Annotated in this window: 833 protein-coding genes, 14 tRNA genes, 5 pseudogenes and 2 riboswitches (2 of these 854 only partly in view); of the genes and pseudogenes, 438 read left to right on the top strand and 414 right to left on the bottom strand. The window is 66.7% G+C overall.

Going from position 1 to position 898,578, the window contains the following annotated elements; translation table 11 throughout:
- The 3 genes from OCUBac02_RS17220 to OCUBac02_RS17210 form a co-directional block, all read right to left on the bottom strand.
- Window positions 1-2,186: the 5' portion of a PAS domain-containing sensor histidine kinase gene (locus OCUBac02_RS17220; protein WP_173047335.1), read on the bottom strand. 109 nt of this gene lie to the left of the window's left edge; only the first 2,186 of its 2,295 coding nucleotides appear in the window; the start codon lies at window positions 2,184-2,186; its stop codon lies beyond the left edge, outside the window.
- Between the two features lie 454 nt (window positions 2,187-2,640).
- Window positions 2,641-5,286 (bottom strand): aminopeptidase N, encoded by a 2,646-nt coding sequence (gene pepN / locus OCUBac02_RS17215; protein WP_173047333.1) that lies wholly within the window; start codon window positions 5,284-5,286, stop codon window positions 2,641-2,643.
- 189 nt (window positions 5,287-5,475) lie between these two features.
- The gene (locus OCUBac02_RS17210; RefSeq protein ID WP_082009973.1) at window positions 5,476-6,921 is read right to left on the bottom strand and encodes a cation diffusion facilitator family transporter; all 1,446 of its coding nucleotides are present in this window, start codon (window positions 6,919-6,921) and stop codon (window positions 5,476-5,478) included.
- Window positions 6,922-7,025: 104 nt separating this feature from the next.
- On the opposite strand from OCUBac02_RS17210, the gene OCUBac02_RS17205 reads away from it, so the two are divergent.
- The 8 genes from OCUBac02_RS17205 (at window position 7,026) to OCUBac02_RS17170 (ending at window position 12,642) form a co-directional block, all read left to right on the top strand.
- Entirely contained in the window at window positions 7,026-7,475 is a 450-nt protein-coding gene (locus OCUBac02_RS17205; protein ID WP_173047331.1) for a VOC family protein, read from the top strand.
- Between the two features lie 61 nt (window positions 7,476-7,536).
- On the top strand, window positions 7,537-7,782 hold the full coding sequence (locus tag OCUBac02_RS17200; protein WP_173047329.1) for a type II toxin-antitoxin system VapB family antitoxin: 246 nt from the start codon (window positions 7,537-7,539) through the stop codon (window positions 7,780-7,782).
- Window positions 7,783-8,127 carry a PIN domain-containing protein gene (locus OCUBac02_RS27575; RefSeq protein ID WP_173047327.1) on the top strand — a complete coding sequence of 115 codons (345 nt, stop codon included), beginning with the start codon at window positions 7,783-7,785 and terminating at the stop codon, window positions 8,125-8,127.
- A 54-nt stretch (window positions 8,128-8,181) separates the two neighbouring features.
- Window positions 8,182-9,096 carry a PfkB family carbohydrate kinase gene (locus OCUBac02_RS17190; protein WP_173047325.1) on the top strand — a complete coding sequence of 305 codons (915 nt, stop codon included), beginning with the start codon at window positions 8,182-8,184 and terminating at the stop codon, window positions 9,094-9,096.
- Window positions 9,097-9,187: 91 nt separating this feature from the next.
- Window positions 9,188-9,526: a hypothetical protein gene (locus OCUBac02_RS17185; RefSeq protein ID WP_047572597.1), complete on the top strand. Its 339-nt coding sequence runs from the start codon at window positions 9,188-9,190 to the stop codon at window positions 9,524-9,526.
- Window positions 9,527-9,705: 179 nt separating this feature from the next.
- Window positions 9,706-10,584: a DUF1003 domain-containing protein gene (locus OCUBac02_RS17180; RefSeq protein ID WP_173047323.1), complete on the top strand. Its 879-nt coding sequence runs from the start codon at window positions 9,706-9,708 to the stop codon at window positions 10,582-10,584.
- Between the two features lie 233 nt (window positions 10,585-10,817).
- A complete protein-coding gene (locus OCUBac02_RS17175) occupies window positions 10,818-11,855 on the top strand; it encodes an ABC transporter substrate-binding protein (protein ID WP_173047321.1) in 1,038 nt (345 codons plus the stop codon).
- A gap of 103 nt (window positions 11,856-11,958) precedes the next feature.
- Window positions 11,959-12,642 (top strand): urease accessory protein UreE, encoded by a 684-nt coding sequence (locus tag OCUBac02_RS17170; RefSeq protein WP_173047319.1) that lies wholly within the window; start codon window positions 11,959-11,961, stop codon window positions 12,640-12,642.
- A 209-nt stretch (window positions 12,643-12,851) separates the two neighbouring features.
- Here the strand turns inward: OCUBac02_RS17170 and uxuA are convergent, their stop codons facing one another.
- Together uxuA and OCUBac02_RS17160 are read right to left on the bottom strand one after the other, a co-directional pair.
- Window positions 12,852-14,048 (bottom strand): mannonate dehydratase, encoded by a 1,197-nt coding sequence (uxuA, locus tag OCUBac02_RS17165; RefSeq protein WP_173047317.1) that lies wholly within the window; start codon window positions 14,046-14,048, stop codon window positions 12,852-12,854.
- A gap of 44 nt (window positions 14,049-14,092) precedes the next feature.
- Window positions 14,093-14,788, bottom strand: coding sequence for a GntR family transcriptional regulator (locus OCUBac02_RS17160; RefSeq protein WP_173047315.1), 696 nt, complete (start codon window positions 14,786-14,788; stop codon window positions 14,093-14,095).
- 159 nt (window positions 14,789-14,947) lie between these two features.
- On the opposite strand from OCUBac02_RS17160, the gene OCUBac02_RS17155 reads away from it, so the two are divergent.
- The 4 genes from OCUBac02_RS17155 (at window position 14,948) to OCUBac02_RS17140 (ending at window position 19,019) form a co-directional block, all read left to right on the top strand.
- Complete coding sequence (locus OCUBac02_RS17155) at window positions 14,948-16,138, top strand: extracellular solute-binding protein (protein WP_173047313.1); 1,191 nt, start codon at window positions 14,948-14,950, stop codon at window positions 16,136-16,138.
- Window positions 16,139-16,229: 91 nt separating this feature from the next.
- Window positions 16,230-17,297, top strand: coding sequence for an ABC transporter ATP-binding protein (locus OCUBac02_RS17150; protein ID WP_173049650.1), 1,068 nt, complete (start codon window positions 16,230-16,232; stop codon window positions 17,295-17,297).
- Window positions 17,294-18,184, top strand: a complete 891-nt coding sequence (locus tag OCUBac02_RS17145; RefSeq protein ID WP_244638968.1) for an ABC transporter permease — start codon at window positions 17,294-17,296, stop codon at window positions 18,182-18,184. The genes OCUBac02_RS17150 and OCUBac02_RS17145 overlap by 4 nt, the downstream gene beginning before the upstream one ends.
- Before the next feature lie 4 nt (window positions 18,185-18,188).
- Window positions 18,189-19,019, top strand: coding sequence for an ABC transporter permease (locus OCUBac02_RS17140; RefSeq protein WP_047580561.1), 831 nt, complete (start codon window positions 18,189-18,191; stop codon window positions 19,017-19,019).
- Window positions 19,020-19,061: 42 nt separating this feature from the next.
- Here OCUBac02_RS17140 and OCUBac02_RS17135 read toward each other — a convergent pair whose 3' ends face one another.
- Window positions 19,062-20,849 carry an ABC transporter ATP-binding protein/permease gene (locus OCUBac02_RS17135; RefSeq protein WP_173047311.1) on the bottom strand — a complete coding sequence of 596 codons (1,788 nt, stop codon included), beginning with the start codon at window positions 20,847-20,849 and terminating at the stop codon, window positions 19,062-19,064.
- Between the two features lie 309 nt (window positions 20,850-21,158).
- Here OCUBac02_RS17135 and dusA point away from each other — a divergent pair, with 309 nt between their 5' ends.
- The 9 genes from dusA (at window position 21,159) to OCUBac02_RS17090 (ending at window position 28,480) form a co-directional block, all read left to right on the top strand.
- A complete protein-coding gene (gene dusA, locus OCUBac02_RS17130) occupies window positions 21,159-22,184 on the top strand; it encodes a tRNA dihydrouridine(20/20a) synthase DusA (RefSeq protein WP_280528825.1) in 1,026 nt (341 codons plus the stop codon).
- 218 nt (window positions 22,185-22,402) lie between these two features.
- Entirely contained in the window at window positions 22,403-23,266 is an 864-nt protein-coding gene (motA, locus tag OCUBac02_RS17125; RefSeq protein WP_047576868.1) for a flagellar motor stator protein MotA, read from the top strand.
- 21 nt (window positions 23,267-23,287) lie between these two features.
- Entirely contained in the window at window positions 23,288-24,163 is an 876-nt protein-coding gene (locus tag OCUBac02_RS17120) for a flagellar motor protein MotB (protein ID WP_047576866.1), read from the top strand.
- 288 nt (window positions 24,164-24,451) lie between these two features.
- The gene (locus OCUBac02_RS17115) at window positions 24,452-24,796 is read left to right on the top strand and encodes an ArsR/SmtB family transcription factor (RefSeq protein ID WP_047576864.1); all 345 of its coding nucleotides are present in this window, start codon (window positions 24,452-24,454) and stop codon (window positions 24,794-24,796) included.
- A gap of 16 nt (window positions 24,797-24,812) precedes the next feature.
- Window positions 24,813-25,247: an SRPBCC family protein gene (locus tag OCUBac02_RS17110; RefSeq protein WP_173047310.1), complete on the top strand. Its 435-nt coding sequence runs from the start codon at window positions 24,813-24,815 to the stop codon at window positions 25,245-25,247.
- Between the two features lie 83 nt (window positions 25,248-25,330).
- Complete coding sequence (locus OCUBac02_RS17105; protein ID WP_052232147.1) at window positions 25,331-26,083, top strand: DUF899 domain-containing protein; 753 nt, start codon at window positions 25,331-25,333, stop codon at window positions 26,081-26,083.
- An 83-nt stretch (window positions 26,084-26,166) separates the two neighbouring features.
- Window positions 26,167-26,889, top strand: a complete 723-nt coding sequence (locus OCUBac02_RS17100) for a DUF1428 domain-containing protein (protein ID WP_173047308.1) — start codon at window positions 26,167-26,169, stop codon at window positions 26,887-26,889.
- A gap of 266 nt (window positions 26,890-27,155) precedes the next feature.
- Window positions 27,156-27,995, top strand: coding sequence for a sulfite exporter TauE/SafE family protein (locus tag OCUBac02_RS17095; protein ID WP_173047306.1), 840 nt, complete (start codon window positions 27,156-27,158; stop codon window positions 27,993-27,995).
- Window positions 27,996-28,006: 11 nt separating this feature from the next.
- On the top strand, window positions 28,007-28,480 hold the full coding sequence (locus OCUBac02_RS17090; RefSeq protein ID WP_173047304.1) for a GNAT family N-acetyltransferase: 474 nt from the start codon (window positions 28,007-28,009) through the stop codon (window positions 28,478-28,480).
- A 98-nt stretch (window positions 28,481-28,578) separates the two neighbouring features.
- Here OCUBac02_RS17090 and OCUBac02_RS17085 read toward each other — a convergent pair whose 3' ends face one another.
- Both OCUBac02_RS17085 and OCUBac02_RS17080 read right to left on the bottom strand, forming a co-directional pair.
- Window positions 28,579-28,782 carry a DUF1289 domain-containing protein gene (locus OCUBac02_RS17085; protein ID WP_173047302.1) on the bottom strand — a complete coding sequence of 68 codons (204 nt, stop codon included), beginning with the start codon at window positions 28,780-28,782 and terminating at the stop codon, window positions 28,579-28,581.
- Window positions 28,782-29,624 carry an adenosylcobinamide-GDP ribazoletransferase gene (locus OCUBac02_RS17080; RefSeq protein WP_173047300.1) on the bottom strand — a complete coding sequence of 281 codons (843 nt, stop codon included), beginning with the start codon at window positions 29,622-29,624 and terminating at the stop codon, window positions 28,782-28,784. Before OCUBac02_RS17080 ends, OCUBac02_RS17085 begins: the two co-directional genes overlap by 1 nt.
- Window positions 29,625-29,739: 115 nt before the next feature.
- Between OCUBac02_RS17080 and cobT the strand changes: the two genes are divergently transcribed.
- Window positions 29,740-30,759 carry a nicotinate-nucleotide--dimethylbenzimidazole phosphoribosyltransferase gene (gene cobT, locus OCUBac02_RS17075; protein WP_244638967.1) on the top strand — a complete coding sequence of 340 codons (1,020 nt, stop codon included), beginning with the start codon at window positions 29,740-29,742 and terminating at the stop codon, window positions 30,757-30,759.
- Between the two features lie 110 nt (window positions 30,760-30,869).
- Here the strand turns inward: cobT and OCUBac02_RS17070 are convergent, their stop codons facing one another.
- Window positions 30,870-31,988, bottom strand: coding sequence for a D-alanine--D-alanine ligase family protein (locus OCUBac02_RS17070; protein WP_173047298.1), 1,119 nt, complete (start codon window positions 31,986-31,988; stop codon window positions 30,870-30,872).
- Between the two features lie 87 nt (window positions 31,989-32,075).
- Entirely contained in the window at window positions 32,076-33,599 is a 1,524-nt protein-coding gene (locus tag OCUBac02_RS17065; protein ID WP_173049642.1) for a sensor histidine kinase, read from the bottom strand.
- Between the two features lie 87 nt (window positions 33,600-33,686).
- Here OCUBac02_RS17065 and OCUBac02_RS17060 point away from each other — a divergent pair, with 87 nt between their 5' ends.
- The 5 genes from OCUBac02_RS17060 (at window position 33,687) to OCUBac02_RS17040 (ending at window position 36,670) form a co-directional block, all read left to right on the top strand.
- Window positions 33,687-34,238 carry a thermonuclease family protein gene (locus tag OCUBac02_RS17060; RefSeq protein ID WP_173047296.1) on the top strand — a complete coding sequence of 184 codons (552 nt, stop codon included), beginning with the start codon at window positions 33,687-33,689 and terminating at the stop codon, window positions 34,236-34,238.
- Between the two features lie 263 nt (window positions 34,239-34,501).
- Complete coding sequence (locus OCUBac02_RS17055) at window positions 34,502-35,113, top strand: glutathione S-transferase family protein (RefSeq protein WP_047574970.1); 612 nt, start codon at window positions 34,502-34,504, stop codon at window positions 35,111-35,113.
- Complete coding sequence (locus OCUBac02_RS17050) at window positions 35,113-35,580, top strand: hypothetical protein (RefSeq protein WP_173047294.1); 468 nt, start codon at window positions 35,113-35,115, stop codon at window positions 35,578-35,580. Before OCUBac02_RS17055 ends, OCUBac02_RS17050 begins: the two co-directional genes overlap by 1 nt.
- Complete coding sequence (locus OCUBac02_RS17045; protein WP_173047292.1) at window positions 35,580-36,047, top strand: hypothetical protein; 468 nt, start codon at window positions 35,580-35,582, stop codon at window positions 36,045-36,047. Before OCUBac02_RS17050 ends, OCUBac02_RS17045 begins: the two co-directional genes overlap by 1 nt.
- Window positions 36,044-36,670, top strand: coding sequence for a uracil-DNA glycosylase family protein (locus tag OCUBac02_RS17040; protein WP_173047290.1), 627 nt, complete (start codon window positions 36,044-36,046; stop codon window positions 36,668-36,670). Before OCUBac02_RS17045 ends, OCUBac02_RS17040 begins: the two co-directional genes overlap by 4 nt.
- 8 nt (window positions 36,671-36,678) lie before the next feature.
- Here the strand turns inward: OCUBac02_RS17040 and OCUBac02_RS17035 are convergent, their stop codons facing one another.
- The 3 genes from OCUBac02_RS17035 to OCUBac02_RS17025 form a co-directional block, all read right to left on the bottom strand.
- On the bottom strand, window positions 36,679-37,065 hold the full coding sequence (locus OCUBac02_RS17035) for a porin family protein (protein WP_173047288.1): 387 nt from the start codon (window positions 37,063-37,065) through the stop codon (window positions 36,679-36,681).
- Window positions 37,066-37,204: 139 nt separating this feature from the next.
- A complete protein-coding gene (locus OCUBac02_RS17030; RefSeq protein ID WP_047574959.1) occupies window positions 37,205-38,299 on the bottom strand; it encodes a TRAP transporter substrate-binding protein in 1,095 nt (364 codons plus the stop codon).
- Between the two features lie 252 nt (window positions 38,300-38,551).
- Window positions 38,552-39,637 (bottom strand): TRAP transporter substrate-binding protein, encoded by a 1,086-nt coding sequence (locus tag OCUBac02_RS17025; RefSeq protein WP_047574955.1) that lies wholly within the window; start codon window positions 39,635-39,637, stop codon window positions 38,552-38,554.
- Window positions 39,638-39,825: 188 nt separating this feature from the next.
- On the opposite strand from OCUBac02_RS17025, the gene OCUBac02_RS17020 reads away from it, so the two are divergent.
- The 3 genes from OCUBac02_RS17020 to OCUBac02_RS17010 are packed head-to-tail and all read left to right on the top strand — an operon-like array spanning window position 39,826 to window position 42,190.
- Window positions 39,826-40,347 (top strand): GNAT family N-acetyltransferase, encoded by a 522-nt coding sequence (locus tag OCUBac02_RS17020; protein ID WP_173047286.1) that lies wholly within the window; start codon window positions 39,826-39,828, stop codon window positions 40,345-40,347.
- Between the two features lie 14 nt (window positions 40,348-40,361).
- Window positions 40,362-41,414 (top strand): agmatinase, encoded by a 1,053-nt coding sequence (speB, locus tag OCUBac02_RS17015; protein ID WP_173047284.1) that lies wholly within the window; start codon window positions 40,362-40,364, stop codon window positions 41,412-41,414.
- Entirely contained in the window at window positions 41,411-42,190 is a 780-nt protein-coding gene (locus tag OCUBac02_RS17010; RefSeq protein WP_173047282.1) for a hypothetical protein, read from the top strand. The genes speB (OCUBac02_RS17015) and OCUBac02_RS17010 overlap by 4 nt, the downstream gene beginning before the upstream one ends.
- 18 nt (window positions 42,191-42,208) lie before the next feature.
- Here the strand turns inward: OCUBac02_RS17010 and OCUBac02_RS17005 are convergent, their stop codons facing one another.
- Window positions 42,209-42,883, bottom strand: coding sequence for a spermidine synthase family protein (locus OCUBac02_RS17005; RefSeq protein WP_173047279.1), 675 nt, complete (start codon window positions 42,881-42,883; stop codon window positions 42,209-42,211).
- Between the two features lie 339 nt (window positions 42,884-43,222).
- On the opposite strand from OCUBac02_RS17005, the gene OCUBac02_RS17000 reads away from it, so the two are divergent.
- The 5 genes from OCUBac02_RS17000 (at window position 43,223) to OCUBac02_RS16980 (ending at window position 47,875) form a co-directional block, all read left to right on the top strand.
- Window positions 43,223-44,452 carry an MFS transporter gene (locus tag OCUBac02_RS17000; protein ID WP_173047277.1) on the top strand — a complete coding sequence of 410 codons (1,230 nt, stop codon included), beginning with the start codon at window positions 43,223-43,225 and terminating at the stop codon, window positions 44,450-44,452.
- Window positions 44,453-44,624: 172 nt separating this feature from the next.
- Complete coding sequence (locus OCUBac02_RS16995; protein WP_173047275.1) at window positions 44,625-45,398, top strand: transporter substrate-binding domain-containing protein; 774 nt, start codon at window positions 44,625-44,627, stop codon at window positions 45,396-45,398.
- A gap of 75 nt (window positions 45,399-45,473) precedes the next feature.
- Window positions 45,474-46,184 (top strand): ABC transporter permease, encoded by a 711-nt coding sequence (locus tag OCUBac02_RS16990; RefSeq protein ID WP_047576820.1) that lies wholly within the window; start codon window positions 45,474-45,476, stop codon window positions 46,182-46,184.
- Window positions 46,181-46,897, top strand: a complete 717-nt coding sequence (locus OCUBac02_RS16985) for an ABC transporter permease (protein WP_047576819.1) — start codon at window positions 46,181-46,183, stop codon at window positions 46,895-46,897. The genes OCUBac02_RS16990 and OCUBac02_RS16985 overlap by 4 nt, the downstream gene beginning before the upstream one ends.
- 111 nt (window positions 46,898-47,008) lie before the next feature.
- A complete protein-coding gene (locus OCUBac02_RS16980; protein WP_173047273.1) occupies window positions 47,009-47,875 on the top strand; it encodes an NAD(P)-dependent oxidoreductase in 867 nt (288 codons plus the stop codon).
- Between the two features lie 209 nt (window positions 47,876-48,084).
- Here the strand turns inward: OCUBac02_RS16980 and OCUBac02_RS16975 are convergent, their stop codons facing one another.
- From OCUBac02_RS16975 to solA, 3 genes are read right to left on the bottom strand one after another with little or no spacing between them, the layout of a single operon-like run.
- The gene (locus tag OCUBac02_RS16975) at window positions 48,085-49,272 is read right to left on the bottom strand and encodes a multidrug effflux MFS transporter (protein ID WP_173047271.1); all 1,188 of its coding nucleotides are present in this window, start codon (window positions 49,270-49,272) and stop codon (window positions 48,085-48,087) included.
- Window positions 49,269-50,171, bottom strand: a complete 903-nt coding sequence (locus tag OCUBac02_RS16970; protein WP_173047269.1) for a DMT family transporter — start codon at window positions 50,169-50,171, stop codon at window positions 49,269-49,271. Before OCUBac02_RS16970 ends, OCUBac02_RS16975 begins: the two co-directional genes overlap by 4 nt.
- 25 nt (window positions 50,172-50,196) lie before the next feature.
- On the bottom strand, window positions 50,197-51,336 hold the full coding sequence (gene solA, locus OCUBac02_RS16965; RefSeq protein WP_173047266.1) for an N-methyl-L-tryptophan oxidase: 1,140 nt from the start codon (window positions 51,334-51,336) through the stop codon (window positions 50,197-50,199).
- A gap of 206 nt (window positions 51,337-51,542) precedes the next feature.
- Between solA and OCUBac02_RS16960 the strand changes: the two genes are divergently transcribed.
- The gene (locus tag OCUBac02_RS16960; protein WP_173047264.1) at window positions 51,543-53,267 is read left to right on the top strand and encodes a methyl-accepting chemotaxis protein; all 1,725 of its coding nucleotides are present in this window, start codon (window positions 51,543-51,545) and stop codon (window positions 53,265-53,267) included.
- 176 nt (window positions 53,268-53,443) lie between these two features.
- Here the strand turns inward: OCUBac02_RS16960 and OCUBac02_RS16955 are convergent, their stop codons facing one another.
- From OCUBac02_RS16955 to moaA, 4 genes are all read right to left on the bottom strand, one after another.
- Window positions 53,444-54,208: a hypothetical protein gene (locus tag OCUBac02_RS16955; protein WP_173047261.1), complete on the bottom strand. Its 765-nt coding sequence runs from the start codon at window positions 54,206-54,208 to the stop codon at window positions 53,444-53,446.
- 214 nt (window positions 54,209-54,422) lie between these two features.
- Entirely contained in the window at window positions 54,423-55,892 is a 1,470-nt protein-coding gene (locus tag OCUBac02_RS16950; protein WP_173047259.1) for a hypothetical protein, read from the bottom strand.
- Complete coding sequence (locus OCUBac02_RS16945) at window positions 55,882-56,481, bottom strand: hypothetical protein (RefSeq protein ID WP_173047257.1); 600 nt, start codon at window positions 56,479-56,481, stop codon at window positions 55,882-55,884. The genes OCUBac02_RS16950 and OCUBac02_RS16945 overlap by 11 nt, the downstream gene beginning before the upstream one ends.
- 76 nt (window positions 56,482-56,557) lie before the next feature.
- The gene (gene moaA / locus OCUBac02_RS16940; RefSeq protein WP_173049640.1) at window positions 56,558-57,571 is read right to left on the bottom strand and encodes a GTP 3',8-cyclase MoaA; all 1,014 of its coding nucleotides are present in this window, start codon (window positions 57,569-57,571) and stop codon (window positions 56,558-56,560) included.
- 257 nt (window positions 57,572-57,828) lie between these two features.
- Here moaA and OCUBac02_RS16935 point away from each other — a divergent pair, with 257 nt between their 5' ends.
- Window positions 57,829-58,191, top strand: a complete 363-nt coding sequence (locus OCUBac02_RS16935) for a gamma-butyrobetaine hydroxylase family protein (RefSeq protein ID WP_173047255.1) — start codon at window positions 57,829-57,831, stop codon at window positions 58,189-58,191.
- 60 nt (window positions 58,192-58,251) lie between these two features.
- On the opposite strand, the gene OCUBac02_RS16930 is transcribed toward OCUBac02_RS16935, so the two are convergent.
- Together OCUBac02_RS16930 and OCUBac02_RS16925 are read right to left on the bottom strand one after the other, a co-directional pair.
- The gene (locus tag OCUBac02_RS16930; RefSeq protein ID WP_047580522.1) at window positions 58,252-58,830 is read right to left on the bottom strand and encodes a L,D-transpeptidase; all 579 of its coding nucleotides are present in this window, start codon (window positions 58,828-58,830) and stop codon (window positions 58,252-58,254) included.
- A 177-nt stretch (window positions 58,831-59,007) separates the two neighbouring features.
- A complete protein-coding gene (locus OCUBac02_RS16925) occupies window positions 59,008-59,922 on the bottom strand; it encodes a lytic transglycosylase domain-containing protein (protein WP_280528864.1) in 915 nt (304 codons plus the stop codon).
- A gap of 96 nt (window positions 59,923-60,018) precedes the next feature.
- On the opposite strand from OCUBac02_RS16925, the gene OCUBac02_RS16920 reads away from it, so the two are divergent.
- A complete protein-coding gene (locus OCUBac02_RS16920; RefSeq protein WP_173047250.1) occupies window positions 60,019-60,813 on the top strand; it encodes a hypothetical protein in 795 nt (264 codons plus the stop codon).
- A 127-nt stretch (window positions 60,814-60,940) separates the two neighbouring features.
- A complete protein-coding gene (locus OCUBac02_RS16915) occupies window positions 60,941-61,999 on the top strand; it encodes a hypothetical protein (protein ID WP_173047248.1) in 1,059 nt (352 codons plus the stop codon).
- 169 nt (window positions 62,000-62,168) lie between these two features.
- Here the strand turns inward: OCUBac02_RS16915 and OCUBac02_RS16910 are convergent.
- Together OCUBac02_RS16910 and OCUBac02_RS16905 are read right to left on the bottom strand one after the other, a co-directional pair.
- A tRNA-Val gene (locus OCUBac02_RS16910) sits at window positions 62,169-62,243 on the bottom strand.
- A gap of 28 nt (window positions 62,244-62,271) precedes the next feature.
- Window positions 62,272-62,970 (bottom strand): HAD family hydrolase, encoded by a 699-nt coding sequence (locus tag OCUBac02_RS16905; RefSeq protein ID WP_173047246.1) that lies wholly within the window; start codon window positions 62,968-62,970, stop codon window positions 62,272-62,274.
- A 210-nt stretch (window positions 62,971-63,180) separates the two neighbouring features.
- Between OCUBac02_RS16905 and OCUBac02_RS16900 the strand changes: the two genes are divergently transcribed.
- The 4 genes from OCUBac02_RS16900 to OCUBac02_RS16885 all read left to right on the top strand — a co-directional run bounded on the left by OCUBac02_RS16900 (window position 63,181) and on the right by OCUBac02_RS16885 (window position 66,350).
- Window positions 63,181-63,513: a hypothetical protein gene (locus OCUBac02_RS16900; protein WP_173049638.1), complete on the top strand. Its 333-nt coding sequence runs from the start codon at window positions 63,181-63,183 to the stop codon at window positions 63,511-63,513.
- A gap of 109 nt (window positions 63,514-63,622) precedes the next feature.
- Window positions 63,623-64,324, top strand: coding sequence for a ribose-5-phosphate isomerase RpiA (rpiA, locus tag OCUBac02_RS16895; protein WP_173047244.1), 702 nt, complete (start codon window positions 63,623-63,625; stop codon window positions 64,322-64,324).
- 96 nt (window positions 64,325-64,420) lie between these two features.
- Window positions 64,421-64,918 (top strand): DUF2059 domain-containing protein, encoded by a 498-nt coding sequence (locus OCUBac02_RS16890; RefSeq protein WP_173047242.1) that lies wholly within the window; start codon window positions 64,421-64,423, stop codon window positions 64,916-64,918.
- Between the two features lie 388 nt (window positions 64,919-65,306).
- Complete coding sequence (locus OCUBac02_RS16885) at window positions 65,307-66,350, top strand: SDR family oxidoreductase (RefSeq protein ID WP_173047240.1); 1,044 nt, start codon at window positions 65,307-65,309, stop codon at window positions 66,348-66,350.
- Here the strand turns inward: OCUBac02_RS16885 and OCUBac02_RS16880 are convergent.
- The 3 genes from OCUBac02_RS16880 to OCUBac02_RS16870 form a co-directional block, all read right to left on the bottom strand.
- A complete protein-coding gene (locus OCUBac02_RS16880) occupies window positions 66,331-67,830 on the bottom strand; it encodes a tripartite tricarboxylate transporter permease (protein WP_173047238.1) in 1,500 nt (499 codons plus the stop codon). The two genes, OCUBac02_RS16885 and OCUBac02_RS16880, sit on opposite strands and share 20 nt — an antisense overlap.
- 13 nt (window positions 67,831-67,843) lie before the next feature.
- Window positions 67,844-68,323: a tripartite tricarboxylate transporter TctB family protein gene (locus OCUBac02_RS16875; protein WP_173047236.1), complete on the bottom strand. Its 480-nt coding sequence runs from the start codon at window positions 68,321-68,323 to the stop codon at window positions 67,844-67,846.
- Between the two features lie 97 nt (window positions 68,324-68,420).
- Entirely contained in the window at window positions 68,421-69,386 is a 966-nt protein-coding gene (locus OCUBac02_RS16870; protein ID WP_052232622.1) for a Bug family tripartite tricarboxylate transporter substrate binding protein, read from the bottom strand.
- 297 nt (window positions 69,387-69,683) lie between these two features.
- On the opposite strand from OCUBac02_RS16870, the gene OCUBac02_RS16865 reads away from it, so the two are divergent.
- The 3 genes from OCUBac02_RS16865 (at window position 69,684) to OCUBac02_RS16855 (ending at window position 73,953) form a co-directional block, all read left to right on the top strand.
- Window positions 69,684-70,868 carry an O-antigen ligase family protein gene (locus tag OCUBac02_RS16865; RefSeq protein WP_173047234.1) on the top strand — a complete coding sequence of 395 codons (1,185 nt, stop codon included), beginning with the start codon at window positions 69,684-69,686 and terminating at the stop codon, window positions 70,866-70,868.
- A 9-nt stretch (window positions 70,869-70,877) separates the two neighbouring features.
- Window positions 70,878-72,248 (top strand): glutathione-disulfide reductase, encoded by a 1,371-nt coding sequence (gene gor, locus OCUBac02_RS16860; RefSeq protein WP_173047232.1) that lies wholly within the window; start codon window positions 70,878-70,880, stop codon window positions 72,246-72,248.
- A gap of 319 nt (window positions 72,249-72,567) precedes the next feature.
- Window positions 72,568-73,953, top strand: a complete 1,386-nt coding sequence (locus OCUBac02_RS16855) for a class II 3-deoxy-7-phosphoheptulonate synthase (protein WP_173047230.1) — start codon at window positions 72,568-72,570, stop codon at window positions 73,951-73,953.
- A gap of 74 nt (window positions 73,954-74,027) precedes the next feature.
- On the opposite strand, the gene OCUBac02_RS16850 is transcribed toward OCUBac02_RS16855, so the two are convergent.
- Window positions 74,028-74,861 carry an outer membrane protein gene (locus OCUBac02_RS16850; RefSeq protein WP_173047228.1) on the bottom strand — a complete coding sequence of 278 codons (834 nt, stop codon included), beginning with the start codon at window positions 74,859-74,861 and terminating at the stop codon, window positions 74,028-74,030.
- Between the two features lie 152 nt (window positions 74,862-75,013).
- Between OCUBac02_RS16850 and gltX (OCUBac02_RS16845) the strand changes: the two genes are divergently transcribed.
- Entirely contained in the window at window positions 75,014-76,354 is a 1,341-nt protein-coding gene (gene gltX / locus OCUBac02_RS16845) for a glutamate--tRNA ligase (RefSeq protein ID WP_173047226.1), read from the top strand.
- 147 nt (window positions 76,355-76,501) lie between these two features.
- Here gltX (OCUBac02_RS16845) and OCUBac02_RS16840 read toward each other — a convergent pair whose 3' ends face one another.
- A complete protein-coding gene (locus OCUBac02_RS16840; protein WP_173047224.1) occupies window positions 76,502-77,662 on the bottom strand; it encodes a DUF2865 domain-containing protein in 1,161 nt (386 codons plus the stop codon).
- 267 nt (window positions 77,663-77,929) lie between these two features.
- Between OCUBac02_RS16840 and OCUBac02_RS16835 the strand changes: the two genes are divergently transcribed.
- Complete coding sequence (locus OCUBac02_RS16835) at window positions 77,930-78,880, top strand: phosphoribosylaminoimidazolesuccinocarboxamide synthase (RefSeq protein WP_173047222.1); 951 nt, start codon at window positions 77,930-77,932, stop codon at window positions 78,878-78,880.
- Window positions 78,881-79,086: 206 nt separating this feature from the next.
- Here OCUBac02_RS16835 and OCUBac02_RS16830 read toward each other — a convergent pair whose 3' ends face one another.
- Together OCUBac02_RS16830 and OCUBac02_RS16825 are read right to left on the bottom strand one after the other, a co-directional pair.
- The gene (locus OCUBac02_RS16830) at window positions 79,087-79,584 is read right to left on the bottom strand and encodes a MarR family winged helix-turn-helix transcriptional regulator (protein WP_173047220.1); all 498 of its coding nucleotides are present in this window, start codon (window positions 79,582-79,584) and stop codon (window positions 79,087-79,089) included.
- Window positions 79,585-79,603: 19 nt separating this feature from the next.
- Window positions 79,604-80,689: a TRAP transporter substrate-binding protein gene (locus OCUBac02_RS16825; RefSeq protein WP_047581134.1), complete on the bottom strand. Its 1,086-nt coding sequence runs from the start codon at window positions 80,687-80,689 to the stop codon at window positions 79,604-79,606.
- 71 nt (window positions 80,690-80,760) lie between these two features.
- Here OCUBac02_RS16825 and OCUBac02_RS16820 point away from each other — a divergent pair, with 71 nt between their 5' ends.
- From OCUBac02_RS16820 to OCUBac02_RS16810, 3 genes are all read left to right on the top strand, one after another.
- On the top strand, window positions 80,761-81,771 hold the full coding sequence (locus OCUBac02_RS16820) for a fumarylacetoacetate hydrolase family protein (RefSeq protein WP_173047218.1): 1,011 nt from the start codon (window positions 80,761-80,763) through the stop codon (window positions 81,769-81,771).
- 93 nt (window positions 81,772-81,864) lie between these two features.
- Window positions 81,865-82,398, top strand: coding sequence for a hypothetical protein (locus OCUBac02_RS16815; protein ID WP_173047216.1), 534 nt, complete (start codon window positions 81,865-81,867; stop codon window positions 82,396-82,398).
- An 86-nt stretch (window positions 82,399-82,484) separates the two neighbouring features.
- Window positions 82,485-83,000, top strand: a complete 516-nt coding sequence (locus tag OCUBac02_RS16810) for a CreA family protein (RefSeq protein WP_244638965.1) — start codon at window positions 82,485-82,487, stop codon at window positions 82,998-83,000.
- 179 nt (window positions 83,001-83,179) lie between these two features.
- On the opposite strand, the gene OCUBac02_RS16805 is transcribed toward OCUBac02_RS16810, so the two are convergent.
- Window positions 83,180-83,509, bottom strand: coding sequence for a hypothetical protein (locus tag OCUBac02_RS16805; RefSeq protein WP_173047214.1), 330 nt, complete (start codon window positions 83,507-83,509; stop codon window positions 83,180-83,182).
- A gap of 332 nt (window positions 83,510-83,841) precedes the next feature.
- On the opposite strand from OCUBac02_RS16805, the gene cysS reads away from it, so the two are divergent.
- The 3 genes from cysS (at window position 83,842) to cimA (ending at window position 87,645) form a co-directional block, all read left to right on the top strand.
- A complete protein-coding gene (gene cysS, locus OCUBac02_RS16800; RefSeq protein ID WP_173047211.1) occupies window positions 83,842-85,395 on the top strand; it encodes a cysteine--tRNA ligase in 1,554 nt (517 codons plus the stop codon).
- Complete coding sequence (locus OCUBac02_RS27570) at window positions 85,392-85,943, top strand: endonuclease domain-containing protein (RefSeq protein WP_173047209.1); 552 nt, start codon at window positions 85,392-85,394, stop codon at window positions 85,941-85,943. Before cysS ends, OCUBac02_RS27570 begins: the two co-directional genes overlap by 4 nt.
- Before the next feature lie 103 nt (window positions 85,944-86,046).
- The gene (gene cimA / locus OCUBac02_RS16790; RefSeq protein ID WP_173047207.1) at window positions 86,047-87,645 is read left to right on the top strand and encodes a citramalate synthase; all 1,599 of its coding nucleotides are present in this window, start codon (window positions 86,047-86,049) and stop codon (window positions 87,643-87,645) included.
- A gap of 156 nt (window positions 87,646-87,801) precedes the next feature.
- Here cimA and OCUBac02_RS16785 read toward each other — a convergent pair whose 3' ends face one another.
- Window positions 87,802-88,140: a hypothetical protein gene (locus tag OCUBac02_RS16785; protein WP_047580287.1), complete on the bottom strand. Its 339-nt coding sequence runs from the start codon at window positions 88,138-88,140 to the stop codon at window positions 87,802-87,804.
- A 176-nt stretch (window positions 88,141-88,316) separates the two neighbouring features.
- Between OCUBac02_RS16785 and OCUBac02_RS16780 the strand changes: the two genes are divergently transcribed.
- The 4 genes from OCUBac02_RS16780 (at window position 88,317) to OCUBac02_RS16765 (ending at window position 92,880) form a co-directional block, all read left to right on the top strand.
- On the top strand, window positions 88,317-90,227 hold the full coding sequence (locus OCUBac02_RS16780; protein WP_173047205.1) for an ABCB family ABC transporter ATP-binding protein/permease: 1,911 nt from the start codon (window positions 88,317-88,319) through the stop codon (window positions 90,225-90,227).
- Window positions 90,228-90,439: 212 nt separating this feature from the next.
- Window positions 90,440-90,931 carry a hypothetical protein gene (locus OCUBac02_RS16775; protein ID WP_173047203.1) on the top strand — a complete coding sequence of 164 codons (492 nt, stop codon included), beginning with the start codon at window positions 90,440-90,442 and terminating at the stop codon, window positions 90,929-90,931.
- A 112-nt stretch (window positions 90,932-91,043) separates the two neighbouring features.
- Complete coding sequence (locus OCUBac02_RS16770) at window positions 91,044-91,793, top strand: phosphatidylserine decarboxylase (RefSeq protein WP_280528823.1); 750 nt, start codon at window positions 91,044-91,046, stop codon at window positions 91,791-91,793.
- A gap of 244 nt (window positions 91,794-92,037) precedes the next feature.
- Window positions 92,038-92,880: a CDP-alcohol phosphatidyltransferase family protein gene (locus OCUBac02_RS16765; protein WP_173047199.1), complete on the top strand. Its 843-nt coding sequence runs from the start codon at window positions 92,038-92,040 to the stop codon at window positions 92,878-92,880.
- A gap of 15 nt (window positions 92,881-92,895) precedes the next feature.
- On the opposite strand, the gene OCUBac02_RS16760 is transcribed toward OCUBac02_RS16765, so the two are convergent.
- Entirely contained in the window at window positions 92,896-93,279 is a 384-nt protein-coding gene (locus OCUBac02_RS16760) for a hypothetical protein (RefSeq protein WP_173047198.1), read from the bottom strand.
- Window positions 93,280-93,576: 297 nt separating this feature from the next.
- On the opposite strand from OCUBac02_RS16760, the gene OCUBac02_RS16755 reads away from it, so the two are divergent.
- From OCUBac02_RS16755 to OCUBac02_RS16740, 4 genes are all read left to right on the top strand, one after another.
- Window positions 93,577-94,185, top strand: coding sequence for a Maf-like protein (locus OCUBac02_RS16755; protein WP_173047196.1), 609 nt, complete (start codon window positions 93,577-93,579; stop codon window positions 94,183-94,185).
- Between the two features lie 96 nt (window positions 94,186-94,281).
- Complete coding sequence (locus OCUBac02_RS16750; RefSeq protein ID WP_173047194.1) at window positions 94,282-95,103, top strand: SDR family NAD(P)-dependent oxidoreductase; 822 nt, start codon at window positions 94,282-94,284, stop codon at window positions 95,101-95,103.
- Complete coding sequence (yacG, locus tag OCUBac02_RS16745) at window positions 95,096-95,302, top strand: DNA gyrase inhibitor YacG (RefSeq protein WP_047573153.1); 207 nt, start codon at window positions 95,096-95,098, stop codon at window positions 95,300-95,302. Before OCUBac02_RS16750 ends, yacG begins: the two co-directional genes overlap by 8 nt.
- A 74-nt stretch (window positions 95,303-95,376) precedes the next feature.
- A complete protein-coding gene (locus tag OCUBac02_RS16740; RefSeq protein WP_173047191.1) occupies window positions 95,377-96,657 on the top strand; it encodes an NAD(P)/FAD-dependent oxidoreductase in 1,281 nt (426 codons plus the stop codon).
- 191 nt (window positions 96,658-96,848) lie between these two features.
- Here OCUBac02_RS16740 and OCUBac02_RS16735 read toward each other — a convergent pair.
- Window positions 96,849-96,924 (bottom strand) — tRNA-Phe (locus OCUBac02_RS16735).
- A 166-nt stretch (window positions 96,925-97,090) separates the two neighbouring features.
- Window positions 97,091-97,417 (bottom strand): hypothetical protein, encoded by a 327-nt coding sequence (locus OCUBac02_RS16730; protein WP_047576664.1) that lies wholly within the window; start codon window positions 97,415-97,417, stop codon window positions 97,091-97,093.
- A gap of 371 nt (window positions 97,418-97,788) precedes the next feature.
- On the opposite strand from OCUBac02_RS16730, the gene selD reads away from it, so the two are divergent.
- Window positions 97,789-98,865 carry a selenide, water dikinase SelD gene (gene selD, locus OCUBac02_RS16725; RefSeq protein WP_173047189.1) on the top strand — a complete coding sequence of 359 codons (1,077 nt, stop codon included), beginning with the start codon at window positions 97,789-97,791 and terminating at the stop codon, window positions 98,863-98,865.
- A gap of 3 nt (window positions 98,866-98,868) precedes the next feature.
- On the opposite strand, the gene OCUBac02_RS16720 is transcribed toward selD, so the two are convergent.
- The 11 genes and pseudogenes from OCUBac02_RS16720 to OCUBac02_RS16670 all read right to left on the bottom strand — a co-directional run bounded on the left by OCUBac02_RS16720 (window position 98,869) and on the right by OCUBac02_RS16670 (window position 111,372).
- Window positions 98,869-99,249: a hypothetical protein gene (locus OCUBac02_RS16720; RefSeq protein ID WP_173047187.1), complete on the bottom strand. Its 381-nt coding sequence runs from the start codon at window positions 99,247-99,249 to the stop codon at window positions 98,869-98,871.
- Complete coding sequence (locus tag OCUBac02_RS16715; protein ID WP_173047185.1) at window positions 99,236-99,700, bottom strand: hypothetical protein; 465 nt, start codon at window positions 99,698-99,700, stop codon at window positions 99,236-99,238. The genes OCUBac02_RS16720 and OCUBac02_RS16715 overlap by 14 nt, the downstream gene beginning before the upstream one ends.
- A gap of 15 nt (window positions 99,701-99,715) precedes the next feature.
- Window positions 99,716-99,811, bottom strand: a tRNA-Sec gene (locus tag OCUBac02_RS16710).
- A gap of 105 nt (window positions 99,812-99,916) precedes the next feature.
- Window positions 99,917-101,731: pseudogene (gene selB, locus OCUBac02_RS16705) on the bottom strand (selenocysteine-specific translation elongation factor); the annotation flags it as partial.
- Window positions 101,728-102,477 carry a tetratricopeptide repeat protein gene (locus tag OCUBac02_RS16700; protein WP_173047183.1) on the bottom strand — a complete coding sequence of 250 codons (750 nt, stop codon included), beginning with the start codon at window positions 102,475-102,477 and terminating at the stop codon, window positions 101,728-101,730. The gene OCUBac02_RS16700 and the pseudogene selB, both read right to left, overlap by 4 nt.
- The gene (gene selA, locus OCUBac02_RS16695) at window positions 102,464-103,870 is read right to left on the bottom strand and encodes an L-seryl-tRNA(Sec) selenium transferase (protein WP_173047181.1); all 1,407 of its coding nucleotides are present in this window, start codon (window positions 103,868-103,870) and stop codon (window positions 102,464-102,466) included. Before selA ends, OCUBac02_RS16700 begins: the two co-directional genes overlap by 14 nt.
- A gap of 244 nt (window positions 103,871-104,114) precedes the next feature.
- On the bottom strand, window positions 104,115-105,035 hold the full coding sequence (gene fdhE, locus OCUBac02_RS16690; protein ID WP_173047179.1) for a formate dehydrogenase accessory protein FdhE: 921 nt from the start codon (window positions 105,033-105,035) through the stop codon (window positions 104,115-104,117).
- Window positions 105,036-105,105: 70 nt separating this feature from the next.
- Complete coding sequence (locus OCUBac02_RS16685) at window positions 105,106-105,801, bottom strand: formate dehydrogenase subunit gamma (protein WP_052231867.1); 696 nt, start codon at window positions 105,799-105,801, stop codon at window positions 105,106-105,108.
- The gene (fdxH, locus tag OCUBac02_RS16680; RefSeq protein WP_173047177.1) at window positions 105,785-106,705 is read right to left on the bottom strand and encodes a formate dehydrogenase subunit beta; all 921 of its coding nucleotides are present in this window, start codon (window positions 106,703-106,705) and stop codon (window positions 105,785-105,787) included. Before fdxH ends, OCUBac02_RS16685 begins: the two co-directional genes overlap by 17 nt.
- A gap of 10 nt (window positions 106,706-106,715) precedes the next feature.
- Window positions 106,716-109,799, bottom strand: coding sequence for a formate dehydrogenase-N subunit alpha (gene fdnG / locus OCUBac02_RS16675; protein WP_173047175.1), 3,084 nt, complete (start codon window positions 109,797-109,799; stop codon window positions 106,716-106,718).
- A gap of 241 nt (window positions 109,800-110,040) precedes the next feature.
- On the bottom strand, window positions 110,041-111,372 hold the full coding sequence (locus OCUBac02_RS16670) for a dicarboxylate/amino acid:cation symporter (RefSeq protein ID WP_173047173.1): 1,332 nt from the start codon (window positions 111,370-111,372) through the stop codon (window positions 110,041-110,043).
- Window positions 111,373-111,579: 207 nt separating this feature from the next.
- On the opposite strand from OCUBac02_RS16670, the gene OCUBac02_RS16665 reads away from it, so the two are divergent.
- Window positions 111,580-113,400, top strand: a complete 1,821-nt coding sequence (locus OCUBac02_RS16665; protein ID WP_173047171.1) for a sensor histidine kinase — start codon at window positions 111,580-111,582, stop codon at window positions 113,398-113,400.
- Window positions 113,397-114,761, top strand: a complete 1,365-nt coding sequence (locus OCUBac02_RS16660) for a sigma-54-dependent transcriptional regulator (protein ID WP_173047169.1) — start codon at window positions 113,397-113,399, stop codon at window positions 114,759-114,761. The genes OCUBac02_RS16665 and OCUBac02_RS16660 overlap by 4 nt, the downstream gene beginning before the upstream one ends.
- Before the next feature lie 7 nt (window positions 114,762-114,768).
- Here the strand turns inward: OCUBac02_RS16660 and OCUBac02_RS16655 are convergent, their stop codons facing one another.
- Window positions 114,769-115,965 carry a mandelate racemase/muconate lactonizing enzyme family protein gene (locus OCUBac02_RS16655; protein WP_244638964.1) on the bottom strand — a complete coding sequence of 399 codons (1,197 nt, stop codon included), beginning with the start codon at window positions 115,963-115,965 and terminating at the stop codon, window positions 114,769-114,771.
- A complete protein-coding gene (locus OCUBac02_RS16650) occupies window positions 115,962-116,720 on the bottom strand; it encodes a GntR family transcriptional regulator (protein WP_244638963.1) in 759 nt (252 codons plus the stop codon). The genes OCUBac02_RS16655 and OCUBac02_RS16650 overlap by 4 nt, the downstream gene beginning before the upstream one ends.
- A 79-nt stretch (window positions 116,721-116,799) precedes the next feature.
- Between OCUBac02_RS16650 and OCUBac02_RS16645 the strand changes: the two genes are divergently transcribed.
- The 9 genes from OCUBac02_RS16645 (at window position 116,800) to OCUBac02_RS16605 (ending at window position 127,430) form a co-directional block, all read left to right on the top strand.
- Window positions 116,800-117,831 carry a succinylglutamate desuccinylase/aspartoacylase family protein gene (locus OCUBac02_RS16645; RefSeq protein ID WP_047572690.1) on the top strand — a complete coding sequence of 344 codons (1,032 nt, stop codon included), beginning with the start codon at window positions 116,800-116,802 and terminating at the stop codon, window positions 117,829-117,831.
- A gap of 57 nt (window positions 117,832-117,888) precedes the next feature.
- A complete protein-coding gene (locus tag OCUBac02_RS16640) occupies window positions 117,889-119,427 on the top strand; it encodes an ABC transporter substrate-binding protein (RefSeq protein WP_173047167.1) in 1,539 nt (512 codons plus the stop codon).
- Between the two features lie 186 nt (window positions 119,428-119,613).
- Window positions 119,614-120,558 carry an ABC transporter permease gene (locus tag OCUBac02_RS16635; protein ID WP_047572697.1) on the top strand — a complete coding sequence of 315 codons (945 nt, stop codon included), beginning with the start codon at window positions 119,614-119,616 and terminating at the stop codon, window positions 120,556-120,558.
- Complete coding sequence (locus tag OCUBac02_RS16630) at window positions 120,558-121,406, top strand: ABC transporter permease (protein WP_047572699.1); 849 nt, start codon at window positions 120,558-120,560, stop codon at window positions 121,404-121,406. Before OCUBac02_RS16635 ends, OCUBac02_RS16630 begins: the two co-directional genes overlap by 1 nt.
- Before the next feature lie 18 nt (window positions 121,407-121,424).
- Complete coding sequence (locus OCUBac02_RS16625) at window positions 121,425-122,912, top strand: M81 family metallopeptidase (protein ID WP_173047165.1); 1,488 nt, start codon at window positions 121,425-121,427, stop codon at window positions 122,910-122,912.
- Between the two features lie 11 nt (window positions 122,913-122,923).
- Complete coding sequence (locus OCUBac02_RS16620; protein WP_244638962.1) at window positions 122,924-124,102, top strand: mandelate racemase/muconate lactonizing enzyme family protein; 1,179 nt, start codon at window positions 122,924-122,926, stop codon at window positions 124,100-124,102.
- A 35-nt stretch (window positions 124,103-124,137) separates the two neighbouring features.
- Window positions 124,138-124,349: riboswitch (cobalamin riboswitch) on the top strand.
- A gap of 212 nt (window positions 124,350-124,561) precedes the next feature.
- Entirely contained in the window at window positions 124,562-125,599 is a 1,038-nt protein-coding gene (locus OCUBac02_RS16615; protein WP_173049632.1) for an ABC transporter substrate-binding protein, read from the top strand.
- Window positions 125,596-126,639 (top strand): FecCD family ABC transporter permease, encoded by a 1,044-nt coding sequence (locus OCUBac02_RS16610; protein WP_047572708.1) that lies wholly within the window; start codon window positions 125,596-125,598, stop codon window positions 126,637-126,639. Before OCUBac02_RS16615 ends, OCUBac02_RS16610 begins: the two co-directional genes overlap by 4 nt.
- Window positions 126,636-127,430 (top strand): ABC transporter ATP-binding protein, encoded by a 795-nt coding sequence (locus tag OCUBac02_RS16605; RefSeq protein WP_173047163.1) that lies wholly within the window; start codon window positions 126,636-126,638, stop codon window positions 127,428-127,430. Before OCUBac02_RS16610 ends, OCUBac02_RS16605 begins: the two co-directional genes overlap by 4 nt.
- 179 nt (window positions 127,431-127,609) lie before the next feature.
- On the opposite strand, the gene OCUBac02_RS16600 is transcribed toward OCUBac02_RS16605, so the two are convergent.
- From OCUBac02_RS16600 to OCUBac02_RS16590, 3 genes are read right to left on the bottom strand one after another with little or no spacing between them, the layout of a single operon-like run.
- A complete protein-coding gene (locus OCUBac02_RS16600) occupies window positions 127,610-128,239 on the bottom strand; it encodes a hypothetical protein (RefSeq protein WP_052231868.1) in 630 nt (209 codons plus the stop codon).
- On the bottom strand, window positions 128,239-130,419 hold the full coding sequence (locus tag OCUBac02_RS16595; protein ID WP_173047161.1) for a xanthine dehydrogenase family protein molybdopterin-binding subunit: 2,181 nt from the start codon (window positions 130,417-130,419) through the stop codon (window positions 128,239-128,241). Before OCUBac02_RS16595 ends, OCUBac02_RS16600 begins: the two co-directional genes overlap by 1 nt.
- Window positions 130,420-130,422: 3 nt before the next feature.
- Window positions 130,423-130,881, bottom strand: coding sequence for a (2Fe-2S)-binding protein (locus tag OCUBac02_RS16590; protein ID WP_173047159.1), 459 nt, complete (start codon window positions 130,879-130,881; stop codon window positions 130,423-130,425).
- Window positions 130,882-131,082: 201 nt separating this feature from the next.
- Here OCUBac02_RS16590 and OCUBac02_RS16585 point away from each other — a divergent pair, with 201 nt between their 5' ends.
- Window positions 131,083-131,706 carry a TetR/AcrR family transcriptional regulator gene (locus OCUBac02_RS16585; protein ID WP_173047157.1) on the top strand — a complete coding sequence of 208 codons (624 nt, stop codon included), beginning with the start codon at window positions 131,083-131,085 and terminating at the stop codon, window positions 131,704-131,706.
- Between the two features lie 31 nt (window positions 131,707-131,737).
- Here OCUBac02_RS16585 and OCUBac02_RS16580 read toward each other — a convergent pair whose 3' ends face one another.
- The 4 genes from OCUBac02_RS16580 to OCUBac02_RS16565 form a co-directional block, all read right to left on the bottom strand.
- Window positions 131,738-132,910: an NAD(P)/FAD-dependent oxidoreductase gene (locus OCUBac02_RS16580; protein ID WP_173047155.1), complete on the bottom strand. Its 1,173-nt coding sequence runs from the start codon at window positions 132,908-132,910 to the stop codon at window positions 131,738-131,740.
- On the bottom strand, window positions 132,907-134,271 hold the full coding sequence (locus OCUBac02_RS16575) for an FAD/NAD(P)-dependent oxidoreductase (protein ID WP_197933275.1): 1,365 nt from the start codon (window positions 134,269-134,271) through the stop codon (window positions 132,907-132,909). The genes OCUBac02_RS16580 and OCUBac02_RS16575 overlap by 4 nt, the downstream gene beginning before the upstream one ends.
- Window positions 134,264-134,578 (bottom strand): (2Fe-2S)-binding protein, encoded by a 315-nt coding sequence (locus OCUBac02_RS16570; RefSeq protein WP_173047151.1) that lies wholly within the window; start codon window positions 134,576-134,578, stop codon window positions 134,264-134,266. The genes OCUBac02_RS16575 and OCUBac02_RS16570 overlap by 8 nt, the downstream gene beginning before the upstream one ends.
- Before the next feature lie 88 nt (window positions 134,579-134,666).
- Window positions 134,667-135,491, bottom strand: coding sequence for an IclR family transcriptional regulator (locus tag OCUBac02_RS16565; protein ID WP_244638960.1), 825 nt, complete (start codon window positions 135,489-135,491; stop codon window positions 134,667-134,669).
- A gap of 121 nt (window positions 135,492-135,612) precedes the next feature.
- On the opposite strand from OCUBac02_RS16565, the gene OCUBac02_RS16560 reads away from it, so the two are divergent.
- Genes OCUBac02_RS16560 through OCUBac02_RS16535 form a run of 6 tightly spaced genes read left to right on the top strand, consistent with a single transcriptional unit; the run spans window position 135,613 to window position 143,003 of the window.
- Window positions 135,613-136,386: an enoyl-CoA hydratase/isomerase family protein gene (locus OCUBac02_RS16560; protein WP_173047149.1), complete on the top strand. Its 774-nt coding sequence runs from the start codon at window positions 135,613-135,615 to the stop codon at window positions 136,384-136,386.
- A gap of 59 nt (window positions 136,387-136,445) precedes the next feature.
- Window positions 136,446-137,513: an ABC transporter substrate-binding protein gene (locus OCUBac02_RS16555; RefSeq protein ID WP_173047147.1), complete on the top strand. Its 1,068-nt coding sequence runs from the start codon at window positions 136,446-136,448 to the stop codon at window positions 137,511-137,513.
- Window positions 137,514-137,536: 23 nt separating this feature from the next.
- Window positions 137,537-138,613, top strand: a complete 1,077-nt coding sequence (locus OCUBac02_RS16550) for an ABC transporter ATP-binding protein (protein WP_173047145.1) — start codon at window positions 137,537-137,539, stop codon at window positions 138,611-138,613.
- On the top strand, window positions 138,610-140,370 hold the full coding sequence (locus tag OCUBac02_RS16545; RefSeq protein WP_173047143.1) for an ABC transporter permease subunit: 1,761 nt from the start codon (window positions 138,610-138,612) through the stop codon (window positions 140,368-140,370). Before OCUBac02_RS16550 ends, OCUBac02_RS16545 begins: the two co-directional genes overlap by 4 nt.
- A gap of 22 nt (window positions 140,371-140,392) precedes the next feature.
- Window positions 140,393-141,922, top strand: coding sequence for a class I adenylate-forming enzyme family protein (locus OCUBac02_RS16540; RefSeq protein WP_173047141.1), 1,530 nt, complete (start codon window positions 140,393-140,395; stop codon window positions 141,920-141,922).
- 1 nt (window position 141,923) lies between these two features.
- Window positions 141,924-143,003: a hypothetical protein gene (locus tag OCUBac02_RS16535; protein WP_173047139.1), complete on the top strand. Its 1,080-nt coding sequence runs from the start codon at window positions 141,924-141,926 to the stop codon at window positions 143,001-143,003.
- Between the two features lie 65 nt (window positions 143,004-143,068).
- Here the strand turns inward: OCUBac02_RS16535 and leuA are convergent, their stop codons facing one another.
- Window positions 143,069-144,751, bottom strand: a complete 1,683-nt coding sequence (leuA, locus tag OCUBac02_RS16530; protein ID WP_465247728.1) for a 2-isopropylmalate synthase — start codon at window positions 144,749-144,751, stop codon at window positions 143,069-143,071.
- A 356-nt stretch (window positions 144,752-145,107) separates the two neighbouring features.
- Window positions 145,108-145,513 (bottom strand): annotated as a pseudogene (locus OCUBac02_RS16525) (transposase); the annotation flags it as partial.
- On the opposite strand from OCUBac02_RS16525, the gene OCUBac02_RS16520 reads away from it, so the two are divergent.
- Window positions 145,491-145,973, top strand: coding sequence for a hypothetical protein (locus OCUBac02_RS16520; protein WP_173047135.1), 483 nt, complete (start codon window positions 145,491-145,493; stop codon window positions 145,971-145,973). The pseudogene OCUBac02_RS16525 and the gene OCUBac02_RS16520 overlap by 23 nt on opposite strands.
- A 33-nt stretch (window positions 145,974-146,006) precedes the next feature.
- Window positions 146,007-146,552, top strand: a complete 546-nt coding sequence (locus OCUBac02_RS16515; RefSeq protein ID WP_173047133.1) for a hypothetical protein — start codon at window positions 146,007-146,009, stop codon at window positions 146,550-146,552.
- Between the two features lie 54 nt (window positions 146,553-146,606).
- Here the strand turns inward: OCUBac02_RS16515 and OCUBac02_RS16510 are convergent, their stop codons facing one another.
- From OCUBac02_RS16510 to OCUBac02_RS16500, 3 genes are read right to left on the bottom strand one after another with little or no spacing between them, the layout of a single operon-like run.
- Window positions 146,607-148,022 (bottom strand): AtzE family amidohydrolase, encoded by a 1,416-nt coding sequence (locus tag OCUBac02_RS16510; RefSeq protein WP_280528822.1) that lies wholly within the window; start codon window positions 148,020-148,022, stop codon window positions 146,607-146,609.
- Window positions 148,019-148,243 carry a DUF4089 domain-containing protein gene (locus tag OCUBac02_RS16505; RefSeq protein WP_173047131.1) on the bottom strand — a complete coding sequence of 75 codons (225 nt, stop codon included), beginning with the start codon at window positions 148,241-148,243 and terminating at the stop codon, window positions 148,019-148,021. The genes OCUBac02_RS16510 and OCUBac02_RS16505 overlap by 4 nt, the downstream gene beginning before the upstream one ends.
- Window positions 148,240-148,941 carry a cysteine hydrolase family protein gene (locus tag OCUBac02_RS16500; protein WP_173049626.1) on the bottom strand — a complete coding sequence of 234 codons (702 nt, stop codon included), beginning with the start codon at window positions 148,939-148,941 and terminating at the stop codon, window positions 148,240-148,242. Before OCUBac02_RS16500 ends, OCUBac02_RS16505 begins: the two co-directional genes overlap by 4 nt.
- A 279-nt stretch (window positions 148,942-149,220) precedes the next feature.
- On the opposite strand from OCUBac02_RS16500, the gene atzF reads away from it, so the two are divergent.
- Window positions 149,221-151,038, top strand: coding sequence for an allophanate hydrolase (gene atzF, locus OCUBac02_RS16495; RefSeq protein WP_173047129.1), 1,818 nt, complete (start codon window positions 149,221-149,223; stop codon window positions 151,036-151,038).
- On the opposite strand, the gene OCUBac02_RS16490 is transcribed toward atzF, so the two are convergent.
- From OCUBac02_RS16490 to OCUBac02_RS16455, 8 genes and pseudogenes are all read right to left on the bottom strand, one after another.
- Window positions 151,020-151,709 (bottom strand): GntR family transcriptional regulator, encoded by a 690-nt coding sequence (locus OCUBac02_RS16490; RefSeq protein ID WP_173047127.1) that lies wholly within the window; start codon window positions 151,707-151,709, stop codon window positions 151,020-151,022. The two genes, atzF and OCUBac02_RS16490, sit on opposite strands and share 19 nt — an antisense overlap.
- Window positions 151,710-151,796: 87 nt before the next feature.
- Complete coding sequence (gene hpxZ / locus OCUBac02_RS16485) at window positions 151,797-152,177, bottom strand: oxalurate catabolism protein HpxZ (protein ID WP_047581259.1); 381 nt, start codon at window positions 152,175-152,177, stop codon at window positions 151,797-151,799.
- Window positions 152,178-152,209: 32 nt separating this feature from the next.
- Complete coding sequence (locus tag OCUBac02_RS16480) at window positions 152,210-153,919, bottom strand: dipeptide ABC transporter ATP-binding protein (protein ID WP_173047125.1); 1,710 nt, start codon at window positions 153,917-153,919, stop codon at window positions 152,210-152,212.
- Between the two features lie 2 nt (window positions 153,920-153,921).
- A complete protein-coding gene (locus OCUBac02_RS16475; protein ID WP_173049624.1) occupies window positions 153,922-154,830 on the bottom strand; it encodes an ABC transporter permease in 909 nt (302 codons plus the stop codon).
- Window positions 154,831-154,841: 11 nt separating this feature from the next.
- Entirely contained in the window at window positions 154,842-155,855 is a 1,014-nt protein-coding gene (locus tag OCUBac02_RS16470) for an ABC transporter permease (protein WP_173047123.1), read from the bottom strand.
- 118 nt (window positions 155,856-155,973) lie between these two features.
- A complete protein-coding gene (locus tag OCUBac02_RS16465) occupies window positions 155,974-157,560 on the bottom strand; it encodes an ABC transporter substrate-binding protein (RefSeq protein WP_173047121.1) in 1,587 nt (528 codons plus the stop codon).
- A 240-nt stretch (window positions 157,561-157,800) separates the two neighbouring features.
- On the bottom strand, window positions 157,801-158,502 hold the full coding sequence (locus OCUBac02_RS16460; RefSeq protein ID WP_173047119.1) for a hypothetical protein: 702 nt from the start codon (window positions 158,500-158,502) through the stop codon (window positions 157,801-157,803).
- A 286-nt stretch (window positions 158,503-158,788) separates the two neighbouring features.
- Window positions 158,789-159,400, bottom strand: a pseudogene (locus OCUBac02_RS16455) (substrate binding domain-containing protein); the annotation flags it as partial.
- 243 nt (window positions 159,401-159,643) lie between these two features.
- Between OCUBac02_RS16455 and OCUBac02_RS16450 the strand changes: the two are divergent.
- Window positions 159,644-160,381 (top strand): SDR family oxidoreductase, encoded by a 738-nt coding sequence (locus OCUBac02_RS16450; protein ID WP_047581261.1) that lies wholly within the window; start codon window positions 159,644-159,646, stop codon window positions 160,379-160,381.
- Here OCUBac02_RS16450 and OCUBac02_RS16445 read toward each other — a convergent pair.
- The 3 genes from OCUBac02_RS16445 to OCUBac02_RS16435 all read right to left on the bottom strand — a co-directional run bounded on the left by OCUBac02_RS16445 (window position 160,332) and on the right by OCUBac02_RS16435 (window position 162,674).
- Window positions 160,332-161,138: a LysR family transcriptional regulator gene (locus OCUBac02_RS16445; RefSeq protein WP_173047115.1), complete on the bottom strand. Its 807-nt coding sequence runs from the start codon at window positions 161,136-161,138 to the stop codon at window positions 160,332-160,334. The two genes, OCUBac02_RS16450 and OCUBac02_RS16445, sit on opposite strands and share 50 nt — an antisense overlap.
- A 36-nt stretch (window positions 161,139-161,174) precedes the next feature.
- A protein-coding gene (locus OCUBac02_RS16440; protein ID WP_173047113.1) for an IS3 family transposase occupies window positions 161,175-162,322 on the bottom strand; the annotation gives its coding sequence in 2 pieces (ribosomal slippage) (window positions 161,175-162,073 and window positions 162,073-162,322; 1,149 coding nt in all).
- A gap of 261 nt (window positions 162,323-162,583) precedes the next feature.
- Window positions 162,584-162,674 (bottom strand) — tRNA-Ser (locus tag OCUBac02_RS16435).
- 218 nt (window positions 162,675-162,892) lie between these two features.
- Window positions 162,893-162,994, top strand: a riboswitch (TPP riboswitch).
- 74 nt (window positions 162,995-163,068) lie between these two features.
- Here OCUBac02_RS16435 and thiO point away from each other — a divergent pair.
- The 4 genes from thiO to OCUBac02_RS16415 are packed head-to-tail and all read left to right on the top strand — an operon-like array spanning window position 163,069 to window position 165,640.
- The gene (gene thiO, locus OCUBac02_RS16430) at window positions 163,069-164,064 is read left to right on the top strand and encodes a glycine oxidase ThiO (RefSeq protein WP_173049622.1); all 996 of its coding nucleotides are present in this window, start codon (window positions 163,069-163,071) and stop codon (window positions 164,062-164,064) included.
- Complete coding sequence (gene thiS / locus OCUBac02_RS16425) at window positions 164,048-164,245, top strand: sulfur carrier protein ThiS (protein ID WP_173047111.1); 198 nt, start codon at window positions 164,048-164,050, stop codon at window positions 164,243-164,245. The genes thiO and thiS overlap by 17 nt, the downstream gene beginning before the upstream one ends.
- A gap of 1 nt (window position 164,246) precedes the next feature.
- On the top strand, window positions 164,247-165,017 hold the full coding sequence (locus tag OCUBac02_RS16420; RefSeq protein ID WP_173047109.1) for a thiazole synthase: 771 nt from the start codon (window positions 164,247-164,249) through the stop codon (window positions 165,015-165,017).
- A gap of 14 nt (window positions 165,018-165,031) precedes the next feature.
- On the top strand, window positions 165,032-165,640 hold the full coding sequence (locus tag OCUBac02_RS16415; RefSeq protein WP_173047107.1) for a thiamine phosphate synthase: 609 nt from the start codon (window positions 165,032-165,034) through the stop codon (window positions 165,638-165,640).
- A 114-nt stretch (window positions 165,641-165,754) separates the two neighbouring features.
- Here OCUBac02_RS16415 and OCUBac02_RS16410 read toward each other — a convergent pair whose 3' ends face one another.
- The 3 genes from OCUBac02_RS16410 to OCUBac02_RS16400 all read right to left on the bottom strand — a co-directional run bounded on the left by OCUBac02_RS16410 (window position 165,755) and on the right by OCUBac02_RS16400 (window position 168,945).
- Window positions 165,755-166,069, bottom strand: coding sequence for an Rdx family protein (locus OCUBac02_RS16410; protein ID WP_173047105.1), 315 nt, complete (start codon window positions 166,067-166,069; stop codon window positions 165,755-165,757).
- 133 nt (window positions 166,070-166,202) lie between these two features.
- Window positions 166,203-167,696: a carboxypeptidase M32 gene (locus OCUBac02_RS16405; protein ID WP_173047103.1), complete on the bottom strand. Its 1,494-nt coding sequence runs from the start codon at window positions 167,694-167,696 to the stop codon at window positions 166,203-166,205.
- 157 nt (window positions 167,697-167,853) lie between these two features.
- Window positions 167,854-168,945, bottom strand: coding sequence for an NADH:flavin oxidoreductase/NADH oxidase (locus OCUBac02_RS16400; protein ID WP_173047100.1), 1,092 nt, complete (start codon window positions 168,943-168,945; stop codon window positions 167,854-167,856).
- A 171-nt stretch (window positions 168,946-169,116) separates the two neighbouring features.
- Here OCUBac02_RS16400 and OCUBac02_RS16395 point away from each other — a divergent pair, with 171 nt between their 5' ends.
- From OCUBac02_RS16395 to OCUBac02_RS16380, 4 genes are all read left to right on the top strand, one after another.
- Complete coding sequence (locus tag OCUBac02_RS16395) at window positions 169,117-169,908, top strand: enoyl-CoA hydratase/isomerase family protein (RefSeq protein WP_173047098.1); 792 nt, start codon at window positions 169,117-169,119, stop codon at window positions 169,906-169,908.
- 109 nt (window positions 169,909-170,017) lie between these two features.
- The gene (locus tag OCUBac02_RS16390; protein ID WP_173047096.1) at window positions 170,018-170,488 is read left to right on the top strand and encodes a MarR family winged helix-turn-helix transcriptional regulator; all 471 of its coding nucleotides are present in this window, start codon (window positions 170,018-170,020) and stop codon (window positions 170,486-170,488) included.
- A 15-nt stretch (window positions 170,489-170,503) separates the two neighbouring features.
- Window positions 170,504-171,697 (top strand): efflux RND transporter periplasmic adaptor subunit, encoded by a 1,194-nt coding sequence (locus tag OCUBac02_RS16385; RefSeq protein WP_173047094.1) that lies wholly within the window; start codon window positions 170,504-170,506, stop codon window positions 171,695-171,697.
- A complete protein-coding gene (locus tag OCUBac02_RS16380; protein ID WP_173047092.1) occupies window positions 171,694-174,828 on the top strand; it encodes an efflux RND transporter permease subunit in 3,135 nt (1,044 codons plus the stop codon). The genes OCUBac02_RS16385 and OCUBac02_RS16380 overlap by 4 nt, the downstream gene beginning before the upstream one ends.
- Window positions 174,829-174,974: 146 nt before the next feature.
- Here OCUBac02_RS16380 and OCUBac02_RS16375 read toward each other — a convergent pair whose 3' ends face one another.
- Window positions 174,975-176,213: an aspartate kinase gene (locus tag OCUBac02_RS16375; protein WP_173047090.1), complete on the bottom strand. Its 1,239-nt coding sequence runs from the start codon at window positions 176,211-176,213 to the stop codon at window positions 174,975-174,977.
- A 134-nt stretch (window positions 176,214-176,347) separates the two neighbouring features.
- Between OCUBac02_RS16375 and ubiG the strand changes: the two genes are divergently transcribed.
- Window positions 176,348-177,109 carry a bifunctional 2-polyprenyl-6-hydroxyphenol methylase/3-demethylubiquinol 3-O-methyltransferase UbiG gene (gene ubiG / locus OCUBac02_RS16370; protein ID WP_173047088.1) on the top strand — a complete coding sequence of 254 codons (762 nt, stop codon included), beginning with the start codon at window positions 176,348-176,350 and terminating at the stop codon, window positions 177,107-177,109.
- Window positions 177,110-177,112: 3 nt separating this feature from the next.
- Here ubiG and OCUBac02_RS16365 read toward each other — a convergent pair whose 3' ends face one another.
- Complete coding sequence (locus OCUBac02_RS16365; RefSeq protein ID WP_173047086.1) at window positions 177,113-177,532, bottom strand: MarR family winged helix-turn-helix transcriptional regulator; 420 nt, start codon at window positions 177,530-177,532, stop codon at window positions 177,113-177,115.
- A 104-nt stretch (window positions 177,533-177,636) separates the two neighbouring features.
- On the opposite strand from OCUBac02_RS16365, the gene OCUBac02_RS16360 reads away from it, so the two are divergent.
- Complete coding sequence (locus OCUBac02_RS16360) at window positions 177,637-178,569, top strand: PLP-dependent cysteine synthase family protein (protein WP_173047084.1); 933 nt, start codon at window positions 177,637-177,639, stop codon at window positions 178,567-178,569.
- A 3-nt stretch (window positions 178,570-178,572) separates the two neighbouring features.
- Here the strand turns inward: OCUBac02_RS16360 and OCUBac02_RS16355 are convergent, their stop codons facing one another.
- A complete protein-coding gene (locus OCUBac02_RS16355; protein ID WP_047582414.1) occupies window positions 178,573-178,875 on the bottom strand; it encodes a hypothetical protein in 303 nt (100 codons plus the stop codon).
- A gap of 201 nt (window positions 178,876-179,076) precedes the next feature.
- Between OCUBac02_RS16355 and ccrA the strand changes: the two genes are divergently transcribed.
- The gene (ccrA, locus tag OCUBac02_RS16350) at window positions 179,077-180,348 is read left to right on the top strand and encodes a crotonyl-CoA carboxylase/reductase (RefSeq protein ID WP_047582416.1); all 1,272 of its coding nucleotides are present in this window, start codon (window positions 179,077-179,079) and stop codon (window positions 180,346-180,348) included.
- A 186-nt stretch (window positions 180,349-180,534) separates the two neighbouring features.
- Here ccrA and OCUBac02_RS16345 read toward each other — a convergent pair whose 3' ends face one another.
- The gene (locus OCUBac02_RS16345) at window positions 180,535-182,082 is read right to left on the bottom strand and encodes a methyl-accepting chemotaxis protein (protein WP_173047082.1); all 1,548 of its coding nucleotides are present in this window, start codon (window positions 182,080-182,082) and stop codon (window positions 180,535-180,537) included.
- 197 nt (window positions 182,083-182,279) lie between these two features.
- Between OCUBac02_RS16345 and OCUBac02_RS16340 the strand changes: the two genes are divergently transcribed.
- The 3 genes from OCUBac02_RS16340 (at window position 182,280) to OCUBac02_RS16330 (ending at window position 185,791) form a co-directional block, all read left to right on the top strand.
- Window positions 182,280-182,939 carry a glutathione S-transferase family protein gene (locus OCUBac02_RS16340; RefSeq protein WP_173047080.1) on the top strand — a complete coding sequence of 220 codons (660 nt, stop codon included), beginning with the start codon at window positions 182,280-182,282 and terminating at the stop codon, window positions 182,937-182,939.
- A gap of 201 nt (window positions 182,940-183,140) precedes the next feature.
- Complete coding sequence (locus tag OCUBac02_RS16335) at window positions 183,141-184,022, top strand: DMT family transporter (protein WP_173047078.1); 882 nt, start codon at window positions 183,141-183,143, stop codon at window positions 184,020-184,022.
- Window positions 184,023-184,102: 80 nt separating this feature from the next.
- Window positions 184,103-185,791, top strand: coding sequence for an acyl-CoA dehydrogenase family protein (locus OCUBac02_RS16330; protein ID WP_173047076.1), 1,689 nt, complete (start codon window positions 184,103-184,105; stop codon window positions 185,789-185,791).
- An 8-nt stretch (window positions 185,792-185,799) separates the two neighbouring features.
- Here OCUBac02_RS16330 and OCUBac02_RS16325 read toward each other — a convergent pair whose 3' ends face one another.
- A complete protein-coding gene (locus tag OCUBac02_RS16325) occupies window positions 185,800-186,366 on the bottom strand; it encodes a cytochrome b (protein WP_280528821.1) in 567 nt (188 codons plus the stop codon).
- A 219-nt stretch (window positions 186,367-186,585) separates the two neighbouring features.
- Here OCUBac02_RS16325 and OCUBac02_RS16320 point away from each other — a divergent pair, with 219 nt between their 5' ends.
- Entirely contained in the window at window positions 186,586-187,323 is a 738-nt protein-coding gene (locus tag OCUBac02_RS16320; RefSeq protein ID WP_173047073.1) for an SIMPL domain-containing protein, read from the top strand.
- Window positions 187,324-187,333: 10 nt separating this feature from the next.
- Here OCUBac02_RS16320 and OCUBac02_RS16315 read toward each other — a convergent pair whose 3' ends face one another.
- Genes OCUBac02_RS16315 through OCUBac02_RS16305 form a run of 3 tightly spaced genes read right to left on the bottom strand, consistent with a single transcriptional unit; the run spans window position 187,334 to window position 191,266 of the window.
- On the bottom strand, window positions 187,334-188,239 hold the full coding sequence (locus OCUBac02_RS16315; protein WP_173047071.1) for a hypothetical protein: 906 nt from the start codon (window positions 188,237-188,239) through the stop codon (window positions 187,334-187,336).
- Window positions 188,236-189,276 carry an aspartate carbamoyltransferase gene (locus OCUBac02_RS16310; RefSeq protein ID WP_173047069.1) on the bottom strand — a complete coding sequence of 347 codons (1,041 nt, stop codon included), beginning with the start codon at window positions 189,274-189,276 and terminating at the stop codon, window positions 188,236-188,238. The genes OCUBac02_RS16315 and OCUBac02_RS16310 overlap by 4 nt, the downstream gene beginning before the upstream one ends.
- A gap of 49 nt (window positions 189,277-189,325) precedes the next feature.
- Window positions 189,326-191,266, bottom strand: coding sequence for a putative bifunctional diguanylate cyclase/phosphodiesterase (locus tag OCUBac02_RS16305; RefSeq protein WP_173047067.1), 1,941 nt, complete (start codon window positions 191,264-191,266; stop codon window positions 189,326-189,328).
- Window positions 191,267-191,538: 272 nt separating this feature from the next.
- On the opposite strand from OCUBac02_RS16305, the gene OCUBac02_RS16300 reads away from it, so the two are divergent.
- The gene (locus OCUBac02_RS16300) at window positions 191,539-192,165 is read left to right on the top strand and encodes a glutathione S-transferase family protein (protein WP_173047065.1); all 627 of its coding nucleotides are present in this window, start codon (window positions 191,539-191,541) and stop codon (window positions 192,163-192,165) included.
- A 79-nt stretch (window positions 192,166-192,244) separates the two neighbouring features.
- Here OCUBac02_RS16300 and OCUBac02_RS16295 read toward each other — a convergent pair whose 3' ends face one another.
- From OCUBac02_RS16295 to OCUBac02_RS16285, 3 genes are all read right to left on the bottom strand, one after another.
- Window positions 192,245-193,114, bottom strand: a complete 870-nt coding sequence (locus OCUBac02_RS16295; protein ID WP_173047063.1) for an HTD2 family dehydratase — start codon at window positions 193,112-193,114, stop codon at window positions 192,245-192,247.
- Window positions 193,111-194,256, bottom strand: coding sequence for a CaiB/BaiF CoA transferase family protein (locus tag OCUBac02_RS16290; protein WP_173047061.1), 1,146 nt, complete (start codon window positions 194,254-194,256; stop codon window positions 193,111-193,113). Before OCUBac02_RS16290 ends, OCUBac02_RS16295 begins: the two co-directional genes overlap by 4 nt.
- Before the next feature lie 211 nt (window positions 194,257-194,467).
- Window positions 194,468-195,592 carry a zinc-dependent alcohol dehydrogenase family protein gene (locus OCUBac02_RS16285; protein WP_047578921.1) on the bottom strand — a complete coding sequence of 375 codons (1,125 nt, stop codon included), beginning with the start codon at window positions 195,590-195,592 and terminating at the stop codon, window positions 194,468-194,470.
- 261 nt (window positions 195,593-195,853) lie between these two features.
- Between OCUBac02_RS16285 and OCUBac02_RS16280 the strand changes: the two genes are divergently transcribed.
- On the top strand, window positions 195,854-197,119 hold the full coding sequence (locus OCUBac02_RS16280) for an alkyl sulfatase dimerization domain-containing protein (protein ID WP_173047059.1): 1,266 nt from the start codon (window positions 195,854-195,856) through the stop codon (window positions 197,117-197,119).
- Between the two features lie 203 nt (window positions 197,120-197,322).
- On the opposite strand, the gene OCUBac02_RS16275 is transcribed toward OCUBac02_RS16280, so the two are convergent.
- Window positions 197,323-197,844, bottom strand: a complete 522-nt coding sequence (locus OCUBac02_RS16275) for a DUF4142 domain-containing protein (RefSeq protein WP_173047057.1) — start codon at window positions 197,842-197,844, stop codon at window positions 197,323-197,325.
- Between the two features lie 139 nt (window positions 197,845-197,983).
- Between OCUBac02_RS16275 and OCUBac02_RS16270 the strand changes: the two genes are divergently transcribed.
- The 6 genes from OCUBac02_RS16270 to OCUBac02_RS16245 all read left to right on the top strand — a co-directional run bounded on the left by OCUBac02_RS16270 (window position 197,984) and on the right by OCUBac02_RS16245 (window position 210,318).
- Window positions 197,984-198,739, top strand: a complete 756-nt coding sequence (locus OCUBac02_RS16270; protein WP_173047055.1) for a hypothetical protein — start codon at window positions 197,984-197,986, stop codon at window positions 198,737-198,739.
- A 105-nt stretch (window positions 198,740-198,844) separates the two neighbouring features.
- Entirely contained in the window at window positions 198,845-200,857 is a 2,013-nt protein-coding gene (locus tag OCUBac02_RS16265) for an autotransporter assembly complex protein TamA (protein WP_173047053.1), read from the top strand.
- Window positions 200,857-205,173, top strand: a complete 4,317-nt coding sequence (locus OCUBac02_RS16260) for a translocation/assembly module TamB domain-containing protein (RefSeq protein ID WP_173047051.1) — start codon at window positions 200,857-200,859, stop codon at window positions 205,171-205,173. Before OCUBac02_RS16265 ends, OCUBac02_RS16260 begins: the two co-directional genes overlap by 1 nt.
- A gap of 407 nt (window positions 205,174-205,580) precedes the next feature.
- A complete protein-coding gene (locus tag OCUBac02_RS16255; protein WP_173047049.1) occupies window positions 205,581-206,888 on the top strand; it encodes a porin in 1,308 nt (435 codons plus the stop codon).
- A 265-nt stretch (window positions 206,889-207,153) separates the two neighbouring features.
- Window positions 207,154-209,553 carry an OmpA family protein gene (locus OCUBac02_RS27525; protein ID WP_173047047.1) on the top strand — a complete coding sequence of 800 codons (2,400 nt, stop codon included), beginning with the start codon at window positions 207,154-207,156 and terminating at the stop codon, window positions 209,551-209,553.
- A 9-nt stretch (window positions 209,554-209,562) separates the two neighbouring features.
- Window positions 209,563-210,318 (top strand): hypothetical protein, encoded by a 756-nt coding sequence (locus tag OCUBac02_RS16245; protein ID WP_173047045.1) that lies wholly within the window; start codon window positions 209,563-209,565, stop codon window positions 210,316-210,318.
- Between the two features lie 6 nt (window positions 210,319-210,324).
- Here the strand turns inward: OCUBac02_RS16245 and OCUBac02_RS16240 are convergent, their stop codons facing one another.
- A complete protein-coding gene (locus OCUBac02_RS16240) occupies window positions 210,325-211,218 on the bottom strand; it encodes an alpha/beta fold hydrolase (protein WP_173047043.1) in 894 nt (297 codons plus the stop codon).
- Between the two features lie 158 nt (window positions 211,219-211,376).
- Window positions 211,377-213,452, bottom strand: a complete 2,076-nt coding sequence (locus OCUBac02_RS16235; protein ID WP_173047041.1) for a lytic transglycosylase domain-containing protein — start codon at window positions 213,450-213,452, stop codon at window positions 211,377-211,379.
- A 217-nt stretch (window positions 213,453-213,669) separates the two neighbouring features.
- Between OCUBac02_RS16235 and dapA the strand changes: the two genes are divergently transcribed.
- Both dapA and smpB read left to right on the top strand, forming a co-directional pair.
- Window positions 213,670-214,563: a 4-hydroxy-tetrahydrodipicolinate synthase gene (gene dapA, locus OCUBac02_RS16230; protein WP_173047039.1), complete on the top strand. Its 894-nt coding sequence runs from the start codon at window positions 213,670-213,672 to the stop codon at window positions 214,561-214,563.
- A 163-nt stretch (window positions 214,564-214,726) separates the two neighbouring features.
- Entirely contained in the window at window positions 214,727-215,200 is a 474-nt protein-coding gene (gene smpB, locus OCUBac02_RS16225; RefSeq protein WP_047580144.1) for an SsrA-binding protein SmpB, read from the top strand.
- A gap of 120 nt (window positions 215,201-215,320) precedes the next feature.
- On the opposite strand, the gene OCUBac02_RS16220 is transcribed toward smpB, so the two are convergent.
- From OCUBac02_RS16220 to lepB, 6 genes are all read right to left on the bottom strand, one after another.
- A complete protein-coding gene (locus OCUBac02_RS16220; protein WP_173047037.1) occupies window positions 215,321-215,662 on the bottom strand; it encodes an endonuclease domain-containing protein in 342 nt (113 codons plus the stop codon).
- Between the two features lie 89 nt (window positions 215,663-215,751).
- Window positions 215,752-216,384, bottom strand: a complete 633-nt coding sequence (locus OCUBac02_RS16215) for a LabA-like NYN domain-containing protein (RefSeq protein WP_047580143.1) — start codon at window positions 216,382-216,384, stop codon at window positions 215,752-215,754.
- 139 nt (window positions 216,385-216,523) lie between these two features.
- Window positions 216,524-217,069 carry a sugar O-acetyltransferase gene (locus OCUBac02_RS16210; protein ID WP_173047035.1) on the bottom strand — a complete coding sequence of 182 codons (546 nt, stop codon included), beginning with the start codon at window positions 217,067-217,069 and terminating at the stop codon, window positions 216,524-216,526.
- Between the two features lie 171 nt (window positions 217,070-217,240).
- Entirely contained in the window at window positions 217,241-218,158 is a 918-nt protein-coding gene (era, locus tag OCUBac02_RS16205; protein ID WP_173047033.1) for a GTPase Era, read from the bottom strand.
- Window positions 218,151-218,882 carry a ribonuclease III gene (gene rnc, locus OCUBac02_RS16200; protein ID WP_244638959.1) on the bottom strand — a complete coding sequence of 244 codons (732 nt, stop codon included), beginning with the start codon at window positions 218,880-218,882 and terminating at the stop codon, window positions 218,151-218,153. The genes era and rnc overlap by 8 nt, the downstream gene beginning before the upstream one ends.
- Window positions 218,879-219,646, bottom strand: a complete 768-nt coding sequence (gene lepB / locus OCUBac02_RS16195) for a signal peptidase I (protein ID WP_052232407.1) — start codon at window positions 219,644-219,646, stop codon at window positions 218,879-218,881. The genes rnc and lepB overlap by 4 nt, the downstream gene beginning before the upstream one ends.
- Before the next feature lie 230 nt (window positions 219,647-219,876).
- Between lepB and aqpZ the strand changes: the two genes are divergently transcribed.
- Entirely contained in the window at window positions 219,877-220,590 is a 714-nt protein-coding gene (aqpZ, locus tag OCUBac02_RS16190; protein WP_173047029.1) for an aquaporin Z, read from the top strand.
- A gap of 212 nt (window positions 220,591-220,802) precedes the next feature.
- Here aqpZ and acpS read toward each other — a convergent pair whose 3' ends face one another.
- Complete coding sequence (acpS, locus tag OCUBac02_RS16185) at window positions 220,803-221,204, bottom strand: holo-ACP synthase (protein WP_173047027.1); 402 nt, start codon at window positions 221,202-221,204, stop codon at window positions 220,803-220,805.
- Between the two features lie 726 nt (window positions 221,205-221,930).
- The gene (locus tag OCUBac02_RS16180) at window positions 221,931-222,680 is read right to left on the bottom strand and encodes a pyridoxine 5'-phosphate synthase (RefSeq protein WP_173047025.1); all 750 of its coding nucleotides are present in this window, start codon (window positions 222,678-222,680) and stop codon (window positions 221,931-221,933) included.
- A gap of 213 nt (window positions 222,681-222,893) precedes the next feature.
- On the opposite strand from OCUBac02_RS16180, the gene OCUBac02_RS16175 reads away from it, so the two are divergent.
- The 3 genes from OCUBac02_RS16175 to OCUBac02_RS16165 all read left to right on the top strand — a co-directional run bounded on the left by OCUBac02_RS16175 (window position 222,894) and on the right by OCUBac02_RS16165 (window position 227,490).
- Window positions 222,894-224,603, top strand: coding sequence for an ATP-binding protein (locus OCUBac02_RS16175; protein ID WP_173047023.1), 1,710 nt, complete (start codon window positions 222,894-222,896; stop codon window positions 224,601-224,603).
- Between the two features lie 102 nt (window positions 224,604-224,705).
- The gene (gene rpoZ, locus OCUBac02_RS16170; RefSeq protein ID WP_047580699.1) at window positions 224,706-225,095 is read left to right on the top strand and encodes a DNA-directed RNA polymerase subunit omega; all 390 of its coding nucleotides are present in this window, start codon (window positions 224,706-224,708) and stop codon (window positions 225,093-225,095) included.
- 184 nt (window positions 225,096-225,279) lie between these two features.
- A complete protein-coding gene (locus tag OCUBac02_RS16165) occupies window positions 225,280-227,490 on the top strand; it encodes a RelA/SpoT family protein (RefSeq protein ID WP_173047021.1) in 2,211 nt (736 codons plus the stop codon).
- A 205-nt stretch (window positions 227,491-227,695) separates the two neighbouring features.
- Here OCUBac02_RS16165 and OCUBac02_RS16160 read toward each other — a convergent pair whose 3' ends face one another.
- Complete coding sequence (locus OCUBac02_RS16160; RefSeq protein ID WP_173047019.1) at window positions 227,696-228,535, bottom strand: LysR family transcriptional regulator; 840 nt, start codon at window positions 228,533-228,535, stop codon at window positions 227,696-227,698.
- Between the two features lie 112 nt (window positions 228,536-228,647).
- Between OCUBac02_RS16160 and OCUBac02_RS16155 the strand changes: the two genes are divergently transcribed.
- The 3 genes from OCUBac02_RS16155 (at window position 228,648) to parC (ending at window position 232,402) form a co-directional block, all read left to right on the top strand.
- On the top strand, window positions 228,648-229,031 hold the full coding sequence (locus tag OCUBac02_RS16155) for a tautomerase family protein (protein WP_047582381.1): 384 nt from the start codon (window positions 228,648-228,650) through the stop codon (window positions 229,029-229,031).
- Between the two features lie 240 nt (window positions 229,032-229,271).
- Window positions 229,272-230,033, top strand: a complete 762-nt coding sequence (gene recO, locus OCUBac02_RS16150; protein ID WP_173047017.1) for a DNA repair protein RecO — start codon at window positions 229,272-229,274, stop codon at window positions 230,031-230,033.
- A 122-nt stretch (window positions 230,034-230,155) separates the two neighbouring features.
- Complete coding sequence (gene parC / locus OCUBac02_RS16145; protein ID WP_173047015.1) at window positions 230,156-232,402, top strand: DNA topoisomerase IV subunit A; 2,247 nt, start codon at window positions 230,156-230,158, stop codon at window positions 232,400-232,402.
- A gap of 106 nt (window positions 232,403-232,508) precedes the next feature.
- On the opposite strand, the gene OCUBac02_RS16140 is transcribed toward parC, so the two are convergent.
- From OCUBac02_RS16140 to hemB, 12 genes are all read right to left on the bottom strand, one after another.
- Window positions 232,509-233,108 carry an outer membrane protein gene (locus tag OCUBac02_RS16140; protein ID WP_173047013.1) on the bottom strand — a complete coding sequence of 200 codons (600 nt, stop codon included), beginning with the start codon at window positions 233,106-233,108 and terminating at the stop codon, window positions 232,509-232,511.
- Between the two features lie 281 nt (window positions 233,109-233,389).
- On the bottom strand, window positions 233,390-234,412 hold the full coding sequence (locus OCUBac02_RS16135; RefSeq protein ID WP_173047011.1) for a DUF2336 domain-containing protein: 1,023 nt from the start codon (window positions 234,410-234,412) through the stop codon (window positions 233,390-233,392).
- A gap of 156 nt (window positions 234,413-234,568) precedes the next feature.
- The gene (locus OCUBac02_RS16130; protein ID WP_173047009.1) at window positions 234,569-235,930 is read right to left on the bottom strand and encodes a PepSY-associated TM helix domain-containing protein; all 1,362 of its coding nucleotides are present in this window, start codon (window positions 235,928-235,930) and stop codon (window positions 234,569-234,571) included.
- A 37-nt stretch (window positions 235,931-235,967) separates the two neighbouring features.
- Complete coding sequence (locus OCUBac02_RS16125; RefSeq protein ID WP_173047007.1) at window positions 235,968-236,357, bottom strand: hypothetical protein; 390 nt, start codon at window positions 236,355-236,357, stop codon at window positions 235,968-235,970.
- A 61-nt stretch (window positions 236,358-236,418) separates the two neighbouring features.
- Window positions 236,419-237,615: a UxaA family hydrolase gene (locus tag OCUBac02_RS16120; protein WP_244638958.1), complete on the bottom strand. Its 1,197-nt coding sequence runs from the start codon at window positions 237,613-237,615 to the stop codon at window positions 236,419-236,421.
- Window positions 237,612-237,926 carry a UxaA family hydrolase gene (locus tag OCUBac02_RS16115; protein WP_173047005.1) on the bottom strand — a complete coding sequence of 105 codons (315 nt, stop codon included), beginning with the start codon at window positions 237,924-237,926 and terminating at the stop codon, window positions 237,612-237,614. The genes OCUBac02_RS16120 and OCUBac02_RS16115 overlap by 4 nt, the downstream gene beginning before the upstream one ends.
- Before the next feature lie 152 nt (window positions 237,927-238,078).
- A complete protein-coding gene (locus OCUBac02_RS16110; protein ID WP_047581914.1) occupies window positions 238,079-238,726 on the bottom strand; it encodes an RraA family protein in 648 nt (215 codons plus the stop codon).
- Window positions 238,727-238,838: 112 nt separating this feature from the next.
- Complete coding sequence (locus OCUBac02_RS16105) at window positions 238,839-239,603, bottom strand: arginyltransferase (RefSeq protein WP_173047003.1); 765 nt, start codon at window positions 239,601-239,603, stop codon at window positions 238,839-238,841.
- A 115-nt stretch (window positions 239,604-239,718) separates the two neighbouring features.
- Window positions 239,719-240,192, bottom strand: a complete 474-nt coding sequence (locus OCUBac02_RS16100) for an RDD family protein (RefSeq protein WP_173047001.1) — start codon at window positions 240,190-240,192, stop codon at window positions 239,719-239,721.
- 109 nt (window positions 240,193-240,301) lie between these two features.
- Window positions 240,302-241,546, bottom strand: a complete 1,245-nt coding sequence (locus OCUBac02_RS16095; RefSeq protein ID WP_173046999.1) for a threonine ammonia-lyase — start codon at window positions 241,544-241,546, stop codon at window positions 240,302-240,304.
- 43 nt (window positions 241,547-241,589) lie between these two features.
- Window positions 241,590-242,969 (bottom strand): branched-chain amino acid ABC transporter permease, encoded by a 1,380-nt coding sequence (locus OCUBac02_RS16090; protein WP_173046997.1) that lies wholly within the window; start codon window positions 242,967-242,969, stop codon window positions 241,590-241,592.
- Between the two features lie 128 nt (window positions 242,970-243,097).
- A complete protein-coding gene (hemB, locus tag OCUBac02_RS16085; protein WP_173046995.1) occupies window positions 243,098-244,147 on the bottom strand; it encodes a porphobilinogen synthase in 1,050 nt (349 codons plus the stop codon).
- 212 nt (window positions 244,148-244,359) lie between these two features.
- Between hemB and OCUBac02_RS16080 the strand changes: the two genes are divergently transcribed.
- From OCUBac02_RS16080 to OCUBac02_RS16065, 4 genes are all read left to right on the top strand, one after another.
- The gene (locus OCUBac02_RS16080; RefSeq protein WP_173046993.1) at window positions 244,360-245,415 is read left to right on the top strand and encodes an enoyl-CoA hydratase/isomerase family protein; all 1,056 of its coding nucleotides are present in this window, start codon (window positions 244,360-244,362) and stop codon (window positions 245,413-245,415) included.
- A gap of 2 nt (window positions 245,416-245,417) precedes the next feature.
- The gene (locus OCUBac02_RS16075; protein ID WP_052232612.1) at window positions 245,418-245,858 is read left to right on the top strand and encodes a DUF6163 family protein; all 441 of its coding nucleotides are present in this window, start codon (window positions 245,418-245,420) and stop codon (window positions 245,856-245,858) included.
- A gap of 412 nt (window positions 245,859-246,270) precedes the next feature.
- Complete coding sequence (gene ldtR / locus OCUBac02_RS16070; RefSeq protein WP_047582442.1) at window positions 246,271-246,783, top strand: transcriptional regulator LdtR; 513 nt, start codon at window positions 246,271-246,273, stop codon at window positions 246,781-246,783.
- Between the two features lie 292 nt (window positions 246,784-247,075).
- On the top strand, window positions 247,076-248,320 hold the full coding sequence (locus tag OCUBac02_RS16065) for a L,D-transpeptidase family protein (RefSeq protein ID WP_173046991.1): 1,245 nt from the start codon (window positions 247,076-247,078) through the stop codon (window positions 248,318-248,320).
- Between the two features lie 78 nt (window positions 248,321-248,398).
- Here the strand turns inward: OCUBac02_RS16065 and OCUBac02_RS16060 are convergent, their stop codons facing one another.
- The 3 genes from OCUBac02_RS16060 to OCUBac02_RS16050 form a co-directional block, all read right to left on the bottom strand.
- The gene (locus OCUBac02_RS16060) at window positions 248,399-248,782 is read right to left on the bottom strand and encodes a hypothetical protein (protein ID WP_173046989.1); all 384 of its coding nucleotides are present in this window, start codon (window positions 248,780-248,782) and stop codon (window positions 248,399-248,401) included.
- Between the two features lie 432 nt (window positions 248,783-249,214).
- On the bottom strand, window positions 249,215-249,568 hold the full coding sequence (locus OCUBac02_RS16055; RefSeq protein WP_173046987.1) for a hypothetical protein: 354 nt from the start codon (window positions 249,566-249,568) through the stop codon (window positions 249,215-249,217).
- A 173-nt stretch (window positions 249,569-249,741) separates the two neighbouring features.
- On the bottom strand, window positions 249,742-250,857 hold the full coding sequence (locus OCUBac02_RS16050; protein ID WP_244638957.1) for an MFS transporter: 1,116 nt from the start codon (window positions 250,855-250,857) through the stop codon (window positions 249,742-249,744).
- A gap of 4 nt (window positions 250,858-250,861) precedes the next feature.
- Here OCUBac02_RS16050 and OCUBac02_RS16045 point away from each other — a divergent pair, with 4 nt between their 5' ends.
- The 13 genes from OCUBac02_RS16045 to OCUBac02_RS15985 all read left to right on the top strand — a co-directional run bounded on the left by OCUBac02_RS16045 (window position 250,862) and on the right by OCUBac02_RS15985 (window position 263,515).
- Complete coding sequence (locus tag OCUBac02_RS16045) at window positions 250,862-251,494, top strand: helix-turn-helix domain-containing protein (protein ID WP_465247727.1); 633 nt, start codon at window positions 250,862-250,864, stop codon at window positions 251,492-251,494.
- A 121-nt stretch (window positions 251,495-251,615) separates the two neighbouring features.
- The gene (gene glyA, locus OCUBac02_RS16040; RefSeq protein WP_173046984.1) at window positions 251,616-252,914 is read left to right on the top strand and encodes a serine hydroxymethyltransferase; all 1,299 of its coding nucleotides are present in this window, start codon (window positions 251,616-251,618) and stop codon (window positions 252,912-252,914) included.
- A gap of 41 nt (window positions 252,915-252,955) precedes the next feature.
- Entirely contained in the window at window positions 252,956-253,450 is a 495-nt protein-coding gene (gene nrdR / locus OCUBac02_RS16035; protein WP_047580659.1) for a transcriptional regulator NrdR, read from the top strand.
- Window positions 253,443-254,612: a bifunctional diaminohydroxyphosphoribosylaminopyrimidine deaminase/5-amino-6-(5-phosphoribosylamino)uracil reductase RibD gene (ribD, locus tag OCUBac02_RS16030; protein ID WP_173046983.1), complete on the top strand. Its 1,170-nt coding sequence runs from the start codon at window positions 253,443-253,445 to the stop codon at window positions 254,610-254,612. The genes nrdR and ribD overlap by 8 nt, the downstream gene beginning before the upstream one ends.
- Window positions 254,612-255,259: a riboflavin synthase gene (locus tag OCUBac02_RS16025; protein WP_173046982.1), complete on the top strand. Its 648-nt coding sequence runs from the start codon at window positions 254,612-254,614 to the stop codon at window positions 255,257-255,259. Before ribD ends, OCUBac02_RS16025 begins: the two co-directional genes overlap by 1 nt.
- A 34-nt stretch (window positions 255,260-255,293) precedes the next feature.
- Window positions 255,294-255,803, top strand: coding sequence for a 6,7-dimethyl-8-ribityllumazine synthase (gene ribH, locus OCUBac02_RS16020; protein ID WP_173046981.1), 510 nt, complete (start codon window positions 255,294-255,296; stop codon window positions 255,801-255,803).
- Window positions 255,800-256,264 (top strand): transcription antitermination factor NusB, encoded by a 465-nt coding sequence (nusB, locus tag OCUBac02_RS16015; RefSeq protein ID WP_173046980.1) that lies wholly within the window; start codon window positions 255,800-255,802, stop codon window positions 256,262-256,264. The genes ribH and nusB overlap by 4 nt, the downstream gene beginning before the upstream one ends.
- A gap of 152 nt (window positions 256,265-256,416) precedes the next feature.
- Window positions 256,417-257,412, top strand: a complete 996-nt coding sequence (gene thiL, locus OCUBac02_RS16010) for a thiamine-phosphate kinase (RefSeq protein ID WP_173046978.1) — start codon at window positions 256,417-256,419, stop codon at window positions 257,410-257,412.
- A gap of 36 nt (window positions 257,413-257,448) precedes the next feature.
- Window positions 257,449-258,651 carry an MFS transporter gene (locus OCUBac02_RS16005; protein WP_173046976.1) on the top strand — a complete coding sequence of 401 codons (1,203 nt, stop codon included), beginning with the start codon at window positions 257,449-257,451 and terminating at the stop codon, window positions 258,649-258,651.
- A gap of 32 nt (window positions 258,652-258,683) precedes the next feature.
- Window positions 258,684-259,484: a (S)-ureidoglycine aminohydrolase gene (gene allE, locus OCUBac02_RS16000; protein WP_173046974.1), complete on the top strand. Its 801-nt coding sequence runs from the start codon at window positions 258,684-258,686 to the stop codon at window positions 259,482-259,484.
- 212 nt (window positions 259,485-259,696) lie between these two features.
- Entirely contained in the window at window positions 259,697-261,853 is a 2,157-nt protein-coding gene (locus tag OCUBac02_RS15995; protein WP_047573022.1) for a sodium-translocating pyrophosphatase, read from the top strand.
- Window positions 261,854-262,037: 184 nt separating this feature from the next.
- Window positions 262,038-262,403: a hypothetical protein gene (locus OCUBac02_RS15990; RefSeq protein WP_173046972.1), complete on the top strand. Its 366-nt coding sequence runs from the start codon at window positions 262,038-262,040 to the stop codon at window positions 262,401-262,403.
- A gap of 185 nt (window positions 262,404-262,588) precedes the next feature.
- Window positions 262,589-263,515, top strand: a complete 927-nt coding sequence (locus tag OCUBac02_RS15985; RefSeq protein ID WP_173046970.1) for a DMT family transporter — start codon at window positions 262,589-262,591, stop codon at window positions 263,513-263,515.
- A 79-nt stretch (window positions 263,516-263,594) separates the two neighbouring features.
- On the opposite strand, the gene OCUBac02_RS15980 is transcribed toward OCUBac02_RS15985, so the two are convergent.
- Window positions 263,595-264,089, bottom strand: a complete 495-nt coding sequence (locus OCUBac02_RS15980; RefSeq protein ID WP_082009496.1) for an outer membrane protein assembly factor BamE — start codon at window positions 264,087-264,089, stop codon at window positions 263,595-263,597.
- A gap of 136 nt (window positions 264,090-264,225) precedes the next feature.
- On the opposite strand from OCUBac02_RS15980, the gene OCUBac02_RS15975 reads away from it, so the two are divergent.
- From OCUBac02_RS15975 to sugE, 7 genes are all read left to right on the top strand, one after another.
- On the top strand, window positions 264,226-264,771 hold the full coding sequence (locus tag OCUBac02_RS15975) for a ubiquinol-cytochrome C chaperone family protein (protein WP_244638956.1): 546 nt from the start codon (window positions 264,226-264,228) through the stop codon (window positions 264,769-264,771).
- The gene (locus tag OCUBac02_RS15970) at window positions 264,761-265,318 is read left to right on the top strand and encodes a YceD family protein (RefSeq protein ID WP_173046966.1); all 558 of its coding nucleotides are present in this window, start codon (window positions 264,761-264,763) and stop codon (window positions 265,316-265,318) included. Before OCUBac02_RS15975 ends, OCUBac02_RS15970 begins: the two co-directional genes overlap by 11 nt.
- A gap of 114 nt (window positions 265,319-265,432) precedes the next feature.
- Window positions 265,433-266,491 (top strand): phosphate acyltransferase PlsX, encoded by a 1,059-nt coding sequence (plsX, locus tag OCUBac02_RS15965; protein ID WP_047573009.1) that lies wholly within the window; start codon window positions 265,433-265,435, stop codon window positions 266,489-266,491.
- A gap of 12 nt (window positions 266,492-266,503) precedes the next feature.
- On the top strand, window positions 266,504-267,481 hold the full coding sequence (locus OCUBac02_RS15960; RefSeq protein WP_280528820.1) for a beta-ketoacyl-ACP synthase III: 978 nt from the start codon (window positions 266,504-266,506) through the stop codon (window positions 267,479-267,481).
- Between the two features lie 189 nt (window positions 267,482-267,670).
- On the top strand, window positions 267,671-267,985 hold the full coding sequence (locus OCUBac02_RS15955; protein WP_047573001.1) for an integration host factor subunit alpha: 315 nt from the start codon (window positions 267,671-267,673) through the stop codon (window positions 267,983-267,985).
- Complete coding sequence (locus tag OCUBac02_RS15950) at window positions 267,982-268,509, top strand: MerR family transcriptional regulator (RefSeq protein WP_047572998.1); 528 nt, start codon at window positions 267,982-267,984, stop codon at window positions 268,507-268,509. Before OCUBac02_RS15955 ends, OCUBac02_RS15950 begins: the two co-directional genes overlap by 4 nt.
- Window positions 268,510-268,661: 152 nt before the next feature.
- Window positions 268,662-268,979 carry a quaternary ammonium compound efflux SMR transporter SugE gene (sugE, locus tag OCUBac02_RS15945; protein ID WP_047572995.1) on the top strand — a complete coding sequence of 106 codons (318 nt, stop codon included), beginning with the start codon at window positions 268,662-268,664 and terminating at the stop codon, window positions 268,977-268,979.
- A gap of 9 nt (window positions 268,980-268,988) precedes the next feature.
- Here the strand turns inward: sugE and OCUBac02_RS15940 are convergent, their stop codons facing one another.
- The 4 genes from OCUBac02_RS15940 to OCUBac02_RS15925 form a co-directional block, all read right to left on the bottom strand.
- On the bottom strand, window positions 268,989-269,159 hold the full coding sequence (locus tag OCUBac02_RS15940) for a hypothetical protein (RefSeq protein WP_156134367.1): 171 nt from the start codon (window positions 269,157-269,159) through the stop codon (window positions 268,989-268,991).
- Window positions 269,160-269,362: 203 nt separating this feature from the next.
- On the bottom strand, window positions 269,363-270,400 hold the full coding sequence (locus tag OCUBac02_RS15935) for a peptidoglycan-binding domain-containing protein (protein WP_047572986.1): 1,038 nt from the start codon (window positions 270,398-270,400) through the stop codon (window positions 269,363-269,365).
- Between the two features lie 157 nt (window positions 270,401-270,557).
- A complete protein-coding gene (locus OCUBac02_RS15930) occupies window positions 270,558-271,520 on the bottom strand; it encodes a LysR family transcriptional regulator (RefSeq protein WP_173046964.1) in 963 nt (320 codons plus the stop codon).
- 148 nt (window positions 271,521-271,668) lie between these two features.
- A complete protein-coding gene (locus tag OCUBac02_RS15925) occupies window positions 271,669-271,914 on the bottom strand; it encodes a hypothetical protein (RefSeq protein ID WP_173046962.1) in 246 nt (81 codons plus the stop codon).
- A gap of 60 nt (window positions 271,915-271,974) precedes the next feature.
- On the opposite strand from OCUBac02_RS15925, the gene OCUBac02_RS15920 reads away from it, so the two are divergent.
- The 6 genes from OCUBac02_RS15920 (at window position 271,975) to OCUBac02_RS15895 (ending at window position 274,463) form a co-directional block, all read left to right on the top strand.
- Window positions 271,975-272,229, top strand: coding sequence for a hypothetical protein (locus OCUBac02_RS15920; protein WP_173046960.1), 255 nt, complete (start codon window positions 271,975-271,977; stop codon window positions 272,227-272,229).
- On the top strand, window positions 272,226-272,606 hold the full coding sequence (locus tag OCUBac02_RS15915; protein ID WP_173046958.1) for a hypothetical protein: 381 nt from the start codon (window positions 272,226-272,228) through the stop codon (window positions 272,604-272,606). The genes OCUBac02_RS15920 and OCUBac02_RS15915 overlap by 4 nt, the downstream gene beginning before the upstream one ends.
- A 109-nt stretch (window positions 272,607-272,715) precedes the next feature.
- The gene (locus OCUBac02_RS15910; RefSeq protein ID WP_173046956.1) at window positions 272,716-273,207 is read left to right on the top strand and encodes a Panacea domain-containing protein; all 492 of its coding nucleotides are present in this window, start codon (window positions 272,716-272,718) and stop codon (window positions 273,205-273,207) included.
- On the top strand, window positions 273,173-273,586 hold the full coding sequence (locus OCUBac02_RS15905) for a hypothetical protein (protein WP_173046954.1): 414 nt from the start codon (window positions 273,173-273,175) through the stop codon (window positions 273,584-273,586). The genes OCUBac02_RS15910 and OCUBac02_RS15905 overlap by 35 nt, the downstream gene beginning before the upstream one ends.
- A 48-nt stretch (window positions 273,587-273,634) precedes the next feature.
- Window positions 273,635-273,829 (top strand): hypothetical protein, encoded by a 195-nt coding sequence (locus tag OCUBac02_RS15900; RefSeq protein ID WP_173046952.1) that lies wholly within the window; start codon window positions 273,635-273,637, stop codon window positions 273,827-273,829.
- Window positions 273,830-273,953: 124 nt separating this feature from the next.
- Window positions 273,954-274,463, top strand: a complete 510-nt coding sequence (locus OCUBac02_RS15895) for a hypothetical protein (protein ID WP_173046950.1) — start codon at window positions 273,954-273,956, stop codon at window positions 274,461-274,463.
- Here OCUBac02_RS15895 and OCUBac02_RS15890 read toward each other — a convergent pair.
- The 4 genes from OCUBac02_RS15890 to OCUBac02_RS15875 all read right to left on the bottom strand — a co-directional run bounded on the left by OCUBac02_RS15890 (window position 274,460) and on the right by OCUBac02_RS15875 (window position 277,872).
- The gene (locus OCUBac02_RS15890; protein ID WP_173046948.1) at window positions 274,460-274,681 is read right to left on the bottom strand and encodes a hypothetical protein; all 222 of its coding nucleotides are present in this window, start codon (window positions 274,679-274,681) and stop codon (window positions 274,460-274,462) included. The two genes, OCUBac02_RS15895 and OCUBac02_RS15890, sit on opposite strands and share 4 nt — an antisense overlap.
- 143 nt (window positions 274,682-274,824) lie before the next feature.
- Window positions 274,825-275,187: a hypothetical protein gene (locus tag OCUBac02_RS15885; RefSeq protein ID WP_173046946.1), complete on the bottom strand. Its 363-nt coding sequence runs from the start codon at window positions 275,185-275,187 to the stop codon at window positions 274,825-274,827.
- Window positions 275,188-275,440: 253 nt separating this feature from the next.
- A complete protein-coding gene (locus tag OCUBac02_RS15880; RefSeq protein WP_173046944.1) occupies window positions 275,441-276,097 on the bottom strand; it encodes a hypothetical protein in 657 nt (218 codons plus the stop codon).
- Window positions 276,098-276,126: 29 nt separating this feature from the next.
- On the bottom strand, window positions 276,127-277,872 hold the full coding sequence (locus tag OCUBac02_RS15875) for a hypothetical protein (protein ID WP_173046942.1): 1,746 nt from the start codon (window positions 277,870-277,872) through the stop codon (window positions 276,127-276,129).
- Here OCUBac02_RS15875 and OCUBac02_RS15870 point away from each other — a divergent pair.
- Entirely contained in the window at window positions 277,819-278,799 is a 981-nt protein-coding gene (locus tag OCUBac02_RS15870; RefSeq protein ID WP_173046940.1) for a hypothetical protein, read from the top strand. The two genes, OCUBac02_RS15875 and OCUBac02_RS15870, sit on opposite strands and share 54 nt — an antisense overlap.
- Here the strand turns inward: OCUBac02_RS15870 and OCUBac02_RS15865 are convergent.
- The 14 genes from OCUBac02_RS15865 to OCUBac02_RS15800 all read right to left on the bottom strand — a co-directional run bounded on the left by OCUBac02_RS15865 (window position 278,765) and on the right by OCUBac02_RS15800 (window position 289,309).
- Complete coding sequence (locus OCUBac02_RS15865) at window positions 278,765-278,980, bottom strand: hypothetical protein (protein ID WP_173046938.1); 216 nt, start codon at window positions 278,978-278,980, stop codon at window positions 278,765-278,767. The two genes, OCUBac02_RS15870 and OCUBac02_RS15865, sit on opposite strands and share 35 nt — an antisense overlap.
- Before the next feature lie 2 nt (window positions 278,981-278,982).
- Window positions 278,983-279,180 carry a hypothetical protein gene (locus tag OCUBac02_RS15860; protein WP_173046936.1) on the bottom strand — a complete coding sequence of 66 codons (198 nt, stop codon included), beginning with the start codon at window positions 279,178-279,180 and terminating at the stop codon, window positions 278,983-278,985.
- Window positions 279,181-279,183: 3 nt separating this feature from the next.
- Complete coding sequence (locus tag OCUBac02_RS15855; RefSeq protein ID WP_173046934.1) at window positions 279,184-279,684, bottom strand: hypothetical protein; 501 nt, start codon at window positions 279,682-279,684, stop codon at window positions 279,184-279,186.
- Window positions 279,681-280,169, bottom strand: coding sequence for an HK97 family phage prohead protease (locus OCUBac02_RS15850; protein ID WP_173046932.1), 489 nt, complete (start codon window positions 280,167-280,169; stop codon window positions 279,681-279,683). Before OCUBac02_RS15850 ends, OCUBac02_RS15855 begins: the two co-directional genes overlap by 4 nt.
- Before the next feature lies 1 nt (window position 280,170).
- Complete coding sequence (locus OCUBac02_RS15845) at window positions 280,171-280,392, bottom strand: hypothetical protein (protein ID WP_173046930.1); 222 nt, start codon at window positions 280,390-280,392, stop codon at window positions 280,171-280,173.
- A gap of 153 nt (window positions 280,393-280,545) precedes the next feature.
- Window positions 280,546-280,941, bottom strand: a complete 396-nt coding sequence (locus tag OCUBac02_RS15840; RefSeq protein WP_173046928.1) for a hypothetical protein — start codon at window positions 280,939-280,941, stop codon at window positions 280,546-280,548.
- Entirely contained in the window at window positions 280,941-281,285 is a 345-nt protein-coding gene (locus OCUBac02_RS15835) for a hypothetical protein (RefSeq protein WP_173046926.1), read from the bottom strand. The genes OCUBac02_RS15840 and OCUBac02_RS15835 overlap by 1 nt, the downstream gene beginning before the upstream one ends.
- Complete coding sequence (locus OCUBac02_RS15830; protein WP_173046924.1) at window positions 281,266-282,060, bottom strand: hypothetical protein; 795 nt, start codon at window positions 282,058-282,060, stop codon at window positions 281,266-281,268. The genes OCUBac02_RS15835 and OCUBac02_RS15830 overlap by 20 nt, the downstream gene beginning before the upstream one ends.
- Window positions 282,061-282,064: 4 nt before the next feature.
- Window positions 282,065-282,451 carry a hypothetical protein gene (locus OCUBac02_RS15825; protein WP_173046922.1) on the bottom strand — a complete coding sequence of 129 codons (387 nt, stop codon included), beginning with the start codon at window positions 282,449-282,451 and terminating at the stop codon, window positions 282,065-282,067.
- 999 nt (window positions 282,452-283,450) lie between these two features.
- Entirely contained in the window at window positions 283,451-286,009 is a 2,559-nt protein-coding gene (locus OCUBac02_RS15820) for a VapE domain-containing protein (protein ID WP_173046920.1), read from the bottom strand.
- Between the two features lie 334 nt (window positions 286,010-286,343).
- A complete protein-coding gene (locus OCUBac02_RS15815; protein ID WP_173046918.1) occupies window positions 286,344-286,802 on the bottom strand; it encodes a ProQ/FinO family protein in 459 nt (152 codons plus the stop codon).
- Window positions 286,799-287,185 (bottom strand): helix-turn-helix domain-containing protein, encoded by a 387-nt coding sequence (locus tag OCUBac02_RS15810; protein WP_173046916.1) that lies wholly within the window; start codon window positions 287,183-287,185, stop codon window positions 286,799-286,801. Before OCUBac02_RS15810 ends, OCUBac02_RS15815 begins: the two co-directional genes overlap by 4 nt.
- A gap of 186 nt (window positions 287,186-287,371) precedes the next feature.
- Window positions 287,372-288,631, bottom strand: a complete 1,260-nt coding sequence (locus OCUBac02_RS15805; protein WP_173046914.1) for a tyrosine-type recombinase/integrase — start codon at window positions 288,629-288,631, stop codon at window positions 287,372-287,374.
- A gap of 252 nt (window positions 288,632-288,883) precedes the next feature.
- A complete protein-coding gene (locus tag OCUBac02_RS15800) occupies window positions 288,884-289,309 on the bottom strand; it encodes a DoxX family protein (protein WP_047572982.1) in 426 nt (141 codons plus the stop codon).
- A 201-nt stretch (window positions 289,310-289,510) separates the two neighbouring features.
- On the opposite strand from OCUBac02_RS15800, the gene OCUBac02_RS15795 reads away from it, so the two are divergent.
- Window positions 289,511-290,443, top strand: a complete 933-nt coding sequence (locus tag OCUBac02_RS15795) for a ring-cleaving dioxygenase (protein ID WP_173046912.1) — start codon at window positions 289,511-289,513, stop codon at window positions 290,441-290,443.
- A 107-nt stretch (window positions 290,444-290,550) separates the two neighbouring features.
- A complete protein-coding gene (locus OCUBac02_RS15790; protein ID WP_173046910.1) occupies window positions 290,551-291,174 on the top strand; it encodes an alpha/beta hydrolase in 624 nt (207 codons plus the stop codon).
- Window positions 291,175-291,497: 323 nt separating this feature from the next.
- On the opposite strand, the gene OCUBac02_RS15785 is transcribed toward OCUBac02_RS15790, so the two are convergent.
- The 3 genes from OCUBac02_RS15785 to OCUBac02_RS15780 form a co-directional block, all read right to left on the bottom strand.
- The gene (locus OCUBac02_RS15785) at window positions 291,498-291,746 is read right to left on the bottom strand and encodes a hypothetical protein (protein ID WP_173046908.1); all 249 of its coding nucleotides are present in this window, start codon (window positions 291,744-291,746) and stop codon (window positions 291,498-291,500) included.
- A 380-nt stretch (window positions 291,747-292,126) separates the two neighbouring features.
- A complete protein-coding gene (locus OCUBac02_RS27520) occupies window positions 292,127-292,252 on the bottom strand; it encodes a hypothetical protein (protein WP_280528819.1) in 126 nt (41 codons plus the stop codon).
- A 253-nt stretch (window positions 292,253-292,505) separates the two neighbouring features.
- Window positions 292,506-292,583, bottom strand: a tRNA-Pro gene (locus tag OCUBac02_RS15780).
- A 202-nt stretch (window positions 292,584-292,785) separates the two neighbouring features.
- On the opposite strand from OCUBac02_RS15780, the gene OCUBac02_RS15775 reads away from it, so the two are divergent.
- Window positions 292,786-293,604 (top strand): class I SAM-dependent methyltransferase, encoded by an 819-nt coding sequence (locus tag OCUBac02_RS15775; protein WP_173046906.1) that lies wholly within the window; start codon window positions 292,786-292,788, stop codon window positions 293,602-293,604.
- On the opposite strand, the gene OCUBac02_RS15770 is transcribed toward OCUBac02_RS15775, so the two are convergent.
- Entirely contained in the window at window positions 293,574-294,842 is a 1,269-nt protein-coding gene (locus OCUBac02_RS15770; protein ID WP_173046904.1) for an O-antigen ligase family protein, read from the bottom strand. The two genes, OCUBac02_RS15775 and OCUBac02_RS15770, sit on opposite strands and share 31 nt — an antisense overlap.
- Window positions 294,839-296,392, bottom strand: coding sequence for an undecaprenyl-phosphate glucose phosphotransferase (locus tag OCUBac02_RS15765; protein ID WP_173046902.1), 1,554 nt, complete (start codon window positions 296,390-296,392; stop codon window positions 294,839-294,841). The genes OCUBac02_RS15770 and OCUBac02_RS15765 overlap by 4 nt, the downstream gene beginning before the upstream one ends.
- 522 nt (window positions 296,393-296,914) lie before the next feature.
- Between OCUBac02_RS15765 and OCUBac02_RS15760 the strand changes: the two genes are divergently transcribed.
- Entirely contained in the window at window positions 296,915-297,268 is a 354-nt protein-coding gene (locus tag OCUBac02_RS15760) for a DMT family transporter (protein ID WP_173046900.1), read from the top strand.
- Window positions 297,265-297,600, top strand: a complete 336-nt coding sequence (locus tag OCUBac02_RS15755; protein ID WP_197933273.1) for an SMR family transporter — start codon at window positions 297,265-297,267, stop codon at window positions 297,598-297,600. Before OCUBac02_RS15760 ends, OCUBac02_RS15755 begins: the two co-directional genes overlap by 4 nt.
- Window positions 297,601-297,610: 10 nt before the next feature.
- Here OCUBac02_RS15755 and OCUBac02_RS15750 read toward each other — a convergent pair whose 3' ends face one another.
- Window positions 297,611-298,777 carry a glycosyltransferase gene (locus tag OCUBac02_RS15750; protein WP_173046898.1) on the bottom strand — a complete coding sequence of 389 codons (1,167 nt, stop codon included), beginning with the start codon at window positions 298,775-298,777 and terminating at the stop codon, window positions 297,611-297,613.
- A 16-nt stretch (window positions 298,778-298,793) separates the two neighbouring features.
- A complete protein-coding gene (locus OCUBac02_RS15745; RefSeq protein ID WP_047579942.1) occupies window positions 298,794-299,354 on the bottom strand; it encodes a polysaccharide biosynthesis/export family protein in 561 nt (186 codons plus the stop codon).
- Between the two features lie 662 nt (window positions 299,355-300,016).
- Here OCUBac02_RS15745 and OCUBac02_RS15740 point away from each other — a divergent pair.
- Window positions 300,017-302,179, top strand: a complete 2,163-nt coding sequence (locus OCUBac02_RS15740; RefSeq protein ID WP_173046896.1) for a GumC family protein — start codon at window positions 300,017-300,019, stop codon at window positions 302,177-302,179.
- 316 nt (window positions 302,180-302,495) lie between these two features.
- Here OCUBac02_RS15740 and OCUBac02_RS15735 read toward each other — a convergent pair whose 3' ends face one another.
- A complete protein-coding gene (locus OCUBac02_RS15735) occupies window positions 302,496-303,722 on the bottom strand; it encodes a GNAT family N-acetyltransferase (protein ID WP_173046894.1) in 1,227 nt (408 codons plus the stop codon).
- Between the two features lie 136 nt (window positions 303,723-303,858).
- Between OCUBac02_RS15735 and OCUBac02_RS15730 the strand changes: the two genes are divergently transcribed.
- Window positions 303,859-304,920 carry a polysaccharide deacetylase family protein gene (locus OCUBac02_RS15730; RefSeq protein ID WP_465247726.1) on the top strand — a complete coding sequence of 354 codons (1,062 nt, stop codon included), beginning with the start codon at window positions 303,859-303,861 and terminating at the stop codon, window positions 304,918-304,920.
- 248 nt (window positions 304,921-305,168) lie between these two features.
- Here OCUBac02_RS15730 and OCUBac02_RS15725 read toward each other — a convergent pair whose 3' ends face one another.
- Window positions 305,169-305,378 carry a DUF2842 domain-containing protein gene (locus OCUBac02_RS15725; protein ID WP_173046890.1) on the bottom strand — a complete coding sequence of 70 codons (210 nt, stop codon included), beginning with the start codon at window positions 305,376-305,378 and terminating at the stop codon, window positions 305,169-305,171.
- Between the two features lie 98 nt (window positions 305,379-305,476).
- Between OCUBac02_RS15725 and OCUBac02_RS15720 the strand changes: the two genes are divergently transcribed.
- Window positions 305,477-306,580 (top strand): COX15/CtaA family protein, encoded by a 1,104-nt coding sequence (locus OCUBac02_RS15720; RefSeq protein ID WP_173046888.1) that lies wholly within the window; start codon window positions 305,477-305,479, stop codon window positions 306,578-306,580.
- Window positions 306,581-306,840: 260 nt separating this feature from the next.
- Here the strand turns inward: OCUBac02_RS15720 and OCUBac02_RS15715 are convergent, their stop codons facing one another.
- The 3 genes from OCUBac02_RS15715 to OCUBac02_RS15705 all read right to left on the bottom strand — a co-directional run bounded on the left by OCUBac02_RS15715 (window position 306,841) and on the right by OCUBac02_RS15705 (window position 309,872).
- Entirely contained in the window at window positions 306,841-308,118 is a 1,278-nt protein-coding gene (locus tag OCUBac02_RS15715; protein ID WP_173046886.1) for an O-acetylhomoserine aminocarboxypropyltransferase, read from the bottom strand.
- A gap of 233 nt (window positions 308,119-308,351) precedes the next feature.
- Window positions 308,352-308,882, bottom strand: a complete 531-nt coding sequence (locus OCUBac02_RS15710; RefSeq protein WP_173046884.1) for a CoA-binding protein — start codon at window positions 308,880-308,882, stop codon at window positions 308,352-308,354.
- Between the two features lie 174 nt (window positions 308,883-309,056).
- The gene (locus OCUBac02_RS15705; protein ID WP_173046882.1) at window positions 309,057-309,872 is read right to left on the bottom strand and encodes an enoyl-CoA hydratase; all 816 of its coding nucleotides are present in this window, start codon (window positions 309,870-309,872) and stop codon (window positions 309,057-309,059) included.
- A 102-nt stretch (window positions 309,873-309,974) separates the two neighbouring features.
- Between OCUBac02_RS15705 and OCUBac02_RS15700 the strand changes: the two genes are divergently transcribed.
- From OCUBac02_RS15700 to OCUBac02_RS15660, 9 genes are all read left to right on the top strand, one after another.
- Window positions 309,975-310,391, top strand: coding sequence for a PaaI family thioesterase (locus OCUBac02_RS15700; protein ID WP_173046880.1), 417 nt, complete (start codon window positions 309,975-309,977; stop codon window positions 310,389-310,391).
- A 282-nt stretch (window positions 310,392-310,673) separates the two neighbouring features.
- Window positions 310,674-311,138 carry a 50S ribosomal protein L13 gene (rplM, locus tag OCUBac02_RS15695; protein WP_047574119.1) on the top strand — a complete coding sequence of 155 codons (465 nt, stop codon included), beginning with the start codon at window positions 310,674-310,676 and terminating at the stop codon, window positions 311,136-311,138.
- A 2-nt stretch (window positions 311,139-311,140) separates the two neighbouring features.
- A complete protein-coding gene (gene rpsI, locus OCUBac02_RS15690; RefSeq protein ID WP_047574120.1) occupies window positions 311,141-311,620 on the top strand; it encodes a 30S ribosomal protein S9 in 480 nt (159 codons plus the stop codon).
- A gap of 221 nt (window positions 311,621-311,841) precedes the next feature.
- On the top strand, window positions 311,842-312,594 hold the full coding sequence (locus tag OCUBac02_RS15685) for an SDR family oxidoreductase (RefSeq protein ID WP_173046878.1): 753 nt from the start codon (window positions 311,842-311,844) through the stop codon (window positions 312,592-312,594).
- A 194-nt stretch (window positions 312,595-312,788) separates the two neighbouring features.
- Entirely contained in the window at window positions 312,789-313,067 is a 279-nt protein-coding gene (locus OCUBac02_RS15680; protein WP_173046876.1) for a hypothetical protein, read from the top strand.
- A 15-nt stretch (window positions 313,068-313,082) separates the two neighbouring features.
- Window positions 313,083-314,039 (top strand): agmatinase, encoded by a 957-nt coding sequence (gene speB, locus OCUBac02_RS15675; protein ID WP_173046874.1) that lies wholly within the window; start codon window positions 313,083-313,085, stop codon window positions 314,037-314,039.
- Between the two features lie 99 nt (window positions 314,040-314,138).
- Entirely contained in the window at window positions 314,139-314,597 is a 459-nt protein-coding gene (locus OCUBac02_RS15670) for a YybH family protein (protein WP_173046872.1), read from the top strand.
- 186 nt (window positions 314,598-314,783) lie between these two features.
- Window positions 314,784-315,719 carry an N-acetyl-gamma-glutamyl-phosphate reductase gene (gene argC / locus OCUBac02_RS15665; protein WP_244638955.1) on the top strand — a complete coding sequence of 312 codons (936 nt, stop codon included), beginning with the start codon at window positions 314,784-314,786 and terminating at the stop codon, window positions 315,717-315,719.
- A 105-nt stretch (window positions 315,720-315,824) separates the two neighbouring features.
- Window positions 315,825-316,925, top strand: a complete 1,101-nt coding sequence (locus OCUBac02_RS15660; RefSeq protein WP_173046868.1) for a helix-turn-helix transcriptional regulator — start codon at window positions 315,825-315,827, stop codon at window positions 316,923-316,925.
- A gap of 377 nt (window positions 316,926-317,302) precedes the next feature.
- Here OCUBac02_RS15660 and OCUBac02_RS15655 read toward each other — a convergent pair whose 3' ends face one another.
- Together OCUBac02_RS15655 and OCUBac02_RS15650 are read right to left on the bottom strand one after the other, a co-directional pair.
- Window positions 317,303-318,151 carry a fumarylacetoacetate hydrolase family protein gene (locus OCUBac02_RS15655; protein WP_047581752.1) on the bottom strand — a complete coding sequence of 283 codons (849 nt, stop codon included), beginning with the start codon at window positions 318,149-318,151 and terminating at the stop codon, window positions 317,303-317,305.
- Entirely contained in the window at window positions 318,148-318,525 is a 378-nt protein-coding gene (locus OCUBac02_RS15650) for a hypothetical protein (RefSeq protein WP_173046866.1), read from the bottom strand. The genes OCUBac02_RS15655 and OCUBac02_RS15650 overlap by 4 nt, the downstream gene beginning before the upstream one ends.
- Window positions 318,526-318,581: 56 nt before the next feature.
- Here OCUBac02_RS15650 and OCUBac02_RS15645 point away from each other — a divergent pair, with 56 nt between their 5' ends.
- Window positions 318,582-319,928 carry an OmpP1/FadL family transporter gene (locus OCUBac02_RS15645; RefSeq protein ID WP_173046864.1) on the top strand — a complete coding sequence of 449 codons (1,347 nt, stop codon included), beginning with the start codon at window positions 318,582-318,584 and terminating at the stop codon, window positions 319,926-319,928.
- Between the two features lie 464 nt (window positions 319,929-320,392).
- On the opposite strand, the gene kce is transcribed toward OCUBac02_RS15645, so the two are convergent.
- The 5 genes from kce to OCUBac02_RS15620 all read right to left on the bottom strand — a co-directional run bounded on the left by kce (window position 320,393) and on the right by OCUBac02_RS15620 (window position 327,172).
- Window positions 320,393-321,325, bottom strand: coding sequence for a 3,5-dioxohexanoate:acetyl-CoA acetone transferase (gene kce, locus OCUBac02_RS15640; RefSeq protein ID WP_173046862.1), 933 nt, complete (start codon window positions 321,323-321,325; stop codon window positions 320,393-320,395).
- A 37-nt stretch (window positions 321,326-321,362) separates the two neighbouring features.
- Complete coding sequence (locus OCUBac02_RS15635) at window positions 321,363-322,304, bottom strand: 3-hydroxyacyl-CoA dehydrogenase (RefSeq protein ID WP_173046860.1); 942 nt, start codon at window positions 322,302-322,304, stop codon at window positions 321,363-321,365.
- Between the two features lie 42 nt (window positions 322,305-322,346).
- Entirely contained in the window at window positions 322,347-324,872 is a 2,526-nt protein-coding gene (locus tag OCUBac02_RS15630; RefSeq protein WP_173046858.1) for a branched-chain amino acid ABC transporter ATP-binding protein/permease, read from the bottom strand.
- 7 nt (window positions 324,873-324,879) lie between these two features.
- Window positions 324,880-325,755, bottom strand: coding sequence for a branched-chain amino acid ABC transporter permease (locus OCUBac02_RS15625; protein ID WP_047581759.1), 876 nt, complete (start codon window positions 325,753-325,755; stop codon window positions 324,880-324,882).
- 163 nt (window positions 325,756-325,918) lie between these two features.
- Window positions 325,919-327,172 carry an ABC transporter substrate-binding protein gene (locus tag OCUBac02_RS15620; protein ID WP_173046856.1) on the bottom strand — a complete coding sequence of 418 codons (1,254 nt, stop codon included), beginning with the start codon at window positions 327,170-327,172 and terminating at the stop codon, window positions 325,919-325,921.
- Between the two features lie 101 nt (window positions 327,173-327,273).
- Here OCUBac02_RS15620 and OCUBac02_RS15615 point away from each other — a divergent pair, with 101 nt between their 5' ends.
- Together OCUBac02_RS15615 and OCUBac02_RS15610 are read left to right on the top strand one after the other, a co-directional pair.
- Window positions 327,274-328,038, top strand: a complete 765-nt coding sequence (locus tag OCUBac02_RS15615) for a GntR family transcriptional regulator (protein ID WP_173046854.1) — start codon at window positions 327,274-327,276, stop codon at window positions 328,036-328,038.
- A 32-nt stretch (window positions 328,039-328,070) separates the two neighbouring features.
- Complete coding sequence (locus tag OCUBac02_RS15610; RefSeq protein WP_047580540.1) at window positions 328,071-328,847, top strand: SDR family oxidoreductase; 777 nt, start codon at window positions 328,071-328,073, stop codon at window positions 328,845-328,847.
- 75 nt (window positions 328,848-328,922) lie between these two features.
- Here OCUBac02_RS15610 and OCUBac02_RS15605 read toward each other — a convergent pair whose 3' ends face one another.
- From OCUBac02_RS15605 to rfbF, 5 genes are read right to left on the bottom strand one after another with little or no spacing between them, the layout of a single operon-like run.
- Window positions 328,923-331,238, bottom strand: a complete 2,316-nt coding sequence (locus OCUBac02_RS15605; RefSeq protein WP_173046852.1) for a glycosyltransferase family 2 protein — start codon at window positions 331,236-331,238, stop codon at window positions 328,923-328,925.
- A 27-nt stretch (window positions 331,239-331,265) separates the two neighbouring features.
- Window positions 331,266-331,796 (bottom strand): dTDP-4-dehydrorhamnose 3,5-epimerase, encoded by a 531-nt coding sequence (gene rfbC / locus OCUBac02_RS15600; protein ID WP_173046850.1) that lies wholly within the window; start codon window positions 331,794-331,796, stop codon window positions 331,266-331,268.
- Window positions 331,793-333,025 (bottom strand): class I SAM-dependent methyltransferase, encoded by a 1,233-nt coding sequence (locus OCUBac02_RS15595; RefSeq protein ID WP_173046848.1) that lies wholly within the window; start codon window positions 333,023-333,025, stop codon window positions 331,793-331,795. The genes rfbC and OCUBac02_RS15595 overlap by 4 nt, the downstream gene beginning before the upstream one ends.
- The gene (gene rfbG, locus OCUBac02_RS15590) at window positions 333,022-334,110 is read right to left on the bottom strand and encodes a CDP-glucose 4,6-dehydratase (RefSeq protein ID WP_173046846.1); all 1,089 of its coding nucleotides are present in this window, start codon (window positions 334,108-334,110) and stop codon (window positions 333,022-333,024) included. The genes OCUBac02_RS15595 and rfbG overlap by 4 nt, the downstream gene beginning before the upstream one ends.
- Entirely contained in the window at window positions 334,095-334,871 is a 777-nt protein-coding gene (gene rfbF, locus OCUBac02_RS15585; protein ID WP_173046844.1) for a glucose-1-phosphate cytidylyltransferase, read from the bottom strand. The genes rfbG and rfbF overlap by 16 nt, the downstream gene beginning before the upstream one ends.
- Window positions 334,872-335,034: 163 nt before the next feature.
- Between rfbF and OCUBac02_RS15580 the strand changes: the two genes are divergently transcribed.
- From OCUBac02_RS15580 to rfbD, 4 genes are read left to right on the top strand one after another with little or no spacing between them, the layout of a single operon-like run.
- Window positions 335,035-335,868 (top strand): ABC transporter permease, encoded by an 834-nt coding sequence (locus tag OCUBac02_RS15580; protein ID WP_156134506.1) that lies wholly within the window; start codon window positions 335,035-335,037, stop codon window positions 335,866-335,868.
- 7 nt (window positions 335,869-335,875) lie between these two features.
- Window positions 335,876-336,640, top strand: coding sequence for an ABC transporter ATP-binding protein (locus OCUBac02_RS15575; RefSeq protein WP_082009581.1), 765 nt, complete (start codon window positions 335,876-335,878; stop codon window positions 336,638-336,640).
- The gene (locus OCUBac02_RS15570; protein ID WP_244638954.1) at window positions 336,637-337,638 is read left to right on the top strand and encodes a glycosyltransferase family protein; all 1,002 of its coding nucleotides are present in this window, start codon (window positions 336,637-336,639) and stop codon (window positions 337,636-337,638) included. Before OCUBac02_RS15575 ends, OCUBac02_RS15570 begins: the two co-directional genes overlap by 4 nt.
- Window positions 337,635-338,534, top strand: a complete 900-nt coding sequence (gene rfbD / locus OCUBac02_RS15565; protein WP_173046842.1) for a dTDP-4-dehydrorhamnose reductase — start codon at window positions 337,635-337,637, stop codon at window positions 338,532-338,534. The genes OCUBac02_RS15570 and rfbD overlap by 4 nt, the downstream gene beginning before the upstream one ends.
- Before the next feature lie 14 nt (window positions 338,535-338,548).
- Here rfbD and OCUBac02_RS15560 read toward each other — a convergent pair whose 3' ends face one another.
- Window positions 338,549-339,685 (bottom strand): hypothetical protein, encoded by a 1,137-nt coding sequence (locus OCUBac02_RS15560; protein ID WP_173046840.1) that lies wholly within the window; start codon window positions 339,683-339,685, stop codon window positions 338,549-338,551.
- The gene (locus OCUBac02_RS15555) at window positions 339,682-340,524 is read right to left on the bottom strand and encodes a DUF6502 family protein (protein WP_173046838.1); all 843 of its coding nucleotides are present in this window, start codon (window positions 340,522-340,524) and stop codon (window positions 339,682-339,684) included. The genes OCUBac02_RS15560 and OCUBac02_RS15555 overlap by 4 nt, the downstream gene beginning before the upstream one ends.
- Before the next feature lie 273 nt (window positions 340,525-340,797).
- Between OCUBac02_RS15555 and OCUBac02_RS15550 the strand changes: the two genes are divergently transcribed.
- From OCUBac02_RS15550 to OCUBac02_RS15510, 9 genes are all read left to right on the top strand, one after another.
- The gene (locus tag OCUBac02_RS15550; protein WP_173046836.1) at window positions 340,798-341,046 is read left to right on the top strand and encodes a hypothetical protein; all 249 of its coding nucleotides are present in this window, start codon (window positions 340,798-340,800) and stop codon (window positions 341,044-341,046) included.
- 219 nt (window positions 341,047-341,265) lie between these two features.
- Window positions 341,266-342,450, top strand: a complete 1,185-nt coding sequence (locus tag OCUBac02_RS15545; protein ID WP_173046834.1) for a mandelate racemase/muconate lactonizing enzyme family protein — start codon at window positions 341,266-341,268, stop codon at window positions 342,448-342,450.
- On the top strand, window positions 342,437-343,171 hold the full coding sequence (locus tag OCUBac02_RS15540) for a GntR family transcriptional regulator (protein ID WP_173046832.1): 735 nt from the start codon (window positions 342,437-342,439) through the stop codon (window positions 343,169-343,171). The genes OCUBac02_RS15545 and OCUBac02_RS15540 overlap by 14 nt, the downstream gene beginning before the upstream one ends.
- Window positions 343,172-343,217: 46 nt before the next feature.
- Complete coding sequence (locus OCUBac02_RS15535; protein WP_173046830.1) at window positions 343,218-344,501, top strand: ABC transporter substrate-binding protein; 1,284 nt, start codon at window positions 343,218-343,220, stop codon at window positions 344,499-344,501.
- Between the two features lie 65 nt (window positions 344,502-344,566).
- Window positions 344,567-345,424 (top strand): carbohydrate ABC transporter permease, encoded by an 858-nt coding sequence (locus OCUBac02_RS15530; protein WP_047581011.1) that lies wholly within the window; start codon window positions 344,567-344,569, stop codon window positions 345,422-345,424.
- Window positions 345,424-346,314: a carbohydrate ABC transporter permease gene (locus OCUBac02_RS15525; RefSeq protein ID WP_173046828.1), complete on the top strand. Its 891-nt coding sequence runs from the start codon at window positions 345,424-345,426 to the stop codon at window positions 346,312-346,314. Before OCUBac02_RS15530 ends, OCUBac02_RS15525 begins: the two co-directional genes overlap by 1 nt.
- 5 nt (window positions 346,315-346,319) lie before the next feature.
- Complete coding sequence (locus OCUBac02_RS15520; protein ID WP_173046826.1) at window positions 346,320-347,081, top strand: SDR family NAD(P)-dependent oxidoreductase; 762 nt, start codon at window positions 346,320-346,322, stop codon at window positions 347,079-347,081.
- A gap of 1 nt (window position 347,082) precedes the next feature.
- Entirely contained in the window at window positions 347,083-347,529 is a 447-nt protein-coding gene (locus OCUBac02_RS15515; RefSeq protein ID WP_173046824.1) for a GlcG/HbpS family heme-binding protein, read from the top strand.
- Window positions 347,526-349,232, top strand: coding sequence for a GMC family oxidoreductase (locus OCUBac02_RS15510; protein ID WP_173046822.1), 1,707 nt, complete (start codon window positions 347,526-347,528; stop codon window positions 349,230-349,232). Before OCUBac02_RS15515 ends, OCUBac02_RS15510 begins: the two co-directional genes overlap by 4 nt.
- 123 nt (window positions 349,233-349,355) lie before the next feature.
- Here OCUBac02_RS15510 and cydX read toward each other — a convergent pair whose 3' ends face one another.
- From cydX to OCUBac02_RS15495, 3 genes are read right to left on the bottom strand one after another with little or no spacing between them, the layout of a single operon-like run.
- On the bottom strand, window positions 349,356-349,484 hold the full coding sequence (cydX, locus tag OCUBac02_RS15505; protein WP_047577817.1) for a cytochrome bd-I oxidase subunit CydX: 129 nt from the start codon (window positions 349,482-349,484) through the stop codon (window positions 349,356-349,358).
- A 24-nt stretch (window positions 349,485-349,508) separates the two neighbouring features.
- On the bottom strand, window positions 349,509-350,663 hold the full coding sequence (gene cydB, locus OCUBac02_RS15500; protein ID WP_173046820.1) for a cytochrome d ubiquinol oxidase subunit II: 1,155 nt from the start codon (window positions 350,661-350,663) through the stop codon (window positions 349,509-349,511).
- A 25-nt stretch (window positions 350,664-350,688) separates the two neighbouring features.
- Window positions 350,689-352,263, bottom strand: coding sequence for a cytochrome ubiquinol oxidase subunit I (locus OCUBac02_RS15495; protein ID WP_173046818.1), 1,575 nt, complete (start codon window positions 352,261-352,263; stop codon window positions 350,689-350,691).
- 99 nt (window positions 352,264-352,362) lie between these two features.
- On the opposite strand from OCUBac02_RS15495, the gene OCUBac02_RS15490 reads away from it, so the two are divergent.
- The gene (locus tag OCUBac02_RS15490; protein WP_173046816.1) at window positions 352,363-353,958 is read left to right on the top strand and encodes an ATP-binding cassette domain-containing protein; all 1,596 of its coding nucleotides are present in this window, start codon (window positions 352,363-352,365) and stop codon (window positions 353,956-353,958) included.
- A gap of 173 nt (window positions 353,959-354,131) precedes the next feature.
- Window positions 354,132-355,556, top strand: a complete 1,425-nt coding sequence (locus OCUBac02_RS15485) for an ATP-binding cassette domain-containing protein (RefSeq protein ID WP_173046814.1) — start codon at window positions 354,132-354,134, stop codon at window positions 355,554-355,556.
- 19 nt (window positions 355,557-355,575) lie between these two features.
- Here the strand turns inward: OCUBac02_RS15485 and OCUBac02_RS15480 are convergent, their stop codons facing one another.
- A complete protein-coding gene (locus OCUBac02_RS15480; RefSeq protein ID WP_173046812.1) occupies window positions 355,576-356,100 on the bottom strand; it encodes a thioredoxin fold domain-containing protein in 525 nt (174 codons plus the stop codon).
- Window positions 356,101-356,190: 90 nt separating this feature from the next.
- On the opposite strand from OCUBac02_RS15480, the gene OCUBac02_RS15475 reads away from it, so the two are divergent.
- From OCUBac02_RS15475 to OCUBac02_RS15465, 3 genes are read left to right on the top strand one after another with little or no spacing between them, the layout of a single operon-like run.
- Window positions 356,191-356,559, top strand: a complete 369-nt coding sequence (locus tag OCUBac02_RS15475) for a thioredoxin family protein (protein WP_173046811.1) — start codon at window positions 356,191-356,193, stop codon at window positions 356,557-356,559.
- A gap of 12 nt (window positions 356,560-356,571) precedes the next feature.
- Window positions 356,572-356,952, top strand: coding sequence for an ArsR/SmtB family transcription factor (locus tag OCUBac02_RS15470; protein ID WP_047582487.1), 381 nt, complete (start codon window positions 356,572-356,574; stop codon window positions 356,950-356,952).
- Between the two features lie 31 nt (window positions 356,953-356,983).
- A complete protein-coding gene (locus tag OCUBac02_RS15465) occupies window positions 356,984-358,057 on the top strand; it encodes a YeeE/YedE family protein (protein WP_173046810.1) in 1,074 nt (357 codons plus the stop codon).
- Here the strand turns inward: OCUBac02_RS15465 and OCUBac02_RS27635 are convergent.
- Window positions 357,956-358,366 carry an ArsR/SmtB family transcription factor gene (locus OCUBac02_RS27635; RefSeq protein ID WP_465247785.1) on the bottom strand — a complete coding sequence of 137 codons (411 nt, stop codon included), beginning with the start codon at window positions 358,364-358,366 and terminating at the stop codon, window positions 357,956-357,958. The genes OCUBac02_RS15465 and OCUBac02_RS27635 overlap by 102 nt on opposite strands.
- A 68-nt stretch (window positions 358,367-358,434) precedes the next feature.
- On the opposite strand from OCUBac02_RS27635, the gene OCUBac02_RS15455 reads away from it, so the two are divergent.
- The 4 genes from OCUBac02_RS15455 to OCUBac02_RS15440 are packed head-to-tail and all read left to right on the top strand — an operon-like array spanning window position 358,435 to window position 360,459.
- Window positions 358,435-358,662, top strand: a complete 228-nt coding sequence (locus OCUBac02_RS15455; protein ID WP_173046808.1) for a YgaP family membrane protein — start codon at window positions 358,435-358,437, stop codon at window positions 358,660-358,662.
- On the top strand, window positions 358,659-359,087 hold the full coding sequence (locus OCUBac02_RS15450; RefSeq protein WP_047574698.1) for a YeeE/YedE family protein: 429 nt from the start codon (window positions 358,659-358,661) through the stop codon (window positions 359,085-359,087). Before OCUBac02_RS15455 ends, OCUBac02_RS15450 begins: the two co-directional genes overlap by 4 nt.
- A gap of 7 nt (window positions 359,088-359,094) precedes the next feature.
- Window positions 359,095-359,553 carry a YeeE/YedE family protein gene (locus OCUBac02_RS15445; protein WP_047574694.1) on the top strand — a complete coding sequence of 153 codons (459 nt, stop codon included), beginning with the start codon at window positions 359,095-359,097 and terminating at the stop codon, window positions 359,551-359,553.
- Between the two features lie 12 nt (window positions 359,554-359,565).
- The gene (locus tag OCUBac02_RS15440) at window positions 359,566-360,459 is read left to right on the top strand and encodes an MBL fold metallo-hydrolase (RefSeq protein ID WP_047574692.1); all 894 of its coding nucleotides are present in this window, start codon (window positions 359,566-359,568) and stop codon (window positions 360,457-360,459) included.
- Window positions 360,460-360,566: 107 nt separating this feature from the next.
- Here OCUBac02_RS15440 and OCUBac02_RS15435 read toward each other — a convergent pair whose 3' ends face one another.
- The 3 genes from OCUBac02_RS15435 to soxA are packed head-to-tail and all read right to left on the bottom strand — an operon-like array spanning window position 360,567 to window position 362,912.
- Window positions 360,567-361,454, bottom strand: a complete 888-nt coding sequence (locus tag OCUBac02_RS15435) for an MBL fold metallo-hydrolase (protein WP_173046807.1) — start codon at window positions 361,452-361,454, stop codon at window positions 360,567-360,569.
- An 8-nt stretch (window positions 361,455-361,462) separates the two neighbouring features.
- On the bottom strand, window positions 361,463-362,071 hold the full coding sequence (gene soxX, locus OCUBac02_RS15430) for a sulfur oxidation c-type cytochrome SoxX (RefSeq protein WP_173046806.1): 609 nt from the start codon (window positions 362,069-362,071) through the stop codon (window positions 361,463-361,465).
- A gap of 10 nt (window positions 362,072-362,081) precedes the next feature.
- Complete coding sequence (gene soxA / locus OCUBac02_RS15425; protein WP_082009563.1) at window positions 362,082-362,912, bottom strand: sulfur oxidation c-type cytochrome SoxA; 831 nt, start codon at window positions 362,910-362,912, stop codon at window positions 362,082-362,084.
- A 167-nt stretch (window positions 362,913-363,079) separates the two neighbouring features.
- Between soxA and soxY the strand changes: the two genes are divergently transcribed.
- From soxY to OCUBac02_RS15330, 19 genes and pseudogenes are all read left to right on the top strand, one after another.
- The gene (gene soxY / locus OCUBac02_RS15420; protein WP_047574684.1) at window positions 363,080-363,544 is read left to right on the top strand and encodes a thiosulfate oxidation carrier protein SoxY; all 465 of its coding nucleotides are present in this window, start codon (window positions 363,080-363,082) and stop codon (window positions 363,542-363,544) included.
- A gap of 42 nt (window positions 363,545-363,586) precedes the next feature.
- Window positions 363,587-363,916, top strand: coding sequence for a thiosulfate oxidation carrier complex protein SoxZ (soxZ, locus tag OCUBac02_RS15415; RefSeq protein WP_173046805.1), 330 nt, complete (start codon window positions 363,587-363,589; stop codon window positions 363,914-363,916).
- 97 nt (window positions 363,917-364,013) lie between these two features.
- Window positions 364,014-365,711: a thiosulfohydrolase SoxB gene (gene soxB / locus OCUBac02_RS15410; protein ID WP_173046804.1), complete on the top strand. Its 1,698-nt coding sequence runs from the start codon at window positions 364,014-364,016 to the stop codon at window positions 365,709-365,711.
- Window positions 365,712-365,757: 46 nt separating this feature from the next.
- Entirely contained in the window at window positions 365,758-367,032 is a 1,275-nt protein-coding gene (gene soxC / locus OCUBac02_RS15405) for a sulfite dehydrogenase (protein WP_173046803.1), read from the top strand.
- A complete protein-coding gene (locus OCUBac02_RS15400; RefSeq protein ID WP_173046802.1) occupies window positions 367,016-367,753 on the top strand; it encodes a c-type cytochrome in 738 nt (245 codons plus the stop codon). Before soxC ends, OCUBac02_RS15400 begins: the two co-directional genes overlap by 17 nt.
- Window positions 367,753-368,082 (top strand): c-type cytochrome, encoded by a 330-nt coding sequence (locus OCUBac02_RS15395; protein WP_244638953.1) that lies wholly within the window; start codon window positions 367,753-367,755, stop codon window positions 368,080-368,082. Before OCUBac02_RS15400 ends, OCUBac02_RS15395 begins: the two co-directional genes overlap by 1 nt.
- 36 nt (window positions 368,083-368,118) lie before the next feature.
- A complete protein-coding gene (locus OCUBac02_RS15390) occupies window positions 368,119-368,649 on the top strand; it encodes a DsrE family protein (protein ID WP_047574669.1) in 531 nt (176 codons plus the stop codon).
- A 5-nt stretch (window positions 368,650-368,654) separates the two neighbouring features.
- Window positions 368,655-369,926, top strand: a complete 1,272-nt coding sequence (locus tag OCUBac02_RS15385; protein ID WP_173046801.1) for an NAD(P)/FAD-dependent oxidoreductase — start codon at window positions 368,655-368,657, stop codon at window positions 369,924-369,926.
- A 146-nt stretch (window positions 369,927-370,072) separates the two neighbouring features.
- Window positions 370,073-370,459 carry a c-type cytochrome gene (locus OCUBac02_RS15380; protein WP_047580383.1) on the top strand — a complete coding sequence of 129 codons (387 nt, stop codon included), beginning with the start codon at window positions 370,073-370,075 and terminating at the stop codon, window positions 370,457-370,459.
- A gap of 282 nt (window positions 370,460-370,741) precedes the next feature.
- Entirely contained in the window at window positions 370,742-371,098 is a 357-nt protein-coding gene (locus tag OCUBac02_RS15375; protein WP_173046800.1) for an ArsR/SmtB family transcription factor, read from the top strand.
- Window positions 371,091-371,618, top strand: a complete 528-nt coding sequence (locus OCUBac02_RS15370) for an arsenate reductase ArsC (RefSeq protein WP_173046799.1) — start codon at window positions 371,091-371,093, stop codon at window positions 371,616-371,618. Before OCUBac02_RS15375 ends, OCUBac02_RS15370 begins: the two co-directional genes overlap by 8 nt.
- Entirely contained in the window at window positions 371,618-372,043 is a 426-nt protein-coding gene (arsC, locus tag OCUBac02_RS15365) for an arsenate reductase (glutaredoxin) (RefSeq protein ID WP_173046798.1), read from the top strand. Before OCUBac02_RS15370 ends, arsC begins: the two co-directional genes overlap by 1 nt.
- Before the next feature lie 7 nt (window positions 372,044-372,050).
- Window positions 372,051-373,103 (top strand): ACR3 family arsenite efflux transporter, encoded by a 1,053-nt coding sequence (gene arsB, locus OCUBac02_RS15360; protein ID WP_173046797.1) that lies wholly within the window; start codon window positions 372,051-372,053, stop codon window positions 373,101-373,103.
- Window positions 373,104-373,162: 59 nt separating this feature from the next.
- Window positions 373,163-373,480, top strand: coding sequence for an ArsR/SmtB family transcription factor (locus OCUBac02_RS15355; RefSeq protein ID WP_173043012.1), 318 nt, complete (start codon window positions 373,163-373,165; stop codon window positions 373,478-373,480).
- A 57-nt stretch (window positions 373,481-373,537) separates the two neighbouring features.
- The gene (locus tag OCUBac02_RS15350) at window positions 373,538-374,974 is read left to right on the top strand and encodes an FAD-dependent oxidoreductase (protein WP_173046796.1); all 1,437 of its coding nucleotides are present in this window, start codon (window positions 373,538-373,540) and stop codon (window positions 374,972-374,974) included.
- A 259-nt stretch (window positions 374,975-375,233) separates the two neighbouring features.
- Window positions 375,234-375,748 (top strand): annotated as a pseudogene (locus OCUBac02_RS15345) (transposase); the annotation flags it as partial.
- A gap of 107 nt (window positions 375,749-375,855) precedes the next feature.
- Window positions 375,856-377,382 (top strand): IS21 family transposase, encoded by a 1,527-nt coding sequence (gene istA, locus OCUBac02_RS15340; RefSeq protein WP_173043570.1) that lies wholly within the window; start codon window positions 375,856-375,858, stop codon window positions 377,380-377,382.
- Window positions 377,364-378,092: an IS21-like element helper ATPase IstB gene (gene istB, locus OCUBac02_RS15335; RefSeq protein ID WP_173043572.1), complete on the top strand. Its 729-nt coding sequence runs from the start codon at window positions 377,364-377,366 to the stop codon at window positions 378,090-378,092. Before istA ends, istB begins: the two co-directional genes overlap by 19 nt.
- A 199-nt stretch (window positions 378,093-378,291) precedes the next feature.
- The gene (locus tag OCUBac02_RS15330; RefSeq protein WP_173046795.1) at window positions 378,292-379,725 is read left to right on the top strand and encodes a hypothetical protein; all 1,434 of its coding nucleotides are present in this window, start codon (window positions 378,292-378,294) and stop codon (window positions 379,723-379,725) included.
- Between the two features lie 226 nt (window positions 379,726-379,951).
- Here the strand turns inward: OCUBac02_RS15330 and OCUBac02_RS15325 are convergent, their stop codons facing one another.
- The 7 genes from OCUBac02_RS15325 to OCUBac02_RS15295 form a co-directional block, all read right to left on the bottom strand.
- Window positions 379,952-380,833, bottom strand: coding sequence for a nucleotidyl transferase AbiEii/AbiGii toxin family protein (locus tag OCUBac02_RS15325; RefSeq protein WP_173046794.1), 882 nt, complete (start codon window positions 380,831-380,833; stop codon window positions 379,952-379,954).
- Complete coding sequence (locus OCUBac02_RS15320; protein ID WP_173046793.1) at window positions 380,799-381,758, bottom strand: hypothetical protein; 960 nt, start codon at window positions 381,756-381,758, stop codon at window positions 380,799-380,801. The genes OCUBac02_RS15325 and OCUBac02_RS15320 overlap by 35 nt, the downstream gene beginning before the upstream one ends.
- 504 nt (window positions 381,759-382,262) lie before the next feature.
- Window positions 382,263-383,717 carry an argonaute/piwi family protein gene (locus OCUBac02_RS15315; RefSeq protein ID WP_173046791.1) on the bottom strand — a complete coding sequence of 485 codons (1,455 nt, stop codon included), beginning with the start codon at window positions 383,715-383,717 and terminating at the stop codon, window positions 382,263-382,265.
- On the bottom strand, window positions 383,714-384,379 hold the full coding sequence (locus tag OCUBac02_RS15310) for a hypothetical protein (protein ID WP_173046789.1): 666 nt from the start codon (window positions 384,377-384,379) through the stop codon (window positions 383,714-383,716). The genes OCUBac02_RS15315 and OCUBac02_RS15310 overlap by 4 nt, the downstream gene beginning before the upstream one ends.
- On the bottom strand, window positions 384,331-385,050 hold the full coding sequence (locus tag OCUBac02_RS15305) for a DUF4365 domain-containing protein (protein WP_173046787.1): 720 nt from the start codon (window positions 385,048-385,050) through the stop codon (window positions 384,331-384,333). The genes OCUBac02_RS15310 and OCUBac02_RS15305 overlap by 49 nt, the downstream gene beginning before the upstream one ends.
- Window positions 385,051-385,071: 21 nt before the next feature.
- A complete protein-coding gene (locus tag OCUBac02_RS15300) occupies window positions 385,072-385,245 on the bottom strand; it encodes a hypothetical protein (RefSeq protein ID WP_173046785.1) in 174 nt (57 codons plus the stop codon).
- A 548-nt stretch (window positions 385,246-385,793) separates the two neighbouring features.
- Window positions 385,794-389,516, bottom strand: a complete 3,723-nt coding sequence (locus OCUBac02_RS15295) for a vitamin B12-dependent ribonucleotide reductase (protein WP_173046783.1) — start codon at window positions 389,514-389,516, stop codon at window positions 385,794-385,796.
- Window positions 389,517-390,517: 1,001 nt separating this feature from the next.
- Here OCUBac02_RS15295 and OCUBac02_RS15290 point away from each other — a divergent pair.
- The 3 genes from OCUBac02_RS15290 (at window position 390,518) to OCUBac02_RS15280 (ending at window position 392,919) form a co-directional block, all read left to right on the top strand.
- Complete coding sequence (locus OCUBac02_RS15290; protein WP_173046781.1) at window positions 390,518-390,928, top strand: NADH:ubiquinone oxidoreductase subunit NDUFA12; 411 nt, start codon at window positions 390,518-390,520, stop codon at window positions 390,926-390,928.
- Window positions 390,929-390,949: 21 nt separating this feature from the next.
- Window positions 390,950-392,182: a glycosyltransferase gene (locus OCUBac02_RS15285; protein WP_173046779.1), complete on the top strand. Its 1,233-nt coding sequence runs from the start codon at window positions 390,950-390,952 to the stop codon at window positions 392,180-392,182.
- 98 nt (window positions 392,183-392,280) lie between these two features.
- Entirely contained in the window at window positions 392,281-392,919 is a 639-nt protein-coding gene (locus OCUBac02_RS15280; protein WP_173046777.1) for a DUF2155 domain-containing protein, read from the top strand.
- 24 nt (window positions 392,920-392,943) lie between these two features.
- Here the strand turns inward: OCUBac02_RS15280 and aat are convergent, their stop codons facing one another.
- Together aat and gyrA are read right to left on the bottom strand one after the other, a co-directional pair.
- Window positions 392,944-393,564 (bottom strand): leucyl/phenylalanyl-tRNA--protein transferase, encoded by a 621-nt coding sequence (aat, locus tag OCUBac02_RS15275; RefSeq protein WP_244639216.1) that lies wholly within the window; start codon window positions 393,562-393,564, stop codon window positions 392,944-392,946.
- 288 nt (window positions 393,565-393,852) lie between these two features.
- Window positions 393,853-396,657 (bottom strand): DNA gyrase subunit A, encoded by a 2,805-nt coding sequence (gene gyrA, locus OCUBac02_RS15270; RefSeq protein WP_173046773.1) that lies wholly within the window; start codon window positions 396,655-396,657, stop codon window positions 393,853-393,855.
- 211 nt (window positions 396,658-396,868) lie between these two features.
- Between gyrA and OCUBac02_RS15265 the strand changes: the two genes are divergently transcribed.
- The 4 genes from OCUBac02_RS15265 to OCUBac02_RS15250 all read left to right on the top strand — a co-directional run bounded on the left by OCUBac02_RS15265 (window position 396,869) and on the right by OCUBac02_RS15250 (window position 399,031).
- Window positions 396,869-397,501, top strand: a complete 633-nt coding sequence (locus OCUBac02_RS15265; RefSeq protein WP_173046771.1) for a MarC family protein — start codon at window positions 396,869-396,871, stop codon at window positions 397,499-397,501.
- A 197-nt stretch (window positions 397,502-397,698) separates the two neighbouring features.
- Entirely contained in the window at window positions 397,699-398,013 is a 315-nt protein-coding gene (locus OCUBac02_RS15260) for an ArsR/SmtB family transcription factor (protein ID WP_173046769.1), read from the top strand.
- Complete coding sequence (locus tag OCUBac02_RS15255; RefSeq protein WP_173046767.1) at window positions 398,010-398,369, top strand: SRPBCC family protein; 360 nt, start codon at window positions 398,010-398,012, stop codon at window positions 398,367-398,369. Before OCUBac02_RS15260 ends, OCUBac02_RS15255 begins: the two co-directional genes overlap by 4 nt.
- A gap of 50 nt (window positions 398,370-398,419) precedes the next feature.
- Window positions 398,420-399,031, top strand: a complete 612-nt coding sequence (locus tag OCUBac02_RS15250; RefSeq protein WP_173046765.1) for an ATP-dependent Clp protease proteolytic subunit — start codon at window positions 398,420-398,422, stop codon at window positions 399,029-399,031.
- A 127-nt stretch (window positions 399,032-399,158) separates the two neighbouring features.
- Here the strand turns inward: OCUBac02_RS15250 and OCUBac02_RS15245 are convergent, their stop codons facing one another.
- The 8 genes from OCUBac02_RS15245 to OCUBac02_RS15210 all read right to left on the bottom strand — a co-directional run bounded on the left by OCUBac02_RS15245 (window position 399,159) and on the right by OCUBac02_RS15210 (window position 409,114).
- Window positions 399,159-400,337 (bottom strand): E22 family MetX-like putative esterase, encoded by a 1,179-nt coding sequence (locus tag OCUBac02_RS15245; protein WP_173046763.1) that lies wholly within the window; start codon window positions 400,335-400,337, stop codon window positions 399,159-399,161.
- 78 nt (window positions 400,338-400,415) lie between these two features.
- Entirely contained in the window at window positions 400,416-402,170 is a 1,755-nt protein-coding gene (locus OCUBac02_RS15240; protein WP_173046761.1) for an AsmA family protein, read from the bottom strand.
- Window positions 402,171-402,266: 96 nt separating this feature from the next.
- On the bottom strand, window positions 402,267-403,952 hold the full coding sequence (locus tag OCUBac02_RS15235; protein WP_244638952.1) for an ABC transporter permease: 1,686 nt from the start codon (window positions 403,950-403,952) through the stop codon (window positions 402,267-402,269).
- Window positions 403,949-404,959, bottom strand: coding sequence for an extracellular solute-binding protein (locus OCUBac02_RS15230; protein WP_173046759.1), 1,011 nt, complete (start codon window positions 404,957-404,959; stop codon window positions 403,949-403,951). Before OCUBac02_RS15230 ends, OCUBac02_RS15235 begins: the two co-directional genes overlap by 4 nt.
- 441 nt (window positions 404,960-405,400) lie before the next feature.
- Window positions 405,401-406,504 carry a DUF2865 domain-containing protein gene (locus OCUBac02_RS15225; protein WP_047575020.1) on the bottom strand — a complete coding sequence of 368 codons (1,104 nt, stop codon included), beginning with the start codon at window positions 406,502-406,504 and terminating at the stop codon, window positions 405,401-405,403.
- A 143-nt stretch (window positions 406,505-406,647) separates the two neighbouring features.
- Entirely contained in the window at window positions 406,648-407,058 is a 411-nt protein-coding gene (locus tag OCUBac02_RS15220) for an MAPEG family protein (RefSeq protein ID WP_173046757.1), read from the bottom strand.
- A 70-nt stretch (window positions 407,059-407,128) separates the two neighbouring features.
- Complete coding sequence (gene guaB / locus OCUBac02_RS15215; protein WP_173046755.1) at window positions 407,129-408,622, bottom strand: IMP dehydrogenase; 1,494 nt, start codon at window positions 408,620-408,622, stop codon at window positions 407,129-407,131.
- 183 nt (window positions 408,623-408,805) lie between these two features.
- Complete coding sequence (locus OCUBac02_RS15210; protein ID WP_173046753.1) at window positions 408,806-409,114, bottom strand: hypothetical protein; 309 nt, start codon at window positions 409,112-409,114, stop codon at window positions 408,806-408,808.
- A 291-nt stretch (window positions 409,115-409,405) separates the two neighbouring features.
- Here OCUBac02_RS15210 and OCUBac02_RS15205 point away from each other — a divergent pair, with 291 nt between their 5' ends.
- A complete protein-coding gene (locus OCUBac02_RS15205; RefSeq protein ID WP_173046751.1) occupies window positions 409,406-410,845 on the top strand; it encodes a DHA2 family efflux MFS transporter permease subunit in 1,440 nt (479 codons plus the stop codon).
- Window positions 410,846-410,881: 36 nt separating this feature from the next.
- Window positions 410,882-411,502, top strand: a complete 621-nt coding sequence (locus tag OCUBac02_RS15200; protein ID WP_173046749.1) for a hypothetical protein — start codon at window positions 410,882-410,884, stop codon at window positions 411,500-411,502.
- A gap of 7 nt (window positions 411,503-411,509) precedes the next feature.
- Here OCUBac02_RS15200 and OCUBac02_RS15195 read toward each other — a convergent pair whose 3' ends face one another.
- The 3 genes from OCUBac02_RS15195 to OCUBac02_RS15185 are packed head-to-tail and all read right to left on the bottom strand — an operon-like array spanning window position 411,510 to window position 413,653.
- Window positions 411,510-411,764 carry a hypothetical protein gene (locus tag OCUBac02_RS15195; protein WP_173046747.1) on the bottom strand — a complete coding sequence of 85 codons (255 nt, stop codon included), beginning with the start codon at window positions 411,762-411,764 and terminating at the stop codon, window positions 411,510-411,512.
- Between the two features lie 17 nt (window positions 411,765-411,781).
- Window positions 411,782-412,522 carry an RlmE family RNA methyltransferase gene (locus OCUBac02_RS15190; protein WP_052232528.1) on the bottom strand — a complete coding sequence of 247 codons (741 nt, stop codon included), beginning with the start codon at window positions 412,520-412,522 and terminating at the stop codon, window positions 411,782-411,784.
- Window positions 412,523-412,534: 12 nt separating this feature from the next.
- Window positions 412,535-413,653, bottom strand: coding sequence for a Ppx/GppA phosphatase family protein (locus OCUBac02_RS15185; protein ID WP_465247725.1), 1,119 nt, complete (start codon window positions 413,651-413,653; stop codon window positions 412,535-412,537).
- A 218-nt stretch (window positions 413,654-413,871) separates the two neighbouring features.
- Between OCUBac02_RS15185 and glpK the strand changes: the two genes are divergently transcribed.
- The 4 genes from glpK to OCUBac02_RS15165 all read left to right on the top strand — a co-directional run bounded on the left by glpK (window position 413,872) and on the right by OCUBac02_RS15165 (window position 419,672).
- Window positions 413,872-415,374: a glycerol kinase GlpK gene (gene glpK / locus OCUBac02_RS15180; RefSeq protein WP_173046743.1), complete on the top strand. Its 1,503-nt coding sequence runs from the start codon at window positions 413,872-413,874 to the stop codon at window positions 415,372-415,374.
- A gap of 416 nt (window positions 415,375-415,790) precedes the next feature.
- Window positions 415,791-417,359, top strand: coding sequence for a DUF4153 domain-containing protein (locus tag OCUBac02_RS15175; protein ID WP_173046741.1), 1,569 nt, complete (start codon window positions 415,791-415,793; stop codon window positions 417,357-417,359).
- Between the two features lie 10 nt (window positions 417,360-417,369).
- Window positions 417,370-418,074: a response regulator transcription factor gene (locus tag OCUBac02_RS15170; RefSeq protein ID WP_173046740.1), complete on the top strand. Its 705-nt coding sequence runs from the start codon at window positions 417,370-417,372 to the stop codon at window positions 418,072-418,074.
- Entirely contained in the window at window positions 418,071-419,672 is a 1,602-nt protein-coding gene (locus OCUBac02_RS15165; RefSeq protein WP_348521633.1) for a sensor histidine kinase, read from the top strand. Before OCUBac02_RS15170 ends, OCUBac02_RS15165 begins: the two co-directional genes overlap by 4 nt.
- 67 nt (window positions 419,673-419,739) lie before the next feature.
- On the opposite strand, the gene OCUBac02_RS15160 is transcribed toward OCUBac02_RS15165, so the two are convergent.
- The 4 genes from OCUBac02_RS15160 to OCUBac02_RS15145 form a co-directional block, all read right to left on the bottom strand.
- Window positions 419,740-420,024, bottom strand: a complete 285-nt coding sequence (locus tag OCUBac02_RS15160) for a hypothetical protein (protein WP_173046736.1) — start codon at window positions 420,022-420,024, stop codon at window positions 419,740-419,742.
- Window positions 420,025-420,041: 17 nt separating this feature from the next.
- A complete protein-coding gene (locus OCUBac02_RS15155; protein WP_047580314.1) occupies window positions 420,042-420,308 on the bottom strand; it encodes a hypothetical protein in 267 nt (88 codons plus the stop codon).
- 60 nt (window positions 420,309-420,368) lie between these two features.
- On the bottom strand, window positions 420,369-423,500 hold the full coding sequence (locus tag OCUBac02_RS15150; protein ID WP_173046734.1) for an efflux RND transporter permease subunit: 3,132 nt from the start codon (window positions 423,498-423,500) through the stop codon (window positions 420,369-420,371).
- 266 nt (window positions 423,501-423,766) lie between these two features.
- Window positions 423,767-424,993, bottom strand: coding sequence for an efflux RND transporter periplasmic adaptor subunit (locus OCUBac02_RS15145; protein ID WP_173046732.1), 1,227 nt, complete (start codon window positions 424,991-424,993; stop codon window positions 423,767-423,769).
- A gap of 186 nt (window positions 424,994-425,179) precedes the next feature.
- Here OCUBac02_RS15145 and OCUBac02_RS15140 point away from each other — a divergent pair, with 186 nt between their 5' ends.
- From OCUBac02_RS15140 to OCUBac02_RS15120, 5 genes are all read left to right on the top strand, one after another.
- Window positions 425,180-425,746 carry a TetR/AcrR family transcriptional regulator gene (locus OCUBac02_RS15140; protein WP_244638951.1) on the top strand — a complete coding sequence of 189 codons (567 nt, stop codon included), beginning with the start codon at window positions 425,180-425,182 and terminating at the stop codon, window positions 425,744-425,746.
- A gap of 162 nt (window positions 425,747-425,908) precedes the next feature.
- Window positions 425,909-427,483: a Re/Si-specific NAD(P)(+) transhydrogenase subunit alpha gene (locus OCUBac02_RS15135; protein WP_173046728.1), complete on the top strand. Its 1,575-nt coding sequence runs from the start codon at window positions 425,909-425,911 to the stop codon at window positions 427,481-427,483.
- 13 nt (window positions 427,484-427,496) lie between these two features.
- Window positions 427,497-428,930 carry an NAD(P)(+) transhydrogenase (Re/Si-specific) subunit beta gene (locus OCUBac02_RS15130; protein WP_173046726.1) on the top strand — a complete coding sequence of 478 codons (1,434 nt, stop codon included), beginning with the start codon at window positions 427,497-427,499 and terminating at the stop codon, window positions 428,928-428,930.
- A 215-nt stretch (window positions 428,931-429,145) separates the two neighbouring features.
- Window positions 429,146-429,832, top strand: a complete 687-nt coding sequence (locus OCUBac02_RS15125; protein ID WP_173046724.1) for a DUF2161 domain-containing phosphodiesterase — start codon at window positions 429,146-429,148, stop codon at window positions 429,830-429,832.
- An 87-nt stretch (window positions 429,833-429,919) separates the two neighbouring features.
- Window positions 429,920-430,234 carry an I78 family peptidase inhibitor gene (locus tag OCUBac02_RS15120; protein ID WP_173046722.1) on the top strand — a complete coding sequence of 105 codons (315 nt, stop codon included), beginning with the start codon at window positions 429,920-429,922 and terminating at the stop codon, window positions 430,232-430,234.
- A 264-nt stretch (window positions 430,235-430,498) separates the two neighbouring features.
- Here OCUBac02_RS15120 and rpmG read toward each other — a convergent pair whose 3' ends face one another.
- The 5 genes from rpmG to OCUBac02_RS15095 all read right to left on the bottom strand — a co-directional run bounded on the left by rpmG (window position 430,499) and on the right by OCUBac02_RS15095 (window position 435,338).
- Window positions 430,499-430,666, bottom strand: coding sequence for a 50S ribosomal protein L33 (rpmG, locus tag OCUBac02_RS15115; RefSeq protein WP_038367996.1), 168 nt, complete (start codon window positions 430,664-430,666; stop codon window positions 430,499-430,501).
- 306 nt (window positions 430,667-430,972) lie between these two features.
- Window positions 430,973-431,707 carry an NUDIX hydrolase gene (locus OCUBac02_RS15110; RefSeq protein ID WP_173046720.1) on the bottom strand — a complete coding sequence of 245 codons (735 nt, stop codon included), beginning with the start codon at window positions 431,705-431,707 and terminating at the stop codon, window positions 430,973-430,975.
- Complete coding sequence (locus OCUBac02_RS15105; RefSeq protein ID WP_173046718.1) at window positions 431,707-432,150, bottom strand: DUF983 domain-containing protein; 444 nt, start codon at window positions 432,148-432,150, stop codon at window positions 431,707-431,709. Before OCUBac02_RS15105 ends, OCUBac02_RS15110 begins: the two co-directional genes overlap by 1 nt.
- The gene (gene rnr, locus OCUBac02_RS15100) at window positions 432,150-434,504 is read right to left on the bottom strand and encodes a ribonuclease R (protein ID WP_173046716.1); all 2,355 of its coding nucleotides are present in this window, start codon (window positions 434,502-434,504) and stop codon (window positions 432,150-432,152) included. Before rnr ends, OCUBac02_RS15105 begins: the two co-directional genes overlap by 1 nt.
- Window positions 434,505-434,927: 423 nt before the next feature.
- A complete protein-coding gene (locus tag OCUBac02_RS15095) occupies window positions 434,928-435,338 on the bottom strand; it encodes a DUF2000 family protein (protein WP_047577695.1) in 411 nt (136 codons plus the stop codon).
- Here OCUBac02_RS15095 and OCUBac02_RS15090 point away from each other — a divergent pair.
- The 3 genes from OCUBac02_RS15090 to OCUBac02_RS15080 all read left to right on the top strand — a co-directional run bounded on the left by OCUBac02_RS15090 (window position 435,337) and on the right by OCUBac02_RS15080 (window position 437,801).
- Window positions 435,337-436,206 (top strand): AraC family transcriptional regulator, encoded by an 870-nt coding sequence (locus OCUBac02_RS15090; RefSeq protein ID WP_173046714.1) that lies wholly within the window; start codon window positions 435,337-435,339, stop codon window positions 436,204-436,206. The two genes, OCUBac02_RS15095 and OCUBac02_RS15090, sit on opposite strands and share 2 nt — an antisense overlap.
- Window positions 436,207-436,285: 79 nt before the next feature.
- The gene (gene gnd / locus OCUBac02_RS15085) at window positions 436,286-437,272 is read left to right on the top strand and encodes a phosphogluconate dehydrogenase (NAD(+)-dependent, decarboxylating) (protein ID WP_173046712.1); all 987 of its coding nucleotides are present in this window, start codon (window positions 436,286-436,288) and stop codon (window positions 437,270-437,272) included.
- A 7-nt stretch (window positions 437,273-437,279) separates the two neighbouring features.
- On the top strand, window positions 437,280-437,801 hold the full coding sequence (locus OCUBac02_RS15080; protein ID WP_173046710.1) for a gluconokinase: 522 nt from the start codon (window positions 437,280-437,282) through the stop codon (window positions 437,799-437,801).
- Between the two features lie 242 nt (window positions 437,802-438,043).
- Here OCUBac02_RS15080 and OCUBac02_RS15075 read toward each other — a convergent pair whose 3' ends face one another.
- Window positions 438,044-439,480, bottom strand: coding sequence for a multicopper oxidase family protein (locus OCUBac02_RS15075; RefSeq protein ID WP_173046708.1), 1,437 nt, complete (start codon window positions 439,478-439,480; stop codon window positions 438,044-438,046).
- Window positions 439,481-439,670: 190 nt separating this feature from the next.
- Between OCUBac02_RS15075 and OCUBac02_RS15070 the strand changes: the two genes are divergently transcribed.
- The 6 genes from OCUBac02_RS15070 (at window position 439,671) to OCUBac02_RS15045 (ending at window position 447,131) form a co-directional block, all read left to right on the top strand.
- A tRNA-Leu gene (locus tag OCUBac02_RS15070) sits at window positions 439,671-439,755 on the top strand.
- Between the two features lie 137 nt (window positions 439,756-439,892).
- On the top strand, window positions 439,893-441,323 hold the full coding sequence (tig, locus tag OCUBac02_RS15065; RefSeq protein WP_047573503.1) for a trigger factor: 1,431 nt from the start codon (window positions 439,893-439,895) through the stop codon (window positions 441,321-441,323).
- A 427-nt stretch (window positions 441,324-441,750) separates the two neighbouring features.
- A complete protein-coding gene (locus OCUBac02_RS15060) occupies window positions 441,751-442,374 on the top strand; it encodes an ATP-dependent Clp protease proteolytic subunit (protein ID WP_047580894.1) in 624 nt (207 codons plus the stop codon).
- A 273-nt stretch (window positions 442,375-442,647) separates the two neighbouring features.
- Entirely contained in the window at window positions 442,648-443,919 is a 1,272-nt protein-coding gene (gene clpX / locus OCUBac02_RS15055) for an ATP-dependent Clp protease ATP-binding subunit ClpX (protein WP_047580895.1), read from the top strand.
- Between the two features lie 446 nt (window positions 443,920-444,365).
- Window positions 444,366-446,792: an endopeptidase La gene (lon, locus tag OCUBac02_RS15050; RefSeq protein ID WP_047580896.1), complete on the top strand. Its 2,427-nt coding sequence runs from the start codon at window positions 444,366-444,368 to the stop codon at window positions 446,790-446,792.
- A 126-nt stretch (window positions 446,793-446,918) separates the two neighbouring features.
- A complete protein-coding gene (locus OCUBac02_RS15045) occupies window positions 446,919-447,131 on the top strand; it encodes a DUF6525 family protein (protein ID WP_173046706.1) in 213 nt (70 codons plus the stop codon).
- 22 nt (window positions 447,132-447,153) lie between these two features.
- Here the strand turns inward: OCUBac02_RS15045 and OCUBac02_RS15040 are convergent.
- Window positions 447,154-447,229: transfer RNA gene (locus OCUBac02_RS15040), tRNA-Val, on the bottom strand.
- A gap of 116 nt (window positions 447,230-447,345) precedes the next feature.
- Between OCUBac02_RS15040 and OCUBac02_RS15035 the strand changes: the two genes are divergently transcribed.
- A complete protein-coding gene (locus OCUBac02_RS15035; protein ID WP_173046704.1) occupies window positions 447,346-447,816 on the top strand; it encodes a hypothetical protein in 471 nt (156 codons plus the stop codon).
- Between the two features lie 115 nt (window positions 447,817-447,931).
- Window positions 447,932-448,008: transfer RNA gene (locus OCUBac02_RS15030), tRNA-Asp, on the top strand.
- Window positions 448,009-448,547: 539 nt separating this feature from the next.
- Here OCUBac02_RS15030 and OCUBac02_RS15025 read toward each other — a convergent pair.
- Together OCUBac02_RS15025 and OCUBac02_RS15020 are read right to left on the bottom strand one after the other, a co-directional pair.
- Window positions 448,548-449,708: a glycerophosphodiester phosphodiesterase gene (locus OCUBac02_RS15025; protein ID WP_173046702.1), complete on the bottom strand. Its 1,161-nt coding sequence runs from the start codon at window positions 449,706-449,708 to the stop codon at window positions 448,548-448,550.
- Window positions 449,709-449,909: 201 nt separating this feature from the next.
- A complete protein-coding gene (locus tag OCUBac02_RS15020; protein WP_173046700.1) occupies window positions 449,910-450,047 on the bottom strand; it encodes a lipoprotein in 138 nt (45 codons plus the stop codon).
- 183 nt (window positions 450,048-450,230) lie between these two features.
- Here OCUBac02_RS15020 and OCUBac02_RS15015 point away from each other — a divergent pair, with 183 nt between their 5' ends.
- Together OCUBac02_RS15015 and guaA are read left to right on the top strand one after the other, a co-directional pair.
- Window positions 450,231-451,538 (top strand): RsmB/NOP family class I SAM-dependent RNA methyltransferase, encoded by a 1,308-nt coding sequence (locus OCUBac02_RS15015; protein ID WP_173046699.1) that lies wholly within the window; start codon window positions 450,231-450,233, stop codon window positions 451,536-451,538.
- A 322-nt stretch (window positions 451,539-451,860) separates the two neighbouring features.
- On the top strand, window positions 451,861-453,429 hold the full coding sequence (guaA, locus tag OCUBac02_RS15010; RefSeq protein ID WP_173046697.1) for a glutamine-hydrolyzing GMP synthase: 1,569 nt from the start codon (window positions 451,861-451,863) through the stop codon (window positions 453,427-453,429).
- Between the two features lie 304 nt (window positions 453,430-453,733).
- On the opposite strand, the gene OCUBac02_RS15005 is transcribed toward guaA, so the two are convergent.
- Window positions 453,734-453,807, bottom strand: a tRNA-Gln gene (locus OCUBac02_RS15005).
- A 43-nt stretch (window positions 453,808-453,850) separates the two neighbouring features.
- Window positions 453,851-454,129: a hypothetical protein gene (locus OCUBac02_RS15000; RefSeq protein WP_156134927.1), complete on the bottom strand. Its 279-nt coding sequence runs from the start codon at window positions 454,127-454,129 to the stop codon at window positions 453,851-453,853.
- A 46-nt stretch (window positions 454,130-454,175) separates the two neighbouring features.
- Here OCUBac02_RS15000 and OCUBac02_RS14995 point away from each other — a divergent pair, with 46 nt between their 5' ends.
- A complete protein-coding gene (locus OCUBac02_RS14995) occupies window positions 454,176-455,288 on the top strand; it encodes a M20 family metallopeptidase (protein ID WP_173046695.1) in 1,113 nt (370 codons plus the stop codon).
- 229 nt (window positions 455,289-455,517) lie between these two features.
- Here OCUBac02_RS14995 and accC read toward each other — a convergent pair whose 3' ends face one another.
- The 4 genes from accC to OCUBac02_RS14975 all read right to left on the bottom strand — a co-directional run bounded on the left by accC (window position 455,518) and on the right by OCUBac02_RS14975 (window position 458,850).
- Window positions 455,518-456,879: an acetyl-CoA carboxylase biotin carboxylase subunit gene (gene accC / locus OCUBac02_RS14990; RefSeq protein ID WP_173046693.1), complete on the bottom strand. Its 1,362-nt coding sequence runs from the start codon at window positions 456,877-456,879 to the stop codon at window positions 455,518-455,520.
- A 41-nt stretch (window positions 456,880-456,920) separates the two neighbouring features.
- Window positions 456,921-457,385, bottom strand: a complete 465-nt coding sequence (gene accB, locus OCUBac02_RS14985) for an acetyl-CoA carboxylase biotin carboxyl carrier protein (RefSeq protein WP_173046691.1) — start codon at window positions 457,383-457,385, stop codon at window positions 456,921-456,923.
- A gap of 73 nt (window positions 457,386-457,458) precedes the next feature.
- Entirely contained in the window at window positions 457,459-457,914 is a 456-nt protein-coding gene (aroQ, locus tag OCUBac02_RS14980) for a type II 3-dehydroquinate dehydratase (RefSeq protein WP_173046689.1), read from the bottom strand.
- 129 nt (window positions 457,915-458,043) lie between these two features.
- Entirely contained in the window at window positions 458,044-458,850 is an 807-nt protein-coding gene (locus OCUBac02_RS14975; RefSeq protein ID WP_173046687.1) for a DsbA family protein, read from the bottom strand.
- Window positions 458,851-459,036: 186 nt separating this feature from the next.
- Between OCUBac02_RS14975 and OCUBac02_RS14970 the strand changes: the two genes are divergently transcribed.
- Both OCUBac02_RS14970 and OCUBac02_RS14965 read left to right on the top strand, forming a co-directional pair.
- Complete coding sequence (locus OCUBac02_RS14970; RefSeq protein ID WP_173046685.1) at window positions 459,037-460,227, top strand: pyridoxal phosphate-dependent aminotransferase; 1,191 nt, start codon at window positions 459,037-459,039, stop codon at window positions 460,225-460,227.
- Window positions 460,228-460,316: 89 nt separating this feature from the next.
- Window positions 460,317-462,599, top strand: coding sequence for a mechanosensitive ion channel family protein (locus tag OCUBac02_RS14965; RefSeq protein WP_052232541.1), 2,283 nt, complete (start codon window positions 460,317-460,319; stop codon window positions 462,597-462,599).
- Between the two features lie 49 nt (window positions 462,600-462,648).
- Here the strand turns inward: OCUBac02_RS14965 and OCUBac02_RS14960 are convergent, their stop codons facing one another.
- A complete protein-coding gene (locus OCUBac02_RS14960; RefSeq protein WP_173046683.1) occupies window positions 462,649-463,047 on the bottom strand; it encodes a hypothetical protein in 399 nt (132 codons plus the stop codon).
- Window positions 463,048-463,205: 158 nt separating this feature from the next.
- Window positions 463,206-465,968, bottom strand: coding sequence for a ribonuclease E/G (locus tag OCUBac02_RS14955; protein ID WP_173046681.1), 2,763 nt, complete (start codon window positions 465,966-465,968; stop codon window positions 463,206-463,208).
- 708 nt (window positions 465,969-466,676) lie between these two features.
- Here OCUBac02_RS14955 and OCUBac02_RS14950 point away from each other — a divergent pair.
- The 3 genes from OCUBac02_RS14950 to prfB all read left to right on the top strand — a co-directional run bounded on the left by OCUBac02_RS14950 (window position 466,677) and on the right by prfB (window position 471,963).
- Window positions 466,677-467,897, top strand: coding sequence for an N-acetylmuramoyl-L-alanine amidase (locus tag OCUBac02_RS14950; RefSeq protein ID WP_244638950.1), 1,221 nt, complete (start codon window positions 466,677-466,679; stop codon window positions 467,895-467,897).
- A gap of 313 nt (window positions 467,898-468,210) precedes the next feature.
- Complete coding sequence (locus OCUBac02_RS14945) at window positions 468,211-470,655, top strand: penicillin-binding protein 1A (protein ID WP_047580202.1); 2,445 nt, start codon at window positions 468,211-468,213, stop codon at window positions 470,653-470,655.
- Window positions 470,656-470,834: 179 nt separating this feature from the next.
- Window positions 470,835-471,963 (top strand): peptide chain release factor 2 gene (gene prfB / locus OCUBac02_RS14940; RefSeq protein ID WP_173046679.1). Its coding sequence is split into 2 segments (ribosomal slippage): window positions 470,835-470,903 and window positions 470,905-471,963, totalling 1,128 coding nucleotides; the frame shifts between segments, so codons are not numbered across the junction.
- A 268-nt stretch (window positions 471,964-472,231) separates the two neighbouring features.
- Here prfB and OCUBac02_RS14935 read toward each other — a convergent pair.
- Together OCUBac02_RS14935 and OCUBac02_RS14930 are read right to left on the bottom strand one after the other, a co-directional pair.
- The gene (locus OCUBac02_RS14935; RefSeq protein ID WP_173046676.1) at window positions 472,232-473,542 is read right to left on the bottom strand and encodes a M23 family metallopeptidase; all 1,311 of its coding nucleotides are present in this window, start codon (window positions 473,540-473,542) and stop codon (window positions 472,232-472,234) included.
- 105 nt (window positions 473,543-473,647) lie between these two features.
- Complete coding sequence (locus tag OCUBac02_RS14930) at window positions 473,648-474,112, bottom strand: peroxiredoxin (protein WP_173046674.1); 465 nt, start codon at window positions 474,110-474,112, stop codon at window positions 473,648-473,650.
- 226 nt (window positions 474,113-474,338) lie between these two features.
- Between OCUBac02_RS14930 and OCUBac02_RS14925 the strand changes: the two genes are divergently transcribed.
- The gene (locus OCUBac02_RS14925) at window positions 474,339-477,770 is read left to right on the top strand and encodes a YhdP family protein (protein WP_173046671.1); all 3,432 of its coding nucleotides are present in this window, start codon (window positions 474,339-474,341) and stop codon (window positions 477,768-477,770) included.
- A gap of 151 nt (window positions 477,771-477,921) precedes the next feature.
- On the opposite strand, the gene tyrS is transcribed toward OCUBac02_RS14925, so the two are convergent.
- Window positions 477,922-479,175, bottom strand: a complete 1,254-nt coding sequence (gene tyrS, locus OCUBac02_RS14920) for a tyrosine--tRNA ligase (RefSeq protein WP_173046669.1) — start codon at window positions 479,173-479,175, stop codon at window positions 477,922-477,924.
- 147 nt (window positions 479,176-479,322) lie between these two features.
- A complete protein-coding gene (locus OCUBac02_RS14915) occupies window positions 479,323-479,994 on the bottom strand; it encodes an alpha/beta hydrolase (protein WP_047577045.1) in 672 nt (223 codons plus the stop codon).
- A 291-nt stretch (window positions 479,995-480,285) separates the two neighbouring features.
- On the opposite strand from OCUBac02_RS14915, the gene OCUBac02_RS14910 reads away from it, so the two are divergent.
- The 8 genes from OCUBac02_RS14910 (at window position 480,286) to OCUBac02_RS14875 (ending at window position 488,114) form a co-directional block, all read left to right on the top strand.
- Window positions 480,286-481,491 carry a cysteine desulfurase family protein gene (locus OCUBac02_RS14910; protein WP_173049608.1) on the top strand — a complete coding sequence of 402 codons (1,206 nt, stop codon included), beginning with the start codon at window positions 480,286-480,288 and terminating at the stop codon, window positions 481,489-481,491.
- A 60-nt stretch (window positions 481,492-481,551) separates the two neighbouring features.
- The gene (sufB, locus tag OCUBac02_RS14905; RefSeq protein WP_173046667.1) at window positions 481,552-483,024 is read left to right on the top strand and encodes a Fe-S cluster assembly protein SufB; all 1,473 of its coding nucleotides are present in this window, start codon (window positions 481,552-481,554) and stop codon (window positions 483,022-483,024) included.
- A 148-nt stretch (window positions 483,025-483,172) separates the two neighbouring features.
- Entirely contained in the window at window positions 483,173-483,925 is a 753-nt protein-coding gene (gene sufC, locus OCUBac02_RS14900) for a Fe-S cluster assembly ATPase SufC (RefSeq protein ID WP_061967769.1), read from the top strand.
- Window positions 483,925-485,274, top strand: coding sequence for a Fe-S cluster assembly protein SufD (gene sufD, locus OCUBac02_RS14895; protein ID WP_173046665.1), 1,350 nt, complete (start codon window positions 483,925-483,927; stop codon window positions 485,272-485,274). Before sufC ends, sufD begins: the two co-directional genes overlap by 1 nt.
- Window positions 485,274-485,483, top strand: coding sequence for a tautomerase family protein (locus OCUBac02_RS14890; RefSeq protein ID WP_173046663.1), 210 nt, complete (start codon window positions 485,274-485,276; stop codon window positions 485,481-485,483). The genes sufD and OCUBac02_RS14890 overlap by 1 nt, the downstream gene beginning before the upstream one ends.
- A gap of 3 nt (window positions 485,484-485,486) precedes the next feature.
- Window positions 485,487-486,725 carry a cysteine desulfurase gene (locus tag OCUBac02_RS14885; protein ID WP_173046661.1) on the top strand — a complete coding sequence of 413 codons (1,239 nt, stop codon included), beginning with the start codon at window positions 485,487-485,489 and terminating at the stop codon, window positions 486,723-486,725.
- 15 nt (window positions 486,726-486,740) lie between these two features.
- On the top strand, window positions 486,741-487,124 hold the full coding sequence (locus OCUBac02_RS14880; RefSeq protein ID WP_173046659.1) for an SUF system Fe-S cluster assembly protein: 384 nt from the start codon (window positions 486,741-486,743) through the stop codon (window positions 487,122-487,124).
- Between the two features lie 102 nt (window positions 487,125-487,226).
- Window positions 487,227-488,114, top strand: a complete 888-nt coding sequence (locus tag OCUBac02_RS14875; protein ID WP_173046657.1) for a PhzF family phenazine biosynthesis protein — start codon at window positions 487,227-487,229, stop codon at window positions 488,112-488,114.
- Window positions 488,115-488,326: 212 nt separating this feature from the next.
- Here the strand turns inward: OCUBac02_RS14875 and OCUBac02_RS14870 are convergent, their stop codons facing one another.
- Window positions 488,327-488,686 (bottom strand): MmcQ/YjbR family DNA-binding protein, encoded by a 360-nt coding sequence (locus OCUBac02_RS14870; RefSeq protein ID WP_173046655.1) that lies wholly within the window; start codon window positions 488,684-488,686, stop codon window positions 488,327-488,329.
- A gap of 19 nt (window positions 488,687-488,705) precedes the next feature.
- Window positions 488,706-489,773: a malate/lactate/ureidoglycolate dehydrogenase gene (locus OCUBac02_RS14865; RefSeq protein WP_173046653.1), complete on the bottom strand. Its 1,068-nt coding sequence runs from the start codon at window positions 489,771-489,773 to the stop codon at window positions 488,706-488,708.
- A gap of 230 nt (window positions 489,774-490,003) precedes the next feature.
- Between OCUBac02_RS14865 and OCUBac02_RS14860 the strand changes: the two genes are divergently transcribed.
- Window positions 490,004-490,393, top strand: coding sequence for a HesB/IscA family protein (locus tag OCUBac02_RS14860; RefSeq protein ID WP_173046651.1), 390 nt, complete (start codon window positions 490,004-490,006; stop codon window positions 490,391-490,393).
- Between the two features lie 3 nt (window positions 490,394-490,396).
- The gene (locus OCUBac02_RS14855) at window positions 490,397-490,759 is read left to right on the top strand and encodes a TfoX/Sxy family protein (RefSeq protein WP_173046649.1); all 363 of its coding nucleotides are present in this window, start codon (window positions 490,397-490,399) and stop codon (window positions 490,757-490,759) included.
- On the opposite strand, the gene OCUBac02_RS14850 is transcribed toward OCUBac02_RS14855, so the two are convergent.
- Window positions 490,719-491,777, bottom strand: coding sequence for a GGDEF domain-containing protein (locus tag OCUBac02_RS14850; RefSeq protein WP_173046647.1), 1,059 nt, complete (start codon window positions 491,775-491,777; stop codon window positions 490,719-490,721). The genes OCUBac02_RS14855 and OCUBac02_RS14850 overlap by 41 nt on opposite strands.
- Window positions 491,778-491,962: 185 nt before the next feature.
- Complete coding sequence (locus tag OCUBac02_RS14845; protein WP_173046645.1) at window positions 491,963-493,438, bottom strand: DEAD/DEAH box helicase; 1,476 nt, start codon at window positions 493,436-493,438, stop codon at window positions 491,963-491,965.
- Window positions 493,439-493,600: 162 nt separating this feature from the next.
- Between OCUBac02_RS14845 and OCUBac02_RS14840 the strand changes: the two genes are divergently transcribed.
- Window positions 493,601-494,296: an alpha/beta fold hydrolase gene (locus OCUBac02_RS14840; protein ID WP_173046643.1), complete on the top strand. Its 696-nt coding sequence runs from the start codon at window positions 493,601-493,603 to the stop codon at window positions 494,294-494,296.
- A 151-nt stretch (window positions 494,297-494,447) separates the two neighbouring features.
- Here OCUBac02_RS14840 and OCUBac02_RS14835 read toward each other — a convergent pair whose 3' ends face one another.
- The 3 genes from OCUBac02_RS14835 to parE all read right to left on the bottom strand — a co-directional run bounded on the left by OCUBac02_RS14835 (window position 494,448) and on the right by parE (window position 497,992).
- Window positions 494,448-494,708 carry a hypothetical protein gene (locus OCUBac02_RS14835; protein WP_047581398.1) on the bottom strand — a complete coding sequence of 87 codons (261 nt, stop codon included), beginning with the start codon at window positions 494,706-494,708 and terminating at the stop codon, window positions 494,448-494,450.
- A 101-nt stretch (window positions 494,709-494,809) separates the two neighbouring features.
- Complete coding sequence (locus OCUBac02_RS14830) at window positions 494,810-495,751, bottom strand: LysR family transcriptional regulator (protein ID WP_082009954.1); 942 nt, start codon at window positions 495,749-495,751, stop codon at window positions 494,810-494,812.
- Window positions 495,752-495,907: 156 nt separating this feature from the next.
- Window positions 495,908-497,992, bottom strand: coding sequence for a DNA topoisomerase IV subunit B (gene parE / locus OCUBac02_RS14825; RefSeq protein ID WP_173049606.1), 2,085 nt, complete (start codon window positions 497,990-497,992; stop codon window positions 495,908-495,910).
- A 300-nt stretch (window positions 497,993-498,292) separates the two neighbouring features.
- Between parE and OCUBac02_RS14820 the strand changes: the two genes are divergently transcribed.
- The 4 genes from OCUBac02_RS14820 to OCUBac02_RS14805 all read left to right on the top strand — a co-directional run bounded on the left by OCUBac02_RS14820 (window position 498,293) and on the right by OCUBac02_RS14805 (window position 502,200).
- The gene (locus OCUBac02_RS14820) at window positions 498,293-498,490 is read left to right on the top strand and encodes a hypothetical protein (protein ID WP_173046641.1); all 198 of its coding nucleotides are present in this window, start codon (window positions 498,293-498,295) and stop codon (window positions 498,488-498,490) included.
- A gap of 175 nt (window positions 498,491-498,665) precedes the next feature.
- A complete protein-coding gene (locus OCUBac02_RS14815) occupies window positions 498,666-500,057 on the top strand; it encodes a hypothetical protein (protein ID WP_173046639.1) in 1,392 nt (463 codons plus the stop codon).
- Window positions 500,054-500,929 carry a glycosyltransferase family 2 protein gene (locus tag OCUBac02_RS14810; protein ID WP_173046637.1) on the top strand — a complete coding sequence of 292 codons (876 nt, stop codon included), beginning with the start codon at window positions 500,054-500,056 and terminating at the stop codon, window positions 500,927-500,929. Before OCUBac02_RS14815 ends, OCUBac02_RS14810 begins: the two co-directional genes overlap by 4 nt.
- 53 nt (window positions 500,930-500,982) lie before the next feature.
- Window positions 500,983-502,200, top strand: coding sequence for a glycosyltransferase family 4 protein (locus OCUBac02_RS14805; protein ID WP_173046635.1), 1,218 nt, complete (start codon window positions 500,983-500,985; stop codon window positions 502,198-502,200).
- 118 nt (window positions 502,201-502,318) lie between these two features.
- Here the strand turns inward: OCUBac02_RS14805 and glnA are convergent, their stop codons facing one another.
- Together glnA and OCUBac02_RS14795 are read right to left on the bottom strand one after the other, a co-directional pair.
- Window positions 502,319-503,728, bottom strand: a complete 1,410-nt coding sequence (gene glnA / locus OCUBac02_RS14800) for a type I glutamate--ammonia ligase (protein ID WP_047578146.1) — start codon at window positions 503,726-503,728, stop codon at window positions 502,319-502,321.
- Window positions 503,729-503,827: 99 nt separating this feature from the next.
- The gene (locus OCUBac02_RS14795) at window positions 503,828-504,166 is read right to left on the bottom strand and encodes a P-II family nitrogen regulator (RefSeq protein ID WP_047578144.1); all 339 of its coding nucleotides are present in this window, start codon (window positions 504,164-504,166) and stop codon (window positions 503,828-503,830) included.
- A gap of 278 nt (window positions 504,167-504,444) precedes the next feature.
- Between OCUBac02_RS14795 and OCUBac02_RS14790 the strand changes: the two genes are divergently transcribed.
- Window positions 504,445-505,974 (top strand): NAD(P)H-hydrate dehydratase, encoded by a 1,530-nt coding sequence (locus tag OCUBac02_RS14790; protein ID WP_244638949.1) that lies wholly within the window; start codon window positions 504,445-504,447, stop codon window positions 505,972-505,974.
- 80 nt (window positions 505,975-506,054) lie between these two features.
- Here the strand turns inward: OCUBac02_RS14790 and OCUBac02_RS14785 are convergent, their stop codons facing one another.
- Complete coding sequence (locus tag OCUBac02_RS14785) at window positions 506,055-506,618, bottom strand: PRC-barrel domain-containing protein (RefSeq protein WP_173046633.1); 564 nt, start codon at window positions 506,616-506,618, stop codon at window positions 506,055-506,057.
- Window positions 506,619-506,886: 268 nt separating this feature from the next.
- On the opposite strand from OCUBac02_RS14785, the gene OCUBac02_RS14780 reads away from it, so the two are divergent.
- A complete protein-coding gene (locus tag OCUBac02_RS14780) occupies window positions 506,887-507,090 on the top strand; it encodes a hypothetical protein (protein ID WP_173046631.1) in 204 nt (67 codons plus the stop codon).
- A 21-nt stretch (window positions 507,091-507,111) separates the two neighbouring features.
- Here the strand turns inward: OCUBac02_RS14780 and OCUBac02_RS14775 are convergent, their stop codons facing one another.
- A complete protein-coding gene (locus OCUBac02_RS14775; protein ID WP_156134812.1) occupies window positions 507,112-507,279 on the bottom strand; it encodes a hypothetical protein in 168 nt (55 codons plus the stop codon).
- 234 nt (window positions 507,280-507,513) lie between these two features.
- Here OCUBac02_RS14775 and OCUBac02_RS14770 point away from each other — a divergent pair, with 234 nt between their 5' ends.
- Entirely contained in the window at window positions 507,514-507,789 is a 276-nt protein-coding gene (locus OCUBac02_RS14770) for a hypothetical protein (protein WP_173046629.1), read from the top strand.
- 199 nt (window positions 507,790-507,988) lie between these two features.
- Here the strand turns inward: OCUBac02_RS14770 and phaC are convergent, their stop codons facing one another.
- Window positions 507,989-509,809, bottom strand: coding sequence for a class I poly(R)-hydroxyalkanoic acid synthase (phaC, locus tag OCUBac02_RS14765; protein WP_173046627.1), 1,821 nt, complete (start codon window positions 509,807-509,809; stop codon window positions 507,989-507,991).
- Between the two features lie 116 nt (window positions 509,810-509,925).
- Between phaC and OCUBac02_RS14760 the strand changes: the two genes are divergently transcribed.
- The 3 genes from OCUBac02_RS14760 to OCUBac02_RS14750 all read left to right on the top strand — a co-directional run bounded on the left by OCUBac02_RS14760 (window position 509,926) and on the right by OCUBac02_RS14750 (window position 512,304).
- Window positions 509,926-510,285, top strand: coding sequence for a hypothetical protein (locus tag OCUBac02_RS14760; protein ID WP_047579415.1), 360 nt, complete (start codon window positions 509,926-509,928; stop codon window positions 510,283-510,285).
- 183 nt (window positions 510,286-510,468) lie between these two features.
- A complete protein-coding gene (locus OCUBac02_RS14755; protein WP_047579413.1) occupies window positions 510,469-511,689 on the top strand; it encodes an LL-diaminopimelate aminotransferase in 1,221 nt (406 codons plus the stop codon).
- A gap of 183 nt (window positions 511,690-511,872) precedes the next feature.
- Window positions 511,873-512,304: a hypothetical protein gene (locus tag OCUBac02_RS14750; protein WP_173046625.1), complete on the top strand. Its 432-nt coding sequence runs from the start codon at window positions 511,873-511,875 to the stop codon at window positions 512,302-512,304.
- Between the two features lie 28 nt (window positions 512,305-512,332).
- Here OCUBac02_RS14750 and OCUBac02_RS14745 read toward each other — a convergent pair whose 3' ends face one another.
- Window positions 512,333-512,869, bottom strand: coding sequence for a peroxiredoxin-like family protein (locus OCUBac02_RS14745; RefSeq protein ID WP_173046623.1), 537 nt, complete (start codon window positions 512,867-512,869; stop codon window positions 512,333-512,335).
- A 66-nt stretch (window positions 512,870-512,935) separates the two neighbouring features.
- Between OCUBac02_RS14745 and OCUBac02_RS14740 the strand changes: the two genes are divergently transcribed.
- The 6 genes from OCUBac02_RS14740 to OCUBac02_RS14715 all read left to right on the top strand — a co-directional run bounded on the left by OCUBac02_RS14740 (window position 512,936) and on the right by OCUBac02_RS14715 (window position 520,027).
- The gene (locus OCUBac02_RS14740; protein WP_173046621.1) at window positions 512,936-513,742 is read left to right on the top strand and encodes a helix-turn-helix transcriptional regulator; all 807 of its coding nucleotides are present in this window, start codon (window positions 512,936-512,938) and stop codon (window positions 513,740-513,742) included.
- Window positions 513,739-515,091, top strand: coding sequence for a homoserine dehydrogenase (locus OCUBac02_RS14735; protein WP_173046619.1), 1,353 nt, complete (start codon window positions 513,739-513,741; stop codon window positions 515,089-515,091). Before OCUBac02_RS14740 ends, OCUBac02_RS14735 begins: the two co-directional genes overlap by 4 nt.
- A 41-nt stretch (window positions 515,092-515,132) precedes the next feature.
- Window positions 515,133-516,131 (top strand): class II fructose-bisphosphatase, encoded by a 999-nt coding sequence (glpX, locus tag OCUBac02_RS14730; protein WP_047578866.1) that lies wholly within the window; start codon window positions 515,133-515,135, stop codon window positions 516,129-516,131.
- Between the two features lie 184 nt (window positions 516,132-516,315).
- The gene (gene recJ / locus OCUBac02_RS14725; protein ID WP_173046617.1) at window positions 516,316-518,142 is read left to right on the top strand and encodes a single-stranded-DNA-specific exonuclease RecJ; all 1,827 of its coding nucleotides are present in this window, start codon (window positions 516,316-516,318) and stop codon (window positions 518,140-518,142) included.
- A 102-nt stretch (window positions 518,143-518,244) separates the two neighbouring features.
- Window positions 518,245-518,319: transfer RNA gene (locus OCUBac02_RS14720), tRNA-Glu, on the top strand.
- A gap of 85 nt (window positions 518,320-518,404) precedes the next feature.
- Entirely contained in the window at window positions 518,405-520,027 is a 1,623-nt protein-coding gene (locus OCUBac02_RS14715; protein WP_173046615.1) for a site-specific integrase, read from the top strand.
- A 46-nt stretch (window positions 520,028-520,073) separates the two neighbouring features.
- Here OCUBac02_RS14715 and OCUBac02_RS14710 read toward each other — a convergent pair whose 3' ends face one another.
- Entirely contained in the window at window positions 520,074-520,700 is a 627-nt protein-coding gene (locus OCUBac02_RS14710; protein ID WP_173046613.1) for a DUF6680 family protein, read from the bottom strand.
- A gap of 305 nt (window positions 520,701-521,005) precedes the next feature.
- Here OCUBac02_RS14710 and OCUBac02_RS14705 point away from each other — a divergent pair, with 305 nt between their 5' ends.
- The 8 genes from OCUBac02_RS14705 to OCUBac02_RS14670 all read left to right on the top strand — a co-directional run bounded on the left by OCUBac02_RS14705 (window position 521,006) and on the right by OCUBac02_RS14670 (window position 530,145).
- Entirely contained in the window at window positions 521,006-521,647 is a 642-nt protein-coding gene (locus tag OCUBac02_RS14705; protein WP_348521632.1) for a recombinase family protein, read from the top strand.
- 335 nt (window positions 521,648-521,982) lie between these two features.
- Window positions 521,983-522,213 carry a hypothetical protein gene (locus tag OCUBac02_RS14700; RefSeq protein ID WP_173046611.1) on the top strand — a complete coding sequence of 77 codons (231 nt, stop codon included), beginning with the start codon at window positions 521,983-521,985 and terminating at the stop codon, window positions 522,211-522,213.
- A 133-nt stretch (window positions 522,214-522,346) separates the two neighbouring features.
- Window positions 522,347-522,661, top strand: coding sequence for a MarR family winged helix-turn-helix transcriptional regulator (locus OCUBac02_RS14695; protein WP_173046609.1), 315 nt, complete (start codon window positions 522,347-522,349; stop codon window positions 522,659-522,661).
- Between the two features lie 728 nt (window positions 522,662-523,389).
- Entirely contained in the window at window positions 523,390-524,313 is a 924-nt protein-coding gene (locus OCUBac02_RS14690) for a hypothetical protein (protein ID WP_173046607.1), read from the top strand.
- A 412-nt stretch (window positions 524,314-524,725) separates the two neighbouring features.
- Window positions 524,726-525,496, top strand: coding sequence for a virion core protein, T7 gp14 family (locus tag OCUBac02_RS14685; protein WP_173046605.1), 771 nt, complete (start codon window positions 524,726-524,728; stop codon window positions 525,494-525,496).
- Window positions 525,497-525,816: 320 nt separating this feature from the next.
- Window positions 525,817-529,422 carry a hypothetical protein gene (locus OCUBac02_RS14680; protein ID WP_173046603.1) on the top strand — a complete coding sequence of 1,202 codons (3,606 nt, stop codon included), beginning with the start codon at window positions 525,817-525,819 and terminating at the stop codon, window positions 529,420-529,422.
- Window positions 529,423-529,531: 109 nt separating this feature from the next.
- On the top strand, window positions 529,532-529,906 hold the full coding sequence (locus tag OCUBac02_RS14675) for a hypothetical protein (protein WP_173046602.1): 375 nt from the start codon (window positions 529,532-529,534) through the stop codon (window positions 529,904-529,906).
- Window positions 529,903-530,145 carry a hypothetical protein gene (locus OCUBac02_RS14670; RefSeq protein WP_173046601.1) on the top strand — a complete coding sequence of 81 codons (243 nt, stop codon included), beginning with the start codon at window positions 529,903-529,905 and terminating at the stop codon, window positions 530,143-530,145. The genes OCUBac02_RS14675 and OCUBac02_RS14670 overlap by 4 nt, the downstream gene beginning before the upstream one ends.
- Before the next feature lie 27 nt (window positions 530,146-530,172).
- On the opposite strand, the gene OCUBac02_RS27630 is transcribed toward OCUBac02_RS14670, so the two are convergent.
- Both OCUBac02_RS27630 and OCUBac02_RS14660 read right to left on the bottom strand, forming a co-directional pair.
- Window positions 530,173-530,634 (bottom strand): toll/interleukin-1 receptor domain-containing protein, encoded by a 462-nt coding sequence (locus tag OCUBac02_RS27630; protein WP_465247724.1) that lies wholly within the window; start codon window positions 530,632-530,634, stop codon window positions 530,173-530,175.
- A 528-nt stretch (window positions 530,635-531,162) separates the two neighbouring features.
- Window positions 531,163-531,594 (bottom strand): hypothetical protein, encoded by a 432-nt coding sequence (locus tag OCUBac02_RS14660; protein WP_173046600.1) that lies wholly within the window; start codon window positions 531,592-531,594, stop codon window positions 531,163-531,165.
- Between the two features lie 396 nt (window positions 531,595-531,990).
- Between OCUBac02_RS14660 and OCUBac02_RS14655 the strand changes: the two genes are divergently transcribed.
- From OCUBac02_RS14655 to OCUBac02_RS14615, 9 genes are all read left to right on the top strand, one after another.
- The gene (locus OCUBac02_RS14655; protein ID WP_173046599.1) at window positions 531,991-533,571 is read left to right on the top strand and encodes a sensor histidine kinase; all 1,581 of its coding nucleotides are present in this window, start codon (window positions 531,991-531,993) and stop codon (window positions 533,569-533,571) included.
- Window positions 533,568-534,215, top strand: a complete 648-nt coding sequence (locus tag OCUBac02_RS14650; RefSeq protein ID WP_173046598.1) for a response regulator transcription factor — start codon at window positions 533,568-533,570, stop codon at window positions 534,213-534,215. Before OCUBac02_RS14655 ends, OCUBac02_RS14650 begins: the two co-directional genes overlap by 4 nt.
- A gap of 62 nt (window positions 534,216-534,277) precedes the next feature.
- A complete protein-coding gene (locus OCUBac02_RS14645) occupies window positions 534,278-534,712 on the top strand; it encodes a response regulator transcription factor (RefSeq protein ID WP_173046597.1) in 435 nt (144 codons plus the stop codon).
- Between the two features lie 130 nt (window positions 534,713-534,842).
- Complete coding sequence (locus OCUBac02_RS14640) at window positions 534,843-535,496, top strand: hydrolase (protein WP_173046596.1); 654 nt, start codon at window positions 534,843-534,845, stop codon at window positions 535,494-535,496.
- A gap of 2 nt (window positions 535,497-535,498) precedes the next feature.
- Window positions 535,499-536,335 carry an alpha/beta fold hydrolase gene (locus OCUBac02_RS14635; protein WP_173046594.1) on the top strand — a complete coding sequence of 279 codons (837 nt, stop codon included), beginning with the start codon at window positions 535,499-535,501 and terminating at the stop codon, window positions 536,333-536,335.
- Between the two features lie 61 nt (window positions 536,336-536,396).
- Complete coding sequence (locus OCUBac02_RS14630; RefSeq protein WP_173046592.1) at window positions 536,397-536,666, top strand: XapX domain-containing protein; 270 nt, start codon at window positions 536,397-536,399, stop codon at window positions 536,664-536,666.
- A complete protein-coding gene (locus tag OCUBac02_RS14625; protein WP_465247723.1) occupies window positions 536,666-538,663 on the top strand; it encodes an amidohydrolase in 1,998 nt (665 codons plus the stop codon). Before OCUBac02_RS14630 ends, OCUBac02_RS14625 begins: the two co-directional genes overlap by 1 nt.
- 2 nt (window positions 538,664-538,665) lie before the next feature.
- Window positions 538,666-539,085: a DoxX family protein gene (locus OCUBac02_RS14620; RefSeq protein WP_173046590.1), complete on the top strand. Its 420-nt coding sequence runs from the start codon at window positions 538,666-538,668 to the stop codon at window positions 539,083-539,085.
- Window positions 539,085-540,716, top strand: a complete 1,632-nt coding sequence (locus OCUBac02_RS14615; protein ID WP_173046589.1) for an MFS transporter — start codon at window positions 539,085-539,087, stop codon at window positions 540,714-540,716. Before OCUBac02_RS14620 ends, OCUBac02_RS14615 begins: the two co-directional genes overlap by 1 nt.
- Window positions 540,717-540,806: 90 nt before the next feature.
- Here the strand turns inward: OCUBac02_RS14615 and OCUBac02_RS14610 are convergent, their stop codons facing one another.
- Window positions 540,807-541,994 carry an amidohydrolase gene (locus tag OCUBac02_RS14610; RefSeq protein WP_173046587.1) on the bottom strand — a complete coding sequence of 396 codons (1,188 nt, stop codon included), beginning with the start codon at window positions 541,992-541,994 and terminating at the stop codon, window positions 540,807-540,809.
- Between the two features lie 302 nt (window positions 541,995-542,296).
- On the opposite strand from OCUBac02_RS14610, the gene OCUBac02_RS14605 reads away from it, so the two are divergent.
- The 4 genes from OCUBac02_RS14605 (at window position 542,297) to OCUBac02_RS14590 (ending at window position 548,490) form a co-directional block, all read left to right on the top strand.
- Complete coding sequence (locus OCUBac02_RS14605; protein WP_173046585.1) at window positions 542,297-543,481, top strand: MalY/PatB family protein; 1,185 nt, start codon at window positions 542,297-542,299, stop codon at window positions 543,479-543,481.
- Window positions 543,482-543,584: 103 nt separating this feature from the next.
- Window positions 543,585-544,598, top strand: coding sequence for an amino acid ABC transporter substrate-binding protein (locus OCUBac02_RS14600; protein ID WP_173046583.1), 1,014 nt, complete (start codon window positions 543,585-543,587; stop codon window positions 544,596-544,598).
- A gap of 174 nt (window positions 544,599-544,772) precedes the next feature.
- The gene (locus OCUBac02_RS14595) at window positions 544,773-547,121 is read left to right on the top strand and encodes a molybdopterin-dependent oxidoreductase (RefSeq protein ID WP_173046581.1); all 2,349 of its coding nucleotides are present in this window, start codon (window positions 544,773-544,775) and stop codon (window positions 547,119-547,121) included.
- A gap of 91 nt (window positions 547,122-547,212) precedes the next feature.
- On the top strand, window positions 547,213-548,490 hold the full coding sequence (locus tag OCUBac02_RS14590) for an NAD(P)/FAD-dependent oxidoreductase (protein WP_173046579.1): 1,278 nt from the start codon (window positions 547,213-547,215) through the stop codon (window positions 548,488-548,490).
- 52 nt (window positions 548,491-548,542) lie between these two features.
- On the opposite strand, the gene OCUBac02_RS14585 is transcribed toward OCUBac02_RS14590, so the two are convergent.
- The 6 genes and pseudogenes from OCUBac02_RS14585 to OCUBac02_RS14560 all read right to left on the bottom strand — a co-directional run bounded on the left by OCUBac02_RS14585 (window position 548,543) and on the right by OCUBac02_RS14560 (window position 557,262).
- Window positions 548,543-550,291, bottom strand: a complete 1,749-nt coding sequence (locus OCUBac02_RS14585) for an ABC transporter ATP-binding protein/permease (protein WP_173046577.1) — start codon at window positions 550,289-550,291, stop codon at window positions 548,543-548,545.
- Window positions 550,288-551,181 (bottom strand): ChaN family lipoprotein, encoded by an 894-nt coding sequence (locus tag OCUBac02_RS14580; RefSeq protein WP_173046575.1) that lies wholly within the window; start codon window positions 551,179-551,181, stop codon window positions 550,288-550,290. The genes OCUBac02_RS14585 and OCUBac02_RS14580 overlap by 4 nt, the downstream gene beginning before the upstream one ends.
- Window positions 551,165-551,917, bottom strand: a complete 753-nt coding sequence (locus tag OCUBac02_RS14575) for a ChuX/HutX family heme-like substrate-binding protein (RefSeq protein WP_173046573.1) — start codon at window positions 551,915-551,917, stop codon at window positions 551,165-551,167. Before OCUBac02_RS14575 ends, OCUBac02_RS14580 begins: the two co-directional genes overlap by 17 nt.
- 89 nt (window positions 551,918-552,006) lie before the next feature.
- Window positions 552,007-554,208 carry a TonB-dependent hemoglobin/transferrin/lactoferrin family receptor gene (locus tag OCUBac02_RS14570; protein WP_173046571.1) on the bottom strand — a complete coding sequence of 734 codons (2,202 nt, stop codon included), beginning with the start codon at window positions 554,206-554,208 and terminating at the stop codon, window positions 552,007-552,009.
- A 719-nt stretch (window positions 554,209-554,927) separates the two neighbouring features.
- Window positions 554,928-555,728 (bottom strand): annotated as a pseudogene (locus OCUBac02_RS14565) (endonuclease/exonuclease/phosphatase family protein); the annotation flags it as partial.
- An 88-nt stretch (window positions 555,729-555,816) separates the two neighbouring features.
- Complete coding sequence (locus OCUBac02_RS14560) at window positions 555,817-557,262, bottom strand: phospholipase D-like domain-containing protein (protein WP_173046569.1); 1,446 nt, start codon at window positions 557,260-557,262, stop codon at window positions 555,817-555,819.
- 233 nt (window positions 557,263-557,495) lie between these two features.
- On the opposite strand from OCUBac02_RS14560, the gene OCUBac02_RS14555 reads away from it, so the two are divergent.
- The 6 genes from OCUBac02_RS14555 (at window position 557,496) to OCUBac02_RS14530 (ending at window position 567,277) form a co-directional block, all read left to right on the top strand.
- The gene (locus tag OCUBac02_RS14555; protein ID WP_197933272.1) at window positions 557,496-558,356 is read left to right on the top strand and encodes an ImuA family protein; all 861 of its coding nucleotides are present in this window, start codon (window positions 557,496-557,498) and stop codon (window positions 558,354-558,356) included.
- A complete protein-coding gene (locus tag OCUBac02_RS14550) occupies window positions 558,262-559,806 on the top strand; it encodes a Y-family DNA polymerase (protein WP_173046567.1) in 1,545 nt (514 codons plus the stop codon). Before OCUBac02_RS14555 ends, OCUBac02_RS14550 begins: the two co-directional genes overlap by 95 nt.
- Before the next feature lie 172 nt (window positions 559,807-559,978).
- Window positions 559,979-563,611: an error-prone DNA polymerase gene (locus tag OCUBac02_RS14545; protein ID WP_173046565.1), complete on the top strand. Its 3,633-nt coding sequence runs from the start codon at window positions 559,979-559,981 to the stop codon at window positions 563,609-563,611.
- Window positions 563,612-563,934: 323 nt separating this feature from the next.
- Window positions 563,935-564,744, top strand: a complete 810-nt coding sequence (locus tag OCUBac02_RS14540) for a phosphoadenylyl-sulfate reductase (RefSeq protein WP_173046563.1) — start codon at window positions 563,935-563,937, stop codon at window positions 564,742-564,744.
- Entirely contained in the window at window positions 564,741-565,643 is a 903-nt protein-coding gene (gene cysD, locus OCUBac02_RS14535; protein ID WP_197933271.1) for a sulfate adenylyltransferase subunit CysD, read from the top strand. Before OCUBac02_RS14540 ends, cysD begins: the two co-directional genes overlap by 4 nt.
- Window positions 565,643-567,277 (top strand): sulfate adenylyltransferase subunit 1, encoded by a 1,635-nt coding sequence (locus OCUBac02_RS14530; RefSeq protein WP_173046559.1) that lies wholly within the window; start codon window positions 565,643-565,645, stop codon window positions 567,275-567,277. The genes cysD and OCUBac02_RS14530 overlap by 1 nt, the downstream gene beginning before the upstream one ends.
- A gap of 186 nt (window positions 567,278-567,463) precedes the next feature.
- Here OCUBac02_RS14530 and OCUBac02_RS14525 read toward each other — a convergent pair whose 3' ends face one another.
- The 6 genes from OCUBac02_RS14525 to OCUBac02_RS14500 form a co-directional block, all read right to left on the bottom strand.
- Complete coding sequence (locus tag OCUBac02_RS14525; protein ID WP_173046557.1) at window positions 567,464-567,871, bottom strand: RidA family protein; 408 nt, start codon at window positions 567,869-567,871, stop codon at window positions 567,464-567,466.
- Window positions 567,872-567,918: 47 nt separating this feature from the next.
- Window positions 567,919-569,559: a benzoate-CoA ligase family protein gene (locus tag OCUBac02_RS14520; RefSeq protein ID WP_173046555.1), complete on the bottom strand. Its 1,641-nt coding sequence runs from the start codon at window positions 569,557-569,559 to the stop codon at window positions 567,919-567,921.
- A gap of 61 nt (window positions 569,560-569,620) precedes the next feature.
- Window positions 569,621-570,880, bottom strand: coding sequence for an acyl-CoA dehydrogenase family protein (locus OCUBac02_RS14515; RefSeq protein WP_173046553.1), 1,260 nt, complete (start codon window positions 570,878-570,880; stop codon window positions 569,621-569,623).
- A 1-nt stretch (window position 570,881) separates the two neighbouring features.
- Window positions 570,882-571,718 carry an enoyl-CoA hydratase family protein gene (locus OCUBac02_RS14510; RefSeq protein ID WP_173046551.1) on the bottom strand — a complete coding sequence of 279 codons (837 nt, stop codon included), beginning with the start codon at window positions 571,716-571,718 and terminating at the stop codon, window positions 570,882-570,884.
- Window positions 571,718-572,254 carry a MarR family winged helix-turn-helix transcriptional regulator gene (locus tag OCUBac02_RS14505; protein WP_244638948.1) on the bottom strand — a complete coding sequence of 179 codons (537 nt, stop codon included), beginning with the start codon at window positions 572,252-572,254 and terminating at the stop codon, window positions 571,718-571,720. Before OCUBac02_RS14505 ends, OCUBac02_RS14510 begins: the two co-directional genes overlap by 1 nt.
- 1 nt (window position 572,255) lies before the next feature.
- Window positions 572,256-573,011, bottom strand: coding sequence for an SDR family NAD(P)-dependent oxidoreductase (locus OCUBac02_RS14500; protein WP_173046549.1), 756 nt, complete (start codon window positions 573,009-573,011; stop codon window positions 572,256-572,258).
- A gap of 240 nt (window positions 573,012-573,251) precedes the next feature.
- On the opposite strand from OCUBac02_RS14500, the gene OCUBac02_RS14495 reads away from it, so the two are divergent.
- The gene (locus OCUBac02_RS14495; protein WP_173046547.1) at window positions 573,252-575,576 is read left to right on the top strand and encodes a bifunctional salicylyl-CoA 5-hydroxylase/oxidoreductase; all 2,325 of its coding nucleotides are present in this window, start codon (window positions 573,252-573,254) and stop codon (window positions 575,574-575,576) included.
- Window positions 575,577-575,788: 212 nt separating this feature from the next.
- On the opposite strand, the gene OCUBac02_RS14490 is transcribed toward OCUBac02_RS14495, so the two are convergent.
- The gene (locus tag OCUBac02_RS14490; RefSeq protein ID WP_173046545.1) at window positions 575,789-577,051 is read right to left on the bottom strand and encodes an MFS transporter; all 1,263 of its coding nucleotides are present in this window, start codon (window positions 577,049-577,051) and stop codon (window positions 575,789-575,791) included.
- Window positions 577,052-577,512: 461 nt separating this feature from the next.
- On the opposite strand from OCUBac02_RS14490, the gene OCUBac02_RS14485 reads away from it, so the two are divergent.
- Entirely contained in the window at window positions 577,513-578,601 is a 1,089-nt protein-coding gene (locus tag OCUBac02_RS14485) for a DUF2778 domain-containing protein (RefSeq protein WP_244638947.1), read from the top strand.
- 229 nt (window positions 578,602-578,830) lie between these two features.
- Here the strand turns inward: OCUBac02_RS14485 and OCUBac02_RS14480 are convergent, their stop codons facing one another.
- The 3 genes from OCUBac02_RS14480 to OCUBac02_RS14470 form a co-directional block, all read right to left on the bottom strand.
- Window positions 578,831-579,079 carry a hypothetical protein gene (locus tag OCUBac02_RS14480; protein WP_047580520.1) on the bottom strand — a complete coding sequence of 83 codons (249 nt, stop codon included), beginning with the start codon at window positions 579,077-579,079 and terminating at the stop codon, window positions 578,831-578,833.
- Between the two features lie 28 nt (window positions 579,080-579,107).
- Window positions 579,108-581,774: a type I DNA topoisomerase gene (gene topA / locus OCUBac02_RS14475; RefSeq protein WP_173046543.1), complete on the bottom strand. Its 2,667-nt coding sequence runs from the start codon at window positions 581,772-581,774 to the stop codon at window positions 579,108-579,110.
- 471 nt (window positions 581,775-582,245) lie between these two features.
- Entirely contained in the window at window positions 582,246-583,370 is a 1,125-nt protein-coding gene (locus OCUBac02_RS14470; RefSeq protein WP_244638946.1) for a serine hydrolase domain-containing protein, read from the bottom strand.
- A gap of 139 nt (window positions 583,371-583,509) precedes the next feature.
- Between OCUBac02_RS14470 and OCUBac02_RS14465 the strand changes: the two genes are divergently transcribed.
- The 4 genes from OCUBac02_RS14465 to dprA all read left to right on the top strand — a co-directional run bounded on the left by OCUBac02_RS14465 (window position 583,510) and on the right by dprA (window position 587,779).
- On the top strand, window positions 583,510-584,454 hold the full coding sequence (locus OCUBac02_RS14465) for an aspartate carbamoyltransferase catalytic subunit (RefSeq protein WP_173046541.1): 945 nt from the start codon (window positions 583,510-583,512) through the stop codon (window positions 584,452-584,454).
- A 17-nt stretch (window positions 584,455-584,471) separates the two neighbouring features.
- Complete coding sequence (gene pyrC, locus OCUBac02_RS14460) at window positions 584,472-585,788, top strand: dihydroorotase (RefSeq protein WP_465247722.1); 1,317 nt, start codon at window positions 584,472-584,474, stop codon at window positions 585,786-585,788.
- Window positions 585,789-585,927: 139 nt separating this feature from the next.
- Window positions 585,928-586,551 (top strand): glycerol-3-phosphate 1-O-acyltransferase PlsY, encoded by a 624-nt coding sequence (plsY, locus tag OCUBac02_RS14455; RefSeq protein ID WP_173046539.1) that lies wholly within the window; start codon window positions 585,928-585,930, stop codon window positions 586,549-586,551.
- A gap of 16 nt (window positions 586,552-586,567) precedes the next feature.
- Entirely contained in the window at window positions 586,568-587,779 is a 1,212-nt protein-coding gene (gene dprA / locus OCUBac02_RS14450) for a DNA-processing protein DprA (protein WP_173049589.1), read from the top strand.
- A 15-nt stretch (window positions 587,780-587,794) separates the two neighbouring features.
- Here dprA and OCUBac02_RS14445 read toward each other — a convergent pair whose 3' ends face one another.
- Both OCUBac02_RS14445 and OCUBac02_RS14440 read right to left on the bottom strand, forming a co-directional pair.
- On the bottom strand, window positions 587,795-588,034 hold the full coding sequence (locus OCUBac02_RS14445) for a hypothetical protein (protein ID WP_047579865.1): 240 nt from the start codon (window positions 588,032-588,034) through the stop codon (window positions 587,795-587,797).
- Between the two features lie 112 nt (window positions 588,035-588,146).
- Entirely contained in the window at window positions 588,147-589,061 is a 915-nt protein-coding gene (locus OCUBac02_RS14440; RefSeq protein ID WP_173046537.1) for an AEC family transporter, read from the bottom strand.
- Between the two features lie 233 nt (window positions 589,062-589,294).
- On the opposite strand from OCUBac02_RS14440, the gene OCUBac02_RS14435 reads away from it, so the two are divergent.
- Complete coding sequence (locus OCUBac02_RS14435) at window positions 589,295-589,672, top strand: hypothetical protein (RefSeq protein WP_173046535.1); 378 nt, start codon at window positions 589,295-589,297, stop codon at window positions 589,670-589,672.
- Window positions 589,673-589,797: 125 nt separating this feature from the next.
- Window positions 589,798-590,178 carry a hypothetical protein gene (locus OCUBac02_RS27235; protein ID WP_047579861.1) on the top strand — a complete coding sequence of 127 codons (381 nt, stop codon included), beginning with the start codon at window positions 589,798-589,800 and terminating at the stop codon, window positions 590,176-590,178.
- 215 nt (window positions 590,179-590,393) lie between these two features.
- Here OCUBac02_RS27235 and ruvX read toward each other — a convergent pair whose 3' ends face one another.
- Window positions 590,394-590,897 carry a Holliday junction resolvase RuvX gene (gene ruvX / locus OCUBac02_RS14425; protein ID WP_173046533.1) on the bottom strand — a complete coding sequence of 168 codons (504 nt, stop codon included), beginning with the start codon at window positions 590,895-590,897 and terminating at the stop codon, window positions 590,394-590,396.
- Between the two features lie 173 nt (window positions 590,898-591,070).
- On the opposite strand from ruvX, the gene OCUBac02_RS14420 reads away from it, so the two are divergent.
- On the top strand, window positions 591,071-591,652 hold the full coding sequence (locus OCUBac02_RS14420; protein WP_244638945.1) for a GNAT family N-acetyltransferase: 582 nt from the start codon (window positions 591,071-591,073) through the stop codon (window positions 591,650-591,652).
- The gene (locus OCUBac02_RS14415; RefSeq protein ID WP_173046529.1) at window positions 591,649-592,581 is read left to right on the top strand and encodes a hydroxyacid dehydrogenase; all 933 of its coding nucleotides are present in this window, start codon (window positions 591,649-591,651) and stop codon (window positions 592,579-592,581) included. The genes OCUBac02_RS14420 and OCUBac02_RS14415 overlap by 4 nt, the downstream gene beginning before the upstream one ends.
- Window positions 592,582-592,630: 49 nt before the next feature.
- On the opposite strand, the gene OCUBac02_RS14410 is transcribed toward OCUBac02_RS14415, so the two are convergent.
- Window positions 592,631-592,879: a DUF6719 family protein gene (locus OCUBac02_RS14410; RefSeq protein ID WP_197933270.1), complete on the bottom strand. Its 249-nt coding sequence runs from the start codon at window positions 592,877-592,879 to the stop codon at window positions 592,631-592,633.
- A gap of 129 nt (window positions 592,880-593,008) precedes the next feature.
- Window positions 593,009-594,724 (bottom strand): adenine deaminase, encoded by a 1,716-nt coding sequence (gene ade, locus OCUBac02_RS14405; RefSeq protein ID WP_173046527.1) that lies wholly within the window; start codon window positions 594,722-594,724, stop codon window positions 593,009-593,011.
- A gap of 122 nt (window positions 594,725-594,846) precedes the next feature.
- Between ade and OCUBac02_RS14400 the strand changes: the two genes are divergently transcribed.
- From OCUBac02_RS14400 to OCUBac02_RS14385, 4 genes are all read left to right on the top strand, one after another.
- Entirely contained in the window at window positions 594,847-595,545 is a 699-nt protein-coding gene (locus OCUBac02_RS14400) for a metal-dependent hydrolase (protein WP_173046525.1), read from the top strand.
- A gap of 289 nt (window positions 595,546-595,834) precedes the next feature.
- Window positions 595,835-596,122 carry an Asp-tRNA(Asn)/Glu-tRNA(Gln) amidotransferase subunit GatC gene (gene gatC, locus OCUBac02_RS14395; RefSeq protein ID WP_047579849.1) on the top strand — a complete coding sequence of 96 codons (288 nt, stop codon included), beginning with the start codon at window positions 595,835-595,837 and terminating at the stop codon, window positions 596,120-596,122.
- 84 nt (window positions 596,123-596,206) lie between these two features.
- Window positions 596,207-597,721, top strand: a complete 1,515-nt coding sequence (gatA, locus tag OCUBac02_RS14390) for an Asp-tRNA(Asn)/Glu-tRNA(Gln) amidotransferase subunit GatA (protein ID WP_173046523.1) — start codon at window positions 596,207-596,209, stop codon at window positions 597,719-597,721.
- A gap of 69 nt (window positions 597,722-597,790) precedes the next feature.
- Window positions 597,791-598,003, top strand: coding sequence for a hypothetical protein (locus tag OCUBac02_RS14385; protein WP_047579846.1), 213 nt, complete (start codon window positions 597,791-597,793; stop codon window positions 598,001-598,003).
- Between the two features lie 101 nt (window positions 598,004-598,104).
- Here OCUBac02_RS14385 and OCUBac02_RS14380 read toward each other — a convergent pair whose 3' ends face one another.
- Window positions 598,105-601,293, bottom strand: a complete 3,189-nt coding sequence (locus OCUBac02_RS14380) for an efflux RND transporter permease subunit (RefSeq protein WP_173046521.1) — start codon at window positions 601,291-601,293, stop codon at window positions 598,105-598,107.
- Between the two features lie 120 nt (window positions 601,294-601,413).
- The gene (locus tag OCUBac02_RS14375) at window positions 601,414-602,571 is read right to left on the bottom strand and encodes an efflux RND transporter periplasmic adaptor subunit (RefSeq protein WP_173046519.1); all 1,158 of its coding nucleotides are present in this window, start codon (window positions 602,569-602,571) and stop codon (window positions 601,414-601,416) included.
- Window positions 602,572-602,980: 409 nt separating this feature from the next.
- Between OCUBac02_RS14375 and gatB the strand changes: the two genes are divergently transcribed.
- The 3 genes from gatB (at window position 602,981) to OCUBac02_RS14360 (ending at window position 605,627) form a co-directional block, all read left to right on the top strand.
- Complete coding sequence (gene gatB / locus OCUBac02_RS14370) at window positions 602,981-604,462, top strand: Asp-tRNA(Asn)/Glu-tRNA(Gln) amidotransferase subunit GatB (protein ID WP_173046517.1); 1,482 nt, start codon at window positions 602,981-602,983, stop codon at window positions 604,460-604,462.
- 140 nt (window positions 604,463-604,602) lie between these two features.
- Window positions 604,603-605,109: a GNAT family N-acetyltransferase gene (locus tag OCUBac02_RS14365; protein WP_173046515.1), complete on the top strand. Its 507-nt coding sequence runs from the start codon at window positions 604,603-604,605 to the stop codon at window positions 605,107-605,109.
- A gap of 29 nt (window positions 605,110-605,138) precedes the next feature.
- Window positions 605,139-605,627 (top strand): GNAT family N-acetyltransferase, encoded by a 489-nt coding sequence (locus OCUBac02_RS14360; protein WP_173046513.1) that lies wholly within the window; start codon window positions 605,139-605,141, stop codon window positions 605,625-605,627.
- Between the two features lie 164 nt (window positions 605,628-605,791).
- Here OCUBac02_RS14360 and OCUBac02_RS14355 read toward each other — a convergent pair whose 3' ends face one another.
- Complete coding sequence (locus tag OCUBac02_RS14355; RefSeq protein WP_173046511.1) at window positions 605,792-606,550, bottom strand: helix-turn-helix transcriptional regulator; 759 nt, start codon at window positions 606,548-606,550, stop codon at window positions 605,792-605,794.
- Between the two features lie 250 nt (window positions 606,551-606,800).
- Entirely contained in the window at window positions 606,801-607,163 is a 363-nt protein-coding gene (locus OCUBac02_RS14350) for a hypothetical protein (protein WP_047579752.1), read from the bottom strand.
- A gap of 1,363 nt (window positions 607,164-608,526) precedes the next feature.
- Between OCUBac02_RS14350 and OCUBac02_RS14340 the strand changes: the two genes are divergently transcribed.
- The gene (locus OCUBac02_RS14340) at window positions 608,527-609,369 is read left to right on the top strand and encodes a MipA/OmpV family protein (protein WP_173046509.1); all 843 of its coding nucleotides are present in this window, start codon (window positions 608,527-608,529) and stop codon (window positions 609,367-609,369) included.
- A gap of 110 nt (window positions 609,370-609,479) precedes the next feature.
- Here the strand turns inward: OCUBac02_RS14340 and ndk are convergent, their stop codons facing one another.
- Window positions 609,480-609,902 carry a nucleoside-diphosphate kinase gene (gene ndk, locus OCUBac02_RS14335; RefSeq protein WP_047579744.1) on the bottom strand — a complete coding sequence of 141 codons (423 nt, stop codon included), beginning with the start codon at window positions 609,900-609,902 and terminating at the stop codon, window positions 609,480-609,482.
- A gap of 164 nt (window positions 609,903-610,066) precedes the next feature.
- Between ndk and OCUBac02_RS27515 the strand changes: the two genes are divergently transcribed.
- Window positions 610,067-610,201 carry a hypothetical protein gene (locus tag OCUBac02_RS27515; RefSeq protein WP_280528818.1) on the top strand — a complete coding sequence of 45 codons (135 nt, stop codon included), beginning with the start codon at window positions 610,067-610,069 and terminating at the stop codon, window positions 610,199-610,201.
- Between the two features lie 43 nt (window positions 610,202-610,244).
- Here the strand turns inward: OCUBac02_RS27515 and OCUBac02_RS14330 are convergent, their stop codons facing one another.
- Window positions 610,245-610,514, bottom strand: coding sequence for a hypothetical protein (locus tag OCUBac02_RS14330; RefSeq protein WP_047579746.1), 270 nt, complete (start codon window positions 610,512-610,514; stop codon window positions 610,245-610,247).
- A gap of 353 nt (window positions 610,515-610,867) precedes the next feature.
- Here OCUBac02_RS14330 and OCUBac02_RS14325 point away from each other — a divergent pair, with 353 nt between their 5' ends.
- On the top strand, window positions 610,868-611,254 hold the full coding sequence (locus tag OCUBac02_RS14325; protein WP_047579748.1) for a DUF2147 domain-containing protein: 387 nt from the start codon (window positions 610,868-610,870) through the stop codon (window positions 611,252-611,254).
- Window positions 611,255-611,380: 126 nt separating this feature from the next.
- Here the strand turns inward: OCUBac02_RS14325 and OCUBac02_RS14320 are convergent, their stop codons facing one another.
- The 3 genes from OCUBac02_RS14320 to purM all read right to left on the bottom strand — a co-directional run bounded on the left by OCUBac02_RS14320 (window position 611,381) and on the right by purM (window position 613,962).
- A complete protein-coding gene (locus OCUBac02_RS14320; RefSeq protein WP_173046507.1) occupies window positions 611,381-612,088 on the bottom strand; it encodes a glutathione S-transferase N-terminal domain-containing protein in 708 nt (235 codons plus the stop codon).
- A 174-nt stretch (window positions 612,089-612,262) separates the two neighbouring features.
- A complete protein-coding gene (gene purN / locus OCUBac02_RS14315) occupies window positions 612,263-612,892 on the bottom strand; it encodes a phosphoribosylglycinamide formyltransferase (RefSeq protein WP_173046505.1) in 630 nt (209 codons plus the stop codon).
- A complete protein-coding gene (gene purM / locus OCUBac02_RS14310) occupies window positions 612,889-613,962 on the bottom strand; it encodes a phosphoribosylformylglycinamidine cyclo-ligase (protein WP_173046503.1) in 1,074 nt (357 codons plus the stop codon). Before purM ends, purN begins: the two co-directional genes overlap by 4 nt.
- Window positions 613,963-614,243: 281 nt before the next feature.
- Between purM and OCUBac02_RS14305 the strand changes: the two genes are divergently transcribed.
- The 5 genes from OCUBac02_RS14305 to ppx all read left to right on the top strand — a co-directional run bounded on the left by OCUBac02_RS14305 (window position 614,244) and on the right by ppx (window position 620,510).
- Window positions 614,244-614,774 (top strand): CDP-alcohol phosphatidyltransferase family protein, encoded by a 531-nt coding sequence (locus tag OCUBac02_RS14305; protein ID WP_173046501.1) that lies wholly within the window; start codon window positions 614,244-614,246, stop codon window positions 614,772-614,774.
- Window positions 614,775-614,867: 93 nt separating this feature from the next.
- A complete protein-coding gene (locus OCUBac02_RS14300) occupies window positions 614,868-615,977 on the top strand; it encodes an AI-2E family transporter (protein WP_173046499.1) in 1,110 nt (369 codons plus the stop codon).
- Window positions 615,978-615,984: 7 nt separating this feature from the next.
- Window positions 615,985-616,683, top strand: coding sequence for a P-loop NTPase family protein (locus OCUBac02_RS14295; protein ID WP_047578220.1), 699 nt, complete (start codon window positions 615,985-615,987; stop codon window positions 616,681-616,683).
- A 121-nt stretch (window positions 616,684-616,804) separates the two neighbouring features.
- The gene (locus OCUBac02_RS14290) at window positions 616,805-619,000 is read left to right on the top strand and encodes an RNA degradosome polyphosphate kinase (protein ID WP_244638944.1); all 2,196 of its coding nucleotides are present in this window, start codon (window positions 616,805-616,807) and stop codon (window positions 618,998-619,000) included.
- Window positions 618,936-620,510 (top strand): exopolyphosphatase, encoded by a 1,575-nt coding sequence (gene ppx / locus OCUBac02_RS14285; RefSeq protein ID WP_280528817.1) that lies wholly within the window; start codon window positions 618,936-618,938, stop codon window positions 620,508-620,510. Before OCUBac02_RS14290 ends, ppx begins: the two co-directional genes overlap by 65 nt.
- A gap of 188 nt (window positions 620,511-620,698) precedes the next feature.
- Here the strand turns inward: ppx and metC are convergent, their stop codons facing one another.
- Window positions 620,699-621,889 (bottom strand): cystathionine beta-lyase, encoded by a 1,191-nt coding sequence (metC, locus tag OCUBac02_RS14280; protein ID WP_173046496.1) that lies wholly within the window; start codon window positions 621,887-621,889, stop codon window positions 620,699-620,701.
- Window positions 621,890-622,155: 266 nt separating this feature from the next.
- Between metC and OCUBac02_RS14275 the strand changes: the two genes are divergently transcribed.
- The 6 genes from OCUBac02_RS14275 (at window position 622,156) to OCUBac02_RS14250 (ending at window position 628,623) form a co-directional block, all read left to right on the top strand.
- The gene (locus OCUBac02_RS14275) at window positions 622,156-623,178 is read left to right on the top strand and encodes an amino acid ABC transporter substrate-binding protein (RefSeq protein WP_047575123.1); all 1,023 of its coding nucleotides are present in this window, start codon (window positions 622,156-622,158) and stop codon (window positions 623,176-623,178) included.
- A 160-nt stretch (window positions 623,179-623,338) separates the two neighbouring features.
- Window positions 623,339-624,364: an amino acid ABC transporter substrate-binding protein gene (locus OCUBac02_RS14270; protein WP_244638943.1), complete on the top strand. Its 1,026-nt coding sequence runs from the start codon at window positions 623,339-623,341 to the stop codon at window positions 624,362-624,364.
- A 368-nt stretch (window positions 624,365-624,732) separates the two neighbouring features.
- Window positions 624,733-625,929: an amino acid ABC transporter permease gene (locus tag OCUBac02_RS14265; protein WP_244638942.1), complete on the top strand. Its 1,197-nt coding sequence runs from the start codon at window positions 624,733-624,735 to the stop codon at window positions 625,927-625,929.
- A 10-nt stretch (window positions 625,930-625,939) separates the two neighbouring features.
- Window positions 625,940-627,319: an amino acid ABC transporter permease gene (locus OCUBac02_RS14260; RefSeq protein ID WP_047575121.1), complete on the top strand. Its 1,380-nt coding sequence runs from the start codon at window positions 625,940-625,942 to the stop codon at window positions 627,317-627,319.
- Between the two features lie 35 nt (window positions 627,320-627,354).
- The gene (locus OCUBac02_RS14255) at window positions 627,355-628,134 is read left to right on the top strand and encodes an amino acid ABC transporter ATP-binding protein (RefSeq protein ID WP_280528816.1); all 780 of its coding nucleotides are present in this window, start codon (window positions 627,355-627,357) and stop codon (window positions 628,132-628,134) included.
- A gap of 207 nt (window positions 628,135-628,341) precedes the next feature.
- Window positions 628,342-628,623, top strand: coding sequence for a hypothetical protein (locus tag OCUBac02_RS14250; protein ID WP_047575996.1), 282 nt, complete (start codon window positions 628,342-628,344; stop codon window positions 628,621-628,623).
- A 194-nt stretch (window positions 628,624-628,817) separates the two neighbouring features.
- On the opposite strand, the gene OCUBac02_RS14245 is transcribed toward OCUBac02_RS14250, so the two are convergent.
- Window positions 628,818-629,609: a class I SAM-dependent methyltransferase gene (locus OCUBac02_RS14245; protein WP_173046490.1), complete on the bottom strand. Its 792-nt coding sequence runs from the start codon at window positions 629,607-629,609 to the stop codon at window positions 628,818-628,820.
- 191 nt (window positions 629,610-629,800) lie between these two features.
- Here OCUBac02_RS14245 and OCUBac02_RS14240 point away from each other — a divergent pair, with 191 nt between their 5' ends.
- The 10 genes from OCUBac02_RS14240 (at window position 629,801) to OCUBac02_RS14195 (ending at window position 639,132) form a co-directional block, all read left to right on the top strand.
- A complete protein-coding gene (locus tag OCUBac02_RS14240; protein ID WP_173046488.1) occupies window positions 629,801-630,319 on the top strand; it encodes a GAF domain-containing protein in 519 nt (172 codons plus the stop codon).
- A 7-nt stretch (window positions 630,320-630,326) separates the two neighbouring features.
- On the top strand, window positions 630,327-630,677 hold the full coding sequence (locus OCUBac02_RS14235; RefSeq protein ID WP_173046486.1) for a winged helix-turn-helix domain-containing protein: 351 nt from the start codon (window positions 630,327-630,329) through the stop codon (window positions 630,675-630,677).
- A 311-nt stretch (window positions 630,678-630,988) separates the two neighbouring features.
- On the top strand, window positions 630,989-632,044 hold the full coding sequence (exbB, locus tag OCUBac02_RS14230) for a tonB-system energizer ExbB (protein WP_244638941.1): 1,056 nt from the start codon (window positions 630,989-630,991) through the stop codon (window positions 632,042-632,044).
- Window positions 632,045-632,047: 3 nt separating this feature from the next.
- Window positions 632,048-632,497 carry a TonB system transport protein ExbD gene (gene exbD / locus OCUBac02_RS14225; protein ID WP_173046484.1) on the top strand — a complete coding sequence of 150 codons (450 nt, stop codon included), beginning with the start codon at window positions 632,048-632,050 and terminating at the stop codon, window positions 632,495-632,497.
- A complete protein-coding gene (locus OCUBac02_RS14220; RefSeq protein WP_173046482.1) occupies window positions 632,494-633,354 on the top strand; it encodes an energy transducer TonB family protein in 861 nt (286 codons plus the stop codon). The genes exbD and OCUBac02_RS14220 overlap by 4 nt, the downstream gene beginning before the upstream one ends.
- A gap of 280 nt (window positions 633,355-633,634) precedes the next feature.
- Window positions 633,635-633,883, top strand: a complete 249-nt coding sequence (locus OCUBac02_RS14215; RefSeq protein ID WP_173046480.1) for a hypothetical protein — start codon at window positions 633,635-633,637, stop codon at window positions 633,881-633,883.
- Between the two features lie 392 nt (window positions 633,884-634,275).
- On the top strand, window positions 634,276-635,481 hold the full coding sequence (locus OCUBac02_RS14210) for an ABC transporter substrate-binding protein (protein ID WP_173046478.1): 1,206 nt from the start codon (window positions 634,276-634,278) through the stop codon (window positions 635,479-635,481).
- Window positions 635,482-635,792: 311 nt separating this feature from the next.
- Window positions 635,793-637,661: an ABC transporter permease gene (locus OCUBac02_RS14205; RefSeq protein WP_173046476.1), complete on the top strand. Its 1,869-nt coding sequence runs from the start codon at window positions 635,793-635,795 to the stop codon at window positions 637,659-637,661.
- On the top strand, window positions 637,658-638,422 hold the full coding sequence (locus OCUBac02_RS14200; protein ID WP_173046474.1) for an ABC transporter ATP-binding protein: 765 nt from the start codon (window positions 637,658-637,660) through the stop codon (window positions 638,420-638,422). Before OCUBac02_RS14205 ends, OCUBac02_RS14200 begins: the two co-directional genes overlap by 4 nt.
- Entirely contained in the window at window positions 638,422-639,132 is a 711-nt protein-coding gene (locus tag OCUBac02_RS14195) for an ABC transporter ATP-binding protein (RefSeq protein WP_197933269.1), read from the top strand. Before OCUBac02_RS14200 ends, OCUBac02_RS14195 begins: the two co-directional genes overlap by 1 nt.
- Here the strand turns inward: OCUBac02_RS14195 and OCUBac02_RS14190 are convergent.
- The 10 genes from OCUBac02_RS14190 to OCUBac02_RS14145 form a co-directional block, all read right to left on the bottom strand.
- Entirely contained in the window at window positions 639,089-639,646 is a 558-nt protein-coding gene (locus tag OCUBac02_RS14190) for a MarR family winged helix-turn-helix transcriptional regulator (RefSeq protein ID WP_173046470.1), read from the bottom strand. The two genes, OCUBac02_RS14195 and OCUBac02_RS14190, sit on opposite strands and share 44 nt — an antisense overlap.
- Before the next feature lie 208 nt (window positions 639,647-639,854).
- Window positions 639,855-641,273: a M20 family metallopeptidase gene (locus OCUBac02_RS14185; protein WP_173046468.1), complete on the bottom strand. Its 1,419-nt coding sequence runs from the start codon at window positions 641,271-641,273 to the stop codon at window positions 639,855-639,857.
- Between the two features lie 166 nt (window positions 641,274-641,439).
- The gene (gene cueR, locus OCUBac02_RS14180) at window positions 641,440-641,850 is read right to left on the bottom strand and encodes a Cu(I)-responsive transcriptional regulator (RefSeq protein ID WP_047576968.1); all 411 of its coding nucleotides are present in this window, start codon (window positions 641,848-641,850) and stop codon (window positions 641,440-641,442) included.
- Between the two features lie 167 nt (window positions 641,851-642,017).
- Entirely contained in the window at window positions 642,018-644,522 is a 2,505-nt protein-coding gene (locus OCUBac02_RS14175; RefSeq protein ID WP_173046466.1) for a heavy metal translocating P-type ATPase, read from the bottom strand.
- Window positions 644,523-644,776: 254 nt separating this feature from the next.
- Window positions 644,777-645,871 carry a molybdenum ABC transporter ATP-binding protein gene (gene modC / locus OCUBac02_RS14170; RefSeq protein ID WP_173046464.1) on the bottom strand — a complete coding sequence of 365 codons (1,095 nt, stop codon included), beginning with the start codon at window positions 645,869-645,871 and terminating at the stop codon, window positions 644,777-644,779.
- Window positions 645,868-646,563, bottom strand: a complete 696-nt coding sequence (gene modB, locus OCUBac02_RS14165) for a molybdate ABC transporter permease subunit (protein WP_173049578.1) — start codon at window positions 646,561-646,563, stop codon at window positions 645,868-645,870. Before modB ends, modC begins: the two co-directional genes overlap by 4 nt.
- Window positions 646,563-647,366: a molybdate ABC transporter substrate-binding protein gene (gene modA / locus OCUBac02_RS14160; protein ID WP_173046462.1), complete on the bottom strand. Its 804-nt coding sequence runs from the start codon at window positions 647,364-647,366 to the stop codon at window positions 646,563-646,565. Before modA ends, modB begins: the two co-directional genes overlap by 1 nt.
- A gap of 98 nt (window positions 647,367-647,464) precedes the next feature.
- The gene (locus tag OCUBac02_RS14155) at window positions 647,465-647,992 is read right to left on the bottom strand and encodes a cupin domain-containing protein (protein ID WP_173046460.1); all 528 of its coding nucleotides are present in this window, start codon (window positions 647,990-647,992) and stop codon (window positions 647,465-647,467) included.
- A gap of 13 nt (window positions 647,993-648,005) precedes the next feature.
- Window positions 648,006-648,863, bottom strand: a complete 858-nt coding sequence (sseA, locus tag OCUBac02_RS14150; protein WP_173046458.1) for a 3-mercaptopyruvate sulfurtransferase — start codon at window positions 648,861-648,863, stop codon at window positions 648,006-648,008.
- 33 nt (window positions 648,864-648,896) lie between these two features.
- Window positions 648,897-649,613, bottom strand: a complete 717-nt coding sequence (locus tag OCUBac02_RS14145; RefSeq protein WP_173046456.1) for an alanyl-tRNA editing protein — start codon at window positions 649,611-649,613, stop codon at window positions 648,897-648,899.
- Between the two features lie 165 nt (window positions 649,614-649,778).
- On the opposite strand from OCUBac02_RS14145, the gene OCUBac02_RS14140 reads away from it, so the two are divergent.
- Window positions 649,779-650,561 (top strand): SDR family NAD(P)-dependent oxidoreductase, encoded by a 783-nt coding sequence (locus tag OCUBac02_RS14140; protein ID WP_173046454.1) that lies wholly within the window; start codon window positions 649,779-649,781, stop codon window positions 650,559-650,561.
- A 5-nt stretch (window positions 650,562-650,566) separates the two neighbouring features.
- Here the strand turns inward: OCUBac02_RS14140 and OCUBac02_RS14135 are convergent, their stop codons facing one another.
- Window positions 650,567-652,021, bottom strand: coding sequence for a cryptochrome/photolyase family protein (locus OCUBac02_RS14135; RefSeq protein WP_173046452.1), 1,455 nt, complete (start codon window positions 652,019-652,021; stop codon window positions 650,567-650,569).
- 388 nt (window positions 652,022-652,409) lie between these two features.
- Here OCUBac02_RS14135 and OCUBac02_RS14130 point away from each other — a divergent pair, with 388 nt between their 5' ends.
- Window positions 652,410-652,712 (top strand): hypothetical protein, encoded by a 303-nt coding sequence (locus OCUBac02_RS14130; RefSeq protein ID WP_047577099.1) that lies wholly within the window; start codon window positions 652,410-652,412, stop codon window positions 652,710-652,712.
- A gap of 80 nt (window positions 652,713-652,792) precedes the next feature.
- Complete coding sequence (locus OCUBac02_RS14125) at window positions 652,793-652,936, top strand: hypothetical protein (RefSeq protein WP_156134655.1); 144 nt, start codon at window positions 652,793-652,795, stop codon at window positions 652,934-652,936.
- Window positions 652,937-653,210: 274 nt separating this feature from the next.
- Here the strand turns inward: OCUBac02_RS14125 and OCUBac02_RS14120 are convergent.
- Window positions 653,211-653,284 (bottom strand) — tRNA-Cys (locus OCUBac02_RS14120).
- A gap of 169 nt (window positions 653,285-653,453) precedes the next feature.
- Between OCUBac02_RS14120 and OCUBac02_RS14115 the strand changes: the two genes are divergently transcribed.
- The 4 genes from OCUBac02_RS14115 (at window position 653,454) to OCUBac02_RS14100 (ending at window position 656,789) form a co-directional block, all read left to right on the top strand.
- A tRNA-Asn gene (locus OCUBac02_RS14115) sits at window positions 653,454-653,528 on the top strand.
- Window positions 653,529-653,721: 193 nt separating this feature from the next.
- On the top strand, window positions 653,722-654,363 hold the full coding sequence (locus OCUBac02_RS14110; protein ID WP_173046450.1) for a protein-L-isoaspartate O-methyltransferase family protein: 642 nt from the start codon (window positions 653,722-653,724) through the stop codon (window positions 654,361-654,363).
- A gap of 158 nt (window positions 654,364-654,521) precedes the next feature.
- Complete coding sequence (locus OCUBac02_RS14105; RefSeq protein ID WP_244638940.1) at window positions 654,522-655,937, top strand: TolC family outer membrane protein; 1,416 nt, start codon at window positions 654,522-654,524, stop codon at window positions 655,935-655,937.
- A gap of 237 nt (window positions 655,938-656,174) precedes the next feature.
- A complete protein-coding gene (locus tag OCUBac02_RS14100; protein ID WP_244638939.1) occupies window positions 656,175-656,789 on the top strand; it encodes a PopZ family protein in 615 nt (204 codons plus the stop codon).
- A gap of 152 nt (window positions 656,790-656,941) precedes the next feature.
- On the opposite strand, the gene OCUBac02_RS14095 is transcribed toward OCUBac02_RS14100, so the two are convergent.
- Window positions 656,942-657,166 (bottom strand): hypothetical protein, encoded by a 225-nt coding sequence (locus tag OCUBac02_RS14095; protein ID WP_173046446.1) that lies wholly within the window; start codon window positions 657,164-657,166, stop codon window positions 656,942-656,944.
- Between the two features lie 25 nt (window positions 657,167-657,191).
- Window positions 657,192-657,677 carry a pyridoxamine 5'-phosphate oxidase family protein gene (locus OCUBac02_RS14090; protein ID WP_173046444.1) on the bottom strand — a complete coding sequence of 162 codons (486 nt, stop codon included), beginning with the start codon at window positions 657,675-657,677 and terminating at the stop codon, window positions 657,192-657,194.
- A gap of 184 nt (window positions 657,678-657,861) precedes the next feature.
- Here OCUBac02_RS14090 and dps point away from each other — a divergent pair, with 184 nt between their 5' ends.
- The 5 genes from dps to OCUBac02_RS14065 all read left to right on the top strand — a co-directional run bounded on the left by dps (window position 657,862) and on the right by OCUBac02_RS14065 (window position 665,273).
- Window positions 657,862-658,401 carry a DNA starvation/stationary phase protection protein Dps gene (gene dps, locus OCUBac02_RS14085; protein WP_173046442.1) on the top strand — a complete coding sequence of 180 codons (540 nt, stop codon included), beginning with the start codon at window positions 657,862-657,864 and terminating at the stop codon, window positions 658,399-658,401.
- A gap of 139 nt (window positions 658,402-658,540) precedes the next feature.
- Window positions 658,541-661,360, top strand: coding sequence for a valine--tRNA ligase (locus OCUBac02_RS14080; RefSeq protein ID WP_173046440.1), 2,820 nt, complete (start codon window positions 658,541-658,543; stop codon window positions 661,358-661,360).
- Between the two features lie 299 nt (window positions 661,361-661,659).
- Window positions 661,660-662,241, top strand: coding sequence for a YqaA family protein (locus tag OCUBac02_RS14075; RefSeq protein ID WP_047573478.1), 582 nt, complete (start codon window positions 661,660-661,662; stop codon window positions 662,239-662,241).
- A 367-nt stretch (window positions 662,242-662,608) separates the two neighbouring features.
- A complete protein-coding gene (ilvD, locus tag OCUBac02_RS14070) occupies window positions 662,609-664,339 on the top strand; it encodes a dihydroxy-acid dehydratase (protein WP_047573476.1) in 1,731 nt (576 codons plus the stop codon).
- Window positions 664,340-664,400: 61 nt separating this feature from the next.
- Complete coding sequence (locus OCUBac02_RS14065; RefSeq protein ID WP_173046438.1) at window positions 664,401-665,273, top strand: tetratricopeptide repeat protein; 873 nt, start codon at window positions 664,401-664,403, stop codon at window positions 665,271-665,273.
- Window positions 665,274-665,373: 100 nt separating this feature from the next.
- Here the strand turns inward: OCUBac02_RS14065 and xth are convergent, their stop codons facing one another.
- Complete coding sequence (gene xth / locus OCUBac02_RS14060; RefSeq protein ID WP_173046436.1) at window positions 665,374-666,153, bottom strand: exodeoxyribonuclease III; 780 nt, start codon at window positions 666,151-666,153, stop codon at window positions 665,374-665,376.
- 135 nt (window positions 666,154-666,288) lie between these two features.
- The gene (locus OCUBac02_RS14055; RefSeq protein WP_173046434.1) at window positions 666,289-666,747 is read right to left on the bottom strand and encodes a BA14K family protein; all 459 of its coding nucleotides are present in this window, start codon (window positions 666,745-666,747) and stop codon (window positions 666,289-666,291) included.
- Between the two features lie 232 nt (window positions 666,748-666,979).
- On the opposite strand from OCUBac02_RS14055, the gene OCUBac02_RS14050 reads away from it, so the two are divergent.
- A complete protein-coding gene (locus tag OCUBac02_RS14050; RefSeq protein ID WP_173046432.1) occupies window positions 666,980-667,555 on the top strand; it encodes a TIGR00645 family protein in 576 nt (191 codons plus the stop codon).
- Between the two features lie 245 nt (window positions 667,556-667,800).
- On the opposite strand, the gene trpE is transcribed toward OCUBac02_RS14050, so the two are convergent.
- Entirely contained in the window at window positions 667,801-669,315 is a 1,515-nt protein-coding gene (gene trpE / locus OCUBac02_RS14045) for an anthranilate synthase component I (protein WP_173046430.1), read from the bottom strand.
- Window positions 669,316-669,317: 2 nt separating this feature from the next.
- Window positions 669,318-671,231 carry a peptidylprolyl isomerase gene (locus tag OCUBac02_RS14040; protein WP_173046428.1) on the bottom strand — a complete coding sequence of 638 codons (1,914 nt, stop codon included), beginning with the start codon at window positions 671,229-671,231 and terminating at the stop codon, window positions 669,318-669,320.
- Between the two features lie 190 nt (window positions 671,232-671,421).
- On the opposite strand from OCUBac02_RS14040, the gene tpiA reads away from it, so the two are divergent.
- The 3 genes from tpiA to OCUBac02_RS14025 all read left to right on the top strand — a co-directional run bounded on the left by tpiA (window position 671,422) and on the right by OCUBac02_RS14025 (window position 674,526).
- Window positions 671,422-672,186, top strand: coding sequence for a triose-phosphate isomerase (gene tpiA, locus OCUBac02_RS14035; RefSeq protein WP_173046426.1), 765 nt, complete (start codon window positions 671,422-671,424; stop codon window positions 672,184-672,186).
- Window positions 672,187-672,329: 143 nt separating this feature from the next.
- Window positions 672,330-672,743 (top strand): preprotein translocase subunit SecG, encoded by a 414-nt coding sequence (gene secG, locus OCUBac02_RS14030; RefSeq protein WP_173046424.1) that lies wholly within the window; start codon window positions 672,330-672,332, stop codon window positions 672,741-672,743.
- A 154-nt stretch (window positions 672,744-672,897) separates the two neighbouring features.
- Window positions 672,898-674,526: a CTP synthase gene (locus tag OCUBac02_RS14025; RefSeq protein ID WP_173046422.1), complete on the top strand. Its 1,629-nt coding sequence runs from the start codon at window positions 672,898-672,900 to the stop codon at window positions 674,524-674,526.
- Between the two features lies 1 nt (window position 674,527).
- Here OCUBac02_RS14025 and OCUBac02_RS14020 read toward each other — a convergent pair whose 3' ends face one another.
- Window positions 674,528-674,914, bottom strand: a complete 387-nt coding sequence (locus OCUBac02_RS14020) for a GFA family protein (protein WP_173046420.1) — start codon at window positions 674,912-674,914, stop codon at window positions 674,528-674,530.
- 105 nt (window positions 674,915-675,019) lie between these two features.
- On the opposite strand from OCUBac02_RS14020, the gene OCUBac02_RS14015 reads away from it, so the two are divergent.
- The 4 genes from OCUBac02_RS14015 to OCUBac02_RS14000 all read left to right on the top strand — a co-directional run bounded on the left by OCUBac02_RS14015 (window position 675,020) and on the right by OCUBac02_RS14000 (window position 678,157).
- Complete coding sequence (locus tag OCUBac02_RS14015; protein WP_047577215.1) at window positions 675,020-675,421, top strand: DUF350 domain-containing protein; 402 nt, start codon at window positions 675,020-675,022, stop codon at window positions 675,419-675,421.
- Between the two features lie 7 nt (window positions 675,422-675,428).
- Complete coding sequence (locus OCUBac02_RS14010) at window positions 675,429-676,031, top strand: DUF1190 domain-containing protein (RefSeq protein ID WP_173046418.1); 603 nt, start codon at window positions 675,429-675,431, stop codon at window positions 676,029-676,031.
- A gap of 1 nt (window position 676,032) precedes the next feature.
- The gene (locus tag OCUBac02_RS14005; protein ID WP_173046416.1) at window positions 676,033-677,202 is read left to right on the top strand and encodes a glutathionylspermidine synthase family protein; all 1,170 of its coding nucleotides are present in this window, start codon (window positions 676,033-676,035) and stop codon (window positions 677,200-677,202) included.
- Between the two features lie 73 nt (window positions 677,203-677,275).
- Window positions 677,276-678,157, top strand: coding sequence for a VOC family protein (locus OCUBac02_RS14000; RefSeq protein WP_173046414.1), 882 nt, complete (start codon window positions 677,276-677,278; stop codon window positions 678,155-678,157).
- 201 nt (window positions 678,158-678,358) lie between these two features.
- Here the strand turns inward: OCUBac02_RS14000 and mdoH are convergent, their stop codons facing one another.
- From mdoH to OCUBac02_RS13985, 3 genes are read right to left on the bottom strand one after another with little or no spacing between them, the layout of a single operon-like run.
- On the bottom strand, window positions 678,359-680,542 hold the full coding sequence (mdoH, locus tag OCUBac02_RS13995) for a glucans biosynthesis glucosyltransferase MdoH (RefSeq protein ID WP_465247721.1): 2,184 nt from the start codon (window positions 680,540-680,542) through the stop codon (window positions 678,359-678,361).
- Window positions 680,530-682,089, bottom strand: a complete 1,560-nt coding sequence (locus OCUBac02_RS13990; protein WP_173046412.1) for an OpgD/OpgG family glucan biosynthesis protein — start codon at window positions 682,087-682,089, stop codon at window positions 680,530-680,532. The genes mdoH and OCUBac02_RS13990 overlap by 13 nt, the downstream gene beginning before the upstream one ends.
- 42 nt (window positions 682,090-682,131) lie before the next feature.
- Window positions 682,132-682,314, bottom strand: a complete 183-nt coding sequence (locus OCUBac02_RS13985; RefSeq protein WP_173046410.1) for a hypothetical protein — start codon at window positions 682,312-682,314, stop codon at window positions 682,132-682,134.
- 72 nt (window positions 682,315-682,386) lie between these two features.
- On the opposite strand from OCUBac02_RS13985, the gene glmU reads away from it, so the two are divergent.
- Window positions 682,387-683,754 carry a bifunctional UDP-N-acetylglucosamine diphosphorylase/glucosamine-1-phosphate N-acetyltransferase GlmU gene (gene glmU, locus OCUBac02_RS13980; protein ID WP_173049573.1) on the top strand — a complete coding sequence of 456 codons (1,368 nt, stop codon included), beginning with the start codon at window positions 682,387-682,389 and terminating at the stop codon, window positions 683,752-683,754.
- 120 nt (window positions 683,755-683,874) lie between these two features.
- A complete protein-coding gene (glmS, locus tag OCUBac02_RS13975; protein WP_173046408.1) occupies window positions 683,875-685,701 on the top strand; it encodes a glutamine--fructose-6-phosphate transaminase (isomerizing) in 1,827 nt (608 codons plus the stop codon).
- Between the two features lie 116 nt (window positions 685,702-685,817).
- On the opposite strand, the gene OCUBac02_RS13970 is transcribed toward glmS, so the two are convergent.
- The gene (locus OCUBac02_RS13970; protein WP_173046406.1) at window positions 685,818-686,204 is read right to left on the bottom strand and encodes a YbaN family protein; all 387 of its coding nucleotides are present in this window, start codon (window positions 686,202-686,204) and stop codon (window positions 685,818-685,820) included.
- A gap of 128 nt (window positions 686,205-686,332) precedes the next feature.
- Here OCUBac02_RS13970 and OCUBac02_RS13965 point away from each other — a divergent pair, with 128 nt between their 5' ends.
- The gene (locus tag OCUBac02_RS13965; protein ID WP_173046404.1) at window positions 686,333-687,043 is read left to right on the top strand and encodes a DUF502 domain-containing protein; all 711 of its coding nucleotides are present in this window, start codon (window positions 686,333-686,335) and stop codon (window positions 687,041-687,043) included.
- Here OCUBac02_RS13965 and recG read toward each other — a convergent pair.
- Entirely contained in the window at window positions 687,040-689,139 is a 2,100-nt protein-coding gene (gene recG / locus OCUBac02_RS13960) for an ATP-dependent DNA helicase RecG (protein ID WP_173046402.1), read from the bottom strand. The two genes, OCUBac02_RS13965 and recG, sit on opposite strands and share 4 nt — an antisense overlap.
- Before the next feature lie 171 nt (window positions 689,140-689,310).
- Between recG and OCUBac02_RS13955 the strand changes: the two genes are divergently transcribed.
- Window positions 689,311-689,607: an FAD assembly factor SdhE gene (locus OCUBac02_RS13955; protein WP_173046400.1), complete on the top strand. Its 297-nt coding sequence runs from the start codon at window positions 689,311-689,313 to the stop codon at window positions 689,605-689,607.
- Window positions 689,608-689,728: 121 nt separating this feature from the next.
- Window positions 689,729-693,277 (top strand): transcription-repair coupling factor, encoded by a 3,549-nt coding sequence (gene mfd, locus OCUBac02_RS13950; RefSeq protein ID WP_173046398.1) that lies wholly within the window; start codon window positions 689,729-689,731, stop codon window positions 693,275-693,277.
- A 136-nt stretch (window positions 693,278-693,413) separates the two neighbouring features.
- Here the strand turns inward: mfd and pcaG are convergent, their stop codons facing one another.
- The 9 genes from pcaG to OCUBac02_RS13905 all read right to left on the bottom strand — a co-directional run bounded on the left by pcaG (window position 693,414) and on the right by OCUBac02_RS13905 (window position 701,754).
- Window positions 693,414-694,115, bottom strand: coding sequence for a protocatechuate 3,4-dioxygenase subunit alpha (pcaG, locus tag OCUBac02_RS13945; protein WP_173046396.1), 702 nt, complete (start codon window positions 694,113-694,115; stop codon window positions 693,414-693,416).
- Complete coding sequence (gene pcaH, locus OCUBac02_RS13940; protein WP_173046394.1) at window positions 694,099-694,818, bottom strand: protocatechuate 3,4-dioxygenase subunit beta; 720 nt, start codon at window positions 694,816-694,818, stop codon at window positions 694,099-694,101. Before pcaH ends, pcaG begins: the two co-directional genes overlap by 17 nt.
- Before the next feature lie 16 nt (window positions 694,819-694,834).
- Window positions 694,835-696,742 (bottom strand): bifunctional sugar phosphate isomerase/epimerase/4-hydroxyphenylpyruvate dioxygenase family protein, encoded by a 1,908-nt coding sequence (locus OCUBac02_RS13935; protein WP_173046392.1) that lies wholly within the window; start codon window positions 696,740-696,742, stop codon window positions 694,835-694,837.
- 13 nt (window positions 696,743-696,755) lie between these two features.
- Window positions 696,756-697,586 (bottom strand): shikimate dehydrogenase family protein, encoded by an 831-nt coding sequence (locus tag OCUBac02_RS13930; RefSeq protein WP_173046390.1) that lies wholly within the window; start codon window positions 697,584-697,586, stop codon window positions 696,756-696,758.
- Complete coding sequence (locus OCUBac02_RS13925) at window positions 697,583-698,647, bottom strand: Gfo/Idh/MocA family protein (protein ID WP_173046388.1); 1,065 nt, start codon at window positions 698,645-698,647, stop codon at window positions 697,583-697,585. Before OCUBac02_RS13925 ends, OCUBac02_RS13930 begins: the two co-directional genes overlap by 4 nt.
- Before the next feature lie 11 nt (window positions 698,648-698,658).
- The gene (locus OCUBac02_RS13920; protein WP_465247784.1) at window positions 698,659-699,378 is read right to left on the bottom strand and encodes an amino acid ABC transporter ATP-binding protein; all 720 of its coding nucleotides are present in this window, start codon (window positions 699,376-699,378) and stop codon (window positions 698,659-698,661) included.
- A 174-nt stretch (window positions 699,379-699,552) separates the two neighbouring features.
- Window positions 699,553-700,386 (bottom strand): transporter substrate-binding domain-containing protein, encoded by an 834-nt coding sequence (locus tag OCUBac02_RS13915; RefSeq protein ID WP_173046384.1) that lies wholly within the window; start codon window positions 700,384-700,386, stop codon window positions 699,553-699,555.
- Between the two features lie 50 nt (window positions 700,387-700,436).
- Window positions 700,437-701,078 (bottom strand): amino acid ABC transporter permease, encoded by a 642-nt coding sequence (locus OCUBac02_RS13910; RefSeq protein ID WP_173046382.1) that lies wholly within the window; start codon window positions 701,076-701,078, stop codon window positions 700,437-700,439.
- 7 nt (window positions 701,079-701,085) lie between these two features.
- Window positions 701,086-701,754, bottom strand: a complete 669-nt coding sequence (locus tag OCUBac02_RS13905) for an amino acid ABC transporter permease (RefSeq protein ID WP_173046380.1) — start codon at window positions 701,752-701,754, stop codon at window positions 701,086-701,088.
- Window positions 701,755-702,080: 326 nt separating this feature from the next.
- Between OCUBac02_RS13905 and OCUBac02_RS13900 the strand changes: the two genes are divergently transcribed.
- Complete coding sequence (locus tag OCUBac02_RS13900) at window positions 702,081-702,746, top strand: TetR/AcrR family transcriptional regulator (protein ID WP_173046378.1); 666 nt, start codon at window positions 702,081-702,083, stop codon at window positions 702,744-702,746.
- A 35-nt stretch (window positions 702,747-702,781) separates the two neighbouring features.
- Here OCUBac02_RS13900 and OCUBac02_RS13895 read toward each other — a convergent pair whose 3' ends face one another.
- Entirely contained in the window at window positions 702,782-703,276 is a 495-nt protein-coding gene (locus tag OCUBac02_RS13895) for a type II 3-dehydroquinate dehydratase (RefSeq protein ID WP_173046376.1), read from the bottom strand.
- 184 nt (window positions 703,277-703,460) lie between these two features.
- Between OCUBac02_RS13895 and OCUBac02_RS13890 the strand changes: the two genes are divergently transcribed.
- Window positions 703,461-704,153: a GntR family transcriptional regulator gene (locus OCUBac02_RS13890; protein WP_173046374.1), complete on the top strand. Its 693-nt coding sequence runs from the start codon at window positions 703,461-703,463 to the stop codon at window positions 704,151-704,153.
- Between the two features lie 136 nt (window positions 704,154-704,289).
- On the top strand, window positions 704,290-705,072 hold the full coding sequence (locus OCUBac02_RS13885) for a helix-turn-helix transcriptional regulator (protein WP_173046372.1): 783 nt from the start codon (window positions 704,290-704,292) through the stop codon (window positions 705,070-705,072).
- 6 nt (window positions 705,073-705,078) lie between these two features.
- On the opposite strand, the gene maiA is transcribed toward OCUBac02_RS13885, so the two are convergent.
- The 14 genes from maiA to OCUBac02_RS13815 all read right to left on the bottom strand — a co-directional run bounded on the left by maiA (window position 705,079) and on the right by OCUBac02_RS13815 (window position 717,980).
- A complete protein-coding gene (maiA, locus tag OCUBac02_RS13880; protein ID WP_173046370.1) occupies window positions 705,079-705,711 on the bottom strand; it encodes a maleylacetoacetate isomerase in 633 nt (210 codons plus the stop codon).
- 14 nt (window positions 705,712-705,725) lie between these two features.
- Window positions 705,726-706,496, bottom strand: a complete 771-nt coding sequence (locus tag OCUBac02_RS13875; RefSeq protein WP_173046368.1) for an SDR family NAD(P)-dependent oxidoreductase — start codon at window positions 706,494-706,496, stop codon at window positions 705,726-705,728.
- A gap of 13 nt (window positions 706,497-706,509) precedes the next feature.
- Window positions 706,510-707,340, bottom strand: coding sequence for an SDR family NAD(P)-dependent oxidoreductase (locus OCUBac02_RS13870; RefSeq protein WP_173046366.1), 831 nt, complete (start codon window positions 707,338-707,340; stop codon window positions 706,510-706,512).
- Between the two features lie 24 nt (window positions 707,341-707,364).
- Window positions 707,365-707,985 carry a glutathione S-transferase family protein gene (locus OCUBac02_RS13865; RefSeq protein ID WP_173046365.1) on the bottom strand — a complete coding sequence of 207 codons (621 nt, stop codon included), beginning with the start codon at window positions 707,983-707,985 and terminating at the stop codon, window positions 707,365-707,367.
- Window positions 707,986-707,998: 13 nt separating this feature from the next.
- Window positions 707,999-709,696 (bottom strand): FAD-dependent oxidoreductase, encoded by a 1,698-nt coding sequence (locus OCUBac02_RS13860; RefSeq protein ID WP_173046364.1) that lies wholly within the window; start codon window positions 709,694-709,696, stop codon window positions 707,999-708,001.
- A gap of 10 nt (window positions 709,697-709,706) precedes the next feature.
- Window positions 709,707-710,450, bottom strand: a complete 744-nt coding sequence (locus OCUBac02_RS13855; RefSeq protein ID WP_173046363.1) for an SDR family NAD(P)-dependent oxidoreductase — start codon at window positions 710,448-710,450, stop codon at window positions 709,707-709,709.
- Window positions 710,451-710,481: 31 nt separating this feature from the next.
- Complete coding sequence (locus OCUBac02_RS13850) at window positions 710,482-711,195, bottom strand: ABC transporter ATP-binding protein (protein WP_173046362.1); 714 nt, start codon at window positions 711,193-711,195, stop codon at window positions 710,482-710,484.
- On the bottom strand, window positions 711,188-711,973 hold the full coding sequence (locus tag OCUBac02_RS13845; RefSeq protein WP_173046361.1) for an ABC transporter ATP-binding protein: 786 nt from the start codon (window positions 711,971-711,973) through the stop codon (window positions 711,188-711,190). The genes OCUBac02_RS13850 and OCUBac02_RS13845 overlap by 8 nt, the downstream gene beginning before the upstream one ends.
- A complete protein-coding gene (locus OCUBac02_RS13840) occupies window positions 711,963-712,946 on the bottom strand; it encodes a branched-chain amino acid ABC transporter permease (RefSeq protein WP_173046360.1) in 984 nt (327 codons plus the stop codon). The genes OCUBac02_RS13845 and OCUBac02_RS13840 overlap by 11 nt, the downstream gene beginning before the upstream one ends.
- 6 nt (window positions 712,947-712,952) lie before the next feature.
- Window positions 712,953-713,906 carry a branched-chain amino acid ABC transporter permease gene (locus OCUBac02_RS13835; protein ID WP_197933268.1) on the bottom strand — a complete coding sequence of 318 codons (954 nt, stop codon included), beginning with the start codon at window positions 713,904-713,906 and terminating at the stop codon, window positions 712,953-712,955.
- Window positions 713,907-713,923: 17 nt separating this feature from the next.
- Complete coding sequence (locus OCUBac02_RS13830; RefSeq protein ID WP_173046359.1) at window positions 713,924-715,132, bottom strand: ABC transporter substrate-binding protein; 1,209 nt, start codon at window positions 715,130-715,132, stop codon at window positions 713,924-713,926.
- Window positions 715,133-715,259: 127 nt separating this feature from the next.
- Complete coding sequence (locus OCUBac02_RS13825) at window positions 715,260-715,997, bottom strand: GntR family transcriptional regulator (RefSeq protein WP_173046358.1); 738 nt, start codon at window positions 715,995-715,997, stop codon at window positions 715,260-715,262.
- Window positions 715,998-716,083: 86 nt separating this feature from the next.
- Window positions 716,084-717,448, bottom strand: a complete 1,365-nt coding sequence (gene fahA, locus OCUBac02_RS13820; protein WP_173046355.1) for a fumarylacetoacetase — start codon at window positions 717,446-717,448, stop codon at window positions 716,084-716,086.
- Window positions 717,449-717,545: 97 nt separating this feature from the next.
- Entirely contained in the window at window positions 717,546-717,980 is a 435-nt protein-coding gene (locus OCUBac02_RS13815) for a MarR family winged helix-turn-helix transcriptional regulator (RefSeq protein ID WP_047576843.1), read from the bottom strand.
- A 106-nt stretch (window positions 717,981-718,086) separates the two neighbouring features.
- Between OCUBac02_RS13815 and hmgA the strand changes: the two genes are divergently transcribed.
- Entirely contained in the window at window positions 718,087-719,439 is a 1,353-nt protein-coding gene (gene hmgA, locus OCUBac02_RS13810; RefSeq protein WP_173046353.1) for a homogentisate 1,2-dioxygenase, read from the top strand.
- Window positions 719,440-719,703: 264 nt separating this feature from the next.
- Here the strand turns inward: hmgA and OCUBac02_RS13805 are convergent, their stop codons facing one another.
- From OCUBac02_RS13805 to OCUBac02_RS13770, 8 genes are all read right to left on the bottom strand, one after another.
- Window positions 719,704-720,507, bottom strand: coding sequence for an MBL fold metallo-hydrolase (locus OCUBac02_RS13805; RefSeq protein WP_173046351.1), 804 nt, complete (start codon window positions 720,505-720,507; stop codon window positions 719,704-719,706).
- A gap of 9 nt (window positions 720,508-720,516) precedes the next feature.
- Window positions 720,517-721,317 (bottom strand): TatD family hydrolase, encoded by an 801-nt coding sequence (locus OCUBac02_RS13800; RefSeq protein WP_173046349.1) that lies wholly within the window; start codon window positions 721,315-721,317, stop codon window positions 720,517-720,519.
- A 205-nt stretch (window positions 721,318-721,522) separates the two neighbouring features.
- Window positions 721,523-723,082, bottom strand: coding sequence for a methionine--tRNA ligase (metG, locus tag OCUBac02_RS13795; RefSeq protein ID WP_173046347.1), 1,560 nt, complete (start codon window positions 723,080-723,082; stop codon window positions 721,523-721,525).
- 21 nt (window positions 723,083-723,103) lie between these two features.
- On the bottom strand, window positions 723,104-724,174 hold the full coding sequence (locus OCUBac02_RS13790; RefSeq protein ID WP_173046345.1) for a DNA polymerase III subunit delta': 1,071 nt from the start codon (window positions 724,172-724,174) through the stop codon (window positions 723,104-723,106).
- A 99-nt stretch (window positions 724,175-724,273) separates the two neighbouring features.
- A complete protein-coding gene (tmk, locus tag OCUBac02_RS13785) occupies window positions 724,274-724,927 on the bottom strand; it encodes a dTMP kinase (RefSeq protein WP_173046343.1) in 654 nt (217 codons plus the stop codon).
- 9 nt (window positions 724,928-724,936) lie between these two features.
- Window positions 724,937-726,160 carry a D-alanyl-D-alanine carboxypeptidase family protein gene (locus OCUBac02_RS13780; RefSeq protein WP_173046341.1) on the bottom strand — a complete coding sequence of 408 codons (1,224 nt, stop codon included), beginning with the start codon at window positions 726,158-726,160 and terminating at the stop codon, window positions 724,937-724,939.
- Window positions 726,161-726,205: 45 nt separating this feature from the next.
- The gene (locus OCUBac02_RS27510) at window positions 726,206-727,348 is read right to left on the bottom strand and encodes a septal ring lytic transglycosylase RlpA family protein (RefSeq protein ID WP_280528815.1); all 1,143 of its coding nucleotides are present in this window, start codon (window positions 727,346-727,348) and stop codon (window positions 726,206-726,208) included.
- Between the two features lie 299 nt (window positions 727,349-727,647).
- A tRNA-Ser gene (locus tag OCUBac02_RS13770) sits at window positions 727,648-727,737 on the bottom strand.
- A 235-nt stretch (window positions 727,738-727,972) separates the two neighbouring features.
- Between OCUBac02_RS13770 and OCUBac02_RS13765 the strand changes: the two genes are divergently transcribed.
- Together OCUBac02_RS13765 and OCUBac02_RS13760 are read left to right on the top strand one after the other, a co-directional pair.
- On the top strand, window positions 727,973-729,760 hold the full coding sequence (locus OCUBac02_RS13765; RefSeq protein ID WP_173046339.1) for a peptide ABC transporter substrate-binding protein: 1,788 nt from the start codon (window positions 727,973-727,975) through the stop codon (window positions 729,758-729,760).
- Between the two features lie 220 nt (window positions 729,761-729,980).
- On the top strand, window positions 729,981-730,955 hold the full coding sequence (locus OCUBac02_RS13760; protein WP_173046337.1) for a Bug family tripartite tricarboxylate transporter substrate binding protein: 975 nt from the start codon (window positions 729,981-729,983) through the stop codon (window positions 730,953-730,955).
- 19 nt (window positions 730,956-730,974) lie between these two features.
- Here the strand turns inward: OCUBac02_RS13760 and OCUBac02_RS13755 are convergent, their stop codons facing one another.
- Together OCUBac02_RS13755 and arfB are read right to left on the bottom strand one after the other, a co-directional pair.
- Window positions 730,975-731,535 (bottom strand): regulatory protein RecX, encoded by a 561-nt coding sequence (locus tag OCUBac02_RS13755; protein ID WP_173046335.1) that lies wholly within the window; start codon window positions 731,533-731,535, stop codon window positions 730,975-730,977.
- Between the two features lies 1 nt (window position 731,536).
- Window positions 731,537-731,956: an alternative ribosome rescue aminoacyl-tRNA hydrolase ArfB gene (arfB, locus tag OCUBac02_RS13750; RefSeq protein ID WP_173046333.1), complete on the bottom strand. Its 420-nt coding sequence runs from the start codon at window positions 731,954-731,956 to the stop codon at window positions 731,537-731,539.
- Between the two features lie 95 nt (window positions 731,957-732,051).
- Here arfB and mazG point away from each other — a divergent pair, with 95 nt between their 5' ends.
- Complete coding sequence (gene mazG, locus OCUBac02_RS13745) at window positions 732,052-732,888, top strand: nucleoside triphosphate pyrophosphohydrolase (protein WP_173046331.1); 837 nt, start codon at window positions 732,052-732,054, stop codon at window positions 732,886-732,888.
- A gap of 123 nt (window positions 732,889-733,011) precedes the next feature.
- On the opposite strand, the gene hflX is transcribed toward mazG, so the two are convergent.
- The 7 genes from hflX to dusB all read right to left on the bottom strand — a co-directional run bounded on the left by hflX (window position 733,012) and on the right by dusB (window position 742,292).
- Entirely contained in the window at window positions 733,012-734,340 is a 1,329-nt protein-coding gene (hflX, locus tag OCUBac02_RS13740) for a GTPase HflX (protein ID WP_173049567.1), read from the bottom strand.
- 73 nt (window positions 734,341-734,413) lie between these two features.
- Window positions 734,414-734,662: an RNA chaperone Hfq gene (gene hfq, locus OCUBac02_RS13735; RefSeq protein WP_038365847.1), complete on the bottom strand. Its 249-nt coding sequence runs from the start codon at window positions 734,660-734,662 to the stop codon at window positions 734,414-734,416.
- 282 nt (window positions 734,663-734,944) lie between these two features.
- The gene (gene ntrX / locus OCUBac02_RS13730; RefSeq protein ID WP_047578173.1) at window positions 734,945-736,312 is read right to left on the bottom strand and encodes a nitrogen assimilation response regulator NtrX; all 1,368 of its coding nucleotides are present in this window, start codon (window positions 736,310-736,312) and stop codon (window positions 734,945-734,947) included.
- Window positions 736,309-738,573: a sensor histidine kinase NtrY-like gene (locus OCUBac02_RS13725; protein ID WP_173046330.1), complete on the bottom strand. Its 2,265-nt coding sequence runs from the start codon at window positions 738,571-738,573 to the stop codon at window positions 736,309-736,311. Before OCUBac02_RS13725 ends, ntrX begins: the two co-directional genes overlap by 4 nt.
- A 148-nt stretch (window positions 738,574-738,721) precedes the next feature.
- The gene (gene ntrC, locus OCUBac02_RS13720; protein WP_173046328.1) at window positions 738,722-740,173 is read right to left on the bottom strand and encodes a nitrogen regulation protein NR(I); all 1,452 of its coding nucleotides are present in this window, start codon (window positions 740,171-740,173) and stop codon (window positions 738,722-738,724) included.
- Window positions 740,174-740,189: 16 nt separating this feature from the next.
- Window positions 740,190-741,323 carry an ATP-binding protein gene (locus OCUBac02_RS13715; protein ID WP_173049565.1) on the bottom strand — a complete coding sequence of 378 codons (1,134 nt, stop codon included), beginning with the start codon at window positions 741,321-741,323 and terminating at the stop codon, window positions 740,190-740,192.
- A 27-nt stretch (window positions 741,324-741,350) separates the two neighbouring features.
- Window positions 741,351-742,292 carry a tRNA dihydrouridine synthase DusB gene (gene dusB / locus OCUBac02_RS13710; protein WP_173046326.1) on the bottom strand — a complete coding sequence of 314 codons (942 nt, stop codon included), beginning with the start codon at window positions 742,290-742,292 and terminating at the stop codon, window positions 741,351-741,353.
- A gap of 195 nt (window positions 742,293-742,487) precedes the next feature.
- Between dusB and OCUBac02_RS13705 the strand changes: the two genes are divergently transcribed.
- Window positions 742,488-743,723: a bifunctional 2-C-methyl-D-erythritol 4-phosphate cytidylyltransferase/2-C-methyl-D-erythritol 2,4-cyclodiphosphate synthase gene (locus OCUBac02_RS13705; RefSeq protein ID WP_173046324.1), complete on the top strand. Its 1,236-nt coding sequence runs from the start codon at window positions 742,488-742,490 to the stop codon at window positions 743,721-743,723.
- Window positions 743,724-743,725: 2 nt separating this feature from the next.
- Entirely contained in the window at window positions 743,726-744,223 is a 498-nt protein-coding gene (locus OCUBac02_RS13700) for a CinA family protein (RefSeq protein ID WP_173046322.1), read from the top strand.
- A 7-nt stretch (window positions 744,224-744,230) separates the two neighbouring features.
- Here the strand turns inward: OCUBac02_RS13700 and OCUBac02_RS13695 are convergent, their stop codons facing one another.
- The 11 genes from OCUBac02_RS13695 to OCUBac02_RS13645 all read right to left on the bottom strand — a co-directional run bounded on the left by OCUBac02_RS13695 (window position 744,231) and on the right by OCUBac02_RS13645 (window position 755,645).
- Window positions 744,231-746,339 carry a fused MFS/spermidine synthase gene (locus OCUBac02_RS13695; protein WP_173046320.1) on the bottom strand — a complete coding sequence of 703 codons (2,109 nt, stop codon included), beginning with the start codon at window positions 746,337-746,339 and terminating at the stop codon, window positions 744,231-744,233.
- Window positions 746,340-746,380: 41 nt separating this feature from the next.
- On the bottom strand, window positions 746,381-746,857 hold the full coding sequence (locus OCUBac02_RS13690) for a type II toxin-antitoxin system RatA family toxin (protein ID WP_047575836.1): 477 nt from the start codon (window positions 746,855-746,857) through the stop codon (window positions 746,381-746,383).
- A 15-nt stretch (window positions 746,858-746,872) separates the two neighbouring features.
- Window positions 746,873-747,886, bottom strand: a complete 1,014-nt coding sequence (lipA, locus tag OCUBac02_RS13685; RefSeq protein ID WP_047575839.1) for a lipoyl synthase — start codon at window positions 747,884-747,886, stop codon at window positions 746,873-746,875.
- A gap of 100 nt (window positions 747,887-747,986) precedes the next feature.
- Window positions 747,987-748,265, bottom strand: a complete 279-nt coding sequence (locus OCUBac02_RS13680; RefSeq protein WP_047575843.1) for a GlsB/YeaQ/YmgE family stress response membrane protein — start codon at window positions 748,263-748,265, stop codon at window positions 747,987-747,989.
- A 227-nt stretch (window positions 748,266-748,492) separates the two neighbouring features.
- A complete protein-coding gene (locus tag OCUBac02_RS13675; RefSeq protein WP_173046318.1) occupies window positions 748,493-748,831 on the bottom strand; it encodes a GlsB/YeaQ/YmgE family stress response membrane protein in 339 nt (112 codons plus the stop codon).
- A 191-nt stretch (window positions 748,832-749,022) separates the two neighbouring features.
- Window positions 749,023-750,462: a dihydrolipoyl dehydrogenase gene (gene lpdA / locus OCUBac02_RS13670; RefSeq protein ID WP_465247720.1), complete on the bottom strand. Its 1,440-nt coding sequence runs from the start codon at window positions 750,460-750,462 to the stop codon at window positions 749,023-749,025.
- A 3-nt stretch (window positions 750,463-750,465) separates the two neighbouring features.
- Complete coding sequence (locus OCUBac02_RS13665) at window positions 750,466-751,131, bottom strand: hypothetical protein (protein WP_173046316.1); 666 nt, start codon at window positions 751,129-751,131, stop codon at window positions 750,466-750,468.
- Between the two features lie 14 nt (window positions 751,132-751,145).
- Entirely contained in the window at window positions 751,146-752,477 is a 1,332-nt protein-coding gene (locus OCUBac02_RS13660; protein WP_173046314.1) for a pyruvate dehydrogenase complex dihydrolipoamide acetyltransferase, read from the bottom strand.
- A 14-nt stretch (window positions 752,478-752,491) separates the two neighbouring features.
- Entirely contained in the window at window positions 752,492-753,901 is a 1,410-nt protein-coding gene (locus tag OCUBac02_RS13655) for a pyruvate dehydrogenase complex E1 component subunit beta (protein WP_173046312.1), read from the bottom strand.
- A 58-nt stretch (window positions 753,902-753,959) separates the two neighbouring features.
- The gene (pdhA, locus tag OCUBac02_RS13650) at window positions 753,960-755,057 is read right to left on the bottom strand and encodes a pyruvate dehydrogenase (acetyl-transferring) E1 component subunit alpha (protein ID WP_173046310.1); all 1,098 of its coding nucleotides are present in this window, start codon (window positions 755,055-755,057) and stop codon (window positions 753,960-753,962) included.
- 276 nt (window positions 755,058-755,333) lie between these two features.
- Window positions 755,334-755,645, bottom strand: coding sequence for an FtsB family cell division protein (locus OCUBac02_RS13645; protein ID WP_047580280.1), 312 nt, complete (start codon window positions 755,643-755,645; stop codon window positions 755,334-755,336).
- 139 nt (window positions 755,646-755,784) lie between these two features.
- On the opposite strand from OCUBac02_RS13645, the gene OCUBac02_RS13640 reads away from it, so the two are divergent.
- A tRNA-Lys gene (locus tag OCUBac02_RS13640) sits at window positions 755,785-755,859 on the top strand.
- A gap of 232 nt (window positions 755,860-756,091) precedes the next feature.
- Here the strand turns inward: OCUBac02_RS13640 and OCUBac02_RS13635 are convergent.
- Window positions 756,092-756,658: a biotin transporter BioY gene (locus OCUBac02_RS13635; RefSeq protein WP_173046308.1), complete on the bottom strand. Its 567-nt coding sequence runs from the start codon at window positions 756,656-756,658 to the stop codon at window positions 756,092-756,094.
- Window positions 756,659-756,946: 288 nt separating this feature from the next.
- Window positions 756,947-757,615: a GntR family transcriptional regulator gene (locus OCUBac02_RS13630; RefSeq protein ID WP_173049561.1), complete on the bottom strand. Its 669-nt coding sequence runs from the start codon at window positions 757,613-757,615 to the stop codon at window positions 756,947-756,949.
- Window positions 757,616-758,048: 433 nt separating this feature from the next.
- Here OCUBac02_RS13630 and uvrA point away from each other — a divergent pair, with 433 nt between their 5' ends.
- Window positions 758,049-760,967, top strand: coding sequence for an excinuclease ABC subunit UvrA (gene uvrA / locus OCUBac02_RS13625; RefSeq protein WP_244639210.1), 2,919 nt, complete (start codon window positions 758,049-758,051; stop codon window positions 760,965-760,967).
- A 68-nt stretch (window positions 760,968-761,035) separates the two neighbouring features.
- Here the strand turns inward: uvrA and OCUBac02_RS13620 are convergent, their stop codons facing one another.
- Window positions 761,036-761,797, bottom strand: coding sequence for a DUF5131 family protein (locus OCUBac02_RS13620; protein WP_173046301.1), 762 nt, complete (start codon window positions 761,795-761,797; stop codon window positions 761,036-761,038).
- Between the two features lie 9 nt (window positions 761,798-761,806).
- Entirely contained in the window at window positions 761,807-762,904 is a 1,098-nt protein-coding gene (locus OCUBac02_RS13615) for a three-Cys-motif partner protein TcmP (RefSeq protein WP_173046299.1), read from the bottom strand.
- Window positions 762,905-763,545: 641 nt separating this feature from the next.
- On the opposite strand from OCUBac02_RS13615, the gene OCUBac02_RS13610 reads away from it, so the two are divergent.
- Window positions 763,546-763,872 (top strand): hypothetical protein, encoded by a 327-nt coding sequence (locus OCUBac02_RS13610; RefSeq protein WP_173046297.1) that lies wholly within the window; start codon window positions 763,546-763,548, stop codon window positions 763,870-763,872.
- Window positions 763,873-764,085: 213 nt separating this feature from the next.
- Here OCUBac02_RS13610 and OCUBac02_RS13605 read toward each other — a convergent pair whose 3' ends face one another.
- Window positions 764,086-765,126, bottom strand: a complete 1,041-nt coding sequence (locus OCUBac02_RS13605; RefSeq protein ID WP_173046295.1) for a zinc-dependent alcohol dehydrogenase family protein — start codon at window positions 765,124-765,126, stop codon at window positions 764,086-764,088.
- Between the two features lie 91 nt (window positions 765,127-765,217).
- Window positions 765,218-766,435: a sensor domain-containing diguanylate cyclase gene (locus tag OCUBac02_RS13600; RefSeq protein ID WP_173046293.1), complete on the bottom strand. Its 1,218-nt coding sequence runs from the start codon at window positions 766,433-766,435 to the stop codon at window positions 765,218-765,220.
- Window positions 766,436-766,622: 187 nt separating this feature from the next.
- Between OCUBac02_RS13600 and OCUBac02_RS13595 the strand changes: the two genes are divergently transcribed.
- From OCUBac02_RS13595 to rimO, 16 genes are all read left to right on the top strand, one after another.
- Window positions 766,623-767,960, top strand: a complete 1,338-nt coding sequence (locus OCUBac02_RS13595; RefSeq protein ID WP_173046291.1) for an O-antigen ligase family protein — start codon at window positions 766,623-766,625, stop codon at window positions 767,958-767,960.
- Window positions 767,961-768,040: 80 nt separating this feature from the next.
- Window positions 768,041-769,015: a Gfo/Idh/MocA family protein gene (locus OCUBac02_RS13590; RefSeq protein WP_173046289.1), complete on the top strand. Its 975-nt coding sequence runs from the start codon at window positions 768,041-768,043 to the stop codon at window positions 769,013-769,015.
- Between the two features lie 355 nt (window positions 769,016-769,370).
- Window positions 769,371-769,685: a 2Fe-2S iron-sulfur cluster-binding protein gene (locus tag OCUBac02_RS13585; RefSeq protein WP_244638937.1), complete on the top strand. Its 315-nt coding sequence runs from the start codon at window positions 769,371-769,373 to the stop codon at window positions 769,683-769,685.
- On the top strand, window positions 769,685-770,041 hold the full coding sequence (locus OCUBac02_RS13580; protein WP_173046287.1) for a DUF2849 domain-containing protein: 357 nt from the start codon (window positions 769,685-769,687) through the stop codon (window positions 770,039-770,041). Before OCUBac02_RS13585 ends, OCUBac02_RS13580 begins: the two co-directional genes overlap by 1 nt.
- 2 nt (window positions 770,042-770,043) lie before the next feature.
- Entirely contained in the window at window positions 770,044-771,714 is a 1,671-nt protein-coding gene (locus OCUBac02_RS13575) for a nitrite/sulfite reductase (protein WP_173046285.1), read from the top strand.
- Window positions 771,701-772,225, top strand: a complete 525-nt coding sequence (locus OCUBac02_RS13570) for a DUF934 domain-containing protein (protein ID WP_244638935.1) — start codon at window positions 771,701-771,703, stop codon at window positions 772,223-772,225. The genes OCUBac02_RS13575 and OCUBac02_RS13570 overlap by 14 nt, the downstream gene beginning before the upstream one ends.
- A 3-nt stretch (window positions 772,226-772,228) precedes the next feature.
- A complete protein-coding gene (locus OCUBac02_RS13565; protein WP_173046281.1) occupies window positions 772,229-772,480 on the top strand; it encodes a hypothetical protein in 252 nt (83 codons plus the stop codon).
- Window positions 772,477-773,934, top strand: coding sequence for a siroheme synthase CysG (cysG, locus tag OCUBac02_RS13560; RefSeq protein ID WP_173046279.1), 1,458 nt, complete (start codon window positions 772,477-772,479; stop codon window positions 773,932-773,934). The genes OCUBac02_RS13565 and cysG overlap by 4 nt, the downstream gene beginning before the upstream one ends.
- A 191-nt stretch (window positions 773,935-774,125) precedes the next feature.
- Window positions 774,126-775,166 carry a sulfate ABC transporter substrate-binding protein gene (locus OCUBac02_RS13555; RefSeq protein WP_244638933.1) on the top strand — a complete coding sequence of 347 codons (1,041 nt, stop codon included), beginning with the start codon at window positions 774,126-774,128 and terminating at the stop codon, window positions 775,164-775,166.
- A 9-nt stretch (window positions 775,167-775,175) separates the two neighbouring features.
- Window positions 775,176-776,072, top strand: a complete 897-nt coding sequence (gene cysT / locus OCUBac02_RS13550; RefSeq protein WP_173046278.1) for a sulfate ABC transporter permease subunit CysT — start codon at window positions 775,176-775,178, stop codon at window positions 776,070-776,072.
- Window positions 776,065-776,955: a sulfate ABC transporter permease subunit CysW gene (gene cysW / locus OCUBac02_RS13545; RefSeq protein ID WP_173046277.1), complete on the top strand. Its 891-nt coding sequence runs from the start codon at window positions 776,065-776,067 to the stop codon at window positions 776,953-776,955. Before cysT ends, cysW begins: the two co-directional genes overlap by 8 nt.
- A 16-nt stretch (window positions 776,956-776,971) precedes the next feature.
- Window positions 776,972-778,018, top strand: coding sequence for a sulfate/molybdate ABC transporter ATP-binding protein (locus OCUBac02_RS13540; protein ID WP_173046276.1), 1,047 nt, complete (start codon window positions 776,972-776,974; stop codon window positions 778,016-778,018).
- Between the two features lie 268 nt (window positions 778,019-778,286).
- Window positions 778,287-778,724, top strand: coding sequence for an OsmC family protein (locus tag OCUBac02_RS13535; protein ID WP_047580604.1), 438 nt, complete (start codon window positions 778,287-778,289; stop codon window positions 778,722-778,724).
- Window positions 778,721-779,587 carry a sulfurtransferase gene (locus OCUBac02_RS13530; protein WP_173046275.1) on the top strand — a complete coding sequence of 289 codons (867 nt, stop codon included), beginning with the start codon at window positions 778,721-778,723 and terminating at the stop codon, window positions 779,585-779,587. Before OCUBac02_RS13535 ends, OCUBac02_RS13530 begins: the two co-directional genes overlap by 4 nt.
- Window positions 779,588-779,659: 72 nt before the next feature.
- Window positions 779,660-779,785 carry a hypothetical protein gene (locus tag OCUBac02_RS27505; protein WP_280528814.1) on the top strand — a complete coding sequence of 42 codons (126 nt, stop codon included), beginning with the start codon at window positions 779,660-779,662 and terminating at the stop codon, window positions 779,783-779,785.
- A gap of 11 nt (window positions 779,786-779,796) precedes the next feature.
- Window positions 779,797-781,116, top strand: a complete 1,320-nt coding sequence (gene rimO / locus OCUBac02_RS13525) for a 30S ribosomal protein S12 methylthiotransferase RimO (RefSeq protein ID WP_173046274.1) — start codon at window positions 779,797-779,799, stop codon at window positions 781,114-781,116.
- A 12-nt stretch (window positions 781,117-781,128) separates the two neighbouring features.
- On the opposite strand, the gene OCUBac02_RS13520 is transcribed toward rimO, so the two are convergent.
- Both OCUBac02_RS13520 and OCUBac02_RS13515 read right to left on the bottom strand, forming a co-directional pair.
- Window positions 781,129-781,458: a hypothetical protein gene (locus OCUBac02_RS13520; RefSeq protein WP_173046273.1), complete on the bottom strand. Its 330-nt coding sequence runs from the start codon at window positions 781,456-781,458 to the stop codon at window positions 781,129-781,131.
- A gap of 150 nt (window positions 781,459-781,608) precedes the next feature.
- The gene (locus OCUBac02_RS13515; RefSeq protein WP_173046271.1) at window positions 781,609-782,583 is read right to left on the bottom strand and encodes a quinone oxidoreductase family protein; all 975 of its coding nucleotides are present in this window, start codon (window positions 782,581-782,583) and stop codon (window positions 781,609-781,611) included.
- A 138-nt stretch (window positions 782,584-782,721) separates the two neighbouring features.
- Here OCUBac02_RS13515 and OCUBac02_RS13510 point away from each other — a divergent pair, with 138 nt between their 5' ends.
- On the top strand, window positions 782,722-783,891 hold the full coding sequence (locus OCUBac02_RS13510; protein WP_173046269.1) for a UbiH/UbiF family hydroxylase: 1,170 nt from the start codon (window positions 782,722-782,724) through the stop codon (window positions 783,889-783,891).
- Between the two features lie 137 nt (window positions 783,892-784,028).
- Here the strand turns inward: OCUBac02_RS13510 and OCUBac02_RS13505 are convergent, their stop codons facing one another.
- Window positions 784,029-785,192, bottom strand: coding sequence for a CaiB/BaiF CoA transferase family protein (locus OCUBac02_RS13505; protein ID WP_173046267.1), 1,164 nt, complete (start codon window positions 785,190-785,192; stop codon window positions 784,029-784,031).
- Between the two features lie 106 nt (window positions 785,193-785,298).
- Window positions 785,299-786,270 carry an AEC family transporter gene (locus OCUBac02_RS13500; protein WP_173046265.1) on the bottom strand — a complete coding sequence of 324 codons (972 nt, stop codon included), beginning with the start codon at window positions 786,268-786,270 and terminating at the stop codon, window positions 785,299-785,301.
- Window positions 786,271-786,543: 273 nt separating this feature from the next.
- On the opposite strand from OCUBac02_RS13500, the gene OCUBac02_RS13495 reads away from it, so the two are divergent.
- Window positions 786,544-787,593: an HpcH/HpaI aldolase/citrate lyase family protein gene (locus OCUBac02_RS13495; RefSeq protein ID WP_173046263.1), complete on the top strand. Its 1,050-nt coding sequence runs from the start codon at window positions 786,544-786,546 to the stop codon at window positions 787,591-787,593.
- Between the two features lie 112 nt (window positions 787,594-787,705).
- Window positions 787,706-788,035, top strand: a complete 330-nt coding sequence (gene hspQ, locus OCUBac02_RS13490) for a heat shock protein HspQ (RefSeq protein ID WP_173046261.1) — start codon at window positions 787,706-787,708, stop codon at window positions 788,033-788,035.
- 354 nt (window positions 788,036-788,389) lie between these two features.
- Here the strand turns inward: hspQ and OCUBac02_RS13485 are convergent, their stop codons facing one another.
- Window positions 788,390-789,160 (bottom strand): invasion associated locus B family protein, encoded by a 771-nt coding sequence (locus OCUBac02_RS13485; protein WP_173046259.1) that lies wholly within the window; start codon window positions 789,158-789,160, stop codon window positions 788,390-788,392.
- A gap of 269 nt (window positions 789,161-789,429) precedes the next feature.
- On the opposite strand from OCUBac02_RS13485, the gene OCUBac02_RS13480 reads away from it, so the two are divergent.
- From OCUBac02_RS13480 to lexA, 11 genes are all read left to right on the top strand, one after another.
- Window positions 789,430-791,253 carry an extracellular solute-binding protein gene (locus OCUBac02_RS13480; protein ID WP_244638931.1) on the top strand — a complete coding sequence of 608 codons (1,824 nt, stop codon included), beginning with the start codon at window positions 789,430-789,432 and terminating at the stop codon, window positions 791,251-791,253.
- A 9-nt stretch (window positions 791,254-791,262) separates the two neighbouring features.
- Window positions 791,263-792,300, top strand: a complete 1,038-nt coding sequence (locus OCUBac02_RS13475; RefSeq protein WP_173046255.1) for an AMP-binding protein — start codon at window positions 791,263-791,265, stop codon at window positions 792,298-792,300.
- 74 nt (window positions 792,301-792,374) lie between these two features.
- Window positions 792,375-792,656, top strand: coding sequence for a YARHG domain-containing protein (locus tag OCUBac02_RS13470; protein ID WP_173046253.1), 282 nt, complete (start codon window positions 792,375-792,377; stop codon window positions 792,654-792,656).
- 112 nt (window positions 792,657-792,768) lie between these two features.
- Window positions 792,769-794,280 (top strand): helicase HerA domain-containing protein, encoded by a 1,512-nt coding sequence (locus OCUBac02_RS13465; protein ID WP_173046251.1) that lies wholly within the window; start codon window positions 792,769-792,771, stop codon window positions 794,278-794,280.
- A 110-nt stretch (window positions 794,281-794,390) separates the two neighbouring features.
- The gene (locus OCUBac02_RS13460; protein ID WP_173046249.1) at window positions 794,391-795,425 is read left to right on the top strand and encodes an aldo/keto reductase; all 1,035 of its coding nucleotides are present in this window, start codon (window positions 794,391-794,393) and stop codon (window positions 795,423-795,425) included.
- Window positions 795,426-795,502: 77 nt separating this feature from the next.
- Entirely contained in the window at window positions 795,503-796,120 is a 618-nt protein-coding gene (locus OCUBac02_RS13455) for an anthranilate synthase component II (protein ID WP_173046247.1), read from the top strand.
- A 15-nt stretch (window positions 796,121-796,135) separates the two neighbouring features.
- Window positions 796,136-797,149, top strand: coding sequence for an anthranilate phosphoribosyltransferase (gene trpD / locus OCUBac02_RS13450; RefSeq protein WP_173046246.1), 1,014 nt, complete (start codon window positions 796,136-796,138; stop codon window positions 797,147-797,149).
- 7 nt (window positions 797,150-797,156) lie between these two features.
- Window positions 797,157-797,963, top strand: a complete 807-nt coding sequence (gene trpC, locus OCUBac02_RS13445; RefSeq protein ID WP_173046245.1) for an indole-3-glycerol phosphate synthase TrpC — start codon at window positions 797,157-797,159, stop codon at window positions 797,961-797,963.
- The gene (gene moaC, locus OCUBac02_RS13440; protein ID WP_047580580.1) at window positions 797,960-798,442 is read left to right on the top strand and encodes a cyclic pyranopterin monophosphate synthase MoaC; all 483 of its coding nucleotides are present in this window, start codon (window positions 797,960-797,962) and stop codon (window positions 798,440-798,442) included. Before trpC ends, moaC begins: the two co-directional genes overlap by 4 nt.
- Before the next feature lie 57 nt (window positions 798,443-798,499).
- Window positions 798,500-799,711, top strand: coding sequence for a molybdopterin molybdotransferase MoeA (locus tag OCUBac02_RS13435; protein ID WP_173046244.1), 1,212 nt, complete (start codon window positions 798,500-798,502; stop codon window positions 799,709-799,711).
- 80 nt (window positions 799,712-799,791) lie between these two features.
- Complete coding sequence (lexA, locus tag OCUBac02_RS13430) at window positions 799,792-800,505, top strand: transcriptional repressor LexA (protein ID WP_173046243.1); 714 nt, start codon at window positions 799,792-799,794, stop codon at window positions 800,503-800,505.
- Here lexA and OCUBac02_RS13425 read toward each other — a convergent pair.
- On the bottom strand, window positions 800,499-802,778 hold the full coding sequence (locus tag OCUBac02_RS13425) for a ComEC/Rec2 family competence protein (RefSeq protein WP_173046242.1): 2,280 nt from the start codon (window positions 802,776-802,778) through the stop codon (window positions 800,499-800,501). The genes lexA and OCUBac02_RS13425 overlap by 7 nt on opposite strands.
- Window positions 802,779-802,930: 152 nt before the next feature.
- Between OCUBac02_RS13425 and gltX (OCUBac02_RS13420) the strand changes: the two genes are divergently transcribed.
- A complete protein-coding gene (gene gltX / locus OCUBac02_RS13420) occupies window positions 802,931-804,352 on the top strand; it encodes a glutamate--tRNA ligase (protein ID WP_173046241.1) in 1,422 nt (473 codons plus the stop codon).
- Between the two features lie 618 nt (window positions 804,353-804,970).
- Window positions 804,971-806,260 (top strand): citrate synthase, encoded by a 1,290-nt coding sequence (gltA, locus tag OCUBac02_RS13415; RefSeq protein ID WP_173046240.1) that lies wholly within the window; start codon window positions 804,971-804,973, stop codon window positions 806,258-806,260.
- A gap of 427 nt (window positions 806,261-806,687) precedes the next feature.
- Here gltA and lpxB read toward each other — a convergent pair whose 3' ends face one another.
- The 11 genes from lpxB to frr all read right to left on the bottom strand — a co-directional run bounded on the left by lpxB (window position 806,688) and on the right by frr (window position 818,699).
- Window positions 806,688-807,860 (bottom strand): lipid-A-disaccharide synthase, encoded by a 1,173-nt coding sequence (gene lpxB, locus OCUBac02_RS13410; RefSeq protein WP_173046239.1) that lies wholly within the window; start codon window positions 807,858-807,860, stop codon window positions 806,688-806,690.
- Window positions 807,860-808,708 carry an LpxI family protein gene (locus tag OCUBac02_RS13405; protein WP_173046237.1) on the bottom strand — a complete coding sequence of 283 codons (849 nt, stop codon included), beginning with the start codon at window positions 808,706-808,708 and terminating at the stop codon, window positions 807,860-807,862. Before OCUBac02_RS13405 ends, lpxB begins: the two co-directional genes overlap by 1 nt.
- A 17-nt stretch (window positions 808,709-808,725) precedes the next feature.
- Window positions 808,726-809,535 (bottom strand): acyl-ACP--UDP-N-acetylglucosamine O-acyltransferase, encoded by an 810-nt coding sequence (gene lpxA / locus OCUBac02_RS13400; protein ID WP_173046235.1) that lies wholly within the window; start codon window positions 809,533-809,535, stop codon window positions 808,726-808,728.
- 35 nt (window positions 809,536-809,570) lie between these two features.
- A complete protein-coding gene (fabZ, locus tag OCUBac02_RS13395; protein ID WP_173046233.1) occupies window positions 809,571-810,029 on the bottom strand; it encodes a 3-hydroxyacyl-ACP dehydratase FabZ in 459 nt (152 codons plus the stop codon).
- Window positions 810,030-810,224: 195 nt separating this feature from the next.
- Complete coding sequence (lpxD, locus tag OCUBac02_RS13390) at window positions 810,225-811,286, bottom strand: UDP-3-O-(3-hydroxymyristoyl)glucosamine N-acyltransferase (protein WP_173046231.1); 1,062 nt, start codon at window positions 811,284-811,286, stop codon at window positions 810,225-810,227.
- Between the two features lie 129 nt (window positions 811,287-811,415).
- On the bottom strand, window positions 811,416-813,911 hold the full coding sequence (bamA, locus tag OCUBac02_RS13385) for an outer membrane protein assembly factor BamA (protein WP_173046229.1): 2,496 nt from the start codon (window positions 813,909-813,911) through the stop codon (window positions 811,416-811,418).
- Between the two features lie 216 nt (window positions 813,912-814,127).
- Entirely contained in the window at window positions 814,128-815,276 is a 1,149-nt protein-coding gene (gene rseP / locus OCUBac02_RS13380; protein ID WP_173046227.1) for an RIP metalloprotease RseP, read from the bottom strand.
- Window positions 815,277-815,306: 30 nt separating this feature from the next.
- Window positions 815,307-816,488, bottom strand: coding sequence for a 1-deoxy-D-xylulose-5-phosphate reductoisomerase (gene dxr, locus OCUBac02_RS13375; protein WP_173046225.1), 1,182 nt, complete (start codon window positions 816,486-816,488; stop codon window positions 815,307-815,309).
- Between the two features lie 5 nt (window positions 816,489-816,493).
- Window positions 816,494-817,321 carry a phosphatidate cytidylyltransferase gene (locus tag OCUBac02_RS13370; protein WP_173046223.1) on the bottom strand — a complete coding sequence of 276 codons (828 nt, stop codon included), beginning with the start codon at window positions 817,319-817,321 and terminating at the stop codon, window positions 816,494-816,496.
- Entirely contained in the window at window positions 817,318-818,076 is a 759-nt protein-coding gene (locus OCUBac02_RS13365; protein ID WP_173046221.1) for an isoprenyl transferase, read from the bottom strand. The genes OCUBac02_RS13370 and OCUBac02_RS13365 overlap by 4 nt, the downstream gene beginning before the upstream one ends.
- A 59-nt stretch (window positions 818,077-818,135) precedes the next feature.
- Window positions 818,136-818,699 (bottom strand): ribosome recycling factor, encoded by a 564-nt coding sequence (gene frr / locus OCUBac02_RS13360; RefSeq protein ID WP_047575806.1) that lies wholly within the window; start codon window positions 818,697-818,699, stop codon window positions 818,136-818,138.
- Window positions 818,700-818,947: 248 nt separating this feature from the next.
- Between frr and OCUBac02_RS13355 the strand changes: the two genes are divergently transcribed.
- The gene (locus tag OCUBac02_RS13355; protein WP_173046219.1) at window positions 818,948-819,361 is read left to right on the top strand and encodes a VOC family protein; all 414 of its coding nucleotides are present in this window, start codon (window positions 818,948-818,950) and stop codon (window positions 819,359-819,361) included.
- A 348-nt stretch (window positions 819,362-819,709) separates the two neighbouring features.
- Here OCUBac02_RS13355 and pyrH read toward each other — a convergent pair whose 3' ends face one another.
- From pyrH to OCUBac02_RS13340, 3 genes are all read right to left on the bottom strand, one after another.
- A complete protein-coding gene (pyrH, locus tag OCUBac02_RS13350) occupies window positions 819,710-820,417 on the bottom strand; it encodes a UMP kinase (protein ID WP_047575803.1) in 708 nt (235 codons plus the stop codon).
- Window positions 820,418-820,590: 173 nt separating this feature from the next.
- Entirely contained in the window at window positions 820,591-821,514 is a 924-nt protein-coding gene (tsf, locus tag OCUBac02_RS13345; protein WP_173046217.1) for a translation elongation factor Ts, read from the bottom strand.
- Window positions 821,515-821,758: 244 nt separating this feature from the next.
- Window positions 821,759-822,751: a 30S ribosomal protein S2 gene (locus OCUBac02_RS13340; RefSeq protein WP_047575798.1), complete on the bottom strand. Its 993-nt coding sequence runs from the start codon at window positions 822,749-822,751 to the stop codon at window positions 821,759-821,761.
- Between the two features lie 416 nt (window positions 822,752-823,167).
- Here OCUBac02_RS13340 and OCUBac02_RS13335 point away from each other — a divergent pair, with 416 nt between their 5' ends.
- Window positions 823,168-824,322, top strand: a complete 1,155-nt coding sequence (locus tag OCUBac02_RS13335; protein ID WP_173046215.1) for a GGDEF domain-containing protein — start codon at window positions 823,168-823,170, stop codon at window positions 824,320-824,322.
- A 13-nt stretch (window positions 824,323-824,335) separates the two neighbouring features.
- On the opposite strand, the gene pncA is transcribed toward OCUBac02_RS13335, so the two are convergent.
- The 7 genes from pncA to OCUBac02_RS13300 all read right to left on the bottom strand — a co-directional run bounded on the left by pncA (window position 824,336) and on the right by OCUBac02_RS13300 (window position 833,981).
- The gene (gene pncA, locus OCUBac02_RS13330; protein WP_173046213.1) at window positions 824,336-824,962 is read right to left on the bottom strand and encodes a bifunctional nicotinamidase/pyrazinamidase; all 627 of its coding nucleotides are present in this window, start codon (window positions 824,960-824,962) and stop codon (window positions 824,336-824,338) included.
- 260 nt (window positions 824,963-825,222) lie between these two features.
- Window positions 825,223-828,696 (bottom strand): DNA polymerase III subunit alpha, encoded by a 3,474-nt coding sequence (dnaE, locus tag OCUBac02_RS13325; protein WP_173046211.1) that lies wholly within the window; start codon window positions 828,694-828,696, stop codon window positions 825,223-825,225.
- A 689-nt stretch (window positions 828,697-829,385) separates the two neighbouring features.
- The gene (locus tag OCUBac02_RS13320) at window positions 829,386-830,072 is read right to left on the bottom strand and encodes an ABC transporter ATP-binding protein (RefSeq protein WP_047576148.1); all 687 of its coding nucleotides are present in this window, start codon (window positions 830,070-830,072) and stop codon (window positions 829,386-829,388) included.
- On the bottom strand, window positions 830,072-831,364 hold the full coding sequence (locus OCUBac02_RS13315; protein ID WP_047576149.1) for a lipoprotein-releasing ABC transporter permease subunit: 1,293 nt from the start codon (window positions 831,362-831,364) through the stop codon (window positions 830,072-830,074). The genes OCUBac02_RS13320 and OCUBac02_RS13315 overlap by 1 nt, the downstream gene beginning before the upstream one ends.
- Window positions 831,365-831,521: 157 nt before the next feature.
- A complete protein-coding gene (gene proS, locus OCUBac02_RS13310; RefSeq protein WP_173046209.1) occupies window positions 831,522-832,853 on the bottom strand; it encodes a proline--tRNA ligase in 1,332 nt (443 codons plus the stop codon).
- 268 nt (window positions 832,854-833,121) lie between these two features.
- Entirely contained in the window at window positions 833,122-833,622 is a 501-nt protein-coding gene (gene coaD, locus OCUBac02_RS13305; RefSeq protein WP_173046207.1) for a pantetheine-phosphate adenylyltransferase, read from the bottom strand.
- Between the two features lie 59 nt (window positions 833,623-833,681).
- A complete protein-coding gene (locus OCUBac02_RS13300; RefSeq protein WP_173046205.1) occupies window positions 833,682-833,981 on the bottom strand; it encodes a hypothetical protein in 300 nt (99 codons plus the stop codon).
- On the opposite strand from OCUBac02_RS13300, the gene OCUBac02_RS13295 reads away from it, so the two are divergent.
- On the top strand, window positions 833,962-835,833 hold the full coding sequence (locus OCUBac02_RS13295; protein WP_173046203.1) for an ABC-F family ATP-binding cassette domain-containing protein: 1,872 nt from the start codon (window positions 833,962-833,964) through the stop codon (window positions 835,831-835,833). The genes OCUBac02_RS13300 and OCUBac02_RS13295 overlap by 20 nt on opposite strands.
- 45 nt (window positions 835,834-835,878) lie before the next feature.
- On the opposite strand, the gene OCUBac02_RS13290 is transcribed toward OCUBac02_RS13295, so the two are convergent.
- Window positions 835,879-836,133 (bottom strand): hypothetical protein, encoded by a 255-nt coding sequence (locus OCUBac02_RS13290; RefSeq protein ID WP_173046201.1) that lies wholly within the window; start codon window positions 836,131-836,133, stop codon window positions 835,879-835,881.
- Between the two features lie 64 nt (window positions 836,134-836,197).
- Window positions 836,198-836,536 carry a YciI family protein gene (locus OCUBac02_RS13285; RefSeq protein WP_173046199.1) on the bottom strand — a complete coding sequence of 113 codons (339 nt, stop codon included), beginning with the start codon at window positions 836,534-836,536 and terminating at the stop codon, window positions 836,198-836,200.
- Between the two features lie 202 nt (window positions 836,537-836,738).
- Between OCUBac02_RS13285 and OCUBac02_RS13280 the strand changes: the two genes are divergently transcribed.
- Entirely contained in the window at window positions 836,739-837,824 is a 1,086-nt protein-coding gene (locus OCUBac02_RS13280) for an MlaD family protein (protein WP_244639209.1), read from the top strand.
- Window positions 837,825-837,893: 69 nt separating this feature from the next.
- On the opposite strand, the gene OCUBac02_RS13275 is transcribed toward OCUBac02_RS13280, so the two are convergent.
- The 3 genes from OCUBac02_RS13275 to OCUBac02_RS13265 are packed head-to-tail and all read right to left on the bottom strand — an operon-like array spanning window position 837,894 to window position 840,301.
- A complete protein-coding gene (locus OCUBac02_RS13275) occupies window positions 837,894-838,304 on the bottom strand; it encodes a hypothetical protein (RefSeq protein ID WP_156134418.1) in 411 nt (136 codons plus the stop codon).
- Window positions 838,301-838,753 carry a DNA polymerase III subunit chi gene (locus OCUBac02_RS13270; RefSeq protein WP_173046195.1) on the bottom strand — a complete coding sequence of 151 codons (453 nt, stop codon included), beginning with the start codon at window positions 838,751-838,753 and terminating at the stop codon, window positions 838,301-838,303. The genes OCUBac02_RS13275 and OCUBac02_RS13270 overlap by 4 nt, the downstream gene beginning before the upstream one ends.
- 48 nt (window positions 838,754-838,801) lie before the next feature.
- Entirely contained in the window at window positions 838,802-840,301 is a 1,500-nt protein-coding gene (locus tag OCUBac02_RS13265; RefSeq protein ID WP_173046193.1) for a leucyl aminopeptidase, read from the bottom strand.
- A 155-nt stretch (window positions 840,302-840,456) separates the two neighbouring features.
- On the opposite strand from OCUBac02_RS13265, the gene lptF reads away from it, so the two are divergent.
- From lptF to rsmA, 5 genes are all read left to right on the top strand, one after another.
- Complete coding sequence (gene lptF / locus OCUBac02_RS13260; RefSeq protein ID WP_244638929.1) at window positions 840,457-841,650, top strand: LPS export ABC transporter permease LptF; 1,194 nt, start codon at window positions 840,457-840,459, stop codon at window positions 841,648-841,650.
- Window positions 841,650-842,741, top strand: a complete 1,092-nt coding sequence (lptG, locus tag OCUBac02_RS13255; protein WP_047573777.1) for an LPS export ABC transporter permease LptG — start codon at window positions 841,650-841,652, stop codon at window positions 842,739-842,741. Before lptF ends, lptG begins: the two co-directional genes overlap by 1 nt.
- 49 nt (window positions 842,742-842,790) lie before the next feature.
- On the top strand, window positions 842,791-845,346 hold the full coding sequence (locus OCUBac02_RS13250; RefSeq protein ID WP_244638926.1) for an LPS-assembly protein LptD: 2,556 nt from the start codon (window positions 842,791-842,793) through the stop codon (window positions 845,344-845,346).
- A gap of 66 nt (window positions 845,347-845,412) precedes the next feature.
- Entirely contained in the window at window positions 845,413-846,435 is a 1,023-nt protein-coding gene (gene pdxA / locus OCUBac02_RS13245; RefSeq protein WP_244638924.1) for a 4-hydroxythreonine-4-phosphate dehydrogenase PdxA, read from the top strand.
- Window positions 846,432-847,280: a 16S rRNA (adenine(1518)-N(6)/adenine(1519)-N(6))-dimethyltransferase RsmA gene (gene rsmA / locus OCUBac02_RS13240; RefSeq protein ID WP_173046189.1), complete on the top strand. Its 849-nt coding sequence runs from the start codon at window positions 846,432-846,434 to the stop codon at window positions 847,278-847,280. The genes pdxA and rsmA overlap by 4 nt, the downstream gene beginning before the upstream one ends.
- On the opposite strand, the gene gmk is transcribed toward rsmA, so the two are convergent.
- From gmk to fabD, 7 genes are all read right to left on the bottom strand, one after another.
- Window positions 847,271-847,930 (bottom strand): guanylate kinase, encoded by a 660-nt coding sequence (gene gmk, locus OCUBac02_RS13235; RefSeq protein ID WP_047573786.1) that lies wholly within the window; start codon window positions 847,928-847,930, stop codon window positions 847,271-847,273. The two genes, rsmA and gmk, sit on opposite strands and share 10 nt — an antisense overlap.
- A gap of 5 nt (window positions 847,931-847,935) precedes the next feature.
- The gene (locus OCUBac02_RS13230; protein ID WP_173046187.1) at window positions 847,936-848,817 is read right to left on the bottom strand and encodes a YicC/YloC family endoribonuclease; all 882 of its coding nucleotides are present in this window, start codon (window positions 848,815-848,817) and stop codon (window positions 847,936-847,938) included.
- Between the two features lie 185 nt (window positions 848,818-849,002).
- Window positions 849,003-850,355, bottom strand: coding sequence for an endolytic transglycosylase MltG (mltG, locus tag OCUBac02_RS13225; RefSeq protein WP_244638922.1), 1,353 nt, complete (start codon window positions 850,353-850,355; stop codon window positions 849,003-849,005).
- Window positions 850,356-850,563: 208 nt separating this feature from the next.
- Window positions 850,564-851,835, bottom strand: coding sequence for a beta-ketoacyl-ACP synthase II (gene fabF, locus OCUBac02_RS13220; protein ID WP_173049555.1), 1,272 nt, complete (start codon window positions 851,833-851,835; stop codon window positions 850,564-850,566).
- A gap of 54 nt (window positions 851,836-851,889) precedes the next feature.
- Complete coding sequence (locus tag OCUBac02_RS13215; protein ID WP_047578895.1) at window positions 851,890-852,126, bottom strand: acyl carrier protein; 237 nt, start codon at window positions 852,124-852,126, stop codon at window positions 851,890-851,892.
- A gap of 264 nt (window positions 852,127-852,390) precedes the next feature.
- Entirely contained in the window at window positions 852,391-853,128 is a 738-nt protein-coding gene (gene fabG, locus OCUBac02_RS13210; protein WP_173046184.1) for a 3-oxoacyl-[acyl-carrier-protein] reductase, read from the bottom strand.
- 54 nt (window positions 853,129-853,182) lie between these two features.
- Window positions 853,183-854,127 (bottom strand): ACP S-malonyltransferase, encoded by a 945-nt coding sequence (gene fabD / locus OCUBac02_RS13205; RefSeq protein ID WP_173046182.1) that lies wholly within the window; start codon window positions 854,125-854,127, stop codon window positions 853,183-853,185.
- A 596-nt stretch (window positions 854,128-854,723) separates the two neighbouring features.
- On the opposite strand from fabD, the gene rpsF reads away from it, so the two are divergent.
- From rpsF to OCUBac02_RS13155, 10 genes are all read left to right on the top strand, one after another.
- Window positions 854,724-855,155: a 30S ribosomal protein S6 gene (gene rpsF / locus OCUBac02_RS13200; protein WP_047578888.1), complete on the top strand. Its 432-nt coding sequence runs from the start codon at window positions 854,724-854,726 to the stop codon at window positions 855,153-855,155.
- 2 nt (window positions 855,156-855,157) lie between these two features.
- Window positions 855,158-855,403: a 30S ribosomal protein S18 gene (gene rpsR, locus OCUBac02_RS13195; RefSeq protein WP_038367644.1), complete on the top strand. Its 246-nt coding sequence runs from the start codon at window positions 855,158-855,160 to the stop codon at window positions 855,401-855,403.
- 179 nt (window positions 855,404-855,582) lie between these two features.
- The gene (locus OCUBac02_RS13190; protein WP_173046180.1) at window positions 855,583-856,530 is read left to right on the top strand and encodes a DUF2232 domain-containing protein; all 948 of its coding nucleotides are present in this window, start codon (window positions 855,583-855,585) and stop codon (window positions 856,528-856,530) included.
- A gap of 35 nt (window positions 856,531-856,565) precedes the next feature.
- A complete protein-coding gene (gene rplI, locus OCUBac02_RS13185; RefSeq protein ID WP_047578883.1) occupies window positions 856,566-857,129 on the top strand; it encodes a 50S ribosomal protein L9 in 564 nt (187 codons plus the stop codon).
- A gap of 218 nt (window positions 857,130-857,347) precedes the next feature.
- Entirely contained in the window at window positions 857,348-858,835 is a 1,488-nt protein-coding gene (locus OCUBac02_RS13180; protein ID WP_047578879.1) for a replicative DNA helicase, read from the top strand.
- A complete protein-coding gene (alr, locus tag OCUBac02_RS13175; protein WP_244638920.1) occupies window positions 858,832-859,959 on the top strand; it encodes an alanine racemase in 1,128 nt (375 codons plus the stop codon). Before OCUBac02_RS13180 ends, alr begins: the two co-directional genes overlap by 4 nt.
- Entirely contained in the window at window positions 859,959-861,359 is a 1,401-nt protein-coding gene (gene radA, locus OCUBac02_RS13170) for a DNA repair protein RadA (protein ID WP_173046177.1), read from the top strand. Before alr ends, radA begins: the two co-directional genes overlap by 1 nt.
- Window positions 861,360-861,465: 106 nt before the next feature.
- Complete coding sequence (locus OCUBac02_RS13165) at window positions 861,466-862,083, top strand: CvpA family protein (protein WP_173046175.1); 618 nt, start codon at window positions 861,466-861,468, stop codon at window positions 862,081-862,083.
- A 46-nt stretch (window positions 862,084-862,129) separates the two neighbouring features.
- Window positions 862,130-863,602, top strand: a complete 1,473-nt coding sequence (gene purF, locus OCUBac02_RS13160) for an amidophosphoribosyltransferase (protein WP_173046173.1) — start codon at window positions 862,130-862,132, stop codon at window positions 863,600-863,602.
- Between the two features lie 161 nt (window positions 863,603-863,763).
- Entirely contained in the window at window positions 863,764-864,504 is a 741-nt protein-coding gene (locus OCUBac02_RS13155) for an SDR family NAD(P)-dependent oxidoreductase (protein WP_173046171.1), read from the top strand.
- Between the two features lie 5 nt (window positions 864,505-864,509).
- Here OCUBac02_RS13155 and OCUBac02_RS13150 read toward each other — a convergent pair whose 3' ends face one another.
- The 28 genes from OCUBac02_RS13150 to OCUBac02_RS13015 all read right to left on the bottom strand — a co-directional run bounded on the left by OCUBac02_RS13150 (window position 864,510) and on the right by OCUBac02_RS13015 (window position 891,649).
- Complete coding sequence (locus OCUBac02_RS13150; protein WP_173046170.1) at window positions 864,510-865,607, bottom strand: NAD(P)/FAD-dependent oxidoreductase; 1,098 nt, start codon at window positions 865,605-865,607, stop codon at window positions 864,510-864,512.
- Window positions 865,607-867,004 (bottom strand): ribosome biogenesis GTPase Der, encoded by a 1,398-nt coding sequence (gene der / locus OCUBac02_RS13145; RefSeq protein ID WP_173046168.1) that lies wholly within the window; start codon window positions 867,002-867,004, stop codon window positions 865,607-865,609. The genes OCUBac02_RS13150 and der overlap by 1 nt, the downstream gene beginning before the upstream one ends.
- Window positions 867,005-867,138: 134 nt before the next feature.
- Complete coding sequence (locus OCUBac02_RS13140; RefSeq protein ID WP_173046166.1) at window positions 867,139-867,801, bottom strand: tetratricopeptide repeat protein; 663 nt, start codon at window positions 867,799-867,801, stop codon at window positions 867,139-867,141.
- Window positions 867,802-867,934: 133 nt separating this feature from the next.
- Window positions 867,935-869,026: a tRNA preQ1(34) S-adenosylmethionine ribosyltransferase-isomerase QueA gene (gene queA, locus OCUBac02_RS13135; protein ID WP_173046164.1), complete on the bottom strand. Its 1,092-nt coding sequence runs from the start codon at window positions 869,024-869,026 to the stop codon at window positions 867,935-867,937.
- Between the two features lie 177 nt (window positions 869,027-869,203).
- Window positions 869,204-869,674, bottom strand: a complete 471-nt coding sequence (locus OCUBac02_RS13130; RefSeq protein WP_173046163.1) for a peptidylprolyl isomerase — start codon at window positions 869,672-869,674, stop codon at window positions 869,204-869,206.
- Complete coding sequence (locus OCUBac02_RS13125) at window positions 869,674-870,318, bottom strand: hypothetical protein (protein ID WP_173046162.1); 645 nt, start codon at window positions 870,316-870,318, stop codon at window positions 869,674-869,676. The genes OCUBac02_RS13130 and OCUBac02_RS13125 overlap by 1 nt, the downstream gene beginning before the upstream one ends.
- A 43-nt stretch (window positions 870,319-870,361) precedes the next feature.
- The gene (locus OCUBac02_RS13120; RefSeq protein ID WP_047575246.1) at window positions 870,362-870,910 is read right to left on the bottom strand and encodes a peptidylprolyl isomerase; all 549 of its coding nucleotides are present in this window, start codon (window positions 870,908-870,910) and stop codon (window positions 870,362-870,364) included.
- A 606-nt stretch (window positions 870,911-871,516) separates the two neighbouring features.
- Window positions 871,517-871,747, bottom strand: coding sequence for a DUF1467 family protein (locus OCUBac02_RS13115; protein ID WP_173046161.1), 231 nt, complete (start codon window positions 871,745-871,747; stop codon window positions 871,517-871,519).
- The gene (locus OCUBac02_RS13110; RefSeq protein ID WP_173046160.1) at window positions 871,744-872,151 is read right to left on the bottom strand and encodes a RidA family protein; all 408 of its coding nucleotides are present in this window, start codon (window positions 872,149-872,151) and stop codon (window positions 871,744-871,746) included. Before OCUBac02_RS13110 ends, OCUBac02_RS13115 begins: the two co-directional genes overlap by 4 nt.
- 5 nt (window positions 872,152-872,156) lie before the next feature.
- Complete coding sequence (mce, locus tag OCUBac02_RS13105) at window positions 872,157-872,561, bottom strand: methylmalonyl-CoA epimerase (protein ID WP_047575196.1); 405 nt, start codon at window positions 872,559-872,561, stop codon at window positions 872,157-872,159.
- Between the two features lie 105 nt (window positions 872,562-872,666).
- Window positions 872,667-874,337: a ribonuclease J gene (locus tag OCUBac02_RS13100; protein ID WP_173046159.1), complete on the bottom strand. Its 1,671-nt coding sequence runs from the start codon at window positions 874,335-874,337 to the stop codon at window positions 872,667-872,669.
- A gap of 224 nt (window positions 874,338-874,561) precedes the next feature.
- On the bottom strand, window positions 874,562-875,347 hold the full coding sequence (locus OCUBac02_RS13095; protein ID WP_173046158.1) for a biotin--[acetyl-CoA-carboxylase] ligase: 786 nt from the start codon (window positions 875,345-875,347) through the stop codon (window positions 874,562-874,564).
- 117 nt (window positions 875,348-875,464) lie between these two features.
- Window positions 875,465-876,892: an NADH-quinone oxidoreductase subunit NuoN gene (gene nuoN / locus OCUBac02_RS13090; RefSeq protein WP_173046156.1), complete on the bottom strand. Its 1,428-nt coding sequence runs from the start codon at window positions 876,890-876,892 to the stop codon at window positions 875,465-875,467.
- A gap of 9 nt (window positions 876,893-876,901) precedes the next feature.
- On the bottom strand, window positions 876,902-878,413 hold the full coding sequence (locus OCUBac02_RS13085; protein ID WP_173046154.1) for an NADH-quinone oxidoreductase subunit M: 1,512 nt from the start codon (window positions 878,411-878,413) through the stop codon (window positions 876,902-876,904).
- A 4-nt stretch (window positions 878,414-878,417) separates the two neighbouring features.
- The gene (nuoL, locus tag OCUBac02_RS13080) at window positions 878,418-880,478 is read right to left on the bottom strand and encodes an NADH-quinone oxidoreductase subunit L (RefSeq protein ID WP_173046152.1); all 2,061 of its coding nucleotides are present in this window, start codon (window positions 880,476-880,478) and stop codon (window positions 878,418-878,420) included.
- Between the two features lie 29 nt (window positions 880,479-880,507).
- On the bottom strand, window positions 880,508-880,816 hold the full coding sequence (gene nuoK, locus OCUBac02_RS13075; protein WP_047575211.1) for an NADH-quinone oxidoreductase subunit NuoK: 309 nt from the start codon (window positions 880,814-880,816) through the stop codon (window positions 880,508-880,510).
- Window positions 880,816-881,439, bottom strand: a complete 624-nt coding sequence (locus OCUBac02_RS13070; RefSeq protein WP_173046150.1) for an NADH-quinone oxidoreductase subunit J — start codon at window positions 881,437-881,439, stop codon at window positions 880,816-880,818. Before OCUBac02_RS13070 ends, nuoK begins: the two co-directional genes overlap by 1 nt.
- Window positions 881,440-881,719: 280 nt before the next feature.
- On the bottom strand, window positions 881,720-882,208 hold the full coding sequence (gene nuoI, locus OCUBac02_RS13065; protein WP_038367698.1) for an NADH-quinone oxidoreductase subunit NuoI: 489 nt from the start codon (window positions 882,206-882,208) through the stop codon (window positions 881,720-881,722).
- 20 nt (window positions 882,209-882,228) lie between these two features.
- Window positions 882,229-882,465 carry a hypothetical protein gene (locus OCUBac02_RS13060; RefSeq protein ID WP_173046148.1) on the bottom strand — a complete coding sequence of 79 codons (237 nt, stop codon included), beginning with the start codon at window positions 882,463-882,465 and terminating at the stop codon, window positions 882,229-882,231.
- A complete protein-coding gene (gene nuoH, locus OCUBac02_RS13055) occupies window positions 882,462-883,514 on the bottom strand; it encodes an NADH-quinone oxidoreductase subunit NuoH (protein ID WP_173046146.1) in 1,053 nt (350 codons plus the stop codon). The genes OCUBac02_RS13060 and nuoH overlap by 4 nt, the downstream gene beginning before the upstream one ends.
- Before the next feature lie 6 nt (window positions 883,515-883,520).
- Window positions 883,521-885,584 carry an NADH-quinone oxidoreductase subunit NuoG gene (nuoG, locus tag OCUBac02_RS13050; protein ID WP_173046144.1) on the bottom strand — a complete coding sequence of 688 codons (2,064 nt, stop codon included), beginning with the start codon at window positions 885,582-885,584 and terminating at the stop codon, window positions 883,521-883,523.
- A 4-nt stretch (window positions 885,585-885,588) separates the two neighbouring features.
- Entirely contained in the window at window positions 885,589-886,893 is a 1,305-nt protein-coding gene (nuoF, locus tag OCUBac02_RS13045; RefSeq protein ID WP_173046142.1) for an NADH-quinone oxidoreductase subunit NuoF, read from the bottom strand.
- Between the two features lie 11 nt (window positions 886,894-886,904).
- The gene (gene nuoE, locus OCUBac02_RS13040; protein ID WP_173046140.1) at window positions 886,905-888,122 is read right to left on the bottom strand and encodes an NADH-quinone oxidoreductase subunit NuoE; all 1,218 of its coding nucleotides are present in this window, start codon (window positions 888,120-888,122) and stop codon (window positions 886,905-886,907) included.
- Window positions 888,123-888,239: 117 nt separating this feature from the next.
- Complete coding sequence (locus OCUBac02_RS13035) at window positions 888,240-889,430, bottom strand: NADH-quinone oxidoreductase subunit D (protein WP_173046139.1); 1,191 nt, start codon at window positions 889,428-889,430, stop codon at window positions 888,240-888,242.
- A 2-nt stretch (window positions 889,431-889,432) separates the two neighbouring features.
- Entirely contained in the window at window positions 889,433-889,870 is a 438-nt protein-coding gene (locus tag OCUBac02_RS13030; RefSeq protein ID WP_047578399.1) for a GFA family protein, read from the bottom strand.
- On the bottom strand, window positions 889,870-890,475 hold the full coding sequence (locus OCUBac02_RS13025; RefSeq protein WP_173046137.1) for an NADH-quinone oxidoreductase subunit C: 606 nt from the start codon (window positions 890,473-890,475) through the stop codon (window positions 889,870-889,872). Before OCUBac02_RS13025 ends, OCUBac02_RS13030 begins: the two co-directional genes overlap by 1 nt.
- A gap of 143 nt (window positions 890,476-890,618) precedes the next feature.
- Complete coding sequence (locus OCUBac02_RS13020; RefSeq protein WP_173046135.1) at window positions 890,619-891,203, bottom strand: NuoB/complex I 20 kDa subunit family protein; 585 nt, start codon at window positions 891,201-891,203, stop codon at window positions 890,619-890,621.
- A gap of 65 nt (window positions 891,204-891,268) precedes the next feature.
- A complete protein-coding gene (locus OCUBac02_RS13015) occupies window positions 891,269-891,649 on the bottom strand; it encodes an NADH-quinone oxidoreductase subunit A (protein WP_374678812.1) in 381 nt (126 codons plus the stop codon).
- Between the two features lie 341 nt (window positions 891,650-891,990).
- On the opposite strand from OCUBac02_RS13015, the gene OCUBac02_RS13010 reads away from it, so the two are divergent.
- The 8 genes from OCUBac02_RS13010 to OCUBac02_RS12975 form a co-directional block, all read left to right on the top strand.
- On the top strand, window positions 891,991-892,683 hold the full coding sequence (locus tag OCUBac02_RS13010) for a YcbK family protein (protein ID WP_173046133.1): 693 nt from the start codon (window positions 891,991-891,993) through the stop codon (window positions 892,681-892,683).
- Between the two features lie 234 nt (window positions 892,684-892,917).
- On the top strand, window positions 892,918-893,574 hold the full coding sequence (locus OCUBac02_RS13005) for a TetR/AcrR family transcriptional regulator (RefSeq protein WP_052232127.1): 657 nt from the start codon (window positions 892,918-892,920) through the stop codon (window positions 893,572-893,574).
- Window positions 893,575-893,584: 10 nt separating this feature from the next.
- On the top strand, window positions 893,585-894,349 hold the full coding sequence (locus tag OCUBac02_RS13000) for an ABC transporter ATP-binding protein (protein ID WP_173046131.1): 765 nt from the start codon (window positions 893,585-893,587) through the stop codon (window positions 894,347-894,349).
- Entirely contained in the window at window positions 894,346-895,068 is a 723-nt protein-coding gene (locus OCUBac02_RS12995) for an ABC transporter ATP-binding protein (RefSeq protein ID WP_244638919.1), read from the top strand. Before OCUBac02_RS13000 ends, OCUBac02_RS12995 begins: the two co-directional genes overlap by 4 nt.
- Before the next feature lie 47 nt (window positions 895,069-895,115).
- Window positions 895,116-896,321, top strand: a complete 1,206-nt coding sequence (locus tag OCUBac02_RS12990; RefSeq protein WP_047576674.1) for an ABC transporter substrate-binding protein — start codon at window positions 895,116-895,118, stop codon at window positions 896,319-896,321.
- A complete protein-coding gene (locus OCUBac02_RS12985) occupies window positions 896,318-897,181 on the top strand; it encodes a branched-chain amino acid ABC transporter permease (RefSeq protein WP_244638917.1) in 864 nt (287 codons plus the stop codon). Before OCUBac02_RS12990 ends, OCUBac02_RS12985 begins: the two co-directional genes overlap by 4 nt.
- Window positions 897,181-898,092 (top strand): branched-chain amino acid ABC transporter permease, encoded by a 912-nt coding sequence (locus tag OCUBac02_RS12980; protein WP_173046129.1) that lies wholly within the window; start codon window positions 897,181-897,183, stop codon window positions 898,090-898,092. The genes OCUBac02_RS12985 and OCUBac02_RS12980 overlap by 1 nt, the downstream gene beginning before the upstream one ends.
- Window positions 898,093-898,107: 15 nt before the next feature.
- Window positions 898,108-898,578 carry the 5' portion of a GAF domain-containing protein gene (locus OCUBac02_RS12975; protein WP_047576679.1) on the top strand. 18 nt of this gene lie beyond the right edge of the window, so the window shows 471 of its 489 coding nt (coding positions 1-471); the start codon lies at window positions 898,108-898,110; its stop codon lies off the right edge, out of view.

Genomic DNA, 898,578 nt, shown 5'->3' with positions numbered 1-898,578 from the left:
AGCTCGGCGAGCGAGCGGGCGATGGCGAGGCCGAGACCCGAGCCCTTGTAGCTGCGCACCAGATCGCCCTCGACCTGCTCGAACGGCCGGCCGACGCGGTCGAGCTTCTCCCGGGGGATGCCGATGCCGGTATCCTCGATGAAGATGTTGAGCGCGCCGGGGACATGGCGGGTGCGGACCGCGATCCGTCCGCCTTCCGGCGTGAACTTGGCGGCGTTGTCGAGGAGATTGCCGAGGATCTGGTAGAGCGCGTGCGGATCGGCTTCGAGATGGGTGTCGATCGGGCCTTCGATGGCGAGGATGAGCTGCTTGCGTTCCACCTCGGGCTGCACCTTCCGCAGGGCCTGGTCGAGCACCGGTCCGAGCGCGATCTCGGTCTTCTCAAGCCGCATCCGGCCGGATTCGATGCGCGACATGTCGAGGATGTCGTCGATGATCCCGAGCAGGTAGCCGCCGCTTGTGCGGATGTCGCGGACATAGTCGGTGTATTTCTCGCCGAGCGGGCCGAACAGCTCGCCTTCCATGATCTCGGAGAAGCCGATGATCGCGTTGAGCGGGGTGCGCAGCTCATGGCTCATATTGGCGAGGAATTCGGACTTGGCGCGATTGGCGCCTTCGGCGACGGCCTTCTGTTCCAGGTAGCGCTCGGCAAGCTCGGCGAGCTGCTGGGCCTGCGCCTCGAGCTTCTGGCGCGAGGCCTTGAGATCGGTGACATGCATCAGGAGCTGGTGTTCGGACTGGGTCAGCCGCTCTTCCTGCTGCTTGAGCTTGGTGATGTCGGTGCCGACCGAGACCGAGCCGCCATCCTTGGTGCGGCGGCCGTTGATCTGCAGCCAGCGGCCGTCCGACAGGCGGGCCTCATAGGAGGCGCCGGCGGCGCCGCGCTGCACACGCATCGGCTCGCGGTCGATCTGCGGCTGGGCAGAGAGCTCCATGATCTCGTCATAGGAGGCGCCGGATTGCAGGGCCTCGGCCGGAAGCTGGTGGAGCTGCTGGTACTTGGCATTGCAGAGCACGAGGCGATTGTCGGCATCCCAGAGCACGAAGGCTTCCGAGATCGCCTCGACGGCGTCCCGTAGGCGGGCATCGGCGGTGGCGGTGCGCTCGGCCATGCGGCGCTGCTCGGAGATGTCGACGACGATGCCGACGAGGTGGCGCGAGCGGGTACGGCGGTCGATCACCAGCTCGGCGCGGGCCTTGAGCCAAATCCATTCGCCCGAGGCGGAGCGGACGCGGAACTCGCGGTCGAGATGGTCGGCCTCGCCGCGGCTGATCGCATCGGCCAGCGCGTAGAGGTCGACATCTTCCTGGTTGATGAAGCTCGAGACCTCGCCGAAGGACATGTACTCGCCGCTGCGGTCATAGCCGAGCAGGGCATACATCGAATCCGACCAGTAGATCCGGCCGCGTGCCAGGTCCCAGTCCCAGAGGCCGCAATGGCCGCGGTTGAGCGCCGTGTCGATGCGCTCGCGGACGCAGTCGCAATCCTGGTCGGCGGCGCTCGCCCGCTTCGACTGGAACATGAAGGCGAGCGTGGTGACGCCGAGCACGAGCCCGGCGGCGCCGAACAGCAGGATCAGGCCGGAGCGGCGCAACTGCCAGGTCGAGAGGGCGCGGGAGACCGGCTGCAGCACCGCGACCTGCCCGAGCGGGGCGGCGAGATTGCGCACGCTGGCGAAGACGTCGGCGCCGTTGGGAAGGGTGATGCGCATCACGCCGACACGGTCGCCGAACACGGTGAGCGGCTGGGTCGGGCCGAGGAAGTCGACGAGCGTGCGCTGCGTCTGGCCGATCACCGGCTCGCTGGCGATGACGCGGCCATCGGCGCCGCTCACATGGACGAAGCGGCCATGGGCGGCGAGGTGGCGCGCGGTCAGGGCGGCCAGCACCGCGGCCGGTTCCTTGCCCGCCAGCGTGGCGTTGTCGAGCTCGCGGGCGACCAGCGCCGAGACCAGGTCCATGTCCCCGGCAGCGTCGACGAGGGCATCGTCGCGCATGGCCGCGGTCTGGATCAGCGCGCCGGCGCCGAGAATGATGAGGAAAAGTCCGACGAACGCCGGGATCGCGGTGCGGAAGGTGGGTTCGAAGCTTTCGAAGCGATGATACAACGGGTGCGTCAGCGAGCGCGCTACGCCCAGAATCGTATCGGCGCGCACAGGTGCGCAGCCCGCGTTGGCACGCGACATGCCCGGTCCCCCTTCGGAACTTTACCGTCAGTAAGATCGGGAGACGTGCCGCATCCCCGCGAATCACTGTCAGTTGAATCCGGGCGCCCCGGTTTGTCTAGCCCTGAGTTGAGTCAGGAGTGTCGAATTCTCCTTTAGGTTGTGGTGCTTGTGGCGATGAATCCTGCGCGGGTAATGAAGCGTTAATCTTTTGGACAGGTCGGCGTTAACCATCTTGGAACATCCGCCGCGCCGTCATTTCGGGCGCCGCGAAGCGGCGGGCCCGCAACTCGTGAACACGGTATTCCCGTCATGGTCGGGCTTGTCCCGACCATCCACGTCTTCCTTCGTGAAGCACGGTGTTCAAGACGTGGATGCTCGCCACAAGGGCGAGCATGACGGGGCGGAGCGATGCCGTGTTCATGGGTTCCTGGCTCTCCGCTGACGCGAAGCCCCGGAATGACGGAGCGCGGCTTCAGGCGAGCGCTCTTTCGGCGATGTCGGCGACGTCCCGCGACAGGTTCGGCAGCCGCGCGACGGTGCTCAGAGCCTCCTGTGCGAGGCGCTTGCGGCCGGGCTCCAGCATGCGCCAGCTCTTGAACGAGCCAAGCAGGCGAGAGGCGACCTGCGGGTTGGTCTTGTCGAGCGCGACGACGATATCGGCGACGAAGTCATAGCCCGCGCCGTCCGCCCGGTTGAACTGGGTCAGGTTCGCCGCGAAGCCGCCGATCAACGCCCGCACCCGGTTGGGATTGCCGAGCGAGAAGGCGGGGTGCTGCATCAGCGTCTTGACCCGCTCCAGCGTACCGGGCTCGGCGATCAGCGCCTGCGCCATCAGCCATTTGTCGAGCACCAGCGGTTCGCCCGCATAGGTCTCGGCAAAGCGGGCGATCAGCGCCTCGCGGCGCTCGCCCGGGATCAGCGTCATTGCCGCGAGCGCAGCAAGGCGATCGGTCAGATTGTCGCCGGCAGTGAACTGCTCCTCGCAGAGATCGGCAGCTTCAACCGGGGCGGCAAGCGCCGCGAGCCCGAGCAATTCGTTGCGTAGTGCCCGCCGCCCCGCCGAGGCCGCATCGGGACGATAGGCGCCGCTTGCCGCGAGTGACCCGCGCAGCCCCGGCAATTCGCCGAGCAGAGCCTTGCCGATTGCGGCCGACAGTTTGCGATGGGCGGCGAAGATCGCATCGGGGTCGACATCCCGACCGATCTCGCGGGCGATATCGGCCGGCGCGGGCAGGCGCAGCACTTGAGCGGCGAAGGCGGGATCGGACAGCGCGTCGCTCTTGAGGAAAACCTGCAAGGCTTCGCCGAGCTTGCCGGCGGTCGCTGCCAGCACCTCAGCATCGGCACCGCGCTTGCCGGCTGCCACGAGCACGCGCGTCGCGACGCTCTGGAGCGACTGCCAGCGATTGAAGGAATCGCTGTCGGCCGAGAACAGCCGCAGCAGGTCGGCATCCGACAGATCGAGATCGAGTCGCGCCGGCGCCGAGAAGCCGCGCATCAGCGAGGGGATCGGCGCTTCCGCGACATCCTCGAAGGTCATCGATAGCGAGGGCTGGTCCAGCACGACGAGCCCGTCGCCGGCATAGGCGTTCGAGGCCGTCTTCAGCGGCAGGTCGCCCTTCGCGCCGACGAGGCCGAGCTTGACCGGCAGCACGACCGGGAGCTTCTCGCTCTGGCCGGGCGTCGGCGGCGTGCTCTGGGCAAGGTCGAGCGTGTAGCACCTCGCCGCGGCATCGTAACGGCCCGACGCCACGATGGTCGGCGTGCCCGCCTGCTCGTACCACCTGGCGAAATGGTCGAGGTTCTGGCCGGAGGTCTCGGCGAAGCAGGCGAGGAATTCCTCGATCGTCGCGGCGGTGCCGTCGCAGCGCGCGAAATAGAGGTCCATGCCCTGCCGGAAGGCATCCTCGCCGATCAGCACCTTGAGCATGCGGATGACCTCCGCGCCCTTCTCATAGACCGTCGGCGTGTAGAAGTTGTTGATTTCCTTGTAGGCGCGCGGCCGGACCGGATGGGCGAGGGGGCCGGCATCCTCCGAGAATTGCGTCGAGCGCAAGGTGCGGACATCGGCAATGCGCTTCACCGCGCGCGAGCGCTCGTCGGAGGAGAATTCCTGGTCGCGGAAGACGGTCAGGCCCTCCTTCAGGCAGAGCTGGAACCAGTCGCGACAGGTGATGCGGTTGCCGGTCCAGTTGTGGAAATACTCATGCGCGATGATCGCCTCGATCGAGGCGTAGTCGCCGTCGGTCGCGGTCTGCGGATCAGCCAGCACATATTTGTCGTTGAAGATGTTGAGGCCCTTGTTCTCCATCGCCCCCATGTTGAAGTCGGACACGGCGACGACGTTGAACACGTCGAGATCATAGTTGCGGCCGAAGACCTGCTCGTCCCAGCGCATGCAGCGCACCAGCGAATCCAGTGCCCAGCCGGCGCGGTCTGCCTTGCCCGGCTCGACATAGACGGCGAGCTCGACCCTGCGGCCGTCGGCGGTGACGTAATCCTGCCGGACATGGTCGAGCGCCCCGCCGACCAGCGCGAAGAGATAGGCGGGTTTGGGGTGCGGATCGTGCCAGACGGCGAAATGCCGATCGCCGCCCGGCAGCTCGGCGGCCGCGACGAGATTGCCGTTGGAGAGCAGCACCGGGGCTTCCGCCTTCGCTGCTTCGAGCCTGACCGTATAGACGCTCATCACGTCCGGCCGGTCGAGGAAATAGGTGATGCGGCGGAAGCCGTCCGCCTCGCACTGCGTGCAATAGACCTTCGACGAGCGGTAGAGCCCCATCAGCTTGGTATTGGCGGAGGGGTCGATCTCCGTCTCGATCGTCAGCGTGAAATCATGCCGCGGCGGGTTCGGGATCGTCAGCGCCTGCGGCGTCACCGTATAGGCGGAAGCGTCGAGCGGCTGGCCGTCGATGGCCAGGGACTTCAAGACGAGTTCGTCACCGTCGAGCTTCAGCGGTGCGCCGGGCTGTCCTTCCGGATTGGGCCTGAGCGCCAGCAGGGCGCGCACCCGCGTCTTCTGCGGATGCAGGCCGATATCGAGATCGACGGTGTCGATCAACCAGTCGCTGGGGCGGTAATCCTCGAGGCGGATCAGCGGGGCGTCGTCGGTACGCATGGAATCCCTGATGGCGAAGGTCAGGGTGCGGTTCTAGAGCATGCCGGCGCGGGAGGGAAACGAGGCCGTCGTGCCAAACTCAGGCCGTCATGCTCGGGCTTGACCCGAGCATCTCAGGACGAGGGGGCAGGGAGCCTCCTTGGGAAAGAGATTCTCGGGTCTGCGCTGCGCTTCCCCCGAGAATGACGGCTAGGGTGTCGCCGGCACTGCCGGCTCCGCATGGCTCACCAGCCGGCAGACCTGCGGGCGGGCAAGGCGCACCGCGCGCTCGATCGCATCGACCGCGTGATGCACGGCAGCGACGTCCAGCGCCGGGTCGACGCGGCAATGGTAGTTCACCACCAGCCCCTTGGCCGTCTGGCGCACGCGCACGCTGTGGATGTCGTGGATCGGGCCGGCCACCTTGGCGGCCTCGCCCGCCAGCGCCTTGCCGATATCCTCGACCGTTTCCCAGGCTGCGTTGTGGCCTGCGGGCTGGCCGGTTTCCATCGGCTCGATATGGGTCTCGACCTCGGTCTCGCCGCCGAATTCGGCCCGGATCGCGCTTTCCAGCCGGGTTGCGATCTCATGGGCCTCGCCGAGCGGCAGGCTCTGGTCGACCTCCATGTCCATGCTCACCGACAGCTTCTCGCCGATCGAGTGGACGGTGACGTGATGCACCGGAATCTTGAGCTTGAGCGCGATCAGCAGCACGCGCTCCAGCGCCGTCTCGTCGTCGACCTGCACGGGGTCGGCCGTGATCGTGATCTCCGCGCCGGGCTCGGCCTGCAACAATGCCTCGCCGAGCTGCGCCTTGATCGCCACGACGCGGTCGAGCGGCAGCGTCCGTGAGACGCTGATGCCGATCTCGCCATGGACGCGCCCACCCGCGGGGCGCACGCGCAGCCAGTTGATGCCGACGACTCCCGGCACGCCGCGCGCAACCTCGCGCAGGGTCTCGCCGACGCCTTCCGGAGCCGCATCCAGCAAAGTGTCGAGCACGCGCCGGGCGAGGCGATAGGCCGAGAAGGCGGTATAGGCCGCGATCGCGAAGGCGGCCGCGGTATCGGCCCGCTCGAAACCGTACCAGACGCCGATCAGGCCGATCAGCACCAGGCCCGAGCCGACGAAATCCGCCGAGAAATGCGTCGCCTCGCCGGCCAGAGCCTCGCTGCCGGTTTCCTTGGCGACCTTCGTCAGCGAGCGCCAGCGGATCGCGTCGACGATCATCGAGAGCACGAGCACGCCGATGACGATCGGCGTCACCTCGACATGGGCGATGACATTGGTCCAGAGCCGGTTGCCGGCCTCCCACAGGATCGCGCCGGCGAGCGTGAACAGGATCGCGGTCTCGACGAGGGCTGCGAGCGCCTCGACCTTGCCGTGGCCGTAATGATGCTCGTCGTCCGCCGGCTTGTCGGAAGCGCGGACCGCGAACCAGGTGAACAGCGTCGAACCGACATCGACCAGCCCCTGAAGAGCGTCGGTCAGCAGCGCGAGCGAGCCGGAGAGGATGGCGCCGACGATCTTGGCCGCCGTCAGAAGGATCGTCGCCATCACCGAGAGAATGGCGGCGCGCTGCTTGATCTGGGCGATCTGGGCGGGCGTGGCGCGCACGGCCGGTGCCGTCGCCGGCCCGTCTTGCGTTGTCGTCATGGCGCGTCCTGTTCAGATGGCTTGGCGAGTTGGTCCGGAGTACCGATGCTCTTGCCTGATTTAGGAAACGGATCAACCCTGCCGCCCCTCAACGAGGAAAGACGATGCGATATCTCCACACCATGGTGCGCGTGACCGATCTGGATCAGGCGCTGGATTTCTACGTCAACAAGTTCGGCCTGGTCGAAACCCGCCGCATCGAGAACGAGAAGGGCCGTTTCACGATGGTCTTCCTCGCAGCCTCCGACGATCTGGCGGCGGCGAAGGCCGGTGCCTCGCGCGGCAGCCCGACTTTGGAACTGACCTATAACTGGGACCCGGAGACCTATACCGGCGGCCGCAATTTCGGCCATCTCGCCTATGAGGTCGACGACATCTACGCGACCTGCGACAAGCTGATGAAGGCTGGCGTCACCATCAACCGCCCGCCGCGCGACGGCAACATGGCCTTCATCCGCTCGCCCGACAACATCTCGATCGAACTGCTCCAGAAGGGCGAGCCGAAGCCCCCGGCAGAGCCGTGGGCGAGCATGCAGAACACCGGGAGCTGGTGATCGCCGCGTTTGTCCAGTGATAGCCTCCATGATATCATCTGGTGATATCATGGAGGTTGCGATGGGTATTCTCGTTCGGGACCCGAAGGTCGATCGCATGGTCCGCGAACTCGCGGAGCGCGACGGCATCAGCCTGCAGGCGGCGATCGGCATGGCCGTCGAGCGCGAGTTGAAGCGCCGTGAGGAGCGGCGCCGGCAGGTCGATGAGGCCTTCAGGCGCGTCCGCGAGCGCTTTGCCGATCATCCGGTGGTGGACGACGGGATGACGCATAAGGAATTCTTCGATCGCGAGTCAGGTGAGCTTTGAATGTTTCTCGATGCCTCGGTCTTGGTCGCTGTGCTGGCTGGTGAGACAGAAGCTGAAGCGATCCACTCAGCCATCGTCGAAAGCGAGAGGCTGGCGACATCGCCGCTGGCCGTGTTTGAAGCGTCGTCCCGCATCGCAAGGCTGCGTAAGATCCGCTTCGACGAAGCCCATGACGCGGCGATGGATTTTCTGACGTCGATTCAAGCCGAAATGCGGCCTGTCGATACGGAGACCGGTCGTTTGGCCAGCCTTTGCGCTACGCGATATCCTATCTCTCCGGCCACCCGGCACGCCTCAACATGGGCGACTGCTTCTCCTATGCCTCCGCCCGCGGCGCTGGTCTGAAGCTCGCCTACAAAGGCAATGATTTCATCCATACGGATATCGAAGGGCAGCGCTTTGGCTCGTGAACCTGTCCGTGCCGGCGTCTTCTGCCTGGGCATCGCGACGCTGGACTATGTCTACAGCGTCGAGACCATGCCGACGCGCGGCGAGAAGTACCGCTCGCGCGGGCTCGCCGTCGTCGGCGGCGGCTGCGCCGGCAACGCCTCGGTCGCGATCGCCCGCCTTGGCGGAGCCTGCTGGCTGGCGACGCGGCTCGCCGATGACCTGACCGGCGACCAGATCGTCGCCGATCTCGAATCGGAAGGCGTCGATGCCGGCTTCGCCCGCCGCGTTGCCGGCCTGCGCTCACCGGTCTCGGCGATTCTCGTCGATGCAGAAGGCGAGCGCATGGTGATCTCCTATTCCGATCCGGCCATGCCGGAGGATGTCGCCTGGCTACCTGCCGAGCTTCCGGCGAGCGCAGGTGCCGTGCTCGCCGATACGCGCTGGGGGGAGGGGGCGCTCGCCGCCCTCAAGCTCGCGCGATCAGCCGGTGTACCCGGCGTGCTCGATGGCGACCGCAAGCCACCACATCCCGATCTGGTGGGCACGGCGAGCCATGTCGCCTTCAGCCAGCAGGCCCTGCGCGAGATTTCCGGCGAGGAGGATCCGCGCGCCGGCCTTGCCAAGGTATCGGCCGGGGTCCCGAGCTGGCTGGCGGTCACGCTCGGCAAGGGTGGTGTGCTCTTCGTCGAGGAAGACGAGGTCCGGCATAGCCCGGCTTTCATCGTCGACACCGTCGACACGCTGGGCGCCGGCGATGTCTGGCACGGGGCCTTCGCGCTGGCCTTGGCCGAAGGGCAGGCCGAGCCGGCGGCGATCCGTTTCGCCTCGGCGGCGGCGGCGATCAAATGCACCCGCTTCGGGGGGCGCAGCGGCGCGCCGAAGCGCGACGAAGTCGAGCGCTTCCTGGCGCAGGCCGGCGCCTAGCCGATTCAGCTTTCCTCTCCAACGTCGCGCAGCCGTCACGCGCATCGGGCATCTGACCCGGCGCGCGCTGCCGCGCTCAGGAGAGAGCACCATGCTGGCGATCCAGGGTCTGAAATGCATCTATGACACCACGGGCAAGGGTTGGTCGATCGAGCTGGTCCTCAGGGCCGATGGCGAGGAGGCCGTGCGCCGCTTCGATGTCGACGGAGCCGAGGATGCCGAACTGCTGATCGAGGCCTTCGAGGATTCCTCGGCCAGCGCCTTCGATCCGGAAACCGGCGAGATCGTCTTCGGTTACGAATATCTCGACCTCGACGACGAGGATGAGGAAGACGACGAAGACGAGGTCGAGGACGAAGACACCGAGGAATCCGAAGAGGAGGGCGCGGATTCCGACGAGGCCGGCAAGGACGAGAAGCCGAGGGGCTGAAGCCGCGTCGGAACCGGCCGCCTGCGGCCCCACGACGACCATGAGCCCGGAGAGGCAGCCGCCTCGCCGGGCGCTCTCGTTTCGGGGCGCGCCATAGGTCGGGCTTGTTCGGATGCTGGTATCCGCGCAGGAAGCAGGTGCAATCTGCGCAAGGCTTGAGACGCGACGACGGGCAGGGAATGACACAGCAACAGGATGACGATCAGGTCGCGGAGGCGCCATCGGGCGCCCTTGCGACCGCGGTCGACCCGGCGAGCCTCGCCGGTCCGGCCAGCAAGAAGCGCGGAATCTGCGCCATCAGCGGGCAGGAACTGGCGCGCAAGAATCTCATCGAGATCGGCACGCTGCGTCCCGCGCTCGCCGACCATATCCGCGCCGACTTCCCCGATCTGCCCGATCACGCACTGATCAGCATCAAGGAACTCGCGCGTTACCGCACGCGCTATGTCGAGGAGATCCTGCGCGAGGAGCACGGCGAATATTCCGACCTCGACCGCGAGGTCGCCGAGAGCATCGCCCGGCAGGAGACCATCGCCGAGAATACCGAGGATGATTTCGAGGAGCACCGCACGCTCGGCGAGCGCTTCTCCGACAATCTCGCGAGCTTCGGCGGCTCCTGGGCGTTCCTGATCAGCTTCGGCTTCGTGCTGGTGGTCTGGATGGGGATCAACGGCCTGATGGGCGAGGTCAAGGCCTTCGACCCCTATCCCTTCATCCTGCTGAACCTCGTGCTGTCCTGCATCGCGGCGGTGCAGGCGCCGATCATCATGATGAGCCAGAAGCGGCAGGAATCGAAGGACCGCCTGCGTTCGCTCAACGACTATCAGGTCAATCTCAAGGCCGAGCTCGAAATCCGCCACCTGCACGAGAAGATGGATCATCTCGTCACCCGGCAATGGCAGCGTCTCGCCGAAATCCAGCAGGTGCAGCTCGAAATGCTGCAGGAGGCGCAACTGCCGAAGGCGCGGGCGAAGCGCCGCAGGAAGCCGGCCGCCAAGAAGAAGCGCGCCAAGCCGGCCGAAGCGGGGGCTGCTGACAAGCCGGAAGGCGAGAATTAGCCCGCTCGACTGGTCTATTGGAACCGCGCGGTCATCCCGGGCTTGACCCGGGATCCATGCCGGAGCGCTGCCGGTCAAGGTTCAGGCATGGATCCCGGATCTCCGCTCCGCTGCGTCCGGGATGACCTGCTCTTTACGAACGTCGTGTGTTTCAGCGGCAGTCCCCCTCGCTTGACTCCCCGCGCTCCCGCCGGTCATTTCGTCGGCAAACGAATCCGATCGGGAGGATCATCATGGTTGCTTCGCGTTTTGCGCCTGTCGGCGCGCTCTTTGCCGGTCTGGCGCTCGCGGCGGCCGTGCAGCCGGCCTTCGCCCAGGGGCAGGTCACGGTCTATTGCTCGATCCTCGAGGAGCAGTGCCGCGAGGGCGCGGCGATGTTCGAGAAGGCGACCGGCATCAAGGTCTCGATGGTCCGCAAGAGCACCGGCGAGGTCTATGCCCAGGTCAAGGCCGAGGCGAGCAATCCGCGCGGCGACGTCTGGTGGGGCGGGCCGGGCGAACCACATCTCCAGGCGGCCGGCGAAGGTCTGCTCGACGAGTACAAGTCGCCGAAGCTGCCGGAACTGCACGACTGGGCGCAGCGCCATGCCGAGCAGTCGAAGTTTCGCACCAACGGCATCTATCTCGGTGCGCTCGGCGTCGGCTACAACACCGAAGTCCTGAAGAAGAAGGGTATCGCCGCGCCGAAATGCTGGGCCGACCTGCTCGATCCCAAGCTGCGCGACGAGGTCCAGATCGCCGATCCCAGCTCGTCCGGCACGGCCTATGTCTTCCTGGCGACGACGGTGCAGCGCCTCGGCGAGGAGAAGGGCTTCGAATACCTCAAGAGCCTACACAAGAACGTCAGCCAATACACCAAGTCCGGCATCGCCCCGGTCAAGGCGGCCGCGCTCGGCGAGACCGCGGTCGGCATCGCCTTCATCCACGACATGCTCACGCAGAAGCTGCAGGGCGCGCCGATCGAGACCGTCGCTCCCTGCGAAGGCACCGGCTACGAAACCGGCTCGGTCTCGATCATCAAGGGCGGCAAGAACCCGGAAGCCGCGCGCAAGTTCGTCGATTTCACGCTCTCGCCCGATGCCCAGAACATCAACGCGAAGCTGAAGATCAATTCGATCCCGTCGAACAAGAATTCGCTGCTCTCGCCGGATGCGCCGAAATTCGCCGAGATGAAGCTGATCGACTACGACACCCCGCGCTGGGGCTCGCCGGCCGAGCGCTCGCGCCTGCTCAAGAAGTTCGACACCGAGGTCAAGGCGCTGCCGCGCTGAGGCCCCTGTGACATCCAGGCTTGGTAGCACGGCCGCCGGTTTGTGCTACTAAGCTGCGATCCGGGCGCGTGACGCCTGAGCCCCAAGCCATGGGATCGCATCGATGCTTCGCGCCACCTCCGTTCTCCGCAAGGCCGCCGTCAAGGCCGAGCGCGTCGTCGATACGCTGCCGCTTGGCCACCGCGACCGCGCGATCAACGGCGTCAGCGTCCGCGCGACGGGTGGGCTGGAACTCGCGATCGCGCTCGACAGGGCGACGGTGCTGAACGACGGCGACGCGCTGAAGCTGGAAGACGGCACGCTGGTTCGGATCAAGGCCGCGCCGGAAAGCCTGCTGGAAATCCGCGCCGAGAACCCTCTGCGGCTCGTACGCCTCGCCTGGCATCTCGGCGGCCATCACGTCCCGGCCGAAATGACGCCCGATGCCCTCTATGTCCCCAACGATGCGGCGCTCGGCGAACTGGTACGCGGGCAGGGCTGTTCGATGTCGGTGGTCGAGCGACCGTTCCAGCCGGAGGCGGAGGTCCATCACCACGCCCATGGCGACGATTGCGGCTGCGGGCACGACCATCACCAGCATGGCCATGATCACAGCCACGGACATGATCACGCGCACCATGGCCATGATCACGCGCATGGCCACAAGCACGAGCATGACCACAAGCATGCCCATGGCGAGGGCTGCGGCTGCGGCCATGATCACGACGATCACGGCCATGGTCACCACGATCATGGTCACGGCCATGGCGCCGCGCATGGCCACAAGGGCCACTCCCACGATCACTGAGGTGCTTTCCAGACGGCGCGGATACCGCAGGGAACCCTCTCCCGTAGGGAGAGGGCAGGGTGAGGGGTAGGCCGCTCACCGCATTTGCTGTGAGGTGGTCGCTGTGGCGGTGAAGCTGGCGCTTTGCTGGTCCAGCGGCCGACACCTCACCCCTACCCCTCTCCTTACAGGAGAGGGGATCCCGCGCCTTTCATGTCAACGGCGAACTTTCACGCCGCGTAGCCCTTCACCTGCGCCAGCGCGGTCATCACGCCGCGGAGCTCCGCGAGGCCTCGCAGGCGCCCGACGGCGGGGTAGCCCGGGAAGCTGCCCTTGCCGACATCGTCGAGCAGTTCGTGGCCGTGGTCCGGCCGCATCGGGATCTGCCAGTGCTTATGACCGGCAGCCTTGCGGCGCTGCTCCTCGGCCATCAGCGCATCGACCAGCGCGACCATGTCGGTGTCGCCGCCGAGATGCTCGGCCTCCATGAAGGAGCCGTCCGGATCCTTCGCGACATTGCGCAGATGCGCGAACCAGATCTTGTCGGCGAAGCGGCGCGCAATCTGCGGCACATCGTTCCTCGGATTGGCGCCGAGCGAGCCCGAGCAGAGCGTCAGCCCGTTCGCGGGCGATGAGACCGCGCCGAGGATGTAGGCGATGTCGTCCTCGGTCGAGCAGATGCGGGGCAGGCCGAAGAGCGAGCGCGGCGGGTCGTCCGGATGGATGCATAGGCGGATGCCAACCTCCTCGGCGGTCGGAATGATCGCCTCCAGGAAGCGCTTCAGGTTGGCGCGCAGCTTGTCATGGGTCATGCCGGCATAGCGATCGAGGATGCGGGCGAGGCCGGGCAGGTCGTAGCGGTCGAAGGCGCCGGGCAGGCCGGCCATGACGCTTGAAAGCAGGCGGTCGCGATCGGCCTGCGAGGATGCCTCGAACCAGGCCCTGGCCTTGTCCATCACCTCGGGGGAATGCCCCTCGTCGGCGCCCTTGCGCTTGAGCATGAAGTGGTCGAGCGCGACATACTCATGCAGGTTGAAGCGCAAAGCCGTGCCGCCACCAGGTAGCTTGTGGGCGAGCTCGGTGCGGGTCCAGTCCAGCACCGGCATGAAATTGTAGCAGATCACCTCGAGCCCGCAGGCGGCGAGGTTGCGCATCGATTGGCGGTAGTTCTCGAAGACGGTTTCGAGATCGCCTTCGCCGATCTTCACGCTCTCATGGATCGGCAGGCTCTCGACCACCCTCCATTCGAGGCCGAGGCTTTTGTCGGCGCGGACGATGGCCTGGCGCTTCTCGATCTCCTCGACGCTCCAGACCACGCCATAGGGGATCTGGTGCAGCGCGTTGACGATGCCGGTCGCGCCGGCCTGCCGGGCCTGCGCCAGAGTCACGACATCGTCCGGCCCGAACCAGCGCCAGCATTGTTCCATGTCTTGTTGTCCTTGTGAGAAATGCGGCTGTGCTGGAAACGGTGTCAGGAGGCTTCGTGCGCGAGGCGGGAATCGTCGAAGGCGTCCGCATGGTCCTTCGCGATCGTGTCGATCGTCGCGAAGACGGTGCGCAGATGCGCGCGCATCGCGGCTTCCGCGCCTTTCGCGTCATGCTTCATGATGCAGGCGGCGATGATGCGGTGCTCGTTCAGGATGACCTCGGACCAGGACGGCGTCTCCAGCGAAAGGCAGCGCACCCTGTCCATCTGGGCCTTCACGCCCTCGATCATGCTCCAGACGGCGCGGTGCCCGGCGATACGCGAGATCTCGGCATGGAACACCTCGTCGAGGCGGAAGATCTCGGAGCGCTCGCCGCGCCGGACCGCCTCGGCCTGCTCTTCGACCTGGGCCGCGAGCCGGCGGCAATCGGCATCGCCGATGCGCTGGGCGGCCAGCACGACAGTGCGGCATTCCAGCGTCTCGCGGATGAACTGGCTGTCACGCACGGCGGCGAGGTCGATCGGCGCGACGAAGGTGCCGACCTGCGGCACGGCGACGAGGAAGCCTTCGTCGACCAGCCGCTTGAACGCCTCGCGCACGGGCGTGCGGCTGACGCCGAAGCGCAAGGCCATGCGCGCCTCGGACATCGCTTCACGCGGCTTCAGCACGCCGCTGATCACGTCGCTGCGCAGAACGCTGTAGATCTGGTCCGTGCTGTGACGGGTTGCAGGGTGGGCCATTGCCAAGCTCTCGACGACTAGTATACTAGGATACTGATCAACCGGGGGCTGCGTCAACTTCGCAGGTTCCGGGGCGAGGGACGGGGCCGGATCGGGTCGGTCGGGCTGGCGCAACACAATAAGGCTCGTAAGCGGGCCCCCGCATCTGGAGGAGAAATCATGGCTCACGACAGCATCAATCGGCGTCATTTCATCGGTGGCGTTGCCGGCCTCGGCGTCGCTGCGCATGCGCCCGGCGTCTTCGCGCAGCAGCTCAAGCTGCCGGCCTCGCCGCTGACGATCAGCATCATCGATGTCGGCGGGGCGCTCGCCCTCGTCCAGACGCCGCTGGAGAACTATCCGAAGGCCAATCCCAAGGCCGTCTCGCGCATGGTCTTCACCAAGGCCCCGGCGCCCGAACTGCCGGCGAAGATCAAGGCCCAGCAGAATGCCGGCCGCCTCGACATCGACATGGTAATCGGCGGCCTCGACGTACTTTCGGCCGGCATCGACCAGAAGCTCTGGGTCGATCTGCTGCCACGCCTGCAGGCCGAACTGCCGAAGCCGGAGGACATCTACCTCAAGCCGGCGCTCGCCATGCACAATCTCGGGCAAGGTCAGGCCATGGCGATGGTCTATTACCCCTCCGGCCCGCTGCTCGAATACATGCCGGACCGCGTCAAGCAGGTGCCGACCACGGCCGAGGAGCTGCTGGCCTGGACCAAGCAGAACAAGAACCGCTTCTTCTACGGCCGCCCGGCCAATTCCGGCCCCGGCCGCACCTGGATCATGGGCCTGCCCTATCTCCTCGGCGACAAGGATCCGAAAGACCCGGAAAAGGGCTGGGACAAGACCTGGGCCTATCTCAAGGAGCTCGGCGAAAACATCGAGTACTATCCGGGCGGCACCGGCCAGACGATGAAGGAGCTCGGTGACGGCTCGCGCGACATCATCGTCTCGACCACCGGCTGGGACATCAACCCGCGCGTGCTCGGCATCGTGCCGAAGGAGGCCAAGATCCAGCCGCTGAAGGGTTTCCACTGGGTCACCGACGCCCAGTACATGATGATCCCGAAGGGCGTCTCCGACGAGAAGCTCAACGTGCTGCTCGACCTGATCCGCCACATGCTGACGCCCGCGCAGCAGGCCTATACCTATGACGAGGGCTATTTCTATCCGGGCCCGGCCGTGAAGGACGTGCCGCTTTCGATGGCCCCGGCCTCCAGCCAGAAGGCGATCGCCGAGTTCGGCCGGCCCGAATACGAGAAGCTGATCGCCGACAACCCGATGGAAACCCCGCTCAACCCCGACAAGATGGTGATCGCCTTCCGCATCTGGGACGAGCAGGTCGGCGGCGCCAAGAAGAAGTAATTGTGATCGCGGCGGCGGGCTCCGGTTTGATCCGGGGCCCGCCGCCTGCTGTTCCGATCCCGTTTCTCAGATCCATCCGGAAGCCATGACCATCAACGCAGCCTCGTTCCGCGAGCTTCGGCTCGACCGTCTGAGCCGTGACTTCGGCACCCATAACGCGCTCAAGGACGTCTCGCTGACGATCGGCAAGGGCGAGTTCATCGCGCTGCTCGGCCCGTCCGGCTGCGGCAAGTCGACGACGCTGAACCTGATCGCGGGCCTGCTCCCGGCAACCGGAGGCGGCATCTGGCTCGACGACAAGCGCATCGATCCGCTGCGCCCGGAAGAGCGCGGATTCGGCATGGTCTTCCAGAGCTACGCGCTCTTCCCGCATATGAGCGTGAACAGGAATATCGGCTTCGGCCTGAAGATGCGCGGCGTGCCCAAGGCCGAGATCGACAGGCGCGTCGCGGAAGCCGCCGCGCTGGTGCGTCTGCAGGGCCAGACCGAGAAGCTGCCGGGCCAGCTCTCCGGCGGCCAGCAGCAGCGCGTCGCCATCGCGCGCGCCATCGTCGTCGAGCCGCCCCTGGTGCTGATGGACGAGCCGCTCTCGAATCTCGACGCCAAGCTTCGCCTGGAGATGCGCGCCGAGATCCGCCGCATCCATAACACGCTCGGCGCCACCACGATCTACGTCACCCACGACCAGGAGGAGGCGCTTTCGCTCGCCGACCGCATCGTCGTGCTGCGTGACGGCCAGGTCCGTCAGGTCGGCACGCCGGAAGACCTGTTCATGCGGCCGGACCATCTCGACGTCGCCGAGTTCATGGGCTTCCGCAACAAGGTGAAGGGCAAGGTCGCTTCCGTCGGAGACGGCAAGGCGGCGGTCACTGTGGCCGATGCGCAGCTCTCCGGTCGTGCGCGCGAGGCGGTCTCCGCCGGTGCCGACGGCTATCTGGCGATCCGCCCGGAGGATCTGCATCCGGTCGCCGCTGGTCAGCCCGGCCTCGAGGCGCAGGTCGTCTCGACCGAGTTCCGCGGGCGCGAATTCGTCGGCTTCGCCCGCATGGCGGATGGCACGGACCTGTCCTTCCTCGCCCATGACAAGCTGTCCCCGGGCGAAGCGGTGACGCTCGCCGCCGATCCGGACCGCGTCCTCGTCTATGGAGGGGCGGCGTGAGCACCGACACCTTCTCCATTCCGCTGAAGCAGCGCCTGGCGGCGCGCGGGCTCGACGGGCTGACATTGCTCGTCCTGCCTGCGGTGCTGTTTCTGCTGGCGCTGTTCATCTACCCGTTCCTCTACGGGCTCTTCCTGTCCTTCGAGCCGAAGCAGGGCGGCATCTTCGCCAATTACCAGCGCTTCTTCTCCGATCGCTTCCTCTACGGGACGATCGCGACGACGCTCTGGCTCGCGCTTCCCGTGACCATCGCGACGCTGCTGCTGGCGATCCCGATCGCCTTCCGCGTCCGCCTGATGCGCAACCAGCGCCTGCTGACCACGATCCTGGTGATCCCGATCACGCTCGGCACGGTGCTCGTCGCCGAGGGCCTGCTGAACTATCTCGGGCCGCAGGGCTGGTTCAACCGCGTGCTGATGACCTTTGGCATCATCTCCTCGCCGGTGAAGCTGCTGCACAATTACTGGGGCGTGATGCTCTCGCTGGTCATAACCGGCTTCCCCTTCACCTTCCTTTTGACGCTGTCCTACCTATCCGGCATCGATCCGGCGCTGGAGCAGGCGGGCGCGACGCTGGGGGCGGGTCCCTGGGACCGGTTCAAGCACATCCTCTTCCCGCTGCTGCTGCCGGGTCTGGCGATCACCTTCTGCCTGAGCTTCGTTCAGGCCTTCTCGGTCTTCCCTTCGGCCGTGCTGCTCGGCGCGCCCTCGGGGCCGACCCGGGTGATCTCGATCGCGGCCTATCAGGCGGCCTTCGAGGAATACGACTACTCCATGGCATCGGCCGTCGCGATGATCATGGGCGTGGTTCAGCTCACCATCGTCGTCGTGGTTCTGGCCGCGCGCGGGCTTCTGTATCGCGGCCCTGCCGGCGGCGGAAAGGGCTGATCTCATGGTCAAGGATACTCGTCTCTCGACGAAGCTCTGGGCGGCCGCCAACTGGACGCTGATCGGCTTCTTCATCGTCAACCTCTTCGCGATGATCGCGACGGTGGTGACCTCGTCCTTCTCGACGCGCTGGCTCGGCACCTGGCTGCCGGCCGGCTGGACGACGCGCTGGTATTCGGCGGCCTGGGCGGAGTTCCAGCTCTATGATGTGCTGCTCGTCACCTTCCAGATCGTCTTCCTGGTGGTGGCGCTCTCCGGCCTGATCGGCGTGCCGGCGGCCTATGCGCTGGCCCGGCGCGACTTTCCCGGCAAGAAGCTCGTCATGCTGCTCTTCCTGCTGCCGCTCCTGGTGCCGCCGATCACCTTCGGTATCCCGCTGGCGACGGTGCTCTACCAGACCGGCTTCGCCGGCCAGATGTCGGGCGTCGTGCTCGCCAATCTCGTGCCGACCGTGCCTTTCGTCATCCTCGTGATGATCCCGTTCATCGAGCAGATCGACACCAAGATCGAGGCGGCGGCGCGCGTCTTCGGCGCCAACACCTTCAAGCTCTTCGTGCATGTGCTGCTGCCGCTGCTCATGCCCGGCATCCTCGCCGCCCTGCTCTTGGTGCTGGTCAGGACGCTCGCCATGTTCGAACTGACCTTCCTCACGGCCGGCCCGACCAGCCAGACGCTCGTCGTCGCGCTCTACTATGCGGTCTTCGCCGCCGGCGTGCGCGCGGTGCAGTCGATCGATGCCATGGCGGTGATCTACATGGTCACCACGCTGATCTGGCTCGTGATCGCGCTGCGCTTCGTCAATCCGACGCAGATCGTCGCCCGCGCCAAGCGGTGACGAGAACGGGCGGCGTTCCTCGCGGGGCGCCGCCCGTCGAGTTCACAGGGCGTCCGGCCGCTCGTCCTCATTGGCGGCGCTGCGGCTCCTGAACAGCCGCCACAGCGACTTGCGCAGGCGCCGCGATGTCAGATGCGCGCCGGCCGGCCGACGCTCCAGCGTGATCTTCTGGTCGTGATAGTCTTCGAGACCCGGTCGATGGCCGACGCTGATCAGCGTCGCTTCCGCCAGATCCTCGTCGAACAGGCTGAGCAGCGAGGCCTGGCTTTCCTCGTCGAGCGCCGAGGTCGCCTCGTCCATCACGATGATGTCCGGCTTCTGAAGCAGCAGGCGGGCGAAGGCGACGCGCTGGCGCTCGCCGCCCGAGAGGACGCGGTCCCAGTCCTCGTCCTCCACATCGAGCTTCCTGGCCAGATAGCCCAGGCCGCATCGCAGCAAGGCGCCCGCGATCGCATCGTCGGGAACGGAGCGATCCGCATCCGGATAGAGCAGGATCGTGCGCAAGGTCCCGCGCGGCAGGTAAGGCTTCTGCGGCACGAAGGCGATGGTCTGGCCGGACGGCACGCGGATCGTGCCCGAACCCCAGGGCCAGATGCCGGCGAGCGCCCGGATCAGCGTGCTCTTGCCCGAGCCGCTTTCGCCCGCGATCAGTACCTTCGCCCCTCGTGGAATGGAGACGGTGGCGTCGGCCAGCACGACGCGGCCATTGCTGTGCGCGACCGACAGGTTCTCCAGGTGGATCGCGCCGTCCTCGCTCGTGGCGAGCGCGATCTGCTCGTCCTGCTCCATGATCGTGCCGATATCCAGCGCCTCCAGCTCCTCCACCAACTCGTCGACGCGGGTGACCGAGGCGAACCACTCCGCCAGCCGCACGAAATTGTCGACGAACCAGATCAGCGCGGCCTGCACGGCGCTGAAGGCTGCAACGACCTGCACGACCGCGCCCAGCGAGACGCCGCCGGAGAGATATTTAGGCGCGATCAGCAGGAGCGGCACGATCGGGAACAGCGCACCATTGGTGTTGAGCACCAATGCGATGACTCCCTGCTGGCGCACGATCCTGAGCCAGGCTGCGACCACGCGCCCGTAATTCTCCCCCTGGGAGCTGCGTTCGTCGGCATCGCCCTTGATCAGCGCAATGCTCTCGGCATTCTCGCGCAGCCGCGTCATCTCGGCCCGGAACTGCGCCTCCATCTCGTTCTTGTGGGCGACGCGCGCCACCAGCGGCCGCCCGGCGAGATAGGCGCCGAGCGAGGCGATCACGGCATAGATCACGGCCGCGACCGCCATGTAGCTGGGGATGACGATCGTCGTGCCGCCCAGCGTGAACTCCGCCGAGCCGGCGACCTGCCAGAGGATGGCGGCGAAGGTCGCCGCCGTGACGAAGGCGGTGATCAGCCCGATCGCGAGCTCGACCAGCGGCTCGACGGCCAGCCGGACATCCTCGGCGATGCGATATTCCGGCGCGGTCAGTCTCTTGGTCAGGAAGCCCAGCCGGTAATAGCGCTGGTCGGCGATCCACCAGCCCCCGAGGCGGCGCGTCAGGTTCTCGCGCCAGCGCACCTGCAGCAGCATGCGGCTGACGACGAGGCCGGAGACCGACAGGGCCGAAGCCGCCAGCAGGAAGGGCAGCCAGCCGGTCGTCGCCCAGACGGCGCCGACATCGCGCTTTTCGAGCGCGTCGAAGAACCAGCGGTTCCAGCGGTTGATGCCGACGGCGGCGGAGGTCTGCGCGGCAATGAAGACGAGGACGGTGAGTGTCAGGCCCCAGGCCTGCCAGCGCGTCCTGCCGCGCCAGTAACGCAGCGCGATTCGGAAAAACTGGCGCATGCGTGATCGGCGCGAAACCTGCGGAGCCTCTGCCATGTGCTACTCCGCCTTTCAGGCGCCGTCGCGCTCGGGAAAGGCTCGCGACAGGCAGCCTCCATTTCCTCAAACCGCAGCCCGGCGCCTCGGTTCCATCGGCTTTCGGAGTAGGTCCGGACAAGACGCAAGCCGGTTTTTTCGCCATGCCCCTCGCGCGTCCGGGCGATTTGCGCCATATACGCCGCAGTTTCGCCGTTCAGGCGTCGTTTGACGCCGGGAGTAGCCGATCTGGCGACAACGCATCACCGCTGACAGGCATTCGCAGGCCGAGAGTTGAACGCAGAGATCCCGACAACCGAAGCTGGTCGCGCGCCGAGCTTCTGGCGCTTCTCCGTGGCGCCGATGATGGACTGGACGGACCGGCATTGCCGGGTGATCCACCGCCTGATGTCGCGCCATGCGCTGCTCTATACCGAGATGGTCACGGCGCAGGCGGTGATCCGCGGCGATCGCGAGCGGCTGATCGGTTTCGACACTGTCGAACATCCCGTCGCGCTCCAACTCGGCGGAAACGACCCGAAGCTGCTGGCGGAAGCCGCGAAGATCGGCGCCGATTTCGGTTATGACGAGATCAACCTGAACTGTGGCTGCCCTTCGGACCGCGTGCAGGGCGGGGCCTTCGGCGCCTGCCTGATGCGCGAGCCGGCGCTGGTCGGCGATTGCGTCGCGGCGATGAAGGCGGCGGTCAAGGTCCCCGTCACGGTGAAATGCCGCATCGGCGTCGACGACCAGGACCCGGAAATCGCGCTCGATGCGCTGACCGCTTCGGTGCGTGCCGCCGGCGTCGATGCTCTCATCGTCCATGCCCGCAAGGCCTGGCTGCAGGGGCTTTCGCCCAAGGAGAACCGCGAGATCCCGCCGCTCGACTACGAGCGCGCCTATCGCCTGAAGGCGGCCGATCCCGACCTGCCGGTCGCGATCAACGGCGGAATCAAGACGCCTTCGGAATGGCTGCCCCATCTGGAGAGGCTCGACGGCGTGATGGTCGGTCGCGAGGCCTATCAGAACCCCGAGATCCTGCTTCAGGTCGATCCGCTGCTCTTCGGTGAGGCGGCGCCGGTGGCCGATGCCTTCGCCATGCTGGAGGCGCTGGAGCCGCATCTCGCCGCACATCTCGCGCGGGGCGGGCGCCTGCATGCCTTCACCCGTCACCTTGTCGGCCTCTTCCCGGGCCGCCCGGGCGCGCGCCTGTTCCGCCGCCATCTGGCCGAGCGCTGCGTCGGCGCCGACGCGACGCTGGACGACCTGCGCGCGGCCATCGCCCATGTCTCGCGCCACGAGGCGGCAGCCGCGGCCTGAGGCCGACCGTCCGCGAACGAACAGCTCGGAGCTTTGGGCGGGGCGGATCGTCATCTTCCTGAACATCGCAGACGGCGAGAGCCGTCGGCTCGCGCGCCTTGGGTGAAGGCGCCGACGCCAGGGGCCATAAACTCGCCCTTAACCTCGATCGTTCATTTCGTCGGACCAGTAATGGCTTCGCGCGGGCTGTCCCTGCTGCGTTGCGAGGGTGACAAACCATGCGGCTGGTCGTCGGCACAATCATCGTCTTCGTCTGCGTCTTCGGCAGCTACGCGGCGATGGGCGGCCACCTCGAAGTTCTTTGGCAGCCGTTCGAGTTCGTCATCATCCTCGGCGCGGCGATTGGTGCCTTCATCATCGGCAACCCCGGGCCGGTGCTCAAGGCCGTGCCCGGCATGCTCGGCACGATCGTCAAGGGCCCCAAGTACAAGCAGGAATGCTATGTCGAGCTGCTGGGAATGCAGTATTCGCTGTACAAGCTCGTGAAGCAGAAAGGCATGCTCGCGGTCGAGCAGCACATCGAGAATCCGAGCGAGTCGACACTCTTCAACGCCTTCCCGACTTTTGCGGCGAACCATCACGCGGTCGAGTTCGTCTGCGACTACATGCGCATGTTGACGCTGGGCGCCAACAACGTCCACGAGATCGACGCTCTGATGGACGAGGAACTGGAGACGCACCATCAGGAGCAGGAGCGTGTCGTCGCGGCCATGCAGTCGCTTGCCGACGGAACCCCGGCACTCGGCATCGTCGCCGCCGTGCTCGGCGTGATCAAGACGATGGGGGCGATCAAGGAGCCGCCGGAAGTTCTGGGACATCTGATCGGCGGCGCGCTCGTCGGCACCTTTTTCGGCGTTTTCGTCGCCTATGGCTTCTTCGCGCCGATGGCAGCCTCGCTGAAGAGCACCTTCGAGGCGGAAGCCAAATATTTCCTGTCGCTCAAGGCAGGGCTCCTTGCCCATATCGCCGGTCAGCCGCCGGTGATGTCGGTGGAATTCGCGCGCAAGGCCCTGATGAGCGATGTCCGCCCGACCTTCGCCGAAGTGGAAGCGGCGACCGCCGCTCTGCCCGCCAACATCTGACCCGATCTCCAGCAGGACGCAATGGCCAAATCGACCCAGCCGATCATCATCAAGAAGGTCAAGAAGGCCGGTCATGCGCATCACGGCGGGGCCTGGAAGATCGCCTATGCGGATTTCGTGACCGCGATGATGGCGTTCTTCCTGCTGATGTGGCTGATCAGCATGACGACGCAGGAGCAGAAGGACGGCCTGGCCGAATACTTCGCGCCGACCTCCGCTCTGAGTTCCGGCACGAGCGGCTCCGGCGGCATCCTGATGGGGACGGCGCTGGACAAGTCGGGCAACAAGACGTCGGCGCCCCGCGACTCGGCGAGAGACACGACCGGGCAGGAGGACAAGACGCGGCCGACCAATTCGGGAGGCGCCAGCGATCGCGAGGCGAACCGCCGGGCCGCCAGCGCGCAGGCCAACTACAGCGCCATCGCGAGCCTCCGGCAGGCGCTCCAGAACATGCCCGAGATCGCCGATCTGTCGCGCAATATAGTGATCGAGCAGACCAAGGATGGCGTGAACGTTTCCCTCGTCGACGATAACGGCCGCTCGATGTTCCCCGAGGGCTCCGTCCAGCCCTACGAGCGTACCCGCCTCCTGCTGGAGGCGATCGCGCCCACCTTGCGCCGGCTCCCCAATCAGCTGACGATCAGCGGGCACACCGCCGCCGCCCGCCCGGGCTCGGTTCAGGCCGTCGATTCCTGGGGCCTCACAGCCGGGCGCGCGCTCGCGGTACGCGAGATCCTCTCGGGTGCCGGGCTCCCCAACGACCGCTTCACCTCCGTCGTGGGACGCTCCGACACCGAGCCGCTGTTCCTCGACAATCCCTATATTCCGCCGAACCGACGGGTGACGGTCACACTGCTCAACGCGGAACCGCCGCTGCCTCCGGGCGCCTTTCCCTGAGAGGGCGCCTCTGGCCACCTCCGTGCTCCCTTGAAATCGGGATCCGATGCCGCGTAGGGCAGGGGGCTACCCATGCCAGGCCGGTCATGGCCTCGGAGATCGCGATGCGTTGCGCGACATCAGGGACAACCGCCGCGAGCAGCCATCGACGCGACCGTCCGCACCTTGCCTACCGATACCGATGGGTAACCGGCGCCGACCGATAAGACGCGGTCTCTGGCACGCCCAGACGCGCATCCTCATGGACCGGCTTGACGGGCGAAGCAGTTCGCGTTTACACTTAACTCAATGGTTAAGTTTCAGGATGCGCAGCTCGACCGGACCTTTTCCGCCCTGGCGGACCCGACGCGGAGGGCCTTGCTGGCGCGCCTGGAGCGGGAGGACGGGCTCTCGGTCAGCGAGTTGGCGAAGCCCTTCCCGGTCTCGCTCCCGGCCATCATGAAGCATCTCGACGTCCTCACGGATGCCGGTTTGCTGACGCGGACCAAGGCGGGGCGCACCGTGTCCTGCCATCTGAATGCGGAGCCGATGGAGGAGGCGATGGGCTGGCTGGCGCGCTATCAGCGCTTCTGGATCGAGCGGCTCGACGCGCTGGAGGCGCTGCTCGAAACGCGGCGCAAGGGCGAAAGCTGAAGGGTGGAGAGGGCACATGCATCAGCCGGTGACACCGAGCCTCACCATGAAGCGCCGCCTCAAGGCGTCGCCGGCCGAGGTTTACCAGGCCTGGACGGATCCGGACCTGCTCGTGCGCTGGTTCGGCCCGGAGAATGTCGTGGCGCAGGAGGCGCAGATCGATCCGCGCGTCGACGGCGCCTATCGCGTCGTCATGATCGAGGACACCGGCGAGCGCCATGAGGTGCTCGGCCGCTATCTGGAGGTGGTCGAGAACGAACGTCTCGTCTTCAGCTGGTCCTGGATCACGACGCCGGAGCGTGTCTCGCGCGTCACCGTGACGCTCAAGTCCGATGGCGACGGCACGATCCTGACGCTTCTGCACGAGAAGCTCGCCGATGATGCCGCCGTCCGCGGCCACACCCATGGCTGGACGGGCACCATGGCCAAGCTCGAGGCCTATTTCGCCTGAACGGCGGCGTGCCGCGGCCTGATCCGCGCCGCGCCGAAGAAGCCGCCGGCCCCGCGTCGGCGGAGTTTGGAGGAGAGGAGACGATGGAACACAGGATCGTATCCCGTGAGGAGTGGCTTGCCGCGCGTAAAGCTCACCTCGCCAACGAGAAGGAGCTGACCCGCCGGCGCGACGCGCTCTCGGCCGAGCGCCGCGCATTGCCCTGGGTCCGAATCGAAAAGACCTACACCTTCGAGGGTTGGGATGGTGCGCTGTCGCTGAGTGATCTCTTCGCCGGCAACAGCCAGTTGATCATCTATCACTTCATGTTCGGGCCCGGCGCCCGCGAGGGTTGCCCGAGCTGCTCCTTCCTGGCCGATCATTTCGACGGTGCCAACCGGCACCTCAGGCATCACGATGTCAGCCTCGTCGTGGTCTCGCGCGCGCCTTACGCCGAGTTCCAGAATTTCCGGCATCGCATGGGCTGGGATTTCCCCTGGGTCTCATCGGCCAACAGCGACTTCAACTACGACTTCCACGTCTCGCCGAGCCCGGAGGAGCAGGCGGCCGGCCGCTACGAGTACAATTACGCGCTGCATGACGGGCAGGGCGGCGAGATGCCGGGCTTCAGCGTCTTCTATCGGAACGACGCGGGCGAGATCTTCCACACCTACTCGACCTATGCCCGCGGCGGCGACCTGCTGATCGGCGCCCATAACTTCCTCGACATGACCCCGAAGGGGCGCAACGAAGTGGGGATCATGGACTGGGTCCGCCATCACGACCGCTATCCCGTCAAGCCGCTCGGCGCGGCAAGCTTCCAGCCCGAGCTCGCGGTGAGCTCCCGCTGCGATTGAACGGACCCGTTTCGGATCCTGAGGGTTGATATCAACATTTATCGGACGGCTGCGGATGGCGGCCGTGAGCAGGGAGATAGGTAATGGCTTATGTGGATGGTTTCGTCGTCGCGGTGCCCGCTGCGAACAAGGACGCGTACCGCAAGCAGGCGGCCGATGCGGCGCCGCTGTTCAAGGAATTCGGCGTTCGGCGCCATGTCGAAGCCTGGGGCGACGACGTCCCCGACGGCAAGGTCACGGATTTCAAGGGCGCGGTGAAGGCGACGCCGGACGAGGTCGTGGTCTTCTCCTGGTTCGAATACCCGGACCGGGCGACGCGTGACGCCGCCAACGAGAAGATCATGAGCGATCCGCGCATGAAGGCGATGGGCGAGGCGATGCCGTTCGACGGCAAGCGCATGATCTATGGCGGGTTCGCCCCGATTCTCGATGAAGGCGAGGGCGGCGCGATGGGCTATCTCGACGGCGTCCTCGTCGCCGTGCCGGACGAGCGCAAGGCGGACTACCGTGATTTCTCGGCCAACCACGCTGCGTTATTCAAGGAATTCGGCGCCCGTCGCGTCGTCGACGCCTGGGGCGACGACGTGCCCGACGGCAAGGTCACCGACTTCAAGGGCGCGGTGAAGGCGCAGGCCGGCGAGACGGTCGTGTTCAGTTGGGTCGAATGGCCGTCGAAGGAGGCCCGCGCCGCCGCCTGGGGCAAGATGATGGAGGACCCGCGCATGCAGGCGCTCGAAATGCCTTTCGACGGCAAACGCGTCGTCTATGGCGGCTTCGCGCCGATCCTCGACACCGGGCGCGGTTGAGGCAGCCTAGGCCCCAGCGAGAGCGGTTTGTTTCTCCTCGGAACCAAGCGGTCATCCCGGGCTTGACCCGGGATCCATGCCGGAACGCTTCCGATCGAGGTTCAGAAATGGATCCCGGATCTTCGCTTCGCTGCGTCCGGGATGACCCGCGTTTCCTCGACAGCGCGGTAGCCTCAGGCCCCAATTCACCAACCGGCCGGTCAGGGCATCTTGCCCCCGCCGGCCAAATGGCCGAGAGATCGGGTGGCTTCACCGGATCTCTCGTCATGTTTGCTGGCATTCCCATCGGCGATCTCGCCTTCCTCGCCGTCTCGCTCGTGCTGGCCGGCGCTGTCACCGGCCTCCTGGCCGGCGTCTTCGGCGTCGGTGGCGGCGCGGTCATCGTGCCGGTGCTCTACGAGATCTTCCGCGTCATCGGCGTGGCGGAGGAGGTGCGCATGCCGCTCAGCGTCGGCACCTCGCTGGCGATCATCATCCCGACCTCAATCCGCTCCTTCAATGCCCATCGGGCCAAGGGGCTCGTCGATCTGTCGATCCTCAAGGTCTGGGCGGTGCCGGTCATCGTCGGCGTTCTCGCCGGCAGCTGGATCGCCCGCTTCGCACCGGCCGATCTCTTCAAGATCGTCTTCGTCGCGGTCGCGACGATCTCGGCCTTGCGCCTGCTCTTCGCGGCGGATCGCTGGAAATTCGGTGAAGACATGCCCGGCAAGCCGCTGATGGTCGCCTATGGCGGCATCATCGGCGTGCTCTCGGCCTTGATGGGCATCGGCGGCGGCCAGCTCTCTAGCCTGTTCATGACCTTCTATGGCCGGCCGATCCATCAGGCGGTCGCGACTTCCTCGGGGCTGGGCGTTCTGATCTCGATTCCCGGCGCTCTCGGCTTCATCTATGCGGGCTGGCCGCAGATGGCCCTGGGCACGCTGCCGCCGCTCTCGCTCGGCTATGTCTCGCTGATCGGCATGATCCTGTTCATCCCGACCTCGATCTGGACGGCGCCGATCGGCGCGCGATTGGCACACCAGCTCTCCAAGCGGCGCCTCGAGATTGCCTTCGGCTTGTTCCTCCTCGTCGTAGCCGGCCGCTTCATCTGGTCGCTGATTCACTGAGGCAATCGGCCATGAGCGGGACCACGATCCGGCTGCTCCAGCCCGCGGACCATCAGGCGCTGGCCGCGCTGATGGTCGAGATGCAGGGCCATTACAGCGTGCCTTGCCCGCCGATAGCGGAGATCCTCGCCGGGTTGGCGGCCTTGCCGGCCGGCATCGACATCCTCGTTGCCGTGAAGGGCGAGGCGGTGCTCGGCTTCGCCTCGGCCTGCAATCTCTATCCGGGGCCGGGGCTGAGGAGCGGCTTCTTCCTCAAGGAGATCTATGTGGGCGATGCGGCGCGCGGCGCCGGCCTCGGCCGCAGGCTGATGGCAGCGCTTGCCGAACTCGCGCTGGAGCGCGGCCACCGCCGCATCGACTGGACGGCCGATGCCGACGACGCGGCGCTGCTGCGCTTCTATGACGGCCTCGGCGCGGCCGCCTATCCGAAGAAGGTGTTCTATCGCCTGACCGGAGATGCGCTGGTTGATCTGGCGAAGTCCTAGCCGTTCTGGCGAAAACTCTGGCCGTCATTCTCGGGCGAAGCGTAGCTTCGACCCGAGAAAATCATGACAAGACAGCGCTGGTTTCCGAGATGCTCGGGTCAAGCCCGAGCATGACGCGGCGGTTGATCGAGGGGCTTCTCCTTAAGCCTCTCCGGCAGCACCGCCATGATCGCCAGCCGCTCGGCCTCGCTCAACCGGCCCCATTGCGCGATCTCGGCGAGCGTCCGGCCGCAGCCCTCGCAGAGCTTGCTGACGGGGTCGATGACGCAGACCTTGATGCAGGGTGTCGAGGCGCCATTCATCACCCGGCCCAGCCCAATGCCAGCGCGAGCCCGAGATAGATCGCGATCTCGGCGAGCTGCTGGGCGGCGCCGAGGATGTCGCCGGTCTGCCCGCCGATCAGGCGCCGCGCCATCCGCGACAGAACCGCCGCCGCACCATGCGCCAGCGCGAAGCCGACCAGCAAGCCGGCGATCGGCAGTTCCGCCGCCAGCCCGACGCCGGTCGCGAGGAAGAGGCTCAAGCCCAGCGCGATCCGCGCCGTCAGCACTGTCGGTTGGCCGACCGCCGCCGCAGCCCCGCTGCTGCGCGCCGCCGGCTGGGTCGCCAGCATGAACAGCCCCTCGGCACGCGACCAGGGCGCCGCGACGAGGAGCGCCGCCGCCGCCGCCCAGGCGCCGGAGCGATCGAGGATCATCGCGATCAGGCTCGCCCGCAGCATCAGCGAGAGCCCGAGCGCCAGTGCGCCATAGGAGCCGATGCGGCTGTCCTTCATGATCTCCAGCCGGCGCTCGGCCGTATGCCCGCCGAACAGCCCGTCGGCGGTGTCGGCCAGCCCGTCCTCGTGAAAGGCACCGGTGGTCATGGCGAGCGCCGTCAGCGCCAGCGCCGCGACGACCAAGCCGCTGAGGCCCGCCAGTCCGGCTCCGAGCGCGACGAGCGCGGCCGGTGCGGCGATGACCAGGGCCGCGAAGGGCAGGGCGCGCGGCACCTCCCGGAAATCCGGAATGCCATGCCCGTCGCTCTCTCCCGGCAAGAGAGGCACCGGCAGACGCGACCAGAAGCGCAGGCAGATCGCGGTCGCGATTCCCCAGCCCGGCCAATCCGGCGGGGGCGCCTCGCTCGTGGTTTCGGCCTCGGTCATGCTTGCCGCGTCGTCTCGCTCGATTGTCTTCCCGCTCCCGACCCTATAGCAGCAGCGTCGATCCTGCCGCCATGCCGATGCGCTGCTGCGGCGCCCTCGCGTGATGGATTTGACCATGGCCGCCTCCGGATTGCCCTTCGACGATATCCGCGACCTCATCGCCGCGATGCCCGGCCCCGACATGGAAGCCGCGAATGCGGTCCGCGCCCGCGACGCCAACCTGACCAAGCCGGCCGGCAGCCTCGGCCGCCTGGAGGACATCGCCGAATGGCTCGCCGCCTGGCAGGGCAAAGCTCCTCCCGAGGTGCGCCGTCCGCTGGTCTGCGTCTTCGCCGGCAATCACGGCGTGGTGGCACAGGGCGTCTCGGCCTATCCGCAGGCCGTGACGCGCCAGATGCTTGAGAATTTCGCCGCCGGCGGCGCCGCGATCAACCAGATCTGCGCGGCCTATGATCTCGGCTTCAAGGTCTTCGACCTCGCGCTCGACCTGCCGACCGGCGATTTCACGCAAGGGGACGCGCTGGACGAACGCGCCTGCGTCGCCACGATGGCCTTCGGCATGGAAGCGCTCGTCGGCGGCACCGACCTGCTCTGCCTCGGCGAGATGGGCATCGGCAACACCACCTCGGCAGCGGCGATCTACGCGGCGCTCTATGGTGGCGACGCCGCGCATTGGTGCGGCCGCGGCACCGGTGTCGACGACGAGGGCCTGAAGCGCAAGGTCGCGGCGGTGGAAACCGGACTTGCCCTGCACCGCGCCCATCTCAAGGACCCGCTCGAAGTGCTGCGCCGCCTCGGCGGGCGCGAGGTCGCGGCGATCTGCGGGGCCATCATCGCCGCCCGTTCGCAGCGCATCCCGGTCATCCTCGACGGCTATGTCGTGACGGCCGCCGCTGCGATCCTGCACGCGATCGATCCCTCGACCATCGACCACTGCATCGCCGGCCATCTCTCGGCCGAGGGCGCCCATGCCGATGTGCTCGCCCGTCTCGGCAAGGTGCCCCTGCTGGCGCTCGATATGCGGTTGGGCGAGGGCTCGGGCGCGGCGCTCGCCGCCGGCCTCGTCAAGGCGGCGGCGGCGGTGCATTCCGGCATGGCGACCTTCGAGCAGGCGCAGGTCGCGCGGAAGGATTGATTCCAGCCGTCATGCTCGGGCTTGACCCGAGCATCTCGGAAACCAGCGCCTTCTCATCATGAGATTCTCGGGTCAGCGCTTCGCCCCGCCCGAGAATGACGGCCCTGAGCCTACCCCGCGTAATCCGTCTTCAGGCCCGCCCGCTCGGCATGGCGTTCCTGCGCCAGCTCGATCAGGCGGGTGATGAGGGCGGGGTAGGGCAGGCCGGAGGCCTCCATCATCTTCGGATACATGCTGATCGCGGTGAAGCCGGGCAGCGTGTTGATCTCGTTGAAGTAGAAGGCGCCGCTCCGGCGGTCGAGGAAGAAGTCGACGCGCGCGAGCCCGCTGCATTCCAGCGCGAGGAAGGCGTCGATCGCGAGCTGCCGCACCCGCGCCATCTGCTCGGCACCGAGCCTGGCCGGCAGGTCGACGCTGGCGCCGTCCTGGTCGATATACTTGGCTTCGTAGGAGTAGAACTCGTGCTGCGGGCCGGCATTGAGTTCGCTCGCGACGCTCGCCATCGGCGGGTCGCCGTCGAGCACCGCGATCTCGATCTCGCGCGCGTCGATGCCCTGCTCGACCAGAACCTTGGTATCGTACTGGAAGGCGTCGTCGAGCGCCGCGCCGAGATCCTCCCAACACTTGACCTTATGCACGCCCACGCTGGAGCCCATGTTGCAGGGCTTGACGAAGACGGGAAGCGTGAGCTTGTCCTGAGCCGCTTTGGCTGATCCCGCAGGATCGCGCCGCCAGTCGCGGCGCGACAGGGCGAGATAAGGCGCGACCGGCAGGCCGGCGAGCGCCGCCAGCCGCTTGGCGATGTCCTTGTGCATGCCGACCGCCGAGGCCAGCACGCCCGAGCCGACATAGGCCGCTCCGGCGAGCTCCAGCAGGCCCTGCACCGCGCCATCCTCGCAGAGCGGGCCGTGGATCACCGGGAACACGACGTCGACCGGCGCGATCGCTGGCGCTGCATTATCGGCCGGCAGGATCGCGGTGTGTCCGCCCTGCGGTTCCAGCCGGATCATCGGCGAATCCGTCGGGATCGGCAGGCTGTCGCCATTCGTGGCCTCGATCCGGCGCAGGTCGTGGCATTGCCAGCGGCCCTGCTTGTCGATGCTGATCGGCACCGGCTCGAAGCGCTCGCGATCGATATAACGCAGGACGGAGGCCGCCGATTTCAGCGACACCTCATGCTCGCCCGACTTTCCGCCATAGAGCACGGCGACGCGCGTTTTCCGGTTCATGATCCGAGAGTCCGAGCTGGAGGAAATGCCTGAACGAGGCGGTGAGGAGATGTCGCCGAGCGATGGGGCGAGATTCGGGCGAGAGGATCAGGCGGCCCGTGGTTTCGCCTTCGGCTCGGGCAGGGCGGCAAGCGTGTCCATCACGCGCTCGGCCGGCAGCGTGATCGTGACCTCGGTGCCGGCCCGCGGCCTGGATTTCAGATGGAACCCGCCGCCATGCAGGTCGATCAGCCCCTTGACGATCGGCAGGCCGAGGCCCGAGCCCTGTTCGGCCGTCTTGATCGCGAGCGACCCGCGTCCGAAGCTCTGCATCACGATCGGGATCTCGTTCTCGGGAATGCCCGGGCCGGTATCGGTGACGGAGACATATTGCCCGCCCGTCGCGGTCCAGCCGACCTTGATGGTGATCTCGCCGCCCTGGGGCGTGAACTTGATCGCGTTCGAGAGCACGTTGAGCACGGCCTGCCGGATGGCGCGCTCGTCGGCCCAGACCCGCGGCAATTGGGGCTCGGCGAGAGCGCGGATGCTCTGGCCCTTCGCCTTGGCACGCAGCGCCAGCATGTGCTGGCAATCCTCGACGATGCTTGGCAGCGAGAGCGCTTCCTCGTTCAGTTCGTACTTGCCGGCCTCGATCCGCGACAGGTCGAGGATCTCGTTGATCAGGTTGAGCAAATGCTGGCCCGAGCCGTGGATATCGGCCGAATATTCCTTGTAGGCGGCATTGGCATGCGCACCGAAGATCTCGTTCTTCATCACCTCGGAGAAGCCGAGGATGGCGTTGAGCGGCGTGCGCAATTCATGGCTCATCGTCGCCAGGAAGCGTGACTTGGCGAGATTGGCCTCTTCGGCCTTGCGCCGGGCCTCGTCCGAATTGGCGTTGGCGGTTTCGAGCTCCGCGATCAGCGCGTCCTTCTCGGCCCTGAACACGATCGAGGAGACCGAGCTGGCGTAGAGCCGGTTGGCCAGGAAGATGAAGAAGAGCTGGGCCGAGGCCGCCATCAGCGCCATCGTGACGCTGTCCATGTCGCGTCGGTCCCAGAAGAAGACCATGATCCCGACGATGATCGGGGTGAGCCCCGCATAGACCGCCATCGGGATCGTCGCCGACAGCATGACGGCGAGCGCGCTGACGATCAGAAGCGCCGTGGTGACGAAGACCTTCGCGCCGGGGGCGTCGACCTGCACGAACAGCAGCAGCAGGAGCGACCAGGCGAGACCATGCATCCCCTCGGCGAGGGCGAAGAGCCGGCGCCAGAATTTCAGGCGGACCTCGTCCGGCGCCTTGGCGATGAAGCGTCGCGCCATCAGCACGATGATCATCGTCGTCAGCAGGACGGTACCGCTCCAGACGGCGACGAGCGGAGTCGGCAGCCAGAGGCAGGAGGCGGCTGCGATGCTGAGAACGAGAACCAGCGTGCCGGCAGAGCCAGCGATGCGGTACTGCGCGAAGACACGCAGCAATTCGTTGTCGAAGGCGCGTTCCAGCCCCGTCGAGGAGGTCAGCCGCTCGCGCGCCGACTTGACCTCGCGCGTGACCAGCTTCCGGCGCGCCACGGCCGAGGGGTCGGGTCCGCGCCCGCGCTGCACCTGTTCGGCCGTCACTTCCGCCATGATCGAGAGCGTGTATCCTCGTTCGGTCCCCGCGCCATGCAGGGTCCGGCTCGCCATCATGGACACCAAATCGTTAAGCTCTTCCTGATGGCTCCCTTCGGATTCGGTCGCTCCCGCTATGGACCCTTCGGCTGGCGCCGCGTCGGCCGGCCGGTCGACTTCGTCGTGGCGCTCGGACTGCTCGGCTTCCTCGGGCTGGCCGGCGCCATCCTGCAATACCGTCTCGGCCCGGCCCGGGAACTCGCCGGGGCCGCCCAGGCGATCGATGGCGACTCAGTCCGGCTGCTTGGCGAAGAGCTGCGGCTGGAGGGGATCGACGCGCCCGAATATCGCCAGAGCTGCACGGCGCGCGACGGCCGATCCGTCGCTTGCGGGCGCGAGGCGCGGCGTGCCCTTCAGGCGCTGCTGGCGCGCGGCGTGACGCATTGCGAGATCGGCAAGGCCGATCGTTACGGCCGTGGCCTTGCCCGCTGCCGCCAGGGCGATACCGATATCAACGCGATGATGGTGCGCGAGGGCCACGCGGTCTCATACGGGGCCTATCGGGCCGAGGAGCAAGAGGCGCGCGCCGCCGGCCGCGGCATCTGGGCGACGCAGTTCGAGCGCCCGGAAACCTGGCGCCGCAGCCATCCGCGCTGAGACCTCGTCGGAAATGGCCTTCGAGACCTCATCCTGAGGAGCCATTCCGTAGGAATGGCGTCTCGAAGGATGCTTCAGGAGGCTTCTGAACCCTCTGGAGCATCCTTCGAGACGCCGCTGCCGCGGCTCCTCAGGATGAGGGCCGAGTTTCGGCCGCGCCTCCGGAACCCGCTTCGCCATGCTGGCGTCACGAAGCCCCTGCAATCCGGTTGACCTTCCGGCGCGGGCCGTGATCCGGTACGGCGGCAGACGGAGAACATCTGATGAAGCTCTACGACGGCGGGCGGGCGCCGAATCCACGGCGGGTCCGCATCTTCTTTGCGGAGAAGGGCGTAGCCCTGCCGGAGCTCGTGCCGGTGGACATCGCCAAGAAAGAACATCGCAGCGAGGCCTTTACCCGGATCAATCCCGCCCAGCGCCTGCCCGTCCTCGAACTCGACGACGGCACGGCGCTGGCCGAAACCATCGCGATCTGCCGCTATATCGAGGCGCTGCATCCGCAGCCGCCGCTCTTCGGACGGGACCCGAAGGAGCAGGCGACCATCGAGATGTGGAATCGCCGTGTCGAACTCGGGCTCTTTGCCAGCGTCTCCGCCGTCTTCCGCCACAGCCATCCATCGATGGCGGAGCTGGAGGAGCAGGTGCCGGAATGGGCCGAGGCCAATCGCGAGCAGATGGACGACCATCTCTGGCTGCTCGAATTGCAGCTCGCCGCCAATCCCTTCGTCTGCGGCGACGTTCTGACCGTCGCCGACATCACCGCCGGCATCGCCATCGACTTCATGAAGCCGTCGCGCATCCCGCTACCGGAGGATTTCGTGCATATCCGCCGCTGGCATGGCGAATTGTCCGGCCGCCCGAGCTGGAAGGTCTGATGCGCCGGTTCCTTCTGGCCTTGCTCGCCTTATCGACGCTGCCGACACTGGCGCCGGCTGCCGAAAGGCTGAGCGGTGAGGCGATCGAGCGCGCCTTCCGGGGCAACACGGTCTCCGGCCGCTACACCAATGGCGGCTTCTTCACCGAGTATCACGATCCCAACGGCCAAGCGCTCGGCCACAACGGCTGGCAGGCCAATACCGATGCCTGCTGGATCACCAAGCCGGATCGCATCTGCTATTACTACGGCCCGCAGACTGATCGGACCGTGCATTGCTTCTCCGTCGAGATGAGCGGCGATCTCTATGTCCTGCGCAACAGCGGCAACGGCATGGTCAATGCGCTGGCCAAGGTCGAGCTCGGCAATCCCCGCAACCACACCGACAACGGTACGCCCTGGTATTGCGACGGCCTGATCTCGCGGGCGCCCGAACTCCCGATGAGCCGAAAGCTGGCGCGGCGCTGATGGCCCGGTTCGCAGGTGTCGCGGCCTTCGTCCTGGGCTTGCTTGCTGTGAGCCAGGCGGCGGCCGTCGAGCGTCTCACCGGCGAGCAGATCAGAAAGCTCTTCGAGGGCAATACCGTCTCGGGTCGCTATTCCGGCAGCAACCTGCCGTTCAGCGAGTATCATCATCCTGATGGCCGGGCGAGCGGGCATAATCGCCATCTGACCAACACCGATGCCTGCTGGATCACGACTCCGGATGCCGTCTGCTATTATTACGGGCCGCAGGAGAAGCGCCGGACCTATTGCTTCACCATCGAGACCAGCGGCGATCTGATCGTCATCCGCAGTCGCCCGAGCGGCCGGATCAACGGCCTCGCCCGTATCGAGAAAGGCGATCCTTACGGCTATGCCGCGAAGAAATCCGATTGGGTCTGCGACGGTCTGATCTCGCGGGCGCCGGGGCGATCCAGATTGGCACGTCGATGAACGCCGGCGAGACGCTCGACGAGGTGCTGGCCGAATTGCGGGCCTGCCGCATCTGCCGCGACGTGCCGTTCTACCTGCCGCCCTTGCCGCATCAGCCCCGCCCGGTGATCCAGGCCGCCGCGACGGCCCGGCTCTGCATTGCCGGCCAGGCGCCGGGCACGCGTGTCCATGCCAGCGGCCGGCCCTTCACCGATCCCTCCGGCGTGCGCCTCAGGAACTGGCTCGGCATGGACGAGACGGTCTTCTACGACGCGACCAAGGTCGCGGTCGTGCCGATGGGGCATTGCTTCCCCGGTCTCGACGCCAAGGGTGGCGACAAGCCGCCCCGGCGAGAATGCGCGCCGATCTGGCGAGCCAGGGTCTTCGCGGCGCTACCCCGGATCGAGCTCGTGCTGGCGATCGGGCGCTATGCCCAGAGCTGGCATGTCGGGGCGAAGGAGGCGGCCAACCTCTCCGCGACCGTCGCGAACTGGCGCGAGATCCTCGCCCGGCCGGTCTTTCCGCGCGTTCTGCCGCTGCCGCACCCGTCCTGGCGCAACAACGCCTGGCTCAAGCGCAATCCGTGGTTCGAGGAGGAACTCCTGCCCGTCTTGCGGCGAGAGGTGGCGCGGCTGCTGCGCTGAGGCTGGCTTCAGTAGCGGAACGGACCTGAATCCAGCCCGCGATTGAGCTGCCCGCGCACGCTGACAACCGAGCGGACCGGGCCGAGCGCGGTCTGGCCGCGGCTTTCGAGATAGACCATCCCGTCGGCACGGCTGCCATAGCCGTTGCGCGAGCTTTTGCCGAACTCGGCGCGGACGGCGCCTCCGGCCCGCACGCAGAACGCCGATCCCTCCACCCGGACGAAGCCCGCTCCGTATTCGGGGCAGGGGCGCGCGGCGGTACCGGGCTTGGCGGCGGGTTTCGCCGAGGCTTCATAAGGTGCGGATTTCCGTGGCACCGGCTCGCCGATCGACTGGGCCGAAGCCGCCGTCGCAAGGCCGGATACGAGCAGGGCGAGCGTGATGATGCGGAGCATGGGGAACATCCGTGGCGACGGTTCCCCGTTACTGAGCCAGCAAGGCGCAGTTGTGGCAAGCCCGGCGCCTCCGCCACGCCATGGAAAAACCCCGGCTTTCGCCGGGGTGAGTATCGCTCGCGCTACGGGCTCCGTTGGATCAGAGCTGATTCGAAACGCGCGAGCGGATCAGGAAGTTGTCGAAGGTGTATTCGGCGATCTGGAACCAGAGATATTCGTCGCCGCGGAAGGCTGCCATCGAATCGTAGATCTTCTTGAAGTCCGGATTCTTGGCGGAGGTCTCGGCATAGACCTCCTTCGAGGCCTTCAGGCAGGCTTCCAGGATCTCCTGCGAGAACGGCCTGAGCTGGGCGCCGCCGGCGACGAGGCGCTTCAGCGCGGCCGGGTTGCGGGCGTCGTATTTGGCCTGCATGTCGATATTGGCATGGGCGGCCGCCGTCGCGAGCAGGGATTTGTAGGTCTTCGGCAGTTCTTCCCACTTCTTCGTGTTGATGAAGAAATGCAGCGAGGCGCCACCCTCCCACCAGCCGGGATAGTAGTAATAAGGCGCGACCTTGTTGAAACCGAGCTTCTCGTCATCGGCCGGGCCGACCCATTCCGCCGCGTCGATCGTGCCCTTTTCGAGCGCCGGGTAGATGTCGCCGCCGCCGATCTGCTGCGGCACGACGCCGAGCTTGCTCAGCACCTGTCCGGCGAAGCCGCCGATGCGCATCTTGACGCCCTGCAGGTCGGCGACCGTCTTGATCTCCTTGCGGAACCAGCCACCCATCTGGCAGCCGGTATTGCCGCCGGGGAGCGCATAGATGTTCGATTTCTGGTAGAATTCGTTCAGAAGCTCGTTGCCGCCGCCATGGTAGAACCAGGCGTTCTGCATGCGCGCATTCAGACCGAAGGGCACGGCGGTGCCGAAGGCAAAGGTCGGGTCCTTGCCGACATAGTAGTAGGAGGCGGTGTGGCACATCTCGACCGTGCCGTTGGTGACCGCATCCGCCGCCTGCAGCGCCGGGACGATTTCGCCGGCCGCGAAGACCTGAATCTGGAACTTTCCGTCCGTCGCTTCGGAGACCGCCTTCGCCAGTACTTCGGACGCGCCGTAGATCGTATCGAGCGATTTCGGGAAGGAGGATGTCACGCGCCATTTCACTTCGGGCATCGCTTGCGCGATAGCCGGGCTCGCGATCGTTCCCGCCGCAGCCCCGGCTCCGGCAACTTTCAAAAAGTGACGACGCTTCATCAAATCCGCCCTCCCTCAAAGGCCATGCGCGCCGGTATTCCGGTCGTCGCGAAGGCCAGAGAGGAAAACAGTCTGCTCGCAGGCGCAAGAGCTAATTGCATGGCAATCATGCAAATTCGTCATGAGTCGTGCCCGAACCCCTTCATTCTGCGATTGATGCGGTCCTTCGCAGGAGAGGTCGGGAGCATGTGATCAAAAAAAGGCCCGGCTTCCGCCGGGCCTTCTGTCGTCGAGCGAATGTCGCGGGAGCGCTCAGCGGGCGCGGGTACGAACCTGGAAGACGTCGAAGCTGAGTTCGGCGACCTGCCACCAGAGATATTCCTCCGAACGGAAGGCTGCCATGGCCTCGATCGCCTTCTTGAAATCGGGGTTTTTCGCCGAGATTTCGGAATAGAGTTCGTTCGAAGCCTTGAGGCACGCTTCCAGAATTTCCTGCGAGAACGGGCGCAGCTGCGTCCCCGCCGCGACGAGGCGCTTCAGGGCCTGTGGATTCTGCACGTCGTATTTCGCCGCCATGATGGTGTTGGCATAGGTGCATGCGGCGGTCAGAGCGGCCTGATAGGCCTTCGGCAGGGCGTTCCACTTCTCCAGGTTGACGAAGGCATGGACGCAGGGGCCGCCTTCCCAGAAGCCGGGATAGTAGTAGTAGGGGGCAACCTTCGAGAAGCCGAGCTTCTCGTCGTCATAGGGGCCGACCCACTCGGCGCCGTCGATCGTGCCCTTCTCCAGCGCCGGATAGATGTCGCCGCCGCCGATCTGCTGCGGCACCACGCCGAGCTTCTGCAGAACGGAGCCGGCGATGCCGCCGATGCGCATCTTGAGGCCCTGCAAGTCGGCGACGGTCTTCAGTTCCTTGCGGAACCAGCCGCCCATCTGCGCGCCGGTATTGCCGCAGGGAAGCCCGTAGAGGTTGAACTTCTTGTAGAACTCGTTGAAAAGCTCGTTGCCGCCGCCTTGGAACAGCCAGGCATTCTGGCCGCGGGCGTTGAGGCCGAAGGGCACCGAGGCCGCCACGGCGAAGGTCGGGTCCTTGCCGACATAATAGTACGAGACGGTGTGGCACATCTCGACGGTGCCGTTGGTCACGGCGTCCGCCGCCTGCAGGGCCGGAACGATTTCGCCGGCCGCGAAGACCTGGATCTGGAACTTGCCGTCGGTCAGCTCGGAGACCATCTTGGCCATGACCTCGGCGCCGCCATAGATCGTGTCGAGCGACTTCGGGAAGCTCGACGCCAGGCGCCACTTCACTTCCGGATTCGACTGGGCGACGGCCGGCATGGCGACGGCGGTCGCAGCGGCACCGGCCGCGGCGGTCTGGATAAACTGACGACGCTTCATCTGGAAACTCTCCTCGGATGTCTGGCGGGTGCGGGCGTTTCGAAACGGCTTCTGCCGCCCGGCGTTCGGAAACGGGTTGTAGCGAATGGATTTTCCGAGCGCGAGGGATTTCATCGCCGGTTCCTGCGACTTTCGGCTAGGTTCGGCCGCCGGCTTGGCCTGCATCTGCAGTGGTGGTTAAAGCAGGCATGATCGAGACCGCGAATCTCAGCCTGCGCCGCCCGGAGATCGGCGATCTCGACGCGATTCATGCGATGCGCAGCGACCTGGAGGTCGTCCGTTTCCTGGGCGGCCGTGCCCTCAGTCGCGAGGAGGCCTGGCATCGGCTGACGCGCCTCGTCGGGCAATGGGCCCTGCGCGGCTACGGCATGTTCGCGGTTGTCGAGAAAAGCAGCGGTGCCCTGGTCGGCGAGGTCGGTCTGTTCGACGGCTGCCGGGGCCTGTCTCCGGATTTCGACGATGCGCCCGAGGCCGGCTGGATCCTGGCGGGCGCGGCGCATGGCAAGGGCTATGCGGGGGAGGCGGCGGCCGCGGCCCATCGCTGGTTCGCCGCGACCCATGGCGAGCGCCGCAGCGTCTGCATCATCGCCCCCGGGAATCTTGCCTCCTTCCGCGTCGCGCAGAAGCTCGGCTACAAGAGCTTCGGACAGGTCGAGTATCAGAATGGGCCAGTGGTGATGCTCGAGCGCATCCCTGGCCGAAGCGTTTGAGCCGGGAGGCCGGGATGGATCAGGACAGGCTGGCGAAGCTGCGGCAGCGATACGCGGGCGCCGGCGGCGGTGACATTCACGATCCGCATTTCGCGAAGGTGGCCGCGGCCCAGTTCACCGGCGACAAGCGCAAATGGCCCTTCGCCGATGTCGCGACCTTCGTCGGCGCGCCCTATCGCCCCGATGCCCTGACTGCGCCGGGGCTCGGCGGCCTCGATGTCGCGATCATCGGCGTGCCCATGGATCTCGGCGTCACCAACCGCGCCGGCGCGCGCCTCGGGCCCCGTGCCGTCCGCGCGGTCGAGCGCATGGGGCCGATGGACCATGTGTTGGGCACCGCGCCCTTCACCCTGCTCAAGGCCGCCGATATCGGCGACGTGCCCTTCCGCTCGCGCTATTCGCTGGAGAGCTGCCACGAGGACATCGAGGCCACCTTCCGGACGATCGTCGAGGCCGGCGTCTCGCCGCTCGCCGTGGGGGGCGACCACTCGATCACCTATTCGATCCTGAAGGCGGTCGGCGCGAAGCGTCCGGTCGGCATGGTCCATATCGACGCCCATTGCGACACCTCCGGCCCCTATGAGGGCTCGAAATTCCATCATGGCGGGCCGTTCCGGCAGGCGGTTCTCGACGGCGTGCTCGATCCCGAGCGCGTGATCCAGATCGGCATCCGCGGCGGCGCCGAATATCTCTGGGAGTTCTCCTACGAGTCCGGCATGACCGTGATCCATGCCGACGAGGTCGACGATCTCGGCTTGGAGGCGGTGATCGCCAGGGCGCTGGCCGTGATCGGCGACGGGCCGACCTATGTCTCCTTCGATGTCGATTCGCTCGATCCGGGCTTCGCGCCCGGCACGGGAACGCCGGAAGTCGGGGGCTTGAGCCCGCGCGAGGCGCTCGCGATCCTGCGGGCGCTGAAGGGACGCGACATCGTCGCTGCGGATGTCGTAGAAGTCGCCCCGCAATATGATGCGACCAGCAATACGGCGCAGTGCGCGGCGCAGGTGCTTTTCACCGAGCTGTGCCTGCTGGCCGAAGCGCGAGCCGCGGGAAAAGGAAGATCATGATTCGGATTCGATCGATCGCGCGGGTCGCCGCGCTGGGCGGGCTCTGCCTGCTGGCGACCGTCGCCCGCGCCGAGGTTCCGGCGAACGGCAAGGCCTATATGGATGCGGCCTACGCCTCCGTCGAATCGCTGTTCAAGATTTATGACGGCAAGCCCAGCCTGCCGCGGCTGTCGGACCCGGTCGACGGCAAGGTCCTGGCCGATATCTGGAACGCCCCGGCGATTCTCGGCAAGCCGCCCTATGGTGCCGACGATCTCCCCACATTGCTCGATTTCGTGAAGAAACAGACCAGCATCCTGCAGGCCTATGCCCTGTTCTCGCCGCAGCCGGGCCGGAAGGCGCCGGACCAGGCGGCGAATGCCGTCGAGTTCCAGGATGAGCTGACCCGGACGCGCGTCTTCCTGCTCCAGGCGGCGGGCGGCGTTCTGTCGGCGATCAATGATTTCGCCGTCAGGCTGAAGGATCAGGACAAGACCGATGAGCGCGCGAGGGGCCTGCGCGAGATGCGGCTCGGTCTGCAGGAGATCGTCGTCGGCTCCGCGCTGGCGCTGCGCAGCCCGGAACTGCGCGATGCGAATCGCCAGCTGATCGCCAAGGCCTTCGCCGATAATGCCGCCGGTATCGCCTCCTCCCTCGCGCCGCCCGACCGCAATGCGCTCGTGTCCGCGCTCCAGGCCGTCCGCCCGTCCCTGAAGCCGGAGGCTCAGAAGGCGATCTCGGATTTCGCGGCGACCGTGACGGCAGCTCCCTGCGAGGTTTTCTGCCTCGTCAACTGAGGGGAATCGCGTCTGCCGTCAGGGGCGCCTCGCCAGCCAGATGACGTGGCGCGCCCCGCCGCCGGGTCGGCGTGCGCGCGCCGTCACCTCCTCGGTGGCGAAGCCGGCCTGGCGCAGTCGCCGCGTGAAGCCGTGGTCCGGCCCCGAGGACCAGACCGCGAGAATGCCGCCGGGCCGCAGGGCGGTCTTGGCGGCTTGCAGGCCAGCCGCTCCGTAGAGCCGGTCGTTGCCGGCGACGGTCAGCCCTTCCGGGCCGTTGTCGACATCGAGCAGGATGGCGTCGTAGCGGGCCCGGCCGACGGCGATCGCGGCGGCGACGTCGGCGACGTTGACCTGCACGCGGGCATCGTTGAGGCAGCCGGCGAAGACCGCCGCCATCGGCCCCCGCGCCCAGGCGACGACGGCGGGAATGAGTTCGGCCACCTCGACCCGCGCATCGTCAGGCAGACGGGCGAGCGCGGCCCGCAGCGTGAAGCCCATGCCCAGGCCGCCGATCAGGATGCTCGGCTGCCGGCGCTGCCCCAGCCTGTCGCAGACCAGCGTCGCCAGAGCCTCCTCGGAGCCGCTGAGACGGCTGTTCATCAATTCGTTGCTGCCGAGCATGATCGAGAACTCGCCGCCGCGCTGCTTCAGCCGGAGGTCGCCGCTGCCGTCCGGCAAGGCTGCGGTGTCGAGGGTGGACCAGGGTATCACGTCGCTCTCGCCTGTCTGGATGGAGCCTTGCAGGCCGCCCTTGAGTCTTGGTGAGCCCTCATCCTGAGGAGGCCGCGCAAGCGGCCGTCTCGAAGGATGCTCCAGGAGATTCAGTTGCTCTCTGGAACATCCTTCGAGACGCAGCCTCCGGCTGCTCCTCAGGATGAGGGCTCGTATCGATCGTGCACGTATAGCGTATTCGTTCGCGCGATCGGGGTGGCAAAGCGACATGCGTTGATTGCATGAAATATCCTCATGTACGCGGTTGATGGTTCGACGGTGCATGGATATTGCATGGTGCGGCGCAGCAAAGCCGCTGCCATCCCGTGAAAGCTTGTCATGACGCTCGCCGCGAACGACCGCAGCCTGGACGCGCCGTTGCCGGCTCATGCGCCGATCTCGACCGGGTTGGTGCTGTTCGCGCTCGCCATGGGCGGCTTCGCGATTGGCACGACCGAGTTCGCGACGATGAGCCTGCTGCCCTATTTCTCCGCCGGCCTCAACATCGACGAGCCGACGGCGGGGCATGTCATCAGCATCTATGCGCTCGGCGTCGTCATCGGCGCGCCGCTGATCGCCGTTCTGGCGGCACGCATCTCGCGCCGTACGCTGCTGATCGGCCTGATGGGCGTCTTCGCGCTCGGCAACGGCTTGAGCGCGCTCGCCCCGAACTATCACTGGATGCTGGCCTTCCGCTTCCTGAGCGGCCTGCCGCATGGCGCTTATTTCGGCGTCGCGGCGCTGGTCGCGGCCTCGCTCTCGGCCCCGAATCGTCGGGCGCAATCGGTCGCGCGCGTCATGCTCGGCCTGACGGTCGCGACGATTCTCGGCGTGCCTGCCGCGAGCTGGATGGGCCAGGTACTGGGCTGGCGCGCGGGCTTCGCCATCGTCGCCGGCCTCGCGCTTCTGACGGTCGTCCTCATCGCCCTGTTCGCGCCGCGCGACAGCGTGCAGTCGGGGGCGAGCCCGCTACGGGAACTCGGCGCCCTGAAGCGCCGGCAGGTCTGGCTGACGCTGGCGACCGGAGCGATCGGCTTCGGCGGCCTGTTCGCGGTCTATACCTATGTCGCATCGACGCTGATGGCGGTGACCCAGGTCTCGCCCGCGCTCGTTCCGGTCGTGCTCGCGATCTTCGGCCTGGGATTGACCGTCGGCACGCTCGTCGCCGGCTGGGCCGCCGATCGGGCTCTGGTCCCCGCAACCGCGGGCATGCTGCTCTGGAGCGCGTTCTGGCTGGCGGCCTTTCCCTTCGCCGCCGGGAATATCTGGGCGGTTTCGCTGGTCATCTTCATGATCGGTAGCGGTGGCGGCCTCGGCGCCATGCTGCAGACGCGGCTGATGGATGTCGCCGAAGACGCGCAGACGCTGGCGGCAGCGCTCAACCACAGCGCCTTCAACACGGCCAATGCGCTCGGCCCCTGGCTCGGCGGCATGGCGATCGCCGCAGGCCTCGGCTGGACCTCGACCGGATGGGTCGGGGCGGCGCTGGCGCTGGGCGGGCTCGCGATCTGGATCGTCGCGATTCTCGACGCCCGCCGCTCACCCGGCCGGCGCGCTCCAGGTCTCTGATCTCTCCCTCTTTTCCGGGCTGCGCGGCGGCGCCGGCCGCTGTTTTGGGCGTGCAAGCTGCGAAAAGCTACAGCGCTCCCTCTTGCGAGCGGGACGAAACTGCGCCCAATCTGTCGCCACAGAACCGGACCGGGACAACAGCAAGACCGGCCGGCTGAACTGCGGAGGTCCCATGAAGAGTTTCGTTCGTTTCATCGCGGCGGCGGCGTTGACGGTTGCCGGCGCGACGGGGGCGCTCGCCCAGGCCAAGGAGTGGAAGGAGATCCGGATCGGCACGGAAGGCGCCTATCCGCCCTACAACAACCTGAACGCTAAGAAGGAGCTCGAGGGCTTCGAGATCGACTACGGCAACCTTCTCTGCGAGAAGATGAAGGTGAAATGCACCTGGGTCGTTCAGGATTGGGACGGCATCATCCCCGCGCTGCAGGCGAACAAGTACGACGTCATCTTTGCCGGCATGAATGCCACGGATGAACGCAAGAAGCAGGTCGACTTCACCGCGGTCTACAGCAAGACCCCGATCTGGATGATCGGCCCGAAGAGCACGAAATCGGACGACATCTCGCCGGCCGCCCTCAAGGGCAAGTCGATCGGCGCGCAGGGCTCGACGATCCATGCGAACTATGTCGAGAAGTTCTACAAGGACGCGACGGCGCGCCTCTATCCGACCCAGGAGGAAGCCAATCTCGACCTGCTCAACGGCCGGCTCGACTACATCGTCGCCGATGCGCTGGCGCTCGCCGATTTCCTCAAGGGCAAGGGCAAGGATTGCTGCCGGAAGATCGCCGAGGTGAAGCGCGACGACGCCATCCACGGCGCCGGCGTCGCCGGCGCGGTCCGCAAGTCGGACACGGCGCTGCGGGACATGATCAGCAAGGCTATCGCCGAGACCATGGCCGACGGCTCGCACAAGAAGCTCGAAGACAAGTGGTTCAAGTACGAGTGATCTGACGCCTGCTGACGATCTCCCGCCGGTCTCCTCGGACCGGCGGGGTTTCACATCCTCGCGCGCGGCCCTCCCATGTTCGAAAAATTCGCTCTGCTCGGCTTCGGGGCCGGCGGCTGGGGCTGGGCCCTGCTGCAAGGCGCCGCCAACACCATTTCCGTCGCGCTCGCGACCTTGCCCTTCGGCCTCGTGCTCGGCCTCGTGATCGCGCTGTGGAAGCGCTCGGACTATGTGGTCCTGCGGGCGCTGGCGACGATCTACACCACAGTCTTCCGGGGCGTGCCCGAGCTGCTCACGCTCTACATCATCTATTTCGGCATCCAGGTGCTGGTGCAGAAGGTCTGGACCGGCTTCTCGATCCCGCCTTTCGTCGCCGGCATGGTCGCGCTCGGCCTCGTGCTCGCCGCCTTCTCCAGCGAGGTCTGGGTCGGCGCGCTGAACTCGATCCAGAAGGGCCAGCGCGAGGCGGCCGCTGCGCTCGGTCTGTCGAAGGGGCAGGCCTTCCGCCTCGTCGTCCTCCCGCAATTGATCCGCGTGGCGCTGCCCGGCCTCGGCAACAACTGGATGGTGCTGCTGAAGGAAACGTCGCTGATCTCGGTGATCACGCTGCAGGACATCATGTTCATCGCGACGCGCGCCAATGTCGTGACCAAGGAACCGTTCCTGTTCTTCGGCACGGCGATGCTGCTCTATTTCTTTTTCTCGCTGGTCTCCGCCTGGGGCATCGAGAAGCTCGAGCAGCGCACCAATCGCGGCCAGGCCGCCTTCGGCGGAGCGACGCGATGAACTGGTGCGAATATCCCGGTTATCTCGTCGGCAGCGAGGTCCTGCAGAACTACGGCTGCCGCATGGCGGGCGGCCTCTGGGTCACCTTCGAACTCGTCGCGATCTCGGTCGCCATCGGCTTTTTCCTGGCGCTCGGCCTTGCCGTGGCCCGGCTCTACGGCCCGCGCTGGGCCCGCATGGCGGTGAGCGGCTACACCACCTTCCTGCGCGGCACGCCGCTGCTCTGCCAGCTCTTCCTCGTCTATTACGGACTCGGCCAGTTCCGCGAGTTCTGGCAGGGCATCGGCCTGTGGTGGTTCTTCCGCGAGCCGTTCTACTGCGCGGTCTTCACCTTCACGATCAACACCGCCGCCTATCAGGCGGAAATCCTGCGCGGTGCCATCCAGTCGGTTCCGCGCGGGCAGTTCGAGGGCGCGCTTTCGCTCGGATTGCATCGCTGGGCGACGCTGCGCCTCGTCGTGCTGCCGCAGGCGATGATCCTGGCGCTGCGCCCCCTCGGCAACGAATTGATCGTGATGATCAAGTCGAGCGCGATCGTCTCGCTGGTGACGCTGTTCGACCTGATGGGCGCGACACGGCTCGCCTTCGCCCGCTCCTTCGATCTTTCGATCTATCTCTATGCGGCGCTGATCTACCTGGTGCTGGTCGAGATCATCCGCCGCGTCTGGGACAGGCTGGAGATCAGGCTGAGCCGGCATATGGCGCTGCGTTGAGGCGAAAGAGCAGGGGCGCGCATGCCGGCTTGGCCATAGCAGCGCTTCCCTCACCGGGAGCTGCGCGCTAAGCCGCTTGTGAAGCTACAGAAAGGCAAGCGGGAGTTCGGCATGGCCAAAGTCGCATTCATCGGTCTCGGCGTGATGGGGTTCCCCATGGCCGGCCATCTCAAGGCCAAGGGCCATGAGGTCACCGTCTACAACCGCAACCCGACGAAGGCTCAGGAATGGGTCTCCCGCCATGGCGGCGTCTCGGCGCCGACGCCGGCCGATGCCGCCAGAGGTCAGGAGATCGTCTTCTGCTGCGTCGGCAATGACGATGACCTGCGCTCGGTGACGATCGGAGAGAACGGCGCCTTCGCCGGCATGGAGAAGGGCGCGGTCTTCGTCGACCACACCACCGCCTCGGCCAATGTCGCGCGCGAACTCGATGAAGCGGCCAGGCAGGGCGGCTTCGGCTTCGTCGACGCGCCTGTCTCCGGCGGGCAGGCCGGCGCCGAGAACGGCGTGCTGACCGTGATGTGCGGCGGCGAGCCCGAGACCTATGCCCGCGTCGAGTCGGTGATCGCGAGCTTCGCGCGCATGTGCAAGCTGATGGGCCCGGCCGGCTCTGGCCAGCTCACCAAGATGGTCAACCAGATCTGCATCGCCGGCCTCGTCCAGGGCCTGTCGGAGGGCGTCCATTTCGCCAAGCGCGCCGGGCTCGATGTCGAGGCCATGCTGGAGGTCATCTCCAAGGGCGCCGCCGGCTCCTGGCAGATGGAGAACCGCGGCAAGACGATGAACCAGAACAAGTTCGATTTCGGCTTCGCCGTCGATTGGATGCGCAAGGATCTCGGCATCGTCCTCGACGAGGCCCGCCGCAACGGCGCGCAGCTCCCGGTTACGGCGCTGGTCGATCAGTTCTATGCCGAGGTCCAGAAGATGGGCGGCAACCGCTGGGATACGTCGAGCCTGATCGCCCGCCTCGAAGGCTGAGGGCGTTATTTCCCTCTGTCATTCCGGGACATGGCGAAGCCATGGGCCCGGAATCCAGAAGCGCTGTACCCGGTCGTGAAGCGAATGGACCGGTGCGCCCTTTTGAGATGCGGTATCGGTTCTGGGTTCCGGGCTCGAGCCTTCGGATCGCCCCGGAATGAGGGCGGTGCCAGGTGAGCGACTCGAGCAAAAGCGTTCGCCGATGGAAATCAGCCGGCGGGCTCGGGCCGCCTCCGCACGAACCAGACGGCGGCAAGCCCCGTCGCCGTCAGCAGCCAGACCAGCAGGTTCATCGATTGCGGCCAGAGCGTCACGAGCCAGCTGATCAGGACGGTGAGCGCGGCGCTGAAGCCGAGCTGGGTCGCGCCCAATAGACCGGCAGCCGAGCCCGCGAGCTCAGGCCGGGCCGAGAGCGCCTCGGCCGTCGCCCCTGGGATCGTCATGCCGTTGCCGACTGCGTTCACTGCCAGGGGCAGGAACAGCGCGAGCGGCGACCACCAGGGCGAGAACGACAGGGCGAGCGCCACTGCGGTTCCGAAAAATGAGATCGCCAGGCCGCGCCGCACCATCGTCTGCGTGCCGGCGCGCACCGCCAGCCGCGACATGGTGAAGTTGCCGAGCATGTAGCCCAGCGCGTTCAGGATGAAATAGGTGCCGTAGACGTCGGAGCCGCGCCCCATCGTCTCGACGACGATATAGGGCGTCGCCGCGATGAAGACGAAGAAGGCCGACGAGGCCGATGAACCCACCACGACGTTCAGCATGAAGTCGCGGTTGCGCACGAGCTCCGGAAAGACGCGGAAGACGCCGAGCAGCGAACTCTGCTGGCCGAGATTGGGCGCGGTCTCAGGCAGGCGCGCCAGCGTGAAGACGAGCACGGCCGCGCCGAACAGCGTCATGAACCAGAAGATCGCGCGCCAGCCGAAGGCGGTCTCGATCTGGCCGCCGAGCCAGGGCGCGAGCATCGGCGCCACCACCATCACCATGGTGACCGTGGCGATCTGGCTGGCGGCATGGTCGCGATCGGCGGTGTCGCGGATGATCGCCCGCGACAGCGCGAAGACGGCGCCACCGCCGGCGCCTTCCAGCACGCGCGCCAGCAGCAGGACATGCGTCGTGGGCGCCAGCGCGCCCAGCACCGAGCCCAGCGCGAACAAGGCAGCGCCGGCATTGACGCAGGGGCGGCGCCCGAACCGGTCCGAAAGCGGCCCGATCACGAGCTGAGTCAGCGCGACGGCGACCAGGAACAGCGTCAGCGTGAGCTGGATCGTGGCGTAGTTCGAGTCGAAATGCCGGGCGAGTGCGGGCGTCGCCGGCGCGAGCAGGTTGAGCGCGATCGGCTGCAAGGCCGAGATCGCGACGAGGATCGCGAGCGTGGGCTTGACCGCAGCCGTCATGCCGGCCGCTTCCGCGTGAGCTTCAGGTTGGAATCGGGCCGCACGCGCTGCCGGTGCATGGTGTAGAGCCCGCTGCCGACGATCAATGCGACGCCGATGAAGGCGTAGAGATCGGGCACGTCGCCCCAGACGAGATAGCCCAGCACGGTCGCGAAGACGACGATGGCGTAGCGATATTGCGAGATCACGCCGACATCGGTGCGCCGGAAGGCGCTGATGATGAAGAAGGTTCCGGCCGTGACCAGGAAGGCCGCGAGCCCGACATAGGCCGTCTCCACGCGCCAGATCGATAGCCATTTCTCCGTGACGCCGTAGGCCAGGGCGACGAGCCCGACGAGAACGGTCGTGGTCAGCGACACCACGGTCGAGGGCACATCGTCGCCGATGGTGCGAGTCGTCAGGTCCCGGCCAGCGACGAGAATGGCGCTGATCACGGCGACGATGGCGGCGGCGTTGAAGGATTCGGCGCCGGGCCGCACCACGAACAACACGCCGACGAAGCCGACGGCCAGCGCCACCACCCGCCGCCAGCCGACGCGCTCCATGCCGAGCAAAACCGCCAGCGCGACGATGAGCAGAGGCGAGGCCATGTTGATCGCGGTGAGATTGGCGAGCGGCATCAGGCCGAGCGACCAGCCGAAGGTCAGCGCGGCGAAGGCTTCGATGAAGCCGCGCTGCAACACGCGGGGACGGAACGCCAGGCGCAGCCGGTCGCCTTCGCGGGCGAGGAAGACGAGGGCGAACCCGATCACCACCGCGAAGCAGGCTCTCAGCGCGATCGCCTGCCCGGCCGGGTAAGCCTCGCGCGCGAGCTTCATGAACACATCGTTGACGACGAAGAGCGACATCGCCGCGAGCATGAAGACGATGCCGCGGCGGTTTTCGGCTGCACTGGCCAAGGGATGGTATCCAGTTCGGGAGGCTTCAGGCCGGCAGGCGTGACAGGGAGAACGGCTTCAGGTCGAACGGGGATTGTCCGACGGTCGACAGGTCGGCGAGGATTTCGCCGATCGCGCTCGCGAACTTGAAGCCATGGCCCGAGCAGGCCGAGGCGAAGACGGCCTGCGGCACGCCCGGCACCGTGTCGATGATGAAGCCTTCGTCCGGGGAGACGGTGTAGACGCAGCCCTTCACCGTCAGCGGCTCGCCGGCGGCGTCGGGGATGTAGCGCGCCAGGCATTCGCGGATGCGCGCGACCTGGTTTTCGCTCGGCGTGCGGTCGGGCTCGCGCGGGTCCATCGGCTCGCGCCCGAAATGCGGGCCGCCGAGCTTGAAGCCGGGGTGCTCGTAGAGCGGGAAGCCGTAGAAATTGCCTTCCTCGACGCTGAGGATGAAGACCGGGAAGGCGCCTTCGCGGAACAGTTCCGGCCGGCGCGTCGTGAACCAGCCGATCGCCTGCTTCACCGTGTTGACCTGCTTTTTCAGTGCCGGCACAGCGTCGGCGATCCAGCCGCCCGACGTGATGACGAGGCGCCCGGCCGAGTAGGTGCCGCGCTCTGTGCGCACGATCACGCCGCCCTGCGCCGTCGGTGTCCAGTCGAGAAGGGGCTCGTTGGTGCGGATCTCGGCGCCGCGCGACTGGGCGAGACCGACATGGGCGTAGATCGCCTTCTCCGAGGCGACGAAGCCGCCATCCGGCTGCCACAGGCCGATATGCCCTTCCGGAAGCTGGAAGGCCGGGAAACGCCGCGTCACCTCCGCGCCTTCCAGCACTTCATGCGTCAAACCATGGTCGAGGCAGGATTGCAGCGAGGATTCGACCGGCCCGCCGCCCTTCGGCGCCAGATCGAGCGAGCCCGTGACATGGAGCAGCTTCATCCCGGCCTGCTCGCCGGTCTGCGCCCAGAGCTCGTGCGCCCGCTTGACGATCGGGACGTAATGCGAGCCCTCGAAATAGGCGAGGCGGATGATCCGGGTCAGCCCGTGGGACGAGCCCATCGCATGGCCGAGATCGAAACGCTCCAGCCCGAGCACCTTGAGCCCGCGCTGCGCCAGATGCCAGCAGGCGGCGGACCCCATGGCGCCGACACCGGCGACGATGACGTCATAGCTGTGCTGGCTCATGGCTGCCTGTCCCGATGGCGCGTGAGTCCCAGCCATACAGGGGCGGGCGACGAGGGTCCAATGCGTCTCCGGCAAGGGCGCCGTGCGGCGGCGTGGAAGCTTTTGTTAACGGCGCGGGACCATAACCGGACGGAAGGCTTGACCTATGGTGAGACTGGGCTGGGATGCGAGGCAGGATACGACGCTGGCTGGGCACCGGACACGCGGTGGAAGATGTCCCCGCAGCGCCGCTGCCGGTGGCGGAGGCCGTCTCCCGGCAGGTCGCGGCCCAGCCCTTTGACGCATCCGCCCACGATGCCGTCGACGATATCGAGCGCGATATCCTGCTCGCGATGCAGCGCCTGACCCGAGAGCTGGGCGAGGTCGAGCAGCGCTCGGCTGAATCCGAGAGCGGTTCGCGCACCATCCTCGAGAATGCCGGCAGCATGCGCATGGCCGTCGGCGCGGCCAGCGAGAACGCTTCCGCGCTCGCCGCCGCGACCCATCAGGTCTCGCAGGCGGCCGAGCAGGTCGACGGGGCCATGGTCGATGTCCGCGACAAGCTCGACGCTGCGGTCTCGCGCGCCGGCCAGGCGGCGCTGATGCTGGATGGGCTTGCGGTTGCGACCGGCGAGATCCGCGGCATCGTCGATTCGATCGCCGAGATCGCGCGCCAGACCAATCTCCTCGCGCTCAACGCGGCGATCGAGGCCGCCCGCGCCGGCGAGGCCGGGCGCGGTTTCGGCGTGGTCGCGCATGAGGTCAAATCGCTTGCGGTCGAGGTCAGCGATGCTGTCGGCCATATCCGCGAACGCGTCGACCGCCTGACCCGTGCTGCCCAGGGCTCGACCGGCATCGTCGAGGACACCTTGCAGATCGTGCGCGAGGTCAATCCGATCATGGCGACGATCGGGCGCGCTTCGCAGGAACAGGCGAGTTCGACGGCCGAACTCTCGCGCAGTGCCAGGGAAGCGGCCCTGTTCGTCGAGGGCGTCGCCCGCCGCGCCGAGGAGATCGACCGCATCGCCCATGAGACGGTGACGGACAGCGAGCGCGCCCGCCGCGCCACTCAGAAGGGCAGCCGCCTCGTCGGCAACATGCTCAGGCGTTTCAAGCCCGTGCTGCGCCATTCCGCTTTTGCCGACCGGCGCCGCTTCGACCGTTTTCCGACGGCGCGCGGTGCGCATCTCGTCATCGGCAGCGTCGATGTGTCCAGCCGGCTCGTCGATCTCGGCCGTGGCGGCGCTCTACTCGCCGGCTCGCCGCAGGCGCGGCTGCCGAGCACCGGCACGGGCATGGTCACGATCGAGGGCATACCGCCGCTGCCTTGCCGCATGACCGGTGTCAGCGAGCAAGGCCTGCACCTTGCCTTCGCGGGAGATGCCGCCGCCGGCTGTGGCGAACTGGCGGGCATGATCGAGGAGATCGAGCGGTCCTGGCGCCCGCTGATCGAGCGCGCCCAGGATTTCGCCCGCGAGATCGCGGCGGCGATGGAAGGCGCCATCGATCGCGGCCTGCTGTCCGAGGACGATCTGTTCGATCTCCGCTACGCGCCTGTTCCCGAGAGCGAGCCGCGGCAATATCTCAGCCCCAGCCTCCCGGTGCTCGAAACCGTCTTGCCGCCGCTGCTCGCCGGAGCGCTCGGCTCCGACGAGCGTCTGGTCTTCGCGCTGCCGAGCGATCGCAACGGCTACCTGCCGGTCCATCACGCTGCCTGGTCGCAGCCTCCGCGTCCGGGCGATCCGGCCTGGAACGTCGCCCATGCCCGCAACCGGCGGATCGTCGACAGCCGCGCCGGCCTGAGCGCCGGACGCTCGATCCGGCCCTTTCTCGTCCAGCTCAGCCGGCACGAGAGCGAGGATGGCCGCAGCGAGTTGCTGAGCGAGGTCAACGCCCCGCTGCGCGTCCGCGGGCGTCATTGGGGTGGGGTGCGGATGGGCTATCGGCTCTGACGGGCTGATCCGGAACCGCCTGTCATCCCGCACGCGCTGCGGCACGAAGTGCTGCTGCGCAGATGCGGGACCGTCCTCCGGAAAGGGCGCTTTCTCGTTGCGCGGTCCCGTGTCTGCGGCGCACCGCTGCGCGCTGCACCACGCACGGGATGACAGCGTCCTTTACTGCCGTCTCTCTACAACCGATCCCAGTTCACGCTGATGGCAAGCTTCTGGAACGCCTGCTTCCACAGCGTTGCCGCCTGTTCGAGCCTGGCCGCGTCATAGACGCCCTGGACCTGATGCACGTTCAGTTCCCAACCTGACGCGCCTGAATCCTGCCAGACCTTGCCGAGCAGGCGCCGCAGGCGCTCGGGATCGCGCGCACCCGCCGCATTGCCGAACATCGTGAACTGGGTCGAGTTCTGCAGCATATCGGAGACGAGCAGGATCTTGCGGTCACCGGTCGGGACGCGGTTCTCGCGGCGCGAGGCGACATCACCGATCGCCTCGACGATCGGCGACTGGTTGCCCTTGCCGGGCTGGGTCAGAACGGTCAGCGCCTCGTCGAGCGGCCGGCCGAATTTCTCGACCCATTTGACGTATTCGCGCCGCGGGTTGCCGATCAGTTCGCTCGCGGTCTTGCCGGGATTGCAGAGCGAGACCAGCGACGGGAAGCCGGGCTCGAACACGTCGTTGAACACGTAGATCGACAGCATCCGATCGGTCGGCAACGCGTCGCCGACCTGCTTCACGAGGGCCTTCAGCCGCTTCGCCTGCACCTCGCTCCACGGATCGCTCTTGTCGACGAGGATCAGCGTATGCCCGGCAGGCCCTGTTTTGGGGCACAGGGTCTCCTGGTCGCGCGGTGGGCCGCGCAGCAGGGAGGGCGCCGCGAAGAAGCCGACAAGGCCAAGCCCGGCGAGCACGGAGGCGACGATCGCCCAATTCTCGGTCTTCATGCCAGTGAACCTAGCCTGCCTTGCGTGGGCGAGGAACCGTGCCCGTCATTGCGGGGCGGCCCGCAGGGCCGAGCCGGGAACCCAGAACCGATGGACGTTGGCGAAAAGCGCAGCCGCATCGGGCTGCTTCTCGACAGAGCACATCGGTTCTGGATTCCGGGCCCATTGCTGCGCAATGCCCCGGAATGACGCTGCGGTTTCATCGCAGGCGAGCCTATCGCTTCATTGCGGCGAAATCCTCCGCCGCCTGCTTCTGGGCCGCTTCGTCCTGCTCGAAGGCCTCGCGCCCGGCCTGCGCCGCCCTGAGCTTCACCTGCTCGATCTCGCCGGCGAGGTCGATGCCGCGCAGCAGCACCAGCCGGTCCTTGAGCTTGGCCTCGATCAGCGCCGGCATGCTGGTCAATTGCTGCTCGAAATCGTCGATCTGGCGCCGCGCCGCGACATATTCCGGCAGTTCCGCCGGCTGGTCGATCTCGGCGAGGTTGAGCGATTGCGTGAAATAGGCCGGGGCGAGGTCGGTTCGCACCCGGAGATTGGCTTCGCGATACTGCATCATCGCGGCGTCCTTGGCGGCGCGCAATTGCCCCAGCCGTGAGAGATAGAGGTCGCGCGCCTTCTCGGCCGCGGCCTTCACCCCTTGCAGCTTGCCGAGCTCGTCGCGGCAATCCTCGCGAAAACCGTCGACCTGGGTGCGGATCGCCTCCAGCTCCGGCAGCAGTTCGGCATCGAGCCGGCGCCTTTCCTCCTCGACCGCGCTCCAGCGCTGGCGCCAGCGCTTATAGGCGGTGGCATGGCCGGGATAGGTGCCGAAGGCGGTATAGCCCTTGCTCGCCGAGACGAAGGCGACGAGGCAGCCGATGATGACCAGCGCGACCGACTTGATGTCGTAGATCGCGAACGGATTCTCCATCATGCGCGGCATGACCTGGAAGGAGCGCGCATCCGGGTTGGCGATCAGCATCTCGCGGTAATGCCCGACCGCGAGATTGAACAGCACGATCAGCCCGATCATCCCGGCATAGGCCGGCAAGGCCCAGAACAGGTGCGAGCTCTTCACATGCTGGCAATAGCGCGCCGGTCCGACACCCATGAAGAAGCCGAGCGCGACGTTGAGCGCCGAGATGATGACGGCGGTCGCGGCACCGCCGACCAGGCCGAAATCGCTGGCCTCGGCGAAGAAATTGCCGTTGAGCAGGCTCTCGATCACCAGCGGCACGACCAGGAAGAACAGGATGAACTGCCACTTGTCGAGCTTGGGATCGGCCCGACGCTTGTTCTCGTAGTTGAAGAAGGCGTATTCGCGCTTGGCCCGGAGCGCATCGTAGACGCGCTGCTCCAATTCGCCGCCATGCTTGCTCAGCATCGCGCGCATCGTCGCCTCGACGCCGCGCACGCGGCCCTCGAAGCGCTGCTGCGTGAACAATTCCCGCCGGCTGACGATCTCGGCCTGGATCGCGTTGAGGCTCGCCGACGCCTCCTGCCGCAGCGTGGCGAAATGCTCGCGCGCCCGGGCGATCAGGGTCTGCTCGGTCTGCGACAGCATCGTCGCATGGGCCGGCGGCTGGTTTTCGACGGCGTCGCTGGCGCCGTGATGCCCGGCCTTCACCGACTCGGCCAGATGATGGGCCGTCGGAGCGGGCGTCATGCGCACGACCCGCGAGGTTGCGCCGTCGTCATTCGCCATGGGCGGCTCGCATCAGGAAATGACGGGCCTCGACGATATCGGCCCAGAAGTCGCGGAAGCCGGGATAGGCCGGGCGCAGATAGGCACGCTTGAACCACAGCGTCAGCAGGACAAGCCCGCAAAGGCCGAGTGTCGGCAGCAGCGCGTCGGCCAGAGCCGCTGCTCCCCCGGCCGACAGGTGCAGGACCATCAGCGCCAGCCCGAGCATGCTGGCGATCGCCAGCAAAGCCAGGATGCAGTGACGGCCGGTATCGTAGGCGAGTTGCAGGGCCGCGGTCATGATGGTGATGGCGAAGGCCGCGCAGAGTTCGAGCACCGCAAGGCCCGCGACCACGGCAGCGATGCCGGCCATGATTCCGGTGGGAGAGGCCGGCGAGAGCACCAGGAAGACGCCGCGCGCCGAAGACCAGGCCAGGAACAGGCAGAACAGCAGCGTCGCACAAAGCAGCATGGCGATCAGGGGCAGGGCGGCGCGCAGCTTCGCGGCCATAATGGCGAGCCGCGCCGCATGGGTCTGCCTGATGGCATCATCGATCGCGCTCGCGGCCGCCTTGATCCGGCGGGCCATCGCCTTGAACTGTGACCGCATGCAACTCCACCCGTCGGCCCGGACGGTGACCGCATTCGGCCGAAGGGTCAAGCGAGCGGGATGCGTGCCGGCCGGCTCAGCCGCCGGTCACGCTCATGTGCCGGCCGACGGCGGGGCCGTTATGGCGGCGGTCGATGATGAAATCGTGCCCCTTCGGCTTGCGGGCGATCGCCTCGTCCATGGCGCGGAAGAGCAGGGCATCGTCCTGCGAGGCCCGGACCGGCGCGCGCAGGTCGGCGGCGTCCTCCTGGCCGAGGCACATATAGAGCGTCCCGGTGCAGGTCAGGCGCACGCGGTTGCAGCTCTCGCAGAAATTATGGGTCAGCGGCGTGATGAAGCCGACAAGCCCGCCGGTTTCCTTGACGCGGACGTAGCGGGCCGGCCCGCCGGTGCGGTAGGGGTCGTCGACCAGCGTGTACTTGTCCATCAGGCGCCCGCGCACCACCGAGAGCGGCAGGTACTGGTCGACGCGGCCGACCTCGATCTCGCCCATCGGCATGACCTCGATCAGGGTCAGGTCCATGCCGAGCCCGTGCGACCAGAGCATCAGGTGCTCGATCTCGTCGTCGTTGACGCCCTTCAGCGCCACCGCGTTGATCTTGACCCGCATCCCGGCCTTGCGCGCCGCCTCCAAGCCGGCGAGCACGACCTTCAGGTCGCCCCGGCGAGTGATCTCGCGGAACTTGTCGGGGTCGAGCGTGTCGATCGAGACATTGATGCGGCGCACGCCATAGCCGGCGAGCTCGTCGGCATAGCGATGCAAAAGCGAGCCGTTGGTCGTCAGCGTCAATTCGTCGAGCGCGCCGGAGGTGAGATGGCGCGAAAGCGAACGGAACAGGCTCATGATGTCGCGGCGCACCAGCGGCTCGCCGCCGGTCAGGCGCAATTTGCGCGTGCCGCGCGCGACGAAGGCGCTGGCGATCCGATCGAGCTCCTCCAGCGTCAGCAATTCCTTGCGCGGCAGGAATTGCATGTCCTCGGACATGCAATAGACGCAGCGGAAATCGCAGCGATCCGTCACCGAGATGCGCAGATAGGAAATCTTGCGGCCGAACGGATCGACCAGAGGCGGCCGCGTCAGCGGCTTCATGTCGTCGAGCAGCACGTCTGCCTCACGTTCCCGCATTGTGGAGCGACCGCTCCGCGCAGGATGCGGGCGCGCCTTCACATTGCTATAGCATGACATTGGCACTGCTTTGGCGAAGGTCAAGCGCTGGCATCGGGCCGAAAAGTGGAACCCGCTTTTCGGATCAATCCGATGCGATAACAAATCCGCGGATCATCGCGCGTCCGGTCGGGCGCGCCATGATCCGTCCGGCTGCCGCCTGCGAAGGACGAATACCGCCCATGTCATCCTGGCCGACCGAACTGCGCCTCTCCAGGGACCGCCGGACCCTGCATGTCACCTTCGATGACGGCGCGAGCTTCGCGCTGTCGGCCGAGTTGCTACGCGTCGAAAGCCCCTCGGCCGAGGTCCAGGGCCATCATCCCAGCCAGAAGACGATCGTGCCGGGCAAGGCCGAGGTCGAAATCCTTAGGGTCGAGCCGGTCGGGCACTACGCCGTCAGGCTCGGCTTCGACGACATGCACGAGACCGGCATCTACGCTTGGGACTACCTGCGCGAGCTCGGCGAGCAGGGCGAGGAGAAGATGAGCGCCTATGTCGCGGCGCTGGCCGAGAGGGGCCTGTCGCGCGAGCGGAGGCGCTGAGGATCAAACGAAAAAGGCCGGCGTCGCCGCCGGCCTCTTCATCGAAATGGTCTTGCAGGCTCAGCGGGCGACCACGACGCGGGTGCCGACCTTGGCGCGCTCGTAGAGGTCGATCACGTCCTCGTTGAGCATGCGGATGCAGCCCGAGGAGACAGCCTGGCCGATCGTCTCAGGCTCGTTCGAGCCGTGGATGCGGTAGAGGGTCGAGCCGAGATAGAGCGCGCGGGCGCCCATCGGATTGTCCGGGCCGCCCGGCATGAAGCGCGGCAGGTCGGGGCGGCGCTTCAGCATCTGGGCCGGCGGGGTCCAGGTCGGCCATTCCTGCTTGCGTGAGATGGTCTGGGTGCCCGCCCAGTCGAAGCCGGGGCGGCCGACGCCGACGCCGTAGCGCATCGCCTTGCCGTCGGGCATCACGAAATAGAGGCGACGCTCGGTTGAGTCGATCACGATCGTGCCGGGCCGCTGCTTCGTCGGATAGTCGACGATCTCGCGTGGGATGGCGGTGGCCTGGGCCTTGGCCGGGTCCACGTACTGGACGAGCGGCTGGCGGGTCAGCGGGTCGATTTCGGCGTGGGCGGCGGTGCCCAGAGCGAGCAGGCCGAGGCCGGCGAGCAAGGCCGGACGAAGGAAACGGATCATCTTGAGGACCTCGGGAGATCGGTGGCGCTGGGCACGAAGAAGACACAGAAAAGTCAACGTCTCCTCAATCTCCTGTCAGAGCGAAAAGTTCCTCGCAATCGCCCGCCCATCACAACGGCGGGAGCAGTCGAGCTTTGCCGCCTCGCGTTGCGCGCATGCAACAGCGAGGGGTCGCCGTCAGCTCCGCAGCACGACGCAGGCGCCGCGATCGGCCTGGATGCGCCGGCAGAGCGCGATGGCCTCGGCGCGTGTCGCGGCCGGCAGGCGCACCCGGTAGAAGGCGCGCGTGCCGCGGCTGCGCAGGCGCGTCCCGATCACCATCGGCGGCAGCGACCCGATGATCGCGCGATGGCGGGCGCCGGCCCGCTGGAACGTGGTGAGCGCCCGCGCCTTGGAGAAATTACCGGCAAGCTGCACGCCCCAGGGCGCGAAAGGCGCTTCGGCGATCGCGGGCAGGGCAGGGCGCGACTGCCGGATCGCGACCAGCGTCGGTGCGCAGCTCGCCTGTGCATCCTTATCGGGTGTCGCCGGCGGCATCGGCGGCGAGCGTCCGTCGCCGTTGGCGCGGTCGGTCGCCTCCTCCGCCCAATCCTCGGCGGTCCGGCCGGTGATGGCGAAGACGTAGTTCTCGGTTTCGCTCGGCAGGAAGCGCGTCTGCCCGGCCTTGCGCGCGGCAAGCCAGCCTGCGACGCGGTTGGGCCCGCCATTATAGGCCGCAGCGGCGAGCCCCCAGTTGCCGAAGCGGTCATGCAGTTCCGCCAGGAAATGCGCTGCCTTGGGCACGGCCTGTTCGGGGTCGAAGGGATCGATGAGTCCACGTTCGCGCGCCGTGCCGGGCATGAACTGGGCGACTCCTTGCGCCCCGGCCGGGCTGGTGACGTTCGCGCGGAAGCTCGATTCCTGGAAGATCAATCGGGTCAGGAACGCGGCGGGCATGGATTGCTCCCGCGCCGTGTCGTCGATCAGGCGGCATAGAGCGTCCTGGATGCCGGACGACGCCTGGTCAGTCTGCGCCGGCGCGCGGCTCGACAATGCGACTATCGTCAGGAGGACAAGCACGCGAAGAAGGCGCAGACGCCAGCGCTCATGCAGATGGATGACGCTGCGAGGGCCGAATACGCGCAATCTCGCAGGTCGAGCGGATGGGCATTGTGGACGGCCGGGTCCGCTCTGACCCGGGAGCGCGCCATGGCGGCTGGCATTGCAGTGCATCTGTTCAATATTTCGGATGCTTCGCACCGTTACGACTACAATCTGCGAACGCCCTCGCCTGATGGACTGCCGACCAAGTTGATCGGTGCCGTCAATGGCAACACGGCGGACCAGATCATCGCCGCGGTCGTAAAGGTTGCGGAGGGGCAGAAGATCAAGGCGATGCGTATCCTCGCGCACGGCAATGCCGGGCAGCTCGCTTTTCCCCAGATGGATGACGAATATACGATCTCCAGCAAGTTCAAGGCTTTGCGAAGCTATTTCGGGCCGATGGCCCGGATCGAGATTCATGGCTGCGGAGTCGCCAGCGAGACCGATATCATGCGGCCGGGCGTGGATTACCGACAGGCCAGGCGCACCAGTGACTTCAAGCCGGGGACGTTTACAGGCAAGAACGGGGGAGCAGGCCTGTCTTACCTGCGACGGTTCGCCTCGATTTTGAACGCGCGTGTCACCGGTGCGGTCGATGTCCAGCATTTCGACGAGCAATGGAGTTATGAAGGCCGCACCGTTACAGTCGAGCCGAATGGCAAGTTCGTGCTCGAGTCGGAGGCAATGCGGGATTGGGATATCGCAGCGACCGAGCGTTCGGCCGCTGCGTTCTGGGATCGTATTCAGTCGGACTTCATCCGCTACAAGGCCTATGTGCAGGCCAGGGCGAATATGCGCGATCTGGTGAAGCGCTTTCCGCATACCCAGACGGCGCTCATCGTCGAGCCTCTGATCGCGCCGGGGCGCCTCGAAAACCAGATCGTGACCACGTTCGAGTAGCTTCGCCTCGGCGGCGCGACCACGCCGTCCGTTGTCCTTGCCGTCGCTTTCATGGCAAGAGGGCGCGCCCTGGGCTCTTTGCGCAGGTCGATCGCGGGTCGCCCGCGCGGCGCCTTGGAAGGTCGAGATGGCGAAGGCCTGGATTGAGTGGTCGCGGTGGTTCCTGGTGGCGGCATTGGCCGTCGCCGGTCTGCTCTTCGCCTTCGTCGCGGTGCTCGATCCCTTCGGCATGCGCGTCCATGCCGGCCAGGCGCCGCGGCCGATCATGGATATCAACCAGCGCTTCATGTATCCGCAGCTCGTCCGATCCGGGCGCTTTAACGCGGCGGTGATCGGCACCTCGACGATGCGCCTGCTCGATCCGCAAGTGCTGTCGCATGGCCTCGACGCACGCTTCGTCAATCTCGCGATGAACGCGGCGACTCCCTGGGAGCAGACGCAGATGGCGCAGCTCTTCCGCGAGCATGTCCGCGCGCCTCGCCGCCTGATCTGGGGCCTCGACACGACCTGGTGCGAGGCCGATGCGACCGATGAGGGCAAGCGCCTCACGCCGCGCCCTGTCCCCGCCTGGCTCTCCCGCGAGGTGGGCTGGGGCGACTGGCCGAAGCTCCTCAACCTGACCAATCTGGAGATCGCCGGCCGGCTCATGGCCTATCGGCTCGGCTGGTCGCGCGAGCGCATCCGCGGCGACGGCTACGAGGTCTTCACGCCGCCGGAGGCGAGCTACGATCTCGCAAGGGCGCGCTGGCACATCTATTCAAGCAATGGCGGTGTGGTCGCCGAACTCGCGCCCCTGTCGCCGCCGGCCACCGTGACGCCGGCCGAGAGCGCCGCCTGGCGCTATCCGGCCCTGTCATGGCTGGAGGATAGCATCGCCGCCTTCCCGAAGACGACGCAGGTCATGCTTGTCATGCCGCCCGCCCATCTCGCCGCCTATCCGCGTGAGGGTACGGCCGGCTGGCAGCGCTACGCCCGCTGCAAGGCGGAGGTCGCCGCTCTGGCCCGCCGCCAAGGCGCGGTCGTCGTCGATTACGCGCATGCCTCGCCGATCACGTCGCAGGACGCCAATTACTGGGATCCGCTGCATTTCCGGCTCGCGATCGCCGCCCGCTTCGGCGAGGAGCTCGCCCGGATCGGCAAGGGCGCCGCGCCGTTCCCCGACGGAGCGGCGACGGTGTCGCGCTGAGGCGCAGACACGGGACCGCCATCGGGAAAGTGCGCCTTCCCGTCGCAGGGTCCCGTGTCTGTGCAGCGGCTACTCACGCGCCGCAGCGCGCACGGGATGACGCCGGAAACACGCGTCCGCGCGGCGTTTGCCGCCGTGCTGCGTCACTGACCAGATGATGTCGGGAAAATGGTGGGCGATGCAGGGTTCGAACCTGCGACCCCTCCCGTGTGAAGGGAGTGCTCTACCACTGAGCTAATCGCCCGGACCGGGCTTCTCCTAGTCGGCGCGCCTCATGCCGTCAAGGATGTCCGGGGAGGAGATTTGAGCAGGCGGCTGACGGCGCCGTGCAGCTCGTCGAAATGCTGGATCACCAGATCCGGCTCCAGTGTCTCGATCGGCACGTCGGTATAGCCGAAGGGGACGCAGATCGTCGGGATGCCGGCGGCGCGGGCCGTGGCGATGTCGGTGCGGGAATCGCCGATCATCACGGCCCGCGCCGGATCGGCCTTCGCCGCGGCGATCGTCAGGGTGAGATGGCGCGGGTCGGGCTTGAAGTAGGGGAAGCTGTCGCGCCCCGCGACGGCCGCGAAACGGCCGGCGATGCCGAAATGGGCCAGCATCAGCTTCGTGTGCAGGATCGGCTTGTTGGTGCAGACGGCGAGCGCGAAGCCTTCGCCCGCCAGCGCATCGAGCGCACCGAGGACGCCGTCGAAGAGATGGCTGCTGCCCGCCGTATCCTGCGCATAGATCTCCATGAATTCCAGGAAGAGCCGCTCCAGCGTCTCTGGATCGAGCGGGCGGCCGGAGACCTTGAAGCCGCGCTCGATCAGGACGCGCACGCCGGCACCGACGAGCTCGCGCGCCCGCTCCAGCGGCAGCGCTGACAGGCCTTCGCGCACCAGGATCAGGTTGAGCACCCGCATGATGTCCGGCGCTGTCTCGGCCAGGGTTCCGTCGAGATCGAAGACGACGATCGGGGGCAGACTCATGGTCGGAACCTTCGATATGATTCGGTCGGGCAGGATTCGGTTAAAGGTCGTTGCGGCCGGGCTGGCAAGTCCCGTGCGTCGGCCTCCCCAAAATTGCCGCGCGGGATGGTATCCTGCGCACGATTCGTCGCACGGCCGGCGGCAGGGAAGATCATCATGTCGAATTTCATCGGAAGACGGGCGGGAATCGCAGGGCTTGTGTTCGGCGCAATGCTGTCGATGGCAGGCGCGACGCCGGCCTCGGCCGGTCCCTTCGAATTCGCGCCGGCGCCGCAGACCGATCTCAACCGCGTCTATCGGATCGACAAGGCGACCGGCGAGGTCGGAGCCTGCCAGTTCCAGCTCAAGGAGGGCGGCGTCGGCTTGACCGTCTGCTTCCCGTCCGGTGAGGGCGCGGGCCCCCAGGCGCCGAGCGATTACGGCCTGATGCCGTCGCGCCACGAGAAGGAAGGTGGCATCTTCCGCGTCAACATCCGCACCGGCGAGATGAGCATCTGCTACGTCTTCGACGACAAGACGGTGTGCACGCCCCAGACGAAATGACGTTCGGCGCCTTCGGAGCGCTGGACTCGCCGGCCTCGAGGGGGCAGGAGAGCGCCGTCGTCCGGCCCGGGCGGCAGGCGTTTTACACAAGCTGAGCCGGACGAACCTCATGAATGCCGACGACCTGAAGAAGCAGGCTGCCGCCCGCGCGCTCGAACTCGTCCGGCCGGGCATGCGGCTCGGCCTCGGCACCGGCTCGACCGCGAAGCATTTCGTCGACCTGCTCGGTGCCAGGGTCGCCCAGGGCTTCGACGTGCTCTGTGTCTCGACCTCGGAGGCGACGCAGGCCCAGGCCGTCTCGCTGGGCATTCCGATGTCGACGCTCGACGAAACTCCGGAGCTCGACCTGACGGTCGACGGTGCCGACGAGGTCGATCTGCAACTGCGCCTGATCAAGGGCGGCGGCGCGGCGTTGCTGCGCGAGAAGATCGTCGCGGCCGCTTCCGCCCGCATGATCGTGATCGCCGATGACGGCAAGCTGGTGCAGACGCTCGGCCGCTTCCCGCTGCCGATCGAGGTCGTGCCCTTCGGGCTCGAGGCGACGCGCCGGGCCGTGGCCGCGGCCATCGCCGCCTCCGGCGCGGAAGGTGAACTGACGCTGCGCCGGAAGCCGGACGGCACGACGCTGGTCACCGATGGCGGGCATTACATTCTCGACGCGCATCTCGGCGCGGTCGAGCGCCCGGAACTGCTGGCGCAGGCCCTGAACATCGTGCCCGGGGTCGTCGAGCATGGGCTGTTCATCGGGCTGGCCACAGGCGCCATCCTGGCCGGCGCCGATGGCCTCAAGCTCCTCGGCAGGATCGAGTGATTCCATTCCGCCGCGATCCACGCTAAGGAACGCGCCACAATGACCGATCCGCCATGGCTCCTGGCCAGCGGTTCGCTGACAAAGGGGTTTCAACGCATGATCCGTCGTTCTCTCGCCCGGGCCGCCCTTGGTCTGGCGCTCGTCTGCGCAGCTCCTGCCTTCGCCCAGGCGCCGGCTCTGACGCCGAGCCATCTCCAGTTGGCGCGCGAGGTCGCGGACCTGACCGGCATCACGCTGACATTCACGGGCATCTTCAACGAATTCGAGAAGAACGTTCAGGAACTCCTCGCCACCCGTCCGGAGATGAAGAAGGACGCCGATACCGTCATCGCCGCGCTGAAGCCGGAAGCCGACAAGCGCATCGAGGAGATGACCAAGACGGCGGCCGAGGTTTTCGCCCGGAGGATGAACGAGGCGGATCTCAAGGAGGTCGCAGGCTTCTTCAAGTCCCCGGTGGGGCAGCGCTACAATGCTCTGCGGCGCGAGGCGATGGACGATCTGTTCAGCGTCCTCCAGCCCTGGACCCTGCAGACGAGCCAGTATCTGTTCGACCGTTTCTCGCAGGAGATGCGCAAGCGCGGCCACTCGCTGTGATGCGGCGCGCATAGCAGCGCTTCGGGGTGTTCTGGAGAGGCCGGCGAGCGATCGCCGGCCTTTTCGTTCCGGAATGACCTGCCATCCCGTTAGAGCATCGGCCCGAAACATGGAACGCGGCTTTCGGGAAAAGCCGATGTCGATCCCGGTCGGCGTCGCCTAGAGGCTATCTCATTTTGCTGGAACGCGGGTCATCCCGGACGCAGCGAAGCGGAGATCCGGGATCCATTCCGGAACGCTTCCGGTGGAGGTTCGGGCATGGATCCCGGGTCAAGCCCGGGATGACCCCGTGGTTCCAGCAAAACCTTAACCTGGCCGGGGGCGCTGGCCTCGGGCCGCGGCTCGCTTTATGGCGGTCGGTCGAAGCGCGAAGTCCGGAGCCGGCAACATGACCCGTGATCTCGTCCTCGTGACAGGAGGCTCCGGCTTCCTTGCGGGCCATTGCATCCTCTCGCTGCTCGCGGCGGGCTACGACGTCCGCGCGACGCTGCGCGATCCCGGCCGGGAAGCGCCGCTCAGGCAAGCCTTGCGCGTGGCCGGCATCGATGCCGGTGACCGCCTGCAGATCGCCGTTGCCGACCTGATGCTGGACGAGGGCTGGACCGAGGCGGTCTCGGACTGCGCCTACCTCCTGCATGTCGCCTCGCCGGTCGCTGCGGCCGAGCCGAAGGACGAGGACGAGCTGATCCGCCCGGCACGGGAGGGCACGCTGCGTGTCCTGCGGGCTGCGCACGGGGCGGGGGTGAGGCGCGTCGTCCTGACCTCGTCCTTCGCCGCGATCGGCTATGGCCGGACGGTGAAGCGCCCCTATGACGAGCGCGACTGGTCGAATGCCTCAGCGCCCGGCCTTGCCGCCTATCCGAAATCCAAGACGCTGGCAGAGCGGGCAGCCTGGGATTTCGTCGATGGCGAAGGGCAGGGGCTGGAGCTCGCGGTCGTCAATCCCGTCGGCATCTTCGGCCCGCTGCTCGGGCCGGACCTGTCGCCTTCGATCCTGCTGGTCAAGACCATGCTGGACGGGCGGCTCTGGGCGGTGCCGCGCCTGATGTTTGGCGTCGTCGACGTGCGCGATGTCGCAGACCTGCACCTACGCGCCATGACCGATCCGGCGGCGGCCGGCGAGCGCTTCCTGGCGACCGCCGGGGACTTCATGACGATGCAGGCGATCGCCCAGGCGCTGAAGGACGGACTCGGCGAGAACGCGGCACGGGTCTCGACCCGCGTTCTGCCCGATTGGCTGGTGCGCTTCGCCGCGCGCTTCAGCGCGACCGCGCGTCAGGCCGCTACGGCCGAACTCGGCCGCAGCAAGAACGCGACGAGCGCAAAGGCGCAGGCCATGCTGGGCTGGCAGCCGCGCCTGGCGGACGAGGCTCTCGTCGCCACCGGCGAGAGCCTCGTCCGGCTCGGCCTCCTCAGTCCTCGGAAGCCTTGAACTTGTTCAGCCCGCTCATCACGAAAGGGGCGACCAGAGCGATGAAGGCGATGCCGAGCAGGGTCGCCGAGATCGGGTTCTCCAGCAGGATCATCGGATCGCCAAGGCTGATCTGCAGCGCGCGGCGCAGTTGCTGCTCCGCCATGGGCCCGAGAATGAGGCCGACGACCATCGGTGCGACCGGATAGTCGTAGCGGCGCATCAGGTAGCCGACGAAGCCGAACAGGAAGAGCATGCCGAGCTCGACCGCCGAGGTGTTGACCGCGAGCGTCCCCATCGTCGCGAAGACGAGGATGCCGGCATAGAGCCAGGGTTGCGGGATCGCCAGCAGCCTGACCCAGAGCCCGATCAGCGGCAGGTTCAGGATGACCAGCATGGCGTTGGCGATGAACAGCGAGGCGATCAGGCCCCAGACCAGATCCGGCTTCTCGGCGAAGAGCAGCGGGCCGGGGTTGAGCCCGTATTGCTGGAAGCCGGCGAGCATGATCGCCGCCGTCGCCGAGGTCGGCAGGCCGAGCGTCAGCAGCGGCACCAGCGTGCCGGCGGCCGAGGCGTTGTTGGCCGCCTCCGGCCCGGCGACGCCCTCGATCGCGCCCTTGCCGAATTCCTCGGGATATTTGCAGAGCTTGCGCTCGGTCGAATAGCTCAGGAAGGTCGGCACCTCGGCGCCGCCGGCCGGCAGGGCGCCGATCGGGAAACCGAAGGCGGTGCCGCGCAGCCAGGGCGCCCAGGAGCGCTTCCAGTCCTGCTTGGTCATCCAGAGCGAGCCCTTGATCGGGATGATCTCCTCGGGATCGCGGGCGCGCTTGGAGGCGACGTAGAAGGCCTCGCCCACAGCGAACAGTCCGACCGCGAGCGTGGTGACCTCGACGCCGTTGAGCAGCTCCGGCACGCCGAAGGTCAGCCGCGCCTGTCCCGTCAGCTTGTCGATGCCGATGAGGCCGAGCGCGATGCCGAGGAACAGGCTGGTCAGGCCACGCAAGGGCGAGTCGCCGAAAGTCGCGGAGACCGTGACGAAGGCGACGATCATCAGCGCGAAATAATCCCAGGGGCCGAACTTCACCGCGAGCTCGACAAGCAGGGGAGCCAGGAAGGCGAGGCCGATGGTCGCGATCAGGCCGGCGACGAAAGAGCCGATCGCCGAGGTCGCGAGCGCGGGACCGCCGCGCCCGGCCTTGGCCATCTTCGAGCCTTCGAGCGCGGTGGCGAGCGAGGCGCTTTCGCCGGGGGCGTTGAGCAGGATCGCGGTGGTCGAACCGCCATACATGCCGCCGTAGTAGATGCCGGCGAACATGATCAGCGACCCGGCCGGGTCGAGCTTGAACGTCACCGGCAGCAGGAGCGCGACGGTCAGCGCCGGGCCGATGCCCGGCAGCACGCCGACGGCGGTGCCGAGGAACACGCCGATCAGGCAGAACAGGAGCTTCGAGGGTTCGATGGCGACGCTGAAGCCGTGGAGCAGGGAGAGCAGGGTATCCATGGTCGGGCTCTCCTCAGAGGAACAGGCGCTCGAGCGGGCCCGACGGCAGGATCAGCGTCAGAACCTTGGCGAAGACGAGATAGATGACGAGGCCGAGCACGAAGCCGATCGCGGCGTCGACGAGCAGGGCCTGGCGGCCCATGCCGCGGGCGGTGCAGGCAAAGATCACGGTGATTGCGATGATGAAGCCGCCGCCGAGCCCGATGCAGGCGATCAGGAAGGCGAGGCCGCCGGCGATCCACAGCAGCGCCTGGCCGTCGGCCTCTTCCGGCTGCGGCAAGCCCTCGCGGAAGGCGACCACGAAATGCGAAAGGCCCAGGATGACGAGACCGGTCGCCACGACATAGGGCATGGCGGTGGGGCCGACGCCGTAGGTCGATGTGATCGTCTGCTGCGAGGCATCGTAGCCGACGAGGGCGGCGACGATCAGCAGCAGGACGCCGACGAGCAGGGCCGGCTTGTTGGCACCTTGCGTGCGCGTTTCGTTGGTCATGGCGTTCCCGCGGTCGTATCCGGCGCGTCTCGGCGCTTCTGGCGGTTGGAAAAGGGGCCGGTTTCCCGGCCCCTGCAGCGTTGGCGTTCCGTCTGGCTTACTTCACCAGGCCGACATCGGTCATGACCTTGCCGACGCGCTGGATTTCGGCCTTCAGGAAGGTGTCGAAAGCGGCGCCGGCGAGGAAAGCGTCGTCCCAGCCGCGGGCCTTGAGGATTTCCTGCCATTCCTTCGACTTGACCATTTTCTCGACCGTGTCGATCAGGGCCTTGGTCTGCTCGGCCGAAAGATCCGGCGGCGCCACGACCGAGCGCCAGTTCAGGAGCTCGAGATCGATGCCCTGCTCCTTCAGCGTCGGCGCGTCCGGCGCGTTCTCGAGGCGCTTGGGCGACGAGACCGCGAGCACGCGCAGCTTGCCGGCCTTGATCTGGCCTTCGAACTCGCCATAGCCGGAGACGCCGGCGGTGACGCGCCCGCCGAGCATGGCCGCGAGCGCCTCGCCGCCACCCGAAAACGGGATATAGTTGATCTTCTTGGGGTCGGCGCCGACGGCCTGCGCGAACAGCGCGGCAAGGATATGGTCGGTGCCGCCGGCCGAGCCACCGGCCCAGGTGACCTTGGCCGGATCGGCCTTCAGGCGCTCGGCTAGGTCCTTGGCGGTCTTGAGCGGCGATTCAGCCGGCACCACGATGACCTCGGCCTCGGCGGTCAGGCGAGCGATCGGCGTGACCTGGGTCAGGTTGACCGGTGACTTGTTGAGCAGGATCGCGCCGACCATGACGAAGCCGTTGACCATGAGCTGGTCGCCGGCACCCTTGGCGCCGATGAGCTGGGCGAGGCCGATCGTGCCGCCCGCGCCGGTCACGTTGTTGACCTGCACGCTCTTGACGATTCCCGCCGAGGTCAGCGCCTGCTGCATCGAGCGGGCCGTGCCGTCCCAGCCGCCGCCGGGCGACGCGGGGGCCATGATCTTCAGCTCGTTGACTTGGGCGAAGGCGGCCGTGGAAAGGGCAGCCAGCGCAACCGCCGTCAGGGCCGTACGCTTCAGGATGGATGTCAGCATGAATTCCTCCGCTTGCGGGCTTTGGCCCACGGGTTTCTTGGGCGGTCCGCCTGTGGCACCTTGCCGCGCCGGTCGTCAATTGCGCCTGATTGCATAATCGGAAGTCAAGAATTTTCGACGACAGGCCGCTTTCGCCGCATCTTCTATATCTTTGGTTCTACGACTCGCGCGAATGTTCCGCCCCGACACTGGCCGCGCCCGGCATGATCGCGTAAGCGCAGGGGCATGAGCCCCCCGACCCTGTCCGGCATCTCTCCTTTTGCTCCGATTCTGCCGCGGCGTCTCGCGTGTCTCGGCATGGGCCTGTTGATCGCGCTGCCACTGGGCATGTGGCTCGCCAACCGCTCGGCCCCGCTTTTCCTCGGGTTGGCAGCTCTCTGTTTCATCGCTTCGGCGGTCGCAGCGGAGGGCTGGATGCCACTGCTGCGGCGCATGCGGCAGGGATTGCGCGCCCCGGCGGGGCTGGCACTCGGCGGCTTCCTGCTCTGGGCGCTGATCTCCATCGCCTGGAGCCACCGCATCGGTGCCAGCATCGCGATGTGGGGCGAGCTGGCCTTGCCGATGGCCGGCGGCTTCGCCATCGCGACGAGCGGCCGCTTCCGGCCTGGACGCCCGGAAAGCCGCGCGCTGGCGGTCGCGCTCGTGGTCGCGGCGATCCTGATGATGGCCGAGCTGGCGACGGGGCTTTCCTTGCGCATCGCGCTCGATATCGGCAAGCAGGTCACCTACATCTTCAACCGCCCGGCGCTGGTCTGCCTCGTATTGCTGCCGGCGGCGGTCGCGGGCCTGTCGCTCCGGCGCAGGGACGGCGCGCTGGATTGGCTGCTGGCCGCGGTCTGCGTCGTCGTCGTGGCGATGATCTCCTTCGATTCCGATAGCGGCGCGGCCGGTCTTGGCTTCCTCATTCTTGCGCTGACCGGGCTGGCGGCCCGGCTGCTGCCGCGCATCACGCTCGTTCTGGTTGCGCTCGGCTTCGTCGCGACGATGGCGCTGGCGCCGGTCATCGGGCGCCTCGGCGACGAGGCCTTGCCGCAGGCCCTGCACGAGCGCCTCGCCAATTCGCACTCGCGCGACCGGGTCGATATCTGGCTGAGCTTCGGCGAGGCGATCCGCGCGCGCCCTCTGCTGGGCTCAGGTTTCGGCACGTCGCCCACACTGGATCGTCATCCCGTGGCGCTTGAAGTTTCGCCGCCGCGCCGCCAATTGCTCGCGGTCGGCCATCCGCACAGCGCGCCGGTCCAGGCCTGGGTCGAGACGGGCGCCGTCGGAGCGGCGCTGCTGACCTTCGCCGGGCTGGCGCTGCTCTGGCGCCTGAGGCACCTGCCGGCGCGCGATCTCGCGCCGCGCCTGGCGCTCGCCGCCGGCGCCTTCGGGGTCGCGACGGTGGCGCACGGGGCCTGGCAGGGATGGTGGATCGCCGCGCTGGCGCTGGCGTCCGTCTGGTTGTTCTGCGGCTTGCCGTCCACGGATACGGACGGCTGAGGGGGTATCATGGCTGATTTCGACGTCGATCTCTTCGTCATCGGGGCCGGTTCGGGCGGCACGCGCGCGGCGCGCATCGCCGCCGGCCACGGCGCCCGCGTCATGATCGCCGAGGAGGACCGCATCGGCGGCACCTGCGTGATCCGTGGCTGCGTGCCGAAGAAGCTCTTCGTCTATGCCAGTCGCTTCGCCGAGGATTTCGAGGACGCGGCCGGCTTCGGCTGGACCTTGCCGCAGGCGCCGGTCTTCGACTGGCCGACATTGCGCGATGCGGTGGCCAACGAGGTCACCCGCCTCTCCGGTCTCTATCGCAAGGGGCTCGAGGGCGCCAAGGTCCAGATCCGCGAAGAGCGCGCCGTCGTCGAAGGCCCGCATCAGATCCGGCTGGCGAAGAGCGGGGAGGTGATCCGCGCCCGCCATATCCTCGTCGCGACCGGCGGCTGGCCGTCCTTCGATCCGCCGATCCCCGGCGGCGAGCTCGGCATCTCCTCCAACGAAATCTTCCACCTGCAGGCGCTGCCGAAGCGCCTGCTCGTGGTCGGCGGCGGCTATATCGCGCTCGAATTCGCCAGCCTCTTCGCCCGGCTCGGCGTCGCGGTGACGGTGCTGCACCGGGGCGACAACATCCTGCGCGGCTTCGACGAGGATATCCGCAGCCGCCTGCGCGACGCGCTCGTCCATGCCGGCATCACCCTGCGGCTCGGCTGCACGATCGACCGGATCGAGGAGCTGGCCGACGGCACCCGCCGCGCCCATTGCGCCCATGGCGCGCCGATCGATGCCGATGTCGTGCTCGTCGCCACCGGCCGCCGGCCGAACACGAAGGGGCTCGGCCTCGACAAGGCCGGCGTCGCGATGGGCCCGCTCGGCGAGATCAAGGTCGATGCCGCATCAGCGAGCAGCGTGCCGTCGATCCATGCGGTGGGCGACGTCACCAACCGGGTCAACCTGACGCCGGTTGCGATCCGCGAGGGCCATGCCTTCGCCGACTCGACCTTCGGCGATCGCGCCTGGACGGTCGACCACGCCACGATCGCCTCGGCCGTCTTCACGACGCCGGAGGTCGGCACCGTCGGTCTGACGGAGGCTCAGGCGGTGGCCGCCGGCCGTAAGGTCAAGGTTTTCGAATCCGGCTTCCGCCCGATGAAGGCGACGATCTCCGGCCGGCAGGAGCGCATCTACATGAAGCTCGTCGTCGACGCGCAGTCGGACAAGGTGCTCGGCGTCCATATCCTCGGGCATGATGCCGGCGAGATCGTGCAGGCGGTTGGCATCGCCGTGACGATGGGCGCGACCAAGGCCGATTTCGATCGCACCGTCGCGCTGCATCCGAGCGCCGCGGAGGAGCTGGTGACGATGCGCACGCCGCGGACAGCCTAAAGCGAAACACCTTTGTCATTCCGGGGCGCGCCGCAGGCGCGAACCCGGAATGACGAAGGCTATTCCATCCGCCCCGTTGAATCGGCCTGTGAAGCGCTTGAATCAGGACGGGAGGCCGTTGCTCCAGCATGGCAACGGCGCTCGCTATCCCGTTGCGCGGAATCATCTTTCCCGATGCATGCGCCGAACGGTCGGGCATGCCCGCTACCGGGGCTTCCCTCCGAAGGTGGCCATTCCCACCTCATGGGTGTATAGCCGCCCCTTCGCGCTACCATGAGGTTAACGATGCGCGATCTCACAGTCAGGAGCACGTAGTCCCATGTCCGAGCGGTGGACGCCAGAGAGCTGGAGGGCCAAGCCCGTCCAGCAGATTCCGGAATATCCGGACCAGGCAGCCTTGAAGGCGGTCGAGCAGCAGCTCGCCGGCTTTCCGCCGCTCGTTTTTGCAGGCGAGGCGCGCAAGCTCAAACGGGCGTTGAGCAAGGTCGCCGCCGGTGAGGCCTTCCTGCTGCAGGGAGGCGATTGCGCCGAGAGCTTCGCCGAGCATTCGGCCGACAATATCCGCGACTTCTTCCGGCTATTCCTGCAGATGGCGGTTGTCCTGACCTTCGCCGGCGGCTCGCCGGTGGTGAAGGTCGGCCGTATCGCCGGCCAGTTCGCCAAGCCGCGCTCGGCTCCGACCGAGACCATCGGCGGCGTCGAACTGCCGAGCTACAAGGGCGACATCGTCAACGACAACGAGTTCACCGCCGAGGCACGCATTCCCGATCCGCGCCGCCAGCTCGAGGGCTATCGCCAGTCGGCGGCGACGCTGAACCTGATCCGCGCCTTCGCGACCGGCGGCTACGCCAATCTCGACAACGCGCATCGCTGGATGCTCGGCTTCGTCAAGGATAGCCCGCAGTCGCATCGCTACCAGGAGGTGGCTGAGCGCATCACCGAGGCGCTGGAATTCATGCGCGCGATCGGCATCGACCCGGAGACCCATCCGGAGATGCGCACGACCGACTTCTATACCAGCCACGAGGCGCTGCTGCTCGGCTACGAGCAGGCGATGACGCGTACGGATTCGACGACCGGCGAATGGTACGACACCTCTGGGCACATGCTCTGGATCGGTGATCGCACCCGCCAGATCGACCATGCCCATGTCGAATTCTTCCGCGGCATCAAGAACCCGATCGGCCTGAAATGCGGCCCCTCGACCACGGTCGACGGCCTGCTCAAGCTGATCGACGTGCTCGATCCGCAGAACCAAGCGGGCCGCCTGACTCTGATCGCGCGTTTCGGCGCCGACAAGGTCTTCGACCATCTGCCGGCGCTGGTGCGGGCGACGAAGCGGGAAGGCCGCAATGTCGTCTGGTCCTGCGACCCGATGCACGGCAACACGGTCAAGGCCGCCAGCGGCTACAAGACCCGGCCCTTCGATCTGATCCTGGGCGAGGTGAAGAACTTCTTCGCCGTCCATCAAGCCGAGGGCACGCATGCCGGCGGCCTGCATCTGGAGATGACCGGCAAGAACGTCACCGAATGCACCGGCGGCGCGCGCGGCATGACCGATGCGGACCTCAACGACCGCTATCACACCTTCTGCGATCCCCGCCTCAATGCGGAGCAGGCGCTGGAACTCGCCTTCATCGTCGCCGAGCTGGTCAAGCGCCAGCGTGCCGGCCGGGCGCGGCCCGAGGTCGAGGCGGCCGAGTAAGGCACCTTACCAAGTCGATGAACAGGAAAGGCCGGGGCTTTCGCCCCGGCCTTTTTCATGCAGCCCTCGGTCGTTCAGAACTTCAGGGCGGCGCCAACGCGAGCCTGATTGAGGCTTGTGGTGACGCCTTCGACGTCGTGGAAGCGGGTATAGAGGTACTCCGCACGGACAAGGATGTTGTCTGTCAGCGCGGCCTCGATGCCGCCGCCGATCACGCCGCCGAAGCCCCAGACATCCTTCTTGGGACCGCCGACCATGCGCGGCCAGCCGACATAGCTGCCGAGCGCGACGCCGTTGACATCGGTGGGACCCCAGTCGCTGTAGACCGAAACATTAGTGTCGAAGCGTCCAACCGCCGCGCCGATCGTGAAATAGGGCATCAACCGGCCATAGGCGTAGCCGAAGCGGGCACGCAACGAAGCGTAGTCGTTGATCCGCGCGCTCTGGTTCAGGCCCACGGTAAGAAATTCATTGCCGACGCGCCGCGATTCGAGGCGGGAAGCGGCGGCTTCCTGATCGATGCGCGAGTAGTCCGCTTCGAGGCCCATGACGACGTCGCCGAAAGCCCAGTTATAACCGACATAACCGCCGAAGATGCTGCCGCTGTCGCGGCGCGGCATGGTGCGCGTCAGGTCGTAGACGTTGATCGAGCTCGCGATTGTCGTGTTCAGCATCGCGTAGTCGATCAGCCTGTCGACGCTCTGATCGCGCTCGAAGCGGGATTGCGCCTGCCCGGCGAAGCCGCCGACATAGAAGCCTTCCCAGGTGAACTGGCTTGGCGCTGGGGGTGCGTCCTCGATCTGCGAGCCGCGCAGAACGGGATAGTCCGCCGCCAGCGTCGGTGCTGCGAGAAGGCTGGTCGCGAGGGCCGTCGACCCAAGCATGAGCGCGATGGAACGGATGCGCATCCTGATCTCCCCGAGCAGCGGTCCGGATCCACCCGTTTTGCCGTGCTCTGAGGACAATTCATGCCTTGGTAACCCTAATGCGGGGTTAACGATGCGGTATTCCACCGAACCGCCGGATTGTCGCCTGCCGGCAAACGCGCCATAAGCCGGCCATGACCTCACCCTTGGTTCGCTTCGCGCCGTCGCCCACCGGCTACCTGCATATCGGCAACGCCCGGCCGGCGCTGTTCAACTGGCTCTTCGCCCGCCGGCACGGCGGCCGCTTCCTGTTGCGCTACGACGATACCGACATCGCCCGCTCGAAAGTGGAATATGCCGATGCCATCGCCGAGGACCTGGGCTGGCTTGGCATCGAGCCCGATCAGGTGATCAAGCAATCCGAACGGTTGGCGATCTATGACGCCGCCGCCGACAGGCTGCGTGGGGCAGGGCGGCTCTATGCCTGCTACGAGACGGCCGACGAGCTCGACCGCCGCCGCAAGCGCCAGCTCGCCCGCGGGCTGCCGCCGATCTATGACCGCGCCGCGCTGAAGCTCACCGATGAGCAGAAGGCGGCCTTTGCGGCGGAGGGGCGCAAGCCTCATTGGCGCTTCCTGCTGGAGCCGCGCGAGGTCGCCTGGGACGATCTGGTGCGCGGCCCCTCCCATGTCGATTGCGCCTCGCTATCGGACCCGGTCCTGGTTCGCGAGGATGGCAGCTATCTCTACACGCTGCCTTCCGTCGTCGACGATATCGAGACCGGCGTGACCCATGTCATCCGTGGCGAGGACCACGTTACCAACACCGCGGTCCAGGCCCAGATCTTCGAGGCGCTCGGTGCGAGCCTGCCAACCTTCGGCCACCACAACCTGCTGACCACCGCGAGCGGCGAGGGGTTGTCCAAGCGCCTCGGCCATCTCTCCTTGCGCGGCCTGCGCGAGACGGGCGTCGAGGCACTGGCCGTGGCGACGCTGGCGACGCTGGTCGGCACGTCGGACGCCGTGCGCCCGGTCGCGAGCCTCGACGAGCTCGCAGGCCTTGTCGAGCTCGACCATGTCTCGCGTGCCCCGGCCAAGTTCGACGAGCACGAGCTGGAGACGCTGAGCGCCCGCACGCTGCATCAATTGCCGCTGGCGGCGGTCGAGCACCGTCTTAACGCGCTCGGCATCGCCGCCGAAGAGGCGTTCTGGCAGGCCGTGCGCGGCAATCTCGCGAAGCTCGACGAGGCCGCCCAGTGGTGGCGCGTCGTACACGGGCCGATCGAGCCGGTAATCGCCGATCGGGATTTTGCCGTGAAGGCGGCCGGGTTGCTGCCGGCGGCGCCCTTCGACGCTACGACCTGGAAGAACTGGACGCAGGCCGTCTCGGCCGCAACCGGCGCCAGGGGCAAGGCGCTGTTCATGCCGCTGCGCCAGGCCCTGACCGGGCTCGACCACGGGCCGGAACTGGCTGCGCTGCTGCCGCTGATCGGGCGGGAAAAGACGCTGAAGCGGTTGGCTGGCGGGAGCGCCTGAACTCACCGGCCCCGCTGGGGTTCAGCTCCCGTCATGCTCGCCCTTGTGGCGAGCATCCACGTCTCCGACACCGCTCCACATCGACGCTGACGTAGCTGGCCCCGGCAAGTCCGCTCATGGCGAATAGTGGGTGAAAGCTGGTCCCGCTCAGGGACGAGCGACCTGCGGGCTCAGGTTGGGCGCGAGATTGGGCGCGACGATCCGCACGGTTCGGCGCTCGCCGGTGGCGCTGCGCGATTCGCTCTTCAGCCCGTCCTTCTTGTCGAGCACCTTCTCGCCGACCGTGTCCGGGCCGACGCCGGCGGATTCGGTGCCGGCTGTCGGCGAATCCTCCGAGGGCATCGGCTTTTCGTCTGCCACGGCCGGAACAGGCGCCGCCGCGGGCTGGGCTGCGGGAGCGCCCTTGCGCTTGGGATCGGCCTTCGGCCGCGACAATTCGGCCGCGCGCTGCTCGCTGAGGATGACGTCGCCCTTGCGCTTGTCGAGCAGATATTCGGCATCCCTGAGGGCGGCCGACCAGCTCTGCCCCTGGCCGCGGCAGGTGCAGGCGGCGTCGAAGCTGCGGGTGTATTTGCCGGCATTGGCCAGCGAGGAATAGGGCTGGCCGGTCGCGCGCGAGGCGGCGTTCTGGATGTCGCCGCCGGCGCTCATGCCATAGGCCAGGGTCTCGGTGCCCGGGCACAGCGCCTGGCACATCTCGTCGCCATTGCCGGTATTGTTCGAGAGCGGGAAGAAATAGCCGTCGCAGGTGCGCACGCAGACTGTCTGCGGGCCGCCGAGACGCGGCTTGGCCGGTTCGGTCGGCTGCTCGGGATCGAGCTCCGGCAGGGTCGAATCGATCTCGCCGGGGCCGGGATCGCGTCCGAAGATCGTGTCGAAGAAGCCGCGCGGCTGCGCCCGGCAGTTGTTGTTGATCGCGGCGGCGAGCTGGGCGCGGCGCTGCTCGATGCCGCCGCCCTCCGCCTGGCTCTGCAGCGCGCCGTACTGGTTCTTCAACTGGCCGAGCTGCTGGCGGATGAAATTGCATTGCGGCGGCGGCGAATCGAAGAAGCTGAAGCCGCGATCGCAGCCCATGGCGCGATACTGGTTGCTCAGTTGCGCGAGCTGTGCCCCGACCCGGCGAGCAGCCTGCGCCGCGCGCGGATCGCCGCCGCCGCGGCCCTGCAGGCTTTCAAGCTCGGCGCGCCAGGCATTGCAGGACGCCGACTGCGCGAGCGCGGTTCCGCCGAGGGCCGCCAGCATCAGAAGGGCCATGCCGAAGCGTCTGGACAGTCGCAGCATCATCGCAGGTCGGGTCACGTCATCCATGGTCGAGCCGGCGGACCGGCCCTGTTCGGGAACTGTGGTCTAGAACACCCGCCAAACACGACGGAACTAAGGAGCGGAGCCTCGCCAGATAGGTCGCGGGGACGCTCCATCGCGAGGGCCTCGCATGCCATATTCGGACAGGCGCAGCAATCCGGGGACGCATGCGCGGCGCCGGTGGTGGAAAACTTCGGTTCTGGTTAGAAGACCTGCGGCAGCGGTCCGCCCGCGCCGGCCTTCCGTGCAGCGCCAATGAGGCAAGCCCCGCCCATGTCCGACTATCTGCCTCTTCACGAAGCCGTCATCCCGGAACTGCCGAACTACTATCGCGGTAAGGTCCGCGAGAACTACGACCTGCCCGACAACCGGCGCATCCTGATCTCGACCGACCGGCTCTCGGCTTTCGACCGGGCGATCGCCTCGATTCCGCTGAAAGGCCAGGTGCTGACGCAGACCGCGCGCTACTGGTTCGAGCAGACCGCCGATATCTGTCCCAACCATGTCCTCGACTATCCCGATCCGAACGTCGTCGTCGGCAGGCGGCTGGAGATACTGCCCGTCGAGATGGTGGTGCGCGGTTATCTCGCCGGCACGACCGGCACCTCGATCCTGACGATGTACAAGCAGGGCCGGCGCGAGATGTACGGCTTAACGCTGCCGGACGGCCTGCGCGACAACGAGGCGCTGCCGCAGGCGATCATCACCCCGACCAGCAAGGCCTTCGACGGCGGCCATGACGAGCCGCTCTCCGCCAAGCAGATCGTCGCGGAGGGGTTGCTGACGCAGAAGCAATGGGACGAGGTCTCGGCCTATGCGCTGGCGCTTTTCGCCCGCGGCCAGAAGCTCGCCCGCGAGCGCGGCCTGATCCTCGCCGATACCAAGTACGAGTTCGGCACCGATGCCGAGGGCAATATCGTGCTGGCCGACGAGATTCATACGCCGGATTCGAGCCGCTACTGGTTCGCCGAAAGCTATCCCGAGCGCTTCGCCGCCGGCGATAAGCCCGAATCTTTCGACAAGGATTTCGTGCGCAACTGGGTCGTGGCGCGCTGCGATCCCTATACGCAGGACCTGCCGCCGATCCCGCAGGAGCTGATCGACCAGACCTCTTCGGTCTATGTCCGGGCCTATGAGGCGATCACCGGCACCGCTTTCGCCTACCCTCCGAAGGGCGAGGACCCGGCTGAGCGCATCCGGCGCAATCTGGCGCGGTATGTCTAAGGGTATTCCAGCGGCGACGCCGAGCTACGCCGTCATTCCGGGGCATCGCGTCAGCGATGAGCCCGGAATCCAGAACCGATGCCTTTGATCATGAAAGGCGCGGCAATGATCAGGTTCATGGCGAGCGGCATCGGTTCTGGATTCCGGGCTCGGCCCTGCGGGCCGCCCCGGAAAGACGGAGCGGTTCCAGTTCGGGATTTCTGGCTTTAAGCCCCGTCCTCCTCGCGATAATTCCCCGCCAGGTGCCGGCCGCGCTCGGTCAGGGTCGAGAGCACGCGCTCGAACACCTTGAGCTCGTCGGGCGCGATGCCCTCGATCCAGCGCGCCTCGAAGCCGAGCGCCAGCGGCACGATCTGATCGTAGATGCGCTTGCCCGCCGGCGTCAGCGCGACGAAGGATTCGCGCCGGTCCTGCCGGTTCTCGGCGCGCGAGACGAGGCCGCGCTTCTCAAGCTCGCCGACCGCGCGCGAGACCTTGGTCTTGTGCATCTGGGCGAGCTCGCCGATGTCGCGCGAGGTCAGCTTGCCGAACTCGCCGAGCTGCGCCACCACCCGCCATTCCGGGATGCCGATGCCGAAATGCTCGCCATAGATGCGGCCGAGCGCGCGGCCGCCGAGCGTGCCGACGACATTCAGGCGGTAGGGCAGGAAGCGCTCCAGATGGAGCGCCTGGTCTTCCGCATCGGCGGCTGGCTTCTTCGTCATGTCGGTGCCCTGGCGCGTCTCAGCGCGCCTTCAGCCGGTTCATGAACGAGTCGTAGGACAGTTCCGCGATCTGCCACCAGAGCAGGTTCTCGCCGCGGAAGGCGACCATCGAATCATAGCCTTTCTTGAAGTCAGGGCTCTTGGCGCTGGTCTCGGCATAGTACTCCTCGGCCGCCTTCAGCGCCGCTTCCATCACCGGCAGCGGGAAGGCCTTGAGCTGAGCGCCCTGTGCCACCAGGCGGCGCAGGCCGCCCGGATTCACGAAGTCGTACTTGGCCAGCATCCAGTTGTTGGCCGCCTCGCAGGCGTTCTGGACGATCGCCTGATAGTGCTTCGGCAGCTTGTTCCAGGCGTCCTTGCCGATGATCAGGTGCAGCATGGCGCCGCCCTCCCACCAGCCGGGGTAGTAGTAGTACTTGGCGACGCGGATGAAGCCGAGCTTCTCGTCGTCATAGGGGCCGACGAACTCGGCCGCGTCGATCGCGCCGCGCTCCAGCGCCGGATAGACGTCGCCGGGCGCGATCTGGGTCGGCACCACGCCGAGCTTGGCCAGCACCGCCCCGCCCATGCCGCCGATGCGGAACTTCAGGCCCTTGAGGTCGTCGATGCTCTTCAGTTCGTTGCGGAAGAAGCCGCCCATCTGGCAGCCGGAATTGCCGCAGGGGATGGAATAGGCGTTGAAGCGGTCGAGCACGCCGTTCACGATCTGCTCGCCGCCGCCGAAATACCACCAGCTATGCTGCTGGCGGGCATTGAGCCCGAAGGGGATGCCGGTGCCCAGACCGAGCGTCGGGTCCTTGCCGATGTAGAAATAGGTCGGCGAATGCGCGCATTCGACCGTGCCGGAGGAGACCGCATCGAGCGCCTGCAGGCCGGGCACGATCTCGCCGGGGGCGAAGACCTGGATTTCGAACTTGCCGTCCGTCGCTTCGGAGACGAGCTTCGAGAACTGCTGGGCCGTGCCGAAGATCGTGTCGAGCGACTTCGGGAAGCTCGACGTCAGGCGCCATTTCACCTCGGGCTGCGACTGCGCGATCGCCGGCATCGCGACGGTCGTCGCGGCGGCGGCCAGTGCCCCCGATTTCAAAAAGCTGCGACGTTCCATATGGTTTCCTCCCGAGGGCTCGTTATGCCCTTTATGCCCTTATTGGCGCGTCCGGGAAGGAATGAAAAGACATGAAGCTCGCCTCGCTCGCGCATGGCCGTGACGGCCGTCTCGTCGTCGTCTCGCGGGACCTGACCCGCGCCACCGACGCCTTTCCGGTGGTGCCGACGCTGCAGGCCGCACTCGACGACTGGGAGCGGAATGCGCCGCGCCTCGCCGATCTCGCCGAGGGACTGGAGCACGGCTCGGTCCCGTCCTTCCGCTTTCACGAGCATGACTGCGCCGCGCCCCTGCCGCGCGCTTATCAATGGCTCGACGGCTCGGCCTATGTGAACCATGTCGATCTCGTCCGGAAGGCGCGCGGCGCCACCATGCCGGAGAGCTTCTGGACCGATCCGCTGATGTACCAGGGCGGCAGCGACGCCTCGCTCGGCCCGCGCCAGGCCGTGCAGGCCCGCAGCGAGGAGGACGGCATCGATTTCGAGGCCGAGATCGCGGTCGTCACCGGCGACGTGCCGATGGGCGCGAGCCGCGAGGAGGCGCTGGGAGCGATCCGCCTCGTCATGCTCGTCAACGACGTGAGCCTGCGGAATCGGATTCCCGACGAATTGGCGAAAGGCTTTGGTTTCGTTCAGTCGAAGCCCGCCTCGGCCTACTCGCCGGTCGCGGCGACGCCGGACGAACTGGGCAACGCCTGGCGCGACGGCCGCTTGCATCTGCCGCTGCTGGCGCAGGTCAACGGCACGCTCTTCGGCAAGCCCGATGCAGGCACCGACATGACCTTCGACTTCGGCACGCTGATCGCCCATGCCGCCGCGACGCGTTGCCTCTCGGCCGGCACCATCGTCGGCGCCGGCACGGTCTCGAATCGCGATGCCGATGGCGGCCCTGGCCGACCGGTGGCGGAAGGCGGGCAGGGTTATGCCTGCATCGCCGAACAGCGCATGGTCGAGACGATCCGGCAGGGCGGGCCGAAGACGCCGTTCCTGCGGTTCGGCGACACCGTCCGCATCGAGATGAAGGACGCCGCCGGGCATTCGATCTTCGGCGCGATCGAGCAGGAAATTCTGCCGCTGGGTTGATCGACATCCCGGCAGCCCCGTCTTGGCGGCAGCCGGGCGGCCGGATAACCTCATGCCAACAGCGCCGATGCGAGACGCGAGAGCCGAGACGCCATGACCGAGACCGTGCCGTTCTATTCCGCTGCCATTCCGCTGGCCTTCTTCATCTGGGGGCCGGTTCTGGTGGTGGTGCTGTTCTGGGCGGTCGGCCTCTGGTCGAACCGGCAGGGCGTGCCGCGCATGCTGGAGGGCGACTGGGACGGCTACTCTATCGCCGATGTCGAGAAGCTGTTCACGCTCTACGGTGAGGACAAGCGCGCCCGCTACCGCAACCGCGTGCTGCCGGCCGATGTCGCCTGCGCCTTCACCTACGCGATCGTCGGCGCGCTGATCGTCGCCGGCCTTGCCATGCGCGGCCAGCCCTGGTGGGTCGCGGCGCTCTGCGGCGGCGGCTGGCTGCTCGGAGGGCTCTGCGATGTCGCCGAGAATTTCGCGCTGGCGCGGCTGCTCGATCGCTACCCGCAGGTCGATGGCGGCAATGTCGCCTTCGCCAGCACCATGACCCGGCTGAAACTCGTTCTTTTCGCGCTCGGCGTCATCGGCGCGCTCGCCGCGGCCTATCTCGTCTTCAAGCCGCTGGCGGGTTGAATGCTGCGTTTCGAGCTCTGGTGCACCGCCGTGCGGCTTCCCATATCCTGACCGGCGCCTAGCTGGAACGCGCCTGGAGAATGGGAATGCTGCTTCGTCGTTGGGTCCTGGCCGCGCTGGCCCTCACCCTGTCGGGAATGATGCTGTCGCCGGCCTCGGCGCAGGAAGACCTGATCTTCAGGAAGTCGACCGTCTGGAAGATGCTCACGCCGAACGACAAGCTCGCCGTCTACGGCGTCGACGATCCGATCGTCGAGGGTGTCGCCTGCCACTACACCGTTCCGGAGAAGGGCGGCGTTTCCGGCATGTTCGGGCTGGCCGAGGAGGTCTCCGAGGTCTCGCTCGCCTGCCGCCAGATCGGCCCGATCAAGTTCAAGGAAAAGGCCGACCAGGGCGATGTCGTCTTCCGCGAGCGTCGTTCGCTGATCTGGAAGAAGATGCAGATCGTGCGCGGCTGCGACGCCAAGCGCAACGTGCTGGTCTATCTCGTCTATACCGACAAGCTGATCGACGGCTCGCCGCAGAACTCGACCTCGACCGTGCCGATCATGCCCTGGGGCGCGTCTGGCGAGCCGCCGAAATGCGCGGAATGGATTCGCTGAGGCCGGGCGCTCGCCACGAAACGGGGCTTGGAACATACCAGCCCTCATCCTGAGGAGCAGCCGAAGACTGCGTCTCGAAGGATGTTCCAGTTATCTCTGGAGCCTCCTGAAGCATCCTTCGAGACGCGCTCCTGCGGAGCGCTCCTCAGGATGAGGGCTCGGTAGATTATGAGCTTGTCTTACTCGCCGCAGGTGATGCTGAGCGGCTGTTCGGCCGCCTGGGCCGGGCTCTGCTTCGTCACCGAGCCGGTGAAGTCCTCGCGGGCGGCGACGCCGAAGGCGACCGCCTTGCCGAAGCCCTGCGACTCGCACCAGGCATTGGCGACGATCTTGCCGCATTCGGCCTTGGACGAGATGCAGTCGGCGACGCCGTAGCCGTCGCTGGCCGGGATCAGGAAGGTGCGCGGCTCGTTTGCGGCTGCGGCTGTGTGGCTGGGGGGAATGATCGACAGCGAGACGCCGCCGGCAACGATCCCGAGCAATCCGACGAAGGCCACGGCGCGGCGCATGAATATGGGTTCCTGATGGGTTGCAGGCGCAGAACCCGCGAATCGGAAGGATGGTTCCGGTCGGTTAAATTTGAATGAACCGCGGCAATCTCGAGGCGATGCTGCATTGCAGCAACCGGACGCCCTCTTGACGGAAAGCCCGCGGAAAGGCAATCAGGTCCGGCCATGACGCGAGCCGCCATCAACAGCCCCCGCATTATTTGCCGCTAGCTTTCGCTGGCCGGCTGCTCACGTCCTCGTCCTGAAAAACGAACCGACAAAAGCGCCCCCGGCCAGCGGCCAGGTCGCCCTTTCGTATTCTGTCGTCTGTTTCGTTCCAGGATTTAGCCCCGATGTCGCCGACCCTGAGGCTCTACAACACGCTGACGCGGACGAAGCAGGACTTCGCGCCGATCGATCCGTCGAATGTCCGCATGTATGTCTGCGGCCCGACGGTCTACGACTACGCCCATATCGGCAATGCCCGCCCGGTTATCGTCTTCGACGTGCTCTACCGGCTGCTGCGCCATATCTACGGCGCCGATCACGTCACCTATGCCCGCAACCTCACCGACGTGGACGACAAGATCAACGCCCGCGCGGCGCGTGACTATCCCGGCCTGAAGCTGAACGAGGCGATCGCCAGGGTCACCGAGGCGACGACGGCGCAGTTTCACGCCGATATCGACGCCCTCGGCACCTTGCGCCCGACGACGGAGCCGCGCGCCACCGAGCATATCGAGGAGATGAAGGCGATCATCGAGCGCCTGATCGCGCGCGGCGTCGCCTATGTCGCCGAGGAGCATGTGCTCTTTCACGTCCCGGCCGTCGCGCATCTGGTGAAGGCGCCGAAATACGGCACGCTCGCCCGCCGCTCGCTCGACGAGATGCTCGCCGGCGCCCGCGTCGACGTCGCGCCCTACAAGCGCGACGCGATGGATTTCGTGCTGTGGAAGCCGAGCCGTGACGGCATCGATCCCGGCTGGCCGTCACCGGCCGGCATCGCCACGCCCGGCCGCCCGGGCTGGCATATCGAATGCTCGGCCATGTCGATGGCGAAGCTGCTGACACCGTTCGGCGGCGGTCTCGCCTGCGACGATCCCGAGAAGAACGTCTTCGACATCCATGGCGGCGGCATCGACCTCGTCTTCCCGCATCACGAGAACGAGATCACCCAGTCCTGCTGCGCCTTTGGCGGAGCGGAAGGGCAGCCGCTCATGGCCAATATCTGGATGCATAACGGCTTCCTGCAGGTCGAAGGCGAGAAGATGTCGAAGAGCCTCGGCAACTTCGTCACCATCAACGAACTGCTGGAAACGGATGTCTTCGGCGGCCGTAAATGGCCGGGCGAGGTGTTGCGCCTTGCGATGCTCAAGACGCACTACCGTCAGCCGATCGACTGGACGGTGAAGGCGCTGGAGGAGGCGGAGAAGACCTTGGCCCGCCTCCAACGTCGAGTTGCCGATATTGCGCCGGAAGACGCCATTGTGGACGAGCCGTTCCTGGAGATGCTTGGCGACGACCTTGCGACCCCGGCGTGTCTGACAAGGATGTTCACGCTATCTAATTTCGGCCAATGGGCCGATCGTGAAGCGCCGCCCGAAGAACAGGTAGGCGCGTTTGGGTTCGGGCCTGGCTATTCCGGCTTCGTCGAGCAGAAGGAGCATGACGATGCGGGGCGTCGTCTGTTGTTCTGTCTCGGCATCTTAGGTCTTTTGCCCACGCGCATCGAACTGACGCCAGAGCAGGAAACGCTCATTCGCGCCCGCCTCGAAGCCCGCCGCGCCAGGAACTTCGCCGAGTCCGATCGTCTCCGCGACGAGCTTGCCGCGATGGGCATCGCGCTCAAGGATGGCAAGGATCCCGCCACCGGCGAGCCGACCACGGCCTGGGAGGTGAAGCGATGAACCGCGACCGAGCCCCCTCTCCCCTTGCGGGAGAGGGTTGGGGTGAGGGGTCGCGCGACGCTGCCGGTTTTGGCTCTCCCGAACTGCAAACCGGGGAGGGCGGTGCGACCCCTCATCCGTCTGCTTCGCAGCCACCTTCTCCCGCAAGGGGAGAAGGGAAGACGCGGCTGCCTGCGCAGGAGGTGTTGAAGGAGCGCGCCCGCGCGATGCGGCATGAACCTACGGAAGCCGAGCGTACGCTATGGCTTCTACTGCGTGATCGCCGCTTCAGTGGCTTCAAATTCCGACGGCAGGTCCAGATCGGCCGATACATTGCCGATTTCGTCTGTCCGGCGAAGCGCTTGATCGTGGAGGTTGATGGCGGCCAGCATGCCGAGAGCACCTATGATGCCGAGCACGACGCTTGGTTGACAGCTCAGGGCTTCCGGGTGCGCCGTTTCTGGAATGCTGACATCTTGACGCGCCCGGATGAGGTGCGTGACACGCTTTGGCATGATCTCGAAGGTGCGACGATTGACGATGAAGCTGTTCATGAGGTGAAACGATGAGCCCGAAGATCCGCCCGGCGGGCTCGCTCTCCTTCGCCATCAAGCTGGTCATGCTGGCGATGGTCATGCCGCGCGTCGTCCGCTTCAAATTGAGGCGGGAGCGATGAGCGCGGCACGCGTCCATCTCTTCGACACGACGCTGCGCGACGGCGCCCAGACCACGGGCGTCGATTTCTCGCTCGACGACAAGCGCGCGGTAGCAAGCCTGCTCGATCGTCTCGGCGTCGATTATGTCGAGGGCGGTTATCCCGGCGCCAACCCGCTGGATACCGCCTTCTTCGAGCAGAAGGCGACGAAGCAGGCGAAATTCGCCGCCTTCGGCATGACCAAGCGGGCAGGGCGCTCGGCCGCCAACGACCCCGGCATCGCCGCGCTGCTGGAGGCGAAGGCCGACACCATCGTCTTCGTCGCCAAGGCCTGGGACTATCACGTCCATGTCGCGCTCGAGATCTCGCTGGAAGAGAACCTCGCCGGCATCCGCGAGAGCGTCGAAACCGCGAAGGCCGCCGGCCGCGAGGTGATGCTCGATTGCGAGCATTTCTTCGACGGGTACAAGGCCAATCCCGACTACGCGCTCGCCTGCGCCCGCACGGCCTACGAGGCCGGCGCGCGCTGGGTCGTGCTCTGCGACACAAATGGCGGCACGTTGCCCGACGAGATCGGTGCGATCGTGCGCGAGGTCGCCAGGACCGTGCCCGGCGACAACCTCGGCATCCACGCCCATGACGATTGCGGCTGCGCCGTCGCCAATTCGCTGGCCGCGATCGAGGCCGGCGCGCGCCAGATCCAGGGCACGCTGAACGGGCTCGGCGAACGCTGCGGCAATGCCAATCTCGTCACGCTGATCGGTGCGCTGAAGCTCAAGGAGCGCTATCGCGGCCGTTTCGAGCTCGGCGTCAGCGAGGACCAGCTTGGCGAATTGACCCATGTCTCGCGCGCGCTCGACGAGATGCTGAACCGCGCCCCGAACCGGCATGCGCCCTTCGTCGGCGCCTCGGCCTTCGCCACCAAGGCCGGCATCCATGCCTCGGCCGTGCTGAAGGACCCGCGCACCTACGAGCATGTCGCGCCGGAAGCGTCCGGCAACACCCGAAAAGTCCTGATCTCCGACCAGGGCGGCAAGTCGAACCTCGTCGCCGAGCTGGAGCGCATCGGCGTCACCCTCGGCCGCGACGATCCGCGCCTCAACCGCGTGCTCGCGGAGATCAAGGACAAGGAGGCGCAGGGCTATGCCTTCGAGGGGGCCGACGCCTCGTTCTTCCTGCTGGTCAAGCGCATCCTGGGCGAGGTCCCGGATTATTTCGCAGTCGAGCGCTTCGCCGTGAATGTCGAGCGCCGCTACAATGCGCTGGGCGAGCTCGTCACCTTCTCCGAGGCGATCGTGAAGGTGAAGGTCGGCGACGACCTGCTGATCTCGGCGGCGGAAGGCGATGCCGGCCCTGTCAACGCGCTCGATATCGCCCTGCGCAAGGATCTCGGCCGCTATCAGTCGCTGATCGGCGGTCTGCGGCTGGTGGATTACAAGGTCCGCATTTTCCAGGGCGGCACCGATGCGGTGACGCGCGTGCTGATCGAGTCCGGCGACGAGACCGGCGAGCGCTGGACCACGGTCGGCGTCAGCGCCAACATCATCGACGCCTCGTTCCAGGCGCTGGTCGACTCGATCACCTACAAGCTGGTGAAGGCCGGCGCGACGGCTTGAGGACCTTCCCACCGAAAACGCTGGTCATCCCGGGCGGAGCGAAGCGCAGACCCGGGATCCATGCCTGAACCTTTGCCGGAAGCGCTCCGGAATGGATCCCGGATCGGCGCGGCTTCGCCGCTTGTCCGGGATGACGGCGGAGGAGATATTAGGTCCTCACTCCGTCAGCCGGATCACGCGATCCTTGCACAGGTCCATGTCGGCGTCGCTCTCGGCCTCGTCCTCGAATCGTGCCTGCACGGTGTAGGCGCAGCCCTGCGGCTTGTTGAGCCTGAGCGAGACGCTCTTGCCCGGCGCCAGCGGCTTGGCGAGCTTCGCGACGAGGCGCGGCTGATCGCCCGGCGTCGCGATCGCGAAATTGCTCAGCGGCACCGCGCGCTGGTTGGTGATCGTGATCTGCGGATGCGGCCGGGAGCCCTGCGCCATGGCCGGCGGGGCGAGGAGGAGTGCGACGGCAATGCCGACACCGGAAACCGCAAGCTGTTGAGCCTTCATGATATTTCCTTCCCCATGTCGAGCGTCGGACGCTCTGGCGGAGATGAGATACCCGGGATGGGGCGGTGGGAAGGCAGCTTTCGGGCAGCCCGAGCCATGTTCTCCACGCAACGACATTCCCCTGCAACCGCGCGCGATTGCGTCTATATGAACGCGCCAACTGGAATCGTTTGAAAATGTCCGCGCCGTCTGCGCCGCCCCCGGCGTCGAGCTTTCATCGCTCTGCCGTCATCCAGCCCGGAGCCGGCTTCTTCGCCACCTTCCGTGCGCTCTGGCCCTATCTCTGGCCGGCCGAGCGAGCGGACCTGCGTGGCCGCGTCGTCGCCGCCTTCTCCCTGATGCTGTGCGGACGGCTCGTGCTGATGGGTGTGCCCTTCACCTTCAAATGGGTGACAGATGCGCTGGCGGGCTCCTATTCGAATCTCGAGAAATGGCTGCCCTGGCTGGTCGGCGCGCCGCTGGCGCTGACGATGCTCTACGGGCTCGCCCGCGTCGGTGCGGCCGCCTTCGTGCAGTTGCGAGACGCGATCTTCGCCCCGGTCTTCATGCATGCGGTGCGCACGCTGGCGCTGCAGACCTTCGGCCATCTTCACCATCTCTCGCTGCGCTTCCATCTGGAGCGCAAGACCGGCGGGCTCACCCGTGTTCTGGAGCGCGGCCGCAACGGCATCGAGGAGATGGTCCGCCTCGGCCTCAACCAGCTCGTGCCGGTGATCATCGAGGTCACGCTGATCATCGCGGTGCTGCTCTATCTGTTCGACTGGCGCTATGTCGTCGTGCTGGTGACCATGGTCACGGCCTACATGACCTACACCATCAAGGCGACGGAGTGGCGCATCGCCATCCGCACCGCGATGAACGAGTCCGACACCGACGCCAATGCCAAGGCGATCGATTCGCTGCTGAATTACGAGACAGTGAAATATTTCGGCGCCGAGGCCCGCGAGACCGCGCGCTACGACCGTTCGATGGCGCTTTACGAGCGCAACTCGATCAAGTCCTACACCTCGCTCGCCTGGCTCAATTTCGGCCAGGCCGCGATCTTCGCGGTGGGGCTGACGCTGTCGATGGTGATGGCGGTGCGTGGCTTCCAGGCCGGCACCAACACGGTCGGCGACCTCATCCTGATCAACGCGATGCTGATCCAGCTCTACCTGCCGCTGAACTTCATGGGCACCGTCTATCGCGAGATCAAGCAGGCGACGCTCGATATCGCCCAGATGTTCTCGCTGATCGGTCGCGACCCCGAGATTCAGGACAAGCCCGGCGCGCAGCCCCTGGTCGTCCCGGCCGGAGAGGTCGTCTTCGAGGACGTACATTTCGCCTATGTGCCGGAGCGGCCGATCCTGCGCGGCGTCTCTTTCAAGGTGCTGCCCGGCCAGACGGTGGCGATCGTGGGTCCGTCCGGCGCCGGCAAGTCGACGATCTCGCGCCTGCTCTTCCGCTTCTACGAGCCGCAAGGAGGCCGCATCCTCATCGACGGGCAGCCGATCGCCGATGTCCAGCAGGTTTCGCTGCGCGCCGCCATCGGCATGGTCCCGCAGGATACCGTGCTGTTCAACGACACCATCGAGTACAACATCCTTTACGGCCGCCCCGAGGCGACCATGGCCGAGGTCGAGGAGGCCGCGCGCCTTGCCCAGATCGACCGCTTCATCCGCCTGCTTCCGGAAGGTTACGCGACCTCGGTTGGCGAGCGCGGCCTGAAGCTCTCCGGCGGCGAGAAGCAGCGCGTTGCCATCGCCCGCACCATCCTGAAGGGCCCACCGGTGCTCGTCCTCGATGAGGCGACCTCGGCGCTCGATTCCTTCACGGAGAAGGAGATCCAGGATGCGCTCGACCGGGTGAGCGAAGGCCGCACCACGCTGGTCATCGCCCACCGGCTATCGACCGTGGTCAATGCCGACGAGATCATCGTGCTCGACAAAGGCCGGATCGTCGAGCGCGGTCACCATCGCGATCTCCTCGCGGCGGGCGGCGTCTATGCCGCGATGTGGAACCGCCAGCGCGAGGTCGACGAGGCCAAGGCGACGCTCCAGCGCGCGACCGAGGCCGAGGGCGAGAGCGTCAGGGTGACGCTGTCGTAAAGAAGGGCTGTCGAAGGCCGTCATGCTCGCCCTTGTGGCGAGCATCCACGCCTTGAACACCGCCTTCGCCGAAGGAAGACGTGGATGGCCGGGACAAGCCCGACCATGACGGTAAGGGCATCTGGCCCCTGCCTCGGCGCAGCTTAAAACTCCTCGCAACTGCGGTCCGTTTCCTGCATGCTGCTCCGGCAGGGTGAAGCTGGGGGGCTGCCATGTTCGATCCGACCACATTCGTAGGTTTCCACACCTGGCTGAGCCTGATCGCGATCGTGGCCGGTTTTCCGGTGGCGGCCGGGCTGCTCCACGGACACACCCGGCCGGGCTGGACCGGCGTGTTCCTCTCCACCGCCTTCGCGACCAGCGCGACCGGCTTCGGCTTCCCGTTCAACAGCGTGCTGCCGTCCCATATCGTCGGCGCGATCCATATCGTGCTGGTCGCGATCGCAGGCTATGCGCTCTATGGGCGCCGGCTGGAGGGGGGCTGGCGCCGCATCTATGCGATCATGGCGGTGCTCTCCTTTTACCTGCTGATCTTCGTGCTGGTCGCGCAGCTCTTCGGCAAGGTCCCGGCCCTGCATGCGCTGGCGCCGACCCAGTCCGAGCCGCCCTTCGGCATCGCCCAGGGCATCGTCCTCGTCGTCTTCGCTCTGCTGACCTGGAAGGCGGCGGTCCGCTTCGTCCAGGTGCCGCCCCGGGCAGCATGACGCGCCCATCCGCGACATCGCGCGCCGCTGACCGGCGCGCGGCAGGGCTTTCCCTTCGCGCCGGAACCCCCTAAATCAGCGCAACGCTCGCCGCCGGCTTTCGGAGGCGACCATGCCATTCCCGTGCGCCCGGCGCCGGCAGTCCAACGGAATCCGCCTCATGTCCCTCGTCGATTCAGTCCGCAAGGTGATCGTGCCCATCCACAAGGAGGGCTATGTCTTCATCGCGATCGGCCTTGTGGCGACGATCATCCTCGCCAATCTCTGGTCGCCCTTCGGCTGGATCGGCGCGATCATCACGATCTGGATCTGCTACTTCTTCCGCGATCCCGTCCGCGTCACGCCGCAACGCGAGGGGCTGGTGATTTCGCCGGCCGACGGCCGCATCAGCCAGATCGCGCAGTCGCTGCCGCCGCCGGAACTCGAGCTCCCGGCCGAGCCGATGACCCGCATCTCGATCTTCATGAACGTCTTCGACTGCCATGTGAACCGCGCGCCCGTGCCCGGCCGCATCGCCAAGATCGCCTATACGCCCGGCCTCTTCCTCAATGCCGAGCTCGACAAGGCGAGCGACGACAACGAGCGCAACGCGCTGGCGATCGAGACCGGTTCCGGCATCGTCGGCGTCGTCCAGATCGCCGGCCTGATCGCGCGCCGCATCGTGCCCTTCGTCAAGGAAGGCGATGTGCTCGGCACCGGCGAGCGTTTCGGCCTGATCCGCTTCGGCTCGCGCGTCGACGTCTACCTGCCGTCCCATGTCGTGCCGCTGGTCGGCGAGGGCCAGACTGCGATCGCCGGCGAGACCGTGCTCGCCGATCTGACCGGCAACGAGCCGGTCGCGCGCAGCTTCCGCGACATCTGACGAGCGCTGTCGAAAGGCCGCTGCTGAAGCACATGTCATCCCGTGCGCGCTGCGGCATGCAATGCCGCTGCGCAGACACGGGACCGTCACCAGGAGAGGGCAGCTCTCTCGGCGGCATTCAGGATGGGCGACCATTTCGTCGCGCGGTCCCGCATCTGCGCAGCGGCACTTCGCGCCGCAGCGCGTGCGGGATGACACTTGCTGAGCCTAGCCTGCGTCCCCAAAACCGCGTATTCCGGCTCACATGAGCGACCTGTTTCCTCCCTTCGAGCCCGAGCGCGCCGAATCCAAGCGTGCCCGCTTCAAGCCGATTCCCTTCCGTCTGCTGGCGCCGAACGTCATCACGCTGCTGGCGCTCTGCCTCGGCCTCACCGCGATGCGCCTCGTCGTCGAGGGCAAGCTGGAGACGGCGACGATCTGCATCCTGATCGCGGCGGCGCTCGACGGCGTCGACGGCCGCCTGGCGCGCCTGCTCAAGGGCACCTCGCGCTTCGGCGCCGAGCTCGATTCACTGTCGGATTTCGTCAATTTCGGCGTCGCCACCGGCTACGTCCTGTGGATCTTCGTCCTGCACGACCTGAAATCGGTCGGCTGGATCATCGTGCTGACGCTGGCCTGCGCCATGGCGCTCCGGCTCGCGCGCTTCAACGTGATGATCGACGATCCCGACCGCCCGGACTGGCAGAAGGACTTCTTCGTCGGCATGCCGGCGCCCGCGGGCGCAATCACCGCCATGCTGCCGCTCTATCTCCACATCATCGGCGTGCCCGTGCAGCAATATGGCGCGCTGCCCGTCGGCATCTACATCCTGTTCATCGCCTTCCTGACGATCTCGCGCATCCCCTGCTATGCCGGCAAGACGCTCGGCACGCGCATCCCGCGCACGCAGGTGCTGCCGATCTTCGTCGCGGTGGTGATCGTCGCGGGTCTGCTCTTCGCCTACACCTTCGAGGTGCTGACGGTCGTGGTGCTCGCCTATCTCGCGCTGATTCCGGTCAGCGTCGCGCGCTACCGCAAGCTGGAGCGTGTTCATGCGCTGGCGGCGCCGGTTCCCGCGACGGAGCCTGCTCCTGAAAGCCAGATCTGATCATAGTCTTGAAGATTAGCGGCGATAGCCGCCGAGGCGCGCCGCATTGGCGCGGGTGCGCCGGGCGAAGGGCTCCAGCGTGCGGTCGGCAGCCTTGACGGCCGCCGTCGCCACATCGAACTGGCCGGGCGGGTTGAGGGCGAGCCCCCACCAGAAAGCCGTCGTCGCCTGCGTCGCGGCGACGCTGCTTTCGACCACGGCTGAGACTTTTTCCATGACCGCCTTGGCAGCCTCACGCTGGCCCCTGCTGTCGCCGAAGGCGCCTTTCATCAAGAGCGGCATCCGCATGGCAATGGTCAGCCCGGCCTCCGCATGCATGGACATCAGGCGGGCCGCGAGAACCTGCGCCTCCGCGCCGGTCGCAAGGGCGGAGCCCGTCGATTTGCGCGGTCGGGCCATGAGGGAAACTCCAGTGGATCGGCGGTCACCAGAGCGCCGCGCCGAGGGGGAGGCAAGTCTGCAATCTGCGGCGCGGCTTGGCAATGCCTGGTATACCAGAGCCCCGCACGGATTTCAGGCAGCTCGAGCGGGTGCTCAAATGGGTGGCATCTTCTCTCTTCCACGTCTCCAGATGGATTTATCGGCCTGCGGAAATGCTCTAAAGGCTGATCCGGAGCCGATCTTTCCGGCGCCCTGATCCTGTCGAGCAGCCTGTTGAGCCTTTTCTCCACTCCCAAACATCCCGGCTGGCGGCCGATGCTCGTTCTCGCATCGGCCTCGCCGCGCCGCCTCGCCTTGCTGGAGCAAGCGGGCCTGAAGCCGGACGCGCTCCTGCCGGCCGATCTCGACGAGACCCCGCTCAAGGGCGAGCGCCCGCGCGATCTCGCCCGCCGCCTGGCGCGCGAGAAGGCGCAGGCCGCGCGCGAGGGCGCCAGGGCCCGCGCCGATCTCGAAGGCTGCTACATTCTCGCCGCTGATACGGTCGTCGCGGTCGGTCGGCGCATCCTGCCCAAGGCCGAGATCGTCGACGAGGCGGCCGCCTGTCTGCGCCTGCTCTCCGGCCGTGCGCACCGCGTCTATACCGGCGTCGCGCTGGTGACGCCCTCCGGCGCGGTCCGCGACCGCATCGTCGAGACGCGCCTGCGCTTCAAGCGCCTCTCCACCGAGGATATCGAGACCTATCTCGCCTCGGGCGAATGGCGCGGCAAGGCCGGCGGCTACGCGGTGCAGGGCATCGCCGGCTCCTTCGTCGTCAAGCTCGTCGGTTCCTATACCGGCGTGGTCGGCCTGCCGCTCTACGAGACCGTCAACCTCCTGGGCGGCGAGGGCTTCCCGATCCGCTTCGGCTGGATGAACGCAGCCTGACACGGCGCCGATGCGGGTTGCCTGATCGCGGTCCACGGCCGATCTTGCGGCCGGGAAACGCGTTGCGCAGGAACGCGCCGACGAGGGGAAGCTGACATGACGGGACGTCTGAGCGGCAAGGTCGCGATCGTGGCCGGGGCGGGGTCGATCGGGCCGGGCTGGGGCAATGGCAAGGCGACGGCGACGATCTTCGCTCGGGAAGGCGCGAAGGTCGTCTGCGCCGACATCAACCGCGACGCGGCCGAGGAGACGGCCGGCATCATCCGCAACGAGGGCGGCGAGGCCTTCGCCATGCAGGCGGATGTGACCAAGGCGGAGGAGGTCGCCGAGCTCGTCGCCCATGCGCTCGGCCGTTATGGCCGCATCGACATCCTCGACAACAATGTCGGCATCGCCGAGGTCGGCAGCGTCGTCGATCTTGCGGAGGAGGTCTGGGAGCGCGTCTTCCGGGTCAACCTCACCGGCCCTTTCCTCGTGATGAAGCATGTCATCCCGGTGATGCAGCGCCAGTTCGAGGAGACGGGCGAGGGCGGCTCGATCATCAACATCTCGTCGATCGCCTCGATCCGCCATACCGGCGTGCCCTATGCCAGCTATTCCGCGACCAAGGCGGCACTGAACCAGCTCACCCGCACGACGGCCGTGCAGTATGCCCCGCAGAAGATCCGCGTGAACGCGATCCTGCCCGGCCTGATGAAGACGCCGATGGTCGAGCATTCGGCCGGGCTTGCCGCGGTCTATGGCAAGGGCGATGTCGATGCGATGTGGGCGGCCCGCGCCGCGCAGGTCCCGATGGGGCATATGGGCGATGCCTGGGACGTGGCCAATGCCGCACTCTTCCTTGCCAGCGACGAGGCGCGTTACGTCACCGGCATCGAGCTCGTCGTCGATGGAGGCATCACGCTCAAATATGACTGAACGCGACAACGCCCCGCCGGCCGCAAAGCCCTGTCCGATCTGCGGCAAGCCGTCGGTCGCGCGCTTCAAGCCGTTCTGCTCGTCGCGCTGCGCCGATATCGATCTCGGCCGGTGGCTGAAGGGCAGCTACGTCATTCCCGGCGAAGCGATCGACGAGGCGGAAGAGGGCGCGCCGCAGCAGCGCGAGCGTGAGGACTAGAAAACGCGCTCGCCGGATTGCACACTGCCGGGCCGGCACGGCGATCATCGGGCCGGCCCGGAGTGTTTCGCTTCATGAGCAATGTCAGCGAGCGCCATATCGTCATCGTCGGCGCCGGCTTCGGCGGGCTCGAAGCGGCGCGCAATCTCGCCGCCGCGCCGGTCCGGATCACCATGATCGACCAGCGCAACCATCACCTGTTCCAGCCCTTGCTCTATCAGGTCGCGACCGCCTCCCTGCCGACCTCCGAGATCGCCTGGCCGATCCGCTTCCTGCTGCGCGGCTACAGGAACGTCACGACCCTGCTAGGCACGGTCACGGGCGTCGACCGGACGAACAGGCAGGTGCTGCTGGTGGGCGAGCAGCCGATCGGCTTCGACACGCTGATCCTCGCGACCGGCGCTCGCCACGCCTATTTCGGCCATGACGAATGGGAGCCCTACGCGCCAGGCGTGAAGACGCTGGAGGATGCGACCCGCATCCGGCGGCGCATTCTCTCGGCCTTCGAGCAGGCGGAATGGGAGACCGATCCGGCCCGCCGCGCGCAATGGCTGACCTTCGTGATCATCGGGGCCGGGCCGACCGGCGTCGAGCTCGCCGGCACCATCGCGGAGCTGGCGCATGACACGCTGCGCGGCGATTTCCGCCATATCGACACGCGCCGCGCCCGCGTGATCCTGGTCGAGGCCGGCCCGCGTATCCTCGCCGGCTTCACCGAGGACCTCTCGTCCTATGCCGAGCGGGCGCTGGAGCGTCTCGGCGTCGAGGTGAGGTTAGGGCGGCCGGTCTCCGAATGCCGCGCGGAGGGCATCGTGCTTGGCGGCGAGCTGCTACCGGCCCGGACCGTCCTCTGGGCTGCCGGCGTCGCCGCTTCACCGGCGGCGGAATGGCTGGACGCGCCGGCCGACCGGGCTGGCCGCGTCCGTGTCGAGCCCGACCTCACGGTGCCCGGCGAGCCCGATATCTTCGTGATCGGCGACACGGCCTTCCTCGCAGGCGCCGACGGCAAGCCAGTGCCCGGGGTGGCGCCGGCAGCCAAGCAACAGGGGCTTTATGTCGCCGATCTCATCAAGGCGCGGCTGCAGGGCAAGCCGGCTCCACGGCCCTTCGCCTACAGCAATGCCGGCAATCTCGCGACGATCGGCAAGCGCGCGGCCATCGTCGATTTCGGCTGGATCAAGCTGCGCGGGCGCCTGGCCTGGTGGATCTGGGGCATCGCCCACATCTTCTTCCTGATCGGCCTGCGCAACCGGCTCGCCGTCGCACTCAACTGGCTCTGGATCTATGTCAGCGGCCACCGCAGCGCCCGGCTCATCACGCAGCGTGATTCTCCGGGCTACCGCGAGCCGCGATGAAACATCGCTGATCTGTCAGCACGAAGCTGGTCGTTCGAACGCGAGCGGGTGATCGGTCATCGATGGGAAAATGGTGCGCTTCAGCGCGGAGAGGTCGAACCCAACGGGTTCGCAAGGGCGACTGCCCGCCGGCCGGCGAAGCCGTCCCATCGGAGCGGTGAGCGAAGCGAACTCGCGTGAGATGGGGTAAATGGTGCCCAGGGGCGGAATCGAACCACCGACACTGCGATTTTCAGTCGCATGCTCTACCAACTGAGCTACCTGGGCGAACCGGGAGCGGCGCGGGGCCGTCCGTGTTGGTTGGGGCGATATAGAGGCAGGCGCCCGGCCTGTCCAGTCACTTCAGCCGGCTTTCTTCATCGCGGCGTCAATCGACCGCAAACTTGTGGACGAGGGCGGCCTCGGTCCGGCCCCCCTCGCGTCTGCGGACGATTCAGGATGCCTCCGCCTGCCGCCACTCGCAACGCCCCATCACCGCGGCAAGGCGATCGATGGCGGCGAGAGCGGACTGCCGGGCGCGTTCCGATTCGGCGATCGCCGACTGGCTGTAGAGCAGCTTGGCGAAGCCGATGACGGCGCTCACCACCTGGAACGAGGCATCCGCCAGCTCGCTGGATTCGCGCAGGGCGTCATGGAGATGCGCGACATGCGTTTCCGCGCTGTCCTGCAGGGCCTTGGCGTTGAGCACGCCGGCCTTGAGCACGTCGGCGCGCAGCGTCTCGATGTCGCGTGCCAGCAGATCCTGCATGCCGTCAGCCATCGTCGCCTCTTCGAAAGGAGGTTGCCCCGGTCAGCCAGCGGCAGAATATCATCGAAGCGAATGGGTGGCAGCGGGAAGCCTGCCCTTTGGTTAGCCGCTTCTTTCCGGCGCCGGCGCAGAGTTGGAGGCTCGCCCGATGGTCCGGATCCCGGGCGGTCAAGCGAGCCGGGACGCGCACGGTGGCCTTGGCCGATGCGCGCAATGCGGCGTTGACGTCGCAGGCCGATGCGGAAACGATGGGGGCATGCTTGCTGCTGCGGCTCCCGCGTGCCGGGGTCCTTATCGCCGGATCGACGACGCAGACGCGTTCGCGCGAAGTCCTGCGGTTTGCCGCAATGCCGGCACGCCCCGATCTCCCGGAGTTCCAGACAATGAACCAGACGAGTTCGCTCGTGGCGGAGGCGCATGCGCCGCTGCGCCTCACCAGCCTGGCCCATGGCGGCGGCTGCGGCTGCAAGCTGGCCCCGGCCGTGCTCCAGCAATTGCTGGCCGGGCATCCGGCCGTGGGACCGTACGGCCAGCTTCTCGTCGGCACCGAGACCGGTGACGATGCCGCCGTCTGGCAGGTCGACGAGGAGACCTGCGTCGTCGCGACCACCGATTTCTTCATGCCGGTCGTCGACGATCCCCGCGATTTCGGCCGCATCGCCGCGACCAATGCGATTTCGGACGTCTATGCCATGGGCGGCAAGCCGATCATGGCGCTCGCCATCCTCGGCATGCCGCTCGACAAATTGCCGATCGAGGTCACCCGCGAAATCCTCAAGGGCGGCGCCTCGGTCTGCGCCGAGGCCGGCATTCCCGTCGCCGGCGGCCATTCGATCGATGCGCCCGAGCCGATCTACGGGCTTGCGGTCATCGGCCTGCTCAAGCCCGCGAACCTGCGCCGCAACAGCGGTGCGAAGCCGGGCGACGCGCTGATCCTGACCAAGGCGCTGGGCGTCGGCATCTATTCCGCAGCCTTCAAGAAGGGCGAACTCGCCGCCGCCGCCTATGACGAGATGATCGCCTCGACGACGCTGCTCAACCGGATCGGCGCCGAATTGGCACAGGACGAAGCGGTTCACGCGATCACGGATGTCACCGGCTTCGGCATTCTCGGGCACGGACTCGAAATGGCGCGCGGTTCGGGCGTTACGCTCAAGCTCAGGCTGTCTGACCTGCCATTCCTGTCGCAGGCCGAGCGTCTGGCGCGGGAGGGCAGGGTGACCGGCGCCTCCCACCGCAACTGGGCGAGCTATGGCGAGGGCGCCGTCCTGCCCGCGGGGCTGCCGGACTGGCAGCGCCATCTGCTGACTGACCCGCAGACCTCGGGCGGCCTGCTGGTCTCCTGCGCAGCGGAGCGGGCCGAGCCCGTGCTCGCGCAGGTCAGGGCAGCCGGCTATCCGGCCGCGGGGATCATCGGCGCGGTCGAGGCCGGGTCGGCGCAGGTCGTGGTAAACCGGTAGGCGTCACCGTTTCTCCTGAATCTCCAGGTTCCGGCCCCAGACATCGAAGAAGGCGCCCTTGTTGAGGGTGAGCCGGTCCGCGCGAAGCGCCGCCTCCAGCTCGCGCAGACGGCTGCGGGCGGTCGCGTCCGGCACGAGCCCGCCATCGTCGAGGGTCGGGAAGAAAGCGGCGCCGTCCCAGCTCACGCCGGCGCCGCGCAGCATCAGGACGATGTCGCCCCAGTCGATCTCGTCGCCGACGACGTGGACGAAGGTCGAGCGCAATGGCTCCACCTTCGGCTCGGCGATCTTCACCAACACGATCAAGGCCGTGAACGGGCCCTTGCGGAAGAGCCTGCCGAGCCAGCGGTCGAAATCGGTGCCCAGTCCCCTAGAAATCGACACGCGGCGTCTCGGGCATGTAGCGGTCGAACAGGGCGTAGAAATCGCTGCCGGTCTCGGCGCCGTACCAGTCTTCGAACACGGTGAGCGCGTCCTGCACGGCGTCCGGGGCGCCGCCATCATCGGCCATCGCGGCCTGCAGGGCCTCGAGGACGGGCGTCAGTCGTGTCAGGACCAGCTCCTGCCGTGGTCCGATCTCGTCCCAGCCCAGCGATTGCGCGATGCCGAGCCGGACGCGGGCGATCGCCTCGCCCGGCTCTTCGGCGGCCGCGATGGTCGTGCTTGCACGCCGCAGCAGGTTGAGGCGCCGGAAGGCCCGGCTGCGTGCCTGCGCGAGCGTATCGATCCGCTCCGCCGCCTCGCGGCGATAGGCGTCCTCGGCCGCACGCGCATCCTCCGCCGCCTGCTCGAAGCGGGCGATCGGATCGAAGGGGGCAATGTCCGCGTCCGTCATGCGCCCTCAGTGAACTGGCGGAAGAGAATGGGAGTCGAACCCACCAGAGACCGTCTGACGGCCCCTCCCGGATTTGAAGTCCGGACGCCCCACCGGGGACGTTTCTCCTCCATCGTTCAAGCCGGGCGGCGGGCCGAACAGGTCGAGCCGCCGCCGGTTGATGCGTCTCAGGTCGCCGCGGCGGATGGTGACGCCATGACGATCGAAGAACTCGAGAATCTGGATAGCGACCTTTCGGCCGTTGTCGAGCCTGTCGCGGAACTGCGCGGCATTGAAGCCCGCCGGGTGCAGCGCCGCAAGCTCGGCCGATATGCCGACCATCTCGGCCAGCGTATCGCGCAGGAAGAAATGGTCGAGTGCGACCTCATGGACATCGCCGCGCCGGCCGGTGAGCCGCAACAGACGCCGGATCTCCTCCTCGGGCCGCCCGAGCAGATGCCCGATATCGCGCACGCGGGGCGGACGGAAACGCTCGCTCCCGGCGATCAGCGGCGAGACCCTGGTCCAGAGCGCCTCATCCTCCGGCAGAAGCCGGGCTTCGTGGCCGGGCCGCCTGAGCCATGATCCGGCCGGCACCAGCACGCCGTCATCCTCGAAACGGGCGAGCGCCTGCCGGAACAGCGGCGCCGGCCAGCGCGGCGCGATGGCGAAGCGCAGTCGCGCCAGCCCGATCCCCGGCAGATCCGGGTGCTCGGCATGGAAGGCATCGAGCCTCTCGGTTGCGGCCTGTGCCAGTGCCTGCCAATGGGCAGGCAGCAATGCGAGCGGGCCGATCCTGACGAGGCCGAGGCGATTCGTCAGGTCATCCGCCGCATTGGGGCTAAGCGCGCGGTCGCGCACGAAGCTGTCGAGATCGGCATGATGAGGCGGTACCGAGAGCAGGGCCTGCAGCGCTTCCGCAGGGTCGGGCCGGTGGAGGGCTGCGAGCTGGTCCAGGCGCTCCGGGGAGCGGCGCCGGCGTTCGGGCGCGCGCAGGTCGAGGAAGCGCCCGCCGCCGATCGTGCGCGAGGCGCTGGCATCGCGCAGCACGAAACGGTCGAGCGCCGCGGCGGCAAGCGGCTCGTCGAGCACGAGCTGGATCGGGCCATCCGCGCCGGCGGCCATGTCATTGCCGAGCAGCACGATGCGCGCGCCGATCTCGGACGCGGCATGGTGCAGCCGCACCGGCTGCCACATCGTCAGCGCCTTCTCGCCGGGCAGCAGCGAAACCTCCGCGTCGATCCGCGCCGTCGGTGCGTGGAGCGCCGGCGCCACCACCATGTCGCCGTGCCTGATCGCCTCCTTCGTGATATCGGGGCCGGCGAGATTGAGCGCGCAGCGCTCGCCGGCCATGCCGCGCTCGGACGGGCGGTTCTGGGCATGGATCGAGCGCACCCGCGCCGGCAGGCCGCCGGGCGAGACGATGACGCTGTCGCCGGTCGCCACGCTGCCCGACAGGACGGTCCCCGTCACCACCGTCCCGGCGCCCTGCAAGGTGAAGCAGCGGTCGACCGCGAGCCGGAAGGCGCCATCCCCTTGCCGTGCCTGCGCGTCCCGTGCGCGCGACGCGAGCAGGGCGGCGAGCTCCGGCAGGCCTTCGCCTGTCAGCGTCGAGACCGGGAGCATCGGCGCCGCGTCGAACGGGCCGGATGCCAGCAGCGTGGCGATCTCCGCTTCGACCGCCTCGATCCGTCCGGCATCGACCAGATCGGCCTTGGTGATCGCGACGACGGCCTTGCCGATGCCGAGCAGGCGGGCAATGGCGACATGCTCGCGCGTCTGCGGCATCACGCCGTCATCGGCGGCAACGACGAGCAGCAGCAGATCGATGCCGGCAGCGCCGGCCAGCATCGTGTGGACGAATTTCTCATGGCCGGGAACGTCGATGAAGCCGACGACCGAGCCGTCGGCCTGCGGCCAATAGGCGAAGCCGAGCGCGATCGAGATGCCGCGCGCCTTCTCTTCCTTCAACCGGTCGGTATCGACGCCGGTCAACCGCCGGACCAGCGAGGTCTTGCCATGGTCGATATGGCCGGCGGTGCCGATGATCATGGCGCCGTCCCCGCGGGAGAGGCGGCTGTGCGCGCAGCCTTGATGAAGGGCGCCGCGAGCGGGCTGCCCTTACCTTCGGCTGACAGCAGCAGCACCAGCGCGCGTTCCGCATTGGCCGGGACGCCCTGGCCGAGCAGGGTCGCGGCGCCGAGCATTGCTTCCGAGTCCGGGTCGCCGGCCGCCATGCCGCGTTGCCACCATTGCGCGGCGGCAGCGGCATCGCGCTCAACGCCGAGCGCATCGTGGTGCATCATGCCGAGCCGGGTCATGCTGGTGGCGATGCCGGCCTCGGCCGCGGCTTGTGCCCAGCGCAGGGCCTCGGCGCGGTCGGCAGGGTCCCCGCCTTCCAGCAGCATCCAGGACAGCATGTCCTGCGCCGGCGCGTCGCCTTGTTCGGCCGCGAGCCGATAGAGCCGCAGCGCCTCGTCATCGCTCTGCGCGACGCCTTCGCCCTTGAAATGGAGCGCTGCCAGATTGCGCTGACCGACCGGATCGCCGCCTTCCGCTGACAGGTTCAGCCAGCGCAGCGCCAGGGCCGGATCGCGCTCGACGCCAAGCCCTTCGGCGAAACAGGCGCCGATATTGTTCTGCGCCCGCCCGATCCCGGCATGGGCGAGCGGCCCCCAAAGCGCGAGCGCGGCCGCATGGTCGCCGCGTTCGACCGCTGCCGTGGCCTGCGCCATCGTCACGGCGACATCGCCCTCGGCGGCCTCGCTGCGGCCGAACAGGCGCTCAAGCCAGCGCATCGGGCGTCTCTGGCTTCAGGGCGTCGAGCTGTCTCACGAACAGCGCCTCGTCCTCCAGACAGCGCAGATCGAAGACGAGGGCACCCTGCGCGATCCGGCCGATCACGGGCACCGGAACCGCCCGAAAGGCCGCCGCCAGCGTCTCGACGGCAGAGCCGGCCGCCTTGCCCGCCGGGCGCAAGCCAAGTCCCGCGCTCGGCAGCGTCTCCAGCGGCAGCGCGCCCGAGCCGATCTGGCTGGCACAGTCGATGATCTCGACGATCCAGTCCGACCCGATCGCCGTCGAGGCCGTGGGCTGAAGGCGCTCGGCCAGCGCGCGCAGGTCCGCGGCCGTCCGCGTGAACAGCCGGAGCGTCGGCAGGCGCTGCGCCAGCCGGTCGGGGTCGCGATAGAGCCGGAGGGTCGCCTCCAGTGCCGCGAGCCTGAGCTTGTCGAGGCGCAAGGCCCGCTTCAGCGGGTTCTTCGCCAGTTTCGCAATCAAATCTTTCCGGCCAGCGACGATGCCGGCCTGCGGCCCGCCGAGCAGTTTGTCGCCGGAGAAGGTGACGAGATCGGCGCCGCCCTTCAGCGCATCCTGAACCGTCTTCTCCTTGCGCAGCCCCCAGCGCGAAAGGTCGATCAGCGTGCCCGAGCCGAGATCGTCGACGAAGGGCAGGTCGTGCCGGCGCGCGAGCTTGGCGAGCTCCGCCGGCTCGACCTCGGCCGTAAAGCCCTGCACCACGTAATTCGAGGTGTGGACCTTCATCAGCAGGCCGGTTTCGGGGCCGATCGCCTCGGCATAGTCCCTGAGATGTGTGCGGTTGGTCGTGCCGACCTCGCGCAGGGTGGCGCCGGCCCTTGCCATGATGTCCGGCATGCGGAAGGCGCCGCCGATCTCGATCAACTCGCCGCGCGAGACGATGGCCTCCCGCCCTATGGCGAGGGTGTTGAGCACCAGCAGCACGGCCGAGGCGTTGTTGTTGACGAGGATCGCATCCTCGGCCCCGGTCAGTTCCCGCACGAGATCGCGGACATGCGCGTCGCGCTCGCCGCGTTGTCCGGCCTCGACGACATATTCGAGATTGGTCGGTGCCCGCATCGCCGCGACCACGGCCTCGATCGCCTCCTCTGCCAGCAGCGCGCGGCCGAGATTGGTATGCAGCACCGTGCCGGTCAGGTTGATCACCGGGCGCTGCGAGGGCCGGTCGCGCTCTTCGAGCCGGTCCAGCGCCAGGCGGCCGACCTGCTCGACCGGCACCGCTGCCGGTTGGCCAGCGGTGCGCAAGCGCTCGATCGCCTGCCGGATCGCATCGGTCGCCGCCGCCCGGCCATGGCGCGCGATGGCGAGTTCGCCATTGGCGCTGCGCAGCACCGTGTCGACCGATGGCGGGCGGAAGCGTTCGGGCTTGTTCATCAGGCTCCCTCCGGGAGACGCTTGATCGATAATCCGTTGACTGACCCGGCCCGAACCACCGCCGTCATTCCGGGGCGGCCCTCAGGGCCGAGCCCGGAACCCATGAACACCGGACGAACCGAATGGAGACGACCCTTCGAGCCTGGCCTTCCAGAGCGGGGTTCGTGGATTCCGGGGTCATCGCTGCGCAATGCCCCGGAATGACGGCGGTGTTCCGCGCAAGATCATGTCCACGGCGATTCTCTCAGTATCCGAGCAGGAACGGGTTCACCCCCGCACGCCGCCAGCCGGCTTCCGTCACCAGGAGGTCGAGCCCGAGGCTCGCAACGTCGTCGGCTACCGCTTCCAGCTCCGGCGCCTTGCGGCGGTTCAGGATCTTCACATAGGTCCGGCACTCGTCGCAGGTCTCGGCCTTGATCGTGTCGGCGATGCCCTCGATCTCCTGATAGGCGATGCCCTTGGTCGAGCCGCAGGAGACGCATTTCACCCGGACATGGTTCCACTGCGCCGCGCAGAGCGAGCACTGAACATAGCGGACGCCCTCGACATGGAGATCGGCGACGACCGCGCTCGCGACCGGCGGCCCGCCGCAGCACGGGCAGACGCCGTCGGCGACCGGCTGAGGCAGGACGGGATCGAGCAGGGCGCTGCGTCGGGCCGCGACGACCTGCAGGGCGGCGGCGGCGAAGATGTGCTCGGCGACGGCTTCGACCGGCACCGCATCGGCCAGCACGGCGGCGAACATGGCCTGCCGCGCCTCCGGTCCCGCCGCGGCGGCGCGGGTAAGGGCCTCGCGGGCGAGATCCGGCATGGAGACATCGGCCAGCAGCGCTGCGAGCCGGTCGAAGGCCTCGGAAACGCTGCGATCTGTCGCCAGCTCTTCGCGCGGTAGCAGCGGCATCGCATTACCGGCGCGCATTCTGAGATCGCCGGGGGAAGGCATGTCGGGGGCGCCGATCGCTGCCGCAAGCGTCGCCTGCGCCTGGCTCACGCCGCCGAGAAAGGCGAGATAGGCTTCGAGCTGATGGCCCGGCGCGAGCACGGTGAACCGCGCCGCGCGCTTGTCGAACAGCGTCTCAGGCTCCGGCAGGCGCAGGAAGGGCGGCTTGTCGCGCTCGGCAATGCCGACCTCTTCGAAGGCGGCGAAGCCCGGATCGTCACTCATTTGGTGTCCTCTCGAACCGCACGGGTCACGGGAGGCGGCACGGCCGGGGCCGCGCCGCAGGCCATAAAACTCATTCGGCCGGGCCGGGGCTATGGCGGCGCGGCGGCGTCTGGCGCTCGTCGATCACGCCCTCGCGCGCTTCCTGCCGCAGCCAGAGCCGATGGTGGCGGAAGGCCCAGCCGCCCGTCACCTTGCCCTCGGTCATGGCGCTGATCGTGCCACGGACATAGAAGCCGGCATAGATATGGACGATGACCACGAGCAGCATGGCGACTGCCGCCAGCGCATGCACGATATGGCCGAGGCGCTGCTGCTCGATGGTGAAGCTCGCGCCGAAATACTCGTACCAGATCATGATGCCCGTCCCGAACAGGACGATGATGAGCAGGGTCATCAGCCAGAAGACGATCTTCTGCGCGCCATTGTACTTGCCGATCTCGGGCAGGTTCTCCTCGCGGCCCGACATCACCTCGCCGATATGGCCCATCCACTTGGTGTCGGCCTTCGTCCAGAAATTATACCTGACCATCTGGACGAACAGGATCGCGAAGCTCGCGAGCAGCACGACGCCGAGCCAGGGATGCAGCGCCCGCGTGTTGGAGCCGCCGCCGAACAGGCTCGACAGGAAGAACAGCGACGGGTGGAACAGCGCCGCCCCGCTCAGCGTGAGCAGGATCAGCGAGATCGCGGTGATCCAGTGATTGACGCGCACGCGGCCGGGATAGCGGTCTACGGTCGTGCGCTCCTCTTCACGCCTGACGGCCACGGGCTGCCTCCTCGTCGATCAGATGCTCGGCCTCGCGCGCCTCCGCGCGGCTGACATCGTTGCGTCGCGCCACCGTCGCATGGACGAAGGCGAAGGCGGCGGCGAAGCCCACGGCCGCCATGCCGGCATATTTGGTCAGCCCCTTCCAGAGCTCGACGACCTGGCTGATGCGCGGATTGTTCGGCAGGTTGGCATAGAGCTGCGGCTTGTCGGCGTGATGCAGGACATACATCACATGCGTGCCGCCGACGCCGGGCGGGTCGTAGATGCCGGCATTCTTGAAACCGCGCGATTTCAGATCGGTGATGCGGCCCTGGGCATGGTCGAGCATCGCCTGCTTGGTGCCGAACACGATCGCGCCGGTCGGGCAGGCCTTGGCGCAGGCCGGCGCCTGGCCGACCGAGACCCGGTCCGAGCAGAGCGTGCATTTATAGGCCTTGTGGTCGGCCTGGCTGATGCGCGGGATGTTGAAGGGGCAGCCCTTCACGCAATAGCCGCAGCCGATGCAGTTCTCCGAGACGAAATCGACGATGCCGTTATTGTACTGCACGATCGCGCCCGGCGAGGGGCAGGCCTTGAGGCAGCCCGGATCGGCGCAATGCATGCAGCCGTCCTTGCGGATCAGCCATTCGAGATTGCCGCTCTCCGGATTCTCCCATTCGGTGAACCGCATCAGCGTCCACGAGTTCGGCGTCAGGTCGTGCGGGTTTTCGTAGACTCCCACATTGACGCCGACCTCCTCGCGCAGGTTGTTCCACTCCAGGCAGGCCGCCTGGCAGGCCTTGCAGCCGATGCATTTGGAGACGTCGATGAGCTTCGCCACCTCGAAGTCGTGGCGGACATCCGGCGGCCTGAAGGTGGTCGCCGAGATGCGGGCGAAGTCCTGACTTTGCAGTCCAGCCATTGCTTCCTCCCTAGCTCGTCGCCGGACCGTTGGACGGCTCGACATTCACCAGGAACGCCTTGAACTCGGGCGTCTCGATATTGGCGTCGCCGACGAACGGGGTGAGGCTGTTCGGGCCGAAGCCCTTGCGTGCCGCACCGGTGAAGCCCCAGTGGAGCGGGATGCCGACGACATGGACGGTCTTGCCGTCGCAGGTCAGCGGCTTGATGCGCTTGGTCACCACCGCCTTGGCATAGACCGTGCCGCGGGCCGAGGAGACCTTCACCCAGCCGCCCTTCTGGATGTTCTTCTCCGCGGCCAACTGTTCGCTGATCTCGACGAAGAACTCCGGCTGGAGCACCGCATTCACCCAGACATGCTTGGTCCAGTAATGGAAGTGCTCGGTCAGGCGGTAGGAGGTCGCCGCATAGGGGAATTTGTCCGAGGTCCCGAGCGCGGCGAGGTCGTCCTTGAAGATGCGCGCGGCGGGATTGCCGCGGATCTTGGGCGCCATGACGTTGGCGACCGGGCTTTCGAACGGCTCGTAATGGGCCGGGAAGGGACCGTCCTTCATCATGCCGCGCGAGAACAGCCGCGCCGTTCCCTCGGGGTTCATGATGAACGGGCCGACATCGCGCGGCTTCGCCGTCGCCGCGATGTCCGGCACGTCGTAGCCGGTCCAGGCCGCACCGTTCCACTCGATCAGCTTGCGCTTGGGATCCCAGGGCTTGCCGTCGATATCGGCCGAGGCGCGGTTGTAGAGGATGCGGCGGTTGGCCGGCCAGGAGAACGCCCAGTTGGAATAGGCGCCGGTATTGGCCGGATCGCTGGTATCGCGGCGGGCCATCATGTTGCCCTTCTCCGTCCAGCAGCCGGAATAGATCCAGCAGCCGCAGGCGGTCGAGCCGTCGTCGCGCAACTGGCCGAAGGTGTCGACCTGCTTGCCTTTTTCCAGCAGGACCTTGGTCGGGTCGACCGCGTCCGTCACCGTCGAGACGACATAGCCGTTCAGCTCCTTGGCCATCTCGTCCGGCTGCGGATCGTCGGGCTGGCGATAGGGCCAGTGCAGATTGACGATCGGATCCGGGAAGGTGCCGCCCTCCTTCTCGTAGAGGGCGCGCAGGCGCTGGTGGATCTGCGCCATGATCCAGGCGTCGGTCCGGGCCTCGCCCGGAGGTTCCTGGCCCGGCCAGTGCCATTGCAGCCAGCGGCCGGAATTGACCAGCGAGCCTTCGTCCTCGGCGAAGCAGGTGGTCGGCAGCTCGAAGACCTCGGTCTGGATCGCTTCCGGCTTGACGTCGTTATGGACGCCCTCGTCCTTCCAGAACCGCGCGGTTTCCGTCTGCAGCGGGTCCATCACCACCAGGAATTTCAGCTTCGACAGCGCGGCCGTCACCTTGCCGCGATTGGACAAAGAGAGCAGCGGGTTGAAGCCCTGGCAGAAATAGCCGTTCACCTTGCCCTGGTGCATCATGTCGAAGTACCGGAGCATGTCGTAGCCGGGCACGTCGAGCTTCGGCAGCCACTGGTAGGAGAAGTCGTTCTCCGCCGTCGCGGCCTTGCCCCACATGGACTTCAGGAAGCTCACCATGAACTTCCTGTAGTTCTGCCAGTAGCTCATCTGGTTCGGCCGCAGCGGCTTGAAGCCGCGCGTCGACATGTAGGTCTGGAAATCGACCTCCCTGTCGGTTCCCAGCGTGAGATAGCCCGGGATCAGGTTCGACATCAGGCCGATATCGGTCAGGCCCTGGATGTTGGAGTGCCCGCGCAGCGCGTTCATGCCGCCGCCGCGCATGCCGATATTGCCGAGCAGCAACTGCAGCATCGCCATCGAGCGGATGTTCTGCGAGCCCTTCGAATGCTGCGTCCAGCCGAGCGCATACATCGAGGTCATGACCTTGTCGCGCGCGGAGGTTTCCGAGATCAGCTTGCAGACCGCCAGGAACTTGTCCTTCGGCGTGCCGCAGATGCGCTCGACCATCTCCGGCGTATAGGCGGCGATGTGCTTCTTCAGCAGTTGGTAGACGCAGCGCGGATGCTGCAGGGTTTCGTCGACCTGGACATAGCCGTCCGGCCCGAGCTCGTATTCCCAGCTCGAGCGGTCATAGTCGCGCTTGGCCTCGTCATAGCCGGTGAACAGGCCGTCCTGATAACCGAAGCCCTCCTTCACGATATAGGGCGCGTTGGTGAAGGCGCGCACGTAGTCGTGCTGGATCTTGTCGTTGTCGATGCAGTACTTCATCGCCCCGAGCAGGAAGGCGATGTCGGTGCCTTGCCGGATCGGCGCATAGTAATCCGCGACCGAAGCCGAGCGCGTGAAGCGCGGATCGACGACGATCAGCTTGGCGCCACGCTGGGCCTTCGCCTCAGTGACCCATTTGAAGCCGCAGGGGTGCGCTTCCGCGGCATTGCCGCCCATGATGATGACGAGATCGGTGTTCTTGATGTCCGTCCAGGAGTTGGTCATCGCACCGCGACCGAATGTTGGGGCCAGACTGGCCACCGTCGGTCCGTGTCAAACGCGCGCCTGGTTGTCGAACGCCAGTATCCCGGCGCTTCGCACGACCTTGTAGGTCAGGAAGGCCGTCTCGTTGGTGGTGGCCGAAGCGGCCAGGAAGCCCGTGGTCAACCAGCGGTTGACCGTGACGCCGTCCTGGTTCTTGGCGACGAAGTTCTTGTCGCGATCATCCTTCATCAGCCGCGCGATGCGGTCGAGCGCCTCGTTCCAGGTGATCTGGCGGAAGGCCTTCTCGCCGGGGCCGCGATATTGCGGCACCTTGGTGCGCGTCTCGGAATGGACGAAGTCGAGCAGCGCGGAGCCTTTCGGGCAGAGCGTGCCGCGATTGGTCGGATGGTCCGGGTCGCCCTCGATATGGATGATCGCCGGATGGGCGTTCTTGGACTTGTCGCCCAGGCTGTACATGATGACGCCGCAGGCGACTGAACAATACGGACAGGTATTTCGTGTTTCCGTGGTGCGTGCCAGCTTGAAGGGCCGCACGGCCTGGGCAAGTGCCTCCTCGGCACCCCCGAACCCCAGCGCGGCGACGGCAGAACCGCCCAGACCCGCGCCTGCGGCTTTCAGAAACTGGCGACGCGAGAGCTCATGCAGCATCTCAACCTCCCAGGCGACGACGAAGCGTCGTTCAATTTAGAATAGTGAAACTCTCCGCAGGGGGCGTCAAGCTGCCGCTCCGGTAACCGGATGGGCGGACTCTTAGACTTTGGGTGTGCGATCATCGCAGCCGGATGGCGGCGTCGGATTCGCACGGTTGCGACCCCGCCAAAGTGAAGAAGCCGCCTCCGGGTGGCCCGGCGGCGGCTTCTTGCGGGCTGTCGGCTTTTGTTGGAGGGCCTTATTCGGCCGGAGCCATCAGGGGTTCGTCGAGGAAATCCGGAAGCTGGCCCGCAAGCGCGGCCTTCAGGCGGTTCTCGTCAAGCTCGCCTTCCCAGCGCGCCACCACGATTGTGGCGACGGCGTTGCCGATGAAGTTGGTCACCGCGCGGCATTCCGACATGAAGCGGTCGATGCCGAGGATCAGCGCCATGCCGGCGACCGGAACGGCCGGGACGACGGAGAGCGTGGCAGCCAGCGTGATGAAGCCGGCGCCGGTGATGCCGGCCGCGCCCTTCGAGGACAGCATCGCGACGAGCAGCAGCAGGATCTGGTCGCCGAGCGGCAGGTGGATGTCCATCGCCTGCGCGATGAACAGCGCCGCCAGCGTCATGTAGATATTGGTGCCGTCGAGATTGAAGGAATACCCGGTCGGGATGACCAGCCCGACGACCGAGCGCTTGCAGCCGGCGGCCTCCATCTTCTCCATCAGGCTCGGCAGCGCCGCTTCCGAGGAGGAGGTGCCGACGACGAGGAGGATCTCGTCCTTGATGTAGCGGATCAGCGCCAGGATCGAGAAGCCGTTATAGCGGGCGACGACACCGAGCACGACCAGCACGAAGACCGCCGCCGTGATGTAGAAGGTCAGGATCAGGAAGGCGAGGTTGGCGACCGAGCCGATGCCGTAGCGGCCGATGGTGAAGGCCATCGCGCCGAAGGCCCCGATCGGGGCGGCCTTCATCAGGATCGCGACCAGCTTGAAGATCGGGGTCGAGAGCGCTTGCAGGAAGTCGAGCACCGGCTTGCCGCGCTCCCCGACCATGGCCAGCGACAGGCCGAAGAGCACCGAGAAGAACAGCACCTGCAGGATGTCGCCGGAAGCGAAGGCGCCGACGATCGTGTCCGGGATGATGTTCTGCAGGAAGCCGACGATGCTGGTGTCATGCGCCTTGGCGGCGTAGCCCTGCACGGCCTTGGCATCGAGGCTGGCAGGACTGATGTGAAGGCCTGCACCGGGCTGGATCAGGTTGCCGATGATCAGGCCGACGATCAGCGCCAGCGTCGAGAAGCACAGGAAATAGATCATCGCCTTGCCGGCGACGCGCCCGACCTTCTTCATGTCGGTCATCCCAGCGATGCCGGTCGAGACCGTCAGGAAGATCACCGGCGCGATGATCATCTTCACCAGCTTGATGAAGGAATCGCCGAGCGGCTTCAGGGCGGCGCCCTGTTCCGGCGAGAAATGGCCGAGCAGGATGCCCGCCGCGATGGCGAACAGCACCTGCACATAGAGATGTTGATAGAACTTCTTCGGGCGCGCCGGCTGAGCGGGCGCGATGATCGGGTTCGCCATGGTCTGCTCCTTGGGTCGGCGGTCGTCTTGGTCTTGTTCGAAACCGCTGCCCCTCTTCCGCAACCCGCGTGCCAACCGGGTGGAGTCATGAAAATCAAACGAAACCAATGAGTTGCGATTCCCGGCGGAATCAGTTTGCGAATACCTCGAGCGGAATTCCGCACGCGGCCTCTTGATTTGTGCGGAATTCCGCACAACGACTCCGGGATGAGCCGATCCGGGCGCGATCCATGGAAGAATGCCGCGAGGCAGCGCTGGCTGGTCTTCGGGCTGGTCGTGGCGGCGCTCGCTGTCGCCTCGCTTTTCGCGGCTGGAGAGATCGGCCGCAGCCGCGCCATCGCCGCGACGGAGATTCGGGCGACGGATGGCGGTACACTGGCGCTGGCGATCCTGCGTGGCGAACTCGAGAAGCAGCGCGCGCTCCCCGTCATCCTGGCGCGCGACCCCGATGTCAGGCAGGCGCTGACCGGCGGCAGCCGCCATGGGCTCGACCTCAAGCTGGAGGCGATCGCGAAGGAAGCGCGCGCGGCCGTGATCTATCTGCTCGGCCCGGACGGCGTCGCGATCGCGGCGAGCAACTGGAACGAACCGACGAGCTTCGTCGGCAGCAACTACAGCTTCCGCGACTACTTCAAGGGCGCCGTGGCCAACGGAGCGGCCGAGCAATTCGCGCTCGGCACCGTCAGCCAGCGCCCCGGCCTCTATGTCACACGGCGGATCGAGGAGGGTGGCCGCAGCCTCGGCGTCATCGTCGTCAAGGCCGAGTTCGATCGCGTCGAGGCGGATTGGCGGGCGCTCGGCGGCCAGACCTATGTCGTCGACAGGCGCGGCGTCGTGCTGCTCTCGACGGTCGAAGACTGGCGCTTCCGCGTCGAGACGCCGCTCGATCCGGCGACCGCCGTCGCGATCCGTGATTCGCTCCAGTTCGGAACCGCGCCGTTGACCATGCTGCCCTTGCAAGAGCGCGGCGATCTCTTGCAGGGCGCCGATGCCTTCGCCGGGCGCTATGTCCGCATTCGCCAGCCCGTCGCGACGACGGACTGGCTCCTCGAAGTGCTTCAGCCGGTCGATGCCGCGATCGCTGCCGGGCGCTCGCAGTCGCAGGCGCTGGCCGCGCTGCTGCTCATGCCAGGCGCGGCGCTGGCCGGTTTCGCGCTCTATCGCCGCCAGCGCAACCTCGCCCGGCAGGAAGCCGATGCCCGCTCCAAGGCCGAGCTGGAGGAGCGCGTCGCCGAGCGCACCGCCGAACTCGCCGGCGCCAATGAACGCCTCGTTGCCGAGATGGCGAAGCGCACCCGCGCGCAGGAGCGGCTTTCGAATCTCCGCGAGGAACTGGCCAAGGCCAACCGCCTCGCGACGCTCGGCCAGATCACCGCCGGCGTCGCCCATGAGGTCAACCAGCCGCTCGCGGCCCTGCGCACCTATGCCGAGAACGCCCGCACCTTCCTCAGGCGCGCGGAGCCTGCGGATGCCGACGGCGCGCTGGTCCGGATCGTCTCGCTGACGGACCGGATCGGCGCGATCACAGAGGCTTTGCGCGGCTTCGCCCGCCGGAGCAAGGAGCCACTCGCACCGGTCCCGATCGGCACGATCATCGACGGCGCCCTGACCCTGCTCGAAGGTCCCTTGCGCCAGGCGGGCGTGACGCCGCTCGTCACCGCGCCGCCGGAGACGGTCCATGTCATCGCCCGCTCGATCGAGCTGGAGCAGGTCTTCGTCAATCTGCTGCGCAACGCGATCGAGGCGCTGCTGGAAGGCGGGCAGGGCGGCGAGCCCGCGCTCGCGATCACGGTTACGCCAAATCACGAGCGGGTCGAGATCGCGATCACCGATCGCGGTCCCGGACTGTCGGAGCAGGCGCTGGCGCAGCTCTTCGTCCCGTTCAGCACGTCGAAACCGAAGGGGCTCGGCCTCGGGCTGGTGATCTCTCAGGACATGATCGTCTCCTTCGGCGGCACCTTGACCGCGACGAGCGTCCCCGGCGCCGGCGCCAGCTTCGTCATCACTCTCGAAAGGGCGACGACATGAGCGATCCAGGAGCGGCGGCTGCTATCGAGGTCTCCTTCGTCGATGACGATCCCGATCTGCGCGACGCCAATGTCCAGGCTTTGCGCCTTGCCGGCTTCCGGGCGGTGGCGCTGCCGTCCGGGGAGGCTGCGCTGAAGCGGATCGGGCCGGACTATGCCGGCATCGTCGTCACCGATATCCGCATGCCCGGCATGGACGGGATCGAGCTGTTCCGGCGGCTGCGGGCACTCGATCCCGATATCCCGGTGATCGTGATCTCCGGCCATGCCGATATCGCCACCGCCGTCGGCGCGATGAGCGAGGGCGCCTATGACTTCATCGCCAAGCCCTATGCCGGCGAGCGCCTCGTCGAGACGCTCCGGCGCGCCGCCGAGAAGCGCGCGCTCGTCATCGAGAACCGGCGCCTGCGGGCGCTGGCCGGGCAGGGCGAGGAGGAGACCGCGCTGATCGGCGAGACCGCTGCGATCACGCGCCTGCGCCAGACCATCCGCGAGCTCGCCGATGTCGATGTCGACGTGCTCGTGCTCGGCGAGACCGGGACGGGCAAGGAGGTCGTCGCCGGCCTGCTGCACCGGCTCGGCCGGCGGCGCGAAAAGCCTTTCGTCGCGCTGAATTGCGGCGCGCTGCCCGACAGCGTGATCGAAAGCGAGCTCTTCGGCTACGAGCCCGGCGCCTTCACCGGCGCGCAGAAGAAGCGGATCGGCCGCATCGAGCATTCGAGCGGCGGCACGCTGTTCCTCGACGAGCTGGAGAGCATGCCGTCCGCGGCCCAGGTCAAGCTCCTGCGCGTGCTGGAGATGCGCGAGATCGCGCCTTTGGGCTCGAACGACCTTCGCCGTGTCGATCTCCGCGTCGTAGCCGCGACGAAGGCCGATCTCGGCGACCCCGCCCAGCGTCGCGATTTTCGCGAGGACCTCTATTACCGCCTCAACGTCGTAACGTTGCGCATCCCCCCTTTACGCGAGCGCCGCCGCGATATTCCGCTGCTTTTCACGCGCTTTCTCGCCCGCGCGGCGGAAAAGTATCGCCGGCCGGTGCCGGGGCTGGATCGGGCTGTCGAGCGCCATCTGGTCGAGAACGACTGGCCGGGCAACGTCCGCGAACTCGTCCACTTCGCCGAACGGGTCGTGCTCGGCCTGTCCAGTGATCTGCCGGCGCAATCGGCCCGCCCTGACGCTCCGGTCGCCAGCCTGCCGGATCGCCTCAATGCGATCGAGGCAAACCTCATCCGTGAGGCGCTGGAGGCCAATCGCGGCGATGTCCGCGCGACGCTGGAGATGCTCGGCATCCCCCGCAAGACCTTCTACGACAAGCTCGCCCGCCACGGCATCGACCGTGCCGCCTATGCGACAACGGAGTGAGTGAGACTTACCCGAACAGCGCCTGCGGGTCCGGCGTATAACGCCCGAGCTTGCCGCGATCGATCGTGACGCCGAGGCCCGGCAGGTCGGGGATCGTCAGCCAGCCTTCGGCATCGAGCGCGAAGGGCTTGGCCAGAATACCGTCGACATAGGGACTGCCGCCGATGAACTCGACGAGATCGGCATCGGGGAAGGCTGCGGCCATCTGCAGGTCGGCGGCGAGGCCGAGCGCCGTGTTCCAGCCATGGCCGACATATTTGATACCGAGATCATAGGCCATCCAGGCGATGCGGCGCTGCTCGGAGATGCCGCCGACCTTGGTGACGTCGGGCTGGACGATGTCGAGTGCTCCGGTCGTCAGCCAGGGAATGAAGCTCTGGCGCCGGGTCAGCACCTCGCAACCGGCGATCGGCACGGGCGAGGAGCGACGCAATTCGCGGTAATCGTCGATGGCATCGGGCCTCACCGGCTCCTCGAACCAGCCGACTTCGTAATCCGCTAGCATTTCGGCTGTGCGCTTCGCCCATTTCAGCCCATGAGGCCAGAGCGCGTCGCTGGCGCCTGCATCGACGAAGAGCCTGGACTTCTCGCCCGCCGCCTCGCGCGCGGCACGCACGATTGCCTCGTCGAGCTTGACGTCGAGCGCCCGGCCGAACGGCCCCCAGCCGATCTTGAAGGCGCTGAAGCCTTTTTCGCGGTAGCTGGCGACGACGTCCCGCATAACATCCGGCTTCTCCATCAGGAGCGAGCAATAGGGCTGCACGCGCTCGCGATAGCGTCCGCCCAGCAATCGCCCGACGCTGAGCCCCGTCGCCTGGCCGAGGATGTCCCATAGCGCGATGTCGATGCCGCTGATTGTATGGGTCAGCGTGCCGCCGCGCCCCATCCAGAAGGTGTTCTGGTGCAGCTTCTCACTGACGAAATCGGGCGAGAGCGCGTCCGCGCCGAGGAAAAGCGGTTCCAGCACCTTCAGCCCGGCCTGCACGAGGCGGCCATCGGTGAAGACGCTGCCATATCCGGTCAGGCCCTGGTCGGTATGCACCGCGATCAGCGCATGGATCGAATCCTCCGGCCGGATCTCGGCCGACCAGCCGCCCTTCGGGCTTTCGCCGAAAAGGGGGGCGGCCTCGATGCGGGTGATGCGGAAGGGCGGGAGCCCCGCCGCCCGGCCGGCCGCGCGCGTCTGGATGGGCTGGTCGTTCACGGCAAATCCCTTTCCCTGCGGCGCTGGGCGACGATGGCCTCGTAATCCATCGCGTGGTTCATGACGGTGATGTGCTCGTCGAGCGTGCGGGTGATCACCGCGATATCGCCGGCCTCGAAGGCCGCGAGCAGGTCGACATGCTCCTCGACCACGCCGGCCATCGGCTTGCCGAAGGTGGCGAGGCCGAAGATGATCGTGCATTGCGGCGCTAGCGTCTCCCAGAGGTCGAAGGTGACACTGTTGCCGCCGAGCAGGCAGAGCGCGCGGTGGAAGCCGGTATCGGCAACCGCGACACCATAGGCGCTGCCGCGCGCCGCCATCAGCTCCATTTCGGCGACGGCAGCCCGCAATTCGTCGAGATGGGCGCCGTGATTGCGGCCGGCGGCCACGGCGCGCACGACCGCGCTGGCTTCCAGCGCGATCCGCGCCTCGATGAGGTCGGAGACGCGCTCGTTCGTCACCGGGCGGAGCCGAATGCCCTTGTAGGGCTCGCTGACCACGACGCCCTGGCTTTCGAGCAGGCGCAAAGCCTCGCGCACCGGAACGCGGCTCACGCCGAGCTTGCGGGCAAGATCGACCTCGACGATCCGGTCGCCCGGCAGGATCAGCCCGGCGGCAGCGCCGGCGATGATCGCCTCGATCGCATGGTCGACGAGCGTCTGTGGCTGCAAGGGCTGCCAGTCGGGGCCAGAGCTTCTCGCCCGCTCCTGCGCCGCTGCTTCGGTTGCCCGCATCCGCTCGCCCGTATCGGTCATCCGGCTCTCTGCCCTTCGCTTGACAGATCGTATGATCGTATACAATCATACGAAACGCAAGAGCGAGGAGGGGTTCGCTATGGCGTCGGAAAGCCGAATTCGGTGCGAGATCGACTTTGAAGCGTCGGGGCGGCAGGCCGGCTATCTGCGGGCGCCCTTGTCGCGCAACACCTCCGGCTGGGGCGTCGTCGAAATCCCGGTCGTCAGCGTGAAGAACGGCTCCGGTCCGACGGTCCTGTTCACCGGCGGCGTACATGGCGACGAATACGAGGGCCAGATCGCGGTCTCGCGCCTCGCCCACAGCCTCGATCCGGCCAAGGTGCAGGGCAGGGTGATCATGATCCCGGCGCTGAACATGCCGGCCGTGCTCAACGACACCCGGCTCTCGCCGGTCGACAACCGCGATATGAATCGCTGCTTCCCCGGCAATCCGCGCGGCACCTTCTCCGAGATGCTGGCGCATTTCGTCGACAGCGTCGTGCTGCCGCTGATCGATGTCTCCGTCGATCTCCACACCGCCGGTCATTCCGGCGACTCGGCCCTCTCGACCAACATGCACTACGTCGCCGACGCGAAGTTGCGCGAGCGCACCATGGCGGCGGCTGCAGCCTTCGGCGCGCCCTACAATGTCGTGTTCTGGGGCGTCGACGAAGGCGCGACCCTGACCTCCTCCGTGGAGCGGCGCGGCATCCTCTCGCTCGGCACCGAGCTCGGCGGCTGGGGCCGCGTCAATGTCGAGGGCGTGCGCATCGCCGACCGGGCGCTGACCAACATTCTCAAGCATTTCGGCCTGATGGACGGAAAACCCGACACGACGCAGCGCAACGGCTCTCCCGGCACCCGCCACATGATGGTGCGCGATGCCGCCGGTTATTCCTTTGCGCCGGCCGGTGGCCTGTTCGAGCCGCGTAACGTCGTCGGCGATCTCTGCCGCGCCGGCGATCTCGCGGGCTGTTTGCATTTCGTCGAGGACATCGACCGCGACCCGCTGGAGGTCCGCTACCGCCGCGACGGCGTGCTCTGGATGTCCGCGGGCCCTGGCCGCGTCCAGCGCGGCGATGCCGTCGCCGTGCTGATGGAGGATTACGACGCGGCGCGTGCCGCGGCCTGACCCAGCTTACGCCTGAACCACCACGTGCCTGACCATCAATCCTGAGGGGACAAGAACATGGCAAAGCACATCATCGTCGGCGCGGCTCTCGCGGCGGCGCTCATGCTCGGAGGGGCCCAGAACGCGCTGGCCCAGCGCAAGGGCGGCGACGTCGTCATCGGCATCAGCCAGGCGCCGCCTTCGCTCGATGCGCAGATCACCTCGGCGCAGGCCTCGCGCAACGTCACGCTCCACATCTTCGAGACGCTCTATGCTCGCGACGAGAACGCCAAGCCCGTGCCGGAGTTGGCCGAGGGCGTCACGGTCTCGCCTGACGGCAAGACCTATGTCTTCCCGATCCGCAAGGACGTGAGCTTCCATAACGGCAAGAAGCTCGACGCGGCCGATGTCGTCGCCTCGCTGGAGCGCTATCGCAAGGTCGGCGCCTCGCCGGCGCTGGTCGCCGCCATCGACACGATCAAGGCGAGCGGCGAGCACGAGGTCACGGTCACGCTGAAGCAGGCGCAATCGACCTTCCTCGACAATCTCTCCTCGCCGCGCGCGCCGATCGCGATCTATCCGGCGAGCGAGGCTGCCAAGGAAGCCGGCAAGATCGAGATCATCGGCACCGGTCCCTACAAATTCGTCGAGTACAGGCCGGACAGCCACGTCAAGCTGACGCGCTATGACGGCTATGCGCCCAATCCGAAGGGCACCGGCCGCGACGGTTTCGCCGGCAAGAAGGAAGCCTTCCTGGATACGGTGACCTTTCGCTTCATGCCGGAGGGCGGCGCCCGCAGCGCGGCGCTCGAAGCCGGGCAGATCCAGTTCAACGAGACCGTCGACGGGCCGACCGCAAAGCGCCTGGGCACCGACAACCGCTTCACCATCCACAAGATGGTGCCGTTCGGCCTGCAGGTGATCAAGTTCAACCAGGCCCAGGCCCCCGCCAATGACGTGAACTTCCGGCTCGCCGTCCAGGCGGCGCTCGACATGGAGGAGATCATGGCGATCTCCTATGCCGATATCTACCAGATGGATCCGAGCTGGCTCTATCCGGGCGCGGCCTTCCATTCAATGGTCGGCAGCGACAAGTACAACAAGTCCGACATCAAGCTCGCCAAGGAGCTGCTCGCCAAATCCTCCTACAAGGGCGGCAAGGTCACCTTCATCACCGACAACCTGCGCCCCAATGTCGATACGGCGACGCTGGTCCAGCAGAAGCTGAAGGAGATCGGCGTCGAGGTCGATATCGCGGTTTCCGACTGGCCGACCGTCTCGAAAATCGGCTTCACGCCGACCGGCTGGACCTTCTGGACGCATGGCTTCGGCATCGAGCCCTATGAAGGTCCGGGCTCGGTGATGGCGCCCTGGGTCAACGGCCTCTCGCAGCAGGCGAAGGATCCGGAGATCGATCGCATCGCCGCCGCCTTCAACGCCGAGATGGACGAAGGGAAGCGCAAGGCCCTCTTCGACGCCTTCCAGAAGCACATGTACGACGCGGCTGTCGCGATGAAGGCCGGCAACTACGGCGTCTTCCAGGCCTCGACGGCCAAGCTCAAGAACTTCAAGCCCTATCGCATCCCGCGCATGTGGGGCGTCTGGCTGGAGCCTTGAGGGCAGTCGTTCGCCAGCTGTCCAGAACGATGTCATCCCGGACAAGCCGCGAAGCGGGGCCGATCCGGGATCCATGCCTGAACCTTCATCGGAAGCGCTCCGGAATGGATCCCGGGTCTCCCTCCGGTCGCCCGGGATGACGCGCCTCTTTCTCGATCATCGACCAACGCTCGAAAGGAGGGCGGCATGGGGCATTTCCTGATCCGCCGGCTCGCGGGCGCCTTTCTCGTGCTCGTCCTGGTCTCGCTGCTGTCCTTCGCGCTGATCTGGCTGGTGCCGGGCGATCCGGCGGCAGCCTTCCTCGACGCCTCGGCGACGCCGGAACAGGTCGCCAGGCTGCGCAGCGCGCTCGGGCTCGATCTCTCGCTGCCGCAGCAGATGCTGGGCTGGTACGGCCGCATCCTGAGTGGCGATCTCGGCCAGTCGATCCTGCTCAACCGTTCGGTGACGGCGGCCCTGATCGAGCGCCTGCCGGTGACGCTCTCGCTGGCGGCGCTGGCGCTGGCCTTCGCCGTCTTCTTCGGCGTCGCCGCCGGCATCATCGCGGCCGTCAATCACAACCGCTGGCCCGATCAGGCGGTGATGACCACGGCGCTGCTCGGGCTCTCGGTACCGGATTTCTGGCTCGGCCTCGTCATGGTGCTGGTCTTCGCTGTCTCGCTCGGTTGGCTGCCGAGCGGCGGCTTCACGCCCTTCATGGAATCGCCGGCCGAATGGCTGCGCAGCATGGTCCTGCCGGCCCTGACCCTGGGGCTGGTGCAGGTCGGCTTCATCGCCCGTATGGCGCGGGCCTCGATGTTGGATACGCTCTCGCAGGATTATGTCCGCACGGCCGATGCCAAGGGGCTGGCCAAGCTCCATGTCGTCCTGCGCCATGCATTGCCGAACGCGATGATCCCGATCCTCACCGTGATCGGCATCGTCTCCGGCGCCTTGCTCGGCGGCGCGGTCATCGTCGAGCAGGTCTTCTCGATTCCCGGCATCGGCCGCCTGATCGTCGGCGCCATCGCCTCGCGCGATTTCCCGGTGCTGCAGGGCGGCTTGCTCTTCCTCGCGGTCATCTATCTCGCGATCAATCTCGTCGTCGACATCCTCTACGCCGTGGTCGATCCCCGGGTGAGGCTGGCTTGATGCAGGGCACGCCACTCGTCGGCCGCGCGCTCTGGGGGCGCCTCTTTCGCAACCGCTCCTTCGTCATCGGGGCGGTGCTGGTGCTCGCAATGGTCGCGGTCGCGCTTGCCGCCGATTGGCTCACGCCTTTCGATCCGCTCAAAAGCAATGTCCGCGCCCGCCTTGCGGCGCCCAGCGCCGTGCACTGGTTCGGCACCGACCATTTCGGTCGCGATATTCTCTCCCGCGTGATGATCGGCGCCCGCATCTCGCTCGCCATCGGCGCTTTCACGGCACTTCTGGCAGGCATCGCCGGCACGCTCTGCGGTGCCGTCGCCGGCTATTTCCATCATCTCGACCAGCCGATCATGCGGATCATGGATGCGCTGATGGCCTTCCCGTCGATCGTGCTGGCCATGGTCGTCTCGGCCGTGCTCGGTGCCTCGCTGACCAATGTCGTGATCGCGCTCGCCATCGCCACGACTCCGCATACGGCCCGCATCGTGCGCGCCTCGGTGCTGCTCGAAAAGGAGCAGGAATACATCGCCGCCGCCCGTTCGATCGGCGTCGGCGAATGGACGATCCTGTTCAAGCATGTGCTGCGCAATGTCGCCGGCCCGCTGATCGTGCGCCTGACCTATGTCTTCGCCATCGCGGTCCTGGCCGAGGCCGCGCTCTCCTTCGTCGGCGCCGGTCCGCCGCCGCCGGCCGCCTCCTTCGGCTCGATCATCGCCCAGGGGCGCGATTTCATGCGCGAGGCGCCCTGGATCACGGTATTTCCGGGCCTCGCGATCATCACCTGCGTGCTCGGCCTCAACCTGCTCGGCGACGGCCTGCGCGACGTGCTCGACCCCCGCCTGAAATTCTGACCCCGCCGGAGCCGCCCGATGAAGCGCATCCTGATCGCCGACTGCAAGCAGGAGATCTCCTCCTTCAACCCCCTGCCGTCGCATTACGAGAACTTCCTGATCCATCATGGCGACGGGCTCTACGTACAGCGCGGCCAGAACCAGGAGCTCGGCGGCGCGCTCGCGGTCTTCGAGGCGAGGCCAGATATCGAGATCGTGCCGACGATCTGCGCGCGCTCGGGCAGCGCCGGCCCGCTCTCGGCGGCAGGCTGGAAGAAGCTCTCGGAAGAAATCCTCGCCGCGATCTTCGCGAAGCTCGATCGCATAGACGGCATCTATGTCTCGCTGCATGGCGCGATGGGCGCTGATGGCGAGCTCGATCCGGAAGGCTACCTGCTGGAGAAGCTGCGTCAGCGCGTCGGGCCGGACATGCCGATCGTGATCTCGCTCGACCTCCACGGCATCCTGACCGATCGCATGCTCCGCAATGTCGACGGTTTCGCGATCTACTGGACCTACCCTCATGTCGATTTCGCGGACACGGGCCGCCGCGCCGCCGAACTTCTGCTCAAGCTGATGGCGGGCGGGATCAAGCCGGTCGCCGCCCGCGTCGTCATTCCCGCTCTCGTGCGTGGCGACGAACTCATCACCAAGATCGGCTGCTACGGCGAGCTTTTGGCCGAATGCCGCCGGCTGGAGGAGGAGGGGCGGGCGCTCGCGGCCGGCATCATGATCGGCAATCCCTTTACCGATGTGCCCGAACTCTGCTCGCAGGTGCTGATCCTCACCGATGGCGACAGGGACGCTGCCGAGAGCGAGGCGATCCGGCTCGCCGAGGAATTCTGGCCCTTGCGCTTCCGCATGCAGGGCAAGCTCGTCCCGCTGGAACGTGCCATCGCGCAGGCCCGCAGCATCGACGGTCCGGTGATCTTCACCGATGCCGCCGACGCGACCTCGTCGGGCGCCTCCGGCGACAGCAACGCGATCCTCGCCGCCTTGCGCAAGGCCGGCTACGGCAAGCGGGTGCTGGCCCAGATCGTCGACGCGCCGGCAGCGGCCGCCGCGCACAAGGCCGGAATCGGCGCGACGATCGAGGTCGCGCTCGGCGGTTCGATCGATCCCGCGCGCTTCCCGCCGATGCAGGTCAAGGCCAAGGTCAAGCTGCTCTCGGATGGCGAGGCGGCGCTGGAGACAATGAAGGCGCCGTTGAGCGCCGGGCCGACTGCGGTGCTGACCTGGGACAACGTCACCGTCGTGGTCATGAGCCGCTCGGTCAGCCTGTTCGACCGCGCGATGTACTACGCCAACGGCATCGACCCGACCGATTTCGACCTGATCGTGGTGAAGTCCCCCCACACCGAGTTCCACATGTTCGACCAGTGGTGCGCGCGGAACTTCAACATCGATGCGCCCGGCGCGACCTCCGCCAACCTGAAGAGCCTGGGCCACACCATCTGCGCCCGGCCGATCTACCCGCTCGACGAGGGCGTCGCCTTCGCGCCCCGCGCCACGATCTACGAACTGTGAGGAGAAGACCTGTGCCCAGGATCGAGGCCGTCGATTTCTTCTATCTCGCCATGCCCGTCGTCACCGATGAGGCCGATGGCAGCCAGGACGCGCTGCTGGTCAGGGTCGCCGCCGGCGGCCATGTCGGCTGGGGCGAATGCGAGGCGGCGCCGCTGCCCTCCATCGCCGCCTTCATCTGCCCGATGTCGCATGGCGTCTGCCGGCCGGTCGCCGATTCCGTCCTCGGCCAGACTCTGGAAAGCCCTGAGGACATCGCTCGCATCGCCGCGGCCGTCGCCTATAACTCGATGGACCTGCTTCAGGCGCCGCATACCTTCTCCGGCGTCGAGATGGCGCTCTGGGACATCCTCGGCAAGATGCGCTCCGAGCCGGTCTGGCGCCTGCTCGGCTACGCGAAAAGCCATCCCAAGACCCCCTATGCCTCGGTCCTGTTCGGCGACACGGCGCAGGAAACCCTAGAGCGCGCCCGCGATGCCCGCAGCCGCAGCTTCCGCGCCGCCAAGTTCGGCTGGGGGCCGATCGGCCGGGGCAGCGTCGAGGCCGATGCCGAGCATTTCGTCGCCGCTCGCGAGGGCTTGGGTCAGGACGGCATCCTGCTCGTCGATACCGGCCAGATCTTCATCGAGGATGTCGAGCGCGCCGCTGCCCGCCTGCCGGCGATGGAGAAGGCGAACGTGCTCTGGTTCGAAGAGCCTTTCCACGCCAGCGCGCTCGAAGCCTATGGCGCGCTTGCCAAACGCAGCCCCAAGGTCCGGCTGGCCGGCGGGGAGGGCGCTCATAACGAGTCGATGGCGCGGCAGCTCATCGACTATGGCGGCATCGGCTATGTCCAGATCGATTGTGGGCGCATCGGCGGCATCGGTCCGTCCAAAGCGGTAGCGGATTATGCCGTCGCGAGGGGCGTGACCTTCGTCAACCACACCTTCACCTCGCATCTCGCGCTCTCGGCCTCGCTCCAGCCTTATGCCGGTCTGGCTGAGCACAAAATCTGCGAATACCCGGCGATGCCGAAGCCGCTCGCGACCGCGATCTCCGCCAATCATCTGGAGCGCGACGCGAACGGGCAGGTCGCGGCGCCCGACGTCCCCGGTCTCGGCATCGCCGTCGCGACCACGGCGCTGCGCGGCTATCTTCAGGAGGTTGAGATCTCCGTCGGCGGCAAGCGGCTCTACGCTACGCCGAGCCTCTGACGCGATGTCCGCTTGACGCCGCGTTGCGCCCTTATAGGGTGTGCGCTGATCGAGGTTCTTCGGGTTGCTCCCGGAGCTAAGAGGGAATTCGGTGAGGCGCCACCCGCGCCAAAGCCGAGGCTGCCCCCGCAACTGTAAGCGGCGAGCTCTCTGTCCATCGTCCACTGGCGCTTTGCGCGCCGGGAAGGCCGGGCGGAAGCGGCATCGACCCGCGAGCCAGGAGACCTGCCCCGGTCGTCGAAGACGTCTTTCGGACGGGGTGTTCCGGAGCCTGTGTGTCGATGGCGGCCCCGTGCCGCTTGTCCGTCCCACATGCCCAAGCTGCCCCGGCCGTCATCTCGGGGAGCGATGAAGTCCATGTTCACGAAGTCCACCACACAGGCCGCTCGGGGCGGCTTGACGGCCGCCGGCCGCGCGCTCTATCAGAAATGCAACATTGTTACATTTCGGATGGTCTCGATGCCGGCTGCGCGCCCGTTCAATTCCCTGCTTCGCCTGTCTGCCGCCGCGCTGTTCGGCACTCTCGCCGCCGGCACGGCCACGGCGGCGCCCACGAAATATCCGCTGACGCTGGAGAATTGCCGCGAGACGATCACCTTCAACGCCGCGCCCAGGCGCGTCGTCGCGATCGGCCAGACGCAGACCGAAATCCTTTACGCGCTCGGCCTCGGCGACCGCGTCGTCGGCACGGCGGTCTGGTTCTCGCCGGTGGCCAAGCCCTATGAGGCGGTCAATGCCAAGGTGAAGCGCCTCGCCGACAATGATCCGAGCTTTGAGGCGGTGCTGGCGCAAGAGCCCGATCTCGTCACGGCGATGTTCGAATGGCATGTCGGGCCCAACGGCATCGTCGGCAAGCGCGACCAGTTCGCCAAGGTCAAGGTGCCGAGCTATGTCTCGCCGACCGATTGCGTCGGCAAGGATAATTCCGGGGCCGGCGACGGCGTGCGAACCCAGATGTTCACGATGGATCTGGTCTACCGCAACATCCGCGAATTCGGCGAAATCTTCGACGTCGCCGACCGGGCCGAGAAGCTTGTCGCCGAGCTCAAGGCGCGCGAGGACAAGGCGGTCGAGCAGGTCGCCAAGCTGAAGGCGCAGGACGTGCCGGTGGTCGTCTGGTTCTCCAGCAAGGACATCAAGGGCGACGGCTTCATGGCCGGCAAGAACGGCGTGCCCGCCTATATCCTGTCCAAGCTCGGTGCCCGCAACGTCATCTCGACCAACGAGGAATGGCCGCTGGTTGGCTGGGAGAGCATCGCGGCCGCCAATCCGGCCGTGATCGTCACCGTGAAGATGGACCGCCGCCGCTTCCCGGCCGACGATATCGAGAAGAAGCTGGACTTCCTGAAGACCGATCCGGTCGCCAGCAAGCTCGACGCCGTCAAGAACAACCGCGTCGTCATCATGGATGTCGGCGCGACCCGCGCCGGGCTCGACACGGTCGACGGCATCGAGATCTTGGCCAAGGCGATAGCCGGCTTCGGGATCTCGCGTTGAGCCACGCCGCCCACGGGCCGAACTGGCCGGCGCGGATCGGCATCGCACTGGCCTCGCTGCTGGCGCTGACGTTCTCGGTCGCGCTGGCGGTGACGATCGGCGAGATGCGCATCCCGCTGGATACGGCCCTGAAGGCGCTCGGCAACGGGCTGTTCGATCTCGACTTCCCCGTCAGCGCGATCCAGCAGGGCGTGATCTTCGATTATCGCCTGAGCCGCGCGCTGATGGCGGGGCTCTGCGGCGGCGCGCTCGCTTTGTCGGGTGCGATCCTGCAGGCGCTGCTGCGCAACCCGCTGGCCGAGCCCTATATCCTCGGCATCTCGGCCGGCGCCTCGACCGGCGCGGTAGCGGTGCTGATCCTCGGCATCAGCATCGGCGGCGCGGTGCTCTCGGTCTCGGCCGGCGCCTTCATCGGCTCCTGCGCCGCGCTCGTCGTCGTCGCCATGCTGGCGGCTGGGGCGGGCGGGGCAAGCGACCGTGTCATACTCGCCGGCGTAGCCACCTCGCAGCTCTTCAACGCGGCAACCGCGACGATCGTCACGACGCTCGCCAGCGCCGAGCAGGCGCGCGGCGTCATGTTCTGGCTGCTCGGCAATTTCGGCGGCGTGCGCTGGCCCGACATCTGGATGGCGGCGCCGGTCGCCTTCATCGGCTTCGCCATCTGTATGCTTCACGCCAAGGCGCTCGATGCCTTCGCCTTCGGCGTCGATGCCGCGGCCTCGCTCGGCGTCGCCGTCACGCGCGTCAAGGTCGTGCTGTTCGCAACGACGGCCGTGATGACGGCGGTGATGGTCTCGATCGTCGGCACGGTCGGCTTCGTCGGATTGATCATTCCCCATGCCGCGCGCTTCCTCGTCGGCTCCGGCCATGCCCGCCTGCTGCCGGCCTGCCTCGTCGTCGGCGCGATCTTCATGATCCTTGCCGACATCCTCTCCCGCATCCTGATACCCCAGCAGATACTGCCGATCGGCGTGGTGACGGCGCTGTTCGGCGCGCCGGTCTTCGCATTGATTCTCTATCGTGCCCGGAGGCCGGCATGACGCTCGCGACCCGCGAGATCCGCTGGGGTGCCGGCGGCCGGATGATCGTCGACGGCGTGACGCTGGAGGCCGCGCCCGGCCGGGTGCTCGGCCTGATCGGCCCGAACGGCTCCGGCAAGTCGAGCCTGCTCCGGTTGCTCTGCCGCCTGCGCAATGTCGCAAGCGGCGTCGTCACGCTCGACGGGAACGACATCGCCGCCGTGCCGCGCCGCGAGCTCGCGCGGCGTCTCGCCTTCGTCGAGCAGCAGGCCACGACCGAGATCCAGCTCTCCGTCTGCGATGTCGTCCGCCTCGGCCGCACGCCGCATCGCGCCGCGCTCGCCTCCTGGAATGAGGCCGACGAAGCGGCGGTCAACGAGGCGCTGGCGCGGGTCGGGCTCACGGAGCGCCACGATCAGTGCTGGCACACGCTCTCGGGCGGCGAGCGCCAGCGCGTCCATATCGCCCGCGCGCTCGCGCAGGAGCCGAGCGAGCTGATCCTCGACGAACCGACCAATCACCTCGATATCCAGCACCAGCTCTCGATCCTGAGCCTGGTCCGGCGCCTCGGCATCACCTGCATCATGGCGCTGCACGATCTCAACCTCGCCGCCATGTTTTGCGACGAGATCGCCTTGTTGCACGAGGGCCGCCTTCAGGCGGCGGGCGCGCCGGAAGAGGTGCTGACCGCCGAGGCGATCCAGCGCATCTTCGGGGTCGCGGTCTCGATCCGTCCGGGAGCCTCGGGACGCCGGCATATCGAATATCTGATCGAGGCCGAGCCACGAAGGCAGGCGCCCGGGAGCCCCTGAAGCCTCGTCGGGCCTTTCGTCGTCGGCGCGGCGCAAGCGCCACCGCATCGACGGATGCAGGGACTGCGCTTCGCCCGCTAGAGCATCGGCCCGAAAAGCGGAACGCGGCTTTCGGAAAAAGTCGATGTAAAATCAAAGATTTAGAGCATCTGACTGAATATCATATTCAGTCCGATGCTCTAAGGTGCTGGGCAGGCCGCGCCACTATCGGCCCAGGCCTGCATCAGCGCGCCGAACGCGGCGGCCGTGCCGGGCGCCGGCGTGCGGCCCTTGCCGGGGTTCCAGCCCCAGAGCACGAGGGTGTCGGTGGTGACGTGCTTCACCAGCGCGGCGAGGTCGCGGCTGCCATTGCGGTTCTGGTCCTTCAACTGCTCGCAGATCTGGCCGACCGTCTTGCCCTCCCAGGCCATCGAGGCCGGAGCCAGCGCCCAGTGCCCGTCGCCGGGCACGCCGGCCGGGTCGAAGTTCTGCTTGCCGTGGCAGGTCGCGCAAGGCAGGCCCGCGGCGCCATGCCCGTCCTTGCCGCGCACGACGAGCGGCTCGTGCAGCTTGCGCAGATCGCCCTGGCGCGGCCGCTCCGTCGCCGGATGGCAGTTCATGCAGCGCGGGTGGGTGAGCACCTTGCCCATCTCGTTGAACAGCGCGACCGAGCGGTCGCGCTGGTTGGCGATCGAGGCGAAGCTCGCTGCGGGGCGCAGGTTCGCGCCGCCGGGCTGGGCCTGCCCGGCATTCTGCGCCAGCGTCAGTGCGCTGCCGCCAATGCAGACCGCGAGCGCGGCGCCTGCGGCGAGGATCAGGTTGCGGCTCATCAGACGGTGCCTCCTTGCATCGGCAACTGGCGCGGCCGGCCGTGGCCGAGCGCGGCGAGCGCGTTGGCGACGGCGGGGCCGATCGGGGGCACGCCGGGCTCGCCGATACCGCTCGGCTTTTCGGTCGAAGGGATGATCGTCACCTCGACGGCCGGCATCTCGTGGATGCGCAGCGAACGGTATTCGTGGAAATTGGTCTGGATCGGCCGCCCGCCATCGAGGGTGATCTGGCCATAGAGCGCGTGGCCGAGGCCGAAGCCGATGCCGCCCTCGACCTGCGCGCGGATGATGTCAGGATTGACCGCGACGCCGCAATCGACCGCGCACCAGACCTTGTGCACCTTCGGCTCGCCTTCCGGCCCCATCGAGACCTCGGCGATCTGGGCCACGAAGGAGCCGAAGCTTTCGACCACGGCGACGCCGCGGGCGCGCCCGTCGACCGGCCCCGGCCCCTTCCAGTTCGCGAGTTCCGCGACGGCCTTGAGCACACCGGCGGCGCGCGGATGCTTGTCGCCCATCAGGGCGAGGCGGCCCTGCACGGCGTCCTGTCCCGCCGCCTGAAGCAGCTCATCAACGAAGCATTCGACGGCATAGCCGGTATGGGTGTGGCCGACGGAGCGCCACCACAAGGTCGGCACGCCGACCTTGGGATTATGCACCTCGCAGCGGAAGTCCGGCACTTCGTAGAAGATCTTGTTGGCGCCCTCGACCGATGTGGCGTCGACGCCGTTCTTCACGACCATCGCCTCGAAGGGCGTTCCGAGGAAAAAGGACTGGCCGACCAGCGTGCTCGCCCAGGCGGCGATCCTGCCGTCCTTCACCGCCCCCCGGAAGCGATGGACGAAGAGCGGGCGGTAATAGCCGCCGGTCAGGTCGTCCTCGCGGGTCCAGACCACCTTGACCGGGCGGTTGGGGCCGATCGTCTTGGCGACGGTGGCGAGTTCGGCCGCCAGATGCTGGCTGACCTGCGCACGCCGGCCGAAGCTGCCGCCGGCAAGCATCGTCTCCAGCGTCACCTTTTCGAGCGGCAGGCCGAGAATCGTGGCGATGGTCTGGTGCTCGGTCGTCTGGAACTGGCTGCCGAAGCGGGCATGAGCCGTCTGCCCGTCCCATTCGAGATAGCCGTCGAGCGGCTCCATCGGTGCATGGGCGAGATAGGGAAAGACGAACTCGGCCTCGATCACACGATCGGCCTTGGCCAGCATGGCCTCGGCATCGCCATGGCTGCCGGCGACCGTGCCGGGCTGGCGGGTGAGCTTGCGGTACTCGGCGATGAGCTCGGAGCTGCCGCGCGTCTCGGCGGCGCTGTCGTCCCAGGTCACCTTCAGCGCCTCGCGGCCCTTCAGCGCCGGCCACATCCCGTTGGCATAGACCGCGACGCCGTAGCCGATCGATTTCACGTCGACGACGCCCTTGACCTTGAGCGCTTCGGCGGCATCGAAGCTCGCGACCTTGCCACCGAAGCGCGGCGAGCGGGCGACGACCACCGTCAGCATGCCCGGGGTATGGATATCGATGGTGAACTGCGCCTTGCCGTGCGCCTTGTCGGCGCTATCGAGGCGCTTCACCGCCCCTTCCTTGCCGATGAAGCGATAGGCCGAGGCCGGCTTGAGCGGCGGATTCTCCGGCACGGGCAGTTTGGCGGCGGCCTCGGCGAATTCGCCGAAGCGGCCCTGCCTGCCGGAGGCATGGCTGATCACGCCCTCCTCGACCTTGATCTCGGAGGCCGGAACCTTCCAGCTATCGGCAGCGGCCTGCACCAGCATCATGCGGGCCGCAGCGCCGGCCTTGCGCATCTGCTCCCAGCTATTGGCGATGGCTGTCGAGCCGCCGGTGCCCTGAACGCCGAGGGCGAGATTGGCGTAAAGCTTGACGTCGGCCGGCGCATGCTCGGCACGCATCTGGCTCCAGGCGGCGTTCATCTCCTCGGCCGCGAGCGTGGCGAGCCCGGTGAACGGGCCCTGGCCGAACTCGATATGCTTGATCAGCACGGTCACCGTGGAGTCGGGCGCGACGCGGATGAAGGCGTTCGGCGCGAAGGTCGCGTTGCCGCCGGGCCGGTAGGCCGCACCGGCCCCTGATTGCGCTTTCGCATTCCGGGGCAGGTGGAAACCGATGACGAGGGCGCCGGCACCTGCCAGCAGGTTGCGGCGCGAGAGTTTGGGATCATGCGCGGTCATGGCTCAGATCTCCAGCGCGCGGGCCGCGTCATGGATCGCGGCGCGGATGCGGACATAGGTGGCGCAGCGGCAGATATTGCCGTTCATCGCGAGATCGATGTCGCGGTCGCTGGGCTTCTTGTTTTCCTTCAGCAGCGCGATGGCGCTCATCACCTGGCCGGACTGGCAATAGCCGCATTGCGGCACGTCGCGGGCGATCCAGGCGGCCTGGACGGCGTCGGCCTCCTTCCCGGCGAGGCCCTCGATGGTGGTGATGTCCCGGCCGTCGACGGCCGAAACCGGTGTCACGCAGGAGCGCAGCGGCTGGCCGTCGATGAAGACGGTGCAGGCGCCGCACTGGGCGACGCCACAGCCGAACTTGGTGCCGGTGAGGCCGAGATTGTCGCGGATCGCCCAGAGCAGGGGCGTATCGTCGTCGACATCGACGGTATGTGTCGTCCCGTTGACCTTGAGAGAGACCATGGCTGCCTCCGATGCTGGCATGACGCAGCGCGGCACCATGGTGCGGATCGAGGGCTCGCCCCCGATGGCCCGATCTGACATATCAGATGGCGGGCGATGAATCCGTAGCCCTGGGTCGCGCGACTGGACTAGTTAGACGATTTGAGTCTAATTAGGATGGTCGCGCGCAGTTTGGATTTTGTCAAGACTGCAGAAGCTGCAATGCCGGACGGAAACGAAGGTTCCAACGTTCTCCCTGCGGAGGATGCCAATACCCGCACCGACCAGATCGCCGATGCGGCGCTGCGTCTGTTCGCCCGCTACGGCTACAAGCGCAGCGCGATGGACGACATCGCCAGAGAGGCCGGGCTCGCCAAGGCGACGCTCTACCTGCATTTCAAGGGCAAGGACGATGTCTTCCGCGCGATGCTGGACCTGCTCGGGCGCCGGGTCGAAGCACGTTGCCGTGAGGTCCTGGCAGAGCCGGGTGCTTTTCCGGAGCGTCTCGCGGCACTGCTTCAGGCGCATCACGGCTCGGCCTATGCCAGCTTCGGCACCGGCGAGCATCTCGTCGAGCTGAAGGCGGTGATGAACACGATCGCGACGCGCGAATTGCAGGCCTTCGAGCGGATATTCACCCGGTTTGCCGGAGAGCTTCTTCAACAGGCCGATCGGCAGGGCGAGATCACCTTGTCGCGCCTGTCGACCACCACGCCGGAGGATTGGGTTTCCGGTCTCCTCTTCGCTGCGGCGGGGGCGAAGCTGGGCACGCCGCCGAGCGCCGAGGACTATGCGCGCAGGCTTAGAGGGATCGCATCGGTGTTCGCAGCCGCTTTGGCGCCTTGATCGTATGGCCGCAGGCCCGGTGAGAAAGCGGTTATGCCGGACCGGGCGCGTTGTCGAACTCCCGGAGGAACTTGTCGCTGACTGTCGCGGCGCCGCGAAATCGCGTTATCGCGAAGGGCTCGAGCGGCGTCGGCGTTTCGCCGTCGAGGATCATCTCGCAGAGGCACAGGCCGACGCCGGGGCCGATCTGGAAGCCGTGGCCGCAGAAGCCGAAGGCGTGGAACAGGCCGGCCGTCGTTCCGCTCGGCCCGATCACCGGGATCATATCCGGCAGATAGGCCTCGATGCCGGACCAGACCCGGATGACATGGCATTGCGCCAGCATCGGCGCGACGCGGGCGAGCGCCCGCATCGCTGCCAGCGTCTTGACGGGCGGCACCGGCGCGCGGTTGGCCTGCGGATCGGCTGCCGTGCGCGGATAGCCGGCGAGGATGATGTTGCCGCGCGGGATCTGGCGGAAGATCACCGAGCCGTCGATCGCCTGCACCGAGGGCTCGATCCGATAGGGGAAGGGTTCGGTCACGAATTGCGGCGGCCCGGCCGGGAAGACCGGCGCGGTCTCGCCGAAGCGCTCGGCGATCTCCAAAGCCCAGGCCCCTGCGGAATTGACCAGAGCGCCGCAGCTTATCCGGCTACCATCGGCCAGCGTCAGCGTAAAGCCGTCGCCCTCACGATCCACAGCCGTCACGCGCGTGTTCTCCAGGATGATGGCGCCTTGCCTCGCGGCTGCGCGTGCCACGGCCGGCGTCGCCAGCCTTGGATTGGCCGTGGCGTCGCGCGTGGAGAAGGTGGCGGCGACGGCACGCTCGCCAAGCCAGGGCCAGCGCCGGCGCAGGTCGGCGGGCCCGACCCGCTCGATGGCGAGGCCATGGGATTCCGAGACCTTGGCATAGCCTTCGAGCTTGGCGTGCTCCTCCTCGTCATAGGCGAGGTAGAGATGCCCGGTCTGCTCGAACTCGCAATCCTCACCGATCAGCGCCTCGAAATCCTCCCACAGCGCCTGCGAGCGCAGCGACAGCGGATATTGGCCGGGAAAGCGACCCTGAAGGCGCAGGTTGCCGAAATTGACGCCGCTCGACTGGGCGCCGACGACGCCCTTCTCGATCAGCGTCACGCGCTGGCCGCGCCGTGCCAGGAAAAAGGCGGTCCAGGCCCCGATCAGCCCGCCGCCGACGATCGCGACATCCGTGGTTTGAACGCTCATGCCGGCTCTTCCGCAGCTGAGAGCGCGATCGGCTTGACCGGCGCCTGGCCGCGCAGCCGGCCGGCGGCTTCGCCGGTTTGCCTGGTTCCGGCCGCGACGATCTCCTGCAGGGCCGGCCCGCAGACACGGCCCTGGCAGCGCCCCATACCGCAGCGGGTCATCGCCTTGACGCGGTTGACCTCGACCGGGCCGAGCGCCTTCGCCATTGCGCCACGGACCTCGCCGACGGTCACGTTCTCGCAGCGGCAGAGCGTGACCCCATCGGGCAGCGCCGCGATCTGCTCCTTCGGCCATGCGAAGGCCCGTGCCAGCCCGCACTGGAAGTCGCGCAGCCGCGCGACCCGCCGCGCCAGCGGCCTGATCGCGGCGATGTCCTGCCCTCGGCCGAGATCGGAGAGGATGGCATGGGCTGCGAGCGCCCCGCTGGCTTCGGCCGCGTCGGCGCCGCCGATCCTTGCCCCGTCGCCGGCGAGGTAGAGCCCTGGCCGCGCGCGGCCAAAGCCATCGATCCGTGGCAGGAACAACCGGAAATCCCTGTCATAGGCGAATTCCGCCCCGGCGAGATCGGCGAGCTGCGTCTCGGGCTTGAGGCCGTAGCCCAGCGCCACCGCGTCGCAGGCGAAGCGCCGCTCGCGTCCGCTGCCGTCGCGCAGGACGAGAGCCTCCACGCGACCGTCTCCCTCGACGGTGACCGGCGTCACGCCATGTAGCATCGGGATGCCCGCGCGCAAGGCTGCTGCCATGTACCAGAGACCGCGCAGCATGGTGCGCGGGGCGCCGAGCAGGGCGGGCACCGCCGCGCGCTTGGCGGAGAAGGGCGTCGTATCGGCGATCACGGCGATCTCGGCGCCCATCGCGCGGTACTGCTTCGCCGCCAGCGCCAGCAGGGGCGAGGAGCCGAGGAAGGCGACGCGGCTGCCGATCAGGCAGCCCTGGTCCTTGAGCGCGACCTGTGCCCCGCCCAGCGTGAAGACGCCGGGCGTCGTCCAGCCGGGCAGGGGCGCGATCCGGTCCATCGCGCCGCTGGCGATCAATAGCCTGTCGCAATCGAGCGTCTCGGCGCGGCCATCGCGCAGCAGGTGCAGGCGTTGGCCGTCGATGGCCCAGACCAGCGTCTGCGGCCGGTAGTCGATCCGGTCGCGCAAGGCGGCGAAGCGCGCGTGCAGGGCTGCATATCGCCCGGCCTCAGAGCCCATCAGCTTGCGCATGTCGAGGGCGAGATCGTCGGCCGGGCGGCGATAGCCCTGTCCACCGGCGCGGGCGCCTTCATCGATCAGGATGGGCTTCAGCCCGTTCGCGACGAGCAATTCGGCAGCGCTGATCCCGGCTGGCCCGGCGCCGATGATGACGATGTCAGCCACGGGCAGGCGCCATGCCCTGCGGTTCGGCGAAGAGCTCCATGCCCTCGCTGACCGGCGTGGTGCAGGCCCTGATCCGGCCTCCATCCGCGCTCCAGACCCAGCAATCCTGGCAGGCGCCCATCAGGCAGAAACCGGCGCGCGGCTCTCCCCCGAATTCATGCCGCCGTGCGAAGGCGCCATTCTCCAGCAGGGCGGCAAGGACGCTGTCGCCCGCGGTCGCGTGGATCGGCGCGCCTGCGAAGCTGAGGGTGACCGGCGGGCCGGTGCGGCGAGCCACACGGCGGAACTGCACCTGCGAGCGTTCCATTCTGTCCCGGTATTATCTCAATGCGATAGAAGTATGTGGATTTTGATAAGTCGAACTATCGCCTGTCAAGGGCTATCGGCCCGTTTTTTCAGACGCGCGAAATGGCGTGGGCGGCGGCGATCACCAGCGACGAAAAGCGCGAGACGACCTCCTCATGGCTGTAGCGCGAGGTCGAGGTCGCGATATTGACAGCGCCCTCGGGCCGGCCGTGATGATCGACGACCACGGCGGCGATCGAGGCGTCGCCGATATAGACCTCCTCGAAGGCGGTGGCGTAGCCCTGGGCAGCCGACTGGCGCAGCTTCTCGCGCAACGCCTCGCGCTGCCAGGTCGTCGACGGCGTGTAGGCGCGGCGGTCGGAGGCGTCGATGATCGCCATCGCCTCGTCCTCCGGTAGGCGCGACAGCATCGCGATGCCCGGTGCGGTGGCATAGGCCGGCATGCGCGTGCCGATGATGACGTCGGTATTGAGGACGTGCCGGCTGAGGAAGCGCGAGACGAAGATGATCTCTGTCTCCTCGCGCACGGTGAGGTTCACCGTTTCCTCGGTCTGCTTGCTGAGATGCATGAGATAGGGCATCGCCCGGTCGAGCAGCCGGCTGCTGCGGACGAAATGATAGCCGAGATCGAGCGTCTTCGCCGTCAGCTCGAAACGCTTGGTCTGCGCGTCCTTGCGGAGATAGCCGAGCTTGGCGAGCGTATGGGTGAAGCGCTGGGCGGCGCTGACATCCATGCCCGTTTCCGAGGCGACCTGGGACAGGTTCAGCGTCTGGTGCTGGCGGCCGAAGGCCGAGAGCACCCGGAACGCCTTCTCCACCGAATTGACCATCAAGGCGTCGTCTTTGCGGGCGGCAGGCTCGGCCGGCGCCGCCGCGCGTTTGCGGCTGGTCTGTCTCTCTTCGGGCATCGTCATCGGGCCTGCTCTCCTTGGCGCGATCAATGGCTGCGAGGAACGGCCTTGACAAGGTGAGCCGCCTCCGTAATATTTTCAATAGAAATTATTGCATTGTGATAAATACCCATCGGAGGGCGCTATGAAGGACTCTGTTCTGGCTGAGGTGCGTGGCGCGGTCGGCATCATCACCCTCAACCGCCCCGAGATTCTCAACGCGTGGAACGCGCCGATGCGCGAGCGGCTGGTCGCCTGCTTCGACGAGATGGAAGCGAACGAGGCCGTCCGCGCCATCATCCTGACGGGGGCGGGCGAGCGCGCCTTCGGTGCCGGCCAGGACCTCAACGAGACCAAGACCTTCGATCCGGACCGCGCCGAACTGTGGATGGGCGAATGGGAGCGGCTCTATGACCGCATGCGCTCGCTCTCCAAGCCGTTGATCGCGGCGCTGAACGGCGTCGCGGCGGGCTCGGCCTTCCAGGTCGCGCTGCTCTGCGATCTGCGCGTCGGCCATGCCGGCGTCACCATGGGCCAGCCCGAGATCAATTCCGGCATCGCCTCGGTGACCGGCCCCTGGATCATGAAGGAGATGATCGGGATCGCCCGCACCATCGATCTGACCCTGACCGGCCGGATGATGGATGCCGACGAGTGCTTCCGCATCGGCCTGATCAATCGGATCGTGCCGAAGGAGCAGGTGATGCAGGCCTCGCTCGCGCTGGCCGAGGAGCTCGCCGGCAAGCCGCCGGTCGCCATGCGCCTCAACAAGGCCCGCTTCCGCGAGATCACCGAGGAGAGCTTCCGCGAGTGCCTCGCCGCCGGCATCCGCAACCAGCGCGCCGCCTACGCCACCGGCGAGCCGGCGCGGATGATGGAGGCCTTCCTCGCCAAGCGCGCGGCGCGAAAGACGGCCTGACCAAAGCATCCGACCACCCACGGGGAAACGCGGAAAACCGCTTGAAAGGGGAGAAGACGATGACGAGCCTGACCACGAAGCCGACCCGGCGCACCCTGCTGCAACTCGCGGGCGGTGTCGCTGCCGGCGCGGTTGCCGCGCCTTATCTGACGGGCACGGCGCGCGCCGCCTCCCAGATCACGGTCGCCGATCCCGGCGGCCCGTTCGGCCCGGCTTTCCGCAAGGCCTTCTACGATCCCTTCGAGAAGGCGACCGGCAACAAGGTCGTCAACGTCGCCCGCGAGGCCGAGCCCACCGCCCAGTTCAAGGCGATGGTCGAGACCAAGTCCTATACCTGGGACGTCTGCACGCTGACGCTCTCGGCCCGCGACATCCTGAAAGGTCAGGGCCTGCTCGACCCGATCGGCTTTGCGCATGCCGACGTGCCGAAGCTGATGCCGCAGGCGATCTCGCCCGAATTCATGGGCACGGACGTCTACTCGACCGTCTTCGCCTATCGCACCGACAAGGTGAAGAACGCGCCGGCGAGCTGGGCCGATTTCTTCAACGTGGAGAAGTTCCCCGGCCGCCGCGCGCTGCGCAAGAACCCGATCGACACAATCGAGCAGGCGCTGCTCGCCGACGGCGTGCCGCTCGAAAAGCTCTATCCGCTGGATATCGACCGGGCCTTCAAGGTACTCGACAAGATCAAGCCGCATGTCGCGGTCTGGTGGACCGGCGGGGCCCAGTCGACCCAGCTTCTGCAGAGCGGCGAGGTCGACATGCTGCCGGGCTGGAACGCCCGCCTGCAGGCGGCGATCGACGGCGGCACGCCGGCGAAGATCGTCTGGAACCAGGGGCTCTACTCGATCGAGGGCTGGGGCCTGCCCAAGGGTGGACCGAAGGCGGACGTCGCCCGGCAGTTCGTGCGCTTCTGCTCGGATCCGAAGGCACAGGCCGTCTTCACCGAGGCGTTGGCCTATGGCCCGACCAACCTCGACGCCTATCAGACGATCTCCCCCGAGCGCGCCAAGGTGCTGCCGACCTCGCCGGAGAACCTGAAGCAGATGGCGATCGCCAACGAGGACTGGTGGAGCGCCAACCGCGCCAAGGTCACCGAGCGCTTCAACGCCTGGCTTCTGACCTGATCGCGATGGGGAAGGGTGCCGGAATGACCGCGACCGAGCCGAAATCGGCCAAGCTCGTCATCGAAGGCAAGCTTGTCATCGAAGGACTGTGTAAGCGCTATGGCGCGACCACGGCGCTCGAACCGAGCTCGCTTGGCGTCGCCGAGGGCGAGTTCCTCACCTTGCTGGGGCCTTCGGGCTCCGGCAAGACGACGCTGCTCCAGCTCATCTGCGGTCTGGTCGAGGCCAGCGAGGGCCGGGTGGTGATCGACGGTCGCGACCAGTCGAACATGCCCGTCCACCAGCGCGATATCGGTCTCGTCTTCCAGCACTATGCGCTCTTCCCGCACCTGACGGTGGCGGAGAACATCGCCTTTCCGCTCAAGATGCGCGGGCGCCCCTCGGCCGAGATCGCCGGCCGGGTCGCGTCCACGCTCGATATGGTCCATCTCGGCCATCTCGCCGGGCGCTTCCCGCGCGAACTCTCCGGCGGCCAGCAGCAGCGCGTCGCCCTGGCGCGCTGCTTCGTCTACCAGCCCTCGATCATCCTGATGGACGAGCCGCTCGGCGCCCTCGACAAGAAGCTGCGCGAGCACATGCAGATCGAGATCAAGCGCTTGCATCGCGAGAGCGGCGCGACCATCGTCTATGTGACCCACGATCAGGAAGAGGCGCTCGCGATGTCCGACCGCATCTGCCTGATGAACCACGCCAGGATCGAGCAGCTCGGCACGCCGCGCGAGATCTATGAGCGCCCGCGCACCGCTTTCGCCGCCGATTTCATCGGCATCTCCAACATCTTCCGCGGCAAATGGGACGGCAACGGCGCGCTCGACACGCCACATGGCCGCTTCGCCCTGCCGAGCGGCGCCAACTGCCGGAGCAACGACGCCGCCCTCGTCATCCGGCCGGAGAACCTTCATCTCGGCGAGCGCGACGGCAATGCCGTCAGCGGCCGGGTCAGCGAGATCGTCTATGCCGGCTCGGAGACGCGCGTCATCGCCGCGCTCGGCGATGGCAGTCCGCTCGTGCTGCGGCTGGGGCCGGACGATCCCGTGCCCGCCATCGACCAGGCCATCGTCGCCGGCTGGGCCCGCGACAAGGCGGTGCTGGTCGCATGAGCGCGGTCGCGGCAGGCACGGCTCCGGCGCGTAGGAGCAGGCTCAGGTTCGGTCCGCTCTGGCTGGCTGTGCCTGGCCTGGCGTTCCTCGCAGTCTTCTTCGCCTGGCCGGTGGCGCAACTGCTCGGCCTCAGCCTCGTCGATCCCCAGACCGGCGGATTCTCGGGCGGCGCCTATCAGCGCATCGCCGCGACCGACGTCTATCTGCGCGTGCTCGGCATCACCTTCCGCATCGCCGGCTGGACGGCCTTCTGGTCGCTGCTGATCGGCTACCCGCTGGCCTATTGGCTGGCGCGCCTGCCCGACATGTTCCGCGGGCGCATGCTGCTCTTCGTCATGGTGCCGTTCTGGACGAGCTATCTCGTCAAGACCTTCGCCTGGATGATCGTGCTCGGCCGCAGCGGCATCATCAATTCGCTCGTGACCGGCTCCGGCCTCGTCGACCAGCCCCTGCCGCTGCTGCACAACATGTTCGGCGTGATGGTCGGCATGGTCCATGCCATGGTGCCGCTCGCGGTGATGACCATGCTGCCGGTGATGACCGGCATCGACCGCCGCCTCGTGCAGGCCGCGCAGACATTGGGCGCCGCCCCGGCGCGGGCTTTCTGGCTGGTCTATTTCAAGCTCTCCCTGCCGGGCGTCGCGGCGGCGGGCCTGCTGGTCTTCATCTCCTCGCTCGGCTTCTTCATCGTTCCGGCCTTCCTCGGCGGACGGCAGGAGACGATGCTCGCCCAGCTCATCATCACCCAGGTGCAGGAGCTGCTGAACTGGTCCTTCGCCGGGGCGCTCGCGGCGATGATGCTGGCCGCGGCGCTGGTCTCCTGCTGGATCTACGACCGACTCTTCGGCATCTCGACCATCGCCGGCGGTTCGGCGCAGGTCGGGGGCGGACGCATCCGCGATCTCGGCCTCGCCATTCTCGGCATTGTCGGCGATATCGCCGGCCGCGCAGCGGCCGTTGCACAGCGCTTGCTGGGCAAGCGCGTCTGCGCTGCGCTGCTGCCGGGCTTCTGCTGGCTCGCCATCGGCTTTCTGGTGCTGCCGACGCTTCTGGTGATCCCGCTCGCCTTCACCTCCTCGCAGTTCCTCGAATTCCCGCCGCCGGGCTACGGGCTCGGCTGGTTCCGCACCTATTTCGAATCGCCGCTCTGGCTGCAGGCGACCCTGCGCTCCTTTACGGTCGCTTTCGCCACGGCACTGGCCGCGACCGCGATCGGCGGCTTCGCGGCGCTGGCGCTGGCCCATAGTCGCACGCGCTGGGGCGGGCTGATCTTCGCCTTCTTCCTCGCGCCGATGATCGTGCCGCGCATCGTCATTGCCGTCGGGCTGTTCTATCTCTTCGCACGGATCGGGTTGGTAGCCACCGATCTCGGCCTGATCATCGGCCACACGGTGCTGGCGATTCCGTTCACGCTCGTTACCATCGCGGCCGTGCTCAAGACCTACGACCAGCGGCTCGACCAGGCGGCGGCGACGCTCGGCGCCAACCGCGTCCGCACGCTCACCGGCGTGACGATCCCGCTGGTGAAAGGCGGCCTCGTCGCGGCCTTCCTCTTCGCCTTCATCACCTCCTTCGACGAACTGACCATCGCGATCTTCGTCTCGGGCGGCGTCAAGACGACCCTGCCGAAGCAGATGTGGGACGACATGATCCTGCAGCTCAACCCGACGCTGGCCGCGGTCTCGGTCGTCGTCTTCGTCGTGGTCACCGTGATGCTGCTGCTGGCCGAACGCTTCCGCTCCTCCTCTTCTTCCTGATACCGACGACCGAAGCGCAACCATGACCTCCCCAGACAAAGACGGCTTCGTAGGCCTTCTGACCGCGCGCGCCGCTGCCGAGCCGGACCGCGTCTATGCCCGCTTCGCCGGCGAGCCGCTGAGCTATGGCGAGCTTGAGCGGCGCTCGGCCGCCTTCGCCGGGCATCTGCGGGCGCGCGGCATCGTCGCGGGCGATCGCGTCGCGGTGATGATGCGCAATTCGATCGCCACCATCGCCGTGGTCTTCGGCCTCGCACGGGCCGGCGTCGCCTGGGTACCGGTCAATGCACAGCAGCGCGGCGAGGGGCTCAACTATCTCCTGAGCCATTCCAGCCCGCGCCTCGTCGTCACCGATGCCGAGCTCGCGCCCCAGATCGCCGAGGCGATGGGGCCGGATTCGACCCTGCCGGTGCTGCTGCATGCGCCGGGCGGCGATCTCGATGCCGTGCTCGCCGGAACCGTCAGCTTCGACGAGCCGGCGCCTTCCGCGGATGCCGTCTTCGCGATCATGTACACCTCCGGCACGACCGGGCGGCCTAAGGGCGTCATCGTCTCGCACCGCATGCTCAGGCTGGCGGCCGAGAGCGTGCTCTATCTGTCGGATGCCAAGCCTGGCGAGGTCTTCTTCGTCTGGGAGCCGCTCTATCATATCGGCGGCGCCCAGCTCCTGCCGCTGCCGATGATCCGCGACGTCACGCTCGCCATGGTCGAGCGCTTCAGCGCCAGCCGCTTCTGGGCGCAGGTCCGCGAGGAGGGAGCGACCCATATCCATTATCTCGGCGGCATCCTGCAGATCCTGCTGAAGCAGCCGCCCACCACACTCGATCGCGAGCATGGCGTGCGCATCGCCTGGGGCGGCGGTTGCCCGGCCGATATCTGGCCGCAGTTCCGCGACCGCTTCGGCGTCGAGATCCGCGAATGCTACGGCATGACCGAGGCCTCCAGCCTGACCACCAGCAACACCAGCGGCGTGGTCGGCTCGGTCGGGCGGCCGATGCCCTGGTTCACCGTCAGGCTGCTCGACGGCGAGGGCAAGCCGGTCGCGGCCGGCGAGCGCGGCGAGATCGTGGTCGAGACCAGCATCCGGGGCGCGATCTTCCCCGGCTATCTCGACAATCCCGAGGCGACCGCGAAGGCCCTGCGCAACGGCGCCCTCCATACCGGCGATCTCGGCTCCTTCGATACCGACGGCAACCTCTACTTCCACGGCCGCATGACCGACAGCGTGCGCTGCCGCGGCGAGAACGTCTCGGCCTGGGAGGTCGAGCATGTCGCGGCCGAGCATGACGCGGTCGAGGATTGCGCGATGATCGGCGTCGCAGCCGATATCGGCGAGCAGGACATCAAGCTCTTCGTCAAGCCGCGTCACGGCGCGATCATCGACCCGCAGGCCCTGTCCGGCTGGCTCGGCCAGCGCCTCGCGCCCTACCAGAACCCGCGCTACATCGCCCTCGTCGACGAGTTCGAGCGCACGGCGAGCCAGCGCATCATGAAGCACAAGCTCTCGCCCCGGCTCGACGATTGCTGGGACAGGGCCGCGATGGGACGCTGAGATGACCGGCTGCGATATCCTGATCTCCGGCACCGGCGGCTTCGCTGCGCGCATCGCATTCGACATCGCTGCGACCGCCCGCGAGCCGGTCGAGGTGATCATCGCCGGGCGCAATCTCGAACGGCTGAACTGGCTGCGCACCGCTGCGAATGCCCGCGCCGCGCTCTTCGGAACCAACGCGCGCTTCACCACCCACGCGATCGATCTGCTCGCGCCGGATGCGTCCGACACGCTTCTCGCCGCGACGTCCCCGCGCATCGTCGTGCAGGCGGCCTCGATCCAGACCTCGCAGGTCATCGCCCAGAGCGGCAATGCCTGGACGCGTCTCGTCGCCGAGGGCGGCCTGAGCGCGACCGCCGTCTTCCAGGCGTTGATCAGCGCCCGCGTCGCGGCGGCGATCACGCGCGCCGGCCAGCCGGTGACGCTGGTCAATTGCAGCTTCCCCGACGTGGTCAACGGCATGATCCGCGCGATGGGCCATGACGTCGTCTGCGGCATGGGCAATGTCGCGATCCTGTCCAACGTCTTCGCCGGCTCGGCCGCGACGCCAGCCGGCGCCGAGGTCAAGGTTCTCGCGCATTACCAGAACCTCGCCGCCTGGCGCCGGCGGCCCGAGGAGCGCAGCGGGCGCGCCCCGCGCGTCTGGCTCGACGGCGAGGAGGTGGTCGATGTCTACGACCGCTTCGCCGATATCCAGCTCACGCCGGAGCCGGTAATCGAGATTTCCGGGGCGAGCGGCGTCCCGATGCTGCTGGCGATGGCAGGCGGCCGGAGCTGGCGGGGTCATGTGCCCGGACCGAACGGGCTGCCAGGCGGCTACCCCGTTCGGCTCGTCGCTGACCGTCTTCAGGTGGATCTGCCGGAGGGCGTGAGCGAATCCGAGGCGATCGCCTGGAACAGGTCCTACGAGGAGGAGAACGGCCTCGTCGTCCTGTCCGGAGGCAAGGTCGTCTTCAACGGAACCCTTGGCGAGAGGCTGGCCGAACATCTGCCGGCGCTTCGCGACGGCTTCGCCGTCGACGATCTGGAAACGGTCTGCGAGGATCTTCTCCGGCTTCGCTCGCTGTTGATGGCGGCCTAGTCATCGCGCGTCCGACGGGACGCGATAATGATGATCTGTCGCTTGAGCGAGGATCGCCCGCCGCGCTAGCATGTGCCCTTGGCCGTGGACATCCGCTGCATGCCGCTCAGCACCGCCTTCAGCGAGGCCATGACGATGTTCGGGTCGATGCCGACGCCATGGACGATCCGCCCATCCGCATCCTCGAGCTTGACATAGCAGGCGGCGGTCGCGTTGGCGCCGCGCCCGACGGCATGCTCGTGATAGTCCAGCAGCGAGAAGGCGACGCCGTAGGTTCTCTGTAGCGCGTCGACGAAAGCGTCGATCGGGCCGTTGCCGACGCCTTCGATGCTGCGCATCGAGCCGTCCCGCTGCCTGAGCTCCGCGATCAGCGTCCGCGTGTCCTGGCCGGTCGGGAAGGTCTTGTGGGAGATCAGCTCAAGCGGCGCATCGCTCAGCAGATAGGTCTTGCCGAACAGGGTCCAGAGGGCGGAGGCGGTCAGCTCCTTGCCGTCGGCATCCATCTGCTCCTGCGCGATCTTCGAGAACTCGACCTGGAGCGGGCGCGGCAGGTCGAGGCCGTGATCGGCCTGCAGGACATAGGCGATGCCGCCCTTGCCCGATTGCGAGTTGATCCGGATGACGGCCTCGTAGTCGCGCCCGACATCCTTGGGATCGATCGGCAGATAGGGCACCTGGAAGAGCGGATCGTTGCGCTTCTGCTGGGCGTCGAAGCCTTTCTTGATCGCGTCCTGATGCGAGCCGGAAAAGGCGGTGTAGACGAGCTCGCCGACATAGGGGTGGCGCTCATGCACCGGCAATTGCGTGCAGTATTCGGCGACGCTGCGGATCTCGTTGACGTCGCGCAGGTCGAGCGCGGGATCGACGCCCTGGGTGAACAGGTTCAGCGCCATCGTGACGATATCGACATTGCCGGTCCGCTCGCCATTGCCGAACAGCGTGCCCTCGACGCGGTCGGCGCCTGCCATCAGAGCGAGTTCGGCGGCGGCGACCGCCGTGCCGCGGTCGTTATGCGGATGGATCGAGAGCAGAACGCTGTCCCGGTCGGAGATATGGCGCCCGAACCATTCGAACTGGTCGGCATGGACGTTGGGCGTCGCCATCTCGACGGTGGCCGGCAGGTTGAGGATCAACTTCTTCCGCGGCGTCGGCTTGATCACCGTCTTGACCGCCTCGCATATCTCCAGCGCGTATTCGAGCTCGGTGCCGGTGAAGCTCTCCGGCGAGTATTCGAAGGTGAAATTGGTTTCGGGCGCCTGCTCGGCCAGCGCCTTGATCTGGGTGGCTGCTTCCACGGCGATCTTGGTGATGCCCTTTCGGTCGGAGCGGAAGACGACCTCGCGCTGCAAGGTCGAGGTCGAGTTGTAGAAGTGCAGGATGACGTTCTTCGCGCCTTTCACGGCTTCGAAGGTGCGCTCGATCAGCTCGGGCCGGCACTGGGTCAGGACCTGGATCGCCACATCGTCGGGGATGGCGCCCTCGTCGATGATCGCGCGCACGAAATCGAAATCGGTCTGCGACGCGGCGGGGAAGGCGACCTCGATCTCCTTGAAGCCCATCCTCACCAGCAGGTTGAACATCCGGTTCTTCCGCTCGACGCCCATCGGTTCTATCAGGGCCTGATTGCCGTCGCGCAGGTCGACCGAGCACCAGATCGGCGCCTTGGTGAGGACCTGCGAGGGCCATGTGCGATCCGGCAGGTTGACCGGGGCATAGGCGCGATATTTGGAAGTCGGCATCGTGGACATACGTGGACCCTTGGGCGGACGCGTTCGGCCGTTCGGCAGGCGAGCGCATTCAGAATGCGACAGCCTGCTATGGATTCCAAGGCACGCCGCTGTCCAGCAGTCGATGCATGCGTGCCGCGCGGCGTGGCGCAGACGTTGAGGGACAGACGCGGCGGCGAGAGCGCGGGCCGGCACCCGACGATCGGTGGAGACAGGGTCGTCGCGCGCCGCCCTTCAGGGTGCTGCGCCCATCGAGCCGCGCAATCTGTGGATTGACGTCTTCGCCTTCCGCACGGGGAGAAAACGCTAATTCAGCGGAGACCAGGGCCACGCAAGTGATGATCGCCGAGCCGCGAGCCTCCCGGACCAGGGACATACACCCCATACGCCCCGCGGTTGTCATCGATGAAGGCGATCATGACCGGTGTCGGCGGTCGAGCTCCTCTCACCCGACAGGCGAATGCATGCATTCGCCGAAAGGGCCTGGGCAAAATACGCCGATGCCTTGCGCAGAATCTCGTTCGCCTGCCGAAGCTCGCGGTTCTCGCGTTCGAGAGCCTTCAGCTTGGCCGCCATCTCCGCCGTCAGCCCGGGCTTGCGACCGCTGTCGATCTCGCCCTTCTTCACCCACTCGCTCAGCGTCTGCGCCGTGCAGCCGATCTTGCCCGAAATCGACGTGATCGCTGCCCAGCGCGACGGATGCTCGGCTTCGTGATCCAGCACCATCCGCACCGCGCGGGCACGCACCTCAGGCGAGAACGTGTTCGTCGTCTTGCTCGTCATAGCCCCATCCTCTCAGGAGTTGGGGCCTCCGACAAACCCGGGGCGGTTCAATGCCGTTCGATCATCGGGCGGTGTTGGCCACCTGTTTCTGAAGAAGCTGGTCTTCTGGCTCAGCGAAAATCGCGCTGGCGCCAAACCTCGTATTTCGCGGCGCTTCGGATTCGTCTATGCTGCAGGGCGGCTCGCGATCAAGTTCGGACTGCATCCTTGGACGCGGATCGAGTTGCGCAACGCCCTTGCGGAATCGCTGCAAGGGCATGTTCGCCTCACCGAGACTTTCGCGCCCGGAGGGGAGCAGGCCTCGGAAGTCGAACGTGAGAAAATCCTTGCCCATCTCCGAGACTGGTATGTCAGAACCCGCCCGACGATGCGGGATTTGACGAAGCACCCGATCACACCGGCCGCTCCCGATAAGAGGGAAGAGCCGGCCTACCTCTATCGGCATGAGCTTCATGGCTAGGAGATTTTGCTTAAGCGAGGAGCTTTCGAAAAGATGCTGGCGCCGGTCTGCGATCCGGGAATGGCGAAGCAGGTTATGTCCGATGACGGCATTCTCGACCGCGATAGCGAAAGGCCGTCCGTCAAGCGCACCGTAGGCCGCGATCAGATCGGCGCGGCTTTGAGGATGCAGGTCATTGCGCTCTCGCATCGCGCGCTCGATCCCAGCTCCGAAGGGATCCCAGCTCCGAAGGGGCGGATTGAAATCAGGTATGTTGAACGCCGCCAGCGCCTAACCAAAATGACGACCGGGAGTGAGGCTTTAGCGGCCTCACTCTCGGTCCGGGTAGGCGAATATCGCAACAGGCAAAGCTGGCCCAAAGCCGACATCTGGAACGACCGGTATCGGCTGATCGATAGTGGTGACATCAAGGTGCCGGCTAGAGCATTTTCGAGAAGTGGACACCATTTCGCGCGAAGAAAATGCGGCAAAGCAAGGATTTGCCCTAGGAGCCGTGGCCTCTTAAGGGTTTCCGGGTTTGAGCGATGCGTGTTCAAGGCTGTCTTTTGGAGGCAGCCATGGGTGTTCTGGACCGCCTGATCCTTCAAGACGATCAGTGGAATCGGATTTCGCCGCATATAGCGGCATTGGTGATCACAACGCAGAATGGTCGCGGTGATCGAACACAGGCGGCTTGGCAATTGAAACCTGCGTTTCGGCAAGGGCATAGGCTGCCCTCAGACAGTGATGTTCGCTCCATGGCGCGCCGATCAGCTGAACGCCGATCGGTAAGTCCGATGCAAAGACAGGAACGGTAACCACTGGCAGTCCGATGCAAGAAATCGGTTGGGTAAAAACGCCGATGTTCGGCCTCAGCGGCACGGTTTCACCGCGCAGGACCAAGCTCTTCTGGCCGAGCTCGGGCGCTGGGCAAGGGGTCGCTGGTGCGATGATCAGATCGACGGTCTCGAACAGCCGCATCATCTGGTCATGGAACCAGCGCCGCGCCCGCTGCGCCTGCAGATACCAGGCCGTTGGTTGCATCGCGCCGGCGAGAAAGCGGTCGCGCGTCTCCGGGTCGAAATCATTGGCGCGCTGTCTCAGCCGCTCCAGATGGAATGCCGAACTCTCGCCGTTCGTGATCAGGAAGGCCGCTGCGCGGGCGATATCGGCGCCGGCGATATCGATGACGTGCGTTGCGCCGAGACCTCGGGCGACCGAGGCGACGGCAGCCTGCGCCTCCGGCATTCCGTTCACGGAGAAATAGCCTCCGGCGATGGCGATGCGGAGACCCGAGACGCCGGTCTTCAATGAGGGCAGCGTCGGCTCGACGGGCCGCCGCGCACAGGCGGGGTCGTGCGGATCATGGCCCTGCATCAGGTCATAGGCCATCGCGAGATCGATGACGTCGCGCGCGAAGGGGCCAAGATGATCGAGCGAGTCGCAGAAGGAGAAGCTGCGCGTTCTCGGCAGCCGGCGATAGGTCGGCTTCAGCCCGAAGATGCCGCAGAACGAGCTCGGCACGCGGATCGAGCCATTGGTGTCCGAGCCGAGCGAGAGCGTCGCCAGCCCCGCGGCTGTGGCAGCGCCCGAGCCAGACGACGAACCGCCCGCCATGCGGGTGAGATCATGCGGATTGCGGCAGGGGCCGTCATGGGCATTCTCGCCGGTGAAGTCATAGGCGTATTCGCCCATGTTGAGGCCGCCGAGCAGGATCGCATCCGCCTGGCTCAGGCGCTCGATCAGAACCGCATCGCAGGTGGCAGGAGCAGCCTCTCGGTTGATCTTCGAGCCGGCGCGGGTCGGCAGCCCTGCGATGTCGAACAGGTTCTTGGCAGCGAACGGCACGCCCGCAAGCGGCCCGAGTTCCTGACCCGCAGCGCGGCGCTTATCGATTCCCGCAGCCTGTTCGAGCGCGCGCGCGGCTGTGATGTCGGTGAATGCATTGATGGCAGGGTTGAGCGCTGCGATGCGTTGAAGGAAGCCTCGGACAACCGCCTCCGCGCTCATCATCCCTTCGCGTATATCGGCGGCGATCCGGTGGGCCGGTGCGAAAGCATCGAAACTCACGCGGCTCCTCCATCGTCATGTCGGCCAGCGTGGAACACGGGCGCCGGCTCGAAGGACGCGTCGTCGAGCGGGGCGCGAAAGACGGTTGCCGACATACGCTGGGCGATCGCGAGGAACTGCAGCACTGCCGGCCGCTGCTCCCCCGTGATCGTCAGGCCCAGAGTTGCCGCCATGGCATCGCAATGGCGGCTGGGGTCGAAGGCGGGTTGGTCATCGCTCATTGATTATCCTCCAGTATCGTGCCGACCGGCGTAGTTGCGGCCGCCCGGGCTAGCGCCGGCAACACTTTTTCCGTCGTCGAAACCCAGCCGAAAATGCCGCCCTGGGCTGCGATCATCCGTAGGCCCACCTCGTGAAACTCCGGAAAATACGAACCGCAGGCATCGCCGATCACGAGGCAGCGATAGCCGCGATCATTAGCCTCGCGCACAGTCGTGTGGACGCAGACTTCGGTGGTGACGCCGCAGACCAGAAGTGTCTCGACGCTGCGATTGCGCAGCAGGAGATCGAGATCAGTTTGATAGAACGCACCCTTGCCTGGCTTGTCGAGCACGGGTTCGGCGGGCAGCGGGGCCAGTGCCGGCACGATATCGTGGCCGGCCTCGCCGCGGATCAGGATGCGACCCATCGGTCCCTTGGCTCCGATGCGCCTTTCGGCAGGCCCGCGCAGCACCTTGGCCGGTGGCGCATCCGATAGATCGGGCCTGTGCCCTTCGCGCGTGTGGATGACGAACATTTCGGCGGCGCGCGCCGCTTCGAGCATCAGCCGGCAGGGCTTGATCGCCTTGGCGAGAAGCGAGACATCATTGCCCAGGGCCGCGCCGAAGCCACCCGGTTCCAAAAAGTCCCGCTGCATGTCGATGACGATCAGCGCCGTACGGGACAGGTCGACGCTCAGCGCGCGTGGTTCTGCAGCCATCTCGATAACTGGCAAAGCGCACTTCTCCCCCCAAAAGAGTATGGGGTCTTTGCAAGGCCTGTGCCTGTGGCGCCCTCGCTCGGTCGTGCTTGCCCAGAGGCGAGGGGGAATCGGCCAACTGCGAGACGGGTCACGCGCCCGAGCCGTCTGATTCAGCCGCTGCAGTGCATTTGGTTGTGCCCGACATCGCCGCATGCCGGGTCTCTCGCATGATCCTTGCATGCAACCCGCCCAAAAGTGATCGTTTTGTAATCATCCCCATGGCCATCGAACCGGAAGGTGAGTCAGGTGCAGACTCTCAGCGACGTCCTGACAGCCCATATCACTGGCGAGCGCGCCCTCGTGGATACTGTTGCCGCGAGCTATGCGCGACTGCGTGAAGTGGACGATCCGGCCATCTTCATCGCGCTCAAGCCGGAAGCCGATGCGCTTGCCGAGGCTGCCCGCCTGCAGGCAGAGGGCCATCGCGGCCGTGCCCTCTGGGGCATTCCCATTGCGGTCAAGGACAACATCGATGTCCTGGGCCTGGCGACGACCGCGGCATGCCCCGACTTCCTCTACACCCCCACCCAGGATGCGGCGGCCGTTGCCCGTCTCAAGGCAGCCGGGGCGATCATCATCGGCAAGACCAATCTCGACCAGTTCGCGACCGGGCTCAACGGCACGCGCTCGCCCTATGGTACGCCACGCAACGCGCTGCGGCCCGACCTGGTGCCCGGCGGCTCCAGTTCAGGCTCGGCCAGCGCGGTGGCCGCCGGCATCGTGCCCGCGGCGCTGGGCACGGATACGGCCGGCTCGGGGCGCGTTCCCGCAGGCCTGCAGAACCTCGTCGGCCTCAAGCCGAGCTTTGGCCTTGTATCGACAGCCGGCGTCGTACCGGCCTGCCGCACGCTCGATTGCGTCTCGGTCTTCGCACTGACGGTCGATGACGCGATGACGGTGCTGGATGTGATTGCGGGCGCCGAGGCCAACGATCCGTTTTCGAGGCCGGTGAGACGTGGACGGCCTGGCGCGTTGCCGCCCCGTCAGCGCATTGCCGTCCCGCGACCTGCCGACCTCGATTTCGACGGAGACCGGGCCGCCGAGGCGAGCTTTACCCTTGCGATGGATCGCGCCCGCTCGCTGGGCGCCACAATCGTTCCCATCGACATGGCGCCGTTCTACGAGACGGCACGTCTGCTTTATGACGGGCCGTGGGTGGCCGAGCGCTTCCTGACGATCCGCACCTTACTGGCTCGTGATCCCGATGCGATCCTGCCCGTCATTAGGGACGTCGTCGCCGGAAGGCCGCTGCCCGATGCCGCCGACACCTTCGCAGCACAATATCGGTTGGCCGAACTTGCGCTTGCCGCCAGAACGGCGCTGAAGGGCATCGAAGCGATGATGGTGCCGACAGCGCCGAGGTCGGTAACGCTCGCGGAGATCGCGGCCGACCCGGTCGGCAAGAACTCGCTGCTCGGCCGTTACACCAATTTCGTGAACCTACTCGACATGTGCGCGCTCGCAGTGCCGGTGAGCCTGGCTGCCGATGGTACGGCTGCCGGCGTCACGTTCATCGCGCCTGCCGGCCAGGACGCCGAGCTGGCGACGCTCGGCCGCGCCTTCCATCATGCGTCCGCCCTCAGCCTCGGCGGCACGGGCGCGGCGATGCCGCCGCTGGCGCAGCCAGGGAATGCCGCAGCCGCCGGTGCAATCGAGATTGCCGTCGTCGGCGCTCATCTCTCGGGCATGCCGCTCAACGGCGAACTCACCGCGCTCGGTGCGAGCTTCGTACGGGCGACGGCTACGGCCGCGTGCTACCGGCTCTATGCGCTGCCGGGCGGCCCGCCGGCGCGGCCCGGCCTCATCCGCGTCGGCGCGGGCGGGGCGGCCGTGGCGCTGGAAATATGGGCCTTGCCTGCCGAAGGCTTCGGCCGCTTCGTCGCCGGCATTCCGTCGCCCCTGGGGATCGGCACGCTGGAACTGGCTGATGGCGCGAGGGTCAAGGGCTTCCTCTGCGAAGCGACCGCGACCGAGCGCGCGCGGGATGTCACCGCCTTTGGCGGCTGGCGGGCCTTCGTTGCCAGCTTGACCCAGCCTCAGGGCGTTCCGGCGTAGCTCCTGAACGCATCGCGCACGATCCCGATATGGGCGCGCATCGCCTCGGTCGCGGCGGGCTGGTCGCCGCGCAGGATCGCCTGCACGACGAGGTCGTGCTCCTGATAGGAGCGCGCCAGACGGCTCGGCGCCCGGAACTGCGCCCGGCGGAACGGCGCTACGCGCTTTCGGGTCAGGAGGGTCAATTCGGCAAGATAGGCGTTGTGAGAGCCCGTGTAGATCGCAGCATGAAAAGCCTCGTTGACCTCGTGATAGCGCAGGGGATCGCCTTCATGGACGAGCGCACGCAAGGCCTCGTGCAGCGCCTCGAGGTCGCGCCGTTCCGGCACGGTCATGTTGCGGGCGGCGAAGCCGGCGCAAAGTGCCTCCAGCTCGGCCATCACCTCAAACATCTCGTTGAGCTGGGCGGATGTCGGCAGCGCGACGACCGCGCCGCGATGCGGCCGGACGTTGACGAGGCCGGATGTCGAAAGCTGGCGTATCGCTTCTCGCACAGGCGTACGCGAGACGCCGAAGCGCGACGCCAGCTCCTGCTCGTCGAGTGACGTTCCCGGTTCGAGTACCCCCGATACGATCTCGTCTGCGATCTGCAGGCGCAATGCTTCCGTCCGCGTTCGCGGCGACAGCGCAGCCTCGGACGAGGTCGAGAGAGCGGCTTGGCGCGACGGCATGATCTGAATGGGAAAGCGAACGGGATCAAGATGACGGATGAGCAGTGGCGACCGGGCCTCGATCAAGGATCGGGGACCGTCGAGCGTTCATTCCGGGATGATGCTGACATGGGCGCTGACGACCCGCCAGCCTTCCGCAAACTTGATCCAGGTCTGGCTTTGACGGCCGACCTTGCCGACCATGCTGTCGCGCCGAAACATAGTGTTCGCCGTGGCGGTTGTATCACCATAGGTCGTGATGACCGTGCGCTCGATCGTCCGCTCCAGGCCCGTAGACGGGCGGGCAGACCGGAAAGCGGCGATTTCGCCATAGCCGTAGAGGTTCTCGGCCACGCCGTAGCGCAGTGTCTGCGGACCGTCCTTGAAGAGCCTGTCCAGGGTGGCGACATCGTTGCTCACCAGCGCCGTCTCGTACTCGGAAAAAGCGGCTGTTACCTCGGCCAGAACCGCGGGGTCGTTGATTTTCATGGTCGGTCTCCGGGGCGAGGACGGCGTTTCGCTCACAACGGCGGATGCGGGATCGCTGTCAGCAGTTCCTTGGTGTAGGCCGCCTTGGGGGCACCAAGCACCTCCTCGGCCGTGCCTTCCTCGACGATCGAACCGGTCTTCATCACGATCACCCGGTCGCAGAGCAGCCGAACCACGTTGAGATCGTGCGAAACGAAGAGATAGCTCATGCCGAGCCGCCCCTTGAGCTCCTCGAGGAGATTCAGCACCACGGCCTGGACGGAGACGTCGAGCGCCGCCGTCGGTTCGTCGAGAATAACGAGATCAGGGTCGAGGGCGATGGCGCGCGCGATTCCGACGCGCGCCTTCTGCCCGCCCGATAACTGGTGCGGGAAGCGATCGATAAGTTCGACGGGCAAGCCGACGAGCCGCGCCAATTCCTCGCAACGCGTGCGCAGGGCATCGCGGCCCTTGATCGCGCCCATCCGCATGATCGGGTCGGCGATGGCTCGTTCGGCCGTGAAGCGGGGGTTGAGGCTGTCCGTCGGGTCCTGAAAAACCATCTGGATGCGCCGGCGATGCGGCGACGCCGCGAACTGCTTGGCGGGGATCGCACCGATATCGGTGCCGTCGAAAACGATCCTGCCGCCGCTCGGATCGATCAGCCGCGTGATCATCATGGAGGTCGTCGATTTGCCGCAGCCGGACTCGCCGACCAGACCGAGCGTTTCACCCCTGGCGATGCTAAAGCTGATGCCGTCGACCGCACGAAAGGGGGCGGGTTGTTCGACTGCACCCCGGCTCAGCAGCTTGCCGAACATGCTGCCGCCCGCGGGCCGCGGATACTCCTTCAGCAGGCTTTCGACCTGCATCAGCGCGGCGGTCGCGGCCGCCGATCTCGCGACCAAGGAGGGGGCCGCCTGGGCCGGCAGCGCCTTCGGCGCGTCGGGCAGCAAATCCGCAAGGCTCATCCCCAGCCGCGGGGTCGCCTGCATCAGCTTGCGCGTATAGGGATGCTGCGGGTTCCGGAATATCTCGCCGGCGAGCGCGGTCTCGACGACCTTGCCCTTCTCCATCACGACGACCTTGTCGCAATAGGCGGCCGCCAGCCCGAGATCATGCGTGATCAGGATCGTCGACATGCCACGCTCCCGCGTCAGCTCGACGATCAGGTCCATCACGGCCTTCTGGGTCGTCACGTCGAGGCCGGTGGTCGGCTCGTCGGCGATGAGAAGCTGCGGCTGGCAAGCGAGCGCGAGCGCGATCACGACCCGCTGGCACATGCCGCCCGACATTTCGAACGGATAGGCCTCGTAGCGCTCTTCAGGCCGCGCGATCCGGACGCGGGTCAGTGCCTCGATCGCCTTTTCCTTCGCGGTCGCGCGCGTGGCCTGAACATGCTGCAGCAGCACGTCCTCGATCTGCTTTCCAACCTTCCGGATCGGATTAAGCGCCGCGCGCGGGTTCTGGAAGATCATCGAGATCTCCCGGCCACGCAGGTCGCGCATCTGGGCTTCGTCGGCCGCGACCAGATCGACGCCGGAGAAGGCGATCGACCCTTCCGCAACCTTGCCGGCCCGGTCGAGAATGCGCACCACGGCGTAGGAGGTCACGGACTTGCCGGAGCCGGATTCGCCGACGATGGCAACCGTCTCGCCCTTTGCAACGCTGATATCGATCGATTTGACCGCCTGTACACGGCCGCGCCGCGTCGCGAATTCGACAGTGAGGTTCTTGATGTCGAGCAGGGGCGCGGTCGTCATCCTCAATTCCTCCGCTGGGGATCGACGAGGTCGCGCACGCCATCGCCGAGGAGGTTGAAGCAGAACACCGCGATCATCAGAGCCAGCCCCGGAAACAGCGCGATCCACCATTCGCCGGAGACGATGAAGCTTGCTCCTTCCGCGACCATGATGCCCCATTCCGGCGTGGGCGGACGCACGCCGAGCCCGATGAAGGAAAGCCCGGCCGCGTTGAGGATCGCGTAACCCATGGTCAGCGACATCTGCACGGCCATGATCGGCATGATGTTGGGCACGATCTGCGTCATCAGCAGGCGCCAGTCGGAATTGCCCGACAGCCGCGCCGCCTGCACGAAGCCAGCTTCGCGCCGCACATTCGCCTCGGCCCGGGCGACGCGGGCATAGAGCGGGAAATTGATGATTGCGGTTGCGATGACGATGTTGGTGACGCTGTTGCCGAGCGCCGCGACGATGCCCATCGCAAGCACGAACAGCGGGAAGGCCATAATCGTATCGGCGATGCGCCCGACGATCTTGTCGACCCATCCGCCGTAGAAGCCGGCACTGACGCCGGCGAGCCCGCCGAGGAGAAATACGAGCGCCACAGATGCGATCGCGATGGTGAAATCGAGCCGGGTCGCGACGACAACGCGGCTGAAGATATCACGCCCGAGCTGGTCGGTGCCAAACCAGTGCGCCGCGCTCGGCGCCTGCAGCGCGGCGTTGGTGTTGCTCGCGAGTGGATCATAGGGAACGAGCGAAGGTCCGAAGAGCGCGGCGAGGACAATGAGTGCGAAAAGGCCGAAGGCGAGCCCGGTGACCGGATTCTCGGCGACGATGTGCCTTGCGTGGGCCCAGAGGCTGGTCGAGGGCGGCGCATCGAAACGCAGCGGCGGCGCAACCTCGGCCGGCACCTGATCGGCTTTCGTCATGTCGTTCACGATCAGCCCTCCAGTCTCACGCGGGGGTCGATCACGCCGTAGAGCACGTCGATCATCAGGTTCAGCACGACGTAAAGGATCGCCATCGTCAACACGAAGCCCTGGATCGGCGCGTAGTCCGACGCGATCAGCGCCTCGACGGCGTAGGAGCCCACGCCGGGCCAGGCGAAGACCTTTTCGACCAGGACATTGGCCCCGAGCAGAAACGAGAAGACCATGCCCAGGGTCGTGATCACCGGCAGCATAGCGTTGCGGAAAGCATAGGTGCCGATGACCTTGCTGCTGGTCAGCCCGGCTGCTTTTGCCGTGCGAACGAAATCGGCGCCGAGCACGGCGAGCATCGAAGCCCGCGTCATGCGTGTGATCGGCGCCAGCGAGAAGATCGCGAGCGTCACCGCCGGCAGGATGATCTGCGAGAATGCCGCACGGAATGTTTCGAAATTGCCGGAAACCAGACTGTCAACCAGGAAAAGCCCGGTGATGCGCGGCGGCTCGGACGCAAAGACGTCGAGCCGGCCCAGCGGCGCCGGCGACCAGCCGAGCTGGAAATAGAAGACATAGACCAGGAGCAATCCGGTGAAGAACACTGGCAGCGACACGCCTGCGGTGGCAACCACGCGGCAGAGATGGTCGATCCATGAGCCCTGCCGAACCGCCGCGAGCACGCCGAGCGGCAGCGCGACCGCCATCGCGAGCAGCAAGCCGGCGAGTGTCAGTTCCGCCGATGCCGGCAGGCGCGCGGCGAGATCGGCGGTGACCGGCTGGCCCGTCGTGAGGGACTGGCCCAGATCCCCCTTCACCAGCGCCCCCACATAGGAAACGAACTGCACCGGCAATGGCTGGTCGAGGCCGAGCTTGCTGCGGATTTCCGCGATCGCCTGCGGCGTCGCGGCGGGGCCCGCGAAATAGGCCGCCGTATCGCCGGGCAGCACCCGCGTCAGCAGGAAAGTCACGATGATGACGCCGATCACCGAAGGGATCGTCGTCATCAACCGCTGGCCGATCAGCTTCAGCATGGCGAGGCTCCCGATCGCTTCGCTTGTGATGAACTAGCCCGGAATCGCTCCGTCATTCCGGGACAAAGCTTCGCTTCGCCCCGCGTGACGGGGTGTTTGCGAGGTCGAAACCCCGCCCTCAGGCCTTGGTCAGGTAACGGAAATCCGGCTCGCGGCAGGGCTGGAACTGGTATCCGCCGATCGACTTCTGCAAGGCGACGTCATGCGTTGGCTGGTTTATCGGCACCATCGGCACCTCGCTTTCCACCAGCTTGATGAAATCGATGACGTTGGAATCGTAAGACGCCTTGTCCGGCGCGAAGCGCGCGGCATCGACGAGCTTGTCCAGCGCCGGGTTCTGATAGGCGGCGATGTTGAAGATCGAGTTGTTGCCGTGCATCGTCCAGAACAGATAGTAATCGGGATAGTCGAGCCAGCCGGCGAAGCGGTTCAGCACCATCGGGTTGGTCTTCTTGGCGATCTCGGTGCGGAAATTCGCACCCGGCACCTTGTTGATCTCGACCGTGATCCCGATCGTCGCCAGCGCTTCCTTGATCAGCACGGCCATCGGCTCGGCCACGGTCGCATTGCCCGCATCGAAATAGAGCGTGGTCGAGAACGGCCCGCCGGCCGCATCGACCAGCGCCTTCGCCTTGGCCGTGTCGGAGGTGTAGGGGAAGGGTTGAGGCCAGGCGACCTTCGGTGCCGTGCCACCCGCCATCGAGACACCGCGGCCGAACAGCGCCGCCTGCATGATCTTCTCGTAGGGCATCACCCAGGCCACCGCCTGGCGCAGGCGCACGTCCTTGAACGGCCCGACCTGCGTGTTGAGATAGCAGCCCCAGACGCCGTTCGGGATCGGCACGCCGACGACATTGATCTTGCCGGCATCGAGCAGGTCCTTGAAGTCCTTCGGCGGCAGGCCGTAGGAGACATCGGCATCCCCGCGCTCGATCAGTGCCCGCCGCGTCGAGGGCGAGGCGATGTCGCGGGCGATGATCCGGCGCAGCTGCGGCAGCTTTCCGCAGGCCCAGTCGTCGTTGCGGACGTAAATCGTCTCCACGCCCGGCTTCCAGCTCTCGACCTTGTAGGCGCCGGAGCCGGCGACGTTGTTCTTCAGCCATTCCTTGGCATGCGGGTCACCGCCCGCATTCTTGATGGCGAGCTCGGAATCGAAGACGAAGGGAATGGTCACTGCCAGGTTCGGCAGGGTCATCTTGTCCTTGCGCACGAAGTCGACGCGGAAGGTCTTGTCATCGACGACGACGAACTGCTCGGGCTTCTCCAGCGAACCGGCATTCATCTGCGTGGTTGCGAAGCCGCCGATCGTGCAGGCGCGATCGAGCGACCACTTCACGTCCTTGGCGGTGACCGGGCGGCCCGAATGGAACTTGGCATCGCGCAGCTTGAAGGTGCAGCTCATCCCGTCGGACGCGACCTGCCAGCTCTCGGCTAGCTCGCCCTCCAGTTCGCCCATGCTGATCGTGTTGCCGCCCCCGCCGGGGATCGGCACCGGCTTAAAACGCAGCAGCCGATCGTAGCAGTTCAATGCGACGCCGTTGACGGGCTGCGACGAGCCGATGCCCTGCATGTCGAGGCTGTTGGGCCCATATTCCTGCACGAGCAGCAGCGTTTCGGCGCGGCTGGCGGTCTGGGCTTGTGCCTGGCCTCGCGCGATGAAGGGCGCTGCGAGACCGGCGGCAATGGCAGTGCGGCGTGTGAGCATCAGCTTGATATCCCCGGTTGTGCCAATCGGACGTCGCGAAGCTCACGCTCGTCACAGGCGCATCGAGGCCGGATGACGCTGGGAATTCGGAATGATGTGCGAGCAGCGCGCATGCCTTCCTCGAAGCACGTACCGTGCCAGCGCGTATCGTTTGATTTTATGGACGAATTGAAGCAGCGGGCGCGAATGAAAGCGCTCTTGCATGCAATGAGCGGAAGATTGCTTATAAAACAGGCTCAATCAGGCATGGCGCCGATTTAAGCTGTCCAAGGCGGTCCGCATGCCGATCTCGGCTGCATCGAGGATGTTCAACGAGCCCGTCGCAGGCCCCGCCAGCTGCGCTGCAAAGCCTGGGAGATTGGTGCTCCAGACCACGACCGTATCGAGAGCCGATCCGCTGGCGAGTTCCTCGATCCGCGCGAGAAGCGCGCCGGGATCGATGTGAGCGGCTTCGAGGTTATGAACGATGTCCAGCCAGCTACGAGACGCGATCTCCACTCCTTCCGACCGGAACCGAGCCGAAACCTCCGCTGCTTCGGCCTCATCGCCTTGCGTGATGAAGCCGATCCTGTCGCGACCCCGGTTTCTGAGCCGTTCGAGCGTTCCCAGTGCAGTGGTCACGGTCGCAATTCCGGTCCGACCCTCTAGGCGTCGGCAAAGTTCACGATCGGGGTCGAAGCCAAGCATCGCACCGCGCGTGGCATTCCAGCAGATCACGTCGACGCCGGCATCGGCGAGAAGCGCTGCGGCCGTATCAAAGACTTCAAGCCTGTAACGGGCGCGCGCACCACCATCGACGATCCCGTCATAGGGGACGCGGGCGATACAGAGATCGACCTCGGATTGCCCCGACAGCATTCGCGTCGCCACACGCTCCACGACGCGATTGGAAGACGGAACGATGACGCCGATCGCGCGACGCCTGTATTCTCGCTGGGACATCGGCTCACGCGTCGAAGGATGTAACGTCGATGGACAGTAAGCACGCAAGAAAGCGGGTTGCCAGTCATGTCAGTCAGCATAAACCGCCGTTTGGCGCGGCCGTAGCGTAGCGTCCGCCATTATCTGGGCGCTTAAGCGGAAGATAGGACAATTATCCTGCTTCTGCGCGTAGATTACGCCGTGAATCTGGCAAACCTGATGGCGCATCGTCGAACCGTGGATCGGTCGGGGAGCGATGTCCGCTTCCGGGGCGGCGCCCAATGTCAGCTAGTGGCGCAGGATCGCCTCAACCCAGGCTTCCGGCAAAGCGCTCGGCCAGCCGTTGCGTTCGGAAGGCGTCGGTGACCCAGTCGATGAAGACCCTCGTTTTGGCAGGCAGCAGGGTGCGCGAGGCATAATACAGGGAGGTCGCCCCGACATCGGCATACCAGCGCGGCACGAGGCAAACGAGGCGACCGTCCTCCAGGGCTGAAAGGGCGTCCGGCACCGCCAGCATCGCAACGCCCAGACCGAGCAAGGCGGCTTCTCGCATGGCTGCGGGTTCGTTGACCACGATGCTGTCCTTGAGCGCGGCGCGCATCTCCCGCCCGCCAACATCGCGCATGGTCTGGTGTCCGATCCGCCCCGTGCTCAGCGAGCGCATGACAATGCCGTCGAGGTCCTGCAATGCGGCTGGATCGCCGGGCGGCGTCCGGTCTGCCATGTAGGCGGGCGAGGCGACCGCGACGAGATGGGCCGGGCCGAGCGTGCGGGCGACGATGCCGGGCGAAAGCTCGAAGCCCCCGCCGATCGCCGCGTCATAGCTCTCGGCGATCAGGTCGACCGGCCGGTTCTCGAAGTGCCATTCCGGCCTGATGCGCGGATAGCGGGCCATGAAACCCGGCAGCAGCGGCATGAGTAAGCATGGCCGAATGTCGGCGCGAAGGCGCCTCTACGACGCAGTTTAAAGCCGATGCCGACAGAGTTCGGGGGTGGCCCACAGGTTCGGACCCACGCGCTGTCCACTTTGATTTGATCACGCCCGGCAGGTTTTTTTATCAATCGAACTATCGGTATCTCCGATAACACCATCGGATCATTCCGTTTCCTAACAAGCGCGGAAAGCTGGATCACAGCTTACGGATTGGAAATGGAGACCAAGATGACCAGCAATAGAACGAGGCCGCGCCGCATCCTTATCGCCGGAGGGAGTTCCGGCATGGGCTTCGCCCTCGCGCGCCGGTTGACAGAGGCCGGTGACCACGTGGCGATCGTCGGCAGGGATGCCGCCCGGCTTCAGCGTGCACGGGATGACCTAGGCGCTTCGCCGTCGCTGAAAACATACGTGGCCGACATCACCTCCGAAATCGAGGTGCGGGCGCTGTTCGCGAACGAGGAACGATTTGACCATATCGTTTGTACAGCAGCGGATTTTACCGGTGCTTACGAACTGCTCCCAGCGCTTGACCTGAACGCAGCCCGGCGCGCTATCGACAGCAAGATCATCGGCCCGATCCTACTCGCCAAGCACGGTAGTCCGCAGCTCGCTGCCGGGGGGTCGCTGACTTTTACATCCGGCATCGCAGCCTACCGGCCGATGGCGCGGGGAGCGGTGGTAGCAACCATCAATGCGGCACTCGAAGGTCTCGTCCGAGCGTTGGCCGTCGAACTCGCTCCAATCCGTGTGAATGCCGTATCGCCAGGCTGGGTCGACACGCCGATATGGCAGGCGGTGGCGGGCGAAAGGAAGGCGCAGGTCCTCGCCTCAATGGCGGAGCGCCTGCTGGTCGGCCGCGTCGGTCAGCCGGAGGATATCGCCGATGCCGTGGCCTTCCTCATCGGCAATGGTTTCACGACAGGCACGGTTCTTCACGTCGAAGGCGGTCATCGTCTCGTTTGAGAGATCGCTGCACCCGCCCCACCCGGGCCAGTAGGAGCGTCAGATCGGCCGGCTGAACGCGCCGACGGCGCCACACCATGTCGAGTGTCGCGAAGAACTCGAACCCGGACAATTGGATCGTGGCGACGGCGCCGCTCGCAAGCGCTTCCCGCGCCGCGATCCGAGGCACGAAGGCATAGCCGCTGCCGACCGCAACCAGACGCACGATGGCTGTGATACTACCGACCTCGGTGAAAGGCCGTGGCGGCGTCAAGCCGGCTTGGCGCCAGGCCTCGTCGAACAGATGTCGGTAGACACATCCAGGTTCGGTTGCGATGAACGGCTGGGCGATGAGGGCGTCTAGCCCCGACGGCGGCAGGTCGCTTCCCGCTGCAGGCGGCCCGATCATGATCAGCGGCTCCTGGGCAAACTCTCGTCGCGCGAGTCGTTCATCGATCGCGCCCTTGCGAAAGCAGAAGGCAATGTCGTTCAAGCCGTCCAAAAGACGTTGTAGCAGGTGATCGCTTCCCGCCACCTCAATTCGGATCCGAAGCTCAGGCTGGTCTTGCCGAAGATTAGCGAGCAGCGCCGGAAGAACCTCCCCGGCAACGGTTTCCAGTGCGCCGATGACCAGCGATCGATCGCCGGAAAGGCTCGCGCTCTTCACGGCGGCCAGCGCCTCACCCGTCGTGGTCACGATGTCCTGGGCATAAGGCACCAGCGCCTCTCCCGCGGCGGTGAGCCGAAAGCCCTGTCTGGAGCGCAGGAACAGGCTCACTCCCAGTGGCCTGCTGCCGGTTGTGTGGACGCTCAGTTAAGCTAATCCGGCCCTCTTTTCGAACTCGACCGGGCTGATGTCGCCGATGGTCGAGTGCCTTCGAACGGCATTGTAGAAGCGCTCGATGTAATCGAACACGTCGGCACGAGCATCGTCGCGTGTCCGGTATACCCTGCCTCTGATCCGCTCGGTTTTGAGCGAGGAGAAGAAGCTCTCCATCGCGGCATTGTCCCAGACGTTGCCCGAGCGGCTCATCGAGCAGGTGACGCCGTTGTCGGTCATGAGCTTCTGGAACTGCTCGCTGGCATACTGGCTGCCCTGGTCCGAATGGTGCAGCAGGGCATCCGGCTTTCCCCGGCGCCAGATCGCCATCATCAGCGCATCGGTCACGAGCCCGGCGGTCATTTCGGCCTTCATCGACCAGCCCACCACCCGGCGCGAGAACAGGTCGATGACGGCTGCAACGTAAAGCCAACCTTCGGCGATCCAGATGTCGGTAAAGTCGGCGATCCAGCGCTGGTTCGGCCGTTCGGCATGGAACTCCCGGCCGAGCGTATTCGGCGCGATGGCCGATCGCTGGCCCTCATCCCTGGGCAGGCTGCGCCGACGCGGCCTGGCACGCAAAGCCTGGGCACGCATCAGCCGCTCGATGCGATGCAGGCCGCAATCGATCCCTTCCGCCAGCACGTCCCGCCAGACACGCCTGGCACCATAGGTCCGATCCGAACCAAGGAAGCTTGCCCGGACCCTGTTGCCGATCTCCTCATCGTCGCGTGCACGCCGGCTCGGCGACCGGTTGAGCCAGGCATGGAAGCCCGAGCGCGACACATCCAGCGCTTCGCAAAGCCAAGCCACCGGCCAGATCCCCCGGTGCTTCGCAATGAACGTGAACCTCATGTCACGTCCTTCGCGAAGTAGGCTGCGGCCTTTTTTAGGATGTCGCGCTCCGCCTTGAGCCTGGCCACCTCCCGCCGCAGCTTCTCGATCTCAAGCTGCTCCGGCTTCATCTGACCGTGGCCGGGAAAGGCCTGCGCAGGATCGGCCGAAAAGAGCTTCACCCATTTGCGCAACTGGTTCTCGTGGACATCCAAATCCCGAGACGCCTGCGCCACGCTCACTCCGCGCTCCTTGATCAGGCGGACCGCCTCGATCTTGAACTCACGCCCAAACTGTCTTCGCCGCATACCCCACCTCCCGGTTCATGAAACACCCAATCTCGGTGTCCACGAAACCGGCAGCAGGCCAGAGAGCTTCCGGAACGGGAAGGCGGCCGAGACGAACCCGGAACGGGGTAGCACCTAGCCGCTCAACGAATCCTTTCGGGACATGGAATTGGAAAACCCAGCCCGAAGGCTGCTTCCAGAGGTGACTCATGTGTGTCGAAACCTGTGTCGCGGACAGGTTCGGTCAAGAGTTATTTCAGAATGATATCAAGGAGATAGAGGTGGCGGAGACGGAGGGATTCGAACCCTCGATACCCTTGTGGGGTATGCTCATTTAGCAAACGAGTGCCTTCAGCCTCTCGGCCACGTCTCCAGCGAGAGGCTCTATGCCCGATTGAAGAGCCGTTTGACAAGCCTCGTCGGCAACTTACTTCGCTTCGCCTGTGCATGCGCGCAAAGCCGGCCACAGAGCGCCCCATTGGTAATGGAGCGAGCGAGAAGGCGCAGGAAGCTGTGGTTAGATCGAAGGTCGTTGCAAAGAAGCTTTGCGCCGGCTTGCCTTGCTCCTCTGCGGGGCAGGCCCTAGATTGAGCCCGTCCGTTGGGGTGCCGAAAGGCTGAGAGGCGTGGTCCGCGCCAACCCATCGCACCTGATCCGGGTAATGCCGGCGAAGGGAACGGTCTTCGGCAGACATTGTGCTCGTGCCCCAGGCCGCTGCCTCTCCGGGAGCAGGGAAGAGCATTTTGGCGGAACGCCCTCAGTCTGGCCTGAAGGTCGCGGTGGTCGGCGCCGGCGTCGTCGGCCTGGCCTGCGCCACCGAACTGATGACGCGCGGCGCGCTAGTCAGCATTCATGAGCGCGGCCCGCGCATCGGCGCCGAGGCCTGTTCCTGGTATGCTGGCGGCATGCTGGCGCCCTGGTGCGAGGGCGAGAGCGCCGAGGAGCCGGTGGTCCGGCTCGGCAAGCAGGCGGCTGATTGGTGGGAGCACCATGCCGGCGGAGTCAACCGCAACGGCACGCTCGTCGTCGCGCCCAGCCGGGATCGCTCGGAGCTGCGCCGCTTCGGCCAGCGCACCAGCCATTTCGACGAGATCGACGGCGATGCCATCGCCGGGCTTGAGCCCGATCTGGCCGGGCGCTTTTCGCGCGGCCTGTTCTTCGCTGGCGAGGCGCATCTCGATCCGCGTGTGGCGATAGCCGCGCTCGCCGAGCGGCTGGTAGCGAATGGCGCCGAGCTTCATGTCGGCAGCGCGGTGGAGCCTTCCGATCTCGATGCCGATATCGTCCTCGACTGCCGGGGGCTGGCGGCGCGCGATGTCCTGCCGGAATTGCGTGGCGTCAAGGGCGAGATGCTGTTGCTGCGGAGCGACGATATCAGCCTGTCGCGGCCGGTCCGGTTGCTTCATCCGCGCATTCCGCTCTACATCGTGCCGCGGGTCGACGGGCTGTTCATGGTCGGCGCGACCATGATCGAGAGCGGCGAGCGTCGTCGCATCTCCGCCCGCGCCATGCTGGAATTGCTCGGCGCAGCCTATGCGCTGCATCCGGCCTTCGCCGAGGCGGAGGTCGTCGAGATCGGCACCGATGCGCGCCCGGCCTTCCCCGACAACCTGCCGCGGCTGACGCGTCGCGGTCGGGTGATCCACGTCAACGGGCTCTATCGCCACGGCTTCCTGCTCAGCCCCGCCATGGCGCGGATGGCGGCCGAGACCGCGCTGAACCCGCAATCCAAACCGGAGATGCTGCATGACCTTGCTGCTTAACGGCGCTCCGCAGGAGATCGCTGCGAGGACTCTGGCCGAGGCGCTGGCCGAGCTGGGCTTTGCCGGGCGCACCGTCGCGACCGCGCTGAACGGCGATTTCGTGCCGGCCCGCAAGCGCGCCGAGACGGCCCTGAGCGAGGGCGACCGCATCGAGATCGTCGCGCCGATGCAGGGAGGCTGAGATGGCGTCCTTCTATGGCTTCGAGCCTGAGAACCCGCTCTTCCTGGGCACCGCGCAATATCCGTCGCCCGCGATCCTGGCCGAGACGGTGAAGCGCTCCGGCGTCGAGGTCGTCACCGTGTCGCTGCGGCGGGAATCGTCGGGCGGCGCCGGACAGGCCTTCTGGGCCCTGATCCGTGAGCTCGGCGTCAAGGTTCTGCCCAATACCGCAGGCTGCCACACCGTCAAGGAGGCTGTCACCACCGCGCAGATGGCGCGCGAGGTCTTCGGCACCGACTGGATCAAGCTTGAAGTCATCGGCGAGGACGACACGCTCCAGCCGGACGTGATCGCGCTGGTCGAGGCCGCGCGAATCCTCGCCGATGACGGCTTCAAGGTCTTCCCCTATACGACCGAGGATCTCGTCATCGGCGGGCGCCTGCTCGATGCCGGCTGCGAGGTGTTGATGCCCTGGGGCGCGCCGATCGGCTCGGGCAGGGGGCTCAACAATCCCTATGGCCTGTGCAGTCTGCGCCAGCATTTCCCGGATGTGCCGCTCGTCGTCGATGCCGGGATCGGCCTGCCCTCCCATGCCGCGCAGGCGATGGAGCTGGGCTATGACGGTATCCTGCTCAACACCGCCGTCGCCAAGGCCGGCGATCCCGCCGCGATGGCGGAGGCCTTCGCGCTCGCCATCCGTGCCGGCCGGCAGGCCTTCGCCGCGCAGCCGATCGAGGCGCGCGACATGGCCGCTCCCTCCACGCCCGTCATGGGCAAAGCCTTCCTCGCCTGAAAGATCTACTCCGCATGAAGCTCGATCCGTTCTATCCCATCTTCGACAGCGCCGACTGGCTGGAGCGGATGCTGCCGCTCGGCGTCAAGCTGGTGCAGTTGCGCGTCAAGGATCGCCCCGAGACCGAGGTCGCGCGCGAGATCGCCCGGGCGAAGACGCTCTGCGCCGCGGCCGGCTGCGTGCTTGTCGTCAACGATTACTGGAAGCTCGCCATCGCCGAGGGCTGCGAGTGGTTGCACCTCGGCCAGGAGGATCTCGACGACGCCGATCTCGGCGCGATCCGCAAGGCCGGGCTGAAGCTCGGCATCAGCAGCCATGACGAGCCGGAGCTGGAGCGCGCGCTGGCGGCGAAGCCCGACTATGTCGCGCTCGGCCCGGTCTATCCGACGATCCTGAAACAGATGCGCTTCGGCCCGCAGGGGCTGGAGCGGCTCGGCGACTGGAAGCGCCGCATCGGCGACCTGCCGCTGGTCGGCATCGGCGGCATCTCGCTGGAACGGGCGCCGGGCGTCTTCGAGGCCGGCGCCGATATCGTCGCGGCGGTGACCGACATCACGCTGAACGCCGATCCCGAGGGGAGGCTGAAGGCCTGGATCGCGGCGACGCGGAAGCACGCATCCTGAGAGGCGTCATTCTCGGGCGGAGCGCAGCGCAGACCCGAGAAACTCATGACAAGAGGGCGCTGGTTTCCGAGATGCTCGGGGCAAGCCCGAGCATGACGGCAAACATAGCGGCCTTCAGCTCTCCGCCTCGGCCGACATCGTGTGACCGTCGACATGGCCGAGGCTGCGCTCGGGGTCGAGCCGGTCGCGGACACGCTGCTTCAGCACCTTCGAATCCGGGAAGCCGCCATCGGCCTTGCGGTCCCAGATCAGCTCGCCGTCATAGTGGATCTGGAAGATGCCGCCGGTGCGCGGAATCAGCGCGACCTCGCCGAGATCCTGCCCGAAGGTCGAGAGCAGTTCCTGCCCGAGCCAGGCCGAGCGCAGCATCCAGTTGCACAGCGAGCAATAGGTGATGGCGATGCGGGGGGCGGGTTTGGTCTGGGTCATGATCGGTCACCGAAGCGGAAGGTCGTCTCGACATCCCGCTTCGGGCGCCCTGATGCAAGCCCGAAACTGCATGGCTGATCGGCGATCGGGTAGGGCTTAAGCTTTTGTTTCAACTAAATAAAATGAGAGACGCTCAGACCTCTTCGATATAGCGCCGGCGCAGATGCGCCTTGAATACGGAGGCGTCGAGCGGCCGGCCGGTGGCTTCGGTCAGCAGATCATCGGTCGAGAGCAGAGAGCCCTTGCCGTGGATGTTGGCGCGCAACCAGCCGACCAGCGGGCTGAAATCGCCTTTGCCGATGCCGGGCAGGATGGCGACTTCGGCCTTGCAGGCGGCGTCGAATATCTGGGCCGCGGTCATCGCGCCCAGCGTATAGGTCGGGAAATAGCCCCAGCCGCCGGACGGCCAGTGGATATCCTGCAGGCAGCCGAGCCGGTCGTTGGGGACGGTGACGCCGAGCAGGGACTTCATTCCGGCATTCCAGGCTGAGGGAAGCTCGGCGAGCGGCATCTCGTCGGCGATCAGCGCCTTCTCCAGCCGGTAGCGCAGGATGACATGGGCGGGATAGGTGACCTCGTCGGCGTCGACGCGGATGAAGCCGGGCTCGACGCGGGTATAGCGATGCCACATCGCCTCGCTTTCCCAGCCCGGGCCGCTGCCGCCGAAGCTCTCCCGCATCAGTGGCGCGGAGTAGGCCAGGAACTGGCGCGAGCGGCAGGCCTGCATCTCCATAAGCAGCGACTGGCTCTCATGCAGGCTCATGCCGCGCGCGGCGCCGACCGGCTGGTTCAGATAGCCCTGCGGTCGGCCCTGCTCGTAGAGTGCATGGCCGGTCTCGTGCAGTACGCCCATCAGCGCCTTGGTGAAATCGGCCTCGTCATAGCGCGTGGTGATGCGGACATCGTTATCGGCGCCGCCGCAGAACGGATGGGTCGAGATGTCGAGCCGGCCGCGCTCGAAATCATAGCCGAGCGCCGCCATGAACTTGAGGCCCAGCGCCCGCTGCGTCTCCGTGGCGAAGGGGCCTTCCAGTACCGGCAGGGCGGGTCGGCGCGCCTGCACGGCAAGCGCCTCCTGCGTGAAACCCGGCAGGAAACCGGCGAGATCGTCGAACAGCGCGTCGATCTTGGCCGAGCGGCCGCCAGGCTCGTAATCGTTGAGCAGCGCATCATAGGGAGAGAGCCCGAGCTTCTCGCCCTTGGCCCGGCCGATCTGGCGCTGCAGGTTCAAGACCTCGGCGAGGTAGGGCAGGAGCCCGGCGAAATCGGCATCGGCCCGCGCCTGGCGCCAGCGCATCTCGCAGGCCGAGACCGCCTTGCTCGAGGCTTCCACCAGATCGGAGGGCAGGGCGGTATCAACCGTCCAGACGCGCCGGATCTCGCGCAGGTTGGCCTTCTCCCAGGCGCCGAGGCTGCCGTCGCTTTCGGCCTCGGCGAGCCAGTCACCGATGCGGGGATCGGTCGAGAGGCCGTGGCGCATGACATGGAGCAGGGCCATGCTCTCGGCTCGCGTCTCCGCCGCCCCCTTCGGCATCATCACGTCGTTGTCCCATTGCAGGATGCCGACGGCGTTCGACAAAGCGGCGATGCGGCCGAAATGGGCGGAGAGGTCGGAATAGGCGGTCATGTCTCAGCGGCTCCGGCGATTCTGTCGAGCTTCATAACGTACGCGGTCATCCCGGGCGACCGCAGGGAGACCCGGGATCCATTCCGGAACCGTTCAGGCATGGATCCAGGATCCTCGCTTCACTCCGTCCGGGATGACCTGGAGCAGCGTTGCAAATTCAGGCAAAGAGCTTGGAATATTGCCGCGGCTGCGAGCGCAGATACTGGTTCGGCGCCTTGACGGTGGCGCCGAGCTGCGCCGCCGCGTGCCAGGGCCAGCGCGGGTTGTAGAGGATGCCGCGTGCCAGCGCGACGAGATCGGCCTCGCCCGTGCCGATGATCGCCTCGGCCTGCTCGGCCTCGGTGATCAGGCCGACCGCCATGGTGGTGATGCCCGTCGCCTGCTTCACGGCCAGCGCCAGCGGCACCTGATAGCTCGGGCCGAGCGGGATCTTCTGCGTGGCCGACAGGCCGCCGCCGGACATGTCGATGAAATCGGCGCCGCGCGCCTTGGCCGCTGCCGAGAAGGAGATGCTCTGCTCGATATCCCACCCCCCCTCGACCCAGTCCGTGCCGGAGATGCGGAAGCCGACCGGATAGCCCGCCGGCACCACGGCCCGCACCGCATCGAGCACCGCGAGCGGGAAGCGCATGCGGTTCTCCAGCGAGCCGCCATATGCGTCCGCGCGCTTGTTCGAGACCGGCGAGAGGAACTGGTGCATCAGGTAGCCATGCGCGCCATGGAGCTCGATCGCGGCGAAGCCGAGCCGGACGGCCCGGCGGGCGGATTCGGCGAAAGCCTCGATCAATCGGTCGATATCGTCTGCCGTGAGGGCGCGCGGCGGCCGCGGGTAGGTTTCGAAGCCGAGTTCCGAGGGGCCCGCGATCGTCCAGCCGCCCTGATCGAGGCCGAGCTGTCCGCCGCCCTTCCAGGGCTGCGCGACGGAGGCCTTGCGACCGGCATGGGCGAGCTGGATCGCGATCGGCATGTCCGACCAGCGGCGGGCGGAATCGAGCGCCTTGCCGAGCGCTGCCTCGGTCTCGTCGGACCAGAGCCCGAGATCGAACGGACTGATGCGACCCTCCGGTTCCACGGCCGTCGCCTCGATGATCAGGAGCCCGGCGCCCGACAGCGCGAGATGTCCGAGATGGATGGTATGCCAGTCGGTGGCGCAACCATCCTGCGCCGAATACTGGCACATCGGGGCGATGACGATGCGGTTGGCAAGCGTGAGGCTGCCGAGCTGATAGGGGCTGAAGAGCTGGCTCATGGTGGGAATTTCTCTGAAGGGCGGGTTTCCAGCGCAGTCTAGAAGCCGCCGCGCAGCCAAGGCCAGTGGCACTCGCGCAAACGCGATGCCCGATGCGTGCAGATGCACCTCGCGATGCCGGATATCCCGATGCTAGCCTCGGCAGGTCAGCTCGTCATCCCGGAGACCTCCATGCCCGACGCGTCCGATTCCGTTCAACTCACCCGTGAAGGCGGCGTCGCCATCCTGACGCTGAATCGGCCGGCCGTGCTGAACGCCATCGACGCGCCGATGGCCGAGCGCTTCCTCGCGCAGGTGAAGGCGATCGCGGCCAGCAGCGACGTGCGCGCAATCCTGCTGCAGGGCAATGGCCGCGCCTTCTGCGCCGGCGGCGACGTCTCGCAATTCCTCGCAAGCGATGACATCGCGGCCGGCATCGAGGCGATCATGGCGCCGTTGCACGAAGCGTTGCGCCTGCTCGATGACCTGCCGCAGCCCTCTATCGCCTGCCTGCAGGGCGCTATCGCGGGCGGCGGCTTCAGCCTCGCGCTCGCCTGCGATCTGGCGGTTGCGGCCGATGATGCCCGCTTCACCATGGCCTATGCCCGGATCGGCGCGACGCCCGATCTCGGTGGCACCTACCGGCTCGCCCGCCTCGTCGGTCAGCGCAAGGCCCGCGAAATCGCGCTGCTGGCGGAAACCTTCGGGACCGAGGAGGCGCTCAGGATCGGTCTCGTCAACCGTGTCGTGCCCGTCGCTGGGGCACGCGACGAGGCCCTGGCACTGGCCCGCAAGCTCGCAGCGGGGCCGACCGGCGCCTATGGCCGCATCCGCACCCTTTTGGCGGAAGCACCGGATGCCGATCTCGCCGGTCATCTCGACGCGGAGCGCGAGGCCTTCCGCGCGACGATGGCGACCGCCGATTTCCGTGAGGGCGTGACGGCCTTTCTGGAGAAGCGGTCCGCTGCCTTCACCGGCCGGTGACCGGTACGGCTACAGTAGCTCTTCACCTTTGCGTGCGCCGCACAATCCATTCGTGAAAATGCCGTAATCCGACATATGATAAGCAGGCTTATGATTTGGAGGCCTGCGTATGAAGCGACCTTTGCGGCGGGAGCTGGTTTTCCAGCTCGTCGAAACCTCGCGGCTGCTCCGCACCTATGTCGAGCAGCGCGCCCGCCAGCACGGCACGACACGCGCGCAATGGGGGGTGATGTCGCGGCTGCGGCGTCAGGAAGGGCTGAACCAGGCCGCTTTGGCCGACCAGATGGACCTTCAGCCGATCTCGCTCGCCCGTCTGCTCGACCGCCTGCAGAGCCAGAACCTGATCGAGCGCCGCGAAGACCCTGCCGACCGCCGCGCCTACCGCCTCTTCCTCACGCCGGAGGGGCGGGAGCTGGTCGACGAGCTCGATGCCGTCCGGACCGAGATCGCTGAAGAGATTCTCGGCGGGGCCGGGGAGGACGCGATCCAGTCCGCCCTCGGCACGCTCTCGATGATCCGCGAGCAGATCCGTACCCGATCCGAAGACAAGGCGCCGGCCTCAGCCGGCAACGCAGCCTGAGCGAATGGACAGACGATGAAGCGTTCCGGGTTGATCATCGGCGTTATCGCCATCGGCCTTGCGGCCGGCGGGGCCTGGTATTGGCATTCGCGCGCGCCTGAGGCCGCGCGCTCGGCCCGTGCGGGGCGGGGCGAGGGAGCTCCGGTCGCGGTCGTCACGGCGGCTGCGATCCAGGCCGATTTCCCGGTGCGCAAGCACGCGATCGGCTTCGTCGAGACGCCGGCGAGCGTGCTCGTGCGATCCCGCATCGACAGCCAGATCATGGCCCAGCACGTCACCGACGGGCAGTTCGTCACGGCCGGCGACCTGCTCTTCACGCTCGACGATCGCGACATCAAGGCCCAGATCGCCAAGGACGAGGCGATGCTGGCCCGCGACGAGGCGACCCATACCCGCAACCTCGCCGATCTCGACCGCTACAAGCAGCTTTTCGCCCGCAATGCCGGCACGCAGGCGCAGGTCGACCAGGCGACGGCCGACGAGCGCAGTTCCGCCGCCTCGATCCAGGGCGATCATGCGACGCTCGACGCCGACAGGTTGAAGCTGAGCTATACCCGCATCACCGCGCCGATCGACGGGCGCATCGGCACCGTGCAGGTCACGCCCGGCAATCTCGTCAATGCCAGCGCCAACAGCAGCGGCACCGGCTTGCTGACCATCACCCAGATGAAGCCCCTGCGCGTCTCCTTCGCCATGCCGGAGAGCGAATTGCCGACCTTGCAAGGTGCCCTTGCCGCCGCGAAACCCGTGCCGGTCACTGCGCGCGTGCCCAATGCCGCCCGCACCGCAGCCGAGGGCAAGCTCAATTTCGTCGACTCGACCGTCGACATCACCTCCGGCACGATCACAGCGAAGGCCGCGTTCGCCAACGACGACCTGAGCCTCTGGCCCGGCCAATATGTCGATGTCGAGATCATCCCGGAAACACTGACCGGCATCACGGTGATCCCCACGGTCGCTGTGCAGACCGGCCAGAAGGGCCCCTATGCCTTCGTCGTGAAGCCCGATTTCACGGTTGATCTCCGGCAGATCAAGGTCGCGCTCAGCGATGGCGAGCGCACGGCGGTGAACGAAGGCATCGCGCCGGGCGAACGCGTCGTCACCGACGGTCAGATGCGCCTGAAGCAGGGCAGCAAAGTGCGCGAACGCGGGGCCACCGGCGAGAAACCGGTGCAGGCGACGCCGGTTGCGGAAGGCGCACGCTCATGAACGTCTCGGGTTTCTGCATCCGCCACCCCGTCGCGACCATCCTGATGTCGGTCTCGCTGGTGCTGGCGGGGCTGTTCGCGTACCGCTTCCTCCCGGTCGCCGCGCTTCCGCGCGCCGAATTCCCGGTCGTCAACGTTTCCGCGCAATTGCCGGGCGCCTCCCCGGACACCATGGCGACCTCGGTCGCGACGCCCTTGATCAAGCAGTTCGCCACCATCGCCGGCATCGACTCGATCTCGACCACCAACTCCCAGGGCTCGACCTCGATCGCGATCCAGTTTGTGCTGAACCGCGACATCGACGCGGCTGCGGCAGATGTCCAGGCGGCGATCGCCCGCACACAGCGGCAATTGCCGATCGAGATGACGACGCCGCCGAGCTACCGCAAGGTGAACCCGGCCGATGCGCCGATCGTCCTGATGGCCTTGAAGAGCGACGTCGTGCCGCTCTCGCAACTCGACGCCTTCGCCCAGCAGGTGATCTCGCCGGCGCTCTCGACCGTCGACGGCGTCGCGCAGGTGCTGATCTGGGGCAGCCAGAAATACGCCGTGCGCATCCAGATCGACCCGACGGCGCTCGCCGCGCGCGGCATCGGCCTCGACGAATTGCAGCAGGCGATCACCGCGACCAACGCCAACACGCCGGTCGGCACGATCCAGAACTCGGCCCAGCAGCTCACGATCCAGGCGAAGACGCAGCTCGCCGATGCCGCCCAGTTCGCCAATGTCATCGTCACCACGCGCTCGGGCAAGCCGGTCCGGCTTGGCGACGTCGCCAAGGTGATCGATTCCGTCGAGAACACCCAGACCCGCAGCACCTATGACGGGACGCCGGCGATCGTGCTTGCCGTCCAGCGCCAGCCCGACGCCAACACCGTCGAGGTCGTCGACCGCGTCAAGGCGATGATCCCGGCCTTCGAGGACCAGTTGCCGGCGGCGGCCTCGCTCTCGCTGCTGAACGACCGCTCGACCTCGATCCGGCAGGCGGTGGAGGACGTGCAATTCACGCTGCTGTTGACGATCGCGCTGGTCGTCATGGTGATCTTCGTCTTCCTGCGCCGGGTGGCGGCGACCTTCATCCCGGCCGTCGCGGTGCCGATCTCGATCATCGCCACGCTGGCGGTGATGTACCTGCTGAATTTCTCGATCGACAACATCTCGCTGCTGGGGCTCACGCTCTCGGTCGGCCTCGTCGTCGACGACGCCATCGTCATGCTCGAGAACATCGTCCGCCACATGGAGGAGGATGGGCTCTCGGCCTACGACGCCGCGCTCAAGGGCGCAGGCGAGATCGGCTTCACCATCATCTCGATCTCGCTGTCGCTTGTGGCGGTCTTCATCCCTGTGCTGCTGATGGGCGGCGTCATCGGCCGCATTTTCAACGAGTTCGCGGTGGTGGTGACCGTCTCGATCCTCGCCTCCGCCTTCGTCTCGCTGACGCTGACGCCGATGCTCTGTTCGCGCCTGCTCTCGGGCTATTCCGAGCATCACCGGGAGAACGCGCTCGGCCGCTGGCTGGAAAAGGGCTTCGACAAGCTGCTGGCGGGCTATGATGCGGGCCTGAAATTCTGCCTGCGCTTCCAGCCGCTGATGCTGCTCGCCTTTTTCCTGACGATGGCGGGCACGGTCTGGCTGCTCCAGACCACGCCGAAGGGCTTCTTCCCCCAGGAGGATATCGGCCAGCTCCAGGTTTCGACCGAAGCGCGGCAGGACATTTCCTTCGAGGCCATGCGGAAGCTCCAGGCCGAGGTCGCCGAGGTCTTCCGCAAGTCGCCCTATGTCGCCCATGTCGCCTCGACCGTGGGCGGCAATGGCGGTGGTGGCAGCGCGCTCAATGCCGGGCGGCTCTTCGTCGAGCTCAAGCCGCTCGACGAGCGCCCCCATATCCAGGCCGTGCTGGCATCGCTCAGGCGCGATCTGGCCCAGGTGGCGGGCATCAGCACCTATATGACGCCCGTCCAGAACCTGCGCATCGGCGCACGTTCCTCGAAGAGCCAGTATCAACTCGTCGTGCAGGGGCTCGACCAGCAGCAGATGAACGGCTGGGCCGTGCGCCTCGCCGATGCGATGAGCCGCGACCGCTCGGCCTTCGTCGACGTCACCACCGATCTGCAGGACAACGCCCTTCAGGCCACGGTGGTCGTCGATCGCGACAAGGCCAGCGCGCTCGGCATCGGCTCCGACATCCTGCGCTCGACGCTCTATTCCGGCTTCGGCGTCCGGCAGGTCTCGACGATCTATACGGCCGGCGACAGCTATAATGTCGTCGTCGAGTTCAATCCCAACGAGCACTGGACGCCGGAGCGCCTGAACGCGATCCGTGTGCGCACCAAGTCCGGCACGCTGGTACCGCTCGGCGCCATCGCCCGGATCGAGCGCACGGCCGGCCAGCTCACGGTCAACCAGCTCGGCCAGCTCCCGGCCGTCACGATCAGCTACAACCTGCCCGCCGGTGTCGCGCTGGGTGACAGCGTCAACCGCATCGAGGCGATCAAGGAACGGCTCGGCCTGCCGAAGTCGATCTCGACCACGCTCGCCGGCACGGCCAAGACCTTCCAGGATTCGCTCGCCAATCAGGGCCTGCTGATCGCCGGCGCGATCCTGACGATCTACATCGTGCTCGGCATTCTCTACGAGAGCTTCATCCATCCGCTGACGATCCTGACCGGCCTGCCATCGGCGGCGGTCGGCGCGCTCGGCGCGTTGAGGCTCTTCGACCTCGAACTCTCGGTCATCGCCATCATCGGGCTTCTGATGCTGATCGGCATCGTCAAGAAGAACGCGATCATGATGATCGACGTGGCGCTGGTGCTCCGGCGCGAAGGAAAGACCGCGCAGGAGGCGATCCATCAGGCCTGCGTGATGCGCTTCCGGCCGATCCTGATGACGACGCTGGCGGCGCTGATGGGCACCTTGCCGATCGCGCTCGGCGCGGGCGCGAGCGCCGAGCTGCGCCAGCCGCTCGGCATCGCCGTGGTCGGTGGCCTGATGATCTCTCAGGTGCTGACGCTGTTCATCACGCCCGTCCTGTTCCTCTACATGGACAGGCTTTCGGAAGGGCTGGTGAGGTTCGGCGGAGCCATTCGCGGCACGAAGCACGCGCCGCCGACGGTCACGCACCCGGCGGAGTGACAGGGCCGGGAGCGCCCGTTCCCGTCATGGTCGGGCTTGTCCCGACCATCCACGTCTTCGCAGGTCGAAGATCGTGTTCAAGACACGGATGCTCGCCGCAAGGGCGAGCATGACGGCGCGGGAGTGATTATCGAGGCTTGTTGGCCTCAGGCGGCATCCAGCCCGTAGAGCGAGTGCAGCGTGCGCACCGCGAGCTCGGTATAGGCCGAGTCGATCAGCACCGAGAACTTGATCTCGGAGGTGGTGATCGCGCGGATGTTGATGCCCTTCTCGGCCAGTGCCCGGAAGGCGCGCGCGGCGACACCCGCATGCGAGCGCATGCCGACGCCGATCGCCGAGATCTTCACCACGTCGGTCGCGCCCTGGATCTCCTGATAGGAGATCGTGTCGTGCTTGCTCTCGAGCAGCGTCCTGGCGCGCTCGTAGTCGGCGGTCGGCACGGTGAAGGTGATGTCGGTCGTCGCCTGGTCGTCCGAGACGACCTGGATGATCATGTCGACATTGATATTGGCATCGGCGAGCGGGCCGAAGATCGCCGCGGCGACGCCGGGCTTGTCGGCCACGCGCCGGAGGGTGATCTGGGCTTCGTCCCGGGAGAAGGCGATGCCGGTGACGATCTGCTGTTCCACGATGTCGTCCTCGTCGCAGATGAGGGTGCCAGGATTGGGGTTTTCGGGGTCGTCGAAGGAGGAGCGCACATAGGTCGGCACGCGCTGGGTCATGGCGATCTCGACCGAGCGCACCTGCAGCACCTTGGAGCCGAGCGAGGCCATTTCGAGCATTTCCTCGAAGGAGACCTTGTCCATGCGCCGGGCCTTGGGCACCACGCGCGGGTCGGTGGTGTAGACGCCGTCGACATCGGTGTAGATGTCGCAGCGATCGGCCTTGAGACCGGCGGCGAGCGCGACCGCGCTGGTGTCGGAGCCGCCGCGGCCGAGCGTGACGATGCGATGCGTGCGCGGGTTCATGCCCTGGAAGCCGGAGCAGACCGCGATCTCGCGGTTGCGGTCGAAGCCCGCAACGATACCGGCGCCGTCGACGCTCTCGATCCGGGCCGAACCATGCGCGTCCGAGCCGTAGAGCGGGATCTGCCAGCCCTGCCAGGAGCGCGCCGGCAGGCCCATCTCCTGAAGCACGATCGCCATCAGGCCGGAGGTGACCTGCTCGCCCGAGGCGACGACGGTGTCGTACTCGGCCTGGTCGAACATCGGCGCCGCTTCCCTGCACCAGGCGACGAGCTCGTTGGTCTTGCCCGACATGGCGGAGACCACGACCGCGACCTCGTGGCCGGCGTCGAACTCGCGTTTGACGTGGCGCGCCGCGTTCTTGATCCGCTCGACAGTGGCGACAGAGGTGCCGCCGAATTTCATCACCAGACGGGCCATGACGGTCTTTTCGATAGCTGTCCCGGCTTTGGGCCGGGTCGAAACGTCGCCCTCGCACTTGCGGCGGGGCGGGTGTAGATGACGGGCGACAGGCGCGGTGTCAATGAGGCATCGCATCAGCGAAGGACCGGTTCATGGCGGCTGCGACCCAGCGCACAGGCTCGACGATCGACCCGGCCGAGGTCGCCCGCTTCGATGCGATCGCCCGCGACTGGTGGGACCCGAAAGGGCCCATGGCCGTCCTGCACAAGTTCAATCCTGTGCGGCTCGGCTTCGTCCGCGACGAGGCCTGCGCCCATTTCGGCCGCGATCCGAAGACGATGCGTTCCCTCGATGGCCTGAGCCTCGTCGATATCGGCTGCGGCGGCGGCGTGCTCTCCGAGCCGCTCGCGCGGCTGGGCGCCGAGGTCACCGGTCTCGATCCGGCCCCGACCAATATCGCGGTCGCGCGAGCCCATGCGGAAAAGAGCGGGCTTTCGATCGATTATCGCGAGGAGACGATCGAGGCTGTCGTCGAATCCGGCAAGCGCTTCGACATCGTGCTCGCGATGGAGGTCGTCGAGCATGTCGCCGATGTCGAGGCTTTCGTCGCCGCCTGCTGCGCGGCGGTGAAGCCGGACGGCCTGCTCATCATGGCGACGCTCAACCGCACGCTGAAATCCTATGCGCTGGCGATCGTCGGCGCCGAATACGTCCTGCGCTGGCTGCCGAAGGGCACGCATGACTGGGAGAAGTTCGTGACGCCGGTCGAGCTCGGCGGCGCCATTGAGGGCAACGGCTTTATGCTGGGCACGCAGACCGGCGTGGTCTTCAATCCGCTGACCGGCCGCTGGAGCGCTTCGCGCGACATGGACGTGAACTACATGCTCGCCGCCATCCGCAGCGGCGGGGCCTGACGCTCAATCATCTGGTCGGGCGAGCTTCTCGCTCGCGGCCGCGAGTCGCTGCAGCAGCTCGGCTGGAAAGAGTTCTGCCATGCGGGTCTGGGCATCTCGCCAGACCGGCAGTGCGCCCTGAAGGCGCCTGAGCCCTTTCTCCGTCAGCCAGACGGCGCGGCGGCGCAAATCCTTCTCCACCGAGGCGATCTCGACCAGCCCGTCGCGCTCCAGCCCCCTCAGATTGCGCGACAGCGTCGAGGGATCGAGCCCGGCCTGCTCCGCGAGCGCCGCCATGTGGTCGTCCTCATGCGTCGCGATCACCGCCATGAGCCCGAGCTGAGCGACGCTCAGGCCGCTGTCCTGCAACGCATTCTCATAGGCTTGCGTCATCCGCCGCGCGGCTTGCCGGATAGTCAATCCGGCGCAGCTGGCAGCCAGCATCCGTACTTCGTTCCGCAATCCGTGCTGTCCCTTCATGGCGAATCAGAGTTTACATGCAGATACAATAATTGCATATACATCTAATTGCTTTCCTGGGACCTGCCATGCCCATCGACATCCTCAGCCGCATCGGCGGCACCACGCTTCTGCCGCTGCGCCGGATCGTGCCGGAGAACGGCGCGCGCATCCTCCTGAAGATCGAAAGCGAGAACCCGACCGGCAGCATGAAGGACCGGATGGCTCTGGCGATGATCGAGGCGGCCGAGCGCGACGGGCGCCTGAAGCCGGGCGGCAGCGTCGTCGAATACACGGGGGGCAGCACCGGCGTTTCGCTCGCGCAGGTCTGCGCGGCGAAGGGCTACCGCCTGCACATCGTCACATCCGATGCCTTTGCCCGCGAGAAGCTGACCCATATGCGCCTGCTCGGCGCCGAATTGACGATCATTCCCAGCGAATCCGGGCGCATGACCGAGAAGCTGACCAAGGACATGATCGAGGCCGCCCGCGTCATCGCGGCCGAGACGGGCGCCTTCTGGACAGACCAGATGCGCAATACCGACCAGCTCGCGGCCTATGACCGGCTGGCGGACGAGATCTGGGCGCAGACTGGCGGCCGGATCGACGGCTTCGTCCAGAGCGTCGGCACGGCGGCGTCCCTGCGCGGGACCGGAGAGGCGCTGCTCCGGCGCGATCCGAAGATCGCCCTGATGGCGGTGGAGCCGGCCGAATCCGCCGTGCTCTCCGGCGGCCCGACCGGCGCGCACAAGATCGACGGGGTCGGTGCCGGCTATGTCGTGCCGCTCTGGCGGGCCGACCTCGTCGATGCCATCGAGCCGGTCTCGACGGCCGAGGCGACGGCGATGGTGCTGCGCCTGGCGCGGGAGGAGGGGCTGTTCGCGGGCACATCGACCGGCGGTAACGTCCTGGCGGCGCTACGACTGGCCGAGCGGCTCGGCGCCGGCGCGACCATCGTCACGCTGATGTGCGATACCGGGATGAAATACCTGAACGGCTTCGGCGCCCAACCCGCGCGTTGATTTTCACGGCCGGATGACGGCCATCGCGATCAGCAGCAGCAGGCCGGACCCCGTCGCGATCGCGGCGCGCAGGGCTTCGGCCGGAAAGCGCGTCGGGATGCCGTAGCGGTGCCAGAGCCAGGCGCCGGCGAAGGCGCCGACGAGCGTGATGCCGGTATTGAACATCACGCCGAAACCGGCCTCGTCGAGCAGGAGATCGGCCAGCCAGCCGATCAGAAGCGCGCTCAGCACGATCATCGTGAGAACGATCACCACGGACAGCATGGGCATATCGGGCAGGCCGATCATCTTCAGCAGACCGGGCATCGTTTCTCCTCGGTACGCCGCGCCGGACGCCAGCATCACAGCAAACGATGAAGAAAGCGCAAGTGGCGAAAGAAAGGGTGTTGCGCTGCGGCGTGATTCCTTAGGTTAATGGCGCAGCGCAGCATATGGTGCATGATCGGCGTCCCAATCCGCCGACGAACTCCGGGCTGGGCAACGACGAAAGAGAGCAGGGAGACGACCATGTCGAAGTCGCAGGCCGCCGTGAAGCCGCTCAAGGATCTCTATGAGCTCGACGAGTTGCCCCCGCTCGGCCATGTCCCGGAGAAGATGTACGCTTGGGCGATCCGGCGCGAGCGCCACGGGGCGCCGCAGGACTCGTTCCAGGTCGAGGTTGTGCCGACATGGTCGATCGGCGAGGAGGAGGTGCTGCTCCTCGTCATGGCCGGCGGCGTCAACTACAACGGCATCTGGGCCGGCCTCGGCCAGCCGATCTCGCCCTTCGACGTCCACAAGGCGCCGTTCCATGTCGCCGGCTCCGATGCCTCGGGCATCGTCTGGGCGGTCGGCTCCAAGGTGAAGCGTTGGAAGGTCGGCGACGAGGTCATCGTCCACTGCAACCAGGACGATGGCGACGATGAGGAGTGCAATGGCGGCGATCCGATGTTCTCGTCGACCCAGCGCATCTGGGGCTACGAGACGCCGGACGGCTCCTTCGCCCAGTTCTGCCGGGTGCAGTCGCGCCAGCTCATGCACAAGCCCAAGCACCTCGCCTGGGAGGAGGCGGCCTGCTACACGCTGACGCTGGCCACCGCCTATCGCATGCTCTTCGGCCACGCTCCCCACACCATCAAGCCCGGCGACAACGTCCTCGTCTGGGGCGCCTCGGGCGGCCTCGGCGTCTTCGGCGTGCAGCTCTGCGCGGCCTCCGGCGCCAACGCGATCGGCGTGATCTCGGACGAGACCAAGCGCGACTATGTGCTCGGCCTCGGCGCGAAGGGCGTGATCAACCGCAAGGATTTCAATTGCTGGGGCCAGATGCCCAAGGTCAATTCGCCCGAGTACAACGAGTGGACCAAGGAGGCCCGCAAGTTCGGCAAGGCGATCTGGGACATCACCGGCAAGAAGGATGTCGACATCGTCTTCGAGCATCCGGGCGAGGCGACCTTCCCGGTTTCCTGCCTTGTCGCCAAGCGCGGCGGCATGGTGGTGTTCTGCGCCGGCACGTCCGGCTTCAACATCACCTTCGACGCGCGCTATGTCTGGATGCGGCAGAAGCGCGTGCAGGGCTCGCATTTCGCACATCTCAAGCAGGCGAGCGCCGCCAATCAGTTCGTGATCGACCGGCGCGTCGACCCCTGCATGTCCGAGGTCTTCCCCTGGGACAAGATCCCGCTCGCCCACCAAAAGATGTGGAAGAACGAGCATGCGCCGGGCAACATGTCGGTGCTGGTCTACGCCCCGCGCACGGGCCTCAGGACCTATGAGGATGTCGCCGAGGCGCTGCCGGGCTGAGGCTTCGCGAACTGTCCTCGTTCGGACTGCCGTCATGCTCGCCCTTGTGGCGAGCATCCACGCCTTGAACACCGCATGGTATCGACGAAGACGTGGATGGTCGGAACAAGCCCGACCATGACGCGAATGGCGGGTTCGTCGAAGCCGGACTCTTTGCAGCGGGAAACACCTGGATAGAGGGGCTGCTCAGGCAGCTCGCCCGCCGGCATTCGCCGCTTCCATGCGGCGCAGGAAATCGTCGACCGAGGTCGCGAGCGAACCGGCCACCTCGGCCATGATTTCGGCGGCCTGCCGGGCCTTTCCGATCTCGGTCTTGGTCTCGCCGACGGCGCCGTAGGCCTGCTCGACGCGCTCGGTCGCCTGACGGCTGTGGTCCGCGGCGGAATCGATATTGCTCGACATGGCGGCGGTCGCGGTCCGCTGCTCCTCGACGGCGGCGACGATGGCATGTGTGACCTCGTGGACGTCGAGCACGGCCTGGCGGATCGCTTCGATCGAGCGCGTCACATTCGTGGCGGAAGCGCCGATCGCGCCGATCTTGGTGATGATCTCGTTGCTGGCATCGGTCGTCTGCGCCGCCAGACCCTTGACCTCGGCGGCGACGACGGAAAAGCCGCGCCCGGCCTCGCCGGCCCGCGCAGCCTCGATCGTCGCGTTCAGGGCGAGCAGGTTCGTCCGTCCGGCGATCGCCTGGATCATTTCGACGATGCCCGCTATGCCCTGCGTCAGTGCGGAGAGCTGCGCGATATCCGCCATCGCCGTCGCGCTGACCGAGACGGTATCGCTGATCACCGCGCCGGCGCGGTAGGTCCGCTCGCCGATCAACGTGATCGCGTCGTTGAGCTGGCCGGTGCTGGCGGCGATGGCGTCGATCTCTCCGGTGGCGCTCGCCGCGGCGATCCGCGCCGCGCCGGCCTGGCTCGCCGTCGTCTCGGCCGTGCCGGCCAGCGAGGCGGCACTGGCCGCGATGCCCTGCGTCTCGTGCCGGACGACGTCCTGGAAGCCCGCCATCGACTGCCGGAAGGCCGCGACGATCTCCAGCAGCTCGTGATGCCGGCGGCTCGTCTCGTCGCGCTCGGCGAGTGCATTTTGCTGGAGCTCGATGCGCTCGCGGCTGCTTTCGATCGCGGCATTGCGGCTGCGCACGGCTTCCGCCAGCGTCGCGCCATAGGCCGTAACGTGCCGGGTCATGAACACGAGGTACAGGGCAAGCAGCACCGCCACCGTGATCGCCGCGCCAGCGGAGAACGGGACGAAGGACAGAACCGCGGTCGCACCGAGCGTAACGCCGTAGATCAGCGCCGCGCGGGGCACGACGACGAAGCGCGTCATGCCGCTGGCGATCATGCCGGCGATGACGAAGCCGATGGCGATGTTCTCCCGCGGATCGGTCGTCGCGCCGGCAATCCAGGGCAGGGCGCCCCAGATCAACCCGAGTGCCGGCGCGCGCAGATGCACGATGCGCGTCGGCCAGGGCGAGCGTTCGTAGAGGCGGCTGCGCCAGGCGGCGATGTCGAGCCCCATCGACAGCGAGTAGGTCAGCGTCGCCGCCACCCAGCCGACCAGCACGGGAGCGCGATCGGGCCGCCACAGCATGGCCGCGACCGCCACCACGGCCGCGAAGTTCAGGATCGCGGATGCCAGGGCGTTCTGCGCGAAGGCGACGAAGCCTTCGTGCTCGCTGTTCAACAGCTCTGCGTCGGGAACGGGGGAGGGATGGGAAATATGCGGCATGGTCGGGCTTTTCGGTCGCCAGCGACATTGCGCGCGCGGCGTTGATGATTGGTTGACGATGCGGAAGTTGGCGCGTCGGATTTCGTTAAGGATTGTGACGGCTTCCCGCGCCTGGCCATTCTGCTGAGTAACTGATTGCAAAACGCAATCAGTTACTCTATGCAAGAGAACAGGTCAGGTTCGTGCAGGAGGCGCCCGTGCCGCTAACGCTCTACGCCCATCCGTTCTCGTCCTATTGTCAGAAAGTCCTGGTGGCGCTCTACGAGAACGCGACGCCCTTCATCTATCGCCAGCTCGGGCCGGAAGATCCCGCGGCCGGCGCCGAATGGGTGAAACTCTGGCCGATGAAGAAGATGCCGGTGCTCGTTGATGGCGAAATGCCCGTCTTCGAATCGAGCGTCATCATCGAGCATCTCGACCTGTTTCATCCGGGCGCGGTCCGGCTGGTGCCGGCCGACGCGAAGCAGGCGCTGGAGGTGCGGATGATGGACCGGATCTTCGACAACTACGTGATGACGCCGATGCAGGCGATCGTCTTCGACCAACTGCGCCCGGCCGACGACCGCGATCCCTTCGGCGTCGCCAGGGCGCGCGAGAAGCTGGACGATGCCTATCGCTGGCTCGATGGCGCGCTCGCCGGGCGGCACTGGGCCTGCGGCGAGGATTTCAGCCTGGCCGATTGCGCTGCGGCGCCCGCGCTGTTCTATGCCGACTGGGTTCACGAGATCGACGCCGCCTTCGGCAATCTCCGCGCCTATCGGGCTCGCCTGTTGGCGCGGCCCTCCTTCGCGCGCGCCGTCGACGAGGCGAGGCCGTTCCGCAAGCTGTTTCCGCCGGGCGCGCCCGATCGCGATTGAGGCAAGCATCGACGATGGGAGCATGGGGCGGGGGCGTCGGCGCTCTGTCGGGCGCGGCCGATCGGCGCTAGAGACGGCCGGAACATTTTCGAGCGAAGTGGACGCCGGTTCGCGTGAAGAAAATGCGATAAGACAAAGACCTTGAGCCATTCCGCCATTCGAATGGCGGAATGGCTCAAGGTCCGGCGGTTCCAGGTGCCCATGTCCTCGCCTCTCATCCTGCGCGCGATCCCGCTGCTCTTCACCTTCCTCTGGTCCACGGGCTGGGTTGTCGCCGGCTATTCGGCCCGCCATGCCGATGCCCTGACCTTCCTCGTCGTGCGCTTTTCGAGCGCCGCGGCGCTGCTGACGCTGATCGCGCTCGCGACCGGCGCTCCCTGGCCGCGCGACCGCCGCGCCATCATCGACGTGGCGATCACCGGCATCCTGCTGCACGGCATCTACCTCGCCGGCGTGTGGTGGGCGGTGCGCCACGGGCTGCCGGCCGGCATCTCCGGCCTGATCGCGGGCCTGCAACCGATCCTCACGGCGCTTTTCGCGCCGGCTCTGGTGGGCGAGCGCATTTCGGGCCTGCGCTGGCTCGGCATCATCTGCGGCTTCGTCGGGATCGCCTTGGTGCTGCAGCCGCAGCTCGCTGGCGTCGCGCCGGCGGCACTGTGGGGCATCGCCGTGCCGATGCTGATCAATATCGGCGGAATGGTCGCGGTCACCGCCGGCTCGTTCTACCAGAAGGCGCGCGTCGTCTCCGGCGACCTGCGCACGATCACCGCGATCCAGTATGTCGCGGCCGGGCTCGTCGTGCTGCCCTTCGCCGTCGCCTTCGAGCCGATGCGGATCGACTGGAACCTGACCATGCTGCTGGTGCTGGCCTGGTCGGTGGTCGTGCTCTCGATCGGCAGCATCTGGCTCTATCTGTTCATGCTCCGGCGCGGCGAGGTCTCGCGCATCGTCACCTTCCTCTATCTCGTCCCGGCGCTCGTCGCGGTCGAGGCCTGGCTGCTCTTCGGGGAGACGCTGACCCCGCTTCAGATCGGCGGCATGGCGGTGACGATCCTCGGCGTCGTGCTGGCCAGCAGAAAGTAGGCGCCTCCCCAAAAAGGAGGGTTTCGGTTTCGCGCGATCTCCCCTTATGCTGCGTCGCAACAAAGGGAGGGTCGAAGACCATGAACGCCAATACGGCCGCAAAGGCTGGGCATCGCGCGGATGCGGTTGAACTGATCTCGGCGGCGCTCCCGGGCCTGGAGACCCTGTTCAAGGACGCCGTTGCCGCAGTGCGGCAGAAGGTTCTCCTCGACGGCCGCATCTCGTCGGCCCGGCTGGAGGCCGAGCAGCACGCCGCCCATGGCCTGTCCTGGCTTGCGACCTATGTCACGGCCCTGCGCGAACTGGCCGCCTATGGCGAGCGCCTGCGCGCCGAGGACCGCTACGGCGCCGTCGAGGACTATGCGCTACGCATCGGCGCCGGCGAATACGCGGCCCAGATATTCGGCGGCATTCCGATGAGCCAGGGCGAGATCCTGCGCCTGCCGGCACTCGGCCTGTCGCAGAAGGCGGTCGCTGCCGCCTGCTCCGACGCCGTCGACGCGCTGATCACTGAGGGCAACACGCCGGAGAACCGCGCCCGCTTCGTCGCGCTCTTCAGTCAGGACCAGGGCGCGGCCAGCATCGGCGATACCGGCCTCGACGAGACGCTTGAGGCGATCCGCTCGGAGATGCGCCGCTTCTGCGCCGCCGAGGTGACGCCACACGCGCATGAATGGCATCTGGAGAACGAGTACATCCCGATGCCGGTGGTCGAGAAGATGGCCGAGCTCGGCGTCTTCGGGCTGACCATTCCCGAGGAGTTCGGCGGCATGGGCCTGTCGAAGGTCTCGATGTGCGTGGTCTCGGAGGAGCTCTCGCGCGGTTATATCGGCGTCGGCTCGCTCGGCACCCGCTCGGAGATCGCGGCCGAACTCATCCTCTGCGGCGGTACCGATGCGCAGAAGGAGCATTGGCTGCCGAAGATCGCTTCCGGCGAGGTCCTGCCGACCGCCGTCTTCACCGAGCCCAATACCGGCTCCGATCTCGCCTCGCTGCGGACCAAGGCGGTGAAGGAGGGCGAGGGGGCGGAAGCAGTCTGGAAGGTCCATGGCAACAAGACCTGGATCACCCATCCTGTCCGCGCCGACATCATGACGCTGCTGGTGCGCACGGATCCGTCCGAGCCCGGCTACAAGGGCCTCTCGATGCTGATCGCCGAGAAGCCGCGCGGCAGCGATGCCGATCCGTTTCCGGTCGAAGGGCTCACCGGCGGCGAGATCGAGGTGCTCGGCTATCGAGGCATGAAGGAATACGAGCTTGCCTTCGACGGTTTCGAGGTCAGGGCTGAAAACCTGCTCGGCGGCGTGCCCGGCCAGGGCTTCAAGCAACTCATGCAGACCTTCGAGGCGGCGCGCATCCAGACGGCGGCCCGCGCCATCGGGGTCGCGCAATCGGCTTTCGATCTCGGCTTGCGCTATGCGCAGGAGCGCATACAGTTCGGCAAGCCGCTGATCGCCTTCCCGCGCGTCGCCGACAAGCTTGCGATGATGGCGGCCGAGATCCTGATCGCCCGCCAGCTTACCTATTTCGCCGCTCGCGAGAAGGATGCCGACCGGCGCTGCGACCTTGAGGCCGGCATGGCCAAGCTGCTTGGCGCCCGCGTCGCCTGGGCTGCCGCCGACAACGCCCTGCAGATCCATGGCGGCAACGGCTTCGCGCTGGAATATCCGGTCAGCCGCGTGCTCTGTGACGCCCGCATCCTCAACATCTTCGAGGGCGCGGCCGAGATCCAGGCACAGGTCATCGCGCGCCGGCTGGTCGAGGGATAATGTTGGCCTCAGAGAGCTTTCCTGTGCGAGGCCGGCAACATGCGCCGCAACACGCCGTCCTGGCGGATGAAATGATGCCAGCATGCGGCGATAGCGTGCAGGCAGGCGAACGCTATCAGGGCATAGGCAGCCAATTCATGCCATGTGCGGATAGGTCGCGTGATGGAGCGGGGCTCCGCCGCCTGGAGCGGCGGTAAGGCGAACAGGCCGAAATCGAGGCCCTGCCCACGTCGGACGGCATACAATATGCCAAGGATGGGCACGATAAACATGACGATGTAGAGCGCGATATGGCCCGCGCGTGCCGCGAAACTCAGTATTGCCGAACCTTCCTCCGGAGCGGGGGCTCGATGTGTCAGGCGCCATCCGAGACGGACCAGCAGGAGGAGTAAAATCGCGGTGCCGATGATCTTGTGAATCTCGACGAGCGCATGATCCCAGCTCTTTGGAAAGAGATCGACGGTGAGCCCGAGGACGAAGGCGATCACGATCAGCGTGGCCATTCCCCAATGCAGTGATCGTGAGACCGCGTCGTAGGCGGCCGGTGCTATCGAACGGGCGGGAGTCGCGGTCATGGAAGCCTCGAAATTAGATTTATTCTAACCTAAGGGGGCGTGCGTGCGGTGCGAAAGTTAAATTTGAGTCATGATTGGGCTCCATGGGACGTTGCCGGCTGCGGCACGGCTGATCGCGGATCAACCGTGCCGCTCGACACTGGGTCGTGATAATTTCGACATCATCGGGCGCTTTGGCATCGCAACGGCCGCTTTGCCGTAGAATCTGCAGGAGTCATGATGTCGAACCTTTTCGCCCCCGCCCTGGCCGGAGCCGCCCTGATCGCCGCCGCGATGTTGCCGGTCGCCTCCGCCTCGGCTCAGGAGGATGCCGCCGGGCGTCCCAGCCCGCGCATCAGCGTGACCGGGGAAGGCGAGGTCAGCGTGGCGCCGGACATGGCGATCCTGAACCTCACCGTGCTGCGCGAGGCCGAGACGGCGCGCGCCGCGCTCTCCGCCAACAACGAGGCGATGAAGCAGGTGCTCGCCGCCCTGAAGGAGGCCGGCATCGCCGAGCGCGACCTCCAGACCTCGGGCCTCAGCATCCAGCCGCGCTATGCCCAGCCGGGCAAGGACCGCAGCAGCGAGCCGAAGATCGCGGGCTACAGCGTCAGCAACGCGCTGACCGTCCGGGTCCGCAATCTCGCCGATGCGGGTGGCATCCTCGACAAGGCGGTCGGGCTCGGCGTCAACCAGGGCGGCGGCATCGCCTTCGTCAAGGACGACATGAAGCCGATCCTGACCGAGGCGCGCAAGCGCGCAGTCGCCGATGCGGTGGCACGGGCCAAGACTTTGGCCGAGGCGGCCGATGTCAAGCTCGGCAAGATTCTCTCGATCGAGGAACAGTCGATCATGCCGCGTCCGATGCCTTATGGCGGGGCCGTGCGCATGGCCGCCAGCGAGGCCGCCGTGCCGCTGGCCAGCGGCGAGAACAGCTATCGGACGCAGGTCAGCGTGATCTTCGAGATCGCGCCGTAAAGGCCTGCCTTCAAGCGCGCCCGGCCTGTTCCGGGCGCAGCTTTCCGCCTGCCGCGACGGGCAGGCTGGTGATGATGACGCCGCAGAGCACCCACAGGCCGGGCAGCAGCAGCTCGGTCGGCGGCAGTTCCGCCAGCGCGAGATAGGCCGCGAGCGTGATCAGAGGCACGCGCAGGGTATCGGCGCTGCAGAGCTGCAGGGCCGTGCCATGACGGGACGCATTGGCGAGCACAGCCTGCGAGACGAAACCGCCGACGATCAACGCGAGCACGGCGCCGCCGATCACCGCGAGCTCCGGCAGCGCGAAGGCCAGTCGGTAGGGCTGCGGCGGCGGCGACCATTGTTCCGGCACGAAGAACCAGAGTAGCAGATAGAGCGGCAGCTGGATCGCGTGCATCAGCAGCACGATGGAGAGCGTGCTGCGCTGCGCCGCCAGCCGCGCCAGCATCAGGTTGGTGGTGGTCAGCATCGCGACCGCGCCGATCGCGATGGCGAGGTCGCGGTTGGGGACGGCGTCGAGCCGGAATACCAGGAGCCCGATCCCGGTCGCGAGCACGGCCAGCCCGACCGTTGCCGCGATGCCGGGGCGGCGGCGCAGCACGAGAAAGAGCAACACGGCAGCGAAAAGCGGGCCCGAGAATTCGATGGTGGTGACGAGCGCGAGCGGCAGATGCGCCAGGCTCCAGATCAGCGCGAGCGAACCGGCCAGATGCAGGACGCTGCGCAGGATATCGTCGCGCAGCCTCGGGGGCAGGACGTGGCGGCGTTGCGCGGCACCGCCCGCCCAGACGGCGGAAGCCGCGATGGCGAGGCTGCCGACCGAGCGCAGGAGGCCGATCTCGATGACGGTGAGATAGCCGGCGAGAAGGCGGATGGAGAGGGCGATCGCGAGATAGGACGCGAGATAGGCGCTCATCCACCCGAGGAAGGCCGGAAAGTCTCGGCCTGCCCCGTCCAGGGAATGCCCAGCAGCATCCGCTCCAGAATGGCCATTCGCATCGGCACGGAAAGCTGGACCTGGCGGAAATAGCCTGCGTTCGGGAGGCTGTCGCATGAGGTGTCGAGCTCCGAGAAGCGCGGAAGCGGGTTGAGGATCAACGTATCGGAACGGGCGTCGAGGACCTTGCGGGCGGTCAGGGTAAAGGGCTCGCTCTCTTTTTCCTTGTCGACGGCCTCGTTGCCGAGGGAGGCGTGGGCGAATTTGCTCATGTCCTGCATCTGGATGCTGAGCACGTCATGGTCGAGCGTATGGCGGATGTCGTGGACCATGCCGACCTGCGTGCCGAGATCGGCGAGCATGGTCATCGCCTCGCGCATCGCCGGGTTGATCGGCACGTCGGGCAGGCAGCACAGCGTGAAGCGCTTCGGCGGCGAGAGGCTCAGCATCTTCACGAAAGAGATCGCGAAGCGCGCCCGCGAATCGCTCGAGAGCGCGATGCTGAGAGTCTCGATCGCGCCGCGCATCTGCCGGATCGCGAAGATGTCGACCAGCGCCTGGGTCGGGTGTTCGTCGGCGCCGTTGCCGGCATTGATCACCGGCAGATAGCTCAGCCGCCCGACGCGATAGGGCATGTCCTCCATATGCGAGCGTACGATCAGCAGGTCGCTGTAGAGTTCGACCGTGTGGATATGGTCCTCGATCGATTCGCCGGTCGCCGTGCCCATGCGGCTGCGGTCGGTGTCATAGGCATCGATCGACTGGTGCCCCAGCCGCGCCGCCGCCGTTTGGAAGCCGAGGCGGGTACGCGTGCTGCGCTGGTCGAACAGCGTGGCGATCACCTTAGGCCGGCGGCGCGGGGACGGCGGCTGGTCGGGCAGGGGCAGGCCGGCTTTTTCCAGCTCCTCCTCGTGCAGATGCCGTTCGGCGCGCTCGATGATGTCGTCGAGGTCGAAACGCGAGACGGCATCGGCGCTCAGCAGATCCTTCCCGCTCGGATAGTTCGGGCGTTGCATCAGCAGCCTCTGGCCTCCGGCTCGCGCGGTCGTCTGCGTCCGGGAGCTATCAGGCAACCTGACTGAAGCGGCCCGGCTTGCGCGAGCCGGAGCGCGAGCGCGCCGACCCCATCCGCCCCGTGGGAACACGGTTGCCGATCATGGGCAGCAAATCGGTCGCTGTCATTGGCCGGGCGAAGATGTAGCCCTGAATGCCGTGGACGGCGTGCTTCTCGATGACGGTGAGCTGTTCCTGCGTCTCCACGCCCTCGACGATCAGGCGCAGCTTCAGATCATGCGCGAGCTGGGCGATCGCGTTCATCAGCGAATCCGCCTTGCGCGAGGTGCCGATCTCCTGGGTGAAGGCCTGGTCGATCTTGATCGTGTCGATCGGCAGATGCGCGAGATAGCTGAGCGAGGAATAGCCGGTGCCGAAATCGTCGAGCGCGATCCGCACGCCGAGCTGGCGCAGCGCCACGAGCCTGGAGACGACATGGTCGGGATCGTCGATCAGCGAGCTCTCGGTGATCTCGATCGTCAGGCGCTGCGGCTCGATGCCGCTCATCCGCAGCAGCGCCTCGACCACGCCGACGATGTCGTGGCCATGGTCGAACTGGCGGGCCGAGACATTGACGCTGACGCCGACGCTGCGCGGCCAGGACAGGGCGGTCCGGATCGCCTCGCCGAGAACCCAGGAGCCGAGCACGGTGATGAGCCCGGTCCGCTCCGCCAGCGGGATGAAGATCTCGGGGCTGACCATGCCGCGCCGGGGATGGCGCCAGCGCAGCAGCGCCTCCGCCATGGTCGCGGTGCCGGAGCGCGGGTTGTAGATCGGCTGGAAATGCAGCTCGAACTCGCCGCGGCGGATCGCGTCGCGCAGCTCGGTTTCGAGCGCCACGCCGTCTTCGTGCTCGTTGCGGATGGCGTCGGTGTACATGACGAAGCGGTTCCTCCCGTCGAGCTTGGCGCGGTAGAGCGCGATGTCGACGCATTTCAGCGCCTCGTCGATCGACGCGGCGCAGCCGGCGGGGGCGATGCCCATGCTGGCGGTCGCGGTGACATGGCGCCCGCCGATGACGCGCTGGCTGGCGAGCATCATGACGAGGCGGGCGGCGAGCGCGCTGGTCGCCTCGGCATCGCGCGAGGTCGCGACCATGAACTCGTCGCCGCCGGTGCGCGCGGCGATGTCGCCGACGCCGAGCTCGGCGATCAGCGTCTCGCTGAAGCCCTGCAGCAGCGCATCGCCGATATCGTGGCCGAGGCTGTCGTTGATGCTCTTGAAGCGGTCGATGTCGATCGAGACCAGCGTGACCGGGCGGCCGGAGGCTGCCATCTGCCGGATTTCGCGCATGAAGCCGCGCCGGTTGTAGAGGCTGGTGATCGTGTCGTTAACCGCGAGATGCTCAAGCTCGCGCATCGTGCGCAGGCGGGCGAGGAAGATCTGGTGGATCACCTGCGCGCTCGAGAAGGTCAGGACGGTGGTGAGCAGGACAGAGAGCCCGATCACCACATGAGCCGGGTCCCGCGTCCAGAGCAGGGCGAGCGTGAAGGGGGTCGCCGCGGCCAGCACCTGCACACGGGTGATCACCGGCCGCGAGCTGTTGCGTCCCGAAATGCCGGCGAGATAGCCGATCGTCTGCGCGATCGCGAGAGCCGCGACCGGCTCGTAGGTGTAGCGCAGGATGGCATAGCAGCCATAGGCCGAGATCAGGCTGGCGGTCGACCAGGCGCCGGCCATGGCGAGGTTTTCCAGGGTGCCGATCTGGCCTTCGGTGGCCGTGGCGAGATGGACGCCCTTGTAGTAGCGATGCGAAAGATGGCGGAATACACCGATGGCGACCATGACCGCCGCCATGGCGTGGAAGGCGACGTCGCCGGTCAGTAGCGCGCTCGCCACCATGACCGCCGCGACCGTGACGGTCCCGATGAAGATCGTTCCGGGTGTGGCATAGAGCGCTGCCACCAGTTCCGATTTCATCGCGCTGTCGTTCTCGTGAACGTCGACGATCATCAGGCGTCCCGTCGTTCAATCTGCTTTTCGTTCGGCGTACCCGCTATTCTCGCTAAAAATCTATTAAAGAACTGTATGTCGCTTCGACGGTTTCGCCGACAAATTATCAACCGGGACGGATCTCGCACGATCAGCCGCGGAGGCGGTACTTGGCTAAACCTTCCGGGGCATCGCCGGCCGGCTGGGCCTTCAGTCCGGCCGGCGGCGCGGCCGAGACAGCGGGAAGATCGCTTGCCCGCCCGACATTCGAAAGATGGTGAACGGAGACCGCCTTGATCCTGATCGGCCAGTATGATTCGCCCTTCGTCCGCCGCGTCGGCATCACGCTCGCGCTCTACGGTATCCCGTTCGAGCACCGGCCCTGGTCGGTCTTCGCCGATGGCGAGAAGGTGCGCGCCTTCAACCCGCTGATACGGGTGCCGACCCTTGTGCTCGACGATGGCGAGGTGCTGTTCGACAGCGCGGGCATGATCGACGCGCTCGATGATCTCGCCGGGTCGGAGCGCGCGCTCTGCCCGCGCAGCGGTCCGCTGCGGCGGCAGACCCTCTCCATCGTCGCGCTCGCGATGGGGGCGGCCGAGAAGGCGGTCAGCCTGTTCTATGAATTGCGCTTGCACGAGCAGGTCTCGGCGGTCTGGTCGGAACGCTGCCGCGGCCAGATTCTCTCGGCACTCGACGCGCTCGAACGCGACCGCGCCGGCTGCACCACGATCTATTGGTTTGGCGAGACGCCGGGCCATGCCGATATCGCGGCGGCGGTGGCGCTGCGCTTCATCACCGAGGCGCATCCGGGACTGGTCGATGCTGCTGCCATACCGACGCTCGCGGCCCATGCCGCAGGGTTGGAAGCGCTGCCTGTCTTCGGCGAGATATCCCAGCCCTTCGTCGCGCCGGCTTGAGGCGTCGAATCAAGCCCAGCCTTTGTCATTCCGGGTTCTTCGCTGTGCGAAGCCCCGGAATGACAAAGGGCGGCACAAATCAGCAGGAAGATAAATCAGCGGGGCGGTGGATCCCCTCCATGCGCACGCGCCCGTCGACGCCCTCGGTCCAGCCCCGCACGCTGCCATCGGCCAGCCGCTTCGCCTTCACCCGGAAGATGTCCCCGGCTATGAGCGGGCTCACGCCCCGGTAGTCGAGCCGGATCGGCGCGCCGTCCGTGACTGTCGCGATGATGTTGGCGATCAGTGTCGCCTGGATCGGACCGTGCACGACGAGCCCCGCATAGCCCTCCGTCCCCGTCGCGTAGGGGACATCGTAATGGATGCGATGGCCGTTGAAGGTCAGGGCCGAGTAGCGGAACAGCAAGAGCGGGCTGCCCTCGACCTCCCAGACGAGATCGGCCGGCTCGCCATCGGCGGCCGGCCCAGGCGCTCCGGCCGGGGAAGTACCGGGCTGTGCCGCCTCGCGATAGACGATGTCGTGCCGCTCGCGCAGCGCGACGCCGCGCTCGGTCACATAGTCATGATGGACGGCGACGAAGCAGAGCGGGCCGCTGCGGCCTTCCTTATAGGCGATGTCGCCGATCCGGGACTGCCTGGTGACGCGATCGCCCTCGCGCAGCGGCGCCAGCGTCTCGATCCGCCCGCCGGCCCACATCCGCCGTGGCAGCGGCACGGGCGGCAGGAACGCGCCCTTCGCCGCATGCCCGTCCGGCCCGCAAACCCCGATATCCGAGATCGGCGGCGCCAGGCACCAATGCAGCGCCAATGGCGCTTCCCCCGGCGCGTGAGGCGCGAGGTGACGGCCGAAGCTGGCGGTGAAGCTCTGCACCAGACGTGGCGTGACCACGTCCTCCGCTTCCTCAGTCTTGCCGGTCCAGCTCTTGAGTCGGGCGATATCGATGCTCATGACGGGCTTTCCTCGGTCTGGCGGGCGAATTCGGTACGCAGCGCCGCGTCATGCTGCCCGAGCGACGGCACCGGCCGCATCGTGACGCGCTGGCCGTCGACGATCGCCGATGGCACGAGCACCTCGACCGGCCCGTTCGGTGTCGGGACGGGCAGGGCGGTCGCCGCCGGATGGTCGATCAATCCGCCCACGCTGGAAACCGTGCCATAGGCGATCGCATGGCGGTCGAGCGCCGCAGTGACATCGGCGAAGCGCCGCCGGCCGAGCCGCGCCTGCACCTCGCCATCGAGCAGGACGCGCGCCTTGACCCGCAGCACATTGGAGGCGAAGCGCGGATCGCGGGCCAGTTCCGGGCTTTCCAGCACGTCGCGGGCGAAGACCTGCCATTCCCGCTCGCTCTGGATCGAGACCAGGACCTCGCCATCGGCGAGCGAGAACACGCCATAGGGCGCGATCGAGGGATGGGCGAGCCCGACCCGCGCCGGCTCGATCCCGCCATAGCGGCGCGTGATATAGGGCACGTTCATCAATTCGGCGAGCGTATCGAACAGCGAGAGCGCGATCGCCGAGCCCGCGCCGGTGCGCGCCCGCTTCAGGAGCGCTTCGAGGATCGCGGCATAGGCCGCCTGTCCCGTGGCGATATCGGCGATCGAGACGCCGATGCGTGAGGGACCGGATTCAGGCGTTCCGGTGATGGCGGAGAGGCCCGATTCCGCCTGGATCAGCAGGTCATAGGCCTTGCGCCGCTCGTGCGGCGTGCCCGGCGCATAGCCGGAGATGTCGCAGGTGATGAGGCGCGGATGGCGCTGCCGGAGAGTCGCGCTGCCGAGCCCGAGGCGGTCGGCAGCGCCCGGCGCGAGGTTCTGGATGAAGATGTCGGCCGACGCGACCATCGCCTCGACCAGCGCGAGGTCGCCCGGCTGGCGCAGGTCGACCCGGCAGGATTCCTTGCCCCGGTTGATCCAGACGAAATAAGAGGACTGGCCCTTGGCGAATCCGTCATAGCCGCGCGCGAAGTCGCCTTCCGGCCGCTCCAGCTTGATGACGCGCGCGCCGGCATCGGCGAGCTTGCAACTCGCGACCGGCGCGGCTACCGCCTGCTCCAGCGCGACCACGACGATACCTTCCAGCGCATTCGACATCGGCATTCTCTCGATAGGCGGGAGAGGAAGAGCGTTCGGGCGCGACCAAGTCAAATCCGGGCGGCCGATCGGTACGCGATGTGGTGTCTCGATAAGCTGGAGCGTGGCGCCCGCAAGGCACGCGCAACTTGAATCAAGATGTCACGAGCGGGCGCTATGTCTTTGATACAGCGTTGAAAGAATAGCCGCTCCAGCCTGACCGCTGCTCGCCTCACATCCTGACGATGTGGCGGATCGTGCGGCCTTCGTGCAGTGCGTCGAAGCCCTCGTTGATCTCGTCGAGGCTGCCCGAACTGGTCCAGAGCTTGTCGACGGCCAGCCGCCCGCGCTGGTAGAGCTCGATGAAGCGCGGGATGTCGCGCGAAGGCACGCAGGAGCCCACGTAAGACCCCTTCAGAGTCCGCTCCTCCGCGACGAGTCTCACCGGCGAGAGCGACAGCGTATGGGCGGGATTGGCGAGGCCGGCCGTCGTCGTCGTACCGCCGCGCCGCGTGATCTGGTAGGCGAGGTCGAGCGCCTTGACTGAGCCGGCCATCTCCAGCCCGTGGTCGACGCCACCCTTGGTCGCCTGCCTGATCGCCTCGACCGCATCCGGAGCATCGGCCCTGAAAGCATCGGTCGCGCCGAGCGCCAGCGCGAGATCGAGCTTGTCCTGCGCGAGATCGACGGCGATGACGCGCGAGGCGCCGCAGGCGATGGCGCCGAGCAGGGCCGAGAGCCCGACGCCACCGAGACCGACCACCGCGACCGTCTCGCCGGCCTTGATCCGCGCCGTGTTCACGGCGGCGCCGACGCCGGTCAGCACGGCGCAGCCGAACAGGGCCGCGATCTCATGCGGGATGTCGGCCTCGATCTTGACCAATGAGCGGCGCGAGATCACCGCATGCTCGGCGAAGGCCGAGACGCCGATATGGTGATGCACCGGCCGGCCATGCGTCGAGAGCCGACGTCCGCCGCCGAGCATCTCGCCGCGCCCGTTGGCGGCATTGCCGGGCTCGCAGAGGGCAGGGCGCCCCTCGGCGCAGGGCGCGCAATGCCCGCAGGACGGCACGAAGACCATCACGACGCGATCGCCGGGCTTGAGGTCATCGACCCCTTCGCCGGTCTCGACCACTTCGCCTGCGGCCTCGTGGCCGAGCACCATCGGCACCGGGCGCGGGCGGTTGCCGTCGATCACGGAGAGATCGGAATGGCACAGGCCGGCGGCGCGGACCCGGACCAGCACCTCGTCGCGGCCGGGCGGGGCGAGGTCGAGCTCCTCGATCCGCAGCGGGCGGCTCTGCGCATAGGGCGCCGCAACCGGGCTGGCATTCAGGACGGCGGCGCGAATCTTCATGGTGGGAGGCTCCGGTCTTGTCGTTCGATGCTATCCCGACAGGAGAGGAGGGCGCTGTCAAAGCCGAATGGCGCAACCGTGGTACTGAGACAGACTCCGATCACGGCCCGATTGGCGCTGCCCTCTGCAAGCGCGATCCGGCACACGCAGATCGGTCGAGATATTCGAGCCGCTGACGTCTGCTGTCAGCAGGCGGACAGGCTGGCCTGTCGTCCCCGTCCGTTGGTGCTAGACAGGGTCGGCTTTGCCGGAGGATGCCGCATGACACAGAACCCGTTGTTCGAGCGTCTCTGGGAGGGGTCCGCTGCGATGGAGGAATGGACCGCCTCGGTCTCGCACGGCGCGATCACGCAGGTGGATGACGACATCATCACCGTCCACACCACCTATTTCTGCGGCAGCGTCACGGCGATCCGCACGAGCGAGGGTCTCGTCCTGATCGACACGGCCAAGCCTGATACCGCGAGGCGGACGCTCGACGTCATCCGTTCCTGGGACGACGGCCCGATCCATACGGTGATCTTCACCCATGGCCATATCGACCATACCAGCGGCATCAAGGTGATCGACGAGGAGGCGGATGGTCGCGGATGGCCGCGCCCGCGCATCGTCGCCCATCGCAATGTCGCCCGGCGCATGCAGCGCTATGTCGACTCGCAGGGCTTCAACAGCCTCGTGCAGAGCCAGCAGTTCAACATGCCTGGCTATGTCTACCCGATCGGCCAGCGCCGCCCGGACGAGGTCTATGACGATACCCTGTCGCTCGCGATCGGCGGGGAGCGGCTCGAACTCTTCCACGGCCGCGGCGAGACCGACGACGCGACTTTCGTCTGGCTGCCGCAACGGCGCGTGCTGGCGAGCGGCGATTTCGTGATCTGGGTATTTCCGAATGCCGGCAACCCGCGCAAGGTCCAGCGCTATGCGGCCGAATGGGCGGAAGCACTGCGGCGGATGGAGGCGCTCAGGCCGGAAACGCTCATCCCCGGCCATGGCCCGGTCGTGTTCGGGCGGGAGCGTGTCGCGCGGATGCTGAGCGACGGCGCCGAGGCGTTGGAGCATCTCGTCCGTGAGACGCTTGCGTTGATGAATGCCGGCGCGACGCTCGAAGACGTCTTGAGCAGGGTCAGGGTGCCCGCGAACTATCTCGCCAAGCCGTATCTCCTGCCGAAATACGACGATCCCGAATTCCTCGTCCGCAGCATCTATCATCTCAATGCCGGCTGGTTCGACGGCAATGCAGCCCATCTGAAGCCCGCCCGGACCGCCGAGCTGGCTGCCGAACTCGCCGCTCTCGCCGGTGGTGCCCGCAAATTGGCCGAGCGGGCCGAAGCCTTGGCAGGACGGGGGCAGAACCGACTCGCCGTGGCCCTGGCCGAGCTCGCGGCCGCTGCCGTGCCCGACGATCCCGAACTCCAGGCCATCCGCGCCGCGACGCTGCGCAAGCTGATCGACGGCGAGAGCTCGTTGATGGGCAAGGCTTTCCTTGCCGTCTACGAGCGCGAGGCGGAAGGGCGCTCGAAGGGCTGACGATATCCACGGGAACCACCGCCGTCATTCCGGGGCGTAGCGGAGCGAAGAGCCCGGAATCCAGAGCCGATGCCGCTCTCCAGCAAGAGCGCGGTTGGGTCGGTGATCAAACGAGGAACGGCATCGGTTCTGGATTCCGGGCTCAGGCCTGCGGCCAGCCCCGGAATGACGGGGTAGGTTCCGGCGCCTCATCTCCCCCGACCTTACGGAGTGACCGCCAACTCCTGCGACTTGCGTTCGAGCTCGCGGAACACCGGCAGCGATTGCGCCGCGAAGCTTTTCAATTCGGCATCGTCGCCCTCGCTGGCATAGCGTTCCATCAGTCGGGCGGCGTTCCGATGCGTGGCACGCTGGGCCTCGACATAGGCCTTGTCGAAGGCGGTGCCCTGCTTGTCGGTGAGATCGCGCAGCAGGTCGAGATGGCGCCCGTCCGGTCGGTCGGGCAAGGCGATGTCCGATCGCGTGGCGACGATCCGGCGCAGGCCGCTCGTCACCGCGCCTTGCTCGCTGGCGAGCGCATGCGCGAAATCCTTGATGGCAGGCGAATGGCTTTTATGCAGCGCCAATGTCGCCGACTCGATGCCGAACATCTGCGCGACCGCCGTCTGCTGCACGAAATCCTTCGCTGGAATCGGCGCTTGGGCATGAGCGGCGGAGGCGGTCAGGACAGCGACGGCGAGCCCGTGCAGAAGCGCCCGCCGCGTCGGGTGAAAGATCTGGTTCATGCTTCGGGAACGGCGAAGGGGCGGCCAGGTTCCATGGCATCGACGCCCGCCCCCGCTGCATCGGCTCGCCTTGTCGCACCCCGCCCACTGCGGTAGCAGGTGCGGGCTACGCTTGCCGCCCGGATGCAGAGGAAGCCCCATGCCGACCACCGTCGAGACCATCAGCGATGCGCTGGTGAAAGCCCGCCGCGAGCGTTCGCTGGCTGAGATCGCAAGCCTGCCGGTGCCAGCGACGCTGAGCGAGGGCCTCCGCGCCCAGGCCGCGGTGGGCAAGGCGCTCGATCTCCCCGAAGCCGGTTGGAAGGTCGGCATCGCCGAGGACGGCACGGCCGTCGCCGGCCTGATGCCCGGCCCCTATCTGGCGCCTGGCGATGTCTACGAAGGCGCGATCGGCGCGGAGCTGCGCGTCGAGATCGAGATCGCGCTGCGCCTTGCGCGCGACGTGCCGTTCCGGCCGGGCCAGCCGTGGTCGCGCGCGGAATTGCTCGCCTGCTGCGACAAGGCCTATCTCGGCATCGAGATCGTCGAGAGCCGCCTCGCCAACTGGTCCGGCAATGTCGCATTCCCGCTCTGGCTCGCCGATGCGATGGGGCATGGCGGCTACGTGATCGGCCCCGAACTCGATATCGCGGTGCTGGACGATCCTACCAGCTTCGGCTGTTTCATCTCGCTCAATGGCGTGACGATCTACGACCAGCCGGCGGTGCACGGGAACGGCGATCCGATGACCCCCTTCCTCGCCTGGGCGAACCGCAAGAGCAACGATCTCGGCAGCCTGAAGGCCGGCCAGATCGTGACCACGGGCAGCCTCTGCGGCGGCGTGCTCTCGCCCGGAAAGGGCGAGATCGTGACGCGGCTTTCGCCGCTCGCGACGGTGACCTTAACGCTTCGTTAGAACGATCGGTCGAGTCCTTGAGCATTGCGCATGCCTGTCGGCTCCCTATGATGGCGGCGGGCATGGGCATGATTTGAAGCGTGGCGGGGGTTGCTTGGAGGGTGGATGCGGTTCTGGCGTAGGGCAAGCCACGCGGTCGCGCTGAGCGGCGGCTGTGCGTTTGCCACACTGCTGAGCCTGCAGGCTGAACCTGCCCGGGCTTTCGATCTCTCGTCGCTGGACGTGTTCGGCCTCTTCACCAAGAAGGACGAACCGCCGGCGCCGAGCCCGTCTGCCTTGCCCTACAGGCTCGAATTCGATCTCGGCGAGGCCGATGACGCCAAGACGCTGACGCGCTCGCTGCAGGACGCCTCGCTGCTCTATCGCCTGCGCCAGGACGCCCCGCCCGACGGCGAGAGCCTGTCGCGCCGGATGGCGACCGATCTCAACCCGATGATCGATGCGCTCTGGTCGCAGGGCTATTTCAACGCCGATGTCACGCTCGTCGTCGACGGCGTTCCGCTCAAGGTCGGAACCGAGCCGAATGCGACGCTGGTGAGGACGCTCGAAGCGCATCGCAATCGCGATGCCGTGCCTATCACGGTCGTCGCCCGGCCCGGCAAGGTCTTCGGTCTGCGCAGGATCGACATCGTAGAGCGTGACGAGGCGGGCGCCCCGGCGATCGCCGATCCCGTCAAGGTCTCCAGGCTCAAGGCCGGCGATCCCGCCACTGCTGCGGCCTTGCGGGCGGCGCAGGCCGCGCTGGTCGACCATATGCGCGCCAAGTCGCGGCCGCTCGCCAAGGTCGTCGAACTCAGGCCGGTCGTCGATCACGCCGCCGGCATCATGGACGTGACCTATGTCATCGCGCCGGGGCCGCTCGCCGGCTTCGGCGACATCACGGTCGGCCAGACCGACGAGATCCCGCCCGAGGTCGTGCGCTCCTTCATCTATCTGGAGCCGGGCGATCCCTATTCGCCCAAGGCGCTGGCCGATACCCGCCGCTCGATCGCGACGCTTCCCGCCGTCGGCTCCGTCCGCATCCGCGAGGGCGACAAGCTCGACGGCGCCGGCAACCTGCCGATCTTCGTCGAGGTGACCGAACGGCCCAAGCGCCTCCTCGGCTTCTCCGCCCGCTATTCGACGATCGACGGGCCGGCGGTGAAGACCTATTGGGAACACCGCAACCTGTTCGGCGGGGCCGAGCGCCTGCGGCTGGAGGCCAGCGTCTTCTTCGCCCCGCGCATTGACGGCACCAAGCTGCAGCGCTTCGGCGATTTCAAGGAATCCGATCTCGGCGGTCGCTTCTCCTTCAGCTTCATGAAGCCGGCGCTCGGCGGCAGCCGCAACGACTGGCTGCTCGACGGCGTCGCGACGCGCGAGCGCGTCGGCCTCAACCGCTATGGCGGCTACACCGCCCGCTACGGCAACGTCACAACCGCGATCCGCCATCGCTTCAGCGACACCTTCTCGATCCAGGGCGGCATCGAGGTCGAGCGCGGCCAGACCAGCGACGTGCTCGGGCAGGTGGATTATACCCTGGTCGGCATCCCGCTCTCGGTGAAATACGATTCCACCGACAACCTGCTCGACCCGACGCGCGGCTACCGCGCCACGGCCTCCTTCACGCCCTATCCAACCTTCCTCGGCTCGACGGTCGGCATCTACCAGACCAAGGCGGCCGTCTCCGCCTATTACGCCCTCGACGAGGACGCCCGCTACATCCTCGCCGGCCGCATCGGCTTCGGCTCGGTCTCCGGCGCCAGCCTCGACGAGATTCCGGCGACGCGGCGCTTCTATGCCGGCGGCGGCGGCTCGGTGCGCGGCTACGCCTATCGCAGCCTGTCGCCGCTGGGGCCCTTCGGGCGCATCATCGGCGGCCGCAGTCTGCTGGAGGCCTCGGTCGAGGCAAGGATCAAGATCACCGACACGATCGGCATCGTGCCCTTCTTCGATGCCGGCACCGCCTTCGAATCGAGCCTGCCGGACAGCAAGCAGAAGCTGCAGATGGCCGCGGGCCTGGGCTTCCGCTACTATACCGGCATCGGGCCGATCCGCGTCGACGTCGCCGCGCCGCTCAACCCGCGCAAGGGCGACAAGCCGGTCGCGCTCTATGTCAGCATCGGGCAGGCCTTCTGATGCGCCGGCTCCTCACCATCCCGCGTCTCGCCCTTTTCGCCGCCCTGCTGACGGTAGGCTTTCTGTTCTCGGCGCATTTCGGCGGTTTCGCCCAGAATGCCCAGACCGATCGCGGCGTCGTCGCCGACCTGATCTCCAAGGCTCTGTCGAGCAGCACGAGTCAGGTCTCGATCGGGGAAGTCAACGGCGCGCTCTCCTCCGATGTCGAGATCCGCGACATCGTGCTCTCGGATCGCGACGGCGCCTGGCTGCGACTCGACCGCGTCCGCCTGATCTGGACGCGCAGCGCCCTGCTGCTGCGGAGACTCGATGTCGACCGGCTGGAGATCGGCAAGCTCGAAATCCTGCGCAGGCCCGCGCCGCAGTCGGCCGGTGCGGCCCCGCCGAGCAACGAGCCCATTCTACCCGAACTACCGCTCAAGGTGATCATTCGCGCGCTTCAGCTCAACGAACTGGCATTGGGCGCGCCCGTGCTCGGCACCGCCGCGCGCCTCAGCGCCAATGGCGCCGCGCGGCTGGGACCGCCCAACGAGGGATTGGACCTCAAGCTCGAGGCGAAGCGGCTCGATATGGGTGGGCTCTTCGACGTCACCATGTCCTTCGTGCCGGAGAGCACGCGCCTGCAGCTCGCGGCGAAGCTCGACGAGCCGGCGGGCGGCCTGATCGCGAAGGTCGCGGGCCTGCCGGGCGAACCGCCGGTCAAGCTCGATGTGACCGGCGACGGCCCACTCGATTCGTTCCGGTCCAGCCTCGTCTTCACGGCAGGTCCGACCATCGGCGCCAACGGCTCCGCCACGCTGTCGCGCGCCGGTGCCGAGCGCCAGCTCGCGCTCGCGCTCGATGCCCGTATCGAGGGGCTGATGCCGGCGCCGGTCGCGCCGGTCTTCGCTGGCTCGACCCGGCTCGACGGCTCGGTCGGTTTCCGAGACGACAGCGGTATCGATATCCGCAATCTCGCGCTGGTCTCGGCCTTGGCGCGTCTCGACGTGCTCGGCCGCTACAATCCCGACAAGACGCTCGATCTGCGCGTCACCGCCGCCTCGCGCCCCAATGCGGATGGCCGCACCGTCACGGCAGGCACCGAGATCGGCAAGCTCGCCTTCGATGCGACGATTCGCGGCCCCGTGGCCGGGCCGACCGTCGTCGCGAAGCTCGATGCCAGCGACGCCAAGCTGCCGGCCGGCGAGTTCGGCAAGGTCGCGCTCACCTTCAACGCGACGCCGACGGGCACGATCGGTGAGCCCGGCACCCGCATCGCCCTGACCTCCGACGGCGAAGCCAGCGGGATCGTGATGGCGGACAAGGCGCTGATGCGCGCCGTCGGCGACAAGGTCACCTTCACCTTGCGCGGCACCGCCCAGGATGACGGCACCGCCGATTTCGAGACGCTCAAGCTCGCCTTGTCCGGCGTCGAGCTCGATTACAAAGGCAAGCTCGGCCAGGCGCGCATGCTCGGCCAGCTCAAGGCGGTGCTGCCCGATCTCGCCCGGTTGAGTGGTCTCGCCGGGCGCCCGCTAGCTGGCAGGGCGGATATCACCGCCGATCTCGATGCGACGCCGCGCCTCGACAATTACGCCGCGGCGCTTTCCGGCAAGGCCGAGCGCCTCGCGACCGGCGACGCCACCCTCGACCGCTTGCTCGCCGGCAATCTCACCCTCGCTGGCCGTGTCGGCATATTGACCGGCGACTATTCCGTGACCGGCCTGCGCGTGGCCGGCCAGCACGCCGCCTTCACCGCCGATGGCTCCATCGGCCGGCAACAATCCGGCCTGAAGCTCGCTCTGACTCTGCCCGATCTGAAGCGCGCGGATCCGCGTCTGTCCGGCCGTGGCGACGTCACCGCCGAGATCACCGGCCCGCAGAACAGGCTCGACGCCACGGCCCGCATCGCCGTCGCCAACGCGACCGCGCTCGCCCGGCCGATTCCGCGCCTGACCATCGACACCGTGGCGAAGGACCTGCAGGGCGCGCTCGACGCCAGCGTGACCCTCGCCGGCGAGGTCGACAACAAGCCGGCGACAGGTTCCCTGCGCCTGGCCCGCCAGTCCGACGATAGCTGGAATCTCTCGACGGTCGATTTCGCCCTGGGCTCCGTCCGCCTGACCGGCGGCCTGACGCTCGATCCGGCGAGCCGCGCCGCCGGGCGCCTGACGCTGGCTGCGCGCAATCTCGACGATCTCTCGGCGCTGGCCTTGACCAAGCTCGGCGGCCAGCTCGATGCCGATATCGTGCTGGCGGCACCGGAAGGCCGGCAGGATATCGACCTGACCGCCCGCGGTTCACGGCTGGCCGGACCGTCGCTGACGATCGAGAAGCTCGACGCCCGCGCCAATGCCCGCGACATCTACGGCCGCCCGATGCTCGACGCCGCGATCGCGGTCGATCGGGCCGTCGCGGCGGGCGAGGCGATCAGCGGCATCCGCTTCGATTCGAAGGGGGCACCCGATGCCAGCGCCTTCACGCTGAGCGCCAATGCGCGCGGTTTTGCGCTGAAGGGCGCCGGCCGTCTCGTGCCGGGCGAGCCGCTGAAGCTGGAACTCGCCTCCTTCGATGCCCGCCGCGACGGCCGCGCGATCAGGCTCGCCAATCCCGCGGCCTTCAGCTTCCCCGCTTCCGGCGTCGAGATCGCCGATCTCGCTGTGATGATCGACAAGGGGCGGGTGACGCTGGACGGCCGCGCCGGCGAGACGCTCGATCTGCGCTTCGCCGCCCGCGACGTACCGCTCTCCGCCGCCAGCATCGCGGTGCCCAGCCTGAAGCTCGGCGGCACGCTGAATGCCGAGGCGCAGGTCAAAGGCAGGCCGGGCGACCTTTCGGGGCCCTGGAAACTCAGGATTTCCCGGCTCGTCACGCCGGAGACCCGGCAAGCCGGACTGCCGCCGGTCGAGATTCAGGGCGAGGGCGCGCTCAAGGGCGATGCCGCCGGTATCTCCGCCACCGTCAATGCCGGCAAGGGCGCGAGCCTCACCTTGCGCGGCACCGTGCCGCTCAACGCCGCCGGCCCGCTCGATCTCTCCGCGCAGGGCCGCGTCGATGCGGCGCTCGCCAATACCATGCTGGCGGCGGGCGGGCAGCGCGTCACCGGCACGGTCGCGCTCGACATGCGCGCGGGCGGAACCGCTTCGGCCCCGCGCCTCGGCGGCAGCGCCACCCTTTCGGGCGGCAGCTTCACCGACGCCTTGCAAGGCATCCGCCTCAACGCCATCGAGGCGCGACTCGCGGCCAATGGCGACAACCTGACGATCGAGCGCGCCTCCGCAAAAGCGCCGAACGGCGGGACGATCTCCGCCAGCGGGCAGGTGAAGGTCGATCCGGCGGCCGGCTTCCCCGGCAATATCCGCATCCGCGGTGACCGCGCCCAGCTCGTCTCCAGCGGGCTTGTAACGGCTGTGGCCGGCCTCGACCTCGAAATAGCCGGGCCTCTGGCGCAGCGCCCGCGCCTCAGCGGCCGGGTGGATATCGCCTCGCTCGAGGTCGCGGTGCCGGATCGCCTGCCGGCAACACTTCGGCCTGTGGACGGCATCAAGCACGTCAATGCGAAGGGCGCCGCCGCTGCTCGCCTCGCCGCCGCGCGCAAGGCCCAGAGAGCGAGGGGACGCGGCCGTGCAGCCCCGGCCTTCGATGCGGCGCTCGCGCTGACCGTTTCCGCGCCCAGCAAGGTCTTCATCCGTGGTCGCGGCATCGATGCCGAGCTCGGCGGCGAGATTCGCGTCGGTGGCACGTCCTCGGCGCCGGCGCTGGACGGCGGCTTCGAGCTGCGTCGCGGCCGGCTCAGCGTGCTGACCCAGCGGCTCGATTTCAGCCGCGGCCGACTGACTTTCGCCGGCGGGCTGATTCCCGAGCTCGACTTCATCGCCCAGACCAGCGCCGGCGACGTCACCGCCCGCATCATCATCAGCGGCCCGGCCGATCAGCCGGTCTTCGCCTTCACCTCGCAGCCCGAACTGCCGCCGGACGAGGTGCTGTCGCGGCTGCTCTTCGCCCGTGCCTCGGGCTCGCTCTCGCCGTTCCAGGCGCTGCAACTCGCCCAGGCGGCGGCCCAGTTCGCGGGCGGCGGCGGCGACGATACCTTCGAACGGCTGCGCAAATCGCTGGGCGTCGACAATCTCGACATCCAGATGGGCACGGGCGGGCCGACCGTCGGGGCCTCGCGCTATATCAGCGACAACGTCTCCATCGGGGTGAAGGTCGGCTCCAAGCCGGAGGATAGCGGCGTCTCGGTGGGCATCGACGTGACCAAGCGCCTTAAGCTCCAGGCCGAGACCGGCGCCGACGGCAGCGCAGCCGTCGGAATCGGGGCCGAGTGGGAATACTGAATCGGCTTTGCGGAGCAGAATCGGGCTGTGGGCAGATTCGGCCTGATTCCGCGTCCTCGCGCTGCGATTCCCGTCTCTCGCAAGGCGAAAATCCCTCGCGCGGTGTCGTTGCGGTTAATGCTTGGTGAATTTCGGCGGTCAAAGCGTGGCGCGCCTGCAACACCGGGTTTCAAAGCATTCCATTCACAGGCTCGGGCGGCTGATCGTGGTTGATCGGCGAGGCGGCTTTCGTATGGTGGAAATGCGTCGGGACGTTCCCGGTCGCTGTTTTTCGCCTTCGCCTCCGAAATAGGTCGGTGACGCAGGCGAAAGACCGGGAATAGGCAGGTTCTGCGATCAGGCTGAAAGCTTGGGGCGGGGGGCAGGCTGAAGCCCGAGGGTCTCGAAACTCTTTTGGAGGTTACCAAATGAAGCTCGTCAAGAGCCTCCTCCTCGGTTCCGCCGCCGGCATCGCCGCGGTCGCCGGGGCTCAGGCCGCCGACCTTCCCTCGCGGAAGGCCGCTCCGGTCGAATACGTTCGCGTTTGCTCCGCTTTCGGCGCGAACTTCTTCTACCTGCCCGGCACCGACACCTGCCTCCGCATCGGTGGTCGTGTCCGCGCTGAGTACTCGTTCGGCGAGCGCTGGAGCGCTGGTCAGGACATGTTCGGTACCCGCGCTCGCGGCCGTATCTTCCTCGACGCCCGCAACCAGACCGCTTACGGCACGCTGCGCACGTTCATTCGTTATGACGTCACGACCACCACGGGCGTGTATCGTTACGGCGGCACGAACTCGGCCGCGAACCGCTTCAGCTCGGCCAACGGCGTGAACGAAGACAGCGGCCTGAGCCTCGTCGACGCGGTCGTCCAGCTTGGCCCGTTGACTGCCGGTCGTACGGCGTCGATGTTCCAGTTCTACGCCAACGACTACACCTTCCACGGCGCCCGCACCTCTGACCGTCAGGTCAACCTGCTCGCCTACACCGCTTCGTTCGGCGGCGGCTTCACGGCCACTGTCTCGCTCGAAGATCCCCGCACGACCGGCCGTCTCGCGACCGTCGCCGCCACCGGTGGTTACGCTGGCCTGACCTATCCGGACGTCGTCGGTCAGATCCGCGTCGATCAGGGTTGGGGTTCGGCCTCGCTGTCGGGCGCCTTCGGTGATCGCAGCACCTACAGCTCGCCGTTCCTCGGCGGCACGGGCGCCAAGCGCGATGAAATCGGCTGGGCTGTCCAGGCTGGCGTGAAGATCAACCTGCCGATGCTCGCCGCTGGCGACGCCCTGTTCCTGCAGGCTGCCTATGCCGACGGCGCTCTCGAGTACATCGGCTGGGGTTCGAACGCCGGTCACGGCCGCGTCGCCGCCTTCCCGGTCCGCAACTATGGCGTCGACGGCTTCGGTCGCTTCGAGTCGAACACGGGCTACACCCTGCTCGCCGCCATGCGCCACTACTGGACCCCGTCGATCCGTTCGGACTTCCTGGTCTCGTACTCGGCTCTCCAGACGGCGGAAGTCATCCCGGGCTCGCTCAAGTCCTTCGACCCGAAGGAGCTGGTCGCCAGCGCCAACCTGGTGTGGTCGCCGGTCTCCGGCCTCGACATCGGCGTCGAGGTTCTCTACGCCCGCACCGAGTTCGGTGGTCGCGTTCCGGATGCCAAGGCTGGCTTCCTCGGCAAGACCATCAAGTCGGACGACTCCTGGAGCGGCCGTCTCCGCATCCAGCGCGACTTCTGATCGGTTTCCGATCTCTAGTCAGGAAGCCCCGGGGAAACCCGGGGCTTCTTTTTTATGTGGGTTGTCCGGCTTGACTGTTGACGCAGCCCTGCCGCCCGTCCTGATCTGGCATGGGCGGTCCGGTCGTGATCCTGGAGGGGCACGGCTTCGACCGCCCGTTGAATCGATATCTGCGGATCGCCCGACAAGTCCTTGAGAAACCGAAGGCGATCCCGATGGGAATACCTGCGCCGGCCTGACGCCGGTGCAGTGCAGGGGGCGGTGCATGACTCAACCGGCGCGTTGGCTCTGGGGATTGGTCCCACTCGGCTTGTTGTGGGGAGCCGGGAATCTCGCGCTCGATACCGCGATCGAGCGCGATGTCGGCCGGCGCGCCGAGCAGGCCGTGGCCGCCGTCGCCGGCACGACGCCGGGCGCTCGCCCGGTCGTTGCCCGGGTCGATGGTCGCGACGTCACCATTGGCGGCGAGGTCCTGTCCTCGGACGGCGCGAGCAAGGCGATGGCGCGGCTGCATGGCGAGTTCGGCGTGCGTCGCACGCTCGGGGGGCTGTCCCAGGTCGTCGCCCAGAAGCCCTATTCCTGGTTTGCCAGTCGCCGGGCGGACACTGTGACGCTGGGGGGCTTCGTGCCGGATCTCGACACCGCCGCGGCCAATATGGCGGTGGCTTCGGCCGCCTTGCCCGGATTGCGCATCGATGACCGTCAGACCGTCGCCTTCGGTGCGCCGGAGGGGTTTGCCGCGATGGCGGTCGCGATGCTGGCGGAACTGCCGAAACTGGCTTCGGGCCGGGTCACGCTCGACGACGGCCGCTTCTGCATCGAGGGCAAGGCGATGAGCGCGGATTCGTTCCTGGCTCTCGAAGCCGCGATGGCGCAGGCGGAGCGACCGGGCTTCCGCGCCGTCAAATGCGACCTCGAGCCGCCGGCTGTGACGCCCTATCGCTGGAGCGCCGAGCAGGAGGCCGGTGGCGGCGTCGTGATGCGCGGCTTCTATCCCGATCGGGAGGCCCGCCGGCAGATGCTGGCGGCCGCGCAGCAGGCACTCGGCGCGGGCCTGGCCCTTCGCGACGAGATGAAGCCGGCGCTCGGCGCGCCAGCGGCCTTCCTCGCGAAGGTCACGCGCGCCGTCGGCGATCTGGCGCGTCTGCGGCAGGGCAAGGTCGAGATCAACGGCGACACCTATGCCCTGACCGGGAAGGGGCCTGAGACCTATGAGGCCTGCCAGGCGCTGCGCCTGCAGATCGCCCAGATGGACGGCCCGGATTCGGTGGCCCAGGCAACGATCGATTGTCCTCCCGCTCCGCCGCCGGTGCCGGTCGTCGTGCCGCTCCCGGAGGTGCCGGGCCTGATCCTGCACGACGTTCTGCCGCCTCCGCCGAAGCCGGCCGAACCGGCGCCGCCCGCGGAGCCGGCGCCCGCACCGGTGTCGCCGCAGGCTTCCCCAGACCCGACAACGTCGTCGCCGAATTCTGCGGCCGCGCCACCGGCACCTCCGCCCGTGCCTGCGCCCGCGCCGGTCGCTGCCCCTCGCGCCGTCGCGCCCGTGCCGTTGGACTGGAGCGCTGCCCGGATCGGGAATGGCCTGCGCCTGTCTGGACAACTCCCGGACGAGGCGGCGCGCGCTAGCATCCTCGCCGCCGCGCGCGGCTTCTTCGGCGATGCGGCCGTCGACGACCGGATGACCATCGAGCCGGCGGTGCGGTCCGATCTCGACCTGCAGGCCTCGACCGCCTTCGCGCTGGAGGCCCTCGCCAAGCTCAAGGCGGGCTCCGCGACGATCCGCGAAAAGGCGTTCGCGCTCGCGGGCGAGATCGCGGATGCCGCGAGCCTGGGGGCTTTGCGCGATTTTCTCGCAAGCAAGGCACCCGCTGGCCTGAGCCTCGCCAATCTGCCGGACAGCGTCCTCGTGCGGCCTTACGGGCTGTCGCTTGCCGCGGACCGGACCGGCCTGCGGCTCTCCGGCTATCTGCCGGATCTGGCGACGCAGGCAGCGCTCAAGGCGTTGATCGGCGATTCCCCGTTGAAGGACCGCTTCGAGGACGAGACGACGCTGGTCCCCGGTGCTCCCGCAGGGTTTGCGGCCACGGCTCGCACCGTGCTCGCCGACCTGCTGCGCCTCGATCTCGGTTCGGCGTCCATCGTCGACGATCAGGTGAGATTGCGTGGGCTGACCTGCCGCGACCTGATCAAGAGCGAGGTCGAGACCAGCGCCGCCACCGGTCTGCCGCAGGGCTTCAAGGCGGATGCGGCGGTGAGCCTGCGCCAGACCGGTTGCGTGGTCGATCCGCCGGCGAGCTGCCAGAATGACCTCGACGGGCTGACCAAGCGCAACACGGTTCTGTTCGGCCAGGGAACCTCGGTCGTCGAGCTCGATGCAACGACCGAGCGCGTCATCGGCGAGGCGGCGGCCATCCTGAAGAAATGCCCCGGCTCTCCGATCGTGATCGAAGGGCACGCCAATCGCGATGGCGAGCGGCGCGGTTTCGACAATATGGACCTGTCGCTGCGCCGGGCCTTGCGTGTCCGCGAGGAACTGGCGCGGCGCGGCATCGAGCCCGACAAGCTCGCGGTCAAAGGCTATGGCAGCACGCGTCCGCTCGTGCCGCACGATGCGCCTGAGGCGAGAGCGATGAACCGCCGCGTGCAGTTCACGGTGGCGAAGTAGGAGGCGACCATGCTCTATCTCGCCAGCCAGTTTGTCTGGTTCCTGCTCGCCGCTTTCGGCCTTGGCTTCGCCATGGGCTGGATCAGCCATGACGGCGGCAAGGCGCGCTTCTGGAGCGGTGCCTGGAGCGTGCTGGCCGCGCTCTGGATCGCCGGAGCGGCCGTGACCTGGCTCCAGCTCCTGAACGGCATGCCGGCGACCTGGGTCGAGACCGCGTTGCTGTTCACGGCGGCCTATTGGGTCGGTTGCGTCTGCGCCGGTCTGGTGCGGAAGCCGGCGGCTGCGCAGCCGGGTATCGCTCCCGCCGCGGTTCCGCAGCCGGCCGTTGCGGCCGCCGCGACCTCGACGGCGCCTGTCGCTACGGTGCCGGCCGAGCTTCCGCCGGTCGAGAACGAGGCTGAATTGCCCGGACAACGCCCGGCCGGGCTCGTCGCGGCCCGCGACGACACGCCCGACGACCTCAAGCTGATCAAGGGCATCGGCCGCCAGAACGAGGGCCGCCTTCACGGGCTAGGCATTTGGCATTTCGAGCAGGTCGCCGGCTGGACGGCGGCGAATGTCGAATGGGTCGGCGGGTATCTCGCCTTTCCCGGCCGGATCGAGCGCGAGGACTGGGTCGGGCAGGCCAGGCTTCTGGCGGTGGGAACCGAGACGGAATTTGCGAAGCGCGCGAAGGCCGGCGAGGTCGAAAGCTCGCTCGACGACGGCACGGCCGGGCAGGGCAATGTTACCGAGATCGTCGAGGACAAGAGCCCGAAGTCCTGAGCCGGGTCAGCCGGCGCGGCGCTCGGCCCGTGCGACCAGCTTGCCGATCCGCCGGATCATGTCCTTGCTGCCGAGCAGGGGGGCATGGCCCTGGCCCGGCGCGGTGTAGACCTCGCAATCGGGATGGCGCTCGGCCATCTCCTCCAGCGTCTTCTCCGCCAGAAGGTCGGAATTGGCGCCGCGGATCGCCAGCATCGGCACGGTCTTGAGCGCGTCGAAATAGGTCCAGAGCACCGGCAGCGGCGCTTCGAGGTCGAGTTCCTCCAGCACCTTCATCAGTCGGACGTCGTAATCCGGCCTCAGCGCACCGTCGCGATCGGTCCATGTCCGGCGCGCCATCATCTCCCACTCGGCTTCGCCGAGGATCGGGAACTGCTGGTCGGAGAGCCGCTTCAGGATTTCCGCGCCTTCCTGGAAACTGCGCGGCACGGGCAGCTTGCCGACATAGCCGCGGATGCGCAGCAGTCCGCGCGCATCGATCACCGGACCGACATCGTTGAAGACCACGCCGCGGATCATGGCGGGCCGCGCTGCAGCCAGCGCCATGGTTAGAAGGCCGCCGCGCGACGTGCCGACGAAGATGGCGTGCTCGATGCCGCTTGCGACGAGCACCTGTACGAGATCGTCGAGCTCGATGCGGATATCGTAGTTCTTCCAGTTCCTGTCGTATTCGGAGAGCCCGCGGCCGCGATAGTCGAGCGCCAGCACGCGCCGCGGCCTGGTCTCGTCCCCGGCTAGCGCCAGTGCCAGCTCATGGAAATCGGCGGCGGTGCGGGCGAAACCGGGCAGGCAGATGACCGGCAGCGTCGTCGCCGCGAGCGGACCGTAGTCGCGATAATGCAGCTTGAGTCCGTCGCTGGCGCTGACGAAGCGGGAGGTGAAGCCGGATTCGGACGTCATGAAGGACTCGGAGGCTGCGCAGCAGGCGGGAGCGCACCTAATCATGACCGGGGCGCCAGCGATAGCCGGCCCCGGCCAGGGCTGCTCAGGCTGGGCGAGCCGTCTTCGACGCGTCGCTGCGCACCCGGACGGCGTTGCGACGACAATGTCGCGCCGCGCTAATCCTGCTTGCCCCCGCGCTTCAGGTCGTGGTCGATCAGATAGGCTGTGCGCTGGTTCAGCCGCTCGCGATAGACCTGCAGGTTCTCCATGACGCGCTGGACGTAGTTGCGTGTCTCGGAAAACGGGATGCGCTCGACCCAGTCGACCGCATCGACTTCGGGATCGCGAGGATCGCCATAGGCGGCGATCCATTTCTTCACATTGGGCGAGCCGGCATTATAGGCGGCGAAGGTCAGGATGTAGGAACCGCGCCATTCCTTGAGCAGGTCGTTGAGATGGGCCGCGCCCATCCGCGCCGCATAAAGCGGGTCCTGCCCCAGCTTCTGCCAGTCGAAAGGCAGCCCGGCGCGCCTTGCCGTCTCGCGCGCCGTCGCCGGCATCATCTGCATCAGCCCGCGCGCGCCGGCATGGGACATCGCGGTCGGATCGAAAGCGCTCTCCTGCCGGGCGATGGCGTGGACGATGGCCCGCTCCATCGGGTCGCCGAGCACGTCGAAATCCGGGATGCCGTCGACCGGATAGGCCGCCATGTCGAGCGGGAAACCGCGCTGCAGCGCGGCCTTGCCGATGCCGACCTGTACGCGCGCATCGGTTTCGTGCCGGGCGATGGCGGCAATCGCCTCCAGGGCCTCGGTCGTGTGCAGGCGTCGCGCGAGATCGTTCAGCATCAGCGTGGCGAGGTTGCGCTCGCCGATACGGTAGAGCAGCCGCATGGCGCGATGGCCGGGCAGCGTCTCCAGTCCGGCGGCAACACTGCGCCGCAGCGGCAGATCGGAGAAGCCGAGTTTCGCACGCGCCAACTGCCCGTAATAGGCGACCGGGTGTTCCGCCGCCTTGCCGAAGGCGGCCCTGGCTTCGTCGGTCCTGCCGAGAGCCTCATAAGCGCGGCCCTGCCAATAGGCGGCGCGCGCGACCGAGATCGGCGTCTCGGCGATACCGGCGGCGGCATCGAAATGCTTGAGCGCCACATCCGGCTTCCTGAGAAAGCGCAGCGCCAGAAATCCCGCATGCCATTCGGCCTCGATCCGCTCGGCCGCATCCTCGGCGCCATGGCCGGAGGAGACCTCGTAGGCCTTCTGGGGCTGGCCGGCATCGAGCAGCTTGCGCGCGATGATGCGCCGCTCCTCCCACCAGCCATCGCCGTCGCCGAGCAGGGCGGGATCGCGCGGGATCGCGGCCAGCGCCTTCACGGCATCGTCGAGCCTGTCGCCGCGGCGCGCCTGCTGCGCCTGCAGGAACGCGAAGGAGATATCGCCGCGCAGCGAGGCTGGCACGGCTGCGATCAGTTTCTCGGAGATCGGCCGGCGCGCCCTGGCGCTGGCCAGCCGAGCCTTCGCCAGCACGACATAGTCGGCCGAGACGCGAGCCGCGTTGCGCAAGGCCGCCGCGCTGCTCTCGCGAAACAGGAAGCGCTCGGCGCGCAGGCGATGGTCGTCCTTGCTCAAGACGTCCGCGAAGGCGGCGAGCGCGATCTTCTCCAGCGACTGGCCGAACAGGTCCTTCCGCCAGCTCTGGCGGATGAGGGAGTTGGCTTCCTCGGCCTTGCCTTCATCCTTGAGCGCAACGGCCAGCGCGATCCGTCCGGCCGGCGAGACCGGCTGCTGGCCATGGAAGAAGGCGCGCACGATCGCCGGACTCTTCTTCTCGGCGATCAGCGCCTCCTCCGCGCGGCGTCGAAAACGGGTTGTGGCCGGATAGTTCGGGTGCTCGCGCAGGAAGGCATCGATGCGCAGGAAGCGCACCGCACCGGCATTGGTATGGATCGCCACCCATTCGAGCAGGGATCGTGTCGAGCGGTCGTCGATCCGGGCGGCGAGATCGTCGCCCTCGGCGAGCGCGCCGCGTCGGTACGCGGCGACCGCGGCCTTAACGGCCTGCATATTGACGTCGTCATCGCCACGCAGCGCATTGGCGGGGTAGGGCAGCGCGCCCGTGGCCTCGACATCGCCGAGCATGGCGAGTTTGCGCTGGGTCGCGAGCATGCCGTCATCGCCTGCCAGCGTCGATGACGCCGAGAGCAGGGCGGGCAGCAGCAGGCAGATCAGTCTCCTCGCGGCGGCAGGCGAGGCCATGGCGCGGCTCCGATGCTGGACACGGAACCAGAGCGCCACTTCGCCCGGCAGCGGGCATGCGGTCTGGGGCCGATATCTGTCGATGGTCGGGGATGGCGGTTTATGAAAGCTTAACTATGAGGCCACGCATTTTCATGACTTGCCGGCTTTGCCTTGGCGAGACGACGGTTTATGTGTGGCGGCCCCGCAACCCGCGTTTTCGTCCCAGGATCGTCCCATGACCAAGCACATTGCCTTCACCGGCTCGATGCCCGCTCTGGTCACGCCGTTCAAATCCGGCAAGGTCGACGAGCAGGCGCTGCGTGCGCTGGTCGAATGGCAGATCGGGAACGGCTCGACCGGGCTCGTGCCCGTCGGCACCACCGGCGAGAGCCCGACCCTGTCGCATGACGAGCACAAGCGCGTCGTCGAGATCGTCATCGACCAGAACAAGGGCCGCGTCCCGGTCATCGCCGGCGCCGGCTCGAACAACACGATCGAGGCGATCGACCTCGCGGTCCATGCCGAAAAGGCCGGCGCCGATGCCGTGCTCGTGGTCACGCCCTATTACAACAGGCCGACCCAGGAGGGCCTGTACCAGCACTTCAAGGCGGTGAACGATGCGATCGGCATTCCGATCATCATCTACAACATCCCGCCGCGCTCGGTGGTGGACATGTCGGTCGAGACGATGACGCGGCTCTATGAACTCAAGAACATCGCCGGCGTGAAGGATGCGACGGCCAATCTCGCCCGCGTCTCGCAGCAGCGCCATGCCATGGGGCCGGATTTCATCCAGCTCTCCGGCGAGGACATGACCGCGCTCGCCTATATGGCGGCCGGTGGCCATGGCTGCATCTCGGTCGTCGCCAATGTCGCGCCGCGCCTCTGTGCCGACCTGATGGAAGCTGTCCAGAAGGGCGACTATGCCAGCGCGCTGAAGGTGCAGGACCGTTTGGTGCCGCTCCATGACGCGATCTTCAAGGAGCCCGGCCTTGCCGGGGCCAAGCATGGCCTGACGCTGCTTGGCCGCATCGAGGAGGAGGTGCGCCTGCCCTTGATGCCGGTGACCCCGGCGACCGGCAAAGTCATTCGCGAGGCCATGGTTTTCGCCGGGCTGTTGAATGCCTAAATAGGATAGGTGACCGCGCCGACAGGCGCGGTCATTCGCTTGCCGATAGCGGCAAGTGAGAGAATGATAAGGCCGGCCTTTCCAGAGGCTTGGGCGCCGATCCCGAATCGGATTCTCAAGCGCTGACGATGCCGGTCGGACAAGATGGATTCAGCGGAACGGCATGAAGAAACCCGATCCGGAGCGCTATCGCCTTGCGGCGGATAACCGCAAGGCGCGCTTCAATTACGAGATCAAGGAGACGATCGAGGCCGGCCTTGCCCTGCAGGGCACGGAGGTCAAGTCGTTGCGCGGTGGCCGCGCGACGATCGGGGAGAGCTATGCCGGCCCGATGGGCGACGAGCTCTGGCTCTTCAACTCCTATATCCCCGAATATCTCGAAGCGAACCGCTTCAACCACGAAGTCCGCCGCCCGCGGAAGCTGCTGCTGCATCGCCGCCAGATCCACAAGCTGATGGGCGCGATCCAGCGCGAGGGCTACACCGTCATTCCGCTGAAGGTCTATTTCAACGAGAAGGGCCGGGCGAAGATCGAGCTCGGCCTCGGCCGCGGCAAGAAGCTCCACGATAAGCGCGAGACCGAGAAGACCCGCGACTGGAACCGCGACAAGCAGCGCCTGCTGAAGACGGGTGGGTGAACACCGGTTTCAGAAGAAGGCGCGGGGAACCCCTCTCCTGTAAGGAGAGGGGCAGGGGTAAGGTGTAGGCCCCTGGACCAGTGAGGCGGCACGATCTCTGCCCTTACACGATCTCTGCCCTCAGGAGACTCCAGCGGCAGCCCGAATCCTCGCGACGACGGCATCGCGATCGTTCAAAACCTCTTCATTGCGGAACCGGATAAGCACGAAGCCGTGGCGTTCGATCTCGGCTGTTCTCGCTGCATCATAGTCTCGATCCGCCAGATGCTGGCGGCCGTCGATCTCGATGATCAGCTTGCGCTCGAAACAGAGGAAGTCAACGGTATAGGCCAGAAGAGGCACTTGCCGGCGGAACTTGAGGCCATCAATCCGGCGACCTCTCACCAGTTCCCAGAGGACATCCTCCGGCTTGGTCGCCCGCTGCCGAAGTTGTTTGGCGAAGCTCTGCTGCTCCGATACCATCGCTCTTTCCTGCGAACGGCCGACACCTCACCCCTACCCCTCTCCTTACAGGAGAGGGGATCCCGCGCGCTGCTGGAAGCAGGCTTCGCCTACCCCTCCGCCGGCTCGTCGCCCTGGCGGATGCCGTAGCGACGCTCCAATGACGGGTTGCCAGGCGCGCCCGGCGCTCCAGCAGAACCGCTGCGGCTGGCGCGCTCGGCCGGATCGCGGCCGATCTTCTGCATGAGCTGGGCGAGATCGACGAACTCGTCGCACTGGCGCCGCAATTCGTCCGAGACCATGGGCGGGTTGGTCGAGATCGTCGAGACCACCGAGACCTTCACGCCCTTGCGCTGCACGGCTTCGACCAGCGGCCGGAAATCGCCGTCGCCGGAGAACAGGTAGATCTGGTCGAGATGCGCAGCGAGCTCGAGCATCTCGATCGCCAGCTCGATGTCCATGTTGCCCTTGATCCGGCGCCGGCCGGTGGCGTCGGTGAACTCCTTCGCCGCCTTGGTGATCACCCGGTAGCCGTTGTAGTCGAGCCAGTCGACCAGCGGCCGGATCGAGGAATACTCCTCGCTCTCGACCAGCGTGGTGAAATAGAAGGCGCGGATCAGGTTGCCACGCCCCTGGAATTCCCGCAGCAGGCGCCGGTAGTCCATGTCGAAGCCGAGCTGCTTCGAAGTGGCGTAGAGATTGGCGCCATCGATAAACAGCGCGATGCGCGGTGCGGCGCTCATGGCAATCACTCCTGCTGAAATATCTTTAGGCGTCAAAATGGATGTAAAACGCGTTCGAACAATGTCGTTTCACGACTGAAATTTGACAAGTTACAAGGGGTGTCCGTGTCACCTTGACGCAGCGCGACAGCCCTCTGCGTCAGGGCCGCAAGCGCGCGGGATTGCCCACCGCGGTGCCCTCGGCAGGCACGTCGCGCGTGACCACGCTGCGTGCGCCGATAATGGCGTCGTCGCCGATCATGACGCCGGGCAGGATGATCGCGCCGCCGCCGATCCAGACATTGCGCCCGATGCTGACAGGCCGTCCGAATTCCAGCATCTGCCGGCGCTGGGCCGGGTCGCGGGGGTGGTCGGCGGTCAGGATCTGCACGCCGGGGCCGATCTGCGTGCCGTCGCCGATCGTGACCGCGACGACGTCGAGGATGATGCAGTTGAAGTTCAGGAAGACGCCGTCGCCCAGGCTGATGTTGTAGCCGTAGTCGCAATGGAAGGGCGGGCGGATGACGACGCCGCGCCCGACATAACCGAAGGCCTCCCGCATGAGCTCCAGCCGTGCTTCGGGCGTCGCACCGGTCGCGTTTAGCCGCTCCATCCAGGCGCTGATGCGACGGTTGTCGTCGATGAGCTCTGGGCTGTCGGCGCGGTAAAGCTCGCCGGCCAGCATCTTGTCCTTCTCGCTGCGCATGTCCTGAATTCCAATCCACAGCCCTCATCCTGACGAGCGCCTTCGGACGCATTTCGAAGGATGCTTCAGCAAGCTCCGGATATCTGGAGCATCCTTCGAGACGCCGCTGCGCGGCTCCTCAGGACGAGAGCTTACGGAGTCAAAGGTCGGAAAACGGCCGGCTTGAGGCGCTCAGCCTTTGCCCTTCGGGAATTCCAGCCCCATCTCGCGGTAGCGCTCCGGATCGTCGCTCCAGTTCTCGCGCACCTTCACGAACAGGAAGAGATGGACCTTGGCCTCGGCCGCCTCCGCGATCTCGATGCGCGCCCTCTGGCCGATCGCCTTGATCGTCTGGCCGCCTTCGCCGAGCACGATCTTCCGCTGGCCCTCGCGCTCGACATAGATCGTCTGCTCGATGCGGACCGAGCCATCGGGCTTCTGCTGCCAGCTCTCGGTCTCGACGGTCGAGCGATAGGGCAGTTCGTCATGCAGCCGCTCGAACATCTTCTCGCGGGTGATCTCGGCGGCGAGGAAGCGCAGCGGCGCGTCCGAGATCTGGTCTTCCGGGTAGAGCCAGGGGCCAAGCGGCAGGCGCTTCTCCAGCCAGGCCAGGATGTCCTTGACGCCGTAGCCGGTCAGCGCCGCGACCATGAAGGTCGTCTCGAAGCTGCCGCGCTCGTTCACCTTGGCGGTGATTTCGAGCAGCTTCTCCTTCGGCACCGTGTCGATCTTGTTGAGGATCAGGAATTTCGGCTGCTTCAGCTCGGCGAGCTTTTCGAACAGCGCGGTGTTCTCCTCATGGTCGAAGCGCGCGACGTCGACCAGCACGCCGATCAGGTCGGCATCTGTAGCGCCGCCCCAGGCGCTCGTCACCATCGCGCGGTCGAGCCGGCGCTTGGGCGCGAAGATGCCGGGCGTGTCGACGAAGATGATCTGCGCCGTGCCCGAGAGCGCGATGCCGCGCACCTGCGTGCGCGTCGTCTGCACCTTGCGCGAGACGATCGAGATCTTGGCGCCGACGAGCTGGTTGAGCAGCGTCGACTTGCCGGCATTCGGCGCGCCGATCAGCGCGACGAAGCCGCAGCGCGTGGCTTGATCGGTTTCAGACATTTTCGCTTTCCGGGTTGTCGTTCCACAGGCCCTCGCGTCTCAGGAAGGCTTCGGCCGCGGCCTGCTCGGCCAGCCGCTTGGAGGGGCCGCGCGCCTCGGCGTCGTTGAGCCCCGTGATCCTGGCGGCGACGACAAAGACCGGCGCGTGATCGGGGCCGGACCGGCCGCGCTCGCTATAGGTCGGCGTCGGATAGCCCCGCCCTTGCGCCCATTCCTGCAGCACGGTCTTGGCGTCGCGCAAGGGCCGGACTGGCTTCAGCATGCGCTCTCCAAAAGCGCGTTCGACCAGCGCGCGCGCCGCCTCGTAGCCGCCGTCGATGAAGACGGCGCCGATGATCGCTTCGCAGGCATCGGCCAGGATCGCCTTGTTCTTGCGGGCGCCGCCGAGGATCTCGCCCTCGCCGAGCCGCATGAACTGGCCGAGATTCCAGCCCTGAGCGACCTCGGCGCAGGTCTCCTTGCGCACGAGATCGGCGAGCCGGCGCGAGAGATTGCCTTCCTCCGACTGCGGGAACTGCCGGAACAGCAATTCGGCGACCGACAGGCCGAGCACGCGGTCGCCGAGGAATTCGAGGCGCTGGTAGCTGGCGAGGCGCGAATCCTCGGCGCTCATATGGGTCAGCGCGGTGGCGAGCAGGCTAGGGTCCGCGAAGCGGTGCCCGAGCGCGGCTTCGAGCCGCGCGGTATCCGGGGCCTTTCGCCCGCTTTCGCCCGCCTTGCTCACTTGATGGTGCTGAACAGACGGTTCCAGCGAACCGTATAGGGCCATTCCCAGATCTTCCAGGCCGAGGCGCCGTCCTCGATCGAGAAGAAGATGATCTCGGCGCGGCCGACGAAATTCTCGAAGGGCACGAAGCCGACGCTGCGGTCGCGCGAATCGAGAGAGTTGTCGCGGTTGTCGCCCATCATGAAGAAATGGCCGGGCGGTACCGTGAAGACCTGCGTGTTGTCGAAGGTGCCGGTATCGCCCTCGCGCTCGATGATCTGGTGGCTGACGCCGTTGGGCAGCGTCTCGCGATACTGGATCGTGGGCACGCTGCGGCCCCAGTTGTCGGCGGTCACGTAGTCGGCGATGCGCTCGCGCTTCACCGGCTGGTTGTTGATGTGCAGGATGCCGTCGATCATCTGGATGCGGTCACCCGGCAGGCCGATGACGCGCTTGATATAGTCGGTCGAATTGTCGCTCGGCAGCTTGAACACGGCGATGTCGCCGCGCTTGGGTTCGGCCGCCCAGACCCGGCCTGAGAACAGCGGCGGGCTGAACGGGATCGAATGCTTGGAATAGCCATAGGTGTATTTCGACACGAACAGGTAGTCGCCGATCAGCAGCGTCGGGATCAGCGAGCCCGAGGGGATGTTGAAGGGTTGGAACAGCAGGGTACGAATGACCAGCGCGATCAGCAGTGCCTGGACGACGACCTTGATCGTCTCGAGAACGCCGCCTTCATCCTTGGCCGCCTTGCTTTTGCTGTCGACGTCGTTGGCCACGCGGGCGCTCCTGAGACTGCGATCCAGCGCGCGGTCTATCCGACTATCGCGTCTGCGACAACGCGCAAGAGCGGCAAGGGGAGGGGCGCCGAGAAATAACGGAGAAGGGTCGCGCGGGACTTCCGGATCGGAAGATGGCGAGACAAGGGCGGTTTTGGCGCCTGCGACAGATTGACTGCCCCAATTTTAGCCAAAAGCATCACAGTCGCGCGACACTGGGGGAATCACTCATGAGCACGAAAAAATTAGCGGCCGAAGCCATCGGCACGTTCTGGTTGACCTTTGCAGGTTGCGGCAGCGCGGTGATCGCAGCAGGATTTCCGAATGTCGGTATCGGGTTGCTTGGCGTTTCGCTGGCCTTCGGCCTCACCGTCGTGACGATGGCCTATGCGATCGGCCATATCTCCGGCTGCCATCTCAACCCGGCCGTGACGGTCGGCCTCGCGGCCGGCGGGCGCTTCCCGGCGGGACAGGTCGTTCCTTATATTGTCGCGCAGGTCGTCGGCGCCGTCGTGGCCGCCGGCGTCCTCTATCTCATCGCCAGCGGCGCGCCGGGCTTCGATTTGGCCGGCGGCTTCGCCTCGAACGGCTATGCAGAGCACTCGCCCGGCAAGTACAATCTCGTCTCGGCCTTCCTGATGGAAGTCGTGATGACCATGATGTTCCTCTTCATCATCATGGGCTCGACCCATGGCAAGGCGCCGGCCGGCTTCGCTCCGCTCGCGATCGGCCTCGGGCTCTGCCTGATCCATCTCGTCAGCATCCCGGTTACCAACACCTCGGTGAACCCGGCCCGCAGCACCGGCCCGGCGCTCTTCGTCGGCGGCTGGGCCCTGCAGCAGCTCTGGCTGTTCTGGGTGGCGCCGCTGATCGGCGGCGTGCTCGGCGGCGTGATCTATCGCTGGCTGAGCGACGAGCCGGAAGGTCAGGTCACCGGCCGTTGAGTCGAAGCGCTGGCATCATCGTTCCAGGCCGCGCCGGAGGAGTGCGCCCGGAACGATGAGTACGACGCATATTGCGTCATGGTCGGGCTTGTCCCGACGATCCACGCCTTCCCTCGTACCATGCGGTGTTCAAGACGTGGATGCTCGCCACAGGGGCGAGCGTGACGATCTGGAGTACGCTGCTTTGGTAGCAGGGGAACGAGCGAGGTGCCTCAGGTTATCGGCCGGGCCTCGATCACCACGAAGGCCTGGGCCAGCGGTGGGTCGTCCGTCAGCGAGACATGGACGAAGGGCTCGTGGCCCGGCGGTGTCATGGCCTTCAATCGGGCCGCTGCGCCGCCGGTCAACCGCATGGTCGGACGCCCGCCCGGCAGGTTGACCACCTCCATGTCGCGCCAGAACACGCCGTGGCTCATGCCGGTGCCGAGCGCCTTCGAGCAGGCCTCCTTGGCGGCGAAGCGGCGGGCATAGGACGCGGCGCGGGTGGCGCGGCGGTCCGATTTCGTCCGCTCGCCCTCGGTGAAGACACGCTGGGTGAAGCGCTCGCCGAAGCGTTCGAGCGAGCGCTCGATGCGGCGGATGTCGCAGAGGTCGGAGCCGATACCGAGGATCATCCGAGGGGTCTAAAGCATGGGGCCAAAAAACGGAAACGTGACGTCTCGGTCGACGCGCCTGGGCCGCGCGTCCGGATAGAAGCCGTTAGTCGACTCGCATGCCCCAGATAGGGAATGAGGGGTCGGTGTCCGTCCGTTACTCTCGTCCCGTGATTGCCTGTCGGAGGGCATAGTATCTCCCCGACATAGGTATCGATTGTGAGGATCGAACAGTGAAGATGCCAGTCTTGCCTTTGCTCGCCGCAATCATCGCATTGTGGTCCAGCTCACCCAGTTATGCCCAGGGGCATTACAGCCCCAGGAAGAAGCAGATAGACGAGACAAGCAGACGATTGGAGGCCGGCGCAGCCGCTCACAGAAGGAGGTTGGAGGCGATGGGAATTGGAGGCAAACGCGGCGGCGGCCGCAAAGGCGACTGCAATCCATGCAGTGCCGAGAAGCGGTAGGGATTGTCCTCGCCCATGTCTCAGATCGGAAACCGCCTGAGCCGATGCTTGCAAGCATGACACTCGCGACCATTCTGGTCGCTCATCCTGCAGCGGCAATGCCCGTTCAAGATCACAGTCGGCATCTTTGCGTTCCTCGGAACATGCGCTGCGTTCGCGAACCTTGTCCGCGCTGGGATTGTTCTCCCGGTGCGCCCGACGCTCGCTTTCACGATCATCGTTGCCACCCGAGCTGGTCCGGGTGGAGGCCAGGCTACTGAAAGCGGCGACGCCCGCGCAGCTAGCCCGCCCGCCCCTCGTCCATCGCCTGCCGCATCCGGCGGATCGCCTCTTCGAGGCCGATGAAGATGGCCTCGCCGATCAGGAAATGGCCGATATTGAACTCGACGAAGGCCGGCACGGCCGCGAGCGTGCGGGCGGTGTCGTAGTCGAGACCGTGTCCGGCATGCATTTCGAGCCCGAGCCTGGCTCCGAGCGCCGCGCCGTCGGCAAGCCGCTGGAATTCCGCCTCGGCCTTCGCGGTCTCGCCGTCGAGGACGGCATGGCACCAGCTTCCGGTATGCAGTTCGACCACCGGTGCGCCGAGCTTGGCGGCCATCGCGATCGGCGCCTCGTCCGGCTCGATGAACAGCGAGACGCGGCAGCCGGCCGCCTTCAACCGGGCGATCGCGGGCTTGAGATGGCTTTCCTGCCCGACCACGTCGAGCCCGCCTTCGGTGGTGCGTTCCTCGCGCTTTTCCGGCACGAGGCATGCCGCATGCGGCTTCAGCCGTTCGGCCAGCGCGATCATCTCTTCGGTCGCGCCCATCTCGAAATTGAGCGGCTTGGTCAGTTCTGTGGCGAGGCGCTCCATGTCGGCGTCGCGGATATGGCGCCGGTCCTCGCGCAGATGGGCGGTGATGCCGTCGGCGCCGGCGGCGATGGCGAGATGCGCGGCCCGGACCGGGTCGGGCAGGGCGCCGCCGCGCGCGTTTCGCACCGTGGCGACATGGTCGATATTGACCCCCAAACGCAGCCGATCGGCCATCATGCATCCCCTTGTTTCTTAGCGTCCTGCTTAGACGAAAGCAGCGCATCGGCTCAATGCAGGGATTGTGATGCCCGGCTCACGAAAACTGATCGGTGTGGGAGCGAGCCAGACGGTTACGATTCGATAAAGCGGAATAGCCGGCCAGCGTGAAGGTAATCGTAACCGAAACTCCGTAGCGTCGACGTCCGATACAGCAGAATTCACACGGGGCCGATGCAACTCCCACTGAAGAACGCGGCTTTTCACACGGATGTTTCGCCCGACAGGCGCGAGGCAGACCAGCCGCCCGAGCGGGCGCTGGGGCGCGTCATCGCCTGCGACGGCTCGCGCGCCACGATTCTCAGCGCGGTTTCGACCGGGGGCTGGCTGGCGGGCGATGCCTGGGCCATTGGCCGGATGGTGTCGATCAATCTGGGTTCGAGCCGCATCGTCGCGCTGGTCTACAAGCTGCACGCCGTCGAGCCGGCCTGGAGCGATTCCGAGGAGAACCCGATCCAGGTCGAGGTCGAATTCCTCGGCGAGGTGCTGGAAAGCGCCGAAGGACGAGTACGCTTTCAAAGCGGCATCAGCACCTTTCCGCCCATCGGCGCGATCGCCCACCGCATCCGCTCCGGGGATCTCGCGCTCGTCCACGATCTCGGCGATCGGTCCGGCGTCGAGATCGGCCATGTCACGCAGGATGCGAGCATCCCTGCGACGGTCAGCGTCCAGGACATGCTCTCGCGCCATTTCGCACTGGTTGGGACGACCGGCGTCGGTAAGTCGAGCGCGGTCTCGCTCCTGCTGCGCCGCGCCGTCTCGGTCCGTCCACGGCTGCGCGTGCTCATCCTCGATCCGCATAACGAGTATTCCAGCGCCTTTCCGGACCTTGCCCTGACCATCGACGGCGAGAGCCTTGATCTGCCGTTCTGGATGTTCAAGCAGGACGAACTGGCCGATGTCGTGTTCCGCGGGCGCGCCGCTCTCGATGACGAACCGGACATCCTGCGCGAGGTCGTCTCGGCGGCGCGCGCGCGCTATCGCCAGCCCAACGGCCAGGACCTGGCACGCGATCTCGGCTCGAGCCTGCTGAAGCGTCCGCTCGACCTCGGCGTCTCGCGCCAATCCGCCGAGGCCCAGCAGGGCGGGGCCGCCGATGCCGCGACGCCTTATCGTATCAAGGACGTCTTCGCGGTCATCGACGAGCTGATCGGCCTGCATGAGCAGCGCTGGCCGCGTGCGGCCCTGCGCTCGCTCAAGGTGCGGCTGGAAGCGCTGCATGCCGACCCGCGCTATCGCTTCATGTTCGGCCGGGCCAACATGTACGAGACCGTGGCACCGATCCTGTCCCAGGTCTTCCGCATTCCGATGCATGGTCGGCCGATCACGGCCTTCCAGCTCGGCGGCCTGCCGTCGGAAGTGGTGAACGCGGTGGCCTCCGTGCTGTCGCGTCTGGCTTTCGATCTGGCGGCTGCCAGCCAGGGCGCCTGCGAGATCCTCGTGCTCTGCGAGGAGGCGCATCGCTACGTGCCCTCCGATCCCCAGCTCGGCTTCGCGCCGACCCGGCAGGCGCTCGCCCGGATCGCCAAGGAAGGCCGCAAATACGGTGCCTATCTCGGCATCGTGACGCAGCGCCCGGGCGAGCTCGACCCCACCATCCTGTCGCAGTGCTCGACGATTTTCGCGATGCGGCTGGCCAACGAGCGCGACCAGCAGATCATCCGTTCGGCGATCTCCGACGCCTCCGCCAGCACGATCAACTTCCTGTCCTCGATCGGCAATCGCGAGGCGATCGCCTTCGGCGAGGGCGTGGCCACGACGATGCGCATGCGCTTCGCCCAGCTCCAGCCGCACGAGCTGCCGGCGATGGGCGCGCGCGGGGGCGAGGTCGCGGGCCGGTTCGAGCCGACGCTGGACGACATGGTGCGCCGCATGGGCGCGTGAAGCAGCGCGGCGGCCAGCGAAATTCTTGCATCGCGGCGGCTTTGCCTGTAAGGCCGTGCTCAATCCATTTCCCTGCATCGCTGAGATCGGAAGAAGCCGGCCATGGCTCGCGTTACCGTTGAAGACTGCATCGACAAGGTCGAGAACCGCTTCGAGCTGGTGCTCCTCGCCAGCCACCGCGCGCGGATGATCCAGTCGGGCTCGTCGATCCTCGTCCCCCGCGACAACGACAAGAACCCCGTCGTCGCACTCCGCGAGATCGCCGACGAGAAGCTCAAGCCCGAGGACCTCAAGGAGGACCTGATCCACTCGCTCCAGAAGCATGTCGAGGTCGACGAGCCGGAGCAGGAGACCGTGCCGCTGCTCGCCAATCCGGCGACCGCTTCGACGCCCGACAGCGAAGTCCAGTTCGATCGCATGAGCGAAGAGGATCTGCTGCGCGGCCTCGACGGCCTCGTGCCGCCGACCGAAAGCGCCGACGACGAGGATTGATTCCCGGCGGAAGCAGGCTGCGTTAATCGGATGTGAATCGATTGTTCACCGTTTCCCAGTAAAGCCCGGCAGCGCCGGGCTTTTTTCATGGCCCTCTTCCGGAAAACGCCTTGCTGCCGCCGATGCCTGTGCAAATAATAATGCGTTGCAATGATCGCAGGATGAGGCTGAGGCCCGTATGGGCATGATGCGGCAATACGAACTCGTCGACCGGGTCAGGAGCTATAACCCGAATACCGACGAGGATTTGCTCAACCGGGCCTATGTCTATGCCATGCGCGCGCACGGCACGCAGAAGCGCGCCTCCGGCGATCCTTTCTTCGCGCATCCGCTCGAAGTCGCGGCGATCCTCACCGATCTCAAGCTCGACGACGCCACCATCGTCGCCGCGGTCCTGCACGATACGGTCGAGGACACGGCCGCGACGCTGGAAGAGATCGAGACCATGTTCGGGCCGGATATCCGCCGGCTGGTCGACGGCCTCACCAAGATCAAGAAGCTCGACCTCGTCTCGAAGAAGGCGGCGCAGGGCGAGAATTTCCGCAAGCTGCTGCTCGCCATCGCCGACGATATCCGGGTGCTGCTGGTCAAGCTCGCCGATCGCCTGCACAACATGCGCACCCTTCATTTCGTCCCGCCCGAGAAGCGCCTGCGCATCGCCGAGGAGACGATCGAGATCTATGCGCCGCTCGCCGGCCGCATGGGCATGCAGGAACTGCGCGAGGAACTGGAGGAGCTTTCCTTCCGCCATATCAAGCCGGAAGCACACGCCACCGTGACCAAGCGGCTGGAGGAGGTGACGGAGCGCGAGGGTAAGGTCATCGGCGAGATCGAGGCCGACCTCAAGGAGAAGCTCGCCGCCAGCGGCATCCAGGCCGAGGTCTTCGGGCGGCGCAAGCGCCCCTATTCGATCTGGAAGAAGATGGAGCGGAAATCCGTCTCCTTCGAGCAGCTTTCAGACATCTTCGGCTTCCGCGTCATCGTCGACAGGCCGGAGGATTGCTACCGCGTGCTCGGGATCGTCCATATGACCTGGCCGATGGTGCCGGGCCGTTACAAGGACTATATCTCGACGCCCAAGCAGAACGACTACCGGTCGATCCACACGACCGTCGTCGGCCCCGGCCATAGCCGCGTTGAACTGCAGATCCGCACCGACAACATGGACCGCATCGCCGAATACGGCATCGCCGCCCATGCGCATTACAAGGACGGCCGCGCGGGCGAGCCGATCGGGCTGGCCGACGAGAGCCGCGCCTATCAATGGCTGCGCCGCACCGTCGACCTGCTGAACGAGGGTGACAGTCCCGAGGAATTTCTCGAGCATACCAAGCTCGAGCTCTTTCACGATCAGGTCTTCTGCTTCACGCCGAAAGGGCGTCTGATCGCGCTGCCGCGCGGCGCGACCCCGATCGATTTCGCCTATGCCGTCCATACCGATGTCGGCAACAGCGCCGTCGGCGCCAAGATCAATGGCCGCATCGCGCCGCTCCTCACCGAGTTGCAGAACGGCGACGAGGTCGAGATCACCCGCGCCGACGGGCAGGCGCCGCCGGCCGCCTGGGAATCGCTCGTCGTCACCGGCAAGGCCCGCGCCGCGATACGCCGCGCGACCCGCGTCGCGGTGCGCCGCCAATATGCCGGCCTCGGCCGCCAGATTCTCGAGCGTGCCTTCTCGCGCGCGGAGCGGGCCTTCTCCGACGACAAGCTCAAGGCTGCGCTGAAGCGGCTCGCGCGTAACACCATCGACGACGTGCTCGCCGCGGTCGGCCGCGGCGAGATGTATTCGGGCGACGTGGTCAAGGCGGTCTATCCGGATATGGAACCGGAGAAGCGCGTGGCGTCCGACGGCAGGCCGGGTGCCGCCGCCGATGGCAAGGGCTGGTTCGAGCTGCGGCAGGGCGAGAACCTCAAGTTCAAGCTGCCGGGCGAGGCGTCGGACAATGCGATCCCGATCCGTGGTCTTGGCGGCGATTTGCCGGTGCGTTTCGCGCCGCAGGGCGGGGCCGTGCCTGGCGATCGCATCGTCGGTATCCTGACGCCGGGCGAAGGGGTGACGATCTACCCGATCCAGTCGCCGGCGCTTGCCGCTTTCGACAACGAGCCGGATCGCTGGCTCGATGTCCGCTGGGATCTCGACGACAAGGCGCCGCAGCGCTTTCCGGCGCGCATCGCCCTGACCTCGATCAACGAGCCCGGCTCGCTTGCCCAGATCACTACCACGATCGCGGAGCATGACGGCAACATCGATTCGGTCTCGATGAACCGGCCGAGCCAGGATTTTACCGACGTCTCCATCGACCTCACGGTCTGGGATCTCAAGCACCTCTCGGCCATCATCAGCGAATTGCGCGAGAAGCGCGTGATCAGCCGGGTGGAGCGCGTCGTCGGGTAGGGCAAAGTTCAGCCGTCATTCCGGGGCTTCGCGTAGCGAAGAACCCGGAACCCATGACGGGGTGAGCCAATTGCAGCCCGTCATTGAAGGTCCCACCCAGTCGTGGGTTCCGGGTTCACGCCTGCGGCGCGCCCCGGAATGACAAGGGGGGTGAAGCCTGTGCGATCTGGCGCCGACGGCCCGCACGCCGCCACCGCCGTAGGGTTTATCCCCGGAACGCCGCCGCCAGCTCACGTACGAAGGCGCCCGCGCGCGGCGTCGCGACATTGCTCCTGAGTACGACCTGCGATCCGCCGAGCGAGGGCAGGCCCCATGCAGGGCCGACATCGACCGTGCCCGCCGGCGCGATCCGCGCGGCCAGCGGCGAGACGCCGAGCCCGACCTGCACGGCGGCTGCGACCGCCGCCATGCCACCACCGACGAAGGCCTCGCGCCACCGGATGCCGGCGCGGTCGAGGGTGTCCATGCTGTGCCGGCGCAAGCGGCACTCGGCGACGAGGCTGACCAGCGGCACGGGCGCATCAGCCCGTCGCAGAAGATTGGGCGCCGCGAACCAGCCGACCGGATCGTGGCGCAGCACTTCCCCGGTGCGTCCTGCCGCGAGCCGGCGGACGATCGCCACGTCGAGCTCGCCGCGCTCGAACGCCTCTTCCAGCATCCGCGACGGCTCGATCCTGAGGTTGATGACGATGCCGGGATCATGTGCCGTCAGCCGCGCCAGCACCGCCGGGATCTCGGCGCCGACAGCCTGTTCGCTGATACCGACGGCGATATGCTCAGGCGCGACTGCGAAAGCCGCGAGCGCCTTGCCATGTGCGGCCAGCAACTCCCGGGCGGCCGGCAGGAAGCGCTCGCCCTCGGCCGTCAGCCGGACCAGCCGCGGATGGCGCTGCAGCAGCAGCCGGCCGAGCCCGTCCTCCAGCCGCTTCACGCGCGTGCTGACCAGTGATTGCGTCGTGCCGAGCGCCTCGGCGGCGCGTGTAAAGCTTTTCAGCTCGGCCGCGCGCAGGAAGGAGGCGACGGCATCGATGTCCAGGGTGCTCATAAATCATGATATCATATCATTGATATCATCATAGATGCAGTTTTCATATTGTTCGGAGCGACCTATGTTTCGGTTCGACAGGCGCGGCTGCGCCTCGACACGGAGACAGACCATGCCCTTGATCAGGATTTCCATGCGCCGCGGCCGCCCGGCTTCCGAGCCGGCCGCCATCGTCGACGGCGTCTACAAGGCGCTGCGCGAGACCTTCGAGGTGCCGGAGAAGGATCTCTTCGCCGTCGTTCACCAGCATGACGCCGACGAGTTCGTCTTCGACGCCAACTATTTCGGTTTCAACCGCAGCGCCGGACTGGTGATCATCCAGCTCACGGTCGCCAATACGCGCGGCGTCACGCAGAAGAAGAAGCTCTATGCCGCGATCGCCGAGAACCTGATGAAGGAGCCCGGCCTGAAGCCGGACGACATCTTCATCAACCTCGTCGAGGTCAAGCGCGAGGACTGGTCCTTCGGCGGCGGCATCGCGCAATATGTGGCGTGAAGCCGCGCCACCCCTCGCCAACCGCGTCGTCATCCCGGGCGACCGAAGGGAGACCCGGGATCCATTCCGGAACGCCGCCGACAAAGGTTCCGGAATGGATCCCGGATCTCCGCTTCGCTGCGTCCGGGATGCCCGCGCTTCCAAACAAGAGCGGGAGCCCAGCAAAACGAGCAATCGTCCGGTGGCTGGAAACTCGCGCCTGAAATTGCGGCGGCGCCCCTCGCGCCTTAAACCCTCCTCATGGAATGGACCGACGAGGGCACGATCATCGGCCTCAAGGCTCATGGCGAGAGCGCCGTGATCCTGGAGGCGATGACGCGCGAGCACGGCCGCCATCTTGGCCTCGTTAGGGGCGGGCGCTCGTCCAAGGCGCAGGCCTCGCTCCAGCCTGGAAATAGCGTCTCGCTGACCTGGCGTGCCCGGCTGGACGAACATCTCGGCGAATACAAGGTCGAACTGCTGACCTCCCATGCCGCACGCCTGATCGCCGCGCCGGTCGCGCTCTACGGGCTCGGCACCATCGCCGGGCTGCTGCGCCTCCTGCCGGAGCGCGATCCGCATCCCGGCCTTTACGAAGGCCTTTCCGTCCTCGTCGCCCATCTCGACGAAGCGGAGATGGCGCCGGCCCTGATCATCCGCTTCGAATTGGCGATGCTGACCGAGCTGGGCTTCGGGCTCGACCTCGCGCGTTGCGCCGTCACCGGCTCGCCCGATGATCTCAGCCATGTCTCGCCGAAATCCGGCAAGGCGGTCAGCCGGCGCGCGGCCGAGCCTTATCTCGACCGCCTGCTGAAGCTGCCATCCTTCCTCGTCGAGGGGCAGGGCGGGCGGCGTCCGTCCCCGGCCGATATCCTCTCGGGCTTTGCCCTGACGGGCTTTTTCCTGCGCCGCCATATCCTCGATCCCCGCGGCCTGCGCGAGCCGCCGGAGCGGGCGCGGCTGGTCGAAATGGCGACACGGGCCGCGGCGAATGCGCCGCCGGCCGAATCATCCACCGCCTAAGCGCGCAAACGCGCTCCCTGCGTTTGCGCGGGGGGCTTCGTACCTGCATTGTTCTGGCGGGCCGATTCGCGACGTGCCATAGAAGCCGCGCGAAAATTCGACGAGACGAGGGCTGACGCAGCATGGGCAAACCGGTCGATCCGCCGCCGGAAGATGAAGCCGAGCGCATCGATCTGAAATCGGCGCTCGAAGAGCGCTATCTCGCCTATGCGCTCTCCACCATCATGCATCGCGCCCTGCCGGATGCGCGCGACGGTCTGAAGCCGGTCCACCGGCGCATCCTGCACGCCATGCGGCTGCTCCGGCTCGACCCCGGCCAGGTCCACAAGAAATGCGCCCGCATCGTCGGCGACGTCATCGGCAAGTTCCACCCGCATGGCGACCAGTCGGTCTACGACGCGCTGGTGCGCCTCGCGCAGGATTTCGCCCAGCGTTACCCGCTCGTCGACGGGCAGGGCAATTTCGGCAATATCGACGGCGATAACGCCGCCGCCTACCGCTATACCGAAGCGCGCATGACCGAGGTCGCGCGCCTGCTCCTCGACGGGATCGACGAGGACGCGGTCGATTTCCGCGAGACCTATAACGGCGAGGACGAGGAGCCGGTCGTGCTCCCCGCCGCCTTCCCGAACCTGCTGGCCAACGGCTCGCAGGGCATCGCGGTCGGCATGGCGACCTCGATCCCGCCGCACAACGCGGCCGAGCTGTGCGACGCCGCCCTCTACCTGATCCAGCATCCGGAGACCTCCTCCGAGCAGCTCATGACCTTCGTGCCCGGTCCGGATTTCCCGACCGGCGGCATCATCGTCGAGACCCGCGCGTCGATGGCGGAGACCTATCGCACCGGGCGCGGCGCCTTCCGCACCCGCGCGCGCTGGCATGTCGAGGATCAGGGCCGCGGCACCTGGCTCGCGGTCGTCACCGAGATCCCCTACATGGTCTCGAAGGGCCGGCTGATCGAGAAGATCGCCGAACTCCTCAACGACAAGAAGCTGCCGCTGGTCGCCGACCTGCGCGATGAATCCGCTGAGGACATCCGCATCGTCATCGAGCCGCGCGCCCGTAATGTCGATCCCATCCTGATGATGGAATCGCTCTTCCGGCTCTCGGAGCTGGAAGCACGCATCTCCATGAACATGAACGTGCTGACCGGCGGGCTGGTGCCGCGCGTGCTCGGTCTCGCCGAGGCCCTGCGCGCCTGGCTGGACCATCGCCGCGAGGTTCTGCAGCGGCGCTCGCGCTTCCGGCTCGGCCAGATCGACAAGCGCCTCGAAATCCTGCGCGGCCTGCTGATCGTCTATCTCGATCTCGACCGGGTGATCAAAATCATCCGCGAGGAGGACGAGCCGAAGATCGAACTGATGAAGGTCTTCGACCTTACCGAGGTCCAGGCCAACGCGATCCTCGACACGCGCCTGCGGGCGCTCCGCAAGCTCGAGGAGATGCAGCTCAAGACCGAGCTCGACGAACTGACCAAGGAGAAGGAGCAGATCGAGACCCTGCTCGGCTCCGAGGCGACGCAGTGGAAGACGATCGCCTGGGACATCCGGCAGGTGAAGAAGACCTTCGGCCCGGAAACGGCGATCGGCAAGCGCCGCACCGATTTTGCCGATATGCCGGAAACCGCCGATCTCGACCTGACCCAGGCCATGGTCGAGCGCGAGCCGATCACGGTCGTGATCTCGAAGAAGGGCTGGATCAGGGCCTTGAAGGGCCATGTCCAGGACAAGTCGAGCTTCTCCTTCAAGGGCGACGATGCCCTCCAGACGGCCTTCTTCACCGAGACGACGGCGAAGGTGCTGGTGCTCGCGTCGAACGGCAAGATCTTCACGCTGGATGCGTCGAAGCTGCCCGGTGGGCGCGGTTTCGGCGATCCGATCCGCCTGATGATCGAACTGGAGGAGACGGCCGAGATCGTCTCGGCCTTCCCCTACAAGCCGGGCTCCAAGCTGCTGATGGTGACGAGCGAGGGCAGGGGCTTCGTCGCGCCGGCCGACGATGTCGTCGCCAACACGCGCAAGGGCCGACAGGTCCTCAATGTCGACGGCACGCATGTCGCGAGGCTGGCGGTGCCGGCCGATGGCGATCATGTCGCGATCATCGGCGAGAACCGCAAATTGCTCTGTTTCCCGATCTCGGAAGTGGCCGAGATGGGCCGCGGCAAGGGCGTGCGCCTGCAGCGCTACAAGGATGGCGGCCTCTCCGACGCCAGGACCTTCAACCTCGCGGACGGCCTGACCTGGCTCGACACGTCCGGCCGGACCTGGACGGTGACGCAGGCCGATCTCCTCGAATGGCTCGGCCACCGCGCTGAAGCCGGCCGCCTGCCGCCCAAGGGCTTCCCGAAGAGCAATACATTCGGAGGATGAGGGAAAAGACGCGCGTCATGCTCGGGCTTGACCCGAGCATTTCATGCCAGATCAACGGCTTGCCGGAAAAACCGGAATCAGTCCCGCAACCGCCTGAATCAGATACTCAGCGGATTTCCCGTCCGATGATGCCGGCTTCGAGACCGATCGTGATCTTGTCGGTCACGGCCCACTGGACGCCGGCCCTGGCCTCGGGACGCACGGCGATGCTGCTGCGGCTGAAGGGCGAGGAGAAATCGGTGGCGCCGAACCGCCATGTCTCGTTGGCCGCGCTCAATCCCACCGTCGTGTAGAGCAGCACGTCCGGCGTCACCAGCACGCCGGCCTTGACCTTGAAGGCGCCGGCGAAGTCGCGCGTATAGGCGACATTGCCGAAGCTTGGGTAGCCGTAGCCGCCGATGGCCGGCATGTAGTCGATCGTGCCGGCGACGCCGTAGACGAAGTTGCCCTCGCGCCGCATCGTCCCGGCTTCCAGCCCGATCGTCGGGCCGGCGCTGGTGCGCATATGCTTCGAACTGGTGACCTGGAAGCCCGAGGAGATCCGGGCGTAGGAGCCCTCCCATTTCGGCGAGAGGCTGGGCTGGTCCCAGGCGAAGGAGGGCAGCGGCGCGAAGCCGGAAAGCGGCAGGAAGGCTTGAGCCTGCGCCGACGTGCCCGCACCGAGCAGGGTAGCGAGCGTCGCGGCGGAAAGAAGCGGAAATCTCACGTCGACAGCATCCTCGCGACAGCGCGCCTCATCGGAAGCTAGCATGGAGCGGGGCGAATGTCGCGGTTTTGTGGCGCGGGAGCTCACCGCGGCTTGGACGCTGTCCGGAAGCCCTCATCCTGAGGAGCGCTCGGAGAGCGCGTCTCGAAGGATGCTCCAGATGGTTCGGGAGCCTCCTGAACATCCTTCGAGACGCCGCTTCGCAGCTCCTCAGGATGAGGGCTGGAGGTTCCAGTCGGGCAATCAGGATGAGGGCTGCGCGGATGTCTCCAGGCAGATCCTCAGGCGATCTTCGTCCTGAGCTTGAGGAAGCGCAGGGTCCGTTCCGCCGTCGCGAGATCGAGCTTGGCATAGGCATCGACATCGTCGTCGACGTCGCGGGAGGAGAAATAGAGCCGCCGTGCCCGCAATTGCAGGATGGCGCGGAAGGCTGTGGCGCCGATGCCGAGCGAGCGGCAGGCGACGGCGATGCCACTGGAGTCGCGCTGCATCAGCACGCGCAGCGCCTGCTCGATCGAGATGCCGGCGATCTCGGAGAGCACCTGCGAGAGGTGATAGGCGCGGTCCTCGTCGGCCAGCATGGTCAGTACATCGTCGACCTCGCGCACCTTGGCGGCCAGATCGGAAAGCAGCAGCTTGACTTCGAGGCGCTGCTGGCGCGCCTGCCGGGCAAGCGAGACATTGGCTTCCGTAGCGGGGGCGGCGCTGCCGCCGTCGGAGAACTGCTCGACGATGCGCAGCACGCGCTGGGCCCGGTTCGGCGCGAGGTCGGAGCGGCGGGCCAGCGCACCGGTGATGGCGGCATCGCCCTCGCCGCGTTCGAGAAGCTTGTCGAAGCCGCGATCCGAGAAGGCGGCGCCTCCGTTGGCGCTGACGGTATGCAGCACTTTCTGGTCGCCGCGCTCGACGAGGATGTCGGTGACGCTTTCGGACAGGCGCGCGCGCTCGGCGATGGCGACGAGGTGTTGCTGCGACTGGGTGACGGCGATGGCGGCGAGGTCGGTATCGGTCAGGACCGGGGAGAGCGACAGAACGAGGCGGGCGACCTCGGCATTGTTGTCGCCGCCGAGCGTGACGGCGACGTTATGCGGCAGGGTCGGCATCGCGGCGACGCGCTCGGCATAGCCCTTGCGGTCCTCGTCACCGAGATGGCCGAGCGAACCGGCTGCGATCTCGCCGTAATGCTCCTTGGCGGCCTCGTTGGGGTCGTGGTCGAGCAGGAAGAGATCCGTGACGGCATGCAGAAGCTGCCGGCGCGACTCCGACGACATTTCCGCCGGCATCCGGGTCAGGTTACGCAGCATGAGGACTCCCACGGCAAAGCAGTGGAAGCACTCTGCGCAGATGCGGCTTGATTTACTCTTAAGGCGACCGCGTTGTTTTCTGGACAACGGGGCGATGATGCCCCGTTGTCCAGTCCGTGGGTAAGCCTGCCGCTCGGGTGAGGCAGGCTCTCTGATTTATACACTCATAGGTTGCAATTTTCTTACCAGCAACCCGTCGATCGCCACCATGACGACGAGCGAGAGCCCGACCAATGGGAAGACGAGCCCGCCGATGGCGAGCAGCGCGACCACGACCCTCAGCGTCGTCTTCTCGCGCGGCAATGGCGGCACGCCGATCGACCCTTGCGGGCGGCGCTTCCACCACATCACCAGTGCCGAGATGCAGAGCAGCACGATCGCGAGGCAGGCGGCGAGCATTACCAACTGGTTCGCCAAGCCGAATTCCTGCCCCATATGGACATTGATGCCCCATTCCAGCGCTTTGCCGAGCGGGCCGTAATCGGCATAGCTCATGTCGATCAGGGGCTTGCCGCTATACTGGTCGAGATGGATGACGCGCTGCAGCGCCATGTCCTTCGGATAGACCGAGCCGGTATAGACGCCGCTCGGACCGCTCGGGAGATTGACGGCGTAGCCGCGCGTCAGGCCCAGCCGGTCGAAGGTCGCGACAGCGGCGTCGAGGCCGATCGGCGCCCCGTCCCTGGCATGGGATTCCGGCAGCTTCGCCTGCTCCAGCGACCATGTCGTCGGCGCGACATGCGCGAGATGTTCGTCCGACATCGGCACGGCGACGCGAACCCCGGCCGGGTAGCCGAAATTATGGCCGTTGGCCCATTGATTGACCTTGGCGCCGCACAGAACCGACCACGGCATGCCGGTGATCGCCAAAAACAGGATGAAGCCGCCGGCGACGAGCCCCGTCACCGCATGGAGATCGCGCCAGAACACGCGCTGCCGCGGCTTGCCCCTGACCGTGACCACGCCGCCGCTCTGCTTGCGCGGCCACCATAGATAAAGCCCGGTGAGCACGAGCAGGATCGCCCAGCCGCCGGCGATCTCGATCGCGCCGTTTGCGACCGGCCCGAAATAGGCGAGGCTGTGAATCTGCCGGATCACCCACATCACCGTGCCCTTGTCCGGGATCTGGCCGAGCACGCGGGCATCGTAGGGATCGACATAGATCACCATCCGCGTGCCTGCGGCGTCGCGGATCGTGACCTCTGCGGAAGCGGTCGCGCTATCAGGCGGGATGTATTTCACCGCCTGGCCGGGGAAGCCTTTCACGGCCTGGGCGACGATCTCGCTGGGCGGCCGCTCGCCGGTCATGCGGGCCTCGACCCGTTTGACGTCGCGATGGATCAGGCCGTCGATCTCGGCCCGGAACAGGTAGAGCCCGCCGGTCACGGCCAGCAGGATGAGGAAGGGCAGGGTGATCAGTCCGGCATAGAAGTGCCAGCGCCAGACGGCGCGATAGAGCGATGCGGCAGGTCGGCCCGCGCGTTCGGGCGCGGCCGCTGCCGTTGTGACGGTTGTCATGGATGAATCCTGGTCTGAGCTGAAATGGAGAGAGGCTTCAGACCGGGACAGGCGGAGCGCGGGCACCGAGCGGAGAACCCGACGCGGATGGAGACGAGACCTGCTCCGCCGGCAGGTTGCGGGCAAAGGACCGGGCAGGTTCGCGCGCGACGAAGACCGTCGCGGGCGATGCCGGCGGCAGCGCGATCGCCGCCGACAGGCACAAGGTCGCGCAGCAATCGGGCAGTCTCGCGCCGCCATTATCCGGCGCGGGATCGGCCGGCGCCGTCTGGCCGGGCGCGCAGAGCGGATGCGGCAGGCCGGGCGACGGCTGCGCCGACAATCCGGCGGCGAGCGCGACCAGCGTCGTCTGCAGGACGAGGACATAGACGGCGACGAGCGCGATCGCGCTCCTCCGCCAGCTTGTCCGTCCTGTCGCTCCCGTCATGGAACGAAGGCTTAGCCAATCCGCCCGATCAGCGGAAGCGGGCTTCGTGACGCGGCCTTGCCTATGCCGGCAGGCAGGCCGGGCCGAGCGGCTCGAAGCTCTTGTAGGTCAGGATGAATTCCTGATGGCCGAGCTCCTCGGACTTCGTCCGCCCGCCCTGACCGAGCGAGACGACAAGGTCGCGGATTTCGGTGCCGACCTCGTCGAGCCCGGCGCGGCCTTCGAGGATACGCCCGGCATCGATATCCATATCCTCGGACATCCGGCGATAGGTCTCGGGGTTGGCGCAGATCTTCACCACCGGCGAGATCGCCGAGCCGACGACGGAGCCCCGGCCGGTCACGAACAGCACGCAATGCGCGCCGCAGGCGATCAATTCCGCGATCTCGGCATTGTCGTTGATATTGGGGAAGCCGAAGCGGACTTCGCCGTCCGGCACGACGTCGAGCAGGTAGAGCCCGCCATGCGGCGGCACGTCGCCTGGCTTGATCAGGCCGGAGATCGGCGAGGCCCCGGATTTGGCATAGGCGCCCATCGACTTCTCCTCGATGGTCGAGAGCCCGCCCTCTGCATTGCCCGCGGCGAAGGAGCCGTAGCCCAGCGTCGCGTAGTAGCGCGCCGCCTTGGCCACGGACTTCTCGAGCTCGGCGCCGAGTTCGGGCGTGATCGCGCGGGCAGCCATGATATGCTCGCAGCCGATCAGTTCGCCGGTCTCCTCGAAGATGCAGGCGGCGCCCTCCGCGATGAGCTGGTCGAAGGCCCGTCCGGCCGCCGGATTGCCGGTGATGCCGGAAGTGCCGTCCGAGCCGCCGCAGACCGTGCCGACCACGAGCTCGGAGACCGCCATCGGCACGGTCTCCTGCGCGTCGAGCAGGGCGCGCTGTTCCTCGACCCAGGCGCGGCCCTCGCGGATCGAGGCGCGGGTGCCGCCGGTACCCTGGATGATGATCGTCTTCACCGGCCGGCCGCTGGCGCGCACCGCCCGCTCCAGCGCGTATTTGTTGAAGCTCTCGCAGCCGAGCGAGACCAGCAGCACGGCGCCGACATTGGGATGGGTGCAGAGCTGCTCCATCATCCGCTCGGCATAGGGGTTCGGGTAGCAGCCGGGAAAGCCGATGGCGTGGACGCCTTCCTCGCGCCAGGGCAGGGCGATCTCGCGTGCGACATGGTGGGCACATTCGACGAGATAGGCGACCGCGACGGTGTTGCGGATGCCCTTGCGCCCGTCGGACCGGAGATAGCCGCGCATCGTGCTCATGCCCAGGCTCCTGCCCTGCGTTCGTCTTCGAGATGATAGGTCGGCGTGTAGTCGCTGCGCATGTTGTGGACATGGACATGCGCGGCCGGCGCGATCGCCTCGGTCGCGACGCCGATCGGCGCGCCGTATTTCAGGATCTTCTCGCCGGCCGCGATGGCGCGCCGCGCCACCTTGTGGGCGAGCGCGATATCGCGATCGAGCGTGGCCGGACCGGCGCCGGTCTCGACCGTCTCGCCGGCTTTCAGCCGAACCCGCGCGACGAGGACGTTGTCGCGCGGATCGAGCAGGATGAGGCGCGGATCGTGGGTCATGGCATCGGCCCCTCTTGAAGCGGAGCCCTCATCCTGAGGAGCCATTCCCTTGGGAATGGCGTCTCGAAGGATGCTTCAGGAGGCTCCGAACCATCTGGATCATCCTTCGAGACGCCGCTGCGCGGCTCCTCAGGATGAGGACTGCAACTCTTTCAGAACTTGCCGTACTGCAGGTACGCCTGCTGCGGATCGGTGCCGGCGAGAATCGCGGTGCGGACCTTGTTCTCGGCCGAGATCGCGGTCTCCGACTTGTCGAGCACGTCCTCGATGATCTCGGCGGGAATGCGGACGACGCCGTCGCGGTCGGCGAGGATATAGTCGCCCGGCCGGATCCAGACCTCGCCGATCTTGATCGGCTCGTCGACCGCCTTGGGCAGCCAGGCGCCGACGATGTCGCGGGGCGTATAGGCCTTGAAATAGGCCTGGAAGCCCATCTCGACCATGAATTCGGTATCGCGCGACAGCCCGTCGATGACGCAGCCGCGCACGCCCTTGTTCTTCAGCGTCTCGGCCGAGAGCTCGCCCATCAGCGCGATCTCGTTGGTGTTCGGCTGGCAAACCCAGACATGGCCGGGCTTGGCGGCGGAGAGCAGGCCGGTCCAGCCGAGCAGCGTCTCATGCGCATCGAACTCTCCGGTCTTGCCCTCGACGGTGAAAGCGGGGCCGGCAAGCTTCTGGCCGGGCAGGAGCGGGCGCAGCTCCGGCGGCAGGACGAAATCCTTCAGGCCCATCGCCCGCATCGTGTCGTGGATGATGCCGGTATAGCAGCGCTCCAGCCTGTCGGTCAGTTCCTGGCTCATCGTTCCTCCGCCGCGGCCCTGTCTCGTGGCTCTGCCGCCATGGCCGCTGGCGCTACAGTGTCGGGAGGCGGACGGCGCCGCAAGCGCGTTTTCCGCGCGTCGCTGATGCGTTTCAATCGGTTGAATCGTTGTGATCCACCCGCTCCCAGCCCTGCGGCATCAGGCGTTCCTGCGGCAGGAAGCGCGACTTGTAGGCCATCTTCGGCGAGCCATCGACCCAGTAGCCGAGATAGACGTAAGGCAGGCCGAGGCGGCGCGCCCGAGCGATATGGTCGAGCACCATGAAGGTGCCGAGCGAGCGCAGCTCCAGCCCGGGATCATAGACCGAATAGACCATGGAGAGCCCGTCGCCGAGCGTATCGGTCAGGGCCATCCCGAAGAGATCGCCTTCGCCCCGCCCGGTGAAGCCGGAATCGGGGCCGCGGCGGCGATACTCGATCAGGCTGGTCTCGACATGGGTGTCCTCGACCATCATCGCGAAATCGAGCGCCGACATCGTCGCCATGCCGCCATCGGGGTGGCGCTCGTCGAGATAGGAGCGAAACAGGGAATAATGCTCCGAGCGCGGACGCGGCGGCAGGGCCTCGCCGATCAGGTCGCTGTTGCGGGCGAGTACCCGTCGGAAGCCGCGCGACATCCGGAAATCGTCGACGCAGACGCGGACCGAGACGCAGGCGCGGCAGATCTCGCAGGCCGGGCGATAGGCGATGCTCTGCGAGCGCCGGAAGCCGCCTTGCGAAAGCACGTCGTTGAGTTCGCGCGCCCGCGAGCCGACGAGATGCGTGAATACCTTCCGCTCCTCGCGCCCGGGCAGATAGGGACACGTGGTTGGAGATGTCAGGTAGAATTGCGGAGCATCCCGCAATGGGCGCGTCACGTCGGCTGGCTCCCCGGAAGCTTCCGACTCTGAATGTACCATCAGCCGCACCGGCAACAAGCGCGGCGCGACCGATCGGGACGGGATTCGCGGTCTTTTGACCTGGCTCAACCGGTCAGGCGCGAACGATCACCAGTCCGGTGAGCAGGTCGTGGCCCATGCGCCGGTCCTCGCGGGCGAAGCCGCAGGCGACATCGACGAGCCACAGCAGGAAGGTACCGGCCGCGACGTAGAACAGCAGCGCATGCACGGCCGCAGCCAAACCGTCGGGGCGCCCGCCGCTGGCGGTCTCCACCCTCAGGCCGGCGACGCGCATGCCCCAGGTCGATTGCCTGCGCCCGCCGATCGTCAACGCGGCATAGCCCAGCGCGGTCGCGACGGTCGCGATCGGGATCAGCAGCCAGGTCGCGCCGAAAGTCACGATGCCGAGCACGCCCAGCAGGAACACGACCAGCCAGCCTAGGAAGAACAGCACGACGATGTCGATGAACCAGGCGAACAGTCGCGAGCCGAGAACGCCGCTGACGTTCTGGTAGGGACGCGGCTCCAGCGCCGTGACCGGCGGCTGACCATAACGGGTGTCGCTCATCGGGACGTCGATCCTCCATCTGCCGCGGGATGCGGCGGCGATGCATCGGCCCGAAAAGTGGGAACCGGTTTTCGGGGCAGCCGATGCAACAACGAGCTATAATGTTTGATCAGCGGGCCGGTTCCGCAAGACCGCGCGGCAGAATCCGCCGCGGTGCGAAGCCGTTCCTGGCCAGCGCATCCTCGATCGCGCGCGAATGCGCCGCCCCGCGCGTCTCCACGGTGACGTCGAGCGTGACGCCCTTGGCGGGCACATCGAGGAAGAGTCGGCCATGGCTGACCTCGAGTATATTGGCGCCTTCCTCGCCGAGCAGGCTGGCGATCCGGCCGAGCAGGCCCGGCCTGTCGCTGGTGCTCAGGCGGAAGGCGACGATGCGGTCGTCCCGCTCCAGTTCGCGCACCATGATCGCGGCGAGCAGGCGCGTATCGATATTGCCGCCGCTGAGCACGAGCCCGACCTTGCGGCCGGCATAGCGCTCCGGTTCCTTGAGCATCGCGGCGAGCCCGGTCGCGCCGGCGCCCTCCGCAAGACTGTGCTGAAGACTGGCATAAGCGTTGACCGCGCGCTCGATCAGATCCTCGCCGACCAGCACGATGTCGCCGACGAGGGCGGAGATGACCGGCAGCGTCAGGTGCCCGACGGTCTTGACCGCGATGCCCTCGGCGAGCGTCGGCCCGCCGACCGGCTTGTCCTGCCGGTGCACGGCATTGAAGAAGGAGGGGTAGAGCCCGGCTTCGACGCCGATCAGTTCGATGCCCGGCTTGATCGCCTTCGCCGCGACGGCGTTGCCGGCCATCAGGCCCCCGCCGCCGAGCGGGATGATCAGCGTGTCGAGATCGGGCGCATCCGCCAGCATCTCGCGCGCCAGCGTGCCTTGCCCGGCCATCACCGCAGCATCGTCGTAAGGGTGGACGAAGGTGAGCTGTTCGGCTCCGGCGATTTCATGCGCCTTCTGGCTGGCTTCGGAGAGTGTCTCGCCATGGAGCACGACGTGGGCGCCGTGGGCGCGGGTATTCTCGACCTTCACCAGCGGCGTCGGCTCGGGCATCACGATCGTTGCGGGAATGTCGAAGCGCCTTGCGTGATAGGCGACGGCCTGGGCGTGGTTGCCCGCCGACATCGCGATGACGCCGCGTTCCCGCTCGGCTTCGCTCAGCGAGAGCAGCTTGTTGACCGCCCCGCGCTCCTTGAAGGAGGCGGTCGCCTGCATGTTCTCGTGCTTCACCAGCACGGTCGCGCCGGTCAGTTCCGAGAGGCGCGGGGCCGGCACCAGGGGCGTGCGCAGCACATGGCCCGCGATCCGCCCGGCGGCCGCGTCGATATCCTCGGGGCTGATCGCGAAGCTTTCGCTCATGCTCGGGTCTCGATTCCGGTCGACGCGGGTGGAGAACAGGGCCTCACACGCGGCGTGGCGTCAATTCGCCGTCGCCGAAAAAGCCGCCGGGGCGCCAGATCAGCACGATGGCGAGCAGCGAATAGACGGCAAGGTCGCGCTGCTCGATCGGCAGCGTCGCCGACCAGACGGCTTCGAAGATCGCGATGCAGAGCCCGCCGAGCGCCGCCCCGCTGACCGAGCCGATGCCGCCGAGGATCGCCGCGACGAGCGCTTTCAGGCCGAGCGAGAAGCCGCCGGAGAAGCCCATCCCGCCATAGATCGCGGTGACGATGACGCCGGCGATGCCGCAGCAGGCGCAGGCGATGATGACGGCGACGTCATGGACCGCGCGCGCATCGACGCCGAACAGCGCGGCGGTCTTGGCGTCGTCGGACACGGCCCGCCAGGCCCGGCCATAGGCCGAGCGGCGGATCAGCAGGACGACGCCGAGCGTCGCGCCGAGGCCGATCGCCGCCAGCGCCAGCGCGAGCGGGTTCAGCGTGACCACGAAGTTTCCGGCATGCGCCAGCGGGACCGGCGTGTTGAACACCGGCGGCAGCCAGCGCAGCTCTGGCCCCTGCGCCAGACGAAGATATTCGGAGAGTGCTATGGCGAGCCCGATCGTGGCGATCAGCATCTGCTGGCCCGTGCCGCGCTCGAGATGGCGCAGCACGAACCGGCCCATGGCGAAGCCGTGCAGGGCGCAGACGGCGATGGCGACGGCGAAGGCGACGGCAAGCCCGGAGAGCGGCGTCGACACCGCGAGCGAGAGCAGCAGCGCGACCCCGACGACGGAGGAAAGCGCGCCCAGCGCCGCGAATTCGCCGAAGCTCAGGATGATCCGCCCGGTGAGCCCGTAGACGAGAGCATAGGCCGCCGCGAGCATGGCGTAGATCGCGGCCGAGGGCAGGGCGCTCAGGCCCTGCTGCAGGCCATAGGCGAGGCTGGTCGGAATCGCCGGCAGGCTCTCGGCTCTAGGTTCCGCCGGGTCCGGAGGCGGCGAGGCCCGGTCCTCCAGGTAGAAGCGCCGCAGCAGGTAGAAGCTGGCATCGGCCATCGGCCGCCCGTCCGCGGCGATGCCGACGAGCGCCCCCCGGCTCGGCCCGCTGCCTTCGTTGGCGAAGAGGCAGTCGATCGTGCGGTGGCGTGAAAGCCCGTCGCCGAGCTGGACGCGATAGAACAGCCGCAGGGCCCGCGGGACCGGCCCCCTGGTGGTCCGCTCGATCTCGATGCGGGCGTTCGGCGGATTGAGCGGCGGGATCGCTTGCCGGCAGAGCCGCATCTGGTCGGTGTCGAAATCGAAGCCGCAGCCCGCGAGGGCGAGCGTGACGGCGGCCAGAATCGACAGGAGGAGCGGGCGCATGCGGGCACGACGGTAGCGCGGCCCGACCGGCAGTGTCATCCCGTGCGCGAAGCGATGCTCCGCAGACACGGGACCGTGCGCAGAAAGAGGCGCCCTTTCCGGGGCACGATCCCGCCTCTGCGCAGCGGCATTGCATGCCGCAGCGCGTGCGGGATGACACGCTTCCCTTACGCGCCGGCCTTCAGCTTCTTCGCCACGCGCGGGGCGAAATAGGTGAGCACGCCATCGGCGCCGGCGCGCTTGAAGGCGAGCAGGCTTTCCAGCATCGCCTTGTCGCCGTCGAGCCAGCCGTTGTTCGCGGCCGCCATGATCATCGCGTACTCGCCGGAGACCTGGTAGGCGAAGGTCGGCACGCGGAAATGGTCCTTCACCCGCGCCACCACGTCGAGATAGGGCAGGCCTGGCTTGATCATCACCATGTCGGCGCCCTCTTCGAGGTCGAGCATCACCTCGGCGATCGCCTCGTCCGAATTGGCCGGGTCCATCTGATAGGTGCGCTTGTCGCCGACGAGCGTGGCATTGGTGCCGATCGCGTCGCGGAACGGTCCGTAGAAGGCCGAGGCATATTTCGCCGCATAGGCCATGATCTGCACGTCCTCGTGGCCCTCGCCGTCGAGCGCCGTCCGGATCGCACCGACGCGCCCGTCCATCATGTCGGAGGGCGCGATGATGTCGGCCCCGGCATCGGCGAGCGCCAGCGCCTGCCCGGCGAGGATCTGCACGCTGGCGTCGTTGAGGACGCGCTCGCCCTCCATCACGCCGTCATGGCCATGCGAGGTATAGGGATCGAGCGCGGCGTCGCAGATGATGCCGATCTGCGGCACCTCGCGCTTGATTGCGCGCACGGCGCGGCACATCAGGTTGTTGGCGTTGAGCGCCTCCGAGCCGGTCGGATCGCGCAGCGCCTTGTCGACATAGGGGAAGGGCGCAATGGCGGGGATGCCGAGCGCTGCGGCCTCGGCTGCCCGGCGCACGGCCTCGTCGATATTGAGACGGTCGACGCCGGGCATCCACTCCACCGGCAAACTGGCCTCGCTCGAATCCATCAGGAAGATCGGCCAGATCAGGTCGTCGGTCGTCAGCGCTGATTCCCGCACCAGCCGGCGCGACCATTCCGCCTTGCGGTTGCGGCGCATGCGGCGCGTCAGACCGAGCGAGGGCGCTTCGTCATGGCGGGATTTCGGAGCAGGGAAAGGCCGCACGACCGGGGATTCCATGGCGATTGCCTCGAGCAATGAACGGTATGGGCGGCTGTCGTCATGCGGGCGAAGCCGGCCGATAGCTTCCTTATCACATCGGAACGATTCCAAAACAGGAGGATCGTCGCAAGATTGTCGCAGACCATTGCACGACGGCTTTAGCCATCGCTCGCGTTGACAAGCCATGCCTCGCCTTCCAGAACCGCTGCCCACGGAGGCAGGATCGGACCATGACTGACGATCGCGAGATCATCTGCGAGATTCGCGGCGCAGCCGGCGTCGTCGTGCTCAACCGGCCGAAGGCGCTGAACGCGCTGAGCCTCGGCATGGTCCGCGAGCTCGCCCGCGCGCTCGACGCCTGGGAAAACGACCCGCAGGTCACCCGCGTCGTCGTCGTCAGCACGAGCGAGAAGGCGTTCTCGGCCGGCGGCGATATCCGCTGGCTGCATGATTGCGGCAAGGCCGGCCGCCATGACGAGATGCTCGCCTTCTGGGGCGAGGAATACATCCTCAACCACCGCATCAAGACCTATCCGAAGCCCTATGTCGCGCTGATCGACGGCATCGTCATGGGCGGCGGCGTCGGCATCTCCTTGCATGGCAGCCACCGCATCGCGGGGGATCGCTATCTCTTCGCCATGCCGGAGGTCGGCATCGGCTTCTTCCCCGATGTCGGCGCGACCTATGCCCTGCCGCGCCTGGAAGGCGGTTTCGGCAGCTTTCTCGCGCTGACTGGCGAGCGAGTCGGCGCGGCCGATGCGCTGGCAGCAGGCCTCGCAACCCATGGCGTGCCGAGCGAGCGGATGGAGGAACTCGCCGACGCGCTGACCAAGCCCGGTTCCCTCGACGATATTCTCGCCGGCTTCACGCTCCAGCGCGGGCCAGGCCCCCTGCACGCCGAAAAGGCCATGATGGCCGAGGTCTTCGCCGCGCCGACCTTGCCGGACGTGGTCGCGGGCCTGCGCCGGGCTGCCGACAAGGGCGACGCCTTCGCCGGCAAGCTGCTGCAGACCATTGCGGTGAAGTCGCCGACCAGCGTCGCCATCGCCTTCGAGCAGATGCGGCGTGGAGCCGGGCTCGATTTCGCCGAGGCGATGCGCACCGAGTACCGCATCGTCTCGCGCATCGCGCGCGGCCATGATTTCTACGAAGGCGTGCGCGCCGTGGTGATCGACAAGGACCAGGCGCCGCGCTGGCGGCCCGCGACGCTCGACGAGGTCGAGCAGACCGATATCGATGCCTATTTCGCCTCGCTCGGCGCCGATGAACTGAAGCTGGAGGGCTGAGCTTGGGGCTGGGTGGAGATGGCGATGCGCTGCGTGGCACCCGCGCCGGCGAGGCCGAGGGCAAGCCGGCGAACCGCTGGCGGCTCGTGCTCGTCTGGTTCCTGCGCCTGCTTTCGGCCTTCTGGCTCGCCAAGGGCCTGACCGCGTGGATGGTCATCTTCGGCCTGCCGGGCAATCCGCAGCCGCCCTTCGAGAACCGCCTGCTCAGCTATCAGGCGATCGTCGTCTATTTCGCGGTGATCGATCTCGTCGCCGCGGTCGGCCTCTGGCTGACTTCGACCTGGGGCGGCGTGCTCTGGCTGCTCGCCGCGATCAGCCAGATGCTGCTGGGCTTCTTCTTCCCGCGCTTCGTGCCGATGACGGCCTGGCTCGTCGGGCTCTATATCGGGTTGATCGCCGTCTACTTCCTGGCGACCTGGGCGGCCGAGAACGAGGCGGAGTAGCTGGCGGCGCGCCGGCAGACGCGGGACCGCCATCCTGAAAAGACGCCTGTCATCCCGTGCGCGCCGCAGCGTGAAACGCTGCTGCGCAGACACGGGACCGTGCTCCGGAAAAGGCGCCTTCTCGTCACGCGGTCCCGTGTCTGCGGCGCACCGCTGCGCGCTGCACCGCGCACGGGATGACAGTGCGGGTTCGCAATGACGATTGGGGCGCTCGGCCCTTCGATTGCGCCGAGTCATGGTAAGAATCGCTTTAGCTTAAGCGTTTCTGGCTTCACTTAGGATTCACCCAAAGGGGTAAATCCCTGATTCATCCTGATATTTAAACTCGTTTTCATCCGCTCTGGCTTATGGTGTTTTTCAGAAGCGGACCGGGAGACAAATCCCGGCCGACACACAACAGGCGGGATATACCATGAAAGCGAGCGTCAAGACTTCTGATGTTGCCAAGACGAGCGATGCAGAACTCAACGTGAAGCCTCTTTATCTTGAGTCCCTCACGCTGGTGGAGCGGCTGCATCGCCGTCTGCTCGACGTCATCAAGGACGAGTTCGAGCGCCGCGGCCGGGACGACGTCAACAGCGTGCAGGCCCTGTTGCTCTACAATATCGGCGATGCCGAGCTGTCGGCCAGCGAGCTGCGCACCCGCGGCTACTATCTCGGCTCGAACGTCTCCTACAACGTCAAGAAGCTGGTCGAGCTCGGCTATCTCCACCATGCCCGCTCGCGCATCGACCGCCGCTCGGTCCGCATCAGCCTGACCGAGAAGGGCTCCGCCGTGCACGATATCGTGAAGGGCGTCTACGACAAGCATGTCCGCACGGTCGAGCAGATCGGCGGCATCGCGGCCGACGACTTCGAACGGATGAACAATGCCCTTCTGCGCCTGGAGCGCTTCTGGACCGACCAGATCCGCTACAAGCTCTGAGAAAACAGCCGATTTTCGGCGTCCGCATCGAAACCGCCTGCCTGAACGCGACCGGGATCACGTCCCGGTCGCGTTGGCGCGTCCAGGCGGCGCAGGAGAAACTGTGCTTTTGCTGCCATGCCCGTGGCAAAAGCGGGCCATGCCCTAAATTCGCCTCTGTCATCACGCCTCGTTAACTGTGCTAGGACACCGTCGGCGGCCTGAAGCCTGTCCATCACGTCATGGCGTCGCCCGCTCCGGCGGCGTTTTCGTATGACCAGCGTGCTTGCGTGAAGTCTTGAAGAGGGAAGAGATGTCGCAGTTGAGCCTGACCCGCCGCGAAACCGTGCTGGCCCTGTTGTCGGGCGCCGCGACGGCTGCCGCCGCACCGGCGCTCGCCCAGCAGGCCGAGTGGCGCCAGCGTTACGATGCCGGCGCCCGCAACGCCGTTCTGCGCTCCTCGACGCCGATGCTGTCGCCCGAGGCCCTGCAGGCGACCGAGCAGGCGATCGTGGCCTATCGCGATCTCGCGGCGCGCGGCGGCTGGCCGCAGGTTCAGTTGCCCGATCGTATGGGCGTGGGTGCCAAGGGGCCGGGCGTGGTGGCCCTGCGCCGCCGCCTGATCGTCACCGGCGACCTCGACCCCGCCGCCGGCGAAAGCAGCATCTACGATTCCTATGTCGAGGCGGGTGTGCGCCGCTTCCAGTCGCGCGTCGGCCTTTCCACCACCGGGTCGATCAACCGGGCCACGGTCGCCGCCCTCAATGTGCCGATCGACCATCGCATCCGCCAGCTCGAGACCAATGTCGTCCGGTTGCGCACCTGGTCGGGCAATCTCGGCGGGCGCTATGTCGTCGCGAACATCCCCGCCGCGATGGTCGAGACCGTCGAGAACGGTCATGTCGCGACCCGCCATGCGGCCGGCGTCGGCAAGATCGACCGCCAGTCGCCCTTGCTCCAGACCAGGATTCCCGAGGTCAATTTCAACCCGACCTGGACGGTTCCGGCCTCGATCATCCGCAAGGATCTGATCCCGAAGATGCGCAAGGAGCCGACCTACCTCACCGAGAACAAGATCCGCATCATCTCGCCGAATGGCGGCGAGATCTCGCCGGCCAGCGTCAACTGGAACTCCGACGAGGCGACCCGCTACACCTTCCGGCAGGATCCCGGCGGCGATTTCAACTCGCTCGGCTTCGTGCGCATCAACATCCCCAGCCCGCACGGCGTCTACATGCACGACACCCCGTCGAAGGGCATCTTCGGCGACGATTACCGCTTTGTCTCCTCGGGCTGCATGCGCGTCCAGAACGTGCGCGACTATGTCGCCTGGCTGCTGAAGAACACGCCTGGCTGGGATCGCGCCAAGATCGACGAGACGATCCAGTCGGGCCAGCGCGTCAACGCCCGCATCGCCGATCCGGTCGCCTGCTACTGGGTTTATATCACCGCCTGGGCGACGCCCGATGGCGGCGTGCAGTTCCGCGATGACATCTATAACAAGGACGGTCTGGGACCTGCGCCCGTTGCCGCGCTGCAGGGCGATCAGGACATCTGACGCCGCGCCGCCCTGGCGTTGCTTTCGAACCCGCCGGCTGTCCGGCGGGTTTTTCTTTGGGCCGTTGTTTCGCCGGTTCTATCGCACGGTGACCGTCACGCAGCCGCCCAGGGTCATGCCGGGCGCCTTCGGCGTGGTGTTGGTGGTGCAGAATGTGTCGGAACCCTTGAAGCCCTTGCCGGGCGTATAGATCAGGCCCTGCTTCGTCACGGAAAGCTTCCCCGAGCCGGGAGAGCGGGTGACGGTGACCTGCGTGGCCGGGAAGCGCGTTCCCGCAGATTCGTTGATCACGCCGGGGAAGCTGATCCTGCAGTTCCTGTCCGCCGAGCTCATCTCGAACTGCCCGGCGCCATTGCCTCTGCCCCAGCCTCTGCCATTTGTCCCGGTGCAGGCCGCCTCTGCTGCTGAAATCATCGAATAGCCGGCCGTGGCAAAGGTGATCACGGTGATGAGAACGCGCATGCCTAACCTCCTTCTAGCAATCGCCGAGCTACCTTCGGGCATCGGGAGAGAAACGACAAGCGCTTCGTGTCTGCCGAGTGAAGTGACGAAATGGAGAAGCTGGACAGGCGTGATAATCGTCTATCCGGAAAAGCGAAATCAGCTGAGGATTCTGGTCGGAGGGCAAGCTCGACTGACGGGCTTGACGAAAAGACAGGAGGTCGTGAGTTTTTCGAGATTCTAAACTGCCACGTGGAAGCCGACGCCCCACGGACGAAGCAGGCGTTCCGCTTTGCCGCGCGGCATCTCGCGCCGCAGGAGCGCGCCGGCGTTCGCGATTGCAGCGAAACGAAGGGCGAGCCCGGCCCCGAAGCAATCCGGAGCAATATCAAGGGTATGGCCGTGCCGAACCACCAGTCGCTCGCGGTGCGAGGCTGGTCGGCACGGTCTCTCTCATCGGGTCAGCCAGGACGGTGCGACATAGCCGACGCAGCGCGCTTCCCCGGGGCCGGGATTGATGACTTCGAAGGCCGGAACGGGGCAATTGTTCCCGGGCGCCGGATTGTTGAGGCGAGAGACGTTGGTGTAACCGTCCGGGGACCAGCGGTGGACGCTCGTGGAGCCGCCCGGATAGTACTGCCGGGTCACCGTCCAGGTTTCGGTTGCGGCAGCCTCCTGGCCCAGCAACGGCATCGACAGCACGAAGACGCTCGCTCCGCCGAGGAAGACCCTCTTGAACTGGCTGGAGATCGCCGGAGTCGAATCTGGAACAGGACTCGCGTTCCGTTTTGGGGCGTTCTGTGTCATCGGGAGGCATCCAGTGTTGCGCTGGGTCATGCGCAGCAAGCTGCAAGCCATAATCTGTTAACCATTGTGGCGGAGCCGGCCGATGTCTTGGGCGGCTCCGCCGATCCATCTCCCTCCTGCGAGGCCTGGGAGCACGCCGACCGTGTTTTGACACGCGGATATCGGGTGGTCGGTCAGGCCTTCGGGTAGAGGAGCGCCGCGGCGCCGGCGATCAGTGCCATGAGCACGAGCAGCCCGGCCGTGCCGCCGAACAGCGCCCCGTAGCCGAAGGCGGCGATCAGCGGCATGCTGGCCAGCGGCGAGCAGAACTGGCCGATGAAGATCGAGGCGGTCAGGATGCCTCCGGCCAGGCCGCGGGATCGTGCGGGTGCGAGATCGAGCGCCATGACGACGAAGCCCGGCGAGACCAGCGCATAACCGGCCCCGATCAGCAGTGCCGCGATCAGCAGCGCCGGCGTCGATGCCATGCCGGCCAGCAGCAGGAAACCCAGCGCCATGGCGGCATAGCCGGCGGCGAAGATGCCCGTGGAGCCGATCGCCCGCTGGGCGCGCCGATAGAGCAGGGCGCAGCCGCCGCCCGAGATCATGAGCAGGCCGAGGACCGTTCCCGTCATCACCGCGCTCTCGTAGCCTCGCGTCTCCAGGAAGAACGAGATCTGCGTCGGCATCAGGAAGAAGATCATGTTCGTCACGCCTTGCAGCAGGACGAGCGCGGCAAGCAGGCCGCGCCAGGACGGATGCCCGTCATCGCCGCTGATCGACGTGGCGCCCGGCGCGGCCGCGATGCGCGGCGGCTCGACGATCGCCAGCCACATCAAGGGCAGGAACGCGCCCGCCAGCCCGTAGATCGCGAACGACAGGCGCGGAGACAGGGTCGCGGCCCAGCCGGCCAGCGAGATGAAGACGAGCCCGCCGAAATTCCGTGCCGAGATCTGCAGGCCGGTCAGCGCGTTGCGATCGTCCCCGGTGAAATAGTCGCCGATCAACGCGGTCTGCGCCGTCATGATCAGCGCGACGGCGATGCCGAGAACGAGGCGGCTGGCGAAGATCGACGGCAGATCGGGCAGGACGAGCCCGGCACAGCCCGCGATCACGAACAGGACGACGCCCGCGAGCAGCATCGCGCGCCGTCCGATCCGGTCGGCGGCGATGCCGGCCAGCGGCGCGAACAGCGCGACGCTGAGCGAGGGCGCCGGTACCAGCAGCCGCGTCAGCAGCGCGGCGTTGGGGTCGTCGGCGAACAGCCGCTCGAGGCCCGGCAATGCCGGACTGATCGTCGCGTTCGCCATCGTCGTGAGCGATGCCGCCAGCAGAAGCGCGACCGCGCGCGGGTCCTGCCAGATCGGTCTTTCCCTTATCGAAACAAGGCTTTCCATGATTTTTCCTCTTGCCGAATTGATCCGTTCAGCAGAGCCTACGAATTCAAGTCGACTTGAGGTCAACATGTTGTTGCTGGATATCGGAGAGGTCGCCGAGCGCTCGGGCGTTCCGGCCTCGGCCCTGCGCTATTACGAAGAGATCGGCCTCATCCGCTCGGAGGTGCGGCGTGGCCTGCGGCGGCAATACGATCCCGATGTGCTGCTCCGGTTGTCGCTGATCGGGCTCGGCAAGACCGCGGGCTTCTCGCTGGACGAGATTGCCGCGATGTTCGGTGCGGACGGGCAGCCGAATATCCCGCGCGAGCAGTTGCGGGCGCGGGCCGACGACCTGCAGCGGCAGATGATCGGCTTGCGGACGTTGCGCGACGCGCTCCGTCATGTCGCGGATTGCCGGGCGCCGACTCATCTGGAATGCCCGACCTTCCGGGCGCTGCTGCGCACGGCTTCGCGCCGGCCGCTCGCCTATCCGCCGTCCCGTTCGGATACGCCGTCCCGTCCGGAAAAAGAGAAGAATCTGCTGCCGAGGCGGCGGCCGCGAGGTGATTGACCGCTGCGGCGATGCAGCCTGTCCGCGGCGCCATCTATCGCTTGGACAGCCCCCCGCTGCATGGTAGGGGAGCCGCGACGAAGCCGGGCGCCCGCCGGCCGTCGAACTTCAGGAGCCGGACATGACCGACGCCGCGCTGGACAAGCACCTCTCGAACTCCTTCTTCGGCGCCTCGCTGCACGATGCCGATCCCGAGATCGCCCGCGCGATCGACCTGGAGCTCGGTCGCCAGCGCGACGAGATCGAGCTGATCGCCTCCGAGAACATCGTCTCCCGCGCCGTGCTCGAGGCGCAGGGCTCGGTGATGACCAACAAATATGCCGAGGGTTATCCGGGCCGCCGCTATTACGGCGGCTGCCAGTTCGTCGACATCGCCGAGAAGCTCGCGATCGAGCGCGCCACCCGGCTCTTCGGCTGCACCTATGCCAATGTCCAGCCGAATTCCGGCTCGCAGGCCAACCAGGGCGTCTTCATGGCCCTGATGCAGCCGGGCGACACCTTCATGGGCCTCGACCTCGCCGCCGGCGGGCACCTGACCCATGGCGCGCCGGTCAACCAGTCCGGCAAGTGGTTCAACGTCGTCTCCTACGGCGTCTGCGTCGTCGACCAGATGATCGACTACGACGCGATGGAGCGCCTCGCCGTAGAGCACAAGCCGAAGGTCATCGTCGCCGGTGGCTCGGCCTATGCCCGTCACTGGGACTTCGCCCGCTTCCGCGAGATCGCCGACAAGGTCGGCGCCTGGTTCATGGTCGACATCGCCCATTTCGCCGGGCTCGTCGCCGGCGGCGCGCATCCCTCGCCGTTCCCGCACGCCCATGTCGTCACCACCACGACGCACAAGACCCTGCGCGGCCCGCGCGGCGGCATGATCCTGACCAATGACGAGGCGATCGCGAAGAAGGTCAATTCGGCGATCTTCCCGGGTATCCAGGGCGGCCCGCTGATGCATGTCATCGCGGCCAAGGCGGTCTCCTTCCACGAGGCGCTGCAGCCGGAATTCAAGACCTACGCCCATGCCGTTGTCGCCAATGCCAAGGCGCTGGCCGAGACGCTGAAGTCCAAGGGCTTCGACCTCGTCACCGGCGGCACCGACAATCACCTGATGCTGGTCGACCTGCGCTCGAAGAAGCTCACCGGCAAGGCGGCGGAGGCCGCGCTCGGCCGCGCCCATATCACCTGCAACAAGAACGGCATCCCCTTCGATCCCGAGAAGCCGATGACCACCTCGGGCATCCGCCTGGGCACCCCGGCGGCGACCTCGCGCGGCTTCGGCATCGCCGAGTTCAAGCAGGTCGGCGAGTTGATCGCCGAGGTGCTCGACGGGCTCGCAGCCCATGGCGAGGAAGGCAATGCCGCGATCGAGCAGGCGGTCACCGCCAAGGTCAAGGCGCTCACCGCGCGCTTCCCGATCTATTGAGGCATCGTTGAAGGGGCTCTGAGAAAGGCTGGCGAACCGGAATGCGCTGTCCCTATTGCGGCTCCCTCGACACGCAGGTGAAGGACTCCCGTCCCACCGACGATCACGCCTCGATCCGCCGCCGCCGGGTCTGTCCCGATTGCGGCGGCCGTTTCACCACCTTCGAGCGCGTGCAGTTGCGCGAGTTGACCGTCGTGAAGCGCTCGGGCCGGCGCACCCCCTTCGACCGCGACAAGCTGGAGACCTCGATCGCCCATGCCCTGCGCAAGCGCCCGGTCGCGCCGGAGCGGATCGAGCGCATGGTCAACGGCATCGTGCGCCAGCTCGAAAGCTCGGGCGAGGCCGAGATCCAGAGCTCGGCCATCGGCGAGCTGGTGATGGAGGGGCTCAAAGGTCTCGACGACGTCGCCTATGTCCGCTTCGCCTCGGTCTACAAGAATTTCCGCGAGGCCAAGGATTTCGAGGAACTGCTCGGCCAGCTCGGCACGATCGAGGAGGAGGGCGTCTCCGCCCCGCCGCGCCGCGTCGATGACTGATCTCAAGCCGCTTTCGGGCAGCGAAAGCGCGTCCGAACGAAAGCGGGAGACCGACCGCCTCTTCATGCGCCAGGCGTTGGCCTATGGCGCGCGCAGCCTCGGCACGACCGCGACCAACCCTTCCGTCGGCGCCATCGTCACCCGCGACACGCCGGATGGCCCCGTGGTCGTGGCGCGCGGCCATACCCAGCCCGGCGGGCGGCCGCATGGCGAGGCGCATGCCTTCTCGCGTGCTGGAGCGGCCTCGATGGGCGGCACGCTCTATGTCACGCTCGAACCCTGCTCGCATCGCTCGGTGCGCGGCGGCATCCCCTGCGTCGAGCACACCATCCTCTCGGGCGTGAAGCGCGTCGTCTCGGCGATGTCCGATCCCAATCCCTTCATCGCCGGGCTCGGCCACGCGCTGCTGCGGACGGCGGGGCTGGAGGTGGTGACGGGAGTGCTTGAAGACGAGGCTCGGCAGGCCCATCGTGGCTATCTCACGCGGATCAGGCAGGGCCGCCCGATGGTGACCTTCAAGATCGCCCGCACCGCCGATGGCTATGCCGGCGGGGTGGGGGGCGTGCCACTCGCCGTATCGAGCGCGGTCGCGGGCGGCTGGGTCCATCTCCAGCGCGCGCATCATGACGTGATCATGCTCGGCATCGGCTCGGTGCTTGCCGATGATCCGCAACTCACGGTGCGCCTGCCCGGCATGGCGGACCGCTCGCCGATCCGGGTCATCCTCGACACCCATCTGCGCCTGCCGCTGGCGTCGAAGCTCGTTCGCACGGCCCATGAGGTTCCCGTCTGGGTCATCGCGGCCGAGACCGCGCCGATCGAGCCGGAACAGGCGCTGGTTGAAGCCGGCGTCGAGGTCATGCGGGTTTCGCGGGGACCGGACGGCCATCTCGACCTGCGTGAGGCGCTAACGCTGCTCGGCACGCGCGGCATCAATCGCGTTTTCTCGGAAGGCGGCCCGCGCATTGGCGAGAAGCTGGCGCTCGCAGGGCTTGCCGACGAGGTCATCATCTCGACCTCCCCGAAAACGCTGGGGAGCCCCGGCGTCGTTGCGGTGCGCCCAGGCCTTGCCGCGCAGTTGGCCGACCCCGATCTATACGCCCTTGTCGAGGCCGGTCAGATCGGCCAGGACCGTTTCGAGCATTTCACGAGGAGAGGCTGATGTTCACCGGCATCGTCACCGCCATCGGCGAGGTCGTGGAGGCCGAGCGCAAGGGGCCGAGCCTCAAGCGCCTCGCCATCGCCTGCCCCTATGAGTCGGAAGGCATCGCCATCGGGGCCTCGATCGCCTGCGCCGGCGTCTGTCTGACCGTGACCGCGCTGCGTTCACGCACGGATGGCGAGCCCGGCTGCATCTTCCAGGTCGAGGCAGCCGCCGAGACCCTGGCGAAGACGAATGTCGGCGCGTGGGAGCCGGGCACCCGGATCAACCTGGAGCGCTCGCTCAAGGTCGGCGAGGAACTCGGCGGCCATCTCGTCACCGGCCATGTCGACGGCGTCGGCCGCATCCTCAGGATCGAGGCGATCGAGCCCGATCCCGACGAGCCCTGGGGCGCGACCGCGCGTTTCCATATCCGCGCGCCGCAGGGCCTGCCCCGCTTCATCGCGACCAAGGGCTCGATCTGCCTCGACGGCACCTCGCTCACCGTCAACTCGGTGGAGGACGATGTCTTCACTGTCCTGCTGATTCCGCACTCCTTCGCGGTCACCACCTGGGGGGAGCGCAGGGAGGGCGACCCCGTTCATGTCGAGGTCGATCTGATGGCACGGTATGCCGCGCGGCTTGCGGAGGCGCGCCCGCAAGGGTAACGAGCCCGATCACATTCCAAGAAGGACAGAAGAAATGGCCGGACCCCGGCAGACCTCGGCCGACAAGGCCGCAACTCCGGCCGTCGAGATCGACGGCGCCCGCGTCCTCGTGGTCGAGGCACGCTTCTACGACAACTATGCGGACGAATTGCTGGCGGGCGCGCTCGCGGTTCTGGAAGAAGCCGGCTGCCGCGTCGATGTCGTCACCGTTCCAGGTGCGCTCGAAATCCCCTCTGCGATCGTCATCGGCCTGCGCGCCGCCGACGAGGCCGTCGATCCCTATGAGGCGGTTGTCGCGCTCGGCACCGTCATCCGCGGCGAGACCGGCCATTACGACATCGTCGCCGGCGAAAGCTCGCGCGCGCTGATGGATCTCTCGGTCGCCTTCGCGCTGCCGCTCGGCAACGGCATCCTGACTGTCGAGAACGAGGCGCAGGCCTGGGCTCGCGCCAACCGCGAGGACATGAACAAGGGCGGCGGCGCTGCCGAGGCGGCGCTCGCCGTTCTCCGCTACAAGCGCTCCCTGGCGGAGCCGTCCCAATGAGCCGCGTCGAGAAGCGGCGCGGGGCGCGGCTCTCGGTCGTGCAGGCGCTCTACGAGATGGAAATCGGCGGCCGCGGCGTCGTCGAGGCGATGGCCGAGTTCGAGCATTTCTGGATCGGCAAGGAGGTCGAGGAGATAGAACTGCCGGAGGCGGAGATCGCCTTCTTCCGCGATGTCCTCGGCGGCGTCGTCCGCGAGCAGCGCCTTGTCGATCGCTCGGTCGACGAGTTGCTGGCCAAGGACTGGCCGCTGAAGCGCGTCGAGGCCGTGGTACGCGCCATCCTGCGTGCCGGCGCCTACGAGCTCGCCTTCCGCAAGGATGTGCCGGCCCGCGCCGTCATTTCCGAGTATGTCGCGGTCGCGCGCGCCTTCTACGAGGGTGACGAGATCGGTATGGTCAACGCCGTGCTCGACCGCATGGCCCGCGACTTCCGCGCCGACGAGTTCGATCCTGCGGCTTAGGTTTTCCTCAGCCGTCATCCCGGGCGACCGCAGGGAGACCCGGGATCCATTCCAGAGCATGTCCGATTGAGGTTCAGGCATGGATCCCGGATCGGCGCGGCTGCGCCGCTTGTCCGGGATGACCTTGGAATAGTTGCGGAGCTTGCTGACCCATGGCCGATAACCAGCGCCCCGGCGAATTCGAACTGATCGCCCGCTATTTCGCGCCGATCGCCGGGCCGGGCGGGCTTGCTCTACTGGACGATGCCGGCCTGCTGCGACCTGGCCGCGGCTATGAGGTCGTGGTCACGGCCGACGCGCTCGTCGCCGGCGTCCACTTCTTCCCCGACGATCCGCCGGATGCGATCGGCTGGAAGGCGCTGGCCGTCAATCTCTCCGATCTCGCTGCCAAGGGTGCCAAGCCCGAAGGTTTCGTGCTGACGCTCGCCTTGCCGCACGGCTGGACCGAAACCTGGCTTGCCGGTTTCGCTGCCGGTCTCGCTCGCATGACGGAAGCCGCCGGCTGCCCGCTGATCGGCGGCGACACCGTCTCGACCGCGGGGCCGCTCACGCTCTCGATCACCGCTTTCGGCACGGTCCCGGCCGGGCGCATGGTTAAACGGTCCGGCGCGAAGTCGGGCGATATCGTGCTCGTCTCCGGCAGCATCGGCGACGGCGCGCTCGGCCTCAAGGTCCATGGACCCCACAAGCCCGACTGGGTCGCTGCGCTCGGCGCCGAGGACCGCGCCTTCCTCGCCGACCGCTATCTCCATCCGCAGCCGCGCCATGCGCTGGCCGACGCGCTGCAGCGCCATGCCTCGGCGGCGATGGACGTGTCCGACGGCCTCGTCGGCGACCTCGCCAAGCTCGTGAAGGCCTCTGGCGTCGGTGCCGAGATCGATCTCGACGCGGTTCCGCTTTCGGGCGCGGCCCGCGCCGCGCTCATGGCCGCTCCTGCGTTGGCGGAACTGGCCTGCACCGGCGGAGACGACTACGAAATTCTCTGCACGGCCTCGGAAAAGGAATATCCTGCTCTGGTCGCGGCGGCGGAGGGATCGATGCTTCTGCTGACGCCGATCGGGCGGATCTCGGACGAGGCCGGCGCGGTGACATATCGCGGGAAGGGTGGGGCGCAGAGCTTCGCGCAGGGCTCCTTCTCTCATTTCTGACAGCGGCGCATCACGGCGACCGCAAGGCGCCTTGTGATGAATCAGCATTTCTCCGCTCTCGACGGCGACAGGCTCGCCAAGCGCAATGCGCTGGTGCTGGCCGGCGCGCAGGCGCTCGGCGGCGCCAACCCGGCGATCATCGTCTCGCTCGGCGGCATTGTCGGCACCCAACTCGTCGCGGACCAGGCCTTCGCCACCGTGCCGGTCAGCCTGCTACAGCTCGGCATCGCATCGGGCGTGATTCCGGCCGCGATGGTCATGCGACGGCTCGGGCGCCGCAACGGCTACCTGATCGGCGCGCTCGTCGGCGCGGCCGGCGCGAGCATTGCGGCAGGCGGCGTCTCGTTGCGCCTGTTCTGGCTGTTCTGCCTGGGTACCTTCGTCTGCGGGCTCTACGGCTCCTTCGTCCAGAGCTACCGCTTCGCCGCCGCCGATACCGCGACCGACGCCTTCCGGCCGCGCGCGATTTCATGGGTGATGATCGGTGGCCTCGCCGCCGGCGTCATCGGCCCGCAATCCGTTTACTGGACGCGCGACCTGACGCCGGCCGCCCCCTTTGCCGCGAGCTTCATCGCGCAGGGTGCGCTCGCGCTGATCGCGATCCTGATCGTCTCGCGCCTGCGCGCGCCGCCGGTCGCGGCCGTCCGCTCGGGCGGCGGGCGCCCGCTCGGCCAGATCATGCGCCAACCCAAGTTCATCGCCTCGGTCACGGCCTCGCTCGTCGCCTATGGCCTGATGAGCTTCGTCATGACGGCGGCGCCGATGGCGATGGTCGCCTGCGGCCACTCGGTCGGCGATGCCACGCTTGGCATCCAGTGGCATGTGCTGGCGATGTTCGGGCCGAGCTTCTTCACCGGCCGGCTGATCGCCCGCTTCGGCAAGGGGACGGTCACCGCGGTCGGCCTCGGCCTGACGGCGCTGGCCGCCGTGGTCGGCCTGACCGGCCTCAGCGTCGGCCATTTCTGGCTGGCCCTGATCCTGCTGGGTGTCGGCTGGAATTTCGGCTTCATCGGCGCGACCGCGCTGGTGACGGACTGCTATCGCCCGGAAGAGCGGGTTAAGGTGCAAGCGGCCAACGACTTCCTCGTCTTCGGCTCGGTCGCCATCGCCTCGTTCTCGTCGGGCGGCCTGCTCAGCCATGGCGGCTGGAATGCCGTGAACTGGCTGGTCTTCCCGCCGGTCGCCATTGCCCTCATGCTGGTGGCATGGCAGCGCTTCCAGCGCCCGGCCACGGCCTGAGCCGCCGCTAGAGTCCAGATCGGAGCAGAACCATGAATAACCGCGCCTTCCCGCACGCGACCGGCCAGGTTCCGCCCGGCGCCATCGGGCATAATCGCGGTGTGATCAAATCCAATTACGCCTTCATGCCGCCGGAGGGCGTGCTGGTCAGCCGCCTGCCGCAATACCGGGACACGATCGTGCGTGTCCTCACGGGACCGGTCATGGGCGCGGCCTTCGCCCAATATGTCCTCGAGATCGCGCCCGGCGGCGGCACGCCGGCCGCCTTCAGCGAGGACGGTATCCAGCATTTCTTCTACGTTCTTGCGGGCGAGGCGCGAATCGCCGTCGCTGGCGACGCGGCGCAGGCACTCAGCGTTGGCGGCTTCGCCTATCTGCCGCCGGCCACTTCCTTCACCCTGCGCAACGAATCGGCTGAGCCCATCCGCGTGCTGGCCCTCCGCAAGCGCTACGAAGCCGCCCACGGGCTCGCCGTGCCGGAGCCGATCGTCTCGCATCAGGACGCCGTGCCGATCACGAATCACACCGGCATGGAAGGGCGCGGCTTCCAGTTCCTGCTGCCCTATGGCGATATGCGCTTCGATTTCGAGATGAACCTGATGTGGTTCAAGCCGGGCGTCTGCTTCCCGGCGGTCGAGACCCATGTGATGGAGCACGGGCTCTACATGCTGGAAGGGCAGGGGCTCTACCTGCTCGGCGCCGACTGGCACGAGATCTGGGCGCGGGATTTCATCTGGATGGGTGGTTTTTGCCCGCAGCAGTTCTATCCGACCGGCTACGGCGACGCCTGCTACCTGCTCTACAAGAACGTCAACCGCGACCTCGCTCTTTGACGATGCACCGGTTCCCCTGACATCCGACGAGATTTGTAAGCCGGGGCGTTTGCGCTCCTCGCGGAAACTTGCCACAAATTCGCCTGACACTGGCGACGCGGAGCGGGCCTTCAGTCTTTAGGGCCCGTTTTTTCGCTGCCTGACGTCCAACGCTGCAAAAAGAGGAGCGAGCACGCTCCCGGCGACTGCAAGCTCTAGGGTCAGGAAATCGAATGTCAGCTCTGCTTCTCATCATCATATTGAGTGCGCTTTCCATAGCCTACGGCGTCTGGGCCTATGGCGATGTGATGAAGCGCGATGCCGGCAACCAGCGCATGCAGGAGATTTCCGGTGCGGTCGCCGAAGGCGCGCAGGCCTATCTCAAGCGCCAGTACATCACCATTTCCATGGTCGGCGTCGTGCTCTTCGTCGCGCTCGCCTGGCTGCTCGGCAAATGGGTGGCGATCGGCTTCCTGATCGGCGCGGTGCTCTCGGGCGTCGCCGGCTTCATCGGCATGAACGTCTCGGTGCGCGCCAATGTCCGCACGGCCCAGGCCGCGATGCAGTCGCTGGGCGAGGGCCTCGATGTCGCCTTCAAGGCGGGCGCCGTCACCGGCATGCTCGTCGCCGGCCTCGCGTTGCTCGGCGTCGCCGTCTATTACGGCATCCTGACCTCCTTCCTCGGCTTCGAGGCCTCCAGCCGTACCGTGATCGATTCGCTGGTGGCGCTCGGCTTCGGCGCTTCGCTGATCTCGATCTTCGCTCGTCTCGGCGGCGGCATCTTCACCAAGGGTGCTGACGTCGGCGCCGACCTCGTCGGCAAGGTCGAGGCCGGCATTCCCGAAGACGATCCGCGCAATCCGGCGACCATCGCCGACAACGTGGGCGACAATGTCGGCGACTGCGCCGGCATGGCCGCCGACCTGTTCGAGACCTATGCGGTGACGCTGGTCGCGACCATGGTGCTCGCCGCGATCTTCTTCGCTGGCCAGCCGGCGCTCGGCACGATGATGCTCTATCCGATGGCGATCGGCGCGGCCTGCATCGTCACCTCGATCATCGGCACCTTCTTCGTGAAGCTCGGCGCCAACCAGTCGATCATGGGCGCGCTCTACAAGGGCTTCATCGCCGCAGGCGTCCTCTCGGTCGGCGCCATCGCTGCCGTGAACTACGCCATGTTCGGAGGTTTCTCCGCCGCCTTCAAGACGGCGCAGGGCGTCAGCTTCACCTCGGGCGGGCTCTTCGCTTGCGCGCTCGTCGGCCTCGCGGTGACGCTGCTCATCGTCATCATCACCGAGTACTACACCGGCACCGGCAAGCGCCCGGTGGTTTCGATCGCCCAGGCCTCGGTGACCGGCCACGGCACCAACGTCATCCAGGGCCTCGCGGTCTCTCTGGAGTCGACGGCGCTGCCGACCATCGTCATCATCGCCGGCATCATCGCCTCCTACAGCCTCGCGGGCCTCTTCGGCATCGCCATCGCCACCACCGCCATGCTGGCGCTGGCCGGCGTGGTCGTGGCGCTCGATGCCTTCGGCCCGGTCACGGACAATGCCGGCGGCATCGCAGAGATGGCGGGCCTGCCCAAGGAGGTCCGCCACTCCACCGACGCGCTCGACGCGGTCGGCAACACCACCAAGGCGGTCACCAAGGGCTATGCCATCGGCTCGGCCGGCCTCGGTGCGTTGGTGCTCTTCGCCGCCTATACCTCGGACCTGAACTTCTTCATCTCCGAGGCCAACAAGGCAGGCTCGACGGCCTTCCAGTACTTCAAGGGCGTGACGGTCGATTTCTCGCTGTCCAACCCCTATGTCGTCGTCGGCCTCCTGCTCGGCGGCCTGATCCCCTTCCTCTTCGGCGGCATGGGCATGACGGCGGTCGGGCGTGCGGCGGGCTCGGTGGTCGAGGAGGTGCGCCGGCAGTTCCGCGAGAAGCCCGGCATCATGGAAGGCAAGGACCGGCCTGATTACGGCCGCGCCGTCGACATGCTGACCCGCGCCGCGATCAAGGAAATGGTCGTTCCTTCGCTCCTGCCGGTGCTGGCGCCGATCGTGACCTATTTCGTGATCTACTGGATCGCCGGCAAGAACAACGCCTTCGCGGCCGTCGGCGCCATGCTGATGGGCGTGATCGTCACCGGCATCTTCGTCGCGATCTCGATGACCTCGGGCGGCGGCGCCTGGGACAACGCCAAGAAGAGCTTCGAGGACGGCTTCGTCGACAAGGACGGCGTGCGCCATCTGAAGGGCTCCGAAGCCCACAAGGCCTCGGTGACCGGCGACACCGTCGGCGACCCCTACAAGGACACGGCGGGACCCGCCGTGAACCCGGCGATCAAGATCACCAACATCATCGCGCTGCTGCTTCTGGCGATCCTGGCGCATTCCTGAGATGACGTAGCACGAAGTAGAAGTAATGAGACGGCCGGTCAAATGACGGGCCGTCTTTTTTGAGGAAGAGGCGTGAGTTTTGTGAATTTGACTGTTTGGGTGCCTCTCTTGGTCGCAGGTTTAGGTGTTTTCGGCGTTATAGTAGGCGCCGTAACCGCACGAATTCTTGCTCCGTCCCAAAAGAATGCCGAATTTATATATCAGAAAAAGCAAGATATATATATTTCTTGTTCGTAAAAATATTGGAGAGTATGGAATATATGGGAGGAATTTGTTTAGAGGTGAGGACAACAAAGAAAATTATAAGAAGATGATTGAGCTTAGAGCGGGTCTGACGTCTGCAAAAGCGGCGATCTGCATCTATGGCTCCAGTTCCGTCGTAAAGGCCTTGGCCGAGTTTGAACTCGCCGGCTCCGAGATCAAAACACCTGCGCAGGAGAGAGCGTTCATGGCGGTTTTGACAGCGATGCGAGCCGATGTCGGTTTATCGCCGGAAGGGGAGGCATTGACGGCAATTCTTCTCGGTGGGGCGCCGGCCACGAAGGAATAGAGAAGTGGCTCCTCGTTGGTGGTCATCTGGAAAATGATCTCATTGGATCAAAGTCTTATGATGAGGCTCTGATTCAAGTTCGCAAGTCCTTGAATCAAGCTGCGAAGCTACGGCCTGGTCCGTAGCGTTCCCGCATGCGCCGGCGCCGCCCGGCTGGCATGGTCCCGCCACATCCAGGAGGAACCATGTCCACCCGAACGCTCGACCGATCCGCCGCCGCGCCGAACCGTGCCGTTGAACTCGCTCTGCTGCTCGTACTCGCTGGGCTCTGGGGCGGCTCCTACACCTTCATCAAGCTCGGCGTGGAGACGATCCCGCCGCTGACCCTGATCGCGGCCCGGACGCTGATCGCGGGCCTCGTCCTGCTCGCCGTCATCCGCTGGCGTGGCCTGCGCCTGCCGCGCGATCCGGCGACATGGCGCCTGTTCGTCGTCCAGGCTTGCCTGAACAGCGTCGTGCCCTTCACCCTGATCGCCTGGGCCGAGCGCAGCGTCGATGCGGGCTTGGCGACGATCCTGAGCTCGACCAGCCCCATCTTCGTCGTCCTGCTCATCTGCCTCTCGGCCAAGGCCGAGCGCCTGCCGGCCTTGCGCCTCGCCGGCATCGCGGCCGGGCTCGCCGGCACCGTCCTCATCGTCGGCATGCAGGCGATGGCCGGCTTCGGCGAGCAGCTCTGGGCACAGCTCGCGCTGGTCGCGGCCAGTATCTGCTATGGCGGCGCGGCCTTGTTCGGCCGCAGCTTCAAGGGGCTCGATCCGATCATGCCGGCAGCCGGCTCGCTGCTCTGCGGCGCGCTCGTCCTGCTGCCGCTCAGCCTCGTGCTGGACCGGCCCTGGACGCTGTCGCCCTCGGTGCAGTCGATCCAGGCGCTGATCGCGCTCTCGCTCGTCTCCACCGCCCTGGCTTTCGTGATCTATTTCCGACTGATCGCGCGGCTGGGCGCGGTCGCGACGACGTCGGTCGCCTATCTGCGAGTGCCGACGGGCGTGCTGATCGGCATGATCTTCCTGGGCGAGGCGCTGGCACCGACCGCCTGGGCCGGGCTTGGCCTCGTGATCCTCGGCGTCATGGCGATGACGCTGCCGCTGCGCAGTCGCGCGCCGGCAGGCTGATCGCGCCGATCCTGCCCAACAAAGAAGCCCGCGGCGCGCGCCGCGGGCTTTTCTTTTCGATCGCGCGAATGCGCTCCGCTTACGAGCCCAGCGGGTTGAACTTGGTGACGCCCTTGAACAGGTTGCGCAGGAAGCTCTGCTCCTCGCCACCCGTGGGCGTGGTGCGGCTGATGAAGTCGAAGATCACGCCGTCCTGCAGGCCGTAATGGGCGATGCGCTCGACCTTGAAGGCCTTGTTGAAATAGATCACCAGCACCTGCTGGTCGATGGTCTGCGGGTCCTGGAACTGGAACCGGCGGCGCATCGTCTGGCTGATATAGTAGAAGGTGCGGTTGCCGACCGTCGAGGTGGTCGAGGGCGTGCCGAGCGTCGTCAGCACCGTCTGCACGTCCATGCCGACCTTGATCTGCGCGATCAGCGCTTCGTCCATCACGAAGCCGCGCTTGAACTCCTCGTTGATGCCGGCGGAGGTCGGCAATACGAAGCCGCCCGCGTCGGGGCCGCAGCCTGCCAGCACAAGGGAGGTGGTCGCGAGGGCTCCGAGCAGAGCCGTGCGGCGGGTGATCTGCGTCATGCGGGCACGATCCGAAAGGCGAGCACGGCCGGGACGATCCAAGCCGCTTGTCAAAAGGGTAAGGGTTGGCGTAACGCCCGAGGATGGCTTTGGCAAGGCGAGGACGCCCCGGGCAAGAGCGGGCGGGAGCGAACAGGTGATTTTCGGGTTGTTCGGCAAGCGCGCCAATCGGCGCTCCCCTGTGGACACGCTGTTCGCGCGGGTCGCCGAGTCGTCGCGTCTGCCGGCTCTCTATATCGGGGGCGGCATTCCCGATACGTTCGAAGGTCGGTTCGAATCGCTGACCCTGCATGTTTTCCTGGTGCTGCGCCGCCTGCGCGAGCTGCCGCCCCCGGCTGGCGATCTGGCGCAGGAGTTCATCGATGCCTGTTTCGCCTATCTCGAACTCGGCTTCCGCAATGGCGGCATCAGCGATATCGCCGTGCCCAAGAAGATGAAGAAGATCGGCCAGATGTTCTATGGCCGCGTGCAGGCTTACGAGGCCGCGCTGACGGCGGCCGTGCCGGAGGCGCTGGCCGAGGCGCTGGGCCGCAATGCCTGCGCGCTCGAGGCTGCGCCGGCGCTCGCAGCCTATATGCGGGCGGCGCAGCAGGCGCTCGCCACCGCCGATCTCGACGGCATCATGAACCGGGAAGAGCTTTTCCCGGCCTTCTCGATCCCGGAGGCTGCCCATGGCGCATGATCACCTGCCGGCTGGGCCGCTCAGGCATCCGATCCGCGTCGAGGCGATCCGCCCGCGCGGCAGCGAGGTCGTGGTCCGGGCCGAGGCGGAGCAGTTGCCCGCCATCGCCGCGCTGCTCGGCCTCGTCTCCGTCGAAGCGCTGGAGGGGCGCTACACGCTTTCGCGCAATGGCGAGCGCGTGAAGCTCGACGGTCGCATCGCCGCGCGCCTGCACCAGGCCTGCGTCGTGACGCTCGATCCGTTCCCGGTCCAGCTCGACGTGCCCGTGCAGCTCGACTTCGCACCCGAGGAGGAGGTTGCAGCCTTCGCACGCCGCAACGAGCGGGACGATGCCGAGATCGATATCGAGGTGCTGCTGAATGAAGAGGATCCGCCGGAGCCGATCGTCGACGGCGTGATCGATCTCGGCTCCATCACGCTGGAGTTCCTGGCGCTGGCGCTCGACCCCTATCCGCGCAAGCCCGGCGCCAGCTTCGAGTCGTCGGCGGGTGACACCGGGACGGAATCGCCCTTCGCGGCGCTTGCAAAGTTGAAACGCGGTGACTGAACCGCTCTGCTGCCCTTGCGCTGCTTGCGGCCTTGGCCCAAGTCGCTATTGTCCGGCCGGCACTGAGCCGTCCCGGATCGAAGGTCGGCCAATTCCGGGACACGCCAGAATTCCATGACAAGACCGGTTACAATCGCGCTCGATGCGATGGGCGGGGATCACGGCCCTTCCGTCGTCATTCCAGGCGCCGCCATGATGCTCGAGCGCCGCCCGGATTGCCGCTTCGTCATCTTCGGCGACGAGAAGCAGGTGCTGCCGCTGATCGACCAGCATCCGAAGCTCAAGGCCGTCACGACCTTCCATCACACCGAGGTCTCGGTGAAGATGGACGACAAGCCGAGCCAGGCCTTGCGCTACGGCCGCTACAAGTCCTCGATGTGGCGCGCGATCGACGCGACCAAGACCGGGGAGGCCGATGTCACCGTCTCCGCCGGCAATACCGGCGCGCTGATGGCGATGTCGAAATTCTGCCTGAAGTCGATGCCGCAGGTCGACAGGCCGGCGCTCGCCGGCCTGTGGCCGACGGCGCGCGGCGAGAGCATCGTGCTCGATCTCGGCGCCACCATCGGCGCGGATGCGCGCCATCTCGTCGATCTCGCGGTGATGGGCGCGGCCATGGCCCGCGTCGTGCTCGATCTGGATCGGCCGACCGTCGGCCTGCTCAATGTCGGCGTCGAGGAGATCAAGGGCGTCGAGGCGGTCAAGGAAGCCGGGCGCATCCTGCGCGAGAGCAACCTGCCGCATCTCGCCTATCACGGCTTCGTCGAGGGCGACGATCTCGGCAAGGGCACGGTCGACGTCGTCGTCACCGAGGGCTTCACCGGCAATATCGCGCTCAAGACCGCCGAAGGCACCGCCAAGCAGATCGCCGAATACCTGCGCGCCGCGATGGGCCGTTCGCTGATGTCGAAGATCGGCTACGTTTTCGCCCGCGGCGCCTTTGCGGCGTTGAAGGACAAGCTCGATCCGCGCAAGTCGAATGGCGGCGTCTTCCTCGGCCTGGAGGGCATCGTCGTCAAGAGCCATGGCGGCACGGATGCGATCGGCTTCGCCAGCGCCGCCGAACTGGGTTATGAAATGGCACGCGAGGACCTGATGGCGAAGGTCCGCGAGATGGTCGCCGCGAGCACGCGCCCGGAGCTGACGGCCGCGCAGCCCGCCGAGACCGAGTAAGGAACAACCTCCTTGTCCATCCTGCGCTCTCAAGTCGTCGGCTGCGGCTCCTATCTGCCCGCGCGCATCGTCACCAACGCCGAACTCGCCGCGCGTGTCGATACCAGCGACGAGTGGATCGTCCAGCGCACCGGCATCCGCCAGCGCCATGTCGCCGCCGATGACGAGCCGACCTCCATCGTCGGCCTCAAGGCGGCGCAGGCTGCGATCGCGGACGCCGGCATCGACCCCTCCGAGATCGACCTGATCATCGTCGCGACCGCGACGCCGGATCATACCTTTCCGGCGACCGCGACGCAGATCCAGGCGGCGCTCGGCATCACCGGCGGCGCCGCCTTCGACGTGCAGGCGGTCTGCTCCGGCTTCGTCTTCGCGCTAGCGACGGCCGACAAGTTCCTGACCACGGGCGGCGCCCGCGCGGCCCTCGTGATCGGCGCCGAGACCTTCTCGCGCATCCTCGACTGGGAGGACCGCGCCACCTGCGTGCTGTTCGGCGACGGCGCCGGTGCCGTGGTTCTGAAGGCGGTGCCGGGCGAGGGCACGCTGGCCGATCGCGGCATCCTCACCACCCATATCCGCTCGGACGGCCGCTACAAGGACAAGCTCTATGTCGACGGCGGCGCCGGCTCGACCAAGACGGTCGGCTTCCTGCGCATGGAGGGCAAGGAGGTCTTCCGCCACGCCGTCACCAATCTCGCCGAGACGGTGCGCCATACCTTCGAGCAGACGGGCCTCACCGGCGCCGATATCGACTGGTTCGTGCCGCACCAGGCCAACCGCCGCATCATCGATGCCACCGCCGACAAGCTCGGCATCAGCCACGACCATGTCGTGATCACGGTCGACCGTCACGGCAACACGTCGGCGGCCTCGATTCCGCTCGCTCTCGCGGAGGCTCATGCCGATGGTCGCATCAAGCGCGGCCAGCTCGTCCTGGTCGAGGCGATGGGCGGCGGCTTCACCTGGGGATCGGCCTTGATCCGCTGGTGACGTTGCGGCAATAAACTCTCGAAAATTGTCATGAAACATCGCTGTTTCGGGTCGAATCCGGCCTGAGCGGGCATATTGCCCCCGCTTGAGGATTGACCCGCGCGACGGGGGCGCCTAGCGTCCGCCGTCCGTGATGGCGAAGGGCCGGTGGTTTTCCGCTGCGCCTGCTAGACGCCTTGGAGGATATGAATGGCGGGGCAAACGGTCACTCGCGCGGACCTGTGCGAGGCTGTCTACCAGAAGATCGGCTTGTCGCGGACGGAGTCGTCGAAGCTCGTCGAGGCGGTGCTCGACGAAATCTGCGATGCGGTCGCGCGCGGCGAGAACGTGAAGCTCTCCTCGTTCGGTTCTTTCGTCGTACGAGACAAGGGCGAGCGAATCGGGCGTAATCCCAAGACTGGCGTTGAGGTGCCCATCGAGCCGCGTCGCGTGATGGTGTTCAAACCCTCGAACGTGATGAAGGCCCGCATCAACGGGCAGACGGGTGAGGGTGAGACTGAGTGAGCCTGGAGTTCCACGCCGGCGAGACCGAGGCCGAATTGGACACCAAGAGCCCAGATGCCTTCCGGACCATCAGCGAGGTCGCCGAAGACCTCGACATACCCCAGCACGTGCTGCGTTTCTGGGAAACCCGCTTCAACCAGATCAAGCCGCTGAAGCGCGGCGGCGGACGCCGCTACTACCGGCCTGACGACGTTGCCCTGCTCAAGGGCATCAGGCGCCTGCTCTATGGCGAAGGCTATACGATCAAGGGCCTTCAGCGCATCTTGAAGGAGCAGGGGCCGCGCCATGTCCAGGCGATCGGCCGCGGCGCGCCGATCGGAGCTGCGCCGCCCGCGGAACCACGCGAGGCGCCCGTTGCATCGGAGGGCTTCGCCGAGGTTGGGGCCGAGCGGGCGGCGCCCTATCGGCAGCCCGTCCCCGAAGGGCTCGACGACGTCTCCATCCTGACGGCGGTGATGAAGGAGCTCGGCGAGTGCCGGCGCATCCTCGAGCAGGCCCTGCAGCCGGCGCCTGACGCGGCCTGATCCGGGACTTGCGGCCACGCCTGCGACGTTTGCGCCGATGCAGGCGCGACGCCGATTGATCGTTCCGCTCCCGACCATAGCTTCAGAGCCCGGGACGACATGTCCTGTCTGCGGCGCGGATGGCCGTGCCCTGTCTCTCAAGGAGTGCCGGCATGGCGTGGCTCTATCTCTTCGTCGCGGGCCTGTTCGAGGTCGGCTGGGCCATCGGCCTGAAATACACGCAAGGCTTCACCCGGCTCCTCCCGACGCTGTTCACCGGCGCCAGCATGATCGTCAGCCTCGGTCTGCTCGGGCTTGCGCTGAAATCGCTGCCCGTCGGCACGGCCTATGCCGTCTGGACCGGTATCGGCACGATCGGCACGGCAATCCTCGGCATCGCCTTGCTGGGCGAGCCGGCGGGCGCGTTGCGGCTGGCCTGCATCGGCCTGATCGTCGCGGGCATCGTCGGGCTCAAGCTGGTCTCGGCCTGAGGGCCGGGCTCAGCTTCGGCGCCAGGATTCCGGCCAGTAGCCGCCGCGCTCCACCAGCACGATCAGAACGATGATCGCAAGCGTGACCACGATGGTCATGAGCTTGGCGTTCCAGGGCACGCCGCGGCCGATGAGCCAGATCAGGCTGAGCCCGATGATCAGGGGAATGACGATCTCCATGGAGAGATCGTAGCCCGTCCGACGGCAAGGCCGCAATCGCGCGCCCGCTTTCCGGGCCGTCCGATGTCGCTTGCCGGACAAGCCCGATGCAGCGCCGGCCAAGACGGATCGTCTGATCGCGCCCGATAGGCCGCGGCGTTCTCTATCAATAAGTTAGACACGGATTCACCGATCAGGTTGCTTCAACCTGATCGGATCCGGCTCTAGAAGCTTGCCAGGACCAGGCTGACGCCGAGCGTCGGGCTGAGCTTGGGCGGGATGATGTTGAAGGTCGCACCGTCCTGATTGATCGAGGCATGCGCGGACAGGCCGAGATTGAAGCCGCCGAACAGATCGATCTGCGTACGCTTGAACGGGCCGATCGGCGTCTCTGTCTTGAGCACGTGGATCACGGCCTTACCCTCGACAGTCGCACCGGCGGAGACTTCGCCGGCTGCGCCCCCCATGCCGACCGCGCCATTGGCGCTCGCCCAGAGATTGGCGTTGATCCCCGCTTCGAGCCAGTCTGCGATCACCAGCGTAGGCGAGGCGATTTCCACTCTCGTTTTCCAGGTTCCGGTCAGTTTCAGGTTCTGCTGGTCGAAGTCGAGATCGCCCTCCATCTTGAAATAGGGGCTGAAGAACTTCGGGGCGCGCGGCTGCACGATCTTGTTGATGCTGTAGGTCAGCGTGAGCTTGCGCAGGTCCTTGGTCGTGCCGATGATCTGCACCGATTGAGGCATCGTTCCGTCGAGAGGCAGTTTTTCCAGCAGCGCCAGCGGCTTTTTGAGGGCCTTGGGAACGACGCCATGGGCCATCATCGTCGCTGTTTTCAGGCCGATATGACGCAATTCCAGTTTCGGGACATCGATTCCGGTTTTCTCCAGGCGAGGCAGGGCCGTCCATGTCTGGATCTCGTTGCGCCGCGTCAGCAGTTTTCCGGCGGTGTCGAGCAGCGGCGGCAGCGGCAACGCCTTGCCGGTGAAGGCGAAGGCGTCGGCCGGCAGGTCGAGCGTCAGAATCTGCGTGACCTTGACGACCTCGAAAAGGCGGCCGCCAGTAAGGTTGCCGACGCTGCCGTCGTCGTTCAGCCCGCAGGCGCGCTGGAAAGTCTTGACCGCGCTTTCGGTATTGTCGCCGAAGATGCCGTCGACCTTCAGGTTGTTCTTGCCGCCGTTCATGATGTTGATGGCGTTCTGGATCGCGGCGGTGTTGTTGCAGCGCGATCCCTTCGAGACGGATTTCTTGGCAGGTCCCGGCATGTTCAGCCCCGTCGCGGCCTCAAGCCCAAGCAATCGCGCGGTGGCCGCAGGCGCCACGACTGCGGCGGCGCCTGATCGGGCTGCCGCCTCCATGCAGAGCTAGCATTGTGGAGGCTGCGCCCCGTCATTCACTTGACGGAGAGAGGAGAATAGCCGGTCAGGCGGTCTCGGCCGCCGAGGCGTCGGTCGCGCTGTTGCGTCCGATCGGACGATCACCCTCGACCAGCGGCTTCAGCCGCCCAAGCTCGGCGGCGAGGAAATTGAGGAAGAGCCTGACCCGGGGCGTATGCCGCATGTCCGGATGGGTGAGGAGCCAGAGATCTGCGGCAAGATCCGGATCGGGCTCGCCCAACCGCCTGAGGGCAGGGCGCGTGTCGCCGATGAAGCAGGGCAGGAAGCCGACGCCGATCCCGGCCTCGACGGCTTCAGCGAGGCCGAGAACGGTATTGAGCCTGTAGACGACCCGCTCCGGCGCGACATGGCGGGCGAGATAGCGCACCGCGCTCAGCATGGTGAACTGATCGCCGAGCGAAACCCAGCTACGCTCCCACAGGCTCTCGCGGAGGGGCGGCTCCGCATCGGGAAAATCGGCGGCCCGGCCGTAGAGCGCCCAGGCGATACGGGCCGGCTTGCGGCCGATCAGCGTCTCCGGAGGATTGTCGGTGGCGCGGATCGCGACATCGGCGTCGCGCTTGGAGAGATTGGCAGCCTGGTTGCCGATCAGGATATCGAGCCGGATATCCGGGCATTGCCCGAGGAAGCGCGCGAAGAGCGGCGTCAGCAGGTCGACCAGCAGTGAGTCATTGGTGGCGACGCGCAATTCGCCGGCCGGCTTGATCTCCTGTCCGGCTAGCTTGCGGGCGAAGGCGGTGATGTCGTCGTCGACGCGGGCGGCGAGCTGGATCATCTCCTCGCCGGCCGGCGTCGCGACATAGCCGCTGCGATGGCGCTCGAACAGGCGGGTGCCGAGCGCCTCCTCGATCTGGCCGAGGCGGCGGAACACCGTCGAGTGATTGACGCCGAGCGCTGCCGCGGCGGCCGGCAGCGCCCGCTTGTCGGCGATCGCCTTGATCAGGCGGAAATCGTCCCATGCTAGCGGTTTTTGTGCATTTGAATTCAATGGCTTAGCTTTCTTGATGGAAAATCATCTGCTATTCGTAAAGAACGCCTTTTTAGCGAGCGGTTTCTCACTCCGCATTTGGAGCTGGCGCCGCGCTGCTGGCAATGGGCGGGGTGCACAGCGACGCAACCGGACCGCCGCGAATCGTCTAGCGCCGCCGGTAACCTTTCGAAGCCGGGTCCGTGAGGTTCCATAGATAGAGCTGTTCGGCCCGCGCATTGGTCAGCATCCGGGCGGTGTAGGTGGCCAACTCCCGCGCCTCCTGCTCGGTCCAGCGGCCCATGGCCTCGGCGCGGGCAGGATCGCTTTCGAAGTGCAGGACGACGCTACGGCCCCACGCATCTTCGATCCGGTAGCATTGCGCGCCTCGTCTGACCCGCAGCGGGAATTTCATCCGGGTTGACTCTCTGCTGTCTATGTTCTCTTTCTGTTCTCATAATCCGAGGGCGCGAAAATGTCAGCACAGCCAGCCGACCAGCAGGTCGAGGATGCGTCGATTGACGCCGAAATCACGTCTCTCGTCGCCGACCTGATCGAAGAGCACGAGGGATTCGAGCGGGCGGCGTTTCGGGCGCTGGCACGGAGCTACCTGCTGTTGCTGGCCGAGAGCGGGCGGTTGGCGCTCGACGCCGATCGGTCATGCTCGCGCGGCTTCCTGCGCGGTCTGTTCTCGGAAGGCGCCCGGCCGGAGCGCGAGCAGGAATCGTGAATGAGCCGCCCGGCCCGCACACGTCGCTGGAATTCTATCCGTGGGTCGTGCTGCGCTTCCGCTGTCAGAAGTGCCGGCGCTACGGCGATGCGCGCCTTGCCAAGCTGGCCGAGAAATTCGGCGCGGCCGAGACGATTGGAATGCTGATCAGCCGTTTCCAAGCGACGTGTCCAAGCCGGCCGCGATCGAAGGGCGGCCGGCCGGTGGCTGACGCACAGTTCGCGTGCGGCGGCTATTGCCCGGACTTGAAAAGCAACCCGCCGCCCGATCTGCCGCCTTCGATGCGAGGGCTGACCTTGATCGCGGGCGGCAAGGCCAACATGTACCCGACTGACCCGGCGCCGGCCGAGCGCCGCCGACGGGTTGGCGAGGAATAGCGCTGACGGTGCGGAACCGAACGTTAACAAACGTGATTGGACAATAGCGTGCAGAATCGCCGAAGGGTGTCTGCAAGGGAGCGGCCCGCTAAGCGAAGGCCGAGAGGGAATGCTAGATAACGGCACATACGTTTCGCCGACCGCTGTTGCGACGTGGTTCGTCAATGCAGCGGATCGCAGCGCTGGTGAGGTCATTACTCACCTGAAGGTCCAGAAGCTCGTCTATTATGCCGACGCTTGGTTTCTGGCCAATTTCGATCGCGCGCTCATCAATGAGCACATGCAGGCATGGGCGCACGGCCCGGTGTCGGCGTCCGTCTATCAGAAATACCGAGGGAAGGGTTTCGAACCTCTGCCGCCAGAGCGCGCCGTCGCGCTGCCGGACGCGCTGCTTCCATTCCTCAAGGCGATTCAAAACGAGTACGGCCAATACACGGCCAAGCGGCTTGAGCAGATGACGCACGAGGAAGCGCCGTGGCACATGGCGCGCGGCAACCTGCCGCCGGAAGCGCGCTGCACTCAGCCGATAGACAAGCTCTTGATGCGCAACTTTTACGCGGCCCGCCTTGGCAAAGAAGCAATACAACAACTTCGCAATTGATAGCCTTCCTAAAGGTGGCACGGCCGGAGTTATCGACGTTCGCAACCTAGCCCCTGCGAGCGATGGAAAAGTCAATATCTCTATGAAATACTATCAGAAGACATATGAGTGTCTTTCTGATTGGACCAAGGACGAAATTCAGGGCTTTTCGTCGTGGCTCATTAAGATGGCCGAGCGCACGCCGGATCAGGTTACGTCAACGACGAAGACGTGCCACCGGCATCAGGGCAAGAGCAAGCACAGACTACCGACCGGGCTCAGCCCTGACGTCGCACTTTATGGCCTCGACGTCGGAAAGAAGCAGCGCGTTCACGGCGCCTTCGTCGGGGAGAGTTTCTTCGTGATTTGGCTCGACCGGAAACACCGCTTTCACGAATAGTCTGTAGTTAGCTTGCCACGGAAGCCCGGATCGAGCGACGCTTCCGGGATGAAACACGCACTCGCGCTCGCCGCCATCCTGCTCCTGACCGCTCCGGCCGTCGCTGATTCCCGCGACAAGCCGGTATCGAAGCGCGAATTCAATGCACTGATGACGCAGCTCTATGGATCGAAGGGGCCGGCCAGCACCAGCCGGGCGCGCGGCTTCTACAAGGGCGGCAATGGCGAGTGGCGGCGGCGCTGATACTAATTGCGCTAGCTGATACTAAAACTAGTTGACTCTTCTGATATCAATTAATATCAGGATTGCAGGCCGGGGGGATTACCGGCTTGCGCACCGCCCGCACTGGCCGGATGGAGTTACGAAAATGGAACCGGGCAAGCTCTTTCAGCGTTTCGAAGCCAAGCCGACGGACCTGCATGTCGGCACGCTCATGGTCACCGACGGCCGGATCGAGCACGAAATCGTGGACCGCAAGATGAACGGCGAAACCATGGTGTTCGTCGACACCGACCGGAACGTGGTGATCTACGCCGGGACCTCGAATCTGAACACCAACCATCTCGGCCGCATGTCCAACCACATCGCTGTTGAGACGTCGCACGACTGGTTGACGGTCTACATTCGGAAGTTCTGCCGGCGCGTCGACCTCTATTTGATGGCCGACAACCGTTATGACCATCTGACGACCCGATCGAGCAACAAGAAAGCGCAAATCAAGGCGGCCATCGCCGGGGTCGCTGACGATGGTTCGGCCACGCTGCGCGCGCAGCTCGCGAAGGTCGACGACCAGATTGCCGACCTGCTCAAGCAGGCCGGCGAGCTGCACGCGCATCGGGCATCGCTCGTCGCCGGGCTGTTCGCAGCGAAAGGCTAGTGCCCCCAGCGCTCCCGGAACTTGTGCACGGCCCGCGCCGTCAGGTCGCTTTCGTCCAGAGCGACATGCACCTGACTGGCCACAATGTGCGCCAGCCATATCCGGGCTTCGGCTTGGCCGTCCTCGTGGATCATGTCGGCGACCTCAGCCCATGCAGCATCTAGGGCCGCTTGAGCGCGGGCGAGGTCAACCGGATCGGTCAGCGACGAGAACGGCATGCGAAAGAGATATCGCACGCGCCTGCCGTGGCAAGAGCCGGGCGCTGATGGTATGGAAGGAACGTCGTCGCCATCCGCTGCCCCACAGCCCCGGCACGACCTGAAAGCCCTCGGTGCCGCAAGAGCCGGGGGCTTTCTGCTGGTCACGCTTCCGTGGCTGTCCGGTTCTTGGTCAGGCGCCGGAACCGGGCAACCTCTTCGGCGCTCATGCCGTCGATCGAGGCCCGGACGCTGCGGATGGGGCCGGGGCGCGGCGGCTCGTATTGGTCCAGCACATAGGTCGCGCGCTCGATCGCTTCGTCAGGCAAAAGACTGCGATAGACGTTGCAGGCCGCCAGCCATGCGACCGGGTCGCGCTGCTCATAGGCGATGGGTGCGAGCTTCAGCTCGTGCTCGCCAATCGGCCCGCGCCACCAATGGCCGGGATGGGCCGTGTAGCTGTCCGGGTTGCCGATTCCCGCCGCTTTTCGGCCGTCGCTGCGCACTTCGGTATGGTCGTAAGCCATGCCTTCCTCTTTGCTCGGTGAAAGGGTTGGCGGGGGCAGCTAACGGCCAAGCTGCCCCCGCCTATGGCACCGGGAACCGCGACGAACCCGGTGACCAATCGCTATGTCAGCTTCGCCCCGACGATCGAGGCTTCGAACTTCTGCCGGTCGCGGTGCGCTTCGAAGTAGCGATTCATGCGGTGCACGAGCGGCGATATCCTGATGTCGCGGGGGAAGGCGCCCACATGGTATTCGAGATACCAAGCCTCTTCCGTCAGGCTTCGGCACCGGGACTTGCCGGGCTTTCCGCCGGGGCCGGGTCGTCCAAAAAACGGCCCAAGACCTCCGTCAGCAGGAAGAGGCCATCGCCCATGGAAATCTGGTCGACGGCCCACGACGGCAGCGCAGACAGGCTGCCGGTCACCGGCCGGCCAATCTTCATGAGCGCGAGCACTTGGCCGATGCGGTCATCGGCGGTGATGACGTCTTCCATCTCGCCGAGCGTCTTGGCCTGAAACTCGATTTCGTCGATCACGGCGTCGCCCGCTCCCTTGATGGGGTCGCCCAGCTTGACGTGAATAGGCTCGGTGATGCCGTCCGCGTCCGGGTTGCCGAGCAGTTCGGCCCGGCCGGCGCTGGCGGCGGAACTGTCGATCGCCGCTTTCAGGCGCAGGCCAAGGCGCGGATGCAAGGCCGTGATCGCCTCGTCGTCCAGCTTGCCGGTCTGGCCGCTGGCGAGCTGCAGCGTCACCTGCGCCTTGAGCCGGGCACGGAAGACGTTGCGGGCGAAGGCTTCCGGCGAGCGGCCGGCGCGGGTGGCGGCGTTGGTCACGGCGACATAGGCCGCAAAGCCGATGGGGGCGACGGTGGCGCTCTGGACGGGCTGGCCGCCGAGGTTGAAGCTATATCTGCTGCAGTCGAGTGTGGTCATTGTCGCGGTTTCTCTCTGGGGGTGAAGGGTTAGCGGTGGACGTTGCTCGCGCCGACGTCGGGGCCGGTTTTCAGCTCGACGCCGATTTTCAGGCCGTTGACCCGCGCCATGAATTCGCTCGCGGCGGTGCTGCCGATGGTCGACCCCATGCCGGCCGGGTTGACGCCCGTGTTGAAGTTGGAAGCCGCCGTCGTGCCGCCCTCGGCAAAGCTGGTGCTGATGGCGAACTTGCTGTTCGTCGCGGCCGTTTCCATCGCCTGCGCCTGCTCGGCGACAAGCGCCCGCTGCGCCGCTTCGAACTTGGCGAGCTGCTCGTCCAGACTGGCGACCCGGCTGCGCTCGTCGGCGATCTCGCCTTCGCGGCGCAGGTTGTTCGGGTCGTCGGGCAGGCCGAAACGCTTGCTGTTCTCGCGCGACTTATCAAGCTCGGCCTGAAGCTTGGCGATGCGGTTCAGGCTGTCGGCACGCTCGACGACGGCCGCCGTGATTTCCCGCTCGACCTTGAGACGCTCTTCGCCGATGGCCTTGGTGACCTCGGTCGCCGACGATCCGGGCATCTTGCCTTGGCCGAAGGTGCCGGCCTCGCGCTGGCGTGCGATCTCGGCATCTTCGCCGGCATTGGCGACGGTCGGCTTGAGCACGATGGCTGCGGCAATGGCCGTCGCCAGAGCAGCGCCGACGGCAGGCAAGCCGAGCGCGGTGACCAGTGCAGCGCCTGCGACCTCGCCGGCCTTGATGCCCAGCGCAACGCCCGCCGCGCCGCCGATGGTCGCGCCGACCTGCTTGCCGGCATCGCCGCCCAGATACGCGCCGATAGCCTCGCCGATGGCCTGACCGCCGAAGCCGCCAGCGATACCGCCGACTGCGCCACCGACCGCGCCGCCGACACGGCTTCCCGGTCCCGGTGCGCCCGGCCCGCCGGGCACGGGGCGACCAGCCGCAGCCGATAAGGCCCGCGCCGCATTGTTGAGATTGACGGCCGAGGCGTTCAGGTTGCGGGCCGCGCCCGCCATCGGACTGAAGAAATCCAGCGTCTTTTTGGCGGCGAAGGCACCCGCGACCGCGACGGCCAGCGCTTCGGCAATCTTCGCCCCGTCCAGACCAGTGAAGTTGCCGCGCGAGATATTGCCCAGCGTGTCGGCAAGGCCGATGAGGCGGGATTTGATGGCGTTCGTCGCGCCGGTCGCATCGCCGAGCGCGACGGCCGCGTCCTGCGCCTTGGCGGACAGGTCGGCAATCGCCGTCGCGATGGTCGGATTGGCGATAGTCTTGTTGAGGTCGATTTGGTTGGTGCGGCCAAGGTCGCGCAGGTTCTTTTCGATGCTTGGAATGTTCTTCGCGAAGAAACGCTGCTGCGACTTGGTAAAGCCGGACTGCTCGGCAAGGAACTTGTTGACCGCCGTCTGGTCGTTCGGGTCCAGACCTTTGCGGCGCATGATATTCGCCAGCCGCTCGACGTAAAGGAATGGGTTCTGACGTTCCGCCTCGGTGGCGGTGCTGCGGCCCTGCGCATCGCGCAGGCCAAGCGCCTGCTGCTTTACGACGGCCTCTTTCTTGATGGCGTCCGCCGCCGCGACCATGGCTTCGCTCGCCATGCGGATTTCGGCCGTGGAAGCCTTGCCGCCCTCGTCGCGTGCCAGCACCGCCAGCTTGATCGCGTCATCGGAGAAACCGGCCGCGACCAGTGAACCGAGCTGCTGGCCGAGGCGCTTGATTTCCTCTTGCCGCGTGTCGCCGCCGGCCGAAATGTACGCCTTAAGCAGCCCTTCGGCCAAGTCGCCCTTGAGGTTGGGAGCGGCGCCCCGGAAGACCTCCAGCGACTTTTCGAGCTGGCGCGCCTCTTCGCCGCCGGCTTTGAAATTGCCGGTCGACTGACCGATGATCTGCGCATTGCGCGCGACGCGGTCGGTCAGCTCCTGAAGCTTGCTGTTGAACTGGTCGAGCGAGATGCGACCAGCCTTGAAATCGACGGTCAGGCCCGCCGCCTGCTCGATCGCGGCATCGCTGATATCGGCGATCGACGTGCCCCGGAACCGGGACGCAGACCGTTGCGCGGCTGCGGTCAGCGCTGTCGTATCGACGCCCGAAACATCGGCCTTCGCTCCGACCGTATCGGCCCGGCTGACGGCCCGGCCGCCGCTCGCGATGGCGCGGCCAACCTGCGTTGCGAGCGACGCGCCGGCCACGGCGACGAAGCTGCGCGCCATGATCCGCCCGGCTGCATCCCAGTTGGAATCGTCGCGGCGCCAGTGGAACAGGTTGTTCGGCTGGCCGGGACCGGGGCCGCGCCCGCCACCGCCGAAGCCGCTGGCGCCGAGGCGCTGACCGGGCAACGTCTGGCCGGCGGCGCGGTGCAGCTCGCCGATGCGGGTCAGGGCGCGGGCGACCTGCGACGAGTCCACGCGCACCGTCAGCGTCGGGAGCTGGCGCCGACCATTGGCAAGCTTCCCGATCTCCCGATCGAGCGCGCGAAGCTGTGCAATCTGCGCCTGCGCCTTGCCGGATGCGCCGCCCGCGAACAGGTCGATTTTGACGCCGCGCAGCCGGTTCGCGGACTGCCAGACTTGGCGCAGCGCGGCGTTGATCTTCGCGGCCGGGCCGGACGTCTGGTCCTGCAAGCGCAGGACGGCGGACTCGACGAAATTCGCCATCAGATTTTAGCTCCGGCTAGTGAAAGGTGGCCGGGGGCGGCGTGGTGTTGACCGGGTCGGCGCCGTCAACTTGCGCCTCACCGCACGCCGCCCCCTCATCCCCAAGCAGGCGGGAAAGGACCGCCGACGGGGATTCGAGAACATCAGTCACCACGTCGACCAGCTCAGTGCGCGCCGCCTCGACTTCGCGGCGGGCACGCTGTGCAGCGGCAAGCAGGTCGCGCTTGTCCATGATCAGCGCTTCCGCTTCGTCGGCGCCGGGGCCGGCGGACAGAACTGCCGATCGAACTGGTCGATCAGCTCGCGGGCGTGCATGGCGCTGCGGACATGCCCGGCGTAGTGAAAGGCCAGATGGTCGGCGAGCCGGGCATCGTCGGCCTTGGGGTTGCGCTCGCGGAAGTCGCGAATGGCGCGGACGATCGTCTGTTCCATCTTTCAGGCCGCCTTGTCGGTTGCGGGGCTGTGGTCCCGGACGAACGCCGCCAAGGCCGAGTCCGACATCGAATTGATGATTTTCAGCGCCGCGCCGCGAAGCGGGAACGCCGGCTCGGGCTGCGCGCTCATGGCGGTGACGGGCTGCGCCGGCCGGTCGGGCTTGCCGACCATGTAGTCGCGCGCCTTGGCCAGCTCGTCGGCGGTGAAGTCGAGCGCCCCGCTGATGAACAGATCGCGGCGGGCGTCGCCGATGCCGGTATTCTCGTGCAGGTCGAGCAGCAGCGGGCCGTTGCGCGGGCCGGCCATCATGCGGCGCAATTCCGCCTGCGCGAATTCGCTTTCGAGCGCAGCCATGGCTTCGGCCGGCAGCTCGATCCCGGCGTCGGCGAAGTCCTCAAGGTCATGGCGGCGCAGGCCGAGCTTGCTGGCCAGCTTCACCGTTGCTGCCCGGTCCAAGTCGACCAGATAGGCACGGAGTTTCTTGAGATGTTCGGCGGTCATCGGGTGGCTTCCTCGGGATAGCGGATTGCGGGCATGCGAAAGGCGGGCGCCTTGGCGGCGGCTGCGTCCTGCCGGGCGAACAGCTCGATCATGTCTTCCGGCCATGGGCAGGGCCGCACGAGGCAGTCCGGGCAGCCGGGCGTGAGAACGAGCGAGATTTCCAGCAGGTCCATGGGCGCGCAGAACCGGCCGATGCGAAAGCCGGTGTAGTTGAGCGAAAGGCCGCGCGGCTGACGCTGGCGGATGGCGACGATCTCGGCCGCAACGCCGGGCTGGCGATGGTCCAGCTCTGCAATCACGCGCAGGCCGGCGGGCGTCATCAGCGCGGAACGAAGGCGACCAGCCGGCCGGGCTTCGTCATGGCGCAGCAGAAAGCGGACGTTCTCGACGCCCTTCCGCTGGACGGCATCGGCCAGCATCGCCGGCAACGTCACATCGCCGTAGAGGTCCGGCCGGGCCGTGCTGGCGATGCCCTCGATCAGCATGTCAGCCTTCCGCCAGCAGATTGTTCAGGCTGTCGACGAACGCATCGGCCTCGGCCTGCGACCTGCCCGCCGCGATCAGCGTTTCATGCAGGCGCGGGGCATGATCTTCGATGTAATCGCCCGGCCGGATGTCGCCGACCTGCAGTTGCAGTTCGATGCGCGCGAGCATCACGGCCGCTGACATCTTGGCGAGCGCCGGCAAATGACGGTTGTCGAGCGGCATGGGGCCGGCTCCTGCAATGGTGCTTGGGAAGAGATGGGCCGCACCGCATGGGTGTTGGGGCCGATGTCTGCACTATACGCAGTGATTCGCTAGTCTGGCAAGCAGCGGTTACTTATTATGCAAGCGCGAATACTTACAGGCGCTTGCGAAACATTACCTGTCCCAAGGATTGCGCGGGATGAAATACGGGGCCTGCACGCCAAGGGGCAGCACTTCCTCTTTCGGCCGGGGCCGCGTGGCCGTCGGATCGAAGCGGGAGCCGTCATGCTGCTCGTCGAGCGGGATGGCGCGGGCGCGATTGCGGGCGGCGGCCTCGCGCTCTTCGGCGGCCTTGCGGCGCAGCAGGTCGTGAAGGCGGGACTCGGCGCGCTGCTTGGCCAGCTTCGTCCAGTGCAGGCGCATCGGATGCGGGTCGGGCATGCCGAGCAGCTCGTCCAAGTCCGCGATGTTGGCGCGCACCTGCTCGATTGCGGCGAGCGTTTCCTCGCTGGCCATGACGGGCCGGCGGCGGGTGAACAGTCGCGGAAGGCGCGAGAGAAAGCGGAACATCAGTCGTCGTCCAGATTGTAGCGGCTGCGGAACGCAGGATCGTGCAGGGCGCGGCTATAACCGGGGTCGCCGGGCTGCGGCCCGTCTGGCTCGGCTGGCGCGATCGGCGGTGACCAGTTGGGGATGACGGGGTGGACCGGGTCGACGGGAGCGATGCCGAATTGTGCTTCCGCCTCGGCCTGCGACAGCGTCTTGCTGCGGCCCGTCTCGCTGGCCAGAAAGCGACCGGCCGGGATGGCGGCGATCTTGATGTCCGGCAGCTTCGGAGGCTCGCGCCGGGCGATGTGCTCGGCCAGCGCCTCGGCCAATCGGTCGAGCCGGGCTTCAGTCAGACGGAGCGCCATGGCTCTTCATCCACTCTTCGAAGGTTGGCGGTTCGGGCGGTGACTGGTCGTCGTCTTCCGGCAAGGGCACGATGACGATGCCATCCGGCATGCCCGGCATGGTCGACGCGGCGGCGGGCTGTGGTGCCGGTGCGGCGTCGGGCTGCGGTGATGGGGCTGCGGCCATAAGGGCGTGGCGCTTCTCGGCCTCGACGAACCGCGCATAGAGGTCCCGCAGCCGGGCATCGTTCCGGGCGTCCAGAGACTTTTGGATCGCAGTCGCAGCGGCGGCAGTGAGCCGACCGGCGAGCACGAGCCGCGCCACCTGCTGGTGCGCATCGGCGGCGTCCAGTTCGAGCAAGCTGTCGATCGCGCCATCGGCAAGGGCCGGGTCGTCCTGTCGGATTGCCTCAAGCTGCGCGATGGCACGCAGGCGAATTTCAGGATCGTAGACCGGGCTGATGCTCATGAGGCCGAGATGAACGGCGTTCGTTCCGGCCAGCACACGGGCGATGCGCCGCTTACGCGCCGGCTCCGTCTCTGGTGCGAGGTCCGGCGGCGCAATCTCACCACGGAGCACGGCAAGCGCTGCGTCCATGGCGCCGAATTCGGCCAGTCGGGTCGCGGCGGCGGCGCGGCGGGTCCGGGCGGCAAGCTCTTCCGGCGACACGTCGTCAGCGTCCGGGCCGGTGTCGCTGCGCTGGCCGTCTTCGGTACGGTCGTGATCCTTCCTTCGCTGGCCTCTGACGACCACGGGAAGACGGGGCGGCGGCTTCGTCGGGTTGGGATTGGCCATCGGGTCAGCCCTGCTTGCTCAACCAGACGGCCAGCGGATCGACGCCGCCGCCGGGCGTGGTGGCCGCCAGTTCGTCGCGCAGGCGCTGCTGCCGGCGGCCGAGGTCGAGATAATCGCGCGGCGCGGCGTTCGTGCCCATGGCGATCGTCTGTTCGGCCTGCTCGATCAGGATGGCGACGGCGGCGAGGCTGCGCAGGATGGCGAGCTGCGCCGGGCTGATGGCGTTGGCGATGCCCGCGCGCTGCGCCTCGGCAAGCATCAGCTCTTTGTAACGACGCCCGCGACGGCTTCGAAGGTCAACGCCCGGTGCGATGTCGCTGCCGTTGCCGACCCGCGTCCCGCCATGGTGACCAGCCTTCGGCAAGGTCCGCTGCTTCATTGGAACGACCATCGGTTTCCTATCGGTTTGTTGGCGACGATCCGCCCGTAACGCGCACCTAGTTTCATTGGTATACCTATGAAATCGTCAGGACGATAGCCCGGTCCATTGTCTGGACTATGCTGGTTCACAGGGATCGACGGATCAGCGCCGGCCGTCAGCCGAACCGCAGCAGGTCCAGAGCGACCAGACGAGGCGTCAGAACGGCCCGCCAGAGGCTCCCGAAAGGCCCATTCCGGCGCTCTTTTTGGACGACTGCCGGGCGGCTGGCGCTAAGTCTCTGACAACGCACGCAGGGCAGCGCAGGCCAACGTGCGTTTTCCGCCTCATCGGGGCGGGAAGGGCTTAGGCGAGCTGGAATCGAGGGTCTTAGGAGGTCAGCCGGGCAGGGGGGCCGGCAGGTCATATGCATACGAATGATTGGCCTACAGGTTGATAGCGCAAGCGGTTCTTGAGCTGCTGGGGGTGCGGCGAAGCCGATATGACCGTACCCGGCGTTACGGGCGGCAGAAAAAAGTTGTTAACGTAAGGACGGCTTTATGGGCTGCTTTTCAGACCGGGACCGACCAAGCGAGGCCGGATGACTGGAACCGAAGATCGAACGGAACCGAAGCCCCAAACCCATCAGTTCCTACTTTAACTGCGCGCCGGCCTGCGTAACGCTGTACGGGCCTGTACGATGGGGGGAGTGGAACTGTGGAACCGTAGATTCCCAAGTGGCGCCTATGAGGGCTGGGGATAGGTACTGCTTACCTGCCGCACGTACCTACTGCACTAGCTCTAGGCCCTTTCCCAGTAGTCTCTATAATTCATCGGTTCCATCGGTTCCATCAGTTCCAAGCTCTGAAAGTGCCGTGTTTACCGCTGTTTTCGTGGAACCAATGACGTGGAACCGATGCCAGACCCCCGGCAGTTCATTGGTTCCGGGCTTCCGCCCCGACCCCGCAAACGAAGAGGGCGGCGAGATTGCTCCCGCCGCCCCATGATGGCCATCAATGTACCTGGGCGTCGCTAGGGCGCCGGTCCCGGTTGGAAGGCACCAGCAGCGACGCCCGCCCCCGTGCCCGCCTCCGGCGTCGTCGCATGCGGCCGGCGCAGCTCTTTCCGGTCCGTGGACAGGACGAACTGCACGGAGCCGGTCAGCCCTTCCGTGATGCGCACCCAATGACGGGGGCGCGGGGCGCCATTGCCTTTGTTGGCACCCTGCTCACGTTCGAAGCCGAGGTCTTTCATCATCCGGCCTAGCGCCGGCTTGCTGCCGCGATGCGTCGACCGGAACAGCTCGACGTCAGCCCCAGCGATCCGCTCTTCGCCGTGCGTCGCATCGCCAAGCATCTCGATCAGCAGTTCTTCACAGTTGCTGCGACCGCGCGATGCGGCCTGCACTTCGGCAGCGACGCCCCACAGCTCGCGAGGCAGGCGGAACGTCTCCGTCCAGTTCGATGCCACCAGCTCCTGCACCGCGAGGCGCAACAGCCATTCCTTGGCCTCCCTGAACCGCGCCAAGTCGATTTCGGCGCCTTCCGGCATCTTCACCGGGAGGAAGCGACGATCGCCGCTCTGGTCGCGCAGGGGCGTCTCGTCATTGGTCGTGCCGATGAAGATGAAGCGCCGGCCGCGCTCGGTCGTCTCGCTTCCATAGGCGAGCCGCGACGAGTCATGTGTCTTGGACAGCATGCTTTTGACGTGCTCGACTTCCTTGCCGCGCACGGTGGCCATTTCGGCGAATTCCACGACCGCCTTGCCGCCCGTCTCTTCCAACACTTTCTTGTCATCGGCGCCGAGCGGCAGGCTTTCGCAGAATGCGGCGCCCGGTTCCATGCCCGGAAGGTCTGGCGAAAGCTCTTTGCAGAACGTCGACTTGCCCTTGCCCTGATCCTTCGAAATCAAGACGACCATCTCGTCCGACTTGCAGCCGGGCAGGAGGATGCGCCGGATCATCGAACCGACCAGATAGCGACCGACGGCGCGGTGGTAGGGCGTATCCTCAACACCGACGATCGCCGGCAGCCAGTTTTCCAGAGTGAGGCCGCTATCGTGACCGCGCACCGCCGCCGGGAACATCTGGTGAAGGTTGCCGAGATAGTCGCGCATCGGGTCGACGACGTTATCGCCAGCAGCGTACTTGAGGCCGTCGTAAAAGAATTCCTTCCCGACCGGGTAGTTTAGCCCCACGCCGCGCGCCTTCATGAACAGGCGGTTCTTGTGCCTGTCCTCGACCTTTTCCCATCCCTGACGGCCGGGCATCCGCACTTGGTCTTTGCGCTCCCATTCATTGTGACGGAATTCGGCGCCGAGATACCGAGCCATAAGCAAAACGTTCTCGGTGATATCGGTGAGCGGGTCGCCTTCCTTGGTCGTGATGAGGCCCGTGTCGGGGTCGGTCATCGGCGTGATCGTCTTCGTCGCTGCTGGCGTCGTGACCGGGGCTTCCTGCGTCGCTGGCGCCGGGGCGAACTTGCTGCCGTCCACTTCCTCGGCCTTCGTCAGCGCCGTCGCATTGCTCGATACGCCAGCCGCACCGCCATGGGCCGCAACGGCCGCGCTCAGTTCCGATTGCACGATCGCCGCGCGCATCTCCTGTCCATGGCCGAGCGAGGCCGTACAGCCCCGCGCCAAGTCCCGGTGCACTTCGCCCGGCAGTTCGGCCAGCCAGTCGTCCAAAAGGTCCAGCCGGGACCGGGCGACGATGCCGAAGCGCAAGCCGAAATCAAAAGCGACGCCACCGCGCCCGGTGCCTTCCGCCATGCCAGCGATTTCCGCGGTCGTCTCTTCCGCTGCGCGCTGCGCTGCCTCGATCATCTTGTCCGTGATCGGTCCGGCATAGGGCGGCAGTTCCGAAATCTCGCGCTTGGCGTCGAGACGTTTCCAGCCGAGCGGGGCGAGCGCTTGATCGATAGCGGCCAGCCCTGCCCAGAGGTCGACGACCGGGACCGCGTCCGCCGGCACGCTGAGCGGATCGCCGCCATGCCATTCATAGCGGCCCTGCGGCGTCTCGTGCAGACGGTCAGGATGAAGGCCATAGGCGACGAACTGTTTCGGTCCGGCTTTCGTGCCATCCGCGAGCAGTTGCATCGTCAGGACGTCGGCGCCGCGTTCCCATTTGAAATCGCGGGACGTGGCATCCGCTACCGGGAGCCGGCGCAATGCGAGGAACTTGGGAGGCCGTCCGACGCGGATCAGAACGTCTTGCCCATTGATCCGCAGCAGGTCGCGGACCGCGTTGCCTTCGGCTTCGAAGCCGGCACCGAAATCGACATCGAAGGCCACCCACGAACAGAGGCCGGCCGGGTCGAACGACACGCCACCCATGCGCAGGCCGAGATTGCAGCCGTCGGTGAAGTGCGCCAGAGCATGCGCCGTATTGCAGACTTGCCAGTTCGTAAGCTCCGGCCGCTTGCCGGGGGAAAGCGGAACTTCACGCCCCTCGGCGTTGACGTAGCTCTTCGGCCCGTCCGGGGCCGTGATGGGGATAGGCTGATACCCGTTCGCGGCGAGCTGGTCGGCAGCGGCGCGCGAGGGCTGGCCGTCGAAACGGAAGAGGGAAGGATCGAAAGAGGGGATAGTCATCTCGTGCCCGTGTATACGCACACGCCCGCTAGGGCTTGTGCTTGGTCGCAATGAGGGCTACAAGAAGATGTGCATTTTCTTCTTTTGTAGCCCGGTTTGCGCCGGTTCTTCGCCCCCTCGGATTGATGTCCGGGGGGTTTTCTTTTGACCCGACCTTGGACAAGCGCGGGTGCCTCCTGATTTGCGGAGCCTAGGGCTTCGCCGGCATTGGCTCAAGTCGATTTCTGTTTATTTCCAATGGGTTAGGCGCTTGCGAAATAATGTCGTTCCGCGCATGGGAACGCTTTAACGGTCTGATTGGCTTGCCGTTCCTCCGGAAGCAACGCCCGCGCGGTCATGCCGCGTTCCTCTTGAGCGAGAGCCGGGGCTTGGCCGCGTTGATGCCACTGGCCTTCGGCGCCGGTGCAGGGACCGGTTGCGCCACTTCCGGGGTGACGGCTGGCGCGGGCATCAGCTTGCCGTCTCGACGGGCGAGCATTGCGGTCAGGCGCTGCACTGCATGCTGGCGCGCATCGTCCGTCGGTGCCTCGCCCGGCTGGCCGTAGAGATCGACCCGGCGCGGACCATAGGCGACGCTGCGCAGGTATGTGACCGAGGCGCAGTGCAGGGACATGGCCGTGCCGAGGTCAGCCCGGTTCAGGTCCGGATTGGCCGCTGCGATCGCATCCGAAATGCCGATCGCCAACGCCGGCCGGTGACGGGCGAAGGCGAGCGGGTAGCGCGCTTGCAACGTGTCGAGCATCGCGAGGACGCGGGCACGGCGGGCCGCCTTGTTGCTGATGGCTTCGCTCATGACGCCGCCTTGCCGGTGGACGTGGTCCGGCCGGCGCCCATGAACAAACTGAAATCGGCCTTTGCAGGCGCCGGGGCGGCGGGCTTGGCGGGCTCGGCCGCCTTCGGCTCGGTCACGACCGGGGCCGGGGTCTGCTCGATCGTCTGTTCGGCCGGAGCCGTAAGGCCGAACGGCTGGCCCTTGACGGACTGCGCGCGCAGCTTGTGCAGCATCGCCTGCAGGTCGTCGGCAAGGATGATGTTGCTGCGGCCGTTCTTGACGAAGGTCACGAGGCCGGCGTCGCGGTGCGAGTAGAGCATCCGCTGACTGATGCCGGTGACTTGGACGGCTTCGTTCAGCGTATAGGAGAGGCGCGGCAGCGGCGCCGGGGTCGTTTCAGACATGGCAAATCAGCCTTGCTCAAGGGGAAATCGGACCCGATGAAATGACTGTGGCTGACCGGCTGACTGACAAATGACATGTGCGTCGGGAAACGCAGTGCCAAATACGCAGGTTCGTGCAGACTTCGCAACCCGAATTTTGCGATAGAGCCGAAAATAATCTCGGCTTTATTTTGCAAGCGCAAATAACTACGCTGTGCGGAGCTGATGCACGTTGCTGCCATCCGTCGCCGGGCCGAACGAAATGGCCATGCGCGCCGCCAGATCATCGGCGGACGACCGCACGAATTTCCCGTAGTGCCGTTCGATCATTGAAAGGCTGGTGTCGTGCTGCTTGGCGGCGTCGAGAGGCGTGGTCCCGCGCAGCCAACGCACGATGCTCGAATGCCGGAGCGCGTAGGGAACGATCCCCGAATCCTTCATGCCGGCTGCCTCAAGAACGGCCGCCCATGGCTTGGTCATCTCGCTCGCCGTCTTCCACGCGCCGCGCGTCAGAGGCCGGCCATTACCCGCCCGGTTGCGCTCCAGCAGGGGGTCCGCCGGGCCGCGTCCCTTGGTGATCTCGATCAGCATGTCGCGCACGGTCGGCGCGAGCACCACGTTGATTGAGGGCAGTTTGTTGCGCTGACTGCCCTTGCGGCTGGTCGGAACGGTCAGGCGTGAGATATCGGGCTGAAAATCGCTGACCTTGAGGCGGACCACTTGGCTAAGCCGCGCGCCCGTCGCCGCGAGAACGGACACGAGCCGGCCGAAGTCCCGATCGTATTCGAGCGCTTTGGCGACGATCGCGAAGACCTGCGCATCGGTCAGGATTTGGCCCTCGCGGGCCGTCTCGACATACTCGTCGCGATCACCGTCATCGCGCTTCGGCAGCTTCACCTTGCAGTCCTTGGCCAGTAGCGCGGCGCGCAGGTCGCTCCATAAGCGGACCTGCGTCGTCTCCTTCAGGCTGGTCAGCCCGCCTTGCCACGCCAACACGTCGGCGGGCGTCAGATTGTGCAGCTTAACGGCGGCGATCTTGTGCGAGAGGACATGGCGCGTCAGCCTCGTATGGGCATCGCTCTTCACGGTCCGGCCGCGCCGCCTACTGTCACGGGCGTCGCGCATCTCGATATAGGAGCGGACGGCCGACTCCACCGTCTCGATCGGGCCGGCCGCTGCCGCAGCTTCATCCTTGCGGGCCTGCTCGACGATCTCAACGCCGCGCCTGACCGCCTGATCGTGGGTGAGGGTGCCGACGCTGGTCACGTCGTCAGCGTTGCCGACCGTCTCTTGCCGGTAGCCGTTGCCGATGGCCCAACGGACGACCCACACGCCGGAGCGCTTGCCCTTGCGGTAGCCGATATGGATTTCGGCATCCACGCGCCGCCAATATGGCTTGGCCTGCGCCGGCAATTTGGTCCGCGCATTGCGCGTGGTCAGCTCGGCTTCCTTCAGCTTCCGCGCCATGGTCGTTTTTCCTGTCGTCTACTATCTGTCCAAAATCCTGCCTGTGCAGGTCTGTGCAGGTACATGCAGACTAAAATGAAAAAAGTCAATCTGCGCCGGTAGATAGGCGCAGAATGGTGCGCAGTTACCGCCTGTCGAAACTCGCCATTTCCGTCTTGATCAGGCGGAAATCGTCCCAGGCCAGGGGCTTTGCGGCTTGATTCATCCGCTCACTCTCGGCCAAGGCGCGAGCCCCATCAAGGCAGTTTCGCATCAGGCCAGGGCCGGCTTGGCGGTGGCCTGGGAACGGGAGCCGGTGACGGCGAGCGCGCCGTCGCCGATCAATCCATGCGCCAGCGCGGTCAGCGCGAGGAAGGCGGGATACTCCCAGCCGCCATTCGGCGCGTTGAAGACCCAGCCGTTGCCGGCATGGACCGAGAGCGCGCCGAGCAGGATCGGGATCAGGGCCAGCGAGACATAGCGACCGTAGAAGCCGATGAGGATGGCGATGCCGCCGAGAAGCTCGGCCAGCATGATCGGCCAGGCGAGGAGGCCGGGCAGGCCGACCTGACCGAGGAAGCCGGTGAAGCCCGCCGGCGTGAAGATGACGAGCTTGAGATAGGCATGGGCGATGAACATCAGGCCGAGCGCGATGCGCAAGGTCAGGGCGCCATAGGGGGCGAGGCGATTGTCGATCATGGAAAGTCTCCTGAAACGGGACCGGTTGGTCTCGGGCAAAAGATCGGGCAGCCCATTCTGCAAATCAAATTGTCAATTGGCGATCATGATATTGCATTGATGCAATGAGTTGCCTCTGGCTTTCGGTGGCCGTCATGCCGATCTTCCGGCCAACGGAGCGGATGTCCGCTCATCGTGATCAGGACAACGGAGGACCCAGCCATGCAGATCAACGGCCTTCACCACGTTACCGCCATCTCCGGCCCCGCGCGCCGCAATCTCGACTTCTACAGCCGCGTACTCGGCCTGCGCCTCGTCAAGAAGACGGTCAATTTCGACGATCCCGGCACCTATCACCTCTATTTCGGCGATGCGGATGCCGCGCCCGGCTCGATCCTGACCTTCTTCCCGTGGGAGCATGCCGCGCCCGGCCGCCTGGGCATCGGCGAGACTCAGGAGACGGTCTTCCGGGTTCCGGAAGGTTCGATCGGCTTCTGGGCGCATCGCTTCGTCGAGCAGGGCGTCCCGCATGAGGTGCCGGTCAAGCGCTTCGGCGAGACCGTGCTGAGCTTCCGCGACCCGGACGGCATGAGGCTCGCCCTCGTCGGCCTGCCCGGAGTCGGGAAGGAGCCGGCCTGGGCAGAGGGCGGCATCTCCGCCGAACATGCGCTGCGCGGCTTCCACAGCGTCAGCCTGCTGCTGGCGGATGCCGCGCCGACGGGCGCGATCCTCGACGATGTCTTCGGCTTCACCGAGATCGGCCGCGAGGACACGCTGATCCGCTATGCCGCCAAGGGCACGGCGGTCGGCGGGGTGATCGACCTGCGGGTCGCCGGCGGCTTCCTGCCGGCCCGGCAGGGCGCCGGCTCGGTCCACCACATCGCCTTCCGCGCGGCCGATGACGCCGCACAGGAGGAGATGGTGCGCCGGCTCGTTCAGAACCATGGCATCAGCCCCACGGAGCAGCGCGACCGGAACTATTTCCGCTCGGTCTATTTCCGTGAGCCCGGCCATGTCCTGTTCGAGATCGCGACCGATATCCCCGGCTTCGCGGTCGACGAGCCCGCGGCCGAGCTCGGCCGTGCGCTGAAGCTGCCGCCGCAATACGAGGCGCATCGCAAGGAGATCGAGGCGGTCCTGCCCGCCCTCGGCTGACGAAGCCCGCCGCCCGCCACCGAGGCGGACGGCGGACCAAGGACCAGACGCCCTGCCTGCTTGTCGAAAAGGGGCAGGGCGCTTCCGCTTGATCAAGGGAGAAAGCCATGACAGCGACAACCGTCGAGACCGATTTCATCCATGTCTTCGAGCCCGGCAGCGATCCGACGCGCCGGCCGCTGCTGCTCCTGCACGGCACCGGCGGCGACGAGCGCGATCTCCTCCCGCTCGGCCGCACCGTAGCGCCGGGCGCGAGCCTGCTATCGCCACGCGGCAAGGTCCTGGAAGGTGCGGCGCCGCGTTTCTTCCGCCGTCTGGCGGAAGGCGTTTTCGACGAGGCCGATCTCAGGCGCCGTACCGACGAACTGGCGGATTTCGTGCTGTGGGCAAGGCAGCTTCATGGCCTGCCGGCGCCGATCGCGCTCGGCTTCTCCAATGGCGCGAATATCGCGGCAGCCTTGCTGCAGCAGCGGCCCGATATCCTGGCCGGCGCCGCGCTTCTGCGCGCGATGACGCCCTTCGCGGAGCCGCCGCAAGCCGATCTCACGGGCAAGCCGGTCCTGATCCTGTCGGGCGCGCTCGATCCGATCGTGCCCAAAGCCAATGCCGAGACGCTGGCCCGGCAACTCGGCGCGGACGGAGCCGCCGTCGAGCATCGCGTGCTGCCGGCTGGTCATGGTCTGGGCCAGGCCGATATCGGCCTGCTCGGCGATTGGCTGGTGCGCAACTGACGGATGACGGCATCGCGGAAAGTCGCCGCGGTGCCGGATCCGGCGGGCGGGCAGCTACCGGTCCATGAGAGGCATCAGGACAGCCGCTGCGATGGCCAGAAGCGTGAGAACGCGCATCAGAACCGCCCGCTGACTCGAGATCGGACCATCCACCGAACGCGACACGGCACGCATCCCCGACCTCCCAATCGACGCCACGTAAGGGATCGTGAGGCCTTACCCTGTGTCTGGCAAGCCGGCTGGAGAGGCCGGGCAGTGGAGAACTCCATCCATCCCGGTCTCCATGCTTGAACCGGCGCGGCGGAGGCGGCGGGTGCTTTCCGTCAGGCCTCGGCCAGCACGCTTCCGACCGGGTCGGCCACGATCACGCGCCGCGCCTTGCGGGTTTGCTCGGCCATCAGAACCTGGTCGACCCTGCGGCGATACTCGGCCCAGGAGCCGAGGTTCAATCCGCAATTGGCGCAGGAGACGACGCTGGCATCGCTGAGCGTGTGCGGAATCGATACGCCCGGCGAGCCGCAATCCTCGCAATGGAACCAGTCTTGCTTCAACGCGATACCGTCCGTGCTCATGATTGACGTTGCGGCAATCGGCGTGCCACGCCGCCATCAAGGGCCAACGCGGATGACTATTGGCTGAACGCGGGCGTGCAGAACCGGGATGACGCGCTACTCGACGGCCGAAATCGGCTTGCGGCGATCGGTTCGCGTGACCTGTTCGCCTTCCTGACTGGCTGGAACCAGGCGCAAGGCCGGCCGTCCTGCCGGCTGCACCGGGGGAAGATCTTTTCGGTTCGCCACGGCACGGCGAATTTGAGCCCGTCGCGCAATGAGCGACATCTGATGCTTGTGTTTCATGATCGAGTTACCCGCAGCCGCATTGCTATCATCGCACTTTGGCGCGTGCCGTTGCAGCCCCCATTTGGGGTGTTCGGCCGGAGACGCCGCCGGGGTCAGATCACCAGCACGAGGATCAGCCCGGCCGCCCCGTTGATCGCGGAGAGCAGCCAATGTGGCACGGTGACGCCGATGATCGTCGCCGGATCTTCGTCCTGGTCGAGCATGAGCCCCTCACTCAAGGCCCGATCATGAACGCGATACAGCCGCAGGCGCATCCCCCGTTTGGGGGGCGCCTCCTCGCGGGTAACGGCTCGCATGCCCGTATCGCTTGGGGCCTGAACTACGGTGGAGGCGTGAGGGTGGCGCGAAGGCGGCGGTCGCGCGGCGGCATGGGCAGGTGCCGGGCATCCCGCGCCGCCCGGCTGATTCAGGCAGAATCGCGACGATGCCGGGCGACGGCGATCGTCTGATCAAGATGATGTTTGGGTATGATGGTCGGAGCGAGAGGATTCGAACCTCCGACCCCTTGTCCCCCAGACAAGTGCGCTAACCGGGCTGCGCTACGCTCCGACGGCTCGGCTTATAGTGGCGAGGCGCGGCAGATGCAATGCGCTTCGATGCGATCATGAACAGTCTTCATGCGGGCGGGCGCAACTGCCCTTCGGCAGGCGGATTCTCTCGTTAACCGTTGTTTAACCTTGCTGTTGCGGCCGGATGGCCGGGCGGCCAATGTCGTCCGGGGCGGGGAGGGTACGCAAAGGCGGAGGCGATCATGTCCATGGCAAGTCTTGCGATCGCAGGGGCCGGGCCGGAGCGCCGGGCGTCGGCGCAGCACGCCGGCTCGCTCGCGGGGTTCTTCGGCGAGATCAAGCCGGGCTGGCATTCGCAATGGGCCTGGGATCACTACGAGGCGACCATTCTCGGGCTGGCGCATCAGTTCGGCTTGCGCAGCGTCTGCGAGATCGGCGGCGGGCGCGATCCGCTGTTCACGCAGGAAGAAGCCGCGAGCAACGGCATCGATCTGATCGTCAACGATATCGATGCCGGCGAATTGGCCCTGACGGGGCGCGGGCTCCGGACCGCGCGTTTCGATATCGCAGGCGACCTCTCGGAGCCCGATGTCCGGCGCGGCGGCTACGACATGATGGTCTCGCGCATGGTCTTCGAGCATGTCGACGGAGTCGAACGGGCCTGGCGCAATATCCATGAACTGCTGGCGCCCGGCGGCGTGGCGCTCGCCTTTTTTCCGACGCTGTGGGCACCGGTCTTCGCGCTGAACCATGTCCTGCCGGAAAAGGTGTCGCACGCCATCGTGCAGGCCCTGTTCCCGGCGCGACGCGACGGCGGCGGGGATCCGAAATTCCCGGCGCTCTACGACTGGTGCCGCGGCGATCCGGCCCTGCTTGAGCCGATGCTGAAGCGGGTCGGTTTCGCCGAGGCCCATGTCCAGCGCTTCTGGGGTCATGGCTATTTCGATCGGATGCCGGGGCTGAAGCAGGTCGACCATGCCTTCAACGCCCTGGCGGCGCGGATCGGCTGGAGCTTCGTCACGACCTACGCCTATGTCGTGGTCCGCAAGGCGCGGGGCTGAACCGCGGCTCCCATCGCTTCGCCCTCCGGCACCAAGGCCGCCAACCCCCAGACGAGGCCCATCATCAGATAGAGATGGCGCCAATGATCGGTGTCGATCTGAAGGCCCTGCAGGATGGTGACGAAGAGCACCGACCAGATCGCGATGGCATGCAGTTGGGTCGCTCCGCGCCGGAAGACCAGCCGCCAGCCGACATAGCAGGTCGCGGCCATGAGCCCGAGCCAGAACAGCCCGCCGAGCCAGCCATAGGAGGCGAAGGCGTTGATGAAGACGTTGTGCGGATCGGCCTGGTTGAAATGCCAGCGGAAACGCAGCGGCCCGAAGCCGTTCGGGGCATCCAGCAGCATCGGAATGGCGCGCCATTGATTGCCGAAGCGGCCGGTGACGCCGCCGTCATATTCCTGCACCAGGCTGGCGCGCAGCTCGAAGACGGCGCGAACGTCCTCGAAGGATAGCGCGACCAGCAGCGCAGCGGCCGCGGCCATGAGCGCGGCGGCGGACATCGCGACGATCCGCGTCCGCGCGGCGGCGCTCGGCGCGGTCAGGAAGGTGAGGGCGGTCATCAGGACCGTCGCGGCGATGAGAACGCCCCACGCGCCGCGCGAGAAGGTGAAGAATACGGCCGCGAGCGGGATGCTGAGCGTCACGAGACCGCGTACGATCCCGATCTGCCCGGTCATGATCCGCTGCAGTACATAGACGATCGGCAGGGCGAGATAGGGGCCGAGAACATTGGGATCCTTGAACGTGCCCGAGGCGCGGCCGTAGAGCGTGAAGGCTTCGCCGAGCCCGGCGATGTTGAAATAGCCGAGAAGGGCCGCGAGCCCCCCGACCCAGGCGGCGAACAGATAGCCTCGCCGCAATGTCTCGAGTCGGCCGGCCGCATCCTGCGACATGATGCCGGCGAGGAAGACCGCGGTGATCATCAGATAGACCGAGACGGCGGTGAAGCGCACCGAGGCGCCCTCGTCCATCCACGGAATCAGCGAGACGATGCCGCCGATATTGTAGCCGAGTAGCAGCAGCGCGAACGGCAGAAGCTTTTGCGAGAAGCGTATACCCGTCAGCGTGAAGACGAACAGCACCAGCAGGAAGACGATTTCGTAGGGCGAGGGCTCGATCAAGGCGATGCCGCTCGAGGCGCCGAGCAGCCACAGCGTGCCGCGCTTGATCGCGGCATAGGAGATCGACAGGCCCGGGGCCGGCCGTTCCTCCGGCGTATGCGCCAGCGAGCTCAATAGGCGTTCTCGTTCTTCGTCAGCAGCGAGAACGGCGTCTTGGCGAGGATATAGAGGTCGAGGAGCACGGACCAGTTCTCGATATAGTAGAGATCGTGCTCGACGCGCCGCTGGATCTTGTCCTCGGTATCTGTTTCGCCGCGCCAGCCGTTGATCTGGGCCCAGCCGGTGATGCCGGGCTTGACCTTGTGGCGCGCGAAATAGCCGTCGACCACCTGCTCATAGGCGCGGTTCGAGGCCTTGGCATGGATTGCGTGCGGCCGCGGGCCGACCAGCGAGAGATCGCCCTTGAACACGACGTTCAGGAGCTGGGGCAATTCGTCGATCGAGGTTTTGCGGATGAAGCGGCCGACGCGCGTCACGCGCGGATCGTCCTTGGTGACCTGCCTGGCTGCGGTCTGATCGGCCATGTCGTGATGCAGCGAGCGGAACTTGAAGACGTCGACGGTCTCGTTGTTGAAGCCGTAGCGCTTCTGGCGGAAGAAAACCGGTCCCTTGCTGTCGAGCTTGATCGCGATAGCGGTCGCCAGCATCACCGGCGAGAGCGCGATCAGCGCCAGCGTGCCGACGACCTTGTCGAAGGCCCATTTCACGACGATGTCCCAGTCCGCGATCGGTCGATCGAAGACGTCGAGCACCGGGACGGCGCCGAAATAGGAATAGGAGCGCGGCCGCAGGCGCAGCTTCGACATATGGGCCGAAAGGCGGATGTCGATCGGCAGCACCCAGAGCTTGCGCAGCATTGTCAGGAGCCGCGCCTCGGCCGAGATCGGCAGGGTGAAGATGACGAGATCGAGCTTCGTACGGCGTGCGAACTCGACGAGATCGTCGATCGTGCCGAGCTTGGGATAGCCGGCGACGAGATCGGGCGATCGATCGTCGTTGCGGTCGTCGAAAACGCCGCAGATGCGCAGGCCGGTATCTGTCTGGCTCTCAAGAGCGCGGATCAGGGCTTCCCCCGCTTCGCCGCCACCGACGATCGCTGTGCGCCGTTCAAGCCGGCCGGTGCGGGTGAGATGGCGCACGCCCGCCGTCATGACCACGCGCCCGGCCAGCAGAGCGCCGACGCCGGCGAAATAGAAGCCGATCAGCCAGCCGCGCGAAACCTGGTCGCCGATCTTCAGGAAGAAGAAGGCTGCGAGCGCGACCAGGAACAGCATGGTCCACCCGGTGACAAGCCTGACCGCGCTGCCGATGAAATGGCGCAGCGCGCCGATCGGATACAACTGCAGGATCTGGAACAGCACCAGCGTGCCGATCGTCAGGGCGCCGACCGTCACCTGGTAAGGCAGCGCGTATTCGACCTTGCCGGCCGCGTAGAGCCAGTAGATCAATCCGCCCGTGCCGAGCACGGCGATCACATCGAGCAGGCGGGCTACGCCCTCGATCATCACCGGGGACAGAGTCGGTTTGACGGGGATGGCCGCGATGCGCTCGGCCAGCGGATGGAACCGCCGCGTCTGCCCCTTGTCGGCGCCGCCGAAGACGCCATGCGTCGCCGAGGCGGCCGCGTCCGCCTTCATCATATCGCGGACGTCGAAAGTCCCCATGACCCTACACCCTCAACTCGGAGCGCCGTGCCAGGGAGTGCGGCGATCCCGCTTCGGCTCTAACCGAAATTGCTCACGGAACGTTTAACCGGACCCCTTGCTGTTTCGAGGGATTCGTAAGCCTTCCGGGCGCCGCTACGGTGCCGGTCGAGTGCCTGTCGCACTCTGCGAAAACGCGATGACGAAAAAGTGGATTTTGTCTTGGCCGGCCAGTGATTTGGCGCCGGTTTGAAGCGATCTGAAAAGTCGTGATTTTCTGCAAGTGGTTGTTATTGCAAGTGATCGCGAGTTGACAGGGTAAGCGCGCGCAGGCATATTGGCTTTCGATGAGTGTCTGAGAAGCATATATCGCTCGTAACGAGCGCCGCGCCTTGGAAGGTGATTAACCTATGGCGCCGGATTCTGGAGAAAAGCTCCAGGCCAGTCTTCTTTTCGGATCTATCGATTTTAAACTCTAACGATTGCTTGGCTGTCCCTGCGTCGCACCCGCGGCGTCCAGCGCCGGCTTCGCCCGTGTGCAACATGTCTTTTCATTGGTTGGTTCTGCTCGCGGCCATCGCCGTCGAGATCGTCGCGACGGCCGCGCTGAAGTCGGCCGTCTCCACCTCATGGCTCGTCGGCACCTTGCCGCTGATCCTGATCGGCTTCTCCTTCATCCTGCTCAGCATCGCGCTGCGCGTCATCCCGATGGCGGTCGCCTATGCCGTCTGGGAAGGGCTCGGCATCGTCGGCATCGCGGTGCTCGGTCATGTGCTCTTCGGCGAACACCTCACCGCCGCGCGCGCGGCGGGGCTCGCCGCGATCCTGGCCGGCATCCTGCTCATCGAGAACGGAGTGGGGCAGGATCGCAGCGAGGGTGACGGGAGGCTCGCGTGAACGCCTCGGTCGCGCAGGCCGTGCCATTCCTCTGGCTCGTGCTCGCCGTCACGCTCGAGATCGGCGGCACCTATCTGCTCAAGCTCTCGGACGGCATGACCCGCCGTGCGACGGGCGCCGGCGGCGTCGTCCTCGTCATGGGCGCCTTCGCGGCGCTCGCCAAGGCGATCGAGGGCATGGATCTCTCCGTCGCCTATGCCGTCTGGGGCGGGGCGGGGCTGGTGATCACCGCGATCATCGGCGCGCTGGTCTTCGGCCAGCGCATCAGGCCGGCGGGCTGGCTCGGCATCCTGCTCGTGGTCGGCGGCGTGGTCGCGCTCAAGATGGTCTGACGCGCAGGTATCAGGCGATGCCGCGCGCCTTCAGCGCGTCGCGGTAGCCAGCGATGACGCCGTCGACCATGTCGTCCAGGCGGAAATTCTGCCGGACATGGCCGGCGAGGTCCGCCGCCTGGGCGAGGCGCTCGGCCTCGGGCGTCTCGATCATGGCCTTGATCGCTCCCGCGAGGATCGTCGGGTCGTTCGCCGGGATCAGGCGCTGGCGATGGCCGGGGCCGTAGATTTCGCCGATGCCGCCGACATCGGTCGAGATCAGCGGCTGCGCGGCCGCGGCCGCTTCCAGGATGACATAGGGCAGGGACTCCGCCCGCGACGGGATCACCATGGCCCGCGCGCGGGCCAGGGCCTTCCGGATCGGCGCCGGCGGCTCGAAGACGCACTGGTCGGCGATGCCGCGCTCGCGCGTCATCTGCTTCAGCTCCGCTTCGTCCGGCCCCGAGCCGACGATGAGGATGCGCGGCGTCAGGTTGTCGCGGCGGCGCAGCAGCGAGAGCGCGTCGATCAGCGTGTCGACGCCCTTGGCCGAACGCAGCTCGCCCAGATAGAGCAGGTCGAATTCGGCGGCGCTGTGGTCGATCGGCTCGAATTCCGCATCGGAGACGCCGTTGAGCACGATCCGGTGGTCGGTGCGCGGGCGATGGCCGATATGGGCCTCGAAGCGACCCGCGATGAAACGGCTCTCGAACAGGAACATGTCGGTCGCGCCTTCGAGCAGGCGTTCGACGCTCATATAGACCTTATGCTCCACGCCGCCCGGCTTGTAGTTGAAGCTGCCGCCATGGGGCGTATAGGCGGTTACATAGCGCCGGCCGGGCGAAAACAGCGCGGGGATGCGGCCATAGACCCCGCCCTTCGAGCCGTGGCAATGCACGACATCGGGCAGGCGGCGGCGGCGCAGCGATACCTCGGAGATCTGGGCCTTGAGGTCGGTGGTGTTCGGGTAGCGCGACATCGGCACCCGCGTGACGCCCAGCGTCAACCGGCCCTCGAGTTCGCTGAAGACCGCGTCGGCCCGTGTGCCGCCGGTGCTCGAATCGCAGAAGATGCCGACATGGTGACCGCGCTCGATCTGCCCGCGCGCCACGTCGAGGACGTGCCGGAACAGCCCGCCGAGCGGCGCGCGGAAAACATGCAGGATCTTCAGCGGGCGGGAGGCGAGACTGTCCGTCATCGGGCGCGCCGCGGTCTCAGAACCAGCGTTCCTTGATGACGATCGTGTCGCCGGGCTGCACCGGATAGGTGATCGGCACGGTCGCGGTCACGGTCTGCCCGTCGATCTGGCGCGTGACTTCGGCCGAGGAGCGCTGCCCGCGCGGCGTGAAGCCGCCGGCGATCGCGACCGCGGTCTGCACGGTCATGCCGTTCACATAGGGGAACTGGCCGGACTGGGTGACCTCGCCGAGCACGAAGAAGGGGCGGTAGGTGTCGACCTCGACGGAAACCTTGGGCTCGCGCAGATAGCCGCCGCGCAGCTTGGCTTCGATCGCCTGGGCGAGCTGCTGCGTCGTACGGCCCTGGGCTTCCACCGTGTTGATCAGCGGCATCGCGATGCGGCCGGCGCCGTCGACGGCATAGATGTTGGAGAGATTGTCCTGCCCGAAGACGATGATGCGCAGCCGGTCGCCGCTGGCGAGCCGGTAGGGACCGGCCGGCTCGGCGAGCGCATAGTCCGCCGCCGGATAGCGGGGCGCGCAGGCTCCCGCAGTCATGGCGGCGGCCAAGGCGAGAGAGGCGAGGCGTCGACTCATCACTGGCTTACCCGTGCAGAACTGGCCCGATCTTTAGGCGCGATATGGTTAACAAAGGCTTCCCGCCGATGCCGGCAGGCTAAATGGCGGCGCGGCCACGGGTGATCTGGAGGGGAGGGGGAGCGCGAAAACGCTGCCGACTGCTAGGCTGTGGGGGTAGCTGCAGTCGGCAGCGGCCCGATCATGGCGACACGTTTGATCGAACGAATCGAGATTCGCTGTTCTCGCTGAAGGGCGGATGAAGCCGCCGTTCAGAATGGCGTTAACGGATCGTTCACCTTCCTTAACGGGCGCCGGGCATCTCGCGTCGAAATTGCCGATTTCGCGCTGTCGAGGCGCGTGCTCCGGGTCGGATGGCCTGATTGCCGTTTACGAAGTGCGGCCCTGTTACGGCGCGGGATGCCCGCTCGAGCGAGTGGAATCTCGGGCGAGATCGGAAGCGACGTGCCGTCGATGTCAGGGCCGAAAGCGCGGGTCTGCTTCGGGGAGGGCGGGAAGCCGGAGCGCCTCGGGTTGGCGATTTTCAGCGCGGGTTGGCGGTCGCACGGGCAGGAGCGAGGGGGCCTCCGCGCCGGCATTTACCCCGCGATAACCTTACCGCGTGTTCAATGTCGCCCGCGTCCCGTCCACGGGGCGAGAGTTTTGCGTCGATAGGTGGGCCCATGACCGCTCAAGCTGGGATTGATGCGCGCGGCGCCGGTGAAGGCCGGGGCGACATGCTCGATCTCTCCGCCCTCTGGGCGGCGATCAAGCGCCGCAAGTTCTGGATCATCGCGCCGACGCTCGCCGCCCTCGGGCTGTCCTTCGTCGCGGTGAATGTCGTGACGCCGCGCTATACCGGCGAAGCCAAGCTGCTGCTCGAAAGCCGCAGCGGCTTCTACGCGCTGCCGGGACAGGCCGTGGCCGATGGCGGCCAGTTCGATTCCGAGGCGGTGCAGAGCCAGGTCCAGATCATCATGTCGCGCGACCTGGCGCGTGAGGCGGTGAAGCGGATCGGGCTCGTCGGCAATGCCGAGTTCGATTCCGGCGTCGGGGCGCTCAGCGCTATCCGCAAGCTCGCCGTCATGATCGGGCTCGGCGGCCATCCGGCCGACCGCTCCCCCGAAGAGCGCGTCCTTGAAAAGTACTACGACCGTTTGCTGGTCTTCCCCGTCGCTCGTTCGCGCATCGTCTCCGTCGAGTTCACTTCGAGCGATGCCGCTCTCGCGGCCAAGGCCGCCAACACCATCGCCGAGACCTATCTGGAATTCCAGGAGCAGGCGAAGCAGGAGAACGCCCGCAGCGCCTCGAACTGGCTCTCGACCACGATCGAGCCCTTGCGCAAGCGCGTCGCCGAAGCCGAGGCCAAGGTCGAGGACTATCGCTCGAAGAACGGTCTGTTCTCCGGCCCGAACAACACCACCATCACCTCGCAGCAGCTCACCGATCTGTCGGCGCAACTCTCGGCGGCTCGTAGCCAGCAGGCCGAGTCGCAGGCCAAGGCCGGCCTGATCCGCGATGCCATCAAGCAGGGCCGCACCTTCGAGATCCCGGACGTCGCCAACAACGATCTCGTCCGCCGCCTGATCGAGCAGCGCGTCAACCTGCGCGCCCAGATCGCCGCGGAATCACGCAGCCTCCTCCCGGAACATCCGCGGATCAAGGAGCTCAACGCCCAGTTGCTCGACCTTGAAGGCCAGCTCCGCGCCGCCGCCGAGCGCACGGTGCGCACGCTGGAGAACGAGGCCAAGATCGCCGGCCAGCGCGTCGAGAGCTTCCAGGCCGCGCTCGACGGCCAGAAGAAGAACGTCTCCAGCGCCAATGACAGCGAAGTGCAGTTGCGCGCGCTGGAGCGCGAGGCCCGCACGCTGCGCGAGCAGCTCGAGCAATACATGCAGCGCTATCGCGAGGCGGTCGCACGCGACACGATGAACGCGACGCCGGCCGACGCCCGCATCATTTCGCGTGCGGTCGAGCCGACCGAGCCTTCCTTCCCGAAGAAGATCCCGGTGATGCTGGTCTCGACGCTCGCGACCTTCCTGATCGCGCTGGCAACGATCGTGACCCGCGAATTGCTCAACGGCCAGGGCCGCCCCTTGCCGGACGCCCCGCGCGGCCCGCGCTGGGTCTCGGCCAATTCCTCGGAGGAGGAGACGGAGGGGCCCGCTCCGGTACCCGGTGCGCCGCGTCAGGCGCGCGTCGCCGGCCTGCTGACCCATGCCGGAAAGCTCGGCCAGACCCGGCTCGACCTCGACCAGCCTGAACTGACGCTGGCCGAGATCGCCGAGCGCACCCGCGAGCCGGCGCGCGGCATGGCGCCGCTTGCCCTGGTGCTGGACGGCGCCGGCGACGAGGCGGCAAGACCGCGCGACCTCGCCGAGCTCCTGGCACAGCGCTGCCGCTGCGTGTTCGTCGACCTCTCCTCCGATCAGGCCGTCGGAGAAGCCGGTTTCTCCGAGCTCCTCGCCGGCGAGGCCCTGTTCTCCGACATCATCATGCGGGCGCCGGGCTCGCGGCTGCACCGCATCGGTGCCGGGCGCGCCGGGCGCGAGGCGGTGCTGGCCGCGCCCGATCTCGTAGACGTCGCGCTCGATGCGCTCTGCGAGACCTATGACTGGGTGCTGGTCGCGGCGGCCTCGAACGACGACGGCTCGGTGCTGGCGCCGATCGCCCGACGGGCCCAGGCGGGGCTCGTGATGAGCGGGCAGGTCGGCAACGGCCATGCGCTGGAGACCGCCTATCGCCTGAGCGAGCTCACCGAAGCGCCGGTCACGCTGATCCTCGATGCCGAGGGCGGCGTGCCGATGCCCCCGGTCCAGCGCTCGGAGATGCCGGTCGGCGCCTGAACACCCGGCGCGAGCTGATGGTTCGTTGCATAGAGCATCGGCCCGAAAAGTGGAACGCGGTTTTCGGGAAAAGCCGATGCAAGGTCAAAGAGCTAGAGTATCGGACTGAATACGATATTCAGTCCGATACTCTAGATCGTCATGGTCGGGCTTGCCCCGACCATCCACGTTTTCTTTCATGTCGTGCGGTGGTCGAGACGTGGGTGCTCGCCAGAAGGGCGAGCATGACGGACTGGAAGAGCATCACGTGGAGGGAGCGTGGGCTGGGACCCTTCGTCAGCCTCCGATGACGGCGCGTTCCCGCGCAAGATCATACTTACTCGTCCTCGGAACGCTTGCCTCGAAGCCAGCCCGAAGCCCGATGAGCGAATTTCAACGCCGTCGGCGAGCGCTTGATCCGCCGCTTCAATTCGCGCTTCGTCCGGGCGATCCGCGCGAAGACGCGGCCCTTCAGGGTCAAGGGCAGGAAGCTGTCGACGAGGTCGTCGTGATCGTCGCAGAAGGTCGTCTTGTAGCGGGCTTCGCCGACGCCGAGGTCGAAGACGGCGACGCCCTCGCGGGCCTTCAGCCGGATCAGTTCGGCCAGCAGCAGCTCGCCGGGGCTGGTCTTGACGGTTTCGCTGGCCATGTCGAACGACGTCGCCATGCCTGAGAAGCGCTTGCCCTGGGTCGCGCCGACATAGGTTGCGACTGCCTGCCCGTCGAGATCGAGCGCGTAAAGCTCGATCGCGGGGCGCGCCGATCCATCCCCCATCGCCCCGCGCTCCAGGAAGGCGCGCACCGCCGGTTCGGCGAAGGGGTCCGGCACGCCCATAGCGCGGAAGCGCTCCGCCTTCTGCGCCAGGAATGCGTCGATGATTCGCGCAGCTTCTGCGGGAGTCGCCGCCCGCGTCAGCACCGACGGCCCGAAATCATTGAAACGGCTATGCTTGTTCTTGAGCTTCTTGCGCGCATGGCTGCTCATCGAGCGCTTGAGCGTCGCATCGCCGTCGCCGGCGATCAGGGCGAGCTTGTAGGCGCGGCTCGGGCTCGGGCCGGCGGCGAGCAGCGCGGCGGGGTTGCCGACGCCTTGCCAGATGACCGGCTGGTTGACGAAGACGAAGGCATCGAGGCCGCCGATGGCCGCGCCGATCTCGGTCAGCATGCGTGTCGTCTGCGCCGCGTCGAGTTGCGCGGCGAAATCCGGGGCATAGAGCCCCATATGATAGTTCGCATGCTTGCCGCCGATGAACTCGGCGAATCTGAAACCGCTGCGCTTGGTGATGACGAGCGGCAGCAATGCGCAGAGCTCGCCATCCGCGCCCTTCACCAGCGCGTAGCGCAGGACCATCTCATCAGCGGCGCCGACCGTCTCGACGAAGGGCCTGATCCAGTCATAGCCCTGATAGGGCGTCGCCAGCGCGGTTGCCTCGAAGGCACGCCATCTCTCGGCGAGAGCGACGATGTCGGTCTCGATTGCGATCGAAGCCCACGGGCGCGATGGCACACGACCAGTGGCGAGCGTGTCGGGCATGGCCGGTGTCGAAGCGATGGCAGCAGGCATGGTTCCTTCGCCCATGGCGAGCGGACAGATGGCGTCTCCTTAACCCGTCATTGTGAACGGGTCGGCCACATTGGCGCGGCCCGGCGGCGCGATCGTGCGACAGAGTTAGCGGGTGGTTGCAAGAGGACGCTCGCATTTGGCTGCCATGAACGCGCGTCACAAGGCCATCGCGGCCGCATTCCGGATGATGGCGGCGACGGGGGCCGATCGCTGGAGCCGAAGCTTCGCGCAAGGGCAGGGCGTGATCCTGACCCTGCACCATGTCCGGGCGGCGAAGACGCGCGGCTTCGCGCCGAACGCGCTGCTCGATGTCACGCCGGGTTTTCTCGATCGCGCGCTCGGTCTTATCCGGGCCGACGGCTACGATATCGTCTCGCTGCAGGAGGCATTGGCCCGTTTGCGCAATCCGAAGCCCGGCCGCTTCTTCGTCGCGCTGACCTTCGATGACGGCTATCGCGACAATGTCGAGCAGGCCTGGCCGATCCTCGCGAAACACGAGGCGCCCTGGACGCTATTCGTGACGCCGGGCTTCGCCGACCGCACGGCACGGCTCTGGTGGCTGGAGCTGGAGGAGGCGATCCGGGCGCTGCCGCGCATCGATCTCGCCTTGCCGGACGGCCGCTTCACCGCCCGGACCGAAAGCGATGCCGAGAAGGACCGCGCCTTCGCCAGGCTCTACTGGCGTCTGCGCCGCGCGCCGGAAGCGATTCTGCTCTCTGCGATTTCCACCCTCGCGGCAGAAGCCGGCATCGACCCCGTCGCCCTCGTCGAGCGCGAATGCCTGCCCTGGGAGACGCTGCGGGCTCTCTCGGGCGCGCCGGGCGTGACGATCGGCGCCCATACCCTGACGCATCCGATGCTGGCAAAGCACGACATCGATGTCGCCCGCCGCGAGATCGCCGAGAGCAAGGCGCGACTGGAGGCGGAACTGGCTATCCCGATCCGCCATTTCGCCTATCCGGTCGGCGACCCCGGCTCGGCCGGGCCGCGCGATTTCGCGCTGGCCGCGGAGGCGGGCTTCGAGAGCGCGGTGACCACTCGGCCGGGCCATCTCTTCTCCGAACACGCCGGCCATCTCCACGCCCTGCCGCGCGTCTCGCTCAACGGCCTCCACCAGAACGAGGCGGCACTGCGGGCGCTGCTGTCCGGGCTGCCGTTCTGGCTGCGGAGCAGGGGGCGGAAACGGGGCGTAGATTGACTTTGAAAATCAAACTTTGGGGGATTCGTTGGACAATTTTTTTGGATTGCTCGTCGGCATATCAATTTACGGAATTATAGGGTCTTTTCCGGCCGTTCTGATTATTTCTTTTTTGTTTGGGTGTGGTTGGAAAAGTATCTTGTATGCAATTGTAGCTGAGTTCTTTTTTCTAGCTTTGTTTTTCACCCTGTTTTTAAGCGCAAACAGGGTTTGATTTTCACAATTTTATGCTCTGAGGGATGGGCAGTTTATGTCTCGTCCTTGCGCTCCATCCACTTGATCAGCGGCAGCAGCGGCAGCACCCAGGCGAGGCCGAGCGCGATATAGGCGACGGTCTGCACCAGCTTCGGCGCCTCGGTGATCCGCCCTTGTGCCAGCGCCATCGCGACGAGCGCATAGACGCAGACGAAGACGAGGATCAGCACGGTCCCGATCAGCTTGCGGTTGCGTTGTTTCATCGGGCTCTCCACCGAGCGAGCTGGGCTGCTGCGGCAATGCGGGCGTTGTCGTGCCGGAGCGACGGGTCTATGTCATCGGCGAGCGCGCTTGTGAAGCGATGCGCGCCCAAAGATCCCCGCCTGCGACCGAAAGCCCGCCCGTGACCCTCGCCCTTGACCAGACCCGCGCCGACGCCAGGGCCGATCATGCCGGCATTCGCCGCTGGCTCTGGATCGTGGCCGGGCTCGTCTTCCTGATGGTGGTCGTCGGCGGTGCGACGCGGCTCACCGGCTCCGGCCTCTCGATCACCGAATGGAAGCCGATTACGGGGGCGATGCCGCCGCTCTCGGCCGAGGTCTGGGCCGAGGAATTCGGCAAATACCGCGCGAGCCCGCAATACCAGCTTCTCAACGAAGGCATGAGCCTGGGCCAGTTCCAGTTCATCTACTGGTGGGAATGGGGTCATCGCCAGCTCGGCCGCTTCATCGGCCTGATCTATCTCGCCGGTTTCCTCGTCGTCGCGCTGCGCCGCCTGCTGCCGGTCCCGCAGGTCGCGACGCTGTTCGGCATGGGCCTGCTGCTCGGCCTGCAGGGCGCGATCGGCTGGATCATGGTCGCTTCGGGCCTTGAGCCCGGCATGATCGCCGTCGCGCCGGTCAAGCTGACGCTGCATCTCACCTTCGCCGGCCTGTTCTTCGCTTCGGTCGTGGCTTTCGCGACGACATTGACCCCGTTGCGCCGGATCGAGCCGGCACGGGGCAGGGCGACCGCATGGCTGCTCCTGCTGCTGCTCTTCGTGCAGGTCGCGCTCGGCGGGCTCGTCGCCGGCTCGAAGGCCGGCTTCACCTTCAACACCTGGCCGCTGATGGACGGCGCGCTGGTGCCGCCGGGCTCGCAGCTCTTCGCCCAGACGCCGTTCTGGGAGAACTTCGTCGACAATGTCGCGCTGGTGCAGTTCAACCACCGCCTCGGTGCCTACATCCTCTTCGCCGTCGCCTTGTGGAATGTGCTGAGGCTGCGCCGCGCCGCGCCGGGATCGGGCAGTGCCAGGCGCGCGACCGCAATCGCCGGGCTGGTGCTGGCGCAATCGGCGCTCGGCATCGTCACGCTGCTGCTGGTCGTGCCGCTCTGGGCCGGGCTGGGCCATCAGGCGCTCGGCTTTGCCGTGCTGGCGATGGGCGTGGTCCACGTTACGCGCACTGAACAGGCGGCAAGGACGTAAGGCGAAGCGGCGCTCCGCACTTTGTCATTCCGAGGCTTCGCGCAGCGAAGAGCCCGGAATCCAGAACCGATGCCGCTTTCATAAAGAACACGGTTGGGCGGTCGCCTCAAATCCATGACGGCGTCGGCTCTGGATTCCGGGCTCACGCCTGCGGCGTGCCCCGGAATGACAGTCGGGGTGTTCCAACGAAAAAAGGCGCCGTTTCCGGCGCCTCCTCGATCATGAGATTCTCGGGTCAAACCCGAGAATGACGCACGAGCTCAGGCCAGCGCCTGATCCAGATCCGCGATCAGGTCCTCGACATCCTCGAGCCCGATCGAGAGGCGGACCACCTGCGGCCCGGCACCCGACGCGATCTTCTGCTCGTCGGTAAGCTGGCGATGGGTGGTCGAGGCGGGGTGGATCACCAGCGAGCGGGTGTCGCCGATATTGGCGAGATGCGAGAACAGCTTGAGGTTCGAGACCAGCTTGACGCCAGCGTCGTAGCCGCCCTTGAGCCCGAAGGTGAAGACCGCGCCGGCGCCCTTCGGCGTATAGCGCCTGGCAAGCTCCTGATACTTGTCGCCGGGCAGGCCGGGATAGCTGACCCACTCGACCGCCGGATGCTTGGCGAGATGCTCGGCGACCTTCTGCGTCGAGTCGCAATGCCTCTGCATGCGCAGGGGCAACGTCTCGATGCCGGTCAGCAGCATGAAGGCATTGAAGGGCGAGAGCGCCGGGCCGAGATCGCGCAAGCCGAGCACGCGCGTCGCGATCGCGAAGGCGAAATTGCCGAAGGTCTCGCCCAGCACCATGCCGTTATATTCCGGCCGTGGCTTGGAGAGCATCGGATAGCGGTCGTCGCCGACCCAGTTGAACGAGCCGCCGTCGACGATCAGGCCGCCGATCGAGTTGCCATGGCCGCCCAGGAACTTCGTTGCCGAATGCACGACGATGTCGGCGCCGTGCTCGAACGGGCGCAGCAGATAGGGCGAGGCCATCGTGTTGTCGACGATGAGCGGGATGTTGTGCTTTTTCGCGATGGCGCTGATCGCCGCGATGTCGACGATGACGCCGCCCGGATTGGCGATGGACTCGATGAAGATCGCCTTGGTCTTCGGCGTCACGGCGGCGGCGAAGCCCTCGACATCGTCCGGATCGGCCCAGATCACGTTCCAGCCGAAGCTCTTGTAGGAATGGTTGAACTGGTTGATCGAGCCGCCATAGAGCTTGCGCGCCGCGACGAACTCGTCGCCCGGCTGCAGCAGGGCGTGGAAGCAGAGGAACTCGGCCGCATGGCCGGAGGCGACGGCGAGCGCCGCCGTGCCGCCTTCGAGCGCCGCGACGCGCTCTTCCAGCACCGCATTGGTTGGATTGCCGATGCGCGTATAGATGTTGCCGAAGGCCTGCAGACCGAACAGCGAGGCGGCGTGGTCGACGTCGTCGAAGACGAAGGAGGTTGTCTGGTAGATCGGCGTGGCGCGTGCGCCCGTCGCCGCGTCGGGGGCCGCTCCGGCATGGATGGCGAGTGTGCTGAAACCCGGTGCGCGGTCGGTCATGGCTGCTCCCTGACAATCTGACGTCGAAAACGGATCGTTCGATTTAACGAACGGTTGGCGAGGCGTCAATTCGGGAGGCGGCGCTCATTCTAAAGAACCGAGCCCTCGTCCTGAGGAGCCGCGAAGCGGCGTCTCGAAGGACGCTCCAGATACTTCCGGCCCCCCTGAAACATCCTTCGAGACGCGCCTGCGGCGCTCCTCAGGATGAGGGCTGAAGGAATTTGAAGCGGGCTTTACGTCCCCGGCCGGTTGATCGTCAGCTTCTGGAAGCCCTTGCCGGCGAGCACCGGCCTCTTGGCCGAGAGGATGCGCGAATTGATGCCCTGCCAGCCGATCTCGCCCGACAGCCGGCCGTATTCGATCTTCGGGCAGCGGTTCATGATGACGGTGACGCCCTTCGCCTCGGCCCGCGCCGCGGCCGCGTCATTGCGCACCGACAACTGCATCCAGATCACCTTGGGCAGCGGGTCGAGCGCCAGCGCCTCGTCGGTGATCGGGCCGGCCGCTTCCGAGTTGCGGAAGATCTCGACCATGTCGACCGGGCCGGGGATGTCCCTGAGCGCGGCATAGACCGTCTTGCCGAGGATCGTCTGGCCGGCGAGGCCGGGATTGACCGGGATGACGTCATAGCCGCGGTCGATGAGGTACTTGGTCACGATCCAGCTCGGCCGTGCCTCGTTGGCGGAGGCGCCGACCAGCGCGATCCGCTTCACGGATTTCAGGATGTCGCGGATCAGGCTGTCGGGATAGGCGTCGTGGGTCATGAGGCTGGGCTCGGCGGCAGGGAAAGCGCAGGACCGATATAGGATGCGGCAGCCGCGCCGTCATCCCGGACGCAGCGAAGCGGAGATCCGGGATCCATTCCGGAGCGCTTCCGGCAAAGGTTCCGGCATGGATCCCGGGTCTCCCTCCGGTCGCCCGGGATGACACGGAGGTGGTTATGTTTCTCCCCACACCGGCGCGCGCTTTTCCACGAAGGCGCCGATGCCCTCCTCGGCGTCGCGCGCGAGCATGTTCTCGACCATCACGGCCGAGGCATGGTCATAGGCCGCCTTCAGCCCCATTTCGCGCTGCTCGTAGAAGGCGCGCTTGCCGATCTTGATCGTCGCCGGCGATTTCGAGGCGATGATCGCGGCGAGCCGTCGTGCCTCCGCCAATGCATCGCCGGCGGGCACGACACGATTGACGAGACCTATCCGGGCCGCTTCATCGGCCGGCACCATCTCGCCGAGCAGCAGCATCTCCAGCGCGTGCTTGGCCGAGAGATTGCGCGAGAGCGCCACCATCGGCGTCGAGCAGAACAGCCCGATATGGACGCCCGGCGTACAGAACCGCGCGGCCCCGCCCGCGATCGCGAGGTCGCAGCTCGCGACGAGCTGGCAACCGGCGGCCGTCGCCGTGCCCTCGATCGCCGCGATCACCGGCTGGGGCAGGGCGGTGATCTGCTGCATCATGGTCGAGCAGCGCCCGAGGATATCCGTGAAATAGTCGCGGCCCCGGTCGGCATCGGCGCGACGGGCGGTCATCTCCTTGAGGTCGTGCCCCGCGCTGAACACCGGCCCTGCAGCGGTCAGGATGACGACCTTGATCGCGCGATCGGCAGCGATGGCGGTGAAGGTCTGGCTCAGCGCCGCCAGCATCGCCTCGCTCAGCGGGTTGCGCGTCTGCGGACGGTTCAGCGTCAGCGTCGCGACGCCCTGCGCATCCTCGCGCAGCAGCACGGGCGCGGCCTCCGGCTTGTGATGGGCGTTCATCGTGCTCCCCTTCCGCAATTCCGCCTATTGTCGGGGCCAGCCGGCCATGCTGCAAGGGGAGAAGTCCCGCCTCAGCCTTCGGTTTTCCGCATGACGACTCGCATGAGCGCCTCCGAGATCGATGCCTATCTCGATCAGGTCTTCCCCCAGCTCCACCATGGCGGGCGCACCTATTTCATCGAGGAGGTCGGGCCGATGACGGCCCGGATGCGCTGCGACTATCACGAGAAGCATCTGCGTCCCGGCGGCACGATCTCCGGCCCGACCATGATGGCGCTGGCCGATCTCGCGCTCTATGCGGCGATCCTGGCCCAGATCGGCCCGGTCGGCCTCGCGGTGACGACGAGCCTCAATTTCAACTTCCTGCGCAAGCCCGGCCAGGCGGCGCTGATCGGCGAGTCCAGGCTGCTCAAGCTCGGCAAGCGGCTCGCGGTCGGCGAGGTCTGCCTCTATTCGCAGGGCGAGGCGGAGATGGTCTGCCACGCGACCGGGACCTATTCGATCCCGGCCGAGCGCTGAGAGCGGACCAATCGGCGTCATTCTCGGGCTTGACCCGAGAATCTCGTGCAGGATAGGGCGTCCCTCCTTCCAGAGATGCTCGGGTCAAGCCCGAGCATGACGGCAGGAAAGATGCGGTATCCTGATACCGTTTTTCTCAGGCGATTGAAAAATCGACATTTTTGGCTTTCGAGCGCCGATCTTGATGCTTGACAGCCGGCGTCCTTGCCCCTATCCCGACGCCACACCGCCGCCGGGCTCTCCGGCGGCTTGTCCTTTTTTACGCAACCGAAGGGTACCGCGATGAAGACCACCGTCTCGCTCAAGCCCGCCGATGTCGAAAAGAAGTGGGTTGTGATCGACGCCTCCGGGCTCGTCGTCGGCCGTCTCGCCTCCGTTGTGGCGATGCGTCTGCGCGGCAAGCACAAGGCCGCCTACACCCCCCATGTCGACTGCGGCGACAATGTCATCGTGATCAACGCCGAGAAGGTCTCCCTGACCGGCCGCAAGCGCGAGCAGAAGAACTACTACCACCACACGGGTTTCCCGGGTGGCATCAAGGAGCGTTCGGCCAAGTTCATCCTGGAAGGCCGCTTCCCTGAGCGCGTCGTCGAGAAGGCTGTCGAGCGCATGCTGCCGCGCGGCCCGCTCTTCCGCCAGATCCTCGGCAACCTGCGCGTCTACAAGGGCGCGGAGCATCCGCACGCTGCCCAGTCGCCGGAGGCGCTCGACGTCGCCGCGCTCAACAGCAAGAACAAGAGGGTCTGACCGTGGCTGAAGTTCTGCAGTCTCTCTCCCAGCTTGGCGACGTCGCCAAGCCCGCTCAGCCGGAAGCTCCGGTCCACGTCAAGAAGGTCGACGCCCAGGGCCGCGCCTATGCCACCGGCAAGCGCAAGAACGCCATCGCCCGCGTCTGGATCAAGCCGGGTTCCGGCAAGGTCACCGTCAACGGCCGCGACCAGGAGATCTATTTCGCGCGCCCGGTGCTGCGCCTCGTGCTGGCGCAGCCGCTCCAGCTCGTCGACCGCATGACGCAGTATGACGTCGTCGTCTCGGTCAAGGGCGGCGGTCTCTCCGGCCAGGCCGGCGCGGTGCGCCACGGCATCTCCAAGGCTCTGACGCATTACGAGCCCGAGCTGCGCGGCCCGCTCAAGAAGGAAGGCTTCCTGACCCGCGACTCGCGTGTCGTCGAGCGTAAGAAGTTCGGCAAGGCCAAGGCCCGCCGCAGCTTCCAGTTCTCGAAGCGCTGATCGTTTCCGGGATTGCCGGTATGCGGAAGGGCGGCTCGCAAGAGCCGCCCTTTTCGTTTCTATTGCCTTTCTGTCTGTCTCAGCCCTCATCCCGAGGAGTAGCCGAAGGCTGCGTCTCGAAGGACATTTCGGGAAACTCCGGAACCTTCTGGAGCATCTTCCGAGACGCCGCTGGCGCGGCTCCTCTGGATGAGGACTGCATTCTGCCGAAGGAGCCCGCCATGACCCGCCCTGTTCTTCTCGTCACCGGCGGCAGCCGCGGTATCGGTGCCGCGACCTGCATCATGGCGGCCGGGCGCGGCTACGATGTCGCGGTGAACTACCAGAGCAACGCCAAGGCGGCGGCCGAAGTCGTCGCGGCCTGCGAGGGGAAGGGCGCCAAGGCCGTGGCGCTTCAGGGCGACATGGTTGATGAAGCCGACATCATCCGCGTCTTCGCGGAGGCGAGGACGGCGCTGGGGCCGCTGACGCATGTCGTCAACAATGCCGGCATCACCGGCAGGTCGGGGCTGCTCGTCGAGACCGACGCCGCGATCATCCGCGATTGCATCGACGTCAACGTCACCGGCGCGATCCTCGTCGCCCGCGAGGCAGCGCGCGCGCTCATCGCCAACCCGGGGGTGGAGGGCAGGGCGATCGTCAACATCTCCTCCGTGGCGGCGGAGCTGGGCTCGCCCGGCGAATATGTCTGGTACGCGGCCTCGAAGGGCGCGGTCGATTCCCTCACCATCGGCCTCGCCAAGGAACTGGCCGGGCACGGCATCCGCGTGAACGCGGTGGCACCCGGCATCACCGAGACCGAGATCCACGCGCTCTCGACCGGCGAGGCCGGCCGCGTCGCGCGGATCGCGCCGCTGATCCCGCTGAAGCGCGCCGCGACCGCCGACGAGATCGCCGAGGCTGTGCTGTTCCTGCTCTCGGAAGCATCGAGCTACACGACCGGCATCATCCTGAAGGTCAGCGGCGGGCGGTAACTTCCACTCCTCTCCCTCCAACCGCGCCGTCATCCCGGACAAGCCGCGAAGCGGCGCCGATCCGGGATCCATGCCTGAACCTGCGCCGGAAGCGCTCCGGCATGGATCCCGGGTCTCCCTTCGGTCGCCCGGGATGACGGCGCGGTTGAGACAGGACATATAGTCGTTTCAGTCGACACCTCGCTCGGAACCCCATGCGCGTCCTTCTCGTCCTGATCGCTTTCGGCATGATCGCGGTACCGGCCCTGCTGATGCTGGCGCGGGAGGAGCTGCCGCGCGGGCGGCGCATCGGCCGGGCGCTGGTGATCTTCCTCGCGCCGGCCATTGCGCTAGGCTTCATCCATGGCGTTCCGGAGCTCGACGGCCGCGCGCTCAACAATCCCAATGCCTGGACGATGCTGCGGCTGGTACTGACCGCGTTCGCGCTGATCCTGCCCTGGTGCCTCTATGTCTGGTTTACCGCGCGCCGCTGACGACCCGAGACGCTGATGACCGAAGCCTCCGACAAGCCGCCGATCGACCATGCCTTCACCGGCGACAGGCGCGGCGGCGCAGCCGATCCGACCTATGCCGGCGCGCTCTCCTTCATGCGTCGCCGCTACGGCAAGGACGTCGCGGGCGCCGATCTGGTGATCTGGGGCGTGCCCTTCGATCTCTCGGTCACCAACCGGCCGGGTACGCGCTTCGGCCCTCAGGCGATCCGCCGCGCCAGCGCGATCTTCGACGGCGACCCGCAATATCCATCGGGCATTGACCCCTTCGCCCGGCTTTCAGCCGTCGACTATGGCGACTGCGCCCTGCCGCGCGGCGATCTCCAGGGCTGCGCCCGCGCGATTCAAGTCGAAGCTGCCGGCATCCTTGCCGCCGGCGCCCATCTCGTCACGCTCGGTGGCGATCATTTCGTGACCCTCCCGCTGCTGCGCGCCCATGTCGCCCGCCACGGCAAGCTGGCGCTGATTCAGTTCGACGCTCATCAGGATACCTGGGACGACGGTCCGGGCGGCATCGGCCATGGCAGCTTCGTGCTGGAAGCGGTGCGAGAAGGCCTGATCGATGTCGAGCGTTCGATCCAGGTCGGCATCCGCACGGTGGCGCCGCGCGACTGCGGCATCGCCATCATCGACGCCTATGAGGTGCAGGAGCTCGGCGTCGCCGGCACGGCAAGGCGCATCCGCGAGCGGGTCGGGGAGGGCGCCGCCTATCTCACCTTCGACATCGATGTGCTCGATCCCGCCTTCGCGCCGGGCACCGGCACCCCGGTTTCGGGCGGCTTCACCGCCGATCAGGCGCTGCGCCTTCTCTGGGCTCTGCGTGATCTCGATATCCGCGGCATGGACGTGGTCGAGGTCTCGCCGCCCTACGACCATGCCGACATCACGGCAATCGCCGCCTCGACCATCGTCCAGCATCACATCCAGGGGCTGGCGTTAAAGCGGGGACGTTGAATCGATCTGTGAGGGAGCGGAATCAACTTGCGAAGTTTCCTTCCGAAGTCTTTTGTTTGATTCCGTTTCTGGTCTGGTGGCCGACAGAAAGGGCCTGCGATGACGGCAGCCTCCGCCGAAAGCTTCCCCGCCGCGCTGGCTGCGCTGCGCCGCGCCCTGGCCGATGTCGCCCAGGGCGATGTGCGGGCGATCAAGGCGCTCTATTCGCATAGCGAGGAAGCGACGAGCTTCTATGGCTGGGGCGGCTATGAGAAGGGCTGGGAAGCGGTCTCCCGGCGTTGGGACTGGGCGGCCGAGCAGTTCAAAGGCGGCACCGTTTCGCACGAGAACGTCACCACCGTTGTCGGCGATCCCATCACGCTGGTCACCGATATCGAGACCTTCGAGGTCGCGATGGCGCCGGGCGCCGCACCGACGCGCTGGACCAATCGCGTCACCCATGTCTTCCGCTTCGAGGGCGGCGGCTGGCGTCTGCTGCACCGGCATGCCAACCGGCTGGAGGGGCGTTACGAGCCGGCGGCCAGGCTTCCGGCAGCGGATGCGGTTGCGCGAGATTGACAGCCGCTCGCCTTGCGAACATATACGGGTCATGATGACGAGCTTCATCCGACGTCGCCCTGTCCAGGCCGCCCCGGCGCGCCCGCGATGACGCTCGGCTGACGTCCGAACGCCCGCGACCGCGCCATCGAGCGCGGTTTTTTTATGCCTTTAGCCAACTCGCCTGCCCAGCCACCGGGGGTCCCGATGAGCCAGAACCTGAAAACCATCTTCATCGACGGCGAAGCCGGCACGACCGGCCTCGGCATCCGCGAGCGCCTGGCGGCGGTGCCGGAGGTCGCGGTCAAGAGCATCGACCCCGACAAGCGCAAGGACCCAGCTGCCCGTAAGGACATGATGGCGATCGTCGATCTCGTCGTGCTCTGCCTGCCCGACGAGGCCGCCAAGGAATCGGTCGCGCTGGCCGATCAGCTCGGCTCTGACGCGCCCAAGATCGTCGATGCCGCGACCGCCCATCGCGTCGCGCCGGGCTGGGTCTATGGCTTTGCCGAGCTGGAGCCCGGCCATGCCGAGAAGATCGCCGGCGCGAACCGTGTCGCCAATCCTGGTTGCTATCCGACGGGCGCGATCGCGCTGCTGCGGCCGCTCGTCGATGCCGGGCTGATGGCGCAGGACCACCCCGTCACGGTCAATGCCGTCTCCGGCTATTCCGGCGGCGGCAAGTCGATGATCGAGGATTTCGAGACCGGCGTCGCGCCGGCCTTCGAGCTTTACGGCCTTGGGCTGCGTCACAAGCACCTGCCCGAATTGCAGGCCTATGCCCGGCTGACCCGGCGGCCGATCTTCGTACCCTCCGTCGGCAATTTCCGGCAGGGCATGCTGGTATCGGTGCCGCTGCATCTCGACACGCTGCCGGGGCGCCCGAGCGTCGCCGATCTCCATCACGCGCTGGCCGAGCGCTATGCCGGCTCGACCTATGTCAGCGTGCTTCCGCAGGACGGCCGGAACGGCAAGATCGAGCCGGAGGCGCTGAACGACACCAACAAGCTGGAGCTCACCGTGTTCGGGCAGGACGATCTCGGCCAGGCGGTTCTGGTCGCGCGGCTCGACAATCTCGGCAAGGGAGCGTCCGGCGCCGCCGTGCAGAACATCCGCCTCATGCTTGGCCTGCCGGAAGGCTGAACCTTCCGGCCGCGAACGCGTTGCGGCATCAATCAGGGCCTGTCTTTTGACGAGACATTTTCGCGTCGTGCGGGATAGGTTGGTTGTTCTGCGAGAGAGAGCGACGTGACGGGCAGCGAGTTCGAGAACGCGTTGATCGACGGCATCTACGAGGCCGCGATCGTCCCCGAGGCCTGGCCTGCCGTGCTCCGCGACACGGCCCGCATCGCCAGTTGCCGCGAGGCTTTGCTCGGAACCGTGCTGCACGACGAAGCGCGGCTGGTCGGCTCTTCGCCCGAATTCACCGAGGGCTACGAGGAGGTGCTGCGCCGGATCCCGTTCGCGGTCAACGAGCGGGCGCAGCGCCTGCTCGCGCATGGCCGGCTCGGCTTCATCACAGACGACGATGTCTTCAGCCGTGACGAGATCGCGCGGGAGCCGGTCTATCAGGATATCCTCATCCCGGCCGGATATGGTTCGGGCGTCGCGACGGTGATGACCGCACCGACCGGCGACACCACGATCGTCCATTGCGAGCGTTCATTTGCGGAAGGAACCGTGGATGGGCAGGCCATCGCTGCTCTCGATCGCCTGCGGCCGCATTTCGCCCGCGCCGGGTTGCTCGGGCGCCGCCTGGCGATGGAGCGCGCGCGGGCCGCATCTCAGGCGCTCGAACTGATGGGGCTGCCGGCCGCGGTTCTCGGCCTGCGCGGCCATGTGCTCGACGCCAACGCCCTGTTCCAGGACCTGATGCCCGGTGTCTTCCTCGATCGCGCAGCACGCCTCGCTTTGGCCTATGCGCCGGCCGACGACATGCTGGCCAATGTGATCGCCGGATTCTCGCGGGCTGACCTGCCTCAGCCCGTCCGCTCCGTCCCGATCCCGGCCTGGCGCGGCGCCAGCCCCATGGTCGTGCATGTCGCGCCGGTGCGTGGCCGGGCTCGCGATATCTTCTCCTTTGCCGGTGCCATCATCGTCGCCACGCCGATCACGGCGGGCGCGGGGCCGGATGCCGGCCTGATCGCCGGCCTGTTCGACCTGACCCCGGCCGAGGCACGGCTGGCCGCGGTCATCGCCGGCGGCCACCCGCCGCGCGATGCGGCGTTGCGTCTCGGCGTGACCGAGGCCACGGCGCGCACGACCCTGAAACGCATTCTCGCCAAGACCGGCACGCGCCGGCAGGCCGATCTGGTGGGGCTGCTGAAGAGCGCCGCCGGGCCCCGCTGAGGCTGGGCGGCGGCGCGTTGTCCCTGCCGGCGCTTTCGCGCAGCCGTAGGAACCTCCCATTTGGGGGATGCCGAAATTTGGCGGGGAGGCCAGAGTGGGAAAACGCCAGAGGGCTTCAAGGCCACAGGCGTGTATCGGCTTGCACTGCCGAAGCCAGGTCAAGCAGCTTCGGCAGTGCTTTTTTTCCTGTTTCGTCGAGAGCCGGCAGCCGGATGCTTGGAGCCTGCTGATTTGGCCCTGAATCAAGCCGCCCTTCCGGGTCTGCGCCGCTTCGCGACTTGCCGGGAATGACGCCTGGTTCCATTGAAACCAAGCAGCTCTAAAGGCCGATCGTATTCGGCCGATAAGAAAAGGGGCGCCGAAGCGCCCCTTCCGGATCAGCCCTTGTAGGGCACGAAATTCTGTTTCTGCTCGCCGAGGCCCTCGATGCCGAGGGTGACGACCTCGCCGCCCTTCAGGAAGCGCGGCGGCTTGAAGCCGAGGCCGACGCCGGGCGGCGTGCCGGTGGTGATGACGTCGCCCGGATCGAGGCGCATGAACTGGCTGATGTAATGGACCAGATAGGCGGCGCCGAAGATCATCGTCTTGGTCGAGCCGTTCTGCACGCGCTCGCCATCGACCTCGAGCCACATGCCGAGATTCTGGATGTCCTTGATCTCGTCGGTGGTGACGAGCCAGGGACCGAGCGGGCCGAAGGTCGGGCAGCCCTTGCCCTTGGCCCACTGGCCGCCGCGCTCCTGCTGGAAGGCGCGCTCGGAGACGTCGTTGCAGACGCAGAAGCCGGCGATCGCCGCCATCGCATCCTTCTCCTCGATATAGGAGCCGCCGTCGCCGATCACGATCGCGAGCTCGACCTCCCAGTCGGTCTTCTGCGAACCCTTGGGGATGATCACGTCGTCATTCGGGCCCACGATGCAGTTCGGGGCCTTGTTGAACAGGATCGGCTCCTTCGGGATCTCGGCGCCGGTCTCCGCCGCATGGTCGGCGAAGTTCAGGCCGACGGCGATGAAGTTGCGGACGTCGGCGACGCAGGCGCCGATGCGGGGCGAACCGGAGACCAGAGGCAGCGATTCCGGCGAGAGCGCCTTGATCTTGGCGAGCGAGGCCGAAGTCAGCGCCTTGCCGGCAAGGTCTGGAATGACGCCGGACAGGTCGCGCAACCCGCCCTTGGCATCGAGAAGGGCCGGCTTCTCCTGGCCGGACGCGCCGTAGCGGAGCAGTTTCAAGGTGTTTCCCCCGTTTTCAAACGATCTAAATGGGTGACGGGATTCTGATCGGATGCCGGCGGGAAACACAAGCCCGTCATCGCGCATGGGGCATCCGCAAAGCGCGGGCCGTCGGATTGTTGCCCGAATGCAACGCCGCTTTCCAAAGCGACGGCTCCGGCAAACCAAATCGGGGAAGGCCGGCAGGTTCGAAAGGGCTCAAAACCGGCAATAGTTCTTATATAAACGATATCTTTCTGAACAATCTCGTCGGCGCATGCTCGAAAATGGTCGCTTTTGGGCAATTTTCCGAGTTTCTGAGGCGAATTGGGGAGCCGCTGCGGCGATTTCAAGGCGCGCCGAGCAGGATTGCGGCGGGAAACGGCTCGCGTCATGCTTCGAATCAAGCGGGGTGTCTGACCTCGAAGAACCTAGAACCGGGATGGATTCGATGAATGGCCTTGTTCGTACCGCCGCAGCCGCCACCGTCTCGCTCGCCGCCCTGCTCGCGGCTGGAGCGGCCTCGGCGAGCTCCTTCGCCATCCGCAGCGGCCAGAGCGCCGAGGGTCTCGGCATGGCCTATGCCGGCGCCGCTTCGGGTGGCATCGGCATGGGTTCGATGGCCTGGAACCCGGCGACCATCACCATGTTCCCCGGCCGCAACAGCCAGTGGAACTTCACCTATCTGCTGCCGCAGGGCGAATATACGCCGACGACAGGAACGCGCGTGGTCGTCGCTCCGGGCGTCACCGTTCCGAATACCGCGCTGGGCGGCAGCCCGCTCGGCACCGGCCAGCTTGGCGGCGACGGCGCCTTCATCCCGGCCTCCTATTCGGCCTGGCAGCTCAATGACCGGCTCTGGATCGGTATGACGACCGGCGCGCCGTTCGGCTTGCGCTCGAAGGCCGACAATACCTTCAACGCCGCCCAGACCTATGGCCGCTCGGCGAAGGTCCGCTCGATCAACGTTTCGCCGACCATCGGTTACAAGGTGAACGACTGGCTCTCGATCGGTGCGGCGCTCCAGGTCCAGTACTTCAAGGCCAATCTGAAGCAGGCGACCGGCCTCACCGCTGCCGCCGGCAATGCGATCCTCGACGGCGACACTATCGATTTCGGCTATCGCTTCGGTGTGAACCTCACCCCCTGGCAGGGCACCAATATCGGCATCGCCTATCGCTCCTCGATCCGGCAGACGCTCGAAGGCAAGTTCTGGCTCCCCGGCGCCGTGATCCCGATCAAGGCCAATCTGAATCTGCCCGATTCGGTCGTCTTCGGTGTCTCGCAGCAGATCAATGATCAGTGGCAGGCCCATCTCGGCGTCGAATGGACGAACTGGAGCCGCTTCCGGCGCATTCCGATCGTCAGCCAGCTCAATGGCCTGCCGGTCACCAGCCTGAACTTCGTCTATGACGACTCGTGGTATTTCGCCGCAGGTCTCGAATACAAGTACAACCGCGACCTGACGCTGCGCGCCGGCGTCGGCTACGAGCTCTCGGCGGTCAACGACACCAACCGCACGATCTACATCTCCGACAACGACCGCCTCTGGCTTTCGGCTGGTCTGAGCTACAAGTTCTCGGAAAAGGTCAATCTCGACCTCGGTTACACCTATATCCACGTCAACAAGGCCCGTGTGAACTACGGCCCCACGCATCCGCAGTTCAGCCCCGCGGCGCCGGTTCTCTATGCGGCGGAGGCCAAGCCGCAGGTCCACATCGTGTCGGCGGCGCTGACCTATCGCTGGGACAACCCGGCGGAGACGATCCCGGTCCAGCCGGTGGTCCGCAAGTACTGAGCGGCACGGCCCGAAACGGACTCAAAGAGAAGCCTGCCGCGATGGAGCGGCGGGCTTTTTCATGTGCGGAAAGCTGACCGGTCGGGAAGCGGCGCGCCGCCGTTCCACTCACGATTGCGCGTGCAAGCAGCGGGATGACGGGTGCTCCCGAGCGAAATCAGCCCGCCGCGGACCGCCGGCCCGAAACTGGAACGCGGCTTTCAGGAGACGCCGATGCGGAATCGCGAAACCCGGGTATCGGGCTGAAAGCGATAATCAGTCCGATACACCAGCGTCTTCAAGCGAAGCGAGTCCCGGTTTGCAAAAAGCGTCAAATCAAAGACATGGAGCTGTTCCGCCATTGAGGCAATCGCGGAACAGTTCTAGAGCATCGGACTGAATATCATATTCAGCCCGATGCTCTAGTTATTTGATTTTGCATCGGCTTTTTCCGAGAACCGCGTGCCACTTTTCGGGCCGATGCTCTAGAAGGCCACTTTATCCGCGCCCTTGAGCTGCAGGGCCTGACGGGCCTCGGCCGGGGTTGCGATTTCCAGCCCGAGTCCCTCGACGATCTGCCGGGCGGCGCGAACCTGATCGGCGTTCGATCGAGCTAGCTGGCCAGGGCCGAGCCAGAGCGAATCCTCCAGCCCGACGCGCAGATTGCCGCCCATCGACACCGCCATCGCGGCGATGGCGAGCTGGTGGCGCCCGGCGCCCAGCACCGACCAGTGATAGTCGTCGCCGAAGAGCCGGTCGGCCGTGCGCTTCATATGCGCGACATCTTCCGGATGGGGGCCGATGCCGCCCAGGATGCCGAACACCGACTGCACGAAGAAGGGCGGCTTCACCAGGCCGCGATCGGCGAAATGCGCCAGCGTGTAGAGATGCCCGATATCGTAGCATTCGATCTCGAAGCGGGTGCCGTTCTCGGCGCAGGTCGTCAGGATGTTCTCGATGTCCTGGAAGGTGTTCTTGAAGATCCGGTCTTTCGAACCTTCGAGATAGGGCCGCTCCCAGTCATGTTTGAAGTCCTTGAACCGGCCGAGCATCGGGTAGAGGCCGAAATTCATCGAACCCATGTTCAGCGAGGCGACCTCCGGCTTGAAATGGGCGCAGGGCTGGAGACGCTCTTCGACGCCCATGGTCGGCGCGCCGCCCGTGGTGATGTTGATGACGGCGTCGCAGCGCTGCTTGATCACTTTCAGGAAGGGCTCGAAGGCTTCCGGAGACTGGTCCGGCTGGCCGGTCTGCGGATTGCGCGCGTGGACATGGACCAGCGCCGCGCCGGCCTCGGCCGCCCCCACCGCCGCATCGATGATCTCGTCCGGCGTCACCGGCAGGTGAGGGGACATCGACGGAGTGTGGATCGCGCCGGTCACCGCGCAGGTGATCATGACTTTGCGAGTCTTGGCCATGGTTCGGTTACTCTTCCTTCTCGCACCGTTGGCGATTTCAATCGGGTTTACGCGCAGCCGCCCGCTTATGGGCTCGCAGGGCGGCGAGGCGTGCGTCGCGCCAGTCGCTCAGGCGTTTGACACGCTCGGCCGATTGCGTGCCGCGCCATTCCCGCATCACCGCGGCGACGGTCTCCTCCTCGAACGGATTGCCCAGCCCTTCCGAGGATTTGACCATGCGGTCGAGCGAAGCGGCATAACGCGAACAGTAGTCGGGAATACCGCCGGGCGCATTGAGTTCGATTGTCTCGAAGGGCCCCATGAACGCCCAGCGCAGGCCGAGCCCGTCGCGGATCGTCTTGTCGACGTCCTCAGCGCTTGCGACGCCTTCGCCGACGAGGCGGAACGCTTCGGCCAGCAGCACCGCCTGCAGGCGGTTGAGGACGAAGCCGGCCTTCTCCTTGCGCAGGGTGATCGGCACCTGGCCCGCCTTTTCGTAGATCGCCTTGGCGCGCTCGACGACGGCCGGATCGGTCCAGGGGGCCGGCGCGATCTCGACGATCGGCACCAGATGCGGCGGGTTCACCGGATGGCCGACGAGGCAGCGGGCGCGGCCCTTCAGCCCCTCGCTGAAGACCGAGGCCATGATGAAGGAGGTCGATGAGGACAGAATGGCGTCGGGAGCGGCGAGCGCATCCATTTCGGCGAAGAGCGCACGCTTCGCCGCAACGGTCTCCGGCCCGTTCTCCTGGACGAAGCCGGCGTCCGACAGGGCGTCGGCGAGACCGGACGCGACCCGGATGCGGGCGAGCGACCCCTTCGGATCCTCGACCAGTCCGTGCCCGGCGAGTTCGTCGAGATTGGTCGCGATATGGCTCCGCGCGGCGTCGGCGGCTCCGGCGACGACGTCATGCAGCGCCACGTCGAAGCCGTGGCTGGCGAAGACGGTCGCCCAGGCACGGCCGATGAGGCCGGAGCCGACGATGGCGATCTTGGTCATCGGAAAACATCCTTGCTCAGACATGCGGGGACCACAGCGTGTTCATAGCCACAGCACCTGCCGGCGCAGGGCCAGGTCCTGGCTGAGAGCCCGCGACGGGCCGACATGCGTGACCTGCCCGCGCTCCAGGACAACCGTCCGGTCCGAAAGAGCGAGCGCCAGATCGAGATGATGATCGACGATCACGATCGCGATCTCCCGGCGGAGCTTGTCGAAGGCCTCGAACAGCTCCTCGACCACGGCCGGCGCCAGCCCCTCGAAAGGCTCGTCCAGCAGCAGCACGCGGGTATCGCCGGAAAGCGCACGGGCCACCGCCACCATTTGCTGCTCGCCGCCGGAGAGATAGTCGGCCGGCGAATTCCAGCGTTCGCGGATGCGCGGGAAGAAGGAGAAGATCTTCTCGTCGTCCCAATGCGTGCCGTTGCCGGTGAGCCGCCGCAGCCGCCCGAGCTCCATGTTGTCCTTGACGCTCATGCCGGCGAACAGGCCACGCCCCTGCGGCACATAGGCGACGCCGGCCCGGGCGATCACCGCCGGCGCCTGGCGCGCGATCTCCGCGCCGGCGAGGCGAATGCTGCCTTGCGCCGGTGGCGCGATGCCGGTGACGGTCTTCAGCAGGGTCGACTTGCCGGCACCGTTGCGGCCGAGCAGCGCCACGATCTCATTGTCATGCACGTCGAACGAAACGTCGCGCAGGATGTGGCTCTTGCCATAGAACGTGTCGACATCCTTCAGGCCGAGCAGCACGCCTTCGCCCGCCGCGCTTTCGCGCGGCTTCGCCGCGAGCGCGTGCGCGCCCGAGCCGATATAGATCTCCTGCACCCGGGCAGAGGAGCGTGCATCCTCGACCGTGCCGTCGACGAGCACGCTGCCCTCGTTCATCACCGTGACATGGTCGGCGATGGCGAAGACGCGGTCGATATCGTGCTCGACCAGCAGGACCGGCAGGTCGGTCGAGATCGACTTGATCAGGTTGCCGACGCGCTCGCGCTCCGCTGCGGCCAGCCCTGCGAGCGGCTCGTCGAGCAGGAGGACACGCGGGCTGGTCGCCAGCGCCAGCGACATGTCGAGCAGGCGCTGGCCGCCATAGCTCAGTGACCCGGCCTCCGCGCGCTCGATGCCCGACAGGCCCATCGTCGCGACGACCTGCCGCGTTTCGTCGTTGACCTTCTCCAGCCCCGTCGCCGGGCGCCAGAAGCCGAAGCGCTCCGGCGCCCGTGCCTGCACCGCGAGCCGCACGTTCTCGGCGACCGAGAGGGCGGGGAAGAGATTGGTGATCTGGAAGGCGCGGCCGATGCCGGCGCGCGTGATCGCATCGGGGTCGAGGCCCGCGATGTCGTGCTCGCGCAGGCGCACGGTGCCGCGATCGGGCGTGAACATGCCGGAAATCAGGTTGAAGGCCGTGGTCTTGCCGGCGCCGTTCGGGCCGATCAGCGCATGCAGCTTCCGGTCGCGCATCGCGAAGCTGACATCCTCGACCGCCTTGATGCCGCCGAAGCTCTTGGCGAGCCCGCCCGCGGTCAGGATCGTGCCGTCGCCGGCGTCGTCCGGCTTCATGAAGGCCGGCAGTTCGACGGCGCCCGCCTTGCGGGCGGACATCGCCGCATCCTCCGCCGGCTGCTTCCGGAACGGCTTGAGCAGGCGCTGGCCGACACCGACCAGCCCGTCGGGCGAGAAGACGATGAAGGCGACGAAAAGCAGGCCGAACCAGAGCAGCCAGTTCTCGCTCGCGCTCGAGAGATAGTCGCGGAAGACGACGAAGAAGAGGGCCCCCAGCGCCGGCCCGAGGAAGGACCGCATCCCGCCGATCACGACCATGGCCAGCAGCTCGCCCGAGAAGGCGACCGAGATCGGATCGGCCGAGGTCATCCGGTTGTTGAACAGCAGAAGCGCGCCGGCGAGCCCGGTCAGCGCGGCGGAGACCGTGAAGGCGACGAGCTTGTAGCGGGTGGTGGGATAGCCGAGGAAGCGGGCGCGTTGCTCGTTCTCCCGGATGGCGACGAGCACCGTGCCGACCGGCGAACGCTGGAAGCGCCAGAGCAGACAGACGACGCCGAACCCTATCGACGCCACCAGCGCGTAGAAGGGCAGGGCGGTCTCGAAGTCGATGCCGGCAAAGAGCGGGCGCGTGATGCCGCCCAGCCCGTCCTCGCCGCCGGTCACCGCGGTCCAGCGGAATGCGACAGAGTAGATCATGGCTGCCAGCGCCAGGGTCAGCAGCGAGAAATAGACGCCACGCCGCCGCAGGATCAGCGCGCCGAAGGCAAAAGCGATCACGGCGACGACGGCGACCGCCAGCAGGATCGGAAGTACGAACTGGCCGGGGAACCAGTTGCGCTGCATCAGCCCCGCGGCATAGGCGGCGATGCCGAACCAGGTGCCGTGTCCGAACGAGACGAGGCCGGTGGTGCCGACGAGGATGTTGAGCGCCATGCAGGCGATGGCGAAGACCACGACCTCGGTGGCCGATGTGGTGCCGAGCCCGATCAGATGCATCAGGGACGGCAGCGCGATCAGAGCGATCGCGGCTGCGCCGAGCGGAAGATAGTCGCGGGTGGATGGGCTCATCGCGACCTCACTCGAAGCGCTGGATGCGCTCGCCGAACAGGCCGCGCGGACGGAAGAGCAGGACGAGCAGCATCATCAGGTAGATCACGGCCGTCGACCACTGCGTGTAGCCGAGCCCGATGGTGATGCCCTTGACCAGGCCGACCAGCAGCGCGGCGACGACGACGCCCCAGAAGGAACCGAGGCCGCCGATGACGACCACCACGAAGGCCGGGGTGATGATTTCCTGCCCCATTGCGGGGTGGATCGAGTAGATCGGCGCGAGCAGCACGCCGGCGAGCCCGGCCAGGCCGATGCCGATGCCGGCCACCGCCATCATGTAGGGCTGCAGCGAGATGCCGAGCGCGCCGACCATGTCGGGGTTCTGGACGCCAGCACGCACGACCCGGCCGAAGGCGGTTCGCTGCAGCAGGAACCAGAGGCCGAGGACGCAGGCGGCTGCGATCAGCAGCAGCAGCGCGCGATAGCGCGAATAGATGAAGTCCCCGATGAAGATCTGCCCGCGCAGCGCCGTCGGGATCGAGAAGGAGAGGGGCGGCGCGCCGAAGATCATGCGCAGCATCTGCTCCGCGACCATGGCGAGGCCGAAGGTCAGCAGCAGCGACAGGATCGGATCGCGCCGATAGAAATGTCTGAACAGGCCGCGCTCGATGACGATGCCGATCAGCGCGACGAGCACCGGCGAGGCGATGATCGCGCCCCCAAAGCCGATATGCGGCGCCAGCACGATCGTGAGATAGGCGCCGATCGCATAGAAGGCGCCATGCGCCAGGTTGACGATGCCGCCGAGCGAGAAGATCAGCGACAGGCCGAGTGCGATCAGGAGGTAGTAGACCCCGTCGAGCAGCCCGTTCAGCACCTGCTGGATGAAGAGGGTGAGCAAGGATTGACCTTCTGTCCGGGATTGCACGATGGGATGACGTGCCAAGCCGTCATGCTCGGGCTTGACCCGAGCATCTCAGGCCGAAGGAGGCGCCAGCCGGCGCCTTCCAGTCATGAGATTCTCGGGTTTGCGCTTCGCTTCGCCCGAGAATGACGCTGAGCCCTCAGCTCATTTTGCAGACGGCCTCGTCGCCCTGCGTCGCGATGACCTCCATGTCCTCGTTCGGGCCGGGCACCGGCGGCGAGGAGGTGAAGAGATCCCACTGGTTCTTGACCTGGGCCGCTGGCAGCGCCGTGATCGTGTACATCTCGCTGATCAGCTGATGATCGGACGCGCGGAAATAGCCCTGGCGCGGCTTCATCACGTCGAACTTCGCGCCCTTTTCCAAATGCTCCAGGACCTTGGCGGTATCCGTGCTCTTCAGCTCGTTCATCGACTGCGCCATGATCTTGACGGCTACATAGTCCCCCCAGGCCTGGTTCTCGGGCGGCTTGCCGTATTTCTTGGTGAAGGCGGCGACGAAGGCCTTGCTCGACGGCGTGTCGATCAGATGGTGCCAGACGCAGGGCCAGGTGCCGCCGAAATTGTCCTTGCCGGCCGCCCAGGCGAGGGCGGTGTCGAAGCCGAAGCCGGCGACCGGGAAGGTCAGGCCGAACTCCGAATACTGCTTGAGGAAATTGGTGATCTGGTTGCCGGCGAGGTTGGAGATGACGAGATCCGGCTTCGCCGCGCGGATCTCGAGCAGCAGCGCCGAGAAGTCGGTGGCGTCGGTCGGCACGAGCTTGTCGGCGGCGAACTGGCCGCCATTGGCCTCCATGAAGCGCTTGGCGACCTTGCTGAGATCATGCCCGAAGGCGTAGTCGGCCGTGAGCGAGAACCACTTCTTGCCCTTGACCAGCCCCTGCGCCAGCAGCGAGCGCCCGGCGCTCTTCACATACATCGAGTTCTGATGCTCGACATGGAACATGTAGCGGTTGCAGCTTTCGCCGCGCAACGCGTCCGAATTGCCGCCGGTGTTGACGAAGAGCTTCTTGTTGCGGGCCGCGACCTGCGAGATCGTCAGGCAGGAGGCCGAGGAGATCTCGCCGATGATGCAGGCGACCTGATCGCGCTCGAACATGCGCTCGGCCTTGGTGGAAGCGGTCTGGGGATTGACCGAATCCTCCTTCAGCGCTTCGAGCTTGCGCCCGTTGATGCCGCCCGCCGCATTGATCTCCTCGACCGCGAGGTCGACGGCCATCACGGCATATTCGCCGAGCGGGCCGAGAAAGCCGGTGCGCGGCGTCAGATGGCCGAAGCGAATGGCCTCGGATGTCTGTGCAAGAATGACGGACGGGCTTGCGATAAGACCGCCCGCGGCGGCGGCCGTGCCCGCAAGTACCTGACGGCGTGAAAGGCCCTTGATGATCCCAGTCATGCGTCCCTCCCAGAACGGTCGCGCCTCGGCGCTTTTTCAATCTCGTGGCGGCCTCTGTGAACCGCTTGTCGTGATCTGTGATCACAGTTAGGTTGGCAGACATGATCGCCCGAGTCCAGCCCCCCGCCCTGCATGAAGGCGGGTCAGACCAACCCGCTGCGCGGCGGGCGCAGGATGCGTCTGCTCTCGACGAAGTCGGCTCGCTCGCGCACGAGACGCTCGGTGAGCGCGTGACCGGCGAATTGCGTGAACTGCTGATAGCCGGTCGGCTTGCGCCGGGCGAGAAGCTCTCGCTCAGGCGCGCGGCAGAGGCGCTGGGCGTCTCGATGATGCCGGTGCGCGAAGCGGTCAGCCGGCTTGCCGCCGACAAGGCGCTCGAAGTGCTCCCGGGCCGGGCGGTCCGCGTGCCCGTTCTCACCCTGGCCCAGTTCCGCGAGCTGACCCGCATCCGCCTGGTCGTCGAGGGCTTTGCCGTGGAAGAGGCGGCCAAGGTCATCACCGCGGAGCAGATCGACACGATCCAGCGGCATGAAGTCGCCTTCCGCGACGCGGCGCGCGCCGATCCGCCTGACAGCGCCGGGGCCGTTCTTGCCAATCGCCACCTGCATTTCGCGCTCTATGAGGCGGCGGGCATGCCGTCGCTCATCGAGATGATCGGGCGTCTCTGGCTCAAGGCGGGGCCGATCCTCAATCTCGACATGCGCCACGAGCCACGCCGCCTCGACGGCGGCAGCGCCGTCATTGCTCATGCGGCCCTCGTCGCGGCGCTGCGCCGGCATGACCCGGCCGCAGCCCGCGCCGCGCTGGAAGAGGACATTCGCGCCGCTGCGGATCACATCGAGCGCACGGCGCGGCTGCCGGAATGACGATCGACACGCGATGAGAAGGGTCTGAGGTCATGGATTTGAAGATCGACGGTTTGCGGGTGCTGGTGACCGCCGGCGCCAACGGAATCGGCCTCGCCACGGCGCGCGCCTTCGCGGCGGAAGGGGCGAAGGTGCATGTCTGCGACGTCGACGAAGCCGCGCTCGCTGCTTTGGCCGAGAGCGAACCGGCGATCACCCGCTCGATTTGCGACGTTTCCGATCGAAAGGCGGTCGCGCGGTTGTTCGACGAAGCGCTCGCCGCGTTGGGCGGGCTGGACTGCCTCGTCAACAACGCCGGCATCGCGGGGCCGACCGGCCGCGTCGACGAGATCGCGCCGGAAGACTGGGATTCCTGCGTCGCGATCGACCTGACCGGCCAGTTCAACTGCACGCGGCTGGCTGTCGCGCATCTCAAGCAGTCCGGAAATGCCTCGATCGTCAACCTGTCCAGCCAGGCCGGGAAGCATGGCTTCCCGCTGCGCTCGCCCTATGCCGCGGCGAAATGGGGCGTCATCGGCTTCACCAAGGCGCTCTCGGCCGAGCTCGGCGAATTCGGTATCCGCGCCAACGCCATCTGCCCGGGACTCGTCGAAGGCCCGCGCATCCAGAGCGTCATCGCCAACAAGGCGCGCAGTTTCAATGTCTCGCATGAGGAGATGACGGCCCGCCTTTTTGCCGGAGTGTCGATCAAGCGCTTCGTCGATCCCGCCGATATCGCACGCCAGATCGTCTTCCTGGCCTCGCCTTTCGGCAAGACGATCTCCGGCCAGGAAATCTCGGTTTGTGGTGACACCAGAATGCTGGCCTGAATGCGATGCGCCGGTGCCCGCATGGAACGGCGGGCACCGGGCGCTCGATTCTGGTCCCCTTCGACCTGGGCCGCCTCACAACCCGTAACTTTCCCGCAGGGATTGCGGATCGGCCGTCAGCGCGAAGCGCGGGGAGCTCTGGGACAGGTTGGAATTGTAGAAGGGATCGCGCCCCACGATATCCGCCCATTGGCGGTTGAACCGAGCGAGGTCGCCGCGCTCCGGCTCCGGCCGGCTGACGGATTCGTGGTGCTCCAGGCAGGCCAGGGGCGTGTACGCGAAATGCCCGCCGGTATGCGCGTTCAGCCGCAGGCAGAAGTCGATATCGTTGTAGTTGATCCGATAGGACGGATCGAAGCCGCCGACGGCCAGGAAATCCGCGCGCCGGACCATCATGCAGGCGCCGGTCACCGCGCTGTAGTCGCGCGGAACGACGGCCGAGCAGACCTGTCCGATCTCCGAGGCAGGATGCAGATAGTAGGGATGCGACGGCCCCTGGCCGAGCAGCAATACGCCGGCATGCTGGATCCGTCCGTCGGGAAAGAACAGCTTTGCGCCGACGCCGGAGATGCCGTCCTGCTGGCACCACATGAGCATCTCCTCGATCCAGCCGCGCGAGATGACGCGCATGTCGTCGTTGAGCAGGAGCAGAAAATCGCCCCGCGCCGCCTCGGCCAGGCGGTTGATCTTGTCCGAGAGGTTGAAGACCGGGCTTTCATAGCGGACCGATCGGGCCCCGAGTTCGCGCAGCGCCTGCTCCAGCGCCGGGGCAAGGTCGCCGTTCTCGGCCACGACGATCTCGATATTGCCGTATGTCGTCAGCGCGCGGATCGACCTGACGAGATCGAGCACATACCAGCTCCGGCCGTTGTCGCTGCCGTATCCGGCCGTTGGGATCGCGATCGAGACGAGCGGCTCGCCGACGATGTCGAAGCGGACGCGATGCGTGCCGGGCAGCGGGCCGGGCTCGACGCGACCGTGATGGCGGCCGGTCGTGACGAAATCCTGCAGAGCTCGCCGGGCCGCGAGTTCCGCCTGAGGTTTGGCCTCGCCGCCCGACGCCGTCGATTGCGGCAGCATGCGCCAGTGGTAGAGAATGTCGGGGATATGGACGATCTGCTTCGTCGCCGCCGCGAAGCGCAAGGCCAGATCGTAGTCCTGCGCGAAATCGAACTCCGGGCGGAAGCCGCCGAGGCGCCGTGCCAGGCTCGTCCGATAGACGCCGAGATGGCAAGTATACATGCAGGAGAGGAAATACGCGGGCGACCAGTCCGGCTTGAAGAACGGGGCCGAGCGGCGACCCGCCTCGTCGATCTTGTCCTCGTCCGAGTAGAGCCAGTCGGCCTGCGGATGCCTGCTGATCGCGTCGGCGAAGGCGTGGAGAGCGTGCGGAGCCAGCATGTCGTCATGGTCGAGCAGGGCGATGTAGTCTCCGCTCGCCTGGGCCAGCGCGACATTGCTGGCCTGCGCAATGCCGCCATTCGCGGGCAGGAAAGTCGGGCGGATGCGCGGATCGCGCGCAGCGACCTCGTTGAGGACGCGGTGGGTCGCCGGATCGGTCGAGCCGTCATCGACGACAAGCAGCTCCCAGTCCGGATAGGTCTGCGCCAGTACGGAGCCGATCGCCTGCTCGAGATAGACGGGCGGCGAATTGAAGGTGGGCATGATGATCGAGAAGCGCGGCCTGATCGGGAATTCCGCAGCTTTCGCGATGAAGCGCTGGCGCAATTCATCGGTCATGGTTCGCTTGCGCTGCCAGAGGCCATAGGCGGCCGCTTCCCCTGATGCGCCGGAAGCGATCCGTTGGCGCAGCGCCCGCCACTCGCCGCGCATCAGCATGCCGCCCGCCCGCATCACTTTGCGCGCGAGCACGCCGCGTCGATGCAAATCCCGCAACTGACCGAGCAGTGCGAACGAGCGCGGCTGCGGCACGGCGAGTGGAGACAGCGCCAGATCATGCAGCGCGAAACGGCAAGGCATCTCGCTGGGATCGATGCGAAAGGCGCGGGCCGGAGCCGGCAGGTCGATGATCGTCGCGATCTCGATCCTGCCGGCGCAGGTCGGGATGGCGACGCTGTCCTCCTGGCGGAAACCGTCCCCGATATCGAAGTAGAGGCGCCACCAATCCCGGTGCTGCTCGTCGGCATCCGGCAAGGTCGCGACGAAGCGGACCGAGAGAAGGCCGGCGGGTGCGCGCTGCGGCACATAGAAATAGCAATCGAAGCCGTCGCTGCGCCAATGGCCCGCCATCGTATCGGGGCGCAGGTTGCCACCCGGGTGGAAAGGCTGACCGGCCTGCCGCTTCAGAAGCGCCCGCAGCCAACCCGATGGGCCATGCCCGCCGGTCTCGGCGCCGTCGCCATCGGCCGCCATGGTCTCGATATCCATCATGTCTTGATCCGTGTTCCGGAAGGGAGGTCAGGCGCGGCGGTCGGGCCAGGCCGCGTCGCGTGCATTGAGGCGCGGCACCGGGTTCGGCCAGTCGATGCCGAAGGCAGGGTCGTTCCAGCGCAGGCCACGCGAAAGATCGGCGCGATAGGGCGCGCCCATCATGTAGAAGACCTCGCTATCGGGCCTGAGCGTCTGGAAGCCGTGGGCGCAGCCCTCCGGCACGAAGAGCGCCCGCCCGCTTGCCGCATCGAGTTCGACACCGACCCATTCGCCGCGGGTCGGCGAAGCGTCGCGAAGATCGACCGCGACATCGAAGATCGCACCGCGCGAGCAGCGCACGAGTTTTGCGTCCGGCACCGGCTCCGCCTGGTAGTGCAGGCCGCGCAGCGTGCCGGGGTGTGGATTGAAGGACAGGTTGCACTGGAGCGGCGAAAAGCGGATCCCGTGCCGGGCGAAGACATCGGCGCAGTAGCAGCGTGCGAAATGTCCCCGTTCATCCGCGAATGGCGCGAGGTCGACGATGAAGACGCCGGGGATGCGGGTTTCGCTGAGGATCACGCGAGCACCTCGACCTCCGGGATCGGGACGACGAAGCGCCCGCCCCAGTCGCGCAGCGCCGCCATCTGCTGCATCACTTCGCCCCTGAGATTCCAGGGCAGGATCAGCAGGTAATCCGGCTTTTCCTTGAGGATGACATCAGGCGCCTTCACCGGGATGCGGGTGCCCGGCAGGAGCCTGCCCTGCTTGTGCGGGCTGCGATCGACGGTGAAGGCGACGAGTTCCGGCCCGACGCCGCAATAGTTGAGCAGCGTGTTGCCCTTGGCCGGCGCGCCATAGGCCGCGACGCGCTTGCCGTCACGCCGCGCCGCGATCAGGAAATCTAGCAGGGCGCATTTCGTGCGGGCGATCCGCTCGGCGAAGCCGGCATAGGTAGCGATCCTGTCGAGGCCGAAGGCCTCTTCTTCCTGCCGCAGTGTCAGCACGGCGGCGGAAGGCTCACGTCCGCCGGCCGCGTGACCGGCATAGACGCGCAGCGAGCCGCCATGCGTCGGCAGCCGGTTGATGTCGAAGACCGCAAGCCCATGCGCCGCGAGCACGCGCTCGATCGCGAGGAGGGAGAAATACGAGAAGTGCTCGTGATAGATCGTGTCGAACTGGTTCTCGATCAGCATCCGCAGCAGATGCGGGAATTCCAGCGTCAGCACGCCCTCCGGCTTCAGCAGCAATTCGAACCCGGCCACGAAGTCGTTGAGGTCGGGGACATGGGCGATGACGTTGTTCGCCGCGATGAGATCGGCCTGATGGCCCTGCGCCGCGAGATCGCGTGCCGTCCTGCGGCCGAAAAAGCGCACCTGCGTCGGGATGCCCCGACGCTGCGCGACCGCCGCGACATTGGCCGCCGGCTCGATGCCGAGGATCGGCACGCCCGCCTGCTGGAAATACTGCAGCAGGTACCCGTCATTGCTGGCGACCTCGACGACCTTGCTGGCGTCCGAGAGACCGAAACGCTGGATCATCGCGTGGGCATAGCGCTCGCTATGGTCAAGCCAGCTCTGCGAGAAGCCGGAGAAATAGGCATAGTCGCTGAAGATCGCGCCGGGCGTCTCGACATCGCGCGCCTGCACCAGCTTGCAGGCATCGCAGACATAGACCTGCAACGGAAAAAAGGCTTCGGGCTCGGATGCGTCGTCCGGTGCCACGAAAGCATTCGCCAGCGGCGTCATGCCGAGATCGGCGAAGACCGTGGTCAGGGGCGCGCTGCAGAAGCGGCATTTGCAGGGGTTCATGAGCGAGTGGCTCCGCTTTCATAGGATTCGAGATCGGCGGCGATGAGTTCGGCGGCCGGCGTGCCCAGGCGATGGCGCCGGTACCAGCGGGCCGTCAGGGCGAGAGCCGCCTCGAAATCGAGGCGCGGGCGCCAGCCGAGATGCTGGCGCGCCCTGCCGGAATCGAGGGCGAGCCGGCTCGCCTCATGCGGGCCGAATGCCGCGTCACCCGTCCACGAGGCGCCGTCGCCCCAGAGCCGGACCAGTGCGTCGAGCAGCGCCGCGACGGATCGTTCGGCTCCGCCGTCAGGCCCGAAATTCCAGGCATCCGCGAAACGGCCGTCACCGCTGTGAAGCCGCTCCGTCAGGAGCAGATAGCCGCAGAGCGCATCGAGCACGTGCTGCCACGGGCGGGTCGCCTGCGGATCGCGCAGACCGAGAGGCTGGCCGTCGGCAAAGGCCCGGACGGCATCCGGCACGAGCCGGTCCTGCGCCCAGTCGCCGCCACCGATGACGTTGCCGGCACGGGCGGTCGCGATCGCGATCGGATGGTCCAGCGAGGCTGCGAACGAATTCCGCCAGGATGCCGCGAGGATTTCGGTGCAGGCCTTGCTGGCGCTGTAGGGATCGTGCCCGCCGAGCGGATCGGTTTCGCGATAGGCCCAGGGCCATTCGCGGTTCTCGTAGCATTTGTCCGTCGTCGCGATCACGACGCTGCGCACGCTTGGCTGGAGGCGGACCGCCTCCAGCAGGTTCAGCGTGCCCATCACATTGGTCTCGAAGGTCAGGCGCGGGTCGCGATAGGACCGGCGCACCAGCGGCTGGGCCGCGAGATGCAGGACGATCTCCGGCTCAAGTCGCCCGAGGGCCGCCCGGACCGCTTGCCCGTCGCGGATATCGCAAGCAAGGCTCGGCATGACGCCGTCCAGAAAGCCGAGCCGCTCGCTTTCGGCTTCGTCCTGCGCCGGCAATGACAGGCCGAGTGGCACGGCGCCGAGCCGCGCCAGCCATAGGCACAGCCAACTTCCCTTGAAGCCGCTATGGCCGGTGACGAGCACCCGTCGCCCGCGCCAGAAGCCGGGATCGGGATTCACCAGACCCGCCATGGTGCCTCGCCGTTGTCCCAGAGTTCCTCGAGGCGGCGCTTGTCGCGCAGCGTGTCCATCGGCTGCCAGAAGCCGTCATGCGGATAGGCCATGAGCTCGCCGTCGCGGGCGAGGCCTTCCATCGGGCCGCTTTCCCAGACGATGTCGTCGCCGGCGATCCGATCGAGCGCGCGCGGCTCCAGCACGAAGAAGCCGCCATTGATGAAGCCTGAATCGCTTGCCGCTTTCTCGCGGAAACCGCTGACACCGTTGCCGTCGAGATCGAGCACGCCGAAGCGGCCGGGCGGGCGCACTGCCGTCACCGTCGCGGCGCGGCCGTGGCTTTCATGGAAGGCGACCAGCCGGTCGATCGGCACGTCCGAGACACCGTCGCCATAGGTCAGGCAGAAGCTTTCGCCGTCCAGATAGGATTTCACGCGGGCAAGGCGGCCGCCCGTCATCGTATCCTGTCCGGTATCGACCAGCGTGACCTTCCAGGGCTCGGCCCGGCCGGCATGGACCGTCATGCCGCCCTGCGTGAAGTCGAAGGTCACATCCGAGGAGTGGAGCAGGTAGTTCCCGAAATACTCTTTCAGGAAATAGCCCTTGTAACCCAGGCACACGACGAACTCGTTGATGCCGTAGCACGAATACAGCTTCATGATGTGCCAGATGATCGGTCTCCCGCCGATCTCGATCATCGGCTTCGGGCGATATTCCGATTCTTCCATGATCCGTGTGCCGCGCCCGCCGGCGAGGATCACTGCCTTCCTGATCTTCATCGCTCGTTCCGTAATCCCGCCCGAAGCGTCTCTGGTGATGTGAGAATAATTCCCACTCCATGTTGACGTGGGAATTATTCCCACTTATCCAGGCTGTCAACCCGCTGCCACCGGTTTTCTGCGGTTCACGGCAGGCGGGAGGTCCTTTCGAGGAGATCGGCTGGTGTCAGCCCCTGCTATGCTTGTTCACGATGCGCGCCTGCGCGGTCGCCACCCCTGGCGCAGCGCGATCACCGATGCCGCCGGAGCCTTTGCTATGGCCGAGCTCTGGCTCACGATGGGCTGGTACGACATCCGCCAGCGCTACAGTCGCTCGGTCTTCGGCCCCTTCTGGGTGACGATCAGCCTGGCCGTCTTCGTCGCCGGGCTCGGCGTCACCTATGCCGCGCTCTTCCGCGTGCCGGTCGGTACCTATCTGCCCTATGTCACGGTAGGCATGGTGCTGTGGTCGCTGATCACGGCGCTGCTTAACGAAGGCGTGGCGACCTTCACCGCCGCGACGGCCGCGATCAAGCAGATGCCGGCGCCGATCGGCATCCATGTCCTGCGCGTCGTCTGGCGCAACCTGATCATCCTCGCCCATAACGCGGCGATCGTCCTCGTCGTGCTCGCCGCATGCGGCGTCCAGCCGGGCTGGGCGGGGCTCGTCGCGCTGCCGGGCCTCGCCCTTCTTCTTCTTAACGGTATCGGCTGGAGCGTGACGCTCGGCCTCGTCGGCGCGCGCTTTCGCGACATGATGCCACTCGTCGCCAACGCAACGCAGATGCTGCTCTTCGTGACGCCGGTGCTCTGGCGTGCCGACGACCTGGGAACGCGACGCCTCCTCGCGGAGCTGAACCCGCTGTTCCACCTGATCGAAATCGTGCGTGCGCCGCTCCTGGGAGCCGGCGTCCCGGTGGAGAGCTTCGTGGTTGCAGTCAGTGTGACGCTGCTCAATCTCGGCCTTGCCTTCGCTCTCTATGCAAGGCTGCGCTGGCGCGTCGCCTACTGGCTGTGAGGCGGCGATGAGCTCGATCCGTCTCGACCGTGTCAGCGTGCAGTTCCCGCTCTATGGCGGCAGTGCCCGCTCCCTGCGCAACCGTATCGTCAGCAGCGCCACCGGCGGCCGCATCGGCTCCGACGCGAGGGCGCGGACCTGCGTCGAGGCCCTTGGCGGCATCGACCTCTCGGTCGCCCATGGCGAGCGTGTGGCCCTCGTCGGCCATAACGGCGCCGGCAAGACGACGCTGCTGCGCGTGCTCGCGGGCATCTATGCGCCACAGCGGGGGCGCGTCGCCGTCCACGGCAAGATCGCGCCGCTCTTCGACATCGGGCTGGGCATGGATGGCGAGGCCAGCGGCTACGACAATATCCGGCTGCGCGGGCTGTATCTGGGCCTGAGCCGGCGCCAGATCGAGAGCCGGATCGACGAGATCGCCGACTTCACCGAGCTCGGCGGCTTTCTCGACATGCCGATCCGCACCTATTCGGCGGGCATGCAGACGCGTCTGTCCTTCGCGATCTGCACCAGCGTCGATCCCGAGGTACTGCTCCTCGACGAAGGCATCCTCGCAGGCGACGCCGCCTTCATGGCCAAGGCGCAGTCGCGTCTGGAGGCTTTCGTCGCCCGCGCCGGCATTCTCGTCCTCGCCTCCCATAGCGACAGCCTGCTCGCCAGCCTCTGCACCCGCGCGCTGCGGCTGGAGCACGGCCGGCTCGTCGCCGACGGGCCGCTGCAGGACGTGCTCGCGCTACCCCAACCACCATCCCTCAGGAGGATTACGGCATGACCGATACTGCCGCAGCCCGGGCGCGTTGCGTCGCCGGCATCGTGATCTACCATCCGCAGTTCACGGCCTTGCAGCGCCTCGTCGCTTCGCTCGCGGATGACGTCCCGACCATCGCCATCTACGCGAATTCTCCTGTCAGCGGAGCGGAGCAGCTGGCTCTCGCAGCCGCTGCCGGCCGGGTCGAACTCGTCGTGTTGCGGCCGGGGCTGAATCGGGGGCTCGGCGTCGCCTACAACGCCCTGCGCCAGCTCGCCGAAGCCTGCGGCAGCGAATTCCTGTTTCTTCTCGACCAGGACAGTGAGCCCCGGCCGGGGCTGGTCGGCGCTCTCGCTGCGACCCATCGCGCTCTCGCCGCGCGAGGCGAGCGTGCGGCCGTCGTCGGCCCGCAGCCGGTCGATGCCGCAGGCGAGGCCATGCGCCTCTCGACGACCGGGGGGCTCCCGTCCGAGGAGGCCGCGCCGCGGCGCACCCGCTTCGTCATTTCGTCGGGCTCGCTGATCCGGCTTGATTCACTGGCCACCATCGGCGATTTCCGCAGCGACTACTTCATCGACGCGATCGATGTCGAATGGTGCCTGCGTGCCGGCGCGGCCGGCTATTCGATCTGGGTCGATCCGGCGGTTGCGATGCCGCATCAGCTTGGCCGCGGTGTCATACGCCTGCCGCTTGGCCTTCTCCTGACCGATCAGCCGGCCCGCCGGCTCTACACTTATATCCGCAACCAGCTCGCCATGCTGCGCCTGCGGCACGTGCCCCCTTCGCACAAGGCGAAGTTCCTGGTCTCGCTGCCGGTCAGGCTGGCGGTCCACCTCGTTCACCACCGCTTTTCCCGCGATTGCGTGATCGCGCTGCTCAATGGGCTGGCCGACGGGATGCGCAATCGGTTGGGGCCGCCGGACCGGGCATTCATCCCGTGGTGGCGCAGCAGCCCGCGCCTTCGGCTGGCGACCCCTGCGGCAATTTCGGATTCCGCCTCGGGCGGTGAGCGCCCGGCATGAGCCGGCCGGACATTCTGGTCCTGGGGCGCTCCGGCCAATTGGCCACGGCACTGGCCGAGCGCGGCGGAAGCGCTGTCCTGACCGTCGGTCGCCCTGCCTTCGATCTGGCTGAACCCGATGCGATCGAGCGGCTCATCGATCGTCACCGGCCGGCCATCGTCATCAATGCCGCCGCCTACACGGCCGTCGACCGGGCGGAAAGCGAACCGGGCCTAGCTTTTGCCGTCAACCGGGACGGGCCGGCCGCCCTTGCCAGGGCCTGCGCCCGATCAGGGCTGGCACTCATCCATGTCTCGACCGACAGCGTTTTCGACGGAGAGCTGGATCGCGCCTATCGCGAAAGCGATCAGCCGCGGCCGATCAATGTCTATGGCGCCTCGAAATATGCCGGCGAATGTGCCGTGCTCGACGCGCTGCCCTCGGCGCTGGTGGTGAGGACGTCCTGGATCTTCGGAGGTCACGGCGAAAGCTTCGTCAGCCGCCTGTTGAGCTGGGCCGAAGGGCGGGAGCGGCTGACGGTCGTTGGCGATCAATATGGCAGGCCGACCTATGCCCCGGCGCTCGCCGAAGCCCTGCTCAAGCTGTCATCGCGGCTGCGCGGCGGAGCGGTGAGGGGAGGGGTTATGCATGTCGCGGGCGCAAGCGTGCTGAGCCGGGCGGAGCAGGCCCGGCTCATCCTGCATTCAGCGGTGCGGCGGCGCGGCCGGGCCATGGCCGAAATCGTGCCGGTCCCATCGAGCGCTCACCGCACGGCGGCGAAGCGCCCGCTCAATGCGGTCCTCGATTGCATCCTGGCGGCGCGGCACGGCATCGCGCTCGGCCCGTTCGAAGCCGACCTCGAAACCACGCTGGACAACTTGCTCGGATCAGCCGGGCCGGAGCGAGCAGCTTCCTAGCCGCGCCAGACGGCTCAGCGGCCCGGGCCATCCCCACCGGGACCGCCTCCGCCGGGGCCGCCGCCGGGTCCTCCGGTGCCACCTGGCGCCCCGCGACCGCCTGGTCCTGCGCCGCCGGGATTGACCGGTCCCCCAGGCCCTCCCGGCGCTCCACCAAACACTCCCGGACCAAATCCGTTCGGTCCGGCGAATTGCGGTCCAGCCGGGCTGCCGGCATTCCCCGCGCCTTCGCTATTCGTCAGCGCGAAGCGCAGGTTGTCGATGCTGGGCATTCCATCGGGGCCGATGCGGCCGTCCAGAACGGCCCGAACATCCCGCCAGGGCGAGACCGCGTAGCCGAAGGCCTCGCTGCGAACGGCAAGGCCGGAGCCGAGCAGAAGCCGACCTTCGACACCGCGTACATAGCTTTCGACCGAGAAGGCGCTGCCCGCCGGTAGAGGCGAGGCCGGCGCGGCCTCGTCAACGCGCAATCCGCCACGCGCGATCCGGCCCGATACGGCGATCCGACTCCCGACGAGAGCCGGATCGGTATCGAGCAGCTTGAGGCCGCCGATCCAGAGTCCATCGTCATCTTGCTCCACGACGCCGACGACGCGCATGGCTTGCTGGGCGGAAGGCTCGACCAGACTGGCGACGATCGTCCCGTCCAGCCGGCGCAGGCCGCTGACGGCGACATGCTCGCCTTTGCGCCAGCGCTTCGAGGGCTCGCCTGACCGCATCTGGACGGCCTGTCCGAGCACGTCGAAACCATCGCGATAGACCGCGGTAACCGGCCCGACGACCTCCCGCTCGACGGCGATGGTATTCGTGACGAGGCCACCCGCGTCCGGCCGCGCGACGACGCGCACGACATGACCGATGCGCAGGTCGCGGGCACTGCGGACGAGACCGTCGATGGTGACCGGCACATCCTGCGCATAGGCGATGCGGCTGTCGTTGACGATGATGCTGCCGAAGCGCTGGATCGTGCCGACGAAGCCGGTGCCGCCGATGCCGCGATCGGAGCCGGCGCTCCCTTCCGGCGCGAAGCCCGTGCCGCCGATCCCGACATCGCGGGGTCGCTCCGGCGCGGCGATGGCCGGGCGCCAGGCCGCCGCGCTGCCGAGAAAGGCCAGCAGCGCCCGGCGCGTCAATGCGAGGCGGCCGCTCATCCCTGGTTGCCCTCGGCCGGGGCTGCGTCGGGGACCTCCTCGCGGAAGACATAGACACCGCAGTTCCAGCGATGATCGCCGCCGGCATCGCGTTCGCAGGCGGCGTTGGCCTCGCGGTTGAGCTGTTGCAGCATCTCCAGCGCGAGTTCGCGTGAGCGGGCTTCTAGACGCTCGGCCAGCTCGGCCGAAAGTCCGTCGTAATGCACCGAGCGCTCGACGAAAGGCGGCTTGGCGGCAAGCACATTGGCAGCCGAGGCAGCGAGATGATCGTGCAGGTTTCTGCCGAAATAGTACAACTTGTCGTCGTCGCCGTGCTGGGGAATGAAGGCTGCTTCGGCCAATGCGATCCGGTCCTCGGCGTCGATTGTGACGATTCGGCGGTCGACCCATTCGTCGAGAACGGCACGCGGGCGCAGGTCCCGCGTCACCGAGGCCACGAGTTCCTCAAAGGAGGGCTTGCCGGCATCAGCCGTGCGCGGCAGCGGGGAGGGCGTCCCGGCGGCGTCGCAATAGCGCGGCGAGGCCAGCCAGCGCGCGATGATCGCGCCCGTGCGTGAAACCGACGCCGGCACCGCATTGACCGGCGCCCCTGCACCGCGCAGGCGGCTGACCTCCTTGCGGTGAATTCCGGTCAGCAGGCTGACGCGGCTGTCCGTCTGCTCCTTGCCCGGCAGGGCGAAATCGTACTCCGCCACGTTGACGTAGAGCTCGCGGAGCAAATGGCACAGCGCCGGAAAGGTCATCCCGGCGCGGATGCAAAGCCGCACCAGCGGGCGCAGCAGCCGTGCCAGCGGCGGATAGAGCTTATCGGCGGTGGGGTCCTGAGCTGCGTCCGACATGTGGCGACATTTAGACTCTTCCAATGTGGGATACAATCCCACAAATTTCAGCGACCCTCTTGACGTGACAAGCGGCGAGATCTATGTGGGAATAATTCCCACTAATATCGATGCTTCCTCCATGACGCTCTCATCCGCCCGTTCTCGGCGATCACGCCGCATCATCGCATTGCGCCGCTCCGACCTCGTTGTCGCGACAGGCCGGGCCTTGTGCTGCGTGCTGGCGATCTCCGTGCCCTACTTCTTGTTCGTCATCGAGAAAGCGCTGCATTCATGAGCGCTATGGCGGCCCACCCGAACGGCGCGGAAGAACGCGGGGTGCAGCGGGCGCGGAGGGGGCATGCCGCTTCGTCCATTCTGCACGGTGTCTGGGTCTCGTTGTTGATCGCTACGGCACTCATGATCGCCTGCCTGCTCGTCGCCGCGGAAGCGACGCGCGAGCGCGAGGCAGGTTGCCATCAACGCAGCTATCGCGACCCGGTGACAGGGCGGCAGATGGAGCGATCCTGCCGCGTGACCTGACCGCGACGAGCAACTCGTCGCAGCCGACAGGTGGCCGTGAAGGCTGACGCTGACGTTCAAGCCAATCGATCTGGCCAGGGCAGGGGTGGTCAGGCCTGATTGCTCTGGAATTTACAAGGAAGCGACTTCCCTCGGTTTCCTCGCGAACCAGCAGCTACCAGTCCCATTGACAGTCTTCGATTTCATATTTTATAAAATATGAAAATTGAGGAAGCATTGATGAGATTGGTCGGCGTCCGCGCCCATGTGCTGCATGCATCCTTTGCCGCGATCTATGGCGGCATCGAGCATGTGCCGCCGAGCCTGCGGCGGCCTGCCGCCCATTTCCAGCGCATCGAGCGCAGCGGCCAGTACTCGACGCTCGTCGAGGCCATCGGTGAAAACGGTGAAAGCGGCTGGGGTGAAGCCTTCGGGCTGCCTCATCCCGGTATGGCTTCGTCGCTGATCGAGGCGGTGATCGCGCCGGCTCTCGCCGACATCGAACTCGACGAGCCGGCTGCCGCGCTTCGCGACCTCAAGACCTATTTTTTTGCGCTCGGCCAGACGCGAGGCCCTGCCATGGAAGCGCTGAGCGGCGTCGATATCGCCTTGTGGGATCTCAAGGCGCGCGTGGCCGGCCAGCCATTGTGCCGCATGCTCGGCGCAGAGCCGGGCTCGGTGACGGCTTATGTCGGCTCCGTTCCCTTCCTGCCGACGCCGGCCGAATCCGCCGAGCGCGCGGTGGCCTTTGCCGAGCAGGGCTATGACGGCGTCAAGCTCAAGGTCGGTCGCGGCGCGCAGGCCGATGCGGCCCATGTCGCCGCGCTCAGGCAGGCGCTCGGCGGCGACATGCCGATCATGCTGGATGCCAACGCCGCCTATGGCGTCGACGAGGCCATCGAGGTCGCGCGAGCGGTCGCCCCGCATGGCGTGGCCTGGCTGGAAGAGCCGATCGCGCCCGATGACCCTCATGCGTTGGCCAAGGTGCGCAAGGCCTCGCCGGTGCCGATCGCGGCCGGCGAGAACGAGTTCGACATTGCCCAGTTCACTCGCTTCGTCGAAGCCGGCGCCCTCGACATCGTGCAGCCCAATATCACGCGGGCGGGCGGGGTCACCGGCTTGCTGGCCGTCGATGCGCTCTGCACCAAGCATGGGCTCGCATTGGCGCCCCATGGCGTCGGATCGGCCGTCGGCGTCTCGGCGGCTTTGCATGCCTGCCGCGCCGCCAGGAGTTTCACGCGCTACGAGGCGAACCGTTTGCTCAACCCGCTGCGGGACGAGCTGACGCAGGAGCCGCTGCTTTATGCGGACGGCGTCTTCACGGCGCAGGATCTGCCCGGCCACGGCGCCGTGCCGAAGCCCGACCAGCTCGAAGCCTATGCGCTCGGACCGGCCGCAAGGGGAGCGCGTCATGCAGCCGAGTGACAGCAGCATCTTCCTCGTCGATCCGCCGGAAGGCCCGGGCGAGACCGTCGCGGACGGCATCTACCGGCGCCTGATCGAGGCCATCCTGTTCGGCGATCTTGCCGCCAGCCGCCGGCTGATCCTGCAGGAGCTGGCCGATCGCTTCGAGGTCAGCCTGACGCCCGTCCGCGAGGCCTTGCAGCGGCTCGCCGCCGAAGGGTTCATCGAGGCGACGCCCCGCCGCGGCTATCGGATCCGGACGCCCTCGCCGCGGCATGTCGCCGAGCTCTGGCAGGTCCGGCTCGGGCTCGAACTCAACGCCGGGGAGCTCGCGATCGCGGTGGTGACGCGCGGGGAGGGCGGCGCGCTCCTGCGCCGGCTGGAGGAGATCCAGCACGCGCTCGACGCGCCGGGCGAGCTGACGCATCGTCGGCATATCGAGCTCAACGCCCTTTTTCACCAGACGCTGGTAGAGGCCTCGGGCAATCGCCTGCTCGCAACGATCTATCACGGCATCCAGATGCAGCTTCTCGGCGCCTGGGTGCAGCGCGGCCTCGACGGCTGGCGGGCCCGCCTCGCCAGCGAACGCGCCGAGCACGCCGCTATCATCAATGCCCTGACCGGTCGCGACGCCGCGGCGCTCGCAACAGCGATCAGGCTGCACCTCGGCCGCTCGCTGGACGGAGCGCTGCGGGACATCGCAGCCCAGGGCGAAGCAGTCGCCGAAGCCGACAGAACATAAGAATCATCAGGGGAGAACGACCATGGGACGCCGTTGGACGAGGCGCATGACGCTGCTGGGAGGCCTTGCGCTGGCCTCTCTCACGGCCGGGATCGCCGGCGCACAGGCGCAGACGATCCGGATGTGGACCTTCCTCAACCCTACCGGCAACGCGCCGCGCGAGAAGGCGCTGGCCGAGATCATCTCGGCCTTCGAGGCCGCCAATCCCGGCGCCAAGGTCGTGGTCGAGACGCAGGTCTGGGACCAGATGACGCCGAAATTCATGGCGGCCGCGCAGCAGGGCACCGCGCCGGACATCGTCTGGGTGATCACGGACCTGCTTGGCGAGGCGATCAAGTCGGGCGCGCTGGCCGATCTCAAGCCGCTCTTCGTCGACAAATGGTCGCCCGAGCAACTCAAGGACAATGCCGGCCCTTACTGGGACCTCTGCAATGTCGGCGGCAAGCAGTACTGCCTGTTCACCTCGCGGAACTATATCGGGCTCTATTACCGTCGCGACCTGTTCAAGGAAGCCGGCATCGATGCCGCCAGCCTGACGACCTGGCCCGCCTTCACCGAGGCAGCGAAGAAGCTCACCGTCAAGGATGCGAGTGGCGCCGTCACGCGCTACGGCTTCGGCCAGGGCTGGAGCGAGAGCCAGCCGGACCCGCAGATCGTCACGTCATATCTGCTCGCCAGGCAGGGGACGCTCTTCGACGAGAAGGGGCGCGCCCGTTTCGCTACGCCGGCGGGCATCGAGGGGCTGACCATCCAGACCGAACTGGTGATGAAGCACGAGGTTACATCGAAACAGGCGACGACCTGGACCAGCGACGACGTCTACGAGCAGTTCAGCGCCGGCCGGGCCGCGATGATCACCGGCGCGAGCGTCCGCTTCTCGACGCTGCAGGCGCGCCTTGGCGCCGACAAGATCGGCTTCATGCTGGTTCCAGGCGTCGACGGCAAACCGCACTCGCCGGCCGTGATGGCAGGCTGGGCCGTGGGTGCGTGGTCCAAGGGCAAGAACATCGATCTCGCCGGCAAGTTCATGGATTTCATGAACGGCCCCCAGGCCGACAAGCTCTGGGTCGAGAAGGGCGGCCAGACGCCGGCGCTCGCCTCGACGCCGAAGGCACTCGCGAGCTTCTTCGCCGATCCTGCGAACGAATATCTCGCCATCGCCGGCCGGGGCTCCGCGACCGCCGGCTGGCTGGCGCCCATCGATTTCGGCGTCGGCGGCTATCGGCAGGCGCTGAACAAGGCCGCGCAGGAGGTCGTCACCAACGGCGCGACGCCGCAGGCCGCGCTGGAGCGTGCCGAGCGCGACTTCAACCGCCGCAACGGCCGCTAGCCGGCCGCTCGGGGGCGGCGCAGGCCGCCGCTCCCGCAGGCCCGTATCAATTTGACCGGGGCGAGATGCGCAGTTCCCTCAACAGCTATGGCTATATCGCGCCGGCCTTCGCGCTGCTCGGCCTCGTCCTGTTCGCGCCGGTCTTCTACGGCGGCTGGTTCAGCATGCAGCGGATCCAGTACGGCGCCCCGACGGGTTTCTCCGGCTTCGACAACTACACGAAGCTCTTCGAAGAGCCGGAACTGCTGGCGACGCTCGGCCGGACCTTCGTCCATACCGGCGCATCGGTCGCCGTCACGATCGTCATCGCGCTGGCGCTGTCGGTCTGGATCAACCGGCTCGCACCGCGCTTCGCCTTCGTCGCGCAGATGATCGTCATCATCCCCTGGATCATCTCGACCGTGGTCGCGGCGCTGCTTTTCCGCTGGGTTTTCCTCAACGATATCGGCCTTGCCGCCTGGGCGCTGAAGGCCGTCGGCGTCAACGAATTCCAGCCGCTGACGACATCGACCGGCGCCATGGCGCTGTTGGTCGCGATCTCGGTCTGGAAGCGCATCGGCTACGCCGTCATCATCCTGCTCGCCGGCCTCAAAGGTATTCCCGACGACTATACCGAAGCCGCCCGCATCGACGGCGCCAATGGCTGGCAGATCTTCCGCCGCATCACGCTGCCGCTTTTGAAGACGCCCTTGCTGCTCGTCGCGATCGTGCTGACGCTTTCCAATATCAACACCGTCGAGACGCCGCTCGTCACCACCGGCGGCGGGCCGGGAGACGCGACACGGGTGCTGGCGATCGAGGTCTATGAGCGCGCCTTCGTCAATTTCGACCTCGGTGGCGCCACCGCGCTGGCGCTGCTGATGTTCGCCGGCAATATCGCGCTGGTCATCGCCTATGTCCGCTTCACCAAGTGGAAGGCGTGATGAGCACTCTCGCCATCCCCGCAGCAACACGGCGAGACGTGAGCGCGCCGGGCCGGCCACCGATCGATCGGGTCTGGGCGCTGCTGGTGCTGCTCCCTGTCGCGGCGCTGATGCTGCTCAACCTGTTGCCGCTGGTCTGGGGCGTGCTGACCTCGATCAAGCCGGAAGCCGTCATCTTCGCGACGCCGCCGCAATTCGCCGGCTTCTCGCCGACGAGCGCGCATTACGAACGCGTCTTTGCCGCCGGATTCGTCCAGAGCTTCGCGATCAGCCTCGCATATGCCGGCGCCGCGGTGGTGATGGCGCTCGCGCTGGCCCTGCCGGCGGCCTATGCCTTCGACCGTTTCGAGTTCCCGTTCCGGCAGAGCCTGTTCCTGCTCGTCGTCGCCAGCATCCCGCTGTCGCTCGGCGCCGCGGCCCTGCTCATCCCGAACTATGTCTATTTCGTCCGGCTCGGGCTGGTGAACACGCCTTTCGCGCTGCCGCTGATCTATGCCGCCCACCAGTTGCCGATGGCGATCTGGGTGGTGAAGGGCACCATCGAAGGCATACCGCGCGAACTCGACGAAGCCGCGGTCATCGACGGCGCCAGCCGCTTCGGCATCCTGCGCCATGTCATGCTGCCGCTGGCCCGGCCGGCACTCGGCGCGGCCGGCACGCTCGCCTTCGTCGGCTCCTGGAACGAGTTCGTCGCCGGCTCGGTGATGGTCGATGCGCCCTGGCTCAGGCCGATCCAGCCATTGATCTACGGCTTCATCGGCTTCTTCGGTCGCGAATGGGGGCCGCTCACGGCTGCCGCCACCCTTGCCATCATCCCCATCCTCGTCGTCTTCGCCCTGCTCGGCCGTCTGATCGTCTCCGGCCTGACCAAGGGCTCCGTAAAAGGCTGAGCCGCATGTCGGAATCCTCGATAACGAGCCCGCTCGCCGGGCGCGTCGCCCTCGTCACCGGTGCCGGGCGCGGCATCGGCGGCGCCATCGCCGATGCGCTGGCCGCGCGCGGTGCCGCTGTCATTGTGAACGACATCGATGAAGGTCTCGCGCGGCAGCGCGCAGCGGCGCTGGGCGAGCGTGCGCTGGCCGCGCCGGGCGATGCATCCGCCGCTGCCGATGTCCGCCGCGTCGTCGAAGCGGGCATCGCCGCCTTCGGGCGGATCGACATCCTCGTCAACAATGCCGGGCAGGATCGCGCTGTCCCGATCCTCGAGCTGGAGGAAGAGGAGTGGGACCGCTTCATGGTGGTGAACCTGAAGAGCGCCTTCCTGTTCTCGAAGGCCGTGCTGCCGGGCATGATCGAGCGAGGGCAGGGCCGCATCGTCTGCATGTCGTCGATCGTCGCCCATCAGGGCGCGATGAACGGCGGCATCCATTACGCCACGACCAAGGCCGGCATGCTCGGCTTCGCGCGCACGCTCGCCCGCCAGATGGCGAGGACCGGCGTCACCGTGAATGCGATCGCGCCGGGCGTCGTCGATACCGACCTCATCCGGACGCATATGAAGCCGGAGATGCGCGAGAAGGTGACGCAGGCGATCCCGATGGGTCGACTCGCCGACCCCGCCGAGATCGGCCGCGCCGTCGCCTTCCTGGTCTCGGACGACGCGTCCTACCTCACCGGGGCAACCCTCGACGTCAATGGCGGCTTCTGGATCGGCTGAGATGAACCTGACCCGGCATATCGGCGCTGAGGAAGCGCAAATCCTGATCGAGTCTGCGGCCCGCAAGGCGGAGGCGATGGGCGTGCCGCAGAACATCGCGGTCGTGGACGGCGCCGGTCATCTCGTCGCCTTCCGGCGGATGGACGGCGCCAAGTTCATGGCGATCGAGATCGCGATCAACAAGGCGTTCACCGCGGCCGGCGCCCGCCGCCCGACGGCCGCCATGGGGGAGGCGGCGCAGCCCGGTTCGCCGGGGTTCGGCGTCAACACCCAGCATTACGGCCGTGTCACGATTCTGGCTGGCGGCCTGCCGCTTACCCTCCCGGAGAGCGGAGAAGTGGTCGGCGGGATCGGCATCAGCTCCGGCTCGACGGCACAGGATGCGGAGGTGGCCGAGGCAGGTCTCGCCGCTTTTCTGGCGCACGTCGCCGGGCTTCCCGGGCGATGAGCTTCGACTTCGCCATCGTCGGCGCCGGCAGCGCCGGATGCGTGCTGGCGAGCAGGCTCTCGGAAGATCCGGCGACGAAGGTCCTGCTTGTCGAGGCGGGGCCGGATCTCGAGCCCGGTAAGGAGCCGGCGCCGATCCTCGACATGTATCCGGGCCTTGCCGCCTTCGATCCGCGCAACCATTGGCCCGCTTTGATGGCCCGCACCCGGCCGCTCAGCCATAATGCGGCCGAAACCTGGCCGGCGCCGCGCCTCTACGAACAGGCCCGCATCATGGGCGGCGGGTCGAGCATCAACGGCCAGGTCGCCAATCGCGGCACGCCGGACGACTATGACGAATGGGCGGCGCTCGGCGCGGCCGGCTGGGGCTGGGACGATGTGCTGCCCTATTTCCGCAAGCTCGAACGCGATCTCGATTGCGCGGGCCCGCTGCATGGGCAGGACGGCCCGATCCCCATCCACCGCATTCCCCGCCCGCTTTGGCCCGGCTTTTCGACCGCGACGGAGGAAGCGATCCTGGCGCTCGGCTATCCCCGCCTGATCGATCAGAACGGCGAGTTCGGCGACGGCGTCTTTCCGATGACGCTTTCGAACGACGGCCGGCACCGGGTGTCTTCGGCGCGCGGCTATCTCACGGCAGAGGTCCGGCGCCGCCCCAACCTGACGATCATGACCGAAGCCGAGGTCGTCGGCCTGCGCTGGAATGCCAACACGATCGCGGGCCTGCGCCTGAGACGCGGTCCGGAGATGCAGAATATCGCGGCTCGACAGGTGATCCTGAGCGCCGGGGCGCTACAATCGCCCGCCATTCTGCTGCGGGAGGGCATCGGGGATGCGGCCGAGCTACACGCGCTCGGCATCGCGCCGCGTCACAACCTGCCCGGCGTCGGGCTGAACCTGCAGGAACATCCCGGCATTTCGGTTTCCGCCATGCTGAAACCCGGGGCGCGACTCAAGAACACGACGCGCCGCCATATCCATCTCGGCCTGCGCTATTCGTCAGGCGTCGGCGCGCAGATGTCGGACATGTTCATGATGGCGGCCGCCAAATCCGCCTGGCACCCGCTCGGCGAGCGCATCGCGACCTTCATCGCCTGGATCAACAAGCCGGCCTCGCGCGGGCGCGTCATGCTGGAGAGAACCGGTGGCGGGATCATTCCCGTCGCGAATTTCAACTTTCTGGCCGAAGCCTCGGATCGGGTACGCTTGGCCGCGGCCGTGCAGATGATGGCGCGGCTTGCGGGGACCGCGCCGCTGTCCGCGCAGCTCACGGCCGCGGTGCCTTCGAGCTATGGTGGCTGGGCCAAGCGGCTCGGGCAGCGCAATCTCGGCAATTACGCGCTGACGGCCGGCGCGAGCGCGTTGCTCGATACCTTGCCGTTCCTGCGCAAGCCGTTTGCGCACCGGATGATCGGCGGCGGACAATCGCTTGAGGCGCTCGTGCGGGATCGCGCCGCGCTCGACGATCATCTGGTCGCGAAAGCCTTCGGGCAATGGCATCCCAGCGGCACCTGCCGGATGGGCGCGTCTCATGACGTGGAGGCCGTAACCGATCCACGTGATGCCTCCGTGCATGGCATCCAGGGGCTGCATGTCGTCGATGCCTCGATCATGCCGACGATCCCGCGCGCCAACCTCAACATTCCCACTATCATGCTGGCCGAGAAGATCGCGGACGGCATGCGGGCCCGCCTCGTTCGCTAATGCCGGATCTGCGCCTGAAGCCGGCGTGATCCTGCGCGCGGCTTTGGCAAGCTGGTCGTCGGTTCCGATGCGGCATCGATCAGGTCGACCGCCGCGATCGCGCCCGGTCGGACATGCGATGCTTCAGGGTGTCGGCAGCGGGACCGCCTTCTCCGGCTCCTCGCGGACGGTGCGCAGCTCGTACCAGAGCGCGTTCAGGATGCCGACGGAGGCTGCGAGGCCGAGGCCCAGTATCCAGGCGAAATACCACATGGCGCGTATCCGGTCCTGTGCTGTTCAATAGGCGGATTGGCCGGCGTCCTCGACGCCCTTCTCGGTGACCTTGCCCCAGAGCACGCGATAGACCCAGGCCGTGTAGGCGAGGATCAGCGGCATGAAGATCACCGTCGCGATCAGCATGTTCCGCAGGGTCGCACGGCTCGAAGAGGCGTCGAAGACCGTCAGGGAGTGGCCGGGATTGCTGCTCGAGGGCAGCAGGATCGGGAACATCGCGACGCCGACGGTCGCGACGATCATGGCGACGCCGAGCTTGGAGGCGAGGAAGGTCAGGCCTTCCCACCGCGCTCCGAAGCCGATGGCGGCCAGCAGCGGCGTGGCGATCCCGAGCGTCGGAACGGCCCACAGGGCGGGGTAGGTCCGGAAATTGGCGAGCCATGCCGCTGGATCGGCGACGACGGCCTTGAGCAGCGGGTTCGACGGCCCGTCCCAAACGATCGGCGACGTCACGCGATAGCCGCCGAGCAGGCCGAGCCAGACCAGCACGCCGCCGCCGGCGAAGAGCAGGGCGGTGACCACCGCGGCGACCGCGCCGAGCCGCCGCGCGCGGTCGGCGACGACGCCTTCGGCCTTGAAGGCCAGCCAGGCCGCGCCGTGCATGGTCAGCATCGCCAGCGAGACCAGGCCGCAATAGAGTGCGAGCGGGTTGAGCAGGCCGAAGAGATTGCCTTCGTAGATCGGCCTCAGATCCGGGGTGAAGTGGAAGGGCACGCCCTGCAGCGTGTTGCCGATGGCGACGCCGAAGATGAGCGCCGGCACGGCCCCGCCGATGAACAGCGCCCAGTCCCAGCGCTCGCGCCAGGCCGGATCGGGCTTCTTCGAGCGATACTTGAAGCCGACCGGCCTCAGGATCAGGGCGCTGAGCACGAGGAACATCGCCAGGTAGAAGCCGGAAAAGCTCAGCGCATAGAGCGCCGGCCAGGCTGCGAAGATCGCGCCGCCGCCCAGGATCAGCCAGACCTGGTTGCCTTCCCAGACGGGTCCGACGGTGTTGATCGCGACGCGCCGCTCGATATCTTCGCGCGCGACGAAGGGCAGGAGCGTGCCGACGCCGAGATCGAAACCGTCCATCACGGCGAAGCCGATGAGCAGGACGCCGAGCAGCACCCACCAGGCCAGCCGCAGCGTTTCGTAGGAGAACAGGAAATCGATCATCGTCGTGTTCCTTGCCGGCGTGCGGTTACTCGGCGGGATAGGGGGCCATCGGCCGCTGGCCGGGTCGGAAGCCCTCGATCACATCGGCGATGTCGGGTCCCTTGCGGATCGCGGCCAGCATCAGCCTGACCTCGATGACGGCAAGCGTGCCGTAGAGCAGGGTGAAGCCGGCGATGGTCAGGACGAGGTTGTAGACGCCGAGCTGCGACGTCGCGAGGAAGGTCGGCAGCACGCCCTCGATGATCCAGGGCTGCCGTCCGAATTCGGCGACGAACCAGCCGACCTCGATGGCGATCCAGGGTAGCGGCATGGCCAGCAGCGCCATGCGGAACAGCCAGCGCGGGGCCTCGGATTCGCGGATCGTGTGCCAGAGCGAAACCGCGAAGACGCCGAGCAGCACGAAGGCGCAGGCCACCATCAGGCGGAAGCCGAAGAACAGCCACGGCACGCCCGGCACGGTCGACCAGGCGGCGTCCTTGATCTGCTGCTCCGTAGCCTGGCGCGGATCGGCGACGAACTGCTTGAGCAGCAGTGCGTAGCCGAGATCCTTGGACAACACGTTGAACGCGGCGCGGGCCACGCCGTCGTCGCGGTTCGCCTTGAGCTTCTCGAGCGCGTCATAGGCGATCAGCCCGTCGCGGATGCGGGCTTCGGCCCGCTGCACCAGCTCGTTGATTCCGGGAATCGGGGTGTCGACCGAGCGCGTGCCGATCAGCCCCATCACCCAGGGGATGTGGATGGCGAAATGGGTCTTGCGGTCGGCCAGGCTCGGGATGCCGATGGCGGTGAAGGAAGCCGGTGGCGGCTCCGTCTCCCACATCGCCTCGATCGCGGCGAGCTTCATCTTCTGGTTGTCGGTAAGGGCGTAACCGCTCTCGTCGCCGAGGACGATGACCGACAGCGCCGAGGCCAGGCCGAAGGCCGACGCGATGACGAAGGAGCGCTTGGCGAGCTGCACATGCCGCCCCTTCAGCAGGTACCAGCCGGAGACGCCGAGAACGAAGGTGGCGGCGCAGACATAGCCGGCCGAGACCGTATGCACGAACTTGGCCTGCGCCACGGGGTTGAAGATCACCGCCATGAAATCGGTGACCTCCATGCGCATCGTGTCGGGATTGAACACGGCACCCACCGGATTCTGCATCCAGCCATTGGCCACCAGGATCCACAGCGCGGAGAAATTCGTGCCCAGCGCCATCAGCCAGGTGACGACGAGATGCGCACGCGACGACAGCCGGTCCCAGCCGAAGAAGAACAGGCCGACGAAGGTCGCCTCCAGGAAGAAGGCCATCAGGCCCTCGATCGCCAGCGGCGCGCCGAACACGTCGCCGACATAATGCGAGTAATAGGCCCAGTTCATCCCGAACTGGAATTCCATGGTGATGCCGGTCGCGACGCCAAGCGCGAAGTTGATCCCGAACAGCACGCCCCAGAACTTGGTCATGTCGCGCCAGATCGTCCGGCGGGTCATGACAAAGACCGTCTCCATCATCGCGATCAGGATCGAGAGGCCCAGCGTCAGCGGGACGAACAGGAAATGGTAGAGAGCCGTCAGCGCGAATTGCAGGCGGGAGAGGTCGACGAGCAGCGGATCAACCATGGAATGCGTCCCTTTCGGATGCATCAGTCTAGATTTGCTTTATCTCCAGCGTGCTGATCTGGATCAACCACAACTTCGCGTCCTGACGATGCAGCACGAATGACAGACAGCCTTCTTTCCGGCGGCGCACCGGCGCCGGAACCGCCGAAACCGGCGTTTTCAACGCTTCGCAATGCCCGTTTCGCGGCCACGGGCGGGTTGCGGCTGCTGATCGCCTGGCTGCTTCTGCGCGCCGCCCTGCGCCTCTGTGCCGCGGCGTGCATGGCGCTCGTCGTCGGGATGCTGGTGATGGGGGCGGATCCGGCCTTGTGGTCGATCGTCGCATTGCCGCCGCTGATCGTCGCAGGCGCTCTCGCCGGATACGCGGCGGAACGCTGCCAGGCGAGTTCGGAAGCGCGGGTGTCGATCGGTCTGCGCGCGCTGTCCGCCGAAAGGCTGCAGGCGATGCCGGCGACGTCGCTGCGATCGTTGCCCGCCGGCGCCCTGACCATCGCGCTGCACCGCCATCCGCAGGCCGTTGCGCGTCTCGTGGTGGGCCACCGCGCCGCCGTCGTGATGACGGCGGGTGGACCGCTCCTCGCCGTCGCGGCGCTGGCGAGCGTATCCTGGCCCTCGGCTCTGCTCGTGCTGCTGCTGACGCCGGTCATGATCGTGTTCTTCGCATTGGTCGGCGGTGCGATGCAGGCGCGCGCGGCCGAGCAGGAGCGCTCCTTTCGGCAGCTCGCCGGCCAGTTCGCCGATCGCATCCGGACGCTTCCGACCATTATGGCGAATGATGCTCTCGCCGTGGAAGCCGACAAGCTGTCCCTCCGGCTGGATATCTATGCCGAGCTCACGATGGCGGTGCTGCGCCTCGCCTTCGTCAATGCCGGACTGATCGATTTCTTCGCGTCGCTGTCGATCGCGATGCTGGCCGTGTTCCTCGGGCTCGGGCATCTCGGCCTTGCGACCCTGCCGGGCTTCGCGAGGCTCGAACTGTGGCAGAGCCTCTTCATCCTGATGATCGCGCCCGAGTTCTTCGCGCCCTTCCGGCGCCTGTCCGAGCAGTATCACGCCAAGGCCGAAGGAGCCGCCGCCGCAGCAGCGCTCGATCGCCTGCTCGATCCCGAACGCCCGGTCTCCGGACCGGTCGCGGCGGAGATCGCGGCCTGTGCGGGCCTGCCCCTGCCTTCGCGTGGCCTCGTGGTCGTCGCCGGCCCGAGCGGAGCCGGAAAATCGACCCTGCTGCGCCGGCTCGCGGGCCTGGACGGCGCGCCCGGCCGGACGGCTGATTGCGTCTGGGTCGCGATGGACTGTTTCGTCGCGGGGGCGACGCTGGCGGAGGCGATCTGCGCGGATATTCCGCCGCCGGCTCCCGAGCGGCTGCATGCGACCGCGGAGCAGCTCGGCCTGCTCGACGATGCGCTGCTGCCCGGCGGGCTCGAGGCTCGGATTGCGTCAGGCGGCTCGAATCTTTCGGGAGGCCAGAGATTACGCGTTGCGGTGGCGCGGGCTCTCCTGAGCGACCGGGCGATCATCGCGGACGAGCCGACCGCCAAGCTCGACGCGGTCGCCGCGCGGACCATCCGTCTCGCCCTGCGCGAGGCGGCGCAGCATCGCCTCGTTCTCGTTGCGAGCCATGATCCGGAGCTGATCGCGCTCGCGGATCGACGGATCGATCTGCCGAGGGCGCGCGATCGGGAGGTGACGACATGAGTACCGATGAGGCGGCTCGAGAGCGGGCATCGTCGCGGCTCTGGCGTCATGCCGGTGCTCTCGCGCTGGCTGCGCTCCTTTGCGGGCTCCTGCTGGGCGGCCTGTCCGCCTGGTTCCTGGGTTCGGTTGCGCTGGCCGGGCTGTCCGCTGCCGCCTACACGTTCAACTATCATGTGCCCGGCGCGCTGGTCCGGCTCTTCGCGATCGGCCGGACGGCGGCGCGCTATGGCGAGCGGCTGATCGGTCACAAGGCGGCCTTGGCCGATCAGACCCGCCACCGTATCGCATTGTTCGACGCCATGGCCGCGGCGCCGCCCATCCGCGCCGCCGGCTGGCAGCTCGCCGATCAGGCCCGCCTCGCCGACTATCTCGACGACGTCGAAGACATCGACTTCGCCCGGCTGCGGAGCGGCTTTCCCGCCGGGCTGCTGTTGGTCGGCTTCGTCGGCATGTCGCTGGCAACGCTGCTCGTCGCTCCGCTGGCGCTGGTCCCGATCGCCGCGCTCGTGGCGCTTGCCGCAGCCGCGACCTGGAGCTTCGCGCGCCAAGGGGCAGGCCTGCTGTCGCAGATCCGCGCCGAAGACGGTGCCGCGGCTGGCGCGCTCGGCGCGATTCTCGATTCGGCCGTTCCCTTGCGGGCGGAGGGGCGGTGGGGTCCACTCTGCACGGATGCTCTGCACGGGTTTTCGCGCGCCGACCTTCGCCTGAAGCGCCTGCGGCATGGTCAGGCGTTGCCTGACGCGCTGTCCGCGATGCCGGGGCCCGTCGCTGCGGCAGGGACCGTCGCCGCGGCATGGCTCGACGGGGCCAGGGCCGGCGACCTGCTGATCCCGGTTTTCGTCGCGTTCTCGTGGCTGGCGCTCGGCGAGACGGCGCAAGGCGTCTCGCGGATCGCTGTCGCAGCCCTGCGGGCGCGCGCAGCACGAGGCGCGATCGCACGCTGGACGGGACGGCCGTCTTCTCATGGCGGGGCCGATGCGGCTCCGGTCAAGCCGCTGCGCCTCAGCTGCAGCGCTCTTCAGAGAACGGCTCCAGACGGCCGGCCGCTGGAGCAGCCGCTCGCCCTCGATTTTCAGGCCGGACGCCCCACGATCCTGGTCGGGTCGAGCGGCGCCGGGAAGACCAGTCTGCTGAAGCAGGTCGCGGGATGGATCGGAGACGATACGCTGCAAGGCGACGGTGCCGCGCTGACGGCGTCGGTCCGGCGCTCCCTCGCCATGCTCTGCCTTCACGATGCGGCGATCATCGCAGACACGGTCAGAGCCAATCTGTTCGCCCCTTCCGCCACCGATGCGGAGGTCTGGGCGGCGCTTGACGCGATGGAACTCGGTGCAAGGACGCGCGAGGCGGGCGGAGTGGACGGCTGGGTCGCACAGGACATGCTGTCTCTAGGGGAATCGCAGCGCGTGAACCTGGCGCGCGCCTGGCTTTCGACCAGGCCGTTGATTCTTCTCGACGAGCCGACGGAGCACCTCGACGCAGAGCAGGCGTCTCGGCTCATCGGCCGGTTGCTCGATCGGCTGAGCGGGAAGGTCGTGGTCATCTCAAGCCATCGGCCCATCGATGTGGAGGGCTGTATCGAGCTGTCGCTTGATTGAGCTTGCCCCGGGGAGCGCGCTATCCGACGACCTGCTGAAACAGGGCGAGAAACCCGTCCTGCGCGGGAAGCGCCTCCATACGGGCCACCTCGCGGTCGCGGGGTGGCCGCGCGGCGAGATCGTCGGCCTGCCTGGGGAAAAACTGAATGGCCGGTGTGCCGATGATCCCGTAATGCGCGGCAAGGCGCTTCTCGGTGAGGCGCGACCCGCCGAAATCGGTGACCTCGCGCGATCCGAGAATGTTCAGGTGCAGAACGGCGAAATGGTCGCGGATATAGGCCTCGACCTTGGGATCGGCCATGTAGACCTCGTGCATCCGCCGGCAGGCGGGGCAATTCCGCAGTCCCCAGAGAATGGCGAAGCGCTTGCCGTCACGGGTCGCTGCGGCAAGGTCGTCGGCGAGGTCCAGGAAGCTCTCGACATACCAGTCGAACTGGTAAAGTCCGTCTTCGCCCAGCCGCGCCTTGCCGAAAGCCGCCGGTATGCTCGATGCGGCGATGACCGCGCCCAGCGCCGGCGCGAGTAATTGTCTTCTGGTCACCATGGCAGCCTCCCGCAGGATGCTTGGATGTGGCTGGTATAAACATATGAATATGACTATGTTGTCGGCATGATTGCAAGACGGGCACATGGGATGGGGCGCGCCGCGGCAGCCGCGTTGCTGCTCGCGTTATCTGCCTTGGCTGCCCCGGCCGCGGAACTCGTCATGTACCGGCGTGACGGTTGTCCCTACTGCGTCCGCTTCGAACGGGAAGTGGCGCCGATCTATCCGAAGACGCGGGAAGGGGCCCTTGCCCCGCTCAGGCTCGTCCAGCTGCCGTCCGGAGGCGTGCGCGACGGCGGGCTGAAGGAGCCCGTCATCGCCACGCCGACCTTCGTGCTGGTCGAGGGCGGCCGCGAGATCGGGCGCATCACCGGCTATCTGAACGACGATATGTTTTGGGGTTTGCTTGGTCAGCTTCTGGCTGGCATGAACAGGCCCGTTGAAGCACGGAAGCCCTGAGTTGGAGACAGTATGACCGCGATCGTCTCGAAGGCGCTCGAAACCGAGCTGCGCGACGGCGCCGAGTTCTCTCCCGAGCTCGACCAGCTCATGCGCAAGGCGCGCAAGGCGAGCGATTTCCTGAAAGCTCTCTCGCATGAGAACCGCCTGCTGCTGCTCTGCCTGCTGGCCGAGCGGGAGCGGACCGTCACGGAGCTCGAAGGTCTCTTGTCCCTGCGCCAGCCGATGGTGTCGCAGCAACTGGCGCGGCTGCGGCTGGACCAGCTCGTCACCACACGCCGCGATGGCAAGGCGATGTATTACAGCCTCGCCAATGACGACGTCCGCCGCGTGATCGCGGTGATCTACGATATCTTCTGCGGCACGGGCGCAACCGAGACGGCGAAGCCGTGAGCCCAGGCAGGCCGCCGCGGCTGTTCCGCCGATGATCGTTCTTTCCGCCTGGGCGGCGACGCTCGTCGGCGTTGCGACCGGAGCGGTCTGCGGCTTCACGGTCCGGCGTGCCCGCCTCTGCTCGTTCGGCGCGATCGAGGATGCCTGGATGGGCCACGATACGCGCCGCCTGCGCATCTTCGGCCTGGCTCTCGCCGTCGCCCTTGCGGGCGCTCAGTCCCTGGTCGGCCTCGGCTGGCTCGACCCTTCCAGCTCCACATACGTGCAGCCGGCACTTCCCTGGCTGTCGATCGTCGTCGGCAGCACGATGTTCGGTCTCGGCATGGCTCTGGTCGGAACCTGCAGCTTCGGATCGCTGGTGCGGCTCGGGGCGGGCGACCTGCGCAGCCTCATCGTGATGATGGTCTTTGGTTCGGTCTCCTATGCGACGCTGCGCGGGATGCTGGCGCCGATCCGCATCGACTTCATCGAGCAGGTCGCATGGCCGCTGCCGGGCCAGCTCAAGGGCAATCTCGACAGCCTGCTCACCTATCTCGGCATGCCGCAGGCGCGGCTGGTCCTGACGCTGGTCGGCGTCGCCGGCCTGTGCGTCGCGGTCTGGGCCGACGCACGGCTGCGTCGCTCGCCGCGCCTGCTGATCGCGGGCATGGCGCTCGGGCTGGGCGTGGTCGCCGGCTGGTGGGTGACGGGCGTCGCGGTCGACGCTTTCGAACATGTTCCGCGCGCCCAGAGCCTGACCTTCGTCTCACCCGTCGGCCGTGCGCTTTATGCCGTGCTGACATCGCCGGCGGCGCTGCTCGAATTCGGCATCGGGACGCTCGTCGGCGTCACGCTGGGTTCCTTCCTCTCCGCGCTTTACGATCGGGAGTTCCGCTGGGAGGCCTTCGACGACGATCGCGAGATGCGCCGCCACCTTCTCGGCGCCGTGCTGATGGGCGGCGGAGGGGTCCTGGCCGGAGGCTGCACGATCGGGCAGGGGATCTCGGCCGGCTCGATGATGGCGCTATCCTGGCCGCTGGCGATCGCGGGAATGATGATCGGTGCGCGGATCGGGATCGCTTTCCTGATGGAAGGGTCGCTCCAAGGGCTCCTGCAGAGACGCTGAAGCGGCAGGTCGCTCGCAGTAGAGGCGGTGAAGCGTTTCCAGGATGGCGGCCGCCTCGGCGCTTGCCAGCGTGAACAGCACCGAAACCCCGCGGCGGCGGGATGCGATCAAGCCGAGCCGGCGAAGCTGTGAGAGATGGGACGCGACGCCGGCTGGGCTCAGGCCGGTGACCCGGCCCAGCTCCGAGGCTGCAGCCTCGCCCTCCACGAGCCGGCACAGGATGGCCAGGCGCCGCGGACTGGCCATCGCCGCGAGCAGGGCGGCCGCCTCCTCGACCGGCGGCGGCGCCAAGGCGGCATCGATCTGCATGATGATTGACATATTCAATATTCTATATATATCAAGTTTATTATGTATTGTGCCCCAAGGAGGTAGCCATGGTCAATATCGGTTCGATCGATCGCGTGTTTCGCTTCACCGCCGGCGCCGTTCTCGTTGCTGCTGCCTTCGTGCCGCCGCTCTCCGAATGGGTCGTGCCGCTCGGGGCCTGGAAATACGCATTGACGGCATGGGGGGCCATGATGGTCCTGACCGCGTCCCTCCGTTATTGTCCCGCCTACAGCCTGTTGGGCATCACCACCTGCAGGGCAGGGCGCTCGTCATGATCGCAGACAGCTTCACGCCGATCGCCTCGCTGGGGGGAGGAGCGCTGATCGGCCTCGCGGCCGTGATGCTGATGCTCTTTCAGGGACGTATCGCGGGCATCAGCGGTATCGTTTCGCGCCTGTTGCCCCCGGAGAGCGACGGGCAGACGGCCGGACGGGTCGCGATGATCGCGGGACTCGGCGTCGCGCCGATCGTCTACGCGGCCATCACCGGAATCTGGCCGGTGCCGCAGATCGGCGCGGGCGCACCGGTTCTGGTCGCTGCGGGACTGCTCGTCGGTTTCGGCTCGGTCTGGGGTAATGGCTGTACCTCCGGGCACGGCATCTGCGGGCTGTCGCGGCTTTCGTTGCGCTCCCTCGTTGCGGTCGGAACGTTCATGGCGACGGCGATCGCGACCGTGTTCGTCGTCCGGCATCTGCTCTGAGGCCGTCATGTCGATCCTGATTCAGTTCCTGGTCGGTCTTCTCTTCGGGCTCGGCCTGATCGTCGCCGGCATGTCGGACCCGGCCAAGGTTCTGGGCTTTCTCGACCTCGGGGCCATTCCGCAAGGGACCTGGGACCCGAGCCTCGTCTTCGTGATGGCCGGGGGGATCGGCGTGACGCTGATCGGCTATCGCCTCGTGCTCGGGCGCGGCCGACCGCTGCTGGCCGCGCGCTTTGCGCTGCCTTCCGCGAATCGCCCGGATCTCCGGCTCGTCACGGGGGCGGCACTGTTCGGCCTCGGCTGGGGGCTTGCGGGCTTCTGCCCCGGCCCGGCACTCGTCTCGGTGCTTACGGGCGGCCCGCTTGCGCTGGTCTTCCTCGCGGCGATGCTCGTCGGCATGGCGCTCGCCCGGCGGCTCGCAGCCACTCCTGAATTACCGCCGGTCGCTCCGGCGCACCGCAACTGAGGGGGCAATCCCATGCAAGGTATTCCGCACGCCGTCGATCTCGCCAGCAAACCCGAAGTGACCGCCTTCTTCGACAAGGCGACGAACACCGTCAGCTATGTGGTCAAGGATCCGGGATCGCAGGCCTGCGCGGTCATCGATTCGGTGATGGACATCGACTACGCGGCCGGCCGCATCGCCTATCAATCGGCGGATGAGATCATCGCCTTCATTCGCGAGCGCGGGCTTGCGCTCGAATGGCTGATCGAGACCCATGTCCATGCCGACCACCTCTCGGGCGCGCCCTATATCCAGGGCAAGCTCGGCGGCAGGATCGGCATCGGCGACCGCATCACCGTCGTCCAGGAAACATTCGGCAAGATCTTCAACGAAGGCACCGAGTTCCAGCGCGACGGCAGCCAGTTCGACCGGCTCTTTGCCGATGGCGATACCTACGCGATCGGCGGGATGACGGTCTTCACCATGCATACGCCGGGCCATACCCCGGCCTGCATGACGCATGTCATCGGTGACGCCGCCTTCGTCGGCGACACGCTGTTCATGCCGGACGGCGGCTCCGCGCGAGCCGACTTTCCAGGCGGGGACGCCCGCACGCTCTACCGGTCGATCAGGCGCGTCTTGTCGCTGCCGCCGTCGACGCGGCTGTTCATGTGCCACGATTACGGACCGAACGGCCGCGAAATCCGCTGGGAAACCACGGTCGCGGAGCAGCGCGCCCATAACATCCATGTGCGCGACGGCATCGGCGAGGACGAGTTCGTCGAAAAGCGAGAGGCACGCGACCGTACGCTCGCCATGCCGAAGCTCATCATCCCTTCGCTGCAGGTCAACATGAAAGCCGGCGAATTGCCCCGGCCCGATGAGACCGGAAAGCGCTTTCTCAAGGTGCCCCTGAATACGCTTTGAGCCGACGGGCGACGACGCTGCCCGCAGATGCCACCTCGGTCGAAACTGCCATGGCGTCTGGGTCTGGGCCGGAATGCCGGCCGGGTTTCGCATCCGGTCGGCGGGCTTCAGATCCCGGCAAATCGGTAGGCCGAACCGCTTTTCTCGACGCGTCCCGCTGCGCCGGGGAGATGATAGCCGATCACCGTCGACCGCTCGGAACTCAGCCTGTCGATCAGGGAGCGACGCGTCGCCACCGCCGCGTCCGGGTCGTGATCCGAGACCGGCCGCCAATCGGGATGGGCGAACGAAATGCGGGGGTGGGTGAGCGCATCCCCCAGGACCATCACCTGCTGCCCGGCCAGGTCCAGGGCGAAGGAGACATGTCCGGGCGTGTGTCCGGCGGTCTCGACGGCGGCGATGCCGGGGAGCCATTCACGGCCCGCTTCCTGACGCTCCAGCTTGTCGCCGAGCCCCTTCGCGATGCGCTGCGCACCGGCTGCAAAGGCATGCCGATCGGCCGGCAGGCGACCATAGACGTTGGGGGCGGTCCAGAAATCGATCTCGCGGGACGCGACCAGCCAGCGGGCGTTCGGGAAGAGGGGGCTGTCGAACTCATCGAGCGATCCCCAGAAATGGTCGGGGTGCAGATGGGTGAAAAGCACATGCGTGACCGCGTCCGGGGCGATGCCGGCCGCCTGCAGGCTCTCCTGCAGGCGGCCCGACCCCGGCAGGAAATGCGCGCCTGCCCCGCAATCGAACAGGATGAGCTCGGCGCCACGACGCAGGCAGGTGACGTTGAGAACGGTCCGATAGGGCTCGGTGGCACCGCTCTCGGCCGCGATCAGACCGGCGGGCACGTCGCGCGCCAGCATCGCTAGCGGCATCTCGAAGCTGCCGTCGCTCAGGATGGTGAGCCGCGCGGCTTCGGGGCCGAGCGCGGTCACGACTTGCGCCGCCGCGGGGGCCGCGAAGCTCGCGGCGCCGGCAGCCAGCAGAAGACGGCGGGTCAGCATGGCCGCGCCTATTTGTTGACCGGCGATTCGGGGTCGAACAGATAGGCCATCACATCCTTGATCTGCGCCTCGGTGAGGACCTTGTTGACGCCGAACCGGGGCATGTTGGAGCAGGGCACCACCGCCATCGAATTATAGATTTTGGTATAGGCGTCCTTGATGCTCTCGGCGTCGTATTTGCGGTCCTTGCCATAGGCCGCCAGGCTCGGCCCCAGCGTGCCGTAGCTCACCTCCTTGGGATCGAGCTGGTGGCATGCGAAGCAGTTGCCGCCTGCGATCGTGCCGGGAGGGTCGGAGAACTGGCCGCCGCGGCCGTTATTGGCGACGGTGTAACCCTTCTTCCAGTCGCCCAGGAATTTCCCGTCGGCCGGGTAGCTCACGCGCGCGGCCTCCCGCTTCAGGATCTCGTCGGATTGGGCCGAGGACGGGTTGTTGCGAGTCGTGTTGCAGATCGAGAGCGTGTCGTCGGGCTTGATCCTTGCCTGCCATTCCGGCGAAGCCTTGCCGAAGGTCGACTTGATATAGGCGTCGATCACGGCCTGGCTCGGGCGCTCCTGGGCATGGAGCGGGCCGGCGGCGAGGATGCCGGCGGCGAGGGCGACAGTCAGTTTCAGCATCGTCAGGTCCTCACCGCTTGATCGACGGAACGTTGATCTCGCCGCCTTCCGCCCGGGTCTCCAGGAAAAGGGTCAGCGCGGTCAGGGCGTCGGAGCCATATTCAGGGACGGGCCAGCGCTGCTGGCGATAGCAGTCCCACAGCCTGTGCTGCATCGTGCGCAGCGCGCTCTGCGAGACGCGATACGTCGGCCATGACGCCATCGTCTCCTGTGCCGGCTTGCCCTTGACCGAAAGGTTCGGCAGGCCCTGCAGACGGATGCGCTTGCCGTCCTCCGCGTGACAGGTGGCGCAGGAGAAGTCGTTGACGCCGCCGCGCGTGTAGAACAGCGCCTCGCCGACGGCGGCGGCCTCCCGCTCCTTGGGATGGGACAATTGCGGCTCGATCTTCATGCCGCTGGACTTGTTGGCGATGAAGGCGACGAGGTCTTCCATGTCGGAAGCCCTGCCGGGACCGGAGAAGCGGCGGGCGACGACGTCCTTGGTATCCAGCCCCTGGACCTTGTCCATGCACCAGAGCAGGCGCTGCTCGAGGTCCATCACCTTGTCCGCATCGGCGAAGTGGCGGGGCAGCTTCGCATAGGCGCCCTCGAGCTTGCCGGGCCCCTCGCCGAGATCGCAGCTTTCGAGAGACGCCTTCTTCGTGCCGCGCGCCTCGCTCCACAGGGCCTCGCCGCGGTCGACCGCGAGGAAGCCGGGATTTGAGAACGGATCCGACAGCATCTGCCGGTAGCGCTCGATTTCCTTCTCGCTCTCGTCCTGTGGCGACTGCGCCGACACGAAGCCGGCGGCAAATGTCAGAGCCGCCGCGCAGGCGGCTGCCGCGATCACCGGAATCTTCATCCCTAGCCCTTTCGTTTCCTCATGGGCCGCTTATGCTGCGGCTGCCGTCAGCCCTTCGAGGGGCTTTACATTCAAAAAAATCGATATAACGATACGTGCAAATGATGTGCGGCGTTTCGACGCCCCGTCAAGCCTTAAAATGAGACCAGTTCCAGGGAGGAACACGCATGGAAACGAGCCTGAAAAGGCTGTCGCGCCGTGATGCCGTCAAGGCCGCGGCCATGGCTTTCGCGGCGGCGGCGATCGCTCCGCGCCTGGCCTTCGCCGACGAGAAGGCGGTCGCGGCGGAGATCAAGAAGCTCTACGGCGACAAGACGATGGCGCAGGGCAAGATCAAGCTCGACGTGCCGGAGATCGCCGAGAACGGCCTCGTCGTGCCGGTCAATGTCGAGGTCGAGAGCCCGATGACCGAGGCCGATTACGTCAAGGCGGTCCATGTCTTCGCCGACGGCAATCCGCAGCCGGGCATCGTCAGCTATCAGTTCACGCCGGCCTGCGGAAAGGCGTCCGCCGCGACGCGCATGCGGCTGGCCCAGACCCAGGACATCATCTGCATCGCGGAGATGTCGAACGGCGATCTCTATTCCGCCAGGGCGAACGTCAAGGTCACGATCGGCGGCTGCGGCGGCTGAGCTGCTCCTCCATCGACAAGAACGAAACAAGGCGAGGAAACCATGAGCACGAAGCCCACGCCGCGCGTACGCGTTCCGGCCAAGGCCGCCGCCGGCGAAATGATCGAGATCAAGACGCTGATCTCGCACGAAATGGAATCGGGGCAGCGCAAGGACGCCAAGGGCGAGACCATCCCGCGCAAGATCATCAACAAGTTCACGGCGAGCTTCAACGGCAAGCCGGTTTTCGTCGCTGACTGGAATCCGGCGATTTCCGCCAATCCCTATCAATCCTTCTTCTACAAGGCGGCGGAGAGCGGCGAGTTCACCTTCGTCTGGAAGGATGACGACGGCTCCGAATACACGGCCAAGAGCAAGCTGACGGTCGGCTGAGACGACATTTGCCGGCCGGCGCGCAGGCGTCGCCGGCCGCGATCCGACAATCGATCACTTCCCGGGGCGCGACATGCGCGTCTCCGAAGGATGAATCATGATCTCCAGACGCGAATTCCTTCAGGCGACGGCGGCGGCTGCGGCGATCACGAGTACTTCGGGGCTCGGCCCCCTCGGGCGCGCCGCGGCCCAGCAGAAGCTCTCGCAGGCCGACATCCTGCGCTTCGATCCGCTGGGCACGGTTACGATCCTCTATCTGGCCGACATCCATGCGCAGCTCATGCCGCTGCATTTTCGCGAGCCCTCCGTCAATTTCGGGGTGGGGGAGGTCAAAGGCCTGCCGCCGCATCTGACCGACGCCGCTTTCCGCGACCATTTCAGGATCGCCGCCGGAACGCCGGAGGCTTTTGCGCTGACATCGGACGATTTCGTCCAGCTCGCGCGCAATTACGGCCGGATGGGCGGCCTCGACCGGATCGCGACGCTGGTGAAGGCCGTCCGTGCCGAGCGCGGCGACGACAAGGTGCTGCTGCTCGACGGCGGCGACACCTGGCAGGGGAGCTGGAGCGCCCTGCAGACCAAGGGGCAGGACATGGTCGATGCCATGTCGGCGCTCAAGGTCGATGCGATGACCTCGCATTGGGAATTCACGCTCGGCGCCGAGCGCGTCAAGGAGATCGTCGAGGCGGCGCCCTTCGCCTTCCTTGCCCAGAACATTCGCGACAAGGAATGGAACGAACCGGTCTTCCCGCCGCGCAAGGTCTTCGAGAAGGGCGGTGCGAAGATCGCCGTGATCGGCCAGGCCCTGCCGCGCACCGCGATCGCCAATCCGCGCTGGATGTTCCCGGACTGGGAGTTCGGCATCCGCGAGGAGGAGTTGCAGAAGCAGGTCGAGGAAGCCCGCGGCGAGGGGGCATCCGTCGTCGTCCTGCTCTCGCATGACGGTTTCGACGTCGACCGCAAGCTCGCTTCGCGGGTGAAGGGCATCGACGTCATCCTGACGGCCCATACCCATGATGCGATGCCCGGCCTGATCCGCGTCGGCGAGACCGTGCTCGTCGCCACGGGGTCGCATGGCAAGTTCCTGTCGCGCCTGGACCTGTCGGTGAAGGACGGCAAGCTCGCCGATATCCGCTTCAAGCTGATGCCGGTCTTCGCCGATGCGATCGCGCCGGACGCCGACATGGCGGAGCTGATCAGGACGATTCGCCAGCCCTTCGCCGCCGACCTCGCCAGGGAGATCGGCCGGACCGACGCGCTGCTCTACCGGCGCGGCAATTTCAACGGCACCTTCGACGACCTGATCTGCGATGCGATGATGCAGCAGCGCGATGCCGAGATCACGCTGTCGCCCGGCTTCCGCTGGGGCGGCTCGCTGCTGCCGGGCGATGCGATCACCTGGGAGGCGATCACCAACGCCACCGCGATCACCTATCCGAGCTGCTACCGGATGGAGATGACCGGTCAGCAACTGAAGGACGTCCTGGAAGACGTCGCCGACAACATCTTTCATCCCGACCCGTATTTCCAGGGTGGCGGCGACATGGTCCGAGTCGGTGGCATGGGCTACGCCATCGATGTCGGCAAGCCGATGGGCAGCCGTATCTCGGATCTCACCCATCTGAAGTCAGGACAGCCGATCGAAGCCGGCAAGCGCTACGTCGTTTCCGGCTGGGCGAGCGTCAACGAGGGCACGCAGGGGCCGCCGATCTGGGACGTGGTCCGGGAGCATGTCGCGGCAGCCGGGACGATCGCATTGAAACCCAACACGGCCGTGAAGGTGAGCGGAGCATGAAGGCCCGGACCATCCGCCAGCGAATTTCATCGGAGGGCAGGAGAGGATGACCTCGCACGCTGACAATCCGGCGCCGAGTCGCCGTCGTTTCCTCGGTGGCGCCGCGCTGGCCGGTGCCGGCCTCGTGGCGGCCGGTACCGCCCGCGGGCAGGCGCCCAAGCCCGATCCGCTGATCACCGACGTGCAGGACTGGAACCGCTATCTGGGTGAGGGGGTCGACAAGCATCCTTACGGATCGCCCTCGCGCTTCGAGAAGAATGTCGTTCGCCGCGACGTACCCTGGCTGACCGCCTCGCCGGAATCCTCGGTGAACTTCACGCCGCTGCACGATCTCGACGGCATCATCACGCCCTCGGGCCTGTGCTTCGAGCGTCATCACGCCGGCATCGCCGATATCGACCCGGCCAGTCATCGGCTGATGATCCACGGCCTCGTCGATAAGCCGCTCGTCTTCACGATGGAGGACATCAGGCGGATGCCGCGCGAGAACCGCGTGTACTTCCTCGAATGCGCCGCCAATTCCGGCATGGAATGGCGCGGGGCGCAACTCAACGGCTGCCAGTTCACCCACGGCATGGTCCATAACGTCATGTACACGGGGGTGCCGCTCGGGGCGATCCTGGCCGAGGCCGGGCTGAAGCCGCAGGCGAAATGGCTGATGCTGGAGGGGGCCGATGCAGCCGGCATGAACCGTTCCCTGCCGCTCGAGAAGGCGCTCGACGACGTGCTCATCGCCTTCGCCATGAACGGCGAGGCGCTGCGGCCCGAGCAGGGCTATCCCCTGCGTGCGGTGATCCCCGGCTGGGAAGGCAATCTCTGGGTCAAGTGGCTACGCCGGATCGAGGTCGGCGACATGCCCTGGATGGCGCGCGAGGAGACCTCGAAATACACCGACCTTCTGGCCGATGGGCGCTCGCGTCGCTTCACTTTCATCATGGACGCGAAATCGGTCGTCACCAACCCGTCGCCTCAGGCTCCGCTGAAGGCCAGGGGGCGCAACGTGCTCTCGGGCCTCGCCTGGTCCGGCCGCGGCACGATCAAGCGCGTCGACGTCACGCTCGACGGCGGCAGGAACTGGCAGGAGGCGCGCATCGACGGGCCGGTCCTCGACAAGTCGCTCACCCGATTCTACGTCGATTTCGACTGGAACGGCGGCGAATTGCTGGTGCAGTCCCGTGCCATGGATTCGACGGGCTACGTCCAGCCGACGAAGGAGGAGCTGCGCAAGGTTCGCGGCGCCAATTCGATCTATCACAACAACGGCATTCAGACCTGGCATGTGAAGCCGAACGGGGAGACCGAGAATGTCGAAATCTCCTAGGATCGCGCTGCTCGCCGCTGCCGCAGGCCTGGTCGTCGTCGTGGCCGGTCCCCTGTTCGCGCAGTCCGCTACGAAGCCCCAGGCGCCGCCGAAACCGCCCCATGCGGGGCAGGCGCAGGCGCCTGCCGCTTCGCCCCGGCTCGGGCTGGGCCGCGAGGCCTTGCCGGAGGAAATCAAGGCCTGGTCGATCGAGGTCCGGCCGGACGGCAAGGGCCTGCCACCCGGCAGGGGCACGGTGAGGCAGGGCGACGAACTGTTCCAGGCTCAATGCGCCAGCTGCCATGGCGAGTTCGGGCAGGGCAATGGCCGCTGGCCGGTTCTGGCCGGCGGGCAGGGTTCGCTGAAGGACGATCGGCCCGAGAAGACCATTGGCTCGTTCTGGCCCGATCTCTCGACGGTCTACGACTACATTCACCGTGCCATGCCTTTCGGCAACGCGCAGTCGCTGCAGCCCGACGAGGTCTATGCTCTGACCGCCTATCTGCTCTACCTGAACGATATCGTGAAGGACGAGGATTTCGAGCTGTCGGACAAGAACTTCACCTCGGTGAAGCTGCCGAACGCGTCGGCCTTCTATGACGACGACCGCGAGAGCACGGAGAAATCGTTCTGGGGGCGCCAGCCCTGCATGAAGGACTGCAAGAGCGAGGTGAAGATCACTGGTCGCGCCACGGTGCTCGACGTGACGCCGGACTCCAAAACGGCGCCGAAGGTCGACTGATGGCCGGCGCGCAGGCCGGGGCGGGCTGGATGAGCTTCGCTGCCGTGGCGGCAGGTCTGGCCGCCGCTCCGGCGCAGGCGGCTGGAGACCGGGCGCTCGGAGAATATCTCTCGTCGGAATGTGCTGCCTGCCATCGGGCCGCAGCGTCGAAGGAGGGAGGCATCCCGGCGCTTGCGGGAATGCCCGCCGATCAGTTCACCGCTTTGATGAACGCCTACCGGCAGGGAGACCGGGACAATGCCGCTATGGGCAACGTCGCACGGCAACTCTCGGCAGAGGATGTCGCGGCTCTGGCCGCCTATTACGAGGGGCTGAAAACGGCCCCCTGACCGTCGATATGCGGCGGCCAACAGGGAGGAAGACGGATGACGGATCATGCTGGAATACCGTCGCGCAGAGGCCTGCTCGCCGCGGCAGCCTCCGGCTTTGCCGCTGCCGCGACGGCCTCCGCCGCTGCGGCTGCCGCGCCCCAGGTCAGCCTGGCGGACCTGAAGAAGGAGGCCGACGTCGCCTGCGTCTATCACTGCGATTTCGGCGATCCGCCGCGCTTCGTGCAGATGCTGACGAACATCTCCAATCACTACTCGGCCTATGGCGCAGACCCGTTCGCCCTTCAGATCGTCATCGTCGCCCATGGCGCCGGCATCAAGTTCTTCCTGAGCTCGCTGGAGGGAACGAGCTGGGCCGATGAGGCGATGGTGCCGAAGATCTTCGAGCGGGTCGAGGACGTCGCCAAGAACGGCCTCAAGGTCCATCTCTGCGAGATCACCTTCCAGCGCAACAGGATCGACAAGGCGCGGGCGCGGGAAGCTTCCTTCATCAGCTTCGTGCCCTCGGGAGTGGCGGCCGTCGCGGCGCTGCAGTCCAAGGGCTTCTCCTACATGAAGATCGGGTGAGCGCCATGCGGATCGGCAGACGCGAATTCATCCGCACCGGTGCGGCGGCCATGGCCACGCTGGCGGCGCCCGCCGTGCTTGGGCAAGGCAGGCCGCGTGTCGTGGTGATCGGCGCCGGCGCGGGCGGCGCCACGGCCGCGCGCTACATGGCGAAGGACTCCAACGGCGCGCTTGCCGTGACGCTCGTCGAGGAAAACGAACTCTACCACACCTGCTTCCACTCGAATCTCTATCTTGGCGGCTTCAAGAGCTACGAGGAGATCACGCATCGCTACGACGCGCTGACAAGCAGATACGGCATCGAGCTGGTGCGTGCTCGCGCCACCCACATCGATCGGGACAAGCGCGAGGTCGTCCTCGGTGACGGCCGCAGGCTGCCATATGACCGCCTCGTCGTCTCTCCGGGTATCGATCTCAAATACGATTCGGTTCCGGGCTGGTCGAAAGCCGCCGAGGAAACCATGCCTCATGGCTGGAAGCCCGGAGCCCAGACGCAACTCATCAAGCGCAAGCTCGATGCGGTGCCGAATGGCGGGACCATCGTCATGATCGCGCCGCCGAACCCCTATCGCTGCCCGCCCGGGCCCTATGAGCGCGTCTCGATGTTCGCCCATGTGCTGAAGAGTAGCGGCCGGGGCGACGCCCGCATCGTCATCCTCGACCCCAAGGAAAACTTCTCCAAGCAGGGTGTCTTCCAGGAGGGCTGGGAGCGGCATTACGGCCGCATGGTCGAATGGCTCGGGCCGAAGGTGCATGACGGCATCAAATCGGTCGATCCGGCGACGAACACGGTGGTGACCGGTTTCGAGACCTATCGCGACTGCGCGCTCGTCAACGTCATTCCCGCGCAGATGGCGGGCGAGATCGCGCGCAGCGCCGGGCTTGCCCCGGCCGGCGGCTACTGCGCGATCGACCCCGCGACGATGAAGTCGACCGCCGATGCGAACATCCATGTGCTGGGCGATGCCAGCATTGCCGGCGACATGCCCAAATCGGCCTTCGCCGCCAATAGTCAGGCCAAGGTCGTGGCGATGGTCGTCCGGGCGGAGCTCGCCGGTGCGCGCAGCTTCCCGCCGCGCTACCTGAATACCTGCTGGTCGCTGATCGAAACCGACGACGCCATCAAGGTCGGCGGACGCTACGAGCCTCGCGGCGGTCGCATCGCCGCCGTGGAGACCTTCGTTTCGCAGAACGGCGAGACGCCCGATCTGCGCAAGCAGAACGGGGCCGAGAATCTCGGCTGGTATGCCGCCATCACCGCCGACATGTTCGCCTAGAGCATCGGCCCGAAAAGTGGAACGCGGCTTTCGGAAAAAGCCGATGCAAAATCAAAGAGCTAGAGCATCTGACTGAACATGATATTCAATCCGATGCTCTAGGAACAGGTCACCCCGATATTTGACGAAAGCTCGAAGGATTACGCATGAGGATTTTCAGCGCTGTTGCTCTCCTGGCCTCGTTGACGGCACTCCATTCGGCGAGCGCGCAGGATATCGGCGCCGGAGAGCGCTCCTTCAACAAGTGCCGCGCCTGCCACCAGGTCGGTGAGACCGCGAAGAACGGCGTCGGTCCCCACTTGAACGGGTTGTTCGGGCGCCATACCGGGGCTGTCGAGGGCTACAGCTATTCTCCCGCGAACAAGGCGGCCAATCTCGATTGGGACGAAGCGATCTTCGCCACGTACATCAAAGATCCGAAGGCGAAGATTCCGGGAACGAAGATGATCTTTGCCGGCATCAAGAACGACAAGGAAATCGCCGACCTCACCGCCTTCCTCAAGCAGTTCGGCAAGGACGGCAAGAAGATGTGACGGCCGGGAGGCGAGGCCGATGGGCGGCCGTTGATCCAGGCGACATGAAGCCCGATGATCTGGGGCATTCCGGGCCCCCGGGTTCCTGAGCGGCTATCCGAGCCGTGGAATTGGTACCGTGACCATCGCGCGAGCGTTGCTTGCGCGGCCTTGCTCGGGGGACCGGCGCCGGGACCGCGCTCGGCGACGCCATCCTTGGCCCGTGAACCGTCGTTCGGGTCGTACACCCGATTCAGCGGATGTGGCTTGCCTTCGGGCGATTATGTCGATAAGTCTCGACATATGGAAAATGAACCTATCATTCTCGCCTTGGCGGCGCTGGCGCAGAGCACCCGCCTCGACGTCTTCCGCCTGCTGGTGAGCGCGGAGCCGGAAGGGCTGCCTGCCGGCGAGGTCGCCCGTCGTCTCGACGTTCCCCACAACACCATGTCGTCCCATCTGAGCATCCTCAGCCGGGCCGGGCTCGTTCGTTCGGAGCGCATCAGCCGCTCGATCGTATATCGCGCTGACCTCGACGCGCTTCGATCGACCATCGCCTTCCTGCTCAAGGATTGCTGCGGCGGCCGTCCGGAGATCTGCGGGCCCCTGCTGGTTGAGCTCACGCCCTGTTGCCCACCGAAGGTCACGACCGATGCCTGACCGCATCCACAACGTGCTGTTCCTCTGCACCCATAATTCCGCTCGCTCGATCATGGCCGAGGCCTTGCTCAACCATCTCGGGGAAGGGCGCTTTCGGGCCTTCTCCGCTGGCAGCGAGGGCGGTCCCGGGCCGAAGCCGATGGCGCTCAAGGTGCTGGATGCCGAAGGCATCCCGACCGAGGGCCTCTCGTCGAAGACCTGGGAGATCTTCGCGGAACCGGGCGCTCCTGTCATGGATCTCGTGATCACCGTCTGCGACCAGGCGGCGGGCGAGGCCTGCCTGCTTTGGCCGGGCCAGCCGATCACGGCGCACTGGGGCATCGAGGACCCCTCCAACGTCCAGGGCAGCGAGATCGAGCGCGAGCGGGCCTTCGTGACGGCGCTGCGCTATCTCAGGAACCGGATCAATGTTCTCCTGTCGCTGCCCGTGGCCAGCCTCGACGAGATGGCCTTGGCGCAGCAGGTCCGGCGGATCGGTGCGCTCGAAGGGGCGAGCGGTCACCGCCCGAAGGTGGCGTGATGGACGTCGTCATCTATCACAACCCGACCTGCGGGACGTCCCGGAACACGCTTGGCCTGATCCGCAACGCCGGCGTCGAGCCGCATATCATCGAATACCTGAAGACACCGCCGAGCCGGGCGCTGCTGAAACAGCTTCTGGAGCGCGCCGGGCTGACCGCCCGGGACATCCTGCGCGCGAAGGGCACGCCCTTCGCCGAACTCGGCCTCGGCGACCCGGGCCTTTCCGACGATGCCCTGCTCGATGCGATCGAGGCTCACCCCGTGCTGATGAACCGGCCGCTGGTCGTTTCACCCAAGGGCGTGAAGCTGTGCCGGCCGTCAGAGGCCGTTCTTCCCCTGCTGCCGCCGCAGCACGGCGAATTCCGCAAGGAGGATGGCGAGCTCGTCGTCGATGCCTCCGGTCGCCCCGTCGCACTCGGCTGAGGTCACCATGTCCACCTTCGAACGCTACCTCAGTGTCTGGGTCGCGCTGTGCATCGTGGTCGGGATTGCTCTCGGCCATGTCATGCCGGGCGCCTTCCAGGCTGTCGGCTCGGCCGAGATCGCCAAGGTCAATCTTCCCGTCGCGGTCCTGATCTGGCTGATGGTCATCCCGATGCTGCTGAAGATCGACTTCGCGGCGCTCGGTCAGGTCGGCAGGTATTGTCGCGGGATCGGCGTCACCCTTTTCATCAACTGGGCGGTGAAGCCGTTCTCGATGGCGGCGCTGGGCTGGCTCTTCATCGCCTGGCTGTTCCGGCCCTGGCTCCCGGCCGACCAGATCAACAGCTACATTGCCGGGCTCATCATCCTGGCGGCGGCGCCCTGCACGGCGATGGTCTTCGTCTGGTCGAACCTGACGAAGGGCGAGCCGCATTTCACGCTCAGCCAGGTCGCGCTGAACGACGCGATCATGGTCGTCGCCTTCGCCCCGATTGTCGGCCTGCTGCTCGGCCTGTCCGCGATCACCGTGCCGTGGGGCACGCTGGTCCTCTCGGTCGTCCTCTACATCGTCATTCCCGTGATCGTCGCGCAGCTCGTCCGCGGCAGCGTTCTGGCGAAAGGCGGACCGGCTGCGCTCGACAGGCTGCTTGGTCGCCTGGGGCCGGTTTCGCTCGTGTCCCTGCTCGCCACCCTCGTCCTGCTCTTCGGCTTCCAGGGCGAGCAGATCCTGGCCCAGCCGATGGTGATCGCGCTCTTGGCAGTGCCGATCCTGATCCAGGTCTACCTCAACGCCGGACTGGCCTACCTGCTGAACCGGGTCGCCGGCGAGCAGCATTGCGTCGCGGGGCCGTCCGCCCTGATCGGCGCCTCGAACTTCTTCGAGCTCGCCGTCGCCGCGGCGATCAGCCTGTTCGGCTTCAACTCCGGAGCCGCGCTTGCCACGGTCGTCGGCGTCCTCATCGAGGTTCCGGTCATGCTGACTGTGGTCTGGATCGTGAACCGATCGAAGGGTTGGTACGAGCGCGGCGACAGCGTGCGGAAGGTACAGGCAGCGGAGTAATTCGACAATCATGGAAGTAGAGCTTGACGGAGCAATCCCGTCCGTGCCTACTTATTTCCATGAATGTCGAAGAAGCAGCGAAGCAGCTCGAAGCGCTCGGTAATCCGACGCGCCTCCAGCTCTATCGAACACTGGTTCGCGCGGGTCATGGTGGCCTCCCTGTCAATCAGGTGCAGGAACGCTTGGGGATCCCGGCCTCGACCCTGTCTCACCACCTTCAGCGGCTGATCCGGAACGGTCTCGTTACGCAGGAGCGACAGGCCACCACCCTGATCTGCCGCGCGGTCTATCCGGCCATGGATGCCCTTCTCGGCTTCCTCGCCGACGAATGCTGCATCGAGGAAGGCTGCTCGGAGGCTTCCGGTAAGGCCGCCTGAGCGGCTTTTCATTTGCCGCTTAATTCCATGTTTCTAGCAGGATTGGAGGATATCCGGATGAAGGAGCTTCCCGTCGTCGTCATCGGGGCCGGACCGATCGGACTCGCGGCCGCAGCGAATCTCGTCACGCGAGGTATCCCGGTGAAGGTACTCGAGGCGGGTGACGCGGCCGGCGCCAACATCCGGGAATGGGGGCACGTCCGACTGTTCTCGCCGTGGGAGTTCAATGTCGACCCGGCCAGCCGGGCCTTGCTTGAGGCGGCCGGTTGGCAGGAGCCCGAAGCCGGGAGCTATCCCACCGGTAACGAGCTTGTCGAAGCATACCTGGCGCCCTTGGCTGTAACGAAGGAACTAGCCTCCGTCATTGAATACGGGGTCCGCGTTGCCGCGATCAGCCGCCATGGCATCGACAAGGTGGTGAGCAGGGACCGCGAGCTGCGCCCGTTCCAGTTGACCGTCGTCGGTCGCGACCGCGCGGTGAGCCGCGTCCAGGCCCGGGCGGTGATCGACGCTTCCGGAACATGGAGGACCCCGAACCCGGTGAGCGCCAGCGGCGTGCGTGCGGACGGCGAGGAAACGCTGACCGATCGGATCGCTTATGGCATCCCCGATGTCCTCGGCCGTGACCGAGCCAACTATCTCGGCCGGACGACGCTGGTGGTCGGTGCCGGGCATTCCGCCGCGAACGTGCTGCTCGATCTCGATGAGCTTTCGGCTCGGGACGGCGCGACCAAGGCGATCTGGGTCACGCGCGGCCGGGATCTCTCCCGTGTCTATGGCGGGGGCTCGAACGACCAGCTCGCCGCCCGAGGAGACCTCGGGCAGCGCCTGCGCCGTCTCGTCGCGGAAGGTCGCGTCGAATTGGTCTCCGGCTTCGCCATCACGGGTCTTCGCCAGGAAGGGGCGTGCATCGTCGCACATGGCGAGGTCGACGGTGTCGGCAGAACCATCGGACCGATCGATCGCGTCGTCGCCTGCACGGGACAGCGGCCCGATCTTTCATTAACCCGGGAACTGCGCGTCGAATTCGATCCTTGGCTGGAAAGCGCGCGGGCGCTCGGGCCCATGATCGATCCGAACCTCCATTCCTGCGGATCCGTTCCGCCGCACGGGCACCGCGAACTCTCCCATCCGGAACCAGGGTTCTACATCGTCGGGATCAAGAGCTACGGGCGCGCACCCACCTTCCTGATGATGACGGGCTTCGAGCAGGTCCGGTCGGTCGTGGCGGCGATCGCCGGCGATCTGGCAGAGGCTGACGATGTCAGGCTCGTCTTGCCGGAAACGGGCGTATGCACCGCAGCGCCGGCGGCAGCCGGAGGATGCTGCGGAGGTCCCGCACCGGCTGAAGTGGATGCCTGTTGCGCCGATGACGCCGCGGCGAAGGCCGACGGCAAGGCCGGGTGCGGCTGTGGTCCCGCCAAGGCACCCGAACCCGCGCAGGCGAGTTCAGGCACTCGCTGTCGTGATGTCGTTGTAGAGCGCGCGGGGTAGTCCCTGAGTGCGTCGAATTTCTTGACGCCATCGGGTGGATTGATCTGCTGCAAGGCTTGCAGGACTGCCGACTTCCCGGCCTCGTTTGGGCCGACCATGATGGTCTTGCCAGGCTCGACCTTGAAGAAGCCAGTGTCGCGCACGCTGCGATAATTCTGAACGCGGGCTCTAACGAGATGCATCGGCAAGCCTTCTCTTTGGCCTGCTGCCGGTTTCGTGGACACCGAGATTGGGTGTTTCATGAACCGGGAGGTGGGGTATGCGGCGACGACAGTTTGGGCGTGAGTTCAAGATCGAGGCGGTCCGCCTGATCAAGGAGCGCGGAGTGAGCGTGGCGCAGGCGTCTCGGGATTTGGATGTCCACGAGAACCAGTTGCGCAAATGGGTGAAGCTCTTTTCGGCCGATCCTGCGCAGGCCTTTCCCGGCCACGGTCAGATGAAGCCGGAGCAGCTTGAGATCGAGAAGCTGCGGCGGGAGGTGGCCAGGCTCAAGGCGGAGCGCGACATCCTAAAAAAGGCCGCAGCCTACTTCGCGAAGGACGTGACATGAGGTTCACGTTCATTGCGAAGCACCGGGGGATCTGGCCGGTGGCTTGGCTTTGCGAAGCGCTGGATGTGTCGCGCTCGGGCTTCCATGCCTGGCTCAACCGGTCGCCGAGCCGGCGGGCACGCGACGATGAGGAGATCGGCAACAGGGTCCGGGCAAGCTTCCTTGGTTCGGATCGGACCTATGGTGCGAGGCGTGTCTGGCGGGACGTCCTGGCGGAAGGTGTGAGATCGCCTGCAATGTTGGCCCCGTGAGGGGCGGTTATCGCTTTGAAGGTTAGCCCCCCTGTTATCGGCTGCGGCTGATCCTTCCGTCTTTTCGGAAGGGTCCGGGGATGACGGGTGTGGAGACGATCGGTCGGATCCGGTTCGAGCATTTCCAGAACGGCAAGGGGATCAAGCGGATCGCGCGGGAACTCGGCCTCGCGCGCGACACGGTTCGCAAAGTGCTCCGCTCCGGCGCGACCGAGTTCATCTACAAGCGCGAGGTCCAGCCGCGGCGGAAGCTTGGAGCCTGGGTCGATACGCTGACGGCGATCCTCGAGGCCGAAGACCGGCTGCCGCGGCGCGAGCGACGCTCAACGATCCGGCTGTTCGAGGAGCTGCGCGGGCGCGGCTACGACGGAGCCCATGACAGCGTCCATCGGTTCGTGAAGGCCTGGCGTGCCGATCGCGCCCGGCTGCCGGCGCAGGCCTTCATTCCGCTGCGCTTCGATCCCGGCGAGGCCTATCAGTTTGACTGGAGCCACGAGGCGATCGAACTCCACGGGCTGCCCGTGGTGGTGAAGGTCGCCCAGATGCGACTGGCCTATAGCCGGATGCCGATCGTGCGCGCCTATTTCCGCGAGACGCAGGAGATGGTCTTCGACGCGCATGACAAGGCCTTCGCCTTCTATGGCGGGGTCTGTCGGCGCGGCATCTACGACAACATGAAGACCGCGGTGGAGACCGTCTTCGTCGGCCGCGCCCGGGAGTACAACCGGCGCTTCCTTCAGCTCTGCTCGCATCACCTCGTCGAGCCGGTGGCCTGCACGCCGGCGGCCGGCTGGGAGAAGGGCCAGGTCGAGAACCAGGTCGGCACGATCCGCGATTTGCTGTTCCGCCCGCGACCGAAGGTGAAGACGCTCGACGAGTTGAACGCCTGGCTCGCCGACCAATGTGTCGCCTACGCTCGGCGGGCCAAGCATCCCGAGTTCCGCGATCGGTCTGTCATTGAGGTCTTCGAGGAGGAGAAGGCGCGGCTGATGCCGTATCTGGGCCCCTTCGCCGGCTTCGTCGAGAAGCCGATGCGGGCGACCACGACCTGCCTGATCACGCATGATCGCAACAAGTACAGCGTCGATGCCCGAGCCGCCGGCCGCGCCGTGCTAGTGCGCGCCTATGCCGACCGGATCGTTGTGTTGCTCGATGGCGAGACGGTCGCCGACCATCCCCGCAGCTTCAAGCGCGATCAGGTCGTCTATGATCCCTGGCACTATCTGCCGGTGCTGATGCGCAAGCCGGGTGCTCTACGCAATGGCGCGCCGTTCAAGGACTGGGATTTGCCGGCGCCGCTCACCGTGGTGCGTGAGAAGCTGCGGCGTCATGTCGATGGTGACCGTCAGTTTGTGAAGATCCTCGGCCGCGTCCCCGAGGACGGCATTGCCGCTGTGGCGGAGGCCTGCACCGAGGCGCTCGCGGCCGGCATCGCCAGCGGCGACGTCGTCATCGCGATCCTGGCGCGCCGTCGCCAGCCGCCTGTTCCAGCCAGCATCACCACACCCAACGCCCTCAGGCTCAAGACCGAGCCGGTCGCCGACTGCGCCCGATACGACAACCTGCGCAAGAGAAGGGAAGCCTCGCCATGGAACGCCACCAACTGATCGAGGCGATGACCAGCCTCAAGCTCTACGGCATGCGCGCCAGCTTCGACGAGATCGCCGGCAAAGGCCTGAACCGCCGCGAGGAGATCTATCCCCTGCTGGCGAGCCTGATCCGCGCGGAGCTGACCCATCGCCAGTCGCGTTCAATCAACTATCGCATCAGCGGCGCCAGATTCCCGGTTCTGAAGGATCTCGATGCCTTCATCTTCGACGACACGCCGGTGGACGAGGGACACATCCGCGAGCTCGCCACCGGCGAGTTCATCGACGCCAGGCGCAATCTCATCCTGATCGGCGGCACCGGAACGGGAAAGACCCATCTCGCCATCGCGATCGCCGCCGCCGTCATCCGGGCGCGCGCCCGCGGCCGCTTCTTCAACCTCGTCGACCTGGTCAATCAGCTCGAACAGGAGAAGGCCGCCGGCAAGAGCGGACGCATCGTCGAAGCCCTGCTGCGCCAGGATCTCGTCGTCATCGACGAGCTCGGCTATCTGCCCTTCAGTCAGGCCGGCGCGCAGTTGCTCTTCCACCTGATCAGCAAGCTCTACGAGAACACCTCGATCATCATCACCACCAATCTCGCCTTCGCCGACTGGCCCCAGATTTTCACCGACGCCAAGATGACGACTGCGATGTTGGATCGGCTCACGCATCACTGCGACATCATTGAGACCGGCAACGAGAGTTGGCGCTTCAAGAACCGCGCCTGAACGCTCCCGAGACCTTCGCGAGCTGGACGCCGAAATCGCCCCGGCCCAGCAACCCTGACCAGCTCAGCCGGGGCGATCCCGGCACGTCCGACCAGGCTTGCAGGGGGGCTAGCCTTCAATGCGATAAGGGGGCTGCCCTTCAACGCGATTTGACACGTACGCCCCCCTCGAGGAATTGAGGGAGCTCCTGACGCGTCTCGTGAACGTCGAGGAGGCGATGGACGAAGCGCTTTTCGAACTTGGCCTCGACGCTCTTCGTGCTGGCATGGAGGCAACGACTCCGGAAGCCGCCCTATCGGCATTTCGTCAGGCGCAACTCTTCTTCGAGCGCGCGGAACAGGCGTCCGAGAGCCGCATCGATGCCAAGCTCTACAGAAGCTGCCTCGACGTGCTGGTCGATTTCCACACTGGTCAGGATGGCGATCTGGCCACCTACGTCGATGCGATCCAGCATGCCGCGTTCGAGTACACGGCCCATCTGATGCGATCAGATCGCGATGCGGAGACGGGCTCATGGCTGTCGATCAAGGACAGTGAGCGCGTCCACTGGTCGTCGCTCGCGCTGCGGCTTGAAAGCTTGGTGAGCAAGCTGTCCCGCTCCGCCTGGATCAGCATTGCTGCCACCTTGGAGGACGAGCTCCTTTCGATCTACACCGCCAGTCGGAGCATGTTTCGACGGAACACCGCTGGCGGCCTCGAGGAGTTGCTACGGCCGCGGATCCTCGGCAGCATGCAGAAGGAGCTCCGCTCTCTCGATATTCTGGAACTATGGATCGCCGAGAATTGGTCGTCTGACTTGCTGCCGGATGCAGACGCGCTCCGAGAGCTGGTCACTCGCGCCCGAGAAGACCTCGTTTCACACCGCCCTTCGGGGGCGGTGGTCGGCAGCTCACCGACCGCCGCCATCATTGAGCGCCTTCCGGCGAGCGAGCAGGCGACGATCGTTGCGCGGATCGAGGCGGACGCCCTATCGATCTTGAATGAGACAGCATCCCGGAGCTGCATTGAGGTTCTGGAGGCCGCAACCGCCGGGCTCATGGAGAATGGCGACTACGCAAAGCACGAGGACGCTCGGAGATTCTTTGACGTAGTCCTACTGCATACGACCCGCTTCCTCGTCGCGCGTCACGATTTAAGTGTCGCGACCTTTCCCTTGGTTGCCTACCTGTTCAACCGCAGCACAGATAACCCTCCGCTGGAAGCGGATCTCCAGCACGACTTCATCAATTTCCTCATGGGCTCGGCGCTTGCGCAGATCTGCATCCCAGAAGCGAGGGATTTGGGCGGAGGGCGGGTCGATGTCCTGTTCACGTTCCGGTGGATGAAAACCACGGCCGAGCTCAAACGATCGTTCTCCAAACGGTCATCGGATCAGCTCGTCGACGAGTACGGACCCCAAGCGATCGCTTATCAGAGCACCAATGTCAGCTTTGCCATTCTGATGGTGCTCGAACTTTTCGACAGGAAGGGCGCCCAGCCCGACATCCGGGATCAGATCTCAGTTCACCATCGAACCGTGGCGGACAGTTCGATCGAGAAGACGGTCGTGCTGTTCCGCGTCCAGGGCAAGCGTCACACGCCGTCCGACCTGGGCAAGTCGGCTTTGACGGCGCCCAGATCGAGAAGCGCTTAACCAAAAGCGGTTCTGGAGCAGCTTGTCGCGCGACGAGCACGAACGTGGGCATTTTGCCAGTGCGGCAGCCCAATAGCCTTTTCACCTTCGACTCGAATCTCGCCCCGAGGTGACGGCCTATAGCCGGATGCTGTCGGCGTCGGTGGGGTCCTGCTCGCACCCGGAATCGCAGAACAGAATGAAGGAGGAAATGATCTTCTGCAAAATCTCTGTAAGCGATGCCCCGCTACTCCCAAGGCAAGGAGCGATAAAACGCTTGCACAATGGCATACATCTTATCGAAATCCGGCAATCTGCCGATTTCAACCTCCAACGTATGCCAATTTGCTTGCGCCAGCCGCTTGATCTCTGGGTTTTCGAAGGTGTCCCGGTCAACGACTACATCGCGGGCTTTGGCCTTCTCCATCAAGGCATCCAGCACTCGCGTCCTGGCTGCATCATCAAGCGAGACGTGCTCGATCAGCCAAGCGATATCGTAGACGTCCTGACGTCGCTGGCGTTTCCGGATCACCTGTTGGACCAGGGCCCGCAGCTTCTCCGCGATCAGCTCCTCAAGGCTGTAGGCGTGCACGGTCCCCTCGGTGTGCCCCACTTCCAGGACTTGCACATTGATCACCGGCTCCTTGAAGGAGATATCGATCCCTAGGACCTCCGTCGCCTGGCCCTTGTCGAACCATTTTTCGGTGCCGGTGCCCTTCTCCGCGATGCCGACGGTCATTTGCAGGGCTGAGCCTCGGGCGGTCTCAAAGGTCTTGCCCGGTTCGCGCGAGATCCTCTGAACCCGCATGAGCAAGTCGAGGTAGCCGAGATCCACTGCGGCCGACGCCATCGCCTGGTCGAGCTTATCCCGGATCTCGGTCGCAAAGGGTTCGGGCGCGACCCCGGCCGTGAAATCGACGTCGCCGGTCTGGCGGCTGCTGCCATAGACCGCGGACATCAGGATGCCGCCCTTTAGATAGAGGGCATCGCGCAGCTCCGGCGTGCGGGAGACCGCGTGCAGGAGGATATGAGTCACCTGACGCTGGCGATGTCGCACGGGATCGGCCGAGACGGCATCGACCCAGGCATCAAGATCAACGGGTGCTGGGGAGGAATTCGGATTCGACATTCACGGAGAGCATCCACTTCTCCGAGAAGATTGCCAAGTAGGGGGCGCTGGAATCGAGTTTGCGGGAGCCCCCTCGTTGGGCAAATTTTTGCCAGGCGTCGATCCGGGGATCGCTGGCGCCCGCCAGGGCTTCCAAGAGATACCCCGCTCGCACCTTGATGATGCTCTGGTCGTGGCCGTCGACCGCCTTGATGACCTCGTTCAGATAGGTCTTGGCTTCGGCAGCCCACACCTCAAGGACATGATTGATGCCGCCGCAAAGCTCTGGCCGGTCGATCATCTGGACGAACACCTCGCCGATCGCAGGTATCCGGGCGAAGGACCCTCGGATCGGCCTCAGCTCGGTCGGATGCTTGGTCGTGTGTCGGTCGACCGGCCGCCCGCGCAGTTGTTCGGGCAGCTCGATCTTCTCCAGCGGAATGCGGGTCGGTGCGCCCCCTAAATAACCGTCATCGACCTTCGACCCCGCGTAGTCCGTCGCGATTTTCGCATCGCGAAGCTCGCGCCACAACTTCACCTCCGGGCTCGAAATGACCAACCCAGCGGGGCTGCGATTGGTCAATCCGTATCGCTGCATGGCGGAGAGATGGGATAGGTAGCAGAAGGGATCGACCAGTGCGCTGATCTCCTCCGCACTGGCATCCGGCACATCGGCGATACGCAGCACCTTATAATGCTGACCACCCGCGCTGGGATCGCGCGGCTCTCCGTCGTTGACGCCTGGATAGAAGTCTTCGTCGGGCCGGGCGTACCGGTTTTTCAGCAGGGAGCGGATGCGGCCCCGCAGTACGTCTCTGTTCGCTGTGGTGGAGCTTTTCGTAGCCCGGATCGGCACATTGCCAAGGGCTCTATCTTGCACCAACTGCCGCAACATTAGGAATAAGGCATATTCCGTGACAACGGGCCGCCGCTCTGCGACAAGCATCTTCCTCAGTGCAGCATCAATTCCAATCACGTGTGCCTACCGGTAATGTCCTAAGGACATTACCGGTAGGCACACTGGATGTCAATTTTCATTCTGCCGATCAAATGTCTCTGAAATTACGATAGAATCTGATTTTCTTCACTCGCCAATATGAAATGTCCTAAGGACATTTCATATTGGCGAGTTGGCTTTAAGAAAGTAGCGTCGTCAAGCCTCCATGTCAAGAGCATAAATGATTGGGGGCATCAGTTCCGAGGCAGCAAGCGACCGATCATGGAGCTAAGCTTAGGGATATTTGATTCATCCGGGCAGATCTTATAACCGGCAGGAAAATGAAGGGACTTCCACCGGACGGCCTGAAACCGGACGCCGCGGATGTCGGGAATGGGCCAACTCTGGCTGGTCGGCACCGAGGGGTTGTGGTCGCTGGATCCCCGGGATCGGAAAATCCATCCAATCTTAGACTTGGCAGTTGCCATTCTAGCGGTGTGACCGCGACGGCGCTCAAATGAAGTGCCGGTAGTCGCTCTGTACGTCGAAGCCCTGCGGAATGTGCTTCAGAATGCGCCCCACTCGCCGTGCAGCCTGCAGCGTGATCGGCGACGCGCCGTCAAACTGGGTCGAATTCCAGTTCATCTTCGTGAGAGCCAGCGTCTCTGCGGCGATATCACGGTTAGTCGAATCTTGGCGGTGCGGGCGGATTATCAGCGGCCGCGGCACGCGCATGCCCGGATAGGTTTTGAAGAAGGGCACGCTCCCCCGGGTGTACAACATGCTCTCCCGGCCGAGATCGACGAGGCTGCCCCGAAGCGGTGGATAGTCCCCCTCACGCATGATCATCAGCGGCGAGTTCTCGTAAATCCAGACGAAGTCTCGCATGTCGATGCTGGCCTCCTCGATGGCCGCTTCGAAACCATCGACCTCTTCGGCATGGAAGCGAGCGGTCTTGAAAAGGATGAGCCGCGCCGGGAAATGGCGGTGGTGCCGACGGTAAGCGTCCAGCGCGCGACGGAGGAGATCGTAGGCGTCCGCTCGGGTCAGATAGGGATGACGCTCGTTGCGCTCGGTGCGGGCCCGCCCGCCCTTGAGGATCAGTCCCTTGCCGCGCTCGTCGAACATTTGCGCGGAACTGGTCAGGAGGTGCTGACCAGTCTCGTCGCGATAGAAGCTGATCCCGCAATAGCTCGTCTTCAGGCTGTCCTCAGGCGTCGCCAAGCGCCAGGGCACGCGGCCGGCCTTGTAGAAGAGGGCGTTGAACAGGTTCCACGCTCGCGTCGCCGGATCCTGATTGCGGCGGACACGGCCATTAAGCTTGCGGTTGATCTTCTGATTGTCGTCCCAAGTTGTCGGCCAAATGATCTGGGTCGGGCTGCGCAAGTGGACGGTGCGTGCCTTGAGCAAGTCGCGAAAGTCGAGGGGCTGGCCGGCGGGGACGTTCTCGGGCAGCGGCTCGTCGTCGCCGTCCGACATGACGGTGTCGTTGACGACGCGCTCGATCAGCTCGGTCGGCAAGGCGCAGACCACGGCGTCGGGACGGGCCGAGCTCTCGTGGATCGCAACCGCATGTTCTACGAACAACTCAACCGCGGCCCGCACCGCCGCGTTATCATCGCGCTCCTTGAGAACTCGCTCAATGTCGCGACGGGGCAGAACCGCTCTGCCGCCCGCCTCGACCTCGAAAGTGCATTGGAACGGGTTGGCATTCCCGAGACCCGGGAAATGGGGCCGAAGGTTAGCGAGCCGCCCTGCCGGCGCCTCGATCCCTGCGCGGCACCGCTCCGCGAAACGTTCGAAGCCGTCCACCGTCTCGGCTGTGCCGATCACGGCGAGCCGGACGTTGTCGCCGGTGCCGGGCTGGAGCGGTCCGAATTCCATAAGACCCATGCGTGGGTCGATGGCGCGGCCGCCGCCGCCGAACTCCAGCATCGGCTCATCGAACACATCCAAGGGGAAGGTCACACCGAAAGCTCCTCCTGGTCGGTCGAGGCTGAGGCCGGGTCACGGACGCGCCACTGCCGTTCGGGCACGCTTCGCGGGGATTGGATCGCATCGACTGGGCAGAGGCGGATCGAACCCTGTTCCGAGGGCAGGGGCGTCCCGAAGAGGTCGATGGCGGGCTCGATGCTTTCCCCGCAGAGGAAGCGACGCCACATCACGAACTGGCCCAGGATCGCCTGATTCTTTTCGAGCTTCTTCTTCTTGGTCAGTCGGTCGGCCGCGTATCGATCCGGACGCACGCCGTCGCGTGTGAACACGAAGGTCGGCGTGACCGAGAGATACCAGTTGTCGCCCAGGCGCCAAAAGCGAGGCACGAAGGCGTGATGGCGGACGTAGTTGATCTTGGTGTCGTCCTTGGTGTTCTTGTAGACCTTGACCACCTCCGCCGAGGTCGCCTGCTTCAGGCTGCGATATGCGTAGGTGACGCCGATGCCTTCGGGCGCCGCTGGGAAGTGATAGGCGCCTTGGTCTTTGTCGAAGACAAGGCTGCTATCGAGCTGCGTCCGGAGGGCCCGTCCCAGCAGGCCGATGAACTGATGCTCGTCCGCCTCGTCATCCGGGAAAGCGATGGCGTCTATACGCTCCTCTTCGACGGTGTCGATGTCGACGATGTTCTTGAGCACCGTGGCGCGCGGATCGGCGAAGGAGATAAGGGTCCCGCACGCAGCACCCATTCATCCGGAGGGTTCGGGTGATGCCTGAGCAGTTCCGCGCGCGCCTCCCGCCCGCTCCGAACCGTGGAGGCGGCCGTGTAGATCGTACTCGGCAAGTCGATACGGAGCAGGTTCACGTGCAACGGCTCGCCACTCTTGAGCGGCGGCATCCAGACGCCGAACCGGTCGGTGTCGACTGCAAGGGCGGCTAGATCCCCGACCGCGGACGAGTCGAAAACGTCTGCGGACTTGTCGATGCGGAGCCGGCGCCCGTCTGGTGCTTCCCCGTCCCGTGTAGCCTTCCAGAACATGCTATCGTCGCTAAGACGGACGAGCACAACGATCACCGGTATCGTCCACTCGCGCCAGTAGACGACATCCTCGGGGTCGCAGAGATATTCGAGGCTCGACCCGGTTTCGCGCGTGTAGTCGCCGGATTGGGTAGTTTTGATCTGGACCGCGATGAGCTTGCCGGTGGCGGCCTTGGAGACTGGGTCCCGAATCTCCAAGGTGCCATCGACACCGGCCTCCATGGTGTCGGACGGGTTGAAGGCGAAGCCCATCGCATGGAGGCGCGCCTTGACCAAGGCTTCGCCTTGACGGCCGATCAGTTGCTGGTCGCTGTAGAGCTTCCTGGCCATCAACGTCTCCCAGAGTTTGCCTCAGCGCTCCTTGCGCACGCCCTTAAAGGGGGTGCCGTCCTTCTTGCCGTCCATGAAGCGACCTGTGTCGCTGTCCCGCTTGGTCCACGTCTCGGTCTTGGGGTTGAAGACCTGCGAGCGATCCCGAACGGCGCCATTGCGGTGTCCGTCTCCAGAGGGGGGATTGGTGGCCATCGTTATCTCCTGTGTGGGGAGGTTTCGGGGTGCTGAAACTCGTTCGGATCTACACCGCTCAACTACCGCCTCATCTCGGGCTGTGACCTGACGAGGCGGCGGACTGTCATCGAGGAGACTTGGTTGCCCATCGCCCCTCTGGCGGGGCGGCGGCCGCGAGTTCGGTCGCCTTTAACCCAGTGCCCCTTGGTAGGCGGGGTCACTGACAAACTATGGCCCTAGTGACCATGATCCGAGGCGGATACGGACAAGCGGTGGTCGAAGCACATGCCGAGTTTTCCCAGCCATCGTTCCTCCTTGGGGCAGGAGATCTCGATCGAGCGTTCATTCTATGTTCTGCCTGCGATCTGGCGGCGAGGAACAGTTGCCTCGCCGCCAGATCAAAATCTTGGCCACCCCATCCATTGGCAATCGTGACAGATCGAACTGGTGATTTCGCAGTCCGGGAAATCGCCTAAGTGATTCCTGTCACTACACTATTTGTCGAATCTCCGTGCGGTTCATGACAATCCATTCGGGGTTTCGCACCTACAGTTAACCCGGAATAATCATGAGCACCCGGTTGTCGAACCGCAGGTGTTGCACTTCAGGCAGGTGCCGTTGCGGACCAGCGTGAAGTTGCCGCATTCGCCGCATGAGTCGCCGACATAGCCCTTCATGATCGCCTCGGCCCGGCGTTCCGACTGGCTCGGCTGGGCGGCTGGCGCCGCGAAGCCGAGCTTGGCCATCTCCGCTTCGCCATAGGCCTCGGGCTCCTCCTTCAGCGCGGTGGCGCCGGCGGTGGCAAGGCCGATCGCCGAGGTCGCCGAACGGGCAACCGCGTCGTTCGCCGCGCCGCCGCCCTGGATGGCCAGCAGGTTGATCGGCTTGCCGCGGCGGAAGCCGGTGGAGGCCAGCGGAGTGGTCGCGACCGGGGTCGCATCCGGCGCCTTGTCCTGGCCGACGCCGCTGCCCATCACGTCGTGGCCGATCTCGCTCGGGTCGACATGGGCGAGGTCGTTGCGGCCGAGATAGGAGATCGCCAGCTCGCGGAAGACGTAGTCGAGGATCGAGGTCGCATTCTTGATCGACTGGTTGCCGGCGACGAAGCCCGAGGGCTCGAAGCGGGTGAAGGTGAAGGCCTCGACATACTCCTCCAGCGGCACGCCGTATTGCAGGCCGAGCGAGACCGCGATGGCGAAATTGTTCATCATCGCCCGGAAGGCCGCGCCCTCCTTGTGCATGTCGATGAAGATCTCGCCGAGGCGCCCGTCCGAATATTCGCCGGTATGGACATAGACCTTGTGGCCGCCGACGGTGGCCTTCTGGATATAGCCCGTGCGGCGATCCGGCATCTTCTCGCGCTCGCGCTTGCGTTCGATGCGCTCGACGATGCGCTCGACGATCTTTTCCGAGATCTGGGTGGCACGCGCCGCCATCGGCTGCGCGACCAGCGTCTCGACCGCGTCGTCCCCCTCGTCGTCATCATCCGAGATTAGGGCCGCGTTCAGCGGCTGCGAGAGCTTGGAGCCGTCGCGGTAGAGGGCGTTCGCTTTCAGCGCCAGCTTCCAGGAGAGCATATAGGCGCTCTTGCAGTCCTCGACCGTCGCCTCGTTCGGCATGTTGATGGTCTTGGAGATAGCGCCCGAGATGAAGGGCTGGGCTGCCGCCATCATGCGGATATGGCTCTCGACCGAGAGATAGCGCTTGCCGATGCGGCCGCAGGGGTTGGCGCAATCGAAGACGTTGTAGTGCTCGGTCTTCAGGTGGGGGGCGCCTTCCAGGGTCATCGCGCCGCAGACATGGACATTGGCGGCCTCGATCTCGGCCTTGCTGAAGCCGAGGAAGGGCAGGAGCTCGAACGACATGTCGTTGAGCTTCTCGGCCGGGACCTTGAGCGTGCCGGTGAGGAAATCCTCGCCCAGCGTCCACTTGTTGAAGACGAACTTGATGTCGAAGGCGCTCTTCAGCCCCTTCTCGACCGCCTCGATCTTCTCGTCGGTGAAGCCCTTGGCCCGCAGTGTCGACGGGTTGATGCCCGGCGCCTGCTTCATCGAGCCGTGGCCGACGGCATAGGCCTCGATCTCGGCGATATCCGCCTCGCGATAGCCCAGCGCGCGGAGCGCATCCGGAACGGCGCGGTTGATGATCTTGAAGTAGCCGCCGCCGGCGAGCTTCTTGAACTTCACCAGCGCGAAATCGGGCTCGATGCCGGTGGTGTCGCAATCCATGACGAGGCCGATCGTGCCGGTCGGCGCGATCACGGTCGCCTGGGCGTTGCGGTAGCCGTAGCGCTTGCCCTGCTCGAGAGCCTCGTCCCAGACGATGCGCGAGCGCTCCGCCATGGTGACGGCCGAGCCGCCGAGGCGGGCCAGCGTCGCGTGGTCGAGCGGTACCGGGGTGACGCTCAGGCCCTCGTAGCCGTCGGCGAGGCCATGGGCCGCGGTGCGGTGGTTGCGGATGACGCGCAGCATGTGGCTGGCGTTCTTCTTGTAGCCGGGGAAGGGGCCGAGCTCGCCCGCCATCTCGGCCGAGGTCGCATAGGCCACGCCGGTCATGATCGCGGTCAGCGCACCGGCGAGAGCGCGGCCCTCGTCGGAATCGTAGCCGAGGCCCATGGTCATCAGCAGGCCGCCGATATTGGCGTAGCCGAGGCCGAGCGTGCGGTACTCGTAGGAGAGCTCGGCGATCTCGCGACTCGGGAACTGCGCCATCGTCACCGAGATTTCGAGCACGACGGTCCAGAGCCGGCAGAGATGCTCATAGGCCGCGACGTCGAAGGACTTGGTTTCGGTGTCGTAGAACTGCAGCAGGTTGGCCGAGGCCAGGTTGCAGGCGGTATCGTCGAGGAACATGTACTCGGAGCACGGGTTGGACGCCCGGATCCGGCCGGAAGCCGGGCAGGTGTGCCAGTCGTTCATCGTCGAGTTGAAATGCAGGCCGGGATCGGCCGAAGCCCAGGCGGCGTAGCCGATCTTCTCCCAGAGGTCGCGGGCCTTCAGCGTCTTGACGACCTTGCCGGTGGTGCGGCCGGTGAGGTTCCAGTCGTTGTCGTTCTCGACGGCGCGCAGGAAATCGTTGGTCAGCGAGACCGAGTTGTTGGAGTTCTGGCCGGAGACGGTGAGATAGGCGTCGGAATCCCAGTCGGTGTCATAGGTGTCGAAGGAGATATCCTTGTAGCCCTGCCTGGCGAACTGGATGACGCGCTTGATGTAGTTGTCCGGCACCAGCGCCTTGCGGGCGAGCTTGATCTCGCGCTTCAGGGCCGGGTTCTTCTCGGGATCGAAGCAGGAATCGGCGTCGCCTTCGCAGTTCACGCAGGCCTTGAGCACGGCCTTCATGTGCTTCTTGACGGTCTTGGAACCGGTGACGAGGGCGGCGACCTTCTGCTCCTCCTTCACCTTCCAGTCGATATACGCCTCGATATCCGGGTGGTCGGCATCGACCACGACCATCTTGGCGGCGCGTCGCGTCGTGCCGCCCGACTTGATGGCGCCGGCGGCGCGGTCGCCGATCTTGAGGAAGGACATCAGGCCCGAGGACTTGCCCCCGCCCGCGAGCTTCTCGCCTTCGCCGCGCAGCATCGAGAAGTTCGAGCCGGTGCCGGAGCCGTATTTGAACAGGCGGGCCTCACGGACCCAGAGGTCCATGATGCCGCCCTCGTTGACGAGGTCGTCCTGCACGCCCTGGATGAAGCAGGCATGCGGCTGCGGGTGCTCGTAGCTCGACTTCGACTTCACCAGCTTGCCGGTCTTGAAGTCGACGTAGAAATGGCCCTGGCTGGGACCGTCGATGCCATAGGCCCAGTGCAGGCCGGTGTTGAACCATTGCGGCGAGTTCGGCGCGACGCGCTGGGTCGCGAGCATGAAACGCAACTCGTCATGGAAGGCCGCGGCATCCTCCTCGGAGGAGAAATAGCCGCCCTTCCAGCCCCAATAGGTCCAGCAGCCGGCGAGGCGGTCGAAGACCTGCTTCGACGAGATCTCGGAGCCGTAGCGCTCGCCCTCGGGCAGTTCGGCGAGAGCGGCCTCGTCGGCGACCGAACGCCAGAGGAAGGAGGGAACGTCGTTCTCCTCGATCGTCTTCAGGCGGGCCGGCACGCCGGCCTTGCGGAAATACTTCTGCGCGAGCACGTCGCTGGCGACCTGCGACCAGGTCTCGGGAACCTCGATGCCTTCGAGCCGGAAGACGACGGAGCCGTCCGGGTTCTTGATCTCGCTGACGGCCGATCGGAACGGGATCGCGGCATAGGGCGACTGTCCGGCGGTGGTGTAGCGGCGCTCGATGCGCATGATCTTTGTCCCTTGATCTGCCGCGGGCCCGCTCTGCGAAGCCACGCGCGGCCGGTTGATCACCGGCTCCTGATGTCAGCCCAACTCGGTTTGATGCCCTGTGGGATCTCCGCGGTGTGGCCCCGCCGATGGTCCCGGACGCGCCCAAAATGCCCGCGCAAATCCGTTCGCTTCCGCTGTTGACGGCGGATGCGGCGGCAGGCCCGGAACACACTGGAAAACTAGGGTTACGCAGTCATCCAGAGGGGGTGCCGCCGGCCGTCATGCGATGGTCAAAATCTAGTGCAGATGCTGGTCGGGCGTCAAGGAATAGTGCCCTGCGATCCCTGTGGACACGACATCTGGTAGGGATATGTGGGTTATGGGGATAAGTTGCAAGGCCCCGGCTAAGCCCCGGAAATCGCCGGGGAATCGGAGGCGCCTCGGCAAGATTGCCACAGTGCCGGAGGAAGCGCAGTCCCTAAAATCCCCGCTATTCATGGTTGATGGAGTGTGAATTCCGGATGACGTCCGCACGTTTGCAGACGGCGGATGCGGGGACCGCCGCAAGTGCTTGAAGTCGGTACGCTTCGCTGGGGAATCATGGCGCTGGCCGAGCCGAATCGCGGCGAAATTCTGGCGGAGCGCCGCCGAGAATCAGCGGTCGACCACGGTCGGGAATCGAGCCGGGAGCCATTTGGGCGACATGGTGACGGCCGGGCTCTGTGGACATTTGGCCGTACCAGCCTCGTCCTCCACCGCCGTCATTCCGGGGCAGGTCGAAGGCCTGCCCCGGAATGACGGCGGGGTTCTGCACGGACTTGCAGCGAAAACTGTCGACAGCCTCTGACCATTATTGCCATCGCGATTGTGGACATTGCCGGGGGAGCAGCCGTGCCCGCGCAACCTGACGACCGCGCTGCCACCTTCCGGGCTGGACATGGCAGGGTCCTGCCGCCATAAGTCGGGCCAAGACGCGCCGTCCTCTCCGCATGGCGCTGCAAGCGCATGGACTTGAGGCAATGAAGGACTGGCTGCTGCAGATCTTCACCTGGTGGAACGGCCAGACGATCGGCACCCGCTTCCACACCTGGCGCTTCGGCGAGAAGGTGGGTGAGGACGAGTTCGGCAATGTCTATTACCGCACCAAGGGTGGGGTGAAGGACAAGGCGCTCGGCTTCCAGCGCCGCTGGGTGATCTACAAGGGCGAGGCCGAGGCTTCCAAGGTGCCGCCCGGCTGGAACGGCTGGCTGCATCACACCGTCGATGTCGCGCCTTCCGAGGAAAGCTATCAGCCGCGCGAGTGGCAGCAGCCGCATCAGCAGAACTGGACCGGCACCGCTCTGGCCTATCGTCCGCAGGGCTCGACGCTGGCCGAGGGCGAGCGTCCGGCGGCGACCGGCGACTATCAGGCCTGGACGCCGGGCCGCTGAGGCTCCCGGCGGAGCGCATCCATGCGCATCGCCATCCAGACATTCGGCACGCGCGGTGATGTCCAGCCTTATCTCGCGCTGGCCCGCGGCCTGATTGCGCGCGGTCACGATGTCCAATTGGCCGCACCCGAACAGTTCTCCGATCTGGCCTCACGCCTGAAAGTTCCCTTTGCGCCGCTGCCCGGCACGCTGCTCGACCTGCTCGACAGCGACGCGGGAAAGGCCGCGGTCGCCGCAGGCCGCGGTTTCTCGGCAGGCCTGGCCCTGCTCGGCAGGATCAAGCCGGCGATGACCCGGCTGATGGATGCGGAATGGGAGGCCCTGCGGGGTTTCCGGCCGGATCTGATCCTGCATCATCCCAAGTCGCTGGCGAGCCCGGCCATCGCTGCCAGGCTCCGCGCGAAAACGATGCTCGCCTCGCCCTTGCCGGGGTTCACGCCGACCTCCGCCTTTGCCAGCCCCATCCTGCCGATCAGGTTGCCCGGGTTTCTGAACAAGCCCAGCCACGCCGTGATGCGCCTGGCACCGAGAATGCTGTTCGGGCGTCTGCTGGCGCGATGGCGGCGGGAGAGGCTCGGGCGGAATGGCGGCCCGCCGGACACCTCGATCGGCGTGCTCTATGCCTATAGCCGCCATGTGCTGCCGGTTCCGCCCGACTGGGATCGCGAACGCGTCCATGTCTGCGGCTACTGGTTCCTTGACGAGCCCGGGAGCGCGCTGTCGCCGGCGCTGGCTGGCTTCCTCGCGGGCGGAGCGCCTCCTGTCTATGTCGGCTTCGGGAGCATGCCCGGAGACCGGCCACGCGAGTTGACCGCCGCCATCGTCGCCGGGCTCCGGCAGGCGGGCCTGCGCGGCATTCTCGCCAGCGGCGGCGGGGCGCTGGAGTTCGCCGGGCCCGGAGACGACATGCTCGCGATCGATGCGGCGCCGCATGACCGGCTGTTCCCGCATGTCGCCGCGACGCTGCATCATGGCGGTGCCGGAACGACGGGTGCGAGTCTGCGCGCTGGCGTGCCCACCGCAATCCGGCCGTTCTTCGGCGACCAGCCTTTCTGGGCCGAGCGGATCAGGGCGCTCGGAGTGGGGCCGGGAGCCTTGCCACGTCAACTCACCCCCGACATCGTGGCCGCGGCGGCCCACGCGCTGCAGGCGCCGGACAGGCGAAGGCGCGCGGCAGCGCTGGGGGAGGCGATCCGGGCCGAACGGGGCATCGAGGCCGCGATCCTCGACATCGAGGAGCGGATGCGAGCGTGAGCGCCTCTCAGGGGGCGGGCGCCCTTTTTCCGCTGCCTTTGCCGTGTTACTGCGCGTCGTCGCGTATCGCGCGCGACCTCGGAGAGATTCGCGCCAGCATGCCGTCGTTCTTTCGTTTTCCCATCCTGGCAGGCCTCGCCACGAGCGCGCTGGCGCTGCTGTCGGCCGCCGGGCCCGCACAGGCGGACCGCATCCGCAATCCGACCGCCGTCTTCGCCGGGCTCGACAAGATCACCGGGCGCATCATCTCCTTCGAGGTGGCGATCGACGAGACCGTGCAGTTCGGCGCCCTCCAGTTGACGCCGCGCGTCTGCTGGACGCGGCCGCCCACCGAGGCGCCGCAGACCGACGCCTTCGTCGAGGTCGACGAGGTCACGGTCAAGAACGAGTACCGGCGCATCTTCACCGGCTGGATGTATGCGGCGAGCCCCGGCCTGCACGGCGTCGAGCATGCGATCTACGACGCCTGGCTGACCGATTGCAAAGGCGGGACCGAACTCGTCGTCGATCCCAAGGAGCCGGAAGCGCCGCCAGCCGAGGATCCGCGTCGGCCGCGCACGCCGCCGCGCGATGCTAGCCAGCCCCTGCCCGGGCAGCAGCCCGCGCAGCCGTCGCCGGGCGGGCGCATCGATGTCGAGCCGCCGCGCGGCGTGCCGGTGCAGCCGCAACGGCCGAGCCAGCGCTTCTTCCCGACCAATCCCGCTCCGGGCCGCGATCCCTATATGGGCGGCAACTGACCCGGCCGGCCTGCGGACCGGCGCTCAGATCCAGGTGAGCGCCTCGCGGCCACAGATCGGCTTGGCCGTCGATGCGGTCCTCCAGTCGCCCGGATGCCGGAGCGCCTCGTCGAGCAGGCCGCGATAGCTTTCGCGGGGGATTTCGATCGTGCCGAACTGGGCGAGATGGCCGGTCTGGAACTGGGTGTCCAGCAGCCGATAGCCGCCGCGCCGCAGACGGGCGACGAGATGGACGAGCGCGACCTTCGAGGCGTCGGTTTCGCGGTGGAACATGCTCTCGCCGAAAAAGGCGCCGCCGAGCGAAAGCCCGTAGAGGCCGCCGACGAGCCGGCCCTCGCGCCAGCATTCGACCGTATGGACATGGCCGAGCGCGAAGAGCTCGCCGAAGATCTCGCGGATGCGCCGGTTGATCCAGGTTTCGGTCCGATCCGGCTTGGCCTCGGCGCAGGCCGCGATCACGGCGTCGAAGGCGGTATCGATCCTGATCTCGAACCGGTCCGAGCGTACGGTGCGGGCAAGCCGCGACGAGAGATGGAAGCTGTCGAGCGGGATGATGCCGCGCAATTCCGGCTCGACCCAGAACAGGCCGGGATCGTCGGCGCTCTCCGCCATCGGGAAGATGCCGGCCGCATAGGCGCGCAGCATGATCTCCGGCGTGATCGCGGGGGTGCGGACGGGCACGGAACGAGCCTTCATGACCGGATGGGAGCGCGGGGCACGGCTTCTGTCAAACGAAGGCTATGGGATCGACGGGTCTCGTCATGCTCGGGCTTGACCCGAGCATCTCGTGACGGAGAGGCGCCTTCTTCCGGCAAGAGATTCTCGGGTCTGCGCTTCGCGCTGCCCGAGAATGACGTTCGTGCCACTTCACATGAGCCTTCCGGCCATGACTTCAGACATCACCTGAAGTCATGACCGCAAGAGGCTGCCAGATCAGCCTTCCGTCGGCTCGGCGCCTGGCACCTCGTCGGCCGCTTCGCCGTCCTCGCCGCCTTCGCCGTCGTCGTTGATGCATTCGACCGAGACGACCTTCTCATCCTTGGCGGTGTTGAAGACCGTCACGCCCTGCGTCGAGCGCCCGGCGATGCGGATGCGGTTATCCGGGCCGGCATCGACCGGCACGCGGATGAGCTGGCCGCCATCCGTGACCAGCATGAGCTGGTCGCTGTCGAGGGCCGGGAAGGAGGCGACGAGCTTGCCGTTGCGGTCGTTGACGACCATGGCGACGATGCCCTTGCCGCCGCGCCCGGTGACCCGGTACTCGAAGGACGAAGTGCGCTTGCCGTAGCCACGCTCCGATATGGTCAGGATGAACTGCTCGGCCGCGCCCATGGCGGCGTATTTCTCCTGGCCCAGCTCGATATCGCCGGCGCTCTCCTCGGCATCGGCTTCCACCGACGCCGCGACCTCGGCTCCTTCCTCGGCCTCGCCGGTCAGCGCCCTACGGGCGGCCGCTGCGCGCTTCAGATAGGCGGCGCGCTCGTCCGGCGTGGCGTCGAGATGCGTCAGGATCGCGAGCGAGATCACCTCGTCGCCCTTGGCGAGGTTGATGCCGCGCACGCCGGTCGAGTCGCGGCCCTTGAACACGCGCACTTCCGGCACCGCGAAGCGGATGCACTGGCCGTCGGCCGTGGTCAGCAGCACGTCGTCGTTCTCGGTACAGATCTGCACGTCGACGATATGGTCGCCCTCGTCGAGCTTCATCGCGATCTTGCCGGCGCGGTTGACGTTGACGAAGTCGGAGAGCTTGTTGCGGCGCACCCCGCCCGAGGCGGTGGCGAACATCACGTCGAGCGTCTCCCAGCTCGCCTCGTCCTCCGGCAGCGGCATGATCGTGGTGATGCGCTCGCCGGCCTCGATCGGCAGCATGTTGACCAGCGCCTTGCCGCGCGCGTTCGGCGCCGAAAGCGGCAGGCGCCAGACCTTCTCCTTGTAGACTTGGCCTTCCGAGGAGAAGAACAGCACCGGCGTGTGCGTCGAGGCGACAAACAGCCGCGCGACGAAATCCTCGTCCTTGGTCGCCATGCCGGAGCGGCCCTTGCCGCCGCGGCGCTGCGCCCGATAGGTCGAGAGCGGCACGCGCTTGATGTAGCCGCCATGGCTGACGGTGACGACCATGTCCTCGCGGGCGATCAGGTCCTCGTCGTCGAGATCGGAGCCCCAGTCCTGGATCTCGGTGCGGCGCGGCGTGGCGAAGGCGTTCCTGACCTCGGCGAGCTCGGCCTTGACGATCGACTGGATGCGGGCGCGCGAGCGCAGGATGTCGAGATAATCCGCGATCTCCTTCGCGAGCTTCTCCAGCTCGTCGCCGATCTCGTCGCGGCCCAGGGCGGTGAGGCGCGACAGGCGCAGTTCGAGGATCGCCTTGGCCTGCGCGTCCGAGAGCCGGTAGGTGCCGTCCGGGTTCATCGGGTGGCGCGGGTCGTCGACCAGCGCGATCAGCGGGGCGATGTCGTCGGCCGGCCAGTCGCGCGCCATCAGCGATTCATGCGCGGCGGCCGGCGTCGGCGCCGTGCGGATCAGGCGGATGACCTCGTCGATATTGGCGACGGCGGTGGCGAGGCCGCAGAGCACATGGGCGCGCTCACGGGCCTTGTTCAGGAGGTAGCGCGTGCGCCGCGACACGACGAGCTCACGGAACTCGACGAAGGCGGTGATGAAGTCCTTGAGGTTCAGGACTTCCGGGCGGCCGCCGTTCAGCGCCACCATGTTGGCGCCGAAGGAGGTCTGCAGCGGGGTAAAGCGGTAGAGCTGGTTCAGCACGACATCGGCGACGGCGTCGCGCTTGATCTCGATGACGACGCGCACGCCCTCGCGGCTGGATTCGTCGCGCAGGTCGGAGATGCCCTCGATGCGCTTCTCGCGGACAAGATCGGCGATCTTCTCGACCATCGTCGCCTTGTTCACTTGATAGGGAATCTCGGTGACGACGATCGCCTCGCGCTCCTTGCGCATCTCCTCGATATGCGTCTTCGAACGCATCACGATCGAGCCGCGCCCGGTGTGATAGGCCGAATGGATGCCGCTGCGGCCCATGATCGAGGCGCCGGTCGGGAAATCCGGGCCGGGGACGATCTCGATCAGGTCGTCGATCGAGATCTCGGGATCGTCGATATAGGCGACGCAGGCGTCGATGACCTCACCGAGATTATGCGGCGGGATGTTGGTGGCCATGCCGACCGCGATGCCGCCGGCGCCGTTGACCAGCAGGTTCGGGTAGCGCGCCGGCAGGACCGTCGGCTCATGCTCCTTGCCGTCGTAGTTCGGCTGGAAATCGACCGTGTCGAGGTCGAGATCCTCGAGCAGCGGCATCGCCGCCTTGTCGAGGCGCGCCTCGGTATAACGGTCGGCGGCGGGTGAATCGCCGTCCATCGAGCCGAAATTGCCCTGGCCGTCGATCAGGGGCAGGCGCAGCGAGAAGTCCTGCGCCATGCGCACCAGCGCGTCATAGACCGCGAGATTGCCGTGCGGATGGTACTTACCCATCGTGTCGCCGACGATGCGGGCGCATTTGGTATAGGGCCGCTCGGGCAGGTTCTTGTTCTCGTGCATCGAGAACAGGATGCGGCGGTGGACCGGCTTCAGGCCGTCGCGGACATCGGGCAGAGCGCGGCTCACGATCACGCTCATGGCGTAATCGAGATAGCTCTTCTTCATCTCGTCGGTGATCGCGATCGGCTTGATGTCGCCGCCGAAGTCCGGGGCTCCGTCGCGCTTGTCGTCGGTATCGTCGCTCAAGGGGAAATGTCCCGATTCCTGCTGGTTTTTCAGCCTTCTGGCTATCCGATTCCGGCGGGAGAAGCCAGCGAAAGCGGGCTCTGTCCAAGCAAAAATTCCCTGAGCGAATTCAGCATCTTACGGGCTGTTTTCAGACGTCTTCCGACACGCTGCCATATTCCGGCCTTTCTTGGCGCGTGACGGCGGGCCTTGGGCATGCTGATGTGGCGCCATGTTCGTCGAATTCGCCACCGCCGCGCTCGTCACCATGCTGGTGACGCTCGATCCGCCGGGCCTCGCGCCGATCTTCCTGTCGCTCACGCGCGGGATGTCGGAGGGCGAGCGCAAGCAGGTCGCGATCCGCGCCTCGATCATCGCCTTCTGCATCATGGCCTTCTTCGCCGTCGCGGGCGACATCGTGCTGAAGGCGCTCGGCGTCTCGCTGCCGGCCTTCCGCATCGCGGGCGGGCTCCTGCTGTTCTGGATCGCCTTCGAGATGGTGTTCGAGCGCCGCACCGAGCGCAAGCAGCAGACGGCCGAGACCGCGATCACGCAGGATCATATCCGCAATGTCGCGGCTTTCCCGCTGGCGATCCCGCTGATGGCGGGGCCGGGGGCGCTCACCGCAATGATCCTGCTCGCCGGCCGGGCCCATGGCGATCCGCTGCTGCTGGCGACGCTTGCGGCGATTTGCGGGCTGGTGGTGTTCTCCTGCCTCCTCGTGTTCCTGACGGCGACGCCGATCGCGAAGCTGCTCGGCGTCACCGGCAATATCGTGCTGACGCGCCTGCTGGGCGTGATCCTGGCGGCGCTCGCCGTACAGTTCGTGATCGACGGGATCAAGGCCGCGGCACAGGCGGGGTAGGGCGCCGCGGGAAGGCAGCTGCGCAGCAGCGCCGATCCGGGACCCATCGCGTAGAGTTCCGGAGCCCTCCGATGGATCCCAGGGCAAGCCCGGGATGACGGCGCAGTTCGGGAAGCGAGCGAAGGGCGCTGTTGCAGGGCTGATGACCTCCGAAACAGCCTCTTGCGATTAACATAAGTCAATGCTTATGTGTCGCCATGATCGAGAACGAAATCTTCAAGGCGCTGGCCGATCCGACGCGGCGCGCCATCCTCGACAAGCTGACGGCGGGCAGCCTGAACGCCAGCGCGCTGCGCGAGGGCATGGCGATCAGCCAGCCGGCGATGTCGCAGCATCTCGCGATCCTGCGTGGCGCAGGCCTCGTCAGCGAGGAGCGGCAGGGGCGCTTCGTGAACTACCGGGTCGATCCGGAGGGGCTCGCGCTGGTCGCTCGATGGCTGACGAAATACCGTGCCTTCTGGCCGGCGCGGATCGACGATCTCAGGACCTTGCTCAAGGAGATGGATCAATGAGCGGTGACGACGGTCAAGCGGCGATCGATCCTCTCGTCTTCGAATTCCAGTTCGACGAGCCGCCCGAGAAGCTCTGGCGCGCGCTCAGCACGCCGGGCCTGCGCGAACATTGGCTGCCCGAGGCGGAGCTGGCCGATCCCGAGCCGAGCGTCGTCACGCCGGGGGAGGCGCTGCGCTACCGGATGCGCGACAGCGAGCCGCCCTTTCTCGAAAGCGTGGTCACCTTCCGGGTCGGAGCCGGTGACAGCGGCGGGTCCAGCCTGCATGTGATCCATGAATTGACCGATACCCGTGTCGGGCGACCATTGACCCCTGCGAACGGCAATGCGCCGCCGGTGATGCGCGCCGCCGCCTGAGGCGGCGCGAAACCACCATCCATCCACATCCTAAACTCTGGAGTTCGCCGATGCGCGAAGCGATGCAACTCGTCCCTATGGTCGTCGAGCAGTCGAGCCGTGGGGAGCGCTCGTTCGACATCTACTCGCGGCTGCTGCGCGAGCGGATTATCTTCCTGAATGGCGAGGTCAACGACGCGATGAGCGCGCTGGTCTGCGCGCAGCTTCTCTTCCTCGAGGCGGAGAACCCGAAGAAGCCGATCCATCTCTACATCAACTCGCCGGGCGGCGTCGTGACGAGCGGCTTCGCCATGTACGACACGATGCGCTACATCCGCTCGCCCGTGCATACGCTGTGCATGGGCACGGCGCGCTCGATGGGCTCGTTCCTGCTGATGGCTGGCGAGCCCGGCGAGCGCGGGGCGCTGCCCAATGCCAGCCTGCATGTCCACCAGCCGCTCGGCGGCTTCCAGGGGCAGGCCTCCGATATTTTCATCCACGCCGAGGAGATGCGGCAGACCAAGCATCGCCTGACCCAGCTCTATGCCGAGCATTGCGGGCGCAGCTACGAGGAGGTCGAGCGCACGCTCGACCGCGACCGCTTCATGACGGCGGAAGAGGCGCTGGAATGGGGCCTGATCGACCGGATCGTCCACCGGATGGAGGAGCCGGCAGCGGCTTAAGTGGCCACTGGTCGTCATTCTCGGGCGGAGCGCAGCGGAGACCCGAGAATCTCATTCCGAAGGAGGCTCCCGCGTGCCTCCTTCACGAGATGCTCGGGTCAAGCCCGAGCATGACGGTCGGAGACCGTCACTTCTCCAGGAAGTCCCGGATCGCGCCCTCGGCCTGCTTCATCGACATCACGCCGTCGAGATGGCCGCGTGAGCCGTCGATGGTGGCATGGGTGATGTCGCGTCCGGCCGCCTTAGCCGCCTTCACCGTGGTCGCGACCATGTCGGGGGTGAAGACGAGGTCCTTCGGCTGGGTGATCAGCAGCATCGGGGCCTTGATCTTCGCCATGCCGTCGGCCAGCGAGGTGCCGCCGGCGGCGAAGAGCTGGTTCGCCTTGACGAGATAGAGGAAGTGATTGGCGTCTGAGAGCTTCGCGCGGGCCATGCCGGCATTGTCGAGCACGCTCTGGACCTGGAACTTGTTGGCGAGGGCCTTGCCGGGCTCCTCGCCCTCCTTGGCCGGGCGGCGGCCGAAGGTGGCGTTGGCCCAGTCCTGATGATTGGCCTGCAGCGTCACCGCCGTCAGCGCCTTGGCGAGGCCGGCGAGCGGCGGTGCCTTGCCGTAATAATCGCCATTATTCCAGTTGGGATCGACGAGAATGGGCGCGGCCCAGACGTCGAGCCAGGCGATCAGCATCGCGTCGGCTTCGCCGGCGCCGATCACCGGCATGGCCTTGGCGACCATCTCGGGATGGCTCGCCGCCCATTCGAAGGTCTGGAGCGAGCCCATCGAGGGGCCGGCGACCAGTGCGAGCTTCTTGATCCCGAGGCTTTCGACCAGCGCCTTCTGGACCTCGACGAAGTCGCGGATCGTGACGATGGGGAAGTCGAGCCCGTAGGGCTTGCCGGTATCGGGATTGGTCGAGGCCGGGCCGGTCGTCGTGGTCTTGGGGTCGCCGGTGTTGAGGTTCACCAGCGTGTCGGAGGACAGGACGAAGTATTTTTCGGTGTCGATCGCCTTGCCCGGGCCGATGATCGCGTCCCAGTAGCCCGGCGCCGGGTCGCTGGCCGCATATTTGCCGGCGGCGTGCGAATTGCCCGAGAAGAAATGGCAGATCAGCACGGCGTTGGATTTGTCGGCGTTGAGCGTGCCGTAGCTCTCCCAGCCGACGCGGACGTTCTTCAGCGTGCGCCCGCTCTGGGTCGTGAAGCTCGGGATCTCGAAGACCTTCTTCTCGACCGCCAGATCCTGCGCCTCGGCCATGCCTGCCGTCATCCATCCTGCCAGGGCGAGAGCGCCCATGATCCACGTCTTCATCGCGATATCCCTCCCGCCGCCGCAACAAGGTCCACCCGCATCAGAGCGGATTTCGGGGAAACGCGAAAGCGGGAAGCGTCAGCGCGTCAGCAGGGTCGGCACGAGGGCGGCGCCGGCCGGGCTCAGGAAGGCCTCGGTCTCGATCTCGAAGGCCGGCGCATCGACCGGGCCCTTGAGGACGAACGGCAGCTTCGTCGCGCCGTTCGGAGAGGCGAGCAGCGCGGTCATGTCGAGCGTGCGGGGGCGCAGCGCGGCGCTGCCGGCGATGCTGAAGCGGTAGTTCTGGCCGGTCATCTGCGCCTCGGTCAGGGCGAGAATGCCGCCGGCGATCCCGGCATTGGCGCTGATGCTCTCATAGGGCGTCTTGCCTTGCCGCCAGTCGCGCAGGGCCTGGATCGGGCTGCGCTCGGCGCGGCGGAGCAACTCGCCGAAGGCGACGCCGCCGATCTCGCCCTGCCGGGCCGCCAGATTGATGCGGCCGGTGAACGAGCCCAGCAACTCGTCGAAGGTATTGCCGACACCATCGAGGACGAGCTGGGCGTTGCCGGTGCCGCTGAGGCGCCCGAGCTGCGGCAGGTCGGATGCCGCCTGGCCGATATTCACCTTGTCGAGCCCGGCCTGAAGCTTGATGTCGATGCCGGCCGGTGCGGCAGTTGCAAGCAGGCGCCCCTTGACGCTGCCGCCATAGGCGCCGGCACGGACCAGACCGGTCTCGAAGCGCCCCTTCCTGACGAGCACATAGGTCGCGACGTCGTTGAGCCTGGCGCCTTTCAGGCGGGCAGCGTCGACGGAGATTCGCAGGTCGATATCGCGCGCGGTCCAGGCGCCGAGATCGAAAGGGACGGTGTCCGCGACATCGAACACCGGGACCGGAAGGCGGTCGAGAATGCGGCCGAGATCGAGCGTCGCGCCCGCCAGCGTGCCGGACAGCGCGAAGCGTCCCCCGCTTTCCGCGAGCTTCATCGCGCCGTCGAGGCGCTCGCCGTCGAGATTGACGACGGCGCTGTTGAACGAGACCTCGCGCGGCTTCACCTGGATATCGGCGGAGACGGCGGCGGCGCCGAGGGCCGAACCAAGGCGCGATTCCTCGCCGAACCAGCCCAGCAGCTTCGGCAGCGACGGCGTCGACAGGACGAGCGGACCGCTGATCACGGGCTCGCCGGGGCCGGACCGGGTGCCGTCGAAGCGCAGCTTCAGCAGGGAGGAGGTCGCCGACAGGGACGCCTTGGCGCTGCCGCCGGCCATCGGCCAGAGCAGGCTCAGGTCCGTCGGGACGCCGCGCCAGTTCAGCGAGCCCGACAGGGCGAGAGGCTGATTTCCGCTGCGCTCGTCGATGACGAGATCGATATCGCGCACGACGCTCTGGATCGCGCCATCGGCGCGCAGGAAGACGGAGCCTGCGCTGACGACGATCTTGCTCTGGCGTTGCAACTGCTCGAATTCGGCAAGCGCGGGGCTGAGCCACTCGGTGATGCCGTCGCTCCCGGCGGGGACGGCAATGTCGATCCGGGGCGCGACCAGGTCCACCCGGTCGAAGCTGATCCGTCCGCTGAACAGCGGCAGCAGGCGCAGATGCGCCTTGACCCGCACGGCCTCGCCGGCAAGGACGCCGTCACGCTGGATGAAGCTGACCTGGGACAGGCTGATGCGGGGGAGGGGCAGGAACGCGATCTCGGCCCGTTCGATCGCCTTGACGACGAAGCCGGTCCGCTCCTCGATCGCCTGGATCGCGCCGCGCTGGACGCGGCCGAGCGCGACGTCCCAGGACTGCATGCCGAGCAGGCCGATGGCGACGACGAGACTGAAGGCGATGATCGCGGCGCGTCTGGTCATGGACTTCCGAATCGGCACCGGGCCGAAAGTCAGCCAGCCCCCTGGCGGGACAGGGTTTAGGCCGACGAAGAAGGCTTGTCGAGGCGGGAAAGCCGGCTATCCCGCGCGATCTGTTCCGGTTTTCGCGAGGATGAAGGCCGGATAGAGGCCGGCGAGGATGATCAGCACCGCCGCCAGCGCGCCATCCTCGAAGACGCCGCGCGACGCGTGGCCGTAGACCACGGTCGCCAGCGTGTCGATGTTCAGGGGGCGCAGCAGCAACGTCGCCGGCAATTCCTTGAGGCAGTCGACGAAGACGAGCAACGCCGCCGCCGCGATGGCTGGGCGCGCCAGCGGCCAATGGATTCGCCTGAGCACCTCCGGGCCGGCGGCACCGAGGGCGCGCGCGGCATCGTCGATCCGCGGCGAGACGCGCGACAATCCGCTCTCCACGCCGGAAACGCCGATGGCGAGGAAGCGTACGGTATAGGCGATGACCAGCGCCGCGCCGGAACCGATCAGGATCAGGCCGGGCTTGAGGCCGAACAGGGCGGATGCGGCATCGGCGAGCAGGTTGTCGAAGGCGGCGATCGGGATGAGCAGGCCGAGCGCCAGTACGGTGCCGGGCACGGCGTAGCCGAGGCTGGCGATGCGGGCGAGCGGCTTCAGCCAGGTCTCGCGGCCGGTGCGGCCGGCGGTCGCGATCGCGAGCCCCAGCGCCACCACCAGCACCGCGGCGAGGCCGGACAGCAGGAGCGCATTGCCGAGCAGGCGCAGCAGTGCCGTGTCGACCTGCGCCAACAGGCCCCGCCGCAGGATCTCGGTGACGAGGTAGCCGATCGGCAGGGCGGCACCGAAGAGTACGGGCAGCGCGCAGGCGAGGGCGGCCAGGACGGCGCTGCGCCCCTGCAGCGGCCGGCGCGTCACCGGCCGCGGCTGGCGCACCGGCAGGGCGAAGCGCCTCTGCCCGCGCAGCTTCCTTTCGACGAGGATCAGGGCGAAGACGATCAGCAGCATGACGCAGGCGATCTGGGCCGCGCCAGGTAGCGAGCCGCGATTGACCCAGGTCGTGTAGATCGAGAGCGTCAGGGATCTCACGCCGAGATATTCGGTGGCACCGATATCGTTGAGCGTCTCCAGCAGGACGAGCGTCAGGCCGGCGGCGAGAGCCGGGCGCGCGAGCGGCAGGCCGATGTACCAGAACAGCCGGCCGGGAGCGGCGCCGAGATTGCGCGCGGCTTCGACGATACTGGCGCCCTGCACGCTGAAGAGCGCGCGGGTGCTGAGATAGACGTAAGGATAGAGCACGATCGCCATGATCGCGATCGCGCCCGGCAGGTTGCGCGGATCGGGAAACCAGTAGTCGCGCAGCGAGCGCCAGCCGGTCGCGGCGCGCAACGCGCTCTGGAGCGGCCCCTGAAAGCCGAGGAACTCGACATAGATATAGGCGGTCAGATAGGTCGGCAGCGCCAGTGGCAGCACGAGCAGCCATTCCAGCGAGCGCCGCCCGGGGAAATCATATTGCGTCACCAGCCAGGCGGTGCCGACGCCGATGACGGCGCAGGCGATGCCGACGCCGGCGAGCAGCAGGCTCGTCTGGGCGAGGGCCGTCGGCAGGACGTTCGCCGCGAGATGCGGCCAGATCTCGGCGGCCTGCCGCGAGGAGAAGGCCGTCGCGACGAGCGCAAGCAGCGGCAGCAGCACGAGCGCCGCGCCGGCCATGGCGGCATAGGCGAAACGCGTCGACGGCCGCCACGCGAATGGCGACCGTCGTGCAGTGCCGAGCTGGTGACTCAGGCTCAATTGTCGAAGCCGACCTTGTCGACGAGGTTGGCCGCGGCCTTGCGCTGCTTGGCGACTTCGGACAGCGTCAGCTTGTCCGGCGTGACCGCGCCGAGCAGCTTGACGGCGGCGGAGTCGGTCACCGTGGCGTTGACGGGGAACTCGAAATTGCCGTTCGCGTAGAGCGCCTGGGCCTTGTCGCCGAGCATGTACTCGACCAGCTTGACGGCGTTCGCCTTGTTCGGGGCGTTCTTGGCGAGCGCCGCGGCCGAAACGTTCACATGGGTGCCGCCGCCGGCGAAGGTGGTCTTGAGCGGCTTGATCGCGTCGAACCAGCCCTTCTGCTCGTTCTTCGCCTGGCTCATCAGCCCGATATAGTAGGTGTTGATGATGGCGATGTCGCAGAGCCCGGACTGGATGTCGCGGGCGACGTCGCGGTCGCCGCCGCCGGGCTTGCGGGCCGCATTGGCGCGCAGGGCCTTGAGCCAGGCCTCGGTCTTCTCGGCGCCGTGATGGGCGAGATAGGCCGCGAACAGCGCGTTGTTGTACGGGTGCTGGCCGGCGCGGATGCAGAACTTGCCCTTCCACTTGGGATCGGCGAGGTCCTCATAGCTGATCGCGTCCTGCTTGATGCGCTCCTTGGAGACGACGACGACGCGGGCGCGCTTGGTCAGGGTGACCCAGTTGTTGTCGGGGCGAAGCTGCGCCGGGACGGTCTTGTCGACGACGTCCGACTTGATCGGCTGGGTGATGCCGGCATCGACCGCGGCGTTGATCTCGCCGACATCGACCATCAGCATGATGTCGGCCGGGCTGTTGGCGCCCTCGGCCTTGATGCGCTCCTGCAGGCCGTCCTTCAGGAAGACCGCGTTGACCTTGATGCCGGTGTCCTTGGTGAAGGCTTCCAGTACCGGGTTGAGCAGCGCCGGCTCGCGGGTGGTGTAGAGGTTCACATCCTGCGCGAAGGCCGGGGCGGCCAGAAGGCAGGAGGACAGCGCCAGGGCGTGGAGATGGGTCTTTGCGATCATTCTTCTGCTCCGTCGTGGGCGCGATCAGCGCGATGGGCGAGCGATAGAACGCCGTCTGCGGAGCGTCAATGAAGTATTCCTTTGATATCAATGTCTTATAGGAATTCTAGTTTTCCTCTTATTTCGACGAGTTCTAATAAACCGGACATTGCCTTGGAAAGACGAAGGGATTTCGGACACGCCCCGGTCGTACGTCTTTCTGATGGGACGACCTGTCGCGGGCGAAGCCGGAGGTTTCCCGTCAATCACGGGGGCTATGCCAGCGCCCACGATGTCTCGGACGCGAACCCGGGAGCCATGAACACGACGCTTCCCGTCATGGTCGGGCCTGTCCCGACCATCCACGTCTTCGCTGGTCGGGCTCGGGGTTCAAGACATGGATGCTCGCCACAAGGGCGAGCATGACGGGCAGGATCGGCCCGAGTAGATACCGAGAGCGGCCTACCGTGAGGGCAATGTGAGCGGGATTAGGCGCACCGGCTCGCGCGTGGTCGGCTCGACCGTTCCGCGCAGCACGGCGTCGCTGGCGACGGTATCGTCCCGGAGCTGAGCTTCGCGGACCCGCATCTGGCGCCGGACGCTGCGGGCCTGGGCTTCCATACGGGAAATGCCGACCTGCTGATCGATCTGCCGGCGCTGCGCCTTGCTGAGCTCCGACGCCGTGCGGAAATCGCGGAAGTCGCGCCGGCTATAGGGCCAGCTCGTGCTGCCGGCGAAGGTCGAGACCTTGCCGTCGAGCACGACGCTGTCGCCCGGCCGCAAGGTGATGTCGCGCAGCAGGGAGACCCGCCGCTCGCCAGCCTGGACGATGGCCGGGCGACAGGCCGGATCGGCCGCCGTCTCGTGGCTGAAGGCCATCGGCAGGGCGCCATAGCGCTTGCCGTCGGCGGCGACGGCATCGGCGATGCTGGTCGCGCCGGCGGCCATCCTGAAGACCTTGACCGGAACGCCCGGGTTCATCGCCGTGCAGAGTGCTTCATGGGCCTTCATGTCACTGGACGAGCGGACATAGCCGATCGGGGCGTGGAAGCCGTCGCAGAGACGTACGCAGAAGGTCTGGGCGCGGTCCGCGGCGCCGGTGACCGCATCGAGCGAGGCAGCGGCCGTGCCGGCAGGCCTGCGCTTCCGGTCGGCGCTCTTGTGAGGCGATTTCCGAAAGGGGTTGAGCTCGATCGGCGGGTGGGCGATGCGACCGTCCGGCCGGACCTGCATCAGCGGCAGGCGCCAGCCATTGCCGGCCGGAGCATAGGCATTGGCCTGCGGGGCATGACGGGCCGAGCTATAGGTCGGGTTCTGCACGCGCGTCCGTTCGCGGCGCGCGGCTTCCTGGATCAGGAACTCGCGCGCACTGCCCTCGCTCTCGGCCTGGACCATCGACGCTGTCAGAACCATGCCGCCGGAGCCGAGTGCGACCCCGAGCGCGGCAAGCGCCAGCAGGCGCGCCCTCGGGTTGCGCCGCATCATCTTCGCCTTGCCGGGAACGGCAGCCACACCATCGCCGTCGCGGGCGAAAACCCGCGCCGGGACTTCACGGACACGCAACATCGCGTCACTCCAAACTACGCTTGTCCACCGTCCGCCGCCATTCGGGGTGTAGTTTACTTTTCGTTAAGCTTCAACGCCTCCGGGCGCTGTCCCCCCCGGAAACGGAAGGCATGCTTAACGGCAGCGAGGACCGCAGATTCGGTTCAGAGGACGGAGATCAGGACGCCGAGCCACATGCAGAACAGCGCGATGATGCCGATGCCGTAGACCGCGCCGCGCAACGGCAATGCGTTGGGGCCGACATGGATGAAGGTGTGGATGACGCGGGTGGCGACATAGAGCCAGGCGAGGAGCGCCATGGCGTAGCCGGTCGCGCCCGTCTCCATCGCGATCATCACGACCGCGAAGAAGATCACCGGCGTTTCGAACTGATTGGTGAAGTTCGCGGCGGCCAGCCGTGCCGGAACCGGATAGCGCTCGGTCGAGACCGCCACCTCGTCCGGACGAACGGCGCCGCTGGTGAAGGCGGCCTTGCGGCGCAGGGCCATGATGACGCCGACCACGAAGATCCAGAAGATCATCGCCAGCGTCGGATAGATCAGCTTGAGAGTCATGGTTGCGCGTCGCCTCGTGTCGCACCGGCCCGGATGAGCCGGGCCAGTGCTGCACAATGCTCGCGCCGACTCAAGAGCGGGTCGGGTAGTTCGGGCTCTCGCGCACGATGGTCACGTCATGGACATGGCTCTCGCGCAGGCCGGCGCTGGTGATGCGGATGAAGCGGGCCTTGTTGCGGTAGTCCTCGAGGTCCTTGCCGCCGACATAGCCCATCGCGGCGCGCAGGCCACCGGCGAGCTGGTGCAGCACGTTCGAGACCGGGCCCTTGTAGGCGACCTGGCCCTCGATGCCCTCCGGTACGAGCTTCAGCGAATCCTTGATGTCCTGCTGGAAATAGCGATCGGCCGAGCCGCGCGCCATCGCGCCGACCGAGCCCATGCCGCGATAGGCCTTGTAGGAGCGGCCCTGGTACAGGAAGGTCTCGCCGGGGGTCTCGTCGGTGCCGGCCAGCAGCGAGCCGACCATGGCGCAGGAGGCGCCGGCGGCGAGTGCCTTGGCGAGATCGCCCGAATACTTGATGCCGCCATCGGCGATGACCGGCACGCCGGCCTTCCTGCCGGCCGAGGCCGCATCCATGATCGCGGTGAGCTGCGGCACGCCGACGCCCGCGACGATGCGGGTGGTGCAGATCGAACCCGGGCCGATACCGACCTTGATGGCGTCGGCGCCGGCATCGATCAGGGCCTGCGCGCCGCCGGCGGTGGCGATGTTGCCGGCGATGACCTGGACCGAATTGGACAGCTTCTTCACCCGGCTGACCGCATCCAGCACCTTGGCCGAGTGGCCGTGAGCGGTGTCGACGACGATCAGGTCGACGCCGGCATCGATCAGCATTTCCGAACGCTCGAAGCCCTGGTCGCCGGTCGTGGTCGCAGCCGCGGCGAGAAGGCGGCCATGCGCGTCCTTGGCGGCGTTCGGGTGGGCGACCTGCTTCTCCATGTCCTTGACGGTGATCAGGCCGATGCAGCGATAGTGATCGTCGACGACGAGCAGCTTCTCGATGCGGAACTGGTGGAGCAGGCGGCGCGCTTCGTCGGGGCTGACACCCTCGCGCACCGTGATCAGGCGCTCCTTGGTCATCAGCTCCGAGACGGGTTGCGCCGGATTGGCGGCGAAGCGCACGTCGCGATTGGTCAGGATGCCGACGAGCTTGCCGTTATGGCCCTGCGGGCCGCGCTCCACGACCGGGATGCCGGAAATGCCGTTGTTCTTCATCAGCGCCAGCGCGTCGGCCAGCGTCTCGTCCGGATGGATGGTAATCGGGTTGGCGATCATCCCCGATTCGAATTTCTTGACGAGGCGGACCTGGGCGGCCTGCTGGTCGGCATCGAGATTGCGGTGGATGACGCCGAGGCCGCCGGACTGCGCCATCGCGATCGCCATGCGCGCTTCGGTCACCGTATCCATCGCCGAGGCGATGATCGGCAGGTTCAGCGAGATCGTCCTGGTGAGCCTGGTGCGGATGTCGACATCCGCCGGCATGACCTCGGACGGGCCGGGCTCGAGCAGCACGTCGTCGAAGGTGAAACCGTCGCGAATCAGACCGTCGAGGGAAAGCGTCATCGTCAACTCCGACGCCGGACAAGGCCGGCTTTTCAAAGAGGGCAGGGCGACAGGCCCGGTGCCGAGTTGACGAGGCCCGTTAGCATGGGCGCGGCGGCACCGCTAGTGCTCGGGGAGGGATTCTTTTGCAGTGCGGAAACGGCGCCCGCGCATGGCGATGCCGTTTCCACAGCATCGTCGGCGTCAGCGGGTGCTGCGAGCCGCAGCCGGCGCGTTCGGCGTAAAGCCGAAGCAGGCGATCCGGGCGATGTTCCGGTCGCCGGCATCGGCCATGCGCTGGCACGTCTGCAGGCGCTGGCACATATCGTAGCGCATGGCCTCGCCGGCGCTTTGCGGTATCGACTTGAACTGGCAGCCGGCCTGCCAGCTCATCATGTCGGCTGCGCTGGCGGCGGGAGCCCAGCTCAGGCTGGCCGCAAGGGCGAGGCCTGCCACGGTGAGGCCCGGCGAGAGGCGGCGGGTGGCTTCGAAAACAGGTGAAATATCGATCATGGCGCTTCTCCGAAGAGTGAACGGCGCGCGCCCCTCGCGACGGCCCGGTGCGACCGGACACTGCAGAAATGGGGAGCTGTCGCGGCCAAAGGAGTGAGGTCAGCGCATGGCGGCCTTGTGCCTGCTGCCGGGGCATAATCCAGGTGCATGGCGGAAGCGCGCCGGCAGCGTGCGGGAGCCGGGTTTTCACTCTCGTCACTCGCTTCACATCGCATTAATAGCCGAGCTTATGATTTCAGCCGCGCCTAATTCGACGGGCGCGGAAGGTCCGCAGTCTCAGGATCCCAGGACTTGCAGCGCTCCAAACTCCTTCCCTTGATCGTCGCCTGCGCGCTGTTCATGGAGAACACCGACTCGACGGTGATCGCGACCTCGCTGCCGGTGATCGCGAAATCGCTGGGCGAGGACCCGATCGCGCTGAAGCTGGCGCTGACCTCCTATCTCGTCAGCCTCGCCGTCTTCATCCCGATTTCCGGCTGGATGGCCGACCGCTTCGGGGCGCGCACGATCTTCCGCTCGGCGCTCTGCGTCTTCATGCTGGGCTCGCTGCTCTGCGCGGTATCGAATTCGCTCGGTGCCTTCGTCGGCGCGCGCTTCGTCCAGGGCATGGGCGGGGCGATGATGGTGCCGGTCGGGCGCCTCGTCATCCTGCGCAGCGTCAGCAAGTCCGAGATCGTCGGCGCGCTCGCCTATCTGACGATCCCCGCACTGGTCGGGCCTGTGGTCGGGCCGCCGCTCGGCGGCTTCATCACCACGTATTTCGACTGGCGCTGGATCTTCCTGATCAACATCCCGATCGGCCTGGTCGGTATAGTGCTGGCGAGCCTGTTCTTCGAGGATATCCGCGAGGAGGATGTGCCGCCCCTCGACATCCGCGGCTTCCTGCTCTCCGCCTTCGGTTTCGCCAGCCTGATGCTCGGGCTCAATACGGGCGGGCGGCATCTCGTGCCGGAGGCGGTCTCCTATGCCTGCGTGCTGGGTGGAGCGGCGGCGCTTGTCGCCTACTGGTTCCATGCCCGGCGCGTGCCCTATCCCGTGCTCAACCTGTCGCTGTTCCGCATCCCGACCTTCCGGATCGGCGTCATCGGCGGCTCGATCTTCCGGACCGGCATCGGCGCGATTCCCTTCCTCTTGCCCTTGATGCTCCAGCTCGGCTTCGGGCTCGATGCGCTGCAATCCGGCCTGATCACCTTCGTCTCGGCGGCGGGCGCGCTGCTGATGAAGACGCTGGCGAAGACGATCCTGGCGCGCTTCGGCTTCCGACGGGTTCTCGTCGTCAACTCGGTGGTCGGTGCGGCCTTCCTGGCGGCTTCCGGCCTGTTCACACCGACGACGCCGCACGCGATCATGCTGTCGGTGCTCCTGGTCGGCGGCTGCTTCCGCTCGCTGCAATTCACCGGCATCAATGCGCTGAGCTATGCCGATGTCTCCAATCGCGAGATGTCGAGCGCGACCTCGATGTCCAGCGTCGCCCAGCAGCTCTCGCTCAGCATGGGCGTGACGATCGGCGCTTTCGCATTGGAAGGCGCCAATCTGCTGCATGGCGGCAAGACATTGGGCGCCGGTGATTTCTGGCCGGCCTTCCTGATCGTCGGGCTGATCTCGGCCTCGTCCTCGCTGTGGATGATGCGGTTGGCACCGGATGCCGGCGCCGAGGTCTCCGGCCATGTCCCGATCAGCGCGCGCAAGGTCACTGCCGAGGCGATCGCCGAGCAGAAGCCGCTCGACTAGCTTGCCAGGAAGCGCGAGTTGCCGCAGGGTCAGGTGATGCAAGCCGAGCCCGCGCCCTCGCACGAGACGCGCTACACGCTCTGCGTCGGCAACGGCGTGGGCAGGCTGAAGCTGGCCGAGGTCGAGTTGACGCTCGGTGACGAAGGGATCGCCTACGAGCTCGACGGCCGCTCGGGCCTCAGGCCCTTCGCGAATCTCGCGAGCGTGAGGCTGCAGGCGGTCCATGGCGGGCCGCGATCTCCTTGGGAGGCGCTGGCCGAACTGGCATTCTCATCCGGCCGGCCGCTCTTCGTCCATTCCAGCAGCCCCTGGGGTGCGGACGATCCGGAGCGTGACACGGTCTTCATCGCCTTCATCGAGGATCTGCATCGCCGGCTCGTCGCGGGTGGGCACGACCATGTCGCCTTCCGGCGCGGCATTCCGGAGAGGCGCTATCGCTTCCTGATCGCGGTGGCGCTGATTGCTGCCGTGGTCTTCGGCGGCGCCGGATTGCTCGTGCTCTACATCGCGCTCAGCGGAAAGGCCGGGTTCTTCGAAGTGGCCGGGCCGCTGATCGGGGTCTGCGGCTTCGGCCTCTGGATCTGGAACTCCGTCACCCGGAGCAGGCCGGGAACCTATGACCCGCGCCATCTGCCGCGCGACGTCTTTCCGGAGTGACGGCGACCTAGAACCCGCAGGCGAGGCATTCGCTGCCATCGACCGTGCGATACTCCGCCTTCCAGTAATGCGGGTCGTTCAGCGCGGCGTAGGTGACGCCAGGCGGGGCCGGATAGCGCTTCCTGAAAGGACGGGCGAGCTGAACGAAGAGCCGGCAACCCGGCGGCCAGTCGCCGACGCTCAGGATGGGATTCCCCCGCGCGATCTCGGCGTCGAGGATCGCCTGGAGCGCCGGGACCATGCGCGGAACGGGCTGCGTCATGGCCTCTCGGGCGCCGCTCAGGCGGCGTCGCTTTCCGGCCGCTGCTGCCGGCGATAGCCGGTCGCCAGCACGTAAAGCTCGGAGGAATCGGCGCGGCTCGCCGCCGGCTTGACGTTGCGCACCGTGGTGAAATCGCGCTTCAGCCCGGTCAGGAGCTCGGCGCTGTCGCCGCCCTGGAACAGTTTTGCGAGGAAGAAGCCGCCCGGCGCCAGCACGCTATGGGCGAATTCGACCGCGGCTTCGGCCAGCGCGATGATCTTGAGATGGTCGGTCTTCTTGTGGCCGGTGGTGTTGGCGGCCATGTCCGACATCACGCCGTCGGCGCGGCCGCCGAGACGCTCGGTCAGCAGGGCCGGCGCCTCCTCGGCCATGAAGTCGAGCTGGATCAGGTCGACGCCGGGGATCGGGTCCACGGCCAGCAGGTCGATGCCGACGATATGGCCCTTGCCCTGCTCCAGCCCGATGCGCTTGGCGGCGATCTGGCACCAGCCGCCCGGCGCACAGCCGAGATCGACCAGGCGCTGCCCGGGTTTCAGAAACTTGTAGCGGTCGTCCATCTCCTCGAGCTTGAAGGCCGCTCGTGAGCGATAGCCCATCTCCCGGGCCCGCTTCACATAGGGGTCGTTGAGCTGGCGCTCGAGCCAGAGCTGCGAGGAGTGCTTGAGCTTGCCGGCCTTTTTGACCTTGACGCGCATGTCGCGCGCACCGGCAGGCTTGCCGCCGCCGCCTGCTTTGCCGCCGGATTGTCCGCTGCTCATCGCCTCAAAAGCCTATTTCCGCCGCCACCAGGCGCGGTCCTCATGCATCATGCGCAGCAGGATGCCCTCGCGCAGGCCGCGATCGGCGATGCGGACGCGCTCGCTCGGGAACGCGCGGCGGATCGCCTCGAAGATCGCGCAGCCGGCCAGCACCAGATCGGCGCGTTCGCGGCCGATGCAGGCATTCGCCGCCCGGGCGGCATAGTCCATCTCGATCAGGCGGTCGATCACCGCGAGGATATCGCGCTGATGCATCCACAGCCCGTCGACCTCGCGCCGGTCATAGCGCGGCAGGTCGAGATGGATGCCGGCGACCGTCGTCACCGTGCCCGAAGTTCCGAGCAGGTGGAAGCTGCGGGCGCTGTTGGCCCCCGCGGCCTTCCTGGCGAAGGGGGCGAGCGCCTGCGCGCAATCCTCGACCATCTTCTCGAACAGCTCGCGGCTCACCTCGATGCCGCCATAGCGTTCCGCGACCGTGACGACGCCGATCGGCAGCGAGGCCCATTCGCGGATGCGGGCGGCGGGATCCCGCGCCTCGCTGCGGCCGCCGAGCCAGACGATCTCGGTCGAACCGCCGCCGATATCGAAGACGATGACGCTTTCCGCCGCCGGATCGGCCAGCGCCGCGCAGCCGGAGACCGCGAGGGCCGCCTCGGTGCGCTGGTCGATGACCTCCAGCGAGAGCTCCGCCTCGGCCGCGACGCGGCGGATGAAGTCGAGCCCGTTGGTGGCGGCGCGACAGGCTTCGGTCGTGACGAGGCGGGCGCGGGTGACGCCGCGATTCGCCATTTTGCCGCGACAGATCTTCAGCGCCTCGACGGCGCGGTCCATCGCGGCCTCTCCGAGGCGGCTGCTCGCGCCCAGGCCCTCGCCGAGGCGCACGATGCGGGAGAAGGCGTCGACGACGCGAAAGCCGTGCTGCGCCGGACGGGCGATCAGCAGGCGGCAGTTATTGGTGCCGAGATCGAGAGCGGCGTAGGTCGCGGGGGGCGGCCGGTTGGCGGCAGGCTGCGCGAAGCTCTTGAAGGACGTACCAACCGGAATGGCGCCGTTCCGTTGCGGATCGGCGTCATGTCTCTGCGGTCGCGCTGCAGGCGCGACTTCCCGTTGTTGCCGGTCCTCGACCGCCACCGATCCAATCCCTTGACCTGTCCGATCGCTTGGGCCGGACAGGGGCCGCGACATAGCGGCTCTGCTTCGTGATGAAGCTAACTACAGGGCGCGCGACATGCCAAGCAGAACCTTGCCGGGCCGGAAACTTGGCGGGCATCCGCACGAGACGCGCTTGCGCGGGGACCGGCTGATCGGCCAGTCTCCGCCGAACCAAGGGACCGGGGCAGGAAACCGACATGGCCGCCAGACATATCCTCGCCATCGACCAGGGTACGACCTCCTCGCGGGCGATTCTGTTCGATGCGTCGCTCGGCGTCGTGGCCAGCGCCCAGCGCGAGTTTCCGCAGCATTTCCCGGCCTCGGGCTGGGTCGAGCACGAGCCGGAGGATATCTGGGACAGCGTGCTCGCGACCGCACGCGAGGCCATCGCCGAGGGCGGCCTGACCGCTTCGGACATCGCCGGCATCGGCATCACCAACCAGCGCGAGACGACGCTGATCTGGGATCGCCGGACCGGTCGCGCGATCCACCGCGCCATCGTCTGGCAGGACCGGCGCACGGCGAAGGCCTGTGCGAATCTCGTCGCGGCCGGCCATGAGGAGCTTGTCGCGGAGCGGACCGGCCTGCGCATCGATCCCTATTTCTCGGCCACCAAGATCGCCTGGCTGCTCGACAACGTGCCGGGAGCGCGACGCCGGGCGGAAGCGGGCGAACTCGCCTTCGGCACGATCGACTGTTTCCTGCTCTGGCGCCTGACCGGCGGGGCCGTGCACGCGACCGACGCGACCAATGCCGCGCGCACCATGCTGTTCGATATCGGCCGCGGCGTCTGGGATTCCGACCTGCTCGACCTGTTCGGCATCCCGGCCGCGCTGCTTCCGCAGGTTCGCGACTGCGCGGCGCATTTCGGCGATACCATACCGGAGCTGCTCGGCGCGGCGATCCCGGTGCGCGGCATCGCAGGCGACCAACAGGCGGCGACGATCGGGCAGGCCTGCTTCTCGCCGGGCATGGTGAAATCGACCTATGGAACCGGCTGCTTCGCTTTGCTCAATACCGGCGACACGCCGGTGCGCTCGAAGCATCGCCTGCTCAGCACGGTCGCCTATCAGCTCGGCGGCAAGCGCACATATGCGCTGGAGGGCTCGATCTTCATCGCGGGCGCGGCGGTGCAATGGCTCCGCGACGGGCTCGGCATCATCGAAAAGGCGAGCGAGACCGGGCCGCTGGCGGAGGCCGCCGACCCCGAGCAGGACGTTTATCTGGTGCCGGCCTTCGTGGGCCTGGGCGCGCCGCATTGGGACGCCCATGCGCGCGGGGCCCTGTTCGGCCTGACCCGCAATTCCGGGCCGCGCGAATTCGCACGCGCCGCGCTGGAAAGCGTCTGCTACCAGACGCTCGATCTCGTCGAGGCGATGCGGGCCGACTGGCCGGAAGCCGGGGCGGGCAAGCAGTCGGTGCTGCGGGTCGATGGCGGCATGGTCGCCTCCGACTGGACGATGCAGCGCCTCGCCGACATTCTCGACCTGCCAGTCGACCGGCCGACCGTGCTGGAGACGACGGCGCTCGGCGCCGCCTATCTCGCCGGGCTCGATGCCGGCCTGCTGCCGGAGCCCGATCGCTTTGCCGATCTCTGGCGGCTGGAGCGGCGCTTCTCGCCGGCCATGGCGGCGAGCGAGCGTCGACGCAAGGTCGCGGGCTGGCGCGACAGCGTAAAGCGGACGCTGAGCGTAAAATGAGATGACACTGCGCCCTTGATCTCGGCACGGAGCGCCGGCCGTCAGCCCGGATGCACCGAAGCGGTCGCCTGCAATGGCGAGCCGGAATCCATGCGTCAGCCGCCGCCTTCGCCTCGCGCGAGCCGGCAGGGAGGATCGTGTCGACCGCGGCGGCAAGCGTCGATCTGCACAAAACCTGCACGAAAATCCTGAGTTTCTGCCGATCCCGGCGATCCCCGCTGCAAACGGCCGGCGCATCGATGATGCATGGCGGACATCATCGCTCCAGCACTCTTCTCGTCGAGACTGCCGCGCCGGCTCATGCGTGACGGCTGGTGGTTGGACGCGACGATGGCGCCCGCCTGTGCCGAAATCCTCGCCTTCCCGATACGGCCTCCGGCCGCGGCCGAAGGCGTCGCCAGCCGAGACGAGCGCCCATGTCAGCCTATGCATCGGACAACCCTGCCGCCCTCCATCCCGGAAAGCGGCCACCGCTAGGATCGCTTGCCCTTCAACTGACAGGCGCTGCTGCGCTCGTCGCGCTCGCCGATTTCCTGCTCTATGACCGCGCGGTGGGTCTGTCGCTGGCGCTGTTCCTGCTGGCGCTCGCCGCGGCTTCCGCCTGCCTCAACCGGGTGCGCGCCGGCTCGATACGGCGCATGGGCGCCTTCCTGCTGCTCGGGGCCGGGCTGCTCCCGATCCTCGAGGATGTCGGCCCGCTTTCGATCCTGATCGCGCTGACGGCGACGGCCGTCTTCGCGAGGATGCTGAGCGACGCGAGGGCGCTCTCATGGCAGGAGCATCTGCGCGCCGCGCTGGGCCTTCCCCTGTCCGGCCCTTTCAAGCTGCTCGGCGATCTCGTTCGTGCGCAGTGCGCCTCGCTGCGCGGTAGAAAGGGGGAGGGCATCATCGGGCTCGCATTGGGCTGGACTATTCCGCTCGGTCTCTGCGGCGTCTTCGCCGCCCTGTTCGTCTCGGCCAATCCGCTGCTGGAACGCTGGCTGAACCGCCTCGATCCCCTCGTGATGCTGGAGCAGCTCCTCTCCTGGCGCGCCATGTTCTGGGCCGCGATCCTCTGCCTGATCTGGCCGCTTGTCCGCATGCGCTCATTGCGCCGCAAGCGCCGCGCGGCGGCCGGGAGCGGGGCGCCGCTCGGCCCGCAGGAACTGCTCGGCGATCGCACGGTGCGCCGCTCGCTGATCCTGTTCAACGGCCTCTTCGCCATCCAGACGGCGATGGACATCGCCTATCTCTGGGGCGGCGCGGCCCTGCCGGCCGGGATGAGCCATGCGGCTTACGCCCATCGCGGCGCCTATCCGCTGATCGTGACCGCGCTTCTCGCGGCCGCCTTCGTGATCATGGCGGTGCGCCCGGACGGCGCGGCGGCGCGCGACAGGCTGGTCCGGCCGCTGGTCCTCGCCTGGGTCGGCCAGAACGTCATGCTGGTCATGTCGGCGCTGCTGCGGCTCGATCTCTATGTCGCGGCCTATTCGCTGACCTCGCTCAGGCTCGCCGCCTTCGTCTGGATGCTGCTGGTCGCGATCGGCCTCGTCCTGATACTCGTGCAGATCCTGACGCGGCGGAGCGTCGGCTGGCTCGTTTCGGCGAATGCCCTGGCGCTCGCGCTGACGCTCTATGGCTACAGCTTCGTCGACACCGCCGTCGTGATCGCCAACTACAATATCCGGCACTCTTTCCAGATGCGTGGTGTGGGCCAGTCGCTCGATGCCGAATATCTGTTCCGCCTCGGGCCTGGCGTGATTCCAGCCATCGATCGCTACGCGCCACGGATCGCGGCTGCTGGCCATGTCTCGCCGCATTCATCCTGGGCGAGCGCTTCGACCTGGGCGACGTTTCGGCGCGAGCGCATGGCAGCGAAGCATCATCGGATTCATGCCGACTGGCGCGCCTGGAGCTTTCGCGGATGGCGGCTGTCGCGATATTTGGCTAACACGGCTGAAGCGCCATTCAAGGCGAATCCGGCCGCGCCGGCGGGCAATTCCTGAGGCAGACGGCATGGCGCCCCGCATTCTCGTGGTCGATGACGACAGCCACATCCGGGACGTGATCTGCTTCGCGCTCGAAAAGGCGGGGATGAGCACGGTCACGGCGCGCGACGGCGTGCAGGCGCTCGACGCCTTCCGGCGCCAGCCGGCGGAACTGGTCATCCTCGATATCGGCATGCCGGAAATGGATGGGCTGGAGGTCTGCCGGCAGATCAGGCGCTCCTCCGAGGTGCCAATCCTGTTCCTTTCGGCGCGCGACGACGAGATCGACCGGGTGCTCGGGCTGGAGATCGGTGGCGACGACTATGTCACCAAGCCCTTCAGCCCGCGCGAGCTGGTCGCGCGCGTCAACGTCATCCTCAAGCGTGTCCGGCAAGGTCAGTGCAGGGAGAGCGAGGTGGAGGCGCTGCTGTCCTGGGGCGACCTCAGTCTCGATACCGGCGCCCATGCCGCCCGCTTCACGGCGCAGGAGCTTTCGCTGACCGCGATCGAGTTCGCGATCCTGCGTGCGCTGATCGCGAGGCCGCGGCAGGTCTTCAGCCGCGAGCAGATCCTCGACCATGCCTATGGCGGGGCGGTCCATGTCGCGGACCGGACGATCGATAGCCATATCCGCAACATCCGCGCGAAGCTCGCCAAAGCCGGCTGCGACAGCGCGATCGAGACGGTGCATGGCGTGGGCTTCCGGCTGGGGCGATGCGAGGCTCCGGCGTGACCGCGCAGGACGCGGCACCTGTCCGGGTCAAGGCCAAATGGCGGCCGAGCCTGAGCCTGATGGTCTTCATGATGCTGACGGCGGTGCTGGCGCTGCCCTTCGTCGGCCTGTTCTTCTTCCGGATCTACGAGAACCAGCTCGTGCATCAGGCGGAATCGGAGCTGATCGCGCAGAGCGCGGCCCTGGCCGCTACGATCCAGCAGGATATGCGAACCCATCTGCCGGAGCGGACGTCGCTGGGCATGCAGGTTCCGCCGGAAACCGGGCGGTATGGCAGCGAAGAACTCACTCCGCTGCTGCCATCGCTCGATCTGGCGCGGGACCGGCTGCTGCCGCGCCGTCCGGAGGCACAGGCCGCAACCGTTCCGGCGAGCGAGGCCTATCGCGCCGCCGGCGCGCGGATCGAGCCGCTTCTCGTCGCGACGCAGAAGGTGACGCTGGCCGGCTTCCGCCTGCTCGATCCGCAGGGCGTCGTCATCGCCGGGCGCGGCGAGCTCGGCCAGTCGCTCGCCCATGTCGAGGAGGTGGCTGAGGCACTGAAGGGGCGCTTCGCCGCGATGCTGCGCCTGCGCGTCTCCAAGAACGAGCCGCCGCCGATCTACTCGCTGAGCCGCGGCACCGGCGTGCGGGTGTTCACGGCAATGCCGGTCGTGCTCTATGGGCGCGTCGCCGCCGTGCTCTATGCCTCGCGCACGCCGAGCAACGTCTTCCGCCATCTCTACGAGGAGAAGGGCAAGGTCGCTGCTGCCGGTCTCTCCGTCGCGGTGCTGACCCTGCTGATCGGGCTCGCTTTCCACCGCACGATCACGCGGCCGGTCAAGGAGTTGATCGCCCGCACGGATGCGATCGGGAAGGGCGATCGCAAAGCGTTACGGCCGCTCGACCACCACGGCACCGCCGAATTCGCGATGCTCTCGCAGAGTTTCCTCGACATGGCCGCTGCCCTCGCCAACCGCTCCGATTTCGTCGCGACCTTCGCCGCCCATGTCTCGCACGAACTGAAATCGCCGCTGACCTCGATCGAGGGCGCCGCCGAGCTGTTGCGCGACGATGTCGACAGCCGTGCGATGACCGATGCCGAGCGCCGACGCTTCCTCGACAACATCGCCGCCGACGCCAAACGACTGACCGTGATCACCAACCGCCTGCGCGAGCTTGCACGCGCCGAAGGGCCGCCGACCGGTGGCGATATTGCCGTTGGGTCGGCCATCGAGGCGTTGCGGTCGGTCGTCTCCGGGCTTGCGATCGAGGCTCGCGGTGAGCTGGGGAGCCCGGTCGCGATCTCGCTGGAGAACCTGCGGATCGTGCTGGCGCATCTGGCGGATAATGCGCTTCAGAATGGGGCCGGCCGGCTCGCGATCGACGTGTCACGGGAAGGCGGAGCGCTCCGCCTCGACATCCGCGATGACGGGCCGGGCATATCGCCAAACAATCGGGCGCAGGTTTTCGACAGCTTCTTCACGACGCGGCGCGACAGTGGTGGTACCGGCATGGGGCTCGCCATCGTGCAGGCGATGCTGACCGCGCATGGCGGTTCGATCACGCTGGTCGAGAGCGAGCGCGGCGCGCATTTCGCGGTGTTGCTGCCGCTGGCTTAGAGCATCGGCCCGAAAAGTGAAACGCGGTTTTCGGACAAAGCCGATGCAAAATCAAAGGCCTGGAGCATCAGGACAGGCGCCGGTCGAGCGTATCAGCGATCCGCTCTACGAGCGCGGCATGGTCCGCCAGCAGATCCTGAAGCGGCCCTATTGGGCGGAAGGCGCGCGAATCCTGCGCTTCCTCGCCCTCGGTCTCCCAGGCCGCGATCGCCGCGTCGGCGGCCATCAACCAGGCTTCGAGGGATGCGCCATCGGCAGCCGCGCCCGCTTCCAGCGCCAGCCGCTCCGCGATCCGGCGGCGAACGTTGTCGCGGGCCGCGCGAAGCCCATCGAGTTCATCGGTGTAGCGCATGGCAGTGTGCCGGCGGCTCAGTGCACGGTGGCGAGGTCGTCGTCGTCCGGGTCGATCAGCCGGTCTAGGCCGAGTTGCTCGACGCCGTCGGTGAATTCGGCGAAGGCGTCGGCATCGGTGGCGAAGGCGTCCTGCCAGACGGTCGAGCCGCCTTCCTCGTCGATGAGCTCGAGCGTCCAGCCGTCGGTACCTTCGATCTTGTAGATCTCGACCCGCACGGTCAGGCCGTCATGGGTGAAGCTCTGCGACAGGGGGGAGCGGATGATGTCGGGGAAATCGGTCATCGCCGCACTCTAGCAGCTTCATCGCGAGGGCGCAGCCGTTGCCGGCCGCGCCCCTGTCATTCACTCGGGGGCGGTTGCCGGGGCCGGTTCCGCCGGGCGCAGGCGCCGGACGAGGCGCACGACGCCGACATAGAGCAGCGGCACGAAGAACACGCCGATCACGGTCGCGGCGATCATGCCGCCCATGACGCCGATGCCGATCGCGTTCTGGCTGCCCGAGCCCGCGCCGGTCGCAACCGCGAGCGGCGTCACGCCGAGCACGAAGGCAAGCGAGGTCATCAGGATCGGCCGCAGGCGCTGTCGCGCCGCTTCCAGCGTCGCTTCGACCAGGCCCTTGCCCTGGGCTTCCTGCTCGATCGCGAACTCGACGATCAGGATCGCGTTCTTGGCTGCCAGGCCGATCGTCGTCAGCAGGCCGACCTTGAAATAGACGTCGTTGGTCTGGCCGAAGATGGTCGCTGCGAGCAGGGCGCCGAAGATGCCGATCGGCACCGAGAGCATGACCGCGAAGGGAATCGCCCAGCTCTCGTAGAGCGCCGCGAGGCAGAGGAAGACGACCAGCATCGAGAGGGCGTAGAGCGCCACCGCCTGGCTGCCGGACAGGCGCTCCTGGAAGGAGAGGCCGGTCCATTCGTGGCCGAATCCGGTCGGCAACTGCCCCACCAGCCGGTCGATCTCCTCCATCGCCGCACCGGAGCTGACGCCTGCCGCCGCGGCGCCCTGCATCTGGACAGCCGCCGCGCCGTTATAGCGCTCCAGCCGCGGCGAGCCGTAGGTCCAGCGACCCGAGGAGAAGGCCGAGAACGGCACCATCTCGCCGCCCTGGTTGCGGACATACCAGCGCCCGATATCGCCGGGCTGCATGCGGAAGGGCGCATCGGCCTGAACATAGACCGATTTCACCCGGCCGCGGTCGATGAAGTCATTGACATAGGCCGAGCCCCAGGCGGTCGACAGCGTGTTGTTGATCGCCGCCAGCGGCAGGGTCAGGGCGCTCGCCTTCTCCTGGTCGATCTCGACCGCGTATTGCGGCGTATCTTCCTGCCCGTTCGGGCGCGTGCCGGTGAGCTGCCTGCTCTGCGCGGCGAGGCCGAGGAGCTGGTTGCGGACCTCCATCAGGCGGGAATGGCCGGCGCCGGCGATGTCCTGCAGGTAGAAATCGAAGCCCGCCGTGTTGCCGAAGCCCTGGATCGCCGGCGGGGCCAGCGCGTAGACCGTGCCGTCCTTGATCGAGCGGAAGGCGCCCATGGCACGTCCGGCGATGGCCTGGGCCGTCGCCTGCTTGCCGTTGCGCTCGGCGAAGGGCTTCAGGCGCACGAAGGCGAGGCCGACATTCTGGCCCTGGCCGCCGAAGCCGAAGCCGGCGACGGTCAGCACGCCCTCGACGAGGTCCTTCTCCTTTTCGAGATAGTGCTTCTGCACCTGGTCGAGGACGCGCAGCGTCCGGTCCTGCGTGGCACCGACGGGCAACTGCACGCTGGTCAGCAGGATGCCCTGGTCCTCGTCGGGCAGGAAGGAGGAGGGCATGCGGGCGAAGAGCCAGGCCATGCCGCCGCTGATCAGCAGGAAGACGAGCAGGAAGCGCAGCGGACGCGCGACCATCGCCGCGACGCCGGAGCGGTAGCCGTTGGTGGTGCGCTCGAAATTGCGGTTGAACCAGCCGAAGAAGCCCTTGCGCTCGCCGTGGTGAGCCACCGGCTTCAGCAGTGTCGCGCAAAGGGCCGGCGTCAGCACCAGCGCGACGACCACCGAAAGCGCCATCGCGGTCACGATCGTCACCGAGAACTGCCGGTAGATCACGCCGACCGAACCGCCGAAGAAGGCCATCGGCACGAACACGGCCGAGAGCACGGTGGCGATGCCGACCAGCGCGCCGGTGATCTCATTCATCGACTTGATCGTGGCTTCTTTGGGCGAGAGCTTCTCCTCCTGCATGACGCGCTCGACATTCTCGACCACGACGATGGCGTCGTCGACGAGCAGGCCGATGGCGAGCACCATCGCGAACATCGTCAGCGTGTTGATCGAATAGCCGGCGAGCGCCAGCACCCCGAAGGTGCCGAGCAGCACGACCGGCACGGCCAGCATCGGGATGAAGGTCGCGCGCAGGTTCTGCAGGAAGACGTACATCACGATGAAGACGAGGATGATCGCCTCGAACAGCGTGTGCACGACCTTCTCGATCGAGAGCGTCACGAAGGGCGTGGTGTCGTAGGGGTAGGTGACCTCGACGCCCTCGGGCAGCGTCTGCTTCAGGCGCTCGATCGTGGCGGTCACCGCCTTGGCGGTGTCGATCGCGTTGGCGCCGGTCGCGAGGCTGATGGCGAGGCCGGTCGTCGGCTGGCCGTTATAGCGCGAGACCGTGTCGTAGCTCTTGGCGCCGAGCTCGACGCGCGCGACGTCGTTCAGCCGGACGATCGAGCCCGAGGAGCCGCTCTTGAGGATGATGTTCTCGAATTGCGAGACGGTCTGCAGGCGCGAGAGCGCGGTCACGGTGGCGTTGAGCTGCTGGCCGGAGACCTGCGGCAGGCCGCCGAGCTGGCCGGCCGAGACTTGCGTGTTCTGCGCCTCGATCGCCGCGGCGATGTCGGCGGGCATCAACGCGTATTTGCGCAGCTTGTCCGGGTCGAGCCAGATCCGCATGGCGTAGCCGGCGCCGAAGAGCTGGGTCGTGCCGACGCCCTCGACGCGCTTCAGCGTGTCGTTGAGGGTCGAATCGACATAGTCGGCAAGGTCGGTGGTCGACATCCGCCCGTCCTTCGAGACGAAGGCGACGACCATCAGGAAGCCGGTGGAGGCCTTGGCGACCGAGATGCCGGTGCTCTGCACCACCGAGGGCAATTGCCGGGTGACGAGCTGCAGCTTGTTCTGCACCTGCATCTGGGCGACGTCGGGATCGGCCTGGCTGTTGAAGGTCAGGGTGATCTGGGCGTTGCCGGTCGAGGTCGAGGTCGCCGTCATATACTGCAGGTTGTCGAGGCCGGTCATGCCCTGCTCGATGACCTTGGTCACTGAGTTCTCGACGGTCTGCGCGTCGGCACCGGGATAATTGGCGCTGATCTGCACGGTCGTCGGCGCGATCTGCGGATATTGCGAGATCGGCAGCGTGCGGAGCGCCAGCAGGCCGGCCAGCATGATGACGATGGCGACGACCCAGGCGAAGATCGGCCGTTCGATGAAGAAGCGCGACATGGCTTAGAGGCTGATATGAGCTATGGAAGTGGTTTGACGCTGGCGATTTTGCGCGAATGCAAGGAGTTCGAGGACGCAAGCCTTCCGGCTTGCTACGAAGAACGACACGGCAGTCGCGCAAAAGCGCCGCGCCCTTCGGGTGAGGTGAAAACGCCGGAGCTGCAGCGTCGCATCGCTTGCCGATACCGACGTATCGGCGGCGCTACGCTCCTCCCATCTCCGGCGTTTTGACCTCATCAAATCGCTTCCATAGCTCATATCAGCCTCTAGTTCTTCGCCGTGTTGCCATCAGCCGGAAGCTCGGCCCGGCGATTGGCTGATTTCAGCTCGCCGGTCGCCTCGTCGACGCTGACCTCGTTGACGGTCACGGTCTGGCCGGGGCGGACGAGCTGGCCGCCCTCGACGATGATGCGCTCGCCGTCCTTGACGCCGCTGTCGACCAGCCAGTTGTTGCCGATGTTGCGGCGGGTCACCAGCACGCGCTCCTCGACCTTGCCCTCGGCCGAGACGAACTTGGCGGTCGCCTCGCCCTTCGTGTTGCGGCCGACGGCGCGCTGCGGCAGCAGGAAATTGTTCTCGGCGATGCCTTCCTGGATCTCGGCGCGGACGAACATGCCCGGCAGCAGCAGCCGCTCCGGATTGGGGAACTCGGCGCGGACGCTGAAAGTGCCGGTGGTCTCGTTGATGTTCGCCTCGGCGAATTCGAGCTTGCCGGACTGGGCATAGGCGTCGCCGGTGTCGAGCTTGAGCTTCACCGCGACATTGGGGCCGGTGAACTTCAGCCGCCCCGAGGCGATGTCGCTGCGGAATCGCAGCAGGTTGGTGCTCGACTGGGTGACGTCGACATTGATCGGGTCGAGCTTGCGGATCGTGGTCAGCACCGCCGCCTGATTGGCGGTGACGAGGGCGCCTTGCGTCAGCGCCGACTTGTCGATGCGCCCGTCGATCGGCGCGGTGACCTTCGTATAGGCAAGGTTGATCCTGGCCGCCTCGACATTGGCCTTGGCGGCCGCGACATCGGCCTGGGCCTGGCCCAGGGTCGCTGCGGCGTCGTCGGCATCCTGCTTGCTGCCGGCATTGCGCTGGAGCAATTCGCGGTAGCGGTCGGCACGCACCTGCGCGTTGGCGACGGCGGCCTCGGCCTTGTGCTGGGCGGCGACGGCGCTGTCGAGCGCGGCCTGATAGGGGGCGGGGTCGATCTCGTAGAGCACGTCCCCGGCCTTGACCTCGCTGCCCTCGCGGAACAGCCGCGACTTGATGATGCCGTTCACCTGCGGCCTGATCTCGGCGATCAGGCTGGCCGAAACGCGGCCCGGCAGCTCCGCCGTGATCGCCACGGGCTGCGGATGCAGCGTGACGACGCTGACCTGGAGCTGGGGCTGCTGTGGCGGAGCAGCCGCCTTCTCGGAATTGCAGGCGGCCAGCAGCGCTGCGAGCAGCAGCGCGCCTGGCAGGGCGTGGTGGGAAGAGGAGGGGGCGCGCTTAGCCGGCATGCGGGCTCTCTTTTTGGAAACTATCGGGTTTCTTATCTCTTGATTTCCCAGACTGTCAAACTCAAGAATGCGGCGCGATGACGGACGCGCGTGTGACAGATGACAAAAACGGCTGATACAGCGGCACAGCCCCGGGGGCGCGGGCGGCCCAAGACGCGTTCCGACGAGACGGAGCGGCAGCGGATCGTGCAATCCGCGCGGGACCTGTTCCTCGATGTCGGCTATGGCGGCACGACGATGGATGCGGTCGCGGCACGCTGCGGCGTCTCGAAGCGCACGCTCTACCAATTGTTCCCGGCCAAGACCGACCTGTTCCGGGTGATGATGGCCGATCACCGGCGTTCGATGCTGGCGCTGCCGCGACCTGACGGCGAGGATCTGCCGTTGCTGGAAGCGCTCGCCGCAATCTTCCGGCTCGATATCGACGAGATCGACAATCGTGATCGGCTGGCCTTCGTCAGGCTCGTCCTCGCCGATTCGGACCGCTTCAGCGAGATCGGCGAGATGATCGAGCAGGAGGGGGCAGAGCCGGCGCGACGCCTTCTCGAAGATTGGCTCGCCGCCCGGCAGGCACGCGGCGAGCTTCGCGCCTTTCCGGCTGATGCTTTGGCCCGCATGCTGATGGACATGATCTTCTCGGTACTGATCAAGCGCTTTCCCGGCGACCGGCTGCTGACGGTCGAAGACCGTGCCCGGCACGCGCGGCTCTGCCTAGGCGTGTTCCTGCAGGGAGCGGCGATGAAGGCGGGATGACCGACGCGGCTGCCGTGCTGGCCCTCGCGTTGCTGACGTAAGGCGATCGCGCTGCGGCGCGCCCGACATTCCCGGCCTCTGCCGACTTGCCCGCCGCCGCGCGTCGCCTCTACAAATGCGTCACGCTGCAGCGCCGTTGCCGCGGTCGAGGGGAGAGTGCTTGTGAAGATCGGAACACCCAGGGAAATCTTCGCCGGCGAGGCGCGGGTGGCGATGACGCCCGACAGCGCGCTCCAGCTCCAGAAACTCGGCTATGATTGCCTGATCGAAGCCGGCGCGGGCCTGGCGGCCGGCTTCACGGACGACGCCTATCGTGCTGCCGGCGTGACGGTCGTCGAGACCGCGGCAGCGCTCTGGGACGAAGCCGACGTTATCGCCAAGGTGCGCCCGCCGGAGACGGCCGAGGCCGAGCGCCTCAAGGCCGGCAAGACCCTGATCTCGTTCTTCTATCCGGCGCAGAACAAGGAGCTGCTGGAGCTCTGCAAGGACAAGGGCGCCGACGTCATCGCCATGGACATGGTGCCGCGCATCTCGCGCGCCCAGAAGATGGACGCCCTGTCGTCGATGGCGAACATCGCCGGTTATCGCGCGGTGATCGAGGCCGGCAACAATTTCGGCCGCTTCTTCACCGGCCAGATCACGGCGGCAGGCAAGGTGCCGCCGGCCAAGGTGCTGGTGGTCGGCGCCGGCGTCGCCGGTCTCGCGGCGATCGGCACGGCGACTTCGCTCGGCGCCATCACCTATGCCTTCGACGTGCGCCCGGAGGTCTCCGAGCAGATCGAATCGATGGGCGCGCAGTTCGTCTTCCTCGACTTCAAGGGCCAGCAGCAGGACGGCGCTACGACCGGCGGCTATGCCGCCCCGTCCAGCCCCGAGTTCCGTGAGGCGCAGCTCAAGAAGTTCCGCGAGCTCGCCCCCGAGATCGACATCGTCATCACCACCGCGCTGATCCCCGGCCGCGACGCGCCGGTGCTCTGGACCGCGGACATGGTCGAGGCGATGAAGCCGGGCTCGGTGATCGTCGACCTCGCCGCCGAGCGCGGCGGCAATTGCGAACTGACCAAGGCCGACCAGAAGATCGTCACGCCGAACGGCGTCACCATCGTCGGCTATACCGACTTCCCGAGCCGGATGGCGGCCCAGTCCTCGACGCTCTACGCCACCAATATCCGCCATATGATGACGGACCTGACGCCGGCCAAGGACGGCAAGCTCGTCCACAACATGGAGGATGACGTCATCCGCGGCGCGACGGTGACCTTCCAGGGCGCCGTCACCTTCCCGCCGCCGCCGCCGAAGGTGGCCGCGATCGCGGCGCAGAAGCCGAAGGAGAAGGCCAAGGAACTAACCCGCGAGGAGAAGCTCGCTCTGGAGGCGGCCGCCTTCAAGGAGCAGACCCGCTCGCAGCTCACGCTGCTCACCGTCGGCACGGTGGTGATGCTGATCATCGGCGCCTACGCGCCGGCGAGTTTCATGAGCCATTTCATCGTCTTCGCGCTCGCCTGCTTCGTCGGCTTCCAGGTGATCTGGAACGTGTCGCATTCGTTGCACACGCCGCTGATGGCGGTCACCAACGCGATCTCCGGCATCATCGTGCTGGGCGCGCTGCTGCAGATCGGCTCCTCGGGCTGGATCGTCACCATCCTGGCGATGATCTCGGTCTTGATCGCATCCATCAACATCGTAGGCGGCTTCCTGGTCACGCGCCGGATGCTCGCCATGTTCCAGAAGTCCTGAGGGGGGCTCGGACGTGAGCATCGGTATCGTTTCCGCGGCCTATATCTCCGCCGCCATCCTGTTCATCCTGTCGCTCGGCGGCCTCTCCAACCAGGAAAGCGCCAAGCGCGCGGTCTGGTACGGCATCGTCGGTATGGCGCTCGCCGTCTTCGCCACGGTCTTCGGCCCGGGCAGCGGCAAGCTCTGGCTCGTCCTCGTCATGTTCGCCATCGCGGCCGCCATCGGCTGGCAGGTGGCGATGAAGGTGCAGATGACCGAGATGCCGCAGCTCGTCGCGGCGCTGCACTCCTTCGTCGGCCTCGCTGCCGTGCTGATCGGCTTCAACGCGCATATCGAGCTCGGTACCGTCCAGGCGCTCGAACCCGCCGCACGCGCGGCGCTGACCGGCTTCGCCGGGGTGCTGGCGCACAAGACCGGCGTCGAGATCTCGATCCTGAAGGTCGAGGTCTTCCTCGGCGTCTTCATCGGCGCGGTCACCTTCACCGGCTCGATCATCGCCTTCGGCAAACTCGCTGGAAAGGTCGACGGCAAGGCGAAGAAGCTGCCCGGCGGTCATATGCTCAATGCCGGCGCCGCCGCGCTCTCGCTGCTGCTGCTGATCGTCTACGTGCAGGGGGCGGGCTTCTGGGCGCTCTTCCTGATGACGCTCTTGGCCTTCTTCATCGGCTACCACTTGATCATGGGCATCGGCGGCGCCGACATGCCGGTCGTGGTCTCGATGCTGAACAGCTATTCGGGCTGGGCGGCCGCCGCCATCGGCTTCACGCTCGGCAACGACCTCCTGATCGTCGTCGGCGCGCTGGTCGGCTCGTCGGGCGCGATCCTCAGCTACATCATGTGCAAGGCGATGAACCGCTCCTTCATCTCGGTCATCCTCGGCGGCTTCGGCAACACCACCGGACCGGCGCAGGCGATCGAGGGCGAGCAGATCGCGATCGATGTCGACGGCGTCGCAGCCGCTCTCAACGAGGCCGACAGCGTCATCATCGTGCCCGGCTACGGCATGGCGGTGGCGCAGGCGCAGCAGTCCGTGTCGGAGCTGACGCGCAAGCTGCGCGCCGCCGGCAAGGAGGTTCGCTTCGCGATCCATCCGGTCGCCGGCCGCCTGCCGGGCCATATGAACGTGCTGCTCGCCGAGGCGAAGGTGCCCTACGACATCGTCATGGAGATGGACGAGATCAACGAGGACTTCCCCGAGACGGATGTCGCGATCGTCATCGGCTCCAACGACATCGTCAATCCGGCGGCGCAGGAGGATCCGAACTCGCCGATCGCGGGCATGCCGGTGCTGGAGGTCTGGAAGGCGAAGCAGGTCTTCGTCTCCAAGCGCGGCCAGGGCACGGGCTATTCCGGCATCGAGAACCCGCTCTTCTATAAGGAGAACACGCGGATGTTCTACGGTGACGCGAAGAAGAGCCTCGACGAGCTCCTGCCGAAGATCGCCTGAGATAGGGCTGAAGCGGAATCGCGGCCTGCAAAGAGCGGGCCGCGGTTCGCCGCGAGACGACGGCGATTGGGCTGCTTCCGGAGGCAGCGCAGCGGGCGTGATTCGACGGTTTGCCAGGGCCGTCAACCGTTCGCGACGGCGCCGGCCACTCCCGGCGTTTGCCTCTCCGAAACGACTGGCGGGCCATGATGGCGGCCTGCTCTCCGGAGGTGGATGTGGAAACGTCGCTCTATCTGCCCGTCAAGCGCTTTCTCGAAGGGCTCGGCTATGCCGTGAAGGGCGAGATCGGGCCTTGCGATCTCGTTGGGCTTCGCGATGGCGACCCATCGGTCGTCGTGATCGGCGAATTGAAGCTGAGCTTCAATCTCGAACTCATCCTCCAAGGCGTGGACCGCCTCAGTCTCGGCGACGAGATCTGGCTCGCCGCCCAGCTTTCCGCCCGGGGCAAGGGGCGCGAAAGCGATCCGCGCTATCGCAATCTCTGTCGGCGTCTCGGCTTCGGCCTGCTCGGCGTCTCCAGGGCCGGCGATGTCGTCATCCTCGTATCGCCGGCGGCGCCGACACCGCGCAAGGACCCGCGCCGGCGCTCACGGCTGGTGGAGGAGCACAAGCGCCGGCAGGGCGACCCGGCCATGGGCGGCGGCACGCGCAAGCCGATCATGACGGCCTATCGCCAGCAGGCGCTGGCCTGCGCGGCCGCGATGGCGCTGGAGCCGAAGCGGCCGCGCGACCTCAAGCCGTCCTGCCCGGATGCCCAGAAGATCCTGCACCGCAATGTCTATGGCTGGTTCGAGCGCGCCGGGCGCGGTGTCTACGTGCTGACCGAGGCCGGCCGCGAGGCGCTCGCGACATGGCAGCCCCAGCTCCCGGCGATATCGGAGGTGGCGGGGATCGCGGCCTGAGCTCAGTCATCCCCTTGCCATGGCTGCGCCTCATCGCGATCGTACAGCCTCCGGCGATCCTTCGGATGGACTGAAAAGGGGTGATGGATGACGGCGCGGAAATTTCTGGCGGCGGGTGCCCTGTCGCTGGTTGCTCTGTCGCTGGCAGCCTGCCAGAGCGACGCGCAGCAAGCGCCGGTCACGGCCGCGCCAGGCTTGCCCGGAATGTGCCGCGAGGACGCGGCCGAGGCGTTGGCGGGTAAGGCTCGCGTCAGCGATTCCCAGGCGCAGCAGCTCACCGGCGCGACCATCGTCCGACAGATTCGGCCGGGGCAGGGCGTGACGATGGATTATCGCCGGGAGCGCGTGACCATCGAGACCGACGCGAAGACCGGCAGGATCGTCCGGGCGTATTGCGGATAGATGGCGGCAAAGTCCGATGCCGTAGCCGTCATGCTCGGGCTCGACCCGAGCATCCCTGGACGGAAAGGCGCCCCTTCCTGCGGGAGATTCTCGGGTCAAGCCTGGGAATGACGTTCCATCCTTGCAGGGCGAAAGGCTAAGACAGGGGCGCTTCCGTCCGGAAGGCAGGCGATCTGGCCGGTGCCGAAGCTCAAGATGTCCCAAACGAAAAAACCGCCCTGACGGGCGGCTTTTCAAAGCGAAATCAGATCGGGAGGCCAGGCCTCACTTGATCTTTGTTTCCTTGAACTCGACGTGCTTGCGCGCGACGGGGTCGTACTTCTTCTTCGACATCTTCTCGGTCATCGTGCGCGAGTTCTTCTTCGTCACGTAGAAGAAGCCGGTGTCGGCGGTCGAAAGCAGCTTGATCTTGATCGTCACGGCCTTGGCCATGGGTCTATCCTCGAACCATGCGGGCCGATGGCCCTCGGAAAAGAAAATGGCCGGGCGAGCCCGGCAAACCGTCAGCGCGGGAAATGCCGCAAAGGGCAGGCGAAGTCAAGGAGGAATAGCTTGGCGGCGCCCGGGCTTCGAGAAGAGGCCATTCTTCATGAAACGTCATCCCTGGCGACCGCAGGGAGACCCGGGTTCCATTCCGGAACCTTTATCGGAAATGCTCCGGAATGGATCCCGGATCTTCGCTTCGCTGTGTCCGGAATGACCCTGGTTTGGGGCTCGGCCTGCTTCCCGGCGGCCTTCTCAAAGCTCCTCGCGCACGAAGCTGCCGCGCTTCTCCCAATAGAAAGGGACCGGCAGATAGGGCGCGAAACCGCCTTCGATCCGGGCCTCGACCTCCTGGATGATCACCTTGGTGATCGTCGGAAGGTCGAGCTCCTTGGCCTCGTCGAAATCGACCCAGACCAGATCGACCAGTTCCGAATCGGGGCCGATGATGCCGTCGATCCGCTTGGCGACGGCGGAGGCGTCGATCGCGAAGAAGCGGGTGTCGAATCGCTTCGGCCGGCGTGGCGGCGTGATCGCGCGGGCGACGAAGGTCACCGCCGAGAGATCGGGATAGACGCCTTGCGCAGCGAACTCGCTCCAGCTCCCGGACGGCGCGACATCCGGCGTGCCGAATTCGTCGGAGCCGAAGAGCAGCCCGGTTTCCTCGAAGGTCTCGCGGATCGCGGCCATCGCCAGAGCGCGCGCCTTGCCGGCGCCGGGGCGCAGGCAGCGCTTGCCGAGCCGGTCCTCGCAGATCTGCGGCACGGCGCCGGTCGCGACCATCTGCCGGTCTCCGGCATCGACGCGCCCGCCGGGGAAGACGTATTTGCCCGGCATGAACTTGTGGCTCGCATGGCGCTTGCCCATCAGCACCTTGGGTCGCGCGAGGCTACGATCCAGGATCATCATGGTCGCCGCGTCCTTGGGACGCTGGTTGGCGGTGGTGCGTGCGCGCTCGGCCTGGGTGAGGGTGACGGTGTGGTCGGTCATCAGCATGAATCCGAAGGAGGTAAAGGCTGGCGCTCGGGCTTGTCGGGCTCGCCGCCGAAGCCATGCATGCGCACGGCCCATTGCAGGCCGACGACGCCGCCCTTCACGGGCTGCATCAGCGCGAAGGACAGGATGATGGTGAGAAGCGGCCAGACCGTCATGTGCAGCCACATCGGCCAATCGGCGAATTTCTCGGCCAGCAGCAGGCCGCCGACGATGATATGGCCGACGATCGTGATCACGATATAGGGCGGCAGGTCGTCGGCGCGCTGGTGGTGCAGGTCCTCGCCGCAGACCTCGCATCGATCGACGGGTTTCAGAAAGGCGCGGAACAGCCGGCCCTGGCCGCAATGCGGGCAGCGGCCGCGCAGACCGCGCGCCACCGCCTGGCGCCAGTCTCGTGCGTCGAGATGCCCATCCGCGCTGTGGATCCGGACGCCCATCACCGCCTCTTGCCGGGCTTGCTCTTGCCGCTTTTGGCCCGGCCTGGCTTGCCCTTCTTGCCGAAGCTCGCCGCCGGCCGGCTCGTTCCGAAGGGCGCTCCGCCGCCGCGCCGCCTGCCGGCGCCGCTTGCCGTCATCTTCCGTCCGGCCGAGAGGATTTCGAAGCGCAGGGCGCCCGCGACCGGCGCCGCCTCGACCAGCTTGACATGGACGCGGTCGCCGAGGCGCCAGCTCTCCCCGGTGCGCTCGCCGATCAGGGCATGGGCCGCCTCGTCATAGCGATAGTAGTCGCCGCCCAGCGTCGAGGCCGGGACGAAGCCGTCGGCGCCGGTGCCGTCGAGCTTCACGAAGAGCCCGGCCCGGGTGACGCCGCCGATGCGCCCGTCGAAGCTCGCGCCGATCTGGTCGGCGAGGAAATGCGCGATCAGGCGGTCGGTGGTCTCGCGCTCGGCCGCCATGGCGCGCCGTTCGGCCGCCGAGATGCGGGTCGCGACCTCGCGTAATTCCGCGAGCGTCGTGCTCTTCGGCAGGCCGTCATCGCCGAGCTTCAGCGCCGTGATCAGGGCGCGATGCACGATCAGGTCGGCATAGCGCCGGATCGGCGAGGTGAAATGGGCATAGCGGCGCAGGTTCAGGCCGAAATGCCCGTAATTCTCGGCGACGTATTCGGCCTGGGCCTGCGTGCGCAGCACGACCTCGTTGATCAGCGTCTCGTTCTCGGAGCCCTTGATCATCGCCAGGATGCGGTTGAACAGCACGGGCCTCAGCGCCCCGTCCTGCGGCAGCTTGATGCCGATCGAGGCCAGCACCTCGCCGAGCGCCCGCATCTTCTCCAGCGAGGGCTCGTCATGGCAGCGATAGATCAGGAGGCTGCCCGCCTTTTCCAAAGTCTCGGCCGCCGCGACATTGGCGAGGATCATGAATTCCTCGATCAGCCGATGAGCCGCGAGCCGGTCCGGCACGATGACGCGGTCGACCGAGCCGTCGGGCTTCAGGATCAGCTTGCGCTCGGGGAGATCGAGCTCGAGTGGCTGGCGCTGGTCGCGGGCACGCGCCGCGATGCCATAGGCCGCCCAGAGCGGCATCAGCACGCTCTCGCGGATCGGCGCGGTCTTCTCGTCGGTCTGCCCGTCGATGGCGGCCTGTGCCTGTTGGTAGGAGAGCTTCGCCGCCGAGCGCATCAGCACGCGGTGGAACGAATGGCTCTTCTTCGAGCCGTCCGCCTTGAGCACGAGCCTCACGGCGAGCGCCGGCCGGTCCTCATGCTCCCGCAGGGAACAGAGATCGTTCGAAATCCGCTCCGGCAGCATCGGCACGACGCGGTCGGGGAAATAGACCGAGTTGCCACGCTCCAGCGCCTCGCGGTCGAGCGCAGAGTGCGGCGTCACATAGGCCGCGACATCGGCGATGGCGACGGTGACGACGAAGCCGCCGGGATTGTACGGGCTGTCGTCCGGCACGGCGTGGACCGCGTCGTCATGGTCCTTGGCATCGGCCGGATCGATGGTGACGAGCGGCAATTCGCGCCAGTCCTCGCGGCCCTTCAGGCTGGCAAGCGGCGCGTTCGCTGCTTCCTGAAGCGCGGCCGGCGGGAATTCATGCGGAATACCGTGGGCATGGATCGCGATCAGGCTGACCGCGCGCTCCGACTTGATGGAGCCCAGCCGCTCGCGGACATGCGCCTCCGGCGGGCCGAAGCGGCTCTCGCGGCGTAACGAGACCGAGACGAGATCTCCGTCCTGCGCCTCGGCCGTGCGGCCCTTCGGGATGATCGCCTCGCGGCCTAGCGCCTTCTTATCGATCGGCACGAGCCGGCCGGAGCCGTCGGGCAGGGCGCGGAAGATGCCGAGCACGGCGGCCCGGGCCTTGCCCATCACCTTGAGAACGCGCCCGGAATAGCCGAAGCCTTCGACGCCGCGCAGCCGCGTCAGCTTGAGGATGACATGGTCGCCGACGCCCGGCGCCGGCGCGGCCGACTTGTCCTTGCGCCGGCCCTCGCGGGAGCGTTCGATCAGGATTTGCGGCGGGGCGCCGTTCTCCGCCTCGTCCCATTCCAGCGGCTGGGCGACGAGATCGCCCTCGCGGTCGCGGCGCTTGATCTCGGAGAGCAGCACGGGCGGCAGCGCGCCGCGCGGATGGACCGGGCGCTCCTTGCCGTCGCCGCCGATCTCGCCGTCCTCGGCCAGTTCCTTGAGCAGGCGCTTCAGCCAGATCTTGCCGCCGCCATCGAGGCCGAAGGCCTTGGCGATCTCGCGCCGGCCGACCTCGCGGCCGGCGGCGCGCTCTTCCTCGATGAAGTCGAGAACGGCCTCGCGGCTCGGATCAGGAACGGACACGGCCGGTACTCGGGGCATTGGGCAGGGAAAAGCGTGACACGCCGCCTGTCTGCCACGGCTCGCGGCCATGCGCCAGCATTAGCCGCCCGAAAGCAAGAAGGGCAGCCCTTGCGAGCTGCCCTTCCATTGCCGAACCGCGACCCGGCGAACCGGATCTGAAGGTGCGAAAACTCACGCGGAATAGAAACCCCAGCAAGAAGAGGTCCAGGTCCGCCCGCCTTGCACCAGCGGTTGATGACAATGAGACACTGGATCACCTCCTTTCAGTTGTTACCGACAAGAAAGAGGCTAAGGCGATTCTGCGGGACTCGTAAATGCCAAAAAATGCGCTGGACGAGCCCGACCAAAGTCGCGTTCGGGGTTGGAAACCGGTGAGCCGGCTCTTCCATTGCACAGCAATGAGGCAGGGATGTCTGCGGTGAAGGCACGATCACCAAGGCGCTATCCGTGCAGCTTCAGCCCTTTGGTGATCTTGTCGATCTCCTTGCGCTCGCCATGGAGGCCGAGGCCGACGAGATCGAGCGCATCCGTCGCCACCGCAGCGACAGCGGCACGGTTGTCGCTGTCGTTGCCGGTCGCGAACAGCTCTTTCGTATAGAGATGCGGCCGGACGCCGCGTTGCTGCGCCCGTTGCAGCACATTCGTAAGCTCGCCGCCGCTCGCGGCGAAGATCAGGACGGGCTGGCGGATCAATGGCCCGTAGAAGCGGCCGGACGCATCCTGATAGGGTTCGCCCGCGAGTTCCGGGGCGGTTCCGACAAGGCCGCCGGCCAGGAAGCTGGCGACGTTGAGTTTTTGCCAGGTTGCGAGATCATCGCGAACCACGATGGCGATCTTGGTATCGTAACGCATGGACATATCGCTAACCGAGGCCGGCAAGGCCCGTCTTGAACGATCGTGCGGGCCGGAGCGGGACTGGGTCCGGCTCGGCACCGGCACTGACGGCATCGAGCGCATGGAGGCGTTTTTCCGCGGCTATGCCTATGATCCGCACCGCCACGACACCTATGCCTTCGGGCTGACGCTCTCGGGCGTGCAGTCCTTCGACTATCGCGGCGCCAGGTGCGACAGCCTCGGCGGCCAGGCCATCGTCCTGCATCCCGACGAGGTCCATAACGGCCGCTCCGGCATCGAGAGCGGCTTCCGCTACCGCATGCTCTATGTCGAGCCGCGCCTGATCCGGCAGGCGATGGGCGAGGGCGGCCATGCCTTGCCCTTCATATCCACAGCCGTTTCGCAGGAGCCTCGGCTCGTCGCGGCGATCGCCCGCGCGCTGCGCGATCTCGACCAGCCGTTCGATCCGCTGGCGGCCGACGATGTGGTCGAACGGCTCGCCCAGGCCTTGCTCGCGCTCGATCCCGCTGCCGGGAGCGCCGGTTCATCCCGGCTCGATGCAACGATGCTGGAGCGGGCACGCGACTATCTCGATATCCATGCGGCCGAGGCCGTCGATTCAAGTCGGCTGGAGACCCTGACCGGGCTCGACCGCTTCGCCCTGGCGCGCCAGTTCCGCGCCGCCTTCGGCACCAGCCCCTATAACTACCTCGTGATGCGCCGCCTCGAACGCGCCCGCCGGATGATAGCGGAAGGCGCCGCTCTGGCTGACGCGGCCTTCGCCTGCGGCTTCGCCGACCAGAGCCATTTCACCCGCCAGTTCCGCCGCGCCTATGGCGTCACGCCGGGTCGTTGGCGGGCTCTGCAACGGCAGATCCGGGCCTGAGACCTGCGCCCCGCCCGCTTGCCCCGCCCGCCGCCTCCATGCTTGAAGCAGCGGAAGCCGGCTTTGCGGAGTGTCTGAGATGCAGCTTGGAGTGATCGGCCTCGGCCGTATGGGGGGCAATATCGTGCGCCGGCTGATGCGCGCCGGCCATGAATGCGTAGTCTATGATCGCGATCCGAAGCCGGGTCAGGCGCTCGCCACGGACGGCGCAACGCTGGCCAGCGACCTCAAGGACATGGTCGCCAAGCTCAAGGCGCCGCGCGCCATCTGGGTGATGCTGCCGGCCGGCAAGATCACCGAGGCGACGCTGGCCGAGCTCGCCGGTCTCGTCTCTTCAGGCGATACGCTGATCGACGGCGGCAACGCCTTCTGGAAGGACGACGTCCGCCGCGGTAAGGAGCTCGCGGTCAAGGGCATCCACTACATGGATATCGGCACCTCCGGCGGCGTCCACGGCCTCGATCGCGGCTATTGCCTGATGATCGGCGGCGACAAGGCGGCCTTCGACCGGCTGGAGCCGATCTTCGCCACGCTGGCGCCCGGCAAGGGCGAGATCGAGCCGACAAAGCATCGCGAGGGCCGCAACCCGACGAGCGAGCAGGGCTATCTCCATTGCGGCCCGACCGGCTCCGGCCATTTCGTCAAGATGATCCATAACGGCATCGAATACGGCATGATGCAGGCCTTCGCGGAGGGTTTCGACCTCTTGCGCAACGCCTCGGCCAAGGAAGGCCTGCCGGCCGAATACGGCTTCGATTTCGACGTGGCGGAGATCGCCGAGGTTTGGCGTCGCGGCTCTGTCGTCACCTCCTGGCTGCTTGATCTCACCGCCGAGGCTCTGGCCGCCGACGAGGAACTCTCCTCCTATACCGGCAATGTCTCGGATTCCGGCGAGGGCCGCTGGACGGTCGATGCCGCCGTCGAGACCGCGACCCCGGCGGAGGTACTGACCTCGGCGCTGTTCGCGCGCTTCCGCTCGCGCGTGGACCACACCTTCGGCGAGAAGATCCTCTCGGCGATGCGCGCCGGCTTCGGCGGCCATGTCGAGCCCAAGAAGCAGGGCTGAGACGGTGATGGAGGCAGCAAGCGGCGGTCGTCCGGCCGTCATCGTCGTCATGGGCGTCGCGAGCTCGGGCAAGACCTCGCTCGGCGAGCGGCTGGCGGAGCGCCTCGGCTGGCCCTTCCGCGACGCCGATTCCTTCCATCCGCCCGAGAACGTGGCCAAGATGGCCGGCGGCACGCCGCTCGACGACGACGACCGCAAGCCCTGGCTCGCGGCGATCGCCGCCTGGATCGACGATCTGCGGGCCGAGGGCGGGCACGGCATCGTCACCTGCTCGGCGCTGAAGCGCGCCTATCGGCAGGTGATCGTCGGCGATCGGCCGGATGTGCGCCTGGTCTATCTCAAGGGCTCGCGCGAGCTGATCGGCCGGCGCATGGCCGCCCGCCAGCACCATTTCATGCCGCCGGCCCTGCTCGACAGCCAGTTCGCCGCGCTGGAGGAGCCGGGCGAGGACGAGAAGCCGCTCGTCGTCTCGGTCGAGGATAGCAAGGATGCGATCGTGCAGGACGTGGTCGAGCGGCTGGGGTTGTAGACGGCTGAACCATTGCCGTCATTCCGGGGCTTTGCGCAGCGAAGAGCCCGGAACCCATGAACACGGCGCTATTCAAGCTTTCGTCATGCTCGCCCTTGTGGCGAGCATCCACGTCTTGAACACCGCCCTCGATCGGCGAAGGCGTGGATGGTCGGGACAAGCCCGACCATGACGGGAGCGCTGTGTTCATGGGTTCCAGGCTCAGGCTTTCGGCCTGCCCGGGAATGACGGAGGAGGAATCCTCACGTCACCTCGAACCAGCTCCACAGCCCGAGGTCGAAGCGCTCCAGCACCGTCGACGAAATGAGCCAACGGCCGGGATTGTCGGCGATGAAGGCGATGTGCAGCTTTCTGCGCTCGGGGATCTGCACGGTGTCGAGGAAATAGTTCTCCCAGCCGTCGTCGAGCGGGTGCAGCAGCCGGAAGCTGTGGCCGTGGACGTGGAACGGCTGGACGAAGGCGGTGCGGTTGTCGATCGCCATGACGATCGGCGTGCCGCGCTTGACGCTGAACAGCGGCTTGCCCTCGAACGAGCCTGTGCCGCCATTGACCCGCCAGGGGCTGGCGAGATCGAGCCCGGTGAAGTCGAGCTTCTGGTCCTCGGTCAGCCTGGCGCCGCCCTCGACGACGAGTTCGGGCCGCAGCGCATCCTGCATCCGCACGCCGAGCGGCAGGGCCGGGTTGAGCTTGAGGGCCGGTGTGGCCGCCGGGGGCACCTGCGGCTGGCCCGCCGTCACGATCCTCACCAGCGGCAGCCCGCCGCCGATCAGCGCGCTGACATTGACGGCGGCGCCGACCTCGATCGGCAGGTCGAGGATGACGTCGTAGCGCGTGCCTGGCGCGAAGGGCAGTTGCGAGCGCACCGGCTCGAAACTCTCGGTGGGCTGGCTGTCGACCGCGATCACGGTCGTCTTGCCGCCGTCGAAGCGCAATCGCATGATCCGGGCATTGCAGGCATTGGCGAGCCTGAGGCGGACACGCGCGCCGGGCCGGGCCGTGACCGGCTGCGGCGGCGAGCGGCCGTTGACGGTCAGCCAACTGCCGAGGCGCCCGGCCGAGGCCGAGGCATTGCCCTGCAGCACGAAAGGCTGGAGCGCCTGGTCGTCGCCGATCAGCCAGTCGGTGATGAGGACGGGCAGGTCGAGATCGACCGAAAGCGGCTCCTTCTCTTCGACGATGACGAGCCCGCTCAAGCCGCGGCCGGCCGGTTCGGATGAGATGCCGGCCCGAAGCGGGCGATAGAGCAGGGTGCCCGAATCCGGCGGCGTGATCCGGAACTCGCCGGTATCGCCTGGCGCGATCGGCGGGCGCGTGAAGCTGGCGCCGCCGTCGCGCTCGGCCTCGCCGCGCAAGCCGTACCAATGCAGGTCGAGCGGCGCCGTCGTCTTGTTCTCGAGCCTCAGCGCCAGCGTCTCGCCCTGCTTGATTCGCAAGGGCGGGGCGGGCGTTGCGCCGTCGAGGGCCCAGATTTCGGTATCGACCGGCGGCGAGGGGCGCAGCCGGGCCTTCGCCGGGGCGGCGACAAGCGTCTGCCGCCGCAGCTCGCTGGCCGGCTTGGCGGCCGGGGCGGGAGCTTGCGCGAATCCCGCCGATGGCGCGATCAGGCAGGTGCCACCGAGCCCCGCCAGCAGATGGCGGCGCGTGAATGAGGGGCGGGGGGCGGCGGGTGGCTTCGTCATCGCCTATCGCATAATCCGGCCGGCCGGTTCTGGCGAGAGCCGGGCCGGGCCCGGCTCCGAAAAGCGCTGTGGGCGGCCTGTTTTGCAGAACCGTCATTTTTTTGCTGCATGGCCCGGCCGAAATGCGTATAGGCCTGCGGCTTGACGATGGCCGCGCTGCGTTTGCTCGCGCGTAAGCGCTATCGGACCGGCGGGCGTGGCGGAATTGGTAGACGCACTGGTTTTAGGTACCAGCGGCGAAAGTCGTGGGGGTTCGAGTCCCTCCGCCCGCACCATCGGTCTCGATCATCGCGTGCCCCTCAGGGCGCGAAAACGATGATCGATTTGAAGAGTTTTTCGCGAGCGCGGCGGCGGTCGGACCGGCGTCGCGCTTTGGACATTGAGACGTAAACGAGCTGTTGGCGGTACAAAAATGAACGTGACCGAAACCCTGTCCCAGGGCCTCAAGCGCGAATTCCAGGTGGTGCTGAACGCCGCCGACCTGAAGACCAGGCTCGATGGCAGCCTCCAGGACCTGCAGGGCAAGGCGCGGATCAACGGCTTCCGCCCGGGCAAGGTGCCGGTCGCGCATCTGCGCCGCCTCTATGGCCGTTCGGTGATGTCCGACGTGCTGCAGAACGCCGTCAACGAGGCGAACCAGAAGATCGTCGCCGACAACAACCTGAAGCTCGCCTTCGAGCCGCAGATCCGCTTCCCCGAGAACAAGGAAGAGATCGAGGCCGCGATGGAGGCCAAGGGCGACCTCGCCTTCACCGTCGCGCTTGAGGTTCTCCCGAAGATCGAGCTCGCCGACCTCTCCGACGTTTCGCTGGTGAAGCCGGTCGCCGAGGTTCCGGACGCCGATGTCGACGCCGCGCTGCTGCGCATGGCCTCCGGCAACCGCAGCTACACCTCGAAGGGCGAGAAGGCGAAGGCCGAGAAGGGCGACCGCCTGATCATCTCCTTCGTCGGCACGCTCGACGGCGAGAAGTTCGACGGCGGTACGGGCGAAGGCATCCCGCTCGATCTCGGTGCCGGCCAGTTCATCCCGGGCTTCGAGGAGCAGCTCGAAGGCGCCAAGACCGGCGAGACCCGTACCGTCAAGGTGACCTTCCCCGAGAACTACGCGGCCGAGAACCTCGCCGGCAAGCCGGCCGAGTTCGAGGTCACCGTCACCGACGTGCAGGGCCCGGACGCCATCGAGATCAATGACGAGCTGGCCAAGGCCTTCGGCATGGAGTCGCTCGACAAGCTCAAGGAAGCGGTGAGCGAGCAGATCGGCCGTGACTTCACCGCCCAGTCGCGCCGCAAGCTCAAGAAGGGCCTGCTCGACGCGCTCGACGGCAAGTACACCTTCGAACTGCCCCCGACCCTGGTCGAGCAGGAGTTCGCCAGCGTCTGGAGCCAGGTCGAGGCCGACATGAAACAGGCCAACAAGACCTTCGCCGACGAGGACACCACCGAGGACGCCGCCCGCGCCGACTACCGCAAGATCGCCGAGCGCCGCGTGCGCCTGGGCCTCGTGCTGGCCGAGATCGGCGAGCAGGCCAAGGTCCAGATCTCCGATGACGAGGTCACCCAGGCCCTGATCGAGCGCGCCCGCCAGTTCCCGGGCCAGGAGAAGGAAGTCTGGGACTTCTATCGCAAGAACCCGCAGGCTCTGGCCGAGATTCGCGCCCCGATCTTCGAGGAGAAGGTCGTCGACCACCTGCTCGGCCAGGTGAAGGTCGAGGACCAGACGGTTTCGCGCGAGGCGCTCTATGCCGACGACGACGCCGAGGAAGCCGCCGAGGCCAAGCCGAAGAAGGCCGCTGCCAAGAAGACGAAGAAGGCCGAAGCCAAGGCCGACGACGCGTCTGCCTGAGCTTCGCGGCAACCTTAACGACAGCTATCGCGCCGCCGGCCTTCGCGACCGGCGGCGCTTCCCTTTTCAGCCGCGATGGCCGTGCTTATGTGGGTGGCTGCCTTGAGGCTGTTATGAACCATGGAAGGGGATTTGACGCAGGCGATTTTGCGCGAATGCAAGGAGTTCGAGGACGCAAGCCTTCCGGCTTGCTACGAAGGACGACACGGCAGTCGCGCAAAATCGCCGCGCCCTGCGGGTGAGGTGAAAACGATGGAGCTGCAGCGTCGCACCGCTTGCCGATACGGACGTATCGGCGGCGCGATGCTCCTCCCATCTCCATCTTTTTCACCTCATCAAATCCCCTTCCATGGTTCATAACAGCCTCTTACGCTGCCGATTCGACATTGCGCGGGTTTCCCGGCGCCTTCATCTCAAGGACAGATCCATGCTTCGCGATCCGATCGAGACCTATAACAATCTCGTCCCGATGGTGGTCGAGCAGTCGAGCCGCGGCGAGCGCGCCTTCGACATCTATTCGCGCCTGCTGCGCGAGCGCATCATCTTCCTGACCGGCCCGGTCGAGGATTACTCCGCCTCGCTGATCGTGGCGCAGCTCCTGTTCCTCGAGGCCGAGAACCCCAAGAAGGAAATCTCCTTCTACATCAATTCGCCGGGCGGCGTGGTCACCTCCGGCCTCTCGATCTACGATACCATGCAGTTCATCCGCTGCCCGGTGACGACGCTCTGTGTCGGCCAGGCCGCCTCGATGGGCTCGCTCCTGCTGACGGCCGGCGCCAAGGACATGCGCTTCGCCCTGCCGAACGCGCGCATCATGGTTCACCAGCCCTCCGGCGGCTATCAGGGCCAGGTCACCGACATCCTGATCCACGCCAAGGAGGTCGAGAGCCTGAAGAAGCGGCTCAATGAAATTTACGTGAAGCACACCGGCCGTCCCTACGAGGACATCCACAACGCGCTGGAGCGCGACAACTTCATGACAGCCGAGCAGGCCAGGGAATTCGGGCTGATCGACCAGGTCATCGAGAAGCGGCCGGAAGAGGCGGCCTGAGGCGCCTGATCCACGGTCTCGAAGCTGTGGGTTGGCGTGCCGGCCCGCAGAGGCCATATTGAACAGGGATCGGCCCCGTGGTTGCATGGGGTCGGGGGTGAGCGGACATGCGCTCCACTATGATCCGGTTTGGATCGACCCGGCGTATCCGAATGTACCGGAACGGGTCGTTAACCTAATCATCGTGATCTGAGCGCTTATGTATGACGGAGAGACGACGGTTGCATCTGCCGCGGCGGGTGTGGTCCCGGTCTCCGGAACTGGAGATGGACAATGGCTAACAAGCCCGGCGGCGACTCGAAGAGCACCCTCTACTGCTCTTTCTGCGGCAAGAGCCAACATGAGGTTCGCAAGCTCATCGCGGGCCCGACCGTGTTCATCTGTGATGAATGCGTCGAGCTCTGCATGGACATCATCCGCGAGGAATCGAAATCCGCGCTGGTGAAGTCGAAGGATGGCGTGCCGACCCCCAAGGAGATCCGCAAGGTCCTCGACGATTACGTCATCGGCCAGGAGCACGCCAAGAAGGTGCTCTCGGTGGCGGTGCACAACCACTACAAGCGCCTCTCGCACGCGACGAAGCAGAACGATGTCGAGCTCGCCAAGTCGAACATCCTGCTGATCGGGCCGACCGGCTCGGGCAAGACGCTGCTGGCGCAGACGCTCGCCCGTATCCTCGACGTGCCCTTCACCATGGCCGATGCGACGACGCTGACCGAGGCCGGCTATGTCGGCGAGGACGTCGAGAACATCATCCTCAAGCTGCTCCAGGCCTCCGACTACAATGTCGAGCGGGCGCAGCGCGGCATCGTTTATATCGACGAGATCGACAAGATCAGCCGCAAGTCGGACAATCCCTCGATCACCCGCGACGTCTCGGGCGAGGGCGTCCAGCAGGCGCTGCTCAAGATCATGGAAGGCACCGTCGCCTCCGTCCCGCCGCAGGGCGGGCGCAAGCATCCGCAGCAGGAGTTCCTGCAGGTCGACACCACGAACATCCTGTTCATCTGCGGCGGCGCCTTCGCCGGCCTCGACAAGATCATCTCGGGCCGCGGCAAGGGCACCTCGATCGGTTTCGGCGCCAAGGTTCAGGCTCCCGATGATCGCCGCACCGGCGCGATCTTCCGCGAGGTCGAGCCCGAGGATCTCCTGAAGTTCGGTCTGATCCCGGAATTTGTCGGCCGCCTGCCGGTCCTGGCGACGCTGGAGGATCTCGACGAGGCGGCGCTGAAGACCATCCTGACCGAGCCGAAGAACGCGCTGGTTAAGCAGTATCAGCGCCTGTTCGAGATGGAGGACACCCAGCTCACCTTCACCGACGAGGCCGTCAGCCTGATCGCCCGCAAGGCGATCGAGCGGAAGACCGGCGCCCGCGGCCTGCGCTCGATCATGGAAGGCATCCTCCTGGAGACGATGTATGAACTGCCTGGCCTCGAAGGGGTCGAGCAGGTCGTGATCGGGCCCGAGGCAGTGGAAAGCAAGGCCCGCCCGCTCTTCATCTATGCGGAGCGCGAGGACGAGACGAAGGCTGCCTCGGCCTCCTGATTCTCACTGATCGCGACAACGCGACGCGCGCCATTGGCGCGCGTTTTGCGTTTGAGATGGGATGAGGTTCGAAATGGAACCTCGCCGTCATTCCGGGGCATTGCGCAGCAACGAGCCCGGAACCCATGCACATGACGGCTCTCGCGAAGGCGCGGGCAGTCTGCGCGGCAGGGGCGTGTGCATGTGTTCCGGGCTCGGCCCTGCGGGCCGCCCCGGAATGACGGTGGTGGACGACTTTCCTGCAACGCAACGCTGCGGTGCATGGGCCGGATACCTCGCTTGAAAGCCGGCGAGGAAGTCTCCACTTTAGGTGCACTTGCGAGAGTCGCATGCCTTATGGGGTGCGAAGCGCGAGGGCGGAGAGGCGAATGGTCGCCTTGGCCGCACACGTCCGATCGCTCCGCCCATCTCGGGGGTCCGCCGGGCGCAACTGCAAAGGAACTGCCATGACTGGCTCGACGCCCCGCGCTCCTTTCGTCACAGGCGAGACCGGCACCTATCCGGTTCTGCCTTTGCGCGACATCGTCGTTTTTCCCCATATGATCGTCCCGCTCTTCGTCGGCCGCGAGAAGTCCATCCGCGCGCTCGAGGAAGTCGTGAAGACGGACGGGCTCATCCTGCTGGCGACCCAGAAGAACGCCGGCGACGATGACCCGCAGCCCAACGAGATCTACGAGATCGGCACGCTCGCCCGCGTGCTCCAGCTTCTGAAGCTGCCCGACTCCACCGTGAAGGTGCTGGTCGAGGGTGTCGGCCGCGCCAGGGCCTCGTCCTATTCGGCGAGCGAATCCTTCTACGAGGCCGAGGCCACCGGTCTGGCCGAGGAAGAGGGCAAGAAGGTCGAGGTCGAGGCGCTGGCCCGTTCGGTCGTCAGCGAGTTCGAGAGCTATGTGAAGCTCAACAAGAAGATCTCGGGCGAGATTGTCGCTGCGGTCACGCAGATCGACGAGCCAGCCAAGCTCGCCGATACCGTCGCCTCGCATCTGGCGGTCAAGATCGCCGATCGTCAGGGCGTGCTGGAGATCACCAACGTCGCCCACCGCCTGGAGAAGGTCCTGTCGCTCATGGAGAGCGAGATGTCCGTCCTGCAGGTCGAGAAGCGCATCCGCTCGCGCGTCAAGCGCCAGATGGAGAAGACCCAGCGCGAGTATTATCTCAACGAGCAGATGAAGGCGATCCAGAAGGAGCTCGGCGACGGCGAGGAAGGCCGCGACGAACTTGCCGAGCTGGAAGAGCGCATCGCCCAGACCAAGCTGACCAAGGAAGCCCGCGACAAGGCGACGGCCGAGCTGAAGAAGCTGCGCCAGATGTCGCCGATGTCTGCGGAAGCGACCGTCGTGCGCAACTATCTCGACTGGATGCTCGGCATTCCGTGGGGCAAGCGCTCGAAGATCAAGAAGGACCTCAACGCCGCCCAGCTCGTGCTCGACGACGATCATTTCGGCCTCGACAAGGTCAAGGACCGCATCGTCGAATATCTCGCCGTGCAGCAGCGCGCCAACAAGCTCGCCGGTCCTATCCTGTGCCTCGTCGGCCCTCCGGGCGTCGGCAAGACCTCGCTCGGCAAGTCGATCGCCAAGGCGACCGGCCGCGAGTTCGTGCGCATGTCGCTCGGCGGCGTGCGTGACGAGGCCGAGATCCGTGGTCACCGCCGCACCTATATCGGCTCGATGCCCGGCAAGATCATCCAGTCGATGAAGAAGGCCAAGACCTCGAACCCGCTCATCCTGCTCGACGAGATCGACAAGATGGGCCAGGACTTCCGCGGCGACCCCTCGGCGGCCCTGCTGGAGGTGCTCGATCCCGAGCAGAACGCGACCTTCAACGACCATTACCTCGAGGTCGATTACGACCTGTCGAACGTGATGTTTGTGACGACGGCGAACACGCTGAACATCCCGCCGGCCCTTCTGGACCGCATGGAGGTGATCCGCATCGCCGGCTACACGGAGGAAGAGAAGACCGAGATCTCGCGCAAGCATCTGATCCCGAATGCGATCAAGAAGCACGGGCTCGACGGCAAGGAGTGGTCGATCACCGACGAGGCCCTGCAGACCCTGGTCCGGCGCTACACGCGTGAAGCGGGCGTCCGCAATCTCGAGCGTGAGCTCTCCAACACGGTCCGCAAGGGCGTGAAGGACATCGTGCTCGGCAAGAAGGCCAAGGTCGTGGTCAACGAGCCGCTGCTGGAGGAGTATCTCGGCCCGCCGCGCTATCGCTACGGCATGGCGGAGACGGAGGATCAGGTCGGTGTCGTCACCGGTCTGGCCTGGACCGAGGTCGGCGGCGAACTGCTGACGATCGAGGGCGTCATGGTGCCCGGCAAGGGTCGCATGACCGTCACCGGCAACCTCAAGGACGTGATGAAGGAATCGATCTCGGCGGCGGCCTCCTATGTCCGCTCGCGGGCCGTCGATTTCGGCATCGAGCCTCCGCTCTTCGACCGGCGCGACATCCATGTCCACGTTCCCGAGGGGGCGACCCCCAAGGACGGCCCGTCGGCCGGCATCGCGATGGCGACCACCATCGTCTCGATCCTGACCGGCATCCCGACCAATCGCGACGTTGCCATGACCGGCGAGGTCACGCTGCGGGGCAGGGTGCTGCCGATCGGCGGCTTGAAGGAGAAGCTCCTGGCGGCTTTGCGCGGCGGCATCAAGAAGGTGCTGATCCCCGAGGAGAACGCCAAGGACCTGATCGACCTGCCGAAGTCGGTTCGTGACGGGCTGGAGATCGTTCCGGTCGCGCGCATGGAGCAGGTGCTCGAGCATGCGCTGACCCGCCAGCCGGTTCCGATCGTCTGGGAGGAGGATCTCAAGGCCCCGCTGCCCAAGGGCGGGGACGATGATGCAGCGGGTGTCGTCGCCCACTGACCTCCGGTCTTCAAGGAACCAGCCGCCGGCGCGCAAGCGCCGGCGGTTTCGTTTGAGTGGCCCGTCGTGATTGCGGCACGGCCTGCTCAGGCCCATCTTGAACCTGTCTCGCCAGGCCGGAGAGCCATGAAGCTGCGTCGTCGTTCGAAATCGAGGCCGAAGCCGGATCGCTGGGCGGCGTTCGACAGCCTGCCGGCGCCGGTGCGGCACGCTCTCGCGCAAGCGGCTTATCCGCTGGACCCCTGCAAGCTCATCGGTCGTGGCGATACCGAAGCCGCGATGCGCCGGCTTGCCCGGCTCGAAGCCGCGGCGAGGCGCGCGGGTCGCTCCGCGTATTAGGGATCAGCGACGGACCGCATGATGGTGGGCGGTGACGGGCTCGAACCGCCGACCCTCTCGGTGTAAACGAGATGCTCTACCAACTGAGCTAACCGCCCTCGGCGTCGCGTTTAAGGCTTAGGCGGTCGCATCGCAAGCGTTGTCGGGCAGGGCGCCTCGCCAATATCGGCCAGAGGCCGAATTTCGCCATCTTCATCATCATCCTGCCGGTGCCATGGAAACGCGCAGCCGGACCCGCCTCCGCCACGCTCTGGGCCATGATGGCCCTATCATCGCCTGCCTGGGCCTCGCCCTCGCGGCAGGGCAGGCCTCCGCGCAGACGCTCCTGCCCGATTCCTTCTTCGCCGATCGGCCGGCTTTCTCGCAGCCGGAGCAACTCGGCAGGCCGGCAAGCTGCGAATCGATCGCGGCACAATTGCCCGATTCGATTCCTGCCGACACACGGGTCGACATGGCGATCGCAGGGACGGTGAGCCTGGTGCGGACCGACGGCGCGCTCTGGTATGTCGCGGTCTGCGCGGAGCCGGGCGTCCGGGTCCTCTGCGTGACTTATGGCGCCGGCGACCTGAAACCGGGCGACAAGGCCGTCCTGCGCGGCGGATATAACCGCCAGGACAAGCGTCACGTCTTGCTCGATCCCTGCCTCGCGTCGCCGGAAAGCGGGGCGGGCGCGAGCGATCCGTAAGTCGAGCGAGGATATTTTTCCCCAGGCGTGAATTTGCCGGCGACACTCGCTTGACACTTCAGGCCGGGGGCAATACTCACCACGTCGCTGACGGCGAAAGCCTCAGCCGCCCAGCGCGGGCGTAGCTCAGTTGGTTAGAGTGCCGGCCTGTCACGCCGGAGGTCGCGGGTTCGAGCCCCGTCGCCCGCGCCATTTTGTTCAAAGACTTAGCATACGTTTATCAGAATCCGCTGGAAGCGGATGATCCGGTGCGTTTGAGATTTGAGCGCACTTCGTTATCGGGCGGCTCGCTTTTGATGGACATGCTGAGCGAGCTCTTCCGTACTATCGTTCCGGCCCGCCTGCAGGCCGCTTCCATGCCTGCTCGCGCTCGGTCGCCATCCGACAGGGGCTTCGGATACCGCTCGCATCACCGCCGAAGAATGGACCGCGCGGCGTATGATCCATGCCGGCGAGGGCACTTGCGTCGCTACCTGTGATCGCGGCGAAGAGTTCCGTGGAGAAGGGCTGGGTAAGCCGCTCGCCGCGCTGAGTGGCGCACCTGACGCTCGGCGCCTGGCTGTCCTGCGCGCCGCTGCCTTCCGGGATGGCGATCGGGTGCGGAATTGCGCACTGCGTCTGCGCCGGACCACCCGCATCTGTGATCAAGTTTTGTCACGGGGGAGGCCAACAGCCGCTCATGCAAAAGGTCCCTGACGCAGCGCGCCGCGGACCTTCCCATGGTCGGAGACCTACTTCCCGTCGCGCGCCTTCACGGCCTGATCCGGGAAGTCCGAGAATAGCCCGTCGAGCCCGAGGGCGAAGAAGGCCTTGTACTCGGCGCCGGCATCGCCCTTGAAATCGGAGGCCAGCCGTTTGGCCTCGCTGCGGAAGGTCCAGCTATGGACCAGGAGCCCGGCCGCATGGGCATCCTTCACCACGTCGGTCGGAGCGATCAGCGTCCGGTCGCGCTCGTCGATCGCGCCGTCGCCATTGAGGTCCTGCGGCTTGCCGTCGGCGCCGATCGTCTGCATGGCGCCGATCAGATAGGGCTTCCACGGTCCGACACCGTCGGCATAGGTCGCGATCTCCTTGAGGCCCTCGGCCGAGAGCATGTCCTGGAAGGTCCGCTTGTCGCCGAGCACGGCGAAGTCATAGGGCCGGTCGAAAGGTGCGGCAAGCGTGACCTTGCCGTCCTTGCCGACGCCGTCGCCGTCGACGAGCTGGACCAGGCGCAACTGCGTCTTCGGGCGCAGGTATTTCAGGTTCGCGGTCTCGAAGCTCTGGATGAAGACCGGAGCGGTCTTGTCGGTCCAGCCGGCGGCCTTGAGCATGTCCAAGAGCTTGTCCTCGAAGGCGAGGCCGAGCGCGGCGTGATAGGTCGGGTGCTTGGTCTCGGGATAGATGCCGATGGTGCGACCGGTGCGGGCGCCCTCCGCCTTGGCGAGGTCGATCACCTCCTGGAAGGTCGGGATCTGGTATTTGCCGTTATGCGATTGGTCGCGATCGGCGAAGGCCTGCCTGGCCCTGAGCGTCTTGATTTCGGCGGCGGTGAAGTCGTTGGCGAACCAGTCGGTGGTATCGACGCCGTCGACCCTGCGGGTGGTCTTGCGACTGGCGAATTCCGGGCGCTCGGCGACATCGGTCGTGCCTGATAGCATCGGCTCGTGGCGGACGATCAGCACGCCGTCCCTGGTCGAGACGAGGTCCGGCTCGATGAAATCCGCGCCCTGCTGGATCGCGAGCTTGTAACCCTCGATCGTATGCTCCGGCAGATAGCCGCTGGCGCCGCGATGGGCGATGACGAGCGGCCTCTGGCCCGACAGCGTCGGAGCCGCCTGCGCGAATGCTGCCGGGGCCTGCAAGGTCAAAGCGGCAAGAAGCGTCGTCGAGAGAAGGACATGCTTTGTCATGATCGGGCCTGGTCCAGCGGAAATGCGCGGGACCTTAGGGCGCTCGATATGACACGGCCATGAAGGCCTGCGATTAGATTTGAAGCGCGTTCGTGGCTGCACCAAACCGACGAGCCCGCCTCGGCAGGCCGAAGCGGGCTTTCTTCGAGCGCCGGCGCGGGCAGGGGCTGCCTGGTGCCGCCCTCCCGATCCGCGCAAATCTCAGCGGCGGTTCTCGAGCGTGGTCTTGGCGTCGAGGCGCTTGGAGGCCGGCGGGGTATAATCCGGCTGCTGGGTGGCGCAGGCGGCGAGGCCGAGCGCGACGAGGCTCAGGATCAGGATGCGGCTGGCGCTTTTCATGTGTGGATATCCCGTTGGCCGCGACATGCGGTTGCATCGTCTTTCCGCTTGTGAAACGACCGCGTCAAGAGCGTGGCGCCGGGTCCTTCATGTCCCGGCGTCATGTTTGAATCGGTCGAAAGCAATTCGGCCTCGTTTGGCGGCATTCCGGAGCGCGTCCGGCCGTGCCAGGATTGAAGCGTCATGACCCCAGCCGCCCGGATCAGCGCCGCCATCGAGGTGCTGCAGGATATCGTCGAGCGCCGCCGTCCGGCCGCCGACTCGCTCAAGGACTGGGGCCTGTCGCGCCGCTTCGCCGGCTCGAAGGACCGGGCCGCGATCGCCTCGCTGGTCTATGACGCGCTCAGGCGCAAGGCTTCGTCGAGCTATGCGATGGCCTCCGAGACGCCGCGCGCGCTCGTTCTCGGCATGCTCGCCGGCTTGCGCGGGATGGGCGTCGCCGAGATCGCGGAACTCTGCTCCGGCGAGAACCACGCACCGCAGCCGCTGAGCGACGACGAGACCGCGCTGCTCACCGCCTTCTCGGTCGAAGGCGCGCCGGATTGGGTGCAGGCCGACGTGCCGGAATGGCTCTGGCCCTCCTTCCGCGCCGGCTTGGGCGAGGCGGCCATTGCCGAGGGCGAGGCGCTGGCTGCCCGCGCGCCGATCGACCTGCGCGTCAATCGCCTCAAGGCGGGCCGCGACGCCGTGCTCAGGGATCTCGCCCATCTCCAGCCGGAGCCCGCGCCCTGGTCGCCGGACGCGTTGCGCTTCCAGCCCGGGCATGACGGCCGCGGCCCCTCGCTCCAGACCGAGCCAGGCTTCTTCGCCGGCGCCTTCGAGGTCCAGGACGAAGGCTCGCAGCTCGTGACCTTGCTGGCCGGCGCAAAGCCCGGTCAGACCGTGATCGATCTCTGCGCCGGGGCAGGGGGCAAGACGCTGGCGCTGGCCGCGCTCATGGCCGATCGCGGCAGCCTCTACGCCACCGACCTCGACAGCCGCCGCCTCGCGCCGCTGCACGACCGGCTGGCGCGCTCGGGCGCCGGTATCGTCGAGGTCCGCATTCCCCGTTCGCGCGGCCATGAGCCTTTCGCCGATATCGCCGGCCAGGTCGATCTCGTGCTGGTCGATGCGCCCTGCACCGGCTCCGGCACCTGGCGGCGCAATCCGGATGCCAAATGGCGCGTGCGCCCCGGTGCGCTGGCCGAGCGCATCAAGGATCAGGCGGAGGTGCTGGCGCGGGCCGGCAGGCTGGTGAAGCCGGGCGGCCGCATCGCCTACATCACCTGTTCGGTGCTGCCGGAGGAGAATGACGAGGCGATCAGCGCCTTCCTCGGCAAGCATCCGGGCTTCTCTGTCCTGGCGCCCATCGACGTGCTCAAGGGCGCCGAGAGCGATTTCTCCCTGCTCGCCCGCTTCGGCACGGCTCATGGCCTGCAGCTCTCGCCGCGCCGCACCGGCACGGACGGGTTCTATCTGGCCTGCCTCCGGCGCGGGACTAAGAGCCTCTAACAAAATCCGGAGGGGTCTCGATGGGCTTTGGAGGAGACGGATGCCAGGAGGAGACGGATGCCAGGAGGAGCGCGCAGCCGATATCTTTCGATATCGGCAAGTCGTTCCGACGCCGCAGGCGGCCCTCCAATGCCCACCTTCGGCGCCGGGAATTCGGCCGCCCGCGGCGTCGCGGCGCTTGCCGATACCAACGGTATCGGCTTCACCCCGCTCCTGGCGGAGCGGACGAATTGCCGGCGTCGAGACCCCTCCGGATTTTGTTAGAGGCTCTTAGTCGGTCGCCGCCGTTGCGTCGCCTCGCGCGATCCATTAACGGAGCGCGATGACGAGCGCTCAGCCCCATCACGACTCCATCCTCATCATCGATTTCGGCTCGCAGGTGACGCAGCTCATCGCGCGTCGCATCCGCGAGATCGGCGTTTATTGCGAGATCGCCCCGTTCCAGTCCGCTTCCGAGGCTTTCGCCCGCATGAAGCCGAAGGGCGTGATCTTCTCGGGCGGCCCGGCCTCGGTGCCGGACGAGGGCAGCCCGCGCGCTCCCGAGGCGGTCTTCTCGGCCAATATCCCGCTGATGGGCATCTGCTATGGCCAGCAGACCATGGCCCATCAGCTCGGTGGCAAGGTCGAGGGCGGGCACGCTGCCGAATTCGGTCGCGCCGATGTCGAGATCGTTACCCCCTCGGCGCTGTTCGAGGGCGTCTGGGAGGAGGGCGGCCGTTATCCGGTCTGGATGAGCCATGGCGACCGGGTCACGCAGCTCCCGGCCGGCTTCACCGTCAAGGCGACCTCGGAGAACGCCCCTTATGCCGTGGCGAGCGACGAGGAGCGGCGCTTCTATACGACGATGTTCCACCCAGAGGTGGTCCACACTCCCGACGGCGGCAAGCTCCTGCGCAACTTCGTCGTCGCGATCTGCGGCTGCAAGCCGGACTGGAGCATGTCGGCCTATCGGTCCGAGATGCAGAAGAAGATCCGCGAGCAGGTCGGCGCCGGCCGCGTCATCTGCGGGCTGTCCGGCGGCGTCGACTCGGCGGTGGCGGCCGTGCTGATCCATGAGGCGATCGGCGACCAGCTCACCTGCGTCTTCGTCGATCACGGCCTGATGCGGATGAACGAGGCCGAAGAGGTCGTCCGCCTGTTCAGGGATCACTACAACATCCCCCTGGTCCATGTTGAGGCCGAAGAGCTTTTCCTCTCCGAGCTCGCCAAGTGCGGCGCCGATCCGGAGGCCAAGCGCAAGACCATCGGCCGGCTCTTCATCGACGTTTTCGATGCCGAGGCCGCCAAGCTCGGCGGCGCCGATTTCCTGGCCCAGGGCACGCTCTATCCCGACGTGATCGAGAGCGTCTCCTTCTCCGGTGGACCTTCGGTGACGATCAAGAGCCACCACAATGTCGGCGGCCTGCCAGAGCGCATGAAGATGAAGCTCGTCGAGCCGCTGCGCGAGCTCTTCAAGGACGAGGTTCGCGTGCTCGGCCGCGAGCTCGGCCTGCCCGAGGCCTTCGTCGGCCGCCATCCTTTCCCGGGGCCGGGCCTCGCCATCCGCTGCCCCGGCGAGATCACCAAGGAGAAGCTCGACATCCTGCGCAAGGCGGATGCGATCTATCTCGACGAGATCCGCAAGGCCGGCCTTTACGATGTGATCTGGCAGGCCTTCGCCGTGCTGCTGCCGGTGCGCACCGTCGGCGTGATGGGTGACTACCGGACCTACGACCATGTCTGCGCGCTCCGCGCCGTGACTTCGGTCGACGGCATGACGGCGGATTTCTATCCCTTCGACATGAACTTCCTCGGCCGCGCCGCGACCCGCATCATCAACGAGGTCAAGGGCATCAACCGCGTCGTCTACGACGTGACGTCCAAGCCTCCCGGCACGATCGAGTGGGAATGATTCAGGCCCTGCCGGAGCCGGCCTAAGGTCGTCGAGGTTTGTAGCCCGCCAGCGGGCGGTCTCGGCGTTTCATTGTTCGGGTAGAGCCGTTCTGCCGCCGAGCATGGAGAGTGTCAGGCATCTCCGCCCGGCGCGTAGCAGCAACAATTGCGGAGCTTTCGCCTCCAAGCTTACCCAGCCTGACAGCGCGCCCGGCACCAGGCGCGAGGCGCGTGCGAGCATGCGAATCTCCCCTCGGTGCCGACGGCGAGCGGAGTGCACCCGATACAGGATTTATTTTACTTGAGCGTCAGCCACACGCGAGTGGCTGGGGGACTAGGATTCGAACCTAGACAACCAGAGTCAGAGTCTGGGGTCCTACCGTTAGACGATCCCCCAACGACGGGGCGCTGTGTGCTGCGCCGCGTTGGTGAGCCGGGGTCTAATCAATGCGATCCGGCTTGGCAAGAGCAGAATTCGCTTGCAGTGCAAAACGCTTCACAGAAACGTCGGCAACCACGTTTCGCGTCCTGTTCTCCCGCATATCGTCGCGCCTTTCGCGATCGATCGATGCAAGAAGGCAGGCGGCGAGCGGCGGGAAATGCCGTTGTTCGGGCTCGAACAGGAGGGCGGACGGCGATGCGACCCGATGCTTCATGCTCGCGCGACAGTCTGCTCGGCCGCGAGACGGGAGGGCGGCCCCGGCCTGTGCGTCACGCATGGGTGCAGCCTTGCGTGCCAGGGGCTTCTTCGAAGAACATCGCGCCATGAATCAGCAAGAAGCCGCCGCCGCGCTCTCCGTCTGGGTCGCGCTCGAAAGTCCGACCAGCCATCCCGCCGGCCTTAACGGCATGATGGACCTCGTCCAGAAGGACGTCGCGGGGCTGCCGATCGCGGTCGAGCGCATTCCTGGCCGCGATGGGCTGGGCGACACGGTCGTGCTGCGCGCAGGCCTCGACAATGGCCAGCCCGGCGTCGCCGTGATGTCACATCTCGACACGGTCCATCCGGTCGGCACCAGCGCGAAGGAGCTACCGGTCAGGATCGACGGCGACAGGCTCTACGGCCCCGGCGTCTACGACATGAAGGGCGGCGCCTGGCTCGCCCTGCAGGCCTTCAAGCAGGTCGCGGCCGCAGGCTCGGCCAGGCGGCCGATGGTCTTCCTGTTCACGCCGGACGAGGAGATCGGCTCGCCGACCAGCCGCGCGTTGATCGAGGAGATCGGGAGGGGCTCCAAGGCCGTGCTCGTCACCGAGCCGGCGCGGCAGGGCGGCAGGATCGTCACGGCCCGCAAGGGCGTCGGCCGCTTCGACGTCAGGCTGGAGGGGCGCCCGGCCCATGCCGGCTCGAAACATGCCGACGGGCGCAGTGCCATCCGCGAGGCGGCGCACCAGATCCTCGCGATCGAGGGCATGACCGATTATGCGCGCGGCATCACCACCAGCGTCGCGCTGGTCGGCGGCGGCACGGCGGCGAACGTCATCCCGCAGCATGCCTGGTTCAGCGTCGATTGCCGCGTCACCACGCTCGCCGACGGCACGATGATGGAGAACCGCATCCTCAGCCTGAAGCCGCATGATCCCGATGTCGCGCTGCGCATCACCGGCGGCATGAACCGGCCGCCCTACGAGAAGTCGGCGGAGGTCGCGGATCTGTTCGAGCTGGCGCGCAAGGTTGCCGCCGATGTCGGCTTCGATCTGCAGGATTGCCCGATGACGGGCGGCGGCTCGGACGGCAACTTCACCGCCGCGCTCGGCGTGCCGACCCTCGACGGACTCGGCATCGACGGTGACGGCGCCCATACGCTGCAGGAATACGGGCTGATCTCCTCGATCGTGCCGCGTCAGGCGCTGATGAAGGGCCTTCTGGAGGCGATCTGAGACGCCGCGTTGCGCTCTCGGCTTTCAAAGGAAACGCGTGTCATCCCGGGCGACCATAGGGAGACCCGGGATCCATTCCTGAACCTCTATCGGAAGCGCTCTGGCATGGATCCCGGGTCTGCGCTTTGCTCCACCCGGGATGACCCGCGGTTTTGAGTAGAGGGCATTGACAAGAAAAAAGCCCCTCGCAGCGCGAGGGGCTTTCTCGGTTCAGGAATTGCCCGAAGCTTCAGGCTTCCGGCTCGCCCATGCCGCCGGCGGCGAGGAATTTCTCGAGCCAGTGGATGTTGTAATCGCCGTTGAGGATGTCCGGGTTGCGCACCAGCGTGCGGAACAGCGGCAGCGTCGTGTCGACGCCGTCGACGACGAACTCGTCGAGCGAGCGGCGCAGGCGCATCAGGCACTCGTCGCGGTTGCGGCCATGGACGATCAGCTTGCCGACCAGCGAATCGTAATGCGGCGGGATCGTGTAGCCCTGATAGGCCGCCGAATCGACGCGCACGCCGAGGCCGCCCGGCGTGTGGAACGAGGCGATCTTGCCGGGCGAGGGGCGGAAGGTCGCGTGATGCTCGGCATTGACCCGGCACTCGATGGCATGGCCCTCGATGACGATGTCGGACTGCTTGAGCGAGAGCGGCGCGCCCGCGGCGATGCGGATCTGCTCGTTGACGAGGTCGATCCCGGTGATCATCTCGGTCACGGGATGCTCGACCTGGATGCGGGTGTTCATCTCGATGAAGTAGAACTCGCCGTCCTCGTAGAGGAACTCGATCGTGCCGGCGCCGCGATATTGCAGCTCGCGCATCGCCTTGGCGCAGATCTCGCCGATCCGGTCGCGCTCGCCGGCGTTCAGCGCGGGCGAGGGGCCTTCTTCCCAGACCTTCTGGTGGCGGCGTTGCAGAGAGCAGTCGCGCTCGCCGAGATGGATGGCGTTGCCGCGGCCGTCGCCGAGCACCTGAATCTCGATATGGCGCGGCTTCTCGAGATATTTCTCGATATAGACCGCGTCGTCGCCGAAATTGGCCTTGGCCTCGCTGCGGGCGGTGGCGAGCAGGACGGCGATCTCGTCCTCGGTGCGAACCACCTTCATGCCCTTGCCGCCGCCGCCGGAGGCGGCCTTGATGATGACGGGCAGGCCGATCTCGCGGATGATGCGCGTGGCCTCGACCTCGTCGGCGACGCCGCCCTCGGAGCCCGGCACGCAGGGGATGCCGAGGCGCTTGGCGGTGCGCTTGGCCTCGATCTTGTCGCCCATCGAGCGGATATGCTCGGCCTTGGGGCCGATGAAGGTGATGTTGTGCCGGTCGAGGATATCGGCGAAGCGGGCGTTCTCGGAGAGGAAGCCGTAGCCGGGATGGACCGCGTCGGCGCCGGTGATCTCGCAGGCCGCGATCAGGGCGGGGATGTTGAGATAGCTCTCGCGGGCCGGCGGCGGGCCGATGCAGACGCTCTCGTCGGCGAGGCGCACATGCATGGCGTTGGCATCGGCCGTGGAATGCACCGCGACGGTCGCGATGCCGAGTTCCTTGGCCGCGCGCAGCACGCGCAGCGCGATCTCTCCACGATTGGCGATCAGGATCTTGTCGAACATCTTGAAACCCGAAACGGACCCGGCGGCGCGAGGCGCCGCGCTCACTCGATCACCAGCAGCGGCTCGCCGTACTCCACCGGCTGGCCGTCTTCGACCAGAATGGCCGTGACCTTGCCGGCGCGGGGCGCGACGATGTCGTTGAAGGTCTTCATCGCCTCGACGAGCAGGATGCGCTCACCCTGCTTCACGACGCTGCCGATCTCGACGAAGGGCTTGGCATCGGGCGAGGGGCGGCGATAGGCGGTGCCGACCATCGGGGAGGGCACGGCGCCGGGATGGGCGGCGGTCGGCTTGGCTTCGACGGGCGCCGCAGCGGCGGCAGCCACCGGGGCCGGCATCGCCATCATCGGCGCGGCGGCGGGCACCTGCACGGTCGTCGAGATGTTGCGGGCGACGCGGACGCGCAGATCGCCCTTCTCGACCTCGATCTCGGTGAGATCGGTCTGGTTCAGCAGCTCGGCGAGCTCGCGGACAAGTTCGGGGTCGATCGGGCTCTTGGTCGCCATGGCGGGTGTCACCGTCTTCTTCGGATATTCGGATGGAGGCGACGCTCGAGCCGCGCTCCCGTTCAAAAATGGCTCAGGCGGCTTGCGCCGCCCGCTTTTCCAATAGCGGCACGATCGCGTCGAGAGCGAGGTCATAGCTCGCGACGCCGAAGCCGCAGATCACGCCGACGCAGACCGGTGCCATATAGGAGTGGTGCCGGAATTCCTCGCGCGCATGCACGTTGGAGATATGGACTTCGATCGCCAGCGCATCGACGCCCTTGATCGCGTCGCGCAGGGCGACCGACGTATGGGTATAGGCGCCCGCGTTGATGATGACGCCGGCACCGGCCAGGCCCGCCTGCTGGATGAAGGTGACCAGCTCGCCCTCGGAATTGGTCTGGCGGAAGGTGAGTTCTACGCCCGCCGCCTCGGCCTTGCGGCGCAGGCGTTCCTCGACGCCGGCCAGCGTGACCGCGCCATAGGTTCCGGGCTCGCGGGTTCCGAGCAGGTTGAGATTGGGTCCGTTCAGGACGTGGACGGCGACCATAGGGGGCGTTGATTCCGGCACCGCGCGCGGGCGGCAGGAGCCGCCCTCATAAACGTTGCGGGCCGGCAGGGGAAGTCTTAGAGGCTCCAAGTGCCCTGCCGGTCCATCGAATGATGTTGGAACGATCGATCAGCCGGCGCAGTCGGTCTTGCCGCAGCGGCGGACGGAATCGATCTTCGCCTTGAGGGCGGCCTGGCCGACCGCGCCGAAGACGATCTCGTCGCCTATGATGAAGGCCGGCGTACCGGTCAGGCCGAGGCGATCGCCGAGCGCGACGGTGTCCGAGATCGCTGCCTTCGTTGCTGGCGCCTCCATATCCTTCTTCAACTGGGCGACGTCGGCGCCGGCTTCCTTGGCGACCTCGAGGGCCTTGGCGGCGTTCACCTTGCCCTTCACGGCCATCAGCTTGTTGTGGAACTCGAAATATTTCGCGCCCTGGAGCTGGTTCTTGGCGGCGACGGCGACGCGGCTGGCCTCGACCGAATCAGGCCCGAGGATCGGGAAGTCCTTGAGCACGACGCGCAGTTCCGGATCGGCCTTGGAGAGTGCAGTAACGTCCTCCATCGCCCTTTTGCAGAAGCCGCAATTGTAGTCCATGAACTCGACGAGGGTGATGTCGCCCTGCGGGTTGCCGATGATGACCGAGGTCGCGGGGTCGGTGATGCGGGCCTTCTCGGCGGCGACGGCATTGCGCTGGGCCTCGGCCTGGGCGACCGTGTTGCGGCGCTCCAGCTCGATCAGGGCGTCCTGGATGATCTCGGGGTTCTTCAGCAGCGTCTCGCGGACAAGGTCGGTCACCGCCTTGCGCTGCTCGGGCGAGAGCGGCTGGCCCTGCGCCATGGCCGGCGCGGCGGAGACCGCAAGCCAAAGGCTCAGCGCGATCGCGGCAGGCCGCAGGCAGGCGCGCGCCAGGCTGGTCAGGGTCGGGAAAGCCATCTCGTCATCCTTTTCATAGCCGCCGGGCGGCAAACCGCGGCGCAAGCAGCGCTTCCAGCCGCGAGCTTGTGGGTGTTCGGCGGGTGAAGGTCAAATCACAGCTCTGCCAGCGGATGCGGCCGATGGTTGCAGGCGAGGGCGGGGTCGGCTACGCGAGCGGGCCTCCTCGCGAAACCGGACGAGCCGATGTCGAAGCCCCTGATTGCGCCTGCCGCCTTGCCCGCTCTCGCCGAGCGGGCCGAGCGCGTCGCGCCCTTCATCGTCATGGACGTGATGAACCAGGCGACGGCGATCGAGCGTCGCGGCGGTTCGGTCGTACACATGGAGGTCGGCCAGCCCTCGGCGCCGACGCCGGCCTCGATCCGCGCCGCGGCAGCCAGGGCGCTGGAGCATGGCCGGATCGGATATACGCAGGCGCTCGGCACGGATTCGCTGAGGGGTCGCATCGCGCGGCATTATCGAGACGCTTATGGCGTCCAGGTGGCGGCCGAGCGCATCGTGGTCACGACGGGCTCGTCCGGCGGCTTCATCCTCGCCTTCCTCGCCTGTTTCCAGCCCGGCTCGCGCATCGCGATCACGGCGCCGGGCTATCCGGCCTATCGCAACATCCTGATCGCGCTCGGGCTGGAGCCGGTGGCGATCGAGGTCGGCCCCGAGACCCGCTTCGCGCTGACGCCGGACCTGATCGAGCGCGCCCATCGCGAGAAGCCGCTCGCCGGCGTGCTGACCATGAGCCCGGCCAACCCGACCGGCGTGGTGATGGCGCCGGAGGCCATCGCCGATGTCGCCGCCTGCTGCCGCAAGCTCGGGCTCTGGTACATTTCGGACGAGATCTATCACGGCCTGACCTACGAGACCGCGGCGACGACGGCGCTCGCCGCCGATCCCGATGCGATCATCGTCAACTCCTTCTCCAAATACTATTGCATGACCGGCTGGCGCGTCGGCTGGCTCGTCGTGCCGCAGCGGCTGGTGCGCACGATCGAGCGCCTGCAGCAGAATTTCTCGATCTCGGTTCCCTATCTCAGCCAGGTCGCGGGCGAGGCGGCCTTCGACGCGACCGAAGAATGCGAGGCGATCAAGGCGGGTTATGCGCAGAACCGCGCCTTCCTGCTGAAGGCATTGCCTGAGATCGGGCTCGGCGATTTCCTGCCGGTGGACGGGGCCTTCTACATCTATCTCGATATCGGCCGGTACTCGAACGATTCGATGGCCTTCTGCCGCAGCGTGCTCGAGGAAGCCGGGGTCGCGATCACGCCCGGGCTCGATTTCGACGAGGCGCGCGGAGCCCGTACGATCCGGCTCTCCTTCGCCGGTTCGCTCGGCGAATGCGAGGAAGCGGTGACGCGCATCGGCACCTGGATGAAGAAGCGCTGACCGGCAGCCTTTTAGCCTGCGTGGACTGCTTGCCAGACTTCGCGGAATCCCAGCATTCTGTCCTTGTGGGATAGCGCGGAGACCTGCCAATGAACGTCGTAGTATCGGCGGCATCCGTTCCGCGGCGCAGCGTTGCCCGGCTGGCGGCGTTTGCCGGTTGTCTGGTGCTCGCTCTCGCCGCGATGATCTCGGTCCCACCGGCCAAGGCTCAAAGCCAATCCTCCGTCGTCCTCAACCTGCGCGGCGATGAGACGCCCGAGACGATCCGCAAGATGGTCGATGCCCTGTCCGCCCCGGGGCGGCAGGTCGAGATCAGGGTCGGGGGCGTCGCGACGCCTGCACCCGCCGCTGCCGCCGCGCCCAAGCCGGACGCGCCCAAGCCGTCGATGGCGGACGAAGACGGCATCCAGGTCCAGATCAACGCGCTGATCGACCAGTTCGTCGAGGGGCTCGACCAGGGCGGCACCGCGATTCCCAGCATCGTCCAGTTGCCCGCTGACTGGGAGCAGGCCTGGCAGCGCAACCTGAACGGGCGCAGCGGTTTATCGGCCGGCTGGCGCACCCTTGGCATCCTCTGCCTCGCGCTGGCGATCGCCTTTGCCTTCCGGCTGGCCGGCGAGCGTTGGTTCGCCCGGCGGCGGCAGCCGAGAGGGCCGGAATTCACCCCGCGCCTGATCGCATCCGGCTGGGGGCTGCTGCAGGACGTCCTGACGATCCTCGTGGCCCTGATCGCGGTGCGCGTCGCGCGCAATGCGTGGCTGCCGGAGAACGACCTCGCGATGTTCGCGCTGACGACGGGCGCCAATGGTGCCGCGATCGGAGCTCTCTATATCGCGACCGGTCGATTCCTGCTCGCTCCGGGCGCGCCCGAGCGGCGGATCATGCCGCTGCCGCGGGCCGAGCGGCACTACCGGGCTCTCGCCATCTATGCCGTGGCGACGCCGCTGGCCGTGATCAGCATCCTGCTGGCGCACCGCGTCGGTTCCGGCCCCCTGCCGGCAACCGGCCTGATCGTGCTGAGCAGCACGGCGCTGACGCTGTTCAAGCTGTGGTTCTTCAACGACGTACGCCGCGATCTCGCCGCGCTGATATTCGCCGGCTCCGCGCATCCCGGCGCGATGCGCCGCCTGATCGCGGGGGGCTCCGCCTGGTTCTACATGGGGGTGATGGTGATCCTCTGGATGGTCACCTGCGCTGCGGCGATGATGCGCAATGGCGGGCGCTGGGCGGAGGCCGCGGCTCTGACGGAGGTCGCGATCGTGGTGATCCCGATCCTGGTCGTCGGCGTGGCGAGCCTGCTGAACTGCCATGCGTCGCGGCGCGAAGCCATCGAAGGCGCAACGCCTCTGACATTGGCGGGCGGCGCCGCCTTGCGGGCCGCGGCGGTCGGCGTGATCTGGGCGGCCGGGTTCTTCGTGCTGTCCCGAATCTGGGCGGGCCTCCTGCTCGGCGTCACGTCCAGCCAGTTCGCCATGGTGATGCGGCAGACGGCGGGCGTCGCCGTCTTCGCCTTCGCCGGCTGGGTCGCGCTCGTCTTCCTGCACGCCTTCTTCGACGGCTATACGCCCAAGCGCGCCACCATCGGCCCCGCCGACGAGGATGCCGCCCATGAGGCGAGCGTCCCGACGCGCCTGGCGACGGTGCTGCCGGTCCTGCGCGGCGTCGTTCTGGGCGCCGTGCTCGGCCTCACCATCCTCATCGTGCTGTCGCGTCTGGGTGTCGATATCGGACCGCTGCTCGCCGGCTTCGGCATTCTCGGCCTCGCGCTGTCCTTCGGCTCGCAGGCGCTGGTGCGCGACATCGTCTCCGGCCTCTTCTTCATGATCGAGGATGCCTTCCGCGTCGGCGAGTATGTCGATACCGGCCGGCTCAAGGGCACCGTCGAGAAGATTTCGCTGCGCTCGATGCAGTTGCGCCACCAGAGCGGCCAGATCCACACCGTGCCCTTCGGCCAGGTCCAGTCCCTGACCAATGCCAGCCGCGACTGGGCGACGGTGAAGTTCAATGTCCGCCTCGACCATTCCGCCGATATCGAGCAGGCGCGCAAGGCGATCAAGAAGACCGGCATCGCGCTGATGGAGGACCCCGAGTTCGGGCCGCATTTCATCGCCCCGCTCAAGATGCAGGGCGTCGCCGACATTACCGACCAAGCCATCGTCGTCAGGCTCAAATTCACCGGCAAGCCGAACCAGGCCTCGATGCTGCAGCGCGAGTCGCTGAAGCGGGTCTACCGGGCTTTCAATGAGGCTCGCGTGCCCTTCGCCTCGAATGCCGTCACGGTGCGTGGCGGCGAGGGCGGCACGCAGAACCAGGCGGCAGCCGCGATCTCGGCCGTGCCGCCCCCGACGCCGCTGGCACCGGCGGCGGGCTGAAACGGGCCGGTGCCGCCAGCGGTGGACCCCTCAAGCCGTTCCCACCCTGTCAGGGCCTGCCTTTCTGGAAGGTGTCCCAGATGAGGCTGCCGAACAGATACAGGAGCGCTGGCGGATCGGAGTGCCCCCATCCGAGGAAGACCAGCCCGAAGCTGCTGATGGCAAGTAGGGCGCCGGCATAGGCGAACAGGCCGGTCGACGCGGTAAATGATGCGACCTCGGCGCGCCTGCCTGCACGCTCGGCGCGATTCTGTGCGCGCTCGGCATGGAATTGATCGGCGTAGAGCGTGGGCGTCGTCTGCGTTCCGACCGGACGATCACCCTCAAGCTCGACCCTGAGCGCGACGAACAGCACCAGCAGCCCGAGCATGCCCACGCCGAACCAGCCGATCGCGCTCCAGGCGAGATAAGCGAGGCCCGTCAAGCCGATGGCGGCCAGCGCGATCATGACCATGCGCTCGCGGTTACGTGGCGGCGGCATCGGCTCCTGCCTCGGGTGGCATGCTCTCCGGACGATGATCCTGCCCGCTTTGCTGGACCGTGAAAAGAAAAAGCCCGCTGCGGATCGCAGCGGGCTTCGTCATTCAGCGGATGTGGTCAGCGCGATCAGGAGCGGCCGGCGAGCCGGTTCCACCAGCCGCCGCGCTTGGGCCGGTTCGGGTCCGGCTCGGTCAGCACGACCGCGACGGGTTCTTCCACCGGGGCCTTGGCCGGGGCGGGCTCAGGCGCCGGAGCGGGCTCGACCGGAGCCGGAGCGGCCTCGGGAGCCGCAGCCGGGGCCTCGGCCTTCGTCTCGGCGGGGGCCGGAGCGGCTTCCGCGGCGGCTTCGCTGCCCTCGGTGATCGGCACGACCTTCTTGCGCGAGCGGCTGCGCTTGGGCTTCTCGGCCTCGGCGGGAGCGGTTTCGGCCGCGGCGGTCTCGACCTTGGCCTCGGTCTCCTTGGCGGCCTCGGCCTTCGGCTTGCGGGCGCGGCTGCGCTTCGGCTTGGCTGCGGGCTCCTCGGCGACCGGCTCCGGGGCGACCTCGGCCACGGCTTCGGCAACCGGCTCGGCAGCGGCCGGGGTCACGGCCCCGTCGCCGTCATCCTCGCCCTCGTCGCCTTCGTCATCGCCCTGCGCGCCGTCGAGCTGCTGGCCCTGCTCGTCGCGCTCGCCGCCACGCCGGCGCCGACGGCGACGGCGGCGGCGACGGCCGTTCTCACCCTCGCCACGCTCGGACTGGCCCTGTGCTTCGGCCGCGACGGCTTCGGTGCCGTCGGTCTCGGCGTCGAGGGCAGCCGCTTCAGCGGCGGCGTCGAGCGCCTCATCGTCGACATCCGACGCGATCGCCTCGGCCTTGAAGCTGGTCGGGACGACCCGGCCCTCGTTGCCGACGAACTCGCCGCGCTCGACCTCGAAATAGCGCGTGCCCAGCAGGTTCGCGTCGGTCGAGACGGTGATGGCGATGGCGAAGCGGGTCTCGAGATCGGCGAGATGGGCGCGCTTCTGGTTGAGGACGTAGAGCGCGACCTCCGGCCTGGTGCGGACGGTGAGGTTGTGCGAGGCGCTCTTGATCAGCGTCTCCTCCAGCGCGCGCAGGATTTGCAGCGCGACCGACGGAGTCGAGCGGATCATGCCGGCGCCGGCGCAATGCGGGCAGGGCACCGAGGAGGATTCGAGCACGCCGGTGCGGATGCGCTGGCGCGACATCTCCAGCAGGCCGAAGGCCGAGATGCGGCCGACCTGGATGCGGGCGCGGTCGTCCTTCAGGCACTCCTTCAGCTTCTTCTCGACGGCGCGGTTGTTCCGGTTCTCCTCCATGTCGATGAAATCGATCACGATGAGGCCGGCGAGGTCGCGCAGGCGGAGCTGGCGGGAGATTTCCTCCGCCGCTTCGAGATTGGTCTTGAGGGCGGTGTCCTCGATATTGTGCTCGCGGGTCGAGCGGCCCGAGTTGATGTCGATCGCGACCAGCGCTTCCGTCTGGTTGATGACGAGATAGCCGCCGGACTTCAGCGTGACCGTGTTCGAGAACATCGCGTCGAGCTGGCTTTCGACGCCGAAGCTCGCGAAGAGCGGGGTCTGCTCGCGATAAGGCTTCACGCTCTTGGCATGGCTCGGCATGAGCATGCGCATGAAGTCCTTGGCCTCGCGATAGGCGCTCTCGCCGGCGACGTGAACCTCGTCGATATCCTTGTTGTAGAGGTCGCGGATCGAGCGCTTGACGAGGTTGCCCTCCTCATAGACGAGCGACGGGGCGACGGAGGCCAGCGTCAGCTCGCGCACGCTCTCCCACATCCGCATCAGGTATTCGTAGTCGCGCCGGATCTCGACCTTGGTGCGCGAGGCGCCGGCCGTGCGCAGGATCAGGCCCATCCCCTCCGGGACCTCCAGCTCCTGCGCGATCTCCTTCAGGCGCTTGCGGTCTTCCGTATTGGTGATCTTGCGCGAGATGCCGCCGCCCTTGCCGGTATTCGGCATCAGCACGGAATAGCGGCCGGCGAGCGAGAGATAGGTGGTCAGCGCCGCGCCCTTGTTGCCACGCTCTTCCTTGACGACCTGGACCAGGATGATCTGGCGACGCTTGATCACCTCCTGGATCTTGTACTGGCGGCGGTGGCTGCGCTGGCGCCGCTCCGGCATGTCGTCGAGGGCGTCGCCGCCGCCGAGTTGCTCGGGAGCCTCCTCGGCATCGTCATCGCCGTTCTCGTCGTCGCTTTCGTCCTCGGACGGCTTGCGCGCCTCGGTCTCCGGGCTCTCCGGCGCCTCGGCCGAAACGACGGTCTCCTCGGCCGGGACGGTGGCCTCGACGGTTTCGAAGGTCAGCGGCGCGGCGTTCGGGGCGGCATCCTCAGTGGTCGATTCGGCGACGTCGGGGGCGAAGGTTTCGCCGAAGGCAGGGCCGCCCTCGTTGACCATCGCGGCTTCCTTGCCGTCGGTCTCGACGCGCTCCTCGCCGGTCTCGGCGGTCGCCTCGACCTCGGCCGAGACGGTCTCGTCGGCAGCGGCCTTCTTGGCGCGGCTGTCGCGGTCGCCGCGACGGCCACGGTCGCGGCGGCCGCGCTTCTCGCGGCGCTCCTCGTCGCGCTCCTCGTCACGCTCGGCGCGGGCCTCGTCGTCGAGCAGGGCCTGCCGGTCGGCGACCGGGATCTGATAGTAGTCCGGATGAATCTCGGAGAAGGCGAGGAAGCCGTGACGGTTGCCGCCATATTCCACGAAGGCCGCCTGGAGCGAGGGCTCCACGCGGGTCACCTTGGCGAGATAGATATTGCCGCGGAGCGGCTTGCGACTGGCGGATTCGAAATCAAACTCTTCGACGCGGGACCCGCGGACCACCACGACCCGGGTCTCCTCCGGGTGGGTGGCATCGATAAGCATCTTGTTGGCCATAAGTCATTTCCATTGGCGCGGCCGCCGACCGGGGCCGCACGGCTACGGATATCGATCCGCCGCCGCGGGCAGGGGCGCCGCGAGAAGGCCGGAGCAAGCCGGCATGTTGCAGGAGGGAGAAGGAAGCGGTCGAGACAGGAAGGCGGCTCGGAACAGCAGCCCGGGCGCAAAGCCCCGCGCGGTTCCGCAGGTTCGGACGGTTCACCGATGGTGCTAGCGGCGTCTTATGCCCCGTCATCTGTCCTGACCTGCGATGCTCCGGCCGGGCGGCCAGGCACATCGCGTTTGCACGCTCGCAAGACAGGGCAGGGCGCAGAAAACACGCAATCCCGATGCCAACCGTCTGCGGACGATCCGTTGCGGTCGTCTTGTTGCCGCCGCTCCGCTGGGAAGAGACGGCCCAACCTGCTTCGGACGCCGACGGATCGCACGATCCGGATGTGTCCCTCGGGCAGGCTGACAAGCAACCTGCTCCATTACAGACAGGTGATGGTGATTTGCAAGTCACATGACGGCCGCATTTCAGCCGGGGCGCATAACGGGCGGTTCCCGGCTTCCGGGAGAGATGGTAACGGGCTGTTAGGATTTCAGCCCCGTTATGGTTAAACCCTCGTAACAATCTGCGGGATCTTTCAACTGTTATCGTGCATCCGCCGCGCCGATCCGAGCCGTTGCGATGCGCCGTGGCGATTTCGGGCGCTGCGGTGCGTGCTTGCCGTCGCATGCCTGCTGGCGAGCGTTTCCCTGGCGGGCGTTGCGCAGGCCCAGCCCAAGGCTGAGCCGCGGCCGCAGAACGAGTATCCGGTCGCGACCGATGCCCGAATCGAGCAGAGCGGCGAGACCGTGCGGCTCACGATGATGCTGTCCGCGTCGGTCGCGGTCGATGCGTGGGTGCAGGCCGCGCCGGATCGGGTGATCGTCGAATTGCCCTCGACCAATTTCCAGATTCAGCCCTCGGCAAGGCGCAGCGCCGGTTTCGTCAGCGGCTATCGCTATGGCCTGTTCACGGCCGACAAGGCCCGAATCATCATCGACTTGTCCCATCCCGCCAGCATCGCAAAAGCCGTGGTGAAGACGGTGCGTGGCGGCTTCGGCGAGCTGACTATCGAATTGAAGAAGACTGCGCGGGCGGACTTCCTGGCCGAGGCCGGCAAGATGCTGAAGCCTTCATCGACCATCCCGGCTCCGGCGCCAGCGGCCAAGACCGCCGGCGAGACCCGGCACACCATCGTCATCGACCCCGGCCATGGCGGCATCGATCCCGGTGCGACGGTTGCCGCGATCGCAGAGAAGGTCGTGGTCCTTGCCTTCGGCAAGGCGCTCAAGGAACAGCTCGAAGCCAATGGCCGCTACCGTGTCGTCATGACCCGCGACGACGACCGTTTCGTCTCGCTCGGTGATCGCGTGCAGATCGGGCGCGGCGAGCAGGCCGACCTGTTCATCTCGATCCATGCCGATTCGCTGACACAGGCGCAGGAGGTGCGCGGCGCCACCGTCTATACCCGCTCCGAGCGCGCGACCGACGCCGAGGCTGCCCGGCTCGCGGCCAAGGAGAACGAGGCCGATGCCGTCGCCGGCCTGGAAAGCAGCGAGGAACTGCAGGATGTCGCCGGCATCCTGATGGACCTCGCCCGGCGCGAGACGCGGACCTTCACCGGGGTCTTCGCGCGCAATCTGGTCGAGAAGCTCGGCGGCTCGATCAAGATGCACAAGATCCCGCTGCGCTCGGCTCGCTTCTGGGTGTTGAGCGCACCGGACGTGCCCTCGGTGCTGATCGAACTGGGCTACATGTCCAGCCCCAAGGATGCCGAACTGCTGAACTCGCCGGAATGGCGCGGCAAGGCGGTGACGGCCGTATCGGCCGCGATCGAGGACTATTTCGCCCGCGAGCGGGCCTCGGTCGGCAAGGCGGCCGAGAACCGGAACTAGGACGTGCTGACGCGCTGTCATCCCGTGCGCGCTGCGGCGCATAGCGCCGCTGCGCAGACACGGGACCGTCAACCGGAAGGGGCGCCTTTTCGGGTGGCGAGGAGGGTGGAACACGAAGCGGCGCGCGGTCCCGTGTCTGCGCAGCGGCATTCCATGCCGCAGCGCGCACGGGATGACAGCGTAGTCTCGCCGGATGATGCGGATTGTGGTCGGCAGGCCACGGTTCCGCCATCTGCGTCATGTTATAGCTATGATTTGCGACGCGCCCTGATTTGGGGGCAGCCGATGGCAGTTACGGGATCCAGGGCCTGAGATGCGGTTTGTTCTGCGAATCTTCGGATGGTTGTTCGCCGCCGGTGCGATCGCTTTCGTGATCGGCGCTGCCGTTGCCGGCGGCTTGATCTGGCATTATTCGCGCGACCTGCCCGATTATGCGCAGCTCCGGAATTACGAGCCGCCGGTTATGACCCGCGTGCATGCCGGCGACGGCAGCCTGATTGCGGAGTACGCGCGTGAACGACGCCTCTACCTGCCGATCCAGGCCGTGCCGAAGCTCGTCATCGACGCCTATCTCTCGGCCGAAGACAAGAATTTCTACAAGCATGTCGGCGTCGATCCCGAAGGTCTCGTCCGCGCCGCGATCTCGAACTTCCGCAACCGCGGCGCCAATCGCCGGCCGCAGGGCGCCTCGACGATCACTCAGCAGGTCGCGAAGAACTTCTTCCTGAGCCCGGAGCAGTCCATCGAACGCAAGATTCGCGAGGCGCTCGTCGCGTTGAAGCTCGAATCGACCTATTCGAAGGACAAGATCCTCGAACTCTACCTCAACGAGATCTATCTCGGCGCGCCGGCCCCGGGGCAGGGCAGCTACGGCATCGCCGCTGCGGCGCTGAACTATTTCGGCAAGTCGGTGCACGAGCTGAACCTGCAGGAAGCCGCCTATCTGGCCGCCCTGCCGAAGGCACCCTCGGATCTGCATCCCTTCCGCAACCGCGATCGCGCGATCGAGCGCCGCAACTACGTCATCGATCGCATGGTCGAGAACGGCTACGTCAAGCGCGAGGCGGGCGAGATCGCCAAGAAGCAGCCTCTCGGCGTCAATCCGCGCACCGTTTCGCCGAATCAGATCGCCGCCGGCTATTTCGCCGAGGAGATCCGGCGCGAGCTGCAGGACCGCTACGGCGAGAAGAAGCTGCTCGAAGGCGGCCTTTCGGTTCGGGCCACGGTCGACCCCAAGACCCAGTTGATGGCGCGCAAGGCGCTGGTCGATGGTCTGGTGCGTTTCGACGAGGCACGCGGCTGGCGCGGCGCGATCCAGAAGATCGATCTCGGCGGCAAGGAATGGGGTGCCGTCGTCGGTGAGTTGCCGGTGCTCGGCGACGTCGCGCCGTGGCGGCTTGCCGTCGTGCTCGATGTGAATGGCGACAGCGCCAAGCTGGGCCTGCATCCGCTGCGCGACAATGCCGGCCATCTCAACAAGGAGCGGCAGATCCTGACGCTCGCGGCCGACGGCATCAAATGGACCCGCCGTGCCCGCGTCTCGCAGGCCGTCTCGGTCGGCGATATCGTCTATGTCGAGCCGATGGACAGCCGGCCGGGTTTCGCCCGCCTGCGGCAATTGCCGGAGGTCAACGGCGCCATCGTCGCGATGGACCCGTTCTCGGGCCGCGTGCTGGCGATGGTCGGCGGCTTCAGCCACGATCAGTCGGAATTCAACCGCGCGACGCAGGCGCTGCGCCAGCCCGGCTCCTCGTTCAAGCCCTTCGTCTACGCGACCGCGCTCGACAACGGCTATACGCCGTCCAGCATCATCCTGGACGCACCGATCGAGATCGATCAGGGTCCCGGCCTCGGCATGTGGCGGCCGGAGAACTACGACGGCAAGTCGACCGGGCCGCGCACGCTGCGCTACGGCATCCAGTTCTCCAAGAACCTGATGACGGTGCGGCTTGCCAAGGATGTCGGCATGCCGCTGATCGCCGAGTATTCGCGCCGCTTCGGCATCTATGACGATCTTCAGCCCGTGCTGTCGATGTCGCTCGGCGCCGGCGAGACGACGGTGATGCGGATGACCGCGGCCTATTCGATGCTGGTCAATGGCGGCAAGCGCATCCGGCCGACGCTGATCGACCGTATCCAGGACCGTTCGGGCTCGACGATCTTCCGCCACGACCAGCGCGTCTGCGAGGGCTGCAACGCCGAGAAATGGGCGAACCAGCCGGAGCCGCGCCTGATCGACAATCGCGAGCAGGTGCTCGACCCGCTGACCGCCTATCAGATGGTCTCGATCCTCGAGGGCGTGGTCAACGCCGGTACGGCGACGGTGGTCAAGTCCGTCGGCAAGCCGCTCGCCGGCAAGACCGGCACGACCAACGACGCCAAGGATGTCTGGTTCGTCGGCTTCTCGCCCGATCTCGCCGTCGGCGTCTATATGGGTTTCGACAAGCCGAAATCGCTCGGCACCTCGGCGACCGCCGGCCAGTATGCCGCACCGATCTTCCGCGACTTCATGAGCGTCGCGCTGAAGGACAAACCGGCGACGCCGTTCCGCGTTCCGGCCGGCATCAAGCTCATCCGCGTCGACCCCCGCACCGGCATGCGCGCCGGCGGCGAGGGCGGCATCCTGGAGGCCTTCAAGCCGGGCACGGCGCCGCCGGACAGCTATTCGGTGATCGGCGCCGCCGGCGACGGCAGCGCGCCGCTCGGTGTCGGTGGGGGCGGCCGTGCCGTCGGTTCGGGCACCGGCGGGCTTTACTGAGCCAATAGCAAGTGTTTTTTGCGGCGCCCGGAGATCATCTCCGGGCGTTGCTCTTTTCGGACCGGCCAGTCCATGGCCGCCCCGATGGGCAGGGGATATAGTCTCGGGCGTTTACAGCCGGGCCTTTCGCCCCTATCTCAGCCTCCAAGCACAGCCCACAAGGACGTCCAGACGGAATCATGCGCCCCGAAATCCAGACGCAGCTCGATAACGCCAAGCAGTCGATCGGACTGCTGAGGAGGCATCTTTGACTGGGATCAAGCCCAGCGCCGCCTAGCGGAACTGAACGCCCTCTCCGAGGGACCCGATTTCTGGAACGATGCCGAAGCCGCGCAGAAGCTGATGCGCGAGCGCACCTCGCTGGAGACCCAGATCGAGGGCATCACCAAGCTCGAGCGCGAGCTCGACGACGCGTTGACGCTGATCGAACTCGGCGAGATGGAAGGCGACGACGCCACCGTCACCGAGGGCGAGCAGGCGATCAAGGCCGTGCAGGACGAGGCGGCTCGGTTGCAGGTCGAGACCTTGCTTTCGGGCGAGGCCGACATGCTCGACACCTATGTCGAGATCCATCCCGGCGCGGGCGGCACCGAGAGCCAGGACTGGGCCGAGATGCTGCTGCGCATGTACCGGCGCTGGGGCGAACGGCGGAAGTTCAAGGTCGAGACGCTCGAATATCAGGACGGCGACACGGCCGGCATCAAGTCGGCGACGCTGCAGTTCAAGGGCCACAACGCCTATGGCTGGCTGAAGACCGAATCGGGCGTGCATCGCCTCGTGCGCATCTCGCCTTTCGATTCGAATGCCAGGCGGCAGACCTCCTTTGCGTCGATCTGGGTCTATCCCGTCGTCGATGACCGCATCGTCATCGACGTCAAGGAATCGGACTGCCGCATCGACACCTATCGCGCCCAGGGCGCCGGCGGTCAGCACATCAACACGACGGATTCGGCGGTGCGCATCACGCATATCCCGTCCGGCATCGCGGTGGCCTGCCAGCAGGAGCGCTCCCAGCACAAGAACCGGGCCAAGGCCTGGGACATGCTGCGCGCCCGCCTCTATGAGGTCGAGCTGAAGAAGCGCGAGGAGAAGGCCAATGCCGAGCAGGCCTCCAAGACCGATATCGGATGGGGCCACCAGATCCGCTCCTATGTGCTGCAGCCCTACCAGCTGGTGAAGGACCTGCGCACGGGCGTGAGTTCGACGGCACCCTCCGAGGTGCTCGACGGCGATCTCGATCCCTTCATGGAGGCATCGCTGGCGCAGCGCGTCTATGGCACGACGGTCGAAGTCGAGGATATCGACTAGGAGATGTCACGCTCGGCCATGGCGGTTTCGAGCGCCGACGCTGTCAATTCCGGGGCGTGCCGCAGGCACGAGCCCGGAACCCACGACGGGGTGAGGAATTTTATGCCGCATTGCAGTTGGCCCGCCCAGTCGTGGGTTCCGGGTTCTTCGCTCCGCGAAGCCCCGGAATGACAACGGGGGCAGGCCATGAACGATCCCGCGATTGGTCGAACCGCAAAAAATAAGGCCGCGCTCCAGGGCGCGGCCTTCTTCGTTTCGGAGGACCCTGTCAGAGGGCGTTCGCGAGCAGCTTGCTGCCGGCACGCAGGAAGCGCGTGGGGTCGACAGGGTCGTCGTTGATGCGGGTCTCGTAATGCAGATGCGGGCCGGTGGAGCGGCCGGTCGAGCCGACGCGGCCGACGACGGTGCCCGTCTTGACCATCTGTCCGGTGGTGACCGAGATCGCCGACATATGAGCATAGCGCGTGGTCAGCCCGTTAGCGTGCTCGATCTCGACCATGTTGCCGTAGCCGCCATTGTACTCGGCGACCACGACCTTGCCCGGCGCGGTCGCCATGATCGAGGAACCGGTCTCGGCCCGGAAATCGACGCCGGTATGCATGGCGAGGCCGCGCGTGAACGGATCGGTGCGATAGCCGTAATTCGACGTGAAATCGTGGTCGCCCGCCATCGGCCGTGCGAGCGGCAACTGGTCGATGACGCCGCGCAGGCGCATGACCGCCGCCAGGCGCGGCTGGAGGGTGCTGAGGGTCGCGGCGAAGGGGCCTGCCGACGGGTCGACCTTCACCGGCACGAAGGGGCCGCCCATGCCGCCGGCCGCCGAGGCCGGCGCGGCGAGACGCTCGGGATCGAGACCGGTTTCGGCGAGCGCGCTGCGCAGGCGCTTCTGGGCTGCGGCGACGCGCTCGTCCATGTCCTTCAGGGCCGAGAGCTGCGCGTCCGAGCTTCGCGCCATGGCGCCGTCGAGTTTGGTCAACGCCGCATCGACGCGCTTGGCCGGCGGTTCGGCGGGTGTCTCGCCGGATTGCCAGCCGCCCGCTGCACTGCCGTCGGCCCCGCGTAGCGAGGGCGTCTCAGGTGCCGGCATCGGCTTGCCCGGCAGGATCGGGGCGAAGCTGGTGACGCCGGAGGCGCGGATCGGCTCGCCCGGCTTGATGACCTGGGAGCGCAGCGGCAGCTTCGCCGCCGGGATCAGTCCGCTGGATTGAAGCGTGTCGGCGAGCGCCGCGACCAGCGACTGGCGCGATTCGAGTTCTGCCTGGCGGCTGGCGAGTTCGTCGACACGCGACTCGACGCCGTCCTGGTCGAGGAGGGCGCGGCTGGCATAGCGGTCGATATCGGCCCGCAGCGCCGAGATCCGATCCTCATAGGCGTATTGGCGCGATGTCTCGCGGGCGATCATCCGGGCGGCGAGGTCGTCGCGGCTGAGGATGTACCAGCCGGCACCGCCGCTGCAGGCCGTGCTCAGGGCCAGCCAGGCCAGTCCTGCGAGCATGGTGGAGCGGCGCACCGTATAGGTCTTGTGGGAGACGAGACCGACGGTCGAGAGAGCGGGGGCGGGTTGGGACTGATGATGCATACGCGGAACCGGTAATCACGCTGCCGATTCCGTCATCAGACATTGTTAGGGTTAATCTTTCGCAAATTCCGGCCCGTGCAATGCCTCTGCAAGGCGCTCGAGACGTCAAAGCGCCTGTGCCGCCGCGAGAACCTCCTCGGCATGGCCGGCGACCTTCACCTTGCGCCAGATCCGCGCCAGGCGGCCCTCGGCGTCGATCAGGAAAGTCGCGCGCTCGACCCCCATATAGGTGCGGCCGTACATGCTCTTCTCGACCCAGATGCCATAGGCGTTCACCAGGACCTGCGCCTCGTCGGCGAGGAGAGGGAAGTCGAGTTCGTATTTCCGCTTGAAATTGTCGTGCTTCTTGGCCGAATCCGGTGAAACGCCGATGATTTCGGTGTTGCAGGCCGCGAAGTCCCGGCGCAGGCGGTTGAAGGCGATCGCCTCCTCGGTGCAGGACGGGGTGTTGTCCTTGGGATAGGCGTAGAGCACGATCTTTCGGCCGCGCAGCGCGTCGAGGCTGATCTCGCCTCCGCCGTCGCGGGGCAGGTTGAAATCCGGTGCCGGATCACCTTCCTGTAATGCCATGGCCGTTGCCTTCCTTTCGTCGCCTTCTCGATTCATGGAGCGCTTGATCCGGCATGACGGGCCGGCTCGCGGCAGGAACCCGGAAACTCATCGAACGTTTCCGGATTGCCGAATCGCTTCGTCTGACCGCATCGACATGGATGCCGCCTTCCGGGATTGCGGCAAGGGGCGATCGGCTGCACCCTGACACGAGCCGGCGCAGGCGCCGAAGAGGATCACGCGGATTTTGTCGGATCACGGAGCAAAGACCGCGGCTGCCGGGCAGGATGATTCATCGCCCGCGGGCGAAGCCTGCGACGTCGTTGCCGTGAAGCGGCGCGCCAAGGCCGGACTCGCGATGATCTGCGTCGTCGTCACCGTCTCGCTCGTGGTGCTCGCCGGTGCTGCGGCGACGCTGCTCGTGACCGGGATCGTGCCGCTCTCGGGCTTCGAAGGACGCATTGCCGCCGCCATCGAGGAGCGGCTCGGCCCGGACTGGAAGGTCACCGCCGCTTCCGCCGAACTCGGCCGCATCGATGGCCGCTCCCAGCTCCGCGTGCGGCAGGTCTCGTTCCAGCATGCCAGCGGCGCCGTGATCCGGGCGCCCGAGGCCGTGCTCGGCTATGCGCCGATGGCGCTGCTCACGGGCGATATCCGCCTCGTCTCGGTCGATCTGCGCGGCGTCAATGTCCGGCTCGGCGTCACCAAGGACGGCGCGCTGGTGGTCAATGCCGATTCGGCACCCGCGGAGGCGCCGCCGCAGCCGAGCGTGCCTGATGCGGCGCAATGGAACGCCTTCACCGGCATCATGAGCGCGATCACGACACTGGCGCGCGGCGACGGGCTGCTTGGCGCGCTCGAGGAAGCCGGCATCAACGGCGCCCGGCTGTCGCTGGTCGATCCGGACGGGCGCCAGAAGGCCGGGCTCGAGGATGTCGAGATCAAGCTGACCCGCATCGCCGACCGCGGCACGCGCATGACGATGAAAGGGCGGACCGGCCAACGCTGGAAGGAGCTGGCCGCCGATCTCTCGACCGAGGCCGACGGCACGCAGCGCGCCGATATCGACATCCTGCGCTTCGAGCCGGCCGAGGTCGTCGCGCTCGCCTTCGGCACGGGCAGCATTCTCGTCGACGGCCTGCCGATGCAGGGGCGCGCGACGTTGAAGCAGGCTCCCGACGGCAGGAAGTCCATAACGGCCCGGATCGGGATCCGATCCGGCACTCTGCGTTTTCCGGACAGTCCGGTCGCGCCCTTCGCGGTCGATTCGGCGGAGTTCGAGCTCGCGAGCGGCGCCGATCTCTCCGAGCTCAACATCACCCGCGGCGAGATCAAGGCCGGGGCCACGCAGTTCGCGGCGACGGGCTCTCTACGCGAGGACAATGGCGGTTGGCGCGTCGCGCTCGACGCCAAGGGCCAGCTCGCCGGGGTCGATTCCGACCCGCCGGTCCAGATCGACAGCCTCAAGGCGGGCGTCTGGCTCGACCCGGCCAATAATGCCGTGACCATCGAAGCGCTATCCTTGCGCGGGCCGTTCGTGTCGGTCGACATGACCGCGCTGGTCCAGCGCGTGAACGGTTCGCCGCTGCAACGCTTCGCGATCAAGGCGACGAATTCCGATGCCCGCTCGCTTCTTGCGATCTGGCCCGGCTTCACCTCCCCGGAGGTGCACGGCACGCTGCGGCGCCAGCTCGCGTTCGGGCGGCTCAAGTCGCTGTCGGTCGATCTCGATCTGGCACCGGAGGATCACGCCCGCCTGGTCAGGGGCGAGGGTATGCCGGATAGCTCGCTCTCGGTGATGATCGATGCCGATGGCGTACGCTACCTGCCCGATCCCGGCTTGCCGCCACTCACCGACGCCACCGTGACCGGGCGCGTCGGGGGGCGCACCGCTCAGCTCGCCATCGGCAAGGCCACGGCCGAGCTCGGCGGCGGCCGCCAGCTTCAGCTGAGCGAGGGCAGCTTCGCCATGCCCGACTATCATCAGCACCGCGCGCAGGCCCGGATCGGCTTTCGTTCGCTCGGCTCGATGGATGCCTTGGCGGCCCTGTTCGCCTTTCCGTCGCTGAAGGACTTCACGCCCGGCAAGATCGATCCGGCGGCGATCAAGGGCACGAGCGACCTGAAGGTCGGTATCACCTTGCCGCTCGCCGACGACCTGAAGCCGGACGAAGTCGTCGTGACCGGCATGGGCACGCTCGCGAATGTCGCATCCGACACGCTTCTGGGCACGGAGAAGCTCGAGGCAGGCAGCTTTGCCGTCAATGTCGATGGAAAAGGCCTGTCGGTGCGCGGCGATGCCCGCGTCGGCGGCGACAAGGCGCAGGTCGAGCTGAAGCAGAACGGCAAGGGTCAGGGCGAGGCGACCCTGCAGCTCGCGCTGGATGCGGCCGGGCGGCAGCGGCGCGGCTTCGGCAGCGATACCGGGATCACCGGGACATTGCCGGTGCGCGTGGTGAAGCCGCTCGGCAAGGGGCCGGAGCAGCCGCCACGGGTCGAGGTCGATCTTGCCAAGGTGGCCCTGGACGGTGTGATCCCCGGCTTGAACAAGCCCTCCGGTCGGCCCGGAAAGGTCAGTTTCGCCTATGTTGCCGATCCGGACGGGCCCGATCTCGAGGATTTCTCGCTCGAGGCCGGCACGGCCCTGATCAAGGGGCGGATCGAGCTGAACAAGCAGAACGGCCTGGACAGCGCGAGCTTCTCGCAATTCCGGCTCTCGCCCGGCGACAACCTGAAGATCGATGCCCGGCGCGACGGCAATCTCGTCAAGCTGACGGTGCGCGGCGCGGTCGCGGATCTGCGCCCCTTCATCAAGGACCTGCAAAGCCCCGGCTCGGCCGGCAAGGGCAGCAAGACCAGATCCAAAGGCGGGGGCGACTACGACGTCGATCTCGACGTGCCGATCCTGACGGGTTTCAACAACGAGGCGATCACCAGCGCTACGCTGAAATTCGCCAAGCGCGGCGGCGAAATCCGCTCGGCCAATTTCCAGGGGCGGATCGGGAGGGCCGATGTCTCCGTCCGGCAAGGCCGTGACGGCGAAGGTGGGAAGCTGATCGTGCAGTCGGAGAATGGCGGATCGCTGCTGCGCTTCCTCGACCTCTACAACAAGGCCCATGGCGGCGATCTCGTGTTGACGCTGGGGCCGGGCGAGAGCCAGAGCGGCGACCTGCTGTTCCGCAATTTCCTCGTGCGGGACGAGCCTGCGCTGCGCCGCGTGGTCAGCTCGCAGCCGGCCAGCGCCTTCTCGGGCGACAGCGCGGCCGAGCCGCGCATCGATGTCAGCGAAGTCGCCTTCACCAAGCTCAAGGCCGAGTTCACGCGCTCCGCCAGCCGGCTCGACGTCTCGGAGATGGTGATCTGGGGCCAGCAGATCGGCTTCACGCTGCAGGGCCATGTCGATTACGGCCGCGATCGCGTCGATATCGGCGGGACCTTCGTGCCCGGCTACGCCTTCAACAACGCCTTCGCGCAGGTGCCCGTGGTCGGCGCGCTGCTCGGCGGCGGCAGCCAGTATGGCGGGCTCTTTGCGGTGAATTTCCGGATTTCCGGCGCCGCCAGCGCGCCGACCATGTCGATCAACCCGCTTTCCGCTTTGGCGCCCGGCATCCTGCGCCGTTTCGTCGATCCGCTCGGCGGCGCTCCGGCGCAAAGGCCTCGGCAGGCGCCGCCGCGCTGAAGACCGCTGTCATCCCCGCACGCGCTGCGGCACGCAGTGCTGCTGCGCAGACACGGGACCGCCCTCGGAAAGGCGCCTTCTCGTCGCACGGTCCCGTGTCTGCGGCGCACCGCTTCGCGCTGCACCGCGCACGGGATGACAGGCGGAAGGCTTACTCCGGCCGCAGCAGGATATGCTTCTTCTTGCCGAAGGAGAGCTTGATCACGCCTTCCGAGGTGATGTCGCCGAGGCGGAGCGCGGCGCGCTCGTCGGTGACCACCACATCATTGACGCGCAGGCCCCCGGCCTTGACCTGACGGCGCGCCTCGCCGGTCGAGGGCACCAGGCCCGCCTTGACGAAGGCGGTCAGCACGCCGATGCCGGGCTCGATCTCGGCGCGCGCTATCGCGACGCTCGGCAGGTCGGCGGCGAGACCGCCTTCCTCGAAGGTCTTGCGCGCCGTCTCGGCGGCCGCCTCGGCCGCCTTGCGGCCGTGGACGATGGCCGTGATCTCGGTGGCGAGGACCTTCTTCGCCTCATTCAACTCGGCGCCGCCGAGCGCCGCGAGACGGGCGATCTCGTCCATCGGCAGGCGCGTGAACACCTTGAGGAAGCGGCCGACATCGGCGTCCTCGGTATTGCGGAAATATTGCCAGAAATCATAGGGGCTGAAGACGTCGGCATTGAGCCAGACCGCGCCATTGGCGGTCTTGCCCATCTTGGCGCCGGAGGCGGTCGTCAGCAGCGGCGTGGTCAGGCAGTAGAGCTGCGGGCCGCCCATCCGGTGCGAGAGGTCGACGCCGTTGATGATGTTGCCCCACTGGTCCGAGCCACCCATCTGCAGACGGCAGCCATAGCGGCGGTTGAGCTCCGTGAAGTCGTAACCCTGCATGATCATGTAGTTGAATTCGAGGAAGGACAGCGACTGCTCACGGTCGAGCCTCAGCTTCACCGAATCGAAGGACAGCATGCGGTTGACCGAGAAATGCCGCCCGACATCGCGCAGGAACTCGACATAGTTCAGTTTCAGCAGCCAGTCGGCATTATTGGCCATCATCGCGTCGGTCGGCCCGTCGCCATAGCGCAGGATGCGGCCGAAGACGCGCTTGATGCTCTCGATATTGGTGGCAATCTCCTCGACGGTCAGCAGCTTGCGCTGGTCGTCGCGGAAGGAGGGGTCGCCGACCATGGAGGTGCCGCCGCCCATCAGCGTGATGGGCTTATGCCCGGTCTCCTGGAACCAGTAGAGCATGGTCAGCGAGATCAGGTTGCCGATATGGATCGAGGTCGCCGTCGCATCATAGCCGACATAGGCCGTCTGGGTTCCCTGCCGGCACAGAGCATCGAGGCCCTCCGCGTCGGAGACCTGATGGATGAGGCCGCGCTCGTCGAGCACGCGCAGGAAATCGGACTTGTAGGTGGTCATGGCGAGGCTCAATGGTTTGACGGGTTTCGCGTCATGATCGGGCCTGTCCCGACCACCCACGTCTTCTCTGGTCGAAGGTCGTGTTCAAGACGTGGATGCTCGCCACAGGGGAGAGCATGACGCGGTTGTCATTCGTAAAGGCAGCTTTCAGGCCTGTTCCTGCTCGGTCTTGAGGATCTCGGGGCCGACCTTGGCGTCGAGATAGGCGCCGACCTGGCTCATCAGCACATCGACCTTGCCGTCGAAGAAGTGGTTGGCGCCGTCCACGACCGTATGCTCGATCTGGATGCCCTTCTGCGTTTTAACCTTCTCGATCACCGCCATGACCTCCTTGACCGGGGCGACGCGATCCTCGGAGCCATGGACGAACAGGCCCGAGGACGGGCAGGGCGCCAGGAACGAGAAGTCGTAGCGGTTGGCCATCGCCGCGATCGAGAGGAAGCCCTCGATCTCCGGGCGGCGCATCAGGAGCTGCATGCCGATCCAGGCGCCGAAGGAGACGCCGGAGATCCAGCAGCTCTTGGCCTCTGGGTTGAGCGCCTGCATCCAGTCGAGCGCTGCGGCGGCGTCCGAAAGCTCGCCGGCGCCATGGTCGAAATGGCCCTGGCTGCGGCCGACGCCGCGGAAATTGAAGCGCAGCGCCGAGAAGCCGCGGTTCACGAAAGTGTAGAACAGATTGTAGACGATCTGGTTGTTCATCGTCCCGCCGAATTGCGGGTGCGGGTGCAGGATGATCGCAAGCGGCGCGCCGCGCTTCTTGGCGGGCTGGTAGCGGCCCTCGATCCGGCCCGCGGGCCCGTTGAAAATCACCTCTGGCATCGTCTCACCGCTTCTTGCGGCAGTGCCGGCGCGGGCGGGCAGAAAGCGGGCGCATGCCTGCTCGAAACCCGGCCGCCCTTGACGGCGCCACCAAGCGCGCCCTAGATGAAGAGCGCTTAGAATAGTTCTAACAGCCGTGAACAAGTCGAGAACAAAACGGTGGGTCGCTTGAGCGAACCGCGTTTCGACCGTTCCGGCCGGTTCGGATGGGCGGCTATAGCACGGCGCACAGGTGCGATTTCAAGCATTTCGTATCGGTGTGTCGGCAATGACGAGGATGGAGCAGGCAGGATCGTGACGGCGGGACGCGCCTATCTCGACCACAACGCCACGACCCCGGTGCGCCCGGAGGTGATGGAAGCGGTCGCTCGTGCGCTGACGCTGCCGGGCAATCCGTCCTCCGTCCATGGCGAAGGACGTGCCGCACGGGCCGCGATGGAGCGGGCGCGCGAGCAGGTCGCCAGGCTCGTCGGCGCCAAGGCCTCCAATGTCGTTTTCTCCAGTGGTGGCACCGAAGCGAATACCGCGGTGCTCTCGCCCGGCCTGATGGATTGCGACGGCAGGCGCGACTGCGTGCGGATACCCGCGACGCTTCTCCTTCACAGCGCGACCGAGCATGCCTGCGTGCGCGAGGGGCATCGTTTCCCGGCTGGCGCCGTCGAGGCGATCCCGGTCAACGGCGACGGCTTGGTCGATCTCGCCTGGCTCGATGAGCGGTTGACCCGCTTCGTCGCCGGGAATCCCGGCGCGCGGGCGCTCGTCTCGATCCATCTCGCCAATAACGAGACCGGCGTGATCCAGCCGATTGCTGAGGCGGCTGAAATCGTGCACCGCCGTGGTGGTCTGCTGCATAGCGATGCCGTGCAAGCGGCGGGCAAGATCGCCATCGATACCATGGCGCTCGGCGCCGACGTGCTGACCCTGTCGGCGCACAAGATCGGCGGCCCGAAGGGCATCGGCGCGATTGTCTTCCGTACGGGCGCGCTCGAATTGGCCGACAAGCCGATGCGCGGCGGCGGGCAGGAGCGCGGTTGGCGTGCCGGAACCGAAAACCTGCCGGGGATCATCGGCTTCGGCGCGGCGGCCGAGATCGCCGGCAAGATTCTGGACGAAGAAGCAGCGCGGCTTTCCGGCTTGCGCGACCGCCTTGAGGCGGGACTTGCAGCGCTCTCGCCGGCGACGGCGATCTTCGCTAAGGCCGCGCCGCGCCTGCCCAATACCAGCGCCTTCGCGACGCCCGGCCTCAAGGCCGAGACCGTTCTGATCAAGCTCGACCTCGCCGGGGCGGCTTTGTCCTCCGGCTCGGCCTGCTCCTCGGGCAAGGTCAAGCGCTCGCATGTGCTCGATGCGATGAAAATCGACCCCGCCATGAGCGCAGGGGCCTTGCGGGCCTCGCTCGGATGGACCACCTGCGAGGCGGATATCGATCTCTTTCTCGCGGCCTATGAAAAGCTCGTGGCCGCGCAACCCGATCGGAGCGCCAGGGCTGCCGCCTGACGCGTTCCGCAACACGAAGACCAAACCGGCGGGCCTTGAACCCGCGACTGGAGACTGAACATGGCAGCGGTCCAGGAGACCATCGATCAGGTCAAGTCGATCGACGTGACCGAATACAAATACGGCTTCGTCACGGAGCTGGAGGTCGAGAAGCCGGCCAAGGGCCTCACCGAGGACACGGTCCGCTATATCTCGGCGCGCAAGAACGAGCCGGAATGGATGCTGGAATGGCGACTCGACGCCTTCCGCCGCTGGAAGACCATGACCGAGCCGACCTGGTCGCGCGTGAACTATCCGCCGATCGACTATCAGGATCTCTACTATTACGCCGCGCCGAAGAAGGGCGCCTCGCCGCAATCGCTCGACGAGGTCGATCCGGCGATTCTGGAGACCTACAAGAAGCTCGGTATCCCCCTGCGCGAGCAGGAGATTCTCGCCGGTGTCGCGCCGGAGAATCGGGTCGCGGTCGATGCCGTCTTCGACTCCGTCTCGGTCGTCACGACCTTCAAGAAGGAGCTGGCGGCTGCCGGCGTCATCTTCTGCTCGATCTCCGAGGCGATCCAGGAGCATCCCGAGCTGGTGAAGAAGTACCTCGCCAGCGTCGTGCCGGTGACGGACAACTACTTCGCGACGCTCAACAGCGCGGTCTTCACCGACGGCTCCTTCGTCTATGTGCCGAAGGGCGTGCGCTGCCCGATGGAACTCTCGACCTATTTCCGCATCAACGAGCAGAATACCGGCCAGTTCGAGCGCACGCTGATCATCGCCGACGAGGGCGCCTATGTCAGCTATCTCGAAGGCTGCACGGCGCCGAAGCGCGACGAGAACCAGCTTCACGCCGCGGTGGTCGAGCTGATCGCGCTCGACGATGCCGAGATCAAGTACTCGACCGTACAGAACTGGTTCCCCGGCGATGCCGAGGGCAAGGGCGGCATCTACAACTTCGTGACCAAGCGCGGCGATTGCCGCGGCAAGAATTCGAAGATCTCGTGGACGCAGGTCGAGACCGGCTCGGCGATCACCTGGAAATACCCGTCCTGCATCCTGCGCGGCGACGGCTCGCGCGGCGAGTTCTACTCGATCGCGGTGTCGAACGGCATGCAGCAGGTCGATAGCGGCACCAAGATGCTGCATCTCGGCAAGAACACGACCTCGAAGATCATCGCCAAGGGCATCGCCGCCGGAAAGTCGGACTCGACCTATCGCGGCATCGTCTCGGCCCATCGCAAGGCGACGGGCGCGCGCAACTTCACCAATTGCGACTCGCTCCTGATCGGCGATCAGTGCGGCGCGCACACCATCCCCTATATCGAGGCCAAGACCGCGACGGCGATCTTCGAGCATGAGGCGACCACGTCGAAGATCGGCGAGGACCAGATGTTCTACTGCCAGCAGCGCGGCCTCTCCGAGGAGGAGGCGGTGGCGCTGATCGTCAACGGCTTCGTCAAGGAGGTGCTGCAGCAGCTCCCGATGGAATTCGCCGTCGAGGCGCAGAAGCTGATCACCATCTCGCTCGAAGGCTCGGTTGGATAAGAGCGGTCTTCCCGCACGCGCCGCGGCACATGGTGCCGCTGCGCAGATGCGGGACCGTTTGCAGAACTATCACTGGACATAACGGTCCCGTGTCTGCGGCGCAGCACTACGTGCCGCACTGCGCACGGGATGACACAGGAACGAAACGATGCTCGAAATTCGCAACCTAGTCGTCAAGATCGCCGACGAGGACAAGCAGATCCTCAACGGCCTGAACCTCACCGTGAACGACGGCGAGGTCGCCGCGATCATGGGGCCGAACGGCTCCGGCAAGTCGACGCTGAGCTATGTCATCGCCGGCAAGGAGGACTACGAGGTCCTCGACGGCGAGATCCTGCTCAACGGCGAGAACGTGCTGGAGATGGAGGCCGATGCCCGCGCCGCGGCCGGCATCTTCCTCGCCTTCCAGTACCCGCTGGAGATTCCTGGCGTCGCCACCATGACCTTCCTGAAGGCGGCCATGAACGCGCAGCGCAAGGCGCGCGGGCAGGACGAATTGCTGACGCCGGATTTCATCAAGCAGGTCAACGCCGCCGCCGACAAGCTCGGCATCGCCAAGGACATGCTGCGCCGACCGCTCAATGTCGGCTTCTCCGGTGGTGAGAAGAAGCGCATGGAAATCCTTCAGATGGCTCTGCTTTCGCCGTCCATGTGCATCCTCGACGAGACCGATTCCGGCCTCGATATCGACGCGCTGCGCATCGTTGCCGAGGGCGTCAACGCGCTCCGCGACAAGAACCGCGGCTTCCTCGTCATCACCCACTACCAGCGCCTGCTCGACCATATCGTCCCGGACACCGTCCACGTCATGTCGAAGGGCAGGATCGTGAAGACCGGCGGCAAGGAGCTGGCGCTGGAGCTCGAGAAGTCGGGCTACGCGGCCTATGGGGAGGCCGCCTGATGGCCATCGTCACCCCGCTGAAGACGGCTGCCGAACAGCAGCTCGTCCAGCAATATGCCGACAGTAAGGCCGAGCTGCCGGGCGGCCCGGCCGTGCGCAAGCTGCGCGAGGACGCCTTCGCCGGATTCGAGGCCAAGGGCCTGCCGCATCGCCGGCTCGAATCCTGGCGCTATACCGATCTGCGCACGCTGCTGCGGGAGGCGCGCCCGCTTGCAGGCGGCGCTGCCGTCAGCGCGGCGGTCAAGGCTCGCCTTGCCGCGCTGAAGCTCGACGGCCTGCGCCTCGTGCTGGTCGACGGCCTCTTCGCGCCGAAACTCTCGACGCTCGATGCGATCCCCGAGGGCGTCTCGGTGCAGTCGCTCGCCGAGGCGCTGGTCTCGCCCCGCGAGGACCTGACCCGCATCCTGGCCGGGCCTTCGGTCGGCCATGACGACATGGGCCTCGCGCTCAATACCGCGCTGATGCGCGACGGCGTGTTCGTCGAGATCGCCGATGGCGTCGAGCTGGAGCAGCGCATCGTGATCGTCGCGCTTGCTTCCGGCGAGGAAGAGCGGGCGGTGTTCCATCGTTCGGTCGTTCTGGCCGGCAAGGGCGTCAAGGGCACGATCGTCGAGGTCAGCGAAGCGGCGGGCGCCGCAGCCCAGCAGATCAACGGCGCGATCGTCTTCGAGACCGGCGACGAGAGCGAGATCCAGCATGTCCGCATCGTCACCCGCCAGCAGGCGGCGACGGTCGAGGTGCAGAGCCTGCTCGCCACGATCGGTGCTCACGCGAAGTTCGATTCCTTCGCGCTGATCTGCAATGCCGGCACGGTGCGCCAGCAGCATTTCGTCCGCTATGCCGGCGAGCACACCGAGATCGGCCTGCGCGGCGTCAACCTGATCAACAAGGCGCAGCATTCCGATGTCACGCTGATCGTCGATCACGAGGTGCCGCACGGCACCAGCCGTGAGTTGTTCAAGACGATCGCAGGCGGCGAGGCGACCGGCGTGTTCCAGGGCAAGGTCATCGTGCGCAAATACGCGCAGAAGACCGATGGCGGCATGAAGAGCAACGCGCTGCTGCTCAACGACGGCGCCTCGATGTACAACAAGCCCGAGCTTGAGATCTTCGCCGACGACGTGGTCTGCGGCCATGGCGCGACGGTTGCGCAGATCGACGGCGACCAGCTCTTCTATCTGATGGCGCGCGGCCTGCCGCGTCCGCAGGCCGAGGCGCTGGTGCTGCAGGCCTTCGCCGGCGAGGCGGTCGAGTTCATCGCCGACGAGGATGTGCGCGACCTTGTCATGGCCGAGGTCGAGGCCTGGCTGAAGGCCCGCGAGGCCGCTTCCGAGGTGAGCACGGTCTGATGCCCTATATCAATCTCCAGATCACCAAGGGCGCGTCGCGCCAGCAGAAGGCGCAGATCGTGAAGGAATTCACGGAGACTTTGGTCAAGGTGCTCGGCAAGAACCCGCAGAACACCCATATCGTGATCCAGGAGATCGAGCGCGAGGATTGGGGCCATGGCGGCGAGCTCGTCGCCAATAAGGCGCCCGCCACGCCCGGAAAGGCCTGATCCATGAACGCGCTGGCGAAGCCCTACGATGTCTTGGGCGTCCGCAAGGATTTCCCGATCCTGAGCAGGGAAGTCTATGGCAAGCCGCTGGTCTATCTCGACAACGCCGCTTCGGCCCAGAAGCCGGAAGCGGTGATCGAGGCGATGACGCGGCTGATGCGCGAGGACTACGCCAATGTCCATCGCGGCCTGCACTATCTCGCCAACGCGTCGACGGAAGCCTATGAAGCGGCTCGCGAAAGCGCGCGCCGCTTCCTGAACGCGGCGCATCTGGAGGAGATCGTGTTCACGCGCTCCTCCACCGGCGCGCTCAACACGGTGGCCTCCTCGCTCGGGCGCTACCTCAAGATCCAGGAAGGCGACGAGATCATCCTCTCGATCCTGGAGCATCATTCCAACATCGTGCCCTGGCACTACTGGCGCGAGCGCCATGGCGCCGTGATCAAATGGGCGCCGATCGACGAGGACGGCAATTTCCTCATCGATGAATTCGAGAAGCTGATCTCGCCGCGCACCAAGGTGGTGTCGCTGACCCAGATGTCGAACGCGATCGGCACGATCATCCCGATCGCCGAGGTCGCCGCGATCTGCCGCTCGTATGGCATTCCGCTGGTGGTCGACGGCAGCCAGGGGGCCGTCCACCTGCCGGTCGACGTGCAGGCGCTGGGCTGCGATTTCTACGCCTTCACCGGCCACAAGACCTATGGGCCGACCGGCTCGGGTATCCTCTGGGGCAAGAAGGAATGGCTCGACAAGCTGCCGCCTTACGAGGGCGGCGGCGAGATGATCGTCACGGTCAGCGAAGACACTGTCACCTATAACGACCCGCCGCATCGCTTCGAATCCGGCACGCCGGCGATCGTCGAGGCGGTGGGGTTGGGTGCCGCGCTCGACTACATGATGGCGCTCGGCCGCGAGAACATCGCGGCCCATGAAGCCAAGCTCGGCGCCTATGCCATGGAGCGGCTCGGCGAGATGAACTCGATCCGCATCTTCGGCAAGGCCAAGGAGAAGGGCGCGATCGTCGCCTTCGAGATGAAGGGCGCCCATGCCCATGACGTCGCGACCGTGATCGACCGCGCCGGTGTCGCCGTCAGGGCCGGCACCCATTGCGCCATGCCGCTTTTGGCACGATATGGGGTGACATCGACCTGCCGTGCCTCCTTCGGGCTCTACAACACGCTCGAAGAGGTGGACAAGCTGGTGGATGCCCTGCGGAAGGCCGAGAGCCTGTTCGCCTGACCGGGATTTGAAGAGATGACCGACAGCGTCACTGAGGACATCAAGCCGAACGCCCCCGCCATGGGCACGGGCACCGCGCTGCCGCCGGAAGAGATCGACCGGCTGACCGACGATATCGTGGCCGCGCTGAAGACGGTCTACGACCCCGAGATCCCCTCCGACATCTACGAGCTCGGGCTGATCTACCGCGTCGACATCGCCGACGACCGGCAGATCACGATCGACATGACGCTGACGGCGCCGGGCTGCCCGGTGGCCGGCGAGATGCCGGGCTGGGTCGAGAACGCGGTCGGCGCTGTGCCGGGCGTCGCCGGGGTCACCGTCAACATGACCTTCGATCCGCCCTGGGACCAGTCGCGGATGTCCGACGAGGCCCGCGTCGCGCTCGACATGTGGTGAGCGCGACGCGCTCGCGTTGATGGATCGCATCTCATCGCTTCATTGGTGCTGAGGCCACGCCGCTGGCAGGAATAGGCGCGTGATCCGCTGCCGGAGCCTGCCATGCCCAGCTTTCCCTACGAGACCGTCGACGTCTTCACCGATCGCCCGTTTGGCGGCAACCAGCTCGCCGTCTTTACCGATGCGCGCGGGCTCACCGACGCTCAGATGCAGTCGCTCGCGGCGGAGATGAACTATAGCGAGACGACCTTCGTCCTGCCGCCGGACGATCCCGCCAATGACGCGCGGGTCCGCATCTTCCATCGCACCGCAGAGATGCCTTTCGCCGGCCATCCCAATGTCGGCACGGCCTGCGTGCTGGCCCGCCATGGCCGTGATCGCGACGGCGTGCTGCGCTTCGAGCAGATGGCCGGGCTGGTCGAGATCGCGGTCGAGCGTGATGCGGCGGGTGCCGTGACGGGCGCCGTCATCGCCGCGCCGCAGGCACTCTCGCTCGGCATCGAGCTGCCGGTCGACGGCATCGCCGCCTGTGCCGGTGTGGCGGCTTCCGACATCGTCACCAGCGGTCACAAGCCGGTGCAGGCCTCGCTTGGCGTGAAATTCGTGCTGGTCCAGGTTGCGCCGGCCGCGCTTGCCGGTGCGACGCCCGACATCGCCGCCTTCCGCAAGCTCGAAAGCCGGAACCCGGAATTGCAGGGACGGCTGTCGCTCTTCCTCTATGCCCGCGACGGCAACGCCATCCGGGCACGGATGTTCGCGCCGCTGGCCGGCACCTGGGAAGACCCCGCCACCGGCAGCGCCAGTGCGACGCTCGGCGCGCTGCTCCTGTCGCTCGATGGCGGCAACGAGGCAACCTACAGCATCACGCAAGGCGTCGAGATGGGGCGCCCGAGCCGGCTGAACGTCACGGCCCGACGCGCTGCGGACGGTTTCCGCTCGCGTGTCGGCGGTGGCTGCGTGCCGATGTTCCGGGGCGAGGCGCTGCTATAAGAGCGTGTTTCTTGTTGCAGGGGCGGAACCACGCTGTCATTCCGGGGCGAGCGCGGAGCGCTTGAGCCCGGAATCCAGAACCGATGCGGCGGATCGAAGGGGGCCACGACGGGCCATCGTCTATCCTTTCAAGGACATTGGTTCTGGATTCCAGGCTCTTCGCTGCGCGAAGCCCCGGAATGACGGCGTGATTCTACCGAGTCCGGCGGGCTCTAACCCAGCCCCAGCTCCGCCCGCACACGCTTCGTCAGCCCGGCGGCGACGAGGCGGTGGCTCTCGGCGAGATAATCGCGCAGGGCATCGTCCGGCATGCTCTCGCCTGTGAGCCACTGGATCCATTTCATGCCGCGCGAGGCGAGATAAGGCGCGGGCCTGAGGCCGGGCTGCTCGCCGAGTATGTCGAAACCCATCGGCGAGCATTTGAAGGAGACGGCCATCTCGCCGCCTTCCTGCTGCCGGCCGATGGCGAAGACCTTGCCGCCGACCTTCCAGACATCGGCGCCGCCCCATTGCACGACATGGCTGGTCGCCGGAAGGCTCGCGCAGAAGGCGTTGTAGGCCTCGGGCGACATTGTGTCGGTAACTCCTGGCTCAGTAGCTCTCGGCGTCGAGGCCGTGCCGCCTGGCGGCGGCCACGATCTGCGACCAGGTCTCGTCGTCGAGCGGGATGCCGGCCGCCTGCCGCTCGATCCTGACCTTGCGCTCCTTGTCGCCGGGCGCGAGCACGGGATTGGCCGGGTCCATCGGCTTCGCGGCGCGCACGAAGGCGAGATAGCTCTCGGTGCGGCTGCGGCGCAGCTCCGCGTCCGGTTCCAGCCGGGCCGGGTCGATGATGATGCCGAAGAGCGAGTTGATCACCCAGGTCCTCTGCGGCTTCTGGTCGATGCGCGCGGCGCCCATCAGGCCTGCCGAGAGCAGCTCCGCGATCAGCGAGAGCCCGGCGCCCTTGTGGTCGCCGAAGGGCAGCAGCGCGCCGAGCGGATGGTCGGGGCTGGCGAAGACATGGGCCGGATCTGTGGTCGGGCGGCCCTCGCCGTCGATGATGTAGCCGGGCGGGACCTGCTCACCCTTGTTGAGGGCGACGCGGGCCTTGCCATGGGCCATGCGGCTGGTGGCGAAGTCGAGGATCAGCGGGTCGCCGCCGGGCACGGGGATGCCGATCGCATGAGGATTTGTGCCGAAGCGGGCTTCCTTCGCCGCATAGGGCGCGACGATCGGCGGCCGGCCGGCGACATTGACCCAGAAGAACGAGATCAGCCCGGCCTCGGCCGCGACCTCGGCATAATGACCGATGCGGCCGATATGATGGGAATCAAGCAGGTTGACGATGGCGACGCCGCCGCTCTGCGCCATCGTGACCGCCCGGTCGACGGCGTTGCGGGCGTTCGGCTGGCCAAGCGCGACCTTGCCGTCGATGATCAGGAAGGGCGCGGCATCGACACGGGTCTCCGGGCGCGCCTGCGGGTCGAGATTGCCGTCGGCCAGAGACTGGAAATAGAGCGGCAGCATGCCGATGCCATGGCTGTCATGCCCGCTGAGATTGGCGAGGACGAGATGATCGGCCGTTTCCTTCGCCTCGGCCTGCGTCCAGCCGGCCTTCACGACCATGTCACGGACGAGGGCGTGCAGCGATTCAGGACGATGCAGACGATGCGACATGAGTTTCCTGCCGTTTGGAAAAGTCTTCTCGGGAGAGGTCCTGGGGCCTCGGGGTTCTGGACCGCCAGAGTGCATGAGCGGAGCTGTTCCGCAATGCGCGGAGCGGGCAGGGGGCGGATCAAAGGCGCATGGCGCGCCGCTGCCATCTCGACGAAAGCCCGGCTCATCCCTATGTTGCAAGGAACAATCTTGCTTCACCGGGCCTTGAACCCGGTCGAGGAGTGACAACGATGTTTTCGATACCCGGCCTCAAGGTCATTTCGCTGACCGATGCCGCGGCGGACCGCATCCGCGAGATCACGGCGCAATCGGCCGGTGGGGACGCTCCGGCGCTCGGCCTTCGGGTCGGGGTCAAGAAGGGCGGCTGTGCCGGCATGGAATACACCTTCGAGATCGCGCGTGCGGTCGACAAGGGCGACGAGGTCGTGACCGAGAAGGACGCGACCGTGGTCGTCGACGCCAAGGCGGTGCTGTTCCTGCTGGGCACCGAGCTCGACTTCAAGACGGATCGGTTCTCCTCGACCTTCGTCTTCAATAATCCCAATCAGGTCTCGGCCTGCGGCTGCGGCGAATCCGTCGAGATCAAGCCGCGCAGCGAGAGCGCGCTGACGGCGCCCTGAACCGTGGATGCGCGGCAGCTTGAAGCCTTCTTCGCGCCGGTTCTCCCAGTCCGCACGCATCGCATGTTCGGCGGAATCGGCATCTACGACGGCGATGCCATGTTCGCGCTGTCGATCGGTGATCGCGTCTACCTGAAGACGGACGACATCACGCGCCCGCTTCATGCCGAGGCAGGCGGCGAGCCCTTCCGGATCAGGATGCGCGGTGTCCTGCGCGAGACGAGCTACTGGAGCTTCCCGGACGGCGCGCTGACGGATGCCGGAGCTTTCGCGGGATGGATTGCGCTGGCGCGCGAAGCCTCCGGGCGTGCCGCTGCGCGCAAGCTCAGGCCACGCGCGTCGCCGTCTCCAGCACATCCTCGGTGACGGTGCGATTGCGGCCGTCGCGCTTGGCCTGCATCAGCGCCTGGTCTGCCCGGTCCACCAGGGAGCCCGCCGTATCGCCGCGGCGATAGCTGGAAACGCCGAGCGAGATGGTGATGCGGCCGAGATTCTCATTGGTCGAGCGCTTGATCAACTCGCGGGTCAGCAGCGCCTGTCGGACCGTCTCGGCGCCGAACTTGCCGGCAATCAGGTCGGCTTCCGGCAGGATGATGGCGAATTCCTCGCCGCCGAAGCGGGTGATGATCGCCTTGTCCTTGAACTTGTCCTTCATCGTCCGTGCGACGAGGCGCAGCACCTGGTCGCCCGTGAGATGGCCATGGGCGTCGTTGAAGCGCTTGAAGAAGTCGATATCGGCCATGACCAGCGCGAAGGGTTCGCGGCGCAGGGTCGCCTGATCGATCGATTTCTGCAGCATCTCCTCGAAATGCCGGCGATTGGCGAGGCCGGTCAGCGGGTCGGTCAGGGCCTCGGCGCGGGTCGATTCCAACGCTTCGCGCAGGTTGCGGATCTCGTTGGAGCTGTTGCGCAGTTCCGCCTCGAGCTGCGCCTTGCGCGTGACCTCCTCGCGGGTCGACATCACCAGCGCCTCGACCCATTCGCGCAGCTTGTGCCGGTCGGTCGCCGGCGGCACGTCCTCGGACATGGCGCAGAGACGGCCGTGATAGAGCTCGCTGGAGCCGAGCGCCTTGTCGACGAGCCCCATCATGGCGTCGATCTCGCTCAGCACCTGCAGGCTGGTGCGCTCGGCCTGGCGCGAGAAGCGCTCGGTACTGATGAAGCGCTCGTAAAGGCTGTCGATATCGGCGGCGCTGACCTGGCCGTCGCTCCCGGCAAGGATGGCGCTCATCGCCGTGCTGACGGCGGGCATCTCGCCGCTGAGATGGGCGTACCAGACCTCGAAGGCGCGGGGATAGCTCGGCGAGCCATGCTGGCGCATCGCCGCGACGACGCGCTCGGCGAGATCATCAGTGCGGGCGGGAACCGAATCCAGGTCGTCCATGCCTTCGCCATCCGGTATGAAGCCGGGTCGCGGCCTTCGGCCACGTCAGCTTCGATCGACACAATCGAAGCGGGACATCCTGTCCGTATCTACGGCGGCATGCGCCCGTCCGCCGCGAAGGTCGTCCCATCACGGCGAAAGGCAGCCTAGGTCGATGTCGTTAAAAACGGGTTGATGCCGTAACGTTATCCGACGCGGGCCGGACGCAGCAGGAAGGCCGGGACGTGATCGCCCAGGCCCTTCACCTGCGGGCCGTCATCATCGTCGCGGCCACGGGAGCCGCGTCCGCGCCGGACTCCATCCTGACTGGGGGCAGCGGATGGCGGTGCTGAAAGCTCGGAATCGGGTCGGATCGGTACGCGGCGCGGCTTGCGCTGGGTGTCGGCCACACTCTCGTCCGCATCCGGCCGCGAGGTGCCGGAATCCGAGCGCGCCCCGCGCTCGGGGCGGCCGCGGCCGCCACGCGACGAGGACCGCTTGTCGTCCCGGCGGCCGCCGCGACGCTCGTCGCGCGGCTCGCCCGGCGGCAGGGCGTCGAGGCCGGGACCTTCGAAGGCGATGGTCTGCCCGGTCAGCTTCTCGACGGCCGAGACGAGCTTGTCGTCATGGCGCGTGACGATGGTGAAGGCGGTGCCGAGCCGGCCGGCGCGGCCGGTGCGGCCGATGCGGTGGACATAGTCCTCGGCATGGGTCGGCACGTCGAAATTGAAGACATGGCTGACGGCGGGGATGTCGAGGCCGCGCGCGGCGACGTCCGAAGCCACGAGGATCGGGTTCTCGCCGGTGCGGAACGATTCCAGCGCCGCCATGCGGGCGTACTGGTCCATGTCGCCATGCAGCGCGACCGCCGGAAAGCCGTGGCGCTGCAGCGACTTGTGCAGCGTCGCGACATCGCGCTTGCGGTTGCAGAAAACGATCGCGTTCTGGAGATCGGTCGCGCCCTTGATCAGCTTGCGCAGCGTCTCGCGCTTCTCGAAATCCTGGGCATTCGAGGCGATCAGGCGCTGGGTGATCGTCGCGGCGGCGGTCGCCGGGCGGGAAACCTCGACGCGGACCGGGTTGTGCAGGAACTGCTCGGAGATGCGGGTGATCTCCGGCGGCATGGTCGCGGTGAAGAACAAGGTCTGCCGTGTGAAGGGGACGAGCTTGCAGATCCGTTCGATATCCGGGATGAAGCCCATGTCGAGCATGCGATCGGCTTCGTCGATGACGAGCAGCTCGACGCCGGTGAGCAGCAGCTTGCCGCGTTCGACATGGTCGAGCAGGCGGCCGGGCGTGGCGATCAGCACGTCGACGCCGCGGGTGATCTTGGCGTCCTGGTCGCCGAAGGAGACGCCGCCGATCAGCAGCGCGACCGAAAGCTTCTGGTTCACGCCGTAGCGGACGAAATTCTCCTCGACCTGCGCCGCAAGCTCGCGCGTCGGTTCCAGGATCAGGGTGCGCGGCATCCGGGCCCGGGCGCGGCCGGTTTCCAGGATGGTGAGCATGGGCAGCGTGAAGGCGGCCGTCTTGCCCGTGCCGGTCTGGGCGATGCCCAGAACGTCCTTGCGGGCGAGGACATGCGGAATGGCCTGGGCCTGGATGGGGGTCGGCGTGCTATAGCCCGCGGCCGTGACAGCCGTCAGAACCTTTTCACTCAAGCCGAGTTCGGCAAATGACATCGCGTATGCTGCTTCTTCTGGGTCGGTGAAACGCGGCGGGATGACCTGCTCAACCACCACGTTGGCGCGACGACAGTTCCTGCGCGCCTTCGGACCCGTGTGGAATGCAAAGAAAACGCGGCAAAGTCAATCATCTAGCCTTGGAAGGACTGCTTTTACCTCATGAAGGAGCCGCTCGTTCTCGTTCCCGGCCTGAGCTGCAACGCCGCGCTCTATGCCCCGCAATGGCCTGCGCTGGCTGACGGCCGATCGATTCTCGTCGCCGACCACGCCCACGACGACACGCTGTCCGGCGTCGTCCAGCGCCTCCTGGCGGCCGCCCCGCCGCGCTTCGCGCTCTGCGGCCTGTCGATGGGCGGCTATATCGCTTTCGAAGTGCTGCGGCAGGCGCCGGAGCGCGTGACCCGCCTCGCCCTGCTCGACACGAGCGCCAAGCCGGCGACGCCCGAGACCACTGCGCCACGCGAGCAGATGATCGCGCTGGCCGAGAAAGGCGCCTTCGACAATGTCACGACGCTGCTCTGGCAGAGATTGGTGGCTCCCGCGCGCCTGACCGACGAGCCTTTGCGCCTGCTGGTACGCGAGATGGCCGATGCAGTCGGCGCAGACGGCTTCGTGCGCCAGCAGAGGGCGATCATGAAGCGGCCGGATTCACGGCCGGTTCTGGAGCGACTGTCGATGCCGGTGCTGGTGCTGGTCGGGGAGGAGGACGTCATCACGCCTGTCGCCGAGGCGCAGGAGATCGCCAGCCTTGTCGGCGGAACGGCACGGCTAGCGGTCGTTCCGGGCTGCGGACACCTGTCGACGCTGGAAGCACCTGACGCGGTGGCGGCAGAGTTGCTGCGCTGGCTCGGCTGATCAGATTGTCCTTCCGGGGCGCGCCGCAGGCGCGAACTTGGAAACCACGACTAGGCGATCGGCATACAGCCGGGCATTGGAAGTCTCACCCGGTCGTGGGTTCCGGGTTCTTCGCTAACGCGAAGCCCCGGAATGACAAGGGTGGTTCTGCTCAGCGCGGCAGAGCGCAGGGGTCGAGCTTCGTCGTGTTCGCCGCTTGCGTGATCGAGCCGGTCACCATCGGATCGACCGATTGGCGCTTCGAGGCGGCGAGGCTGACCGCCGCCATGCGGTCCTTGTCGAGCGAGGCGGTCTGGCTCGACAGGAAATTCGCCGCGATCACCGACAGGAAGGCGATGGCGGCGCCGGCCTTGGCGATGTCCGCGGCGATGGTGCCGCGATCGTTCTTCCAGAACATTTCGATCAGGCGCATGGCGCAGTCTCCACGGCCCGTGACGTCACGAGCTTTGCGTCAGCATGCGCCGCGAGCAGTAAAAGGATGGTTAGCCAAGTCTTCCCGTTCGCTCGGCGAATTTAAGGATTACCGCTTGTCTCGACGCTCCGGCCCGCCAGGAGCGCCTGCCGTTCCTTGAACAGCCTGCGCAGGGCGGTGAGCACGGCGACGACGCCGGGCCTGCGGCGCGAGATCTCGTGCGAGACGAGAAAGATGTCGTCGCCGGTCTGCTCGGGCGGCGGTTGCAGGCGGCGCAGGCCCGGATCGGCATCGCCCATGAAGCACGGCGCCATCGAGAGCGCACCGGCCGAGCGGATGCTTTCGTAGCGGGCGGCGGAATCGCCGACGCGGGCTGCGATCGGCCGCCCCGCCGCATAGGCCATGATGTGGTCGTCGATCCGCGACGAGGTCTCGCGGTTGACCGAGATGATCGGCGCGGTCGCCGGATCGATGTCGCGGCGGACATAGAGCGCTTGCATCAGGCGCCCGACCTTCTGGGCGTAATGGCCGGGCTCGCCGGGGACCCGGGTCATCCGCAGCGCGATATCGGCCTCGCCGCGCGCCAAGTCGAGCCGGTTGCGCGTGCTGATGATGACGATCTCGACCCCGCCCGCCGCCTGCGAAATCGCCGTCGCGTTCATCGTCAGCAACAGGCTGATCGAGGTCGTGGCGGTGATGCGGACCGGCGCGTCGGCACGCGGGCGAGCGGCATCGGCACGGATGGCAAAGCGCCTGGCGGCAGACTCGACGAGGCCGGCCTCGGCCGAAAGCTCCATGCCGATCGCGGTCGGCACGAGCCGGTTGGCCTCGCGGGTGAAGAGCTGCAGCCCGAGTTCGGTCTCGAAGCCCTTGAGCCGGCGCGCGACGGTGGCTTCGCTCAGGCCGAGCTGTTCCGCCGCCATGGCCATCGACCCGCCGACGGCGACGGCGTTGAAGATCCGGATATCGTCCCAGGACGCCCGTCCGGCCGGCGATGCCAGCTCACCGTCGCGTCGAGATGGAGGGGAAGCAGGCTCGCCCATGCCGTCAGCGGCCAGTCCCAGGTCGTATGGCTTCGGCGGTCATGGCGGTCCGGGAGGCGAGGAGGGTGCGACATGCGCGAACCCTGCCGGGAGAGGTTGCGCCGGGCAGCCCGCCGGGCTTGCGCCCCAGCCCTGCAGAGATGCAGGGCTCAAGCCTCACAGGTCGATCAGTTCGCCGGCGAAGGCGGCCCTCTCCTGGATGAAGACGAAGCGCGCCTCCGGCTTGTTGCCCATCAGCCGCTCGACCGTGTCGGAGGTTTCCTCCTTGGCCTCGTGATCGACCATGACCTTGAGCAGGATGCGCTTGCTCGGGTCCATGGTGGTTTCCTTGAGCTGCGCCGGCATCATTTCGCCGAGGCCCTTGAAGCGCGAGATTTCCGGCTTCTTGCCCTTGAAGACGGTCTCGATCAGCTCGTCCTTATGGGCGTCGTTGCGGGCATAGATGCTCTTGCCGCCGTGCTGGAGCCGGTAGAGCGGCGGCACGGCGAGGTAGAGATGACCCTTCTCGATGAGGCGCGGCATCTGGCGCCAGAAGAAGGTGACGAGCAGCGAAGCGATGTGGGCGCCATCGACATCGGCGTCGGTCATCACGATGACCTTCTCGTAACGCAGGTCGTCCTCGCGGAACTGGGTGCCGATGCCGCAGCCAAGAGCCAGGATGAGATCGGCGAGCTGCTGGTTCTGGTTCAGCTTCTCGCGCGTCGCATTGGCGACGTTGAGGATCTTGCCGCGCAGCGGCAGGATCGCCTGGTTGGCGCGGTTGCGCGCCTGCTTGGCCGAGCCGCCGGCCGAGTCGCCCTCGACGATGAAGAGTTCGGAGCCGGCCGCGCCCGCGCTCGAGCAGTCGGCGAGCTTGCCGGGCAGCCGCAGCTTGCGCGTCGCGGTCTTGCGCGAGACCTCCTTTTCGAGGCGTCGGCGCAGGCGCTCCTCGGCCCGGTCGACCGACCAGTCGAGCAGCCGCAAGGCCTGCTGCGGCGCCGCCGCCAGCCAATGGTCGAAGGCATCGCGCACGGCGCTCTCTACGATGCGATGGGCTTCCTGAGTTGCGAGCTTGTCCTTGGTCTGGCCCTGGAATTCCGGCTCGCGGATGAAGACCGAGAGCATGGCGGCGCAGGTCGCCATCACGTCGTCGGACGTGACCTGCGCCATGCGCTTGGACTGGCCGATGCGCTCCGCGTGGTCGCGCAAGCCGCGCAGCAGGGCGATGCGTAGCCCCTGCTCATGGGTGCCGCCCTCGGGCGTCGGGATCGTGTTGCAATAGGAGGAGGAGAAGCCGTCCTCGCCTGTCGCTAGCCAGGCCACCGCCCATTCGAGCGAGCCGTGGCTGCCTTCCCTGGTGATCTTGCCGGAGAAGATCGGTTCGGCGACAAGGTCCTTGCCCTCGATCTCGCGGCCGAGATAGTCGCGCAAGCCCCCCGGGAAGCGGAACACGGCTTCCGCCGCGACATCGCCCTCGGGCTTCAGCAGGGCCGGCGCGCAAGTCCAGCGGATCTCGACGCCGCCGAAGAGATAGGCCTTGGAGCGCGCCATGCGGAACAGGCGGGCCGGCGAGAAATGCGCGCCCTCGCCGAAGATCTGAGCATCCGGATGGAAGCGCACGCGGGTGCCGCGCCGGTTGGCGACGGCGCCGACCGTCTCCAGTGGGCCCTGCGGCAGGCCGCGCGAAAAGACCTGGCGATAGAGCGTCCTGCCGCGCGCGACCTCGACTTCGAGCCGGTCCGACAACGCGTTGACGACGGAAACGCCGACGCCATGCAGGCCGCCCGAAGTCTCATAGGCCTTGGAATCGAACTTTCCGCCGGCATGCAGCGTCGTCATGATGACTTCGAGCGCCGACTTCCCGGGAAATTTCGGGTGCGGGTCGACCGGGATGCCACGGCCATTGTCGGTCACCGCGAGCGAGCCGTCCTCGAACAGTTCGACATCGATGAAGGTAGCGTGGCCCGCCACCGCCTCGTCCATGGCGTTGTCGATCACCTCGGCGAAGAGATGGTGCAGGGCGCGCTCGTCGGTGCCGCCGATATACATGCCCGGCCGGCGGCGCACCGGTTCGAGCCCTTCCAGAACCTCGATCGCCGAGGCGTCGTAGCCGGCCTCGGACAGTGTGCCGTTGCGGGCGGGCGCGGCCGGTGCCGCCGGCGCCGCCTTCGGAGTTGCGGCGGGCGGGCGCGTTTCCGGCCGTGGGCTCGCCGCGTCCGGCCGCCCCGGTTCTCCGCCGAAAAGATCGCCGTTATCCGCCATCGCCACCCAATGCTTCCCCATTCGCGCAAATGCCTGCTGATTCGCGACTTCGAACTCTAGCGCATCCCGGGCCGTCACGCCCTGTCAGGGGCAGCTTATAGACACCTCGTCGGTGGATCGAAACCGCTTCCTTGCCGGCGATCGCGGGGCTGTCACATCCCTGTCGCCGGCCTGGTCGAGAGCGAGGCGGAACAGAGCCGTTCAGGCTGCGTTAACCATCGGCGCCGAGGATGGTCGGCACGATCCGGCCTATGCGGATTTCCGCAATGCGCTATGATCGGCGGCAAGGGGGAGAAGGCCGTGGCGTCGCGTCAGTCAGTGCCGGTTGCGGGTATCGCGGGTTTGCAGCGTGCTGCACGCCTCGCCGGCGAATCCTTCGGTCATGAGGATGTCATCGGCACGCCATTGGCGACGAACGATCCGCATGGCTCGCGCTGGCTCTGGTGGCTGGTCGCGGTTACGGCCTCGGCCGGGCTCGCCGTTCTGCATTTCTCCTGAAGACACCGCCAGCGCGGCGCGGAAATATCAACCTTTCTGCCTTAAGGCCTGCGGCTGGAGGGCAATGGGATGAGCCGTATCATCATCAGGAGTTCCGGTTTGGCCGATTGCCGGACAAGGCTGCATGTCGCGCCCTCCGGCGCGTTTGTCGCGGCCTGAACGGAGCGTCGCGACGGTGGGTCAGATCGCCGCTCTCGGAGCCTATGTCTACCAGGCAGCGTTGGCGCTGGGATTGCTGCTGCTGGTCTCGCGCCTCCTGCCGGCCCAGGACTTCGCGCATTACTCGCTCTTCGTCACGATCAGCCAGTTCGGCAGCATCGCGGCCTTCGAATGGCTGCGCTTCTCCTGCAGCCGCTTCTACCCTGGCGCTGACGAGGCGGCGCAGCGCTCGGTGATCCTGTATTCCTTCATGACATGCGCGGCGATCTGTCTGCTGGTCGGTGCTGGTGCTCTTGCAACCGGTATGGTTTCGACTGGGATCGCGATCGGCGGAGCGCTCGCCGCGATCTTTCAGGGTGGCTCGGAACTGCACCTGACGATGCTACGCTTCCGGCAGGATTTTCGGCTGTTCTCGCTGCTGCAGGGCGCCCGCGCCTCGCTCCTGGCCGCCGGGACGCTCGGTGGAGCCATTCTCGATTCCTCTCTCGACGGCGCGGTCTTCGGCCTGCTCGCCGGCTACATCGTCTACGGTGCCGTGGCGCGCCTCGCCGGGGGCTCGCTCGCATCCGGCCTGGAGAAGCCGCGGCGCTACCTGCTGATGAAGCACCTCACCTATGGCGGCGTCTCGGCCGGCGCATCCGTCGCCGGCATCCTTGCTCCGCTCGGCCTCAAGGCCTTCCTGACCGCCTTGGTCGGGGCACAGGGGGCCGCCGGCGCCCTGCTCGCACTCGACCTGCTGCAGAGGCCCTTCGTCATGGTGGTCTCGGCGCTCCAGGCCATCCGCTATCCCGACATCGTCGCCAGCTTCGACCGCGAACCTGCTTCGCCGGCTTTTCGCGAAAAGCTCGGTGGTTATTACGGGCAACTGGCGGGTTGCTCGCTCGCGACCGGGGCGGTGATCCTGTGCCTGCTGGCGCCTGCCGCGTTCTGGCTGGTCAAGCCCGAACTGCGCGAGAGCTTCCTGCTTGCGGCCCCGGCGGTGACGATTCTCGCCCTGCTACGGGCTTTGGTGCAGACCCTGCTGCCGACACCGGCCCACCTTATGCAACGCCTTCGCCCGATCATCGGACTCGCCGTCGCCGATGCCGCCCTGCTCAATCTCGGCGCGCTCGCCGGCTGGACCCTGGCGGGCGGCTCGCTGGCCGGGCTGCTCTACGGCGGAGCGGCCGGAGCGGCTGCCGCCGTGATCGTTGGTCTCCCACTGTTCCTGTCGATGCCGTCTCACTGGCGCAGGCTTCCGCTGGCAAGCGCCTCGGCGGCGCTTGCCATTGCCATGCTCGCCAATGGCGGGGTGCCGCAGACATCGCTCCTGGCATCGCTCGGCGTCTTCCTGCTCTGCATTCCGCCGGCTGTCGCCACCGTTCGTTCGCTGCTGGAGCGCCGCAGCGCTGCGCCGGAGGCCTCATGAAGATCGCCATCGGCATCGCAACCGCCGGCCGGCGCGCCGTGCTGTCGGAGACGCTCGCGCATCTTGCGGAGCAGAGCCGCCTGCCCGATGCGGTCTTCGTCTGTCCGGCCACGCCGGCTGATCTCGACGAGGCGGCAGCGGGGTGTCTGCCCATCCCCGTTCGGTGCGTCGAGGGGCGGCGCGGCAGCTGCGGCCAGCGCAACGCGATCCTCGATGCTGCCAATGATGCCGACATCGTCGTCTTCCTCGACGACGACTACATGCCGGCGCAGGCCTTCCTGGCCGAGGCGGAGGCCTTGTTCGGAGCCAGACCGGATGTCGTCGCCGCGACCGGGACGGTCCTCGCCGACGGCATCCACGGCCCGGGGATCGGTCGCGATGAGGCGATCCGGATCCTGGCCTCCGATCCGGGCGAGGCGAGGGCGACCTGGCCGGTCTACAATGCCTATGGCTGCAACATGCTGGTGCGGATGGCGGCTGTGCGGACGGCGGCGGCGCGCTTCGACGAGAACCTGCCGCTCTATGGCTGGCAGGAGGATGTCGATTTCTGCCGCCAGCTCGCGCCCATGGGCCAGATCGTCCATTGCACGGCGCTCCGGGGCGTCCATCTCGGCAGCAAGCGCGGGCGGACATCGGGGTTGCATTTCGGCTATTCGCAGATCGCCAACCCGATCTATCTCTGGCGCAAGGGCACGATGACGTCCGGCAAGGCGCTGCGCCTGATGGCCGGAAACGTCGCGGCCAATTTCCTTGGCAGCCTGCGCGAGCAGCCTTATGTCGACCGCCGCGGCCGGCTGAAGGGCAACGGCATCGCGCTGCTTGACCTGATGCGGGCCCGATTGAACCCGCAGCGCATCCTCACATTCAAATAGGGCGTCAGCCCTTCCTCAATCTTTCGTGGCGAGAATGCCCGCGGGAGAACGTCGTGCGCGCGGTCATCATCAGTGATTTCGGTTCGGTCAATGGCGGGGCCGCGAAGGTTGCGATCGAAAGCGCCCGCGGGCTGGCGGAAGCCGGCGTCCAAATCGTCTTCGCCTGCGCCATCGGCCCCGTCTCCGAGCGGCTCGACCATCCGTTGATCCATGTCGAGCGCTTCCCCGGCGAGGAGATCTGGCAGGTCGGCAGCAAGCTCGCGGCAGCCCGGCAGGGCATCTGGAACGCGCAGGCCCACGCGTTCCTGCGCAAGCTGCTCGCTGGCCAGCCACGCGGCGAAACGCTGGTGCATCTCCATCAATGGACCAAGGCGTTCAGTCCGGCGGCCATCGCGGCGGCCGGTGACAGCGGCCTGCCCGTTGCGGTCACCATGCACGACTACTTCTCGTTCTGTCCGGTCGGCGGCTATTTCGACTTCAGGGCCAATGCGGTCTGCCGGCGCCGGCCGATGTCGCCCGGCTGCATGACCAGCAATTGCGACCGCGCTTCCTATCTGCACAAGCTCGTCCGTGTCGCCCGACAATTCGGCTCGGACAGGGCGATGCGCCGCCTCGAAGCGCCGCTCTTCATCCATGTCAGCGATTTCGCGCGCCAGTTCGCCGAGCCTTTCCTGCCGCCGCAGGCGCGCCATGTCGTGGTCGAGAACATGATGGAGGCGCAGCGCCGGCCGGCCGTCGATGCGGCGCGCAACCGGCATGCCCTGTTCCTCGGACGGTTCACCCAGGAGAAGGCCGCCGATGTGCTGGCGATGGCGGCGCGTGATGCCGATGCGCCCGTGCGCTTCGTCGGCGAAGGCCCGCTGGCCAGCGAGATCGCACGGCTCAACCCGCAAGCCGAGATTCGCGGCTGGGTGCCAGCCGGGCAGGTCTTCGCCGAGATCGCGCAGGCGCGCTGCCTGGTGCTGCCTTCGATCTGGTACGAGCCCGGGCCGCTGGTGATTGCGGAGGCGCGGTCGCTCGGCGTGCCGGTCGTTCTGGCACGGACCACGGGGCCCGCGAGCTGGGTGATCGACGCAGAGGACGGCATCCTCGTCGATGGCGGGGATGTCGCGGGTCTTTCGGCCGCGCTCGTCCGGCTGAAGGATGACGACTGCGCGGGCGCGATGGGGGCGGCGGCCTATCGTCGCTACTGGGCCGATCCGCTGACGATGGAGCGGCACGTCCGGCGCACGATCGAGAGCTATCGTGGCCTCGTCGGCCTCGGCGGCTGAGGCCGCCGCGCCGATAGCGGTGCGACATCACCGCGAAGAAAAGAGCCGGGGCATCGCTGCCCCGGCCCGGATTGTTCTGGACATGCCGGCGGCTGCCTGCGCGGCCGCCGGAACAACCTCAGTACGAGTAGTACATCGCGAACTCGACCGGGTGCGGCGTCATCTCGAAACGCGCCACGTCCTGCATCTTGAGCTCGATATAGCTCTCGATGAAGTCGTCGTTGAAGACGCCGCCGGCCTTGAGATAGGCGTTGTCCTTCTTGAGCGCTTCCAGAGCCTCGCGCAGCGAGCCGCAGACCGTCGGGATCTTCTTCAGCTCGCGCGGCGGCAGGTCATAGAGATCCTTGTCCATCGCCGGGCCGGGATCGATCTTGTTCACGATGCCGTCGAGGCCGGCCATAAGCATGGCGGCGAAGGCGAGATAGGGGTTCGCCATCGGATCGGGGAAGCGGACCTCGACGCGCTTGGCCTTCGGCGAGGTCGTCCACGGAATACGGCAGGAGGCCGAGCGGTTGCGCGCCGAATAGGCGAGCAGCACCGGGGCCTCATAGCCCGGAACGAGGCGCTTGTAGGAGTTGGTCGACGGGTTGGTGAAGGCGTTCAGCGACTTGGCGTGCTTGATGATGCCGCCGATGTACCAGAGGCACTCCTGCGACAGGTCGGCATATTTGTTGCCGGCGAAGACCGGCTTGCCGCCCTTCCAGATCGACTGATGGACATGCATGCCCGAGCCGTTGTCGCCATAGACCGGCTTCGGCATGAAGGTCGCGGTCTTGCCGTAGCTCTGGGCCACGTTGTGGATCGCGTACTTGTAGACCTGCATCATGTCGGCGGTGTGCACGAGCGTGTCGAACTTCATGCCGAGCTCGTGCTGGGCCGAGGCGACCTCGTGATGGTGCTTCTCGACATGGACGCCCATGGACTGCATCGCGGCCAGCATCTCGCCGCGCATGTCCTGCGCCGAATCCTGCGGCGGGACGGGGAAGTAGCCGCCCTTGGTGGCGATGCGGTGGCCGAGATTGCCGCCTTCGTAATCGGCATAGCCGTTGGTCGGCAGCTCGACGTTATCGAGCTTGAAGCCGGTGTGGTACGGGTCCGCGGCGATCTTGACGTCGTCGAAGACGAAGAACTCGGCCTCGGGGCCGACATAGACGGTATCGCCGATACCGGTCGACTTCAGGTAGGCCTCGGCCTTCTTGGCGATGCCGCGCGGATCGCGGCCATAGGGTTCGCCGGTGCCGGGCTCGAGCACGTCGCAGCTGATGACCATGGTCGGAGCCGAGAAGAACGGGTCCATCGTGGCGGTCGTCGGATCCGGCATCAGCAGCATGTCGGACTCGTTGATGGCCTTCCAGCCGGCGATCGAGGAGCCGTCGAACATCGTGCCCTCGGCGAAGATGTCCTCGTCGATCATGCCGACGTCGAAGGTCACGTGCTGCCACTTGCCGCGCGGGTCGGTGAAGCGGAAGTCGACATACTTGACGTCGTTGTCCTTGATCGCCTTGAGGACATCCTTGGCGCTTTTCATTTCAGCATTCCTCTTGCCAGCAGTTATTCAATGTCACGCTGCCGCACCCGGCTCCAATCCGGCTTGCGGCTCGTTGTCCCATGATCGGGGGAGAAGTCCTCAGATCGCGTCCGCGCCGGTCTCGCCGGTGCGGATGCGGATCACCCCCTCGATGCTCGATACAAAAATCTTGCCATCTCCGATCCGGCCGGTCTGGGCAGCCTTCATGATCGCCTCGATGGCGCGATCCAGCATATCGTCGGCGAGCACGATCTCGATCTTCACCTTCGGCAGGAAGTCGACGACATACTCGGCGCCGCGATAAAGCTCGGTATGGCCCTTCTGGCGACCGAAGCCCTTGGCTTCCAGGACCGTGATGCCCTGCAGCCCGACCTCCTGGAGCGCCTCCTTCACCTCGTCCAGCTTGAAGGGCTTGATGATCGCTTCGATCTTCTTCATGCGCCGACCGGCCTCCTGTGCATCCCGGGCTCCGGCTCGGGCCGGATCGTGGCTGGCAACGCGGTCCGGAGCGGGGGTGAACCCGTGCGGTCGAACGGTTGCAGCCTTCCTTCTGCTCATAGCATTGGCGCCCGCGCCCCGCCACGTGGCAGCTTCCGTGAACGCGCCTCGGAGAGAGGCAATAAACAGCATAAAAAATATGCAATTGCATAGTCGTTCATCACGGGCGGCATTCGGCCGCAACTTGCGGCCCGCTGGGCGCAGCCCGAAGATGCGGCATGGACGACATGGGCATCGACAGGACGGGCAGGGCGGAACTCGCCCTGCTGACCACGCGGCAGATGGCACTGGCCGACCGTGTCGCGATCGCGGCGGGTACGCCCGGCATCGAACTGATGGAGCGTGCTGGCCGCGCGGTGGCGGAAGCCGTACTCGGGCGGGTCGGCCGAGCAGGGCGCGTCACGCTGTTCTGCGGGCCGGGCAACAATGGCGGCGACGGCTTCGTCGCGGCGCGCCTGCTGCGCGAACGGGGGCTCGCGGTTCGCGTCGTCCTGCCGGGTGATACGCATGACATCAAGGGCGACGCCGCCGTTGCGCTCGACCGCTGGGCCGGCCCGGTCGAGCCGTTGAGCGGGTTCGATGCTAAGCAGAGCGATGTCTTCGTCGATGCGTTGTTCGGGGCCGGCTTGACGCGCCCGCTCGCCGGGGTCTTCGCCGAAGCGGCCGCCTGTCTCAACGGCGCGGGGCGCCCGGTCATCGCAGTCGACATCCCGAGCGGCGTGTCCGGCGATACCGGCAGGGCGGATGGCGTCGCAGTCAGGGCGAGCGAGACCGTCACCTTCTTCAGGCTGAAGCCGGGGCACCTGCTCCAGCCGGGTCGGTCACTCTGCGGGCCGGTCACGATCGCCGATATCGGCATCCCCGCCCGGGCGGCGCTGGATGCGGCCGGCGCGACGGCTTTCCGCAACGACCTTGCGCTCTGGCTGCAGGCCTGGCCGAGGCACGCGGTCGACACGCATAAGTTCCGGCGCGGAGCGGTCGCCGTCCTGGCCGGCGGGATCGCCGGCGTCGGCGCGCCGCGGCTGAGCGCGCGCGCGGCGCTGCGGATCGGAGCCGGACTGGCGACAGTTCTCTGCGAGCCCGAAGCCCTGCCGGTTCACGCGGCGCGAGGGCCGGATGCGCTGATGCAGCGAGCGGTGGCCGATCGCGCGGCGCTGGAGGCCTTCCTCGGGGATCGTCGGATTTCGGCGATCCTCGCGGGGCCAGCGCTCGGCCTCGACCGGCGGGCACAGGACCTGGTGCGCGTCGCGATCGAGAGTGATCGGCCGGCGGTGCTCGATGCCGATGCCCTGACGGCGCTGGCGGGATTTTCCGGCGGTGGCGCGCGCCTGCTCGCAGCCCGCGCCGCCGAGACCGTGCTGACGCCGCATGAGGGCGAGTTCCAGCGCCTGTTCGGCAGAGAGGCGGCGATCGACGCGGAACCGTCCAAGCTCGAAAGGGCGCGGAAGGCGGCGGCATTATCCGGGGCGGTCACGATCTACAAGGGGGCCGATACGGTGATCGCCGCGCCGGACGGGCGTGCCGCCATCAACGCGACCGGATCGCCGGCACTGGCGACGGCAGGGTCGGGCGACGTGCTGGCCGGGCTGATCGCCGGACTCCTGGCACAGGGCATGCCGGCATTCGATGCCGGTTGCGCCGCCGTATGGCTGCACGGACTTGCCGGGGAGCGGCTGGGCATGGGGCTGATCGCCGACGATCTGCCGGAAGCGATTACGGCGCTCCTGCGCGACGTTCTGCCTGCCTGAAACATTTAGACAGAAGGAGACCCGCCCCACTTTCGCGGGGCGGGCCTGGATGACGATCCATCCGCTGCGCGGATCGGCCGTCAGGTACCAGAATAGGTCACGCTCGGCGCGCTTTTGAGTTGGTCCTTGGTCATGGTGATCTTGCCGTGGTCCGGGTACATAGCCGGCGCCTTCGGTGCCGCGGCGGTCGCCGGCGGGGAGGCCATGCCGCCACCGGTGCTGCTGGCACTGCCGGCCGGGGCAGGCGCCGGAGCCGGCGCGGCCATCGGCTGATCGCTCCAGTTCACCTGATCGAACGGAACGGCGACGTCCTTCGCTCCGATACCCAGGAAGCCGCCGACGCCGATCGTGACCATGTCGACCTTGCCGGTCTTGTCGACGATGACCTCGGTGATGTCGCCGACCTTCTTGTCGTCGGGGCCGTAGATATCGACGCCGATCAGCTTGCTGGTGCGCCACTTGCCCTGGCCCGCCAGATTGGTCTCGGCCTTGGTGTCGGCCGGAGCACTGGCGCTCGGCTGGGTCGCCGTTGGCGCGGCGGGCGTCGAGGAGGGCGGCGTCGGCGCGCTGGTCTGGGCCATGGCCGCCGTGGCGAGCATCGCGACACCAACGGTGGACAACATGAAGTGATGATGCCTGATCATATCTTCCTCCGGAATGTTTCCGCTTCGAAGCGGGTCACTTCGTCAACAAGCGGGAGACGAGTTTGTTCGATCTCGTGCCCGGATATTTTTGATTATCGACCGAATTCTTTCGTCGGCAGCCTGCCGAAGCGCATGATCTGCCACTCCGGCAGATGGATATTGTTCTGCCGAGGTTTGAGTGCAGGCCGGAGCTGTGCTCCAATGTCGCATTCGCCGAAACGTTTTAGCCGCGGATGCTGTTCCACAATGAGCTTTACGAGGTGCTCCGATGCCGGCAATCCCTGTCACGCTCGCGCTCGACGAGCTCACGCTGGCCGTGCTCGACCGCCATATCGAAATTCACGGGCAAGGGCGCTCCCGCGACCAGGTCATCGCTGAGATTCTCGTCCTGTGGGCGGCGAGCCCGGAACGCGCCGCGGTGCCGGATGAGGGCCTGCGTCCCGAAGAACTCAATGCCAGCAACGATTCCTGAAGCCGGAACAGGCTCTTGGCCTCAATCGTCGGCGTCGTCGCGCCGCAGCTCGAAGGCGAGCATGGCTTCGGCGAGTGCCTGCAGTTCGCGCTCCTTCTCGGCACCATCCGGCATTGCGTTCAGCTCCGCCACGCGCTGCTGCGCGCGATCGTAGTCTTCCTCGGTGTGGATCACGATGGGCAGCTTCACGGGACGGGGTCTCCTGAGTGGCGGCACGGGGACTGGGATGCTGGCCGATGTCTCGCGACGGTCATCGCGCCGACGTCGAACCGAACGCCGGCCGGCGCACCGGGTTCCGCGCCTCGCCAGGCGACACGTGATCGGCCATCGAGCCGCGAGATCGTCGGTTTAAGCCTTCGGCAAGGGCGAAGCGGGCAGAATGCGCGTTCTCCAGCGGGATTCAAGATGCCGAAAGGGCAGGCCATGCGTGGTGTTCTGATTCCGGCCTGCCTGGCGGCTGCGACGATTGCAGCCGCGTGCGGGCCGGCATCCGCCTTCTGGCAGCGTTCGCAGGTTTCAGCCTGCTCGGACGCGACCACCGATAGCGAGCGTCAGCGCCTGCGCTGCTGGGAGCTCAATGCCTATGCCGATCCGGGCTGGCCCGCGCTCGGCGGTGCCGGCGGCGCCTATCTCATGCCCGCGCCGGCGATCCGCCCGGGGCATGGACACAAGGGCGGCGCGACCCGGCGGCTGGGATGAGATGACGGGGAGGGCGCCGGCCGCGCGGCCGCTCGGGCATCCGGCGCTGGATGCAATGGGCGGCGGGAAGCGGCTCGCGGCCATGTGAGCCGGAGCCATCGCGCCGCGTCCGGCGGCAGGCGACAGAAGCGTTCCGGTCCTCCGTGAACAGACGATCCTTCCGGTCGGATCGCCGCTCTCGCCGTGGCCGGCGGTTCCGTCAGGCCTTGATCTTCACATAGGTGCCGGGCGCGTCGGCGAGCGGCTCGAGCTTGCCGCCGCCCGGTTCGCGGGCCGGAACCTTCTTCGGCGCCTGCGCCTCCAGCCAGCCGAACCAGTGCGGCCACCACGAGCCCGGATGCTCGTCGGCCTTGGCCAGCCAGTCGGCATAGCGGCCCTTGGCCGGGCCGCCGGTCCAGTACTGGTACTTCACCTTGGCCGGCGGGTTGACGACGCCGGCGATATGGCCGGAGCCGGCGACGACATGCTCGACCGGGCCGCCGAAGCATTGCGAGCCGTTGAAGACCGATTGCGCCGGTGCGATATGGTCCTCGCGCGCCGCGAGATTGTAGATCGGGATCGTGATCTGCCTGAGGTCGAGCGTCTTGCCGCCGATCCGCATCTCGCCCTTGGAGAGCTTGTTGTCGAGATAGCAGTTGCGCAGGTAGAACGAGTGGTTCGCCGCCGGCATCCGCGTCGAATCCGAGTTCCAGTAGAGCAGGTCGAACGGCGTCGGCGCCTTGCCCTTCAGATAGTTGTTGACCGCGTAGGACCAGATCAGGTCGTTCGGGCGCAGCATGTTGAAGGCGCCCGCCATCCGCGCGCCGTCGAGATAGCCGGTGCGGGCCATCTGCTCCTCGATTGCGCGGATCTGCTCTTCGTCGACGAAAACCGAGAGCTCGCCGGCCTGCGCGAAATCGACCTGCGTGGTGAAGAAGGTCGCGCTCTCGATACGCTTGTCGCGCGTGGCCGCCATATAGGCCAGCGTCACGCCGAGCAGCGTGCCGCCGACGCAATAGCCGATCGCCGAAACCTTCTTCTCGCCGGTCGCCTGCTCGACCGCGTCGAGCGCGGCGAAGATGCCCTCGCGCATGTAGCTCTCGAAATCCTTCGCGGCGTGGCGCGCGTCCGGATTGACCCAGGAGATGCAGAAGACCGTCAGCCCCTGCGCGACGCACCAGCGGATGAAGCTCTTCTCCGGGTTGAGATCGAGGATGTAGAACTTGTTGATCCAGGGCGGCACGATCAGCAGCGGCCGCTTCAGCACCTGCGGCGTCGCCGGCGCGTACTGAATCAGTTCGATGATCTCGTTGCGGAAGACGACCTTGCCGGGCGTCGTCGCGATATTGACGCCGACCTCGAAGGAACCGGCGTCGGACTGGCGGATCTTCAGCTCGCCGCCGCCGGCCTCGACATCCTCGGCATACATCTTCATGCCGCGCACGAGATTCTCGCCGTTCTGCTGCAGCGTCTCGCGCAGCAGTTCGGGATTGGTCGCGACGAAATTGGTGGGCGAGAGGGCGCCCGCGATCTGCTTGATGTAGAAGCGGGCCTTCTCGCGCGTATGGGGATCGAGGTCGTCCGCCTTGTCGACCATCGTCTCGGCCCAGCGCGAGCCGATCAGATAGGCCTGCTTGATGAAGTCGAAGGTCGGGTGATTGGTCCAGTCCGGATCCTTGAAGCGGCCGTCGCGCTTGTCCGGCTCGGCGACGGGAGCGACCGCCTCGCCGCCGGCCCGTTTCAGCGCCGTGCTCCAGAGGTTCATGAAGTCCCCGGTCAGGGACGCCTGCGCCTCGATGATCCTGGAGGGATCGTTGACCCAGCGTTCGGCCACGCGTCCCAGCGTCTTGACCATGTCGCTGGCTTCGTCGGCTTGGCCCGTCTTGGCCTCGCCGCGTTCGAGCGGTTTCAGGTAGGCGGCGGTGACCTTGCCGTATTCCTCGACGAGGCGGCCCATATTCTGCGCGAACTGGTCGAAGTCGGGAACGGCGGCCTCGGCCGGGCCGGTGGTATCCTTCGCCCTGTCGCTCTTTCCGCTCATGTGCAGCCCTTTCCCCCCTGTGGTTATAGGATAGCGCATGGCGCTCCATTTTGGTCCTATTAAGGACGCAGCCTGTGTGCTTTACCAAGCTAAATCGACAACCGCTGGACGCAACGATGCCGACTGAGATCTCCGCGAAGAAGCTGCTCCTGATTCCGGCGCTGGTCGTGGCCGGTGCGGCACTTGCCGGTTGCGGCAGCGACGAGGGCTTCAAGGGCGTTGCCGAGGCTGCGGGCCTGGCGACAACCCCGCAGGAATCGAAGGCTTTCGTCCGGGAGGCCCGCCCGGCCGAGCTCGAATACGTTCCTGTCGGGTCGAGTGTGACACGCGCCGCGCCGCGCAAGCCGGTCGAGGACTATAAGAAGATCGAGGCTGCGCTGGATGCCAAGCAGAAGGCCAATGAGGCCGCCGGCACCACCGCCAAGGCGCTCGGCGCGACGCCGCCGCCGGAACCGGCGAAGATTCCGCAGAACTGAGCAAGGACCCGCTGCCGGCAGGGTGGCGCCCCCGCGGATCGATAGGCCTGCTCTGCGAATCGCAAAATATTGCGTCATTGTCTCTGTCATGACGAAAGATGCGATGCTAAGCACCCTCGACGCAAGGATGTGATCCCGGCGAAAACATGACACCGCCCGTGGGCGGCCGAGGACCTGTTCGAGATGACCGATTTTCACCGTATCAAGCGCCTGCCTCCCTACGTTTTCGAACAGGTCAACAAGATCAAGGCCGCCGAGCGCGCCAAGGGCGTCGACATCATCGATCTCGGCATGGGCAATCCCGACCTGCCGGCACCCAGGCATGTCGTCGAGAAACTTGTCGAAACCGCCGGCAAGCCGCGCACCGACCGCTACTCCGCCTCCAAGGGCATCGGGGGCCTGCGTCGCGCCCAGGCGAATTATTACGAGCGCCGCTTCGGCGTGAAGCTGAACCCCGACACGCAGGTGGTCGCGACGCTGGGCTCGAAGGAGGGCTTCGCCAACATGGCGCAGGCCATCACCGGGCCGGGCGACGTCGTGCTGGTGCCGAATCCGAGCTACCCGATCCACGCCTTCGGCTTCCTGATGGCGGGCGGCGTGATTCGCTCCGTCCCGGCCGAGCCGACGCCGGCGATGTTCCCGGCGCTGGAGCGGGCGATGACCCACTCGGTGCCGAAGCCGATCGCGCTCGTGACCTGCTACCCGGCCAATCCGACGGCCTATGTCGCCTCGCTCGATTTCTACCGGGATCTCGTCGCCTTCGCGAAGAAGCACGATCTGATCCTGCTCTCGGACCTCGCCTATGCCGAGGTCTATTTCGACGAGAGGAATCCGCCGCCCTCGATGCTGCAGGTGCCGGGCGCGATCGATGTCGCGGTCGAGTTCACCTCGATGTCGAAGACCTTCTCGATGGCCGGCTGGCGCATGGGCTTCGCCGTCGGCAACGAGCGCCTGCTGGCGGCGCTGGCGCGGGTGAAATCCTATCTCGACTACGGCGCCTTCACGCCGATCCAGGTCGCAGCCAGCGCGGCGCTGAATGGCCCCGACGACTGCATCCGCGAGATGCGCGAGACCTACCGCAAGCGCCGCGACGCGCTGGTCGAGAGCTTCGGCAAGGCCGGCTGGGAGTTTCCGGCACCGGAGGCCTCGATGTTCGCCTGGGTCGCGATACCCGAGAAGTTCCGCCATCTCGGCTCGCTGGAATTCTCGAAGCTGCTGATCGAGAAGGCCGAGGTCGCGGTCGCGCCGGGCATCGGCTTCGGCGAGCATGGCGACGACTTCGTCCGCATCGCCATCGTCGAGAACGAGCAGCGCATCCGCCAGGCCGCGCGCAATATCGGCCGTTTCCTCAAGGGCGCCGAAACCACGCTGCACAACGTCATCCAGATGCCGAAGGCGGGGTAGGGCGGCCTTTAGCCTCCAGATAATAGGCGGCGGTCATCCCGGGCGGAGCGAAGCGTAGACCCGGGATGACGGCGTGAGCTGATCAGGGGCAGCGACATCCTTGGCTCTGGACCGCGCCCGCAAAACATGGGAACCGATGCGATGCGGACGGATCGCTCCGCATCGCGCCCGAGGCTCGCTCCCATGTCCCGAAAAGGCCGCCTGCTCGGCGTCGCTTTCGCCGTCTTCGCGCTGATCTGCCTCGTCGCGACCTACGACTATTCGAAGGGGCGCATCCCGCAGACGCGCTCGGCCCTGGTCTCGGACGTTCTGGCCGTCACCAATGGCCGCGAATGCGCCCGCGACGCGACGGACATCGTTCTGCGCTACATCCCGGTCGGAACCGGCCGGGCCGATGCCGAGCGCATCCTCTCGGAAGTCACGATCGATCCGCCCAGACCCTGGTTCTGGACCCCTGCCGTCGAGAACAGCACCGTTTCGCAAGGAACGACGATCGAGGCCCTGCACACCATCAAGGCGACCGCCTTCGGCACCAATCTGCTGCGCATCTATCTCGGCTTCGAGGATGACAAGGTGAAGCGCGTCGCAGCCGAGGTCGTCTGCCATTTCGGCTGAGGCCGGCGACGCGCTCCGATGCGGTCGATCAGACCGGGCCGGTATATTCGCCGCGCGCCGGGTAATCGTTCTTGATCGCGAAATCGAGCGCCTGCAGCAACTCGGAAAAGGCCGGTCGCGCGAAGGGCATCGACTGGACCGACGCGTAGTAGATCGTGCCGTCGGTACGTATGAGGAAGACGCCCGGCTCCGAGAACAGGGCGGGCTCCTCGATGCCGATCGACGTCTTGCCGCGTGATGCGGAGACGTACAGCCCCCATTCGCGCGCGCTGGCGAGGTCGAGCCCATAGCCGATGCGCAGGCCGGAAGCGTCGATCTTGTCGGCCATCTGCCGGGCGCGATCCGCCGCGTCGCTGCTGACGGCGATCGTCTCGACCCCGCGCCGGGCGAAATCGGGCACGAGACGTTCCAGCTCCTTCAGATAGGTCGCGCAGATCGGGCAATGCAGGCCGCGATAATAGCAGACCAGCGTGAACCGCTCGGGCTTCTCGGCCGCGAGATCGAACGGACCATGCGCGACCGTGTCGACACGGAGCGTGGGGGCGGCTTGGCGGGGATAAAGCATGGCGAACTCCTCTTGCCTGGTGCAGCGGAGATTGTCAGATTTGGGATCATGGATGGTCCGGAAAACATGATTGAAAGTTCAGCATCGTCGCGCGACCGGCTGTCCGTCTTCTTTCGCTTGTTCTCGCTTTCGGTCGTTCCGCTGCGCCCCGCGGGGGACGAGCCCGCCAACATGGTGATCGGTCTCGCCGCCGACGGTGTGCCCGCCATCGCACTCGGCGCCCGTGCCCGCGACGTGGTTTCCGTCGTCAGCGCCGCGGCGCGGATCGATTTCGAGGGCAGCGCCAATCCCCTGATGCGGGCCATGCCCGATCCGCTGGTGGTGCCGCTGGCCGCGGGAACGGCGCTGTCCGCGGTTGCCGAGAATTTCATGGCCGAACTGGAGACCGGCCGCTGCGGCGCGCCGCTGGCCATCGACTATCTCGGCCGCCTCATCCTGCTCATGGTTCTGCGGCATGCGATCGAGGCAGGCGCGGCCGATGCCGGTCTGCTCGCCGGTCTCGCGCATCCCAACATCTATCCCGCTCTCGTCGCGATCCATGAGCAGCCGCAGCGAAACTGGCAGGCCGGCGATCTCGCGGCGCTGGCCGGCCTGTCCCGCACGCGCTTCATGACGCTGTTCGCCGGGACCGTCGGCACGCCCCCGATTGCCTATCTAAACGGCTGGCGCCTGGCCCTTGGACGCCGGGCGCTTGCCCGGGGCGGGATGATCAAGACGGTTGCGCGCCAGGTCGGGTACGGCAGCGCCGCGGCCTTCTCACGCGCCTATGCGCGCCATTTCGGCAGCGCTCCGGCGGCCGCACGGGCATCCGTCGGGCGCGGCGCGGCTTCCTCGTTGACTCGCATCGCGCCGCGTGCGACCCCGCGCCCATGACCAGCGCTGCCCTCCCGAATGCCTCCCAGCCCCTGCGCATCGGCCTTGCCGGCCTCGGCACGGTCGGCGCCTCCACCTTGCGCATCCTGCGCCGGCAGGAGAATGCGCTGGCGGCGCGCTGCGGCCGTACGATCCGCGTCACCGCGGTCTCGGCGCGCGACCGCAATCGCGATCGCGGCATCGATGTTGGCGGGCTCTCCTGGTTCGACGATCCCGTCGCGCTGGCGAAATCGGACGAGATCGACTGCTTCGTCGAACTGATCGGCGGCTCGGACGGCCCCGCCAAGGCGGCCGTCGAGGCCGCCCTGTCGGCCGGCAAGCATGTCGTCACCGCCAACAAGGCGCTGCTTGCGGCCCATGGCGTGGCGCTCGCCGATCTCGCCGAGAGCAAGGGCGTGGCGCTCGCCTTCGAGGCCTCTTCGGCCGGCGGCATCCCCGTGGTGAAGACGCTGCGCGAGGCGCTGGCCGGCAACAATGTCGGCCGCATCTCCGGCATCCTCAACGGCACCTGCAACTACATCCTCTCGCGGATGGAGCAGGAGGGCCTGACCTTCGAGGCCTGCCTGAAGGACGCCCAGCGCCTCGGCTATGCCGAAGCGGACCCGACCTTCGACGTCGAGGGCTTCGACACCGCCCATAAGCTCGCGATCCTGACGAGCCTCGCCTTCGGTACGAAGATCGACGCCGAAGCGATTCATGTCGAAGGCATTTCGACGATCACGCCGCTCGACCTGAAGATGGCTGACGATCTCGGCTACCGCATCAAGCTGCTCGGCGTGGCCGAGCGCACCAAGACCGGCATCGAGCAGCGCGTGCACCCGACCATGGTGCCGAAATCCTCCGCGATCGCGCAGGTGATGGGCGTGCTCAACGCCGTTTCGGTCGATGCGGACGCGGTCCGCGAGATCACGCTGGTCGGCCCGGGCGCCGGCGGCGACCCCACGGCCTCGGCCGTCGTCGCCGACATCGCCGATGTCGCGCGCGGCACGGCCGGCCTGCCCTTCGGCCTGCCGGTCGCGCGCCTGGAAGAGCCCAAGCGCGCCCCGATGCAGCGCCACGAGGGCGGCTACTATGTCCGCCTCGCCGTTGCCGACCGTCCGGGTGCCGCCGCGGCGATCGCGACCCGCATGGCGGAGGCCGACATCTCGCTGGAGAGCATAGTCCAGCGCCGCTCGCCCGAGGCCGCTATCCGCGATCCCGGCGGCCGCTCGGGCGCGCCGGTCCCGGTCGTGCTCATCACCTATGCCACCAGCGAGAGCGCCATCCGCGCCGCGCTCGAAAAGGTCACCGCCGACGGCCATGTCGCGGAACCGCCGCAAGTCATCCGCATAGAGCGGGAACAGGCCTGACCGGCCATACCTGCCAAACTCATTGCAAGGGGACTCTTTTCATGTCCGTCGATCTCCGCATCTCCCCCGACCAGATCATCGAGCGCTATCTCTCGATGGAGCTCGTGCGCGTCACCGAGCGCGCGGCCGTCTCCGCCGCCCGCTGGCGCGGCCACGGCAACGAGAAGGCGGCCGACCAGGCCGCGGTCGACGCGATGCGCCGTGAACTGAACCGCCTGCCGATCGACGGCGAGATCGTCATCGGCGAGGGCGAGCGCGACGAGGCGCCGATGCTCTTCATCGGCGAGAAGGTCGGCAACAAGCAGGGGCCGAAGGTGCATATCGCGGTCGATCCGCTCGAGGGCACCACGCTTTGCGCCAAGGACATGCCGGGGTCGATCGCCGTGATGGCGATGGCCGGCGCCGGCAGCCTGCTCTATGCCCCCGACGTCTACATGGACAAGATCGCGATCGGCCCCGGCTATCCGCAGGGCATCATCGATCTCGACGCCTCGCCGGCCGACAACATCGCCGCACTCGCGAAGGCCAAGGGCGTGAAGCCGAGCGAGATCTCGACGCTGATCATGGACCGCCCGCGCCATGCCAAGCTGATCGAGGAGGTCCGCAAGACCGGCTGCTCGATCCGCCTGATCACCGACGGCGATGTCGCCGGCGTGATCTTCTGCACCCAGCCCGAGAAGACCGGCATCGACCTCTATCTCGGCATCGGCGGTGCGCCGGAAGGCGTTCTCGCGGCTGCCGCTCTGCGCTGCGTCGGCGGCCAGATGCAGGGCCGCCTCATCCTCGACACCGAGGAGAAGCGCGTGCGTGCGGCCGGCATGGGCGTCAAGGACCCCAACAAGAAATACGACATGTCGGAAATGGCCTCCGGCGACGTCATCGTCTGCGCCACCGGCGTCACCGATGGCGGCATGCTCTCGGGCGTGCGCTTCGGCAAGGACGTGATCGAGACCGAGACGCTGGTCTATCGCTCGATCACCGGCACGGTCCGCCGCATCTACGGCGAGCACCGCGAACTCTCGAAGTTCCAGCTCGACTGAGCAGAGCCCGCTGTCCAGCCGTCATTCTCGGGCTTGACCCGAGAATCTCAGGCCGGAAGAGGCGCCGCAGCCTCCATCGTCACGAGATGCTCGGGTCAAGCCCGAGCATGACGGCGTTACAACGGCTTGCCTATCCGACCGCGCCCACGCTGCAAGTGCGACGCTTGTTGACCTTGCGCCCGCTATGGGCGACGCCGTTGGCACGATGAGTCTGGTGCAGCAGTCCCGTGTTTTCCTCGGCGTGAGCCGTTCGGCCCTCGGCCGTCCCTGGCGCGATCGCCTCGATACGGCAGGCCTCGGCCGGGCCGAGGCACTTTCCCAGCGCGAGGGGCTCTCCGACATCCTCTCGCGCCTGCTCGCCTCGCGCGGCGTCGAGCCCGCGGAGGCCGCGCTCTTCCTCGAACCGAAGCTGCGCGACCTGCTGCCCGACCCCGCCGTCCTCACCGACATGGAAGCCGCCGCCGCCCGCCTGGCACAGGCCGGCATCAAAGGCGAGCGCGTCGCCATTTTCGGCGACTACGACGTCGACGGCGCCTGCTCCTCGGCTCTGCTGGCCGGATTCCTGACCCAGGCCGGTGCCCGCCCGCGCATCCATATCCCCGATCGCCTGATCGAGGGCTACGGCCCCAATAGCGAGGCGATCCGCATGCTGGCGGGCGAGGGCGCGACCCTGCTCGTCACCGTCGATTGCGGCACGACCAGCGAGGAACCTTTGGCGGAGGCGCGCCGGCTCGGCCTGGATGTCGTGGTGCTCGACCACCATCAGGCGCCGGAGCGGCTGCCGGCGGTCGAGGCGTTGGTCAACCCGAACCGGCAGGACGATCTCTCGGGCCTCGGCCATCTCTGCGCCGCTGGCGTCGTTTTCCTTGCGCTGGTCGCGACCAGCCGGACGCTGCGCCGGCAGGGCCATTGGGTCGCGCGCGGCAGCGAGCCTGACCTGCTGGCGATGCTTGATGTCGTCGCCCTGGCGACGGTGGCCGATGTCGTGCCCTTGCAGGGGCTCAACCGTGCCTTCGTCCGGCAGGGGTTGGCGATGATGCGCAGCCGCGCCCGGCCCGGCCTTGCCGCGCTGATGGACGTCTCCGGTCTCGACGGGCCGATCCAGCCCTGGCATCTCGGCTTCCTGCTCGGCCCGCGCATCAATGCCGGGGGGCGCATCGGCGATGCCGCGCTCGGCGCGCGCCTGCTCCTGACCGATGACGAGGTCGAGGCGCGCAGCATCGCGGCCGAGCTCAACCGCCTCAATCAGGAGCGGCAGGAGATCGAGCGTCTCGCGGTGCTGGAGGCGGTCTCGCAGGCCGAGCATGAGCTCGCCGGCATGGCCGAGCTGCCGGTCCTGCTCGCCGGCAGCGCCGACTGGCACCCCGGCATCGTCGGGCTGGTCGCGGCCCGGTTGAAGGAGCGTTTCCGCCGCCCGGCTTTCGCGCTGGCGCTGAACGGGGAGGGCGGCGCGACCGGCTCCGGCCGCTCGATCGCAGGCGTCGATCTCGGCCGCGCCGTGCGCGCCGCCGTCGAGGCCGGCCATGCGGTCAAGGGCGGGGGACATGCGATGGCGGCCGGCGTGACGCTCGCGGCCGGCCAAGCCGACGCTTTCCATGCCTTTCTCAACACGCATTTGCAGCGCGAGGTCGATGCGGCCGGCGATGCCGAGGCGCTGCTCGTCGATGCCGCGCTGAGCGCCGGTGGTGCCACGCCGCGTCTCCTCGCCGAGATCGACAAGGCCGGTCCTTTCGGTTCGGGCAGTCCCGAGCCGGTCTTCGTCTTCCCGGCGCATCGCCTGACCGATGCGATCGAGATCGGCTCCGGCGGCCATGTCCGCATCAAGCTGCGCTCGGGCGACGGCGCCAGCATCGGGGGAATCGCTTTCCGGGCGGCGCAGGAGCCGCTCGGCCAGGCCCTGTTCGCCGCGCGCGGCGAGATGGTGCATCTCGCGGCGACGCTCTCGCTGAATCGCTGGGGCGGCCGGGAGACGGCGGAATTGCGCATCCTCGATCTCGCCCGGCCGGTCTGACGCGCCGCCGGCTATTTTCTTGTGAACGGGTGCTTGCGGAGCGGCAGGCCTGCCACTATACCTCGCCCCGCTTCGGCACGAACCGCACCGGTTCGCGGCAAAGCGGTCTTCGTCTATCGGTTAGGACACCAGCCTTTCACGCTGGGAAGACGGGTTCGATTCCCGTAGACCGCGCCACCACAGCATTTAAGCGCTTGATCTGAAAGAAGTTATTGGTCTCCAATGGCTTCCGCTCGCCCTTCCGCTACAAAGGGCGCTACAAATGGCTGTTGCGATGACTTCCCTAACCCGCGCTAAAAACGGCGATTGGTTCGCCCGCAAAGGTATCCCTGAGTCGGTAAGAGCGGCCTACAAGGCAGCGTTCGGCGTCTCCCAAGAGGAGCGCTTTAGGCGGCCCGCATCTCTGCCTATGGGGCAGGCTAAGATTGAGCTGCGCGATTGGGACGCTGAAATCACGTCGCGTATCGAACGCCTCATGGCGCAGGCGACAGGCGGCGGCGTCTCGTTGTCCTTCCGCGAAGCCCACGGATTGGCAGGTCAGTGGTACGGCTGGTTCATCTCCCGGCACGAAGAGGAGCCGGGGAGGGCTGACGATTGGGACATTGAGCATAGCCAATGGGAGGACGCCCGGACGCGCTTTGCCGGGGCCGAGGAAGCGGGTGAGGAGTCTTTGCAGGACCATCCTAACGTCCGCCGTCACTTGCGGAGCGTGCTGATGGAGCTGGCGCGGGTGTCCACGTTCCTCGCCGCGAAGAACCTTGCGCTCAACGCGGAGGGAATGGAGCGCTTCCTTGGTGCGCTAGAGCCGGAATACAGTGCTGCCCTTGCTGCCCTGCGTCGCCGCAGCCAGGGCGATTATTCGCCCAGCAAACGAGAAGCGAAGTTCCCAGAGTTCAAGTCCCGCGCCTCGGCCGGCATGACATGCTGGACGGTCTTTGAGGCATGGGTGAAGGAGCGGAGGCCGGCGGCATCGACGGTCAACCGCTGGCGGGCGGTCTTCAAAGCATTGGATGCCCGCTTCACGGGGCGTGATATCGCGGAGATCAGCGCTGAGGACGTGCTTGATTGGAAGGGAACGCTTGTGACCCCCGAGCGGTCGGCTGTCGTCGTCAACGGCATCTGGCTACGGTCGGCGCGTGTCGTATTCGGTTGGGCGCTGGATAACAAAAAGATCGCCGCAAACCCATTTGATGGCGTCCGTGTCGCTGTCCCGAAGGCTGCCCCAAAAGTTCGTGAGAGGGAGTTCACGGAAGAGGAGTGGAAGACCATTCTCCGGGGCACCTTGGCCAAGCCTCCCGCTCAGATGGCGCACTACAACGCTGCCGCTCGGCGGTGGGTCCCGTGGCTCTGCGCCTATACAGGCAGCCGCCCCGGCGAGATGACGCAACTTCGAGGGGGCGACCTGACGCGGCACAAGGATGGGTATTGGCTCGTCAAGATCACGCCCGAGGCCGGCGCCGTGAAGGGCGGCAAGGCCCGCACCGTCCCGCTGCATGAGCATCTGATTGAGCAGGGCTTCGTTGACTTCGTCAGGAAAGCCGGCAGCGGCCCTCTGTTCTACGATCCGGCCGCTCAGCGGGCGAAGACGGTAGACGTTACGGACCCCAAAAAGGCCCCTTGGGTGAAATCCCGAGAGAAGCTGGCAGATTGGGTCCGCGACCTTGGAGTCAATGACCCCGGTATCTCCCCGAACCACGCTTGGCGGCACACGTTCAAGCGGCAGGCGGCGCGGGCGAAGATAGAGAGGCGCATCCGGTTCGGCATGTGCGGGCACTCATCGAGTGACGTTGGGGACGACTACGAGACGCCGACAGTTGAGGACTTGGCTGCGGAGATGAAGCGGTTTCCCCGGTATTCGCTGGAGAAGACAGCGAAGCCGGTGTAGCCGCAAGAGCGCCCCTCCTGCCTTGGGTTCGATGCCGGCACTCAAACTATGCCTTATCGCGCTCGGGCTTAGTCCGGGTCGGACGCGCTAGGTGTGGCGCAGCCTCCGGTGCCTCGGGGAGGGCGGTAACAGCCATCTTCAGCTCCTGCTCACCCCAAAGGACCTTCGCCGCCCCTTCAAGAACCATGTTTTGCAGGCGTTCACGGTGCCAATGGCCGGTCGGATGATAGGCGCCTTTGGAAAGCTGGGCTCTGTCGAAATGAAAGCCGAGGTTCAATGAAATCTTGTGAAGCAAATCATAGAAAAGATCATTGCATCGATCGCGCCAAGAGACGAACTCAGCTTCAGTTATATTTGTTGTGTCCTTATTGAGCGTTTGCGAATAAAGCGCCCAGGCCGAGGTTACGGCTTTGTCTTTATTGTATTGCCATGGCGCCAACCAAAAAGGGGCGGGCAAAAACTCAAGATCTATCTGGTTTAATGCGTGGACATGCTCAGGAGCGAGCTGTGTCGCTCGATTGGCCATAAGCACATAGAAAATGCGGAGTTTCGCCTCTCTACGCGACCTCCATCGCTCGATGGCTTTTTGTGCCTGTACTGCAAGGATCGGCCCCAAGATCGTCGCGGAGATCATGAGCCAGTCTTTGACTTCGATGGTGGACAGGAACTGCATGTGCCGAAGCTACGGCACCTTTGTCGTGAGTTCATCAGCACCGCTTTGCGGTGTGCACAGGAACTTTGAAATGGCGCCGCTGATCCGGATATCCGGCGCTAAAATCCGAGAGGGTTCTCACGGGGAGGCTGGCCCGAAAATCCCCCCATGCCCCGGTTGGGCCTCCAGTGTTGGCCGGCTAGGGAAACGTTAAGGGGCTCCGGTGAAGGGCACGGCGACGTCTCACAGGGCAGGCCCGTGCGAGGCGTCTCATGCGACTCCCTCAGTAGTCTCATACAAATGGCGCTTGATTTTTGAGACATCCTTTGCTCAACATTAATGAGCCTATTGAGACAATGGAGGTGCAGGTGCTTGTCGGCTACGCGAGAACGTCAACGGCAGAACAAACCGCAGGCTTGGCCGATCAGGTGGCCGAGCTGTCGCGTCTCGGCTGCGAGCGCATCTTTGAGGAGCATGGATCAGGCGTTGATAACGAGCGGCCCAAGCTCCGCGAGGCTATCGACTTTGTCCGGCCGGGCGATGTGCTCGTTGTGACCAAGCCGGATCGCATAGCACGCTCTGCCATCGACCTGCTTTCGACCGTAAAGTCTGTGCAGGCGAAGGGCTGCGAAGTCCGCATTGTCTCGCTCGGCATCGACACGACGGCCCCAACCGGGAAGCTCACGCTCACGGTGCTGGCCGGCATGGCAGAGTTTGAGCGCGACCTGATGTTGGAACGCCAGCGAGCCGGGATCGCGGCGGCGAAGGCTGCCGGCAAATATAAGGGCCGGGCGCCGACTGCCCGCGCGAAGGCTTCCGATGTGGCTGAGCTTCACTATCAGGGGATGGGTGCGACTGAGATCGCGGGGCGCCTCGGCATAGGTCGGGCAAGCGTCTATCGCATCCTATCAACATTGACGGGGCGGTCGCCTGCCGAGCTGGACGCAATCCAGCCTCTGCGCGGTTGAGCCCGCCTGGACATTATCTGCCACCGTAAGAGAGAGGGCCGCCGGGGCATTCATGTGCCTTTGAGCGGCCCTTTCCCGTGGCGGGGTGTCCACCCTACAGGCCCGTTACGTCTCCCCCCGCTACTACCCTAGCTGCCCGCCACTGGCGGCGCTCGGCAGCGTGTCCCGCAATGGAGATATTCTCCATAAGACAACCCATCAGCGCCATGACTCGATCCGGCCAAATCGAGTCAAAAGTGTCATTGGACGGCCCAGACTCCGCCAAGGCATGACATCCGCAGGCCGCTTCATTCGCCGGGCGAAATCATCTGCCCGCCGGCCTCCGGGGATACCTCATGACCACCCGCCTTTCCCGCTTCGGCGCCATCTCGCTTCCTCTGCTCGGCGGCGCCACTGCCGGCCGCTGGACGACCAATCACGGCGTCGGCGCCGATGTAGACGGATTGGGAGCGACGGCTTGGCTCGGCCGGTGGGAGCTGGTTGCGGATCGCGCCATTGCACTTCCGATCCTCGCGCCGCTCGCCATGCTGGCATCATTCCTCCCGCGATCTTTGCGGGCGGGATGAACAGTGCGCCAGCCACACCCCTAGCATCGTCACCGGGAGCCCCTTGCGGGCTCCTTTTTGTTTTTACCGGCGTGCTTCGCTTGGTGCAGTGAGACTGCACCGCAGCGGGCCGCCTAACTTCGTTATAGGCAACATGCAGCAATCAACATCCATCACCAAGGCCGTGCGCCTTGTCCGCGAACTGCGGCAACTCACCCCGGAGATGTCGCTTCTAGAGGCGCACGTGCTCCTGACGGTTGCCCGGCATCCCGGCATCAACCAGAGCGCCGTGTGCGTTGAGACCGGGCTGAGCAAATCGTGCATCTCCCGCCATGTGGACTCGCTGGGAGAACGCAAGGGGCGGGGCCTCGTCCGCGCAAGCACGATGCTGCAAGACCGAAGGCTGAGCGAGCTGCACCTCACGGCAGCCGGAAAGGCTTTCGTGGAGGAGATAACCGGGTTTCTTTGAGGCTGAGCGGGTGCAGTGAGACTGCACTTATTTACCCGCCACCTTAAGGAGAGACCCCAATCCCTATGCCCCGGATCATGTATCTAGGGTTATATTAAGGGGAACTATGAGGTTTCACTCTAGTGTTCCCCTAACTCTCCCACATCACATACATCCCCATTCAACATCTCACTTAGGTTTTGATGTGGCGGCCGGATGTTGGAAGCCCGACGACGGGTCGACGGACGTCCCATCCCCATTACCCGCCACCTTAACTCCAGAGGACAGCCGAGCCAGCGATGACCGCTGATGCGGGGTGTCTGCCTTTTACCATCTGTCCTTCATCAGTGAGATAAAGAGAAAGCCAAGTAACCCCTCATGCCCACTCCTACCCCTGATCGTACACCCCTTCCGGGGACCGATGACAGGGGCCGTTACGTCTATCGCGTACCGCTCCCGAATGTCGGCGTCTCCGTCATGATCTATGCCGAGGACTATGACAGCCTGATTGCCCGTGGGATTTCAGGCTCATGGTGCTGGAATGGGCGGTCTGTTGTCGTCGGCTCCCGCAGTGGCAGCACACGGACAGTCGCTCGCCTCCTGCTTAACTCCCCTGCCGGGCACCGGGTCCATACCCGCAACGGCAACAATCTCGACCTTCGCCGGGACAACCTGATCGCCAAGCCGATCCGGCGCTATCCCCGACACACCTTCACGGGCCGTCACAGGCCCCTTTAGCAGCTACCATCATGACAGCTACACACTACTCTCAGTTCGCGATCGAACCGTCGCCCATTATCCCACAGGGTCAGTCCGTCGCCGCAACAACCACCATCGGCGGCGGTGCGGTCCATTCCGGCACCTTTGTTGACCCCTCTGTCGGCTCGCCTATCGAGACGCTTCAGACCCGTTCAGGGCGTCCCGTTGACCCCTTCAATGCTGGGCCGGGCGACATCGTCACCGTCATGGGAGTCCAGACCACCGTGGCCAACGCTATCCAGCTTGGCATTCTACATCGCCACCCCGCTACAGGGGCCTTGGTCGAACGGGGCGCCGAGACCGGGAAGACGCAGGAACAGTTCCTCGGGATCAATCCGGGCGCAACGAAGGCACATGCCGCGCCGGTGGACGATCCCGGTGTTGCTCCGGCGCCTCTGGCCCGCTCCGCCTTCACCTTCCAATCTGTCCTTCGGGACCGCGTGCCGGGTACAGAACTGGCGGGCGCGTATTCCGATTATCTTGAACGGGGGACCCTGACTGATGCGGCGGTCAATCGGATCGCCAGTCACCTCATGATCACGCCCGATCAGGCCCGAGACAATCTCGCCGCCTACGCCGATGCCCTGGACGACCAGCGAATGAAGAGTGTCGCTCGCTTCGGTATCGATGACATCGACGGTTTCGACGCTTGGGCCAAGCAGGCCAAGCCCGAGGCCCTCAAGAAGGCCCGCGCTCAGCATCTCACCCATGGCAGCGTGGAAGGTTATCGTGGTTTGGCCCAGATGTATTTCGAGACCCTCGATACCATCGACCCCGAGCGCATCCTCACGGCCAACTTCGGTTCCAACATCACGGCCCGCCTGTCGGGCGGTAGGGTTCTGCTGAAGGTCCCCGGCATGGGCGAGATGCCGTGGCGCATGGCGGTGTCTCAAGGCATCGTGAGGCTTCGCTGATGAATGCCAAGCATGTCGGTGGAGTGACTGCACCTCTACGCGTTCCCCTCCCGCCGCTGCCTCCATATCGACCCCATCCGCTGTCCCGCGTGCAGTCGGCAGGCGCTCCGGCGAGGACATTGGAAAGGACATTCTGGGACATTAGCGACCACGCCGAGAAGAGGCCATTTGGTTTCGATAGGGTGATGTTGTCGCTTGGTCAGGCGCGGCGGCGCGGCCTAGTCGTTTGGGATACGACGCATCAGGCATACGTTCACGTTAGCCGGACGACAGAAGAGGAGGAGCGGCGCCTTCGGTCTCACGAAAAGCGGGCTGAGCGTAACCGGCTCGCGAGCATGCGTGAGTCTACCAAAACGCAGCCTCTCGCCGCAGCGCTACGCAATATCTGCCGTTCACTTGAGGGGGACCGCTAATGTGCGTAGCCGCAGCCGCTGCGATCATCTCGACCGGCGCGAGCATCGCTGGACAGGTGATCGGCTTCGGCGCCCAGAACAAGCAGGCGTGGGAGCAGCGAGCTTACAACGCCAAGGTTGAGGCCCAGCAGGAGAAGTACCGGGCCGAGCTGATCCAGTATCAGAACGTTGTCTACCAGCAGGAGGTGGACCACGGGCACAAGCAGCTCGAATATCAGCGTAGCGAGTTCCAGCGACAGGACCGCGTCGTCACGAAGGCGTCCGAGTCCATCCAGAAGAACCTCTTCGCGCAGTACGCGACCCTGCTTCAGCGGGCCGTCGAAGAGAACATGGCCACCACCTTTCAGTCGGTCTCTAACGAGAAATCCGTCGTCGCCGCACAGGCGAAGGCGCGTGTCTCCGCAGATGCCCGAGGGGTGGAAGGCTCCAGCGTAGAGCAGCTCCTCAATGACATCTCCCGAGAGGGAGGCGACAACGAGACGATCCTCCAACTCAACCGCTCCGCCACCGCGCGGCAGCTCAATCTTGAAGCTCTCGGGCTGAAGGCGAGCGCGGACCAGCAGCTCTACAATCTGCCGATCCAGACGTTCCAGCCAATGGCCCCGATCCAGCCGCCTTCACCTGTTTCTCCGGTCCAGCCAGCGGCTCCCGTAGCGGGCCCGAATAGGGGCGCGATGGTGGCGAACGTCGTCGGAGCCGTCACCACGGGTATGTCCAACTATGCTTCGTGGTCGGGCCAGAGCGTCAAACAAGCATTCACATTCAAATGATGCCGCCGGTGCAGTCACTGCACTCGCGGTCAGCATCCATCAAACAGGAAAAACAATGTACAACCACCTCATCGCAGTCAGTGGGGCGCCCGACGCATCCGCCAGTTCCGAAGACGGCAAGATAGTAACCGTTGAACGACTTCAGACCGGCGTTCATTGCGTCAAGGTCAACGGTAAGGTTGTCGCTAAAGACCCCAGCGGAACCGTACTCCGCCCGCTGATGCAGGCGCTATCTTCGCAATAGCGACTGCACCCATTGCCCGCCCCGCTAAGCACCCGCTTGGCGGGGTTTTTCATTTCCCCAACCAAGGCAATCAACAATGGCAGATTTGACGCCGGAAGAACTTCAGCAAGCGGAGGCGCTCCGGCAGAGTTTCCTTGCGATGGAAGAGACGGACCCCTCGTGGCTGGAGCGTGCCTCCTCCACGGTGGGGGCGGTCGCATCCGATGTCGGAACGGGCGCGACGGAGGCGGTCCCTCAAGTCCTTCGTGGCGCCCAGCAGGGCATCAACGCCATGTCCGATACCACGTTCGACATCGCGAGCTGGCTGAACAAGAACGTCATCGATCTCGACAAGCTCATTCTCGGCCGCGAGGCGCCCCAGACCAACGCCCTGAAGTTCTCTGAAGGGTGGATGCCGGACAAGCCGCAGTCCGTGACGGGAACCCTCGTAGGCGGCGTGTCGCAGTTCCTTACCGGCTTCGTCGTCGGCGGCAAGGCGCTGGAGGCTGTGGGCGTGGCGAAGGCCGCAACCATGGGCGGCGCAGTTGTGCAGGGCGCTATCAAGGGCGCGATTGCCGACGCGACCGCGTTCGATCCCCACGAGGAGCGGTTCTCGAACCTGATCGAGCAGTTCCCGACCCTTCAGAACCCCGTGACGGAATACCTCTCGGCCAGCCCGGAAGACGGGAAGGCGGAGGGCCGGCTGAAGAACGCCCTTGAGGGCCTCGCTCTCGGCGGCCTCGTGGACAGCATGTTGCACGGTATCCGTGCCATCAAGCTCAAGCGGGCAGGGGACATGGATGGCGCCTTGAAGGCCCTCAACGATGCCGAGAAGGCGGGCGTGAAGGTTGACGATGCGCCGATCCGCGACATGCCCGAGGCGGAGGCCAAGGCTGAAGCCAAGGCGGCCGAGGGCGAAGGTGCAGCGACTGCACCGAAGGAGCCCGAGCAGGCGAGCCTCAATCTGGAGGGCGGCGGGCCCCGGCCGGACAGCCCGAGGGAAACCTTCGGGGATGCCCACGGGGACGTGAAGCCGGGTGACATGGCGGCGGACATTCCGCCTAAGAAGCCCACGGCCGACAACGCCGAGTTCAAGCCGGCGAAGAAGCTGGTGGAGGTGGGCGACGACGAGCTGCGGCAGATTGCCGAGGCGTCCATCAACGAGAAGACGTGGGGGCAGGGGCGTAACATCTCCGGCATCCGAACGGACCTGATGGAGAGCGCCGAGGACATCAACGCCACGATGTCAGCCTTGCGCGTGGTCTACCGGGAGCAGGCGGCCAAGGCCGTGGGCGGTAACGCCGAGGGCGTCCGCTCGTGGGCCAACGTCGAGCGCAACGCCGACGCGCTGGCGGACCTGATCGGGGATGACCCGCGCCTCCTCGTTCAGCGTATGCAGGCGATCCACAAGGAGACCTTCCACGCGGACGCCGAGCTGAAGCTCTACCGGGACATGCTCGTGACCGTGAATGACCGCCTCGTGCAGATCAGCAATGTCGTTGCCAACCCTTTCGGGGGCATCGGGAAGTACGGTTCGCGGGCCGAAGCCTACGCCGACTTCGCCAAGCACTACGAGCTGATGGCCAACATGCAGCTCATGTACAAGGGCATCCAGACCAACTTCGCCCGCACCATGAACGCCATGAAGCTGACGGCGGATGTCCGCAAGGGCGTCCTCCCCACCAACGTGGACGACATCTTCGCGGGCGGCGAGCGGGCGATGCAGAAGGTGGCCCGGCGCATCGCGACCAACGCGGAGAACGTGAAGGGCAACCTTCAGGAAACCCGAGGCGGCCTCCTCAACAAGGTGCTCGGGTCCGTCAACGAATACTGGATCAACTCCATTCTGTCGGGCCCCAAGACGCACCTCGTCAACATCCTCTCGAATGCCGTCAACGCGGCCTTCATCCCGAGCGAGCGCATCATCGCCGGAGCACTGCACTTCGACAGCCCGCAGGGCAGGGCGGAGTTCATGGAGGGTGCCCTGACGTTCGCGGGCTACGCGGCCGAGTTCAAGGACGCGGTCTCCCTCGCTTACAAGGCGTTCAAGAAGGGCGACCCGATCCTAGATCCCGGCAGGGGCACCGTGGAGCACCGTGCGGAAATCTCCGCGCTCAACTACGGCATCTCCGATCCTGTCATCGGCATGACCGTGAACGGGCTCGGGAATGTGGCTCGGCTGCCGTCCCGCCTCCTCACCGCCGAAGACGAGTTCTTCAAGCAGCTCACCTACCGCTCGGCAGTCCGGGCGCAGGCGTGGCGCGAGGTGGCCACTGAGGGGATGTGGCGTGATCCGAAGGCGGCTGCGGCGCACGTCGCCAAGCGCCTGGACGACTCCATTGACCTGAACGGCAGCGCGAAGAATGTCGAGGCCCTCTCGCTCGCGCGGGAAACGACCTTCACGCAAGACCTGTCTGCCCAAACAAAGAGCGGCAACAGGACCATAGGCGAAACCATGCAAGGCGCGACGGCGGCTCATCCCGGATTGCGCCTTATTATGCCGTTCGTCCGCACCCCCACCAACATCATGCGTCAGGTTTGGAACCATACACCCGGCCTCAACATGCTCCGGCAGCAGTACGCCAACGACATCATGGGCAGGAACGGCCAGCAGGCCCAGATGCGGGCGCAGGCCCAGCTCCTGACGGGCGGTGTCCTGTGGGGCGCTGCGGCCTCCCACGCGATGGAGGGCACCATCACCGGCGGAGGCCCTGTGGACCCCACGGTTCGCAAGGCGCTGGAGCAGACCGGCTGGCGGCCCTATTCGATCCGGCACACGGCCGAGGACGGCACCGTCACGTACACCTCCTACAACCGCTTCGACCCGTTCGGGATGTTCTTCGGCCTTGCCGCCGATTACGTCGAGACAATCGGGGCTTGGCCTGAAAAGGATGGAGAGGAGCGGGCGACGATGGTTGTCACGGCCCTCGCTAAGAACCTGAACAACAAGTCCTACCTGTCCGGTCTCGTGTCCGCTCTTGGCGCCCTTACGGAGCCGGAGAGGAAGTCGAAGCAGTTTCTCAAACAGCTTGCCGCCGGCTTCGTGCCGTCCGCCATTCAGCAGATCGGAAGCGATCCGCAGATGCGCGAAGCGCGTTCCGTCGTGGACGCCATGCGGCGCAAGATGCCCGGTTATTCCGAGACGCTGGACCCCCAGCGCAACATCTTCGGAGAGCCGCAGTACATCCCGCCCGCACTCGGCCCCGACTGGATCAGCCCGGTTACGCAGACGGTCCATCCCGGCGGCGCTCAGCCGTTGACGGAGGAGTGGAAGCGGACCCCGCAGCGGGACGTTTACGACGAGCTGGCCCGGCAGATGATGCTCCACAACTCGGGCATCAAGATCAGCCCCGACAAGCTCGACGGCGTGGACCTGACGGCGCCCGACTACCGCAGCCCTGTCACGGGGCGCACCGCCAGCGACCGCTACCGGGAACTGACGGGGACCGTTCAGGTGAATGGCAAGACGCTCAAGGAGTTCCTCTCCGAGTTCGTCCAGTCGGACACCTACCGGAACGGCCTGTCGGACGGCGACTACGACCGCAACGGCTCCCGCATCGACTCCATCCGCACCATCGTGCAGGCGTACCGCGACCGGGCAAAGGCCGAGCTTCGGCAGGAAGTCCCGGCGCTGCACTTCGCGTTTGATGAAGCGAGGCGCAAGGGCGCTCAAATCAAGCTGCCGGAATATCGCCGGCAGTAAGGTGCAGTCGCTGCACCATCTCAACACTCACCACGGTGCAGTCGCACTGCACCTTCACGGCCCCGCTGAGCATTCGCTTGGCGGGGCTTTTTTTCATTCAAGGGTAAGAATGCGTCCCGACACCATACACATCACGATCAAGCCGAAAGGGCAGCTCTACGAGGCCCGCCTTGGCGAAGAAGTTCTCACGACCTCACGAACCCCGTTCCTCTCCGCCGCTCGTGTCCTTACGGAACGCGGTCATGAAGCCGATGCGATCCTCACTATGAGCCATATCCGCGAGGCGGGCATCGCATTACGTTCCACGATCAAGGCAGCCGCCCAGCTCACCGTGATCGAGAATGACGTTGCCGGCCCTAGGTTCGGTAACTATCGGCCCCCTCCAGCCGAGATGCCCGTTCCTCGGGTGAGGGGTACGGCCAAAACGGCCGGAACGAAGGGCGAGGCTAGGGCAGTATCCGAAGTGGTCGGAGGCGCCCTATGACTGGCGACCTCAAGATACCAGAGGCCGAGGACGATCCGGCCACTATTGCTCATATTCAGGCGCAGCTCACAGCTCTTCGCGCGGCCAGGCTGCTGTCACCGGAAGGGTGCCGGCTATTGGCCCAAGCAGAGGCCGTAGAGGCCGCGAACAGGGAGATGGCAGGCATACGGCGGCGTTTGCAGAAGAGGCTTGAGGAGATTGACGACGAAGCGGAGCAAGCAAGGCGAATGATGCAGTAGCGCTCGCCGTTGTCTTTCGCTGTCAAACTAGGGCGCGACAAGTTCAGCGAGCTTGGCCGCTACGTTCGCCATCGGCCCTTCCGCAGTGCTCAGGCCGCTTCGCGAGGCGAGCATAGGGCTGACTTCGCGCAGGGCATCGTACGTCGTGTTGTGTACGATAGGAACCAGTAGGTCACGCGCTAGAAGAACCGAAAGCTCCTTGTCAGCGATACCCTCCTGCTGGAGCCTTCTAAGCAGTGCAGGCGTGACCAAAACGATGCCAACGCGTGATTTCGCAAGCCCCTTGTCGATCTCACGAAGCAGCGAAGAACCCAGGACAACGTCCTTCTCGCTAAACCAGACTTTGACGCCGCGTGCTTCTAGCAGGTCATGTAGGTCTTTCGCGGCTCCTCCTCTGTCGTCCCAAGCGTGACAAAGAAATATGTCCCTAAGATCGGGAAGGGGCGGGCGCTTCTCGATGCTTTCGCGAAAAGGAGTGAGCGTTCGCACCTCGGCCGGCGTGTAAATGACCGACGAACCAGCTCGCGACCAGCGCGGCCTTGTGCTCCCTCCGGACCCGCCGCCGCCGCTCGGCCGACTAATCCCACTGCTCCCAGACCCGCCCTAGTCGGATCGCGATGGGTAAGACCCGTAGCTGCCGTAGCTTCGGAAGCGTCCGTAGCGGCCACCACACGCGGGACAATCCGCTGCGGCTGCCGCTGATCGATGACCGTTCACTGGTGCTGTGCATCTTGCCATGGGGCGATGATACCGCGCGTCTTGCTAATCACAAGTGCTGACGCAGGGAAACTCTCTCCTCGGTTGTAGTCCGGCTACGGGGCCGAAGAGGGAGGGGTGAAAAGGGGATGGAGGTTCATTTGCGGCGAGACAGGAGTTGCGGTTAACGCATCATCGCAGGTTCGTCGCCAGCCAGCCGGCAGAAGCGAGAAAGGCGGTCAGTGATAGCCATCCACAGAGATGCGCTAAGCGAAACGTGCGATTGACCGATCGGCCTAGCTTGGCAACCTCCACAGCGAGTTAGCCCTGCACCTTTGCCCTCTCGTCCTTATCCTGCCCTACCACTCCGAGCACGATACCGACGCCGTACTTATCCTGCTCACCTTGAAATCGAGCAAGTTCCGCGTGTGTTTGAAAGTTAAAGTATACGAAGAGCGAGCAGAGGGCCGCTAGAACAAGTCCAAGTATGAAGCCCGAAACCGTCCATCCGAGGATAAACATACGTTCGTTCCTAGCCAGAGCGTTCACGCCGAGAAACGCCGACAGCGCCGGTAGCGAGATTAGCCCGCCCGCGTTCAGCACATAGAGGTTCGTTACAAGGAGCTTAGAATACTCGACCGCAAACTTCTGATACTCTAACGCGGATTTCTCCCACGGCTCCGCAGCCGCGCGTGTTTCTTTGAGATAGCGTGTCCATTTGTCAAAATGTTCCGCCTGCGATCCGTCGGACATAATAGCTCCCTAGCTTCCGCGAGATCTATTCTAGAAGCGCCGGGCCGTAGGGGAAAGAGGAGGCTTGCCAGTCGCTACAAAGACATCTACAAAGGAGCGGTCCAGCGAGTGAAAAAGACAAGCGATTTCAATGCTTAGCGAGCGCATCTCCGGTTTCCCGTAGACCGCGCCATTGCGCCTCCAAGCACCTGCAAAGCTGGAACTCTTGCTCTTTCATAAGTTTAGAGTCGACGCATTTCTGCTTTTGCTTGCGCCGAGCAGCTTGGGAGAATCCGCATCCTGCGCCGGAGCTGTTTGCGCCCATCTTTCGGTGCTGTATCGCGGAGGGGTCCCGGAACCGCGAAGGCTTCGCAGTCGACGAAAGGATCTGCGGGGCAGGCACGAAGGGCAGGGCTGATGACAGCACAAGCCGAGCGCTCGCCGTTGGCGTCCCCGCCGACGCCGCGCCAGAATCTCCTGGCCGGCGGCCTGATCGCGCTGCTGATCGGCGTGCTGGTGGTGACCATACCCTATGCGCGTCAACCCACGATCGGCACCGAGCCTTTCGTCGCCGCCTACGCCGCGGCGATCTTCATCATCGAGCTGATCGCGGCGGCACTGCTCTTCGCGCAGTTCGCCGTCCAGCGCTCCCGGGCGATCCTGCTTCTCGCGGCCGGCTTCCTGTTCTCGGCCCTGCTCGCGATTCCCTGGGCGCTGACCTTTCCCGGCGTCTTCACGGCGCTCGCGCCGGAGCCGAACCTGCAGGCCACCGCAACGATCGCCGCCCTGCGCCGCCTGAGCTTCCCGCTCTTCGTCATCGCCTACGCGCTGCTCGGCCGGCGCCCCTGGCCCGGCGCCACCGCGCGCGTCCTCGTCGGTACCATCTTCGGCACCCTCATCGCAGCCCTTGCCTGCAGCCTGCTGATCGTGACCAATGCTGCGAAGCTGCCTCCCTTCATGGCCGATGCGCGCAGCGTGGCCCGACTCTGGACCTATGTGCCCGCTGCCGCGATCGTACTCTATCTCGCCGGCCTGGCCGCGCTTGCGGCGCGGAGGCGCACGACCCTCGACCTTTGGCTGATGGTCCTGCTCGTGACGCTGCTAAGCGAGATCATCCTCATCTCCTATTTCGGCGCGGCGATCAGGCTGAGCGTCGGCTGGTGGGCGGGACGGATCTATGGCCTCATCTCGGCCGGTGTCGTGCTGTTGGTCCTGCTCTCCGAGGCGACGACGGTCCACGCCCGGCTTGCCCGCGCCGAGATCGCGGAACGCCGGGCCCGTCAGAACCGCCTGACCGCGATCGAAGCGCTCTCGGCCTCGATCGCCCATGAGGTCAACCAGCCGCTGGCCAGCATGGTGACCAATGCCTCGGCAGGATTGCGCTGGCTCGACCGCGAGAGGCCCGAAATCGTGGAAATACGTGCGGCGCTGGAGCGCATCGTCGCGGACGGTCACCGCGCCAACCGGATCGTCGCCGGCATACGCGCGATGTTCGTCCAGCCGACGCAGGAGCGGGCGCCGCTCGATCTCAACCGGATGGTGGCCGCAACGCTTCGACAGCTCGCCGGCGATGTCCGGCTCGCCCGCGTCGAGGTGAAGACGGCATTCGAGGACGCGTTGCCGGCCGTCATCGGCAACGCCCTCCAGATCGAACAGGTCCTCTGCAACCTGATCGACAATGCTGTGGATGCGATGTGCGCCACGTCGGGGCAGCGCCTGCTGCTGCTGAGTTCCCGCAGGCAGCCCTATGGCGAGGTTCTCGTCGCCATCGCCGACAATGGGAGCGGTTTGGCAGAGGCCGAACGCGACCGTATATTCGAGCCCTTCTTCACGACGAAACCGAACGGCATGGGGATGGGCCTGATGTTCTGCCGCACTGTGATCGAGGCTCATGGCGGGCGGCTCTGGGCCTCGGACAACCGGCCGCGGGGCGCTGTCTTCCAGTTCACCCTGCCTGCGGCTGCCGGCCTGCGGACCGACGGGAGTCCCTCGCCATGACGGAAAGCGGTTCGACCGTTTATGTGGTCGATGACGATCCGGCGATGCGCGCCTCGCTGGAGAGCCTGTTGCGCTCGGTCGGCCATGAGGTTCTCTGCTTCGAGACCGCGCCGGCCTTCGCGGCCGCGACCCGCCCCGACCGGCCGGGCTGCCTCGTGCTCGATGTCCGCCTGCCGGGCCTGAGCGGCCTGGAGTTCCAGCGCGAGCTCTGTCGCTCGGCGAAGCCGCTGCCGATCGTGTTCATCACCGGTCACGGCGATGTGCCGATGTCGGTCGCGGCGATGAAGGCCGGTGCCGTCGAGTTCCTGACCAAGCCCTTCCGCGACCAGGACCTGCTGGACGGCGTCCACCGCGCCATCGCACAGAACCGGCAGGAGCGCGCCAGGGCGGCCGCTCTCGCCGAACTGCAGGGCCGCGTCGCCACGATGACGCCGCGGGAGCGGGAAATCATGCCGCTCGTCGCTGCCGGCCAGATGAACAAGCAGATCGCACAGGCGCTGGGGCTGAGCGAGGTCACGATCAAGGTTCACCGGGCGCAGGTCATGCACAAGCTGCGCGCGACCTCTCTCGCCGATCTCGTGCGGATCGCCGACCGGCTGGCTCTCGATGGCTCGGTGAACAGGCAGGGCGATACCGGGGTATAATTGCCCCCGCGCCGCATCGAAAGCAGGATGGCCGGACCAGATGCCCCAAGGGGTCGGTTCGGATGGCCGGGCTTCCGCTGATCGCCATTGTCGACGACGATGCCTCCGCCCGCGCCGCCATGGTGGCTTTGGTCGAGGCGATGGGTTTCGGGGCCCGCGCCTTCGCCATCGGTGCCGATCTCCTGGCTTCGGGCGCGCTCCGGACCGCTTTCGCCGTCATCGCCGATCATCGCATGCCGGGCATGGGCGGGCTCGAACTCTGCCTCGAAGCGAAGGCGCGCTCGGCTGCCCTGCGAACCATCCTGATCACGGCCTATCCCGACCAGACCACGGAGCGCCACGCCCGCCGCAGCGGCATCGACGGCTATCTGGCCAAGCCTTGCGATCCCGAGGCTCTGCTCGCCTGCCTCGGGATCGGACCTGCCGATCTCCCCGCGGGCGACGCTCGTCGACGTCACCCTATCCCTGGGCAGGAGCTGCCCGACACCTCCGGATAATTGCTCCGACAGGAGCGCATTGCGTACCACTTCGCGTCACGGGGCTTCGGATCGCGACATCACTCTCGAAGGGTCCGGGGATCCGACCGGCCGAGCCCTCTCCGAACCGTTCGCATCTGGGGGATATGACATGCCGACCGCCAAGGCCGCTCCAGGCAAGCTCCTGCTGACGCCGCAGGACCACACGCTGATCATGATCGATTTCCAGTCGCAGATGGCTTTCGCGACCAAGTCGATCGATGCCGTGCAGCTCCGCAACAATGCGGCGTTGGTCGCCCATGCGGCGGCCGGCTTCGGCGCCTCGACCATCCTGACCACCGTGGCCGAGAAGAGCTTCTCCGGCCCGATGTTCGAGGAGATCGGCCGTGCCTTCCCCGGCCAGAAGATGCTCGACCGCACCTCGATGAACACCTGGGAGGACGCGGCCGTCATCGCCCGCGTCAACGAGATCGGCAAGGGCCGCGTCGTGCTCGCGGGTTTGTGGACCAGCGTCTGCATCGTCGGCCCGGCGCTTTCGGCGATCGACCAGGGTTTTGAAGTCTACGTTATTGCCGATGCCTGCGGCGACGTCTCCGACGAGGCGCATCAGCGCGCCATGGAACGCATGATCCAGGCCGGTGCGCGGCCGATGACTTCGTTGCAGTATCTGCTCGAGCTCCAGCGCGACTGGGCTCGCACCGCAACCTACGACCTGACCACGGGAATCGCGAAGAATTTCGGCGGCGCCTACGGGCTCGGCATCATCTACGCGAAGACCATGTTCGGCGCTCAGGAAGGACACTGACCATGCCATTCGTCACGACGAAAGACGGCGTCGAGATCTTCTACAAGGACTGGGGGCCGAAGGACGCCCAGCCGATCATGTTCCATCACGGCTGGCCGCTGAGCAGCGACGACTGGGACGCCCAGATGCTGTTCTTCCTGCACAAGGGCTATCGCGTCGTCGCCAGCGACCGGCGCGGCCATGGCCGCTCGGCCCAGGTGTGGGACGGGCACGACATGGACCATTACGCCGCCGACGCCTCGGCCGTGGTCGAGCATCTCGACCTCAGGAACGCGGTCCATATCGGCCATTCGACCGGGGGTGGTCAGGTCGCGCGCTATGTCGCGAGGCACGGCGAGCCGCAGGGGCGCGTCGCCAAGGCGGTGCTGGTCTCGGCCGTGCCGCCATTAATGGTCAAGACCGCGGGCAATCCCGATGGCCTGCCGATCGAGGTCTTCGACGGTTTCCGCAAGGCGCTCGCCGACAACCGGGCGCAGTTCTTCCTCGATGTCCCGACCGGTCCGTTCTACGGCTACAACCGGCCGGGTGCGAAGATCGACGAGGGCGTGATCCGGAACTGGTGGCGCCAGGGCATGATGGGCAGCGCCAAGGCCCATTACGACGGCATCAAGGCCTTCTCCGAGACCGACCAGACCGGCGACCTCAAGGCGATCGCTGTGCCGACGCTCGTCGCTCATGGCGATGACGACCAGATCGTGCCGATCGGCGCCTCCGCGCATGAATCGATCAAGCACCTGAAGAACGGCACGCTCAAGGTCTATTCGGGCTATCCGCACGGCATGCTGACCACCCATGCCGAAGTCCTCAACGCCGATCTGCTCGCCTTCGTGAAGGCTTGAGCCCGGCCGATAGCCGCTCCGGGGCGGTCCCGTCGCCCCGGTCGCAGCCGTGGGGAATGCGATGAAGCTCTATCTGTTGTCGCTTGGCGCCGGGCTGGTGGTCGGTGTCCTCTACAGCCTCATGAACGTGCGCTCGCCGGCTCCGCCGGTGATCGCGCTGGTCGGCCTGCTCGGCATCCTCGCCGGCGAGCAGATCGTGCCGATCGCCAAGAGGCTGGTTTCGGGCCAGAGCCTCAGCCTCGGCTGGCTGCAGCGCGAATGCGGCGAGCATGTCTTCGGCGCGCTGCCGGCACGCCAGCCCACCGACGATAAGAACAAGGAACAGGCCTGATGAGCCCGACGCGCCGCCAGACCACCTTCGGCGCCGCAGCCGGCGCTCTGACAGGCCTGCTCGGCAGCGCCGACGCCCAAGCGCCCGGCCAGCAAACGACCGGTCAAGGAGTCCGCCAAATGATCGCCGATCTCATTCTCCGCAACGGCCGCTTCACGACGCTCGACCGCTCGAACCCGACCGCGAGCGCGGTTGCGGTGGCGGACGGCATCTTCCTGGCCGTCGGCAGCGAGGCCGAGGCGATGACCCATGCCGGCCCGGACACCAAGGTGATCGACCTCAAGGGCCGCAGCGCGCTGCCGGGCCTGATCGACAACCATCTCCACATCATCCGCGGCGGGCTGAACTTCAACATGGAGCTGCGCTGGGACGGCGTGCGCTCGCTCACCGATGCGATGAATATGCTCAAGCGCCAGGTCGCGGTGACGCCGCCGCCGCAATGGGTGCGCGTCGTCGGCGGCTTCACCGAGCACCAGTTCGCCGAGAAGCGCCTGCCGACGATAGACGAGCTCAACGCCGTCGCGCCCGACACCCCGGTCTTCATCCTGCATCTCTACGACCGTGCCCTGCTCAACGCCGCGGCGTTGCGCGCCGTCGGCTATACGAAGGACACGCCGCAGCCGCCCGGCGGCGAGATCACCCGCGACGCCAACGGCAATCCGACCGGTCTCCTGCTGGCGCGGCCGAACGCCAATATTCTCTATGCGACGCTGGCCAAGGGGCCGAAGCTCCCCTTCGATTATCAGGTCAACTCGACCCGGCACTTCATGCGCGAGCTCAACCGGCTCGGCGTCACCGGCGCGATCGATGCCGGCGGCGGCTTCCAGAACTACCCGGACGACTACGCCGTCATCCAGAAGCTCGCCGACGACAATCAGCTCACTATCCGCCTCGCCTACAACCTGTTCACGCAGAAGCCGAAGCAGGAGAAGGACGACTTCCTCAACTGGACGAAGACCTCCAGGTACAAGCAGGGCAGCGATTATTTCCGCCATAACGGCGCGGGCGAGATGCTGGTCTTCTCCGCCGCCGATTTCGAGGATTTCCGCGAGCCGCGGCCCGACATGCCCCCTGAGATGGAGGGCGATCTCGAGGGCGTCGTGCGCATCCTCGCCGAGAACCGCTGGCCGTGGCGCCTGCACGCGACCTATGACGAGACGATCTCGCGGGCGCTCGACGTCTTCGAGACCATCGACAAGGATATTCCCCTCAAGGGCCTGAACTGGTTCTTCGACCATGCCGAGACGATCTCGGAACGCTCGATCGACCGCATTGCCGCGCTCGGCGGCGGCGTCGCCGTGCAGCACCGCATGGCCTATCAGGGCGAATATTTCGTCGAGCGCTATGGCGCGGCCGCCGCCGAGGCGACGCCGCCGGTGGCGCGGATGCTGGAGAAGGGCGTCAGGACCTCGGCCGGAACCGACGCCACCCGCGTCGCCTCCTACAATCCCTGGGTCTCGCTGTCGTGGCTCGTCACCGGCAAGACCGTCGGCGGCCTGCGCATCACGCCGCAGCGCAACTGCCTCGACCGCGAGACCGCTTTGCGGATGTGGACGGAGAACGTCACCTGGTTCTCGAACGAGGAGGGCAAGAAGGGCCGGATCGCGGTCGGCCAGTTCGCTGATCTGATTGTCCCGGACCGCGATTACTTCGCCTGCCCGGAGGACGAGATCTCGTTCATCAGTGCCGACCTCACCATCGTCGGCGGCAAGGTCGTCTATGGCGCCCGCGATTTCGCCAGCTCCGACGAAAGCGCGCCGCCGCCGGCGATGCCCGATTGGTCGCCAGTGCGGACTTTCAAGGGCTATGGCGCCTGGGGCGAGCCGGACGGCGCCGGCAAGAACGCGCTGCGCCGCGCGGCGCTGAACAATTGCGGCTGCGCCAGTTCCTGCAACGTCCACGGCCACGACCATGCCGGCGCCTGGTCGAGCAAGCTGCCGGTCGCCGACCTGCGCAGCTTCTGGGGCGCACTCGGCTGCGCCTGCTGGGCGGTCTGAGCATGGCGGGCGACGGCCATCTCTCCACGCCGAAGACAGGCCCTCTGCGCTGGTTCGCGCTGCTCCTGCTCTGCGCCGCCTACATCCAGGGGCCGCTGACCAAGATCTTCGACTTCCCCGGTGCGCTCGCCGAGATGAGCCATTTCGGCCTGACGCCGGCGCCGCTCTTCGCGGTCGGCGTGATCATCTTCGAACTCACCGCCGCCGCGATGATCCTGACCGGCCGCTGGCGATGGCTTGCAGCGCTGGCGCTCGCCGGATTCACGCTGGCCGCGACGCTCGTCGCCATCCGCTTCTGGGAGCTTCCGGCCGGGCAGGGGAGGACCATGGCGATGAACGGGTTCTTCGAGCATCTCGGCCTGGTCGGCGGCTTCATCCTGGTCGCGCTCGATGATCTGTCGCGGCGCAAGGGAGACGCGTGATGAGCGCCGTCACGCCGCCGGCGCCATCCTCCGGCTTCGCGCCACTGCGCCAGAAGCTCTTCGCCGTGCTCTGGGCGGCGACGATCATCGGCAATATCGGCTCGTTCATGCGCGATGTCGCCAGCGCCTGGCTGGTCGCGGACCTCTCCGGCGCGCCGGCCGCCGTCGCTCTGGTACAGGCGGCGGCGACGCTGCCGATCTTCCTGCTGGCGATTCCCGCCGGCGTGCTCTCCGACATCCTCGACCGCCGCCGCTTCCTGATCGCCATCCAGATCCTGCTCGGCTGCGTCAGTCTCTCGCTGATGGCGCTGGCGAGCCTCGGCCAGCTCAGCGTGCCTGCGCTCGTCGGCCTCACCTTCCTCGGCGGTGTCGGCGCAGCGCTGATGGCGCCGACCTGGCAGGCGATCGTGCCCGAGCTCGTCGGCAAGGCCGACCTCAAGAGCGCCGTCGCATTGAACTCGCTCGGCATCAACATCTCGCGCGCCATCGGCCCGGCCCTGGGCGGGCTGATCCTTGCCGCCTTCGGCGCCGGCTTAACCTATGGCGCCGATGTCGCGAGCTACGTCATCGTCATCGCCGCCCTGCTCTGGTGGCGCCGCCCGCCCGGTGCCGACGATGCGCTGAGCGAGCGCTTCGCCGGGGCTTTCCGTGCCGGCCTGCGTTACGCAAAGGCCAGCCGCGAATTGCATGTCGTTCTGCTGCGCGCCGCGATCTTCTTCGCCTGCGCCAGCGCGGTCTGGGCCCTGCTGCCGCTGGTGGCACGCAACCTGCTCGGCGGCAGCGCCAGCTTCTACGGCGTCCTGCTCGGCGCTGTCGGCGCGGGTGCGATCGGCGGCGCCGTGCTGCTGCCACGCCTGCGCATCCGGCTCGACTCCGACGGGTTGCTGCTGCTTGCGGCCGTGGTCGCTGCCGCCGTGATGGCGGCGCTGACGCTGGCGCCGCCGCAATGGCTGGCGATCGTCATCCTGCTGCTGCTCGGCGCGGCCTGGATCGTCGCGCTGACGACACTCAACGGCGTGGCGCAGGCGATCTTGCCGAACTGGGTGCGCGGGCGGGCGCTGGCCGTCTATCTCACCGTGTTCAACGGCGCGATGACCGCCGGCAGTCTCGGTTGGGGAACGGTCGCGGAAGCGGTCGGCATCCGCGGCACCCTCCTGATCGGCGCGGCCGCGCTGCTGGTTGCCGGTCTCGTCATGCATCGGGTCAAGCTCCCTGCCGGCGAGGCCGATCTCGCGCCCTCCAACCATTGGCCGGAGCCGCTCGTCGCGGCTGAGATCGCCCATGACCGCGGCCCGGTCCTGGTCCTGATCGAGTACAACGTCCCGCAGGCCGATCGCGAGGCCTTCCTGCGCGCGATCAACGCGCTCTCGGTCGAGCGCCGCCGCGACGGCGCCTATGGCTGGGGCATCACCGAGGACACCGCCGATCCGGACAAGCTGGTCGAATGGTTCATGGTCTCGTCCTGGGCCGAGCATCTGCGCCAGCATCGCCGCGTATCGAAGGCCGATGCCGACCTTCAGGATAGCGTGCGGCGGTTTCATGCCGGGGCGGAAGGGCCGGTCGTACGGCATTTCCTGCATGTCGATGCGCCGGGGAGGCTCGGCGATTCCGGCGAAGCAACGAAGCGCTGAGGCGGATGCGCAGGATCGCGCTGGCCGGAACATACCGGCCAGCGCGCGGGACCGATCGTGTCGATCCCGCATGGGGCTCCCATAAGGCCTTCAGTCGACCCATTGGCCGTTGCGGGCGACGATGCGGCCGTTCTTCACCACCAGCGCGCGTTGGGGCCGGTCGACCACGATCTGGGCCAGGTTTTCGCCGGCGATGAGGACGAGGCTGCCCTCGCAGCCGATCTCCAGGCCATGGCCCTGCAGGTCGAGCAGCTCGGCGCCGCGGCTGGTGCCCATGCCCAGGCATTCGATCAGCCTGTCGTCGGTCCGGCTGCCGGTCCGGTAGGCCAGCAGCCAGCAGCGCTCCAGCATGTCGCCATTGCCGTGCGGGTTCCAGGTGTCGCGCAGCGAATCCGAGGCGACGGCGCATTTCACGCCGCGCCGTGCCAGCTCGAACATCGGCGGAAACACGTTCGCGCCGGGAACCGACGAGATGATGCCGATGCGCGCCTCGACCACGCCGTCGATCATGCGCTCGACCTTGTCGCGCTGGGGATCGCCCAGGCAGAACGCGTGGCTGACGACGACGCGACCCTGCATGCCGAGCGCCCTGGTCCGCTCGACGATCAGGCCCATCTCGAACAGGCCGAGGTCGCCAGCCTCGTGCAGGTGGATATCGATCTTGGCGCCCTTGCGGCTGGCGATGTCGAAGATCGTGTCGAGATGGCCCTTCGGATCGCCGTCGATGCCGCCCGGATCGATGCCGCCGATCACCGAGGCGCCCTCGCCGAGCGCCGCTTCCATCAGATCGGCCGTGCCGGGATCGATCATCATGCCGGTCTGCGGGAAGGCGACGAGCTCCAGCCCGACGGCATGCTTCGTCTTCTCCCAGGCCTTCAGGACCCCGTGCAGATTGTCCAGCTTGTACGCGGTCGAGATGTCGACATGGCTGCGGATATGCGTCGAGCCCATCGCGATGCATTGGCGCATCAGATTGCCGGCGCGCTCCAGCACTCCCCACGGCAGGGTCCTGCGGATCTCGACCTCGTTGTCGATCATCTCCCGCAGGGTGCGGGGGACGCTGATGCCGTGCCAGGGCAGGCCCCAGAGGATCTTGTCGAGATGCACATGCGGCTCGACGAAGGGGGCGATGGCGATCGCGCCGCCGCCGTCATGGACCGGCAGTCCGGGTTTGCGCGGCAGGTTCGGCGCGACCGCGGCGATCCTGCCGTTACGGATCAGGATGTCGGACGTGGTCTTCGCGTCGGGGCGGACATTGGTGACGAGCAGGTCGGACATCGAGGTTCCTGATTGACCGGGCGGGCGGCCGTGGTTGCGGATGCTGCGGCACGCACTTTATCCACTGCAGGCGGCCGAGGGGCGCTCCAAATCGATCAATGTCCTTTTCTTCGCGCGCAATGGCGGTCTCCGTTTTCCCGTTCAAGGTCGACCTGGCATGGATGAGCCCGCGCGCGGCCGGTTGCCTTGGGGCCAGCTACGAATGCGCCGGTCGTGCCCCGGCATTGCGCTCGGCAGTGGCTGCGTTCTCCCGGGAGACCTGCTAGGGGAAGGATATTCTCCGTGTTAGCCGGCAGGGTCCCATGCAACTTTCTACCAATTTCGACGAGCGGATCGATCGCCGCGGCACCCATTCGGCCAAATGGGACAAGATGGAGACCGTCTATGGCGTGCCGGCCGATGGCGGCATCGCGATGTGGGTGGCGGATATGGATTTCCGCCCGCCTTCCTGCGTGCAGAACGCTCTCGAAGCCATGACCGCCCATGGCATCTACGGCTATTTCGGCGATGATCGTGCCTATCTCGCCGCGATCCGCTGGTGGATGGCGAACCGGCACGGCTGGGAGGTCGAGCCGGCCTCGGTCTTCACCACCCATGGCCTGGTGAACGGTACTGCGCTCTGCGTCGAGGCCTATACCAGACCCGGTGACGGCGTCGTGCTGATGACGCCGGTCTATCATGCCTTCGCGCGCATCGTCGCGGCGTCCGGCCGGCATGTCGTCGAATGCCCGCTGGCGCGCGAGGAGGGCCGCTACGTGCTCGACATCCCCGCCTGGGATGCCGCGATGACCGGCAAGGAGCGCATGTTCATCCTCTGCTCGCCGCATAATCCCGGCGGGCGGGTCTGGACGCGCGACGAATTGCGGGCGATCGCCGATTTCTGCAAGCGCCACGACCTCATCCTGGTCTCGGACGAGATCCATCACGACCTCGTCATGCCCGGCCACAAGCACATGGTGATGCCGGTCGCGGCGCCCGAGATCATGGACCGTCTGGTGATGATGACGGCGACGACGAAGACCTTCAACATCGCCGGCGCCCATATCGGCAACGTCATCATTCCCGACGAGCGGCTGCGGGCGCTGTTCCGCGGGCGCATGGAGGCGCTCGGCATCTCCCCGAATTCCTTCGGCATGGCGATGGCGACGGCCGCCTACAGCCCCGAGGGCGCGGCCTGGGTCGATGCGCTCAACCTCTATCTCGACGGCAACCGCCGCATCTTCGATGCCGGCATCGATTCCATTCCGGGCGTGCGCTCGATGCCGCTGGAATCGACCTATCTCGCCTGGGCGGATTTCTCGGGGACGGGGATGGACCCGGCCGAGTTCACCGCGCGCGTCGAGAAGCAGGCGAGGATCGCCGTCAATCACGGCCCGACCTTCGGCAAGGGTGGCGAGAGCTTCCTGCGCTTCAATCTGGCGACGCCGCGCGATGTCGTCTCGGAGGCGGTGGAACGCCTGAAGCGCGCCTTCGCCGACCTGCAATAGGCGGCGACGGCGACCTTTGGGAAGGACAGGCTCGTGCTGCCGATTGACGGGAGCCGGGCCGCGTGGAACATCGTGAGCACTACTGTCACCTGGGGATGAAACAATGAAGTTGACCTTGGCGCTTGCCGCTGCCGCCGTTTGCGCCGTTTCGGTGTCGGCCGAAGCGCAGACCCTGAAGACGATCCAGTCGCGCGGTGTCCTGAACTGCGGCACCGGTGCCAATCTGGCCGGATTCGCCGTGCCCGACGCCAACGGCGTGCTGACCGGCATCAATGCCGATTATTGCCGGGCGCTGGCTGCGGCCGTCTTCGGCGACAAGTCCAAGGTGAAGTTCGTCCAACTGCTGTCGAAGGACAGGATCACGGCGCTCCAGGCGGGCGAGACCGATCTCATCGTCGCCACCACGACCTGGACCATGAGCCGCGACACGACGCTCGGCCAGAACTTCCGGCCGATCTACTACTATGACGGCCAGGGCTTCATGGTGAAGAAGTCGCTCGGCATCAAGTCGGCGAAGGAGCTCAGCGGCGCCTCGATCTGCATCCAGCAGGGCACTACGACCGAGCTCAACACCGCGGATTATTTCCGCAAGAACAACATGAAGTTCGAGCCGGTGACCTTCGCCACCAACAACGAGGCGACCGAGGCCTATCAGAGCGGCCGCTGCGACGCCTTCACCACGGACGCGTCGGGCCTCTATTCCGAGCGCATGCGCTTCAAGGCCCCGGACGAGCACATCGTCCTGCCCGAGACGATCTCGAAGGAGCCGCTCGGCTACGTCACCCGCCATGGCGACGACCAGTGGTTTGATATCGTCACCTGGGTCCATTTCGCGCAGATCACGGCTGAGGAGCTTGGCGTGACCCAGGCGAATGTCGACGAGATGCGCGAGAAGTCGGACAATCCCGAGATCAAGCGCCTGCTCGGCAAGGAAGGCACCTTCGGCGAGGCGCTCGGCCTCAAGAACGACTGGGCCTATAACGCCATCAAGGCCACCGGTAACTACGGCGAGATGTTCGAGCGCAACCTCGGCGAGAAGTCGCTGCTCAAGATCGCGCGCGGCCAGAATGCTCTCTGGACCAATGGCGGCCTGCAATACGCTCCACCGATCCGCTGATCGCCGCTCGCCCGTTCTGACGGGATAGGGAAGGGCCCGGCTGCGGAGAGCGGCCGGGCCCTTCTGCATGCGGCCAAGCGTGCGGCGCTTGTCCGCATTCCGCGAAAACCCCTTGCGATCGGCAGCGGACAAGCGGAATGAGGAAGGGCTGTTCAAGTCAGAAAGGTGAAGGTGATGGCGTCTCCAGTCGTTCCGGCAAGCGGTGCTGTGACCGAAAGCGAGGCGTTCCGCCCGCATACCTCGCATTGGGGCGTGTTCTCGGCCCGTATGAAGGAAGGCCAGCTTGAGGTCCGTCCGCATGAGGGCGACCCCGATCCCAACGAGATCATTCAGAATTTCCCGGCGGCCCTGCGCCATCGCGCCCGCATAGTTCAGCCCATGGTCCGGCGCGGCTGGTTGGAGAACGGTCCCGGCCCTGACGACCGCCGCGGCCGTGACGAATACGTGCCGATGTCCTGGTCGGCGGTGCTCGACAGGCTCGCCGGCGAACTGCGCCGCGTGCGCGATGGCTTCGGCCCCGGCGCGATCTTCGGCGGCTCCTATGGCTGGGCCAGCGCCGGGCGCTTCCACCACGCGCAGAGCCAGATCCACCGCTTCCTCAACACCTCGACCGGCGGCTATGTGAAGTCGGTCAACAGCTATTCCTCGGGGGCCTCCTCCGTCCTCGTGCCGCATATCATCGGCGACTACGAGGATCTGGTGAAACGCAACGTCTCCTGGGAGCAGATCGCCGATCACAGCGAGATCGTGCTCGCCTTCGGCGGCATGGCCTTGAAGAACAGCATGGTCGCCGGCGGCGGCACCAGCCGCCATGTCGAGCGCGGCGCGATGGAGCGGGCGCAGGCGCGCGGCTGCGAATTCGTGCTGGCGAGCCCGCTGCGCAGCGACCTGCCGGCCGGAGCCCGTGCCGACTGGATCGCCAACAAACCGGGCAGCGACACCGCGCTGATGATGGCTCTGGTCCATACCCTCGTCGTCAACGGTTTGCACGACCGCGCCTTCCTCGACCGCTACACGGTCGGCTGGCCGGTCTTCGAGCGCTATCTGCTTGGCGAGACCGATGGCCAATCCAAGGACGCGGCCTGGGCCGCCCCGATTGCCGGCCTGTCGGCGCAGGAGATCGTCGCGCTGGCGAAGCGCCTGCACGGCAAGCGCGCGCTCATCGTCGTGGCACACGCCCTGCAGCGCGCCACCCATGGCGAGCAGCCGGTCTGGATGGGCATGGTGCTCGCAGCCGCGCTCGGCCAGATCGGCCTGCCCGGCGGCGGCTATGGCTACGGCCTTGGCGCCATCGCCTATTACGGCCGGCGCTACAATGCCGTGCCGATGCCGACCTTCTCGCAGGGCAGGAACCCGATCAGCGATTACATCCCGGTCGCGCGCATCGCCGACATGCTGCTGAATCCGGGCACGACCTATCGTTATAACGGCCAGACCCGGATCTATCCCGAGATCAAGCTGGTCTACTGGGCCGGCGGCAATCCGTTCCACCACCATCAGGACCTGAACCGCCTGCGCCAGGCCTTTGCCCGCATCGACACGCTGGTCGTGCATGAGCTCGCCTGGACCGCGACGGCCCGCCACGCCGATATCGTGCTGCCCTGCACGATGACCCTGGAGCGCGAGGATATCGGCGGCAATCCCAACGACCCGCTGCTGGTGCCGATGCATCCGGTGGTCGCACCCTATGGCGAGGCCCGCGACGATTACGCGATCTTCGCCGATCTGGCCGAGCGCCTCGGCACGGGCGCGGCCTTCACCGAGGGCCGCACCGCCCGGCAATGGCTGGAGCATCTCTACGAGCCGACCCGCACGGCGCTGGCCGCGAAAGGCCTGCCGGCACCGAGCTTCGCCGAGTTCTGGGCGGGCGAGGGCTTCGACCTGCCGCAGCAGCCGGACGATGGCGGCAAGCTGCGCGCCTTCCGCGCCGATCCCGATGGCGCGCCCCTGCCGACGCCATCCGGCAAGCTCGAAATCTTCTCGGAGACCATCGCCGGCTTCGGCGAGGCGGACTGCCCCGGCCACCCGACCTGGCTCGGCGCCAGCAACGTGCCGGACGAGACCAATCCTTATGTGCTCGTGGCCAACCAGCCCCGCACCCGGCTGCACAGCCAGTTCGATTTCGGCGGCCATAGCAGCGACGCCAAGCATCGCGGGCGCGAGGTCGCGCATATGCACCCGGACGATGCGGCGCTGCGCGGCATCGCCGATGGCGACATCATCCGGCTTTCGAACGAGCGCGGCGCCTGCCTCGCGGCCGTGCATGTCACCGACGGCATCCGCAAGGGCGTGATCCAGTTGCCCACCGGCGCCTGGTACGATCCCGCCGATCCGAGCGAGGACAAACCGCTCTGCGTGCACGGCAATCCGAACGTGCTGACGCGGGATATCGGCACCTCGGCGCTGGCGCAGGGCTGCACCGGCCAGCTCACGACGGTGCAGGTCGCGCGCTTCGACGGCAACCTGCCGCCGATCCAGGCCTTCGATCCGCCGGGTTCGCGCTCCGCCCAAGCCGCTGAGTAAGCTTGAACATTCGTGATCCGCTGCCGAGGAAACCGGCGGTGGATCGCGCGAGCCGACAACGAACCCCCGCCGCCTGCCTTCGCGAGACCGCATGTCCTCCTATATCGACACCTATTACCGCCGCACGCTCGCGACGCAGGAGAGCTATCCGCAGGCCGAGGGCACGCTGAAGACGGATATCTGCATCGTCGGCGGCGGCCTCGCCGGCCTGACCGCCGCGCTCGATCTCGCCCGCGCCGGCCGCTCCGTGCTGCTATTGGAGGCGCAGCGCGTCGCCTGGGGCGCATCCGGCCGCAATGGCGGCTTCGTCAGCCCGGGCTACGCGACCTCGCTCGCCGCGATCGAGCGTCAGACCGGCCGCGAGCAGGCCGACGAACTCTATCGCCTGACGATGGAAGGCGTCGAGATCGTCCGCGGTAATATCGATAGCCTCGCCATCACCGAGGCCGCGCCGTCGCCGGGCATCATGAAGGTCGTGCGTTATGACGGCGGCTCCGGGCTGCAGGCTGTGCGCGACACGCAGGAGAAGCGCTTCGGCCGCAAGCTCCGCTATCTCGGCCGCGATGAGACCCGCGCGCTGCTCAATTCGCCGAAATACCACGCCTCGCTGACCGCCGACGATTCCTTCCATTTCCATCCGCTGAACTATGCCCGCGCGCTCGCCCGCGAGATCGTCAGGCTCGGCGGCAGGATTCACGAGGGTTCGCCGGTCACCTCCTGCGAACTCGACGGCGCGGTGAAGCGGCTCAAGACGGCCAAGGCGACGATCGAGGCCGATCAGGTGCTGTTCACCACCGGCGGCTATACCGGCGATGTGCTGCCGGCGCTGCGGCGCGCCTATATCCCGATCGCGACCTATGTCCTGCTGACCGAGGCCGCGCCGGACCTGATCCGCCAGGCCATCCGCATCGGCACCGGTGTCGGCGACGACCGGCGCGCGGGCGACTATTACCGCACGGTCGAGGGCGGCTCGCGCATCCTCTGGGGCGGGCGCATCACCACGCGCACGACGGAGCCCAGCGACGTCGCCGCGATCCTGCGCCACGAGATGGTCACGACCTATCCGCAGCTCGCCGAGCTCAAGGTCGAGGCCGCCTGGTCCGGCCTGATGTCCTATGCGCGCCATCTCATGCCGCAGATCGGCCAGTACCGGCCGGGGGTCTGGTACTGCACCGCCTTCGGCGGCCACGGCATGAACACGACTGCGATCGGCGGCACGGTCATCGCCGAGGCGATCCATGGCGCCAGCGACCGCTACAAGCTGTTCGCGCCGTTCGGGCTGGTCTGGAACGGCGGCCCCTTCGGCACGGCGGCCGTCCAGTTGACCTATTGGAGCTATCAGGCGGCCGACCTGATCCGCGGGCGGTAGGCTGCCGTGCGTGGAGTCACGCCGTCGCTCCGGCTCTGAGATGGAAGCCATCTCAGAGCGCGAACCGTCTGGCCGGCACCGCATCGTCGCTCTCGCCTCCGGCTGAAAACGCCACGACCGGTCGTGCAAGCGCGATCATCCGGAGCGAGCCGAGGCCCTGCGGCGCGCGATGCGCGATCAGGACCAGCGTGCTGGCCGGCAACGACCGGCGCAGGGCCGAAAGCAATTGCGCCTCGGCTTCGATATCGAGCGCGCTCGTCGCCTCGTCGAGCACCAGCCAGTCCGGCGCCTGCAATAGCGCGCGCGCCAGCGCGAAGCGCTGCTGCTCGCCGCCTGAGAGGCCGCGCCGCCTGTCGGTCCAGCCGTCCTCGTCGAGCGACCAGAGTTCTTCCAGCCCGATGGTGGCGAGAGCCTCGCGCAAGGTCGCGTCGTCGACGGCTTCCGGCGATTGCGGGTAGGCCAGCGCAGTGCGCAAGCTCCCGAGCGGCAGGTAGGGCTGCTGCGGCAGGACGAGGATGCGCCCCTCGGGTCGTTCGATCCGGCCCCCGCCATGCGTCCAGAGCCCTGCGATCGCCTTCGCCAGCATGCTCTTGCCATGGCCGGATGGCGCTGCGAGCCAATAGCTGCCGCCGGCTTCCAGCTTCAGGTCCGGGACGGGCGGGAGGCGGCGCCCCGCAGGCGTCGCGAGGACGAGGTCGCGCAGCCGCAGCTCCGCATGGCCGGCCTTGTGCAGGGCAGGGCCGCTGGCCGGTGTTGCCGCGCCCTCGGCTGCCCGCATGAAATGCGACAGCCGGCTCGCCGCCGCGGCGAGTTCGGTCAAGTCGCGATAGGAGAACACGAACCAGGACAGGGTCGTCACCACGTTCTGGAAGGCGGAGCCGATCTGCATCAGCCCTCCGAAGGTGACGCGCCCGGCAAGATAGGCCGGCAGCGCCAGGAAGAGCGGGATGCGCAGCACGGTCTGGAAATAGGGGCGGGTAAAGAAGCCGAGGATCAGTTCGCGATTGGCGAGCCTCTGCCAATTCCCGGCAATGGCACCGAAGCGCTCGCGGAAGAGCCGCCGTTCCGCCTGTTCGCCATCGGCCAGTGCGACCGCTTCGACATGCTCGCGCAGCCTGAGCAGCGAAAACCGGAAATCGGCCTCGCGCTTCTGCTGCTCGACCGTCAGCGCCTTCAGCGGGCGGCCGAGCCCATGCGTGATGAAGGTTGCGATCGCCACGTAAAGCGGCGCGGCCCAGACCATGTAGCGCGGAATCTCGATGGCATGGCCGAACAGGCTGAACGACAGCGCGAAGGTCGAAAGCGACCACAGGATCGAGACATAGGTCACCAGCGCAACGATATTCGTGGCCAGTTCGAGCCCTTCGATCGTGAGTTTCTCGACGAAGATGCGGCAATCCTCGGCGATGCGCTGGTCGGGATTGTCGAGCCCGTGATCGGTGCGCTCGCGCATGTGCCAATAGGCCTTGCCCGCCAGCCAGCGGTCCAGCGCGGCCTCTGTCAGTGCGCGCCGCCAGCGGATCTGCAGCATCTTGCGCAGATAGGCGCTGGCGAGGTGAACGCAGACGCTGATCGCGATCAGCCCGAGGAAGATCGCGATCTGCCTGAGCGCGCCGTCGACATCGAGCTTCTGCAGGGCGTTGTAGAAGTCCGCAGTCCAGGCGATCAGGCGCACGCCGACCTGCACCCCGGCGAGGCCGAGCCCGAAGATCATCAGGAAAGAGAGCGCGCCGATCTTGCCGCCCGGCCCGGCGATGCAGAGCCGGGTCAGCCCGATGATCTGGGTGAGCACGGGCCTCATGACGCCGCTCGCGGCGTCCGTCGCGATTGCGGCGGTTCGGGCGTGTCGAGCCGGAACAGCGCGTCGGCGATGCCCGCGAGCGGTCCCGCTTCGGGCGTGGCGTCGGTTGCCGGCAGCAGCACCGCGACAGCCTCGATGCCGAGATCGCGGAGCTGGAACGGCGTGCCATGGCCGTATTCGAGATGGCCGCGCCCGATGATGCCGACGATGAGCGGATCGTCGGTCGCTTCGGCGAGATGATCGGCGATGCGGCAGGCGAAGGAGCGATCCCAGCATTGCTGCGCCCGCACGAAGCGGTCGAAGCGCTCCGGCGCCATCGCATCCGGCCTGGCCGATCCGCTGAACCGGCCGGTGATCGCGGCGAGATAGGCGCGGTAGGCTGCCGTTGCCGGCGCAGCCGGCGTGACGCCATCGCGCTCCTCGACCGGGATCGCCTCCCAGCCGACCTGTCCGACCCGCGTGACCAGCGGCCGATGGCAGTTCAGCGCCAGCATCTTCACCCGCTGCTGCCGGCAGAAATGGAACAGCGGCAGGTAGAACTCCGGATCGAAGCCCCAGACCTGTGCCCAATCGCTGCGTTCGATGAAATTCGCGGTGTCCATCTCGCCCGCAACCCAGGCGTCGAGCACCGGCTGGATGCGCAGCGGGAACATCTCGAAGCCCACCGCCATCTGCGGTCGCAGCAGTTGCAGGCAGGTCGTGACATGCAACTGCCAGCGATGGATCTCGGCGACGTCATGCGTCTCGCCCAGCAAGACGACGCGCTTGCGCGCCGTCGCCCGCATCAAATCGCCCTGTGCCAGCAGTCGGCCCGTGTCCGGGCACAGCCATGTCGCACGCGGATGGGCGAAGGTCGCGCCTGCCGGTGCCGGTTCAGCCGCTGACGACATCGACGTCCGGGACCTCTGCGAAGGCGGCCGCCGGGCCGCGCAGGATGAGGCCGAAACCCTTGCCCTCGCTGTCGCGGGCTTCGAGCGCCACGATCCCCGCGCTGTCCGTCTGGGCCCAGCCGGAGACCGCGCCGGCCTTGAGATGCAGGTGGAAATCGCCCTGCATGATGTTGACGAATCCCATGGCCGGCTTCGGCTCGGGCAGGACGCCCTGCCAGTGCTGGAACAGCCCGGCGCGCTTGACATCGATCGCGATCGCCTCGCCGGAGGCCAGGATCGCCGCGAAGCTGCGGGCGCCGAGATCGTCTTCCGGCACATCGGCCGAGCCGCTATTGCCAGACGCCTCGCGCTGGACCGGCTCCAGCTTCTCGCCGGCACCGAAGGGCTCCAGCGCCTTGTCGAAGGGCTCCAGCCCGTCGAGACCGATCAGGCTGAACAGGGTTTCGCCGGATGCGTCCTGGCATTCAAGGCGCGGCAGCACGCGCTCGCGCATCTTGCTGGTCCGGTCGGCGACGATGCTGACGACCGTGGCGAGGTCGATGCGGCTGTCATGGAAGGCGCCGGAGAGGCGGGCTTCGGTGCCGGAAATCGTCACGGTCTCGACCGCGCCCATCCGTTCATGGGTCGCGCCGCCGGAGCGGGTGCTCAGCATGACGCGGCCCATGGCGGGCAGGCTCGTGAGGATTTCAGCCGGCGCTTGCGCGAGCTTTTCGCGCGGGTTGGTCTCGTTGTTCATTAGGGTCTCCGGAAAGGGTTGCGACGCCCCGGGTCTCGGCCGGGGCGCCGCTGATCCGCCGGCCTCGCGGCACGGCGTCTCGAACGGGATCAGAACTCGACGGACGCGGACAGCTTGAAGGTGCGCCCCGGCGCCGTCTGCAGTTCCAGCGGGTTGGCGGCCGTGACCGATGCCAGCGGCACCTTCTCATAGGTCGTCCCGCCGACGAGATTGGCGAAGTAGCGCTTGTCGAAGATGTTATCGACGCCGCCGCGCACGGTGATCGCCGAGGTCGGCTTCCAGCTCAGATAGGCGTCGAAGACCGAGTAGCCGCCCTGCTTGAAGAGAGTAGGCGAGCTGGCTCGGGTCGCGCCGCCGGCGAAGGTGCCGATGATCTCGGCCTCGAGCCCGTATTCCGGCATCAGATACTTCAGGCCGGTGACGGCCTTGAACGGATTGACGTCGAAGGGCGTGACCGGCAGGCCGGCCTCGACGCGCTGCTTGCCGTACTGGTAGCTGAGCGTCGCGCTCGCCAGCCAGCGTTCATGGAAGCGCCATTCGGCCGAGGCCTCGATGCCGGAGATCTGCACCTGCGACAGGTTGCGGTAGGTGTAGTCGTTCGTACCGGGAGGATTGTAGAAGGACTGGATGAAGTCCTTGTAGCGCGCGTGGAAGACGCCGACCGAGAACCAGCCGTCGGCGAACCTGCCGCGGAAGCCGGCCTCGTAGGAGCGCACGCTTTCCGGCTTCAGGTCCGGGTTCGGGATCAGGTTGAAGGTCGTCGACGGCAGCGAGGTGTAAAGCTGCTCCGCCGTCGGCATCTTGAAGCCCTCGGCATAGCGGCCATAGACCGAATAGGTCTCGTCCAGCTTGAAGATCGTGCCGATCTGCGGGACCAGCCTGTGCGAGGTGAGCTCGCGCGGCTCCTTGCCCGGGACGATCTTGTAGCCTGCCCCCGGCTTGGGATCGATATTGTAGTTGGCGTAGCGCAGGCCGGGCGTGATCGTCCAGCGGCCCGACAGAAGCTCGATCTCGTCCTGGATGTAGAAATCGTAGCGGTTCGTCGTCGAATTCGCGAAGTTGAAGCCGCCCGCGATCGTCGTCGTGGTCACGCCGGTAGTGAGGTTGCGCACGTCGTCGCGGCGCTCATAGTTCGTCTTGGTGATGTCGCCTTGAAAGCCGTAGGTCAGGCGGTGGAAGCTCGGCCCCAGCGCGAAGCTCGACTTCGCCTGGATGTCGAGCTGCGAGAACTGCTCGGAATAGTCGTGCAGGCCGCGTGTCAGGCGCTGTTGGCCATTGGCGAGCGTCTGCAGGTTGTTGGTGACGAAGGTCCGTTCCTGCGGCGAGAACGACGCCTGCCAGCGCACGGAATCGAGGAAGCTCAAGCCTGCCTGCCATTCGTGCTCGAATGCGACCCGCTTGCGGCTCTTGACCTGGTTGCGGATATTCGGCCCGTTTCGGATGCCCGAGCTCACGACATTGTAGTTGTAGAGCTGGTTCACCGTCGAATCGCTGTCGTAATATTCGCCGGTCAGCTTGAAGGTATGGTCGGCCGTCGGCTTGAAGACGAGCTTGGCGAAGCTGTTCCAGACGGTGACGTCGAGCGGGTTCAGCTTGTCGCAGGTCAGGAAGCGCAGGGTCGGCACCGGGCAGCCCCAGCGGCCGCCATCGGCGCGCGCCTTTGTCAGCTTCGCTTCCTCGGCGCTCTTGTGGCTGATGCCGATGATGCCTTCCAGCATCGGCGAGAAGCGGAAAGCCGCGATCCCGGTTTTCACGAAGGAGCGGTCGAGGCTGTCATAGCTCGTGCTCAATCGGGCCGCATAGGGCTTGTCCTTGCCCTTCAGCAGATCCTCGGGGTCGAGCGTGCGATAAGCGACGATGCCGCCGAGCGCATCCGCGCCCCACAGCACCGAGCCGGGACCCCGCACGATCTCGACATTCTTGAGGAAGGGCAGGTCGACGAAGTCGCGATTGCCGTCGGTGACGCGCTCGATCACGCGCGAACCGTCGACCTGCATCTGCACGCGGTTGCCGCCGACGCCGCGGATGGTGAATCCGCCATAGTTGCCGAACGGGTCCGTGGCGCTGGTGATGCGGTTGACGCTGACGCCCGGCTGGTAACGCACCAGGTCCTGCGTGTCGCGCGTGATCCGCTCGTCGAGCTCCTGTCGCGTGATCACACTGACGGTGCCGGGCACGTCAAGAACCTGCTTTTCGCCGCGCGACGCCGTGACCGTGATCTGGTCGAGCGAAATCGTCTGTTCGTTATTGCGGGCATTGGCCGGCGGCGCCTGCGTCTGCGCCTCTGCCAAGGAAAGGGCCGTCGTCGACAGCAATGCTGCCAGGAAAGCCAGTCTAGAATTATTATTCATTACGTAACCCCAGTCCCATGTCCGGGGCGTGTAATCGTATCGTGAAAGGATTAGCAAGTTGATTCTTGATAAATTGACAATATAATAATTGATATAATTCAAAAATTAGGGATGTCTAAAATAGGATTATTGTTAGATTCGGCTTTGCAAAGCCATTTATGAGCGTTATCTGTCTTTTATTGTTTGATATAGATGCGCTGCTTGCGCGGCGATTACCGAGGTTTGATGCCGGGAGAGGCGCTCAGATCAGCGCCGACAAATGCGGCCCGGGAAGCAGCCGGCGCCACCTGCGATCAGCGGCAGCGGGGTGACCGGCCGCATGCCCTTTCGATCAAGGCATCCGGCATCTGATTCGGCGTCCCGAGACGGCTGACGCGACCAGAAAGCAGGCTTAGCCGGGATCGGCTAGCGCCGGATGCGTGTATTCAGCGGGTCGGCGTGTCCGGTCGCCGCAAGGTGCGTTTGACGGCGCGCTTCAACTGGTCGCCGGCCTTGCGCACGAGCTCGCGGTTGCTGTCGCCGCGGCCTTTGCCGGATGCTGGAGCGGCAAGCGGCGGGGGCGCTTCCTTGTCCCGCGGTGCCGCCGTTGCGGGAGATGCGGGTTCGGCCGGCACGAGCACGAGCTCGGGCGCGCTGACGGGCAGCGCCGCCATGGTCGGATCGACGAAGGCCTTGATCGGCAGATGGTCGGAAGCGACACGCGCCAATGGCGTATCGTGGACCGCCACCTCCGACAGGATTTCCGGGCGGTTGGCGATGATCCGGTCGAGCGCCAGCAGAGGCAGTCCGGCCGGGAAGCTCGGCACCGGCACCGGCATCGCGCCGAAGGCGGCATCGAGCGCGCTCAGCGCCGAGCGGCCGCCGAGGCGCCATTCGTTGAGGTCGCCGAGCAGCAGGGTGGGGCGCTCGTCCCGGCTGCGCATCAGGTCGATGATCATGCGGGCCTGCTGCGAGCGCGAGCGCCTGAGCAGGCCGAGATGCGCCGCGACGATCCTGAGCGCCGCGCCGCTCTCCAGATCGATATCGACGACCAGCGCACCGCGCGGCTCCAGTCCCGGCAGCGAGACCTGATGGACGTCGCGCACCAGGCCCTGCCGGAACAGCACGACATTGCCGTGCCAGCCATGGGCCGCGGCATTGGCGCTTTCCACGGGAACCGGGACGAGCCCGGTCTCCTCCTTCAGCCGGGCGAGGTCGAGCAGGCCGTGGCGGGCGCCGAAGCGCTTGTCCGCCTCCTGCAGGGCGATGACATCGGGCGCGATCTCGCGGATGACCTGTCCGATCCGGCCGGGATCGAAGCGACCGTCGATCCCGACGCATTTATGGACATTGTAGGACGCGACCAGCGTGCCGCCGGAGCGCTCGTCTTCGCTGCCCGCCGGCGTGGTGCCGGAGCGGTTCTTGCGCTGGCGCAGCGAGGCGATGATGCTGGCGGGCAGGCTCTGATTCTTCTTCTGCATCGCTCCGCCGGCTCGTGCTCCGGACCCGCCCTGAGGGGACGGGTAACGGCTTAGATATCCATGGCGTCAGGGAGATGACTGGCTTGGCTCACAGATAGGGCGAGCCGAGCCAGATCAGCCTGTCGATCAGACGCATGACATAGGGCCGGGCGCGCAGGCCGGCAAGCGTGACCGGGGTCGCGCTCGCCATCACCGTCTCGATCCGCCGCTCGATCGCGCGGGCGAAGCCGTGGTCGAGGACCTCGAGATCGATCTCGAAGTTCAGGCGCAGCGAGCGCGGGTCGAGATTGGAGGAGCCGACATAGGCCCAGCTCCCGTCGATGGCGAGCAGCTTGGAATGGTCGAAAGCGCCGGTCGAGCGCCAGATCCGGCAGTAGTTCTTCAGGATCTGGTCGAATTGCGCGGTCATGGCGCGGTCGACCAGCACGAGATTGTTGACCGAGGGCACGACGATATCGATGTCGACGCCACGCCGCGCCGCGGTGACGAGCGCGCTGATCAGTTCCTGGTCCGGCAGGAAATAGGGCGACATGATCTTGACCGACTGGCGCGCCACCGAGAGCGCCCCGGTCAACAGCTTGTGATTGGTCTCCAGATAGGCGTCCGGGCCGGACGGCACTGCGCGTGCCAGCACGGGCATGCCGACGCGCTCCAGCGCGGGAATCTCCCAGGCGGGACCCGCGAGCGCCTCGCCGGTGGCGAAGCACCAGTCCTCGGCTGCCACCGCGAAGAGATCGGCCACTACCGGGCCTTCGACCTTGAAATGCGTGTCATGGGCGAAGGCCTCGCCGGCGAATTCGCGGGTGAAGCCCTCGCGGATATTCATGCCGCCCATGAATCCGGCTACGCCGTCGATGACGATGATCTTCCGGTGCGTCCGGAGATTGGCATAGGGCAGCCTGAGGCCCATGATGATGTTGCCGTTGAAGACATCGACCGCGACCCCGCCCTCGCGCAGATGCCCGGCGATGCTCGGCACCGAATAGCGCGCGCCGACCGCGTCGATCAGCACCCGGACCGCGATTCCACGTTGATGCGCGGCGATCAGCGCATCGGCGATGCGCAGGCCGAGCGGATCGCGGTCGAAGATATAGCTCTCCAGGATGATGCTGCGCTCCGCCGCCGCGATCGCCGTGAGCATCGCGGCATAGGCTTCGTCGCCGGTCTCCAGCGTCTCGATGCGGTTGCCGGTGGTCAGCGGATGGCGGGCGACGCGGTCGCCCAGTGTCTTGAGCGCCAGGAAGCGCCGGCCGAACTGCGTCGCGACCGCTTCGTCCTCGACATGGAAATCGGCCGACGCCATGCCGTGGCCCGGCCGCTGGGCCAGGATCGAGGCTCGCCGGATGCGGTTGACCCCGGCGATGGCGTAGAGCAGCGGCCCGACGATCGGCGAGAGGATGATGACGCCGACCCAGCCGATGGCGGCGCGCACCTCGTCCTTCGTCATCACCGCATGGGCGCCGGCGACCGTCGACATGGCGATGGTGATGACCGCGAGGATATGCGGCCAGTAGTCTTGGAGAATCCCCCACATGCTCCGACGCTAACCTGCGGCGAGGCGTTCCGCCATGCTCGGCCCGCCGGAGACGCCTTCTTGTCAGGCCCATGCATGATCGTCGCCTGTGCGGGCTGCCTCAGGATGAGGGCTGGAGTTTCCAGCCAGGCATTTTGCGCCACGCCCTGGCAGGGGCATGGGGACGGCCGGAAGACTCGACTCGCCTTCCGGAAAGGGGCGTTCTATAAAAGAACAAAGAGAGAACAATTGCCGTGCCCCTCATACCGGAAACCGCGCCGACCCTGTCCGACCTTCGCCGCAGCCTCACTGAGGCCGCCCTGCGGAGCGGTCCGGCTGCGACCGGGCGGATCGATCTGGGCGTGTCCGCTCTGGACGAAGTCCTGAATGGCGGGCTCGCGCGGGCGGCGTTGCATGAGGTCTATGCCGCCGAGGTGGCCGATCTCGCCGCCGCGACCGGCTTCGCGCTCGGCCTCGCATTGCGGGCGGGGCAGGCGGAAGAGAAGGCCAGCGACCGCACCATTCTCTGGGCGCGGCAGGATTTCGTCGATGCCGAGGCCGGGCGGCTCCATGCGCCGGGGTTGAACGAACTCGGCCTCGATCCGGCGCGCCTGCTGCTGGTGCGGGCGCGCGACGGCGAGGGCGTGTTGCGGGCTGGGGCCGAGGCGGCGCGCTGCCCTGCGCTGGGTGCCGTGCTGATCGAGCCCTGGGGCGAGCCGCGCCCTTTCGACCTGACGGCAAGCCGCCGCCTGGCTTTGGCGGCGGAGGCTTCGGGCGTGCCGGTGCTGCTGCTGCGCGTCGCGGCGGCCGAGGCGCCGAGCGCGGCGCGCACCCGCTGGCAGGTGAGGGCGCTCGCCTCGCGGGCGCTGGAGGCGAATGCGCCGGGGGCGCCGGCCTTCGCCCTGAGATTGCTGCGCCAGCGCGGCGGCGCGGCCGGGCGTGAGTGGCGTGTGGAGTGGGACCGTGACCGACATTGCTTTGCGGAACGCAGCCTTTTCGATCGAGCCTCCCGGACTGACCATGCCGCGCCGCTATCTCGCCCTCTGGTTCCCCTATCTGGCGACGGACAGGTTGCGGCGGACGGGCGCGATTCCGGCCTCCGGCGCGCCGGCTGAGAAGCCGCATGTCCTGACCGGGATACAGGGCAATGCCTTGCGCATCGTCGATTGCGACCGGCGCGCCGTCGAACTCGGCCTGACGCGGGATATGACGCTCGCCGATGCCCGCGCCCGCATTCCCGATCTCGTCGCGCTGGAGACGCAAGCCCAGGCCGATCACGAATTCCTCGAAGCGCTCGCCGGTTTCTGCGACCGCTTCACCCCGCTGGTCGCGCTCGACGAGCCGCATGGCCTGATGCTCGACATCACCGGCTGCGCCCATCTCTTCGGCGGCGAGGCCGGGCTCGGCAATCTGGCTGCGCGCGCCATGCAGCGCGGCGGCCTTCAGCTCAAGGCTGCCATCGCCGGAACGCCCGACGCGGCCCGTGCCTGCGCCCGCCATGGCCGCGGCGGCATCGTCCCGCCCGGCCAGGAGGAGGCGTGGCTCCGCCCGCTACCGACCGCCGCGCTCGATACCGACGCCGAGACCGTGATCGCGCTCTCCCGCGCCGGCCTCAAGACGCTCGACCATCTCGCGGAGCGGCCGTCTGAGACGCTCTCCGCCCGCTTCGGCGAGGGGCTGGCGGTCAAGCTCCGGCGTATCCTCGGCCATGAGGATCGCCGCATCACGCCGTTGCGCCCGCCGCCCGATTGCGTGGTCGAGCGCCATTTCGCCGAGCCCTTCGCCGATACTGCGAGCCTGGAAGCCGTGGTCGTCAGGCTGATCGGGGAGGCCGCCCGCGTGCTGGAAGCCCGCGGCGAGGGCGGGCGCGTCTTCGAACTCGGTTTCTTCCGCAGCGACGGCGCGGTGCGCCGCCTCGCCATCGAGACCGGCCGCCCGTCGCGCGACGCCAAGGCGCTGCTCCGGCTCTATCGCGAGCGCGTCGAGACCCTGTCCGATCCGCTCGATCCCGGTTTCGGATTCGATGCGATCAAGCTCGCCGTGCCGCTCTGCGAACCGCTCGACACGCCCCAGCACAGCCTCGACGGTCGTGCGGTCGAGGAGGAGGCGGTGGCCGATCTCGTCGACCGGCTCGTCACCCGCTTCGGCCGCGACCGTGTCTTGCGCTTCGTAGCACAGGACACGCACCATCCCGTTCGCGCCGCGAAAGCACTATCGGCCGCCGCGCCGCTGCTGGAGGCCGAATGGTCTACACCCGAGGCGCAGGCCCCCCCGGCCCGCCCGCTCCAGCTCTTCGAGCCGCCTCAGCCCGTCGAGGCCATCGCGGAGGTGCCGGACGGTCCGCCGATCCGCTTCCGCTGGCGCCGCCTCACCCATGACGTCGCCCGCGCCGAAGGCCCCGAGCGCATCGCGCCGGAATGGTGGCGCGACGGCTCGGACGAGCCGATGCGCGACTATTACCGCGTCGAGGATGCGCAAGGTCGCCGCTTCTGGCTCTACCGCATCGGCTTCTACGAGGCCGATGCCGCCCCGCCGCGCTGGTTCCTGCACGGGCTCTTCGCATGATGTGCCAAGCTCGCCAGCCAATCTTTGCCTCAGCCCTCATCCTGAGGAGCCGCGAAGCGGCGTCTCGAAGGATGGTCCAGATGGTTCCGGAGCCTCCTGAAGCACCCTTCGAGACGCGAGCGTTGCCCACTCCTCAGGATGAGGGCTGTGGGGGGCAGGGAGCACATATGCCATGAGCCCCTTCGCCGAACCCGTTGCCGCCACGCATTTTTCCTTCCTGCGCGGCGCCTCGCCCGGGCCGCATATGGTGCTGACGGCGCTGCTGCTCGGCTATTCCGGCATCGGCATCGCCGATCGCAACACGGTGGCGGGCGTCGTGCGGGCCTGGGCAGCGCTGAAGCAGTTGCGCGAGGACGGCCTGCCGGCGCCCGACAAGGTCCGAGAAGGCGGCAGCCCCGGCGAATACTACTGGGCCGAGAACCCCGAATTCGCCGCCCTGCCTTTCACGCCCGAGCAGATGAAGGCGAAGGCGGAGCGCTTCAAGCTCGCGACCGGTACCCGGCTCGTCTTCGCCGACGGCACGCCCGATATCGTCGTCTACCCAGCCAATCGCGCCGGCTGGGGCAGGCTCTGCCGCCTGCTCAGCCATGGCAACCTGAAGGACGGCGTGAGAAAGGGCGAATGCCGGCTCGTCCTCGACGACCTCCTCAACGATGCCCGCGACCTGCTGCTGATCCTGATGCCCGCGCGCAGCCTCGATGGCCTGCCCGCGCTCTTCGCCCGGCTCGACGAGGCCGCGCCCGGCGCGGTCTGGCTCGGCGCCAGCATGCACCGGCGCGGCGACGACCGCCGCCGCCTTGCGCGCCTCAAGAATATCGCTGCGGCGACCCGCACGCCGCTGATCGCGACCAATGACCCGCTCTACGATTCCATCGCCCAGCGCGACCTGCAGGACGTGCTGACCTGCATTCGCGAGGGTACCACGATCGAGCGGGCCGGGCGCCTGCTCGAATCCAATGCCGAGCGCCATCTCAAGCTGCCGCAGGAAATGGCCCGCCTCTTCAGGGATGCGCCCGAGGCGATCGCCGAGACGCAAGCCCTGTTCTCCCGCATCGAGTTCGATCTCGGCCAGCTCAAATACGAATATCCCGACGAACCGATCCCGCCCGGCTGGAAGGATCAGGACTGGCTCGTGGAACTGGTCCGGCGCTGCTGCCTGATCCGCTATCCTCACGGCGTACCGGAAAAGGTCGAGAAGCTGCTGGCCAAGGAACTCGATCTGATCGGAAAGCTCGAATATGCCCGCTATTTCCTCACCATCCGCCAGATCGTCGAATTCGCGAACAGCAAGGGCATTCTCTGCCAGGGCCGCGGTTCGGCCGCCAATTCCGCCGTCTGCTACGTGCTCGGCATCACCGCCGTCGACCCGGCCGAGAACGACGTGCTGTTCGAGCGCTTCATCTCGACCGAGCGCAAGGAGCCGCCCGATATCGACGTCGATTTCGAGCATGAGCGGCGCGAGGAGGTGATCCAGTGGATCTACAAGTTCTATGGCCGTGAGCGCGCCGGCATCGCCGCGACGGTGATCCATTACCGGCCGCGCAGCGCCATCCGCGAGGTCGGCAAGGTGCTGGGCCTGACCGAGGACGTCACCGCCCGCATCGCCGATACCAATTGGGGGAGTTGGGGCAGCGATATCGGCGATGCCCGCGTCCGCCAGGCCGGTCTCGATCCGACCAATCCGACGATCCGCCGCGCCGTCGATTTCGCCACCCGGCTCTTGGGCTATCCCCGCCATCTCTCGCAGCATGTCGGCGGCTTCGTCCTGTCGCGCGGGCGCCTCGACGAGACCGTGCCGATCGGCAACGCCGCGATGGAGGACCGCACCTTCATCGAATGGGACCGCGACGACATCGACGAACTCGGGCTGATGAAGGTCGATGTGCTGGCGCTGGGAATGCTGACCTGCATCCGCAAGGCCTTCGACCTGATCAGGGAGAACGGAGGACAGGATTACGCGCTCGCCGACCTCAAGGATGGCGACGAAGCGACCTACGACATGCTCTGCGAAGGCAAGTCGCTTGGCGTCTTCCAGGTCGAGAGCCGCGCCCAGATGAACATGCTTCCGCGATTGAGGCCGCGGAAATTCTACGACCTCGTCATCCAGGTCGCGATCGTCCGGCCCGGCCCGATCCAGGGCAACATGGTCCATCCCTATCTGAAGCGGCGGGCAGGGATCGAAGACGTGACCTATCCGGCTCCTTCGCCGGATCATGGACGGCCGGACGAGCTCTTCGAAGTCCTGAGCAAGACCGAGGGCGTCCCGCTCTTTCAGGAGCAGGCGATGCGGCTTGCCATGGTCGCCGCCAAATTCTCCGACATCGAAGCCAATGGCTTGCGCAAGGCGATGGCGACATTTCGGAATGCGGGAACGATCGGCAATTACGAGACGATGATGGTCGAGCGCATGGTCGCGCGCGGCTACGAGCGCGACTTCGCCCAGCGCTGCTTCGAGCAGATCAAGGGCTTCGGCAGCTACGGCTTTCCGGAGAGTCACGCTGCTTCCTTCGCCAAGCTGGTCTACATCTCCTCCTTTCTGAAGAAGCATTATCCGGCCGCTTTCGCCGCTGCATTGCTGAATTCCCAGCCGATGGGCTTCTATGCCCCGGCCCAGATCGTGCGGGAGGCGGAGGAAAACGGTGGCGTCGAGGCTCGGCCGGTCGATGTGAATCTGAGTGAGTGGGATAATGGGCTGGAGAACATGGCCGGCCACGCCGCCGTCATCCCGGGCGACCGCAGGGAGACCCGCGATCCATTCCGGAGCACTTCCGATAAAGGCGCGGGGAACCCTCTCCCGGAGGGAGAGGGCAGGGTGAGGGGTAGGCCATTGGACGAGGTGGCGAGGCCTCACCGTCGCGCCGCCGAAATGAGCCTCTCAACTGGTCCAGCGGCCGACACCTCACCCCTACCCCTCTCCTTACAGGAGAGGGGTTCCCCCGGTTCCCGCACTCAAAATGCGGCAGCCGGGTCGGTGAAAAAGCACCCCTTCGCCCTGCGTCTCGGCTTCCGCCAGATCGACGGCTTCAAGGAGGATTGGGGCCTTGCCATAGCGGAGGAGCGGGAAGCGGGCGGCCCCTATCGCGATGTCGAGGAGCTGATGCGCCGTGCGGATCTTCCAGCCCGCGCCATGCGCCTGCTCGCCGATGCCGATGCCTTGCGCTCGCTCGGGCTGGATCGCCGCGAGGCGCTCTGGGCTATCAGGCGCCTGCCGGACGATTCCGCGCTACCGCTCTTCCAGGCCGCGCAGGCGCGCGAGCTGGGCTCGGAACGCAGCATGGCGCTACCGGTCATGCCGCTGGCCGAACATATCGTCGCCGATTACCAGACCGTTCGCCTTTCGCTGAAGGGGCATCCGATGCAGCTTCTGCGTCCACGCTTCCGGCGTGAGGGCGTGCTGAGCTGCGCCGAGACCGAGGCGAAGCCCGATGCCGCCTTCGTCCGCACCGCCGGAATCGTGCTGGTGCGCCAGCGGCCGGGCAAGGGCAACGCCATCTTCGTCACGCTGGAGGACGAGACCGGCATCACCAATGTCGTGATCTGGGCGCGCCTGTTCGAGCGCTTCCGTCGCGAGGTCATGGGCGCGCGGTTGATGCTGGTCGAGGGCCGGGTGCAGAAGAGCGTCGAGGGCGTCACCCATCTTATGGCGCAGCGCATCGCCGACCGTTCGATCGACCTGCTCTCGCTCTCGGACACGCATCGCGCCGAGGTGCCGATGCCCATCGACGAACTCAAGAACCCGCCGCTGCCGCGCCATCGCCACCCGCGCAATGTGCGCATCCTGCCGAAATCGCGGGATTTCCATTGAATGGCGGAGATCTTGCCTCGTCCTTTCCACCCCCGCGGGTCATCCTGGGCGAGCGCAGCGAGACCCGGGATCCATGCCGGAACCTGGATCGGAAGCGCTCCGGCATGGGGTCGGATCGGCGCCGCGTCGCGGCTTGTCCGGGATGACGGCGAGGAGGGGGCTAGGGCGGAGCCTCCCTCTAAGGGAGGGGCATCATCGTCCGCCAAAACAAACTTCTCCAATGGAAGTGAAATAAGAAAAAACACGCTACATGCTGTAAATTGAACCTTGGCCGCCATGGGTATAAGTGGTTCGTTCGATTTACCGAACAGGCGGCCAGGACCATGGCGAACGGCTTCGGCGCGGACGACCCCACTACGAAGACACCGCCAGAGGCGCTGCTGGCGCAACGTGCGGCCGCGCTCGATGCGTCCTTCGGCAAGGCGGACGTTCCCGCGCGCCTTGCCGGCATCGTCGCGGAAGCGAACGGGCGGGTGGTCTTCACCACCTCTTTCGGCCTCGAAGACCAGGTCCTCACCCATTTCATCGCGGCGGCGAAGCTGCCGGTCACCTTCGCCACGCTCGATACCGGCCGGCTTTTCTCCGAGGTCTACGCGCTCTGGCAGGAGACCGAGGAGCGTTACGGCATCCTGATCCGCCCGTACTACCCGCGCCATGACACGCTCGAGCTTCATGTCCGCCAGAACGGCATCAACGGCTTCTATGCCTCGCGTGACGCCCGCAAATCCTGCTGCGACATCCGCAAGGTCGAGCCGCTCGGCCGGGCGCTTGCCGGTGCCTCGATCTGGCTGACCGGCTTGCGCGCCGACCAGTCGGCCGCGCGGGGCGGCGTGAAGCTGGCGGAAGCCGATGCGGCGCGCGGCCTCGTCAAGGCGAGCCCGCTGATCGACTGGACGCGCGAGCGCGCGCTCGCCTTCGCGCAGGAGAACGGCGTGCCGATCAACCCGCTGCACGCGCAGGGTTTCGTCTCGATCGGCTGCCAGCCCTGCACCCGCGCCATCAGCCCCGGCGAGCCCGAGCGGGCCGGACGATGGTGGTGGGAGGATGACGCGGCCAGGGAATGCGGCCTGCATGTCGGACAGGACGGCAAGCCGGCGCGCGCCCAGGCCGCGCCGGTGGAGGTGCACCAGTGATCCAGCTCAGCCATCTCCAGAAGCTCGAAGCCGAAGCGATCTTCATCATCCGCGAGGTCGTGGCGACCTGCGACAAGCCGGTGCTGCTCTATTCGATCGGCAAGGACTCCGCCGTCCTGCTGCATCTCGTGATGAAGGCCTTCTACCCGGCCAGGCCGCCTTTCCCGCTGCTCCATGTCGATACGACCTGGAAATTCCGCGAGATGATCGCCTTCCGCGACGAGACCGCGAAGCGCCTCGGGCTCGATCTCATCGTCCATATCAACCGCGAGGGCGTCGAGGCCGGGATCAATCCCTTCGCCTCCGGCTCGCGCGTCCATACCGACGTGATGAAGACGCAAGGGCTGAAACAGGCGCTCGACCTCCACAGGTTCGACGCGGCTTTCGGCGGTGCGCGGCGCGACGAGGAGAAGAGCCGGGCCAAGGAGCGAGTCTTCTCGCTGCGCTCGCCGGAGCATCGCTGGGACCCGAAGAACCAGCGCCCGGAGCCCTGGCAGCTTTTCAACACCCGCAAGCATCGCGGCGAGAGCTTTCGGGTGTTTCCACTGTCCAATTGGACCGAACGCGACGTCTGGGACTATATCGCGCTGGAGAACATCCCGGTCGTGCCGCTTTATTTCGCGGCGCCGCGCCCGGTCGTCCGGCGCGACGGTGCCTGGATCATGCGCGACGACGAGCGCATGGAACTGCACCCCGGCGAGACCGTCGAGACGCGCATGGTCCGCTTCCGCACGCTCGGCTGCTACCCGCTGACAGGAGCCGTCGAAAGCGAGGCGGCGAACCTCACCGACATCATCGCCGAGATGCGCGCGTCGCGATCCTCCGAGCGGCAGGGCCGCGTCATCGACCATGACGGCTCGGGCTCGATGGAGCATAAGAAGCAGGAAGGCTATTTCTGATGGGCTTCGCGCTCGCCAAAAAGAAGACACCGAAGCCGGTGCAGGCTCTGCTTCCGGCCAATGATACGCCGGCCGCCTCCGAAACCGGCCAGCACTCGCTGCTGCGCTTCATCACCTGCGGCTCGGTCGATGACGGCAAGTCGACCTTGATCGGCCGCATGCTCTACGAGGCCGGCGCGGTCTTCGACGACCAGCTCAGCGCGCTCGACAGCGATTCCCGCAAGTTCGGAACGCAAGGCGAGGCGCCGGATTTCGCGCTGCTGGTCGACGGTCTTTCGGCCGAGCGCGAGCAGGGCATCACCATCGACGTCGCCTATCGCTATTTCGCCACGGACAAGCGCAGCTTCATCGTCGCCGATACGCCCGGCCACGAGCAGTATACCCGCAACATGGCGACCGGCGCCTCCACCGCCGATCTCGCCATCATCCTGGTCGATGCACGCAAGGGTCTGCTGCCGCAGACGCGGCGGCACTCCTTCATCGTCTCGCTGGTCGGCGTCCGCCATGTCGTGGTCGCCATCAACAAGATGGATCTCGTCGGCTATGACGCCACCGTCTTCGAGCGGATCGCGAGCGATTACCGCGCGGCGGTGCAGAGCCTCGGCTTCGCCTCGATCCGCTTCATTCCGGTTTCGGCCCGTGACGGCGAGAACGTCATGCGGCCGTCAGCGCTGATGCCCTGGCATGACGGCCCGGCGCTGCTGCCCTATCTCGAAAGCGTCGCGATCGCACGCGCCGCATCGACCGACGAAGGCTTCGTCCTGCCGGTGCAATGGGTCAACCGGCCCGATCTCGACTTCCGCGGCTATGCAGGCACGCCCGTTGCCGGGCGCGCCCGCGTCGGCGATCCCGTGGTGGCGCTGCCCTCCGGCCGCACCAGCCGGATCGCGCGCCTGATCGGCGCTGCCGGCGACGCTAGCCAGATCGCTGCCGGCCAGGCCGCGACGGTGACGCTGGAGGACGATATCGACATCTCGCGCGGCGATGTCATCGCTGCAGCGGGCTCGGCGCTTCCGGTGAGTCGTGGTCTCAGGGCGCGCCTGCTCTGGACCGGCGAGCGCGCCCTGCGCGAAGGCGGCCAGTTCCTGGTGAAGCTCGCGACGCAGAGCGCCAATGCCACCGTCGAGGCGCTGCATCACAGCATCGACATCGAGGGCTTCCAGCCGCTCCCGGCGCAGAGCCTGGGCATGAACGGCATCGGATCGGTGACGCTGCGCCTCGATCGGCCGCTGGTCTCCTTGCCCTATGCGAGGAGCCACGAGCTCGGCGGATTCATCCTGATCGACCGCATCGGCAACGAGACGGTGGCCTTCGGCTTCGTCGAGCCGGTTGAGGGGGCTGTCCGGCAGGCCGTGGGCGAGGGTGGGACGCTTGCGTGGGCGAAGCGTGGCGCCGTTCGCATCGTCGGGCGGCCGGGTACGCCGGACCGCCGGGCCTGGCTTGCCGGCGTGAGCTGGCGCGTCGTGAGCACGGCTGGGCTCTTCGCGGCGGCCTTCGCGTTGACGGCAAACGTCCCGGCTTCGCTCGGGCTCGCCTTCGGCGACATCCTGCTGCGCCCCGGTCTGCGGGCGCTGCATATGCGACTCTGGCGCAAGGCGCCGACAGGCACCTTGCAGGATGGCGCTGGGATTTGACGGCAGTCAGCCTTTCTTCCCCTTGTCATTCCGGGGCGCGCCATAGGCGCGAACCCGGAATCCACGACTGGGTGAGACATCCGATGCCGCGTGACAGGCCATTCACCCGGTCGTGGGATCCGGGTTCTCGCTGCGCGAGCCCCGGAATGACAGCCTGGGCTCCGGGTTCAGCTCGACAACCGTGACCTAGCCCCCGACGACCGCTGTCGCCTCAATCTCCAGCAGCGCCTCCGGCTCGACCAGCGCGGTCACCGCGACCACCGCCATAGCCGGGAAATGTCGGCCGAAGACTTCTCGATAGACCGGCCCCATCTCCTTGAGGCTGGCGCGATAGGTCGCGATATCCGTGACGTACCAGGTCAGGCGCACGATATCCTCGATGCGCCCGCCACCGGCCTCGACCACGGCACGGATATTGAGGAAGGTCTGGCGCAACTGGCCGATGAAGCCCTCGGCGAAGACACCTTGCGCGTCCCAGCCGACGAGGCCGCCGGTGACCAGCACGCGGCCTTCCGCCACCATGCCGTTGGCATAGCCGCGCGGCTGCGGCCAGCCTTCGGGCAGGATGGCGCGGGATCGGGAATGATCGGACATGGCGTATCGCCTCGGTTTCGGCCGTTCAGGCTCTGTAGGAAGATGGATCAGCTCTCGCCCTGCGCGATCTGGCGCAGCGCGAAGCGTTGCAGCTTGCCGGTTGCGGTCTTCGGCAGGGCATCGACGAATTCGATGGCACGCGGGTACTTATAGGGCGCGATACCGGCCTTCACATGCTCCTGCAGCAGCTTGACCAGCGCCGTGTCGCCCGTGATGCCTTCGCGCAGCACAACATAGGCCTTCACGATCTGCCCGCGCTCGGGGCAGGGCGCGCCGACCACGCCGCATTCGGCCACGGCCTCATGCGTCAACAGGCAGGCTTCAACCTCGGGGCCGGCAATATTGTAGCCGGCCGAGACGATCATGTCGTCGGAACGGGCCTGATACCAGAAATAGCCGTCCGCATCGCGCAGATAGGTGTCGCCGGTAATGTTCCAGCCGTTCAGAACATAGACCGCCTGGCGCGGATCGGCGAGATAGCGGCAGCCCGTCGGGCCGCGTACGGCGAGGCGACCGGGCGTGCCGTCCGGCACGTCGCGCCCCTCGGAATCGACGATCTTCGCCTCGTAGCCCGGCACCGGAATCCCGGTCGAGCCCGGCCGGATCGCCTCGCGCGGCGCGCCGATGAAGATATGCAGCATCTCGGTCGCGCCGATGCCGTCGAGCAGCTTCATGCCGGTCCGCGCCTGCCAGGCGTCGAAGGTCGCCTTGGGCAGCGCCTCGCCGGCCGAGACGCAGATGCGGAGCGAGGCGATGTCGCGCCCGTCGAGCTTGTCGAGCATGGCGCGATAGGCCGTCGGCGCGGTGAAGACGACGCTGACCTTGTGGCGCTCGACCGCGTCGATCAGGTCGGCCGAGCCGGCTTTTTCGGGCAGCACCATCGCGGCGCCGATCCGCATCGGGAAGAGCACGAGCCCGCCGAGCCCGAAGGTGAAGGCGAGCGGCGGCGAGCCGGTGAAGCGGTCATCGGCTGAGGCCTTCAGCACGCGCGCGCCGTAGCAATCGCAGATCGCCAGCATGTCCTGATGGAAATGCATCGTGCCCTTGGGCTCGCCCGTGGTGCCGGAGGTGAAGGCGATCAGGCAGACATCGTCGCGCGCCGTGTCGCAGGCCTCGAAATGTGCGTAGCCCGCTTGCGCCATCAGGGCTTCCAGCTCGCTGCCGGCGCCGCCGAAGGCGACGATGCGGTCAAGCTCCGGCACCTGTCCCTTGGCGCCTTCCAGTTCGGCGGTGAGGCGGTGGTCGCAGAGCGCGAGCGCGATCCTGGCCTTGCGCAGCGGATAGGCGAGCTCGCCCGCCCGCAGCATCGGCATGGTCGCGACGGCGACGCCGCCGGCCTTGATCACGGCGAGATAGGCCGCGACCATCATCGGCGTATTGCCGGCGCGCAGCAGCACGCGGTTGCCGGCGACCATGCCGAGATCGCGCGTCAGCACATTGGCGATGCGGTTCACCTTGTCCGCGAGGTCCGCATAGCTCCAGTGCAGGTCGCTGGCGATCACAGCCGTGCGTCCGCCGCGCCCCTCGGTGATGTGCCGGTCGAGCAGCTCCGCGACGCAGTTCAGCCGCTCGGGATAGGTGAGCCCCGCCTCTTCCACTCTCAGATCGGGCCAGCTTGCGCGCGGCGGCAGATTGTCTCGCGCGAAGCTGTCCTTATGCCCCGATCTCGCGAATCCGGTTGCTGTCATTCCGTTCCCCTGCCTAGAGCCGGATCCGATCGGGCCGCTGACCCGATCGGTGAATCCGCCTCTAATTATTGATTGGAGAACGCGTTATCCGATCAGGTTGCAGTGCAACCTGATCGGCGCGTGCTCCAGCGGCATGTGCTTTCAGGAGGTCGCGCGCGATCACGACCTTCTGGACCTCGCTCGCACCCTCGTAGATGCGCAGCGCCCTGATCTCCCGGTACAATTCCTCCACCTTGACGCCCTTTGTGACACCGAGCCCGCCATGGATCTGGACGGCCCGGTCGATCACGTTCTGGGCGTTCTCGGTCGCGACGAGCTTGGCCAGCGCCGCCTCGCGGGTGACGCGAGCCGCGCCGCGATCCTTGGTCCAGGCGGCGCGATAGACCAGCAGGGCTGCGGCATCGACTTCCGCCGCGCTGTCGGCGATCGCCGCCTGCGAAAGCTGGAGGTCGCCGAGCGTGCCGCCGAAGAGCTTGCGGCCATTGGCGTGCTCAAGCGTCTCGTGCAGTGCGCGCCTTGCGAAGCCGAGCGCGGCGGCGCCGACCGTCGAGCGGAAGATGTCGAGCGTCGCCATCGCGACCTTGAACCCGTCGCCCGGCCCGCCGATACGATTCCCGAGCGGCACGCGGCAACCCTCGAAGCGCAGGGTCGCGAGCGGATGCGGCGCGATCACCTCGATCCGCTCGGCGACGGTCAGGCCCAGCGTGTCGGCCTCGACCAGGAAGGCGGAGAGCCCGCGGGCGCCAGGCGCCTCGCCGGTGCGGGCGAAGACGACGTAATGGTCTGCGATGCCGCCATTCGAGATCCAGCTCTTCTCGCCGTCGATGCGGACATGGGATGCGCCGTCCGGCGTCGCGGTCGTCGCCATCGCGGCGACGTCGGAGCCGGCCTCCTTCTCGGAGAGGGCGAAGGCGGCGATGCGCTTGCCGGCCGCGACATCCGGCAGGATGCGCCGCCTCATCGCCTCCGAACCCGCGATGCTGATCGAGCCGGTGCCGAGCCCCTGCATGGCGAAAGCGAAGTCGGCGAGCCCGTCACGCGCCGCCAGGATTTCGCGGGCGAGGCAGAGCGTGCGGACATCGAGCTTGTCGTTGAGCCCGCCATAGGCCGCCGGCACCGCGGCCTTCAGGAAGCCCGCCGCACCCAAAGCCGCGACGCGCGCCCGGCAGGCCTCGTCCACGTCGTCGTGGGGAAGGTCGGCGAGGTAGGAATCGGCCCATCCGGAAAGCTCTGCGGCGAAGGCGCGGTGCTTCTCCTCGAAGAACGGCCAGTCCAGCGTATCGCCGAGGATGTCGAGGCCGAGGGGAGAAGCGCTGCCCATCTCAGTTGCCCTCGAAGACCGGCTTCTGCTTCGCGGCGAAGGCGTGATAGGCGCGGGAAAAATCCTCGGTCTGCATGCACAAGGCCTGCGCCACGGCCTCGGCCTCGATCGCGCTCTCGACCGACATCGCCCATTCCATTTCGAGCATGCGCTTGGTCATGGCATTGGCGAAGGTGGGGCCATCGGCCAGCTCGGCGGCGAGCGCCTGCGCATCCGCCAGCACGGCTTCAGCCGTGCAAATGCGGTTGAGGAAGCCCCAGCGCTCGGCTTCTTCGCCCCTGAGCACGCGGCCGGTATAGAGCAATTCGGCGGCACGGCCCTGGCCGATGATCCGTGGCAGCATCGCGCAGGCGCCCATGTCGCAGCCGGCGAGCCCGACGCGGTTGAACAGGAAGGCGATCTTGCTGCCGGCCGTGCCGAGCCGCAGGTCGGAAGCCATGGCGACGATGGCGCCGGCCCCGGCGCAGACGCCGTCGATCGCGGCGACGATCGGCTGCGGGCAGGCCCGCATCGCCTTGACCAGATCGCCGGTCATGCGGGTGAACTTGAGCAGGTCCTTGGTCTCCATCGCGACCAGCGGGCCGATGATCTCGAACACGTCGCCGCCCGAGGAGAAATTGCCGCCGGCGCCGGTGACGACGATCGCCTTGACCTCCTCCTCCTTCTGCGCGGCGAGGAAGAAATCCGTGAGTTCGCGGTAGCTTGCGAAGGTCAGCGGATTCTTTTTCTCAGGCCGGTTTAGCGTCACCGTCGCGACCTTGCCGGAGACCGAGAGGCTGAAATGCTCCGGCGCGAAGCCCGCGAGCGGCAGGATGGTGGCATTGGCGATCTGGGCCATCAGGCATCTCCCTTGGCGGCTTGGTCGGTCCGCCCCGCGATGGCGCGATGCAGCGAGCTCTTGGTCTGCCCGAGCAGCCGGAAGAGTTGCGCGATCTCGGCCTGGTCGAGCCCGGCGAAGAGTTCGGCGATCCAGTCCTCATGGCGCTCGGCCATGGCGCGGAAGACCTTGCGGCCCTGTGCGGTCAGCGTGAGAATCTGCACGCGCCGGTCCTGCGGGGCAGAGCGTTTGTCGACGAGCCCGTCGGTGACGAGCCCGGCGACGACGGCGGTGACGTTGCCGTTCGAGACCATCAGGCGCTGCGAGACCTCGCCGACCGTCATGCCGACGGCGGTCTTGTCGAGCTGCGCCATCAGGTCGAAGCGCGGCAGCGTCGTCCTGAACTCCTCGCGCAGGCGGTTGCGAATCTCCGTCTCGATCAGGGTCGAGCAGGTCAGCATCCGCAGCCAGAGGCGCAGCTCGTCCTTGTGATCGCCGGGGCGCTCGCTCGCCTTGGTCTCGCGGTCGAGGATCAGGGAAGAGGAGGGCGTCTCCATCTCAGAACTCCCCGCCATTGACCATCAGTGACTGGCCGGTGACAGCATCGCTGCCCGGCCCGCAGAGATAGAGCACGGCGGCTGCGACCTCTTCCGGCGCGATCAGGCGGCCCTGCGGATTGTCCTTGATCATGGCCGCCAGCGCCTCTTCGCGGCTCTTGCCGGTCTTGTTGGCGACATTGTCGATGCCGGCCGTCGCCATATCGGTATCGGCATAGCCGGGACAGACCGCGTTGACGGTGACGCCGGAGCGCGCCGTCTCCAGCGCCAGCGACTTCACCAGCCCGACAACGGCATGCTTCGCCGCCGTATAGGCGCTGACATAGGGATAGCCGCGATGTCCGGCCGTGGAGGCGATGGCGATCAGGCGGCCGCGGCGATGCTCCAGCATGGCCGGCAGCGTGGCGTGGAACAGGTTCACCGTGCCGATCAGGTTGATGTCGAGCATCCGGCGGAAGCGCTCGCTGTCGCTGCGCATGAACGGGCCGGTCTCGACCGCCCCCGCATTGGCGACGGCGATGTCGAAGGCATGCTGGCGGGAGAGCTTGTCCAGAGCCGCGGAGACCGAAGCCTCGTCGCGCACGTCGCAGGCCGCGCAATCGGCTGCGACGCCGGCCGCGACGGCCTCCTTCAAGGTCGCCTCGTCGCGCCCGAGGATGCTGACCACCGCGCCGGCTTGCGTCAGCCCGGCAGCGATGGCCCGGCCGAGGCCGCGCCCGCCGCCCGTAACCAGTGCACGCTGTCCCTGCAATGTCATGGCCGCTCGACCTCCGGCGGCAAATATATTTTAAGTCTGAAGGAATTTGCAAGCGGGCCGACCGAGGCCGGGAGATGGTGCCATCTCGCAGTGCAAAATGCCATGCTGGCAGGGCATTTCGTCGTATGTGACGCCTGCGTGATCGCCAGAGACGCCGCAGAAGTCTCTTGAGTTCAAAAATATTTTAGGCTTAAAATAATTTCTCAAGCTGGGGCAGCCGGTTTCCCGATGGAGGCGTCGATGCGTATCGCGGTCGTGGGCGGAGGGCCGGCGGGGCTCTATTTCGCGCTGCTGATGAAGCGGGACTGGCCGGAGCTGACGGTCGATGTCTTCGAGCGCAACCAGCCCGACGACACCTTCGGCTTCGGCGTCGTGTTCTCGGACCAGACGCTCGACACGTTCAAGGCGGCGGATGCGCAGAGCTACGCCGCGATCCGCGACAATTTCGCCTATTGGGACGATATCGAGATCCGCTTCAAGGGCGACACCTTCCGCGTGCCCGGCAACGGCTTCTGCGGCTGCTCGCGCCGCTCGCTCCTGATGCTGGTCCAGGCGAGGGCGCGCGAGCTCGGCGTCGACCTGCATTTCGGCGAGGAGATCGCCGATATCGAAACGCTGAAGCGGGACTACGATCTCGTCGTCGGCGCCGACGGCATCAACAGCCGCGTCCGCGAGAACTGGCGCGAGCGCTTCCAGCCGCAGACCGACCTGCGCCCGAACCATTTCACCTGGATGGGCTCGACCCGGCCCTTCGACGCCTTCACCTTCTTTTTCAAGGAGACCGAGCACGGGCTCTTCATCGCCCATTGCTACCAGTACGAGGCCGGCCGCTCGACCTGGGTGCTGGAAACCGATCCCGAGACCTTCGCGAAGGCGGGCCTTGGTGCGATGGACGAGGCGCAGTCGGCTGCCTTCCTCGAAGGCGTCTTCGCCGAGGAACTGCAGGGCCACAGGCTCATCACCAACCGCTCGCACTGGCGCAATTTCCCGATGATCCGCTGCCGAAACTGGGTGGTGGAGAACGTCGTGCTGATCGGCGATGCCAAGGCGACGGCGCATTTCTCGATCGGCTCCGGCACCAAGCTCGCGATGGAGGACGCCATCGCGCTGCACAAGGCGATGGGGCAGGCCAAGCTCGACGTATCCGCCGGCCTGAAGCTGTTCGAGACGCAGCGCCGCGAGGAGGTCGAGAAGACCCAGCATGCAGCGGATGTCTCACTCGTCTGGTTCGAGGAGCTGAAGCGCTTCTGGGATTTCGAACCCCTGCGCTTCGCCTTCGGCCTGATGACCCGCTCCAAGGCGATCACCTACGACAATCTGGCGCTGCGGGCGCCGGAAATGGTCGCGGCCGTCGACGGGCTCGTCGCCGATGGCTTGGGCAATCAGGCGAAGCGGCGTAAGGACGGCTCACCCGTGCCGCCCGCCTTCCAGCCGTTCAAGCTGCGCGAGATGCGGGTCGAGAACCGCATGACGCTCTCGCCGATGTGCCAGTATTCCGCGCAGGACGGCCTGCCTGATGATTGGCACCTGATGCATTACGGCTCGCGCGCCATCGGCGGCCCCGGCCTGATCTTCACCGAGATGACCTGCGTCGCGCCCGATGCCCGCATCACCCCCGGCTGCACAGGCCTGTGGAACGATGAGCAGGAAGCCGCCTGGAAGCGGATCGTCGGCTTCGTGCATGCGAATTCCGCCGCGAAGATCTGCCTTCAGCTCGGCCATGCTGGCCGCAAGGGCGCGACCAGGCTGATGTGGGAGGGCATGGACCGGCCGCTGCCGGACGGCGCCTGGCCGATCATCTCGGCTTCGCCGCTGCCCTACTACCCGGAAAGCCAGGTGCCGCGTGAGATGACCCGCGCCGACATGGACCGGGTCAAGGCCGAGTTCGTCGCGTCGGCCGAACGGGGGATGCGCGCCGGCTTCGACATGCTGGAGCTGCATTGCGCCCATGGCTATCTGCTGGCGAGCTTCCTCTCGCCGCTGACCAACAAGCGCACGGACGAATACGGAGGCTCGGTCGAGAACCGTCTGCGCTATCCGCTGGAAGTCTTCCGGGCGCTGCGCGAGGTCTGGCCGCACGAGAAGCCGATCTCGGTGCGCATCTCCGCGACCGACTGGGTCGAAGGTGGCCTCTCGGCGGCGGATTCCGTCGCCATCGCCGAGGCCTTCGCCGCCGAGGGCTGCGACCTCGTCGACGTCTCGACCGGCCAGACCGCACGGGAATCGCGCCCGGTCTATGGCCGCATGTTCCAGACGCCGTTCTCGGACCGCATCCGCAACGAGGCGGAGGTCGCGACCATGTGTGTCGGCAACATCACCACGGCCGATCAGGTCAACACGATCATCGCCGCCGGCCGGGCCGATCTCGTCGCGCTCGGGCGCCCGCATCTGGCCGATCCGTCCTTCGTGCTGCGCGCCGCCGCCTGGTACGGCGTCGACACCGACCAGCCGGTGCAGTATGGGCCCGGCAAGGACCAGCTCATGCGCAACACCCCGCGCGAGCGGCAGGACCTGGAAGAGCTGAAGCTCAAGGCCAAGCCGACCCGGCACGCCGTGGCGAAATAAGGCCGGCTGTTTTTCTCGGGACCTCTGCCGTCATTCCGGGGCGCCCACAGGGCGAGCCCGGAATCCATAACCGCTGCAGCATACCGAAAACGGCATAAGCCTCTCCGCCTCGTCCGGCCACCGCTGTGATTATGAATTCCGGGCTCAAACGTTACGCGCTTGCCCCGGAACGACGGCAGTCATTCCCTCGCGAGATGACCGTGTTTCTCCGCCTATTTCCCCTCGGCGGGGCTCCGGCGCCCGGAGGGCGAGACGTCGGGAATGGTGGGCGGCGCCGGTTCGCGCTCGCCGAACGGATTGGCCGAGGGCGGGTTGCGCCGCAGCCGGAAGGCGAGATAGCCCGCTGCCGCAGCCGAGAGCCCGCCGAGATAGGTGAGAAGCCCGTTCGGCCCGACGGCCTGCATGAAGGCGGCGGAGACCAGGGGGCCGATCGCCGAGCCCACCGCCCAGAGGAAGAGCAGTTGCGCGGAAAGGCCGAGCGCGCGCTCACGGCCGAGCCGGAAGTAGGCATGCGCGACCGCGACCGTGTAGATCGGCATCGAGCCGGCGCCGATCAGGGCGAAAAGCCCGAACATCCAGAAGCGGGCACGCGGCAGGGCGAACCAGAACACGGCCCCGAGCGCCAGCGTGCAGAGCACGACCGAGACCGTGGCGCTGAGCATGATCTTGCGGCTCTCGACCCGGTCGGCCAGCAGGCCGAGCGGCCATTGCAGCACCAGCGCGCCGATCTGGATGCCGGCGGTGAGCAGGATCGCCCAGGCCTGGTCGAGCCCGATCAGGATGCCGTAGGCGGGGGCGACATTGGTCAGCGCGCCGCCCATCAGGCCGACATAGAGGCAGCCGATCACCGAGGCCGGCGCGTATTGCCACATCGTATTGAGGCGCACCGAGACGACTTCGCCCGATTCAGGTCCCTTGGCGCGGGTCATGCCGACCGGGATCAGCGCGATCGAGAAGGTGGCGCTCGCCAGCAGGAAGATGTCGTGCGACTGCAGTGAGACATAGCCGACGCCGATCTGCGAGCCGATCAGCGCCAGGCGGTTGAGGATCTGGTAGAAGCCGAACAGGCGACCGCGCTGGCCGGCCTTGGCCTGGCCGCTGATCCAGCTCTCGATGCAGATCGCGTGGCCGGCCCCGGCAAAGCCCATGCCGAGCCGCGAGATGCCCCAGAAATCCAGCGACGTCAGCGCGAAGCTGAGCGTGAACACGGCCTGCAGCGCTGCGAAGACCGCGAAAGCGCGGATATGCCCGACGCGGCGGATGAAGGCAGGGACCACGAAGCAGCCGGCGAGGAAGCCGACGGAATAGGCCGAGCCGACGAGGCCGATCAGCAGCGGCGCCTTCTGCTCCAGCGCCATCTTCAGCGGCACCACCGTGTTCACGATGGTCGACGCGATCTGCAGGATCAGCGCCCCGCTGACGATCGCGCCGAGCGCTGCGACGGAACTCGTCCTCGGCTCGGCTGGCTGGCTCACGGCGGTCCCGGCCTCCGGCGCAGGTGCGCCGGAATCCCGCGATTCCGGCGGCTGCAGATCCTGCGGTTGCGATGCTTGCGACATATCCGATTCGACGGCCGGTTTGGGAAAAATGGACCAGGATTGCAGCCTCGCCGGAAATGATGGGCCAATCGGGGCAGCCGGCGAAGAATCCTCGTCTTTCTTCCTCCATTCTCCGGACTCGATCGCGCCGTGTTTCGATGGTCTTGCACCCCTGCGCCGAAGCCCGCTCCGCCGCGCGCGAACCGCGAAAAATTATCGATGCGGTTCACCGGCGATTAACCAAGGCGGCGCCTTATCAGTACGGAACGGAATTTGGGTTCTCCCGGCATGCTCGGTCACCTCGCGATGCGTACCGCGCCTCCCTTGCTAGGAGCGCGTGCGGCGACGCTGTGCTCGCGGCCGCCGGGCGTGGCGTAAGCGTATCGAGAGTGCGGCGGATGACCTATGCGACCTATGTACGGGAAGGCGGCGCGCCCTATGTGCGGTCCCGCCGTCGCCGCAGGCCTTTCCTGAAGGGCTTTCTGCTCGCGCTCGCGCTCAGCGGCGGCGCGATGTCCGGCTTCTGGATGCTGGGGCAGGGCGTTCCGGGCCCGGATGCTGGCAGCGCCTCGTCGGCGAACGCCCGCAAGGCTTCGCCCACCCGCCTCGCGCAGCAGCAGGCCCCGGCCTATAGCGGCCTGCTGAATCCCGGCCTGTCGGACGGCAAGGGCTCGCGCTTCGTGCAGGGCGCTCCCGCCCGCTCGGCCTTCCAGCCGGCGGTTCCGTCGTCATCCTCCCTCGCCGCTGCCGCTCCGGCCGAGCCCGCCTTGCCGCTGCCGCCGCAGCCGCCGGTCACGCTCGCGGAAAGGGCCGCGCCCATGCCGGTGCCGCGCCCCCTCGATCTGCTGCCCAAGGCCGAACCCCAGCAGCCGCAGCAGACTCAGCCGCGCGTCGCGCAGCCGACGACGACGCGTCGCAACCGCACGGCGGCCGTCGCGCCGACGCCCGAGGACAACCGCAATTTCTTCGAGAAGCTCTTCGGCGTGCAGAAGCAGGCCGGGCCGGCCGGGACCGCGCTCGCCTATGCCGCGCCGCAGGACGACATCATCGACCGCGGCCGCATCACCCGTCTCAGCCCCTCGACCGGCACGCCGCCGCGCACCGCCGAGGCCGGCACCGCGATCTACGACATCGCCGCCAAGATGGTCTACATGCCGAACGGCGAGCGCCTGGAAGCTCATTCCGGCCTTGGCGAGATGATGGACGATGTCCGCTATGCCCATGTCCGGATGAAGGGCGTCACCCCGCCGCATACCTATACCCTGACCGAGCGCGAGGCCCTGTTCCACGGCGTGCGGGCGATCCGGCTCAACCCCGTCGGCGGCTCGGGCGCGATCCATGGCCGCGCCGGCTTGCTCGCCCATACCTATCTGCTCGGGCCGCGCGGCGACTCGAACGGCTGCATCTCGTTCAAGGAGTACGACCGCTTCCTGCAGGCCTTCCTGCGCGGCGAGGTCAAGCGGATCCGGGTGGTCGCGAGCCTCTGAGGGGAGGGGAGTGGCATTCAGAGCCTGCTGATTTTACACGGAACTACCGCCGTCATTCCGGGGCGAGCGCGTAGCGCTCGAGCCCGGAATCCAGAACCGATGCCGCTCATCGGAGGGGCAATTAAAGCGGAGAGCTTACCTGTCGCAGGGCAATGGTTCTGGATTCCGGGCTCGGACCTACGGCCCGACCCGGAATGACGGCGACGGTTCCGTCAAAACACAGCAGGTCTCATAGGCGCCGTGAGCGGCCGGCCATCCGCAGCGCCACCCCGGTCGCAGCCAGAACGCAGCCGAGCACGAAGGGCGGAACGAAGACCATGAGGGCTTCGGTATCCTCCCAGCGAAAGCGGAAGTCGGAGAAGCCGCAGCCGCCTGAATGCAGGCCGCAGGCGAAGAGGTTCAGCCCGACCCAGCCGGCGAAGGCGACGAGGCAGAGCACTGCCCCACCTCCGATCAGGAGCCAGCTCGCGAGACGCATTCAGGCCGTTCCGTAAAGTGCGGCGCCGTCAGCCGCGCGCGGCTTTCGGCGCCTTCTTCGCGGCCGGCTCGCCCTCGGTCGCCTTCTGGGCAGGCGCCTTCTTCGCAGCAGGCTTCTTCGCCGGTGCCTTGGCCTTGGCTGCACCGGCAGCGGCTTTCGGCTTCCCCTTGCCACCCTTGGCCTCGGCCTTGGCGTTCGCCAGCTCGATCGCCTGTTCGAGCGTGATGCTCTCGGCTGTCATGGTCTTCGGCAAGGTGGCGAAGACCTTGCCCCAGGCGACATAGGGTCCGTAGCGCCCGGCCTTGACCTCAAGCGCCCCGCCATCGGGGTGGTCGCCCAGCGCCCGGCCCGGCGTCGCCGCCGCGCGGCCACGACCGCCGCCGCTTTCCTTGGCGACGATCAGGTCGATGGCACGGTTGGCGCCGAGTTCGAGCACGTCGTCGTCCTTGTCGATATTGGCGTAGACCTTGCCGTGCTGGACGTAAGGCCCGAAGCGCCCGATGCCGACGAGGATCGGCTCGCCGCTCTCGGGATGCCGGGCGACCTCGCGCGGCAGCGAGAGCAGGGCGAGCGCCTTCTCCAGCGTCACGCTTGCCGGGCTCATGCCCTTGGGCAGGCTGGAGCGCTTGGGCTTCTCGCCGTCGCCGAGCTGGATATAGGGGCCGAAGCGGCCGTCGCGCAGCGTGACTTCGAGATTGGTCACCGGGTCGGTGCCGAGGATGCGCACGCCCGGCGCGCCCTGGCCGCCCTCGGCCGAAGCCTCGCCATCGGCGGCCGGGACGGAGAGGGGGCGCGTATAGCGGCATTCCGGATAGTTCGAGCAGCCGACGAAGGCGCCGAACTTGCCGAGCTTCAGCGAGAGCTGGCCGTTGCCGCAGGTCGGGCAGACCCGCGGATCCGAGCCGTCGGCCTTCTTCGGGAAGATATAGTCGCCGAGGATGCCGTTGAGCGCCTCCAGCACGTCGCCGACGCGCAGGTCCTTGGTCTCGCCGATCGAGGCCTGGAACTCGTCCCAGAAGGCACGCAGCAGCGCCTTCCAGTCGATCTCGGCATTCGAGACGCGGTCGAGATTCTCTTCGAGATTCGCGGTGAAGTCGAACTCGACATAGCGCTTGAAGAAGCTCTCCAGGAAGGCTGTGACCAGCATGCCCTTGTCCTCGGGCACGAGGCGCTTCTTCTCGACACGGACATATTCGCGGTCGCGCAAGGTCGAGAGCGTCGCGGCATAGGTCGAGGGCCGGCCGATGCCGAGTTCTTCCATGCGCTTGACCAGGCTCGCTTCCGAGAAGCGCGGCGGCGGCTCGGTGAAATGCTGGTCGGCGGCAATGGCGCGCTTCTCCAGCTTGTCGCCCGACTTCATCGCCGGCAGCTTCTTGGAATCCTCGTCCTCCTCGTCGTCGCGGCTTTCCTGATAGAGCGTCAGGAAGCCGTCGAAGAGCACGACCTGGCCCGAGGCGCGCAGTTCCAGATGGCGGGCTCCGACCCTGGCGGCGATATCGACCGTGGTGCGCTCCATCTCGGCCGATTCCATCTGGCTCGCGATAGTACGCTTCCAGATCAGTTCGTAGAGCTTGGCCTGCTCGGGCTCGAGCTGGCGGGCGACCATGGCAGGCAGGCGGCCGAGATCGGTCGGACGGATGGCCTCGTGGGCCTCCTGCGCGTTCTTGGCCTTGACCGTGTATTTGCGCGGGGCGCTCGGCACGTAGCGGTCGCCGAACTCCTTGCCGATGACGCGGCGCGCCGCCGCAATGGCCGAGCCGTCCATGTCGACGCCGTCGGTCCGCATATAGGTGATGAGGCCGACAGTCTCGCCGCCGATATCGACGCCTTCATAGAGCCGCTGCGCGAGTTGCATCGTCCGCGCCGGGGCGAGGCCGAGCTTGCGCGAGGCCTCCTGCTGCAGCGTCGAGGTCTGAAAGGGCGGCTGCGGATGGCGCTTGACCGGCTTGGCCTCGACTTCGTTGACGGTGAAGAGCGCGGTTTCCAGCGCCGCCTTGAAGGCCTTGGCCTCCTCCTCGTTGCCGATATCGAGACGGGCGATCTTCTTGCCGTCGGCGCCGACGAGCCGGGCCTCGAAGGTCTGGCCGGACGCGGTCGCGAGCGTCGCGACCAGCGACCAGTATTCACGGGCCCGGAAGGCCTCGATCTCGCGCTCGCGGTCGCAGACGAGGCGCAAAGCCACCGACTGCACGCGGCCGGCCGAGCGGGCGCCCGGCAACTTCCGCCACAGCACCGGCGAGAGCGTGAAGCCGACGAGATAATCGAGCGCGCGCCGCGCCAGATAGGCATCGACCAGCGCCTGGTCGATCGCGCGCGGATTGGCCAGCGCCTTCTGCACGGCGTCCTTGGTGACGGCGTTGAAGGTGACGCGCTCGACAGGGATGCCCTTGAGCACACGCTTCTGGTTCAGGGCCTCCAGCACATGCCAGGAGATCGCCTCGCCCTCGCGATCCGGGTCGGTGGCGAGGATCAGCTTCTCGGCGCCCTTCACGGCGCGCGCGATCTCCGCGACCTGCTTGGCGCCGCGGCCCTCGATCTCCCATTTCATGGAGAAGTCGTTGTCGGGCTCGACCGAGCCGTCCTTGGCCGGCAGGTCGCGGATATGCCCGAACGAGGCGATCACCTCGTAGTCGGAGCCCAGATATTTGTTGATCGTCTTGGCCTTGGCCGGCGACTCGACGACGAGGAGCTTCATGATGTTCGTGTCTCGATAACAGCCCTGATCAGAGCGCGGAGCCAGCCCTGATGGACGGTTCCGCGACCCGCAAGACCGCTGCGGTTCGGAAGATGCGCGCGAAAGTGGTTCAGCGCGCCGGCTCTGTCAAACCCCGAATGGATGACGACGACGATCGCCGGCCCGCTGATGCAGCGGTGAGACATGGGGTCGGTCGCCGGCTTTGCAAGGCGGGGGCCTGTTGCTCTGTCGTCATTCCGGGGCTTCGCTTTAGCGAAGAGCCCGGAACCCATGAACATGACGCTGTTCCAGTGGTCGTCATGCTCGCCCTTGTGGCGAGCATCCACGTCTTGAACACCGTCCTCGATCAACGAAGACGTGGATGGTCGGGACAAGCCCGACCATGACGCAACCGTCGTGTTCGTGGGTTCCGGGCTCGCCGCTGCGCGGCGCCCCTGAATGACGGCGAGGTTCGGGGGTAACCGCGGGCCCTCAGCCCCGCGCCGCCACCAGCCGGTCGATGAAGCCGTCGGTCTGGGCGCCGTTGATCCAGCGCAGCACGGCGACGACGTCCTGCTCGGGATCGACCCAGATCACGTTGCTGCCGGCACCGAGCGCCGAGAACGACTTGGCCGGCACGCCCGGACGTGCCGCCAGCCACCAGAGATAGCCGTAATTCGCCAGCGTCGGCGAGGGCGTCAGCATACGCCTGACCCAGTCCCGCGACAGGACCTGCCGGCCGCCCCAGTCGCCCTGCCGGCCGATCAGCAGGCCGAAGCGGGCATGGTCGCGCGCGCCGATGAAGAGCCCGCCGCCCCAATGGCCGCCGCCCGGCACCGACTGGACCCTGCGCCCGTCGATCTCGGTGAAGGAGGTGCTGTAGCCCTCCCAGCGCCAGTCCGGCGAGGCGCCGATCGGGTCCATCACCCGCTCGCGCAGGACCTCCGGCAGCGGCCGGCGAAAGCGTTCGAGCAGCGCATAGGACAGCACGTTCACGCGCACGTCGTTATATTCGTAGAAGGAGCCGGGCGTCTTGAGCTCGCGGCGCTGGCCCTTGCGGCTGTTGTCGGCGCCGGGGCCGATCTGGCGGTTATGGTCGACCTGGTCGGACTTGCCGAAGATCTCGCCTTGCCACTCGCTCGACTGCTGCAGCAGGTGGCGCCAGGTGATCTGGCCGTTATGCGCACCGGCAAAGACGGGGCCGGCGACCGTCTTGCCGACCGGCTCGTCCACGTCCTTGATCAGCCCGTCGTCGAAGGCGATGCCGGCGAGCACCGCGAGATAGCTCTTGGCGATCGAGAAGGTCATGTCGGTGCGGGCGGTGTCGCCCCATTCGACGACGATTCGCCCGCCCTTCAGGATCAGGCCGGCCGGGCCGCCGCGCTCGCTGACCGGGCCGACGATCTCGGTCCAGGGGCCGCGCTCGTTCCACTCGACATTCCCGACATAGCTGCCGTCCGGGTAGTACAGGCTGCGCGGCCAGGGGCTCTCCTGCTCGCGGGCGAAATCCACCGCCGCCTCTAGCCTTTTCGGGTCGAAGCCGGCCTCGGCGGGCGCGATCGTCTGCCAGAGGGCGCCGTCGGGGGCGGGGACGAAGGCATCGGTCGGGCTGGTCAAGGCGGCATCCTCACGCACGGCGGAAAACCCGATTGGTAGCGCCGTTTGGCCGAAAGCTCCACGACCCACAGGACATGCGCCCTCCCGGCTCCGGCCCGCTTGCGCCGCGCCCGACTCGCGCCTAAACAGCCTGCTTCAAATGACATCGCCAGCACCGCTCTATCCGCACCGCCACCTCCTCGGGATCGAGGGGCTGTCCCATCTGGACATTGAAGCGCTATTGGACCGGGCGGAGGATTATGTCGCGCTCTCCCGGCAGGTCGAGAAGAAGACGGCGGCGCTGCGCGGGCGCACCCAGATCAACCTGTTCTTCGAGCCCTCGACGCGGACGCAGGCCTCCTTCGAACTCGCCGGAAAGCGCCTTGGCGCCGACGTGATGAACATGTCCGTTGCCTTCTCCTCGGTGAAGAAGGGCGAGACGCTGATCGATACCGCCGCGACGCTGAGCGCGATGCGTCCCGACATCATCGTCGTGCGCCACCATGCGGCCGGCGCCGTCAACCTGCTCGCGCGCAAGGTCGGCTGCTCGGTGATCAATGCCGGCGACGGCGCCCACGAGCACCCGACCCAGGCCCTGCTCGACGCGCTGACGATCCGCCGCAACAAGGGCCGCATCCAGGGCCTGACGGTGGCGATCTGCGGCGACATCCTGCATTCGCGCGTCGCCCGCTCCAACATCATCCTGCTCAATGCGCTGGGCGCGAAGGTCCGCCTGATCGCGCCGACGACGCTGCTGCCGGCCGGCATCGAGCGCTTGGGCGTCGAGATCTTCACCGACATGAACAAGGGGCTGGAGGGCGCCGACATCGTGATGATGCTGCGCCTCCAGCTCGAGCGCATGAACGGCGCCTTCGTGCCGTCGGCGAAGGAGTATTTCCGCTATTACGGGCTCGACCAGGAGAAGCTGTCGCGCGCTCAAGCCGACGCGCTGGTGATGCATCCCGGCCCGATGAATCGCGGCGTCGAGATTTCCTCTGCCGTCGCCGACGGTGCGCAATCGCTGATCCGCGAGCAGGTCGAGATGGGCGTCGCCGTCCGCATGGCGGTGCTCGACGCGCTCGCCCAGCACCTGCCGAATGTCTGAGCGTAAAGAGACCGAACATGGCTGACACGCAGGACATGACGTCGAGAGATTTGGCCATCGTCGACGCGCGCCTGATCGACCCCGCGACCGGGCGAGAAGGCGTAGGCTCCGTTCTCGTCCGCGACGGCGCTATCGCCGCGGTCGAATGGCAGGGCGCGCCCGCCACGGGCGAAGGTGTGCGCCGCATCGATGCGAAGGGTCAGGTTCTGACGCCCGGCCTCGTCGACCTGCGCGCCTTCCTCGGCGAGCCCGGCGCCGAGTTCCGCGAGACGCTCGGCACCGGCTCGCAGGCCGCTGCCGCCGGCGGCGTCACCACGGTCGTCTGCCGCCCGGACACCAATCCGGTGATCGACGACCCCGCGATCATCGATTTCGTCAAGCGCCGCGCCCGCGACAAGGCCGTCGTCAACGTGCTCTCCTGCGCCGCCCTGACCAAGGGGCTGGAGGGCAGGGAGATCACCGAGTTCGGCCTCCTGCTGGAGGCCGGGGCGGTCTCCTTCTGCGACGGCGCGAAGGGCCTGCGTAATCCTCAGGTCATGCGTCGCGCCATGATCTACGCCCGCAATTTCGACGCCCTCATCATGAACCATGTCGAGGACCCCGACCTGCGCGGCTCCGGCGTGATGAACGAGGGCGAGTTCGCCAGCCGCAGGGGGCTGCCGGGCATTCCGATCGAGGCCGAGACGGTGATGCTGGAGCGCGACATCCGCCTCGCCCGCGCCAGCGGCGCCCGCTACCACGCCGCGATGATCTCCTGCGCGGAATCGGTCGAGTTGGTGCGCCGGGCCAAGCAGGACGGCGTGCGCGTCACCTGCGGCGTCTCGATCAACAACCTGACCCTCAACGAGAACGATGTCGGCGAGTACCGCACCTTCTGCAAGGTCTCTCCGCCGCTTCGCCACGAGGACGATCGCCTCGCCATGGTCGCCGCGCTGGCCGAGGGCGTGATCGACGTCGTCGTCTCCGATCACGACCCGCAGGATGTCGAGACCAAGCGCCAGCCCTTTTCCGAATGCGCGGACGGTGCGCTCGGCATCGAGACCATGCTCTCGGCTGCCCAGCGTCTGGTCCAGGCCGGGCAGATCGGCCTGCCGCAGCTTCTTGCCGCGCTTTCGGCCCGGCCTGCCGCGCTGATCGGGCTTTCCGCCGGCAGGCTTGCCGTCGGCGCGCCTGCCGATCTCGTCCTATTCGACCCCGAGGCGCCCTTCGTCGTCGACAAGCGCAAGCTCAAGTCCCGCGCCAAGAACTCGCCCTTCGACGAGGCGCGGCTGGAAGGCATCGTCGCCGCGACCTTCGTCGGCGGCCGGGTAGTCTATGAGGTCGAGCCGGGCTGAACCGGTCGCCTCAGATATTTCCACCTCGTCATCCCGGATCGGCGCCGCTCACGCGGCTTGTCCGGGATGACGGCGCGCTTCCTATTCGCGACGGCGGATTCTATATCTGACGTCGCTGGGTGGGTGCACGAGGGGTTGAATGGCTGAGACGTTGAACTGGGGCCTTTCCGGCCCCGCCACGCTGATCGCCCTCGTCGTCGGCTATCTCCTCGGCTCGATCCCCTTCGGCATCATCCTGACCAGGCTCGCCGGTGGCCCTGACCTGCGCAGCATCGGCTCGGGCAATATCGGCGCGACCAACGTCCTGCGCACCGGCAACAAGAAGCTCGCGGCGGCGACCCTCGTCGGCGATATGCTGAAGGGCACGGCCGCGGTCCTCGTTGGCGCGTGCTTCCTCGGCGGCCCGGAGGCGGCGCTGGCGGCGGGCGTCGGTGCCTTCTTCGGCCATCTCTTTCCGATCTGGCTGCGCTTCAAGGGCGGCAAGGGCGTCGCGACCTATCTGGGCGTGCTGATCGGCGTGAAGGCCTCCATCGCTTTGGTCTTCGCTGCGATCTGGCTGAGCCTGGCCTATCTCTTCCGCTATTCCTCGCTCTCGGCACTGGTCGCCAGCGCCCTGACGCCGCTCCTGCTCTGGCTCTGGGCGGGCATGCCCAAGGCCGCGCTCGTCATGGCCGGGCTCACCGTCCTGCTCTGGATCATGCACCGGGAGAACATCGCCCGGTTGCTCTCCGGGCGCGAAGGCAAGATCGGCCAGAAGGGCTGACAAGGGCATGGCTGGGATCGTCCTCTCCGATCGCCAGCGTCTCGACTGGTTGCGGTTGATCCGCAGCGAGAGCATCGGCCCGCGCAGCTTCCGCTCCCTGATGAACCGCTTCGGCGGTGCGGCCGCGGCACTCGACGCGCTGCCGGACCTCGCGCGGCAGGCGGGCCGCGATATCCGCATCTGCCCTGCAGCAGAGGCTGAGCGCGAGTTCGAAGGACTGATGCGTCTCGGCGGCCGCTTCATCGCGCTCGGCGAGGCCGAGTATCCCGTGCCGCTGCAGGCGATCGATTCGGCCCCGCCCTTGCTGGCCGTGCTCGGCCGTGCCGAGGTGCTGCAACGGCCGGGCGTCGCACTTGTGGGATCGCGCAACGCTTCGGCCGCCGGAATGAAGTTCACGGCCCGGCTCGCGCGCGAGCTCGGCGAAGCCGATTTTGCCGTGGTCTCGGGTCTCGCGCGCGGCATCGACACCGCCGCTCACGAAGCGAGTCTGGAAACCGGCACGATCGCCGTGCTCGCCGGCGGGCTCGACGAGATCTACCCGCCGCAGAACATTCCGCTTGCCCGCCGCATCCAGGAGCGCGGCGCGCTCGTCAGCGAGATGCCGCTCGGCTGGATCGCCCGGGCACGCGATTTCCCCCGCCGCAACCGGCTGGTTTCGGGGCTGTCGCTGGGGACGGTCGTGGTCGAGGCGGCGCGCCGTTCGGGCTCGCTCATCACCGCGCGTTTCGCCAACGAGCAGGGCAGGCTGGTCTTCGCCGTGCCGGGCTCGCCGCTCGATCCGCGGGCCGAGGGCGGCAACCACCTCATCCGCGAGGGCGCGACGCTCTGCGCCGAATCGGCCCATGTCATCGAGGCGCTCCAGCCCCTGCGCCAGCGCGAGCTCGATCTGTCACCGCCACCGCGCCTCATCCGTGAAACCGTCGGCGAACCGGCCTCCGAGGCGATGTGGGACGAGCTCGACCTGCCCGAGATCGAGCCTGCCCCCGGTTACGCGCGGCACGAGGACGGATTCGAGCTGGAGCCGTCCTCATCGTCGCCGATCGCGACTGCGGCCGGTTCCGGCCGCCGCGTGCTCGATCTGCTCGGGCCGTTGCCGATCGCGCTCGACGATCTCGTCCGCGCGAGCGGGCTCTCAGCGGGTGAGATCGGCCACGTCCTTGTCGAGTTGGAACTCACCGGCGCGATAAGGCGCCATCCGGGAGGGACCCTGTCGCGCCTCGCCCCCTGAACGGAACGCTACCGTTTAGTGCCGGTCCCGGCTCGGCGATGCCAGTCGCTCGACTTCGGCCGAGGCCTCGATCCGAGCCATCTCCAGGAAGTAGCTGAGCGTGCTGAGCTTGGTGTTGCGGGCCATGATGCGCAGCTCGGCCGCCATACCTTCGATAAACGAGGCGGCCTCCAGCGGCGACATCGGCCGGATGGGAACGTCGTCCCCGTTCGCGATGGATTCAAGCGCGACCAGCTTGGAAACTTTATGCTTCATGGCGAATGGATTCCCTCGCATGATGGGGGATCAACTCGGCCGCGGGGCAGCGATTCCCAACGGATATGCAATTATAGATTGCAAATATGAATGAAATTCAAGCTCTAGTATATTATGTCAGAAGAAAGACGGCAGCCGGGAGCGTCGCCAGCGCGAGCAATGTCTGCAGCGTCGTGATCTCCGCCATGAGCGGCGCATCGCCCCCGAGGTCGCGCGCCAGGAAATAGGCGGCTGTCGCGGTCGGCACGGCGCCTGCGATCACCGTCATCGCCAAGGCAGGACCGGTCACGCCGAACCAGCCGGCATAGAGCCAGGCGAGCACCGGCAGAACCGCGAGCTTCAGGCCGACAGCCACCGCATGGGCCAGCCTCGGCCGCGCCAGCTTGTCGAGGTCGAGCGCCGAGCCGACCACGAGCAGGCCGATGCCGAGCGAGGCGCGCCCGAGCACGTCGAGATAGCCGGTAAAGGCGCTGGGCAGCATCCATTGAAGCTGGTTCAGCGCAAGGCCGACCGCAGAGGACCAGATGAAGGGATTGTAGAGGATCGAGCGGATCGTGGCGCCGAGGCTCATCGGCTTGCCGCTGGCGAAGCGGGCGAGCACGAACACGCACATGACGTTGAGCAGCGGGATCATCGCGGCAACCGCGATCGCCATCAGCGTCGTGCCGGTGCGGCCCTGCAGCCCGGCGGCGAGCGCGAGGCCGACGAAGGTGTTCCAGCGCACCGAGCCCTGGAAGATCGAGGTGAAGGCCGGCCCGTCGATGCCGGCGCGCGCCAGCAGCGGGCGGGCGAGCAGCAGCAGGGCCGCGACGCTGAGGATCGCGAGCACGAGGCTGGAACCCATGCCGAGGACCGGCATGCTGCGCAGATCCGCCATCGCCAGCGTATGCACGACCACCGCCGGGAACAGCACCTGGTAGGTCAGGCGCTCGACGCCGATCCAATGCGACGGCGAGACGACGCCCCGCGCCTTCAGGAACCAGCCCGTCGCGATGACGAGAAAGACGGCGATCAGGCTGTCGAGCATGGAGGGGCCAGAGACGAGGGGCAGGGGGCGTAATCGGAACAATGGCGGCCGGCGGCCGTTTCGACTGTCGAACAGACCTGTCCCTGTCACGCCCGACTGTGGCCGGCAAGGGCGCGGGAGAGGGGTAGCGATGTCTCTGCCGCAATGCTGCCGCGATCGGTTCAGGTCCCATTCAACCGGACTGCCCCATGCTGGCTTCAACATTGGGTGATCTCGCGAAAGGAGATGCCGTCATGATGTCTCTGAAGAAAAAGGCCGCTGTCGCGCTGACCGTGGCGAGTGTCGCGGCCGGCAGCCTCGCCGTCCCGGCGATGTCCGAAACCCGCGGCTTCGACGCGGCGCGCCTCGACAAGGCCCAGGCCGAATATACCCAGTATCGCTACCGTCACGGCTATCGCGGCCATTGGCGCGGTCCGTCGCGCGGCGCGGCCGTGGCAGGCGCGATCGGCCTCGGCATCCTGGGTGCGGCGGCGATCGCGGCTCAGAACCGCGCCTATGCGGCGCCGCGCTACTACTACGACGATGGATATTACGCGGCGCCGGCGCCGGTCTATGCCTATCCGCGCCGCTATTACTATCAGCAGCCCTATGACTGGCGCTATGACCGCTGATCGACCTTGAAGGTCTGCTTTGCAAGGCCCGCGCGATTCGTGCGGGCCTTCGTATGTGAGAAGTTTCTTCGGATTTCGACGTCATGCATGGCGTTGTGGATCGATGAACAAGGGGGATTGCCACGATGAAATCGCTTCGACGCGCGGGGATTGCCGGCCTCGGCCTGATCGCTTTGGCCTGGGCGTCCGCCCAGCCGGCGTCCGCCCAGTATTATGGCGGCCAGGGCTATGGCTACGAGCGCCGGTCCGGCGAAGGCTATGAACGCCGATCCCGAGACGGTTACGAGCGTCGCGATTTCGACCGTCGCGATTCCCGGCGCTATGACGATCGCGGCTCCCGCTATGGCGGAGGCGGTGGCTATGGTCGCGACGACGGCCGTGGCCGAGGCTATGGCCGCCAGCAGAACCCCATGGCCGGCATGTCGCTCGAAGAGCAGAAGCGCGCGGTCAAGAACGAGCGCGAGGCCCAGAAGAAGGCGTTCAAGCGCGGGCAGCTCTTTCGCTAGGCGACGCGGATCACTACGGGTCGTTCCCGATCGAAATTACCTTTGTCATTCCGGGGCTTCGCGGAGCGAAGAACCCGGAACCCACGACTGGGTGAGCCGCTTGTAGCCGAACCTCGGACGTTCACCCGGTCGTGGGTTCCGGGTTCGCGCCGATGGCGCGCCCCGGAATGACAACGACGTGGCTTATCTGGATCTGATAGGACGCAAGGCGGCCTTCAGTCGTACTGGTCCTCGTCCCCGGCTTCCTCCGGGCCGAGCCGGCCCAACCGGTCGAGCGCGCCCTGCAGGATATAGGCGGCGGCCATCTTGTCGACGACAGCGGCGCGCTTGGCGCGCGAGGCATCGGCATCGAGCAGGGTGCGCGTCACCGCCAGCGTCGACATCCGCTCGTCCCAGAATACGATCGGCAGGTCCGTGAGGGGCAGGAGATTGCGCACGAAGGCGCGGGTGGACTGGACGCGCGGCCCCTCGGTGCCGTCCATGTTGAGCGGCAGGCCGATGACGAGCCCCGCCACCTGATGCTTGGCGGCGATCTTCAGGAGCGCTGCCGCGTCGAGCCCGAACTTCACGCGCTGGATCGTCTCCAGCGGCGTCGCGATCTGCCGCTGCACATCGGACAGCGCGAGCCCGATCGTCTTGGTGCCGAGATCGAGCCCGAGCAGGCGTGCATGAGCTGGCAGGTCGACGAAGGCTTCGAGCGGGACGACGGCGCTGGTCATGGCATGGCGGTATCACGCGCCGGCCGGCCTCGCGAGCGATACCTGTGCGGCGATCCGGCGCGAATGACAGGTTTCCGAGCATCTGTAGCGCGGAAGTCATCGCGCGATGCCGGCTATCAAGCTATAGGCGCGATGTTGGAGAGCGGCACCGCCGCTCGAAAAGGATGCCTCCCGTGCCGGCGCGGATTTCGCTGCGAGTTCCCGACAAGACCCTGCTCGACGTCTATCAGGCGGCTCTGCGCGGCGGCTGGTCGCCGAATACGACGCGCAACGTCGCGCCCCAGCAGCTTGCCGCCATCGCCGCCGATCCCGACGCCTTCCTCGCCGAGACACGCGGCGGGCCGGGCCGCATCAAGCTGCCGGACGGCCGCGAGGTCGATCGCATTCCCGGCCCGACACGCTGGATCTTCGCCGAGGACAGGCCGGAGCGGCCCTTCATCGGCTCGATCAACCTGCGCTGGCAGGAAAAGCATGGCCGCCCGATCCTGGCCCTGCCGGAGCATGTGCTCGGCCATGTCGGCTACACCATCCTGCCGGCCTTCGAAGGCCACGGCTATGCCACCGCAGCGCTCGCTGGGATGCTCGGCGTGGCGCGCGAGGCCGGCATGCCCGAGATCACCATCACCTGCGACGCGACCAACCACGCCTCCCGCCGCATCATCGAGAAGAATGGCGGGCGCCTGATCGAGACCTTCGTCGCGCCGCTCTACGGCCCCGATCAACGCCTTCGCTTTCTTGTCAGCACAGCACCATGACCGACATCGTCATCACCGAATTCATGGACGACACCGCCATCGCCAACCTGAAGGCGCGCTTCTCGGTCCATTACGATCCCGAGCTCTATGCCGACCCGGACGAGATGGTGCGGCTTTTCGCCGATGTGCCCGCCGTGATCGTGCGCAACCAGACGCAGGTCCGCGGCAAGGTGCTGGCGGCGGCGAAGCGGCTCAAGGTCATCGGCCGCCTCGGCGTCGGTCTCGACAATCTCGACATGGAAGCCTGCGCCGCGCGCGGCATCCGCGTCTTCCCCGCGACGGGCGCCAACAGCCTCTCCGTCGTCGAATATGTCATCGGCACGACGATGGCCCTGCTGCGCGGCGCCTATTTCGCCAATGCCGCGATGGTCGCCGGCGAATTTCCCAAGACGAAGCTGATCGGCCGCGAGATCGCCGGCAAGCTGATGGGCCTTGTCGGCTTCGGCTCGATCGCCCGCGACGTCGCCCATCATGCCCGCGCCATCGGCATGGAGGTGGCGGCCTACCATCCGCGCCTGCCCGCAGACGATCCCGCCTGGAGCGGCGTGCGCCGGCTCGAACTCGACGAATTGCTGGCCGAGGCCGACGTCATCAGCCTGCATGTCCCGCTGACCGCGGAAACCCGCGGGATGATCGACGCGAAGGCCTTCGCCCGGATGAAGCCGGACGCGATCCTGATCAACACCGCGCGCGGCGGCATCATGGACGAGGCGGCGCTGGTCAAGGCGCTCAAGGCCGGCAAGCTCGGCGGCGCCGCGATCGATGTCTACGAGCAGGAGCCGCTCGGCAAGGACGCCGCCAAGGTCTTCGCGGGCGCGCCGAACCTGATCCTGACCCCGCATATCGCCGGCAATACGGTGGAGTCGAACGGGCGGGTGTCCGGGCTTGTGGCCGAGAAGGTCATGGCGGCATTGGATGAGCGGATTTAGGGTGCAAGCCAGCTCGCCGGGATCAGTTGTTTCGCGAGAGAATCCGTCTTTAGCGGCGCGCGACGCAACGGCGCTGGCGCTCCGTAGACTGGCCAAGCCGACCCCGAAGGCCCGGATTCGTGCCGCCGGTTACCTCGAGAATCTGCCCTCTGGGACATCTGCCGTCGTCGACGAGCACCTTTTGGCCGGCAATGATCTGCCCCTTGGCCGGTTCGCGGCTGTAAATCTGCTGGGCCGTCGCTGGACCGAGCAATAGGAGCGACGAAACGACAAACGCGAAGACGCTGAAGCGAGTCATGGCTACCTCATATCGTAACAAGGCTAGCTAGAGGATCCAGACGACCGATCGTCAATCCCACCTTCGGCTCAGCCCGACCCGCTTCAGATATCAGTCGATTGGCGCGCCTTATGGTCCGCCGCCTCATCGTCACACGAAGTCGAACCGGTCGACATCGACCAGCCCCTTGTCGGTGATCTTGAGATGCGGGATCACCGGCAGGGTCAGGAAGGCGACCTGCAGGAACGGCTCGGCCAGGACGACGTCCAGCGCCTTTGCCGCGGCGCGCAGCTTCTCCAGATCGTGTCGCACCACCTCGAAGGGCTGCTCGCTCATCAGCCCGGCGACCGGCAGGGCCAGCTCCGCCGTAACCGCGCGGCCATCTGCCACGGCGAAGCCGCCGCCGATCTCGATCAGTCGGTTGGCCGCCGCCGCCATCGAGGTATCGTCGACGCCCACGACGCAGAGATTATGGCTGTCATGGCCGACCGAGGAGGCGATGGCGCCGTGCTTCATGCCGAAGCCATGAACGAAGCCGGTGGCGATACCGCCGTTCCTGCCGTGCCGCTCGATCACCGTGACCTTGATCGCATCCTGCGCCAGATCGGGCAGGGCCTCGCCGTCGCGCGAGGGCAGGGCCATCGACAGGCGCTCTGTGATGATCCGCCCCGGCACCACGCCGATCACCGGCGTCTCGCCGTCGCGCGCCTTCACGGAGAAGTCGGCAGGGGAGAGTCTGCGGCTCTTCACGCTGCCGAGCCCGACCGGCGCGATCGTCGTCCGATCGGCGAACAGCGCCTCCTCGACCAGCCGGCCCCCGGTCAGGACCTGCTTCACCGAGCAGGCGGCAAGGTCTTCCACCAGCACGATATCGGCGCGCTTGCCCGGCCCGATAAAGCCACGGTCGAACAGACCGAAATTCCGCGCCGCCGAGAGCGAAGCGATGCGGTAGGTCGCGAGCACATCGGCGCCCTCGGCGATGGCGGTGCGGATCATGTAGTCGAGATGGCCTTCCTCGCCGATATCGAGCGGGTTGCGGTCATCGGTGCAGAAGGCGAGGAAGGGCGAGGCGTCGCGCGAGATCAGCGGGATCAGCTGGTGCAGGTCCTTCGAGACCGAGCCCTCGCGGATCAGGATCGCCATACCCTTGGCGAGCTTCTCGCGGGCCTCGTCGGCGGTCGTGGTCTCGTGGTCGGTGCGGATGCCGGCGGCGAGATAGGCGTTGAGGTCGATCCCGCGCACCAGCGGCGCATGGCCGTCGATATGACGGTGCGAGAAGGCCTCCAGCTTGGCGAGGCAGTCGGGGTCGCGATGGATTACTCCCGGAAAATTCATGAACTCGGCCAGGCCGATCACCTTGGGATGATCCATCATCGGGATGAGGTCACCCGCTTCCAGCGCGGCCCCTGCAGTCTCAAGATGCGTCGCCGGCACGCAGCTTGAGAGGTTGACGCGCAGATCCATCCGCATCGCCTTGGCGCAGGCGAGGAAATAGCGGATGCCCTCGACACCGAGCACGTTCGAAATCTCGTGCGGGTCGCAGATCGCGGTGGTGACGCCATGCGGCAGCACGCAGCGTTCGAATTCGAGCGGGGTCACCAGCGAGGATTCGATGTGCAGATGCGTGTCGATGAAGCCGGGCACGGCGATCAGGCCCTTGGCGTCGATGACGCGCTTGCCTTCATAGGCCCCGTAGGTCCCGACGATGGTATCGCCGCAGATCGCGATATCGCTCTCGACCAGCGCGCCGGTGACGAGGTCGAGGAGCTTCGCGCCCTTGACGACGAGATCGGCCGGCTCGTCGCCATGCCCCTGGGAGATCCGGCGGGCGAGTTCCTGGCTGGAGACCTTGGCAGCGTCGGTCATGGGGCGATTCCGTGGGTTCGTCATGGCGCCAGCCTGCCTCTCTCCATCTGCATTGTCGACTTGGTCGGCGGGCCAGATCGGCCTAGATAGGAGCCGGCATTTCGAAAGCCTGGAGCCTTCGCATGAAACTCACCTGGTACGGCCATTCCGCTTTCCGCGTCGATATTGACGGCGCCGTCATTCTTATCGACCCGTTCTTCACCGGAAATCCGGCCTTCGAGGGCGATGTCGCCGCGATCTCCAAGGGCGTCAGCCATATCGTCGTCACCCACGGCCATGGCGATCATGTCGGCGATACGCTCGACATCGCCGGGAAAACCGGCGCGACCGTCATCACGAACTATGACCTCGCGATGCATCTGGCCTCGCAGGGGCTCAAGAACTTCAGTCCGATGAACACCGGCGGCACGGTCGATCTCGGCCCGTTCAGCGTCACGCTGGTCCGCGCCGATCACTCGGCCGGCATGGGCGAGGGTGGCGTCAACGTCCCCGTCGGCAACGCCAATGGCGCGATCATCAAGGCGAAGGGCCAGAAGACGCTCTGGCATATGGGCGATACGGACATCTTCTCGGACATGGCGCTGCTCGCCGAGATCCATGGTGTCGAGGCCTGCATCTGCCCGATCGGCGATCGCTTCACCATGGGTGGCAAGGTCGCCGCGCTCGCCATGACGCGCTTCGTCAAGCCGAAACTCGCGATCCCCGCCCATTACGGCACCTTCCCGATCATCGACCAGAATGCCGACGCCTTTGTCGCCGGCATGCAGGGCAGCGGCATCGAAGTCGTGCTGCCGAAGAAGGGCGAGGCTTTCGCGGTTTGAGACCCCGCACGCTTCAAGCAATACCGCGGGGAACCCTCTCCCGGAGGGAGAGGGCAGGGTGAGGGGTAGGCCGTTGGACACCGTAGCGGTGACCTGACCGCTGCTGCAGTAAGGTGATGCGAACTGGTCCAGGGACCTACACCTCACCCCTGCCCCTCTCCTTACAGGAGAGGGGTCCCCCGCGCCTTGTCTGGTAAATGATGGGCTTCTGTTGCGGGCGCTTGCTCCTCCGCTTATAGCCCTGACAACGATTGGCGCTGTTGCGCCGCCACTTTCTCAGGAGTCCGCCATGTCGGTCGATCTCGCCACCGTCAAACGCGTCGCGCATCTCGCGCGCATCGCCGTGCCGGAGGCCGATCTGCCCAAGCTGCAAGGCGAGCTCAACGCCATTCTCGGCTTCGTCGAGCAGCTCAACGAGGTGAATGTCGACGGCGTCGAGCCGATGACCTCGGTGACGCCGATGGCGATGAAGCAGCGCGAGGACGTCGTGAACGATGGCGAGATCGCAGACGCGATCGTCGCCAACGCCCCGGCCTCCGAGGACGATTATTTCATGGTGCCGAAGGTGATCGAATAGGCGCGAGGCGCGCCTATTCGATCACCCCGGACGCGCGAAGCGCGATCCGGGGTCTTTTGACCAGATAAATTCCGGAACTCTCCCGTGACCGATCTCACCCGCCTGACGCTGACCGAGGCCCGCGACGGCCTGAAAGCCAAGACCTTCTCCGCGACCGAATTGACGAAGGCGCATATCGCCGCCGTCGAGAAGGCCCGCGCCCTGAACGCCTATGTGCTGGAAACCCCCGAGCACGCGCTCAAGCAGGCCGCGGCTTCCGACGAGAAGCTCGCCAAGGGCGCGGGCGGACCGCTTGAAGGCCTGCCGCTTGGCATCAAGGACCTGTTCGCCACCGAAGGCGTGCGCACTACGGCCTGTTCCAAGATTCTAGGCAATTTCGTGCCGGCGTATGAATCGACCGTGACGAGCCAGCTCTGGCGCGACGGCGCCGTGATGCTCGGCAAGCTCAACAACGACGAATTCGCCATGGGCTCGTCGAACGAGACCTCGGCTTTCGGTAACGTCGTGAACCCCTGGCGCCGCAAGGGTTCTAACGTGGGTGCAGGGCAGGGCGGCGCCGTCGAGGGCAACCATCTCGTGCCGGGCGGCTCATCGGGCGGCTCGGCTTCGGCCGTCGCCGCCGATCTCTGCCTCGCCGCGACCGCGACCGATACCGGCGGCTCGATCCGCCAGCCCGCCGCCTTCACCGGCACTGTCGGCATCAAGCCGACCTATGGCCGCTGCTCGCGCTGGGGCACGGTCGCTTTCGCCTCCTCGCTCGACCAGGCCGGGCCGATCGCCAAGACCGTGCGCGACGCGGCCGTGATGCTGCGCTCGATGTCCGGCCACGACCCGAAGGACACGACTTCGGTCGATAGGGCCGTGCCGGATTACGAGGCGGCTATCGGGCGCTCGGTGAAGGGCATGAAGATCGGCATTCCCCGCGAATACCGTCTCGACGGGCTGAACGCCGAGATTGACGCGCTCTGGCAGCAGGGCATCGAATGGCTGCGTGCGGCGGGCGCCGAGATCGTCGAGATCTCGCTGCCGCACACGAAATACGCCCTGCCGGCCTATTACATCGTCGCTCCCGCAGAGGCCTCCTCGAACCTCGCCCGCTATGACGGCGTCCGCTACGGCCTGCGCGAGCAGGGCAAGGATATCGTCGAGATGTACGAGAGGACCCGCGCCGCCGGCTTCGGCGCCGAGGTCAAGCGCCGCATCATGATCGGCACCTATGTCCTCTCGGCCGGTTATTACGACGCCTATTATGTCCGGGCCCAGAAGATCCGCACGCTGATCAAGCGCGATTTCGAGACGGTCTATGCCCAGGGCATCGACGCCGTGCTGACGCCGGCGACGCCGTCGGCCGCGTTCGGCATCGGCGAGAAGGGCTCGGCCGATCCGGTCGAGATGTACCTGAACGACGTCTTCACGGTGACGGTGAACATGGCGGGCCTGCCGGGCATCGCGGTTCCCGCCGGCCTCGACGCCCAGGGTCTGCCGCTGGGCCTCCAGCTCATCGGTCGCCCCTTCGACGAGGAGGCGCTGTTCTCGCTCGGCGAGGTGATCGAGCAGGCGGCGGGCCGTTTCTCCGTCTCCGAGCGCTGGTGGGGCTGAGCGGGCTCCGCCTCGAAACGGCATGCGCTCGATAGAGGCGCGCCGGCAGTCCTTGCAAAGGAGACGGCGATGATCGTCAGCCGCGCGATGGCCTATGCCTGCCTGATGGTGTTTGCCGGCATCCTCGTCCTCATCGCCGTCCTTATGATCCTGCTGACGATCGTCCAGTTGACGCGCGGCGAGACGATCCCTGATCTGGGCGCCCGAGCGATCGGGACGGCAGTCGCCGCCGGTCTTGCGCCGCTCTGCCGGGCATTGGCGCGACGTCTGGTCCAGGCCTGAGGACAGGCGACCAATCTTCTCGCAGATGGATCAGTGAACGAAAAAAGGGCCGCAGCGATGCGGCCCCTTTCCTATTCCGTTATCGTAGGCCTTCCGCGCCCTCAATGCGCCCCGGACGCCTGCGCCGCAGCCTTCCGCTTCGTTCCGCGTAGATCCGCCAGCCAGCGCACCATCACGTAGAACACCGGCGTGAAGATCAGGCCGAAGAAGGTCACGCCGAGCATGCCGGAGAACACCGCGATGCCCATCGCCTGGCGCATCTCGGCACCGGCGCCGACCGAGACGGTCAGCGGCAGCACGCCCAGGATGAAGGCCATCGAGGTCATCAGGATCGGCCGCAGGCGGGTCTTGGCGGCGGCGATCGCCGCGTCGCGGCGGTTCATGCCCTCGTCCTCGGCCTGCTTGGCGAATTCGACGATCAGGATCGCGTTCTTCGCGGCGAGGCCGACGAGCACCACCAGGCCGATATCGACCAGGATATTGCGGTCGAGCCCGGCATAGTTCACCCCGAACATCGCGGCCAGGATACACATCGGCACGATCAGGATGACCGAGAGCGGCAGGAGCCAGCTCTCGTAGAGTGCCGCCAGCAGCAGGAAGACGAAGACCACCGCGAGGCCGAAGGCGACGACCGCCGTATTGCCCGCGAGCTTCTCCTGCAGCGCGATTTCGGTCCACTCGAAGCCGAACCCGGCCGGCAGCCGCTCCGCCGCGATCTTCTCGACGGCCGCGATGCCCTGTCCGGTCGAATAGCCGTGCGCCATCGAAAGCTGCACTTCCGCCGCCGGATAGAGGTTGTAGCGCGGCACGCGATAGGCGCCGGTCGTGTCGTGGAACGACGCGATCGAGCCGATCGGCACCATCTCGCCATCCGCGTTGCGGGTCTTGAGATTGGCGACATCGCGCGTCGTCAGGCGGAACGGGTTGTCCGCCTGCGCGGTGACGCGATAGGTCCGGCCGAGCAGGTTGAAGTCGTTGATATAGGCCGAGCCCATGTAGACCGACAGCGTCTCGAAGATGCGCGTCACCGGCACGCCGAGCATCTCGGCCTTGGTGCGGTCGATATCGGCATAAATCTGCGGCGTCTTGGTCGAGAACAGCGTGAAGGGCTGCTGGATGCCCGGGACCTGCCCGGCCGATCCGGCGACAACCCAGGCCGCGCCTTCGAGGGCCGCGAGTCCGCGCCCGCCGCGATCCTGCACATAGCCCTTGAGGCCGCCGCCGGTGCCGATGCCGGGAATGGCCGGCGGCTCGATCAGGAGGCTGAACGCTTCCGGGATGCCGAAGAGCTGCTGGCGCAGATCGGCGAAAATGCCCTGCGTCGTCAGGCCCTGCTTCTCACGGTCCTTGAACGGCGACAGCGTCACGAAGGCGACGCCGGTATTCGGCGCGATGGTGAAGGTCGCGCCGTCGAGACCGGCGAAGGCGACGGTATGGGCGACCCCGGGACGCGACAGCAGGATATCGTTGGCCTTGCGCAGGACGGCATCCGTTCGCTGAAGCGAAGAGCCGGGCGGTAGCTGGATCACGGCGATGAAATAGCCCCGGTCGAGCTGCGGCACGAGGCCTGTCGGCGTCCTCTTGATGTCCCAGACCGTGGCCGCGATCAGGCCGGAATAGACGATCAGCAGGATCACCGCGATGCGGATGAGCCGCGAGGTGATGCGCCCATAGGTCCGCGACAGCCAGTCGAAGCCGGCGTTGAAATAATGGAAGAACCAGCGGATCGGCGCGCCGAGCTTGTAGAGGAAACCGTGCTGCGCGGTCTCGTCATGCTTCTTGTGGGGCTTGAGGAGCACCGCCGACATTGCCGGCGAGAGCGTCAGCGAGACGAAGCATGAGATCGCCGTTGAGGCTGCGATGGTCACTGCGAATTGCTGGTAGAAGGTGCCCTGCAGGCCGCTGATGAAGGCGGTCGGGATGAACACGGCGCAGAGCACGAGCGCGATCGCGAGCAGCGCGCCGCCGACCTCGTCCATGGTCTTGTGCGCGGCTTCCTTGGGCGTCATGCCCTCGGCCAGATAGCGCTCGACATTCTCCACGACGACGATCGCGTCGTCGACGACGATGCCGATGGCGAGCACCAGCGCCAAGAGCGAGATCGTATTGAAGGAAATGCCGACCGCGCTCATCACCAGGAAGGTGCCGACCAGCGAGACCGGGATCGCGACGATCGGGATGATCGCGGCGCGCCAGGTCTGCAGGAACAGGATCACCACGATCACGACGAGCAGGACCGCCTCGAGCAGCGTCCGCACGACCGCGTCGACGGACTCGCCGATGAACTCGGTCGGGTTGTAGATGATGCGGTGCTCCAGGCCGACCGGGAACTGCTTGGCCATCTCGGCCATCGTGGAGATCAGCTTGTCCGAGGTCGCGAGCGCGTTCGAGCCCGGACGCTGGAAGACGCCGATGGCGACGGTGTTCCGGTTATCCAGATAGGCGTTCGTGGTGTAGTCCTGCGAGCCGAGCTCGACGCGGGCGATGTCGCGCACGCGGATCGTGCCGCCATCCGCATCGGCGCGCACGACGATGTTCTCGAATTCCGAGATCTCGGTCAGGCGGCCGAGCGTGTTGACCGAGAACTGGAAGGCTTCGTCGGACTTGGCCGGCGGCTGGTTCAGCGCGCCGGCCGCGACCTGCACGTTCGCCGCACGAAGCGCGGCAACCACATCGCCTGCGGTCAGGTTGCGCGCGGCGACCTTGGCGGGGTCGAGCCAGATGCGCATCGAGAAGTCGCGGGCACCGAAGACCTGCACGTCGCCGACGCCGTCGACGCGGGTCAGCACGTCCTTCACGTAGAGCGAGGCATAGTTGGAGATATACTGCGCGTCGCGCGACCCGTCCGGCGAGATCATGTTGATGACCATCAGGAAGTCGGGCGAGGCCTTGCGGACCTGGATGCCGAGCGCGCGCACGTCCTGCGGCAGGCGCGCCTCGGCCTGCGAGACGCGGTTCTGAACCAGCACCTGCGCCTGGTCGATATCGGTGCCGCCCTTGAAAACGACGTTGATCGTCACCCGCCCGTCGCCGGTCGACTGCGAGGTGATGTAGAGCATGTCGTCGACGCCGTTCACCTCCTGCTCGATCGGCGTCGCCACCGTGGCGGCGACCGTCTCGGCCGAGGCGCCCGGATAGGTCGCGGTGATCGAGACCGTAGGCGGTGCGATTTCAGGATATTCGGCGATCGGCAGCGAACGCTGCGCTATGGCACCGGCGATCGTCAGCAGCACCGAGAGCACGGTGGCGAAAATCGGCCGGTCGATGAAGAAATGGGCGAAGCGGAACATGGGAATGTCCTGGCCGGAATAAGGCGGGCGGGCGCCCGGTGGCGTCCGTGATTCAGTCGGGGCCGGTCATGGCCCGGGAGGCGTGCGCCAGCCTTCGCGGGAGGCCGGCGCGGCAGGCACTCAGTTGGTCGTCGCGACCTTGATCTCGCCGGGCTGCGGGGTCACCGGAACGCCCGGACGGACCATCGGATTGGCGTTGCCGCCGACGATCACCTTGTCCTGCGCGGTGAGGCCGGAGCGGATCACCCTGAGGCCCTCGCTGAGCGGCCCGAGCACGACGGGCTTTGGCACGACCTTGTTCTCGGGGCCGACCGTCAGCACGATCTTGCTGGCCTGGTCCGAGGCGATGACCGTGTCCGGCACCAGAAGCGCGTCGGATTCGCCGGCGAAGAAGCGCAGGCGGCCGAACACGCCGGGCGTCAGGAACTGGTCCTTGTTCTCGAACACGGCGCGGCCGCGGATCGTCGCCGAGCGGGCGTTCAGCGCATTGTCGAGAAAGTTGACCTTGCCGCGGCGACCCCACTTGGTCTCGTCGGCAAGGCGCACCTCGACCAGCGTTCCGGCGTCCTTGCTGCCGGTGCCCTCGCGTGGATTGCTCATGCGCGAGTACCGCAGATAGTCGGCCTCCGAGACGTCGAAGGTGAAATAGATCGGGGCGACCGCGACGATGGTGGTCAGCAGCGAGGCGCCCGACTGTCCGCCGGCGATCAGGTTGCCCGGGTCGACGCGGCGGTTCGAGATCCGGCCGGCGAGCGGCGCGCGCACCTCTGTCCATTCGAGGTTGAGCTCGGCATTCTTCAGGTTCGCCTCGGCGCCCTGCAGCGACCCGACCGCGCTGTTCAGGTTGGCGCGGCGCTGGTCGACGTCGCGTGCCGTGATCGTGCGGTTCTGCGTCAGGCCTTCGGCGCGCTCGACCTCGTTCTGGGCCAGCTCGACCTGGGCCTTGGCGCGGGCGACCTCGGCGCGGGCCACGTCGACGGCCAGTTTGTAAGGTCGCTGATCGATGGTAAAGAGCAGGTCGCCCTTCTGGACGAGCGAGCCGTCGCGGAAATGCACGTTTTCGATGAAGCCGGAGACGCGGGCGCGCACGTCGACCTGTTCGCTGGCCTCGAAGCGGCCGGTGAACTCGTCCCAGTTGGTGATGCGCTTGGCGAGCGGGTTGGCGACCTGGACCGGAGGAGCCGGCGGGGCTCCCTGCGCGGCGGCGTCGAAGGCCGTGAGCACGGTCGACGTGATGGCGGCGGTGAGCACCAGACCGATGAAACGGCTGCGTGACATGACGGAACTCCGGGGTAACGAGCCGGCACAACCAATGGGGGTTTCCGGCATTTTGCGCAAGAAGGGTCGACGAGTGACGAATGTCAAGAACCATCACCCGTCAATGTGCGCGATATTGCGCCACATAAGCCACATTCCCGCCATCCGGTTGCAGGAGCGCAACGCGCAGCGGCTGGAAGACGTGTAAAATATGCGAGCCTTCATCCTGAGGAGCCGCGCGAGCGGCGTCTCGAAGGATGTTCCAGATCGCCCCGGAGGCGTCCGCTGGAGCATCCTTCGAGACGCGATCCTGCGGATCGCTCCTCAGGATGAGGGCTCGCAAGCGCGAAAGCGTGCGGTCGCTCCTCTCTTGCCGCCCGCTCGCCGACATCGTAACGCGTAGGCCACTATATCATTCGGAAGAGTCCAGATGAACGCGCATGCCCGCCCCGCCGACCCGAAGAAGCTGATCAAGGGCGCGACCGGCGATTGGGAGATCGTGGTCGGCATGGAGATCCATGCCCAGGTCACCTCCAATGCCAAGCTGTTCTCCGGCGCCTCGACCGGTTTCGGCGCCGAGCCGAACGAGCATGTCAGCCTCGTCGACGCCGCGATGCCCGGCATGCTGCCGGTGATCAATGCCGAATGCGTGAGGCAGGCGGTGCGCACGGGGCTGGGCCTCAACGCGCAGATCAACAATCGTTCGGTCTTCGACCGCAAGAACTACTTCTATCCCGACCTGCCGCAGGGCTACCAGATCAGCCAGTACAAGAGCCCGATCGTGGGCGAGGGGGAGATCGTGGTCGATCTCTCGCCGACCGAGCAGATCACCGTCGGGATCGAGCGGCTGCATCTGGAGCAGGATGCCGGCAAGTCGATCCATGATCAGCATCCGACCATGAGTTTCGTCGACCTGAACCGCTCGGGCGTCGCGCTGATGGAGATCGTCTCCAAGCCGGATCTGCGCTCGGCCGAAGAGGCGAAGGCCTATGTCTCGAAGCTGCGCACCATCTTGCGCTATCTCGGCACCTGCGACGGCGACATGGAGAAGGGCAACCTGCGCGCCGACGTGAACGTCTCCGTGCGCAAGCCCGGCGATCCCTTCGGCACGCGCTGCGAGATCAAGAACGTCAACTCGATCCGCTTCATCGGCCAGGCGGTCGAGACCGAGGCGCGCCGCCAGATCGGCATCATCGAGGACGGCGGCACGATCGACCAGGAAACCCGCCTCTACGATCCCGGCAAGGGCGAGACCCGCTCGATGCGTTCCAAGGAAGAGGCGCATGACTACCGCTACTTCCCCGATCCGGACCTGTTGCCGCTCGAGTTCGACGACGCCTTCGTCGAGAGCCTGAAGGGAGCGCTGCCGGAGCTGCCGGACGCCAAGAAGGCCCGCTTCATCGCGACTTACGGGCTCTCGCCCTATGATGCCTCGGTGCTGGTCGCCGAGCGCGAGCAGGCCGATTATTTCGAGGACGTCGCCAAGGGCCGCGACGGCAAGGCAGCGGCGAACTGGGTGATCAACGAGCTCTTCGGCCGCCTCAACAAGGAAGGCAAGGACGTCACGACCTCGCCGGTCTCGGCTGCCCAGCTCGGCGGCCTCGTCGACCTGATCGGCGAGGGCGTCATCTCTGGCAAGATCGCCAAGGACCTGTTCGAGATCGTCTGGACCGAAGGCGGCGACCCCCGCCAGATCGTCGAGGCCCGCGGCATGAAGCAGGTCACCGATACCGGCGCCATCGAGAAGGCGGTCGACGAGATCATCGCGGCGAACCCCGACAAGGTCGAGCAGGTCAAGGCCAAGCCGACCATGCTGGGCTGGTTCGTCGGCCAGGCGATGAAGGCCTCGGGCGGCAAGGCCAACCCGCAGGCGCTGAACGAGATCCTTAAAGCAAAGCTCGGCATCGAGTGATCGAACATGCTGTCATCCCGGACGCAGCGAAGCGGAGATCCGGGATCCATGCCTGAACCTTCTTCGGTTGCGTTCCGGCATGGATCCCGGGTCAAGCCCGGGATGGCGGCGCTGTTTCCTGCGCAAGCTGGACGATTGGGATGACGCCCTCCGATCTCGTCATCCGCGACGCCGAAGCCACCGATCTCCCGGCGGTCAGGGCGCTTTTGGTCGAGACCTGGCACGCCACCTATGACGGCATCTATGGCTGGCAGCGCGTCGCCGAGATCACCAATGCCTGGCACTCCCTTGAGAACCTGAAGGCGCAGCTCGGCCGCGACGAGGGCGTCTTCCTCGTCGCGCTTGTCGGCGAGGAGATCGTCGCCACGGCCTCCGCCCGGCAGGAGCGTGACCGCGCGGCCCTGCTGACGCGGCTCTACGTCCTGCCGAACCGGCAGGGCGTCGGCATCGGGCGCACCTTGCTGCAGGTCGCGCTGGCCTGCTTTCCGGACGCGCCAGTCGCGCGGCTCGAGGTCGAGAGCCAGAACGAGACGGCCATCGCCTTCTACGAGCGCATGGGCTTCTTCCTGCAGAGGCAGGCGCGCTTCGATGGGCGTGACGACACGCCCAATACGCTCCTGATGGCGAAGCGCCTCTTCGTTGCCTGAAGCAGGCGCCCAACGGACGAGACAGGACTATGACGAAAACCGACGCTTCCGAAATCCGCATGCGCGAGGCGGCGAGGGCCGATGTATCCCGCGTCGCGGAGCTCATCATGCATGGCGCCTCGGTGCAGAAGCGCACGCCGGGCGAGATCGCGGCCGAGGCGCAGGACCCGGTCTATCTCAAGGCCTTCGACGTGATCGCGGGCAATCCCTACAACACGCTCTTCGTCGCCGAGCTGGAGGGCAGGGTGGTCGGCACCTACCAGATCACCATCCTGCCGGGCATGGCCGAGCGCGGCCGCACCCGCGCCAAGATCGAGAGCGTGCATGTCGCGCCGGAATGCCGCAGTCGGGGCATCGGCGCGATCATGATGCGCCATGCGATCGCCTTCGCGGCTGAGAAGGGCGTCGGCCTCGTCGAACTGACCTCGCACAAAGCCAGGCCGGAAGCGCATCGCTTCTACGCTGGCCTCGGCTTCGTGCAGAGCCACGAGGGTTTCAAGATGGCGCTCTCGCCCTGAGCGGCGTCCGATGGCGCGGGGAGCCTAGTGTTATCCCCGGCTTGGGCTCCGCCGGAACCCGTCGAGACACTTCGTATCGTGTTGGCTATCCGATGCGACAATAAGGAGATAGGTCATCAGGGAGATAGATCATCATTGCCGCGTCCGACAGGGCGCGATCTGATCTAGGCCGCGACGCTGCCTTCGGCGTTCGCGGATAATCCACCGCCTTCGCGCTTGCAGCGCTCCCATTCCTCGCGGGCTCTCTCTTCCTCTTTCTGCCAGCGGCGGAAAAGGTCGGCGCGGCGGGCGGGGTAGCGCTCCTCCAGCGCGACGAGATCGGTGATGCGGTCCGTGCGGAAATGGCGGAAGGCCTGTCTGAGTTCGCACCAGGCGATGACGATCCGAACCCGCTCGTAGAATGTCATGCCGATCGGCCAGATCATGCGCTGAGTCGCGTGGCCGCTCTCGTCGCTGTACTGGATCGAGAGCTTGCGGCCGTTGCGGATGGCGACGCGCACGGCCGCGACATCGACCTGGTCGGCCGGCACGTCGCCGGGATGGGACGCGGCGAACAGCGCGCCGTCGAGCAGGATCGGCCGCAGATGCGGGGGCAGCACGGCCGCGACCTTGCTGACGACATCCTCCGCGGCGCGTGCCAACACAGGGTCCGCGCGCTCGCTCAGCCAGCGCATGCCGACCAGCACGGCCTCGATCTCGTCGGGCGACAGCATCAGCGGCGGCAGGTCGAAACCGGCATCGAGCACATAGCCGATGCCGGCCTCGCCGCGCACCGGAACGCCCTGGCGCACCAGCGCGCCGATGTCGCGGTAGACTGTGCGCACGGAGACATCGAGCTCGGAAGCCAGCGTCTCGGCGGTCACGGGGCGCCTGCGGCGACGCAGGCTCTGAATCATGTCGAGCAATCGTTCAGCGCGCTGCACGGCGGCGTCTCCCCCACTCGTCTCCTGGCCCAACAGCCACGCCGTTCGAGCGCGGGGACCGAACGGATCATGATGTGGACCTGCGGCAGAATGGCTCAGCCGCGCTGACAGTTTCTGTCAGCAGTCTGTCAGCAGCAAGGCGGAAAGGAGAGGGCTTCCCCGACATACGCGCGGTCATCCCGGGTTTCCCTCCGGTGCCGGGATGATCCGCGCATTCCAAGAGAGTGCGAAAGCCGGCGCGGTCGTCAGCTCAGAACGGCCGCTTCAGCTTGCACTGGTCGACGAAGCGCAAGCCCTTCTCGCGGGCCGTATCGTTGAAATAGCCGGTGTCGCGGAAGGCCTGGATCTCGTCCTTGGTCATCGCGTTGACCGTGCCCTTGGCGTAGCAGCTGCAAGGGGTGTGGACAGCCTCGCGCGTCGTGCCCATGAGCTGCGACTGCGTTATCAGGCAGGCGTCGAAGGCGCGCAGCTGGATCATGTAGGGCGTCAGGTTCTTCGCCGTCGGGTCCGGCGGCGGCAAGGTCGTCGAGCTGCTCGCGGCATAAGCCGAAACGCTCGCCAGAATCGACAAACCACCGGCCAGAACGACCGCACCCATCCGCCGCATCTTCATGATTCCGCCTGCCCTTCGAGAACGGAGCGCAGCGAAGACCAGGATGCCGAGCCCGTGCTTCGGCATGGCCATAGAGCGGCCGCAAGGTCAAGAGGCGGACTGCTCCGGGAATGCCGATTTCATGGGCGGTGCGACCCGTTCGACGCGCCCCCGCGGTCTTGCCGGCCGCTTCGAAGCCCTTGTGCAGTCGGTCAATGCCAGATGGCCGGTGTCCCAGTACCCGTTTGGGCCGGGCGGCTTAGTCGTTGCTGGGCAACGATCAGTCGATCTCGGGCGCGCTCTCGGCCAGTTCGAGGAACACCGCCGCGCAGAGCAGCCAGAGGATCGCCACGTTCATGATCATCGCTCCTCCTGGAGTGCTTTCGCAGAGCCACGCCGGCTCCGCGGCCCATTCTTCCCGTGATCGATTAACGACCGGTAATCGCGCTGCCGGGGCTTATGGGGAGAGATCGGCCAGCCGAAATCCGGGTGACGACGGGATCGATCTTGTTTCTTCAAGAATCGACACGGCGCGGGGCGTTGGCGGCCATCTCTCTCGGACCATGTCATATCCGGGCTCGCGGTGCCGGAAACCACAAGGATGAGCGGGCCGGTGACTGGAGGTCCCGACCCGCTCGCCAGGGCCGGCGGCGGCCCCTCGCCGTCACGGGCCGCCCGTCCGGGCGCGAAACAGCAGCCGGCAGGCGATACGGAACCGGGGCTGTCAGGATTCGTTCAGGTCCAGCGGACGATCATCGCGGCAGGAGGAAACCTCAATGCGGTTCTCAGCTATCGCACCGGTAATGCTTTTCGGAATGCTTGCGACGGCTGCCCATGCCATGCCGGTGGCGGGGCTTCCGTCGCGTACGGACATCCATCGCGTTCAGATGGTGTGCACGCCTCAAAGCTGCATCGATCAGCGCACGGGCGTCTATACGCGATCGACCTGCAACGCTTACGGCTGTCGCCAGTTGGGCGGACCGGTCGGCCGGCTGCCCGGATATGGCCGCGGCCGGGCCTATGGCTATGGTCCGGGCTATGGCCGTGCCCCGGACTATGACGGGAGAGGCTATGGCGGCCCGGGCTATGGCGGCCGGGGTTATCGAGGCGGGCAGCGCGGCCCCGCCTACTATCCTCCCACGTGCAGCGAATGCTAGAGCAGGCGCCTGCAACAAGGGAGCGTGATCGGCGCCTGCCGGACTGCGGGGCGCCCATGACGGCATGCCGACGGCCGACAAACCTCGCAACGCATGCGGCTCCGCAAGATCAACCGCTTGATAATGCTGAATATAACGAAATGGGAACCTTAACCGCCCATTAAACCTCCTCCGCCAGATTGCGGGCATCGCCTATCGGAGACGCCATGGCGTCGGAGTTGTGGATCATGCGTTGCGTTGCGTATCTGGCGGGTCTTTCGACCTGCCTCGCCCTGTCCCTTTCGGGCCAGGCTCAGGCCCAGTCACGGGACTACTCGACCCTGACCTCGCCCCAGTCGGCGCAGAACTGGTACATCACGCTGGGCGCCGGCGTGCGCTACCAGCCCGACTATACCGGCTCGGACGATTACGTCTTCCGCGCCCGCCCGATCATCTCGCTCGGCCGCGGCCTGAAGAGCACGTGGTGGAGCGCCGAGGACGATGCGATGCTCAGCATCGGCGTCTTCTCCGGCCAGGGCTGGCGCATCGGCTTCTCGGGCGACCTGCTCTGGAAGCGCTCGGCCAAGGTCAACCCGGCTCTCGTCGCCGTACCGGCCACCAAGTTCGGAGCCGAGCTCGGCGGCTTCGCCGAGTTCTATCCGACCTCCTGGCTGCGCGGCCGCGTCGACCTGCGCCGCGGCGTCGCCGCCCATGACGGCGTCGTCGCCGATTTCAAGCTCGATGCTTTCTCGACCGTCGGCACCTGGACGCTCGGCATCGGCCCGCGCATGCGGATCACCTCCGCCGACTATGTCCGGACCTATTTCGGCACCGGCGGCGCGATGCCCGGCACCGGCGGTCTGCTGCAGCGCTACAATGCCGGCGTCCACACGGTCGGCGCGCTGGCGCAGGTCACCTATCACTGGTCCGAGCAGCTCAAGACCACGGCCTATGTCGAGTACAAGCGCCTCGTCGGCGACGCCACGCGCTCCCCGATCGTCAGGCCGTTCGGCTCGCGGGATTCGCTCACCATCGGCCTGTCGGCGAGCTATTCGTTCGACACGGGATCGAACTACTCCTTCGGGCTCTGAGAAGCCGCCATGCCGGAGCGGGGCCTCGCCCCGCCGCGGTGCGCGATACGCAAAAGAAAAGGCGGGCCGGAAACCGGCGCGCCTTTCCGCTTTTCAGCAGGCGGCTGAAATCAGCCGACGATCTCGTTGCCCGAGAAGAACTGCGCGATCTCGATCGCGGCGGTCTCCGGAGCATCCGAGCCGTGCACGGTGTTCTCGCCGACCGAAAGCGCGAAGAGCTTGCGGACGGTGCCCTCGGCCGCGTTGGCCGGGTTGGTGGCTCCCATCACTTCGCGATACTTGGCGATGCCGTCCTCGCCTTCCAGGACCTGCACGACGACCGGGCCGGAGGTCATGAACTCGACGAGCTCGCCGAAGAACGGACGGGCCGAGTGGACGGCATAGAAGGTCTCGGCCTGGGCCTTGGTCATCTGGATGCGCTTCTGCGCGACGATGCGCAGGCCAGCCTTCTCGATGACCGCGTTGACCGCGCCGGTGAGATTGCGCTTCGTCGCGTCGGGCTTGAGAATGGAGAAGGTACGCTGGACAGCCATCGATCGATCCTTGGAAGGGGTACGGAAAAGGGAAATGCGGCGCGCTTATAGCTGCCGCCTTCGCACCCCACAAGGCTCGTGCGCAGGGCCGTCATGCCCGAAATCGATGAGCCGGCGGCTCAATTCGATGTTAGATTACGGCGTTGACGTCAAGGAGCCTGCCTATGCTGCTCATTGGTCTCGCCTTCGCCAGCTGCCTGGCGCTGCTTTGTGAAATCCTGTCGGTCACGCCCGATTCCATCACCCGGGATCGCAGGGGCAACCAGCCCCCGCCCTCGGGCGGCGTCGCGGCGTTCTGAACGGCGCCGCAGGGCGCCATCCTTATGGGTGCCGAACGTGGCCTCAATGCCGCGTCAGGAAGGCGCGGGCCTCGCGCAAGGCCGTTGCGATCTCGTCGCGGTTCATTTCGAGAGCCAGTTCCTGGCGATGCGCCGCGGCCCGGGCACAGCCGCGGGCAAAGGCTACATTGAACCAGGTCTGCGCCTTGACCAGATCGACGGCCCCGGCGCGCCCCGAGGCGTGCATCAGGCCGAGTTCGTAATAGGCTTCCGCCGACACCTCTGCCGGTATCACCAGCGAAGCGGGAACCGCGCTCATCTCCATGCGTGCCATGACAAACCACCCTCTTGTCGTTGTGCCGGCCACCCGTCCAAGGCCCCGGCTGATGAGGGCGAGACTGGGCCCGATCTTTAAAATGCGTCCTAAATTTCGCGATGAATCGAGTCTCAACGAGACGTCATCAAGCGGTTAAATCAACGAAGGATTCATCTCGGAATCGCGAGAAGCCGAATGAATTCAATGGCCTGATCTTGCGTCATCGCCACGCCCGTTGAGAATGGATTTACCTTGCGCAACGGAAGCAGCGGAAACCTCTTCCGCAACGACAGCTTGGAGCCCGGCGAAATCCGCGATATAGTTCATATCTGAACCATGCAGCCATAGCTGGTCGATTACGGGAGGATCGGATGCATCACGGAACCGGAGCGAAACTCGCTGCCTTCGCCGCGCTCGGCCTGCTGGCGGGTGTCTCAGGCGCCGCGGCACAAGAGGTCGTCGGCACCTGGGAGCGCGACACCGGCGCCTCGCGCGTGCGCTTCACGAAGTGCGGCGAGGCGCTCTGCGGCTCGCTCTCCTGGCTCAAGGACACGAGCGGCCCGGCTAAGGTCGGCCAGCGCATTTTCTACGACATGAAGCCGAACGGCGCGAACAAGTGGAGCGGCAGCGCCTTCAACCCGGAGGACGGCAAGACCTATTCGGGCACGATGACGCTCTCCGGCAATACGCTGACCACGGCCGGCTGCGTCATGGGCGGGCTGATCTGCCGCTCGGTGAAGTGGAATCGGATGAACTGAACTCGACGTCATGCTCGCCCTTTTGGCGACCATCCACGTCTTGAACGCGGCCTTGCATCAGCCAAAGACGTGCATGGTCGGGACAAGCCCGACCATGCCGCCTGTGCTTTCGATGACAGCCCGCGCTCACCGCGCCTTCTGGCCGAACAGGACCGCCTTCTCCTCGGGCGTGCTGATGCCGGCCGGGTTGCGCAAGTCCTCGCCGACCTTGATGCCGCGCTGCACGGCGGGCCGCGCCAGCATCGTCTCCAGCCAGTGCGCGACGTTCGGGAACTGCTTGAGGTCCTGGCCCTGCTTTTCCCACCCGCGGGCCCAGCCGATGCAGGCCATGTCGGCGATCGAATAGTCGCCACAGATATAGTCGCGGCCTTCGAGGCGCTTGTTCAGCACGCCGTAAAGGCGGTTCGCCTCGTTGGTGTAGCGGTCGATCGCATAGGGCACCGGCTCGGGCGCATAGAGGCGGAAATGATGGGTCTGGCCGAGCATCGGGCCGAAGCCGCCCATCTGCCAGAACAGCCATTCGTCGACCTCGACGCGGGCGCGCTCGTCCTGCGGATAGAACTGGCCGGTCTTGCGGCCGAGATATTGCAGGATCGCGCCGGATTCGAAGACCGAGATCGGCTTGCCGTCCGGCCCGTCGGGATCGACGATCGCCGGCATGCGGTTGTTCGGCGAGATCGCCAGGAAATCCGGCTTGAACTGGTCGCCCTTGCCGATATTCACCGGGACGATCGCGTAGGGCAGCCCGAGCTCTTCGAGCATGATGGTGATCTTGAAGCCGTTCGGCGTCGGCCAGTAATAGAGGTCGATCGGCTTGGCGGGGGCTTCGGACATCGGTCGCTTCCTTTCAGGCGGGAGGCCTCGCCTCCCAACGTAGGAAGCTTCGCACGGGCCCGGAAGGGGCTGTGGTGCGCTCCCGGCGCGACCGCGCCATGTCTGAAGTGAACCCTGAGAACCTCCAGCAAAGCCCGCGAGTCTCGATGCCGGATTTGTCAGAGACTTTAAGTCTCATTCCCCGCCGCGGACGACCGCGCCGTCTGCGAGCGTCGCGCGGCCGGAGGCGACCTCGGCCAGCGCCGCGGGATAGAGCTTGTGCTCCTCGACGAGGACTCGCGTGGACAGCGTCTCCTCGTCGTCGCCGGGGAGGACCGGCACCTTCGCCTGCAGGATCACCGGGCCGGCATCGAGCTCGGGCACGACGAAATGCACCGAGCAGCCATGTTCCGCGACGCCGGCCTCCAGAGCCTGCCGATGCGTATGCGTACCCTTGAACAAGGGCAGCAGCGAGGGGTGGATGTTGATCATCCGCCCTTCCCAGCGCGCCACGAACCAGGGCGTCAGGATGCGCATGAAGCCGGCGAGCACGATGAGGTCGATCTGGTTGATCCGCAGCACTTCATCGACCGCGCGCTCGAAGGCCTCGCGGTCCTTGCCGAAAGAGCGGTGATCGACCGTCGCGGTGGCGATGCCGAAATCGCGTGCGCGATCGAGCCCGGCGACATCGGGGATGTTCGAGATGACCAGCGCGATCTCGGCCGGATAGGCCGGCGCCTGCGCGGCCTCAGCCAGCGAGACCATGTTGGAGCCGCGCCCGGAGATCAGCACCCCGACGCGCTTGCGGGGAGGGGCGGCGCTCACAGCGAGAGCTTGCCGCGATAGCCGACCTGCTCCTCGCCGGCAACGACGGGGACGATCTCGCCGAGCTTCACCGGCGCCTCGCCGGCCGCCTTCAGCGCGGCGAGGACTTCATCCGCCTTGTTCGCCTGCGCTGCGACGATCATGCCGATGCCGCAGTTGAAGGTGCGCAGCATCTCACGCTCGGCGACACCGCCGACCCTGGCGAGCCAGCCGAAGACCGCCGGAACCGGGATCGAAACCAGGTCGAGCGCGACGCCGAGCCCCTCCGGCAGCACGCGCGGAATATTGTCGGGGAAGCCGCCGCCGGTGATATGCGCCAGGGCCTTGATGCCGTCGGTCGCTTTCAGCGCCTGCAGGAGCGGCTTCACATAGATGCGGGTCGGCTCCAGCAACGCTTCGGCAAGGCTCCTGTCCGGCGCGAAGGGGGCGGGCGCCTGCCAGCCGAGGCCGCTGAGCGCCACGATGCGGCGGACGAGCGAATAGCCGTTCGAATGGACTCCGGAGGAGGGCAGGCCGAACACCACGTCGCCCGGCTTCAGGTCCTCGCGCGGCAGGAGCGTGCCGCGCTCGGCCGCGCCGACCGCGAAGCCGGCGAGGTCGTAATCCTTCTCGGCATACATGCCGGGCATCTCGGCGGTCTCGCCGCCGATCAGGGCGCAGCCGGCCTGCCGGCAGCCATCGGCGATGCCGCGCACGATCTCGACACCGACCTTCGGATCGAGCTTGCCGGTGGCGTAATAGTCGAGGAAGAGCAGCGGCTCGGCGCCCTGCACGATCAGGTCGTTGACGCACATCGCGACGAGGTCGATGCCGATCGTCGAATGCAGCCCGCTCTCGATCGCGATCTTCACCTTTGTGCCGACGCCGTCATTGGCCGCAACCAGGATCGGGTCGCTGAAGCCGGCGGCCTTGAGGTCGAACAAGCCGCCGAACCCGCCGATCTCGGCGTCCGCGCCCGGCCGGCGCGTCGCACGCACCAGCGGCTTGATCTCGTCGACCATGGCGTTGCCGGCGTCGATATCGACGCCCGCCTGCGCATAGGTCAGTCCGTTTGCGCCGGGCTTGCTCATTGCGTGTCGCCTTCCTTCTGCTCGCGCGAGCGATAGGCAAGCGCGCCCGCGCTGGCAAGGCATATGCGGGCGCATTGTTGGTTTCTCACAGACCAACCCGCGTCATCCCGGGCGACCGGAGGGAGACCCGGGATCCATGCCGGAGCGTTTCCGATGAAGGTTCTGGCATGGATCCCGGATCGGCGCCTTATGGACGGCTTGTTCGGGGTGACCGCGCGGAAAAGTGACGTGACGCGCACGAGCCTCTGGCGTCGTATCGCGCATTGGGCAAAGCTCCCGCCATGACGATCCCCAATCTGATCACCATCGGCCGCGTTTTCCTGGTGCCGCTGGTCATCGTCATGATCGCTGGCGCGAACTGGCAGGCGGCCTTCATTCTCTTCGTCGTCGCCGGCATCTCGGATGCGGTCGACGGCTTCCTCGCCAAGCGCTGCGGCATGGCGAGCGAGCTGGGGGCCTGGCTCGATCCGGTCGCAGACAAGGCGCTGATCGTCTCGATCTACATCACGCTCGCCGTGGTCGGGGCGATCCCGGTCTGGCTCGTCGCGCTCGTGGTCGCGCGCGATCTCATGATCGTGGCGGCGGTGATCCTGTCCTGGCTGCTCGACAAGCCGCTGACGATCGCGCCCATCGTCGTCAGCAAGCTCAATACGGCGGCGCAGATCGGCTTCGCCGCGCTGGCACTGGGCTCGCGTGCCTTCGGCATCGAGCTCGGCTCGCTGGCGCTCGCCTGTGAACTCCTGGTCGCTCTGTTGACGGTCGCCTCGATGACCGCCTATCTCGCCTTCTGGCTGCGCCACATGGCAGGTTGACGGGGCTTGATCCGGCCGAACGGCTTGGAACTGCGGGCTACGATGCACATCTGACATATCCCGCTGGCCGTGATACGCGAGAGAGGCTGATCGATGACGTTGCAGCGCCAGATCGGCTTCTGGGTCGGGTCCCTTCTGATATTCGTCCTGTTTCTCGTCGTGCTGCGCGACGTGCTGCTGCCCTTCATCGCGGCGCTGGCCCTGGCCTACCTGCTCGATCCGCTGGCCGACCGGCTGGAGCGCATGGGCATGAACCGGCTGGCGGCGACGATCGTCATCCTCGTCGTGTTCCTGCTCATCTTCGTGCTGGGGCTGGTGCTGCTCGCGCCTTTGCTCGGCCAGCAGCTTGCCGGCCTCGTCGCCCGCTTGCCGGGCGATGCCGCCAAGCTGCAGGCGCTGGTGCTGGAGAAGGGGGCGCCCTGGCTCGAGCGTTTCGGCGGAACGGAGCTGACCAAGGAGGCGCAGAATTCGCTCGGCAACCTCGTCGGCGACGGCATGAAATGGATCGGCGGCCTGCTGCAATCGCTCTGGAGCGGCGGAACCGCCATCGTCGGCGTATTCTCGCTCCTGGTGCTGACGCCGGTCATCGCCTTCTACCTGCTGGTTGACTGGGACCGCATGGTCGCGACCGTCGACAGCTGGCTGCCGCTCGATCATCGCGACACGATCCGCGGCCTGCTGCACGAGATGGACATGGCGATCGCGGGCTTCCTGCGCGGGCAGGCGCTGGTCTGCGTGCTGCTCGGCGGCTTCTACGCCATCGGCCTGAGCGTGATCGGCGTCAATTTCGGCGCGCTGATCGGCATCATTTCGGGCTTCCTCTCCTTCATCCCCTATGTCGGCTCGCTCACCGGTCTGGTGCTCTCGGTCGGTGTCGCCACGGTGCAGTTCTGGCCGGACTGGACCTGGCCGCTGGCGACGCTCGGGGTCTTCCTCGCCGGGCAGTTCCTGGAGGGAAACATCTTCCAGCCCAAGTTCGTCGGCGATTCCATTGGCGTGCACCCGGTCTGGCTGATGTTCGCGCTGCTCGCCTTCGGCTCGCTGTTCGGCTTCGTCGGCCTGCTGCTGGCCGTGCCGCTCGCGGCCGTCATCGGCGTGCTCTGCCGCTTCGCCTTGCGGCAATACCTCGCCAGCAACCTCTATCACGGCGGCGATGCCACCCGCGCGGCGGCGGCGAAGGCGCGTATCGACGCCGACGCCTGAGTTCCTCATGTCCGACATTCCACCGCGCCCGCGCCAGCTTGCCTTCGACCTGCCGGTCGACAGCCGCCATGGCGTCGAGGATTTCCTGGTCGGCGCCTCCAACGAGGCGGCCTATGGCCTGATCGAGCGCTGGCCGGCCTGGCCGGAGGCTTGGCTGCGCCTGACCGGGCCGGAAGGCGCCGGCAAGACCCATCTCGCGGCGATCTGGGCGCGTGCCGCCCATGCCTGGACGATCCCCGCGAAGGAATTGAGCGAGGCACAGGTGCCGCATCTCGTTTCCGGCGGCGCATTGGTGATCGAGGATTGCGATGCCGGCGCCCTCGACGAGCGCGCGCTGTTCCACCTGATGAACGCGATCAAGGCGCGGGGCGGCTTCCTGCTGCTGACGGCGCGCAGCGCGCCCGATCTCTGGGGCCTGAGCGTGCCGGACCTGCTCTCGCGTCTCCGGCTGGCGCCGGCCGCCACGATCGAGCCGCCGGATGACGGCCTGCTGCGGGCGCTATTGGTCAAGCTCTTCATCGACCGCCAGCTCGTGGTCGACATTGCCGTGATCGACGCACTCGCCATGCGGATGGAGCGCTCCTTTGCCGCCGCGCGTCAGGTTGTCGATCGGCTCGACCGGCTCGCGCTGGAACGCGGCCGGCGGGTGACGCGGCCGCTGGTGCAGGAGGCGCTGGCGGAACTGTTTCCGGGCGAGGCGGGTTGAGCCCGGCCGTCTCTGCGCAAGCCTCATGCTTCAAATCATGTCGCTTGTCATCGAACCGTCGCACTAGAATGGCTTCAACGGCAGCATGAGCGGAAAGACGACCAGGACGCGAGCCAAGCGCATGACCCTCGACACCGTGATCGACGAGCCGGAGAAGCTGTCCAGCGAGGCCGATGCGGCGCCCCTGCGCCAGCAGCCGGAGCGCTTCATGAACCGCGAGCTCTCCTGGCTCCAGTTCAACCGGCGCGTCATGGAGGAAGCCTCGAATCGCAGCCACCCGCTGCTGGAGCAGCTCCGCTTCCTCTCGATCTCCGCCAACAATCTCGACGAGTTCTTCATGGTCCGCGTCTCCGGCCTGCGTGAGCAGCTCAAGGCCGGCGTCGTCACGCGCAGCCAGGACGGCCTGACGCCGGCCGGCCAGCTCGTCGCCATCGGCGAGGCGGTCGCGGCGCTGACCGCCGACCAGCAGGCGCGCTGGGCGGAACTTCGCCACGAGTTGCACGAGAACCGCATCCACTTGCTGCAGCCGGCCGATATCGGCCCGCAGGATCGGATCTGGCTTGAGGACTACTTCCTCAACTACATCTTTCCGGTGCTGACGCCGCTGGCGATCGACCCGGCCCATCCTTTCCCCTTCATCCCGAATCTCGGCTTCACCATCGCGCTGGCGTTGGAGCGCAAGAGCGACGGGCGCCAGCTCGACGCGCTGATCCGCGTGCCCACCAAGATCGACCGCTTCGTCGAATTGCCGGATCTGGCGCGCGAAGGGCTGCATCGCTTCATCGCGCTCGACGACGCGGTCTCGCTGTTCATCAGCAAGCTCTTCCCCGGATACGAGGTGAAAGGTGCCGGTTCATTCCGCATCATCCGCGACTCCGATCTCGATATCGAGGAGGAGGCGGAGGATCTCGTCCGCGTCTTCGAGACCATGCTCAAGCAGCGCCGGCTCGGCGTCGTCATCCGGCTCGAACTTTCGACCGGCATGCCCGACCATCTGCGCCGGATGATCGTGCGCGAGCTTAAGGTGGACAGCGACGAGGTCGTCGAGGTCAACGGCATGATCGGCCTGAACGAGCTCTCGCAGCTCGTCGGGACCGACCGGCCGGACCTCAAGTTCAAGCCCTACAACGCCCGCTTCCCCGAGCGCATCCGCGAGCATGGCGGCGACTGCTTCGCCGCAATCCGCCAGAAGGACCTGCTCGTCCATCACCCCTATGAGAGCTTCGACGTCGTCGTTCAGTTCCTGCAGCAGGCGGCACGCGACCCCAATGTCGTCGCGATCAAGCAGACGCTCTACCGCACCTCGGCCAATTCGCCGATCGTCAAGGCGTTGACCGAGGCGGCCGAGGCCGGCAAGTCGGTCACCGCGCTGGTCGAACTCAAGGCCCGCTTCGACGAAGAGGCGAATATCCGCTGGGCCAAGGAGATGGAGCGCGCCGGAGTCCAGGTCGTCTACGGCTTCATCGAGCTCAAGACCCATGCCAAGCTGTCATTGGTCGTGCGCCGCGAGGCCGGCCAGCTCGTCAGCTACTGCCATATCGCGACCGGCAACTACCACCCGATCACGGCGCGCATCTATACCGACGTCTCCTTCTTCACGGCCGATCCGGTGATCGCGCAGGATGTCGCGCGCATCTTCAACTTCATCACGGGCTATGCCGAGCCGGCCGGGCTGGAGCGCATGGCGGTCTCGCCGACCAGCCTGAAGCAGCGCCTGCTTGCCGACATCGCCGAGGAGGTCGCCCATGTGAAGGCCGGTCGCAAGGGCGCGATCTGGGGCAAGTGCAACTCGCTCGTCGACCCCGAGATCATCGATGCGCTCTATGACGCCAGCCAGGCCGGCGTCGAGATCGATTTCGTCGTGCGCGGCATCTGCTGCCTGCGTCCGGGCGTACCGGGTCTCTCGGAGAACATCCGCGTCAAGTCGATCATCGGCCGCTTCCTCGAGCATACCCGCATCTACGCCTTCGGCGCCGGCCACGGCATGCCCGGCCCCAAGGCCAAGATCTACATTTCCTCGGCTGACCTGATGCCGCGCAATCTCGACCGCCGCGTCGAGGCGTTGACCCCGATCCTGAACCCGACCGTGCATCAGCAGTTGCTGGATCAGATCATGTTGGCCAACCTGCTCGACAACGAGCAGAGCTGGACGATATTGCCCGATGGCGGCTCGCGCCGCATTGTCCCCGCGCCGAACGAAGAGCCGTTCAATGCGCATAAGTACTTCATGACGAACCCGAGTCTGTCCGGACGTGGAAAATCGCTCTCCAATTCGAGTCCCCGCTCCCTCTCGCGCCGAGGGGGACGTAAGGCCTGAGCTCCGGCATGCGCCGGGGCGGCTCGCGCTGTCCCATACCATCGCCATCGTCGATATCGGCTCGAACTCGGTCCGCCTCGTCGTCTACGAGATGCTGGCGCGCGCGCCTTCGCAGGTCTTCAACGAGAAGGAGATGGCGGGTCTCGGCCGGCAGGTCGCGTCGACCGGCCGGCTCGCCGACGATGCCATCGCCAAGGCGATCAACGCGCTGGTGCGCTTCCGCATCCTCTGCGAGGCGATGCATGTCGGCGAGGTCCGCGTCATCGCCACCGCCGCGGCACGCTATGCCAGCAATGGGCCCGAATTCATCGCCCGCGCCGAGGAGGCGATCGGCCAGCCGATCGAACTGATCTCGGGCGGGCGCGAGGCCGTGCTCTCGGGCCTCGGCGTGATCTCGGGCTTCGACAACCCCGACGGCGTGGTCGGCGACCTCGGCGGCGGCAGCCTGGAGCTGATCTCGGTCAAGGACGGCGCAGTGGGGCAGGGCGCCAGCGTCCCCCTCGGCGGCCTCGCTCTGCTCGATCGCTCGAAGGGCTCGCTCAAGGCGGCCGAGAAGATCGTCAAGGACGAGCTCGACAAGCTGCCGCAGCTTGCCGCGATGAAGGGGCGCGATTTCTATGCGGTCGGCGGCACCTGGCGCGCGCTCGCCACGCTCCACCAGCATCGCGCGGCCTATCCGCTGAACGTGATGCATGGCTATTCCGTGCCGACGCGCGACGTCGCCGATTTCGTCAAGCTGGTCGAGCGGGCCGACGTCTCGGTGCTCGACGCGATCGATTCGGTGTCTTCGGCCCGCCGCCCGCTCCTGGCCTATGGCGCGCTGGTGCTCGACGAATTGATCAAGCGCGGCAAGCCGCGCGAGATCATCATCTCGGCGCAGGGCGTGCGCGAAGGGCTGCTGCACGAGCAGCTCTCGCCGGAGGAGCAGAGCGCCGACCCGCTGATGCAGGCCGCGCGCGACTACAATCTGTTGCGCGCTCGGGACCCGCGCCACGCGGCCGAGCTGATAGGCTGGACCCGCGGCATCCTGGAGACGGCCGGCCTGCCGCAGGACGAGCCGTCCAGCCGGATGATCGAGACCGTCTGCCTGCTCTCCGACATCGGCTGGCGCGCCCATCCCGATTATCGCGGCGAGCAGAGCATGAACGTCATCGCCCATGCTTATTTCACCGGTATCGACCATGTCGGCCGCGCCTTCCTGGCCCTGACGATCTTTCACCGCTATGCCGGGATGAAGGCCAGTTCGCCGGCCGCGGCCGGGCTGAAGACGCTGCTGTCCCCGGCGGTCCTGGCGCGCGCGCAATTGATCGCGGCGATCTTCCGTGTCGCCTATCTGCTATCGGCCGGCATGGCCGGCATCCTGCCGCGCATTCCGGCTGCCTGTGTCGACAACCGCCTGCTGCTGCGCTTTCCCGACGACCTGTCGGCGCTGGCGAGCGACCGTGTCGAGGGCCGGCTCAAGCAGCTCGCGAAGCTGTTGGGGCGGGACTTCGAGATCGGCAAGATCTGAGGCGCACGGCGCGACGGCGTCGAAACACGCCCTTTGTCATTCCGGAGCGCGCCGCAGGCGCGAACCCGGAAGCCACGACCGGGGGAGATATAGGTGTTCGGTTGTGAACTTCGCGCCCGGTCGTGGTTTCCGGGTTCTTCGCTACGCGAAGCCCCGGAATGACAATGAACCGCGCCGCCTGAGGCCGTTCACCCCGCCGCGCGCAGCCTCGCGAAGCCGGCGTCGAGATCGGCCTTGATGTCCTCGATATCCTCAAGGCCGATATGGATGCGGATCGTCGGCCCCTTGAAGCCCGGCGTCGTCGCGGTGCGGTAGTCCCTGCAGTCGAAGGGCAGGACAAGGCTCTCGTAGCCGCCCCACGAGGCGCCGATGCCGAACAGCGTCAGTCCGTCCAGCATCGCGCCGACGGCCGTCATCGAAACCGGCTTCAGTTCGAAGGTGAAGAGCGAGGACGCGCCGGTGAAGTCGCGCTTCCAGATCTCGTGGCCGGGCGCGCCGGGCAGGGCCGGGTGCAGAACATCGGCGACCTCCGGCCGATCGCGCAGCCATTCGGCCATGGCGAGGCCGGCCGGCATCTGCTCCTTCAGGCGGATCGCCATCGTGCGCATCCCGCGCAGCGTCAGGAAGGCATCTTCCGGAGCGACGATCAGGCCGAGCTGGTTCCAGGCCGCGCGCAGCTTCTTGAACAGCTCCGGCGTGCGGGCCGAGACGGTGCCGATCAGCACGTCCGAATGCGCGGCGTAATATTTCGTGCCCGCCTGCACCGAGAGGTCGACGCCGAAGCCATGGGCATCGAAGAACAAGGGGGTCGCCCAAGTATTGTCCATCGCGACCAGGATGTCGCGCTGGCGCGCGGCGGCTACGATGGCCGGGATGTCCTGCATCTCGAAGGTCTGCGAGCCCGGCGCCTCGGTCCAGATCGCCTTGGTGTTCGGCTTGAACAGCGTGGCGATGTCGCCGCCGATCAGCGGGTCGTAATAGGTCGTCTCGACGCCCATCCGCTTCAGGAAGGTGTCGCAGAAGATCCGCGTCGGCCGATAGACGCTGTCCGTCACCAGAACGTGATCGCCGGCCGAGAGCAGGGTCAGGAAGGCGAGCGTGCAGGCCATCAGCCCCGACGGCGTCGCGACGACGCCGGCGCCGCCCTCGATCGTGTTGGCGGCGGCCATCAGCGCGTCGAGCGTCGGGTTGCCGTCCGTGCCGTAGGTGTAGCGCGCCTTGCGCACCAGGAAGTCTTCCGTGTTCGGATAGACGACGGTCGAGCCTCGTACGATAGGCGGATTGACAAAGCCGTAGCTATCGGCGGGGTCACGGCCTGCCAGCACGAGGCGGGTACGCTCGCCGAGGCGCGCAAATTCAGGCGAAGTCAGCTTTTTCATGGAACGGCACGGCCAGAAAGCGGGAAAAATCAGGGTCAGGCTTGACCACTCCCCACAAACTCGCATGTGATGTATGCATTGAACAAGGGGCGGCTCATGCGCATGGCGGTTGCTTGACGCTCATGGGACGCTCTGGCAATCGACGTGAGGATATGGGGACGCCGCGCGAAAGCGGGATCAACCGAGCGGCGAAAATGCCGCCGGCGGCGGGACCAGCAATATCTTCCGGCAGTTGCCGGATAACGGGGTCCAACGGGAGAGTACCGATGAAAAAGTTTGTTGCAGCCGCTCTTGCGGCGGGAATCGGCATGGCGCTGTCCGCGACCGGGGCTTCGGCCCAGGCCACGCTGGCGCAAGTCAAGCAGCGCGGCATCCTGAACTGCGGTTCGAACACCGGCCTCGCCGGCTTCGGCGTGCCGGATGCTCAGGGCAATTGGAAGGGGCTCGACGTCGACGTCTGCCGCGCGATCTCGGCCGCGATCTTCAACGACCCCAACAAGGTGAAGTTCATCCCGCTCTCGTCGAAGGACCGCTTCACGGCGCTCCAGTCGGGCGAGATCGACGTGCTCGTCCGCAATTCGACCTGGACGATGACGCGCGACGCCTCGCTCGGCCTGCTCTTCACCGGCGTGAACTACTATGACGGCCAGGGCTTCCTGGTTCGCAAGAAGCTCGGCGTGAATTCGGCGCTTCAGCTCAACGGCGCCTCGGTCTGCACCCAGCAGGGCACCACGACCGAGCTGAACCTCGCCGACTACTTCCGCTCCAACAACCTGAAATACGAGGTCGTCGCCTTCGCGACCTCGGACGAGACGATCAAGGCCTATGATGCCGGCCGCTGCGACGCCTTCACCACGGACGCCTCGGGCCTCTATGCCGAGCGCCTGAAGCTGGCGAATCCGGACGAGCATATCGTTCTGCCGGAAATCATCTCGAAGGAGCCGCTCGGCCCGTCCGTGCGCAGCAACGACTCGCAATGGTTCAACCTGGTGAAATGGGTTGGCTTCGCCATGCTGAATGCCGAGGAGCTCGGCGTCACCCAGGCGAATGTCGACCAGCAGCTCAAGTCCGAGAATCCGGAGATCAAGCGCCTGCTCGGCACCGAGGGCAAGTTCGGCGAGCAGATCGGCCTGACGCCGGACTGGGTCGTCCGCATCGTCAAGCTCGTCGGCAATTACGGCGAATCCTTCGAGCGCAACGTGGGCCAGGGCTCGCTGCTCAAGATCGCGCGCGGCCAGAACGCTCTCTGGACCAAGGGCGGTCTGCAATACGCGCCTCCGGTTCGCTGAGAAGCTTGCGGGGCGCCGGTCGAACCGGCGCCCCGATTCCGTTTCGTGCTTGCGCCTTGAGGCGGGTTCCGCCGACGGCGCACGGGATTTGAGTGTTCGATTGCCGCACGGTGCCGTTGCTGCTGTCGTCCAGGGCCTGTTCGCCATGGGAAAAGCAAGCATGCTGTCCCTCGCCGCGATGGCACTCGCCACCTTCGCGATCATTGTGCCGGCAAGCGGACGGGCTGCTCCGGAGGGCGGCTTGCTGGAGCAGGTCAGGCGTCGCGGCGCCGTGATCTGCGGCGTGGCGCCTTCGCTGGCCGGATTCTCGATTCCCGACAGGGAAGGGCGCTGGACCGGATTCGATGTCGATCTCTGCCGGGCGGTCGCCGCCGCGATCTTCGACGATCCCGAGAAGGTACGTTTCGTCCCGCTTCTGTCGAAGGACCGTTTCACGGCGCTGCAGACGGGCGAGGTGGATCTGCTGTCGCGGACATCGACCTGGTCCATGGCGCGCGACACGGCGCTCGGCCTCAACTTCACCGGCATCAATTTCTACGGCGGCGAGGGCTTCATGGTCCGGCGAAAGCTCGGTCTGAACTCGGCCCTCGAGCTTGCGGGCGCCTCGGTCTGCGTCGAGCAGGGCACCACCACGGAACTCAACGTCGCCGACTTCTTCCGCGGCCATGGCCTGAAATACGAGATCGTCGCCTTCAAGGGCAGCGAGGAGACCGTCGACGCCTATGCCAGCGGCCGTTGCGATGCATTCGCTTATGACCGTTCGGGTCTCGCGATCCAGCGGATGAAGCTTGCGACGCCGGAGGAGCACGTCATCCTGCCCGAGACGATCTCGAAGGAGCCGCTCGGCCCTGCCGTCCGTCATGGCGACGACCAATGGTTCGATCTGGTCAAATGGACGCTCTTCGCCATGCTGAACGCCGAGGAGATGGGGGTCGGCCAGAGCAATGCCGCGGCGATGCGGGCGTCGGAGCGTCCGGATGTGCGCCGGCTGCTCGGAATCGAGGGGGATTTCGGCGAGGCGCTGGGGCTCGATCGCGATTGGGCCTATCGCATCCTGCGTCATGTCGGCAATTATGGTGAATCTTTTGAGCGAAACCTCGGTCGGGACTCGCCTCTGAAGATCGAACGTGGCCAGAATGCGCTGTGGACTCGGGGCGGGCTGCAATACGCTCCGCCGATCCGCTGAACCGGACCGGATCGAAGCCGGCCGATCGAATGTAACGGAGCCTGAGGCTCCGGAAGGGACGAAGACAATGGGGCAGGATCCGGGGCGTCTGGCCCGGGACTTGCTGGCAAGCCGAGAGCGGGATCAACCCGCTCCGAACAGGGGAACGGCATGAAGATCATCGTTGCGCCGGCTTCTGCCGGCGCCGGATATCCGTCGCAGCGCGTGGCGCGGGCGGGAACCGGGGGCTGAACAAGGCGTGCGCGGCCGGCCGGTCGGGTGCGCGTCGCAAGACCAGAACAGTGGCACGGACAACAAGACGACCGCGGCGCAACCGCACCGCTGCAGGATCGCCGGCCACGACAAGCGAAGCAAAAAGGGCGTGACAGGTGTCGAGCATTCCCAGCGAACAGGTATCACCCGGCAAGGCGTCGTTGTTCTACGACCCGAAGATCCGCGGCTATGTCTATCAGATCGCTCTGGTGGCGATCGTCGCCTTCCTGATCTGGTCGGCGGCATCGAATGCGATCGAGAACCTGCGTGCGCAGAAGATCGCCTCCGGCTTCGGCTTCTGGCACAACGCCGCCGGGTTCGACGTCAACCAGAAGCTGATTCCGTTTTCGGCATCCGGTGGTTCGACCTATGGCGACGCTTTCCTCGTCGGCCTGCTCAACACGTTGCTGGTCGCGGGGCTCGGCATCGTCCTGGCGACGTTCCTCGGCTTCTTCATCGGCGTGGCCCGACTGTCGCACAACTGGGTGATCGCCAAGCTCGCGATGATCTATGTCGAGGGCATCCGCAACATCCCGCTGCTGCTCCAGCTCTTCATCTGGTACAACGCGGTGCTGAAACCGCTGCCCAACCCGCGCCAGTCGATCGCGCTGCCGGGTGGGACGCTGCTCAACAACCGCGGCCTCTACCTTCCCGATCCGCAGCTCGGTCCGGGCGGCAGCCTGATCGTCTGGGCGTTCCTGATCGGCGTCGCTGCGACCTTCGTCTTCCGCTCCTGGGCTCGCAAGCAGCAGGCGGCGACCGGCCGGCAGTACCCGATCGGATGGGTTGCGCTCGGCCTGATCGTGGTTCTGCCCCTGCTGGTCTATTTCGTCACCGGCCGGCCTGTCTCCTTCATCTATCCGGAGCTCGCCGGCTTCAACCTGCGCGGCGGCATCCAGATCTTTCCTGAATTCGTCGCGCTGCTGATCGGTCTGACCACTTATACGGCGGGCTTCATCGCCGAGGTCGTGCGCGCCGGCATCCTCGCCGTGTCGAAAGGCCAGACCGAGGCGGCCCATGCGCTGGGCCTTCGCAACGGGCCGACGCTGAAGCTCGTCGTCATCCCGCAGGCGATGCGCGTCATCATCCCGCCGCTGACCTCGAACTACCTCAACCTGACCAAGAACTCGTCGCTGGCGGTGGTGATCGGTTATCCCGATCTCGTGCAGGTCTTCACCGGCACGGTGCTGAACCAGACCGGACAGGCGGTCGAGGTCGTGGCGATCACGATGGCGGTCTATCTGACGATCTCGCTGGTGACGTCGCTGTTCATGAACATCTACAACAAGCGCATGGCGCTGGTGGAACGGTGAGGGCCGCGCGATGACTGACGCAACGACCGAAAACGCGCCCTACGCCTTCGTCCGCAAGGAGACGCTGCCGCAGGAGCCGGCGCCGCTCTCCGTCGCCGGCCCGCTGGCCTGGATCAGGGCAAACCTGTTCTCCAGCCCGCTCAACGCGATCCTGACGCTGCTCTGCGTCTGGTTCGTCATCGACACGGTCCCCGGGCTGGTCCGTTTCTACATTCTCGATGCGGTCTGGACCGGCACGAACCGCGACGCCTGCCTCGCCGACAAGGTCGGGCGGCCGGTCGGTGCCTGCTGGGCCTATGTCGCGGATCGCACCCAGTACTTCATCTACGGCTCCTACCCGGTGACCGAGCGCTGGCGCGTCAACATCGTCTTCGTGATGTTCGCGCTGGGCGTGGTCTGGCTGCTCTGGACCAGGGCTCCGCAGAAGAAGGTCGGCGCCTTCTTCTTCTTCGTCGTGATGCCGGCGAGCGCCTTCATCCTGCTGCTCGGCGGCGCATCGGCGGAGGGCTTCCTGCGCTTCCTGATCATCGTCACGGTCGCGCTGGCAGCGCTGTATCTGGTGGTCTCCTTCGCGCCCGGGCTGATGAAGTTCTGGATCGGCGAGGGACAGCTCGCGGTCGAGGAGGCGATGCCGGCCTGGCAGCGCTTCTCCGGGCCGAAGACGCTGATCCTGATGTCGCTCGTCGTCTTCGGGGTGCTCGCGATCCTTGCCGACAAGATCGGCCTGCCGCGCGTCGATACCGGCCTCTGGGGCGGCATGACCGTCACCTTCCTGATATCCGCGGTGGGCATCGTCTTCTCGCTGCCGCTCGGCGTCCTGCTCGCGCTCGGCCGCCGCTCGCGGCTGCCGGCGATCCAGCTGATCTCGGTGATCTTCATCGAGTTCGTGCGCGGCGTGCCGCTGATCACCGTTCTCTTCATGGCCAACACCATGCTTCCCCTCTTCGTGCCGCAGGAATGGTCGCCCGACCGGCTGCTGCGGCCGCTGGTTGGCGTCGCGCTCTTTGCGGCGGCCTATATGGCGGAGGTGGTGCGCGGCGGCCTGCAGGCCATGCCGAAAGGCCAGTACGAGGGTGCCATGTCGCTCGGCCTCGGCTACTGGCAGATGATGCGCCTGATCATCCTGCCGCAGGCCCTGCGTATCGTGATCCCGGGCATCGTCAACACCTTCATCGGCCTGTTCAAGGATACGACGCTGGTTGCCATCGTCGGCATCTTCGATTTCCTGCGCACCATCGAGGCGACGCTGATCGATCCGACCTGGGCGACGCCGGTGACGCGCTCGACAGGCTACGCGTTCGCCGCCATCTTCTATTTCCTGTGCTGCTGGGGCATGTCGCGCTACTCGATCGCGGTCGAGAAGCGCCTCGCCGCCGGCCAAAAACGCTGAGAGGGACGACAACCATGGCAATGGCAGAAACCAAGATGACCGATACGCGTCCCGCGGCGCTGAAGCCGACGGCTTTGAACACGGCGACGGCGGTTGAGATGATCGGCGTGAACAAGTGGTATGGCGAGTTCCACGTTCTGCGCGACATCAACCTGAAGGTCGAGCGCGGCGAGAAGCTGGTCATCTGCGGCCCGTCAGGCTCGGGCAAGTCGACGATGATCCGCTGCATCAACCGTCTCGAGGAGCACCAGAAGGGTCAGATCATCGTCGACGGGACGGAGCTGACCAACGATCTCAAGAAGATCGACGAGATCCGCCGCGATGTCGGGATGGTTTTCCAGCACTTCAACCTGTTCCCGCATCTGACGATCCTGGAGAACCTGACGCTGGCTCCGATCTGGGTGAAGAAGATGCCCAAGAAGGACGCCGAGGAGGTGGCGATGCACTATCTCAAGCGCGTCAAGATCCCCGAGCAGGCGGCGAAGTATCCGGGCCAGCTTTCGGGCGGCCAGCAGCAGCGCGTGGCGATCGCGCGCTCGCTGTGCATGAGCCCGAAGATCATGCTGTTCGACGAGCCGACCTCGGCGCTCGATCCCGAGATGGTCAAGGAGGTGCTCGACACCATGGTCTCGCTGGCCGACGAGGGCATGACCATGCTCTGCGTCACCCACGAGATGGGCTTCGCCCGCCAGGTCGCCGACCGCGTCATCTTCATGGATGCCGGCCAGATCGTCGAGATGAACACCCCCGACGAATTCTTCAAGAACCCCCAGCACGAGCGCACAAAGCTCTTCCTATCCCAGATCCTGCACTGAGCGCGCGATCTTTCGTCATCGCTTGCGAGCGCGCCGGCCCCGCCGGCGCGCTTTGCGTTTCAGGCACATCCGGAGCGCTGGGTCGCACGGGTGGGGCGCGTCGGCCGACGAAGCGTGAGAGCGAACGTCTCCCGCGAGACTGCAGGCTGTCCTGTTTCGGAACGAATCCAAGCCTGATCCGTTGCTGACGGGAACGGAGGATACGCCATGAAACGTCTTGTTCCCGCCCTGGTCGCCGGGATTCTGCTGAGCTGCGGAGCGCAGGCTCAATCGATCAATATCGGTCCGGGCGGCGTCAGCGTCGATCCGCGCTCGCCCCGTGAGAGAGCTATCGATCGCGAGATCCGCGAGGAGCGGCGCGATCGCTATGAGCGTCGTCGCGAGCGGGAGTGGCGCCGCGCGAATTCCCGCAGGGATTGTCGCACGGTGACGACCGAACGCGAAACCCGGCGCGGTGTCGTGCGACGGACGACCCGCGTCTGCGACTAACGGCACCGGGTCGCTTTGCAAACGCCCGCAGCGCCGAGCGCTGCGGGCTTTTTATCGGGTGAGCCGACGTCCTTGGAAACAAGGTGGTCTGCTCTGGTCGGGGATATGGTTTCGCATGGGGACGCTGGCGAGGCGAGGCCTGTTGTCGGGGAAAGCCCGCGATGACGGTCTCGTCCTGAGTGGAAGCGGCAAGCTCAGGGTCGTGCGATGACGAGGCGCAACGAACCGTCGAAACTCGGTTGCTGTCGCAGGAAGCCATGTCGCGCGTCCCAGGCTCCCGATTCCAGGTCCTGGCGCAGCCGCTCGATCGAGGCGGCGTTCGCGGCCTCGCCGACGAAGCTCCAGGCGGAGCAGGCTGAGCGCGCGCCCGGATCGAGGAAAAGCTCCGGACGGCCATAATAGGCCTCGTTGAAGCCGTCGCTGCAGTCGAGCGGGATCGGCACCGCGACGATCTCGACATCGCCGCCCAGCACCGTGCCGATATGGCCGAGCGAGGGATAGCGCCGCGCTTCGGTCGCCAGCACCTCCGGCGCGTAATGGTTGAGCCAGAAGGCCTGCACGAGCTCGGGATCGCAGGACAGGATCGCGATCGGCCCGCGCGTCACCCGGCGCATCTCGCGCAGGCCGGCATCGAGATCTCCCCATTGATGCACGGTGAAGGTCGCCATGCTCGCGTCGAAATGCCCGTCGGAAAAGGGCAGGGCCTCGGCGGTCGCATCGATCGCGGCGACGATATCGGCCGGGCGCTGCGCCCGCATCGAGGCGGAGGGCTCGACCGCCGTCATGTCGCGGCCGCGCGGCTCGTAGGAGCCGGCGCCCGCGCCGACATTGAGGATGCGCCGGGCCGGGCCGAGCGCCACCTCGATCAGCGCGGCGATGGCGGGCTCGGGCTGGCGATAGGAGGCATAGCCCTGGCCGATCCGGCCGTAATCGGCATCGCCGGCGCTGCCGTCGGTCCGGCGCGGGCTCGCAGTCAGGTCGTTCATCGGGATGTCTCCGTCAGCCTGGATTCGCCGGGCACCTCGCTCGAGACCGATTCCCGATCCGGTGAGGCGCGCGAGGATTGGCACGATCCGCCGGGTGCGGGGAAGGGGCCTCTTCGATGGCGCGGCCGGGAGGATGGTGGTAGGAACCGGCGCTGGATTTCGAGAGCGAACGCAAGCGAGGCGTCAGGATCATGTTCGAGGCACGCAGCATCGAAGCCGGCAGCAAGCCTGAGTTCTATCGCGAGCTCGCCGGGCAGCTCGAAGCTCTGCTCGCCGGCGAAAGCGATCCCATCGCAAACGCCGCCAACACCTCGGCCCTGCTGTTCCAGATGATGCCGGACCTGAACTGGGCCGGATTCTACATCATGCGCGGGGGCGAACTCGTGCTCGGCCCGTTCCAGGGCAAGCCGGCCTGCGTCCGCATTCCCGTCGGAAAGGGTGTTTGCGGCGCAGTCGTGGCGCAAGGGCGTACGATGCTGGTCGAGGACGTCCATGCCTTCCCCGGTCACATCGCCTGCGATGCGGCCTCGCGCTCCGAGCTCGTGGTGCCGCTGCATGGCCGCGACGGCGTCATCGGCGTAATCGATCTCGACAGCCCGTCGCCGGCGCGATTCGACGCCGATGACCAGACCGGCATCGAGCGCATCGCGGCGATCTGGCTTGCCGCTTGTGGCGAGGGCGCGCAGGCGACCCTCGCCAAAGCCTCCTGAGGCCGCGGTGCCCTCGCTGAGCCTGCGCATCCAGCTCGACCCCGAGGGCCGGATCGGCCCCGGCAAGATCGCGCTGCTCGAGAATATTGCGACGCATGGCTCGATCTCGGCTGCCGGCCGGGCGATGGAGATGTCCTATCGGCGCGCCTGGGAGCTGGTCGAGGAGCTGAACGTGCTGTTCGGCAAGCCGGTGGTCGAGCGCCAGGTCGGCGGGCGCAATGGCGGCGGGGCGCAACTGACCCCGCTCGGCGAAGTGCTCATCCTGCGTTTCCGTGCGGTCGAGCAGGCTGCGACGGAGGCTGCTGCTACGCATCTCACGGCCTTGCAGGCCGAGATCGACCGGCCCGAGCGCAACTGAACCACGGCCGCACGACCCGTAGCAGCGGCGCCTTGCATTCATCGAATAGCGGATATGTGAGGGCTGCCGGGAAGCGCGGGCTGGCCTGATTTCGCGCGGCCGAGGCCCATCGCAGCGCACGGCCGGCGAGCCGCTTTTCCTTGACATGATCGCCCGATTCGAACAGGCGTATCGCATATGCAGCATCGCTGCTGCAAGTCTTTTTTTGTAATGATTCCAATGAGGAAGCTGCCGGACCCAGGGGGCCGGAATCTGGGCTGTGGAGCCGGCGAAAGCCGGCACGGCGCTCCTCCAGAGAAGGCTGATTTGTGATGATGCGTGCGTTCCGTCTGGCCCTTGTTGCGATGAGCCTGTCCGTGGTGGCGGCCCAGGCCCAGACGCCGGGGCAAACCGCTCCTCAGGCGCCGGCCGATATGGCGCCACCGGCGGCACAGGCCCTGCCAGCCGCTCCCAGCCAGCCCGTTGCCCCGAGTCTGCCGGCAACTCCGACCAATCCCCTCCCGCCCGCTCTGCCCCAGCTCGGCATCAACCCGCCGAGCACCGCCCATCCGCCGCTGACCCCTGTCGGCCCCGCGACGCCCGTGGCCGCTCCGGCCGCGGCGGCCACCTTGCCGCATGACCTGTCACCCTGGGGCATGTTCATGGCGGCCGATATCGTCGTGAAAGGCGTGATGCTCGGGCTCGCCTTCGCCTCGCTGGTGACCTGGACGATCTGGCTCGCAAAGGCGATGGAGCTGGCCGCCGCCAAGCGATCCGCCGGCCGGGCCCTGCGCCGCATCGAGGCCGCCGACAACCTGAGCGCGGCGGCCAGTGCTGCCGCCGGCAAGAACGGCAAGCTGCGCGGCGCCGTCGGCCAGTTGCTCTCGGCAGCGCTGGCCGAGACACGCCGCTCGGCCGATCTCGGTGAGGACGGCATCAAGGAGCGCGCCGCCATCGCGCTGTCGCGGATCGAGGCGCACGCCGGCCGCTCGATGGCGCGCGGCACCGGCCTGCTCGCCACGATCGGTTCGACCGCGCCCTTCGTCGGCCTGTTCGGCACGGTCTGGGGCATCATGAATTCCTTCATCGGCATCAGCCAGGCCAAGACGACCAATCTCGCGGTGGTCGCGCCGGGCATCGCCGAGGCGCTGCTGGCGACCGCGATCGGCCTCGTCGCCGCCATCCCCGCCGTCATCATCTACAATGTCTTCGCCCGCGCGATCACCGGCTACCGCGCCACGTTGTCCGACGCTTCCGGCGAGATCCTGCGCCATCTCTCGCGCGATCTGGAGCGCCGCCAGCGCGCCGTCGCGCCGGCCCCGCGTTCGGCCTCGGTCTCCTCGGCTGCGACAGCCGTGGCGGCCGCGTCGCTCGTCCCGGCGGAGTGAGCCATGGGCGTCTCCCTCAAGGACCCGCAGGACGGCGATCTCGGCGAGGTCAGCGACATCAATGTCACGCCGTTCATCGACGTCATCCTGGTCCTGCTGATCATCTTCATGGTCGCGGCGCCGCTCTCGACGGTCGATGTCGCGGTCGACCTGCCGGTCTCGAACGCGCAGCCGCAGCCTCGGCCGGACACGCCGATGTTCCTGACTGTGAAGGGCGATCTCACGCTCGCGCTCGGCAATGACCCCGTACCGCGCGAGGCCCTGCAGGCGGCGCTCGACCAGAAGACGGGCAGCGATCGCGAGCAGCGGGTCTTCCTGCGCGCCGATGGCAGCGTCGCCTATAGCGAGCTGATGAACGTGATGAACCTGCTGCGCAATGCCGGCTATCTCAAGATCGCGCTGGTCGGACTCGAGGATACCGGGCAGGGGGCTGCTGCGGGGGCCAAGCCATGAGCATGGAACGCCCCTCGATCTCCCGCTACGCGCCGGCGGCCCTGCGCTGGAGCCTGGCCGCCTTCGTGGTCGCGAGCGCCCATGGCACGGCCGGCTGGGTCATCGCCAACTGGCAGCGCGCCGAGGCGGCGATGGGCGCGCCGCCGGCCGCCGTGATGATCGAGCTCGCGCCGCTCGCCGTCGCGCCCGAAGCGCCGCCCCAGGAGATCGCGCCCGGCCCCGAGATGGCCGAGGCCCAGCCCGAGCCCGAACCGCCGCCGCCCGAGCCGGTCGAGCCGCCCAAGGAGATCGAGCCACCGCCGGAACCGGAACCCGTCGCTATCCCCGAGCCGGAGATCAGGATTCCCGAACTGCCGCCGCTTCCGGATGCCGCGGCGATGCTGACGCCGCCGCCGAAGGAGGTGCCGAAGCCGAGGCCGCCCGAAAAGCCCAAGCCCAAGCCGAAACCCAGGATCGTCGAGAAGAAGAAGCCGATCCGCCCCGACAAGCCGAAAGCCGCGCAGACCTCCGCGCCGGTGGCGCAGGACCGTGTCGCGACGCGCGCCGCGGCCCCCAATGCGGGAGCCTCATCGCCGTCTCCGGCGGCGACGGCGAGCTGGCGCGGGTCGCTGATGGCGCATCTCAACCGCTATAAGCGCTTCCCCGGCGGCGCCAGCCCCGGCACGGTCCAGGTCGCCTTCAGCATCGACCGTGCTGGCCGCGTGCTGTCGGCGCGGCTCGTCCGTGGCTCGGGCGACGCGACGCTGGATCAGGAAGCGGTCGCGATGATCCGCCGCGCCAGCCCGGTCCCTGCCCCCCCGGATGGGCTCGGCGGCGGAGCGATCGCGCTGAGCGTGCCGATCAAGTTCTCGCGCTAGGGGCCAGGGACATTTGGTTATGGCGGGTTGCAGCTGCTCTTGTCATTCCGGGGCGCGCCGCAGGCGCGAACCCGGAACCCACGACTGGGTGGAGCATTCTGTATCGCGCCATAAGCTGCTCGCCCGGTCGTGGGTTCCGGGTTCTTCGCTACGCGAAGCCCCGGAATGACAATCAGGTGGTTCTGCCCCACGATGGCCAGGTGTCCATCCCACTCGGCTGAGTGCGGGAACCGCCAAGACAATCATGCGTAGGACAGGCATGAACGAGAGGATAGGCGAGATGACGATCGTCAAGCTTGCGGCCGGCGCGATGCTGGCCTTCGCATTGGCCGGCTGCGTCACCACCGAGGCCGAATACCGCGCCCTGGACGAGCAGCGTTGCCGTTCCTTCGGCTTCCGCGCCCCGAGCGAGGGCTTCTCGACCTGCCTGCTGCAGCTCGACCTCGATCGCGCGGCGGAACGGCGCCATCGCTTCGATCGTTTCGATGCCTCCTTCGGCGGCCCCTGGGGCTATGGCCGGCGCTGGTAGAACCGTACATCCCGACAAAAAAAGGGCCGCGCGGGAAGCGCAGCCCAAGTCTAGGGAGGAAACGCCCAAGGAGGGCGACGCAGCATCTCTGCTGCGGTGCAACTTAGATAGGACGCACGGGTTCCAGCAGCAAGGCCAAAAGGGCAGCATCGCTGACTTATTTTTGGGCGGACGATTTCTCTTTTGGAATCAATAGCTTTCCAGAATTCTGCGTGAGTCCGGACGAATGGCTGTAACGCGTCTGCCTAACTGCTGCATTGCAAGAAAGGCAGATTGACAAACAGCTCACCACAGACATTCATATGCATACAAATGAAATCCGCTCCGCCGACCCCGGTGTGAGCGGTATCGACGCGGATTGCAGCCGCAGCGGGGCGAAGGACTTGACCCTCATGAAGATCGACCGTCGCAGTTTCGTCACGGGCACGCTTGCCCTCGGCGTTCCCTCGCTGGCGCGCGCCCAGGGCGCGCTGCCGATCCGGATCGGCGAGATCAACTCCTATACCGCCCAGCCTGCCTTCCTGAAACCCTATCGGCAGGCCTGGGAGCTGGCGCAGGAGCAGATCAACGCAGCCGGCGGCGTGCTCGGCCGCAAGCTCGAGACCGTATTCCGCGACGACGCCGGCAAACCGGAGGACGCGGTGCGCCATGCCGCCGATCTTGCCACCGCCGAGAAGGTCGACATCATCGCCGGCGGCTTCCTCTCCAATGTCGGGCTGGCGCTCGCCGATTATGCCAACCAGAACAAACGGCTCTATGTCGCCTCCGAGCCGCTGGCCGACGCCCTCGTCTGGTCGAAGGGCAATCGCTACACCTTCCGCCTGCGCCCCTCGACCTACATGCAGGCCGCGATGCTGGTCGAGGAAGCGGCGAAGCTCCCGGCCAGGAAATGGGCGATCGTCGCGCCGAACTACGAATACGGCCAGTCGGCGGTGAAGTGGTTCAAGGAACTGCTGGTGAAGGCGCGCCCCGACGTCACCTTCGTCGCCGAGCAGTTCCCGGCGCTCGGCCGCATCGATGCCGGCGCCACCGTCCAGGCGCTGGAGGCGGCCAAGCCCGAGGCGATCTTCAACGTCACCTTCGCGGTCGACCTCGCCAATTTCGTCCGCGCCGGCAATACGCGCGGGCTGTTCGAGGGACGCCAGGTTGTCTCGATGCTGACCGGCGAGCCGGAATATCTCGACACGCTCGGCGCCGAGACGCCGGAAGGCTGGATCATCACCGGCTATCCCCATGCCGACCTGCAGACGCCGGAACACGTCAAGTTCCGCGATGCCTACAAGGCGAAATACAACGACTATCCGCGGCTGGGTTCGGTCGTTGGCTACGAGACGGTGCGGGCCATCGCTGCAGCGCTGGCCAAGGCCGGCTCCGCAGATAACGAGAAACTGGTCGATGCCTTCGAAGGGCTGACATTCGGTTCGGCTTTCGGGCCCGTCGAGTTCCGCAAGATCGACCACCAGTCGACGCTCGGCGCCTATATCGGCAAGAGCGCGCTGAAGAACGGCAAGGGCGTGATGGTCGACTGGAGCTATCGTGACGGCGCGAAGTACCTGCCGAGCGACGACGAGGTCCGCAAGCTGCGCCCAGTGGGCTGAGCGGGAACCACGCCGTCATTCCGGGGCATTGCGCAGCAATGAGCCCGGAGCCCATGAACACGACGCCGATCCCGTCATGGTTGGGCTTGTCCCGACCATCCACGACTTCTCGATCGAGAGCCCTAGCAAGACGTGGATGCTCGCCACAAGGGCGAGCATGACGGAACTGGATCGGCGTCGTGTTCATGGGTTCCGGGCTCGCCGCGATGCGGCGCTCCGGAATGATCGCGAGGCTCCGCATGGCGCCGATGACGCCGAATCCAGATATGCTCTAACCGCCCGCGAAGACCTCGCGCTTCACCCGAGACGATATGCTTGATCTCGTCCTCACCCAGACCCTGAACGGCCTGGCCTCTGCGTCGTCGCTCTTCCTGGTGGCGTGCGGGCTGTCGATTATCTTCGGCGTCACGCGTATCGTGAATTTTGCCCATGGTTCGCTCTACATGCTGGGCGGTTATCTGGCCTTCACGCTGGTGACCTGGTTTGGCCCGGCCGATCCGCTCGGCTTCTGGGGCGGCGTCATCCTCGCCGTGCTGCTGACCGGCCTTGCCGGCGTGCTTATCGAGACCCTGATCCTTCGGCGGATCTATCAGGCGCCGGAACTGTTCCAGCTGCTTGCGACCTTCGGCGTCGTGCTGATGCTGCAGGATATCGCGCTGGCGACCTGGGGGCCGGAGGACAAGCTCGGCCCGCGCGCGCCGGGCTTGCGCAGCTTCGTCATCCTGTTCGACAGCCGCTTCCCGAGCTACGAGCTCTTCCTGATCGCAGTCGGGCCGGTCGTGCTCGGGTTGATCTGGCTGCTCTTCCACCGGACGCGCTGGGGCGTGCTGATCCGGGCGGCGACGCAGGACCGCGAGATGGTCAGTGCGCTCGGCGTCAACCAGCGCCTGCTCTTCACCTCGGTCTTCGCCTTCGGCGCGGCCTTGGCGGGGCTCGGCGGCGCGCTCCAGCTCCCGCGCGAGGCGATCAACCTCCACATGGACCTGTCCATGATCGCCGAGGCCTTTGTGGTCGTGGTGGTCGGCGGGCTCGGCAGCGTGACGGGGGCCTATCTCGCCGCCGTGCTGATCGGCGTGCTCCATGCCTTCGGCATCCTGATCCTGCCGAAGATCACGCTGGTGCTGATCTTCCTGGTGATGGCGGCGGTGCTGATCGTTCGGCCGCACGGCCTGCTCGGCAAGGCGGCGAGCGAGCCGCACGGCCATGCCGGCCAGCTCTTCCTGCTGCGCCCGGCCGATGGCGCGGCCAAGCTGTTCGGAGCGGTGGCGCTCGGCCTGCTGGCGCTGGCGCCCTTGGTCGTGCCGGATCATGTCGTCCTGACCCTGACCGACCTCGTGATCTTCGCGGTCTTCGCGGCGTCGCTGCATCTGCTGATGGGGCCGGGCGGCATCACCTCCTTCGGCCATGCCGCCTATTTCGGGCTCGGCGCCTATGGCGCGGCGCTGGCGGTGAAATGGCTGGGCAGCCCGATGGAAGAGGCCCTGATGCTGGCGCCTCTCTTGGCCGGCGTCGCGGGCGCGATCTTCGGTTGGTTCTGCGTGCGGCTCTCGGGCGTCTATCTCGCCATGCTGACGCTGGCCTTCGCGCAGATCGCCTGGGCCACGGCCTTCCAGTGGGTCGATCTCACCGGCGGCGACAACGGCATCCTCGGTGTCTGGCCCTCGGCCTGGGCGGTGCCGAAGACGGTGTTCTACTACCTCGCGCTCGCCATCGCTGCGCTGGTCATCGTGGCGCTGCGCGTCATCATCTTCGCGCCCTTCGGCTATGCCTTGCGCGCCGGCCGCGACAGCCCCTTGCGGGCCGAGGCGATCGGGCTGGATGTCGGGCGCCTGCAATGGGCGGCCTTCACCATCGCGGCAATCGCAGCCGGCATCGCCGGCGGGCTCTTCGCCTTCTCCAAAGGCTCGGTCTTCCCGACCTATATGGCGATCCCGCGCTCGGTCGATGCGCTTCTGATGGTGCTGCTGGGCGGCGTGCAGACGGTCGCCGGGCCGGTTATCGGAGCCTTCGCCTATATGGGCCTCAACGAGCAATTGATGAAGCTGACCGCCTATTGGCGCTTCGTCCTGGGCCTCTCGATCGTGCTGCTGGTCGTGCTGTTTCCGCGCGGCCTCGTCGGCACCTGGCTGTTCTGGCGCGCAAGGCGCGAGAGCGCCACGCAAACGATGGTGGCGGCATGAGCGCGCCCGTGTTGGAAGCCCGCGACCTCACCAAATCCTTCGGCGGCGTGAAGGCGGTCGACGGCGTCTCCTTCTCGGTCGAGGCTGGCAAGCTGGTCGCGCTGATCGGCCCCAACGGCGCCGGCAAGACCACTTGCTTCAACATGCTGAACGGCCAGCTCAGGCCCGATCGTGGCGAGGTGCTGCTGGCCGGAATGCCGATCACCGGGCTCGAGCCGCGCAAGGTCTGGCGCCTTGGCGTCGGCCGCACCTTCCAGATCACCGCGACTTTCGCCTCGATGACCGTGCGCGAGAACGTCCAGATGGCGCTGATCTCGCACGCGGGGAAAAGCTGGCGGCTGTTCGGTCGCGCTGACAAGCGCCGCCTTGAGCCGGCTGATGCCTTGCTCGATCAGGTCGGGATGGCCCAGCAGGCGGAGCGCGCCTGCGGCGTGCTCGCCTATGGCGACCTGAAGCGCGTCGAACTCGCGATCGCGCTCGCCAATGCGCCGAAGCTGCTGCTGATGGACGAACCCACCGCCGGCATGGCGCCGCAGGAGCGCATCGCGCTCATGGCATTGACCGCCCGCATTGCACGGGAGCGCGGCATCGCCGTGCTCTTCACCGAGCACGACATGGACGTCGTCTTCGCCCATGCAGATCGCGTGCTGGTGCTCGATCGTGGCCGGTTGATCGCGGCGGGAACAAGTGCCGAGGTGCGCAACGACCCGCAGGTGCGCGCGGTCTATCTCGGCTCCGGCGCGACCTCGGGAGGGCATTGATGACGGCGCTCCTCGAACTCGCTGGCGTCGAGGCCTGGTATGGCCGCGCCAAGATCCTGCACGGCGTCGGCTTTTCGGTCGGGTCCGGCGAGGTCGTCGCGCTGATGGGCCGCAACGGCGCCGGCAAGTCGACGACGATGAAAACCGTGATGGGGCTGGTGCCGGAGCCGCAGGGTTCGATCCGCTTCGAGGGCAAGGAAATCGCCGGCCGCGAGCCCTTTGCCATCGCCCGGCTCGGCATCGGCTATGTCCCGGAGGACCGGCGCGTCTTCTCCGACCTGACGGTGATGGAAAACCTCGAGGTAGGCCGCCAGCCGCCCCGCAAGGGCGCGCCGCACTGGACGCCGGAGCGGCTGTTCGATCTCTTCCCTAATCTCGGGCGCATGCGCGACCGGCCGGGCGGCGCCATGTCCGGCGGCGAGCAGCAGATGCTGACCATCGCCCGCACGCTGATGGGCAATCCGCGCCTGCTGCTGCTCGACGAGCCCTCCGAAGGGCTCGCGCCGGTCATCGTCGAGGCGATGGCGCAGACCATCCGCGTGCTGAAAGGCGAGGGGCTGTCCGTGCTGCTCTCCGAGCAGAACCTGCATTTCGCCGGCAGCATCGCCGACCGCGCCGTGATCATCGAGAAGGGGCTGATCCGCTTCGACGATACGATGGCGGCGCTCAAGGCCGACGAGACGGCGCGGAGCCAGTATCTGGCGGTCTGAAGCCCGAAAGCAGGCGCCGCATCACCTCAAGCAGCGGTTCGACCTCGCGCTCCGCCATCGGGTCGAGCGCCGCGACGGTGATCGCCTTGGCGCGCTCGACATATTCAGGCAGCAGCTCCCGGCCGCGCTGGCCGAGCTGCACCAGCACGCGGCGCTTGTCGTCGGGATCGTGCAGCCGCTCGACCAGCCCGCGCTCGGCCAGCCGCGTCACCACGCCCCGAATCGTGGCCGGGTCCATCGCCGTCATGCGGCCGAGCTGGTTCTGGGAAATCCGCCCATCGACCGCGAGCCGGCAGAGCACCGCGAATTGCGGCGGCGTCGGCCCGTCCGCCCCCATCATCTCCAGGAACATCGCGACATAGCGCTGCTGCATCTGCCGCAGCAGGAAACCGAACTGCTCGTCCAGGACATAGCCGGCGAGATCGACCGGCTCGGGAACGGCGGAATCGGCCTGGCCGCTGGCCGAACGGTGATGCCGGCCGAGCCCGTCTTCCGATTCCTCTGCGCGATCCATGCTGGCTCCGGGTGGCGATTCTGCCGGCTGACGGCAAGGGCCCATTCTCCCGGATCATATGTGTTCGTTCAATCGGCAAGGCAACGCAGCCACAGCCGTCATGCTCGGGCTTGACCCGAGCATCTCAGGAAGGAGGGGCGCCTCTATCGGCACGAGATTCTCGGGTCACCGCTGCGCGGCGCCCGAGAATGACGGCAAGCGAGGGCGATCAGCCCAGCGACATCGTCAGCGGCGGCTTCACTTCGGGCGGCAGCGGCGAGGTGTAGCCTTCCTTGCCGAGGCGCGCCTTATGGTCGGCCTTGGCGGCGGCCATCAGGGCCGGGTCGCTCAGCACGGCGGCGCCGGTCGCGGCCATCGCCTTGGCGACATGGACCATCGCCTTGTGCGCGGCGGGGGACTTGCCCTGCGCCACGACCTGCCAGGTGTGGAACGGCGTGCCCATCGCGACGGTGGGCGCATGGGCCTGCACGGTCGGCACCGCCCAGCTCACATCGCCGATATCGGTCGAGCCGATCGCCGGGTTGCGCTTGGCGTCGCGCGGCACGAGGAAGTCGGCAAGCGGAGCGCCGGTATCGGGCATGCCGATCGTGCGCCAGATCGAGGCGATCTCCTGCGGCGAAAGCGTCGCGCGGATCTTCTCGGCATAGGCCTTGTCGGCATCGTCGAAATGTGGCGCGCCGAGCTCGCCCATCACCTTGTGCATGGCCTCTTCGAGCGGCGTGTTGGCGACGAGATCGGAGACGGCGCTGACGATGCGCATCTCCATCTTGGTTTCCGTCATCAGCGCCGCGCCTTCGGCGATCTTCTTCACACGCTGGACGAGCTCCAGCATGCCGCGGAGATCGCGGGCGCGGATCGAGTACCGGACGCGGGCATGGGCTTGAACGACGTTCGGCGCGATGCCGCCGGTGTCGAGCAGCGCGTAATGAACGCGCGCGTCGGAGGGCATGTGCTCGCGCATATAGTTGACGCCGACATTCATCAGCTCGACGGCATCGAGCGCCGAACGGCCGAGATGCGGCGCGGCGGCGGCATGCGAGGCGCGGCCGGTGAAGACGAAATCGGCGCGGGTATTCGCGAGCGCCAGCGCAGGAGCGACCTCCCAGAAGCTCGACGGGTGCCACGAGATCGCGACATCGGCGTCGTCGAAGGCGCCGGCGCGGACCATGAAGGCTTTTGCCGCGCCGCCTTCCTCGGCCGGGCAGCCGTAATAGCGCACGCGGCCGGGGATCTTGTTCTCGGCGAGCCAGTCCTTCATCGCCACCGCCGCGAGCATCGCGGCCGAGCCGAGCAGGTTATGGCCGCAGCCATGGCCATGGCCACCGGCCTCGATCTCCTTGTGCTCGGAGGCGCCGGCTTCCTGCGACAGGCCGGGCAAGGCGTCGTATTCGCCGAGGAAGGCGATGACCGGGCCGCCTTCGCCGGCCTCGCCGATCACCGCTGTCGGGATGTCGGCGACATTCTCGGTGATCTTGAAGCCCTGGTGCTTCAGCTCGGCGATATGCTCGGCGACGGAGCGCTTCTCTGTGTAGCACACCTCCGGCATGCCCCAGACCCGGTCGGAAAGCGCGATCAGGCGCTCCTTGTTCGCATCGACATGCCGCCAGAGATCGTTTCGATTGTCCATTGTCGTTCCGCCTGGGGACCGCACGCGCGTTCCCCGTCTTTTGTTGAGAGGCGGATTCCCCGACAGGGCCGATGCGGCCGGGCCGGACCCGCCTCTGGTGGGCGGTGGCATATGAGCAATCCCGTGCCGCCCCGTCCAGACATTCAGTGCATGGCGGAGCAGCGTCTCAGGCTTTGGCCTGCGTCGAAGGGGGAGCCGCGAAGTCCGCCAGGATCGGGCAATCCGGCCGGTGGTCGCCATGGCAATGCGTCGCCAGATGCCGCAACGTGTCGGCCATGGCCTTAAGCTCGGCCGCCTTTTCCTCGAGTTCGCGCACATGCGCCATGGCGAGGTTCTTCACATCGGCGCTGGCCCGGCTCTTGTCGCGCCAGAGCGCGAGCAGTTCGCGCGTCTCCTCCAGCGAGAAGCCGAGATCGCGCGAGCGGCGTACGAAGCGCAGCGTATGCACGTCGTCGGGGGCATAGACCCGGTATTGCGCGGCCGTGCGGGCCGGCGCGGTGATCAGGCCGATGCTCTCGTAGTAGCGGATCATCTTGGCGCTGACGCCGGAGCGGGTCGCGGCTTCGCCGATATTCATCTCAGGCCTCCCTCTGCATTGGAAAAGCCCTCGTCCTGAGGAGCCATTCCGGCAGGAATGGCGTCTCGAAGGATGATCGTAGAGGCTCCGGAACCATCTGGAGCATCCTTCGAGACGCCGCTTCGCGGCTCCTCAGGATGAGGGCTATGGAATTTCCAAGCATGCTCTCAGGCCTCCTTTCCATGTGAAGCCGGAACCTGGAAGCGCTTCAGCCGCAGTGCATTGCTGACCACGCTGACGCTCGACAGCGCCATGGCGAGCCCTGCAAAGACCGGCGAGAGCAGGATGCCGAAGGCCGGATAGAGCACGCCCGCCGCGACCGGGATCAGCAGGGCGTTGTAGCCGAAGGCCCAGGCAAGATTCTGGCGGATGTTGGAAATCACCGCCTGCGACAGCGCGATCGCGCGCGGCACGCCCATCACGTCGCCCGACATCAGCACGACATCGGCGCTCTCGATCGCGATATCCGTGCCGGTGCCGATGGCGATGCCGACATCGGCCTGGGCGAGAGCGGGCGCATCGTTGATGCCGTCGCCGACGAAGGCGACCTTGGCGCCGCGGCTTTGCAGGCGCTTCACCACCTCCGCCTTGTCGGTCGGCAGCACTTCGGCCCAGACCTCGTCGATGCCGAGCCCGCGCGCGACCGCTTCCGCCGTGCGCCGGTCGTCGCCGGTCACCATCGCGACCTTGAGGCCGAGCCTGTGCAGGGCGGCGATAGCGGTGGGCGTGGTCTCCTTCACCGCGTCGGCGACGGCAATGACGGCTGCGATCTTGCCGTCGATCGCGGCATAGAGCGGCGTCTTGCCGGCTTCGGCCAGCGCCTTGGCGCGGGCGGCGAAGGGCGCGATGTCGAGACCGGCGCCCTCCATCAGCCTGTGGCCGCCGATCGCGACCTTGCGGCCCTCGACCGTCGCGGTGACGCCGCGGCCGGGGTCGCTGGTGAAGTCGGCCGGCTCGGCGAGCGCAAGATTCCGCGCCTTGGCGGCTGCGACCAGCGCCAATGCCAACGGATGTTCCGAGCGGTTCTCGGCCGAGCCGACGAGGCGCAGCACGTCGTCGGCCGCGAAGCCATTCGCCGGCTCGACATCGGTGAGCTCGGGCTTGCCCTTGGTCAGCGTGCCCGTCTTGTCCAGCGCGACGATCTGGACGTCCTTCAGGGCCTGCAGGGCGTCGCCCTGGCGGAACAGGATACCGAGCTCGGCGCCGCGGCCGGTGCCGACCATGATCGAGGTCGGGGTGGCCAGGCCCATGGCGCAGGGGCAGGCGATGATCAGCAGGGCGACGGCATTGACCAGCGCATGGGACAGGGCCGGGCTCGGGCCGAAACTCAGCCAGACGGCGAAGGTCAGCAGCGCCAGCCCGATCACGGCCGGCACGAACCAGAGCGTGACGCGGTCGACCATGGCCTGGATCGGCAGCTTGGCGCCCTGCGCGGCCTGAACGGTCCGTACGATCTGGGCGAGCAGCGTGTCGGAGCCGACCTTTCGGGCGGTGAAGCGCAGCGCGCCCGAGCCGTTGACGGTGCCGCCGGTAACGGTGCTGCCGGCTTCCTTGCGGACGGGGGCGGGCTCGCCGGTGATCATCGATTCATCGACGAAGGAGGTGCCGTCGGTGACCTCGCCATCGACGGGGACGCGTTCGCCCGGCCTGAGGATGACGACGTCGCCGGGGCGGACGCCGTCGACGGCGACATCGCTCTCGGCGCCATCGCGCAGCACGCGCGCGGTCTTGGGCTGGAGCGCGATCAGGCTGCGGATGGCGGCGCCGGTCCGGCCCTTGGCGCGGGTCTCGAACCAGCGCCCGAGCAGGATCAGCGTCACGATCACCGCGCCGGATTCGAAATAGGTGCCCTCGGTGCCCATCGGCAGCAGGTCCGGCAGGAAGGTCGCGACGCTCGAATAGAGATAGGCCGCGCCGGTGCCGAGCATGACCAGCGAGTTCATGTCGGGCGCCAGCCGCAGCAGCGCCGGGAAACCCTTGCGCAGGAAGACGAGGCCCGGCCCGAACTGGACGATGGTCGCCAGCGCGAAGGAGAAGACGCGCAGGTTCCACTCGCCGAAGGTGCCGGCGAGCCAGTGGTGCAGGGCGGGGACCATGTGGCTGCCCATCTCGACGACGAGCAGGGGCAGCGTCAGCAGGCCGGCGAGGAGGACGGAGCGCAGCAGCTTGCCCTGTTCTTCGTCCTTGGCAACCTGCCGGCGTGTGTCGGCCTCGCCATCGACCCCTGCGATCGGACTCGCCTCGTAGCCGGCGCCGGCAACGGCCTTGACCAGGGCCGGAACGATCTCGTCGCCGGCGAGCGCCTTCACGCTGGCGCGCTCGGTCGCGAGGTTGACGGTGGCCTCGACCACGCCCGGCACGGCGCGCAGGGCCTTCTCGACATGGCCGACGCAGGAGGCGCAGGTCATGCCCGAGACCGACAATTCGATCGTGTTCTCGACCGGGGTGTAGCCGCTCTGGCGGACGGCCGCTTCGATCTGCTTCAGGTCGGTGCCGCCCTTGGCGAAGCTGACATGCGCTCGCTCGGTCGCGAGATTGACCGAGACCGCATCGACGCCCGGCACCGCCGCGATGGCGCGCTCGACATGGGCGACGCAGCTCGCGCAGGTCATGCCCTCGACGCCCAGATCGAGGGTTTCGAGGTCGTTCCTGCTCCTGTCGATGACCGTCATCGCCGTCTCCTTCATGGTGATGACAGGCGATATAGGCCTTCCCATCATGGGAAGGTCAAGGTTGGTTGCATGAGTTTTTTGCGGGGCCGTCGAGCGGCTCCGCAGGCTGCCGACCTCAAGCCCTCATCCTGAGGAGCAAGCCGGAGGCTTGCGTCTCGAAGGATGTTCCAGATGGTTCTGGAGCCTCCTGAAACATCCTTCGAGACGCCGCTGGCGCGGCTCTTCAGGATGAGGGCTCGGGGGCATATCGGTCTTCAAGGCATCTCGACGGAAACGCTCTTCACCACCGCATGGACCGGCTTGCCGGGCGCCAGCTCCAGCAGCGCCACGGATTTCGCGGTCAGGCGCGCCGCCAATCTCGCCTCGTCGCAAGCGATCAGCAGATGTACGGTGCTGCCGCCGGTACCGCTGCGCTCACCGATCTCGGCGACTGTTCCCGAGAGCACGTTAAGCGCGCTGATCTTGGCCGGCTGGCCGAGGCTGAGCATGACGTCGCTGGCCAGGATGCGGATCTTGATGCGCTGGCCCTGCCGCAGCGCGCCGCGCGCGATCGTCAAGGGACCGGCCGGCGTCGTCAGCCGTGCCAGCCCGAAGGCCTCTTCGAAGCCGTCAACCTCGGCGGAAAGCAGCGTGCTTGCCTCCGGCGCTCCCGGCCTTGCTGCCAGATCGGGACGGGAGAGGATTTCGGCCGTTGGACCGCAGGCAGCGACACGCCCATTCTCGACCATCGCGACCGTCGTGGCGAGGCGGGCGACCTCGGCCAGCGCATGCGAGACATAGACGATGGGGATGCCGGCCTCGTCGCGCAGGCGCTCGATATGCGGCAGGATCTCGGCCTTGCGGGCTTCGTCGAGCGCGGCCAGCGGTTCGTCCATCAGGAGAAGGCGGGGCTGCGCCAGCAAAGCGCGGCCGATGGCGACGCGCTGCTTCTCGCCGCCGGAGAGCGCGCCGGGGCGGCGGCGCAGCAGATGGCCGATGCCGAGCAGGTCCAGCACCTTGTCGAGCTCGGCCGGCCTGCGCTGGGCGCGCGGCACGAACCAGTGTCCGAAGAGCAGGTTCTGGCGCACGGTGAGATGCGGAAAGAGCCGCGCCTCCTGGAAGACGTAGCCGATGCGCCGTCGATGCTTCGGCAGGAAGATGCCGCGCCCGGTATCGACCAGCGTCTCGCCATCGATGCGGACATGGCCGGAATCGGGCCGGATCAATCCACCGATGACATTGACCAATGAGGTCTTGCCCGAGCCCGAGCTGCCGAACAGGGCCGTCAGGCGCCCGTCCGAGGTGAAGGCGGCGTCGAGCGTGAACTCGCCGAGCCTGTGGCGGACGGCAATGTCGAGGACATCTGTCATTCGACGGCGATCCGCCGCCCGACGATGCGGGCCATCAACTCCGAGAGGAAGAGCGCCGAGACCGAGATCACGATCGAGATCAGCGTCAGCCGCATCGCGCCGGCATCGCCGCCTGGAACCTGCGTGAAGGTATAGATCGCGGAGGGCAGGGTCTGCGTCTCGCCGGGGATGTTGGAGACGAAGGTGATCGTCGCGCCGAATTCGCCCATCGCCTTGGCGAAGCACAGGATCATGCCGGCGATGATGCCGGGCAGACAGAGCGGCAGGGTGACGGTGAGGAAGACCCAGATCGGGCTCGCGCCCAATGTGCCCGCAGCGGATTCGAGCCTGCGGTCGATGGCCTCGATCGAAAGCCGGATGGCGCGGACCATCAGCGGGAAGCCCATCACCGCGCAGGCCAGCGCCGCGCCGGTCCAGCGGAACGAGAGCACGATCCCGAACCAGTCGTAGAGGAATTGCCCGATCGGCCCGCGCCGGCCGAAGCCGACGAGCAGCAGATAACCCGTCACCACCGGCGGCAGGATCAATGGCATATGGACGATGGCGTCGAGCAGGGACTTGCCCCAGAAGCGCCCGCGCGCCAGCAGCAGGCCGACGCCGACCCCCAGCGGGAGGCTCGCGACCATCGCGGTCGTCGCGACGATGAGGCTGAGCCTCACCGCCGCCCATTCTTCAGGCGAGAGCCAGTCGATCACGAAGAGCTTGCAGCCTTGTTGAGCACCGTGAAGCCCTGCTTCTCGAAGACGGGCCGGGCCGCGGCGCTGCGCAGATAGGTCAGGAAGGCCTGCGCATCGGGATTGGCCGAATCCCTGGTGACGGCGACCGGATAGACGATCGGCGGGTGCGAATCCTCTGGGAAGGTCGCGACGACCTTGACTTGGCGGTCGGCCGCGGCGTCGGTCGCGTAGACGATGCCGAGCGGGGCCTCGCCGCGCGAGACCAGCAGCAGCGCGGCGCGGACGTTGTCGGCCTGCGCGATCTTGTCCTTGACCTTGCCCCAGGCGCCGAGCGTCTCCAGCGCCGCCTTGCCGTACTTGCCGGCCGGAACGGAATCGACATTGCCCATGGCGAGACGGCCGGCGCCGAGTGCGCCCGCGACATCGGCGCCGGGCTTCAGGTCGAGCCTGGCGGTCGAATCCTTGCCGGCGACCATCACGATCCGGTTGGCGAGCAGGCTGATGCGGCTATCCGGTTTGATGAGGTCCTTCTTGCCGAGATAGTCCATCCAGTCGAGATCGGCCGAAATGAAAAGGTCGGCTGGGGCGCCGTTTTCGATCTGCTTCGCGAGCGCGCTGCTCGCCGCATAGGAAATCTTCGGCATCGGCTTGCCGCTTTCCTTGACCCAGTTGGCGGCGGCCTCGTCCAGCGCGTTCTTCATGCTGGCCGCGGCGAAGATCACGAGGTCCTTCGTCTGCGCCTGCGCGGCGTCGAAGGCGGGAGCGAGGCTCACGGCAAGGGCCAGGCCCATGCCCAGCAGGGTGCGGCGCTTCAGCATGCTGTTCCTCGCGGCCGATATCGCTGTATCCGAATGAATATAACGATGCTTGCAGCGCCTGAACGACGTGTCAAGGAGGACGGCGGATTGGCCGACGCTTACCCGTGCGGGTGCTTGTGGATCGGATCGACCCAGTAGACTTCTTCCGGCTTCTCGACCGGGTCGACATCGGTGATGTTGACCACAACCGCCTCGTTGTCGGAGCGCACCAGCACGCATTGCAGCGGGTTGTCGGGATCGGCGTTGATCTCCTGATGCGGTACGAAGGGCGGCACATAGATGAAGTCGCCCGGCCCGGCCTCGGCGACGAATTCCAATCGCTCGCCCCAGCGCATCCGCGCCTTGCCGCTCACCACATAGATCACGCTTTCGAGCTCGCCATGATGGTGCACGCCGGTCTTTGCGTTGGGCTCTATCGCGACCGTGCCGGCCCAGATCTTCTGGGCGCCGACGCGGGCATGGTTGATCGCCGCCTGCCGGAACATGCCGGGCGTCTGCGCGGTGTTGGGGTCGAGCTTGTCGCCGGAGATGACGCGCACGCCGTCATGCTTCCAGCGCGGCTCGCCGTCATGGCCGTGATCGTGCGGATGGTCGTGATCGTGGGAATGATCGTGGTCGTGGCTCATGGCGATCTCCCGCTCAAGCCTGCTTCGCCGGGCCCGTCGCGACAGGCCGCTCGCCCATGCCCCATTCGGACCAGGAGCCGTCATAGATCGCCTTGGCTGGCTTGCCGACGGTCTCGAGCGCCGTCGACAGGATCACGGCCGAGACGCCCGAGCCGCAGGTCATGATCGAGGGCTTGTCGAGATCGACGCCGGCATCCCTGAACAGCGCGACGATCTCTTCCGGGGATTTCAGCCGGCCATCGGTGGTGAGCTGCGACGACGGCAGGTTGAGCGAACCGGGGATATGGCCGGAGGCCAGGCCCGGCCGCGGCTCCGGCGCCTCGCCACGGAAGCGGTCGGCGGCGCGGGCATCGACCACCTGGATCGCCTGCGAGGCGGTGGCGCGCGCAATATCGTCCGCGTCGGCGACGGCGCCGTTGTCGAGCCTTGCGGTGAAGCTGCGGGGCTTGCGCGCCTTCGGGCTGTCTTCCTCGACCGGGCGGCCTTCGGCCAGCCATTTCGGGAAGCCGCCATCGAGGATGACGACATCACGCGCGCCGAACACCTTGAAGGTCCAGCGCACGCGCGGCGCCGCGAAGAAGCCGAGCCCGTCATAGACGACGATGCGCATGCCGTCCCCGATGCCGAGCGCGCCGACGGCCGCCGCGAATTCCGGCGCCGAGGGCAGCATGTGGGGCAGGGACGAGGTGCTGTCCTTGATCTTGTCGATATCGAAATGGACCGCGCCCGGAATGCGGCGCGCGGCGTATTCGGCCGCGCCGTCGCGCTTCTGCGCCGGCAGGTACCAGGAGGCATCGACCACGACGATATCGGGCGCGTTCAGGCGCTCGGCCAGCCACTCGGTCGAAACGAAAACGTCTTCACGGGCCATAGGCGTATCCTCTGGGCATCAGCTTTGGTGTTCTCAGGCGAGCGCGATCCGGACGCGCCGGTTCTGCTTGCCCTTCTTCTCGATATCGGTGACCGCGACCGCGCCGATCTCGGCGGTATTGCGGACATGGGTGCCCCCGCAGGGTTGGAGATCGATATCGCCGATGGCGACGAGCCGGACGCGCCCCGAGCCGCGCGGCGGCTTCACCGACATCGTCTTGACCAGACCGGGATTGGCGTCGAGTTGCTCGTCGGTGATCCAGCGCTCGGTGACGTCGGCGTTGCGGGCGACCAACGCGTTGAGCTTCTCGGAAACCTCGGCCTTGTCGAGCCCGCCTTCGGGAATGTCGAAATCGAGCCTTCCGTCGCCATCGCCGATCGAGCCGCCGGTGACCGGGAAGGCCAGCACGACGCTGAGCAGGTGCAGCGCGGTATGGACGCGCATGCGCTTGAAGCGGCGCTCCCAGTCGAGCACGGCGGTGACCGCCTCGCCCGGCGCCGGCAGGGCCTGCCCCTCGGCCGGAACATGGATGACCCGGCTCTTGTCCTCTGGGTCGTAGATCGTGGTGGCGATCGCGATCTCGCTGCCGTCGGCGCGGCGCAGATGCCCGGCATCGCCTGGCTGGCCGCCGCCGGTCGCGTAGAAATTCGTGCGGTCGAGGATGATGCCGCCGCGCTCGTTCACCGCCTCGACCGTCGCGGGCGTTTCCTTGAGATAGGCATCGTTGCGGAAGAGCAGTTCGGTCGGCATCGTCTCGTGTCTCATGGTGGCGCGGGGACGCCTTCGCCCGGCAGACTGCACCGATTGCCGGCGAGGTGCCACCTCCTTGGCGGGATAGCGGGGATGACTTGGGGCGCATGGCTTCCGGGCGCGGGCTTTCATGCCTAGATGATGTCCCGCCAACCCGGAGCCGCCATGGTTTTGCCCCGCATGAAGCCGCAGGACGGCGTCGCCTGGATCACCGGCGCCAGTTCCGGTATCGGGGCCGCGGTCGCGCTCGAGCTGGCGCGCCGAGGCTGGACGGTTGCCGTCACGGCCCGGCGGCTGGAGGCGCTGGAGCGCCTCGCCCGCGGCGCCGAGAAACTGCCCGGCCGCATCGTCGCCCATGCCGGCGACGTCACCGATGCGCAGGGCATGCGCGACGTCACCGATGCGATCGAAAGCATCCATGGGCCGATCGCGCTCGCCTTCCTCAATGCCGGCATCGCGTCGGGCCAGGGCAGGGCGATCGATGTCGAGACGGTCGAACGGGTCGTCGGGGTCAACCTGCTCGGCGTCGCCAAGAGCTTCTTCGCCGTGCAGCCGCGGATGGTCGCGCGCGGTGCCGGGCAGATCGCGGTCAACGCCTCGCTCGTCGGCTATCGTGGCCTGCCGGGCGCGGCCGCCTATGGTGCCGCCAAGGCCGGCGCGATCTATTTCTGCGAATCGATGCGATTCGATTGCGAGGCGGCCGGCATCCGCCTGCAACTGGTCAATCCCGGCTTCATCGAGACGCCGATGACGGAAGGCCGCCGCTTCCCGATGCCGTTCCTGCAGACGGTGGAGGACGGCGCGCGGCGAATCGTCGACGGATTCGAGCGCGGCGGCTTCGAGATCACCGTACCGCGCCGCCTCGCCTGGATCCTGAAACTCGCGCGCCTGCTGCCTTACCCCGTCTATTTCGCGCTGATGCGCCGCTTCGCAGAGCGCAGCGGCTGAACCGGTCAGCCGCTGCGGATCGTGGCGAAGGCGTCGAGCGCACGCTGGCGCCCGAAGGCGAGATCGATCAGCGGGGCAGGGTAGGTCTCGCCGATTCGAATGCCTGCCTCGCGCAGCGCCTTTTCCGAAGCCTTCCAGGGCTGGTGGATATCCTTGTCGGACAGCCCGGCCAGCTCCGGCACCCACTGGCGAACGTAAGCCCCCTTGGGGTCGTGGGTTTCGCCCTGCGTCACCGGATTGAAGATGCGGAAATAGGGCGAGGCGTCGGCGCCGGAGCCCGCGACCCATTGCCAGCTCGCGGCGTTGTTGGCGGCGTCGGCATCGACCAGCGTATCCCAGAACCAGGCCTCGCCCGCCCGCCAGTCCTGCAGCAGATGCTTGATCAGGAAGGAGGCGACGACCATCCGGACGCGGTTATGCATCCAGCCGGTCGTCCAGAGTTCGCGCATGCCGGCATCGACGAGTGGGATGCCGGTCTGCCCGCGTTGCCAGCGGCGCAAGGCCTTGTGGTCGGGCTCCCAGGGAAAGGCATCGAATCGCGAATCGTAGTTGCGGGTGGCCAGTTCCGGATTGTGGAAGAGCAGGTGGTGCGAGAACTCCCGCCAGCCGATCTCGGAGAGGAATTTCTCGGCGTCGCGCTCCGAGCCTGCGGCCTCGCCGGCCGCGCGCGCATGCTGGAGCGCGTGCCAGACCTGCCGCGGGCCGATTTCGCCGAAATGCAGATGCGGCGAGAGGCGGGAGGTCGCGGCCCGGTCCGGCCGGTCGCGAGCCTCGGCATAGCCGGCGAGACCGCTACCGATGAACTCGTCGAGCCGGGTCGCGGCGCCCGCTTCTCCCGGCGCCCATGCCTCCCGCAGGCCGCCGGCCCAGTCCGGCTTGGTCGGTTCGAGGCCGAGATCGCCCAGCGACACCGCCAGCGGTTTGATCGAATCGGGCAGGGGAAGCGCGGAGATTGCCCTGGGGGCAGGGGTCGGAGCGCACGGGTCACCCTTCTGGCGGGCGGCGCGCCAATAGGGCGTGAACACCTTCATCGGTTGTCCGGTCTTGGTGGTGATCTGCCAAGGCTCGTTCAGCAGATGGCTGTTGAAGCTGCGGACCGTGATGCCGTCTGCTGTGAGCGCCTCCTTCAGCTTGCGGTCGAGCGCGATCTCCGCAGCCTCGTAGCGGCGATTCCAGGTGACCAGCTTGATCCCGGCCTCAGCCACGATCCGCGGCAGCAGGAGGGCGGGGTCGCCTGCCATCACGACCAGCCGCCCGCCCTTCCTGGCAAGGGCGTCGTCGAGTACAGCGAGCGAGCGCGACAGCCACCAGCGCGAGGCCCCGCCGATCGGCCGGCGATCCGGGCTGGTATCGAGGATGTAGAGGCAAAGGACCGGCCCGGCCTCCGTCGCTGCGGCCAAGGCCGGATTGTCGGCCAGTCTCAGGTCGTTGCGGAACCAGTGCAGGGCGCGTTCGGTCATCGTTCCTCATCCGGCCGGCGGCAGCGTGCGGGCCATTCGCTCCCGGTCAACGCAGCCGGGACGGATTCGGTCACGGGCTGAAAGAAGATTATCCTGGGAGAAGATTTGCGCAGGGCGAGGGCCTGCGCGCTTTCGCGACGGCGTCGTTCCTTGCCGAATCCGCGACCGTCTGCTCAGAGTTCCAGTGGCAGATGCAGAAAGTCGGCGACCAGCCAGGACGCGCCCGCCGTCCCGGCCATGAGGACCGCTATCACAATGGCTTCGACCATGACGCTACTCCGCCTCGAACAGGCAGGCGTCACTAGCTCAAATTTTAACGATTTGTAAACGAAATCCTTAAGGCGAATCACAGCCTGAACGATGGTTCCAGATGGGCGGCTGTTGAAAGATGGATGCATTGGCGGAAGCGGGACTCGATCTCGAGCTCGGAGAGATGGGCCGGAAGCTGGACGATCTGTTCGCTTCGCGCCGCCCGCGAACTTTCCGGAAGCCCCAGGCTCCCGGCTTCGAGGTTTCCGCGGTGGAGGCCGGAGCCGGCCGCCTGCGCGTGATGTTGGATGCCGACCTGCCGGAAGCCGTCGGCCGGACGATTCTGTCGCTGGCGATCAGGCATGGATCGGGGCTGCGGCGCGGCGCGGGCGCGCGCGACGCCTCTCCGGAATCACCCATTGCCGCCGCTCGAAAGGGCTGATGCGTTCACGAAAAGCGGCGATGGTGTCGTTGATCGCCTGAGCAGGGGAACTCCGAGGCCATTCGGGCGTCCCTTTCAGGATGATACATCGCAAAAAGCCGCCTCTGGATTTCTGGCTCTGGCTGGCCGTTATCGGCCTGACGGTGATCGTCGCCGTGACGTCGCTGACCTTCCCCGAACGCGTGATGCCGGACATGTTTCAGCGCAGCTCCGGCGCGCGCTGAAAAAGCCGGCACATAGGCGATGCAAGTAAAGGCTCGAAGCGGCGTGCGTGAAACGAGAGAGCCCCACCGGTTGCGCCGATGGGGCTCGTCTGGGCTCCATGCCCTCGCCCGCTCGACTGCCGTCGCCGGGCACCACTCGAAAATCCGCTGGGACAACATCGCGCGAGGCAAATGGTTCCGCGCTTGCGAGGCAGAGCACATCAGTTGCCCGGCAGGATCGGCGGCGATTGTTTCGGCTGGTCGGTAAAGCGCAGTGAAATCAGCGCTGTAAGATTGGAGGCCTCGCCCGGAATCGAACCGGGGTGCAAGGATTTGCAGTCCTCTGCGTAACCACTCCGCCACGAGGCCTTCCGGCGGAAACGGCTGCGGCCGCTTCAGCGAGAGCGCACTAACCACAAGCCGCGCCGCGCCGCAAGCCGGCATCGCATCTTCCACAACGACGATGACAAATCTGCTTGGTCGGCTCGCAAGGGGCTTGCGCTAACCGGATCGCGCCGCTAAGACGCCGCCACGTTGTTCCCGGATAGCTCAGCGGTAGAGCAATCGACTGTTAATCGATTGGTCGCAGGTTCGAATCCTGCTCCGGGAGCCAGCATTCCCCGCATATCGACAGAGCGAATTAACCGTGGCTGGTTTATGCCTGCGGTGAGGCGGCGCTTGCCTTTTGCGCGGGCCTCGAACAGAAAGCTGCCGAAGAACGGCGCGATTGCTGCACCGGTTCGCGGCGGCCTCCGGAGCATCGGCCGCATCTTGCAGCGTCGCCGTCGTGGACGGAGAGTTCGGTCATGGACGATTTCACCTCGCTGCGGCGCAATATGGTCGATTGCCAGCTGCGCACCTACGACATCACCGACCGGGCCGCGCTCGCCGCGGCGGATTCGGTGCCGCGCGAAGCTTTCGTTCCCGAGACCCTCTCCCATCTGGCCTATCTCGATCAGTCGATCGCGCTGCCGGGCACCGGGCGCGCGCTGATGACCCCGATGGTCGCGGTGAGGATGATCCAGGAGCTCGATCCGCAACCGGGCGAGGACGTGCTCGAATATGCCGGCGGCTCGGGCTACGGTGCAGCGCTGATGGACCATATGGGCGCCAAGGCCGTGCTCTGGGAGCCCGACGCCGCGGCGCGGGCCTTGGCCGAAGCGGCCTTGGGCAGGGCCGGCGCCGGCGGCGTCACGGTCACCGCCGCGCAGCCGGCTCCCGCCAACTTCGACGCCATCCTCGTGAGCGGCTCCTGCGAGATCGCGCCCGAGACGCTTTTCCCGCTGCTGCGGCCTGAAGGTCGGCTCATCGTCGTCGAGGGCGTCGGCCGCGCCGCGCGGGTGAAACTCTATCTGAAGTCCAGCGACGTCGTGTCGGGCCGGCCGGTCTTCGATGCGGCAGCGCCTGTCGTTGCGGAGTTTCGCCGTCCGGCGGCCTTCGTTTTCTGAGATCGGCAGTGTCGCATTTTTGCGGCACTGCGCGAGCGAAACCATTCCGACGCCGCCCCGTCCGTTGGCGGGAGGTGCCGGAGCGGGTATGAATTGCAACTCTGCCGAGGCTGGGGCGATGCCTGGGCGCGACTTTCAGTGCGCACATGAGGCGTCCAGTGCATAAACGCGACGAAAAGATTTCCGGGCTTGCTCTCTCCGCCGCCTTCGCCCTGGCGTTGGCTGGCGGCTGGGCAGGTTCGGCTTCGGCCCAGACCATGGAGGCCGCGCTCGCGCGGGCCTATTCCGCCAATCCGACACTCAATGCCCAGCGTGCATCGGTTCGCGCGACCGACGAGAACGTGCCGCAGGCGAAGGCAGGCTATCGGCCGCGCATCACCGCCTCGGCCGATATCGGCGCCAGCATCACCGAATCGGGCATTCCTGCCTTTGCCAGCAGCTCGCCGGTCCATACCAATAACGTATCGCGCCTCGGCCCGCGCGGCGTCGGCGTCCAGATCGACCAGAACATCTTCGATTCCGGCAAGACCCGCAGCGCGGTCGGACAGTCCGAATCGCAGGTGCTGGGCGCCCGCGCCACCTTGCGCAATACCGAGCAGAACGTGCTGCTCGACGCCGCGACCTCCTATATGAACGTGTTACGCGACACGGCGATCCTCAACCTCAACCGCAACAACGTCGAGGTTCTCGAGGAACAGCTGCGCCAGACGCGCGACCGCTTCCAGGTCGGCGAGGTGACGCGCACCGACGTGGCGCAGGCGGAGGCCCGCCTGTCCTCGGCACGCTCCCAGGCGATTCTCGCCGAATCGAACCTGAAGACCTCGGTGGCGCGCTTCCGCCAGAATGTCGGAACCGAACCGCGTTCGCTCGCGCCGGGCCGCCCGGTCGAGCGGCTGCTGCCGAAATCCCTGCCGACCGCGCTCAACCAGGCCCTGTCGAACCACCCGGCCATCGTTGCCTCGCTGCATGGCGTCGATGCCGCCGAGCTTCAGGTCAAGGTCACCGAGGCCGATCTCTACCCGGTCGTGGGTGTGCGCGGCGTGGTCCAGCAGCGCTATGACAGCCAGTTTTCCGGCGACAACCGCTTCTCGGCCAGCCTCGTCGGCACGCTGACCATCCCGATCTACGAGGGCGGGCAGGTTTATGCCCGCACCCGTCAGGCCAAGGAAACGGCCGGCCAGCGCCGGATCGAGGTCGACACGCAGCGCGACACGGTGCGCGCAGCGGTCGTGTCCGCCTGGGGCGGGCTGGAGGCCGCCAAGGCCCAGATCATCGCCGCCCAGGCGCAGGTCGAGGCCGCGTCCACGGCGCTGTCCGGCGTCCGCGAAGAGGCGAAGGTCGGCCAGCGCACGACACTCGACGTTCTCAACGCGCAGCAGGAACTGGTGAGCGCCCGCTCGAGCCTCGTCGTCGCGCAGCGCGATCGCGTCGTCGCCTCCTATGCCGTCCTCTCGGCGGTCGGCAAGCTCTCTGCCCAGACCCTGAGGCTCAAGGCCGAGATCTACGATGCGCGCCGGCATTACGAGCAGGTCCAGGGCAAGCTCTGGGGCACTCAGACGCCCGACGGCCGCTGAGCTTCGCACGGATCGCCGCGCGCAGCCTGCGGCGACGATCCATCGTTCTATCGTCGCAGCAGCCTTTCGCGACGGCGGAAGGCTGCCCTCCGATGCGGTGCCGTCCGGCAACAGCGCGGATTTCTCCTGTGGGAGAATGGCTTGGCGCCTTGTCTGACATCGATGCCGTGGAATACTGCGCTCTTGGAGCGGCGTTGATTCCATCGGCGCGCCCGGTGTTCAACGGTTAGACTGATCATGAGCGCGCAAGCCAAGCCCAGCGAACCGTCGATGGAGGAAATCCTCGCCTCCATCCGCCGGATCATCTCGGACGACGAGACGAAGCCGGCAGAGGAATCTGCCGCGCCGCAGGCCGAGCCTGCGCCGGAGCCCGAACCTGAGCCGGTCGCCGCCATCGATGACGACGTGCTCGACCTGGGGGCGGAGGCCGCGCTGGTAGCGGCGCCGGTTGCCGAGCCTGCTCCTGCGCCTCCCACGCCGGAAGACGCCGATATTGCCTTCCTGGAGGAGGAGCCCGCCGCGGCTCCGCTGCCGGAACCGCCAGCCCCAATTGTCGAACCTCAACCGGCGCCGGTTCAGCCGGAGCCGCAACAGCCTCAACCGCAGGCCGCCTTCACGCCCGCGCCGGACATGGCGAGCCTGCTGTCGGATCAGGCCAGCTCCGTCGTGACCAATGCCTTCGGCCAGCTGGCCTCGACCGTGCTCAGCAATAACGCGCGCACGCTGGAGGATCTGGTCAAGGACATGCTGAAGCCGATGCTCAAGACCTGGCTCGACGACAATCTCCCGACCATGGTCGAGCGGCTGGTGCGGGCGGAGATCGAACGCGTCGCGCGCGGCGGCCGCAGCTGAATTCTAAGGCTGTCCTGTGGAACCACGCCGTGATCCCGGGCTCGACCCGGGATCGATCTTAGAATGCGGCGCCTTTCGATGGATGCCGGTTCGGGGCCGTTGACGCGGCTTTTCCGGAATGATGGTGCCTCTTCGGAGGCGCGAAGCACGCCCTATTCCGTCCTGACCGTTCGTCGCCGGCGCGGCCGCGCCGGCTCGAAAGCGCCGGCCTCCTTGAGCCGCATCAGGCCGTAGCCTGCCATGGCAAAGGCTGTTGCCGGGGCACCGAGCCGTGAGACCAGCATCGTCAGGCCGACGGCGACCGGGCGGGGATAGCGGCCGGAGGCCGCCTCGACTGCGAACCAGGCCCCGAGGGCGTGGACCAAGAGCTTCATCATGGCTTCCTGCTCATAGCTTCGGGTTTCAGAGCCGAACCTTGCGGTTCTCGCCCAGATCGGGCTTAGCGCCGGTCAGGGCCGCGGCGGCCATCTTGACGCTGGTGACGATCTTGCCGGGGCTGTCCCAGAACTCCGCCATGCTGGGCCGCACGCGCAGCACTCGGATGTTGGGATCGTTTTCATCGTCCCAGAAAGCGCGGTTGCTGGCGTCCCAGAGATCGTGGACGCGCTTGCGATCGTCGAGCACGGTCGCCGTGCCCGTTACAGAAAGATAGCGCTGTCCACCGGTATCGGAGAAGGCGACGCAGACATTGTCGTTGACCTGGATCTCGTCATCCTTGTGATGGCGGCGATCGGTCAGGAAATAGATCGCGTCCTCCTCGCGCTCGCCATGGGCATGCATCGGCCTGGCGCGCAATTCGTCGCCCTGGCCGTCATGGGTCACGAGCATCGCGAACTTGATGGAATCGATCAGGTCCCAGACGCGGGTCTGGTCATCGTGGCGAGACATGTCGCTCTCCCTGCAGTCATTGGCTGTGTTGGGTGCAACGGTGCGGGGCGGATGTGGTTCCGTCGCGGGAACGGGTTATCCGGCCGGAACCGCGCGGCAGCTCGCGCGTATCAGAGAAGTGCGCCGGGTTCGTCCGGCGCCGGCGCTATGCCGTTCCGAACGTCCTTCCGATCCGAGGTTTGCCATGGCCAAGACCGCAGCCAAGACCGCGCCGCGCAGCGCACCCAAGAACTCGACCACGGCAAAGGTGGTCAAATCCAGCCGGGTCGACCTGGCCTCGAACACCAAGACCAAGGTCATCGGCCTGCTGAACGAGCGTCTTGCCGATGGCATCGACCTCGCGCTCGTCACCAAGCAGGCGCACTGGAATCTCAAGGGGCCTGGCTTCATCGGCATCCACCTGATGCTCGACGGCTTCCGCGACGAGCTCGATACCCATGTCGACACGGTCGCGGAGCGTATCGCCCAGCTCGGCGGCATCGCCTTCGGCACGACGCAGACGACGGCTCAGGCGACGTCGCTCAAGCCCTACCCGACCGAGATCGTCGCCGTTCAGGACCATCTCGCCGCGCTGATCGAGCGCTATGCCGAGACCGCGAACACGGTGCGCGAGGCGATCGACGCCTGCGACGAGGCCGGCGATGCCGACACCGCCGATATCCTGACCGCCTATTCGCGCATGCTCGACAAGTCGCTCTGGTTCCTCCAGTCGAACCTCGCCTGACGCCCGCGGAGGGCGCGCCATGTCATCGAAAACGTTGACGCACGGCCCGTGCATGGGCTCTTAAGGGCCGAGACCTTTTTGGCCCGTGATTTTCCCGGCCGGGGCAGGTTCCCCGGCCTTTCTGCGTTCGAGCGATGCGATGATGGACAAGACTTTCGAACCGGCCGCCGTCGAGGCCCGGATCAGCAAGGCCTGGGACGAGGCTGAAGCCTTCAAGGCAGGCCGGGGTGCGGTCCCCGGCGCCGAGCCCTATTGCATCGTGATCCCGCCGCCGAACGTCACCGGCTCGCTGCATATGGGCCACGCGCTCAACAACACGCTGCAGGACGTGCTCTGCCGCTTCGAGCGCCTGCGCGGCAAGGACGTGCTCTGGCAGCCCGGCACCGACCATGCCGGCATCGCGACGCAGATGGTCGTCGAGCGCAAGCTCGCCGCCGAGAACAAGACCGACCGCCGCACGATGGGCCGCGAGGCCTTCCTGGCCGAGGTCTGGAAGTGGAAGGAGGAGTCGGGCGGCACGATCGTCAACCAGCTCCGCCGCCTCGGCGCCTCCTGCGACTGGTCGCGCGAGCGCTTCACCATGGACGAGGGGCTCTCCGCCGCCGTCCTCAAGGTCTTCGTCGGCCTGCACAAGCAGGGCCTGGTCTACCGCGCCAAGCGACTGGTGAACTGGGACCCCAAGTTCCAGACCGCGATCTCGGATCTCGAGGTTCTGCAGGTCGAGAAGACCGGCACGTTCAAGTGGCAGCGCGGCGGCGAGGAGGAATTCGACGCGGCCAAGCTCGACAAGGCGCTGAGCCGCGATCCGAACGGCCATCTCTACTATTTCAAATACCCGCTCGAAGGCGCGACCTACGACGCGGACGACGCCTCGACCTATATCACCGTCGCGACGACGCGCCCCGAGACGATGCTGGGCGATACCGGCGTCGCGGTGCATCCGGAGAACGAGACGATCGGCCACCTGATCGGCCGCAAGGCCGTGCTGCCGCTGGTCGGCCGTGTCATCCCGATCTTCGGCGACGACTATGCCGATCCCGAGAAGGGCACTGGCGCGGTCAAGATCACGCCAGCGCATGATTTCAACGATTTCGAGGTCGGCAAACGTCACCAGCTCGACGTCGTCAACATCCTCGACGGCGAGGCGCGCATCCTGCTCGCCGGCAACGAGGATTTCCTCGCGGGCGCCAAGCCGGAGGCCGAGACGATGGCGCTCGACGGCGCCGATCGCTTCGTCGCGCGCCGCCGCGTCGTCGAGATGATGGCCGCGCGCGGCCTCCTCGTGAAGGTCGAGCCGAACACCCATACCGTCCCGCATGGCGACCGCTCGGACGTCGTGATCGAGCCCTGGCTGACCGACCAGTGGTATGTCGACGTCAAGCCGCTCGCACAGCGCTCGATCAAGGCGGTGCAGGACGGGCGGACCAAGTTCACACCCGAGAACTGGACCAAGGTCTATTACGACTGGCTGGAGAATATCGAGCCCTGGTGCGTCTCCCGCCAGCTCTGGTGGGGCCACCAGATCCCGGCCTGGTACGGGCCGGACGGCGAGGTCTTCGTCGCCGAGTCGGAAGCCGAGGCACAGACGCTGGCGATGGCGCATTACGGCGACACCGTCGCGCTGACGCGCGACGAGGACGTGCTCGACACCTGGTTCTCCTCGGCGCTCTGGCCGTTCTCGACCCTCGGCTGGCCCGAGCAGACGGCCGAGCTGAAGCATTATTACCCGACGGCGACGCTGGTCACCGCCTTCGACATCATCTTCTTCTGGGTCGCCCGGATGATGATGATGGGCCTCAACTTCATGGACGAGGTGCCGTTCAAGGACGTCTACATCCACGCCATCGTTCGCGACGAGAAGGGCGCGAAGATGTCGAAATCGAAGGGCAACGTCATCGATCCGCTGGTGATCGTCGACAAATACGGCGCCGATGCGTTGCGCTTCACGCTGTCGGCCATGGCGGCGCAGGGCCGAGACATCAAGCTCAGCACGCAGCGCGTCGAGGGCTATCGCAACTTCGCGACCAAGATCTGGAATGCCGCGCGCTTCGCCGAATTGAACGGCTGCGCCCGCGCGGAAGGCTTCGATCCCGCGAACGTCAAGCAGCCGCTCAACCGCTGGATCCTCAGCGAGGCGGCGCAGGCGGCAGAGGAGATCGCCGCCGGCATTCCGAGCTTCAGGTTCAACGAGGCGGCGGGCGCGGCCTATCGCTTCGTCTGGAACCAGTTCTGCGACTGGTATCTGGAGCTTGCCAAGCCCGTGCTGCAGGGCGAGGGCGTCGATGCCGCGGCCCGCGCCGAGACGCAGGCGACCGTCGCTTACATCATCGACCTGATCTGCCAGCTCCTGCACCCGTTCATGCCGTTCCTCACCGAGGAGCTCTGGGCGCAGAAGGCCGAGGCCGGCGCGCCGCGCAAGCTCGCGGAGGGCGATGCCTCCTTGGTCTGCCTGACTCGCTGGCCGGACCTGTCGGCGCTCAAGGACGCGACGGCGGAGGCGGAGATCGGTTTCGTCGTCGACCTGATCTCGGATATCCGCTCGGTGCGCTCCGAAGTGAACGTTCCGGCCGGCACGCAGGCGCCGCTCGTGCTCGTCAACGCCTCGGCCGCGACGCGGACGACGATCGAGAGCTGGCGGCCGATGATCGAGCGTCTCGCCCGCGTCTCCGACATCGGTTTCGAGACGGCGGCGCCGGCCCAGTCGGCCCAGATCATCGTGCGCGGCGAGGTCGCAGCGCTGCCGCTCGCCGGTCTGATCGATCTCGACGCCGAGCGCTCGCGCCTGACCAAGGAGCTCGCCAAGCTCGACCAGGACATCGCGGTCGTCGAGAAGAAGCTCGGCAACCCCGATTTCATGGCCCGCGCACCCGAGGAGATCGTCGAGGAGAACCGCGAGCGCAAGGCCGCGGCCGAGGCCCGCAAGCTCAAGGTCGCGGAGGCCCTGGCGCGGCTGGCGTGACCGTCGGTGATAGCTACGCCTGCGAACCTCACCGTCATGCTCGCCCTTGTGGCGAGCATCCACGTCTTGAACACAGTCCTCGATCAATGAAGACGTGGATGGTCGGGACAAGCCCGACCATGACGAGGCGAAGTTTGGTTTCCAATCACGGCTATCGCATTCCGGTCACGCCGGTGTCGTCAAATTGACGCTGATCCAAGAGAGGACTGGCATTCTTTCGCGGACCCCGCTTAGATGCGCCCGACGCAAACCCGTCATGCAGAATGCGTGGCGGCACAAGGACCGGCTGTTCAGAACCCATGCTCAAGCGAGCCTATGACTGGTGCGTTTCATACGCCTCCCATCCTGCCGCCCCATGGCTGCTCTTCGGCATTACCTTCATCGAAAGCTCGTTCAGCCCGCTGCCGCCGATTCCGCTGCTGATCCCGATGTGCATAGCCCGGCCGGACCGGGCCTGGTTCTACGCCGGCATCTGTTCGCTGGGCGCCGTGCTCGGCGGTTATCTCGGCTATGCCATCGGCGCGCTGCTCTATGAATCCGTGGGCGCCTGGCTGATCGGCATCTACGGGCTGCAGGACAAGGCTGCGAGCCTGATCGCGACCTCGCAGGATTACTGGTTCTGGGTGCTCGTCACCAAGGGCCTGACGCCGATCCCGTTCAAGATCGTCACGATCATGTCCGGCTTCCTGCATTTCGATCTGTGGAAGTTCACCATCGGCATGGTCGTCTCGCGCGCCAGCTTCTTCCTGATGATCGCGGTGGCCCTGCGCTTCTACGGCGACGACATCCGCATCTTCATCGAGAAGCACCTGCCGATGACCGCGCTCGCCCTCGTCGTGGTCATCGTCGGCGGCTTCTTCGTGCTGCCGCTGGTGCTGTAGACAGCCATCTCGATCGTCCTCAGCCCTCATCCTTCGCGGCTCCTCAGGATGAGGCTCGCATACCCAAATCGGCTGTTCGCCGACGTTACGTCATTCCGCTGCCTGAAACTTTGTGACATCGGCGCAACACTCCGGCGGGAACGGTGCCTGGCATCATCCCGGGCGCCACGATCGCCAAGAAGCCGCCACAAACGAAGCCCAGCAAAACCCTGCGTTAAGTGCCTGAGATATATCGAAATCGGGTAGAACGCGCGGAGCCGGCAGAGGTTCCGGATGTTTTTCAGGTCGCCAGGGGCACGATTGCTCCCGGCAGGCAGGGCGTGGCACATCTTCGCGCCGTGCTGATCGGGGGACAGGACGAGTGGCGATGGACGGGCGTGTGTACGACAAGTCGAGGCTGCCGAGCCGCCATGTAAGCGTCGGCCCGGCCAAGGCCCCGCACCGCTCCTATTATTACGCGATGGGCATGACCGCGAAGCAGATCGCGCAGCCCTTCGTCGGCGTCGCTTCCTGCTGGAACGAGGCCGCCCCCTGCAACATCTCGCTGATGCGCCAGGCCCAGGCCGTGAAGAAGGGCGTCGCCTCCGCCAGCGGCACGCCGCGCGAGTTCTGCACCATCACCGTCACCGACGGCATCGCCATGGGCCACCAGGGCATGAAGTCGTCGCTCGCCTCGCGCGAGGTCATCGCCGACTCGGTCGAGCTCACCATGCGCGGCCATTGCTACGATGCGCTGGTCGGCCTCGCCGGCTGCGACAAGTCTCTGCCCGGCATGATGATGGCGATGGTGCGCCTCAACGTGCCGTCGATCTTCATCTATGGCGGCTCGATCCTGCCCGGCAATTTCAAGGGCCGTCCGGTCACCGTCCAGGACGTGTTCGAGGCCGTCGGCAAGCATTCGGTCGGCGCCATGTCGGACGAGGACCTGAAGGAGCTCGAGGAGGTCGCCTGTCCGTCCTCCGGCTCCTGCGGTGCCCAGTTCACCGCCAACACCATGGCGACGGTCGCCGAGGCGATCGGCCTGGCGCTGCCCTATAGCTGCGGCGCGCCGGCGCCCTACGATGTCCGCGACACCTTCTGCTACACCGCCGGCGAGATGGTGATGGAGTTGATCGCCCGGAACATCCGCCCGCGCGACATCGTCACCCGCAAGGCGCTGGAGAATGCCGCGATGGTCGTCGCCGCGACCGGCGGCTCGACCAATGGCGCGCTGCACCTGCCGGCGATCGCGCATGAATGCGGCATCGATTTCGACCTGTTCGAGGTCGCCGAGATCTTCAAGAAGACGCCCTATATCGCCGACCTGAAGCCGGGCGGGAAATACGTCGCCAAGGACATGTTCGAGGTCGGCGGCATCCCGCTGGTGATGAAGAGCCTGCTCGATGCCGGCTACCTGCACGGCGACTGCATGACCGTCACGGGCCGTACCATCTCCGAGAACATGGCCTCGGTGAAATGGAACGACCAGCAGGATGTGGTCTACCGCGCCGACAAGCCGATCACGGTCACCGGCGGCGTTGTCGGCCTTCAGGGCAATCTCGCGCCTGAAGGCGCGATCGTGAAGATCGCCGGCATGCCCGAGGACCAGCTCGTCTTCACCGGGCCGGCCCGGTGCTTCGATCGCGAGGAGGACGCTTTCGAGGCGGTCAAGAACCGGACCTACAATGTCGGCGACGTGCTCGTCATCCGCTACGAGGGCCCCAAGGGCGGCCCCGGCATGCGCGAGATGCTTGCGACCACCGCGGCGCTCTACGGCCAGGGCATGGGCGACAAGGTGGCGCTCATCACCGATGGTCGCTTCTCGGGCGCCACCCGTGGCTTCTGCGTCGGCCATGTCGGGCCCGAGGCCGCCGTCGGCGGCCCGATCGGCCTGATCCGCGACGGCGACATCATCGAACTCGACGCCATCACAGGAAAGCTCGCAGTCCGCCTTTCTGATGCCGAACTTGAAGCGCGTCGTAAGGACTGGAAACCACGCAAGACCGACTACAATTCCGGTGCGCTGTGGAAATACGCGCAGACCGTCGGCTCCGCCAAAGGCGGCGCCGTCACCCACCCAGGAGGGGCGGCCGAAACCCATTGCTATGCGGATATCTAGCTCGACCATAGCATGCCTGTTCCTGTTGCTCGGCGGCCATCAGGCCGTCCTGGCGCAGGATATGTCAGGCACCAAGCTGCTGCCGCCGCGCGCCATTCCGGGCGCCGCGCTGCCGGAGCCGGACGATTCCGTCCCGGGACCGGGCGCCGCGGCGATCGCTCCAGCTCCCGATACCCCCACCGCCCATACGGCGCTGCCGCTCGTGCCCTTCACCAGCGCGCGCGACGCGCTCAAGGCTTGGATGCGCGACTCCACCGCCGGCAACAAGCTCGGCGCCGTCCGCGCGCTCGAATACGCGGCCTCGCAGGGCCATCTCACGGCGCAGTACAAGCTTGGCCGCATGTATGCCGGTGGCGAGGGCGTCCCGGCCAATGATCTCAAGGCCTTCGAGTATTTCTCGAAGATCGCGGACGAGAACGCGGACGCGATTCCCGGCACCGCCGACGGCCGGCTCGTCGGCAGCGCCTTCGTCGCGCTCGGCAATTATTTTTCGGACGGCATCAAGGGCAGCTATGTGAAGCCCAATCCCGACCGGGCCTTCGACATGTTCCATTACGCCGCATCCTATTTCGGCGACCCCGACGGGCAGTACAATCTCGCCCGCCTCTATATGACCGGGCAGGGCGCCAATCGCGATCGGCGCCAGGCGGCGCGCTGGATGAAGCTCGCGGCGGAGAAGGGCCACGCGCCTGCTCGCGCGGCCTTCGGCGAGATGCTGCTGCGGGGCGGCGATGGTGTGCCCCGCCAGCCGGTACTGGGCCTGATGTGGCTCGCCCTGGCGCGCGAGGGCGCCGATCCCGTCCGCGAAGCCTGGATCATCGAGCGGCACGACGTGGCTTTCGCGGCTGCTTCGGCCAATGACCGTTCGGCGGCGCTGGCCCTGATCGAGCGCCAGCATCTGGTGAGTTCGCGCAACGGCGTGCCGCAGAACTGAGGCGCCGTCATTCTCGGGTTTGACCCGAATATCTCATGGCAAGAGCGCGTGGGTTTCCGAGATGCTCGGGTTAAGCCCGAGCATGACGGTTTCCAGTCCCTCAGTGCAGGTCGATCATCACCGGGACATGGTCCGAGGGCTTGTCCCAACCGCGCACATGCTTGGCGATCTTGACGCCCGAGAGCCGGTCCGCCGCTTGCGGCGAGAGCAGCAGGTGGTCGATGCGGATACCGTTGTTCCGCTGCCAGGCGCCGGCCTGGTAGTCCCAGAAGGTGTAGAGACCCGAGGCATCGGTCGAGCTGCGCAGCGCCTCGGTCAGGCCGAGATTCGTCAGCCCTCGGAAGGCGGCGCGCGTCTGCGGCAGGAAGAGCGCGTCGCTGATCCAGGCGGCCGGATCGCGGGCGTCGCGCGGCTCGGGGATCACGTTGTAGTCGCCGGCCAGCACCAGCGGCTCCTCATGCTCCATCAGCATCCGGGCATGGGCCGTCAGGCGATGCATCCAGCCGAGCTTGTAGGGATATTTCTCGGTATTGGGCGGGTTGCCGTTCGGCAGGTAGATCGAGGCGACACGGACCATGCCGTCGCCCAGCGGCAGCACGCCTTCGAGATAGCGGGCCTGCTCGTCGCCATCGTCGCCCGGCAGGCCGCGGCGGACATCCTCCAATCGCGAGCGGCTCAGGATCGCGACGCCGTTGAAGGTCTTCTGCCCGTGGGTCTCGACCTGCCAGCCGGCGGCCTCGATCTCGGCGCGCGGGAAATCGGCATCCATGCACTTGATCTCCTGCAGGCAGAGCGCGTCGGGCTCCGCCTCCTTCAGGAAGTCGAGAAGATGGCCGAGGCGCTGCCTGACCGAATTGACGTTCCAGGTGGCGATCCGCACGCGATGCTCCGATTCAGGCTGCCGGCAGGATAAGGCGGGACGGCCGCCGCGATGACAAGCCGTTTCCGGCCGAAACGAAAAACTCCCCGCAGCGATGCGGGGAGTCCTTGTCTGCGATCGCGCTGTCGCCTGCTGTCAGGGGCAGGCGCGCTCGATGCCGCCCTTGGCGATATAGGTCCCGGTTTCGGGGTTGTAGCTCTTGAAGCGGCGCGAGCAGTAGGCAACCGCGTCGGTATCCTCGATGCTGTAGCCATAGGCGCGCGGCACGGGCGGCGCATAGACGACCGGCGGCGCGACATAGACCGGGGCCGGCTCGTAATAGACGGCCGGCGGCGGGGCGGCCAGCGCGCCGGCTGCGAGAGCTCCGCCAATGACGCCGGCCGCGATGCCGGCGCCGATCGCCGGGCCGCGGCGATAGCCGTAATAGCGCGGGCCGTAGCCGTAACGGCGCCACTGCACGGTCTGGACCAGGTCTCCGCCTGCCTGCGCGGCGGTGACGGCGGCGGTGGCGGGCGCAAGCGCGCCGGCCGAAGCGGGAAGGGCGAGGAAAGTGCTGCCGGCAAGGGCTGCTGCGACGGCGAGCGTCCTGATCATGACGAAACTCCTCTGCGGTACCAGGCGAGCGGAACTCCGCATGTTCCCCCGTTTGGATTTGAATGTAGCGGTCCGGTGACCAGAGGGGAAGTTATCAGTCAATCCGGGCATAATTGGGTCGTCACGCTCCCGTCGCTTTTGCCGCCGAAAGCACGGTCGAGCCGCTTGCGCGGGCCGGGTTTCCTCGCCATTTAGCGCTGCACCCAATGTGATCGAAGGATCGAGACCGACCATGGCGCAACCGCGCGACCCGTCCGCCCAGCCTGCCGCGCTCGGCCCCCTGAAGCCGCTGCCGGCCCTGATCTTCAGCTCCCGCTGGCTGCAACTCCCGCTCTATATCGGCCTCATCGTGGCGCAGTGCGTCTACGTCTTTCTGTTCCTCAAGGAGCTCTGGCATCTCGTCACCCATGCCTTCGACTTCAGCGAGCAGCAGATCATGCTGGTCGTGCTCGGGCTGATCGACGTGGTGATGATCTCGAACCTGCTGATCATGGTGATCGTCGGCGGCTACGAGACCTTCGTTTCGCGCCTGCGGCTGCAGGGGCATCCCGACCAGCCGGAATGGCTGAGCCACGTCAATGCGAGCATCCTCAAGATCAAGCTCGCCATGGCGATCATCGGCATCTCGTCGATCCATCTGCTCAGGACCTTCATCGAGGCCGGCAATATCGGCATCGTCGGCAAGACGGCGAGCTATACCGAAGCGGGCGTGCTGCTGCAGACGCTGATTCATGTCGTCTTCATCATTTCCGCGATCGGCATCGCCTGGGTCGACAAGATGACGGCCTCGCCCGGCAAGGGGCATTGAGGCGCGCGTCGAAACAGAAACGCCCCGCCGATCCGGCGGGGCGTTTTGCGTTTCGGGGGGCAATGACGGAGAGTACCCGGAGCTCGTTTAGAAATTTCAGCCCTCATCCTGAGGAAGCCCGAAGGGCTGTCTCAAATGATGTTCCAGATGGTTTGAGAGCCTCCTGGACCATCCTTCGAGACGCCATTCCCAAGGGAATGGCTCCTCAGGATGAGGGCTCACGGGGATAGGTTTCGGACAGGCGCCTACTGCCCGCGCCCGCCGCGGGCGGCGAAGCGGATCGCTTCCTCGGCAGCGCGGAACAGGGCCTTGGCCTTGTTGATGCACTCCTCCTGCTCGGAGGCCGGGTTCGAGTCGTAGACGATGCCGGCGCCGGCCTGGACATGCATGCGCCCGTCCTTGACCACGGCCGTGCGCAGCACGATGCAGGTATCCATCTCACCGTTGGCGCCGAAATAGCCGATGCAGCCGGCATAGGCGCCGCGCGCATCGCGCTCCAGCTCGTCGATGATCTCCATCGCCCGGACCTTCGGTGCGCCCGAGACCGTCCCGGCCGGGAAGCCGGCGATCAGGGCACCGAGCGAATCATGCTTCGGGTCGATCCTGCCCTCGACATTCGAGACGATGTGCATGACCTGGCTGTAGCGCTCGATGAAGAAGGAATCGGTGACCTTCACCGTGCCGATCTCGGCGACGCGGCCGACATCGTTGCGGCCGAGATCGAGCAGCATCAGGTGCTCGGCGCGCTCCTTCGGATCGGCGAGCAATTCCGCCGCCAAGGCGTTGTCCTCGGCCTCGGTCGCGCCGCGCCGGCGCGTCCCCGCGATCGGCCGGATCGTGACGGTGTCGTCGCGCAGGCGGACCAGGATCTCCGGGCTCGAGCAGACGATCTGGAAATCGCCGAAATCGAGATAGCACAGGAAGGGCGCCGGATTGACCCGCCGCAGCGCCCGGTAGAGCGCGAAGGGCGGCAGCGCGAAGGGCGCCTCGAAGCGCTGCGACAGCACGACCTGGAAGATGTCGCCGGCGCGGATGTACTCCTTCGCCTTGTCGACCATCTCCAGATAGTCGGCCTCGCTGGTGTTCGAGGTGGTCGCCGGGACCGGCAGGTTGGCCATGTCGATCTCCGCCTCTAAGGGGAGGGCGCCTTCCAGGGCCCGAACGACCGCCTCCAGCCGCTCCTGCGCCCGCTCATAGGCATGGCGCGCCCCGACGCCTGGCATATGCCGCACCGGCGTCACGACATGGATCTCGTCGCGCACCGCGTCGAACACCACCATCAGCGTCGGCCGCGTCAGGATCGCGTCAGGCACGCCGGTACCGGTCTCCTTCGGCTCGGGCAGGCGCTCCATCAGGCGCACCATGTCGTAGCCGAGATAGCCGAAGACGCCGGACGCCATCGGCGGCAGGCCTTCCGCTTCCGGGATGGCGCTCTCTTCCAGCAGGGCGCGCAGGCTCTCGAAGGCCGGGCGCGGATCGTCGAGGAAGCTCTCGCCCAAAGCCGTGCGGCAGAGCGAGGCCTGCCCGTGATGGCAGCGCCAGATCAGGTCCGGCTCCAGCCCGATCATCGAATAGCGGCCGCGCACGGCACCGCCCTCGACCGATTCGAGCAGGAAGGCCGGGCCGGTCGTGGCATGGCGCAGCTTCAGGAAGGCGGCGACCGGGGTTTCGCAATCGCCGACCAGCACCTGCCGCAACAATTGCGGCGCGCCGGTTTCGTAGGTCTGCGCGAAGCGCTCGAACTCCTGAAGCGGCTGCATCGTCAATTCTGCGCCCCGCCCGTCGCATTGCGGAAGGCGGCCTCGTTGATGCTGACGCCGAGCTCGGCCTGCCGCTTGGCGACATATTGCAGCATGATGTCCTCGCTCACGCTGGTCGAGAGCAGGCGCTCGAAATTGCCGGCCTCCTGCGTCGTGCGGACGTAAGGGGCGACGGTCGCCGTTTCGACCTTGAACAGGATGCGCCCGCCATCGGGGGTGGCGGCGGAACCGCTCTTGCCCGCGGCGATGCCGAAAGCCTGGGCCACGACCGTGCCCGGCAGCTCCGGGCGCTGGTCCTGCCGGCCGAGATCGGCGGCGGTCTCGATGGTCAGTCCGGCCGAGGCCGCGACCGCGTCGAAGCTCTCGCCCTTGTCGAGGCGCTCGATCAGCCCGCGCGCCTTGTCCGAGAGCTTTGTCGCGGTCTCGTCGGCACGCCACTGCTTCTCGACCTCGGCCTTGACCTCGTCGAAGCCGCGCTCGCGCGCCGGATCGATCTTGGTGACGTCGAACCAGACATAGCCGGTGTTGCGGGGCAGGCGGATCGCCTCGTTGTCGACGCCGATATCGGAGCGGAAGATCGCCTGCAGCGTCGAATCGCCACCGGGCAGCGCCTCCTCCTTCGAGCCGTCAGGACGTGCAAGGCTCGCGCTCATCGGGCCGGCGGTGCGCAGCGTCAGATTGAGCTCCTTGGCGATCTCGGCGAGCGGGCGGGCCGAAGCGCGCTGGTCCTCGATCTTGTCGTGGAGCTCGGTGACCTGGCTGGCGGCGCGGCTCGTCGCCAGCTCCTGCTTCACCTCGGCGGCCACCTCCTCGAACGGGCGCACATGGGCGCCGTCGACCTTGGTGACACGCAGCAGCACCGTGCCGAAGGCACCGGTGACCGGGGCGCTGACGACGCCTTCCTCCAGTGCGAAGGCGGCATCGCGCACGGCGGGGTCGATCATCTGCTCGCGGGTGAAGGTGCCGAGCGTCAGGTCCTTGAAAGCGACGTTCCGCTCGGTCGCGATCTCGTCGAAGGTCTCGCCGCCGTCGATCTTGGCCTTGGCGGCCTGCGCCTCCTCGGCGTTCGGGAACGGGATCTGCTGGACGGTGCGCATCTCGGCGGCGGTGAAGCGCTGGGCCTTGGTCGCCTCGTAGCGCGCCTTGGCCTCCTCGTCCGTGACCTTGGCAGGGTCGGCCAGCGTCTCGGCCGTGACCGAGAGAATGGCGGCCGTCCGGAATTCCGGGGCGCGGAAAGCGATCTTGCGATCGTTGAAGAAGGCCTTGAGCTGGTCTTCGGTCGGCGCCGCGATCTCGCCGGCGCCGCTCGCCGGCATCCGGGCGAAGGTGATCGAGCGCTTCTCGTTGCGCAGGCGGTTGCCGACCTCCTGCAGGGCGAGCGGAGCGGAAAGGCCGCCGACGACCATCTCGGAGAGCTGCTGGCGCAGGATCGTCGAGCGCTGCAGCGCGACATAGCTCTGCTCGCTGTAGCCGTTCGAGCGCAGGAGTTCGTTGAAGCGGGCGGCCGAGAACTGGCCGGAGGCGTCGCGGAAGACCTGATCGTCGAAGATCAGGTTGCGGATGGTCTCGTCCGACACCGCAAGCCGCATGCCCTGCGCCGTCTGGTCAAGCGTCGCCTCGGTGAGCAGGCGCGACAGCACCTGACGGTCGAGGCCGAGCGCGCGCGCCATCTCGGGCGAGATCTGCCGGCGCTGCTGGCGGATCAGATTCTGGATCTCGTTCTGATAGGCATTGCGCATCTGCTCGAGGCCGATCTCGGTCTTGCCGACCTTGGCCACCTCGTTGCGGCCATAGCCGCGGAAGATGTCGCCCACGCCCCAGATCGCGAAGGAGATGATGAGGAAGCTGAACATGATGGCGATCACGATCTTGCCGAAGAGACCCTGACCCGCCTTGCGGATGCCCTGCATCATCATGAAAGCTGTCTTTCTTTGAACCTGCTCGTGGCACGGGAACCGGCCCGCGCGCGTATGTGTCGGCGCTGCTTATAGGAACCGGCGGCGAAAGCCGCAATCGCCGTCACCGTCACGATGCCGCTTCGCACGCGATTGCGGTGCCGGCCGGGCGTTGCTAGAGCCGAAAGAGCTGATTTTCAGGAGGATCGACGTGACGCGCAGCATCAAGCCGCTGGTGGCCGGCAACTGGAAGATGAACGGCCTCAAGGCCGACCTCGCCATCGCGGCCGAGGTGGCCAGGGGCTACGACGCGTCGCTCAAGGCCACCGTCGATCTCGCGATCTGCCCGCCGGCCAGCCTGCTCTTCGCTGCCACGGCCGCGCTGATCGGCTCGCGCATCGCGACCGGCGGTCAGGATTGCAGCACGCAAGCCGCCGGCGCCTTCACCGGCGAGATCTCCGCCGCGATGCTGGCGGATTCCGGCGCGAGCTTCTGCATCGTCGGCCATTCCGAGCGCCGCACGCTGCATGGCGAGACCAACGCCACGGTGAAGGCCAAGGCCGAGGCCGCGCAAAAGGCGCTGCTCGTGCCGATCGTCTGCGTCGGCGAGACGAAGGACGAACGCGAGGCCGGCAAGGCGCTCGCCGTCGTCAAGAAGCAGCTCCGCGGCTCGGTGCCGGATGGCGCGACGGCCGCCACCCTCGTCGTCGCCTATGAGCCGGTCTGGGCCATCGGCACGGGGCTCACGCCGACGGCCGTCGATGTCGGCGAGATGCATGAGGCGATCCGCGCCGAGCTCGGCCGCCTGCTCGGCAAGCAGGCTGCGGCCGGAGTGCGCCTGCTCTATGGCGGCTCGGTCAAGCCTTCGAATGCTGTCGAACTGATGAATGTCGCGAATGTCGATGGCGCGCTGGTCGGTGGCGCCAGCCTCAAGGCCGAGGAATTTCTGGCGATTGCGAAGGCCTGCGCCGGCTGAACGCTCCCGCGTGAATAGGCCGGCTAGCAGGGGTGGCGCTGCCGGCCCACGCATGTTATGTGCCGCGCCGAATTCGCCTCGATCTTCGAGGAGGAGCGGGTGGCCCTTGGCGGCGGCCCGCGCCATGCCCATTTCGTGAGACCATGCAGAACGTTCTCATCGTCATCCATCTGATCATCGTCGTCGCGCTCGTCGGCGTCGTGCTGTTGCAGCGCTCCGAAGGCGGCGGCCTCGGCATGGGTTCGGGCGGCGGAGGCGGCGTCGGCGGCTTCATGACCGGCCGGGGCCAGGCCAACGCCCTGACGCGGGCGACGGCGATCCTCGCCGGTCTGTTCTTCCTGACCTCGATCGTGCTCGCGGTGATGGCCAATTCCGGTCGCACGCAGCGCTCGATCATCGACGGCGCACCTGCGACCTCGGCTCCGGCCACCCCCGGCGCGCCGGCCGGCCCGAGCGCCCCGAATGCCGGCGGCGTGCTCGACCAGCTCCGCCAGTTGCAGAACCAGAACCAGGGCGGCGCCCAGCCGCCGACGCCGCCAGCGGCGCCGCAGAATTGAGACAGGGCAGGGGCCGGGAAACCGGCCCTTCTCTTTTGAGTTTGGAGGGGCCGGGCGACCGGCCTTCTCTTTTGTGGACAAGCGCGCAGGGCAAGGCGGGACTGCTCAGAACGCGCTTAGCGAATCGAACCCGTGGCGATAGAGGTGACCTCCCATGACGCGGTATGTTTTCATCACCGGCGGCGTGGTGTCTTCGCTTGGCAAAGGCCTGGCGGCGGCGGCTCTCGCAGCTCTTCTCCAGGCACGCGGCCATACGGTCCGCCTGCGCAAGCTCGACCCCTACCTGAACGTCGATCCGGGCACGATGAGCCCGTATCAGCACGGTGAGGTCTTCGTTACCGACGACGGTGCCGAGACCGATCTCGACCTCGGCCATTACGAGCGCTTCACCGGCCGGCCCTGCAACAAGGGCGACAACATCACCACCGGCCGCATCTACATGGACATCCTGACCAAGGAGCGCCGGGGCGATTATCTTGGCGCGACCATCCAGGTCGTCCCGCATGTCACCAACGCCATCAAGGAATTCATCCTCACCGGCAACGAAAGCTATGACTTCACGCTGGTCGAGATCGGCGGCACGGTCGGCGACATCGAAAGCCTGCCGTTCCTGGAGGCCATCCGCCAGACCAACCAGCAGCTCCCGCGCGGCCAGTGCATCTTCGTGCACCTGACGCTGCTGCCCTATATCCCGACGGCGGGCGAATTGAAGACCAAGCCGACCCAGCATTCGGTCGCCGAGCTGCGCTCGATCGGCATCCAGCCCGACATCCTGCTCTGCCGTACCGACCGCGAAATTCCGCGCGAGGAGCGCCGCAAGCTCGCGCTGTTCTGCAATGTCCGCGAGACTGCCGTGATCGAGGCCCGCGACGTCGCCTCGATCTACGACGTGCCGCTCTCCTACCATGCCGAGGGGCTCGACACCGAGGTGCTCGCCGCCTTCGGCATGGACGCCAAGCCCGAGCCCGACGTCACCGGCTGGAAGCGCATCTCCGACCGGGTGAAGAACCCCGAAGGCGAGGTCACCATCGCCGTCGTCGGCAAATATACCGGTATGAAGGACGCTTATAAGTCCCTCATCGAGGCGCTGACCCATGGCGGCATCGCCAACAATGTGAAGGTCAATCTCGACTGGATCGAGTCGGAGGTCTTCGAGAAGGAGGACCCGGCGCCCTTCCTCGAGCATGTCCACGGCATCCTCGTGCCCGGCGGCTTCGGCCATCGCGGCGCCGAGGGCAAGATCAAGGCTGCGACCTTCGCGCGCAACCGCAAGGTGCCGTATTTCGGCATCTGCTTCGGCATGCAGATGGCGGTGATCGAGGCAGCGCGCTCGCTCGCCGGAATCGCGGACGCCAATTCGACCGAGTTCGGCCCGACGCAGGAGCCGGTCGTCGGCCTGATGACCGAGTGGATGCGCGGCAACGAGCTCGAACAGCGTGCGGCCGGCGGCAATCTCGGCGGCACGATGCGGCTCGGCGCCTATGCGTCGACGTTGGCGGCCGGCTCGAAGATCGCCGAAATCTACGGTTCGACCGAAATCTCCGAGCGGCATCGCCACCGCTACGAAGTGAACATGGGTTATCGCGAGAAGCTGGAGGCGAAGGGCATGCGCTTCGCCGGTCTCTCACCCGACGGCCTGCTGCCCGAGACGGTCGAATATCCCGACCATCCCTGGTTCATCGGCGTGCAGTACCATCCCGAGCTGAAGTCGCGCCCCTTCGAGCCGCATCCGCTCTTCGCCAGCTTCATCGAGGCGGCGAAGGCACAGAGCCGCCTCGTCTGATTCAGGGCGCTGCGAGCCGTACCGCCGCCCAGGGCAGGCGGTGCTGCTCGAACACCGCCTTGCCCGGCCCGGGGAAATCCGGGTCGGCGAAGGCGCCGATCGCGACCGCGACCATCTCCGGCTTGCGCGACGGCTCCCAGAACACCGTGCTGCCGCAAGCCGGGCAGAAATGGTGCAGCACGCGATAGCCGCTATCGGCCGGCCGCTCGTAATCGTTGAACTGTCCGGACACGACAACGTTGCCGCGCGCGAAGAAGGCCGCCACGCCATAGGCGCTGCCGGTGCGCCGCTGGCAGTCCCGGCAATGGCAGAGCGAAACGCTGGCGGGCTCGCCGGAACAGGCGATGCGCAATTGCCCGCAGGCGCAGCGGGCTTCCCGGGTCGTCATGCGGCGCATCCTCCTTTTAGATGACGGCTTGTGCAGTTTTCGCGTTAGCCTGACTATGTGGCATCGTTGACTGAGAGTCTTCGCATCGGCACGGGGGCAGGGCGCATGACGATCTCGATGGCGGGGCTGCCCGCATTCCTTCTCTATTTCGTCGTCGGCGTCGCGCTGATCGCCGCCTTTGCTGCGATCTACGTCCGCCTGACCGCGCATGACGAGATCGCGTTGATCCGGGGCGGCAACCTGTCGGCGGCGATCGCCTTCGGCGGCAATCTCGTCGGCTTCGCCGTGCCGCTGGAGAAGGCGATCTCCCAGGCCAGCAGCATTCCGGATTGCGTGCTCTGGGCGCTCGCCGCCATGATCATCCAGATCGCTGCCTATGGCGTCGCCAGGATCGCGATTCCCGAGCTGTCGCGCAAGATCGAGCAGGACAGCCTGCCGGCCGGTGCGATGATGGCGGTGATCGCGGTGATTTCGGGCACGCTGGCCGCAGCCAGCATGACGGCATGAGGCGGCCATGAAGCGCTCCTCGCAGATCGGACTCGCGGCGGCCGGTGTCCTCCTCGTCGCCACCGTCTGGTCGATGACGGCAGATGATTCGCAGGAGAACCTCGTCTATAACAGCCTGAACGATTGCCGGGCGAGCGGGCAGCTCTCCGCGCAGCAATGCGAGACGGCCTTCGCCGAAGCGACCGCTGCCCGGCTCAAGGACGCGCCGAAATTCCAGAGCCAGACCGCCTGCGAGACGCAGTATGGCGCCAATGGCTGCAGCTCGGCCACGATCGGCGGCGCGCAGTACTTCATCCCGGCTCTGGCCGGCTTCATGCTGGCGCGCGGGCTCTCCGGCGGACCAGCGCAACCCTTGATGCCGCCGACCGCCGCCACCTGTCCACCGCGCTCCACGCTGCCGGAATGCCAGCAGGCGCGCACGTCTTCGAGCTCGTCCAGCGGCGGCTATTATGGCAGCGGCCGCTCGCGCGCCTATTCGACGACGAGCGGACGCGCCATCACCGCAGCCTTCTCGTCGGGCTCCCGCAGCGGCAGCACCGCGACCAGCACCGCCTCGCGCGGCGGCTTCGGATCGATCGCGCGCTCCTTTTCCTCGCATTCCTCGTCCTGAGATGCGCCGCGTCTCGCTTCCGCCGCGCCCGGACTGGGTCGAGCAGGTCGAGCGGCTCGGCTTCGCCTTCCACACCATCGACGGCGAGACCTATTGGGACGAGAGCGCCGCTTTCGCCTTCACGCTGGAAGAGATCGAGCGCGATATCGAGGCGCCGACTGAGGCGATCGAGCAGATCTGCTTCGCCTTCATCGAGAAGGCGCTCGGCAGCGAAGAGATCCTGACGAAGCTCGCGATCCCCGCCGAGCACTGGGATTATATCCGGGCGAGCTGGCAGCGCGGCGAGCGCAATCTCTACGGCCGGCTCGACCTCGCCTATGACGGACGCGGCCCGGCGAAGCTGCTCGAATACAATGCCGACACGCCGACCGCCCTGTTCGAATCGAGCGTCGTGCAATGGGACTGGCTGGAACAGGCGATGGCGCGCGGCGCGATTCCCAAGGGCAGCGACCAGTTCAACTCGCTGCATGAACGCCTGATCGCGGCCTTCCAGGGCTTGCGCGAGCCGTCGCCTTACCGCCTGCACCTGACCTGTGTGCAGGGCAGCCCCGAGGACAGGGGTACGGTCGACTATCTCGCCGATTGCGCGGTGCAGGCCGGGCTCGACGCCCGCTTCACCTATATCGAGGAGCTCGGCCTGCTCACCGACGGGCGCTTCTGCGACGGCGCCAACCAGCCGATCGAGACACTGTTCAAGCTCTATCCCTGGGAGTGGATGTTCCGCGAGAGCTACGGCAAGGCGCTTAGCCGTTCCGGCTGCCAGTTCGTCGAGCCGCCCTGGAAGGCGGTCCTGTCGAACAAGGGGCTGCTCGCCTGCCTCTGGGAGATGGAGCCCGGCCATCCCAACCTGCTGCCGGCCTTCTTCGAAGGCGATCCGCGCTGCGCGACGCTCTCGGCCCGCCATGTGCGCAAGCCGCTCTATTCGCGCGAGGGCGCCAATGTCACGCTGATCGAGCGTGGCCGCGTGCTCGACAGCGACGACGGCCCCTATGGCGCCGAGGGCCATGTCCTGCAGGATGCCGCGACCAACCTGTTCTCGGCTGACGGCAAATACGCGGTGCTCGGCTCCTGGCTCGTCGCTTCGCAGGCCTGCGGGCTCTGTGTCCGCGAGGATGCCTCGCCGATCACCAAGAACACCTCGCGCTTCCTGCCGCATTATATCGAGCCCTGATCGCGGCGCGACATGACCACGCCTTGATCTGTGCTAGCCTTGGGCTCCGATACGCCTGTCGACGGAGCCTGCAATGCCTGCAAACGCCTCAACGCCCCGCGGTCTCGACCATCTCGTCATCGGCGTCCGCGATCTCGATGCCGCCTGGCATTTCTACGAGAAGCTCGGCTTCCGCGTCGGTGCCCGCAACCGCCACCCCTGGGGCACCGAGAACCGGATCGTGCAGTTTCCCGGCTCCTTCCTCGAATTGGTGACGATCGCCGACGATGCGGCGATCCCACCCCATGGCGAGCGCCGCTTCTCCTTCGGCGCCTTCGTGCGCGAGGCGCTGGCCGGGCAGGGCGAGGGGCTCTCCATGCTGGTCCTGGAGAGCAAGGACGCCAAGGCCGATGCCGCCGCCTTCAAGGCTCAGGGCATCGGCGATTTCGAGCCCTTCTTCTTCGAGCGGCGGGCACGGCGCCCCGATGGCAGCGATGTCCGCGTCGCCTTCGAGCTGGCCTTCGCCGCCGATGCACGCGCGCCGGAATGCGGCTTCTTCGTCTGCCAGCAATTCGAGCCGCAGAATTTCTGGAACCCGGACTTCCAGCATCACCCGAACGGCGCCACCGCGCTCTCGGCCGTGGTGATGCTGGCGGAGGAGCCGGGCCTCCACCGCGCGTTCCTCTCGGCCTTCAGCGGCGGCGCCGAGGTTCTGGAGGGCAACGAGGACTATGTGCTCGCCCTGCCGCGCGGACGCATCGACGTGCTCGATCCCGAAGCCGCGCAGGGTGCCTATCATGTCGAGCCGGACACGACCCCGGCTCGCTTCCTCGGCTTCTGCGTCTCGGTGCCCGATCTTGAAGCCGTGGCGGAGCGGCTGACCGAGAATGACGTGTCGTTCCAGCGCGGCGAGGAGCGGCTCTTCGTGCCGGCCGAGGAGGCGTTCGGCTGCATGGTGGCGTTCGAGCAGGGGTAGAGAGCGGAAGACAGGGCTGGGACGGAACCGCGCCGTCATTCCGGGGCTTCGCGTCAGCGAAGAGCCCGGAACCCAGAACCGATGCCGCCAAAGGTTTAATCCATGACCTGCCCGCGCTTCCTTTCGAGAAGACATCGGTTCTGGGTTCCGGGCTCGGGCCTGCGGCCCGCCCCGGAATGACCGCGCGGTTCTATCGTTGTGTCAACCCTTCGCCTCGACGGGCGGCAGCGAAGCTAGGAGCCCGATCAGCGCGCGGTCGTGCAGCACGACCATGCGTTCCTTCGGCTTCAGCCAGATCGCCGCGTCATCGACCGTCTCGGCATCGACGAGCTTGGCCTGCGCCACGGCGCGGTCCGGCTCGATCTCGCCGCGCCGGCGCGACTGGCCATAGGGCAGCATCAATTCATGGGCGTGGCGCAACTCCGCGTCGCCATGGAGCGCCTTGATCGCGTCCGCATCGTCGTAGCCGGCCTTCTCGAACTCGGCCTGCAGCTCGTTGGCGCGAGTCGCGATCGCGGGCGGGGCGCCTTCCTCCGGCGTCAGCAGCAGCTTGTGGCGCTTGAGCCAGAGGCCGATGGCGAGCTGGCCCGAGGCCCATGACAGCGGGATCGCCAGCACGAGGCCGACGATCGTCGGCGACATCCAGGCGAAGAGCGAGGTCGCGATCATGAAGGCCGAGAGGCCGGTGACGACACCGAGCACGGTATGGGTCCGATGCCGGCGGATGATGTCCTTGAGCGGGATCGAGCCGTCGTCGCGCCGCTGCGGGTTCCAGCCGGTGTCGCGGCCGAGCAGGATCTGGAAGACCGAGCCGGACTGGATCAGCATCATGATCGGCGCGAAGAAGGCCGAGAACAGCACCTCGATCAGGGCCGAGACGATGAGGCGGAGCGCGCCGCCGCCGGCCTGCCTGAGCTTGCTGTTGAACAGCGTCAGCAGGAGGCCGAACAGCTTCGGCGCCAGCAGGATCGCCATCGTGATCGCGAACAGGCGCAAGGCGCGCTCGGGGTCGAAGCGCGGCCAGACCGGGAAGAGCGTGAACTCCTGCGTGAAATATTCAGGGCGCGCGTAGTTGACCTGCAGCACGATCAGGATGCCGACCACGAGCTGCATCAACCAGAGCGGGGAGGCGAGATAGCCCATGATGCCGGTGGCGAAATGCTGGCGCGTCGGCATCACGAAGCCCTTGGCGCCCATGATCCGCGAATGCTGGAGATTGCCCTGGCACCAGCGCCGGTCGCGCACGGAGATGTCGATCAGCGAAGGCGGGCTCTCCTCGTAGGAGCCCGTCAGGTCCGGCAGCATGTAGACCGACCAGCCGGCGCGGCGGATCAGCGCCGCCTCGACGAAGTCATGGCTCAGCACATGGCCGCCGAAGGGCGGCTTGCCCTTCAGGTCCGGCAGGCCGCAATGGTCGGCGAAGGCCTGCGTCCTGATGATCGCGTTATGGCCCCAGTAATTGCCGTCGCGGCCGGACCACATGGCGAGGCCGGTCGCGATCACCGGGCCATAGACCCGTGCCGCGAATTGCTGGAGCCGGGCGAAGAAGGTGTTGCGGTTGATGATCAGCGGCAGCGACTGGATGATGCCGGCATCGGGATCGTTCTCCATCGCGGCGGCGAGGCGCACGATGCAGGTGCCCGTCATCAGGCTGTCGGCATCAAGCACGACCATGTGCTCGTAGAGCCCGCCCCAGCGCGTCACGAAATCGGCGATGTTGCCGGCCTTGCGATGATGATTCTTCGGCCGGTGGCGGTAATAGACCCGGCTGTTCGGCCCGAGCCGCTCGCGCAGCGCCAGGAAGGCGCGCTCTTCCGCCACCCAGACATCCGGGTTGGTGGTGTCGGAGACGATGAAATAATCGAAATGGTCGCCGAGCCCCGTCGCTTCGACCGATTCCCGGATCGCGGCCACGGCCGCGAAGATGCGCGCCGAGGATTCGTTGTAGATCGGCATCACCACGACGGTGCGGTGCTTCAGGCTCTCCGCCCGGTCCGCCCGGCCGGCGCCGAACAGCACGCCGAAAAAGCCGAGCAATGCGCTGGTGAAGGCGAGGGCGATCCACGAGAAGTTGATCGTGAACAGCACGAGCAGGGCGTACTGCAGCGAGGTCGTGCGGCTGACCGACACGACATTGTACATTTCCCAGGCGCCGTAGGCGGTGAGCGCGAGCCCGCCGCCGAAGACGAAGAGGCGCTTCAGCCAGGGCGTCTTCCAGTTGCGGGGATCGGCGGGCGCGCGGCGTTCCGAAGCGTTCCAGCGCCGGAAGGACTGCACCGGCATGACGAGCGGCTCTTCCGGCGGCGTTGCCGGTTCACGGGCCGCGCTATAGCTGCGCTGTTCCGCTTCCATGGTGTCGCGGCGGGCTGCCGTTACCAGGTCCATCGATTCAACCAGGTCTCAGAGACGGGCTGGCCGCCCGATTGCAGAACGAGCCGGAGCTCGGACAGATTGTCGTTGCCGGGATCGACCTCGAAGCCGACGCGCATCAGCTTGCGCTCCGGATAGGGCCAGAGGCGGATATTGTGCACCGCGCCGGGCTGGGCCGTGATCGTCGCCCGCGTCGAGGCGACGAGGGCGGCGTCGGCAAGCTTGTCGCCGGAGAACTCGACGATGAAGCGCCGCCGGCGCCCCTGCGAGCCTTTGCCCTGCCGCGAGCGGGTGGCGAGCACCAGAGGCGGCCGCTCCGGCGGCTGCCAGCACCAGGCCTGGCGGTAGCTCAGCGAGGTCTCGCTGCCGGCCGCCAGCGGCTGCTTCGGCCGCCAGTACATGATGATGTTCTTGTTCGGCTCTGAATCGTTGGGGATTTCGATGAGCTGCACGGAGCCCGCGCCCCAGTCGCCCAGCGGCTCCATCCAGACGCTTGGGCGAAGCTCGAAGCGCTGGTCGTCGTCCTGGAAGGCGGCGGGGTCGCGCTCGCGCTGGACGAGGCCGAAACCCTTGGGATTCTCGTCGACGAACGAGGAGACCTGCAGGGTCGCGGGGTTGTTGACCGGGCGGTAGATCCATTCGCCGGTGCCGGACTGCATCTGGACGCCCGAAACCTCGCCGATCGAGGGGCGGATGTCGTCGAAGACGCGCCGGCTCTGCGGGCCGGAGAGGAAGGTCGCGCTGGTGCAGCCGAAGCCGACATGGTCCAGCGCCTGGCGCGCGAACAGCGTCATCTCGACATCGACGAAGGTGACATCGCCCGGGCGTAGCGTCATCCGCACCGCGCCGGCGACGCTCTCCGAATCGAGCAGGCCGTGAATCACCAGCGAGCCCACGGCCGGGCTCGGCCGCTCGATCCAGAAGGCCCGGAAGAACGGCAGTTCCTCGCCGCGGGTCTCGCCCGGGCGCAGGATCAGCGCGCGGGCGATGGCGCCGAAATTCTGGCCCCGTGCTAGAGCACGGAAGAAGGTGCCGCCCTGGAAGACCGCGACCTCGAAGGGGCGCTCCAGCCCGGCCGCGATCCGCATCCCGGAGAACTGCAGGTCGGCATTGGCCGGCGGCGGCGCGACGCGGCCATAGTCGAACTTGCTACGATCGAAGCCGATGCGGCGGATCGTCCCGTCCTCGATCGTGAACAGGCTGACCGGATTCGAGAAAACATAGCCGCGATGCAGCGGCTCGACGGTAAAGCCGCGATTCTCGCCGGCCCAGACCGTACCGCCGGGCTGCATGCGGATGCCCGCATACTGGTCCGCGGGGAGGGTGGTGTAGCCCTCCGGCAGGTCGTTGGCGGCCAGCGGAATCAACGGGCGCTGGGCCAGCGCCCTCGCGGCATCGACCACGAGAGCCGGGTCGAAACGCTGTCCGTCCACGAGTGAGGGGATATTGAAGGAAGCCGCGCCCGTCGGGGCCTGCGCCGCGGCCGGGCCGGCCAGCGAGAGCAGCGCTGCGCCGCCAGCGGCGCCTTCCAGAAACTGCCTACGATTCAAGGGTTTCGACATGGGATCCAAACTACGCGGACGACGCCCTCGCCCTTCGCGCTTCTAGAGCATTTCCAGTTCGCCTGAAAAGCCTTTCCGATCGGGATGATGCACGCCTTTCGGATGGTGCGGCCTTTCGAAATCCAGCCGGCCCGACGGCGCTCCGCGAAAGGCATTGCTCGCCGCGATTGAACTTTGGCAAAAGGCGAGCGGATCGGCTATCCACGGCGCCTGCAACGCCAGCATGCGTGAATTCGACCGTGATGTGCGGGCGGTGGTTCGACCATGCCTGCAAGGGAAACGAGAAACATGACCGAAATGCAGCCGGCCCGATCCTGCCTCGCGATCGTCCTGGCCGCCGGAGAGGGCACCCGCATGAAATCGCGCGGGCCGAAGGTGCTCCATGCGGTGGCCGGCCGGTCGTTGCTTGGGCATGCGCTGGCAGCGGTTTCGGAAGCCGGCGCGGATGCCGTCGCCGTCGTGATCTCGTCGGAACGCCCGGAAGTCGGCGAGGCCGCGCGCGATCAGCTTCCGCATGCGCAGATCGCGATCCAGCATGAACGCAGGGGCACCGCCCATGCCGCGCTTGCGGCGAAGGCCGCCATCGCCGCCGGCCATGACGACGTCATCATCGCCTTCGGCGACACGCCGCTGGTGCGTCCGGAGACCTTCGCGGCCCTGCGCCGTGGCCTGAGCGAAGGCGCGGCCGTCGTTGCGCTCGGCTTCGAGGCCAGGGACCCGACGGGCTATGGTCGCTTCGTCGAGAAGGACGGCCGGCTCGAGGCGATTGTCGAGCACAAGGACGCCACCCCGGCGCAGCGCGCGATCACGCTCTGCAATGCCGGGCTGATGGCGCTCTCCGGTGAGCATGCGCTTTCGATCCTGGAGGCGATCGGCAGCGACAACGCTCAGGGCGAGTTCTACCTCACCGACGCGGTCGAGGTGGCCCGCAAGCGCGGGCTCGACGCCATCGCCTTGAAGGCGCCCGAAAGCGAGGTTCAGGGCGTTAACGACCGGGCTCAGCTCGCCGCGGTGGAAGCGGATTTCCAGCGGCGCAAGCGTCTCGCCGTGATGCTCGGCGGCGCGACGCTGGTGGCGCCCGAGACGGTCTTCTTCAGCTACGACACCGAGATCGGCCGCGATGTCGTGATCGAGCCGAACGTCGTGTTCGGCCCCGGCGTGCGCGTCGATGACGGCGCGGTGATCCATGCCTTCTCGCATCTCGAAGGCGCGACCGTCGGCACTGACGCCAGCGTCGGCCCCTATGGCCGCCTGCGACCGGGCGCGAAGCTGGCCGAGAAAGCCAAAGTCGGCAATTTCGTAGAGGTGAAGGCGGCCGAGATCGGCCCCGGCGCCAAGGTCAACCACCTGACCTATATCGGCGATGCCTCTGTCGGCGCAGCCGCGAATATCGGCGCCGGCACGGTCACCTGCAATTATGACGGCTTCAACAAGGCGAAGACGACGATCGGCGCCAATGCCTTCGTCGGCTCGAACTCCTCGCTGGTCGCGCCGGTGACGATCGGCGAGGGCGCCTATGTCGGCTCCGGCTCGGTCATTACCAGCGACGTCGCACCCGACGCCCTCGCCATCGGCCGTGGCCGGCAGGTCGAGAAGGAAGGCTGGGCGCCGGGCTTCCGCGCTGTCGCCGCGGCCAAGAAAGCCGCCAAGAAAGCGGCCGAATAGCCGGGAATCGCGGCGGATCGGGCAATCCGCCGTTCACAGTTCGTCATCTAGATTGATTGGGCATGCGCACCGATCGCGGCTATGCGCTTTGCCGACAGCAACGGCTTGAGGGGTCTGCCCATGTGCGGCATCGTCGGGATTCTGGGCAAGGAAGCAGTGGCGACGCAGGTCGTCGAGGCCCTGCGTCGGCTTGAATATCGCGGTTACGATTCCGCCGGCGTCGCGACGCTGGAAGCCGGAAAGCTCACCCGCCGCCGCGCCGAAGGCAAGCTCAAGAATCTCGAGATCCGCCTGTCGAATGAGCCGCTCGAAGGCCTGGTCGGCATCGGGCACACCCGCTGGGCGACCCATGGCAAGCCCAACGAGACCAATGCCCACCCGCACGCGACGCCGAAGCTCGCGGTCGTGCATAACGGCATCATCGAGAATTTCCGCGACCTGCGTGCCGAGCTCCAGGCCGACGGCTACGTCTTCGAGACCGAGACCGATACCGAGATCGTCGCCCATCTCGTCACCCGCGAACTCGACCGCGGCAAGTCGCCGACGGATGCGGTGGCTGCCAGCCTGCCGCGCCTGCACGGCGCCTTCGCGCTCGCCTTCCTCTTCCAGGGCGAGGAAGACCTGCTGATCGGCGCCCGCAAGGGCTCGCCGCTGGCAGTCGGCATCGGCGAGGGCGAGATGTATCTCGGCTCTGACGCGCTGGCGCTCGCGCCCTTCACCAATCTCATCGCCTATCTGGAAGAGGGCGACTGGGTCGTGCTGCATCGTCGCGGCGCGACGTTCTACGACAAGACCAACAGGCAGGTGGAACGCCGCGCCCAGCGCGTCGCCGCCGGTGCCTTGCTGGTCGAGAAGGGCAACCATCGCCACTTCATGGCCAAGGAGATCTACGAGCAGCCCGAGGTCGTCGGCCACACGCTGACGCAGTATCTCGATATGGCCAACGGCAAGGTGCGCCTGCCCTTCGGCGACCAGATCGACTGGCAGGGCCTGTCGCGCCTGACGATCAGCGCCTGCGGCACCTCCTATTATGCCGGCCTCATCGCGAAATACTGGTTCGAGAAGCTGGCGCGTCTGCCGGTCGAGATCGATGTCGCCTCGGAGTTCCGCTATCGCGAAGCGCCGCTGCCGGACCAGGGCCTGGCGCTCTTCGTCTCGCAATCCGGCGAAACCGCCGACACGCTGGCCGGGCTGCGCTACGCCCGCCAGAACGGGCAGGCGATCCTCTCGGTCGTCAACGTGCCGACCTCGACGATCGCGCGCGAGAGCGATGCGGTCGCGCAGACGCTTGCCGGCCCCGAGATCGGCGTCGCCTCGACCAAGGCCTTCGTCTGCCAGCTCGCGGTCTTCGCCTCGCTCGCGCTCGCCGCGGCCCGCGCCCGCGGCACGCTCTCGGCGCAGGACGAGGCCAGCCATGTCCAGCACCTGATCGCTCTGCCGGGATTGATGGCCCGGGCACTGCAGCTCGAACCCGAGATCGAGAAGCTCTCGCGCGAACTTTCAAAGGCCAAGGACGTGCTCTATCTCGGCCGCGGCACGAGCTATCCACTCGCGCTCGAAGGCGCGTTGAAACTCAAGGAAATCAGCTACATCCATGCCGAAGGTTATCCGGCGGGCGAGCTGAAGCACGGACCGATCGCGCTGATCGACGAGGACATGCCGGTCATCGTCGTCGCGCCCTATGACGCGCTGTTCGAGAAGACCGCCTCCAACATGCAGGAGGTCGCGGCGCGCGGCGGCCGGATCATCCTCGTCACCGATGCCAAGGGCGCCGCGGAATGCGGCATCGAGCCGGAGGCGACGATCGTCATGCCGGACATGGACCCGACCTTCGCGCCGATCGTCTATGCCCTGCCGATCCAGATGATCGCCTATCAGACGGCGGTTTTCATGGGCAAGGACGTCGATCAGCCGCGCAACCTGGCGAAATCCGTCACGGTGGAGTGAGGGCAGGGCTGGTTTGCCGTCATTCTCGGGCTTGACCCGAGAATCTCAGCCCGGAAGAGGCTGCGGTATATCCTCGTCACGAGATGCTCGGGTCAAGCCCGAGCATGACGCGCATATCAGGGCTCCGGCCGGCTCGCCACATAGAGGCCCGCACCGACCAGACAGAGCGCCGCCGTCGCGAGAGCGATCGGCGGCGCGCTCGTTTGCGTCAGCAGGGCAAAGCTCAGCGCCATCGAGCCGCAGGCGAGAACTTTCGCGCGCCGGGCGATCGCGCCGGTCCGGCGCCAGCGCAAAACATGCGGCCCGAGCTTCGGATGGCCGATCAGCCAGGCCTCGAATCGCGGCGAGGATCGCGAGAAGCACCAGGCTGCCGCGATCAGGAAGATCGTGCCGGGCATCAGTGGCAGGATCAGCCCGACGACCCCGAGCGCCGTGAACGCCCAGCCCAAGGCAAACAGCAGCGGCCGTGACCATCGGCGTCGCGGCTGGTCGTCCTCGCTCACGGCCTCGTCCTTGCTTGTCCTAAATGCGGGGCTGGCCGATAACGCTGCCTCGCTTATCGTGTCATATCACGGCGCGATGTCGCGTCCGCAAGCGGGAGCGAGGTCGCAGCGGTGGGGTGGGAGAACGAATGACAGCCGGCCCGCCCGATCCGCGGCTCATCCTGCCCACGGAAATCCTGCGCCCGACCTGGGGCGCGCGCCTGCGCCGCTATTTCCTGACCGGGCTGGTCATCGCCGCGCCGCTCGCCATCACGGCCTCGGTGACCTGGTGGTTCATCAACTTCATCGACGGGCTGGTGAAGCCGCTCATCCCGAATTCCTACCTGCCCGATTCCTACCTGCCTTATCCGATTCCGGGATTCGGGCTCGTCATCGCGCTGGTCGGGCTGACGCTGCTCGGCTTCCTCACCGCCAATCTGGTCGGGCGCTCGCTCCTCAACGCGGGCGAGGCGATCCTCGACCGGATGCCGGTGGTGCGCAGTCTCTACAAGGGCGTGAAGCAAGTCTTCGAAACGATCTTTTCTCAGTCCGGCACCTCGTTTCGTACGGTCGGGATGGTGCAGTTCCCGCAGCCGGGCATGTGGTCGATCGTCTTCATCGCGCAGGAGGCGGCGCCCGAGATCGCCGGGCGCCTGCCGGATGGAGATGAGCAGATCGGCGTCTTCCTGCCCTGTACGCCGAACCCGACCACCGGCTTCTTCTTCTACCTGCCGCGGCGCGAGGTCGTCGAACTCTCGATCTCGGTCGAGGACGGCGCGAAGCTGATCATGTCGGCCGGGTTGATCCAGCCCGGCGAACAGAACGGCAAGCCGAAGATCGACGGGAAGCCGGCAGCTTAGCCCGCCCGCAGCAGCCGGATCGCCACATCGCGCTCGAACAGATAGAGCAGCACGCGGATCGCCTGGCCGCGCGGCGTCTCCAGATGCGGATCGCGCTCGATCAGCAACCGCGCATCGTCGCGCGCCGCCGCCAGCAGGTCGCCGTCGATCTCAGGCCGGGCGATGCGCCAGTCCGGTGAGCCCGACTGCTTCGTGCCGAGCACCTCGCCTTCGCCGCGCAGGCGCAGATCCTCCTCGGCGATGCGGAAGCCGTCCTCGGTCTCGCGCATGATGGTGAGCCGTGCCTCGGCAACCGGCCCGAGCGGCCCCTTGTAGAGCAGGAGGCAGGTCGAGGCGGCCGAGCCACGCCCGATGCGCCCGCGCAACTGGTGAAGCTGGGCGAGGCCGAAGCGCTCGGCATGCTCGATCACCATGACGCTGGCATTGGGCACGTCGACGCCGACCTCGATCACCGTGGTCGAGACGAGGATGCGCGTCTCGCCGGCGACGAAGGCGGCCATGGCGGCGTCCTTGTCGCGGCCGGGCATCTGGCCGTGCAACAACCCGACCTTGTCGCCGAAGATTTCGCGCAGAGCATCGTAACGCTCCTGCGCGGCGGCGACGTCGAGCGTATCGGATTCCTGCACGAGCGGACAGACCCAATAGGCCTGCGCGCCGCTCTCGAGCGCCCGGCCGATGGCGCCGACGACCTCGTCATAGCGCTCGGCGGAGACGGCGCGGGTGACGATCGGCTTCCGGCCCGCCGGCTTCTCGGAGAGGATCGAGACATCCATATCGCCGAACCAGGTCAGCGAGAGCGTGCGCGGGATCGGCGTCGCGGTCATGACGAGAACATCGACGGCCTCGCCCTTGGAGCCGAGCAGCAGGCGCTGATGCACGCCGAAGCGGTGCTGCTCGTCGACGACGGCGAGCGCGAGGTCATGGAAGGCGACGCCCTCCTGGAACAGCGCGTGGGTACCGACGGCGATGTCTATCGAGCCATCGGCCAGCCCCACCAGAACCTGCTTGCGGCCGGCGCCCTTTTCACGCCCGGTCAGCAGGGCGAGCTTCAGCCCCGCCTTCTCGGCGAGCGGGGCCAATCGCTCGGCATGCTGGCGGGCGAGGATTTCGGTCGGCGCCATCAGCACCGATTGCCGGCCGGCCTCGGCGGCGGCGGCCATGGACATCAGTGCGACCACGGTCTTGCCGGAGCCGACATCACCTTGCAGCAGCCGCAGCATCTTCTCCGGGCGGGCCATGTCGGCATGGATATCGGCGATCGCCTTGCGCTGGCCCTCGGTCAATTCGAAGGGCAGGGCGGATTGGATGCGGTAGCGTAGCCCGCCATCGCCGGTGGTAGCGCGTCCGGCGATCTTCTTCTGCTGCCGGCGCACGAGGGCGAGTGCGATCTGGCTCGCCAGCAATTCATCATAGCCGATGCGTCGGCGCGCAACCGTGTCGCCTTCGGCCGCCTTGCGGTCGACCGGATGGTGCAGAGCCCCGATCGCGGCATGGAAGGAGGGAAAGTCGCTCTTGGCGAGGAAGGCCGGGTCTTGCCATTCCGGCATCTCCGGGCAGCGCTCGGCCGCCGCCTGCACGGTGCGCATCATCATGCGCTGGCCGATGCCCTCGGTCAGGGGATAGACCGGCTCGAAGGCCGGCAGCGTCGCTGCGAGCTTGGGATCGAGGATTCGCTCGGGATGCACCATCTGGCGCATGCCTTCCCAGAGTTCGAGCTTGCCCGAGATCAGGCGGTAGGCGCCGATCGGCAGGGTCTGCGCGAGATGCCGGGAATCGGCGTGGAAGAAGACCAGCGTGACGTCGCCGGTCTCGTCCTCGACGATGATGCGATAGGGTGCCTTCTTGCCGGCTGGCGCGGCGCGATGCTCGCTGACGCGGGCGGTGAAGGTCGCGACATCGCCGATCGGCGTATCCGCGATCGAGGGGCTCGGCCGCCGGTCGACGGCGCCGGTCGGCAACTGGAACATCAGGTCGACGATACGCGCGGGCCGCGTCTCATCGCCAAGAAACTTGTCCAGAACCTTGCCGAGCTTGGGCCCGACGCCGGAAAGCGTCGTGACGGGGGCGAAGAGCGGATCGAGGATCGAAGGGCGCAAGACGTCTCGGCACTTGTCAGGAGCGCGAAGATCACAGCCGCTTCGCCGCTGACTTCGCCGGGTTGCATCGCTATATAGCCTGCTCAGGCAGGCTCCGCGACGGGGCCGGCCCCGCACTCATTGCGCCATCCCCCAGGTTTTAGGACCTGGTGTTTTCTTGCCGAGGTTCCCATGTCCGGTTCGACCCGCTCCAGCGCCGATCTCGACCCGCGCCGCCGCAAGATACTGTTCCGCGCCTGGCATCGCGGCATGCGCGAGATGGACCTGATCATGGGCCGCTTCGCCGACGACGCCATCGCCGGCTTCAGTGATGCCGAGCTCGACGAGTTCGAGCGCCTGATCGAGGTGCTGGATCGGGACCTGCTGAGCTGGGTGACGGGGGAAGCGCCCGTGCCGGAGAACTACGACACGGACCTGTTCCGCAAGCTTCGGGCATTCCACCATCACGACAAGCCGATTCATGTGTAGCCGGCCCCATGGCCGTCATGGTCGGGCTTGACCCGACCATCTCTGAATCGGAGCCCGCTCGTCCCGAGATTCTCGGGGCAAGCCCGAGAATGACGCCCTTTCGCAGAATGACGCCTTTCCGATGAGCATTCCTCCCCCGTCCCAGATCGCCAAGCCCCAGCTTGACCGCCTGCTCGATGCGCTGAACCGCGGCGACAAGCCGACGCTTGCCGGCGTGCCGGATGGTTTCGACGCCGTGGTGCTGGCCGACCTGACCCGCGCCCGCGCCAAGAAGGCCGAGGGACCCGCGCTGCTTGTTTTCATCGCCCGTGACGGCCAGCGCCTGCAGGTGCTTGAGAACGCACTGCAATTCGTCGCGCCCGACCTTGAGGTTATGAGCTTCCCGGCCTGGGACTGCCAGCCTTATGACCGCGTCTCGCCCGCGCCGGCCATCGTCGCGCACCGGATGACGACGCTGTCGCGCCTCGCCAAGACCAAGTCGGGCGACCGGCCGCGCCTGCTGCTCACCACCGTCAATGCCGCGCTCCAGCGCGTGCCCGCCTTCGGCAAGGTCGCCTCCGAGAGCTTCTCGGCGGCGCCGGGCAACATGGTCGACATCGAGGAGCTGGCGCGCTGGCTCGACATCAACGGTTACTTACGCACCTCGACCGTGCGCGAGACCGGAGAATTCGCCGTGCGCGGCGGCATCGTCGACCTGTTCCCGCCGGGCATGCCGGCGCCGATCCGACTCGATTTCTTCGGCGACACGCTGGAATCGATCCGCACCTTCGATCCGGAGACGCAGCGCACCACCGGACAGTTGCGCGGGCTCGATCTCGTGCCGATGTCCGAAGCGCAGATGACGAGCGAGAGCATCCGCCGCTTCCGCCAGTCCTATATCGCGAGTTTCGGCACGCCCGGCCGCGACGACACGCTCTATGAAGCGGTCAGCGAAGGCCGCCGCCCGGCCGGGCTGGAGCATTGGCTGCCGCTGCTGGCCGAAAAGCTCGACACGCTCTTCACCTATCTGCCCGACGTGCCCCTCGTGCTCGACCATCAGGCCGAGGATGCCGTCGGTGAGCGCATCAGCCTGATCAAGGACTATTACGACGCCCGCAAGGCCGCACTGGAGCAGGGCGGGGGCGGCGGCATTCCCTACAAGCCGATGCAGCCGGACGCGCTCTACCTCTCGCCGGCCGACTGGCGCGCAGTGATCGATGTCTCCGGCGTCGCCAGCCTGACGCCGTTCCAGCTCCCCGAGAGCGAGGGCAAGCTGATCCTCGATCTCGGCGGCAAGCAAGGCCGCAACTTCGCGGCCGAGCGCACCGCCGATGCCGGGGGCGTGTTCGATGCGGCCGTCGCCCATGTGAAGGCGCTGGAAGCCGACGGCAAGCGCGTCATCCTCGCCGCCTGGTCGGAGGGCTCGCGCGAGCGTCTGGCGCATGTGCTGGCCGATCACGGCCTGAAAAGCACGCAATTGACCGGCTCGCTGCGCGCCGCCTTCGATCTCAAGCCCGGCACGATCGCCCTCGCGGTCTGGGGTTTCGAGACAGGCTTCGAGGCCGGGCGCCTCGCGGTCATCGGCGAGCAGGACATCCTCGGCGATCGCCTCGTCCGCCCGCGCCGCAAGACCAGGCGCCCGCAGGACTTCATCGCCGAGCTATCCTCGCTCGCGCCGGGCGATCTCGTCGTCCATGTCGACCACGGCATCGGCCGCTTCATCGGCCTGCAGACGATCACGGCGGCGGGCGCGCCGCATGACTGCCTCGAAATCCATTATGCCGGCGATTCCAAGCTGTTCCTGCCGGTCGAGAATATCGAGCTTCTGTCGCGCTACGGCTCCGAGGATACCGAGGTCCAGCTCGACCGGCTCGGCGGTGGCGGCTGGCAGGCACGCAAGGCCAAGCTCAAGCAGCGCATCCGCGAGATGGCCGGCAAGCTCATCCAGATCGCGGCGGCCCGCGCGCTCAAGGATGCGCCGCGCCTCATCCCGCCGGCCGGCGTCTATGACGAGTTCTGTGCCCGCTTTCCCTATGAAGAGACCGAGGACCAGCAGAACACGATCGACGCGGTGCTGGACGATCTCGCGGCCGGCCGGCCGATGGACCGTCTGGTCTGCGGCGATGTCGGCTTCGGCAAGACGGAGGTCGCGTTGCGCGCCGCCTTCGCCGCCGCGCTCAACGGCAAGCAGGTCGCGGTCGTGGTGCCGACGACGCTGCTCGCGCGCCAGCATTACCGCAACTTCGCCGATCGCTTTGCCGGCCTGCCGGTCCATGTCGGGCAGGCCTCGCGCTTCGTCGGCTCGGCCGATCTCAAGGCGGTCAAGCAGGGCGCGCGGGACGGCACGATGGACATCGTCGTCGGCACCCATGCGCTGCTCGGCAAGGGCGTCGACTTCAAGGATCTCGGCCTCGTCATCGTCGACGAGGAGCAGCATTTCGGCGTCGCCCATAAGGAGAAGCTGAAGGAATTGCGCGCCGAGGTGCATATGCTGACGCTGTCGGCCACGCCGATCCCGCGCACGCTCCAGCTCGCCATGACCGGCGTGCGCGAGCTCTCGATCATCGCGACGCCGCCGGTCGACCGCCTCGCCGTGCGCACCTTCGTCACGCCCTTCGATCCGCTGATCGTGCGCGAGGCGCTGCTGCGCGAGCGCTACCGGGGCGGGCGTTCCTTCTATGTCGTGCCGCGCATCGAGGACATCGCGGATGTGAAGGACTTCCTCGACAAGCAGGTGCCCGAGTGCAAGGTCGGCATCGCCCATGGTCAGATGGCGGCGGGCACGCTGGAGGACGTGATGACGGCCTTCTACGACGGCCAGTACGACATCCTGCTCTCGACCACGATCGTCGAGTCGGGGCTCGACATCCCGACCGCGAACACGCTGATCGTCCACCGCGCCGACATGTTCGGCCTCGCCCAGCTCTATCAGCTCCGCGGCCGCGTCGGCCGCTCGAAGACGCGCGCCTATGCGCTCTTCACCGTGCCGGCCAACCGGAAGCTGACCGAGCAGGCCGACAAGCGGCTCAAGGTTCTGCAATCGCTCGATACGCTCGGCGCCGGCTTCCAGCTCGCCAGCCACGATCTCGATATCAGAGGCGCCGGCAACCTGCTCGGCGACGAGCAATCCGGCCATATCAAGGAGGTCGGCTACGAGCTCTACCAGCAGATGCTGGAGGAGGCAGTCGCCGCGCTCAAGGCCGGCATCGAGTTCGAGACGGAAACACAGTGGTCGCCGGCGATCCAGGTCGGCGCGCCCGTCATGATCCCCGAGCACTATGTCGCCGACCTGACGCTGCGATTGACGCTCTACAAGCGCCTCTCGACCATGGACGACGATGCCGAGTTGCAATCGTTCGGCGCCGAACTGGTCGACCGTTTCGGCCCGCTGCCTGAGGAGGTCAACCAGCTCCTGGAGATCGTCGCGATCAAGGCGCTCTGCAAGCGCGCCAATGTCGAGAAGGTCGAGGCCGGGCCGAAGGGCATCATCGTCGCCTTCCGCAACAACGAGTTCGCCAATCCGGAAGGGCTGGTGAGCTTCGTCGCCAAGCAGGGCACGCTGGCCAAGGTGCGCCCCGACATGCGCGTCGTCTTCATCAACGATTTCGACACGGTCGAGCAGCGCCTGAAGGCGACGCGCCGTTTGCTGACCGATCTCGCGCGGATTGCCGAAAGGAAGAAGGCGGCCTGAAAGGGAGGCGAACCAGCCTCGCGATACGCTGCCGCCGTCATGGTCGGGCTTGTCCCGACCATCCACGTCTTCGTCGATGCAGTGCGGTGCTCAAGACGTGGGTGCTCGCCACAAGGGCGAGCATGACCACGCGCCTCTACAAATCGAAAAACACCGTCTCGTTCTCGCCCGCCAAGTTGATGTCGAGCCACCAGGTGCCGTCCGGCTTGCGCTGGGCGATCAAGGTGTGGCGGCGCGCTTCCGGCACCAGCGCGAGGATCGGATCGGTCTCGTTGCCCTCGCCATCGGCGAAATAGAGCCGGGTCGGCAGGCGCTTCAGCAAGCCGCGGCCGAAGACCGAGAGCGCGATATGCGGCGCTTGCAGGCTGTTGCCGGGGCCGGAGACGCGGCCGGGGCGGATCGTGCGGAAACGGAACATGCCGTCCTTGTCGGTCGAGGCGCGGCCGAAGCCGACGAAATGCCGGTCGAGCGCCACGTCGGCGCGGTCGTCGTCCGGGCTGGCATAGCGGCCATTCGCGTTCGCCTGCCAGATCTCGATCATCGCGTCCTCGATCGGCTTGCCGTCGGCGTCATAGACGCAACCGGCGAGTGCGATGACCTCGCCCTCGGGCATGCCCGAAACGTTCGAGCCCGAGAGCAGGAAATGCTCCGGCGGCATCAGGTCGGGGCGGGCCCCCATATCGGAACGGCCGATGAGATCGGCACCGCCCTTCCAGGGCAGGCCGTAATGAAAATAGGGGCCGACCGTCTGCCACGGCGTCTGCCCGAAGATCGACGGGTCCTGGCTGTCCTGCCGCGGCGCGGCGTTGCGCGATTCCAGATCAGTGGTCGTCGTCATGATCGTCCTCGAACGGCGTCTGGTCGCGTCCCTTGAGCACGATGTCGAAGACATAGCCCAGCGCCCAGTTCGGCTCGGTGGTGCCGATGTCGAAGCGCGAGACCATGCGCTGGCGATAGGGCATCGGCACGGCATTCGCGATCGGGTCGATCTCGATCAGCGGATCGTCGGGGAAATACATCTGCGTGACCAGCCGCGTCGCGAAGGCCGGGCCGAGCAGCGAGAGATGGATATGGGCGGGGCGCCAGGCGTTCTTGTGATTGCCCCAGGGATAGGCGCCGGGCCGGATCGTGACATAGCGATAGCGGCCCTCACCGTCGGTGATCACGCGGCCGACGCCGGTGAAATTCGGATCGAGCGGGGCCGGCCAGTCGTCCTTGGCGTGGATGTAGCGGCCGGCGGCATTGGCCTGCCAGATCTCGACGACGGTGTTCGGCACCGGGCGGGCCTGCTCGTCGAGCACTCGGCCGCTGACGACGATGCGTTGGCCCTGCGGCTCGGCCTTGTGCTGTGTGGTGAGGTCGGCCATGGCCGGACCCATCAGGCGCGACCAGTCGCTCGGCCCGGTCACCTCGGTCAGCGTCTGCGGGATCGCGATCGGCGCCTGACGCGGGCTGCGCGCCACGGTCGAACGGTAATCCGGGGAAAGAGAGGCGGGCTGCCCGGCATCGAGCCCCGCATAGGGAAAGATCAGGCTGCTCATAGCGACAGGTTTCTCCTCAGCCATGGCTCGGCGCGGGAACGCTGATCGGGCGCGCGAGCCTGGATTGCGCCGTGAGCCGGATGCCGGCATTGGCGGCGCCATAGCCGGCATAGCCGTCGCGCTGGACGATCTCGAAGAACAGCCCGCCATCCAGCGTCTGGGTATAGGCCTGCCGGAACGCGCCACCGGCATCGCTGTCATAGAGGATGTTCAGCGCCTTCATCGCGTCGATCTCCTCGCCCGTCAGGTCGGACCGGGCTTCGAGGTCGTCATAATAGTTCTCGGGGATGGGTAGCATGGCGACGCCATTGGCAACCAGCCGCCTGACGGTCGCGGCGATGTCATCGGTCGCGAAGGCGATGTGCTGCACACCCGAGCCGAAGAAATCGGTGATGAAGCGGGCCGAGAGCGTGCGGTGGCTCTGCGAGCCGTTGAGGATGAGCCTGAGGCCATGGCCATTCCTGCCGTCGAGGCCGCTTTCGATGACCTGGCTCTGGACCACGCCGCCGGGGTCGAGCACAGCCTGGCTCGGCGTCTTCCGCGTCTCGAACAGCGAGGAATAGAACAGGAGCCAGGTCAGCATCTCCTCGTACTGCATGCTCTGCGAGACATGATCGACGCCGGTGAGCCCCGCATTGTCCGGGGCTTCGCCGGTCGCCTCGAAGTCGACCTCCGCCCAGCGGCCGAGCGACGAGGCCTGGTCGAGGAAATAGAGCAAGCTGCCGCCGAGCCCGCGCACGGCCGGGATGTCGAGCTCGCCCGGCCCGATTGCGCCGGCATGAGGCACGTCGAGCAGGGCCTTGGCGCGAGCGATCGCGGCCTGCGCGTCCGGCACTCGCAAGGCGAGCGCGCAGACCGAGGTGCCATGGGTGATCTGGTAGCTATGGGCGAAGCCATCGGCCTCGCTGTTGAGGACGATGCGGATATCGCCCTGGCGCCAGAGATCGACATCCTTGGAGCGATGCGCGCCGGAGCGCGCGAATCCGAGCGCCCGCAGCAGCTGCTCGAAGCCCGGCCGCTCGGCCTCCGACACCGTGAACTCGATGAACTCGACCGCCTCGACCGGGGCTGGCGGCGGCATCGGCACGGCGCCGGGCACCGGCTTGCCGACCTGCCTCGCGGTCTCGTCGAGCAGCCAGATCAGCGAGCGATGCCCGTCGAGCGCCACCGAGCGGGCCGAGCCGGCGCGGAAGCGGTCGTTGAATATCTCCAGCGAGAGCACGCCGTCATAGCCGGTCGCCGCCAGCGCGCGCATGAAGCCGGAAAGGTTGAGGTCGCCCTGGCCCGGCAGGCAGCGCCAGTGCCGACTCCAGGAGAGCGGGTCCATTTGCAGCAGCGGCGCATCGGCCATCTGCACCATCGAAATCCTGTCGCGCGGGATCGAGCCGATCGCCGAAAGATCGAGCCCGCGTGCCAGGATATGGAAGGAATCGAGGATGATCCCGACCTCCGGCCGGTTGGCGCGGCGCACGATCTCCCAGGCGTCGCGATAGTCGAAGACATGCCGCCCCCAGGCCAGCGCCTCGTAGCCGACGCGCAGGCCCCGCCGCCCGGCACGCTCGCCGAGTTCGGAGAAATCGGCGGCAAGCCTGTCGATGCCGGGCAGGGCTTCCGGCGAGACGCTCGAGCAGACGAAGAGCAGGTCGGTGCCCAATTCCTGCAGGAGATCGAACTTGCGCTCGGCCCGGTCGAAGACGCGCTGGCGGCGCCCCTCCGGCATACCCTCGAAATCGCGGAAGGGCTGGCAGGTGACGATGGTCAGGCCGAGATCGGCGCAGATGCGCCGGACTTCCGTCGGCGAGCCGGGAAAGGCGATCAGGTCGTTCTCGAAGATCTCGACGGCCTTGAAGCCCGCAGCCGCGATGGCCTCCAGCTTCTCCTGGAGCGTCCCCGAAACGCAGACGGTGGCGATCGATGGAATCACGGCGTGCCTCCTCTCAGGCCAGTCGCGCAACGGCGCGCAGGTCCTCGGCCGTGGTCGACGGCAGGCCGAAGAACTCCAGATAGACGGGAATCTGCTCGAACAGCATGTCGGTGCCGACCTGCACGGCGCAGCCGCGCGCGCGGGCCGCAGCGAGGAACGGGGTGATCTCCTGCGCCATCACCACTTCGCCGACGAAGGCGGAGGTGGGCAGGCGGGCGATGTCGACCGGCAGCGGATCGCCGGGCTTCATGCCGAGCGGCGTCGCGTTGACGACGATCTCGAAGCCATCCGGGTCGTTCGACCCCGTGGTGACGTGAAGGGCAGGGTAGTGGGCGATCAATCGCTGCCCAAGTTCCTCGGCTGCCACCGCCAGCCTGTCGAACAGGCTGAGCTCTGCGACACCGGCCTTCGCCAGCGAAGCAGCGATTGCCGAGCCGACTCCGCCAGCACCGACGACGAGCGCGCGGGTGCCATCCAGCGTGCGCCCTTTGCGCAGCACGCCGCGCACGAAGCCCTCGCCGTCGAACATGTCGCCGCTGAGCCGGCCATCGGCTTCGAGCCGCACCGCATTGCAGGCGCCGGCGATCGCGGCGGTCGGCGAGAGCACGTCGACGAGCCCGGTCGTGGTGACCTTGTGCGGCATCGTCACCAGCGCGCCATGGGCGTTGGACAAGCGGAAGAACAGCTTCAGGAAATCGGGATAGTCCTCGCTGCGGCAGCCCATCGGCACGACGACGGCGTCGATCCCCTCGCGCTGGAAATAGGGGTTGTAGATCATCGGCGCCTTGAAGCTCTCGGTCGGGTAGCCGATATGGCCGATCAATCGCGTCGTGCCCTTGATCATGCGCCCGCCCTCGCAGGAGCCGGCTCGGGGGCGATCTCGACCGGAGCGCCGCTGCGCGCCGCCCGCTTCACCGCCTCGATGACGGCGAGCGTCGCCAGCCCCTCGCGGCCGGAGACGAGCGGTTCTTCTTCGCCACGGATCACGGCGCAAAAATGCCGGACCTGCGCCTGCAACGGGTCCTCGGGAACGAAGGGGATGCGCTCGCGCTGGAGCGGCTCCCACCAGCCGCGCTTGTCGCTGTGGCTCCAGAGTTCGAGCGCTGGGATCGTCAGCGAGCCATGCGTGCCGCCGATCTGGTAGCAGGACTGATCTTGTTGCGGGTATGCCGGATTCTCGCCGGTGGTTAGCTCCCAGCTCCAGGGCGAGACGACGGTGTCGGAGGCGCTGACCGTGCCGAGCGCGCCATTGGCGAAACGCAGGATCGCGACGGCAGTCTCCTCGGCCGGGTTGCCGCGCACAGCATTCGAGCTGAGCGCCTGCACGCCAACAATCTCGCCGCAGAGATAGCGGAACAGGTCGATATCGTGGACCAGGTTGATCAGGATCGGCCCGGCGCCTTCCTGCCGGCGCCAGCCGACGTCGAAATAATCATCCGGCTTCACCAGCCAGAACTGGCCGCTGAGCGTCAGGATGCGGCCGAGCCGGCCGGCATCGATCGCCTCGCGCGCCTTCCGGATCATCGGGTTGTGGCGGCGGTGATGGCCGACGAGGAGCGGCACATTGGCCGCCTCTGCGGCATGAACCAGCTTGCGGGCGCTGTCGACGCTGTCCGCCAGCGGCTTTTCGACCAGCATGGGGACGCCGGCTGCAACCAGCTCCAGCCCGTTGGCGACGTGGTGCTGGTTCGGCGTCGCGACGATGACACCATCCGGCTTCTCGGCGGCGGGGAGGGCGCCGAAGCCCGGATACCAGGCGACACCGATCTCCGCGGCGAAGGCCTTGCCGGCTGGGTCGGGATCGATGATCGCCGAGAGGACGGCGCCGGGCTCGGCCCGGACATGGGCGGCGTGGCGCTTGCCGATCAGGCCTGCCCCCATCACCGCGATCTTCACCGGAGCCATCGAGGCGCTCCTCACTTGTGCAGGATTTCGCCGAGAAACTTCCGGGTCCGCTCATGGCGCGGGTTGTGGAAGAACTCCTCGGGCGGAGCCTCCTCGACGATGGCGCCCGAGGCCATGAAGATGACCCGGTTCGCCACCTGGCGGGCGAAACCCATCTCATGGGTGACGCAGATCATGGTCATGCCCTCCTCGGCGAGGCCGATCATCGTGTCGAGCACCTCCTTGACCATCTCGGGGTCGAGCGCCGAGGTCGGCTCGTCGAACAGCATGACCTTGGGCTTCATGCAGAGCGCGCGGGCGATGGCGACGCGCTGCTGCTGGCCGCCCGAGATCTGGGCCGGGTATTTCCCGGCCTGCTCCAAGATCTTCACGCGGCCGAGTAGGTGGCGGGCGGTGGCCTCGGCCTCCGCCTTGCTCGCACCGAGCGAACGCATCGGTGCCAGCATGCAGTTCTCCAGCACCGTCATGTGCGGGAACAGATTGAAATGCTGGAAGACCATGCCGACCTCGCGGCGCACCGCGTCGATGGTCTTGGCGTCGTCGCCGAGCTTCGTGCCGCCGACCCTGATCTCGCCCTTCTGGTAAGTCTCCAGATGGTTGATGCAGCGGATCAGCGTCGACTTGCCGGAACCGGACGGCCCGCAAAGCACGATGCGCTCGCCTTTGCGGACCGAAAGGTTGATATCGCTCAGGGCCTGGAACTCGCCATACCATTTCTCGACATGCGTCATGGCGATAATGGCGTCCGCCGAAGCGGCGTTCTGGACGGCTGGCTGGTGCATGGCCCTGACCTCGTTTCTCGGCATCGGACCGAAAAAGGGCTTCCACTTTCGGAGAATTCTGATGCCAAAACAAAGAGTTGGATCGCCGCTTTGCGTCCGGTAGGACGCGCGGCGATCCAACGCTCAGCTTGCGGTGAAGGTGATGCCTTCGAGGCTGTCCGGGAACTTGTGCACCGGCACCTTCATCCACTTGTCATAGATCTTCTGCAACTCGCCATTGGCCTTGATCTTGTCGATGAAGCTGTTGATCGCCGCGTTGATCTCCTTCTCGCCGAGGCGGGTGCAGGCGCCGTTGTAGAGGTTCTGGAATTCGAGCTTGTTCTCGAACTCGCCGGGGCGGCCCTGCTCGATGCGCTGCATGTAGAAGATGTTGCCGCCGATCGCCTGGACCTGGCCGGAGACCAGCGCCTGGATCGAGGGCGCATCGCCGTCATAGCGGCGGATCGTGGTGTTGGCCGGCGCGTTCTTGGTCACCTGCGTGTCCTGCGCCGCGCCCTTGGCGACGCCGATCGTGTAGCGGCCCATGTCCTCGTTGGTGGTGATCTTGTCCTTCTTCGGGCCGATGAACACGATGGTGTTGGCGACATAGGGCTTGGAGAACTGCACGGCCTTGGCGCGCTCCGGCAGCATCGCCATGGTCGCGAACAGCACGTCGACGCGGCCGGTGGTCAGGGCCGGAATGCGGTTGTTGACCTCGAGCGGCACGAACTCGACCTGCACGCCGAGCTCCTTGGCGAAGAGCGTCGCGATATCGGCGTCGAGCCCGTCCTGCTTGCCGGCGCTGGTGACGAAGCCCCACGGCGGGTTGTCGCCCTGGATGCCGACGACGATCTTGCCCTTGGCCTTGATCTCGGCCGGAGTGACCGCAAGGGCAGGGCTGCCGAGCACGGCCGGTATCGCAAGCGCGGCGGCACCGGCGATGAGAACGCTGCGGCGGGTGGTCTTCATCTTCGTCATGTTTCTCTCCCTCTGTTGTGCTTGGTGGTTGGTTCAGGCGGTGAACGGGGTCAGCGCGCGGCGATGGACATGCGGCGTTCCAGATGCGAGCCGTAGAGCGAGAGCGGCCAGCACAGCAGGAAGTAGAGGATGCCGACGATCCCGAAGACGAGAAGCGGCTGAAAAATCTGGTTCGAGACGATGTTTCCGGCGCGCGTCAGCTCGGTGAAGCCGACGATGGCGGCGAGCGAGGTGCCCTTGATGAGCTGGACGAGGAAGCCGATCGTCGCCGGCAGCGAGATGCGGATCGCCTGCGGCAGGATGACGTCGCGCATGCGGGAGACATAGGACAGGCTTAGCGCCTTGGCGGCCTCGGTCTGGCCCTTGGGCACTGCCTCGATCGAGCCGCGCCAGATCTCGCCGAGATAGGCGCTGGCATGGAGCGTGAAGCCGATCGCGACCGCGACCCAGGCATCGAGCTTCAGCCCGACCAGCGCGAGGCCGTAATAGACCACGAAGAGCTGCATCAGCAGCGGCGTGCCCTGGAACAGGGCGATATAGCCCGAGGTGATCCGCTCCATCAGCGGCCTGCCGGAAACCCGCATCAATGCGATCGCGAGCCCGAACACGCCGCCGCCGACGAAGCCGACCAGCGAGAGCAGCACGGTCCATTTCAGGCCGGTGAGCAGGAAGAGGAATTCGTTCGATCCCATCGCGCCCTCACTTCACCGGATAGCTGAAGTAACGGGTCGAGATCGCCGAAAAGAAGCGCATCATCACCCAGGAGATCACGAGGTAGAACAGCGTGATCGTGCCGTAGACCTCGAAGGAGCGGAAACTGTCGGATTCGATCCGCTGCGCCACCGAGGTCAGTTCGTAAGCCGAGATCGCCGAGGCGATGGAGGTGGTCAGTGTCAGCAGCACGAACTGGCTGGTAAGCGAGGGGAAGATCGCCCTGAGTGCCGGCTTCAGCACGATCAGCCGGAAGACCTGGGCCTTGTGCAGGCCGAGTGCGAGGCCGGCCTCGATCTGGCCCTTGTCGATCGACTGGACGCCGCCGCGGATGATCTCGATGGCATAGGCGCCGCCATTGATGCCGAGCGCGATGATCGCGGTCGGCGTCGGGTCGAGCCGCAGGCCCGCCAGCGGCAGCGCGAAATAGATGAAGAAGATCTGGACCAGGAAGGGCGTGTTGCGGATCACCTCGACGAAGGCCTTCACCGCCCAGCGCACCGGCGCGATTTTCGAGTCGCGCAGGATCACGCCGCCGATGCCGATGACGATGGCCAGCGCCATGCCGCAGATCGCGAGCAGGAACGTGCCGAGGCAGCCCATCAGCAGGGCTGGCATCCCGTCGATCACCGGCGTGAAATCGAGCTTGTAGTTCATGGCGCTCCCTAGATCATCGCGCGCTCCATGGAGCGCGAGAACGATGATCTATCTCCTTGGCATTGCGTCGGATTCATCCGGAAAGCGGCTTCCGCTTCTCGGTCCGATGCAGTTGCGGTCGACCTTCTCGAAGGGGTCGATCCGGCTCCCGTCTGCAGTCGCGGCACCTCTCGTCGGGTGCCTTGGCCTTCAGGCTCGCCGGCTTGCGCTCTGCCGGCGTCATGTTAATTGTACCATCTAGTTCATTTGGTCAAGCGCAATGTACCGTCTTGTCCATTTCGATGCGTTCGCCCTAGTGTCCGGGCTGGTTTTCGCGTGGGTGAAGCATGACCAAAGCAGCGTCGGCCTCGAAGGGAGCGGGCCGCAGGCCGGCCTCCTGGACGCAGGACCCGGAAGGCGTGCGCCGCAACATCCTGGCGGTTGCAAAGGAGGAGTTCGTCGAGAACGGCCTGAGCGGCGCGCGGGTCGACGAGATCGCGGCCCGGACCGCGACCAGCAAGCGGATGATCTACTATTATTTCGGGGACAAGGAGGGGCTCTACCGCGCCGTCCTCGAGGAGATGTACGAGCGCATCCGCGGCTTCGAGCGCAGCCTCGATCTCGCGAGCCTGCCGCCGGTGGAGGCGATGACGTTGCTGGCCGGCTTCACCTTCGACTATCACGCCGAGAACCCGGATTTCGTGCGGCTCGTCATGGTCGAGAACATCCACCATGCCCGCCATCTCGCGACCTCGGACCGGATCGCGTCGCTCAATCTCTCGGCCATCGACATGATCCGGGAGGCCTATGAGCGCGGCGTCGCGGCGGGGCTGTTCCGACCGGGCATCGAGGCGCTCGACATCCACCTGACGATCAGCGCGCTCGCCTTCTACAACGTCTCCAACCGCGCCAGCATCCGTCAGGTCTTCGGTCACGACATGGGCGCGCCCGAGGCGCTGGTTCGCCGCCGTGCTGCCGCGATCGACACGGTGTTGCGCATGCTGCGCGCCTGAGGCCTTGCCGGGAGGGGCAGACGAAGACATCGCCGTCAATTCCGCGCCGCGACGAGGCCGGCCATCGCCTGGATGGCGAGTTCGTAGCCGGCGGCGCCCATGCCAATGATGATGCCGGTCGCCGTCCGCGAGACCAGCGAGTTGTGATAGATGCTCTCGCGCGCATGTACATTCGAGATGTGCAGTTCGATCTTCGGGCCGTCGAACATCTTGAGCGCGTCGAGCAAGGCGATCGAGGTGAACGTGTAACCGGCGGGGTTGACGATGATCCCGCAGGCCTCCAGCCGCGCCTGATGCACGCTCTCGACCAGTTCGCCCTCGAAATTGGTCTGGCGGAAATCGACCGAAAATCCGAGCGAACCCGCCTTCGCCTCGCAGCGCCCCTTGATCTCGGCCAGCGTGGTCGAGCCGTAGATATGCGGCTCACGCTGCCCGAGCAGGTTCAGGTTGGGGCCGTTCAGGATGTAGAGGCGGCGCGATGCAGCCGCGCCTCCCGCTGGCGTGCGGGCAGGCTCTTCCTTCTCCGACATGACGACCTCCCGGGGCGATGCTCTGACGGCTTCGCTCGCGTTTCCTGAGGCGAACGTGATACAGGATGGAAACAAGATCAACTGATATTTAGAAAATCATCTGCTAATCCATGCAGACGCAATTGACGGCCTTGCGGTTGGTCGCTGCGGCTGGCAGGAACGTTGCGAGACAGGGCGGAGCGGCATGACGGACGCAGCATTCGAGATCGGTGGCGAGGAGATCCCGGTTCTCTCGACCGGCGAGCAGGCCTATGAACGCATCAAGCACGACATCGTCTTCGGCGTGCTCCAGCCCGGCCAGCGCCTGACGCTCGACCGTTTGAAGGCGGTCTACGGCGTCGGCATCAGCACTTTGCGCGAGATCCTGAACCGGCTGGCGCCGGAGGGGCTCGTGGTCGCGGAAGGGCAGCGTGGTTTCCAGGTCGCGCCCTGTTCGGCAACTGACCTCAAGGAACTCGCCGATCTGCGCCTGCTGATCGAGAGCAATGCCCTGGCGCAATCCTTCGAGGCTGGCGATGTCGAGTGGGAAGGGCGCGTCGTCGCCGCCCATCACAAGCTCGCCCGGATGGAACAGCGCCTGCTCGCGGGCGACGAAGCCGGCACGCAGGCCTGGAAGCGCTACGATTTCGAGTTCCATCAGGCGCTGGTCTCGGCCTGCGGCTCAAAGGCGCTGCTCAATCTTCATGCCGGCATCTATGACCGCTACCTGCGCTACCAGATGGTGTTCTTCATCTTCTGGGGCCCGACATCGACCGAGGACCACAAGGCCCTGCTGCACTGCGCGCTCAACCGCGACGCAGTCCAGGCGCAAAAGCTGCTGCACGGCCATATCCATGGCTGCATCGAGACAGCGCTGGAGCGCGGCCTGGTCGGCTGATTGCGCCATTCAGAAGCATCGCGGTCTCATCCGAAAGTTTGCATGCGAAGTTGGATACTGTTAACGCTGTGAGCCTGAAACGGCCTCCGCCGCCGGCTGCACGCCGGGCTGAAAGAGGGGCCGGCGGGAGGTTCGAATGCAGCTCGTGGCCATTCGGCAGGCTGTCGCCGCGCGCAGTATCCTGGCGACCATGCCGCGCGTGATCGAGAGCGTCGGCCGCTCCGATTTTTCCAGCGGCCTGTTCGATATCGCGCGCCGCTTCACCGACACCGAGATCGTTACCGCCTTCGTCGCGGGTCCCGACGGCGAGGTCCATACGCTGCTGGCCGAGAACCACTACAATTCCGGGCAGCCGGCGCTCGAGATCGCCCGCCGGTATGTCTCCCGGCACTGGCGCGCCGATCCGGCCAACGCGATCGCGCTCGACGAGGGCGACGAGGCCGGTTGCTGGGGCGTGCGGATGAAGGCCGGCGACATCGAAAGCTCGGCCTATCGCAGCGAATGCTATCTCTCGGTCGGGCTGTCGGAGCGCTTCTCGCTGCTGCAGCGCCGCAAGGGCGGCACGATGCGGCTCAGCATCTATCGCCGCCGCAAGGAGAGCTTCGGGGAAGCGGAGATCGCCAATCTCGTCGAGAGTGCGCCGCTGCTGATGGCGGCGCTCTGGCGCCATTACGAGGTGACGAAGCCGGCGGGCGGCCGTGGCGCGGCCAAGGGTTTCCATGCCCGATTGGAAAAGGCTGCGCCGGAGCTGTCGAAGCGCGAGCGCGATGTCTGCGCGCTCGTCGCCGCCGGCCTGACCTCCGAGGGCATCGCGCTCGAACTCGGCGTCGGCATCAACACCGTCCTGACCTATCGCAAGCGCGCCTATGCCCGGCTCGGCATCTCCTCGCAGAACGAGCTGATGCGCATCCTGATGTGAGCCGGCTCAGGTGGCGTCCGGCTGCTGGTCGGGTCTTGCCGCGATGAAGGCGGGCAGGGTGGCGCAATGCGCGTCGATCGCGACGAGCCTCGGATAGGGTGCAAGGTCGATCCCGTAGCGCCGCGCGCTGCCGATCTGCGGCACGAGGCAGATATCGGCCAATGTCGGCGCCTCGCCGAAGCAGAACGGGCCGGGCCGGTCGTGGATCAGTTGTTCGCAGGCGCGAAGGCCCTCGCTCATCGCGGCGGCAAGCCAGCCCTGCACATCCGCTTCCGAAAAGCCCTTGCCGCGCAGGCGCTTCTGGATCTTCGGGTTCTGGAACGGATGGGTCTCGCAGGCGATGACCAGAGCGAAGGCCTCGACGTGGGCGCGTAGCACATTGTCCGTCGGGAAGAGCGGCGGCTGCGGCATCGCGCGATCGAGCCAGCCGATGATCGCGAGCGATTGCGTCAGCACGGTGCCGTCGTCGAGCTCCAGCGCCGGGATCAGCTTCTGTGGGTTGATCGCCGCATAGGCCGGCTCGTTCTGGGCGCCGTCGCGCAGGTTGTGGATCGCGCTCTGCGGCGCCACGCCCTTGAGGTTGAAGGCGATGCGCGTGCGCCAGGCGGCCGAGGAGCGGAAATAGCCGTGCAGGATCATGTCGGGTTTCCTCGTCAGGCCATTCGGTAGCCGCCATTGACGTCGATCGTCGCGCCGGTGACGTATGAGGCCTGCTCGGAGAGCAGGAAGGACACGGCCCCGGCGATATCCTCCGGTGAGCCGAGCCGGCCGAGCGGCACGGCCTGCGCCAGCGCATCCATCGAGCCCGGCGCGGCCGAGCGCGGCGTCGCGGCGGCCAGCATCGGCGCGTCGATCACGCCGGGCGCGACGCAGTTCACGGTGATGCCGAGCGAGGAGAGTTCGCGCGCCATCGCCTTGGTGAAGCCGAGGATCGCCGATTTCGACGAGATGTAGCTGGCCGAACCGCGATAGCCGCCGAGCTCGGCCGCGACCGAACTCGTCGTGGTGACGCGCCCGCCTTCGACCGGCAGCGCCCGGCGCCGGCGCGCATAGGCGCGGATGCTGAGGAAGACGCCGCGCGTGTTGACGGCATGGGTCTTCTCCCAGTCGTCGAGCGTCATGTCGAAGATGGTCGGCCGCTCGCCATCAGCCGCCATCAGCAGCACGCCGGCATTGCAGACCAGCCCGGTGACGGGGCCATGCGCCGCCTCGACCGCATCGAACAGTGCCTCGACGGAAGACTCGCTGGAAACATCGACCGCCCAGCCGCTATGGCCGGAGCCGGGCAGGGCGCTCGCGACTGCTGCCGCCGGCTCCTTCGTCAGGTCGCAGACGGCGACGCGCCAGCCATCGGCCGCGAGCTTCTGGGCGATCGCCGCGCCGATGCCGCGGCCGGCGCCGGTGACGAGGGCGAGCTTGCTCATGTCGGTCTCCGGTTCATTCGCTGTAGACGCCCTGCGCGAGCAGGGCCTTGGACGAGAAATCGCGGCCATGGCCGCGCGTGAAGAAGCCGGCCGAGACGCCGCCATCAGCCATGATCAGCGCGCCGTTGACGTAACTCGCAAGGTCCGAGAGCAGGAACAGGCAGACCGAGGCGACCTCGGAGGGCTGCGCCAGCCGCCCCAGCGGCGTGCGATCCTCCATCACGCCGGAGACGAAGCTTTCGGGGATGCCGCGGCGGATCATCGGCGTATCGGTCGCGCTCGGGCCGATGCAGTTCACCCGGACACCATGCGAGCCCCATTCGACGGCGAGGTCGCGGGTCAGCCCGACGACGCCGGCCTTCGAGGCGCAGTAATGCGCCCGGCCGGACTGGCCGCCGAGCGAGGAGACCGAGCCGATCGTGACGATGGCGCCGCGCCCGCGCGCGACCATGCGTCGGCCCGCCGCCTGGCAGGAATAGAAGGTGCCGGAGAGATTGACGCCGATCACCGCCTCCCAGCTCTCGGCGGCGAGTTCGGTCGCCGGGGCAGGGCGGGAGATGCCGGCCGCCGTGATCAGCCCGTCGAGCGGGCCGAGATCGCGCTCGATCGCCTCGATCGCGGTTTCGGTCGCCGTCGGACTGCGCACGTCGAAGCTGACCGCAAGCGCACGGACGCCAAGCGCCTCGATCTCGCGAACCGTTTGAGCCGCGCCATGCTCATTCGCATCCGCAATGGCAACGGCCGCGCCTTCGCGGGCCAGCGCCAGCGCGCATTCACGCCCGATGCCGGAGGCGCCGCCGGTGATCAGGACGGTCCGGCCAGCCAGCCCGAGATTCGCACCCATCGCCGCCTCCCGCTCGCTCTGGCCTCAGCCCAGCTTCTGGCCGCCGAAGGCGGGGCGCTCGCCGATCTTGGCAAACCAGGCGGCGGCCTGCGGCCGACCCTCGCGCCAGTTCAGGTCGGCGAAGCGCAGGTCGAGATAGGCCAGCGCGCAATAGAAGGTGATCGTGCCGATATCGACGCGGTCCCCGAAGCCGGCCGCCTTACCCTCGATCAGGTCGAGCGTGGCATGGACCTTGGCGAGCTGCCCGTCGATCCAGCGCTGCCAGCGCTGTTCCTCGCTGCGCAGCAGGCCCTCGTAGCGCGCGGCCAGCGCCGCATCGAGCAGGCCGTCGCCATAGCTCTGCTCGGTCAGGGTGTTCCAGCGCGCCTTGGGCTCCGCCGGGAACAGCGAGCCGCCGCCGAGCCCGTCGAGATATTCGCAGATGACGCGGCTGTCGGCGATCGCCGTGCCGTCCTCCAGCAGCAGGGTCGGCACCTGGCCGAGCGGGTTGGTCTTGATGATGTTCTGCTCGCGCGCCAATGGCCCGCCGGATTTGTACTCCTGCGAGACGTCCAGCATCTCGATCCGGTCGAGCAGGCCGAGCTCGGCGGCGGCGATCCGGACCTTGAGGACGAAGGGCGAGGTGGCGGATTGGTAGAGCTTCATCGGAGTGCCTTTCTCAGCGCGGCAGGCGGTCAGGCTCGGAGGCGAGCGCCCGCCCGGCGATGAAGCCGAAAGTGAGCGCGGGGCCGAGCGTGATGCCGGCGCCGGGATAGGCGCCGGCCATGATCGAATTCATGTCGTTGCCGCAGGCATAGAGCCCGCCGACAGGTTTTTCGTCGCGGCCGAGCACGCGCGCCTGCGGGTCGCAGGTCAGGCCGGTCGCGGTGCCGATATCGCCGGGCCAGACCTTCACGGCATAGAAGGGCGCGGTCTCGATCGGCCCGAGGCAAGCATTGGGCTTGTGGTTGGGGTCGCCGAGATAGCGGTTGTACTCGCTGGAACCCTTGCCGAAGGCGGCATCCGTGCCGGAGCGCGCGGCGGCATTCATGCCGGCGATGGCTTCCGCCAGCGCCGCGGCCGGCACGCCGATGCGCCCGGCCAGCGCGGCGACGCTATCACCCTCGAACAGGTAGCCGGCTTCGACGAAGGCCTTCGGCGTCTTGAGGCCGGGATGGACGAGGCCGAGCCCGTATTTGCGCAGGAAATCACTGTCGCAGACGAGGAAGGTGGGCACGGCACCGCTCGCATGCATCGCCTCGACGAAACCGTGATAGGAGGTCGCCTCGTTGACGAAACGGCGGCCCTGGCCGTCGACGGCGATCAGGCCGGGCTTTGCGCGGTCGAGGATCAGGTGCGGGAACTGCACCTCGCTGCCATCCGGCTTCTTCAGCACCGAGACCGGCGTCCAGAAGGCCGCGCCGATATTGTCGTCGCGCAGGGCGCCGCCGGCCGCGAGGCCGAGATTGATGCCGTCGCCGGTATCGGTCTTCGGCGCCATCGAGCGATGGACATCCGCATGCGGCATGTGCTCGCCCCGCATCGCGGCATTGGCCGGGAAGCCGCCGCTCGCCAGCACGACGCCGCGCCGTGCGCCGATGCGGCGCTCGCCTTGCGGGCCCTTGACGGTGAGGCCGATGACAGAGCCGTCCTTGAGGGCTAGCGCGCCGGCCGGCGTCTGCGTGCGGATATCGACGCCCGCCTGCCGCGCCGATTTCAGCAGGCGTCCCGCAAGCGCATTGCCCATCAGCAGGCGCGCGCCGCGCGGATGGCGCAGGCGGTCGAGCCCGTACTGGATCAGCAGCTTCGCGCTATGCTTGAAGTTCGCGAGGTTGCGGAAGCGGCCGACCAGCGCGTCGATATCCTTGCGGTTCACCATCATGCCGCCAAGCACGGTGAATTCCTTCAGGGGCGGGCGCAGCAGGGCGAAATCGGCGCCGAGTTCGTTGCCGTCATAGGGCGCGGGATCGATCGTCCGTCCGCCCTTGGAGGCGCCCGGCTGCTCGGGCTGGTAGTCCGGCGAATAGGCCCGCGCCTCGAATTTCAGCGCCGTCTCGCGTTCGAAGAAGCGGACCATCTCCGGGCCGTTATCGAGGAAGGCACGCATCAGGTCCGGCCGCAGGCGGTTGCCGAGCACGGCTTCGAGATAGGTCATCGCCGCTTCGCGCGTATCGGCATGGCCGGCCTTGGCCGCATGCGGGTTCTCGGGCACCCACATGGCGCCGCCCGAGACGGCGGTGCTGCCGCCGACATACTCGCTCTTCTCGATCAGCAGCACGTCCAGCCCGGCCTTGGCGGCGGTGATCGCCGCCGACATTCCGCCGGCGCCCGAGCCGACCACGACGACGTCGCGGATTTCGTCGAAGCTCTCGCTCATCGCCATGCCCTCAGCCGCCCATGCCACCGCCGAGCGACTTGCCGCCGTCGACGAGCAGGACCTGGCCGTAGATGAAATGGGTGCGCGGCGAGGCCAGGAAGGCGACGGCGTTGGCGATGTCCTCTGGCGCCGCGAGCGCTCCCGTCGGCTGCTGGGCGAGCAGGGCCGCGCGCGCCTCTTCCGACTGCTTCGCCACCATCTCTGTCGCGACCCCGCCCGGCGCCACCGCATTGACGGCGATGCCGCGCGGCAGAAGCTCCATCGCCATCGCCCGGGTCAGGCCGACGACAGCCGCCTTCGAGGCGACGTAATGGGCGTGATTGCGGGCGCCCAGGAAGGTGCGCGAGGCGATGTTGACGATGCGCCCGCCCTTTTCCATCCGCCGCGCCACGGCCTGCGAAAGCAGGAAGAGCGCGGTGACGTTGACATCCATCATCCGGCCGAAATCGCCGGCCCCGAGATCGAAGAACGGCTTGTTCTCGAAGATGCCGGCATTGTTGACGAGCGCCTGCGCCACCGGCAGCCGCTCCGCCAGCGCGGCAAGGCCGGCGTGATCGGCAAGGTCGACCGGCTCGAAGAAGACGCTGTGGCCCTGCGCCTCAAGCTCCTTCACCAGCGCGGTCGCGACCTCCGCCTCGCGGTCGAGGATGCCGACCGAAAAGCCGTCGGCGCAGAGCCGCTCGACGATGGCCCGGCCGATCCCGCGGGCGCCGCCCGTGACGAGAGCGATGGATTTGTCCTGCGGCGTAGCCATGAGCCGGTTCCTGTTTGTGTCGCGTCCCGGCTCAGCCGCCGAGATAGGTGCGGCGGACGCTGTCGTCCTGCCGCAGTTTCGCGGATGCACCTTCGAGGGCCATCTCGCCGTTCTCGAGGATGTAGGCATAGCTCGAGCAGCCCAGCGCGATCGCCGCGTTCTGCTCGACCAGCAGGATGGTGAGCCCGTCCTTGTTCAGCCGCTCGATGATCGCGAAGATCTGCTGTACCAGCACCGGCGAGAGGCCGAGCGAGGGCTCGTCGAGGAGGAGCAGGCGCGGGCCCGCCATCAGCGCCCGGCCGATCAGCAACATCTGCTGCTCGCCGCCGGAGAGCGTGCCGGCCTTCTGCTGCAGGCGCTCCTGCAGCTTCGGGAAGTACTCGAAGACCCGCTCGAGGTCGCGCTTGATCCCGGCCGCGTCATTGCGGCGATAAGCGCCCATGTCGAGGTTCTCGCGCACGCTCATGTCGCGGAAGACCTCGCGTCCCTCCGGCACCTGCAGCACGCCGGCCGAGACGACCTTGTGCGACGGCCAGGACTGGATCTCCTCGCCGGCGAAGCGGATGCGCCCCTTCGTCACAGGCACGAGCCGCGAGACGGTGTTCAGCGTCGTGCTCTTGCCGGCGCCGTTCGAGCCGAGCAGGGCGACGATCGCCCCCTCCGGCACCTTGAGCGAGGCCTCCGAGAGCGCCTGGATGCGGCCATAGGCGGCGGAGATGCCGTCGATTTCGAGAAGGTCAGCCATGGTGCGCCTCCTGAGCTGCCTCGCGGCCGAGATAGGCTTCGATCACGGCCGGGTTGGCGCGCACCTCGGCGGCCGTGCCCTCGGCAATCTTGGTGCCGAAGCTCAGCACCGTGATCTTGTCCGAGATCGACATGACCAGCTGCATGACATGCTCGACCAGCAGGATCGTGATGCCGTCGCGCTCGCGCAATTCGCTGAGCAGGCGGTCGAGCGCCGCGATCTCGCGGTTGCGTAGGCCGGCGGCCGGCTCGTCGAGCAGCAGGAGTTTTGGGCGGATGGCGAGCGCGCGGGCGATCTCGACCATCTTCTGGTGGCCGAAATCGAGATTGCGCGCCTTGGTCTGGGCATAGGAGGTCAGCCCCGTGCGCTCCAGCAACTCATCGACATGCTCGACGATGCCGCGCGGGCGGGCGCTGATCGCGTCGCGCCAGGAGCGGCCGGCATGGACATGCGCGCCGATCAGCACGTTCTCGAAGACCGTGAGCTCGCCGAAGAGTTCGAGGTTCTGGAAGCTGCGAGCGATGCCGAGGCCCGCCATCTCGCGGGCCGGCATGCGGGTGATGTCGCGCCCGTCATAGGTGATGCGCCCGGCACTCGGCGTGTAGAAGCGCGAGATGCAGTTGAAGGTCGTCGACTTGCCGGCGCCGTTCGGGCCGATCAGCGCATGGATCGAGCCCTTGGCCACGGCCATATCGAGTCCGCCGACTGCGGTGAGCCCGCCGAAGCGGATGGTGAGCCCCTCGACGTTCAGGAAGGCAGCGGCGCTATCAGCGACCATGACGTGCCTCCCGGATACGGTCGCCGATGAAGGCGAAGAGGCCGCGCGGCGCATACATCATGAACAGGATCAGGATCGCGCCGTAGATGATCTCCTGGTATTGCGGCGCCTGGCGCAGCACCTCCGAGATAAGCCCGAACACGATCGCCCCGCCGATCGCGCCCGCGATCGAGCCGAGCCCCCCGACGACGACCATGGTGAGGACGAGGATCGTGGTCTGGAAGCCGAGGCTGTCCGGGTGGATGAAGGTCTGGAACAGGCCGAACATGCCGCCGGCAAAACCCGCGATCGCGGCCGAGAGCCCGAAGGAGACGATGCGGGCGCGCCGCACGTCGATGCCCATCGCCATGGCCGCCACCTCTGACTCCCGCACCGCCCGGAAGGAACGGCCGAGCCGCGAGCGCGAGATCGCCACGGTGAGCCCGATCATCAGGAGGCAGAAGAACAGCACGAACGGATAGGCCTGCTTGTCGCTGAGAATCTCGATCGGGCCGAACCGGGCCGGGCTGATGCGCAGGCCGTTCGGGCCGTTGGTGACGCTGTCCCAGTTGGCGAAGACCCACTGCGTCGCCTCGCCGAAGGCGAAGGTGGCGAGCGCGAGATAGATGTCGCGCATCCGCAGCGCGAGCGCGCCGATGAACAAGCCGACCGCGCCGGCGACCAGCGCGCCGAACAGCATGGCGACCGGGTAGGGCAGGTCGACCGCGCGGTTGGCGAGCGCGCTCGCATAGATGCCGATGCCGTAGAAGGCGGCATGGGCCATCGAGAACTGGCCGGTCTCGCCGATGACGATGTGCAGGCCGAGGCAGAGCACGACGAAGACCAGCAGCAGGTTGGCGATGTAGACGACATAGCCGGTGGTGAAGACGGGTAGCGCGACGGCGACGATCATGGCCACCACGAGCCCGATCAGGGCGGGGCCGGAAAGCGCGCGCCGAACGGGCGCCGGAGATGCGAGAGGGGGTGACGACATCGGGCTTTAGACCTTCTTGATCGTCAGCTTCCCGCCGAACAGGCCCTGCGGACGCAGGACGAGCACGATCAGGATGGCGAGGAAGGGGGCGAGCACGATGGCGCGCGACGAGATGAACAGCCCGACCATGTTTTCGACGATGCCGATCACGAAGCCGCCGACCACGGCACCGGGCAGGCTGGAGAAGCCGCCGACAATTGCTGCCGCGAAGGCGAGCATGACGATCGAGCCCATATCGGCGGTCATCAGGATCTTCGGCGAGATCAATAGCGCCGCGATGGCGGAGATCACGCCGGACAGGCCCCAGATCAGCATGTGGCAGCGGCGCAAGTCGACGCCGACGAGCTGCGCGGCCTTGGGGTTCATGCCGACGGCGCGCATGGCCCGGCCGGTCTTGGTATAGTTGAACATCCAGAAGAAGGCGGCCATCACCGTGACGGCGGTGCCGAAGATCGCGAGATCGAGCATCGTCACCGAGGCCTGGCCGATCATGATGGAATCCGTCGGAACCAGCGCCGGGAAGGAGCGCGGCGTGTCGCCGAAGCCGGTGCGGCGGACAAAGCCTTTCAGCACATAGGACAGGCCGAGCGTCGCGATGACGAGATAGACGAGGTCCTTGGCGGATTTCGCGACCTGATCGAGCACAAAGCGGCGGAACAGCGCCATGGCGAGGAAGGCGACGACGAGCGTCGCCGGCAGCACGACCCAGATCGGCATCTTCTGGAAGACGAACAGGTAGAGCGCGACATAGCCCGCCGCCATGAAGACCTCGCCCTGGGCGAAGTTCGGCACGTCCGAGGTCTTGAAGATCACCACGATGGCGAGCGCCAGCAGGGCATAGACGCTGCCGGAGACGAGGCCCGAGGCGATACCTTGTTGCAGGAAGATCAGCGCGAGTTGCAGGTCCATATCCGGCCCGATGCTCAGGTCAGGGAAGGGCGGCGGCGCGAAAGCCGCCACCCGGTCTCACGGGGCGATCACTTCGCCTGGTAGGTCCAGCGGCTGGTGAAGACGCCCGGCAGCGGGGCCATGGTCGTGCCGTCATACTTGATGAAGATCGTCGAGCGGTTAGCGGCGCGCTGCTGCGGGCCGAACTGCATGCGCCCGGCCATGACGCCCGAGTCGAAATCCTGCGTCTTCAGCGCGGCGAGCACCTTCTCGCGGGTCGGGTTCGGGCCGGCATCCTTCAGGGCCTTGACCAGCGACATCGCCGGGGGAATGCCGTAGGGCATATAGGTCTGCGGATGGTCGGGCTTGGCCGCCAGATCCGGATAGGCCGCCTTGTACATGTCGTAGATCGGCTTCAGCTTGGCGCCGCCGGGGGAGTCGATCATCACTTCCTGCGTGTAGAAGTTCTTGAGCGCGTCCTTGCCGACATTCTCGGCGAGCTGGTTGAGGCTGGCCGTGCCGGTGACCGAGAGGATGATTGGCTTGTTGAAGCCCATCTCGGCCGCCTTCTTGATCAAGAGCGCCGCCGGGCGGGCATAGGTGACCAGCAGGATCGCGTCCGGATTGGCGGCGCGGACTTTCAGGAAGGGCGCGGTGACGTCGTTGATGCCGGGATTGATCGACTCGACCGAGAGCTTCACGCCGTTGACCTCGGCGTCCTTCTTCGAGCCTTCGAGGTTCCAGGCGCCATAGGCGTCGTCATGGTTGATATAGGCGACGTTCTTGGCGCCGAACTGCTTGGCCGCGAACTCGACCATCGCGCCGCCGACGGCATATTGCGAGATCGAATAGGCGCCGAAGATGTAGTCGGTCGGCGGGAACAGTGCGCCGTCGCCCGACGCATTCAGCATCAGGTAGGGCACCTTGTTGCGGACGACATAGTCCTTGGCGGCGACGACGGCGGCCGAGCACGAGCCGCCATTGAGCATGAAGACGTTTTCCTGCTCGACCAGCTTCTTGACCGCCGCGACCAAATCATTGGCGTTGCAGCGATCGTCCTCGACGACGTACTCGATCTTGCGGCCGTGGATGCCGCCTTCCTTGTTGATCTTGTCGTAGTACATTTTGGCCGCGTTCACGACGTCGAAGCCATAGGCCATGTTCGGGCCCGACAGCGGGCCGAAGATGCCGATCTTGATCGCCTTGTCGGTAATGCCCGGCTCCTGCGCGCCGGCTGCGGCCCCGATCAGCAGGCTGGCGGCCAGCGTCAGGCCGGCTGCGGTCTTGTTCACGCTCATCGTCTCTCTCCCTGGTCGTCGGTTTATCTTGTCGTTGAGGTCGTCGGCTCATGGCTGCCCGATCCTGCGGGGATCATAGCGGGCCGGTGGCGGGCATCTGTCACAGCGGCGTGGGACATCGCGGCGGTTAACCCTCCGAGCCGTGCAGCGGCGCCAGCGAGGGCGCGCCATGGGCGGGGTAGGACAGCTCGCGGAAGATATGGAAGGTGCGCATGATGTGCTTGCGCATCGCCTGCTCGGCCCGGTCGCTGTCGCGCGCCCGCAAGGCCTGCAGGATGATCTCGTGATCCTCGTTGCTGAGGCGGAATTCGGCCGGCGAGGTCATCCGGGCGACCGAGCCGTTGAAGTAGAACCGGCCCGAACGCAGGATCGCGTCGCGCAGCTTCTCGTTGCGGGCGGCGCTGACGATGAAGCCATGGAACGCGCGATTGGTCTCGACGCGGGTTCGGTTGTCGGCCGGGTTGCTGGCGATACGGCGGGCATGGACGGCCGCGACCGCGGCGATCTCGTCATCGGTCGCTCTTTCCGCGGCAAGCCTGGCGGCATAGCCCTCCAGCGCTGCGCGGACCTCCGAATTCTCGCTCGCCTCGACGGCAGTGATCTCGCGCACCGCCCAGCCGCGTCTGCGCGGTACGATGAGTTGCTCGACGGCCAGCCGCTGCAGGGCTTCGCGCACCGGCGTGCGGCTGACGGCCAGCGCCGCCGCGATATCGGCCTCGATCAGCGGCTCGTTCGGCCGGATCTCCCCGGAGAGGATGGCGTTGCGCAGGGTCTCATACACATCGCCGGAGCGACGCCGGCCGGAAGCGCCCTTCTCGGCATCTCCCGGCTGGTCCGAAGCGGCGAGTGTGAAGCGCTTCTGCATGCGATCCCCGAAGGCAGCGTCGATCAGATGATGCCGAAGCTGTACCGCGTCCGCTGTCACCAGAGCAGGGGACAGCGGCACCGGTTTCAGCCGCGAGCCGGCAGCACCTCAGCCCGGCATTCGCCGAAGCCGATCGCGGCGAAGCCTTCGCGCCGGGCGCTGGCCTTCATGATGATGGCGTCGCCATCGGCGAGATAGGTCCGGCTTTCGCCATTGGGCAGCGCGATCGGCTCGCGGCCGCCGCGCGTGATCTCCATCAGGCTGCCGAAGGAGCCGGGATCGCGGCCGGAGATCGTGCCGGAACCGAAGAGATCGCCCGGTTCGAGATTGCAGCCGTTCGAGCTGTGATGGGCGACGAACTGCGCCGGCGTCCAGTAGAGGTCGCGCGTGCTGCCGAGCGAGAGCCGGAGCGGCGCCAGCCCGCTCGCGCGCATCGCCGCGGTCTCAATGAAGACCTCGAGCGTGACGTCGAGCGCATGGGGCGCGGTCGCGTCGGCCGGGCTGAGATAGGGCAGGGCCGCCGGATCGCCTTCCGGACGTGGCGCCTGAGCCCTGCGGAAGGGCGCCAGCGCCTCCGACGTGACGATCCAGGGCGAAATCGTCGTGGCGAAGCCCTTGGACAGGAAAGGGCCGAGCGGCTGGTATTCCCAGGCCTGGATATCGCGCGCCGACCAGTCGTTGAGCAGGCAGAACCCGGCGATGCGGTCATCGGCCTCGTCGATCGGCACGGGCGAACCCTGCTCATTGCCGGGGCCGATCCAGATGCCCAGTTCCAGCTCGTAGTCGAGATTGCGGCAGGGGCCGAAGCTGGGCTCGGCCTCGTCCGGCCGCTTGCGCTGCCCGTTGGGGCGCAGGAAGGGCTCGTCTGACGGTTGGACCGACGAGGCGCGGCCGTTATAGCCGATCGGGATGTGCTTGTAGTTCGGCAACAGCGGATTGTCCGGCCGCAACAGTGAGCCAATATTCAGGGCGTGCTGGATGCCGGCATAGAAATCCGTGTAGTCGCCGATCCGAGCGGGCAGGCCGAGCATGCAATTCCCAGCCGGATGAAGCATCGGTTTCAGCGTGGCCTGCGCCGGTGAGCCTTCCGCCAACAGGGCCGAAAGCCGCGCCCTCAGTTGCCTGCGCGCACCCGTTCCCAGCCCAAGAAAGCCGTTCAGGGTCGGCGCGGCTGCCGCCGCAACGATCTCCGCGATGTCAGCGCAACGACCGGACGCGGCAAGCGCCGCCAGATCGAGGATCTCGTCGCCGATGGCAACACCGCCACGCGCCGGCTCCCCATTTGGCGAGAACACACCAAACGGCAGGTTCTGGACCGGAAACTCTGCATGATCCCGCGACGACTCGACCCAGCTCCGCAGGGCCGGATCATGGCTGGCGTCGAGCGCGGCAGCGGAGGAGGTGGGGCGAGGCGGGTTTTCCGCCCGCGCTTCGAAAGTGCTGCCCTGCATAGGCTCATCCAATCCGTTCTAATACGGCCAGTTCGGACGCGAGCCTAAGCGGAAGCGATGCCCGGCCTCTGTCCCCAGCGCGTGGGACGCGAGGCACTCAATCGACAGGAAAGCGTTCTTCCATCAGTGAAAGCGCCCGGAGCAAGGATTCGGCATGGGGGCCGAGCGCGGCGAGGATGCCCGCTTCGAAGGCCAGTGCGCGCGGCACGATCTCGCCATAGGCCTGCAGGCCGGGCGCCGTCAGCGACAGGCTTTCCTCGCGCCGGTCCAGCTCGCTCTCGCGGCGGGTCAGCCAGCGCCGCTCCTCCAGCGCCCGCACGGCGCGGCTGACCTTGGTCTTGTGCATCGAGGAATGCCTGCCGATAGCCTTGGCCGTCATCGTGCCGAACTGGGCGAGGGTGGCCAGCACCCGCCATTCCGGCACGGTCAGATCGTGATGCGGCCCGTAGACCGCGCGGAACTGCTGCGAGACCGCAGAGCTCAGGCGGTTCAGGCGATAGGGCAGGAAATGCTCGAGCGCGAGTTTCGACATGCCTTGTTAGTTACAAAATCGACAGTTACCAAAGCAACCATCTCGAACAAGAGCCCGCACAGGGCATGCCGCAGGCCCAAGGCCGTCGCGAGGAGAGGGCGCCACCATGAACGTTCAGAACCCCGCCCATGCCGGTGCCGCCAGGGCCGAAAGCGCCATCGCGACGGGCTACATGTCCGGCTTCGGCAACGGCTTCGAGACCGAGGCGTTGCCGGGCGCCCTGCCGCTCGGGCGCAACTCGCCGCAGAAATGCGCTTATGGGCTCTATGCCGAGCAGCTCTCCGGCTCGCCCTTCACGGCGCCGCGCACCACCAACGAGCGCTCCTGGCTCTACCGCATCCGCCCGACGGTGGCGCATTGGAACGCATTCCGAAAGGTCGATGCCGGGTTCTGGCGCACGGCGCCGGCCCGTGAGGTCGACATGCCGATCGCGCCGCTGCGCTGGAGCCCGATCCCGATCCCGTCGGAGCCGATCTCCTTCGTCGAGGGCATCCGCAGCATGAGCACCGCCGGCGATGCCGGCAGCCAGGGCGGCATGGGCGCGCATGTCTACCTGATCACGCGCTCGATGGTGGACGAGTATTTCTACAATGCCGATGGCGAGATGCTGTTCGTGCCGCAGCAGGGCGATCTCAGGCTCTGGACCGAGTTCGGCGTCATCGATATCGAGCCCGGCGAGATCGCCGTGATCCCGCGCGGCGTGAAGATCCGCGTCGAGCTCAGGGACGGGCCGGCGAGGGGCTATATCTGCGAGAACTATGGCGGTGCCTTCACCTTGCCGGAGCGCGGGCCGATCGGTGCCAACTGCCTGGCCAATCCGCGCGATTTCCTGACGCCGGTCGCAGCCTACGAGGATCGCGACGCCCCCTCGAAGATGTATGTGAAATGGGGCGGCAATCTCTGGGCGGCCGATATCGAGCATTCGCCGCTCGACGTCGTCGCCTGGCACGGCAACTACGCCCCGTACAAATATGATCTCAGGCGCTTTTCGCCGGTCGGGCCGATCCTCTACGACCATGCCGACCCGTCGATCTTCACGGTGCTGACCTCGCCCTCGGAGACGCCCGGCACCGCCAATATCGACTTCGTCATCTTCTCGGATCGCTGGCTGGTGGCCGAAAACACCTTCCGGCCGCCCTGGTACCACATGAACGTGATGAGCGAGTTCATGGGGCTGGTCTACGGCGTCTACGACGCCAAGACCGGCGGCGGGTTCGTGCCGGGCGGCATCTCGCTGCACAACACCATGCTGCCGCACGGACCGGACGTCGACGCCTTCGAGAAGGCGAGCAATGTCGAGCTGAAGCCGCACAAGCTGGAGGGCACGCTGGCCTTCATGTTCGAGACGCGCTTCCCGCAACAGGTCACGGCCTTCGCCGCCGGCTCGGACTCGCTCCAGCGCGACTATGGCGGCTACGGCCATAAGCTGACCAAGCATTTCGATCCGAACAGGCCTTGAGAGGTAGCCGACGCTTCCCGGAAAGGGCGTCATCCCGGACAAGCTGCACAGCAGCGCCGATCCGGGAACCATCATAGAGCTCCGGAGCCTTACGATGGATCCCGGGTCAAGCCCGGGATGACGGCATGGTTCCGAGAGAGCTCTGCTCGATTTCAGACGCCGGTCGTCAGGTCGGAAGAGGGCTGAAATCCGCCTAGCCTTGATTCGCATAAGGTATATTATGGAACTTATTCTGATGCAGATACCGCCTGAAATGCTGGGTATTCACGCCGGAACCGAGATCGTCATCCCATCGAATGCCACTTCGGCAATGCCCTCCAAGCGTTTGCTCAGGCTGGCATAATCCAGATCGACATGGAGATTGGTCAGGATCGCGCGGCGCGGCTTCAGGTTCTCGATCGCTTCCAGCGAGTGCGACAGATGGAAATGGCTCGGATGCGGCGTCTCGCGCAGGCAGTCGAGGATCAGCACGTCGAGATCGGCCATGGCCTCCATTGCGGCCGGCGGGATCAGGCTGACATCCGGCAGGTAGCCGAGATCGCCGAAGCGGAAGCCCAGCGCCTCGTAGTTCGGCCCGTGCTCGACCCGGAACGGCAAGGCCGTGATCGGCCCGCCGGCACCATCGATGGTCTGCGGCCGGCCGGCGCTGATCTCGTCGAGGTCGAGGATCGGCGGATAATGGCTCCCGGGCGGCGTCTCGAAGAGATAGCCGAAGCGCGAGCGCAATGACGCCTCGGTCGGCTTGTCGGCGTAGATGCGGATGCGTTGCTGCATATGCAGGACGAGCGCGCGCAGGTCGTCGATGCCATGGGTGTGGTCGGCATGGTCATGCGTCAGCAGCACGCCGTCGAGCGCCGGCACCTCGGCTGACAAAAGCTGCTCGCGCAGGTCCGGCGAGGTGTCGACCAGGGCTCGTGTCATTCCGTCCGGGCCCATGCGCTCGATCAGGATCGAGCAGCGGCGGCGCCGATTCTTCGGCTCGGCGGGGTCGCAAGCGCCCCAGCCGGAACCCGGTCGCGGCACGCCGCCGGAGGATCCGCAGCCGAGGATGGTGACGGTGAGCGTCATGGCGCGGGGTCAGGCCACCTGCGCGACCGGCGCGGCATGATCCATCTTCCAGTAGCAGCGCCGCGCATTCTCGGTCGTGATCTTGGCGATCTCGTCGAAGGAGACGCCGATCGTCTCGCCGAGAACTTTCGCGGTTTCAACGACATAAGCCGGCTGATTGCGCTTGCCTCTGAAGGGAACGGGCGCAAGGTAAGGCGCATCCGTCTCGACCAGCAGGCGCTCGCGCGGGACCATCCGGGCGATCCGGCGCAGGTTTTCCGAGGTCTTGAAGGTCAGGATGCCCGAGAAGGAAACGTAGAGCCCGAGCTCGACGCCGGTCATCGCCAGCGCTTCGCCGGCGGTGAAGCAATGCAGGATGGCGGGGAAGGCGCCCTTCCCCATCTCCTCGCGCAGGATCGCGATCATGTCGTCATCCGCCTCGCGGGAGTGGATGACGAGCGGCAACTGCGTGATCCGCGCCGCGGCGATATGGGTTCGGAGCCCCTGCGCCTGCGCGGCGCGCGGGCTGGAATCATAGTGGTAGTCGAGCCCGGCCTCGCCGATGGCGACGCAGCGCGGATGTCGCGACAGCTCCACAAGGCGCTCGGCCGTGACGTCGAGCTCCTCATGGGCGTTGTGCGGATGCGTGCCGACCGAGAACCACACCGACGGAAAGCGCTCCGCCAGCGCGGCGTACTCGGCATGGCGCGCGACACGCGTCGAGATCGTCACCATCCGCTCGACGCCGGCTTCCTCGGCGCGCGCGACATAGGCCGGCAAATCCTCGGCGAAGTCCGGGTAGTCGAGATGGCAATGCGTATCGATCAGCATCACAAGACCTTAGGCACTGTTGACATGTGATCACAGCGGGTTCGAGCACCACCCTTGTCATTCCGGCGCGCGCCACAGGCGCGAACCCGGAATCCACGACTGGGTGAGACAATCCGAACCGCCCTCCAAGCCGCTTACCCAGTCGTGGGTTTCGGGTTCTTCGCTTCGCGAAGCCCCGGAATGACAGGCGATAGTCGCAATTGCTCTAAGCTGCCTGGCCGTCCTCGGGTTCGACATAGCGCGGGAAGATCGCGCTCGGCGCCGGCAAGCCCATGCCGCTGACGAGGCGATGCTCCGCGCCGAGCGAAGCGAAGCTGCGGGCGTCAGGCGCGACGCCCAGCAGGTCGAGCAGCTTGCCCGCGGCCACCGGCATCACCGGCTGCACCAGGATCGCGACCTCGCGCAGCACTTCGATCGTGACATAAAGGATGGTGTCACGGCGGGCCGGATCCGTCTTGGTCAGGCGCCAGGGCTCGTTATTGGCGAAATAGCGGTTCGCCTCGGCGACGAGGGCCCAGAGATCGGCCAGCACGGTGTGAAGGGCGAAATCCTTCATCGCCTCGCGCGCCTTTGCGAGCGCCCCGTCGGCCATGGCGAGCATGGCTTCGTCGGCCTCGTTCAGCGTCCCGCGCGGCGGCACCCTGCCCTCGCAGTTCTTGGCGATCATCGACAGCGAGCGCTGCGCCAGATTGCCGAGGTCGTTGGCGAGATCGGCATTGATGCGCCCGACGATCGCGTCGTGGCTGTAATTGCCGTCCTGGCCGAAGGATACCTCGCGCAGGAAGAAATAGCGCAGCTGGTCGACGCCATAGGTCTCGGCGAGGTCGAACGGGTCGACCACGTTGCCGAGCGACTTGGACATCTTCGTGCCCTTGTTCAGCAGGAAGCCGTGGCCGAAGACGCGCTTCGGCAGCGGCAGCCCCGCCGACATCAGGAAGGCCGGCCAGTAGACCGCGTGGAAGCGCACGATGTCCTTGCCGATGATATGGACATCGGCCGGCCAGTAATGCGCCCGCGGGCTTTCCGGATCGGGAAAGCCCGTCCCGGTGACGTAGTTGTTGAGCGCGTCGACCCAGACATACATGACATGCTTCGGGTCGCCCGGCACGGGCAGGCCCCAGTCGAAGGTCGTGCGGCTGATCGAGAGATCCTCGAGCCCGCTCTTCACGAAGGAGACGACCTCGTTCCTGCGCGTCTCCGGCGAGATGAAGTCCGGCACGTCCTCGTAGAGCTGCAGGAGCCGGTCCTGATAGGATTTGAGGCGGAAGAAATAGCTCTCCTCCTCGACCCACTCGACCGGGGTGCCTTGCCCGCCCAGGCGCGTACCGTCGGGCTGGATGGTGGTCTCCTCCTCGCCGTAGAAGGCCTCGTCGCGCACCGAGTACCAGCCGGAATACTTGGCGAGATAGATGTCGCCATTAGCCTCCATCCGCCGCCAGAGCTCGTCTGTCGAGATCTTGTGGTCGGCATCGGTGGTGCGGATGAACCGGTCGAAGGAGCAGCCGAGACGCTGCTCCATCTCCTCGAAGCGCGCCGCGATCCTGTCGACGAACTCCTTCGGCGAGAGGCCGTTCTGAGCCGCCGTGCGCTGCACCTTCTGGCCGTGCTCGTCGGTGCCCGTCATGGCGAAGACGTCGTAGCCGTCGAGCCGCTTGAAGCGCGCGATCGCGTCCGACGCCACCATCTCATAGGCGTGGCCGATATGCGGCGGCCCGTTGGTGTAATGGATCGCGGTCGTCAGATAGAATTTCGGGGCCGTGGCCATCGTCTGTCCGAAAGCTTCGCTTCACGCTGCGCGCGAGCGGGACACCGCAGCCGACAGATCATGAAACAGGGTCATCACGAGAGGGCGGCGGTCGAGATTATAGGTCTCGACCTCGCGCGCCTGCTGTCCAAGCTTTTCCCATACCTCCGCCAGCGGTGCAAGGCGCGCCGGTTGCGCCGCAGCATGGGCGTGCAGATGGTCGGAGATCCAGCCCTGCACGGTCTCGATCATCACCGCGAAATCGCGCTCGCCCGCCTTGCCGGCGACATCCTCGGCCAGCGCCATCAAGGCGGTGAGGTCGACCTGCGGCAGGGCATCGAGCCGCGCCCTCACCGCCTCGACCAGCGCCAGCGTCTCGGGATCGACATAGGTCAGCGCACGCCGCACCGAGCCTTCGGACAGGCTCGCGGCCCGGCGCAGCGCCGAACCGTCGAAAGGCATCTCCATGCGCTCCAGCGCCAGCCGGCCGGCGTCCGCGACATCGGCCTCGGCCAGCGGGTCGAAGGTCAATAGCCGGCAGCGCGAGCGGATCGTCGGCAGCATCCGCCCCGGCGCATGGGCGACGATCAGGAACAGCGCCCGCGGCGGCGGCTCCTCCAGCAGCTTGAGCAGGGCATTGGCGGCCGAGCGCTCCATGTCCTCGGCCGAGTCGACGATGCAGACGCGCCAGCCGCCTTCGGCCGCGCTCGCGCCGAAGCGATCGATCACGCGCCGGATCGAATCGACCGGGATGTTGCTGGTGTAGCTCTTGCCGTCCGGCTTCGGGATCCGGCGCAACACGTGCAGGTCGGGATGGGATTGCGCCATCACCCGCCGCGTCGCGGGGTCGTTCTCGGGCATTGCGAGATCGGCGCTGCGGGCCGCCCGCGTTTGGGGATCGCCCGCCGCGAGCAGGAAGCGCGCCGCGCGATAGGCGAAGCTCGCCTTGCCGATGCCCTCGGGCCCACCCAGCAGCCAGGCATGGTGCATGCGTCCCGAAGCCAGCGCGTCGAGGAAGGCCCGTTCGCGCGCGGCATGGCCGACGAGAGCCAGCGTCTCGCGGGGATGCGGCGCATTCGGCAGCCGGTCGGGTTCGTCGCTGGTCGCTCGCATCAGGTGTCCGGGTCTATGGCATCGGACCGAAAAACGGGATCCACTTTTCGGACAAATCCGATGCGATAACAATGTGATAGATCATCGTTATCGCGTCCGTCAGGACGCGCGATGATCCAGGGGCAGGCGCTCGCGCAGGATATGCCATGCCGCGTCGGCAAGCGCCTCGGGAGGCAGTGTCGCATCGAGCACGGCGCAGCGCTGCGGTTCGGCACTCGCGATATCCAGATAGGCTTGGCGCAGATTGCGGTGAAAGGCCAGCGTTTCGCCCTCGAAGCGGTCAACCGCCTCGCCAGGCTGGCGCCGTTTGGCGGCGCGGGCCAGGCCGATCTCGGGATCGAGGTCGAGGATCAGCGTCAGGTCCGGCATCAGCCCGGAGATCGTCACCGCTTCCAGTTCGGCCAGCACGGCCTTGTCGAGCTTGCCGAGCACGCCCTGATAGACCCGTGTCGAATCGATGAAGCGGTCGCAGATCACCCACTCGCCGCGCGAGAGCGCCGGGCGGATCAGGCTGTCGATATGATCGATCCGCGCCGCCGAAAACATCAATGCCTCGGCGAAGGGGCCGTAGTCGCGCGCCTGCCCCGCCAGGATCATCTCGCGGATGGCTTCCGCCTTGGGCGAGCCGCCGGGCTCGCGCGTCGTCCGCGGCTCGAGGCCGGCCGCAGCGAGACGCTCGCTCAGCGCGCGCGCCAGCGTCGACTTGCCGGCGCCCTCCCCGCCTTCGAGCGTGATGAAACGTCCCCTGCTCACCCGACCTGCTCAGCTCCGGCTCAGCGCCTTGCGAACCCAGCCTGTCGTGGCTTCGAACAGCGCATCGAGCACCCGGCTCTGCAAGGTGCCCGCCTGCACGCTCTCGGCCGCGTAAAGCGGAATGTCCAGCGTCTTGATGTCGCCGCGCGTCACCACCAGCCGCGCCACCTCCGCGCCCTCCTGGACGGGAACGCTGAGCGGGCCGCGATAGATGATCCGCGCCGCCAGCCGCTCGCTGCCGCCGCGCGGCAGAAGCAGGCTCACGGCGGCTTTGCTGCGGAGCGCGACGCGGCCCTTCTCGCCGCCATAGACGCTGGCCTCGCCCACCGTCTCGCCGGCAGCGAAGAGCTGGCGGCGCTCGAAGGCGCGAAAGCCCCATTCCAGCAGCTTGCGCGCTTCATTCGCCCGGTCCCGGCCGGTCTTCAGGCCGTTGACCACGACGATCAGCCGCTGGTCGTTCTGCACGGCGGAGCCGACGAGGCCGAAGCCGGACTCGTCGAGATTGCCGGTCTTCAGCCCGTCCGCTCCGATATCCATCGCCAGGAGCGGATTGCGGTTCTGCTGGCGGATCTTGTTCCAGGTGAACTCGCGCTGGCCGAAAATCCTGTACAGCTCGGGATAGGTCTTGATGATGTGGTCGGCCAGCAGCGCGAGCTCGCGCGCCGTCACCCGCTGCTGCGGATCGGGCATGCCGGTCGCGTTGCGGAAGACGGATTTGGTCAGGCCGATGCCCCTCACCCGTTCGGTCATGATCCGGGCGAAGGTCGCCTCGTCGCCGGCAATGGCCTCGGCCAGGGCGATCGCGGCATCGTTGCCGGACTGCACGATGATGCCCTGCAGGATATCGGAGAGCTTGATCCGGCTGTTGAGGACGGCGAACATCGCCGAGCCGCCCGACGGGCCGCCGCCCTTGCGCCAGGCGTTCTCGGAAATGCCGATCTCGCTGTCGAGCGTCAGCCGGCCCGCATTGAGGTCCTGGAAGGCGACGAGCACGGTCGCGAGCTTGGCCATGCTCGCCGGAACCATCGGTTCGTCGGCCGCCTTTTCATAAAGCACCGCCCCGGTATCCGAATCCATGAGGACGGCGAAAGGCGCCTGGGACTGGAAATTCTGGGCCAAGGCCGGCGGGCCGAGGACGATGAGCCCGAGCAGGAGTGCGAGGACCGCAACCAGCCGGCCGCTGGCCGCCCGTGGCGGCACCGCACGTAGTCGCTGATGGCAAAAGGCGCTCATGCCTCGATGTGAAGCAGAGCGCCCACCATCAGGTCAAGCTTGAGATCAGTTCCGCGCCAGCGGCTGCAGGGTCTGCGGCGCGAGCTTGTTGAGCGGATGGTTCTTCGAGAAGCGCTCGCTCGCAGCTTTCTCCGGCGCCGCGAACAGGCTCGCGACACTGGCGCGTGTCGGTGGCAGGGTCGTGCGCAGCGTCGCGGGAACAACGACGGGCCTTGCGGCGTTGGCGATGGTGTCGAGGTCGAACGGCCGGTTCGGCGGTAGCGGCGCAGCGCGCATGGACGGGGCGTCGACAGGGGTCGAGACGGCCGAGGCCAAGGTCGCGACGATCGGCGTCGATGGCGTGATCGTCCGCGACTGCGGCGGGGCATAGGCCTGCACGACCGGAGGCGAGGATACCGGCTCTGGCTCGGCTGGCTGCGGGGCGTCGATATCGACGCTGCGCGTGCGGGTCGTGGCCACGGGTTCGGAGCTGGCGACCATCGTGCGCGCGCTCGTTCCTGGAATCGGCGCAGGCGAGCCGTCGGTGCGCAGCGTGGCGAGCAGGAGCTTGTCGTCCGATCCGGCGAGCGAGGCCTGGCCGAGATATTCCATTTTAATCCGCGCCGTGCCGAGATGTCGGAAGGCGAGCGCATCGGCCGTCGACTGCGACAGGTCCATCATGCGGCCGCCATGGAAGGGGCCACGATCATTGACGCGCACGATGATAGAACGGCTGTTCATCAGGTTTGTGACGCGGGCATAGGCCGGCAGCGGCATGGTCGGATGCGCGGCCGAAATGCTGTGACGATCGTAGATCTCGCCGTTGGCGGTGCGGCGGCCGTGGAAGGCTTCGCCATACCAGGACGCGGTACCGACCTGCGTGAAGCCGACCGGCTTCTCGAACGGGGTATAGCGCTTGCCGGCGACGGAATAGGCCTTGCCGACGAGCTGGCGCCCGCCGCCTTTCGGCACGGCTTCACCCTCAGCCACGACGCGCTGGCTGGCGGGGCCGTATTTCGACTGCGGGAAAGCACCGATTTCCTTGGAACGGCGTCCGGCGGTCTGGTTGCCCGCGCAGTTGGCCGCAAACAGGCCGACGAGTATCACGCAGCCCATGCGCGCAAGGGTCGGCGTGGAAGAAGACGCTGGCATCGGCCCGGACATCGCGGAATGGGTCCCCTTGGCCGAAAAGCGAGCGTCGTGAGTCATTCCGCCAATTCCGCTTCTGCGCCAAAAACATTCTGTCGGCTCGCCGCCATAGGCAAGCGAAGCCGAGTTTTCGGCCAATTCCATTAAGGGATCGTTAAGCCGCTAAAATCCGCTCGAAAGCGGACCACTGAACAGTCCATCCCTGCGCCCTTGGGCGGCCACAGGAGCATTCGAAATGCGGCGCGTGTCAACGCCGGGATATGAGCAGTCGCCATTTTTCTGTGCAGCGTGGCCGCCAGGACACGGTCGAGATTCTGTCCGAGCCGCAGGTGATGTGAACTGGCGTGAGATCAAACAGATGGCGGAAGGGGTGGGATTCGAACCCACGGTGGGCTTGCACCCACGGCGGTTTTCAAGACCGCTGCCTTAAACCACTCGGCCACCCTTCCGGTGCGCGTTCATTGCCGGGCGAAGAGCCGATTTGCAAGCGGAAGATGATGGAGGCGCGCCCTATCCGAACAGCGCCCGCGGCAGGGGCCAGCGCGATCGAAAGCCGGCAAGGCGGAGCGATTTCCATCCATTCGGCGACTGGACGCCCGCGTCCGGCCATGCATTGCTGGCGCGCCAGCACAACACGGCATCGAATGCCGGAGGCGCACATCACTTCAAATGGTGGAGGGACCTATGAAGGAAAAGGAGATCCGTGGTCTGATCGCGGATGTGAAGGACGGCACGCTCTCGCGACGCTCCTTCATGCAGAAGATGGCGGCCGTGGGCATCACGGCGCCGATCGCGAGCCAGATCCTCGCCTGGAACGACGTCGCGATGGCCCAGCCGGCCGACCCCTACAAGCCGACCAAGGCCGGCGGCGGCGGGCCGCTCAAGATCCTGCTCTGGCAGGCTCCGACGCTGCTCAACCCGCATTTCGCCTCGGGCACCAAGGACCAGATCGCGTCCCGTGTGTTCTACGAGCCGCTCGCCGGCTGGGATGGAGAGGGCAACCTCGTCCCGCAGCTCGCGGCCGAAATTCCCAGCAAGACCAATGGCGGCCTCTCCGCCGATGGCAAGACCGTGACCTGGAAGATCAAGCAGGGCGTGAAATGGCATGACGGCAAGCCGCTGACCGCCGACGATGTCGTCTTCACCTGGGAATATGCCGCCGATCCGGCGACCGCGGCCTATACCACCGGCTCCTACGCGAATATCAAGGTCGAGAAGATCGACAGCCATACGATCAAGGTGATCTTCAAGGAAGCGACCCCGTTCTGGGCCGATCCTTTCGTCGGCGTCGCCGGCATGATCATCCCGAAGCACCATTTCGGTGACTATAAGGGAGCCAAGTCGCGCGAGGCTCCCGCGAACCTCAAGCCCGTCGGCACCGGCCCTTACAAATTCGTCGAGTTCAAGCCGGGCGACATCGTGCTCGGGGCGCGCAACGAGGACTACCACGTCAAGAACAAGCCGCAATTCGACACCCTCGAGGTCAAGGGCGGCGGCGACGCGGTCTCGGCGGCGCGTGCCGTGCTGCAGACCGGCGAATACGACTATGCCTGGAACCTCCAGGTCGAGGACGAGGTCCTCAAGCGCATGGAATCCGGCGGGCGCGGCAAAGTCGAAGCCGTGATCTCGGGCAGCGTCGAGTTCATCATCCTGAACACGACCGATCCGTGGACCGAGGTCGATGGCGAGCGCTCCAGCGTCAAGACCAAGCATCCGTCGCTCAGCGATCCGGCCGTGCGCCAGGCGATCAACCTGCTGATCGACCGCGACTCGATCGAGAAGTTCATCTATGGCCGCGGCGGCGTCGCGACCGCGAGCTTCGTCAACGAACCCAAGCAGTTCAAGTCGACCAAGCTCAAATACGAGTTCAACATCGAGAAGGCCAACAAGATCCTCGACGATGCCGGCTGGAAGAAGGGCTCGGACGGCGTCCGCGAGAAGGACGGCAAGAAGCTCAAGTATGTCTTCCAGACCTCGATCAACGCCCCGCGCCAGAAGACCCAGGCCATCATCAAGCAGGCCTGTCAACGCGCCGGCATCGAGCTCGAGCTGAAATCGGTGACGGCCTCGGTGTTCTTCTCGTCGGACGTCGCCAACCCCGACACCTACACCAAGCTGTACTGCGACATGGAGATGTACACCACGACGCAGCCGCAGCCCGATCCGGAGCGCTTCCTCAACCAGCTCGTCTCCTGGGAGATTGCGACCAAGGAGAACAAGTGGCTGGGCCGCAACGTCTCCCGCTACTCGGATCCGGAGGCCGACAAGGCCTACAAGGCCGCGCAGAAGGAACTCGATCCGGCCAAGCGCGCCGCGCTCCTGATCAAGGTCAACGAGATCTTCTGCGAGGCCAACGTCATCCTGCCGATCCTGTCGCGCACGGTCGTCGGCGCCTCCGCCAACAGCCTGACGCCCGACATCTCCGGCTGGGAGGTCACGACCTGGAACCTGGCGAGCTGGTATCGCAGCTGACCGGGGCTTGCTTCGGAGGCCGGGCTTCGCCCGGCCTCTTCCATATCTGCCCATGGCCCGGGCTGGGCCGCGGGCGTGCATCCAGGCCTTCGGGTCGCATCGGCCGTGCGCGGCATTACCTTATCCGGCGGCACGGCCAGCTTCCCTTCCTGTGTTTCCAGACCCTGCCCGCCAAGAAGGCAGGGGCCACAAGTGCCGCATCAAGGGAGAAGCATCCGCAATGACGACGAAACGAGACCTGATCCTCACGACCGCTGCCTTCGTGCTGCTGGCAGCCGCACCAGCGATGGCCGATACCTGGCCGCAACGGCCGATCACCTTCATCGTGCCCTTCCCGGCCGGCGGCGGCACCGATGCCTTCGCCCGGCCGCTCGCCGCCCAGCTCGACCAGCAGCTCGGCCAGCGCATCGTCATCGAGAATCGCGGCGGCGCCGGCGGCACGGTCGGCGCCTCGGCCGCCGCGAAGGCCAAGCCCGACGGCTACACCTTCTTCGTCGGGGCCGCGCATCACGCCATCGCGCCGGCGCTCTATCCGAAGCTCGACTACAATATCCAGACCGATTTCATCCCGATCGCGGTCATCGCCCAGCCGCCGCAGGTCATCGTCGTTCACCCGGGCAAGGTTCAGGCCAAGACCGTTGCGGAACTCGTCGATTTCGCCCGCAAGAACCCCGACAAGCTGAATTTCGCCTCTGCCGGCAACGGCACGACGCATCATCTCGCCGGCGAGCTCTTCCAGATCTCGACCAAGACCAAGCTGACCCATGTGCCCTATCGCGGCGCCGGCCCTGCCCTGCAGGACACGGTGGCCGGACAGGTCGACCTTCTGTTCGACGGCCTCGGCTCCTCGGCGGCTCAGATCCAGAGCGGCGCGCTGCGGGCGCTCGCGGTCGCGGCGCCGACCCGCTCCGAGGCCGTGCCGGACGTGCCGACCGCGAAGGAGGCCGGCTTGGAGGGCTTCGAGGTCTCGACCTGGTATGCGCTCTGGGCGCCCAAGGGCACGCCGCCCGAGATCGTGGCCCGGATGCGTGCCGAAGTTCAGAAGACCCTCAAGACACCGGCGATCGAGGCCGCCTGGAAGAAGAACGGCTCGCCGATGCCGAGCCTGACGGGCGAGGAGTTCGGCAAGTTCGTCACGGCCGAGGTCGAGCGCTGGGGCAAGGTCGTTAAGGAGGCGCAGGTCAAGCTGGAGTGAGCCCGGCAGCGCAGCAGCCTCAGGGCGCTGGCTCGGCCTCGCCGTCGATAGCGGCGCGCGCCGTCGCATAGTCGAAGCCGAGCCGGGCCAGCGCCGCGAGATCCCTCTGCCGGAATTCGGCACGTGTCTCCTGGCGCCGCCAGGGGCCGAGCCGCCGTCGCTTCGCAGCAATCCGCGCAGCGGCAAGCTCGTCCGCCGCTTCGCCGCATGCAATCTCTCCGACGAGGTCGCGCGAAATGCCCTTGGCGGAGAGCCTGGCCGCGACGGCACGCTGTGATTGGCCTCTCCGGCGCAGGGTCGACGCTCGCGCCTCGGCGAAGCGGCGATCGTCGATCAGCCCGGATGCGATGCAGCGTGCCACGACCTCGTCGAGAGTTGCCGCATGCGCTGCCGGGGTCTCGCCGTGATGGCGGCAGCTCAGGGCGATCTTGCGTGCCAGCACGCGGCGCAGTTGCGCGGCCGGCGCCGAATAGCGCTCGAGATAATGCATCGCCGCGCGCTGGAGATAGTCCGGCGTGATCCGGCGCGGAGCCCGCGCAGGGCGTGCCCCCTGCCCTCGCCTGTCGCTCTCCTCCGCCATGCTAGTCGGAAACCGGCTTCTGTCGGCCGGCCTTCACGCCGGAGCGTTTCTCCTTGGAGGCGAGTCGGCGTTCCTTCGAGGCCTTGGTCGGCTTCGTCGCGCGCCTCACCTGCGGGCGCACGGCGGCAGTCCTGATCAGTTCCAGCAGGCGCTCCACCGCCTCCTCGCGATTGCGCTTCTGGCTGCGATGCGCCTGCGCCACGATGACGATCACCCCGTCCTGCGTCAGCTTGCTGCCGGCGAGCTTCATCAGGCGGATCGCGACATCGTTCGGCAGCGACGGCGAACGACGCGCATCGAAGCGGATCTGGACGGCGCTCGACACCTTGTTGACGTGCTGCCCGCCCGGGCCGGAGGCGCGCACGAAACTTTCCTCGATCTCGCTCTCGTCGATCGCGATGGACGGGGTGGCTTGAATCATGGGAGGAGGATTATCAAAGTTTTGCGCATTGCCTCAGCGAAAACCGGTTTCCGTTTTCGCGCAATGCTCGCACGAATTCACGGAGACAGGCAGCGTTGAAGCCCTCTCGCGAGATTGACGGCCTGATCGCGATCATGGCCGCGCTGCGCACGCCGGGAAGCGGCTGCCCCTGGGACCTGGAGCAGGATTTCGCCTCGGTCGCGCCCTATACCGTCGAGGAGGCCTATGAGGTCGCCGACGCGATCGCCCGCGGCGACAGGCTCGACCTCAAGGACGAGCTGGGCGATCTCCTGCTGCAGGTGGTGTTCCATGCCCGGATGGGCGAGGAGGAAGGCTCCTTCGCCTTTGCCGACGTGGTCGAGGCTATCACCACCAAGCTGATCCGCCGGCATCCGCATGTCTTCGGCGATGCGCGCGATCTTTCGCCCGCCGAGGTCAAGGCGCTCTGGCACCGGATCAAGGCTGACGAGAAGGCTGCCAAGGCAGCCGCGCGCGAGGCCGCCGGCCTGCCGCCGCAAACGGAGGAACGCGGCGTGCTCGCCGGCGTGCCCCATACCCTGCCGGCGCTGACCCGCGCCTGGAAATTGCAGGCCCGTGCCTCCACCGTCGGCTTCGATTGGAACGATGCCCGGCTTGTGCTCGACAAGATCCGCGAGGAAACAGCCGAGATCGACGAGGCGCTCGCCGGCGGTGACCGAGCCGCGATCCATGAGGAGATTGGCGACCTGCTCTTCGTCGTCGCCAATCTCGCCCGCCATGCCGATGCCGACCCCGAAGGCTGCCTCGCCGCCGCCAACGCCAAGTTCGAACGCCGCTTCAAGGCAATCGAGGAGGCATTGGAAGCCGAGGGCCGCGACATCAACGCTGCCTCGCTCAACGAGATGGAAGCGCTTTGGCAGACGGTGAAGAAGCGGGAGAAGAGCGCCGGATAGCCACAGCCGTCATGGTCGGGCTTGACCCGAGCATCTCGGAAACGAAAGCGCGCTCTCTGCGGGTAGAGATTCTCGGGTCTGCGCTTCGCTCCGCCCGAGAATGACGCTTGTGAACGGCCGTCGTCAGCCCTGCCGCTCAGCCTCCGGAAAGCGCGCCGTGAACGCCCCTTCCCGTTCCGGCGGCAGGCGCACGACGAGCTTCAGGCCGCCATCCTCGCCGTCGCGGCGTTCGAGTATCTCGCCATTGGCATGCAGCCAGGCGAGCGATTTGCCGTCGCCCGGAGCAAGCTCCAGCGCATAGACCGGTCGACTCGCCGCGATCCGCGTCTCGATCGCCCGCGTCAGGCGCTCGATGCCTTCGCCGGTCAATGCTGAGACCAGAACCGGGCGCGCCCCGTCCGGCCTCAGCGTCGCGATGCCGAGCTGGCGCTCGCGCTCGGCAGGGTCGAGCAGATCGGCCTTGTTCCAGACCTCGATGACACGCTGGCCGTCGTCCGGATTGATGCCGAGGTCGCGCAGGATCGCCTGTACGTCGGCGGCCTGCGCCTGCGTGTCCTCATGGGCCACATCGCGGACATGCAGCAGCACATCGGCCTCGATCGCATCCTCCAATGTGGCGCGGAAGGCGGCGACGAGCTGCGTCGGCAGGTCGGAAATGAAGCCGACCGTGTCGGAGAGCATGATCCGCGCGCCATGCGGCAGCTTGATCGCGCGCGCCGTCGGGTCGAGCGTGGCGAAGAGCATGTCCTGCGCCAGAACCTCGGCCGAGGTCAGGCGGTTGAACAGCGTCGACTTGCCGGCATTGGTGTAACCGACCAGCGCAACGATCGGGTAAGGCACGCGTTTCCGGCTGGCGCGATGCAGCGAGCGCGTGCGCTTGACGCTCTCCAGATCGCGCTCGATCTTGGTCATCCGCTCCTGGATGATGCGGCGGTCCGCTTCGATCTGGGTTTCGCCCGGGCCGCCGAGGAAGCCGAAGCCGCCGCGCTGGCGTTCGAGATGGGTCCAGGACCGCACCAGACGGCTCTTCTGGTAGTTGAGATGCGCCAGCTCGACCTGCAGCGCGCCTTCCTTGGTGCGGGCGCGCCGGCCGAAGATTTCGAGGATCAGGCCGGTCCGGTCGATGACCTTGCAGCCGAAGGCCTTTTCGAGATTGCGCTGCTGGACCGGCGACAGCGCGCAGTCCATCACGACGAGGCCGATCTCCTCGGTCTTGATGCGCTCGGCCAGCTCCTCGACCTTGCCCTTGCCGAGATAGGTCGCGGGACGCAGCGCCGTCAGCAGCACCTGTACCGGCTCGACGACGGTCAGGTCGATCGCGGCCGCCAGGCCGACGGCCTCGTCCAGCCGCGCCGCGAAGGAGCGCTGGTTGGCATCGAGCGAAACGCCCCGCCTCTGCAGATAGGGTCCTACGACGAAGGCGCGCGTATTCGCCGCGATGTCGCGTTCGATCTCGTCGAGCGGCTTCGCGCCTGTGACGCGCGTGGCCGCCCGGTCCTTGTCGTCCTTGTGGCTTGCAGCCAAATCAGTTCTTGTCCGTTTCCTCGGGCTCGAACAACTGCACCGGATGGCCGGGCATGATGGTCGAGATCGCGTGCTTGTAGACGAGCTGCGAATGGCCGTCGCGGCGCAGCAGCACGCAGAAATTGTCGAACCAGGTGACGACGCCCTGCAGCTTGACGCCGTTGACGAGGAAGATCGTCAGCGGAATCTTCTGCTTGCGCACATGGTTGAGGAAGGTGTCCTGGAGATTCTGTGCCCGCTCGGCGGCCATGGGTAGTCCCTGTTGTTGGGATCGCCGATCGGATTAAATCCAGCGATCCAATTCGTTCCGTTTCGTGCCGGCGGCGCATTCCACCAGCGTCGGAACACCGATGATCCATTAGATCGTCGTCTTCACCCGCAACGCAAGTGCAGCAATGCCGACTTTAGACGATGCCGCCTGCGTAGCGTGCAAATGGGCATGCGCGGCACGCCGGACGGCCGCGCATTTGAGCTTCGCCCCGGCATGACCAGAGTGGGCCGCTCGCTGCCGCTATCGCATGTCAACGCAGCCTCAGCCGACGCCCAGCGACTTCAGCTTCCGGTGCAGGGCCGAGCGCTCCATACCGATGAACTCGGCCGTGCGCGAGATGTTGCCGGAGAAGCGCGCGATCTGCGCGATCAGGTATTCGCGCTCGAAGATCTCGCGGGCGTCGCGCAGCGGCAGGCTCATCAGGCGCTCGCCGCCGGAGCCGGACGGCGTCGTCGGCACCATCGCGCCGACCTCGGCCGGCAGCATCTCGATCGTCACCTCGGCCGTCGGGTCACCCTTGGTCAGGATCATCAGGCGTTCGACATTGTTGCGCAGTTCGCGGATGTTGCCGGGCCATTCATGCGACTGCAGCACCGCCATGGCGTCGCTGCCGATCTGGCGCTTCGGCAGGCCGCTGGCGACCGAGATCTGCTCCATGAAGAACTCGATCAGCTCAGGCACGTCCTCGCGCCGCTCCGAGAGCGGCGGCACCTTGATCGGCACGACGCTGAGGCGGTGATAGAGGTCCTCGCGGAAATGCCCGTCCGCGATGAGCTGCGCGAGATCGCGGCTCGACGAGGAAATCACGCGGACATCGACATGGACGCGCGTCGCGCCGCCGACGCGCTGGAAATTCTGGTCGACCAGCACCCGCAGGATGCGGTTCTGCGTCTCGCGCGGCATGTCGCCGATCTCGTCGATATAGAGCGAGCCGCCATGCGCCTCCTCGAGCGCGCCGATCCGGCGCGATCGACCGTCGCCGCCCTCGACGCCGAACAGCTCCTCCTCCATCGTCTCGGGCGTGATCGTCGCCGCGTTGATGACGACGAAGGGGCCGCTGGACCGGGTCGAGGCGCCGTGCAGCGTGCGCGCCGCCAGTTCCTTGCCGCAGCCCGGCTCGCCGGTGATCAGCACACGGGCATTGGTCGGCGCGACGCGCTCGATCGTCTGTCGGAGCTGATTGACCACCGTGGTGCGCCCGACGATCCGGTCGGCCTGGACCGAGCGGGTCTTGAGTTCGCGGACCTCGCGGCGCAGGCGCGACGCCTCCAGCGCCCGCTCGGCGACCAGCACCAGCCGGTCGGCCTTGAACGGCTTCTCGATGAAGTCGTAGGCGCCGCTCTTGATGGCCGAGACCGCGGTCTCGATATTGCCGTGGCCGGAGATCATCACCACCGCGAGATCGGGATGGTTCTCCTTGATCAGCTCCAGCACCTGGAGTCCGTCGAGCCGACTGCCCTGCAGCCAGATGTCGAGGAAGACGAGATTCGGCCGGCGCGATGCGATCGCGGCCAGCGCCTCGTCGGCGGAGCCCGCCTTGCGGGTCCTGTAGCCCTCGTCCTCCAGCAGGCCGGCGACCAGATCGCGGATATCGACTTCGTCGTCCACTACCAGGATGTCAGCGCTCATAGGCGTATCCCATTCTTCCCATCATCCGTGTTGCGTAAGCCGCTATCCGGCTGGGCGGCCGCATCGCCGCCCTCGGTGTCCGACGCCGGGCCTGTCTCGGGGAACCAGAGGCGGATGCGCGCGCCCCGAGCACCGCTGGCGGCATCCGGGCGGTCGAGCAGTTCGATGCCGCCGCCATGGTCCTCCAGAATCTTGCCGACGATGGCGAGGCCCAGGCCCGTCCCGCCTTCGCGCGTCGTCATATAGGGTTCGAGCAGCTTCTGGCGCTGGTCCGCCGGCAGGCCCTTGCCGTTGTCGATCACGTCGATGACGATCCGGCCGTCGTCGAGCCTCGCCATCTGGACGTCGATGCGCCCCTGCCCGCGCTCTTCGGCCGGCACGGCTTCGATCGCCTCGGTCGCGTTCTTGATGACATTGGTCAGCGCCTGCGAGATCAGCCGCCGGTCGAACCGGGCCGGAACCGCCTCTGTCGGCAGGGTCTCGGCGATCGTCGTCTCGGGATTGCCGACCCGCCAGAGGAAGACGATCTGCCGGACCGTTTCGACGATGTCCTCGCGGGCGAGCGAGGGCTTCGGCATGCGGGCGAAGGAGGAGAATTCGTCGACCATGCGCCGGATATCCTCGACCTGCCGCACGATCGTGTCGGTGCACTGGTCGAAGACGTCCTTACCCTCGGTGATGACGCGTCCGAAGCGCCGCTTGATGCGCTCGGCCGAAAGCTGGATCGGCGTCAGCGGGTTCTTGATCTCGTGCGCGATGCGGCGGGCGACATCGGCCCAGGCGGCCGTGCGCTGGGCGGAGACGAGGTCGGTGATGTCGTCGAGCGTCACCACGAGCCCGGCGCCGATCCCCTCGCCTTCCCTGACCGCCCGGATATTCACCATCCGGTCCTGGCCGGAGCGCGTGAAGGCGACCTGGCCGGAGCTCTGCCGCTGACGGTTCTGCAGGGCCTCGGTGACGAAGCCCGCCACCTCGGGCGCGATCTCGCCGATCGGCTTGCCGAGCAGGCGCCCGCCGGTACCGAGTAGGTTCTCGGCCGAGCGGTTGATCGTCGTGACATGGCCGTCGCCGTCGAGGCTGAGCACGCCGGAGGAGACGCCGGACAGCACCGTCTCGGTGAAGCGCCGGCGCCGGTCGATGACCTCGCTTGCCGTGACCAGGCTGTCGCGCTGGCGGCGCAGCTCCGCCGTCATCTTGTTGAAGGTTTCGCCGAGATGGGCAAGGTCCCCTTCCGATCGTCGGATCGGCACCTGGACATAGAAATTGCCGCTCGAAACCTGGTCGGTCGCATCGATCATCCGCCGGATCGGCGCGACCAGCCCGTTGGCGAAGCTCAGGCCCAGCCAGATCGCCGAGAGCAGCAGAATCAGCGCGATCAGCCCGTACATCGAGGCGAAGGCGATCTGCACGCCCTTCCGGCGGGCATCGATCGAGAGATATTCGACCGCGGCCCCGCGCGCGACCGCCGGAAACTCGACCGCGAGCGGATCGACCTCGCGCGCGACATGCAGGAAGCTGTTCTCATAGCTCGGCAGCTTCATCACGGCGCCGAACACCCTGCCCGTCCGCGGGATCACGCAGATCGGCTCGGGAGCGGATTTCGCGTCGTCGAAAGCGGCCTGATCCGGTGTGGGCGGATCGCGCAGCACGTTGATATTGGCCCGCGCCACGACCTTGTCCGGCGGCTGCATGATCGTGGCGACGGGCAGCCCGAGCGCGGTCGCGCGCGATGTCAGGAAACTGTCGAACCATTTGCGATCGACGTCGAAGGCGGGTTTCGCGCGGCTCAGATCGTCGGCCAGCACCCGGATTTCGCGACCGAGCGAACGGCACTGGCTGGCGGCATAGGCGTCCGCGACCTCGACGGACTTGAACACCGCGTCGCGCATCCGGTCGGAAAACCATGGCTCCAGCCCGCGCTCGATCGTGACGGTCGCGATGATGGCGACGAGCACGGCTGGCAGGGCGGCGATGATGCTGAACAGGCCGACGATCCGGACATGCAGGCCCGCAGCCGCCTGCCCCGCCTTGCGTGCCCGGATCAGGACCGCGGCCTCGATGGCGACGGTGACGATCAGCACCAGGATCAGCAGCGCGTTCAGCACGAACACACCGACCACGATCTCGTGCACCGGCGCGATCGGAGTGGCGCCCGACAGTACCAGGAAGGTGAGCAGCGCCGAGATCAAGGCCAGCGCGACGACGGTCCCGCCGACCCAGCCGGAAACGCGCCGGGATTTCTCCTCCGCGCGCGGCATCATTCTGGCTTCGTTGACAGAAGCGGACACGATTTCCGACAACTCCGATAAGGCAGGGATCGCGAACCGATCAAGCCTGCAGGGCGCCACTGATGCGCCGCCGCAACGGTGTTGTCAAAATATGACATTCACAAGGCGGTGAAGCCATGTTTCAGCGCGGCGAGCGCACCACCTGCATGTCGAGCTCGCGAATCTTCTTGCGCAGCGTGTTGCGGTTGAGGCCGAGCAGCTCCGCCGCGCGGATCTGGTTGCCGCGCGTGGCGGCGAGCGCGGCGGCGATCAGCGGCGGCTCGATCTCGCGCAGGATGCGGTGATAGAGCCCGGGCGGCGGGATATTATCGCCGAAACCGCCGAAATACTGGCCGAGATGCCGTTCGACAGACCCGGACAGGGTCTCGGCGCGCTCGGGCGTCGCGGGGCTGCTGGAGAACCCGGCTCCCACCGCCGCCGGCTGCAATTCGGCTTCTATGATCGGCGCGGTGATGGTCTCCTGCGGGTAGAGCGCCGCGAGGCGCCGCACGAGATTCTCCAGTTCGCGGACATTGCCCGGCCAGCGATACTGGCGCATCACGTCCATCGCTTCCGAATCGACCTGCTTGCGTGGCAGGCCTTCCTTCTCGACCAGCGTGAAGAAATGGCGGACGAGGTCCGGGATGTCCTCGATGCGCTCGCGCAGGGGCGGCAGGCGGATCGGCACGACGTTCAGGCGGAAGAACAGGTCCTCGCGGAACAGGCCCTGCGCGATCGAGATGCGCAGGTCCTTGTTGGTCGCGGCGACGATGCGGACATTGGTCTTGATCGGCGTGCGCCCGCCGACCGTGGTGTATTCGCCCTGCTGGAGCACGCGCAGCAGACGCGTCTGCGCCTCCATCGGCATGTCGCCGATCTCGTCGAGGAAGAGCGTGCCGCCTTCCGCCTGCTCGAAGCGGCCGGACGAGCGGGTCAACGCGCCGGTGAAGGCGCCCTTCTCATGGCCGAACAGTTCGGACTCGATCAGGTCCTTCGGGATCGCCGCCATGTTGATCGCGACGAAGGGGCCGTTCTTGCGCTTGCCGTAATCGTGCAGCGCGCGCGCCACCAGTTCCTTGCCCGTGCCGGATTCGCCGTTGATCATCACGGTCAGGTCGATCGGCATCAGGCGGGCGAGCGCTCGGTAGACATCCTGCATCGCCGGCGAGCGGCCGATCAGGGGGATGTCCTCGGGCTCGGCCGCATGCCCGCGCGCCGCCTCGCCGCGCGGGCGCGACATGGCGCGACCGACGATGGCGACGAGCTCCTTGAGGTCGAAGGGCTTCGGCAGATATTCGTAGGCTCCGCGCTCCGACGCCTTGATCGCCGTCATGAAGGTGTTCTGCGCGCTCATCACGATGATCGGCAGCTCGGGTCGCACCCGCTTGATGCGCGGCAGCAGGTCGAAGGCATTGCCGTCGGGCATGACCACGTCGGTGATGATCAGGTCGCCCAGCCCCTGGGCAGCCCAGGTCCAGAGCGTGGCGGCCTGGCCCGTCGTCCTGACTTCGTAGCCCGCCCGGGCGAGCGCCTGATTGAGGACGGTGCGGATCGCGGCGTCGTCGTCGGCGACGAGGATGTGACCGGTCGGCATGTTTCGCTTGAGGCCTTTACGTTGCCTGCCCCGACCTGAGCTGGTGCAGGGGCAGGAGGATCCTGAAATGCGTCCGGCGCGGAACGGACTCGCATTCGACGATTCCGCCGTGATCGCCGATCACCTTGGCGACAAGTGCAAGTCCAAGGCCACTTCCCTGGGCCTTGGTGGTGACGAAGGGATCGAACAGGTGCTGCACCAGATCGGAGGGTACTCCCGGCCCGTTGTCGCGCACGCCGATCTCGAGCGGCAGTGCGATGCGTTCCGAGGAGCCCGGCACCTGCAGGCGGATGCCGGGGCGGTAGGCGGTCGTCAGCGTGATCTCGCCGTCGATGGCGCCCTCGCCGATGGCCTCGGCGGCATTCTTGACCAGGTTGAGCAGCACCTGGACGAGTTGGTCGCGATTGCCGGCGACCGGTGGGAGCGATGGATCGTAGATCTCGGTGAAACGGATATGCCGGGCGAAGCCGGACTGCGCCAGACGCTTCACATGGTCGAGCACGTCATGGACATTGACCGCGTCACGCTCGCTCGGCCGCTCGTCTCCGAACAGTTCGACCCGCTCGACCAGCTTCACGATCCGGTCCGTCTCGTCGCAGATCAGCTGCGTCAGCATGCGGTCGTCGTCGGAGATCGAGCCTTCGAGCAGCTGCGCGGCGCCGCGGATGCCGGAAAGCGGATTCTTGATCTCATGCGCCAGCATCGCGCCGAGCGCGGTGATCGAGCGCGCTGCCCCGCGATGCGTCAATTGCCTGTCCATTTTTTCAGCAATTGTCCGTTCCTGCAGCATCAACACCACCGCATCGCCCTGACTGGGCAAGGGAGAGGCAAAGACATCGACGATATGATCGGTTCCGAGGCGCGGCGTACCGAGGTCGAGACGATATTCGCTGACGCTGGCGCCGCGGCGCAGCACCTCCTCGATCAACCCGAGCACCGGTGAGCCGAAGGCGACGAGATCGTCGATGCGCTGCCGCTTGAGCAGGGCGGCGCTGGACTGGAAGAAATCCTCGGCCGCCGTGTTGGCATAGAGCACTGCATGCCCCTCGCCGATCACCAGAACCGGCATCGGCAGCACGTTCAGCGCCTGGACCTCGATCGGGTCCAGCAGATAGGCGCTGCGGCTTCCAAGGCCCTTGTCGGCAAACATCGCCGTCATCGGCTGCTCCCTGCGGCGTCAGGCCGCTTCGCGATTGCGATCGGTCGAAAACAGGCCTGCCAGCGCCGCCAGGACCTGCCTGGGCTCGTCGGACGTCAGCAGGCTGCGGCGTAGCTCCGGATCGGGCTCGCAGCCATCGGCCACGGCGTCGTCGGCATAAGCCGCCAGGTGCTTGCGGGCATGGCGCACGCCATGGGCGACGCCCATCAGGGCGAGCAGCCCCTCGTAGTGCTCGCGCACCAGATCGAGCTTCTCGGCCAGCGTCAGCGGCCGGAAGGCGTGCCCGTCGAGCGCCGCGCCGATCTCGCCGACTAGCCAGGGCCGGCCGAGCGCGGCACGCCCCACCATGACGAAATCGGCGCCGGATTGCTCAAGGCAGGCGCGCGCATCCGCGACATCGTGGATGTCGCCATTGGCCACCAGCGGAAAATCGCCGACGGCGCGCACCGCCGCGATCGCCCGCCAATCGGCCGTGCCCTTGTAGAATTGCTGGCGGGTGCGGCCATGGACCGTGATCATCCGCGCGCCGGCCGCCACCGCCCGCCGGGCGAGCTCCGGCGCGTTGCGGGAGGCATCGTCCCAGCCGAGGCGCATCTTCACCGTCACCGGCACGCCGGTCGCGGCGACCGCAGCCTCGACGAGAGCGATCGCATGGTCGAGATCGCGCATCAGCGCCGAGCCGGCCCAGCCGCCCGTCACCTTCTTGGCCGGGCAGCCCATGTTGATGTCGACGAGATCGGCGCCATTGGCCTCGGCCAGCCGCGCCGCTTCGCCCATCCAGTAGGGATCGCAGCCGGCGAGCTGCACGACATGCGGCGAGACGCCCTCGCCCTCGGCGCGGATGCGCGCCTCCTCGCTGCCGCGCACGAACTCGTCCGACGCGACCATCTCCGACACCACGATGCCGGCATGGCTGCGGGCCGCCAGCCGGCGCATGACGATGTCCGTCACGCCGGACATCGGCGCCAGAAAAGCACGAGACGTAACCGGGATACCTGCAATGTCCAAAGGCTCAGCCTGCTTTTAAGGCATTTCCATATATGCATATTTATTGGACAATGCTGCATCGGCGCAAGGGCCTCTGCGTGAATGCTGCATTGCAACAGCGTCGCACCCCCTGCCCCATCGCGACGGAATTGGTTATGGCATGCAGCCATGACCCGCTCGCAGACAGAACCCAGCGCCGTGCTCAGCCCATCCGGGACGCTGCCTCCGGTCGCAGCCCTGCTCGTCGCGGCCGGCCGCGGCCTGCGCGCCGGCGACGGCGAGCCGAAGCAGTATCGGCTGGTCGACGGCCGCCCCGTGCTCGCCCATGCGCTGACGCCCTTCCTGGCGGAGCCGGCGATCGAGCGCATCGCCGTGGTGATCGGCGAAGGCGACGAGGCGCGCTACGCCAATGCCATGGCAGGGATCGACAGCGCGCGGCTCGCAGCCCCCACGCTCGGCGGCACGACGCGCCAGGCTTCGGTGCGTCGCGGTCTGCTCGCGTTGGCCCGCGAAGGCTTCGACGGCATCGTGCTGGTCCATGACGCGGCGCGGCCCTTCGTCTCGCGCGCCCAGATCAGCGCGGCGATCCACCGGCTCGGCGCCGGCGGCATCGCCGCGATCCCGGCCCTGCCCGTGACCGATACGGTGAAGCGCACCGGCGCCGACGGCCACGTCGCCGAAACCCCGCCGCGCGACCAGCTCGTCACTGTCCAGACGCCACAGGCCTTCCGCTTCAAGCCGCTGCTCGACGCGCATGAGGCGGCGGAGGCGGCCCTGCTTCACAGCTTCACCGACGATGCGGCCCTCATGGAATGGGCCGGCCATCCGGTCGCGACCTTCCAGGGCGACCCGGCCAATGTGAAGCTGACCCATGCCGCGGATTTCCTGCGGGCCGCAGCACAGCCGGGCAAGGCGCTCGTCACGCGCGTCGGCACCGGCTACGACGTCCACGCCTTCGGACCGGGCGACCATGTCTGGCTCGGCGGCGTCCGGATCGGGCATGACCAGGGCGTCATCGCTCATTCCGATGGCGACGTCGCGCTCCATGCCATGACCGACGCCCTGCTCGGAGCGCTCGCCGACGGCGATATCGGCACGCATTTCCCGCCGAGCGATCCGCAATGGCGCGGCGCGGCCTCGGCCCAGTTCCTCGCCTTCGCGGCAGCACGGGTGCGCGAGCGCGGCGGGCGCATCGATTTCCTCGACCTGACCGTCGTCTGCGAGGCCCCGAAGATCGGCCCGCATCGCGAGGCTATCCGCGCCGAGATCGCGGCCATTGCCGGCCTGCCGCTCGGCAAGGTCGCGATCAAGGCGACCACTTCGGAGCGCATGGGCTTCACCGGCCGGCGCGAAGGCCTCGTCGCGTTTGCAACCGCGACGATCCGCCTGCCCGAGGAGGAGTGACCATGTTCGATCTCGAGATCCGCTCGCTTGCGGCCGAATTGCTGAATATGAGCCTGGAGCGCGGCTTCACGGTCGCGACGGTCGAATCCTGCACGGGTGGCCTTGTCTGCGGCGCGCTGACCGCGATCGCCGGCTCGTCCTTGATGGTCCAGGGCGGCCTGATCACCTATTCCAACGAGGCTAAGACGGCGCTCGCCGGCGTTCCCGTGGCGTTGATCCAGCAGCACGGCGCCGTCAGCGAGCCGGTGGCGCGCGCGATGGCAGAGGGTGGCCGCTCGCGCCTCGACGCCGGTTTCGCGGTCTCGATCACCGGCGTCGCCGGCCCCGGCGGCGGCAGCGTCGAGAAGCCGGTCGGCCTGGTCCATTTCGCCTGCGCCGGCCCTTCCGGCACGCGCCATCGCGAACGCCGCTTCGGCGCGCAGTCGCGCGATGAAATCCGCCGCCTCAGCGTGCTGGAAGCGCTCGACCTGCTGCGCGAGGCGGTGTTGGCCGGGCCCTGAGGCGCCCCTACCGGGACTTGCGCATGATCGCGCCGAGAACGTCGGCATAGTCATCGCGCCATGGCTTCACACCTGCAGAAGCGATAGGCCGCCAGTTCTCACCTTCGGCAAAGTGCAGATCGGCCGCACCGCGCGCGACGAGCGCCACGCGTGGCGAGATCTTTCGATCATGCGTCATCTGCGCAGTCTGGCCGGGTTCCCTGACCCAGGTGAGCAGCCCGTGCTCATTGGCCGTCGCGGCGACGACGGGGCTGAGGTCCATGTGCCGGTTGGAGATGTGGAATAGCATGGCTCCGCCGGGGGCGAGGCGCGAGAGGTACAATCCGATCGCTTCCCTGGTGAGCAGGTGCACGGGGATGGCATCCGACGAGAAGGCGTCGATTACGATCAGGTCGAGTGATCCTGGAACCGCATCGCCCAGCGTCAACCGGGCATCGCCGATCACGAAGGGGATGCGGGGCGCGCATTGGCTGATGAAGGAGAAGCGGGCGGGATCGGTCGCGATCCCGATCACATGCGGGTCGATCTCGTAGAAGCTCCAGCTCTCGCCCGGACGGATCTGGCACGCGAGCGAGCCGGTTCCGACGCCAACCGCTGCGACCTTGCCGAGCTTGCCGCCGCGGGCTCGACGCAGGGCATCGATACCGTCTGCGATGCCGCCACCGGTGAAGTAATAGGTCAGCGGCTCGGGGCGCCCGCCGACGGCGCTGCCGTCGTCGTTGCGGATACGCTGCGTGCCATGCACCGTCGTACCATGGGCGAGATCGCGGAAGCGTCCGTCCGCCGTTTCGAAGACACGGTGGACGCCGAAGAAGGAGCGGACGGAATCCGCGCGCCTCTGTTCGCTGAGGACGACGCCGCTAACAGTGCTCAGGCCGACGACGGCCAGCGCGAAACGGACGCGAGGCGACATCGGGATCGCCGTGAAGCCCGGCCGGCACAAAAGCCCGGCAACGAGGAGCATCGGATACTCTGCGACAGAGTTGAAAATCATCGGCGCCAGCAGGCCGCAGAACAGCCCGCCGAGCACGCCGCCGAAGGACATCCAGAGATAGAATTCGGTCAGGCGCGCTGCGTCTGGCCTGCGCTTCACCAGTTCGCCATGGGCGACCATGGCTGTCGTGAAGAACAGGCCGAGATGCAAGGCGAGCGTGGCGATCCAGCCGATATCGGGCTTCGCGACGATAGCGACCAGCAGCAGTGCCGTCAGGGCAAGCTGGAGATGCAGCATCCAGCGATGCGGAAGCACGGGCCGGCGCTGGAAGACGATGACGAAGGTCAGAAGGAACAGCGCCAGCGGCACGACCCAGAGCAGCGGCACCGCTGCGACGTCGGTCGAGATATGCGCGGTGACGGCCACCAATAGCCCCGAGGGCACGAAGGCGAGCGCCACCCAGCCGAAGCGCTGGGCAGCGGTCACAGGTACAGCGGTCCCGATTGCGGGGTTGATGGAGAGATCGGCACGGCTCACGCCGACGGCAAGCCCGGCGCAGGCGGTGATTCCGGCCAGTAGCAGAGCGAAGCTCCAGGCCCAGGCCGTGGCCTGCACGGCGAGCGGCAGCAGGGGCTCTATCACGAAGGGATAGGTGACCAGGGACAGGAAGCTGCCGACATTCGAGGCGGCGTAAAGGAAGTATGGATCGGCAGCATGGCTATGTCCGCTCCGCGCGAACCAGGCCTGCAGCAGCGGGCCGTTGGCGGCGACGGCGAAGAAGGGCAGGCCGACCGAGACGGTGAACAGGCCGATCAGCCAGAGCGTCTCCCCGTCCTGCGGCGGCCGCTCGAACCCCGCTGCGATATGGATCGGCAGGTTGACCGCGAGGACCGCAATCATCAGCGTCAGATGGACGAGCGCAGCGCGACGAACCGTGAACCGGCTGGCCAGCAGATGGGCATAGCCATAGCCTGCGAGCAGAACCGCCTGGAAGAACACCATGGCGACCGACCAGACGCCGGGCGAGCCGCCGAGCTTCGGCAGAACCATCTTGGCGAACATCGGCTGGATGCCGAAGAGCAGGAAAGCCGAGACGAAGATCGTCGCCAGATAGACTGGAAGCGTCGCGGCCAGGCGGCGCGTCTGAAGGCGGTCGGCGGTCTGCGCTGCGGATGCGTCCATGGCATGTCCTCGGCTGAGTGCCGGACAATGCCACGCGGGGCTTAAGACCCTGTGACCGCGGTCGATGCGCCACGGCTATAGACCAGCTCGGCCCGCTTCTCGAAAGCTTCGGCGAACTTGCGGAAGGCTTTGTCGAACATCGCCCCCATCAGCAGGCCGAGCATCCGGCTGGCGAATTCGTAGGAGATGAAGAACCCGATCTCGCAGCCCGCCTCATGCGGCTTGAAGGTCCAGCGGTTCTCCAGATAGCGGAACGGCCCGTCGACATATTCGACGAGGATCTTGAGATTGGCCGGATCGAGCGTGACGCGGCTGGTGAAAGTCTCGCGGATCGCCTTGTAGCCGACGCTCATGTCGGCCAGCAGCACCTCGCCGCCGCCCTCGCGCGGCGTGCGCCGGCGCACCACCAACCCCTCGCAAAGCGGCAGGAACTGCGGGTATTTTTCGACATCGGCGACGAGCGCGAACATCTGCTCGGGCGAGTGCCTCACCCGGCGGGTGCTGTTGAACATCGGCATCGAGAATGGGCCTTTTCAGCCGCGGCGGTTATGGCCGATACCGATCTGGGCATCGCGCGCGGCGCGCAAGCGGGCGAAATCCTCGCCGGCATGGTGCGAGGAGCGGGTCAGCGGCGTCGAGGACACCATCAGGAAGCCCTTGGCATAGGCGATGGTCTCGAAGCTCTTGAACTCGTCGGGCGTGACGAAGCGGATCACGGCGTGGTGCTTGCGCGAGGGCGCGAGATACTGGCCGATCGTCATGAAATCGACCTCGGCCGAGCGCAGGTCGTCCATGAGCTGGAGCACCTCGTTCCGCTCCTCGCCGAGGCCGACCATGATGCCGGACTTGGTGAAGATGGTCGGGTCGAGCTCCTTCACCCGCTGCAGCAGGCGCAGCGAATGGAAATAGCGCGCGCCGGGGCGCACCTTCAGGTACTTGCCCGGCACTGTCTCCAGATTGTGGTTGAAGACGTCGGGCCGGGCCGCCACGACAACTTCGAGCGCGCCCGGCTTGCGCAGGAAGTCCGGCGTCAGGATCTCGATCGTGGTGCCGGGTGAAGCCTTGCGGATGGCATGGATGACATTGGCGAAATGCTCGGCGCCGCCGTCCTTGAGGTCGTCGCGATCGACCGAGGTGATCACGACATGCTCGAGCCCCAGCTTGGCGACGGCCTCCGCCACCTTGCGCGGCTCTTCGAGGTCGAGCGGCTGCGGCACGCCGGTCTTCACGTTGCAGAAGGCGCAGGCCCGCGTGCAGGTGTCGCCCATGATCATGAAGGTGGCGTGCTTCTTTTCCCAGCACTCGCCGATATTGGGGCAGCCGGCCTCCTCGCAGACCGTGACCAGCTTCTCGGCCTTCACGATCGCCTTGGTCTCGGCCCATTTCGGCGAGCCCGGCGCCTTCACCCGAATCCAGTCCGGCTTGCGCAGCACCGGATTCTCCGGGCGCTTCTGCTTTTCCGGATGGCGCACGTCCGAAGCCTGCGCCTTCGGGTTGCCGGCATTGGGCCGCGGATCGCGGTTCAGCAGGTCGAGAACAAGCGCCATAACAGGGTCCGGGCTTCAACAGCAGGAGCCGGCAAAGCCGGCTCCCTCTAGCTAATCCCCAAAGCGCTCTGCCGCAACTCCTGCACCTGGCAACAGAGGGTCATCTGCGACCGCGGGCCGCGTTCCAGATCACGATGACGATGACGGCGCCGGCCACCGCCGCGGTGAGCGTTCGCCAGAAGCCGAAAACCGGAATCTCCAGGAGTTCCGCGACCTTGGCTCCGACGAAGGAGCCGGCCACACCGACCAGCATATTGGTGAAGAGCCCGTGATCGGACGAGGTCAGGCGCTCGGCGATCCAGCCGGCGATGACGCCGATCAGGAGCGTCATGAAGAAGCCATAGCCCGGCTGGGCCATCGTGGCGGCAAAGCTTTCCATCGAAGAAGTCCCCCTAGCCATGCGCGGATACGCGCGAAATCAAACTACGGTGATCTGGACAAGTTCCAGGTAACACGGCTGTGCTCCCCGAAACAAAACGCGGGGCATCCCGGACGCAGCGAAGCGGAGATCCGGGATCCATGCCTGAGCCTTCACCGGCAACGCTCCGGAATGGATCCCGGGTCAAGCCCGGGATAACCGCGTGATTTCGTACACCATCGCGCACTTCACGCGATGAAACGTGCCAGCAGGATGACGAGGATGGCGCCGATCACCGCCATGCCGGCATCGTCGAGGAAGCTGTAGCCGGTGTTGAGGCGCCAGCCGGTCAGGCGCACGATGCCCTGCCCCACCAGCATGCCGAGCACGCCGAAGACGGCATGGCGGATCACCCCGCCACCTCCGACGACCAGGCTCGCGGCGAAGCCCGTCATCGTGCCGAAAGCCACGGTCGGGACGATGACGCTCCAGTCGAGCGGCAGCGTCCGGCGCGGCGGCAGGATCTCGATCTCCTCGTCGCGGACGACGCGATCGGGCTTGGGCGATTTGCGGGCGCGTGGCGGCATCGGCGCAATATGGAGCGCGGGATGGCCGGCGCCAAGCGGTAGACACCGCCGAGCGGCGCCATTCTTGAAACGCAGTCGTCATTCTCGGGCGTCGCAGAGCGACGACCCGAGAATCTCTTGCCAAATGAGGCTCTGGCGCATTCTCGTCACGAGATGCTCGGGTCAAGCCCGAGCACGACGCGCTCTGGCAATCAGGCGTTCAGCACCTTGCCATAGGCGTCGAGCACGCTTTCCTTCATCACCTCCGACAGGGTCGGATGCGGGAAGATCGTGTGCATCAGCTCTTCCTCGGTCGTCTCCAGGTTCATGGCGACGACGAAGCCCTGGATCAGTTCGGTGACTTCCGGGCCGACGAGATGGGCGCCGAGCAGCTTGCCGGTCTTGGCGTCGAAGATCGTCTTGGCCATGCCGCTATCCTCGCCCAGCGCCACGGCCTTGCCGTTGGCGACGAAGTTGAAGCGGCCGACCTTGATCTCGTGGCCGGCGGCCTTGGCCTTCGCCTCGGTCAGGCCGACGCTTGCGATCTGCGGGTGGCAATAGGTGCAGCCCGGGATCATCAGCTTGTCCATCGGGTGCGGATGCAGGCCCTTGATCGCCTCGACGCAGATCACCGCCTCATGCTCGGCCTTGTGGGCCAGCATCGGCGGGCCGGCGACGTCGCCGATCGCATAGACGCCCTTGACGTTGGTGCGGCAGAGATCGTCGATGACGATGCAGCCGCGATCGGTCTTCACGCCGAGCGTCTCAAGGCCAAGGTTCTCGATATTGCCGACGACGCCGACGGCCGAGATCATCCGGTCGGCCGTGATCGTCTGCTTGCCGCCCTTCTCGTCCTCGATATGGGCGGTGACGGAGTCGGCACCCTTCTCGACCTTCGTCACCTTGGCGCCGGTCAGGATCTTCATGCCCTGCTTCTCGAAAGCTTTTCGCGCGAAGGCACCGATCTCGGCATCCTCCACGGGAACGACCTGCGGCATGACCTCGACGACCGTCACCTCGACGCCCATCGTCCGATAGAACGAGGCGAATTCGATGCCGATGGCGCCGGAGCCCATCACGAGCAGCGATTTCGGCATCTTCGGCGGGACCATCGACTCGAAATAGGTCCAGATCAGCTTGCCGTCCGGTTCGATGCCGGGCAGCGCGCGCGGCCTTGCGCCGGTCGCGACGATAATATGGTCGGCCGTATAGCTGCCCTCGCCCTTGGCGTTCTTCGGCGGCGGCGTCTGCGGCTGCATCGCCGGCTTCTTGGTCGGCGCGACCGTGATCGTGCCGGGCTTGGTCAGCTTGGCCTCGCCCCAGATCACGTCGACCTTGTTCTTCTTCATCAGGAACTGGACGCCGTTGTTCATCCGCGTGGCGATACCGCGCGAGCGCTTCACGATCGCCTCGAGATCGGCCTTGAACGAGCCTTCCAGCGTCAGGCCGTAATCCTTGGCGTGCTGGCCGTAATGCAGGATCTCGGCCGAGCGCAGCAGCGCCTTGGTCGGGATGCAGCCCCAGTTCGAGCAGATGCCGGCAAGATGCTCGCGCTCGACGATCGCTGTCTTGAAGCCGAGCTGGGCGGCCCGGATCGCGGCGATATAGCCGCCGGGGCCGGAGCCGATGACGATGATGTCGTAGTCAGCCATTATTTACCCTTTCGACAAACGGTCGAACACCTTCGCGGCGATTGATTTTGTAAGGCCACAGCAATTCTTAGCAAATGCTCGGGGATCCTGATGGGTCCCCTCCAGTATGTGCTTTATCTCATCGGGAAGGAGTGACACCGATAGTGGCCGGCGAGGGCCGAGATCATCATCTGATTCCCATCCTCTAAGAGCCTTAATTTCTCCAAAGGCGCCCGTTTCAAGTCGTTCGATATAGACATGCCTGCCACGACCAATCCCAATCCCGCTCGGTTTTCTCTCAATTTTAATTTCGGGAGGTCTTTCATGCTTTAGGTTTGCAATTTTTTTCAACAGCTTGACCCACTCCCCTTCCGGTTGAAACTGTTGAGCCAAGAGAACGATCGAAAACAACTCGGGATCGACATCTTCAAGATGGGAAAGACCCATCTGCTTCAAACGATCATCAAAATGCTCTCTGCTCGGCGAACTCGGGAAATAGATATTTGGCCTGTTTTTCTTTCCAGATATCGCCCCATATCTATCCCAAATTGCCGCCATAATTCTGTCCATGACGTGCGAAACACTTTGAAGCGCTTCATGAACCTCAAGATCAAGGTTCTCATCGACCTCTAGAGCGGCGATTTTCCGCTCTAGACGCTCTAGCTCCCTGCGAATGGAGAGCGGCAGCATTTTACGCTCTTAGATCACACCAGCATCGCCATGGGCTTTTCGATATAGCCCTTGAACGCCTGCAGGAGCTCGGCGCCGAGCGCGCCATCGACGGCGCGGTGGTCGGTCGAGAGCGTCACCGACATCACCGTCGCGACGGCCGGCTGGCCGCCCTTGACGACGACACGCTGCTCGCCGGCGCCGACCGCCAGGATCGTCGCATGCGGCGGGTTCACCACCGCGGCGAAATCCTTGACCCCGAACATGCCGAGATTGGAGACCGCCGTCGTGCCGCCCTGATACTCCTCGGGCCTCAGCTTGCGGGCCTTGGCGCGGGCCGCCATGTCCTTCATCTCGTTGGAGATCTGCGACAGCGTCTTGTGGCAGGCATCCCGGATGATCGGCGTGATCAGCCCGCCGGGAATCGAGACGGCGACGCCGACATCGGCATGCTTGTGCTTGAGCATTGCGCCGTCGGTCCAGGAGACGTTGGCATCCGGCACCGCCTTGAGGGCGAGCGCCAGCGCCTTGATCACCATGTCGTTGACCGAGAGCTTGTAGGCCGGCTTGCCGTCCTTCTCCGGCGCGGCGGCATTGAGCTCCGCGCGCAGCTTCAGGAGCGCATCGAGCTCGCAATCCAGCGTGACGTAGAAATGCGGGATCGTCTGCTTGGCCTCGGTCAGGCGGCGCGCGATCGTCTTGCGCATGCCGTCATGCGGGATCTCCTCATAGGAGCCCGGCTCGAACAGCTTCTTGACCTGCTCATCGGAGGGGCCGCTCGCGAGCGGCGCGGCGGCAGGCTTCGGCGCGGATGGCGCAGCAGCGGCAGCCGGAGCGGCCTTGGCGCCGCCGCCCTTCCTGGCGGCCTCGACATCCTTCTCGACGATGCGGCCATGCGGGCCGGAGCCCTTGATCGCATTGAGGTCGAGCCCGGCATCCTTGGCGATGCGGCGGGCGAGCGGCGAGGCGAAGGCGCGGCTGCCGCCGGCGGATGCCGGAGCCGCCGCGGGAGCGGCCGCAGCCGGTGCGGGAGCCTCAGCCTTCGGGGCTTCCGCCTTCGGCGCCTCGGCCTTGGCAGGCGCGGCACCGCCGGCCGCCGGGGCGGAGACGCTCTTGGCGTCCTCGCCCTCGCCGGCAATCACGCCGATGATCTCGTTGACCGCGACATCGGCGGTGCCTTCCGGCACCACGATCTTGGCGAGCACGCCCTCGTCGACCGCCTCGACCTCCATCGTGGCCTTGTCGGTCTCGATCTCGGCGATGATGTCGCCGGACTTGATCGTGTCGCCTTCCTTCTTCAGCCACTTGGCCAGATTGCCCTTCTCCATCGTCGGAGAGAGGGCGGGCATCAGGATGTTCGTCGGCATCGGTCAGCCCCCTCTCAGCGATAGCAGACGGCCTTGGCCGCCGCGACGACCTCGCCGATATTCGGAAGCGCGAGCTTCTCGAGGTTGGCCGCATAGGGCATCGGCACGTCCTTGCCGGTGACGCGGGCGACGGGCGCGTCGAGATAGTCGAAGGCCGCCTCCATGATCTTCATGCCGATCTCGGCGGTGACGCCGGATTGCGGGAAGCCCTCCTCGACCGCGACGCAGCGGTTGGTCTTCTGCACCGAGGCGATGACGGTCTCGATATCCATCGGGCGGATGGTGCGGAGATCGATGACCTCGGCCTCGATGCCGTCCTTGGCCAAGGCCTCGGCGGCGCCGAGCGCATAGGTCATGCCGATGCCGAAGGAGACGATCGTCACGTCCTTGCCGGGACGCACCACCTTCGCCTTGCCGATCGGGATCAGGAAGTCGTCGCCCTTCGGCACGTCGAAGGACTTGCCGTACATGATCTCGTTCTCGAGGAAGATCACCGGGTTCGGATCGCGGATCGCGCTCTTCAGCAGGCCCTTCGCGTCGGAAGCGCTGTAGGGCATCACCACCTTGAGGCCCGGCACGTTGGAGTACCACGCCGCGTAGTCATGGCTGTGCTGGGCGCCGACGCGGGCGGCCGCGCCGTTCGGACCACGGAACACGATCGGCGCGCCCATCTGGCCGCCGGACATGTAGAGCGTCTTGGCGGCGGAGTTGATGATGTGGTCGATCGCCTGCATGGCGAAGTTGAAGGTCATGAACTCGACAATCGGCTTCAGGCCGGAAAGCGCCGCGCCGACGCCGATGCCGGCGAAGCCGTGCTCGGTGATCGGCGTGTCGATGACGCGCTTGGGCCCGAATTCCTGCAGCAGGCCTTGCGTGACCTTGTAGGCACCCTGGTATTCGGCGACCTCCTCGCCCATCACGAAGACGTCCTTGTCGCGGCGCATCTCCTCGGCCATCGCGTCGCGCAGCGCTTCGCGGACCGTGGTGCTGACGATCTCGACCCCAGCCGGAAATTCCGAGGAGGCGTCATAGGCCTTGGCCTGGGCCGGAACCGTATCGGGGTTGCTGGCGGCCGGCGTGTCTTCGCTCTTGGCCGGGGCCTTGTCCTCAGCCTTCGGCTCTGCCTTGGCTTCCGGCGCGGCAGCCTTGCCGCCGCCGCTGGCCGCGGCCGAGACATCCTCGCCCTCGGCGGCTATCACGCCGATCGGCGTGTTCACGGCGACGTTCTCGGTGCCGTCGGCGACGAGGATCTTGGCGAGCACGCCCTCGTCGACCGCCTCGACCTCCATCGTGGCCTTGTCGGTCTCGATCTCGGCGATGATGTCGCCCGCCTTGACCTGATCGCCCTCTTTCTTCAGCCACTTGGCCAGTTTTCCTTCCTCCATGGTGGGAGAAAGCGCAGGCATGAGAATGTCGATCGGCATGAACGCACCCGGATTCTAAGACGCGGGGAAAGGATGAAGGCCGGCAAGCGCGGAGCGGTCAGCTCCGCGGGGCTTCCAGCAGGATGTCGGTGTAGAGCTCCGACGGATCCGGCTCGGGATCGTGGGTCGCGAACTCGGCGGCATCGTTGACGATCTCGCGCACCTTGGCGTCGATCGCCTTGAGCTCGTCCTCGCCGATCTTGAAGTCGCGGACGAGGCGGGCGCGAACCTGCTCGATCGGATCGTGCTCCTCGCGCATGCGCTGGACCTCGTCCTTGGAGCGGTACTTCGCCGGGTCGGACATCGAATGGCCGCGATAGCGATAGGTCTGCATCTCCAGGATATACGGCCCCTTGCCAGAGCGGGCATGCTCGATGGCGCGGAAGGCGGCCTCGCGCACGGCGCGGACATCCATGCCGTCGACCTGCTCGCCCGGGATGCCGAAGGAGACGCCGCGGCGGGAGAAATCGGTCTGAGCCGAAGCGCGGCTCACCGCCGTGCCCATGGCGTAGCGGTTGTTCTCGATCACGAACACGACCGGCAGCTTCCAGAGCTGGGCCATGTTGAAGCTCTCGTAGACCTGGCCCTGATTGGCGGCGCCGTCGCCGAAATAGGTCATCGAGACCGTCTTGTCGTCGCGATACCAGTCGGCGAAGGCGAGGCCGGTACCGAGCGAAACCTGGGCGCCGACGATGCCGTGGCCGCCATAGAAATTCTTCTCGCGGCTGAACATGTGCATCGAACCGCCCTTGCCGCGCGAATAGCCGCCGCGCCGGCCGGTCAGCTCGGCCATCACGCCGCGCGATTCCATGCCGCAGGCCAGCATATGGCCGTGATCGCGATAGCCGGTGATGACCTGGTCGCCGTCCTTCGAGGCCATCTGCATGCCGATGACGACGGCTTCCTGGCCGATATAGAGATGGCAGAAGCCGCCGATCAGGCCCATGCCGTACATCTGGCCGGCCTTCTCCTCGAAGCGCCGGATCAGCAGCATCTCGCGATAGGCGTGGAGATCTTCGTCCTTGGTGAAGGTCGGGGTGTTGCTGAGGGCTCCCTCGCCCCTGCCGGCGCCGTCCTTGCCGGATCGCGCCTTCGCAGGCTTCGCGGCAGCTTTGGGTTGAGCGGGAGCTTTCGACTTACGCGCAGCAACAGCCATAGGCGGTCCTCCAAGGTCATCCGACTATTGTTGTAGAGGATCGAAAAAACCTTGGCGAGCACGCTATCTCGCAATGCAGCATCGCCTAAGGCATTGAAAAACATGAATGCAGGCACATTAACTCGATTTGAGTTAATCGATACGTCCGGAACTAAGCGTAGCTGCTTCTGGAACACCCGGATCGAAAGATGGAACTCGCCCACCGCGAGTGTGGGCAACCGGAGGTGGCGAGCGCAAGCCCCGATCGCTCCTATGCGGATGCCCGATCGGCGGCGCTCAGCGCCCCATGATGACGACGTCGTTCCTGTGGGTCCGACCCAGGATCTCGCGGGCATTCTCTTCGAGGAGGTCGCGGTCGACGGCCTCGCTGCGAACCAGCGCCAGCTTCTGCTCCCAGGACTTGCGCTCGGCGGTCAGCGTTGCGAGCTCGCCCTCCATGTCGCGCAGCGACTCGCGGATCGCGCCGCGCGCTTCGAGGCCACGTGCGCCGTGCTGGGCATGGAACATGAAATACGCCACCGCCGCCCCCGACACGAGGTAGAGGGCCAGCGTCACGAAGATCGAGCGGAGACCGCGGCGAATAACCATGCCGGAACGCTAAGGCGGCTTGGTTTCCGGCGGGTTAACGCGCCCTGCCGGAGCCTGTGCGACTTCACCGCAAAATCGCACACCACGCACGGAACGAGTTGACCGCCGTCATTCGGCTCCGTATGCAGCGCCCCGGTGAGGGCGGGTAGCTCAGTGGTAGAGCACGTGACTTTTAATCATGTGGTCGTGGGTTCGATCCCCACCCCGCTCACCACCATGGGAAGCAGGCGCCTGATGAGGCGCTCTCACGGCGCGGCTCTCCGAAATCGTCTCGATTGCTGTTGACGGGAAGCGGGCCGAGCGCCGGCCGGAAGCCGCGAATCCATGGCTGCGCGATGCAAGGCGACCGCGCGAGGCACAGCGCCCGGAAAGCCTGAGAGCGTGGCCGACAAAAAGCCGGCAGGCCAGGACCTGCCGGCTCGCTGATGCGAAATCGCTCGGCCGCGTCAGCCGCGCGGCGTGAAGGCCTTGAGCGCGGCGGCGGCGAGCGCGGACTTCAGGATCGCGCCGAGAATGAAGGGCGCGGCGCCGAGCGCGATCGCCTTTGGCAGGCCGATGAGGACGGCGAGCCAGGCCACCCCGATCACCAGGCAGAGCGCGTTGCCGGCGAGCATCGCGGCGAAGGCGAGGCCGACGCGGCCGCCGTTCCAGCCGCGCTGCGCCAGCCAGCCGGTCAGCGCAGCCGCGAAGGGGAAGGCCAGCAGGTAGCCGCCGGTCGGGCCGGCGAAATAGGCCGGGCCACCGACCGCGCCGGCGAAGACGGGCAGGCCCATTGCGCCCTGAGCCAGCCAGGCGATGACGGTGACCGCGCCAAGGCGCCAGCCGTAGAGAGCGCCGACCAGCGTGACCGCGAAGGTCTGCATGGTCATCGGCACCGGATACATCGGCACCTTGATCTGCGAGGACAGCGCCAGCAGCAAGCTGCCGACGATCACGGCGCCGGCCTGCCAGGCGAGCGAGCGGCTCTCCAGCCGCAGCGGGCTGAACGGGCGGCTGAGGGCAAGATCGGTCATGGTCACTCCTTGGTCGCGATCGGAATTATCTATAATTCCGATCTTTGATCTATGAGGAAGTTCATATCTCGCCGGAAAAGGCAAGCGCGCGCTTCGTTGCGATATCCTACAGCCCCCGACAGGACAGAGCGTCATTCTCGGGCGCAGCGAAGCGGAGACCCGAGAATCTCTTGCTGGAAGAAGCGCGGGGAGCATCTTCGGCAGGAGATGCTCGGGTCAAGCCCGAGCATGACGGCCAATGGCAATGTGGATGTTTACGCCGACAGAATTCGTAGCTTTGGTGCCCCCTCACCCGACGATCGCGAAGGCGCCGCGCGTCGCACCCGAGGCGGTGCGGACCGGGCGCTCGCCGATCCACTGCGCATGCCGCGCCAGCGTCGCGATCGCGGTTTCCAGGTCGCCATTGCGCAGGGCGTTGAGGATGGCGCGGTGGTCGTGGTCGGTGCGGGCTTCCCATTCCGAACGCCAGGCCGAGAACAGGAAACGCGCGCTCGCGGCATGGAGATCGTCGATCGTCGCGAGCAGGCGCCTCATGCCGCAAGGCGCGACCAGCGTGCGATGAAAGCGGCGATTCGCCTCCTCCCAGGCCCGGACATCGGTGGCGGCGTCGCAATCGCGCCGCGCCTGCTCGGCCTTGTCGAGGATGGCGGCGGTGAGATGCGGCGCGGCATGGCGTAGCGCCAGCACCTCCAGCGCAGCGCGCATCGCCGCGACCTCCTTGACCTCCGACAAGTCGAAGGAAGCGACGCGGACGCCGCGGCGCGGCTCGCTGATCGCCAGTCCCTGCGCCTCCAGCCGGCGGAAGGCCTCGCGCACCGGGACATGGCTGGTCTCGAATTCCTCGGCGATATGGTCCTGCCGCAGGCGCGAGCCGGGCTCCATCGTTCCGGCGATGATCCGCTCGGCCAGGGCTCTGGCGATGCGGACGGCAATGGTATCTTCGGCAGGCTTCGTCATCATTTATAGATAATTCGAGCGCGCGACGGAGTCGATTGTGATCCCGTCATGATCGGGCTTGTCCCGACCATCCACGCCTGCGCTGGTCGAAACCCGTGTTCAAGACGTGGATGCTCGCCACAAGGGCGAGCATGACGAGTTGGACATGCATCGTATCATGGAAGCTGGGCTTGCGGCCTGCCCCGGAAGACGAGGTGGTTCCGATTGTCTCGTCGCCGTATGTCCAAACCAAGGGAGCCCTCGCCGATCCTGACGTTTCCTGTCAGGAAGACGGCAGCAGCCGGAACGGCTGCGTGCTATTCATGCCGGGCAGATCGCCGCGAGGCTGGAATGGCCCGGCATTTGCCCTATCTGTAGTGCTCCTCCTCGACCGGACGCCCCGATGGCCCGCAAGACCGAATCCGCCGCTGCCCAGGCCGCTGCGCTGGAAGACATGTTCGACCGCAATCGCGCGGCCGACCCGAACAGCCGCGCCATCACCGTGCGCGGCGCGCGCGAGCACAATCTCAAGAATGTCGACCTCGCGATTCCGCGCGACAAGCTCGTGGTGTTCACCGGGCTCTCCGGCTCGGGCAAGTCCTCGCTCGCCTTCGACACGATCTATGCGGAGGGCCAGCGGCGCTATGTCGAGTCGCTCTCGGCCTATGCCCGCCAGTTCCTCGAGATGATGCAGAAGCCCGATGTCGACCAGATCGACGGCCTCTCGCCGGCGATCTCGATCGAGCAGAAGACGACCTCGAAGAACCCGCGCTCGACGGTCGGCACGGTCACCGAGATCCACGACTACATGCGCCTGCTCTGGGCGCGCGCCGGCATCCCCTATTCGCCCGCGACCGGCCTGCCGATCGAGAGCCAGACCGTGCAGCAGATGGTCGACCGCATGGTCGAACTGCCGGAGAAGACGCGCGGCTATCTGCTCGCGCCGGTGGTGCGCGGCCGCAAGGGCGAGTTCAAGAAGGAGATGGCCGACTGGCTGAAGCGCGGCTTCCAGCGCGTCAAGGTCAATGGCGAGTTCTACGAGATTCCAGACGCGCCTGCCCTCGACAAGAAGTTCAAGCACGACATCGACGTGGTGGTGGACCGCGTCGTGATCCGCCCGGATCTCGGCGCGCGCCTTGCCGACTCGTTGGAGCAGGCGCTGGAGCTGACCGACGGCATCGCCGTCTTCGAATATGCCGACGAGAAGGAGGAGAACGGCGAGGCGAAGCGCGTCACCTTCTCCTCGAAATTCGCCTGCCCGGTCTCCGGCTTCACCATTCCCGAGATCGAGCCGCGGCTGTTCTCGTTCAACAACCCGTTCGGCGCCTGCCCGGTCTGCGACGGCCTCGGCCACGAGATGCGGATCGATCCGGACATGATCGTGCCGGACCATTCGCTGACGCTGAAGAAAGGCGCGATCGCGCCCTGGGCCAAGTCGACCTCGCCCTATTACGGCCAGACGCTGGAAGCGCTCGCCAGGCATTTCGGCTTCTCGATGACAAAACCCTGGTCGGAGCTGCCGGAGAGCGCGCAGAAGGCGATCCTGTTCGGCACCGGCACGGAACCCGTCCGCATGGCCTATAATGACGGCCTGCGCAGCTACGAGGTGAAGAAGCCCTTCGAGGGCGTCATCACCAATATGGAGCGGCGCTGGAAGGAGACGGAGTCGGACTGGGCGCGCGAGGAGATCGGCCGCTTCATGTCCGAGACGCCCTGCGCCGCCTGCAACGGCTATCGCCTGAAGCCCGAGGCGCTGGCGGTGAAGATCGACGGCCGCCATATCGGCGAGGTCTCGAAGCTTTCGGTCAAGGACGCGCTGGACTGGGTCACCGCCCTGCCCGCCCGGCTCTCGAAGAAGCAGAACGAGATCGCCCCGCGCATCCTCAAGGAAATCCGCGACCGGCTGACCTTCCTGCTCGATGTCGGGCTGGAATACCTGACGCTCGCCCGCGCCTCCGGCACGCTCTCCGGCGGCGAGAGCCAGCGCATCCGGCTGGCCTCGCAGATCGGCTCGGGGCTGACCGGCGTGCTCTATGTGCTCGACGAGCCCTCGATCGGCCTGCACCAGCGCGACAACGAGCGCCTGCTCGGCACGCTGCGGCGCCTGCGCGACCTCGGCAACACCGTGATCGTGGTCGAGCATGACGAGGACGCGATCCTGACCGCCGACTATGTCGTCGATGTCGGCCCCGGCGCCGGCATCCATGGCGGCGAGATCGTCGCCAAGGGTACGCCGCAGGACATTCTCGACGATCCGAATTCGCTCACCGGCAAATACCTCACCGGCGAGATGTCGGTCGCGGTGCCGGCCAAGCGCCGCAAGGCCCAGAAGGGCCGCTCGCTCAAGATCGTCGGCGCGCGCGGCAACAACCTGCGCAATGTCGATGTCGAGATCCCCCTGGGGATGTTCACCTGCATCACCGGCGTCTCCGGCGGCGGCAAGTCGACGCTGGTGATCGACACGCTCTACAAGGCGGTGGCGCGCAAGCTGAACGGCTCGATCGACCACCCGGCCCCGCATGACCGCATCGAGGGCATCGAGCATCTCGACAAGGTCATCGACATCGACCAGTCGCCGATCGGCCGCACGCCGCGCTCGAACCCGGCGACCTATACCGGCGCCTTCACGCCGATCCGCGAATGGTTCGCCGGCCTGCCGGAGGCGAAGGCGCGCGGCTATCAGGCCGGGCGCTTCTCGTTCAACGTCAAGGGCGGCCGCTGCGAGGCCTGCCAGGGCGACGGCCTCATCAAGATCGAGATGCACTTCCTGCCGGATGTCTACGTCACCTGCGACGTCTGCAAGGGCAAGCGCTACGACCGCGAAACCCTCGAAGTGAAGTATCGCGACAAGTCGATCGCCGACGTGCTCGACATGTCGGTCGAGGAGGCGAAGGGCCTGTTCAAGGCGGTGCCCTCGATCCGCGACAAGATGGAGACGCTGGCGCGCGTCGGCCTGGACTACGTCAAGGTCGGCCAGCAGGCGACGACGCTGTCGGGCGGCGAGGCGCAGCGCGTCAAGCTCTCCAAGGAGCTCTCCAAGCGCGCCACCGGCCGCACGCTCTACATCCTCGACGAGCCGACCACAGGCCTGCATTTCCACGATGTCGCCAAGCTCATGGAGGTGCTGCACGAGCTGGTCGACCAGGGCAATTCGGTGGTGGTGATCGAGCACAATCTCGAGGTGGTGAAGACCGCCGACTGGGTGATCGACATGGGCCCCGAAGGCGGCAACGGCGGCGGCCAGGTGGTGGCCGAAGGCACGCCGGAGGACATCGTCCGCATCGGCAAAGGCCACACCGCGCGCTTCCTCAAGGAAGTGCTGGAGCGGCGGCCGATCAAGAAGGGCAAGGTCCAGCGGCAGGCGGCGGAGTAATTCCGCAAGGATACGACTTTATCTTTCAACGGCCTGCGGGCAACATAACTGGGTCATTACGCGATCTTCTATGCAGAGACTTGCAAATAGGATGACGGCATTTCATCCCATGTGCGATGATCCAAAACGCGGCCGGTAGCTTTTTTATTGGAGCCGCCCCATTGTTTGAAATGAAAGGCTACCTCCTGCTCAATGCAGGCATCTCTAATGGCTCTAATCCAGCCAGCATCAACCGGTCGAGCGCCCGGCCCACTTTCGCCACCAGCGATTACCCAATCTATACCAGTAAAATCCGGATCTACTAATCCGCCTATTAGCGGCTCAAGGCTTAAGAATTTTACCTTTGCTGGCGTTTCAACAAGATGCTTAACTCGCCACCAGTAATCTTGGTTTTCAACACTCACGCCCATCCACACATTTTGAGGCCAATGAAGGAATCTTGCAACTTCCTGCAAGCGCTCAGCACGCTTCGTCAAAATTTGATAGGTATGCTGAGGAGTCTCCCGCATTGTATCAAAAATTTTTACTATAAATTCCAGCGGGACATCATCATGGAAAAGATCCGACATGCTGTTTACAAACACAAGGCGGCCCTTCTTCCAGAGCTTAGGAAGGCCAACTGACTTCTCATCTAAAATTATCTTGCCGGTCCACTTCGGGCGACCGCCGGAAACGCGGGTAGTTCCCGCATACTTTTCCTGCCCCATTGCCTCCAACCGCTTAGCCATCCGCATGGCATAGCAATTTGTGCAGCCCGGCGACAAAATTGAGCAACCGCCAACCGGATTCCAAGTTGCTTCGGTCCACTCAATCGATGATCCAATAGCCACCTTGTACCCCTATGGAAATGTGATCATTACCTCATCAGCCATCGTACCTTTACGACGCTTGACTGGCGCGGCACTTATCGCTGATTGCGCCTCCATCTGCAGGAGGCATTCCTTGTAGTTTCTTTTAATAAACGGAGTATCTACATGGTGCGACTTATAAATATCCAAAACACTTATAGTTTTACCTTTATTCAGGGATAGCAATTCCGACCCAAGCTTATCAAGCGGCTGCTGAAGAGAAAACAGCAGAGGCGTCCTAGCGCTCGCGGGAGAATATTCTAAAGAAGCTACGCCCTGATCGTGGGTTGAGCTCTCTTTGTATAGAATCTCTTTCATAATTTCGTATCCCTTCTCGTGCTTTGAAACGAAAACGAGATGGTGCGTGGACCTTGTCCCAGACGCATTTCTAAACCGGAACGGCAACACAAATTTGCCCCCTAGGGCCTTGATTGCCTGAGCCAATTTTTCAAGAATAAGCTGCTCTCTTTCAGATGGCGTGAGTCCAGTCAGCTCGCTTCGCAGCTCTGTCGCAACCTCCTCCCCAAAGAGGGCGTTAATATGTTTATCGACGATCGAATTAGACACTCCCGCGTTGATGCGATTATAGTTGAAAAAGAAAACACAATCGCAGCCCCAGTCCTTGATGGCTCCGTTGATCAATTTTAATGAGAGCCCTTTGTAACCAAAGGGATCGATAAAGGAGAACGTCGGAACTAATTTTACAGTTGCAAGCTGATCAGCAATAGCCTCACCGACACTTCCCGTTGAAATCTCCGGCTTGTACTTTAGCGTATTTACGCCATCTAATTTTGCTATCTCGCCCTCAAGATTTTTTGTATGACTTGGATTTTCGTCATTGAACATTGTAACAAGATTATCTCTTAATTTCTGCGTCGCAATTGCCTTTTCGAGAATCATCAGCGGCGTCGAAACTGCCCCATCCTTATAACGACCGGGGCCGGCAAAAAGATCGATATACGCTATTTTACTGTTGTTTGCGGCAGCGGAAGGGAGAATAACATTCGCCCACGCATAAAAGTATTTTGAGACAATCCGGGCCTTAACCTCGGACTGATCCTCCCGTTCCTCGAAAAATTTCTGCGCCACATTCCCCCCTTATTATGTCTCGACTCAGAAGGGAGTAGTGACGCCGATACAGCCAGAACTTGCAATAAGAACATATAGAGAACGATATCAATGTCAATTACCTATCGAGCCCCTCAATGCACGTAAGTGAGGCTGGCGAGCACCAAACTTATCCCCGCCCCTTCTCGCCCGCACTATCCTGCCCTCGCCCATCACCCAAACGGGGCGGCCGTCCGGAGGTATGCTGGAGGTTGGGTGAGGGTCGGCGCCTGCGGGCGGGGGTTACGCCCTGCTCCCGGGAGGCTTCGGGGCACCGCCCTGGGGACACTACGGTCCCTGTGCGAGGAGCTCGCTGGGAACGGCCGGTCGGTCGCCCGGCATGACGGCGAAGGCGCGACGAGGCGAAGAGCCGCACTGGCGCCCTACCCCGCATGCCCGGCACCGCAAGCCCGATAAGCGCGGCCCGGAGCCCAAAATCGCCGGAGGCGGAGCGCCACGGGGCGTGCGACGGGTGGCTCAATCCCGCCGCGCCGCAGCCTGGCTTAACGGTTGCGGAATTCCTCGCGCCTCGCGGCGCTCCGCCAGCCCTGTCCAGCCACCCCTCCCGCCGCGCAGCCGCGCGGGCGGACGATCCTGCCTGCCTGACTCCAGGGAGACCCGCCATGCCGAAACGCCAGACCACCCCCGCAGCGATCCCGCCGATCACCGATTTCGAGAGCTGCCAGAGGGCGCGGGCCGCCCTGTTTCGGCGGCTGACCGACCAGCTCGAAATCTTCCGCGTCTGCCCGAACAGGACCTGCAAGCGGATGCGCGCCTGCCAGGATGCGCGCGGCACCTGCTTCATCGCCGTCATGCGGGCGCTGCCGGACGATACCCGCCGGTCCTTCGCCTACGCCATGGAGAACCGCGCCAACGGGCTCGACCCCGACGAGGCGATGGCGCAGGCCGAGGCGCGTGTTGCGGAGGAGGTCGCGCGGGGTGGGGAGTAGAGGCCAGCGGCCCTTGCGGAGCTAAGCGCGGGATCCCCTCTCCTGTAAGGAGAGGGGTAGGGGTGAGGTGTAGGCCCCTGGACCAGTCGCGTGCCGCGGCAGCGGTGAGGTCGCAGCCAAGATGTCCAACGGCCTTCACATCACCCTGCCCTCTCCTTACAGGAGAGGGTTCTCCGGTGACGCTTCCCGCGTCAAGCCGATCACCGCCGCCCCTCAGAACCGGTCGATGATCGTCACGCCCGTGCCCTCGAAGCGGTCCATCGCCATCAGGGCGGGGATCGCCTCAGTGAGGTCGATGCGGCGGCCGACGAGCTGCTGCGGGGTGAGCTTGCCGGCGCTGATCATGTCGAGCATCGCGCCATAGCGATGCGCCTGCATGCCGTGGCTGCCGAGGATTTCGAGCTCGTGGGCGATGACCTGCGCCATCGGGATCGGCGGCGTCGCCTGCTCCGCCAGCAGCAGCCCGACCTGGATATGCTTGCCGCGCTTGCGCAGGTTCGCCACCGAGTTGAAGCAGGTCTGGGGGTGGCCGAGCGCATCGAGCGAGACATGCGCGCCGCCACTGGTCGCGTCGCGCACGGCGGCGACGACGTCGGGCTGCGACTTCGCGTTGATCGTCACCGCGGCGCCGACCTCGCGGGCGAGCTTGAGCTTGTCGTCCGAGATGTCGACGGCGACGACATTGGCGCCGAGCGCATTGGCGATCATGATCGCCGAGAGGCCGACGCCGCCGCAGCCATGGACGGCGACCCATTGCCCGCCCGAGACCTTGCCCTGGTCGACCACGGCGCGGAACGAGGTGACGAAACGGCAGCCCAGGCTGGCGGCGGTGGCGAAATCGATCTCCTCGGGCAGGCGCACGAGGTTGAAATCGGCGCGGTCGATGCGGACGTACTCGGCGAAAGAGCCCCAATGGGTGAAGCCGGGCTGGAACTGGTCGTCGCAGACCTGCTGGTTGCCGGAATGGCATTGCGGGCAGGAGCCGCAGCCCGCGACGAAGGGCACGGTGACGCGGTCGCCCTCGCGGAAGCGCACGACGCTGCGGCCGACCGCCGCGATGATTCCGGCCAGCTCATGGCCCGGCACATGCGGCAGGCGGATATCGGGATCGTGGCCGACCCAGCCATGCCAGTCGCTGCGGCACAGGCCCGTCGCCTCGACCTTGATGACGACGCTGTGCGGATCCGGCGTCGGGTCCGGCAGGATGCGCAGTTCGGGAGCCTGCCCGAAGGCTTCGTAGACGACGGCTTTCATGGGGCGGGCCTCCTTGGTCGAGGCCCGTGTCATGCGGCAGCGTTGCAGGACCCGTCAACCGCGCGGCTTGGGGTGGGCCCCTGCCCCGTGCTCACGCGAACTGGACCTCGATCTCGCTGCCGGCCTTGCGGGCGATGGCGCAGGTCTTCGAGAAACCGTCCGCCGCGATCGCGAGCTTGAAGCGCTCTGGCACGCCGGCGGTGCTCAGCACGGCGAGGCTCGCGCCCTCCCCCGAGAGCCGCTTGACCGTGCAGTCGATGGCGGAGCGGCCGCCGTTGAAGACGATCTGCCCGGCCTTGAGTACGCGCCGGCCGACGCTTGCGATGTCGGTCGCGGGCGCGGCGATGCAGCGGTTGCGCCCCTCGCTCTTGGCGCAGTAGAGCGCCGCGTCCGCGAGGGCCAGCAACGTGTCGAGATCGGCGGATGCCGGCGTCAGGGTTGCGATGCCGAAGCTCGCCGTGACCTTGAATGGGCCCTCGCTTCCGTCGAAGCTCTCGGCCGCGATGCCGGCGCGCAGCTTCTCGGCGACGCCGAGCGCAGCCGCCCGATCGGCATAGGGCAGGAGCACGGCGAATTCCTCGCCGCCGACGCGGCCGATCAGATCGGTCTGGCGCAGCAGGCGGCGGCAGGCGGCGACGGTGCCAAAGAGCACAGAATCGCCTGCGGCGTGGCCATGGGTATCGTTGATAGACTTGAAGTGATCGAGGTCGAGCGCGATGCAGCTGACGTCATGGCGGTGGCGCTGAGCGAGTGCGAGGGTGCGGGCGCCCTCGTCGCGAAAGGCGCGGCGCGAGAGCGCCCCGGTCAGGCCGTCCGTCGTGGCGAGGAGCCGCAATTCCAGCGTTTCCATGACGACGGCAGCAAGATCGGAGAGGATCGCTATTTCCGCGGCGCTGATCGCCCGCGGCTCGGGAGACATGGCGCAGAGTGTGCCGATATTCTGGCCCTCGGTGCTGCGCAGCGGAATGCCGACATAGAAGCGCAGGAAGGGCGGGCCGAGCACCAGCGGGTTGTTGGCGAAGCGGCCGTCCTGATGCGTGTCCGTCACGATCAGCGGCTCGCTCTGGCGGATGGTGAGGTTGCAAAAGGCGGGACCGCGATCGCCCTCGCAATCGGTAATTCCCTGGCGCGACTTGAACCATTGACGGTGCGCGTCGAGGAACGTCACCGTCGCCATCGGCACCGCGAAGATGCTACAGACGAGGCTTGTAATGCGGTCGAAGACGCTTTCGTTCGGCGTATCGAGAACATCGTAGCGCGCGAGCGCGTTGAGGCGGACCTGTTCGTTCGCAGCGGAAAGGACTGTCATTCCTGGCGCTCCCGGACTTGGCATTCGGACGCGAAGCTCCAGTTCAACCGTCGAATATAAAGGAGACGTAAACGCTCGGGGATTGCCGGCGATCAAAGCGCTCAGGCTGCCTTAAGATTCAGGACCTATCCTGCTGAGCGCCGGCGTGCTTCTCGCCGGGCCAATTGCGGATGATCGCGACAGGTTCATGAGCGACAGCGCCTCGACGATCAACGACAGTCACAACCCCACTGGGGCGTTGCGCACGGACGATCCCGACCGTACCGGGGCGTACCAAGGCATCCTCGCCGGATCCGGGCTGTTCGTCCTGATGCTCTCGCTGCAGCCCTTCGCCGGCGTGCCGGAGCAGACGGCACCGGGCGAATCGACCGGCAACATCGTCAACCAGGTCGGCTGGTTCGGGCTCGGCCTCGTCTTCCTCGCGGCCATGCTGGGACTGGCGCGGCGCGACGTGCTGGCGCGGCTCGGATTCGGCCGCTGGGCCGTCGTCTTCGGCATCGCGGCGCTCTCGATCGCGCAATCGCTCGACCCGACGGCTTCGCTGCGCGGCCTGCTGCTCACCGCTATCGTGATGATCGTCGTCGCCGGCGTGCTCGTGCTGCCCCGCGACGAGCGCAGCTTCGCCGTCGCGGCGGTCAATGCCTGCCTCGTCCTGCTGCTGCTGGTCTATGCCATGCTCGTCCTGGCGCCGCATCTGGTCGTCCACAGTTCGGAGGGCGCGGAAGGCGTGCATGCCGGCGACTGGCGCGGCCATCTCTCGCACAAGAACTTCGCCGCCCCGGTCTTCTCGATCGTGGCGATGATCGGGATCTATGGCTGGCGCAGCGGATTGCGCTGGCGCGGTGCCATCGTCGTCGGCCTCGGCCTGCTCTTCGTGCTCAACAGCGGCTCCAAGACGACGATGGGCTTCCTGCCGCTCGCCATCGGCGTGGTCACGCTGGCACGCATCACCGGCCGCCCGGGGCTCGCGGTCTTGGTCCATCTCGCACTGGTCGGCCTGATCGCGGCGCTGACGGTCGGCTCCGTGATGTCGCCCGCGCTCAACGCCATGCTCAAGGCGCTGATCTCGGACCCGACCTTCACCGGCCGCGACGAGATCTGGAAATTCGCCCTGCAGCGCATCGCCGAGAAACCCTGGCTCGGCTACGGTTATGCCAGCTTCTGGCAGACGCCGGCGGTGACCGGCCTCGAGGAGAACTACGAGGCGAGCTGGGATATCCGCGGCATCGGCTCCGGCCATGACAGCTATCTCGATGCGGCGCTGACCCTCGGTGTGCCCGGTGCCGTCGTGACGATCTTCATCCTGATGGGGCTGCCGCTGGTCGATTACCTGCGCGCCTGCCGCATCGCGGCGAATCGCCGGCTTGCCGACCTTTTCGTGATGGTCGTGATCTTCATGACCTATGTCGGGATGCTGGAATCCTTCCTGCTCAACCGCGCCGACCCGCTCTGGGTGCTGTTTGCGCTGGCGGTCGTGGGGGTCGGCCTGGCCGGGCAGATGCGGGCCAGGTCTCCGAAAGCCTGACGGGACAGCGAAGGACTGGACAACCGCGTCTCGCCCGGAGAAACAGCAGCCTGCAGGCTGACCCGGCGAGCGAGACATTCATGAGCGACAACCCGATTTCCCTTGGCCTCATCGGCGCCGGCATCATGGGCGAGCGCATGCTGCGCGCCGCGATCGACCAGCCAGCGACCGCGCTGCGCGTCGCCGGCATCTGGGACCCCTCCACCGAGGCGATGGCACGGATCGGCGCAGCCTTGCCGGCCGTGGCGCATCAGCCGGACGCCGCCGCCCTGATCGCGGCGAGCGACTGCGTCTATATCGCCTCGCCGCCCTCCTCCCATCTCGCCCATGCGCGCGCCGCGCTCGCCGCCGGCAAGGCGGTGTTCTGCGAGAAGCCGCTGGCGGTCGATGTCGAGGATGCCCGTGCCTTCGTCGCCGAGGCCGGCGATCGCGGTGCGGTGAATTTCCCCTTTGCTTCCTCGCCTGCGGTGGCGCGTCTGCGCGAGTGGATCGACTCGGGCGCCGTCGGCACGCCCCAGCGCGTCTCGATCGAAGTCGCCTTCGCGAACTGGCCGCGTTCCTGGCAGGTCGATGCGGCCGGCTGGCTCGATGGTAGGGCGCAGGGCGGCTTCACCCGCGAGGTCGTCTCGCATTTCCTGTTCCTGACCCGCCGCATCGCCGGGCCGTTCTCGGGCCTTGCGGCGAAAGCGGCCTATCCCGAAGCCGGCAAGAGCGAGCGCCGGATCGAGGCGACGCTGACCGCCGGCGCCCTGCCCGTCACGCTGACCGGCAGCGTCGGCACGACGGCAAAGGACGATCATAACGTCTGGACGCTGGAAGGGGATAAGGGCGCTATCCGGCTCTGCGACTGGTCGCGCGCCGAGCGTCGCCTTGCCGATGGAAGCTGGCAGCCCGATCCGGAAGCGCTCTCCCAGAACGAAGCGCGCCCGCTGGCGCTGCGCCGACAGCTCGAAGGCGTGGCCAAGCTGACCCGCGGCGAGCCGCATCACCTTGCAACACTCGGCGAAGCGTTCGATGTGCAGGACATCGTCGAGACGATCCTGAAAAGTGGCTGACGCGCGGACCGATCGCTTGCGGGCAGAACCACTGTTGTCATTCCGGGGCGTGCCGCAGGCGCGAACCCGGAACCCAAGACGGGGTTAGACATTCGATGCCGCCTTATAGGCCGCTCGCCCGGTCGTGGGTTCCGGGTTCTTCGCTACGCGAAGCCCCGGAATGACAAGTGGCGGCGCCTAAGGCAGCCAGAATGGCATAAATTTGCGGCAGATCGGCTAGAAAATCCTTCTTCAGGATAATTCTACTCTAGTGTGCAGGTAATTTGAAAAAACCGACTACCTGATGTGAATTGAGCCATACCCCGCCCATAGCGTAAAACCTCTGTTCGAAAGACCGAACGGGATGGGCGTCATCGTGGCAGTTCTCAACGTCATCGATCGACAGGGCCGGAGTCATGAACTCGAAGCCGTGGAAGGCTGGCGGGTCATGGAGATCCTGCGCGACTACAAGGTCGGCATCGAGGGCGTCTGCGGCGGTTCCTGCGATTGCGGCACCTGCCATGTCATCGTCGCGCAGGAATGGGCCAAGCGCCTGCCCGAGCCGCGCGACGAGGAGATCGACGCGCTCGACGAATTGCCGTTGATCGAGGCGACCTCGCGCCTCTCCTGCCAGATCATCTGGGCTGACGATCTCGACGGGCTGACGCTGACGCTCGCGGAGGCCGCGTGATGGCCGCCCAAGCGAAACGCGTTCCGCTGCCGGCGATCCTCCTCGCCAACGACCTGCTCGACGGCGATGTCGTCTTCGCCTTCATCGATGGTTCCGGCCCGCTGGCCTGGACGCGCGATCCGGCTCTCGCGCTGGTCGCGGCCGATGACGCAGCAGCCGAACGGCTCGAAGCCTTCGCTGCCGCCGAGCTGCGCGGCAACAAGGTCGTGGACGCCTATCTCGTCGATGTCGCCATCGAGAGCGGCAGCCCGGTGCCGCGCCATTTCCGCGAGCGCTTCAAGACGCTCGGCCCCAGCAATCGTCCCGATCTCGGCAAGCAGGCCGGAGACGGCATCGCCTCCGCGCCGAAAGGCTGACCATGTATCGTTACGACGAATTCGACGAGCGTTTCGTCCGGGAGCGGGTGGCGCAGTTCACCGACCAGGTGGCGCGCCGGCTCGACGGCTCGCTGACCGAGGACGAGTTCAAGCCGCTGCGGCTCAAGAACGGCGTCTATCTTCAGCTCCACGCCTATATGCTGCGGATCGCCGTGCCCTACGGCACGCTGAACTCGCAGCAACTGCGCCAGCTCGCGTTGATCGGCGAGCGCTACGACCGCGGCTATGGCCATTTCACCACGCGCCAGAACCTGCAGTTCAACTGGCCGAAGCTGCGCGATGTGCCCGCCATCCTCGGCCTGCTCGCCGATGTCGAGATGCATTGCATCCAGACCTCCGGCAATTGCATCCGCAATGTCACGGCCGATCATTTCGCTGGCGTCGCACAGGACGAGATCGAGGACCCGCGCCCGACCGCCGAACTGATCCGGCAATGGTCCTCGGCCCATCCCGAGTTCAGCTACCTGCCGCGCAAGTTCAAGATCGCGGTGACCGGCGCCGAGGCCGACCGTGCCGTGATCAAGGCGCATGATATCGGGCTGCGCCTGCGCCGCCACCCGGAAACGCATGAGACCTGCTACGAGATCAGCGTCGGCGGCGGGCTCGGTCGCACGCCGATGATCGGCAAGGTCGTGCGCGACTACCTGCCGAAGAAGGACCTGCTCGCCTATCTCGAGGCGATCATGCGGGTCTATAATCTCGAGGGCCGGCGCGACAACAAGTACAAGGCGCGCGTCAAGATCCTCGTCCACGAGATCGGCGCCGAGGAGTTCACCCGCCGCGTCGAGGCCGAATTCGCCCAGCTTGACGGCCCCTCGATCAACGCCGATCCGGAAGAGGTCGCGCGCATCGCCGCCTATTTCGCGCCGCCGCGCTACGAGGTGCTGCCGGCCGTCAGCAACACGCTGGAGGCGGCCAAGGCCGCGAACCCGGCCTTCGCCCGCTGGGTCGAGGTCAACACGGTGCCGCACAAGGCGCCGGGCTATACCGCACTGACGATCTCGCTGAAGCCGATCGGCCAGGCGCCCGGCGACGCGACCAGCGAGCAGATGCGCCGCGTCGCCGATCTCGCCGAGCGCTATTCCTTCGACGAGTTGCGCGTCACCCATGCGCAGAACCTCGTGCTGCCGCATGTCCGCCAGCGCGATCTCTACGCGATCTGGCAGCAACTCGGCGAAGCGGGCTTAGCCACCGCCAATGTCGGGCTCGTCACCGACATCATCTCCTGCCCCGGCCTCGACTATTGCGCGCTGGCGACGGCCCGCTCGATCCCGATCGCGCAGGCGATCCAGAGCCGCTTCGCCGACGAGGCACGCCAGCGCGAGATCGGCCCGCTCGGCATCAAGATCTCCGGCTGCATCAATGCCTGCGGCCACCACCATGTCGGCCATATCGGCATTCTCGGCCTGGAGAAGCGCGGCATCGAATCCTACCAGATCACGCTCGGCGGCGACGCCACCGAGAATGCCGCGATCGGCGAGATTCTCGGCCCCGGCCTCGCCGCCGAGGAGGTGCCGGATGCGATCGAGCGGATCGTCTCCGTCTATCTCGCCGCGCGTAGCGAGGGCGAGAGCTTCATCGACAATGTCCGCCGCATCGGCCTCGCGCCGTTCAAGGCCGCCTTCCAGGAGACCGCCCGTGCCGCTGCTTGACCGGACCGGAAGCCGCGAAGACCGCTGGACCCTTAGCGAAGGAGCCGCGATCGGCAATATCCCGGCCGCGCTCGTGCCCTGGGAGGTGCTCGCCGAGGCGCTCGACGCGCAGGAGCCCGAGCAGGTGATCGGCGTGCTCATCCCCAACAACGTGCCCTTCGCCGAGCTCGCGCCTTTCCTGCCGCGATTGACGCTCGTCGCCATCGCCTTTCCGGCCTATTCGGACGGGCGCGGCTTCAGCCTCGCCCGCCAGATCCGGCGCCTCGGCTTCGCGGGCGAGATCCGCGCCAGCGGCCCGCTGATCGCCGACCAGTTCGCCTACGCGCTCTCCTGCGGCTTCGACACGATCGAATTGCCGGAGGCGAACGCCGCGCGCCAGCCGGTACCGCAATGGCTGCACGCCAAGGATTCGTTCAGCGCGACCTACCAGCGCGGCTATGGCGAGAGCGGCCGCAACGTCCTCGACCAGCGCCGGGCGGCGAGAGCCGCCGCGCCCGTCGCAGCGGAGTGAGGCATGGCGATCTCGACCGCGACCCATGGCTCGATCGAACGCCCCCGCACTGCCACGGGCATCGATGAGGATCGCCTGGATACCGAGTCGGAGTCCTTGTTCCCCCGATCGACGACGAGCGAGGCACGCGGGCGCTGGTTCGATCTTTGCTTTCGCCTTATCATTCTGGCACTGGCCGCGCTGTGGCTGTTCGCGCCACCGGCGGGGACCGAGCGCAGTGCGGCAGACGAGAAGGCCGTAGCGACGACCCGATGACCGAAAGACTGCCCGAACCCACCGCGGCCCGCATCGAGCCGCTGGCGACACTGCCGCTCTTCCACAAGCTGGAGGGGCGCAAGGTCGTGCTCGCCGGCGGAACCGAAGGCGCGCTGTGGAAGGCTGAACTGCTCGCGGCGGCCGGGGCCGAGCTGCATGTCTTCGCTGGCGGCGAAGAGGCGCTGTTCGCAGGGCTGGCGCAGGGCGAAATCGGCCATCGCGTGCATGTGCACGGACGAGCCTGGCAGGCGGACGACCTCACCGACGCGGCAATCGCCGTCGCCGATCTCGACGATGTCGATGCGGTCCATGCCTTCGTCGCGGCGGCGCGGCAGGCGGGCGTGCCGGTCAACATCGTCGACAAGCCCGAGCATTGCGATTTCGCCTTCGGCGCGCTGGTCAATCGCTCTCCCTTAATTGTGGCCGTCTCGACCGATGGCGCGGCGCCCGTTTTCGGCCAGGCGATCCGCACCAAGATTGAGGCACTGCTCCCGGCCGGGCTGAAGAACTGGGCGCAGGCCGCGGCCGACTGGCGCCCCGCCGTCCAGGCGCGCGAACTGCCCTTCGCGCTCAGGCGCGCTTTCTGGGAACTCTTCGCCGGCAAGGCCATGGCAGAGCCGGAGCGCGTTCCGAACCCCGACGACGAGGCCGAACTGTTTGCGAAGCTCTCCCGGATCGAGGCCGCTCATGACGGCAAGGGCCGCGTGACGCTGGTCGGCGCCGGCCCGGGCGACCCGGAATTGCTGACGCTGAAGGCGATACGCGCCCTGCAGAGCGCCGACATCATCCTCTATGACGACCTCGTCTCGCCCGGTGTGCTGGAGCTGGCGCGGCGCGAGGCCAGGCGCATGCTGGTCGGCAAGACCGGCTATGGCCCCTCGGTGAAGCAGGGCGATATCAACGCGCTGATCGTCTCGCTGGCGTCGCAGGGCAAGCATGTCGTGCGCCTGAAGGGCGGCGACCCCGGCATCTTCGGCCGCGCCGGCGAGGAGATCGAGGCCTGCCACGCAGCCGGCATTCCGGTCGCGATCGTACCGGGCATCTCGGCTGCGCAGGGGGCGGCGGCCTCGCTCGGCCTGTCGCTGACCCATCGCGACCATGCGCGGCGCCTGCAATTCGTCACCGGCCATTCGCGCAAGGGCGAATTGCCTGACGATCTCGACTGGCGCGCCATGGCGGACCCCGCCGCCTCGACCGTGATCTATATGGCGCGCGCCACCCTGCCCGGCTTCCGCGAGCGCGCCATCGCCGCGGGCCTCGATCCGCGGACTCCGGCCGTCGCCGTGCTCGCCGCCACGCGCCCGGACGAGCAGCGCGTCGCCGCGACCATTGCGGACCTGCCGGAGCGGCTTGGCGAATTGCCGGCGAACGGCCCGGTTCTCGTCCTGATCGGCCATGCCTTCGGCCCAGCCCTGTCCGTCACGAATCCTGCGGAAGACCGCCGCCGGGCCTGATCACGGACCGGCCTCGTCGCCGGGTGGAACGCCGTCGCCGGAGATGCGTTTTCTCCTCCGGCGCCCTAATTTGGAAGGCGCCGGCTGCGCCAGATCATTCAGAAAAGGCCGATAATTCAGTACGTTTCGTTTGTTATTAAGAACGGATTGAGGCTTCACCAAGCCTCGCCGTGAACCAACGGAGCCCTGACATGATGCGACCTGCTTATAGCCGCCTCCTTCGGGCCGGACTGGTTCTGGGAGCCTTCACGCTCTGCTTCGGCGTCGTCGCCGGAGCGCGCGCCCAGACCGAGCTCCTCAACGTCTCCTATGATCCGACCCGCGAGCTCTATCGCGAGATCAACACGGCCTTCATCGCCGCGTGGAACGCGAAGAACCCCGACAGGAAGATTTCGACGATCCGCCAGTCGCATGGCGGTTCAGGCGCGCAGGCCCGCACGGTGATCGACGGGCTCACCGCCGATGTCGTGACGCTGGCGCTGGCCGGCGACATCGATGCCGTCGCCGAGCGCTCGAAAAAGCTGCCGCTCGATTGGCAGAAGCGCCTGCCGCACAATTCCGCGCCCTATACCTCGACGATCGTCTTCCTCGTCCGCAAGGGCAATCCCAAGGCGATCGGGGACTGGGGCGACCTCGTGAAGCCGGGTGTCCAGATCGTCACGCCGAACCCGAAGACCTCGGGCGGGGCGCGCTGGAACTATCTCGCCGCCTGGGCCTATGCCGAGAAGGCCTTCAACAAGGACGAGGCCAAGGTCCGCGACTATATCGCCAAGCTCCTCGCCAATGTCCCGGTGCTCGATACCGGCGCGCGCGGCGCGACCACGACCTTCACCCAGCGCGGCATCGGCGACGTCTTCCTGTCCTGGGAGAACGAGGCCTTCCTAGCGCTGAAAGAGTTCGGCGCCGACAAGTTCGACATCGTCGTGCCGAGCCTGTCCATCCTGGCCGAGCCGCCGGTCGCGCTGGTCGATACCAATGTCGACGCCAGGAAGACTCGCGAACAAGCGCAGGCCTATCTGGAGTTCCTCTATACGCCGAAGGGACAGGCGATCATCGCCAGGAACTTCTACCGCCCGCGCAATCCCGAGGCTGCCGACAGCAAGGACGTCGCCAATTTCCCGAAGGTCGAGCTGGTGACGATCGACGACGTCTTCGGCGGCTGGAGAAAGGCCCAGCCAACCCATTTCGGCGATGGCGGCACCTTCGACCAGCTCTACAAGCCGGCCCGCTGAGGACTGCCCATGACGGCGGCGACGACGACCTTCCGCTGGCGCGAGCCGAGCATCCTGCCCGGCTTCGGGCTGGCGTTCGGCATCACCGTGACGGCGCTGTCGCTGATCGTGCTGATCCCGCTGGCGGCGTTGTTTCTCAAGGCCGCCAGCGCCGGCCCCGCCGATATCTGGGCGGTGGCCACCTCGCCGCGGACGCTCGCCGCGCTCAGGCTTTCCTTCACCGCCGCCCTGTTCGCTGCGCTCGTCAACGCCGTGTTCGGCCTGATCCTGGCCTGGGTGCTGGTGCGCTACGAATTTCCCGGCCGGCGCCTGATCGATGCGGCCGTCGACCTGCCCTTTGCCCTGCCGACGGCTGTCGCCGGCATCTCGCTCGCGACGATCTACGCGCCGAACGGCTGGGTCGGCTCGCTGCTGGCGCCGCTCGCCTTCAAGCTGACGATCCCTTTCACCGATCTCTCCTTCGGGTTCGACGGCAAGGTCGCCTATACGCCGCTCGGCGTGATCGTGGCGCTGATCTTCATCGGCCTGCCCTTCGTGGTGCGCACCGTCCAGCCCGTGCTGGAAGAGTTGCAGAGCGACGTCGAGGAAGCCGCCGCCCTGCTCGGTGCCAGCCGCGCCCGGACGATCTTCCGGGTGATCCTGCCGCCTGTCCTGCCGGCGCTGATGACCGGCTTCGTTCTCGCCTTCGCGCGAGCGGTCGGAGAGTACGGCTCGGTGATCTTCATCGCCGGCAACGTGCCGATGATCTCCGAGATCGCCCCGCTGCTGATCGTAATCAGGCTGGAGCAGTTCGACTATGCCGGCGCCGCCGTGGTCGCGACGATGATGCTGCTGATCGCCTTTGCCCTGATCCTCGCCGGAAACCTGATCCAGGCCCGCGCCCGCCGGAGGTTCGGCGATGTCTGACGCGACCCTGCCCTCTGTCTCGGCAAAGGCACCAAAGCGCCGTTTCGGCCGCATACGCGGCGAGAGCCCCGTCGTTCAGGTCGCGCTGATCGCGGTTTCGCTCGCCTTCCTGCTGCTCTTCCTGCTGCTGCCGCTGGTCACGGTCTTCATCGAGGCCGCCGCCAAGGGCTGGGAGGCCTATCGCGCCGCGATCACGGAACCGGATGCGCTGGCGGCGATCCGCTTGACGCTGCTCGTCGCGGCGATCGCGGTGCCGTTCAACATCGTCGTCGGCATCGCCGCCGCCTGGGCCGCCGCCAAGTTCGAATTCCGCGGCAAGAACCTGCTGATCAGCCTGATCGACCTGCCCTTCTCGGTCTCGCCGGTGATCTCGGGCCTCGTCTTCGTGCTGCTCTTCGGCGCGCAGGGCTATTTCGGGCCCTGGCTTCAGGCCAACGATCTGAAGATCGTCTTCGCCCTGCCCGGCCTGATCCTCGCCACGATCTTCGTCACCTTCCCCTTCGTGGCGCGCGAACTGATCCCGCATATGCAGTCGCAGGGATCATCCGACGAGGAGGCGGCGCTGACGCTCGGCGCCTCGCCCGGGCGCGTATTCCTCTCCGTGACGCTGCCGAACGTGAAATGGAGCCTGTTCTACGGCGTGCTGCTCTGCAACGCCCGCGCCATGGGTGAGTTTGGCGCCGTCGCGGTCGTCTCGGGCAAAATCCGCGGCCTGACCAACACCATGCCGCTGCATATCGAGATCCTCTACAACGAGTACATGGGCGCGGCCGCCTTCGCGGTGGCCTCGCTGCTGGCAGGGCTAGCCCTTGTCACCCTCGTGCTCAAAACCCTGCTGGAATGGCGCTACGGCGATGCGATCGCCGCCAGCCGCCGCCACTGACCCAAGGAGCTGGGCCATGTCGGTCGCCGTCACCATCGAGACAATCGAAAAGCGCTTTGAAAATTTCCCGGCGCTGCGCGGCGTCTCGCTCGATATCCAGCCGGGGGAGCTGGTCGCGCTGCTCGGTCCCTCCGGTTCGGGCAAGACCACGCTGCTGCGCCTCATCGCGGGACTGGAAGAGGCCGATCGCGGCCGCGTGCTGTTCGGCGAGACCGATACGCGCGATCTCTCGCTGCGCGAGCGCCGCATCGGCTTCGTCTTCCAGCAATACGCGCTGTTCAAGACGATGAATGTTGCCGAGAATATCGGCTTCGGCCTGAAATCCCGTCCGCGGCACGAGCGCCCGGGCAACGACGAAATCCGCAAGCGCGTCAGTGACTTGCTCGACCTCGTTCAGTTGCCGGGACTGGAAAAACGTTATCCGAGCCAGCTTTCCGGCGGCCAACGCCAGCGCGTCGCCCTGGCACGTGCGCTCGCCATCGAGCCGCGCGTGCTGCTGCTCGACGAGCCCTTCGGCGCGCTCGACGCCAAGGTCCGCAAGGACCTGCGGGCGTGGCTGCGCGAATTGCACGGGCGCACCGGCCACACCACCGTCTTCGTCACCCACGATCAGGAGGAAGCGCTGGAGCTGGCCGACCGGGTCGCGATCCTCAACGAGGGGCGGATCGAGCAGGTCGGCTCGGCAGACGATGTCTACGATCACCCGGCGACGCCCTTCATCTGCGAGTTCCTGGGCGAGGCGAACAAGCTGCCGGTCAAGATCGTCGGCAGCCAGGCCTTCTTCGGCGACCGGCCGGTGCTCGGCGGATTGTCGCAGAACCAGGGCGGCGCGGCCTCGCTCTATGTCCGGCCGCAGCATCTGCGCATCGTCGACGAGACGCCGCTGGCGCTGCCCGGCACGGTCGAGCACCTGCGTCGCAACGGCCCGATTCGCCGGGCGGAGGTCGCGGTCGAGGGGCTGAAGAAGCGGCTGGAAGTCGATCTCGCCAGCCAGGTCGCCCCGGCGATCGGCGAACGGATCAGGCTGCGCATCGCCCATGGCAACCTGTTCGCGGCGGCGTGAGGAGCCCCCCGTCATTCCGGGGCATGGCGCAGCCATGAGCCCGGAATCCAGAACCGACGCCCTCGGAAAGGAAGCTTCTTGCTCGCCGCCATTCTTGAGATCGCATCGGTTCTGGGTTCCGGGCTCGATCCTTCGGATCGCCCCGGAATGACGAGAGGTTCCGCAGCATGACGCCCTGCATGCGGCAGCGGCATGAAGCCGCCCTCGCCTCAACCGGCGGGTCGGGCTATGCCTGTCGCATAGCGGATCACGCCGACAGGAGATCGCGATGAAAGCACGCGCGAAATGGGTTGATGGCATGGCCTTCATGGGCGAGTCCGGCAGCGGGCACGCCATGATCATGGATGGCGCCCCGGAATATGGCGGGCGCAATCTCGGCATCCGGCCGATGGAGATGCTCCTGATCGGGCTTGCCGGCTGCACCGGCTTCGACGTCGTCAGCATGCTCAAGAAGGGCCGCGAGAACGTCACCGGCTGCGAGGTCGATGTCGAGGCCGAGCGCGCCACGACCGATCCCAAGGTCTTCACCAAAATCCACCTCGCCTATCGCATCACCGGCAAGGGTTTGTCGCAGGCCAAGGCTGAGCGGGCCGTCACATTGTCGAAGGAAAAATACTGTTCGGCTTCGATCATGCTCGGGGCGACCGCCGAGATGAGCTACAGCCTCGAGGTGATCGACGAATTGCACAGGGAGGCCGCTGAATGAGCCGGGCTGAATTCGCCGGACTGATCACGCCGGAGGCGCTGGCTGCGCGGCTTGGCGACAAGAACCTCGTCGTCATCGACATCCGCACCGCCGCCGACGGCGCGCAGGCAGCCTTCGAAGCCGGGCATGTCCCCGGCGCGATCCATTCCGACTATGCCGCCGATGGCTGGCGGGCGAAGATCGGCAATGCGCCCGGCATGCTGCCGCCGCTCGACCATCTCGCCGCGCTCGCCGGCCGAATCGGCATCACGCCGCATGACGATGTCGTCATCGTCCCGGCCGGCACCGCCGCGACCGATTTCGCCGCGGCAGCGCGGGTCTACTGGACGCTGAAATTCATCGGCCATGGCCAGCAGGCGATCCTCGATGGCGGCTTCAAGGCCTGGACCGCCGATCCGCAGCGGCCGGTCGCGACCGGCCCGTCAGTGCCGAAGAGCGCGGGCCCCTATCCGGTCGTGGCGCAGCAGCGCCTGCGCAGCACGGCGGATTCGACTCTGGTCGCCTCCCGAAGCAAGCAGGCGAGCCTCGTCGATGCGCGCGGCCCCAGCTATTTCGAAGGCCGCGAGAAATCGGCGGAAGCGGCGCGTGCCGGCCATATTCCCGGTGCGATCCAGCGCGACTATGCCGGCGCCTTCGAGCCCGGCAGCGGCAAGCTGAAAGCCACCGGCGCGTTGAACCAGCTCTTCGCAACCGTGCCGCAGGGGCCGGTCGTGTCCTATTGCAATACCGGCCATTCGGCGGCGGCGAACTGGTTCGTGCTGTCGGAGGTTCTGGGCCGCGACGAAGTCGCACTCTACGATGGCTCGATGACCGACTGGACGCAGGACACGGACCGCCCCGTCGCGACCGGCAAGGCGGCCTGACGCTCCCCTCCCGTCATGGTCGGGCTTGTCCCGACCATCCACGTCTTCCTTCGTGTGTTGCGAGGTCAAGACGTGGATGCTCGCCACAAGGGCGAGCATGACGGCGAAGCTTCCAGTCTCAATTTGCAAAAAGCCGAAAAAGGCGTCAAAGAGCAGCGTGCGCTTGAGCTGCGCCGCTTCCTGACATTCTGGACATAAGCCATCAGCCGATGAACGCCGTCGCGCCGAAAATCTCCTTCGTTTCGCTGGGCTGCCCCAAGGCGCTCGTCGATTCCGAACGGATCATCACCTCGCTGCGCTCGGAGGGCTACGAGCTCTCGAAGAGCCATGCCGGCGCCGACCTCGTCATCGTCAACACCTGCGGCTTCCTCGACTCGGCCAAGGCGGAGTCGCTGGAGGCGATCGGTTCCGCCATGGCCGAAAACGGCAAGGTCATCGTAACCGGCTGCATGGGCGCCGAGCCCGAGCAGATCCGCGACGTCTTCCCCAACGTGCTCGCGATCACCGGCCCGCAGGCCTATGAGAGCGTCGTCTCGGCCGTACACCAGGCGGTGCCGCCGAAGCACGACCCCTTCGTCGATCTCGTGCCCGACCAGGGCGTGAAGCTCACGCCGCGGCACTACGCCTATCTCAAGATTTCAGAGGGTTGCAACAATCGCTGCACCTTCTGCATCATCCCGAAGTTGCGCGGCGATCTCGTCTCGCGACCGATCGGCGACGTGCTGCGCGAGGCCGAGAAGCTGGCCAAGGCCGGCGTCAAGGAACTGCTGGTGATCTCGCAGGACACCAGCGCCTACGGTCTCGACATCAAGTATGCGCCCTCGATGTTCAAGGATCGCGAGATCCGCACGCGCTTCTTCGAGCTCGCCCGCGAGCTCGGCCAGATGGGGATGTGGGTGCGCCTGCACTACGTCTACCCTTACCCGCATGTCGACGAGGTGATCCCGCTGATGCAGGAAGGGCTCGTCCTGCCCTATCTCGACATCCCGTTCCAGCATGCTTCGCCGAAGGTGCTGAAGGCGATGAAGCGCCCGGCCCATCAGGACCGTACGCTCGACCGCATCCGCAAGTGGCGCGATATCTGCCCGGACCTCGCCATCCGCTCGACCTTCATCGTCGGCTTCCCCGGCGAGACCGAGGAGGACATGGACATCCTCGTCGACTGGCTGAAGGAAGCGAGGCTGGAGCGCGTCGGCGCTTTCAAATTCGAGCCGGTGAAGGGCGCGCCCGCCAACGACCTCGGCCTCGATCTCGTTCCCGAGGAGATCAAGGAGGCGCGCTGGCACCGTTTCATGAAGGCGCAGGCCGAGATTTCCGCCCGCATCGTCAAGGGCCGCGTCGGCAAGCGCATTCCCGTCATCATCGACGAGGCCGGCCCGACCGTCGCCAGGGGCCGCTCGAAATGGGACGCGCCGGAGATCGACGGCAATGTCTATGTAGCGAGCCGCCGCCCCTTGCGAGCCGGCGACATCGTCACCGTGAAGATCGAGCGCGCCGACGCCTACGACCTGCACGGCATCGCGGTCTGATCCGTCTCTGCCTCAGTTGAAGCTGCAGAGCCGGCGGATGGCGCGGCCGTTGCGGTCGCGCGCCGTGCCCAGGCTGCTGCAGGCGTCGCTCGCCAACACGGTCTCGCCCTGCCCGGCCTGCCGGGGCGGTTCGCTGCACATCCCGATCGTGCAGGCGGTCTCGGCATATTGCAGGCGAGGCGCGCGCGGAATGCGCACCCGCCCCTGCTCCGCGCCCTGCAGGATCGCTTCGGTATGGTTGGCCGTCCTTGCGCCGGTTCCTCGAGCCTGCTGGGCCAGCGCGACGCCCGAAAGGGCGATGACCACGAAGAGGAAAGTGGCGATCCGAAACTGGGACGACATGAGCGTCGGGGTCCTGAATGGTCGCCGGCATGCGCCGGCACCGATTCGTCGCGGAACCCCGTTTCCGGGTTCATGGCTCGCATGAAAAATGCGCCCGGATAACCGGGCGCATCGGTCTTGCTTGCATCATTCCCGAGTTTGGCAGCCCGGTCAGGGAATCAGCACCGTAGAGCCCGTGGTTCCGCGCGACTCGAGCAGGCGGTGGGCCTCGGCCGCATCCTTCAGCGGGAAGGTGGCATTGACCGGCACCTTGACCTTGCCGCTCGTCACCGCCTCGAACAGGTTCTTCGCCATCGCGACCATGGTCTCCCGCCTGGCGGTGTGGGTGTTGAGCGTCGGGCGCGTGACATAGAGCGAGCCCTTGGCGGAGAGGATGCCGAGATTGAAGGCCTCCACCGCGCCCGAGGCATTGCCGAAGCTCGCCATCAGGCCGAAGGGCTTCAGCGTGTCCAGCGACTTCATGAAGGTGTCCTTGCCGACGCCGTCATAGACAACGTCGCAGAGCCTGCCGCCGGTGATCTCCTTCACGCGCGCCGCGAAATCCTCCTCGCGATAGTTGATGACGTGATCGGCGCCATGCGCCTTGGCCAGATCCGCCTTCTCCTTCGAGCCGACGGTGCCGATCACGGTCGCGCCCAGCGCCTTGCCCCATTGGCAGAGGATGAGGCCGGTCGCCCCCGCCGCGGCATGGACGAGGATCGTATCGCCCGGCTTCACCTTGTAGGTCCGGTGCAGCAGATACTCGGCCGTCAGGCCCTTGAGCATCATGCTGGCGGCTGCCTCATAGGAGACGCCGTCGGGCAGCGCGACGACGGAAGCCGCCGGCACGATGCGCTCCTCGGCATAGGCGCCGAGCGCCGAGACGACCACGACGCGATCGCCTGCCTTGAATTCGGTGACGTTCGGACCGACGGCAAGCACGTCGCCGGCACTTTCATTGCCCAGCGTGAAGGGCAGTTGCGGCGCCGGATAGAGGCCGGAGCGGAAATAGGTGTCGATGAAGTTCAGGCCGATCGCCCGATTCCGCATTAGGATTTCGCCGGGACCCGGCTGCGGCAGGGCGACGTCCTCGAACTGCAGGACCTCGGGGCCGCCGGTCTTGTGGGCACGAATGGCTTTGACCATGAAAGGCATCTCCTTCGAATGGATGCCCGACCTTAATTCATCCTGCCGGAAAGGCATCCGTGCCCGACGCAGAACGCACCTTGCGACTTTGCGGCCCGTGGCCAAGACGTCGCGCATCGGCTAGCCAAGGGCATGAGCATGAATGCTGCCGATCAGGTCGATATCGCCATCGTGGGCGCCGGTGCCGTCGGGCTTGCGGCCGCGCTGGCATTGAGCCGCGAAGGGCGCAGCGTCGCCCTGCTCGGCCCGGTCGCGACGCCGCGTGACGGCCGCACCGTCGCCCTGCTCGACGGCTCCTGGAAGATGCTGGCCGATCTCGGCCTGCAGGAGGCCTTGCTCGAAAAGGCCGCGCCGCTGGAAGTGATGCGCCTCGTCGATGATAGCGGCAGCCTGTTCCGCCAGCCGCCGGTCGAGTTCCGCGCCTCCGAGATCGGGCTTGAGGCCTTCGGCTGGAATATCGAGAATGCCGACCTGACCGGGATTCTCGCCGAGAAGGCCGCCGCGTTGTCCGGCCTGCGGATGCTGCCCGGTTTCGTGTGCGCGATCGAAGCCGAGACGGATGGCGTGCGCCTCTCCGGCGAGGGTTTCGCGCCGGTGAAGGCTCGCCTCGTCGTCGGCGCCGACGGACGCAGTTCGCAGGTGCGTGCGGCAGCCGGCATAGAGAGCCGCGACTGGCGCTATCCGCAGGTCGCGCTGACCGCGATCTTCGAGCATCGCCGCGATCATCAGGAAATCTCGACGGAGTTCCATACGCGCAAAGGCCCCTGCACGATCGTGCCCTTGCCCGGCCGGCGCTCCTCGCTGGTCTGGCTCGTCGATCCGGAGGAGGCCCCGGCGCTGACCGCGCTCGATGATGCCGCCTTCGCGCTACGGGTCGAACGACAGGTGCAGTCGCTGCTCGGTGCGATGACGGTGTCGGGGCCGCGCGGCAAGGTGCCGATGGGCGGACTTTCGGTCGAGCGCTTCGGCGCCGGCCGCATGGCTCTGATCGGCGAGGCCGCGCATGTCTTCCCGCCGATCGGGGCGCAGGGGCTCAATCTCGGCTTGCGCGATGTCACAGCGCTGAGCGAGGCGCTGGCGGGGGCGACGGATGCCGGCGCGGCGAGCGTGGTTGCTGACTACGACAGGGCACGGCAGGCCGATGTCCGGCTGCGCACCGGCGCGGTCGACATGCTCAACCGCACGCTGCTGACCGATCTGCTGCCGGCCGACCTGATGCGCGGCGCAGGGTTGCTCGCGCTGTCGCGGATCGGCCCGCTCAGGCGGCTCGTCATGCGGCAGGGCTTGGCCGGCGGCGCGGCGCGATGAGATCGAGCATGAAACAAGCGGTCATTCCGGGGCTTCGCGTCAGCGAAGAGCCCGGAACCCAGAACCGATGCCGCGATTCGCAGGGGGAATCCTCTCCGCGCCTTTCCGGAGGACTGCATCGGTTCTGGGTTCCGGGCTCAGGCCGATGGCCTGCCCCGGAATGACCGCAGCGTTTCCCTCTTCCCTTCCCCTAAAACCGTCCGCGTATCCGCTCCGCTCGCCGCGACCTTGCGCAATCCCGCCGCCTGCTCGCGGAAGACAGGTGCGAGCGGCAGAGGCGTCGAGACGAGGCGCCGGCCACCGGGCTCCTCGACCTGAGCGTCGAGCAGGCCGCGTGCCGATATCTGCGGATCGAAGACCGCCTCCTCCAGCGTCCGCACCACGGTGCAGCAGCAATCGAGCGGCTCGACCAGCGCACGCCAATAGGTGGCGCTCTCGCTGGCGATGATGGCGGCGATTCCGGCCCGCGTCGCCTCGGGGTCGCGGCGATCGTCGCGCAGGCGCTCGTCGAGGCCGATGCCTTCGCAGAAGCCCTGCCAGAATTTCGGCTCGATCGCGCCGACCGCGAGGAACCAGCCATCGGCCGTGGCATAGAGCCCGTAGCGCGGGCTTGCGCCGGTCAGCAGGCCCTCCCCGCCATCGGGAAAGGAACCGGTCACCTGGCCCTGTGCCAGCCCGTACCAGGCGAAGGTCGGCATCGCATCGGCCATGGCGATGTCGAGACGGCAGCCCTGCCCGGTGCGATCGCGCTGGCGCAAGGCCAGCAGGATGTTGAGCACGGCCGGCATGGTGCCGCCGGCGATGTCGGCCACGAGCGGCGGCGGCAGAGGCGGCGCCTCGCCGCGCTTCAGCGACTGGCCGAGCAGGCCGCCGAGCGCCTGATAGTTGATGTCGTGCCCGGCCTCCTGCGCACGCGGGCCGTGCTGGCCATAGCCGCTGATCGAGCAATAGATCAGGCGCGGGTTGATCGCCTTCAGGGCCTCATGGCCGAAACCGAGCCGCTCCATCACGCCCGGCCGGAACTGCTCGATCAGGATATCGGCCTTGGCGATCAGCGGAGCCAGCCGCGCCAGAGCATCCGGAGCCTTCAGATCGAGCTCGACGCTCTCCTTGCCGCGATTGAGCACCGCGAAGGGCGCCGCGGTCTCGCCGAATCGCGGCGGGAAGCCGCGCATGTCCTCGCCGCCCGGCCGCTCGATCTTGATGACGCGCGCACCGGCTTCCGAGAGGAAAAGGCTCGCCAGCGGCCCGGGCAGGAGTGTCGAGAAATCGAGGACCAGCAGGTCGTCCAGCGGCAGCATCCGGCACCCAATTGCGCAGGGCGTGCTTGGAAAGCTCCTCAGCCCTCATCCTTCGAGACGCGCCTGCGGCGCTCCTCAAGATGAGGGCTTGCTTCCCGAACAAGCCTCAGTGAAACAGATCGGCCGCTATCCTGCCCGTCTTCACCAACCACAGGAAGCCCGAGAGCGTGACCATCGACACGATGGTGCCGACGAGGATGCAGGCCGAGGCGCGCTCGATCCCGACCTTGTACTGCGTCGAGATGACGAAGATGTTCAGGGCCGGCGGCAGCGCCGCCATGATGATCGCGGCATAGATCCAGTTTGTCGGGATGCCGCCGATGGCCGATAGCAGCACCCAGACCAGCAGCGGATGCAGCAGGAGCTTGACAAAGACCAGCGCCGGGACGCCGGCCGGCATCGTCTTCATCGGCCTCAGCGCCACGGTGACGCCGAGCAGGAAAAGCGCGCAGGGCGCGGCCGCCTGCGACAGCCATAGAACCATCCGGTCGAGCGCCACCGGCAGTTCGAACTTGAGATAGCTTGCCAGCACGCCGGCCAGCGTCGCGACGTTGAACGGATGGGTGACGACCCGCCAGGCCACCTCGCCGGCCGTGGCGAGCAGGCTCTTCTTCTCGACCCCGGCGACCGCCATGAGCAGCGGCACGAGCGAGAACAGCAGGACGCTGTCGAAGACGAAGATCAGCACGACCGGCGCGCTCGCCTCGGGTCCGAGCGCCGCCAGGATCAGCGGCGGGCCCATATAGCCGATATTGGAATAGGCCCCGGCGACGCCCTGCATCACCGCCTGCGGCAGGTCGCCCTTCGCAGCCTTCAGCCCGATCGCCAGCGACAGGGTGAAGGCGCAGAAGGTGGCGAAGGTCGTGCCGGCGATGAACTTCCAGTTGGCGAGCTCGCTCAGCGGCTTGTCGGCGATCAGGCGGTAGAACAGCGGCGGCAGCGCGACATAGATCAGGAAGAACTGCAGCCAGGCGAGCCCTTCCTCCGGCAACTGCTTGTAGCGGCCGATGGCGAAGCCGAGCAGGATCAACCCGAAGAACGGCGCGACCAGGTTGAAGATGTTGAGAAGGTCGGCCATCGGCGGCGATTTCGTCCTGCGGTGAAGGCGCCCGCTTTCGACCCGAACCCGGCGGACATCTGCATCTAGCGCATGGCCTGAGGCGAGCAAGGGCTTTCGGAGCAGGCAGATCCTCGCTTAGCGCAACAAAGAGACAGAATACCTAGGATAAATTGCCTAATACACTCAATGGGATTATTAGCCTAGGCATATCACCCTATCGACCTGCAAAAGAACCATGGACGGCATCCGGCGTCTCGGCCACAGTCGCTGCATTGCAGCATGGAGCCGCCGATGACCGTCAAGACGCCGCGCCAGTTCTTCCGCCCGCTCGCGATCGGCGCGCCGGAGCCCTTCCGCGAATTGCCGTTGCGGCTCGAGCGGATGATCCATTTCGTGCCGCCGCATCTGGAGAAGGTGCGCGCCAAGGTCGGCGAGCTCGCCGGACAGGTCGATATCGTGCTCGGCAATCTCGAGGATGCGATCCCGGTCGAGGCCAAGCAGGCGGCGCGCGACGGCTTCATCACCATGGGCAAGGCCGTCGATTTCGGCAAGACGGGCCTGTGGACGCGCGTCAATGCGCTGAATTCTCCATGGTTCCTCGACGATATCACCGCGATCATGGGCGAGATCGGCGGCAAGCTCGATGTCGTGATGGTGCCGAAGGTCGAGGGTCCCTGGGACATCCATTATGTCGACCAGTTGCTGGCGCAGTTCGAGGCGCGGCACCTGCTGCGCAAGCCGATCCTGATCCACGCCATCCTGGAGACGGCGGAAGGCGTCAAGAATGTCGAGGCGATCGCCACCGCCTCGCCGCGCATGCACGGCATGAGCCTCGGCCCCGCCGATCTCGCAGCCTCGCGCGCCATGAAGACGACCCGCGTCGGCGGCGGACACCCCGAATACAAGGTGATCGCCGACCCCTCCCCCGATGGCGGGCCGCGCGCTGTCGCGCAGCAGGATCTCTGGCACTACACGCTCGCCAAGATGGTCGATGCCTGCGCCTCGGCCGGAATCAAGCCTTTCTACGGCCCGTTCGGCGATTTCGCCGATGAGGCCGCCTGCGAGGCGCAGTTCCGCAACGCCTTCCTGCTCGGCTGCGCCGGCGCCTGGACGCTGCACCCCTCGCAGATCGCCATCGCCAAGCGTGTCTTCAGCCCCGATCCGGCCGAGGTCGCCTTCGCCAGGCGGATTCTGGAGGCTATGCCGGACGGCTCCGGCGCCGTGATGATCGACGGCAAGATGCAGGACGACGCCACCTGGAAGCAGGCGAAGGTCATCGTCGATCTCGCCGATCAAGTCGCGGCGCGGGACCCTGATCTGGCAGAGCGCTACGGAATGTGATGGGACAGCGGGCCTCAATCGATTGATTTCGACGCATTTACGACGCATTGCTTGAGCAAGGCGGCAAGAACGTAAGCTGGCGGCGTATCAGCCGGCGCAAGATGGATTTGTCATGGAAGCGCGTTCGGCCAAGTTCAGGATCGGGCAGGTGGTCAAGCACCGCATCTACCCGTTCCGTGGCGTGATCTTCGATGTCGACCCGGTCTTCTCGAATACCGAGGAGTGGTGGATGGCGATTCCGGAGGCCATGCGCCCGTCGAAGGACCAGCCCTTCTACCACCTCTTCGCCGAGAACGAGGAGTCGGAATACGTCGCCTATGTCTCCGAGCAGAACCTCGTCGACGACGATTCCGGCGAGCCCGTGCGCCATCCCCGCGCGAAGGAATTCTTCCGGCGCGACCGCAAGGGCCGCTACAAGCTGGACCGCGCCGATTTGAATTGAGGTTCGGCGGCCTTTTGGTGGCCCTTGATTGTCATTCCGGGGCTTCGCGTCAGCGAAGAGCCCGGAATCCATGAACACGCCATTTGCCGTCATGGTCGGGCTTGTCTCGACCATCCACGTCTTCACCGATGCAATGCAGTGTTCAAGACGTGGATGCTCGCCACAAGGGCGAGCATGACGAACTGGACCAATGGCGTGTTCATGGATTCCGGGCTCAGGCCTTCGGCCTGCCCCGGAATGACGACAGAGGCTCCAGCGCCTTCAGATCCGCAACTCTCCGCGGCCCCCATCCCAAGAAAAAAGCCGGCCCCGCGAGGGACCGGCCTTTTCTGTGTCGCGCTATCGCGCAGTCGCTCAGGGCTTCGGCGCGGGCGCGGCAGGCGCGGCGCCGGGAGCCGGGGCGGCAGCACCCGGAGCGGCGGCACCGCCGGCGCCGAGGCGCTGGCGCAGCTCTTCCTGGCGCTTGGCCAGCTCGTCCTGGAGCTGCTTCTGCTGGTCCTCGAGGACCTTCGGGTCGATCGCGGCGCCGTCGAAGCCCTTGGCGAAATCGGCCAGCGGAATGGTGAAGGTCAGCTCGCGGGCGCCCTGGTTCTGGACGCTGACATTGAGGTTCGTGCCCTTCTTCATCGCATTGATGAAGTCGTCCTTGACCTGCGCCTCGGCGAAGCAGCCGTTCGGGAAGCAGATGGCGTAGCGGCCGCCGGTGGGCTGGGCGCTGTCGACGCCGAAGCGGATGCCGGGCTGCAGCAGGAGGCCGAGCGGCATCAGGAAGCGCACGATCTTGTTGGGATCGCCCTTGACGTCATAGACCGCGACGGCGAGCACCGGCTGGCCCTGATCCGAGACGAAGTCGCGGGTGGTGTAGCAGATTTCCTTGTTGGCGCCCTGGTCCTTGCCGCAGACCTTGGTCCAGCTCGTCTGCGACGGTTCGGGCTTGACCTGCACGACGGTCGGGCCGGTGGCGGCGCCGGGCTGAGCCGGGGCGGCGGGCTGCTGGGCCGGGGCAGCCGGGCGTGCCGGCCGCTGCGCCGGAGCCTGGGCGAAGGCAGCGACGGGCGCAAAGCCGATGGCTGCGCCGAGCACAAGGCGAAGCGCGCGAGATGACAGGCGATACGAAGCGGACATTCCTTGTCTTTCCTTACCAAGCGAATTCGGGATCACGACTTCGCAAGCCGCGCGCGTCACCGCTGATGGCCCAATCGCATGGGGCGCCGGCCATCGCAAGCCGTGCACATCAAGGCTGATTGAGGCGTTTGAATGACACCCTGCCCTCGCCTTTAGCGAGTTCGCGGCGAGGATTCCAGCCCGAATAGCTGCGTGACCCTGCTGCTCCCATGCTATTCTTGCCGAGGGAATCAGGTCGTACGATGGAATTTCTTCGATTGCCCCAGGCGGTGAGCCGCCGCGGGGTCAACCTTCTGCTGGCTTTGGCCCCGTTCGCCGTCCTGGCGCGCGGCCGCACGGCATTGGCCGATTCGGCCCCGCTGGGGCACGCCATCGCGATGCATGGCCAGCCGGCCCTGCTGCCCGGCTTCGCGCACCTGCCCTATGCCGACCCCGGAGCGCCCAAGGGCGGGCGCATCGTCATGGGCATCCAAGGCACATTCGACAGCCTCAACCCGCTCGTCGTGCTCGGCGTCGCGCCCGATGCCGTGCCGAAATATGTCCAGCAGAGCCTGCTCTACCGTTCGGCCGACGAGCCCTTCACGGCCTATGGCCTGCTCGCCTCCGGCGTTGCGCTCGATGCCGACCGCAAGCATCTGGCCTTCGAGATCGACGAGCGCGCGCGGTTCTCGGACGGCAAGCCGGTCACGGCCGAGGACGTGATCTTCACGTTCGAGATGCTCAAGACCAAGGGTAAGCCGTTCCATCGTTCCAGCCTCGGCCGGGTGACAAAGGTCGCCGCGCCTTCGCCCCGGCGCGTCGAGTTCGAGCTCGGCGACGGCTCCAACCGCGAATTGCCGCTGGTGATCGGCGCGATGCCGATCTTCGCGAAGCATGCGACCCAAGCCGAAACCTTCGGCGAGACCAGCTTTAAGCCGGCGCTCGGCTCCGGCCCCTATGTCGTCGAGGAAATCCGGCCCGGCGAAGCGCTGACGCTGCGGCGGCGCAAGGATTTCTGGGCCGAGGAGCATCCGCTCACGCGCGGGCTCTATAATGCCGACGAGATCCGCTACGATTTCTACCGGGACTCGAACGCGCTGTTCGAGGCGTTCAAGGCCGGGCTCTACGATGTCCGCATCGAGGGCGACCCGACGCGCTGGATGACCGGCTACGATATCCCCGCCGTCCATGACGGGCGCATCCGGCAGGAGACCCTGCATTTCAACACGCCCAAGGGCATGACCGGCCTCGTCTTCAACACGCGCCGGCCGATCTTCGCCGATGTCCGGGTGCGTGAGGCGCTGGGCCTGCTGTTCGATTTCGAATGGGTCAACCGCAACCTGTTCCACGGCGTCTATCGCCGCGCCGGTAGCTTCTTCTCTGATTCGGATCTGTCGGCACTCGGCGCCCCCGCCGACGAGCGGGAGAAGGTCCTGCTCGCCGCTTTCCCCGGCGCGGTGCGCGGGGACATCCTCGCCGGCACCTGGCGGCCCTCGGAGACCGACGGGTCGGGCCGCGATCGCGAGCAGGCGCGTAAGGCGCTCGATCTGCTCAAGGCTGCCGGCTACACGCTGCGCGAAGGCGTTCTGCGCAACGGCAAGGACGAGCCTTTCGCCTTCGAGATCACCGTGACCAGCCGGCCGCAGGAACGGCTCGCGCTCAACTATGCGCAATCGCTCGCCCGGCTCGGCATCGCCGTCTCGGTGCGCCTGATCGACGACGTGCAGTACTGGCGGCGCCTGTCGGCTTATGATTTCGACATGATCCAGTGGACCTGGCCGGCCTCGGCCTCGCCCGGCAACGAGCAGATCGGGCGCTGGGGCTCGGCGAATGCCGCCCGCAACGGCTCGCTGAACTATGCCGGCGTGAAATCGCCCGCCGTCGACGCCGTGCTGCAGGCCCTGCTCGGAGCCCGCGAGCGCGCGGATTTCGTCGCGGCGGTGCGCGCGCTCGACCGCCTGCTGATCTCCGGCTTCTACGTCGTACCGCTCTATTACCTGCCCGACACCTGGATCGCTTTCGCGCGCGGCGTCACGCTGGCGGGGCGGCAGCCCGCCTATTTCCTCTCCAACGAGCTGCTGGCCCGCCTCCCGGCGGCGGCACCGGCGAACTAGGATCTGTCGATGCGGGCAGAACAGGACGAAGCCTCAGCCTTGCTCGACGGTCTCGATCTCGACACCCTGCTCGCGGCCCTGACCCGCAACCGCGGCTATGACGCGGCCCTGCGCGATCCACCGGGCCGGCGCGGCTGGAGCGACGTCACGCCGGGCTCGGTCAATTTCCTCGACCTCGACGAACGCATCGACCGTCTGGCACGGCTGCTCGCCATCAACAAGGGCACGCCGGGGGCGAGCGTCGCGATCATGGCGCCGCTGGGGCCAGAGGCCATCGTCTCGATCCTGGCGAGTCTGCGCGCGGGCCTGTCGCCCCTGATGCTGCCCCTGCACGGCAACGAGCTCGAACTGCTCAAGCTGATCGAGGCTTCCGGCGCGGTGATGGCGCTCGGCGTCAGCCGGGTCGGGCCGCTGCGGCCGCTGCTCGTGCTGCGCAATCTCGCGATGCGGGCCTTCGGGACGCGCTTCGTCGGCGGCTTCGGCCCGGATGTGCCCGATGGCGTCGCACCACTCGACATGCTGATGGCAAGCCCGACGCTGCATCCGCTGCCGCAACTCGCCGAGCGGCCGGTGCTGCAGATCGCCGACGGCACCTCGCTGCAGGGGCCGATCGCGCTGCCGGAGCGGGAATTGCTCGGCAAGGCACTCGACATCTCGCGGGCTCTGAAGCCGACCGTCTCGTCGCGGATCGTGACGACGCTGGTCGGCGGCGACCTCGCCGCGCTGGCGAGCGGACCGGGCGTCGCGATGCTGAGCGGGCTCGAACTCCTGCCGCTCGGCCTGTTCAACCTCGGCGACCTGCAGGCCTGCATCGAAGGCGGGCGCAGCGTGCATCTGGTGCTGCCCGGCGCCATGGAACCGGCGCTGGCGCATTCTCGGCTCGCCGGGCATCCGGCGCTGGCCAGTCTCGTCTTCGTGCACCGCGCGAGCGACGCCCGCGGCCTACCCGCAATCGACCGTCCGGATGTCGCTATCGTCGATATCGAGGCGCATTCGGCCGGCGATATCAGCGTCAGCAAACGACAGGGACCTGCGGCCGCCGAATAGTGCCGCATCGCGTCCACCGTTGCCTTCGCAAGCCCTCTCCACGAAGCTTGCGACCCGCTTGCAGGAGACACCCGATGCGCAGCCTCTGCTTTCCGTTTCTCGCGACCGCCCTGCTCACCGGGGCGATGGTCACGCCGGCCCCCGCCAATGCCCAGGCCTGCGCCGATCTCTGGACCGCGCGCAACGAGATCTACAAGGCGCAGGGCTATTGCTTCCGGACCCAGCGAGCGATCGCGGCTTTCGGGAATGCCGGCTGCCAGTACGACTCGATCGAGGACGTGCCACTTTCGGCCAATGATCGCCGGGCGATCGCCGATATCGTCCGGCAGGAGCGCGCCCTGCGCTGCCCGCGCTGAGGCGCATTGCCTGTGGAAGGCAGGGCAGCCCTGCGCCCAGCGAAGGGAAGGCCGTGCTAGAAGCGCCGGCCGCAAGTCCGCGCCCGATCCAACCCGACGATTCATCGCCCGCATGACCACCGCCATCGAGATGGGAACGACGAGGACCGGCGAGCCCGGCCTGATCGATCTCGCCGAATTGCTGGCGACGCGTCTGCTGGTGCAGGGCAATTCCGGCTCGGGCAAGTCGCATCTGCTGCGCCGCCTGCTGGAGCAGAGCGCGCCCTTGGTGCAGCAGGCAATCATCGACCCCGAAGGCGATTTCGTCTCGCTCGCCGACCAGTTCGGCCATGTCGTTGTCGATGCCGAATGCGGCGAGGCCGAACTGCAGCGCGTCGCGCTGCGCGTGCGCCAGCACCGCGTATCGGTGGTGCTCAATCTCGAGAATCTCGAAGCCGACGAGCAGTTGCGCGCCACTGCCGCTTTCCTCGGCGGGCTCTTCGACGTCGACCGCTCGCTCTGGTTCCCGATGCTGATCGTGGTCGACGAGGCCCAGCTCTTCGCGCCCGTCATGGCGGGCGAGGCCTCCGACGAGGCGCGCCGCCTTTCGCTCGGCGCCATGACCAACCTGATGTGCCGCGGCCGCAAGCGCGGCCTTGCCGGCGTCATCGCGACTCAGCGCCTTGCCAAGCTCGCCAAGAACGTCGCGGCGGAAGCCTCGAACTTCCTGATGGGCCGCACCTTCCTCGATATCGACATGCAGCGCGCCGCCGACCTGCTCGGCATGGACCGGCGCCAGGCCGAGATGTTCCGAGACCTCGAACGCGGCCAGTTCGTCGCGCTCGGCCCCGCCCTGTCGAAGCGCCCGCTGCCGATCCGGATCGGCTCGGTCTCCTCGGTCGACCGCGGCGGAGCGCCGGGATTGATGCCGCTGCCCGAGCAGGCGCCGGAAGAGGCCGGCAAGCTGATCTTCACGCGCGGCGAGGACGAGCCGCTGCCGATGGCGCGGCCTGCCCGCCCGGCACCGCGCCCGCGGCCCGACCCGACCGAGGTGCTGCGCCGGATCGAGAACTATCGCCCGGCCCCGCAGCCGGACCCCGAGCCCGAGATCGAGCTGGAACCGGCCGAGCGCGAGGCGATCATGGTCGAGATCCTGCGCGAATTGATGGGCGATCCCGAGGCTCGCTCGCGGCAGGTCGCGGTGCTCTACCAGGACTTCACCGTGCGCTGCCGGATGCGCCGGCTCGGCCGCACGCATCTGAGCCTGGAGGAATTCCGCCGCAGGCTGGCCGTCGCGCGCGCCGGCGTCAGCGACAGCGTCGCGACGAGCGAGGGCTGGCAGGCGGCCGTGGCGGCTTCCGGCACGCTGCCGGAAGACCTGCAGGGGCTCTTCCTCTACATCGCCCGCACCGCGATCGAGGGCCGGCCCTGCCCCAGCGATGCCGAGCTCGCCGAAGTCTACGGCAGCGCCTCGCCGAGCCGGGCGCGCCGCGTGCTCAGCTATATCGAGGAGCGCGGGCTGATCGTCTGCCATGTCGATTTCCGCGGCCAGCGCACGCTGGCGCTCCCGGCGCTCGGCGTGGAAACAGCGCCGGGGCTGGCCCAGCCGCGCACGGCAGGCATGCCGCGCAGCGCACGAGGCTAGTTTCCGGTCTCTGTCTCGATGACTTGAACTCACGAATGCTGTTCCGGCGGGCGGGCTAATCGCGCCGGCTTCGCACCGCCATCTTCCGACCTCCACTGGAGATCTGGATCATGGAATATCGGCGATTGGGCCATTCGGGGCTGATGGTGCCCGCCCTGAGCTTCGGCGCAGGCACCTTCGGCGGAACGGGGCCGCTTTTCAGCGCATGGGGCACGACGGACGCGCGGGAAGCGCGCCGCCTGATCGATATCTGCCTGGAAGCCGGGCTGAACCTGTTCGACACCGCCGATGTCTATTCGAACGGCGCTTCCGAGGAGGTGCTCGGCGAGGCGATCAAGGGACGACGCGACAAGGTCCTGATCTCGACCAAGACCACGCTGCCGATGGGGGACGGGCCCAATGATGCGGGCTCCTCGCGCAGCCGCCTGATCAAGGCGACCGAGGATGCGCTGCGCCGTCTGGGCACCGATTATATCGACCTGCTGCAACTCCACGCCTTCGATGCCGGCACGCCCGTCGAGGAGGTGCTTTCGACGCTCGACATGCTCGTCCGCGCCGGAAAACTGCGCCATGTCGGCGTGTCGAACTTTGCCGGCTGGGAACTGATGAAATCCCTCGCCGCCGCCGAACGCCATGGCTGGCCGCGCTATGTCGCGCATCAGGTCTACTACTCGCTGGTCGGGCGCGATTACGAATGGGAGCTGATGCCGCTCGGCCTCGACCAGGGCGTCGGCGCGCTGGTCTGGAGCCCGCTCGGCTGGGGCCGCCTCACCGGCAAGATCCGGCGCGGCCAGCCGTTGCCTGCGGGCAGCCGCCTGCACGAGACCGCCGAATTCGGCCCGCCGGTGGAGGATGAGCAGCTCTACGCCATCGTCGATGTGCTCGATGCCGTCGCCGGGGAGACCGGCAGGAGCGTGCCGCAGGTCGCGATCAACTGGCTGCTGCAGCGCCCGACGGTCTCCTCCGTCATCATCGGCGCCCGCAACGAGCAGCAATTGCGCGACAATCTCGGCGCGGTCGGCTGGAACCTCACGGCCGAGCAGGTTGCGCGCCTCGATGCCGCAAGTGTGCGGACCGCGCCCTATCCGTATTTCCCCTATCGGCGCCAAGCCGGGTTCGCGCGGTTGAATCCGCCGGTGGTCTGATCCGCGCAGTCCGCGCGAAACTTGACCACCCCGCCCCCGAACGTGCATGACCTCAACCCGCATTCACGGGTTTGGCCATGCGCGTTCTGTTGATCGACAACTACGACAGCTTCACCTGGAACCTGGTCCACCTCATCGGTGGGCTGGGCGCCGAGGTCGATGTCTGGCGTAACGACGCGCTCACTGCCGAGGAGGCGCTTGCCGGCGACCACGACGCGATCGTGCTCTCGCCCGGCCCCTGCACGCCCAACGAAGCCGGCATCTGCCTCGACGTCATCCGCGAAGGCGCGGGCCGGAAGCCGATCTTCGGCGTCTGTCTCGGTCTGCAGGCGATGGGCCAGGCCTTCGGCGGCCAGGTCGTGCGCGCGCCCCTGCCGATGCATGGCAAGGTCTCCCCGATCCGCCACAAGGCGCGCGGCCTGTTCCGCGGCATCAACGGGCCGCTGCAGGCGACGCGCTATCACTCGCTCGTAGTCGAGCGCGCCTCCTGCCCGGACGTCTTCGAGATCGAGGCGGAGAGCGATGACGGCCTGATCATGGCGCTTTCCCATCGGGAGCTGCCGGTCCACGGCGTCCAGTTCCATCCGGAGAGCATCGCCTCCGAGCATGGCGCGACGATCCTGCGGAATTTCCTCGACCTCGCGGAGCGATGGCAGAGCGAACGCGAAGCCTCCGCCCTGACCCTTTCAGCCTGATTCCGCAGAGTTCCCATGGACGATTTCAAACCCTTCATCGCCAAGGTCGCGACCGGCGCGACGCTCTCCCGCGAGGAAGCGCGCGACGCCTTCGACACCATCCTTTCGGGCGAGGTGACGAACGCCCAATCTGCCGCCTTCCTGATGGCGCTGCGCGTGCGCGGCGAGACGATCGACGAGATCGCCGGCGCCGCCAGCGCCATGCGCGGCAAGATGCTGCCCGTGAAGGCGCCGCCCGAGGCGATGGACATCGTCGGCACCGGCGGCGATTCCTCCGGCTCCTACAATGTCTCGACGCTGGCCTCGATCATCACCGCGGCCTGCAGCGTGCCGGTCGCCAAACATGGCAATCGCGCGGCCTCCTCGCGTTCCGGCGCGGCCGACGTGCTGATCGCGCTCGGCGTCAAGGTCGGGCTCGATCCGGCCGCGACCGAGCACTGCATCCGCGAGGCCGGCGTCGGCTTCATGTTCGCGCCGACGCATCACGCCTCGATGCGCCATGTCGCGCCGGTGCGCACCGAGCTCGGCACGCGCACGATCTTCAACCTGCTCGGCCCGCTCTCCAACCCGGCCGGCGCCAAGCGCCAGCTCATCGGCGCCTTCTCCGAGACCTGGCTGGAGCCGATGGTCAAGGTGCTGGCCTCCTTCGGCTCGACCCGCGTCTGGGCCGTGCACGGCTCCGACGGGCTCGACGAGATCACCACGACCGGCCCGACCCGCGTCGTCTCGCTGGAGAACGGCAAGATCGAGAGCTTTTCGATCAGCCCGGCCGATGTCGGCATCGAACCCGCCAAGCCCGAAGTGCTGCGCGGCGGCACGCCGGAGGAGAACGCGGCGGCGCTCAACGCCGTGCTCGCCGGAGAGAAGACCGGCTTCCGCGACATCGCCGCCTTCAATGCGGCAGCAGCGCTGCTCGTCGCCGGCAAGGCCAAGGATTTGAAGGACGGCTTCGCCCAGGCCACGGCCGCGCTCGATTCCGGCAAGGCCAAGGCGACGCTCGCCGCGCTCGTCAAAGCCTCGAACGCGTGAGGCCGGCATGACCGACATCCTCGCCAAGATCGAAGCCTACAAGCGCCAGGAGATCGCGGCGGCGAAAGCCGTGGTCCCGCAGGCCGAAATCGAGCGCCGCGCACGCGCGGCTTCCAAACCACGCGGCTTTGCCAACGCATTGGCCGGCAAGCTCGCTCAGGGCACGCCGGCTCTGATCGCCGAGATCAAGAAGGCGAGCCCGTCCAAGGGCCTGATCCGGGCCGATTTCGACCCGCCCTCGCTCGCCCGCGCCTATGCGGCCGGCGGCGCGGCCTGCCTCTCGGTGCTGACCGACGCGCCTTCCTTCCAGGGCCAGCCGGACTTCCTGACCGCTGCGCGCGAGGCTGCCGGCCTGCCGGCTCTGCGCAAGGATTTCCTCTACGAGCCCTATCAGGTCTACGAGGCCCGCGCCTGGGGCGCCGACTGCATCCTGATCATCATGGCCGGCGTCGACGACGCCACCGCCAGGGCCCTGAACGAGACCGCGCGCGAGCTTGGCATGGATGTTCTCGTCGAGGTCCATGACGATGCCGAGCTCGACCGGGCGCTCAAGCTCGAAAGCCGCCTGCTCGGCATCAACAACCGCGACCTGCGCAGTTTCAACGTCGATCTCGCCGTGACCGAGCGGCTGGCGCCGCGCGTGCCGGCCGACCGCATCGTCATCAGCGAGAGCGGCATCTTCACGCATGACGACATCGCCCGGCTCAACCGGATCGGCGTGAATACCTTCCTCGTCGGCGAGAGCCTGATGCGGCAGGCCGACGTCACCACCGCAACGCAGGCGCTGCTCACCGGCAAGGCCGTCGCGGCGTGAGCCGGCTCAGCCATCTCGACGCGCAAGGCCAGGCGCATATGGTCGATGTCGGCGGCAAGGCCGAGACGACCCGCATCGCGGTCGCCGAGGGCCAGGTCGTCATGGCGCCGGAGACGATCGCGATCGTGCGCGATGGCAACGCCAGGAAGGGCGATGTGCTCGGCACCGCGCGCCTCGCCGGCATCATGGCGGCGAAGCGCACGCATGAGCTGATCCCGCTGTGCCACCCGCTGCTGCTGAGCAAGATCGCCGTCGACCTCGCCATCGACGAGGCCCTGCCAGGCGTGCGCGTGCGTGCCGAGGTCAAGATGAAGGGCCAGACCGGCGTCGAGATGGAGGCGCTGACCGCCGTCTCCGTCGCCTGCCTGACGGTCTACGACATGGTCAAGGCCGTCGACCGGGCGATGCGGATCGAGAATATCCGCCTGCTGCACAAATCCGGCGGCCAGTCCGGCGATTACGAGGCGAAAGTTGGCTAAAGGAATGAGCATGATGTCATCCGAAAACCGGTTCCCACTTTTCGGCATCATGCTCTGATGGCGCTCACCCCGGTTCCCGTCGCGCGCAAGGCGCTGCTCGACAGCATTCCGGGACCGGCCGAGGCGGAAGCCCTGCCGCTGGCGCAATGCGCCTGGCGGGTGCTGGCCGGCGAGGTCAAGGCGCTCAGGACCCAGCCGCCCTTCGCCAATTCCGCCATGGACGGCTATGCCGTGCGCGGCGACGAGATGGCGGAAGGCGTGTCGCTCTCGGTGATCGGCGAATCCGCTGCCGGCCGGGCCTATGAGGGCGCCGTCGGACCGGGAGAAGCCGTGCGCATCTTCACGGGCGCGCCGATGCCTGAGGGCGCCGACACCATCCTGATGCAGGAAGATGCCGACGGCGTCGGAAGCCCGGTCATCCGCGTCCGTGTGCCGCCTGCCAAGGGCAAGTTCCTGCGCGCCGCGGGGCTGGATTTCCACGAAGGCGACGTCCTGCTCTCCGCCGGCCGCGTGCTCGACAGCGCGGCGCTCGGCCTTGCCGCCGCGATGGGGCATCCGACCCTGCCCGTCCGGCGCAAGCCGCGTGTCGCGATCCTCGCCACCGGCGACGAACTGGTGTCGCCCGGCGAGCCGGTCGGCCGCGACCAGATTGTCGCCTCGAACTCGTTCTCGCTGGCCGCGCTTGTCGAGAAGGCCGGCGGCACCGTGCTCGATCTCGGCATCGCCCGCGACGACCATGCTGATCTGGCCAGCAAGATCGCAAGGGCGAGCGAGGCCGATGCCGATGTGCTGATCACGCTGGGCGGTGCCTCCGTCGGCGCGCATGATCTCGTGCAGGAGGCGCTGACGCGCGCCGGCATGGCGCTCGGCTTCTGGAAGATCGCTATGCGGCCGGGCAAGCCGATGATGACCGGGCGGCTCGGCCGGATGGTCGTGGTCGGCCTGCCGGGCAACCCGGTCTCCTCGATCGTCTGCGGCCATCTCTTCGTCCTGCCCCTGATCGAGGCGCTGCTCGGCATCGCCGATGCCGATCGCGACCGCAGCATCCCCGCCATCCTCGGCCGCGACATGCCCGGCAATGACGAGCGGGAAGATTACCTTCGCTCGGAGCTCGCGCTGACGCCGGAAGGCTGGCTCGCGACGCCCTTCGACCGGCAGGATTCCTCGACGCTCGGCACGCTGGCGCGGGCGCAGGCCCTGACGATCCGCCCGGCCCATGCCGCCCCGGCCAGGAAGGGCGATGCCTGCCGGATTCTGCCCTTGCGGTAGCAACTTGCGGAACACAAGCAGAACGCGTATGGTGTTCGTGCTTTGTTTCGAATCTGCGCTTTGAGGGGCTGGCGGCGACCATGCTGACACGCAAGCAACACGAACTCCTGCGCTTCATCCAGGAACGCTTGCGCGAAAGTGGCGTACCCCCCTCCTTCGACGAGATGAAGGACGCGCTCGACCTGCGCTCGAAATCCGGCATCCACCGCTTGATCATGGCGCTGGAGGAGCGCGGCTTCATCCGCCGTCTGCCGAACCGGGCGCGCGCGCTCGAGGTCATCAAGATGCCGGACGGGCTCGGCGCCCCGCAGCCGCGCCCGCGCTTCAACCCGGCCGTCGTTCAGGGCGGCCTGGGCGCGCAGCCGAGCGTCGCCAAGCCCCGGCCCGCGGCGGTCGAGGACGACAGCCGGCATGCCATCGCCATCCCCGTCATGGGCCGGATCGCGGCGGGCACGCCGATCTCGGCGATCCAGAGCCGCAGCCACACGGTCTCGCTGCCGCCGGACATGCTCGGCTCCGGCGAGCATTACGCGCTGGAAGTGCGGGGCGATTCGATGGTTGAGGCCGGCATCCTCGACGGCGACACGGTCGTCATCCGCCGGCAGGACACCGCCAATACCGGCGATATCGTCGTGGCCCTGATCGACGACGAAGAGGCGACGCTGAAGCGCCTGCGCAAGCGCGGCTCCTCCATTGCGCTTGAGGCGGCGAACCCCGCCTATGAGACCCGCGTGCTTGGGCCCGACCGGGTCAAGATCCAGGGCCGCCTCGTCAACCTGATGCGGCGTTACTGAAGGCGTTCCGTGTCGGGGGCGGGGTCGCTGTCGGCCGACGATGCCGAGCGTGCGGCGGTGGGTTGGTTGGCCGACGCCGCCGGACGAGCTTCGCGCCGGCGGCTCCATGGGCGCTCGGCATCGCTCGGCTCCGAGGTTCGGCTGCTCCACCCCGATGCCTTGCGATAGAGCGAGGTTGCGCCGTCGCGCGTAAGCGCCATCCGCTCGATCAGCCTGGCCTTGCAGGTCCCGCTCCAGGGGATCGCGGTGACGACGAGATCGGCCCGTAGGCAGTCCTCGATGATGGCGAGGCGCTCGCGCGTATAGGAAATCGTGCGCTTGTCGGCCGTCTGCGCGACGCAAGCCAGACGATCGCAGGCGATGCCGGCGCGCAATGTCGGATCGTCGGGTGAGCGGCTGTCGCCATCGGCCGCGAGCCATTGCTGCAGAACGAAGCGGCTGGGCTTTCCGGCGATGGCGAGGCGCCCGTCGGCGCCGCGCACGGCCAGACCCGAGCCGTCGCGCTCGATCAGGATTTCCGGCCGTTCCGGCTTGCCGGCGATGGCGACGCCGAAGACCAGCGGCACAGCCGCCAGCCATCGCCAGGCCGTCGTCCAGAGCGCAAGCCACAGTAACGCCATCGCGAAGCACGCCAGCACCGCGGGGCCGAAGGCCGCGACCGTCACGGTGGAGTGATCGATGGACGCGACCCAATGCGCGACCTTGAGCACCACGTCGGAAGCCAACCCCATCAGGGCCCAGGCCGGCCAGTCCAGTCCGAACGGATAGGCGAGCACGCCGAATACCGCCGCCGGCATCACGAAAAGCGAGACGAAGGGCAGCGCCATGGCGTTGCCGAGCAGGCCGAAGGGATTGAAGGTCTGGAAATGATAGGCGCCGAAAGGCGCGGTCGCGGCGGTCGCCAGCATGGTGGTGACGAGGATGCCGAGCGCCGCCATCCAGATCGATCCGAGCGGCCACGGCAACGCGGGCGGCGGCTCGCTGCGATCTCTCCTTTCCCAGCGCTCGGCGAAGGCGATCAGCGCCGCGACCGCGCCGAAGGACATCTGGAAGCTCGGCCCCAGCAGCGCCTCCGGCTCGCGCAGCAGCACGATCATGGCGGCGAGCGCGAGATTGCGCATGCTCAGCGCCGCACGATCGACCAGAATCGCCCCGAGCATGACCAGCGTCATGATCAGCGAGCGCTCGGTCGCGACATCGCTGCCGGAAAAGATGCAATAGGCGGTTGCGCCGATCATGGCCGCGACCGCCGCGAGCTTCTTGACCGGCCAGTGCAGCGCCACCGTCTGCGACAAGGCCAGCAGCGCGCGGACCAGCCAGAAGATGGTCCCGGCCGCCAGCACCATGTGCAGGCCCGAGATCGAGACGATGTGGTAGATGCCGGCGGCGCGCAGGTCGTTGTTCGTGGCTTCCGTGATCAGGCCGCGCTTGCCGGTGACGAGCGCGGCGGCAACCGCCCCGCCCTGCCCGCCTCCGACCTCGGCGATGCGCCTGGTCAGCGCATTGCGGGCGCGGTCGATCGTCACGTCGATGGCGAGACGCATCGGCATCGGAAAGGGCGCCGGCGCCAATGCGATCTTGCCGGAGACGCTGCCGACGGCGCCGATCCCGCGGAAGAAGGCATCGCGTCCGAAATCGTAGCCGCCGGCCCGCGCTGGCCCGGGCGGTGGCAGCAGACGCGCGGTCGCGACGATATGGTCTCCCGGATTCACCGAGCCCTGCCGGATATTGACGCGGACGCGCTTCGGCCTGGAATCGGCGGGGACATTGGCGAGATCGGTGACGAGCACGACGAGCCGTGCGCCCTTGTCGCGGACTTCGACGCTCTCGACGAAGCCCGAGAGCTTGCCGATGCGCGGCCGCTCCAGCATCGGTGCCGCGATATCGGCCGTGCGCCAGACCCCGGCGGCGAAGCCCGCGAAGGCAGCGGCCGCCGCGAGGCAGGCCATGGACGCGACGGGGCGAAAGCGCAGAGCGAAGGCCGCCGCACTGCTCACAGCCAGACCCAGAAGCGGGGCCCATAATGCCGGCTCACGATCGGCGGCAAAGTAGAGCAGGATGCCGACGCCCATTGCGAAGGGCAGCCAGAGGAAGGGCCGGCGGCGCTCGACCTCCAGCGCAAATCCCTGCTGCAGACGGAGCCGAAGCTGTCGGAGCCAGGGACGCAGGCCCGCCGTCAGCGGCACCGAAGCACCGAGCCACGCCGGCTGTGCATCGGCGCGCGCGCCGCGCCGGCCTCGTTCCTGCCCCTGCCCCGGCGGCGCCGGCTGCATCGCCCGCCTCCCCTGCCGGCGCTGCGATTTGACCGCTTAGCGTTTCCGGCAAAGCCATGTTACAGGGCCCGCGCCGGTTGTCATGTCACGATCCGGCCCCCTTCCCTTGTCTTGCCCCGGACGGCCCTGCCGCCCGGCCGGAGTTCCCTCCCATGAGCAACGCCGTCGTCACGCGCTTTGCGCCCTCGCCCACCGGATTCCTGCATATCGGCGGAGCCCGGACCGCGCTGTTCAACTGGCTCTATGCCCGCCGGCACGGCGGCACGATGCTGCTGCGGATCGAGGATACCGACCGCGAACGTTCGACCGAGGCCGCCATTGCCGCGATTCTCGACGGGCTGGAATGGCTCGGCCTCGATTGGGACGGCCAGACCGTCTACCAGTTCCAGCGCGCCGCACGGCATCGCGAGGTCGCGGAGCAGATGCTCGCCGCCGGCACGGCCTATCACTGCTATGCGAGCCAGGCCGAGCTCGAGGAGATGCGCGAGAAGGCCCGCGCCGAGGGCAAGCCGCTGCGCTATGACGGGCGCTGGCGCGACCGCGATCCGTCGACGGCGCCGGAAGGCGTGAAGCCGGTCATCCGCCTCAAGGCGCCGCAGACCGGCGAGACCGTGGTCAATGACGAGGTCCAGGGCCGCGTCGTCTGGCAGAACGAGAATCTCGACGACCTCGTGCTGCTGCGCTCGGACGGCACGCCGACCTATATGCTCGCCGTCGTGGTCGACGACCACGACATGGGCGTGACCCATGTCATCCGCGGCGACGACCACCTGACCAATGCCGCCCGCCAGACTCAGATCTACAATGCGCTCGGCTGGGACGTGCCGAGCATGTCGCATATCCCCCTGATCCACGGGCCCGACGGCGCCAAGCTCTCGAAGCGCCATGGCGCGCTCGGCATCGATGCCTATCGCTCCATGGGCTATCTGCCGGCGGCCTTGCGCAACTATCTGGTGCGCCTGGGCTGGAGCCATGGCGACCAGGAGGTCTTCTCCACGCAGGAGATGATCGACGCCTTCAACCTGTCCTCGATCGGCCGTTCGCCCGCGCGCTTCGACTACGCCAAGCTGGAGAACCTGAACGGGCTCTATATGCGCCAGTCGAGCGACCAGGACCTGCTCGACGCGCTCAAGGTGATCCTGCCGGAGATCGGGCCGGCGCGCGGGCTCGGCGCCACGCTCTCGCCGGAGCTGGAGGCGAAGTTCCTCGCCGCGATGCCCGGCCTCAAGGAGCGCGCCAAGACGCTGATCGAGCTGCTCGACAGCGCATTCTATCTCTATGCCCAGCGCCCGCTGCAGCTCGACGACAAGGCGAGGGGCCTGCTCGACGAGGCCGCGCGCCAGCGCCTGCCGAAGATCGCGGAGACGCTCGCCGCCGTGAGCGACTGGTCGCCGGCGCCGCTCGAAGCGGCTGTTCGCGCCTATGTCGAGGAAAGCGGGCTGAAGCTCGGCCAGGCGGCGCAGCCGTTGCGTGCGGCGTTGACCGGGCGCGCGATGTCGCCGGGCCTGTTCGACGTCATGGCCGTTCTGGGTCGCGAGGAGACACTCGCGCGGCTCGCCGACCAGGCGGCGTGAGCCGGCGCGAACAGGGCCACGTTGTCATTCCGGGACTTCTCGCAGCGAAGAGTCCGGAATCTATGAATACGACGCTTATCGTCATGGTCGGGCTTGTCCCGACCATCCACGTCTTCCTTCATCGAATGCGGTGCTCAAGACGTGGATGCCCGCCACAAGGGCGAGCATGACGACTTCTGGAAAGCGTCGTGTTCATGGGTTCCGGGCTCGCGCCTGTGGCGCGCCCCGGAATGACAAGCCAGTGGTGCGAGGCCACCAGCTTCGCCGCGACGGCGGCTTCGATCTCCGAAAGCCCAAGAAAATCGCGGGGTCGGAAGCGCCTTCATCCGGCGTGAATCGACGCCTCGCGCAGATATGAGTGCAGCGCGGCTCCAACCGCCTTTTGGCTTGGTTGAATGCACTGCGCAAATGGTCTAGTGACGCGCAAGTGCATTGCAGCGCGCACGCGCGGCGGGCACGAATATTGCTTGTAAATCAGTCACATGGGCCACCTCTTCCCATCTCCTTCCGACATCGCGTCGTCACATCGCGGCCTTCGGATGCGAGATGCCCCGCGCAAAAGCGCGGAGAGGCGCAACCGGGGCTGAACAGCAGCGAGCCTTGAAAGGATCGGTATCGATGAGCGGAAACACCAGCCAGCTCCAGGTCGGCGACAAGACCGTCGACATGGCGATCAAGGAGGGGTCGGTCGGCCCCGCCGTCATCGACATTGCCAAGCTCTACGCCCAGACGGGCATGTTCACCTACGACCCCGGCTTCACCTCGACGGCGAGCTGCGAGTCGCAGATCACCTATATCGACGGCGACAAGGGCGTGCTGCTCTATCGCGGCTTCCCGATCGAGCAGCTCGCCGAGCACGGCGACTTCCTCGAAACCTGCTACCTGCTGCTCTACGGGGAGCTGCCGACCGCCGCCCAGAAGGCCGATTTCGACTATCGCATCACGCGCCACACCATGGTGCACGAGCAGATGGCCCGCTTCTTCCAGGGCTTCCGCCGCGACGCGCACCCGATGGCGGTGATGGTCGGCTCGATCGGCGCCATGTCGGCCTTCTACCATGACTCGACTGACATCTCGGATCCGCATCAGCGCATGATCGCCTCGATGCGGATGATCGCGAAGATCCCGACGCTGGCGGCGATGGCCTACAAGTACACGATCGGCCAGCCCTTCGTGTATCCGTTGAACTCGCTGGATTACACCTCGAACTTCCTGCGCATGTGCTTCGCGGTGCCGGCCGAGGATTACAAGGTCAATCCGGTGCTGTCGCGCGCGCTCGACCGCATCTTCATCCTGCACGCCGACCACGAGCAGAACGCCTCGACCTCGACGGTGCGTCTCGCCGGCTCGTCTGGCGCCAATCCCTTCGCCTGCATCGCGGCCGGCACGGCCTGCCTATGGGGCCCCGCCCATGGCGGCGCCAACGAAGCGGCGCTCAAGATGCTCGAGGAGATCGGCTCGGTCGACAACATCCCGAAATATATCGCTAAGGCGAAGGACAAGAACGATCCGTTCCGCCTGATGGGCTTCGGCCACCGGGTCTACAAGAACTACGACCCGCGCGCCAAGATCATGCAGAAGACCACGCATGAGGTGCTGAACGAGCTCGGGATCAAGGACGATCCGCTGCTCGACGTCGCGGTCGAGCTGGAGCGCATCGCGCTCTCGGACGAGTACTTCATCGAGAAGAAGCTCTATCCGAATATCGACTTCTATTCGGGCATCACTCTCAAGGCGATGGGCTTCCCGACCTCGATGTTCACCGTACTCTTCGCGGTCGCCCGTACGGTCGGCTGGATCGCGCAGTGGAAGGAGATGATCGAGGATCCGTCCCAGAAGATCGGCCGCCCGCGCCAGCTCTATACCGGCTCGCCGCAGCGCGACTACACCCCGATCGGCCGCCGCTGATCACAGCGGCATCGGTTATCCGGAAAGGCGCGCGGCGAAAGCCCCGCGCCTTTTTCATGGAATGAAGGGGCTGCCGTCGCCGAGGCGGTCGCTGTCCAGGAAGCAACCACATTTGTCATTCCGGGCTTCGCGCAAGCGAAGAACCCGGAACCTACGACTGGGCGAGCGGGCTGCACCCGGACCAGAATGTCTCACCCGGTCGTGGGTTCCGGGTTCGCGCCTGCGGCGCGCCCCGGAATGACAAGCGTTTGGATCGAAGCCGCGATAATCGGGGGCAACGCCCTGAGCCCTCATCCTGAGGAGCCAATTCACTTGGGAATGGCGTCTCGAAGGATGCTCCAGGAGGCTCGGATGCCCACTGGACCATATTTCGAGACGCCACTCACGCCGCTCCTCAGGATGAGGGCAGAGGTTCCCAAGATCGCGCTTAACCGACCTGCCCGGCCGGCAAGATAGCCAGCGCCGCCTCGACCGCATTGGCCGCGGGGCTCGGCCCGGCCGAGCGCATGATCGTCTCGACCTCGGCGAAACCGTCGAGCTGCTCCCGGCGCTTGCCGCCCTCGGCCATCGCGGCGAGGAGATGGCTGCTCAAGGCCTCCGCCGTCGCCTCTTCCTGGATGAATTCCGGAACGACGCTGCGGCCAAGGATCAGGTTGGGCAGAATCACGCTCGGCAGCTTGACGAGGCGTCGGGCCAGGAAGGCTTCCCAGTTCGCGCCGCGATAGGCGGCGACGGTCGGGACCTGCGACAGGGCGAGTTCCAGCGTCACGGTGCCGGAGGCCGCCAATGCGGCGCGGGCACTCCGGAAGGCAGCGAGCTTGGCCACGTCGCCGGTCACGATCTCCGGCTTGACGGACCACTGCGCCGTTGCCTCGGCGATCATCGGCTGCAACCGCTGCACGGCCGGCAGGACCAAATGCGCTCCCGGCACGGCCGCGGCGACCTTCGCCACCGCCTCGCCGAAGACCGGCATCAGGTGATGGATCTCGGAGCGCCGGCTGCCGGGGAGGATGAGGATGGTTGGCCGCTCGGCATCGTCGCGGCGAGCCTGCTCTTCCGCATCGGGGCGCATCTCGGCCAGCCGCTCCATCAGCGGATGGCCGACATAGACGGTCTCGGGGCCGTGCAGGCGCGCGAGCGCGGCGGGCTCGAAGGGTAGCAGCGCGAGGATGCGATCGACATGCGGCGCCATCCGCCGTGCCCGGCCGGAGCGCCAGGCCCAGACACTGGGGCAGACCCAGTGCACGATCGGGATCGAGGGCGCGCGTGCCCTCACCTTCTTGGCGGCGCGCAGGCAGAAATCCGGGCTGTCGATCGTCAGCAGCAGATCCGGTTCGAAAGCCGCAATGCCGCGCGCCGCGTCCTCCATCCGTCGCAGCAGCAAGGGCAGGCGCGCGATCACCGGGCCGAAGCCCATCACGGCGATGTCGGCCTGGGGGAAGAGCGGCTTCAAGCCGGCTTCGGGCAAGCCGTGATCGCCGACACCGCAGAGCTCGATCGGGCGGTCGCCCAAGCGCTCGCGCAGCGCTGAGAGGAAGCGCAAGGCCAGCGCATCGCCCGAGGCTTCACCCGCGATAATGGCCAGGCGGAACGGCCGCATCAGGGGAAGCCTTCGACGAAGAGGCCGAGTTGATCCGCCTGCCGGCCCAGCGCGGCCCGGTCGCCGACCAGCACCTGCCCGGCCCGGACGCCGATGCCGGAAAGCCCGGCCTCGGCAATGTTGCGTAAGGTATCCGGCCCGATGGCGGGCATGTCGACGCGCAGGTCCTGCCCGGTCTTGGGTACCTTCACCAGGAAGCCGTCGTCCTTGCCGATCTTGAGGCGTCCGCGTGCGACCAGATCGGCGACCCGCCGGATCATCGCATCCGTGCCTTCGGCGGCTTCGATCGCGACGACGCGGTGGTCGGCGAGGATCGCTGCCTGACCGACATCGAAGGGGGACAGGGTCGCCAGCAAGGCGAAGCCGCGTTCAAGCTCGGCGCGCTGTTCGGGGTTGGCCTGCTTGCGACCTAGAGCGCCCTGCGGCGCTGTCATTTCGGGCGCGATATCCGCCGGTCCATGGACGCGGAAACCCTGCATCTCGAAAAAGCGGACGACGCCGCGCAGCAGATGGTCGTCGCCGCCCTGAAAGGCCTTGGCGAAATGCGGCAGGTATTTCAGCGTCGAGACTTCCGGGCGCAGCGAGCCGAAGCTCGGCCGCGGCAAGGCGCCCAGCATGACGATATCGGCGATGCCGCGCCGGCGCAGCTCGTCGAGCAGGCTGCCGAGCTGGCCGAGACGGTAGCGCTTGATATCGGCGCCTTCACCGAAGGCTTCCGGATCGGCGGCGCCGTCGAGCGCCGCGATATAGGGACGCTCGCCATGGCCGGTCACGATGCGGGCGAGCTGGAGGGGATAGTCGCCGCTCCCCGCGATCATCGCGAGCGGGCCGCGAGCCGCGGAGACCACTCCTGGCGCCTCGGTGCTCACCGCTCCGCTGCGGTGGCTTCCCGCGGCGTGCAGAGCGGCTTGCCGCCGCCTTCCCGGATGAAGTTCAGGATTTCTTCGATCAGCGGCTGCTTCGAGAACTCCGTCGCGACGTCCTCGACGCGCTCCGCCAGCGTGCCTTCGTCGGCAAAGAGCAGGCGGTAGGCGCGGCGCAATTCGTTGATCTGCTCGCGGCTGAAATCGCGCCGCTTCAACCCGACCAGGTTGAGCCCGGCGAGATGGGCCGGATTGTCGCGAACGAGGCCGAAGGGAATGACGTCGCTCGTTACCCCGGCGCCGCCGCCGATGAAGGCGTGGTCGCCGATCCGGATGAACTGCAGCAGGCCGGCGCCGCCTCCGACGATGACGAAATTGCCGATCCTGACATGGCCGGCGCACATCGCGTTGTTCGAGAAGATGACGTTGTCGCCGATGCGGGAATCGTGCCCGACATGCGAATTCGCCAGGAAAGCGCAGCGATTGCCGACGACGGTCTCCATCCCGCCGCCCTCGGTGCCGGGATTCATCGTCACGCCCTCGCGGATGATGCAATCCTCGCCAACCGACAAGGTCGAAGGCTCGCCGCGATATTTGAGGTCCTGCGGCTGATGACCGATCGAAGCGAAGGGGAAGATGCGCGTGCGGGCACCGATCGTGGTGCGGCCGGCGACGACGGCATGGCTGACGAGCTCGACGCCCTCGCCGAGCACGACATCGGGGCCGACCTCGCAGAACGGCCCGATGCGGACGCCGGCACCGAGCCGGGCCTTCGGGTCGACGAGCGACATGGGATGAATGGTGACGCTCATCGAGACGCTGCCCTGATCCTGAACCGACCCGACGCTCAAACGACCATCGCCGAAATTTCAGCTTCGGCCACGAGCGCGCCATCGACCCGCGCCTCGCCGCGATAGAAGAAGATGTTGCGCTTGCGGGCGAGCTTGGTGAGGTGGAAGCGGATCTGGTCGCCCGGCGTGACCGGCTTGCGGAACTTCGCCTTGTCGATCGTGGTGAAGAGCACGGTCTTGACCTGCTTGTCGCCGAATTCGCTGGCGTTCACGACCAGGACGCCGGCCGTCTGCGCCATCGCTTCGATCATCAGAACGCCCGGGAACACCGGCCGCTCCGGAAAATGGCCGGTGAACTGGGGCTCATTGGCGGTGACGTTCTTGATGCCGACGCCGGAGGCGTCACCGTCGATCTCGACGACCCGATCGACCAGCAGGAACGGGTACCGGTGCGGAATGCTGGCCATGATCCTCTGGATGTCGATCACACCCAGCGCCGTCGTCGCCTCGCTCATGGTCTGTCTTCTCCCGCGTGCCTTCGCCGGGCCGCGCCTTGCATTCACGTCTGCGGCCGGAAACAGGCAATGCTCCTGCAACCGGCCACGATTTCAAAGCCTTCCGCCGCTTTGCCGGAAACGAAGCGGGTTCGGCAACAAGATTCTCAGCTTTCGCGGCAGAAAGCCCCATCCAACGACGGTGGAGCGCCTGTTTCAGCCCTGCGATGCGTCCGGCTTCTTGCCGCGATTGGCGACCAGGGTCTTGAGGAGCGCCGTCTCGCGCGCCCAGCCGAGCGCCGGCTGGGCCGGATAGCCGCCATAGCGCGCGCCGCGCGGGACGTCGCCGGCGACGCCGCTCTGCGCCGCGATCTGGGCTCCGACGCCGATGGTGAGATGTCCGGCGAGCCCGACCTGCCCGCCGAGCACGACGAAATCCTCGAGCGTCGAGGAGCCAGCGAGACCGGTCTGCGCGCAGATCACGCAATGGCGCCCGATCACGCAGTTATGGCCGATCTGGACGAGGTTATCGATCTTGGTGCCCTCGCCGATCACCGTGTCGCGGCTGGCGCCGCGGTCGATCGTGCTGTTGGCGCCGATCTCGACATCGTCCTGGATGATGACGCGGCCGACCTGCGGCACCTTCATGTGCCCCTTGGGGCTCATCGCGAAGCCGAAGCCGTCCTGCCCGATCCGCGCGCCGGGATGGACGATGACGCGGTTGCCGATCAGCGAGGCCTGGATCGTGCTGCCCGCCCCGATCGAGCAGTTGCGGCCGATCCGGACCTGCGGGCCGATGACCGCATGCGAGGCCACCACGGTTCCGGCCCCGATCTCGGCGCCCGGCCCTACCACCGCGCCCGGATCGACGGTGACGCCCGCCTCCAGCACGGCGGTGGCATGGACGATGGCGCCGGGCGCGACGCCCTGCGAGGCGAAGACCGATTCAGGCTTCAGCGCATTCGGAAAGCAATGCGCCATCACCTTCGCGAAGGCGTGATAGGGCGCGGGCGAAACCAGCGCCACCGTTCCCGCCGGAACGCGATCGGCGAAACGCGGCGAGACGAGACACAGGCCCGCCTTGGTCGCCGCCAGGGCCTCCGTGTATTTCGGATTGTCCATATAGGCGAGATCGGCCGGGCCCGCATTCTCGAGCGCGGCGATGCCGTCGAGCTTGCGGGACGCTTCAACGCTATCCGGCAGGAGAGCGCCTGAAATGCTTGCGACCCCGCCGAAGTCCAGCGAGGTCGCGAAGGGAAAGAAAACAGGCTCTGCCATGATCCGGTCCGGAGCGGATCGCCGCGCATCCCACCGGACGCGAGGATGGCGATCCATGTCGTTGTTATCGCATCGATTTGTTCCAGGAAGCTGGAACCGCTTCCCGGTCGATGCCGAAGCCCCGCTACGTCAGAAGCGGGTGCCGCCCGAGAAGCGGAAGGCCTGGAGGCGGTCGCCGCCATACTTGCCGACGATACCGGTCTGCGGATTGATGCCGATCTGGCCGTCATCCTTGGTCAACGCGTAGGCGTAGTCGAACCGGATCGGGCCGAGCGGCGACTGCCAGAGCAGGCTCACGCCCACCGACGAGCGCAGGATGTTCTTGTCGCGGATACAGCCGATATTCGACTGGGCGCCACCGGTGATGACGTTGTACTGGCGTGCCTCCGAACCGGCCGGGCAGGCAAAGGCCACCGACTTCGAGCCGCCGTCATAGTGGAACAGCGTGCCGGCATCGGCGAAGACCGCACCGCGCAGGCCGAGATCGCGCGGCAGACCGAAGAGCGGGAACTGCAATTCGACGGTGCCGCCGAAATAGGTCGTACCGCCCACCGCGTTCGCCGTCGGATCGTTCAGCACGTCGCGCGGGCCGATGCCGGAGGGCGCGAAGCCACGCACCAGCGACGGGCCGAGGAAGTAGTGATCGACCATGCGCAGGTTGCCGCTGGTCGCCTGGACGTGACCGCCCTGGACGCGCAGGAAACCGACGACGTCGTCGAAGATCTCGCGATAATAGCGGGCATCGGCGGAGATGCGCAGGAACTTCGAGTCGCCGCCGAGGCCGGCGAATTCCGGCTTCAGCTCTGCGATGAAGCCGTTGCGCGGGTTCTGGACGTTGTCGAGCGAGTTGTAGTTGAAGTTCAGGCCGACGAGCGAGGTCAGGGTCGTGCCCTGGGCCTCCTTGACCGCCACCGTCGCCTCGCCGTTGGTCACGCAGTTGTAGAGGTCACCCGCACCGCCCGTCGGCGTGATGCCCGCGATCGGGAAGGTACAGTCGTTATAAGGACGGCTGATCTCGTTCGGGATGTCGATCTCGGTCGTGTAGAGCGAGTAGCGCGGCGTGACCGAGAACTCCTCCGTGATCGGGAAGGTGAAGCGCACCTGCCCGCCGGTCACGCGGCTCTCGAAGCGGCCGGTGTTGTAGTTGTCGTTGTACTTCGAGAACAGGTCGATACCCGCCGCCACGCGATAGCCCAGGAAATAGGGCTCGGTGAACGAGAAATCGATGCCCTGCGTCCGCTGGCCGAGCGTGCCCGCGATACGGACGAACTGACCACGGCCGAGGAAGTTCGATTCCGACAGCGAGATTTCGCCGATGACGCCGTCCGAGGTCGAGTAACCGCCCGCGACCGAGAAGGAGCCGGTCGCCTTGTCCTCGACATCGATATTGACGACGACGCGATCCGGCGCCGAGCCCGGCTCGTTGGTGATGCGGACCTTGGTGAAGAAGCCGAGATTGTTCAGGCGACGCTCGGCACGATCGACCATGACCTTGTTGTAGGCATCGCCCTCGCCGAGATCGAGCTCGCGACGCACGACATAGTCGCGGGTACGGGTGTTGCCGCGCACGTTGATGCGCTCGACATAGACCCGCGGGCCTTCGTCGACGACATAGGTGATGCCGATCATGCGGCCCGCGGCATCGCGATCGCCGCGCGGGCGCACCTGGGCGAAGGCATGGCCGCGGCGAGCCACTTCCGTGGTGAGCGCGACCAGCGACTTCTCGACCGCCTCGGCATTGTAAGTGTCGCCGGTGGAGGTCGCGACGTAGCGCTGCAGGGCAGCGGCATCGACATCGCGCAGCGAGGAATCGACCGAGACGTTACCGACCTGGTACTGCGGACCTTCCGAGACCTGAATATCGACGACCCAGCCGCCGGCCGCCTCGTCGAAGCGCGCGCCGCTGTTGACGACCTGGAAATCGGCATAGCCGTTCTTCAGGTAGAAGCGGCGGATGAGATCGAGATCCGAGTTGATCCGGTCGGGATCATAGACGTCCGAGGTCTTGATCCAGCTCAGGAAATTCGATTCCGTCGAGGCCATCAGACCGCGCAGGCGCCCGGCCGAATAGGCCTGGTTTCCTGTGAAGTTGATCGACTTGATGCCGGTCTTGCCGCTCTCGTTGACGGTGAAGACGATATCCTGGCGACCGTTCGGCAGCGGAGCCACGCGGCCGCTCACCGAAGACAGGCCGTAGCCGGCCCGGCGATATGCCTCGCGCAGGCGCTCGGCATCGGAATTGATCAGGGCCTGGCTGACCGGGCCGCCGGCACGCGACTGCACGATCTGCGAAAGCTGCTCGCTCTTCAGCTTGCGGTTGCCCTCGAAGGCGACGCGATTGACCGTGCCGCCCTGCTCCTGGACCGACACGACGACCTGGGAACCGCGCCGGCTGACCTGCACGCTGCTGAACAGGCCGGTCGCCAGCAGGCTCTCGCGGATTTCCTGGGGGTTCTCGCGACCGACGGCGTAGGAGCGGATCGTCTCCGCATCGACCCGCCGATTGCCGTGGACGACCACGGCCTGCGCGAAAGCCACACCACCACTCACGGCCAGCATCAAAGCCGAAAGTCCGATCGATCGAGAGAGCCGCATCCTGGTCCGGCTCTTTTGGGTCGACGTCATCGGGTCGCCTATTCCATCTCTCTGGTCACCACCCCAAACGGGGACCGCCATCAACCAACGGCGGCACGGGGACATTGCGGTTCAATCGCTTCTACAAAGTTTCCGGCAGGGTGCAAACCGCGATCATCGTTAATAAAGCGTTTTTAGAAATCTCGTTGCCGGAGGGCCACGCAGCATGCCGTTTTTCCGCCGCAAACCATGCGCGCGAAAGCGGTTTTACAGCATTCCCCGGACATGAACGATGTCGTTCCAGGTCACGAACAGCATCAGCATCAGCACGAGCGCGAGCCCCACCCGGAAGCCGATTTCCTGCGCCCGCGGGCTCAGCGGCCGGCCGCGCAGGGCCTCGTAGAGATAGAACAGCAGATGTCCGCCATCGAGCATCGGAACCGGCACCAGATTCATCAGGCCGATCGAGACCGAGAGGATGGCGGCGAGGTTGATCAGCCCGAGAAAACCGCCATTCGAGGCGACCACGCCGGAAACCTGGGCGATCCGAATCGGGCCTGAGAGCTGGTCGGTGGATTCGCGCCCCGTCACCAGCTTGGCGACGTAATCATAGGTCCGGGTCACCACGAACCAGGTCTCGACCAGACCGGCCTTGGCGGAATCCAGCAGTCCGAATCGTTGCGTCTTCCAATCTTCCGGGCGCGGCGAAGCCCTGACGCCGATCACGCCGATCCGCTGCGTGCCGAGCTGGGTCTTGATTTCGGTGAGCGTCGGGGTCACCGGAAGCGTCACCGTGCCGCCGGCGCGTTCGATCGAGACCTCGAGGCGCTCCTCGGGTCGGATCGAGACGATGCGCTGCATGTCGGAGAAGCTGGCGACCTTCTGACCGTCGATGGCGATCACGATGTCGCCCGCCTTCAGGCCCGCCTTCTCCGCGGCGCTCCCGGCGACGACGGCATCGACGCGCGGTATCAGCACCTGCTTGCCGAAGAAGAAGGCCGAGCCGGCGAAGATCAGGATCGCCAGTAGGAAATTCGCGATCGGGCCGGCAGCGACGATCGCCGCCCGCTCGCCGAGCGACTGCGCCGGGAAGGAGCGCGCGCGCTCCTGCGCCGACATGCGGCCGACAGCCGCATCGTCGGGCGCGCTGGCGGCGTCGGCATCGCCGGAAAACTTGACGTAGCCGCCGAGTGGAATCAGCGCGAAGCGCCAGCGCGTGCCGTGCCGGTCGTTGAAGCCGAAGATCTCGCGACCGAAGCCGATCGAGAAGGTCTTGACGTCGACCCCGCACCAGCGGCCGACCAGGAAATGTCCGAGCTCGTGGAAGAAGACGACGACGGTCAGGACGAACAGGAACGGCAGCAGATAACCGAGCACGAAGTGTCCGGCATTCCAGAGCGACGCTGCGAATTCCATGAAACTTACCCCCAGGGCCCCTGTCGGCCTTTAGGTGACAGTGAACCGAGCTTGCGACAAGAGCGAGGCAGCCCGCCTTCGCGAATCTTGGTCAACGGCGAGAGCCGCGGCGACGTCATCCGGAGCCTTGGACCCCGTCGTCGAAGCCGCGCAGACCGCCTCCACCAATGCGGCGATATCGGGAAAGCGGAGCCGGCCCTCCAGAAAGGCGGCGACGGCGACCTCGTTGGCGGCGTTGAGCACGGCCGGCATCGCGCCGCCTTCGCGCAAGGCGCTCATCGCGAGTGCGAGCGCCGGAAAGCGGACGAGATCGGGCCGCTCGAAGGAGAGCGGTGCCGCCAGCGCCAGATCGAGGAAGCGCGAAGGCGGCGCGTCGAGGCGGTTGTCGATGCCGAGGCAATGCGCCGCCGCGACCCGCATGTCCGGCACCGCCATGCCGGCGCTGACCGAGCCGTCGCGGAAGGTGACGAGACCGTGGACGATCTGCTGGGGATGGACGAGCACGTCGAGCTGGTCCGGCCGCAGATCGAACAGGAAGCGGGCCTCGATCAGCTCAAGTCCCTTGTTCATCATGCTGGCGGAGTCGATCGTGATCTTGGCGCCCATCGCATAGTTCGGGTGCTTCAGCGCCTGGCCGGGCGTCGCCGCCGCGATGCGCTCGGCGCTCCAGGTCCGGAACGGTCCGCCTGAGGCGGTCAGCGTCATGCTGCGGACCGAGGAAAGCGGCTCGGCCCCGAGAACCTGGAACAATGCGTTGTGCTCGGAATCGAGCGGCAGCAGCCGGGCGCCGGCCTCTGCCACGCGCGCCATCACGGCGGCGCCGGCGCAGACCAGGCTTTCCTTGTTGGCGAGCGCGATCGTGCGCCCCGGCTGGAGCGCGGCGAAGGTCGCCTCCAGCCCGGCCGCGCCCGAGATCGCGCTGACGACGACATCGGCGGGACGGTCGACCGCTTCCAGCACGGCCGAGCGCCCTGCCCCGCTGGCGATTCCGGTGCCCGACAGCGCCTGTCTCAACGCCTCGCCGCCGGCGGCGTCCGCAAGAGCGGCGAAGGACGCGCCGGTCTCGATCGCGGTTCGCGCCAGCGCCTGCGCGTCCCGGCCGCCGACGACGCTGGCGATCGCGAGGCGATCGGGATTCTCGGCGACGACATCGCGGACCGAGCGCCCGACGGAGCCCGTCGCTCCCAGAAGCGTGACGCTGCGCACGGACATCGGGATCAGACGTTGAGATGCAGGGCGAAGAGCGCGAAGCCGGCGAGCACCAGAACCGCCCAATAGCCGTCGAGCCGGTCGAGGAAGCCGCCATGACCGGGGATGAGCTTGCTCGAATCCTTGGCGTCGAACCGGCGCTTCAGCGCGGATTCGAACAGGTCGCCGGCCTGGCTGACGATCGAGCCTGCGAGCGAGGCGGCGATCACCGGCCCGGCCGCGCTCATGCCCTGCAGCGCCGGCACCAGCCGCCAGACGAGATAGCCACCGATCATGCCGGCGACCGCGCCGCCGATCGCGCCCGACCAGGTCTTCTTCGGGCTGACCGCCGGCATCAGCTTGGGCCCGCCGAGCCTGCGGCCGGTGAAATAGGCGCCGATATCGGTGAGCCAGACGACGGCGAAGCTCCACAGGATCAGCGCAAGACCGACACCCGGAAGATCGCGCAATGCCGGCGTGACCAGCGCGAAGGCCAGCGCATAGGCCACGCCGCAGAGTTCCAGCGCCAGGCGCGAGCGCACGAAAGGCGTCGCGAGCGCGCCGAGAAGGGCAGCGGCGGAGGCGGTGCCCGCGAGCGCGGCCGGGCTTGCCGGATAGAAGGCCAGCGCGAGGCCGGCCACGACCACGCCGATGCCGGCGGGAACCGCATTGCCGCGGCCGATGATCGCGAGCCACTCGTAGGCGACGAGGCCGGCGACCAGAATCCAGACGAGGCGGAAGGGCCAGCCGCCCCAGAGCGTGACCAGCAGGATCAGCACGCCGAGAACCAGCGCCGAGATGACCCTGAGCCTCAGCTCGGAGCCTGCGGGCGTTCCCGGAGGACTGGGCGCATTCACGCGACGCCCACGCTGCGGTCGGAGGGCGTGGACAAGCCACCGAAGCGGCGCTCGCGCTGGCGGTACTGGGCGAGCGCGTCCTCGAAGGCGGCGCGGTCGAAATCGGGCCACATCACCGGCGCGAAAATGAACTCCGCATAGGCCGCCTGCCAGAGCAGGAAGTTCGAGATGCGGGTCTCGCCCGAGGTTCGGATGACCAGTTCGGGATCGGGAATGTCGTGGGTGTCGAGCCGGCCTGCGATCGCGGCCTCGTCGATCGCGGCCGGATCGATCCGTCCCGCCACGGCATCGGCCGCCAGCCGTCGCGTCGCGCGAATGATCTCGTCACGCGAGCCGTAATTGAAGGCGATGACCAGCACGAGCCCGGTATTGTCGCGGGTGCTGGCTTCGGCGTGCTCGACGAGCCGGCGCAGATCGGCCGCCAGATCGTCCCGGCTGCCGATGATGCGCACCCGGACATTGGCGGCCGAGAGCTCGGCGAGGTCCTTCTCGACGAAATGCTTGAGCAGCCCCATTAGGAAGGAGACTTCCGCGTAGGGACGGCGCCAGTTCTCGGTCGAGAACGAGTAGAGCGTCAGGTACCGGATGCCGAGATCGCTGGCATTGCGCACGGTACGCCGCAGCGCCTCCAGCCCGCGGCGATGGCCCTCCTGCCGCGGCAGCCCGCGCATCTGCGCCCAGCGCCCGTTGCCGTCCATGATGATGGCGACATGGGCCGGGTTGGACACGTCTGCGTCGCGCGGACCGGATGACATGCGGATAAGCCTCGCTCGGCTTCGGCCGAAGGAGCGCGGGAGATCGCCCGCGCGGGACATCAGACGTGCAGGATTTCCTTTTCCTTCGCTGCAAGCGCCTGGTCGATCTCGGCGATGTGCTGGTCGGTCGCCTTCTGGACGAGGTCGGAATTGCGGGCGGCGTCGTCCTTGGTCATGTCGCCGTCCTTCTCGAGCTTCTTGACGACGTCGATGCCGTCGCGACGGACATGGCGCACGGCGACCTTGGCCTCCTCGGCATATTTATGCGCGACCTTGACCATCTCCTTGCGGCGCTGCTCGTTCAGCTCGGGGATGCGGATGCGCAGGACCTGGCCTTCTGTCTGCGGGTTGAGGCCGAGATCGGATTCGCGCACGGCCTTGTCGACGGCGTTGACCATCGAGCGGTCCCAGACCTGCACGCTGAGCAGGCGCGGCTCCGGCACGGAGACCGTGGCGAGCTGGCTCAGCGGGGTGCGGGCACCATAGGCCTCGACCATGATCGGGTCGAGCATGTTGGCGGAGGCGCGGCCGGAGCGCAGCGAGGCGAGATCGCCCTTGAAGGACTGCACCGCACCGGCCATGCGGCGCTTGATGTCGGCGAGGTCGAACGTCGTCTGGGCCATTTCAATCGGGACCTTGCAGGTAGTTCAAAATCGGCGAGACCATGGCGGCGAGGCCGCGCAGGGTCAAGATTGACATCCTCGAACAGCATTTTCCCCCGCGATGAGCAAGGGAAAAGCGTCGATGCGGGCGGATCATGACCGGGAAGCAGTCCAATCCGCTGCTCCGGAGCCCAAGGATGCCTATTTCATCCTAGAGGCCGGCCCGCTTGCCGGCCAGCGTCGTCCGCCAGGGAACCGTGGAGAAAACCGTGCCTCACCTCAACCGCATCGTCGAGACCGCGCTCTATGTCGACGATCTCGACCGCGCCAGCATGTTCTACGAGGACAAACTCGGCCTCGCGCCGCTGCTCAAGACGAAGACGCTCTTCGCCTATGATGTCGGGGGAGCGAACGTGCTGCTGCTGTTCCAGCGTGGCGCCTCGCTGCAGACGCAAGCCTCGACCGGCGGCACGATCCCGCCGCATGACGGCAGCGGGCCGCTGCACATCGCCTTCGCGATCGATGCCGAAGAGCTTCCGGCCTGGGAGACCAGGCTGGAAGAGTTCGGCATCGCCGTGGAGGGTCGAATGCAGTGGGAGCGCGGCAGCACGAGCCTGTATTTTCGCGATCCTGACGGGCATCTGCTGGAGCTGGCGACGCCCGGCCTGTGGAAGACCTATTAAGCCTCCGCCGATTTCCAACGTCATCCCGGAAAACTGCGTAGCAGCGCCGACCCGAGATCCATCGAAAAGCGCCTGCGCTCTACGATCAATCCCTTCCGGTCGGAGCTGTACGACTGTCATTACGGGGCATGCCGCAGGCATGAACCCGGAACCCACGACTGGGTGGATCGCCTGCAATCCGGCACAAGATGTCTCACCCAGTCGTGGGTTCCGGGTTCTTCGCTGCGCGGAGCCCCGGAATGACAATGGTGATTCCGGCCGGAAACGCTCCCGCAAGCATTCTTCTCGTCGGAGCTCTGCGATGAACTGAGTCGAGCGCTGCCATCTATACCCAACGTGGCTACCGCCTCAGGGCGTGACGTAGGTCGCCCTGCCCTCGCCGCGCAGCACCGCCGCCAGCATGCCGGGCTCGGCGATCGAGAAGACGACGATGGTCAGGCTGGCGTCGCGGGCGAGCGCGAAGGCGGCGGTGTCCATCACCTTGAGGTCGCGTTTGATCGCATCCTCATGGGTCAGCGTGTCGTAGCGGGTCGCGGTCGGGTCCTTCTTCGGGTCGGCGCTGTAGACGCCGTCGACCTGCGTCGCCTTGAGGAGATGGCTGCAGCCCAGTTCGGCCGCGCGCAGGGCCGCACCGGTATCGGTCGTGAAATACGGGTTGCCGGTGCCGCCGCCGAGGATGACGACCTTGCCGTTGCTGAGATGGTCGAGCGCGCGCTTGCGGGCATAGCTCTCGCAGAGCGACGGCATCGGCACCGCCGACATGGCGCGCGCGGGAGCGCCGGCCGCCTCGATCGAATGCTCCAGTGCGAGCGCGTTCATCACCGTGCCGAGCATGCCGATCGAATCGGCGGTGGTGCGGTCGAGACCCTTGTTCAGGCCCTGGACGCCGCGGAAGAAGTTGCCGCCGCCGACGACGATGCCGATCTCGACGCCCTCGCGCGAGGCATGGGCGATATCGGCGGCGAGCGCCGTCAGCGTGCCGCCGTCGAGACCGTTACCGACGGGACCGGCAAGGGCTTCACCGGAGAGCTTCACGAGAACGCGTTGGGGTCTCATCGATGTCTCTCCGTCGTGTTGGGGTGGCCGCGATTCGAACGCCGCCCTGTCTTCCTACAAAAAAGGCCGCGCGATGCGCGGCCTTTCTGTCACCTGATGAGCACTTTGTCTTATCGCATTTTCTTCACGCGAACCGGTATCCACTTCGCTCGAAAATGCTTTGGCGGAGCTTGTCAGCCCGTGGTGCCGCCGGCGGCGGCGACCTCGGCCGCGAAATCCTGCTCCTCCTTCTCGATGCCCTCGCCGAGGGCATAGCGGGCGAAGCCGGTGAGCTTGACGGGAGCGCCGACCTTGCCCTCGATCTCCTTGAGGACCTGCGCGACCGACTTCGAGCCGTCATGGATATAGGCCTGCTCGAGCAGGCAATATTCCTTGGCGTAGCTCTTCAGGCCGCTTTCGGTGATCTTGGCGAGAACGTGCTCGGGCTTGCCGGCGTTCTTCTCGGCCAGGATCGCCTTCTCGCGCTCCAGGACGTCGGGGGCGACCGAAGCGAGGTCGAGCGCGACCGGGTTGGTCGCCGCGACATGCATGGCGAGCTGGCGGCCGAGCGTGGCGAGCTCATCGGCCTTGCCGGTCGACTCGAGCGCGACGATGACGCCGATCTTGCCGAGGCCGTCGGCGATCGCGCCGTGGACATAGGAGCCGATCACGCCCGAGGAGACCTTGAGCGAGGCGACGCGGCGCAGCGTCATGTTCTCGCCGATCGTGGCGATGGCGTTGGCGATGGCGTCCTGCACCGAGCCGCCGCCCGGATAGTGATGGCCGAGCAGCGCCTCGACGTCGCCGCCGCGCTCCAGCGCGACATCGGCGATGGTCTTGGCGAGCGCCTGGAATTCCGGGTTGCGCGCGACGAAGTCGGTCTCGGAATTGACCTCGACGACGACGCCCTCATTGCCCTGCACGGCGACGGCGACGAGACCCTCGGCGGCGACGCGGCCGGCCTTCTTGGCGGCCTTCGACAGGCCCTTGGCACGCAGCCAGTCGACGGCGGCTTCCATGTTGCCGTCGGTCGCCGAGAGGGCGGTCTTGCAGTCCATCATGCCCGCGCCGGTCTTGTCGCGGAGTTCCTTCACCATCGCGGCGGTGATCGCTGCCATCTGTCTTGTCCTTGCTGTCGGTGCGGCGCGAGCCCGAGGGCCGGCCGCGGATCGGAATATTCGGACGCCTGCATGGGGAAACGCCGACGCTCCGTTTCCGGCCGTCGGCGCACCACTAGCTCTGATCTTGCATCGGCTTTGCCCGAATACCGCGGGCCACATTTCGGGCCGATGCTCCAAAAGCCGGCGTCAATCGAGAACCTGATTGCGACGCGCCGATGACGCGCCGCAATCGCCAACCGAATTACGCGTCGGCGAGATCGCGAGCCTGGGCGACCCAGCCCTCGCGCTCGATCTTGCCGCCGAGCTTCAAGTCGTGGTCGATCCTGGTCACGTCGGCCGGGGTCATCGCCGCGATCTGCCAGAAGTGGTAGATGCCGCCGTCGTTCAGCTTCTGGACCGCGTCCGGGCCCATGCCCGAGAGCTTGGTCAGGTCGTCCGGAGCGCCGCGCGGAGCGGTCAGCGCCTCGAAAGCACCGGAAGCGGTCTCGAGAGCCTCCTCGACGACCGGCGCCTCGGCGGCGCCGACATCGATGCCCTGGTCGCCCGAGGCGCGGCCGATGCCGTCGATCGCCGAGCGGGCGATCAGGTCGCAGTAGAGCTGGATGGCGCGGCCGGCGTCGTCATTGGCCGGGACCGGGAAGGTGATGCCGTCCGGATCCGAGTTCGAGTCGACGATCGCGGCGACCGGGATGCCGAGGCGCTGAGCCTCCTTGATCGCGAGCTGCTCCTTGTTGGTGTCGATCACGAAGATCATGTCCGGCGTGCCGCCCATGTCCTTGATGCCACCCAGAGCCTTCTCGAGCTTGTCGCGCTCACGCGACAGCATCAGGCGCTCCTTCTTGGTCAGGCCGGTGCCGCCGCCGTTGAGCAGCTCGTCGACCTTGCGCAGGCGCTGGATCGAGGCGGAGATCGTCTTCCAGTTGGTCAGCATGCCGCCGAGCCAGCGGGAGTTGACATAGTACTGGGCCGAGCGCTTGGCGGCATCGGCGATGGCGTCCTGCGCCTGGCGCTTGGTGCCGACGAAGAGGACGCGGCCGCCGCGGGCGACGGTGTCCGACACGGCCTGCAGGGCGCGGTGCAGCATCGGCACCGACTGCGACAGGTCGAGGATGTGGATGTTGTTGCGGGTACCGAAGATGTACGGGGACATCTTGGGGTTCCAGCGATGGGCCTGGTGGCCGAAATGGGCGCCGGCCTCGAGGAGCTGGCGCATGGAGAGATCAGGCAGAGCCATGGTGTTCTAGTCCTTCCGGTTGAGCCTCTGGAGCGCGAATGAACAGGGCATGGGCTGCCACGTCACCGGAACGCCTCGGCAAGGCGAGGCGATACGCTCCATGTGGGATGGGCTGCGCCTTACAGGGGATGGCGCCTTATTGCAAGCCGGCGGGACCGAGAAAAGCCGGCGCCCGTCACGATGCGCCCTGCACGGAACCTGCATTCGCTCCTCGACCGGGGTACGGGGCTTCCCTCGAAGCAGCCACATCGTCGACCATCAACGAGTTGTAAAAGGTCGCCGGGGTTATCCTCGGCCATCATGTCGTCACGCATGCCCAGATTCCCGGCGGCCGACCGTCGCTCGCCCGACAGGAGCGGCCAGTCCGAACGCCCAAGCCCCTCCGGAAAAGGCCGAGGCCGGAGATCGGATTCGGCGTGACCCTCGACCTGAGAACGATCTTCGTCACCGGTGCGCTGACCTGTTTCATCATCGGCGTCCTGCAATTGATGACCTTCGCCACCGGCCGCTTCACGCGCAGCCCGGTCTGGTGGGGCGTCAGCAGCCTGTGCATCGGGGCGGGGCTGCTCGGCGCCGGATTCCGCGGCGCGATTCCCGATATCGTCTCGATCGAGTTCGCCAATACCATCATGCTGGCGGGCTGCCTGCTGCTGCTCTTCGGCATCCGCAATTTCGCCGGGCGCGAGCTCAACTGGTTCGGATTCGGCGTTGTCCTCCTCGGCATCTGGATCCTGCTCGCGCTGTCGCCCGGAGCGGAAGGCTATTCGACCCGCGTCATGGTCGTGGCGACGGTCATGGCGCTCTGCGACGCGGCCATCGTGCGCGAGGCCGTCCGGCTCGGGCGGCAGGAAAAGCTGCGCTCGGCCTGGCTGCTCGCCGCCTTGTTCTCGCCGACGGTGCTCATCTATGCCGGGCGCATCACGCTGGCGGCGCTGGACCAGGTCGGCACGACCTTGTTCCCGGCCGATTCGGGCGCGACGGGCTGGCTCGCCGCGACCGGTGTCGCCTTCGTCATCCTGAGAGGCCAGGCCCTGCTGCTGCTCGCGGCCGAGCGCAGCAACCGTATCCTGGCAACGCTCGCCCGGCGCGACCCGCTGACCGGGGCGATGAACCGCTCCGGCCTGGAGCAATGGCTGGCGCGACAGTCGCGTGGAGAGCAGCGCGCCGCGCTCCTGCTCGTCGATATCGATCATTTCAAGAAGCTCAACGACACGCTCGGCCATGCGACCGGCGACCGAATCCTGCGCCTCTTCGCCAGCGCCGTGCAGGAACAGTTGCGCAGCACCGACATCCTGGCGCGGCAGGGCGGCGACGAGTTCGCGATCATCCTTCCCGATGTCGGCGTCCGGGAAGCGGTGCGGGTGGCCGAGCGCCTTCGCGGCGCCTTCCGCGACAAGCTCGCCGATCTCGCCGAAATCGGCCTGCAGCCGACGCTCAGCATCGGCGTGGCCGAGGTCGCGCTCGGCGGGCGCGAGCTCGACGATCTCCTCGTCGAGGCCGACGAGGCGCTCTATCGCGCCAAGCGGCTCGGGCGCGACCGGGTCCAGGCGCAGCTCAAGCCGGCGGCCTGAGCCGGGCTCGGCCTCAGAGCGTCAAGGTGGCCGCGCGAACGCGCTTGATCCCGGCTGCCGCCATCTCGGCCCAGGCCCGGTCAAGCGAGCCGTCGAGATCGATCGCGCGGCAGGCGTCCTCGACCACCAGCGTCTCGAAACCGGCACGGGCGGCATCCTGCGCCGTCCAGCCCACGCAGAAATCCGTGGCGAGGCCGGCGACGACGACCTTAGCGATGCCGCGCTCGCGCAGATAACCCTCCAAACCCGTCCGCGTCCGGCGATCGGCCTCGACGAAGCCGGAATAGCTGTCGATGCCGCTGCGATAGCCCTTGCGGATCGCCGCCTGCGCATGGGGCAGGTCGAGCCCGCCATGGAAGGCGGCGCCGGCCGTGCCCTGCACGCAATGGTCCGGCCAGAGCACCTGCTGGCCATAGGCCAGCTCGACCGTCTCGAACGGTGCCCTGCCGGGATGGCTGGAGGCGAAGGAGGCATGTCCGGCCGGATGCCAGTCCTGCGTCAGCACGACATGGCGGAAGCGGCGCCCGAGCGCATTGATGACCGGCACCACCGCATCGCCATCCGGCACCGCGAGGCTGCCGCCCGGACAGAAATCGTTCTGGACATCGACGACGAGCAGGACGGTCCGGTCGTCGGCCATTGGTGCATTCCTGCTCACGGAATGAACTCCACGTGTCAACCGCAGGGCTCCTATCCGGGAGCACCCTGCTGGAGAAACAAGGCGCGGGGAACCCCTCTCCTGTAAGGAGAGGGGCAGGGGTGAGGTGTAGGCCCCCCGGCCAGTGAGGCGCCAACCCCACGGCTGCACAGCGACCACCTCACAGCAAAAGCGGTGAGCGGCCTACCCCTCACCCTGCCCTCTCCCTATGGGAGAGGGTTCCCCGCGCCTAATCTGGATAGCTATTGCAGCCGGACATCGACCACGCCGGGCGCGGCCCGCACGGCATTGGCGATCTGCTGGTTGACCGGGAATTTGCCGGGCAGTTCGATCTCGACCTCCTGCGCGCCATCGTCGATGATCATGATGATCGAGACCTTGCCCTCGGCGCGCATCGCCTCGCGCGGGCGGATGCGCTCGGCGACCGAGGCCACCGCCTTGTCGTCGCGGAGATAGACGACGAGATCCTGCTTCTGGCGCGCCGCGAGCCCATCGAGTTCCTCGGCATCCTCGATGCGCGGTCGCACCTCTTCGCCGTCGAGCACCGCCGAGAGACGCAGTACCAGCGCCCTGCCCGGCTCGAGCAGGTCGCGCAGCTTCATCAGCCCTTCCGAGAACAGCACGGCCTCGAACTGGCCGCTCGGGTCCGACAGGTTGACGATGCCCATCTTGGAGCCGGACTTGGTGCGCCGCTCCGACTTGTCGATGACGGAAACCGCGACCTTGCCGACCCCGGTGCCGTTGGCGCGCACGGTCTGGGCGAAATCGGCATAGCGCTGCACGCGCAGCCGCTTCAGCACATGCTCGTAATCGTCGAGCGGGTGGCCGGAGAGGAAGAATCCGACCGCCTCGTGCTCGCGCTTGAGCTTCTCGGCCGGGGCCCAGGGCTCGACCTGCGGGATGCGGAAGGCCTCCTGCACCACGCCGCCGCCGAGCAGGTCGAACTGGCCGGCCGCCGCCTCGTCGCGGGTGCGGTTGGAAAGCGCGAGCATGCCGTCGAGCGCCGCGACCGCGCGGGCGCGATCCGCCTCCAGCTCGTCGAGCGCGCCGGCCGCGATCAGCGCCTCCAGCGTGCGGCGATTGACGAGCCGGGTGTCGATGCGCCGCGCGAGATCGGCGAGGTCGCGGAACGGGCCGGCGGCTTGCCGCGCCGCCACCAGCGATTCCACCGCCGCCCGCCCGACGCCCTTGATGGCGCCGAGTGCGTAGAAAATCTTGCCGTCGGCCACGTCGAACTCGACGCCGGACTGGTTGATCGCCGGCCGCTCGACCTTGATGCCGAGCCGCTCGGCATCGCGGCGGAACTCCGAGAGCTTGTCTGTATTGCCCATGTCGAGCGTCATCGACGCCGCCAGGAACTCTACGGGAAAGTTCGCCTTCAGATAGGCGGTCTGGAAGGCGACGATGGCATAGGCCGCCGCGTGGCTCTTGTTGAAGCCGTAATCGGCGAACTTCGCCAGCAGGTCGAAGATCTCGGAGGCGATGTCCTTCTTGATGCCGCCATCCACCGCACCCTTCACGAAGCGGTCGCGCTGGGCGTCCATCTCCGCCTTGATCTTCTTGCCCATGGCGCGGCGCAGCAGGTCCGCTTCGCCGAGCGAATAGCCCGAGAGCGCCTGCGCCACCTGCATCACCTGTTCCTGGTAGACGATGATGCCGTGGGTCTCGCGCAGATAGGGCTCCATGCCGGGATGGAGATAGGTCGGGTCCTCCAGACCGAGCTTGCGGCGGCAATAGGTCGGGATGTTGTCCATCGGGCCCGGCCGGTAGAGCGCGACCAGCGCGATCAGGTCCTCGATCCGATCGGCCTTCATCTCGACCAGCGCCTTGCGCATGCCGACCGATTCCACCTGGAACACGCCGACCGTCTCGCCGCGTGCCAGCATGGCGTAGGTGGTCGGGTCGTCGAAGGGCAGTTGCGCGAGATCGATATGGATGTCGCGCTGGGCGATGAGCTTCACCGCGGTCGTGAGCGTGGTCAGCGTCTTCAGGCCGAGGAAGTCGAACTTCACGAGGCCGGCCTGCTCGACCCATTTCATGTTGAACTGGGTGACGCGCATGCCGGTGCGCGGATCGACCGAGAGCGCGACGAGCTGCTCGAGCGGCCGGTCGCCGATCACCACGCCTGCGGCGTGGGTCGAAGCATGGCGGTGAAGGCCTTCCAGCTTCTGGCCGATTTCAAGCAGGCGCGCGACGATCGGCTCCTCCTCGGCGGCCTGCTGCAGCTTGGGCTCGCCCTCGATCGCATCCTTCAGCGAGATCGGCTTGGCCGGGTTCTGCGGCACGAGCTTGGTCAGCTTGTCGACCTGGCCATAGGGCATTTCGAGCACGCGGCCGACATCGCGCAGCACGCCGCGCGCGAGCAGCGTGCCGAAGGTGATGATCTGGGCGACGCGCTCCTGCCCGTAATGGTGCTTCACGTACTCGATCACCTCTTCACGCCGGTTCTGGCAGAAGTCGATGTCGAAATCGGGCATCGAGACGCGGTCAGGGTTTAGGAAGCGCTCGAAGAGCAGGCCGAAGCGCAGCGGATCGACGTCGGTGATGGTCAGCGCATAGGCGACCAGCGAGCCCGCGCCCGAGCCGCGGCCCGGCCCGACCGGAATGTCGTGGTTCTTTGCCCATTTGATGAAGTCCGAAACGATCAGGAAGTAGCCCGGGAACTTCATCCGCGTGATGATCGAGAGCTCGAATTCGAGCCGCTTCTCGTAATCCTCGACGCTGAAACCTTCGGCCGGGCCATGCTTGGCCAAGCGCGCGGCAAGGCCGGCGCGGGCCTGCTCCTGAAGCTCGTCCGCCTCATCGCGCCCCTCCTCGCCGAAGCGGGGCAGGATCGGCTTGCGGGTCGAGACGCGCCAGTGGCAGCGCATTGCGATCTCGACGGTGTTCGCCAGCGCCTCCGGCAGATCGGCGAAGCGCTTCTTCATCTCGGCGCGCGAGGCGAAATAATGCTCGGGCGAGACGCGGCGGCGCGTGCCATCCGAAACGAGGCGCCCTTCCGCCACCGCCAGCAGCGCGTCATGCGCGTCGAAATCGGCGGGCTTGGCGAAGAAGGGCTCGTTGGTGGCGACGATCGGCAGATCGGCATCATAGGCGAGGCGCAGGAGATGAGCCTCGCGGGCCGCCTCGCCATCGCCGCCATGGCGCTGGATCTCGACATAGAGCCGGTCGCCATAGATGCCGGCGAGCGTCGCCAGGCGCGACTGCGCCTGCGGGAGCTGGCCGAGGCGGAGCGCAACGTCGATCGGCCCGCCCTGCCCCCCGGTCAGCGCGATCAGGCCGCCGTTAAAGGCGGCGAGGCGCTCGATCGTGGTGACCGGCTGGCCGGACCCGCCCGTGGCCAAAGCTGCCTCGCTGACGAGCTTCATCAAATTGCCGTAGCCACCCTCGTCCATGGCGAGCAGCACGATATGCGGCAGACGCTGGAGCTGTGCCGGCTTGCGACTGCCCTCGCCCTCATCGGCGAAATCGACGGAGAGCTGCACGCCGACGATCGGCTGCAGGCCCGAGCCCGCGAGCTTCTCGGAGAATTCGAGGCCGCCGAAGAGATTGTCGGTATCGGTCAGCGCCAATGCCGGCTGGCCGTCGGCGGCGGCCATCTTGGCGAGCGTCGCGATTGTCATCGCGCCTTCGAGCAGCGAATAGCTCGAATGGACATGCAGGTGGACGAAGCCGATCTCCTGGAGAACGCGCGCCTCGCCAGTTTCCCTGCTCATGTCCTGCTCCTGTCGCCGCGCAGGCGACTCGTCCGCACCCGGCCCTTCTTATGCGTCCTGGGCGGGGCCGTCGTCGAGGGCTCAGGCGGCCATCTGTGGATGGCTCCTGCCGTCCTCAGACATGCGGGCCGGAGAGGATGGCAGCCCAGAGCCAGATCATGCCGAGGAAGACTCCGAGCGAGGCGATCTCGGCGAGCCCGGCGGCGAATTTACGCGCTGCAGTCATGAAAACCTCCTGTGTTCGCGATAGGTTCAGTTTAGTTCACTTTTTGTTCTCGTCAATGTCGATAGGGAAGCCTGCGATGCGAACCCGGCGCAGCGGTTAACGAAATCCTACCAACGTTCTGATGCAGGACTTGGCGATGAGTCTCGCCGCTTTGGGATACGCCCCATCCGTCATGGTCGGGCGTGTCCCGACCATCCACGTCTTCGTTTCGCTATAGCGGTGTTCAAGGCGTGGATGCTCGCCACGAGGGCGAGCATGACGCGGCGCGTTCCCGATCAGAAGCCCCCTTTGTCATTCCGGGGCGCCCCGCAGGCGCGAACCCGGAATCTACGACTTGGTGGGGCATCAGGTGTTCGGTTGGAGGCGGCTCACCCGGTCGTGGGTTCCGTGTTCTTCGCTGCGCGAAGCCCCGGAATGACAAAAGTGGCGTTTATCACGACCGACCTGGCAGCCGCCCCACCGCCTACAGCTTGACGACCAGCCCGTCGCGGATCGTGACCTGCCGGTCCATTTGGCGGGCGAGCTCGAGATTATGCGTTGCGATCAACGCCGCCAGCCCCGAGGCCCGCGCCAGCGCCATCAGCGTGCCGAAGACATGCTGGGACGTGTGCGGATCGAGATTGCCCGTCGGCTCGTCGGCCAGCAGCAGGCGCGGCCCGTTGGCGACGGCACGGCCGATGGCGACGCGCTGCTGCTCGCCGCCGGATAATTCGCCTGGCAGATGATCGAGACGCTCGCCCAGGCCGAGGAAGGTCAGAAGTTCCGAAGCGCGTTCCTCCGCGACCCCACGGGAAAGCCCCCGGATGCGCTGCGGCAGCACGACATTCTCCAGCGCCGTGAACTCCGGCAGGAGATGGTGGAACTGGTAGACGAAGCCGATCTCGGTGCGACGCAGCCGCGTGCGCCCCTTGTCGTCGAGCTTGGTCGTGGCAAGCCCGCCGACGAAGACCTCGCCGGCATCGGGCTTTTCCAGGAGGCCGGCGACATGCAGCAGCGTCGACTTGCCGGTGCCGCTCGGCGCGACAAGCGCCACGACCTCGCCGGGCCAGAGCGCGAAATCGGCCTTGCGTAGCACCTCGAGCGGCGCATCGCTCTGCGGATAATAGCGCTCGACCTGGGAGAGGAAGAGCGCGGGCATCTCCTGTGCCATCAGCCCATCCTCAGCGCTTCGACCGGATCGAGGCGTGCCGCCTTCCAGGCCGGGTAAAGCGTCGCCAGCAGCGACAGGGTCAGCGCCATCAGCACGACGCTCGTCACCTCGCTCCAGTCGGTGACGGAGGGGATGTCGCTGAGGAAGCGCACGGTCGGGTCCCAGAGATTGGCGCCGGTAATCCAGTTCAGCGCCGCCATGATCGACTTGATGTTCTTGGCGAAGACGACGCCGAGAGCGAGGCCGGCCAGCGTGCCGACGACGCCGATCGCCGCCCCGGTGATCAGGAAGACGCGCAGCACCGTGCCGCGCGTGCAGCCCATGGTGCGCATGATCGCGATATCGGCGGTCTTGTCCTTCACTAGCATGATCAGGCCGGAAACGATGTTCAGCGCCGCGACCAGAACGATCAGCGTCAGGATGATGAACATCACGTTCCGCTCGACTTCCAAGGCGTTGAAGAACGAGCGATTGCGCTGGCGCCAGTCGGAGAGCACGAGCGGGCGCGGCGCATCGGCCTCGATCGCGTCGCGGACGGCCTGGGTCCGGTCTGGATTGTCGACGAAGATCTCGATGACGTTCACGTCGCCGTCGCGGTTGAAATAGGCCTGCGCCTCGGCGAGCGGCATGTAGACGAAGGTGCCGTCGAACTCGGTCATGCCGATCTCGAAGATCGCCTTGACCGGATAGGCCTTGATGCGCGGGGCCGTGCCGAAGGGCGTCGAGGCGCCCTGCGGCGAGACCAGGGTCATCATGTCCCCGGCCTGGATGCCCAGCGCATTCGCGAGGCGCCGTCCGATGGCGACGCCGGGCGTGCCGCCGTCGAAGCCGTCGAGCGTGCCGGACTTGATGTTGCCGCCGATGAAGGGAATCGCCTTGATGTCGCTCTCGCGCACGCCGCGCACCAGCACGCCATTGTTGCCGGTCTGCGAAGAGGCGAGCGCCTGCCCCTCGACCAGCGGAATGGCGAGCTTGATGCCGGGGATCTTGGCGAGCCTGGCCGCGACGCTGTCGTAATCGTCGAGCGGGCGGTCGATCGGCGTCGCGAAGATATGGCCGTTCACGCCGACGATCTTGCTGAGCAATTCGATCCGGAAGCCGTTCATCACCGACATCACGATGATCAGTGTCGCGACGCCGAGCATGATGCCGAGGAAAGAGAAACCGGCGATGACCGAGACGAAGCCCTCGCGTCGGCGCGTGCGCAGATAGCGCCCGGCGAGCAGCCATTCGAAACCGGCGAAGGCCTTGGTCCCGGTCGGGACTTCGGCGCTGTCGGCGACGGCGCTCATGCGGCAGCTCCTTCCCCGTGAGCCGTCATCCTGAGGAGCGAGCGCAAGCTCGCGTCTCGAAGGATGGTCCATGAGGCTCCGAAGACAACTGGAGCATCCTTAGAGACGCCGCTTCGCGACTCCTCAGGATGAGGGCTGAGCGGGGCCATGGTGCCGCTCACGCCGCCCTGCCCTTGAAGCGGTCGAGCGCGGCTTCCAGCGAGACGAGCTCGCGCTCGCCGCCGGCGCGGCGCTTGATCTCGACCTTGCCCTCGGCCAGCCCCTTCGGGCCGACGATGATCTGCCAGGGCACACCGATCAGGTCGGCGGTGGCGAATTTGGCGCCCGGCCGGTCGTCGGTGTCGTCGAGCACGGCGTCGTAGCCCTTGGCGAGCAGGTCCTTGTAGATGCGCTCGGCCGCACCGTCGGTCGCCGCGTCGCCGGCCTTGAGGTTGATCACTGCGATGTCGAAGGGCGCGATCTCCTCGGGCCAGACGATGCCGGCATCGTCATGCCCGGCCTCGATCAGTGCCGCGACGAGGCGGCTCGGCCCGATGCCGTAGGAACCGCCATGCAGCAGCACGGGCTGGCCGTCGGGACCGGCGACCGTCGCGCCCATCGGCTCGGAATATTTCGTGCCGAAATAGAAGATATGGCCGACCTCGATGCCGCGCGCCGAGACGCGCTTGTCTTCGGGAACCGCCTCGAAGGCGGCCTTGTCGTGCATCTCCTCGGTCGCGGCGTAGAGGCTCGTCCACTTGTCGAAGACGCCCTGCAGGCCGGCGACGCTGTCGAAATCGGTATCGGCGGCCGGCGTCTCGAAATTCAGGTAGTCGCTGTGGCAGAAGACCTCGCTCTCGCCGGTCGAGGCGAGCACGATGAATTCGTGGCTGAGATCGCCACCGATCGGGCCGGTATCGGCCTTCATCGGGATCGCCTTCAGGCCGAGCCGCGCGAAGGTGCGCAGATAGGCCGTGAACATCCGGTTATAGGCGTGTCGCGCCGCGTCCTTGTCGAGATCGAAGGAATAGGCGTCCTTCATCAGGAACTCGCGACCGCGCATCACGCCGAAGCGCGGGCGGACCTCGTCGCGGAACTTCCACTGGATGTGGTAGAGATTGAGCGGCAGGTCCTTGTAGGACTTGACGTAGGAGCGGACGATCTCGGTGACCATTTCCTCGTTGGTCGGCCCGTACAGCATGTCGCGGTCATGCCGGTCCTTGATGCGCAGCATCTCCTTGCCATAGGCGTCGTAGCGCCCGCTCTCGCGCCAGAGATCGGCCGACTGGATGGTCGGCATCAGGATTTCGATGGCGCCCGAGCGATTCTGCTCCTCGCGGACGACGTTGCTGATCTTGTTCAGCACGCGCAGGCCCAGCGGCAGCCAGGAATAGATGCCCGCCGATTGCTGGCGGATCATACCGGCGCGCAGCATCAGCCGGTGCGAGACGATCTCCGCTTCCTTGGGCGTGTCGCGCAGAAGGGGCAGGAAATAGCGGGAAAGACGCATCGGAAAACCTGTCGGAGGGCCCTGCGCGCGGAATCGCGCCGGGCGGTCGGAGAGCGAGTCGGCCTCGCTGAGAGACACCATCGCTCTCGGCAAAATGCAAACCAAAATCAGCAGGAAGCGGCGGAAGATGGCGAAGTTATGTGCCTTTTCCGCTTACCCCGTCATTCCGGACAAGCGGCGGAGCCGCGCCGATCCGGAATCCATCGAAGGACGCTGCGCTCGACGATAGATTCCGGGTCAAGCCCGGAATGACGTCCTGTTTTGCGCTTCAGCCCTCGGCGAAGCGGGCCTTCAGTGCGGCGAGCACCGGGGCCGGCACGAAGGGCGAGACATCCCCGCCCATCGCCGCGATCTGGCGCACCAGCGTCGCGGTGATGTAGCGCACGCCCGGCGAAGCCGGCAGGAAGACCGTCTGCACATCCGGCGCCATCGTGCCGTTCATCCCGGCCATCTGCATTTCGTAGTCGAGGTCGCTGCCGTCGCGCAGCCCGCGGATGATGATCGAGGCCCCTGCCCGGCGCGCCGCATCCACCGCGAGATCGTCGAAGGTCACGACGTCGAGCGCCGCGCCCTTCGCCGCCAGCAAGGGTGTGGCGACCTGGCGCAACAGATCGGCACGCCGCTCGACCGACAGGAGCGGCGTCTTGCCGGGATGCACCCCGATCGCCAGGACGAGCCTGTCGCAGAGGCCGGCGGCCGCCGCGATGACGTCGGCATGGCCGTTGGTCACGGGATCGAAGGAGCCGGTGTAGAAAGCGATGCGTGCCATGGGGCCAGCGTTAGCGGCTGGGCCCGAAAAGGACAAGCTGCGTCAGGGGGTTGGGGCCTTCAGCTCAGCGGCACGAGCGCGGCGAGCGCTGCGGCGCTGCCGATGATGATCGAGACGAGAACCATGAGGGAGGCCGCAGCGGAAGCGCGGCGGGAGCTGGCGAAGGTCAGGCGGGTATCCATGAAGATAACCTCAGCGAATCGCGGTTGATCCGGTTTCCCTTGGGTGATGGCCGGCGGCGGCCGTCCCAAGGCGAGATTTTGACGAAACGGTGACATCATCAGCTTGTTCCGGCTTTCGATTGCCTTTTCGGCCGTCTCGCGCCTAAACGGGCGCGCCATGCTGACCATCAACGACATCACCTACCGCCTCGGCGAGCGCCTGCTGCTCGACCATACCGGCGCCGCCATCCCCGACGGCGCGCGCGTCGGCTTCGTCGGCCGCAACGGCACCGGCAAGACCACGCTGTTCAAGATCATCACCGGCGATCTCGGCACCGAGAGCGGCAATATCAGCCTGCCGAAGGGCCGGCGCATCGGCGGCGTGGCGCAGGAGGCGCCGGGCGGCCCGGAGACGCTGATCGAGGTCGTGCTCGCCGCCGATACCGAGCGCACGGCGCTGATGACGGAAGCGGAAACAGCGACCGATCCGCACCGCATCGCCGAGATCGGCACGCGGCTCGCCGATATCGGCGCCCATTCCGCCCCGGCACGCGCCGCGATGGTGCTGCACGGCCTGGGCTTCAACGAGGAAGCGCAGCAGCGCCCCTGCTCCGATTTCTCGGGCGGCTGGCGCATGCGCGTCGCGCTCGCTGCTGTGCTGTTCTCCGAGCCCGATCTGCTTCTGCTCGACGAGCCGACCAACTATCTCGACCTCGAAGGCACGCTCTGGCTCTACGACTATCTGGAGCGCTATCCGCATACCGTGATCGTCATCAGCCACGATCGCGAACTGCTGGACACCTCGGTCGACCACATCATGCATCTCGACCAGGGCAAGCTCACGCTCTATCGCGGCACCTATTCCTCCTTCGAGAAGCAACGCGCCGAGAAGCAGATGCAGCTCGCCCGCGCCAAGGAGAAGCAGGACGCCGAGCGCAAGCATCTCCAGTCCTTCGTCGACCGCTTCAAGGCCAAGGCGACCAAGGCCCGGCAGGCGCAGTCGCGCGTCAAGCGGCTGGAGAAGATGCAGACGATAGCGACGATCATCGACCGCGACGTGCAGCCCTTCGTCTTCCCCGGCCCGGAAAAGCCGCTCTCGCCGCCGATGATCGTGCTGGAGGATGCGAGCGCCGGCTATGGCGAGCGCAAGGTCCTGTCGCGGCTGAACCTCTCGCTCGCGCCGGACGACCGCATCGCGCTGCTCGGCTCGAACGGCAACGGCAAGTCGACCTTCTGCAAGCTGATCGGCGGGCGGCTCGATGCCATGTCCGGCGCGATGAAGAAGTCGAGCAAGCTGGAGACGGCCTATTTCGCCCAGCACCAGCTCGACGAGTTGCGGATCGAGGACACGCCGGTCGGCCATCTGCGCGACCTGATGCCCGATGCGCCGGAAGCGAAGGTGCGTTCCAAGGCCGCGCAGATCGGCTTTCCGGCCTCCAAGGCCGATACGCGGGTGAAGCTGCTCTCCGGCGGCGAGAAGGCGCGCCTGATGCTGGGCCTCGCGACCTTCCACGGGCCGCATCTGCTGATCCTCGACGAGCCGACCAACCATCTCGACATCGACAGCCGCACCGCGCTGGTCACCGCGATCAACGACTATCCCGGCGCCGTCATCCTCGTCAGTCACGATCGCTTTCTGATCGAGGCCTGCGCCGACCGGCTCTGGCTCGTCGGCGGCGGCACGGTGAAGAATTTCGACGGCGACATGGACGACTACCGAACCTATGTGCTGGGCGCCGCCAAGGCCGAGAAGCGCGGGAAGCCGGCGCCGGAGGCCGCCGCGAAGCCCAAGGCCGACGAGCGCAAGGAAGCGGCAACGAAGCGCGCCGCGCAGGGGCCGCTCAGGCAGAAGCTCAACCTCGCGGAGGCGCGCATCGCCAAGCTGACCGGGCTGATCGAGAAGGTCGATGCCGCGCTCGCCAATGGCGCTTTCGCGCGCGAGCCGGACAAGGCGCTCCAGCTCTCGCGCCAGCGCGCGGAATTGTCGGAAGCGCTGGCCGCGGCCGAAGAGGAATGGCTGCTGCTCGGCGAGGAACTGGAGAGCGCCTGAGGCGTCCGGCGTCGTGAAGACAGCGCTGCTGCAACCGGCCGCGGCTTACCGGCGCGGAACGCAGGCGCCGAGCCTCAGCATCGTGCCGGGCGGGCAGGTATGCGCGCCGGTGGGCTGCGAGATCGGCCGGACGGATTCGCAGCAGGCGCCGCGGACGACATAGCCGCTCGGGCAGCCGCCGGACATGTCCATGCGATCCTTGCCGTCCCGTGTCGGGCGGCACGAGCCGGACGCTAGTGCCGCGGTGACGGTGCAAAAGGCAACCACGGCCGATGCCGCAAAGATGGCGGGTCTGATCAAGGACGGTAATCTCCGATGGCAGCAGTTCAGGCGGCCACACCGGCGGGATTCGGCACCGATCGTCCTAACTGGCCGGATCATACATGAACTCGCGCAGCTCCTGTGCGCAGCGGCAGGCCTGCGCGAGCTTCGCCGCCCATGTCACTGCCTCTTCGCGCGACGGCAGCTCCAGCACCGCAAAGCCGCCGGTCAAGCGGCTGCCCGGATAGATCTCCCCGGACACCGACCCATCTTCGGCGACGAGCACGGGGGCGACGGGCTCGTTGATCCCGCCGGCGAAGACATAGATTCCGGCCGCCTTGGCCTCCTCGATCACGGCGCGGGAATCGATGCCGGCGGCAACCAGTTGCTCGCCCGTGGCCACCATCGCCTCGGCGGGAAAGGAGATCAGATATTTCGTCATGGCGCGATGATGCGTTGCGGATCGAGTGAAAACAAGCGGATAGGTCGCCCGATCACCTCGTGGCCTTCGCGACAGTGGGCTATGCTACCGATTCAGATGGCCGACCGGAAACGGCAGACCCGTTTCGCCCGGGCACAGAGAGACGACCCCGCTCATGCAATCGCGAGCAGCTCATGCGCTGATCGGACTGGCTACGTTGGCAGTGCTCGCTGCCGTGTTCGGCCTCGGATATTGGTTCAGCCGGGGACAAGGCGGCACCATCGACGTCAAGGTGGTCTTCAATGGCAAGGTCTCAGGCCTCGGTCGGGGATCCAGCGTGCTTTTCAACGGCCTGCGCATCGGCGAGGTCAAGGAAATCGAGATCGAGCCGACTGATCCAGGCCAGATCTACGCCATCCTGAAGATCAGCCAGTCGGCTCCGCTACGTGTCGATACCAGCGCGCGCCTTGAGGCTCAGGGTCTCGCCGGCATCGTCGCCGTACAGTTGCGCGGCGACAGTCCCTTCGCTGCCCCATTGGTCGCCGGGCCAGGGCAGGCTCTCCCGACGATTGTCGCGGAATCCTCCGAAAATATCTTCGAAAAGGTCGAATCCATCGCGAAAGGCATCGATGAGGCTCTCGTCGGTATCGACGCAGCCATCCAGGCCAACGCAGGTTCCTTGACCGAGAAGATCAAATACGTGGAGAACCTGTCGGCCGCGCTCGACGCCAATTCGTCCGAAGTCGACAAGTTCATGACGAACGTCAGCGCAGCGGCCGAATTCGTCACCCCGCTGCCGGACAAGCTGAAGACCTTCAGCGACGGCTTCATGGAAACGCTCCGGTCCGTCGATAAAAACCGGGTCGCGGCGGTCATCGACGAGACCGACCAGACTGCCAGGCAACTCGGCGCCGCCGCTCCGGAGGTCGGCAAGACAATCGGAAACATTGCCTCGATGAGCGAAAAGCTCGGCAGGGCCGCTGACCAGGTCGATGGCGTGTTGAAAGGAGCGCAGGCCTTCCTGACCGGCGCCGGGAACGAAAACGGGCGAAGCGTGTTCGAGGAGGTTTCCGAGGCCGCGAAATCCCTGCGCGCGCTCGCGGACAATCTGGATCGGAGCTCGGCAGCAGCGGCTGCAAAGATCATCCAGTTCACGGGAAGCGGACTTCAAGCGGTCGAAACACTCACATCGAACGGAAGCCGCTCCCTTTCCGGATTCGAGCGTACGCTGCGCGATCTGAATCGAAACCCGCAGGAACTCTTTTTCGGCAGCAAGAACCGTATCCGGCAATATGACGGTTCTCGATAGAACTGTCGCGCCAAGGACCATGCATGAAGAGCGGACATCTCCCGTCGCCAAGACGAGCTCGCCGCTACCTCACCCCTGCCCGGGCTTCACGATCCGGCTCAAGCGGTTGTCGGTGAACATGTAAATCTCGCGCCCGCCTGGCTCTGAGTAAAGCACCTGGACCTCGCGCTGGCCCTTGCCGCTCTCGCCGACGAGCACGTCGGTCGGGCGCGTCCCCTTCAGCTTGACCAGTTCGCATTCGGTGATGCCCGGCGCGATCTCCTTCGGCAGCGGGCGGGTCGAAGGATCGAGCGAGGCGCCGACGCTGCATTCGCCTTCCGGGGTCAGGACCGGCTCCTGCGTCGAGATGCCGGCGCTGGCCGAGGCGGTCCGGGTCGTGGTGACGCCGCCTTTGGTTTCGGACTGGAAGGCGAAGCCGCCCATATCGACCGAGCAGCCGGCAAGGGCCGCGGTGCAGAGCAACAGAACAGGCAGTCTCACGCTTTCTTCTCCCAACGGCCGGCCTCGTCCTGCTGCCAGTAGCTGGCTGCATGGCCCGAGGCCCTGGCCTTCTTCCAATCCTCGCGGGCGGCGGCAAGCGCCTCGGGATCGTCGCCATCGAATATCAGGACGACGCGCTCGTAATCCTGCATTGCGTCGGGAATGCGGACCCCGTCGGCGCAGATCCGGACCTGCGCGGCGTTCGGATTATGCGCCTGCGTCGTCAGCACGACCGGATTACCCGGCGCATCGGCCTCCAGCGCCGTCACATGCGGCAGGAAGCTCTCGTCGGCATAGGTCCAGAGGTGATCGTCGAGCACGCTCAGGCGCTCCTGGCCGCCGACCTCGACGACGACCTTCTGGCCGCGCGACAGGGCGCGGTCGAGGATCGTCGGCAGGACCTGCTCCAGCGGGCGAGACTGCAGATGGAAGAACAGGATCTCGGCCATCGAAGCCTTATATCCTAACGGGTTGCCGGCATCTCCGCAGAAAGCGAATCAGCCTTCGTAATGATCCGCGACGAGCCGGTCGAGCAGGCGCACGCCCCAGCCCGGCCCCCAGGAGCGGTTGATCTCCGAATTCGCGGCGGCCATTCCGGTTCCGGCGATGTCGAGATGCGCCCAGGGCGTGTCGTTGACATGGCGCTGCAGGAACTGCGCCGCGGTGATCGAGCCGCCGTAGCGGCCGGCCGAGTTCTTCATGTCGGCGAATTTCGAATCGATCATCTTGTCGTAGCCCTTGCCGAGCGGCATGCGCCAGACCGTCTCGCCGGTGGCGATTCCGGCCGCCGTCAGGCGCTCGGACAGCTCGTCATTGTTGCTGAACAGGCCGGCATTCTCCTGCGCCAGCGCGACGAGGATCGCGCCGGTCAGCGTCGCCAGGTTGATCATGAAGCGCGGCTGGAAGCGCTCCTGCGTGTACCAGAGCACGTCGGCCAGGACGAGCCTGCCCTCGGCGTCGGTATTGATGATCTCGATGGTCTGGCCCGAGAGCGAGGTGACGATGTCGCCGGGGCGCTGGGCATTGCCGTCGGGCATGTTCTCGACGAGGCCGATCACGCCGACGGCATTGACCCTGGCCTTGCGGCCGGCGAGCGCCTGCATCAGGCCGACCACGCAGGCCGCGCCCGCCATGTCGCCCTTCATGTCCTCCATGCCGGCACCGGGCTTCAGCGAGATGCCGCCGGTGTCGAAGGTCACGCCCTTGCCGACGAAAGCGACCGGCTGCTCGTCCTTCCTCGCGCCGTTCCAGCGCATGATGGCGACGCGGCTTTCGCGGCGCGAACCCTGGCCGACGCCGAGCAGCGCCCGCATGCCGATCTTCTTCAGCGCCTTCTCGTCGAGGATTTCGATCTCGACGCCGAGCTTCTCGAGCTTGGCGGCGCGGTCGGCGAATTCCTCGGGAAAGAGCACGTTCGGCGGTTCGTTGACGAGGTCGCGCGCCTGGATGACTCCGGCGGCGATAGCGTCGGTGATCTTCACGGCCTTCTTGAGCGCGGACGGATCGGTCGTGCGCAGCGTGACGGTCAGCGGCTCGGCCTCGTCCTTGTCCTTGTCCTTGCTCTTGGTCTTGTAGCGATCGAAGGCATAGGCGCGCAGCCTGAGGCCAAGCGCGATATCGGCGGCCTGCTTCGGTTCGATCGCCCCCTCGGGCAGCGCCAGGACGATCTCGGCGCTGCGCCCGGCGCCGAGCCGGCCGGCGATGGCGCCGCCCAGCTTGACGAAATCGAGCTTGGCGCGCTCGTCCTCGGGCCCGATTCCGACGGCGATCAACCGCTCATAGGCGGCTCCTTCCGGCGACGGCAGCGTCAGGCCGGCCAGCGCCTTGCCCTTGAAGCGCTCGGCCGCGGCGGCCCGCGTCAGCAGCGCCTGCGCACCCGCGCCGACCCATTCCTGCGCCGCGCCGGGCACGACGAGACCGTCCGAGACGAGGATCACCATGTCCTGCCCCTCGACGGCATCCAGGGCTTTGATCTCCAGCTTCAGGCGCTGCGACATGATCCGCTCACAATCTTGCGAAAATGACAGGGGAAGGACATTTGACGGCAGACGGCAAACGATTCCCGTTTGCGCCCTCGCCGCGCCTATACCATAGGGTGTGTCCGACGAACCACCTCGGAGGGCTCAAGTCTCTCCAGCTCCGGAACCGACGCGTGCTTCTCAACCGCCTCGATCGCTACATTCTGAAGATCGCGGCGGTGGCGGCGATCGTGCTGCTGCTCGGCCTGACCGGCGTCATCTGGGTCACGCAGGCGCTGCGCGAGGTCGATCTCATCACCGGCAAGGGTCAGACCGTCCTGATCTTCCTCACCGTGACGCTGCTCTCGCTGCCGGCGCTGATCGCCGGCATCGCGCCCGTCGCGCTGTTCATGTCGACGCTCTACACGCTGAACAGGCTCAACGGCGATTCCGAGCTGATCGTGATGAACGCCGCCGGCGTCGCGCCGCAGCGCATCACCCGGCCCTTCATCGTGCTGACGATCGCGACCTCGCTGATCGTCGCCTGGATGACGATCTCGGTGATGCCGGCGAGCTTCCGCACGCTGCGCGACCTGATCACGCTGATCCGCGCCGATTTCGTCGCCAACGTGGTCAAGGAGGGCCAGTTCGTCTCGCTCGATTCCGGCGTGACCTTCCATTACCGCGAAAAGGCCGGCGACGCCCTCATCGGCATCTTCATGCAGGACCGCCGCGATCCATCGCAGCCCTCGATCTATCTCGCCGAACGCGGCCGGACGGTCGAGGCCGAGGGCCAGAGCTTCCTGATGCTGGAAAAGGGCACGATCCAGCGCGAGGCCAAGAACACCAGCACGACCTCGATCATCTCCTTCGAGCGCTATGCCCTGAACCTGTCGGCCCTGACCGGCGATTCCAGCGGCGGTCCCGGCGAGGGCGACGGCGACAAGGTGATCTACAAGCCGCGCGAACGCTCGACCTGGGAGCTGCTGCGGCAGGATACGAACGAGCCTTATTACAAGATCCAGGAAGGGCGCTTCCGGGCCGAACTGCACAACCGGCTGTCGTCGCCGCTCTATCCCTTCGCCTTCATGCTGATCGCCTTCGCCGCCATCGGCGAGGCGCGCACCACCCGTCAGGGACGGGCTCTCGCGATCCAGTCGGCGATCATGATCGTCGGCGCCACCCGCATCGCCGCCTATGCCGCCTGGACCGCGAGCGTGCGTTCGCCCTTCGCCGCAGCGCTGCTCTATATCCTGCCGATCATGGCCATTCTCCTGGCCACGGGCTTCATCTTCTATGGTGCCCGGATCCAGCCGGCGCTCGCACGCCTGCTTGCCCCCCTCACAGCGCCGCTGGTCAGTCTCGCGGCCCGTTTCCGGCGCGCCTGATGCTGTTGCTCACCACTTTCGGCCGCTATCTGACGAAGCGCTTCACCCGCGCCATCGTCGGGGTCTTCAGCACCTTCTTCTTCCTGATCGGAACGCTCGACTTCGTCGAGCTGATGCGACGCGCCGGCGATTCTCCGATCGCGACGACGCCGCGCATCGTCCAGCTCGCCCTGTTCCGGGCGCCGGCGGTGGCGGAGCAGATATTCCCCTTCGCCGCGCTGTTCGGGGGGATGTTCGCACTGCTGACGCTCAGCCGGAAGCTCGAGCTGGTGGTGGCCCGCTCCGTCGGCGTCTCGGCCTGGCAGTTCCTGCAGCCGGCCGCCGCGGTCGCCGGCGTGATCGGGCTCGTTTCGATCATGATCTACAATCCCGTCGCCGCCGAACTGAAGCGCAAGGCCACGGCATTGGAGACGCGCCTGTTCGTCCGCTCCGGCGGCAAATCCGGCCTGTCCCAGGAAATCTGGCTGAGGCAGCGCAGCGTCGACGGCCAGGCGATCATCCGTGCCGCCGGCGCGCTGCCCGACGAGGACGGGCTGCTGCAGGTCGCCTTCTTCATCTTCAACCCCGATGGCAGCTTCAAGGAACGAATCGACGCAAGGCAGGCCCTGCTGCGTCCGGGGCACTGGGAACTCTCCGACGCCCGCTCCACCTCCGCCACGGAAGAGCCACAGAGCTACAAGAGCTACGTGCTCGCCACGACGCTGGAGCCGGAACAGATGCGACAGAGCTTCACGCCGCCCGATGCGGTGGGCTTCTGGTCGATGCCGGCCGTGATCGACAGGACACAGCGCGCGGGGCTCGACACGACGCCTTATGAGCTGCGTTATCAATCGCTTATGGCGCGTCCGCTGCTGCTGATCGCCATGGTGCTGGTGGCCGCATCCGTTTCTTTAAGATTTTTCCGGTTTGGTGGCGTGACCAAACTGGTGATAGGTGGCGTCGCGGCCGGGTTCGTGCTCTATGTGGCGACGCACTTGTCGGAGGAACTCGGATCGTCGGGGATCGTCAATCCGATCGTCGCGGCGTGGTTGCCTGCAGCATTGGGGGCAATGCTGGGAGCACTCGCACTCCTCCATCAGGAAGATGGGTGAAACGTACTGTGCCTATGGTTAATTTCGAGTTTACGCGATGGGTCCAGGAGTGAACCGGATAGCGCAGTTTGCTGCGGCGACGGCCCTCGCCTCCAGCCTGGCCTATCTGCTGGCCGCGCCGGCCCATGCCCAGAATCGGGCAGCCGGCGCACAGCCCAAGCCTGCCACTGCGGCTCCTGCCAAGCCGCAGGACCGTATGGTCGTGGACGCGCGCGAACTCGTCTACGACAACGACAAGAAGACCGTGGCAGCCGTCGGCGACGTCCAGATCCTGTATCAGGGCCGGACGATCGAGGCCGACCGCGTCATCTATGACCAGGGCAACAAGCGTGTCGTCGCCATCGGCAATGCCCGGATCACCGAAGCCAACGGCACGGTCATCACCGGCGACAAGTTCAACCTGACCGACGACTTCCGCGACGGCTTCATCGACTCGCTGCGCGTCGTGAACCCGGACAAGACCCGTTTCTCGGCGCCGCGCGCGGAACGCACGGACGGCGAGACTTTCGTCTTCGACAAGGGCATCTACACGGCCTGCGAGCCCTGCAAGGACAATCCGGAGCGGCCGCCGCTCTGGCAGGTCCGGGCCGCGCGGATCATCCACAAGAAATCCGAGCAGACGATCTACTACGAGGATGCGCGGGTCGAGTTCGCCGGCATCCCGATGGCCTACATTCCGTATATGTCGGGGCCGGATTCGACCGTGAAGCGCAAGTCCGGCTTCCTGTCGCCGCGCTTCATCAACACGTCGGCACTCGGCTACGGCGTCGGCCTGCCCTATTTCCTCAATCTGGCGCCGAATTACGACCTGACGCTGACGCCGACCTATTTCAGCCGCCAGGGCTTCCTGGGACAGACGGAATGGCGCCACCGGCTGATGAACGGCTCCTACACGATCCGGGCCGCGGGCATCTTCCAGCAGGACAAGGACGCCTTCCTGTCGAGCCCGCTCGGCCCGCGCGACAAGGAATTCCGCGGCTCGGTGGAGACGAACGGCAAGTTCTTCATCAACCCGCGCTGGACGGTGGGCTGGAACGCCTCGATGTCGACGGATCGCTGGTTTTACAAGAACTACCGCATCCGCAACGAGAGCCTCAGCACGACCACTTATCTGCAGGAAGCGATCTCGACCGCCTATCTCAACGGCCAGAGCGAGAGTGCCTGGTTCGATCTGCGCGGCTACTACTTCCAGCCGCTGAACTATCAGGATTGGCAGAAGCAGCAGCCCGTCGTTCTGCCGGTGCTGGACTACGACAAGCGCGTGCACAAGCCGTCCTTCCTCGGCGGCGAGCTGTCATTCACCGCCAATGTCACGAGCCTGACGCGAGACACCGCCGCCTTCGTGGAGTTGCCGCAGCAGAAGAGCTACCTGCTCACGACGCCGAGCTATTCGCTCTATGACGGCTGTGCCGTCTACGACAAGAATCGCTGTCTCGTCCGCGGCCTTGCCGGCAACGTGTCGCGCGCTACCGCCCAGGTCTCCTGGCGGCGCAACTTCATCGACCCGCTCGGGCAGATGTGGACACCCTATGCCTCGGTGCGGGCCGACGTGTTCTCGATCAATCCGGACACGACCGGCTTGATCAACTCGCGCGTCGCCACCATCGCCGACACCTCCGACGAAGTTTTCGGCCGCGTGATGCCGGCGATCGGCCTGATGTACCGCTATCCCTTCGTCGCCAAGACCGGCTGGGGCACGCACATCATCGAGCCGGTCGCGCAGGTCGTCGCGCGCCCGAACGAGACCAACAGCCTGCGCGTCGCCAACGAGGATGCGCAGAGCCTCGTTTTCGATGCCAACAACCTGTTCGAGTGGAGCGGCAAGTTCTCCGGCTTCGACCGCGTCGAGGGCGGCACCCGCGCGAATGTCGGCGCGCTCTATACCGGCCGCTTCGGCAAGGAAGCCTTCGCCAACCTGCTCATCGGCCAGTCCTTCCAGCTCGGTGGGCGTAATTCCTTCGCCAGCGGCGACCTGCTCAATACCGGCCTGAACTCGGGCCTCGAGACCCGCAACTCCGATTATGTCGCCCGCGCCCAGCTCTCGCCGTTCAAAGGCTTCTTCCTGACCGGCGCAACCCGCCTCAACGCGACGACCTTCGAGGCCCAGCGAATCGACGCCGCCGCGACCTATTCCAACAGCATCATCACCGCCTCGGTCGGGTATGGCCGCTACGAGCCTCAGCCGGACCTCGGCATCTCGCGCCGCCGCGAAGGCCTCTCGCTCAACGGCTCGCTCAAGATCGCCGAGAACTGGCGCGTGCGCGCTGGCGTGCTGTTCGACCTCGACAAATACAAGTACGATCGCGAGCGCTACCGGGACGCCTATGCGTCCTATCTGGCCGCCCCCGCTGTTTCCGCCGTGCCGATCTATCCGAACACGGGGCCGTTCCAGACGGCATCGACCTCGTTCGGTCTCAACTACACCGACGAGTGCACGGTCTTCGACATCAGCTATTCGCAGAGCTATGCCGACCGCCAGGCCGGATCGACGAAGGACACGCGAACGGTCATGTTCCGCCTCGAGCTGCGCACGCTGGGCGAGATCAGCTACTCGCAGAATCTCAGCGCGAGTTCATCGAGCGACGGCGTCAGCTCGTCCAACTAGATCATCGTTATCGCATCGCCGGCCCCGACCAGCGGGCCGGTTTCCCTTTACGTCGCGGAGCTCGCCTTGCCGGCAAAGCCGCTTGCACTGACACAGGGCGATCCGGCCGGGATCGGACCGGAACTGACGCTGCGAGCCTGGCTGGAGCGCCGCGAGCGTACCCTTCCCGCCTTCGCCTGCATCGCCGATCCCGACCATCTCGCGGATGTCGCCGGCCGGCTCGGCTGGACCGTGCCGCTGCGTAGCTGCTGCTGGAGCGAGGCAGGCGAAACCTTTGCCGAAGCGCTGCCGGTGATCCCGCTCGCATCCGGGGCAGGCAGAGCCGAGCCGGGCGCGCCCGATCCGGCAACCGCTGCCGGCACGATCGCTTCGATCGACCGCGCGGTCGCGGCGGTCCAGGCCGGCGAGGCCGCCGGCGTGGTGACGAACCCGATCGCCAAATCGGTGCTTTACGGAGCCGGGTTCAAGCACCCTGGCCATACCGAGTATCTGGCCCATCTGGCAGCGCGGGGTGATGCCGAGCCGCGCCCGGTCATGATGCTCTGGTGCGAGGAGCTGGCGGTCGTGCCGGTCACGATCCACCAGCCGCTGCGGCGCGTGCCCGACCTGCTGACGACGGAGCTGATCGTCGAGACCGGCCGCATCGTCGCGGCGGAACTGCGCAGCCGTTTCGGCATCTCAGCGCCACGGCTGGCGCTCAGCGGGCTCAACCCCCATGCCGGTGAGAGCGGCACGATGGGCCATGAGGACGCAGACGTCGTCGCGCCCGCCATCGCCCGATTGCGGGCGGAGGGCATCGATGCGCGCGGCCCCTATCCCGCCGACACGATGTTCCATGCGCGCGCCCGCGCCGGCTATGACGCGGCGCTGGCGATGTATCACGACCAGGCCCTCATCCCGATCAAGACGATCGCCTTCGACGAGGGCGTCAATGTCACGCTCGGCCTGCCCTTTATCCGGACCTCGCCGGACCATGGCACCGCCTTCGACATCGCCGGCCGGGGCATCGCGCGGCCGGACAGCCTCTGCGCCGCTCTGAAGCTTGCCGCCCGCATGGCCGCGGGCGTCGTCACGGACGCCGTTTCATGAGCCAGATCGACGACCTGCCGCCGCTGCGCGAGGTGGTGGAGCGCCATGGGCTGATGGCGCAGAAGGCGCTCGGCCAGAACTTCCTGTTCGATCTCAACCTGACCAGCCGCATCGCCCGCTCTGCGGGGCCGCTGGATGGCCAGACGGTCGTCGAGATCGGCCCCGGGCCCGGCGGGCTGACGCGGGCACTGCTGGCCAACGGCGCCGGACGCGTCATCGCGATCGAGCGGGATCGGCGCTGCCTGCCGGCGCTGGCCGAGATCGCGGCGCATTATCCGGGTCGCCTGGAGGTGATCGACGGGGATGCGCTCGCCGTCGATCTCACGCCGCATCTCGGCGGCCAACGGGCACGGATCGTCGCCAACCTGCCCTATAATATCGGCACGCCGCTGCTGGTCGGCTGGCTCAGCCTCGAACCCTGGCCGTCCTGGTGGGATTCGCTGACGCTGATGTTCCAGCGCGAGGTTGCCGAGCGCATCGTCGCGACGCCGGAGGAGCGCGCCGATTACGGCCGGCTCGCCGTACTGTCGAACTGGCGCTGCGAAACCAGGATCCTGTTCGATGTGCCGCGCAGCGCCTTCGTGCCGCCGCCGAAGATCACCTCCTCGATCGTCCAGCTCGTCCCGCGCGCGCAGCCGGAGCCCTGCGACCGGCGCCTGCTGGAGCGGGTGACGCTCGCCGCCTTCGGTCAACGCCGCAAGATGCTGCGCCAGAGCCTGAAGGCTGTGCTGCCCGACCCGGCGCCGATCATCGCGGCGGCGGGCCTCGCTGAGACGGCGCGGGCCGAGGAGATCCCGGTCTCGGGCTTCGTCAGCCTGGCGAATGCTCTTGCCGCTCAGGCCTGAACAGGCTCTGCCAGCAGGGCATCGACGAAATCGGCCATGCCGACCGCGCGGCTGCGCTTCAGCCGCTCCGCCGCCAGGATGGAACGCACGGCCTCATAGGCGTTCTCGAGATCGTCATTGACGATGACATAGTCGTAGACGGCCCAGCGCGCGATCTCGTCGCGCGCATTGGCCAGCCGCTTCGCGATCACATCCGGCGCGTCCTCGGCCCGGCGCACCAGGCGGGAGCGCAGCTCCGCCATCGAGGGCGGCAGGATGAAGATCGAGACCACGTCCTCGCGGGCCTTCTCCATGATCTGCTGGGTGCCTTGCCAGTCGATATCGAACAGCACGTCCCGGCCGGCCTTGAGCGAGGCCTCCACGGGCTTGCGCGGCGTGCCGTAGCCGTTGCCATGCACCTCGGCCCATTCGAGCAGCTCGTCCCGCTCCCGCATCTCGTCGAAGCTCTCGCGATCGATGAAATGGTAATGCACGCCGGGAATCTCGGATGGGCGCTTCGGACGCGTCGTCACCGAGATCGACAGGTCGAGATTCGTCTCGTTGGGAGATTTCGACAGCGTCCGCGTCAGCGTCGACTTGCCCGCGCCGGACGGCGACGACATGATCATGATCAGGCCGCGGCGGGCCGGGCGAAGGGTCTCGGCAGCCATCCGGCTCACTCCACGTTCTGGACCTGCTCGCGCATCTGGTCGACGACCGTGCGCAGCTCCAGGCCGATGCGCGACAGGCCGGGGTCGTTGGCCTTGGCGCAGAGGGTCGAAGCCTCGCGACCGAATTCCTGCGAGAGGAAATCGAGCTTGCGGCCGATCGGCCCGCCCTTGGCCAGCAATTCGCGCAGGGCCTCGACATGGGCCTGCAGGCGGTCGATCTCCTCGCGGATATCGGCGCGGACGGCGATCAGCGCGCCCTCCTGATGCAGGCGCTGCGGATCGAAGCCGTTATTCGCCCCGAGCAGCGCCTCGACCTGCGCCGCGATCCGGGCACGGATCGCCTCGGCGCCGCGGGCGGGATGATGCTCCGCCTCGGCGGCGAGGCGGGCGATGGTTTCGAGATGGCCGAGGACGATCGCTTCGAGCGCGCGGCCTTCGGCGGCACGCGCTTCCTTCAGGGCCGTGGTGACGGCTTCGAGCCCGGCCAGCGCCGGCGCCTCGACCGCGCCCAGCGCATCCTGCGCCTCGTCGGCATAATCCACCACGCCGCGGATGCCGAGGAGCCCGTCATAGGATGGCGGATTGATGCCGTCGGTCGGCGGCAGCCTTTCGATCGCTTCGAGCAGCGCCGCCAGCACCGCTTCGTTGACGCGCGGACGCGGCGGGCCGGCATCGCTGGTGACGGCGAGATTGACGTGCAGCGTCCCGCGCGAGAAAGCGCCGCCCAGCTTCTTGCGGGCCGCCTCGGCCAGGACTTCGAAGCCGGGCGGAACCCGGACGCGCAGATCGAGCCCGCGCCCGTTGACGCTGCGGATTTCCCAGGCCCAGCCATGGACCCCGGCTGTTCCCGCCGCACGGGCGAACCCCGTCATGCTCTCGATGGCCATTGCCCCTGCCGCCTTCGTTCAAGATCGGCGGGACCGTAGTGGTGCCTATCGGCGACAGCAAGCGGCCGGCGGACAGAAAATGGGGATTGCAGGCCTTTGGGACCGTCCGGAACCGCATCATCATCCCAGGTCAAGCCCGACATGATGCGGTTCCGAGAACAGTCGGCACGCGCTGCGCCGCGAGCTTAGGGCTTGAGCTGCGGAACCTGCTTCGGCGAGTTCAGGTCGAAGGTCTTGTTGAGCAGCGGGTCCCGCGCCGTTCCTTCGGAAGCGTCGAAGGCGCGCGCGCGCGTTCCGGCGACCGCACCGACCGGCTGGGCGACGGGGACACCGGCCGAGCCTGCATTGTCGGCCGCGGGCTGCGTCGTCGCGGGCGCCTCGGTGCGATTGTCGGGGCCCGCCGGGGGCTCGACCTTGTCGACGCTGTCCGCCGGCGGCTTGCCGCCCTGCTGCTGGCTGCGCGTCGTCTCGATCTGGCGCCAGCGCCCGACATTGCGGTTGTGCTGGTCCAGCGTCTCGGCGAAGGCGTGGCCGCCGCTGCCGTCAGCGACGAAGTAGAGGTCCTTGGTCCGGGAATGGTTGACCACCGCCTCCATGGCGGCACGGCCGGGATTGGCGATCGGGCCCGGCGGCAGCCCGTTGATGACATAGGTATTGTAGGGCGTCGCCTGGGTGATCTCGCTGCGCTGGATCGCCCGGCCGAGCGTGCCCTTGCCGCCGACGAGGCCGTAGACGATCGTCGGATCGGATTGCAGCCGCATCTTCTGGTTCAGGCGGTTGATGAAGACGCCGGCGACGCGCGGACGCTCGTCGGCGCGGCCGGTCTCCTTCTCGACGATCGAGGCGAGGACGACGAGTTCCTGCGGCGTCTTGATCGGCAGGTCGGCGGGGCGGCGCTCCCAGATGCGGCCGAGCACGACGCGCTGATCACGCGCCATCCGGTCGATGATGGCCTGCCGCGAGAAGCCGCGCGGAAAGCGATAGGTATCGGGAAGGATCGAGCCCTCCTTCGGCACCTGCGCGATCTCGCCGGTCAGCAGGTCGTTGCTGCGCAGACGCTCGACGATCTGCTCGCTCGTCAGCCCCTCGGGAATGGTGATCGAATGCTCGACCACCTTGTTGCTCGAAATGATGTCGAGAATCTCCTGCGGGCTGACGCGCGCCTTGAACAGATACTCGCCGGCCTTGAGTCTGTGCCAGTCGCCGCCCATGATCGCCGCGACGCGGAAGCTCAGCGGGTGCTCGATGAGCCCCTCGCGCTGAAGCAACTCGGCGATCTCGGTGAGACCGCTCTCCTTCGGGATGATCAGGACGCGGTCGCTGGCCAGCGGCCCCGGCGCCTTGCTCTGGTTCGAGACGATGGCGATGCCGGCGCCAACCACGCCGGCGCCGATCAACGCGACGGTGAACAGGCCGCTCAGCATCGACAGGAAGGGGCTGCGCCGACGGCGGCGGGCCTTGGGCGGCGGCGCCGGAGGCGCTACGGGCTTGAGGGCCTCGCTCGGACTCTTCGGGGCGACGCGGGGCGTATCATTCACGATCAAGACGCTCGCAGCACGGGGTAGATGATCTCGGCACGGCGAAACAGGGACCGCAACTGCCGAACGAGGCAGCGGCCGTGCCGAAGCCGGGCGGCGGCATTAGAACCGGTTTCCTCGCGGCTGTGAACGCGCAATCACGCATTCGGCCGCTTCCACAGTGAATTCTATCCAAGATTATGGCGAAACCGCGCTATCTCGCAGCGACTTAGCTATCGGGCCGATAGCGCCGCATCACCAGCGAGGCATTCGTCCCGCCGAATCCGAAGGAGTTCGACAGGGCATAGTCGATCTCACGCTTGCGGGCGACATGCGGGACAAGGTCGATCTCGGTCTCGACGGACGGGTTGTCGAGATTGATCGTCGGCGGTGCCACCTGGTCGCGGATCGCGAGCACGGTGAAGATCGCCTCGATCGCCCCGGCGGCACCGAGCAGATGGCCGGTCGCCGATTTGGTCGAGGACATGGACGGGCGCTTGGGCGCATTCGCCAGCAGACGCTCGACGGCGCGCAACTCGATCTCGTCGCCGAGCGGCGTCGAGGTGCCGTGCGCGTTGATGTAGTCGAGGTCGGACGCCGTGATGCCGGCACGGTCGAGCGCGGCCTGCATGCAGCGATAGGCGCCGTCGCCATCCTCGGAGGGCGAGGTGATGTGATAGGCGTCGCCGGACATGCCGTAGCCGACGATTTCGGCATAGATGCGGGCGCCGCGGGCCAGCGCATGCTCGAGTTCCTCGAGCACGACGATGCCGGCGCCCTCGCCCATCACGAAGCCGTCGCGGTCCTTGTCATAGGGGCGCGAGGCCTTCTCGGGCGTGTCGTTGAAATTCGTCGAGAGCGCGCGGCAGGCGCAGAAGCCGGCAATACCGATGCGGTTGATCGCCGATTCGGTGCCGCCGGCGACCATGACCTCGGCATCGCCGAGCGCGATCATGCGGGCGGCGTCGCCGACGGCATGCGCGCCGGTCGAGCAGGCGGTCACGACGGCATGGTTCGGACCCTTCAGCCCGTGCTCGATCGAGACATAACCCGCCGCCAGATTGCTCAGGCGGCCGGGAATGAAGAAGGGCGAGAGGCGGCGCGGGCCGCGTTCCTTGAGCAGGAGCGAGGCCTCGTAGATGCCGCCAAGCCCGCCGATGCCGGAGCCGATGGCGACGCCGGTACGGATTTGGTCCTCGTAGCTTTCCGGCTTCCAGCCGGCGTCCTGCAACGCCTGCGTGGCCGCCGCCATGGCGTAGACGATGAAATCGTCGACCTTGCGCTGCTCCTTCGGCTCCATCCAGTCGTCGGGATTGAAGGTCCCGTCGCTGCCGTCACCCCGCGGGATGTTGCAGGCGATCCGCGCCGGCAGATCGCTGGCGTCGAAACTGGTGATGGGGCCGGCGCCGCTGGCACCGGCCAGAAGCCGCGACCAGGTCGGCTCGACGCCGCATGCAAGCGGCGTCACCATGCCGAGTCCGGTCACGACGACACGCCGCATCGGATAACTGCGAGAAGCCATGGCTCTTTCTGCGTGGACCGGCCGAAAGACCGATCAGGCGCTCTTGGCGGAGAGGAACTTCACGGCGTCGCCGACGGTGACGATCGTCTCGGCCGCGTCGTCCGGGATCTCGACGCCGAACTCTTCCTCGAAGGCCATCACGAGCTCGACGGTGTCGAGGCTGTCCGCGCCCAGGTCCTCGATGAAGTTGGCGCCGTCGACGACCTTGTCGGCCTCGACGCCGAGGTGCTCGACCACGATCTTCTTCACGCGCTCGGCAACATCGCTCATGGGTCTCTTCCTTAGACTTAGAAACTGAAAACGCATCGCAGGGACGCGACGCGATGGAGGGATCTCATTCCGAGCCGCCGCGCCACCTGACGATGTCCGCGATCCGGAAAGCTCGAAGCCTGCACAAACGCAACAACCGAGGTTTCGTCAAGTCCCCTCGGATCGCCCGGCTGCGGCGCGATGGCGCTAGTTAACACACCCTTTACGGGCTGGCGAGAGCGCCGCAGACTTATCAAAACCGATCGAGAATGCGCGCTAACGCACCTAGATCATTGCCATTCCGCCGTTGACGTGCAGGGTCTGGCCGGTCACGTATCCAGCTTCGGCGCTGGCAAGGAAGGCCACGGCGGCGGCCACGTCGGCCCCCTCGCCGAGACGCCCCATCGGCACGCCGGCGAGAATGCCCTCGCGCTGCTTGTCGTTGAGCGATTGCGTCATCGGCGACTCGATGAAGCCCGGCGCGACCACGTTAACGGTGATGTTGCGGCTGGCGACCTCGGCGGCGAGCGCCTTCGACATGCCGATCAGGCCGGCCTTGGCGGCAGCATAATTGCCCTGGCCGGGATTGCCGGTGGTGCCGACGACGGAGCCGATCGCGACGATTCGGCCGTAGCGGCGGCGCATCATCGATTTCACGGCCGCACGCGACAGGCGGAAGGCCGCCGTCAGGTTGACCGCGAGCACGCTGTCCCAATCCTCGTCCTTGAGGCGCATGAACAGGTTGTCGCGGGTGATGCCGGCATTGTTGACGAGAATGTCGAGCCCGCCGAGCTTCTCCTCGGCGCTCGGCACCAGCGCCTCGACCGAATCCTTGTCGGAGAGATTGCAGGGCGCGACCACGACGCGCTCGCCGAGTTCGGCCGCCAGGGCCTCAAGCGCATCGGCCCGCGTCCCGGAAATGGCGACGCTGGCACCCTGCGCATGCAGCGTCCGGGCGATGGCGCCGCCGAGGCCGCCGGTCGCGCCGGTGACCAGGGCCTTGCGGCCGGTCAGATCAAACATGTTCGCTCCCCTTTTTCGGCATCCTGCCGCTGCAGCCCATCCTGGGTTCTGCGCTTATCCTTTACGGGCCTTATAGGCCGCGATGTCGTCCGCCGTGCCGATCGAGACCGGAGCGGCGCCCGCGGCGATGCGCTTGACGAGACCGGCCAGCACCTTGCCGCTGCCGAGCTCGACAAAATCGGTGACGCCGGCGGCGGCCATCGCCTGCACGCATTCGCGCCAGCGCACCGTTCCGGTGACCTGCGCGATCAGCGAAGCCCGGATCGCATCGGCATCGCTCAGCGGCGCGGCACCGACATTGGCGACGACCGGCACGACCGGCGCCTGCATCGCGACCTTGGCGAGCGCATCGCGCATCGCGTCGGCGGCCGGCTGCATCAGGGCGCAGTGGAAAGGCGCGGAAACCGGCAGCAGCATGGCGCGCTTGACGCCGCGCTCGCCGGCCAGGGCAATGGCACGCTCGATCGCGGCCTTGGCGCCGGAGAGCACGACCTGGCCGCCGCCATTGTCGTTGGCGGCTTCGCAGACTTCGCCCTCAGCCGCGGCCGCGGCGATCTCGCGGGCGAGATCGAGCTCGGCGCCGAGAAGCGCCGCCATCGCGCCCTGCCCCGCCGGAACGGCCTTCTGCATGGCATCGCCGCGGATGCGCAGCAGGCGGGCGGCATCGCTGATCGAGAAGGTGCCGGCGGCGGCGAGCGCCGAATACTCGCCGAGCGAATGGCCGGCGACGAAGGCGGCGTCGCGCTTCAGGTCGAGCCCGGCCTCGCTTTCGAGCACGCGCACGACCGCCAGGCTGACCGCCATCAGGGCCGGCTGGGCATTGGCGGTCAGCGTCAGCTCCTCGGCAGGGCCTTCCCACATCACGGCCGAGAGCTTCTGCGACAGCGCCGCATCAACTTCGTCGAAGACCGACTTCGCGACGGGGAAGTTGTCGGCCAGGCTCTTGCCCATGCCGACCGCCTGCGAACCCTGGCCCGGAAAGATGAACGCCGTCGTCATGCTGTGAATGTCCCGGTCTTCATTATCAGTCATTCGTCTTATATGACGCGGCTGTCACATCGCTTCCGCCGCCAAGTCAAGCGCGGAACCGGAAATTTCCGCTCCCCAGCGGCTCAAGGCAGGCTGATTTTCGGTCGGAACCACGGCTTGTCATTCCGGGGCGCGGCTTCGGCGCGAACCCGGAACCCACGACTGGGCAGAACGTCCAATGTCGCATCATGAGCGGCTCACCCGGTCGTGGGTTCCGGGTTCTTCGCTCCGCGAAGCCCCGGAATGACAATCGTGTGGCAAGCGTCAACAGTTGCGCCTGACAATGGATTCCGGGTCAAGCCCGGAATGACGACGTGTTTCTGCATGCAATCGGCATAGGCTGCAGTCGCAAATTCCGGTTGCCATGGCGCGCCGGACACTGTAACGACCGCCTCCTGCTGGTTCGGCCGGAGGCTGAACGGATGGCGCTCGCCCGCAAGGGAGCGCGCAGGTTCCCCGGAACCGTCATCCCGTGTCTCCGCCTTCGAATGAAACCTGTCGGGCCTTATCCAGGGCTCGGAGGGCTCCGCGCCGGGCGAAGCAGGGTGAAACAAGGAAGGCCACATATGGCATTGTACGAGCATGTGCTGCTCGCGCGGCAGGATGTCAGCGCGCAGCAGGTCGAAGCCCTCGTCGAGCAGTTCAAGGGCGTGATCGAAACGAATGGCGGCGCCATTCGCAAGGTCGAGTACTGGGGCGTCAAGTCCCTCGGCTATCGCATCAAGAAGAACCGCAAGGCGCATTACACGCTGCTGAACATCGAGGCTCCCTCCGCCGCCGTGCTGGAGATGGAGCGCCAGATGCGCATCAACGAAGACATCCTGCGCTTCATGACCATCAAGGTCGACGAGCTCGAGGAAGGTCCGTCGGCCATGCTGCAGAAGCGTGACCGCGAGGACCGTCCGGAGCGTGGCGGCGACCGTTTCGACCGCGGCCCGCGCCGTGACCGTCCGCGTCGTGAAGACGAAGCGACCGAAACCGCCGAAGCGGAGGCCTGAGAATGTCGACTGCATCCGCCGGCGCCCGCCGCCCCTTCTTCCGCCGCCGCAAGTCCTGCCCGTTCTCGGGCGAAGGCGCCCCGAAGATCGACTACAAGGACGTGCGTCTGCTATCGCGCTACATCTCCGAGCGCGGCAAGATCGTTCCGTCCCGCATCACGGCGGTTTCCGCCAAGAAGCAGCGCGAGCTCGCCCAGGCGATCAAGCGCGCCCGCTTCCTCGGCCTGCTGCCCTACGTCATCCGCTGATCCGTTCATCCGGATCCGGATACTGACAATTGCCGGAGGCGCTTCCCGCGCCTCCGGTTCTCGCTTTCAAGATCAACCAGTCGCCCGGCGGTGAAACTCCATCGGGTTCGTTGAGGCCAAGGGCCTCTCACCCTGCCGAGCCAATGGGCTTGCGAGCAGCGGGACAGCAGGACGGAAGCATGATTCCGATTGTCGGCATCGGCGCGGGCCTCGTTTCGGCCCTGCTCTTCTCAGTGGTGATCACCGGATCGCCGCTGGCCGCGCTGCTGTATTCGGCCGCCCCTCTCCCGATCTTCATCGCATCTTTGGGCTGGAACCACCGCTCCGGGCTATTCGCCACGGCGGCCGGCGCGCTCGCCGTCGCCATCGCGCTTGCCCCGACCGGCGGCATCGCCTTCGCCCTGATCATCGCCTTGCCGGCCTGGTGGATCGCCTATCTCGCGCTGCTGGCCCGCGCCGACACGAACGGGCAGGTCGAGTGGTATCCGCTCGGCAACCTGCTGCTCTGGATCGCCGCCACCGCCGCGCTCGCGACCGTCGGCAGCGCGCTGGTGATGACCACCGATTACGAGGCCTATCGCTCGGTGATCGCGCGCATGATCGAGAACCTGCTGAACGAGATGGTGCGCGGCAAGCTGATCGCCCTGCCCGGCGACGTCCAGGTCAAGGAGCTGGCGCTGAGCCTGGCACCGGCCGTGCCGCTCGGCATCGGCGCCTCCTTCGTCACGACCATCACCGCCAATCTCTGGCTCGCGGCGCGCACCGTGAAGATGTCCGACCGGCTGCCGCGCCCCTGGCCCTTCATCCCGTCGACGACGCTGCCGCGCCAGGCGCTGCTGCTGCTGATCGCGGCCGCCTTCGTCGCGACGACGGGCGGCTTCACCGGCGTCGCCGCCATGGCCTTCGCCGGTGCGCTGCTCGCCGCCTTCATGTTCAGCGGGCTCGCCACGCTGCACGACATCTCGCGCGGCAAGCCCTGGCGGCTGCCGATGCTGATCTCGATCTATGTCGCCCTCGTCGTGATGCAGGCCGTGCTGACGCCGCTGCTCGCGATCGCCGGCGTCATCGACACGCTGCTCGGCCTGCGCAAGCGGGCCGCGCCGCCGCCTCCGCCTAACCGTTCCTGACAACCTCGTCTCAAGACAAAACAAGGAGAAGACAAATGGAAGTGATCCTGCTCGAGCGCGTCGCCAAGCTTGGCCAGATGGGCGACATCGTGAAGGTTCGCGACGGCTTCGGCCGCAACTACCTGCTCGCCCGCGGCAAGGCCCTGCGCGCCACCGAGGACAACAAGAAGCGCTTCGAGAGCCAGAAGCTCGAGCTCGAGACCCGCAACCTCGAGCTGAAGTCCGAGGCCGATGCCGTCGCCGAGCGCCTGAACGGCCAGAGCGTCACCATCCTGCGCCAGTCGGGCGAATCCGGCGTGCTCTACGGTTCGGTCTCGACCCGCGACATCGCCGAGGCCCTGACCAAGGACGGCTTCAACGTCTCGCGCGGCCAGGTGACGCTGAACACCCCGATCAAGACGCTCGGCCTGCACACCGTCCCGGTCGTGCTGCATCCGGAAGTCTCGGTCACCATCACCGTCAACGTCGCCCGTTCGGCTGAAGAGGCCGAGCGCCAGGCCGCCGGCGAGAACGTCACGGCCCGCGAGGAGTTCGATCTCGACGATCTCGGCCTCGAGGTCGGTGCGGCGCTGGCCGAGGCCGGCGACGTCGAGCTCTGAGCCCGGCAAGCTGCCGAATCGAGTCAAGGGCGCCGTGGCAACACGGCGCCTTTTTCATTTCAGGGCCTGTGCAAAGGCGTGGATGGAACCGGAGCCTGCTGGCACCGATTGTCAGAATGTTAAGGTAAATCCCTGCCCGACTCAGCCTCGCCAAGCCGCAGGCCTGCGCGGCTGATTGTCGGCTTGAATTCACCCAGCATTGATTTATCGGGACGGCCATGGCCACCGCTACAGCCCTCGTCGCCCGCCTCGACAACCGCGAGGCGGAATTCCGCGTCCAGCCTCACAATATCGAGGCGGAGCAGGCGCTATTGGGCGCGATCCTGGTCAATAACGACGCGTTCTACCGCGTCTCCGACTTCCTGCTGCCGGAGCATTTCTTCGAGCCGGTCCACCAGCGCGTCTACGAGCTGGTGGCGAGCATGATCCGCGCCGGCAAGATCGCGACGCCGATCACGCTCAAGACCTTCGTCAACGACATCGATCTCGGCGAGATCACGCCGAGCCAGTATCTCGCCCGCCTCGCGGCGGAGGCGACGACCGTGATCAACGCCGCCGATTACGGCCGCACGATCTACGACCTCGCGGTGCGCCGCCAGTTGATCGGCGTCGGCGAGGATCTCGTCAACGTCGCCTATGACGCGCCGGTCGAGATGGCGCCGCGCGAGCAGATCGAGGATGCCGAGCGCCGGCTCTACGAGCTCGCCGAAAAGGGCCGTTACGAGGGCGGCTTCCAGAAATTCGACGGGGCGCTGCGCCTCGCCATCGACATGGCGGCGAGCGCCTACCAGCGCGCCGGCGGCCTCTCCGGAATCTCGACCGGCCTGCGCGACGTCGACCAGCGCATGGGCGGCCTGCAGCGCTCGGACCTGCTCGTGCTCGCCGGGCGCCCCGCCATGGGCAAGACCTCGCTTGCGACCAATATCGCCTTCAACATCGCAAAAGCCTGGCGCGGCGAGCGTCAGGAGGACGGCACGATCAAGAGCGTGGATGGCGGCATCGTCGGCTTCTTCTCGCTGGAAATGTCGGCCGACCAGCTCGCGACCCGTATCGTCGCCGAGCAATCGGGCATCTCCTCCTACAAGATCCGGCAGGGCCGCATCACCGAGGGCGACTTCGCCCGCTTGACCGATGTCGCCGCCCAGATCGAGAAGCTGCCGCTCTATATCGACCAGACCGGCGGCATCTCGATCGCGCAGTTGATGGCGCGGGCCCGGCGCCTGAAGCGCCAGAAGGGGCTCGACGTCCTGTTCATCGACTACCTGCAACTGCTCTCCGGATCGTCCAAGAACGGCCAGAACCGCGTGCAGGAGCTGACCGAGATCACGACCAGCCTGAAGGCGCTGGCCAAGGAGCTCAACGTCCCGATCATCGCGCTCTCGCAGCTCTCGCGCCAGGTCGAGAATCGCGACGACAAGCGCCCGCAGCTCTCGGACCTGCGCGAATCCGGCTCGATCGAGCAGGACGCCGACGTCGTGATGTTCGTCTACCGCGAGGAGTACTACCTCAAGGGCAAGGAGCCGCGCCCCGGCACCGAAGAGCACAACAAGTGGCAGATCGAGATGGAGGCGATGCACGGCGTCGCCGAACTGATCATCGGCAAGCAGCGCCACGGCCCGACCGGCGCCGTGGCCTTGCAGTTCGACGCGGATGTGACACGCTTCTCCGACCGCGCCGACGAGTTGCGCCTTCCGGACCGTGAATGATGCCTGCCGACCTGCCTGATGCCGCCTTCGGCGCGACCCTCACCATCGATCTCGACGCGCTGGTCTCGAACTGGCGCCTGCTCGGCAAGCGCGCCGGCACCGAGGCCGGGGCCGTGGTCAAGGCGGACGCCTATGGCATCGGCATCGAGCCCGCCGTCACGGCACTGGCGAAAGCCGGCTGCAGGAGCTTCTTCGTCGCGCATGTCTCGGAGGCGATCCGCGCCCGCAAGGTCGCGCCCGATGCGACGATCTATGTGCTGAACGGCTTGCTCCCCGGTGCGGCCGAGACCTTCGCGGCGCATGGCCTGTCGCCGGTGCTGGGCTCACATGAGGAATTGCTGGAATGGGCCTCGTTCCGGCAGACCGGCGCGCAGGTCCGGCCGGCGGCTTTGCATGTCGACACGGCGATGAACCGGCTCGGCCTCTGGCCCGGCGAAGGCCTGAACCTCGCCCGCGAGCGCTCGGGCGTGATCGCGGCAGCGGGAATCGAGCTGGTGATGAGCCATTTCGCCTCCTCCGAGGACGAGGCGGACCCGGCCAATGCCCGCCAGATCGCCGCCTTCGCCGAGATCGCCGCGGCGCTGCCCGAGGTGCCGGCCTCGCTGAAGAACTCGTCCGGGCATTTCCTCAAGGGTTGCCCGTCCTACCAGCTCACCCGGCCGGGCTATGCGCTCTATGGCGGCAATCCGACGCCCGGCCAGCCGAACCCGATGAAGCCGGTCGTCGGGCTGGAGGCGACGATCATACAGACCCGCGAGGTCGAGGACGGCACGCAGGTCGGCTATAACGGGCGCTGGACCGCCAAGGGCAAGCGCAAGCTCGCCACGATCTGCCTCGGCTATGCCGACGGCTATCCGCGCAACGGAAGCTGGACGGATAGCTCGACGGGCGGATCGGTGCTGGTCGGCGGCGTCTCCTGCCCCTTCGTCGGCACGGTCTCGATGGACCTGATCATCATCGACGTGACCGATGCCCCGGCCGACGCCGCCAAGCGCGGTGGAAGCGTCACGCTGATCGGCGGGCCGCTCGACCTTGAGACCGTCGGCGGCGGCGCCAAGACGATCGGCTACGAGATCCTGACCAGCCTCGGCCGCCGCTATCACCGACGTTATATCGGCGGCTGATGGCCAAGCGCAGACCGACCTATCACTGCCAGGCCTGCGGCGCGGTCTATCACCGCTGGCAGGGCAAGTGCGACGCCTGCGGCACATGGTCCTCGCTGGTCGAGGATGCGCAGGCCGCGCCCGTTCCGGGCGGCGGGCGCCCCTCCTCCGGTGGCCGGGCGCGGGGCCGCGTCTTCGCGCTGGAGACGCTGAAAGGCGAGACGCAGGATGCGCCGCGCATCGCCTCCGGCATCGGCGAGCTCGATCGCGTCACCGGCGGCGGCTTCGTGCCGGGCTCAGTTCTGCTGATCGGCGGCGATCCCGGCATCGGCAAGTCGACGCTGCTGATGCAGGCCTGCGCGGCGCTCGCCAAGGCGGGCAGGCGCGTCGTCTATGTCTCGGGCGAGGAATCGACCGGACAGGTCAGGCTCCGCGCCGAGCGGATGGGGCTGGCCGAGGCGCCGGTCGATCTCGCAGCCGAGACCAATGTCGAGGATATCGTCGCGACGCTCGGCCAGGGCGAGCGCCCTGCCCTCGTGGTGATCGACTCGATCCAGACGATGTGGTCGGGCGAGGTCGAGAGCGCCCCGGGCACGGTGACGCAGGTGCGAGGCTCGGCTCAAGCGCTGATCCGCTATGCCAAGACATCCGGCGTCTGCCTGATCCTGGTCGGCCATGTCACCAAGGACGGGCAGATCGCCGGCCCGCGCGTGGTCGAGCACATGGTCGATGCCGTGCTGTCCTTCGAGGGCGAAGGCGCGCATTCCTTCCGCATCCTGCGCGGCCAGAAGAACCGCTTCGGCGCGACCGACGAGATCGGCGTCTTCGAGATGACCGGCAAGGGTCTATCCGAGGTGACCAATCCTTCGGCACTCTTCCTTGCGGGCCGCGACCAGCCGGCGCCGGGTGCGGCCGTCTTCGCGGGCATGGAGGGCACCCGGCCCGTCCTCGTCGAGATCCAGGCACTGGTCGCCCCGACCGCGCTCGGCACGCCGCGGCGCGCCGTCGTCGGCTGGGAGAACAGCCGGCTCGCCATGGTGCTCGCCGTGCTCGAGACGCATGGCGGCCTGAGGCTCGGCCAGCATGACGTCTATCTGAATGTGGCCGGTGGCCTGCGCGTCAACGAGCCCGCGGCCGATGTCGCGGTCGCCGCCGCGCTGGTCTCCTCGCTGAGCGGCGCGACCTTGCCGCAGGAAGCGGTCTATTTTGGCGAGATCGCGCTCTCCGGCGCGATTCGGCCGGTCGCGGTCGCGGCGGCGCGCCTCAGGGAAGCGGCCAAGCTCGGCTTCGAGGCCGCGCTGATGCCGGCCGGCGGCGCCGATCACGGCGACGGCAACGGGCTCACCCTGCGGCGTTTCGGCCATGTCACGGAACTCGTTGCCGATATCGCCGCGCGCGCACCTCGCAGAGATGTGAAATGACTTCGCCGAAAGGGTGACGCAGAGGCCGGGAACGCGTATAGCAAAGCCGAAACGGCCGCCCTGCCTCCGGCCGGTCGGCACCTGACCATAGCAAAGCGGCCCTCCCATGCCTGTCACCATTCTCGATCTCGTCGTCATCGGCGTGGTTCTGATCTCGGCTTTGCTCGCGGCCGTGCGCGGCTTCACGCGCGAAGTGCTGGCGATCGCCTCCTGGGTCGCCGCGGCGGCCGTCGCCTGGGTGTTCCACCCGCAGCTCGTGCCCTTCATCAAGCAGTACATCCCGGCAAGCTCGGCGCAGGACACGATCGCGCTGGTCGCCGCGATCGCGGCCCTGTTCCTGGGCACGCTGATCGTCGTCTCGCTGATCACGGCCCGCATCTCCGATTTCGTGCTGGATTCGCGCATCGGCGCGCTCGACCGTACGCTCGGCTTCGTCTTCGGCGCCGCGCGCGGCCTGCTCCTGGCGGTGATCGGTTACCTGTTCTTCACCGCGCTGGTCGGCGCCGAGAAGCTGCCGGTCTGGGCCAAGGACGCCAAGGCCAAGCCGATGCTGGAGGAGACCGGCCGCTCGCTGATCGCCATGCTGCCGCAGGACGTGAACGCCGATTTCATCAAGAACCTGCTGAAGAAACCGGCGGCCGAGACCGCGCCGGAAGCTCCGGCCGAGGAGCCGCGCAGCCCCGCGACGCCGGCACCGGTTGCGCCTGCCCCAGCCCGTCCCTAATTAGCGCGTAGAACGTTAGCTCAAGCCCCGTCGCCTGGAGCCAGACATGATCTCGCAAACCGAGCGTGATACCGCCTTCGATCCCAATGCCGACCGGCTGCGGGAGGAATGCGGCGTCTTCGGCATCTACGGCCATGCCGATGCCGCGGCGCTGACCGCGCTCGGCCTGCATGCGCTGCAGCATCGTGGCCAGGAGGCGGCGGGCATCGTCTCCTTCGACGGCAAGCGCTTCCACTCGGAGCGCCGGCTCGGCCTGGTCGGCGACGCCTTCTCGGAAGCGAGCGTCATCGACAAGCTCAAGGGCAGGCAGTCGATCGGCCATGTCCGCTATTCGACCACCGGCGAGACGATCCTGCGCAACGTCCAGCCGCTCTTCGCCGAACTGCATGGCGGCGGCTTCGCCGTGGCGCATAACGGCAACCTGACCAACGGGCTGAGCTTACGCCGCAACCTCGTCCGCGACGGCGCGATCTACCAGTCGACCTCCGATACCGAGGTGCTGCTGCATCTCGTCGCACGCAGCCGCAAGCAGAATTTCGTCGACCGCTTCATCGAGGCGATCCGCCAGATCGAGGGCGCCTATGCCTTCGTCGGCATCACCAACAAGAAGCTGATCGGCGCCCGCGACCCGCTCGGCATCCGCCCGCTCGTGCTCGGCGAGCTCGACGGTGCGCCCATCCTGACCTCCGAGACCTGCGCGCTCGACATTATCGGCGCCAAGTTCATCCGTGAGGCCGAGAACGGCGAGGTCGTGATCATCTCCGAAGCCGGGATCGAGAGCCACAAGCCCTTCCCGCCCGTGCCGGAACGGCCCTGCATCTTCGAATACATCTATTTCGCCCGCCCCGATTCGATCGTGAAGGGCCGCAGCATCTACGAGCGCCGCAAGGCGATGGGCGCGGTGCTGGCGCAGGAATCGCCGGCCGATGCGGATGTCATCGTGCCCGTGCCGGATTCCGGCGTGCCGGCGGCGCTGGGCTATGCCCAGGCCAGCGGCATCCCGTTCGAGCTCGGCATCATCCGCAACCATTATGTCGGCCGCACCTTCATCGAGCCGACGCAGAAGGTCCGCGAGCTCGGCGTCAAGCTGAAGCACTCGGCCAACCGCTCGGTGGTCGAGGGCAAGCGCGTCGTGCTGGTCGACGATTCGATCGTGCGCGGCACGACCTCGTTCAAGATCGTGAAGATGATGCGCGAGGCCGGCGCCCGCGAGGTGCATTTCCGCATCTCCTCGCCGCCGATCACCCATCCCGACTATTACGGCATCGATACGCCCGACCGGGAGAAGCTGCTCGCCGCGACCCATTCGCTGGAGGAGATGCGCCAGTTCGTCGGCGCGGATTCGCTGGCCTTCATCTCGGTGGACGGGCTCTACCGCGCCATGGGCCATGACGGGCGCGACCCGAAGCGGCCGCAATTCACCGACCACTGCTTCACCGGCGACTATCCGACCTCGCTGACCGACGTGATCGGCGAGAGCGCCAAGCAGCAGATCTCGCTGCTGGCCGAAGCCGGCTGAGCCTGACCGGGTTCCCTCCTCAGCCCTCATCCTGAGGAGCCGCGTAGCGGCGTCTCGAAGGATGGTCCAGGGGGCTCCCGAGATATCTGGGGCATCCTTCGAGATGCGCCTGCGGCGCTCCTCAGGATGAGGGCTGAGACGATGGCCATGAGGATTGACCGATGACCCAACCGCTCAAGGGGCGCGTCGCGCTCGTCACCGGCGCCTCGCGCGGCATCGGCCGGGCCGCGGCGCTCGCCTTCGCCGAAGCCGGCGCGCATGTCGTCGCGCTCGCCCGCACCTCCGGGGCACTTGAGGAGCTTGACGACGAGATCGTCGCGACCGGCGGCAGCGCCACACTCGTTCCGCTCGACCTCGCCGATGCCGGCGGGCTGGAGAAGCTCGGCCACGCCGTGACGGAGCGCTGGGGCAAGCTCGACATCCTGCTCGCCAATGCCGGCGTGCTCGGCTCGCTCAGCCCGCTCGACCATGTCACCGAGAAGGACTGGGCCCGGGTCCTCGACATCAACGTCACCGCCAACTGGCGCCTGCTCAAGGCGCTCGATCCGGCGCTGCGCGCATCCGATGCCGGTCGCGTGCTGCTGATGACCTCGGGCGCCGCGCATAAGTGCACGGCCTATTGGGGCCCCTATTCGGTCTCCAAGGCCGCCGTGGAGGCTCTGGGGCGCACCTATGCGGCCGAGACGGCGACGACGCCGGTCAAGCTCATGCTGGTCAATCCGGGGCCGTTGCGCACCAAGATGCGGGCCGAGGCGATGCCGGGCGAAGACCCGGAAACGTTGAAGACGCCGGAGGAGCTGGCGCCGCATCTGGTCCGGCTGGCATCGCCCGACTGGGCCGAGAGCGGCAAGATCTTCGACTTCCCGCAGGGTAAGGTGCTCACCCCGCAATTACCGGTCTGATCGCGCTATTCGGCGCGCAGCCAGCGCAGCAGGCCGGCCTGATCGCCGCTCTCGACGGCGGCCGCGACGCGCCGGCCGACAGACGCACCGAACTTGTAGCCATGGCCGGAACAGGCGGAAACCGCCGTCACCCGGCCGATCTGCCGCGACAGGAACTTGCGGTCCGCCGTGAAAGTATAGGCGCAAGTGACGACGCGCTCGACGCGGTACTCGCCGATGCGCGCGAAGGGCGGGGAGAAATAGTCGCGGATCTGCTCGCCCTCGCTTGCCCGCGGCTCGCGCTCCTCGTCGGGCTGGCGCGGGCGCTTGTGCACGCCGGCGCCGACCTTGAGCCCGGTGCCGTCGACCGGCGGCAGGACATAGCCATCGACCGAGCCGCCGACATCGACGATGACCGGAGCGGCCTCCCAGGCCGCCTTCAGGTCATCAGGCGGGGCGAGATAGGCGACGGCGGTGCGATAGGTCGTGAGCACGTCGGCAAGCTCCGGCAGGAGCTTCAGCACCCAGGCACCGGAGCTGACGACGATGCGGTCGAAGCTCGCCGCCTCGCCATCGGCCAGTGCGATGCGCCCGCTCTCGGGGTCGATCGCGGCGACCGTCGCGCCCTCGCGCAGGGTGACGCCGCGCTCGCGCAGCAGGCGGACCATGTCCGCGGCGATGCGGGCCGGGAAGAGCGCGCCGCCCTCCGGGCTGAGATAGGCGTAGCGGATCGTCGCGGCGTCGATGAACGGATAGCGCCGGGCGGCCTCGGCCGCATCATAGAGCTCGTAGGGCGAGGCCATGCGGTCGAGGCCCTCGCGGTATTCCTCGCCCTCGTCGCCCCCGGTCTGGGAAATGCCGAGCACGCCGCAGGGCGTGTAATGCTGCTTGCCGAGATCGGCCCAGAGCTCGCTCCAGGCCTCGAAGGCCTCGGTGATGGTGCGCGCATAGCCGTCGGCGCCGCCATAGGCGCGGCGGATGATGCGGTGCTGGTCGCCGGAAGCCGCATAGCGGTTGGGGATCTGCGGCGCCTGCTCATAGAGCGTCACCTCATGCCCGCGCCTGTTCAGCGACCAGGCGGTGGAAAGCCCGGCGATACCGGCGCCGACGACCGCGACCTTCATCAGCCCTTGCGCTCCTTGTCATAGGGATTGGCGCCGCCGCGGCGATGCAGGCGGATCGGCGTGCCCGGAAGCTCGAAAGCGTCCCGGAGATTGTTGACGAGATAGCGGGTGTAGGACACCGGCAGATGATCGAGCTGGTTGCCGAACAGCGCGAAGGTCGGCGGCCGCGCCTTGGCCTGCGTCATGTAGCGGATCTTGATGCGCCGCCCGGCCACGGCTGGAGGCGGATGGGCCGAGAGCACGCCTTCGAGCCAGCGGTTGATGCGCGCGGTCGAGACGCGGCGGTTCCAGACGCCATAGGCCGAGAACACGCCCTGCATCAGCTTGTCGATGCCCTCGCCGGCGAGGCCGGAGAGCGGGATGATCGGCACGCCGCGCACCTGCGCCAGCAGATGGTTGGCCTTCTCCTTGAGCTCGGCCAGCAGGCCCTGCTTGTCGGCGACGAGGTCCCATTTGTTGAGGCCGATGACGACCGCCCGGCCCTCGCGCTCGGTCAGGTCGACCAGCGTCAGGTCCTGCTTCTCGAAGGGGATGGTAGCGTCGAGGAGCACGACCACGACCTCGGCGAAGCGGATCGCGCGCAGCGAGTCGGCGACCGACAGCTTCTCCAGCTTCTCCTCGATCCGGGCGCGCTTGCGCATACCGGCGGTGTCGAAGAGCTTGACCTTGCGGCCGCGCCATTCCCAGTCGACCGAGATGGTGTCGCGGGTGATGCCGGCCTCGGGACCGGTCAGCATCCGCTCCTCGCCGATCATGCGGTTGACCAGGGTCGACTTGCCGGCGTTGGGGCGGCCGATGATGGTGACGCGCAAGGGACGATCGGGATCGATATCCTCCTCGTCATCCGTATCTGCGGCGGGGACGTCGGCCCAGGCCGTCTCGTCCTCGTCGTCCTCGGGCTCGTCGGGGATGTAAGGCGCGAGCGCTTCCAGCAGGTCCGAGGTGCCCTCGCCATGCTCGGCAGAGAACGGCACGGGGTCGCCGAGGCCGAGGCCGTAGGACTCGATGATGCCGTCGGTGCCCTTCTTCCCCTCGGCCTTGTTGGCGAGCAGGATCACCGGCTTGCCGGAGCGGCGCACCAGATCGGCAAAGGGCTGGTCCATCGGCGTGATGCCGAGGCGGGCGTCGATCATGAAGAGCACGACATCGGCCTGCGCGATCGCGGTCTCGGTCTGGGCGCGCATACGGCCGGCAAGCGAATCCTTGTCGGCCTCCTCGAGACCGGCGGTGTCGATCACCTTGAAGCGGAGATGGCCGAGGGTGGCGTCGCCCTCGCGGCGGTCGCGCGTCACGCCCGGCCGATCATCGACCAGCGCGAGCTTCTTGCCGACCAGCCGGTTGAACAGCGTCGACTTGCCGACATTGGGGCGCCCGATCAGGGCGACGATGGCTGTCATGCGTTTCACATATTCCGTGGTCATCCCGGCCAAGCGAAGCGCCGAGCCGGGATCCATGCCTGAACTTTAGCGGAAACGCTCAGGCATGGATCCCGGGTCTCCCTCCGGTCGCCCGGGATGACTCGCGTGGTCTTCTAGTTCTTCACCGTGACGGGACCGCCACGGACCAGAGCGAGATAGAGCTCGACGCGCTGGCGCAGGGCCGCCGGCGCCTGCGGATCGGTGATCGCGGCGTCGAACCAGCGCCCGGCATCCTCGAAGAGATCCGCCTTGAGCGCGGCGATGCCGAGGAATTCGCGGGCCGTGTGACGCCAGACGCCCTGAGCGGTCGCGAGCGGCTCAAGCGCCGTCTTGACCTCGGGATAGGGCGCGAGATCGACACGCAGGATGCCGGCGCGCAATTTGGCGAGGTCACGGGAAGTCTGGTCGAGCGAGGCGTCGCCAGCGAGCGCATCGAAGGCGGCGACGCCGGCGGCGGCATCGCGCTTGGCCGTCTCGGCGGCGAGGCGGAAGCGGGCGATCAGGCGATAGCCGGCCGGCGCCGTGGTCGAGAGTTCCTTCAGGATGGTCTCGGCCTGGGCGGCGTCGCCGTCGCGGGAGGATTTCAGCGCCGCTTCGAGGCGCGCGCCGACGGCCTGCGAAGCCTGATTCTCGCGATGCAGCCAGTACTGCCAGCCGGCAACGGCGAGCACCGCCAGCACGGCAAGGCTGGTGACGACCCAGCCATATTTCTTCCAGAGCTCCGCAGCTTTGTCGCGGCGGACTTCCTCATCGATCTCGCGAAAAATATCGGCCATTTGACTGTCAAAATCCCTGTTGGGAGCCCGGTAGCATTTTCGGGAGGGGAATGCGAGCCGGTTCAGCGCATGGTGCGGCCTGCATGGGGCGCTGCCGGCTCCGGCAGCGCCCCGGAACGGCATGCGCCCCGCTCTACGATCGGCCCGCCCTGAACAGCAGGCTGCCGTCGCCGTAGGAGTAGAAGCGGTAATTCGCTGCGATCGCATGGGCATAGGCCCGTTTCATCATGTCCAATCCGCAGAAGGCGGAGACGAGCATGAACAGCGTCGAGCGCGGCAGATGGAAGTTCGTCATCAGCATGTCGACCGCGCGGAAGCGGTAGCCGGGCGTGATGAAGATCGCGGTGTCGCCTGAGAAGGCCCGGATCGTGCCATCCTCGGCCGCAGCGCTCTCGATCAGGCGCAGCGAGGTCGTGCCGATGCAGACGATGCGCCCGGCCCTCGCCTTGACGGCATTGAGGGCGGCGGCGGTCTCGGCCGAGACCGTGCCCCATTCGGCATGCATGCGATGATCGTCGGTGTCGTCGGCCTTCACCGGCAGGAAGGTGCCGGCACCGACATGGAGCGTGACGAAATGCCGGCTGACGCCGCGGGCGTCCAATGCCGCCAGCAGGTCCGGCGTGAAATGCAGGCCCGCGGTCGGCGCGGCGACGGCGCCGTCGTTCCGGGCGAAATGGGTCTGGTAGTCGGCCGTGTCGGCGCTATCGGTCGGGCGCTTGCCGGCGATATAGGGCGGCAGCGGCAATTCGCCGAGCCGCGCGATCGCCTCGTCGAGATAGGCGCCCGTCAGGCTGAACTGCAATTCGACCTCACCGCCCTCGCCCCTGGCGATCACTTCGGCCTGCAGACGGCCAAGCTCGCAGGCATTGCTGGCGGCTTCCGAATCGAAGACCACGCGTTCGCCAAGCGCCAGCTTCTTGGCCGGCCGGGCGAAGGCGAGCCAGCGATCCTCGCTCTCGCGCTTGTGCAGCATGATCTCGATGCGGGCCGAATCCGCGCCGCGATAGCGTCGCCCGCGCAGGCGGGAGGGGATGACGCGCGTGTCGTTGAGGACGAGCGCGTCGCCCGGCTGAAGCAGCACGACGAGATCGCGGATGCCGCGATCCTCCAGCGGCTCGGGAGCGTCCGGGCGCACGACGAGCAGCCGCGCCGCATCGCGCGGGCTTGCGGGCCTCAGCGCGATACGTTCCTCGGGCAGGTCGAAATCGAAGAGATCGACGTTCATCGGGCTGGAGTTTGTTGCCTATCGCACAAACGCGCGGGTCAAGCCGGAGGGTGCCACGCGTCATTCTCGGGCGACGCGAAGCGCAGACCCGAGAATCTCTTGCAGGAAAGGGCGCCTTCTCGTCCTGAGATGCTCGGGTCAAGACCGAGCATGACGGAGGAGGCGGAAACGTCAGCTTCAGGCCGCGTCGGCCATCAACTTCATCGAGACGATCGAGTCGGGATCGCGCACAGGCTCGCCGCGCTTGATCTTGTCGACATTCTCCATGCCTTCCACGACCTCGCCCCAGACGGTGTACTGCTTGTCGAGGAAGCGGGCATCGTCGAACACGATGAAGAACTGGCTGTTGGCCGAGTTCGGGTTCTGGGCGCGGGCCATCGAGCAGATGCCGCGCACATGCGGCTCGGCGTTGAACTCCTGAGTCAGGTCCGGATAGCTCGAGCCGCCGGTGCCGGTGCCATGCGGGCAGCCGACCTGGGCCATGAAGCCGTCGATGACGCGGTGGAAGACGATGCCGTCATAGAAGCCCTCGCGGGCGAGCAGCTTGATGCGCTCGACATGGCCCGGCGCGAGGTCGGGACGCAGCTTGATCACCACCTTGCCCTTGGTGGTTTCCATCACGATGGTGTTCTCGGGATCCAGCGACATCAGGTCTGCCTTTCGTTGAGCCGCGTGCGGCCGTGGAAGCGAATGGTGAAGGGTCGCCCCGCGATACTCGCTCCGAGGCCCGCCGACAACCTCATCGGCGTGCAGGAGCGGATCGCGGCGACGGCGGAGTCGCTGAAGCGTTGCTGGAATGCGGCATCGCCGCGCTTCGTTTCCCAGGTGACGCGCGGCTGGCCGAAGAGACTGCCGTCGCGCCGTAGGCTGAAGCGAAGCGAGACCATCGCTCCGGTCAGGTCGCCAGGCAGCGGCGGCGGATTCCAGCACCGCCGGAGCGCGGGAGCGATCTCGTCAAGCCGGTTGACGGTCTCCGCGCCATCCGGCGGATTGTCCGGCGTGACCTGACCGATCAGTCCGATCTCGCCGCCGCCGCGCAGTTGGCGCGGCGAGCCGAGGCGGCGCTGATCCAGGCCGGGGACGTCATTGCCGCTGAAGGGACCGCCGATACCCGGATTGTAGCGCTGGCCGCTCTGCGGCGGCAGGATCGGGTTCTGCGAGCCCGAGGGCGGAGGGAGGACCAGATTCTGCGAGCCGGAGGGCGGCGGCAGGCCGAGATCGCGCGTGTCCTGCGCGAGCGCCCCGCTCGCGCAGAGCGCGAGGGTGATCCCGATCAGAGCCGTCCGAACCATCGTCGCACCCTCCCCGGCTCGCCCTGCGCGCAACCCTGCCGGCTTACTTGGCGTCGGCCTGCAGGCGCATGCGGACGATTTTGTCGGGGCCGCTCACCTGGCCGCTGCCGGGAGCGCCCTTCTTGATCTTGCGCACCGCATCCATGCCCGAGACGACTTCGCCGAACAGCGTGTACTGGCCGGTCAGCGAGCCGCAGCCCTCGTAGCAGATGAAGAACTGCGAATTGGCCGAATCCGGCGAGGACGAGCGGGCCATGCCGACCGAGCCGACCTTGTAGGGGGTCGGCGTGAATTCGGCAGGCAGGTTCGGCAGGTCGGACTTGCCGGTGCCGGTGCCGGTCGGATCGCCGGTCTGGGCCATGAAGCCGTCGATGACGCGGTGGAAGACGATGCCGTCGTAGAAACCACGCTTCACCAGCGTCTTGATCTGCGCGACATGCTTCGGCGCCAGATCCGGCCGCAGGCGGATCGTCACCGGGCCGTCCTTGGTCTCGAGGATGACGGTGTTTTGCGGATCGGGCTTCGGCGTCTGCGCCTGGGCGAAACCGAACGAGGCGACGACGGCAAGGGCGGCGAGCGAGCTGCGCAGCATGAAGATCTCCATGGCCGCCGGCGAGCCCGGCGGATGCCGGTCGATAGCCCTATCCTTTGGCCGGAACAAGGCATCGTTCGATTCAGCGACCTGCCCTTGCTGCACTGCACAAGTGCAATGGAGACTAATCTTGCAAAAATTCCAGGCTGACGCTGCCTAAACTGATGACAGCGCCGTCACAATCGGCTAATCCTTCCGGCGCTGGGAGCGCTTTGCGGGTCGAAGCGCTGCGGACCAGGTCTTGGGAGGAACAAACGCCCGCCTTGCAAAACGAGTCGCACGCTTTCCGAAGACGTGTGCCGGTGCAGCGGTAAAAGCGGACTATCAAAGGCAAGGCATCGGCCTTGCCTTTTTTCTTGGGCGGAATCCCTAACTCGCCGTCATTCCGGGGCGGGCCCTCAGGCCGGAACCCAAGAACACGAGATTGGTCCAAAAGCCGTCATCCTCGCCCTTGTGACGAGCATCGACGCCTTGAACACCACCTGCGATGAAGGAAGACGTGGATGGTCGGGACAAGCCCGACCATGACGGCAGCGTCGTGCTCATGGGTTCCGGGCTCTTCGCTGCGCGAAGCCCCGCAATGACGGCCGTTCTTTCGAAGCCGGCTCAAATGTCGTAGGTCACCCAGACATACCAGACACAGACGAAGATCACCGCCGCGATCAGCGAGGTGATGACGGCTTTCTTGAGAAGGCCCGGCAACACCGGCGCGCCGGGTTCGGTCCCGGCCACGACATCGCCCGCCTCATCCTGGCTGCGGATGCCGAAGGGCAGCACAGCGAAGAGCGTGATCCACCAGATCACGAAATAAAGGGCAAGGCCGCCGACGACGTTCATGCCGGCTTCCCCGCGAGCGCGATGCAGGAAAAGGCGACCCGTGCCTCGGTGGGCACGCCGAAGCGCGCGGTATGGCGGGCCGGCAGGCCGCCCGGAAAATGCTTCACGTATTCGGCGTTGCAGACGGCGTAATCGGCCGGGTCGGTAATCAGCATCGTCATCTGGACGACGCGATCAAGGGAGCTCCCGGCTTCCGCCAGAATCTCGGCGACGCGGCCGAGCGCATTGCGGACCTCCTCGGCCGGCGTCTGGCCGCGATGGATGCCGCGCGCCGGATCATGCGGCGCCGAATGGCCGGAGACGAAGACGAGCCCGCCCGCGACAGTCGCGGCGCTGAAGGGACGCGGCGAGCCGGCCTCCGGCTGGCCCAGGAAAGCGATCTCGGTCGAAGCGAAGTCGGTCATCGTCGTCAGGCCTGTTCGAGTTCGACCAGCGTGCCCAGGAAATCCTTGGGATGCAGGAACAGCACGGGCTTGCCATGGGCGCCGATACGCGGCTCGCCGGAGCCCAGCACGCGGGCGCCCTGCGCCTTCAGGCGGTCTCGTGCCGCGAGGATATCGTCGACCTCGTAGCAGATATGGTGGATGCCGCCATCGGCGTTGCGCTCAAGGAACTTCGCGATCGGCGAGTCGGCGCCGAGCGGTTCCAGCAGCTCGATCTTGGTGTTGGGCAACTCGACGAAGACGACGGTGACGCCGTGCTCCGGCTCGGCCTGCGGCTGCGACACGCGCGCCCCCAGCGTATCGCGATAGAGCGCCGTCGAGGCTTCGAGGTCCTTCACCGCAATGGCGACGTGGTTCAGGCGTCCGATCATATCCCTCTTCCCGATCACATCCGTTCAACTCAGAAACACCGCGTCATCCCGGGTCTGCGCTGCGCTACGCCCGGAATGACGGCGCTATTTCATACGGGCCGTACCCTACACCTCGACCACCAGCGCATGCACCAGCGGCTTCTTGCCCCACTCCTCGTTGACCGCGCTGCGCACCCCGCGCTCCAGCGCGTTGCGCAGGGCCTCGGGATCGCGGCGGCGCGCCTTGGGGATATTGTCGATGAGGTCCCCGACGGTATCGGCGACATACTCGTCGAAATCGATGCCGCCGAGCGTGCGCGGCGGCAGGCCGAGCACGGCGATCTCCGGCTCGCCGGCGATGCCGCCCTTGTCGTCGATCGCGACCGCGATCGAGACGATGCCGGCGAAGGACAGGCGGCGGCGCTCCTGGATCGTCCGCTCCAGCGCGTTCACCAGGAGCGAGCCGTCCTGGTAGAGCCGGCCATGCCGGACCTCGTCGACCTTGCGGGCTCCTTCTCCCGAGATCGCCACGACATCGCCATTGCCGGCGCGCAGGACATGCTTGACGCCAAGGCTGCGGGCGAAGGTCTCGTGCTCGGCCAGATGCAGGTCCTCGCCATGGGCGGGGATCGCGATCTGCGGCTTCAGCCAGCCATAGAGCCGCGCCATCTCCTCGCGGCGCGGGTGGCCGGAGACATGGACCAGGTGCGTCCGGTCGGTGATGATCTCGATCTTGTCGCGGGCGAGCGCGTTCAGGATGTTGCCGACCGACTTCTCGTTGCCGGGAATGGTGCGCGACGAAAAGATCACGCGGTCGCCTGGCGATAGCGCGATCTCGGGATGGTCGTCCGAGGCGATGCGCGAGAGCGCGGCGCGCGGCTCGCCCTGGCTGCCGGTGACCAGCGCCACGACCTTGTCGCGCGGCAGGTAGCCGTAGGCATCGACCGGGCGGAAACCGGAGATGCCGTCGAGATAGCCGCATTCGCGGGCGACATCGATGACGCGGTCCATGGCGCGGCCGACGACCACGACCTCGCGCTCATTGGCCATGGCGGCTTCGGCGACTGCACGCAGGCGCGCGACGTTCGACGCGAAGGTGGTGACGGCGACGCGCCCCGGCGCGGACGCGACCAGCTCCTTCATCTTGGCCGCGACATCGGCCTCGCTCGGGCTGGTGCCATCGCGCATGACATTGGTGGAATCGCAGACCAGCGCCAGCACGCCCTCCTCCCCGAGCTCGCGCAGGCGCTTCTCGTCGGTCGGCAGGCCGACGCGCGGGGTCGGGTCGATCTTCCAGTCGCCGGTATGGACGACGAGGCCTGCCGGCGTGCGGATCGCGAGCGCGTTCGATTCCGGGATCGAATGCGCAACCGGCACGAACTCGATGTCGAACGGGCCGAGCGTGATGGCGCCCCCCTGCGGCACGACATTCATCTCGACGCTCGGCGCGCCGGGCTCGGAGAGGCGTCGCGTCGCGAGCAGGCCGGCGGCGAAGCGCGTGCAATAGACCGGCGCCCGCAGCGAGGGCCAAAGCGCGGCGAGCGCGCCGATATGGTCCTCATGGGCGTGGGTGATGATGATACCGAGGAGGTTCGCCCGCTCCTCGATGATGTAGCGCAGGTCGGGCAGCACGATATCGACGCCCGGCGCCTCCGGCCCGGCGAAGGACAGGCCGCAATCGACCAGGATCCACTTTCGTCGGCCCTCGGGCCCGAAGCCGTAAAGAGCGGCGTTCATGCCGATCTCGCCGAGGCCGCCGAGGGGAACGAAGACGAGCAGGTCGCTGGAGCGGGTCACGGGGTGTCCTGAAGGCATGGCAGCCGCCAAGGACGCACCATTGCGCGCCAATGCCGGCCTACCGGGAGATCTTTCGGGATACGCGGGTCATCCCGGACGAAGCGAAGCGGAGATCCGGTATCCATGCCGGAGCCTTTCCGGTTCGCGTTCCGGCATGGATCCCGGGTCGTCCTTCGGTCGCCCGGGATGACCGCGTGGAACCGATGGCATCCTGTAGCATGGTCTCAGCGTGGCAGACCAGCTTCCCCCTCGCCGCCGGGCGTGCCGAAGAACAAGTCGCCGGCATCGATCACGCGGCGTCCGGTTTCGGTTTCGAGTTCGAGGCGCCCGGTCGGGTCGAGACCGATGAAGATGCCGGCGAGCGGCCCTTCGGGCAGGCGGATGGTGATGGTCTCGCCGAGGAAGGCGGCACGCTCCAGCCAGGCGGCGCGGGTCGGCCCGAAGCCGCCGGGTTGAGACCAGATGGCGAAGCGCCGGGCGAAGGCGTCGCTCAGGCCCGTCAGCATGGCCTCGACATTGGCCTGCGGCGCCGATGCCTTGAGGAAGGTCGCAGGGTACGGCGTGTCCGAGGGGCAGGAGCCGATGTTGACACCACAGCCGACGATGACATTGAAGCGCCCTGCCCGGCTCTCGCCCTCCAGCAGCAGGCCCGAGGTCTTGGCCCGATCGAGCAGGAGGTCGTTCGGCCATTTCAGCCTGAGGCCGGAAGCGGCCGGCCCGAGCATTTTCGCGGCGGCATCATGCAGGGCCAAGCCCACGACGAAGCCGAGCTGAGGAGCGAGCGCGGGCTCGCATGGATCGGTCAGCAGCAGGCTGGCGTAGAGATTGCCGGGCGGGGAGCCCCATTGCCGGCCATGGCGGCCTCGGCCCGAATTCTGGCTGCGGGCGACGATCCAGAGCTTGCCCGGCTCGCCCTGGTCCAGCGCGCGCCGGGCCTCCTCCATGGTGGAGCCGACCTCGTCGCGGATGATCAGACGATAGCCCGCGTCGCGGGCGGCCTCACCGAGCATGGCCGTTGGTCCACGCCGTCATGCTCGCCCTTATGGCGAGCATCCGCGTCATGAACACAGCTTTCGACCAGAGAAGACGTGGATGGTCGGGACATGCCCGACCATGACGGGGAAGCATCAGAACAGCGATTTCGCAGCCGCCTCGGCCGCATTGAACAGCGGCGCCGGCACCAGCGAAAGCACCAGCACGAAGAGCGCCGAGACCACCAGCACGGCGCGCACGCCGAGATCGGACTTTTCGAAAGCCGGCTTCGGCTCGTCGAAATACATCACCTTGACGAGACGCAGGTAGTAATAGGCGCCGACGACGCTGGTCAGCACGCCGACAACGGCGAGCACGTAGAGCTTGGCGTTGATGGCGGCGAGGAAGACGTACCACTTGGCCCAGAAGCCGGCGAGCGGCGGAATGCCGGCGAGCGAGAACATCATCATCGCCATCGCGAAGGCCATCCAGCCATTGGTGCGGGACAGGCCGGCGAGTTCCGAGATGTCCTCGACCAGCCTGCCGTCGCGGCGCATCATCAGCACGCAGGCGAAGGCGGCAAGCGTCGTGGCGAGATAGATCGCCATATAGGTCATCACGCCCTGCACGCCCTCGGCCGTTCCGGCAGCGAGGCCGACCAGCGCATAGCCCATGTTGGCGATCGAGGAATAGGCGAGCAGGCGCTTGATGTTGGTCTGGCCGATCGCGGCGAAGGCACCCAGACCCATCGAGGCGATCGAGATGAAGACGATGATCTGGCGCCAGTCATGGATCGCGCCGGGGAAGGCGCCGATGAAGACGCGGATCACCATCGCCATGGCGGCCATCTTTGGCGCCGAGGCGAAGAAGGCGGCGACCGGGGTCGGCGCGCCCTCATAGACGTCCGGCGTCCACATGTGGAACGGCACGGCCGAGATCTTGAAGGCGACGCCGGCCGCGATGAAGACGATGCCGAAAATCAGGCCGATGCCCGCATGGCCGCCGGCCGTCGCCGCAGCAATGCCCGGGAAGGTGACGGTGCCGGTGAAGCCATAGACCAGCGAACCGCCATAGAGCAGCATGCCCGACGAGAGCGCGCCGAGCACGAAATACTTCAGGCCCGCTTCCGTGGACTTGGCGTTGTCGCGATCGAAGGCGGCGACGACATAGAGCGCCAGCGACTGCAGCTCCAGGCCGACATAGAGGCTGATGAGATCGTTGGCCGAGATCATCATCATCATGCCGATGGTCGAGAGCACGACGAGGATCGGGAACTCGAAGCGCATCGTGCCCTGGCGGCGCAGCGTATCGGCCGAGAGCAGGATCGCGGCGCCGGCGCCGAGCAGCGTCAGCACCTTCATGAAGCGGGCGAAGCCGTCGGCGATGAAGCCGTCGTTGAAGGTCAGCATCTTGCCGGTGCCCGACACGACCATGACCAGCGCGACCGCCAGCAGCGCCAGCGCCAGCCCTTCGAGCAGGCGCGTCGCGCGCTCGCCCTGGATCGCGCCGACCAACACCATGGCGATGGCGCCGAGGGCGAGGATGATTTCCGGCAGGGCCGGGCCGAGAGCGGGCAGAGCCATGACGAGACCTTACTGCGCGGCCGCCAGCGCCGTCTTCGCGACGGCGAGGGCTGCCTGATAGTTCTTGATGAGCGCTTCGGTCGGCGCCGCGAAGGCGTCGAGGATCGTGTGCGGCTGGATGCCGTACCAGATCGTCAGCAGGACCAGCGGGACCAGCGTCAGGTATTCGCGGACGTTCAGGTCCCTGATGTCCTTCAGCTCGGGCTTGGTCAGCTCGCCGAACACGACACGGCGATAGAGCCAGAGCGCATAGGCCGCCGAGAGGATGACGCCGGAGGTCGCGAAGAACGCCACCCAGGGATTGGCGCGGAAGGCGCCGAGCAGCGTCAGGAACTCGCCGACGAAGCCGGCCGTGCCGGGCAGGCCGACATTGGCCATGGTGAAGACCATGAAGACGACGGCATAGGCCGGCATCCGGTTCACCAGGCCGCCATAGGCCGCGATCTCGCGGGTATGCATGCGATCGTAGATCACGCCGACGCAGAGGAAGAGCGCGCCCGAGACCAGGCCGTGGCTGACCATCTGGAACATCGCGCCCTGAATGCCCTGCGGCGTCAGGGTGAACAGGCCCATCGTCACGAAGCCCATATGGGCGACCGAGGAATAGGCGATCAGCTTCTTCATGTCCTCCTGCATCAGCGCCACCAGCGAGGTGTAGACGATGGCGACGACCGAGAGGGCGAAGACCAGCGGCGCGAACAGCGCCGAGGCTTCCGGGAACATCGGGATCGAGAAGCGAATGAAGCCGTAGCCGCCCATCTTCAGCAGGATCGCCGCCAGCACGACGGAGCCCGCGGTCGGCGCCTCGACATGCGCGTCGGGCAGCCAGGTATGGACCGGCCACATCGGCATCTTCACCGCGAAGGAGGCGAAGAAGGCGAGCCACAGCCAGGTCTGCATCTGCGACGGGAACTTGTGCGCCAGCAGCGTCGGGATGTCGGTGGTGCCGGCGTTCCAGTACATCGCCATCACGGCGAGCAGCATCAGGACCGAGCCGAGCAGCGTGTAGAGGAAGAACTTGTAGGAGGCGTAGACGCGCCGCTTGCCGCCCCAGATGCCGATGATCAGGAACATCGGGATCAGGCCCGCCTCGAAGAACAGGTAGAACAGCACGAGGTCGAGCGCCGCGAAGACGCCGATCATCAGCGCCTCCAGGACGAGGAACGCGATCATGTATTCGCGAACCCGCTTCTCGACCGAGGTCCAGGACGCGACGATGCAGAACGGCATCAGGAAGGCCGTCAGCACGATGAACGGGAAGGAGAAGCCGTCGACGCCGAGCTTGAACTTGATGGCATCCGAAACCCAGCCATGGGTCTCGACCATCTGGAAGCCGGGATTGGCGGTGTCGAATTTGCCCCAGGCGACGCAGGCGAGCGCGAAGGTCAGGACCGTCGTGATCAGCGCGGCCCAGCGGGCGTTGGAGTCGACCGAGGCCTGATCGCCGCGCTGCACGAGGATGAAGGCAGCGCCGACCAGCGGCAGGATCAGAAGACCGGTGAGGATACCGAAACCGAACATCATCTCACCCGCGAGCCACGAGATACCAGGTCACGAGCCCAGCGACGCCGATCAGCATGGCGAAGGCATAGTGATAGAGATAGCCGGTCTGCAGCCGGACCACCCGATTGGTGACGTCGACCACGCGGGCCGAGACGCCGTCCGGGCCGAAACCGTCGATGACCAGGCCATCGCCCTTCTTCCAGAGGAAGCGACCGAGCCACTTCGACGGGCGCACGAACAGGAAGTCGTAGAGTTCGTCGAAATACCACTTGTTGAGCAGGAACCGGTAGAGCGCCGGGTTGGCGGCAGCCAGCTTGCCGGGCACGTCCGGGCGGCGGACATACATGTACCAGGCGAGCGCGAACCCGATCACCATCGCCAGGAAGGGGGAGGCCACGACCCATTTCGGCACTTCGTGCATCTCGTGCAGGATGTGGTTGTCCTTGCCCATGAACAGGGCCGACTTCCAGAAATGCTCGAAGTCGTGGCCGACGAAGGCCTCCTTGAAGACGACGCCGGCCAGGATCGCGCCGACCGACAGCACGACGAGCGGGATCAGCATCACCCAGGGGCTCTCATGCGGCGTGTGGTCGTGACCATGGCCGTGATCGTCATGGCCATGCGCTCCGTGGGCATGATCGTCGTGGCCATGGGCGGCATGGGCGTGGTCGTCATGGCCGTGACCATGCGCGGCGTGGCCATGGCCCCAGCGCGGCGCGCCTTCGAAGGTCATGAAATAGAGGCGCCAGGAGTAGAACGAGGTCATGCAGGCCGCGACGACCAGCAGGATGAAGGCATAGGACGAGGCGAAGCCGCCATGCCCCAGCGCAGAGGCATAGGCGCTTTCGACGATCGCGTCTTTCGAGAAGAAGCCGGCGAAGCCGAAGATCGTGCCGGGGATGCCGACGCCGGTCAGGGCCAGCGTGCCGATCGTCATCGCTGCGGCGGTGATCGGGATGTGCTTCCGGAGGCCGCCCATGTGGCGCATGTCCTGCTCGTGATGCATCGCGTGGATGACCGAGCCCGCGCCCAGGAAGAGCAGCGCCTTGAAGAAGGCGTGGGTGAAGAGGTGGAAGATGCCGGCGCCGTAATTGCCGACGCCCAGCGCGACGAACATGTAGCCGAGCTGCGAGCAGGTCGAATAGGCGATGACGCGCTTGATGTCGTTCTGCACGAGGCCGACCGTGGCCGCGAAGAAGGCGGTGGTGGCGCCGATGACGACGACGACCGTGAGCGCGACCGGCGCGTATTCGAAGACCGGCGACAGGCGCGCCAGCATGAAGACGCCGGCGGTGACCATGGTCGCGGCATGGATCAGCGCCGAGACCGGGGTCGGGCCTTCCATCGCGTCCGGCAGCCAGGTGTGCAGCAGGAACTGCGCCGACTTGCCCATGGCGCCCATGAAGAGCAGCAGGCAGGTCAGGGTCATCGCGTTCCAGTCATAGCCGAGGAAGCGGAAGCTCTGGCTCGCCAGCTCGCCGGCGCGCGGGAAGATCGCGTCGAAGCCGACCGAGCCGAACAGCACGAAGACGAGGAAGATGCCGAGCGAGAAACCGAAATCGCCGACGCGGTTGACGATGAAGGCCTTCATCGCCGCCGCATTGGCCGAGGGCTTCTGGTACCAGAAGCCGATCAGCAGATAGGAGGCGAGGCCGACGCCTTCCCAGCCGAAGAACATCTGGACGAGGTTGTCCGACGTCACCAGCATCAGCATAGCGAAGGTGAAGAGCGAGAGATAGGCGAAGAAGCGCGGACGGTGCGGATCCTCGTGCATGTAGCCGATCGAATAGAGATGCACGAGGCTGGAGACGGTATTGACCACGACCAGCATCACCGCGGTCAGCGTGTCGACGCGGAAGGCCCAGTCGACCTGGAGTTGGCCCGACGAGATCCAGCTCGCGACCTGCACGCGGGTCGTGCCGGAGCCGAAGCCGACCTGAACGAAGGCGACCCAGGACAGGAGGGCAGAGACGATCAGCAGCGAGGTCGTGACGATCTCGGAGCCACGCGCGCCGATCAGCCGGCCGAAGAGGCCGGCGATCAGGAAGCCGATGAGAGGGAGGAAGACGATCAGGTGATACATGGCAGTGAGGTCCAGGCGCAGGGGCGCGCTCAGCCTTTCATCATGTTGATGTCTTCCACCGCGATCGTGCCGCGGTTGCGGAAGTAGACGACGAGAATGGCGAGGCCGATCGCGGCCTCAGCCGCCGCCACCGTGAGCACGAGCAGCGCGAAGACCTGGCCGACGATGTCGTTCAGGAAGCTCGAGAAGGCGACGAAGTTGATATTGACCGAGAGCAGGATGAGCTCGACCGACATCAGGATGACGATGACGTTCTTGCGGTTGATGAAGATGCCGAGCACGCCGAGCGTGAACAGGATGGCGCTGACGGCGAGATAATGGCCCAGTCCGATCGTCATCACGCCATCTCCTCGGGAACCCCAGCGCGCGAAGGCACCTGCTTGACCGCCATCGCCGCGTCCTTGGTGCGGGCGTTCTGGGTCGGCACATGCTGGCGCTTGATGCCGGGACGGTCGCGCAAAGTCAGCACGATCGCGCCGATCATCGCGACGAGCAGCACGAGGCCGGCCGCCTGGAAGTAATAGACATACTGGGTATAGAGCACGCGGCCGAGCGCCTCGGTGTTTGAGACATTGGCCGGGATCGCGGCGACAGGCGCCTTGACGATCTGCGGATCGATGACCCAGGCGCCGACGACCAGCAGGAGCTCCACGGCGAAGATGAAGCCGATCAGAGCGCCGATCGGCAGGTAGTTGAGGAAGCCCTGGCGGAACTCGGCGAAATCGACGTCGAGCATCATCACCACGAAGAGGAAGAGCACCGCCACCGCGCCGACATAGACGACGACCAGCAGCATCGCGAGAAACTCGGCGCCGAGCAGCATGAACAGCCCGGCCGCGTTGACGAAGGCCAGGATCAGGTAGAGCACCGAATGCACGGGATTGCGCGAGGTCACCACCATGAAGGCGGATGCCACGGTCACCCCTGCGAAGAGATAGAAGAAAGCCGCTGCGGCATTCATCTCGGCCAGCCCTTCCCGCCCCTTTTCGGCGCGGTCCTCGTTTGGTTCGTGCTCCGGGACTCAACGGACCCCGAGCAATTTGGAGCGTCTATAATCAGGCCCGCCGGGCGGGACAACCGCACGGCGGGTCTGGTTTCATTCGGTTTCCACGCCGTCGTCCCGGCCGCAGCGAAGCGGAGAGCCGGGATCCATGCCGGAACGCCCCCGGCACAGGTTCAGGCATGGATCCCGGGCTTCCCTGCGGTCGCCCGGGATGACCGCCGCGAGGCGATCGAAAACGTCACCGATAGGGCGCGTCCATCGCGATGTTGCGCGCGATCTCGCGTTCCCAGCGCGCGCCGTTCGCGAGCAGCTTGTCCTTGTCGTAGAACAGCTCCTCGCGGGTCTCGGTCGCGAACTCGAAATTCGGCCCCTCGACGATGGCATCGACCGGGCAGGCTTCCTGGCAGAAGCCGCAGTAGATGCACTTGGTCATGTCGATGTCGTAACGCGTGGTGCGGCGCGTGCCGTCGTTGCGGCGCGGGCCGGCCTCGATGGTGATGGCCTGCGCCGGGCAGATCGCCTCGCAGAGCTTGCAGGCGATGCAACGCTCCTCGCCGTTCGGATAGCGGCGCAGCGCGTGCTCGCCCCGGAAGCGCGGCGAGAGCTGGCCCTTCTCGAACGGGTAGTTCAGCGTCGCCTTCGGCTTGAAGAAATAGCGCATCGACAGGCCGATAGCCCCGACGAACTCCTTCAGCAGCAGGCCTCGTGCAGCTTGCGCGAGTGACATCGCCTTCGTCCTTTACATCCTCAGCCGAACACCGTCCGGCCGATCACGAAACCTAAGGTCGGCATCAAGCCGATCGTCATCACCACCAGCACCGCCCGCAGGATGCGGATGCGACGCTCGTAATCGTCCTTCTCGGCCTGCGTCTCCGAGCGATCCGTGCGCCGGAGCGCCCCGATCACCACGGCCGACATAAGCCGGTATTCCAGCAGGCCGAGCCCGAAGCCGATCAGGGCACCGAGCGGGCCGGCCCAACTCATCCCGCCACCGGGCCCCAGCCCGTCAATTGCAGCACCAGCGCCACGATCACGACGCAGGCCAGCGAGAGCGGCAGGAAGACCTTCCACCCCAGGCGCATCAGCTGATCGTAGCGGTAGCGCGGCACGAAGGCCTTCACCAGCGCGAACATGAAGAACACGAAGCAGACCTTGAGGGCGAACCAGAACACGCCGGGCAGCCAGGTGAAGGGCGGCAGCGCGACCGGCGGCGCCCAGCCGCCGAGGAAGAGGATCGTGGTCAGCGAGCACATGGTCATGATCGCCACGTATTCGCCGAGCATGAACAGCAGGTACGGCGTCGAGGAGTACTCGACCATGAAGCCCGCCACGAGCTCGGATTCCGCCTCGGCCAGATCGAAGGGCGGCCGGTTCGTCTCGGCCAGCGCCGAAATGAAGAAGACCACGAACATCGGGAAGAGCGGGATGAAGTACCAGTTCAGGATCGAGAGCCACGGCACGCCGAGAGCATGCGCCAGGCCGCGGTTCGCTTGAGCCTCGACCACGGCCGAGAGGTTCAGCGAGCCGACGCAGAGGAGCACGGTGATGATGACGAAGCCGATCGAGACCTCGTAGGACACCATCTGCGCCGCCGAGCGCAGCGCGCTCATGAACGGGTATTTCGAGTTCGAGGCCCAGCCGGCCATGATGATGCCGTAGACCCCGAGCGAGGAAATCGCGAGGATATAGAGCACGCCGACATTGATGTCGGCGATCGCCCAGCCTTCCGCCACCGGGATCACCGCCCAGGCGCCGAGCGCCAAAAGGCAGGAGATGAAGGGCGCCAGCAGGAAGATGCCCTTGTTGGCGCCGGACGGGATGATCGGCTCCTTGAGCGCGAACTTGATCAGGTCCGCGAAGCTCTGGAACAGGCCCCACGGTCCGACCACGTTCGGGCCGCGGCGGAGCTGCACCGCCGCCCAGACCTTGCGGTCGGCGAGCAGGATATAGGCGATGAAGACCAGCAGGCAGACCAGCAGCAGCAGGCTCTTGCCGAGGATGATCGCGATATCGAGGACGAGGTCCCAGTTCATAGCCGCTTACTCCGCCGCCTGCTGATGCCGGCCGGAGGCCAGCGCCGAGCATTCCGCCATGATGGCGGAGGCACGCGCGATCGGGTTGGTCTGATAGAAATCGGCGACGACGGGCGCGAAGGCCACCTTGTCGGTCTTGCCGCCGAGGCCGACGAGCTTGCCGATCTCCGCCGCGTCGTTGGCCGGAAGGCCGTCTAGCGCCGCGAAATGCGGATGCGCCTCATAGAGCGTCTTGCGCAGACCGGAAAGCGAGTCGAAGGGCAGCGTCTTGCCGAGCGTCGCGGAGAGTGCGCGAAGGATCGCCCAGTCCTCGCGGGCATCGCCCGGCGGGAAGGTGGCGCGGTCGCCCATCTGCACACGGCCTTCCGTGTTCACATAGGTGCCGGACTTCTCGGTATAGGCAGCCCCCGGCAGGATGACATCGGCGCGATGCGCGCCCTTGTCGCCATGCGTGCCCTGGTAGATCACGAAAGCGCCTTCCGGCACCTCGATCTCATCGGCGCCGAGCAGGAAAAGCACATCGAGCGCGCCCGGCTTGACCATAGCAGCCGCATCCAAGCCCCCCTCGCCCGGCACGAAGCCGAGATCGAGCGCGCCGACGCGGGCGGCCGCGGTATGGATCACGCCGAAGCCGTTCCAGCCCTCGGTGACCGCGCCGAGCGCCTGCGCCGCCTTGGCGGCGAGCGAGAGCACGGCCTCGCCGTCGGCGCGGGCGAGGGCGCCCTGCCCGACCAGCAACATCGGCTTAGCCCCAGCGGCCTGGGCCGATTTCACGACCTCGGCCAGCGTCTCAGGGCCAGCGCCGAGATAATCGTAGGCGTAGGTCAGGTCGGCCTTCTCGCCGATGACGGAGACCTTGAAGTCGCCGCGCAGCCAGCGCTTGCGGATACGGGCGTTCAGGATCGGCGCTTCGCGGCGCGGGTTCGAACCGATGATCAGCAGCGAGGTCGCATCCTCGATGCCGGCGATGCCGGCGTTGAGGACGTAGGACGCGCGGCCGAACTTGGGATGCAGCTTGGTGCCGTCCTGGCGGGCGTCGAGATTGGCCGAGCCAAGCGAGGCGATCAGGCTCTTCAGCGCGAACATCTCCTCGACCGCGGCGAGATCGCCGGCGATGGCGCCGATCTTCTCAGGCGCCGTCGCCTTCACCTTGGCGGCAATGGCGGCGAAGGCCTCGCTCCAGCTCGCGGGGCGCAGGCGGCCATTCTCGCGGATATAGGGGCGGTCGAGACGCTGGGTCTTGAGGCCGTCGGCGACATGGCGGGTCTTGTCGGAGATCCACTCCTCGTTCACCGCCTCGTTGAGGCGGGGCAGGATGCGCATCACTTCCTTGCCGCGCGAATCGACGCGGATGGCGGAGCCGACCGCGTCCATCACGTCAATGCTCTCGGTCTTGGAGAGCTCCCAGGGCCGGGCCTTGTTCTGGTAGGGCTTCGAGGTCAGCGCGCCGACCGGGCAGAGATCGACGACGTTGCTCTGCAGCTCCGACGACATCGCCTGCTCGAGATAGGTGGTGATCTCCATGTCCTCGCCGCGGCCGATGGCGCCGAGATCGGAGGCGCCGGCAACCTCGGTGGTGAAGCGGACGCAGCGCGTGCACTGGATGCAGCGCGTCATCGTCGTCTTGACCAGCGGGCCGATATACTTGTCCTCGACCGCGCGCTTGTTCTCGGCATAGCGCGAGGTGTCCGCGCCATAGGCCATGGCCTGGTCCTGCAGGTCGCATTCGCCGCCCTGGTCGCAGATCGGGCAGTCGAGCGGGTGGTTGATGAGCAGGAACTCCATCACGCCTTCGCGGGCCTTCTTGACCATCGGCGACCTGGTCAGGACGACCGGCGGCTCGCCGTTCGGGCCGGGGCGCAGGTCGCGTACGCCGATGGCGCAGGAGGCCTGCGGCTTCGGCGGGCCGCCCTTCACCTCGACGAGGCACATGCGGCAGTTGCCGGCGATCGAGAGGCGCTCGTGGAAGCAGAAGCGCGGCACCTCGACGCCCGCGGCCTCGCAGGCCTGGAGCACGGTGTACTCGGCGGGAACGTCGACCTCGACGCCGTCGATGAGGAGTTTCGTCATGGTCTCACTCCGCCGCCATCAGGCGCACAGGCTCGCTGTGCGGGTTGGCGGCATAGTCGTCGATGCGCTGCTCGATCTCGTGCCGGAAATGCGCGATCAGACCCTGTATCGGCCAGGCCGCGGCATCGCCGAGCGCGCAGATCGTGTGGCCCTCGATCTGCTTGGTGACGTCGAGCAGCATGTCGATCTCGCGCTTCTGGGCGCGGCCCTCGGCCATGCGCTCCATCACACGCCACATCCAGCCCGTGCCCTCGCGGCAGGGCGTGCACTGGCCGCAGCTTTCATGCTTGTAGAAATGGCTGATGCGGGCGATGGCGCGGACGATGTCGGTCGACTTGTCCATCACGATCACCGCCGCCGTGCCGAGGCCGGAGCGCAGCTTGGAGAGGGAGTCGAAATCCATCGGCGTGTCGATGATCTGATCGGCCGGAACCATGCGCACCGACGAGCCGCCGGGAATGACCGCCTTGAGATTGTCCCAGCCGCCGCGGATGCCGCCGCAATGCTTGTCGATCAGCTCGCGGAAGGTCAGGCCCATCGCCTCTTCGACGTTGCAGGGCTTGTTCACATGCCCGGAGACGCAGAACAGCTTGGTGCCGACATTGTTCGGCGTGCCGATCGAGGAGAACCAGCTCGCGCCGCGGCGCAGGATGGTCGGGGCGACCGCGATCGACTCGACGTTGTTCACCGTGGTCGGGCAGCCATAGAGGCCCATATTGGCCGGGAATGGCGGCTTCAGCCGCGGCATGCCCTTCTTGCCCTCGAGGCTCTCCAGCAGCGCCGTCTCCTCGCCGCAGATATAGGCGCCGGCGCCGTGATGCACATAGAGATCAAAGGGATAACCGTGGACGTTGTCCTTGCCGATGAGCCTGGCCTCATAGGCCTCGTCGACGGCGCGCTGCAGCGCCTCGCGCTCGCGGACGTACTCGCCGCGGATATAGATATAGGCCGCATGCGCGCCCATGGCGAAGGAGGCGATCAGGCAGCCCTCGACCAGCGTATGCGGGTCGTTGCGCATGATCTCGCGGTCCTTGCAGGTGCCCGGCTCCGACTCGTCGGCATTGACGACGAGATAATGCGGGCGCCCGTCGCTCTGCTTGGGCATGAACGACCATTTCAGCCCGGTCGGGAAGCCGGCGCCGCCGCGGCCGCGCAGGCCGGACTTCTTCATCTCGTCGATGATCCAGTCCCGGCCCTGCTCCAGGATGAACTTGGTGCCATCCCAGGCGCCGCGCTGGATCGCACCCTTCAGGGTACGGTCATGCAGGCCGTAGAGATTGGTGAAGATGCGATCGCGATCTGCGAGCATGTCCTGGTGCCTCACTCTGCCGGCTTGTCGCCAAGCTTCGACTCCGGGCGCCAGCCCGTCGCGAGCTTCTTCGACTGAGCGATCCAGTCGTCACGCAGCGCCCGGCCCTTGAAGCCGGTCAGCCGCGCATCGACCCAGGCGAGCTCCGCCGCTGTCCATTTGGCGATCTGGTCGTAATGCCAGACCCCCATCTCGTTGAGCATCCTGCCGAGCTTCGGCCCGACGCCCCAGATCAGTTCGAGATCGTCGCCCTTGCCGCCGCGCGCCGCGGCCAGCAGTTCGGGCTTGCTCTCGTCGGTCGCGGTGACCTTGGCCGCCGCCGCAGGCTTGGCAGCCTCGGCGACATCCTCCTTCTCGACCTTGCCCTTGGCGGCCGGCGTATCGTTCGCCGCGCTGGAGGGCTGGGCCGGCGCCGAAGGCTTCGGACGACCCGCCGCTGCCGTCTCGGTCGCAGGCTTGGCGGCGACGGCGACCGGAGTGGCCTCCGCCTTCTTCGCCTCGGCCTCGGCTGCCTTCTTGGCTTCCGCTTCGGCTGCGGCCTTGGCGGCGGCGGCTTCGGCCGCGGCCTTGCGCTGCTCGACGATGCGCTTCTGCCAGTCGCCGGCGCCGATCATCGAGCCGTCATAGAGCGCCTTGTCGGTCAGCGTCTGCGAGCCGCCTTCCGGCTCGGAGCCGGTGCGGCCGTTCTGCGGACCGGGCTTGGTGGCGCGGCCATTGCGGAGATCGTCGAGGAGTTGGCGGAAATTCGCCGGCGTCAGGTCCTCGTAATAGTCGACATTGATCTGCGCCATCGGCGCGTTGCAGCAGGCGCCGAGGCATTCGACCTCGAGCCAGGAGAGCTTGCCGTCGGCGGTCACGGTCGATTGCGGGCCGATGACGTCCTCGCAGACCTTCTTCAGCGCTTCCGCGCCGCGCAGCGCGCAGGGCGTCGTGCCGCAGAGCTGGACGAAGAACTCGCCGACCGGCTGCAGGTTGAACATGGTGTAGAAGGTCGCGACCTCCAGCACCCGCATCGGCGCCATGCCCAGGCGCTTGGCGACGGTCTCGATCACGGCGCGGGAGACCCAGCCCTCCTGCTCCTGCGCCTTCCACAGAAGCGGGATGACGGCGGAAGCCTGGCGGCCTTCCGGATACTTGGCGATCTGCTGGACGATCCAGTTCTCGTTCGCCGCGGTGAAGGCGAAGGAGGCGGGCTGGACCGGATCGGGTGCGAGACGACGGACGGACATATCAGTTCTCTCTCGACGTCATGCTCGGGCTTGTCCCGAGCTTCCACGTCTTCGCAACATCTGCCACGTTCAAGACGTGGATGGTCGGCACCAGGCCGACCATGACGGAAACGGCGCTCACCGATCGACCTCCCCGAACACGATATCGAGGGAGCCGAGGATCGCGGAGACGTCGGCGAGCATGTGCTTGCGGCACATGAAGTCCATGGCCTGGAGATGGGCGAAGCCCGGGGCCTTGATCTTGCAGCGATAGGGCTTGTTGGTGCCGTCGGAGACCAGATAGACGCCGAACTCGCCCTTCGGCGCCTCGACGGCGGCATAGACCTCGCCGGCCGGCACCTTGTAGCCCTCGGTATAGAGCTTGAAATGGTGGATCAGCGCTTCCATCGAGCGCTTCATCTCGCCGCGCTTGGGCGGCACCATCTTGCCGTCGAGCGAGGAGACCGGGCCGCCGCCATCGGGCGCCAGCAGCTTGTCGCAGCACTGCTTCATGATGCGCACCGACTGGCGCATCTCTTCCATGCGGATGTGGTAGCGGTCGAAGCAGTCGCCGTTCTTGCCGACGGGGATGTCGAATTCCATCTCCTCGTAGCACTCGTAGGGCTGCGATTTACGCAGGTCCCAGGGCGCGCCGGAGCCGCGCACCATCACGCCCGAGAAGCCCCATTTCCAGCAGGTTTCGAGATCGACCACGCCGATATCGACGTTGCGCTGCTTGAAGATGCGGTTATCGCTGAGCAGGCCTTCGAGGTCGTCACAGACCTGGAGGAAGGGGTCGCACCACTCGGCGATGTCGTGGATCAGCGAGACCGGAATATCCTGGTGCACGCCGCCGGGCCGGACATAGGCCGCGTGCATGCGCGCGCCGCAGGCCCGCTCGTAGAAGATCATCAGCTTCTCGCGCTCCTCGAAGCCCCAGAGCGGGGGCGTCAGCGCGCCGACGTCCATCGCCTGCGTCGTGACGTTGAGCAGATGCGAGAGGATGCGGCCGATCTCGGAATAGAGCACGCGGATGAGCTGGCCGCGGCGCGGCACGGTCACGCCGGCGAGGCGCTCGACCGCGAGCGCATAGGCATGCTCCTGGTTCATCGGCGCGACATAGTCGAGCCGGTCGAAATAGGGCACGGCCTGGAGATAGGTCTTGGCCTCGATCAGCTTCTCGGTGCCGCGATGCAGCAGGCCGATATGCGGATCGACGCGCTCGACGATCTCGCCGTCGAGCTCCAGCACGAGGCGCAGAACGCCGTGCGCGGCCGGGTGCTGCGGGCCGAAATTGATCGAGAAATTGCGGATATTGTGCTCGGTCATGCTCAGCCCGCCTGTTTCGCGGCGAATTCGGCGATCACCTGCGCGCCGGTCTTACGGCGCCGCTCGCCCGCGAAGGCGTAGAGGGCAGGTTTCTCGTCGATGAAGATCTCTTCGGCGAAGGTGAAGGACGACTGGTCGTCGAGGGCCTGGAAGGCCACCGCGACATGGCCGTCGCCGCCTTCGCGCAGGCGCCAGAACAGGCTCGTCCCGCATGTCGCGCAGAAGACGCGCTCGGCCCAGTCGGAGGATGGGTAGACGCCGAGCGCCTGCTCGTCCGCGACCGACACGCCGGTGCAAGGCACCGCCATGAAGACGCCGCCGCTCCATTTCCGGCACATGCCGCAATGGCAGACGTCCATCTCGGCCTTCTCTGGCTTGGCGGTGAAACGCACCGCGCCGCAGAGACAGCCGCCGGACAGGGTTTGCTGGCCAGACGCCATCACGCCCCCTTCGCCTTCTCGTCGCCCGGCAGCACGTAATCCGTGCCTTCCCAGGGCGAGAGGAAATCGAAGTTGCGGAATTCCTGGTTGAGCTTCACCGGCTCGTAGACGACGCGCTTCTGCTCGTCGTCGTAGCGGACCTCGACGAAGCCGGTCAGCGGGAAGTCCTTGCGCAGCGGGTAACCCTCGAAGCCGTAATCGGTGAGGATGCGGCGCAGGTCCGGGTGGCCGGAGAACAGGATGCCGTAGAAGTCGTAGGCCTCGCGCTCGAACCAGTTCGCCGCCGGGAAGACCTCGATCACGGAGGGGACGGGCGTCGCCTCGTCGGTCTGGACCTTCACGCGGATGCGGCGGTTATGGTGCGGCGCCAGCAGATGGTAGACGACGTCGAAGCGCTTCTCGCGGCCGGGATAATCGGCGCCGGCGATGTCGGTGAAGTTCACGAAGCGGAAGCGCGGGTCGCTGTAGAGCGTGCGCAGGACCGTGACGATTCGATCCGCCTCGGCATGGATCGTGAGCTCTTCGAAGGCGACGACCGCCTCCGTCACCGCGCCGGGCAGCGCGGCCTTGATCTCTTCGCCGAGTTGTACGAGCGCTTCGCTCATCGTCTCACCTTCTGCCCGTTCCGCGTCATGGTCGGGCCTGACCCGACCATCTCATGCAGGACGGGGCTCAAATCCCGTCTTCGTCGCCTCGCGCCTCTCCGTCAGGAGATGCCCGGGTCAAGCCCGGGCATGACGCATTCGTGTTAACGTTCGATCGTGCCGGTGCGGCGGATCTTCTTCTGCAGCAGCAGGACGCCGTAGAGCAGCGCCTCGGCCGTCGGCGGGCAGCCCGGGACATAGATGTCGATCGGGACGATGCGGTCGCAGCCGCGCACCACCGAGTAGCTGTAGTGGTAGTAGCCGCCGCCATTGGCGCAGGAACCCATCGAGATGACGTAGCGCGGCTCCGGCATCTGGTCGTAGACCTTGCGCAGAGCGGGAGCCATCTTGTTGGTCAGCGTGCCCGCGACGATCATCACGTCCGACTGGCGCGGCGAGGCGCGCGGCGCGAAGCCGAAGCGCTCGACGTCGTAGCGCGGCATCGAGAGCTGCATCATCTCGACGGCGCAGCAGGCCAGGCCGAACGTCATCCACATCAGCGAGCCGGTGCGGGCCCAGTTGATCAGATCGTCGGTCGCGGTGACGAGGAAACCCTTGTCGGCGAGTTCGTTGTTGATCTCGACGAAGAACGGATCACGCGCGCCCAACGGCTTGCCGTCGGGACCGAGCAAACCCCTCGGCGCCTGCGCGACGAGCGGATCACCACGATCGATCGCTGTGACTGCCATGACCTAATCCTCGTGAACCTTTGCCTGCCGGATCGAATGCGGAGCGCCGCCTCGCAACCCGACAGTCAGTCCCACTCCAGCGCGCCCTTGCGCCACTCGTAGATGAAACCCACGGTGAGCACGCCGAGAAAGACCATCATCGACCAGAAACCATACCAGCCGAGCCCGCCGAAGGCGACGGCCCAGGGGAACAGGAACGCGACCTCGAGATCGAAGATGATGAAGAGAATCGCGACCAGATAGAAGCGGACGTCGAACTTCATGCGGGCATCGTCGAAGGCGTTGAAGCCGCATTCATAGGCCGAGAGCTTTTCCGCGTCCGGCTTGGAATAGGCGATCGCGAAGGGAGCGATCAGCAGGGCCAGGCCGATTACCGCCGAGACGCCGATGAACAGCACCAGCGGCAGGTAGTCGCTCAGAATGGAAGGCACCGTGGCAGCTTGCATGGTCGAACTCGTTTCAGACGCCCCGGGGGCGGCTCGCTGTCCCAGTCGCTTAGACCCTCGATTAGAATGAAGCAAGACTCCGCCGCGCCGCACAATCGCCGCATCCGGGTTGAACCCAGCGCAGATTAAGGCAAAATCCGGCCACGTCCCGCCATCGCCCTGCAGAGCAGCGGCGAAAATCCGACAAAATCGCCTGCTTTCGGCAGGCGACCGCGGCAGTAAACCGTTCACCGTGCCGAATCGTTGCCGGCTGCGCGAGCGTTTCATCCCGAAAGGCCTTCGATGTTTCGCGATCCCCGCTCCGCCCGTCAGCCCTTCTTTCGCGGATATTCGACGGCGCGATGAGCCCGGCCTGCCTCCCGCTTGCGCTGGCCATGCCGGCGCTCGCCCTGCTGCTCTCGACGGCTGTCGTCTCCGCCCAGGAAGGCGAGCCGATGCGTGCCCCGCTGCCGCCGCAGCGCCCGTTCGACCTCGATCTCGAAGGCACGCCGAAGCTGCCCCCGATCATCGTGCCGCCGCCGACGCCGCGCGCCGCAGCTCCCGATACGCCGGTGCCGGCTGCTTCCGAGGAAACCCCGCCCGCGACACCGGCACCGGAAACCCCGGCCGCCGCGGCCACCCCACCCCAGCCCGGCGAGCCCGATGACGACGAAGGTGTCGAATGGCCGAAGCTGACGCCCGGCCAGAAGGCCGGTGCCGAACCCGATTTCGACCCGAACGAGCAGCCGGAACGGCCGGGCATCTCGACCGATCCCGGCACCTCGACCGCCTGCCTGCCGCAGGAGCTGAAGCTGATCCTCGGCAAGATCGCCGACCGATATGGCGCGGTGAAGGTGACTTCGACCTGGCGTCCGCCCTGGCGCGCGCGGCGCGGCTCCTATCACAAGGGCTGCCAGGCGATGGATTTCCGCGTCCCCGGCGTCAGGCCGCGCGCCGTGCTGGAATGGGTGCGCGCCCTGCCCGAGGTCGGCGGCAACCATGTCTACTGGAACGGGCTGATCCATATCGATACCGGACCGCGCCGGCCCTGGTAGGAGTTTTTTCGAAGCGTCTCTTACTCACGTCATGCTCGCCCTTATGGCGAGCATCCACGTCTTGAACGCAACTCTGCATCGGTGAAGGCGTGGATGGTTGGGACAGGCCCGACCATGACGACAATCCGTTCCGCTCGAGAATGACGGCGTGGATCCGCCCTCTTCAAAAACAGGCTTGACTGTTTGTAAGTTGAGTCGCACGGTTTCCCCATCGTCAAGGGGAGCGAGGTCGGAATGAGCGGCACCGGCAAGCGACGATCGCAGAAGGAACGCAGCGCGGAGACCTCCGCGCGGCTGATGAACGCGACCATCGACCTGCTGCACGACCAGGGGCTCGCCCGCACCACGACGCCCGAGATCGCCCGCGTCGCCGGCGTCTCCAGGGGCGCGCTGACCCATCATTTCGCCGGGCGCGAGGCGATCATCAGCGCTTCCATCGCCGACATGCTGGCCAAGGCGGCGCGCGGCCTGCACCGCTTCGCCGAGGACTTCATGGCGCGGGGCGGCTCCAGCGACGAGATCGTCGACTACATCTGGGAGATGATGGACGACCGGCTGTTCTACGTGACGATGGAATATCTGCCGGAAGCGCGCCACAACCCGGCTTTCCGTGCCGATCTCATACCGACGGTCAAGGAATTCCATGCAGGGCTCGATGCGGTCTGGACCGCGCTCGCGGCCCGCGCCGGCACGGCCCCGGACCATACCCGCACCGTCATGAACGCGACGATGTGCCTGGTCCGCGGCATGATCAGCCAGACCGTGCTGCGCCCGAACGACCCCGCCTATTACGACGGCCTGCTCGGCTTCTGGAAGCAGCAGGTCCGGCAGCATTTCCCGATGAAACCCGCAGCCGCCCTCGCCGGCAGGCGCAAGACGGTAGCGGCATGACGGCGGCGGCATGACGGCAGCACTGACCATCCAGGGGCTGACGCTCGGCTTCTACGGCGTGCAGGTTCTGCGCGGCGTCGATTTCGCGGTGCCTCAAGGCTCCTTCACCGGCCTGATCGGGCCGAACGGCGCCGGCAAGTCGACCCTGTTCAACGCGGTATCCGGGCTTTACCGGCCGCAGGCGGGCTCGGTCCGGCTCGGGGCGACCGAGACGGCGGGGATGCCGCCGGAGAAGCTCGTCGCGGCGGGACTTGTCCGCTCCTTCCAGCTCGCGCGCGGCTTTCCCAAGCTCAGCGTCTTCCAGCACCTGATGCTCTACGGCGCCGACCAGCCGGGCGAGGGCCTGCTGGCCGGGCTGATCGGCACGGGCGGGGCCAGGCGGCGTGAAGCCGAACTCTCCGAGCGCGCCTTCGGCATCGCACGAAGGCTCAAGCTCGACCATGTGCTCGACAATCCCGTCACCGCCCTTTCCGGCGGCCAGAAGAAGCTGGTCGAGATCGGCCGCGCGCTGATGGCCGAGCCGAAGCTGCTGCTGCTCGACGAGCCGATGGCGGGCGTCAATCCAAGCCTGACCGAGCAGATCGCCGAGCATCTCGTAGGTCTCAACCGCGACGGTTTGACGATCTGCCTGATCGAGCACGACATGGGGCTGATCCGAAAGCTCTGCGCGCCCGTCGTCGTCATGGCCGAGGGCAAGACGCTGACTCAAGGGTCGTTCGACGAGGTCGCCGCTGACACCCGCGTGCAGGAAGCCTATCTCGGGAGGCGTCATTGAGCGCGGCACAGGGCAAGCTGCTCGCCGTCGACGGCATCGTCGCCGGCTATGGCGCGGCCGAGCAGATTCTGAAGGGGACTTCGCTCACGGTCGCTCCCGGCGAGATCGTCTCGATCATCGGGCCGAACGGCGCCGGCAAGTCGACATTGCTCAAGACCATCGCGGGCCTCGTCAAGGCGCGCGACGGCACGATCAAGCTGAAAGGCGGCGACGTCACCCGCGAGAATGCGCTCGGCCGGGCCAGGTCCGGCATCGGCTTCGTGCCGCAGGAGCGCAATGTCTTCGGCGCGATGACGGTCGCGGAAAACCTCGAGATCAGCGGCTTCCAGGAGCCGGGCAAGGTCGGGGAGCGCAGCGAACAGATGTACGCGCGCTATCCGATGCTGGCCGAGAAGCGCAAGGCGCTGGCGCGTACGCTCTCGGGCGGCCAGCGCCAGATCCTCGCCATGGCGATGGGGCTGATGAACGCCCCTGCCCTGCTGCTGCTCGACGAGCCGACGGCGGGTCTCTCTCCCAAGGCTGCCGACGAGCTGTTCGACGCCATCGTCTCGCTCAACAAGGGCGGCCTGCCGATCCTGATGGTCGAGCAGCACGCGCTCGAAGCGCTGCAGATCTCGACGCGCGGCTATGTGCTGGTCTCCGGCCGCAACAGCCGCGAGGGCGCAGGCCCCGCGCTCGCCACCGACCCCGAAATCCGCCGCCTCTTCCTCGGCGGCTAGGACGACGCCGACACGACAGCAAACCAACAAGACAACAGGGGAACATCATGACTGAGTTCACGACCGATCGCCGCACGCTTCTGGCAGGCGCCGCAGCGCTTGCCGGCCTCTCCGCCCTGCCCGGCCGCGCGCTCGCCCAGGGCTCGCCGATCAGGATCGGCACCCTGACGCCGCTCACCGGCGCCGGCGGCCCCTATGGCCCGGTCATGGTCAAGGCGGTGAAGGCCGTGATCGACGAGGTCAATGCCGCCGGCGGCGTGCTCGGTCGCAAGGTCGAACTGATCTCGGAAGACGACCAGACCAACCCGGAAGCCGGCGTGCGCGCCGCCCGCAAGCTGATCGACGTCGACAAGGTCTCGGCGATCGTCGGCACCTGGGCCTCGTCGGTCACCACCGCGGTGGCGCCGCTCTGCTGGGAATCGAAGACGTTCCTCGCAACCGTCTCCGGTGCCGATTCGATCACGCAGCTGCCGCATCAGGGCTACCTGATCCGCACCCAGCCAAACACGACCCTGCAGGGCCGCAAGTTCGGCGAGTTCTGCGTTGCCGAGAAGGCCAAGCGCGTCTTCTTCGTCTCGCCGCAGACGCCCTTCGCCAAGAGCCAGTTCGACAACATCACCGAGGCCGTGAAGAAGGCCGGCGGCGAGACCGGCTCGCTGATCTATGACGACAAGAAGCCGGCCTATCGCAGCGAGATCGACGAGGTGCTGCGCTTCAAGCCCGACGCGATCATCTTCGGTGGCTACACGCCCGATACCGCCGTCATGCTCAAGGACGCCTATCGCGCCGGCTATTCCGGGCTGAAGGTCGCCTTCGGCTATGCGGTCAACCAGAAGCTGGTCGAGAGCGTGCCGGCCGAGGTGGTCGACAAGACCTTCACCATCGCACCTTCGCCGGCCGAGGGCTCGAAGGCCTATGCACGGTTGGTCAAGATGATCGGCGTCGCCTCGCCCGATCCCTACACCACCCAGGTCTACGACCAGATCAACCTGATCCTGATGGCGATCGCGCTGGCCGGCGATGCATCGGGCACCGCGATCAAGGATGCGGTGCGCAAGGTCAGCCAGGCGCAGGGCGGCGCCAAGGTCGACAACGCGCTCGACGGGCTCAAGGCGATCGCCGCCAAGCAGCCCGTGGACTATGACGGTGCCAGCGGTCCGTGCGACTTCACCGAAACCGGCGACATCGCCGATTGCCAGTTCCGCTACGAGCAGGTCCGGGACGGCAAGCTCGCGCTGGTGAAGATCGCGTGAGCCAGTTGCTGCAGGCGCTCGTCAACGGGGTGATGACCGGGACGCTGATCGCCGTCCCGGCCATCGGCTTCTCCGCCATCTTCGCGGTGCTGCGCTATCCGAACTTCGCCATCGCGGCCTATGCGACCATCGGCGCCTTCGCCGCCTGGTGGGCGAATGTCGCGATGGCGCTGCCGGTGCCGGCCGCGCTCCTCGTCGCCTTCGCGGTGACGGGGCTCATTGGCGTCGTCGCGGAAGAGACCTCGCTGAAGCGCCTGCGCAACAACGGCGCGCTGATCGTCGCCATCGCCTCGATCGCGCTCAATCTCGTGCTGGAGAACATCGTCCGCTTCATCTTCGGCAACGAGATGCGCGGCTACGACCTGCCGATCGCGCGCGACATGCGCTTCGGCGATCTGCGCATCGGCCCGCAGCAGCTCCAGAGCCTGCTGCTGGCGGTCGCGATCATGGCGGCGATGTTCCTGTTCCTGCGCTATACCCGCTTCGGCAAGGCGATGCGCGCCGTCGCCGACAATCCCGACCTCGCCCGGCTGAAAGGAATCGACCCCGCGAAGATCGCGATCGTCACGATCTTCATCGGCGCCGGATTGACCGGCGTGGGCGGCGTGCTGATCGGGCTCGACACCTCGATCGACCCGCTGACCGGCTATCGCGTGCTGCTCTCGGTCTTCGCAGCCGCCGTACTAGGTGGGCTCGGCTCGATCCCCGGCGCGGTCGTCGGCGCCCTGATGCTCGGCATCGCCGAGGAGCTGGCACTGCTCGTCGTGCCCGCGACCTATCGCACCGGCGTCGGCTTCGTCGCGATCCTGCTGATGCTCACCTTCCGCCCGCGCGGCATCCTCGGGGAAAGGGCCGCCTGATGCTGTCCTATCTGATCTTCACCCTGACGCTCTGCGCCATCTACGGCCTGCTCGCGCTCAGCCTCAACCTGATCTGGGGCGGCGCGGGCCTGGTCAATCTGGGTCTCGCCGGCTTCTTCGCGGTCGGCGCCTATGCCTCGGCGCTGGCGACGGGGGCCGGCGCGCCGGTCTTGATCGGCTGGGGCGCGGCGCTGGTCGTGGGAGCCGCGGTCGGCCTCGTCGTCACCTTCGCGACGCTGCGCCTGCGCGACGACTATCTCGCCATCGTCACGCTGGGTTTTGCCGAGGTCATCCGGCTCGTGGCGCTGAACGAACGCTGGCTGACCAACGGCTCGGACGGCATCTCCGGCATCAAGGCGCCGCTCAAGGCCGAGCTCGGCACACAGAACTTCGCCTATTTCTATCTCGGCCTCGCCACGCTGGTTCTGGTGGTCGTCTGGGCGCTGCTGCGCCGGCTCGACGCCTCGCCCTATGGCCGGGCGCTCAAGGCGATCCGCGAGGACCAGCAGCTCGCCGCCTTCGCCGGCAAGCCGGTCTTGCGCTTCAAGCTCCAGGCCTTCGCGCTTTCGGCCGCGATCGCAGCGCTGGCGGGGGCGCTCTACGCGCATTTCCAGTCCTATGTCTCGCCTGACCATTTCCAGCCGCTGATCACGATCTACATCTTCCTCGCCGTCACGGCCGGCGGCGTCGGGCGCCCGAGCGGGGCCGTGCTCGGCGCCTATCTCGTCGTGATCTTCCTGGAGGCGACCCGCTTCGTCACCGAATGGGTGCCGGGCCTGCAACCGGTCCAGCTCGCGGCCATGCGCGAGATGCTGATCGGCATCGCCCTCATCCTCGTCCTGCATCTCAAGCCGCAGGGCATCCTGCCCGAGTGCATCCCGAAGGCGCCGGTCCCTCCGACCGCCGCTTAAACCGAAGGCCTGCCCATGTCCGACGATCTCGCCACCCTCTCCGCCCTCATCAGGGAGCCCGGCCAGCCCGACACGGTGTTCAAGGCCTTCGAGGACATCACCCGCCGCCTCGTCGGCCACGAATTGTTCACGCTGCTCTATGTCGACGGGCAGGAGGTCGCGCGCATCTATTCCAACCGGCCGGCGGAGTATCCGGTCTCCGGCCGCAAGACGATGGGCCCGACGCCCTGGGGCAAGCATGTGCTCGACGGCCGCCAGCCCTATCTCGGCAAGGACAAGGCCGGCATCCGCTGGGCCTTCTTCGACCATGAATTGATCGAGAGCATGGGGCTCGGCTCCGTGATCAACATCCCCGCGATCTATGACGGCAAGGTCGTCGGCACGATCAATCTGCTCGCGCCCGAGCACCATTACCGCGAGGAGCATGTCGCGCCGGTCGAGCGGCTCGCGCCGCTGCTGGTGCCGGCCTTCCTTGCCGCGCGCGCC

The sequence above is a fragment of the Bosea sp. ANAM02 genome (genome assembly GCF_011764485.1).
In the GTDB taxonomy this organism is placed as follows: domain Bacteria; phylum Pseudomonadota; class Alphaproteobacteria; order Rhizobiales; family Beijerinckiaceae; genus Allobosea.
The sequence above is the reverse complement of the archived record's forward strand: the minus strand, read 5'-3'. Positions and strand labels throughout refer to the sequence as shown.

Excerpts from the sequence above, each read along its gene's own strand:
- OCUBac02_RS16400 (WP_173047100.1), bottom strand. The coding sequence starts at position 168,945 with ATGAGCCAGCTCTTCAGCCCCTATCAGCTCGGCAGCCTCACGCTTGCC.
- OCUBac02_RS16315 (WP_173047071.1), bottom strand. The coding sequence starts at position 188,239 with ATGAGCGCCTATCTCGCGTCCTATCTCGCGATCGCCCTCTCCATCCGC.
- OCUBac02_RS15515 (WP_173046824.1), top strand. The coding sequence starts at position 347,083 with ATGAACCTGACCCGGCATATCGGCGCTGAGGAAGCGCAAATCCTGATC.
- OCUBac02_RS13155 (WP_173046171.1), top strand. The coding sequence starts at position 863,764 with ATGACCCAACCGCTCAAGGGGCGCGTCGCGCTCGTCACCGGCGCCTCG.
- OCUBac02_RS16635 (WP_047572697.1), top strand. The coding sequence starts at position 119,614 with ATGGGGCATTTCCTGATCCGCCGGCTCGCGGGCGCCTTTCTCGTGCTC.
- OCUBac02_RS14245 (WP_173046490.1), bottom strand. The coding sequence starts at position 629,609 with ATGAACGACCTGACTGCGAGCCCGCGCCGGACCGACGGCAGCGCCGGC.
- OCUBac02_RS16360 (WP_173047084.1), top strand. The coding sequence starts at position 177,637 with ATGCCCATCGACATCCTCAGCCGCATCGGCGGCACCACGCTTCTGCCG.
- hmgA (WP_173046353.1), top strand. The coding sequence starts at position 718,087 with ATGAACGTTCAGAACCCCGCCCATGCCGGTGCCGCCAGGGCCGAAAGC.
- lpxD (WP_173046231.1), bottom strand. The coding sequence starts at position 811,286 with ATGGCAGAGCCTGTTTTCTTTCCCTTCGCGACCTCGCTGGACTTCGGC.
- OCUBac02_RS16375 (WP_173047090.1), bottom strand. The coding sequence starts at position 176,213 with ATGGCCCGTCTGGTGATGAAATTCGGCGGCACCTCTGTCGCCACTGTC.
- OCUBac02_RS15680 (WP_173046876.1), top strand. The coding sequence starts at position 312,789 with ATGCGCGTCCTTCTCGTCCTGATCGCTTTCGGCATGATCGCGGTACCG.
- OCUBac02_RS15985 (WP_173046970.1), top strand. The coding sequence starts at position 262,589 with ATGTCCACCCGAACGCTCGACCGATCCGCCGCCGCGCCGAACCGTGCC.
- gmk (WP_047573786.1), bottom strand. The coding sequence starts at position 847,930 with ATGGCTGCCGAGACCCTTCGCCCGGCCCGCCGCGGCCTGATCATGATC.
- rfbG (WP_173046846.1), bottom strand. The coding sequence starts at position 334,110 with ATGGCGGGTCTGGTGAATCCCGATCCCGGCTTCTGGCGCGGGCGACGG.
- hpxZ (WP_047581259.1), bottom strand. The coding sequence starts at position 152,177 with ATGAAAATCAACGACCCCGCGGTTCTGGCCGAGGTAACAGCCGCTTTT.
- OCUBac02_RS15375 (WP_173046800.1), top strand. The coding sequence starts at position 370,742 with ATGGAAAATGAACCTATCATTCTCGCCTTGGCGGCGCTGGCGCAGAGC.
- soxA (WP_082009563.1), bottom strand. The coding sequence starts at position 362,912 with ATGAAGATTCCGGTGATCGCGGCAGCCGCCTGCGCGGCGGCTCTGACA.
- OCUBac02_RS13815 (WP_047576843.1), bottom strand. The coding sequence starts at position 717,980 with ATGTCGAAACTCGCGCTCGAGCATTTCCTGCCCTATCGCCTGAACCGC.
- OCUBac02_RS14735 (WP_173046619.1), top strand. The coding sequence starts at position 513,739 with ATGACCAGCGCTGCCCTCCCGAATGCCTCCCAGCCCCTGCGCATCGGC.
- rpoZ (WP_047580699.1), top strand. The coding sequence starts at position 224,706 with ATGGCTCGCGTTACCGTTGAAGACTGCATCGACAAGGTCGAGAACCGC.
- uxuA (WP_173047317.1), bottom strand. The coding sequence starts at position 14,048 with ATGGAACAATGCTGGCGCTGGTTCGGGCCGGACGATGTCGTGACTCTG.
- selA (WP_173047181.1), bottom strand. The coding sequence starts at position 103,870 with ATGAACAAGCCCGAACGCTTCCGCCCGCCATCGGTCGACACGGTGCTG.
- OCUBac02_RS13765 (WP_173046339.1), top strand. The coding sequence starts at position 727,973 with ATGAAGGAAAAGGAGATCCGTGGTCTGATCGCGGATGTGAAGGACGGC.
- OCUBac02_RS14125 (WP_156134655.1), top strand. The coding sequence starts at position 652,793 with ATGATACATCGCAAAAAGCCGCCTCTGGATTTCTGGCTCTGGCTGGCC.
- pyrC (WP_465247722.1), top strand. The coding sequence starts at position 584,472 with ATGGCTGACACGCAGGACATGACGTCGAGAGATTTGGCCATCGTCGAC.
- OCUBac02_RS16780 (WP_173047205.1), top strand. The coding sequence starts at position 88,317 with ATGTCCGCGCCGTCTGCGCCGCCCCCGGCGTCGAGCTTTCATCGCTCT.
- OCUBac02_RS15760 (WP_173046900.1), top strand. The coding sequence starts at position 296,915 with ATGTCTTTTCATTGGTTGGTTCTGCTCGCGGCCATCGCCGTCGAGATC.
- secG (WP_173046424.1), top strand. The coding sequence starts at position 672,330 with ATGCAGAACGTTCTCATCGTCATCCATCTGATCATCGTCGTCGCGCTC.
- OCUBac02_RS13855 (WP_173046363.1), bottom strand. The coding sequence starts at position 710,450 with ATGGCTACGCCGCAGGACAAATCCATCGCTCTCGTCACGGGCGGCGCC.
- OCUBac02_RS14620 (WP_173046590.1), top strand. The coding sequence starts at position 538,666 with ATGGCGGGCGACGGCCATCTCTCCACGCCGAAGACAGGCCCTCTGCGC.
- OCUBac02_RS14995 (WP_173046695.1), top strand. The coding sequence starts at position 454,176 with ATGAATCAGCAAGAAGCCGCCGCCGCGCTCTCCGTCTGGGTCGCGCTC.
- thiS (WP_173047111.1), top strand. The coding sequence starts at position 164,048 with ATGACCTTGCTGCTTAACGGCGCTCCGCAGGAGATCGCTGCGAGGACT.
- OCUBac02_RS14605 (WP_173046585.1), top strand. The coding sequence starts at position 542,297 with ATGCAACTTTCTACCAATTTCGACGAGCGGATCGATCGCCGCGGCACC.
- OCUBac02_RS13675 (WP_173046318.1), bottom strand. The coding sequence starts at position 748,831 with ATGCCGCCACGCGCCCGCAAATCGCCCAAGCCCGATCGCGTCGTCCGC.
- OCUBac02_RS14010 (WP_173046418.1), top strand. The coding sequence starts at position 675,429 with ATGAAGCGCTCCTCGCAGATCGGACTCGCGGCGGCCGGTGTCCTCCTC.
- accC (WP_173046693.1), bottom strand. The coding sequence starts at position 456,879 with ATGTTCGACAAGATCCTGATCGCCAATCGTGGAGAGATCGCGCTGCGC.
- OCUBac02_RS17200 (WP_173047329.1), top strand. The coding sequence starts at position 7,537 with ATGGGTATTCTCGTTCGGGACCCGAAGGTCGATCGCATGGTCCGCGAA.
- OCUBac02_RS16245 (WP_173047045.1), top strand. The coding sequence starts at position 209,563 with ATGCTCTATCTCGCCAGCCAGTTTGTCTGGTTCCTGCTCGCCGCTTTC.
- OCUBac02_RS16595 (WP_173047161.1), bottom strand. The coding sequence starts at position 130,419 with ATGACCGCGCATGATCCCAAACTCTCGCGCCGCAACCTGCTGGCAGGT.
- OCUBac02_RS17110 (WP_173047310.1), top strand. The coding sequence starts at position 24,813 with ATGCATCAGCCGGTGACACCGAGCCTCACCATGAAGCGCCGCCTCAAG.
- OCUBac02_RS14840 (WP_173046643.1), top strand. The coding sequence starts at position 493,601 with ATGAAGGAGCCGCTCGTTCTCGTTCCCGGCCTGAGCTGCAACGCCGCG.
- speB (WP_173046874.1), top strand. The coding sequence starts at position 313,083 with ATGACCGAAGCCTCCGACAAGCCGCCGATCGACCATGCCTTCACCGGC.
- OCUBac02_RS15395 (WP_244638953.1), top strand. The coding sequence starts at position 367,753 with ATGGCCGGCGCGCAGGCCGGGGCGGGCTGGATGAGCTTCGCTGCCGTG.
- OCUBac02_RS16830 (WP_173047220.1), bottom strand. The coding sequence starts at position 79,584 with ATGACGAAGAAGCCAGCCGCCGATGCGGAAGACCAGGCGCTCCATCTG.
- OCUBac02_RS16380 (WP_173047092.1), top strand. The coding sequence starts at position 171,694 with ATGAACGTCTCGGGTTTCTGCATCCGCCACCCCGTCGCGACCATCCTG.
- OCUBac02_RS27575 (WP_173047327.1), top strand. The coding sequence starts at position 7,783 with ATGTTTCTCGATGCCTCGGTCTTGGTCGCTGTGCTGGCTGGTGAGACA.
- exbD (WP_173046484.1), top strand. The coding sequence starts at position 632,048 with ATGGGCGTCTCCCTCAAGGACCCGCAGGACGGCGATCTCGGCGAGGTC.
- glmS (WP_173046408.1), top strand. The coding sequence starts at position 683,875 with ATGTGCGGCATCGTCGGGATTCTGGGCAAGGAAGCAGTGGCGACGCAG.
- dps (WP_173046442.1), top strand. The coding sequence starts at position 657,862 with ATGGCCAAGACCGCAGCCAAGACCGCGCCGCGCAGCGCACCCAAGAAC.
- OCUBac02_RS13965 (WP_173046404.1), top strand. The coding sequence starts at position 686,333 with ATGACAGCCGGCCCGCCCGATCCGCGGCTCATCCTGCCCACGGAAATC.
- OCUBac02_RS17080 (WP_173047300.1), bottom strand. The coding sequence starts at position 29,624 with ATGACCGAGGCCGAAACCACGAGCGAGGCGCCCCCGCCGGATTGGCCG.
- ruvX (WP_173046533.1), bottom strand. The coding sequence starts at position 590,897 with ATGACCAGCGCCGTCGTCCCGCTCGAAGCCTTCGTCGACCTGCCAGCT.
- solA (WP_173047266.1), bottom strand. The coding sequence starts at position 51,336 with ATGAGCCAGCACAGCTATGACGTCATCGTCGCCGGTGTCGGCGCCATG.
- cobT (WP_244638967.1), top strand. The coding sequence starts at position 29,740 with ATGGCCGCCTCCGGATTGCCCTTCGACGATATCCGCGACCTCATCGCC.
- dusB (WP_173046326.1), bottom strand. The coding sequence starts at position 742,292 with ATGTCCGGCGTGACGGACATCGTCATGCGCCGGCTGGCGGCCCGCAGC.
- OCUBac02_RS16625 (WP_173047165.1), top strand. The coding sequence starts at position 121,425 with ATGAAGCGCATCCTGATCGCCGACTGCAAGCAGGAGATCTCCTCCTTC.
- OCUBac02_RS16345 (WP_173047082.1), bottom strand. The coding sequence starts at position 182,082 with ATGCCGCATATTTCCCATCCCTCCCCCGTTCCCGACGCAGAGCTGTTG.
- OCUBac02_RS16915 (WP_173047248.1), top strand. The coding sequence starts at position 60,941 with ATGGCGAAGGCCTGGATTGAGTGGTCGCGGTGGTTCCTGGTGGCGGCA.
- der (WP_173046168.1), bottom strand. The coding sequence starts at position 867,004 with ATGACAGCCATCGTCGCCCTGATCGGGCGCCCCAATGTCGGCAAGTCG.
- speB (WP_173047284.1), top strand. The coding sequence starts at position 40,362 with ATGGATCAGGACAGGCTGGCGAAGCTGCGGCAGCGATACGCGGGCGCC.
- OCUBac02_RS16060 (WP_173046989.1), bottom strand. The coding sequence starts at position 248,782 with ATGCGCGTTCTCATCACCGTGATCACCTTTGCCACGGCCGGCTATTCG.
- OCUBac02_RS13180 (WP_047578879.1), top strand. The coding sequence starts at position 857,348 with ATGGCCACCGCTACAGCCCTCGTCGCCCGCCTCGACAACCGCGAGGCG.
- OCUBac02_RS16670 (WP_173047173.1), bottom strand. The coding sequence starts at position 111,372 with ATGGCGAACCCGATCATCGCGCCCGCTCAGCCGGCGCGCCCGAAGAAG.
- pdhA (WP_173046310.1), bottom strand. The coding sequence starts at position 755,057 with ATGGCTGTTGCTGCGCGTAAGTCGAAAGCTCCCGCTCAACCCAAAGCT.
- OCUBac02_RS14240 (WP_173046488.1), top strand. The coding sequence starts at position 629,801 with ATGTTCGAGGCACGCAGCATCGAAGCCGGCAGCAAGCCTGAGTTCTAT.
- OCUBac02_RS15740 (WP_173046896.1), top strand. The coding sequence starts at position 300,017 with ATGACCGCTCAAGCTGGGATTGATGCGCGCGGCGCCGGTGAAGGCCGG.
- fdhE (WP_173047179.1), bottom strand. The coding sequence starts at position 105,035 with ATGAGTGACGATCCGGGCTTCGCCGCCTTCGAAGAGGTCGGCATTGCC.
- OCUBac02_RS16985 (WP_047576819.1), top strand. The coding sequence starts at position 46,181 with ATGAACTGGTGCGAATATCCCGGTTATCTCGTCGGCAGCGAGGTCCTG.
- OCUBac02_RS16410 (WP_173047105.1), bottom strand. The coding sequence starts at position 166,069 with ATGACCCAGACCAAACCCGCCCCCCGCATCGCCATCACCTATTGCTCG.
- OCUBac02_RS13680 (WP_047575843.1), bottom strand. The coding sequence starts at position 748,265 with ATGGAAAGCTTTGCCGCCACGATGGCCCAGCCGGGCTATGGCTTCTTC.
- OCUBac02_RS13700 (WP_173046322.1), top strand. The coding sequence starts at position 743,726 with ATGTTCGATCTCGAGATCCGCTCGCTTGCGGCCGAATTGCTGAATATG.
- OCUBac02_RS15840 (WP_173046928.1), bottom strand. The coding sequence starts at position 280,941 with ATGTTCCGCTTTCTCTCGCGCCTTCCGCGACTGTTCACCCGCCGCCGG.
- OCUBac02_RS13465 (WP_173046251.1), top strand. The coding sequence starts at position 792,769 with ATGACCACCGCCATCGAGATGGGAACGACGAGGACCGGCGAGCCCGGC.
- glyA (WP_173046984.1), top strand. The coding sequence starts at position 251,616 with ATGACCGACGCCGCGCTGGACAAGCACCTCTCGAACTCCTTCTTCGGC.
- OCUBac02_RS13575 (WP_173046285.1), top strand. The coding sequence starts at position 770,044 with ATGTATCGTTACGACGAATTCGACGAGCGTTTCGTCCGGGAGCGGGTG.
- OCUBac02_RS14595 (WP_173046581.1), top strand. The coding sequence starts at position 544,773 with ATGGCGTCTCCAGTCGTTCCGGCAAGCGGTGCTGTGACCGAAAGCGAG.
- OCUBac02_RS15990 (WP_173046972.1), top strand. The coding sequence starts at position 262,038 with ATGCCGAATTTATATATCAGAAAAAGCAAGATATATATATTTCTTGTT.
- rfbF (WP_173046844.1), bottom strand. The coding sequence starts at position 334,871 with ATGAAGATCAGGAAGGCAGTGATCCTCGCCGGCGGGCGCGGCACACGG.
- OCUBac02_RS16155 (WP_047582381.1), top strand. The coding sequence starts at position 228,648 with ATGCCCTTGATCAGGATTTCCATGCGCCGCGGCCGCCCGGCTTCCGAG.
- OCUBac02_RS14875 (WP_173046657.1), top strand. The coding sequence starts at position 487,227 with ATGCCCAGCTTTCCCTACGAGACCGTCGACGTCTTCACCGATCGCCCG.
- OCUBac02_RS13755 (WP_173046335.1), bottom strand. The coding sequence starts at position 731,535 with ATGGCGGAGGAGAGCGACAGGCGAGGGCAGGGGGCACGCCCTGCGCGG.
- fabZ (WP_173046233.1), bottom strand. The coding sequence starts at position 810,029 with ATGAGCGAGGCGACGACGGCGCTGGGTGTGATCGACATCCAGAGGATC.
- OCUBac02_RS15765 (WP_173046902.1), bottom strand. The coding sequence starts at position 296,392 with ATGGGGACTTTCGACGTCCGCGATATGATGAAGGCGGACGCGGCCGCC.
- OCUBac02_RS16275 (WP_173047057.1), bottom strand. The coding sequence starts at position 197,844 with ATGAACCAGATCTTTCACCCGACGCGGCGGGCGCTTCTGCACGGGCTC.
- OCUBac02_RS13605 (WP_173046295.1), bottom strand. The coding sequence starts at position 765,126 with ATGAAAGCCGTCGTCTACGAAGCCTTCGGGCAGGCTCCCGAACTGCGC.
- OCUBac02_RS15620 (WP_173046856.1), bottom strand. The coding sequence starts at position 327,172 with ATGACTGGGATCATCAAGGGCCTTTCACGCCGTCAGGTACTTGCGGGC.
- OCUBac02_RS15325 (WP_173046794.1), bottom strand. The coding sequence starts at position 380,833 with ATGTCGAATCCGAATTCCTCCCCAGCACCCGTTGATCTTGATGCCTGG.
- sufD (WP_173046665.1), top strand. The coding sequence starts at position 483,925 with ATGGCCATCGTCACCCCGCTGAAGACGGCTGCCGAACAGCAGCTCGTC.
- ntrX (WP_047578173.1), bottom strand. The coding sequence starts at position 736,312 with ATGAGCGCTGACATCCTGGTAGTGGACGACGAAGTCGATATCCGCGAT.
- OCUBac02_RS13665 (WP_173046316.1), bottom strand. The coding sequence starts at position 751,131 with ATGCTGCCGCTCTCCATTCGCAGGGAGCTAGAGCGTCTAGAGCGGAAA.
- OCUBac02_RS14040 (WP_173046428.1), bottom strand. The coding sequence starts at position 671,231 with ATGATGATGCAGGGCATCCGCAAGGCGGGTCAGGGTCTCTTCGGCAAG.
- metC (WP_173046496.1), bottom strand. The coding sequence starts at position 621,889 with ATGAAAAAGCTGACTTCGCCTGAATTTGCGCGCCTCGGCGAGCGTACC.
- OCUBac02_RS14065 (WP_173046438.1), top strand. The coding sequence starts at position 664,401 with ATGTCAGGCACCAAGCTGCTGCCGCCGCGCGCCATTCCGGGCGCCGCG.
- OCUBac02_RS15305 (WP_173046787.1), bottom strand. The coding sequence starts at position 385,050 with ATGGCCAGGAAGCTCTACAGCGACCAGCAACTGATCGGCCGTCAAGGC.
- OCUBac02_RS17045 (WP_173047292.1), top strand. The coding sequence starts at position 35,580 with ATGGCCCGGTTCGCAGGTGTCGCGGCCTTCGTCCTGGGCTTGCTTGCT.
- hspQ (WP_173046261.1), top strand. The coding sequence starts at position 787,706 with ATGGAAGCGCGTTCGGCCAAGTTCAGGATCGGGCAGGTGGTCAAGCAC.
- OCUBac02_RS14200 (WP_173046474.1), top strand. The coding sequence starts at position 637,658 with ATGAGCGCGCCCGTGTTGGAAGCCCGCGACCTCACCAAATCCTTCGGC.
- OCUBac02_RS17050 (WP_173047294.1), top strand. The coding sequence starts at position 35,113 with ATGCGCCGGTTCCTTCTGGCCTTGCTCGCCTTATCGACGCTGCCGACA.
- arfB (WP_173046333.1), bottom strand. The coding sequence starts at position 731,956 with ATGATTCAAGCCACCCCGTCCATCGCGATCGACGAGAGCGAGATCGAG.
- OCUBac02_RS13590 (WP_173046289.1), top strand. The coding sequence starts at position 768,041 with ATGAGCGACAACCCGATTTCCCTTGGCCTCATCGGCGCCGGCATCATG.
- OCUBac02_RS14480 (WP_047580520.1), bottom strand. The coding sequence starts at position 579,079 with ATGCGTCTCGCGAGCTGGCTCCTGATCGGAGGTGGGGCAGTGCTCTGC.
- OCUBac02_RS13215 (WP_047578895.1), bottom strand. The coding sequence starts at position 852,126 with ATGAGCGATGTTGCCGAGCGCGTGAAGAAGATCGTGGTCGAGCACCTC.
- OCUBac02_RS13780 (WP_173046341.1), bottom strand. The coding sequence starts at position 726,160 with ATGAGCGCCTTTTGCCATCAGCGACTACGTGCGGTGCCGCCACGGGCG.
- OCUBac02_RS14750 (WP_173046625.1), top strand. The coding sequence starts at position 511,873 with ATGTCCCGAAAAGGCCGCCTGCTCGGCGTCGCTTTCGCCGTCTTCGCG.
- OCUBac02_RS13910 (WP_173046382.1), bottom strand. The coding sequence starts at position 701,078 with ATGGGATCGAACGAATTCCTCTTCCTGCTCACCGGCCTGAAATGGACC.
- plsY (WP_173046539.1), top strand. The coding sequence starts at position 585,928 with ATGGCTGAGACGTTGAACTGGGGCCTTTCCGGCCCCGCCACGCTGATC.
- OCUBac02_RS15110 (WP_173046720.1), bottom strand. The coding sequence starts at position 431,707 with ATGACCGACCACACCGTCACCCTCACCCAGGCCGAGCGCGCACGCACC.
- cysG (WP_173046279.1), top strand. The coding sequence starts at position 772,477 with ATGACCGAAAGACTGCCCGAACCCACCGCGGCCCGCATCGAGCCGCTG.
- nusB (WP_173046980.1), top strand. The coding sequence starts at position 255,800 with ATGAGCCGCGTCGAGAAGCGGCGCGGGGCGCGGCTCTCGGTCGTGCAG.
- OCUBac02_RS13595 (WP_173046291.1), top strand. The coding sequence starts at position 766,623 with ATGAGCGACAGCGCCTCGACGATCAACGACAGTCACAACCCCACTGGG.
- OCUBac02_RS17035 (WP_173047288.1), bottom strand. The coding sequence starts at position 37,065 with ATGCTCCGCATCATCACGCTCGCCCTGCTCGTATCCGGCCTTGCGACG.
- OCUBac02_RS14360 (WP_173046513.1), top strand. The coding sequence starts at position 605,139 with ATGACGAAAACCGACGCTTCCGAAATCCGCATGCGCGAGGCGGCGAGG.
- OCUBac02_RS16815 (WP_173047216.1), top strand. The coding sequence starts at position 81,865 with ATGACCGAGACCGTGCCGTTCTATTCCGCTGCCATTCCGCTGGCCTTC.
- OCUBac02_RS15385 (WP_173046801.1), top strand. The coding sequence starts at position 368,655 with ATGCGGATCGGCAGACGCGAATTCATCCGCACCGGTGCGGCGGCCATG.
- OCUBac02_RS17180 (WP_173047323.1), top strand. The coding sequence starts at position 9,706 with ATGACACAGCAACAGGATGACGATCAGGTCGCGGAGGCGCCATCGGGC.
- guaA (WP_173046697.1), top strand. The coding sequence starts at position 451,861 with ATGACGAGCGCTCAGCCCCATCACGACTCCATCCTCATCATCGATTTC.
- OCUBac02_RS15090 (WP_173046714.1), top strand. The coding sequence starts at position 435,337 with ATGGACATATCGCTAACCGAGGCCGGCAAGGCCCGTCTTGAACGATCG.
- OCUBac02_RS13800 (WP_173046349.1), bottom strand. The coding sequence starts at position 721,317 with ATGCTGATCGATACGCATTGCCATCTCGACTACCCGGACTTCGCCGAG.
- aat (WP_244639216.1), bottom strand. The coding sequence starts at position 393,564 with ATGCTGCGCGCCTATGCGGCCGGCATCTTCCCGATGGCGGAGAGCGCC.
- OCUBac02_RS14205 (WP_173046476.1), top strand. The coding sequence starts at position 635,793 with ATGCTTGATCTCGTCCTCACCCAGACCCTGAACGGCCTGGCCTCTGCG.
- OCUBac02_RS16565 (WP_244638960.1), bottom strand. The coding sequence starts at position 135,491 with ATGACGATGCCCGAAGAGAGACAGACCAGCCGCAAACGCGCGGCGGCG.
- OCUBac02_RS15475 (WP_173046811.1), top strand. The coding sequence starts at position 356,191 with ATGGGGCGCGCCGCGGCAGCCGCGTTGCTGCTCGCGTTATCTGCCTTG.
- OCUBac02_RS13630 (WP_173049561.1), bottom strand. The coding sequence starts at position 757,615 with ATGACGAAGCCTGCCGAAGATACCATTGCCGTCCGCATCGCCAGAGCC.
- glnA (WP_047578146.1), bottom strand. The coding sequence starts at position 503,728 with ATGAAAAGCGCCAAGGATGTCCTCAAGGCGATCAAGGACAACGACGTC.
- OCUBac02_RS16515 (WP_173047133.1), top strand. The coding sequence starts at position 146,007 with ATGCTGGCGCCGGTCTGCGATCCGGGAATGGCGAAGCAGGTTATGTCC.
- OCUBac02_RS13825 (WP_173046358.1), bottom strand. The coding sequence starts at position 715,997 with ATGCAGAAGCGCTTCACACTCGCCGCTTCGGACCAGCCGGGAGATGCC.
- OCUBac02_RS13985 (WP_173046410.1), bottom strand. The coding sequence starts at position 682,314 with ATGCTGGCGTTGCAGGCGCCGTGGATAGCCGATCCGCTCGCCTTTTGC.
- OCUBac02_RS14050 (WP_173046432.1), top strand. The coding sequence starts at position 666,980 with ATGGCGCAACCGCGCGACCCGTCCGCCCAGCCTGCCGCGCTCGGCCCC.
- OCUBac02_RS14580 (WP_173046575.1), bottom strand. The coding sequence starts at position 551,181 with ATGTCGTCAGCGGCTGAACCGGCACCGGCAGGCGCGACCTTCGCCCAT.
- OCUBac02_RS14195 (WP_197933269.1), top strand. The coding sequence starts at position 638,422 with ATGACGGCGCTCCTCGAACTCGCTGGCGTCGAGGCCTGGTATGGCCGC.
- hfq (WP_038365847.1), bottom strand. The coding sequence starts at position 734,662 with ATGGCCGCCGAGCGGGCACAGAATCTCCAGGACACCTTCCTCAACCAT.
- OCUBac02_RS15220 (WP_173046757.1), bottom strand. The coding sequence starts at position 407,058 with ATGACTCTCAAGCTGATCTATCCGACGCTGGCGATGATCTTCTGGATC.
- OCUBac02_RS15015 (WP_173046699.1), top strand. The coding sequence starts at position 450,231 with ATGACCCCAGCCGCCCGGATCAGCGCCGCCATCGAGGTGCTGCAGGAT.
- OCUBac02_RS13365 (WP_173046221.1), bottom strand. The coding sequence starts at position 818,076 with ATGTCATCCGGTCCGCGCGACGCAGACGTGTCCAACCCGGCCCATGTC.
- OCUBac02_RS15670 (WP_173046872.1), top strand. The coding sequence starts at position 314,139 with ATGACGGCAGCCTCCGCCGAAAGCTTCCCCGCCGCGCTGGCTGCGCTG.
- OCUBac02_RS13060 (WP_173046148.1), bottom strand. The coding sequence starts at position 882,465 with ATGAGTTGGGCCGGCCCGCTCGGTGCCCTGATCGGCTTCGGGCTCGGC.
- metG (WP_173046347.1), bottom strand. The coding sequence starts at position 723,082 with ATGGCCACGGCCCCGAAATTCTATCTGACGACCGCGATCCATTACACC.
- OCUBac02_RS15060 (WP_047580894.1), top strand. The coding sequence starts at position 441,751 with ATGCTTCGCGATCCGATCGAGACCTATAACAATCTCGTCCCGATGGTG.
- OCUBac02_RS17210 (WP_082009973.1), bottom strand. The coding sequence starts at position 6,921 with ATGACGACAACGCAAGACGGGCCGGCGACGGCACCGGCCGTGCGCGCC.
- OCUBac02_RS15980 (WP_082009496.1), bottom strand. The coding sequence starts at position 264,089 with ATGACGCAGATCACCCGCCGCACGGCTCTGCTCGGAGCCCTCGCGACC.
- OCUBac02_RS14870 (WP_173046655.1), bottom strand. The coding sequence starts at position 488,686 with ATGTCGCCCGAGGCCTACAACGCCTTCTGCGCGAGCCTTCCGGCGACC.
- OCUBac02_RS16950 (WP_173047259.1), bottom strand. The coding sequence starts at position 55,892 with ATGGCGAATGACGACGGCGCAACCTCGCGGGTCGTGCGCATGACGCCC.
- OCUBac02_RS14495 (WP_173046547.1), top strand. The coding sequence starts at position 573,252 with ATGCGTATCGCGGTCGTGGGCGGAGGGCCGGCGGGGCTCTATTTCGCG.
- OCUBac02_RS14680 (WP_173046603.1), top strand. The coding sequence starts at position 525,817 with ATGGCAGATTTGACGCCGGAAGAACTTCAGCAAGCGGAGGCGCTCCGG.
- OCUBac02_RS15895 (WP_173046950.1), top strand. The coding sequence starts at position 273,954 with ATGGAACCGGGCAAGCTCTTTCAGCGTTTCGAAGCCAAGCCGACGGAC.
- OCUBac02_RS14505 (WP_244638948.1), bottom strand. The coding sequence starts at position 572,254 with ATGGAGACGCCCTCCTCTTCCCTGATCCTCGACCGCGAGACCAAGGCG.
- OCUBac02_RS16605 (WP_173047163.1), top strand. The coding sequence starts at position 126,636 with ATGACGCTCGCGACCCGCGAGATCCGCTGGGGTGCCGGCGGCCGGATG.
- OCUBac02_RS15440 (WP_047574692.1), top strand. The coding sequence starts at position 359,566 with ATGCAAGGTATTCCGCACGCCGTCGATCTCGCCAGCAAACCCGAAGTG.
- radA (WP_173046177.1), top strand. The coding sequence starts at position 859,959 with ATGGCCAAGCGCAGACCGACCTATCACTGCCAGGCCTGCGGCGCGGTC.
- OCUBac02_RS14145 (WP_173046456.1), bottom strand. The coding sequence starts at position 649,613 with ATGCCGACCGAACTGCTCTTCCGCAACGATGCCTATCTCAAGGAAACG.
- OCUBac02_RS15290 (WP_173046781.1), top strand. The coding sequence starts at position 390,518 with ATGAAGGACTGGCTGCTGCAGATCTTCACCTGGTGGAACGGCCAGACG.
- OCUBac02_RS14690 (WP_173046607.1), top strand. The coding sequence starts at position 523,390 with ATGACAGCTACACACTACTCTCAGTTCGCGATCGAACCGTCGCCCATT.
- OCUBac02_RS14960 (WP_173046683.1), bottom strand. The coding sequence starts at position 463,047 with ATGATCGCGCTGGCCGCCATCGGCTTGACGGGCCTCGCTTATCTCGCC.
- ade (WP_173046527.1), bottom strand. The coding sequence starts at position 594,724 with ATGACCGACGCTGCCAAGGTCTCCAGCCAGGAACTCGCCCGCCGGATC.
- soxC (WP_173046803.1), top strand. The coding sequence starts at position 365,758 with ATGACCTCGCACGCTGACAATCCGGCGCCGAGTCGCCGTCGTTTCCTC.
- recO (WP_173047017.1), top strand. The coding sequence starts at position 229,272 with ATGGAATGGACCGACGAGGGCACGATCATCGGCCTCAAGGCTCATGGC.
- OCUBac02_RS15790 (WP_173046910.1), top strand. The coding sequence starts at position 290,551 with ATGACAGCGACAACCGTCGAGACCGATTTCATCCATGTCTTCGAGCCC.
- OCUBac02_RS14190 (WP_173046470.1), bottom strand. The coding sequence starts at position 639,646 with ATGGATCGCGCAGAGGAATCGGAAGACGGGCTCGGCCGGCATCACCGT.
- OCUBac02_RS16700 (WP_173047183.1), bottom strand. The coding sequence starts at position 102,477 with ATGCGCTGGCTTGAGCGCCTGTTCGGCCGCAGCGAGGCCGCCGAGGGC.
- OCUBac02_RS14415 (WP_173046529.1), top strand. The coding sequence starts at position 591,649 with ATGACCGACATCGTCATCACCGAATTCATGGACGACACCGCCATCGCC.
- OCUBac02_RS16755 (WP_173047196.1), top strand. The coding sequence starts at position 93,577 with ATGCTCGTTCTCGCATCGGCCTCGCCGCGCCGCCTCGCCTTGCTGGAG.
- OCUBac02_RS16080 (WP_173046993.1), top strand. The coding sequence starts at position 244,360 with ATGACTGACGATCGCGAGATCATCTGCGAGATTCGCGGCGCAGCCGGC.
- OCUBac02_RS15455 (WP_173046808.1), top strand. The coding sequence starts at position 358,435 with ATGGTCAATATCGGTTCGATCGATCGCGTGTTTCGCTTCACCGCCGGC.
- OCUBac02_RS15490 (WP_173046816.1), top strand. The coding sequence starts at position 352,363 with ATGACAGACAGCCTTCTTTCCGGCGGCGCACCGGCGCCGGAACCGCCG.
- OCUBac02_RS17170 (WP_173047319.1), top strand. The coding sequence starts at position 11,959 with ATGCTTCGCGCCACCTCCGTTCTCCGCAAGGCCGCCGTCAAGGCCGAG.
- OCUBac02_RS16320 (WP_173047073.1), top strand. The coding sequence starts at position 186,586 with ATGTCGAACCTTTTCGCCCCCGCCCTGGCCGGAGCCGCCCTGATCGCC.
- OCUBac02_RS16255 (WP_173047049.1), top strand. The coding sequence starts at position 205,581 with ATGAAGCTCGTCAAGAGCCTCCTCCTCGGTTCCGCCGCCGGCATCGCC.
- OCUBac02_RS16765 (WP_173047199.1), top strand. The coding sequence starts at position 92,038 with ATGAGCGACCTGTTTCCTCCCTTCGAGCCCGAGCGCGCCGAATCCAAG.
- alr (WP_244638920.1), top strand. The coding sequence starts at position 858,832 with ATGATGCCTGCCGACCTGCCTGATGCCGCCTTCGGCGCGACCCTCACC.
- OCUBac02_RS14930 (WP_173046674.1), bottom strand. The coding sequence starts at position 474,112 with ATGGCATTACAGGAAGGTGATCCGGCACCGGATTTCAACCTGCCCCGC.
- OCUBac02_RS17105 (WP_052232147.1), top strand. The coding sequence starts at position 25,331 with ATGGAACACAGGATCGTATCCCGTGAGGAGTGGCTTGCCGCGCGTAAA.
- OCUBac02_RS16880 (WP_173047238.1), bottom strand. The coding sequence starts at position 67,830 with ATGGATACCCTGCTCTCCCTGCTCCACGGCTTCAGCGTCGCCATCGAA.
- OCUBac02_RS16770 (WP_280528823.1), top strand. The coding sequence starts at position 91,044 with ATGCCATTCCCGTGCGCCCGGCGCCGGCAGTCCAACGGAATCCGCCTC.
- OCUBac02_RS13230 (WP_173046187.1), bottom strand. The coding sequence starts at position 848,817 with ATGGCCATCGAGAGCATGACGGGGTTCGCCCGTGCGGCGGGAACAGCC.
- OCUBac02_RS14435 (WP_173046535.1), top strand. The coding sequence starts at position 589,295 with ATGATGTCTCTGAAGAAAAAGGCCGCTGTCGCGCTGACCGTGGCGAGT.
- OCUBac02_RS15175 (WP_173046741.1), top strand. The coding sequence starts at position 415,791 with ATGTCAGCCTATGCATCGGACAACCCTGCCGCCCTCCATCCCGGAAAG.
- OCUBac02_RS13435 (WP_173046244.1), top strand. The coding sequence starts at position 798,500 with ATGGCGCTCACCCCGGTTCCCGTCGCGCGCAAGGCGCTGCTCGACAGC.
- OCUBac02_RS14155 (WP_173046460.1), bottom strand. The coding sequence starts at position 647,992 with ATGAGCCACGACCACGATCATTCCCACGATCACGACCATCCGCACGAT.
- OCUBac02_RS16835 (WP_173047222.1), top strand. The coding sequence starts at position 77,930 with ATGTCCGACTATCTGCCTCTTCACGAAGCCGTCATCCCGGAACTGCCG.
- trpC (WP_173046245.1), top strand. The coding sequence starts at position 797,157 with ATGACCGACATCCTCGCCAAGATCGAAGCCTACAAGCGCCAGGAGATC.
- OCUBac02_RS14520 (WP_173046555.1), bottom strand. The coding sequence starts at position 569,559 with ATGACAGCAACCGGATTCGCGAGATCGGGGCATAAGGACAGCTTCGCG.
- OCUBac02_RS15645 (WP_173046864.1), top strand. The coding sequence starts at position 318,582 with ATGAATGGCCTTGTTCGTACCGCCGCAGCCGCCACCGTCTCGCTCGCC.
- OCUBac02_RS14710 (WP_173046613.1), bottom strand. The coding sequence starts at position 520,700 with ATGCAGTTCCTGTCCACCATCGAAGTCAAAGACTGGCTCATGATCTCC.
- OCUBac02_RS17010 (WP_173047282.1), top strand. The coding sequence starts at position 41,411 with ATGATTCGGATTCGATCGATCGCGCGGGTCGCCGCGCTGGGCGGGCTC.
- uvrA (WP_244639210.1), top strand. The coding sequence starts at position 758,049 with ATGTTCGACCGCAATCGCGCGGCCGACCCGAACAGCCGCGCCATCACC.
- OCUBac02_RS12980 (WP_173046129.1), top strand. The coding sequence starts at position 897,181 with ATGCTGTCCTATCTGATCTTCACCCTGACGCTCTGCGCCATCTACGGC.
- OCUBac02_RS16890 (WP_173047242.1), top strand. The coding sequence starts at position 64,421 with ATGATCCGTCGTTCTCTCGCCCGGGCCGCCCTTGGTCTGGCGCTCGTC.
- OCUBac02_RS13990 (WP_173046412.1), bottom strand. The coding sequence starts at position 682,089 with ATGTCGAAACCCTTGAATCGTAGGCAGTTTCTGGAAGGCGCCGCTGGC.
- OCUBac02_RS17100 (WP_173047308.1), top strand. The coding sequence starts at position 26,167 with ATGGCTTATGTGGATGGTTTCGTCGTCGCGGTGCCCGCTGCGAACAAG.
- ndk (WP_047579744.1), bottom strand. The coding sequence starts at position 609,902 with ATGGCTGTCCAGCGTACCTTCTCCATTCTCAAGCCCGACGCGACGAAG.
- OCUBac02_RS16135 (WP_173047011.1), bottom strand. The coding sequence starts at position 234,412 with ATGCTGCGTAACCTGACCCGGATGCCGGCGGAAATGTCGTCGGAGTCG.
- modA (WP_173046462.1), bottom strand. The coding sequence starts at position 647,366 with ATGCTGAAGCGCCGCACCCTGCTGGGCATGGGCCTGGCCCTTGCCGTG.
- rpiA (WP_173047244.1), top strand. The coding sequence starts at position 63,623 with ATGAATGCCGACGACCTGAAGAAGCAGGCTGCCGCCCGCGCGCTCGAA.
- OCUBac02_RS13840 (WP_173046360.1), bottom strand. The coding sequence starts at position 712,946 with ATGTCGTCACCCCCTCTCGCATCTCCGGCGCCCGTTCGGCGCGCGCTT.
- OCUBac02_RS15845 (WP_173046930.1), bottom strand. The coding sequence starts at position 280,392 with ATGCCGCTCGACAACCGTCATTTGCCGGCGCTCGCCAAGATGTCAGCG.
- ribH (WP_173046981.1), top strand. The coding sequence starts at position 255,294 with ATGGCCGGACCCCGGCAGACCTCGGCCGACAAGGCCGCAACTCCGGCC.
- OCUBac02_RS13845 (WP_173046361.1), bottom strand. The coding sequence starts at position 711,973 with ATGGTCGCTGATAGCGCCGCTGCCTTCCTGAACGTCGAGGGGCTCACC.
- OCUBac02_RS27525 (WP_173047047.1), top strand. The coding sequence starts at position 207,154 with ATGACTCAACCGGCGCGTTGGCTCTGGGGATTGGTCCCACTCGGCTTG.
- OCUBac02_RS17205 (WP_173047331.1), top strand. The coding sequence starts at position 7,026 with ATGCGATATCTCCACACCATGGTGCGCGTGACCGATCTGGATCAGGCG.
- OCUBac02_RS13005 (WP_052232127.1), top strand. The coding sequence starts at position 892,918 with ATGAGCGGCACCGGCAAGCGACGATCGCAGAAGGAACGCAGCGCGGAG.
- OCUBac02_RS14640 (WP_173046596.1), top strand. The coding sequence starts at position 534,843 with ATGCCGACCGCCAAGGCCGCTCCAGGCAAGCTCCTGCTGACGCCGCAG.
- pncA (WP_173046213.1), bottom strand. The coding sequence starts at position 824,962 with ATGGCCGACGACCGGACCGTCCTGCTCGTCGTCGATGTCCAGAACGAT.
- lipA (WP_047575839.1), bottom strand. The coding sequence starts at position 747,886 with ATGGCGCTTGTTCTCGACCTGCTGAACCGCGATCCGCGGCCCAATGCC.
- OCUBac02_RS16405 (WP_173047103.1), bottom strand. The coding sequence starts at position 167,696 with ATGACCGCCTATTCCGACCTCTCCGCCCATTTCGGCCGCATCGCCGCT.
- ldtR (WP_047582442.1), top strand. The coding sequence starts at position 246,271 with ATGAAAGCGAGCGTCAAGACTTCTGATGTTGCCAAGACGAGCGATGCA.
- OCUBac02_RS16875 (WP_173047236.1), bottom strand. The coding sequence starts at position 68,323 with ATGACCAACGAAACGCGCACGCAAGGTGCCAACAAGCCGGCCCTGCTC.
- OCUBac02_RS14255 (WP_280528816.1), top strand. The coding sequence starts at position 627,355 with ATGACCGATACGCGTCCCGCGGCGCTGAAGCCGACGGCTTTGAACACG.
- OCUBac02_RS14025 (WP_173046422.1), top strand. The coding sequence starts at position 672,898 with ATGACGCGGTATGTTTTCATCACCGGCGGCGTGGTGTCTTCGCTTGGC.
- OCUBac02_RS16220 (WP_173047037.1), bottom strand. The coding sequence starts at position 215,662 with ATGGTATCGGAGCAGCAGAGCTTCGCCAAACAACTTCGGCAGCGGGCG.
- cueR (WP_047576968.1), bottom strand. The coding sequence starts at position 641,850 with ATGAATATCGGCGAAGCCGCGACCCGCTCCGGCGTCAGCGCCAAGATG.
- OCUBac02_RS16265 (WP_173047053.1), top strand. The coding sequence starts at position 198,845 with ATGCGGTTCTGGCGTAGGGCAAGCCACGCGGTCGCGCTGAGCGGCGGC.
- clpX (WP_047580895.1), top strand. The coding sequence starts at position 442,648 with ATGGCTAACAAGCCCGGCGGCGACTCGAAGAGCACCCTCTACTGCTCT.
- OCUBac02_RS16785 (WP_047580287.1), bottom strand. The coding sequence starts at position 88,140 with ATGAAGGCTCAACAGCTTGCGGTTTCCGGTGTCGGCATTGCCGTCGCA.
- OCUBac02_RS15550 (WP_173046836.1), top strand. The coding sequence starts at position 340,798 with ATGAGCGCTATGGCGGCCCACCCGAACGGCGCGGAAGAACGCGGGGTG.
- gatC (WP_047579849.1), top strand. The coding sequence starts at position 595,835 with ATGTCGGTCGATCTCGCCACCGTCAAACGCGTCGCGCATCTCGCGCGC.
- ccrA (WP_047582416.1), top strand. The coding sequence starts at position 179,077 with ATGTCGAAGTCGCAGGCCGCCGTGAAGCCGCTCAAGGATCTCTATGAG.
- accB (WP_173046691.1), bottom strand. The coding sequence starts at position 457,385 with ATGGCGACCAAGAGCCCGATCGACCCCGAACTTGTCCGCGAGCTCGCC.
- mdoH (WP_465247721.1), bottom strand. The coding sequence starts at position 680,542 with ATGGACCTGGTAACGGCAGCCCGCCGCGACACCATGGAAGCGGAACAG.
- OCUBac02_RS16600 (WP_052231868.1), bottom strand. The coding sequence starts at position 128,239 with ATGAGCCGCAACCTGATCCTCGCCGCAGGCGCCGCGCTCGCGGTCTGC.
- OCUBac02_RS13495 (WP_173046263.1), top strand. The coding sequence starts at position 786,544 with ATGACCGTCAAGACGCCGCGCCAGTTCTTCCGCCCGCTCGCGATCGGC.
- OCUBac02_RS16260 (WP_173047051.1), top strand. The coding sequence starts at position 200,857 with ATGCGCCGGCTCCTCACCATCCCGCGTCTCGCCCTTTTCGCCGCCCTG.
- OCUBac02_RS15470 (WP_047582487.1), top strand. The coding sequence starts at position 356,572 with ATGACCGCGATCGTCTCGAAGGCGCTCGAAACCGAGCTGCGCGACGGC.
- OCUBac02_RS16980 (WP_173047273.1), top strand. The coding sequence starts at position 47,009 with ATGGCCAAAGTCGCATTCATCGGTCTCGGCGTGATGGGGTTCCCCATG.
- OCUBac02_RS15880 (WP_173046944.1), bottom strand. The coding sequence starts at position 276,097 with ATGACCACACTCGACTGCAGCAGATATAGCTTCAACCTCGGCGGCCAG.
- OCUBac02_RS16055 (WP_173046987.1), bottom strand. The coding sequence starts at position 249,568 with ATGACACAGAACGCCCCAAAACGGAACGCGAGTCCTGTTCCAGATTCG.
- OCUBac02_RS15725 (WP_173046890.1), bottom strand. The coding sequence starts at position 305,378 with ATGAAACAACGCAACCGCAAGCTGATCGGGACCGTGCTGATCCTCGTC.
- OCUBac02_RS16305 (WP_173047067.1), bottom strand. The coding sequence starts at position 191,266 with ATGATCGTCGACGTTCACGAGAACGACAGCGCGATGAAATCGGAACTG.
- OCUBac02_RS13475 (WP_173046255.1), top strand. The coding sequence starts at position 791,263 with ATGCGGGCAGAACAGGACGAAGCCTCAGCCTTGCTCGACGGTCTCGAT.
- OCUBac02_RS16005 (WP_173046976.1), top strand. The coding sequence starts at position 257,449 with ATGAATCAGCATTTCTCCGCTCTCGACGGCGACAGGCTCGCCAAGCGC.
- OCUBac02_RS14975 (WP_173046687.1), bottom strand. The coding sequence starts at position 458,850 with ATGGCTTTCCCGACCCTGACCAGCCTGGCGCGCGCCTGCCTGCGGCCT.
- OCUBac02_RS13165 (WP_173046175.1), top strand. The coding sequence starts at position 861,466 with ATGCCTGTCACCATTCTCGATCTCGTCGTCATCGGCGTGGTTCTGATC.
- topA (WP_173046543.1), bottom strand. The coding sequence starts at position 581,774 with ATGAAGCTCCTCGTCGTCGAGTCGCCGGCCAAGGCCAAGACGATCAAC.
- OCUBac02_RS15435 (WP_173046807.1), bottom strand. The coding sequence starts at position 361,454 with ATGCTGACCCGCCGTCTTCTGCTGGCTGCCGGCGCCGCGAGCTTCGCG.
- queA (WP_173046164.1), bottom strand. The coding sequence starts at position 869,026 with ATGAACGTCGATCTCTTCGATTTCGACCTGCCCGAGGAACGTATCGCG.
- sugE (WP_047572995.1), top strand. The coding sequence starts at position 268,662 with ATGGCGTGGCTCTATCTCTTCGTCGCGGGCCTGTTCGAGGTCGGCTGG.
- OCUBac02_RS13905 (WP_173046380.1), bottom strand. The coding sequence starts at position 701,754 with ATGAACTACAAGCTCGATTTCACGCCGGTGATCGACGGGATGCCAGCC.
- OCUBac02_RS16480 (WP_173047125.1), bottom strand. The coding sequence starts at position 153,919 with ATGACGACCGCGCCCCTGCTCGACATCAAGAACCTCACTGTCGAATTC.
- OCUBac02_RS15510 (WP_173046822.1), top strand. The coding sequence starts at position 347,526 with ATGAGCTTCGACTTCGCCATCGTCGGCGCCGGCAGCGCCGGATGCGTG.
- OCUBac02_RS13140 (WP_173046166.1), bottom strand. The coding sequence starts at position 867,801 with ATGGCCGATATTTTTCGCGAGATCGATGAGGAAGTCCGCCGCGACAAA.
- soxY (WP_047574684.1), top strand. The coding sequence starts at position 363,080 with ATGGAAACGAGCCTGAAAAGGCTGTCGCGCCGTGATGCCGTCAAGGCC.
- OCUBac02_RS13520 (WP_173046273.1), bottom strand. The coding sequence starts at position 781,458 with ATGTCGTCCCAGTTTCGGATCGCCACTTTCCTCTTCGTGGTCATCGCC.
- nrdR (WP_047580659.1), top strand. The coding sequence starts at position 252,956 with ATGCGCTGTCCCTATTGCGGCTCCCTCGACACGCAGGTGAAGGACTCC.
- OCUBac02_RS13535 (WP_047580604.1), top strand. The coding sequence starts at position 778,287 with ATGAAAGCACGCGCGAAATGGGTTGATGGCATGGCCTTCATGGGCGAG.
- OCUBac02_RS14380 (WP_173046521.1), bottom strand. The coding sequence starts at position 601,293 with ATGTTCCGCTTCGCCCATTTCTTCATCGACCGGCCGATTTTCGCCACC.
- OCUBac02_RS14880 (WP_173046659.1), top strand. The coding sequence starts at position 486,741 with ATGACCGACAGCGTCACTGAGGACATCAAGCCGAACGCCCCCGCCATG.
- OCUBac02_RS13610 (WP_173046297.1), top strand. The coding sequence starts at position 763,546 with ATGCCGAAACGCCAGACCACCCCCGCAGCGATCCCGCCGATCACCGAT.
- OCUBac02_RS15260 (WP_173046769.1), top strand. The coding sequence starts at position 397,699 with ATGATCGAGAACGAAATCTTCAAGGCGCTGGCCGATCCGACGCGGCGC.
- OCUBac02_RS16415 (WP_173047107.1), top strand. The coding sequence starts at position 165,032 with ATGAAGCTCGATCCGTTCTATCCCATCTTCGACAGCGCCGACTGGCTG.
- OCUBac02_RS15710 (WP_173046884.1), bottom strand. The coding sequence starts at position 308,882 with ATGACCCACGACGCCTATCCCGACAGCCTGATCCGCGACATCCTGAAA.
- OCUBac02_RS15865 (WP_173046938.1), bottom strand. The coding sequence starts at position 278,980 with ATGGACAAGCGCGACCTGCTTGCCGCTGCACAGCGTGCCCGCCGCGAA.
- OCUBac02_RS14100 (WP_244638939.1), top strand. The coding sequence starts at position 656,175 with ATGAGCGCGCAAGCCAAGCCCAGCGAACCGTCGATGGAGGAAATCCTC.
- purF (WP_173046173.1), top strand. The coding sequence starts at position 862,130 with ATGATCTCGCAAACCGAGCGTGATACCGCCTTCGATCCCAATGCCGAC.
- OCUBac02_RS16325 (WP_280528821.1), bottom strand. The coding sequence starts at position 186,366 with ATGACCGCGACTCCCGCCCGTTCGATAGCACCGGCCGCCTACGACGCG.
- OCUBac02_RS16385 (WP_173047094.1), top strand. The coding sequence starts at position 170,504 with ATGAAGCGTTCCGGGTTGATCATCGGCGTTATCGCCATCGGCCTTGCG.
- OCUBac02_RS15805 (WP_173046914.1), bottom strand. The coding sequence starts at position 288,631 with ATGGCGCGGAAGCTGAAGGAAGCCGAGCTGACCACGCGCAATGCGCGG.
- OCUBac02_RS15810 (WP_173046916.1), bottom strand. The coding sequence starts at position 287,185 with ATGTCTGAAACGACCCCGGCGCCGCTGCCGCGCCTCTCCTATACGCTG.
- dapA (WP_173047039.1), top strand. The coding sequence starts at position 213,670 with ATGACCAAGCACATTGCCTTCACCGGCTCGATGCCCGCTCTGGTCACG.
- OCUBac02_RS16580 (WP_173047155.1), bottom strand. The coding sequence starts at position 132,910 with ATGAGCGTTCAAACCACGGATGTCGCGATCGTCGGCGGCGGGCTGATC.
- OCUBac02_RS16100 (WP_173047001.1), bottom strand. The coding sequence starts at position 240,192 with ATGAGCGACACCCGTTATGGTCAGCCGCCGGTCACGGCGCTGGAGCCG.
- OCUBac02_RS13130 (WP_173046163.1), bottom strand. The coding sequence starts at position 869,674 with ATGTCGCTGGATCCCGAGAACACCATCGTGATGGAAACCACCAAGGGC.
- OCUBac02_RS17115 (WP_047576864.1), top strand. The coding sequence starts at position 24,452 with ATGGTTAAGTTTCAGGATGCGCAGCTCGACCGGACCTTTTCCGCCCTG.
- smpB (WP_047580144.1), top strand. The coding sequence starts at position 214,727 with ATGAAGAAACCCGATCCGGAGCGCTATCGCCTTGCGGCGGATAACCGC.
- OCUBac02_RS14510 (WP_173046551.1), bottom strand. The coding sequence starts at position 571,718 with ATGGCCCAGATCGCCAATGCCACCATCCTGCCGCTCGCGGGCTTCGCG.
- OCUBac02_RS16450 (WP_047581261.1), top strand. The coding sequence starts at position 159,644 with ATGACCAGCAATAGAACGAGGCCGCGCCGCATCCTTATCGCCGGAGGG.
- gnd (WP_173046712.1), top strand. The coding sequence starts at position 436,286 with ATGCAGCTTGGAGTGATCGGCCTCGGCCGTATGGGGGGCAATATCGTG.
- OCUBac02_RS16840 (WP_173047224.1), bottom strand. The coding sequence starts at position 77,662 with ATGGATGACGTGACCCGACCTGCGATGATGCTGCGACTGTCCAGACGC.
- OCUBac02_RS14290 (WP_244638944.1), top strand. The coding sequence starts at position 616,805 with ATGACCCTCGACACCGTGATCGACGAGCCGGAGAAGCTGTCCAGCGAG.
- OCUBac02_RS15615 (WP_173046854.1), top strand. The coding sequence starts at position 327,274 with ATGATCGCCCGAGTCCAGCCCCCCGCCCTGCATGAAGGCGGGTCAGAC.
- OCUBac02_RS13285 (WP_173046199.1), bottom strand. The coding sequence starts at position 836,536 with ATGACGAAATATCTGATCTCCTTTCCCGCCGAGGCGATGGTGGCCACG.
- coaD (WP_173046207.1), bottom strand. The coding sequence starts at position 833,622 with ATGGCACGCATCGCTTTCTACACCGGCTCCTTCGATCCCGTGACCAAC.
- OCUBac02_RS13120 (WP_047575246.1), bottom strand. The coding sequence starts at position 870,910 with ATGCTGCGCAGCTCGCTCGCCGCCCTTGCCGTCGTCGCCTCGTTCGGT.
- OCUBac02_RS14080 (WP_173046440.1), top strand. The coding sequence starts at position 658,541 with ATGATGGACAAGACTTTCGAACCGGCCGCCGTCGAGGCCCGGATCAGC.
- gltX (WP_173046241.1), top strand. The coding sequence starts at position 802,931 with ATGAGCAACGCCGTCGTCACGCGCTTTGCGCCCTCGCCCACCGGATTC.
- OCUBac02_RS13020 (WP_173046135.1), bottom strand. The coding sequence starts at position 891,203 with ATGGCAGTCACAGCGATCGATCGTGGTGATCCGCTCGTCGCGCAGGCG.
- rplM (WP_047574119.1), top strand. The coding sequence starts at position 310,674 with ATGAAGACCACCGTCTCGCTCAAGCCCGCCGATGTCGAAAAGAAGTGG.
- exbB (WP_244638941.1), top strand. The coding sequence starts at position 630,989 with ATGATGCGTGCGTTCCGTCTGGCCCTTGTTGCGATGAGCCTGTCCGTG.
- OCUBac02_RS15320 (WP_173046793.1), bottom strand. The coding sequence starts at position 381,758 with ATGCTTGTCGCAGAGCGGCGGCCCGTTGTCACGGAATATGCCTTATTC.
- OCUBac02_RS16540 (WP_173047141.1), top strand. The coding sequence starts at position 140,393 with ATGACCTCCCCAGACAAAGACGGCTTCGTAGGCCTTCTGACCGCGCGC.
- OCUBac02_RS14325 (WP_047579748.1), top strand. The coding sequence starts at position 610,868 with ATGCATCACGGAACCGGAGCGAAACTCGCTGCCTTCGCCGCGCTCGGC.
- fabD (WP_173046182.1), bottom strand. The coding sequence starts at position 854,127 with ATGACGACGGCGTTCATCTTTCCGGGCCAGGGTTCGCAGGCGGTCGGC.
- OCUBac02_RS16805 (WP_173047214.1), bottom strand. The coding sequence starts at position 83,509 with ATGCGCCGCGCCGTGGCCTTCGTCGGATTGCTCGGGATCGTTGCCGGC.
- fabF (WP_173049555.1), bottom strand. The coding sequence starts at position 851,835 with ATGCGGCGTGTCGTCGTGACCGGACTCGGCATGGTGACGCCGCTTGCA.
- bamA (WP_173046229.1), bottom strand. The coding sequence starts at position 813,911 with ATGACGTCGACCCAAAAGAGCCGGACCAGGATGCGGCTCTCTCGATCG.
- OCUBac02_RS15190 (WP_052232528.1), bottom strand. The coding sequence starts at position 412,522 with ATGAGCAGCGGACAATCCGGCGGCAAAGCAGGCGGCGGCGGCAAGCCT.
- OCUBac02_RS15400 (WP_173046802.1), top strand. The coding sequence starts at position 367,016 with ATGTCGAAATCTCCTAGGATCGCGCTGCTCGCCGCTGCCGCAGGCCTG.
- OCUBac02_RS14795 (WP_047578144.1), bottom strand. The coding sequence starts at position 504,166 with ATGAAGAAGATCGAAGCGATCATCAAGCCCTTCAAGCTGGACGAGGTG.
- OCUBac02_RS16215 (WP_047580143.1), bottom strand. The coding sequence starts at position 216,384 with ATGAGCGCCGCACCGCGCATCGCGCTGTTTATCGATGGCGCCAATCTC.
- OCUBac02_RS13540 (WP_173046276.1), top strand. The coding sequence starts at position 776,972 with ATGTCGGTCGCCGTCACCATCGAGACAATCGAAAAGCGCTTTGAAAAT.
- OCUBac02_RS16920 (WP_173047250.1), top strand. The coding sequence starts at position 60,019 with ATGGCGGCTGGCATTGCAGTGCATCTGTTCAATATTTCGGATGCTTCG.
- rplI (WP_047578883.1), top strand. The coding sequence starts at position 856,566 with ATGGAAGTGATCCTGCTCGAGCGCGTCGCCAAGCTTGGCCAGATGGGC.
- OCUBac02_RS13870 (WP_173046366.1), bottom strand. The coding sequence starts at position 707,340 with ATGGGTGCGAATCTCGGGCTGGCTGGCCGGACCGTCCTGATCACCGGC.
- OCUBac02_RS15530 (WP_047581011.1), top strand. The coding sequence starts at position 344,567 with ATGCGCAGTTCCCTCAACAGCTATGGCTATATCGCGCCGGCCTTCGCG.
- OCUBac02_RS14320 (WP_173046507.1), bottom strand. The coding sequence starts at position 612,088 with ATGTCCGAAGCCCCCGCCAAGCCGATCGACCTCTATTACTGGCCGACG.
- OCUBac02_RS17020 (WP_173047286.1), top strand. The coding sequence starts at position 39,826 with ATGATCGAGACCGCGAATCTCAGCCTGCGCCGCCCGGAGATCGGCGAT.
- OCUBac02_RS16660 (WP_173047169.1), top strand. The coding sequence starts at position 113,397 with ATGAGCGATCCAGGAGCGGCGGCTGCTATCGAGGTCTCCTTCGTCGAT.
- OCUBac02_RS15745 (WP_047579942.1), bottom strand. The coding sequence starts at position 299,354 with ATGAGTCGACGCCTCGCCTCTCTCGCCTTGGCCGCCGCCATGACTGCG.
- OCUBac02_RS16640 (WP_173047167.1), top strand. The coding sequence starts at position 117,889 with ATGGCAAAGCACATCATCGTCGGCGCGGCTCTCGCGGCGGCGCTCATG.
- OCUBac02_RS14560 (WP_173046569.1), bottom strand. The coding sequence starts at position 557,262 with ATGTGGGGGATTCTCCAAGACTACTGGCCGCATATCCTCGCGGTCATC.
- OCUBac02_RS13110 (WP_173046160.1), bottom strand. The coding sequence starts at position 872,151 with ATGACCGACTTCGCTTCGACCGAGATCGCTTTCCTGGGCCAGCCGGAG.
- OCUBac02_RS14110 (WP_173046450.1), top strand. The coding sequence starts at position 653,722 with ATGGACGATTTCACCTCGCTGCGGCGCAATATGGTCGATTGCCAGCTG.
- moaA (WP_173049640.1), bottom strand. The coding sequence starts at position 57,571 with ATGAAGCCGCTGACGCGGCCGCCTCTGGTCGATCCGTTCGGCCGCAAG.
- OCUBac02_RS15800 (WP_047572982.1), bottom strand. The coding sequence starts at position 289,309 with ATGATCGACAATCGCCTCGCCCCCTATGGCGCCCTGACCTTGCGCATC.
- OCUBac02_RS14660 (WP_173046600.1), bottom strand. The coding sequence starts at position 531,594 with ATGTCCGACGGATCGCAGGCGGAACATTTTGACAAATGGACACGCTAT.
- OCUBac02_RS14575 (WP_173046573.1), bottom strand. The coding sequence starts at position 551,917 with ATGAACAACGAGACCAACCCGCGCGAAAAGCTCGCGCAAGCGCCGGCT.
- trpE (WP_173046430.1), bottom strand. The coding sequence starts at position 669,315 with ATGCAGCCGCTTCAGGAGTTCGAGCGCTTCGCGCAGACCTACGAAACC.
- OCUBac02_RS13885 (WP_173046372.1), top strand. The coding sequence starts at position 704,290 with ATGCAGCTCGTGGCCATTCGGCAGGCTGTCGCCGCGCGCAGTATCCTG.
- OCUBac02_RS15200 (WP_173046749.1), top strand. The coding sequence starts at position 410,882 with ATGCAAGCCGAGCCCGCGCCCTCGCACGAGACGCGCTACACGCTCTGC.
- OCUBac02_RS16475 (WP_173049624.1), bottom strand. The coding sequence starts at position 154,830 with ATGACGAAAGCCGATCAGGTGCCGGCCGAGGTTGCGCCGCCGCTGCGT.
- OCUBac02_RS14340 (WP_173046509.1), top strand. The coding sequence starts at position 608,527 with ATGCGTTGCGTTGCGTATCTGGCGGGTCTTTCGACCTGCCTCGCCCTG.
- OCUBac02_RS15045 (WP_173046706.1), top strand. The coding sequence starts at position 446,919 with ATGAAGCTGCGTCGTCGTTCGAAATCGAGGCCGAAGCCGGATCGCTGG.
- OCUBac02_RS15105 (WP_173046718.1), bottom strand. The coding sequence starts at position 432,150 with ATGGGCGTCCGGATCCACAGCGCGGATGGGCATCTCGACGCACGAGAC.
- OCUBac02_RS15355 (WP_173043012.1), top strand. The coding sequence starts at position 373,163 with ATGAATGTCGAAGAAGCAGCGAAGCAGCTCGAAGCGCTCGGTAATCCG.
- OCUBac02_RS13565 (WP_173046281.1), top strand. The coding sequence starts at position 772,229 with ATGGCGATCTCGACCGCGACCCATGGCTCGATCGAACGCCCCCGCACT.
- OCUBac02_RS15480 (WP_173046812.1), bottom strand. The coding sequence starts at position 356,100 with ATGGTGACCAGAAGACAATTACTCGCGCCGGCGCTGGGCGCGGTCATC.
- OCUBac02_RS16975 (WP_173047271.1), bottom strand. The coding sequence starts at position 49,272 with ATGACGGCTGCGGTCAAGCCCACGCTCGCGATCCTCGTCGCGATCTCG.
- OCUBac02_RS16645 (WP_047572690.1), top strand. The coding sequence starts at position 116,800 with ATGGCGTCGGAAAGCCGAATTCGGTGCGAGATCGACTTTGAAGCGTCG.
- recJ (WP_173046617.1), top strand. The coding sequence starts at position 516,316 with ATGGGCGACGCCGTTGGCACGATGAGTCTGGTGCAGCAGTCCCGTGTT.
- OCUBac02_RS15210 (WP_173046753.1), bottom strand. The coding sequence starts at position 409,114 with ATGATCGATATTTCACCTGTTTTCGAAGCCACCCGCCGCCTCTCGCCG.
- OCUBac02_RS15815 (WP_173046918.1), bottom strand. The coding sequence starts at position 286,802 with ATGAGCGAAGCCATCAGCAACAAGGCGGCCCGCCGTGCCCGCGTCCTC.
- OCUBac02_RS14530 (WP_173046559.1), top strand. The coding sequence starts at position 565,643 with ATGGGCTTCGCGCTCGCCAAAAAGAAGACACCGAAGCCGGTGCAGGCT.
- OCUBac02_RS14780 (WP_173046631.1), top strand. The coding sequence starts at position 506,887 with ATGCCGGCAATCCCTGTCACGCTCGCGCTCGACGAGCTCACGCTGGCC.
- OCUBac02_RS16160 (WP_173047019.1), bottom strand. The coding sequence starts at position 228,535 with ATGAGCACCCTGGACATCGATGCCGTCGCCTCCTTCCTGCGCGCGGCC.
- sufB (WP_173046667.1), top strand. The coding sequence starts at position 481,552 with ATGGCAGCGGTCCAGGAGACCATCGATCAGGTCAAGTCGATCGACGTG.
- OCUBac02_RS16630 (WP_047572699.1), top strand. The coding sequence starts at position 120,558 with ATGCAGGGCACGCCACTCGTCGGCCGCGCGCTCTGGGGGCGCCTCTTT.
- OCUBac02_RS15020 (WP_173046700.1), bottom strand. The coding sequence starts at position 450,047 with ATGAAAAGCGCCAGCCGCATCCTGATCCTGAGCCTCGTCGCGCTCGGC.
- leuA (WP_465247728.1), bottom strand. The coding sequence starts at position 144,751 with ATGTCCACGATGCCGACTTCCAAATATCGCGCCTATGCCCCGGTCAAC.
- OCUBac02_RS14075 (WP_047573478.1), top strand. The coding sequence starts at position 661,660 with ATGCTCAAGCGAGCCTATGACTGGTGCGTTTCATACGCCTCCCATCCT.
- OCUBac02_RS15825 (WP_173046922.1), bottom strand. The coding sequence starts at position 282,451 with ATGGTCGTTCCAATGAAGCAGCGGACCTTGCCGAAGGCTGGTCACCAT.
- OCUBac02_RS14610 (WP_173046587.1), bottom strand. The coding sequence starts at position 541,994 with ATGTCCGACCTGCTCGTCACCAATGTCCGCCCCGACGCGAAGACCACG.
- OCUBac02_RS16760 (WP_173047198.1), bottom strand. The coding sequence starts at position 93,279 with ATGGCCCGACCGCGCAAATCGACGGGCTCCGCCCTTGCGACCGGCGCG.
- OCUBac02_RS15520 (WP_173046826.1), top strand. The coding sequence starts at position 346,320 with ATGTCGGAATCCTCGATAACGAGCCCGCTCGCCGGGCGCGTCGCCCTC.
- OCUBac02_RS14350 (WP_047579752.1), bottom strand. The coding sequence starts at position 607,163 with ATGAAGATGCGGCGGATGGGTGCGGTCGTTCTGGCCGGTGGTTTGTCG.
- OCUBac02_RS15910 (WP_173046956.1), top strand. The coding sequence starts at position 272,716 with ATGCTAGATAACGGCACATACGTTTCGCCGACCGCTGTTGCGACGTGG.
- OCUBac02_RS16280 (WP_173047059.1), top strand. The coding sequence starts at position 195,854 with ATGACACAGAACCCGTTGTTCGAGCGTCTCTGGGAGGGGTCCGCTGCG.
- OCUBac02_RS15925 (WP_173046962.1), bottom strand. The coding sequence starts at position 271,914 with ATGAAATTCCCGCTGCGGGTCAGACGAGGCGCGCAATGCTACCGGATC.
- OCUBac02_RS27515 (WP_280528818.1), top strand. The coding sequence starts at position 610,067 with ATGCTGCTCATTGGTCTCGCCTTCGCCAGCTGCCTGGCGCTGCTTTGT.
- OCUBac02_RS16365 (WP_173047086.1), bottom strand. The coding sequence starts at position 177,532 with ATGCTGGCTGCCAGCTGCGCCGGATTGACTATCCGGCAAGCCGCGCGG.
- phaC (WP_173046627.1), bottom strand. The coding sequence starts at position 509,809 with ATGAGCGGAAAGAGCGACAGGGCGAAGGATACCACCGGCCCGGCCGAG.
- OCUBac02_RS13915 (WP_173046384.1), bottom strand. The coding sequence starts at position 700,386 with ATGACGAAGATGAAGACCACCCGCCGCAGCGTTCTCATCGCCGGTGCC.
- OCUBac02_RS16025 (WP_173046982.1), top strand. The coding sequence starts at position 254,612 with ATGTTCACCGGCATCGTCACCGCCATCGGCGAGGTCGTGGAGGCCGAG.
- OCUBac02_RS17135 (WP_173047311.1), bottom strand. The coding sequence starts at position 20,849 with ATGCGCCAGTTTTTCCGAATCGCGCTGCGTTACTGGCGCGGCAGGACG.
- istB (WP_173043572.1), top strand. The coding sequence starts at position 377,364 with ATGGAACGCCACCAACTGATCGAGGCGATGACCAGCCTCAAGCTCTAC.
- nuoG (WP_173046144.1), bottom strand. The coding sequence starts at position 885,584 with ATGACGAAACTCCTCATCGACGGCGTCGAGGTCGACGTTCCCGCCGAG.
- OCUBac02_RS17055 (WP_047574970.1), top strand. The coding sequence starts at position 34,502 with ATGAAGCTCTACGACGGCGGGCGGGCGCCGAATCCACGGCGGGTCCGC.
- OCUBac02_RS15630 (WP_173046858.1), bottom strand. The coding sequence starts at position 324,872 with ATGAGCCCATCCACCCGCGACTATCTTCCGCTCGGCGCAGCCGCGATC.
- OCUBac02_RS16210 (WP_173047035.1), bottom strand. The coding sequence starts at position 217,069 with ATGCGCAGCGAGAAGGACAAGATGCTGGCCGGCGAGCTTTACCGCGCC.
- tyrS (WP_173046669.1), bottom strand. The coding sequence starts at position 479,175 with ATGACCACCTACAAGTCCGATTTCCTGCGCGTGCTCGACGAGCGCGGC.
- aroQ (WP_173046689.1), bottom strand. The coding sequence starts at position 457,914 with ATGGTCGCCGTCCACGTCCTGAACGGACCCAATCTCAACCTGCTCGGA.
- OCUBac02_RS14365 (WP_173046515.1), top strand. The coding sequence starts at position 604,603 with ATGACGCCCTCCGATCTCGTCATCCGCGACGCCGAAGCCACCGATCTC.
- ilvD (WP_047573476.1), top strand. The coding sequence starts at position 662,609 with ATGGACGGGCGTGTGTACGACAAGTCGAGGCTGCCGAGCCGCCATGTA.
- OCUBac02_RS15570 (WP_244638954.1), top strand. The coding sequence starts at position 336,637 with ATGACCGATACTGCCGCAGCCCGGGCGCGTTGCGTCGCCGGCATCGTG.
- OCUBac02_RS16820 (WP_173047218.1), top strand. The coding sequence starts at position 80,761 with ATGAAGCTCGCCTCGCTCGCGCATGGCCGTGACGGCCGTCTCGTCGTC.
- OCUBac02_RS15715 (WP_173046886.1), bottom strand. The coding sequence starts at position 308,118 with ATGACCGACCGCGCACCGGGTTTCAGCACACTCGCCATCCATGCCGGA.
- fahA (WP_173046355.1), bottom strand. The coding sequence starts at position 717,448 with ATGCAGGGCAGCACTTTCGAAGCGCGGGCGGAAAACCCGCCTCGCCCC.
- yacG (WP_047573153.1), top strand. The coding sequence starts at position 95,096 with ATGACTGAACGCGACAACGCCCCGCCGGCCGCAAAGCCCTGTCCGATC.
- OCUBac02_RS14135 (WP_173046452.1), bottom strand. The coding sequence starts at position 652,021 with ATGACCGAACGCGCCCTGCACTGGTTCCGCAACGACCTGAGACTGGCC.
- OCUBac02_RS15855 (WP_173046934.1), bottom strand. The coding sequence starts at position 279,684 with ATGACCGCCGAACATCTCAAGAAACTCCGTGCCTATCTGGTCGACTTG.
- OCUBac02_RS14630 (WP_173046592.1), top strand. The coding sequence starts at position 536,397 with ATGAAGCTCTATCTGTTGTCGCTTGGCGCCGGGCTGGTGGTCGGTGTC.
- cydB (WP_173046820.1), bottom strand. The coding sequence starts at position 350,663 with ATGATCGATTTCCTGTTCTCCTACGAAACGCTGCGGCTGGCCTGGTGG.
- fabG (WP_173046184.1), bottom strand. The coding sequence starts at position 853,128 with ATGTTTGATCTGACCGGCCGCAAGGCCCTGGTCACCGGCGCGACCGGC.
- OCUBac02_RS12990 (WP_047576674.1), top strand. The coding sequence starts at position 895,116 with ATGACTGAGTTCACGACCGATCGCCGCACGCTTCTGGCAGGCGCCGCA.
- OCUBac02_RS14865 (WP_173046653.1), bottom strand. The coding sequence starts at position 489,773 with ATGTCGCATCGTCTGCATCGTCCTGAATCGCTGCACGCCCTCGTCCGT.
- OCUBac02_RS14485 (WP_244638947.1), top strand. The coding sequence starts at position 577,513 with ATGACCTATGCGACCTATGTACGGGAAGGCGGCGCGCCCTATGTGCGG.
- nuoH (WP_173046146.1), bottom strand. The coding sequence starts at position 883,514 with ATGAACTGGGACCTCGTCCTCGATATCGCGATCATCCTCGGCAAGAGC.
- OCUBac02_RS13295 (WP_173046203.1), top strand. The coding sequence starts at position 833,962 with ATGCTGACCATCAACGACATCACCTACCGCCTCGGCGAGCGCCTGCTG.
- OCUBac02_RS15820 (WP_173046920.1), bottom strand. The coding sequence starts at position 286,009 with ATGACTATCCCCTCTTTCGATCCTTCCCTCTTCCGTTTCGACGGCCAG.
- OCUBac02_RS14945 (WP_047580202.1), top strand. The coding sequence starts at position 468,211 with ATGCGGTTTGTTCTGCGAATCTTCGGATGGTTGTTCGCCGCCGGTGCG.
- OCUBac02_RS16335 (WP_173047078.1), top strand. The coding sequence starts at position 183,141 with ATGTCCTCGCCTCTCATCCTGCGCGCGATCCCGCTGCTCTTCACCTTC.
- OCUBac02_RS14525 (WP_173046557.1), bottom strand. The coding sequence starts at position 567,871 with ATGTCCGATCATTCCCGATCCCGCGCCATCCTGCCCGAAGGCTGGCCG.
- OCUBac02_RS15390 (WP_047574669.1), top strand. The coding sequence starts at position 368,119 with ATGACGGATCATGCTGGAATACCGTCGCGCAGAGGCCTGCTCGCCGCG.
- OCUBac02_RS13695 (WP_173046320.1), bottom strand. The coding sequence starts at position 746,339 with ATGGACGCATCCGCAGCGCAGACCGCCGACCGCCTTCAGACGCGCCGC.
- OCUBac02_RS13485 (WP_173046259.1), bottom strand. The coding sequence starts at position 789,160 with ATGTCCGCTTCGTATCGCCTGTCATCTCGCGCGCTTCGCCTTGTGCTC.
- OCUBac02_RS15575 (WP_082009581.1), top strand. The coding sequence starts at position 335,876 with ATGAGCTCGATCCGTCTCGACCGTGTCAGCGTGCAGTTCCCGCTCTAT.
- OCUBac02_RS14970 (WP_173046685.1), top strand. The coding sequence starts at position 459,037 with ATGTCGAAGCCCCTGATTGCGCCTGCCGCCTTGCCCGCTCTCGCCGAG.
- OCUBac02_RS15445 (WP_047574694.1), top strand. The coding sequence starts at position 359,095 with ATGTCGATCCTGATTCAGTTCCTGGTCGGTCTTCTCTTCGGGCTCGGC.
- OCUBac02_RS15890 (WP_173046948.1), bottom strand. The coding sequence starts at position 274,681 with ATGCCGTTCTCGTCGCTGACCGATCCGGTTGACCTCGCCCGCGCTCAA.
- OCUBac02_RS14215 (WP_173046480.1), top strand. The coding sequence starts at position 633,635 with ATGACGATCGTCAAGCTTGCGGCCGGCGCGATGCTGGCCTTCGCATTG.
- nuoI (WP_038367698.1), bottom strand. The coding sequence starts at position 882,208 with ATGTCACTCGCGCAAGCTGCACGAGGCCTGCTGCTGAAGGAGTTCGTC.
- cimA (WP_173047207.1), top strand. The coding sequence starts at position 86,047 with ATGAGCGCGGCACGCGTCCATCTCTTCGACACGACGCTGCGCGACGGC.
- OCUBac02_RS15195 (WP_173046747.1), bottom strand. The coding sequence starts at position 411,764 with ATGACGCAGCCCGTTCCGCGCATGGTCCCGGCGCTCCAGGCGATCCTC.
- OCUBac02_RS16295 (WP_173047063.1), bottom strand. The coding sequence starts at position 193,114 with ATGAGCATCGATATCGCCCGACTCAAGAGCTGGACCGGCAAGACTGAG.
- OCUBac02_RS16740 (WP_173047191.1), top strand. The coding sequence starts at position 95,377 with ATGAGCAATGTCAGCGAGCGCCATATCGTCATCGTCGGCGCCGGCTTC.
- pcaG (WP_173046396.1), bottom strand. The coding sequence starts at position 694,115 with ATGACGACGACCACTGATCTGGAATCGCGCAACGCCGCGCCGCGGCAG.
- rsmA (WP_173046189.1), top strand. The coding sequence starts at position 846,432 with ATGAGCCAGATCGACGACCTGCCGCCGCTGCGCGAGGTGGTGGAGCGC.
- OCUBac02_RS17175 (WP_173047321.1), top strand. The coding sequence starts at position 10,818 with ATGGTTGCTTCGCGTTTTGCGCCTGTCGGCGCGCTCTTTGCCGGTCTG.
- OCUBac02_RS16115 (WP_173047005.1), bottom strand. The coding sequence starts at position 237,926 with ATGACCCACGATCCGCGCCTCATCCTGCTCGATCCGCGCGACAACGTC.
- OCUBac02_RS14545 (WP_173046565.1), top strand. The coding sequence starts at position 559,979 with ATGAGCCCCTTCGCCGAACCCGTTGCCGCCACGCATTTTTCCTTCCTG.
- OCUBac02_RS15285 (WP_173046779.1), top strand. The coding sequence starts at position 390,950 with ATGCGCATCGCCATCCAGACATTCGGCACGCGCGGTGATGTCCAGCCT.
- OCUBac02_RS14185 (WP_173046468.1), bottom strand. The coding sequence starts at position 641,273 with ATGGACAATCGAAACGATCTCTGGCGGCATGTCGATGCGAACAAGGAG.
- OCUBac02_RS15300 (WP_173046785.1), bottom strand. The coding sequence starts at position 385,245 with ATGGCCACCAATCCCCCCTCTGGAGACGGACACCGCAATGGCGCCGTT.
- OCUBac02_RS16750 (WP_173047194.1), top strand. The coding sequence starts at position 94,282 with ATGACGGGACGTCTGAGCGGCAAGGTCGCGATCGTGGCCGGGGCGGGG.
- OCUBac02_RS17155 (WP_173047313.1), top strand. The coding sequence starts at position 14,948 with ATGGCTCACGACAGCATCAATCGGCGTCATTTCATCGGTGGCGTTGCC.
- OCUBac02_RS16665 (WP_173047171.1), top strand. The coding sequence starts at position 111,580 with ATGAGCCGATCCGGGCGCGATCCATGGAAGAATGCCGCGAGGCAGCGC.
- OCUBac02_RS13300 (WP_173046205.1), bottom strand. The coding sequence starts at position 833,981 with ATGTCGTTGATGGTCAGCATGGCGCGCCCGTTTAGGCGCGAGACGGCC.
- OCUBac02_RS16870 (WP_052232622.1), bottom strand. The coding sequence starts at position 69,386 with ATGCTGACATCCATCCTGAAGCGTACGGCCCTGACGGCGGTTGCGCTG.
- OCUBac02_RS16730 (WP_047576664.1), bottom strand. The coding sequence starts at position 97,417 with ATGGCTGACGGCATGCAGGATCTGCTGGCACGCGACATCGAGACGCTG.
- selD (WP_173047189.1), top strand. The coding sequence starts at position 97,789 with ATGAACCAGACGAGTTCGCTCGTGGCGGAGGCGCATGCGCCGCTGCGC.
- rpmG (WP_038367996.1), bottom strand. The coding sequence starts at position 430,666 with ATGGCCAAGGCCGTGACGATCAAGATCAAGCTGCTTTCGACCGCCGAC.
- OCUBac02_RS14275 (WP_047575123.1), top strand. The coding sequence starts at position 622,156 with ATGAAAAAGTTTGTTGCAGCCGCTCTTGCGGCGGGAATCGGCATGGCG.
- OCUBac02_RS13070 (WP_173046150.1), bottom strand. The coding sequence starts at position 881,439 with ATGAATGCCGCAGCGGCTTTCTTCTATCTCTTCGCAGGGGTGACCGTG.
- OCUBac02_RS14585 (WP_173046577.1), bottom strand. The coding sequence starts at position 550,291 with ATGAGGCCCGTGCTCACCCAGATCATCGGGCTGACCCGGCTCTGCATC.
- OCUBac02_RS15120 (WP_173046722.1), top strand. The coding sequence starts at position 429,920 with ATGACGGCGCGGAAATTTCTGGCGGCGGGTGCCCTGTCGCTGGTTGCT.
- argC (WP_244638955.1), top strand. The coding sequence starts at position 314,784 with ATGAGCCAGAACCTGAAAACCATCTTCATCGACGGCGAAGCCGGCACG.
- OCUBac02_RS13900 (WP_173046378.1), top strand. The coding sequence starts at position 702,081 with ATGACCAAAGCAGCGTCGGCCTCGAAGGGAGCGGGCCGCAGGCCGGCC.
- OCUBac02_RS16270 (WP_173047055.1), top strand. The coding sequence starts at position 197,984 with ATGCCGACCACCGTCGAGACCATCAGCGATGCGCTGGTGAAAGCCCGC.
- OCUBac02_RS13930 (WP_173046390.1), bottom strand. The coding sequence starts at position 697,586 with ATGATCAAGGGCACGACGCGATTGATCGGCCATATCGGCTACCCGACC.
- OCUBac02_RS15955 (WP_047573001.1), top strand. The coding sequence starts at position 267,671 with ATGGCGGGGCAAACGGTCACTCGCGCGGACCTGTGCGAGGCTGTCTAC.
- OCUBac02_RS13460 (WP_173046249.1), top strand. The coding sequence starts at position 794,391 with ATGGAATATCGGCGATTGGGCCATTCGGGGCTGATGGTGCCCGCCCTG.
- OCUBac02_RS14965 (WP_052232541.1), top strand. The coding sequence starts at position 460,317 with ATGAACGTCGTAGTATCGGCGGCATCCGTTCCGCGGCGCAGCGTTGCC.
- OCUBac02_RS13315 (WP_047576149.1), bottom strand. The coding sequence starts at position 831,364 with ATGAGCGCCGTCGCCGACAGCGCCGAAGTCCCGACCGGGACCAAGGCC.
- OCUBac02_RS14890 (WP_173046663.1), top strand. The coding sequence starts at position 485,274 with ATGCCCTATATCAATCTCCAGATCACCAAGGGCGCGTCGCGCCAGCAG.
- OCUBac02_RS15370 (WP_173046799.1), top strand. The coding sequence starts at position 371,091 with ATGCCTGACCGCATCCACAACGTGCTGTTCCTCTGCACCCATAATTCC.
- OCUBac02_RS16500 (WP_173049626.1), bottom strand. The coding sequence starts at position 148,941 with ATGGCTGCAGAACCACGCGCGCTGAGCGTCGACCTGTCCCGTACGGCG.
- glpX (WP_047578866.1), top strand. The coding sequence starts at position 515,133 with ATGTCCGTCGATCTCCGCATCTCCCCCGACCAGATCATCGAGCGCTAT.
- OCUBac02_RS15635 (WP_173046860.1), bottom strand. The coding sequence starts at position 322,304 with ATGACCAAGATCGCCATCGTCGGCTCCGGCCTCATCGGCCGTGCCTGG.
- OCUBac02_RS17185 (WP_047572597.1), top strand. The coding sequence starts at position 9,188 with ATGCTGGCGATCCAGGGTCTGAAATGCATCTATGACACCACGGGCAAG.
- OCUBac02_RS13320 (WP_047576148.1), bottom strand. The coding sequence starts at position 830,072 with ATGGCACAGGAGATGCCCGCGCTCTTCCTCTCCCAGGTCGAGCGCTAT.
- OCUBac02_RS27510 (WP_280528815.1), bottom strand. The coding sequence starts at position 727,348 with ATGACTCACGACGCTCGCTTTTCGGCCAAGGGGACCCATTCCGCGATG.
- OCUBac02_RS15795 (WP_173046912.1), top strand. The coding sequence starts at position 289,511 with ATGCAGATCAACGGCCTTCACCACGTTACCGCCATCTCCGGCCCCGCG.
- OCUBac02_RS15595 (WP_173046848.1), bottom strand. The coding sequence starts at position 333,025 with ATGAACCCCTGCAAATGCCGCTTCTGCAGCGCGCCCCTGACCACGGTC.
- tsf (WP_173046217.1), bottom strand. The coding sequence starts at position 821,514 with ATGGCAGCGATCACCGCCGCGATGGTGAAGGAACTCCGCGACAAGACC.
- OCUBac02_RS13025 (WP_173046137.1), bottom strand. The coding sequence starts at position 890,475 with ATGAGCGAAGCGCTCGTACAACTCGGCGAAGAGATCAAGGCCGCGCTG.
- OCUBac02_RS14695 (WP_173046609.1), top strand. The coding sequence starts at position 522,347 with ATGCAGCAATCAACATCCATCACCAAGGCCGTGCGCCTTGTCCGCGAA.
- OCUBac02_RS16490 (WP_173047127.1), bottom strand. The coding sequence starts at position 151,709 with ATGCCGTCGCGCCAAGCCGCTCTCTCGACCTCGTCCGAGGCTGCGCTG.
- OCUBac02_RS14635 (WP_173046594.1), top strand. The coding sequence starts at position 535,499 with ATGCCATTCGTCACGACGAAAGACGGCGTCGAGATCTTCTACAAGGAC.
- OCUBac02_RS15245 (WP_173046763.1), bottom strand. The coding sequence starts at position 400,337 with ATGAAGACGTGGATCATGGGCGCTCTCGCCCTGGCAGGATGGATGACG.
- OCUBac02_RS17160 (WP_173047315.1), bottom strand. The coding sequence starts at position 14,788 with ATGGCCCACCCTGCAACCCGTCACAGCACGGACCAGATCTACAGCGTT.
- OCUBac02_RS14015 (WP_047577215.1), top strand. The coding sequence starts at position 675,020 with ATGACGATCTCGATGGCGGGGCTGCCCGCATTCCTTCTCTATTTCGTC.
- OCUBac02_RS17070 (WP_173047298.1), bottom strand. The coding sequence starts at position 31,988 with ATGAACCGGAAAACGCGCGTCGCCGTGCTCTATGGCGGAAAGTCGGGC.
- OCUBac02_RS16165 (WP_173047021.1), top strand. The coding sequence starts at position 225,280 with ATGATGCGGCAATACGAACTCGTCGACCGGGTCAGGAGCTATAACCCG.
- OCUBac02_RS15560 (WP_173046840.1), bottom strand. The coding sequence starts at position 339,685 with ATGAGCGGCCGCCTCGCATTGACGCGCCGGGCGCTGCTGGCCTTTCTC.
- OCUBac02_RS16285 (WP_047578921.1), bottom strand. The coding sequence starts at position 195,592 with ATGAAGATTCGCGCCGCCGTCCTGAATGCCAGCCCGGTTGCGGCGCCC.
- OCUBac02_RS16545 (WP_173047143.1), top strand. The coding sequence starts at position 138,610 with ATGAGCGCGGTCGCGGCAGGCACGGCTCCGGCGCGTAGGAGCAGGCTC.
- OCUBac02_RS14850 (WP_173046647.1), bottom strand. The coding sequence starts at position 491,777 with ATGGACGACCTGGATTCGGTTCCCGCCCGCACTGATGATCTCGCCGAG.
- OCUBac02_RS16310 (WP_173047069.1), bottom strand. The coding sequence starts at position 189,276 with ATGCAACGCCCGAACTATCCGAGCGGGAAGGATCTGCTGAGCGCCGAT.
- soxB (WP_173046804.1), top strand. The coding sequence starts at position 364,014 with ATGATCTCCAGACGCGAATTCCTTCAGGCGACGGCGGCGGCTGCGGCG.
- OCUBac02_RS16465 (WP_173047121.1), bottom strand. The coding sequence starts at position 157,560 with ATGCTCACACGCCGCACTGCCATTGCCGCCGGTCTCGCAGCGCCCTTC.
- OCUBac02_RS14550 (WP_173046567.1), top strand. The coding sequence starts at position 558,262 with ATGCCGCGCCGCTATCTCGCCCTCTGGTTCCCCTATCTGGCGACGGAC.
- OCUBac02_RS15775 (WP_173046906.1), top strand. The coding sequence starts at position 292,786 with ATGTCCATGGCAAGTCTTGCGATCGCAGGGGCCGGGCCGGAGCGCCGG.
- OCUBac02_RS16825 (WP_047581134.1), bottom strand. The coding sequence starts at position 80,689 with ATGGAACGTCGCAGCTTTTTGAAATCGGGGGCACTGGCCGCCGCCGCG.
- OCUBac02_RS13085 (WP_173046154.1), bottom strand. The coding sequence starts at position 878,413 with ATGTTCGGTTTCGGTATCCTCACCGGTCTTCTGATCCTGCCGCTGGTC.
- OCUBac02_RS13805 (WP_173046351.1), bottom strand. The coding sequence starts at position 720,507 with ATGACGCTCACCGTCACCATCCTCGGCTGCGGATCCTCCGGCGGCGTG.
- OCUBac02_RS13645 (WP_047580280.1), bottom strand. The coding sequence starts at position 755,645 with ATGGTTATTCGCCGCGGTCTCCGCTCGATCTTCGTGACGCTGGCCCTC.
- thiL (WP_173046978.1), top strand. The coding sequence starts at position 256,417 with ATGGCCGATAACCAGCGCCCCGGCGAATTCGAACTGATCGCCCGCTAT.
- OCUBac02_RS14785 (WP_173046633.1), bottom strand. The coding sequence starts at position 506,618 with ATGATCAGGCATCATCACTTCATGTTGTCCACCGTTGGTGTCGCGATG.
- istA (WP_173043570.1), top strand. The coding sequence starts at position 375,856 with ATGACGGGTGTGGAGACGATCGGTCGGATCCGGTTCGAGCATTTCCAG.
- OCUBac02_RS16935 (WP_173047255.1), top strand. The coding sequence starts at position 57,829 with ATGTCATCCTGGCCGACCGAACTGCGCCTCTCCAGGGACCGCCGGACC.
- gor (WP_173047232.1), top strand. The coding sequence starts at position 70,878 with ATGGCTGATTTCGACGTCGATCTCTTCGTCATCGGGGCCGGTTCGGGC.
- lon (WP_047580896.1), top strand. The coding sequence starts at position 444,366 with ATGACTGGCTCGACGCCCCGCGCTCCTTTCGTCACAGGCGAGACCGGC.
- nuoK (WP_047575211.1), bottom strand. The coding sequence starts at position 880,816 with ATGACGATCGGACTGGGCCATTATCTCGCCGTCAGCGCCATCCTGTTC.
- OCUBac02_RS14175 (WP_173046466.1), bottom strand. The coding sequence starts at position 644,522 with ATGACGGTCATCGACAGGAGCAGGAACGACCTCGAAACCCTCGATCTG.
- aqpZ (WP_173047029.1), top strand. The coding sequence starts at position 219,877 with ATGAGCACGAAAAAATTAGCGGCCGAAGCCATCGGCACGTTCTGGTTG.
- OCUBac02_RS16995 (WP_173047275.1), top strand. The coding sequence starts at position 44,625 with ATGAAGAGTTTCGTTCGTTTCATCGCGGCGGCGGCGTTGACGGTTGCC.
- OCUBac02_RS27635 (WP_465247785.1), bottom strand. The coding sequence starts at position 358,366 with ATGCAGATCGATGCCGCCTTGGCGCCGCCGCCGGTCGAGGAGGCGGCC.
- OCUBac02_RS14745 (WP_173046623.1), bottom strand. The coding sequence starts at position 512,869 with ATGCTTTATCCCCGCCAAGCCGCCCCCACGCTCCGTGTCGACACGGTC.
- OCUBac02_RS14130 (WP_047577099.1), top strand. The coding sequence starts at position 652,410 with ATGGATGCATTGGCGGAAGCGGGACTCGATCTCGAGCTCGGAGAGATG.
- nuoF (WP_173046142.1), bottom strand. The coding sequence starts at position 886,893 with ATGCTCGCAGATCGCGATCGCATCTTCACCAATCTCTACGGCCTGCAT.
- OCUBac02_RS16290 (WP_173047061.1), bottom strand. The coding sequence starts at position 194,256 with ATGTCGAATGCGCTGGAAGGTATCGTCGTGGTCGCGCTGGAGCAGGCG.
- OCUBac02_RS13875 (WP_173046368.1), bottom strand. The coding sequence starts at position 706,496 with ATGAGCAAGCTCGCCCTCGTCACCGGCGCCGGCCGCGGCATCGGCGCG.
- maiA (WP_173046370.1), bottom strand. The coding sequence starts at position 705,711 with ATGATCCTGCACGGCTATTTCCGCTCCTCGGCCGCCTGGCGCACGCGC.
- mfd (WP_173046398.1), top strand. The coding sequence starts at position 689,729 with ATGAGCATTCCTCCCCCGTCCCAGATCGCCAAGCCCCAGCTTGACCGC.
- OCUBac02_RS16175 (WP_173047023.1), top strand. The coding sequence starts at position 222,894 with ATGCAACTCCCACTGAAGAACGCGGCTTTTCACACGGATGTTTCGCCC.
- OCUBac02_RS16555 (WP_173047147.1), top strand. The coding sequence starts at position 136,446 with ATGACGAGCCTGACCACGAAGCCGACCCGGCGCACCCTGCTGCAACTC.
- OCUBac02_RS15295 (WP_173046783.1), bottom strand. The coding sequence starts at position 389,516 with ATGCGCATCGAGCGCCGCTACACCACCGCCGGACAGTCGCCCTATGCC.
- OCUBac02_RS13015 (WP_374678812.1), bottom strand. The coding sequence starts at position 891,649 with ATGCAAGCTGCCACGGTGCCTTCCATTCTGAGCGACTACCTGCCGCTG.
- OCUBac02_RS15610 (WP_047580540.1), top strand. The coding sequence starts at position 328,071 with ATGGATTTGAAGATCGACGGTTTGCGGGTGCTGGTGACCGCCGGCGCC.
- OCUBac02_RS17030 (WP_047574959.1), bottom strand. The coding sequence starts at position 38,299 with ATGAAGCGTCGTCACTTTTTGAAAGTTGCCGGAGCCGGGGCTGCGGCG.
- OCUBac02_RS16810 (WP_244638965.1), top strand. The coding sequence starts at position 82,485 with ATGCTGCTTCGTCGTTGGGTCCTGGCCGCGCTGGCCCTCACCCTGTCG.
- guaB (WP_173046755.1), bottom strand. The coding sequence starts at position 408,622 with ATGACGCTTTCCCTCGACGGTCTGATTCGCGACGGTTTCACCTTCGAC.
- OCUBac02_RS15885 (WP_173046946.1), bottom strand. The coding sequence starts at position 275,187 with ATGGCTTACGACCATACCGAAGTGCGCAGCGACGGCCGAAAAGCGGCG.
- OCUBac02_RS13150 (WP_173046170.1), bottom strand. The coding sequence starts at position 865,607 with ATGAAGGTCGCGGTCGTCGGCGCCGGTATCGCCGGGCTTTCCACCGCC.
- OCUBac02_RS16130 (WP_173047009.1), bottom strand. The coding sequence starts at position 235,930 with ATGACAACCGTCACAACGGCAGCGGCCGCGCCCGAACGCGCGGGCCGA.
- OCUBac02_RS15525 (WP_173046828.1), top strand. The coding sequence starts at position 345,424 with ATGAGCACTCTCGCCATCCCCGCAGCAACACGGCGAGACGTGAGCGCG.
- OCUBac02_RS14140 (WP_173046454.1), top strand. The coding sequence starts at position 649,779 with ATGGTTTTGCCCCGCATGAAGCCGCAGGACGGCGTCGCCTGGATCACC.
- OCUBac02_RS15160 (WP_173046736.1), bottom strand. The coding sequence starts at position 420,024 with ATGCGCTACACCGATGAACTCGATGGGCTTCGCGCGGCCCGCGACAAC.
- lexA (WP_173046243.1), top strand. The coding sequence starts at position 799,792 with ATGCTGACACGCAAGCAACACGAACTCCTGCGCTTCATCCAGGAACGC.
- OCUBac02_RS14845 (WP_173046645.1), bottom strand. The coding sequence starts at position 493,438 with ATGTCATTTGCCGAACTCGGCTTGAGTGAAAAGGTTCTGACGGCTGTC.
- kce (WP_173046862.1), bottom strand. The coding sequence starts at position 321,325 with ATGGCCAAGACTCGCAAAGTCATGATCACCTGCGCGGTGACCGGCGCG.
- OCUBac02_RS27235 (WP_047579861.1), top strand. The coding sequence starts at position 589,798 with ATGAAATCGCTTCGACGCGCGGGGATTGCCGGCCTCGGCCTGATCGCT.
- OCUBac02_RS15700 (WP_173046880.1), top strand. The coding sequence starts at position 309,975 with ATGAGCGCCTCCGAGATCGATGCCTATCTCGATCAGGTCTTCCCCCAG.
- rpsR (WP_038367644.1), top strand. The coding sequence starts at position 855,158 with ATGTCGACTGCATCCGCCGGCGCCCGCCGCCCCTTCTTCCGCCGCCGC.
- OCUBac02_RS14210 (WP_173046478.1), top strand. The coding sequence starts at position 634,276 with ATGAAGATCGACCGTCGCAGTTTCGTCACGGGCACGCTTGCCCTCGGC.
- OCUBac02_RS15280 (WP_173046777.1), top strand. The coding sequence starts at position 392,281 with ATGCCGTCGTTCTTTCGTTTTCCCATCCTGGCAGGCCTCGCCACGAGC.
- OCUBac02_RS13715 (WP_173049565.1), bottom strand. The coding sequence starts at position 741,323 with ATGTTTGCCGACAAGGGCCTTGGAAGCCGCAGCGCCTATCTGCTGGAC.
- OCUBac02_RS14740 (WP_173046621.1), top strand. The coding sequence starts at position 512,936 with ATGATTGAAAGTTCAGCATCGTCGCGCGACCGGCTGTCCGTCTTCTTT.
- OCUBac02_RS16355 (WP_047582414.1), bottom strand. The coding sequence starts at position 178,875 with ATGCCCGGTCTGCTGAAGATGATCGGCCTGCCCGATATGCCCATGCTG.
- OCUBac02_RS14270 (WP_244638943.1), top strand. The coding sequence starts at position 623,339 with ATGCTGTCCCTCGCCGCGATGGCACTCGCCACCTTCGCGATCATTGTG.
- OCUBac02_RS16945 (WP_173047257.1), bottom strand. The coding sequence starts at position 56,481 with ATGCGGTCACAGTTCAAGGCGATGGCCCGCCGGATCAAGGCGGCCGCG.
- OCUBac02_RS13270 (WP_173046195.1), bottom strand. The coding sequence starts at position 838,753 with ATGGCCGAGATCCTGTTCTTCCATCTGCAGTCTCGCCCGCTGGAGCAG.
- fdxH (WP_173047177.1), bottom strand. The coding sequence starts at position 106,705 with ATGGCTGGACTGCAAAGTCAGGACTTCGCCCGCATCTCGGCGACCACC.
- nuoL (WP_173046152.1), bottom strand. The coding sequence starts at position 880,478 with ATGTATCACCTGATCGTCTTCCTCCCTCTCATCGGCTTCCTGATCGCC.
- OCUBac02_RS15650 (WP_173046866.1), bottom strand. The coding sequence starts at position 318,525 with ATGACGCGAGCCGTTTCCCGCCGCAATCCTGCTCGGCGCGCCTTGAAA.
- OCUBac02_RS15900 (WP_173046952.1), top strand. The coding sequence starts at position 273,635 with ATGAAACACGCACTCGCGCTCGCCGCCATCCTGCTCCTGACCGCTCCG.
- OCUBac02_RS16850 (WP_173047228.1), bottom strand. The coding sequence starts at position 74,861 with ATGCGCATCCGTTCCATCGCGCTCATGCTTGGGTCGACGGCCCTCGCG.
- OCUBac02_RS15000 (WP_156134927.1), bottom strand. The coding sequence starts at position 454,129 with ATGCGTGACGCACAGGCCGGGGCCGCCCTCCCGTCTCGCGGCCGAGCA.
- OCUBac02_RS14590 (WP_173046579.1), top strand. The coding sequence starts at position 547,213 with ATGTCCTCCTATATCGACACCTATTACCGCCGCACGCTCGCGACGCAG.
- OCUBac02_RS15995 (WP_047573022.1), top strand. The coding sequence starts at position 259,697 with ATGTCAGCTCTGCTTCTCATCATCATATTGAGTGCGCTTTCCATAGCC.
- OCUBac02_RS14830 (WP_082009954.1), bottom strand. The coding sequence starts at position 495,751 with ATGGGCGAGCCTGCTTCCCCTCCATCTCGACGCGACGGTGAGCTGGCA.
- trpD (WP_173046246.1), top strand. The coding sequence starts at position 796,136 with ATGGACGATTTCAAACCCTTCATCGCCAAGGTCGCGACCGGCGCGACG.
- OCUBac02_RS13580 (WP_173046287.1), top strand. The coding sequence starts at position 769,685 with ATGGCCGCCCAAGCGAAACGCGTTCCGCTGCCGGCGATCCTCCTCGCC.
- OCUBac02_RS15450 (WP_047574698.1), top strand. The coding sequence starts at position 358,659 with ATGATCGCAGACAGCTTCACGCCGATCGCCTCGCTGGGGGGAGGAGCG.
- OCUBac02_RS16505 (WP_173047131.1), bottom strand. The coding sequence starts at position 148,243 with ATGAGCGATGACCAACCCGCCTTCGACCCCAGCCGCCATTGCGATGCC.
- OCUBac02_RS15750 (WP_173046898.1), bottom strand. The coding sequence starts at position 298,777 with ATGACGGACAGTCTCGCCTCCCGCCCGCTGAAGATCCTGCATGTTTTC.
- OCUBac02_RS13925 (WP_173046388.1), bottom strand. The coding sequence starts at position 698,647 with ATGGCTCCGGTGAAGATCGCGGTGATGGGGGCAGGCCTGATCGGCAAG.
- OCUBac02_RS13865 (WP_173046365.1), bottom strand. The coding sequence starts at position 707,985 with ATGAAGCTCTACCAATCCGCCACCTCGCCCTTCGTCCTCAAGGTCCGG.
- OCUBac02_RS16240 (WP_173047043.1), bottom strand. The coding sequence starts at position 211,218 with ATGACGTCCGAATCCGGCTTCACCTCCCGCTTCGTCAGCGCCAGCGAC.
- OCUBac02_RS13790 (WP_173046345.1), bottom strand. The coding sequence starts at position 724,174 with ATGCGAGCGACCAGCGACGAACCCGACCGGCTGCCGAATGCGCCGCAT.
- parC (WP_173047015.1), top strand. The coding sequence starts at position 230,156 with ATGGGCAAACCGGTCGATCCGCCGCCGGAAGATGAAGCCGAGCGCATC.
- lpxA (WP_173046235.1), bottom strand. The coding sequence starts at position 809,535 with ATGAGCGTCACCATTCATCCCATGTCGCTCGTCGACCCGAAGGCCCGG.
- OCUBac02_RS15265 (WP_173046771.1), top strand. The coding sequence starts at position 396,869 with ATGTTCGTCGAATTCGCCACCGCCGCGCTCGTCACCATGCTGGTGACG.
- nuoN (WP_173046156.1), bottom strand. The coding sequence starts at position 876,892 with ATGGCTCTGCCCGCTCTCGGCCCGGCCCTGCCGGAAATCATCCTCGCC.
- dnaE (WP_173046211.1), bottom strand. The coding sequence starts at position 828,696 with ATGAGCAGGGAAACTGGCGAGGCGCGCGTTCTCCAGGAGATCGGCTTC.
- OCUBac02_RS15860 (WP_173046936.1), bottom strand. The coding sequence starts at position 279,180 with ATGGAACAGACGATCGTCCGCGCCATTCGCGACTTCCGCGAGCGCAAC.
- modC (WP_173046464.1), bottom strand. The coding sequence starts at position 645,871 with ATGACAGATGTCCTCGACATTGCCGTCCGCCACAGGCTCGGCGAGTTC.
- OCUBac02_RS16855 (WP_173047230.1), top strand. The coding sequence starts at position 72,568 with ATGTCCGAGCGGTGGACGCCAGAGAGCTGGAGGGCCAAGCCCGTCCAG.
- lpdA (WP_465247720.1), bottom strand. The coding sequence starts at position 750,462 with ATGGCTGACTACGACATCATCGTCATCGGCTCCGGCCCCGGCGGCTAT.
- OCUBac02_RS16095 (WP_173046999.1), bottom strand. The coding sequence starts at position 241,546 with ATGAGCGAAAGCTTCGCGATCAGCCCCGAGGATATCGACGCGGCCGCC.
- OCUBac02_RS16585 (WP_173047157.1), top strand. The coding sequence starts at position 131,083 with ATGCCGGACGGAAACGAAGGTTCCAACGTTCTCCCTGCGGAGGATGCC.
- allE (WP_173046974.1), top strand. The coding sequence starts at position 258,684 with ATGAATAACCGCGCCTTCCCGCACGCGACCGGCCAGGTTCCGCCCGGC.
- pcaH (WP_173046394.1), bottom strand. The coding sequence starts at position 694,818 with ATGAGCAGCCTGATCTTTCCCTATGCGGGGCTCGATGCCGGGCAGCCC.
- OCUBac02_RS13895 (WP_173046376.1), bottom strand. The coding sequence starts at position 703,276 with ATGTCGGAGAAGGAAGAGCCTGCCCGCACGCCAGCGGGAGGCGCGGCT.
- era (WP_173047033.1), bottom strand. The coding sequence starts at position 218,158 with ATGTCTGAAACCGATCAAGCCACGCGCTGCGGCTTCGTCGCGCTGATC.
- OCUBac02_RS13265 (WP_173046193.1), bottom strand. The coding sequence starts at position 840,301 with ATGTCGCAGCGCCTGAAGCTGGAGATCAAAGCCCTGGATGCCGTCGAG.
- arsC (WP_173046798.1), top strand. The coding sequence starts at position 371,618 with ATGGACGTCGTCATCTATCACAACCCGACCTGCGGGACGTCCCGGAAC.
- gltX (WP_173047226.1), top strand. The coding sequence starts at position 75,014 with ATGACCTCACCCTTGGTTCGCTTCGCGCCGTCGCCCACCGGCTACCTG.
- OCUBac02_RS15255 (WP_173046767.1), top strand. The coding sequence starts at position 398,010 with ATGAGCGGTGACGACGGTCAAGCGGCGATCGATCCTCTCGTCTTCGAA.
- OCUBac02_RS13000 (WP_173046131.1), top strand. The coding sequence starts at position 893,585 with ATGACGGCAGCACTGACCATCCAGGGGCTGACGCTCGGCTTCTACGGC.
- OCUBac02_RS16930 (WP_047580522.1), bottom strand. The coding sequence starts at position 58,830 with ATGATCCGTTTCCTTCGTCCGGCCTTGCTCGCCGGCCTCGGCCTGCTC.
- motA (WP_047576868.1), top strand. The coding sequence starts at position 22,403 with ATGCGGCTGGTCGTCGGCACAATCATCGTCTTCGTCTGCGTCTTCGGC.
- parE (WP_173049606.1), bottom strand. The coding sequence starts at position 497,992 with ATGGCGGATAACGGCGATCTTTTCGGCGGAGAACCGGGGCGGCCGGAC.
- OCUBac02_RS13690 (WP_047575836.1), bottom strand. The coding sequence starts at position 746,857 with ATGCCGATGTTCAACAGCACCCGCCGGGTGAGGCACTCGCCCGAGCAG.
- OCUBac02_RS15920 (WP_173046960.1), top strand. The coding sequence starts at position 271,975 with ATGTCAGCACAGCCAGCCGACCAGCAGGTCGAGGATGCGTCGATTGAC.
- OCUBac02_RS13660 (WP_173046314.1), bottom strand. The coding sequence starts at position 752,477 with ATGCCGACGAACATCCTGATGCCCGCCCTCTCTCCGACGATGGAGAAG.
- OCUBac02_RS14330 (WP_047579746.1), bottom strand. The coding sequence starts at position 610,514 with ATGGCACGCATGGAGATGAGCGCGGTTCCCGCTTCGCTGGTGATACCG.
- OCUBac02_RS14095 (WP_173046446.1), bottom strand. The coding sequence starts at position 657,166 with ATGATGAAGCTCTTGGTCCACGCCCTCGGGGCCTGGTTCGCAGTCGAG.
- OCUBac02_RS14260 (WP_047575121.1), top strand. The coding sequence starts at position 625,940 with ATGACTGACGCAACGACCGAAAACGCGCCCTACGCCTTCGTCCGCAAG.
- OCUBac02_RS15465 (WP_173046810.1), top strand. The coding sequence starts at position 356,984 with ATGATCGTTCTTTCCGCCTGGGCGGCGACGCTCGTCGGCGTTGCGACC.
- ubiG (WP_173047088.1), top strand. The coding sequence starts at position 176,348 with ATGGCGGCTGCGACCCAGCGCACAGGCTCGACGATCGACCCGGCCGAG.
- OCUBac02_RS13850 (WP_173046362.1), bottom strand. The coding sequence starts at position 711,195 with ATGGCTGACCTTCTCGAAATCGACGGCATCTCCGCCGCCTATGGCCGC.
- OCUBac02_RS17065 (WP_173049642.1), bottom strand. The coding sequence starts at position 33,599 with ATGGCGGAAGTGACGGCCGAACAGGTGCAGCGCGGGCGCGGACCCGAC.
- OCUBac02_RS16955 (WP_173047261.1), bottom strand. The coding sequence starts at position 54,208 with ATGAAGACCGAGAATTGGGCGATCGTCGCCTCCGTGCTCGCCGGGCTT.
- proS (WP_173046209.1), bottom strand. The coding sequence starts at position 832,853 with ATGCGTCTTTCCCGCTATTTCCTGCCCCTTCTGCGCGACACGCCCAAG.
- OCUBac02_RS17000 (WP_173047277.1), top strand. The coding sequence starts at position 43,223 with ATGACGCTCGCCGCGAACGACCGCAGCCTGGACGCGCCGTTGCCGGCT.
- OCUBac02_RS13095 (WP_173046158.1), bottom strand. The coding sequence starts at position 875,347 with ATGCTCGGTGAGGCCGCCCGCGACGCGGGCTATCGTCTGATCATCCGC.
- OCUBac02_RS16990 (WP_047576820.1), top strand. The coding sequence starts at position 45,474 with ATGTTCGAAAAATTCGCTCTGCTCGGCTTCGGGGCCGGCGGCTGGGGC.
- OCUBac02_RS14670 (WP_173046601.1), top strand. The coding sequence starts at position 529,903 with ATGACTGGCGACCTCAAGATACCAGAGGCCGAGGACGATCCGGCCACT.
- OCUBac02_RS15350 (WP_173046796.1), top strand. The coding sequence starts at position 373,538 with ATGAAGGAGCTTCCCGTCGTCGTCATCGGGGCCGGACCGATCGGACTC.
- OCUBac02_RS15850 (WP_173046932.1), bottom strand. The coding sequence starts at position 280,169 with ATGCTGATCGAGGGCATCGCCAGCACGGCCCGGCCGGACCTCTACGGC.
- OCUBac02_RS15230 (WP_173046759.1), bottom strand. The coding sequence starts at position 404,959 with ATGATCGCAAAGACCCATCTCCACGCCCTGGCGCTGTCCTCCTGCCTT.
- hemB (WP_173046995.1), bottom strand. The coding sequence starts at position 244,147 with ATGGAATCCCCGGTCGTGCGGCCTTTCCCTGCTCCGAAATCCCGCCAT.
- OCUBac02_RS17140 (WP_047580561.1), top strand. The coding sequence starts at position 18,189 with ATGGTCAAGGATACTCGTCTCTCGACGAAGCTCTGGGCGGCCGCCAAC.
- nuoE (WP_173046140.1), bottom strand. The coding sequence starts at position 888,122 with ATGTCCGTCCGTCGTCTCGCACCCGATCCGGTCCAGCCCGCCTCCTTC.
- OCUBac02_RS13190 (WP_173046180.1), top strand. The coding sequence starts at position 855,583 with ATGATTCCGATTGTCGGCATCGGCGCGGGCCTCGTTTCGGCCCTGCTC.
- OCUBac02_RS15495 (WP_173046818.1), bottom strand. The coding sequence starts at position 352,263 with ATGGTTGATCCGCTGCTCGTCGACCTCTCCCGCCTGCAATTCGCGCTG.
- OCUBac02_RS14700 (WP_173046611.1), top strand. The coding sequence starts at position 521,983 with ATGACCACCCGCCTTTCCCGCTTCGGCGCCATCTCGCTTCCTCTGCTC.
- OCUBac02_RS15785 (WP_173046908.1), bottom strand. The coding sequence starts at position 291,746 with ATGAGCACGGACGGTATCGCGTTGAAGCAAGACTGGTTCCATTGCGAG.
- tig (WP_047573503.1), top strand. The coding sequence starts at position 439,893 with ATGAACGTGACCGAAACCCTGTCCCAGGGCCTCAAGCGCGAATTCCAG.
- OCUBac02_RS16090 (WP_173046997.1), bottom strand. The coding sequence starts at position 242,969 with ATGACACTGCCGGTCGGGCCGCGCTACCGTCGTGCCCGCATGCGCCCG.
- OCUBac02_RS14440 (WP_173046537.1), bottom strand. The coding sequence starts at position 589,061 with ATGCTCGACAGCCTGATCGCCGTCTTTCTCGTCATCGCGACGGGCTGG.
- rseP (WP_173046227.1), bottom strand. The coding sequence starts at position 815,276 with ATGGAATTCGCAGCGTCGCTCTGGAATGCCGGACACTTCGTGCTCGGT.
- sufC (WP_061967769.1), top strand. The coding sequence starts at position 483,173 with ATGCTCGAAATTCGCAACCTAGTCGTCAAGATCGCCGACGAGGACAAG.
- OCUBac02_RS13955 (WP_173046400.1), top strand. The coding sequence starts at position 689,311 with ATGTCCGGTTCGACCCGCTCCAGCGCCGATCTCGACCCGCGCCGCCGC.
- OCUBac02_RS16330 (WP_173047076.1), top strand. The coding sequence starts at position 184,103 with ATGAACGCCAATACGGCCGCAAAGGCTGGGCATCGCGCGGATGCGGTT.
- OCUBac02_RS16125 (WP_173047007.1), bottom strand. The coding sequence starts at position 236,357 with ATGACGGGAGCGACAGGACGGACAAGCTGGCGGAGGAGCGCGATCGCG.
- OCUBac02_RS14000 (WP_173046414.1), top strand. The coding sequence starts at position 677,276 with ATGCCTGCAAACGCCTCAACGCCCCGCGGTCTCGACCATCTCGTCATC.
- OCUBac02_RS15705 (WP_173046882.1), bottom strand. The coding sequence starts at position 309,872 with ATGAACGCCCATCACAAGCCGGAGGCCGCGCCCGTGCTGCTGCGCGAG.
- OCUBac02_RS17085 (WP_173047302.1), bottom strand. The coding sequence starts at position 28,782 with ATGAATGGCGCCTCGACACCCTGCATCAAGGTCTGCGTCATCGACCCC.
- OCUBac02_RS13115 (WP_173046161.1), bottom strand. The coding sequence starts at position 871,747 with ATGAACGTCGTCGGCGGCCTTGCCCTTTATTTCGTGATCTGGTGGATC.
- OCUBac02_RS14055 (WP_173046434.1), bottom strand. The coding sequence starts at position 666,747 with ATGATCAGGACGCTCGCCGTCGCAGCAGCCCTTGCCGGCAGCACTTTC.
- gatB (WP_173046517.1), top strand. The coding sequence starts at position 602,981 with ATGAACGCGCATGCCCGCCCCGCCGACCCGAAGAAGCTGATCAAGGGC.
- OCUBac02_RS14500 (WP_173046549.1), bottom strand. The coding sequence starts at position 573,011 with ATGACATTGCAGGGACAGCGTGCACTGGTTACGGGCGGCGGGCGCGGC.
- rnr (WP_173046716.1), bottom strand. The coding sequence starts at position 434,504 with ATGCCCCGAGTACCGGCCGTGTCCGTTCCTGATCCGAGCCGCGAGGCC.
- OCUBac02_RS13555 (WP_244638933.1), top strand. The coding sequence starts at position 774,126 with ATGATGCGACCTGCTTATAGCCGCCTCCTTCGGGCCGGACTGGTTCTG.
- purM (WP_173046503.1), bottom strand. The coding sequence starts at position 613,962 with ATGAGCAAGCCCGGCGCAAACGGACTGACCTATGCGCAGGCGGGCGTC.
- OCUBac02_RS16395 (WP_173047098.1), top strand. The coding sequence starts at position 169,117 with ATGCCCGACGCGTCCGATTCCGTTCAACTCACCCGTGAAGGCGGCGTC.
- OCUBac02_RS14250 (WP_047575996.1), top strand. The coding sequence starts at position 628,342 with ATGAAACGTCTTGTTCCCGCCCTGGTCGCCGGGATTCTGCTGAGCTGC.
- OCUBac02_RS16900 (WP_173049638.1), top strand. The coding sequence starts at position 63,181 with ATGCTGTCGATGGCAGGCGCGACGCCGGCCTCGGCCGGTCCCTTCGAA.
- OCUBac02_RS15720 (WP_173046888.1), top strand. The coding sequence starts at position 305,477 with ATGCGCGCCCAAAGATCCCCGCCTGCGACCGAAAGCCCGCCCGTGACC.
- OCUBac02_RS15605 (WP_173046852.1), bottom strand. The coding sequence starts at position 331,238 with ATGATGGATATCGAGACCATGGCGGCCGATGGCGACGGCGCCGAGACC.
- OCUBac02_RS16050 (WP_244638957.1), bottom strand. The coding sequence starts at position 250,857 with ATGGCGAACGCGACGATCAGTCCGGCATTGCCGGGCCTCGAGCGGCTG.
- OCUBac02_RS13010 (WP_173046133.1), top strand. The coding sequence starts at position 891,991 with ATGAGCCCGGCCTGCCTCCCGCTTGCGCTGGCCATGCCGGCGCTCGCC.
- OCUBac02_RS13340 (WP_047575798.1), bottom strand. The coding sequence starts at position 822,751 with ATGGCTCTGCCTGATCTCTCCATGCGCCAGCTCCTCGAGGCCGGCGCC.
- OCUBac02_RS14385 (WP_047579846.1), top strand. The coding sequence starts at position 597,791 with ATGATCGTCAGCCGCGCGATGGCCTATGCCTGCCTGATGGTGTTTGCC.
- OCUBac02_RS14645 (WP_173046597.1), top strand. The coding sequence starts at position 534,278 with ATGGCCGGGCTTCCGCTGATCGCCATTGTCGACGACGATGCCTCCGCC.
- OCUBac02_RS15075 (WP_173046708.1), bottom strand. The coding sequence starts at position 439,480 with ATGACGAAGCCACCCGCCGCCCCCCGCCCCTCATTCACGCGCCGCCAT.
- OCUBac02_RS16460 (WP_173047119.1), bottom strand. The coding sequence starts at position 158,502 with ATGTCCCAGCGAGAATACAGGCGTCGCGCGATCGGCGTCATCGTTCCG.
- OCUBac02_RS13455 (WP_173046247.1), top strand. The coding sequence starts at position 795,503 with ATGCGCGTTCTGTTGATCGACAACTACGACAGCTTCACCTGGAACCTG.
- OCUBac02_RS14300 (WP_173046499.1), top strand. The coding sequence starts at position 614,868 with ATGACGTTGCAGCGCCAGATCGGCTTCTGGGTCGGGTCCCTTCTGATA.
- OCUBac02_RS13600 (WP_173046293.1), bottom strand. The coding sequence starts at position 766,435 with ATGACAGTCCTTTCCGCTGCGAACGAACAGGTCCGCCTCAACGCGCTC.
- OCUBac02_RS14625 (WP_465247723.1), top strand. The coding sequence starts at position 536,666 with ATGAGCCCGACGCGCCGCCAGACCACCTTCGGCGCCGCAGCCGGCGCT.
- ribD (WP_173046983.1), top strand. The coding sequence starts at position 253,443 with ATGACTGATCTCAAGCCGCTTTCGGGCAGCGAAAGCGCGTCCGAACGA.
- OCUBac02_RS15025 (WP_173046702.1), bottom strand. The coding sequence starts at position 449,708 with ATGACAAAGCATGTCCTTCTCTCGACGACGCTTCTTGCCGCTTTGACC.
- lpxB (WP_173046239.1), bottom strand. The coding sequence starts at position 807,860 with ATGCGGCCGTTCCGCCTGGCCATTATCGCGGGTGAAGCCTCGGGCGAT.
- OCUBac02_RS15685 (WP_173046878.1), top strand. The coding sequence starts at position 311,842 with ATGACCCGCCCTGTTCTTCTCGTCACCGGCGGCAGCCGCGGTATCGGT.
- sseA (WP_173046458.1), bottom strand. The coding sequence starts at position 648,863 with ATGGCCCGTGAAGACGTTTTCGTTTCGACCGAGTGGCTGGCCGAGCGC.
- OCUBac02_RS14760 (WP_047579415.1), top strand. The coding sequence starts at position 509,926 with ATGCCGACTGAGATCTCCGCGAAGAAGCTGCTCCTGATTCCGGCGCTG.
- OCUBac02_RS15940 (WP_156134367.1), bottom strand. The coding sequence starts at position 269,159 with ATGGAGATCGTCATTCCCCTGATCATCGGGCTCAGCCTGATCTGGCTC.
- OCUBac02_RS13505 (WP_173046267.1), bottom strand. The coding sequence starts at position 785,192 with ATGCTGCCGCTGGACGACCTGCTGGTCCTCGATTTCTCGACACTCCTG.
- OCUBac02_RS13920 (WP_465247784.1), bottom strand. The coding sequence starts at position 699,378 with ATGACGCATGTCGAGAAATGGTATGGCGAGTTCCAGGCCCTGAGCGAT.
- pepN (WP_173047333.1), bottom strand. The coding sequence starts at position 5,286 with ATGCGTACCGACGACGCCCCGCTGATCCGCCTCGAGGATTACCGCCCC.
- arsB (WP_173046797.1), top strand. The coding sequence starts at position 372,051 with ATGTCCACCTTCGAACGCTACCTCAGTGTCTGGGTCGCGCTGTGCATC.
- OCUBac02_RS13030 (WP_047578399.1), bottom strand. The coding sequence starts at position 889,870 with ATGGCGTCTGGCCAGCAAACCCTGTCCGGCGGCTGTCTCTGCGGCGCG.
- rfbD (WP_173046842.1), top strand. The coding sequence starts at position 337,635 with ATGAGCCGGCCGGACATTCTGGTCCTGGGGCGCTCCGGCCAATTGGCC.
- OCUBac02_RS15835 (WP_173046926.1), bottom strand. The coding sequence starts at position 281,285 with ATGGCGCTCCGTCTGACTGAAGCCCGGCTCGACCGATTGGCCGAGGCG.
- OCUBac02_RS15080 (WP_173046710.1), top strand. The coding sequence starts at position 437,280 with ATGGAGGCAGCAAGCGGCGGTCGTCCGGCCGTCATCGTCGTCATGGGC.
- cydX (WP_047577817.1), bottom strand. The coding sequence starts at position 349,484 with ATGTGGTATTTCGCCTGGATACTGGGCCTCGGCCTCGCAGCCTCCGTC.
- OCUBac02_RS14715 (WP_173046615.1), top strand. The coding sequence starts at position 518,405 with ATGGCTGTTGCGATGACTTCCCTAACCCGCGCTAAAAACGGCGATTGG.
- soxZ (WP_173046805.1), top strand. The coding sequence starts at position 363,587 with ATGAGCACGAAGCCCACGCCGCGCGTACGCGTTCCGGCCAAGGCCGCC.
- OCUBac02_RS17060 (WP_173047296.1), top strand. The coding sequence starts at position 33,687 with ATGGCTCCCTTCGGATTCGGTCGCTCCCGCTATGGACCCTTCGGCTGG.
- OCUBac02_RS14915 (WP_047577045.1), bottom strand. The coding sequence starts at position 479,994 with ATGCCAGAGGTGATTTTCAACGGGCCCGCGGGCCGGATCGAGGGCCGC.
- OCUBac02_RS16885 (WP_173047240.1), top strand. The coding sequence starts at position 65,307 with ATGACCCGTGATCTCGTCCTCGTGACAGGAGGCTCCGGCTTCCTTGCG.
- OCUBac02_RS16535 (WP_173047139.1), top strand. The coding sequence starts at position 141,924 with ATGACCGGCTGCGATATCCTGATCTCCGGCACCGGCGGCTTCGCTGCG.
- OCUBac02_RS15170 (WP_173046740.1), top strand. The coding sequence starts at position 417,370 with ATGGCGCCCCGCATTCTCGTGGTCGATGACGACAGCCACATCCGGGAC.
- OCUBac02_RS13890 (WP_173046374.1), top strand. The coding sequence starts at position 703,461 with ATGACGGACGCAGCATTCGAGATCGGTGGCGAGGAGATCCCGGTTCTC.
- OCUBac02_RS13470 (WP_173046253.1), top strand. The coding sequence starts at position 792,375 with ATGCGCAGCCTCTGCTTTCCGTTTCTCGCGACCGCCCTGCTCACCGGG.
- OCUBac02_RS14770 (WP_173046629.1), top strand. The coding sequence starts at position 507,514 with ATGCGTGGTGTTCTGATTCCGGCCTGCCTGGCGGCTGCGACGATTGCA.
- OCUBac02_RS14540 (WP_173046563.1), top strand. The coding sequence starts at position 563,935 with ATGGCGAACGGCTTCGGCGCGGACGACCCCACTACGAAGACACCGCCA.
- OCUBac02_RS16615 (WP_173049632.1), top strand. The coding sequence starts at position 124,562 with ATGCCGGCTGCGCGCCCGTTCAATTCCCTGCTTCGCCTGTCTGCCGCC.
- OCUBac02_RS15250 (WP_173046765.1), top strand. The coding sequence starts at position 398,420 with ATGCGCGAAGCGATGCAACTCGTCCCTATGGTCGTCGAGCAGTCGAGC.
- OCUBac02_RS14465 (WP_173046541.1), top strand. The coding sequence starts at position 583,510 with ATGACATCGCCAGCACCGCTCTATCCGCACCGCCACCTCCTCGGGATC.
- OCUBac02_RS15095 (WP_047577695.1), bottom strand. The coding sequence starts at position 435,338 with ATGCGTTACGATACCAAGATCGCCATCGTGGTTCGCGATGATCTCGCA.
- dxr (WP_173046225.1), bottom strand. The coding sequence starts at position 816,488 with ATGTCCGTGCGCAGCGTCACGCTTCTGGGAGCGACGGGCTCCGTCGGG.
- OCUBac02_RS17095 (WP_173047306.1), top strand. The coding sequence starts at position 27,156 with ATGTTTGCTGGCATTCCCATCGGCGATCTCGCCTTCCTCGCCGTCTCG.
- OCUBac02_RS17090 (WP_173047304.1), top strand. The coding sequence starts at position 28,007 with ATGAGCGGGACCACGATCCGGCTGCTCCAGCCCGCGGACCATCAGGCG.
- OCUBac02_RS14410 (WP_197933270.1), bottom strand. The coding sequence starts at position 592,879 with ATGACTCGCTTCAGCGTCTTCGCGTTTGTCGTTTCGTCGCTCCTATTG.
- OCUBac02_RS15555 (WP_173046838.1), bottom strand. The coding sequence starts at position 340,524 with ATGTCGGACGCAGCTCAGGACCCCACCGCCGATAAGCTCTATCCGCCG.
- OCUBac02_RS15145 (WP_173046732.1), bottom strand. The coding sequence starts at position 424,993 with ATGCCGGCTAAGCGCGCCCCCTCCTCTTCCCACCACGCCCTGCCAGGC.
- OCUBac02_RS16065 (WP_173046991.1), top strand. The coding sequence starts at position 247,076 with ATGTCGCAGTTGAGCCTGACCCGCCGCGAAACCGTGCTGGCCCTGTTG.
- mce (WP_047575196.1), bottom strand. The coding sequence starts at position 872,561 with ATGATCGGACGCCTGAACCACGTCGCCATTGCGGTGAAGGACCTCGAA.
- OCUBac02_RS14835 (WP_047581398.1), bottom strand. The coding sequence starts at position 494,708 with ATGCGCCTGATCGAAATGTTCTGGAAGAACGATCGCGGCACCATCGCC.
- OCUBac02_RS14955 (WP_173046681.1), bottom strand. The coding sequence starts at position 465,968 with ATGGCCAACAAGATGCTTATCGATGCCACCCACCCGGAGGAGACCCGG.
- OCUBac02_RS15155 (WP_047580314.1), bottom strand. The coding sequence starts at position 420,308 with ATGACCGATTTCCCCGACATCATCCGCTCCCCCCTGTCGCAGAGCTTC.
- OCUBac02_RS14860 (WP_173046651.1), top strand. The coding sequence starts at position 490,004 with ATGTTTTCGATACCCGGCCTCAAGGTCATTTCGCTGACCGATGCCGCG.
- OCUBac02_RS16235 (WP_173047041.1), bottom strand. The coding sequence starts at position 213,452 with ATGGCCTCGCCTGCCGCCGCGAGGAGACTGATCTGCCTGCTGCTGCCC.
- OCUBac02_RS16390 (WP_173047096.1), top strand. The coding sequence starts at position 170,018 with ATGAAGCGACCTTTGCGGCGGGAGCTGGTTTTCCAGCTCGTCGAAACC.
- OCUBac02_RS13425 (WP_173046242.1), bottom strand. The coding sequence starts at position 802,778 with ATGCAGCCGGCGCCGCCGGGGCAGGGGCAGGAACGAGGCCGGCGCGGC.
- OCUBac02_RS27570 (WP_173047209.1), top strand. The coding sequence starts at position 85,392 with ATGAACCGCGACCGAGCCCCCTCTCCCCTTGCGGGAGAGGGTTGGGGT.
- OCUBac02_RS16550 (WP_173047145.1), top strand. The coding sequence starts at position 137,537 with ATGACCGCGACCGAGCCGAAATCGGCCAAGCTCGTCATCGAAGGCAAG.
- OCUBac02_RS13510 (WP_173046269.1), top strand. The coding sequence starts at position 782,722 with ATGAATGCTGCCGATCAGGTCGATATCGCCATCGTGGGCGCCGGTGCC.
- OCUBac02_RS16650 (WP_244638963.1), bottom strand. The coding sequence starts at position 116,720 with ATGACCGATACGGGCGAGCGGATGCGGGCAACCGAAGCAGCGGCGCAG.
- cysW (WP_173046277.1), top strand. The coding sequence starts at position 776,065 with ATGTCTGACGCGACCCTGCCCTCTGTCTCGGCAAAGGCACCAAAGCGC.
- OCUBac02_RS14675 (WP_173046602.1), top strand. The coding sequence starts at position 529,532 with ATGCGTCCCGACACCATACACATCACGATCAAGCCGAAAGGGCAGCTC.
- OCUBac02_RS14305 (WP_173046501.1), top strand. The coding sequence starts at position 614,244 with ATGACGATCCCCAATCTGATCACCATCGGCCGCGTTTTCCTGGTGCCG.
- glpK (WP_173046743.1), top strand. The coding sequence starts at position 413,872 with ATGGCCGCCAGACATATCCTCGCCATCGACCAGGGTACGACCTCCTCG.
- OCUBac02_RS14600 (WP_173046583.1), top strand. The coding sequence starts at position 543,585 with ATGAAGTTGACCTTGGCGCTTGCCGCTGCCGCCGTTTGCGCCGTTTCG.
- OCUBac02_RS14755 (WP_047579413.1), top strand. The coding sequence starts at position 510,469 with ATGACCGATTTTCACCGTATCAAGCGCCTGCCTCCCTACGTTTTCGAA.
- OCUBac02_RS13705 (WP_173046324.1), top strand. The coding sequence starts at position 742,488 with ATGACCCGCTCGCAGACAGAACCCAGCGCCGTGCTCAGCCCATCCGGG.
- OCUBac02_RS16775 (WP_173047203.1), top strand. The coding sequence starts at position 90,440 with ATGTTCGATCCGACCACATTCGTAGGTTTCCACACCTGGCTGAGCCTG.
- OCUBac02_RS14375 (WP_173046519.1), bottom strand. The coding sequence starts at position 602,571 with ATGTCACGCAGCCGTTTCATCGGTCTGGTGCTCACCGCCGCCATCACG.
- rpsF (WP_047578888.1), top strand. The coding sequence starts at position 854,724 with ATGGCATTGTACGAGCATGTGCTGCTCGCGCGGCAGGATGTCAGCGCG.
- OCUBac02_RS14935 (WP_173046676.1), bottom strand. The coding sequence starts at position 473,542 with ATGCATCATCAGTCCCAACCCGCCCCCGCTCTCTCGACCGTCGGTCTC.
- OCUBac02_RS13125 (WP_173046162.1), bottom strand. The coding sequence starts at position 870,318 with ATGGTTCGGACGGCTCTGATCGGGATCACCCTCGCGCTCTGCGCGAGC.
- OCUBac02_RS15380 (WP_047580383.1), top strand. The coding sequence starts at position 370,073 with ATGAGGATTTTCAGCGCTGTTGCTCTCCTGGCCTCGTTGACGGCACTC.
- OCUBac02_RS13515 (WP_173046271.1), bottom strand. The coding sequence starts at position 782,583 with ATGGTCAAAGCCATTCGTGCCCACAAGACCGGCGGCCCCGAGGTCCTG.
- plsX (WP_047573009.1), top strand. The coding sequence starts at position 265,433 with ATGACAAGACCGGTTACAATCGCGCTCGATGCGATGGGCGGGGATCAC.
- OCUBac02_RS15735 (WP_173046894.1), bottom strand. The coding sequence starts at position 303,722 with ATGCCTGCTGCCATCGCTTCGACACCGGCCATGCCCGACACGCTCGCC.
- OCUBac02_RS16905 (WP_173047246.1), bottom strand. The coding sequence starts at position 62,970 with ATGAGTCTGCCCCCGATCGTCGTCTTCGATCTCGACGGAACCCTGGCC.
- OCUBac02_RS13655 (WP_173046312.1), bottom strand. The coding sequence starts at position 753,901 with ATGCCGATCGACATTCTCATGCCTGCGCTTTCTCCCACCATGGAGGAA.
- OCUBac02_RS17120 (WP_047576866.1), top strand. The coding sequence starts at position 23,288 with ATGGCCAAATCGACCCAGCCGATCATCATCAAGAAGGTCAAGAAGGCC.
- pyrH (WP_047575803.1), bottom strand. The coding sequence starts at position 820,417 with ATGAGACCCCAACGCGTTCTCGTGAAGCTCTCCGGTGAAGCCCTTGCC.
- OCUBac02_RS16570 (WP_173047151.1), bottom strand. The coding sequence starts at position 134,578 with ATGGAACGCTCGCAGGTGCAGTTCCGCCGTGTGGCTCGCCGCACCGGC.
- acpS (WP_173047027.1), bottom strand. The coding sequence starts at position 221,204 with ATGATCCTCGGTATCGGCTCCGACCTCTGCGACATCCGCCGCATCGAG.
- OCUBac02_RS14615 (WP_173046589.1), top strand. The coding sequence starts at position 539,085 with ATGAGCGCCGTCACGCCGCCGGCGCCATCCTCCGGCTTCGCGCCACTG.
- OCUBac02_RS14090 (WP_173046444.1), bottom strand. The coding sequence starts at position 657,677 with ATGTCTCGCCACGATGACCAGACCCGCGTCTGGGACCTGATCGATTCC.
- OCUBac02_RS15225 (WP_047575020.1), bottom strand. The coding sequence starts at position 406,504 with ATGTTGCGTGTCCGTGAAGTCCCGGCGCGGGTTTTCGCCCGCGACGGC.
- OCUBac02_RS14655 (WP_173046599.1), top strand. The coding sequence starts at position 531,991 with ATGACAGCACAAGCCGAGCGCTCGCCGTTGGCGTCCCCGCCGACGCCG.
- OCUBac02_RS14445 (WP_047579865.1), bottom strand. The coding sequence starts at position 588,034 with ATGAAGCATAAAGTTTCCAAGCTGGTCGCGCTTGAATCCATCGCGAAC.
- OCUBac02_RS15935 (WP_047572986.1), bottom strand. The coding sequence starts at position 270,400 with ATGCCGGGACCTGCCAAGAAATCCGTCTCGAAGGGATCGCGCTGCAAC.
- cysT (WP_173046278.1), top strand. The coding sequence starts at position 775,176 with ATGACGGCGGCGACGACGACCTTCCGCTGGCGCGAGCCGAGCATCCTG.
- OCUBac02_RS13500 (WP_173046265.1), bottom strand. The coding sequence starts at position 786,270 with ATGGCCGACCTTCTCAACATCTTCAACCTGGTCGCGCCGTTCTTCGGG.
- OCUBac02_RS16180 (WP_173047025.1), bottom strand. The coding sequence starts at position 222,680 with ATGATGGCCGATCGGCTGCGTTTGGGGGTCAATATCGACCATGTCGCC.
- glmU (WP_173049573.1), top strand. The coding sequence starts at position 682,387 with ATGCAGCCGGCCCGATCCTGCCTCGCGATCGTCCTGGCCGCCGGAGAG.
- OCUBac02_RS13830 (WP_173046359.1), bottom strand. The coding sequence starts at position 715,132 with ATGAGCGTGAACAAGACCGCAGCCGGCCTGACGCTGGCCGCCAGCCTG.
- OCUBac02_RS15535 (WP_173046830.1), top strand. The coding sequence starts at position 343,218 with ATGACGCTGCTGGGAGGCCTTGCGCTGGCCTCTCTCACGGCCGGGATC.
- OCUBac02_RS13760 (WP_173046337.1), top strand. The coding sequence starts at position 729,981 with ATGACGACGAAACGAGACCTGATCCTCACGACCGCTGCCTTCGTGCTG.
- OCUBac02_RS14005 (WP_173046416.1), top strand. The coding sequence starts at position 676,033 with ATGCGCCGCGTCTCGCTTCCGCCGCGCCCGGACTGGGTCGAGCAGGTC.
- cysS (WP_173047211.1), top strand. The coding sequence starts at position 83,842 with ATGTCGCCGACCCTGAGGCTCTACAACACGCTGACGCGGACGAAGCAG.
- OCUBac02_RS13035 (WP_173046139.1), bottom strand. The coding sequence starts at position 889,430 with ATGACCGAGCACAATATCCGCAATTTCTCGATCAATTTCGGCCCGCAG.
- OCUBac02_RS14885 (WP_173046661.1), top strand. The coding sequence starts at position 485,487 with ATGAACGCGCTGGCGAAGCCCTACGATGTCTTGGGCGTCCGCAAGGAT.
- OCUBac02_RS14810 (WP_173046637.1), top strand. The coding sequence starts at position 500,054 with ATGAAGATCGCCATCGGCATCGCAACCGCCGGCCGGCGCGCCGTGCTG.
- OCUBac02_RS14790 (WP_244638949.1), top strand. The coding sequence starts at position 504,445 with ATGGACGACATGGGCATCGACAGGACGGGCAGGGCGGAACTCGCCCTG.
- OCUBac02_RS15150 (WP_173046734.1), bottom strand. The coding sequence starts at position 423,500 with ATGTCGCGCTTCTTCATCGAACGGCCGATCTTCGCCTGGGTCGTCGCC.
- OCUBac02_RS16865 (WP_173047234.1), top strand. The coding sequence starts at position 69,684 with ATGGGCCTGTTGATCGCGCTGCCACTGGGCATGTGGCTCGCCAACCGC.
- OCUBac02_RS14650 (WP_173046598.1), top strand. The coding sequence starts at position 533,568 with ATGACGGAAAGCGGTTCGACCGTTTATGTGGTCGATGACGATCCGGCG.
- OCUBac02_RS15970 (WP_173046966.1), top strand. The coding sequence starts at position 264,761 with ATGGCGCATGATCACCTGCCGGCTGGGCCGCTCAGGCATCCGATCCGC.
- gltA (WP_173046240.1), top strand. The coding sequence starts at position 804,971 with ATGAGCGGAAACACCAGCCAGCTCCAGGTCGGCGACAAGACCGTCGAC.
- OCUBac02_RS13860 (WP_173046364.1), bottom strand. The coding sequence starts at position 709,696 with ATGAGCGAGAGCTTCGACGAAATCCGCGACGTCGTCGTGGTCGGCTCG.
- OCUBac02_RS16110 (WP_047581914.1), bottom strand. The coding sequence starts at position 238,726 with ATGAGCCAGGAACTGACCGACAGGCTGGAGCGCTGCTATACCGGCATC.
- OCUBac02_RS14685 (WP_173046605.1), top strand. The coding sequence starts at position 524,726 with ATGTGCGTAGCCGCAGCCGCTGCGATCATCTCGACCGGCGCGAGCATC.
- OCUBac02_RS16420 (WP_173047109.1), top strand. The coding sequence starts at position 164,247 with ATGGCGTCCTTCTATGGCTTCGAGCCTGAGAACCCGCTCTTCCTGGGC.
- OCUBac02_RS16560 (WP_173047149.1), top strand. The coding sequence starts at position 135,613 with ATGAAGGACTCTGTTCTGGCTGAGGTGCGTGGCGCGGTCGGCATCATC.
- OCUBac02_RS15035 (WP_173046704.1), top strand. The coding sequence starts at position 447,346 with ATGGAAACGCGCAGCCGGACCCGCCTCCGCCACGCTCTGGGCCATGAT.
- OCUBac02_RS16120 (WP_244638958.1), bottom strand. The coding sequence starts at position 237,615 with ATGAGCACGATGCGCGGCTATCTCCGGTCCGACGGGCGCAAGGGCATC.
- OCUBac02_RS17025 (WP_047574955.1), bottom strand. The coding sequence starts at position 39,637 with ATGAAGCGTCGTCAGTTTATCCAGACCGCCGCGGCCGGTGCCGCTGCG.
- soxX (WP_173046806.1), bottom strand. The coding sequence starts at position 362,071 with ATGCTGAAACTGACTGTCGCCCTCGCCGCCGGCATCCTCGCCGCCGGC.
- OCUBac02_RS13725 (WP_173046330.1), bottom strand. The coding sequence starts at position 738,573 with ATGATGCCGCGCGCGGAGGAGAAATCCCGGCGCGTTTCCGGCTGGGTC.
- OCUBac02_RS13635 (WP_173046308.1), bottom strand. The coding sequence starts at position 756,658 with ATGACCGATCTTGCCCTCAGCCGCCCGTTCAGCCCGCTGCGGCTGGAG.
- OCUBac02_RS15240 (WP_173046761.1), bottom strand. The coding sequence starts at position 402,170 with ATGACCAGACGCGCCGCGATCATCGCCTTCAGTCTCGTCGTCGCCATC.
- OCUBac02_RS16590 (WP_173047159.1), bottom strand. The coding sequence starts at position 130,881 with ATGGTCTCTCTCAAGGTCAACGGGACGACACATACCGTCGATGTCGAC.
- OCUBac02_RS14020 (WP_173046420.1), bottom strand. The coding sequence starts at position 674,914 with ATGACGACCCGGGAAGCCCGCTGCGCCTGCGGGCAATTGCGCATCGCC.
- OCUBac02_RS14400 (WP_173046525.1), top strand. The coding sequence starts at position 594,847 with ATGAAACTCACCTGGTACGGCCATTCCGCTTTCCGCGTCGATATTGAC.
- rimO (WP_173046274.1), top strand. The coding sequence starts at position 779,797 with ATGAACGCCGTCGCGCCGAAAATCTCCTTCGTTTCGCTGGGCTGCCCC.
- OCUBac02_RS14515 (WP_173046553.1), bottom strand. The coding sequence starts at position 570,880 with ATGGGCAGCGCTTCTCCCCTCGGCCTCGACATCCTCGGCGATACGCTG.
- OCUBac02_RS14295 (WP_047578220.1), top strand. The coding sequence starts at position 615,985 with ATGTCCGACATTCCACCGCGCCCGCGCCAGCTTGCCTTCGACCTGCCG.
- OCUBac02_RS16470 (WP_173047123.1), bottom strand. The coding sequence starts at position 155,855 with ATGCTGAAGCTGATCGGCCAGCGGTTGATGACGACGATCCCTTCGGTG.
- OCUBac02_RS14220 (WP_173046482.1), top strand. The coding sequence starts at position 632,494 with ATGAGCATGGAACGCCCCTCGATCTCCCGCTACGCGCCGGCGGCCCTG.
- OCUBac02_RS13530 (WP_173046275.1), top strand. The coding sequence starts at position 778,721 with ATGAGCCGGGCTGAATTCGCCGGACTGATCACGCCGGAGGCGCTGGCT.
- OCUBac02_RS15540 (WP_173046832.1), top strand. The coding sequence starts at position 342,437 with ATGCAGCCGAGTGACAGCAGCATCTTCCTCGTCGATCCGCCGGAAGGC.
- OCUBac02_RS15830 (WP_173046924.1), bottom strand. The coding sequence starts at position 282,060 with ATGGCCAATCCCAACCCGACGAAGCCGCCGCCCCGTCTTCCCGTGGTC.
- OCUBac02_RS16715 (WP_173047185.1), bottom strand. The coding sequence starts at position 99,700 with ATGACGGACGCGGACATTGCCCCCTTCGATCCGATCGCCCGCTTCGAG.
- lptG (WP_047573777.1), top strand. The coding sequence starts at position 841,650 with ATGCTGTTGCTCACCACTTTCGGCCGCTATCTGACGAAGCGCTTCACC.
- OCUBac02_RS17040 (WP_173047290.1), top strand. The coding sequence starts at position 36,044 with ATGAACGCCGGCGAGACGCTCGACGAGGTGCTGGCCGAATTGCGGGCC.
- frr (WP_047575806.1), bottom strand. The coding sequence starts at position 818,699 with ATGGCCCAGACGACGTTCGACCTCGCCGACATCAAGCGCCGCATGGCC.
- ntrC (WP_173046328.1), bottom strand. The coding sequence starts at position 740,173 with ATGCCGACCGGTCACATCCTCGTCGCCGACGACGACGCCGCGATCCGC.
- OCUBac02_RS15545 (WP_173046834.1), top strand. The coding sequence starts at position 341,266 with ATGAGATTGGTCGGCGTCCGCGCCCATGTGCTGCATGCATCCTTTGCC.